Source organism: Bradyrhizobium sp. 521_C7_N1_3, from assembly GCF_052075975.1.
Lineage (GTDB): Bacteria > Pseudomonadota > Alphaproteobacteria > Rhizobiales > Xanthobacteraceae > Bradyrhizobium > Bradyrhizobium japonicum.
This window is the reverse complement of sequence record NZ_CP197232.1, coordinates 8,171,577-9,062,640: the sequence shown is the minus strand read 5'-3', so window position 1 is coordinate 9,062,640 and position 891,064 is coordinate 8,171,577. Positions and strand designations below refer to the sequence as shown.

Here is an 891,064-nt window from a genome sequence, read left to right as displayed (position 1 = left end):
CGCTGATCGGCAGCAGCGAGATCGTGCGTACGCTGAAGCCCAAGGATTTCGTCGACGAGACCTTCGGTCTGCCGACCGTCACCGACATCCTGCGCGAGCTCGAGAAGCCCGGCCGCGACCCGCGTCCGGCGTTCAAGGCCGCGGTATTCAAGGAAGGCGTCGAGGAGATCAAGCATCTCCAGAAGGGCATGATCCTCGAGGGCACCGTGACCAACGTTGCCGCCTTCGGCGCCTTCGTCGATATCGGCGTGCACCAGGACGGCCTGGTTCACATCTCGGCGATGTCCAGGAACTACATCAAGGATCCGCGCGAGGTGGTGAAGCCCGGCGACATCGTCAAGGTGAAGGTGCTGGACTTCGAGGTCGCCCGCAAGCGCATCTCGCTGACCTTGCGCCTCGACGACGAGGTCGGCGCCAAGAAGGACGCGCCCGGCATGCAGCGGGACAACAGCTCGCGAAACCCGGCGCGCATGACGTCGTCGGCCCCGCGCAACCAGGAATCCTCCGGCGGCGGTGCCCTGGCCGAAGCCATGCGCCGTGCGGCCGAGAAGAACGGCGGCAAGCGGGCGTGATAGTTGAACCTCTCCCCGCTCTTTGCGAGGAGAGGCCGGATCGCGCCAGCGATCCGGGTGAGGGGCAAGGCATCCGGTTGACCGGTTCAAAGGCCCCTCCGGTTCGTAGGTGATGGTGCGCGGGACAGGCGTTGCGATCACTTTTTAGATCGCATTCGCGGAACGCGGCCTCTCACCCCATCCTCTCCCCGTCAGAACGGGGCCAGGGAGCGAAAGAACGTTCGTCCCTAACACCTGCGTCAGAATCTGGCGCGTTTGTAAGTTGAAGGTGCCTGTCCCTTCCTCTCATCTGATCCTCCTCGCGCGGCAGAAAGATCGCCGCGCAGCACGGAGGATGCTTCGATGGACAACAAGCTTCTCAAGGGCGTCACTGCGGTGACGCTCGCCGCAATGATGGCGCTCGCTTCACCTGTGGTGCTTGCCCGTGGCGGCGGCGGTGGCGGAGGGCATGGCGGTGGCGGCTTCGGCGGTGGTGGCTTCGGCGGCGGCCATGGCGGCTTTGGCGGTGGCGGGCATTTCGGTGGCGGCGGAATGCATGCGGGCGGCTTCGGCGGCATGCGCGCGGGTGGCTTCGGCGGTATGGGTGGCGCGCGCTTTGCTGGCGGCCCGGGCTTCGGTGGAGCACGCTTCGCCGGTTCGCCAATGGCCGCCCGTGCTGCCATGGGGCCGCGCTTTGTCGGTGCACCATTGGCGACCCGCGCCGCTTTCGGCCCGCGGTTTGCTGGCCCGGGTTGGCACGGCAGGCCGTTCATTGGTCGCCATGCCTTCTTCCACCGTCACCGCTTCAACCGGTTCGCTTTCGTCGGCGCGCCGTTCTTCTATGCCAACTATGGCAACTATTACGACGATGGCTGCTGGCAAAGGAGCTGGACAGCCTATGGGTGGCAATGGGTCAATGTGTGCGGAGACTATTGGTAGTCGCATCGCGGTACCGCACCATTGTCGCGATCGCCACCGGGCGGTTCCGCTCAGCCCCGGAACGGGATAGTCTGGTGGCGATCGTCGCGCGGAGTTTTGCATGACCGGAGGTCACCGTCGCATTCTGGTCGTCGAGGACGATCCGGAAACCGCAGGCCAGCTCGTCGAGGAACTGACCACCTCGGGCTACGACGTCGATCTTGCCGCGACGGGTCGTGAAGCCCTGAGTCACGGCGTCGCCCGCGACTATGCCGTGATCACCATCGACCGCATGCTGCCCGACATCGACGGCATCGCCGTGATGCGCCAGTTGCGCGACGACGGCATCGCCGCGCCCTTCCTGATCATCTCCGCGCTCGGCGAGGTCGACGACCGCGTGCGCGGTTTGCGCGCCGGCGGCGATGACTATCTCGTCAAGCCGTTCTCGTTCGTCGAGCTGCTGGCGCGCCTCGAGGCGCTCGGCCGGCGCAGCGAGACCGTCGCCAAGGAAACGATTTTGCGGGTCGGCGATCTCGCCATCGATCTGATCGCGCGCAACGCCAGCCGGCGCGGCCGGAAAATTCCGCTGCTGCCGCGCGAGTTTCAGCTGCTCGAATATCTCGTTCGCAACGAGGGCCGCGTCGTCTCCCGAGCGATGCTGCTCCAGCATGTCTGGGACCTGCATTTCGATCCCTCCACCAACATCATCGACGTCTATGTCGGGCGCGTTCGCCGCAAGGTCGACGATGCCCAGGCCTATCCGCTGATCCACACCATCCGCGGCATCGGATATTGCCTCCGTGCTCCTGGCTAAGACGCTCCGCTCCTCCACCTTCCGTCTAGCACTGATCGCGATCGCGGCGTTCGGGCTGATCGTCGCGGCGATCATGGCCTATGTCTATTTCGGCACGATCGCCTATGTGCAGGGCCGGGTCGGCGACGCCGGCGATCACAGCGGCTTCACCGCGATGATCGAGCTCGCGATGGTCGCCGTCGCCGTGCTGCTGGCCGTGCTGGCCGGGCTCGCGGCCGTGCTGGTGACGCGGCGCACGGTCGGTCGGATCGAGGAGATCAATGCGGCCAGCCGCGCCATCATGCTGTCGGGGCTCGACCGGCGCATTCCCTTGCGCGGCAGTCACGACGAGTGGGACCGCGTCGCCGAAAACCTCAATCAGATGCTCGACCGCATCGAGACGCTGATGGGCGAGGTCAAGCAGGTCAGCGACAACGTCGCACACGATCTGCGCACGCCGCTGACACGCATGCGCGGCCGGCTGGAAAAGGCCTATCACACCCCGCGCAACGGCGAGGCCGATGCGACGCTGATCGGCGACACCATCGCCGATCTGGACGCCGTGCTCGGCATGTTCGCTTCCATCACGCGGATCTCGGAGATCGAGACCCGCGCCCGCCGGAGCGCGTTTCGCACGCTGAACCTCACTGAGATTGCCGGCGAGGTCGTCGAGCTCTACGACGCCGCGGCCGAGCAGGTCGCGACCCGCCTCAGCCTTGGCGGCGACCGCGAGGTGGCGATTACGGGGGACCGCGACCTGCTGTTCGACGCCATCGCCAATCTCGTCGACAACGCGATCAAGCATGGCCGCGCGGGCGGGCAGGTCACCGTCACCTGTCGCAGCGCCGGTGGCGGGGCGGTGATCGCGGTGGCCGACGACGGCCCGGGCATTCCCTCCGGGGAGTGCGATCACGTGTTCAAGCGCTTCTACCGGCTCGAACAGAGCCGTTACACGCCGGGCAACGGTCTGGGCCTGAGCCTGGTCGCGGCCGTTGCCGGCCTCCATGGCGCCGAGATTGCGCTGCACGACAATGCGCCGGGCCTCACGGTCCGGCTCAGCTTCCCGGCGACATCAGCGCGATAGGAGCTGACGGCGTCATAGCTCGATCACGCCGCGGCGTGCCGCATGCGCGACCGCGTCGGTGCGGCCGGTAGCATCCAGCTTGTCGAGCAGCGAGCCGACGTGGAATTTGACCGTGTGCACGGAAATGCCGAGCTGGCGCGCGATCAGTTTGTTGGACGCGCCTTCCGCCATCAGCGCCAGGACATCGAGCTCGCGCTGCGTCAGTGCGATGTCGTCGGGCATGCTGCGCGGATCGCGCGCCATGACCGTCGCCGTGGCGGCTTCGCCGGGTGCGGCGAGCCGAAGCCCGGCGATGCCGCCGAGCAAAACCGCCAGGCGATCGGCGAGGGCGGGATCGTCGATCTCCAGGGCGAGCACGATCTCGGGCGCGTTGTCCTCGCTCACGCCTCCGGCCTCTCGCCGATCGTGACCTTGAAGCTGACTGGCTCGCCGCCGCGGCGCACCGCGACATCGACCACCGTGCCGACGCTCGCAGGTCCCAGCGTCCGCGACAGCGCACGCACGCCGGAGAGCTTCTGGTCGTTGACCGCCACGATGACGTCGCCCTGGCGGATGCCGGCCGCAGCCGAAGGACCGGCCTTGTCGACATTCATCACCATCGCGCCGATGCCATCGTCGAGCCGCACCGGCTGGAGCCCGAGGCCGAGATATCCGCGGGCGATGCGACCGCGCGCCTCGAGCTGTGCCGCGACCCGCTCGATTGTCGCCGTCGGGATCACCAGGACTCGCCGCGGCCCGAGCACGGCCATGCCGAAGGCGTCGCCTGATGCATCCAGCGCGAGCCCGCCTTGCTGGGCGAAGCGCAGGCGCACGTCGAGCTCGATCCGCGCATCGATGTCGCCGCCGCGCAAGGAGCGCCAGCTCTTGCCGGACAGTGATACCATGCCGAGCGCAGCGCTCGGCGCATCGCGATCGGCGGCAACGACGACCGACAGCGTGCCGAGGGGCGGCACGGTCGCGGCCAGCTTGACCGGCGCAAGACTGGCATCGGTGCGCAACAGCGCGATGTCGGTCGTATGGTCGCGGCCGGCGATCGTGGCGGCCGCGGTGCTGCCGTCGGGGAGGCTGATCTGGATATCGCCCTCATCGGCCAGCGCTTCGTCCGCGGTGACGATCAAGCCGGGTTTCCAGACGAAGCCGGTGGCGCGGGAGCGATGCGAATGCACGGCGACGACGGACGGCGCGGTACGCGTCACGACATCCGAGAGCGCGGATGAAAGGGACGACAGGGGAGTGGGATCGGTCATGGAAGGCTCCTGTAAATTGTCCTCAATCTGGGATGTCGCGGGCGATTGCGAAACTGGCCGGGTGGCCAGGACTGACAGGGCGGATCGGCTTCCGCAGAACCACGGCCGACGAACATGTGATTGGGACGTGCTCACGGGAACGTGTAGCAATCGAGGAACTGCACCGCGCGACCTCCAGCGTTTCCAGCGAGCCCCGACCGATGACTGTCGACCTCACCCGCCGCACCCTGCTTCAACTCGCCGGTGCGACCTCGCTTGCGATGGCGGCGGCCGCCGCCGCTCGGGCCGAGGGCATGCCGCAAGGCGGTGGGCCGACCTATGCCAGCCGCACGCCGATGCGGGTGGGCATGGTGACGCTCCGGGTCAAGAATCTCGACAAGGTCGCGGACTACTACCGCGACGTGATCGGGCTGACCGTGATGGAGCGCTCCGCCGGCGCCGCGACGCTCGGCACGGCCGGCATCACGCTGCTCGTGCTGGAAGCCCGTCCCGAGGCCGCGATCGAGCCGCGCAACGCCGCGGGCCTCTACCACACCGCCTTCCTGATGCCGTCGCGAAAAGATCTCGCGCGCTGGCTGGTGCACGCCGCCTCGCATCGCGTGCCGCTGTCGGGCTTCGCCGATCATCTCGTCAGCGAATCCGTCTATCTCGACGACCCCGAAGGCAACGGTATCGAGGTCTATGCCGACCGCGATCCCTCGCAATGGCAGTGGAGCGAGGGCAGCGTGAAGATGGCGAGCGACGAGCTCAACATCCCTGACCTCTTGTCGCTGACCAACACGCGCGTCGCAGACTACGCCAAGGCGCCGGACGGTCTGCGCGTCGGCCACATGCATCTGCGCGTCGGCGATCTCGCCGCGGCCGAACGGTTCTATCACGGCGCTGTCGGCCTCGATCCGACCCGCCGCCGTGGCGGGGCCGCGTTCCTGTCGTCGGGCCGCTACCATCATCACCTCGGCATGAACGTCTGGCAGAGCCAGGGCGCCGGCCAACGCGACGATCAGACCACGGGGCTCGCCTGGTTCTCGCTGGTGATGGCGAAACAGGACATTCTCGCCGCGCAGGAGGAACGCCTGCGCAAAGGCGGTGCGCAGGTCACGGCGCTCGCCAACGGCGTGGAGGCCGTCGATCCCTGGGGCACGCGGGTGCGCCTGATCAGGGTTTGATCGCCGGCGCGGGCATTGCTAAGACCGGTCAGGCGCTAGCCAGTTTTCCGGGGTTCAGCCTGACATGCCCGATTTTCACGGCGTCTTTCCCTACCTCGTTTCGCCCGTCGATGCCGATGGCACGGTGCGCACCGAAGTCCTCGGTAAGCTCTGCGACGATTTGATCGGCGCAGGCGTGCACGGACTGACGCCGCTGGGGTCGACCGGCGAGTTCGCCTATCTCAATGCCGCGCAACGCACCGCGATCGTGCAGACCACCATCGACGCTGCAAAGGGCCGCGTGCCGGTTGTGGCCGGCGTTGCCTCCACCTCGACGGCGGACGCGGTGGCGCAGGCGAAGGCCTATCAGAAGTGTGGTGCCAACGGCATCCTGGCGATCCTGGAAGCGTACTTTCCGCTCGCCGATGCCCAGGTCGAATCCTACTTCCGCAGCATCGCGGACGCCGTGGACGTTCCCGTCGTCATCTACACCAATCCGCAATTCCAGCGCTCCGATCTCACGCTCGACATCATCGCGCGCCTCGCTGAACATCCGCGCATTGGCTACATCAAGGACGCCTCGACCAACACCGGCCGGCTGCTCTCGATCATGAACCGCTGCGGCGATGCGTTGCGCGTGTTCTCGGCCTCCGCCCATATCCCCGCCGCGGTGATGCTGATCGGCGGGCTCGGCTGGATGGCGGGACCGGCCTGCATCATCCCGCGCCAGAGCGTCGCACTCTACGACCTCTGCAAGGCCGGCCGCTGGGACGAGGCCATGGCGCTGCAGCGCAGGCTGTGGCGGATCAACGAAGCCTTCGCCCGCTTCAACCTCGCCGCCTGCATCAAGGCGGGGCTGGCGATCCAGGGCTACGACGTCGGCGATCCCGTCCCGCCGCAGGCCGCGCTGACCGCCGACGCCCGCAAGGTCGTGGAGGCGGCGCTGAGGGAGCTGGCCTGATCGTCATTCCGGGGCGATGCGCAGCATCGAACCCGGAATCCCGAGATTCCGGGCTCGGTCCTTCGGACCGCCCCGGAATGACGGTCCCCAAATGGGCATGACGAATCCGTACATATCCCGCCCAAAACCGCGGCTGGCATGCCTCCGATCGATCCGCTAAAAGGCTGCCCGCAGTTTCGAAAAGACCCTGAGGACCCCACGGAATGAACATTCTTCCCGGCAATTTGCGTTTCGGAGCGGGCCAGCCCGTCAAGCGTTTGGAAGACCAGCGGCTGCTCACCGGGAAGGGGCAGTTCATCGACGACAAGCCGGAGGAGGGCGCGCTGTGGTTGCATGTGCTGCGCTCGCCGCACGCCCACGCGAAGATCGTCGCGATCGACACCAGCGCCGCCGCATCGATGCCGGGCGTCACGGCGATCTACACCGGCGCCGACCTCGTCAAGGACGATGTCGGCACCATTCCGACCTTGAGCATCTTCAAGCGCCCCGACGGCAAGCCGATGACGGTGCCGCCGCGCCGCCTGCTCGCCCATGAGATCGTGCGCTATGCCGGCGAGGCGGTCGCGGCAGTGGTTGCTTCCTCCCGCGCGGAAGCACAGAGCGCGGCCGAAGCGATTGCGGTCGAATATGACGTGCAGCCCGCGGTGGTCGATCCCGTCGAGGCCGTGAAACCCGGCGCGCCCGTGGTGTGGCCGGAGGCGCCCGACAACATCGTCGGTGCGATGAGCTATGGCGATGCCGCCAAGGCGGACGAGGCGTTTGCCAAGGCTGCGCATACGGTCGAGCTCGACATCGTCAGCCAGCGTCTGGTGCCCTCCGCGATGGAGCCGCGCTCGACCATTGCCGAGATCGACAAGAAGACCGGCCGTCTCCTCCTGCACGTGCAGTCGCAGACGCCGGCCTCCACCCGCGACGTGCTGGCGGAAGCCGTGCTCAAGCGTCCGAAGGACAGCGTCCGCGTGCTGGTCGGCGACATCGGCGGCGGCTTTGGCCAGAAGACCAACCTCTATCCGGAAGACGGGATCGTCGCTTACGCCGCGACCAAGTTGAACAAAAAAATCCGCTGGCGCGGTGACCGCACCGACGAGTTCGTCGGCGGCACCCACGGCCGCGATCTCACCTCGACCGCGTCGTTCGCGCTCGACGAGAAGGGCAAGGTGCTGGCCTATCGCGTCAAGTCGATCGGCTGCACCGGCGCTTACTCCTCGGGCGCGGCGAACATCATTCCGCTGGTGCTCGGGCCGTTCGTGCAGACCGGCGTCTACGATCTGCCGCTGGTGCATTTCGAGGTGCAGTCGGTGATGACCAACACGGCGCCGGTCGGCGCCTATCGCGGCGCGGGCCGGCCCGAGGCGGTGTTCATCGTCGAGCGCCTGTTCGACGCCGCCGCGCGAAAGATCGGCATGGATCCGCGTGCGATCCGTAAAGCGAACTACATCAAGCCGGCGCAGCTGCCCTACACCAACGCCGCCGGTCAGGTCTACGATTCCGGCGCCTTCGCTCACATGCTCGATCGTGCCGTGAAGCTGGCCGACTGGGACGGCTTTGCCGCGCGCAAGAAGGCGGCGAAGAAGAAGGGCCTGCTCTATGGCCGCGGGCTCACCTCCTACATCGAATGGACCGGCGGCCGCGCACACACCGAGAAGGTCAGCCTGCACGCGACGTCGCAGGGCCGCGTCGTCCTGCATTCCGGCACCATGGCGATGGGGCAGGGGCTGCAGACCACCTACACCCAGATGATCTCCGACACGCTCGGCATTGCCATGGACAAGATCGACGTGGTCCAGGGCGACACGGATCTCGCGATGGGCTTCGGCAGCGTCGGCTCGCGCTCGCTGTTCGTCGGCGGCACTGCGGTCGCGGTCTCCTCCAACGACCTGATCCAGAAGGCGCGTGAGAAAGCGGCCAACGTGCTGGAGACCTCGGTCGAAGATATCGAATATCAGGGCGGCATGCTCACCGTGGTCGGCACCGACCGCCGCATCAGCCTGTTCGATCTCGCCGAGAAAGAGGGCGGTGCCAAGCTCAGCGTCGATTCCGAAGGCGAGGTCGATGGCCCGAGCTGGCCGAACGGCACGCATATCTGCGAGGTCGAGATCGACCCCGAGACCGGTGTGTCCAAGGTCGTGCGCTACACCACCGTCGACGACGTCGGCGTCGCCGTGAACCCGATGCTGGTCACCGGCCAGATCCATGGCGGTGTAGCGCAGGGCATCGGCCAGGCGCTGTATGAGGGCGTCTCCTATGATGCCGACGGTCAGCTTCTCACCGCGAGCTACCAGGATTACTGCATCCCGCGCGCCGACGACGTGCCGCCGATCGTGGTGACGCTGGACGATTCCGCGCCCTGCCGCACCAATCCGCTCGGCGCCAAGGGCTGCGGCGAATCCGGCGCCATCGGCGGCCCGCCCTGCGTCACCAACGGCGTGATGGACGCGCTCGCCGAGCTCGGCATCACCCAGCTGAATACGCCGCTGACGCCGCAGAAGATCTGGAAGGCGATCAAGGACGCGAAGGTGGCGGGCTAACCGAAGCTGTTACGCAGGCTGTCGCGACACACTCAACTGTCGTCCCGGGGCGCGCACAGCGCGAGCCCGGGACCCATAACCACAGGGCGGAGTTTGGCGCGAAACTGCTAACTCCTAATCCCCGTAACCACCTCTCCCTGTGGTTATGGGTCCCGGGTCTGCGCTTCGCTTGTCCGGGACGACGGCGGAGTGTGTGGCGCCGGCGTGCCCTCAAATCCCCAGCATCATCTTCGCGATGATGTCACGCTGGATCTCCGAGGTGCCGCCGAAGATCGTGTAGGCCCGGCCGTTGAGATATTCCGGCACCACCGTCAGCATCTCCTCAGGCACCGCGGGCTCGTGGTTGAGCTTGTAGAGCGGACGCATCGGCTCGACTGCAAGCGCGTCGTGACCGATCACGTCGACGCCTAGCCGCGTCACGGCCTGCCGGATCTCGCTGTTGCGCAGCTTCAGGATCGACGACACCGCGCCGGGATTCTGTCCGGTCTGCAGCGCCGACAGCACGCGCAGCTCGGTCATCTCCAGTGCGTCGATGTCGATTTCGACCTCGGAGATGCGCGTGGCGATATCGGGGCTGTCGATCGCGCGACCCGTCAGCTCCGACTCGGCCAGCTCCGCGATCGCCTTCAGCCCCTCGCGCAGCTTCGCCGAGGCAATGCCGGAGCCCCGCTCGAACTCGAGCAGATATTTGCCGTAGGTCCAGCCTTTGCCTTCCTCGCCGACGCGGTTGGCCACGGGCACGCGCACATCGTCGAAGAACACCTGGTTGACCTCGTGGTCGCCGCCGATGGTGAGGATCGGGCGTGTCGTGATGCCCGGCGTTGTCATGTCGATGAGAATAAAACTGATGCCGTCCTGCTGCCGCGGTCCGTCGCTGGTGCGCACCAGCGCGAACATGCGGTTGGCGTGGTGCGCATGCGTGGTCCAGATTTTTGTGCCGTTGATGATGTAGTCGTCGCCGTCGCGCACCGCGCGTGTCTTCAGTGAGGACAGGTCCGAGCCGGAGCCCGGCTCGGAATAGCCCTGGCACCAATAGTCTTCGCCGGAGAGGATGCGCGGCAGATAAAAGTTCTTCTGCTCGGGCGAGCCGAATCCGATGATGACGGGACCGACCATCTTCACGCCCATCACGTTGACGTTCGGCACGCCGGCCCGTGCGCTTTCGCTCTCGAAAATCCAGCGCTGCGCCGGCGTCCAGTCCGGGCCGCCATATTCGACCGGCCAGCCCGGCGCACCCCAACCGTGCCGGTGCAGCGCGCGCTGCCAGGCCATGCCGATATCAGGGTCGGAGAACACCGACGGCGTCAGCGCGGTTGCGCGCTTCATCTCTTCGGTGAGGTTTTTTGCGATGAAGCCGCGCACCTCGTCCTGGAAGGCACGCTCTTCGGCATTGAAGGATAGATCCATGGTGTGCGCTTTCAGGCTGGCACGGTGGTGCGGCCGAGCTGGGCGTGGCGGCTAAAATGATGCGCGCTGCCGCCGAACAGCGTGTCGAAGGCGACCAGCCGCTTGAAATAGGCGCCGACCTCGAGCTCCTCGGTGACGCCCATGCCGCCATGAAGCTGGATCGACTGCTCGCCGACGAAGCGCGCGCATTTACCGATCTTCGCTTTCGCACCGGAGGCGGCGCGGGCGCGCTCGACCGGCGGGCTATCTGCCTTCAGCGCGGCGCGTAGCGCCATCGAGCGCGCCTCGTCGACCTGCATCGCCATGTCGGCGAGGCGGTGGCGGATCACCTGGTTGGCCGAGAGCGGCCGGCCGAACTGCTTTCGGATCTTGGTATATTCCAGCGTGGTGTCGAGCAAGGTCTGCATGATGCCGACGGCTTCGGCACCTAACGCAGCCATGGCGCGATCGACGGCCCATTCGATCACGGGCAGGGCGTCGCTGCCGTCGCCGAGCAGGGTATCCTCCGGCAACTCGACGCCGGACAGCTCGATGTTGCAGGCCCGTCCGCCGCCGAGACGTTCATAGTCGGTGATGACAACGCTGGGTGTCTTCGCCGGCACCAGGAACAGGCCGATGCGGCCCGACGGTCCTTGGTGATCGTGGACATGCGCGGAGACAATGATCTCGTCGGCGGTGTGGCCGTCGAGTACCGCGATCTTGCTGCCGGCAAGGCGCCAGCCTTGCGCCGTCTTGTGGGCGACGGTCGCGACCTTGGCGAGATCGAACCGCGCCGCACGCTCGGAATGGGCAAAGGCGAGCTTCAGCGATCCATCCGCGACCTTCGGCAGCCGCGCCTGCTTCTGCGCGGTGCTGCCGCATGTTTCGATGAGCGCCGCACCGAGCACGACCGTCGCGATATACGGCTCCGACACCAGCCCGCGGCCAAAGGCTTCCATCAAGATGCCGATCTCGACTGCGCCGCCGCCGAGGCCGTCAAACTCTTCCGCGATCGGCAGTGCCAGCCAGCCGAGCTCGGCGAACTGCTTCCACACCGCAGGGCTGAAGCCGGACGAGTCCTTCGCCATCTTGCGGCGATGATCGGCGTCGTAGCTTTCGGCCACGAAGCGCTCCGCGCTTTCGCGCAGCAGCCGTTGCTCGTCACTGAGATTGAGGTCCATGTCGTTACTCCGCGGCCGCCGGCGGCTTGCGCACGGAGGGATGCAGTCCGGATGGATCGACTACCATGCCGAACTCCTGAAGATTGTGGGCGTGACAGAGCTGATGCAGCGCGAAGGCCTGGTCAACCGCGGCGGGCTGGCCCATCACGTCGACCGAGCGGTTCACCGCCTCCTTGGTCAGCTTCAGCGCGAAGGAGGGCTTTGATGCGATCCGGCGCGCCAGCTCCAGCACCGATGCTGAAAGCTCCGCGCGCGGCACGACCCGGTTGACCATGCCGAGCTGATGCGCCTCCTGCGCACTCCATGCGTCGGCCGTGAACAGAAACTCCTTGGCCTTGCGCGGGCCGAGCTCCCAGGGATGCACGAACCATTCGACCCCGCAGACGCCCATGGTCACCACGGGATCACAGAACTGCGCATCGTCGCTGGCGATGATGAGGTCGCAGGCCCAGGCCAGCATCAACCCGCCGGCGATGCACTTGCCGTGCACCTCGGCAATGGTCGGCTTGGCCAGGTTGCGCCAGCGCCGCGTGATCTGGAGATAGATCTCCTGTTCGCGCGCGAAGCGGCCATGCGCGTTCGCCTCCGCGAAGCCGCCCCAATTTCCGATCGGCGGAAAATCGACGCCTGCGGCGTTCTTGCCGCCGGGGCGCAGATCGTGGCCCGATGAGAAGTGCGGCCCGTTGCCGGCGAGGATGATGACCTTGACCGCGTCGTCCTGCACCGCTTCGTCGAAGGCGGCATTGAGGTCGTAGGTCATCTGCAGGTTCTGCGCGTTGCGCGCCTCGGGCCGGTTCATCACGATCCGGACAATCGCCGGCTCCGGCCGCTCCACGAGGATGGTCTCGAACGAGGACATGGCGCTCCCCCTGGCGTTTCCGTTTGGTCTTATTGTTTCGTTGAGTTGACTATGTCGGCCAGGGATAGGCAAGAGGCTTGCGTAAATTGGCTGCTTTTCGCGTTCAATCTGGTAGTTTACGCCAGATTCCACCGGGAGAAATCTGATGCGCAAGATCCTGACCGTGCTGGCGGCGCTGGCGTCGCTCAGCCTCACCAATTGCGGCTACAACGCGATCCAGAGCGAGGACGAGCAGATCAAGGCCAACTGGTCCGAGGTCGTCAACCAGTATCAGCGCCGCGCCGATCTCGTGCCCAATCTGGTCAACTCGGTAAAGGGCTTTGCCCAGCAGGAGAAGGACGTGCTGCTTGGCGTCACCAATGCCCGCGCCAAGGTCGGCAGCATCCAGGCAACGCCTGAGGTGCTGAACGATCCCGCCGCCTTCCAGAAGTTCCAGGCCGCCCAGGGCGAGCTCTCCAGCGCGCTGTCGCGGCTTCTTGTGGTCACGGAAAACTATCCGCAGCTCAAGTCTGACGCGCTGTTCAAGGATTTGATGTCGCAGCTCGAAGGCACCGAGAACCGCATCACGGTCGCGCGCAACCGCTACATCAAGGCGGTGCAGGACTATAACGTCACCATTCGCTCCTTCCCGAGCAACCTCACCGCGATGATGTTCGGCTACAAGGACAAGCCGAATTTCTCGGTCGAGAACGAGAAGGAAATCTCGACGGCGCCGAAGGTCGATTTCAATCCGGCGCCGGCGCCGTCGAAATAGCTGCGCGCCGTCTTGCGAATGCGCGCAGCCCCACCCACCACTGTCATTCCCCGCGAAGGCGGGGAATCCAGTACGCCGCGGCTCTTCCGTAGTCCCCCGGCGTCTCTGGAATACCGGATCGCCCGGTCCCGGCTTCGCCAAGGGCTTCGCCGGGCACCTCGGTATTGGGCCGGCGAAGCGTCAGCGAAGACGGCGAGCCGAGCGATGACAGCGAGGTTGTGGCGCGCTTGTTCTGCTGTTTCACTGTGCGTTGCCCTCTTGCTCGCGCTTGCAGTTACCTTTGCCTTCCCCGCCTTGGCCGATGTCGCCGTGCCGCAACTCACCGGCCGCGTGGTCAATCAGACCGGCACGCTGTCGAGCGCCGACGTCGCCGCGTTGTCGCAAAAGCTGCGTGATTTCGAGACCCGCAAGGGCAGCCAGGTCGCCGTCCTGATCGTGCCGACGACGCAGCCGGAGACGATCGAGCAGTTCTCGATCCGCGTCGCGGACGCCTGGAAGATCGGTCGCAAGAAGGTCGACGACGGCGCGATCCTCATCGTCGCCAAGAACGATCGGCATTTGCGCATCGAGGTCGGCTACGGCCTCGAGGGCGCGCTGACCGATGTCACGTCACGGCGGATCATCGATGAGATCATCACGCCGAAATTCAGGACGGGCGATTTCGCCGGCGGCATCTCGGATGGTGTCGATCGCATGATGCGGGTGATCGACGGCGAGCCGCTGCCAGTACCTTCGCCGACTGTGAATTTCGGCAATCTGGATGATATCGCGCCTCTATTCATTGTGACCCTGTTCGCCTCGATCGGGGTCGGCGGCTTCTTCCGGGCCATGCTGGGGCGGCTGCTTGGCTCATTGGCGACCGGCGGCATCATCGCAGCGCTGAGCTGGCTCATTCTCGGGTCCTTTGCAATCGCGCTCGCGCTCGGAGCGCTGGGCTTCGTCATCGGCTTCATCGCCGATCTGTTTGCGGCGATGGCGCCAAGCTCGGGGCCGTCGCGCGGCGGCTCGTGGTCGAGCGGCTCTTCGGGGGGCGGCTGGAGCAGCGGATCGTCGTCCAGCGACAGCGGCGGCTTCAGCGGCGGTGGTGGCAGTTTTGGCGGCGGCGGCGCCTCGGGGAGCTGGTAGCGGTCATGAGCATCAAGCGCATTGCCAGACATCTCGTGCAGCATCATTGGCGCGCGAAGCAGATCTTTCCACCAGCCGTGCTCGCCCGCATCGAGCAGGCGATCAGGCAGGGTGAGAGCACGCATTCCGGCCAGGTCCGCTTCGTCGTCGAGGGCGCGCTCGACGGGCGACCGCTGTTCCGCAACCAGCCGGCCCGCGAGCGCGCGCTCGATGTGTTCTCTCACTTGCGTATCTGGGACACCGCGCACAACAACGGCGTCCTGATCTATCTCCTGCTGGCCGATCGCGACGTCGAAATCGTTGCCGATCGCGGCATCGATGCGAAGGTAGGTGCGGAGGGCTGGGAGAGCATCTGCCGCGCGATGGAGGTCGAGTTCGCCTCCGGCCAGTTCGAGCACGGCGTGATCGGCGGCATTGCGACGGTGTCGCGCGAGCTGTCGCGACATTTCCCGCCGCATGGCCCGCACGTGAACGAGCTGCCGGATGCGCCGGTGGTGATGTGACCACGAAGCAATCCAGACCGCCCCTGCGGAAAGGCTCCGGATTGCTTCGCTGCGCTCGCAATGACGAGGTGGATGCAGCGCGCTCAACCCTCTGACCGTCACTCTGAGGTGGCCGCTTCTTCAGCGGCCCTCGAACGGCGACGGCCCAGCTGTTGCGCGGCCGTTCATCTTCCCCCGCTTACAATTTGTTTCACGCCCGCCACACCGGTTCCACGTTCCCGGCCAAATTCGGCCCCGGATGACTTCCTAAAATTTCGGTAAGCGGGTCCGTAAGTAAGGATTTCGCAAGCAATGAAAGTTACCAAAAGGTCAATCCAGAGTGGAGTATTCGAACTGTGAGCGAACCAATGGCTGAGCAGGCTGCCCGAGAGATCGGCAAAGAGATCGGCGAACAGACGAGCGTCGTCGAAGCCGCCGCGACCGCGCCTGCCGTCGAGGCTGCCGGCATCGAGGCCCCCTCGATCGCCCCCGACCATGAGTCGCCGCCCAAGCCGGATCCCGTCAAGGTGGAAGCCCCCAAGGTCGAGGTGCCGAAGTTCGAAACCAGGGCCGAGACCAAGCCCGAGCCGAAGCCCGGCAAGCTCATCGTCATGGCACCGTCGGAGCGCTCCTGGGAGCGCGAGGAGTTTGCCCCGCATGTGAAGGCGGACGAGCCGCGCGAGACCGGCGACAAGCGCCGCCTGTCGGCGATGGCCGCTGTGGTGGCGATTGCAGCCAGCGTCGGCGCCATCAGCGGCGCGCTTGCGACCGCCGGCATGATGCACCTCGCTGCCCCGGCCCCCGCGCCGGCGCCGGTAGCCGACACCAGCGCGCTGGAATCCTCGGTTGCCCGGATCGATGCCGACCTCGTCGCACTGAAGGCGAATGTCGAGCACACCTCCAAGACTGGCCTCAGCCAGTTCAACCGGGCCAATGACCGCCTCGACAAGCTCGAGAAGGCCCAGGCCGAGCCGATGGCCAAAATCGCAAAGCTGTCCGAGACCGTCGACAAGCTCCGCGCCACGCCGCCCGCGGCCCCCGCGCAGGCCGCAGCGGCCGCTGCGAAGGAGACCACCGGCTCGATCGCGCCGACCCAGGTTGCGACCGCCGCTGCCGCACCGGTTCCGGCCCCTGCCGCGCCCAAGACCGAGGTCGGCCGGCTGCCGACGATCGACGGCTGGGTTCTGCGCGACGTCGCCAATGGCGGTGCCCTGATCGAGGGGCGCAGCGGCCTCTACGAGGTCTATGCCGGCGACCCCATCCCCGGAATTGGCCGCGTCGATGCGATCCGCCGTCAAGACGGCCGCTGGGTCGTCGTCACCAGCAAGGGCCTGATCGTCGCACGCTGAGCGTTCGATATCCGATCTTCAAAGAGGCGCTTCACCACCATGTGAGGCGCCTTTTGACTTGAATAGGCCGGCTTACGCGGTGTTACTGAAGGCATGAGCCGCGCATTGCGAATTCTCGTTGCTGCCGCCGTCTTGCTTGGCGGGACCGTTTCGCTTTTCGCAGCGGAGAACGCGCCGTTGACGCGCGGCACGGCGATCATCGATCCCGATCTGCTCCGAAAGCTCGACCAGAACGATTCGCTCACGATCTCGCGCCTGCTATGGCCGGAGCGGAACGCAAACTTTCCGCTGACGACCGATTTGCTGTTCTCGTCGCTGTCCCAGCTCAAGGAGATTCCGCCGGCGATCGACGCGGAATTCGACCGCTACGTCATCAGGCGGAAAGCGGCGTACCCGACCGAGACCATCGGCGTCGGCGAAGGCTTTGACGTGCAGCTGTTCGATCGGGCCAATCTGAAATCCCGCGACACCCGCTTCGTGCTGGCCGGCATCGTCAATCGCATGGACCGCGCCTATGTCTCGGACGAGTCGTGCGGTGAGATCAGGCTGATCTATCGGCTGGTGCGTTTCGAGAGCAAGCCGGAAGGTGGCGAGACCGCAACGCGTCTGCCGATGACGTTCAACCTGGTGATGAAGGCACGCGATGCGCGCCAGACCGACGCGAGCGGCAAGCCTGTTACCTGCGCCGAGGTCGCGCGGCGCTGGCTCGATAATGGCGACTGGCAGTCGCTGATCGGCGGCGGCATCTCCCCTTCCGACGCCATGCTCGATCGCATCGAGACCAATATCCAGATCTCGATCGCGCCGAAATCGGCATTGCACGATTTCCGTTCCGACTATCTGCTCAAGGTGTTCAAATATAACGCCGCGACGAAGACGTTCGAGGAATCGACGCTGGAGAACCAGATCGACAGAGACCGCATCCTCGCCGACGACGATCTTCGACGTGACTTCAAGGCCTGGCTGCTTGCGCCGGAAAATCTCCGCGAGTTCGATCGCGGCACCTTGCTGATCCCCGAGACATTCCTGGCCAAGGCCGCGGTGGTGCCGACGCCCGCGGGCCTCGATGCTTCGCCGTTGCAACCGGAGTTCGGCATGGTGCAAGGGGAGGACAGGGACAACAACAAGGGCGAGCGGGTCTTCACCGACAACGACGTGGTCGGCGCGCTGAAGCAGGCGGCGGCGCGTGGCATCGACATGCAGAACATCCGCTCGATCGCGGGCTTCCAGCGCCGCCTCAATGACGTCACCTGCGCCGGCTGCCACCAGACGCGCGGCATCGGCGGCTTCCATTTTCCGGGCGTCGACTGGCTGGCGGACAAGCCGTCGAACTCCACCATCGTGCCGGCTTCGCCGCATTTCTTCGGCGACCAGGTCCGCCGCCGCGACATCCTGACCGCATTCGCCGCGGGCAAACGCCCTGATTTCTCACGCGGATTTGCCAGCCGGCCGCAGACCCGCGGTAGCGGCGAGCTGGCCGGCACCGAATATCAGGATGGCTGGGGCGCCCATTGTTCCCTGCAAAATGCGGGATCGGGAGCGCCGGATAAGAGTTTTACGTCATGGAGCTGTGCTAAAGGTCTCACCTGTCAGGCTGCCGCGGCATCGAGCCGCATCGGCATGTGCTTCATCAAGACGCGTTAGCGCGTGATCCGAAAAAGTGTGTAGCGGTTTTTCGAAAAGATCACGCGCCGGATAAAATCAGCAACCGATTTGGATGACCCATGACTGAGACCAGCGACGCCGACAAGGAGCGCAATCGCGAGATCGCGCGCAATGAGGAAGCCAAGCAGGTCACCGGCAGCATCCGCGTCAGCACCTGGGCGGTCGCGGTGGTCGTGATCGTCGGCGGGATCCTGTTCACGCTCGGCTGGCTGGCGCTGAGGGGTTAGTGCCAGCGCTCTCACGTCGCGTAATTCGTCATCCGCTGTCCCGGTAGCAGCTCATAGGCCGATTTCCAGCCGGGCAGCGCGGCCATGCGGCCGAGCCAGGCGTGAATGGCAGGGTGGCTCGCCGCGAAATCAAAACCGTGCTCGTCGCTCGGATAGTGCAGGTAGGCCATCATCGAGATATCGGCGACCGTCGGCTTCGCCCCGATCGCGAAGGCATTGTGCTGGAGATGTCCGTCGAGAATGCCGAGGAAGTCCTCGAGCCGTCGGCGAAAATGCTTCAGCACCTGCGGATCGTTTTTCTCGGTGAACGCCCGCATGAAGCGGTAGGTCGCCATGTAGCCGGTGAGCTTGTGGTTGTCCCAGAACAGCCAGCGCAGCAGCTCGAACTTCTCGTCCTCGGTCTCGGCGCCGAAACGGCCATACTGCTCGGCAAGCTTCAGCAGCAAGGGCGCGGTCTGCGTCATCTTCACGCCGTCGACCTCGAGCACGGGAATCTCGCCCATCGCGTTTACGGCCTTGCGCCATTCCGCCGTGCGCGTGACGCCGCCGCCGAAATCGGTCCACACCGGCTCGAACCTCTCGCCGCAAAGCGTCAACATCAACGCCAGCTTGTAGCTGTTGCCGGATTCCGGGAAGTAGTGCAGGCGGTAGCTGGGCATGAGGGCCTCACGAGACGCGATGTTGTCGTGAGTTTATAGCGAGATCGTCCCACACCGTCATTGCGAGCGCAGCGAAGCAATCCAGCAATGCATCCGCGGTGGGATTCTGGATTGCTTCGCTGCGCTCGCAATGACGGAGTCTGTGACGACGAGCTACCTCCCCAACGTCGTCCCGGACAAGCGCAGCGAAGCGGAGCGCAGATCCGGGACCCATAACCACGGGAAGGTGTTTGGCGAAGACTCGGGGTTGGCAGCTCGTGTCACAACCGCTCCCCGTGGTTATGGGTCCCGGGCTCGCGCTAAGCGCGCCCCGGGACGACAGGGGAGCGTGTGGCGCCGCCTTACCCCACCGCGCCTGACGACCGCAGCTGCTTGATCGCCTTCTCGTCGTATCCCGCCCCGCGCAAAATCTCGTCACTGTGCTCGCCGACGGCCGGCGGCTTGCGTGGCTGGACCTTCTTGGCGCCGTCGATCCAGATCGGGCTGGAGATGGTGAGCATGGTGTCGTTCTCGAACGGCACCAGCACCTCGTTGTCGAGCATCTGCTTGTCGTTGGGGATGTCGTCGAGAATGCCGACGATGCCGAACACGAGGCCGTTGCCGTCGAGGATCTTGCGCCATTCAGCGAGATCCTTCGTCGCAAAAGTCTCGTCGAAGATCTTGATCAGCTCGACCGAGCGGGCATGGCGATCGGCTTTGGTGGCGAAGCGCGGATCGGTGATCAGGTCTTCGCGTCCCAGGCACTTGGCGAGCGTCGGGAACTGCTTCTCCTCGCTCAGCAGCGACAGGATCAGCCAGCGGCCGTCCTTGCACTGGTAGTGGTTGGCGACAGCATTCAGCGCGCGCTCGCGCGGGCGTCTCTCAGCGAACTTGGCGCCGCAGAGCTTTGCCTGCGCCAGCACGCTTGCCGCCCACACCCCGTTCGCCATCAGGTTGGAGGCGACATGCGAGCCCTTGCCGGTCTTCTCGCGCTGATACAGCGCGGTGACGATCGCGCCATAGAACGCCATGGCGCAGGGATGGTCGCCCATGCCGGCGACCGAGCGGGCCGGCGTCGTGTGGGTGTCGGCGCGGACGAGGTCCATCAGGCCTGAGCGCGCCCAATAGGCGTTGCTGTCGAAGCCTGGCTTGTTGGCCTCTTCGCCCTTTTCGCCATAGCCGGTGAAAGAGGCGTAGATCAGCCGGTCGTTGAGATGGGCGAGATGGTCATAGGTGATGCCGAGCTTGGCGCGCACCGGCGGCGGCATGTTGGTGATGAAGACATCGGCCTCTTCGACCAGCTTGTAGAGCACGGCCTGCGCCTCCGGCTTGGAGAGGTCGAGCGCGATGCTCTTCTTGTTGCGGGCTTCCAGCAGCCAGGCGAAATTGTGCTCGCTGGTCGGATAGCCCGGAATGTTGGGCAGATTGCGGTAGGGGTCGCCGGCGCCGGGCGGCTCGATCTTGATGACGTCGGCGCCGAAATCCGACAGCACGGTCGCGGCCGCGGGCGCTGCGATGAAGCTCGCGCAGTCCAGAACCTTGAGCCCTGCAAAAATGCCCTTTTCCATCGCGGCGTAGCTCCCTCGCTCTTGTTGTTTCCCGCGCGCTGGAATTGGCGCAGGCCAAGTCATGGCAGCATTAGACCGATGTTTCGGCGCGATGCAACGGCGCCAGGCGCAGGGCTCATTGCTGTGATCCGTCACCCTGAGGTGGCCGCAAAGCGGCCCTCGAAGGGCGACGGCCCGGCTGCATCCGGGCGGCCGTTCATCCTTCGAGGCTCCCGGCGCGATGCTTGGCATCGCGCCACTCGCACCTCAGGATGACGGAACTGATATCGCGCATTGTCGTGAGGACACGAATCCGAAAGCGGAGCTCACTCTTCCCCCGCAAGCAGCGCGGCATTGCCGCCGGCTGCCGCGGTGTTGATCGTCACGGTCTGCTCGGTCGCAAAGCGTGCGAGGTAATGCGGGCCGCCAGCTTTCGGGCCGGTTCCAGACAGCCCGTTGCCGCCGAATGGCTGCACGCCGACCACGGCGCCGATCATGTTGCGGTTGACATAGATGTTGCCGACCTGGACGCGATCGATGATCGCCTCGATGGTGTCGTCGATCCGGGAGTGGACGCCGAGGGTGAGGCCGTAGCCGCTGCGCTCGATCGCCTGCAGGACGCGGTCGAGCTTTTCCGCGCGATAGCGCACGACATGCAGGATCGGGCCGAACACCTCCTCGGTGAGCTGCCCGGCGTCCTTGAGCTCGAAAATGTGCGGGGCGACGAAGCAGCCGTCGGGCACAGTGCCGGCAAAGTGCAGCCGCGCCTCGCTCTTCATCCGCGCGATATGCGCATCGAGGCGCTGCTTGGCCTCGGCGTCGATTACCGGACCGACATGGGTCGCGACATCTGCGGGGTCGCCGATCTTCAATTCGCGCGCCGCGCCCGCGATCATCTCGATCATGCGGTCGGCGACATCCTCCTGCACGAACAGCAGCCGCAGCGCCGAGCAGCGCTGGCCGGCGGAGCGGAAGGCCGAGGTCACGACGTCGTCGGCGACCTGCTCGGGCAGCGCGGTCGCATCCGCGATCATGGCGTTGATGCCGCCGGTCTCCGCGATCAGCGGCACGATCGGCCCGTCCTTGGCGGCGAGCGTCCGATTGATTAGGCGCGCGACCTCGGTCGAGCCGGTGAAGACGACGCCCGCGACGTCGGCATGCGCGGTCAGCACGGCGCCGATGCGGCCGTCGCCGGTGACGAGATGCAGCGCGCTCTTGGGAATGCCGGCCTCGTGCAGCAGCGCGACGGCCTCGCGCGCGATGCGCGGCGTCTGCTCGGCGGGTTTTGCGACGACGCTGTTGCCGGCCATCAGCGCCGCTGTGACCTGGCCCAGGAAGATCGCCAGCGGAAAATTCCAGGGCGAGATCGCGACGAAGGCGCCGCGCCCGCGCATGGCGAGCGCATTGCTCTCGCCGGTCGGACCCGGCATGGCGGCATCAACGCCGAACAGCTTTCGGCCCTGCGCGGCATAATAGCGGCAGAAGTCGGCGGCCTCGCGCAGCTCCGACAGCGCATCGTCCAGCGTCTTGCCGCCCTCGGCTTGCAGCAGCGCGATGAAATGGGCGCTCCGGCTCTCCAGAAGATGCGCGGCCTGCTCCAGCGCAGCCGCGCGCGTGGCCGCCGGCGTTCGGCTCCAGGCGGCAAAGCCGGCGCGCGCGGCTGTCACCACCGCATTGGCTCGGTCCGGCGTTGCGTCGGTTATGGGCTTGAGGCCGGTGGCCTCGGCCTTCACGTCTGCCAGCAGCCGGTCGAGCGCCGCGCGCGCGCCGAATTCGACGCCGCGTGAATTGCGCCGCTCCGGCGCGAACAGATCGCCCGGCAACGGAATTCTGGGATGGGCCGCCGCTTGCGGCCGGACGATGGCATCGGCCGGACGCTGCAACAGCGCGACAACCGGCACACGGTAGTCGGCCGCCTGCGCCACGAACGACGAGTTGGCGCCGTTCTCCAGCAGCCGCCGCACCAGATAGGCCAGCAGGTCGCGGTGGCTGCCGACCGGGGCATAGGTACGATAAGCGATGTCGGGGTGATCCTTGGCGAGCTGCTCGTAAAGCGCTTCGCCCATGCCGTGCAAGCGCTGGAATTCGAAGCCGCCGCCATCTTGCGCAAGCTCCAGCACGGTCGCGACCGTCAGCGCGTTGTGGGTGGCGAATTGCGGGAAGATGCGCGGCCGCAAGCCGAGCAGTTTTGACGCGCAGGCGACGTAGTTCAGATCCGTCATCGCCTTGCGCGTGAACACGGGATAGCCGTCCAGCCCGCGCTCCTGCGCGCGCTTGATCTCGGTGTCCCAATAGGCGCCCTTGACCAGCCTCACCATCAGCTTGCGGTCATGCGCGCGGGCGAGCGCGTCGACATAGTCGATCACGGCGCTCGCGCGCTTCTGATAGGCCTGGACCGCCAGGCCAAATCCGTCCCAGCCGCTGAGCGAGGGGTCGGCGAGCGTTGCCGCGATCACGTCGAGCGACAGCTCCAGCCGGTCGGCTTCCTCGGCATCGACGGTGAAGTTCAGATCATGGGCCTTGGCGCGCTGCGCCAGGTCGAGCAGCCGCGGCACCAGTTCGGCCATCACGCGCGCGCGGCTGATCGCCTCGAAACGCGGATGCAGCGCCGACAGCTTGACCGAGATGCCGGGACGGTCGGGCAGGGGATGGCTGCCCGCCGCCTTGCCGATGGTCTCGATTGCGCTGGCATAGGCGTCGAAATAGCGCCTGGCGTCCGCCGCGGTGCGCGCGCCTTCGCCGAGCATGTCGAAGGAGTAGCGCGGCCTCTCACCGGAGCGCGGCTTAGCCCGCTCCAGCGCCTGCTCGATGGTCTCGCCCAGCACGAAATGATTGCCCATCAGCCGCATCGCCTGGCGCGTGGCGGTGCGCACCGCCGGCGCGCCCAGCCGCTTCACCAGCCGGCCGATGGTGCCGTCGGGCGTTTCGCCGGGCTGGATCACCCGCGCCGACAGACCGAGCGCCCAGGCCGAGGCGTTGACCAGGAAGGCCGTGGACTTGGTCTCGTGGTGGATGAAGTCGCCCTCGCCGAGCTTGTCCTCGATGAACTGGTCGGCGGTGCGCGCGTCGGGCACGCGGAGCAGCGCCTCGGCCAGCACCATCAGGGCGAGCCCCTCCTTGGTCGAAAGCGCGAACTCCCGTAGCATGTCCTCGACACCGCCAAGCCGGTCGTCGCGCTTGCGGATCGCCTCGATCAGCCGCGTCGCGGTGCGGTCGATCCGCGCCTCCTGCGGCGGGCCGAGATGCGAAGCCGACAAGAGGCGCGCGGCAATCTCGGCATCGTCGGGCGCATAGGGGGCGGTGAAGGGCGGCGGGATGTTCGGCATGGCGTGTCCTGTGGCTGAAATCCAGGATAAGGCCCGCTAGACCGTAGTTCGATAGACAAATTAGCTATTTTACCTTAGAAAATGAAGATCATTAGTACATTGGCCACATAAAATATGGAACTTGATCGAACCGACCGGAAGATCCTCTCAATACTGCAGCAGGACGGGCGCATCGCCAATGTCGAGCTCGCTGAACGCATCGGGTTATCGCCGACCTCGGTCGGCGAGCGGCTGAAGCGATTGCAGCGGGAGGGCTTTGTCGAGGGCTACGGCGCGCGGCTCAATCCGCACCGGCTCGGCCTCGGGCTTCTGGTGTTCGTCGAGGTGCTGCTCGACAAGACCACGCCCGACAATTTCGAGCGCTTCGCGCGCGCGGTGAAACTCGCGCCCGAGGTGCTGGAGTGTCACATGGTTGCAGGCGGCTTCGACTATCTTGTGAAGGCGCGGCTTGCGGACATGACTGCCTATCGACGCTTCCTCGGCGAGACGTTGCTGTCGATGCCGGGCGTGCGCGAGACGCGAACCTATGCGGTGATGGAAGAGATCAAGCGCGACGCACCATTGCCGGTGGACTAACGAAGTGCCGTCGCGATTGTCATTGCTGTGGCGTTGAACGAGCGGTCTTCGCGGGAAAATAGCTCTCCGTGTGCAATCGCAACGCCCGTCGTCGAATGCACTGGCCGTCTTCAAAAATTTTTTTGGCCCGGCTCCCGGACAGATCCGGGAGGCAGCAAAGGCTGCCGGGCTTATACTTTGAGGTTCTCTGCGGAGGTCTTGCCCCGGTTTGCGATCTCTTCGTATTCCACCGTCTGTCCTTCGTTCAGGGACGACAGACCGGCTTTCTGCACTGCCGAGATATGCACGAACACATCTTTGCCGCCCGACGCAGGCTGGATAAATCCATAACCCTTCGTCGGGTTGAACCACTTGACCGTACCTTTAGCCATCACGTCTTCTCCGCGGGTCTTCCTCCGAGATCTCGAACCGCCAGTCCCCGCCAACCGGCCGGTTCGGTCCTAACAGGATACGCGGAATGTGGCCGGCTTGGTAGCTCAAACCATATCGGCATTTCGCCGAATTCCGCTCAACTTCGCAGCGTTTTTGCCGATTTTGCCCGTTTCGCGGTCAATTGATCGGCACGCCGCGCGCCATCCGTCAATAAGTCGCGGCCAGATAATCGACGATCTTGCCGACATCGGCATCGTCGATCGGGGCGCCATAGACCTTGATCATCTTGGTCACCTCGGCCTGCCAAAAAGCTTTCTTGTCCTTCATCGGCGGCTGCGTGCTGACGTAATCGGCCGAGTGGCAGGCGCTGCAATTGCCCTGCACCACCTCGAGATTGGGGCCTGGCTTGAAGGCGGCGACCTCGTCGGGTGTCTTGTAGTTGATCGGCGCTGCAAGTGCCGACCCGACCATGGCGGCGACGGCGAGTGAGATGGCGAGGAGAACGGTGCGCTGCATGATCATTCTCCCTCAGGCCACGGTGACGCGGACGGTTTCGACGACGTTGCGTAGATAACCCGCCGGGTTCCAGCGTGGCGCATCCGGCTGGGTCTCGCCGCCATTGCCGGTGGCGCGTACCTTGAGCTCGTGGGCGCCCGCTGCGAGCTTCACCGGCAGCTTCCATTCACGGAATGAGTATTTGCCGAGATCCTTGCCGAGCTTTGCGCTGACCCAGGTCTTGCCGCCGTCGGTGGAAACCTGGACGTCCTTGATGCCCTTGCCGCCGTCGAAGGCGATGCCGCGCAGCGTCGTGCCGCCGGCCTTCAGCTTGGCGCCGTCGGGAACGCTGGTGATGAAGGACCGGATGGTGAAGCGGTTGATCGGGATCGTCGCCTTCGGCGCGGTGCCCGGCTCGACCGCATTGTTCGGCGTGTCCGGAATCCGATAGGCCGACTTCATCCAGAAGCCGTCATAGACATTGTCGATGACGGTGATCTCGTTGAGGTGCTTGACCCAGTAGGTGCCGTAATAGCCGGGCACGATCAGGCGCAGCGGAAAGCCGTTGAGGAACGGCAGGTCCTCGCCGTTCATGCCATAGGCCAGCATCACCTCGCCGTCGGTGGCGTGATCGAGATCGAGCGCCTTGACGAAATCCGGCGTCTTGTCGCTGACGGGGCCGTCCATGCCGTTGAAGGTGACCTGCTTGGCGCCGCTCTGCACGCCCGCCATCTCCAGCACGGCCTTCAGGGGTACGCCGCGCCAGCGGGCATTGCCCATCGCGCCATTGGCGAGCTGGCCACCGGCGACACGCGGCTCGGAGAAGCCGCGGCTGTTGCCGGAGCACTGGTTGACGGCGACGATCTCGGTCGCCTTCATCTTCCTGATGTCCTTGAGCGACAGCTTGAGCGGCTTGTCGACCTTGCCCTTGACCTCGAGCGTGAACTTGTCGGGATCCAGATTGTAGGGCAGGTCCGAGAGGTGATAGCGCACGAAGAACGCGTTATTCGGCGTGATCGGACCGTCGTTGAAGATCGCGAACGGCGTCTCGAGTTGCGGCGGCCGGCTGGTCAGGCCGATCATCGGCCGTTTCTGCGGATATTTCACCAGCGGCCGTTCGCCATTGGCGAAGGGGAGCGTGACGGTGTCGAGTGCCAGCGCCTTGGTGGAATTCAGTGTGGCCGCCATAGCGGCAAGGCCCGCTCCTTTGAGCAGGTCGCGTCTATCGAACATTCTCGTCTCCTCCCGGAGCTTTTCGTTGGACAGCGGTCATCACCGCGATCCTGCGCTCATCTGTCGCAACGATTGAGATGAAGTCAATTCGTGCTTTCGCAGCAGGCCCATGTCGTTGCGTTGCAGCAAGCCGGTGTTACGCCGCGACGAGATCGAGTCGAGCTGTCGCCGCGAACGAAGGTGCGCTCCCTCGCCCCGCCTGCGGGGAGAGGGTTGGGGTGAGGGGGAGTCTCCGCGGGGGAGGTGAGAGTTGGACTCGTGGAGAGTCCCCCTCACCCGGATTGCATCTGCGATGCAATCCGACCTCTCCCCGCAAGCGGGGAGAGGTGAAGCCTCAGGCCGCAACGCGCTCGCTTCGGTCAACCAGCATCGACAGCTGCCTCGTGTCCGCAACGACGCGCACGGCCAGGGGCTCGTCGCGGCCGCGGATCGCGACCTCCTGCTGCGGCAGCGCATCGTCGGCAAGTCCCGCGGTACGGCGAACCTCCTCCGAGACGATCGCCTCGCAGGCCAGCGTCTTGGTCATGTCCTGGAGTCGGGCAGCAACGTTGACGGCATCGCCGAGCGCGGTGAAGACGATGTGATCGCGATAGCCGATGTCGCCGATGATGACCTCGCCGCCGTGAATGCCGATGCCGAAGCGGATCGGCTGGCGGAGATCGTGGCTCAGGAGCTCGTTGAGCTCGTCGATATGCGTGGCGATGCCGGCGGCAGCCTTCAGCGCTTGCCGGCAGGCGGTCTCCGGATCGGCTGACAGCCCGAACAGCGCCAGCATGCCGTCGCCGACGAACTGGTTCGGCTGGCCGCCATTCTCGATCACGGCCCGCGAGACGGCGCCGAGGAAACGGTTGACGATGAAGACGGTGTCGAACGGCAGCCGCTTCTCGGCAAGCTGCGTCGAGCCGCGCATGTCCACGAACAGGCTGACGAGGTAGCGCTCCTGGCCGATTCTGGCCGATGTCGAGGCCTGCCCGTCCGCCGAATGCGTGTGGGGCGTGAACAGCTGGAAGAAGGAGAGGTCGGAGTCCGGCCGCAGCTGGCAGGCAAGCCGGATCGAGGGATCGGCGGTGCCGACGCGTGCGAGCACGAAGGCCTCGCGCTGCGACGGCTCGGGCAGGGCGGCATGGTCGCCGATGATGCGGATGCGGCAGGTCGAACAGCGGGCGCGGCCGCCGCAGACGCTGGCATGCGGCACATTGTGGCGCAGGCTCGCCTCCAGCACGGAGAGCCCCTTCGGCACGCGCACCGTCTTGCCGTTGCCGTAGGACAGCGCGATCATGCCGCGGCGCCGTTCGCGCAAGGCGCGCACGCCGCGCGCCGCCAGCGCCAGTCCGAGCAGGCCCACATAGCCGATGGTGAGGCCGCCGGTGATGCGGTCGAGCGTCGCCGCTTCCGCGGTCGAGCCGAGCTGGCGGCGGGTGAGATTGTGCGCGCGCCATTCGCCGTCGTCGACCTCGATCTGGACACTGCGTCCGCCCTGGTAGACGCCGAGCAGCGACAGCGTCGGGATCAGCACGGCGGCGGCGAGCAGATAAGGCGCGGCGCGCGCGAAGAACGGTTTCAGGCGCAGCCAGAAATAGATGCCGATGCAGCCATGGACCCAGGCGATGATCAGCAGGATCGTCATGGTCCAGATGCGGTTCGAGGTGACGAAGAACAGATAGAGTTCCTGCGGATAGAGTTTCTGGTGTCCGTACAGCGTGTAGCCGAGCCGGACGCCGATCACATGGGCCATGACGAGGGCGGGAATGCTCAGGCCCAGCACGAGCTGGAGTGGCTCGATCGTCCGCCAGCGGAACTGGCGGCGCTGATAGAGCGCGTAGATGCCGAGCCCCATATGCGTGAGCGCGGCCGTATAGAACACGATCGCGATGGGGAGGAACCGCCAGAACGCCGTGTGATAGTAGACCCCGATCTCCATGGCATCGACCGAGATGTTGCCGAGCGCATGGTTGAGGAAATGGCTCACCACATAGCAGAACAGGATGACGCCGCAGACCAGCCGAACCTGCCGCACGCTGGTCGCGCGGGAAAGTTCGGACAATCGAGAGAATGCAGTGGCCATGATTCGGTTGTATCAGTTCATGAAGGAGAACAGCCAGCGTAGCGTTTAATTCCAGGGGCGGACAGCTGGCCTGATCACATGCGCGGCAAGCCCTGCTGTCGTCCCGGACAAGCGCCGCACCGCGGCGCGCAGATCCGGGACTCATAACCCCAGGGAGCAGTTTGGCGAAGACTCGTGGTTACCAGCTCGTGCCACACTCCTCCCTGTGGTTATGGGTCCCGGGTCGCGCTTCGCTCGCCCGGGACGACACCGTCTGCGCGGCCCCCGCATTGACTCCCCCTCCCAGGTTGGCGAAAAGCGCGGCCGTGACGACAGCCCCCGATATCACTACGCCCCCAGCCGGCGCCGTGCGCCGGCTCCTCGTCGTGGCCGTGCTCGTCATTGCCGCGATGACGCTGCTGCGCATCGTCTACGCCTCCGCCATCGAGCTGCGCACCGACGAGGCCTATTACTGGACCTGGTCGAAGGAGGGAGCGCTCAGCTTCCTCGATCATCCCCCCATGATCGCCTGGTTCATCCGTTTTGGCACCGCGATCTTCGGCGACACCGTGCTGGGCGTCCGCTTCGGTGGCATCGTCGCGATGCTGGTGACGCAGCTGCTGCTCGCCGACATCGTCCGCCGCCTCACTCATGATGCGCGCGCCATCATGTTGGCGGTGTTGATGCCGGAGGCTGCGCTCTATTACGGCCTGCTGATGGCCAAGGTCGCGCCGGACGTCGCCATGATCCCGTTTGCGGTGGCGATGATGTGGTCCCTGGTGCGGCTCGCGCAGGGCGGCGACGGACGCTGGTGGCTGGCGGCGGGCCTGTTCGCCGGACTGTCGATGCTGTCGAAATTCACCGCGATCATGTTCGCGCCGGCGGTCGCCGCGTTTCTGCTGGTGCCGGATTGGCGCTTGCGCTGGCTGCGCAGTCCTTACCCCTATCTCGCGGTGCTGATCGCGATTGCCGCGTTCTCCCCGGTGCTGATCTGGAACGCGCAGCACGACTGGGCCTCGTTCCGTTTCCAGGGTGTGCGGGCCACCGCCAATTACGGCATCTCGCTGCGCACGATCGGGGACTACATCGGCCTGCAATTCGGCCTGGTCGGCTTCGTCATGCTGCCGGTCGTGCTGTCGGGCCTCGTGATGACGGCATGGCGCGGCTATCGCACGCGCGAGCCGGTCGCGATCCTGCTGTCGACCGCGGTGCTGGTGCCGTTCCTCTATTTCTTGTTCAAGTCGACGACGCTCAGGGTCGGCGACACCTGGCCGATGTTCATGTGGCCGGTCGGCTTTGCTGCCACTGCGGTCAACCTCGTCATGCTGTCGCGCGAGCGCTGGTCGGCGCGGATGATCCGGTCGAGCATTTTCTGGCTCAACACGGCGGTCGTCACGGGGATCGCCTTCGTTGTCATCGTATTCCTGTACTACGTCGCCGCGCCTTGGAATCTCCTCGGCAAGATCGATCCGATCGGCGCCGAGGCCGGCTACGAGCAGGTCGCGGCGCGTGCGCAGGCCGCGCTCGACGAGACCGGTGCGACCTGGATCGCAACCACGGACTATCGCACCTACGCGATGATGCGCTGGCTGTTCAGGGGCCGCGTGCCCGTCATCGAGATCAACGAACGCGGCCGCTTCCAGGGTTTTCGCGATCCCGGCATGGATCGGATCAGCGGGCATGCGGGCATCTATGTCGGGCGTGAGCCGGACAATCGCGCACCGGTGTGGGGATCGATTCCGGCGAAGCGCGAGCAACTCGGCCAGGTCGAGCGCCGCTGGCGCGGCGTTCTGACGGACACCTATGTGATTGAGAAGCTCACCGGCTGGACGCCGGAACTCTCGCCGCCAGCGGATTCACCGCTGTTTCAATGGCGGGTGCTGGCGGGGGAATTCGAGAAGCGCGCGCTCGCCTAGCGAGGCACCCTTCTTTCCGTTCTCCCCTTGTGGGGTCTCAAAGGCAAACGAGGCCGCGCGTTGAATCGGCATGGCGTGGCATGAGAACAACATACCAACAGAAATCTGAGCGATCGCTTCGCTGCAACCAGCATTTTTCCCGACATTCACAGGCCGCCATCCCAGATTACCACCCGCTCAAGCATTTAAGCCACTAAGCTGGAGCAGTCGTGACGAAATATATTTTCTCTTATTGATATTATCTGCGAGGATAGGACATGTTTGATGTCTATCGCAATGGCAAGCGCAACTTCCTCGTCGTCAGCAACGGCTCTCCGATGCCCGCGCTCTACTCTTCCAACAAATGGCGCAAGAGCAGAGCGAGAGTTCTCAAGGTCAGCGACGAGATCAGGGCAGCCGTCCAGGAGCGAGGTTATTATCTTGGCAGCGTGCGGGTGGCCAAGAAGGACCTGATCCACACCGAGTGCACCGTTGCCGATACGACACGGGGCAATCTCTGAACATCAGGCCGCCAGCCGCGCGAGCCCGGCCTCAATCACGACGATGTCGTCCTCGATCTGCCGGATCGTACCCGTACAGTCGATCCCGGTACATGCATCGAGATCTGCGATAAGTTTGCGGCGCTGTGTCCGAAGCTCATCAAGAGCTGCTTGGTCCCTGAGGGAAACGTATCCCTCCACGATCAGCTCAATTGCACCTGCCGCCATCAAACTCCCCAAGCCTTGTTGGCCCCGTCAAGGCACTCCCCGACCAAGCGAGGATCGAGGGTGCCAATTGGTTATCCGATTCAGTCCCGCGCACTGAGTTCTTCCAGAACAACGCGCCTCCGCAGCTCGTGTGCAGCAGCGGTCAAACGAGACCCTGCGATCAGCCCGAGCCGCCTCAGTCTTGGCAGAGCGACGGGGTCACACAGCTCGATGGAGAGCCCGGCTCCCAGTATCGCAATGGCGCGTTGCTCCTCCGCGTCGAGATCAGTCCATGGGATGATGCCCTTCATCACCGGCCTCAAATCGTCCAGTGCACCTCAAAATCCAAACGCGCGCCTGATTTGCCGCAGCATATCCATGGCAGCGTCCGTGTACCGACCGTTGGTCAGGTATCGATCCAGTTGCAGTGTGCTGATCAGCGCCACAAGCGCTGCCATCAAGCCCTTAAACATTGGGCCTCTCCTGAAAGAGACCGCCAACCGGGCGTGTCGAAATATTGAACCGTTCTCAGAATGCGAGCCGCATATGGCGGCCTAATAGGCAAATGGTGACATTGACTGGTAACCAGTTTCTTAACGGGCTGATGCGCCGTGGTATGGGGCGGCCAGAGGCTACTTGGAAGCGACGACTTGAATTGCCGCCTCCTTGTCCTCAGTTGCCCAAAACCGCGGCAGATAATCTACCAATACTCGAAAGGGCTAACTCGATAGGGCGCTTGCGAGGCGCGGCTTGACTGAGCAAGGTCGTTTTGCCGGACAATTGCCCTTTAACCCCGGGTCTGCCTCAGATCAGCCGGCGAGGGATGATATTCCGCTCGTTGGCTCGATTGGATGGCACTCAGCTGCTCGGAGCCTTTCGTGTGGTCCTTTGCTGTTGCGGCACTGTTCCTGGCGCTGTTGGTGTTTGGTGCGGTCGGGGTCATCATTGCCAGCTTTGACTTTCCCGATGAACCGCGAGCTTAAGCTTCGCTCATTCAGGCGCCGCGCCATGCGTCGGTCCGGCGAATGGCGCGAACGACGGCCCGAATAGCACCGCTACTCCTCGTCCTTCTTCCGCAAAAGATCCGTCGCGAGGTCCGACAGTTTTGGCGGCGGCAGCGCCGCGAACGGCAGCGGGCGCGTCACGTCGATCGCGGCCAGACCCAGCCGCGCGGTCAGCAATCCGTTCAGCACGCCTTCGCCGAGCCGCTGCGACAGCTTTGCCGCGATGCCATGGCCGAGCATCTGCTGCACCAGGCTGTCGCTCGCGGCCATGCCGCCGGTGATGGCGAGATGGGCGATCACGTGGCGGAGCAGGCGGATCATGCCGAGCGCGCCGGGGCGGCCGCCATAGAGAAAAGCGAGCTGACGGATCAGGCGCAACGCGGCCACGAACACGAACAATACGTCGATCGCCGCGCGCGGCGAAACTGCGGTCACGATCGAGACCTTTTGCGCGGCCGACGACACCAGCCGCCGCGCTTCCGCGTCCAGCGGCGACATCAGTTCACGTTCGGCAAGCCGGATCATGTCGGCGCCGTCGATGATCTCGCCGGTGTGGCTTTCCAGCGTGGCGCGCGCGCGGGCGAGCTGCGGGTTCTGGTGCGCGATCTTCAGCAGATCCTGCACGATGACGCGGCTCTCCTCGCGGTCGTCACTGGCAAGGACTGCGGCGGCGCGCGCATGCAGCTTCTCGATGGTTGCAAGGCGCGCCAGACCAAAGGCCTCGCGCCCGATTACCACCGCGAGCGCCAGTGCGGTGACGAAGGCGAATGCGAGGCCGACGAAGCCGAGCGTTTCGCTGCGCGTAAACAGATCCTCGATCAGACGGACCACGCCGAGCCCGGTGCCGAGCAGCGTCAGCCCGCCGAGCCCGGACCAGAACAGCGTGCCCCAGGGAAAGCCACGCCGCGCCGGGAGCGCGGCCTCGATCGGCACTGGCAATGCCTGCGGATCGTGCTCGGGCGTGATCTGGATCGTGGTGCGGCCGAGCCGCGCTGCTTCGTCGGCTTCGGTGACGACGACGCCGGGATCGTCGAGCCGGAACGTCGCCGGCCGCCGCGGCTTGGATCGGTCGTTCATGACAGCTTGTCTCCGATCAGGAACTGCAGGGCACGGTCGAGGCGGATGTGTGGCAGCGCCGGCTCGTCATTGCCTTCGCGTTCGAGCTTCGGCGGGCGGAAGCGCAGGAAACGAAAATCGCTCTTCTCGGCGGCCTCGGTCGAGAGGCCGCGGAATGCGTCGGTGCCGTTGAACAGCGGCTCGGGATCCGGCGGCAGATCACCCGGAAAGGTCGCAACCTCCGTGTTGCCATCAAAGAACTCGCCGCCTGCGCTTTCGCCGGCCGCCGGCGTTCCCAGGATCGACGGCAATTTGTCGCGGCCATGCGCGACCTGGGCCTCGCGCGTGGCGCGAACGGCGGCGAGCGCCACCACGTCGATCTCCGCGCCGGTATCTTCCGCGCGCACCACCGCACGGGTGACCGCGCGGCGCAGCACCGCCTCGAGCCGGTCGTGACTGGAATGATGCAGATGGTCCGCCTTGGTCGCCGCGAACAGGATGCGGTCGATACGCGGCCGGAACAGGCTGGAGAGGAACGTGCTGCGGCCGATGCGGAAGCAGTCGAGAATTCCGGCAAGCGCGGCTTCGAGATCGTGCAGCGCTTCGGGGCCGGAGTTGAACGCGGCGAGCGCATCGGCCAGCACGATCTGGCGATCGAGCCGGGCAAAATGATCATGGAAGAACGGCCGCACCACGACGTCCTTGTAGGCCTCGAAGCGGCGGACCATCATCGCCCACAGCGAGCCGTCCGGCGCCTGGCCGCCCACGGGCACGTCGAGCGGTGCAAAAGTCAGCGCCGGCGTGTCGGCGAGATTGCCGGGCATCAGGAAGCGGCCGGGCGGCAGCAGGCTCATCGCAAAGCGCTCGTCGCGGCAGGCGCGCAAATAGCCGGTGAAGAGCTTTGCCGCCGTCAGCGTCGCCTGCTCGTCCTCGCGGGCCTCGGGCTTGAGCGTTGCGAGATGCGCGTGCCAATCCGCCGCAAGATGCGCACGCGGCGCCTCGCGCGACAGCGCGAGGCTTTCGGCCGACCATTGCTCATAGCTCTTCTGGAGCAGCGGCAGGTCGAGCAACCATTCGCCGGGATAATCGACGATGTCGAGCGTCAATGTGCGGTCGGCGCCGTTCTGGCGCTGATAGTCGATGACGAGCCTGAGTTCGCTGATGTCGACGGTCGAGTTCGGCCAGCGCCGCTCCTCGAGCAGTGCGCGCAAATGGTTCTCATAGGCAAAGCGCGGCACCGCGTCGTCCGGCTGCGGCGCCAGATGCGCCCGCGCGATCCGGCCCGAGGCATAGGCCTCGAACACCGGAAAGCGGCCGCCGCGGGTGAGGCCGTGGATCAGCGCGGTGATGAATACGGTCTTACCGGCCCGTGACAGGCCGGTGACCCCGAGCCGCACCGTCGGATTGAAGAAGTGCTCGCCATAGTCGATCAGCGCCCTGGCCGACAGGCGCGCTTCTTCGACCATATCCTGGAAACTGAATGCCATATGAACGTGATTGATCCCGAGGCGGGCGGAAATGTGAGACTGTTCACAAAAGTGGCATTCGCGTGAGGAAAATCAAGCTTCATACTTCCACCGCCTTTATCGGCAAATCAGCCGTTTGAACGACGCGCCGATCTCGAAAGATCCCTACAAGAGGGCATTGTCTTAGCCTTTGCGGATTGCCATGACCGTCTTCCAGCTGAAACAGCTCGCATCCACCTCCGTCCACGCCGCAGCCGATGCGATCGGCTGGAACTACGACCGTGCCGAATTGATCGCGGACGGCATCATCCACGCGATCGGCGTGTTCTGCGGCATCGTTGCCGCCACGGTCCTGGTGGTGCTGACGGCGGTTTATGCCAACACCACCAACATCGTCGGGGTCTCGATCTATGTCGCCGGCCTACTCTCGATGCTGGTGCTGTCGGCGACCTATAACCTCTGGCCGGTCTCGCCGGCCAAATGGCTGCTGCGGCGGTTCGACCATTGCGCGATCTATCTGCTGATCGCGGCGACCTACACGCCGTTCATCCTCGAGGTAAGGGACAGCGTGTTCGCGCTGGTGCTGCTCGCCGGCGTCTGGTGCGTCGCGATCCTCGGTATCGTGCTGAAACTTCTCTATCCCGGCCGGTTCGACCGCGTCGCGGTCGGCATCTATCTCGCGATGGGCTGGAGCGGCGTGATGGTCTACGACGCCGTTGTCAGGGCGCTACCTGCGCTGGTGCTGGGCTTCATCCTTGCGGGCGGCCTGCTCTACAGTTTTGGCGTGATCTTCCATGCCTGGCGGCGGCTGCGCTTCCAGAATGCGATCTGGCACGGCTTTGTCTTGGCCGGCGCGGCGTGCCATTATACCGCGGTGCTCGACCTCGTGTTGAGCTGAGCAAGATCCGCGAAGCGGAATTAGCGAAGCGGTATAAGATAGCGAAGCGCTATCCGAAAAGAGAAGCGCTACAAGACAAAGAGGAGACGTCGCATGCAGGTGACCGGCAAGGTCGTGGTCGTCACGGGCGGCGCAAACGGCATCGGCAAGGCGCTGTGCGAGGCCTTCCACAAGGCGGGTGCCGCCAAGGTCGTCGTTGCGGACATGGACGCCGCCAATGCAAGAGCGGTCGCCGCCACGGTGGATGGCGCGGCCTTCAGATGCGACGTCGCGCAGGAAAAGGAGATCGCCCACGTCATCGAGGAGACCGAGCGGCAGTTCGGCCCGATCGAACTGTTCTGTTCCAATGCCGGCATCGGCGGCGGCTTCGACCCGATGTCGGTCAATGCCGGCGGCGCCTCCGACGAGCCGTGGCAGCGGAGCTGGGCGATCCATGTCATGGCCCATGTCTACGCGGCGCGACATCTCATCCCCCGCATGAAGGCGCGGGGCGGCGGCTATTTCCTCAACACCATCTCGGCCGCGGGCCTCTTGTCGCAGGTCGGCAGCCCCGCTTATTCGACGACGAAGCACGCCGCGGTCGGCTTTGCCGAAAACCTCGCGATCTCGCACAAGGCTCACAATATCAAGGTCTCGATCCTCTGCCCGCAGGGCGTCGACACCAACATGCTGCGCTCGATCCCGAAGGGCCCGCAATCCGGTGACGGCGACCTCACGCCTGAGCAGGTCGCGAAAGACGTGCTCGCCGGCCTCGAGCAGGAGACGTTCCTGATCCTGCCCCACCCCCAGGTGCTCGGCTACATGCGCAAGAAGACCGAGAACTACGACCGCTGGATCGGCGGCATGGCCAAGATCCAGGCCAAGATGCGGGAGGAGTTCGGGAAGTAGGGAGGGGCGGGCCACCCCCTCGGTGTCTTCCTGGCTTTCGCCAGGACGACGATGCGTAGCCCGGATGGAGCGAAGCGTAATCCGGGACCGCTCCAGCTTGTGGCAAGAACCCCGGATTACGCTTCGCTCCATCCGGGCTACGGCAGCCTCACGCCGCCGCCTCATCCTCCATCCGGCTCTGCCGCAGCGCCCGGGCATAGAGCATCATGCCCTCGCGCACGGTGCGCTGCTCGGCCTCCGTCAGCGCGGCCAGCGCGCCGCGCACCTGCTGGCGTCCGAACGCGTGCAGCGCCTCCAGTGTGCGCCGGCCCTTCGCCGTCAGCGACAACAGCTTGCTGCGTGCATCGGCTTCATCAGGCGTCTCGCGCAGCTCGCCGCAATCGACCAGCTTGCGCACCAGGCGGCTGACGCTGGATTTCTCCAGGCGCAGGAAATCGCCGAGCTCGCCTGAGTTCATCGGGCCGCGGATGCCGATCTCCAGGATCGTGTGCACCGCCGAGGGCGGGTAGTCCGAGGCCGCCACCGTCGCATCCATGAAGCCGAGCTCCCGCACCATCAACCGCGAGGCGGCGCGGATGTCGTCGATCAGCGAAAGCTCGGTCATGCTTGACTCACCGCATATAGTTGTATCATACAACTATATGCGCGCAACGTCGCGCGCAAGCGTTTTGGAGTGAGCCATGAGCGGAACTGTGCCGGCCGGGATGCGGATGAGGGGCAAGGTCTGCCTCGTCACGGGCGGCGGCACCGGCATCGGCCGCGCCACGGCGCTGCGGATGGCCTCCGAAGGCGCCGAGGCGATCGTCGTTGCGGGACGGCGGGAGGCCGAAATCGAGGCCTCCGCCGCAGCGTGCCGCGAACTCGGTACGAAGGCCATCCCGATCCAGACCGACATCACGCGAGAGGACGACGTCGCGCGCCTGGTTCGCACGGCAGTCGAGCGCTGCGGTCGGCTCGATGTTGCCTTCAACAATGCCGGATTCCAGGAGCGCCGCGCGCCGCTGGAAGAGCAGGGCACGGAGATCTACGACACGGTGTTCGACACCAATGTCCGCGCGCTGTTTCTGTGCCTGCGCCATCAATTGCCGGCGATGCTGGCGCAGGGCCGCGGCAGCATCGTCGTCAACGCCTCCGTCAGCGGCGTGCGCAATCCCAATCCCGGCTTCTCGCTCTACTCGGCCTCGAAAGCGGCTGCGATCTCGCTGACCCGCTCGGCGGCAATGGAGAATGCCCCGCGCGGCATCCGCATCAATGCCATTGCGCCTGGCCGCGTCGTCACCGACATGATGCTGCGCGCCGGTGTCGGCGATGTCGCGACCGTCAGTGCGGGCCTGCCGCTGCGGCGGATGGGGAGCCCGGAGGAAGTGGCTGAAGCCGTGGTGTGGCTGTCGTCCGACGCGTCGTCGTACGTGGTCGGGCATGTGCTGGCGGCGGACGGAGGATTCCTGGCGTCGTAGTGTCGCGGTGGCGCGGCAAATTCAGTGCCGTAGCCCGGATGGGGCGCAGCGCAATCCGGGAATCGTGCCCCAAGCGAGTCGGCCCCGGATTTCGCTGCGCCCCATCCGGGCTACGGCAGCCTCAATGCTTCTGCCCGTAAAGCACCGGCACCGCTGAATCCACGACGACCTCGACGAGGCTCGTCCCCTCGAACGCCATTCCGCGCTTGAGCGCCTCGCCCAGCTCCGTGGCCTTGCTCACCCGCACCGCATGGCAGCCCATGCCTTCGGCGAGCCTGACGAAATCGATCCCCGGCAATTCCAGCCCCGGCACGTTCCTCACCTGCATCACCTGGCTGAACGAGCGCATCGCGCCGTAGCCGGAATTGTTGATGACGACGATGGTCAGCGGCAGCTTTCGTTGCGCGGCGGTCCACAGCGCCTGGATTGAGTACATCGCTGAACCGTCGCCGATCAGGCACACGGTGCGGCTCTTCGGCTTGCCGAGCGCCATGCCGACCGCGGCGGGCAGGGAATAGCCGAGGCCGCCGCTCGCCATGGTGTAGAAACTGTCCTGGCCGCGCATCGGCATGAACTTCTGCATCGCCGGCCGGTGCGAGGGCACTTCCTCGACCAGCGACGCGCCATCCGGCATCGCCTGCGACAGCGAATGCAGCAAAAATTCGACCGGCAGCGGATCGGCGGCCTGTGGCGCCGGCGGCAGCGTGCGGCCCTTTGGCGTCGCGCGTTTGCTCTCGGGCAGGAGGTCGAGCAGCAGGCTCAGCGCCGGCTTCATGGTCGCGATGATGCTGGTGCCGACGGGCGTCACCGCTGCCGCGTCCGGATCATCGGTGATCTGGAAGATCGTCGCGCCGCCGTCGAAGATCGCGGCATGGCCCTCGACATGGAAGGTGAACACCGGCGCGCCGACGACGACCACGAGGTCGTGCTCGCGCAGCGCGTCGGACAGCTGCGCCGGCGAGGCATGCAGGAAGCCTGCGAATTGCGGATGACGCTCGGGGAAGGAGCAGCGCGCGGAGAACGGGCTGACCCAGACGCTGGCCTTCGCCTTCTCGGCCACGCGCACCATCAGGTCGACCGCGCCGGCGCGGTCGACGCCGGGGCCGACCACGAGGGCAGGGTGTTTTGCAGAGCGGAGCGCCGCGACCAGCGCCTTCATCGTGTCAGGTTCGGGCCCGATCTCGCGGCTGACCTTGCGCGCCTCGACCGGTGCGGTCGCATGCGCCCAGTCGTCGATCGGGATCGACACGAAGGTCGGCCCGCAGGGCGGCTGCATCGCGGTGTAATAGGCCCGCGCGATCGCGGCCGGCACGTCCTCGGGCCGCGCCGGCTCGACGCTGTACTTGACGTAGGGCCGCGGAAATTCCGAGGCTCGCTCGGCATAGAGGAACGCCTGCAAGGGCAGGATCGAGCGCGCCTGCTGGCCCGCGGTGATCACGAGCGGCGTCTGGTTGCGGTGCGCGGTGTAGATGTTGCCGAGCGCGTTGCCGACGCCGGCCGCCGAATGCAGATTGACGAAGCCGGCATTGCGCGTCGCCTGCGCGTAACCATCGGCCATGCCGACGGCGGAGGCTTCCTGCAACGCCAGCACGTAGTCGATGTCGTCGGGCCAGTCGCTCAGGAACGGCAGCTCGGTCGAGCCGGGGTTGCCGAACACCCTGTCGATGCCCAGCGAGCGCAGCAGATCGAGCGTCGCCTGCTTCACGGTGACGGACTTGCTGCCGCTCTTGCCGTTCTTGGCCATGGTTTCCGTCCCCGTTGTTTTATCAAAGCTAGCAGCCCCACCCCGTCATTGCGAGGAGCGAAGCGACGAAGCAATCCAGACTATCTCCGCAGAGGGATTCTGGATTGCTTCGCTTCGCTCGCCATGACGAGGAGACAGCGGTGGCTCACCACACCGCCGTGCCCTTCATCGTCGGCTGTCCCTCCGCATTCGCGGTCCACAGCTCCATGCCTGCCTCGGTCGCGTTGGCGTTGATGGAGAACTCAGTCCCCTCGAACAGCGGCTGCACGCCGCGGTAGGTGAATGTCTTCGGCGCCTTGCCGTCGTGCAGCTTCGCCGCCATCTCGACGATGAGCGCCGCCTGCAGCGGCCCGTGGAAGATCAAGCCCGGATAGCCCTCGACCTTGGTGACGTAGTCGCGGTCGTAATGGATGCGGTGGCCGTTGAAGGTCAGCGCGGAATAACGAAACAGCAGCACGGGATCGGACACATGCGTCTCGCGGTGCTGAGCCTTGGGCGGCGGGGGCGGGGCCTTTGCCGTGGCGGGCGCGCTGCTCGTCATCTCGCGATAGACGATGTCCTGCCGCTCGCGGATGGCAACGCCCCGCGGCGAGGAGATGCTGTGCTCGACCGAGACGAAGCACAGCGTGCCGGTCGAACCGGATTTCACCTGGACGTCGGCGATGCGCGAGGTCCGCGTCGATTCATCGCCGACGCGCAGCGGCTGCAGGAATTCGATCTCGCCGCCGGCCCACATCCGGCGCGGCAGCGGCACCGGCGGCAGAAAGCCGCCGCGGGTGGGGTGGCCGTCGGGGCCGAGCATCGACATCGGAAATACCGGCTGCGCCAGGCACCAATGCACCGTGAACGGCGCGGCATCGCCCGCTTTGGGCTCGCCGACCTCCTGGAACAGCGTCGCGCGCAGGCCCTTCACGAGCTGCGCGGTGACGATGTCGGTGGCCTCGGTGCTGCGGCCGATCCATTGCCGCAAGTGATCGATGTCGAGCTTTTCGGTCATGACGCCTCGCTCTTGTTATGACTTCTTGGCCGGCCGCTCGCCGATCGCGGGCACGGCGCCATAGCTGCGGGTCTCGCCGACGATGATCGGCGCCGGCGCGGGATAGCTGACGCGTCCCTGCGGCGTGTCGACCTCGATGCGGCGCAGATGCGGATGATTGGTGAGGTCGGCCATGGTGTTGACCTCGGCAAACGCGATGTCGGCGTCCGACAGCCGCTTCAACAGCTCGTCGCGCGTCATCTTGCCAAAAATTTCCGCGACCGTCGTGTCGGTGAAATCGCGGTTGCGCACGCGCTCGACCATGTTGGCGACGCGCGGATCGGCCGGCAAATCGGGCTGGTCGAGCACCTTGACGCACAGCGTCTTCCACTCGCGCTCGCTCTGGATCGAGATCAGGATGTCCTTGCCGTCCTTCGAGGTGAACACGCCGTAGGGCGCGATCGAGGGATGGCGCAGGCCCATGCGCTTGGGCGGATTGCCGGCTTCCGAGTTGAGCAGCGGCACGGTGCACCAGTCCGCCATCACGTCGAACATGGAGATGCGGATGTCACAGCCCTTGCCGGTGCGCCCGCGCGCGATCAACGCTTCCAGGATCGCCGCATGCGCGGTGGCGCCGGTCGCGACGTCGACGATCGACATGCCGACCCGCGAGGCGCCATCAGGGTTGCCGGTGATGGAGGCGAGCCCGCTCTCGGCCTGGATCAGCAGATCATAGGCCTTGCGGTGGGCGTAGGGGCCGTCGTCGCCATAGCCGGTGATCGTGCAGGAGATCAGCTTCGGATAGTCCTTCAGCAGCCGTTCGCGCGAAAAGCCGAGCTTGTCCATCGAGCCCGGCTTGAGGTTCTGGATCAGCACGTCGGCGCTCGCGATCAGCTTCTCGAGCTCGGCGCAGCCTTCTTTCGTTGCGAGATCGACCACGGCGGATTGCTTGCCGCGGTTGAGCCAGACGAAATAGCTGCTCTGGCCCTTGGCCGCAGCGTCATAGCCGCGGGCGAAATCGCCCTCGGGCCGTTCGATCTTGATCACTTCCGCGCCGGCGTCCGCCAGCCGTGACGAGCAGAACGGCGCCGCGACCGCCTGCTCGACCGCAATCACCCTGATCCCGTCCAATGCTCCCATGATGCGACCTCAGTACGAGCGGGGCATGCCGAGCACGTGCTCGGCGACGTAGGACAGCACGAGGTTGGTCGAGATCGGCGCCACCTGGTAGAGCCGCGTCTCGCGGAATTTGCGCTCGACGTCGTACTCCTCGGCGAAGCCGAAGCCGCCATGGGTCTGGATGCAGGCGTTCGCCGCCTCCCAGGACGCGTCGGCCGCCAGCATCTTGGCCATGTTGGCCTCCGCGCCGCAGTCGAGCCCGGCTTCGTATTTGCGCGTCGCTTCCTTCACCATCAGCTCGGCCGCGCGCATCGAGGCGTAAGCCTTGGCGATCGGGAACTGGATGCCTTGATTCTGGCCGATCGGTCGGCCGAACACCGCGCGCTCCTTGGCGTAGTTCGTGGCCTTGGCGATGAACCATTTGGCGTCGCCGACGCATTCGGCCGCGATCAGGATGCGCTCCGCGTTCATGCCGGAGAGGATGTAGCGGAACCCCTTGCCTTCCTCGCCGATCAGATTCTCCGCCGGCACCTTCATGTCGGTGAAGAACACTTCGGTGGTGGCGTGGTTCATCATGGTGCGGATCGGGCGGATCTCGAGGCCGTTGTTCTTGGCCTCGCGCATGTCGACGATGAACACCGAGAGCCCGTCGGTGCGCTTCTTGCTCTGCTCCTTCGGCGTGGTGCGCGCCAGTAGCACCATCAGGTCGGAATGCTCGGCCCGGCTGGTCCAGATCTTTTGGCCGTTGACGATGTAGCTGTCGTTGCCTTCCTTGCGCGCAAACGTCTTCAGCGAGGAGGTGTCGGTGCCGCTGGTCGGCTCGGTGACGCCGAACGCCTGAAGCCGCAATTCGCCGCTGGCGATCTTCGGCAGGTACTTCGCCTTCTGCTCGTCATTGCCGTGCCGCAGCACGGTGCCCATCGTGTACATCTGGGCATGGCAGCCGCCGCCGTTGCAGCCGGCACGCTGGATCTCTTCGAGGATCGCGGCCGCCGCGGAAAGCTTCAGGCCCGCGCCGCCATATTCCTCGGGGATCAGCACCGAGAGATAGCCGGCCTGCGTCAGCGCATCGACGAAGGCCTTGGGGTAGGCCATCTCGCGGTCGAGCTTGCGCCAGTATTCGCCGGGAAACTGCGCGCAGAGCTTTGCGACGGCCTCGCGGATGTCGGCGTGATCTTCGGTGTGGTGTTGTTCACTCATGGCGTTTTCCATCGATAGCGGCAGTCAAGATAACGCCGGCCAATCCCTGGCGTTGTGAAAACATCGCCAGCCCCCTATGCTCATTTGCTATAGCGTATGAAGTAGCCTTCCAGGATTGGCAAGCATGGATTTCCGGCAGCTCAGGACCTTCAGTTGCGTGGCGGAGCTCGGCAGCCTCTCCAAGGCGTCCGACACGTTGCGCGTGGCGCAGCCGGCGCTGAGCCGGCAGATCAAGCTCTTGGAACACGAGCTGCGCACCGAATTGTTCACCCGCAACGGACGCGGCATGGTGCTGACGGAAGCCGGCCGTCTCCTGCTGGCGCGCACCTCCGGCATCGTGCGGCAGATCGACCAGATCCGCGACGATATCCAGTCGACCAAGGGGCCGCCGTCCGGCCAGGTCGTGCTCGGCCTGGTTCCGACCGTGAGCTGCGTGCTGTCGGCGCGCTTTGCGCGGCGCTGCGTCGAAAAATTTCCCGGCATTTCGCTGCGCATCGTCGAGAGCTACAGCGGCCATCTCGTCGAATGGTTGCATCGCGGCGAGATGGACCTGGCCATTCTCTACGGCCGCTCTGCCGATCTGCATCTCAACGTGGAGAGCCTCGGCCGCGACAACATCGTCGCGGTAGGTCCGCGCGGCTGCGGCCTCGCGCGCAAGAAGAGCGTCGATGTCGGCTGGCTGCTGCGGCAGCGGCTGGTGCTGCCCAGTCATTCCCACGGTCTCCGCGCGCTGATCGAGCACGCGGCCGCCCAGCGCAAGATCAAGCTCAACGTCCAGCTCGAGGCGGATTCGTTCCGCGTGCTGACGAGCCTGGTCGAGGAAGGCCTCGGCTTCGCGCTGCTGCCGCCGTCGTCGGTCCATGCCGAGGTCGCGGACGGGCGGCTGGAAACGGCCATGGTGTCGAAGCCGATGTCGCGCGAGCTCATTTTCGCCTCTCCGATCGACCGCCCGGCCTCCACGGCGTCGCTCGCCATCACGACGCTATTGCGCGAGGAAGTCGCGGCCTGCCGCAAGGAAGGCCTGTGGGACATCAGGCTCGCGTGACGGCCGGCGCTGAATTCTCAGGTGGATTTAGGACACAAGCCCGCACCTTGCCCTTCGCATATTGAGCGAGCTGTCATGCCGGAATTTTATAGCCGGGGAGTGCCGCGCCTCACTCTCCGCTGTCATCGCCCGCCTTGTGCGCAATTGCGCACTGGGGCGGGCGATCCAGTATCCCAGAGGCCGCGGTAATAGAACCGAGAAGCCGCGGCGTACTGGATGCCCCGCCTGCGCGGGGCATGACAGCAGAGATTGGCGAGGCCGCTTGCCTTAAGGTAGTCCCTAGAACACGCCTACCCCGGAATCCTCACCGGCAGCGACTCATAGCCCTTGATGAAGCTCGAATAGATTCGCTTCGGCTCGCCGACCACCTCGATCCGGTCGAACCGCTTCAGCATCTCCTCCCAGACGATCCGCAGCTGCAACTCGGCGAGGCGCATGCCGACGCAGCGGTGGATGCCGAAGCCGAAGGAGAGGTGGGTCCTCGGGCGGGGGCGGTCGATGATGAAGTCGTTCGGCTTCTCGAACATCTCCTCGTCGCGGTTGCCGGAGACGTACCACATCACGACGCGGTCGCCCTTCTTGATGTGCTTGCCGCCGATCTCGGTATCGGCAAGCGCGGTGCGCCGCATATGCGCCAGCGGCGTCTGCCAGCGGATCACCTCGGGCACCATGGAGTCGATCAGCTCCGGATTGGCGCGCAGCTTGTCGAACTGGTCCGGGTTCTCGCTCAGCGCCAGCACCGAGCCGCTCATGGTGTTGCGCGTCGTGTCGTTGCCGCCGACGATGAGCAGGATGATGTTGCCCATGAGATTGTCGGGGTCCATGAAGCGCGTGGCGTCGTTATGCGCCATCAGCGACAGCAAATCGTTGCGCGGCGCGGAGTTGACGCGCTCGTTCCAGAGCTTGGACATGTAGGCGTAGCACTCGTCCATCTCGCGGCGGCGCTCTTCGGCGGAGGCGACGATGCCGCTCTTGGGCAGCGCGGTCGCGACATCGGACCAGCGCGTCAGCTTGCGGCGCTCGTCCCAGGGGAAGTCGAACAGGGTCGCCAGCATCTGCGTCGTCAGCTCGATCGAGACGCGCTCGACGAAATTGAAGGTCTCGTTGCGCGGCAGGTTGTCGAGCACGGTCTGCGAGCGTTGGCGGATCAGTTTCGCCAGCTCGTCCAGATGCGTCGGGGTGAACATCGGCGACACCGTCTTGCGCTGCGCCGAATGCTGCGGCTGGTCCATGGCGATGAAGCTCGGCCAGTCATAGCCCTGCGGCACGTCGCGGATCCCGATGCCGCCGAGCGTCGAGTCCGAGGAGAAGATGCCGTGACTGGTGTCGACATGCATGATGTCGTTGTACTTCACCACCGACCAGTACGGCTCGATCGGCGCATTGGTGCAGTAGTGCACCGGCTCTTCCTTGCGCAGCCGCTCGAACCACGGCCACAGGGTGTCGTCCTGGAACAGCCGGGGCGCGCCGGGGTGAAACTGCGCCAGCGGGGTCGCATAGGCCTCCTCGCGCGCCCTGCGCATGCGCTCGGCCTTGTCGGTTTTGACCGGAGTTTGGATGTTCATGGTCGTGGCTCCAGTTGGTGCTTGCTTTGCCTCTCCCCGCGCCTGTCCGCCGAAGCGTTGGCGGATGCGGGAAGAGGCGGCTTTCTCACGCGTCACGCAGAAATCTTCACCGGCAAGGTTTCAAGTCCCTTTACGAAACTCGAATAGACCCGTTTGGGTTCGCCGACCACGTCGATATGGTCGAAGCGCTTGAGGATCTCTTCCCAGATAATCTTGAGCTGAAGTTCGGCAAGCCGCAAGCCGACGCAGCGGTGAATGCCGAAGCCGAAGGACAGATGCGTGCGCGGGCGGGCGCGGTCAATGATGAAATCGTAGGGCTTTTCGATCGCTTCCTCGTCGCGGTTGCCCGAGACGTACCACATCACGACCTTGTCACCTTGCTTGATCTGCTTGCCGCGGAACTCGAAGTCGGAAAGCGCGGTGCGGCGCATATGCGCCAGCGGCGTCTGCCAGCGGATCACTTCCGGCACGAAACTGTCGAGCAGGCCGGGGTTCTTGCGCAGCTTGCGATACTGCTCCGGATGCTGGCTCAGCGCGTAGATCGATCCCGACATCGTGTTGCGGGTGGTGTCGTTGCCGCCGACGATCAAAAGGATGAGATTGCCGAGGAAGTTTTTGGCATCCATGTCGCGCGTCGCGGCGCCATGCGCCATCATCGACAGCAGGTCGCTCTTCGGCGGCTGCTCGATGCGCTCCTTCCACAGCCGCGCGAAATAGCCCGCGCATTCCGTCAGCTCGGCCTGCCGTTCGTCTTCGGTGGCGACGAGGCCGTCCGGCCCGGGAATGGTGGTGGCGATGTCGGACCAGCGCGTCAGCTTGCGGCGGTCCTCCCAGGGAAAGTCGAACAGCACCGCGAGCATCTGCGTGGTGAGCTCGATCGAGACACGATCGACCCAGTCGAACACCTCACCGCGCGGCAGATTGTCCAGGCACTCGGCCGAACGCTCGCGGATGCTAAGCGCGAGATTGTCCAGATGCGTCGGGGTGAACATCGGCGCCACGGTCTTGCGCTGCGCCGCATGGCGCGGCGGATCCATCGAGATGAAACTCTCGCGGCGCAGGTCCGGGTCGATGTCGCGGATGGTGATGCCGCCGAGCGCGGAGGCCGAGGAGAACACCGAATGGTTGGTCTCGATCTCCATGATGTCGCTGTAGCGCGTCACCGACCAGTACGGCCCGAACATCGAGTCCTTGCAATAGTGCACGGGATCCTCGCGGCGCAGGCGATCGAAATAGGGCCAGAACGTATCGGTCCTGAACAACTCGGGATCGCCCGGATCGAACTGCTCCAGCGGCAGTGACGTGGCGCGCGCGCGTAGCTCGTCGAGCTTCGCCGCGCTCTCGATGGTCCCATGCATGACCGCTCTCCCTGACATGAACCGCGCGTTCTCGTTGAATTCTGCGCTGCGGTATTTGATTTGCAATTACAGCCGGTTGTCTGCGTCGGAGCAAGGGAGAGTTTTGCCACATCCAACCTTTGCGAGAGGTGGCTAGATGCGTAGCCCGGATGAAGCGGAGCGAAATCCGGGATTCGGGCCGCCATTGGCGCTGTCCCGGATTACGCTCAGCTCCCTCCATCCAGGCTACGGATCAGCAACCGTCACGCAGATGTGTCAACGTGATCTCCCGCACCCCCGCGCCTGCGGAATCATGCGAGAAATCGAGGTAAATCGAACCCAGCCATCTTGGGGATCGACCAATCCCTGATCTATAGGTTGACCGTACCAGGTCCGCACCCCGAGGTTGCCGCCGTGAACGACATGCAATGGGCCCCCATCGGCTCCGAACCCCTGCCGCCGCCGCTGCCGCCGACGCGGGTCGATTTCACCGGCAACCGCTCCGAGTTCCGCAAAATGGTCACCAAGGGTGCCCTGCTTGAGCTCGTCACCTTCGGCTTCTACCGGTTCTGGCTGGTCACCGACATCCGCCGGCATTTGTGGACGAACACCGCGGTCGACGGCGATGCCGCCGAATACACCGGCCGGGCCAAGGAGCTGCTGGTCGGCTTCCTGTTCGCGCTCGCGATCCTGGTGCCGATCTATCTCGCTTATTTTCTCATCGGCATCGAGTTCGAGCGCTGGCAGGGCTTTGCCTCGACGCCGCTGTTCATCAGCTTCTACGCCTTTGGCCAGTTCGCGATTTTTCGCGCGCGGCGCTATCGCCTGACGCGCACGGTCTGGCGCGGGGTCCGGTTCTGGATGGACGGCTCGGGCTGGGCCTATTCGTTCCGCGCCATGGCGTGGGGCCTGCTGGTGTTCCTCACTCTCGGCCTGGCGTTGCCCTGGCGCGAGGCGTCGCTCGAACGCTACAAGATGCGGCACACCCATTACGGCGATCTCTCCGGCGACTTCGAAGGCGACGGCTGGACCTTCTTCAAGCGCGGCTGGTGGCTGTGGGTCTTGAGCCCGATCGCGCTCGTGATCTTCCCGCTCGCCCCGTTCTTCTATGCCGAGTTCAAGGCGCGTGAATGGCGCTGGTGGCTCGACGGCATCCGCATCGGCGGTGTCAGCCTGTCCTCGGAGTTGCCGCACAACGCGTTCTACGGCCTGTACTGGAAAGTCATCGGCTGGTGGATGCTGCTTTCGACCATTTTCGCCGCCTATATGGGCGGTGGCGCGTTGCTCGTCGTCCAGCTGAGCGGCGTTCCGGCTGATCAGGTGTTCGGCCCCGGAAATGCCGGCAAGAGCATCCCGATGCTGGTCATGATGGTCATCGGCTATTTCGCCGTGGCGCTAGCGATCAACATCGTCATGCGGGTCTATCTCCAGCGCGATCTCTGGGCCAAGGTGCTGGAAACCGTCGAGGTGCACAACATCGGGGCCGCGGCGGATGTACGCGGCAGCGGTGAGCTTGCCAGCGCGCTCGGCGAGGGCTTTGCCGATGGGCTCGATGTCGCGGGATTCTGATCTGTGAGTGATTTGTCCACCGTGGTTCCGGCGCAATCTGCCAAGCCGACGATCTTCTTCGACGGCGTGTCGAGCCGCAGGCGTGAGGTGTCGCTGGCGCTCGGTGACGCGCTCGAAATCGTCGAGAAGGGCGGAGCGCTGGTTCGCTGGACCTATGCCGACATTCGCCGCGCGGACAGTCCGGCCGGGATATTGCGCTTGGCCTCGACATCCGCGCCGCCGCTGGCGCGGCTTGAAATTCGCGACGCCGCGCTCGCCGCCGACGTGACCGCCCGCTGCATGCGTCTCGACGAGCACCAGACGTCGCGTCGCGGTGTCGCAAAGATCGTTGGCTGGTCGGTGGCCGCGGCCGTCTCCATCGTTTGCGTCGTGCTGTTCGGTGTGCCGCTCGCTGCCGACCGGCTCGCGCCGCTGGTGCCCAAGCCGATCGAACGGCGCATCGGCGACGCCTCCGAAGTCCAGGTGAAAACCATCTTCGGCCGCAAAGTGTGCGAAGACCCCGCGGGCAAGGCCGCGTTCACAAAACTGGTCAATCGTCTGCGCGATGCTGCCGGCCTCGACGACGATTCCATGACGGCCGGCGTGCTGCCGACCTCGGTGCCGAATGCATTCGCGCTGCCCGGCGGCAAGGTGTACGTGCTGAGGGGCCTGGTCGACAAGGCCGAAAACCCCGACGAGCTCGCCGGCATCCTTGCCCATGAGCTCGGTCATCTCAAGCATTACGACAACATGCGCGGGCTGATCTACAACGGCGGCACCTCGTTCCTGATCGGCCTGCTGTTCGGCGACGTCACCGGCTCGAGCGCCGTGATCTTCGCCTCGCGCAGCGTGGTCGAAGCCTCCTATTCGCGCGAGGCCGAGACCGCCGCGGACACGTTCGCGATCGAGATCATGCACAAGCTCGGCCGCTCGCCGAAGCCCGCGGCCGAATTGATGTTCCGCATCACCGGCAAGGAAGGCGGCTCCGGCCTCACCACGATCCTGGCGAGCCACCCGCTCACCGAAGACCGCCTCGCGCGCATGACGAAGGAAGATCGTCCCGCCAGCGGCCCGCCGCTGCTGACGGACAAGGAATGGCAGTCGCTCAAGCTGATTTGCGGCAGCGGGAAGGTCTAACCTTTTCGCCTACCGCGTCCCGTAAGCGCGGTCGCCGGCATCGCCGAGGCCCGGCAGGATAAAGCCGTTCTCGTCGAGACCTTCATCCACCGCAGCCGTCCAGATCGGAACGTCGGGATGCAGTCCGCGCAGCCGTTCGAGCCCCTCAGGGGCCGCGATCAGGCAGGCGAGGCGGATGTCCCTGGCGCCGCGCTCCTTCAGCCGGTCGATTGCGGCGACGGCCGTGTTGGCGGTCGCGACCACCGGGGTCACCACGATCGCCAGGCGCTCGCTGAGATCGGACGGCGATTTGAAGAAATATTCGACCGCGGCAAAACTGAGCGGCTCGCGGTAGAGGCCGATATGGGCGACGCGCGCGGTCGGCACCAGATCCATCATGCCGTCGACGAAGGTCGTGCCGGCGCGCAGCATCGGCACGAACACCAGCTTCTTGCCGGCGATCTTGGCCGAATGCATCGTCGCCAGCGGCGTCTCGATGACGGTATCGGCGAGCGGCAGATCCCGCGTGATCTCGTAGCACAGCAGCATGCCGATCTCCTTGATCAGCTCGCGGAAGGACTTGGTCGAGATGGACTTGTCCCGCACCAGCGTCAGCTTGTGCTGCACCAGCGGATGATCGACGATCGTGACGCCTTCCATGAAACGCTCCTAACGAAATACACCTGGTGAAATGCGACCGGCTGATGCTTCTTCCCTTCTCCCCTTGTGGGAGAAGGTGGCGCGAAGCGCCGGATGAGGGGTCTCTCTCCACAAACTCCAATGAGAGATGCTCTTGCGGAGACAACCCCTCACCCGGCTTCGCTTTCGCGAAGCCACCCTCTCCCACAAGAGGAGAGGGTTAGAAAACAGTACCGTCGCTGATCACCTTGAGCGGCGGCGAACCATCGGGCCGGCGCGCGAAAGCGATGGCGCGGCCGGCAGCCCAGCTGCCACCTTCGAGGATGCTCGCGAGGGGCAAGGTTTCGGGCGTGCGGCCGAGCCTGGCGCGGACGTTGCCCGCAAGCCGGTCGAGCAGCGCAACGGTGAGCGCACGCCACTCCACGACGAGCAGGGAATCCACCGCATGCGCGCGCTCGGCATCGGCGGGATCGCGCAGGCGCAGCACCTCGTGATCGACGAACAGGCCGCCATTGCGGTATTCGGCGAGCCCGGTGAGGCCGTCGATGTCGGTGACGTCAAAGCCGGCGCGCTGCAGCGGTTCGATCAGCGAATAACTCAGCCATTGCGACAGCTTGTGCAGGGGCACGAGGCCTGCCGTTGCGTCGTCCGCCTCGATCGCCGGATGACGCCAGCAATCACCGAGCGGAATCCCGGCAAGCTCCAGCCGCGACGGCCAGATCGGTCCAAGCTGGTTCAGCACCGCGGCCAGGATGGCGGGCGCGGCGACCGCGCCACCCACAGCCTGCGCCGCGATGTGATCGAACAAGCCGCCTGGCCGCGGCGTATCGTTCAGGCCGAAAATGTCCGCACGCTCGGCAACCAGCTTGCCCAGACGCCGCAGCAGATCAGTGCGTCCGTCGAGACCGAGCAGCGGATTGGCATCGCTCACCTGAAAGGCGGAGGTGAGGGAGGCCAGGGGTAGTTTCGCCAGCACGTCAGCATCGGCCCTGAACGGCGCGCGCGCACCGCCGGAGAACAGGCCTCCTGCAAACATGTCGAGGCTTGCGATGGCAAGTCCCTCCGATCGGCCGATACTTTCGCCGGTCACGGCGTCGCGATAGCGCCACGTGGCTCCCGCACCTGCATCGAGCAGCACGCTGACGATGGCGAGGTCGAACTCGGCGCGCGCACGTGCCGCGCGATCCGGCCACGATGCCGCGTCGGCAAGGCCCGCCCAGCGATCGACGCCGCCGAGCACGAAATGCCGCCAGCGCGCATGGAAGGGGATGTCGAGCGTCGGATAGGCCTTGCGCGTGACCGCGATCACGGCATCCGCCACAGCATCCATGCGGTCGAGGTCGATTGTGAAGTGTCGGAGCCCGCCGGCGAGACCGATCTCGAGCATTTTTGTGGCACGCGCGCGAACCGCTCCTGCGCTGAGCAGGGAGCGGGCCTGTTGTTCCAAAGCCTCCGCCATCGCGCGATCAGTACTTTTCCAGCGAACGCCCGACCACGCCGTTGACGTCCTTCTCCGGCGCGATGTCGGTCGAGTAATAGCCGGCGGCCTTTTTCGCGGCGATCTCGACATAGGCGTCGGCCGGGATCAGCTCCGGCGGGATCGGCACGCGCTCCACGATGTCGATGCCCTGCGAGGTCAGCGCGTCATGCTTCATGTCGCTCATCGACAGGAAGCGGTCGATGCGCTTCAGGCCGAGCCAGTGGATCGTATCCGGCATCAATTGCTGGAAGCGCGCGTCCTGGACGCCGGCGACGCATTCGGTGCGCTCGAAATAGGCGGCCGCCGCGTCGCCGTCCTCCTGGCGCTTGCGCGCATTGTAGACCAGGAATTTGGTGACCTCGCCGAGCGCGCGGCCTTCCTTGCGGTTGTAGATGACGAGCCCGAGCCCGCCCTCCTGCGCGCCGCGCGCGGATTCCTCGATGCCGTGGATGAGATAGGGCCGGCAGGTGCAGATGTCAGAGCCGAACACGTCGGAGCCGTTGCACTCGTCATGCACGCGGCAGGTGATCTTGGTGCGGTGGTCCGGCAGTTTTGTCACATCGCCGAACATGTAGACGGTGGTGCCGCCGATCGGCGGCAGGAATACCTTCATGTCCGGCCGGGTGACCAACTCGGGGAACATGCCCGCGGTCTGCTCGAACAGCGTGCGCCGCAGCTCGGTCTCGCCGGTGCCGAAGCGCGTCGCAAGGCCTGGCAGGTACCAGACCGGATCAATCGCGATCTTCACCACCGACACGCTGCCATTGGCGTGCACGACCTCGCCGTCGGCGCGCAGCCGTTTTGCGGCCAGCGCCTCGCGGATCTCAGGCAGGTCGAGCCGCGCACGCGTCACCGCGATGCTCGGGCGGATGTCGACGCCCTCGGCGATGTCCTTGCCGAAATTCTCCGCGACGAGATGCCCCCAGGGATCGAGCGCGACGATCTTGTCGGGATCGCGCCATTGCTCAAACGGCCCGATGGTCGCGGCCGGAAAGGTGTTGGTGAGGTCGGGCCGGCGGATCGGATCGAGCGCGCCGGCGGACACCGCGAGCGCCCGGTACATGGCGTAGGAACCGCCATGGCTGCCGATCACGTTGCGATCCCCAGCGCGCGATACCGTTCCGATGATCGGCCCCCGGGCGCGCGCGTCGGCTGCGCCCCAGTGAATCGGAAACGCGGCCTTTTTGCCCGGCTCCGGATGGGAGGTCAGGCGGATGTGATCGGTACGGTTCGCGCGGCTCATGTCCAGGCTCCCAAAAAGCCGACGGCCCGCCGCTCGGACGGGCCTGGCTCACTTGCGTTACCGGTGCCGAACACCGGCGACGCGAGCTCAATCCAACATATTGTAGCGGCTGGCGACGACAGACAAGTTAATGGTGCCGCGCCGGGCAGGCGACCCTGGCCAAATTCCCGTCACCGACGGGCAGGTCCGGCTCGCCTGCATGCCGCACTTTCGCTCTGGCCGAACCTTGCCGTCCGACCCGTGTGACGCCTCTAAGCAATTGAAGTAGTTTTATTTTTCATGATTTCAAGAGGGTGTTACGGTGGTCGTGCGCTGAGACTGGACAAAATGTATATAATCAGACAAAACGTATAAATCGCCTCGCCCCGGAGTCCGCCATGCCCGCCGCCAGCTACATCGACCCCCGTAATGGAACGCTCTACGCGCTGGAGCAGCCGCGCTGGTGCTCGGACGAGCGCACGCCGCTGCTGGTGACGCCGGGGGCAGGGATCTCGCGCGAGGACATCGACAGCCGAACGCGATCACTGTGGCGCTACCGGGCGGCGCTGCCGGTTGAGATCAAGAATCCGATCACGCTCGGCGAAGGCTGCACGCCGCTGGTTCAACAGGCCTGGGGTGACCTGCGCCCGTTCTTCAAGCTCGAATGGTTCAACCCGACCGGCAGCTTCAAGGATCGCGGCTCGGCGGTGATGCTGTCGTTCCTGCGGCAGATCGGCGTCGACGCGATCCTGGAGGACTCCTCCGGCAATGGTGGCTCGTCGATGGCCGGATTGGGTGCCGCCGGCGGCATGCGCGTGAAGATCCTGGCGCCCGCCTCGACATCGCCGGCCAAGATCGCGCAGGTCCGCGCCTATGGCGCGACGGTGCAGCTCGTCGAGGGCCCGCGCGAGGAGTCGGAAGCCGAGGCCATTCGCCAGTCGAGCCAGACCTTTTACGCCAGCCACAACTGGCAGCCGTTCTTTCTCGAAGGCACCAAATCGCTCGCCTATGAAATCTGGGAAGACTTTGGTTTTCGCGCGCCCGACAACGTCATCGTCCCCGTCGGCGCCGGCAGCAGCCTGCTCGGCTGCGCCTTCGGCTTCCGCGAGTTGCTCAAGGCCGGCCAGATCGCCAAGCTGCCGCGGCTGTTCGCGGCGCAGCCGCAAAACTGCTCGCCGATCGATGCAAGCTTCAAGGCCGGCGTCGATACGCCGGTCGCGCGCGAGGTGAGCAAGACCATCGCCGAGGGCACCGCGATCAAGAATCCGCTGCGGCTGCGTGAGATCATCGGCGCCCTGCGCGAGAGCGGCGGCGGCACCGTTGCGCTCACCGAGGACGAGATCGTCGCAGCCTTGCGTCGTCTTGCGCGGCAGGGCCTGTTCGCGGAGCCAACCAGCGCCAGCGCGGCCGCTGCGCTGGAAAAGCTCTCGGCTGCTGGAGCGATCAAGGCGAACGAGACCACGGTCGCGGTCCTCACCGGTACGGGGCTGAAGGCTGCAACCACTGTCGCCGATCTCGTGCAGTAGGGGGCGCGCGATGGGCCGGTCCAAATTCACTGCGTCGTCGAGCAAGGCGACTGCCGAGCAAAAATTGCTGTTCGATCAGTTGCGGCAGATCGCGCAAGGTCTGGGCGAGACCTTTGCGCCGTTCTGCGAAGTCGTGCTGCACGATCTCACCGACCCCAAACAGGCGATCGTCGCCATTCACAACAATCTGTCGGGACGCAAGGTCGGCCAGGGCGCGACCGAGCTTGGCCTCGCCCGCATCGCCGACCCCGACTACGCGCAGGTGATTTCGAACTACGCCAACAGCTTTGCCGACGGAAGGCAGGCCAAGAGCACCTCCATCGGTATCAAGGGGGCGGACGGCTCTTACGTTGCCGCACTCTGCCTCAACGTCGACCTGACGCTGTTCCAGGGCTTGCAGAGCGCCATCGGCCAGTTTGTCAGCGTCGATGCGAACAACAGCCCGCGCGAGCAGCTCATCCCCGTGGGCGCGGACGCCATCCGCGCCCATATCGACCAGTTCGCCGCGCGCCGCGCCACCACGCCCCGCGCGCTCAACACCGAAGATCGCCGCGCACTGCTGCACGAATTGCGGGATGCCGGCTGCATGCAGGTACGTCGATCCTCGGACATCATCGCGGCCCATCTCGGGGTGTCACGTGCCACGGTGTATGCCGATGCCCGCTAATCTGTTGGACCTCGAAACGCCTTGTCTGCTGCTCGACGAGCAGCGGCTCCGCGCCAATGTCGCGCGGATGAAGGCGCACCTCGCGCCTCTTGGCGTGGCCTTCCGCCCGCATCTGAAGACCGCAAAATCGCTCGACGTCGCCCGCATCGTGATGACCTCGGCCACTGGGCCGGCAACGGTCTCGACGCTGCGCGAGGCTGAATATTTCGCGGCCGGCGGCGTGCGCGACATGATCTACGCCGTCGGCATCGCACCTGCGAAGCTCGCGCGCGTCTCTGCCATCCGCGCCACCGGCGCCGATCTCGCCGTGATCCTCGATAGCATCGAACAAGCTGACGCCGTCGCCGCACATGCCGCGAGCACCGGCGACGCGGTTCCGGCGCTGGTCGAGGTTGACGCGGACGGCCATCGCTCCGGCGTCGCTCCGACCGACGCGGCTACGCTGGTCGCCATCGGCAGGCGCCTGGTCGCAGGTGGTGCGACCTTGCGCGGCGTACTGCTGCACGCTGGCGACAGCTACGCACTGAACGATCCCGCAGCCATCGCGGATGCGGCAGAAGCGGAACGCATCGCCGCCGTGACTGCGGCGAACGCCTTGCGCAGCGCAGGTCTGCCCTGTCCCGTCGTCAGCGTCGGCGCGACACCGACCGCGCGTTATGTGCGCGACCTGACAGGCATTACCGAGGTGCGCGCGGGCGTCTTCATGTTCGGCGACCTCTATCAGGCCGGCGTCAGCTCGGTGGCAATGGACGATCTCGTGCTCTCCGTGCTTGCCACCGTCATCGGCCACCAGAAGGCAAAAGGCTGGATCATCGCTGACGCCGGCTGGATGGCGCTGTCGCGCGACCGCAGCACGGCGAAACAGGCGCTCGACCAGGGTTATGGCGTGGTCTGCGATCTCGCCGGAAAGCCGTACCCGGACCTCATCGTCACCGATGCGAACCAGGAGCACGGCATCATCGCGCTTCGAAAAGGCTCGAACGCCGCGCTGCCCGACCTGCCCATTGGCTCCCGCATCCGCATCCTCATCAACCACGCCTGCGCGACCGGCGCGCAATATGATCGCTATCAGGTGCTGGATGGTGAAGGCGGAGTCAGCGCGGTGTGGCCGCGGATCAATGGGTGGTAAGAAGAGCGTGGCGGGGCCTTGCTTACCCTCCCCCTCCAGGGGAGGGTAAGCAGCACCTCACTCCTTCAGATCATTCACGCGCTTCACCCAGGCGCGCACATCGGCGAGCACCTGGGGCAGCACCGCCCTGACTTCCTGCACGGTCATGCCGGCCTTGATGCGGGGATCGTAGAGCAGGTTGAGGATGTACTGATCGTAGACGTCGAAATAGCCCATCGACACATTGTCGTTGAACATGGTCCACGGCACGCTCGCGGTGTCGTTGATCGGGCCGAGCGATTGCAGCAGTTCCTCATAGGCGCAGTCGAGGAAGGTGAAATCGCCGTTGTCGACGGTGAGGATCACGTCGGAATGCTCGATCTCGAAATTGTCGTTCTTGCGGAAGCCGGACAGGCATTGCGGATCGAGTGAGGTGCGGATCTCGCGCGCTTTCTCCGCGCCGTAGAAGCTGGAAATCGTCCGAAACAGGTCGCGGTCGCGAACCAGCTTCACCCGCACGTTCGCGGCTTCGCTGGTGTCGATCATGGCGATGTCGAGATGCTGCACGCGCCTGCCGATGTCGGCCACGACCTTGGCGAGCTGCGTCTTGCGGTCGGCGCGCTCGCTCTCGGCGTAGACGCGCACCGGCCCGTCGAATTTCCGGATGCGGTCGACGCGGCCGGCGAGGTGGTACTCGGCGCCGAACGCCGTCTTCAGAAAGCCTTCGACGATCTCGCCGTCGGTAAAGCTCTTCTTCTCGGCGCGCTGGCGCGAGGCGATCGCGGGCAGTTCGCCCGCGACGGCGATGGTAGCGGTGTCAGGGACGAACGCGAAGGTGGCGAGTGCCAGCAGGGCGATGCGAAAGCCGGACGAAGACGGGGCCAATGCGCTCATTGCTACCCGACGCTGCCGTATTCGGAAGCGACGCACAAGACCGCATATTCACGCGCCCTGCGGGTTCCCGCAGTTCGCCGACGGCTAGTTGTTGAGCACGACCACCTTGGTGCCGACCGAGACGCGGCTGTAGAGATCGCTGACGTCCTCGTTGGTCATGCGGAAGCAGCCCGAGGACACGGCCTGGCCGATCGTCTCCGGCTCGTTGGAGCCGTGGATGCGGTAGAGCGTCGAGCCCAGATACATCGCGCGCGCGCCGAGCGGATTCTCGATGCCGCCCTTCATGTGGCGCGGCAGGTCGGGCCGGCGGGCCAGCATCTGCGACGGCGGCGTCCAATCCGGCCATTCCTTCTTGGCGGTGATCCTGTGCACCCCGCCCCAGCGGAAGCCGTCGCGGCCGACGCCGATGCCGTAGCGCAGCGCCTGGCCGTTCTGGAGTACCAGATAGAGGCGGCGCTCGCTGGTGTTGACCACGACCGTGCCGGGTGCGTAATTGCCGTTATAGTAGACCGTGGTACGGGGGATCGGGCTCGAGCCGCCGCGGAAGAAGCTCGGACCGAAGCCCATGATGTCACGCGAGTCGAACCCCTCGGCGAATGCGCCGCCGGCGGCGGTCGACAGCAATGCGATGGCGGCAATCGGTGCGGCAAAAAACCGGATCATTGTTTCCCCCAGCAAAAAATCGATTCAACGAGATCCAAAGGCCATATTTGTGGGCTTTTCGCAAGCCACGGCCCCGTGAGCGAGGTCCTTTACGAATGAGCCATGTTTAATGATTGGCGTTACCAAATCGGCAACCCCGCCGGTTTTGCCGGGAAGCGTTAGAGCGTTCTAAGCGAAGTGGATACCGGTTCGCATCAGGAAAACGCGTCAAAACAAGAATCTAATGCCCCGTTCCGATTCCATCGGAACGGGGCGTTAGCCAAACCGGCGCATCGCGGCGCGGGGCTGGGCCGCGATGCCGGCTATTGCTTTGACGAGGCGCGCGAACAATGATTGATCGGACGGATTATTGGACATTGCCGGTCGCGGGAGCTGAAGAATGAACGGTGCGGAAAGCCTGGTGCGGACGATGGTCAAGGGTGGGGTGGACGTCTGCTTCACCAATCCGGGCACCTCCGAGATGCATTTTGTCGCGGCGCTCGACCGCGTGCCGGGCATGCGCTGCGTGCTCGGCCTGTTCGAAGGCGTGGTGACCGGCGCCGCCGACGGCTATTTCCGCATGAAGGGCACGCCGGCTTCGACGCTGCTGCATCTCGGCCCCGGCCTCGCCAACGGCCTTGCCAATCTGCACAACGCCAAGAAGGCGAATTCCGGCATCGTCAACATCGTCGGCCAGCATGCGGTCTACCACATCGGCTACAACGCGCCGCTGACCTCCGACATCGAGGGCCTGGCCCGGCCGATGTCGTCCTGGGTCCGCACCTCGCCGGATTCCAAATCGGTCGCCGCCGACGGCGCCGCGGCGATCGCCGCCGCCAAGAGCGCACCGCCGCAGATCGCGACCCTGATCCTGCCCGCCGACACCGCCTGGAACGAGGCCGACGGCATCGCCGAGGTGCCGGCCGAGCAGCAGCGCGCGGGCTATTCGCCGCAGGCGGTCGAGCAGGCCGCAAAAATCCTGCACGGCGACGGCGAGCGCACGCTGTTGCTGATGACCGGCAGCGCGCTGAGCGAAAAGGGCCTGGCGCTGGCCGAGCGCATCGCCGGCAAGACCGGCTGCACCGTGATGGGGCCGACTTTCCGCCCGAAGATGGCGCGCGGCCGCGGCCGCTTCTCGATCGACCGCATCCACTACGTGATCGAGAACGCGCTGCCGATGCTGGAGAAGTTCCGCCACATCGTGCTGGTCGAGTCCGATGATCCCGTGGCGTTCTTCGCCTATCCGAACAAGCCGAGCATGCTCAAGCCCGAGGGCTGCGAGGTGCACCGCATGACCACCTGGGGCGAGAATTCGGTCGCGGCGCTCGAAGCGCTGGCCGGCGCGGTGAAGGCGAGCACGAAGGACGTCAAGCCGCAGGCCTTGGCTGAGCTGGTGAAGCCGACCGGCGCGCTGACCTTCGCCTCGATCGCGCAGGCGATCGCATGCGCCATCCCCGAGAACGCGATCATGGTCGACGAATCCCTGACCACCGGCCGCGGCTTCTTCCCGCCGACGGCGGCGGCCGCTCCGCACGACTGGCTCCAGAACATGGGCGGCTCGATCGGCTTCTCCACGCCGCTGTCGATCGGCGCCGCGATCGCCTGTCCGGACCGCAAGGTGATCACCATGGTCGGCGACGGCAGCGCGATGTACACGATCCAGTCGCTGTGGACGCAGGCCCGCGAGAATCTCAACATCGTCACCATCGTGTTCGCCAACCGCATCTACCAGATCCTGCGCGGCGAGTTCGACAATGTCGGCGCCGGCGAGCCCGGCCAGCGCGCCAACGACATGCTGCGGCTCGACCGTCCGACGCTGGACTTCGTCGCGCTGGCGAAGGGCATGGGCGTCCCCGGCCGCGCCGTCACCAACGCCGAAGAGTTCAACAAGGCTCTGGCCGAAGCCGTCGCCGAGCCCGGGCCACGGCTGATCGAAGTCCAGATGTAGGGCGCAGCATCAGGAAGCGCCGAGGGCCGGGGGCAAGATGCAGACCGAGCTGAACAAGGTGATCGCGGCGCTCCGGGACTTCTACGCCAACGAAGAATTCTTGTTCGAGAAGGACGTCGGCGAGCGGGCGGTGACGCACCGCTTCGCCGTCTATCTGGAGCGGCAATTCGCCGGCTGGTCGGTCGATTGCAACTACGACCGTCTCGGCGAGCGCACGCTGCATCTGCCGCACGGCACCATCGTCTCCACCGACGATCATCTGGGAAAGTCGATCTACCCCGATGTCGTCGTGCATCAGCGCGAGATCCCGAACAATCTGCTCGCCGTCGAGATCCGCAAGGCGAGCAATCACACCTCGCTCGAGCACGACCAGCACAAGCTGATGGCGATGACCGACGCCCATGTCTGGTTCGCCTACTGGATCGGCGTGCTGCTGGTGCTGGACAGACAGCATGTGACGATTTCGGAAGTCTATGTCAGCGGCGTCGTGGATCAGCCATTGTCGCTCTGGTTTGCGGCGCGGCTGGAGGAGAGCGGATTGGGGGCTGCGCGTTAGACGGTCTCCACAGCGTCATGGCCGGGCTTGTCCCGGCCATCCACGCCTTGTCACGCGGTACAAGGAACGAGTCTCATCTCACTAGGCCTCAGTGCAGCGGATCGCCCTGGCCGAGCGCGTAGGCGACGAGGTCCTTCAGCGCGAAGCTGGAGCCGGTCACCGGCGTCCATTGCGGGTCGAGCGACAGCACGGAGGAATTGTCGCCGAACATCATGCCGAGGAAGACCTCGGCCACGATGCGACCGCCGACGGGGCCGAGCCGCGGCGTGTTGATTCCGGTCGCCGGCGCGCCGGTGGCCGGGATCGTCACCGCGGTCTGGAATTGCCGCGCCTCGGCCAGGATGTAGGTCCAGAGCGGGCAATTGCCGGCAAACACGCCGTTCGCGATGGTCGCGATCCCGGTTTGCGGATCACCCGCGCCGGGTTCGTCGACGGCCTTGCCGATGATGATCTGATCATCCGTCAGCGGCGTCAGATTCATCGCCTTGGCGACGGCCTGGCCTGAGGGCAGGCCGAGCCGCCAGCCGCGCTCGAGATTGCGCAACGCCAGCGACGACGGATTGGACGCGACCTCCGGCGGCAGCTTGCGCAGCGGATCGACCAGCGAGGCGTCGATGCGATAGGCGAACTGCAGCCGCCGCTTGTTGTCGGGATTGGTGTCGTCGTCTTCGACACCGTAGGGGCGCGTGTCAAGGTCGATGAAGCGGCCCCAGTCCATGGCGCGTCCCGGACCCATGGCGCGGAAGCCGGTCAGCGCGTTCTTGTCGGGATTGTGGGGGTCGGGGAAGATCTGCAACAGCATGTTGTCCGCATCGTTCAGCCGATAGCCGGGGCGGATCATGGAATGGCCGAGACGGTAGGCCGCAACCGAGAACTCCACCGGCATGAACGGATAGGTCTTCCAGTGGTAGTAGGCGAGCTTGCTGCGGTCGTACTGGCCCGCAGTCCTCAGCTCGTCCAGCACGCTGGCGTGGACGATGCGCGGCAGGAAGTCGTTCAGCACGACGTATTGATAGTGGAAGCGGACGCGCTGCTGCACCTCCTCGAACGACAGGCTGTCATTGTCGTCGACCATGCGGTTGTGAAAGCGCAGCATCAAGGCCTGGAACTGCGAGACGATGCTGTTCTCGTCGTTGCGGGGGTCGCCGATCAGGGCGCGGCCCTTGAAGCGCGGCAGGTCGCTGGCATCGGGGACGCCCGCGCCGGTCAGCTTCTCGCCGAGCCGGAACTTGATCCCGTCATACATGTAGGGCTGATCGTTCGGACCACGGCCGTAGAGATTGTCCAGATCGAGCGACGGCGTGCGGAAGTCGACGAGCCCGTCGGGGTCCTGCTGCTTGGTCAGCGAGCTGACCGGATCGAAGGTGATGTCGTGGTCGATGAACTGGCCGAAATAGGTGTAGAGCGCGGGAATGCCGCTCTCCTCCGCGTCCGGCCCGTCCTTCGGACCATCGAAGTCGGCGACCATCTTGTCGGCCAGCGCCGAAAGGTTCGCGACATTGTCGGCGTCGTTCGGACCGAATTTCGCCGGCGTGAGCGCGCGGAACATGCGTCCGAAGCGGCCCTGGGAAAGCGGCGAACGCGTTGCGTTCAGACCGCGCGGAACAATGCTGTGGCGGCTGCTCATTGAAAACACCTCCCTGAAAAGTCACGACGTGCAACGAATAAAGCTAAAGTTGTTCGAAGCAGAATATGCAGGTCACGCTAGATCAGGCGATTGGGTGCCACAAGCGATCTGCTTCACACACCGTGCGACATCGATGTTGTTCCGAAAGGGAGCGTTGCGAACAAGCTGCGGTCGCGCTTTGCGAATTTTTCCCGGAGCGATGACGGATAACATTCTCGTCATCGGCGCGCGCGAGCGGCCTCGCGCAAGTGAGTTCGCCGGACTGTCGGCGAAGCGGATCGTCTTCACGCAATAAGTGTGGCGGCGCGCGCGTCATGCGCGCACGCCGCCATGTCGTCAGTAGGCATACTGCTGCGAGAACGCGTAGCGCGGATTGATGCCGCAAGAGGCCGACGTGCCGGAGGCGGTGGCGAGGCACTGCTGATAGCTCGCGAACTGGCAGTTGCCGGGATAGCCCCACATGCGTCCCTGCAGGCAATATCGATCGTTTGCAGGATGTGCCTGGGCGGCCGGGGATGCTACGGCGACCAGGGCGGCGAACGATGCGAGAGTGAGGATGATGCGACGCATTTCAATCTCCTTCGAGAGCGGGTGGACGGGAACGTCAGCGAGCAGGGCTCGTCTGAGGCATGTCGCCTATCTTGGTGTCGGCGGAATGCCGTGCGTTCGCGACGTGGCACATCATGACGCAGCCGGCGGCCAGCAATGTGATCTACGCCACAGTTCGCGGTGGGGGTCCGGGCCTACCGTGAGGAGACTTGCGCGCGTCGATCCCGGAGAACCAGGCTTGTCTCATTCGGATCAGGTATTTTGGAGGGTCTAATGCAAAGGTCATATTTGCTGGCTGCGACAGCAGCGCTGGCGCTTCTCATGCAAACACCGCTCGCGCTGGCCCAGAGTGCGCCGGCCGCCGGTGGAGCCGCAGCGCCTGCCGCGACAACCACTGCGCCGGCAGCGACGGCGACAACGCCGGCCGCGACCAGCGACACCTCCAGCCAGCCGGCCGACTCCAGCAAGAGCGCGTCGAAGAAGCCGGCGAAGAAGAAGATGACGCGGCAGCAGGAGATCGATCATTCGGTCGACAGCGGCACCGTGCCCGCGCGCTACCGCAGCTCTGTGCCCAAGCAGTACCAGAAGTACATTCCGTTCGATAAGCAGTGACGGATCTCACGGCGGCGCGACGCGATCTTGTCGGGCCGCCGGTGCCATCGTATGACGGCCTTGGCGTGACGCCTCGTCGTAGCGCCTTTGGCCAGGTGGAATCCGGCCATACATCCCCGGTGGCGGTCTGCGAGAGCGGTGCTAGAGTAGGCCGCAGCCCGGGGGGAGAAATGAGCGACGACGTGAAGGATGCTGGCCTTGTGGCCATGATCAGCAGCATCCTGGGAGGCAACAAGCGCACAGACAGCACTGCTCCGCCGCCGCTCACCGAGGTTCCGCCGACAGCGCCGACGAACGGGTTCGAGCCGATCGAGCCGTCCAACCCCGATCCTGCACCGGCCGAACCCGAGGTTGCGCCCGATGCCGTGCCGGCTGCCGCGAAGCCAGTCGAGCGGCCTGCGAAAATCACGACGACGCCTGATGGCAAGAGGCTGCTCCCGGCCGAGGCGATTGCCGATCTGGTGCTTGGCGAGCTGCGCAAGCTGGAGAATTTTCCGGCGACCGGCGCCTCCGTCACGGTCTACGGTTACAAGCACTGGAACGCGATGATCACCTTCGCGCCGTTCTCGACCACGTTCCAGAACGCGACGCGGTTTCGCCAGGCCGTGCCGGACCTGGTCTTCAAGCTGCGCCGTTTCGTCGAACTTGAGATATAGTCCGGGACAATGACCGGCGGCCGTTCCGCGCGATTTCCCGCTGTGGGGCGCGGGCGAGGCGCGAGCGGGTGTCCGAAACGGTTCGACAGGATCTTGAATTGAGCGTCGCCTTTACCAAGGAAGAAAGCGCCGAAACCGCGTCCGAGACGCTGCTGCCGGATCGCCCGATTTCGCCTCATCCAAATCTCGTGACGGAAACCGGCTTGCAGGCGCTGCAGGCGCAGCTTCGCGAGGCGCGCCAGGCCTATGAAGCCGCGCAAGCCATCGAGGACGTCAACGAAAAGCGCCGGCAGTCGGCGGTGCCCTTGCGCGACGCTCGCTATCTGACCGAACGGCTGCGCACGGCGCAGGTCATTCCCGATCCGGCGTCGACCGATGTCGTCGCCTTCGGCAGCACCGTGACCTTCAGCCGCACCGACGGCCGCGTGCAGACCTATCGCATCGTCGGCGAGGACGAAGCGGATCCAAAGGCCGGATCGATCTCGTTCGTGGCACCGGTCGCGAAGTCGCTGATCGGGAAGGCGGTGGGCGATGTGGTGGGTTCAGGCGCGCAAGAGATCGAGATTCTGTCGATCGCGTAGCGATGCGAGCTGAGGCCCGAATGGTGGGCGCGTAAGGATCGAACCTCGACGGCTCTGGCTTCGGATTGGTTCCGCCAACTTCGAGGTGCCGCTGGGTCAGTTGCGCTGCCGCGACTTAGCTGTTCGGCAAAAACCGCGGACGTCATATAATAAAGGCTATCAAGACGAATACATTGCGTGTCAGGCAAAGGGAGGGATCCATGCGGAAGTCCCTGTTCTTCGTCATCGCAGCCGGTCTCGGCCTATCAGGACCACAGGCTCTGGTCGCGCAAGACGATGTAGATCAGCAGCTCGGCAGCGTTCATTTCCAGACCTCTTGCAACGATGTGGCCCAGCGTCGTTTCGATCGCGGGATGCGCTATCAGCACTCCTACTGGTACGCCAACGCCAAGGAGATCTTCGAGGAAGCCATCAAGGCCGACCCGACATGCGGCATGGCCTATTGGGGCATTGCGCTCACCTACATGGACAATCCGCACAATGCGATTCCGAAGCCGAACCTGGCGCCGGGCCTCGCCGCGATCATGAAGGCCAAGGAGATCGGCGCCGCGACCGAGCGCGAACGCGACTACATCGATGCGCTGATGGTGATGTATGCCGATTACGACAAGATCCCTCACGCCCAGCGCATGCGCATGCTGCGTGACGCGCAGGCGCGCGTCGCGGCAAAATATCCGGACGACGACGAAGCCCAGATCGCCTACGCCATTACGCTCAATACGTCGGCGGATCTGAACGACAAGACATACGCGCAGCAGATCAAGGGTGCGGCGATCCTCGAGCCGATCTCCAGACGGCTGCCGATGCATCCGGGCGTGACGCATTATCTGATCCATCTCTACGACTACCCGGCGCTGGCGCAGAAAGGGCTCGATGCCGCCAATCGTTACGCCAAGATCGCACCGGCTGCGCCGCACGCCCAGCACATGCCCTCCCACATCTACACGCGCGTCGGCTATTGGAGGGAATCGATCGACTCCAACACCGCGTCCGTGAAGGCTGCGATGGCCGAAAAGTCGGTCGGCAACTATCTGCATGCACAGGACTACATGGTCTATGCTTACCTGCAGCTCGGCCAGGACAAGCAGGCGCGTGCCGTCATCGACGACATGATCAAGGAGACCGACTTCAAGGCGACGGTCGCGGCGGCAGATTACGCGCTGGCGGCTTCGCCGGCGCGTTATGCGATCGACCGTGGCGATTGGGAGGGGGCCTCGCAGCTGCCGGTCAGGCCGAGCAACCTCAACTTTGCGATGGCGGTAACGCATTTCGCCCGGGCCCTCGGCGCGGCGCGCTCCGGCAAACCGGAAGCCGCCAAGGCCGACACCCAGAAGCTGGCGGAATTGCGCGACAAGCTGAAGGACGCCAACGACAATTATTGGTCCGGAATCGTCGACATCCAGCGTCAGGTCGCCGTCGCCTGGTTGCTTTACGCCGAGGGCAGGTATGACGAGGCGCTCAATGCGATGAGTGCCGCGGCGGACGCGGAGGACAAGACGGAAAAGCACGTGATCACGCCCGGGCCGCTGGCGCCGGCGCGCGAGCTTTACGGCTTCATGCTGCTCGATCGCGGCATGCCCAAGGAGGCGCTTGCTGCATTCGAGGCAACCAAGGCGAAGGAGCCGAACCGCTTGCATGCTTTCGCGGGAGCGGCCAAGGCGGCCGAAGCCCTTGGTGACAGGGAAGCGGCACGACAGAACTGTCAGCAGCTCGTAACGCTGACGGCCAGTGCCGATTCGGAACGCCCCGAGGTCGCGGCGGCGAAGCAATACCTCGCCAGCAACTGAGCCGGAAAGAGAACGGTGGAATGATGAGAAGGGCAGCCGCCATCGCCGTCGCAGCAATCGTGCTGGGAAGCGCGCTGGCGGCATCGCTCGTGTGGCTCCATGCGCCGCGGCATGCCGCCGCGAATTCCGCCACGCCGGTGTGGCACGAGGTGACTTGGCCGTTCTCGATTGACCAATGGGGCAAGGGAAAGGCGTTCCGCTGCAGGGCTTCCGACTGCGGTGTCGAGGTGACGCTGTACCTGCGCGCCAAGATAGGTTTTTGCAATTGCACGACGGGCGTCGCCGATGACGAGGATCTCGATCGCATGGGCGATACCGTTCTCCTGGGCGAAGTCTCTCCACGCGGTTCCGGCCATCCCATCAGGATTGCGTCGATGAACGGTCGCAGCCGCGCCTACACGCTCAACTCACGTGGCGCTCCCGGCAAAACGCTGGTGTCGGTCGTCTACAACGAACGTTGCGACATGGTCGCAGCGACCGCTGTCATTGGCCACGATCGGCCGGAGACCATCGAACCCCGCGTGATCGAGTTTCTGGGCGGCAGCACCGCGATGCACTGGGCTGAGGTCACACTGGGTCTGTAATTGACCGCGCCTTCCCGATCGTCGGGCATTTTAATGCGGCGAATGGCCCGCGCCGCCGGGGCGAGGATTGCTATCGACAGGGGCAATCTCATTCGCCTAAAACATCAGCCATGCGTTTCCGTCGTCTTGTCCCGATATCGAAGGTCTCCGCCATGTCCGCGAAACAAAGCGCGGCGGCTGGATGAGACGGTTTCTGTCGGGAGCGTTGCCGTTCTACGCGCTGGCCGGATTGGCCATGTGTATGTACCTCGTCCTGTACAAGACGAACCTGTTCGACTTGAACGCCATCGTCCAGGATGCGACCGGTTCACCATGGTTTCCGGTCTTCATGTTCGCTTGCGTGCTCCTGGAGTCGGTCTTTCCGTATTTCGGCTATTTTCCCGGAACCGCCCTCATCTTGATGTCCGTGGCGCTCAATCCGAAGCCTGCGGATGTCTCCGTTTTCATCGTGGCGTGGGCGGCCATCATCGTGGGCGCCGTTCTGAGTTACGGACAGGCTCGCTTTTTCAGACCGATGTTGCAGCGGGTTGCCTCGAAAGCGGCACTGGGCCGATGTGAGTCCCTCCTCGACTCCTATGGTCCTTATGCGCGCGTTGCCTTGTTCGTTCATCCCAACGCTTGCGCGATGTATTTCACGGCACTCGGACTTCTCGGCCGGAACCTGACGCGAGAGCTCGCTCATCTTTGCGTGGGTGCAGCGGCTTCCGTGGGCATTCTGTTCGTCGTCGTGACCAGACTGGTGTCATCCGCAGGCGCCACCGATGATGGGGAATTGCAGGTGCTGCTGGCGGCAGGGCTGGTCGCCATCGGGACCCTCGTCGGTCTCTACGCGGCCTGGCGGCCGGATCGGGCTGCTTGAAGCTTGATCCGGAAGACCGCGAAGCGGCTTTCCGACCAGAGAGCGCGCTTTGAGCTTGGTCGGTCATGATCCATTTGCGGAAGCACCCAAGTCAGAGCCTGAACCAAGGCAGGGTGAGATAGACGCACGCGATCATCGAGAGGATGGGAATGACCCACACCCATCCCGACCAGAAGTTTCGCACTGAACGTCCGGGTAACGACGCAGCAACGAGGGCAACGATCAGTGCTCCGAGCGCGGCCGTCGCGGCCCACCCGTACCAGTACATCGCTGGAGCTAGAAATCCCATCGCAGGGTCAGCAACGTCTCGCGAATGATGCGTGCCCGCCAGCACGATGCCGAGCGACGGGAAAACGGTGAACAGAGCAAGGTCCTTTGCGAGTGCAACCACGTAGAGGAAGCCAAATGTCGTCCCGAACGCGAACGCAAAGCGGCGGAACGCAGCCGATAACGTCATGCGCCGAAACCCCTGATGTTGTTTACGACGTGGCCAGTTAGGAAGCCCCACCAGATGACAAAGGCGAGGATCGAGGTGAGCATCGTGCGCGTCTGAGCAGGCTCGTCGGCATGCGGCCGTCGCCAGCAAACCCAGTAGGCTGGTAGCAACGCAAAACCGATAGCGGCGAAGTGCTCCTTGAGGTCGAAGAAGCCTAGGGCTGGCCAATGACCGGCGCGCTCCAACTCTGGCCTGATGTCGACGCGAAAATACAGATAGATGATCCCACCGAGCAGGATGGAGATGGCATACAAGACGACGACGGCGTCGGCGAACCGGGCCGATGGCACGGAGCGAAAGCGGCCGAAAAACGAACTGGGGCGCGTTCCCACAGTCGCCCACGCCGCCAAGGTCTGGTGCGTAATCGCGCCAAGCAGTGCAACGGCGATCAAGCCGTGAATAATCAGGAGTACTATCGCCAGAACCTCGCTCCCCGCCTATTGCCTGCTTGCTGTCACGTGAAAAGCTCCTCAGTCCCGAATGGTTCCGCCGACCACGGCCGGAAGCGATTGAGGGTGAACTTCGTCTTCTGGCCGGGTTCAACGTCCACCAGCACGTAGTTGTACTCCTCTTGCGGAGGCTGGCCCTTCCAGTAAAGGTCCCGCGGATAGTCTGCGGGCACCTTGATGCTGGTTCGCCCCGGCAGGATTGGGTCTTGTTCCGCGCCCCCACCGCCCAACATCAGATACTTTACCCCATCTACGTCGTAGATTTCCGTGGTGTGGACGTGCCCGTTCAACACGACCACATCCATGTCCCTGGCATACGACGCAATCACCTTGTGCGGGTTATCGGGAGCCGGGATCGGGCCTAAGCCTGACCGCGCAAACACGGGATAGTGGAAGACGATGAACGTCTTCCGAATGCCATTGGCTTTCGCCTCGTCCATCCACTTTTGAAGCTGGGTCATCTGCTCGGCATATTTTGGCCGATCAGCATCCCACAGCGACGGCGAGCGGTAGTCGTACTTGCCGCTCCAGAGATAGATGAAGCGGGTGCCCTTGAAGTCGAATTTGTAGATGAGGTTTTCCGGCGTGACGCCGAATTTTCTCAGATACGGCACGGCCGAAAGTACGCCCTCAATCTTTGGGTCGGCCCACACCTCATGATTACCCACACTCATGAAAAAGCGCCCATCCAGACCGGCTGCGCGCATCTCGTCATCCGGCGCGGGTAGCTTCTTCAACATTGTTTCGTTCACGCGCTTCCAGTATGGGCTGTCACTCACGGTCAAGCCCTGATTGCCCCACCACACGGCGTCACCGCTATTGACCACGAATTTGGCGCGACCGGATTGAACGTCCTTGACGATTTCGCGCGTCACCCATTCGCCGCCCTGAAGCCGGAACATGGTGCGATGCACTCCCGGAAGCAGTTTCACGTCTTCAACGGATGCCTCGGTGACCCAACCTTTATCCACCGTCAGGGTCATCACTTCCGTCTTGGATGCGAACGGCATGACGACCTTGACCAGGTCCTTTGTGACCGGATCGAAGATCATCTTCACATCCTTCGCGACGACGGCCTCGGCGACCTTTTCCGGCATGACCAATCCGAACATCTCGACAAAGAACTTGCTGAGGTCCGGTTGTCCCTCTTTCAATGGGAGGTACATCATGGGTCGGGTATCGCCGACCGCAGCGAATGAAAAACCGGCGGCTGCGGGAAGCGGTGCTTGCGCGGTCGTTGTTTGTGTCTGGGCACCGGCAACGCGTGGCACGGAGAATGCGGGCAGTGCCGCGAGTGCGCCCAGAACTATGCGACGACTGGGCTCGTTAGGCCAAGAGGATTGCATAATGATCACCCCTGATCGAGGAGAGGGAATGAGGCGCCGTATCGGGCGCGCAAACAGCCCGATTTGCCGACCGTTTTCCGTGGACCTTCAGCGGCGGGTAAGCTTGATATAGATCAACGTCGTCACCAGCCGTTGCGTCTGGAGTGGCGAGCATGACGTCGATAAAATTGCCGCTGTGGCTTCGCTTTCTCCTGCTTGTCGGCGTCGTCGTCTTCGCGGCAGGCGCAAGTCTTGTTGCCTATCGATACTACAGTCGCCCGGTAACGCTGACCGTGGCGGTCGGCTCGATCGACGGCGAGGCAGCCAAGGCAATGTCAGCGTTGGCGAGCGAGTTCGTTTCGACGAACGCGCCCGTGCGGCTCAAGGTCATCGACAGCGGCACCGTGCTTGAGGCCGCTAACGCCTTCTCCGCGGGCAAGGTCGATCTCGCCGTGGTTCGCGGCGATGTCGGAGACTTGTCGCATGCGCAAGCCGTTGTCGTCGTCAGCCATATGGTCGTACTGATTATCGCGCCGCCGGGATCGTCCATCGACAGCATAAGCAACCTGAAGGGACGCACGGTCGGCGTCGTCAGCGGAGCAGCGAACGCCAAAGTTGTCGACGCGTTGACCAAGGAATATGATTTGACGAGCGCAAAAGTCGTATTCAAGAACCTTGCGTTAACGGATGTCCGGCAAGCCGTTCAGTCAAAACAGGTCAGTGCCCTGCTCGTCACGATCCCGCTCGCCGAAAAATACCTCTCGCTCGTTCGCGGATTTTTTCAGCTCGACCATAAAAAGGTCCCGGTACTGATCCCAATCGAATCCGCCGCAGCAATTGCAGAAACCCAACGTGCCTTTGAAAGTTTCGACGTCCCGAAGGGCACGCTGCGGGGATCGCCGCCGGTCCCGGAAGATGACCTGACGACCCTGAGGACCTCGCTATACCTGGTTGCGCAAAAGAAGCTCGGCACTGATCTGGTAACCAGCCTCACGCAGGCGATCATGAGCGCGCGCAGGAATCTTCTGCGCGAGCAGCCGATTTTTGCGCAGATCACCGCGCCCAGCACCGACCAGGATGCTTACCTTCCGCTGCACCCTGGTGCGGCAGCGGTCTACAACAGCACCACGCAGAGCTTCATGGATGAATACGGCAACTGGATCTATTTGACGCCGATGGTACTGGGTGGCGCTGCCACCATGCTTGCGGCGGCGTGGAAATTCCTGGGCGTCGGCAGCCGTGCAGCCGAAGGTCCGCTCGATTCTCTCTATGCTTTGGCGCGCCGGATTCGGAAAGTCGATACAGAAGCTGAACTTTCGGATATCGAAGACGAAATCGACGGCATTCTAAAGGCGGAGCGCGCCAAATCCGCAGCTGGAGACGAGAGCGCGGTGGATGATGCCACATTGAACGTGGCAGCCCACCGGCTGGAGAACTTGATTCACGACCGACGCACATTGATCGCCAGGGGACCCGCAGTTGCCTCCGCGGCGAAGGCGACACAGCGCTAAGTCACGACACGCCGCGCGACACACTGGTGAATCATGAATGCAATCGCGCTATCGTGCATCACGTTTCTATGCATCTCAGGCGGTGCCCTGCTCGGTATGTTTCTTCCTGGGCATCACCTGAGCACGGATGACAAGGATGTGGTCAGGCTGGGCACGGGCCTCATCGGGACGATAGCCGCGCTTGTCCTCGGCCTGCTGATCGCCTCGGCGAAGGGTTCCTACGACACGCAGAGCACTCAAGTCACGCAGATGACGAGTAATGTTGTCCTGCTCGACAATCTGCTGGTGCAGTACGGACCGGAGACGAATGACGAACGCAATCTGTTACGGCGCACCATCGTTGTTTTAGCCGATCGAATGTGGCGCGAGAAAACTTCCGAGGTCGCCAAGGCGAACCCCTTCGAGGCGAGCGCCACAAGCGACGCATTCTTTGCGAAGCTTCAGCAGCTTTCGCCGCAGAACGATGCCCAGCGCTCCTTGCAGGCCAGGGCCATACAGATCGCCACCGACATTGCGCAAACCCGCCTGTCGCTGTACGCACAGACGAACAACTCGATCCCCATGCCGTTCCTGGTGGTGCTGATTTTCTGGCTTACCATCATCTTTGGAAGCTTCGGCCTGTTTGCCAGACCCAGCGCAACCGTTTTCGGCTCGCTGTTCGTATTTGCGCTGTCGGCCGCCGGGGCGATCTACCTGGTCCTGGAACTGGGTCAGCCATTTGCGGGTTTGATGCAGATTTCCAGCGCGCCACTGCGCAACGCCCTCACGCCGCTCGGCCCCTAACGTTCGCACGCCTCGCAAGGGAGCTTTCGGCGATTCTTGAAATCTGGGATCAATGGTGGGCGCACATCGATTGAACCATGGGCCTCTCGCGTGTCAAGGCGGGCTAGTCGCTCGGGGGTGCGGGCCTCTCATTGGATGATGCCATCATGCCGGTGTGTTGCCCGACGGAGCAAGTGAATTCGGAAAATGCGTAGCCCATTGATCCGACTGATGTCGGCTACTGTGCATGGGGTTGTTTTCGACATTTTTGATTGGGCCGGCGCCCGAGCGCCGCGAGGCGTCGACGGTGGTCCGCAACCGGTATGGGTTCAGGAAGATGGATGGTGGGCGCACAAGGGATCGAACCTTGGACCTCTCCCGTGTGAACCACAATCCGTAGACCCGAGCTAACCAAATCCGGCCATAGTTGAGGTGTAAAAACTCCTTAAATTAATGAGAGTTATGGCCTACTACGGCTATAAGAGCCCATACCTGACCTTACTACATTTTGTATGCCCCCGTTGTGCCCGCCGCGGATATTCCCTTGGGGCACACAAACGGGGGAGGTCTGAGACCCGGTTCTGTTCGAGGCTCACCGCCCTTCTTGCGGGGCACACTGGGGCACAGAGAGAGGGAAGGAATCATGACGGAGCCGGCCAACCAGCTGACACTCACCGATGCGGTGATCCGCAACGCAACGCTGCCGCCGGGTAAGGCGCAGCATTATCTCCACGACGACAAGCTGCCCGGCCTCGCCTTGCGCATGCGCGCCACCGGCGGCCGGACCTGGGTCTACCTCTTCACCAAGCCGGGGGTGAGGGGGACCCAGCGCAAGACCCTCGGCGCGTGGCCCAAATATAATGAGAAGGCCGCCCGCAAGGCCGCCACCATCGCCGCAGGCGAAGTCGTCAAGGGCTTGGACCCGAACGACGCGAAGCGCGAGGCGAGGCGGCAACAGGCAGCCGAGAAGCAGCGCACCACGCTCGCGACCCTCATTGTTGAAGATGGTCCTTACCAGACGTCTATGACCGAACGTCAAGTCGTCAACTGGAAGCCAGCAATGTCGGCGCTGCGGCGCGGGCTCAAGGATCACGCCGAGAGCGGCGTGGGGGACCTGACGCGACGGCAGATCATGGCTGCGGTCGATAAGATTGCCAAGACCGGCAAGCGTGGTGCAGCCAAGGACTTGCGCAAGCACGTGCATACTTTGCTCGAATGGTGCGTCGGTGAGGGCTATGTCGAGCACAACGTGCTCGCCGGCTATCGCGCGCCCAAGGAAACCCGCGCGCAAAGGGTCGGACGCCGAACGAAGGGCCGCGCGCTGACCGATGAGGAAATCATCAAAGTCTGGGATGCATCCGGCAAGCTCGGGGCTTTTGGTCTCCTGGCTCGCATGTGCCTGCTCGGTGGCCCGCGCCGCAGCGAGCCTACCATGATCGAGTGGCGAAAGCACATCATGGATGACCGTATCACCTTCGATGCGGCGTGGACCAAGATGGGCCTGCACCACGACGTGCCGCGCACCCACCTCGCAAACGAGGTGCTCGCGGCCGCCAAACACTTCCAGCGCGCAACGTCCGACTATGTCTTCCCGTCACCAAAGACCGGCGGCCAGATGTCCGGGTTCACCAAGATGGTCAACCGCCTGGTCAAGGAAGCGGGTGTTGCCAAGTTTACCATGCATGACCTAAGGCGCAGCTTACGAACCGTCATGTCTCGCTGCGGCTACGACAACGAAATCCAGCGGCTGTGTGTCGGGCAAAGGCCAAGCGGAATCGATCAGGTCTACAATCACGACGAACAGTGGATCATCCGCAAAATGGCGTTCGAAGCGGCTCACGACTACATTGCGGAGTTGGTCGGCGCGAAACGGGTCGGCAAAATCGTGCGCCTGCAGCGGACGAATCCGCTTGACCCGATCAAGGCCGAGCTCCTCGGCCGTCTCCGTGAGCATTATGCGGCTGAGGCATCTTAGTGGTCTTATCGCACTTGGCCAGATAGTCGCGTACCGCATCGACACGATAGAGGGGGCGGCCATCGACGTAGCGCCATTTCAGCGGGTGGCTCGGATTGCGCCGCCACTGCTCCAACGCGCCGGGCGTACGCCGGATGACCGCGGCCGCCTCAAATGCCGTCAAATTAGAGCTGCCCGGCAGCGTATCGATATCGAACGTCGCGGGCGGCGGCATGCCACGGTTCTTGCGACGGCGATTCGCCCGCGGTATTTTGCTGGAACCTGCCGACCCAAATGCCTCGATCCCAATCTTTTCGTCTTTGCCGCGCATGCCTCCGCCCCGAACCATGATCGGTCTGGGCAATAAGATCGTAGGCTGCTCCGGCAAGAAAGAAACCAAGTGCGCAGGTATGGTTGCTGGGTAGCTGTGGCGTACAAATAGGACGAACCGGTTCCAGCCCGGCAGACCTTCGGCCTCATAACCTGAAGGTCATAGGTTCAAATCTATCCCCGCAACCAAATTTCTGATGTAATACAACGGGTTGGGCGAAAGCCTAACCCTTTAATTTTTCGTAAATGGCCTAGCACGCGCCTAGCACAAAATTCGACTTTTTGGTTCCCTGCGCTAAAATGCACGTGGAGGTGCATGATGGCCAGGCACGAGCTTCTAGGTGGTCTGATTCAGGTATACCGGCGAAACGGCCGGTATTGGCACTGTTCGGCCTCCATCGACGGCCGCCAACACCGCAGCACGACCGGAGAGGAAGATCTCTCCCTCGCCAAGCAGTTTGCGGAGGACTCGTTTATCGGTCTTCGTGGGAAGGCGCGGGAGGGGCTGTTGGTGAATGAGAAGACCTTTCGCCAAGCCGCTGACCAATTCCTGAAAGAGTATGAGGTGATCACCGAGGGCCAGCGCAGCGAGCGCTGGGTCCAGGGTTACGAGATCAGGCTTCGCCTGCACCTGTTGCCGTTCTTCAGGCAAGGTGCAGGAATATCGCCTACACCGGATCGCAACGTCTAAGACCGGCAAGGCGCCCGCGCGCAGCACTATCCACGACGAGGTCGTGACGTTGCGGCAGGTGTTGAAGACTGCCATTCGCCATGAATGGCTCGCGCACCTGCCGGACTTCTCTCCTCCTTATAAGACTTCGGGGAAGGTGGTGCATCGGCCGTGGTTCAGCCCCGAGGAATACAAGCAGCTCTACGAAACCACGCGGGCGCACGCGAAGGCCAGCCAGATCCACCACCGTTGGAGTGCCGAGCAATTGCATGATTACGTCCTGTTCTTGGCCAACACCGGCTTGCGGCCGGATGAGGCCAAGAACCTCCAGCATCGCGACGTGACCATTGTTGAGGACGAACGTAGCGGCGAGCGCATCCTGGAAATCGAGGTGCGCGGCAAGCGGGGCGTCGGCTACTGCAAGAGCATGCCGAGCGCGGTGCGACCCCTATGAGCGGCTGCTAGGCCGCGCGAAATACGTGAAGCAGGGCAGAGCGCGGGTGCTGGCGAAGCTGCCGCCCTCTAACGAGCCGCCGCAGTTGCCCAAGCCGACCGACCACGTGTTTCCGGGCAATCACATCAAGATGTTCAATGCCCTGCTTGATAGGAGCGAGTTGAAGCTGGATCGGGATGGCAATCGGCGGACCGCATACAGCCTGCGGCATACCTACATCTGCATGCGCCTGATGGAAGGGGCGGACAGCTACTAGATAGCGAAGAACTGCCGAACCTCAGTGGAGATGATCGAGAAGTTCTATGCGGCGCACATCAAGAACAGGCTCGATGCTTCCGCCATCAATGTGCGTCAGGCCAAGCCCGCTCCTCGCAGGCAGTTGAGTGAGGTCTTCTGCTTTTGTCGCCTTGTAGACCCTTCTGGACCAAGATCGGCGCGCGGCCTGGCAACAGGACGGCAAGGGCTTCAACATCCAGTTGAGCTGCCTGCCATTGAACGGCCGCCTCGTGGTTCGCGAACCCAAGGCCGACGCGGAGGCGGGGCAATGAGCCCAGCCGCCACGCGGGGCTACGACGTCGGCTTCAAAAGCTGGATGACATACGAACCCCTCGTGCTCGCCAGCAGCGAGCACGAGGCCATCGCCAAGGGCAAGGCCATTTACGGCCTCGCCGGCCTCGGCGATTTTTCGTTCAGCGATTGCGGCGAAGGACTGGCTCGCCTAGGTTCATGAGCCGGAGGCGCATTCATGAACGTCGTCCTCAAGCCGGGTACGCGTTGACGATAGATCTCCGACATATTCATCCGAAGTCGATGGCAGCAGCGCGACGCCTGCCGCATTCAGGCGGTTGCCTCAGCTTCCGGCAGCAGGAGCCAAGCTCAAGACGATTGCTCAGAAAACCGCCTCTGTGCAAGACAATGGGTCCCTGTACGCGCAATAAGAGGAAACCGCGCTGTGACACTCTCTCTTGACGGCGAAATTCGAGACGGACGGCATTACATGCAGGTCCGCGTCTATTTCGAAGATACCGATTCCGGCCAGATTGTTTATCACGCGAATTTTTTGCGTTTCATGGAACGTGGCAGAACGAATTACTTGCGCCTGCTCGGCACCAATCAGCAAGCGCTGCTCGAGGAAACGCGGAACGATGCGCCGGGCTTCGCCTTCGTTGTCCGTTCGATGACAATCGATTTTCTAAAACCGGCAGTCTTGGACGACCTGCTTGACATTGTCACGGTCCCGCAAGAGGTGAGAGGCGCGTCGATTGCCTTGCTGCAGGAGTGCAGGCGCGGGGGTGATCTCTTGGTCTCGGCGCGTGTACGGGTCGCGTTTATCTCAGGCGGAAAAGCGCAGCGCATCCCAAAGGCTCTGAGGCTTGCTATGGAAGAGCACAGATAAATCTGCCTTTCGTTCACGCTTTAACGCTCCAGCGACCCAATGAAATCAATGCGTTGGCCTTTTGTTGCGATATCGTCAAGTCAGAGTTCTCCGGCATCGTCTATCACGCCAATTATCTTCGCTACATGGAGCGCGGGCGCACCAATCATCTGCGGCTGATGGGCGCCGAGCAGCAGGCGCTGTTCGACCAGGTCGAAACGGAGGGCGCGGGCTTTGCCTTCGTCGTGCGCTCGATGCATCTGGACTTCCTGAAGCCCGCGCGCATGGACGACGTGCTCGACGTCGTGACGTGGCCGGTTGCGGTGAAGGGTGCCTCCATCATGCTGGCGCAGGAGGTGCGGCGGGCCGAGGACGTGCTGGTGAAAGCCGAAGTGCGCGTCGCCTTCATCAGCGGCGGCCGCGCCCAGCCGATCCCGAAATCGATCCGCATCCTGATGAAGGCCGATCTGATTTCCTGATCGCCCGATAAGTGATCGGCCGATAGGTGATCGCCTATCGACTCCGCCAATTGCGGCGATAGATTGCGGCCCGGACCAACCGATGAGGCCACCATGTCGCGCCCGCCACTTCCACCCTTCACCCGTGAGACCGCCGCGCAAAAGGCGCGCATGGCCGAGGACGCGTGGAATTCGCGCGATCCGGTGAAAGTCTCGCTCGCCTATACCGAGGACAGCCGCTGGCGCAACCGCTCGGAGGTGTTCCAGGGCCGGGAGGCCATCGTCGCGTTCCTCACCCGCAAATGGGAGAAGGAGCACGACTACCGCCTGATCAAGGACCTCTGGGCCTTCGACGGCAACCACATCGCGGTGCGCTTCCAGTACGAATGGCATGACGCCAGCGGCCAGTGGTATCGCTCCTATGGCAACGAGCAGTGGGAGTTCGACGAGCACGGGCTGATGCGGCGCCGCGAGGCGTCGATCAACGATATCGCGATTGCCGAGAAGGATCGCCGGTTTCACTGGCCGGCGCCGGGACCGCGGCCGGCGGATGTGCCGGGGCTGGGGACGGATCCGTTCTGATAATTTTCGCAAGCGGTGCTGCTTCTACCCTCTCCCCTCGTGGGAGAGGGTGGCTCGCCGCCTCGCGGCGAGACGGGTGAGGGGCATCTCTCCGCGAGTCCACTCTCACATGACCGCGCCGACAGAGACCCCTCATCCGGCGCCATAGCCGAAGCTTTGCTTCGGCGTTCTCAAGAACGGCGGCCGAAGGCCGCCTATGCCACCTTCTCCTACAAGGGAAAGGGAAGAGCCTGCGCGGTGAGCGCCGCGGACTACGGCGCCGCGCGCCGCGCCAGAAACCGCGTGATCGCCCCACCCAGATTCGCGTTGTCCATCGGTTCCGCCAGTGACGCTCTTGCCGATGCAACGACATCGTCCGGCGCCTTGCCGTCGCGGAGCTCACAGCATACTTGCGCGAACCCCACGTCGAATTCCGGATGCGGCTGCACCGTCAGCGTGGCGCCGTTGGCGTAGAGCAGGCCCGCATGCGGGGTGAATTCGGACGAGAGGATCGTCAGCGCATCGCTGGGCGGCTCGACGACCTGGTCCTGATGCGAGGCGGCGATCGCGACCGCTTCGCCCTCGACGACGCCGTTCTCGGGCAGCACCTGATAGACGTGGCGGCCGATGCCCCAGCCCTTCTCCGACTTCTGCACGGTGCCGCCGAGCGCCTGCGCGATCAGCTGATGGCCGAAGCAGACGCCGACCATCGGCGTCTTGTTGGCGTAAGCCGTACGCACGAAATCTTCCAGCGGCGCGATCCAGTCGAGCCCGTCATAGACGCCGGCGGCTGCACCGGTGATCAGCACGGCCTCGAGCTTGCTCGGATCGGGCAGCGCATCGCCATTGGGGATGCTGACGACGTCCACCGTTGCCGTCGGGTCCTCGGCGCGGAGCATGCGCTCGAACATGTCGGGAAACGTGCCATGCTGCTCGCGGTATTTCTGCGGGACTTGTCCGGTCTCGATGATGGTGATGCGTGCCATGTGCCCCCCAAGGTCAAAAGATTGCGAAGCTCAGTCGCTTTCTGCCCGATGTTGCTGGTGTGGCGCTGTGCGCTCCAGCAGTGCGCTCTCCTTCCGGACCTCGTTGAGAAACGCCTTGGCCAGGCGCGACAGCGGCTCGGCTTCCGACCATAGCATATAGGCCACCGCATGCGTCGTGGGCGTGAACGGCCGCACCACGAGGCCGCTGCCGCCGTTCTGCCGCGGCGAGAACGGATCGACCACGGCGGCGCCGACGCCGGCGGCGGCGAGCACGCAGGCCGTGTTGCAGTAGCGCACCTCGACGGTTGGCTGGAACGGCGCGCCCGCGCGGGCAAAGCTGTCGCGCACGGCCTCGCCGAGGCGCGTGCCGCGCTCGAGCCCGATGAAGGGCATGCCGGACAGATCGGCAGCCGAGATCACCGGCCTGTCGGCGAGCGGATGCTGCGGCGGCAGGACGCAGACCATCTCACCGGTATGCACTACCTCGTGCGCGATGCCGGGATGATGCGTCAGCCCGAGTGCGAAGCCGAGTTCGGCGACGCGGCTGAGCACGCCTTCGATGATGCCTTCATAGCGCCGCACGTCGAAGAACACGCGCGTCTCCGGGCGGCGGCGAAGGAAGCTCGAGAGCGCCGACGGGATGATGCTGTAGGCCAGCGGCGGCGTCGCGACGAGAGCAAGATGCCCGGAGCGGTTCTCGCGCAGATCGCGGACGCGGTTCTCGAGCTTGGCGTGCAGCGCGAAGATCGCTTCGCTCTCCTTGTAGAGCGCCATCGCCTCCGCGGTCGGAAACAACCGGTTGTTGACGCGCTCGAACAGCGCAAAGCCCGCCTGCGCCTCCATCGTCTTCAGCGCGTTGCTGACCGCGGGCTGCGACAGCGCCAGTTCGTCCGCCGCCGCCACCGTGGTGCGATGGCGGATGACGGCACGCAGGATCTCGAGCTGACGCAGGTTCATATCACTGCCGATTATACTCTGGGCCAAAACATCATAGCAGAACGAATTGATTTTGCAGCCCCGCTTCCGCGTAATGGTGGCGGATTTGCACGTCGCATCAAAGGGTTCATTCGCCCATTGAGGCAGCACTGCGCACATATTGGAGGCAATCTTGGTTCGTGTCCTTCGCGCCGCCGCCGCACAGATGGGGCCGACGCAAAAAGCCGATCCGCGCGAGCATACGCTGGCGCGAATGCTCGACATGCTGGAGGAGGCCGCCGGTCGTGGCGCCAGCCTCGTGGTGTTTCCCGAGCTTGCCTTCACCACGTTCTTCCCGCGCTGGCTGCTCGAAGGCGACGCGCTCGACCATTATTTCGAGCGCGGCATGCCGAACCCCGCGGTGGCAAAACTGTTCGACCGTGCGCGCGCGCTGCGCGTCGGCTTCTATGTCGGCTATGCAGAGCTGACGCCGGATGGCCGCCGCTACAATTGCGCGATCCTGGTCGATCGCGACGGCGAGATCCTCGGCCGCTATCGCAAGGTGCATCTGCCGGGCTCGGTCGAGCCGCGCGAGGGCGCGCGCTACCAGCAGCTCGAGAAGCGCTATTTCGAATATGGCGACCTCGGCTTTCCCGCCTTCCGCGCCGGATCGGCCTGGGCGCACGCCATCATGGGCATGATGATCTGCAACGACCGCCGCTGGCCGGAATCCTGGCGCGTGCTCGGCCTGCAAGGCGTCGAACTGGTCTGCATCGGCTACAATTCGGCGGCCTATGATCCCAATGGCGGCACGACGGAAGATGGCGCGCTCCGCACCTTCCACTCGACGCTGGTGACGCAGGCCAACGCCTACATGAACGCGACCTGGGCGATCTCGGTGGCGAAGGCGGGTGAGGAGGACGGCTCCGGGCTGATCGGCGGCTCCTGCATCGTCGATCCCAACGGCCGCATCGTCGCGCAAGCCCAGACTTTGGCCGACGAGGTGATCGTCGCCGACATCGATCTCGATCTCTGCCGCCAGGGCAAGGACAAGATGTTCAACTTCGCCGCCCACCGGCGGCCGGAGCAATACAGGGTGATCACCGAACGCGCCGGCGTCATCGAGCCGGCCGTTCTCGACGCGGACTGACTGGCACGGCGCTGGCAAAGGACTCAAAGCAAAACGTTGGCAAAGGAGCTGACATGATACGCCTCTCGCTCTCTCTCGGTCTCGCAGTACTGGCTACCGTAACGTCGGCGCAAGCGGCGGAGCTTCCGGCGGAGATCAAGCAGGCTGGCGTGCTAAAACTCACGGTCAACTCCACCTACGCGCCGATGGAATATCGCGATCCCGCCACCAACGAGCTCGTCGGGCTCGACGTCGATCTGGCCAACGAACTTGCCAAGCGGCTTGGCGTCAAGATCGTCTGGAGCGAGACGCCGTTCGCCGAACTGATCCCGGCGCTCCAGACCAGGCGCGCGGACTTCATCATCTCCGGCATTTCCGACCGCGCCTCGCGGCGCGAGACCGCCGATTTCGTCGACTACCTCGCGACCGGCCCGCAGTTCTTCGTGATGGCGGACAATGCGGCCAAGGACGCGACGGATCTCTGCGGCAAGAAGGTCGGCACCACCCGCAGCACCAGCTTCCCGGTCGAGATCGAGAAGTGGAGCAAGCAGAACTGCGAGCCGGTCGGCAAGCCGGCGATTCAGTACGTCCCCGGCGAGAACTCGATCGATGTCCGCAACCAGCTCAAGCAGGGCCGCATCGACGCCGCCGTGCAGGGCAGCGAGACGCTGCCTTACGCGCAGACGCAGGAGCCCGGCAAATATCGCGTCGTCGGCGAGCCCTTTGCCAAAGGCTATCAGGGCATCATGTTCCGCAAGGACGACGCGGCCTTGCGCGAGGTCGTCACGGAGAAGCTCACGGCGATGATCGCCGACGGCGCCTACAAGGCCGTCCTCGACAAATGGGGCCTGGGGGCCAACGCGGTGGCCCAGCCCATGCTGAATGCGGCACCGCAATGAAGCCGGTGCCGGCACTCGCGGAGGGTTTCCCTGATCTGTCGGGGATGCGGATCGCGCGCGAGCCGCACTGGTTTCGCTGGCTCAGCGCGGCCCTGATCGTCCTCGTGCTGGCGGCGATCGTGCGCGCCTTCGCCGGCGGTCAGATCGAGTGGTCCTATGTCAGCCGCTTCCTGACCGCAAAAGTCATCCTCGAAGGCATCGTCAACACCATGGTGATGGCGGTGCTGGCGATGGCGCTCGGCATTGTCCTCGGCGTCGTCGTCGCGGTCATGCGGCTGTCTCCGAATCCGGTGCTGAAGACGGTCGCGGCCGGCTACACCTGGCTGTTCCGCGGTACACCGCTGATCCTGCAGCTGCTGTTGTGGTTCAACCTCGCGCTGGTGTTTCCGACCATCGGCATTCCCGGCCTGTGGTCTGCGCGCGCGGTCGACGTCATGACGCCGTTCCTCGCCGCGCTGCTCGGGCTCGGCATCAACCAGGGCGCCTATACGTCCGAGGTGATGCGCGCCGGCATGCTGTCGGTCGACATCGGGCAATACGAGGCGGCGCAGGCGATCGGCATGGGACGGCTGCGTGCGCTGCGCCGGATCATCCTGCCGCAGGCGATGCGGGTGGTGATCCCGCCGCTCGGCAACGAGTTCATCGGCATGGTGAAGGCGACGTCGCTTGCGAGCGTCATCCAGTATCCGGAACTGCTGCACAACGCCGAAAACATCTACTACGCCAATTCGCGCGTGATCGAGCTGCTGATCGTTGCCGGGCTCTGGTACCTGCTCGTGGTCTCGATCCTGACGCCGCTCCAGATGCTGCTCGAACGCCGTTTTTCCCGCGGCACATTGCGGCTGGCGCGATGACAAAACCTCTCGTCGCGATCCGCTCTGTCAGCAAGAGCTTTGGAGAGTTCCAGGCTCTCAGAAGCGTCTCGCTCGACGTCTGGCCCGGCGAGGTGATGTGCCTGATCGGCGCCTCCGGCTCCGGCAAGACTACGCTGCTCCGCTGCATCAATCAGCTCGCCGCGATTGATGCCGGCGGCATCTGGCTCGACGGCGAGCTGCTTGGCGTACGCGAGCAAAACGGCAAGCTCCATCGTCTCAGCGAGCGGGAGATCGGGCGGCAGCGGCTGAAGACCGGCATGGTGTTCCAGCGGTTCAACCTGTTTCCGCACAAGACCGCGCTGGAGAACATCACCGAAGGTCCGCTCCAGGTGCAGGGGCGCAAATCCGACGAGGTGCGCGCGGAGGCGCTCGAACTGCTCCGGCGCGTCGGATTGTCCGCCAAGGCGGACTGGTATCCCGCGCAGCTCTCCGGCGGCCAGCAGCAGCGCGTGGCGATTGCGCGCGCGCTCGCCATGAAGCCGATGCTGATGCTGTTCGATGAACCGACCAGCGCGCTCGATCCCGAACTCGTCGGCGAGGTGCTCGCGGTCATGAAGGAGCTGGCGAAGAGCGGCATGACCATGATGGTGGTGACGCACGAGCTCGGCTTCGCGCGCGAGGTCGCCGACCGCGTCGTCTACATGGATCAGGGCGCGATCGTCGAGCAGGGGCGCGCCTCGGACGTATTGGGTGCGCCGCGCGAGGAGCGCACCAGGGCATTTCTTTCGGCAGTGATCTGAAATGGGGGCGTGTTGATGAAGAGACTTTGGGTTGCGGCGGCGCTTTTCGGCGCAATGACCGTTTCGGCCTTGTCCATCGAGCTGCCGGCGGAGATCGCCAAGCGCGGCAGCCTCAAGGTGGCGCTGGTGCCGAATTATCCGCCGATGGAATTCCGCGATCCCGCCACCAACGCGCTGTCCGGCTTCGACATCGATCTCGGCGAAGCCATCGGCCGCAAGCTCGGCGTCAAGATCGAATGGCAGGAGACGAGCTTTGCCGAGTTCATGCCGTCGATCTCGACCGGGCGCGTGGACGCCATCCTGTCCGGTTTCACGGACTACGCGAGCCGTCACGACATCGCGTCCTTCGTCGATTATCTCAGGAGCGGCCCGCAGTTCTTCGTGCAGCAGTCGCGTAAGGCGGAGTTCAAGGACGCGGCATCGCTCTGCGGCAAGAAGGTCGGCGCCAGCCGCCGGACCATGTTTCCGGCGCAGATCGCGGCGTGGAGCGAGAAGAATTGCGGCGGCAATCCGATCCAGTTCGTCGGCACCGACGGCTCGGCCGACGCCCGCACCCAGCTCAGGCAGGGCCGTATCGATGCCGCCGCCCAGGGCAACGAGACGCTGCCCTATATCATGGACCTCGAGCCCGGCGCCTATGCGCCCGTGGGCGAGCCCATCGCGCAGCAATTCACCGGCATTGCCCTGCCGGTCAAGGAAAAGGCACTGCAGCAGGCCATTCTCGAAGCGGTCGATGCTCTGATCGCCGACGGCACCTACAAGACCCTGCTTGCCAAGTGGAAACTGAACGACAACGGATTAGAGAAGGCGACCATCAATGCTGGACAGTAAGGCACTCAAGAGCATCCCGCTCGTTCCGGCCAACACCGCCGATCCCGCGCCCGAATATCCCTGGCCGAAGCCGTACACTTCGGCGATGTTCCTGTCCTTCGACGTGGACGCGGAGAGCGCCTGGACCAGCAAGGACGCGGTGCACGCGCAGCGGCTCATCACCATGAGCTATGGCGGCTATGAGGCGCGCGTCGGCACGCCGAAACTGTTGGAGCTGCTCGACCAGCTCGATCTCAAGGCGACCTTCTTCGTCACGGGATGGTCGGTCGATGCGCATCCGGCGATGGCGGAATCCATCCTCAAGGCCGGCCACGAGATCGGCCATCACGGTTATCACCACCTGTTGCCAGATCCCGGCGATCCCTGGATCGAGGAGGAGCTGGAGCGCGGCTTCGAGGCGCTGAAGCGGCGGCTCGGCGTCAGGCCGACCGGCTATCGCGCGCCCTATGGCGAGTTCACCGAGGAGCTGCGCGCAGCACTCGTACGTCACGGCATCGTCTACACGTCCTCGTTCCGCGACGACGTGCGGCCTTACCGCCATCGTCTCGCCGACGGCAAGCCCGGCACGATCGAGCTGCCGGTGACCGCGAGCTATGACGACTGGATGCACGGCCTCTCCGCCCGCTTCAGCCCGCGCTCGATCTTCCCGAAGGAGCATGTGCTCTCGATCTGGAAGGACGAGCTCGACGAAACCAGGGATTGGGGCGCGATGGTGACGACCGTGCTGCATCCGCAATGCAGCGGCCGTCCGATGCGGCTGCGCCTGCTGCGCGAGTTCCTGACCTACGCAAAGTCGTGCCCTGACGTCTGGATCACGACCGGCGAGAGGATCGCGGACAACTTCCTGCGCCACGAAGCCGGTAACCGCTGAGCAGTGCCATGACCCGTCGTCGCATCCTCGTCATCAACCCCAACTCCTCGGCGTCGGTGACGGCGGCGATCGACGACGCGGTCGCGCCGCTGCGCATCGCCGGCGGACCTGACATCGAGGTGGTTGGCCTCGCCGAGGGGCCGCCGGGCATCAGCTCGCAGCGCGATGCCGACAGCGTGGTCATGCCGCTGGTCAATCGCGTCACGCGCGATGATGCGGATGCCTTCGTGCTCGCCTGCTTCAGTGATCCAGGCCTGCATGCGGTGCGCGAGGCGGCAGGCCGCCGTCCGGTGCTTGGCATCGCCGAATGCGGAATCTTTCGCGCGCTGATGCTGGGCGAACGCTTCGGCATCATCGCGCTGTCGCCATCGAGCATCCGCCGCCAGCAGCGCATGGCGCGGGTGATGGGCGTCGATAGCCGTTACGCCGGAAGCTGGTCGGTCGGCGCGAGTGCCGCGGAAACGGCGGGCGCCGATATCCGCGGCCGCTTGATCGAGGCCGGCCGCGCACTGGTCATCCAATGCCGAGCCGATGTCGTGGTGATGGGCTGCGCCGGCATGGCATCGCACCGCGCGGCGATCGCGGAAGCGATCGGTGTGCCCGTGATCGAGCCGGCGCAGCAGGCGGTCGCCGCTGCGATCGGCGCAGTCTTGTTGAACACGTAAGATCCTTCAGGAGCCTTGTCATGCCGATCTCCCGCCGCTCGCTCCTCAAGGCTGCCGCAACAGTGCCGGCGCTTTCACTGCCGGGTATCGTCCGGGCCGAAGCGCAGAGCACCTTGCGCTTCATTCCCGTCATCGACCTTGCCTTCGTCGATCCCATCTATTCGACCGCGCAGGTGTCGCGAAACCATGGCTTCATGGTCTACGACACGCTCTACGGCATGAGCTCGTCGCTGCAGGTCTCGCCGCAGATGCTGTCGGGCCACGCCATCTCTGCTGACTTGCTGCAATGGGACCTCAGCTTGCGCGACGGCCTGTTCTGGCACGATGGCGAACGTGTGCTGGCGCGCGACTGCGTCGCCAGCATCCGCCGCTGGGCCGCGCGCGACGGCTTTGGCGGCGAACTGCTGGAGGCGACCGCCGAGCTTTCGGCCGCCGACGACCGCACCATCCGCTTCCGTCTCAAGCGTCCGTTCCCGCTGCTGCCGCAGGCGCTCGGCAAGGCCGCGATCAATCCCTGCTTCATGATGCCGGAGCGGCTGGCGAGCCAGGACCCGTTCAAGCCGCTGACCGAAGTCATCGGCAGCGGCCCGTTCCGCTATCTCGCCGACGAACGCGTGCAGGGCGCGCGCAACGCCTATGCCAAGTTCGAGCGCTACCAGCCGCGCACCAACGGCAAGCCGGATTGGACGGCGGGTCCGAAGATCGTGCATTACGACCGCGTGGTCTGGACCACGACGCCCGATGCCGGCACCGGCGTCGCCGCGCTCCAGACCGGCGAGCAGGATTGGCAGGAGACCACGCCGCACGATCTGTTGCCGATCATCAAGGCGGCCGGCGACATCGAGACGCGCATCCTCGACCCCAGAGGCTACGCCTGCATGCTGCGCCTCAATCATCTGCAGCCGCCGTTCGACAATCCTGCCGTGCGCCGCGCGCTGCTGGGTGCGATCGACCAATCCGCGTTCATGACGGACGTGGCCGGCACCGATCCGGCCTTCCAGGTCTCGCCGATCGGCTATTTCGCGCCGGATACCCCGATGGCGAGCGATGTCGGCCTCGACGTGTTCCGCGGTCCGCGCAACTACGACAAGGTGAAGGCCGATCTGAAGGCCGCCGGCTACAATGGCGAGAAGATCGTGGTGCTGGTCCCCACCAACTCGCTGGCGCAGAAGCCGCTCGGCGAGATCGCGGTCGACAGCTTGCGCAAGGCTGGCATGAACGTCGAATATGCCGGGCTCGATTTCGCCGTCGTGTTGCAGCGCCAGCTGAAGAAAGACCCGATTGGGCAGGGCGGCTGGAGCGCCGCCGTCGGCAACTGGCAGGGAATCGACTGGCTCAATCCGGCCGGCAACACCAACATTCGCGGCGAGGGCAAGGTCGCCGGCTGGTACGCGAGCGAGAAGATGGGGCCGTTGCGCAGCCAGTGGCTGGCGGCGTCCCAGCTTGCCGAGCAGCAGCGCATCTGCCGCGAGATCCAGGCGGTGGCGTTCGAGGAAATCCCCTATATTCCGATCGGCCTGTACAAGCAGCCGACCGCCTATCGCAAAGCCATCACCGGCATTCTCGACGGCACCGCCGTCTTCTGGAACGTACGCCCCGCATGAGCACCACAGCAATTTTCGGCAGCTATGTGCTGTCACGCAAGGACGGCGCGCAGGATGTGCTGCGCGACCATTGGGTCCTGGTCGAAGGCAAAAAGATTGCGGCAATCACGCGCAGCAAGCCGAGTGCGGATCAAACTTACGACCGCCCCGGCCGCTTCGTGTTGCCCGGTCTCTTGAACCTGCACAATCACTGCTTCTCCGAGGCGGTGGCGCGCAGCCACAGCGAGGACGGCAACGGCCGCAAGAACAACCAGAGCATCGTCTACACGGTGCTCTTGCCGCTGACCAAGCGCGGCGCCGATATCCTGTCGGCGGAAGAGCGCCTCGCGGTCGCCCGGCTCGGCATCCTCCAGCTGCTCAAGGGCGGCGCCACCACGGTGATGGAGCCGTTCCGGAATTCGATTCCGGAGATGTTCGATGCCGCCGAGGAGATGGGCATCCGCTTCTACGGCGCGCCCTATCTGTTCTCGACGTCAGATGCCAAGGCGGGTCCGGACGGTGTGGTGCGCTATTCCGGCGACGACGGCACCGCCGACATGGCGACGTGGGACGCGCTCTACCAGCGCTGGAATAATCGCGGCGACGGCCGCATCTCGCTCGCCATGAGCCCGCACGCGACCGACACCTGCGGCCCCGATCTGCTGAAAGCCTGCGCGGAGCGGGCGCGCGAGCTCGGCGTGCCCATCACGACGCACATGGCGCAGAGCCGCGGCGAGGTCGAGACCATCGGCAAGCGCTATGGCGGCCGCACGCCGGCAGAATATCTGGACTGGCTCGGCCTGCTGGCGCCGGATCTGATGGCCGCACACTGCATGTTCAGCTCGGACGACGATCTCAAGCTGATGGCCGCGCGCGGCATGACCGTGCTGAATTGCCCGCGCGTGTTCGCGCGCGCCGGCGTCACCGCGGCGTTCAGCCGCTTCGCCGAGCATGGCGTGCGCACCGTGGTCGGCACCGACGGCTACAACATGGATCTGCTGGGCGAGCTCAATGCGGCCTCACTGATCTCCAAGGTCACCTCGGCGCGCGCCGATGTCGCCAACTCGCCGGCGCTGATCGAGGCGAACACGGCCGTCGCCGCCGACGTCATCAAACGGCCTGATCTCGGCCGGATCGAGCCGGGCGCGACGGCCGATCTCACCGTCGTCGATCTCACCCATCCGCATCTTCAACCGCTGTTCGATCCGCGCCGCGCCCTGATCGCGCTCGCCAACCGCGCCAACATCGATCAGGTCATGGTCGACGGCCGCATGCTGGTCGATGAGGGATGCTATCTCGGCGCCGACGAGGCGGCGATCACCGCGGCGGGCAGTGCGGCGATCGGCAAGATCTGGGACCTGCCGGAGGCGCAGGCCGCGTTCAACGGCTGAGCGTTGCGTCGTCCTCGAATTCCACCAGCGCTTTGCGCATGGTCTCGACCAGATCGAGCGCCACGGGCGAGGGGCTGCGCTGTGCCGGAAAGACCGCGGAGAATTCGAAATCGATGCGCGGCAGGAAGCGGCGCACGACGACGCCGCGAGTGGAAAATTCCTGCGCGGTGAAGGGATCGCAGATCGCGACGCCAAGCCCTGATGACACCATGCCGCACATGATCTCCGACAGCGTGGTCTCGACCCTGAGCACGCGGCGCACGTCGTGGCGATGGAAGACCTGGTCGACGAGATGCCGGCTCGACGATCCCGCCGACAGCGAGATGAACGTCTCGCCCTCGAAATCGCGCGGCTCCAGCACCTCCTTCTCCGCGAGGCGATGGCCGGTCGGCAGCACCGCGACGCGCGCCAATGCCGGCAGCCGCTGGCTCGGCAGGCCGGAATGGGCGATCGGCACCTCGGCAAAGCCGATGTCGCATTGATTGTTGAGCACCCAATCAACCACGATCGGCGAGATCACGCCGAAGAAGGCGAGGTTGAGGTTGGGCCGTTCTTTCAGGAAATGTCCGGCGAGCCGCGGCAGATAGCCGTTCGACAGCGCCGGCAGTGCCGCGATCCGCAGCGAGCCGGTGCGGCGGCCACGGATTTCCTCGGCGGCCGCCGTGATGCGCTCGAGCCCGACGAAGGAGCGCTCCACTTCGGTATAGAGCGCCATCGCCGCGGCGGTCGGCACCAGCCCGGTACCGCGCCGCTCGAACAGCTCCATTTTCAGCAGCGCCTGGAGGTCGCGGAGCAGCCGGCTCACGGCCGGCTGCGTCACGGTCATCAGCGCTGCTGCCTCAGTCACGCTGCCGGTCAGCATCGTCGCGCGGAAGGCCTCCACCTGCCGCGAATTGATCCGCGCCATCCCAATTTCCATCCATAACATTTAGGCATGCAGAGGGTGCCATTATTCATTGGACGATGGAAGCCAGGGTTTGCGATCTTTTTCATCAGGACTGGAGACAGCCCGCTTTTTCGGCAGATTGGAGGGGTTCAAACCTCCGAATCGCGCCAAAACCTGGCGAACAGGGGCCGGAGCCCTGTCCGGCGAGGATTGGCGCGGAAGGAAATGCGGAAGGCGCCTCAGTCAGAGATTTTTCGGCACGTCACCTCATCCCGGTATTGGAGATCGGTCCATATGAAGACTCTCAGCCTTCTGACCGCGGTCAGCATCGCAGCGCTCATCGCCGTCCCGTCAGCCGCCTCGGCCCAGCAGAAAACGCTCTATGTCGCCGGTTACGGTGGCTCGTTCGAGAAAACGATCCGCGACGAGGTGATCCCGGCCTTCGAGAAGGAGAACGGGGTCAAGGTCGAGTACGTCGCCGGCAACTCCACCGACACGCTGGCCAAGCTCCAGGCGCAGAAGGGCAATCAGCAGATCGACGTCGCCATCGTCGACGACGGCCCGATGTACCAGGCGATTCAGCTCGGCTTCTGCGGCAAGCTCGACGGTCTGCCGGCCGATCTCTACGACACTGCGCGCTTCAAGGACGATCGCGCCGTTGCGATCGGCATCGTCGCGACCGGCCTGATGTACAACACCAAGGTGTTCGCCGAGAAAGGCTGGGCGCCGCCGACCTCCTGGAACGATTTGAAAGACACGAAATACGCCAAGCAGCTCGTGATCCCGCCGATCAACAACACCTACGGCCTCGAAGCGCTGGTGATGCTGTCGAAGATGAACGGCGGCGGCGAGACCAACGTCGATTCCGGCTTCAAGATCTTCAAGGAGCAGATCAATCCGAACGTGCTCGCCTACGAACCGTCGCCGGGCAAGATGACCGAGCTGTTCCAGTCCGGCCAGGCCGTGATCGCGGTGTGGGGCACCGGCCGCGTGCAGAGCTTCGCCAACACCGGCTTCCCCGTCGACTTCGTCTATCCGAAGGAAGGCGCGGCGACGCTGCTGACGACGGCATGTCCGATCACCAAGCCGAATGCCTCGCCGCTGGCCTCCAACTTCGTCAAGATGCTGCTCGACCCGAAAATCCAGCTCGTGATGCTGAAAGATTACGGCTACGGCCCGGTGTTGAAATCACTGGTGGTCCCGCCGGAGCTCGGCAAGATGGCGCCGATCGGCGAGCGCGCGGCAAAGCTCTACAATCCGGACTGGACAGTCATCAACGAGAAGCGCGAGGAGTGGACCAAGCGCTGGAATCGCGAGGTCGAGCGTTGATCTGATCGTTCGTAGCGGAGACAGCGCATGGCCTATCTCGAGCTCGATCGGGTCGCAAAGCAGTTCGGCGCGCAGACTGTGGTCGACGACTTCAGTCTGTCGGTGGGGAAGGGGGAGTTCATCTCCTTCCTCGGCCCGTCCGGCTGCGGCAAAACCACGACCTTGCAGATGATCGCGGGCTTCCTCGATCCCACACGCGGCGCGATCCGCCTCGAGGGCAAGGACCTGACCGCGATCCATCCCGCGAAGCGTGGGCTCGGCATCGTGTTCCAGAGCTACGCGCTGTTTCCGCACATGACGGCGGCGGAGAACGTCGCGTTCGGCCTCGAGATGCGCAACGTGCCGCGCGCCGAAAGAGCCGAGCGCGTCCGCGCCGCGCTCGCGATGGTCGGGCTCGCCGGTTACGAGGACCGCCATCCGCGCCGCATGTCCGGCGGTCAGCAGCAGCGCGTGGCGCTGGCGCGCGCGCTGGTGATCAAGCCGAGCGTGCTCTTGCTCGACGAGCCGCTGTCCAATCTCGACGCCAAGCTGCGCGAGGAGATGCAGATCGAGCTGCGCCAGATCCAGCGCACCATCGGCACCACGACGATCCTGGTCACCCACGACCAGAACGAGGCGATGTCGCTGTCCGACCGCATCGTGGTGATGAGCCAGGGCCGCATCGAGCAGATCGGCTCGCCGCAGGAGACCTATGAGAAGCCGGCCTCGGCCTTCGTCTCGCAATTCCTCGGCAAGACCAACGACTTTGCGGCGACGATTGATCGGACCGCGACGCTGGTGCGGCTGGTGGCTGGCTCCTGGAGCGCGCCGGCGCCGGCCGGGCTCAGCGGCCCTGTCACTGTCAGTATTCGCCCTGAACGGATCGGCTTTGGCGATACGGGGCTCAGCGCAAAGATCGTCACGCGCATCTTCCAGGGCAATCACTGGCTGTTCCAGTGCGACAGCGAATGCGGGCCCGCGATCGTGATCCGCCAGAATGACGGGACGGCGCCGCCGGCTGAGGGCGAGGCGGTTCGCCTCGCCTGGCGGCCCGAGGACATGAGCGTGCGCGCGAGGGCAGGCGCATGAGCACGGTCGCCGAGGAGCGCGGTGCGCGTGCGCCGTGGGCGCTGACCGCGCCCGCCTTGATGCTGTTCGTCGGCGTGCTGCTGATTCCGCTGGCGATGACGGTGATGTTGTCGTTCCACGACTGGGGTCAGTACAAGGGCATCGAGCCGGTCTTCATCCTGAAGAACTGGCACGAGATCGCGACCGATCCCTATTACGCAGAAATGTTCTGGCGGACGTTTCGCATCGCGATCCTGACAACGCTGCTCACCGCTTTGCTCGGCGCACCCGAAGCCTACATCCTCAACCGCATGAGCGGCCGCTGGAAGAGCTTTTTCCTGCTGATCATCCTCGGGCCGCTCTTGATCTCCGTGGTGGCGCGGACGCTTGGTTGGGCGCTGCTGTTCGGCGGCAACAACGGCCTCGTCAACAAGCTCCTGTTGTCGCTCGGAGTGATCCGCTCGCCCATTCCCTTCATGTTCACCGAGACAGGGATGGTGGTTGCACTTGCCCATGTGATGATGCCGTTCATGGTGCTGTCGGTGTGGGCCGCGCTCCAGCGGCTCAATCCGCAGATCGAGAACGCCGCGATGTCGCTCGGTGCGGGGCCCGTGACCATCATCCGGCGCATCATCATGCCGCAGATCATGCCGGGCGTGCTGTCGGGCGCGATCATCGTGTTCTCGCTCTCGGCCAGTGCCTTCGCGACGCCCGCGATCATCGGCGGCCGCCGGCTCAAGGTCGCGGCGACGCTGGCCTATGACGAATTCCTCAACACGCTGAACTGGCCGCTCGGTGCCGCGGTCGCCACGCTGCTGCTGGTCGCGCTGGTGCTGATCGTCGTCGGCAGCAACGCGCTGATCGAGCGCCGCTACGCGGAGGTGTTCCGATGAGCCGGAACGGCCCGCTCGCGCTGATCTTCCACACCATCTTCGTCATCGTCATGGTCGCGCCGATCCTGGTGGTCTGCCTCGTTGCCTTCACGCCCGAAGGCTTCCTGTCGCTGCCGACCAACGGCTTTTCGCTGCGCTGGTTCAGGGCGATCGCCAACTACCCCGAGTTCATCCATGCCTTCTGGGTCAGCCTCGGGCTCGGTGCGCTCTCATCCCTCGTGGCGCTACTGTTCGCGGTGCCGGCAGCGCTCGCGATCGCGCGTTATCGCTTCCGCGGCCGCGATGCGCTCGCGGCGCTGTTCCTGTCGCCGCTGATGATCCCGCATGTCGTGCTCGGCATCGCCTTCCTGCGCTTCTTCACCTCGGCCGGCCTCGGCGGCAGCTTTGCCGCGCTGATCATCGCGCATGTCATCATCGTGTTTCCGTTCGCGCTGCGGCTGACGCTGGCGGCGGCGACCGGCATGGACCTCTCGGTCGAGATGGCGGCAGTCTCGCTCGGCGCCAACGGCTGGACGCTGTTTCGTCGCGTGACGCTGCCACTGATCCTGCCCGGCGTCATCAGCGGCTGGGCGCTCGCCTTCATCCAGTCCTTCGACGATCTCACCATGACCGTCTTCCTTGCGGCACCCGGCACCGAGACGTTGCCGGTGCGCATGTTCCTTTATATCCAGGACAACATCGATCCGCTGGTGACGTCGGTCTCGGCCTGCGTGATCGCGATCACCATGACCGCCCTCATTCTGCTCGACCGCTTCTACGGGCTCGACCGTGTGCTCGCCGGCAAGGGCGATACGGGACGATAGGAGAACTCATGTCTAAAGCGTTTTCGAGCGAAGTGGACGCCGGTTCGCGTGAGGAAAACGCGTCAAAACAAAAGTCGGAGTATGACGTCGCCGTTGTCGGCGGCGGATTGCTCGGCTCCGCGATTGCCTGGGGCCTCGGCCGGCTCGGCAAGAGCGTGGCCGTGCTCGACGAAGGCGACATCACCAAGCGCGCCTCGCGTGCGAATTTTGCGCTGGTCTGGGTTCAGAGCAAGGGTCTGGGCATGCCCGCCTATACCGTCTGGACCGTGCGGGCGTCGGAAGCCTGGGGCCGGCTCGCCTCGGAGCTGAAGCAGCAGACCGGGCTGGACGTCTCGCTCCAGCAGAATGGCGGCTTTCATCTCACGCTCGGCGACGACGAATTCGGCCAGCGCGCCGAGCTGGTCAAGCGCATGCACAACCAGACCGGTGCTGCCGATTACAAGATGGAGATGCTCTCCGCATCCGAGGTGAAGAAGTCGCTGCCGCTGATCGGGCCGGAAGTGTCCGGCGGCAGCTATTGCCCGCTCGACGGCCACGTCAATTCGCTGCGGACCTTCCGCGCCTTCCACACCGGCTTCAGGGCATTCGGCATCGACTATTTCCCGGAGCGCCCGGTCTCGGCGATCAGCAAGAGCGGTGGCGAATTCCGCCTGACCACGCCGAGGGGCGAATTGCGCGCCGCCAAGATCGTGCTCGCGGCCGGCAATGCCAACCAGACGCTGGCGCCGATGGTCGGCCTCCACGCGCCGATGGGTCCGACTCGCGGCCAGATCGTGGTGACCGAGCGCACCATGCCGTTCCTGCCGCATCCGCTGACCACGATCCGCCAGACCGACGAGGGCACCGTGATGATCGGCGACAGCAAGGAGGACGAGCTAGACGATCGCGCCCTGAAGCATTCGGTCAGCGCCGTGATGGCCGATCGCGCGCAAAGGATGTTTCCGCATCTGTCGCGGCTCAACGTGGTCAGGAGCTGGGCCGGCATTCGCGTGATGCCGCAGGACGGCTTTCCGATCTACGACCAGTCGGAGACGCATCCCGGCGCCTTTGTCGCCTGCTGCCATTCCGGCGTGACGCTCGCCTCCAACCACGCTTTCGAGATCGCGCGCATGGTCGCAGCTGGCGCGCTCGAGCCGGAGCTGGTCGGCGCGTTCTCGGCCAGCCGTTTCGGCGCTGCCGGTGCTGCGAACAACAGCGGCTATTAGAGATAGCTAAAGGAGCCAAGAGGCATCCCATGTTTAGACGATCCGAACAGGACAAGCGACCGCAGGTCCAGATCTTCGTGGATGGCACGGCCATCGCGGCGCGCCAGGGCGACACCGTCTCCGCCGCACTGCTGGCCTCCGGCCGCGACGCGCGCCGTTCCACCGCAGTGAGCGGCGCGCCGCGTCTGCCTTATTGCATGATGGGCGTGTGCTTCGACTGCCTCGTCACCATCGACGGCGTCGGGAACCGCCAGGGCTGCCTCGTGCCCGTCGCCGAGGGCATGCAAATCGAGATTCAGAAGGGCAAGCGGGAGATCGGAAAATGACTGTGGCTCCCAAGCGCGAAGCCTATGACGTCGTGGTGATCGGCGCCGGGCCCGCAGGTCTCGCGGCCGCCGCGACCTCCGCCGAAGCCGGCCTGTCGACGCTGCTGCTCGACGAGAACATCGGCCCCGGCGGCCAGGTGTTTCGCGCCATCTCGTCCACGCCCGTGACCGACCGCAACCAGCTCGGCGCCGACTATTGGGTCGGTGCCGATCTCGTTCAGTCGCTGCGCGCGAGCAATGCCGAGGTCATCCATCGTGCGACAGTCTGGAGCCTCGATCGCAATCTCGAGATCGCTGTCTCCATCGGCGGCGCCTCGGCTTTCGTCAAGGCAAAGCGCGTGATCCTCGCGACCGGTGCGCTGGAGCGGCCGTTCCCGATTCCCGGCTGGACGCTGCCGGGCGTGATGACCGCGGGCGCGGCGCAGACCATGCTGAAATCATCGGCGCTGGTGCCTGACGGACGCACGGTGATCGCGGGGCAGGGGCCTCTGCTCTGGCTGCTCGCCGCGCAGATCTTGCGGCTGGGCGGCCGCATCGATCGCATCCTCGACACCACCGAGCGTGGCAATTACTTCGCCGCGTTGCCGCACGCCTTCGCCTTCTTGACCTCGCCCTATTTCACCAAGGGCCTGTCGATGATGCGCGAGGTGAAGGCGAAGGTGCAGGTTGTCTCGGGTGTGACCGAGCTCTCGGCATCCGGTGATGGCCAGCTCGCGAATGTGAGCTATGTCGCCGGCGGCAAGCGCGAGACCATTCCTGCTGATCTTCTGTTGCTGCATCAGGGCGTCGTACCCAACATCAATCTGGCGATGTCGGCCGGAATCGAGCATCGCTGGGATGATCTGCAATTGTGCTGGTCGCCAGTGTTAGACGCGAGCGGCAATTCGTCTGTCGCTGGCATCGCGATCGCCGGTGACGGGGCCGGCATCGGTGGTGCCAATGCGGCGGTGGTCCGTGGCCGCATCGCGGCGCGCGCGGCGCTGGAGGCATTGGCGCCTGCGGTTGCGACAAAACTTGCGCCGATGGCGACGCTCCGTGCCGATCTCGCCAAGGCCGAGCGCGGCCGCGTCTTCCTCGACACGCTGTTCCGCCCGGCGCGGCAGTTCCGCATTCCCACGGGCGACACCATCGTGTGCCGCTGCGAGGAGGTGACCGCGAAGGACATTCTCGATGCCGTTGCCATCGGCGCGACTGGCCCGAACCAGCTCAAGGCCTATCGCCGCACCGGCATGGGTCCGTGCCAGGGCCGGCTCTGCGGCCTCACCGTGACCGAGTTGATGGCGCAGGCGCGAGGCAAGACGGCGCAGGAGATCGGCTATTACCGGCTGCGCGCGCCGGTCAAGCCGATCACGCTCGCCGAGCTCGCCGCCGTCCCGAAGAGCGAGGCCGACGTCAAGGCGGTGGTGCGCGGATGACCCAAAACGTGGATGCGATCGTCGTCGGCGGCGGCATCCACGGATGCTCGACCGCGCTGCATCTGTGCCTCGCCGGCATGAAGCCGGTGCTGATCGAGAAAGACTATGCCGGCCGCCACGCTTCCGGCGTCAATGCCGGCGGCGTCCGCCAACTCGCGCGGCACGTGCCCGAAATCCCGCTCTCGATCCGTTCGATGGGGATCTGGGAGAAGATCACCGATCTCCTCGACGACGATTGCAGCTTTGAGAGTTACGGTCAGGTTCTCGTCGCGGAGAACGAGGAGGAGCTCGCGGTCTGCCGCGCGCGTGTCGCTGAGCTGAACGAGCTCGGCTTCACCCATGAAGAGCTGATCGACGGGACTGAATTGCGGCGGCTGGTGCCGGCGGTGGCTGAAACTTGCCCCGGCGGGGTCGTCTCGCGTCGCGATGGGGCCGCCAATCCGGCGCAGACGACGACAGCGTTCCGGCGCAAGGCCGAGCAGCTCGGCGCGACCGTGCGCGAGGGCGTGGCTGCCAGCAACATCCGTCAGAGCGGCGGCCTCTGGCACGTCGATGTCGGCACCGAGACTTATGCCGCGCCGGTGCTCGTCAATGCCGCCGGCGCCTGGGCCGGGAACATCGCCGCCGCGCTCGGCGAGCCCGTTCCGGTCGAGACCGTGGCGCCGATGCTGATGATCACCTCGCGCGTGCCGCACTTCATCGACCCCGTCGTGATCCTGCGCGGGCGCAAACTCTCCTTCAAGCAATTCTCCAACGGCACCGTGCTGATCGGCGGCGGCCATCTGGCGACGCCCTATCAGGATCGCAACGAGACCGTGCTGGACTGGAAGAGCCTCGCGATCAGCGCGCGCACCGTGTTCGAGCTGTTCCCGGTGATGCGCAGCGCGACGATCGTCCGCGCCTGGGCCGGCATCGAGGCGAAGATGAAGGACGATATCCCTGTGTTCGGACCGAGCAGCCGCCACAAGGGCCTCTATCACCAGTTCGGCTTCTCGCTGCACGGCTTCCAGCTCGGCCCCGGCGCCGGCGCCGTGATGGCCGAGCTGATCGTCAACGGCGGCACCCAGACCCGAATCGGCGATCTCGGCATCGACCGTTTCCATCCTTCCACGCTCTAAAAAGAGGACATCATGAGCATCACCCGCAGCATCCGCACGCCCATCATGCATCGCGCCGTCGAGGCCAACGGCTTCGTCTTCATCGGCGGCACCATCGCCGACGACACCTCGGTCTCGATGGGCGATCAGACCCGCAACATCCTCGGCAAGATCGCCGGCTATCTGAAGGAAGCCGGCACCGACAAGTCGCGCGTCGTCAGCACCTCGATCTTCGTCACGGATCTTTCCAAGAAGAAGGAGATGGACGCGGTCTGGACCGAGTTCTTCGGCGACAACCTGCCGACGCGCGCCACCGTCGGCGTCGCCGATCTCGGCGGTGGCGCGCTGATCGAGGTGGTGGTCACCGCGCTCAAGGGCTGATGGCGCTCTTGCCTCTTCTCTCGGCTCTTCCCTCGGACCCCCTCACGGATCCGTGATCGAAACATGACGAAGATATAATGTTCGGAGCCGGCTGCGTCACTTTGACGCGCGGCCGGTTCCGTTTATCAGTGGGGCATCTGGCGGAAATGCCCATGTCCTCGCAGACCAACAATAACAAGCTGACGATCAAATTTCGCTGCCCAGGAGAGCTGGAGGGACTGCTGCCGCAGCCAACCCCGGCAAATCTTGGCGTTCCCGACTGGCTCAAGTCGATGCCAACGACGGCCTTCAGTGCCCTCAATCAGCAGGACGACGAGACGATCAAGCGCTGTCCGCCATTCATCGATGCGATGACATGCGGTTTTCTGATTCCGCTGATCTGCGATCTCCGGGTCGAAGACGGCGAGGTTAGCTGGGACAACGATATCCCGCCGGGCGGCGAGATCGATTTTCCGCGCTCCCCGATCAGCTTTCACGATCAGGGGCAGCTGACGGGCTCGCCGCTGTTCGAAGACGATCGCTTCGTCATCAAGTTTCACAATCTCTGGACCATCGAAGCACCGGAGGGCTACGCGTTGTTCTTCACGCATCCGGTCAATCGCTTCGATCTGCCCTTCACGACGCTGAGCGGTCTCGTCGATTGCGATCGCTATCGCGACAGCTGGATTCACTTTCCGGCCCACTGGCACAACACCAGCTTTCGCGGCGTGCTGCCCAAGGGCACGCCGATTGCGCAGTGCATTCCGGTCAAGCGCGAGGACTGGAGCAGGCAAACCTCCGCCTTTACGGAAGACGAGGCGCAGAAAGTTCACGCCCTGCGCGCCGCGCTGAAGCGCGAGCCGGGTCTGTACCGGCGGAAATTCAGGGCGTAGCCCGCTCGGGCCTGGCTCCGAGGAATTTCGCCGCGGCGCTCGGGCGGAAGAAGAAGCGGCCGTGCGACGAGGCGGCGAGTGTGAGGGCGGCGCGGCTGAGCATCTGCGGCCGTCCGCCATACACGGACCGCAGCGCCGCCTCGCCGCCGTCGCGTTCGCCCATCTCCATCAGGCAGATCGCGAGATTGGCGCGGGAGAGAGCGTCGTCCGGGCGAAGCCCGAGCGCGTGACGGTAGGTGTCGGCGGCCTCCGCATAGGCGCCGTCGAGAAGCTCGGCCCAGGCAAGTTCGGTCAGAATATCGGTGCGTCCCGGCGCGATCGCGCGCGCCGCGGTCAGCACGGTACGCGCTTTGGCGCGATTGTTATTCCGGACATGCATGCGGCCAAGGTCGAGTTGCAGATCGACGCTGGCCGGGGCGAGCGCGAGGGCTTGCTCTATCATCCCGACCGCCTCGCCAACCTCGCCGGCGTTCGCAAGCTGGCCCGCCAGCTCCTGGAACGCGGGCAGATAGGGCGGACGGCGCGCTGCGGTTCGCCGCAGTTGCGCCAGTCCATCGCTTCTGCGCCGCGCGGCACACAGCACATGGCCGAGCAGCGTCTCGATTTCGGGATCGCCATTGCGCTTCGCGGCTTTCTCCAGCGGCGCAATCGCCTCCTCCGCACGCTCCTGGCCGAGCAGGGCGTGGGCGAGGATCAGCACGGCATTCCGGTCGGAGCGATTTGATTTCAGGGCTTCGGTCGCAAGCTGCCTTGCAATGTCGAACTGCTTTGCACGTAGCGCCAGAAAGGCTTGCTGAAGCAGTTGGGCGAGGGGGCTATTCGGCTTGCCGCTCAAGAGATGGCCTCTTGGTTGAGACACGTTGTTTTTTGCCCCTTACCGCATGCCCCATGCAGCGTCCATCAACAGCTTCGTGATGCTTTGCTGATTGGCCCGGACGCGTCGCACAGAATGCGCCTTGATCTCGGCGCCCGGCGGGATTATCAGCGAGACATCAATCAGGAGTTTCGCATCCATGGATTCTACCCCGACCGCAACGCCCATCCGCCTTGCTCACGGGGAATTCCATGCCTGCATCGATCATTCTGTCGAACCTCTCGCTGTCCACGCTTGACGGCCGTCCTCTCCTTTCCGACCTCAACCTGACATTCGCGTCCGAGCGGACCGGTCTCGTCGGCCGCAACGGCGTCGGGAAAACGACGCTGCTTGCGTCGATGTCTGGGGACCATGGTCCCCAGTCCGGCCGCGTCCTCGTCAATGGCACCATCGGCGTGCTGCGCCAGGATGTGCAGTCGCCTGTGGGCGCGACCGTGGCCGACCTGTTCGGTGCGCGGCACGCCCTCGAGCTGCTGCGCAGTGCCGAACGTGGCGATGCCTCGGCTGACGATGTCGCCGCGATCGACTGGACGCTCGAAACGCGGTTGGAGGCTGCGCTGGCGCGCCTCGGCTTCGATGCGTCTCCCGATACGGAGCTATCGTGCCTTTCCGGCGGCCAGATCACACGCGTTCGTCTCGCCGCACTGGTCTTCGCCGAGCCGGACTTTCTGCTGCTGGACGAGCCTACCAATAATCTCGACCGGGATGGGCGCAAGGCGGTGACTGATCTCCTTGCCGCCTGGCGCGGCGGCGCGATTGTCGTCAGCCATGACCGGGGCCTGCTCGACACGATGGATGCGATCGTCGAGCTGACATCGCTCGGCGCCACGCGATACGGCGGCAACTGGACCAGCTACCGCGCGCAGAAAGCAGTGGAGCTTGCGGCTGTGAGGCACGACCTCGCGCATGCCGAGAGGCGCCTGTCCGAGATCGACGGCAAGGCGCAGGAGGCCGCTGAGAGGAAAGCGCGCAAGGACAGCGGCGGCAGGAAGAAGCGTGCCAAGGGTGACATGCCGCGAATCCTGGCCGGCGCGCGCAAGGACCGTAGCGAAGACACCGGCGGCAAGACCGCACAGATCGCCGAGCGGCGGCGCGGGGAGGCACTCGAAGCCGTCGACACCGCGCGCCAGCGGATCGAGATCCTTCAACCGCTGTCGGTGAAACTGCCGGCGACGAAGCTGCCGGCGGGCAGGGAGGTGCTTTGGCTTGACGAGGTCAGCGCCGGCTATCAGCCGGAGCAGCCGGTCCTGCGCGATCTCTCGCTCACGCTCGTCGGTCCGGAGCGCGTCGCGCTGGTCGGGCCTAACGGTTCAGGCAAGACGACGCTGCTGAAGCTGATTGCCGGCGAGTTGCGCCCGTTCGCGGGCACCGTGCGGGTCAGGCCGGACTTCGCGCTGTTCGACCAGAAGGTCAGCCTGCTCGACCCTGAGATCTCGATCCTGGAAAACTTCCGGCGTCTCAATCCGAAGGCGGGGGCGAACGAGTGCCATGCCGCGCTCGCGCGCTTCATGTTTCGCGCCGATGCGGCCCTGCAGATCGTCGGGAGCCTGAGTGGCGGGCAGCTGTTTCGTGCGGGCCTCGCCTGCGTTCTGGGCGGGTCGACGCCGCCGTCCCTGCTCATCCTGGACGAGCCGACCAACCATCTCGACATCGACTCCATCGAAGCGATCGAGGCAGGCTTGAGGGCCTATGACGGGGCGCTGCTCGTGGTCAGTCACGACGAGGCGTTCCTGCAGGCGATCGATGTCACGCGCAGGGTCGAGCTGGTCGCCAACTCGGCTCTCTAAGGCTCGTTGTTCGACAACAAATACCCGACGCCTTGCCCCCAGCGCGTCGGGTGGAAAGATAGACTATCAATCGGTGATCCCAACGCCATTGTTGTGACGCGTGCCTCGCCAATTCTCCAGTCCGGGAGACTACCGGCTGCATGGCGCGGCCTACGAGGCCGCGCTGCCGCCCGGTTCCAGCGCCTCGCCCATCTCCAGCGGATGAGCCATGGTCTCGTGCAGCGCCTCGCGATCGAGCTCGCCTTCGGAGATGCTGATGACGACGCAAGCGACGCCGTTGCCGATCAGGTTCGTGAGCGCGCGGCATTCGCTCATGAACTTGTCGATCCCGACCAGGATCGCGATCGACTGGATCGGGATGTCGGGCACGATCGAGAGCGTCGCGGCGAGCGTGATGAAGCCGGCGCCGGTCACGCCCGAGGCGCCCTTCGAGGTGATCATGGCGATCCCCAAAATGCCGAGCTCCTGCCAGATCGTCAGATGGGTGTTGGTCGCCTGCGCTAGGAACAGCGTCGCGAGCGTCATGTAGATGTTGGTGCCGTCGAGGTTGAAGCTGTAGCCGGTCGGAATGACGAGGCCGACCACCGAGCGCGAGGCGCCGAGGTGTTCCATCTTCTGGATCATCTGCGGCAGCACCGTTTCCGAGGAGGAGGTGCCGAGCACGATCAGGAGTTCGTCCTTGATATAGGCGATGAAGCGCAGGATCGAGAAGCCGGAGAGCCGCGCGATCGAGCCCAGCACGATCAACACGAACAGGATGCTGGTGAGATAGAACGTGCCGATCAGGGCGGCGAGGTTGAGCAGCGAGCCGAGCCCGTAGGCGCCGACGGTGAAGGCCATCGCGCCGAACGCGCCGATCGGCGCCACGCGCACGATGATACGGATGATGCCGAAGAACATTTTCGCGGCCTTGTCGATCGCGTCCGCGATCGGCTCGCCGGCCTTGCCGAGGAAGGCGATGGCGAAACCCGACAGGATCGAGATCAGCAGCACCTGAAGCAGGTCGCCGCGTGCGATCGCGCCCACATAGCTGTCGGGGATGATCGCCATCAGATGGGCGACGATGCCCTCTTCCTTGGCCTTGGTGACGTAGGTCGCGACCGACTTCGGATCGATCGTGGCGGGATCGATGTTGAAGCCGTGCCCGGGCTGGAGAATCTCGCCGACGAGGAGGCCGATGGCGAGCGCGACGGTCGAGACCGTCTCGAAATAGATCAGCGACTTCAGCCCCACCCGGCCGACGCGCTTGAGGTCGCCCATCGAGGAAATGCCGTGCACCACGGTGCAGAAGATCACCGGCGCGATCATCATCTTGATCAGCGCGATGAAGCCGTCGCCGAGCGGCTTCAGCTCCTTGCCGAGATCGGGATAGAAATAGCCGATGAGCACCCCGAGCGCGATCGCGATCAGCACCTGGATGTAGAGGATCTTGTACCAGGGTTGATGCCGGCGATGGATGGCTGGCTGGATCGCGACTTGTGTCATAGTGTGTGCCCCGGAGCGCATTGATTTTTGATTCTGCAAGATCTGGATTTTGCAAGCTTTGAATCTTGCATGACTCGCATCATGTGATGGTCGCCGCAGAAGCGACAATCACATTTTTGTCGGATCGCACGAAGATCGGTCGCTGCACCGCAACGGGGGGAATATGACAACCACGATGGGCTCGGACGAGCAGCCGCAGAGTTATTTTCCACGCTGGAAATTCAAGGCCTCGGGCGTGATCATGCCGGAGGAGCGGCTGTCATGGGGCCAGACTGTCGTCTCCGGTCTCCAGCATTGCGTCGCAATGTCGGGCTCAACGATCATCGCGCCGCTGCTGATGGGGTTCGATCCCAATGTTGCGGTCCTGTTCTCCGGCATCGGCACGCTGATCTTCTTCGTCATCGTCGCCGGGCGCGTGCCGAGCTATCTCGGCTCGAGCTTCGCGTTCATCGCCGTCGTCATCGCCGCCACCGGCTATGCCGGGCAGGGGCCGAATCCAAATCTCTCCGTCGCGCTCGGCGGCATCGTTGGCGCCGGCGTGCTCTACGGCGTGATCGCGCTGATCGTGATGTGGTCGGGCGTTGGCTGGGTCGAGCGCCTGATGCCGCCGGCCGTCACCGGCGCCGTGGTCGCCGCGATCGGCCTCAATCTCGCGCCCGTGGCGGTCAAGGCGGTGAGCGCAGGCGCGTTCGACACCTGGATCGGGCTCGCGACGGTGCTGATCATCGGCGTGGTGGCCGTTGCCGCTCCAGGCCTGTGGCGCCGCCTGCCGATCATCCTCGGTGCGATCGGCGGATATCTGCTGTACCTGCTGTTCGCGAACGGCCTCGGCTTCGGCAAGCCGATCGACTTCGCGCAACTCGCGGCCGCGCCGTGGCTGGGCATGCCAAGTTTCACCACGCCAACCTTCCAGGCTGATGCAATCTTTCTGATCGCGCCGGTTGCGGTCATCCTCGTCGCCGAGAACCTCGGTCACATCAAGGCCGTCGGCGCCATGACGGGCCGGAGCCTCGATGCCTATCTCGGCCGCGCGCTGTTCGCCGACAGCCTCGCGACCATCGTGGCGGCCTGCGGCGGCGGCACCGGCGTCACCACCTATGCCGAGAACATCGGCGTCATGGCGGCGACGAAGGTCTATTCGACGCTGTTGTTTGCATTCGCGGCCACGGTCTCGATCCTGCTCGGCTTCTCGCCGAAATTCGGTGCACTGATCCTGTCGATTCCGGGGCCCGTCATCGGCGGCCTCTCGATCGTGCTGTTTGGATTGATCGCCGCGATGGCCGGACGGATCTGGGTCGAGAACAAGGTCGACTTCGCAAATCCTGCGAACCTGATCACCGTCGCTGTGGCGCTGACCGCGGGCGCCGGTGATCTCACGCTCAAATTCGGCGCGTTCACGATCGGCGGGATCGGCACGGCGACCTTCGGCGCCATCATTCTCTACCAAATCCTGACCTCGCCGCTCGCGCGCCGCGCCGCGTGAATCCCTGCGATGCGCCAGCGGGATGGAACAAAACGCCGGTTCCGTCCATGATGAAGCATCCCCGGAGAAAGCTCATGCCGCAGACCGATCGCTCGACCCCGTTTTCCTCCCGCCTCGTCGGCCAATACGCGCTGGTGACCGGCGCCTCGCAAGGCATCGGCCGCGCCGTCGCCATCCGGCTCGCGCAGGAGGGCGCGACCGTCGCCATCAATTATGTCGATCACCCCGAGAGGGCCGAGGAAACACTTGTGCTTGCAAGGACGGGATCGGCTGACCGTGGTCACGGCAAGCTCGACCATGTCGTCGTCAAGGCCGATGTCAGCAATGAGCAGGAGGTCGCCGCGATGTTCGAGACGGTGCTTTCGCGCTGGAAGTGGCTCGACTGCCTCGTCAACAATGCCGGCTTCCAGCGGGAGTCGCCGAGCGAGGCGCTCGAGATCGAGACCTACCGCCGCATCATCGACGTCAATCTCAACGGCGCCGTGCTCTGCGCGCAGAAGGCACTCGCCCATTTCGTCGCGCGCGGCGGTGGCGGCAGCATTATCAACTGCTCCAGCGTCCACCAGATCATTCCGAAGCCCGGCTATCTCGCTTATTCGATCAGCAAGGGCGGCATCGCCAATCTGACGCGCACGCTGGCGCTGGAATTCGCCGGCCGCGGCATTCGGGTCAATGCGGTAGGCCCCGGCGCGATCGACACGCCGATCAACGCGGCCTGGACGGGTGATCCCGCCAAGCGCGGCGTCGTCACCAGCCACATTCCTCTGGAACGGGTCGGCACGCCGGAAGAGATCGCCGCCGTATTCGCCTTCCTCGCCTCGGATGACGCCAGCTACATCACGGGCCAGACCATTTACGCCTGCGGGGGCCTGACGCTGTTCCCCGAGTTTCGCGAGAACTGGGCGAGCTAGATTTGACCAGCTTCGACTGCGGGTGGCTGGTTACGTTGCGGCGGCGGGCATCTGGCAAAACGACACGGCGCAGACTACATCTGCGCGATGGCAAACCCTCCGCAGGCAAACCGTTCGCTCGAAGATTTCGTCGGCCGGCACGAACGTCTGTTCGTGCTGACCGGCGCCGGCTGCAGCACCAATTCGGGCATTCCCGATTATCGCGACAGCCACGGCAATTGGAAGCGGACCCAGCCGGTCAATTTCCAGGCCTTCATGTCGGAAGAGCCTACGCGCCAGCGCTATTGGGCGCGCAGCCTGATCGGCTGGCGGCGGTTCGGCCAGGCGAGGCCGAACGATGCGCACCATGCGCTCGCCCGGCTCGAGGCGAGCGGGCGCTGCGAGATGCTGCTGACCCAGAATGTCGACCGGCTGCATCAATCCGCCGGGCACCGGCAGGTGATCGATTTGCATGGCCGGCTCGATCTGGTGCGCTGCATGGGCTGCGGGGCAAAGACCTCGCGCAACGAATTCCAGGACAGGCTCGGCCGTGCCAATGCGGAATGGCTGACGCTCGATGCCGCCGATGCGCCTGATGGTGATGCCGATCTCGAGCATGCGGATTTTTCGTCGTTCAAGGTGCCCGCCTGCGAAACCTGCGGCGGCATCCTCAAGCCCGATGTCGTGTTCTTCGGCGAGAACGTCCCGCGCGATGTGGTCGCCACCGCGCAGGACCATCTGACGCAGGCCGACGCGATGCTGATCGTCGGCTCCTCGCTGATGGTCTATTCCGGTTTCCGCTTCGTGCGGGCTGCCGCGAACCGGCAAATTCCCATCGCCGCGGTCAATCTCGGACGCACCCGCGCCGACGATCTCCTCACGCTCAAGGTCGAGGAGCGCTGCGAGGCGGCGCTTGCATTCCTGCTCTGATCAGGCGCGAGACGAACACGTCTTGCCTATTGCATAGGTGCCAAGCAGAATAGCCGAGGCAGCGCTTTCCGCATGCTCGATGGCATGGAAATTGCTGCGATTTCACCGTGGGTTTTGACGATCAGCTTCACCCTGAGTTTTGAAGATCAGCCGGAGAATTTGGAATGCTTGAGGGAGCCGAGGTGCGGCTTGCCGTTGATATCGGTGGCACGTTCACCGACATCGTGCTGGACGTGGGGCAGGATCGCAAGACGCGTAAGGTGCTGACGACGCCGCAGCGGCCTGAGGAGGCGGTGCTGGATGGCATGCGTCTCATTCTCACTGACGCGCGCGCGCATATGAGCGACATCGACGTCTTTATTCACGGCACGACGCTCGCGACCAATGCGATCATCGAGCGCCGCGGCGCCAAGACCGCGCTGATTGCGACCGACGGCTTTCGCGACGTGCTCGATATCGGCACCGAGAGCCGCTATGACCAGTACGATCTCAGCATCGACAAGCCGAGGCCGCTGGCGCCGCGGTCGCTCCGCTTCACCGTGCCGGAACGGATCGACGCGCACGGCACCGTTCGCCTCCCGCTGGACGAGGCGGCAGTGCGTGCACTCGCGCCGAAATTGCGCGCGCTGAGCGTCGAGAGCGTCGCAATCGCCTTCCTGCACTCCTACGCCAATCCCGAGCACGAGCGCCGCACGGCCGCGATCCTCGGCGAGGAGATGCCCGGCATCTCCGTGACCGTGTCTTCCGCGGTGTGTCCGGAGATCCGCGAATACGAGCGCACCTCCACCGCGGTCGCCAACGCCTACGTGCAACCCCTGATCGACGGCTATCTCGCCCGCATGGCGGATGCCTTGCAGGTCGAGCAATTCCGCGGCGCGATTTATCTCGTCACCTCCGGTGGCGGCGTCACCTCGATCGAGACGGCGCGGCGCTTTCCGGTGCGCCTCGTCGAATCCGGTCCCGCCGGCGGTGCGATCTTCGCGGCGCAGATCGCAGCGCGGCTCGGCGAGAGCAAGGTGCTGTCCTTCGACATGGGCGGCACGACCGCAAAAATCTGCCTGATCGAAAAATACCAGCCCGAGACCTCGCGCGTGTTCGAGGTCGATCGCGCGGCGCGCTTCCTGAAGGGCTCCGGCCTGCCGGTGCGCATCCCCGTGATCGAGATGGTCGAGATCGGCGCCGGTGGCGGCTCGATCGCGCATGTCGATGCGATGAAGCGTGTTACCGTCGGCCCCGAGAGCGCCTCGTCGGAGCCGGGCCCTGCCTGCTACGGCCGCGGCGGCCAGCGGCCGGCCGTGACGGATGCGGACGTAGCCCTCGGTATGATCGATCCTGATGCCTTTGCGGGCGGCACGATCAAGCTCAGCCCGGAGCTTTCCAAGGCGGCGCTGTTGCGCGCCGTCGGCGAGCCGCTGGGGCTGTCGGCGGAAACCGCGGCTTATGCCGTGCACGAGGTCGTCTGCGAGAACATGGCGAGTGCGGCGCGTGTACACGCGGTCGAGCGCGGCGAGATCGTCGGCCAGCACACGCTGATCGCCTTCGGTGGCGCGGCGCCGCTGCATGCGGCCCGTGTCGCCGAGAAGATCGGCGTCTCGCGGGTCATCGTGCCCTCGAATGCCGGTGTCGGCTCGGCGGTCGGCTTCCTGGCTGCTCCCATTGCCTATGAGCTGGTGCGCAGCCGCCATGTCCGCCTCGATGATTTCGACACGGCGGGGGTCTCGGAGCTGCTCCAGGAGATGGTGACCGAGGCGCGCGCGCTGGTGGAGCCGGGCGCGGCCGGTGCGCCGGTGCGCGAACGCCGCGCGGCCTTCATGCGATATGTCGGCCAGGGCCATGAGATCTCGGTCGAGCTGCCGAACCGGCGGCTGACATCGGCCGATCTCGTCGGGCTGCGCCAGAAGTTCGAGGCCGACTATTCGGCGATGTTCGAGCGGCCGATCCCGGGCGCCGCGATCGAGGTCCTGAGCTGGTCGGTGCTCGCGACCACCGATGCGCAAAATCCTTCTGTCGTCGCTTCCGTTGCCCGCAAGCCCGCCGGCAAGGCCTCGGGCAGCCGCAAATTCTTCGACGGACGCGCGGGGGAGGTGATCGATATCCCGCTCTATCGGCGCGAGGACATGGCACCGGGCGCGACCATTGCGGGTCCCGCCGTGATCGCCGAGGACGAGACGTCCACCTTCGTCTCCAACAGTTTTGACGCCCATATCGACGGTGCCGGCAGCATCGTCATGGAACGAAAGGCGGCCTGATCATGAGCAAGGCAAATGGCGCGAGCCTGATCGACCTTCAGATCATGTGGCACCGGCTGATCGCGGTGGTCGAGGAGCAGGCGCAGGTGTTGCTCCGCACCGCCTTCAGCCCGATCGTGCGCGAATGCGGCGACCTCTCCGCCGGCGTGTTCGACCTCAGGGGGCGGATGCTGGCGCAGGCGGTGACCGGCACGCCCGGCCACGTCAACTCGATGGCGGAATCGGTCAAGCACTTCATTGCGCATTTTCCGATCGAGACGATGAAGGAAGGCGACGCCTACATCACCAACGATCCCTGGATGGGGACGGGTCACCTCAACGACTTTGTCGTCACCACGCCCTGCTTCAAGGACGGCAAGCCGGTCGCGCTGTTTTCCTGCACCAGCCACCTCATGGACATCGGCGGCATCGGCTTCGGCCCCGACGCCACCGACGTGTTCATGGAGGGGCTCTACATCCCCATGCTCAAGCTGATCGACCAGGGCGTCGTCAACGAGACGCTGATGGCGATGATCCGCACCAACACGCGGCTGCCGATCGACACCGAGGGCGACACCTATTCGCTCGCCGGCTGCAACGATGTCGGCTGCGAACGCCTGGTCGAGATGATGACCGAGTTCGAGATCGACACGCTCGACGAGCTCGGCGACTACATCTGCGACCGTTCGCGCGAGGCCGTGCTCGCCGAGATCGCAAAGCTGCCGAAGGGCAGCTGGCGCAACAGCATGGTCGTGGACGGCTACGATGCGCCGGTGACGCTCGCCGCGACGCTGACGATCTCGGACGAGGGCATCCACGTCGATTTCGACGGCACCTCTGCTGCCTCGAAATTCGGCATCAACGTGCCCTTGTCCTACACCACGGCCTATACCGTGTTCGGCCTCGGCTGCGTCGTCGCCTCGCAGATCCCGAACAATGCCGGCTCGCTCTCGCCGCTGACGGTGTCGGCTCCCCCCGGCGCGATCCTGAACGCACCAAAGCCCGCGCCGGTCGCCTCGCGCCACATCATCGGCCAGATGCTGCCCGACGTGGTGTTCGGCTGCCTGCGCCAGATCATTCCCGAGCGCGTACCCGCGGAAGGCACCTCCTGCCTGTGGAATCTCAACGTGCGCGGACAGACGCGAAGCGGCGTCGGCGGCAATTACGGGTTCTCGATGGCGGTGACTTCGAACGGCGGTACCGGTGCGCGCTTTGCGAAGGACGGGCTGTCGGCGACCGCCTATCCCAGCGGCGTGCGCGGCACGCCGGTCGAGATCGCGGAGACGCAGACGCCTTTGATCTTCTGGCGCAAGGAGCTGCGTCCGGATTCCGGCGGGGCAGGGCGCACGCGCGGCGGCCTCGGCCAGATCATCGAGGTCGGCAGCGGCGTCGATGCGCCGTTCGACATCCTGGCTGCGTTCGACCGCATCGATCATCCGCCGCGCGGACGCGACGGCGGCCAGAACGGCGAGGCCGGTTATGTCGGCCTGAAATCCGGCAAGAAGCTGCGTGGCAAAGGCTTTCAGCAGGTGCCGCCGGATGACCGCCTCGTTGTGCTGACGCCCGGCGGCGCCGGCATCGGCGCGCCCGCCGAGCGCGATCGCGCGGCGGTCAACGACGACATCGAGAGCGGCCTCGTGTCCGCTGACAATGCAGTTGAGGTTTATGGCTACGCGCGGTGATGCGTCAGCGCGCTTGGTAAACGGAGGGGCTCAATGATCACGCGACGGAATTTCACCGCGGGCGCAGCGACGCTGCTCGCCGCTGGTCACATCTCGACCCGCGCGCGGGCCGCGACGGTAAGCTGGGACATGTCGACGGTGTGGCCCGACGGCAATTTCCACACCCAGAATGCGATGGCCTTCGCCGAAGAGGTGAAGAAGCAGAGCAGCGGCTCGGTCGCGATCACCGTGAAGGCGGGCGGCCAGCTCGGCTTCAAGGGCCCCGAACATCTCCGCGCCGTGCGCGACGGTCTGGTGCCGCTCGCCGACGTCCTCAACATCCAGCAGGTCGGCGACGAGCCCTTCATGGGCGTCGAGAGCATTCCCTTCCTCTGCGGTTCGATGGACGAGCTGAAAGTGCTGCACAAATATGTGCGGCCCGAATACGAGAAGGTCGCCGCGCGCAACAACCAGAAAATCCTCTACATCGTGCCGTGGCCGACGCAGTATCTGCATCTCAAGACCAAGGTTGCCGACGTCGAGGGCCTGAAGAACATCAAGATCCGCGTCCCCGACAAGAATGCCGTCGACATGCTGGCCGTGGTCGGCATGGCGCCGGTCATGATCCCCTGGGGCGAGACCATCCCCGCGCTCGCGTCCGGCGCGGTCTCCGGCGTCTCCACCTCGGCGGTGTCCGGTGTCGACGGCAAGTTCTGGGAATTCCTGAAATACATCTATCCGACCAATCACGTCTGGTCGTCGCAGATGCTCACCGTCAATCTCGATTCCTGGAAGGCCCTCAGCCCCGATCAGCAGCAGCTCGTCACGGGCGTCGCCGCCAAGATGGAGCCGGGCTTCTGGGCGAACTCGCTCAAGGCCGACGTCGATAGCCTCAACCGCCTCAAGGAGGGCGGCATGGAGGTGGTGCCGGTTTCCGAGGCCATGATCACGGACATCCGGGCCAAGACCGCGCCGCAGCTCGACGCGTTCCTCAAGCGCGTGCCGGCGGCCGACAAGCCGGTGCGGGCCTATCTCGCCGAAATGAAGCGCTGAGAATTGGGTTATGGTCAGCGTTTCGCCAGCGGCTCCGCAAAGTCTCAACGCAGCGGCGCCGGCGCCGCTGCGCATCCTGCTCGACGGCATCGATCGTCTCGGCCGGCTCGACGGCTGGATCGGCGGCGGCTGCCTGCTGACCCTGACTCTTCTGATGCTGTGCGAGGTCGCAACCCGCTTCCTCTCGAACTTCCTGCCGTTCTTCCCGCCGACGATCTCGATCGCGTGGGAATACTCCTCCTACCTGATGGCGGCCTCGTTCACCTTCGGTGCCGCCATGACGCTGCGTGTCGGCGGCCACATCCGCGTCGTGCTGCTGCTCAAGAACGTGCCGCCACCGGTGCAGCGTGCGATCGAAATCCTGTCGGCCTCGGCCGGCTTTGCCTTCATGGCGTTCCTGACCTCGTCGATGGCGAAGTTCGCCTTCGGCGCCTATGTGCGCGGCCAGGTCTCGACCTCGAGCGACACGCCGCTGTGGTTTCCGGAGGCCGTGGTCACCTTCGGCATGCTGCTGCTGACGCTCCAGTTCCTCGCGCGCGCGATCCAGGCCATGCTTGGCCTGCCGCTGGAGGATCACCGCATGAAGGCCTCGCCCGTCGAATGACCGCTTTGCTCGCTCCCGGATTGAAGATCGCATGACCATCGAAGTCGTTGCCCTGTTTGGGATCCTGTTCGCGTTGCTGGCGGGCGGTGTCTGGATCGGCCTCACGCTCGCGCTCACCGCGACACTGCTGCTCGCGATGTTCCGCTCGATCCCGCTCGACAAGCTGCTGCCGCAATACGCCTGGAACATTCTGACCACGCAGGAGCTGCTGGCGCTGCCGCTGTTCATCCTGATGGGCGAGCTGCTGTTCCGCACGCGCCTGTCGCGCTCGCTGTTCCAGGGACTCGCGCCGTGGGCGGGCCTGCTGCCGGGCCGCCTGCTGCATGTAAACGTGATCGGCTGCACCATCTTCGCGGCGATCTCGGGCTCGTCGGCTGCGACCACGCAGGTGATCGGCCGCATGTCGCTCAACGAGCTCTTGCGCCGCGGCTATTCGCGCGACATCGCGATCGGCTCGCTCGCCGGCGCCGGGACCCTCGGCTTCCTGATTCCGCCGTCCAACATCATGATCATCTACGGCGTGCTCGGCGACGTTTCCATTCTCAAGCTGTTTACGGCCGGCGTGCTGCCCGGCCTGCTCTTGGCCGCCACCTTCATGGGCTGGGTGATGCTGCACACGACGCTCAAGCCCGCGATGGTGCCGGAGACGGAAGCAAAACTCTCGCAGGTGCCGTGGGGCGAACGCTTCGCCGCCTTGAAGGACCTGGCGCCGGCGCTGTTCCTGATCGCCTGCGTGCTCGGCTCGATGTATGGCGGGCTCGCGACGCCATCGGAGGCCGCCGCCGTCGGCGTGCTCGGCGCCGGGCTGGTCGCCTGGGCGCAGGGCTCGATGTCGCAGCAGGTGATGCGCGACGTGCTGATCGGTTCGGTCGTGACCTGCTCGATGATCGCGCTGATCGTGCTCGGCGCATCGATCCTCGGCAATGCCGCAGCGTTCCTCGGCATTCCTCAGGCAGTGGCCGCCTTCGTCAAGGGCCTCGGCCTGTCGCCCTTCATGCTGATCGTGGTGCTGATCATCTTCTACCTGATCCTCGGCTGCTTCCTCGACGGCTTCTCGATGATCGTGATGACGTTGCCGATCGTGCTGCCGATCGTGAAGGGCGCGGGCTTCGACGAGATCTGGTTCGGCATCTTCCTCGTGCTCGCCGTCGAGATGGCGCAGATCACGCCGCCGGTCGGATTCAACCTGTTCGTGATCCAGGGCCTGACCGAAGACGGCCTCGGCTACATCGCGCGTGTCACAATGCCGTATCTCATCATCATGGTCGGCTTCGTGCTGCTGCTGACGCTGTGGCCTGGGATCGTCACGATCCTGCCGCGGGTGCTGTACGGATAGCTCGGGCTACCCGCCGCAGTCGTTTGGCGCGGGCTTCCCGGCAAAGCGGTCGGTCATCCAGTTCACAGCGGCCATCGTGCTCGCCTGTGCGGCGCGGCCGTGTCCGATGTTGGGAAGGGTGACCATTTTCACGGGGCTGCCCGCCTTGCACAGCCGGCCCATATAGGCCCGCGTCACCGCGGGCGGGATGATCTGGTCGACAGTCCCCTGAGCTAGGAATACTGGCACGCCGGCGGGCAACGTGCCGGCGCTGTTCTTCTCCAGCAGCGAGCGCCACGGCTCGGCTTTGGTCGGGTCGGGCACGGTCAGGAAATGTTGCTGGAGCGGCCGCTCGGTCCTCTGGCGGATGAAGATGTCGAATGGTCCCTCGATGCATTCGCGTGCCAGCCGGTCGATCACCGGCAGCGCGCGCGGATCGAGGACGCCGTCGAGCGCGGCGCCGTAGACGCGATGCCACGACCATAGCGTCATCGCCGTGATGTTCTTGCCACCGACGGAGTTGATATCGTCGCTCATCAGCGTGGCAAGATCGGTTGCGGGCGCTGCAGCCGCGACGCCCAGCAGACGGAGATCGGGAGCGTAGGTCGGCGCCAGCTGTCCCGCGAACAACACGGCCTGTCCACCTTGCGAGTGTCCCCACAAGGTAAAATCCTTGGCCCCGCCGCCAAGATCGCGCGCCACGCGCACGATGTCGAGCACGGCACGGCCTTCGCTCTCGCCGACGAGATAGGGATGCGGACCCGGCGTGCCGAGCCCGGGATAGTCCGTCGCCGCGACGATGTAGCCGCGCGCCACCATCGAGCGCAGCCCCTGGATCTGCTGGAACAGGAAGATCGCAAGCGACGGCGCGCAACGCGGCACGATGCCCGAGGTCGGATGCGCCCAGGCGACGATCGAGCGGCCGCCCGGTGGCGGCGGTCCTTGCGGCACGATGACGACGCCCGAGACGAGAATGGGCTCGCCCTTCAATCCGGTTGAGCGATAGAGCAGGCGAAGGGCCGATGCGCCGAGCGGCGCGCCATCCATCGGCTCTTGCCGCACCAGACTGCCAGGCGGTCCATCCGCAAGCGATGCCGGTGCATCGTAAAATGCCGATTGCGTGTGGGCAGTCGCGATGCCGGCGGCGAACATGACGAGTGCGGCCATCAGAGCGCGGGCGGTGCCAAGCATTTGCGATCCGATCCAGCGCATGCTCACATCCCGTACAGGATTTTCAGCTCGCCGCTTGCGCGCAACGCGAGTGTGATCCCGTCGGCGAGCAGCAAGGCCTTGTCGAACTGCACCGAGGAGAGCTTGCCTTCCATGCGAAAGCCGTCCTTGAGCGGACGCGTCAGCCGCTGGTTCGCCGCCATCAGCAGGTTCTGGTAGGAGATGCCATAGTCAATATTCACGGCCTGCTTCAACTGCGCGACGATCGACTGCAAGCCGGGGTTTGGCTCTCCGTCCTGCGCGGCGAGATCGAGATCGGCAAGCGCGACGCTCTTGCTCGCATCATCCACCTTCAGTGCGCCGGAGAGATAGCTCCATTGGCCTGCATCGGGGTCGCTGTCCGACGTCTTCGCAAGACGCAGGCCGATCACAAGCTTGCCCGCGGACGGATAGACCTGAACCTCGCGCAAGGCGCTGTCCTGCGCCGGCAGCGCGGCGATGGCCTGGCTGATCTTGTCCTTGATCGCGTCGTAGCCGAGCCGGACCGGAAGGATGACGTCGAACGTTCCCGGCGCGGTCACGTCGGTGCCAAGCGGCGGCAGCGATGTCGGGGTGACGCTCGCACCCTGCTGCCCGATCGACGTTACGGCACTGCCGGAGAGTTCGAGCGAGCCGGACAACACCTTGTCGTTGGCCCGCACGCCGGCAAATGCGGCAGCTTGCGGCGTTACTTGCAGCCAGACCGGCGGCTCGTCGGCGAGCTTCATCGGTTCGAACGCATGCGCCCAGGCAGCGGCCGCCTTGTCCCGCAGATTGAGTTTCCTTGCCGCGGCCAGCGCACGTGACCGCACGCGCGCGAGCTGCGTGCGGATGCGCGGCTCGACGTAGGGCGCAAGATCGACTTCGCGGCCGAGCACGTGCAAATAAGGTGCCTCGCTCCAGTGGAAGGAGTCGCTGAAATTCAGGTCGAGCGACCAGTCCTTGCGCAGCGCGGGCCGTGCCTCTGCCTCGATCGTCGCACGCGCTTCGGTCTGGCCGCGGATGCGCGCGGTGAAGCGGTTGGCGCCCTGGCCTTCGGCCGCGCCGTAGATCGAGACTGCACCATAGACGCGGTCGCCGCGGCCATAGAGCGAGACGCCGCTGGTGCGATTGACGAAGCCAAACACGTCGCAATTGGCGTTGACACGGAACATCAGTACGCGGCGGTGCACGCAGTTGACGCGCTCGTCGATGGTGGCAAGCCGCTTGGGGATATCCTGCTCGATCGCCTTGGCGAGCGCCGGCAGACCGAACTCGATGGTTGCGGACACCCGCGAGGTCGTGGCGAGCGGCGCCGGCGGATCGGGAGCGAGCGGCGGCTTGTCGGCGGCGTGCGCGGCTTGCGCGAGTGCGATGAGGGCGAGCGCAACAAGCCCGGTACGTTTCACCGAACGGACAATTCGTAAAGGAACGGGCATTCTTCTTATTCCAGCTTGGCCCTGCTTCGCGCCCAGGCCGCCGGCAGCGGTGCCGTTCGGTCTTCAGAGCAAAATCGCGGAAGGAGAGGGCGGTCAGTTGGTCAATTATTGCTTGTATTCAATGGCCACGTATCGCAGCACTTGTATGGCGCGGCATCGCGCTTTGAGCAAGGCTTTGTATATCGGTCCGGTACGATGGTCGTTCTTGAATTGCTCAAAAGAGATTGACGCCGCCCCGGTCCAAATGATCACGCGACGACGCTTCTCCGCGGGCGCTGCGCTGTTTGAGTCTGAGAACTGCCGGCCGAGACGAAACGGTCAGCGCCACTGCCATTTCGAATCGTCTCCGTGCGTCAAGTTCACGCCGCGCGTGCATTCCGTCTTTGCACTGCCCATGATCCGGCGTACTCTGTGACTGCGAGCAGAAGTGCAATAGCAACCAGTCTTGGAAACGTAGCTCCTTTTGGCGATGTCCGCCGAGAGAGATTGAGAGCTGTTGGCAGCTCATATGCGATGGAGAAGAACCGACACTTAGCGAGCTGCAAACATCCCTCGCCGCGTCTGCGAGACGCGAGTTCAACAAACACAAAAGCGGGAGGAACGGATGAAGAAGCGTTGGTGTAATTCTGGTCTACCTCTTGTTGCCGGCGCGACGCTGATCGTGTCGTCGGCGTTGGCCCAAACCGTGGATACGGCCCGGATCGAGAGCGCCGGTCAGAACGATTGGCTCACCTATCACGGTTCGTACAAGTCCCATCACTACAGCCCGCTCGCGCAGATCAATGCCAACACCATCGGCAATCTGGGCGTAGCCTGGACGCATATTCCCGGACGATCGACGCGCGGCCTGCAGTCAATGCCGCTCGTGGCCGATGGCGTGCTTTATTATTCGGGTTCGTACAGCCGGGTCTTTGCGCTGAACGGCGCGACCGGCGAGGTCATCTGGTCGTTCTTTCCGGAACTCGACGAGGCGCTCATCAGCCGACAGACCCACTCGCCCTACAATCGCGGCGTAGCGCTTGGTGAAGGCAAGGTCTTCGTCGGTACGATGGATGGTCGTCTGTTCGGGCTCGATGCGAAGTCGGGAAAGGTGCTCTGGGAAACCAGGCTGATCGACTCGCAGAAGCTCACGGTCGGCTTCACCGGCGCGCCGCTTTACGCGAAGGGGAGCGTCATCATCGGCTCGCAGGGGGGTGAATGGCCGGGTCGCGGCCCGATCTTCGCTGTCGATGCCACCACCGGCAAGAAGAAGTGGGAGTTCCTGACGGTCGCGGGCACCGACGAGGCCATGAAGACCTGGGGCAACGATTCATGGCGCACGGGCGGTGGCGGCGGCTGGATGCCGGGCACCTACGACTCCGAGACCAACTCCATCCTGTGGGGCACCGCGAACCCGGCGCCGCTCTACGATTGGTCGGGCGCCGACTACAAGACGCAAGGTGCGCGTCCCGGCGACAATCTCTATACGAGTTCGGTCATCGCTCTCGATATCGATACCGGTAAGCTGAAATCCTACCATCAGGAACTGCCGCACGACGCCTGGGACTTCGACAGCGCCGTCGGCGAGTTCGTGATGCTCGAGCGTGACGGCCAGAAATACGTTGTTCATCCGAACAAGGGCGGCTTCGTGTTCGTCTACGACCGTAATCTTGGCGTGAAGAACGTCTGGCGGCTGGTCGAGAACATCAACTTCGTCAAGGATATCGATCCCAAGACAGGTGCGCTGATCGGCCGTCGCGATTTCCCCGTCGGGAAGGTCACTGAAGTACCGCTGTGTCCGTTCATTGGCGGCGGCATCAGCTGGAATGCCGGCTCGTACAACCCGAAGACCGGTCTTTACTACAAGATCGGCCAGGAATGGTGCATGACGCTGGATATTCAGAAGACGACGCCGGTCACCACGCCCCAGGTCCAGCTCAACATCGGCGCCGACTTCAAGATGGTGCCGCCTCCGAGCGGCGAGATCTACGGACATCTCGACGCGCGCGACCCGATAACGGGCGCGAAGAAATGGGAGGTTCGCTTTCCCGAGCCGCCCCTTGGGAGCGTTTTGTCGACCGCAGGTAATCTCGTGTTCGTGCCCGACTCCCGCGGCATCCTTCACGCCTACGATGCCGAAACCGGGGCCGAGTTGTGGAAGCACAACAACGGCACCGGCCACCAGGGCGGTATCGTCAGCTACTCCGTCGGCGGCAAGCAATATATCGCTGTGACAGCCGGCTTCGGCGGAATGCTGGCGGACGAATATGCACCAAACTTTGGCGGCGTCTATAAGAGCATGCCGCGCGACGACGGCGCCCTCGTCGTCTTCAGCTTGAAATAGTCTGCCTCAAACGATCTGCCGAGAAGCGGGTGCAAGCCCGCTTCTCGGTCGATTGTAGCGGCCGCGCGTGATTCAGGAATGGAGCGGACGTGTTGAAACTGCATTCGATGTCGCTTCCGGCGGTGCTAGGGGCTTCGTTGCTGTGCGTTGTGGTGGCTCGAGCTCAATTTGCCACGCCGGCGCCGGACAACGGGTCGTTGGACGTCGAGCAGTTGTTCGCGGGGACCTGCGGCTTTTGCCACTCCGACGGCGGCCGGGCTGCCGGCAGGGGGCCGCAACTGATGAATTCGCAACGAGACGACGACTTTCTGCACAACCGTATCAAGATCGGCAAGCAAGGTGCGATGCCGGCATTCGGCGAGAGCTTCAGTGACGCGCAGATCGACCAGATCGTCAAATATATCCGCGCCTTGAAGCCGCGCGAAGGCTGACCCTCCGGAACCTGATCCATCCAGATGAGGACGCGGCATGAAGGCAATTGTCCTGGTTATCGTCGGTGCCGCCATCGGGCTGTCGGGACCGGCGCAGGCGCGAACCCTGGACGCGATCCGCGCGAGTGGCGCGCTCGGACTATGCGCGCATCCCAACTCGCTTCCTTTTGCGCGCAAGGGCGGTGATCCGCCCGGCTTTCAGGTCGAGTTGGGACAGGCGTTGGCACGCGAGCTCGGTGTCCCGCTGCGGCTCGACTGGATCATCACGCAGTATCAAATGCGCAGCGCCAATTGCGACATTCTCCTGGATGTCATCGCCGATCGCGAGGCGCAAGGCGAAACCCGCTTGAGGATCTCGAAACCGTATTATCGCACGGGCGTCGCGCTCGCGGTGCCGACATCCAGCGCGCTCACGTCGTTCAAGAGCCTCAGCGAGCATACCAAGGTGGGGGTGCAGGTCGGCTCTGTCGCCGCCATGATCATCGGTCAGCGGCGCGTGCCCATATCGACCTTCGGCTTCGAGACCGACAGCCTCGACGCCGTATCAAACCATGAGATCGATGCGGCTGCGGTCACGCCCACCGCGGCGAGCTATTTCAATCTGACGCATCCCGACAAGGCGCTCCGGATCCTGGATCGCGACGAGGGCGTGGCCGACCTCAACTGGAATGTCGCCGTCGGCATGATCCGCCCGGATGATGCGTTGCGCGAGGCGATCGACGGGGCGCTGCAACGGCTGCGCAACGACGGCACGATCGATCGGATCTATCGCCGTTACGGTATCGTCCTCGAGGCGCCGAGGTAGCCGTGCGTCTCGGCCCCGGCAGTCCAAAGGGCTCGATCAATCGAGGCGTGGCACTCAGCAGGCGCAATGTCCTTCAATATCTGGCCGCCGGAATGGCAATGGGAGCGGCTTCGGTATCCGCGAGCGAGAAACGCAAGATCGGTCTCCAACTCTATACGCTCCGCGACCTCCTAAAGAACGACTTTGAGGGCACCCTGCGCAACGTTGCTCGCTTCGGCTATAGCGAGGTGGAGTTCGCCGGCATTCTCGGCCCCGACGTGAGGCGCACCGGCGAGCTTTTGCGCAGCCTCGGTCTCAGCGCGCCGTCGTTGCATCTCGAATATGGCAACCTGCGGGACAAGACCGGATCATCGTTCGACCTCGCCCATTCGCTTGGCAGCCGGTTCGTCGTCTGTCCATGGCTTGATCCGCCGGAGCGACAGACAATCGATGACTGGAAGCGGATTTGCGACGAGTTGAACAGGATCGGTGAACTGGCGACGCGCGCGGGGTTGACGCTCGCCTATCACAATCATGATTTCGAGTTCGCAGACCTCACTGGCGGCATCCTGCCATACGACGTTCTGCTCAGCCGCACGGACGAGCGCTTCGTCAAGTTCGAGCTCGATGTCTACTGGGCAGCCAGGGGCAATCTCGACTCCGCGCGTGTTCTGAGGGCGCATCCATCGCGATTTCGCTTGCTTCATCTCAAGGACATGGCGACGGATGGATCAACCACCGAGTTGGGGCGAGGCACGATCGATTTCGCCGCGATACTCGACGCTGCGTTTGAGAGCGGCGTACAGCATGTGTTCGTAGAGCAGGACATCTCCGCCGAGCCCTTGCGAAGCATTGAGATCAGCATCGCTTTCCTTCGCCGCCAACCGCATTTTGCGCAGGGCAGATGATGCTGCCGTCCCGGCCCGGAGCCGGGACGGCAGTGCCTCGACGGTTCGCTACGCCGCCGCCTTCTTCCGCGCCTGCTCGGCCTTGTACAGCTCGAACTCTTCGGCGATCGCCTTCGCGACCGACGGCCGCTGGCGCAGGCGGTCGTGATACGCCTTCACGTTCGGCCATTTGGCGAGCTCGATCGGCGGGGTCGCCATGGTCCAGTTGATGACCGTGACGAGATAGGCGTCAGCCACGCTGAAATGGTCGAGCAGGAAGTCGCGCCCCTTCAGGTAGTTGTCGAGATAGTCGAGCCGCGACAGGTTCTTCTCCAGTGCATAGGCCTTGGTTTCCTGCGGCGCCTTGCGGTCGAGCAGGGGGATGAAGAGGCCCTTGTGCAGCTCCGTGCCGATGAAGCAGAGCCATTGATGCAGCCGGGTGCGGTCGATGCCCTGGGCCGCACCGAGGCCGGATTGTGGGAACCGATCCGCGACATATTGCAGGATCGCGGCGTTCTCGGTCAGCACCACGCCCTCGTCGGTGCGCAGCGTCGGCACGAGGCCGATCGGGTTGATCGTGCCGAAGTCGGTGCCGTCGTTCAGCACTTTCTTGGTCGGCGGATCGACTTCGAGATAATTCGCTTCGGCGCCGGCTTCATACAGCGCGACGCGAGTCGCCATCGAACAGGCGAGCGGCGAGAAATAAAGATCCATCTTGGGCCTCCTTGGGCAATTCCTCGTTGTCAGTGTCGCTCAACCTGGCCAGATTGATTTTTGTACCATCTTGTATAATATAACGGCGGTCAAGGATTAATTTGCGAAATGGTACAAAAAGCGAAGCCGCCAGCTGCTGCCAATGAGCCGAAGCGCCGTGGCCGTCCGCGCGCCTACGAGCCCGAAATCGCGCTCGGCAAGGCGCTCGACCTGTTCCGCCGCCAGGGTTTTGCGGCGACGTCACTAGACGATCTCAGCGAAGCGACCGGCATGAACCGGCCGAGCCTCTACGGCGCCTTCGGCGACAAGCGCGAGCTCTACATCAAGAGCTACCAGCGCTACCGCGAGGAGGCGCGCGCCTCGATGGTCGATATCTTTCGCCAGGAGATGCCGGTGCGCCAGCGGCTCGAGCGCATCTTCGCGTCCGCGCTGAACATCTATCTCTCCGGCGAGACCGGTCCGCGCGGCTGCTTCACGGTGGTGACCGCGGCGTCCGAAGCCGTCGGCGATCCCGAGATCCGTGCCATGGTGCTGGATGGACTGACCGAGCTCGACAAGGCCTTTGCCAGTTGCTTCCGCCGCGCCAAGGAGAAGGGCGAGCTGCCCGCGAGCGCCGACCCGGCCGCGCTGGCGCAACTCGCCTCCGCAACCGTGCATTCGATCGCCATCCGCTCCCGCGCCCGCGTGTCGCGCAAGGAGCTCGAGGCGATCGTGAAGGGGGCGATTGACGTGATGGTGGGGGCAAAAAGTGAGGCTGTCGTCCCGGGGCGCGCATAGCGCGAGCCCGGGACCCATAACCCCAGGGAGGTGTTTGGCGAAGACTCGGAGTTACCAGTCTCGCGCCGCAACTGCTCCCTGGGGTTATGGGTCCCCGCCTTCGCGGGGACGACAGCGAGAATGCGGCGCGAGTCTACGCCCGACTACGCCGCGCGAATATGCGCGAGGAAGCGATCCACCTCGTCCCGCAGCCGCTGCGACTGCTTCGACAGCTCGATTGCCGAGCCCAGCACTTCCTCGGCCGCCGTGCCCGTCGCGGCGATGCCGGCGGTGACACCGGAGATGTTTTGCGAGACTTCGCCGGTGCGGGCGGCCGCCTGCTGGACGTTCTGTGCGATTTCCTGCGTTGCCGTGCCCTGCTGGCCGACGGCCGCGGCGATCGCGGCCGAAATCTCGTCGACCTGCTGGATCGTCGCGCAAATGGACTGGATGCCGTCCACTGCGCCTGTGGTCTCGCCCTGCACCGCCGTTACCTGCGCGCCGATCTCCTCGGTCGCCTTCGCGGTCTGGGTTGCGAGCGCCTTCACTTCGGAGGCAACCACAGCAAAACCGCGCCCGGCTTCGCCTGCGCGCGCCGCCTCGATCGTCGCGTTGAGCGCGAGCAGATTGGTCTGCCCCGCGATGCCATTGATGAAGGAGACGACGTCGCCGATCTTCTGCGCGGTGTCCGCGAGGCTCTGGACCCGCGCGTTCGACTGCCGGCCGTCGCTTGCGGCCCTGCCGACGACTTCGGTCGCGTGGGCGAGGCGGCGGCTGATCTCGGTCATCGACGAGGACAATTCCTCCGCGGCGGCCGCGACCGTCTGCACGTTCTCCGAGGCCAGCGCCGAGGCCGACGACACCGCGCGGGTCTGCTGCCGCGACTGTTCGACGATGCCGGACATCGAGCGCGCGGTGTGCTCCATCTCGACCGCGGCCGCGGACACCGTGGTGACGACCTCGCGGATGCTGGCCTCGAAATTGTCGGCCAGCGCGGCGAAGGCGCGGCGCTTCTCCGCTTCGGACCGCGCCTGGATGTCGGCTTGCTCCGCCTGAAGCTTGTTGAAGTTGACCGCATTGTCGCGGAACACCGCCACCGCCCTCACCATGGCGCCGACCTCGTCATTCGCCTTGGTGGCGGGAACGGCGACGTCGAGCCGGCCGTCGGCGAGTTCGCGCATCACCGATGTGATCGAGAGAATCGGGCGCGAGATGCTGCGGGCGATGAGATAGCCGACGAGCGCCGCCAGCACGAGGCCGAGCGCGGCAATTCCGATCGCCAGCAGCCAGGCGCGGTCGGCAGAGGCCTTGTAATCGGCGTTGTCCATCACCAGTTCGACCGCGCCCAGCGGCTTTCCGGAAAAGTCCTTGATCGGTCCGAGCAGCGCGGCGACCGGCGTGTTGTCGAGCCTGGCCTGCCGCACGGTGAATCCGTCGCCGGCAGCGCGGCTGTAGTCGGCTGCATCGAAGAAGCTCCTGCCCTTCAGCGTGCCGCCGAACAGCTTGAAGCCCGAACCGTCGGCGAGATGGAAGGCGATGTCGACATGGCGGCTGGCCTTGAAGTCGTCGAGGAAGGGCTGGCCGAAGGTCAGGCCGAATTCGACCGTGCCGAGATGCTTGGCCCCTTGCGCGATCGGCACCACGCCGCGGATGCCGAGCCCGGCCACGCCACCTTCCAGACCGACCACGACCTTGTGGTCCTGGTTGGCGACGACGACGGTCTTGCGGAAGCCCGAGAGGTCGTCGCCGAACTTGGCCGGCTGGTGGACGCGCAGGTAGGAGGTCGCCGGCGGCACGTGGAACTGGAATTGATCGACGCCGTAGTCGGATTTGATGGCGGCGAACACCGGTCCGAACAGGCGCACCAGCGCCTCCCGATCCTGCTTTGCCATCGCCTCCTGGGTCGCCGGCATCGCCGCCACCACGGCGCTCATCGCGGCGGCGCGGTGCGATTCCTCGGCGATGCGCGACTGCAAGGCATCGTAATGGCTGCGCAGCTCCCGCTGGTCGGCCCGGTCGATGATCCCGGCGATGATCCACATCGCCCCGAGCACTGCAAACAGCGCGGTCGCCGCCGCGGTCACCGCCAGCGCAACCGTGATCCGCATCCTGAGGCCGAGCGTTGCCCGCATGTCCGACTCGTTGTTTGAGCGTTGGTTAACAACGCCTATCAACTTCTCGCTAAGAGAGGGTGAACGAGGCGGGGACGACAACCGAGGGTGTCTGCAGAGCCCTAATATCCCCGTGCCCGGTCCACCACGTTCTCCAGCGCACCGCCGGCCTCGAACTTTGCGATTTGCTCGGCGACATAGGCCGAGATTGCATCCGCGTCGGTGTCGGCCGCATTGTGCGGGGTCAGCAGCACCTTGGGGTGGGTCCAGAACCGGCTGTCCGCAGGCTGCGGCTCCTGCACGAAGACGTCGAGCGAGGCCGCGCCAAGCGTGCCGTCGTCGAGGCAGGCCAGGATATCGGCTTCGTTCTGCAAGCCGCCGCGACCCGCATTGATCAGAACGGGCGCGCCGAGCGGGCTGCTGCGGTTGAGCCTGGTGAAGACGTCGCGGTTGAGGATGCCGTGCGTGTCAGGCGTCAGCGGCAACAGCGAGATCAGGATGTCGGTCTTGCGCAGGAATGCATCGATCTGCGCGGCGCCATGGAAGCATTCGACGCTCTCGATCGTGCGCGGGCTGCGGCTCCAGCCGGCAACGCGGAAACCGAGCCGGCGCAGCACATCGGCGGCATCGGCCCCCAGCGTGCCAAGCCCCATCACACCGACGGTGACGGCGCTCGCCGGCCACTGATATTGCGGCTCCCAGCGTTTTGCGCGCTGCGAGTCCCGCAGGTACAGCTCCTGGCGGTGGTGCATCAGCACGTGCAGCACGACATATTCGGTCATGCGATTGGTGAGATCAGGCACGGCGACGCGCACCAGCGGCACATCGGGCAGGCTCCTGTCGGCCATCAGCGCGTCGACGCCGGCGCCCAGATTGAAGATCGCACGCAGATTGGGGAAAGAGCCGAGGTCGCCCGGCACCGGCTTCCATACCGCGGCATAGTGCACCTCGGCCGGATCGAGCCCGGCGTCGGGCAGCAGCACCACGCGGCGGCCGCCGCAGACCGCGTCGAACCGGGCCTTCCAACGCTCCGGCAGCCAATTCTGCTGCGTGCTGTTGATCAGGACGGCCAGTGTGCCCATGCTCATTCGAAGTGCCTCGTCGGTTCCGCTTTGAAAACCCTCCTTGGCACGATCCGACGGATTTTTCTCGCAAATTTTTTCCGCAGTCCTGTCGGGGCGGGGCATATTGGATCGTCTTAAAAACAAGCGTTCAGGAAGGTGCTGCCCATGCTTTATGCGATCCTCTGCTATCACGACGAGGACTTCGTCGGCTCCTGGAGCAAGGAGCAGGACGAGGCCGTGATGAAGAAGCTCGCCGTGGTGCAGGACAAGCTCACACAGCAGGGCCGGCTGGGTCCGGTGGCGCGGCTGCTGCCGACGACCGCGGCGGCGACGCTGCGCAAGGAAGACCCGCCGCTGGTGCTCGACGGCCCCTATGCCGAGACCAAGGAGCAATTGCTCGGCTTCTACATCGTGGATTGCAAGAATCTCGACGAGGCGCTCGACGTGGCGCGCGACCTCGGCGCGGCCAATCCCGGCGGAGCTTATGAGGTGCGCCCTGTGGGCGTGTTCAGGCCCGGAGGAATTTCGGCGTGAGTGACACCGACACCGCCTGGATCGAGACCGCGCTGACCTCGGCGCGACCCCAGGCGGTCGGCGCGCTGCTGCGCTATTTCCGCGATCTCGACACCGCCGAAGAGGCCTTCCAGAACGCCTGCCTGCGCGCGCTCAAGACCTGGCCGCAGAACGGGCCGCCGCGCGATCCCGCGGCCTGGCTGATCATGGTCGGCCGCAACGTCGCCATCGACGAGGTCCGCCGCGCCCGCAAGCAGCAGCCGCTGCCCGAGGATGACCAGGCCATCTCCGACCTCGACGACGCCGAGGGCGCGCTCGCCGAGCGGCTCGACGGCTCGCACTACCGCGACGACATCCTGCGGCTGATGTTCATCTGCTGCCATCCGCAGCTGCCGGCGACCCAGCAGATCGCGCTGGCGCTGCGCATCGTCTCCGGCCTCACCGTGAAGCAGATCGCGCGCGCCTTCCTGGTCTCGGAAGCGGCGATGGAGCAGCGCATCACCCGCGCCAAGGCGAAGGTCGCCGAGGCCGGGGCGCCGTTCGAAACGCCCGGCGCGGTCGAACGCTCCGAGCGGCTCGCCGGCGTTGCCGCAATGATCTACCTGATCTTCAACGAAGGCTATTCGGCCAGCGGCGACACGGCGGAGATCCGAAAGCCGCTCTGCGAGGAAGCGATCCGGCTGGCGCGGTTGCTGCTGCGGCTGTTCCAGAGCGAGCCGGAGATCATGGGGCTCGCGGCGCTGCTGCTGTTGCAGCATGCGCGCAGCGCCGCGCGCTTTGCCGCGGACGGCGCGGTGATCCTGCTCGACGACCAGGATCGTACGCTTTGGAACGGCAACATGATCGCGGAAGGCCTGGCGCTGATCGACAAGGCGATGCGCCATCGCCGCAGCGGCCCCTATCAGGTCCAGGCCGCGATCGCCGCGCTGCATGCGCGCGCGTCGACGCCCGAGGAAACCGACTGGACGCAGATCGACCTGCTCTATGGCGCGCTCGAACTGATGCAGCCGTCGCCGGTGGTGACGCTCAACCGCGCGGTTGCGGTCTCCAAGGTGCGCGGGCCGCAAGCGGCGCTCGAGCTGATCGAGCCGCTGGCGCCGAAACTCGCCAACTACTTTCATTTCCACGGCGTGCGTGGTGCCTTCCTGATGCAGCTCGGCCGTAACGACGAAGCCCGCATCGCCTTCGACCGCGCCATCGCGCTCGCCAATACTTCGGCCGAGGCCGCCCATATCCGCATGCACATTGATCGCCTGATCCGGGACAGCCAGCCGAAAGGCGGCAAAGGGAGCGCCAAGCAGGGCGCAAAGGTGAAGTAGGGCACTCCTATAGCCACATCGTCATGCCCGGGCTTGTCCCGGCCATGACGGGCGGTGGGAGTGTGCCGAAAAATTCCCTCCCGAATTGTCGGCTCCCGCCGTTCCCCTTCGTCTTAATCCCATATCCAGGGAGTCCAATCATGCTGAAAGCCATTGCCATCATCGCCGTCGTGCTCGCCGCCGGCATAGCCGCGGTCCTCGTCTTCGCATTGACAAAACCCGATACGTTCCGTGTCGAGCGCTCGCTCGCCGTGAAGGCGCCGGCCGATGCGATTTATCCGCACGTTGCCGATTTCCATTTCTGGATGAGCTGGTCGCCCTATGAGGATCGCGACCCCGCCATGAAGCGGACCTTCGGCAGAACCACGTCAGGCAAGGGCGCGACCTATGCCTGGGACGGCAACAACAATGTCGGCGCCGGGCATATGGAGATCCTCGAAGCGAGCACGCCGTCGAAGCTTCGCATCAAGCTCGATTTCGAGCGCCCGTTCGAAGGCCACAACACCGCCGAGTTCACCTTTGTGCCGCAAGGCGATGCCACACTGGTCACATGGGCGATGTACGGTCCGGCGCCGTTCATGTCCAAGGTGATGCAGGTGTTCATCAACATGGACAACATGATCGGCAAGGACTTCGAGGCCGGCCTCGCCAGCCTGAAGAAGCTCACCGAGAAGTAACCAGGCTTGCTGCCCAAGGCGCAGCTAAGGAGCTGCCAAGAGACCGTTAAGAAACTGCAAGGAACTGCCAGGGAATCGCCAAGAAAACTAAGAGAAGAGGAGAGAAACGATGATCAATGCCTATCTGTTCTATCAGGACACCTGCGAAGCGGCGTTCAACTTCTACGCCAAGGTTCTGGGCGGCAAGATCGACGCCATGATGCGCTCATCGGAAGCACCGCCGGACATGCCCGCCGCGCCCGGCCGCGAGAAGATGATCATGCATGCGCGGATGTCGCTGCCCGACGGCAGTGTGCTGATGGCCTCCGACGCGCCACCCGAGCATTTTCAGAAAGCCCAGGGCTTTTCGGTCTCGCTCACGGTCACGGACCCCGCGGATGGCGAGCGCAAGTTCAACGCGCTCGCCGACGGCGGCACCGTCACTATGCCCTTCAGCAAGACGTTCTGGGCCAAGGGCTTTGGCATGTGCGTCGACAAGTTCGGCATTCCCTGGATGGTGAACTGCCCGGCCGAGGGCATGTGACAGGCGCGTCGGCCTGACACGCCAAGCCGCGATCCCTCTCCCGTTGTTACGGGAGGGGGCGACTCATGCTGTCGTCATGTCACACGGCTGATCGCCGCGCGCTCGCTCACCGGAGCGATCCGGGCGCGTCATCGCTTGGCGGGGGCGATTCAACGCAGCGAGGGCAGATCACGAGTTTCGTGCCAAGCCGCCTGTCGTTCTCCGCCTCGATTTCGTCATGGACCACCCACCACGCCTCGGAGAACGGGCGCAAGGTGCCGAGCACTCTTTCCCGCTCCTGATTGGGATTGTCCTGCGCAGGCGCCGGGTTCGCTGCGCTCCGCTTTGTGACAGAGGGACGGTGATGGGCCTGGTTCGGATCCCGGCCGAGGCCGTCCCATGCGATCGGTCGGCGCTCCTGCGCCGGCGCCGCCGCGCATCCGAGGAGCGCTGCGCAAAAAGTGAGCAAGACGAAGCCGTGACGGAGCATGCCGGACCCTTGGTGCGGTACGCAACACGCAAACTCCGCGTGCGGAGCCTTGCATCGCGCCGGTTAAATGGAACCTAAGGGAAACGACGTGGCCGCCAGGCCCAATATGGAATCGTGCTCTCGCATCACATTGCGAGAGCAGTGAGGCCGCTTCGTGAAATGATGCGGATCGCATCGCACAACAACTGGCGAAATATTAGGCTGTGAACTCCACGATAGAATCGCTAATAATTTCTTCATAAATTTTACAAACGGGGTGGGCGCAACTTAGAAGGGGAGCGACCGATGGCAGCGGCGCTACAAATCAATTTTGCACTTTGGGGCATGCTCATCTGCGCGACCTTGGAATTGGCGCAGACCATCCAGAGGCTCTACTAGGCCCGACGAAATGCGTGACCGGCGCAATTTCGCCATCGCGCGTGCCTGCTAGCCCACCAGCAACGCGATGAGCGTGAAGCTGACGCTCGCGATCACGATCATCGAGAGGATGTAGTTGCGCGGCCGTACCGTTCGCGCGCGCGGCGGTCTCTGCCGCTGCAGTGGTTCGCTCACCCGCCATGCGGGCGCCGTCGGCGCGAGCGCAGCCTCTGCGCGCGAGCCGATATATTTCACATAGAGCTCGAGCAGCCGCAGCTCGGACGGCAGGTCCATCAGACCCTCGCGGTGGCGCCGCGACAGCAATTCGAATTCGACGGTTTCCTGGGAGCTCAACTGGCCAAGGACAATGCGTCCCTGGTCCGACAGGCGGTAGTGAAAATCGAGGGGCTGCACAGCCTGCGACCGGTTTGAAAATGAGCAATCTTGAAAAAGCGGAACCATCCTAGTCTGTGACCATTGCTGCGATTATGACGGCCCTGCAGCCATCGTGACCCGAGCGGCCTCAATCCGGACGGGACCATCATAGACGGCCGGAAAAAGCCGGGAACCGCGTAAATTGGGCAGGCATTGCCAAGCGGTTGAGCGGATTACGTGTCCGGATCGTCGAGATTTTGCAAAACTGCCTAATCGCCGGACAGCGGCGGATACAGCCCGGTCACATCGCTGGCCGCCGCCTGTTGCTCAGCGGCAGCGTGGATAGATCGCCGCAAGGTCGCGGCCCTTCAGCAAAAGCAATCTGGACGAGAGGCCACCGTGCCGGCTGATCCAGTTGCGCACCGGGCCGGGATAGGCCTGCAGCACCGCGTCGGAGGCTTCGGGCTCGGCATAAAAACGCCCACGCCGATCGACCGAACGCGCCGCGTGGAAGCCGAGTATCGCGCGTTTGGTGACGCAGATGCGCTCGCCCGGCACGATGCTCAGCACCAGCGTGCAGGCGGACAGGCACGGACCGTCGATCACCACGCGCTCGCCGCTCTCGCGCACCTGCTCGAACAGGTCGAGGAACGGCCCGACCTCTCCGCCCGGCGACTGGATGATGCGGATTTCGGCCATGGCGGGGGTGGCGGTAAAGAGCGCGGATGCGAGCATCCAGGCACCAACAAAGAACATGCGTCGCATGGAGCACTCCACAAGCTCGATCCCGCAGGGTGGGCAAAGCGTAGCCCACCAATGGCATCGCAAATCTGGAGGGAAGGTGGGTACGGCGCTTCGCGCCTTTGCCCACCCTACAAATCCTGCGCCTACCCGTTTCGCCGTTCGCCGCGCAGCGTCGGCAGGCCGATGCCAGCCGCATCGAAGCCGCCATCGACGGCCAAAATTTGGCCGGTGATGTAGCTCGATCGTTCCGAGCACAGGAAATAGATCGCTTCGGCGAGTTCCTCCTCCAGGCCGTAGCGGTTGAGCGGGATGGCGTCGTGATAATCGGCGCGGATCTCCCTGCTGTGCACCTGCTTCGCCATCGCGGTGTCGACCGGCCCCGGCGCGACCGCGTTGACGCGGATGTTGAGCGAGGCGAGCTCGACCGCGAGCTGCTTGGTCAGGTGCGCAAGGCCCGCCTTGCTGGTGCCATAGGCCGAACGCAGCGTCGAGGCGCGCACCGCCGAGATCGAGGTGACGTTGACGATGGCGCCGCCGCCTTGCTCGCGCATCAGCGGTGCGGCCGCCTTGGTGCACAGGAACGGGCCGGTGAGATTGACCGCCATGATCCTGTTCCAGTCGGCGTCGCTGGTCTCCAGCACAGGCGCGAACACGGCGACGCCGGCGTTGTTGACGAGCGCATCGAGCCGACCGAAGCGGCTCATGACCGCCGCCGTTGCAGCTCCCACGGCGGCTGCGTCGGACACGTCGCAGGTGATTGCCAGCGTATTATCGGGATTCTTCAGCGCCGCCGCCGCGCCAGCCTGCAGCTCCCCCTCGATATCGAGCAGCGCCACGCGCCACCCTTCGGCCAGGAATTTCTTGGCCGTCGCCAGCCCGATGCCTCGCGCGGCTCCGGTGACGAGGGCGACGTTTTGTGGGGCCTGCGGCATTTGCTAATCTGTCCTGTGTTCGAAAGGGGCGCGCACGAGCGCCGGCTCCTTTTACTTCGCTTTCGTCCCGGCAAGAAGGGCTCCAGCCCATGCTCATCGATCCCAGCACGATCCCGCTCGAGGAATGGCGGCCAGGTGTGAAGACCCGCATGGTGACATCCGCGCGCAATTGCGCGACCGCGCTCTGCATCTTCGAGCAATGGGTCGATCCCGGCGCCGGCGCGCCGACGCACAGCCACACGGTCGAGGAGGTGCTCACCGTGCGGGCGGGCGAGGCGGAGATGTGGATCGAAGCCGAGCGTATCACGGTGGCGGCCGGACAGGCGCTGCTGGTTCCCGCCGGCCGCAAGCACGGCTTTCGCAATTCGGGAGCGACCATGCTGCATGTCCATGCGGTGTTGGCCTCGCCGGTCTTCGAGATGCTGCCGGACGGGGCGAGTGAAGCGACGCGACGCTGGGAGCGGTAGGGCAAGGGCGCCGGTCTCTCTCACCGTCACCCCAGGGTGGCCGCTTCTTCAGCGGCCCTCAACGGGCGACGGGGATAGTGCTAAAGCGAGAGCTTACGCCAGCTCCGCCGACGCGCGCTGCATGTTCGACGACATGTCGGAGGTCACGATGCTCTGCTCCTCGACCGCGGCCGCGGTGGAGGCGATGAACTCGTTGACGCCGGCGATCGCGGCCTTGATCGCGGTGAGCGAGCTCGCAACGTCGCCCGAGATGGTGTTGAGCGCGTCGATTTCCGAGGTAATCGTGTCGGTGGCCTGCTTGGCCTGGCTGGCGAGGTTCTTCACCTCGGAGGCGACCACGGCAAAGCCGCGACCCGCTTCGCCCGCCCGCGCCGATTCGATCGTGGCGTTGAGCGCAAGCAGGTTGATCTGACTGGTGATGCCCGAAATCATCTCGACGATGCCGCTCATGGCCTGGGCCGCCGCAGTCAACTTCTGAGCCTGACCGTCCGCAGACTCGACCCTGGTGGTCGCGACCTTGGAGGTCTCGCGCGATTTCGCCATGGTCTCGGAGATCTCGCGGATCGAGGCGCTCATCTGCTCGCTGCCGGCCGCGACCGCCTCGATCAGCCCGCGCGCGTTGTCGGCCTTCTTGCGGCCGATCGCCTGCGCGGTGATGTCGGTGGCGTATTTCACCACCTTGTAGGGTTTTCCGTTGAGGTCCAGAATCGGATTGTAGGACGCCTGGATCCAGATCTCGCGGCCGCCCTTGGCGATCCGCTTGTATTCGGCGGCCTGGTATTCGCCGCGGTTGAGCGTCTCCCAGAACTGGCGGTAGGCCGCCGAATTCTTCTCGTTCGGCTCGACGAACATGGAATGGTGCTGGCCCTTGATCTCGGCCAGCGAATAGCCCACCGCCTTGAGAAAATTCTCGTTGGCGGTGCGGATCGTGCCATCCATGTTGAACTCGATCACCGCCTGCGACTTCTGGATCGCGGCGAGCTGGCCATCACTGTCGGCGGCCTTCATCTTCTGCGCGGTGATGTCGGTCGCGAACTTCACCACCTTGAACGGCTTGCCGGTCTCGTCGAGGATCGGGTTGTAGGTCGCGAGAATCCAGATCTCCTTGCCGCCCTTGCCGAGCCGCTTGTACTCGGCCGCCTCGAACTCGCCGCGGTTCAGCCTGGCCCAGAACGCGGCATAGGCCGAGCTCGCGCGGTCCTCGGGCGTCACGAACATGCTGTGATGCTTGCCCTTGATCTCGTCGAGCGAATAGCCCATCGCGCCCAGGAAGTTCTCGTTGGCGGTGACGATGGTGCCGTCCATGTTGAACTCGATCACGGCCTGCGCGCGGTTGATCGCGGCGATCTTGCCGGAGTCTTCCATGGTCTTGATCTTGTACGCCGTGATGTCGGTGGCGAACTTGATGAAGCTGACCACCTTGCCGTTCTTGTCCAGCAGCGGGGCGTAGGAGGCATGAACCCAGACTTCCTTGCCGTTCTTGCCGAAGCGCTTGTATTGCGTGGTCTGGAATTCGCCGCGGTTCAGGCTGGCCCAGAAGTCGCGGTAGCGGGCGCTCTCGCGCTCAGTCGGGGTGACGAAAATGCTGTGATGCTTGCCCTTGATCTCGGCGAGCGAATAGCCGCTCATTTTCAGAAGGTTCTCGTTGGCATCGAGGATGGTGCCATCGAGATCGAACTCGATGACGGCCTGCGAGCGATCAAGGGCGTCGACCTCCGCGAGCGCGTGCTGGATCCTGGCCTTGCTGTTGAAATTGAACACTTGAAGGTCCCCGGAATGGTTCAACTATGCGTCGGCCGAGCTGCAATGGGCCTTCCCGAAAAAGTTGCATGCACGCGTTGATCAACTGTAAACCCTTGCAGCCAGCTGCGCGGCCTCCGGCGCTGGCCATGTTGTTCTGTGCGCAAAGATTCTCGTCCTATATGCACGGCGGTGGACATAGTCGGTCCGTAATCGTACGGACCCGCCTTGCGATATTTTTCCCATCGTCCTTGTTGAAATTCGGCGAGCAATGTCGGGGCACGCGTTCGTGCATCGTCTTCGAGAGGATTTTCTCTGCGGAGACCATCAATGCCCGACGACCGCGAGCGCCTGATTCGAGACCTCTTCGCAGCCTATCTCGGCAACGACCGGCAACGGGTCGCCGACGCATTGGTCGACGATTTCCGCTTCACCAGTCCGTTCGACGACGACCTCGACAAGGCGGCCTATTTCGAGCGCTGCTGGCGGGACAGCGGCTGGATCGCGCGACACGACATCGAGCGGATTTTCGTCCGGGGCGACGAGGCCTTCGTCACCTATCTCTGTCTGGCGACAGATGGCAGGAGCTTTCGCAACACGGAGTTCTTCACCTTTGCCGGTGGCAAGGTCCGCCGCATCGACGTCTATTTCGGCGCTGCCCGGAAGGATGGGCGTTTCCTGCCACAGCCGCGCTAGCGGCCGGCGCAATGACCTCCGGAATAATTTTCATCACCCTGTCGGTTCCGTAAAGATTGGTTCGTCTTAGAGGTGAGGGCGGGCGGCCCGGGCCGCCGCTCCCGTCCTTCCGGGGTGGCGCAGCGCCGCGCAAACCCGAAACGACAAAGCAAACAAGGACTGCTCATGCGATTCATGATGCTGATGATCCCGCTCGGCTACGAGACCGCGCCGCCGGACGTGCAACTCGATCCCGAACGCGTCGCCGCGATGATGCGCTACAACGAGGCGCTGAAGGATGCCGGCGTGCTGATCACGCTCGACGGCCTTCACCCGCCGTCGATGGGCGCGCGCGTCTCGTTCGCGACCGGCGAGCCCATCGTGACCGACGGCCCCTTCGCCGAAGCCAAGGAGGTCCTGGGCGGCTACTGGATGATCGAGGTTGCCTCGCGCGAGGAGGCGATCGCCTGGGCGAAGAAGTGCCCGGCCTCCGCCAATGAAGTCATCGAGATCCGGCAGGTGCAGGAGATGGCCGACTTTCCGCCGGAGGTGCAGGCAGCCGCCGCCGGCTTCGACGATCTGAAGACGTAGCCGAGACGGCCGCGGATCAATTCGCGGCTTCGTCGATCCATCATCCATCAACAAAGGAGAGAACCAATGAGCACCGATACCTATCTCGCCGTTTTCCTCGGCAGCAAGAGCAGCCCGCAATGGGCCGCATGGAACGCGATGTCCGAGACCGAGCGGAAGGCGAAGGAGCAGCAGGGCATGGCGGCCTGGAAAGGCTGGGTCGAGAAGCACCAGGGCGCGATCCAGGCCATGGGCGGCCCTCTCGGCAAGACCAAGAAGGTCGACAGCAAGGGCGTCGCCGACATCGCCAACGAGATGGGCGCCTTCACAGTCGTCCGCGCCGCGTCCCATGAGGCCGCAGCCAAGATGTTCGAGAACCACCCGCACTTCGCGATCTTCCCCGGCGAACGCGTCGAGATCATGCCGGTGCTGCCGATTCCCGGCGGCTAGGCCGTGTCATTTCGGGGCGCGCGCAGGCGCGAACCCGGAAATCTCGAGATTCCGGGTTCGGCTCGTCGAACAGCCCCGGGTCGAGCCGCCCCGGAATGACGAGATGGCCGGTTAATCAAATCCGGCCTGCGCTAGTGACTTCACGCCCGGCTCATGTAAAAGCTGTTCACATGAGCTGGCGTAAGGACCAGGGCCGCACCGAGCGCGGCTATCACCACGGCAATCTGAAGGAAGCCCTGTTGCAGGCTGCCCTCGGGCTGATCGCCGAGAAGGGCGCGGCCGGCTTCACCTTTGCCGATGCCGCGCGCATGGCCGGCGTCAGCGCGGCGGCGCCTTACCGGCATTTCCGCGACCGCGAGGAGCTGCTGTCCTCGATCGCGCAGCGCGGCTTCGAGCAGTTCGAGCAGCGCCTGACCGCGGCGTGGGACGACGGGCGCCCGGATACGGTCACGGCGTTCGAGCGCGTCGGCAAGGCCTATCTCGCCTTTGCCCGCGAGGAGCCCGCCTTCTACAACGCGATGTTCGAATCAGGCGTGCCGGTCGATTCAAATCCGGCCCTGCAGGCCGCCAGTGAGCGCGCCTTCAACATCATTCGCGCAGCCGCCGAGCGGCTTGCGGCGCTGGCGCCGCCCGGCACGCCGCGGCCACCGGCCATGATGATGGCGCTGCACATCTGGTCGATGGCCCACGGCGTCGCGTCGCTGTTCTCACGCGGCGACGCCGCGCGGCGAAAACTGCCGATGTCGCCGGATGACCTGCTCGAAGCCGAGGTGCTGATCTATCTGCGCGGCCTCGGCTTCCCGACCGACCGCCGTCCGCCGGCACGAAGCGCCGAGCCGCCGCCGGTACCACCGGAGGCATCCTCCGGTTCTGGCCTGCCGCCCGGCGGCCCCTGGGGCAGGCCGAAATAAAATTGCGCAAATAATTCGGCGACCCTGTCAGGCGGCCGGCTTGACAAAATCGCGGGATGGTCTAGCTATGTAAATGTTATTTACATTCACAACGGCGCTGGTGCCGTCATGGAGAGGGAAATGGCCTACACCGCTGATGTCAATCGCTGGCGCGGCCCTTCGGACCAACACTACGAGCGCCCCCGCATGCTGGACACGCCCTGGCATCCCGGCTGGATCGCCGTGACCATCCTCGGCTTCATCATCTGGTGGCCGATCGGACTTGCCCTTCTCTTTTTCACACTCGGGAGCAGAAGAATGTCGTGCTGGAGCAACCAGGATCGCTGGCAGAACAAGATGGAGCGGATGCAGTACAAGATGGACCGCATGCGTGATCGGATGGAGCGTCGCGGCTTCGGCTTTGGCTTCGGCCCGCCGACCTCCGGCAACCGCGCCTTCGACGAGTACCGCTCTGAAACGCTGCGCCGGCTCGAGGAAGAGCAGGTCGAGTTCAGGAATTTCCTCGACCGTCTGCGTCACGCCAAGGACAAGGAAGAGTTCGACCAGTTCATGGCGCAGCACAAGACGCGCCCGACCCCGCCGCCGACCGACCAGCCGCAGGGCTGATCTAAATCCGGGGTCTGCCTCTCAAAGCCTTCAGGCGCATGCCCCCAAAGTCCTGATGGCCCCGAGCCGCCCGCCTGCGCAACCCGCAGGCGGGCGGTTTGGTTTTTGGGGACCCGAACCAACCACCGACGATCCGACACCAAGACTTGCGTGCCACCTCGATCCGCCGCGCAGCTCTTGTCTGGACGACGCGCATCATGGACCTCTATACCCGCCTGCTGCTTGGCGTGACCGCCTTGGCGGTGTTGGGCTACATCGGCTTGGTCTATGGCAGCTGTGCGCACGATCCCGACTGTCATTTTCGCCTCTGCGCCGGCGGGCGCGCGTTCTGCGGCGTTGATCACGTACATGTGCAGGACCGGTAGAACCCGATCCGCGCCGGGCCCGACCAAGCCCTGACGGCGCACCTCCCGCGCGCTGACGGGTACGACCATGACCAACGCCGAACGCAAAGGAATCAGCCAGCGCATCGCGCTCCTCGAGCGCGCCTCGGCGCTGTTCGACCGGTTCGGAAACACCGTGCCGGTGGCGATCGCGTTCCTCAATGGATGGCCGACCGAAGTCCAGCTCTATCCGCAGTGGCAACTCGGCGAATCCTGGCGGTTCTTTCTCAGCCTTTATCTCTATTGGTTCGCCTCGTTCGCACTCAGCCGCGCGGTCTCTTTTGCAAAGGGGAGTATCACCCCATGATCCTCCTCCGCGATGTCGCGCTCTTCGTCCTGCCGGTGCTTATTGCGGCGGGCGGCTGGCTCTACGCGCTCAGCCTGCGCAAGCGGGTCCGGCCTGGTCCTGGGGGCGAAAGCAAGCGCGTCCCGGCGGCGTGACTGGCGCCCCGACCCGGACCGCCTATATTCGCCTTCACAAGAGTGGGCGGACCGGAGGCGACAATGGCGGAAGCTGCGATCACGGCGAGCGACGGCCTCTGGCAACAGGTCCGCAGCGAGGCGCAGCGCGCGGCTGACGCCGACCCCGTGTTCGGCAAGGCCCTTGCGACTGCCATTCTCGCTCATGATGATTTTGCCGCCGCCTTGGCCGATTTGATCGGGCAGCGGCTCGGCAGCGGCCCCACCGGGCGCACGCGCTTCACGTCCTATTCCCGCGACGCCTTTCAAGGCGAGCCAGACCTGATCGAAACCGCCAGCCGGGATTTGCAGGCCATCGCACGGAGCGATCCCGCCATCGCCGACCTGCTGCCGCCGCTGCTGCACTACAAAGGTTATGTCGCGCTGCAAGCCTGGCGCGTCTCGAACTGGCTCTGGCGTCATGACCATCGCGACGCGGCGCTCCTGTTTCAGAACGAGGCGTCCAACCTGCTGCAGGTCAGCATTCATCCGGCCGCATCCATTGGATCGTCGGTCTATCTCGACCACGCCACCGGCATCGTGATTGGTGCGAATGTGGTGATCGGCGACGAGGTCACCATCCTCCAGAACGTCAGCATCGGCCGTCGCGGTGAATTGCCGACGCGCTCGCCGCGCATCGGCCGCGGCGTCTACATCGGCGGCGGCGCGACCATTCTCGGTGACATCAATATCGGCGATTTCGCAAAGATCGGCGCCGGCACTGTTGTGACCGGTGACGTGCCCGCCGGCTGCACCGCGATCGGCAATCCCGCGCGATTGACCAATTGCCCCAAGCCCGCCTCGGCGGCCTGACCCTATCAATCTTTGGAGAATGGCAATGAAGACGGCAATCGTGATCGGCGTTGGTCCGGACCGCGGGCTCGGGGCCCGGCTTTGCAAGCGTCTTGCGGCCGATGGACTCAAGGTGATCGTCGCGGGCCGGACGCTGTCTGCCTTGCAGGCCGTTGTCGACGACATCACGAAGGCGGGCGGCGCAGCCGTGCCCTTCGTTGCCGATGCGACCAGGGAGGGGGACATCGTCGCGTTGTTCGATGCCGCCGGCGACGACCTCGACCTCGCGATCTACAACGCCGGCAACAACACGCCCGGCAAGATCATCGAGATGGACGCCGACTATTTCGAGAATGCCTGGCGCGTGGTCTGCTTCGGCGGCTTCCTGTTCGGCCGCGAGGCGGTGCGGCGGATGGTGCCGAAGAAGACCGGTACGCTGCTGTTCACCGGCGCCAGCGCCTCGCTGCGCGGACGCTCCGGCTACGGCGCCTTCAACTCGTCCAAGGCCGGCTTGCGTACGCTGGCGCAGGCGATGGCCAAGGAATATTCGAGCGACGGCATCCATGTCGGCCATGTCGTGGTCGACGGCGCGATCGCCGGCGACAAGATCTTTTCACGGTTCCCGGATGCGGCCGGCCGCGAGGACAGCCTGATCGACATCGATGGCATCGTCGATGCCTTCGCCTTCCTCTATCGCCAGCCCGAGCGCGCCTGGTCGTTCGAGCTCGACGTGCGGACCTCGAAGGAGAAGTGGTAGAGGGGCGGCCCTCGACCATTTCTACCGCCGTCATTGCCCGCGAAGGCGGGCAATCCAGTATTCCAGAGACAACATTGAGATGCGGAGGAGCCGCAGCGTCCTGGATACCCCGCTTGCCGCCTACGCTAAAGCTTCGGCGCCCCTGGACCGCAGCCCCGGCAAAGCCTTGGCGTAGCCGGGTTGCGGGGTATGACAGTCGTAAGGGTGGTGTAGATCAATACCCTGCCGCCAGCCCACTGTTTCGCCGTGGATCGTTCGCACCGTAATAACGGTTGTTGCCGACTTGCTCGCCGTTCAGCGACGGCGCGCCGACGATGATGACCGCGAGATGGTTGGCCGGCTGCGGCGGTCCGAATTTGTGGCCCATGCCTTCCAGGATCTTGCGCGTGTCCGGTGACAGCGCATAGTTCTCGACGTTGGTCATATCAGGCAGCCATTGCTGGTGGATGCGCGGCATGTCGACGGCTTCCTGCGCGTTCATGCCGTAGTCGATCGCATTGATCATGGTCTGCAACACGGCCGTGATGATGCGACTGCCGCCGGGCGTGCCCACCACCATGACCGTCTTGCCGTCCTTGGTGACGATGGTCGGGCTCATCGAGGACAGCGGACGCTTGCCGGGAGCAATCGCGTTGGCCTCGCCCTGCACCAGGCCATACAGGTTCGGCACCCCGACCTTGGCCGTGAAGTCGTCCATTTCGTCGTTCAGCAGCACGCCGGTCTTGGCCGCCGTCACCTTGGCTCCGAACCAATCGTTCAGCGTGTACGTCACCGATACCGCGTTGCCGTCCTTGTCCGCGATTGAATAGTGCGTGGTGTTGCTGCCCTCGTGCGGCGCGACGCCCGGCTTGATGTCCTTGGAGACCGCGGCCTTGTTCGGATCGATCACGGCGCGGATCTTGGTCGCGTAATTCTTGTCGAGCAGGCGGTCGAGCGGATTCTTCACGAAATCCGGATCGCCGAGATAGCTGTTGCGGTCCACGTAAGCATGCCGCATGGCCTCGATCTGCACGTGAACGGCCTGCGCGGAATGGTAGCCCAGCTCCTTCAGAGGATAGCCCTCCAGGATATTCAGGATCTCGCAGATGACGACGCCGCCCGAGCTCGGTGGCGGCGCGGAAATCACGTGATAGCCGCGATAGTCGCATTCGACGGGTGCGAGCTCGCGCGTCTTGTAGCCGTCGAGGTCGTCCTGCGTCAGCAGGCCCTTGCCGGCCTGGCTCGATGCCACGATCGCGCTGCCGACCCAGCCCTTGTAGAAGCCGTCGGTGCCCTTGCTGCTGATCTCGCGCAGGGTTTTCGCCAGTTCGGATTGCTGCAGTCGATCGCCCACGCCGAACGGCTGGCCGTTGTTGAGGAAGATGGCGCTCGATGCCGGATCGTCCTTGAAATCGTCGGTCGCCGTGCGCAGCAGGTCGATGTCGCCCTGGTCGAGCACAAATCCCTGTTCGGCGAGCTGGATCGCGGGAGCTAGCAGGTCGGCGCGCTTCATGGTGCCGTATTTCTCGCGCGCATATTCCATGCCCGAGACGGAGCCTGGCACACCCACAGCCAGATGCCCCTTGGTCGAGATGCCCTTGATGACGTTGCCATCCTTGTCGAGATACATGTTCGCCGTCGCGCTCTTGGGCGCGGTCTCGCGGAAATCGAGGAAGGTCTTGCGGCCGTCGGCGAGCTGGATCGTCATGAAGCCGCCACCACCGAGATTGCCGGCGGCCGGATAGACGACGGCCAGGGCATAGCCGACGGCCACAGCGGCATCGACGGCATTGCCGCCGCGCTTCAGCACATCGACACCGACCTGGGTCGCCAGATGCTGCGCGGACACCACCATGCCATTTTGCGCGGCGACCGGCGCGACCGACGCCGCGCGCGCGGGGATGAACGTGACGAGGCTGACCGATACGATCGCGGCGGCCATCCACCGCAGGTGTGTTCCCGCATTTTGCACAGCTTGCTCCCTTGGCGAGGCCGGCTGTCCCGGCCCTTGTTGGTTGATGCGAGCAGCCTATCAGGCGGAATCTGGCGGGCAAATCGACCAGTGATCGAATGAACGATGTCAGACGTCGGATGCGCGCCAAGATGCACTCCGCGCTCCCTCCCGCCTTGCGGGGGAGGGCGGGGGAGAGGGGGGGGGCCAAGAAACGGTCTTCGTTGAGCGCGTTCCGATTTCTTGGCCGAGGAGGGAATCCCGTGTGGACCCCTCTCCCTAGCCCTCCGCCGCGATGGGGGAGGGAACCGACCTCGCACGGGGCTGGCAGCCTTCGCCCCTTCGCCGGCCAAAGACCGCCCTCACGCCGCGGCAAAGCGGCCAACCGCCTGCGCTGCCTACCTTTCCGGCAGCCAAATTCGGCCGTGGTAACCGTACGTTAACCATCGGCGGGCTCTGGTAATTGCGGACAGTCGTGCCCGGAGCCGTGCTCAAGGCCCATAGTTTTGACATCTTGGCAGGGAATGCAGGCGGCCGGCTTTGGACGAGCCCCTGTACCCCAGAAAGACAAGGCTTTGAGCGGGCTTGCCGGCCGCGCCGGTTCTAGCGCGGCTGTTGGGGAACCGGCAGCCATTTGCTGGCCGGAGAGGTCAGGTAAATGATCGCCTTGAGAGGATACTGCTTATGAATCCGGCCGACGTGGCTCAGTCAGCCCTTCCGGTTGCCGCTTCCGCGGACGTGTCGCTGATTGCGCTGTTCTGGCAGGCTCACTGGATCGTGAAAGCGGTCATGCTGGGGCTTCTCGCCTGCTCGGTCTGGGTCTGGGCCATCGCGATCGACAAGATCTTTCTCTACGCGCGCACCCGCCGTTCGATGGATCGCTTCGAGCAGGCCTTCTGGTCCGGCGAGTCGATCGAGGAGCTCTATCGCACCCTCTCAGCCAAGCCGACGCATTCCATGGCGGCCTGCTTCGTCGCCGCCATGCGCGAGTGGAAGCGCTCGTTCGAGAGCCACGCCCGCTCGGTCGCGGGCCTTCAGATGCGCATCGACAAGGTGATGAACGTCTCGATCGCGCGCGAGGTCGAGCGGCTGGAACGCCGGCTGCTGGTGCTCGCCACCGTCGGCTCCGCCGGCCCCTTTGTCGGCCTGTTCGGCACGGTCTGGGGCATCATGTCGAGCTTCCAGTCGATCGCGGCGTCGAAAAATACCTCCCTGGCGGTGGTGGCGCCCGGCATTGCCGAAGCGCTGTTTGCGACCGCCGTCGGCCTTATCGCCGCCATTCCTGCCACTATTTTCTACAATAAGTTCACTTCCGAGGTGAACCGGCAGGCCCAGCGGCTGGAAGGTTTCGCCGATGAATTTTCCGCCATTCTGTCGCGTCAGATCGACGAGCGGGGCTGACGGACGGCATGTATAGTGTGAGGGGCAATTTGGGCACTCGATCATGGCGATGAACGTAGCTAGCTCGTCCGGAGGCGGCGGCCGCCGCGGCCGGCGCAAGCCCGTCGTGGCCGAGATCAACGTCACGCCGATGGTCGACGTGATGCTGGTGCTGCTCATCATCTTCATGGTGTCGGCGCCGATGTTGACGGTCGGCGTGCCGCTCGACCTGCCGCAGACCCAGGCCAAGAGCCTCGAAAACAACGACCAGAAGCCGATCCAGATGTCGGTCGACATCAAGGGCAAGGTGTTCATCAACGACGCCGAGGTCGCGATCAACGAGCTGGTGCCGAAGCTGAAGGCGATCACGGACGCGCGCGGCGGGCTCGAGGAGCGCATCTATCTGCGCGCGGACAAGAAGGCGGACTACGGAACGGTGGCCAAGGTCATGGGCCTGTTGTCCGGCGCGGGCTTCAAGAAGCTGGCGCTCGTGACCGAGGCGGATCAGGGGTAAACCGGTGAAGGTGAACGTCGACAAGACACTCGTTGCGTCGATTGCCCTCCACGTCCTCGTGCTTGGATGGGGACTGGTCACCTTTAGCAGCAAGGCCTTTGTCGCGGAAGAGTCGCTTCCGATCGACATCGTCTCCTCTGATCAGCTCGCGCAGATGATGGCGGGGCAGAAGACCGGCAAAAAGGAAGAGCCGAAGCCCAAGGTCGAGAAGATCGCCGAGGCCAAGCCCGAGGAAGACGCGGTCGGCAAGGTCACCGAGAAGAAAGAGCTGATCAAAACCAACTCGACGCCCGAGCCGCCGCCGAAACCCGTCGAGAAGCCGGTCGAGAAGAAGCCCGAGCCGCCCAAGCCCGTTGCCGAGGCCAAGCCCAAAGAAGAGCCGAAGCCGCAGGAAAAGAAGCCTGATCCGGCCAAGGAAGATCCGATCGCCGAGCTCCAGAAGAAGCTGGAGACCAAGAAGCCTCCGCCGAAGCCCGTCGAGCAGAAGGTCGCGGCGGTGCAGCCGCAACAGCAACCGAAGCCCAAGGAGCGCAGCTTCGATCCCGCGCAGATCCAGCGGGACCTCGACAAGCGCGCGGCGACCCGGCACGAGATCTCCGGCGCGGCGCTGAATGCGTCGGCTGCGCTGGGATCGACGACCGGGACTGCTGCCAACAACGTTGCGACGTGGGGAGGCGCGTTCACGAATGCGGTCCGGCGCTGCTTCACGCCCACCTATAACGGGCAAGACGCCGAGCAATACGAGGCTGACATCGATATCCCGATGAAAATCGACGGCTCGCTTGCGTCCGAGCCGATTATCGTCGCGGTTCGCGGCCCGTCTCGGTCGATTGCTCAGGCGGTGGCGGAGAGCGCCAAGCGCGCCATCGTGCAGTGTCAGGTCTATTCGTTCCTACCGAAGCAGCAGTATGACACCTGGAAGACCATTCCAATGCGCTTCGGCCTGAAAGATATGTTGTGACATCCGAACAAAAGAATTTTGCGATGAATGACGTCCTATCGATGAACCGCCGCCGCTTCATGACGCTGACAGGATCGGCGCTCGCGACGCTCGGGGGCGGACATGCCCTGGCCCAGGGCCAAAAGCGGCTTGAACTCAATCCAACGGAGTTTCGGCCGATCCCGATCGCGATCTCCAACTTCGTGCCGGGCTCGCCCGCCGACGGCGACGTCAGCAACGGCGTCACCCAGGTCATCACCAACAATCTGAAGCGGTCGGGCCTGTTCGCACCGATCGACCAGGCTGCTTTCATCGAGCGCATCAGCAACATCGACGTCGCGCCGCAATTCCAGAACTGGAAGACCATCAACGCCCAGGCCCTCGTCACCGGCCGCATGACGCGGGGGCAGGACGGCCGGCTCAAGGCGGAATTCCGCCTGTGGGACGTCATCACGGGCCAGCAGCTTGCGGGCCAGCAATATTTCACCTCGCCGGAATATTGGCGCCGTATCGCCCACATCATCTCCGACCAGATCTATGAGCAGATGACCGGCGAAAAGGGCTATTTCGACAGCCGTGTGGTGTTCGTGGACGAGACCGGCCCAAAGGAGCGTCGCGTCAAGCGGCTCGCGATGATGGACCAGGACGGTGCCAATGTGCGCTATCTGACGCGCGGCTCCGACCTCGTGCTGACGCCGCGCTTCTCGCCGAACTCGCAAGAGATCACCTATATGGAGTTCGGCCAGGGCGATCCGAAGGTCTATCTCTTCAACATCGAGACCGGCCAGCGCGAGATCGTCGGCAATTTCCCCGGCATGACCTTCGCGCCGCGCTTCTCGCCGGACGGCCAGCGCGTCATCATGAGCCTGCAGCAGGGCGGCAATTCGAACCTGTTCGTGATGGATCTGCGCTCGCGCTCGACCACGCGCCTCACCGACACGCCGGCGATCGACACGTCGCCGTCCTACTCGCCGGACGGCACCCGCATCTGCTTCGAGTCCGATCGCGGCGGCAGGTCGCAGATCTATGTGATGGCCGCGGGCGGCGGACAGGCGCAGCGCATCTCCTTCTCCAAGGATGACACCAACGCCACCTATTCGACGCCGGTGTGGTCGCCGCGCGGCGATTACATCGCCTTCACCAGGCAGGGCGGCGGGCAGTTCTCGATCGGCGTCATGAAGCCGGACGGCTCCGGCGAGCGGCTGCTCACCTCCGGCTATCACAACGAAGGGCCGACCTTCTCGCCGAACGGCCGCGTGCTGATGTTCTTCCGCGATCCCGGCGGCAATGGCGGACCGTCCCTCTACTCGGTCGATATCTCCGGCCGCAACGAGCTCAAGGTGCCGACGCCGGGCTTCGCCTCCGACCCGGCATGGTCGCCGCTGCTGTCCTCGACACCCGGCTAGAGCGCTTGCGAGCGCAGTGGGCACAGGCTCGCGTGAAACATCGGGGCTAAGACATTGCGCGTTCAGACGCGCGATGTTTTCGAAAAAACATGCCGATTTTTTCGGGGTTTGGTGCAGGACGCAAGCTTTCCTTCACCTTGCGCCCGGTAACGCTTGCCTAGTTGCTTGATATTTCAGCGGAAACATGTTCGCTATTGCCGAAAAACAACTCGACTTTAACGATGTTCCCTCAGAAAGGCTTCATCAGGTCTGGGTAAAAGTACGCGCCAAACAGGACGCGTAACAAGCCGATGCAACTGGCCGACCAGAAGCAGAGCGATCGAGACGAGCTGGAGCCGATACTCTACGCCGCTCTCATCAACTCTATGGTGCAGAATTTCTGGGCGATCTTCCTGGGCTCGGCCTCCGCGGCCGTGGCCGCGGTCATGACTGCGCTGAAGACAGGCGATGTCTGGCTGTGGCCGCTCGCATTTCTGCTGATCGCGATCGGCACCGCGCGCGCGTTCCAGATGCGCGGATACGAAAACCGTACGCACCCATTGTCGTTCGAGGAAGCCAAGCACCTGGAGCCGCGCTACTGGCTCGGCGCGCTCAGCTATGCGGCGGTGCTCGGCCTGTGGTCCTTCGTCGTCATCTACAACAATGACGATCCGATTGCCGACATGCTCTGTGTCGCCATCGGCATCGGCTACACCGCGGGCGGCGCCGCCCGCAATTACGGCCAGCCCCGGGTGATCCAGTGGCACGTCGCGCTCGCCTGCGCACCGATGTCGCTCGCGCTGCTGCTGCATGGCGGCTTCTACCACATCGGGCTCGCCGTCCTGCTCGTGTTCTTCTTCGTCGGGCTGAAGAACATCAATCTCAGCCTGCATGCGATCTTCGTCAAGGCGCTGACCTCGAGCTTTCGTGAGTCCGCGCTGGCAAGCCAGTTCGACACCGCGCTCAACAACATGCCGCATGGCCTGTGCATGTTTCGCGCCGACGGCCGCCTTGCGGTGATGAACCATCGCTTCGGCGAGCTGATGGCGTTGCCCGAGGATCTGGTCAAGCGTGGCGCCACCGCTGCCGACATCGTATCGGCCTGTATCGCCGCCGGCTCCATCTCGGCGGAGAGCGGCAAGCAGATCCTGGCCGAGATCGAGCATGCGCGGATCTGCGAGATCGTCACCGCCGACCCGGATTCCTCGCGCGGCCGCGCGCTCGCCTGGACGTTCCAGCCGATGACCGGCGGCGGCACGGTGCTGCTGCTGGAAGACATCACCGAGCGTACCAACGCGGAAGCCCGTATCACTCATCTCGCCCGCTATGACGAGCTCACGGCGCTGCCCAACCGGGTCTCGTTCCGCGACGAGATCGAACGGTTGCTGGTGATCTCGCACGACGCCGAGCGCCTCTCGGCGCTGCTGTTCGTCGATCTCGACCAGTTCAAGCAGGTCAACGACACGCTCGGCCATCCCTGCGGCGACCAGCTCCTCTGCGCGGTCGCCAACCGCCTGCGCGAGATGCTGCGGCCCGAGGATTTCGTCGCCCGCTTCGGCGGTGACGAGTTCGTCGTGTTCCAGCAGAACATCAGTTCGCCCGAGGATGCCGCGAGCCTCGCCCGCCGCATCGTCGAACGCCTGAGCGAGCGCTACCGCATCGACAATCACCTGGTCGAGATCGGCGCCAGCGTCGGCATCGCGCTGACATCGCCGGACGGCGACGTCAGGGCCGACACGCTGCTCAAGAACGCCGACATGGCGCTCTACCGCGCCAAGGCCGACGGCCGCGGCACCTTCTGCTTCTTCCGCGATGAGATGGCGGCCACCGTCGAGGCCCGCCGCATCCTCGAGCTCGACCTGCGCAAGGCGCTGGCCAACGAGGAGTTCGAGCTGTTCTACCAGCCGCTGGTCAATCTGAAGTCCGGCAAGATCACCACCTGCGAGGCGCTGCTGCGCTGGAATCATCCGGTGCGCGGCACGGTCTCGCCGGTCGACATCATCCCGGTCGCCGAAGACATGGGGCTGATCGTCGATCTCGGCCGCTGGATCCTGCGCCGCGCCTGCATGGAATGCATGAAGTGGCCCGACGGCGTCAGCGTCGCCGTCAACTTCTCGCCGCAGCAATTCCACCAGCGCGACGTGCTCAGCGAAATCCGCTACGCGCTCGAGGTCTCGGGGCTGCCGGCCCACAGGCTGGAGATCGAGATCACGGAGTCCTCGCTGCTTCGTAACACCCAGCTCACCCACGATACGCTGTCGCAACTGCATGCGCTCGGCGTGCGCATCTCGCTCGACGATTTCGGCACCGGCTATTCCAGCCTCAGCTATCTCCACAATTTCCCGATGCAGAAGGTGAAGATCGACCGCTCCTTCCTCGAGGGCATCGACACCGACCGGCCGCTGACGCTGCTGCGTGGCGTGGCGCGGCTGTCGGCCGACCTCGGCATGGCGGTCGTGGTCGAGGGCATCGAGACCAACGAGCAGCTCGAGCTGATCAGCGCCGACGGCACCGTCTCCGAGGCGCAAGGCTATCTGTTCAGCCGTCCGGTGCCCGCCGTGCGGATGCGCCAGCTCCTCAACGCCTCGCATGGGCGGCGCGGCGAGAGCCTGCTCCAGGTCGTAGGCTCACGCTCCTTCGCCTGAGTCCACATCCAGAAATTGCACGTCGCTTCAGGCCGTTGCTGAACCTACCGTAGTGCTACGGAGGTTAACCCTATCCCGTCGATTGCTTTGCATCGTCGTTAAGGAGGTGTTAATAAATCGTCACGCGCGCGCAAGTTGTTCAGCGGCAAATGCCCCGGGCTCGCGTTTTCGTTGTGGGCGGTGGGTAAGGAGTTCGAATGCAGTCCTCAGCCAGATCTGTCATTTCGGCTGTTGGACGGGGGGCGGAGCTTCTGACCGACGTCGACTATCATCTCGCGGAGACCGACGCGGAGAAGGAGCAAATCTACAACCTCCGCTACCGCGCCTATCTGCGCGAGGGGGCCGTCAGGGAATCCGCGGAAGCCCGGGTCACCGACCGCTACGACGAGCTGCCGAACGCGTGGACCTTCGGCGTCTATCTCCGTGGCCAGCTCTGCAGCTCCGTGCGCATCAGCGTGCTGACCTCCGAATGGCGCGAGTCCACCTCGGCCGACGTCTTCCCCGACATCCTGCTGCCGCGGCTCGATCGCGGCGAGGTCATGATCGACCCGACCCGCTTTGTCGCCGATCCCGACCAGGTGAAGCGGGTCCCGGAATTGCCCTATCTGACGACCCGGCTCGCCTACATGGCGTGCGAGCACTTCAATGCCGATCTCGGCCTCGCCATTGTGCGTCCCGAGCATCAGGCCTTCTACCGTCGGGTGTTTCTGCACGAGACGATCGCCGAGCCCCGCCTGGTTCCGGGTCTCACCAAGCCGTTCGGGCTGATGGCGGCGGATTTCCCGACCTTCCGGAAGAAGGTGTTCGAGCGTTATCCGATCATGCGCTCCACCGCCTTCGAGCGGCGGATGCTGTTCGGGCGCGGCGGCCAGCGCGAGATCCCGCCGCGGTCGTCACTGGTGCCGGAAGCCGTTCACGTCTGATTGCCTGCCGTCACCGCCTCGAGCCGCCGCGCGCCTTTCGGCCGCTTGCGCCCAAAATTCCAGCAAATACCAGCGTTTTTGCCGTCGGCGCAGCTTGCCTTCACCCTCGCGCCACATTTAGAACCCATTAACCATGACGGTTGCTTTTCGCGGTTTGGGGGCATTTGACCGGCTGAAGCAAGGTTCCATCAAGGTTGACGGAACGTTCGCTTAACCAACCCCCTGTAGACCGGACAGCAGTGGACGAACGTGAGCGTGGAGGCTCCGGAATGAAATACCCTATGCGTATCCTCCAGGGATTGAAGCTGGCTGCGGTGGTTGCGATCGCGCTGTCGATGGGCGCATGCGCGAACAAGAACGCAGCGACGGATGCGATGGCCAATGCTGCGACGCCTGGCAGCCAGCAGGATTTCGTCGTTAACGTGGGCGACCGCGTGTTCTTCGAGAGCGACCAGACCGATCTGACGCCGCAGGCGATCGTGACCCTGGAGAAGCAGGCGCAGTGGCTCCAGAACTATCGGCAGTACAGCTTCACCATCGAGGGGCATGCCGACGAGCGCGGCACCCGCGAATACAACATCGCGCTCGGCGCCCGCCGCGCCCAGTCGGTGCGTTCGTTCCTCGCCTCGCGCGGCATCGATCCGAACCGCATGCGCACGATCTCCTACGGCAAGGAGCGGCCGGTCGCCGTCTGTAACGATATTTCCTGCTGGTCGCAGAACCGTCGTGCCGTCACCGTGCTGAACGCGAGCTCCTGACGATCAGTCAGGCGCCGTTCATCTTCAGGAACCGATTATGCCGGCGCCCTCTCGGGCGCCGGTTTTGTTTCAGCCATCTGTGACCGAAACCCCGTGGTGCCAGTCACATTTTTGGCGTACTGCCTTTCAATGTGTGGCGCGTCGCAGGTTCCGTCGCAGATTTCGTTTTCGTCGTCAGGGCAAGATGTCATCCAGATCCAAGGTCTTTACCGGCACCGTGGCGATCGCCGCGCTGTTCTCTTTGTGCTCGCCCGCACTGGCGCAGTCGGACGATGACCCCGAGATGCGGATCGAGCGGCTGGAGAACCAGCTGCGCCAGCTCACCGGCCAGAACGAGGAGCTGCAATATCGCAACCGCCAGCTCGAAGAGCGGCTGCGGGCACTCGAGGGCGGCGCGCAGGCCGGGCCCGGACAGGTGCCGGTCCAACCCTCTGTCGCAGCCGTACCGCCTGCGCAGGCCGCGCCGGCCTACCGCCAGCAGCAACAGGCTCAGCCGAATTACGAGCAGCCGCAGATCGCTGCTCCCGCGCCGATCGTTCAGGAGCAGCCGGCGCCCGGTGCGCCCGGCGTGCGCCGCCGCGGTGACTCCTTCGATCCGAACCAGAACCCGAATGCGCCCGGCGCGCCGCGCGCGCTTGGTGGCGGGCAGCAGCCGATGCCGGCAGGCGCCCCTGGCGGCGGGCGCGCTGCCGGCGAGCCGCTCGATCTCGCCAACACCAGCCCGCGCTACCAGCAAGGCGTGCCGCCGGCAGCCCAGCCCGGCTACCCGCCGGCACAATCGGGTTATCCCGCGCCATCGGGAGGCACCGGCCTGACGACCCTGCCGCCCTCGGCAACGCCGCGCGACGAGTTCGACCTCGGCATCGGCTACATGCAGCGCAAGGACTATGCGCTCGCCGAGCAGACCATGAAGAATTTTGCGCAGAAATATCCGAGCGATCCGCTGCTCGGCGACGCGCAATACTGGCTCGGCGAAAGCTATTACCAGCGCCAGCAATATCGCGACTCCGCGGAAGCCTTCCTCGCCGTCACCACCAAATACGACAAATCCGCCAAGGCGCCGGATGCCCTGCTGCGGCTCGGCCAGTCGCTGGCCGCGCTGAAGGAGAAGGAAGCCGCCTGCGCCGCCTTCGGCGAAATCGGCCGCAAATATCCGCGCGCCTCCGCCGGCGTCAAATCCGCCGTCGATCGCGAGCAGAAGCGGGTGAAGTGCTGACGCGTGGAATTTGCGCCCCTGACAATGCGGATGGCGCTGCGCTAAATAGTCTGGTGATTGCCTGGGCAGCGTCATGTCGGACGACGACAACTCACCGATCTCGGCGCGCGCGGCGAAGCAGCTCTTCGCCGAGCTCAGAAGCGCGCCGGCGCTGGTGCTCGCGGTCTCCGGCGGACCTGACTCGGTCGCGCTGATGTGGCTCGCCGCGCGCTGGAAGCGCGGCCTAGCACGCGGTCCGCAACTGACCGTCGTCACCGTCGATCACGGCCTGCGCACGGAGGCGGCGCGCGAGGCGCGCGAGGTCAAGCGGCTGGCGGCTGAACTCGGGCTGGTACACCGGACCTTGCGCTGGCGCGGCGCGAAGCCGGACACGGGACTGCCTGCCGCTGCACGTGAAGCCCGCTACCGCCTGCTTGCGCAGGCCGCGCGCAACGCCGGCGCGAGCCATGTGCTGACCGCCCACACCCGGGACGACCAGGCCGAGACCGTGCTGATGCGCCTTCTCCGCGGCAGCGGGCTTGCCGGGCTGTCGGCGATGGCGCGCCTCACGGAACGCGACGGCGTCGTGCTGGTGCGCCCGCTGCTCGATGTCCCGAAGTCGCAGCTGATCGCGACCTTGAGGCGGGCGAAGATCGGCTTTGCCGATGATCCCACCAATCGCGACACCGCCTTCACCCGGCCGCGGCTGCGCGCGCTGCTGCCGCAGCTCGCGGCCGAGGGCGGCGACAGCAGGAGCCTGGCGCGGCTCGCAGGCCGGCTGGCGCGCGCCAATGCGGCGGTCGACGTGCTGGTCGATGGCGCCGAACGCTTCCTTCAGCTTCGGGCGCGCGGCGATGCGCCGCAGGCAGGCGGTCGCAGCTTCGAGGCCTCGGCATTCGCCAATCTGCCGGAGGAGGTCCGGCTGCGGCTCCTGCTGCGGGCCGTCAATGCCCTTGGCCATGAGGGGCCGGCGGAACTCGGGAAGGTCGAGACCCTCCTGGCGGCGCTCGATCAGGCCATAGCCACAAGCCCCCGCGCAGCCGCAAATGGCCGGCCTGTCCTGAAGCAGACCCTTGCGGGAGCCTTGATCAGCCTTGCCGGGGGGCGTATCCACATCGCACCGGCGCCGGCCCGGCGGTCCAAGGGACGGACGAGGGCGGAACAGGGCGGATCATGACACCGGCCGTTTGCGCCGCGCGCCGTCAGGACACCTTAACCAGGCAGGAAAAACCCCGGGCAGATCGCCATTATTTCAGCGGGAATCGCTCTAAGATGGGATAAATAGTCCCATCTCGTTCCCTTGGCAGCGACCGGGGCGGCACCTAAATTGTATCCGTCTAACCAAGAGGATTCCTTGGGGATTTCCTCACACTGACAAAGCAACTGCTACCGCCCAAGGATCAGGCCGCGATCCGCGCGACCACGAAGGAAGATCGATGAACGCCAATCTGCGCAATTTCGCCCTCTGGGTCATCATTGTCTTGCTGCTGTTGGCGTTGTTCACGCTCTTCCAGAATCCGGGTCAGCGCGCCTCCTCGCAGGACATCGCCTTCTCCCAGCTCTTGAGCGAAGTTGACCGCGGCAATGTGCGCGACGTCGTGATCCAGGGCCCGGACATCCACGGCACCTTCACGAATGGCTCGAGCTTCCAGACCTATGCGCCGAACGATCCGACGCTGGTGAAGCGCCTCTATGACAGCAAGGTCCAGATCACCGCGAAGCCGCCCGGCGACAACGTGCCGTGGTTCGTCTCGCTGCTGGTCTCCTGGCTACCCTTCATCGCGCTGATCGGCGTGTGGATCTTCCTGTCGCGGCAGATGCAGGGCGGCGCCGGCAAGGCGATGGGCTTCGGCAAGTCGCGCGCCAAGATGCTGACGGAGGCCCATGGCCGCGTCACCTTCGAGGACGTCGCCGGCGTCGACGAAGCCAAGCAGGACCTGCAGGAGATCGTCGAATTCCTCCGCGACCCCGGCAAGTTCCAGCGCCTCGGCGGACGCATTCCGCGCGGCGTGCTGCTGGTCGGCCCTCCCGGCACCGGTAAGACCCTGATCGCGCGCGCGGTCGCGGGCGAAGCCAACGTGCCGTTCTTCACCATCTCGGGTTCGGACTTCGTCGAAATGTTCGTCGGCGTCGGCGCGAGCCGTGTCCGCGACATGTTCGAGCAGGCCAAGAAGAACGCACCCTGCATCATCTTCATCGACGAAATCGACGCTGTCGGCCGTCACCGTGGCGCCGGTCTCGGCGGCGGCAATGACGAGCGCGAGCAGACGCTGAACCAGTTGCTGGTCGAGATGGACGGCTTCGAGGCCAACGAGGGCGTGATCCTGATCGCGGCGACCAACCGTCCCGACGTGCTCGATCCCGCGCTGCTGCGTCCGGGCCGCTTCGACCGTCAGGTCGTGGTGCCCAATCCCGACGTCGTCGGCCGCGAGCAGATCCTCAAGGTTCACGTCCGCAAGGTGCCGCTGGCGCCGGATATCAACCTCAAGACCATCGCGCGCGGCACCCCGGGCTTCTCCGGCGCCGACCTGATGAACCTCGTCAACGAAGCCGCCTTGACCGCCGCCCGCCGCAACAAGCGGATGGTGACGCAGGCCGAGTTCGAAGAGGCCAAGGACAAGGTGATGATGGGCGCCGAACGCAAGTCGCTCGTCATGACCGAGGAAGAGAAGCTGCTGACGGCTTATCACGAGGGCGGCCACGCCATCGTCGGCCTCAACGTCGTCGCGACCGATCCGATCCACAAGGCGACCATCATTCCGCGCGGCCGTGCGCTGGGCATGGTGATGCAGTTGCCCGAGCGCGACAAGCTGTCGATGTCGCTGGAGCAGATGACCTCGCGCCTCGCCATCATGATGGGTGGCCGCGTCGCCGAGGAGCTGATCTTCGGCCGTGAGAAGGTGACCTCGGGTGCGTCTTCCGACATCGAGCAGGCGACGCGTCTGGCCCGCATGATGGTGACGCGCTGGGGCCTCTCGGAGGCGCTCGGCACCGTGTCCTATGGCGAAAACCAGGACGAGGTGTTCCTGGGCATGTCGGTGTCGCGCACCCAGAATGCGTCGGAAGCCACGGTCCAGAAGATCGACACCGAGATCCGGCGCTTCGTGGAAGAAGGCTATAACGAGGCGACCCGCATTCTCACCGAGAAGCGTGCCGACCTCGAAGCCCTCGCCAAGGGCCTGCTCGAGTTCGAGACGCTCTCCGGTGACGAGATCGTCGACCTGCTCAAGGGCAAGAAGCCGAACCGCGAGTCGGTGCTCGAGCCGACCACGCCGCGTGCCTCCGCCGTGCCCCCGGCCGGCAAGTCGCGGCCGCGGCCCGATCCGGATCCCGGCCTGGAGCCTCAGCCGCAGGCGTAATCGAGAAGCGGCCAATCGAATTGAAAAACGCGGCGGAAACGCCGCGTTTTTTGTTGGCTATTTTTTTCCTTGCGGGCGGAGACGGTGTTGCCTCGTCATTGCGAGCGTAGCGAAGCAATCCAGAGTCTTTCCGCGGCGGCATTCTGGATTGCTTCGCTGCGCTCGCAATGACGACATGGAGGCGTCGTGCTCGCAACGAGGCTCCGGTCTCGTAGGGTGGGCAAAGGCGCAAAGCGCCGTGCCCACCATCTCTCGGCCGTCGCGACTGAAGTGGTGGGCACGCTTCGCTTTGCCCACCCTACGATCTTCTCACTTCGCTGCCGCTCCGGGCCTCTCACCGCCACGCTCCAGAAAATGCAGCACGTCGTCGCTGAACTGCTCGGGATCCTGCAGGAACGAGAAGTGACTGACCTCCGGCTGGATCAGCAGGCCGGCGCCCGGGATGTTTGCCGCCATGAACTCGGTGTTCTCGCGCTTGATCGCCTCGTCGTGGTCGCCGTCCACGATCCAGGTCGGGACCTTGATCGCCGCGAGATCCGACGCCGTCCATTTCGGCTGGCTCTCCCACATTTTGGTGATCTCGGTGACGAAGCCCTTGTACTCGGTCGGGGTCGGCGACAGGCGCTTGTACTCCTCGCCTGCTCTCGCGATGAAGGCGTTGAAGACGTCGCTCGACGCAATGTCGGCAACGCCTGACGGATCCGAATTCGCCGCGAAGGCGAACAGCTTGCTCACCCGCTCCGGATGCTTCATCGCGATGTCGAGGCCGATGATCGCGCCGTCGCTCCAGCCGACGATCGCGGCTTTCCTGATCTTCAGGTGATCGAGCAGGGCGACCACGTCCGAGGCCATCAGATCGTAGCCATAGGGCTCCTGATTGCGGCTGCTGCGTCCATGTCCGCGGCTGTCCATGACGATGACCTGATAGTGCCGTTGCAGCGCGCGGACCTGGTGGCCCCAATAGTTGGCGTTGGCGAGGCCGCCATGCAGCAACAGGACGGGCTCGCCGCGGCCGAACGTTGCGTACCAGACCTTGATGCCGTTGACGGGCGCGAAGCCGCTCTGCGTCGCCCTGGGCAGGGTCGGCGTCGGCGGCAGGTTCAGCCATTGCGGCGCCGCATGTGCCGCGCTGATCGCGATCGTGACGACAAGCGCGGCGAGAAGATTGCGAAACATCATGATACGCCCTCCTGTTCGACCGTCGGATATTAGCGCACGGCAAGTTGGGGGCGTCACGTTGCAACACGGTCCACCACCGAGACGTGAAGCCTCGTGATCTCCCTTGCCGGGCACACGATGTCGATGCCACGACGCAACGCCCGGGCTCAAATGGGGCGCACGCTTGGTTTGACTTGTGTCATCGCAACGCCTGCGATCGCGAGCAGCCCGCCGGCGATCAACTTCGGGGTCATGCGCTCGCCAAGGAACAGCACGCTCGACGCCAGGGCGAACACCGGAAGCAGCAGGCCGAAGGGCGCGACACGGCCCATGGAGCAGCGCCCGATCAGCCAGAACCAAAGGCCGAACCCGACAATTCCGCCGATGAAAATCGTGTAGGCGAGTGCCAGCCAGCCGCGTCCATCCGCCGTGACGAGGCTCGCCAATTGTCCGTATTCGAGCAGCAGCGACATCAACATGACCTGCGGCACCGTGAACAGCGACGACCACCCCATCAGCATCAGGGGATCGAAGGGGCCATAGCGTTTCGTCAGGACGTTGGACACCGCGAATGCGAAGGCCGCCCCGACCACCAGCAGCAGCGGAAACCCGTTGGCCGACAGGCCAGGCCCCGCTGCCAGCACGACGACGCCGGTGAATGCGAGCAGCACGCCGGCGGACGTGGTGAGCGACGGCCGCTCGGCGAGCAACGGCCAGGCCAGCAGGACGGTGAAGGGCGTGGCGAGTTGATACGCGACGGCCGACATGCTTCCCGAGCCGAGCCCAAGACCGATATAAAACAGCCCGAAGTTCAGACCGCCCAGGAAAATCGAAATGGCTGCGACAGGGCCGAGCTGCGCGCGCGTGGGCTTCTTGACGAACGGAACGAGCAGCAGCGCGATGGCCAGGAAGCGCAGCGCGAGGAAGAACAGCGGCGGAAACTCCGCAACGCCCACCTTGATGGCCACGAACTGATAACCCCAGAGCAGGGGAACGGCTACCGCGCAGACGATCTGGATGGCAGACATGGCATCCTTCCTTTCAAGACCAATCGGTCCAGATATTGACGCAGCAAGTGCGGAGACGTCCGGGGTTAGTTGACCTGATTGGGTTGCTACCTGACGAACCGATCGAGCAGAGCGTCAGCGGTGGCTTGCGATGTGGCCCGCGCCGGCGCCGTCTTGCCGACCACGCGCAGGCCCTCGACGAAACAGACGAGAATTTTGGCGGCACTCGCGGGATCTACACCGTCGGCCAGCTTGCCCGCCACCTTCGCACGGGACAGGGCATCGGCCACCCGGACTTCCATGGCCCTGAAGAAGCCCGCGATGCGACGACCGACTTCGGCATCCTGGCCGGCCAGCTCCATGGCCGTGGCCACCAGCAGGCAGCCGCGCCGGCCATTGGCGCCGCTGGTGCGATCGACATAGCCGGCAAGATAGGCCCGCAGGGCGTCGACCGGCTCCCTGCGGGGGGCGAGCTCGACATCCATCCGTGTCGCGGCATCGGCAATGTAGCGATCGAGCGCGCGCAGGAAGAGCGAGTGCTTGTCGCCGAACGCGGCATAAAGGCTGCCACGCGAGAGTTTTGTGGCCCGAAGCAGGTCCGGCAGCGCCGTGGCGTGATAGCCGCGCGACCAGAACACCTCCATCGCGCGTTCGACCGCGGCGTCCACGTCGAAGCTTCGGGGACGGCCGCGGGGGGACTGCACTGGGGTTTGGCGGCTCATGATCGATATATAGACCAATCAGTCTTTAAATCGCAAGTGCCCGTTTCGGGGGAGAAAGGCGGCGTCAGCTTTGAACGCGGAAATGGCTACCCCGTCGCTATTCGATCACCTCGTCGGCGCGGATAAGCAACGAGGGCGGCACGGTGAGGCCGAGCGCCTTGGCGGTCTTCATGTTGATCAGAAGCTCGAATTTGGTTGGCCGTTCCACCGGGAGGTCAGAAGGCTTGGTACCTTTGAGTATCTTGTCCACGTAACTCGCCGCGCGGCGGAACAGATCGCGGGCGTCGGCTCCGTACACCGACAGTCCGCCATCAGCATAGTGCCGGAACAGATAGTTTGCCGGCAGGCGATACTTCGCCGCGAGCGCGATAATCCGCGGAGCCTGGACATAGGTGAGCGCATCGCCAAAATCGATGATCGCATCGGCGTGCTCGGCGGCAGCGGACGCAAAGGCGGCGTCGAGTTCGTCGGCCGTGGTCGCCTCGACCGGCATCAAAACCACGCCGAGTTCTCGGCTTATGCGGGGTACGTCTTCTGCGAGATATATCCTTTGCATGGGGTTGGTCGGATTGGCCAAGAGCGCGATTTTCGAGGCGCCGGGAACAAGTTCTCGAAGGATTTCGAGACGTTTCGCCAGGAAGTCGTCCGGTACCATGGTTGAAAGGCCCGTCACGTTGCCTCCGGGTCGCGGCAGGCTTTGCACGAGGCCAAGCTTCACGGGATCGGCCACACTCACGAATACAATCGGAATGGTGGTGGTTGCCGACTTCAGCGCTGCGGCCGCCTGCGGTCCCGGAGCGATGAGCAGTTCGGGACTGAGGGCAATCAGATCGGCGACGGAAGCCGCCAGTCGATCCGAGGGTTGGGAAAAGCGATACTCTATGACGAGATTCTTTCCCTCGATCCAGCCGAGGCTTCTCAGCGCATCGAGCAGCACAAGCTCGGCTTGATTAAGGGCTTTCCCGCTTCCATCTCCCACAGCAAGAAAGCCGAGCCGACGGCGTTTTCCCTGCGCGCGCGAATAACCTGGCGAAACAAGCAGCGCCGCAGTGCCCGCTATGAACTCTCGCCGTTTCATTCGCCCCTCACGCAGCGTAAGGACGAGGGCGCAAAGTATCACGTCTCGATAGTCGTCGCACTCTGTGCAGTCGTCGCACTCTGCGGCTGCAAATGCCGCGTCGCGAATGCAGCGCGTGGCTTGGGATGGCCTTGGGTCAAAATGCGAAGAGTTCAGAGTGAGCAAAGTCAGTCCGCTCTACCCCACCAAGCGGACCCCAATGAGAGGTGTCGCCACTTCGCTGATGGGCCAACATCGGACTTCCCAAGAAGACATGACGCAAAGTGATTGCCAGCCGAAGCCGGGGCATCTCCGTTCCTCGGGCCGGAGATGCTAGCTGCTGCTGACAGTATGCTGTCAGTAGCACAGCGATACAGTCCTCCCGAACTTATAGGGGGAGATAAAGCTGTGAAGTTTGCTTCAACGCGCCTGATCTCCGCTGATATCAAGGCTCTCGTCAACCTCTACGAGGTTTGGGCCAGCGTTGGCGCGACCCTTCATCTCTGGCGCCAGCGTTATCGCGATCGCCGGGAGCTCGCACGCTGGACCGAGCACGACCTGCACGATATCGGCGTCTCCCGGAGCGACATCGCGCACGAACTCGAAAAGCCGTTTTGGCGGGCCTAACGACGGCAGCCGCGCCGGTACCGGGTTAAGGGGATTCGAGGTTTAGCCGCCCCCATAAGGTGCTGCCTGCACGTTCCCGAACCTGTTGAAGTTGTTTTCCGGATTATACCCGGAGTCGCGCAGGTTCCTGATGTACAAGTCGCGGGCGTTGGAATTACCTGGGCCCACAGCATATGGGCTCAGCCCTCTCGACCCCTCGCTCAGCGACGGCGCAGGCGACGCGCGGCCATGATGGGTCCTCTGTGCGGCCAAAGCGCCAGAAGTAGAAATTGCGAGAATAGCGACGATGACAAGAATGCTTTTGGCCATAGATCAGCTCTTCGATAATTCACGGGACTGGCATGACCGGCACTCATCGGCCATGGTCGAGGGATGATTGCCATACCGTATCAGGGGCTCGCCCTGGCGCCCGTACCCGCGCCCTTCCGCCCAAGCAGGCGGCGCAAGCGCGGCAATCGCCAGTAGCCTGGTCTTTTCGTGGCTGGCGGTTTCCGATCACTATACGATGGGGACGACCGCTCTGTCTGGCAACACGCGGTCATTCAAACTAGCGCGAGGTCCGGTCGAGCCTAAGCCCAATGCCTGCGCGGCGAACGGGTGGTCCGGTCTGGGTCAAAATGCGAAGAACTCAGAGTGAGCAAAGCCAGTCCGCTCCACCCCACCAAGCGGACCTCAATGACAGGTGTCGCCACTTCGCTGATGGACAGTTGTAGACATCCGACAGCCGTGTGACCATGGCGGCCGTTGTTGCAGCCTGCGATCAAGAAATTCCAAAAAGAGATGGTTGGCCGAGACAAGGGCTTCGCGAGATCGACGAGGAATCGAGGCGCGACGGAGGGCATGTATTTGAGATATTCAAGCAACGCTGCGTGCCTTGGCGAAGGTGCAGTCCATATCGGAGGCCGATCACTAGCCTACCTTCAGGTCGGCGACCCGAACGGTCCGCTCGTACTTCACAATCATGGCGGACCATCGAGCCGGCTGGAAGCCAAGGTTTTTGCGTCTCACGCGCTCAAGCTTGGTTTGAGATTTGTGTGCGTGGACCGTCCAGGCCAAGGCAAATCAGATCCTCAACACGGTCGCACCTTCGCAGGCTGGGCCGCAGATCTGGAAGCGATTGCCAACGCTTTTGAGACCGATCGCTTTGCGGTCACGGGCTGGTCTGAGGGTGGTCCTTGGGCGCTCGCGGCAGCGGCGTACCTCGATCCCGCGAAGCTGATACACGTGACCAGCATCGCTCCCGGATCCTACGGCGCATTCGGTACGAATTGGGCAGCGAAGGATCTGTCCTCGACCGACGCCATGGGCGGGTTCCTTGCACTGCATTTCCGGCCGGGTTTCCAGCTCATGTATGACCTGATCGATCTCGCTGCGACGCGGTTTCCGGAGCAGTACAAGAAGGCATTGCTGAAGGCGAGCTGCCCCGCTGACCTCGCGGCGCTTGCTGATGACGATGTGTTGAGTGCGATCGTGGAGTCCGGACGCGAGTGTTTCCGGCAAGGCGTTGACGGTCTAGTGACCGATGCGCAGATGCTCTACCAACAGTGGCCATTCGACGTCACGGCGATCCATAGGCCGGTTCATCTGTGGCAAGGCAGCGCCGATACGTTTGTGCCTTACGCAGTCAACAAACCGCTGGGTGAGCGGATGCCTGGAGCGGTATGGCACGAAGTCGCTGATGGCGGGCACTTTATCGCGAGTTCGCACGCCGCCGAAATATTGGCGGTCGTTGCCAACGATCTGGCAGCAACGGCGTGATTTCCGTCTCCCATCGTTCCGATGGGTATGTCCGCTTTGGAATGCGAAGAACTCAGAGCGAGCAAAGTCAGTCCGCTCTGCCCCACCAAGCGCATCTCAATGAAAGGTGTCACCACTTCGCTGATGGGCCACAAGCAGTCGTGAGCAAGCGCAGCAAACTGAGAGTGCGGGGATCACGGTAGGGACGCTCATTTGCTGAGCGCCCCGGCGTTGTGTACGCCTATTCGGCGCCGCGGCCGGCTCCCGAAATCCCCGCCATCAGTGGCTAATGTGGCGCGCTGGTGGGCCCGACGATCCGCGTCCCGGCGCGGGGGCGGATGTTCTGGTTGTGGTGGAAGACGTTCTCGGGGTCGTACGTGGTCTTTACGTCCACCAGCCGGTCATAGACGGCGTCGCCGTACGCCTCGCGGATCCGGCCCGGATCTTCGTCGCCGCCGAGGAAGTTGACGTAAACGCCCTGGCGGAAGGGGCGGAGGGCGGCGAAGAACTGCCTCGTCCATGCCGTGTCCCGGTCGCCGAAGTCCTCTCCGGACCGCCACACAGCATCGAGCGTGATTGCGTGCGACGCTTGCCGGTTCCCGAATGCCGTCGCGCCCTCGGCTATTCGGCTCACCGCTCCCTTCAGATGGAACATCGCCGCGTACGACCGCGGTGACGAGCAGGAGAACGCGTGCTCGGTGATCACGTCAATGAGGTCGTCGCGAACCTCGGGGAGGTGGGTGGACTTCCAGTAGTAGTTCCAACCGTGGACCACAGTCGAGTCGAGCGCGCTCTGGAATCCCACGTACGGCGCGGGCCCGACGAGGTCGAGGAGGGGAGTCCGGGATGCGCGGAGCGGGCGGAGCACCCGCTCACCTTCCTCGATCGGCCCGGCGTAGCAGGCACCAACCATCATCACTGGGCGCCAGTGCAAATTCTCGGGGATGACCGTTAGCGGCGGCGCGGTGCCGAACCTTACGACCGTGCCGAGTTCGTCAGGAGCGCCTGCGATGAAGTCGCGGTAGAGGCGCAGGACCTCCGCGGCGTCGGTCGCATCCCAGAGGATGGGCCCGGCCAGGACGATGGGTCCGACAGGGTGGAGGCGGAACTCGAACGAGGTGACCACGCCGAAGTTGCCCCCGCCGCCCCGCAACGCCCAGAACAGGTCGGGGTGCTCGTCCTCGGACACCCGCAACAGCCCGCCGTCGGCCGTTACGAGGTTAATGGTGAGCAGATTGTCGACCGTAAGGCCGTGCTTGCGCATCAGCCAGCCGACGCCACCGCCGAGGGTGAGTCCGGCGACGCCGGTGTGGCTCACGATTCCGCCGGTGGTGGCCAGACCGTGCGCCTGCGTCTCGTGGTCGACGTCGCCCCACAGCGCGCCGCCCTGCACCCACGCCCTGCGATCGGCGGGATCGACTCGGACGCCCCGCATCGTCGAGAGGTCGATGACGATCCCGTCGTCGCAAACGGCAGTGCCCGCCACGTTGTGGCCTCCGCCCCGTATAGCAATCCCTAGATCGTGGTTGCGGGCGAAACGCACGGCCGCGACCACGTCGGCGGTCCCGATGCATCGGGCGATTAGGTGCGGGCGCCGGTCAATGGCACCGTTCCAGACTGCACGGGCGCTGTCGTAGTCGGCGTGGTCGGCACTGATTAGCCGCCCTCGGAACCCGTCGATGTCCACGAGGGGTGGCCCCTTGCTGCGCTGGCTGACTTCCGCGGGCATTGGTGTCGTCATGGTGTCCTCCTCTCTTCGAGAGGCGAGATCGGACCACGGCGAGCCACCGTCGCATAGTCAAGAATCTGGACTTCAAAGCCGAAGGCGGGTGTGGGACACTGGGCTCATGAGGACGTATGGCCAATATTGTCCCATCGCCCGTGGCGCCGAGATCTTCGCCGAGCGCTGGACACCTCTGATCATCCGCAACCTGCACCTTGGCTACGGAAACTTCAGCGAGATCTTGGAGGGCACGCCCGGACTCTCCCGTACCCTGCTCTCGCAACGGCTCAAGCAGCTCGAACGGGTCGGTATCGTCGAGTCGGCATTCAAGCCCGACGGGCGCGGGCACCGCTACGAGCTCACGTCCGCAGGCCACGATCTCTTCACGGTCTGTCAGTCGCTCGGCGAGTGGGGTGCGCGTTGGCTCGAGATTGCCCCCGAGCACCTCGACCCCTTTGTGGCCCTGTGGTCGATGTGCAACGCGCTCCGCCGAGATCGGCTCCCGGATCGACGCGTCGTCATCCGCTTCGACTTCACCGGCCGCCCGCGCCGCGAGCGCTATTGGCTACTCATCGAACTCGGAGACACCGAGATCTGCAAGACAAACCCCGGCTTCGAAGAGGATCTCTACATCACGGCGGAAGCGGAAGCATTCGTCAAATGGCATGCCGGCCAGCTCACCTGGGCCCAAGCCACCGGCGAGGGCCGCATCCAACTCGACGGCCCGCCGTCGCTGATAAGAGCGTTCCCAACCTGGAACGCCCGCAGCATGTTCGCGCATGTCAGGCCGGTCTCTCGCGCCTCTACGAGCTCCGCCGCCTGATGTCTGCCTTGGGTCAAAATGCGAAGAACTCAGAGTGGGCAAAGTCAGTCCGCTCTACGCCACCAGCGGACCTCAATGAAAGGTGTCGCCACTTCGCCGATGGGCCATAAGCTGACCACTCAGCCCTCGCGCACCCCGGCCAACCGCAGGCCCTCATAGACGCGCTCGCATCCCGCTAGATACCGCGGATGGTTGCTTGGGGTGTTCGTGCGGTACCGGCGGATAGTGAAACTCGGATTGAGCGCAAGGCCCGCCTGCGCTGTGGCCCGTGCTTCATCCAACTCACCGACGAGCGCCAACGCAGCCGCGAGATTGAAATGCGCAGCGGGATAATTTCGGTTGGCCTCAAGGCTCCGGCGTAGCCAAACAAGAGCCTCGGCGTCGGCCCCCTGCCAAAATTTGGCGAGGCCAACAAACATACTCCAGACATAGACAAGTGTATCGCGAGGAGAGAGACGGAGCGCTTGCTCCATATGGGCTTCTGTTTCCGCGCCCCGACCGAGAAAAAATTTCGCAACCCCAATGCCCGCGTGCGAGCGGGCCAAATTCCGATCAAGCGCCAACGCCCGCTGGCATTCTGCAATGCCTTGAGCTGCGCGGTTCGTAAAAATTTTTACGAGGCCCATGGTGTTGTGAGCCGGGGGATGGTTCGGTGCCAAGGATAGCGCCTTCGCGAGGGTTGCCTCCGCTGCGGCGAGACGCTCTACCCGATCGTCGGACACCAAGTTGGCACCAATTACGAAATTAGCCCATGCTCTGCCGACCAGCGCCTCAACATTTGTCGGTTCGAGTGCCAAGGCCTGTTCATAGAAGCCGCACGCTCGTGTCATATTTTCAGGTGTTCGACCCATGTTGAGCCAAACGGCGCCTTGGAAACACAAGTCAGTCGCGTCGGGATTGGGTGAGCGCTCCGCGCGGCGCGCTTCCACAGCAAGGAGTTCGGCATCGAGGGCGTTGGCGAGCCTCGATACGATTTCGTCCTGCATATCAAACAGATCGCCGATGGGCTTCTCAAAGCGCTCGGCCCACAGCTGATTGCCCGTTTCAGTGTCGACTAGCTGCACATTCACCCGGAGACGGCTGCTGCCGCGCTGCACCGAGCCTTCAAGCACATAGCGGACGTTCAGCTCGCGTCCCAGCTTCACTACGTCCACGGCCTTGCCCTTAAACGTGAATGCGGTGCTGCGCGCAATTATGAACGCGCCACTGATGCGCGACAGGTCCGTGGTCAGGCTCTCGGTCACACCATCGACGAAGTAGTCTTGCTCGGGATCACAGCTGAGGTTGACGAAAGGCAATACGACGATGGAAAGACGAGGCGGTGAAAACACCCTTTGCGCCGTGTCGTCATTCCGCGTCAGCGAGCCAACCTGCGCGACTACGGGCCTCTGCTCTTGCACCACGCCAACGAAGCGAACGCCTTTGCGCGCCAGTGTTTTGATTAGACGCTGCTTTTCGCCCGTATCACCAATTGCGTTGCGGGCGGCGTTGAGTCGAGTCGTCAGCGCTGCATCCGACACGCTGCGCCCATTCCAGATGGCGGTGATGAGTTCGTCTTTGCTGACGACGCGCTCGCGGTTGCGGATCAGGTAGTCGAGCAGGTCAAAGACCTGTGGCGTCACTGATACGACAAGCGCCCCGCGATACAGCTCGCGCCGGTCCGTGTCGAATGCGTAGTCCTCGAAGAGATAGCGCAAGATGCCAATCCCGTTGAACGAGGGCCCCAATACCGGGCATCGCTTTGGTCCCGCTAAAAATCGCAAGAATAATCCGTCGGTGAGGAAAATGTAAGCTGCAAGTCAAGCCTGTCCGCCAATCTCCCAAACACCCTCGTGTCGGCGAAAAAACCTGCCTCAGGAAGACACCCCCTCATCCGAGCGGCCGAATGAACGCCCGACCCCGCAGGCCGACTTCCGGTATGGGTCAAGCGCGCCATTCTTGCAGTTGGCCAGCTACTTCCGATCTACGCCCAGCTTCAGACATGTCGCTGCACCGCGCAAACTGAAGCGATGGGCCAGAAGCAGAAGGTTAAACCAATCTAGAAATCGTCCAAAGAACGCTCGTCAGCCCAGCGGTTCGGCTCCGAACCGCCGCGACAGATTTGGATAGCGCCGGGCCTCAGACGAGTCCTTCGTCTGTGAGCGCCTTGGCGACCGAAGGAATCGTCTTCATGTGCGCGAGATAGTCGTTGAGCCGCTTCGGCACTTCGATCTCGTTCTTCTCAGCCCACATCAGCATCACGAGAAGATATGGATCTGCGATCGTCATTCGATCGCCCACCAGAAACGGCCTATCGCCAAGCTGGCCGGCGATCGTAGTAAAATGCTTGACCAGCAGCTTTCGTGCCTTGTCCCTTTCCGCCTGGGTCGCTTCAGCGTGGAAAAACGGCCTGAAATTGCCATGGAATTCGGTGGTCATGAAGGAAGTGGCTTCAAGCGCGCGCCAACGGCCGAGACCGTCACTGGGAAGCAGGGCCCCTGCTTGGTGGGCGATATAGACAAGAATGGCAAGATTCTCGGTAAGGACACTCCCGTCGTCGAGTTCCAGCGCGGGAATGAAACCCTTTGGATTGATCGTCATGAAGTCACGCCCATCCTCGGTCCGCTTGCCCCGTTCGACTTTAACGAGTCTGTATGGAAGGCCTGTCTCGATCAGCACGATGTGATCAGCCAAGCTACAACCGCCGGGATGGTAATAGAGGATCATCACGGGAGTCTCCGTACTCGTCGGTCGATAGGAAGCTAGAATGTCGCCTAGCAAGATAGGCGACATGGTTAGGACCGAATCGTCACGTCCCGTTGTCTCAAGTGGAAGTGACCGGGGAACTAGCAGCGGCTTGTTGGTCCGCGGAGAGGCGGCTCGGCGGCTTCGTCAAACGATCAACATGTCAATACTGTTCCCGACGACGAGCCGAGAGTCTCACTGAGGACGAAGCCCGAAGCAACATCGTGTTGCTGGGGAGTCTCAAGCTCCGACATGATTTCGGCCAAGGCGCGGGCACTTTATCGCGAGTTCACACGCCGCCGAAATATTGGCGGTCGTTGCCAACGATCTGGCAGCAACGGCGTGATTTCCGTCTCCCATCGTTCCGATGGGTATGTCCGCTTTGGAATGCGAAGAACTCAGAGCGAGCAAAGTCAGTCCGCTCTGCCCCACCAAGCGCATCTCAATGAAAGGTGTCACCACTTCGCTGATGGGCCAAAAGGCGACATCGCCGGCACTGAAAATGTCCGGTTGGGCCAGACCCAGATGTCCTCTGCAGAAGCTTCGAGGTTACTCGTGGGATGGTTTCAGCGTGCTCGAAACGCCGAGCGAGCTCGCCAGGCTTTCCAGATTTTGCGGCCGCACCTCAATCAGGCCATGGCGAGGAGCATCAATATCGGCAATCAGGAGGAAGGCAAACGAAACGATCAGCGGCAGGACGAACAACAGCCCTGGCCCAGCCTTGCCGCTTCGGTAGCCCATCAAAGCATTGGAACATAGTGCAATGATTGCCATGAAAAACCATGCGGCAGTAGGGATTCGATTCCAAAACGCTGCTTGCGTATAGCCTTGCGAATTAATTACATCGTTCATTCCGGCGATTGCCAACGCCTCGACGGGCGTTGGCTGGGCAGCCTCGGATTTGCGGACTGCGGACCAAAGAGCGGCTTGCAACTGGGCCGTCCGCTCGGCCAGTTGCTTACGCTGATTGTCATCCTTGATGACGTAAAACCGTATGCGCAGGCCCGTATACTCGGCAAGAAGTTTGCGGACGTTTGCGGCATCGGCGGTGGGAAGAAAATCGGCGCGCAATATTTCGGTTCCGATGGCGTTGGCTTCCGCCTCTTCGAAATTCTTGCGCTGATCATAGCGATTGGCCGCCATCGAAAAGCTGAAGCCGATGATCAGTCCGAGTAGCGTCAGGGTAGCTGCAAGAACGACACCAAGATGTTCATTCTGCTCATCGTCGGCAGTCGGATAACGCCTACGGAGCCATAATCCTGCGACCGCAACGACTGACAATGCCATAAAGGAAACGACGAACAAGCGTAGCGGGTAGTGCGTCAGGTTTTCCATATCAAAGGCTCAACCTGCGTCTTACAGCCAGGACGAGAATAACAATAGAATAACTATGCCGCCAGTGCCTCGGACCGCTTTCTCTGGCGCACGGCCGCTTGGGTCGAAGAGGACATCGCGCCCTACCGGGGCGGACGTCCGCTTTGGGTCACAAGCTGCCCATGGTGGCCAAACCGGGCGACTTCCGCTCTACTCCAATGAGCTGAAGTCCGATTGGTCATATGGACCTTCAACTATGGGCCACATCCGGACATCTAGGATGTTACCGCTCCCCAAGAACGGTTATTGTTGAGCAGTCTTGCGTCTAGGGGATGATGATTGTGTCTCCAGCAGAACTGTCGAGCAGCGAGGCGGAACGACTGCCGGCCTTCGAACGCCAAGGTCATGATGCTTTGGCAAAGAGCTGTCACGCATTTTTTGCGGCGGTGACTGCTCTAGCTACCAATCGAATTCCTCCGGTTGCTAGACGGTGCTGGCCTCACGGAGGTGAAAGTTACAGAGCACGCTGCAACCTACTTCGTCCCCGATACTGAGACCCTTTGACGAGGCGGGTTAGGCAGTCCCGCCGCGTCATGCGAATGGACGATGACTGTGCTCGCTTCACTGTCTAGCCTTCGGCAAACTCGGCTTGCTCAGCGGGAACGTTCGGCGTTGCCTGCGGATGAGTTTCGACGGCACGTGGGGACGGCCTCCAGCAGCCGCTTCGATCACCGAGGAGCTACTGCATGCACAAGTTGCAGGCCCTCCCACGTGGTAGTTCCCGACGTTCGGAACTCCGGCCGTTCATTTCGGTCGCGATCCCAACCTTTCGACGTCCTTTTGGGCTGCAACGCGCGATCGAAAGCGTGCAGCAGCAGGACTTCTCCGATTGGGAAATGGTGATCAGCGACGACGAAGGGCTAGTGGGCGAGAGTTGTCACCTCTTGTCCGAATATGTCAGCACAGAACCGCGCATCCGAGTCGTCGAGAACCGCAGAGGCCGTGGTCAGGTCGAGAACACGAACAATGCGATGCTTGCGTGTCGCGGTCCCTGGATCAAATTGTTGCATGACGACGACTGGCTCGCACCAGGGGCGCTTACGTCTTTCGCGAGACTTGCGTTGGCCTACCCCGCCGCGGCATTCATCACCTCCACAAGCCATCTGGTTCAAGACAAAGGCATAAAGTACCGGCAAGGGGGTGAGATTTACGTGTATTCGGGCCAACAGTGCCTGACTGATCTCTATTTGGTGGGCAAAACGCGGTCGCTCGGAATTGTCCCATCGACGCTGTTGGTCAATAGCAACGTCGTCAAAGCCGGCTGCCTGATGCGAAACTACAAGTCGATAAGTTGGGGGGTGGACCAACTGTTCTTCATTGATCTGGCCTGCCATGGTGACATGGTAGCGATAGACGATGGTCTTATCTTTTACGACATGACCAACCACCCCTGCATCACGGCAGACGGGTCGTTCACTCACATTGACCAAGAGACTGTCGATCTCAAACGCCTCACTTGGAGCCTTTTGGAAGATAAAGGAGCACTTCCCGATCCTGAAACGGTCGTGCGTGCGTTGCGTGTTGCTCGACTACGCGGACGGATCGGCCGGCAGCCACTCGGCGCAACGATCCGTGACGCAATCCAAATCCTGCGCCCCTCGGTCCTGATGGCTCTCAACAAGATCATCCGTGCTCGGGCGCGCGCGCCGGGTGCAATTTAATTCATCCTTTCTGCGGGAACGCTCTGATCTGATAGCGCAGCTAACTGACCACCGCTCGAAATAGCAAGGTCCGCTATGGGTCAAAAGCGGCGGTCGATGCGAGCGCGGCTCCCCGTCTGGTTTACCGCCGATAGCGGACGCCGGGACGGGGTCAACATGTTTCGACTAAGGGCCATGTGTGGACGTGCCGTCGCGCCGTTCGGGCAGCTATGTGCCTTATTTCACAGTCGGGGACGATGTGCAGTGCTAGTCTGATCTACGAGGACCGGCAGAGTGCTTGTGGAGGATCAAGCCATGCAAAGCAAAAGCGTCGGTGAACACGATCCAGAGGTGGTCTTCCGCGATGGCGTTGCACATTTCCGCAACGTTTCTTCTGCGCAAGAAAGAACTTCGATGCCCCGGGATCTCATCCGAGAGCCCCCCGAATGGGTGCAGGCACTTGTTGGCAAGTCTGCCTCGGTCGCGGAGTTTCTGGCGGTTCTGGGCGCTCGGGCGCGAGACGCCCGTACCATGGATCAGCGTAAAGAACTCTTCACGGTGTTCGAGCAGTTCGCTCTGTGGCGAGAAGGTCGGGACGCCGCTGACCTCATTCTCGGCCCAGACTTCGCCTACAAACTGACGCTCGACTACGAACCGCATGTCGCCGCGCCCGCCGGGTTAAGGGATCCGGCCATCATTGTTTCCCCCGCCGACGTTCCAGTAATATTTCCAGGCGCCAATCCGGGCGTCTGGCTCAATCCCTGGCAAGATGAATTCGTCTGGCCCGAAAAAGAGCTGCAGTCGCGCCATATCGATCGTCGGATATCCCGAGTGTGGCTTAACAATTGGCGTCCCTTCGTCGAGCTGTTCCTGTTCGACGGCCCCGACCTGCAAGGCCGGATGGCGCGCTTCGCCCGGGTGTGGACTCCGAACGCGGATTTGCCGATCGAACTCGACGAGCAGTCGTTGCGGGGTCAGGCACGCAGCCTGCTCGGCGGCGAGTTCAACACGTCCGGCCGTCGCTTCAGCGCATCCGCGCGGCTCACTCAAGCAGCAGAGCAGTGCTTCGCAAGCGCGGTGGCAGCTTCTGCTTACGGCACTGCGACCTTGACGCGCGCCCCCCAATTCTCTTGGGACGGCTACGACCGCTGGCTGAGAGTACCGCCGGGCACCCCCCAAACATATTCTGTTAATAAGAGAGCCGCATTGCGCGTTCGATGGGATTTCCAAATCGACGACATCGAATACGGAAGCACGGTTGGAACAATGACTGCCGAAAACACATTTTTGTGCCCTGGCTATTTGCGTCCCATCCAATGGGATGGAGCCTTGATCTCGGATGATGTTCCACCTCCTTGGCGAGGCGGCTCTCATGATTTCCCGCCGCCACACCGCTGGAGAATGCTCCTGATTTACGCTGTCGGTATCGAGTTTGGTAGGCAACTCCAGGACCTTCTTCTTGACCTTGCCGGTTCACCCCCGAATTCGATGCTCGTCTTGCCCGGCCAATCGACGGCAATTCCTCAGGCACCTCAGCATGACCTCAGAGAGGTCGGGCAGACCACTGACGACGCGACAATCGTGTTCTTTCCTTAGGGCATGACTGTAAGCGACGGCACAAGATGATGACGGGCTATGTCCGCTTTGGGTCATTTCCGGAAGTCGGCCGGCGAGGTCGCGAGGTCCGCTTCGCCCCCAACAGCAGACGTTAGCGGCCTAGCGCTTCAGGTCCGCTTGGGCCAATAGCCGCGCAATTTCGAGTTCAAAGCCAAGTACCAAGCAACACGGGCGGATTGATTTACTGTGCCTTGTTGATCGTCTCCTGGACTTTTTGCTGGTGGAGCTTTTCCTCCGCAGCATTCAACGGGACCAGCTTAACCGTTAGCTTGTCGATCTTGCCGGTGAAACGGAATGGCGGCTGGTAGTCCTTGTCGTCCACGCCCGTGCGCGTATCCACACCGACATCGAAGGTCTCGTAGATCGTCTCGACGAACGGAATGGTGTGCGGGATCGTCCTGCTGGCGACTTCCTTGCCGTCCACCGACAGGACGCCGGTGCCGCCCTTGCCGAACCCGGGACCGTCATACTTGAAATCGAACACCACGGTATGCTTGCCCGGCGCGAGCGCCGCTGGGCTTTCCCATCGGAAGCGTTCCACGTCAAAGAAGTTGTACACAAAGACTGGTTTGCCCTTGAGCAGATAGAGACCATGGCCACCGCCACGGCCCCCGAGCGTATTGATCATGCCTTCCGCACCTCCTTGCGGAATTTCGACCTCGGCGGTGATCGAGTAAGACTTGCCAGCAATGTCGGGGGCGCTGCTGTAGGGAAGACCAGACGACTCACCTGAGTAGGTGAATACGGTCCGACCCGCCGTCGCGCTCGGTCGCGGCGTGGCTGCGCGAGCGGTGAAGCTGTTGTCCAGCGGAAACACGTTGTACTTCGCCGCCTCGACCATGAAGAGTTCCTTCATGTCGCGCAGCCGGTCCGGCATCTTGGCGGCGAGGTCATTGGCCTCCGAATAATCGTCGGCAAGCTTGTAAAGCTCCCAAGTGTAACCGTTGACAACGTTCGGATACTTGCCGAAGCCCAGGTCCCAGGGTGGCTCGGGTGGTGTGGTGGCGGCGAGCCAACCGTCGTGGTAGATCGCCCGGTTGCCGACCATCTCGAAATATTGCGTGCTCCGGGTCGATGGGGTGTTCGCGTTGGCCTTGTCGAAGGTATAGGCCATGCTGACGCCTTCGATCGGCTTCTGAGCAACGCCGTTGACCATCACTGGCGCCTCAATGCCGGTGGCTTCGAGGATCGTCGGCACGACGTCGATCATGTGATGAAATTGCGTGCGGATGCCGCCTACGTCGTTGATGTGGCCGGGCCACGAGATGGCCATGCCTTGGCGAGTCCCGCCGAAGTGCGACGCGACCTGCTTGGTCCATTTGAACGGTGTATCAAAGGCCCAGGTCCAGGCTACCGCAAAGTGCGGCGTGGTCTGGTCCGAACCCCAAACGTCGTAGAACTTCAACTGTTCTGCGACTGGAATGTTGACGCCTTGGATGGCGGCCATTTCGTTCGGGGTGCCGAGGATCGAGCCTTCGGCACTGTTGCCGTTGTCCCCGCTGATATAGATGATGAGTGTGTTGTCGAGCTTGCCCTCGTCTTCAACTTCCTGAATGACCCTGCCGATTTCATGATCGGTGTAGGCCGTGTAGGCTGCAAAGACGTCTGCCTGCCGAACGAATAGCTTCTTCTCGTCGGGACTGAGCGTATCCCATTTTTGAAGCGTCGCTCCGCCGTACTCGGGCTGGCCGGCCGGCCACGGTGTGAGCTGGGTATTCGCCGGAATGACACCGAGCCGTTTCTGATTGGCGAAGATTGTCTCGCGCAGCTTTTCCCAGCCTTGATCGAACAAGTGCATGTCGCTGATCTTCTTGATCCACTCTGGCGTAGGCTGGTGCGGAGCGTGCGATCCACCGGGCACGTAATAGACGAAGAACGGCTTGTCTGGCGCGGCGTTTCTCAGCCCCCTCATGTAGTTGATCGCATCGTCTGCCATGTCGGTGGTGAGGTTGTAGCCAGGGTGTCCTACCCACGGAAAGACTTGTGTCTGGTCGCGGAAGAGGAATGGTGTCCACTGGTCAGTTTCGCCGCCCATGAAGCCATAGAAGTGATCGAACCCCATCCCGTTCGGCCATTGGTCAAAAGGCCCTGCCAAACTCAGTTGATAGCTGGGAGTGTTGTGGTTCTTGCCGATCCACGCCGTCGCGTAGCCGTTCTCCCTCAGGATTGTGCCGATGGTGGCACTCTCCGGCCCGATGACGGAGTCATACCCCGGGTATCCGGTGGACATTTCGGTGATGACGCCGAAGCCCACCGAGTGATGGTTGCGGCCGGTGATCAGCGCCGCCCGTGTCGGCGAGCAGAGAGCAGTTGAGTGGAACTGCGTGAAACGCAGTCCGGCTTTTGCAATGCGATCCATTGCAGGAGTTGGGATGACGCCGCCGAACGTCTCCGAAACGCCATAGCCCTGATCATCTGTCATGATGAGGAGAACGTTGGGTGCGCCCTTCGGGGGCACCACTTGGGCGGGCCAGTACGGTTTCGACTGGCTGGCATCAAGGTTGATCTGGCCGCCGAACTTCGGTGGCGGCGGCGGAAGATACTTTCCATCTATCGTCGTGGTGGCCCCGGGTGAGCCCGGCGTGCCGGTGGTTTGCTGCGCGAGGCTGGTTGTTCCGAGCGCGCACAGCAAATAAGCGGCGGTGAGAGCGGTGCCGCAAAGCAGCAGGTTGCGGCGGTCTAGTGAGCAGCTCTCTGGCTCTGAGCTATTGTCGTCCTGGCGGGTACGGGTCATTGGAAGCTCCCTCATGGAGACGTCGGAACCCATCGAGGCTATCCGGGACACGATGCCGCAAAGCTTGTTTGATCTGGATCAACGTGGGGCCTAAGGGGCCGAAACGTCGGCTTCGGGTCAGAAGCTGCCTTGGCGCACCATGCCGCGTTTGGCCCGCTAAGGGCCAACAGGCGACTCATGCGCCAACAGACAGCGCTTCTATTCGACTATCTCGTCGGCGAGTGCCAATAGGGTTAAGGGTACGACGATGCCTAGCGCTTTCGCGGATCTCTGAAAGCCTCTCACTACATACGGCCGGTCGCCCGAACCAGGCGTCTCGGCGGGAACGTCGCTAGTCGCCGCCCCGCACCACGGGTCTTCTCACGAGAGCTTGCGGGCGATGGAAGAAAGGCGAACAAATCCCATTGCCACCGCAGTCGCCCGTCCAGCTCGCCATGGCAGCTCGCCCCGAGCTACTCTCCCCGGGGGCTCAGCGCTAAACCCCGGTGATGTCGCGCGTGTGCGGCTTATTTCAAATAGCCGACATAGTAGATCCCGATCACGTCTTTCGCCGAATCGCGTATCGGCTTGTACCCTGTGATGTAAGGTTTGCCGAGGATGTCCACCTCTCCATAGAACGCCTCGCCTTTCCTGATGGACTCGATCGCTTTGCCTTTGGGATCCAGAATGGTTCCGATCGCTCGCGAGCCATCGTCCTTTTTGACGTTGGTGGCAACGCGGACATACTCGTCACCGCTCTTCACGAAGATCGTTGCCGTCCCCTGAGCTTGCTTCACGACCTGATCAACCAAATCGTTGTTGTTGTTCATCTTGGTTGAGCCGAAATAAATGGCGGGCACTTCCTTCCCGGCGACAGTGTCGGCCCCTTCGATCTTTGGCGAGCCGAGTTTATTCGCCATCGACTCCAGGAGATCCATCGCTGTATTGACCTTTGCATCCTGAGCTTGGCCAACATTCGGCAAAAGCATCGCGGCCCCAATGAGGCACGCGACTGTCAAGAAACCGATAGCAGTCCGCTTGATGCTCATGGGTTTTCCTTTCCTTGGAAACGCCTGCACGTGTCAGCGCCCTCACCGCAGGTCGGTGACGGCACGGAAGATCAGGCTGTCGGTTTGGGTTTAATGTCACGCGATAACCTCGCACTGGTAGGCGGGCCGACGCGCGTCTCGACTCAAGTCCAGCATGTCGATGGCCGGGCTTGGATCAAACGAGTGTAGTCTAACTTTTCGTCAATGAATGCAGTGCGCGGTTCAACAACCGCTCACAGACAATCTATGCCGCCGAGCGACAACACGGCAATTGAAAATTGGGACAGCAACTATGCCTATGCAGAGGCGTTCGCCGCATGCCGAGCGATGCCCTGTTGGTGACTTGGGACGCGCCCTGTCGTCGGGCGCGTCCCTGGCCGCAATGGCACTGCATCTATGTTGCGTATGGGTCAAACGGCGAAATGGCCGGAGTGCGCGCCTAGGTCCGCTTCACATCTTCAAGCGAACGTCGCATCTGGGAGGACACGCCTGAGGCTACGTCCTCACTTTGACGGCAGCGCCGCTCCGTCCGCATTCTCCCGCACATGAATGACCGCGATGTCGTCCGCATAGATCCGCTTCCAGCCCTTGAGCTGGTCGAGGATCTGCGGGCCCGGCGCATCGGCGACCAGAAGCGTCGCGTCGATCTTGTACTGGTCGAGCAGGCGCGGCAGCAGCTCGGGCTTCTTGCCTTCTGTCGCCTTGAAGAAGTCCATGACGAACTTTTCGCCATAGAGCTCGGCGCGACCGTCGACGTACACAGGGATGTCGCGCGAGATCAGATAGCCGCCGAACTGATAGGCGTTGAAGATGCGCTGCACCCCGAGTTTTTCGAGCAGGTCGACCGCCGCAACCGGCGTCTGCGTCATCGTGAACGTGAAGCGATGGTGTCCCATGTAGAGCGAGGTCGAGGTCCAGCTCGCGGCCACGATCATGAGCGCGCCGAGCGCGGTGACATAGCGGGCCGGCCAGTGGTCTGCGCCGGCGGTGTCCGCTGGCGGACGCGGGAACATCTCGCCGAGCGGCTTTGCCAGCACCAGCGGCACCAGGAAGGCGAAGGCCTCGATGTTCCTGACATGGGTCAGCGCGCTCCAGGTCAGGAACAGGATCAGGAAGATCCGCGGCGCCGACAGCACGAGGCCGCGATAATAGCCGAGCGCGATCAGGCCGAGCAGTGCGCCTTCGAACCCGGTGAAGGTGGCAAAGTTCGCCGGCATCCATTCGAAGATCAGTGACAGCAATTCGCCGAGGCTGAGGATGTTGGTCGCGCCCATCAGCGTCCGCCAGCCGTAAGGCGTGCAGCAGGCAGCGATCAGCGCGCCGACGCCGAACAGCACCCAGCGCATGAACAGCTTCAGCCGCTGTCCCTTCTCGGCATGCTCGACCGCTTCGAGCGAGATCGGACCGATCAGCGCGAGGCCCAGCACGAAGCCGCCATGCAAATTCGCCCAGAGTGCCATCAGCGGCAGCCAATACCAGGACGGCGCGCTTCTGCGGTCGGCAGCCGCCATCAGCAGGCCGACCCACGCCACCATGACGGGCAGTGCCAGAATATGCGGACGCGCCAGCACGTGATGGATCGACAGCAGCAGCGCCAGCATCGCGAACAGCACCGCGCGCGGCGCCTCGATCTGCGCATCGAGCAGATAGACGAAGACCGCGGCCGTGAGCGCCATCCCGATCGCGGTGAGGATGACCGGACCCGCCCAGCTCCATTGCGCGTAGGACAAGGCGAACAGCACCTGCGACAGCCACGACGTCGAGATCCAGGATTCCCCAGGGCGCGTGAATGAATAGAAGTCGGTGTAGGGCAGGGCGCCGTGATCGAGGATCCATTGCCCGATCTTGATCTGCCAGAACGAGTCGGAGTCCTGAAGCAGCGTGTCGCCGACGAAGAGGAAGAACAGATAGGTGCCGGCACCGACGCAGAGCGGCAACAGTGCTCGCGCTCGGCTCTGCATCGCAATGCTGTTGGCAAAGGAAAGGGACATGCCGCCTCGTCGTCCTGCTTGTTCTTGTCGGCCGGGGCATGATCCGGACCCGAAGGACCGCATTAGCGCAAAGCGTGTAGCGGTTTTCCGGGAAGATCATGCTCAAGCAACAACCTGAAGCGCGATGAACGATTCATCTCATCGCGCTTGAGGCCGAGCGGGCGGCATTGGACCATACGCGGTCATAACTTCGGGTAAATCGCGCCCCCGCGACGTTGCCGCGGATAGCTACGATTTAACGGATTGTTTTCAACTCCCCTTTACCATCGTCGAATACGTGCAATCCGCTTCGTGTTTCCGCAGTCGAATTAACTGCGGCGCAATTCTTTGCCTCTAGGTTCGGTTCCATGGTCGGGCGGCGCTGGGAAGCCGAAAAGACCAGACCATTTGTCAGCCTCGTGTACTCTTTGGGAGCAGTCTATGAAGAACCTCGTTTCGCGTTTCGTGAAGGACGAATCCGGCGCCACCGCCATTGAATACGGCCTGATCGCCGCCGGCATCGCGCTGGCGATCATCACCGTCGTCAACAACCTCGGCAGCTCGCTGAACACCAAGTTCGGCTCGATCTCGTCCAGCCTCAAGTAAGACCGGACGATCTGAGAGTTTCGAGAGCCCCGTCCCGGACGGGGCTCTTTTCTTTTGTGGGGTGGCGTGGCCACAGCCGTCATGGCCGGGCGTTCGCCGCGCCGAAGCGGCTTCGGCCGCGCAGACGGGACAGGCCCGGGCATGGCGACCTTCGCATCCCAGGCATGGCGCGCCCGTCCGTCCGGCGTGACGCTAGACGCATTTGCATCTTGTCATTCACTTTGAATAGTTGTTCAGTCCTTGCGGGACGATTTGCATCTATTGCAGTGACGACGCGTTCGGCCGCGCGGGGCGTGCGGCTGGCGTGTGGGACAGGAAGCGCGCCATGGTTTACCGGCGAACGCATCAAGTGGTGAAGCGCCTTGCGGCCAGGCGCAGTGCGATCCTCGCTGCAGCGCGGGAAGCTGCGGCGGAAGGCGGGATGGCGGCGGTGCAGATCGCGCCGGTTGCGGTCCGGGCCAGTGTCGCGGCCGGAACGGTCTACCGCTACTTCCCGTCCAAGTCCGAGCTGATCTCCGAATTGATTGCCGAGGTGTCGCGCGACGAGCTCGCGGCGATCCGCCGGGCGGCCGATGCCGCGCCCGGCCCATCCTCGGCGCTGGCGGCGGCTGTCACCACCGTGGCGGTCCATACGCTGTCGCAGCGCAGGCTGGCCTGGGGCATCCTGGCCGAGCCGGTCGACGTCGATGTCAGCGCGTCCCGCCTGGCCAGCCGCCGCGAGATCGCCGGCGAGATCGCCGCGCGGATCGACGCCGCCGTGCGTGCCGGCCATTTGCCGGCGCAGGATACCGCGCTCGCCGCCACCGCGCTGCTAGGGGCGCTGCATGAGGCTCTGGTCGGGCCGCTCGCGCCCGACAATCTCGACGATCCCGCCAGGATGCGGGATGCGGTGCAGACCGTGACGCTGCTGGCCCTGCGCGCCGTCGGCGTGATGGACGCCCGGGCCCGCGGTCTGGTGGTGCAGCAGACGCTGCTGCCGGCGGCGAAGGCGTTGGTCGGAGCTTAAAAAGCCGAGCGCGGCCGGGGCCGAGGCCTGATTCCGCTCAGGCCGTTGCCCGGGCTGGGCTTTTCACAAATCCCAAGCACCTTCGCCGGCAGCGCCGGCTACTGTGCATGGGGTTGTTTTCGACATTTTTGTTTTGGCCCGCACCTGCGGGCCTACAAATTCGCATCGCCCTCGGGCCCGACCGAGGCGATGCGCACCATGTTGGTGGTGCCGGGGATGCCGAGCGGCACGCCGGCGACGATGATCACGCGCTGGCCGGCGCGGACAAAACCGTCGCGGAAGGCGATCTGGCCGGCGCGGCTCACCATGTCGTCCTGGTCGCGGGCATCGTCCGCCACCACGCAATGCACGCCCCAGACGACGGCGAGCCGGCGCCCGGCGGCCATGTTCGGCGTGATCGCCACGATCGGCGGCTTCGGTCGCTCGCGAGCCACGCGCACCGCGGTCGAGCCCGAGCTGGTCCAGCAGATCAGCGCCGGCAGGTCGAGCGTCTCGGCGATCTGCCGCGCGGCGTCTGCGATGGCGTCGCCGGCGGTGGTTTCCGGCGCGGGGCGCTGCGCGGTGATGACGGAACGATAGGTCGGATCGCGCTCGACCTCCTCGCCGATGCGGTTCATGGTCGAGACCGCTTCGACCGGGAATTTGCCGGCCGCCGATTCCGCCGACAGCATGATGGCGTCGGCGCCCTCATAGACGGCGGTGGCGACGTCGGAGACCTCGGCGCGGGTCGGCACCGGCGACTGGATCATCGATTCCAGCATCTGGGTTGCGATCACCACCGGCTTGCCGGCGCGGCGCGCCATGCGCGTCATCTGCTTCTGCAGGCTCGGCACGCGTTCCAGCGGCAGCTCGACGCCGAGGTCGCCGCGCGCCACCATCAGCGCGTCGGAGGCGTCGATGATGTCGGCGAGGCGGTCGATCGCCTGCGGCTTCTCGATCTTGGCCATCACCGCGGCGCGACCGCGGATCATCTTCTTGGCCTCGATCACATCGTCGGCGCGCTGCACGAAGGACAGCGCGATCCAGTCGACGCCGGTCACCAGCGCGGCCTCGAGGTCGGCGCGGTCCTTCGGGGTCATCGCCGAGACCGGCAGGTCGGTGTCGGGCAGGCTGACACCCTTGCGGTCGGACATCCGGCCGCCGACCACGACACGAGTCACCGCGTGCTCTTTCGAGGTCTCCTCCGCGATCAGGCGCACCTTGCCGTCGTCAAGCAGCAGCGAATGGCCGGGCCTGAGTGCAGCCAGGATCTCCGGATGCGGGAGATTGACGCGCGTGGCATCGCCCGGCGCCTTGTCGGAATCGAGCGTGAAGATCTGGCCGTTCTGGAGCTGGACCGCGCCTTCGGCGAAGGCGCCGAGCCTGAGCTTCGGGCCCTGGAGATCGACCAGGATGCCGATCGGCCGGCCATAACTGCTCTCGACGTTGCGGATCGTCGCGACCAGCTCCCGCATCTTGTCATGCGGGGTGTGGCTCATGTTGATGCGGAACAGATCGGCGCCGGCCTCGAACAGGCGGCGAATCATCGCGAGGTCCGAAGAGGCAGGTCCCAGGGTCGCGAGAATCTTGATACGGCGAAGACGCCTCATGGCTTATTTCCAGACGGTGGCGAGGGAGCTGGCGGGAGGCCAGGCGCGGCGGGGGGCGTACCACCGGGCGGACTATTGGGCAAACCCGGAACGCCGCCACCCGGGCCGACCGGGCCCGGCAGGCCGGGCACGCGCTGCTGCTGTGACGGCTGCTCGTTGGCGTCGGTAAGCTGAACCGTCCAGGCCCGCTGCTCGCCGGTATCGACCTCGAAATAGCCGGTCCGGTCATAGCCGCGCGCGAGGCAATCCTCGGTGCCGCGGATGGTGAATTCCTTGTCGCGCGAGCACATGAAGGCCTGGCCCGACCATTCACCGCCGCGGTCGTAGTCGATGGCGTAGATGTAATAGTAGCGGGCGACCAGCGTTCCCCGCAGCAGGGTCTCGCAGGAGCGGGACGAGATGTTCCACCAGCCCTCGGTGGTCCAGCCCTCGGCGTCCTTGTAGCCGAGCGCAATGCCGACCCGGCTCGAGGTGTTGTTGCAAAGCCGGAAGTCGGCGGAGGCCGGGCTGGCCCAGAGGCACAGCAGGCCAACCACCAGCACCGGGACCAACCGGGCGAGCAGGCGAAGGGGGGCGCGGGGAGATTCGGCGATCATTGTCGCGGAACGTATACCAGATGATTGACGATTTGGCGTAGGGCCGGGGACCGGCCTTCGGGGTGGCTCTGGCGCCGTTTGCGCCGTGATATGGCAAAATCTGTGACAGGCCCCCACCTGATCCCGTAAGGGTGACCCCCATCGGGGGCAGAACCAATTCAGGCCGAAGGGATCCAGCCATGGCAATCGACGACAAAACCAGAACGGAGCTCGAGGCCGCCGCTTTCCGGCGTCTGGTCGATCATCTGAGGACGCGGACCGACGTCCAGAACATCGATCTGATGAATCTGGCCGGCTTCTGCCGCAACTGCCTGTCGAACTGGCTCAAGGACGCCGCCGACGCGCAGGGCGTGGCGCTCAGCAAGGACGAGAGCCGCGAGGCCGTCTACGGCATGCCCTACGAGACCTGGAAGTCGAAATACCAGGGCGCGGCCACGCCCGAGCAGATCGAGGCGATGAAGAAGGTCCACCCCGGGCACTGAACGGCCTCGCCGGCAGTCTGGCGGTGAGTCGCACCACACAACTGCTTTCTTCGCTCAGCCGCAGGAAGGTGTGGGCGCGCTGTGGACGAGCGCGATGCTGCCTTGAACGCGAGAGCGGCGAACCCTAAGGGTCAACCAGCACGCGCGGTGAGGATGCCGGCGTCACCTCGTTTTGCCAGTTCCATTGGGAGTACCAAGATGGCCACCTCCGCCGCCGTCCGCGACGACGAGCCCGCGACGAAATTTGCCAAGGACCAGCTCAAATCCATCATCGAGCGCATTGAGCGGCTGGAGGAAGAGAAGAAGGCGATCTCCGACGACATCCGCGACGTCTACGCCGAGAGCAAGGGCAATGGCTACGACGTCAAGGCGCTGCGCACCATCGTGCGCATGCGCAAGCAGGACCCGAACGAGCGCGCCGAGGCCGAGACGATCCTCGAGACCTACATGCAGGCGCTGGGGATGCTCTGAGGCGATGCGCCTCTAGCACTGCTGCCGTAGCCCGGATGGAGCGCAGCGAAATCCGGGTTCTCGCAGTATGGAAGCATTCCCCGGATTACGCTTTCGCTCCATCCGGGCTACAAGCGTGGCGTGTTGCACTTCGTTTGTGAACGGAGACCGCTGTGACTGCGCCGCCGCTGCCGCGCGAGGTGGACCGTGCCTTCCGCGCCCTTCCGGCGCCGATCGGCAAGCGGCTACTCCAGGTGCGTGCGCTGATCTTCTCGACCGCTGCGGCGCATGAAGAGGTTGGCAAGCTCACCGAGACCCTGAAATGGGGCGAGCCGGCTTACCTGACCGATGAGAGCGGCAGCGGTAGCACGATCCGGCTCGGCCGCCTCAAGGACTCCGAGCACGCCGCCATTTTGTTCAACTGCAAGACGACGCTGGTCGATACGTTCCGCGAGCGCTTTCCCGATGAGTTCGAATATCGGCAGACCAGGGCTTTGCTGTTGCCCCTATCTGGCGCGCTGCCGAAGCAGGAGCTCACCGTCTGCCTCTCGCTGGCGTTGACATATCATCTGGATCGGCGGGGCAGGAAAGCGAGATAGAAGCTGCTGGCTTCGACACTGTAGTCTTGGAAGTGGCGAGCACGCCATTGCGCCGGTCCGGCACGCGGCCTCGATCTGCAAGATTGTCGGTCTCGGTCTCAATTGCCGCGTCCGCGTTTGGCGTCTCGTCGGGCCTGCGCCCGCTTGTTGGCCTGCGAGACTCTTCCGATTTTTTCCGGTGGGAGTTTCTTGATCCGGCGACGGCTTGGGATGGACCGCATGCCGTCCTGCGAAGTTGGGGTCGTCTGCGGGCGAGAAAACTGACGCGCCCGACGGAGTGCTAACGCCTGTCGCGCCGCTTCCCCGAGCTCCCGTCGTGCTTCAAACTTTCGGATGCGCCTCAGCTCGTTCTTGACGCGCTTGATGGCGGCAGAGAAAACCGATTGGCGCCGGTTTGCATGCTCTGCCGTGCCGGAGAAACTCTTGCCGCGCGGGTCGGCTGTTCCCTTTGTTTCGCGGCGTCGATGCCGCGACAATGTACGCTCCCTGTCGCGCAGATCCCGAAGTCGGGCGCGAAGGCTCTCAAGTCCATCGCGCTCCATCTCTCCGACCACGGGATGGTGCGTACTCAATATGACTTCGCGCTCGTCGTGGTTCAGAAGGCTGAGCTCAGACTTGCATGGAACTGACATCGCATGCTCCTACTTCGCTGTGGCGACTTCCCTTGAGATGCGGCGTCGCTGCGGAAACGCGGAACACCAAGGCAAACGCAATCGCGTCCTCGGACTTTGTCATCGCGTCCGTTCTGGGCGCATTGCCACAATGCGCGTTTGGAATGCGTAGCGATACCGGGTGGATTACCCGTTGGAAGTGGGGGAATCTCCCTTAGTGCAGATGCGCACCAGGCCGGGACGACACTTGAGCGTGTGGCGCTGTCGTGCTCCAGGATTGCGCTGCGCTTCATCCCGGCTTGCGGGACTACCGAACGGCGTGAGGGGAAAGATCTCAGCGCAGCGCCGCGGTGCGCATGACGAACGACGTCGTCTCGAGCTTCGCGGTCGCGCTGCCCGTAAAGCTGTCGCAGGACAGGCCCTGCATCGGATCGTCGGCAAAGCCCATCGCGATCACGGCCTGCGGTTTGACGAAATAGCCGCGCAGGGCAACGGTATCCAGCTCGCCCATCAGCGTCACCGACATCGCGCGGCTGGCGCTCGGCGACAACATCACGATCTTGAGCCAGATGCTTTCGCCTCTGGCAGCGGAGAGGCGGGTTGCGGTTGCGATCCTGCCGTCGATGCTCTTGCCGACCACCGTGTTGATCTCGGTCGCGGGCGCAAGGCCGCGCGTCGCGGCAACGGGGCGGCCTGTGCGCGGGACCGGCGCGGAGGCGGCGACGACGTTGGCGCGGTCGACCGGGGAGGCGGACGCCGGCGCGTAGGCCAGCGCCTGATAGGCCGCGTTGGAGACGCTCGCGGTTGCTTGCGGCTCGGTGGCGGCGGCGAGCGCCTGGCGGGCCTTCAGCGCAGCCACTTGCGCTGGCGTCGCCTGCTGCGGGGTCGCAGGGGTATCCCAGAAGCCGCGGGCATTGATGATGTCGGCCGGGGTCTCGGGCTTGCCCTCAACAGATTTGCCGGCTGTCGGCTTGTCAGCCACAGGCGCGGGCTTCGGCTTGGGCGGTACAACGAGCTGCGCATCGGCCGAAGCGAGCTGGATCGCAGCGGCGATCTGCGGCTTGGCGCGCGGCGTCGGTACCGGATCGGCCGGCTTGGCCGCGGCGGCAACCACGGTCGGCGCAACAGGCTTCGCGGCCGGGGCGGGCGCGCCCTCGTCATCCTCGTCGCCGCTCGTGGCGGCCGGAGCCGGCTTGCTCCTGAACAGGGCGGCAAAGAAATTCGGCTTGCTGCCGGAATCGTCGCCGGTGCCGCGGCGCTCGATGTCGGCCTTGGCCAGCTCATAGCCCTTCAGCGGCGTACCGTCGGTCGGGAGGTGAACCGTGCGGCCATCCGGGAAGACGCGGGCGAGCTGGTCATGCGTCATGCGCGGCCAGTGCCGGATGCTGCCGGTGTCCAGATGGACGAAGGGCGAGCCGGAGGTCGGATAGAAGCCGACGCCGCCGCGCTGCAGGCGCAGGCCGGCGAAGCGGATCTGCTCCAGCGGCACGCCCGGAATGTAGAAGTCCATCGCATGCCCCAGCATGTGCTGGCTGAAGCGCGCCACGCCGGAGGAGCGGCGGCGGAGCATGGCGTTGGTGGCGGGGGAGCGGTAGGAGGAGATGATCTGGATCGGCTGCTTGCCGTCGACGTCGCGATAGACTTCCCAGAGGATGTCGAACAGGCGACGATCCATGACCGTCTCGTCCTGGGTGCGCCAGTCGCGCAGGAAGTGGTTCAGCTGCTTCAGCGCGGCCTCGTCGAAGCGGCCATCGCGCTTGAAGGTGACGGTGAGGTCTTCGCCGGAATGGGTGTGGTGGAACGAGAGCGTCTTGGTCTCGTTCAGCGCGGCGGCGTCATGGACCGAGCCCGCGGCAGCAAGCAGCAGTGCGGAAGCGAGGCCGATCCGGGATCCGGCCTTCACTCCCGCATGGGACAACGACAGCACTGCGAATTTGCGTGCGAGACCAGTCAGCACGAATGAGCCCACCCAGTCGACGAGCGTTCAAAATGGACTCTCCCGGCAACCCCGTTAGCGCGCGAAAGAGGATGAACGCTTTCTTAAAGCGAGAAGGTTAATTCGAGGTTGACCTTCCCGCCCCCAAACCAAGTCAACGAACCTAAGCGGCTTAGTGTGGCAAAAAAACGCCCGCTGCCGGAGTTCGGGTGGAGAATGGTTAACGTTAAGCGACCCCATCCAGGGGGGATGAGGTCGCTGATCTTACTAGAGAATTTTCGACAAAGACCGGTCGGGAAGGCCCTCAGCGGGTAAACACCCGCTGCTGCTGCGGCCGGCGGCCGACCGGAGCCGGCGGTGGGGCCAGGGCCGGGGCCCCGAACAGCCGCTCGAAGAAGTTCGGACCCGACGAGCCGAAGCCGCCGCCATTGTTGGCGATCGCCACGCCCGAGGGCAGCGTCGTCGCCGGGCGCGAATAGCTCGGCTGGGAGTGTGCGACGACGTTCTCGAGGTCCTTGCCGCGACCGTTCTTCAGGATGTTGATCATGGTCGCGTCACGGCCATAGACGTCCTTGCGGATTTGCAGCTTGCCGGCATCGTCCACGAACGCGGTCTGGTAGGTGATGTTGACCGGGATCGGCGTCGGGAATTTCAGGTCGATCTCGCTCTTGCCGTACATGCTGCGCACGCGCTCCGGCGTGTACTTCTCGTTCGGCATGGCAATGTTGAGCAGAATCGAGGCGTACTGATCCGGATTCTGCACGCGCATGCAGCCATGGCTGAAGGCGCGATCTTCCTTGGCGAACAGGTTCTTGTCCGGCGTATCGTGCTGATAGACCAGGAACTTGTTCGGGAAGTTGAAGCGGATGCGGCCGAGCGCGTTGGCTTCACCGGGCGGCTGCGAGATGTGCACCGAGCCGTCGCGGTTCTGCTCGAGCCTGAGGCCCATGCGCTGGAGCACGGTCGGGTCCTGCTGAAGCGCCGGCAGGTATTCGTTGTAGACGATCGACGGCGGCACGTTCCAGGTCGGATTGACCGTGATGTACTTCATCGTCTCGGTGAGCAGCGGCGTCGCATGCGTGCCCGGCTTGCCGGTGACGACGCGGGTGGTCCAGACCTGCTGGCCGCGCTGCATCACCTTCAGCGTGTAGTCGGGAATGTTGAGGATGACATAGGCATCGCCCAGCGAGGGGACGCCGAGGTCGCGCGGCAGCCAGCGCCAGCGCTCCATGTTCACCAGCACCGTGTCGATCTGCTTGTCGCGCTTCGGGGTGTTGATCGCCTTGACGGTCTTGTCGTCGAGGATGCCGGTTACCTTCATCTCGGCGCCGCTCTGGAATTTGCGCACGGCTTCGGCGACGGTGGCGTCATAGCGGGTGTCGCCGGCGTTCTCGGCGAGGCCGAGCTTGGCGCGGAGCTGCGGCACGCGCGGATCTTCGACGACGATTTCAGCCTGCTTCTTGCCAGCCGGGGTGTATTTCAGCGCCGGGCCGTCGGCGATCTCGATCACCGGGCCGCTGCCCAGGCCGCGCAGCTCGGCGAGCTTGGCCTTCAGCTCCTTGTAGAGCTTCTGCGGCGGGTTGTAGCTGTCGAGCGCTGCGGAGGCGTCGGTTGCGGTCGTGACCTTGGCGAGCACCTCGCTCGGATCGACCGGATGCTCGGGATAGAGGATGTCGCCGCTGACCTGCGACCAGTGCATGCGGCCGCTCTGGGCCTGACGCGCATAGTCGAACATGCTGGCGGTGAGCTTCAGCTCGGCATCGGCGAGCGCATCGGGCGTCGTGGCGGCGGCGAAATCCGGTACCGGGTAGTCGGCGGGATTGAGGCCATCGGAGGCCGCATCCTTCAGCCGCGCGATCACGCCCTTGGCCGCAGCGGTCAGGCTGCCGGCCTGGGTCCAGACCGGCGCGAAGTCGCGTGCACCGTAAAACTTCTCGATCGCGGCGCGCTCGTTCTTGCGGTCGAAATGGCGCGAGGTCTTGGCGCCGATGATGTCCTTGAGCTTGTCGGCGACCGGCTGGTCGGCGGCGGGAACGTTGCTCGCGGCCTTCACGGGCTCGGCGGCCGGAGCCGCAGCGGGGGCCGCAGGCGCGGCCGGCGTTGCCGTCGCGGTGTCGGCCTTTGCTGGTTCGGATTTGGCAGACTCGGTCTTCGCGGCCTCGGACTTTGCGGGCTCGGTCTTGGCGGGCTCGGACTTGGCGGTTTCGCTCTTCGGCGCCTCAGCTGCAGGCGTGGTGGCGAGGTCGGAAGGCTTGGTCTCGACCTTGTCGGGGGCCGGTGCGGCTTCGGCCTTCACCGGTTCCCTGGTCGGCTCCTTTGCGGAGTCCTGAACCGTCGCGGTGGTGTCGAGCTTGATGTCGGATGCGGTCGGGGGCGGGACGTTGGCGGGTTCGGGGCGCGGGATCGCGGCTTCGATCGCGAGTTCGGCGGCGCTGCTGCGCGCCTGATCCTGCGCCAGGGCCGAGCTGGCCGATACCGTGAGGAAGGTCGCCGCAACCGTCATCAAGACGCGGTCAAAGCCCGCACGGTGGTTCAAACAGTCACGCATTGTGTCGCACCCCTCGGGTGAACTGTCCCTCGTGGAACAGCTTCATTATCGCCTAATGAGCTTCGGCTAAACTGCGCCGGCCGCTCGAAAGTTGCACGCCTGCACGCAACGATTCATACGCGGACGAACGAATCCTACGCAGACGATATACAGGCCCCGTTTTGGCGGCCAGCGCTACCCGGGACAACTCACGACAAACTGACTTCAAGAATGCCCGTTTGCAACGGATTGTGCGGCTTTGGCAGACGCTTTTCCGCGTGTCTGTCACTTCCAAGTCACGGTTCGCGTCGCAACCGGATTTTGCCGTAATGCGAAGGGCTTGCGGCCTCATCGCAACGCCAGGCGAACCTCCGTTCGCATGAGGCTCAGGGCGTCTCCTCACCGCTTTTGCCGCCATGTCCGGGAACCCCGGCTTCGTCGAGCTTGCGGTAGAGCGTGGACCGGCCGATTTTGAGGCGGCGGGCGACCTCGGACATCTGCCCCCGATAATGCGAGATCGCAAAGCGGATGATCTCGTTCTCCATGTCTTCCAGCGGGCGGACGTCGCCGGTGGGGGTCAGCATGGAAAGGGTGCCCGCCAGCGGCAGCGGCGCGATCGGTATTTCACCACCCGACACCACCGAGGGTGCCGCCATCGGCTCGAGCATCAGCGGCGCGGTCGGGATGTCCGTCGCCAGATGCGGTTGCGGGGTGAGCAGGGGGAAGTCGGCAAGGTCAAGCTGGTCGCCCTCGCTCATCACCACCGCGCGGTAGACCGCGTTTTCGAGCTGGCGGATGTTCCCGGGCCAGTCGAGCTGGGCGAGGTGCGCCACGGCCTCGCCGCTGATGCCGGTGATGAGGCGGTTCTCCTCGGCAGCAAAGCGCGCCAGGAAATGCCGGAGCAGATGCGGGATGTCCTCACGTCGCGCCCGCAGCGAGGGGATTGTCAGCGGCAGCACGTGGAGGCGATAGAACAGATCTTCGCGGAAATGGCCCTGCTTCACCCGCTCCAGCAGCCTGCGGTTGGTCGCGGAGATGATCCGGACGTCGACCTTCAACGGCTTGCGCCCGCCGACCGACTCGACCGCGCCTTCCTGAAGCGCGCGCAGCAGCTTGACCTGCGCGGTGAGCGGCAGCTCGCTGACCTCGTCCAGGAACAGCGTGCCGCCATGAGCCTCGACGAACTTGCCGGTGTGCCGTTCGGTGGCGCCGGTGAAGGCGCCTTTCTCGTGGCCGAACAGGATCGACTCGACCAAATTGTCGGGGATCGCGCCGCAATTGACCGCGACGAACGGCTTGGCCTTGCGCTCGCCACTGCCATGGATGGCGCGTGCGAACATCTCCTTGCCGACGCCGGACTCGCCCTCGATCAGCACGGGGATCGACGAGCCTGCCGCCTTCTGCGCGGCGCGCATCACGGCCGCCATCGCCTCGGCGCGGGTGATGATGTCGGAGAAAGTCAGCCGGCCCTCGCGGCTGTGACGGATACGCTGCAACTCGCCCTTGAGCGCGGAGGCATTGAGTGCGTTGCGCAGAGAAACCTGGAGCCGCTCCAAGCCAACCGGCTTGACGACGAAATCGGCCGCGCCTGCGCGCATCGCCGAGATCACGTTGTCGATGCCGCCATGGGCGGTCTGCACGATGATGGGGACGCCGAGGCCGGCCTCGCGGATTTTCGCCAGCACGCCCATGCCGTCGAGGCCGGGCATCACGAGATCGAGGATGACGGCATCGATCGCCGGTGCATCGGGGGCGGTGAGGGCGGCGATCGCGGCGTCGCCGGAGTCCACGACGACCGTCTCATAGCCGCATTTCTGCACCATGTTCTCGACCAGCCGGCGGGCTACAGCGTCGTCGTCGGCGATCAAAATACAGGCAGCCATGGTGTTCCCCGCACGCTACTACTATCTGTCTCGAATCGGGTCACTCTGGCCGAAGCCGATTAACGCACTCTTAAACCTTGATGCCCCCGCCCGCCGTCGCGCTTGTTGAACACAGGTTTCCCACAAAATGAATTCGCGCTCCAAATCTGCTCTAAAGAAGTCTGCCTCCAGCAAGCCCGCTCTCCGCAAGCCAAGCACCAGGAAATCCGCCGCCAAGGCAAAGTCCTCCAAATCTTCGCCCGCAAAGCCTGCGAGCAAGACCGGCAGGCTTCCGGAGTGGAACCTCGCCGACCTCTATTCCGGGATCGATGCGCCGGAAGTGGCGCGCGATCTCGAAAGGATGGACGCCGATTGCGTCGCGTTCGAGACCGACTACAAGGGCAAGCTCGCCACAGGGACAGCAAACGAAGATGGCGGAAAATGGCTCGCCGAGGCGGTGCGACGCTATGAGGCGATCGACGATCTCGCCGGCCGTCTCGGCTCCTATGCCGGTCTCGTCCATGCCGGCGACAGCGTTGATCCCAAGATTTCAAAGTTTTACGGCGATGTCTCGGAGCGGCTGACGGCGGCGTCCACGCATCTCCTGTTCTTCGCGCTCGAGCTCAACCGCGTCGATGACGATATTTTGAACCGCGCGATGCAGGCTGCCGAGCTCGCGCATTACCGTCCCTGGATCGAGGATCTGCGCAAGGAGAAGCCGTACCAGCTCGACGACAAGCTCGAGCAGCTCTTCCTGGAGAAGTCGCAGACCGGCTATTCCGCCTTCAACCGGCTGTTCGATCAGACCATCTCGGGCCTGCGCTTCAAGGTCGGCGCCAAAGAGCTCGCGATCGAGCCGACGCTCAATTTTTTGCAGGACCGCGACGGCGCCAAGCGTAAGGCCGCGGCCGAAGCGCTGGCGAAAACCTTCAAGGCCAATGAGCGCACCTTTGCGCTGATCACCAACACGCTCGCCAAGGACAAGGACATCTCCGACCGCTGGCGCGGCTTTCAGGATGTCGCGGATTCCCGTCACCTGAACAACCGCGTCGAGCGCGAGGTGGTGGATGCGCTGGTTGCCTCGGTGCGCGCGGCCTATCCAAAGCTGTCGCATCGCTATTATGCGTTGAAGGCGAAGTGGTTCGGCAAGAAGCGGCTGGCTTACTGGGACCGCAACGCGCCGCTGCCGTTCGCCGCGACCGACCTGATCGGCTGGCCCGATGCGCGCAACATGGTGCTGACGGCCTATCGCGGCTTCTCGCCAAAAATGGCCGAGATCGCCGAGCGCTTCTTCACCGATCGCTGGATCGACGCGCCGGTGCGTCCGGGCAAGGCGCCGGGCGCGTTCTCACATCCGACCACGCCGTCGGCGCATCCTTACGTGCTGATGAACTACCAGGGCAAGCCGCGCGACGTGATGACGCTCGCGCATGAGCTCGGCCATGGCGTGCACCAGGTGCTGGCTGCGAAGAACGGCGCGCTGATGGCGCCGACGCCGCTGACGCTGGCCGAGACCGCGAGCGTGTTCGGCGAGATGCTGACCTTCCGGCGGCTGCTGGCGCAGACCAAGAGCGCCAGGCAGCGCCAGGCGCTGCTCGCCGGCAAGGTCGAGGACATGATCAACACCGTGGTGCGGCAGATCGCGTTCTATTCGTTCGAGCGCGCGGTCCATACCGAGCGCAAGAACGGCGAGCTCACCGCGACGCGGCTTGGCGAGATCTGGCTGTCGGTGCAGGGCGAGAGCCTCGGGCCGGCCATCGAGATCAAGGCGGGCTACGAGAACTACTGGATGTACATCCCGCACTTCATCCACTCGCCGTTCTACGTCTACGCCTATGCCTTCGGCGATTGTCTCGTGAACTCGCTCTACGCCGTCTACGAGAATGCGGCCGAGGGCTTTGCCGAGCGCTATCTCGACATGCTCGCCGCCGGCGGCACCAAGCATTATTCCGAGCTGCTGCGGCCGTTCGGGCTCGATGCCAAGGATCCCAAATTCTGGGACGGCGGTCTCTCGGTCATTGCCGGGATGATCGACGAACTCGAGGCGATGGGCTGAGGCGAAGCGCGAGTTCCTTCCCAGCGCACGGAATGCGGGTGTCGCAAGTTTTTGCGGCCCCCAGTTCCATCTATGGGCGCGGGCGATCTTCGCGGCGGAGGCCGGCAATTTGCTACGTGGGATTGAACGTTCGCGCGGCCCGCAAGACTAACTCAACAGATACTCGGAAATGATTTTCTACTATTGATTGTGGATTGATCGGTTTCTCCCTGGGGAGGCACCCATGCTCCATCAAGGGCCCGCCACGCCGGCTCCGATGGCGAGAAATGCTGCCGCCGTCGATCAGGAAACGCCCTGGTGCGAGAAGCACCATCAGATCGTCTGCGATGAGATCGAGGCGATCAACACCCGACGCGAGCCGGAACGGCGCCTCGATGCCGACGGCCTGCAACCTTGCCAGTTGCTCGACGTCGTCGGGCTCGCGTTGTCCGGCGGTGGCATTCGTTCGTCGGCCGTTTGCCTCGGCGTGCTCCAGGCACTGAACCACCACAATCTGATCGGCCGGATCGACTATCTCTCCACTGTGTCGGGCGGTGGCTATATCGGCACCTCGCTCAGCGCCACCATGACGACGGCACGGCGCTTTGTGTTCGGCGAAAGACCCGCCGGCGGAACCGTCACGTCCGCCGAAATCAGCGATACGCCGTCGGTCGGACACCTGCGCAACTATTCCAACTATCTGATCCCTGCCGGGGCCCGCGATCTTCTGACCGGAGTTGCGATCGTCGTGCGGGGACTGGTCGCCAATATCGGGTTGACGTTGCCCATCGTGCTGCTGCTTGCCGCCGTCACCATCTGGTCGACGCCGCTGCGGAGCTGCCTGACGGATGCGAACATCTTCGGCATCAGTCTCAACAACAGGTCGTTGTGCGAGCTGCATGATTTCAGCGACATCGATCGCTACGGGTTCAGTACATTCGGCCTGGTCGTCGCGCTGGTGATGTTCGCTTGCAGCGGGCTCGCCTATTTCGCCTCCCGCTCCGTCCGCGGCAGCGGTCCCAGCGTCGTCTTCGCCTATATTGGCGGGATCGCGCTGTTGCTGGGCGTCGCGTGCGACTTCGCGCGGTTTCTCAAGGTCCAGCATTTTGCGTTGAGCCTGTCGATCGCAATCATCGGGGGCGTCCTGTTTTTCGGATGGGCGCTCAAGCAGTCGCTCGCGAGCCCCGGCAAGCGACAGGAGTTCCGATCGCATTGGCCGAGCATGGGCGCGACCTTCCTGGTGCTGCTGGCGGTGATCGCCTTCTTCGAGTTTCAACCCTTCATGCTGGAGCAGATGTTCGATGTCGCCGAGAGCAGCGCAATCGGCGGACCAGCCGCTGCAGTCGCGATCACCTGGATCAAGTCGCTCGCGGCGGTGGCTGCACCAATCGGTGTCTTCGTCACCGCGTTCAGGCAGCAATTCGTGGAATTGCTGAAGGGCAACAGCGCATCCTCGCAATGGGGCTCGCTTGTGCTCGCGGTCGTCGCCAAGGTCGCGCTATGGATCGCGGGCCTTGCGCTTCCGCTCGTCATCTGGGTCGCATACCTCTATCTGTCCTATTGGGGCATCGCCAACGATCTGTTCGAGAGGTGCCCTTCCGTTATGGGCGCAACCTCCCAGCGAGAGTGCCTAGTCAATGCCAAATCGAACGCGCCGTCCGGCAGCCTCGCAGGCAGGATTCAGTTCGATGCCAGCAAGGGGACCTTGTCGGCGGAAATCACGCCGAAAGCCGCACCGCAGGTCGTGGCGGATGCCGAGCAGCTGACGCCGACCTGGCACACGCCCGCCTGGCTCCTGTTCCTGGCTCAGAAAGCGGGGCAGGTGGTTCAGGTGCGTTTTCCCAGTCTGTTCCAGGGCAACGCTTCGGAGCTCGCCTACTCCTACAGTCTGCACATGGTGATCCTCTACACGTTCGCCGGCATCCTGCTGTTCGCCATCTCGTTCTGCCTGACGCCGAATGCGAACTCGTTGCACCGGCTCTATCGCGATCGCCTGAGCAAGGCCTTCCTGTTCGATCCGACGCGTTCGGCCGACGGGCGCGTCGCGCCCGCCGAAGCCAGTCTCGACCAGGGGCGCGATTTCAAGGCGCTCGATCGCATGAAGCTGACGGATCTCTACGCCGCTCCGGCCGCGACGGCCCGGATTCCAGGGCAGCAGGCTGCGCCGAAGCTGCACGCGCCCTATCAGCTCATCAATACGGCGCTGAATATTCAAGGCTCCGACTTTGCCAACCGGCGCGGACGCAACGCGGACTTCTTCGTGTTCTCCGCCCTGAACGTCGGCAGCGAGGCGACGGGCTATGCGCCCACCGCTCTGGTGCAGGACGACGAGCAAAGTCTCGATCTCGCCACCGCAATGGCGATTTCCGGAGCTGCGGCCTCCTCGAACATGGGGTCGAGCTCGATCAAGGCGCTGACGCCCACGCTTGCGCTCCTCAACGTCCGGCTCGGCTACTGGCTGAAGAACCCGCGTTATGTCGATGAGCGTGTCCGGCCGCAGCGCCGCTCCACGCCGATCTATTTCTGGTCGGAGATCTCGGGGCGCCTGTACGAGAACAGCGACAGCGTCTATCTGACGGACGGCGGCCACATCGAGAATCTCGGCGTCTACGAGCTGTTGCGCCGCCGCTGCAAGGTGATCATCGCGGTCGATTCGGAAGCCGATGCGCCGATGAATTTCGGTTCCCTGATGACGTTGCAGCGTTACGCCCGCATCGATCTCGGCGCCCGCATCGACCTGCCATGGACGCCGATTCGCGAGCGCACGCGTGCGCTGATGGCGCGCAATGCCGACAAGGCGGGTGATCCCGGCGCGGCCGACGAGCGCGACGACATTGCGCGAGACCACGTCCACGTCGCGATCGGCACCATCGACTATGGAGGCGACGAGCAGGGCTATCTCGTTTACGTCAAATCGTCGCTCAATGGCGACGAGAACGACTATATCCGGGACTACGCCCGGCGAAACGACCGCTTCCCGCACGAGACCACGGGTGACCAGTTCTTCTCGGAAGAGCAGTTCGAGGTCTACCGCGCGCTCGGCTTCCACATGGCGCACGGTTTCCTGTCCGGTGACAATCCGGTCGCGGTCGGGTCCGGCGTCGATCCGCATATGGCCCGATTCACCGAAGCGGGCGAGCCGGCGATCGACGCGGTCCGCAAGGCGCTGGGTCTTCCGGTACCCCGGCGGCAAACCGCGAGCGTCACCGCCACGATGATCGATCAGGGCTGAACAGCGCGACAGCCGGATTCCCGGCAATCGGAATTCCAAATCACCTGATTTGCCCGAAAACCGGCCATCGGTGCCGTTGCCCTGCCCGAAGGTTTGCGGTATCCCAGCCCAAGAATTCGACTTTCGACTGGGGACAATACATGGCTGACCATAGCGAAGTGGCGTACACCACCGCCGACGGCAACGACTACGTTGCCCACGAGCAGACCTATGAGGGCTTCATCAAGCTGGTGAAGTACGGCACGGCCTCGGTCGCGCTCATCGTGATCCTGATGGCGATCTTCCTGACCTGACCTATCGGCAGCTGCACACGCCAGCAGCAGCTGCCGCCTACAAAATTTGCATCCAAGCCGGTCCCAGAACCGGTATCGAACGCTGCGGGAGTAACGCTTAAGTTTGCGCGCGCGCTGTCCCGCGTCGCCGGAGGGCCTATGAAGATCGCCGTTGCCAAGGAAATCGATCCGTCGGAGCCGCGTGTTGCCGCTTCGCCTGATACGGTGAAGAAGTTCAAGGCGTTGGGCGCCGAGATCGCCGTCGAGCCGGGCGCCGGCCTCAAATCGGGCCTGCCGGATTCCGAATTCACCGCCGTGGGCGCCACCGTCAGCGCCGATGCGCTGAAGGACGCCGACATCATCATCAAGGTGAAGCGTCCCGAGGCCTCCGAACTCGCGCAGTACAAGCGCGGTGCGCTCGTCATCGCCATCATGGACCCCTACGGCAACGAGGCCGCGCTGAAGACGATCGCCGATTCCGGCGTCTCCGCCTTCGCGATGGAACTGATGCCGCGCATCACCCGTGCGCAGGTGATGGACGTGCTGTCGTCGCAGGCGAACCTTGCCGGCTACCGCGCCGTGATCGAGGGGGCCGAGGCCTTCGGCCGCGCCTTCCCGATGATGATGACCGCCGCCGGCACCGTGCCCGCCGCAAAGGTGTTCGTGATGGGCGTCGGCGTTGCCGGCCTCCAGGCGATCGCGACCGCGCGCCGTCTCGGCGCCATCGTCACCGCGACCGACGTGCGGCCCGCGACGAAAGAGCAGGTGGAATCGCTCGGTGCGAAGTTCCTCGCCGTCGAGGACGAGGAGTTCAAGAACGCGCAGACCGCCGGCGGCTACGCCAAGGAAATGTCCAAGGAGTACCAGGCCAAGCAGGCCGCGCTCACCGCCGAGCACATCAAGAAGCAGGATATCGTGATCACGACCGCGCTGATTCCGGGCCGGCCTGCGCCGAAGCTCGTCAGTGCTGAAGTGGTCAAGTCGATGAAGCCGGGCTCGGTGCTGGTCGATCTCGCGGTCGAGCGTGGCGGCAATGTCGAGGGCGCCAAGCCCGGCGAGGTCGTCGACCTCGATGGCATCAAGATCGTCGGCTACACCAACGTCGCCGGCCGCGTCGCGGCCTCGGCCTCCAGCCTCTACGCACGCAATCTGTTCTCCTTCATCGAGACCATGGTCGACAAGAAAGAGAAGAAGCTCGCCGTGAACTGGGACGACGAGCTCGTCAAGGCCACCGCCCTGACCAAGGACGGCGCCGTGATCCACCCGAACTTCCAGCCGAAGGTTTAAGGAGAGCCGCCATGGAGCATGCAGCACAGGTCGTCGACCCCTTCATCTTCCGGCTGTCGATCTTCGTCCTCGCCGTCTTCGTCGGCTATTTCGTGGTGTGGTCGGTGACGCCGGCGCTGCACACGCCGCTGATGAGCGTGACCAACGCGATCTCGTCGGTGATCGTGGTCGGCGCGCTGCTCGCGGGCGGCGTCGCCAATGTCTCGAGCGGCTCGGGCTGGGCACGCGCCTTCGGCTTCGTCGCGCTGATCTTCGCCTGCATCAACATCTTCGGCGGCTTCCTTGTCACCCAGCGCATGCTGGCGATGTACAAGAAGAAGTCGAAGTAAGCGGCCACCTCGGGCTGATGGGATCAATGGGGACCTGAGATGAGCGCCAACCTCTCTGCATTTTTGTATCTCGTGGCGGGAGTGCTGTTCATCCTGTCGCTACGCGGGCTGTCGAGCCCGGCTTCGTCGCGCCAGGGCAATCTGTTCGGCATGATCGGCATGGCGATCGCGGTCGCCACCACGCTCGCCAACCATCCGCCGGCAGACGGTCTCGCCTGGGTGCTCGTCATCGTCGGCATCGCGATCGGCGCCGCGATCGGTGCAGTGATCGCCCGCCGCGTGCCGATGACCTCGATGCCGGAACTGGTCGCCGCCTTCCACTCGCTGGTCGGCATGGCCGCGGTGCTGGTCGCCGCCGGTGCGTTCTATGCACCGGAAGCCTTCGACATCGGCACCCCCGGCAACATCCATCCGCAGAGCCTGGTCGAGATGTCGCTCGGCGTCGCCATCGGCGCGCTGACCTTCACCGGCTCGGTGATCGCGTTCCTGAAGCTGTCCGCGCGGATGAGCGGCGCGCCGGTCATCCTGCCGTTCCGCCACGTCATCAACATCGTCCTCGCGGTCCTGCTCGTCGTCTTCATCGTCGGGTTGGTGATGTCGGGCAGCGCGCTCGATTTCTGGCTGATCGTCATCATCGCGCTGGCGCTCGGCGTGCTCATGATCATCCCGATCGGCGGCGCCGACATGCCGGTCGTGATCTCGATGCTGAACTCCTATTCCGGCTGGGCCGCGGCCGGCATCGGCTTCACGCTGGGCAATTCCGCGCTGATCATCACCGGCGCGCTGGTCGGCTCGTCCGGTGCGATCCTGTCCTACATCATGTGCCACGCGATGAACCGGTCCTTCATCTCGGTCATCCTCGGCGGCTTCGGCGGCGAGACCGCCGCGGCCGGCGCTGGCGGCGGCGAGCAGAAGCCTGCCAAGCTCGGTTCGGCCGACGACGCCGCCTTCATCATGAAGAACGCGCAGAAGGTCATCATCGTGCCCGGCTACGGCATGGCGGTGGCGCAGGCCCAGCACGCTCTGCGCGAAATGGGCGACATCCTGAAGAAGGAAGGCGTCGAGGTGAAGTACGCCATTCATCCGGTCGCGGGCCGCATGCCCGGCCACATGAACGTGCTGCTCGCCGAGGCCAACGTCCCCTACGACGAGGTGTTCGAGCTCGAGGACATCAACTCCGAATTCGCGCAGGCCGACATCGCCTTCGTGATCGGCGCCAACGACGTCACCAACCCGGCGGCCGAAGAGGACAAGACCTCGCCGATCTACGGCATGCCCGTCCTCCAGGTCTGGAAGGCCGGCACCGTGATGTTCATCAAGCGCTCGCTCGCCTCGGGCTATGCCGGTATCGACAATCCGCTGTTCTATCGCGACAACACCATGATGCTGCTCGGCGACGCCAAGAAGGTCACCGAGAACATCGTCAAGGCGATGTAGGGCGGGAAGGCGAGCGGACCGTGGCCCTGAACAAGGAGTGGCACCGGTCCCATCGCATGCCACCGAAAGCGACGCGCGAGCAGCGTGTCGCATGGCACGCCGACCATGCGGCGGCGTGCGGCTGCCGCGAGGTTCCCTTGAGCCTCCGGACGGACGTCCTCAAACTGCTCAAGAGCCGCCGCAAGCCCTGAACTCCGGAATGGCGGGCCGCGATGACATTCCTGAAATGGACCGCCACCATCCTTGCGGCCGGCTACCTCGCCGGTCTCGTCCTGCTGTTTGCCAAGCAGCGCGCCATGCTGTTTCCGATACCGACGGCCGAGCGCACGGCGCCCGCTGCCGCGGGGCTTCCAGACGCCGAAGAGCATGTCCTGACGACGTCCGACGGCGAGAAGGTCATCGTCTGGCACGTGCCGCCAAAGCTTGGCCGTGCCGTCGTGCTGTTCTTCCACGGCAACGGCGATTCTCTGGCCGGCCTTGCCGGCCACTTCAAGGCCATCACGGCTGACGGCACCGGTCTCGTCGCGCTGTCCTATCGCGGCTACGCGGGCTCCAGCGGCGCGCCGGGCGAAGATGGCCTGCTGCGCGATGGCGCGGCGGCGTACGCCTTCGCGACGGCGCGCTATGACGCCCGGAGGCTCGTCGCCTGGGGCTTCTCGCTCGGGACCGGCGTTGCGATCGCCGTCGCCTCCGAACATCCGGTCGGGAAGCTGATCCTCGAGGCGCCCTATACGTCGATCGCCGACGTCGCCGCCGCGCATTTCTGGTTCGCTCCGGTTCGCCTCCTGATCCGCGACCCCTTCCACTCGGATGAGCGCATCGCACGCGTCACGGTGTCGCTCCTGATCATGCATGGCGCGCAGGACCAGACCATCCCGATCGCATTCGGCGAGAAATTGTTTGCGCTGGCTCGCGAGCCGAAGCAGTTCGTCCGCATTCCCGGCGGCGGGCACGACGATCTCGGCAGCTTTGGCGCCATCGAGATCGCACGAAACTTCATCAATAGGTCCTGAGGGCTGACGGATGCGATCTTCTCGCGCATAATCGGTCTCCCATTTGAAGGAATCGCCCGCATGAGCGCACACGGACCGATGCCGCGGTCGTCCTGGATCTTCCCCGCTCTGGCGGTGCTGCTGTTCCTGATCGTGACCGCGACCGGCTACAGCTTTACGCTGACGGCGGGCGGAGCCCTGTTCGCGATCGTGCTGCTGGTGATCCTGTTCGGCACCGTGTTCGCGGCCGTTCATCATTCCGAGGTGATTGCCGAGCGCATCGGCGAGCCCTACGGCACGCTGCTGCTGACGCTGGCGGTGACCATCATCGAGGTCGCGCTGATCACCACGATCATGCTGGGCGACAAGCCGGCCCCGGAGCTCGCCCGCGATACCGTGTTCGCGGTCGTGATGATCGTCTGCAACGGCCTCGTCGGCCTCTGCGTCTTCATAGGCGGCATGCGCTATCGCGAGCAGGGCTTTCAGGTCTCGGGCGCCAACGTCTATCTCAGCGTGCTGATTGCGATGGCAACCATCACCCTGATCATGCCCAACTACACGCTGACGACGCCGGGCCCGGTCTATTCGACGCTCCAGCTTGGCTTCGTCGATCTCGCAACGATCGTGCTCTACGGCGTGTTCCTCTACACCCAGACCGTCCTGCACAAGGACTACTTCGTCCACGAGAGGGCGGACGGCGAGGGCGGAGAGGCGCATTTGTCGGGCAGGATGCTGGTGCTCAGCATCGTGCTGCTGCTGATCTCGCTGCTGGCGGTTGTCCTTCTCGCCAAGAAGTTCTCGCTGGTGGTGGACGCGGTTGCGGTTCAGATCGGCGCCCCGCCGGCGTTCGCGGGCCTCCTCGTCGCCCTCCTGATCCTGATGCCGGAGGGCGTCTCGGCCATTGCTGCGGCGCGCAAGAACGACCTCCAGAAGAGCATCAACCTAGCGCTCGGGTCCTCGCTCGCGACCATCGGCCTGACCATTCCGGCGGTCGGGCTCGCCACCTACGTGCTCGATCAGCCGCTCGTGCTGGGCCTCAATCCCCAGAACACGGCCCTGCTGTTCCTGACATTCTTGTTGAGCATGCTGACTTTCGGCACCGGCAGGACCAATGTCCTGTTCGGGCTGGTCCATATGGTGGTATTTGCCGTCTACGTGTTCATGGTCTTCGTGCCGTAGAAGGAAATTCCCGATGCTTGCCGCCAAATCCGAGGTTCAGGTCGACAACGAGCAGGTCCGGGTGACCGAGTGGCGGCTCGCCCCGGGCAGCGCGACGGGGCATCACACCCACGGCATGGACTATGTGATTGTTCCCGTCGTCGCCGGCGAGATGACCATCGTGGCGCCCGGCGGCGAGCGTTCCAAGGCGCAGCTCGCGGCCGGGAAATCCTACTTTCGCAAGGCCGGGGTCCAACACGACGTACTTAACGAAACCTCAACCGAGATCGTGTTCCTTGAGATCGAGCTGAAGCCGTAAGGCGGCCGTTACCCTTTGCCATCGATCCGTCGCAGTTGATCCCTTACAATGCCCCAAAGTTCCCGCATCTGATCGCGCGGGGAGTGGCCGAGAAATGCTGAAATACCTCGCTAAAATCTCGATGGATATTTTCCCCTCGGTGCTCGCGACGATCATCGGGGCGTACATCGTTAACCACTACATCAACGCCAAGCCGGCGGCCGATGCCCCTGCGGCTGTGGTAGCGCCTGCCGATGCCGGCAAGAGCGGCAAGCCCTCCGATGTGGCCAACCTCCCGGCTCCTGGCGTCAAGGCCAAAGGCGTCTCCGAGAAGAGCGTGACCGACAAGGCGGCGGCCGAGAAGCCCGCCGACAAATCCGGCGAACACCCGGCCGAGACCAAGGCCGCGGACGTTGCTCCCGCCGAGACCGGCCCGCGCGGCCGCAACCCGGCGCGTGAGAAGGCGGCCGCCAAGTCCGCTCCGGCTGTCGCGGCTCCCACCACCACCCCGGTGGTCGAGGCCAATTCGGCACCGGCGTCCCCGGCCGCGACCCCCGACGCCAACGACCTCGCGCGCGCCGCCATCGAGCGCCTGCGCAAGTCGCCCGAGGGCAAGGCCGCCGAGGCCAGATCTTCCGAAACCAAGTCTTCGGAAACTAAGCCTTCCGAAATCCGGCCGGCCGAAACCAAGTCGGCCGAGAGATCGCCGGAGCCTGCAGTTCGGGAAGCCTCCCGCACCCCGGAAGCCCCGCGTGTCATTCCTGCGGAGTCGTCCGCGCTCCGTCCGCTGCCGCCGCCGATCACGGTGTCGACGCCTTCGTCAGAAGCCTATGGCAATGGCGGCGCGTCGCTGGTCAATCCGCCCTACACCGCCTCGATCGGTAACGACGATCCGAACCGGATGACGCCGCCAGCCGACATTCCGGTGCCGGTAATCGCGCCGCCACTCGACCTGCGTGCCGATGTCGGCGCGACCATGCCGCGGCCGAAGAAGACCAATGTCGCCGACGAGATGCTGTCGGGCATGAAGTCGATGTTCCACTCCGTCCTGCCGAAGAGCGCCACCCCCGATTAAGGCGGTGGCTGAGAGCGTTTTCGAGCGGAGTGGAGACCGGCCCGCGTGAAGAAAACCCGTCAAAACGAGAATTTCTAGCCGCGCTGTCAGCCGCCGACGCGGGCGAGGCCGCTACGGGCAGTATCGTCGCGTGGACGTAGGGCGACCGCCTTGTTGTAGGATGTGGCCGCCTTGGCCTTGTCACCCAGCCGCTCATAGGCCTGTCCGCGCGCGGTCCACACCTGCGCGTTGTGCGGGTCGGCCTCGGAGGCCTCATCGAGATCGGCCGCCGCTTCCTTGACCTTGCCGATGGCGATGTAGCTGATGGCGCGGCCGAGCAACGGCTCGACTTTTTGCGGATTGAGCCCGTTGGCGGCGCTGAAATCGGCGATGGCGAAATTATGCTCGTTGTTGCCCTGATAGATCAGGGCGCGACCATAAAGTGCCTGCGCGTTGTAGGGATCGAGCGCGACGGCCCGGTTGAACTCGTCCAGCGCGCCAGCTGTCTCCCCCGCCTTTGCCAGGGTCTGGCCCTTTGCGGTGTGAGACTGGGCCTCGCTGACATTGCCGGCGCTGACCGCGCTGTCGGCGGCCGTCGCAGCCGCCTTGGGCGCCTCCTGCGGCTTCTCCTTCTCGGGCATCATGGAGCCCAGGTCGAAGGAGCAGCCGCACAGCACGATCCCCATCAAGCCGAGCGCGAACGGCTGTCGCCAGATCTGGCGTAGCCGCGCCAGGCGGCGTTCGGGGAAAGGGGAGGCCATCTACGGTTCGCTCGCGCTGGTGCCGCATCGGTAGTGCCCCCGTCCCAGAGAAGGCACCGCTCACAAAACAATAACGCGGGCCAGGGGCCCGCGTTATCGAAAACTGAAGTCTTGGAAAACTGAAGTCCTGCAAGTCAGGCAGAATCAGCGCGGTCCACGCGGACCTGCACCCGGGCCGCTGCGGCCGCCACGATCACCGCCGGGACCGGCGCCGAACACCGGCTTCGGCTTCATCGGCAGCAGGCCTTCACGCTGCAGCTTCTTGCGGGCCAGCTTGCGCGCGCGGCGCACGGCCTCGGCCTTTTCACGGGCCTTCTTCTCGGAGGGCTTCTCATAGTGACCGCGGAGCTTCATCTCGCGGAAAATTCCCTCGCGCTGCATCTTCTTCTTCAGCGCCTTGAGGGCTTGATCGACATTGTTATCGCGAACGAGAACCTGCACGCGGCATCCTCTTCAGTGGATCGGATTTGAATTCTGGTAAGTCAAAGGGGATGGCGAAAACGCACAAGCCCTTAACCTTGAGGGCGCGGATGTATCAGACAAAACCCGCGATGTCCACCTGCCAAGCAGGTTTTCGGGCCAAGTTCAGCCATTAAATAAGGCGAAAATACCTCCGTGCGGCCCCGATTTGGGTGGTTTAGCGCCGAGGACGGGGCAGTTCCCGGAGCTTTGTTCCGGAAATTCCTGGAATTAGGGGAGACGCTACATGGATATGAAGAAATATGCTGCCGAGGCGATCGGCACCTTCTGGCTCACATTCGCAGGCTGCGGCAGCGCGGTGATCGCCGCCGGCTTTCCGCAGGTCGGGATCGGCCTGGTCGGCGTGTCCCTGGCGTTCGGCTTAAGCGTCGTCACCATGGCCTACGCGATCGGACACATCTCAGGCTGCCATCTCAACCCGGCCGTCACCGTCGGGCTTGCCGCCGGCGGACGCTTCCCGGTGGGACAGATCCTGCCTTACGTGATCGCGCAGGTCTGCGGCGCAATCGTCGCCGCCCAGCTGCTTTACATCATCGCCAGCGGTGCGCCCGGATTCGACGTCAGCAAGGGTTTTGCGTCGAATGGCTACGACGCGCATTCGCCCGGCCAGTACAGCTTGATCGCCTGCTTCGTCACCGAGGTGGTAATGACCATGATGTTCCTGTTCGTCATCATGGGCGCCACCCATGGCCGCGCGCCCGCGGGCTTCGCTCCCCTCGCGATCGGGCTCGCGCTGGTGATGATCCATCTCGTCAGCATCCCCGTCACCAACACGTCGGTGAATCCGGCGCGCAGCACGGGGCCCGCGCTGTTCGTCGGCGGCTGGGCGCTGGCGCAGCTCTGGCTGTTCTGGGTCGCACCGCTGATCGGCGGCGCGCTGGGCGGGGTGCTCTATCGCTGGCTCAGCGAGGAGCCCACAGGCGTCGTCGCGGGCGTGAAGACGGCCTGATCGAAAGGCGGGATCGCGGCATGCGCTGTGGTCCCGCTACTTGCCCTTCGTCGGCCTGACTTCGGTGACGTGGCCCATCTTGCGGCCGGGGCGCGGTGCGCCCTTGCCGTAGATGTGCACGGTCGCGCCCGGTACGCTCAGCCACTTCTCGTAATCGTTGATCTCGTCGCCGATCAGATTGGTCATGGTGACGATTTCGCCGTGGCGTACGGCCTTGCCGAGCGGCCAGCCGGCAATGGCGCGGATGTGCTGCTCGAACTGCGAGACCGAGGCGCCGTCGAGCGTCCAGTGTCCGGAATTGTGCACGCGCGGGGCGATCTCGTTGACCAGCACCTTCGGCCCGGTGCCGTTGGCGAGCACGAACATCTCGACCGCGAGCACGCCGACATAATCGAGCGCGCCGGCGATCTTGCCGGCGATGCTGCGCGCCTCTTCCGCGAGCGCATCCGGAATCTGTGCGGGGGCGCGGGAGATCTTCAGAATGTGGTCGCGGTGCTCGTTCTCGGTGACGTCGAAGCACTCGACCTGGCCGGTCGCCGAGCGCGCTGCAATCACGGAGATCTCGCGCTCATACGGGATGAAGGCTTCCAGGATCGCCGATTTGGTGGCGAGGCTGGTCCACACCTTGGCGATGTCGTCGCCCTCGCGGATGATGGCCTGGCCCTTGCCGTCATAGCCGAAGCGGCGGGTCTTCAGCACGGCCGGAAGGCCGATCCGGGCGATCGCCTCGCGCAGCGAGGAGACCGAGGTGACGTCGGCATAGGCTGCGGTGCCGATGCCGAGCTTCGTCACGAAATCCTTCTCGGCGAGCCGGTCCTGGGTAGTCTCGAGGATCTTGCGGTTGGGCAGCACCGGGCGGCGCGCGTCCAGCACCATCGCGGCGGCAGACGGCACGTTCTCGAATTCGTAGGTGATGACGTCGACGTCGTTGGCGAACAGCTCGAGCGCTTCGACGTCGGCATATTCGGCGCAGGTCGCGTTCAGCACGACGTCGAAGGCGGGCGAGTCCGGATCGGGCGAGAATACCTGGCAGCGCAGGCCGAGTCGCGCCGCAGCCATGGCGAGCATCCGCCCCAATTGTCCGCCGCCGAGGATTCCGATGGTGTCGCCGGGCTTCAGCTTCACCTGCTTTGCGTCAGTCACGCCTTGTCCTCCGGGCGCTCCGCAACCGCCTCGGTCTGTGCCTTGCGCCAGGCAGCTAGACGGTCGGCCAGAGCCGGGTCGGACAATGCGAGCACTGAAGCTGCAAGCAGCGCCGCGTTGATCGCGCCGGCCTTGCCGATGGCGAGGGTGCCGACCGGGATTCCCGCGGGCATCTGCACGATCGAATAGAGCGAATCGATGCCCTTGAGCGTCCTGGATTCGACGGGAACGCCGAACACGGGCAGTTCCGTCAGCGCCGCCGCCATGCCGGGCAGATGCGCAGCGCCGCCTGCGCCGGCGATGATGACCTTGTAGCCTGCCGCCTTGGCGCCCTTGGCGAATGCAAACAACCGGTCGGGGGTGCGGTGTGCCGAAACGATGCGGGTCTCGGCGGCAACGCCGAGCGCTGCGAGCGTGTCGGCGGCATGCCGCATCGTCTCCCAGTCCGACTGGCTTCCCATGATGATGGCGATCGGCGCGGTCATGACGTCAATTGTGCTCGGAAAACAGAAAGATAGGCCAGATTAATGGTTCCGGCCGGTGGCTCGCAAGGCGGTGGCAAGGAGAAGGGAATGCACTATCCTGTCTTGGTGAATCCCCGCAAGCCTTCATTGAGCAGGATGCCCATGAAGAAACCAAAAAGGGCAAGCGCTGCGAAGGCCAAAAAGGGCCGGAAGACCAGCGCCAGCCGCTCCAAAGCCGCCCCCAGGCGGCTGGCGAAGCGCTCGGCCAAGCCGGCGCGGCGCGGAGCGCCGGCTGCCGACGACACCAGGGCGACCATCCGCGGCTTGCGGAGCAAGCTCAAGGAGGCGGAGCGGCGGGTCGCGGAACTGGAGGCTGCGGCCGACACCGATTTCCTGCTCGAGATTCCGAACCGGCGCGGCTTCGAGCGCGAGCTCGCGCGCGCCATCGCCTACATGAAGCGCTACCGCGCCAGCGGCGCGCTGATCGTCCTCGACGTCGATCGCCTGAAGCCGATCAACGATTCCTTCGGCCATGCCGCCGGAGACGAGGTGCTGAAGGCGATTGCGGCCACCCTGACGCGGCAGGTCCGCGCCTCGGACGTGGTCGGCCGGCTTGGCGGCGACGAGTTCGCGCTGCTGCTCTGGAATCTCAGCGAGACCGACGCCAAGGCGAAGGCCGCGACCTTCGAGCAGGCGATCGACGAATTGTCGTTTGCCTTTCGCGGTCAGCGCGTGGCCGCGGGCGCCTCCGCAGGTGTCGCGCTGCTGGGGGCGCAGTCCGACGCAGGTCGCGCGCTGGAGGAGGCTGATGCCGCCATGTATGTACGCAAGGCGCACCGGCGGCACGAGCCGCGGATCAGGCTGGTCGGCAACTAGGGCACGATCTTCGCGACAAGCGCGGACCGCGTTGCGCGGAGATCATGCTCGAGCAACAACCATTACAGCGTGGCCAGATCTTCCGGCACGTTGCCGAATTTGCGCAGCAGCGTGGCGTCGCCGAATTCGCCGGTCATGGGATCGCCGCTGCGGCTGAACGCAACCGCGCCGATATGGCCGGCACCGTGCGCCATGATCTCGGCGCGCCGCAACGCGGCCGCCGAGCTCTGGCATTCCTCCGCGGCGCCCGCGACAGGCGATCCGTCGGCATCGATCAGGAAGGGCATTGCAACGTAGTAGGTTATATCCGACATGGCGTTGCTCCGATGTTGAACTCAGGCGGCGCTGCTGTTGCTCCGCACTTTGGTGCGTGCGGTCTCGGGAATGCAGCCGGCTGAAATCGCCGCCTGTAATTCTTCCAGCTCTGCTTCCAGATATTCGTTGGCCATGATCAGCGCCTTGATGGTGCTGCGCAGATTGCCGTCGCACATCGCGATCGCCTGGTCGCAGGCCTGTTCATAATGGCTGTTGTCGAGAAGGGCGGTTGCCGACATCTGCGTTGTCCTCGGGGGTTTCCTGGGCGTTTCCTGGGGCGGTGGGATGTCCAAATGTTCCTATTTTGTTCTTTTCGAATCAAGCGGATTCGGATGCGGCGAGCTGCCACGAAAAGGGCCTCGCGGATCAGGCGATGATGTCCGGCGTGATCTGGTCTTCGATGAACGCGATACGGTCGCGCAACAACAGCTTGCGCTTCTTCAACCGTTGTAACCGCAACAGGTCTGGGGCAGGCGATTGATGCAGCGCATCGATCGCGGCATCGAGATCTCGGTGTTCTTGCTGCAACCGGGTGAGCTCGGCTTCGAGCTCACGCTCGTCTTCATTGGTCATGTTCGCGGTGGCCGAAACCCGATGGGCGTGAGATTCAAGGCTGTGGATGCCCTGTGGAAATTATCGTCCTTGCGCGCCGTGATCGCAAGCGATCTCGGGCCGCCGCTCACCGAACTCTCGCAAGATATTTCGACGATTCGCAGCAGTGTTGCGCAAGCACGTTGATATCATGGATTTTTCCAGCGTGGTTCCTTACTCACGGTTCGTTACATATGAATTTTCAAAAATGACGCCGCGACGACGGATACATATCGACAGAACGAATCGGTGATGTACACTTGCTCGTCCGGATCGAATCCAAGGTTTCCCCCTACCGAGGAGGTTTCGAATGACAATTCAGGCACATCTGGTTGAATTGGAACGGAAGCACAAAACGCTCGAAAACGAATTGCACGAAGCTCTAGTGCACCTTTCAACAGACGACCTGCAAATTGTTGAGTTGAAGCGACGGAAGTTGATGGTCAAGGACCAGATCGAGCGCTTGAAGCACACCGGCGACACGCTCCACTAGTAACCCCCGTAACAGCGTAAAATTGGACCTACCCTTCACGCAGGGGTGAGAGCTGTTGCTCATCCCTGCCAGAAGGTGCGCGCCGTGCAAAGCTATTTGCGCGGCGTTCTTTACGCGAGCCGGTATCCACTTCGCGCGAAAACGCTCTAGATGTTGGCGAGCTCGGCGACGTGATCGGCGATCGCGAGCGATGACGTCAGTCCCGGCGATTCGATACCGAACAGGTTGATCAGGCCTTCGACGCCGTGATCGCGCGGGCCCTGCATCAGAAAATCCTGCGTGGCCACCGCCGGCGGCACGATCTTCGGGCGAATGCCTGAATAGCTCGGCATCAGCGCGCCGTCGGGCAGCGTCGGCCAGTATTTCCGGATCGCCGGATAGAAGCGCTCGGCGCGTGATGGATCGACCTCGTAATTGATCGTCTCGATCCACTCGACGTCGGGGCCGAAGCGTGCCTGCCCAGCCATGTCCAGCGTCAGATGCACGCCGAGCCCGCCTGGCTCGGGCACCGGATAGATCAGGTGCGAGAACGGTGCCCTGGCGTTGCAGCTGAAATAGTTCCCCTTGGCGAGATAGGCCGGCGGAATCCGGTCGATCGGCATGCCGTCGATGTGGCGTGCGACCGTTGTCGCCGAGAGCCCGGCGGCGTTGACGAGCAGGCCGCATTGCAGCGTCATCGGCGCTTCGCCGCCGGCCTCGATCTCGATCACATCGCCGGCTGCCTTGGCACGGATCAGCGGGGTGTGAAACGCAAAGGCGGCGCCGGCCGCCTCGGCCTCGCCGCGCAGCGAGAGCATGTAGGCGTGGCTGTCGATGATGCCGGTCGATGGCGAGAGCAGCGCGGCATCGCAGGCGAGCGCCGGCTCCAGCGCGCGCGCGGCCTCGCCCGTGAGCAGCTGCATGTCGAGCACGCCGTTGGCCTCGGCATGCGCCTTGATCGATTGCAGCTTCTCGGTCTCCTTGGCGCTGGTCGCGACGATCAGCTTGCCGCAGTTCTTGTGCGGGATGCCGCGCTCGCCGCAGTAGCGGTACAGCGCGTGTTTGCCGCTGACGCACATGCGCGCCATCCAGCTGCCGGCTCGGTAATAGATCCCGGCATGGATCACCTCGCTGTTGCGCGAGGAGGTGATGGTGCCGATGGCCTCGGCTTCCTCGAGCACGATCACCTCGCGCCCGGCCTGGGCAAGCTTTCGAGCCACCGCGAGCCCGACCACGCCGGCTCCAATGACGACGCAGTCGACCCTATCCATGGTTGTTCAGTGTGTCCGTTGAAAGCATCGGTGGCATCAGGCCCGAGAACCACGGCGCGGGGCCATTTTCCATTAAGGAAGCATTTATCATGTCAGGGCAATTGCCGTATTTGGCGTCACATTTTTCTGTTGCGCGTACAGGCGTTTACCCGATCCAAACCCGTGAAGCCAGACAATCCGACGTTGAAAGCGCGGGTGGCTGATGGCTGAGAAGAACTGGCACGTGGGCAGCACGCTACCGATTGCTGTGCAGGCCGTCGTGTGCCTGGCCAGCGCGGTCGCGCCTGCGCGCGCCTTTGCGCTCTCGGACAGCTTCGCGCCGCCGAGCTATCTCGGCAAGCTCGATCCCAACATGGTCTGGGAAGCGCTGATCGGCGGCATCGTCGTCTGTGCGTTCCTGGCCGCCATCGCGCTGTGGATCCATTCCTCGCTGCGCCGCACCAAGCGCTTGCAGCTGCGGCGCAACGCCTTCGTCTCCTCCGCCATGAACAATCTCAACCAGGGCGTGGTGATGACGGATGCGCAACGACGCATCATGTTCTGCAACGACCGCTATCTCGAGATCTACGGCCTGACGCGCTCGGATCTGTGGACCGGCATGACCGGCTACGACATCCTCGAGCTGCGTCGGCAGCGCGGGGTCCTCGCCGTCTCCGACGACGATTTCTACGAGAAGGCGGCGAGCCCCAACGGCCTGATCACCGAACTGCCCGATGGCCGCGCCATCCTGGTGAAATATTTCGTGTTGCCGAACGGCGGCTCGGTCGCGACGCATCTGGACGTCAGCGATCAGCGCAAGCTGTCACGGCAGCTCGCCTCCACCAAGCAATTCCTGGAAACCGTGCTGGACCACGTGCCGGCCTGCGTCGCCGCGAAGAACATCGAGGACGGTCGTTACATCTTCGCCAACAGCGCCTATGAACGGTTCTGGGGGTTCTCGCGCGACCACGCCGTCGGCAAGAATGCGCGTGAGCTGTTCGCGCCCATCTCGGCGGCCAGCATCGAGGCGGCCGACAAGGCGGCACTGAATTCGCCGGACGGCCAGTTCCGCAATGAATTCGAGGTCGACCGCGCCGGTGAGCGGCGCATGGTTGCCTCGATCCGGATCGTGGTCCGCGACGAGAGCAACAAGCCCGAATTCCTGATGCTCGTGTTCGAGGATATCACCGACCGCCGCTCGCTGTCGCAGGAGCTGGAGAGCACGAAGAAGTTCCTCGAGCTCGTGGTCGACAACATTCCGGTGGCGCTGATCGTGGAGCAGGTCAAGGACGGCCGCTACCTGCTCGCCAATCGCAGCGCGGAGACGATCCTCAACCGCCGGCGCGAAGAGGCCACGGGCCTGACCGCCTCCGACATCTTCAATCCCAAGGAAGCCAAGCTGATCATCGCGCGCGACGAGGCCGCGATCAAGAAGCGCGGGATGATCACCGAGGAGCACCCGATCTCCACCAAGGACGGCCTGCGGCTGTTCCTGACCCGGCGGGCGACCGTGCTCAGCGATGCCGGCGAGCCGCAATATCTGATCAAGACCCACGAAGACGTCACCGATCGCCGGCAGACCGAGTCGCGCATGGCGCACATGGCCTATCACGACGGCCTCACCGATCTGCCGAACCGCGCCGCCTTCCTTCAGGCGCTGACCCAGATGATCGAGGCCTGCGAAGGCACCAGCGAGGAGTTCGCCGTGCTCTGCGTCGACCTCGACGGCCTCAAGGAGGTCAACGATGTCTTCGGTCATGCGCTCGGCGACAAGCTCTTGATCGAGGTGGCCCAGCGGCTCCAGGATTCCGCGCGCGGCGGCGTGGTAGCGCGCCTGTCCGGCGACGAGTTCGGCCTGATCATCGACGGCAAGCAGCCGGAGGCGGGCCTTGCGCTGGCACAGCAGATCGGCGAGGCCGTTGCCCAGGAATTCCAGATCGACGGCCGGGCGGTTCGCGCCGGCGCCACCACCGGCATGTCGATCTTCCCGCATAATGGTGCCGACGGCGCGGCGCTGCTCGCCAATGCCGGCGCAGCGCTGTTCCGCGCCAAGCAGAAGTCGCGCGGCACGATCAGCCTCTACCAGCCCGAGATGGACCAGCAGATCCGCGACCGCCGCGTGCTGCATCAGGACCTGTCGATGGCGATCAAGAACGGCGAGCTCGCGCTCGCTTTCCAGCCGCAGGGCGTCGCGGGCCACAGCGTCGCCGAAAGCGAGATCATCGGTTTCGAGGCCTTGGCGCGCTGGCAGCATCCGGTGCGCGGCCAGGTCTCCCCGGCCGAATTCATCCCGATCGCCGAAGAGAGCGGCCTGATCGTCGAGATGGGCGAGTGGATCCTGCGCGAGGCCTGCCGCGAGGCGGCGTCCTGGCCGAAGCCGCTCCAGGTCGCGGTCAACCTGTCGCCGGCGCAGTTCATGCACGGCGACGTGGTCGGGCTGGTCCATTCGATCCTGATCGAGACGGGCCTCGCACCCGGCCGGCTCGAGCTGGAAATCACCGAGGGCGTGCTGATCGAGGACTTTGATCGGGGTCTCGCCCTGCTGCGCCGGCTGAAGGCGCTCGGCGTGCGCATCTCCATGGACGATTTCGGCAGCGGCTATTCCTCGCTGAGCTATCTCCAGGCGTTCCCGTTCGACAAGATCAAGATCGACCGCGCCTTCATCATCAATCTCGGCCGCAATCCGCAATCGGCGGCCATCGTGCGCGCCGTGATCGATCTCGGCCACGGCCTCGAAATGTCGATCATCGCCGAGGGCGTCGAGACCCTCGATCAGCTCGCCTTCCTTGCCAAGGAGGGTTGCGACGGCGTGCAGGGCTACCTGCTCGGCAAGCCGCTGCCGATCGGCAAATATGCCGGCCTTGTCGGCCGCGCCGAGACCATGGAGCTTGCGCTCAAGACCGGCTAGAGCGTCTTCGAGCCAAGTGGATACCGGTTCGCGCAAAGAAAACGCGTCAAAATAAGAATCCAAAGCCCCGTTCCGATTTCATCGGAGCGGAAATGGCTCTAGTGATGGCGGGCGCTAGCTCCCATTCGACGGCTTCATGGCGGATTACGACCTTGCGATCATCGGCGGCGGCCTGAACGGTGTCAGCCTCGCCCGCGATGCGGCCGGCCGCGGCCTGCGGGTCATTTTGCTGGAGCAGGGCGATCTCGGCGGGGCGGCGTCATCCGCGACGCCGCGGCTGATCCATGGCGATCTGTCGGTGCTGGAACGTCGCGGTTTTTGGCGGGTGCGCCGGGCCTTGGCCGAGCGCCGGACCTGGCTTGCGATCGCGCCGCATCTGGTCCGGCCGATGCGCTTCGTGATCCCGGCCCATTCCGAGGAGCGTCCACCCTGGCTGCTGCGCGCCGGCTTGTACCTCTATGACAGCCTCACCGGTCGGAGCGGCCTGCCTGCCGCGACGACCCTCGACATCACGCATCATCCGGTCGGCAACGCGCTGAAGCGTCCGTTCGGCACGGCTTTCGAATATTCGGACTGCGTCGTCGATGATTCCCGTCTGGTGGTGCTGACGGCGCTGGACGCCGCCGAACGCGGCGCTGCGATCCGGACCGGGGCGCGCTGTGTCCGCGCCGATCGAACCGACACATGGCGCCTCGCGGTGGTCGATCGTGGCCATCGCCGCGTGATCACGGCCCGGGCGCTGGCCAATGCCACCGGCGGCTGGACGTCGATCGTCGCAGAGACCGTGCTGCGCCAGCCGCAGCCCACCATGGCGGCCATGCAGATGAGCCAGATCATCGTGCCGCGGCTGTTCGAGTCCGATAACGTCTACGTCTTCCAGAACAGCGATGGGCGGTTGATCTTCGCGAGCCCCCTCGAGCGCGATTTCACGCTGATCGGCACGGTCACTCGTGATTTCACCGGTGATCCCGCGATCGTGGCGATGCCTGGGGCCGACGTCAGCTATCTCTGCGAAGCCGCCAGCCGCTATTTCCGCGAGCCCGTCGCGCCCACCGACGTGGTGCGCGCGGTCTCCGGCGTCAACCTGACGCTGGCGTCCGTGCGGCGGCGCGACGGGACGACGCTGTTCCACGCGCGCCGGCGCAAGGCGCCGCTGATCACGGTGTTCGGCGGCGACGTCACCACCTCGCGCCTGCGCGCCGAGCGGGCGGTGACGAAGCTGACGCCGTTCTATCCGATGTCGCCGCCCTGGACGGCCGGCGCAGCGCTGCCCGGCGGAGACTTTGCCTGGGATCGTTTCGACACCGAGATCGACCTCGCCCGCGACCGCTGGCGCTTTCTGTCGGAGCCCGAGGCCCAGCGTCTGGTTGCGGCCTACGGCTCACGCTTGCCGGCGGTGCTCGGCGAGGCGAAGACCCGCGCCGAACTCGGCCCCGCCTTCGGCCCCGAACTGACCGGCGCCGAAGTGCGCTATCTGATGACCCGCGAATGGGCGCGTTTTCCAGAGGATATTCTGTGGCGGCGCTCGAAGCTGGGTCTGACGATGCCCGCGGCGGACCGTGACGCGCTGGCCGCGTTCATGGCGAATGTAAGCTAGTGGCGTAGCCCGGATGGAGCGAAGCGCAATCCGGGAAAGTCTCACCACCGATGGACCGTCCCGGATTACGCTTGCGCTCCATCCGGGCTACGGGACTGCGGTGGAAGTTACCCCCCCCCGAACTGGTTGAGCTAGGAACGATCGGCCGCTAGCGTGCGGCGGAATCGGGGTTGGCAGGGACCATGACGGACGAATTGCCCAGAACAGACGCCGCGGCCAATGCGGCCGGCGGAGATGCGCTTCCTGCGGCGGGGCAGCCGCTGCTGCGCATCGAGAGCGTCGCCAAGACGTTCGGGACGTTCCGGGCCGTCGACGGCGTGTCGCTCGACATCAAGGCCGGCGAGTTCTTTGCGCTGCTCGGGCCCAGCGGCTGCGGCAAGACCACGCTGCTGCGCATGCTCGCCGGGTTCGAGGCGCCAGACGAGGGGCGCATCCTGCTCGGCGGCCGGGACATCGCGCAGGCGCTGCCGCACGAGCGGCCGATCAACATGATGTTCCAGAACTACGCGCTGTTTCCGCATCTCTCCGTGCGCGACAACATCGCGTTCGGCCTGAAGCGGGCCGGCATGGCGCGCGCCGACATCGCCACGCGCGTGGCGGAAATGGTTGCGCTGGTGAAGCTCGAGGGGCTGGAGAAGCGAAAGCCCGACCAGCTCTCCGGCGGTCAGCGTCAGCGCGTGGCGCTGGCGCGTGCATTGGCGCGGCGGCCGCAGCTTCTGCTGCTCGACGAGCCGCTCGCCGCGCTCGACAAGAGGCTGCGCGAGAGCACGCAGGGCGAGCTGATGGAGCTGCAGCGCCGGCTCGGCATGACCTTCATCATCGTCACCCACGACCAGGAGGAAGCCATGACCATGGCGAGCCGGATCGGGGTGATGAAGGCCGGCAAGCTCGCCCAGGTCGCGAGCCCCCGCGAACTCTACGAAGCGCCGCGCTCGCGCTGGATCGCGGAGTTCGTCGGCGACATCAATCTGTTCGACGGCGAGTCCAAATTGCGCGACGGCCATCGTCTGATCATCGGCACGCGTGATGCGGGTGCGCTGGTGGTGGCCGAGCCGCGCGAAGGCGTCGGCGCGGGAAAATTGGCGGTCGCGATCCGCCCCGAGAAGGTCAAGCTGTCGCGCCGCGGCCCGGTCAGCGAGGCCGGTCGTGAGACGGCGATCAACACCCTGGACGGCGTGGTCGCCGACATCTGCTATCTCGGCGGCACCACCACCTACAAGGTGAAGCTCGATGCCGGCGGAATCGTGCAGGCGTCGGTCCCCAACAGCGCGCGCCTCGACGTCGACGCCTACAGCCTGAACCAGCATGTCGTCGCCTGGTTCACGCCTGACGACTGCGTGGTGCTGCAATCATGAGCTCGCGCCGCATCTTCGCAAGACCCGCGCGCTTTGCCGCGATCGCGCCCTATGTCTGGATGCTGCTGTTCTTCCTGGTGCCGTTCGGCTTCGTGCTCAAGATCAGCCTGTCGCAGACGGCGATCGCGCAGCCGCCCTACGAGCCGGTGTTCGACCTGATGGCGGGATGGGAGGCGCTCAAGGCAGCGTTCGCCGCGCTGTCGATCGACAATTTCAAGCTGCTCGCCTCAGACGACATCTACGTGTTCGCCTATGTGCGCAGCCTCACCGTCGCCGTCACCGCGACTGCGCTGTTGCTCGTGATCGGCTATCCAATCGCCTATGGCATGGCGCGGTTGCCGAAGCGCTGGCAGGCGGTGGCGATGGTGCTGGTGATCGTGCCGTTCTGGACCTCGTTCCTGATCCGCATCTACGCCTGGATCAACATCCTCCAGCATGACGGTCTGTTGAACCAGATCCTGCTCGCGCTGCATCTGGTCAGCCAGCCCGTGGTGTGGCTCTCGACCGACACTGCGATGTATATCGGCATCGTCTATTCCTATCTGCCGTTCATGATCCTGCCGCTCTACGCCACGCTCGCGAAAATGGACACGGTGCTGGAGGAGGCGGCCTCCGATCTCGGCGCGCCGCCCTGGCAGGTGTTCTGGCTCGTGACCTTTCCGCTGTCGCTGCCCGGCGTCGGGGCGGGCGTGCTGCTGTGCTTCATCCCCATCGTGGGCGAGTTCGTGATCCCGGACCTTCTGGCCGGCTCCAATTCGCTGATGATCGGCCAGACCCTGTGGCTCGAATTCTTCACCAACAAGGACTGGCCGGTGGCCTCCGCGGCGGCGATCGTGCTGCTGGTGGTGCTGCTGGTGCCGCTGCTGCTGTACGAGCGGCTGCAGAAGCGGCAGCTCGAACAGGGGCGCTGAAGCGATGCGCAAGGTCTCCCGCCTGTCCCGCTTCAACATCGCCTCGCTCGCATTGGGCCTGGCATTCCTCTATCTGCCGATCCTCATCCTCGTCATCTACTCCTTCAATGCCTCGCGGCTGGTCACGGTGTGGGGCGGTTGGTCGCTACGCTGGTACCACGAGTTCTTCAACGACCGCGCCATGATCGAGGCGGCCTGGATGAGCCTGCGGGTCGCGGTCTCCTCCGCGACAATCGCCACGCTGCTCGGCACGCTCGCAGCCGTTACGCTGTCGCGCGGCGAGCGCTTTCGCGGCCGCACGCTGTTCTCGGGCATGCTCTACGCGCCGCTGGTGATGCCGGAGGTGATCACCGGATTGTCGCTGCTGCTGCTGTTCGTCGCGCTCAACGCCGAGCGCGGCTTCTGGACGGTGACGATCGCCCACACCACGCTGACGATGTGCTTCGTCGCGGTGGTCGTGCAGTCCCGCCTCGGCTCGCTCGACCGTTCGTTGGAGGAGGCGGCGATGGACCTCGGCTGCAACCCGGTTCGCGCGTTCGTCGCCGTGACGCTGCCGCTGATCGCGCCCGCGATCGTGGCGGGCTGGATGCTGGCCTTCACGCTGTCGCTCGACGATCTCGTGATCGCGAGCTTCACCACCGGCCCGGGCTCGGCGACGCTGCCGATCCGGATCTACTCGGAGGTGCGGCTTGGCGTGAAGCCCGAGATCAACGCGATCTGCACACTGGTGATCGCCCTGATCGCGGTGGTCATCGTCATCGCCTCGCTTGCCTCGAAACTCTCGAGCTCGCAGGGCGAGAGCGCGGCGCCGCTGTAGGCTCGGCTGTCATTGCGAGCGTAGCGAAGCAATCCAGACTGCCGCCGCGGAGAGATTCTGGATTGCTTCGCTACGCTCGCAATGACGAGTCCCTAGGACTTCACCGCGCCTGCCGTAAGCCCGCCTACCATGTAGCGGCGGAAGGCGTAATAGACCGCGGCCGGCGGCAGCGCGTAAATGAAGCCGGTCGTCATCAACAGCTCCCAGGGCGAATCGTCGGCAGCGAGGAAGTTGCCGAGCGCGACGGGGAGGGTGATCTCGCGGTCGTTGGACAGCAGCAGGAACGCGTAGAGATATTCGTTCCAGGCAAGCAGCACCGCATAGGTGCCGATCGCGACCAGCGAGGGCATCATCAGCGGCAGGTAGACCAGGCGGAAGATCTGGAGCGTCGTCGCGCCGTCCATCACCGCGGCTTCGTCCAGCTCGACCGGCAGCTTGTCGGAGGCCTGCTTGAGCACCCAGATCGCGTAGGGGCTGGCGATCGTCACCATGGCTAGGATCAGCGACCAGTGATTGTTGAGCAGGCCGTAATTGCCCATGGTGCGGTACATCGGCACGGCGAGGAACGCGGCCGGAATGAAATAGGTGAAGAGTGCGAGGTTCAACACGCCGCGTCCGCCCGGCACCTTCAGCCGCGAGATCGAGAACGCAGCCGCGGTCGCAATGAACAGCGTCAGCACGCCGACGGAGACTGCGATCACCGTCGAGTTCCAGAACTGGATGTAGAAGTCGCGCAGGAAGTAGTGCTGCTGCTTGAACACGATCTCGAAATTGTGGAGCGTCGGATGATCCGGCCACAGCTTGCCCGAGAACGCGTCCTCCTTCGGGGAGATCGCGAACAGGAACATGTGGTAGATCGGAATCATCGTCCACAGGAAGACGGGAATTCCGATCAGCAGCAGCCGCGCTTCGGTCGCGACGTCGCGCCAGGAAAATTCGCTTACGCCGGGAAGCTTCATCGCGACAACCGTTTCATCATAAAGTACACGAGCGGCAGGACGAACGGCATCGCGCAGACGATAGAGGCCATCGCGAGCGAGAGCTGGTCGAGCCGGAGATAGCGGATACCGAGCGTCGCCAGCACGTGCGTGAGGTCAGCCGGGCCACCGCCGGTGAGCAGATAGACGCTGTTGAAATCGCCGAGCGTCCAGATCATCGAGAGCAGCGTGCAGGTGACGTAGAGCGTCTGCATCGACGGCCAGGTGATGTAGCGGAATTTCTGCCACCAGCTCGCGCCGTCGACCTCGGCGGCCTCGAACAGATCGTGCGCGATCGCAAGGCGTCCGGTGATCAGGATCAGCGTCCAGAACGGCAGTGACTTCCAGATGTGCACGCCGATCGCCATGCTCAGCGCCACCGTCGGGTCGTTCAGCCAGTTCGGGCCGTCATCGCCGGTGAAGGAGAAGATGAGGTGGTTGATCACGCCCCATTCGGGATTGAGCATGAAGCGCACCGACAGGATGGTCGGGATCGACGGCACCGCCCAGGGCAGGATGAAGATCACCGAGAGCCATTTGATCCAGGTGCGTTGCTGCGCGAAGAAGCCGGACAGGAACAGCGCGATCAGCATCTTGATGTTGATGCCGATGACCAGGAAGATCAGCGTGTTGATCGCGGCGCGCGCGAAGATCGGATCGTGATACAGCGCGACATAATTCGACGGCGCCCGCGCCAGCCACAGCCCGTAGCAGACGGGATAGACGACGAAGGCGAGGAAAACGAGCAGATAGGGCGCGAGCAGCACGATGCCCCAGACCTGCGCCGGGGTCAGCCGCGACGACAGGGGCGGAGCGGGCATCGACTGATCGCCAGAGAGCGTAATCGCCATTCTTCAGGACTCTTTGAAAGGACTTCCGGCCGCACTGAGGCGGCCGGTATTAGCGTTTCGCCTCTCCCCGCGCCAGCGGGGAGAGGAAGAAAGAAAACTTAGCCTGCAACCTGCTTGATGCGGGCGATCAGCTCGTCGACGGCCTTGTCGACCGGGACCTTTTCGCTGACGACCCGGTTCATCGCCTTGGCCCAGACGTTCTCGTTGTTGAGGATCGTGAACTTCCAGTTCTTGGTGAAGTCGAACGCGGCGGTGCCGCCGGTGAACTGGGCATAGACCGCCTTGCGATGCTTGTCGGCCTGCCAGAACGGGCTGGCCTGGCTTTCCTTCGTCACCGGGAACCAGCGGCCGAGCGCGCCCTCGATATAGGGACGAACATTCTCTTCCTGGAGCAGGAAGCTGATGAACTGCTTGGCCTCGGCCTTGTTCTTGGCCGCGGTGAACACCAGCCCGGTCTTGACGTCGGAGCGGTAGCGGATGGTCGAACCGTCGGGCGCCTTCGGGAAGGACGCCGTGACGATGTCCTGCTCATAGGCCTTCTTGCCGGCGTCGCGCTGCTCCTGCGTGAGAGCCTGGTTCTGCGAGTCCTCGAACCACTTCGCCGCGATCGAGATCGTGAAGTTGTGGGTCATCACGATGGTCTTGTTGTGGAAGGCGACGTTGTTGTCGGGGTCCTTCCAGGTTGTGGAGGAGGGCGGCGTGCAGCCCTTGATATAGGTGTCGGTATAATCCTTCAGCGCGCCGATCAGATTCTCGCGCACCTTGGGATCGTCAACCAGGAGCTTGCCGTCGTCGTCGACCAGCTTGACGTGGTAGGCGTCCATGAAGGTGTAGAACGACTGGAAGGCGTCGGTGGATTCCACGCCCATCGGCTGGCCGACGCCGTAGATGCGCTGGCCGGTGGCTTTACGGATCCCCGGCTGCACCTTGTCGCACCAGAACGTCCAGTAGCCCGCCCAGTCGGTCGGGATGTCGGCGAGCTTGAAGCCGGCTTTTTCCAGCATGTCGTTCCAGATCTCGACATGCATGCTCTGCTGCTTCAGCGGGAAGCCGTAATAGGCCTTCTTCTTGGTGACGTCGTTATAGAGGATCGACGCGTCCAGCGTGTTCTGCACGAACCGATCCTTGATCGGCTCCATGACATCCGAGAGGTCCTCGAGCTTGCCCTCATAGGCCCACTTGCCCTGCGCCTGCACGTCGTAGGAATCGGAATAGGCGACATCGGGCACGGTGCCGGCATCGAGCGCGGCCACCGTCTTCGGAATCATGTCCTGGATCGCGTACTGCGACAATTCGACCTTGATGCCGGTCTTGGCTTCGAACTTCTTGATCGTATCGATCAGCGCGTCGTCTTCGGACCGATAGAAGCCCTTGCCCCACCAGACCGTGATCGTCTTCTGCTGCGCAAAGGCGGGTGCAGTGGCCGCAAAAAGCCCAACCGCAGCGACCGCCAATGAAACTGCGCCAATAACCTTGGATCTCACGTTTTTCTCCCTCAAACGGCCGGTGTTTTTAACCGGTCGTATAAAACACTAGCGCATGGCCGTCAGCCGATCTAGCGGCATCTTGTCAGACCTAGGTCGTGGGGTGTCGGGCCAGCGGAGATGCTTAATCCGCGCATCGATCCAATCGCCGCATCAATTCGGCCGGATCAATTCGCGATGGTCCGGGCAGCGCCGGACGATCGCCGTCCTCAGTTGGACTTCGCGTTTTCCTTGGCGTTCTCGGCCGTCGGCGAATCTGGCGGCGCAGGGTGCTTCTCGCCGGTGATGCGCCGCTTCAGGAGGTCCAGGAAGGGGGACGCGGCAGGCGACTGGCGGATCAGGCTTTCGGGGTCGGGGAAGATCAGCGGATCGTCCCAGGGACCCTGCACCATGAAGGGCAATTGAAAGCCGGACGTCGTGTTGAGGCTCGCCACGCCCTTCATGTCGTATTCGCGCGTCGGCACCGAGGCAGTGCCCGTCAGCGTGATCTTCGCAGCCGGCCCCTCGATGCGGATGTCCTCGGCGGTGGCGATCCCATCGGAGAATTTCACCGCGACGGTGAGGGTGTCATAAGGGGTCGAGCCGTTGCGGAAATTGCCGCCACCCGACAGCGGCCGCCGCTCAAGCCGCTTCAGGAGCTGCTCGGCGTTGAAGCCCGAGATCGCACCGTCGTGCCCGGTCACGGTGGCAGTGCCGTCGAGCGACTGCACGAGGCCGAACGGACTGGAGCCGGAGGCCAGCAACGAGACGTTGATGTTGCCGCGGCCGGACAGCTTGTTGAGGCCGAACAATTCGGAGGCGCAGGCCTGGAGATCGACATCGGTGAACTGGAATTGCGCCTTGACGTCGGCGACGGTGTCGGAGCGCGCGATCCCGAACGAGCCCTTGGCGATGCCGCCATAGACCTGAGCTTCGCCGACCGAGAGCGCCAGCGTGCCGTTGCGCAAATTGGCGCCTATCGCGGTGCGGCCGAGCTTCGACGTCCCGACTGTCAACCTGGCTGCCGACAGGCGCATGTCGAGGTCGGTGGTCGAAAGCCCGTTGAGATCGAACAGCTGCCTGTTCCAGTCGCGGGCGCCGCTGGCGAGCAGGCGGAAGGTCGAAATGTAAGGTGTGAAGTCGAGCGCGTCGGCGGCAAGTGTCGCTTGCAGCGTCTGCCGGCCGTTATTGGCGTAGGTCATCACGCCCTCGGCGGCGTTGCCGTCGAGCTCGACATTGACGTTGGTGAGCGCGATCGAGGCGCCGACGACATTGGCGCGCGCCTTCAGCGCGAAGCGGCCGAAGCCGCCGCTGCCGGGTTGCGGCTGACCGGTCCAGCGCAACGCGTTGCGCAAGGATGGGCTGTCGATGGTGAGCGTGCCTTCCATCATCGGGCTGGTGCGGTTGGCGACGCTGCCGTCGAAGGCGAGCTTGAGCGGGGCGCTGGCGATCCGCGCCTTCAGCCCGGAGCGGTCGCCGGAAAGGGCGGCGACGAAATCGGCGAAGCTGATCGAGCCGTCGACGCGCTCGCCGCGCCAGTCGAATTGTCCGGTCGCGGCGAAGGACCGCGAGATCGATGGCCAGGCCAGCGACAGGTCGATGTCCTCGAACTTCTCGGCGGCGTGCGTGGTGGCGTCCTCGTAATTGAGCACACCGTCCTGGATCCTGATCTCGGAGAACGACACCTGGTTGTCGGCGCCCGGCTTCATGGTGCGGGCAATGGTCTGGATGAAGGGCGTCCAGTTGCTTTCGCCATCCTGCTTCAGGCTGACATGGATGCGCGGCCGCAGCAGGGTCAGGTCGGCGATCTCGAACCGCTGCAGCAGCAGCGGCAGCAGCCGGAGATTGGCGGTGAGCACGTCGACATGGAGCGCGGGATCGCTGGTGCCGCCGCCCTTCAGGCCGACGTCATGGAAGGAAATGTAGCTCGCCGGCAGCACCGAAATGTCGATGCTGCCTGCCACGCTGAGCTCGAGCCCGGTGACGTCGCGGATCTGCGTTTCCACCGCCTTGCGCAGCGCGTCGCGGTTGATGAGCCAGGAGGTCGCGATCAGGGCGATCAGCGCGAGGCCGAGCAGCGCCGCGATCGGCGTCCCGAGGCGCTTCATTCCTTGGGCCATGGTCAATGGCATGTCCTGATCGGGTTGGTCGCTGGAGCCAGAAGGGTGGACCATGAAACCTGCGTGCCCACGCCCAACCCCCGCAACTTGATGGGTTTTCTTGTCGCTTTCAAGGCCGCGGACGGGTCTGCCCACGGCGTGGGCAGCTTCTATCACCGGAGGGCGGAACGGAGAACCCCGTATCATTGACGGCTTTGGAGGATTTCGCCTAATAATCGCCGCCAATGAGGCGCGACGCCTGCCAGCCGAAGGTTCACCCGAAGGTTATTTGCATGAACAAGGTCTATCCCGACGCCAAGTCGGCTCTCGAAGGCGTTCTGAAAGACAACATGATGATCATGTCGGGCGGCTTCGGCCTCTGCGGCATCGCCGAGGAGCTGTCGGACGCGATCCGTGAGTCCGGCGTCAAGGGCCTGACGGTCGTTTCCAACAATGCCGGCGTCGACGGCATCGGCCTCAGCCGCCTGCTCGAAACCCGCCAGATCAAGAAGATGATCTCGTCCTATGTCGGCGAGAACAAGCTGTTCGCCCAGCAATTCCTGGCCGGCGAGCTGGAACTCGAATTCAATCCGCAGGGCACGCTGGCCGAGCGCATCCGCGCCGGCGGCGCCGGTATCCCGGCCTTCTACACCAAGACCGGCGTCGGCACGCTGATTGCCGAAGGCAAGGAAGTGAAGGAGTTCGACGGCGAGAAGTACCTGATGGAGCGCGGCCTGTTCGCCGACCTCGCCATCGTGCACGCCTGGAAGGGCGACACCGCCGGCAATCTGATCTACCGCAAGACCGCGCGCAACTTTAATCCGATGATGGCGACCGCCGCCAAGATCACGGTCGCCGAGGTCGAGCATCTGGTTCCGGCCGGTGAACTCAATCCCGACCACATCCACACGCCCGGCATCTTCGTGAAGCGCATCGTCGAGGTCGGCACGGCCAAGAAGCGCATCGAATTCCGCAACACCCGCCCGCGCACGGCAGCTTGAGATCAGGAGACTAAGATGGCCTGGACCCGTGAACAGATGGCTGCGCGCGCCGCCAAGGAACTGCGTGACGGCTACTACGTCAATCTCGGCATCGGCATCCCGACGCTGGTCTCGAACTTCATCCCCGACGGCGTCGATGTCAGCCTCCAGAGCGAGAACGGCATGCTCGGCATGGGACCGTTCCCCTATGAGGACGAGGTGGATGCCGACCTCATCAATGCTGGCAAGCAGACCGTGAGCGAGCTGCCGTCGACCTCGTATTTTTCGAGCGCGGATTCCTTCGGAATGATCCGCGGCGGCCACATGGACCTGTCGATCCTCGGCGCCATGCAGGTGGCCCAGAACGGCGATCTCGCCAACTGGATGATCCCCGGCAAGATGGTCAAGGGCATGGGCGGCGCGATGGATCTCGTCGCCGGCGTCAAGCGCGTCGTCGTCGTGATGGAGCATTCGGCCAAGGACGGCTCGAAGCTGCTGAAGAAGTGCAACCTGCCGCTGACCGGCGAGCGCGTGGTCGACATGGTCGTCACCGATCTCGCCGTCTTCACCATCGACAAGCATGGCGACGGCGGCATGGCGCTGATCGAGCTCGCCGACGGCGTCTCGCTCGACGAGGTGAAGGCCAAGACCGAAGCCGAATTCCGCGTCGCGCTGAAGAATACGTAAGGTCGTCGCTAAGGGGGCGCGCATGACGATACGGTCTGCGCGTCCCGAAGACGCCGATTTCATCGCACAAACCATCCTGTCGTCGCAGCGCGGCTACCGGCCGCGCGGCTGGTTCGACGTCGCGCTCGGCTTGCCCCAGGCGCAGTGCCGCGATTTCATCGCGCGCATCACGACCGCACACGCGGTGTCGATGTGGCATGTCTCGCAATTCCTGATCGCCGAGATCGACGGCAAGCCTGCTGCCGCGTTGTGCGCTCTGCCGGCGGCCGGCACGGGACCTGCGGCCTGGCGTGCCATCGAGGAGGTCGGTGCCGCGACCGGGCTTGCCGCGCCGGAGCTGGAAGCCATCCGTCGCCGCGGCACCTACACGCGCGCCTGCTGGGTTCAGGGCGGCGAGGGCGACTGGATGATCGAGCACGTCGCGACCGATCCCGCCTATGGCGGTCGGGGCCTCGTGCAGGCGTTGCTTGCGCACGCACTGGATAAGGGACGAGCGGCCGGATTTGCCCGCGCGACGATATCGTTCCTGATCGGCAATCAGCCGGCCGAACGCGCCTACGCCAAGGCAGGATTTGTCTTTGCCGAAGAGAAGCGCGATCCCGCGTTCGAGGCGATCATCGGCGCGCCCGGATTTCGCATGTTTGCGCGAACGATGTGACGCGCCGTAGCCCGGATGGAGCGTAGCGAAATCCGGGGTGCTCATGGATGGTCCGATCCCGGATTGCGCTGCGCTCCATCCGGGCTACTCGGCGATACCTACGACCTCGCCGCCCACACCTTGCCCCACCGCGCCGACGCGCTTGCGACCCATGACGGCTCCTCGCGTACCAGGCGGAAGCCGAGATTGGCGGGCGGCACACCTTGCGCGCAGCCGCCGGCGCGGGCGTCGCGGATGAAGTCGGTGACGTAGGCGCGGTGCGCACCCTCGGCGATGCGCACGCCGCAATTCACGGTCGCCCGGCCGGCATTGCCGGCCTCGTCGATCCGCGAGCGCACGAAGCAGGTCGAGGTCCATTCCCAGACATTGCCGGCGAGATCTTCGATTCCATGCTCGTTCGCTCCGAACTTGCCGAACGGATAGGCCGTGGTGTCGGAGAGGTCGCGCTCGGATTCACGCTCGTAGCGGCTGAGCCAGCGCCTTGAAGGATCATCTGCGTCCACAGGCGCGCCGTCGTCCCTGAACCGGGAGCCGGCCGCAAAGGCCCATTCCGCGTCGCTCGGCAGGCGATAGGTGTGGCCGGTCTTGCGCGATAGCCAGCCCGCGTAGGCCTGCGCATCGTGCCAGCTCACCTGGACCGCGGGACGATCGGACGCAATCGCGACGCCGCGATCGAGCGCACGGCACGCGCCATCCTGCACGCAAAGCTGATAGTCGGATGACGAGACCTGGTGCCGCATGATGTGCAGCGGCCGGTTGAAGCGCATCGCACGCAGCGGCACTTCGGCCTGCAGCCCCGCGCGGGTGAAATCGCCGGCCTCGCGATAGGAGAGACCGCCCGGCGCGACCCTGACGATGGCAGGCTCCGTCGCCGTACCATGGACCGCCATGTCCGAGACCAGCGGCGCCACCGCGATCGGCCCTGCGAGCCCGGCAGCGCAGGCGAGCAGCAGTTTCAGCTTGAATGCGATCAGCATGGTAATCCCCCGAAGAAGGAAGGGGCCGGCGATGACCGGCCCCTTGTCGCGTCTAGTTGGTGTTGGGGGCCGGTATCTCCGCGGGCGCCTTCACCTGGGTCATCAGATCGTCGTTCCACTTGCCTTCGACCTTGAAGTGCGCGGTGGCGCCGAGGTCGGCGGCCTCGATCAGATTATGCGTGACATAGGCGTAGATGCCGGGCTGCAGGAACTTGTAGAGCGCCGCTCCCGCCGAGCCGCCGCGGATGAACCAGGTCTCGAGTCCCGTCTCCGGCGCGTTGGAGAATTTTCCGGTCTCCCAGACGTAGTCGCCATGGCCGCCGATCAGGTGCGGACGGCTGTCGCGATTGGCCTGCGAATGCACGATCAGCACGTTCTCGCCGACCTTGGCCGTCAGCGCGTTCTTGCCGGTGAGCGCGCCGACCTTGCCGTTGAACACGACGTGGGAGGGGATCAGCTTCTTCATCACCTCTTCGGTCTCGGTGAAGGCTTCGCCCGGCGAATCGTAGGACTTGAAGTTGCCCTTCTCGTCGCGCGGCACATACATGTCCTGCTCGCCGACATAGTAGACCTCGTCGTATTTCAACGCGTGGCCCTTGCCGTCGTTCAGGCCGTCGCGCGGCAGCACCATCACCGCGCCGTTCATGCCGGAGACGACATGCCAGGGGATCATCGGGCCGCCCGGGGCGCAGTGATAGACGAACACGCCGGTCCGCGTTGCCTTCCAGCGCAGCACGACCTGCTCACCGGGATTGACCAGCGTGAGCTCGGCGCCGCCGAGCGCGCCGGTCGCGGAGTGGAAGTCGATGTTGTGCGGCATGGTGTTGGTCGCGGGATTGACCAGCGTCACCTCGACATAGTCGCCCTCATGCACGACCATCAGCGGGCCCGGCATCGAGCCGTTGAAGGTCATGGCCTGGAACGTGGTGCCCTTGTCGTCGATGACGACCTTCTTCTCCTCGATGTTGAGCTTGAACTCGACGATCTTGGGCGACTGCGTCGTGGCCTGCTCGTGCGCGTGCACGAAGGGCGGTGCGACCAGCTCGACCTTCTGCCGCGGCAGCTTGAGGTCGCCGGCGGCGAACGTGGGTGTCGCGAGCATCAGGGCGGTCGCGGCGGCGCTGATCAATGCGGCTCTGCGGGTGAACATCGGAAGCATCCTTCATCTGAAAGGGTTTTGATGACGGATGCAGTCTGCGCCTGTTACGGCAAGAGTGTTTGCGCTGCGACAAGCTTTTGCCGAATTCGCCTCCGGTAAAATCCTTAGGAGGTTTGCCGAAGCGCGTATCGGCCGTGCGAAGCGCACGACGTCGCGCGGCGTCAGTTGCGCCAGCGGCAAATCGTTCGCATGTTCAGCTGCGCTCGATTGTGAATCTATGGTTGTCGATCAGAGAAGCTGGATCGCAATCCAGACCGTGCCCCAGACCGCGAGCGACAGCGCGGCAAAGATGGCGGCGGTGATCGCCAGCACCCGCACGAGATGACCTGCGCCGACGGAGGGTGCTGCGGGGACGGGACGAAAATCGTCGAAGCGCGGGATATGACCGCGAACGCCGGTGAGCCAGAGAACGAGATCGAGCGCGAGCGAGGCCATGGCCTATCTCCAGTGAGTCATGATTGAACGTCATCATGGCTTCGATCCGGCGCTCGGACTTTGAGCGAGCGCAAGGTGGTCCGCCCGAAAACGGGTCATCCAATGCCATCCGGGATTTGCCGCGCCACCGCGCGGCGTCGATTTACGAATGGGTAAGATATGAGGACCGATCTCGCAGCGAGCTACGGCGAGGAGAGACTGCCGCGCTACACGAGCTATCCGACCGCACCGCATTTCTCGCCGGCGGTCGGCCCGGATACTTATGCCGAATGGCTCGCCGGGCTCCCGGCAGGCGCCAGCGCGTCACTCTATCTGCATGTGCCGTTCTGCCGCGAGATGTGCTGGTATTGCGGCTGCCATACCCAGATCGTCCGCCGCGACGGGCTGATCGCGGCCTATCAGCGGACGCTGCGCAGCGAGATCGCGCAGGTGTCTGAGACCATCGGGCGCCGCATCAAGGTCGAGCACATCCATTTCGGTGGCGGCACGCCCACCATCATGGCGCCGGAGGCCTTTGCCGAGTTGATGGCGGCGATGCGCCATTCGTTCTTCGTGCTGCCGTCGGCCGAGATCGCGGTCGAGATCGACCCGCGCACGCTGACATCGGAGATGGTGGAGGCCATGCGGCTCTCCGGCGTCAACCGCGCCAGCCTGGGCGTGCAGAGCTTCGATCCGGTCGTGCAGCGCGCGATCAATCGCGTGCAGAGCTATGAGCAGACGGCTTCCGTCGTCGATAGGCTGCATGGCGCCGGCATCAACGGGATCAACTTCGACCTCATCTATGGGCTGCCGCACCAGACGGTCGCGTCCTGCCTGGACACCGTTCGGCGCAGCCTCGAGCTCGGGCCCGATCGTTTCTCGGTGTTCGGCTATGCGCACGTGCCTGACTTCAAGAAACACCAGCGCATGATCAACGAGGCCGCGCTGCCTGACGGCCTCGCGCGTCATGACCAGGCCTGCGCGATCGCCAATGCGTTGAAGGAGGCCGGCTACGTGCAGATCGGGCTCGACCATTTCGCGCGCCCGGACGACGCCATGGCCGTGGCCTTCGAGGAGCGGACGCTGCGGCGCAATTTTCAGGGCTACACCACCGACAAGGGCGAAGTCCTGCTCGGGTTCGGCGCGAGCGCGATCGGGCATCTGCCGCAGGGCTATGTGCAGAACCAGGTGCAGATCGGCGCCTACGCGCAGAGCATCGCCGCCGGCCGCCTCGCCACCGCGAAGGGCTACGGGCTCACCGACGACGACCGGCTCCGCGCCGACATCATCGAGCGCATCATGTGCGAGTTCAGCGCCGATCTCGGCGACATCTGTGCGCGCCATGGCGCGGAACCCGAAGCGATGCTGCAATCGGCCGCGCGCCTGAAGCCGTTGATCTCGGACGGCATCGTCAGGCTCGACGGCGACCGTCTTGCGGTCGCAAGCGATTCGCGCTTCCTGGTCCGCAGCGTTGCCGCGGCGTTCGACGCGCATCTGGATCCGGCGAAGCAGTTGCACAGCAGGGCGGTGTAGTTGGTCATTCCGGGGCGCGCGAAGCGCGAGCCCGGAATCCATCGTGCAGCGCGTGAGCTAGAGGAATGGATTCCGGGCTCGCGCCAAGCGGCGCCCCCCGGAATGACGGGAGGAGAGATCTCGACCCAGCTTGCTCTCCAACAAAGAAACCGCCGCCCCCTTCGCTATCGTCACTTCGGAACGGAGTTGTCCATGCCTTTCCGATCCGACGATCTGGTCGATGACATCATGCGCGCGGCACCGCACACGATCCGCGTGTTCCTCGCCTTCAGGATGGCTTGCGTCGGCTGTCCGATCGCGACCTTCCATACCGTGGAGGACGCCTGCCGCGAGCATGGCATCGATCGCGACAAATTCCTCGCCGCGCTGTGCGAATGCGTGCCGGCGTGAGGCGGGTCGGAGTTCGCGCGGGTCGCGCGCGGACTCCCGGGTGAGGGCAGGCTTGCGCCGTAAGCGGAAGCGCCCTCACCCCTATCTTACGCAGAATTGCCGTCCGCCGTGTGCTCCGCCAGCACGACGATCTTGTGCGGATCGCGCAGGATGATGCGCTGGCGGCCGCTCTCGACGAGGCCCTGGCTCTCCCAGCCGCTCAGGATGCGGCTGACGGTGTGCAGCGTGGTGCCGGTCATCTGCGCGATGTCCTGTCGGCTGATCGGGAAGTCGATCTCGATGCCGTGGTCGAGCTTCTTGCCGGACTGTTTTGCGAGCCGCAGCAGCGCATGCGCGACGCGCTGCTCGACCTGCTGGGTCGACATTTCCAGGATGCGGGTATGGCTCTCCTGCAGCCGCGCGCCGACGGTTTGCAGCGTGTTGACGGCAATCGCCGGAAACCGCTCGATCAGCCGCGGCCAGGCCGAATTCGGCCAGATCAGCACCACGCTGTCGTCGACCGCCATCGCGGTCGCCGGATAGTGCGCGGCTCCGATCGCCATCGCGAGCCCGAAGGTCTCGCCGGGGGCGACATAGCGCACCACGATCTGCTCGCCGGTCGGGGTGGTCTTGGCCGCGCGGACATGGCCGTGCAGCAGCAGGAAGAAGGATTGCGCGTCGGCGCCCTGTTCGAAAATGGCGGTGTTCCTGGGGTACCGCGCCGAGCGGGCCTCGCGCAGGATTTCGTCGAGGTCCTCCGGCTTGACGCCGGAAAACAGCGGCAAATGCGCAACCAGCGATGTGTCGACCTTGGCCATTCTGCCTCCTTGGCGCCCGGGAGTGTGATGGCACCTGTATTCGTCAGGCAGTTTGCGATAGCGCAAAACGGGCCGGCCGGACGGCAGTATTTTTCCAGATGACGATCCAAGTGACCGTCCGAATTCAGAGGAGTTGCCCCCATGGCTGGCGCCCGATCCCGTAACTTTGAGGGCTGGCCGCTGTTTGCGAACAGCTTTCGGCCGTTTTTCCTGCTCGCCGCGATCCAGGCCGGGCTTTCTATCCTGGCGTGGCTGCCGATGTTCTACGGCGAATTGTCGGTCAGTTCGGCCTTCGCGCCGCGCGACTGGCACGTCCACGAAATGCTCTATGGCTTCCTGCCGGCGGTGATCACGGGATTCCTGTTCACGGCGATCCCGAACTGGACGGGGCGGCTGCCGATCCAGGGGACATCGCTGGGCGCGCTGCTGGTGGTCTGGCTGGCCGGACGTTTTGCAGTGACCCTGTCCGCCGATATCGGTTGGGCGTTCGCACTCGTCGTCGATGCCGCTTTCCTGGCATTGGTCGTTGCCGCGGCCACGCGCGAGATCATCGCAGGCGGCAATTGGCGCAATTTGCCGGTGGTGGTGCTCGTGTTGGTGCTGCTCGCCGGCAACGTCGCCTTCCATCTCGAAGCGCACTTCGAGGGCGCGGCCGATGTCAGCATCCGCGTCGGCATCGGCGTGGTCGTGCTGCTGATCTCGCTGATCGGCGGCCGCATCATCCCGAGCTTCACCCGCAACTGGCTGGTCAAGTTCAATCCCGGCCGCCTGCCGGTGCCGTTCGGACGCTTTGACGGCGCGGTGATCGGATTGAGCGCGCTCGCGCTGATCGCATGGATCGTAGCGCCGCTGAACACGGTCACCGGCGCGGTGATGGCGCTCGTCGGTGTGCTCCATCTGGTGCGGTTCGCGCGCTGGGCTGGCGACCGCACGTCGCGCGAGTGGCTGTTGCTGATCCTGCATGTCGGGTACGTCTTCGTGCCGCTCGGTTTTCTCCTCAACGCCCTGGCCGGCTTCGGCCTGCTGCCGCCGAGCGCGGGCATTCACGCCTGGATGACGGGAGCTGCCGGAATCATGACACTTGCGGTGATGACGCGCGCGAGCCTTGGCCATACCGGGCAGGCGCTGACGGCGTCACGCGCCACCCAGGGCATCTATGTCGCGATCATCATCGCGGCACTGGCGCGGGTGGCTGCTGTTGTGTTGCCGGCGCAAAGCGATGTGCTGCTGCATATTGCGGCCTGCGGCTGGATCGTCGCGTTCCTCGGCTTTGCCGCCGCATTCGGACCGCTGCTCGCCGGAAATCCCCGGCGCGCGCTTGCCATCATGGGCGTCCCGGCTCCGGTACGCTGAGCCTAGGCTGCGGACGCCGAGGGAACGCCGACGGGCTTGGCCAGCGGCCGCACGCCCTTGCGCCATGCGGTGATGGTGCAGCCGAAGCGGCCGCGGAACCAGCGCGCCATCGCGCTCTGTGCGGAGAAGCCGAGCTGGGTGGCGATATCGGCCAGCGGCCGGCCGGGGTCGTCGATCAGCTGGGTCACGAGATCGGCGCGCTGCGCATCGAGGATCGCTGAGAAGCTGGTGCCTGATGCGGCGAGGTGCCGGTGGATGGTGCGGCGGGTGCAGGCGAGATGCTCGGCGACGCGCTCGACCGTGCAGTCGCCGCTTGCGAGCAGGATGCGCACCACCTCGTCGACCTTCTCCTCCCAGCTTGCCGGCCGCGTCTCGATCGCCTCGATCCGCTTGCGCAGATAGCTCGCGATCAGCGGATGCGCGCTCGGGATCCGCCGCTCCATGTCATGCGCCGACAACAGGATCGCATCGTCATCGGCATTGAAGCTGACGCGACAACCGAAGAAGTCGCGGTAGCGCTTGTGGTCGTGCGGCGGCGGATAATGCAGATGCACCTCGAGCGGCCGCCAATCGTTGCTGAACAGCGACTGGATGATGCGGTGGATGCTGCCGAGTGCCATGTCGATCGACTGGCGCGGCGCGGTCGGCTGCCGGCCGCGCAGATGCAGCGTGAGGGTCACGGTCTGCTTGTTGCGGGTGACGTCCAGCTTCATGCCGTCGTGATGGACATGGATGAAGCGCGAGAACGCTTCGATCGCCTCACTGACGGTGGCCTGTTCGCGCACGATCAAGCCGACCGCGCCGAAATTGGTCAGGCCGCCGCGCTCAGCGAGCCGCAAGCCGAAATCCTCGGCACCCGACGCCTCTGCCGACAATTCGAGCAGCCGGCGCAGGCTGGTCACGGCAATGGGGGTATCGGGCTTGTCGAGCACGGCCAGCGGCAGCCTGACCTTGCGCATCATCTGTTTCGGGTCGAGCCCGACCGACCGGGCGACATCCGGGTAGTAGCTCAAGCCTGCGCTGCGAATGAGGTCGGTCATGCGACCCGTTCCTGCCAGCCATTCCCGCAGATGTCCCGAAATGTAAAGTTTCTGTCCCGATCCGTCAAATCCAGGAACAGGATGGAACATACATAAGGGAAGCCGAAGCACGGGCGTGAATGCCGTGCGTATGACGGCGCGGCGCGACGATGCCCCGCCGCCGTCTCGGCCCATTTGACCAAGACATTGCTGGATCGGGATGATGCCGGGAAACATGCTTTCCAAGGGTGAGGTATTCGTCATTGAAACTGACGCGGCCTCCCGCGAACAACTTTCAATGGCGCTTCAACAGAGCGCTTATGACGTGATCTGTTTTGCCGACGGCGCGTCGCTGCTCTCGGAAGCCAAGGCGCGGATGCCGGCCTGTGTGTTGCTGGAGATGCCGCCGGATCGCTCCGCCCTCGACGTGCTCAAGCGCCTGCGCGAGGAGAACTGCATGGCGCCGGTCCTGGTGACCTCGGCGAACGGCAGCATCGCCATGGCGGTCGATGCGATCAAGAGCGGCGCGGCCGACTTCATCGAGAAACCGTTCCGCACCCACGACGTCGTCGGCCGGATCGATGCCGCCATCGACGAGTTCGCGCAGCCCGGTTCGAACCGGCAACGCTGGCTGCCCGGCTGCGAGCCCCTGACCGGGCGCGAAGGCGATGTGCTCGAGCACCTTGCTGCCGGTCTGACCAACAAGGAGATCGCCCGGCGCATGCATCTGAGCGCGCGGACGGTCGAAGGCTATCGTGCCGGCATCCTGAAGAAGGCCGGCGCCCGCAACGTGACCGATCTGCTCCGCCGCATCTTCGGCCAGGGGTCGCCCATTCAGGTCTAAGGATCCGAATTCAACGGCTTCGCCACGGGACGACGACACGTTCCGTGGCCTTGGTGCCGCCGCGGCGGCGCCCCGCGGAAACCCCAATCGAACCAGTTCCTTCCCTGCCGCGTCCAACCATGTTGGCGAGGCATTCGATCGAACGCGTCCGGCTGGCGGCGCGGCGATACGGCAGGAGGGACTTTATGCGCATCACCGCAAGATGTTTGGCAACGACGAGCCTGGTTCTGGTGACCATGGCGGCCGCGTCGCCATCGTGGGCCGCCGATGTGGACGCCACATCGGCCATCGACACCGTCACGGTCTATCCCGACGGCGCCACGGTCACCCGAGTCATCGCGCTGGACCTCGCCTCCGGCGACAGCACGCTGGTCGCCAAGGACTTTCCGCTCTCGCTCGATCCGTCCTCCCTGCGGGTCGAGGGCGAGGCGGGCGCAAAACTCACCATCGGTACCATCGACGCCCGGCCGCCGCGCGCGGCACAACCCGCGAATCTGCCCGAGCTCGATAAGCGCATCGAGGCGTTGAAGGATCAGCGGGCCGATCTGCAAGGCGATATCGACGCGGCCAACGCCCGGCGCAAATTCGCGCAGCACTTTGCGGAGGCTTCTCCCGCCGGCCTTGGCGAGAAGGGCGAGGCTCGGCCGATCACTGAATGGCGCGCGGCCTTTACCGCGGTCGCCGAGGAGATCGCGACCGCCGACACCGCGATCCGCGACGCCACGCGAAAGCAGCGCGAGATCGATCGGCAGCTCGCGCAGCTGGAAGCGGAGCGTTCGGCCAAGCCGCCGAGCAAGCTCGAGGTTCGCATCGATGTCGCCGCCGCCGCCGCGACGAAGGCGACGTTGCGGGTGACTTATGCAGTCCGCAATGCGCGCTGGCTGCCGCTGTATGACGCCCGGCTCGACACCGGTGCCAAGGACCGCAAGCCGCAGCTCGAGCTGGTTCGCCGCGCCGAGGTGACACAGTCGACCGGCGAAGACTGGTCGAATGTCAGCCTCGGTGTTTCCACCGTTCGCGTCAGCCGCGGCGGCAGCGCGCCGGAGCTGAATTCGCTGGTTGTGAGGTATCCGCAACTGCCGAAGCCGCTGGCATTGGGCACGGCGTCGGACATGGCGATGCCCGCGCAGCCGATGACGCGGCAGGCGCAATCTCCGGCGATGGCGAAAGCGGCGGAGCCCGAGCTGCGCGAGCGCGCGGACGAGCAGCAGGCCAACGCCGAGATCGGCGATTTCCAGGCTGTGTATCAGATCAGCGGCCGCGTCAGTCTCGGCGCCAATGAGGGCGCCAAGAGCCTGCTCATCTCCTCCATGACGGTGACGCCCGACCTCGCCATCCGCGCCGCCCCGGTCGCGGATCCCACCGCTTACCTCGAGGCATCATTCAAGCTTGCCGAGGATACCAATCTGCTGCCCGGTAAGGTCGCGATCTTCCGCGACGGCACGTTCGTCGGTCGCAGCAAATTCTCGACCGCCGCGCGGAACGACGCGATCCGGCTCGGCTTCGGCGCCGACGACAAGATCAAGATCGAGCGCACCGTCATCAGGCAGAACGAAGGCACGGCTGGCGTGATCGCGTCCTCCAAGACCGACACGCGTTCGTTCCGCACCGTCGTTCGCAACGGGCACGACTTCCCGATCCGCATCGCGATCGAGGATCAGCTTCCGGTCAGCGAGAACGAGGATATTGGCGTCGAGATGCTGTCCTCGACCACGCCGCCCACGACCACCAATCTGCGCGACAAGCGCGGCGTGCTGGAATGGGCGTTCGACGCAAAACCCGGCGAGATCAAGGAGATCAAATTCGCCTGGCGCGTCCGCTGGCCCAAGGACAAGGGCATCGTCATGGCGCCGGCGGGGTAAACTCTCGCCTTTGCGGCGCTTCCTTACCTCGCCCCGCAAGCGCGGCGAGGGAGTGCACCTTCACCGCGAAGCAGGCGCCGCCGCCCGCATCGATTGCGGCAGCACGTAGGGCACGCCGTCGTCGGCCTGATGGACGACGGCGTCGATCTCGAAGATGTCGCGGATGGTCTCGCGCGTGACGATCTTGCTGCGCGGACCGTCGGCCGCAAGCCTGCCGCCGTTCAGCACGATCAGCCGGTCGGCGAAGCGGATCGCGAGGTTGAGGTCGTGCAGGATCGCGATCACGGCCGTGCCGCCGGCGGCACGGCGGCGCGCGGCTTCGACGAGGTCGATCTGGTGGCGCAGATCGAGGCTCGATGTCGGCTCGTCCAGCAGCAGGAGCCCCGGACCGTGTTCCGCTTCGCCACAGGCAAGCTGCACCAGCACGCGGGCGAAATGGGTGCGCTGCTGCTCGCCGCCCGATAGCGTCGGCAATTGCCGTTCGCGAAAATGCGCGAGGCCGACCTCGTCCAGCGCGGCATCGACCAGTGGGCCGGCATCGCGCAGGCCGCGGTCGCCCGCGCCCATCAACACGATCTCCTCGACCGTGAAGGGGAAGGTGACGTTGATGTGCTGGGACAGCATCGCGCGGCGCGCGGCAAGCTCGCGCGGCGTATAGCTGCTGACGTCGCGCTGCTTCAGGTGCACCTCGCCGTCGCTCGGGCGGAGATCGCCGGAGAGCAGCCGCAGCAGCGTCGACTTGCCGGCGCCGTTCGGGCCGATGATGGCGACCATCTCGCCGGCTTCAACCGACAGACCGACCCCATCGAGCAGCGTGGCGCGGCCGGCGCGCTTGCTGAGACCTCGCGCCTCGATCACGGCGCTCATAGCGAGGCGAGCCCGCGCTGGCGCAGCAGGATGCCGAGGAAGACCGGCGCGCCGACCGCGGCGGTCAAGATGCCGATCGGCATCTCCGCGGGCGCCACGATGGTGCGCGCCAGCGTGTCGGCGCCGACCATCAGAATGGCGCCGAGCAGCACCGAGGCCGGCAGCAGCAGCCGATGCGCAGGTCCAATAACGAGACGGAGCAGATGCGGCACGACGATGCCGACGAAGCCGATGACGCCGCTGATCGACACCGCGACCCCGGTCATGGCGGAGACCATGACGATCGAGATCCGCTTGAGGCGCTCGACGTCGACGCCGCCGTGAAACGCGTCGGCCTCGCCGAGCACCAGCAGGTCGAGGCCGCGGGCAATATACGCGCAGGCGCCGAGCCCGATGATGAGGATCGGCGCGAGCACGGCGGCCTTGGTCCAGGTCGCGCCGCTCATTGAGCCCAGCAGCCAGAAGGTAATGTCGCGAAGCTGGCGGTCGTCGGCGATGAACACCAGAAGCCCGATGCCGGCATTGGTGATGGCGGTGATGGCGACGCCGGCGAGCAGGAAGATCGCGATCGAGGTCCGCCCGGCGCGGCTGGAGATGCCGTAAAGGATCGCGGTGGTGACCAGCGATCCCGCGAAGGCCGCGAGCGGCAAGAGCTCGGTCTGAAGGAAGCGCAATGTCTCGCCGAAGCGCGAGTCCGTGAACACGATCGCGCTTGCGGCCGCCAGCGCGCCGCCGCTGGAGACGCCGACCAGCGCGGGATCCGCGAGCGGGTTGCGAAACAATCCTTGCATGATGGCGCCGGCTGCGGCGAGCAGGCCGCCGACCATCGCGGTTGCCGCGATCCGGGGAATCCGGATCGACCATAGCACCAGCTGGTCGCGCGCCGTCATGGCGTCGGCGGCGGTGTTGCCTGCAAGACCGAGTGCGGCGGGCAAGCGAGAGAGGGGAATGCCGGCTGCGCCCACGGTCAGCGCGACGATGGCGGTGGCCGCGAGGATCACCAAGAGCAGGGGAATGGCAATCGACGTAAATCGCCGTCCTGCGCCCGCGCGCCGCGGGCTCCGCGAGTCCGTCCCGATCGCCACGCTCATTGCCGACAGTTCGCCGCCGACAACGCCGACGTGAAGGCGCCGCCATCGGCCAATGCCGGATACAGCTTGACGGAGAGATCACGGGCCGCCGCGGCCGTGCGCGGGCCGAAGCCGAGCAGATAAAGCCCGTCCATCGTGATAAAACTCTTGTTGGCGGCGACCGGCGTCAGGGCGAAGCCGGGATGGGCGTAGACCGCGTCGGCCTGCAATGAATCCTTGCCGCGCTCGATCGACAGCACGACGTCGGGTTTTGCCGCGACGATCGCCTCGTCGCCGATGTTCTTGTAGCCGTCGTAGTCCTCGACCGCGTTGGTGGCGCCTGCGAGCTGGATGATCTCGTCGGCGGCGGTCTTGTGGCCGGCGACCATTGCCCGTCCGTTCAGGAGCGACATCACGAACATCACGCGGACCGGCTTCGTGACCTTGGCACGCAGCGCGCGCAGCTGCGCAAGATCGGCGCTGACCGCGGTCGCCAGGCATTCGGCGCGTGCATCGACGCCCATGGCATGGCCGACCAGCTTGATCTTCTCGATCAGGCCTTCCTCCGAGAAGGTCTCGGGCACCAGCACCAGCGGCACCTTCGCCGTCTCCAGGAGGTCCATGGTCTCGCGCGGGCCCGATCCCTGGATCGCCAGGATCAGGGTCGGGTTGAGGCCCAGCACGCCCTCGGCCGAGATCTGGCGCATGTAGCCGACATTGGGTTTGTCGTGCAGCGCCGCCGCCGGATAGAGGCTCGTGGTGTCGACGCCGACCAGGCGGCTCTCCAGCCCGAGCGCATAGAGGATCTCGGTGATGGCGCCGCCGATCGAGACCGTGCGGGCGAAGTCGGCAACGGCGACATCGCGATTGCGCGCATCATGCACCGTGATACCGGCGGCGTGCGCGGTCGAGGCGAGCGCGATGGTGCCGGTGAGCAGGAGGTTTGCAAGGGTGCGACAAAATGTCATTGCAGGTTACTTCGTCAGGATCAGCTTGTTCTGCGAGGTCAGGCGAAGGCGATAGGCGTCCTCGCCATGCGCGATGATGATCTCGCGCTCCGCCGCAAACAGCTCGCGGCTGTCGATCCGGCTCCCGCGCATAATGAGAGTTCTCGTTGTTGCAGAAGGACTTTGTGCATGCCCGGCTGCATCGCCGTTGCCGTCTCCTGATCTTGCTGACATGATGAGTGTGATGCGCTTTCAAAATCTTGCTGTGCTGTTTGTTTGTATAAGCGGCACCAAGCGCATTCCAACGGCAGCAATTTACAATCGATATAAACTGCGGCCTCGTGACATTGACCGCCAGAGTGTGGCCACGTTACCAAATGTAACAATGCGGGCCGGGGGGCCTGCACCAGAAAATAGCCAGCCAGTCGCTCGCCTCGTGCGGCGCACGCCAGCCAAACAAGACACATGATAATTGGGTTGGGTGTATGGCTGACGGGGCTAGGTATTCGCGCGCGCTGATTTTGGGCGCGTCGGTGATTTCAATTGCGGCGATGATGCCGGAGAGCGGTTTCGCGCAGACGGCTGACCAGGCCGCGCAGGCCAAGCCGGTGAAACCCAAACAGGCAAAACGCAAGCCGGCCAAGCCACAGGCCGATCAGCAGCAGGCCAATTCCAGCGTATGGAATGCGCGCGCGCAGGCGATCGTCGGCGTCCAGGCGCTCGACACCATCACGGCCGCGGCGTCCAAGACCGAAGAGCGCGCGGTCGACGCGCTCGCACCGGTCAGCGTCGTGACGTCGTCGCAGATCGAAAGCCGCCAGGCCAGCACGGTCGGCGATCTGATCTATAATGTGCCCGGCGTATGGGTTCAGAACCGCGGCGACGAGCCGTCAACCTCGATCAATATCCGCGGCTTGCAGGATTTCGGCCGCGTCGCCGTGGTCGTCGACGGCGCGCGGCAGAATTATCAGCGCACGGGTCACTTCGCCAACGGCTCGTTCTTCCTCAATCCCGAGCTGATCAGCGGCATCGACATCGTTCGTGGTCCGACCGCGAACATCTACGGCTCCGGCGCGATCGGCGGCGTGGCGTCGTTCCGCACCAAGGATATCGAGGACGTCGTGCGTGCCGGCGAGCGCTGGGGCGTTGACGCCAAGACCATTCTCGGAAGCAACGAGGGGCGCGCGCTCGGCTCCGTGTTCGGCGGTGTTCACGTCAATCCGAACGTCGACGTGTTCGCGGGCGGCATCTACTCGACGCAAGAAAACTACAAGGACGGGACCGGCTATGAGGTCGCCAACACCGGCAACCGGCTTTCGAGCGGCATCGCCAAGCTGACCGTGAGGCCTGCCGATGGTCACGAAGTCAAGTTCGGAACCATCTTCCAGGAAGACCTCTTTACCGTCGGTCAGCCGCCGCGGAAGGCGGGCGATCCCAACACGACCAACCCGAACGGGACGCTCAGCCTGGGCGGCACGTCGATCTACAAGTCCGACGTGAAGAACTACACCACGACGCTGGGCTGGAAGTACAATCAGCCCGACGATCAGTTGTTCGACTGGGATTCGAAGATCTACTGGAATCGCACTGACAACGACCAGGTCAAGACCGCGCATACCAGCGTCACCCCGTCGACCTATTGCGGCGGCGTGCCCGGCAACGCAGTGTCCGGCTGTATCGGTAGTAGGCGCGGATATCTGCTCGATACCTACGGCGTCGATCTGTACAACACCTCGCGCTTCGCGACAGGCGACTGGCGCCACGCGGTCACTTACGGCCTCGACGCGTTCCAGGATCAGGTGTCGTCGCAGGACTCGACCGGAACGTCCGAGATCACGACGCCCGGCGGCAAGCGGACGGTGTCCGGCGGCTTCGTGCAGTGGAAGACCAACTACACCTCCATGCTCGAAGTGATCAGCGCGCTGCGTTACGACAATTACCAGCTCTCGTCGGGCTCGACCTCTACGAGTGGCGACCGGCTGTCGCCGAAGATCACGGTCGCGCTGGTCCCGACCGCGATCGTCACGCCGTACTTCAGCTATGCCGAGGGCTATCGTGCGCCGTCGATCACCGAGACGCTGATCACCGGTTCGCACACCGCGGCCTCGCCCTTCGATGCGTTCTTCCGCTGTCCGTCCGGCACGCCGGGCCCCGGCGCGGACTCCACGTTCTGCTTCGTCTCGAATCCGAACCTGCGGCCGGAGGTCGGCAAGAACAAGGAGATCGGCTTCAACATCAAGAAGAACGATCTGTTCATTGCCGGTGACACGCTGCGCGGCAAGATCAACGTGTTCCGCAATGACATCGAGAACTTCATCGACCTGGTCAACTATGGACCGGCGCTCGGCGGACCGGGCGGCCCGATGCCCTTCTATCAGTACCAGAACATCGCCGAGGCGCGTATCCAGGGCTTCGAAGCCGAAACGATGTATGATGCCAATCTCTGGTTCTTCGGCCTCTCCGGCAGCTACCTGAACGGCAAGAATGTGCAGAACGGCGTCGGGCTCTCCAGCATTCCGCCGCAGAAGATCACCACGACGGCCGGTATTCGCCTGCTCGACCGTTCGCTCGTCCTCTCCGTGATGTGGACCTCGGCGATCGCCAACACCGATATTCCGGCCAACTACCTGCCGGCCACCTCTTTCGACCTCGTCAACCTGTATCTGCAGTATCAGCCGACGCGGGACCTCACGCTCAACTTCTCGGTCGAGAACCTCTTGAACCAGTACTACCGGCCCTACGCACTTCCCGCCGGCAGCACGACCGACACGCAAAACGACGTCAAATGGGCGAGCGCCGGCGCGGGGCTCGTGGTCAAGGGAGGCCTGAAGTACCACTTCGGCGGCATCTAGGGAGACGCCGACGACCCCAAGGGGGGACGCCGTATTGACCGCCAGAGCCACGCTGATGTCCGGCGTGGCTTCGGCGCGTTCCGATGAAACGTCCGGCCGGCATTCGCCGATCGGCAAGACTGAAACAAGACTGACAGGAGAAAGATCGAATGTTCATCGCTATGAATCGTTTCCAGGTGAAGCTCGGCTCTGAAGCTGCGTTCGAGACCGTCTGGCGCACCCGCGAATCCTATCTCGGCAGCATGGCCGGCTTCGTTGAATTCCATCTGCTCAAGGGGCCGGTGCTCGAAGACCACACGCTGTATTCTTCGCACACGGTCTGGGTCGACAAGGCGGCGTTCGAGGCCTGGACGCGATCGGACGAATTCCGCCGCGCCCATGCGCGGGCCGACAACAAGACCGGCGAAAGCCTCTATCTCGGGCATCCCAAGTTCGAGGGGTTCGAGGTCATCATGACCGAGCGCAAGACGAACGCGGCCGCCTAGATCGCGACGGATCACGAAAGGAAGCCGGACATGCTGAGCACCGATCTCGCCGATCTCAGGGCGCATATGGCCGACAATCCCGGTGCGGTGATCGAGGACGTTGCGCGTGAGCGCAAGGTCACGCCGCGCGCGGTGATCGAGGCGCTGCCGTCGTCGATGGTGCGCATCGGGGGCGGCGAGCATTTCGCCGCCGCCATGCAGGACATCGCCGCGTGGGGCGAGGTGACGCTCATCGTGCATACGGATGACGCGATCTTCGAGTTCACGGGCGCGGTCCCGGCGGGCGAGGTCGGCCGCGGCTATTTCAACCTGATGCAGCCGAAGGGATTGCACGGCCACCTCCGCCACGAGCGCTGCGCGGCCTTGGCCTTCGTCGAGCGTCCCTTCATGGGCAAGACCTCGGCCTTCGTTGCGTTCGTCAATGTCGATGGCGGCATCATGTTCAAGGTCTTCGTCGGCCGCGACGAGACCCGGGCGCTGCGGGCGGACCAGCTCGTGCGATTCCGGCAACTGGCGGACCGGGTCGCGGTGTAATTTCCTTCTGTCTGTCGGGAGATCAGGATGCAGGGCAATTTCGGGCTTCGGCATGTGATCCTAACAATCGCGCTGGCACTCGTGCCGGCCCCGGCCTTCGCGATCGACAAAGCGCTGTTGCCGCGCAATCTGTCGCCCTGGGGCATGTTCCTCGGCGCCGACATCATCGTGAAGACGGTGATGGTCGGGCTCGCCGTCGCCTCGCTGGTGACGTGGACGGTGTGGCTCGCCAAGAGCATCGAGCTGCGCCGCAAGAGCAAGCTCGCCGTGGAGCGGACGCGAGCGCTCGAAGGCAAGATGAAGCTGGCGGAGGCGGCGGAGCGGACCGGCGATGCGCATGATGCCGTCGCCCAGCTCATCCAGTCCTGCGCGAAGGAGGCGGAGCTCTCCGGCGGCATTGTCGATGACGGCCTCCAGGAGCGCGTCGCGCTCCGGCTGGAGCGGGTCGAGGCCGCGATGTCGCGCCAGATTGCGCGCGGCACCGGCGTGCTCGCGACCATCGGCGCTACCGCACCGTTCGTCGGCCTGTTCGGCACGGTCTGGGGCATCATGAATTCTTTTATCGGCATCTCCGAGAGCCACACCACGAGCCTTGCGGTGGTCGCGCCCGGCATCGCCGAGGCGCTGCTTGCGACCGCGCTCGGTCTCGTCGCCGCGATCCCGGCCGTGGTGATCTACAATCAGCTTGTCCGCGGCATCGCCAATTACCGGGCGTTGCTCGGCGACGCTTCGGCGCAGCTCATGCTGCTGGTCAGCCGCCAGCGTGACCACAGAGAGTTCCGCCTCTCGCGGGCAGCGGAGTAGGTCATGGCCGCGAAGCTCGGCGCAGGGTCGGCATTGCGGCGCGGATCGCGCGGCGACCCCGGCGATCTCGACGTCACCCATGAGATCAACGTCACGCCGTTCATCGACGTGATGCTGGTGCTGCTGATCATCTTCATGGTCGCCGCCCCGCTCGCCACCGTCGACATCGGCGTCGAGCTGCCCGCGACCGCAGCCGAGCCGCAGCCGCGACCGGACAAGCCGACCTTCGTGACGGTGAAGCCGGATCTCACGGTGGCCGTCGGCGAGGACACGATGGCACGCGACGGCCTCGCCGCTGCGCTCGCCGTCGCCACTCAAGGCCGCAAGGACGAGCGCATTTATCTGCGTGCCGACAAGGCCGTGAGCTACGGCGACCTGATGGAGGTCATGAACACCTTGCGCAATGCCGGCTATCTCAAGGTCGCGCTGGTCGGCCTCGACGGACGCAGCTGATGGCCGCGAACGCCTTTGCCCTGCACGAGCCGCTTGGCGAGCGTGAAACCGCGCGCTGGGGTGTATCGGGCGCGGTGATCGTGGCGTTGCATGTTGCCGCCGCGGTGTTGGCGATGAGCTGGCTCAGGTCGCAGCCGGAGCAGGGCGTCACCGTCCCGGCGATCATGGTCGATATGGCGCCGGTGACTTCGGCACCGCAGTCCACGCTAGAGGATGTCGCGCCCGGGCCGGTGATGCAGGAGGCCGACGCCTCGCCGCCGGAGCCCGTTAAGCAGCAGGCCGTCGAGGAGACCATCGCGCCGACGCCGCCGCAGGAAAAGCCTGAGGTCGTCGCGCCGCCGGAGCAGAAATTGGAGCCGCTACCTGCGAAGCCCGAGCCGGCGAAGATCGTGCCGGTCGAGAAACCTGCGCCGGCGAAGCCGAAGGTGGTTCGCCCGGAGGCCAAGAAGCCGTCGGAGGCGCCGCCCGCGCCGCGCACCAGCGCACCGCCACGCGCCGAGCGGGAGGCGCCGGCGGCGTCCGCGATGAGCGCGGGCGCGGTCGCATCGCTGGTTGCGACCTACAATCAGCGCGTCCGCGCGCATTTGATGCGCCTTCACTCCTATCCGTCCGGCGGAAACGGTCAGCGCGGCCTGGTCCGGGTGAGCTTCACGATCGGCCGCAACGGCCAGGTCACGTCCAGCCGCATCGCTTCGTCCGGCGTTGCCGCGTTCGATGCCAAGGCGACCTCGATGATTCACCAGGCCTCGCCATTCCCGCCGATCCCGGCGGAGATCAAGAACGGCTCGATGAGCTTTACTGTTCCGGTGGACTTTATCGTGCGGTAGCGCTCCGCTGTCATGCCCTGCGAAAGCAGGGCATCCAGTACGCCGAGGCCTCACGATTCAATCGCTGGTGTCTCGGCGTACTCGATCGCCCGGTCAAGCCGGGCGATGATCGTGTTGAGAGAGCGTCGTCTTACTTCGCCTTCAGGAAATCCGCGACCTCGAGCAGCATGAACTCGTCGTCGTCGGCCTTGTTGGGATCGCGGCTGGACGAGAACGGCAGATTGTTGTCGTTGCCGACGATGATGTGGGTGTCATCGACGCGATCGACGTTCTCGATGGTGAAGAACGGGAAGGTGTAGACGCCGTCATTGAGCGGCTTCCGCGCCTTCTTGTCGGGGTCCTGGATCTTCATCAGGTCGATATAGCCGATCTTGCGCACGGGCTTGCCGACATTGGCGTCGGTCAGCTCGATCTTGTAGACGCGCTTGAACTTGGCGATGTCGGGGAAGCAGTTCTCGCCGCGAGTGCCTTGCGGGCAGGCCTTGTCGGCGGTGCCTTCACCGTTGTCGCGCTCGATGATCAGGCCGCCGGTCGGGTCGATCATGTTGAAGTCGCCGATGGCGTTGCCGTTCTGCTCGAACACATACTGCCAGTAGCGGCCGGTGAATTTTTCGGCGGCGACGTCGAATTCGAGGATGCGGGAGGCTTCCTTGCCGTCGACCTTTTCCCAATCCTTCTTGTCGGCGTCCCACAGCGGGCCCTCGAGCAGGCCGTAGAGGAACTTGCCGTCCTTGGACGACGCAAAGCCCTCATAGCCCTTGGAGCGGCGGAGGTTGACGTTGGTGTAGGTCGCGCCCGGCGCGCCCGGCGTCGCCACGGCCCAGTTGTCCGGCGAGCGCACCGGCTTGCCATCGGCAACCGTCTCGAACACGCCGAGGATCTTGCCTGATTTATCGGCCTTCAGGATATAGGGGCCGAACTCGTCGCCGATCCAGAAGGTGTCGCCGATGATCTGGAAGCCCTCGGTGTCGAAGTCGGAGCCGGTGAGGTAGCGCTTCTGGGTGTCCTCATGCACGATGCGGAACGGCACCTTCTTGTCGGGATCGTGCAGGAAGATCGTTTCCTGGCGCTCGATCTTGCCGCTGGCCCAATCCATCTTGTAGCGGTTCAGGTACAGCATCGAATCCGGCGAGTTGGCGCGCGCGCCCATGCCGTTGTCGGTGATGACCCAGTAGCTGCCGTCGGGCATGTGCTTGATGCCGGAATGGCCCTGCAGCGGCTGGCCCTTGAACGGCAGCGACACGCCGGTCGCACGCTCATAGGACTTGCCCATCACGGTGCCGAGCGCGTCGACGCGCTTGCCGGTGGTGTATTTGCCGGAGGTCTTGAGATCGGCAGGCGCGTCGGCCGGCGCGTCGATGAAGGTCGCGGCCGGCATCACCACGTGGCCGGCGAGCTTCGCCGAGAATTCACCCTCGTTCTGTGCAAGCGCGGTGCTCGCGGTGAGAATGATCGTTGCGACGGAGGCAAGAAAAGTCGCGCGCATGTGCGTCTCCTGTTAGCGGACGACGCCTTATGCGGATCGCATGTTGCAGTTTTGTGAAACCGGGCGAAACGCCGCAGCCCTCTTCCCCTCTCCCCGCTTGCGGGGAGAGGGGGGACGAGAGAGCACGGTTACTCCTTCACCGCCCCGGTCAGCGAGGAGACGTAATAATCGACGAACAGCGAATAGAAGATCGCGACCGGCAGCGAGCCGAGCAGCGATCCTGCCATCAGCGCGCCCCACTGGTAGACGTCGCCGGTGACGAGCTCGGTCAGGATCGCGACCGGCACGGTCTTGTTGGCGCCGCTCTGGATGAAGGCGAGCGCGTAGATGAACTCGTTCCAGGACAGCGTGAAGGAGAAGATGCCGGCCGAGATCAGCCCGGGCACCGCCAGCGGCAGCGTGATCCGCCGCAGGATCTGCAGGCGCGTCGCGCCGTCGACCAGCGCGCATTCCTCGAGTTCGTAGGGGATCGACTTGAAATAGCCGATCAGGAGCCAGGTGCAGAACGGCACCAGGAAGGTCGGATAGACCAGGATCAGCGCCATCGGCGAGTCGAACAGGCCGAACTGCACCACGACGGTGGCGAGCGGGATGAACAGGATCGACGGCGGTACGAGATAGGCGAGATAGATGCCGAGGCCGACATAGGGACTGCCGCGGAAGCGCAGGCGCTCGATGGCGTAGGCCGCGAGCGTGCTGGCGATCAGCGACAGCGTGGTCGACCCGATCGCCACCAGCATCGTCGTCCATAGCCAGCGCGGATAGGCGGTGTCGAACAGCAGGTGCTTGATATGCGCCAGCGTCGGCGAGGTGATCCAGAACGGGTTGTGATCCTTGAAATTCAACAGCTCCGCGTTCGGCTTGAACGACGTGATCGCCATCCAGTAGAACGGAAACAGCAGGATCAGCACGAAGCAGCCGAGTGGTAGATAGATCATCATCAGCCGCCGCAGCCCGGAATCCCAGGCCATGGTATCGGGCGCCGCCTTCGCGTCGGCCACGGCAGGTTGCGCGACGGTATCAGTCATTGCTCTCTCCCTGCTGCCATTTGCGGCGCGCCAGGCCGAAATATGAGAACAGCGTCGCGAACACCAGGAACGGAATCATCGACACCGCGATCGCGGCACCTTCGCCGAGCTCGCCGCCGGCAATGCCGCGCTGGAAGGCCAGCGTCGCCAGCAGGTGGGTCGAGTTCACCGGACCGCCGCGGGTGATGGCGTAGACGAGCTGGAAGTCGGTGAAGGTGAAGATGATCGAGAAGGTCATGACGATGGCGAGGATCGGCATCATCATCGGGAAGGTGATGTAGCGGAAGCGCTGCCAGGCGCTGGCACCGTCGAGCATCGCGGCCTCGTAGAGCGAGGGCGAGATGGTCTGCAGGCCCGCCAGCAGCGAGATCGCCACAAAGGGAATGCCGCGCCAGATATTGGCCGCGATCAGCGAGAAGCGCGCCGGCCAGGGCGAGCCGAGGAAGTCGATATTGGTCGTCCGCCAGTGCAGCACGTCGACCAGCAGATAGGAGATGATCGAGAATTGCGGATCGTAGATCCACCAGAACGCGAGCGCCGAGAGCACGGTCGGCACAATCCAGGGCAGCAGCACGATGGCGCGGAGCACGCTCTTGAACGGAAAATGGTTGTTGAGCAGCAGCGCGAGCCAGAAGCCGAGCGCGAACTTTCCGAAGGTCGCGACCGCCGTATAGAACACGCTGTAGAACACCGCGCCCCACCAGAGGGGATCGGTGAGCAGATACTGGAAATTCTCAAGGCCCACGAAGACGCCACGTCGGCCGATCGTGGTGTCTGTGAAGGCGAGCCAGATGCCGAGGCCGAGCGGGTAGGTGAGGAAGACGGCGAGCAGCCCGATCGCAGGCGCGAGACACATCGCGATGAGGAATGGCTTGTAGTCGAACAACCGCACCAGCCAGGATTGCTGCCGGTGCGCCAGTACGGGGGAGGAGAGGGTGGTCACGGACATCGGGTCGTTGTCCTGTTCTAGGCTGTTACCACACCGTCATTGCGAGCGAAGCGACTTGTCCGCCGTAGTTCTGGCGAGGGCGGAAGCAATCCAGTCTGTCTCCGCAGTTGCAGTCTGGATTGCTTCGTCGCGTCGCTCCTCGCAATGACGGCCGCGTTGTCGTCGGCCGCTACCTCTGTCTGCGGAAGTACCGCTTGCAGCGCTGTTCCGCTTCCGCAGCCGCGGCCTCGGGCGTCGCCGCACCGGTCGCGACCGAGGCGAACATCTGCACCGTCACATAGTCCGCGCGAACAGCACCGGTGGCGGTCGAAATCGGACCCTTGTAGCCGGCGTAATACGTGCTGTTCATGGTGTCCCTGAAGATCGCGACCTTGGGATCGCCCTTCCACACCGCCGCATCGGCGTAAGCCGCAAGCGGTTGCGACCAGTAACCGCTGTTGGCGTTGAGCCACGGCTCGTACTGGTCCTTCTCCAGCATGAACTGCAGGAAGGCCTTCGCCGCGTTCGGATACTGGCTGTGCTTGAACACCATGGCGTTCAGCGTCAGTCCCGACATCGGAGAGATCGGTGCAAGGCCCTTCGGCAGCAGCTGATGTTCGGAATCCTCGGCGATCGCCGCGGTCGCCGGATCGTTCTTCAGCGAGAAATACAGCGAGACGCCGTTCGCCGTCAGCCCGATTTCCTGCGAGGAATAGGCGCGATTGTTGCTGACGTCGTTCCAGGACGGCGTACCGGCGATGAAGGTCGGGTAGAGCTCCTTCACGAAATTCAGCGCCGCGATGGTCTCCTTGCTGTTGATGGTGACATTGCCTTCCTCATCCAGTAGCGAGGCATTGTGCGACCACATCATCCAGTCCGCAAAGCCGTTGCCGTCGCCGACAGCGTTGCCCAGCGCAAAGCCCGCGGGCTTGCCGGCTTTCTGCAGCTTCTTGCAGAGGTCGAGGAGTCCGGCATGGTCCTCTGGCGCCTTGTCGAACCCGACGGATTTGAGGATGGACTTGCGATAGATCAGGGGACCGGCGGTGGCCCCGAACGGGAGCCCGATCCAGGTATCGCTCTTGGCCTTTTTGCCGTAGGCCTTCGCAAGGTTCTGCCAGCCGCCATACTTCTTGCCGAGATAGTCGGCGACGTCGGTCAGCTCGATCAGCTTGTCGACATAGATGTGCGGCGCGTCGGAGAAGCCGATGATGATGTCGGGGCCGGCGCCGGAATTCGAGGTCACCGCGGTCTGCTGGTTGATGTCCTCCCAGCCGACGAAGTCGACCTTGACCTCGACTCCGGTCTCCTTGGTGAATTTGGCCGCGTTGGCGCGGAACACGTCTTCGTCGGCCTGGACGAAGCGCACCGGCCGCAGCATGCGCAGGGTTGCGCCTTTCTCGATCGGTAGTTTCGGTGCGGGGACGTCCGCGGCCTTGATTGCGGATTGAGCGTGCGCCGCAACACCGGTTGCCGCGAGCGCGGTAGCGGACAGGCCCAGAGCCAAGGCATCACGACGCGTGATGTCGTTCCTCATCAGTTCCTCCCTATGATGTCTCCCTTCCCGGCGTTGATCGCCGGTGAAGGGCCGTTCCGATTCCAGACGCGCTTGGCGTCGGCCGCCTAGCTGTTCGGGCCGCGATCCATGCTGACGGGCTGCCAGCGGCGGAGCGCGGTGTTCTGCAGCACCGACGGATTGACGCAGCTTACCGGCCACATGCCCTGAAGCACCAGTGACAATTCGTAGCCCACGCGGCGCTTGCGCGCCTCGTCGAACCGTGCCGAGGCCGAGGCGACATGGGCGGTCAGCGTCACGTTCTCCATGCTGAGGATGGGATTGTTGTGCGAGGGCGGCTCCTTCTCTAGCACGTCGAGGGCGGCGTGCGCGATCCAGCCCTCCTGGAGCGCCTTGATCAGGCTTTCCTCATCCACGGTGGCGCCGCGGCCGGTATTGATGAAGACCGATCCTTTCTTCATCTGCCGGAAGTGCTTCTCGGTGAGCATGTGATGCACCTCGGGCCGCGCGGGTGCGTGCATCGAGACGAAGTCGGATTGCGACAGCACCTCGTTCAGCGTCGCCGGGATCACGCCATGGTCGTACATCAGCGTTTCCTGGATGAAGGGGTCGTAGGCCATCATGCGCAGGCCGAACGGGGCGGCGCGCTTCGCAACTGCACGCGCGACGCGGCCGAACGAGATGAAGCCGAGCGTCTGGCCCATCAGCCGCGGGATCTTCAGCAGCGCTGGCCGGCCTTCGGCCCAGCGCCCGTCGCGCACCATCCTGTCCTGCTCGACCAGGCGGCGGAAGCCGGCGAGCAGCAACATCATGGCGTGGTCGGCGACCTCCTCGATGAAGGTGTCGGGAATATTGGTGACGGGAATGCCGCGGGCGGTCGCGGCCTTCACATCGACGCTGTCGACGCCGACCGAGCCGAGCGTGATCACCTTGCAGCTCTCGAGTGCGTCGATGATCGACTTGGTGATGGGGATGCCCTTGGCGTAGATGGCATCGGCGGTTTTCGCGGCGGCGATGAACTCGGCCTCGTTGGCGGGGGCTTCGACGATCTCGGCATCGATCGGATCGAGCGCCTCGCGCTCGAACGAATAGTCGCTGCCTGCGACCGTGAAGCTCGCGCCCTTCGGCGTCACCACCCTGTATTTCGGCATTTCCTGCTCCCGATTTGGTCTGTCGGTTCTTGTTGTGACCCGGCCTTCGCGGCGGGCCTTTGCGTCTTTTACGCGAAATCGGAGCGGTCGCGTACAATCGTTGGTTGCCGCTGCGGCGATTTATTCGACTGTTTCGGCCTTCCGTCCGGGCTTCTACGGAGCCGCCCGTAACAGGTTGATAAGAGGTCACACACTAAAAGTTGAATCAAATTTATCGATTCCCTTGCGTGCCCGTATCCCATTATTGCCGGAGCTGTCCCGTGAAGTTGAGCAATCTGAAGATCGCCCCGAAGCTCGGTATCCTCGTCGGCGTCACCCTGTTCGGCCTTTGCGTCTCCGGTGTTCTCGCCGGCTATCTGATGAAGCGCGAGATGGTGAATGCGCGCATCGATCAGGCCAAATCGATCGTCGACCTGGGTCGCAACTACGCTGCGGCGCTGAAGAAACGCGTCGATGCCGGCGAGCTGACGAAGGATGCGGCTACGGCCGACCTTCGCCGCTACGGCAACGCGATGACCTATGACAACGGCTCGGGCTATCTGTTCGGCACGTCCTATGACGGCATCACCCAGCTCGCGCCCGATCCGAAGCAGATCGGTACCAACCGCATGGACGTCGTGACCAACGGCCGCAAGCTGTCCGTCGAGCTGATGAACGGTGTCAAGGCCAACGGCTCGATCCTGCTCTATTATGAATATGTGAAGCCCGGCCAGGAAACGCCGATCCGCAAGATCGGCTATGCGGTCGCGGTCCCCGGCTTCGACATGTATCTCGGCACCGGCGCCTATCTCGACGACATCGACGCCAAGATGGGCCCGGTCTACTGGCTGCTCGGCCTCGCCATGCTCGGCATCGTCATTGTCGCCGGCAGCGTCGCTTGGCTGCTCGGCCGCAGCATCAGCCGTCCGCTGGCGCTGCTCGGCACCCGTATGAAGGATCTCGCCGACGGCAAGCTCGAGGGCGACATCCCCGGCGTCGGCCGCGGCGACGAGGTCGGCGCGATGGCCTCGACCGTCCAGATCTTCAAGGACAACGCGGTCCGCATCCGCGACCTCGAGAAGACCGAGGCCGACGCCAAGGAGCGTGCCGCGGCGGAACGTCGCAGCGCGATGGAGGGCATCGCCAGCGATTTCGAACGCAGCGTCAACGGCATCGTCCGCTCGGTCTCCTCGGCTGCTGCCGGCATGCAGAGCACGGCGCAGTCGATGACTGCGACGGCCAGCGACGCCTCGTCGCGTGCGGCGACGGTCGGCGCCGCCTCGCAAAAAGCCTCCGGTAATGTCGGCACGGTCGCCGCAGCCGCCGAAGAATTGTCGAGCTCGGTTGCGGAAATCTCCCGCCAGGTCACGCGGTCGACCGAAGTCGCGAGCCGGGCCGTCAGCGATGCCGAGCGCACCAACGCCACCGTGCAGGTGCTCTCGACCGGTGCCGAGAAGATCGGCGAGGTCGTCAAGCTGATCCACTCGATTGCGGCGCAGACCAACCTGCTCGCGCTCAACGCCACCATCGAAGCGGCGCGCGCCGGCGAGTCCGGCCGCGGCTTCGCGGTGGTGGCCTCCGAGGTCAAGGCGCTGGCGAACCAGACCGCGAAGGCGACCGAGGAAATCTCCGCGCAAGTGGCGGCGATGCAGACCTCGACCAGCGACGCGGTCACCGCGATCTCCGGCATCACCCAGACCATCGCCGAGATGAGCGAGATCACCGCCGGCATCTCGGCCTCGATCGAGCAGCAGGGCGAAGCCACCCGCGAGATCGCCCGCAACATCCAGTCAGTCGCGGCCGGCTCGAACGAGATCAACGCCAATATCGGCAGTGTCACCTCGGCCGCGGAAGCGACCGGCACTGCCGCCACCGACGTGCTCACCAACGCCCGCGAGCTGGACAGCCAGTCCGGCGCGCTGCGCAGCGCCGTCGACGGCTTCCTCGCCAAGGTGCGCGCGGCGTAAAGCCGAACGCAGGGAATTCGTAGGGTGGGCAAAGGCGCGCAAGCGCCGTGCCCACCTTTTCTTTTTTTGAGCCCGTGGTGATGGATGGTGGGCACGCTTCGCTTGGCCCACCCTACCGGTCTCGTGCCCCGGGCGCGGCGCAGCACGCAGTGGTGCGCTGCTGAACCGGGGCCCATGCTGGCCGCACGCTGGGTCCCGGCTCTGCACAGCAGCGTTTCACGCTGCAGCGCGCCCGGGACACGAGACTCTACTGCTTCTCGATCTTCGCGTTCGTGATCAGCTTTTCCCACAGCACCAGCTGCTCGTTCACGAACGTGCCGAGCTGCTCCGGTGTGCCGGAGAATGCGTCCATGCCGAGCGTGGCGAGCTGGGCCTTGATCTCCGGCTTCTCGACGATCTTCCTGATCTCGGCGTTAAGTCTGGTCACGATCTCCTTGGGCATGCCGGCGGGGCCGAAATAGCCTTGCCACGACGAGATGTCGAAATCCGGCACGCCGGCCTCCTGCATCGAGGGCAGGTTCGGCACCAGCGGCGAGCGGTCCTTGGTGGTCACGGCGAGCGCGCGCAGTGCGTTGCCGTTGACGTGGGGCAGGCCGGTCAGGATGTCGACGAACATCATCGAGACGCGGCCACCCATGACGTCGTTCAGCGCCGGCGGCGAGCTCTTGTAGGGCACGTGCAGGAGGTCGAGCCCGGCATTGTGCGCAAAGGTCGCACCCGACACGATCGCCGAGGACGAGCCCGACGCGTAGCTCAGCTTGCCCGGATTGGCCTTGCCGTAGGCGACGAGCTCGCCGACGGTCTTGGCCGGCACCTCCGGGTGAATCACCAGCATGAAGGGCAGGTCGCCGGTCCGTGCGATCGGGGTGAAGTCCTTGACGGGGTCGTAGGTCAGGCTCTTGAGCAGGTAGGGATTGGCCGAATGCGTGGTGTTGGTCGTCACCAGCAGCGTGTAGCCGTCGGGGGCGGCGCGCGCGACATAGGTCGCGGCGATCATGCCGTTGGCGCCCGCCTTGTTCTCGATCACGATGCCGACGCCGAGCGCCTGCGACAAATGCTGCGAGATCAGCCGCGTCGTGGTGTCGGTGCCGCTGCCGGCCGCGAACGGCAGCACCAGCGTGATGTTGCGGCTCGGATAATTGTCGGCCTGCGCGGCGGATGCGGCGGCGAGACAAAGTGCGGCTGCGCCGGCAGCGCGCAGAGCGCGGATCAGTGATGACAGCATGTCTGGACGTTCCCTCTTTTTCGTTGGCGGGGAACCTAGCTTCTCTTCGCAAAAATCGGAAGACGGGAGTTTGCCGCCCACCGCGCGGAATTATTTCACCGCAGAACCCTGGCGCGACGCGAACACGACGCCGGCGAGCACGAGCGCGTAGCCGATCAAATGGAACGGCTGGAGTTTTTCGCCGAGCAGGACGATCGCCATCGCCGAGCCGAACACCGGGACCAGATGGAAGAACGGCGCTGCGCGGTTCGGGCCGATCAGCGCCACGCCGCGGTTGAAGAAGAGATAGGCCAGCGTCGATGGAAAGATCAGGATGTAACCCAGCGTCGCCAGCGTCACCCCGTCGAGTTGCAGGACACGGCCGCTTAGGGCTTCCCAGATCGCGGCGGGCAGCAGCATCGTCGCGCCGCAGCAGGTGGTGAAGGAGAGAAAGGAGAGCTGGTGGATCTTCGGCCGCCGCGGGATGAAGGCGGAGTAGAGCCCGAACGCCACGAGCGAAGAGGCGAACATGATGTCGCCCCTGTTGAAGCTGATGCTGGCGAGCGCGGCGAGATCGCCGCGCAGGATGATGATCAGCACGCCGAGAAGCGAGATCGCGATGCCGGCGAGCTGCGCACCCGTCAGCCGCACCCCGAACAGCACCAGCGACCACAGCGCCACGAACAGCGGTCCGGCCGACTGGATCAGCAGCGCGTTCAGCGCCTCCGTGTATTGCATCGCCCAGTACGAGATCGCGTTGTTGAAGGCAAAGCCGACCAGCGACAGGAACAGCATCAGCGGCAGGCTCTTGCGCAAATTCGGCCAGTCGCGCTTCAGATGCGGCCAGGCGAACGGCAACAGGATCAGGAATACGCCGAACCAGCGGATCGTGGTCACCGTCAGCGGCGGCACATGCGCACCGACATGGCGCGCGAGCACGATGTTGCCGGCCCAGAACAACGAGCTCAGGCTGAGCAGCAGGTAAGGCTGGTTGTTGAGCCAACTGGCCGGATTCGAGGCCTTTGGCGCGGGCGAAGCGATCGTCATTGGCGTTGGATGCGACCTTGCGCCGGATTCTTGTTGTGACACAAGTCTCGCGGCCGCAAGGCTACAATGCAGGCATGGCTTGAGGAGGTGTCATTGGCGGTTAATATGTTGAACATCGAGGGCCTGGAGCGGCTCGATGCAAATGCGCCCGTGGTGATGCTGAACCTGATGCGCTTTCACGCGCACTCGCGCGATGGCGACGGTTCGGGCTGGGACGCCTATCTTCGTTACAGTGCGATCACGGTACCCATGATCAGGGCACGCGGCGGCACGCTGCTCTGGACCGGCGAAGCGAAGGCGCTCGCGCTCGGCCCGCAGGATGGCAACGACTGGGATTTCGTCGCGCTGGTCTATTACCCGACGGTTGCGGCTTTCATCGACATGATGACGTCCGAGGCTTACGAGACGCAGGCCGACCCGCATCGCGTCAACGGCTGCGCCGAGCACGTGATCATCGCGACGCGCGAGGCCTACAGCAAGTTCGGGACGAAGTAGTTGCCGTCTGTCGAGCGCACGCTCTTCCCCTCTCCCCTTGTGGGAGAGGGTGGCTCGCCGCGTAGCGGCGAGACGGGTGAGGGGTCTCTTTCCGCGAGCCCGCCTCTCGATTTGAGTCTGCGGAAGCAACCCCTCATCCGGCGCTTCGCGCCACCTTCTCCCACAAGGGGAGAAATCGACCTCCATAGCGCTCTATTGGAGCCCATGAACCTTACCTTAAGCAATTGTATTTGCTTAGGTAATATCCATTTTGCTACAATGCGCCCCATGCCTCTCCATCCCCATGCCGGGGACATTTTGAGGGACACTGAGGGAAGCAATGGCACGCCGCACTCGTTCTGCATTTCTGGAAAATCGTACTGCGCGTTTGAAGCTCGCATCTCGCAAGAAGCCATACACTGCGCTCATTGCGCCAGGCATATTTCTCGCCTATCGCCGCAACGCTGGCCCGGGCACGTGGTCGGTGAAGTGCAACGGTTGGCTGAAGCGGTTCGGGCTTGCCGACGACCACGAAGAAGCCAATGGCGAAAGCGTGATGACGTATTGGCAGGCGCTGGAGAAAGCCAAGACACTGGCACGTGCTGGTGAGACCAACACCGAGCAGCCTCTCAGCGTAGCCGAAGCCATCGATGCATATGAGACCGATCTCGAATCACGCGGCGGACGCAAGTATAACGCCACCCAACTGCGGCTGCATCTGAACGACGCTATCAAGAACAAGGCGGTGCCCCTGCTGACGGAGCGCGAACTGCGAGACTGGCGGGCTGGTCTGGTAAAGCAAGGACTGAAGCCGTCCTCTGCCGATCGTATCGGGCGCTCGCTGAAGGCGGCGTTGGCTTTGGCTGCCCGCAATGACAAGTGGATTGCGAACGCCGCCGCTTGGAAAGACGGCCTCAAAAAGCTACCCGACAGCGATGTCGCGCGTAACGTCATCCTGCCCGATCGCACGGTCGCATCATTGGTCAGCGGTTCATATGATGAGGATCGCAACCTCGGTCTACTGATTGCCGTATTGGCTGAGACCGGCGCGCGCGAAAGCCAAGTCCTCAGGCTGACTCCGGACGACTTGCAAGACAGCAATCCAACGACACCGCGTCTGTTCATGCCTACCAGCAAGAAGGGTAAGAGCCGGAAAGTGGAACATCGGCCGCTGGCAATCTCCAAGCGTTTGGCTACCGCACTTCGGCAACAGGCTTCTGATCGTGACGCGCATGCGCCCCTGTTTGACAAGATGTGGAATTTGGCCGCACGCTTCCATCCGATCGTCGAACGTCTCGGACTTGGTCCAGAGGTGACGCCTTATGCGCTGCGCCATTCATCCATTGTTCGACAATTGCGCAACAACGTGCCTGTGCGGATCGTCGCCGCACATCACGACACTTCAGTCGCAATGATTGAACGGAATTACAGCCGGTATATCATCGGCGATCCTAGCGATGCACTCACGCGGGCATCGTTGATTGAGCTTGTGGAACCTCCTTCTTCTGCTCCCGTTGTCGCAATTTCGCGGCAAGCAGCGTAATGTTCAAAGAACTCACCGATGAGCAATGGACGGCCATCCGCGCGGCGTGCGCCGATCCGTCCGATGAAGTCAACTGGCTAAGGCTGCGGCAAAGAATTGACGAGGCCGGCAGGCGATACGCCGATGCCCCGGGCGCTATTGCATCAGCCGGTTTCGGGCCACCATTTGAGGCGAGGCAAGAGATCGGCAACGCCCTAGACCTAATCCACAAGCTCCAAGAACAGCTGGCGAGACTTCCGCCATCAGTTCAAGAAATTCTACCTGACCCCGGGCTGCATGGCACGGAGGAAAGCTTGCAGGTTGCGCTGGTGCTCAATGAAAACCTTGTTGCGATTATGCCGTCGGGCAACTGGAATCAATTCCGCAACCAGCTAACTAGCGCTCTCATCCGTATATGGGATGAAGAAGTAGGCGACCTCGCATTCTCGAAAACCCGAGTAGAGAACAGGCCGTACGGTCCATTGATCGATTTTCTAAATCATACCGTGCTGGCGGTCACGGGGAAAGCTCCGGGGCCATCCGGAGCCGCCCAATCTATTGAGGCATATAGGAAATTTGGGTACGTGCCGCTTTTGAACCAGAAAACTGGCCCCTGAAATACGAATACCAGGGCCTTCGATAGACGTGACCTACTGCTCTCCATAGCAACGCATGGAGAGCGACATTGTCCAAGAAAGCGGAGAGCAACAACGGCCTCGGCCAGTCGAAGATCACTCTTGCCGATGTGAGCGGCCGCGAACCGCGCGCCGCCTTCACGATCAAGGAATTCTGCGAGGCGCATCGTCTCTCGGAAGCGATGTACTACAAAATTCGCGCCGCCGGCCTCGGTCCGCGCGAGATGCGCGCCATGCGCAAGATCACGATCAGCATCGAAGCCGCCAAAGACTGGCGTCGCGAGCGCGAGAAGTAGTCGCGAGGCCATCATGGACAAAACCGGATGGCGCGTTGACTTGATCCGCGCGAAGAACGACCTCCCCAAGCCGCTGTTCGCCAATGCAGTGCTCGCGCTGCGCGGCGCACAATACTGGCAAGGTGCACTGGCGTTCGACGTATTCGCGCATCAGACGATGCTGATGGACGTGCCGCCGTGGCAGCCGTTCATCGATGCTGCGAATTTCCAACCGCGCCCGTGGACCGAGCAGGACGATCTAGCAGCCACGCATTGGTTGCAGACCGTGGAGGCCATCGCCGTGTCGCCGGCTGTGACTGCACAAGCCGTCGAACTGGTGGCCCGTGATCGCAGCTTCCATCCGGTGCAGGACTATCTCGACAACCTCGAACATGACGGCACGTTTCGGCTCGATAGGATGCTCTCGACCTATTTCGGTTCGGAGCAGACTGAGTACACGAAGCTGGTCGGTCGCAACATGATGATCAGTGCGGTTGCGCGGATCTACGATCCCGGCTGCAAAGTCGATACAGTGACGATCTTGGAGAGCGAACAGGGCCTGAAGAAATCCACGGCCATCAAGGAATTGTTCGATCCGTGGTTCACGGACGACATCAGCGAACTTGGCAGCAAGGATGCCGCGATGCAGGTGGGCGGCGTCTGGTGCGTCGAGCTTGGCGAACTCGATGCTATGAGCAAGCCTGAGGTCTCCAAAGTCAAAGCATTTATCTCACGTCGGGTTGACCGCTTTCGCCCGTCTTACGGTCGGCGTGTGGTCGAGCGCCCGCGCAGCTGCATCTTCATTGGATCGACCAACGAGAGCGGCTATCTCAAGGACGCGACCGGCGCGCGCCGGTTCTTGCCCGCTAAGGTGATCAGGATTGATGTCGAGGCCTTGCAGCGCGATCGGGATCTGCTGTGGGCGGAGGCTCGCATTCTCTATGAAGAGGGTGTGCCGTGGTGGTTCACGAACGAGACCAAGAGCGGGATCGTTGCTGCCGCCATTGCTAAGGACGAGCAGGAAGCCCGTTATCAGGCCGATCCGTGGGAGCGGTTGATTGCCGATTATCTCGACAGCCGGCTGCATCAGCCGTCCAGCAATCCGGCCTACCGGATCACCATCGAACTTGTGTTCCGAAACGCTATCGAACTCGACGAAGCGAAGTGGGACCAGGCGGCCATGAACCGGGTCGCCCGGTGCCTGAAGCGGCTGGGTTGGGAGCGCAAGCAAGTCAGCATCAAGGTCATGGTGCAGGGCAAGGAGGAGACTAAGCGCCTGTGGATGTACGCGCGACCACCTACTGATGAAGAAGCCAAGCAGGATGCCCGCCAAGCGGAGATCGAGGCGGCGAAGAAGGTCGCGGAGACCGAGCCGGACAGCAACGTCACCACTCTCAAGCGCGCTGCACCAGGAGCCAGCGACGCAGTGGTGATCAAGGAAACCGCTATGCCACAGGCGCAATCACCACTGAACCAGTAACACCAGTCGGTTTCCTAGAAACAGGTAGGAGGTTGAAACGCCATAGGAGTTTAGAGCGAGAGGGGAGAAGCCGGTGCAAGGTGGTGCAGTGGTGCATTGGCTGCGCTGGCAGCCCCTGTCGGGGAGTTGGAACGCATCGAGGTAGGGCGCTTGACTGAGCAAGCCCTGTCACATCTGTCATCTGTCATGGGTTAAGAGAATGAAACTGATCGACGACGAATACCACGCGGTACGCAACCTACTCCTGCCGGAGCTGCGCTCCAGCTTTCGCAGAACAGGGCATTTGCACCATCCTTTAGTGATCTGCCTCTGTCTGAATTCCGATCAAGTCGTCTGGTACAACGAGACCTATCAGCAAAAGCGTGATTGGCTGGAGACCGCCCGTGGAACGCGGGACTGGCGCACCTTCATCTACACCCATGAGCGTCCTTACCGGCTCGAAGCATTTCTGGCGGTCTATCGGGAGTTGGATGATCACCAGTATTGGGCGCTGCTTGCAGACGTCTGGACGGACAGTGGCAATATCTGGCAGTCGCGGCCCATCTGGAAATCGCTCTGGAACAGTGAGCGTGCAATGAAGCCCGCCGCGATGGACGAGATCGAATGGCAGCAATTCGATGCTCTGCCGGACGTCATCACCGTCTATCGGGGTCAGCCGAAGAGAAATGCGCGTGGAATGTCGTGGTCTCTGGTCCGCGAGACTGCGGAATGGTTTGCCGGCAAGTGGCGATACTGCGGTGAGGGGTGGTTGCTCACCGCGACTGTCAAGAAGCGCGACGTGCATGCGTTTAAGAATGATCGCAACGAGCAGGAGATCGTTGCTGACCGGTTCAAGGTCGTATCGAGGGAGTGTCTGGACCGGGACCATCTTGAGGCGGTGCTGATGGCGGGGAAGCACAAAAAGGCGGTGAAGGCGTTCGTTTGAATGCCGCAGGGCGCTCCGCTGCCGGCAATTCCGCGCGGGTCCTTCCCGGCCGGTGGCCTCGGGCGGGTAGCGCCCCCGCGCCCGGCATGGCTAGGGCGTGAAATCACCAAGACCAACAACAACGCATTATCGGAGACATCAATGACAGTGACGGAACAAGCAGATGGGCTTTGACATCGTGAACAGTGCCAGCAACGACCAGTTTCCCGTGGGAAAATATTGGTGGGTCACGCTTGCAGATTACTCCCGCTACATTGCGCCAAGCGTTACGGCGGCATGCCGCTATTGGTACACAAACAACGGGGACGGACTGAACGCCGATCAGGCGCACAAGCTTGGTGCCGAACTGCAACGGTCTGTGGATGACGGCCGCATCGATGACTATGCGCGACAGCTCTTTGGCGTGCTCTGCAAGGAACGCTCGGTGCCGGATTTCGTGCAATTCGATCAGAGCGACTTTCCTCCCCGCGAGCTCCCGAAGCACGAACACGAACGCCGGTTCGTCAATGAACTCGTCAGCGAAGTGCAGCGGTTCATTGAATTCCTGTTTGCCTGTGACGGGTTCGAGATCCTGTAGCTTTTATCAAATGGAGTGAACATCAATGAAATTGATCTCGGCATTCGGCGCCGCCGACATGCTGGAGCTTGATCGCCAAACCGTCCGTCGTGCGTTGCGACAGGTAGCGCCTGATGGATACCAGAAGAAGCAGCCACGTTGGCGGATGAAGTCGATTATCGACGCCGTCGATCGGCATCTCGGTCGCAACGGCGCGTCCCGGGCCGCCGATCAAAGCCGCTTGGATGTTGCTTTCAGCGAATTTGACGAAGGCTGCGCAGCCCTTCTCTCGATCACTGATCTGAAGATTCGTCGGCTGGCGGCTCGTCGGCTTATGGGCCTCTTGGTCGAACTGGACAGCGCTATGCGTTCCGACGCTCGCGCGAGCCGCGAAGACGATCTTCGTGCCGCCCTTCGCTGTGACCAGCACCTCCGGGTCGCGATGCGCTGCTTCGAGCGCCCGTGTGAATGGACGCAGGATGAGTGCTGGCAGATTCTCGACACCATTGTCGGCGGCCCTGCGCGTTCGATTGGAGGCGCCTGACCATGGATGTCGGTACGCGAGAATCGGGCGACGTCGCTGACGATGAGGATGTTGTCACTTCGTTGAAGCAGACGATCGAAGAACTGCGGGCGCGCGTAGCGGAACTCGAACAGCCGCCGCCGCAGTGGACGCCCTTGAAGCGGGCGGCATCGATCTGTGGCTTGAACTACGAGACCGTCCGGGTGTGGGCAGAGCGCGGGTTGATCGATGCCCACCGCGAGGGCGGGCGTTGGATGATATGCCTGAGGAGCCTGAGGGCGCGCCAGGTGCGGCTCTTCGGCGAGGCTCAAGGATAGAGGTTTTGCTCCAAGAGGAGCGCAAGCCGCCCTTGCCGGAGGTCAAGGCACGAGCGGAATAGAGGATGCAGTTACCGAGCATGTTGCTATGCGCTGAAATCGATGCCTCGCAGCACGATGCCCGGCGGCGTGCCTTCGAACTCTGTCGCGCGATATTTGCTGGCCGCTTGCGCTTCGATGCGATCCCTTAGGCGGGTGAACTGGGCTTCCCGCTGCTCGGGCCTGACTTGCTGGCCGCGCTCGAGATAATCCATCGCGGAGGTGGAGATTGCGCAAGGAACCTCCCTGCCACCGTCATGCATCGAGAACCGAACGATCATCCGGTCGTATTCGTGGCTGATAAAGTGGCCGCTGGTCAACGTCATGGCTTGCTCCGCTACGTGATGGCTATCCGGCCGATCGTGCCTCCAATCATCGCCCGCGGCGGGCCGCCCGCCCTCGCGGTTGCGCCGAGCATGGCATGTGCAGCGAAATGCAGGCGGTCATCGTTCGCCTCAGCCGTCCCCCGACAGCCGGGCGAAATCGTCGAATAGTGCTGCCACCAGCGCGCGATGGCGCGTATCCTCGGCAGGCAGACTTGCAGCATAGAGGTTGAGCAGATGGCGCGCCTTCACCGCCGCCTCCAGCCAAGACGCGGCGGGCACCGTCAACATGCGATTTTCGAGATCGGCCTCGCGCTCGCGCAACTCGCGGACATGGCTTTCGACCTCGGCCAGCGCGCGGCGGAGGTCGGTGGCCTTCTGCGCCGCCATGCCGCGATGCTTGTCGAGATCGACCGTGTGGTCAGGCATTGGCGTCGCTCGCGTCCGCGGCTTGCGCGTTCGCAAGATCGACCGAGCCGATCGACAACATCTCCGTGACGCCGCACGCACCTTCGGCGGGCACGGTGATCATCGTGGCAACGCGGCGATGGGCCGAGAAGGTCAGGCCCTCGATCGTCTCCTCGTCCGTGACGACCTCGTAGGCGCCGGCCGGCAACAGGCGCTCGATGCCGCGGATGCGGAACGGACGCTTAAAGTGGACGGTTTCTCGCCGCGAGCGGATGGTCATGCACGCCTGCCTTTCGCAAGTGAAGCCCCAACCGATGCTGGCGGTCGCGACCATGCGCCCTTCGCGCCGCAATAGCCAGTACTATCGGGCCCCGCCGGCAAACGAAGATGTCACACCGGAGCCATCGCCGGCATTTACCGCTCGCTATTGGCTCGGCACGGGCTTAGGCTCGCTGCCATCACCGCACATCTCAACGGCTTCGACCGGTGACTGAGGGTCATGTGTGCTCCCGCCGAAGGCCCCGCAGGAGCATTCGATGTCGCGTGTTCGCATCTCCGAATGGATCGTGCCGCCGGTGATCGTTCCGTTGTTTTTACTGCTTCTCGTGTGCGGAGCCGCCATCCTCAATGGCTAGAGGATCCCGGGTGCCGTATCTGGTCAGTGGGACCAACGAATACGGGAGCTCCAATCTCGGCCGCGGCAGTGCGACAGTCGCGCTGCGGCTCGCACGGAAGCTGCTGCGCGAAGGTTACATGGACGTCAGGGTCTGCCCCCCGCGCGGACGGGTGCTGGAGTCGACTGAGCTCGACGAACTCAAACCACCAAAGGAGAGCGACATGGCGAAGGGCCAGCAACGTGGTAATCGCGAAGCCAAGAAGCCGAAGAAGGAAAAGGCCAAGGTGATCGCGGCGGCGCCGAGCCGCAAGGAAGCCGTTTGGCAGCCGGATTTCGGGCCCGCAAAGAAGAAGTAGCAGGGACCTGACACCGGGCAATGGAGTGTAGTGGTCCTAGCCCCCTTTCGGAACATGGCCCGGCAAACCCTCTCGAGGAGGAATTAAATAGAAAGGACGTTCAGCATGACAATGGCTAGAACAGGTACATGGAAGGCCGCGCTTTTCCTTGCATCAGTGTTCGGTGCAGCACCGGCGGCTTTCGCGGCGGAGCCGAACTGCCGTTCAATCGAAAGCACCAGCGCGCGCCTCTCCTGTTACGACGCAGCCTTTCCTCCAAAAGCGAGGAAGCCCTCCGGGACCAGTGCCGACTCATCGTCGGTCGAAAAGGACCCTTTCCTTGCGGAAGAAGCCCGCACCTCAGCGAAGCTAAAAAATATTTGCCGTGGTTGCTGAGTTTCATGGCTGCCGATCGGGGGCGACGAGTGATCTAGCGAGCTGCGAAACCCGGGGCCAGTTGCAACGGGATGCCCCCCTGGCATCCACCGCACTGGGAACAGTCATTGCCGAACGGTGGCAAGGCCGCTTGGCGGCGGCGAACGCTCTCGGCTTTACCGTGTCGCTCTCGCCGTCGCCCGCGCCGATGCGTGGTACAGTCACCCCACTTGACTTAACCCAAGTTATTGGAGATGCGCTCCCACGCAAGCAGACTGGGGCGGCCATGAATGAGCTTCTAAGCCGCGCCATGCGCGCTATCGCTGACAGCCAATCCCTCCAAGACGAGCGCCAGCTGCTGACTGGCGAACAACGGCTCAATCGATCGGAACTCCGGCGCGCTGTTTTTGAAAGCGCAATGGCGCGCGTCGAGATCAGGGCTCGTCGAGATGACGCGGCGGCCAAGATGAGTTAGATCGGCTTCAAAGCGACAGCAGTAATCGCGCCCAGCTTGAAGCGAGAGCAGTCAGCCAGCCAGTGACGTCAGGCTGCTCGCAGATAGTTCCTGCCAGGATCGAAACAAAGCGCTCGCTATTGGGCATATAAAGGCGCACTGTCTCACTACCACCGAGCGGCCCTCAGCATCTATCGGTGGCGTGAACGCAAAATGCGCTCCCGCTCAACCCCAAGCGGAGCGTCAAACATGCCGGCCCAACGGTCCCCAGGACAATCCTTGCCATTCGAATACTGCCTCGCGCAGGAGGCGATCAACCTCCGTCTACAGGCGAAGGGGATGCCCGCTGGTGTCCGCCGCACGGAGCTTCTGCGAAAAGCTCGGCAGATCGATGTTGCCGGAGAGATCAACAAGTGGTTGACCTCGCCGGGACTACAGCCGCCAACTTGAATTTGGACCTCGTTCCGGTCCGACGTGATGAACTTCAGCACGCCACGTGGAGACCAACCTTTATCGGGATTTTACTCTCACCCTCCCAGGCTGGTAAGCCGCCGCCTGCGCTTTATTTAAGCGGGCGGCGTTTTTGCGTGAGATGGGAAGCCGTTGCACGCGGCGTCCAGCTGCTGATCTCGATTCCTTTTGGCTTTCTAGGAACGCCGCTGGGAGAATAGCTTTAAGCATAATCACCTTTTCGGATCCCCAGGCTACTATCGGTGACTGAGAGCTGGTTCCTCCCGCCTGCAAGCCGTGGGATGCACATGTGCAAAAAGTGCGACCAGATAAACAACGAGATTGAACAGTTCCGCAGGTTGATAGCACCGGGAATGGACGCGCTTAGCTTGTCGATGATCCGATGCGCAATCGAATTGCTAGAAGATGATAAGGCCGCCTTTAAGTGCCGCGGAGCGCGCGCAACTAGGTGCGCCCTCCGTTCGCAATCTTAGTCGATGTCGCCTCTTGGCCCATCCCGGACGTTCGCAGCGTTTCGTCGGCGGTCTGCCTCCGGCTGAACAGCGGACATTGCGGTTGTTGTATTTTGTTGGAAAACGTCCCGTGCAACCCGGCCCTTCCTTCGCGTAACGTGATCGCGAAAGGACAGGCAACAACAAATGGGCATTTTCAAACCTACTCCCGAGAAGACCATCCAGCGCGATATCGACGCCGCAACGGCCAACCGTGACCGGCTCTCGGCAAAGCTGGCTGAATGCGAACAAGCAATGGCGCAACATGCGACCGCGGCCAAGGAAAGCGCTCTGAGCGGCGACGATGCGGGTCTTGATGCTGCAGAGGCTTCGCTCCGCACCTCTCAGGATCGCGCCGCTACCCTCAAGACCGCATTGGCCGAGATGATCCAGCGGTTGGCCGATCTTGAACGCGCCAAGGAGGAGGCCGCCGACAAGAAGATGCGTGCGGAAACCGCAGCGGAAATCGATCGCCTGATCGGCAAGCTGACGGAGGTCGGTGCGGAGTTCAACCAGACCGCGGTTCGACTGTCCGAGCACACCGCGCGCGCCGTCCCGCTCGTCTATGATGCCCTTGGCCTCGACCGTTTCATGGCAACTTGTCGCGCGGAGGTGCCGGCCGCTCTGGAGTTGGTTGCCAAGCTGCTTCGTGCTCACGCAGACGCTGTGATCGCCGGCACGGCGCCTGCGACACTGCCCCGCGGCGATGATCAGCACGTGGCAGCGCCGGCTCAGGCTCCCACGGAGCCTCATTTCAACTACCGCCCCATGAAGCCCAAACCCAGCTTCAACGGCTTCGCTCGCACCTAGAAGGAGGATGATTTGAAATTCTGTCCGCCTGGCGCAGAACCTTTCCGCACGTTGCAGAGAATCGACGGTTGGTTCGGCAGCCCCGAAGAGGTGCCCGAGGGCGTCGCTCGACTGATCGTGGGCAAGTTGCCCTCTGCCGGTCAGCGCAGCGTCGCTGAGGCTACGCGGGCGCGGATGATCGCGCGTCAGTTGAAGTACGAGTTGTCGCAGAAAGTCATTCTCGCGCGGCGTGATCGGTTTGGGCTCGAAACGCGGTAATCAAACACAAGTGGTCGCGCTGATGTCGCAGCCGCGTCACGTTCTGCGCCAGATCGCGTGCGGTAATCGGCGAAATCGTCGATCGGATGGCACGGCGGACGTAACCGGCCTGATGATCTCGAAGGGCCCCGACGTGAGACATCGTCGGGGCCCTTATTCCTAGCGGACATGTTGAAGTCCAGATGTCGGCTCTTGGACGCAAAGCTCTATGCTCGATCCGAGCCTTACCGGTTATGACCCGGCTCGGACATGGCTAACTTGCGAAGCGTTCGCGACGGTCGGAATCTAAACCGGCCTATCGAAACGGCGGCCTGTACGCTGACACCCGATTCGGTTGATGTGTTGGCTTGAGGAGGCTTTGTTGCGCCTCACGGCGAAATCAAAGCTCAAGGGTAACATCTCGCGGGACTACGAGCCTAAGACTAGGTGAAACCAGACCATACCCTTCGCAAGTAAGAACAACACTGCCCCGATCCCGAGCAGCATGCCGGAAAAAGGTACCCGCTCGAGAAGCCAGCTTCCGAATGTGCCCCACGCGATCAGCGTGAAGATGACTGAATAGACGCCATACGCAAGCACACAAAGCGGGCCGATGACGCGCATGCTGATCAGTATGAGCCATAAGAGATTGCTCGATGACACCTGCTGATCAATTCGCGGATCGGCGTAGACCCAATATAGCAGTGCGATGAGCAAGGGCGTGATAATAAACACGTAAAGAAGGCCCGGCAGCAAAAGTGGATAGTCCTCTCTACCTCCCAAGAATTCCCGCATGATCCAGGCTAACCTGTTCGAAGAGGTCTTTGCAAAATCCCGCAAAGATGCCGTCGCCCTTTGTAAATTTCGCTCACCATAGAGGTCAGTCGTCACGAAGAAGAACGCGATCACCTCTAGGCTTATAGATATGATCTCGATGCGCTCTCTTGTCACCCTGTATATCTCCTTCATCGAGTTCAGTAATTTCCGAGTGACACCTGCTCTCGCAAGAGCTTCGCGCAAGTCGCAAACTCGAAAAGTGTGAAGCGAGAACTGCCTTAGCCTCACGCTTGAGGTCTCGAAATTCAAGTGCTCTCTTGGCCTGCGCCGACGAGAATAAGCGAGGAAGTTAAGCTGCCCAAACCAATGTCGCCTGCTTTCTCCTAGCTGAACTGTGCATCGGCTATCGCTCAGACCGCTATCAGAGCTGAACCAGAAGTGACGCGCCTCGACCCTGGAGGCTGTTTACTCACGATTTGATGCGCATCCTGCTGGATGAATTGCGCACTCGATCAACCCGATACACAGCGGCCGATAGCTGAGATCAAGGTCATCCAAAAAGAGCCAGGGCGGCCTATCAGTTAGTGCCCGATCCTGAGACGGGGAACAAAACCTTGGCCCCGCACTTCGTCGAAAATGGTGAGCGGCAAGTCAGCCTTGGGCATCCAAACGCGACCGACCTCCACTGCAGCAGAGACCGCGATAGCGGGAAAAATGTTGATTACTGCGGTCGTGCCATGAGCGGCTTTTATCGCTTGATAGATTTGTCGCAGAACGCCGCGGAATTGTGCCAGGTCTTCGGGATAGCGCATGATATCGTTCCCTGGAGCATCGGTGTGGATGCTCCAAATTGACGCATCTTCGCCAAGAACTGACGTAATGCGGTCGTCGGTGATCGTGGCGCTGAGACCGAGCTTTAGAGCGACCGGACCCAGCTTTCTTGTTGGCGTGGTCGTTTCATAGCAAATGCGTGAGCCGGTCTTGGCCCAAGGCCAGCCTGCCGGCTCGCGATGCAGCTGATATACATCGGCCGGCGTTATATCGCCCAGTAGGCGACCAAGTTCGATCAGCAGGGGAATAGGGGCCAGTGCAAAGACGGAAAGGTGATTGATTTCACCGGAATCGATGCGCGACTTTACTAGCGTTGCGAACTGCTGGCGCAGGTTTTCTGGTTCAAGTTTCCAGAATAGATCGGCCGCGTCAGTTTGTACGCTCCCTTTTACCTCTATAGCGATTGACTGGCCGCCAGCAGGGTACCGGTCAGGAAAGGTTGCGATGCGAACCTTCGGGAACGACACGGGCGAGGAGTGATTTCCGATGTTCGCGGCGTAACGAAGGACATATGTTGCTCTATCTTCGGTGATCCCGGTGGCAATTTTTACGCGCTCTTCGTGCGCTGCCTTCATGTCGAGAAGAAGCTGCTCGGGATAGCTGTCTTCTTCATCATCAATAGTCTTGTGATGCTTGTAACACATCATCATTAGATTGCTTGGATCATCCGCGAGTTCGGGCGAGCGAACAGGATCGCCGCGAGGGCCGCCCGGCGTTTCCGCAATGATGTGCGCGATCAAGCCATAATTTCTATTCTCCTTGCCCGCAACGAAGTCATCGAGAAGGTACTCGTTACAGCCGGGAAAATTACAGCGGCCCCCTGAGCGGGTCCAAACGATGATACGAGTTGGATAGGAAACCATTGGCCATTACTCTATGACGACGAAAAAACGGTCGCTACGGCCGACACAAGCGCCCGTGCGTTTGCGAATGAGAAATGCCTCAACCCAGTGGATACCGCGATACTCAGTGCGTTCCCACCTAACACTGCGCGGCTTCGATGGATAGAACCCGCCGCGCAGTGCCTTGGCATGGCCAGCGGAGCGATCCGTATTCACCACCTGCCACTGGACATCGAGGTCTTTGCCAGTGAAAGCAACGCCGGTCCCTGCTACTGCCTCAAAACGTATATGACGATCCGCAGGAAGAACTTGTCCTGAGGCCACGCTTCCGGTTTCCGATCCATTTTCCTGCAGGTGAACCGTCGCCTTGATTGAAATGGGAATGCCTTGCTTGCTCACTACGAACGGCGGTGGTTGTACCCACGGCAAATCGCGCCGAACCAAGCTGAGGACGCTCAGGCCCACTAACTTGATCGCCTGTACGGTGTCCGTGAACCTCTGCACATTGAAGTTGCGGATAGGAACAAGCGAGCCGCCGACTTCCTCCGTCAGAATGTCCGCGCCTCTCGCGAACTCGTCTCCGAATATCCAGCGCCACTTTTTGACGCTCTGCTTTTCGTCGGTCTCGACGTAGGCCTCATCAGTCCATTGTCGGTACTTATGGATCATCGCCCGAAAATTTTCGTACTTGTCTTGGTCCCAATGCCGGTTGAAATCCTCGATCTGCAAAACGGGGTTGGTTACCTTGTGCAGGTTGGGTCGGTCTTGCAGATATTGGTCGAGACGCGAAATCAGGGTGCGAAACGCAGTCGGAAAATCCGGGAAGTACGAGGGCCGAAAGTGGGTATCCGCCTCGCTGATTTGGCTGGCTACTAGCGTGTTCAACAGGACAGACTTGCATGAGAAAGTGGTTTTGGTATCGCGAAGATACTTTATGAGGCGCATGGCGTGGATGAGGTGATCGCTGCCGACCAAGTTATTGGCGTGTAGAAACCATTCTGTATATCGCTCCGAATCTGTGGGTTCGAAGCGCTCATCCGTTCGATTACAAACTTCATACGGATAAATCCGTCCGGGTCGTTCCACGACACACGGAACAACATCGAGTTCGAAATCACCTGCGTAATTCAGGGTGACGCACCGGTTTTTGAGCCCGACTATATCCTTGTAGGTCTTGGACTCTAAAAAAAGGCCACGCAGCCCAAGAATGTAATCGTTGGCCGTCCAGCCCGGGACAGGATCAACGAACATGAGCAAGTCCGCGTCAAAGCCATTTTCGCCTGGTGGTTTGATAATTGTCTTGTGCGCCCATGATCCTTGCGAGCTAAAACGCTTGATGATTTGGCCCCAGTCGCTGCGCCAGAGAAAGTTTTCAATCGTCTCGACGCGATCACTAAGGGTTCTGATCCGAGTGTTGTTGAGATTGACCTCCCTCTCTAGGAAGGTGTTGAACTCGGCAAGGTGCTTCATCTCGAAATTCCACAAAAACCGGTTCGCGCGAAAATGGTCGAAGGACCAAAATGCAATGCTACAGTGAGTCGGCCATGTGAACGAACCCTATGCATGCGCCATATACACAGGGTCTCAGCAGCCGGACCCTCCGATTAGCGCGGCCCCGCGTTTTGCCCGTGTCGAACCGCCTTGGCCGGGCTTTGCATCTCAAATCGTGGCCGAACGTCACGCCGCGCTTGCGACATCTTCCTTATCCGCCCCACGCATGACGATCCTGAGCGCATCGTCCGGCAATGGCCGTTGCAGCGCCTTGGCCTCGTCCCATGGCGCTCGCATCCAAACGTCGCGCTCTTCGTCGGTGAGCAGGATCACCGGCATCGCCTGGGGATGGATCGGCTCGACCAGCGCGTTGGGCGATGTCGTGAGAAACCCGTAGACTTGATGCGGCCCCGGCACCGGCTTCGACTTCGTGCCGCGATCCCCGTTGAAGTTTGTCCAGATGCCAGCAAAGGCGAATAGTGGGCGATCCTCATTGAGCGCGAACCACACCACATCCTTCTTCTTGGTCTCCGGGTTCGGCTCCGGCGCGTACTCAGCGAAGCTATTCGCGGGGACCAAGCAGCGGTTCTCGGGCTTGAGCCAGCCCCGCCAGTGCGGTGATGACGTGTTGCGGATGTTGGTGACCGGCGGGCCGCCCGTGCGCGGTGGCGGCGGCATGCCCCAGCGCATCATCGTCAGTTCGGTGCCGCTCTCCGTGTTGCGGATGACGGGCGCAGAATAGTCGGGAAAGACACCCGGCATCGGCGCGAGGTTGCCGACGTAGCGGTTGACGACCCGAAACAGGTTGATGATCGCGGCTTGGTTCGTCGTGATGCTGTAAAGGTTGCACATTGCGTTTAATTTCAAAGTCGCCGTTCAAGAAGCACATTCGGTATGTCGTAGCCGATGCCTCCTTGAGGTGTCACGCCGAGCCGCAATTTCTCGGGCTCAATCAGTTTGTCTAGGGCTTTGAATTTGAGGTCCAGCGGGCTGTACTTCGCACCGGCGGAGCGTTGAGCCACGTACGCAACTAGATCGGCCACCTGAAGCAGCACGGGCTTACCTGATGGTTGATACGACACTTCGATCTTCTGAGGCTCTTTCCCAGCCCCGTGATCGATGAAGCCACTGAGCATCTGGCTAAACTTACGTCGCCCTCCAGCAAATTCGATAACCGAACTATCCGGGTCTGGCCAGAACGTGACAGCCTTCAGTCCGGGCCATTTTGAAATCGGGATCATCGTTCCTTGCGCGCAAAAGCTCGCAATTTGCTTGTCGCGGAAGGGCCAGCCTGATGACCAATTCATCGGCCCCACAAAATTCTTGTCAGTTGTCTCCCATTGTCCACCGGGAATTTCGTCGGGGAGTTCGGCTTTGTTGGCGATGGTCACAATCGTCCGGGTAAGGCTCGGCTTAACAAGTGCCATGAGGTCCGAATAGAGATCAAAAACGTCGCCAACTGCCAGCTTCGACCATACAGTTTTTCTTCGCGCATCTCCACTGAACAGAACGCGACAATGAAGGTTGTCGGCAGCTGACGCGCCATAATCACTCTTAAGTTTTGCGATCTTCGCTTCTACGGCTTCGCGGCTTGCGGTCGGCAAAAGCAGCGTGCCATAGGCCACAAAATTGGCCCCGGCACTTTCGTCTCCATATGCGTCAAAGGACATGGGGTTCGTTACGGTTCATCGGCGTGCTGGTTACTTTCACCGTTCCCCCGGCCACCACGTTGACGGCGGATCGCTCGCCGAAATCTTCGTCGCTCGCAGCGCCACAAGATGGCTGCGCTTGTACGGATAGCCACGCACCTGCGAGCAGTCCTTGCACCGCATGTAGCGCTCCAACTCGTGGATCGGCGTCGCCTTCGGTCGCCGCACGATGTCGAGAGGGACGGCCTGATTGGTATCGCAGCCGAGGCACCGGACTTCGAGATAGCGGTAACCGGCATTGAGCGCATCACCGAGCGTGGGCGACGGTTGCGCTGGCCCCTGGAAACCGAGCATGCGCGCGTTCCACGCCTGACAGGCAAGCCGGTCGGCTGCCTTGCGAGCCTCCGCTGCTTGCTCTGCCGCCGCTCGAACCGACGCGCCGTAAATGGTCTCGCGTGACTTGGTGCCCATGACGAGAGGATCGCCGGGCCGCGCGAGACAGGCAAGCCGCTACAGCTTGCGGTGGATAACTTGCCGGGCACAACGGGCGCAACGACCCGCGCGTGACCATTAGCCCCCCCTGAGGCTGCACTGCCCGCGCCGCGATTTGCCCACGCGCGCGTTCGTCGATGACGAACACTGTGTTCGTCGCTAGCGCATTGATCTACATGGCTGACGGTGTAGATGGTCAACCTGATGCTAACACCGGACTGCAGCCATGAGCGACCAGACCTACCACGTCATGATGGCAGTACTCTTTGTCCTCGTGAGCGGCGGCTATTTCTTGGAAGCCATGCGCCAGTTCGACCTCGATGCCTACGGCGCGAGCGACTTCCGCTATGCGCAGGTGCTCGCTGAAAAGCTCATAGGCTGGGCCATCATCACAGCGTTCTTCGCGTGGCTATGGCTCTGATTGCGCAGCCCTACCGGTAGGCCCAAAAGTGCGGCAGGCCAACACCCGCTCCCAAGGACGCCCGCGAGCCACACCACGATGGCGATGATGCACAACAATCCGACAATGCGGGCATCACGCAAGCGGTGTATAGTCGCGCTCGCGCAAGCGGGTGGGGTTGTGCCATGCAGGATCGTTTGTTTACCGCTCTGATCGTGCTGTTTGGCATCGGCTCGACGGTGCTCGCGGCAATCGTGGTGTTCTCTCTCTGAACGCTTTAGGTGATCGTCGCGCGTCAGCGCATACACGGCCACGATGCGCGATCTATCGGGGCCCCTGGGGAATTTTGTACCGATCCGCAACGCAAGTCGGAAAGCGTCCGGGTGAAATACGTTGGGGCTGTGCCGTTGCGCGGTCCCCCCATCCGCCTATGCCCTTCGAAGGACCCCAGCCCCAAAAATCTCAGGAGATGTCTCTGGCGGCGGGCATCACGTCATCACCGCGATGCGATGTCAGCGTTTGAGGCAGAAGCAGACACGCGCTGATCAACCCGGCGTTTCGCATTTTGACCCGAAGCGGGACCGGCACGGCGCTCTCAACATGTGCTGGTATCACGGTTTGTTCCTATCCAACCGCTGGCACTGGCCTGTTTCCGAGCGCAGTGGCCTAGTTTGAAATTCACACTGGCTTGATTTGAAAAGTTCACTTTGGAACTGAAGTTGGCCCGTCTGCATATTAGGATGGCTGGGAACTCAAACCCTGCGGTTAGGACCCGTAAAGACGAGGTTGTGTCATGAGACAGCGCCGTCGTTTCACGCAAACCGTGTCGCTAGAAGAACGCCTTGCCCAAGAAGCGAAACGCCTCCGCGAACAAGCCAAAGCCCTCCCTCACGGTTCTCAACGAGAGGACCTCCTCCGCAAGGCCAGACAGGCTGAGACTGGCTCGCGCATCAGCGATTGGCTGAGGTCGCCCGGGCTTCACCCGCCAGAATAAACTCCCGGAATATGCCGGTGGATAGCAACCTTTGGCCCCACCGCCGGTCTTATCTGAATGGAGCCCGCCACCAAGCCAGAGCTAGAAGCCAGGCTCGTCCGATATCGCGAGCTGGCGCACCAGTATTTCGACCCCGTGTCGGTTGAAAACATGCGCGTTGCGACAGCGGAACTAGAGCAGCAAATTCGAGATTTCAAAGCAAAGGAATAAGGCCGCCTCAATTGGCGGCCTCTTTCATTTAGGCCTTCCCAGCCTAGGCGCTGGCCTGTTTCCGGCCCCGATGCCTAGTTTGAAAAGTGCGGTGGCCTGTTTTGTTCTGGGTCAACCATACGGTGTATTCACAGGCGGAACACGCCGTTATATATTACCGAAATATCCCGGTTTTGGCACAATCTGCATAGACGCCAATTCTAACCGGACGCATTATTACCCCTCTAGGTTGTGGAGGGTGGACCATGATCGAGCGGCTTATCCAGGCGGGCATTGTCGCGGTAGGCGCCATCAACACCGGCCTAATCGTCTGGCTGATCCTGTTGATTTGAGGCCGCCTCAGTTAGCGCCTCTTTCATTTTACAAGCGCCGACTTCCGCCCTCGTCGGACATTCGATTTGGCCTTCATAATGTCGGCCTTGTACCCCCATTAATTCACATGCGCCGGAGGACCCCGGCCCCGATTGGGTCCAGAGAGGCCCCAATCGCAATGGGGACTGTCACGGAGCATGTTGCCGCAACTTTATCTCGAAAGAAAAGGCCGCCTGCGTTGCCACAAGCGGCCCAAGTCTAGGGAGGAAACGCCAAAGGAGGGCAGCGATAGCGAGGTGGCTACCGCATGCCCTTAGCTAAGACGATCGCGATCAGCGGCTCAATTAACGTAAGGGATGACGGGTCTATACGAACGTTTATGGCGCTCGCCCCTTGAAGCCGAGCACCTCCGCACTAGTCCCGCACGTCGATCATCCACATGGTCAATATCACGGTGTGCCTATTGTCGGTTCGTTGTGACCCTGCCGACGTTGCGACCGCCCGCATCATAGATCGTCGTCGTGTTGCCGGTCGTCGTCTCCCGGCTGATGACCCGGCCACTTCTGTCGTAGTTGATGACCGTGCCGTGGCTGTCGATCGCCGACCGAACGGCGACCCTGCCGGAAGCGTCGTAGATCGTGCGCTGTTGCGCCTGCGCTGTGCCGATCATCGCGAGCGTCAGCAGCAGGGTCGTCCTCGTCATGGGGGGCGTCATCCCGTGATCGTATCAGATGCGCGCGGCGTCGTCGGTAGACCCGCAGGGACGCCCCGCGGTGCGCGTCTGTAGCGTCGTCGCATTCGGGGTATAGTCAGCGCGTGTGCGCATCAGCGCGCGTCCCTGCGAAGCCCTCGCGCAGGGAACCCTGCGAAGGGGACACTATTGGGACACTACTTTTGGTTTCTCTTGCCCGATCAACAGGTTAGATAGAGCCTCATTCTCTCACAAGGGGAGAAGGAAGAAGCTACGTCGCCTGCTTCCTTGACGCCACGAACACGCCGGCCAGCACGAGCGCGAAGCCGATGAAGTGGAACGCCTGCGGGAGTTCGCCCAGAAACGCCATCGCCATGATCGAGCCGAACACCGGCACGACATGGAAGAACGGCGCGGCGCGGTTGGCGCCGATCAGGCGCACGCCGCGATTGAAGCAGAGATAGGCGAGCGTCGACGGGAACACAGCGACATAGAACAGCGTCAGCAGGTTCGGCCCGTCGAGCTTCATCACAGGACGCGCGGACAATTCCCAGATCTCGAGCGGAATCAGGCAGGCGGCGCCGGCGCCGAAGGTGAAGGCGAGGAACGACAGGCCGTGCATCGGCGGCCGCTTCAGGGTCAGCACCGAATACAGCGCGAAGATGATCAGCGCGACGATGAAGATGAGGTCGCCCTTGTTGAACGCGATGTTCGACAACGTGGTGAAATCGCCATGCAGCAGGATCGTCAGCACGCCGCACATCGACAGGAGCACGCCGAACGCCTGCGCCGCGGTGAGGCGGACGCCGAGGATGGCCAGCGACCACAGCGCCACGACCAGCGGGGCGGCCGACTGCAGCAGCAGCGTGTTGAGCGCCTGGGTATGTTCCAGCGCCCAATATTGCAGCGTGTTGAACGCGCCGATGCCGGTGATCGACAGCACGATCATCAGGCCGAGCCTGCTGCGGATCGCGGGCCAGTCCTGGGCGAGATGTTTCCAGGCGAACGGCAGCACCAGCAGGAAGGCGAAGGTCCAGCGCAGGAACGACAGCGTCACCGGTGGGATGTGGCCGGCGGCCAGCCGTCCGACGATGGCGTTGCCGGCCCAGCACATCGCGGTGATGCTGAGGAGCAAATAAGGCTGGTTGGCGATCCAGCTGTGACTGGATGATTCGGAGCCCGTGGTCTGGCCGGTGGCGGACATTGTGATTGTTATGGCCCCGTCATGCGCCGGAGCCCCGGCCCGGCGAGGTCGGGCCGGCAGATAGCCCGGCGGCTCCCCAAAGACACGGAAATCGAGCCTGCATCAACGGGGGGCGGACGCATCGCGACCATGCAGCGGCAGGCAAGCGCCTCACTCTTTGGTGGAAGGCTGCCGAACCATCAGGAACGTTTCTGGATTTTCCGGGGATATCAAAGGCTTAAATAGCGTCTTGAGCCCCGAAAAAGCCCCGTTCTTGCTTGCCTAGAGAGGCTGCTTCCTTTATCCGGTTGGCTGCCTCGCGTGCGAACGGCTCCGGCCGTCAGCTGGGCTGGCGCATCTAAAATCTTCAGAGGATTACCCGCGAATGGCCAACGTTGTCGTCGTCGGAGCCCAGTGGGGCGACGAAGGGAAGGGCAAGATCGTCGACTGGTTGTCGGAGCAGGCTGACATCGTCGTCCGCTTCCAGGGCGGTCATAACGCCGGCCACACGCTGGTCATCAACGGCAAGACCTACAAGCTCGCGCTGCTGCCCTCCGGTGTGCTCCGCGACCAGAAGCTGTCGGTGATCGGCAACGGCGTGGTGTTCGATCCGCAGGCCTTCCTCGACGAGGTCACCAAGCTGCGCTCGCAGGGCGTCGCGGTCTCCCCGGGCAATCTGCGTGTCGCCGAGAACGTCACCCTGATCCTGCCGCTGCACCGCGAGCTCGACGCGCACCGCGAATCCGCCAATGCGGCAACCGCGATCGGCACCACCCGCCGCGGCATTGGACCTGCCTATGAAGACAAGGTCGGCCGCCGCGCCATCCGCCTGATGGACCTCGCCGATCTCGACACCCTCCCGCACAAGATCGACCGGCTGCTGGCGCATCACAATGCGCTGCGCCGCGGCCTCAACCTGCCGGAGTTCGACGGCAAGGTGATCCTGAAGGAATTGACCGCGCTGGCGCCTGAGTTGCTGCCTTATGCCGAGACGGTGTGGCGGCTGCTCGACATCAAGCGGCGCGAAGGCAAGCGCATGCTGTTCGAGGGTGCGCAGGGCGCGCTGCTCGACGTCGACCACGGCACCTATCCCTACGTCACCTCGTCCAACACGGTGGCGGCGCAGGCCGCGACCGGCTCGGGCCTCGGCCCCGGTGCGGTCGGCTATGTGCTCGGCCTGTGCAAGGCCTATACGACCCGCGTCGGCCAGGGCCCGTTCCCGACCGAGCAGGACAACGAGACCGGCCGCAAGATCGGCGAGCGCGGCCGCGAGTTCGGCACCAACACCGGCCGTCCGCGCCGCTGCGGCTGGTTCGACGCCGTGCTGGTCCGCCAGGCGGTCCGGACCTGCGGCATCAACGGCCTGGCGCTGACCAAGCTCGACATCCTCGACGGCTTCGACACGATCGAGGTCTGCACCGGCTACAAGCTGGACGGCAAGGAGATCGACCACTTCCCGGCCGGCGAGGGCGCCCAGGCCCGGGTCGAGCCGATCTACGAGACCATCGAGGGCTGGAAGGAGCCGACCGCCAATGCCCGCTCCTGGGCGGACCTGCCGGCCCAGGCCATCAAATATGTCCGCCGGATCGAGGAATTGGTGGGGTGCCCGGTCGCACTGCTTTCCACCAGCCCGGAACGCGAGGATACTATCCTGGTACAAAATCCGTTTGAGGCTTAACGATCTCTTACCGGGACGTGCGTATAGTTGAGTTGAAATGGCTGATTACTATCCGCTGATCGCCCGCGCTATTGCCGCCCTGGACCCCAACGCTCCCGGCGAAAGCCGTCGCGCGCTCTATGAGCGCGCGCGCACGGCCCTGATCGCGCAGCTCCGCAGCGTGCAGCCGCCGCTCTCCGAATCCGAGATCACCCGCGAACGGCTGTCGCTGGAAGAGGCCGTCCGCAAGGTCGAATCGGAGGCCGCCCAGCGCGCCCGGGAGGCTTCGCGCCCCGGTGCCGGTGCCGGCGCCCGCAGCGGCGGCAGCGGTGACGCCTTCCGCCGGGCCAGCACCCGCGCCGCCGAAGGCAACCCGCCGCCGTCTCAGCCGGCCGCTCCGCGTACCCGTCCAGCTCCACCGCCGCCGCGTGCCGACCGCCCGTCCTTCAATGTCGATGACCAGGGCGACGCCCCGCGCGCGCCGCGGGCCCCGCGTTTCGACGCGCCGCGCCAGCCGGGTCCCCCGGCCGCGCCGCCGATGCCGGAGCCGCCGGCTGCCCCGCCGGCCGGACGTGACCGCCCGCCCGGGCGCCGTCCGCCCGACATCGGGCCGCCAGCGCCTCAACCGCCGGCACCGGGCGTCCGCGGTTTTCGCGACATCACCGCCGACGTGAACGATCTCGGCGGCGCTGCCGCGCAGGCCAACCGCGCCGCGCGTCGCACCTATGCCAATGTGCCCTCGCCCTCGCCGGAGTTCGACCGGCTAGAGCCGAGCCTGGAAAATCGCGCCGGCGAGCAGGACGCGCCCTATTCCTACGACGAGTCGATCGAGGAGGCCGAGCGCTACACGCCGCAGCCGCCATCGTCGCGTCCGCGCGTCGCGCCCGAGCGCGAAGCCAAGAAGCGCGCCCGCACCGGCTCCGCCTTCCCGTTCAAGAGCGCGATCGCCGTCGGTATCGTGCTGATCCTGGTCGGCGCCGGCATCCTCTGGGGCAAGCCCCTGATCCAGACCGTGAGCGGCCTGTTCAAGTCCTCGCCGACCCAGGTGGTGGAGGCGCCGAAGGATCCGGCCCAGCCGCAGAGCAAGCCCAAGATTCCGGATCGCGTCGGCCAGCCTTCGGCCAGCGACCAGCCGGTCGCGCCGGTGGCGCAGAAGGTCGTGCTCTATGACGAGGATCCGTCCGACCCGAAGGGCAAGCAATATGTCGGCTCGGTGGTGTGGCGGCTCGAGCCGATCAAGGCCTCGGGCAACCAGAAGGCCGACGTCGCCGTGCGCGCCGACATCGAGATCCCCGACCGCAAGTTCAAGATGACGATGTCGTTCCGCCGCAACACCGACTCGTCGCTGCCGGCGAGCCACACCGCGGAATTGACCTTCATCCTGCCGCCGGATTTTCCGGGCGGCGGCGTCGCCAACGTGCCGGGCATCCTGATGAAGTCGAACGAGCAGGCGCGCGGCACGCCGCTCGCGGGTCTCGCGGTCAAGGTCACCGACGGCTTCTTCCTGGTCGGCCTGTCCAATGTCGACGCCGACCGCGCCCGCAACGTCCAGCTCCTGAAGGAGCGCTCATGGTTCGACGTGCCGCTGGTCTACGCCAACCAGCGCCGCGCCATCATCGCCATCGAGAAGGGCGCCCCCGGCGAGCGCGCCTTCAACGAGGCGTTCGCGCAGTGGGGCGACTAGGGCCGGCGCGTGACCGATGTTCGCCTCTCTCGACGAGAGGTGAATCGAACTCTCAGACGCTCCGATCGGGATTGAACCGGCCTATTGCGCCGCGGCTTCCCGCTTGCGCGCGGCCGCGTGCTCGCGGTCCATCACGGCGCGGCAGCCGGGGCTGACCTGCGCCTTGTTCCGCACCATGCAGGCCCTGATCCTGGAGATGTCGGGAATCTCACTGGAGCACAGCCGCATCGCATCGCCCGTGCACATCTGCTGTGCTTCGGACGAGAAGGCCAGGCCGGGCGATGTCTGGAGTACGATGGCGGTGGTCGCGAAAGCGAAGAGCGAAACGATGGTCGTGTAGCGTGTCATGACGAATGCGTCCCCGAGTTCCGTGGTTTGAACCACTTGGTTTTGGGGCGCCGCACGCGGCTTGATCTGCCGCATGTCACAGCCTTCACGCCGGGAACTTTGGTCCCGCATGTGGTCGCTCGATCTCTCGTGGTGTTCGAATCGAAAAGTGCTGCGCCGCCCGATTCGAGTATGCGCGATTGTCACGCGGCTGCAATGGTCCGCTCGAATGAATTCGCAGTTGTTGCGTGTCCGTCACGCAGCATGCGGCGCGAGATCAGATCAACCGATCGGACGACGCGCTCGCTTCTTCCGCATCGCTCGCGCCTGATGCTGCGGGGTGTTCCTCGACGGCAGTGACGCCTTTCGCTGTGAGCTCGAACAGATCGCCGTCCTTCATCACGTAGCCGTCGGCGATCAGCTCGCCGATCTTGCCGTGCCGGTCGTCGGCAAAGGCGACCGACTGGCTGATGTCCCGCAGGATCGAGAGCTGTTCGTCGCGCAACATGGCTTCACTCTCCGTGCGCCGGGGATCGCTCCCGGCCTTACATGCCGTGGCTCTGAAACACCTTGCTGCAGGACTTCGACAGCTTGGCCCGGTTGGCCTGCAGGCACGCCTGCACAGCGCCGTCATTGCCGAGGTCCTTGCGGCAGAACCGCGAGGCGTCACGCGAGCAGGCGTTCTGCTCCTGCGGCGTACCCATGTGGCCTTGCGCGAGAGCAGGTGTGAGCGACATGCCGCTCAGGGCTGTCAGGGTGAGCGTCGCCATAAGGACGGATTTCCGGGACATCGACAAACTCCAATCTGACTGCTGGTATGAATTTCAGTCCTGTCTGAACTCGTCGCCTTGCCGCTTGTTCCCGTCAGGACGGGCCGGTGCCCCGCTATTCAAGGTTCCCGCGTCGCTGCTATAACAGCGGCGAAGGATGAGGATGCTTGATGAAACGCTATCTGGTGTTTGCGCTGGTCGGTCCGTTCGTCGGCGGGTTCCTGCTGCTGCTGACGACGACCTATCAGTCCGGCTATTGGGCCCAGACCAACCTCAGCGAGGTCGGCAAGCTGTTCGCGGTGTTCTTCAAATCGCTGCAATACAGCTATCTGTTCGGCTTCCTGCCCTCGCTGATGATCGGTGCGGTCGACGACATCCTGATCCATGTCCGCCGGATCGGCCCGGTGCTGCGGATGATCCTGGTCGGCCTGTTCGCCTTCGTGCTGGCGTCGCTGACCTACAGCTCGCGCGGGCCGGATTCGGGCGCGCTGCAATTCATCCTCTACGGCCTCGTTGGATTCGTGCCGGCGGTACTTTCATCCTGGCTCGTGCATAGATATGTCGAGGAGCCGCAGCCGGCTGCGGCTCAGACCTGAACGCGCGACGTTCGGGCGCGGCGCGGCAACTTCCGCCATACCGGCGCGTTCTCCAAAGGCCATGGCCATGCCCGATGACGATATTCTTGCCCCGCATCGACCCCGTTCCGGGGCCCGCCCGCGCGGGCCGTTTTCGGGCACCGAAGCGCGCGGGCCGATCATCGACCAGGACGGCCACGAGATCCGTCCCGAAGCACTGGAGCAGGGGTTTCGCGAGTTTCGCTTCGAGTTCGGCCAGGGAAGCCCGTTCGGCAATCTGACGCGTGAGCAGCGGGTGGCGCGGATCGAGGCGATCGCAAAGCTGCTCGATGTCGCCTTCATCCTGCCCGGCACGAATATCCGCTATGGCATCGACGGCTTGATCGGGTTGATCCCGGTCGTCGGCGACATCATCACCACCGCGATCTCGCTGTGGCTGGTGCGCGAGGCCCGCGCGCTGGGGGCGCCGTGGTATCTCACCGCGCGCATGCTCGGCAATGTCGCGGTCGACGGCGTGGTCGGCATGGTGCCGTTCGCGGGCGATGCCTTCGACGTCATGTTCCGCGCCAACATGCGCAACGTCCGCCTGCTTCGCCGCTGGCTCGACAAGCAGCCGCGGATTTAGCGTGGCACTTCTCGCCTCTCCCCGCTTGCGGGAAGAGAGAGAAGACAGAGCCTCCAAACGCAAAAAGCGCGACGGCCTTTCGGCCATCGCGCTTTCAACGCATATCGGGAAAACTTACGCCGCGTCGGCGTCGGTCTCGGCGGCCGGCGCCGGCCGGGGACGGCGGGGCAGCGGGAAGGCTTCGCTCTCGTAGAGCGAGCGGATGCCGTTCTGGTCGAAGCGCGCTTCCTCGACCTGGAGATAGGCGCCGTTCAGCGAATCCGTCGGCAACTGCTCCATCGCGAACTGCACGGCTTCGGCCGCGGTGCCGAACCGGCGATAGGTGAAGCCCGCGCGCTTCTTCTTGCGGATCGCGGCGGGGAAGAGCTCGGCGGAGGTGTTGAAGTTGAACGGACGCAGTGGACGCATGGTCAAAGACCTCGTGATCTTGTCTGGGGCTTTAAGCGCGTGGGGTTTTGAAAGGCAGGGGCCACCATCGAGTGGGCCCGCCGCACATGTCATTTTCGCTCTCTAATATAGGCTGTTTTGACAGAAATGCGACCCCCGCGATGGGAGATGATGAATCCGCGCATGGCAGCTCCGCGAGCGCTGTAAGCTCAGTAATTTCAATGCGTTATATGGTTTACAGTTTGCCAAGCAGCAGCAGCACGACCAGGACCACCAGCACGACGCCGCCGATCCCCATGCCGGAATGGCCCATGCCATAGCCGTAACCACCGAACCGGCCGGACATGCCGCCCAGCAGATAGATGATCACCAGGATGATCAGGATGGTCCCAAGCGTCATGGCATCCTCCCTGGCGGCTGCCGGATTGCGCGCATCGGCCGCACCGCCAGAAGAGAAAAGCACATCGCGCCGCTGGGTTCCATGACGGAACCGGGCGGCGCGCAATGTTATTTGGGCTCGAGCTTCAGCGCGGCCGAGTTGATGCAGTAGCGCAGGCCGGTCGGGCCGGGGCCGTCGGGGAAGACGTGGCCGAGATGGCCGCTGCACTTGGAGCACAGCACCTCGGTGCGGATCATGCCGTGGCTGCCATCGTGCTCCTCGTCGATATGGCTCTCGACCGCGGGCTGGGTGAAGCTCGGCCAGCCGCAGCCGGAATCGAACTTGGCATCGGACTCGAACAGCACATTGCCGCAGCCGGCGCAGACATAGGTGCCGGCGCGGTGGTCGTGCTCATATTCGCCGGAGAAGGGACGCTCGGTCGCCTTCTCGCGCAGCACCGCATACTGCATCGGCGACAATTCGCGCCGCCACTGCTCTTCGCTCTTGATGACCTTGTCGTCGGTGGTTTTCGTCTTGGTGTCGGGCATGGGTCTCCCGTTTGTTTGGTGAACTTGTTTCGGTGATCTTGCGATCAGTTGGTGGCCTTGCTGGCGCTCACCAGCGTCGGCTTTTCGATGTAGTTATCCGCGAACAGCTTTTTCAGGTTCTCGACCTTCGGAATGTCGTTGTAGGCGATGTAGGGCTGGTTCGGGTGCAGCGTCAGGTAGTCCTGGTGATAGGCCTCCGCCGGGTAGAACGCTTCCAGCGCGCCGACCTTGGTCACGATCGGCTTGCTGAATACCTTGGCGCCGTTGAGCTGGGCGATATAGGCCTCCGCCACCTTCTTCTGCTCGTCGGAGGTGGTGAAGATTGCCGAGCGATATTGCGTGCCGGTGTCGGGGCCCTGGCGGTTGAGCTGGGTCGGGTCGTGCGCCACCGAGAAGTAGATCTGGAGGATCTTGCCGTAGGAGATCTTCTTCGGGTCGAACTTGATCTCGACCGACTCGGCATGGCCGGTCCGGCCGCTCGAGACCGTCTGGTAATCGGCCGTCGCCTTGGTGCCGCCAGCATAGCCGGAGACTGCGTTGACGACGCCGGCGGTGTGCTGGAAGACGCCCTGGACGCCCCAGAAGCAGCCGCCGGCGATGACGGCGGTCTGGATCCCGGTTGCGGGCGCCGCATCCACGGTGGGCGCGGGGATCACGACCGCATCCTCTGCGGCCCTGGACGGCACGGCGAAGGCCAGCGTCAGTGCGGTGGTGGCGGCGAGCAGCGAGGCGAGGGCGGTGCGGCGCATGGCGATCCTCTTCGGAAAGGTCTGACAGTGTAGGGCGGCCGGGGACGGGCGAACAGCCTGTTTGGCCGCGTTTTCGGACATCTGAGATACGGGCGCAGACGGTGATTGTTACGGGGAAACGGACACGAGTCTGTGAAAAATAGCCTCAGACGGCGCGGCTTGGCGAGGCCGGGAACTCCGGGCTAGATGAACGCGCGCGATCGGCGCTCGATTCAAATATGTGGTGGCTGGAGCTGACCTGACAACATGCTGCGCGTCATTCCCCTGACCCTGGCCATCCTGATCTCAAATGCCGCGATCGCCGCGGCCAAGCCGCAAGCCGGCGACGACCTTGCCACCTGTCGCGACCGCCAGGCGGAGGCCCAGGCCCGCGCGACGGCCTGTGACAATTTGTTGAAGGCCGATAAGCTCGGCGGCAAGGACAAGTCGCTCGCGCTCGTCGTGCGTGGCAATGCGCTGATCAACAAGCGCGACTATGACCGCGCCATCGAGGCGCTGTCGTCCGCGATCGATCTCGATCCGGACAATGTCGGAGCCATCAACCTGCGCGGGCTTTCCCACGAGCGCAAGGGCGAGGACGATCTCGCCATGGCCGACTACAATCTCGCCATCCAGAAGCGCGCGAATTTCGGCTATGCCTACAACAATCGCGGCACCATCCATCTGCGCCGGGGCGCGCTGCAAAGCGCGCTCGACGACTTCAACCTGTCGATCAAATACACGCCCGCGTTCCTGCTCGGCTGGACCAATCGTGCCCGCATGCGCACGTTGAACAAGGATTTCGACGGCGCGATTGCCGACTTCGCGGCAGCCGAGAAGATCGACCCGGCCGCGCCGCAGATCGCCGGCAACCGCTGCATCACCTACGGCATGATGGGCAAGTACGACCAGGCTTTCGCCGACTGCGACGGCCTGATCCAGAAGCAGCCCAGGAATACATTCGCGATCAACAATCGCGCCGAGGTCAACGTGATGAAGGGCGACCTCGACGCCGCGCTGAAGGACTACAACACGGTCATCCAGCTCAATCCGAACAGTGTGCGCGCCCATTCCGGCCGCGGCCAGATCTACGAGCGCAGGAAAGATCTCGCCCAGGCCCGTGCCGACTACCGCGCGGCGGCCTATTCGCTGACGAGGTTCGACGAGCCCGACGTCGCGCGCGCCCGCGCCATCGCGCAGGAGCGCCTGGCCGCACTGACCCCGCAGGCGCCGGCCGGGTCCACCGGACGCCGCGTGGCGCTCGTGATCGGCAACGGCGCCTACAAGAACGTCCACGCCTTGCCCAATCCGCCGCGCGACGCGAAAGTGATTGCAAACGTGTTGCGCGATGTCGGTTTCCAGACCGTGATCTCCGTCAGCGACCTCTCCCGCGACAAGTTCTTCGAAGCGCTGCAGACGTTTGCCACTGAAGCGGAGAATGCGGATTGGGCGGTGGTCTATTACGCCGGCCACGGTTTCGAGATCGGCGGCGTCAACTATCTCGTCCCCGTGGACGCCAAGCTTGCCGCCGACAGGGACGCCGAGACCCAGGCGGTTGCGCTGGAGCAGGTGATCGCCGCGGTGGGCGCCGCGAGAAAAGTGCGTCTGGTGATGCTGGATGCCTGCCGCGACAATCCCTTTGCGCCGACCATGCAGCGCACGCTGTCGCTCAAGCTGGTGGACAAGGGCTTTTCCAACATCGAGCCCGGCGCCGGCTTCATGGTGGTCTACGCCGCCAAGCATGGCGAGACCGCGCTGGACGGCGACGGCGGCGCCGACAGCCCCTTCGCCACCGCGCTCGCCCGCGAGATCAAGGTGCCGAAGGTCGAGATCCGGAAACTGTTCGACATCGTCCGCGATGACGTCTGGTCCGCCACCAAGCACGAGCAGCAGCCGTTTTCATACGGCTCGCCGCCGGGACGCGAGGATTTCTATTTCGTGGCGGGGAAGTGACGAATTGGGGGGCGAAGCAACTCAATTCGTCATTCCGGGGCGATGCGAAGCATCGAACCCGGAATCTCGAGATTCCGGGTTCGGCTCTTCGAGCCGCCCCGGAATGACGGAGCAAATCAGATGCCGTAGGGTGGGCAAAGCGAAGCGTGCCCACCATTTTTATTGAATGTGTGGAGAGACGGTGGGCACGGCGAGTTGCGCCCTTGCCCACCCTACGGCGGCTTCACACGACGATACTCAACCGCTTCGCCGCCCGCGTAATCCCCGTGTACAGCCACCGCGCCCGGCTGTCCTGGAATGCAAAGCTCTCGTCGAACAGCACGACGTCGTCCCATTGCGAACCCTGCGATTTGTGCACGGTCAGCACGTAGCCGTAGTCGAACTCGTCATACGGCTTGCGCTGCTCCCAGGCGATCTGCTCGACGCCGCCCTCGAAGCAATCGGCGCGCACCGAGACTTTTGTCACCTTGTGACCGAAGTCTTCATCCGGCGACAGCCGCATGCTGAGGATGCGCGATTTCGAGCGCGAGGTGTTGCGCGACTTCACGCGCCACAGGCCGCCGTTGAACAGGCCCTTTTTGCGGTTGTTGCGCAGGCACACCAGCTTGTCGCCGGCGACCGGGAAGACGTCCTCGATGTTCTGGCGCTGGCGCACCCGCATGTTGTAGGCGCGGCGCGTGTTGTTGCGGCCGACCAGCACCTGGTCGGCGCCCATGACGCGGTCCGGGTCGAGCTCTTTCCGCGACACCACCTCGCTCTCGCCGTAGCGGCCGATGTCGAGCTCGCGGCCCTCGCGGACGTCCATCGACATCCGCACGATCGGATCATCCTGGGCCTGGCGATGCACTTCGGTCAGCATCGCGTCGGGCTCGGTGTTGGTGAAGAAGCCGCCGCCCTGGATCGGCGGCAGCTGCGCGGGATCGCCCAGCACCAGCAGCGGGCAATCGAACGACATCAGGTCGCGGCCCAGTTCGGCATCGACCATCGAGCATTCGTCGATCACGATCAGCTTGGCCTTGGAGGCCGGCGCATCGTCCCACAGCTCGAAGCTCGGCTGCTCCTCGCCGGATTCGCGGGCGCGGTAGATCAGCGAGTGGATGGTGGAGGCCTCGTCGCAACCCTTGTTGCGCATGACCAGCGCCGCCTTGCCGGTGAAGGCGGCGAACTTCACCTCGCCGTCGACGCCTTCGGCGATGTGCCGCGCCAGCGTGGTCTTGCCGGTGCCGGCAAAGCCGAACAGACGGAAGATCGGCGGCGTACCGTTGCGGCCCGGCTTGGCCTTGAGCCAATCGCCGACGGCTTTTAGCGCGGCATCCTGATGCGGGGTGAAAGTGGCCATATCTGTCTTGAGAAGGGGCGAAACGAGGCGATTCGCCGTCCCTCAAAACTAACCATTCCCCCCGCCGGTTCAAGCGGCGGCGCCGCCCCTACTGCCAGCCGGGAACGCCGCGCATGTCGGGCAGGTGGTGGGCGATGCCCTTGTGGCAGTCGATGCAGGTCTTTTCCTTGGTGAACAGGAAGCGCTGGTGCGCCACCGAGGCCCGCGGCGACTGCTTGGTGATGTCCATGGAATCGGCGCTATGGCAGTTGCGGCATTCCAGGGAATCGTTGGCCTTGAACCGCGCCCATTCATGTGCGGCGAGCTCGAGCCGGTGGTCGAGGAATTTCTCGCGGGTGTCGATGGTGCCGAAGATCTTGCCCCAGACCTCCTTGGAGGCCTGCATCTTGCGCGCGATCTTGTCGGTCCAGTTGTGCGGCACGTGGCAGTCCGGGCAGGTCGCGCGCACGCCGGAGCGATTGGTGAAGTGGATGGTCGACTTCAGCTCGGCGTAGACGTTGTCCTTCATCTCGTGGCAGCCGGTGCAGAACTTCTCGGTGTTGGTCAGTTCCAGCGCGGTGTTGAAGCCGCCCCAGAAGATCACGCCGGCCGCAAAGCCCGCGAGCACCAGCACGCCGAGCCCGAACACCGAGCTCGGCCGGATCAGCACCTGCCAGAGCTCTAGCGCGAAGTCCCAGCAGCGCAGGATAAAGCTACGCTTGGCTTCCACCTTTCCCTTGGGCTCGTCAGCGGCCGTCGTCATCGTCGGCCACCGGGGCTGGCGCGCGACAGCAGCGTGTCGATGTCGATGAAATCGTTGCTCACCGGCGGCGTGGCGGTGTTCTGCGGCACGTGGCATTCCGTGCAGAAGAAGCGCCGCGGCGAGATCGAGGCCAGGAACTGGCCGTCGCGGTCCATGAAATGCGTGATCGAGACCATCGGCGCCTGCGATTCCGCGGTGCGTGCCCGCGCATGGCAGGACAGGCATTTGTTGCCGTTGAGGTCGATCTGGTAGCCGTCGATCGTGTGCGGGATCACCGGCGGCTGCTCGGGATAGTTCCGCGTTTCCTTCTCGGACGTGTTGCGGTTCGGCAGCATCGGCGGCGCCGGGCCCTCGTCATTGAGCGGGGCCGGGCCGCGCAGGCCTGAGGTCACCGTCTGCGCGGTCAGCGAGCTCGCGCCCGCGGCGATTGCGACCGCGAGCAGGGCTATGCCAAATCGTTTCATCATGACAGGTTCACCCGCTCGATGCGCACGGCGCATTTCTTGTAATCGGTCTGCAGCGAGATCGGATCGGTGGCATCTAGCGTCACCTTGTTGATCATCTTGGATTCGTCGAACCACGGCACGAACACGAGGCCACGCGGCGGCCGGTCGCGGCCGCGCGTCTCGACGCGGGCGCGGATGAAGCCGCGGCGGGATTCCACCTTCACCTCGTCGCCGCGCCGGAGTTTTGCTTCCGACGCGTCGTCGGGATGCATGAAGCAGACGGCCTCGGGGAACGCCTTGTAGAGCTCGGGCACGCGACGCGTCATGGTGCCGGAATGCCAGTGCTCCAGCACGCGGCCGGTCGAGAGCCAAAACGGATATTCGTTGTCGGGCGATTCCGCCGGCGGCTCGTAGGGCAGGGCGAAGATGCGCGCCCTGCCGTCGGGATAGCCGTAGAACTGCACGTCGGTGCCCTGCTTGACGTAGGGATCGCTGCCCTCGCGGAAACGCCATTTGGTTTCCTGGCCGTTGACGACGGGCCAGCGCAGGCCGCGCTCGCGGTGATAGGCCTCGAACGGCGCAAGGTCGTGACCGTGGCCGCGGCCGAACGAGGCGTACTCTTCAAACAGTCCCTTCTGCACGTAGAAGCCGAACGCCTTGGATTCCGCGTTGGCGTAGCCTTCCTCGATCTCCGAGGTCGGAAACTTGTCGACCTGGCCGTTCTTGTAGAGCACGTCGAACAGTGTCTTGCCGCGAACCTCCGGCTTCTTGGCGATCAGCTCCTCCGGCCAGACCTCCTCGATCTTGAAGCGTTTGGAGAACTCCATGAGCTGCCAGAGGTCGGACTTGGCCTCGCCGGGCGCGTTGACGAGCTGGTGCCAGAACTGCGTGCGCCGCTCGGCATTGCCGTAGGCGCCTTCCTTCTCCACCCACATCGCGGTCGGCAGGATCAGATCGGCGGCCAGCGCCGTCACCGACGGATAGGCGTCCGAGACCACGATGAAATTGTCGGGGTTGCGGAAGCCCGGATAGGTCTCCTCGTTGACGTTGGGACCGGCCTGGAGGTTGTTGTTGACCTGCACCCAATAGGCGTTGATCAGGCCGTCCTTCAGCATCCGGCTTTGCAGCACGGCGTGGGCGCCGTTCTTGTCGGGAATGGTGCCTTCCGGCAGCAGCCAGAGATGCTCGGCGTGGTCGCGATGCGCCTTGTTGGTCACGACCATGTCGGCGGGCAGGCGGTGCGAGAAGGTGCCGACCTCGCGCGCGGTGCCGCAGGCCGAGGGCTGGCCGGTCAGCGAGAACGGGCTGTTGCCGGGCGAGGAGATTTTTCCGGTCAGGAGATGGATGTTGTAGACGAGGTTGTTGCACCAGACGCCGCGGGTGTGCTGGTTGAAGCCCATGGTCCAGAACGAGACCACTTTTGTCTTCGGATCCGCGTAGAGCTCGGCGAGCGCTTCGAGCCGGTTCATCGGCACGCCGGACATCTCGGCCGCCTTCTCCAGCGTGTAGTCCGAGATGAACTTGACGTATTCGTCATAGCTCATGTCGGTGGAGTCGTTGGCCTTGGCCGCACCGGTTGCTTTTTTCTGGAGCGGATGCTCGGGCCGCAATCCATAGCCAATGTCGGTCTGCCCGCGCCTGAAGATCGTATGCGCGGCGACGAAGTTCTTGTCGACGCGCCCGGTCTTGATGATGTGGTTGGCGATCGCGTTGAGGATGTAGAGGTCGGTCTGCGGCTTGAACACCATGCCGATGTCGGCGAGGTCGAACGAGCGGTGCTCGAAGGTGGACAGCACGGCGACGCGGACATGCGGCGCGGACAGCCGGCGGTCGGCGAGGCGCGTCCACAGAATGGGATGCATCTCCGCCATGTTGGAGCCCCACAGCACGAAGGCGTCGGTCGCCTCGATGTCGTCATAGCAGCCGGCCGGCTCGTCGATGCCAAAAGTGCGCATCATGCCGGCGACGGCGGAGGCCATGCAGTGCCGCGCATTGGGGTCGATGTTGTTGGTGCGGAAGCCGGCCTTGAACAGTTTCGAGGCCGCGTAACCTTCCCAGATCGTCCATTGCCCGGAGCCGAACATGGCGACGCCGTTCGGGCCACGCTTCTTGAAGGCCTCCTTCCACTTCACCTCCATGATGTCGAAGGCTTCGGTCCAGGACACGGGCGTGAACTCGCCGTTCTTGTCGTACTTGCCGCCGGTCTTGCGCAGCATCGGCTGCGTCAGCCGGTCGTGGCCGTACATGATCTTGGAGAGGAAGTAGCCCTTGACGCAGTTGAGGCCGCGATTGACCTCGGCCTTGATGTCGCCGTGGGTGGCGACGACGCGGTTGTCCTTGGTCGCGACCATCACGGAGCAGCCGGTGCCGCAGAAGCGGCAGGCGGCCTTGTCCCATTTCAGTTCGCTGTTGTCGCGCTCGGCGACGAGATTGGCGGCGAGAGCAGGTGCCGGCATGCCCGCAGCGGCGGCCGCGATCGCGGCGGCCTCGAGCTTCAGCATCTGGCGGCGGTCGAGCTTCGGCGATGTCATGATGGCTCTCCCGTCCGTTAGGCGGTTTCGATGGCGTGGAAGACGAGCGCCGCGGAATAGACGTTGGGCAGCGACTGGATGGTGTTGAGCAGGGTGCCGAGGCTGCCGGCATCCGGCGCTTCGGTCACGACGACGAGTTTTCCGCGCGGGTCTCGTCCGTGAATTTCGCAGCCGGGAAGTGCTGCGATCACCGCTTCCAGCGCGTCGAGGCGTTCGGGGCGCGCCTGCACGATGATGCTGGCGATCTCGCAGCCTGGCGGCGCGACGATGCGGTCGGCGGTGAGCACCCGGCCGGTGATCAGTGCGCGGCGGTTGAGTGTGGATTGGGCCATGATGCCTGTCTTTCGCTGTTCGGGGGTCAATGCGGGGAGGGCGGTGGGCCGGGAGGGCCGGCGAACATCTGGTAGATCCAGACGCCGAGCCCGTAAGAGCCGACCGTTCCGACCGCGAGGACGGGCATCACGACCGCGGTCAGGAACAGGAAAGCGAAAATCTCCATGCGCTTACGGCGCACGCGCGAAGTCGTGTCGTCAGGGGCCGACATATTCGGTCTCTTTGAAAGGTCTAGGAATCGGGACGGCATCCGGGCCGTTGCCTTGCTGCAATTTAAATGCAGCAGGGCTGCTAACGCGTTGATCTGGATCAACTGCTCGAGTTGCGATGATGGTTGTCGACACCGCCAAACGCGCAAGTTTAGATTGTGCACGCGCGAAGGCGATGCGAGAGTTGAGCTCCCCAATGGAGACGGCAGGGTGTGATGGGGCTCACGGCCATCGATCTCGGTCTTCGCGGCGCAACGAGCGGCGTGTTCCTGTTGATCATTTTCGTGGCGCTGCTGCGTCGAGCTGGCAGTCAGCAGGCTTTGCTGGGCATGGCCATGTCCGCCGGTGGCGTGTTTTACGCCATCGCGACCGCCCCGTTCTTTCCCAAATCGTCATGGTGGTGGGTGTTGCCGATCCTGTCCGCGCAACCCGTCGTGTTCTGGCTGTGGGCGCGCGCGGCGTTCGACGACGATTTCGTGCTCCGGCGATGGCACGGCAGCCTCTGGCTTGGCATCGTGGCCTCAGGCTTTGCGCTCACGCTGGGCTGGGCCTACTCGCCCGCTTTGGCCGGGGCCGGCGGGCGAGGCCTGGCGTTGGTCAATCTGGCGCTGGCTCTCGCGGCCGCGGTCCAGACGGTCAAGACCTGGCGTGCCGATCTGGTCGCCCGCCGCCGTCGGCTGCGGCTGGCGATGCTGGCGATCAATGTCGGGCTCATCGCGGTCGTGGCCGGTGCCGGCTTCGCCGCAATTCCCGTCGTGGTCCCCGGCGCGCCCGGCAGTCTGCCGACCGCGCTGGTCCTGTTCGTGGTGGCCATGATCGCCGGGCTGGGGACTTTTGCCGCGCAGCCGGTCGTGCCTGTCAACGACGCCACCGCGGCGATTGCATCCGGCGGCGGACGCGGGGCCGATCGTGCTTCCACGGCCCGGGTCGCCGTCGACCCCCGGGTCGCCGTCGACCCGATCCTGCTGCGGCGTCTCGACCATCTGATGACCGTGGAACGAAGCTACCGGCAGGAAGGCCTCGCGATCGGGGCACTCGCCGCGCGGCTTGGCGTTCCCGAGCACCGGCTGCGCCAGGCCATCAACGAAGGGCTGGGCTATCGGAACTTCAATGCGTTCCTGAACCGCTATCGCATCGAGGATGCCAGGCTGGCGCTCTCGGACGCGGCGCAGCGGGAGGTCCCGGTGCTGACCATCGCCATGGATGCGGGTTTCCAGTCGATCGGACCTTTCAACCGCGCCTTCAAGGCCGAGACCGGCGTAACCCCGACCGAATTCCGGCGCGAGGCGCTGAGCCGGCCGGATAGGGCTGACATCCGCGAACCGCGTCGAGAAATCGGCTAGCCGATTTTTGGATCGGGCGAGAGGGCCGCGCCCCGATTGGGCAGATTTGCCGGTGGAAACCTTTCGCCAACCGGAAAGAGCGCATCCATGTCTGCTTCGACCACCGCCGCTCCCGCATCGGAACGGCTCCACGCCCTCGATGCGCTCAGGGGCGGCGCCCTGTTGCTGGGCATCGTCCTGCACGCCGCAATGTCGTTCGTGCCTGCCACGCCCCGGTTCTGGTTCATCCAGGACACCCATCCAAGCCTGCTGCTGGGCCTGCTGACCTTCACGATCCACGTCTTCCGGATGACGACCTTCTTCCTGATGGCGGGCTTCTTCGCCCGCATGAGCTTTCATCGCCGGGGCACCCAGGGCTTCGTCCGGGACAGGCTTCAGAGAATTGGGCTGCCGCTCGTGATCGGTTGGCCGATCCTGTTCACGCCGATGAGCCTCATCGCGATCTGGGCGTCGCATTTCCCGAATGGCGGCTGGTCCCGCAGCTGGCCGCCGGTGCTGCCGAATTTCCCCCTGGCCCATCTCTGGTTCATCTATGTGCTGCTCGAGCTCTATGTCGCCATGCTGCTGCTGCGCGGCGCATTTGTCTGGCTCGATGCATCAGGCACGTGGCGAGCGGTGATTGACCGCGTCTTCGCAGGGATCATGAGAAGTCCGCTGGCCCCCCTTGTTCTGGCGATCCCGATCGGCATCGCATTCTGTCTCGACCAGCGCTGGATCAACGTGATGGGCGTGAGGACGCCGGATCAATCGCTCATCACCAACGCGCAGGCCTGGATCGGCTTTGGCTCCGCATTCGCCGTCGGCTGGCTGCTGCATCGGCAGGTCGATCTGCTGCGCCTCATCGAGCGACGCTGGTTGCCGTACCTCCTGCTCGCGGTCGTCCTGATCCTGATCAGCTTCGTGCTCGCGGGTGTGATGTTGTCTGCGCCGGGCGCGCCGAAACTGCCGGTCAGTTTCGCGACACTCAGGCTTGTCTCCGCCATCCTCTACGCGCCCGCAATATGGATTGCGACCTTCGCGGCCATCGGCCTTGCGCTCCGCTTCATGTCGGGCTTCAGCCCGACCCGGCGCTACCTCGCCGATGCGTCCTACTGGCTCTATCTGATCCACATGCCGATCGTGATGGCGCTGCAGGTCGCGCTGTCGCAGTTCGATTGGCCCGGGCTGGTCAAATTCGCGATCATTCTCGCCGTTGCAATTCCCGTGATGCTGGCGAGCTATCATCTGCTGGTGCGCTTCACTTTCATCGGCGTGGTCCTGAATGGCCGCCGCGCCGAAAAGCGCGTTCTCCCGCACGGCGGAATTGCCACCGCATAGACAGCGCCTTCCCGCTCACTAAGATGAGCGCAACAAGAATAAGCGGGAGAGGCGTCATGAAGTTCGGCATCTTCTATGAGCTGCAGCTGCCACGGCCCTGGGGCGCCGGCGACGAGCTGAAGCTCTACCAGAACGCGCTCTCGCAGATGGAACTTGCCGACAAGCTCGGTTACGACCACGCCTGGGTCGTCGAGCATCACTTCCTGGAAGAGTACTCGCACTCGCCCTCGCCGGAATCGTTTCTCGCGGCGGCAAGCCAGCGCACGAAAAACATCAGGCTCGGCCACGGCATCCTCCAGCTCACCACCAATCATCCGGCGCGCGTCGCCGAGCGCGTCGCGGTGCTCGACCTGCTCTCCAACGGCCGCTGCGAATTCGGCATGGGTGAGAGCGCGTCCATCACCGAGCTGACGCCGTTCGGCCGCGACATGGAAACCAAGAAGGAGGTGTTTGAGGAGGCCGTGCAGGCGATCTTCCCGATGTTCAGGGATGCGGGCAGCGAGCATCACGGCAAGTATTTCGACATTCCCCTGCGCAATGTCGTGCCGAAGCCGGTGCAGAAGCCGCATCCGCCTTTGTGGATGGCGTGCTCGCAACTGCCGACCATCGAACGCGCCGGCCGTCACGGCTTTGGCGCGCTGGGCTTCCAGTTCGTCAGCGCGGATGCCGCGCATGCCTGGGTGCACGCCTATTACAACGCGATGACCAAGCGATTGCACAAGCTCGCCGACTACGAGATCAATCCGAACATGGCGCTGGTGTCGTTCTTCATGTGCGCCAAGACGGACGAGGAAGCGCGTGCGCGCGCCGACGGCGCCACCTTCTTCCAGTTCGCGCTGCGCTTCTACGGCGCCTCGCAGAACCGCCAGCGGCCCGCGCCCTACACCGTCAATATGTGGGACGAGTACAACAAGTGGAAGCGCGACAATCCCGAGGCGCAGGAGGCCGCGCTGCGCGGCGGCCTGATAGGCTCGCCCGAGACGATCCGAAAGAAATTGAAGCGCTTCCAGTCGTCGCATATCGACCAGGTCATCCTGCTGAATCAAGCGGGCAAGAACAGCCACGAGCACATCTGCGAATCGCTCGAGCTGTTCGGCCGCGAGGTGATGCCGGAATTCCAGAACGATCCCGCGCAGGCCGCCTGGAAGCAGGGCGTCATGAGCGGCGAGATCAAGCTGGAGGAGATCGACACCGAGGCGTTTACGGATCGCTACGGCAAGCTCGCGATCAACGTCGCGACGGCAAAGGCAGCGGCGGGGTAGGGGCGCAGGCGTTTCCGTTGTCGCGGCATGGGCCCCGGCTCTGCAGCGCACCGCTGAAGAAGCGCTGCGCTGCGTCCGGGGCACGAGGCCATCCTCTGCATCGGCCAGCAACACTCTCGTGTCCCGGACGCGCTGCAGCGTGTAACGTTGCTGCGCAGAGCCGGGACCCAGAAGGCGGCATACGCCGGCCCAGCCGACTTCCTGCCAAATCCCCTTGCTGATATCGTCCGCCAAAAGAACTTTTGCGGAGGAAACCAATGCGGCCCCACGGCATGGCCTCAACTCCAGCGGCGAACGACATCGCGCCGGCGGTGCTCGCCATCGGCCGACCTGATTTCCCGAATGTCCTCATCGACACACTGCGCCGGCAGGCCGGCGTCGGCCATTGCATGGTGTTCGCGCTGACGCGCACCGGCGCGGCGAGCTGTCTGCTCGACGCCGGCAACATCCCGATCGGCAGCGATCTCGGCGCGGCCTATGCCGGTCAGTTCCATGAATCCGATCCCAATCGTGATGCGCTGTTCGAGGCTGAGACCACCACGCCGATCATGCTGCCGTCGTTCGCGCCGCGCATGTATGGGGCGCGCTACCGGAAAATCTTCTTCAATGACTCTGATATCGTCGACAAATATGCGACCGCGATCTGGGTCGACGACACCTGCTTCTATGTCAATTTCTACCGCATCACGGCCCAGGGCCGCTTCGGCGACACTGAGCGTGCGCGGCTCCAGGTTATTGCGCCTGCGATCGGCGCCAGCGTTGCGCGTCATTTCCAGCAGGCGCCCACCACGACGCCCGACCAGAACCTCGCCGCGTTGTTCGCAACGCGCGCGCCTCTCTCTGCGCTGACGCCGCGCGAGCAGGACGTCTGCCGCCGCATCCTGCTCGGCTTCAGCTCCGAGGCGATCTCGCAAACGCTCGGCATCAGCCTGCATTCGACCCTGACCTACCGCAAGCGCGCCTATGAGCGGCTCGGCATCTCCTCGCAGAATGAATTGTTCTCGATCGTGCTGGGCCTGCTGGCAGGACCACGCGGCCTGAACTGAGGGGGCTTGGTCAGCGATATCTGCTTCCGAGAGCAAAGCGGACATGCAATCTGCCGCCAGGGTTTTCGCCTTTTGACCCAAAGCGAACATTCGCGTGTTTGTCTCGCCGAAATTGAAGATATCATTCCGTCTCGCCCCTTAGTTGAGCATTGGAAGGACTGGATACGGATCGGCCACCGCTAACTTGGAGCGCGCACATGAGGAAGGTCGTCCTTTCTGCCGTTGCTCTCATCTTTGCAACGATGTCGTTGCAAGCGCAAAATTCCGGCGAGGATAATGCCCGTCGCACGATGGAGCGCCGTGCCGTGGAAGCGGCAATATGGGCAATGCCGGCGGTATCCATGGCGGGCATGAGAAAGAGCTTTGCCGGGATCGGCGCCGATTTCAACCAGGTCGTCTATTTCTCCAGGCCGATGGAAGCGCGGCACGAATTCATGACCGCCAACAACCAGACGCCATACGTCATCTCGGTTCTCGATCTGCGTCGGGGACCGGTGGTTCTCGACGTTCCACCTGCCAGCGGCAAGGTCGCACTCTTTGGCAGCGCCGTCGATAGCTGGGAGGTGCCGCTGGCCGATGTCGGGCCAAGTGGCGATGACGCGGGCAAGGGCGGAAAATATCTGTTCCTCCCGCCCGGACACACCGGTTCCCGGCCCGACGGCTACATCGTTATCCAGTCGCCGACCGTCTTCGTACATGTGGCACTGCGACCGATCATCATAGGAAAAGGCGCGCTCGCCGATGCGGTTGCCTACAGCAAGACGTTGAAAGTCTATCCGCTCGCGGAGGCGTCAAATCCGCGAACGACCTATGTCGATGCCTATCCGCAACCGTGGAAGACCCTCCCGGTCTATGACCTGACCTACTTCCGGGACCTGGCGGCGGTCGTCAACGACGAACCGGCGCAGGCGTGGGACGCGGTCATGCTGGGCCTGTTGGCAAGCATCGGAATTGAGAAGGGCAAGCCCTTCAATCCGTCCCCTGGGCAGGCGCAAATATTCGAGCGCGCCGTGCAGGAAGCCTATGCGGTCATGCAGGACGATTTCACGACCCCGGGAAAGGGGATCGCTCTATGCTGGCCTGACCGTCAGTGGGGGGAGTTCAATCTGCCCCAGAAGGAGGGGATGGACTTCCTGGTCGATGGAAGGCTCCTTGTGGACGCGCGGGCCGGTAGCTTTGCGTTCTGGGCCATATTTCTACCGAAGAAGCTCGCGGCCAGCGCCTATCCGATCGCGATGCGCGACAGCGCGGGCCGGCTTCTCACGGGCCAGGATACCTACCGGCTCCACGTGCCTGCCGACACGCCCGCGCGCGATTTCTGGTCGGGGATCGTCTACAGCATGAAGACGAAGTCGATGATCCCCAACCCGCAAAACCGGGTCGGCTTGTCCTCCTACGACAAGTCGAAGCTACAAGTGAACGCGGATGGCAGCGTGGACCTCTATTTCGCACCCAGCGCCCCGCCCGGCAAGGAGGCGAACTGGCTTCCAACCGGCGAGGATTTCTTCGTCATGTTTCGTCTTTACGGCCCCGAGAAGGCATATTTCGACAGGACGTGGAAGATGAACGATGTCGAGGAAGTGAATTGAGCACGGAGGAGGCGCCCGATGAAAGCCCGACTCTTCAAGCCGATCGTTGCTGGAATCCTTGTCTTCGCGAGCACGTTCGGCACACCGCTGTTCGCGCAGAATGCGCAGAAGCCTAAATACTCGGCCAAGGTGCCGGAATCCATCCTGACGCCAGATGAAGTGAAGTCTCGAATCGGCATGCTGAAGTTTACCGATGGCGTGCCCGATCGGGAGACCAGCCAGCGACTCTACGACAACCTCGATTTTTCGCGCGGCGTCGAAGCGTTCCTCAAAGGCATGCCCGCGACGTCGAGATATGCGATGTGCAAAGGCTTCGAGGAGGCGGGCATCAAACCAAACCAGGGCATCGGCATCACCGAAAACCTGATGGATGCGCGCACGCTGTTCCTGACGCCGAATTCGACCACGGTCTACGTCTTTGCCTGCATGGACCTCAAGGACGGACCGATCGTGGTGGAGGTTGCCCCGAATGTGCTGGGGCCGGTTGACGATGCCTATTTCCGCTACGTTACGGACTTCGGGTTTGGAGGCCCGGATGGCGGCAAGGGTGGTAAGTACCTGTTCGTGCCTCCCCGCTACAACGGCAATATCCCGGCCGACGGCTATCACGTGCAGAAGACACCGACCAACGGCAATCTGATCATCTACCGCGCGTTCGTCAGGGACGGCGATGTCGCCGCCGCGGTACGCAGCGTCAAGGCCAGTGCGCGGATATATCCCCTGTCGGCCGCGGCTAACCCGCCGGCGCAAGAGTTCGTCAACACGTCGGGCAAGCAGTTCAACACGATCCACGCCAACGATTTCCGTTTCTATGAGGAACTCAACGCGGTGGTTCAGAACGAACCCGCCGATGCTTTCGATCCGGAAACTGTCGGCCTGTTCGCGGCAATCGGCATCAAGAAGGGCAAACCGTTCGCACCTGACGCGCGGATGAAGGCGATCCTGACTGACGCGGTTGCGGTGGGCAATGCAACTGCGCGCGCAATCCTTTTCGACTCGCGCGATCCGCGGGCGAAGTTCTACCCGGACCGCCAGTGGTACACTGGCTTTATTGGTGGCAGGTACGATTTCACTGAGAATGGGGAGCGGATGCTCGATGCGCGGGTATTGTTCCACTATTACGCCACCGGCATCACGCCGCTCATGGCAGCGGCGAAGCCCGGCTCCGGCTCGGCTTACGCGATCGCGGCGCGGGATTCCCTAGGTCGCTATTTCGACGGTGGAAAGACCTACAAGATTACGTTGCCTGCCCCGATCCCCGCCAAGGACTTCTGGTCGTTTGCCGTCTACGACAATCAGACCCGCTCCATGTTGGAGACCGACCAGGCGCTGGCCGGCATCGACAGCAATCAACCCACCATGAAAAAGAATCCTGATGGTTCGGCCACCATCTGGTTTGGGCCGAAAGCACCGGGAGGGCAGGAAGGCAACTGGGTCCAGACCACGCCGGGCAAGGGTTGGAACACGCTGCTGCGGCTGTATGGCCCGCTGGAGCCCTGGTTCGACAAGACCTGGAAGCCGGGCGACTTCGAACTCGTGGACTAAAAGCATGGCGAGGAGCAGGCCATCACCTGTTCCTCGCTGCCGACTGCTGACGCAGCCAGAGGACTTCGGTGCCGGCCGATGTCGCCTATTGGGCCCATAGCCGACATTCGATGCCGGAACCTCCATGTCTGCTCTGCGGCGTTGAGCCGGCTCGGTCGACCAAGCTGGCGAGGTCAGCTCGTGACCCAAGGGCCGCCGTTAACGAAAGGTCGGAGCGTGTTCGCTCCGCCGGGGCGCTTCGGAGCTCGTTCGTCCCGCAATGAGATACGCGTCGTCCACGTCGCCAAATTGATATCGAGCGTCAGTCTCAACTTTCATGCCGCCGAACGAGGGTTCGGCGTTAACCATCGCCAACGGTTCCAGCCCAAGCCACGTCGCTTCGAAGTTTCTTAAATTTTGCTGGGTACCTCTTCCAGGGCATGGTGACCTGGGGAAAGACATGAGCAAGCGGGCCAAACGTAAGAAGGCAGAGGCCCTCGCAATACCCATGGCCGCGAGAGTCGCAATTGGCGCCGTGGCCGTCGCCGTCGTGGGGTATAGCTTGCTGTCTGGTCCGGCGGACGTGCAACCGATACGAAAACCGTCCGCACAACTTGCCCAGGCGTCGTCAACTCCGGTTTACGTGGCAACTCCAGCTCGTGTATCAGCGCCAGCTCCGGCTGCGGTCCCGGTCCCGGTCCCGGCTCCGATCCCGGCCCCGGCGGCTCTGGTCGAACCACCAAAAGCCGACGCTGGCGTTCCCGGAGCGCTTGTCCGGCAGGTGGTCGACTACGCCAGCCGCCAGACGCCGGGCACCGTGATCATCGATACCGGAAACACATTCCTCTATTTCGTTCTGAACGACAGGCAGGCGATGCGCTACGGCATTGGTGTCGGGCGCGAAGGTTTCACATGGTCCGGTGAGCAGACTGTGGCCCGTAAGGCAGAATGGCCGGATTGGCATCCGCCTGTGGAGATGGTCTCGCGTCAGCCCTATCTGCCGCGGTTCATGGCGGGCGGTCCCGGCAATCCGCTCGGCGCCCGGGCGATGTATCTCGGCGAGACCGAATATCGCATTCACGGCACCAACAATCCCGATACGATCGGGAAGAAGGTTTCGTCGGGCTGTATCCGGCTGACCAATGACGACGTCACGGACCTCTACGAGCGGGTGAAAGTCGGAGCGAAAGTGATCGTGCTTCCGGCAACCGCCGCCCGCAGGCCCTCCCAGGGAGCGCCGGCCGACGCCGCTTTCCGGTTGCCCGACCCGGCATCGCCGTCGAAGCGGCCCCTGGCGGCTAACGCGCAGATGTTGTCATCCGGACCGAAGATCGCCGAAGCCCGGTGAGTCAGTCCTCTGTCCTCGGTCTGCAACTGAGGACAAGGAGGCTATTCTATCTAACCCGACGATCGCTTCTCGATAGCCGTCGCGATACTCTCCAAGGCGGCGTTCCGGCGCTTTATCTCGACGAGTTCATTCTCGCACATCTGAACCATCGTCGGCCCAGACCACCGTCCCGGCAAATGGGCGCTCCTTCGGCAACAAAGCCAGATCACCACTGCTAAAAAGGCAGCAGCAGCGAGCCATGATAGCGCCTGCCGCCGATCGAAGTCCGCGATGGCGCCGCGGAAATCGCCCTTGGACAGGTGCGCAATGGCGCGATTGCTGTAAGCGGAATAGTCGTGAGCATATTCCGGATCGAGTGCGATCATCCGGTCGTAGTCGGCGGTGGCACGATCAAAATCGCCCTTGGCAAAATAGGCGTTGCCTCGCGCGGTGAGAGCGAAACTATTGTGCGCACCAAGCTGGATACTCTCGGTATAGTCCGCGATGGCACGGTCATTGTCGCCTTTGGCCTGATAGGCGTAGCCGCGCTCGCCGTATCCGACCCGCTTTCCATAGTTCGACAAGCCACCTTCGAACGCCTGGTTAACGTCCGCTATCGCCCGGTCGTAGTCGTGCCGTTGGTTGTAGATGTGCGACCGATTGAGCAGTGATCCGCCGGATTTCGGGTTAGCTCGGATCGCCTCGGTAAAGTCTTTCAAGGCTCGGTCGTCGAGATCGGCAAGGCTTGTCCATGACCAGGCGTAGCCGCGCGCATGATAGAGGGCGGACAGGTCTTGGTCATTGCTGTCTCCGCTTTCGATCGCGCGTGTACAGGCGGCGATGGTCGCGGCGGCGGTTTCCCTCGATCCGTTCAAACACTCCTGTCGATCGTCGGCTGCCGCCGGCCGGCTGACGGCAGCGGCCGCTGCGAATACCAAGGCCGCCAGCCAGACATGCGCGGAAATCCCGGAGCGCATCCTGTTCCCCCCGCGATGCATCAGTGTTCGAGCTAACCGGCGGACGGCTTTTCAAGAGCCGTCGCGATCCTCTCCAACAACGCATTCGTGCGTTGGGATTCGAAGACCTGCTGCTCGTAGAGATCGACCAGGCTCGTCCCGGAGGATGCGCGCCTATTCCTGCGCGAGAGCCACACCCAGATGCTCATCAGCACAATGAACGGCAACCAGGAGACAACAAGACTCACCAACCAGTACGGCAAACCGCTGCCTGACGTGAACGCAAACAAGGCGACGAAAGCTCCGACAAGAGCGATCCACACAGCAACGGGCAGAAACCAAGAGCGAAGCTTGGTCATTCCAGGCACGATAATCCCCTTGGTTGGCCTCAGGCAGAACATGCTATCATTGGTTGTTCGGCCTTTCCATGCCCTCGCCTCTGCAGCCGTCGCAACGTGGTTAGCCGTTCCTTTGCGAGATGCCTCAGCCACCATGAGAGGCTCGCCGTCATGATGAAAGTGACAGCGCCGTATAGCTCACTGCAATTGTCTGGATTTCGCTCGAAGCCGGCCCTGACTTCGCTCTGGAATGTTCGCGCGTGACCCCTTAGCAGAAATTAACGTTGTGCGACCAACATGCTCAACATGCATTCCGAATGGCATCGTCAACTGCCCTATTTGGATCATACCAATAGAGAACTTGGCTTAATGCTGAGGGGGACCAAGCCCCTCGCATATTTCATGGATATCGTTGGCCACGAGCCAGACATCTGCATTCGGTATTGGCGCATGTTCGACAGGCATGTTGCCGAAGGCCGCTTCATAAGACGCGAGTTGATCGAAGCCTGTCCTGGCGCGCCGCAGCTCGAATATCGGATGCTGTTTTACACATTGCCCGGCAGCGAGTGGCGGGTTGACGCCATGCTTGCGCTGCTAAGCGAATCCGGAGCTTGGTCCGATGATCGCGAACGGCGCTTTGGCGAGTTGCTTGGTTACGAGAGCTGGCAGATCGACTATTGGCTGATGCATGGTCGTTCGCCCGCGGATGCTTAGCCCGCCGTTGGGCCTCTCGCTCGCGCGCCTATGAGCGTCTCGGCATCTCCTCGCGGAACAGATTGTTCCGTCCAGCTCAATTGTCTGAACCTTGAAGGCATTTTCAGTCTGCTGCCCAACGTTGCCTGGACGACCTCGGTTCCCGTGACGGAACGATCGGGTTCCGAAGTTGGTCAGCATCGCTGTCCAGTGCGTCTTGGCCGCAACAGCCAGTGAGAAAATGCGGGCCGTCCAGCCTCATGCCTTCGTTGTGGCGAATCCAAAAAATAAACCGATACCGGATTGGGGCCGGGCTGAACACGAGGATCTGTGGTTGGATCAATTGGGGGGCCGCGGCCGCGCGGCTGGCGACATTGAAGATTTGGCAAGCAAGCTGTATTGCCGGCGCGCTGACAGCGACTTCGCTTGCCGCGATTGGTCAGATCGCGGTGCCGCGCCCAAGCATCGCAACGCCGAATGCAAGAGTGGCTGATGCATTCAGCGGCATCACGCTGAATGTGACGGCGGTCCTGGCAAATGCCAGCGCCGCGTTTCCGGCCCCGGCCGTCGAGACGAAATTCGATACAGGATTGTCGGCTAATGCGATCGTTGCGGCGGGATTCAGCGCCGCGGCGCCGGACTCGGTGCCGCCGTCCGATGTAACCACTTCGCAAGGGCCAATGCTGCAGGTCGCCAGCCTTGAGGCGGCGTCGCCCGAGAACTCGGCAACGCTTCAGCACGACCGTCCGCCCGTTGCTTCGCCCAATCCGGGCGAAGGCAAACCGTCGTATCTCAAATACTACGTCTACTCGGAAATTCCGCCGCCGGAGAAACCCGCGAAGATCGCCCTGTCGGCGTTGCGCAACGTTCCGCTCGGAACGCCCGTCCAGGAGATCGAACGTGCAGCCGAAGCGTTCGGTGTCGATGTCAATTTCATGAAGGCGGTCGCCAAAATCGAATCCGATTTCAATCCGAAGCAACGCACCGGCTCCTATATCGGCCTGTTCCAGCTGAGCAAGTTTGAGTTCAACAAATACGGATCGGGCGACATCCTCAATCCCCGCGACAACGCTATGGGCGCCGCCTACAAGTTTCTCAGCGAGGCTGCGCAATTCGAAATAATGACGCAGAAGAAGCCGACCTTTTCCGACCTCTACCTGATCCACCAGCAGGGCTGGGAAGGAGCCGCCCAACACATCAGTCGTCCGCAGCGGATTGCCTGGAAGTCGATGTGCGCAACCCGGGAGGGCTTGGCGAAGGGCGAGCGATGGTGCAAGCGCGCTATCTGGGGGAACACGCTGCCTGCGGTCAAACGCGAATGGAAGTCGGTCGATAGTCTCACCTCGGGTGCGTTCGTGGCGATGTGGCGGGACCGCGTTGACACGTTCTATGCCCGCTATCCTGTGCTGACTGCGGCGGCCGAACGCTTGAGATAGAACAGCTGGCGACTGCCCACACGCACACCTCCGGGTCCACATTCGTTTCGTCGAGAAGCTGTGTCGGCAATCTGGTTTCCGGCGCCGTGTAAGTTCGCGTTCCGCTTGGAGACCGGGTGGTTGTTAGGCTCCGGCGGCCGGATCGACGCCTGTCCCTACCGCTAGGGACAGACGTCTGCGCCGCGATGCTCTAGTCTGGCCTCAACGAGACGAGAATCCCGGGAGAGGCCGCCTTGAGCACCGCGCCGCGCATCGACATCGACCCTGCCTCGTTCTGGGCCGATCCCTATCCGATGCTCGCAAAAATGCGCAAGGAAGCGCCGATCGCCTTCGTGCCGCAGCTCGGCTCGACGCTGCTTGCGAGCCGCGACGACATCTCGATCTCCGAGAAGCAGATCGACGTATTCTCCTCGCACCAGCCGGCCGGCCTAATGAACCGGCTGATGGGCCACAACATGATGCGCAAGGACGGCGAGGCGCATCAGGTCGAGCGGCGCGCGATGTTTCCGACGGTGTCGCCGAGGACGGTGAAGGCGCATTGGACCGCGCTGTTCCAGGCACATGCCGACCGCATCATCGGCGCAATCGAGCCGGGGCGGATCGATTTCATGCGCGACTTCGCGCTGCCGTTTTCCGGCGAATGCCTGAAGTCGATCACCGGCCTCACCAACATCGGCTTCCAGGACATGGACGCGTGGTCGCAAGGCATGATCGAGGGCATCGCGAACTATGGCGGCGATCCCGCGGTCGAGGCGCGCTGTCATGCGGCGACGTCGGGCATTGATGCTGCGATCGACGACATCCTGCCGGTGATGCGCAAGCATCCCGATCAAAGTATCCTCGGCGTACTCCTCGCTGCGGGCATGCCGATGGAGAGCGTGCGCGCAAATGTAAAACTCGCGATCTCAGGCGGCCAGAACGAGCCGCGCAAGGCGATCGCCGGCACGGTGTGGGCGTTGCTCTCCCATCCCGAGCAACTCGATCTCGTGCGCAAGGGCGAGGTGACCTGGCTCGAGGCATTCGAGGAATACGCCCGCTGGATTTCGCCGATCGGCATGTCGCCGCGGCGCATCGCAAAGCCGTGGAGCATCCGCGACGTCTCTTTCGAGCTGGATGAGCGCGTGTTCCTGATGTTCGGCTCCGCCAATCGCGACGAGAGGCATTTTGAGCGCGCCGACCAGTTCGACGTGCGGCGCGACACCTCCAAGAGCGTCGCCTTCGGCGCCGGCCCGCATTTCTGCGCCGGCGCCTGGGCCTCGCGCGCCATGATTGCCGACGTCGCGCTGCCGACGGTGTTCGCCCGTGCCAAACAGCTCGAGATCGCCGATGACGAGCCGGTGCGGATCAGCGGCTGGGCGTTCCGCGGGCTGCAGAATTTGCCAGTGAGGTGGGTGCATTAGCTCGAAAGGCATCTGCGCTTCGCACGGGATCAAGGCACGCGCTTGCCACAGTTGCGGTGTCATCGCCCGGCTTGAGCGGGCGATCCAGTACTCCGAGACAATTATGGTTGAATCGATAAGCCGCGGCGTACTGGATTCCCCGCCTTCGCGGGGCATGACAGCAGAGGTGGTGGAAGGAGCTCCGCGCCTCAGCAACCCCAGTCCGCCATGATGCCATCTTGCCCCTGTTTTGCCCGACGAGTCAATCTCATTTCGGAAAATGCGTAGGTCATTGTTTTCGCACGGCCCGGCTACTGTGCATGGGGTTGTTTTCGACATTTCATGTTCTGGCGCTGTGAGCGTCGGCTGGAGTCCCGCGGCTCTCACATTCGCGTGCGGAAAAAATCCCTCTGCATTCGCTCCGCGGTTTGAAAGATTAATCATGCGCTCCGCTACGCGCGCAGTGCTGGCATCGCTATTTTCCTGGGCGTCTCGACACCTCCGCTGACCCGCACCATCATTCCTGCAACGCAAGGGAATGACGGCCGCAGGCGGCCGGGAGTGTGGAATGCAGCGTCGTGATTTTCTCAAGCTCTCCGTTGGAACTGCGGCCGCTGCTGCATTTTCGTCCCGCGCGAACGCGCAGGGCGCGGTGAAGGAAATTCGTATCGGCTACCAGAAGACGGGCGTGCTGGTTATCACGCGCCAGCAGGCTTCCTTGGAAAAGCATTTCAATCCGCAAGGCATCGACGTGAAATGGGTCGAGTTCTCCTCGGGCCCGCCGATGATGGAGGCGATGAACGTCGGCAGCGTCGACTTCGGTTCGGTCGGCGATTCCCCGCCGGTGTTCGCCCAGGCGGCCGGAGCGGCAATCGTCTATGCCGCCGGCCAGCCCATCACCAACGGCCAGGGCATCCTAGTGCCGAAGGACTCACCGATCCGATCGATCGCAGATCTGAAGGGCAAGCGTATCGGTTTCACCAAGGGGTCCAGTGCCCACAATGTCGTGGTGCAGACGCTGGAGAAGGCCGGGCTCACCTATGCCGACATCACCCCGGTCTATCTGACGCCGCCCGATGCCGGTCCCGCCTTCGCCAATGGCAGCATCGAGGCCTGGGCGATCTGGGATCCCTATTTCGCGATCGGCGAGACCAAGCAGGGCGGCCGCGTCCTGATCAATGCGCGCGAAGTCACCAAGACCAACTCCTTCTACATCGCCAACCGTGAGTTCGCGAAGACCCACGGCGCCATCCTGCAGCAGATCGTCGACGTGACGACCGCAACCGGCAAATGGGCCGAACAGCACCGCGGTGAGGTTGCCAAATGGCTCGCCGCCGTCACCGGCGTCCCTTTGGACATCCAGACGGTTGCGGCCGATCGCGCGAACTTCGTGGTCGGCCCCGTCACCGACGACATCGTCGTGACCCAGCAGGGCGTCGCCGACCGCTTCCACAAGCTCGGCCTGATCCGGAAGCCGATCGTCGTTCGCGACATCGTCTGGCGCAACCCGGCAGCCTGATCGTGCCGACCACTCTTCCCACGCACAGGGGTTTGAACATGAGGCGTATCCTTCAGCGTCTGATCGCGGCCATCGTGCTGTCGATCGGCATCGTTGCCGCCGCGGTCGGCACGTCCTACGGCCAGGACAAGCAAGACAAGGTGGTCCGCATCGGCTACCAGAAATACGGCAAGCTGGTGCTGCTCAAGAGCAAGGGCACGCTGGAGCCGAAGCTCGCCGCCAACGGCTACAAGGTGGTGTGGACCGAATTCCCGTCCGGCCCGCCGCTGCTCGAAGCGCTCAATGTCGGCGCGATCGATTTCGGCAACACCGGTGAAGCCCCGCCGATCTTCGCGCAGGCCGCCGGCGCGCCGATCCAGTATGTCGCCTACGAGCCGCCGGCGCCGAAGGGCGAGGCGATCCTGGTGCCGAAGGACAGCCCGCTGAAATCGGTCGCCGACCTCAAGGGCAAGAAGGTCGCGCTCAACAAGGGCTCCAACGTCCACTACCTCCTGCTCAAGGCGCTGGAGAAGGCGGGTGTCAAATATTCGGAGATCGAGCCGGTGTTCCTGGCCCCGGCCGACGCGCGCGCCGCCTTCGAGCGCGGCGCGGTCGATGCCTGGGTGATCTGGGATCCGTTCCAGGCCGCCGCGGAAGCCGCCACCGGCGCGCGCACGCTCGCCGACGGCGCCGGCATCGTCGCCAACTACCAGTTCTATTTCGCCTCGAAGAAATTCCTCGAAGCCAACCCTGAGATCGTCGACGCCGTGCTGGCTGAGCTTAGCTCGGTCGATGATTGGGCCAAGGGCGACATCCATGCGGTTGCCGAGCAGCTCGCGCCGGCGATCGGCCTGTCTGTCCCCGTGGTCGAGGTGGCGCTGAAGCGGCAGGCCTACGGCATCAGGCCGATCACCGATGCCGTCATCGCCGACCAGCAGCAGGTTGCGGATGCGTTCTTCGCGCTCAACCTGATCCCCAAATCCATCAAGATTTCCGACGTCGCCCGGAAACCCGGATCGTGAGCAAGCACATGAGTAAGCAGTCCAACGCCAACATCCTCTGGTTCCTGCCGACCCACGGCGACGGCCGTTATCTCGGCACCGGCATCGGCGGGCGTGAGGTCAACTTCAACTATCTCCGCCAGATCGCGCAGGCTGCCGACCAGCTCGGTTATTACGGCGTGCTGTTGCCGACCGGACGATCTTGCGAGGATTCCTGGATCGTGGCCTCCTCGGTTGCGCCGTTCACCGAGCGGCTGCGCTACCTCGTGGCTGTCAGGCCCGGCCTGCAATCGCCGAGCGTGGCGGCGCGGATGACCGCGACGCTCGACCGCGTCACCAACGGCCGGCTTCTCGTCAATGTCGTCACCGGCGGCGATCCCGTCGAGAACAAGGGCGACGGCATCTTCCTCGGCCATGACGAGCGCTACGAGGTCACCCGCGAGTTCCTCAGCGTCTATAGCGACCTGCTCGCTGGCAGGACCGTCAATGTCGAGGGCAAGCACATCCATGTCGAGGGTGGCAAGCTGCTGTTTCCGCCGGTGCAGTCGCCACGGCCGCCGCTCTATTTCGGCGGTTCGTCCGATGCCGGCATCGACGTCGCCGTCGACGCCGTCGACAAATATCTCACCTGGGGCGAGCCGCCGGCTCTGGTTGCCGAGAAGATCGCGAAGGTGAGGGAGGTCGCAGCTGCGCGCGGCCGCAAGCTCTCCTTCGGCATTCGTCTTCACGTAATCGTCCGCGAGACCAATGAAGAGGCTTGGCGTGCCGCAAACGAGCTGATCAGGCATGTCAGCGACGACACCATCGCGCTGGCGCAGAAGAACTTTGCCCGCATGGACTCCGTCGGCCAGCAGCGCATGGCGCAGCTCCACGGCGGCAAGCGTGACAAGCTCGAGATCGCCCCGAACCTGTGGGCCGGTGTCGGTCTCGTGCGCGGTGGCGCCGGCACGGCGCTGGTCGGCGACGCCCAGACGGTGGCGGCCCGCATCAGGGAGTATCAGGACATCGGCATCGATACCTTCATCATGTCGGGCTACCCGCATCTGGAGGAAGCCTATCGCTTCGCCGAGCTGGTCTTCCCGCTACTCTCGCTGGAGCAGCCGAGCAACGTGACCAAGCTGCACTTCAACGGCGGTCCCTTTGGCGAGACCGTCGGCAGCGATTACCGTCCGCAGCAGCGAGTGTCCGAGTCATGAGCCTGATCGACAGCGTTTCACTTCCGCGCAGCTTCCGCCTGCCGCGGCTTGACGGCCTGATCCAGTGGATCGTGCCGATCGCCATCATCGCGATCTGGCAGGTCGCGAGCGTCACCGGCTTCGTGCCGGTTCGCGTGCTGCCGGCGCCGAGCGATGTCGTGCTCGCCGGCTGGAAGCTGCTGCTCTCCGGCGAGCTCGTCCGCAACATCTGGGTGTCGTTCTGGCGCGCCTCGATCGGCTTCCTGATCGGCGGCGGCATCGGCTTCGCCTTCGGTCTCGCCAACGGCCTGTCGCAGCTCTCGGCCAAGCTCACCGACACCACGTTGCAGATGGTACGCAACGTGCCGCATCTGGCGCTGATCCCGCTGGTGATTCTGTGGTTCGGCATCGACGAGAGCGCAAAGCTGTTCCTGGTAGCGCTGGGCGTGTTCTTTCCGATCTACCTCAACACGCTGCACGGCATTCGTACCGTCGATCCGCAGCTGATCGAGATGGGCCGCATCTACGGCATGACCGACAGCGAGCTGTTCCGCCGGGTGATCTTCCCTGGCGCGTTGCCCTCGATCTTCGTCGGCATCCGTTTTGCGCTCGGCATCATGTGGCTTACCCTGATCGTCGCCGAGACCATCGCGGCCTCCTCGGGCCTCGGTTACATGGCGATGCAGGCGCGCGAGTTCATGCTGATCGACGTCGTCGTGCTCTCGATCCTGATCTACGCCCTGCTCGGTAAGCTCGCCGACAGCGCCTCCCGTGTGCTGGAGCGCCTGACGCTCTCCTGGCACCCCGCCTTCCAGAAACGCTGAGCAGAAATACTGGGAATCACATGCAGACAGCTCTTCGTACGGCCCTTCCTGAAACCGAGCTCGCCAGCCGCGCCAATTTCGTACCGCAGGCACGCGTCGTGCGCGAGGAGCGCCCGGCGCAGACCACGGGCCTGCCGCTCAACATTCGCGGCTTGCGCAAGTCCTTCGGCGACAACGAGGTGCTGCGCGGCATCGACCTGCACATCCCCGCCGGCCAGTTCGTGGCGATCGTCGGCAAGAGCGGTTGCGGCAAGAGCACGCTCTTGCGTCTCATCGCCGGCCTGGAAAAGTTCGAGGCCGGCAGCATCAGCTTCGGCCAGGATGTCCAGCCTGAGGACATCCGCGTGATGTTCCAGGAGCCGCGCCTGCTGCCCTGGGCGCGCGTGCTCGCCAATGTCGAGGTCGGGCTCGGCCGCGATCGTGCCTCCGGTGATGCGCATGCGCGCGCCGAGAAGGCGCTGACCGAGGTCGGGCTCGCCGACAAACGCGATCAGTGGCCCTCGGTGCTGTCGGGCGGCCAGAAGCAGCGCGTCGCGCTCGGCCGCGCGCTGGTCTCCCGTCCCCGCGTGCTCGCCTTCGACGAGCCGCTCGGCGCGCTGGACGCGCTGACCCGCATCTCGATGCAGCGGTTGCTGGAACGGGTCTGGCGCGACCAGGGCTTTACTGCGATCCTGGTGACCCACGACGTCGCCGAGGCGGTCGCGCTGGCCGACCGGGTGTTGGTGATCGACGAGGGCCGGATTGCCCACGATGTTACGGTTAACGCCGCCCGGCCGCGCGAACGCGGCTCCGCCGAGCTCGCAAGCCTCGAAGGCTCGATCCTGAGCCACCTTTTGTCGGCGGACGATCGTACCTAAATACAGGGGAACCCCGCTTCGGGGACCATGCCATGAATGTAGTGCCCCGCGATCTCATGATTGAAACTGCCGTCTCGTCCGCCGATTTCCGCGGCGCCATGCGCCACCTCACGGGCGGTGTCAGTGTCATCACCGCCGGGCGAGGCAAGGACATCACCGGCATGACGGTCACCTCGGTGACCTCGCTGTCGGTCGATCCGCCGACGCTGCTGGTCAGCATCAACCGCGATGCCTCGTCCTTCCCGCTGATCAAGCGTTACGGTGCCTTCGGGGTGAATATGCTCGCGGCCGATCAGCTGGACGTCGCCGAGCGTTTTGCCGGCAAGGGTGGGCTGAAGGGCGCCGATCGCTTTGCAGGCAGCCAGTGGGTGACGGCGGTCTCGGGCGTTCCGCTGCTGGTCGGTGCATTGTCCGCGGTCGATTGCGAGGTCGAGGAGATCGTCGAGCGGCACTCGCACGGCATCGTCATCGGCCGCGTCAGCAGCGTCAGGAATTCGACCCGCAATGCTGCATTGGCCTATTGGCACGGCCAGTACGTGGCGGTCGACCAGGACGAAGACGCGGCGAGGCTCGCCGAGGTCAGCGTTCCCTCCCGCGGCCTGCGCGGCGTTTGATCGCTACGCTAGGGCGGCCCGCAGGCTGGCATTTTCCTCGTCATCGCTCTAGAAGCGCCTTGAGCCGTCCCGTCCGGGACGGCAATGGAGCGGAACGATGAAGCGCGTCGCCACCTGGGCCTTCTACGCCATCGGCGCGCTCGCGATCGGCTACCTCGCGCTCTACGCCTATGCGATGTTCAGCGGCCAGCCGATCGTGCCGGGCGACCCCATCCACATCTTCCGCAAGCCGGACGCGCCGAGTTATTCGTGACGGTCCTCTCAACGCGTCATGGCCGGGCTTGACCCGGCCATCCACGTACAACCACGAATGACGAGTCTCGTAGGGTGGGCAAAGGTGCTCTTGCGCCGTACTCACCATATCCGCGACGACCGAATTGGTGGGCACGCTTCGCTTTGCCACCCTACGGCACCTTCGTTCATCCCTTCAAAATCGCCAGCGCCAGCGCCTGGGCGCGCGGCACGATGCTGTCGAGCTCGAGATATTCCTCCGGCGTGTGCGCGAGCCCGCCAACCGGCCCGAGGCCGCAGATCGTCGGCGTGCCGACCGCAGCGGTGAAGCCAGAATCGGCGCAGCCGCCGGAAAACTCGCCCTGGAGCGTGGTGAGGCCGACCCGCTTTGCGGCGGCTTGATAGCCTTCGAACAGCGCCTTCGACTCCGCGCTCTGCACCACCGGCACGAACTCGCCCTTCACCGTGAGCGTCGCGCTGGTACCCGGAACGTAGGACGTCGCGATGATGGTCTCGATCGCCGCCATGATCCTCGCACGATCCGCCGGATCGACATAGCGCAGGTCGATCTGGCCCTCGGCTGAGGGCGCCGTGGTGTTCACGGACTGCCCGCCCGAGACGAGACCGACATTCAGCGTGATGCCCTTGTCGAGATCGGTCAGCGCGTGGATATGGACGATCTTGTGCGCGAGCTCGCCGATCGCACTGATGCCCGCGGCGAAATTGGCACCGGAATGCGCGGCTTTGCCGGTGATGGCAAAGTGCATGAAGATGCCGCCCTTGCGGCCGGTGACGATGTTGCCGGTCGGCCGTCCCGGCTCGGAATTGAACACGGCGCGTGCGGCGCGTCCCTCGCGCTCGATCACCGGCCGCGAGGAGGGCGAGCCGATCTCCTCGTCCGAGGTGATCAGCAGCTTGATCGGATGCGGGCTGCCGCCGAACTTGTGGAAGGCGGTCGCCACGAAGATGTTCATCACGACGCCGGACTTCATGTCGGCAACGCCGGGTCCATAGGCGCGCTTGCCCTCGATCGTGAACGGACGCCGTCCGGCCTCGCCCTTGCCGAACACGGTGTCGCGATGGCCCATCAACAGCACCGGCTTCTCGTTGCTGCCGGGTTTGGCGACATCGGCATGGATCGCATCGCCGAAGGTGGCGTTGCTCTCGCGCCGGAACGGAATGCCGTGCTCGGCAAAATGCCGCTCGAACCGCGCACCGACCGCATCGACGCCCTCCTTGTCGTAGGATCCGGAATCGATGTTCACGACATCGCGCAGCAGATCGATCATCGCCTGCCGCTGCGACGCCAGCCAGTCCGTGATTTGAGCTTCCGACATGTTTATCCTCGCGTGGTTCTAGGGCTGTGCTTATAGGGCCTCGCGTAGGCGCGACCTAGTCGCCGGATGCGGTGCGGCCATGTGATAGGTCCCGTAGCCCGGATGGAGCGAAGCGAAATCCGGGAATCCCGATCGCGGAGCTAACCCCGGATTTCGCTTCGCTCCATCCGGGCTACGGGACCCTCCCGGTGGACGCACAAAACAAAATGCCCGGGATCAGCCCGGGCATTTGCATTCTCAACCAGCGTGGAGACCTACGCCCCCACCATCGGCATGCGCGGATATTCGCCCGGCGTACCCGCCGGTGTGATCGGAATTCCGCCGTCGGAATATTCGTTGAGCTTGTTGCGCAGCGTGCGGATCGAGATGCCCAGGATATTCGCGGCATGGGTCCGGTTGCCGAGGCAGTGCTTCAGCGTCTCCAGGATCAGGTCGCGTTCGACGTCGGCGACGGTGCGCCCCACCAGTGCTCGCGTCACCTGCTCGGCAGCCATGGTCGCATGCGCCACGGCCGGGGCGGTCTTGGCGAGGTCGAGGCGGTCGCCGTCGGGTGTGAGGATCGCGTCGGGGCCGATCTCGTCGCCCTGCGCCATCAGCACCGAGCGGTGCATGGTGTTCTCGAGCTCGCGGACGTTGCCCTGCCAGCGGTTGGTGGAGAGCACGCGGCGCGCGTCCGCCGAGATCGGGCGCACCGGTACGCCGTTGGCTTCTGCATATTTCTTCACGAAATGCTGGGCGAGCTCGAGGATGTCGAGGGGACGCTCGCGCAGCGGCGGGATCTTCAGATTGACGACGTTGAGGCGGAACAGCAGATCCTCGCGGAACGTGCCTTCGCGCACAGCTTCCGCCAGGTTGCGGTTCGAGGTCGCGATGATGCGGATGTCCACCGGCACCGGCTTGGTGCCGCCGACGCGGTCGATCACGCGCTCCTGGATGGCGCGCAGCAGCTTCGATTGCAGGCGGACGTCCATCTCCGAGATTTCGTCGAGCAGCAGCGTACCGCCGGTCGCTTCCTCGAACTTGCCGATGCGGCGCGCGATCGCGCCGGTGAAGGCGCCCTTCTCGTGGCCGAACAGTTCGGATTCCAGCAGGTGCTCGGGGATCGCGGCGCAGTTGATCGAGATGAACGGCCGCTTGGCGCGGGCCGAGCGGGTGTGGACGTAGCGGGCAAGCACTTCCTTGCCGGTGCCGGATTCGCCGGTGACCATCACCGAGGCGTCGGAGCCCGCGATCTGCTGGGCGAGCTTGATCACCTTGGCCATCGCTTCGTCGCGATAGACCAGCTCACGGGAATCGTTGGCGACGGCGGCCAGCACCGCGGCGATCAGCTCCGGATCCGGCGGCAGCGGGATGTATTCCTTGGCGCCGGCGTGGATCGCGGCGACCGCGGCGCGGGCGTCGTTGGTGATGCCGCAGGCGACGATCGGGGCATGGATGTGCTCGGCCTCGAGTCGCATCACGAGGTCGCGGATGTCGAGGGCGACGTCGACCAGCAGGAGGTCGGCGCCCTTGCCGCCGCGCAGCACGCGCATCGCCTGCTCGTGATCCTCGGCATGGGTCACGGTGGCGCCGTTCTCCATCGCGATCTTGGTGGCGGTGGTGAGCTGGCCCTTCAATGTGCCAACGATGAGAAGCCGCATGTCAGTCTCCTGTCCGTCTGGTCGCGCTGCCGCGCGTCATTCCTTGCGCTACTAGCTGCGTTCGGTCTTGATGATTTCGGTCATGGTCACGCCGAGCTTGTCCTCGACCAGGACGACTTCGCCGCGGGCGACCAGCTTGTTGTTGACGTAGATGTCGATGGCCTCGCCGACGCGGCGGTCGAGCTCGAGCACGGTGCCGGGCCCGAGCTTCAACAGCTCGCTGACGTCCATCTTGGAGCGGCCGAGCACGGCCGAGACCTGCACCGGCACGTCGAACACGGCCTCGAGGTCGGCGGCGGCGCGCGCCGCATATTCGTCCTCGTTGTAGCCGATGTCGGTGCCGGCAGGCGGCATCGGGCCGTTGAGATCGGGCAGCGGGACCTGTCCGTCGGTGTCGCTCATGGCTTAGCTCCCCCTGCGGGACGCGATATAGCGCCCGACCATTTCGTCGATCTTGGCCGCGATGGCGCCGCGTTCCAGCACGACGCCGCCGTCGGCCCATTCGATCCGGCAGTCACCGGTGGCGATATCGGGCTCGGCCAGGATCACCAGCCGGCCCTCGAAACCGCTCTGCTTGGCGAGCCGCTCGATCTTCTCGCGCGCGCTGTCGTAGAGCGCGTCGTTGATGCGCACGACGAGATGCGGCGTCGCGACCAGGTGCGAGAAGCAGTCCTTGACCAGCGCCATGATCTCGCCGAGCGGTTCGGCAGCGACCAGATCGGCGCACAGCTTGCGCGCCACCGCCACCGCCACGTCGACCGCCTCGGTCTCCATCTTGGTCTCGATGTTGCCGATGCCGGCGGCGACGCCGCGGATACCGATGTTGATCTCTTCCACGGCGAGCGCGACGCGGCGGTCGCTCTCCGCCTTGGCTTCGCGCTGGCCGGCGGCAAAGCCGTCCTGATAGGCGCGCGCCTCGGCTTCCGCGATCTTCTGGGCGATCTCGGCGGCGGTCGCAGCCTTCTCGCGCGGCGACCGCTCCGGCGCTGCGAAGTCGGTGTCGAACAGGAATTTTGCCGGGGCGCCCATCAGTACACCAGCTCGTCGTCGGCGCGGTTCTTGGTCAGCATGATCTCACCCTTGGCGGCGAGGTCTTTCGCGAGGTTGACCAGCAGCGCCTGGGCCTCGTCGACGTCGCGCAGGCGGACCGGGCCCATCGCCGCCATGTCGTCCTGGAGCATCTTGGCCGCGCGCGAGGACATGTTGCCGAAGAAGAAGTTGCGGACGTCCTCGTTGGCGCTCTTGAGCGCGACGCCGAGCTTGTCCTTGTCGACATTGCGCATCAGGGTCTGGGCCGAGCCGGAATCCAGCTTCACGAGGTCGTCGAAGGTGAACATCAGCGCCTTGATGCGCTCAGCAGATTCTCGGTTGTCCTCTTCCAGCGAGGTGATGAAGCGGGTTTCGGTCTGGCGGTCGAAATTGTTGAAGATTTCCGCCATCACCTCGTGGGCGTCGCGGCGGCGGGTCTGTGACAGGTTGGACATGAATTCGGTGCGCAGCGTCTTTTCCACGCTCTCGATCACCTCCTTCTGCACCGCTTCCATCTTCAGCATGCGGTTGACGACGTCGAGCGCGAGCTCCTCGGGGAAGATGCCCAGCACGCGCGCGGCGTGTTCCGGCTTCAGCTTCGACAGCACGACCGCGATGGTCTGCGGATATTCGTTCTTGAGGTAGTTGGCGAGGACCTCTTCCTGCACGTTGGAGAGCTTTTCCCACATGTTGCGGCCGGCGGGGCCGCGGATCTCGTCCATGATGCCGTTGACGCGCTCCGGCGGCAGGTACTGCTGCAGCAACCGCTCGGTGGCGTCGAAATTGCCCATCAGCGCGCCGGAAGCCGACATGCGCGAGACGAACTCGAGCAGCATGTCCTCGACCGTGTCGACCTCGACGGTGCCGAGCGTCGACATTTCCAGCGAGAGCTGGCGCACCTCGTCGTCGTCGAGCATCGACCAGATCTTGCCGCCATATTGCTCGCCCAAGGCCAGCATCAGGATCGCGGCGCGCTTGGGTCCCGTCACCGCTTCGGTCTTGCTGCCCGCGCGGCTGCCCTGGCGGGCACCGAGCGTCGAGATCACGCTGGTGATGTCGTTGGAGTTGGCGTTTTGCAGATTGCCGGCCATGTCAGTTCACTTCTCGATCATTTCGCGGGTTCGGTCAGCCATTGGCGGATGATGGCCACGGTTTCGTTGGGGTTGCGCTCGGCGAGCTCGCCGACGCGATGAACCGACTGGGCATGGACCTGGCCCTGGATGGTGGCGACGTCGATCGCGCTCGCGGCGCCGCCCGGCAGCAGCGCCTGCCCGGCAGGCGCGGCCTCCTCCGAAGCGGCGGGGCCGGTGAGGGCGCCGGAGATGGCGGCGGCGACCTCCTCGGAGGCAAGGATGCGCTTGACCAGCGGGCGGATCACCAGAAACAGCACGACCAGGCCGAGCAGCATCATCACACCGAGCTCGACGAAGTACATGACGTCGTCCTTGGTGAACTGCAGCATGCCGAGGAAGCCCGAGGGCTCGGCGATCGGGGCGGTGGAGGGGGCGTCGGCAAAGCGCAGGTTGACGACCTCGACCTGGTCGCCGCGCTTCTGGTCGAAGCCGATCGCCGAGCGCACCAGAGTGGCGATGCGGTCGAGCTGTTCCTTGGTGCGGTCCGTGTAGGCGAGTTCGCCCTTGTCGTTCTTGGAATAGATGCCGTCGACCAGCACCGCGACCGAGATGCGGTTGACCCGGCCGGCCTCGGTCACCTCGGTCTTGGTGGTGCGGGAGATCTCGTAATTGTTGGTCTCTTCGGTCTTCTTGCTCTGGTCCTTCGCCGTCGGACCGCTGTTCTGCTGGTTGCCGGGCAGCTCGTTGTTGACGGTGACCTGGCCATTGTTGTCGGCGGTGAGGCTGCTCTCTTCCCGGGTCTGGCTCGAGCGCAGCACGCGGCCCTCGGGATCGAACTTGTCCGAGGTCTGGGTGATCTTGTTGAAGTCGAAATCGGCGGAGAGCTGGACGCGGGCGCGGCCGGAGCCGACCACGGAGGAGACGATGTCCTCGACCTGCTTGCGCATCCGTTTCTCGAAGGCGGTACGGCGCTCGTCGCCGACCGCCTGCTCGGGATCGGTCGCGGCGCCGTCGGCGAGCAACTGGCCGGCCTCGTCGACGATCGAGACCCGCTGCGGCTTCAGCCCGTTGACGGCGGAGGCGACGAGATGGCGGATGGCGCGGATCTGCTGGGCTTCCAGCGAGCCGCGGACCCGCACCACGATCGAGGCCGACGGCTCCGGCGCCTCGCGCGAGAACAGCGGGCGCTCGGGCAGCACGAGATGGACGCGGGCGGCCTGGATGCGGTCGATGGCGCGGATGGTGCGGGCGAGCTCGCCTTCGAGCGCGCGGAGATGGTTGATGTTCTGGACGAAAGAGGTGGTGCCGAGCGCATCCGACTTGTCGAACACTTCGTAGCCGACGCCGCCGCCCTTGGGCAGGCCGCCCTCGGCGAGCTTCATCCGCAGGCGGGTGACCTTGTCTTTGGGCACCATGATGATGCTGCCTTCATTGCGCAGCTCGAACTGGATGCCCTGGCGCTCCAAATCCTTGATAATGCCGGAAGAATCCTCGACCGAGAGGTCGGTGAACAGCGTCGTCATCTGCGGCGTGGTCACGCGCATGATGACGAATGCGAAGAAGCCGATGAGCGCGGCGGTGACCGCGATCATCGCCCCGAACCGGGCGGCGCCGATACCCTTCAGAAAGTCCGCAAGACCTTGCAAGCAACCGCCCCGACAGCTTCGGCTGCTTTCACTGGAAAGGCCGACTGGGCAATTATTGCCTAGGTGATGGTTTCGATATGGTTAACGACGGTTAAGAGCTGGGACAAAAGTCGCGCCAAAAGGAAACATGAAAAAAATCGGCCTCGCGGGGCGAGGCCGATTTTCATCAAAAGCTGCAGATTTCCGGATCGCTTACTGGCGATATTGCTGGATGCGGGTGGTGCGAAGACCCGCCAGACCATGCTGGTCGATGGAAAACTGCCAGGAGAGGAATTCGTCGACCGTCAGGGTATAACGGCTGCAGGCCTCCTCGAGGGAGAGAAGTCCGCCACGCACAGCGGCGACGACTTCGGCCTTGCGGCGGATGACCCAGCGTTTGGTGCCGGGTGCGGGCAGATCTGCGATCGTCAGCGGACTGCCGTCCGGCCCGATGACGTATTTTACCCTCGGGCGATGGGGTTCTGTCATGGCGTACTCACAAACTCTCAACCACTGAACTCACGCCGTAACCCTACGCGTGCGGGCTTAAAAATCCGCTAAGCCTAAGGCTTCAATACAATTCTCGTTGAAAATGGCTGGAACACAGCCGGCCCGGAGGGCTGGACACCATGATCCGAGCCGGCCGAGCGGGGTCTTCGTAAATACTTTACTAACGAATGGGGCCGGCGAAGCCCCAATTGTCGTCCCCGGGCGCGCGTCGCGCGAGCCCGGGACCCATAACCCCAGGGAGCAGTTTGACGACGACTCGGGGCTACGGTCTCACGCGAAAACGACGTCCTGTGGTTATGGATCCCCGCCTTCGCGGGGATGACATCTCATGTGTGGCGCGGCGCGTGCCTTTAGTTGCTGCTGGTGGCGATGATGCTCTTCACCTGGCTCAGGGTATAGCTGGCGCCGTCGATGGTGAGCAGCGGCGGCGACTGGGTCAGGTCGACGGACGACACCACGCCCTGCACTTGCGCGGCGATGCCGACAGTGTTGTTCGCGACGTCCGTGCCGGTGGCCGAGATCGTGTACTTGCCGTCGGGCCATTGCGTGCCGTCATTGCCCATTCCGTTCCAGGTGAAGGGAATGTCGGTGCCGGCGGAGGCGGTATATTTGCCGGTGAACACGGTCTGGCCGCTGGCATTGGCGACGGTGATGTTGACGGTGGAGTCGGTCGGCACGTTGAGATGCCAGGTCGCCGACGAGTTCGTCATGGTCGCGGTCGAGCCGTCGACCAGCGCGGTCTTGCCGACGAAGCCCAGCGCCTGGGTCGCCTGCGTGGTCTGCTGCAGCGTGACGAGCTGGGACAGTGAATCGTTGGTCTTGAGCTGCTGCTCGACGCCGGCGAACTGCACCAGCTGCTGGGTGAACTGGTTGGTGTCGAGCGGATCGAGCGGGTTCTGGTTCTGCAGCTGCGTCGTCAGCAGCGTCAGGAAGGTCTGGAAGTTGCCGGCCAGCGTCGATCCCGTGCTCGAGCTCAGCGAGTTCGACGAGGAGGACGACGACGATGTCGGCGTCGTGCCGGAGACGACGGCGGGCGCGGTGGCGGCATTCGTGGTGGTCATGTTCGAATACTCCTCACACTCTGATGTCGACGCCGCTGCTCGATCCGAGCATGCGGCCGTAACCGCGCCCGACGGGCGCGGCAGCAACGGTGTCGTCCTCGCTGATGATCAGCCGGCGGGCATTGCCGCCATTGTCGTTGTTCTGGCCGGAATTCTGGCCCGATGAATTCTGGTCGCGCAGGCTGAAGGACAGCCCGTTGCTGCCGGTCTTGAGGCCGGCATCGTCGAGCGCGCGCTGCAATTGCGGCGCGTCCTGCCGCAGCATCTGCAGCGTCTCCGGCTTCTCGACGGTGAGATGCGAGGTGACCTGGCCGTTGCGGTCGACATTGATGCGGACGTCGATGCGGCCGAGGTCGATCGGATCGAGGCTGATGTCGAACCGCGTCTTGCCGGCGCGCGCGGCCGCGGCGATCTCGACCGGCACGCCGCTGATCGGCACGGCATTCGTGTTGGCCGCGGTCGCGGTCAGCGTTGCGGTGGAAGCTGTCGCGGCCGAGGTCGTATTGGTCACCGGCGCCTGGATTGCGGAAGCCGCCTGCGCGCTGGTGTCGGTCGTGGGCACGGCGGCCTGCGTGCCGGCATGCGCGTGCGTGTTCGCGGCAGTGGGCGTCGCGTCGGAGGCGCCGACTTTCGCATCGGCCTTCGCATCAGTCGCAGCGGAATCGGCCTGCGGCTTGGCGGCTTGCGCATGCGCGATCGTCGCCGCGGTTTGCGTGGCATTCGCCTTGCCCGCGTCCTGGCCGATATTGGAGACGTCGCTTTCGCGTTGCGCGGTCGCGACGGCCTTGAACGAAGGCTTCGGCGTGCCTTGGTCGACGGCGGCGACCAGGCCGCCATTGGTCTTGGCATCGGTCGCGGTGCCGTCGGTCGTGCCGGTGGCGGCGTCGCCCAGCGTAGTCGTGGTGTCGGCATCGACCTTGGCACCTGCGGTCTTGGCGCCCTTGTCGCTCGCCGTGGCGGTATCGGTCTTGCCGCCTGCGATCTGCGCCGCGGTGGAAGCGCTGGCGGCGATGCCGGCGGCCGCAATCGTCAGCGGCGAGGCGGTGGCATCGCCGGCCTGGCTCGCGGCCGCGTTCGGATCGACCGGCACCACGGGCGGGGCAACCACGATCGCGTTCGGATCGGGCATAGCGACCTGCGCCGCGTCGGGCTGCACGGCGGCATCGACGGTGGCGGCAGCGGTACCGTCGGTCTTGTCGCCCTTGGTATCGTCGGATTTATCCGCCGATTTGGCGTCGGAGGTCTCGGACTTGGCCTTAGTCGGCTTGGCCGGATCGGCCGTCGCGTCGCTCGCGGTGGGGGCCGATGTGTCGGTGTCGTCGTTCGCCTTGCTCTGCGAGGGCTGGTCGGTCGCGGCGGTATCGCGCGGGCCCTTGTCCGGGGCGGATGACGACGAGGACGACGACTCGGTCCGGCGCGGCGCGGTGTCCTGTGACGGCGTGTTGTTGCTGATCGCCTGGGTGTTGCTGTCGACCAGCGAGCCGAAGGAGTCGTTGGTGGACGTGTCTTTGGTGCTCTGCGACCGGGCAGGCTTTTGCGGCGTGCTCTGGACTTGCACGCTGGCTGCTACGTCTGACGCCCGACCGACCACGGAAAACCTCTTGGCAACATCTTCGGCATAGGGGGTAGCAAGGAGCGGGCCAGCTCGCTGTTGAGCTATTTTACCAAGCAAAATCAATTATTTGGTTGATTTTTGTCTTCGCCGCGAAGGGCGCAAAAGCCCCGCCATTTCTGCCTCCCCGGCAAGAATTGCCCTAAGCAACCGCCCGCGTGATTGCTTCACCGGAATGGCGCCTATATTAAAGAGCTGCTCTCAGCCGCTTTCGACCGGGCAGTCGTGCCTCCGGGGGAACCAAAGTTCCCCGGGAGCGTCGATGTCCCGCCGGAAGCCGAAATGTCCAAGTCATCGCGGATCGCGAACGCCGCCGTCACAACGCTTTAAGGCCCATGCTGAACAGTCTGGATCTCGAAGGCCGTCCTGAGGACACCAGGGTCGTCGTTGCCATGTCGGGCGGCGTCGATTCCTCGACGACGGCTGCGCTGCTCAAGGCCGAGGGCTATGACGTCGTCGGCATCACGCTGCAGCTCTACGACCATGGCGCGGCGACCCATCGCAAGGGCGCCTGCTGCGCCGGCCAGGACATCCACGACGCCCGCGACGTCGCGGCCAAGCTTGGCATTCCCCATTACGTGCTCGACTACGAGGATCGCTTTCGCGAGTCCGTCATCGACAATTTCGCCGACTCTTACGCGCTCGGCGAGACGCCGGTGCCGTGCATCGAGTGCAACCGCTCCGTCAAGTTCCGCGACCTCCTGAAGACCGCGCGCGAGCTCGGCGCGCAGGCGCTCGCCACCGGCCATTACGTCGCCTCGCGCCGCCGCGACGACGGCTCGCGCGCGCTGGTCTGCGCCGCCGACAGCGATCGCGACCAGAGCTACTTCCTGTTCGCGACCACGCAGGAGCAGCTCGACTTCCTGCGCTTCCCACTCGGCGACATGACCAAGCCCGAGACGCGCGAGCTCGCGCGCCGCTTTGGCCTCGCGGTCGCCGACAAGCACGACAGCCAGGACATCTGCTTCGTGCCGACCGGCCGCTACACCGACATCATCACCCGCCTGCGTCCGAACGCGATGGACCCCGGCGACATCGTCGATCTCGACGGCCGCGTGCTCGGCCGGCACAACGGCATCGCCAATTTCACCGTCGGCCAGCGCCGCGGCCTCGGCATCGCCGCTCACGCGCCGCTGTTCGTGGTGCGGCTGGATGCTCCGGGCCGCCGCGTCGTCGTCGGCCCGCGCGATGCGCTGAAGATGCACCGCATCGTGCTGCGCGACGTCAACTGGATCGGCGGCGGCGACATCGACCGCGCCATCGGCGCCGGCCTCGAGATGTTCGTGCGCGTGCGCTCGACCCGCAGCCCGCAGCCGGCCTGGCTGCGCGGCGGCAACGGCCATTACGAAGTCGAGCTCGTCGCCGGCGAGGAGGGCGTCTCGCCCGGCCAGGCCTGCGTGTTCTACGACGCGCCTTCGGGCCAGGCGCGCGTGCTCGGCGGCGGCTTCATCCAGAGCGCCGCCGCGAAAGTCGCAACGAGCACTGCGAGGCCGCTGGTGGAAGCGGTGCGCGGCTAGCGCATGATCCGGGAAAGTGTGAAGCGGTTTTCCCTCGCGACAAACGCGGAACGCGTTTGCGCGGAGATCATCCGCAAGATAAAAAGCTAAGCTGGGGCAGGGGGCATGGCAGCAGACATCTCGCGGGCCGGGGTCGAGAAGGCCTATGGTCGCTGGGCGCCGGTCTACGATCTCGTGTTCGGCAAGGTCTTCGACGCCGGACGGCAGTCGACCATCGCGGAGGCCGACCGCATCGGCGGCCGCATCCTCGACGTCGGCGTCGGCACCGGGCTTTCGCTCTCCGATTATTCGCGCACCACGAAGATCTGCGGCGTCGACATCTCCGAGCCGATGCTGCGCAAGGCGCAGGCGCGCGTGCGGAGCCTGCGGCTCAGCAATGTCGAAGTGCTCTCGGTGATGGATGCGAAGAACCTCGCCTTCCCCGAAAACTTCTTCGACGCGGTGGTGGCGCAATATGTCATCACCGCCGTGCCCGATCCTGAAGGCACGCTCGACGAGTTCGTGCGCGTGCTCAAGCCCGGCGGCGAGCTGATCCTCGTCAACCACATCGGCGCCGAGAGCGGCCCGCGAAAGCTGTTCGAGCTGGCCTTCGCCCCCGTCGCTCGCCGCCTCGGCTGGCGCCCGGAATTCCCGTGGGACCGCCTCGTCAACTGGGCCGCCAAACACGGCGGCATCACGCTCGCCGAGCGCCGCCCGATGCCGCCGATGGGACACTTTTCGCTGATCCGCTACGTCAAAGCGTGACTGCGATCGGCCGGGCTCGCGCCGCGAGTCGGCGCCTCTCGCCGCGAATCGAGACCTCACCCTGAGGAGCCCACGCCAGCGGGCGTCTCGAAGGATGCGCTGCGACGAAACCGCCAGCCAATTTCCATCGCTTCAATTCGCCGTGCGTCGGCCGGAACCTCCGCATGGCCGGAGACGTTTCCCTCCCATGCGCACGACATCAAACATCATCCTGGCAAGCCTCCTGATCGCCGCCTCAGGCAGCGCGATCGCGCAGGCCCCGCCCGCCCCGGCAACGCCGCCGCAAGCGACCGCGCCGTCATCGGCTCAGCACGCGGCCAACTGCATGCCGCAGGACCGCCCGAACCGCGCCACCGCGCTCGACGGCATCACCACCGGCCAGTCCCGGGAACCGCTCGGCGACAAACTGGCCAAATCCGACGGCGTGCTCTGCCCGCCCTCCGGCGTCGACCCCGACATGCACGCCCCGGCCCCCTCGACGGACGGCGCCATGCCGGTCATCCCACCCCCCGGCAGCCCCGGCGGCGACCCGACGGTGCGGCCGAAATAGGTGGTCTCTTCCTTCGCCTCTCCCCGCCCTCGTCCCGCCGAAGCCTTGGCGAAGGCGGATGCGGGGAGAGGCCGGAGCGCATCGAAGATGCGATCCGGGTGAGGGGGACTATCCACGAGTCCAGTGCCGAAAAATTGCAGATTCTGGTGCCAAATTCGGCACAAACGGCCTTGTCTCGCCAAAGCTTTCGCAAACGCGGATTGACAGCCCGCCGCCCCCTTCCTTATATGCCGCGCGTTCGCGAGATCGGCCTTATTCGGCCCTCGCGACCCTGTGGCGGGGTAGCTCAGCTGGTTAGAGCACGGGAATCATAATCCTGGGGTCGGGGGTTCGAGTCCCTCCCCCGCTACCAGACATTTCCAGAGAATTTTCAAGGTGTTGTGCGGTGTTCTCTAGGCCTTTTTGCTGGGCCCCAAGCATTGAAAATAGGCGCTGTACCCGCTTTTGTACCCAGGATTCGAATCCTTGGCGCGTTGCCTCTTGCCGTAGGGGGCGCGATCGTCCGGTCCATGAAGATCTTCATCGCTTCTGATCTCCACGGAGAGATGGGCTCGCACGGCTACAACGTCCCGGAAGGACTCGACTTCGACGTCGCGGTCTTCGCCGGCGACGTCCACCACGCCTATCGGGCGGTGAACTGGCTCACCAACCAGCGCGCGCTGTGGGGCAAGGAGGTGCTGTTCGTCGCCGGCAACCATGAATACTACGGAAGCGTGCTCGAGGATGCCGCGGCGCTGATTAGGGACAAGACGCGCGGAACGAACGTGACCTTCTTGGACGCCGACGCGGTGCCGGTGATTGGCGGCGTCCGCTTCCTTGGCTGCACGATGTGGACGGATTATCGGTTCGACGCCGACAGCCAGGCAGATGGCCTGCACGCAGGCCAGTTCATCAACGACCATAAGTTCATCAAGACCACGCCCGGCGCGGAGTTTCCGGCGCCGTTCACTCCGAAGGAGGCCTACAAGCGCCACCTCGCCGAACGCCGCTGGCTGACGGATCGGCTCGCAGAGGAGCATGACGGCCCGACCGTTTGCATCACGCATCACGGGGTACATCCAGGGTCGGTGCATCAACGCTACGCCGACGACGGAGCGATCAACGCCAGCTTCATCAGTGATCTGTCCGATATCATCGAGGAGCATCAGCCCGAGCTCTGGGTCCATGGTCATGTCCACAACAGGCACGACTATGTCGTCCCGGGGACACCGACCAGAGTGGTCTGCAACCCGCTTGGGTACTCCCATGAAGACTCTGGTTTCATCACCGACCTCGTCGTCGAGCTGCCAGACTGGACCCCGCGCCCGCGCTTCCGTTAGTCCTCGCATCCGGAGTTCGTTTTTTTCTGCGCGAGTTCAGCTTTTTCTGCCGGCGGTGAGTCCTTGTGATTTCGACATGAAGGGCCGCCGGTCTCGAGCATGCGAAAATCACGTGCGCTTCGGCAGCCGGCGCCCCCGCAGGAATCCCTGCGAAGCCTTGGCGTAGACGTCGGCCAACTCCCGCTCGAGCATGCCGTTCGCGACGATGAGCGTCGCGCACCGCGTCGACCGGATCGCCGCCGCACGCCTCGATGGCCTGGTGGACGGCGTCCTCCAGCTCGGCGGCTTCATCGACGACGGGTTGCTGCTCGACTGGCGCGGCCATGGCGAAGGATTCCTGATTGATGGAGAAACCATCTTGTTCTCTATTTGTCGTTGGAGAGGCCGGCCTGCCGCCTGGCCGAGGCGCAGCGGCGTCGCGCTTCCGTCGACGACGATGAGGCATGGTGGGCGGCGGTGCTGCGGAAGCGGATCAGCGCGAGCCGGCGGCAACCATGCAGTGAATGGGAAGCTAAGCTTTTTTAGGTATCCTACGGGCCCCGCCACTGGGCCTCGGTGAGGACGGCGACGCGCGCTCTGCCAAGCGCTTCCGACACCGATCGCTCGATCTGCGCCAACGTGTTCCGCATCATTTCCCTTCGCGCGACCACGATAACCAATTGACCATTCACGACTTCTGAGTGAACAATTTTCACCATGGCTTCCTCGCCGGCGACGACGATCGCGACCTGCCGGAGTCATCCAGGCGCCGTCGCCACGGAAGCTCCGACAGCTCGCCGACGACGACGGCGAGCACCGCCAGGACGGCGAACGAGATCAGCGCGGCGGGCATCAGACGTCAACTCCGTCCAACGGGATCTCCTCCCCGGCCTGCTCGCCGAGCATGTAGAGGCGGTGCATGCTCCTCGCGAAGCGTCCCTTGCGATCGAGCCAATGGACGGCCGCCGTGCAGATGTCCTCGCCATCGTCGTAGTCCGGATGCTTCCGCGCCTGGCCCCTGACGACGAGCTTGAACTCCTTGCCGAGCCTCCTGACCTCGGTCCGCCACTGCTCGATGACCGGCGCGCGGAGCTGCTCGAACGCCGACGGTTCCTCTCCCAAGGCGTAGGATTCGAGATCGCGCGCCAGGTCTTCCTTCCATCCTGTGTTTGACATCTCAGTGCCTCATCTGGCAGGCGTCGCGGGCTTCCAAGGTCGCCAGGACGATCTTCTGCAGCGCGCGCATGGAGAAATTTCGCTCGGCCCAGGCCTTGCCCATGACCCGCAGCTCGTCGGGGGCGAACGGCGCCACCGCGCCCGCCCATTCGTCGCCTTCGAGCAGCATGGCGTCGACGATCGAAGCCGCCAGCAGCGGCAGGTCGACGAGCGTCGGCGCCGGCACGCGAAGGATTCGGAAGCGGTCGCGGATGTGCTCCGGCAGGCCGCTGACGTCGTTGGCGGTGGCCAAGTACGACACCATCGATAGATCGAAGACGCAGTCGGTCGACTGATCTCGCATGAACTTGGAGGTCTCCATGTCGAGGTACCCAGTGATCGAGTTGACCAGCCCGCCATTGTGGTTGGATGTGGCTTTGTCGATCTCGTCGACGAACACCAGGGGATTGGCGGTCCGGCTGGCGAGCACGGCGCGCGCCGGAACGGATGCTTCGGTATTTGACCAGCCTTTCGACGTCCCCGCAAACTGGCCGTCGCTGCTGGATGCGCCGTCGTAGCGATGAACGTGCTGGATACCGATAGCGCTCGCGAACTTGCGCACCATGCGGCTCTTCCCGCAGCCGGGACTGCCGAGCAAAATGGTCGGTTTCATTTTCACGGGCTCGCCTTCGCGCAAGTCCTTGAACAGCACGGACAGCGCGGCCGACGCGTGCGGAAACTCATGCCCGAGACGCTTCCGCGCCTCGTCCAGATTGCGAGCGCAGACCAGCGGCAGCGCCTTGTCGAGGATCTCGGCGAACGGGCGGTTATGCGAGTTCAGTTTCGTAGCCCGCGCCGCCGGCATCACGGTCAACGTCGGCCCTGGGTACGACGTCCTGAACCACTTAGCCACGACTGGCTCGAACGCATGCGCCGGCTCCAGCTCGGACTCCTTCTCGATCTCGCCGCGGAGCACCGCTGCGGTGAGCGCAAACATCGAGTGCTTCACTTTCGTATAGTCGCCGGCGCCTGCGGCCCACCAGGTACGGAGCCGCTCGCGCACATCGACGTCCAGATCGGCATCGAGGTCGGCGGCATCGAGCGCATGCTGGACCTGCGGCAGCACGGCACGGAAGCTAGGCGGATAGCTGGGGCGGCACGCCAGCATGCTCCACGCCAGCGCCAGCGCGCCGGAATCATGGGTGCCGAGCGCATAGAGGGCGTCGACGGTCTCGCGGATCTCGTCCTGGACGGCCTGGCAGTCGCCGCAGACGTCGAGCAGCCGCTGGGCGCGCGCCTCGCCGAGCGTCTTTTCGGAGACGTGGTGCAAATATCCGAACGCATCGTCCCAGCGGGCTGACATCAGGGCGACGAGGGCGGGGTGATCTGGCTTCGTCATCGGTCGTCCTCCTCGGTCGGCGGCGGCGCCGTCTCGGCGCGGTCCTCGGCGATACGCTCGAGCAACCAAGCTCGGAAACGGGGCTCGGACGGCCTCGACGAATCCTTTCGAGACGTGTTATCCATCGGATGCCGAGTTGCCATCATTGGTGCCACTTGTCGAACAAGATGCGCCAGAAATCAAGAGCTTATGGTCGCCATGGTTAAGGATTCGAAAAGGACGCGCGCGAAACCGGGGCCCAAGGTCGCCGAGGCGGACGTCAAGCATGAGAGGTTGACCCTGAGGGTGCATTCGGACCTGATCCACATCCTTCAGAAGAGGGCCGACGAGCGGAACATGTCCAGGTCGGCCTACGTCGAAGAGCTGCTAGTTGCCTGGGTGCAATCCGACCCACGCAACCCGAAGATCGATTCCAAGGGGAAACGTGTGGAAAATGCCCCGCATCCGTTCGAGCTGATGAACCAGAACTCGATGCTCTTCGGCGCAAAATGGGCCAAATTCAACCAGATCTACGCGCTTCTCTTCGACCAGTCGGCGCCGGCGCGGTGGGTCGCCGAGCCGCAAGATCACTGGTTCGGAGAGGACGACGACTCCTGATCAATTCGAGTCCTTGATCTTCAAAGATTCGAATTCTCCGCCGAAATACCTCAACGATATCAGAGTGCGTCGCCTCGATTACTTGCCATCATATCGACCTCTGACGAGGCCATCGTGATTACGACTCTAGAAACGAGGACATTACGACTCTAGAATCGTCGCCGGCGCCGGAGGGTGCCGGAACCCGGTCCCGGTGCCGACATGTCCACACTCGTCTGACGAGTTAGCTTCCCGCCGCAAGGATTCGCTTGCATGTTACGGGCGTCAGCTGGATGCTGTCTGCTGGATCGACCAGGACCGCATGCGCACAGCACCGACCATTTCCGAAGCCTTGACGCACGCCCCGGCGCCCGCCGGCGGCATGTCTGCGTTCGAGCGCATTCAGGCCATGCCGGACGCGAAGGAAGACAAAGGGCGCCACGCATACGATGGCGGCGACTACGTGCTCGCGCGCGACTGGCGCGTCGGCGAAGCTCGTCCAGAGTTTAAGCCACGAGCATTTGAGAAGCCCAAGGATCCGTTCGTCCACGTGCCGACGATCATTCGGATGCGCGGAGCGGTGCCGCAGCGCATCCGGGGACCGGTGGCCACGACCACCAGGATTACCGCGGAGACCCAGATCGGCTGGCGGAAGTGGACCGAGGACCTGCAGGCCCATGGCGTCGCTCAGGCCGAGGAGTCGAAGGCGCGCGCCAAGGCCGACCGCGACGTGATCGACGACCACCGCCGGAAGAAGGCGGGAAAGCTCGACGCCATGTACCAGCGGGACTGCGAGCGCCGGCACAAGGCGGGAAAGCCGGTCCCGTCGTTGGAGGCGTGGAAGAACGAGCGCTTCGAGACGAAGTACCAGCGCGAATGCAAGAAGTTGATCGCGGCCGGCTTTCAGCCGCGGACGCGCGAGCAGTTCGCCGAACCACCTCCAAATTGGGAGATGTTCGCTCCGTCCGAACTGGTCGCCGCAGTCGCGTCGACGAACCGGCGCGGATACAATAGCCGTCGCCGGGAGCGCTATGATTCCAAGTTCGTCCAGGATTTCGCCGGCAGAAAGACCGCGCGCTTCATCGAGGAGCTCGTCGACGAACACGGCAATCCGACCGTTGCGTTTCGCTCCGCGGTCTGCATCTCGCTCGCGCTGTTCAACTCCGCGCTGCCGAAGGATCTGATTTTCGGCGAAGACAAGGGCAAGGTCGAGAGCTCGATCGGAGGTCACCTCTCGCGGATGCAGATCTGCGACAAGGCCTACGTCGAGCTGGCGCGCAACCGTCGCTGCCACTTCGTGGTCGACCTGGACGGCTGGTGGAGGTCCGTGAAGTCGCTTTGGAAGGCGATCCGCAGGCTCTTGCCGCCCGAGTTCATGCCGAACCTGATCGTCTACCGCGCCCGGGAGTCGGACGGGCAGGGCGTTGAGAATCCGCACCTGATCTGGATGCTGCCTCCGGGCTCCCGCGTCATCCCGACGAAGGGCGCCAAAAACATCAAGAGCCAGTTGCAGCTCCACGCGATGATCCAGCGCGGCATCGTCCACCACCTCATCGAACTCGGCGCCGACCCGGGCCACCACAACAGCAACAAGGTCAAAAACGCGCTCGCCCCCGGCTGGTCGGTCGCCTGCAACGACGATTCCTTCTGCACGATGTCGGAATGGAAGGCCTTCTTGCCGACGATCACGCCGGACGAACGTGCCATGACGCGGCGCGCCAAGCAGCTTAAGATCGAACGCGAGAACAACGTCGAGGCTGAACTCTCGAACGCGCTCTGGCGTGACGGCATCGCAGCCCGCAGGCTCGTCATCAAGTCGGCACAGCGCCGCCGGGATCCTGACTTCATCGCGGCGTGCCGTTCTCATGGTGCGTTCGTCGACTGGCTGTACCACCCCGTCGACGGCGCGGTGACCAGGCGGTTGATCGAGCTGCACGGCGACGGCCCCGTCGTTCGGCAGGTTGTGGCTGCTCAGCGCGGATTCGTGATCGATCTCGGCGCGACCCCGTCCGCGACCGGTCAGTTCTGCGACCGTGGGCGGGACAGTTACCGGAACCAATATCTCGAGAAAGGATACCGCCCCGAGACGGCCGAGGAGCGCGGACACGTCGAAACGGAGCGCAAGCGGCAAGCCGGTAAGGTCTCCCGCGCCAACGAGAAGTCGATCAACTGCGGCCTGATCGCCGAGGAGATCCAGCGCCGGCTGTCGCTCGGTCTCATGATCGAGGAGATCGGCGACGCCAAGGCGGAGATCGTGAAGGCCCTCGTCGCGTCCGGAAACGTCACTAGACCAACGGCTTACCGGCTGTTCGACGAGGTCGCTGCGGTTGTCTCAGAAGCTTCAAGATATCAAGCAGGATGTTTTCCGGACCCAGTCGAAACTCCTCCTTCCCAGGCTGTCGGTGAGCAAACCTGTCCTCCGTTCACCGACTCCGGCTCCATGGCGGCCAATCCTTCGGTCCGCCGCCGACCGGTCGGCCCCGTCGACCCAGCCAGGCTGGCAGGTCAACACGCCCTGCGGATCATGGAAACATGGCGACATGCGGTGGAGTCGTGGCGCAAAGCCTCTCGTAGGCGGCGTGACCAAGACGACGAGCCGACCATGCCGTCGGCGACCGTCGGCTCCGCACTCTGGTCTAAGTGTCGGCATTGAGCCCGGCGTCCGGTCGACCGCAGCGTAGCCTCCGGCCTCCGGCTCAACGCTTCAACCCATCATCCAGATCGTCGAAGCCCTCCGGGCCTCGGGTGCAGAGCCTACGGCGCTTCGACGGCGAAGCCTTCGGCCACATGCCTCTCTTCCGAAGCGTTGACCCTTGCTGCGCCGCGCCGGATAACCCGAAGCGAAGCGACCGGTCAGCCGGTCGGGACGAGGAGGCAACGATGGCAACGATCAGACGCAAGCTGACTCCGGAGGACGTGGACAAGATCGCTCGGTTGAACGAGGCCTGCGGCACGTATTTCCAGCGTGACCCAGACAGGGCCGACGCCGTCTTCGCGAAGCCGCGCAGGCGCCAACCGATCGAGGTCAGCCGGGCCAAGTCTCGTCTCAGGACAGCAAGGTGGCGGAGCGAGATGGACCGGCGCCGGGCTCCGACCGTCAGCGAGGTCGGCATGGCGCTCGCCGTCGCGCTGGCGACCACGTCGTGGAGCGATACGTTGACCAGCCTGGACTACGACCTGATCCGAAGGGCGCTCAGCGATCTGGAAGCGCGTGGATTCGATCCGAAGGAGGTGCGGAAGACGATGCGCCGGCTGCGGACTCGGATGGTCGACCCCGGGGACCGCCAAGGCGAAGCGGACGAGTCCTGCGGGCCGCCAAGCTTGGAAGACGAGCGCAAGCTGCCGTTCTAAGCGCCGGAGGCACGTCGACGAAATTCTAGGATTGACCCGTGTAGGTCTCGCGGCGATCGTCCGTCTCGCGAAGTTTCCAGGCAGCGCAGGTCGACCCCGCGCTGTTTGGTTGACAAACTGGGCTCGGCGCGATGGCTTCGGAGCCCAATTTTTTTCGTCGACGCGTCCGAAGGTTGTTGTCCTTTTTCAAGTCGGAGACGATCGTACGTTTCACTCGGCCGGTCGATCCAACCAAGCTGACATCCTGAAGCGCTCGCGTCCTTCACCCCCAGGAAGACCCCCGCGAGCGCTTCTTGCTTTTTCGCACATGATCGACCGGATCGCTTGCTGACGCTGTCACCGGTGACAATGCGCGCATGGACAGCACGCGCAAGCGCACAGCAAGGACAGGACAGCGGCGTACGGGCGCGCCTCGCGGAGTTGCGGAAGCCTCCGGCGTACGTCGTCGCCAATGCATGCCCCGCAATCGAGGCCAGGGCAAGTTCAGCCAGGAAGGCTCACGTGCTCGACCGATTCACGTAGCCGGGCAACCTGAGCCGGAGAACTCGCATGAAGCTCAAGTAACGCGCGTCCATTACGGCGGTCGATGCCAACGTCTACGGACGCCTGGGCGCCGTCTCGATGTCGCCGGCGAGCGCCGACAAGCGCTTCCGGGCGCAGCTAAGCGCGAGGTCAAGTCCGAACCAATCGGGTCCGGCGACCGGCGGACAAGCCACCTGCTGCATTGGGAGCAGTGACAATGCCGACGCTGTTCCGCGCGGTTACGGTATTGGCTTGTATGGATCACGTTCCCGACGGTGAGCCGAGGGTGGATGCCGTCGAGTCCGAGCTCGGCCATCGCTGATAGTTGTGGAAAAGCTGGACAGCGCCAAGTCCGCGCTTTGGCGCCTCAGAGACGAATTTAACCATGCTGATGACGCCTCCGCCAAGTCGGTTCTCCTTGCGCTCAGGATCGTGCTTTGCGCCGACGAGAAAGTCCATCCTGAGTCGTTTTCCAGCCCGGGATCATGATGGCCTTCATCGTCTCTGCGAAGGCTCTCGACGGGCCCGCCGCAGTCGCGGCATGTTGAGCCATAGCTTCGACGTCGAAGCGGCAGAGGAGTATCAGTAATGTCTCAATCGCAGTCTGACGGTGTCCAGCTCGATTTGTTTGCGCCCTACTTGATCATCGAGAAGGGTTCTCGCCGTGTCATCGTTCGCACGATGGAAGATGGCCATGGGATTAAGACCCGCGTGAACCGGCTCTGCGAGCATTTCGGAGGCCGTTACATCGCCCAGGAGGAGGGCTACGTCATGACCAAGGCCGGCGTGGCCAACATGGAGGCGGCTTACGCGAAGGGCCGCGAATGCTTCTTCTGGATGCTGTAGTTCGTCCAGAGGGCCCGCACAGGCGAATGCGGACGAAGCGCGCAACTGTCGATTTTGCGCAGCGTAGCACGTAAGCCATCATTGACTCACGGCACGATTGCTCGGCGCCGTGAATCCGGGAGTGCAGGCAGGCAAGGGTTAACGTCAGCTAAACGGCCAGGGACAGGGCTGGTCTTTGTGCTAAACCGGCGATCCATACTTTAACCAAAGCCAAAAGCCTGTGTTGATTTTCCGACGCGCCCATTCATTTTAGCTACTCCGCGCATAGGCGCGGGTAAGCCGACGTGGAAGGCCGGGAGCAGCCCTGCCATCAACGAGCTCCGCTGGCAGTGACTGCGGAAAGACTGCCCAGATCCCCGGCCTTGTGCTGGGGATTTGATTTTCACGGGTGCAGGTCGTACCCTTCTGCCGTTGCCCGGCTGGAGGGCCCTTGGGCGGATCCGTTCTCCGGAAGCAAAGAACGTCTTCAAGAACGTGTTCGCAGAGCGCGCGCTGGGAGGCTGAGGCCGCAGACCGGCGGGTCGCTACAAGCAGCTCTCTCGGTCAGCTCGATGGGCGCATCTCCGGCGAAATTTAAGTACGGGCCGAGCTCTCCTCAAGCAAGCGCTGCAGATCTCTCTGCGTAGGAGGCGCCGATCTGTGAGTTAAGATCAGCGACGAGCTTAGCGGCTTCATGGGCGCATCAGGGCTGACACTGAGGGTGGAAGTCTTCTCGGCCCAGTCTGTGCCAGGTCCTATGCTGGATGGGGGCTCGCGCAACGCGGTAGTCCGCAACTTCTTCGGCCACGAGGAGCGCAGAAAGTGGGCGACATCGCAGCGCCTGTGGAGTCTTGAAGACCGGCGGCACATCGTGGACGACGCTCCCCGAATATTGGTTGTCGAAGACGAGTACCTGATCGCACTGGAGCTCGACACCGAGCTGAGGGCCGCCGGATATCGTGTGATCGGCCCCGTTGCCGACATAGAGGGCGCTTTGGAGCTTTTGAAGGTCGAGCGGCCGGACGCCGCCATTCTCGACGTCAACTTGGCGGGAAGATGGGTCACCCCGGTTGCCGAGACGCTCCGGTCGATGTCCGTGCCCTTCATTCTCGCCAGCGGCTACGTTGCCGCCGATCTCCGAGGCCATCCCGTCCTGCGAGATGCGGCCAATGTCGGGAAATCGTGGAGGTCCGAATATCTGCTCGAGACCCTCCGGAGCGCCTTGGGTCGGCCGTAGGAAATGTTGCTCCGAGGTCGGGCTCGCTTCGATCGCGGCATAGGCTCTGAGTCAGCAGCCGCTTCTCACCAGGCCAAAGCGCACATCGGCTGCGCCCGGCCTCGCATTGCGCTGCAACGGTAAGACGCATTTTCGGCGCAACTTAACATGTCTGAATCCCGAGACCGGGAAAACTCGGCTAAGATGCCACTTTCCCTTGTTGGGGGCATTTCATGTTCGACACGGCAACCACCGCGCTTTTGCGCGCGGTTTTCGACGAAGTGTGCGAGGGCCTTTCGCAGCGCGAGATCGGCGCGCGGACCCTTGTGGCTTCGAAGATCCTGGAGGCCGCCAATAGCGGCGAGCTTTCTCCCGAGGACCTCAGACAGGTCGGCCGCAAGGCCCTTTCGCACGCGCCCACCATGTGGCGCTAACTGAGAGCCGGGACGCGGGCGTGAACTTCCAGGTCACCGTTTTGAAGATTTTGGCGGCATATCCGGATGGGTTTGCCGTCATGGAAGACCTCAAGCGTGACATGGCTATCTTGGCGACGAGTGGCCGCGACTGGGCGGACCGGACCAGGCGGCTCGCGGCTAGGGTGCCGGGCCTGGACATCTGGTCACAAGGACTGGTCGAGCGCCTAAGCGGTGGATGGAAGATCACGGCCAAAGGACGGGCGGTGCTCGATCTCATGGAGGTCCGCCCAGCGGCGTCGGAGGCCGTCCAGGTGCCCGCGGTTGAAGATTCCATTGCGGTGTCCACGTCGTCTGTTCAGCCGCTGCGGCAACCCGCCGATCGAGCCAAGCGGCGGCGCGAGCGGCGGGAGCGTCGCCGTGAGGCCCGTGAACGAGCAAGGGCGAACGCTTCCTGAGTGAGGTTGAACGAAAAAAAGCCGCCAGCGGAGCTGAGCGGCTTGATAGTCCCGGACCGTCGGTTGCCTCCCCAGCCCCAAGCGTACCGCCGTTACCTTGTTTGCGGCCATGCCGGTCCGACCTATCGAATGCGCTTCGATTCGGCTATCGGACCCCCGATTTATGCACGGCACATTTTACAGAGCCGGCAAGGGGCGGGATGAGGATGAAAGCCCTGCCGGGGACTGTGGCCAGCCGCGACCTTCCCGTTCGCCCGACCACGCCCAGTACCCCGATTCCAAGGCGAGCGCTCGTTTCCGCCGACGCGAGCGCCGGCTTGCAACCGATCACGGAGAGCGCCGTCTACGAACAGATCGCGAGATTAGGCAGGTGCCTTCAGAGAATCGAGACGCTTGCGCAGAAACGCCAGAACCATGATCTCGTCGGAAGTGAGCTTGGCGTACTGGCGCTTGAACTTCTGCGCGATCTTGGCTTCGATCATTTTGACGAGATCACCGGACATGTAGGCATTGAAGACTTCAGGGTGCACGTAGCACTTGCGGCAGATTGCCGGCGTGTTGCCGAGCTGCTTCGACACGCGCTCGATCGCCGCAACAACATTACGCTTCGCCTCGGCATGGCTGTCGTACTTCTTGAACTCGGTCAGCGCCAACGCCGCCAGAACCGTCCCCGCCCAAGTCCGGAAATCTTTTGCGCTGAAGTCCTCGCCCGTGATGTCCTTGATGTAGGCATTGACGTCGCCGGAATCGATGGTACGCGGCTCCCCGTCGTCGTCCAGGTACTTGAAGAGCTCGTGTCCCGGGATTTCCGCGCAGCGCTTCACGATGGCGGCAATCCGCTTGTCCTCGACCCGAAGTTTCCACTGTTTGCCCGATTTGCCCGTGAAGTCGAACCGAAGGACGCCGCGGCCCACCGCGACGTGCTTTCGTCGCATCGTGGTGAGCCCGTAGGATTTGTTTTTCTCGGCATACTCGGCGTTGCCGACCCGGATCAAAGTCTTCTCCAGAAGACTGACGATCGTGGCCAGAACCTTCTCGCGAGGTAGCCCTTCCAGCTTCATGTCGGCCGCGACACGGTCGCGCAGCGCGGGCAGCGCGGCAGCGAACTGGACGATGTGTTCGTACTTGTTCTGGTCGCGCAGCTCGCGCCATTTTGCGTGGTAACGGTACTGCTTGCGACCCCGCGCATCGAGGCCGGTCGCCTGGATGTGGCCATTCGCTGAGGGGCAGATCCAGACAGATTCATAGGCCGGCGGGATACCGATGGACTTGATGCGCCGGATGACGGCGGCATCGGTGATGCGCTTGCCGTCCTTGTCGTAGTAGCTGAAGGTAGTCCCCGTCCGCTTGCGAGTGTAACCGGGCGCGGAGTCGCTGACATAGCGAAGGCCTTCTTCCGCAATGGTGGCTGCGACCTCTGCGGTGCGGTCCAGAACCTGTTCTTCGTTGCGAGTCTCTCGGAGCATGGGCCTGTCCCTCGGAAGCACCCAGGGATCGAGGCTCCACTCCTTTCTAAAGGAATGAAGACCGCGGTTGGTTCCGTTCGTGAGATCGGCGGGTCGTAGATGCAGATCAGTAGCCGCGCAGCGTACCGGCCCACCTAGAGCCGGTGGTTCCTCTCGACGGGGCGCTGCGCAGGGTGACGATGGCGGCATGGCCTGACTTCAGACAATCGCCACAAAGTTTACGGACACGCTTTCCCGATTAAGTCTTTGCGAAGGTCCCTATGTCCCAATATTCCCTCGACATGTTGCGTCAGCGCTATGTCGTCGAGAAACGACCACTCGAGGCCAGCGTCGAGCAGATCCTGCGGGTTGACGGGCGCGCGGGAGCACGTGCCATCCTGGCCTCGATCGATAAGCGGCGCTTCGAAAACAGGTCCGAGGGGCAGCGCCTCCGCAAGATGCTGCGCTTCGAGACCTCTCTCTGGGAAGGGGGCCATCAGGCCGTGGCAGGCGTTGATGAGGCGGGCATGAGCCCTCTCGCCGGGCCGGTCTCCGCAGGCGCCGTGATCCTGAAGCCGGGCACGCGGATAGTTGGAATCGACGATTCGAAGAAACTCGACGCTGCCGCTCGCGAAGAACTCGCGAAGGAGATCAAGGCAAAGGCAGAGAGTTGGTGTGTGGCATTCGTCGAGGTCGAGGAGATCGACGCGATCAATATCTACTGGGCAGGCATCCAGGCAATGCAGCGTGCAGTCCGCGGGCTTGGATTGACGCCGCAGCATCTGCTGATCGACGCGAAGCGATTGAAGGAAATCGACATCCCTCAGCAGGCGATCATCAAGGGTGATGCCAAGTCCGCCAGCATCGCCGCCGCCTCGATCCTCGCGAAAGTCGAGCGCGACGCCGTGATGCGGGCGCTCGACGTGCGACACCCCGGCTACGGCTTCGCGGATCATAAGGGCTACCCGGTGCCGGCTCACTACGAAGCTCTTGCCAGGCTTGGTGCATGCGCAGCTCACCGGAAGTCGTTCGGACCTGTACGCAAGGCTCTCGGGCTACCGCCCCTGCCGCCGTGGCCTTCCGCAATAGAGCGCGCGGCCGGTTGACCGGGTCGGACGTCTCTTCCCGGCGGCGCTATTTTCGCGACCAACTCCTTTCGCGAACGACGTCCTTGGCCTTCTTGTCGGACCGCAGTCCTAGATAGACCGGCTGGCGCAGCTCTCCCTTGCTGGTCCACTCGGCGAACTTCACTTCCGCGACCAACGAAGGACGGACCCACGTCGTGACCTGCTCATCCTTCACCTTGGCGGGGAAGGGCGACTTGGCTGTCTTCAGCTGCAGGAGCTTGCCGTGAAGCTCTTCGAGAACCTGTTGGCTGAAGCCCGTGCCGACGTGGCCGATGTACCGCCACGCATCGTCCTTGCGTACCGCCAGAACGAGGGCGCCGAAGAACGGCCGGGTCCGCCTCGGCGCCGTGAAGCCGGCGATCACGACCTCCTGCCGCTGCGCGGTCTTCACCTTCAGCCAATCCGCGGTCCGGCGTCCGGAGGCGTAGAGGCTGTCGGCGCGCTTGGCCATGATACCTTCGAGATGCCTTCGCTCAGCTTCTGCGAAGAACTTCGTCCCCTTGCCTGTGCGGTGGTTGCTGAACGCGATCAGCTTGTGCCGCGGCAGGATGCTCTTTAGCCGCTTCTTGCGCTCGAGAAGCGGCAGCGCGCGCAGATCCTCGCCGTCCGCGAACATGAGGTCGAACGCACAGTACAAGAGCTTGGCCTCATGGCGCAGGGCGTTCTGAAGCAACTGGAAATGGGAGGCCCCATCCTTGCCGATCGCGACGAGTTCGCCATCGATCACGGCATCCGCCTTCACGCCCTCTAGCGCTTTCGCGACCTCGACATAGGAGTGGCTGATGATCTTCCCGTTACGGCTGTAGAGCGCGACCCGACCACGCCGGATTTCGGCCACCATACGAAAACCATCGAATTTGTCCTCGAAGACCCAGTCGGGATCGTCGAACGGCGCATCCGTCAGCGTGGCCAGCATGGGCTGCAGGCGAAGAGGCAAGGTCGATTTTCGGGCCATGGCAGGGGCTCTCTACAGGGCCGGCAAAGGCCGAAACGAGGAGGATGGAAGGCGAACCCGCGCGCTGTCGCCGGCCACGACCGGTCCCCCGGCCCGGACCACGCCCAGCACTCCAGATTTGAACGCAGGGCCCGTTTCCGCCGACGAGAGCACCTGTCGCTTCAGGCCGGCCCGGAAGCGGTCGATCAGGACGCAGGGCGTCCGCAGGCCCGTCAGCTCGACGACCGCGGCCGGTCCGAGCTCGATCAGGGTCCCGAGCGGCATCCGTTCGAGGTCCAAGCCGGCGGTGGTGACGTTCTCGCCGAGGTCGCCGGCGCCAACCTCGAAGCCAGCTTCGAGGAGAGACGGGAAAAGTTCGGACGGGATCAGGTGGACCTGCCGGAGATTGGGCAGCCGGGGCCGGCGGCGTGCCAAATAGCGGTGCCGGACGAACGGGCCGGCGTGAGCGTCGCCTTCGACGCCGTGACCTTCCGCCAGGATAATGCGGTCCTGAGTTGGTTTGCTGAAGTGGTGACCGCGATCGGCGGCGACCGCCACGACACTCCCCTCGAGCGCCAGATCGTGCCCCTGCGACATCACGCGGCGCGGGCGAGCGAGCGCCGCTTCTGGCGTAGGTAGCGCGTGATCTCCGCAAGCGTCATCGCATTCAGGACCCGGTCGGCAGAGACGCCGCCTTTGCGAGCCATCTGGACGCCCCAGTGCATGTGGTCGAGTTCGGAGATCGAGTGGGCGTCCGGATTGATGCTCAGCATGCAACCGAAGTCGAGGGCCGCCTGGTGCCAGCGCCAGTCCAGGTCGAGCCGCCATGGGTGGGCGTTAATCTCGACCACAACGTCGTGCTTGACGCACGCCCGCAGCACCTTCTCGACGTCGATTTCGTAGCCCGGCCGCCGCTGGAGCTGTCGCCCTGTCATGTGGCCGATGATGGTGGTGTGAGGATCGGAGATGGCCCGAAGCAGGCGCTGCGTCTGCGACTTGCGATCCAGCTTGAAGCGCCCATGAATGCTGGCGACCACGAAATCGAAGCGCTCCAGAACGTCATCGTCATAGTCGAGCGACCCGTCCGCCAAAATGTCGGACTCGATACCCTTGAGGATCCGGAAGTCCTTGCCGAAGCGCTTGTTCAGTCGATCGGCTTCCCGGTGCTGCTGCGCGATCTCCTCAACGGAGAGACCGCCGGCATAGTGGGCAGACTTGGAATGATCCGCCACGCCAAAATACTCGAAGCCCCGCTGGCGCGTGGCCTTAGCCATGGTCTCCAGCGTCTCGGTGCCGTCGGAAGCATCGGTGTGGCAGTGAAGGATGCCGCGCAGGTCCTGGTCGGTGACGAGCTTCGGGAGCTTGCCTTTCAGAGCCGCCTCGATCTCGCCGCGCCCCTCCCGGAGCTCAGGGTCGATGAAGGGCAAGCCGAGAGCCTGGTAGATGTCGGCCTCCTCGCGGGCGACCAGCGTGCGGCCCTTGTGCAAGCCGTCGATATCTAACTGCAGACCCTTCTCGGCGGCTAGGGCTTGAAGCTGCTCGATGTGGCCGGCGGAGCCGGTGGCGAAGAGAAGGGCGGCGCCGAAGTGCTTGCGGTCGGATACTCGGATTTGCAGCCCGTCGGCCGATGTCGTCGATGTCTTGTCGGGCTTGGCAGCCTCCGCAACGATCGCGAGATCGCCAACGAGTTCGCAGCCGCGGCGAAAATCGCCGGCGATCGTCACACGCTTGAGTTCGGGGCGGGACTTGCGGATCGAGTCCTTCGCATGGGCGAGCAGCGCGGCGGCGCGGTGCAGGTGGAGGCGGCCTTCTCCGCTTTTGGCAATCGCGAGGTTCTGCAGGATCTTGGTCTGCAACGCGGCGCCGAGTCCTTTCGCCTTCTTGATGCGGTCGTCCTTGGCGGCGGCCTCCAACTCCGGTAGCGAGCCGATGCCGAGATCCTTGTACAGGCGCAGCACCTTCTCCGGACGAAGGCCGGGTATAGCGAGCATCTCGAGCACGCCCGCGGGAATCTCCTTCCGCAGCTTTTCGAGGCTGGGGTGACTGCCCGTCTTGTGAAGCTTGGTGATGATGTCGGCAATAGCATCGCCGACGCCCGGGATCTCAGTAAGCCGATCTTCGGCGACGAGCACGTCCAGAGGAACGGCGAGGGCCGCCAGGCTGTCTGCGGCCCGAGAGTAGGCTTTCGCCCGGTAGGGATTACCACCTCGCAAGGCGGTGCGCTGCGCGTACTCTCGCAGGAGACTTGCCACACCGCGCGCGTCGAGCGAAGGCATTCAGCCAGCCTCCCGGCCCGGGCTTTGCGGCGCCGCCGGAGCAAGGCGACCGCCGGAGCCGTCACTTGGCCGGCGATCGAGGGAGGCCTCGAGCTTCTGGGCTGCGCGAAAGTCCTCAAGATGCTGGACATTGGGGCCGTAGGCAGCCTCTTTCTTGAGGAGATTGTAGATCCGGCCGGCCACCAGTTGAGAGCTCGGATGGCGTAGGCGCGGAAGTAGTCGAATGCGTCTGACATGATGTCAGTAAACGCCGGCTCTCGCCGGGAGTTCGATGGGCTCTGCCAAGATCGCCCGGCGTCCTGCCGCAAATGCGCGAAGAGTGGAACTCCTCGCCGCCTTCGAAGTTACGAGACTCGTTGATTGAGGTAGGTAGACTGCCCGCCGTCGGCCCCAACCCGGCGGCGGGTTTTTTGTGAGTTGAGTAGCGTGGCAAAGCGTACAACGGCGCCTCGGCCCGAAAAGACCGAGGTCCCTACAATGCCGGGGTTCATCAAACCCCAGTTGGCGACCCTGAAGATGAAGGCACCTTCGGGGTCTCTATGGATTCACGAAGTCAAATACGATGGCTACCGGATCCAGCTTCACATCGACGGTGACGACCGACGGGCCTACACCCGCAACGGTTACAATTGGATCAGCAAGTTCTCAAAAATTGCGGGTGCTTTCGATATCGAAGGAGAGGCCATCGTCGACGGCGAGGTCGTCGTCATCCATGATGGGCGCACGAACTTCTCCGAGCTGCAGGCAGACCTTGGCACGGGCGATCAGGATCGACTGGTCTACTTCGCTTTCGATCTGCTGTGGCTGGACGGCAGAGATCTGCGCAAAGAGCCGCAGATCGAGCGGAAGAGGCTGCTCAAGAATCTGATCGATGAGCACGACCTCAAGGAGCCCGTCCTCTATAGCGAGCACCACGAAGGGGACGGCCAGGCTCTGTTCTCCGCAGCCAGCAAACTGAATTACGAAGGCATCGTCTCCAAGCGGGTGGACGCACCATACCGGTCCGATCGGGTCGAGGCTTGGCAGAAGATCAAAGTCGTTGAGAAGGGCAAGTTTCCCGTGGTCGGCTTCATCAAGGACCCATCCGGTGTGGCCGCGCTTTATCTGGGCAAGAAGGAAGGCAAGGATCTGGTCTACATGGGAAAGGTCGGGACCGGATGGAGCCGAACCACGTCGGCGCAGATCCGCAAGGCGCTCGACACCGTGGTAAGCCCGAAGCAAAAGCTGACCAAGACAATCAGGAAGCCCAAGGCCACGTGGGTCGAACCCAAGTTCTATGCCGACATCGAGTACCGTGACATCACCTCCGAAGGTCTGCTGCGGGCGAGCTCGTTCAAAGGGCTGAGCAAAGGAACGCGCCGATCATAGCCGCGTTTTCCTGCAGAGTATGTGGAGTACCGGTCATGGATCCGGAAAGGCGAGTTGCGAAGGCCTTGGAAGACGCACAAGGCATCTTGGCCCGGCATGTCGAGCCCGGCCCCAGAGATTGCGAGCAAACCATAAACAAGCTGCTCGATGTGCTCGACGACGAAGCTGTCGTGCAGGCCCTCAAGGATTCGAAGATGGAAAAGCCCACAACAGAACAACTTGACGAGCTCAAGAGGCTCAGTGCAATCGCGCGCGTGCCGGACGAATCCGAGATCGTGACTTCGAAGGAAGAAGCCGAAATCCGGATCCGCGATCTCAAAGACAAGGCTCGGATGGAATGAGACTATCCGAGGACGACATCCAGAGCGAAGATCTCGGTCGGTGAAGGGACGTCGATCCCGGACATCCGGCATGAACTCGATGGACACGTTCGATCCCGATATGCCGTGCCGCGTTCGCGATGGTCTCAACGACCAGATCATCGAATGGAGCCCTCAGTGGGCTTCGATGTACCGCGAGCACGCGTCGAAATGGGATGAAGGCGTCATTTCCTGGGACGGCCTTTTGCTTGACGGGTGGGCGCCCATCGTTCCGAGCCATCCTTGCGGTCACTGAAGCGTCGCAGCGAAGCCGGCCGGGAACTCGCGATTCCTTGCGGCGTTGCACCTCATCAAACATTCGCAAGAGGAGGAGCCGATGGCGGCAGCGAAGAAGAAGACCGCACGTGGACGCAAGCAGGACCGGGCACGCGTCGCGAAGGGACAGGACTACGAAGTTCGCTACGAAGCTAAGAAGACCGGCCGCTCGGCATCGGCCGTCAAGAAGGCCGTCAAGAAGGTCGGCAACAGCCGCAAGCGCGTCGAGAAGCGTCTGGGACGCTAGGCCGCTTCAAATCCGGCCGGAAAACCTTGTAAACGCGGTCAGCCTCTGCACCGTCGGCACGACGTCCTGCATGTAAATTTCGGTCTGCAGGAACGGCGAACTCGTCGTCGAGCGCAGTCTCGTCGACGAGGGCACCTCGATCTGATGGTACAGGAGGGCTTCTACTCGAACCGCAGCGACTTCATCGGGACGGCCATCCGGAACCAGCTCGAACGCCACGCGGACATTGTGAGGCAATCCACGGTCCGGAAGCGACTGGACCTTGGGCTGCGCAACTACACCCGGGAGGATCTCGAGGCGGCACGGCGCGCCGGCGAGATTCTGCACATCAACGTACTGGGCCTCGCCACGATCGCCCATGACGTCAATCCCGAGTGGCCCGCGCGACCATCGCTTCGATCATCGTGCTCGGAGCGCTCCATGCCACTCCGGCGGCGCGGGGGCCCGATGCGACGAGGGAAATGCTGCGTTTTTTCCTCGAGCACTCGCTGAACAGGTCGTCCGCCTTCGTAGCGCGCGCTTAGATCGCGTCGCAGTTATCATCCGGGTAGCGGCTGAACTCGACCGCGCCGCCGGGACACACCGCACGGGATCGATTACGTTTCCCTGTCGACAGTCAGAGCCCACCTGTTCGTCAAAACCGCAGTATTCCGAACACGAAAAGCAGCACGAGCGTAATGGCCGCCGAAACAATGACTGACCCAAGGCACCCCAGCCGATTCGAAAAGAAGAAGAACACGGGCCGGCCTAGATTTATTGCCCTGGCCGCAGCACGACCTTGATGACACCGTCCTCCTTGTCGCGGAATTTTTTGTACATAGCAGGAGCGTCTTCGAGGCTGGCCGGATGAGTAACGACGAAGCTCGGATCGATCTTGCCCTCTTCGATCAGCTTGAGGAGAGGCTTAGTGTAGGCCTGCACGTGGGTTTGGCCGGTCTTGATCGTGAGCCCCTTATTCATGGCTGCGCCAAGTGGGACCTTGTCCCCCATACCGACGTATACGCCGGGGATCGATACGGTGCCCGCCTTGCGGCAGCACATGATGGCCTGTCGCAGCACGTGGACTCGGTCAGTAGCTAGAAACGCGGCCGCCTTGACCTTGTCGAGAACCGCGTCCGCAGCCCCATGCCCGGACGCCTCGCAGCCCACCGCATCGATGCAGCTGTCCGGGCCCCGCTTGTGGGTCCGCTTCATCAACTCGTCGTAAACATCCGTCTTGGAAAAATCGATGGTCTCCGCGCCGCCCGCTTCCGCCATTGCGAGCCGCTCCGGCACTTCGTCGATCGCGATCACACGGCCGGCGCCGAGCAGGAGTGCGGAGCGGATCGCGAATTGACCTACGGGCCCGCAGCCCCAGATCGCCACGGTATCGCCTGCCTCGATCTGAGCGTTGACGGCGGCCATATAGCCGGTCGGAAAGATGTCGGAGAGGAACAGCGCCTGCTCGTCGCTGACGTTATCCGGGATCTTGATCGGGCCGACGTCGGCCATCGGGACGCGTAGGTACTCTGCCTGACCGCCGGAATAACCGCCAAGCATGTGGCTGAAACCGAACAGGCCCGCAGGAGATTGCCCCATCGCTTTGGCCGCAATCTCGGCATTGGGGTTGGTGCGATCGCAGCACGAAAACAGACCTTTTTGGCAAAACCAGCACTGGCCGCAGCTAATGGTGAACGGTACCACCACGCGGTCTCCGACTTTCAGATTGGTGACCTCGGAGCCAAGTTCGATGACTTCGCCCATATTCTCATGGCCGAGAATATCGCCGCTCTCCATGGTTGGCTGGTAACCGTCCAGCAGATGCAGATCGGAGCCGCAGATCGCACATGCCGTGATCTTTATAACCGCGTCCCTTGGATGCTGGATCTTCGGATCCGGAACTGTATCGATCCTGACGTCGCCTTTACCGTGCCAGCATAGTGCGCGCATGATGGTTCCTCTCGAATGCTTGCGCCAACCTGCGAGCTTGCGGACTGTTCCAAAAGTGTAGCGTCGAATTGCCTCGGGCTCAGCAATCCCAACGTCGACCTCTACGAAGCCGTTGCGGCCATCCGGAAATGCGTCCCGATAGCGTCAGCTTTTGGCCTTCGCGCCGCCCACCGTGTCCGCCATTTGGGCGCCCCTAGCACCAAGCGGCTTCGGAGCACCAGTCGTGGTGTCGTGCTCCGTCTGGTGCTCCATTTCAGCATTGAGCTCGGCTCCCAGCAGGATCACGATCGCCGAGATCCAGAGCCAGGTCATGAAGCCGATTATCGCGCCAAGAGAACCGTAGGTTTCGTTGAATGTGCCGAAGCTCGCAGCGTACCAGGAGAACAGTGCGGAGGCGCTCAGCCAGAGGATCGTGGCAGCCGCGCTTCCCCAAGTGATCCAGAACCAACGCGGCGCCTCGCGGCTCGGCCCGAAGCGGTAAACGCAGGAAATCCCCAAGGCGACGGCGACGAACATGGCCGGCCAACGGGCGATCCGGACGAGAAGATCCGCAAAGTTCGACAGATGGAGGTAGTTGAGCACGACTGGTACGACAACGACCGCGGAGAGCGCCGAGATCACGAACAGGATTGCGGCCACCGTGAATCCCAGCGTTATGGCGTTCAACTTGAAAAAACCGCGCTTTTCGGGTTCGCCGTAGACAATATTAAAGGTGTCGAACAGCGATTTCATCGCGGCGTTCGCGCTCCAGAGCGAAATGCCGAGACCGATTGCGAAGGTCACGCCGAGCGACTGGGGACCTTTCGATGTCACCCGTGTGAGTTGATCGCGCGCAACCTCGATCGCGCCGCCAGGTAAGAATCCAGAAATCTGATCTAAATGCTTCGCGATGCTGCCGGGGTCGGAGAAGAGCCCGTAGATGGCAACGAGAGCCGCCATAGCCGGGAAGATTGCGAGGATGCTGTAGTAGGTCATGCCGGCGGCGAGCGCGAGGATGCGGTGCTGCCCTATGTTCCCATAAACCCGTAGCAGGATGTCCTTCCAACCCTTCGCGGGAATTTCGGCCGGCGAACTCGCGTGCCGCCCTCGGTCGGTACCCTCATCGCCTGCAGACGCGTCCCGCCGGCCACGCTCCTTGCGCGGCAAGGCTTCGTGGTCGGCATGCTCGGCCTCGTCTGGCGGGGCGACCCGGTCCCACAAAAAAGCCACGGCGAGAAGCCCCAGCGCCGCCGCTAGACTCCAACGATTGCTATCGGTACCGGGCTTTGCGATCTCTGCCATCGTTTCCTCCGCGGCATTCAATCGCACTGTGGAGGAGGAGTTCCTGCAGCATGTCACTTCGGCTGCACTTCAGCCGGTAGGCTGACCTTCTGCCCGGCCTCAGACTTCGCTCGAGCCAGAGAGGTTCGGCAGCGAGGGAGTCGCGAGAGGCCGCGGCAAGGAGCGCTCAATTGACCCGGATCGAGAGGCACGTCCGCCCCTCGCATCGTACCGCGTGGCGAGATCCAGCAGACGACGTCGGGCGAACGGGTCCGACCTCTCGGTGATCGCGCGAACCCGCTCGGCGTCCGGCTCCATCCGGAGCAATTCCTTGAAATCGACCGTCTTGCCTTTCGCCTGCAGTTTCTCGGCTCGTCTTTTGGTCGCCAGCAGGAGAGCTTGCTAAGACGACGGCATGCCCCAGCGCGCGGTGGCGAGCTCCCGACCATCGGCGCCACTGCGCACGATTGGCGCCGTGTAGTCGGGGAAGACGCCGGGCATCGGCGGAAGATTGCCGACGTATCGGTTGACGACGCGGAGCAGCGCGCTGATGGCAGCCTGATTGGTGGTGATCGAGTAGAGGTTACACAAGCTTAGGTCTCCGGATCCGGATGCCGGGCGCGCTGGGCCAGTTGTAGCAGGGTGGCGGCCGGGCGCTTGCCGGCTTTGGCGCATTTGCTGCAACGAAGCCGGCTGGCCAAGTCGTGCACGAAAGTTGTCGACGGGTGAGCAAGCGAGGCCAGATCGACGTCACGAACGGCCTTGCAGCGCGAGCACTCGATCTGCAGCCAGCTATAGCCGCCGTTGATCGCCTGGTCGACGGTCGGCGACGGATCGATCGGCTCGCCATCAGCCCACATGCGCTCGTTCCAGCTTTCCGCGAGCAGCTTGTCGGCCTGACGGATCAGGGCCTCGCCCTTGGCGCGGGCCTCGGCGGCTTGGGCGGCGAGGATGCCCGTCATGGCGCCGGCCCGGCCGAGCTCCTTCTGCAGCGACTTGCGGTCGCCTCCGGAGAGTGGGGTCGGGTGGTGCTTGGGCGCCATACCGCGCTACGGCACGTCGCACGCCGGCCCGCAGCCGTCTTCCTCATGGCGACCGGTGCGCTGCGAGCACGTGTTGTCCAGCAAACGTTGGCCGACGTTCCGCCAAATCGAATCCGGACCATACAGGCGAATCGCCTCGACCTTCTGGAGCTCGACCGTGCGACCGCAACGCCGGCAGCCAACTCGCAGCAGGTGGCGGTCGATATCGCAGAGCCGCTGCGTCCCGATCGGATCTGGGGTCGGTCTTGCGTCGGCGGAGACGTCGTCCAGGACGGCCCGCCAGTATTCGGGCGGCATGTCGTCGCCCCGACCGATTGCGGGCGATCCTGGCGCGTTTCTGCCGACCGGGGCGGCGGATGCCAGCCTTTCGATCTGTTTTCGAGTCGGCATGCGCCAGCCGGCGGGATGGTCGATCATTCCGCCATGAGAACGCATCATGAACATAGAGTCGAGTCGGTCGAGGGTCGAGGTGCAAATCCAACGTGGGACTACAGACCTAGCGTCGCCCTCGTCTTCGCCCAGTCGGCGTCGGTGACGGGTGAACGGCGTGCGAATATCTTCGAAGACAGCACCAGCGCCGCGGTGGCCTTAGAGATTTCGTAGCGGCCGAGCGCTTCGAGAGCCAGCACCTCGGTCAGACCTTTGCCCTGTATGAGGCGGAAGAGTTCGCCGTAGATCGTTTCGCACTCCCTCCGGAGCCATTCTATCCGGAACCAGCGCGAGACGATCTGCTCGCTGAAGAGGATCTGGGCCGCCACGCCTATCGTGGCCAGATTGGTGGTCCGATTGAGCGCGACGACGATCCAGACGACAAAATAGAGCGCGAGCCTGATCCTCTCGGCCGTGCACATCTGCGCCAGCGTATCCCCGGTGTAGAACGAGTTTTCGAGCACCTGGGCGGCGATGCGCCGCCATCCGTTCTGCGCGGAATTATTGTAGTAGCCCGTGGTCTGCTGAAAGCTCAAAGGACGATCGAACGCGTGCGACAAAAAATCCGAATAGCGTCGCTGCTGCGCCCGGGGCGAAAAGTAGAAGGTCATCGAAGCGTCCGGTTGAAGCGCTTTATCGCGCGTTGGGCCGCGGCTTCCTGATGCACCGGGGGGCACCCGGACATCAACCGCCTAAGCCGACTTCCGCCGCTGGCCCGTCACGGGTTTCTTCGCCGCTGCTTCCTTCGCCGGCTTCTTACCTTGGATCGGCATCAGCATCTCCTTCTGGCCCGCCGACGCCTTGCGCGGCTTTTTGGCGGACTTGGCCCCTTTCGCCGGCGCGGCCTCCCGACCGACGCTCTTCCGCAGCGCCTCCATCAGGTCGACCACGTTCTCGCCCTTCGGCCGCTCCTTCGGGCGAATGGTCTTGCCCGCGCGCTTCTGATTGATCAGGTCGACCAGCGCGGACTCATAGTGGTCCTCAAATTTCTCGGGGTCGAACGTGCTCGCCTTCTGGTTCACGATGTGTTTGGCTAGGTCGAGCATGTCCTTGGTCAGCTTCACCTCCTGGATCTCGTCGAAATATTCCTGCTCACTGCGCACCTCATACGGGTAGCGAAGCAGCGTACCGACGAGCCCTTTGCTCATGGGCTCGAGCGCGATGATGTGCTCGCGGTTGGTCAGCACCACGCGGCCGATCGCGACCTTATCCATTTCACGGATCGTCTCACGGATCACGGCGAAGGCGTCGTGACCCACCTTGCCATCCGGGCGCAGATAGTAGGGCCGGATCAGGTAGCGCGGATCGATGTCGGACTTGTCGACGAACTCATCGATCTCGATGGTCCGCGTCGATTCCAGAGCAAGCTCCTGAAGCTCTTCCTTCGTGACCTCGATGTACTGCCCTTTGTCGAGTTCATAGCCCTTGACGATGTCCTCGTTCGGCACCTCGTCCCCGGTGTCGGCATCGATCTTCACGTACTTGATGCGATGCCCGGTCGCACGATTCAGTTGATTGAAAGAGATCTTCTCGCTCTCCGACGTTGCCGGATAGAGAGCGACCGGGCAGGTGACCAGCGAGAGGCGGAGAAAGCCCTTCCAGTTGGCGCGCGGGGCCATGATTACGCAGAACTCCGATTGAGGGCGGCTCGGATTCAAGACGAACGACAGGCCATGGTTCCGACAGCGTGGACGGGGCGACAAGAGGATTTTTTTCAGGCCGGCTATCGACTCTTTTGTTCTAGTTATGTTCTACTGAGGCATGACCGACCGACCCGCGAGCTGGCGCATGCCGACCCCGAAGGAGATGGATAAGATGGCCGCTCTCGTCGGCAGAAACGTGCCCCAGAGGCCCAGTTTGGCTCCCGACGCCGCTCTGCCCGCGGAATACTGGCAGGCGCTCTTGGACGACCCTCGCGCCGAGGCGCGGTCAGGCCCCTCTGATGCGGCGCTGCGGCTGGACCAAATGCCTAAGCATCTGCTCCGGGTGGGCTGCCGGCGCTGCGCCAGGGTGGTCGAGATCCAGAAGGTGGACGCCGTGCGCCTCTATGGTCGGGAGGCGCTCTGGAAGGATGTCGCCCGGCGGCTCTTGGACAACACCTGCGCCGAGCGAACTGGGCGACATGAGGAAGACGGCTGCTGGCCTTCATTCGAGTAGTCGCCGGCGCGGTCGGTATTGGATAAACACCACCCGACGCCCCTCAGCGGCGGCGACCGCAAGGCGCTGCAAAAGGAGTTGGGGAAGGCGCGCGCGATTACGACGATCCTGCCAGGCAGTCATCCGAGGCACACGCCAAGGGGGAGGCGCTGATCCGTCAAGCCGACAAGCTGGGTTGCGAATCCTGGAACGAAAAAATGTTGGCCGATGGCGGTCCGATCGATCCGTCGCCGACGATCGACCAGGCCATCAACGGCGGATATTCGTGGCTCGAAATCGAATGCTCGCGCTGCAAGATGAAGCGGGACGTCGACATGGCCGCGCTGCGCCATCCGCCGACCACTTTCGTGCACGACCTGGCGAGCGGGCTCCGCTGCAGCAAATGCGCCAAGGCGAATCGCCGCCCGGCGGCCACGCTGCTACAACTGGCTCAGCGCCCTCGCCAGGCCGCTGCGAAGACCTGACGATGTGTAACTTGTATTCGATCACCACCAATCAGGCCGCCATCAGCGCGCTGTTCCGCGTCGTCAACCGGTACGTCGGCAACCTCGCGCCGATGCCGGGCGTGTTTCCGGACTACAAGGCGCCGATTGTCCGGAACGGGGGCGACGGCCGCGAGCTCACGACCGCGCGATGGGGCATGCCGTCGTCGTCCAAAGCGCTCATGGACGCCACGAAGAAGCGGGCCGAGAAGCTGCAAGCCAAGGGCAAGCAGGTCGATTTCAAGGAATTGCTCCGGATGGAGCCGGATTCCGGAACGACCAACATCCGGAACGTGAAGTCGAAGCACTGGGAGCGCTGGCTCGGCGTCGAAAGTCGATGCGTGGTTCCTTTCAATTCGTTCAGCGAGTTCAACAAGGCCGAAGGCGGGGACATCTGGTTCGCGCTCGACGAGACCCGGCCGCTTGCATGCTTCGCCGGCATATGGGCGAACTGGACATCGGTGCGGAAGGTCAAGGAGGGTGAGACCACGAACGACATCTACGCGTTCCTGACGACGGAGCCGAACCCCGAGGTGGGCGCTATTCACCCGAAAGCGATGCCCGTGATCCTGACGACGCCCGACGAGGTCGAGACCTGGTTGACCACGCCTGCAGACGAAGCCTTGAAGCTGCAGCGGCCGCTCCCGGATGGGGCGCTCAGAATCGTCGCCCGCGGCGTCAAGGAAGACCCGGCGCCCGCCGCTTAGTATGGTTCTGCACAGGCCACGGAACACGTGGACAAGCGGTAGCCTCTGCATTTCGGAATCCCTGACCCGTGCTAACCGCCAGGAACGAGCCGGCGGCCCCAAGGATTCGTCACGGCAGGAGCGATTTCGATGTTGATGACGAAGGAAAGACGGCCGGCGATCCGGACGCTGCGCGGCTGGGCCATCCACGTGCTGCAGGAGGCCGGCGCCATCCGCGCATGCGAGGAGCACGGCTGGGCGCAGGACCGCGCCGACCCGCACGCTCGCGAGCGGGCCTTGGATATCGCCAGACAGGATCCGCCGGACGGCATTGCCGCCGGCGACGCCGTAGCGGAGATCCGCGAGGTCCTCGATTCGATCGGCGACAGGTGCCCGAAATGTCCGGACGGAGGTTGCTGAAGCCGGCACGGTCCCGACGGTCTAAAATCGACGGATTGCACCGCGCCCAGCATTTGCGCAAGATCATCCATATCGACATGGATGCTCTCTATGCGTCCCTGGAGCAGCGCAACAATCCGGACCTAAGCGGCAAGTGACGGAGGCGTACGATAACGGCAGAACGCTTCCAGGCTTTGGACGCCGATTGAGCTGGTAAGATGAGTTGTGGCCTTGAAAGGAGGGCCGCACATGAGCTCACCATTCAAAGTGATCTGCGCGATCTCGATCAACCTCAACGTCGTGTTGAGCGGGCCACACTGCTATTGAGCCAGTTCCATCCTCAGTCGGCTGCGCACGGGGCCTGGTTTGCTTTGAGAGAATCAGACCGGCATGGTGACGACGATCCGCATGCGCGCGAGCGCGCCTTCGACATCGCCCGTAGCGATCCGCCGCCGGGCGGGCGAGGCGGCCGCCGTCGCGCTCGCAGAGGTCTTGGATTCGATCGGCGACACTGTCCCGCGTGTCCACCCGACGACTAGAAGCAATGGATGCTTCTCGTTGATTCAGGTCAATGGTGTCCTCCGACATCACCTCAAGGTCCCGTCATGACGCGGCCGATTCAGGCTCCTCCCAACGGCGGAAAAGGGATCGAGACGAAGCCGTCACGCACGGAGGAGGCGCGCCGGGTCATCGAGGATTACGCGAAAGATCTGATCGAGCTAATCAAACGGCTTCGCGGCCGCCTTCATTGAGACGCTCGCAAGGTAGCCAGGCAACCTAGGCGACTCCGCCGACTTCCGCTGCGGCGTGGCGACCGATGTACCGCACCACATCCCGTTGCGGCCTACCTAGCCGCTCGTCAGGCGCCTTCCGGCGGATTCTTCCTCCCTTGAAAGTCCGCAGCTTCGGCCGGATACTGGATCGAGGTCCCTTGGCCGCAGCAATACGAGGAGGCGATCATGGCAATTCAGATCGTGATGGACCGTACCGGCGACAACCGTTACCACTTCGACCCGAAGGACGCGCAAGAGGTTGCGAAGGCGGAGCGGCGGTTCCGCGAGCTGACGCATGTCGGCTTTACCGCCGCGGCGCGGACCGGTTCGGGTCAGGTCTCGCAGATCCGATCGTTCGATCCGAGCGCGGAAGAAACCGTGTTCTTTCCCAGGCTGGTCGGCGGCTGATCGGGTGCCGCCATGCTGCGTTTCAGGCCGTCTCGCCTGGGGGAACGCTCGCGCAGGAGGGCCGCAAAAGCCCTCTTCATACGACACGGCATGGAGGAAACCCCGGAAGGCCGATCCCTGCGGCTGCTGCGGCAGTGGCTATCGCCGGCCCAGCGGGCGCAGTTCGCGGAAAAGAGCTACTTCGAGGTCGTCGGCGGCGACACCGGCAAGCGGTACAGGATCTATGCGGGCGCCGCGACGAACGTCTGCGAGATCGATGGCAACGGCCGTCCGACCCTCGGGCTGTGCTTTCTGCCGATGGGCGATCTGCCGATCGGAGACGTCATGCTGTCTCAGAAGATCGCGCTGGAAAGCTCGGAGACCCACGCGCGCGGGGTGGCCAGAAGCTTCGCTCCAGATCGCACTTTCCGGGGAAGCCGGCTGCTTCGCTGAGCTTCGCTTAACGAAAAGCTTTGGCGGCCGCCGCTGAGTTTGTGTAGTCTTGGAAGGCCGCGATCTGCATCCTGCAGAGGCTCGCGAGGGTCGAAGAGAACTCGCCGACCGCGCCGCGCCCCTGTCGCTTGCCTCCAAAAGGCACGGTCTCAACTCGGCAACCGCCAGTCATGCCTCGATCGCACTCTCCCCGCCATGCCGGCGCCATCGCGTTCTCCCGGACCGGAGATCCTTCGAGCGGCGACTTCAGCGACACCAAGCTGATCCGAAAGTTCGGCGACGTGCCGGACGACCTTACCCTATGAAGCTCCACTGGGTCCGAAACGAGATCACGCACATGCGCGGGCAGATACGCGCGCAGGAGCGGGAGATCCGGATGCTTCAGCGGGCAGGCGTCGGGACCGCTTCAGCCGAGTTCCTGCTCGCGCGCATGCGGGCGAAGGTCGACGATCTTTGCCGCGAGCGGGACACTCTCCGGAAATCGGCGTCCGCCTGACGCCCGCCAGCGTCACCTGGACTCCAGATTCCAACTGACGGCGTTGCCTACGCGAGCGCGCTACACGACGGTGGTCCGCGCGCCGCCCGTGTGCAGATGGCGGGCCTGGAGCGGCTTGCTTCTGTCGTTGCGCCAGGCGTCCACGTCCTGCTGCAGCCGGCTCGCCCAGCCGCTTTCAGCCATGGCCAAGCTCGGTCCTGAGGATTGGATTGTTCGCATACCCGCCCCCTCACGCCGCCAGCCGCGACGCCGAGAAGCGGCGCTTCGGTTTGCCTCCGGGCGGATTGTGGGGACCGCCGTCCAGTTCGCAGAGAGCTTCAAGAATGGCGTCGATGCTGACGGGGGCCTTCAGCCCTGCCGGAGCCCGCAGCGCCGGGCAGGAGGCGATGGCCGAAGCGTCGGAAGCCCACGACGCGAGGATGGCGCGCTTTTCGGCCAGCGTGAGGGCGGGATGGGCGACCACGTCCTTGGGATGCTCGAACACCGTGCCCGGATGCAGGATGGCCTGGAAGTCGAAGACGTTGTCGTCGGTCGCGATCGTCGGCCGCATGATTTCCTCCATTTCTAAACGGGAGCCGTGGCGTGCGCCGCGGCTCCCGATTGCGTTCGCTCAGGCCGCCTTGGCTTCGAGCTGGTGGAGGTTGTCCGGCGCGGCGCCGTTGATGGCGATACGGCGGGGCTTCATGGCCTCCGGGATCTCGCGAACCAGTTCGATCTTGAGCAGGCCGTTGTCGAACGTCGCGCTCTTGACCTGGACATAGTCGGCCAGGTTGAACTGCCGCTTGAAGGGACGGTTCGAGATGCCGCGATAGAGATACTCGCGCTCGGCCTTCTCGGGCTTGCTGCCCTCGATCGTGACGACGTTGTGCTCGGCCGTCACCGAGATCTCCTCGGGCGAGAAGCCGGCGACCGCGAGCGAGATCTGGTAGCGATCATCGCCGAGCCGTTCGATGTTGTAGGGGGGATAGTTGTCCTCGGCGGCCCGCTGGGCGGATTCCGCGAGGTCGAAAAGGCGGTCGAAGCCGATGGTCGAACGCCAGAGCGGTGAAAAGTCGTAGCTGCGCATAGCCAGATCCTCCAAGGAGCAAAATGGTTACGAACGGCACCGGACACGACCGGTGCCCGTCTGGGACCCCGGGCCCAAGAGGCACCCGGAGACCACCCTGCGGTGGCGACTGAAAAATTAGAAAAACCGGTTTTGGTTTCAAGAGCGGGATCGAAAATTTTTGCGGGGACCGCCCCCCAGTATCGACAGGATGTAATGCGGCTGCGAGGTTAGGCCGAGGAAGCCTTGACTCGCCGGGCGCCGGCATAACTCAACTACACCTCTCAGCTTTCTGCGGGGTTGCGTCATGGAGCAGGAACGACAACCGGCGCCCCGGTTCGCGCTCCTGCTCAAGACCGCGCGGAAGAAAACGGTGCGGATCTGGGCGGAGCAGTCGCCGTTCGAGTTGAAGGATTCGTTGAAACGGCGAGGCTATCGCTGGAGCGACGGCACGGATGGCCGCCCCAAGTCTGGTACGTCGGCGTGGGCGAGTGCGCCGTCGACGACGAACTCGCATTCCTGAAGGCGGAGATCTACCTGCGCGACGTCGAGCCGCGTCTGCAGACGCTGACCGCCTTCACTCGCTTCTCCAACCGGAACTGACGCGGCAGCCGGGAAGTGGCCGCCACCTGGGCGTCAGCGCCCGAGACGCTTCTCGACCCGCTTGCGGGAATTGCCGACTTTCTTGACCGCTTTCTTGACGGCGGACGCGGACCGGCCGGTCTTCTTCGCCTCATAGCCGACTTCGTAATTCTGACCGCCGGCGACGCGCGCCCGGTCCTGCTTGCGTCCTCTCGCGGTCTTCTTGGTCGCCTTCTTCGCTGCAGCCATCGCTTTCTCCTCGAAGTGTTTGAGACAGTGAAACGCCGCGAAGGATTCGCCGGTTCCGGAACGATTCCGTCTGTGCCACTTTGAATCACCGTTGCGTGGAGTTTGTCCGTGGCTTTTGAGCGTCAGAAGCCGGCCGCCGACCTTGGCGAGAAGGCACCATTTCCGGATTTCGTGGAACCGGCCTTGGCATCCTCGATCGAGAAGGTGCCATCCGGGTCCCGATGGATTCACGAAATCAAGTTCGACGGCTACCGCGTGCAGGTCCACCTCCACAACGAGGCGGTCAAGGTCTTCACCCGGCGCGGCCACGACTGGACGCACCGGTTCAAGAAGGTCGCGCACGACGCCTGGCACATCAAGGCGAGCTCCGCGGTCGTCGACGGCGAGATCGTCGTGCCGGCCGCCGACGGCACGACCGACTTCTCGGTCCTGCAGAACGAGCTCAAGGGCAAGTCCACCAGCATCGTGTTGGTCGCATTCGATCTCCTTTACCTGAACGGTCGCAACCTGCGGAAACTGCCGCTCTTCCAGCGCAAGGCCGAACTCAAGAAGATCATCACCGGCGCCGAGATCCAGTTCAGCGAGAGCTTCGAGATCGAAGGCCGCGAGATGTTCGCCCACGCCTGCAAGCTCGGGCTGGAAGGCGTCGTCTCGAAGGTCCGCGACTCGACCTACCCCAAGGGGCGCAGCAACGACTGGGTGAAGAAGACTTGCGCGCAGCGCGAGACGCTGACCATCGCCGGCTTCGCGCTGGACGGCGCCAAGTGGGACGGACTCTATGTCGGCCGGCGAAAGGGTGCCGATCTGGTCTACGCTGGCAAGGTCGACCACGGCTTCGACAAGATCTCGGCCGCGGAGCTTCGGAGGCGGCTGGAGCCGCTCGTCCGCAAGACGCAACCCTACTCGAAGCGGATCGCCCACAAAGGCATCTGGGTCGAGCCGAAGCTGCTTGCCGAAGTGGAGTATCGGACAAAATCGGCCGAGGGGAAGGTGCGCCATCCCTTCTTTAAGGGACTGCGGGAGGACCTTTAAGAGCAGGAGCTTTGCCGAGGCTAGTCCTACGTCGATGTCGGCTTCGGCTCCCGTGAACGGACATCACGCACCACGGACGCCATGTCCATTTCGTGCCGATTTTGTTGCAAAAGTCGAAAATCGAAACAACCCTAAAAATCTCGCGGATGTTGATCTTTAGACCTCTCTGCTGCTGCGTCGCTTTTCAGCGCCACTACGGAGGTTGGTGATCGATTTTGGATCAACCGATATGGTCCCTCACATCGCCGCGCGCAAAACGCACCAGTGGCTCTAAGAATTTTCTTTCGACACCCCAAAAAGACTTTTGTAACAAAATCTACCAACAGCCGACATCAGGAATAGCGCGTCCTTAGGGCGGTTTGGACATGTCAGTTCACTTTACGAAGAACCATTCTTTTCATGCCGGCAAGGAGGCGGTAGCCCTCCGCCAGTTGCAACAGGTTCTCCCTCTCCGATCCGTGCGGCAAGCGAGTAGCATCTACATGCAGTGCTTTCGCTAGTTCGTCGCATTGGTCTGCGGTCAAGCGTTCCTGCTGCATCACGGCCCTCAGGCAATCGATTTGGTCGATTCCCAAATAATGTAGGCCCGAGGCGTTCCCGGATGGTTTTTGTCCCGCCGGAGCAGTCTGATACACTCACGTCACGGAAGCTATACATATGCGGCAAGCTCTTCCAAATTCTCATATTGCTGCCGTTTTTGCATAGTCCTCGCCGGTTTTGTCCCCGAGGATATCCAACTAATTTGAGCTGCTGCCACGGCGCTAATTATGGGCGACTTAATGCCCGCTATTGCCCCTTGGGCCAACGGACGACCAGATTTGACCTTGGTGAAATCACCCCAGTTTGCTGGCGCTAAGGCGCGAAAGACGACCGAAAATTCGCTCTGACAATCTCCACCAACAACGGACTTTTCTGGCTAGGGAGACCGGAATGCCCTGGAGTAAAGTGGTTACCTTTACCGATCCGTTTCCATGCCAAGCGGCTCTTCAATCCACCAGCCAAGCGGAAATCCTTCCCACCACGCGGGGAAGCTTTCGGATCGAAGCGACGCAACTCGGCATGAATAAGTTGCGGATGCAGCGTTTCGAGGTGGCTCTACCGCAGATAACCACGTTAATGGTAGCGCCGGACCGTAAGTCTATCGGCTTCCTCATCGAAGGAAACTCATCGAACTTGCAACACCGCGGCCTTGAGGTCACACCAAACGACGTTCTCGTTTACGGTTACGACGTGCTGCACCAACGATCCGCGCCCAACTTTCGGTTCGGGACAATGTCTCTGCCAAAGGCGGATTTCCCTGTCTTGTGCGAAACGCTCATCGGTCGAGAATTTTTGGAAAAACCCCGGACCGCGAAGCTTCGTCCCGATCCCGCACTCATGACGCGACTGCTAACGCTGCACAAGATTGTAGGACAGCTTGCCCACGACACGCCCGATCTATTGGAGCAGCCGGAAGTGCGGCGGTCACTGGAAGAGCGGCTAATTCACGTCATGGTGCGGTGCCTTGCCGAAGGCGTTGGCGTGCAGACCGCCAGCGGCCATCGCCATGACGCAGTCATCGCGAGGTTCGAGGAATTTTTGGAGTCAAATCGCGACCGCCCCCTTTATCTCACTGAAATCTGTTCGGCCGTCGGCGTTGCTGAGCGAACCCTTCGCGCCTGCTGTGAAGTGCATCTGGGCATGGGACCAATCCGGTTTCTCACCTTGCGCCGAATGCACCTCGTGCGGCGCGCGCTCTTGGGCGCAGAGCCATCTAAGTCAACCGTTACCAGCATCTTGACCGATCACGGCTTTTGGGAGTTCGGGCGCTTTTCCGTCGCCTACCGCACGCTGTTCGGCGAAACACCTTCAGAGACATTGCGGCGTCCCTCCGAACATTCAGGCGTCGACCTCAACCGACCGTTATCCCTTTCAGCAATTGGATTTCAGGCCGCCTGAATTTGCCTTTTGAGCACAGTCACTTTGATGATGGGACCTCGTTCGAGGACTCCATCCGGGCCAGCAGTCTCAACTGACTGCATCAACAGGCAGTGCTGCGGCTGATCAACGGAGATCGCGGCGTCTTAGCAGAGCAAGCATGGGCCCGGTCGCAGATTCACAGTCTTGTTGATTGGCTGCCATCGAACTAGCCTCTTTCGCGGCCTGAAGACGCGCCAGGATGTCAAGGCTCTCGTCGCCAAAGTTTGCTGCAGATGCAGCTTGCCGACGGGCGCCCCGGTTCGGGAGCGCCCGTCATGAAGATCAGTCAAATCCCCTGGCGCGCCTACTTAGCCATTGAAGCCTGGGCTGCCGCGATTTTGGCCTTCACGGCATCGAGATTGAAACTCGCGCCCTTTTGCATCGGCGGAAACTCGATCGCCGTCATCGCCAGCTTTTCCACCTGCTGCTGAACAAACACAAAGCGCCAGAATTCGTATTTGAACCAGTCGAAGTATTGTTGCGCGCCTTCTTTCGTCCCACTATCGGGCCAGCCCGTGCGCTCGAACGGATCGAGGCGAAGGTTGGTCAGGTACGGCACGTCAGCCTTGGTTTTTTCGCCAAGCCAGCCTCTAGGCTGGTCGATGAAGCGATACTTGAAGTCGTCGATGCGCACGGCACCGAGTTCGCTCTCTCCGAAGTAAAAGATTTCGTGCCGGTTCGACGGCCCCTTGCCGGTAATCATGTCCATCTGGTTATAGCCGTCCAGATAGCACTTATAGGTCGTGTCACCGATCTGTTTGCCCTTCTTCAGCTCCTCCGCAATGTTCGGGTTGCCGGCGGCCGCCAGCAAGGTCGGAAACCAGTCCAGACCGGAAATGATGCCGTTCTCGACCTTGCCGGCCGGCACCTTGCCCGGCCAACGGATCATGCAGGGCACGCGGAAGCCACCTTCCATGACGGTGCCTTTGCTCTGCGCAAAAGGCGTCTGTCCGCCATCAGGCCAGGTGAAGACCTCGGTGCCGTTGTCGGTGGTGAAAACCACGATGGTGTTGTCGTCGACGCCCATGTCCTTGAGTTTCTGCATCACGATGCCGACGTCGTCATCGAGCTGCGCCATGCCGGCCTCATGGATGGTCCAGCCGTTCTTGGAGTTGCGCAGCGCCTCGTACTTGGGCGAGAGGTGGGTGACGATGTGCATCCGCGTCGGATTGAGCCACAGGAAGAACGGCTTGTTGTCGGCCTTGGCCTTGTCGATGAACTTGAGCGCCAAGTCACGGATTTCGTCGTCCACCGTTTCCATTCGCTTGGGATAGAGCGTTCCGGCATCCTCGATTCTCTGCTTGCCAACCTTGCCCCAGCGCGGATCCACGGTGGCGTCGTCGACATTGGTCGCATACGAATGGACCATGTTGCGCGGACCGACGGTATTCAGAAGTTCCTGCGGATACCCCGGATGTGCCGGATCTTCCATCGCGTCGAGGTGATAGAGGTAGCCGAAGAACTCGTCGAAGCCGTGCACCGTCGGCAGAAATTCGTTCTTGTCTCCAAGGTGGTTCTTGCCGAACTGGCCGGTGGCGTAGCCCATTCCCTTAAGCGCCGTGGCAATGGTTACCGCCTGCGCGGGTATGCCGATGGGCGCGCCAGCCTGGCCGACGGTGGTCATGCCGGTGCGGATCGGAAGCTCGCCGGTGATGAAGTTGGCGCGGCCCGCCGTGCAACTCGCCTCGGCGTAGTAATCGGTGAAAAGCATACCCTCAGCGGCGAGCTTGTCGAGGTTCGGCGTCCGCCCGGCCATCAGGCCACGGTGGTAGGCGCCGATATTCCACATGCCGATGTCGTCGCCCATGATGACGACAATGTTCGGCCTTTGCCCGGTGGTGGCTGGTGCCGTTGCCGGCTGTTGCGCCTGCCCGGGACTTGTCAGTCCAACGGCCGAGAGTGCCGAGGCGGCGACCAGAGAGCTGCCACTCAACAGGAGGTCGCGGCGTTTCAATCCTGCGCTGGTCGGCTCGCTGCTGGTCTCGGATTGCTCTGGACCCTTGCCCTTGCTCATCACGCGATCCTCTTCCTGGTAATGCACCTGAAACCGACATGGCTTGCTGAGGTGTCGATCGGCTCGGCATGACGCGCGGCCGGACGATAGCGGCGGCAGTAGTTGGGAGCGCAAAGATGCGAGCCGCCTTTAAGCACCTTGCGTGGAATCCTGATCTTCGGCTGACGAGAATCGTAGCTCGCGGCCTCCGGCCCGCCGCGAGGATTTTGCGGAATGCAGCAAGCCTTCGGCGCATCGGCGTCATGCTTCTGCGAATACCAATCGGCCGTCCATTCCCAGACATTCCCAATCATGTCGTGAAGGCCGTAGCCATTGGCCGGGAATGCGGTGACGGGCGAAGTGCGCGGAAAGCCGTCAGTCGCGAGGTTCTCGTGCGGAAAATTACCCTGCCAGGTGTTCGCCATATGTTTGCCACCAGGCGTTTGCTCGTCGCCCCAGGCGAATTCCGCGCCGTCCAATCCGCCGCGAGCGGCGAATTCCCACTCGGCCTCGGTCGGCAATTCCTTGCCGGCCCATTTGGCATAGGCTTCGGCGTCCCGGTAGGCGACGTGGACGACAGGGTGGTCATCAAGTCCGCTGATGTTGCTACGCGGGCCGTAAGGACGACGCCAATTAGCGCCGAATTTGAACGTCCACCATTGTCCCCAGTTGCGCAGGTCCACAGCTTGCTTGGGCGGCGTGAAGACGAGCGAACCGGCCTTGAGCATGTGAGGCAGCGCACCCGGATAGTCCTTCGCTTCGGGCGCAATTTCGGCAAAGGTGACATAGCCGGTCGAATTGACGAACTCGCGGAACTGGCGATTAGTGACCGACGTGCGGTCCATCCAGAACTCGTTCACACTAACGCGGTGGACAGGTGCTTCCTCCGGATAATGCCGATCCGAACCCATGCGATAGATGCCGCCTGGTACGTATATCATCCCGTCATCTGGCAAATGCTCGAACGATTGTCGGCGGCCAGACGATTTCGCATCAGCGAGATCCATCACAAACTCCTGGCCGCCCACCAAGCGGCCTGCGTTGCTTCATTCGTCACATTGCTCGAATAGCTGTTCGCCCGCTATGCGATTTCGGCAAAAATGGTGTCACGCCAATTCGGTCGGGCCGCGCCGCAGCGTGGCCGAGGGCATTTCCCCGAAGATGGTGCGGTAGGTCACGGCGAAGCGCCCAGGCTCCAGGAATTGATGGATTCGGGCAATCTCTGCGACGCTCGCCGTTGCCGGGTCGGCACGCCTCAAGGCCGACCGCGCCATGTTCAATCGTCGCAGCAAAAGGTACCGGGTAGGACTCATGCCCAGGAATTCGGCGCAGCACGCTCGCAACGTTCGTTCCGGCACGCCGATAGCCGAGCAAAGCGCGGGCATGTTCAGCTGCGGGCTACCATGCGCGGTCAACGCATCCTCGAACCGAACCATGATGTCGGTGTGGCGCCGCCTCGTTTTCAGATTGCCGTCGGCATCGTCGGCCGTCAGGCAATTGACAAGCGCGTGAAGCAACTCCTGTTCGAGTGCTCGCGCGACTTCCGGATTCGCGATTAATTTATGTCTGGTTTCGGCGAGACGACAGGCCCTTGAATAAAGCCGCAACAACCGAACTGCGGCAGTCCGCGACGGTCGCAGCACCCGGCCGGAAGTCGGCGAAGTTATCTTCAGTCCGGTCAGGGCCTTACCGCAGGCGGCGAGCTGCTCGGGCGGCAACGATATAAGGCCCCATTGGCTTTCTCCATTGGTCCGCTGATGCATTCGCTCACCGCGGCTGTGAAACACCACGTCGCCGAACTGCAAGCCAAATCCGCCATACGTTAAGGACGGACCTGTCCTCGCTGGAAACGAAACAAACGTCCGCGCCGGCGATAACGCGATATAGGCGATGCGCGGTAGATTTTCGCAACCACGAAACACACGGAGACGGCGCAGGTTCAACCACGTCAGGCGCGCATTGAAACCTCCGCCGCCGGTGACGATGAGATTGACACTCGCGTCTTCAATACCGGCTTGGTAGTCGTCCGGATCGACAAACGTGGCTGTGCCGTTCTCCGCCATCCGCTCCATCTCATTGGACACGCGACGCCATTGCGAACTGCAATCGCTAACCCCGCAGGATGGGGAACCGGCTCCGACTTCACTATGCAACTTCGGAAGCTGACAAATTATTGGGGTGATACATTGTGCCGCATTGGCCCGCGGGGATGCCGCCCTCGCTCGCGCACGATGACGACGATTCTCGCCGGCCAGTCTGCCGAAGCCCGCGCCAAGGGCGAGGCTCTCATCCGTCAGGCCGACAAGCTGCTGTGCGAAAGCTCGAACGAACGGATGTGGAGCGTCGGCGAGCCGATCGATCCGTCGCCGACCATCGACCAGGCGGTCCACGGCGCTTTTTCCGTGGCTGGAGATCCAGTGCTCCCGCTGCAAGACGTCGAGCGACGTCGATCTCGCTGCCATGAAGCATCCGCCGACTACTTTCGTGCACGACCTCGCCGGCCGGCTGCGCTGCCGCAAATGCGCCAAGGCGGGCCGGCGGCGACTCTGCTACAACTGGCAGGGCAGCCGCGTCACTCCCGAACCGAACCTTGAACGATGTGCAACCTAGCGCGCTGTTCCGCGTGGTCAACCGCTACATCGGCAATCTTGCGCCGATGCCCGGAGTCTTTCCCGACTATTTGGCGCCGATCATCCGGAACGGAGCCGAGGGCAGGGAGCTCGCCACCGCGCGGTGGGGCATGCCGTCGTCGCAGCACGCTTTGATGGAAGCGACCAAGAAGCGCGCAGGAAAGCTTGAGGCCAAGGGCAAGCCGGTCGACTTCAAGCAGTTGCTCCGGATGGAGCCTGACGGCGGAACGACAAACATCCGCAACGTGAGCAGCAAGCACTGGACGAGGTGGTTGGGTCCGGAGCACCGCTGCGTGGTGCCGTTCAACAGCTTCAGGAGTTCAACAAGGCCGAGGGCGGCGACATCTGGTTCGCGCTCGACGAGACCCGCCCGCTTGCGTGCTTCGCGGGCATCTGGGCCAACTGGACGTCGGTCAGGAAGGTTAGCCACACGGCGGAAAGGCTGCTCAGGAGCATGCGTAGAGATGGTCATTTCGTCTCACTACCGCCCGTCCTTTTGAAGGCGCATGCCCACAAGTGTCATATTCTTGGCCATTATCCACGCCTATGCTCAACTGCCGATTGCATGCTAAATAGACGCTTGTGGTTCGCAACTGCTGCCGGCGCTCGAAATTCCGCCGCAAGCTGCTTTGAAAGATAGATTTCAGCCAATGCGAATTGCATTAACAGTCATTCTGATTTTTAGCACACTTTTGTCAGTCCCCGCGTCTGCACAACCAGCGCGGACAAAGGTCAGAATTCAGGACTACCCCGGCATGGGAAATATGCTGTTTCGGATTGCAGCCTCAAAGGGCTTTTGCGAAAAATACGGGATAACCTGCGAACTTAAGATCATCGCCTCGGGTCCTTTGGGAGCCTCAGCTCTCCTCTCGAGGAGTATCGATGTCGGTTTCTTTCCGGCCGAAGTGCAAATCAGCGCCATGATCGCTGGCGCAAAACTCAAGGCGATCCTAAGCGGTGCGAGACTTAATCCGTTCGCGATTATCGTTCGCAACGAGATCGAAATACCCGCTGCAGGCAAGCGGTTTCCGGATGTTATGGCCGACCTCAAGGGAAGAAAAATAGGCGTTCCAGCCCGAGGAGGAAGTGCGGAGCTTCAGTTTGGACTGCTTGCGAAGAAGGCTGGTTTAGCGCCGACGGACTTTACATACGTAGCCGTAGGCGCACCGAGCACCTCTTATGGCGCACTAATCTCCAAACAAATCGATGCCAGCATGGCATATGAGCCCTCCGGCTCACTCTGCGAGGTTCTCCGGACCTGCACCGTACTGTTCAATCTCAGCGAGGCCAGTGAGCCACCTGAGATTGCCCGCACCAACGGAGGCGTGACGAACTCGGTGGTGACAGAAGAGATGGCTGAAGAAAAGCCGCAAGTGGTCGACGCGCTGATTGCAGCGGCTCGCGATGCTGAAAGCTTCGTCCAGGATCCCGCGAATTTTGACGAAGCGCTCCGAATAGCGAAATCGTTCTTCAGGTTTGATCTCCCCCAAGGAGACGAAATCATGGAATTATCGTTTAGGCGGATCCTTCCTACCCTCAGAATTCCCATTGACCGATCGGCCCTCAATCAAATCGCGGAGAACATGCTAACAATGAGGCAGATTGATGCTCCGTTTGACACCGCGCGGCTGGTTCATACCAAGGCTCCCTGAAACTCGCATTCGCTTCCTGACCGGATGGTCGGAATTGTTGGTACTCTATCTGGTTTTGAACCGCATCATGCCCTCAAGTGATGAGGGGCGGTCGGTGACGCCTCGGATATCATCGGGCTGTCTGCTTAGGGTGACCGAAGGCGTCTCACCAAAGAGAGTCCGATAGGCTACTGCGAAGCGACCCAACTCCCAGAAACCATGGTCAGTCGCTATTTGCGTCACCGTTGCGGTTGAAGATGTCGCGCGCACCAGCGCGCGGCGAACCAGATGCATTCTTCTTAAAGTGAGATAACGGATAGGTCCTATTCCAAGGTGCTGTTCGCAGGCAGCCCGGAGAGTTCGCTCGGCCGAACCGACGGCTGCGCAAACTTCAGCCAGATACAGAGGCGTGTTTGGATTTGCTTCCAGGAACTCTTCGAAGCGCGCCACGATAATTTCGGTGTGAAGAGTACCCTTGCTCAGCGTCGAAACGTCGCCTTCCGTCAAACATCTGACCAACGCATGAATTAGCTGCTGCTCAAGTGCGCGGGCGACCTCCGGCATTTCGAGCAGTTCGGGTGTATTCTTGGCAATCTCTCCGGTCATCTCATGCAGCCTCAGAAGTCGGCCCATGAGCTGTGGGTCCGGTCGAACGAAGTGCTTACTTCGCTCTGTATCGAAGTTGCGACCGACAATTACTTGACACGCCGCAACCAGGTCTTCCGGGGTGAGGGAAACGGATCCAAGGCGATAGTCTCCCGCCGTTACTGCATGTTGCACGTCGAAGTCGTCTGCAATCAATTCACCACGCTCGAATAGCCTGCCGCAGTGATATACCTCGGGCTGCTCTTCGGTGAGAAAGCTGAAGATTCTGCGACCGCGCTTTATCGAACCCTTGTGAACGCGTGGCAAATTTTCGCTGAGGCGCTGCATCCATAGCTTGTTCAACGTCGCTTGCGTGAGCTCAGCCCGAAACTCTCCCTTGCCGGTGGGAATTATTTCAATCTCGGCAGCGCGAATGGCGGTCTGAAATTGGAACGGATCGGCAAAGGTCAGTGTTCTAGCGAAAGCCACTTTCGGTCTCCAATCACGCGGCGTCTTTTGCGTGCGATAAGTTGGAATATCCCTCGTCGTTGGAAGCAAGGGCCGGAAAGGACCGACAAAGCTCTTTAAACACCTGCTAGAATTTATCAGAACTACGCACTTCGCAAGTGAGTTAAACATCCAAAGACCACCAGGTTTGCGGAAGCTGGAGGTAAGTGAACGCGGGAACGATCAGGCCCATTTAGTGCGCGAAACGGCAAGAAGCGTCATAATATTGAAATATTTGAGATATGCGGGAGAACGCCTGCTGGTCTTGTTTGGCGGCGCAACCAAAGCTACCATGTAGTGGCCTGAGCGAGAAGCTCGTCCAAGTCGGTTAACGGCCACTCATCTGGCCGCACTCTAAGGGAACGTGAACACTGGTTCACGCCACGGCGCCTCAGCAGGGATCGGGAATGGATGCGCTGCTTCTGAATGCCTCGTTGCCGGAGAGCTGCGAGGAAATGTGCCCTGCAATCAAACTGCAAGATCTGAAGGTTCAGTTTGAGACTGCGACCGCCCATGCGGTGCTTGCGCTCGACGGTGTATCGTTGGTCGTGTCCCCGGGCGAGTTCGTGTCCATCGTTGGCCCAAGCGGTTGCGGCAAGACCACCATTCTGAATTTTCTTGCGGGAATTGCGTCCGCGCGACTTTCGGGTGAGATCAGTGTGTTTGGTAAAGATCCGGTCGCTGGAAATCCCGATATTGCCTACATGCTGGCGCGTGACAGTTTGCTGCCGTGGCGCACAACGCTGAGCAACGCCGCCTATGGAATGGAGCTTCGCAATATCGCCAGGAAGGAGCGGGAGGAGCGCGCAGCCGACTTGCTGCGGCGGGTCGGGCTCGGCGAATTCGTTCACCGATATCCAAAGGCACTTTCGCACGGAATGCGCCAACGTTGCGCACTGGCGCGGACATTTGCGCTTGAGAGTCGAATTCTGCTCATGGATGAACCGTTCGGTGCGCTGGATGCTCAGACCAAACTTCAACTCGAGGATCTGCTGCTGGAGCTTTGGTCGGGGGAGCAGAGAACGGTGTTGTTTGTGACCCACGATCTCGCCGAGGCGGTGGCGTTGTCGGATCGAGTAATTGTTCTGGGCCCGCGGCCGGGCCGGATCATCGCAGAGGTTGTGATTGATCTGCCGCGGCCGCGAAGCGTACGTGCCCTGCAAGAGCATTCTCACTTCCACAGGCTTTGCGCGAGGCTTTGGGGGTTACTCGAACAGGAGACGAAGAGCCATGTTAATTAGACGTGGAAGACCGCCTCGCGTGTTAGGTCACGCCCTTTTCGTCATAATTGTTTTTTTAATCTGGGAGCTGGCCGCCGCCAGGGGACCTCTTGAACCGACCTTCTTTGGTCGCCCATCAGGTATCGCTCGTTATCTCTATAAGGGCTTCGTCACCGAGGGTCAGCTCTGGCTGGAGCTAGGCTATACAGTACTTGGCGCAGGTATTTCATTTGTCGGCGGTAGCCTATGCGCCATAGCTGTCGGACTGGTCTTTGTAAAATTTCCGCGAATACATCGCGCAACAGAGCCCTATACCACCCTTCTGAATGCCATGCCCAGGATCGCGCTGGTTCCGCTGTTTCTGTTGTGGTTCGGGCTCGGCATCGGCTCGAAGATCGCCGTTGGCTTCAGTCTTACCTTTTTTATCGTGCTGTCGGCCACAATTGCCGGAATGCGAAGCGTGGATCGTGACCACCTTCTTTTGTCGCGAGCACTTGGCGCGACTCCGAGTCAGATATTCTTCAAGGTGATGCTTCCGTCCGCGGTACCCGTCATTTTCTCAGGCGTACGGCTCGGCTTGATTTTTGCTTTGCTCGGTGTCGTCGGCGCGGAATTGATCGCTGCCGAACATGGCTTGGGCCAGACTGTGGCTTATCTTCAGGCTACGTTCAACGTGGATGGCGTGATGGCAATCCTAATACTGCTCTCCCTTCTGGGCCTTGGAGCGTCGAGCCTCATGAGCAGGCTGGAGCGAAATCTGCTCGCCTGGCAGTAGTCTCATGCTAGAGCTTGTGAATACCTTACCGAACTCGCGCCGGCGACCGTGGCGAACAGCGCTAACCGCCCGCAGCGATGACTGATTTGCCGCATCAGACTAACTGTAGACCTTGAAGTTCACGTATCCTGCATTCGCTGAAGGGGAAAACGCCGCCAGACTGTGATCCTCCCTCGGAAAGCTGGGGATCTGAAGCCGTCGAGAAGGTGCTGCAACCGATATGATCGGATACTTTCCGGTTCATGTTCAACTTCCTACGAAGGCTGATTTTAGAAAATGCGCGGCTTTGAATCCTCTGAACCCTGTAGTCAGCGTTCCCATTAACGTCGCGGCCGACCGGCGCGATAGTGCTCGTTAGCCGATTCCCGGTTGGCTGCGGAAGACGGGCTTTGCGAATATATAGGTCGGATTAGCAGGAGGAGATCGGGTCGCGCTCAAGTCGGCATCGAAGCTGACGTTGACGGTCGGGCCCGAAATTGCCGGTTTTGGAGCTCTCGTGTCACAGCCACGGAGTCGTCGGCTGCAACATTAGTGCGATAATAGACCGGTCCTATCGACGAACTCGGCGCCGCCTGCGGAAACAGAAGGGAGACTGCTAATCTGCATGGTTGGCCAGAACAAAGCGCCGCCATTGTCGATGCGCGGTGGTCTCAGCGCTGACGCAACAGAAACGCAGATCCCTCGACTGGCGGCGACACGGTCCCATTCGAGCGCCCCGCCCAGGGTTCGCGTCCTATTGAGGCTAACTATAGCTTTCATAGAGGCTATGCGGAAACGGCAAAAAGTCCCGACTCGCACGCCTGTGATGGGTTCTAGCAAGATGAAAGGGCACCTCCCCAAGCAAAAGACCTCCGAAACACCCTAAGTTCCGAAGTTGCATAGCGTGATGTCGGTCAATGCCTCATCCTGCGCTTCGGGCTGTCGCCGTTCGCGATGGCGATACGCTTGAGGTGACCTGGATGAGCAGGCAGGGCACAGCCGCGTTTGACCGTCCTACAGACTTCGGTGCGGCAATTGAGACTGCGAAGGTCGACCTCTTCGTTACCGCAGGGGGCGACTTCAGCGGTCGATTGACGTGGTTGAGCTTGGGCCAGTTGAACGTCCTTCGTGCCCAGGAAAATCTGCCGCGTATTGGCTTTATCGCGTTGCCGCCGAAGCAGGCCATCATCTCGTTTCCGGTGGGCCGATGGTCGTCCCTCGCCTATTGTGGATCCTGCGTGCATTTCGGCAATATCGTATTCCATGGGGTTGCTGAGCGCATGCATCAAAGGACGAATGATGCAACCATTTGGGGGTTGATCTCGCTCCCGTTCGAGCTCCTCGCCACTTACAGTAAGGCCTTGACGGGGCAAAGTATCACGCAGCCACCGAGGGGCCGAGTCATCCGCCCTGCGCGCGATACAGCAAAGGCGTTGCTTGGACTATGTTCAAAGGCCTGGCGACTTGCCGAAACGAGGCGAGAACTGATCGCAAAGCCGGAGGTGGCCCGTGCGCTCGAACATGAGTTTCTTCGAGTGCTAATCGGTTGCCTGGCGACTGGTGATGTCGACGATCCGAAACGGAGACAACGTCATACCGATATCATGGTCCGATTTGAAAAAGCTTTGGCGTCGCAAAGTGCGCCTCACCTCAACCTGTCGGAACTGTGCAACGCAATTGGCGTGCCGGAGCGCACCTTGCGACTGTGCTGCACTGAAGTTCTAGGCATGGGCCCAGCCCGGTATTACCGGCTGCGTCGGCTGAACATGGCCCGATCGGCTTTGCAACGCGCTAACCCCGAGACGGCAAGTGTGGCGGCAATCGCGCGAGAGCATCACTTTCTGGAGCTCGGACGTTTCGCCGTCGCTTACCGTACCCTATTCGGGGAAATGCCATCGGCAACGCTGCGACGCAATCGAACCAGTACTCATTGATTGAGAATGCTTCTGCCGAAAATGCACAGCGACGCGCGGCAACCTAGATCGACGCATCTATCGCGGGAAAAGATGATCTGTATTGCCAGAGATCCCCACCGTTCATAAGCAGCGGATGCGTCGTGGAAGCCCAAGGGCGAAGCTTCGTAAGAAGTACAAAGACATGGCCTTTTCGATTCCGTGGGTTCGCAACTAGCCGTTCAGTTGCCAAGTAAGGTCGACATGAGAGCAACCCTTGAGTTTCTCTGGTGTCAGTACGTAAAAAAGTCGCGCCAGCGACGACAAGAGGGCACTCCGACAATTGGCAAGCCAGTGGTCCAGTTTTCTCTGACGCGACAAGACCGAGTGAATTTCCACCTGAAAGTGTCTTGGAAAGCCAAGTTGCGGCAGTCCTTGACTGTCTGGAAATGAAAAATCGGGTCCGCTGATGGGACCAACTACCGATCCTCCGGCTCGCGCTATTTCTACTTAATTTCCATCGAATGGCACGGGGAGACATTCCGTCGAGTGACTGTGGTCGATAGCACCACTTTATCGAAATCGTCGATTGCCTTGATCGATACCGGAACGTGAAATTTCGATGAAAATCGTTGTGTGCCGAAACTGCATAGGCGTGCACGGTCATCCACGATAGATGTCGAGACCGTTAGATCATGAATGCAGCAATGGCACACATCATGCTCGAACTTCAAAGGCTCCACACGCATTCGCCGGAATCCGCCGACATGATTTGGATCCCCGGACGCACATTTCGCATGGGGTCAGACAAGCACTATCCGGAGGAAGCACCGGCCCATCGCGTTACGGTAGATGGCTTCTGGATGGACCGTCATCCCGTAACGAACCGGCAGTTCGAGGAGTTCGTGAGGGCCACGGACCATGTCACCGTCGCTGAGATCGTACCTGATCCAAACGATTATCCCGGAATCCTGCCGCACATGGTCTATGCGGGCTCGCTGATGTTCTCGCCCCCTCAGCACGAGATCAGAATGCGCGACTTCAGCCAGTGGTGGACGTTCGCCAAGGGCGCAGACTGGCGGCATCCGTATGGGCCGAAGAGCAACATCGGCGGCCTGTACGATCATCCCGTCGTGCATGTGGCCTTCAGCGGTGCGCTTACCTACGCAAAATGGGCTGGCAAGGATTTGCCAACCGAAGCGGAATGGGAATTAGCAGCGCGTGGCGGGCTCGAGGAGGCAGATTGCATGGGGCGATGGGGACGGTCGACTGGTATTCGCCAAAGCATCCGGCGGATGCTGCGAAGGCCTGCTGCATTCCGGAAAACCCGCGCGGCGGCCGCGAGGCCGACAGCTACGACCCAAGTACGACCAACGTGAAGATTCCACGAAAGGTCATCAAAGGCGGTTCGCATTTATGTGCGCCGAACTACTGCCGACGTTACCGGCCGGCAGCCCGTCATGCGGAGCCGGTAGATACATCCACCAGTCATCTGGGCTTTCGGTGCATCAGGCGAGGAGCCTGACACATCACAATAGGGAGAGCGAACCATGTTAGATTCCTCATTCGCCAATGAACCGCCCGCAGCGCCGCCGGGCAAGCGACTTGGTCGGCTCAAGCGATCATGCGCCGCCCTCTTGAGCGCATCGATGCTGATGTCGGCATCCGCACCGTTCAGCACGCCGGCGGCTGCACAACAGTCGGCCCAGAAGCCCAACATCCTGTTCATCATGGGCGATGACATAGGCTGGATGCAGCCGAGCATCTATCATCAAGGGCTGATGGTCGGGGAGACGCCCAACATCGACCGCATCGGCAATGAAGGTGCCAAGTTCATGCATTATTACGCCGAGCAGAGCTGCACTGCCGGGCGTACGGCCTTCCTCACCGGCATGCAGCCGGTCCGCGTAGGGATGGTCCTGCCCGAACTTCCCGGCAGCCCATCCTATATACGGCCCGGGACTCCGACACTTGCCAAATTCCTGCTCGATCTCGGCTACAATACCGGCGAGTTCGGCAAGAATCACCTGGGCGACCATGCCGACTCGCTGCCGACGGCGCACGGTTTCCAGGAATTCTGGGGCTACCTCTACCACCTCGATGCGATGCAAGGGGTCAGCTTCCCGGACATCAACAAGACGGCGAGCCAGCAGACCCTCGCGCCGCCTTGCAAGAACACACCGGTCCCCGGTCTGACGGAGGTTCCCGGCGCCGTAGATCCCAAAACCACGGTATGCCTAACGCCGCCTCGTCCGATGCTGGCGTGTACTTCTGCCGACGGCACTGGGGCTAAACAAACGTGCAAGGACGAGGGACCACTAACCCTCGATCGATCAAAGACGATAGACGAGGAAATCTCGGCCAAGGTCGTCGACTTTCTTGACCGAAACGACCCCAAGAAGACCAACAAGCCGTTCTTCGCCTGGTACAACCCCGCGCGCATGCACATCACGACCATGCTGCCAGACAAATATCAGGCCATGGTGGGCGAGCCTGGCGGCAAGGACTGGGGCGTCAACGAAGCCGGCATGAAGCAGATGGACGACAACATCGGCGTCGTGCTGAAGAAGCTCGAAGACATGGGGCAGCTCAACAACACGATCGTCGTATTCACCACCGACAACGGCGCGGAGACAATCACCTTCCCGGACGGCGGCGTCACACCGTTCAAGGGCGGCAAGCTTAGCACCTGGGAAGGCGGCATGCGTGCCCCGATGGTGATCCGCTGGCCGGGCGTCATCAAGCCGGGTACGGTCAAGAACGAAATGTTTGCCTCCCTCGACTGGGTCCCGACTCTCGTCGAGATCGCCGGCGGGCCCAAGGGCGACGCATTGAAGCAACGTGTCGAGGCCGGCTATCCCGGGCTCGTCAAGACCACGCTCGATGGCGTCAACCAGATTGACTATCTGAGCGGCAAGTCCGAAAAGTCGGCGCGCGACCACTTCCTGTATTATTCCGGCAAGGAACCGTCAGCAGTCCGCTATAAGAACTGGAAGATGTACTTCGCGATGGTATCCGACGCACCCGCGGGCTTCATTAACGGTGTCCAGCCCTATCACTGGACCCAGGTCGTCAACATCAAACGAGATCCGTTTGAGACCTCGATTGGTACGCAGGCGAAGACGCTGTTCGGTATGGGAGGGGCGATTGCATCTCCCTCTACCGCCTACGTCTATGACTGGAACATGCTGCCTATCGGGCAGCAGCTCTGGCTGATGCACCTCGAGACTTTCGTCAAATTCCCTGCTCTGCAGGACCCGGCCAGCTACAACCTGGAACAGGTCATGCAGCAAATTAAAGAAATGAAGGCGGGCCGCGACTAGACCCGACAAGACCGAATCGGCGGGCGCCATTTTCGACGCCCGCCGGTCACCTGCGACGCGAATGCAGCGTGCGGTAACAAAGCCCGACGATTAAATTTCCAGTTGCGGCCTAGAAGGCACGGACGCTGGGTCTGGAATATGGCTTAATTGCAGAGCGAGGGCGGGCTCGGATTCCTTCGGTCTTTGGATCGCCTTTCGATTCAAATGGTATGTTTGCAACCGCGAGAGGCTTGGAGATCCGCAGATGAAGCTGAAGTTGGAATTTTCGCGCGTCTCGCGTCCTGCTCTTTTCGGTGCGATTGCGGCTGGTCTCGCGTTTTCCCCGCAGATTGCCAGCGCCGACGAGAGCGGCATCTCATTCTGGGTCCCGGGGCTGTTCGGCAGTCTGGCAGCGGCACCCACCGCCCCCGGCTGGTCCCTCGGGACCATCTACTACCACACCAGTGTGTCCGCCTCCGGTGCTGCCGCAGCGGCCCGAGAAGTTCAGATCGGCCGCTTCTCTCCGAACGTCAGTGTCAGCTTGGACGTCCGTCTGAATGCGCCGCCGGACCTCTTGTTCCTGGCCCCGACCTATACGTTCGCGACACCGGTCCTCGGCGGGCAATTGTCCGTTGGCGTCATGGGCGTGTACGGCCGAAACAGCACGACCCTCGATGGCACGCTGACGACCGGGTTCGGTCCGATTTCGGCGACCCGCACTGGAAGCATATCGGACTCGCTCACCGGGTTCGGCGACCTCTATCCCATGGTCACGATGAAGTGGCACGACGGCGTCCACAACTACATGACCTACGCGACCGGCGACATTCCAGTCGGCGCCTATGAACCCAGCCGCCTCTCCAACATCGGCATCGGTCATGGCGCCATCGACGCCGGCGGGGGTTACACTTACCTCAACCCGATGACGGGATATGAATTCTCCGGCGTCGGCGGCTTCACGTACAACTTCAAGAACCCGGACACGCTGGTTCAGAGCGGCGTCGATTTCCACTTCGATTGGGGAGCGTCGAAATTTCTGTCGAAGCAGGCCTTCATCGGTCTGGTCGGCTATGCCTATCAGCAGGTCTCCAACGATACCGGCGGACTGCCGGCCCTTGGCGGATTCAGGTCGCGAGTTCTCGGCATCGGTCCGCAGTTCGGCTATCTTTTTCCGGTCGGCGGCATGCAGGGATATCTGAACATCAAAGGATACGGCGAATTCGAGGCGTCGAACCGGCCATCGGGCTGGAATACTTGGCTGACGTTTGCGATTTCGCCCGCCGCGCCTGAAAGTACCGTTGCGCCGACCCGGCCCAGGGTGACGAAATAGTCGCCCCGGAAGCGCCAGGCGATTAAACGTGGAGTCTGCTTCTTGGATGCGGTGGCGGTTGAGATTGCAGAGATTAGGAACTTGAGACTTCCAAACGAATGACAGTCACTTTCCCAACGTGCTCCGCCCGTCGCCCCGAAACTGCGCTGGTTTAGAAATCTGAACCAAATACGTCGTTGTAGAACTGGGCTCCTGCTTCATCATCATCCATGCTGTTGATCAAATTCTGTTCGGGGTCCGTAAAGCCGCGGGAAGACAGCAACCCCGCAGGCAATGCGTGGAAACTGGCGCGATACTTGTCCATTGCGGCGGCGCTACCAACGTAGGCACAGGTGCATTCCGAGGGATCCGCATAGACGTAGTACGAGCGGCTTCTCTTATGCCGCAGGACGAATTGGTTCGCTGGAAGCGACATCAAACGTCTCGTCATCTCCGGTGTGGTGGCAGCGATGGGATTGAATCCCGACGATATCAAGAGCTGCCCTGTCGTTTGCTGAGCGTAACTCGAAGTGCCGAGCGTAAGGGCAATGACAACGAGTGTGACGATCGTTGAAATGGACCGAGCCGTTTGGAACGCCATCATACCGCACCTAGTTAATCGCCCCAGACTGAGGCGCAGGTTCAATTTCCTCTGCGATCGTTCTAAAGCCTCGCCGTCTCCGTAGGTCGGGAAGCCCGGCGTCACCGACTGTGTGAGCCAACTCTATTGGAGCGTGGCGTTGATCGTAATGACTGACGTGCCCGAACCCGTCTGGCTCCTGCCGTTCGCCTGGACGGAGAACGCATCTCTGCCGCTATATCCAGCCTCCGATGTGTACCGAAAAGACGACCGGTCAATCTGTTGCAGGGTGCCGTGCGCCGGATTCTGTGAAACGGCCGAACTTGATATCTCTCCGGTAATATTGACGGAAAACATGCAACTCGTCCCGGAAGCGATCTCGATATAGCCAACCGAGTTAAAGCCCCAGCCTGCTGGCGCGGATCCCGATACCACGCACTGAACGGCGCCCTGGGCTGTTGCCGGCGACGCCGCTGCAATGACCAATCCTAATGCGCCCAGGATCAGTACCGAACACGCTCGCACCGTGGGCGCCATTTGGCTGCTCCTATCATGCATGTGAATGGCGAAGTCGCCAAGTCCACCGCAAACGATATGCCAAGCCGCTCTGCGCGCTATGCGATTTCGGCAGAGGCTAGTCGTGACCCGCGATCGCGCAGCCCTGGACCCAACGTCAGATGGGGCCGTGTTGTCAGGGAAGCAACAGAACGGCATTGCGCGATAATGAACGTGAACTGGATTGTTCCGGAATTGCATAGTTTGCCGGGCACGGGAGGTTTATAAGCCGCATTCCGCAAAGCCCCCTTGAGGAACGGGCCGTTTCAGGGCTCTGAGTCTTCAGCAATCCGTTCTGCGGCCGAGAGAAAATGCGGAAGTCGGTTGAACCGCTGAACCGCCCCCTTCTCTGATGGACTCGCACGATCATTCGGTTGATCAAGAGGAGGCTTTCCAATGATCCCCGCTCGCATGCTGGCCATCATTTGCATCTTTGAAGCGACGTTAACGGCAGCCGCTTTCGCCAAAGACACACACCGCCGCGCCGCGACGATTCGCGATCCGCAGCCCGTAAAGTCCCTGAGAATCAGCAATAGTGGCGGCCTCGTCGTTCGACAGGATCTGTTTGATCGCCGCGACCCAAATAACTTCCGTTCAGACTGGCCCAGTCCGCCCGCTCAACCGGGACAGTTCTAAGGATGCGTATCTGGTTTGATTGGTGCCTGTATCAGAAGCGGTGAAGCCAAGGCCTCCCCGTCTCCAGGCGAGTTTGGCCGCAGAGGTTGATGGACGACGAGCCGAAAATGCATAGCGCGGAGCCCCGATTTGTCGTGATCTCAAGACAGAGCCGTCACGGCTTCATCAAACCCTCGGAGAGTTGCGATGCGCGTAACGCTGCCTATTGTGACGACGGTCCTTGTTTTAGCTGCGAACCCGAACGTTAAGGCGCAAACAGACCTCAGCGCCTACGCGGATCCCAACGGGTACATCGATGTGCAAACACTGACCTGTGCCGCGCTCGCGGGCACGTGGCAGGGAGACGCCGACCGGCTCACCACCTGGTACAGCGGTTGGTACAACGGCCTCGCCAAGAAGCATTACTTCAATATAGCCAGATCGAAAGAGCTCGAGCATGAGGTGATTGTCTATTGCAAGGCGAATCCGCAAATTCGTATCATTGAAGCCATCGACGTCATGCTCAAGCAAGAAAGGTTCAGTGGCGGGTTCAAATGACGCTGCTCTTGAACCTGAACCTTCAGGCTCGCTGGGGGTGGCGCGTTCCCATTGCGTCGCACTTCGGCTGCGTTGTGAGCCTGGCATGAGCATTGGAAGGGTCAGCGGAATCGCACCCCGGCCGCCGAAGTTGCATAGTCAGACCCCTAATGCTCTTTCATGGTGTTGAATAAGTTTGAAAGCAAGAACGTCGATGAAGGAGAGCGCAAATATAACGAGCAATACGAAATCTGTCGCGCTTGCAGGTATTTTCAGTGTTTCCATTGCCCTGATCGGCATCACCGCTGCGTTTGGCCAGAGCGCTCCGACGTCCGCCTCGATGAAAACCATCGGCACGCCCAGCGCGGCTACAAAGCCCGAGATCGTTCCGTCGTTGTTCGTGATGAATTCGCGCGGCGCGACGCTGCAGGGAGACACCCTCGTTCTGACTGGCCTTACGCCGAACTCAATCATCTTTGCCGATCGCCCGGTACGGGCAGCCGGCCACCAGCCTACTGCTGATGTGATCGCCGAATGGGGGGCAGGGGATGACAGCTTTGCCAAGAACCCACCCAACGCGACAGTTTCCGTTTTGGGCAAGGATGGCTCAGTGAAGGACGCCGTGGTGGTGCTGAAGAATCCCAAGCTCGAGGGCGATAAGCTGACCTTCGCTGTGCAGACCCTGGAAGGGGATCTTACCGGCGCCGACGGACCGGCAGCGCTCTTCATCGACATTATTGGCCGGCCACTAACGCCGCTATCCTTTGCCGGAGTTGCTCGCCGCTCCGCTTTTCGCGGCGCGATGTACGCGGGCGCTGTGGGGGCTGCCGGATATGGGGCGGCCACCTATGCCGCTCCGTACTATCGTCCATATCCGCCGCCCCCGGCCTGCGGCTACTACCCCTATCCGCCCTGCTACTGAAGGTTCGTCTGAGAAGCACTTCAGCCGATAGGAGACCAGCTCATGTGGCGCCTAGCTCGCATTACTCTCCTCGCCACAACAGCGAGCGCAGTCAGCGTTGCTACGTTTGCTGCGGACCTCCCGGCCCGAATGGGGCCTGTCGCGCCGGTCGCCTACGCGCCTGCGTTTTCATGGACCGGCTTCTACGTTGGAGGAGAGCTTGGGTGGATACAAACGAACCCCAGATACTCCACGGGAGCGCTGTTGCTTGGGGCGCCATTCTTCGTGACGTCTGGATCCCGCAAGGATGGCCTTACGTACGGAATTCTCACTGGCTATAATTACCAAGTAGGCCAACTCGTGCTGGGAGTCGAAGGCGATTTCCAGGGCTGGACCGTTGGCGAAATACGATACACAGCAATCACCGGGGATTTCCTCACGGCGCATAGCAAATGGGGCGGCTCGATACGTGGGCGGCTCGGCTACGCTGCCGATCACGCCCTGCTCTATGTGACGGGTGGGGCGGCGTTCGCTTCGATCGAGACCTCGATTCCCTCTACCGGCATCTCAATCGGCGGCGACGGCACGCGCGTGGGTTGGACGGTCGGGGCCGGTCTCGACTACGCTTTCACGAGCAACTGGTTCACGGGGCTCGAATATCGCTATTCGCAGTACCAATCGAGATCCTTTGTGTATCCGATACCGGTCCTCAATCTCGGCGTCATCGGTCTCAGGCAAGAGCTGAGCAACAATCAGATCACGGCGCGTTTTGGCTACAAATTCTAGGTCATTTTCGACACCGGACCATACTGCCGAGCCAACAGGGAATAATTCCAGAAAAGCGGGAATTTTCGTCATGCTCAAACATCTTGTTACGCTTTTGCTCGTTACGCTTGCTGTGGCGTTCGTGTCGCCCGCGGTTGCCCAGCAGCCACCCCCCGGAGTTAGCGTCGGCACCCTCACTTGCAAAATGGCACCTTCCATCGGCCTGCTCTTTGGATCCCGGCAGCGCATGGCCTGCCGTTTCGTACCCAATGGTTCATATCCACCAGAAGCATATGTTGGTGTGATGGGCACCATTGGTATCGATATCGGGATCACGGCAGGCGGGGCCATGGCGTGGGGCGTATTCGCACCCACGGCAGGTCCGCGGCGCGGAGCGCTATCCGGCACTTACGTGGGCGCGAGTGGCGCAGTTGGCGTTGGGGTCGGCGTCGGTGCCAATCTGCTGTTCGGCGGAACTGGGCGTTCGATCGCCCTGCAGCCGCTTTCTCTCGAAGGGTCGGTTGGGATCAACTTGTCTCTTGGAGTTTCAAGCCTCACGCTTTCCTTGGCGCAATGAATGTTTAGCGAAAGGCATCCCTCAGCTTCCATCGCGACCCTGCGGCAGTTCAACGAAGCCGCCCGGTTCGGAACCAGTCATCAGAGGACGTTTCGATGAGAATCACAGTGAAATCGCTGGTTACGCTTGGATTATCGTCCTTGCTCGCCATATTGTCGGTGGGCGCCGCTTCCGCGCAGGCGGACCTCGGGAAGGCGCTTCTGGAGAAGCTGACGGCCAGGGTGGCCAAGCTCGAAAGCGCCTGCGCCAGCGATATCAAGAAGTACTGCAAAACGGTGACGCCCGGCGAAGGGCGCATGATCTACTGCATGGAAGCTCACGAGGACAAGATCAGTCCCAAATGCGCCTTCGAACTGGGGGAAGCCGCAACGGGTGTGCAAACCGCGGCTGACGCTCTGAAGGACGCAGTGATTGCCTGCAAAGCCGAGATAAATGGGGTGTGCGGAAAGATACTCCCCGGCCAGGGTCGTATTGCCGCCTGTCTGCTGTCGAACAAATCAACAGCCTCGGCCGGTTGCGTTGATGCCATTCAGAAAATCGAATCCATGGCCGCTCAATGACGGCGGTGCCGCGTTCGATCTTGCCGTTTCATGTCGCTTGGCGAGTGTCTGTTACTGGGAACCTTTGAGACATCGCCTCGGCTGCTCGGAAGGCGCGCATGATTAAGCTCGCCGTGCTGAGAGGGCTGACCGCGATTGCTTGGCTGGTACTGGCCGCATCGTATCCTGCCGCGGCGCTCGATGCCGTAACGATGCAGCTCAAATGGAAGCATCAGTTTCAGTTCGCCGGCTATTATCAGGCGCTTGAGCAGGGGTTCTACCGCGACGCGGGTCTCGACGTTACCATCCGGGAGGGCGGCCCCGGCATTGATGTCTCGGAGGCGGTTACGGACGGAAAGGCGAATTTCGGGGTTTGCAGCGCCGGCGTTCTGCGTGACTGGGGAGCGGGCCGCCGGCTGGTCGTGTTGGCCGCCATCTTTCAGCGTTCCCCGGCCGTGATCCTGGTCGCGCGCCGGGCAGACATCAGCAGCTTGTCGGATTTGCGCGGCCGCACGCTGATGGACACGCCGGGAAGCGACGATATCGCCGCGATGCTGAAGCGCGAAGGGGTCGACTATCAGTCCATGCCGCGCGTTCCGCACGAGGGAAATCCGCGCGATCTTTTGGCCGGTCGGGCCGATGCGATGGTTGCTTACAGCACCAACGAGCCGTTCGTCCTTGAACAGTTGGGCGCGGCCTACCGCACCTTTGCGCCTGCCGCTTCGGGCATCGACTTTTACGGCGACAATTTGTGCACCTCCGAAACGGAGGTGAACGCCCATCCGGACCGGGTCACCGTGTTCAGGGCCGCCAGCTTGAAAGGCTGGGCCTATGCCATCGCGCACAAGAAGGCGACGGCCGATCTGATCCTCAGGAGCTATTCGGCGAAGAAGAGCCGAGAGGCCCTGCTGTTTGAGGCGGAGCATACGGCGACATTGGTCGGACCGGACGCCGATCGGATCGGCGAACAGGACCCCGCGCGCTGGCGACGCATCGCCGCGACCTATCGGCAGCTCGGGCTGCTGACCGACGATACGCTTCCCGCGGCACTGATCTGGGATGGAAATGACGGCAGCCGGTGGCGCTGGCTGATACCGTTCGTGCTCGTGCCCATCGGGTTAGCGACTGCGGCGCTGGTCGCGTACCGACGTCGCCGCACCCTTCGCGGCACACTAGCTCGATTGGGGGCGCTTCCGCGGTTTGTCACCGTGCGGCGGCCGAGACTGAGCCTGATCATGTCGTTGCTCTTCATCGGCCTCAGTATTCCCGTTCTCATTTTCATCCTAGTCTACAATTACAACAAGAACTCGGCCGGCATGATGTCGATCCTCAACGATGCGGTCGCACAGACCAGCCGGGCCGGCGTTGAGCGAACCCAGGATTTGATCGAGAACACCGAAAGCCCGCTGCGCTTTCTCGCCGAAGTGGCGTCCGCCGATCCCGGATATTTCCGTGCCGAGCAAAGCAACGACCTCCTGTATCGCGCGCTCGCCTCGGGCGCGTACATCGACGCCGCCTATGTCAGTTTCGAGGATGGTTATCACCGGGTGGTCACTCGTATCGATGAGGACCGCCGGCGCGCCGATCCTCAGATTCCCGCGACCGCCAACTGGCACGCCAGCTATATCGATGCGATAACCTTTGCGCTTTCACGGGTACGCCACCGTAAATTCTTCGACATATGGCCCAATCAGGTCGGCAAATACGATGTCGGCACCGATGTCGACATTCGCACCTTGCCCGGCTATCAGTCCGCCAAGACGACGCGCACGCTTGCCGTGACCGAGCCTTCGATCAATCCCGATACCGGCTTTCCTATCATTTCGTTGAGGATTCCGATCTTTCGCGGCGTTGAATTCCTTGGCTGTGCATCCGCCAACATTACCGTGGATGTGCTGTCGCGATTTCTCGACAGGAGCCGAGCCAGTGCGCGAAGCACCACCTTCGTCGCCGACCGCAGCAACGGCAAGATCATAGCCTTCCCGGACAAGCAGAAGGGCGTTCGTATCGAGAATGGAAAACTCAAGATCGCGACCCTGGCTGACGTCGACGATCCCGACGTGCGTGAGGCCCATCGCCAGCGTGCGCGTACCGGTAACGACCGCTTCGTTTTCCAGTCTCCGACGAACGGAGAGGATCTGATCGCGGCCTTCGCCAATTTCCCGGATGGGTTCGGTCAGCCCTGGCAAGTAATCACGTTGACGCCGGTCGACGATTTCGTCGGCACGTTGAAGGCGACCAATCGGCTGATGTTGGTCGTCATCATTGGTCTCACCATGGTCGAGCTGTTCTTCATCTTTCTCGCCTCCCGCCGGCTGTCGCGGCCGGTCGAAAACGTGTCCCGGCAATTGCAAGCGATCGAAAGCCTCAATTTCGATCCGCCCGCGCGTCCGCCGTCGAACATCCAGGAGATCGCGAAGCTGGAATCGGCGGCGTCGCTGCTGCGAACCTCGCTGAAATCGTTCTCCTCCTTCGTTCCGCTCGACGTGGTCCGCCAACTCATCAAGTCCGGCATTCCCTTAACCCCGGGCGTCGAGCCGCGGTTCCTCACCGTGTTCTTTTCCGATCTGGAGAATTTTTCAAGCCACTCCGAAACGCTCGCACCTGACGACCTTCTGGTTCAGATCTCGACCTATCTCGAGGAAGTCTCGTCTGCGATCTCGGAAGAGGGCGGCACCGTCGATAAGTTCATCGGCGATGGCGTCATGGCATTCTGGAATGCCCCTGTTGAATGCCATGACCACGTTCTACGCGCCTGCGCCGCCGCCGTACGGGCGGCACGCCGCATGGAGCGCGTCAACGATGCCTGGGAGGCGGAAGGACGGCCGCGAATCCATATCAGGATCGGTCTCAATTGCGCCAACGTCCTTGTCGGCAATATCGGGTCCTCGAACCGGCTGAGCTACACGGCCCTAGGCGACGGCGTGAACGTTGCCGCCCGCCTGGAAGGCATCAACAAGCTGTTTGGCACCACCATCTGCGTTAGCGACAGCATCTATGACCAGACCAAGGCCGACATACTTGCGCGACCGATCAAGCGGGTTCAGGTGAAGGGTCGCAAGACCGAGTTCATGATCTATGAACTGCTCGCACTTCGCAGGAGCGACGATCCGGACCTGAGGGTCCGCGATCGGGATGAGCAGCTTGGCGCGATGACCCGGCAAGCCTCGCAAAAGTTCGAGGCCGGAGAGTTTCCAGCCGCCGAGCTTGCCTATCGTGACATCCTGAAGGAGTTTCCCGAAGACGCCCTGGCCAGGTCCATGATCGCGGAATGCACAGGGAAACAACGATCCGATCTTACCAATGTGCCGCCAGCTTGAGGAAGAGCGAAAAACCCGACCGTGTGAAGTGGCCACCATTGTCCCGGGGAACGAAACGAGTGGCAATCGGTGAACCGACTTAGCAGCGGACCGAGCGGGGCAGATCGCTAAGCAATTGCGCTCGCAGTGCAGGGTAATACAGGTCTTTGATTGGCACTTTTCTGACATCAAAGCGATCACGACGAAGGTCGGCTTTTGGCGGAAGCTGTTGAAAAAGTCCTTTTCCGCTGATGGCTGGAAATTCTCAGGACCGCCGGTGCGTCTCTCTCGTTGCGAGGTGAGGACCACATGAATTACCGCAAAAACGATCGCTGGCGCTCGTATCGATTCTACAGAGCCTTGCAGCGGCTGAAATCGCCAATGCGCTTCATTTGCGAGATTTTCGGAGCCCCGCGATTTCGAGTTTTTCAACACAATCGACGCCAAGCGGACATTCGGCACGACGGCAATATCGGCAAAGTTCCTGCCAGAAGCGGAATCATGCGCCGTAAGCTTGAGACGGGTGCGTGCCCCATTTGACTTGGCCCTTGATGTTGTAGTCGGGCTTGATCCATTTTTCAGTTTGGAAAAGAGGCTTCCGCGTCGCCTCCGGTTTCTCGCGCCTCTTCGCCGGCATTGCCGCCGCCCTGGTAGCTGGACCCAGGATCCAGCGCCGCCAGAAGCAGATCGAAGAGAGCGTGGCACGCTACATGAGCCAACTCGATACCGCCGAATGTTTGACGGGCTTTCATAGTCGCCAGGAAGCAACGCGTCCGGCAACTTCCGCTCTGCATCCAATTTCTGGCATTGATGCGTCTGCCTCCAATGTCCGCTAAGTGCCACATCCGGCCTCATGCGGCGCACCATCATTCGGGCAGATCGTCCACCCGGTCAGCAGAGCTGGAGTGATGGAGACGTCGGACGCTGCCGATGCCGCTGTCAAAGGCCCGTCGGTCATCCTGGTCCTAAACCAGTGCAGGTGTATCGGGTGCAGTCCTGGTAAACACTCCGACACTCGAAGGATGGCAACTGGTTCAGATGACGACAGTCGCGATAGCGTGCACGACAGACGTTTACACATTGCTGTTTAGCCGTCTGAGCTGCTGCTAAGGCGCGATCGGCATCGCGCGCATTGAGTCTTCCAATACTCAAGGACAGAGGCACTGTTAAGAGTACGCAGATTACGGCAAACGACTGCTTGGTGCATTTCATGGTTCAGCTCCCGTTAAGGTCGAAAAAGGCGGACAAGTTTTTGACCCGCGACAATTACCGCTCCGGAGGCCGAATCGTCGGCCCGATGTCCCCAGGACCGGGGAGGCCCGGTGTTGGCGTCTACTCAGGTTCGGACGTGCCGGGAGCCACTTTTGGTAGCGTTAGTTGAACCCTCGTTCCTTTCCCCGGCTCTGTCTTGAGGTCGAGGCGACCGCCGAGCCGGTCTGTAACCACGCTGTACACGATATGCAGGCCAAGGCCGGTGCATCCCTGGTGGCGGCGGGTGGTAAAGAAGGGGTCGAAGGCCTGTCGCCTGACATCCGGCGTCATACCGCAGCCGTTGTCGGTGAAGATGATTTCGACATCATTGGCGCCGGTCGCACTCACCTTGATGGCGATCTTCCCCTGCTGGCCGTCCGGAAACGCGTGCGCGATCGAATTGAGGAACAGGTTGGTGAGTACCTGCCCATAGGAGCCGGGATAGCTGCTCATCGAGAGACCCCGCTGGCAATCGACGTCAAGCGTCACACCGTGCTTCGGTAACGCCGGGCGCAACCCGCTGGCGACCTGCTCGGTGAGATCGCCGAGGTCGAACGAGCGCAGGTCCGAGTTGTTGCGGTCCGACGCCACTTGCTTGAACGACTGTATTAGCCCGGCCGCGCGATTCAGGCTCTGCTGAAGTTGGGCAGAGCCGTCGCGTATTGCTTCGACGAATTCCTTCAGGCTGGAGCGCTTGAGTGTTCCCTGTGCCATCTCCGAAGCCAACAACTCGCTCTTATGCTCCAGCGAGGATACGACCGTCAGGCTAGTGCCTAGCGGATTGTTGATCTCATGCGCGACGCCGGCGACCAGCCGGCCGAGGGCGGCTAGTTTTTCCGCTTCGATGAGAGAATTCTGTGTCTCGCGCAGGTTTTGCAACGCGGCTTCCGCCGCATCCTTTGCTCGGCGCACTTCTCGCTCGCTGCGCTTGCGCTCGCTGATGTCGATATGGGTACCGATCCAGCCATAGACCACACCTCCGGGATCGCGCAGCGGAACGACGCGGGTCAGAAACGGGCGATACTCCCCGTCCTTGCCGAGCAGCGAAAGCTCAGACTCCAGAGCCGTGCCGGCGGCCAACGCCTCAATCCAGCGGTCGCCAAGCAACGTGTGCCAGCCATGCTGATTAATCTCGCCCGTGGGCCGGCCCGTGTATTCGTACCAGTGACTGTTGAGCCAATAGATCGCGCCTTGCGCGTCGGCCATCCACACCAGTTGTGGAATGGAATCCGCCAGTGTGTGGAACTGGCGTTCACTGGCCTTGAGAGCGGCTTCCGCGCGCTTACGCTCCGTGATCTCCTCGGCCGCAACGTTGATACCGACAATCTCGCCATCCGCATTGTGGTGGGGATGCCAATAGGTGACCCAAAAACGCTCCTCGGTCTGGTCGGCGCGCTGGCCGGCGACCTCAATGCCGGTGACGGGATCGCCGGTCCGCATGATTGACTGGACGATCCCTTCGATTGCGTCCGCCAGTGCAGGGACGCAATCCCTGACGTAGCGGCCGAGATGGTCTTCAACGGAAATGCCGCAGATATCGGTCAGACGCTGGTTAATCTGGAGATAGCGGCAATCCGGCGACAGGAATGCCAGGCCGATCGGCGCGGTGTCGTAGATCAATTGCAGCGTCGGCTGCCGCGCGTCAAACGTCGCATCTGAAAAGGTCGGCGGCACACCGGTCGCGATCGAAGGTTGGTATGACCTCATCGGCTGCTCTCAGTTTCCATCGCCAATACTCCCACGTCGCGCTCTGCCTTCGTATCCGAGTCCGGTGATGTCGTTCGCCTCTTTGCTGGCGACCGAAAGTACCGCCATCCACCTTCTTGCACCGTCCGTGGCGTGCGGGCTATGCAACATCGGCATCGCCGATTGGGACTGTTTTGGGTCATTAGCCCCGTTTTGACCTTGGGCCGGCCCCCTTCCGGTCTACCCCGGTCAACGGACATCGTCGGCCGCCCCGGCAGGTCCGTTTAGTGCCGATATTGTTGCAAAAGTCGATTTTCGCCGATGACCAAAATTCTGCGGGCCGTGGGCGCGACTTTCGCGTACAAGATGCGAGGGACCTCACGGCCTCACGCAAAATTCACAGGCGACTTCGGTAACGCGATTTAGGTCATACGAATCAGCGATCGCTCGCTGCTTAGTGTTTTCGCGAAAAATCTTGAGCCCTGCAACTTTCGACTTTTGCAACACAATCTGCCAACAACCGACATCATTGGCGCATTGGACACGGTCAATTCACTCTACGAAGAACCATTCTTTTGATGTGGGCAGGGCGCGGTAGCCCTCCGCCAGCTGCGCCGTAGGGAGCGCGATACCAGCCGCCGCGCGCAACATAAAGTCGGTGCCAGACACCGTCTGCTCCGACGCGGCCAACGCCGACTGCTCCTCCCCGGACAAAGCCACCGCCGGCGTGGAGTCCTCCGACCCCACCGGCGAAACCTCCGGCATGGAAGCCGCCAAAGGCGAAGCGGCCGATGAAAAGTGCCGCCGGCCACCAGTCAAAATCGCCTTCGGGCACGTCAACACCAAAGGTCAACCGATCGCCTTCAGGCTTGGCCTTTTTCAGCACCACCAACGCGTCCTTGATTTTCGAGCCGTCCTTGTTGAAAACCGACAGGGTGGCATTGGTGGTTCCTTGGCGAAGCTCTCGTCGCTCTCGTTGCTGGGCGACCATTCCTCAAGCAAGTCGGTCGTGATCGAATGGCCCACCGCGCGCACCGGCCGGTTAGCAAACACGATGGAATTTGGTGCGACGCCCGGGAGCGTTGAGCTGGCCAACCTGCAAGGTGGCTCCACGTGCATTCATCACAATCAGGCGACGAAACAAATCTGGCTTGTCCCCGCCGATTGCCTTCTCCAGCGGCACATGCTGGGCCACTGCCGGCGACGGACCTCAGAGCAGAAGGACGACAAAAATCATCAAGCTGGATCGACTCTTGATGGTCATCATGAACTCCTCGATTTACTCCTATCCTTGCGCTATGCACTTTCAGCAACCTCTGCGGAAGGTGTGAAAAGTTCGCGGTGACCGCATTTTCCTTGCGGCGGCGGGATCCGTCCAAACTAATGAGCCGACCCAACAGCTCCAATAAGCTTTACGGAGTTTCGATTCCAACCAACCCCAATTCTCCCGCCGGTCCGCGCGGCCGTCGAGACGCAGCGAGAATGATGCTCGTGATCTCTAAAGCCAGGAAATTGCTTCTCGGCAGCGGCGGCAATGTCCCCGCGGCAGCGAACTAGCCATCGCCGTCGGCAAACACATCGCGCGCTGAATCGCTGAACCTCTAGCGTCGGCCACCCATGAGGCGCAGCATCATCATGAACAGGTTGTTGAGATAGAGAGACAGCGCGCCGATCACGGCCTTGCGGCCGTTCGAAGTAGCATCATCGCTTCCATCGTACATTTCCTTGATCCGCTGGGTGTCATACGCCGTGAGGCCCGCAAAGACGCCGACGCCGACCACGGAAATCATCCAATCGAGCCCGCTGGATCTTAGAAACAGATTGACCAGGCTCGCAATGACGATGCCGATCAGGCCGACAAATTTCGCTGGGTCGAATAACCCCAGATGCTGAGCGCGCCAAAGGCGGCCGCCGAGACAAAGAACACCCGCGTAATCGAAGACTCCGTGTAGATGTGAAAGATGGTCGACAGGGAGATCCCTACAAGCGCCGCGTAGAGAATAAACAACCCTCGCGCGGCTTCGACCGACATCGTGTTGATTCGCGCGCTGATGAAGAACACCAGCGCCAACGGAGCCAGCATCAACACCCACATCAGCGGGCTTTGAAGCAATTCCGAGCCGGTGAACTGATAAGTCAAGAGCGCTGCAATGCCCGTCAAGGCAACCCCGGCGGCCATGTAGTTGTAAACGCACAGCATGAAAGCGCGAAGGCGGACATCTATCGTGGTGGCGTTCGCGGAAAGAGGGGCAGCAGGTGCATTTCCATCGTAGTTCGACATGGGGCGCATCCTTTTGATAGGCCTTACTGGAAAATCGAGCCGCTGCTCACGACGATGACGTCGACAATCGCGGCTTGGCAGGCCGGATCAATCCTCTCGGGCATTCAGCAGCCGTGCCAAAGACCGGCTGACCGATCTAGGTAGAGCGGAACCCTGCGCGTTACTATGCGATTTGGGCACACAGATACTTTCCGATGTGCATGGCGACGGCGGAAAAGCCACTATGGCCCGACTTGCAGCCGGGTGCGACCGGTCGCGAACGCGCCGAAAGCGGTTGTTGTGCCGATTTCGCATAGCTCGAGGCGAGGGTTCCTATCAAGATGTCCCCGCAGCGCGTCATCGGGGTACCGCCTTGAAAAAGACAGTCTTAAAGCACCTCACTTCAGCGATTACGCTATTTGCTTTGATGAGTTCGGCGACTGCCTTTGCGCAGCAAAGCAACAAGCCCAACGTTGTTTTTATTCTCGGCGATAACGTGGGCTACGGCGACCTTGGGTCATATGGCGGCGGCGAGTTGCGCGGGGCTCCGACGCCGCGCCTCGATGCACTGGCTCACGAAGGGTTGCGTCTCACGCAATTCCTGGTGGAACCAGCTTGTACCCCCTCCCGTGCGGCGCTTCTGACCGGACAATACTCGATACGCAATGGTCTGTCGCTAATCGCCATTGAGGGCAGCCCCTATACACTTCCCGCTAACGCCTTCACCATGGGCGAGTTGTTCAAGAGTGTTGGCTACGCCACCGCGATCTACGGGAAATGGCACCTTGGAAGTGCGCCGCAGAGCTTGCCGACCGCGCACGGATTCGATGAGTTCTACGGTATCCCGCCGGACATTAGCTGGGATGCAGCAACATATCCGGTGACAATCGCCCTCACGCACTCGATCAATGAGCCGTACGAGACACTGCTAAAGTCTGGGCCGCAGATCATTGAGGCGAAGGCTGGTGGGCCGTTGCAGACGGTGAAGCCTTATACCGAGGAGGTGCGTGCCAATATCGACAATGAGTTGGTCGATAAATCAATTGATTTCATGCGGCGTCAAAAGGCCGCTGGGAAGCCCTTCCTCCTCTACCTTCCGTTCTCGATGGGGCACTTCCCGAACCTGCCTTCCCCACAGTTCAAGGGCAAATCGCGGATCGGCAACTACGGCGACAAGCTGATGGAAGGGGACTATCACGTCGGCCAGATCCTCGACACGCTGAAGCAACTTGGCATTGACGACAACACCATCGTCGTCTTTGCCTCTGACAACGGCCCACAAGGCCAAACCGCCCGCGAACACGGCAACCAGGGAACGCCGGACATGGGCAATTCCGGTCCGTTCCGCGGAGAGTTAGGCGAAGCGACTGAAGGTGCGATACGGACGGCAGCGATTGTCCGTTGGCCCGGCAAGATCAAGCCGAACACAACCACATACGCCATGTTCTCGATCATGGATTTCCTGCCGACGTTCGCCCACATCGTCGGCGGCAAGATGCCAACGGACCGACCGATTGATGGCGTCAATCAAATCGACGTCTTGCTCGGAAGCACAGCGATAGGACATCGCGAAAGCCTCTTGAGCTTTATCGGTGCAGACCTCGTCGCGGCTCGTTGGAAGCAGTGGCGCATTTACTTCACCGACGTTCATCCGAGCGGCATTGGACCGCAGCGGCAGCCCGGTATGTTCTCCGCCAGCGCTCCGATGGCCGGCTACCCGAAGATTTACAACATTGAAATGGATCCACACGAGGATCTCATTGTAGCGGCAATGTTTGGCTGGGTATCGGGGCCCGCGCTCAAAACTGTCGATGAGTACATGGCAACGCTCAAGAGATATCCAAATCCGCCCCCGCCGAACATCACGCAATTTCGCAGCGGCGGTTAGATTAGGACGCGGACTCATTAAGGCGCAGCCATAGTCTGATTGACGCGAGTTGAACGAATGCGAGGTAGTTGGCAGCGAGCCTATCGTAGCGCGTCGCCACCCGACGACATTGTTTGATCCTGTTGAAGAACCGCTCGACCTGGTTGCGAGCACGATAGAGATAGGGGCTGAAGCAGATCGGATCGCTTCGATTGCTTTTCGGCGGGATGTTGGCCCACGCGCCCTTCTTCATGGCAAGCTCCCTGATCCAGTCCGCATCATAGCCACGGTCAGCAAGCAGCATCGACCCGGATTTCAGACGAGACAGCAGTTTTCCGGCGAGTCGAACGTCATGGGCCTCACCCGGGCTCAGCGCCAGCCGTACCGGCAGACCATTGCCATCGACCACCGCATGGATTTTGCTCGTCAAGCCGCCGCGGGACCTTCCCATCGATTGGCGCTGGTTCCTTGTGATGCAGGCTCCATGCTGATGCACGCGGACAATGGAGGTGTCGATCATTTGGACAGCGGCATCATGGGCAGTGGCAAGCGCTTCTATGATGCGGCCCCAAACACCTGCCCGCCGCCACCTAACGAAACGGTTGTAGCAAGTGGTGTATGGGCCAAACGCCGTCGGCAGATCACGCCAGGGTGCTCCTGATCGGAGGACCCAGAAGATGCCATTCAGGACCCGTCTGTCGTTCACCCGAGGAACGCCACGCGGCTTGTTCGGCAGCATCGGCTTGATGGCGGTCCATTCATGGTCGGCGAGTTCGTAGCGCATGATTCGAGTCCCCAGTTCGGGAGCTTGAATCACGGCAGTCCGGCCAAACGCAACTCTCCTGGCCCGCTCTTGGTACGGCGCTTACGGACAGGAGCGGACATCAACCAGTCCTCAATCCCTGCCAAATGCGTCGAAAATGACCCAGAGCGGTCGTGAGGCTGTCAGGTTCACAAGCCGGCTAGATGACCCCACGCTGGTGCGGCAGCTAGACCAGAGGGGCAACGTCCGAGCAGGTTCAATTCATTTTTCCTTTTCGGCACGCTTTCTTAGGTGAGGACTGTCATGCAAGACCACGTTCAGCAGGGAATTATGGACCTCCAGTGATCCGTTGTATTTGATGAACCCAAGCTTGCGGAACTTGTTCATGAACATGCTGACGCGCGACCTGGTGGTCCCGACCATCTCCGCGAGTGTCTCCTGGCTTATCTTCGCTATGACCGGCTCGGGCTTACTCTCCTTGCCGAAGTTCGCCATCAAGAGGAGCACCCTCGCCAGACGCTTCTCACTGGAATTAAAAAGTTGGTCGACCAAGTCCTCCTCGACTCGGGCGTTCCTAGACAACAGGTGAGCCATGAACATCTCAGAGAATTTCGGCTCGTCATGGAGCACACGCACGATAGCTGCCTTTTCGAGCCGCATGATGACGCACTCCGTCACCGTTACGACCGTCGCCACCCGCAGCGGATGCCCATTTAGGCAGCTCTCACCGAAGAAGTCCCCATTTCCGTGGAGCGCGACGACCGCCTCCTTGCCCTGCTCGGAGACGACGCAGACCTTGACCTTGCCCTCCTGAATGTAGAAGACCGCATCACCGGGGTCTCCCTGAGAGAAGACCTTCCGATTCTTCCGATAGTTTGAAACGGTCCTCCCCGAGGCCACGGTGTGGAGGAACTCCTGGACGTCGAAGGGCTGCTTCTTCGTTGCCTTGGCCACGCTTCCCGCCTTTAATTATCAACTGGCTTACATTCTAGGGCAAACCGAACATCAGGAAAACCCGGCCCGGATGTCGGTGGCAGTGTAGTGGCACGTGTCCCCGGCGGCCAGGTGAGCACTAAAGCTCAGATTTCGGCTCCAAATGTGCGCAGACTCGTTCGTTATGGAGATGCCGAACCAAGAGGCGTCCCAGTAACAGAGGAGCTGAATTATGGGTGTCATCCTTCCGTTCTTATCAGCGGGCGTGTTCGAGCCGAACGATATTGAGGCGATGTCCCTGGCTTGTGAGGAAGTCTGCCATTACCTTCATATCAACGGCGACACGCGGGCTCGCGAGACCATCGCCACGAGAGTCATCGAGCTGGCCCAGCGCGGCGAACGTTGCCCCACAGTCTTGCGCGACCGGGTGCTTGCAGGAATGAACGCTGGCCCCGGACGATGGCTGACGGGGTTTGGCGTCGTCTCAGGGACGCCCGCCAATGATGATCTCAGGCTGTCCACTTCTGGGCGATTGTGTTGAAGAAGTCGGCCTGTAGATATCTAGCGGCGACCTAACTCACTAACGACACGTTAATTTCTTTTGGCATGTGAGCACTACTGACCAGCGCCGAGCCCAGCGGCGGTTCCACAGTGGGTCCCATCACCGCCCACCACGGCAACTACCGGTGACTGAGAGTTCTGTAACGCTCCCGCCTGATCAAGGCGTGCAACATGTTCCGCCATCCCCGAACGCTATGTCCAGCGTGCCGAACAGAAGCGGTGCTGGCTCGGATTACGCCCGGCCGCTTTGGCTTCGATATCCGGACGTTTGAGTGCCCCGCGTGCAAGGACGTCCACCAGCTTGTGGCCGATCTGGTTGATCCGATGAAATCCCCGCGAACAACCGGCTGGCTTCACGGTCAACTGCAAGCGCCGACGTAGCGGCTGCACCTTATTGGGCCGGGTTTTCGTATGAGGGCCTTGAATACACGGGCACGGTGCCGATCTCACGTCCGTCATCGCTGATTATGGCGATGCGACGCTTAGGATCATCTTCGGGCTTATCAAGTGAAACGCCGATGGCCAGCACCGTCGCCCTGATGATTGCAGCGATATCGTCGTCGCAAACAAAGCCCGATGAATCAAAAAGCCTGTGGCCATCCTCAACATCAAAAAAGTAGCGGGGCATCGGCAACCTCTACTGCGCCAAGTGCTTCCAGACAGCATTGTTCCGAATAGGCTGCCGAATAGGGGGCCTCAAGCAGACCATGGGAAACTGCGAGGCCCAGAGAGGCAGTCGCGTCCGGGCTTTGTTCCACTTTCCCGTCTGTTCTCTCAAGATGGGTTTTAACCCCAAGTGGCCCCAGTTTCATTGTGAGCAATATTGCTCACTTTCCCCGGAACGATAGTCTGTTCCCCGCGTGTACCCTTGCGCTCCTATTGCGGCGCACTGAGGTCCCCGAGTGGAAAACCAACAGCTTTTTATCCTGGTCGTTGAAGACGACCAGCTTGTTCAGGACCTTGTCGAAGACTGCCTGAGCGAGGGCGGGTTCGAGACTGTAGCAACTCCGTCCGGCGAAAAGGCCATTGAGCTACTTGATGTGGCCGAGGGCAAATACCGGGCGCTCGTCACGGACATCAATCTGAAGCCCGGTGAGATCGACGGGTGGGAGGTCGCGCGACACATCAGAGAGATCGCCCCCCACTTTCCCGTCGTTTACATGAGCGGCATCGAAGCAGACGATTGGGCATCAAAGGGCGTACCTCACAGCATCATGTTGGCGAAGCCGTTCGCGCCCGCGCAGCTTGTCACTGCCATTTCTCAGCTTCTCAACGCGATCCCACCAGCCGAGTAAGTGCCGCCTCAGTCGCCTGTTGGCCCATAGCGACATATTGCGCTGCCGCCCGAAGTCGGTCGCTATAGGGGCAAAGCAGACATTGCTTTAGTCGCATCACACCGCCGGGTTTATGGGTACACGGCCTAGTCTTCGGACTAGTCCTTGTGGCTGAGGTGGGAAAGCTCGCGACTTCCGCTCGAATGCTTTGGAAGCGGCAGCCTTCGCGAGGCGATGCTGTTCGCAGCGATGAGTGTCCCGTTCGGGGCTCTAGAGAGGCCGTGCCGACTCGGCGCGGAGAGCCCCGGCATTAACTCATCTTAACTATACTGCTCTCGAGAGTTTGGCGTGCTAGAGGGGCCGCCCTATATAACATGTGTCCACCGCTCCCGAGGGCGGTCGTGCGGGCCATGGAGAGGCTCGCCGGAAGTTTCCGATCCGGCGTCACTTAGTGACGGAAGGCGGTGAAGGCTTCTCCAGATATCAGGCCTTCATCCCGGCAAACGGCCTCGCGCACCCCTGAAAAAATTGAAACGAGCCTCCGGCACGTCGCTCGACGCGCGGCATTCTGCGCGCGCGATGCGATTGGCGTTTCGCAGGCCAGGCATAGGGAGACTGGTCTCGGGACTAGTCGTGCAAATGACCACAAAGACCTGCGGTGAAAGGAGCTCTGGAAACTGCCATGAGACTCTCGAAGAAGGCTCGGGAGCAGACTTCTGCAACGAGTCTCAGTTTGACGAGAAGGTCGCGGAATTCGGCCTGGAAGCGATAAAAGCATATGCCCGCGTCGCTCGCGTTAAGAAGAAGGTTTCAGAGGCGGCCGAAGCCAAGCGCAAGTACCGAGCGCAGCGAAAGGCGGAAGGATTTGGGCAGTATGTTGTCGAGGTGCCCGTGGACGAGGATGCCAAGCGTACCGTGTACGCCGTGGCACAGGCGATCGTCGACGACAAGACGAACAGCAGAAATATGCGCTCGATCATCCTCTCGGTTGTTTCGAGTCCGGCGCTGCTTAAGCTCCACGAGGTTCTTTCGACGTCGTCGGTAAATGTCTCGTCGATTGTCGAGCTGATTGAGCGGGGAGAATTGGACAAGATCGTCGAGATCTATGCGCTGCGTCCTGCGCTGCTCCCCGACTTGTTGCGCTTAGCGAAGTCCGACACCGACTTCCTGTCGGTGCTCGAGTGCCTCGTTCGTCATGAGAAGGGCATCTCGGAGGGGTCTGCCAAGGGTCTGCTGGAAGCGGCGGTTATCGCAAATGATTGTCCCGAGGTTCTCAGGTTCCTCGAAGTTCGCCAGCGGGGAGGTCTTCGTGGCCGACTGCTTGGTTGGGTGCTGGGAAACATCCAGTAGCTGCCGCGGGCGGAGGCTGGCCAGTATAGATTCGTATCGGGGACGAGAATCCCTCCCTCTCCGCCATAATTTCGAGAAAGCCCCATAAAATCAGGCTTTTCTGCACACCGAGGACTGCCGGCGTAGCCCCAGGGTGTAGCCCCTAGGTAATCCCAACCTGACACGGGACGCAGAAAACTTCAATCGATCGCGGGTCGCCAGGTGAACGCCGACCCGCGTGTCGCCGCTAATCCTTGTGGTCGTTCTGCTCGGCTTCACGCTTGCGAGCTTCTGGGCCTTCATCACCTGCGTGTTCGGCATCGACGATCTGGAGCTGAACCTTGAGGGCGTGGCGAACGGCGAAATCGCGGAATGCACTGGGCCCCGCCGACGCTGCGCCCGTGTGACGGTTGAGGCGACGCTCATCCATTGTCGCCGGCGTCATCGACCGAAGTCAGCGCGGAACGCGCAGTTCCTAAGTCCGACGCCAGCAAGCTTCCGACGCCGCGGCTGTCGCGATGACGGCGTGAGCCCACTGAACGTTCCCGCTCCTCCGAACCGGCGACTACCGAGGGCAAGGACTCGAACGCCCGATCCCGCAAGTGTTTTGCTCGTCTATTCGTCGAGCTGACGTCCCGCGCAAATCGCGGTTGGCTTCGAGTCGGGAAGTGCGGGAATCCCCCTGTCATTCGGCGTGTTGTTTGACCCCCGATCGGCGCCGAAGGATGACCCCGGCCCACGTCGCCCAATTTCTTGAAACATCACCGGAATGGTCGTCACGCGTGGGGTCAACGTTGAAAGCCGATGGGGGTCAAAGTTTCGGTGCTTATTTACAGTCCGCGCACCCGAAATACTCGAAACCGCGCTGGCGCGTGGCTTTGGCCATGGTCTCCAGGGTCTCGGTCCCGCCCGAGGGGGCGCTGTGGCAGTGAAGGATCCGGCTCTCTCTGCTCGCTAGGTAGGCCGAGGATCGAATGGTGCGTCCCCGGAACGCAGGCTGTCCTGATGTGGTTTGATCGGCAGGGCCCTATCTTCAAACGCCGTCGAACTCGATGGGCCCGCTGGTTTCGCGAGGGGAGCGAAAAATGTGATCGATCTCAGGCGATCCCCGTCATGTCCCGCAGCGTCGCGATGAGTTCGGCCCCACGGTACGGTTTAGGCAGAAAAACGCTGCCCTTTGGTAAATCATCGCCCGCGGCCCGGACATGACCCGATGTCGCAACTATTTTGATCGGCGGCCAACGGTCCCGCACGAACTGGGCAAGCTTCAACCCGTCCATTGAACCGGGCATCTGGATATCGGTGAAGACAAGGTGGATATCGGCCCGGGTCGACAGGATTGCGATGGCTTCGTCGGCATTTGCAGCCGGGATGACGTCGAACCCCGCATCCTCCAAAATCTCGACGGAATCCATGCGCAGCAGGAACTCGTCTTCGACGATCAGGATGACCGGCTTCACCTTCGACATTTCAGCATGACCTTTGCATGCCAAGCAAAGCGGGGAGGATTGGTTCCGAAGGAAAGGGCGTCGGGAACGCGCGATCATTTGGCCCGATCGTTCCGGACGAGCGGCATCGAGAACACGAACTGGGATTCTTCCGGCGTCGAGGTCACGTCGATCCTTCCGCCGTGCGCTTGCGCAATCTGCGAAGCGATATGCAGTCCCAGACCGAGTCCGTTTCGGCTGTTGCGCACCTCTCCGCGGAAGAACGGCTCAAACAGTCTCTGCATGGCGGCTTCCTGGAATGGGTTCGCCGCAATTAGCCACCCAGAACCTGAATGTCCCGCCCTCCGTTCTGGCCCCCATCCGCACCGGCTGGTCCGGCGCTCCATGAGTAAGGGCATTACCAATCAAATTGGAGGCCAACTGTCCGATACGCGCGCGATCGCAGTCGACGGGCTCGTTTATCTCGAAGTCGGTCTGGATCAGGCGTTGAGGAGACGCCGTTCGTAATTCGTCGACGACCTGCTCGAGCACAGGCTCGATCGGCTTGGCCTCTCCTGCAAGGTGATGCCCCCTCCCAGTCGTCCGCGCGCGAAATCCAGAATGTCGTCAATCAGATCGGACATGCGGGTGACGGTCGAGTTGATCATGCCGAGAATACGAAGCTCTTTTGGTTCCTGCAGCGCGCCCGACCGCTGCAGGATCCGCGCGCCGGCGCTGATGGCCGCAAGCGGATTTCGAAGATCGTGGCCGAGGACGGCAATGAATTGTTCGCGCAGCTGTGCGGTTCCAGCTGAGTGGCCAGTCCCTCCTGAAGCTTCGACTTCGACTCCACTAGTTCGCGTTCGTAGCGTCGAACCGAACCCGCACGGTATCGCGAGCCGCGACCGGACCACGTCCAGCACCCCGGATTTGAAAGAAGGGTCCGTTTCTGCCGACGAGAGCACCCGTCGTTTGAGACGCGCCCGGAACGACTGAGGAGGGCACAGGCATCCAGAAAATGGTGCGTCAGGCTAGGCGGCTTCCTTCAGAGAACCGAGGCGCCTGCGGAGAAATGCCAGCACCACGATCTCGTCGGAGGTAAGCTTGGCGTACTGGCGCTTGAACTTCTGCGCTATCTTGGCTTCAATCATCTTCACGAGGTTCCCGGACATGTAGGCGTTCAGGACTTCCGGGTGCACGTAGTACTTGCGGCAGATGGCCGGCGTGTTGCCGAGCCGCTTTGAGACGCTCTCGATCGCGGCGACGACGTTGCGCTTTGCGTCGGCCTGGCTGTCGTATTTCTTGAACTTGGCCAGCGCCAACGCCGCCAGAACCGTTCCGGCCCAGGCCTGCCTACCCCGGAGGATCTACCGAGGATAAAGGCCCCAGCTCTGGGGGCTAGGGGGTGTGAGCTGGGGCCAGTACGGGGTTCGCCCCTGGGCAGGGGCATTGGGAAAACTTAGCACTGACGCCTTCGTTCCTGCGCAGGAAAGTTTGATCTGCGCGCATCGCCCCTGCTGAATCGGTGAAAGCACGGCAGCCGGTAAGACAGCTAAGCCGAAGGCGTCCCCTTCGTCTGGCCGAGCTCCTCTACTATTCGAACTATCTCTTCCGGCCGAAAGGGTTTCTGAACAATGCGGCTGCCGGGGACGGGACGTGGCAGGACGGGTGAGAAGCCAGTCGCGTAGATGACCGGCAAATTGGGAGACTGCCTCCGATAGCGTTCCGCGATCTGCCATCCATCGACTTGCCCGGGCAACCTGACGTCAGTCACCAGGACATCCGCGACGCGGCGGTTGCACCATGCCAGCGCCTCGTCGCCGGTGCTCGCGTGGATCACGTGATAGCCCGCCTCGCGAAGCGCCTCGACGACGAACTCGCGGATCAGAGGGGCGTCCTCTACAAGGAGTATGCTCACTGCCGGTGACGAAACGTATGGGTCTCGCATCGAACGGCGCAGCGCTCGGTCGTTCCCCGCGTCAATTGCTCTTGCGGACGAGCACGGCCTTGTGGAATTGGATCCCGCCAGGAACAGCTGTCCGCGGCACGTAGTTTTCAATCCATGAACAGGCTCTCCCCGCTCGTACTCAAGCACCGGCTTCCGACTCCCGTCCGGTACGGCATCTCCGCGAGCATCATGCTGGGCTGCGCCATACTGCAGATGGCGCTGCAGATGCAGACCGGCTCGCCGGGGTACCTGCTGCTGCCGGGCGTGTTTCTCTCGGGCCTGATCTTCGACCGGAGGTCCGGAATATTCGCGGCGATCATCGCCGTCGCCGTCGGCGCCTATGTCAGCTATGCCGGCAGCCTGGGTATCGACTATTTCGCGACGAATGCGCTCTTTGCGATCACCGCCGCCGGGACGGCCGCCGTCGCCGAATTCCAGCGTGCCGAACTGCGCCGGGTCGTCATGGCAGACAAGACGAAGGCCTTGCTGCTGCAAGAGATGGCTCACCGGACCAAGAACAATCTGACGATCCTCGGCGGCATGATCAGGCTGGAGGCGCGGCATGGAGGTCCGGAGGTCGCGGCTGCGCTCGAGGCTACCGCGCGCCGGCTGCAGGTGATGGCGGAGGTCTAGGACCATCTATCGCCGAAGTGGGACTAACATGCGCTATTTCCTGAAAGACTTGGTCGAGAAGGTCTTTCAGTCCTTAGCGCCTTCCGGACCGATCGCGTGTCAGGGGGTCTGCGAGGACATCGACCTCGCCAGCAACCATGCACTCGCAATCGGCATTATCACGAACGAACTGGTGACGAACTCGCTGAATACGCATTTCCTAGCGACAGGCCGGGCCACATCGCGGTCGCGTTTTCGAGCGCAAGCGGTATAGATCTCTCGGTGTCCGACAATGGCGTGGGTCTCAGTGAGGGGGCGGCGCCGGAGGGATTGGAGTCGCGGATAGTTCAGCTGCTGGCGCAAACAGCTCGAAGGCGAAACTTCCTACGAACGGCTGGAGCCTGGCCTCAGGGTCCGGGTGCGGGCGCACCCGCGATAGCTGCGGTTCGCCAGTTGGTCGTACTTGACTGTCGGCGGTCCCTGATAAATTGCTTCAGCCAGCCGAGAAGATCGGCGGTGCGACGATGCTGGGCGTCGTAAAGGACTCGATCCAGATCCTGAAATTGGTTGGTTGGTGCTGCATTGCTCTCTCTCTCTCTCTCTCTCTCTCGTTCGGAGGGAAGCGTCTCAGGGATTCAGTACAAGACGACAGACGGGCTTTTTTGGATGGCCTTGGGGCGGTTGCCCCATGATGACCGAGATCGCGATGCCGATCGCCAAGGCCGACAACAGGGTCGACACGATCGGGTAGCTCCTCTCGTTGCTCATGCCTCAGTGCGAGGATTCGAGCTTCCGCATCTCTTGCAGGCGGGCAAAACAATAGTCGCGATAAAGGGTTTCGATGAATGTCCACATGACCATATCCCCATAGGTCTAATGACCGGAGCCTGATGCGTCGTTGGAGCTCCAATGCCAAGCACGCTGTTCAAAGATATGTCCTTGAATTCAAAGCTGCGCAGAAGCGAAAGAGGCTTTCTTGGCGATCGCGCCCCAGGGAAGTCAAACGCGAGCTAATTCGAGCCCTGGCACCAGCCGCTGGCGGGCTTTTCACGGGGGCACCGTGGCGCGCGCGAGCGACTGCGCGTCATGGGTGCGGAAAATCAGAAGCGCGGGTCGCACAGAATGAGCGACTGCCAGCAGCTGGCTGCTCACGCAAGGCGGCGAAAGGCGAACCTGAACAGGAAGACCCGCTAACTGAATCAGCTTTATCTGGATCGTCCCGGCCTAGGCGCCGGGCGCTGGTTCGCTTTGGAGATTTTCGTTCGGGTCTCTTGTGCTTCCTTGGCCAATCTCAGTTCCTTGAGGCGCGCCATGTTTTCGCGAATATCAACGGCATTTTTTGCCTCTTCTTGCAAGACCACCTCGCGATGCGCGACCGCAAGGCGCTCTCGGTTCGCTTTGGCAGCGCGATGAAGTTCCCGATCGTCACTCATCTTATGGTCTCCGGCCTCGACGTGCGGCTTGGAACGGTTAGCGGACCTCATTAGGCGCTCGGTTGAGGGCAGGAAGGCGCCCGCTTAGGGCTTTGCAAACCCGTCCGATGGTTTCACGGGCGTATCTCAATGTCGCGCCCATCGGTGCCTCAGTCCCAGCAGCGTTCTCTAGGGCCACCGGCATCATCCGCCTTCTGTTCGGCGCGGGCGGCCTAATTCGCGCAAGGAAGGCTCCTCTTCCGGAGCAGTCGACGGGTCGATCGTCTGGGCTGTGGTGGCGACCCTGCAACGATCAGCGCCACGAACAATCTCTTCATGGCTCATAGCACGTGCCGGCTGAGAAGTCTGACTTTGTTTCGTCGTCGCCTCATGGGAGTGAACGATTCAATTCAACTCTGCGGGTACGGCGAGGGCGACGACCGCCAAAGGAGGCAGCCTCAATGCTGCGGGGTCCCTATTTCGATAGATCAGGGAGGCGCAGAACAGTTGCTTGGTTGTGGAGCGAACCTCAATCGCCATTCGGGACGTTCGTGGAAGCTGCTCCGGACTTCGAATTCGAGCCAACGACTCGCATCACTCGATGACCTCGTCGCTTTGTGCAAGAAGCATCGCCCGGCACTCCGAGGCGGAGAGCCCTGCAAATTCGATCTCGCTGCTGTTCCTCGACGTTTTAGCGCTCGCTATTCCCAGGACGTAAGCGTAGAGTTGCTCATCACCGCCCATCCTGCGGCTTTCACCGGTGACTGAGGGTAACGAACGCTCCCGCCGGAAGAAAGGAAGAGGAGCGTGGATGTCTCGATCTCGTTTGGCAGCCGACTGGATCGTGTCGCCGGTGATCTTCCTGCTGTTTCCTGTGCTCCTGGTATTTGCAGCGGTTGTCCCGCGTGGATAGCGCAACACGAATGCAATACCTGGTTGGCGGCCACAATGGAGCCGGCCGCGTCAATCTGAGTCGCGACACGGTGGCTGCAGCCTTGAAGAAGGCGCGGGAGCTCTTGCAGGAAGGCTATATGGACGTGCGGATCTGCACGCCGCGAGGCCAGATCCTGCTGCCTGACGAGTTCGATAAGCTCGAAGCCTGAGGGAACAGCTGTGCTGCCGCGCCAGAGCAAACGGCGGGCAGACGGTTTTCGCCTCGGCAGAAAGAAAACGTTGCGGGATGATCGGCGTGAATGTTGTGCGGAAAGGCAGCTGGACAAAGAGACGGCGACCTTAGTCGAGGAGCGCGCTGTCGACGCGTCGCTGCCGCTTTGCAACAGCAACTCGGATTTTGCGGCAACGCCGCCGTGTCTGTTCTGGTCGACTATCGAGTTTGATCGTAATGGATGGCTGCGCCTATGAAAGGCCGGACATGTTCAAGTCTAAACAATATCGTGCAGAAGCGGCCAAATACGGCGAACGGGTCAAGGGTTCGACCGATCTGGATGAAGGCCGCAAACTTCAGGAACTGCAGGACCGCCTCGTATCGCTTGCTGATAACGAGCAGAGACTGGCGGACGACTACCACGACGCAGTTCATGTCATAGGCCCGGACCAATCTCGCGGCGCGGCCCTTGCAAGCGAAGAGGAACGCGTTCTGCGGTGTCTTGGCGCGGCTGTCATCATGCAATGGAACGCTCTGCCGACGACGTTGCAGCGGGAGATCTTCGACACCGCTGGATCGGTCGGCAAGTTGCTGGAGACGGCGGAGCTTCGTGGGCAGATCGCGCGATTTCTGCACAAGCACAAGAATGACGCGAACGGCAACGAACATTGATGAAGGCACGCCCGTCTTTATGAACGCGCAAAGGTTGTTATCGGATGCCGGAGTAGCCACCTGATGGAGGACACGATCGGATCGCGGTGACAGCGCGCGTCGCGAGCGCGACGTTTTTTTAGCCACGCCAGATCTTACCGACCGCACCGACCAACAGCAGTCGCTTCGAGATGCGCGTCAAGGGTAGGGACAATCCATGACCATCGAACATGCCTCGGTGCAGGTTGCGCGCAAACCATGGGGGGTCGCAGACATCCGACCATGGAGCTGCATCGACGTTTCGGGCGACCCCGTCGGGGAGTTGTGGTTCGAGCGCATCGATAAAGATGCACCAGGCTCCGCCCTGCTGCTCAAGCTCCTGTTTACCAGCCAACCTCTGTCGATCCAGGTCCACCCCAACGATGAATTCGCGCACGCCATCGATCTGCCGAACGGGAAGACCGAGGCATGGTACATCCTGTCAGCAGCGCCGGGCGCGCGGGTAGCGCTGGGACTGACGCGGCGCCTCACGCCGCAGGCGTTGCGCGCAGCGATCAGGGACGGCTCGATCGCCGGTCTCGTGCAATGGCGCCCTGTTGCGAAGGGCGACTTCATCTGCGTCCCCGGCGGCACAATCCACGCCATCGGCGCCGGTATCGTGCTCGCCGAGATTCAGCAACGCAGCGATACGACATTCCGCCTGTTCGACTTTGGCAGGCACCGCGAGCTGCACGAAGACGACGCGGTGGCCGCTTCCGACGCCGGGCCATCCCAGGCTCAATCCGCTCCGCGGCGTCTCACGGACGCACGAAGAATTCTCGTCGCGAGCCCACAATTCGTGCTCGAGCGGGTCGATTTCCAGGCCAATTCGCAGTGGGCGCTCGATGCCAACCGGGAAACCTGGATGCTCGTGATCGAGGGGAAGGCGCGCATCGGGCATACGGATGCGACCGTCGGTGACGCGATCTTCATTGAGGCCGACAGCGCCGGCATCGCGATTGGCCTGGACGGAATGAGCGGCCTGGTCGCCTATCCGGGACCGGATCCCATGGTTTCGCTGCTGCAGGACTGCACCGGACGAGCGACCAAGTCTCCCGATGCATCCACCGGCACGGGCTCCAGGAAATCGGGCAAGATCATCGAGGCACAGACATGACGTCGCTCCGCCGCATCGCCCTTATCGGCAACTCGCTGCCTCGCCGTTGCGGAATCGCAACCTTCACGACGGACCTGCAGAGAGCGATATCGGCGTCACGCCCTGATCTGGAAACCTGCATCGTGGCGATGACCGATCGCGGCCAGGCCTACGACTATCCGCCGGCGGTCGCTTTCCAGATCAAGGACGACAATGTCGAAGACTACCTGCGTGCAGCGGATTTCCTGAATGCCGGCCGGTTCGATACCGTGTGCCTGCAGCACGAATTCGGCATTTTCGGCGGCGAAGCCGGCGCCCATATCCTCCCGCTGCTGGCGCGCCTGACCATGCCGGTCGTGACGACGCTTCATACCGTATTGGCCAACCCGTCAGCCAAGCAACGCGCGGTCATGGAGCGCATCGTCGATGCGTCGTCGAAGGTGGTGGTGATGGCTAACAAGGCCCGCGAGCTACTGCGCAGCGTCTACCTCGTGCCGGACGACAAGATCGAGGTGATCGCTCACGGCATTCCCGATGTCGCCTTTGCCGGGCCCGATGCGGCGAAGGCCAGGCTCGGATTTGACGGCAAGTCGGTCATTCTGACGTTCGGGCTGCTGTCCCCCAACAAAGGCGTCGAAGTCATGATCGATGCAATGCCCTCGGTTCTGAAACACCGCGCGAATGCGGTGTATGTCGTGCTCGGCGCAACGCACCCCAATCTGGTTCGAGACCAGGGCGAAGCCTATCGCGAAAGTCTGATGGCGCGGGTCCGCGAGCTGGGCGTCGAGGACCACGTGGTGTTCCTCGACCGGTTCGTGGACCAGGCCACGCTGCTCGAATTCATCTCTATGTGCGACGTCTATGTCACGCCCTATCTCAATGAGGCCCAGATGACCTCTGGAACCTTGGCTTACAGTTTTGGGCTCGGGAAGGCGGTGGTGTCGACGCCCTACTGGCACGCACGCGAGCTGCTTACTGACGGATGCGGAGTTCTGGTACCATTCGGCGATGCGGCGGCGATCGGCGGTGAGATCGCCAAACTGCTCACCGACGACGCGCGCCGGCAAGAGATGGGCCAACGCGCATACGCCATGAGCCGGATGATGACGTGGGAACGCACGGCCGAGCGTTACATGTCCGCCTTCGAGGCCGCGCGGCAGGGTCATCGGCTCAAGGTCTTTGCGCTTCCCGATTCCGGCGCGCCGGAACCACGCGGCCCCGCTGCGCCCGACATGCAGATCGGCCATTTCATGACGATGTGCGACGACATCGGCTTGTTCCAGCACGCGGTTCAGTCGGTGCCGGATCGCTCGCACGGCTATTGCGTCGATGACAATGCCCGGGCGTTACTCTTGGCCTGCGCCCTCAACAATCCCGGCGAACAGGCGTTGCCGGAAATACTGACGACCCGCTTTGCAGCATTCGTGCAGCATGCGTGGAATCCCGACATCAGGCGATTTCGCAACTTCATGGGCTTCAATCGAACCTGGCTCGAGGACAGAGGCTCGGAAGACAGTCACGGGCGGACGCTATGGGCATTGGGCGAGGCGGCGCGCGGAGACGCAAGCCCGTCGCGGCGCAGGTGGGCCACGGATTTGTTCGCCCAGGCTTTGTCGACGGCCGAGAGCTTCAGCTCGCCCCGCGCGTGGGCGTTCATGCTGCTAGGTCTGGACGCTTATTGCACTGTTGCTCCGGATGATCTCCATGCAAGGGAAGTCCGGCACGCGCTTGCTGACAGGTTGATGTCCTGTCTGGCGTCGGTAGAGACGCCGGACTGGGTGTGGTTCGAGGAAGGGCTCGCTTACGACAACGCGCGATTGCCGCAAGCCTTGATGCTGACAGGGATGACGACTCAAACGCCGCAATACCGCGATGCCGGATTGCGCTCATTGCGCTGGCTGATGACGCAGCAGACGAGCGTGGCAGGTCATTTCCGGCCGGTGGGCACCGGCAGCTTCGGCGAACAGCGGCAACATCCCCGCGCCTTCGATCAGCAACCCGTGGAAGCCACGGCAACAATCGCTGCCTGCCTGACGGCGTGGCGTGCGGACGGCGATGCCGAGTGGAAAACCATAGCCATGCGCGCCTTTGGCTGGTTTCTGGGCAGCAATGATCTGTCCGTAGCATTGGTCGATCCGCACACCGGGAGCTGCCGCGATGGATTGCATCCCGATCGCGCCAACGAAAACCGTGGAGGCGAGTCGGTCGTCTGCTATTTGCTTGGACTTGCGGAGATTCGTCAGCTCGCGCGCGTCAACACCAGCCTGAACAAGCCCACGTCCTTACGCGCCGTGGGCGCTTGAATTTCCCTTTCATCCAGCGACCTGAGGATACCGTGTCACAAGCTACCTTCCTGAACCGGCAGGCGCTTCATCTGCGTCCCGATCCCGCGCGAGTTATCGTGCGGCCATTCAAGCCGGCGACTGAACCGCGCGATCTCAACCCCACCGACAAGATGCGCGCAAATCATATCGTCGAGCGAGTTCTCGCACTCGATCAGGAAGCCGTTGCCGCTCAGCTCGCGGACGTCCTGGACAATTTCAAGGGGCGGCATCGCAACCTGTTGGAAAGATTCGAGGCCCGCGCGGACGAAATGGAGGACGCTTTCGCGACGCATGGCGTCTTCTCAAAGAAGCAGCGCCAGCTGGTCGGCGCCTATTTCCTCAATGAGTATTCATTCGAAGCCTCTGCCTTGTTCAATCCGAGCATCGTGGCGCACCCCGATCAATCGGGAGCGCCGAAGGGCGGCGTGCGCTTCATCCTCAGTCTCCGTGCCATAGGCGAAGGGCATGTATCGTCACTGACGTTTCGAACCGGGACCATCGCGGCTGACGGCAGTCTGGCTGTTGATCCGACGGCTCGGCTCGCGTCGATTCCGAGGATTTGCCATCGCATATCGGGGCCGGACGGCGAGCGTGTCGAGCTGATTTTCAAGCCCGAAGAAGACCTGACCGAGCGCGTCATCTTTCCCGTCACAGAATCCCAATCGAACGGCATAGAGGACGCGCGCTTTGTCGAATTCAGCGACGGCGATCGAAAGACGTATTACGCGACCTATACCGCTTACAGCGGTCGAGCCATCCGCTCCGAATTAATCGAGACCAGTGATTTCACGTCGTTTCGACTGGCGCCCCTGCGAGGGGCTGCGGCTCGGAACAAGGGCATGGCACTGTTCCCGCGCAAGATCGGCGGCCAGTATGCCATGATCGCGAGGCAGGACAATGAGAACCTGTATCTAATCTATTCAGACGACCTCCACACGTGGGATGGCGGTCAAGCCATTTTGAAACCGCAGTTTCCCTGGGAGTTCGTCCAGATCGGCAATTGCGGGTCGCCGATCGAACTCGATGAGGGTTGGCTGCTGCTGACGCACGGTGTCGGCCCGGTCCGCAAATACTCAATCGGTGCGGCGCTGCTCGACAAGCACGACCCATCCAAGGTGCTGGCACGTTCGCGCGAGCCGCTATTGCGGCCTGAACCATCCGAGCGTGAAGGATACGTCCCTAACGTCGTTTATACGTGCGGCGGGATGCGGCACAACAACCAGATCATCCTGCCATATGCCGTGTCCGACACATTCTCAAATTTCGCAACGATCGAGATTTCCGAGCTCATAAACGCGATGAAATGCTAGGGCGCGGCCAGCTGATCTCAGGAGCATACATCCAGTTCAATAGCTGCTTTTGTTCCCGAGCTACTCCTGCGCCTTGACGCCAGGCCGCACGCTTATCCTTGCGAGCTCGCGACGCTCGTCCTCTGTCAGCTGCCAATCCTCGCACTGGCTGCAAAGCTGCGCGAAAACGTCGTGTAATTGGCTTCGGGCTACCCTGACGATCTCGGTATCGTCGAATTCGCAAGACTTCAGGAAAATTGGCAAGGTAAAACTGGTCTGACGGCTTTCGAACTGAAACGTCAGGCGAATGTCCTCGCCACGTTCATTCGGCAGAATCACCTCGATGCGTGCGATCGTAATCTCGAACATATTCATGCGCATCTCTTGCTTGGTCGACCTTGAATTGAGCTTTTCAGCGGGCGCGCGGATTCCAACGAGGTTGCTCGGATGCACCGATATGAAGTCGCCCGTCCTTGAAGTTTTCAAAGGGAAGCGGCATGTCCGCAGCGTCACGGGCTCAGGCCTTTCGGGCATATTGCCGGGTTAGGCGCAGGCGCTGGCCGCAGACGTCGAGCCGATGGGCATTGTGCGAGGCCCCCTCATGCAGTCTCCCGGAAGGGCCGGCCACTCTGGAACGCGGACCTGATCTCCGTCTTCAAGGCTCCGCGTTGCGCCGGCCGCTACTATACGAAGATCTCAAGGTTCCTCACCTTGCCAGGCGATCTTTGCTCATGATCAGCGTAACGACCAGCCCCTCTTCCGACCAGTCGAATGCGATGGAGCCACCGAGCTGGGCCGCCATGCTCCGCTGCACCAATTTGCTTCCAAAGCCATTGAGCATTGCGGGAGCCTTAAGAGGCGGGCCACCCCGCTCGGTCCAGGTCACGACGACTTCGTCGCCATGGGCATTGCACGACACGTCCAAGGTGCCGCTTGCCAGCGATAGCGAACCGTATTTCGCCGAGTTCGTTGCCAGTTCGTGCAGCACAAGAGCGAGCGTTGTGCTCGACATTTCGCCGACTTTCATCTTGGGCACCGAAACGCGAATGCGGACGCTCGCCTCTCTTTCGTCGTAAGGCGCGAGCAAGATGGAGACCAGGTCACCAAGAAGCGCTCCTTCGCTCTTCCTTCCCGGTATGGGGCGAATGAGATCCTGTGCAGGCCCCAAGGCCATCAGCCGATTTGTTAGCTCGTGGGCCATGTCTTCTTTGGTTGCGGCCGAACGCGATGTAAATTGAGTAAGCGCGGTCGCGATAGTCAGAAGGTTCTTCACGCGATGGCTCATCTCACCGGCCAGCAACTCGTTTGCTTCTTCGGCTTGCTTGCGTTGGGTAACATCGAGGAAGATGCCAAACATGGTTCGATCGGCAATGTCCGCATCGTCGCCTTGCCCGCGCGCGGAGATCCAACGGATGTCGCCGTCGAACAAGATGCGAAAGTCAATCTCGTAAGCGCCTACTATTGCGCGAGTAGCGGCAAACGCAGACCTGACCCGTTCCAGATCGGCAGGATGGATGTTCCTGGACAGGATCTCGAATGTGATGTGTTTTTCGTTCTTCGCAACGTCCCACAGGTCGTAGGCGCGTTCGTCCATCGTAATGGCGTCCGTATCCACGTTCCAGGCCCACAAGGCCACGCCGGCGGCGTCGGTCGCAGCACGCAAGTGCTTTTCATTCCAAACCGGCATCGATATCTTATCGGACGACATCCGCTTTGCTTCCATCTTGTACACCGATAACGGCTGAGGGGCGCGGTGGTGCCAGGCAGCGCATGTGAGCGGAAGAACGAGGCTTGGCGGAATCAATTTCCGTGATCGGCCCGCGCCGGCCGGCCTGCGCACTCCGACATACGCGCCGCGAGCGGATAGGAATGAGCCTTGCCTTAGTCGGCGTCCGTGATCCTGCCCTTGCCTTTGCATGACTGGCATTTCGCTGGGTAGATCTTTCGGCCCGGTTCCACCGGCTGCATCGTCGGAGCGAAGCCCGTTCCGCTGCATCCAGGGCAGGTATGCTCTTTGATCTTTAGCGTCATATCGACCTTTCAGGTTCCGCGGATCTGCGGCCACCAATTTCATTACAGATCGCGCGCTTCCATGATCGATCACGCTTCAGCGGTCCGTCCTGCTTCTCGCGCTCCTGCGCCAAGCCAAACAAGAGCGGCCCGAGTTCGGCACTGGTCGAGATCTCGGGCCGCCCGAACGGCGCGGGGGCGGCCCGCGACGCCCGGCGTCATCCGATCACATCCAGCTCGCGGTCGCTGTGCAATTTTGCTCACTCTTCGACGCGCCACTTGTTGGTCCCCACCTGCTCACGCGCCCTGATGCCGGGCACGCGAGGTAAGACCGGTCTGAGGTGCCTTCGAATTGAAACGTCGGCCGACCGTCCTCGCCGTGTTCGTTCGGCGGAATCGTCTCGATGCGTGATCTGTATGCTGAATGCATTCAGCGCATCACCTTGCTTGATCGACCTTGAAGCGACTTCCCTCGGCTTGATCTCGATCTCGATCGCGCTCGGCAGCGATGCTGCCGCGATCATACCAAATGACAACCATACTGGATCGCGATCAGCATCGCAGCGATCCAGCGAGAGGGCGAATGCCAAAGACCGGCGAGGGGGCCGACGTGCCCGACCTCCAAATGGCGATGCCACGCATCTGCAGTCGATCAATCGACCGGTCGCGCGCCGGTCAGTCCTTCCGGCCCAGCTCCGACTTCTCAATCAGAACGGCGTTCAGGAGCGAGCTATGGACCTCGATTTTTCCATTGTAGCTGATGAAGCCAAGCCTGCGGAATTTATTCATGAAGAAACTAACCCGCGATCGGGTCGCGCCGATCATTTCGGCAAGTGTTTCCTGACTGATCTTGACCCCAATAGGCTGCGGGCTGGTTTCCTTGCCGAAATTCGCGAGCAGAAGCAACAGCCGCGCCAGACGTTTTTCGCTGGAGTTGAATAGTTGGTCGATCAGATCTTCTTCGATTCGGCTATTGCGCGTGAGCAGGTACGCCATGAACAATTGGGAGAACTTGGGCCTGCCTTCGAGCGCTGAAATCATTGCCAGTTTCGATATTCTAGTGATGATGCTGTCTTCCATTGCCGTAGTCGTCGCGATACGCAATGGCTGGCCGTTGAGACAACCTTCACCAAAGAATTGTCCCGGCTCCAACATCCCGACGACGGCTTCCTTGCCCTGGTCGGAAACGACCGTGAGCTTGATCTTTCCTTTTTGAATGTAGAAAACCGCGTCCGCGACATCTCCCTGCACGAACACGTTCTGACCCTTGCCAAGCTTTGAGATCGATTTTCCTGCCCCAACCTTGGCGAGGAAGGTCTTGGGATCAAACTTGTCCTTCGCGGGCTTGGCCAAATGGACGCTCTCATTCCCTAGGTGTAGTGCCCCGTAATATTAGCAGAATGTCCGCTTCGTGGAAGGCGCAGCGCGGGAGAGCGGGAACGGAAATCACATCAGGGAATTCCGGCCCGCAAGGGCGGGCCAGGTATGGACATCCCGAAATACTGCGCAGATCGCGCCCTGCGCAGGTTCGCCGGCTATCCGCGTTGCTCCACCGCTTTTTCGCGGCCGAGCGATTCGGCACAAGCCCGTGCAACGGCCGAGTTTGGCTCGGTGCTTCCCGGCATCGTGGCCCAACCTCCCTTTTCGACGAACTTGCCTTGTTCCGATACATAGGTCGCCTTCTTCATTTCGGTCAGGTTCGCCGAGGCATCAGCGGTCTGTCGAAACTTTTCAACGCAGATGGGTGTGAGAGCTGCGACGACGGCCGTCGCAGCGCGGCTTGCAGCGAGGGTCTCTGCGGACCCACCGGTCACCCAGCCGCCCCAGCTGAAGCCAACGATCGCCAGGGCCATCGCCCCAGCCACAGCACCCCACAGAACGGAGCGCGCGGTCGCCTTTGTCTCCCGGGAGATGTCCATGATGTCGCCTTTGACTGAGAGGATCGAGATAGCTTGAGGAAGCCAAGCATGTCGATCGCTGGGCGGCTGTACCAAATTGCTCATTCGGCGTGTGGAGGCCCAACTCGGATGGGCACAGATGTGCCGCATGCCCCCGCCCGCGTTGTGTGCCTATTTGAACAGACAGCGCAGTCTACCCGCGCTCTATTCTTGAATTGCCTGACTTGAAATCATACTTCCGATCAGCCCGGCCCTCGCGGCCGGGCTTTTCGTTCCGGCTCCATCGATCTGAGATCCATTCCAGGGGTTTTGCTTCGAAAGAGTTTCTCCACGTAGGTCGAAAGAAAAGGCCCGCCGGAGCGGGCCTTTGAATGTTGCCTAGCGAAGCGTGCCACCGTATTGCTGCCGCTCCTTGCGAATCTCCTCGGCGCCGTAGGGCTTGCTGGCCGGATCGAATGATTTCCACCCGGCCTTTTGCCAGGCAGCGCTGCGGTCACGCAGGTTGATGGCCGACTCGTTCAATATTGCATCGAAGCGAGACTGGTCTGCATCGGCCACGCGTGCCGACACCAGCGTGCCGCCACGACGGACGCCCTCGGCATAGGAGTGCGCGTCCTCTTCCGAAACGCCAGCCTGCGTCAGCGCTCCGACAATTCCGCCGGTAGCTGCACCTGCGGCTGCGCCGACCGCCGTCGCGGCCAGCCAGCCGGCTGCGACAACGGGCCCGAGGCCGGGGATCGCCAGCAGGCCGAGCCCGGCAAGAAGGCCGGCCGTGCCACCCACGCCCGCACCAATGCCGGCGCCTGTCCCGGCACCCTCGGCGCGATCGTCGACCCCATCGCCGTCGCGGTCCACCTTCTTGTCGGTGTTGAACCAGCTGTCTGAATTGTTGGCGACGATGCTGATGTCCGAGTGCGGCACGCCTGCGGCTTCCAGGCGTCGAACAGCCTGCTGGGCATCATTGTGGTTGTCGTAAAGACGAGAAATTGTAACGGTCATGCTGAGCCTTCCTTACTTCGCGCTATTACTTGGCGCTATTGACGTTGCCCTGAAAATCGACGCTGACCGCAGCGACTGAGCCGCTCTTGCTCGCCTTGCCGCGCCAGACACCATTGTCGTCCTTCTTCAACTCTGTGACGTTGGTGTAGCCGGCATCCTCGATCTTCGACTTGGCTTGTCCTTCGGTGAAACTGTTACGACCGGCGACGGGAGCGTTGGAGTTGTTTTGACCGGGGCTATTGACGGCGCTGTTGTTCGGCCCCGACTGCGCGGGCGGATTTTGCGCCGAAGCCGTGGTGGCCGCCAATAATCCAATGCAAATGAGCAGAAGTGAACGTTTCATAGTTTTCTCCAGTGTTCAGGTGGGAGCCCAATCTCTCGTCGCCGCGTTAGTTCCTCGCGCCGCAGCGTAAGTGGAGTTCCGCGGCGGCTAGGTAGCGCTTCAGTTGCCGGGAACGCGGTCGCGTATCGCGCCGGAGGTTGCGACGACTCGTCAACTGACGCTTGAGGAACTTAGCCGGACGCGCGGGATTGCCTTACACAATCCCCCCACATCGCGGAGATGGACCATGGCGAAAATGAAGAAGCTCGAAGACCTGTTTCACGACACTCTCAAGGACGTCTATTTCGCCGAGAAGAAGATTCTCGCGACCCTGCCGAAAATGATGAAGGCTGCGCAGCATGCCGACCTCAAGGCCGCTTTCGAGAAACACCTTGGCGAGACCGAAGGTCAGATCGAGCGCCTGGAGCAGGTGTTCGCCGAAATCGACAAGAAGCCCCAGGGCAAGACCTGTGATGCCATCGTGGGTATCGCGAAGGAAGGGCAGGAGATCATGGACGAGTACGAGGGCATGCCCGCCCACGATGCCGGGTTGCTCGCCGCTGCGCAGGCCGTCGAACACTACGAGATGAGCCGCTACGGCACGCTTCGTACCTGGGCCGAGGAACTCGGTTACACCAAGTCGGTCAAGTTGCTCCAGCAGACCCTCGACCAGGAACGTGCAACTGACGCCGCGCTGACCAAGCTTGCGAAAGCCGTCATCAACCTGGACGCTGAGCAAGACGAAGCAGCGTGAGTGAGCGGGGCGCGGCCCGACCGAATGCGGCGGCGTCCGTTATCTCAACATGTCGGCTGCAGGCTCGCTCCACTTCGTTCGGCACGCTTTCACCGCTGCCGAACGAAGACGTCCCTCATTTTAGGGGCGTATGACGATTCGCGCATTAGTGCGCCATCGCGATCTCACCCGACAAATGCTCGCGCCTTGCATCAATCCGCAACATCACGACAACGATCGCGCCCGCCAGCGCGCACCCCGCCAGCAGGAGAAGGCCGGCGGTAAAGTTGCCGGTCAGATCCTTCAGATAGCCCATCGCGTAGGGACCGGCGAAACCCGAAAGATTTCCGAGCGAGTTGATCGCGGCAATGCCGGCGGCGGCCGATGCGCCCGTCAGGAAACTCGCCGGCAGCGGCCAGAACATCGGGGGTACCGCGGAGACGCCGATCTGTGCAAAACAAAGCAGCGCCATGACGACGACGGCGTTTGAGACGAACCCTGCCAATCCGATTCCAATCGCGGCCATGAGCAGTGCCACCGCGACGTGACCCTTTCGTTCCATGGTCCGATCCGAATGACGACCGAGCAGCACCATGCCCACGGCGCCGAAGACAAAGGGCAGCGCCGCAAGCAATCCGGTCTGGGTATCGCTGACGCCAAACCCCTTGATGATGGTCGGCAGGAAGAACGCCACTCCGTAGCTTGCGGCATTCAGGCAGAAATACACCAACGCGCACATGAGAATGCGCGGATCCGTGAGCGCCTGCCCCAGGGACAGGTGCTCGACCTTTTCCTTGTTCAGCTTCTCGGTCGCCTGCACGTTCTCCAGCCACGCAATTTCATCCCGTTGCAGCCAACGCGCCTGGCGCGGCAAATCGGTCAGGTAGATCAGGACGCCGATGCCCACCAGAACCGATGGCAGCGCCTCGAGAATGAACAGCCACTGCCAGCCGTCCAGTCCCCAGCCGGTCAGGCCTAGCAGCATCCCGGAGATTGGCGATCCGATGATGGATGATATCGGGATCGCCAGCATGAACAGGCTGATGACCCTGGCGCGGTAAACCGCCGGGAACCACAGGGTCAAATAGAAGATGATGCCCGGAAAGAAGCCTGCCTCGCAGGCGCCGAGCAGCAGACGGAGCGAGTAGAAGACGCCCGTCGTCGGAATTCCGGTCGCCGCCGATATCGATGGGATGAACGCGAAGGCCGCCGAGACGATCCCCCACGTGATCATGATGCGGGCGATCCACACGCGCGCGCCGACCTTCTCCAGAAAGATGTTGGACGGTACTTCAAACAGAAAATAACCGACGAAGAACAGGCCTGCGCCCAATCCAAAGGCTGCTTCACTCAAGCCGAGCGCCTCGTTCATGTGCAGCTTGGCAAAGCTGACATTGACCCGGTCGAGATAAGCCACGAAGTAACACAGGATCAGGAACGGAATGAGCCGCCACATCACCTTGCCGATGACACGTTTCTCGACGTCTTGCATGGCGCAGCCTCTCGCTTGGTAGTTTGAGCTCCATGTCCCATTAAGCGGTAGCGTCGCCAGCCAACAGGACTGGCACGCCTCGTGGTGTCGATCTGGCGAACAAACGCTTCGATCATTCGCGCCGCCTCACTCCGCACGGCAAAGATAGTATGAAACGATCGTCAGTCTGAGTCTGAGCAAAATTGCTCACAGCATCTGTTCCTGTCGGCGCAGCAACGCAGCCAGCTGGCGGTCTCATCGACCACTGCTAACCGGCTGGCTTTTCCTTCTCATGCGGCGTGCCACGATTTTCGTCAGTCTGCTCGGCATCCCCCGGCGTTTTCCCTGCCATGTTTCCGGGATTGAAATGGTACTTGCCATCCGGATTCTCGCCGGGCTGCTTCTCAGTTGGATTCTTGTTGTTAGTCATTGGACCAGTCACTCCTTGGGAAGAGTAACAATGTTGAACGGGACCGAGGTCTCTATGTTCCCAAAGCTGCGATCTATCGCGTGGAACGAAAGCTCGCTCGTCCCCGTTGAGCATAACCTGCAACATTTCTCATTGGCGTGAGGCGTCGTGCAGACCACTTGAGGTGTTGCACATGGCTTTTTCGCAAACACGTTCTTCCGCATTCCTATCCGATTGTCTGGCCGCCTTCAGGCGATATCCCGCCATCGCCGCCTTTGCTGGGGCCGCTACCCTTGTGGCGGCGACGGCGATCGCGAACCGGCATCTTGCCGATAAAGCGCAGCGTGATAACCCGCCACGGGGTCGGTTCATCGACGTCGACGGGGTTCGGCTGCACTATGTGGAGCGCGGCAATGGCCGGCCGCTGGTTCTCTTCCACGGCAATGGCAGCATGATCCAAGATTTCGAGTCGAGCGGCCTGATCGATCTGGCAGCCGAGAATTACCGGGTGATCGTGTTCGACCGACCGGGATTCGGGCATAGCCTGCGGCCGCGAAACGTGGTTTGGACGCCGGAGGCACAGGCGGACCTGTTCAGGAAGGCATTTGATGGGCTGGGCGTTCAGCGAGCCATCGTACTCGGGCATTCGTGGGGGGCGTCGGTCGCGGTTGCGCTGGCGATAAGGCATCCTTCCTTCGTCGAAGCGCTGGTGCTGGCATCGGGATACTATTTTCCGACCGCGCGAGCCGACGCAGTGGCCTCATCTCTATCCGCTACACCCGCGCTTGGCGATATCATCAGCTACACTGTCTCACCGATCCTGGGTCGATTGATGTGGCCGGCAATGTTGCGCAAGGTGTTTGGCCCGCAACCAGTCCCCGGCAAATTCGCCGGCTTTCCGAAGGAAATGGCCGTCCGGCCATCACAGCTCCGCGCCAGTGCGGCGGAATCGACGTTGATGGTTCCCGCTGCATTTGCTTCCTCGAAGACCTACGGCGAACTCGACATGCCGACGATCATACTCGCGGGCGAGGATGATCGTTTGATCGATATCGATGAGCAATCGGCCAGGCTGCATGACGAGGTCAAGCAGAGCAAGCTGCACCGCATTGCCGGAGCCGGACATATGATCCAGCAATCTGCCACGCGAGATCTAATGGCGGCTATCGACGAAGCCGCTGCCGAGACCCTGCACTAGTCCATCGGATGCGGCGATGCGCTGGCGCGTACCGCTCGCCATGACCGCGCAGGGCTACCTGGCTGGGTCCGGGCTCCGGCAGGACAGATTTGCGTGGAGGATGGAGGAAACGCCTTGGTTTCGCTTTCGATGTTGCCGGAGGAGTCCCCCTCGTCGCCAGGGCAGGACGCCGGCGCGTCGGAATCGGAGGCCCTGCCAACGCAGGCGGTCGACAATGTCGAGATGCCGCTGCCGTCCAGTCCGCAGACGTTCTTTCTCGGTAGCCTGTTGACACTGGCCGTCCTAGCGGCCGTGTACGTGGCAAGCTCGATCATATTGCCCGTGGTGCTCGCCTTCGTGTTGCAACTCATTCTGCAACCTGCCGTGGATCTTCTCGAGCGTATCGGCCTACCCCGTGCCGTCGGCGCGCTCTTGGCGATCCTGCTGGTCGTGGGAGCGCTCGTGGGCTTCGTGGCAGCCTTGTCAGTACCCGCCGCGTCGTGGGCGGAGAAGTTGCCGGACGGCTTACCGCGCCTGGAAACTCATCTGGTCGTCCTGAAGCGCCCGATCGAAGCGCTGCAAAAGGTTGTCCAGCAGGCGGAGCACGTCGCGGACTCTCCCGGGAAAAAGGAGCCCACCGTTTCGGTTCGCCGCGATCTCGGTCTGACCGGCGTGCTCTTTGCCGGAACGCGCGCCGTGCTCGACGGCCTGTTCACGACGGTTCTGGTGCTCTATTTCCTTCTGGTCGCAGGCGACATTTTTCTGCGACGCATCGTCGAGGTGCTGCCGAATTTTGCCGACAAGAGGCAGGCCGTGGACATCTTCCAGCAGATCGAAGCGGACATATCGGCCTATCTGCTCACGATCACGGCCATGAATGCTGCGGTGGGAATAGCGACGGCGGCTGCGATGTACCTCTGCGGGCTTGGAGATCCCTTGTTGTGGGGAGCCGCTGCTTTCCTGCTCAACTACGTTCCAATTCTGGGGCCGTTGTTGGGAACCGTCATCTTCCTGCTCGCCGGAATGTTGAGTTTCGACAGCTTGTGGTGGGCCTTGCTGCCGGCGATTCTTTACTTCTGCATCCACCTCGCCGAGGGCGAGACCCTGACTCCCATGCTGCTTGCGCGACGCTTCACCCTGAACCCCGTGCTGATCATCCTGTCGCTGGTGTTCTGGTTCTGGATGTGGGGGGTGCCTGGCGCGATCCTGGCCGTTCCAATGCTGGCCATTCTGAAGATCGTCAGCGATCGCGTCCGTCCGCTAAAGGCTTTGGGGCACGTCCTCGAAGGATAATCGCAGCGTCTTGGTGATGGATTGAGGACGTACCGCCGGCGGGGCACGGCCAGTGCTGGCAGGCTACGAAAGAGGCATAGAGAAGGTGAAGCGGGTTCCAGCGGAGTTCGATGCGACGGTCAAAGCGCCCCCATGGGCCTTTGCGATCTGAGAGGCGATGTAGAGCCCCAATCCAAGCCCCTGCTTGCTCGCACGAGCTTTGCCGCGGAAGAACGGTTCGAACAACTTCTCCATCACCGTTTCCGGAATCGCCTCACCCGCATTGGCTACCCAGAGTTCGAACGATCCCTTTCGCGTCTCGGCGTGAACGACGATGGGTTTGTCGGTTGCCCCGTGCGTCACCGCGTTGCCGAGAAGGTTGGAGAGGAGCTGGCCGATGCGGATGCGATCGCAGTTCACCGGCTCGTGGATGGCAAATTCGGTCTCGATGACCCGGCCGGGTGAGGCCAGTCTCAGTTCGTCGACCACCTGGGCAAGGGCAGGTTCGAGCGGCGCTCTTGCATCGCGTTCCAGGGTAATGCCGCCGCCCAGCCGACCGCGCGCGAAGTCGAGAACGTTGTCGATCATCGAGGCCATTCGCATGACCGTGGTCTGCATCATGGCGATGATCTGGTGTTCCTTTTCGCTATGGACGGTTCGGTCGAGAATTCTCGCGCCGGCGCTAATGGAGGCGAGAGGATTGCGAAGATCGTGACCGAGCACGGCGATGAACTGTTCGCGCAACTCGGAGGTTTCGTGCTCGAGCCGCAGCAGTTCTTGCGTCGCCTTCTCGGCGCCAATCGCCAATTCTCGGGCGGCCAGAAGCTCGTGCTCGTAGCGCCGCCGATCCGTCGCCTTGATCAGGGCTAGACGGATGAGCAGCAGCCTTCCTTCCGGATCGCGGCGCTCGTTCGCGTTGGCGATCATCTGCAGCGGCGTACCGGCGGCGGTCAACACGTCGATGGCGAATTCGTCGAAGGATCCCTGCATTCGGAGCAGCGGCGCGATATGGGTTTCGTAATAGATGCGGCCCGGCATGGTCAGGAAATCGCTGAAGCGCTTCCCGATCATCTGTGGCGCCGTATGTCCGCTCCATTCCAGGAAGGTGAGGTTGACGTACTCGATCCGGCCGTTCGGCTGCAGGGTGACGTAACCGCAGGGCGCATTGTCGATCATGTCCTTGAACTGGGGATCGGAGGCGCGCACTAGACAAAAGGTCGCATCGCCGCGACGACCTCTTCCGGCGCGCTCAGATTTGGGCAATGCCCGGTCGCGTCCAGGACTATCATCCGGCTGTTGGGAATATTGCGGGCGACAAACTCGCCGACCTCCGGAGGGGCGATAATATCCTCGCTGCACTGGAGAACGAGGGTCGGAAGGGAGACCTCCGCGAGGTCTTCGCGGTTGTCGGAGGTGAAGGTCACCCGGGCGAACGCTTTGGCGATTTCGGGATCCGCGCTGCAGAAGCTATTGGTTAGCTCCTGACCCAGTTCCGGTCGATCGGGATTGCCCATGATCATCGGCGCCATCTGCATCGACCAACCCATGTGGTTCGAGTCGAGAAACCTGAGCAATTCCTCGATCTGCTGAGCGCTGAACCCACCAACGTATCCGTCGTCGTCGATGTAACGGGGTGACGGACCGATGAGCACGAGCTTGCCGAACATCCCGGGGGCTTGTCGGGCGGCCAGCACGCCGATCATGCTGCTGACGGAATGTCCTACGAAGACAGTATCCTTCAATCCGAGCTCCGTGCCGATTTCGACCACGTCTTTGGCGTAGCCGGACAGGGTCGAATATTTGGCGCTGTCGTAGGCCGAGAGGTCGGAGCCGCCGGCGCCGACGTGGTCGAACACAACGGTCATGAAATCCTTTTCGAACGCGGGAGCCACAAAGCGCCACATGTTCTGGTCGCACCCGAAGCCGTGTGCGAAGATCATCGTCCGGTGGCCGGCGCCGCGAACGCGAACGTTATTTCGTTTGATTGTGCCTGCCATCAGGACTCCCTGAATCGCCCTTTATCGTGCAGTTCCTCCAACGTCGCCGGGCCGCGGTCCGGTTTGCGAGGCCTGAATGCAGTGGAGATGTCCGGTCCTGCGAGCCGATCCGGATCAGCCGGCGCGCTCGAGCATCTCGACTTTCGCTTGCTTGATTTCTTCATCCGACGCCTCCTCGATGCCCGCAATGCGGTTGCTTGCGGCCTTGGTCGCCAGGATCAATTCGTCGAGTTTCAACTGCAAGGCCAGCGTGTCGCGGTTCTGCGTTGCCTGGATCAGAAAGACCATCAGGAACGTCACGATTGTCGTGCCCGTGTTGATGACGAGCTGCCAGGTATCGCTGAAGCCGAATAAGGGACCTGTGATCGCCCACACGAGTACGACGGCAACTGCCAGCAGAAAGGTCGTCGGTCGGCCGGAAATGCGCGAGGTCGCAACTGCCAGCCGGGCGAACCAATTGCCGCCTGGTTGAGCATTCGCGGACGTAGAGCCTATGGGCAGATTTGCGCGCATTGAATGATTTCCTTGGCGAAGCGGAAGCCACACCGCAGATGTCTGCAAGTCAGCTATTGGCGATCGACGGACCGCAAGGAGCGCCGTCAGCTGATGGAAGGAGGTCGTCTTTCTTTTCCCATTTGTCTGACCGCTTCGACGATGCGGTCGGGTTGGTAGGCTTGTGCAAGGTGAGACTGCCAGGCACCGGACGGGCCTCGACGGGCGAGAAGCCGGTCGCGTAGATCACCTGCAGCTGGGGATCATGCTCCCGACAACGTTCGGCGATCTGCCACCCGTCAACTCCGCCGGGCAGCCTGATGTCGGTGACCAGAACGTCCGCGATCTGCCTCTTGCACAATGCCAGCGCTTGCTCACCATTGGAGGCGTGAAAGACCTCGTAGCCTTCCTCGCGCAGAGCGTCGACCACCAATTCGCGGACAAGTGGATCGTCCTCGACCATAAGTATTCGCACCGGTGGCTCCTCAATACTCTTGACGACTGTTGCAAGTCTGGAACGGCCCAGGCTTGAGAGGGTTCCGCGGCGACGCTGCCAACGTCGCAGCATTCTCGGAATCAGAGACTCAGGCCATCCTGTGAAATGCCGGTGGCAACGTCTCTCGAACCAGTTGACTCAGATCCAGCGCCTCCCCGCTGTCCGCAATGTCGGAGAATAGAACCTCGACGAAGGGATGCTGTCGGTTGAATACCGCGCCTCGCTGGTATTTCGCGCTCACGATCCGCTGAAGTGCGGCAAGGTTCAGTCTGCCAAGCGCATTGTATTGATCGCGAAACAGGCTTTGTCGCCCACCACCATGCTCGATGGAGTCCGCCCAGACGTCCATCACCTTCCGCCCAATAAACGCTTCCACGCAATCATTTCCATCCTGAGCGAGAAGCCTTAGTCCATCCATGACGTGTGGTCCGTCATCGACCCGAAACTGTGTAAGCGACATGGGAGTCCTCCTGTTATCGGCGTCCATCTAGATCGGCGGGCAGTCGTGGACTGTTCCTCCCTCGTTGTCCCATCGCGACAGCGCCAGGGCACTTGATCTTGCATCGGCAGGCGAGTCTTCTGTCACCGGTAATTTGCCGCGACCGGCATCATCCTTGTGGTTGTGAAGAAACCGGGCGATTTGGCTGCGGAGCGCCGATGTCGCCAGTAACTTGCCGACCGACCCCGCAGTGTCGAAGATCGGCCGTTGCAGCGTCGTCGGCAGGGCGTTCCATCGTATGATGATGGCCGCGCCCAGACACCGCAAAACACTTTCTTCTTGGGCCGCAAGGGCTGCACCGTACGAGCGGTTCTCATCCGGATCGGGCGGGTGCTCGGCCAGTTCGCCGTGCTTGGCTTCTCTCGCCCGAGATTGCTGAGATCTAAACATGCCGGGCCCCTTTCGTTGAAAGTCGCGGCCCCTTCCGAACAAACCCCGATGGGGTGATCAGACTCAAATAGATATGGGGATCAAAGGTCCGGACAACGAGCCCAGGGTCCAAATAAACTTGCACGATAGTTTGCATCGTTTGGCGTCCAGCATCGTGCAAAGAGCATTGCCGCGGACTGCGATGATCCCGTCGAACTCCCTGTCGTGAGCAATATTGACCAGCGTGCGGCGCTGCCGGGTCCATACTGCTGCGATCGCACCGGCCGTGGGCGCCGATCGGTGAGAGAGAGTTCGATAGTGCCGCTACCTTTATTCCGCAGGGGGCGAGCGTGCTCGGGTCAGAGGCCAGGACCCCTAACACCTCGCGCGACGCGGCGACCGGTGCTGGCTTTCGAGTGCCACAGTGAGGACGATGAAATGAAAACGCTGCCGTGGAACGATCTGGATCGTCACGATTGGGCTACCCGGGCATCCGAGGCTCTGGCGCAAGCAAGGCAGTTGCCGCCTGGAGCGATGCGATTCGAAGCCATCAGAAAAGCCGAGCAACTTGGCTTTGCCGCTGAGATGAGGAAATGGCTGATACCGAAGAAGCCCAACGGCGCCCCGAAAGTGACTGGCTGACGGCGATCTCGGTTTCGAAACGGTGAAGTGCTGATTTGGGCGAGAAGCCCAGGCCCAGAGAGCAGACCAGAAGGGCTTTCCTAAAGGAACGGCCCCAGGGCGTGGGGGCGCGCTGGGGCCGTCATTTCATCGGATGCGTGGGGGCACTTGCATCCGGTCGCCCGTTACCAAGCAACGCCGCCGACATTCGTTCCAGGAAAGCCGCAAGTCGCGTTGCTAGGAAGTGATCTCGTCGGTCCACACCTTAAAGCTCACCAGGGTGTTGGGCCCGAAGGTCTGCGTAATCGGAACGTCAGCAGCGTCACGTCCCTGGGCAATCAGGATGCGTCCAATCCGTGGCACGTTGTTGCGCGGATCGAACGCGTACCAACGTCCGCCAATGTAGGCCTCGAACCATCCGGCGAAGTCTCCTGGGGCATAGGGGGGCGGCATGGCGATGTCGCCCAAATAGCCGGTGCAGTACCTTGCCGGAATGTTCATGCAGCGGCAGAACGTAATGGCCAGATGCGCAAAGTCGCGACAAACGCCCTTGCCCTCGTGGTACACTTCCCGGGAGGTCTTGGTGGCGCGCGCGTGCTCGTAGCCGAATTGAATGTGATTGTGGACGAAATCGCAGATCGCCTGAACGCGCGCCCATCCGGGCGGCTGCTTCTCGAAGAGCTTCCACGCGGTGTCGGATAGCTGGTCGGTTTCGCAATAGCGACTGCCGAGAAGATACACGATCGTCTCTGCCGGCAAGTCCTCGACCGCGTGTTGGGAAGCCGAGGGCACGGTGGCGTCCGGCAAGCCCGTGTCGCGAATGATGCCATCAGCCGCCAGCCGCAGTCGACCGGCTGGAGCAACGATACGGCTGCACCAGTTACCGAAGCCATCGCGGTATGGGTTGATCGCCACCGGAGGATCAGTGGTCAGATAGTCAGGCACGATAACGTCGGAAGCCCGGGTAAAATGAACGCCCAGGACCATGATCATGGGTGTGGGCTGCGGAAACTCGTAGATCATCTCATAGCCGACCCGGATCTTCACTCGGCGTCCTCCAAAGTCGAGAAGGCTGCTCGACTGCTTCGATCTTGTGTGTGCTCACCCTACACTCGCGACACAGCGCGGCGCGAACCCCAACGCCCTGGTGGTACTTGTGTTCCAGCCACGTCATCACAGCAGCTACGATAGAGCCGACGCCGTTTTGACGTTGACCTCCACATTCATCCCAAGCTCGTCCTCGCGACTTCCCCAATAGGTGCCGAACAGGGGAATGGCCTGGCTCGGGATTCTGGCCACCGCGACGCGAATTAAGTCCCGGTTTCCGACGATGCCGTTGGTCGGATCGAACTCGACCCAACCCGAACCGGGGACGTAAATTTGGCACCAGGCATGAGTGGCTCCCCCACCCAGCCAGGTAGGTCCATCGCGATCCGGTACGTAGATGTAGCCCGTGATAAAGCGCGCGGCGAAGCCCAGACTGCGTGCGGCTTCAATCATCAAAACGGCAAAGTCCCTGCAGGTGCCTTTCCTCAGTTCAAGTGTGGTGGAGGGAATTTGAGTTCCTGGCGCCGTGCGGCGGTCATATGCGAAGCCATCCGAGATTGCTTCATTGAGGGTCATCAGGAGCTGGCCCGTCGGACGTTTCGTCCCCCGCGTGAGAAAGGTGTCCAGCCAGCGGCCAACATGATCTTCCGGGTCGGAGAACCATCTCTGAACATAAGGTGCCAGGTCAGGCGCCTCTTCGTCATGATACGTGAATGGATGGTCCGTCGCGTAATCCTCAATCCTGAAGTCCGGGGCGTTCTCCGGAGTGTGGTCAACCTTGATTTCACAGTCGAATCGCAAGTAATCGCTCGCGCGGTCAAATTCGATGTGCGCGACGCAATTCCCAAAGACATCATGAAGCCATCTCACCTCTGAGGGCTTCGGCGTCACATCGAGCGAGAAGTCAATCAGTCGTTGATCGAAGCTGTCCCGCGGACGTGCCATTAGCTGATGCCGGCCGAGCCTTACCTCGCGCTCGTACCGGTACGTTGTACTATGCCGGACGATGAAGATCGCCATGATGTCGCCGGTCGACGAGGGTTAAGGGCTCACGATTCGCTCGGTTGATGGCGACGATCGCATTCCGACGGGAAATGTATCTGAATTTGCCGACAACTGACGAGATCTTCGGAAGGGCGTGGCGCAAGTGATGCCAGGGCAGGTTCGCATGTCTGGTTGACCCATACAACAAGGGCGGCTCTCGAGCCGCCCTCGTAACTGCCTGTCATACGCCTGGCGTGGTCGCCTAGCCTTCGATGATGTAGACGATCTCGTGGGTGCGCGGGCGAAGAACGATGTACCTTCCGTGCACGAGGATGAAATCGTATCCACGCCATTCCGGATAGATCTCGACGATACGTGCCGGCATCGGGTAGTAGCGGACGCCCGCCGGGACGGCCGTTCCGATCGAGAGGTTGAAGTTCACATTTGCAACTTCCTCGACCTTCTCTTGCTTCATCGCCGAACTGATCTGGGTGCGCTTCTCGGCGGGAGGCGCCACTGTCGCCGCGGTTGCGTTGCCGGTCGTCTTGTTGTCCGAGGTCGAGGGCTTGGTCTCGGCAGTCGGAGTCTTCAAGTCCTTCGAGGTCGCGGCCGAATCAGACGATTTCGTCTTGCTTTCGGCTTTCATCTCGCTCGCCGCCTTGCCGCCCGAAGGCGACATCGTGTCGGCGGTCGGATTCTTCACGTCCTTCGTGGCGGCCGGCGTCATTGACTCCGAGGCCTTCGACTTGCCATCGGCCTTCATGTCACCGGTCGTTTTCCCATCCGGCTTGCCCTGCACATGTTGGGGCGCCATCTCCTTTGACCCAGCACCTGGGGTAGCCTTCTCGACTCCCTTTGCCGCCGGTGCATCCATCGGCGCCGCAATATCACCTTTCGGCGAAGCGGCCGTCGGAGAGTCCTTCGCCGCTCCTTGATTGGCGCCTTGAGCTGTCGCAAACCCGGTCGTGGCCAATAGGGCCGCAACGGCCGCAGAAACGATTAATGACTTTCTCATCTGATTTTCCAATTCAAATTCGATCTATGCCGACGGACGCCGGCCATTAGGTGCAACGGCTTCGGCCTCCTAGAGTTCCGCTTTCTCCGATTGAACCATTACTCGAGCTGCGCAAGCCGTCATCGACGGCGGGCGATGGCAACTCCCAGCAGGAAGGCGACCAGCAGAGAGCCAAGAGGGGCTTCGCGCGCGATATTGCTCAGGATGCTCAGCGGCATTCCTGGCTTTCGTCCCGCTTCTATCGCACCCGCAACCCGATTGGCCGTCCCCTTCACGGCGTCGGAGACTTCCGCGATAGGAGATTTCGGCTCTGAAGCAGGATCCAGCATTTCGTGGGGGAAGGGGGCGAGCGGGGTGTCGTCACTCATGATTCAATCTCCAATCCAGCAATTGTTCGGCTGCACCCGTCCCAAACGCTATCGTGCGCGCCGCGTCGGGCGCGCCAGCCATTGCGCCAACACAAATCCGATCGCGCCGGCGATCAGCATCGAACCGAGCGGATTATCCTGCACCTTCCTGGCGATCGCTTGTGTGCCGTCGCGGAAGGTCTCGCCGCTGTTCTCATAGGCGTCCTTGGCGTAGTCGGCGGCGGCATCCGTAACGTCGCGCGCGGCGTGCTTGGCTTGGCCGTACAGGTTCTGCGCGGTGCCTTTCGCCTCGCGCAGGCGGCCTGCTGCCTGGTTCTTTGCATCGCCGGCGATATCGCCGACGGTGCTCTCGAGCTTACCGGCGAACTCCTTCGCCGAACCGGCAACGCGATCGTTCTCCATAGCGGATACTCCCTGGGGTGAAAGTCTCGGAGAGCTAACTGGCGGGATCACGCGACGTTCCTGCGCGCACAGAGCGCGGCCTGCAAATGTGGTTGCGATCTGAGCTCCCAGCAGTCCATGCCTGCCGTTCGACCGCCCCGAAGAGACGGATCAAGATCGCCAGGAAAGCCGCTTTCGCTTCTGCGCAGCCTTGAATTCCAGGGCATGTCGTTGAACAGCGTGCTTGGCATTGAAGCTCCAGCCGCGCACGAGTTGCCATGCCGGCAGGGACGCGACCCAGTCCTGGCCTTGACAAAACCTGTCGTGGCACCAGGCGAAAGCAGGAATTGACATCAGCTTGTCGCGGTTGACGCAGAAGAGTCGCTCGATGAGCAGGAGTTTGAGAAGCTCGCCGACGATGAGGAGCGCAAATCCGCGACCGATGTGCCCGGTCGCCGTCAGGTAGGCCGCAAGAGGCTTGACCGGTTCAAGCAAGATGACCGGCACGAGGAACAGTGCCAGAGCCGGATACGGGCGAAGCGACTCGATCCACGCTCGCACGTGCTCGAAAACCCAGCAGTTCGCCAACCGGCGAAAGACAGGTTTGAAGAGAGTGAAAAAGACCGCGTCCACCAGGAAGTAGATGGCTGCGATCAGAAACACAAAGGGTTTGAACATGCGGCTCAAGCGGGTTCTCCAATGAACCAAGCGCGAACCCATCGTTAAGTTCACGAATCCAGGCGGCGAATTCCAGGACCCGCAAGGGAACCATTGCTCTGCGTCCGTTATGGCGCGCGACCAGACCTATTTCCGCGTCTCGGAACGAAATGAGCCGTCGCTCCTTCTCGTCCCACAAGGCCTTCGACACACATCGCAAGCTCTGGACGAGGGTGATTCGGCCCACATTTGCGAGTTCCGGATGATCCCGGAGCACGTCCGGCAGCCGATAGCAGGGAATTCGACTGCATAGATGATGGACATGGTGGATGCCGATGTTTGCGGTGAACCAGCGCAAGACGCTCGGCAAGTGATAGTGCGAACTGCCATAGAGCGCAGTTTCGTGAAAGCTCCAGGCTTCATCGCGTGACCATGAGGTGTTCTCGAACTGGTGCTGGACATAGAACAGCCAGACGCCGATCGACGCAGCCAGAACCATGATCGGCAGATGCACCAGCAGGAATGGCCCAGGGCCTACCAGCCGGATCATGCCGGCGATCAGAACCCCGATGGCGACGTTCGTGCCCATTGTGCTCAGCCAGGGCTGCCAGCCGTTACGCATCATCCCGAATGGCAATCGATGCCGCAAGATGAACAGATATGTCGGGCCCACGCCAAACATGACGATCGGATGCCGGTACAGGCGATAGAGAATCTGGCGCCATCGAGACCGTGCGGCAAACTCACTCACGGTCAATGTGTCGATGTCGCCCGAACCTCTATGGTCGAGATTGCCAGAACTCGCGTGATGTCGCGCATGGTTGCGCCGCCAATAATCGTAGGGAGTCAAAGTGAAAACGCCGATGGCTCGGCCGATCCAATCGTTTGCAAGCCGGCTGCGAAAGAAAGACCCATGGCCGCAGTCATGCTGGATCATGAAGAGACGAACGAGCAGGCCTGCCGCGGGCACGGCCAGCAGCAGGCCAATCCCATGGCCGCGGACAACGCCGACGAGCATCAGAGCCCAGATGACAGAAAAGGGTACTGCCGTGATCACCAGCTCGAAAATGCCGCGCGCGTCATCGGGTTGGCGATACCGGGCGAGCAGCGCTGCCAGCGCGCGGGTTTCCGGTGGATGTTGAACCATCTCTAGCTGCTTTCGGAGTGACCCGCCAAAGCCAAGGCCGCGACATTATCGATGACCGGAATGATCACGACGAGCCCGGGTTCGGCACGAGGTAACCAATGACACCGAGCACCGCGCCGATAAGCGACGCGGTGCTATCGCACGACATGCGACGATGAGATCCAATGCTAATCCGCATCCGGATGTCTTGCTGAGCAATATTGCTCAGTCAGAGCCAGCGCTTGAAAGCACGCGGTTGAACGAGGCCGCACGGTCTACGAATGCCGCGAATGCGGGCCGGTCTTCTCGATCGATCTTGCGATCACTTCTCGGAAAATGTGAGCAATATTGATCAGCGGCCGGTCAGGTGGTGCGCGATCTTGGTGCTTTGCCGTCCGATTCGCTTCACGACTACAGGTGACGCCCCCGCAAAGGAGCATCACATGCCCGAAATCTTCGCACGCCCCGAGCCCTCGCTTATTCCGATCGCAAGACCGCGCTGTCCGAAGTGCCAAGGCCGCATGACGCTGACCCGGATCGAATCGGACCACGGAAATCCTGACCTGCGAACTTTCGAATGCCCCAATTGCGAGCTCGTCTGCCGGCTGACGTCAGATGAACAAGTGAAATCGCTCAAGACCTAGGGGCCCGAAGCCCGAAAAGGGAGTCCACTCAGGCGATACGTCGCGCACGAGCTATGTGGCCGGGGTGCTCAGTGCGGCTATCGGCGCTTCGAACGTGTACGAAAACCCCGTCGACGCATAGGTTAGTTGCACGTCACCCCGCAACTGCTTGCCCAGGGTTTCGATCAGCCGTGTTCCGAAGCTGCGCTTTGCGGGCGGCTGGACGATCGGGCCATTCTTTTCGGTCCAGGTGAGGTGCAAACGTTGTATCGCTTGGTCCACCGTCCAGATGATGTCGACGCGTCCCTCCGGGACCGACAGGGCGCCAAACTTGGTGGTATTCGTGCAAAGCTCGTTGAGCGTCATCGCGACGGCGATGACGGCACCCGACGCCATCCGGATATCGGGTCCCGTGATCGAGAATTTCGATTCGTCGGGATTGTCGAAGGCTTCGATGGCGCTGCGAACGACCGTGCCAAGATCGGCGCTGGACCATTTTGCCTGCAGAAGGAGATCGTGCGCCCGGCCGAGTGCCAAGAGCCGGCCCTCGATGGCGCGCTGCGCGTGCTCAACCCCCTGCAGGTTGCGCAGGCTCTGGGAGACGATCGCGGCGACGGTCGCGAGCGTGTTCTTGATGCGGTGGTGCAGCTCTTCGAGGATCAGCTTCTGCAGCTTGTCGGATGCCTCGCGTTCTTTGGCATGGATACCGGCCTTGGCAAGCAGGCTCCTCGTATTGATCTCAGCCTGCGCCAGGAGTAGCCGCAGGCTGACATTCTCCGCCGCCAGAAAGTCCTGGTGGAATTCTGCGCCGCCGGGGCGCTTGTCCGTACGGAGATCAACTTCAAGCATTTGCAATTGTATCACCTTGGGCTGGGTACCGCACTTGATTTCGGCCGAGCATTCCCTCTGGCGGCATCCGGCGCCAAGAACGACGAGATTCAGGCGTGGCCAATCATGCTGCGTAACTCAGCTATGATTTGCCAGGCTTGGAGTGGTTTGCCAAAAAATCGGCTGCAGGGGGGAAGATCGATGCTCGATGGGTTCAATTGTCCCGACACCAGGATGATCTTGATCGCCGGCCAACGGTTATGCACGGTATGCGCAAGACCTAGGCCGTCCATGCTGCCGGGCAACTGAATGTCGGTGCACATGAGCGCGATGTCGGACCTGGATTCCAGGATTGCGACGGCTTCGTCGGTATCCAGAGCTTCAAGCGGCGTGTAACCGGCGTCTTCCACCATGTCGACCGCGCGCATGCGGAGCATCATCTCGTCCTCTACGACGAGAACGACGGCCGGACTGCGTGAAACATCGGGCACCATCGGATGGGCATCCACGGGAAAACGGGTGCGACTGAAACAAGCGATTGATCTGAGACAAGCATCTCGGTGCCCCTACGATCCATGCCCAGGTGCTGTTTTCCTAGATCTCCGAGTTTCGGCCTGAACGGTGGAGCGCGGGAAGAACATAGCTCTCAACCGTCATTTTGCTGGCACGCCGACCCTGCCGCGAAATGTTCGAGCATTTCAGCGGCGTTCTCCAGGATCGTAGCCATTTTCATCGCATCCGCACGCTCGTCTCCCGGCGGCATCTTGTGGGCTCTATCCAGGGCGTCTGCCGCCCGGATGTTCAGCCTGCAAGCTATCGACGATTGGACTCGCTTGGCTGGCAGCAATGAGCCGTCGGCTTGAGCCGACTGCGCTGGCTCGCCGTGGGGGGTTACCATTGAATGAGCATCGCAGCAGCGATCAGCAACACGAAGAAGATCGGCAGCAGTACCGGAGGCACCAGCCACTCGCGAACGCTGAATTTGGAGATATTTGACATAGTAACCGCCTCTAGGTCGCGGCGGGAGCACAATGCTCTCAGTCACCGATAACAGCCGAGGGGCGGGCGGTGATGTCTAGGATATAGTGCCGATCCGCAGAATAACGAGGCCAGGCGCAACTATTTGCTGCGACAGGATCGAGCGGGGTTGTAATCCGCTTCCAGCATAGCCATTTGGAAGGTGGCGCAACCGGATCGCTCCAAACTCCCTCCCTTCGCGCCAAGCTTTGGCTACCGCACATCTTGTCAGCGTATCGACCGGTTGCACGCGAGTGCGTCGGAGACAGGATCGGCTATCGCCATCGAATATGCCGCGACGCAAATCGCGTGCAGCCGGCACGGAGGTCTCGTGCTCCGACAACTGATCGGCCCCGACAACATGATCGAGTTTCCGAACCATAGCCGGTCATATGACCGCACGCGGCGTGCCGTACGATTTTGCGGACACGACAGCGCTATTGAGGCATCGTTTTTCATCAACGAAAATGCGCTGAAGCGAATTCAACCAGATATCGGTTACGACGAGTCGGGTTTTCTGCGCGCGTTCGATTCCAATCGCGACTTGATATGCGCCGCCGCTGCCAAGGTGTACGTCCGCGGCAGCAGAGGCTCTTACGACCTGGTCCCCGCAAATTTTTGAACCGATCGTGCTTCTGGACTTCACTTGATCGGCGAAACTGCTCGATGTGCTTCGACCTGGCCATCTGAATACTCTCCACTGGCCACGAGGGGTAGCGGCAAAGTTTAACCGAGACTGCGCGTCAGACGCCGAGTGAAGCGTTCGATCTATGCCATTTGAAGATGGCCTCAATGAAAATGGCCGCGGAGTACTCCGCGGCCATTCATAGATATCCTTTCGTCCCTCAGTAGCGGTCGGTCCCGATTCCGACGCTCACGCCGGGAGCGCGGAAGCCGACGCCGGCACGGTCGTCATAGCCGCGCCGCTCGATGTAACGCTCGCGAGGAGCATATCCGTAAGCATCGCGCCCGTCGCGCATGATAACATGGCGTTCGCCGCGTTCGCGCCAGCAGCGACCATCTTCATTGCAGACCATGCGAACGTTTTGAATGTTGCTCTCCGGCGCAATCGAAACGCTGGCGGAAAGTGGGGCGGCTGAAGCGGCGGTCACAATAAGCGTACTTGCGGCGGCTACCAGAGTGATTGCGAAGGTTTTCATAATAGCATTTCTCCAAAGGTGATTGTGTCAGTGAGCCAATGGGCTCGCGACAGGATGGTTCCAGGAACTCGAATGCGAATAATATTTAGCGCAGGTGCAGGCGAGGAGCAGGGACTCCAAGTTGAAGGCGGCTTGATACCCACACCCGTCGGCTTGCTAAGCAATTGATGCCAATGCCGCACGCCGCAGTTCGTTCTGATTGCGCTCACCGGTCGCAGCACGAGCGAGGATGTTCTGCGCAACCTGCAAACGGTTGGAGGTCGTGAGCACAGTGGGTGAGAATGACCCTATCGCATCCTCAAAAATTGCTTTGAAGCTGGCAAGCTCTTCTGGAGAATAGACTACACGTTGATTCATCATCCTAATGACTTTCCCTATTTGCTACGTCTTGTCGGTGTGCCCTCTCACTGTCGCGCGCAAAAAAAATCGGCCAGCGGCGTCGGTCCAATTGCCATCGGAAGTTACTCCCTACCAGCTTCGGCCACGGAGTTGCGCGCGATGGTACCGGCAGAAATTTGAACTAAAGAACCGATTGCCCAACAGCCTGCGATCACAACGATCGAACCGTGAGACACGACCTGATCAACGACAATCATGCTGACAGATAGAAACGCTGCAATCGCGGCAATGAATGTGTCTGCTGCGCTGAAGATCTCAGCCGCATCGGTGTGGCTCCGCTCTTCCGGGAGCCCCTGAGCACGATGGCGAGGTAGGTCGATGCCGATATAGAAGCTAAAAGCTCCGTAGAGCATCAGCAGCAAGATGAACCAGACACTTCCAAATAGTTCGTGTTCGAGGCGCATCAACGCTGCGGCCACGTACATGCCGCACGAGCCTCCAATCGTGGCGAGTCCAATCCTTTCAAGGAAATGCGCCGATTTGATGAGGGGAGAAGGAGCGACCCATATGGTCGCCGCGCCATAAGTGTACTTTGCCGCAGACAGGGCACTGGGAACTCATTTTCATGTCGTTCTTCCTTCTGCGATTGCCTGACGCGCGCGACGTGGTCGGCACTCCCGTGTTTGGAACAGCAATTTTGGAAAGAGTTTGCCTACCGACGGCAATGTGCTGCCATTTAGATGGAGGCGAGGACTTCGGTGCGTCGCCGTTTTGGCAGCTGTCGGGCAAGCAATCCGCTTGACCGCTACAAAAACGCTACTCCGTTTCCGGTCCAACGCCTAATCAATAATGACTGGCAATGGAGGCGGTCTGAAAAATCTGCGGTGTTATGCCTCCGACGAAACTCTCTGAGTCGCCGCAATCCCACAAGGGATGGCATCGCAGCGCGAGGTCGTACGCGCTGCGCCCAGCGGCCGATGCGAAGTCAATTGTGGGCTCGCTGCATTCCCGCGATTGGTATTCCCGCCTCTTGGCCTGCGGAATGGATTACGGCAGCGCCACCTACCAATGAGGTGAGCTTTCAAATGCCAAGCAGATTGTGCCGTGGCGAAGCGCGCAGGTGTCACCCGCTTCCCGCAGCTTGTCGCGAGGTCTGTCCGAGGTGCTACTGCACGGGCTCTCCTAGGTGACTGAGGGTGTTACGCTCCCGCCGTGATGGCTAAAACATACAGCCAGAACGACGCTGGCGCAGCCAGAGCACTGGATCTCGCATCGGCAGGCGTGCCTTCTGTCACAGGCAATTTGCCGCGACCGGAATCATCCTTGTGGTTGTGCAGAAATCAGGCAATCTCCCGCGGAGCTCCGCTGTCTCCACCGGCCTTCCAACCGCCCCGGCGGCGTCGAAGATCTCCCGTTGCAGCACCGTCGGCAAGGCGTTCCATTGCATGATGAGGGCCGCGCCAAGACAACGCAGAATGTACTCCTCGTCAGCCGCGAGGGCTGCGCCGCGGGGATGGTCCTGCTCCGGGATGAGAACGGAGCCGTTGCAAGCCTCCGCGAACCCTCGCTTGTCATCCGTCAAAAAGACGAAGCCGTCCCTTCAGGTCTTGAATTTACGCGTTTCCTCAGCGCTGAGAACCCTTGACGAGTTCGCCGCGCGCGGTTGCCCTTGGGCGATGCTGCTCGGATGTGAACATGCAGAGCCCTCTCGTTGGTTGACCAGGACAGATATGGATATGGGGCGAAGGTTCGAATAACGAGCCCAGGCGCAAAATAAGATTGCCAACGGAGCGCGCGGATAGGCTTTGCTGTGCGTCCAACCGTCCCGCCTGGCAAAAAGAGCCGCTGCGGCGGACTGCAATCAGGAACAATTCACCACCATCTTCGACCGCATCGTAGTTGCGAGCGATGGCGTCCTTCATCGCGAACCTCTCTGACAGTTTGTCCGCCGATAACTTCGGTCGACATTCAGATCTGATCAGGTAGCCTGCTTAATTCGCCGAGCTGCGCTTTTCCGGTTTAGCTCACTTGACGGACTCTGCCAGACCGGCTCGACCGGTCCGTATCTTCGTTTATGAAAACGGTGCCTCAATAGCGCTGTCGTGTCCCCCAAATCGCACGGCAGGCCGCGTGAACGACTATGGTTCGGAAACTCAATCATGGTTGAGGCCGAATAGTTGTCAGTGCACGAGACTCCGGGCCTGCCTGCGCGCGACTTGCATCGGGGCTTTGCCACAGTCTATCCCATGACGCACTCGCGCGCAGTCGGTCGATAAACTGACAAGAGGCGCGGCTGCACCTTATGGTCGTGTTGCCCGCTGTGCAGCGCGTTGAAGTCGCTGATGCCGTCCACCCCAAGGATCACGGCCTCGCCATCGATCACAAACCTCTTTTGGCGGTTCCTCAGCGCGGCCTCAGCAATCCAGGGATAACGCTTCGTCCAGTCGCTGCCGTTGCGGGAGGGCAGCCGGACGCGCTCGTTTTCCCGGATGACCAGCATCCGATGGCCGTCGTGCTTTACCTCATGGATCCAGTCCGGCCCTGGCGCGGTCCGCCGGGCTGAGATCACGGCGGCGGTGCTGGCGCCGTCCTCACCGCCGGCGTTGTTGCGCCCTCTTGCCGAATACGAAGCCAGGGTCGGAGGAAGCTTCTGATGGCGCGGCAAAGAAGGTAATGGAAGCAACGACCGATCCGCTCGATGCCATGCTGGCGCGACTGCAGCTCTCCGGCATCTGCGATCAGCTCGACAGCCTGCTCGACGAGGCGGCACGCGCGAACCTGTCGGCGCGTGAGACACTGATCCTGCTGTACGAGCGCGAGATTGCGCGCAAGGATCATCGCCGTATCGAGATGGCACTAAAACTTGCACACTTCCCGGCCGTGAAGGAGCTTGCGGGCTTCGACTTCGAGGCGCAGCCGTCGATCGATCCGAAACAGATCCGCGACCTGCCCGCGTCACGTTGGATCGCCAACGGTGAGAACGTGCTGCTGCTCGGCCCACCGGGCGTCGGTAAGACGCACCTGTCGATCGCGCTCGGGCGAGAGGCGATCCTGGCCGGTTACACGGTGCAGTTCACAACCGCGACGACGCTGGTCGCGGGCCTTGCCAAGGCACATGGCGAACGGCGTCTGGACGAGAAACTGCTCGCGTGTCGAAGCCAAAGCTGCTGATCGTCGACGAGCTCGGCTATCTGCCGCTGGAACCTGACGCGGCACATCTCTTCTTCCAACTGGTCAGCCGGCGCTATGAAACTGGCGCCATGCTGATCACCTCGAACCGCAGTGTTGCCGAATGGGGCACTGTGTTCGCCGGTCCCGTGGTCGCCACCGCGATCCTCGACCGGCTCTTGCATCACAGCCACGTGCTGACGATCCGCGGCGATAGTTACCGGCTCCGCGCCAAGCGAAAGAGCGGCCTCATCGCCCGCCGGTGACGGCCCTCCGGTCGGCTCCGCCTCCCTCCGGCCCGTCACCGGCGGAAACAACCTTCAACCGAGATCATAACCCAGATGGTGGGGGCAGTTCTTCATGACGCAAAGGGGGCAGTTCCGGATGGCGTTTGACACCTAGGACGCGCGGCAACAAAGTATGGCTTTGGCTGTTCACATGCATGGAAGCGCATCTTCTGCAGGTCACTACTGACGATGGCGAGTGCCGGTTTTGGTTAGCAGCCGGTACGGAAGAAGAGGCCGTTCAGCTCGTCTTGGATGCCATCCCGGAGGGATGGACCGCCAAACTAATCGATCGCGGGGGCACCGCTCTGGAGCAAGCTGCAGCGCTCGGCCTGACTGTTGGACTCGCGCCAGGAGAAGCCCGCGAGGTAAGCAGAGGAGTCGGGCTTAGCTGATACGCAGGCGTTTCTCCGCCGCCTCGATCTGCGAGCGGGGAAACCGGCCAGATGAATTTTGAAGCTTTAGCCCACAAGGAGCGTCAGATGAGCGAACGACGTGAGCTATATCGTAGTACCAACGGCGACGCTTGATTTCTGGGACGCGAGCCGGCCAATGGCCATGCTTTCATCATTCATCAGCCAAATGCGCCTTCTGGCGGCCGACTGACACACATTGAACTCGGCGATTTCTTGCGAAGGGAGCCGAAAGGACCCGAGCACCAGGCTCTTCTGCGCCTGATAGGTACGCTAGTGAACGTGCCACCGTACGCTTAGGGCGTACCAGCAGCGTTAGAGCGGCCTAGCGCTCATTCCACATATACGGGCTGTTCTCCGAGACCATAAGCAGAGACGGATCGGATATCGGCACACCTTGCAGGTCAATCGAGGCGTTTGAAAGGATCTGCGTGTACTCGCCATCAAAGCAATTGACGACCAAGCGCCGATCACCATCCAACGCTCTCTCCGCATGCGAATCTTCCTGAGCAGAGCTCGTAGCGGCCAACGCAAGCATTGACTAGCTGTTCCTACAGGATGCAAACGCTCCCTCACGCTTGGTGGCTGATAACCTCAGTAAGGAAGAGCAGCGAACGGCCGGCGCACACGAAAATTGAGGTTCGGGGCGAGGACGGGCCCTTCCAAGCCTCGCGCCATTTCGGGATCAAAAGATCCAAGAAGCCGTCTCCCCACCAGAAAAGAGAGGGCCGCCCGGAGGCGGCTAGTTTTTGTCTTCTCTTCTGCTTATTTCTTGAGGGCGTCAGCGGCGTCCCGCGCTGCATCCTTCACATCTCCCGCCGCATTGTGGGCAGATCCCTTGGCCTTGTCGATCTTGCCTTCGGCTTCCATGTCCTTGTCGCCAGTGAGCTTACCGGCACCTTCTTTGATGGCGCCTTTTGCCTTGTCGGCAGCGCCCTTCACATGTTCGCGGTCCATGATCGTGTCCTTTGCTGTTGGGAGAGCACACAACGAAAGCGTTGCGCAGTGGTTCCTCCTGCGGAGGCCCGCTTAAGGCCGCCGGCGTCGGACGCCTCGGCATATTGAAGGCAAGCCACCACTAAATTCTCGTCGCCTGGCGGGCCGTTCTAACCGACTCGTGCTCTTATGGGGCGCGCCGGCCGGTCGCCGAGTGCGCGCAAGCGGATGGTCAAAATTGCTCAGACCTAGTCTGCGACAAGTGTTAACAACACCCATCACCGTCCGGTGCATGGCTTCTATCGGTGCTGAGAACCCCAGTTGCGCTCCCGCCTAACCGAACAGGGAGCACCCATGTTCAAGCAATCATCGATATTTCAATACCGCTTAGAGGACGAGGCAATTGACTTGCGCAAGCAGGCTGAGGGTATGGCTCATGGCGGTCGACGCAACGAACTTTTACGGATCGCAAGCCGGATCGAGACCTCGGTTAAATGGCTGGATTCACCCGGTCTGCGCGCTCCGACATAGACTACTAGCGCAGAGAGGCGGCACCAGCCGGTAGCCTCTCGTTCACGCGCGTGGCCTTTGTTTCTCGTTTTCTGGAAGGTTCCTCTGGGCCGGGCGGCTGGCCTATCTCCGTGGCCTAATTTGATTCTGGGAGTGGCCTGTTTTGAATTTGGCCAGATCTGAGCATGATCAAGGTTTCTTGCCCGCTGAGAACGGAACTGGAATGCAGTTGCCAAGCCATTTGTGGTGCCTTGATCAATTTTGCTCAGTTTTGATCTGCCATGCCTGCAAGGATGCCATGGCCGGAACATAAATCCGAGGGCAATGATGATCAGCGTTTCACTGTGCCAGGAAGCTGCGGACCACTATTCTACACTGTCCCGTCAGGCTAGCCCTTCCCAGGATCGCGCCGCCGTCCTCAAGAACATCGCCCGAACTTTGCGGGGTTTAGCCGGTCAGCTCGATAGGCTGGCGTCTCTTGAGAGAACCTTGGGCAAGTAAGGCCGCCTCAGTTGAAAGGATTCCGTCGGCGAGAACCATCGCGCGCCTGATGACCATCGGCCGAGACTTGCTCACGAAAGCGGAGGCTGTCACGGTCTCGGCGATCGAAGCTGGTGTACCAACCCTGGTCGAGGCACGCGAGATCATCGCCGAATTCCACCTGATGATCCGACGCAAGACCGAGGCGGGCCTCATCCCATGGATCGAGCGCGCCCGCGTCAGCGCCAGTCTCGTCGCCTCGTTCTCCAGCGGCGTCGCGAAGGATGAGGCGGCGGTACGGGCGGCAATCACTTCACCATGGTCCAACGGCCAGACTGAAGGTCAGATCACGCGCCTCAAGCTCGTCCGACGTCAAAATGTACGGCCGCGGCAAAATCGATCTGCTTCAAGCCAGACTAATTCGTTCAGAATAGTCGGCGCTGCACCAAACTTGCGTCAGAGCCAATATTGCAGGCCGAATGACAAGCAGGAGGAGCTGGCGCGCGAGGCAGCCGATCGTGGTTCCAGGATCGGCTCATCACCCGTGTGGGCGAGATGACTGGTGTCGCGCTCCCCAAGGATTAGGGATCACGAGCTGGGCGTCACCTCCATCCAAACACAGTCCCCCGGATTCCTACGGAGCGATCGCCATCTATCGTTTACGCACTGCTGGTACGATATCTCCCGCATGGGCGGCGACATCGATCCTCAAAATCAGGCTGAGGCGGCGATGAAGGAGGCCGTCAACGCCGATGGTTTCCAACGGCAGCGTTGGATTCAGGTCGCGCAGGCCTGGCTCGAGCTCGCTCGGCCGGCAGAGGGTAGGTACCGTTATGGACGAGAGAAGGGCACGAACGTTTATAATGGCAGCGGCCTTGACCTTGCTCCCAAATCCCGTTTTGAGTTCACCGGCCAGATCGCCCGGTGCTTCGCGATGAAGACGAACTTCATGTCGCTTCCTTCGCGAAGAAAGCTCCGGCCTTTTTTTAGGATATCCCGCTCGGCCTTCAGCTTGGCGACCTCACGGCGCAACCGCTCGATCTCGTGCTGCTCGGGCTTCATCTGCCCATGACCGGGAAAGGCCTGTACCGGATCGGCGCCAAGCTCCTTCACCCACTTGCGCAGAACATTCTCATGAACATCCAGGTCCCGGCCGGCTTGCGCCACCGATACCCCGCGCTCCCGCACCAGCTTAACCGCCTCGACCTTGAACTCGCGACTGAACTTCCGTCTCTTCATCGCCCACCTCCGGCTTCATGAAACACCTGATCTCGGTGTCCATCAAACCGGCAGCAGCTCAAATCTCAGATTGGCGGTTTTGGCTCATCATGATGATGGGCGCTGCGTAAGCGCCTGGAAGGAAAGAACCAAGTTCAGCAAAATGAAGGGAAAAGGGTCCCAATGTCTGATGAATGCTATCATGTTCAGCATGATCCAAATGCCAAGAAGGACGCTTTGGATGATGATGAAGCACCAAGAACCAACTGTTTCAGCGACCCGGTCAGCAAGCATCGCGCCCGGCGTCAGTGCGAGCTTGGGTAAGTTGCGGGCTGGCTTTTGAGTCCGGAGTTCTCGCAGCCGCTCCTGGTCTTCTGGACTGAGGTGGACTTATGGGTTTGGTCATTTGTTGCATCCACAGTTGAGAAGGGTCTACGGGCCACGGGAGGAAGCTAGTACGACCATCGATGGCTGTTGCCTGATCTCTGTTGCCGAAAATCCGTGAATCTGAATCAGGCGGGCAGTAGCTACAAAGGCGACGAGGCGTCCTGCGCTGGCCGCGACGCCGGGTTCGGAAGGCCGCGTCGGCCAGCAGAGGAAGGAGTGATCCGGATGACTATACCAGCGAAAGCCGAGGCGCCGCCGCCGACCGTCTTCGTTTTGGAGATCGACGGTCAGCCCATTCTGGCGTTCAGAGCTGCGACGATTCGTCAGGCCAGAGAACTCGGCAAGGAGGACTGGCTGCAAGATGATTTGAAGCGAATGATGGTCGGACACAGGCCGCTTTGGAATGGGAAGTCGCCGATCAGGGTGCGTCGCGCCAAGCCAGAAGAAGAAGTGTACTACGTTGACGCGAAAACGGAGAATGCTGCAGGCGATTCGCCTTTGGTCTTTCTGGTTCGGCGGGACGATCAAGCGGATGCAGGTAGTCCCGTCACCCGTGGATCATTTCCGCCCCGGAGATGATTTCGAAGTAACACCTTATCGGCGGACTGGGCGGCCTCGTTGACGAACGAGATTATCGCGACCTGCTGCACCGATGCCACGTCCCGAACGACATCCACAGTTAGCTGCTGAGTGCCCCGAGGAAACTCTCGCGCCACGCCGCAATGCTATTGCGGCGTAGTACCACCATCATGGCCCGCCAACGATCGCATCGCTCCCCAAGTGGCATCCCCAGCGCTGTCTGCAATGCTTCGGCGACGGCGTCGGGGTCATACGGGTTGGCGATCACGGCAGTGTCGAGTTCGTAGGCCGCGCCGGCAAAGGGCGAGAGAACGAGCACGCCAGGGTCATCGGGGTTCTGTGCAGCGACATACTCCTTGGCAACCAGGTTCATTCCGTCGCGCAACGGAGTGACAAGAGCGACGCGGCTGAGCCGAAAGAAGCCAGCGAGCGAACGCTGCGAGAAGCTCCTGTTCAAATACTGGATCGGCGCCCAATCGAGTTCCGCGTAGCGACCGGCCACGTCGCCCGCCAGCGCACCAAGCCTCTGTCGCAACGCACGGTATTCAGGAACGTCGCTGCGCGTTGCGGTGGCGATCTGCAGCAAGCGGACGTGGTTGCGGTATGCGGGATAGCCCTCGAGAAAGGCGGCGAACGCTTTGAACCGGTGCTCGAGACCCTTACTGTAATCCAGCCGGTCCACCCCAATGATGAGCTTGCGCCCCCGGAGACTCTCCTGCAGCCGGCGGGCCGTTCGGGATTTCACAGCGCGACTAGCCATTTCGGCGATCGCTTCAGTATCGATACCAATCGGGAAGGCGCCGGCGCGCAGAACCCGATCGAAAGCGTGAACGTGGCCATCGGACGAAATCGTGCCTCCTGCACGGCGAAGGATGGCGTCATGGAAGGCGGTCAAATCCTCCACCGTCTGGAAGCCGACGAGATCGTAAGCGCACAGTGATTTCAGCAGGTCGCCGTAGTGAGGAAGGGTCGCCAGCACCCCCAAAGACGGAAACGGCGTATGCAAGAAAAACCCGATCCGCTGTGTGGCGCCGGCGCGGCGAAGTTCCTCGGCCATCGGGATCAGATGGTAGTCATGCACCCAGACGAGGTCACTCGGGCTGAGCAGGGGCGCGAGGGCGTCGGCGAGCACGGCGTTCACCCGTCGATAGGCGGCCAAGTCCCGGCGGGTAAAGTTCATGAGGTCAAGGCGATAGTGGAATAAGGGCCACAGTGCCGCGTTGGAGAAGCCGCTGTAGTAGCCGTCATGGTCCGCGCGGGTAAGATCGACGGTAGCGTACGTCACTCCCTCGGTCTCAAAAACGTTCGGCTCTTTTGTTGTTTCTCCAAGCTTGCCACTCCACCCGAACCATAAGCCTCCAGCCTGATGCAGAGCGTCGACGAGGCCGGTCACGAGCCCGCCGCTGCGCTGCGCAGCTTCTGCCGGCAAGGCGACACGGTTGGAGACGATGACCAAGCGGCTCAAGCGGGTTCCCTCCGCACTGTCAGGGTTGCGTCGAGCCGAGCCGCCAAAAGATCTCGGCGAACACGGCAACGCAATGATCGGCGGTGACATCCGCCGGTGCCCACATTCGCTCGGTCCTCGCGCGAAAATCCACAATTCCTTCTACCGGAACTGACGGTCCCGTCATCAGGCAATCTGGGCGGGCGTTAGCTGTAAAACATATAGATCTTCCCGCAGTAAATATAGGATACTCTGCCGACGATCTGGATTGTTGGGCGCTGTCTAAAGCTGATCTTCGCCAGGATTTCGACGGCAGACGCCCCGGGTGTGCCTCTCGATCTCAGCCAGTGCGGCGTCGAGCGAGGCGTGCGGCCCTTGCTGTATGCCGGCCATAGTTTCCGATGCGTGGCCCTCCGGATGGATCATGAACTGACGTGGAGCGCTTGCCGTGATGCGCCCCATCGAGCGGCCGAGCAGGTCCGTCAGCTGCCAAACCGTGCCTCCCTCTGCCGGTGTAACGATCACATCCATGGTGAGCCTTGAGTCTGTACGCCGCGCGAACAAACCGCTGCAATAACCGATGGGCGAACTACCGAGTTCCGCGGCCGCGGCATTCTCGGTACTGGAAGGATTGGCGCTTCGGATCGCCCCGCGATCGAGCGAATGGCGCTTAATGCCGACATGTGCGACTATATAGAATGGTCAAAAAGAAAGGTCGAAGGCCAACGTCGGGAGAAGAAATGGCAACCGCTCTCGACCGTTGGGACGAGGAAGGCGGAGCGCAGGAGTTGGCGTGGCCTTTACCCTATGAAGCCAGCGATTTGCGCGATGTGGAGCGCAGAGTCCTGGAATGTCTGGGTGCCGCCCTTGTCAGCGAATGGAATGATCTGCCTACTGACGTCCAGCGCAGGCTCTTCGAGCACGCGGCCTCGGGCAAATCGCACGACGCCACCGTGTTGAAGACGCGGATCGCCCGTTTCCTGCATGATCATAAAGGTGCTTCGGGTGGGCGCTAACACGACTTTGGCAGATTTATTCACGCCTTGCTCTTCGCTGACCTGTGTTCTGCAGTATCCGTATCGCGGATCTGATGGCTGAAGAATGAGAGCGACGATGGCGGGACGCGCGGCTGGCAGGTTGGGCTGAGGTGGTGGCCGTCGATTCATTTTTGCGCCCCGTCTTGGCAATGCGGAAGTGCTGCAAGAAGGCGTAAGCAATCATCGTCATAAGAGCGTGACGATGAAGACCGTGCCAGAACCGTCCCATCGCGCCATGACGGTTGTAGCCAACCGCTGCAAGTCTATCTCGGCTGGTAGATTTGCGAGATAGCATTTCTTCTCTCCGAGTCGCGATGCTTGCCGATCGCCAACTCGCATTTTTTCACTTGGCATCAGCAAGCATTTCGTCCGCCGGCATCTATACAAATCCGCGATGTGTATTGCCTTGTGTTTGGTGACTTCGCAGCCATCTCATGATAAAGAGATAGCTAATCTCGGCACAGAGAGCACTGTAAACGGATTGCTTCACTATCGCGCCGATGCAAAGCCGTTTCTGAAGGATAGCCGATCATGACCATGCGCTCCCGACGCGAAACGGTCACCTTCAAGCATCCCTTCCGGATCAAGGGCATCGACCGCCTCCTGCCTCCGGGTGCCTACGAGGTCATCACCGATGAGGAGATGATCGAAGGATTGTCGTTCGAGGCGTTTCGCCGGGTTGCCACTATGATCACGGTGCCGGCGGCGCCGCCGCGCACTTCAACGGTGGAGAGGATTTCCATCAACCCGGTCGATTTGGCTGACGCTCAGCGCATTGATGCCGACGCGCCTCGTGAGTGACGAGCCACTCGATCTCGACAAGCACCGCTGAATGGCTGCACAAGAAGCGACCGACGTCCGGCGCATTCTGGCGCACGTCGAGAACAACGCAATGCCCCTGCGCGATGGGAAGCTTTCTTAAATCTGATGATGCGGCGTCCAACGACTTTCGCACCACACAGCTGGCCTTCACCGGATCCTTAGCCGCCGCGGTCTTGGCAGCTATTTCGTGTTGCTCTGAGCAGAATATCGTTTCGGGACGGTCTTGTACGTCCCCTTGCGGCGGCTTATGTGCTGATTAGCACTCTCTGGCCACGACTGCCATTTCGTCCAAAGCAACAACAACAAGAAAACAGGAGGACAGCATGAAATTCCGTCCGCTTCACGACCGCGTTGTGGTCAAGCGCATTGAGGCCGAAGACAAAACCGCTGGTGGCATCATCATTCCGGACACTGCCAAGGAAAAACCTTCGCAGGGCGAGATCACGGCGGTTGGCCCAGGCGGCCGAGATGAATCCGGCAAACTGATTCCCATCGATCTCAAGGTTGGCGACCGCGTCCTGTTCGGCAAGTGGTCAGGCACCGACGTCAAGCTCGATGGTCAGGAACTACTGATCATGAAGGAAAGCGACATTATGGGCGTTCTCACTGAGCTGCCCGCCGCCAAGAAGAAGGTCGCATAGACGCCAGCCAATTTTCCTTATCCTGAGCTGCAGCCCGCGTCTCGAAGGACGAGGCCTGCAAATTCAAGTCCCGCCACTTAAGGGCTCGTCCAGTCGCACGGTCCTTGGATCTGACCAGTTGAAAACGGAGATCATTATGTCGGCCAAAGAAGTTAAGTTCGGCGTCGACGCCCGCGACAGGATGTTGCGCGGTGTTGAAATTCTCAACAATGCGGTTAAGGTCACGCTCGGGCCCAAGGGCCGGAACGTCGTGCTCGACAAGTCGTTCGGCGCCCCCCGCATCACCAAAGACGGCGTCACTGTCGCCAAGGAGATCGAGCTTGAGGACAAGTTCGAGAACATGGGCGCGCAGATGGTGCGAGAAGTTGCCTCCAAATCGGCAGATGCAGCTGGCGATGGCACCACCACCGCGACCGTGCTCGCGGCTGCGATCGTCCGTGAAGGCGCGAAGGCGGTTGCCGCCGGTATGAACCCGATGGACCTGAAGCGCGGTATCGACCTCGCGGTGGAAGCCGTGGTCGCCGATCTCGTGAAGAACTCCAAAAAGGTCACCTCGAACGAGGAGATCGCCCAGGTCGGCACCATCTCGGCCAACGGCGACGCGGAGATCGGCAAGTTCCTCTCCGACGCCATGAAGAAGGTCGGCAACGAGGGTGTCATCACCGTCGAGGAAGCCAAGTCGCTCGAGACCGAGCTCGACGTCGTCGAGGGCATGCAGTTCGACCGCGGCTACATCTCGCCGTACTTCGTCACCAACGCCGACAAAATGCGCGCCGAAATGGAAGACGCCTACGTCCTCATCCACGAAAAGAAGCTATCTCAGTTGAATGAACTGCTTCCGCTGCTGGAAGCCGTCGTCCAGAGTGGCAAGCCGCTTGTGATTATCGCGGAAGACGTCGAGGGCGAAGCGCTCGCGACCCTGGTCGTGAACCGCCTCCGCGGCGGTCTGAAGGTCGCGGCCGTGAAGGCTCCGGGCTTCGGCGATCGCCGCAAGGCCATGCTGCAGGACATCGCGATCCTGACCGGCGGCCAGGCGATCTCGGAAGATCTGGGCATCAAGCTCGAGAACGTCACGCTCAACATGCTCGGTCGCGCCAAGAAGGTGATGATCGACAAGGAGAACACCACCATCGTCAGCGGCGCCGGTAAGAAGGCCGACATAGAGGCGCGGGTGGCGCAGATCAAGGCGCAGATCGAGGAGACCTCCTCGGACTATGACCGTGAAAAGCTGCGGGAGCGTTTTGCCAAACTCGCGGGCGGCGTCGCGGTGATCCGCGTCGGCGGCGCGACCGAGGTCGAGGTGAAGGAGCGCAAGGATCGCGTTGATGACGCGATGCACGCGACCCGCGCGGCCGTCGAGGAAGGCATCCTGCCGGGCGGCGGCGTCGCCCTGCTGCGTGCTTCCGAGCATCTCAAGGGGCTGCGCACCAAGAACGATGACCAGAAGACCGGCGTCGAGATCGTGCGCAAGGCGCTGTCTGCGCCGGCCCGCCAGATCGCGATCAACGCTGGCGAGGACGGCTCCGTCATCGTCGGCAAGATCCTGGAGAAGGATCAGTATGGCTACGGCTTTGACTCCCAGTCCGGCGAGTACGGCAACCTGGTCACCAAGGGCATCATCGACCCGACCAAGGTCGTTCGTGTGGCGATTCAGAATGCGGCTTCTGTTGCGGCGCTCCTGATCACTACCGAAGCCATGGTGGCCGAATTGCCAAAGAAGAACGCCGGCGGTGGCGGCATGCCTCAAGGTGGCGGCATGGGTGGTATGGATTTTTAAGTCCTACTCGTTCACAGCTCGTGAGGACGCCTTGTGCAATATCTCAAAATCAGCACTTTGCATTGCAGCCGGGTGGCGGGTGAGAATTGTTACCAAACCAGTCAGGACGCACCCCACCGTTACTGGATTTTGGGAAGTGCATAGCTCCGCCCTGGTTGGTCGCCCCCGTGATTAGACCGAAGACCGCGATCATCTGGGACGCGGGGATCATGAGTAGCAGGCCGGCTACGATCGAGACACCCGGTGCAATAGCGACCACAGCGAGCAGCAGCATAATAGGGGCCGAAGGAGTGCTTGTGTAGGCGACCCATCAGCCAGCCCAGGGTAAAGCGATCTTGCCGGTGCCTCGTCGAGCTCGTCAAGCTGCAGCGCAGCGTGATTGAGCGCGGCCAGCGAATCCTTGTCATCGTCGAAGGTCGCGACGCCGCCGGCAAGGATGGCACGATCAAGTCGATTGTGGAACATCTAAGCCCGCGTGATACCCGCATCGTAGCGCTGGGGCCGCCGAGCAATCGGGAGCGGTGTTCATGGTACTTCCAGCGTCACGTTTCGCACTTGCCCGCGGCAGGAGAGATCGTGCTGTTCAATCGCAGTTGGTACAACCGTGCTGGAGTTGAGCGTGTCATGAACTTTTGCACCAAGAAGGAAACCGAGGAATTCCTCGAGACCGTGCCGGGTTTCGAAGCAATGATTGAGCGTTCGGGTATTACCCTGCTCAAGTACTATCTTGATATTTCGAAACAGGAGCAGAAGCGACGGCTCGCCGACCGCCAAAGGGATCCCCTGAAGCGGGGAAGCTGAGCCCCATCGATGCCAAGGCGCAGAAGCTTTGGAAGGCCTATTCCGAAGCCCGGGACAAGATGCTGGAACGGACGCACACCGTCACCTCGCCCTGGACCGTGGTCCGGGCCGGCGACAAGGAACATGCGCGACTTAATATCATTCGCGATGTTCTGTGGCGGCTGCACTATCCCGGAAAGCACCGTCGTCTCCACAGGCCCGATCCGGCGGTCGTTTTTCCTTACGATAAAGCCTGTTATGAGCGCGGCCTGATCGAGGCTTAGGTGGCTTACCTTGATGCCTCAGTTTGCATCGAGCGAAATTGTGTAGCCTGCATTTTCGAGAGCGGCGAGGACGGCTGTTGCGATAGTCTTGCATTCGTTGGGCTCTTTGTAAGTTTTCGGCAACGCCGTCCCGTTTCCCGCGTCCGGAAAATCAACGAAAGCTGATTGGATAGCGCGTTCGATGATCCTTTGGAGCTTCTCATCCCGTATCATTGCCTCGTCTCCCGCTTCTCGACGATCGTCACAATATCATCATTTTACCTAGAGCCGCTGCGGTACGCTGCCAATGCGCTGGAGTGCACAATATCCTGTTTGAAGGAGTAAAACGTATTCTCGTTCCTCCGACGATCAGCGCAAGCGAGCGTAGCCCTCACCGATTTGCGACGCTCAAGCCGGGCCTCTTTGCGGTTGGCGACGTGGGGGACGGCGTCTATCGGCAAGCTGTCACGCCGGTCTCGGCTGCATGACGGCACTTGAGGCCACTCGCTTTCTCTTGGCCCAATGTCCTTCCAGCCGGCGCGCTTGTCCTATTGAAGATAGGCTCAACCCTTAAGCGGCAGGTCGAGCAATGTATGGCTGTAATTTCAATTACATTCGAGTTCGCAGTTTTGTTCTGAGTGGCGCGCCATTCAGAACAGTCCAACGAACTCTGATTCAGTACGTCTTCAGCATTGTGAGCTCGCCGGCATCGGCTCGGTTTTTGGCGGCGAGCAAGATCTCCCTCATCTGCTTGATCACCTGCGGTTCTAGGGCTTCGATCTTCGCCGCGATCTGCGGATCAAGAATGCCTTTGCGGCCATACCGCCCTCGAACGTCGCTGGCATGTCCGAGAATGCGGTCGCGCGTGCGTTGTGCGATCGCATCATTGTCGAGCCAATCGGCCATGAGGTGCCGCGTCGAATAGAGGGTAAGGTCCGCGCGATCGAGTTTCAGTTTCGTCTTCACGTACTGCCATGCCTTGCTCAGCGGCTGCGACCAGCGGATCGTACCGTCTTTGCGAGTATAGGCGTCCCATTCCGGGAAGAGCCGTTCCTCTTGCTTGTCCATCAGATCCTGCATTCGATCCAGCAGCCCCAACTCGATGAGAAGCGGATGGATCGGAATGACCCGCCCGGCAGCGTTCGTCTTCAGATTGCGCAGATCCTTCACCGCGACGCGGCCATGGCGAGCATCGAACTGGCGCAAGTCGAAATAGTAGAACTCGCCATCGGTTCGGATATCGGCGCATTTGAGCTGGCCGACCTCGCCGGGCCTCATGCCGGTGAGGATGCAGATCAAGAAACCCCAGTAGATGTGCGATTGCACGAAGTACCGGCCGGGCTGCCAGACGTGCACGCGATTCTTGCAGCCGGTGAAGAGCGGCAGGCGCAACAGCGTCAGCAGCTCGTCATCGTCGAAGGCATCGCGCGGCAGCGGCGCCAAATTTTCGGGATCGATGCACACGAACTTGGGACGCGGTCTGCAGTAATGCTTTTCCGCGATGGCGAAGTCGACGAACTTATAGAGCCCGGCCCAGTACCGGCTCTTGATGGTGGTGGTCGTCACGCGCTCGAGCTGCGACCACTTCGTCTCTTCCGCATATTTGTAGCGCTGGAAAAGCGTCTTCGCGAACCGGCGTGGAATGTTATCGCGATTGGGGATATCCGGCAGCGCCTCGTCGAGTTGCTTCCATTTGGCATCGGTCAGTTCATCCATCCGCGGGTTGTCCAGGAAATCGATGGCGAACTGGATGACGGGTTCAGCTTCTCCGCGGCCCTTCGCGGTGTGTTTCCGCTTGCGGTCCAGCGGTTTGAGAAATTCCGCGAGCACGTCGGACATCCGGCAGGAATTGTCTTCGGCGGCCTCCCCGGTGGGGGCACATACCGCGGGCTCGGAGACCGGCGAGATCGAGCCCACCTTCTGCGCCGGAAGCAACGGAAGCCTTTGGGCGACTGCGTCCTGCACGAGGCGATCGAACATCGCGATGGGATCGAACGGTTGTGCGACCGCCGGGGCGGCGGGCGCCGTCCAGCCTTCCTTGACCGCCTCGGCCGCGTCATGCCGGCCGTTTTCATAGGCACGCCGAACGTTTAGGCGGGCGATCTCGCTTTCGGCCGCCTTGTTCTGGTTGACGAAGTCGACCCAGGTGCTCGGCATCCGAGGGAAACGCTGCGGGTAGGCATAGCCGCGGTCCTGCGCCCGGCCGAGATAGCGCCTGACCTCATGTTCGAACGCGCAGCGCTCGGCCAGCAGCCGCTCGTTCGCCGGCACGCCATGCTCGACATAGGCGTGCAGCCGCGCGTCGAGGATGGTCCCCAACGCCTCCAGGTCGGGAGCCGCGATCAGCTCCTGCACCCATCCGAGATTGTCCATCAGCCGCCGCCTAGCCTCATCAAAATTCCCGGTCCTGAGGCTGACACGAAGGAGGGGGAGCCCAAAGAGCTGAGCGGCCTGTTTCCCCAGCCGAATCTGCAGGAAATAGCGTCCATCGCCGCGCCGGGCGAGGTAGGAAGGACGAGCCACGCGTAGGCCTTTCCGGGGGGCGGGCCGGGTGAGACATCCCCGTGGGATGTAACACCATCAAATCCGCTACCACATTCCGGCCAACGTGCTGGAAAAGCTCAGGATTTCGCTTCGATTTTAGACCTGGTAGCGCGTCCCTCTCCCGCTACCACCTTTCCCCACACCCCTTTGACCTGGTCTGGGAAAGCTTTTTCCCCTAGCAGGGCGTTTAGCCGGTCCGATATCTCCCCCGTTACGCCACCGAGGCGTGATGGATCTCGGAAGACGGTGAAAGTGTCGATCAGGTCTCTGATGGCTTCGGCGGCCTCTCCGTCGACCGAACTGATACCCTTCGTTAGCGCCTCCTCGAGCCGACCTAGCTGTTCTTCATATCGCTTGAGAATAGTTGGATGCAGAGCGACCTCTTTTGCGGCCAGGAAGAGCTTTCGTTTCAGGCAAAAGTGGATCGCAGCTACATCAGCCAGCTGGAAACAGGTGTTTACAGCGCATCAGTCACGATGTTGGCAAAGTTAGCGAAAGCTCTCGGCGTGGAGGTCAGCGAGCTAATGAAGCGGTAACGCGGCGGAAGCGCTCGCTAGCTGGAAGTGCCTAGAGCGCTATATGGATCGCGCGGGCTCCGTCGTCGCTAGGCAAGCTCGGCCGGCACAGCGCCGCAGAACCCGGCACTGCCGGGCAGCTTGGCCTCGAACGGAAATTGTACACTCGGCCGATGTCGCGCCCAGCATCTACGCCGACCGTACCTTCAGAAGCCCGCCGAACTGCCTGTGCAAAGGCATCGCCGGAGAACAATCTAAAGTCGGCCAGAAACGCCTGAACCAACCATGCCCAAGTCATTCTTGCCTGTCGTTCACTCGACCCGTGTAGTTTGGGCAAGGACGGCCGACACAGCTTCGGGTTGCCTGTCGGCACTCTGCGGGTTACCGTGCGGGCTTGGGAGTCTAGGCTAGCCTGCGTGGGTATCGGAGGCGGCTGGCTGGAATCCTGTCGTACTGGGGAGGTTGAAGGCCGCCCGCGGGCGGCCCACGGATAGCTTGTGTCGTATTGAACGGCCCATCGGCTTCGTGGAGAGTCCCTATGGATCAGGTCGCTGCCTCGCTTCCGTTCCTGCCGTCGGAGGACGTCGTCTGGGGATGGCACCAAGAACTCGCGGCGATGGGCCCTCGGTTTACGGGCAGTCCGGGCCACGAGAGCTTCACCGAGTGGTTGAAAGTGCAGTTCGGGGCGGTGCCTGGTTTTCAGCTCCAGCCGCCCGACTCGATCCCATTCCAGCGGTGGCTTGCAAAGGGCTGGTCATTGCGGATCGATCAAGATCCCATGGTCGGTCCCTCCGGAGCGGTGCCGGTCAGTTACTACTACCCGTACTCCGGCATGACGAACGTGGGTGGCGTCAAGGCCAGACTGGTCGACCTCGGCATCTACATGGAGGGCCTGAGCACATCGTCGTTTTGGGCGCCCGCGAACGGTGCGATCGCGCTTGTGCGGCTGCCGCCGTACATCCAATCGATGACATTCGACCAGGTGCCGATCGGCGCCTTTGAACCTGGCAGGGACCAGCTCTCGGCCGTGCTCGACTACGTGGTGCACACAGGCGTGCTGAAGAACCCGGTATTCTCGCTGAGGGGAATCCCCTTGCTGGATGCGAGAAACGCCGGAGTGCGCGGCGTGATCTGTGTGTGGTCGGGGATGTCGGACGGTATGGTCGCGAACCAGTACACCCCGTTCGCCGCGACATACCCGAACGCGTCGGGAGTTCCCGTACCCGGCGATTACGGGTGCCCGGCACTGTGGGTCGGTGACAGCACCGGCCAGTGGCTCGCCCATTCCGCCGCGGCCGGAACGGCCACGGTCACGCTGACACTCACGGCTGATATCACGAAGGACGCTGTGACCGAGACAGTGTGGGGCGTGCTGCGAGGAGCCGGCGGCGATGGAAGCAGCCTCATCATCAACACACATACCGACGGCCCGAATGTACCCGAAGAGAACGGCGCGTTGGGGATGCTCGCGCTTGCGCAACATTTTGCCCAGCAAGGCCACAGCCGCGACCTGTACTTCGTGATGGCAACTGGCCACTTTCAGATTTTGCAATTCGACGAACCCATCCCGAACGCGCGGTTTGTAATGGGCCGGGACGCCATCAGCAAATGGATGGTCGCCCATCCGGAAATCTACCAGCGGGCTCTCGCTGGCGTGACATTGGAGCACCTCGGCTGTACGATGTGGGGCGACGACGACGAGGGGGGCTATGTTCGTACGGGCCCATGCGAGTGGGGCACCACGTATACAACCCAGAAGCAAGGACCGATCAACCTCGACAACCTCGAACTCAGGGCGTACCTCGAGGCGGTCGAAGCCACGAACAGGGCCGGGACCCCGACCGGACCGGTTGGCACGGTGCTGCCGGCGCCCATCTTTTTCGGTGAGGGGGCGCCGCTTTACGCCGGTGGACTAGGAACCGTCTCGACCTGTGCGCTGCCTTCCTACCTGCTGCAGGTGGGTTCATTGACGGAGCCGTATCTGCTCAATCTCGACAAGCTCGACAAGCACCTGATCCATGGTCAAGTCCAGAGCTTCTGCAGAACGATCAGCACACTGGATGCGGCGGCGGCAGGGGACTTTTGAGTGGCCATTGACGTGGTTCATCGAGCGGACATGCGCACTGGCCCAGGACCGGCAACCATGTCAAGATTAGCGCACGTCCCGCAGATTTCGACTTGGCGAAGGTCTATGAGGCTGCGATGCAACAGGTTGCAGACTGGCTCGAACAGATCGGTATGCGTCAATACATCGAGTGCTTTCGCGCACAGGATATCGAGTTCAGCATTCTGGGTGACCTGACCGATCAAGACCTCGACAAGATTGGTGTTACGTCGCTTGGACACCGCCGAAAGCTGCTGCGCGCGATCGCCGATCTGAAAAGTGTGCCAGCTGTCGCCGCCGGGCTCGCGCCGCCTGCCGCGACGGCGCTCGGAGACAGTGGCGAACGCCGCCAGGTTACGGTGTTTTTCTCGGACCTGGTTGGTTCGACCGCGCTCTCGGCCCGTATGGACCCAGAAGACCTGCGAGAGCTTATCTCTACTTATCAGAAATGCGTCTCTGAAATTGTTGGTCGTTTCAGGGGCTTCGTGGCCCGTTATCTGGGCGACGGCATTCTTGTCTACTTCGGCTACCCCAACGCCCACGAAGATGACGCCGAGCAAGCGGTGCGCGCCGGTCTGGACGTCATCGAAGCGATATCGGCGCTCAAGACGCCGACTTCGTTGCAAGCGCGCGTTGGCATCGCAACCGGGCTGGTCATTGTCGGCGATCTGATAGGGGCGGGCGAAGCGCACGAGCGCGGGATCGTCGGCGAGACCCCTAACCTCGCAGCGCGTCTGCAAGGGATCGCCGAACCAAACACCGTGATCATCGGTGAATCGACGCGCAAACTACTCGGTAATCTCTTTGAGCTTCGGGACCTTGGCGGCATCGACCTTAAGGGTGTCGCTGCGCCGGTGCGCGCCTGGGCGGCGCTGCGGGCAAGCGCCATAGAAAGCCGTTTCGAGGCGCTGCATCCGAGCGGCTTGACCACTCTCATCGGGCGCGAGGAGGAAACCGAGCTGCTGTTGCGGCGCTGGTCGCGGGCCAAGAGCGGCGAAGGCCAATTGGTGCTGATTTCTGGTGAAGCGGGGATCGGAAAATCGCGGCTTGCCGCTGACCTGCTGGAACGCGTTGCGCCCGAGCAGCATACGCGTCTACGCTATTTCTGCTCGCCTCGGCATACCGACAGCGCGTTTTACACGATCGCCGATCAGATGGAGCGAGCGGCAGAATTTCTGCACGACGACACACCCAGGCAGAAGCTTGACAAGCTTGATGCTCTGCTCGCGCAGTCTTCAACCTCGGCTGAAGACGCCGCACTTATTGCCGAGATGATCTCGCTACCGAATGACGGCCGATATCACGCTTTGAACCTGACGCCGCAGCAGCGCCGTCAGAAAACCATGGAGGCGCTTACCGCTCAATTGGAAACGCTGTCGCGGCGAAAGCCGGTACTGATGATCGTCGAAGATGCACACTGGGTCGACCCAACTACTCTGGAATTGCTTAAGCGGGTCATCGACCGCATTCGAGCACTGAATGTGTTGCTGCTGATGACATTCCGAACGGAATTTGAGGCCCCGTGGGTTGGACGACCCTATGTCACCACACTCATCATCAATCGGTTGGCGGAGCACGAGGCTGGCAACATGATCAATTGCATCGCCGGCAACAGGCTATTGTCGGCGAGCATCCGGCAAGACATCATCGAGCGTGGCGATGGCATCCCCCTGTTCGTGGAGGAGATGACCAAGGCCGTGCTGGAGGCAGGCAGCGACACCGCCGCCGAGCGCGCGGTTGCCGCCGTTCCGTCGCCAGCGTTGGCAGTTCCAGCGAGCCTGCATGCCTCTCTGATGGCGCGGCTCGACAGGCTCGGCGGGCCGGCCAAGGAGCTTGCACAGGTCGCGGCAGCAATCGGCCGCGAGTTTCCGCATGCCTTGCTTGCCTCTATCATGTCTCAGCCGGAAGCGGAGCTGAAGCTGGCGCTCGACCGTCTAATTGCGGCCGGTTTGCTGTACCGTCGGGACGAGCCTCCGTATGCGACCTATCTGTTCAAGCATGCTCTCGTGCAGGACGCGGCCTATGGAACGCTGCTCCGCGGGCCGCGACGCGCATTACATGCCCGCATCGCCCGGACGCTTGAGAATGAATTCCCCGAAACCGCCGAGAACCTGCCCGAATTGCTGGCCCGACATTGGACCGAGGCCGGCCTGACCGAAAAGGCAGCGAGCTTCTGGGGCAAGGCGGGCCAGCGTTCGTTGGCGCGGTCGGCGCTGGTCGAGGCCGCCGAGCAACTGACGCGCGCCCTGGACCAAATTGCGATGCTTCAGGGAACGCCTTATGTGCGCGCCGAACAGATCAAGCTTCAGTTGGCACTCGTCAACGCGCTGATGCACGTCAAGGGCTACGCGGCGCCCGAGCCGAAGGCGGCCGTCGAGCAGGCACGTCGATTTATCGAACAGGCCGAAGCGCTCGGTGAACCTCCTGAGGACCCGCTGCTGCTGTTCTCCGTTCTCTATGGCGCCTGGGCGGCAAGCTATGTGGCGTTCGAAGGAAACGTGACGCTGGATCTCGCATCGCAGTTTCTGGTGCTTGCGCAAAAGCAGGACCGGGCGGCGCCTCTGATGATCGGGCATCGCCTGATGGGTAGTTCGTTGATGTTGACCGGGTACATCGCAAAGGGCCTGGAGCACTACAATCAGGCTTCCACGCTCTACGAACCTGCTGAGCATCGGCCGCTTGCGACGCGTTTCGGCCAGGATGTCCGCGTCTCGATCTTTGTCTACCGATCGTGGGCTAACTGGATGCTTGGTTACCCTGAGGCCGCGCTGGCAGACGTAGGGTATGCGCTTGAGAGTGCGCGCGAAACTGGCCACGCTGGAACTTGGATGTATGCGCAGTTTCATACATCTCTGACAAATTTTCTTTGCGCGGAATATGAAGCGGCAAACACGCAATCCGATGATGTCGTGAAGCTGGCGCACGAGAAGGGGGCAGCCCTGTGGAAGGCTTTGGGAACGATGGAGAAGGGGTGCGTGTTGGCGGCCACTGGCAAGACTTCGGAAGCAATCCAGATGGTTACCTCCGCGATCGCCACGTATCGCTCTACCGGATCGAGAGTGTATCTGCCGTGCTTTTTGGCACATTTGGCTGCCGCCTATGCGGAGGTCGGCCGATTTGACGATGCTTGGCGCTGCATTGGAGAAGCGCTGGACGCGGTGGAAACAACAAATGAACGATGGTACGAGGCAGAAATTAACCGCATAGCCGGCGCAATCGCATTAAAAGTTCCACAACCGAATTTGTCGCAAGCGGGAGAATACTTCGAACGCGCGCTCACAGTGGCGCGAGCGCAGCAGGCAACGTCCTGGGAGTTGCGTGCTGCCATGAGCATGGCGCGGCTTTGGCGAGACCAAGGGATGCAAGAAAAAGCGCGTGTCCTGCTCGCCACGGTGTACGGCCGGTTCACGGAAGGCTTTGGAACGCGTGATTTAAAGCAGGCGCTGGCGCTGCTTGATGAAATGCATCCCTGACGACCTTGCGAGGGCAGAATTGGTGGTGACCCAAATCTAACGCTTGGTTCGACGGCAGGGGATGTGTCCCGCAGCACAACGTCGAGAGCGCTGGTCGTGAGTCGATAACCCTTACTAAGACAGTGCGGTTGCAATTTCGTCGCGGATAGTCTCGAGAATGAAATCCTCGTCGTCCGCCATCAGGAAATGCGAGCCTTGGCGGACATGATTGATGAAGCCCGATCGGGTGAAATTTTGCCAGCCGGCAGAGTCCTTTATCGATACCCAGGGATCTGACGTGCCGACAAAGCTGCTGATCGGAAAAGCAAAGGGCTCGACCGGTTGATACTCATAGTCGTATGCCATCTTGAACTCGGCCCGTATCGTAGGCAACAACGTTTTCCTCAGCTTCGCTATGCCCAGCATCCTGTCAGCTGCGGGTGTATCGAAGCGACGGATGATGTTTGCGAATATTTCGTCTGTTTGCGAATAGAACGGCAAACGGATATCAACGTCGCGGTCTAGCATCACTTCAAACGCGAGATTGTCCTCAAATTCTCCTCTTTGCTTCAGCAGGTGAGGGGGCCTGATGCCGCAGGCAAACGAGTGCTTGACGAAACGCACGGATGCTTCAGGCAGCGCACAGAGTGTCGCAAACATGGTAAGGCCGCCCAGGCAGTGGCCAAAAAACGCGGCCGGTCGATCTAGCCAGGCAGCCATCTCCGGCAACAGAAGTTCGACAAAGGTGCCGAGATCATCCACCGCGGTCTCATGAATGCGGGTTCCGCGTCCCGGCGCCTCGACTGCCACCACTTCCACGGCATCACCCAGCAATTGAGGCCAGGCTCGGAATGATACAAGTCCGCCACCTGCAAAGGGGAAACAGAACAGGCGAGCCCTGGCGTTCGGGTTCGGCCGCGGTGCAATCAACCACTTGCCAGCGACAGCCACCGCTTCGCGGGCAGGCCGGGAAAGCAAGATGCTATTATGTACCGTATCGGCCTGGCTGCCACTTTGTGATGCGACGTGTTGACGGAAATCGTCTCTCCCATTTTTACCGGCGCCTTTTGCGGCCGCCGGCTCGGCTGCGCGGCGGCCGGTGACCCGCTGCAATGTAGCGCCTGCTTGGTATTGATCATGCGCGCTCCGAATGCCGGCTCCGGTTGAGGGGATCCCGTCGAAAGTCGTGCCCGTGCTTGCGACCACCGCTCTGACCACCGCTGGCTTGACCGGCGAATGCGCCTCTGCCGTCTCGTCAGGCAGGTTACCTGCAAACATATCGGTCAGATTGTCGGCAAGCTGGTTGATCGTCGGTCCCCTGATGAGTTCTGCAACAGAGACCGGAAAGCCGAACGCCTTTTCTAGGCTGTTCGACAATGTGACTGACATCAGGGAATCGACGCCGAGATCGTTCAGCGGTTCGTCGGGGTCGATCGCTTCGGTGAATCCGAGTTCAGTCGTGATGTGGTGTTGCAACCTGCTCAGGAATCGTTGCCGTGTTTCGCCACGCCCAGCCACCGGAGACGCAGCGGGAGGAGTCGGGGCAAAAAGCGATGATCCGAACGTCTCTGTATTGTTGAGAACCTCCGTCCAGCCATTTGAAACGGAAGCTCCGGCGCGAGATGCAGATTTGTCGATCTCCGCTCCCAGCCGTATCACATCCGGTACAGCAGCGGTGACCTGATCGGGTCCCGTTGCAGGTTCGATCGATTCACCAAACATGCTGTCGACAAGCTGGATAATCGTCGGCCCCTTGATGATGTCCGCGACGGAGACTGGAATGCCGAACTCCCTTTCAAGGCTGTTCGACAAGGCAACCGATCTCAATGAATCGACGCCGAGGTCGTTCAGCCGTTCGTTTGGGTCGAGCACTTCAGTGAAGCCGAGCTCCGCCATAATATGCCTCTGTACCCTGCCAAGAAGCTGCCGGTGTGCTTGGCCAGACACCGCCGTCGAAGATTCAGCGACTTGGTTTCGGGCTGGTATCGGCGATTCGAAAATCGCTGTTTGATCCAAGACCTCCGTCAGAAATGGAGATCTACCGACCTTGCCGGCATAGGCTGGCCAGTCGAAATCCGCTACCGCGATCTGGTCCACGTCGCGGTTCATCAACTTGTCGAACGCTTGCATGCCCACGTCCGGAGAAATGAACCGGGCCCCCAGCGACGACCACATCGCCTCGCCGCGGGCGCCCGAAACGGTCGCCAGCCCGCCGCCGGACCACGCGCACCAGTTGATCGCCGTGGCGTGCTGAAGCTCGGCGCGGCGGTGCGCCGCCAACGAGTCAAGGAAAGCACTGCTGGCGGTGTAATTGCCCTGACCGGCCGAGCCCAGCAGGCTCAACAACGAGGACTGCAGGATAAAGAAGTCGAGGTCCAGCGAACTGGTGTATTTATTCAGAAGGAAGCTTCCGTACACCCTTGGTTCGAACAGCGGCTCAAACCTGTCCCAGTCGAGTTGGGCCAATATTCCATCGTCCAGCACGCCGGCCGCGTGCACGACTCCCTTCAGAGATGGTAACTCGCTCCCGATCGTCGCTATGAGGCGCCTCACCTCGTCATCGCAGCCAATGTCGGCAGCGATGACATGAACGGCTGCGCCGTCGATTTCCGCCGCGGTGAAAATGTTCTGCACGGCTGTCGAACTCGCTGTCCGGCCTGTCAGGACAAGGTATTTTGCACCTTTTCTGATCAACCATTTCGCGATGCTACGGCCCAGCATTCCGAGGCCGCCGGTCACGAGATATGTGGCGTCATCCCTTATTCGCGGCGCCTGCGCTGGCAATTCTGCAAGCGGCTGTTTGACGAGCCTCAGGACATTGCGATCACCGCCGGGAGAGATCGCAACCTGCGTCTCGCCATCGGGGTGAAGCAGCTCCGCCGCCAGATAGCTTATGGCCGTCGCGCGGTCGCCATCCGGCTGCAGATCGATCAATCCTCCCCACAAGCCAGGATATTCGATCGCAATGGTGCGGCCCAGGCCCCAGAGCGGCGCCTGAACCGGATCGACATGCTGGCCTGAACGCTGTGTGGTTTGCGTGCCAGCGGTTACAAACCAAAGGCGCCTGCCGGGGGGGCTCGTCGACCGGGTCTCGTTAAGGGCCCCGAGGATGGCCAACGCCCCACGGCACATCATTTCGCTACCGCGCTTCAATCCAGCCAAGGTCAGAGCTTCCAGTCGTGGTACGTCCAGCCCCCAGAGGTAGACCACGCCATGGCACGGCAGTGTCTCGACGGCTGCGAACCGTTCGAACAACTGGTCAACCCCATGCGGCTGGAGTTCATTCACCGTCCATGTCCGGGGGCCCTGATGGGCGAAGGAATCGTCCCTGTAGACGAGGTGGCAGCTATGCCCTGCATCCCCCAGTCTCGCAGCCAGCGCCTCGCCGACGCCCTTTGCATCGGCGAAGATTACCCAGCTCGCCGGGCTTCGCGCTTCAACATCGACAGGTCCTCGGGGCTTCTTGCGCCAGACCGCGCGATAGAAGAGATCGTCTATGCCGGATCGAGGCAGCTGCAGGTTATCGAGCGGCAGCAGACGTACGGCCAGCCCTTCCAGCACGGCTACCCGCTGCTCCGCGTCGTCGTACACTTGAATGTCGACAACCTGCGTATTGTCTTTCTCGGCGTTGCGCAGCGTGATGTGGACCCACGCTTGGCTGATACCCTCTTGATAGCAGTGATATCTCTCCAGCGAGACGGGCAGGTAGCAGCTCCGGCCGGCGCCGTTGACCTTTCCGGCAGGCGCATTGTCGAGAACAAGGGGATAGGCGTGTAGGCATGCATCCAGAAAGGCGGGATGCATCAGGTATTCCGTCCTCGACAAATCGTTCGAAAGCCGCACTTTGACCAGCGCCTCATGCTGGCCGATATAAGCTTCCTGCACGCCGCGAAAGGCAGGTCCATATTCAAGCCCGAGGCGGGCAAGTTCGCTGTAGAGATTGGCAACGGGTCGTGCCTGCCGGCAACGGGACCTGATTTGCTGCACCGGGAAGCTTGATCTTGGTGGCACCTCTGACTTGCACAGGGTACCGGTCATGTGGGTATGCCAGATTTCCGGATCGTCGATAGCTGCACTCAGCAGTTTGAACCCCAGCCGGTCGGACGTCAGTGGAGTCAGATGTATCCTTGCGACCCGCTCCTCGCCGTTGGCGAACGACATGGCCTGATGATGCATCGCATGATCGAAGCTGATATGCGGCGTTCCGAAGTGCATCCGTCCGACGGCCGTTGCCGCCTCGAGTACAGCCGTGGTCGGCAGAACGACAGTGCCAGCAACGCGATGATCGGAGAAGTAAGGCGCATGCTGCACGCCGTAACGCGCTTCGTAGCGCACCTCCTGGGCCGCCGAGTTGGTGCGGTTGCCGACCAGCGGGTGAAGACGTTCGACACTATTCGCGGATCGTCCAGTATGAATCGGATTGTCCTCTATCCAGTAGCGCTTGCGCTGGAAGGGATAGGTGGGTAGCGGCACGCGCCGCCACGAAGCGCCGGCGTGCACGGCCGCCCAGTCGATCTTGTGGCCTGCGAGATACAATGCGGCCAGCATTCCGGAGATCGCTTCTGTGTCGGACTTCTGACGGTTGAGCGTTGCGATCCATGAGGAAGACCTGTCTTCCGATGATAGGGCAGCTTGGGCCAACGGCAGCAAGACCGGATGTGGCCCGATTTCGAGAAAGGTATGGCACTCGAGCTTGGCAAGGGCGAGCATCCCGTCTCCGAACCTTACGGCTTCCCGGGTGTGCCGACGCCAGTAGGATTTGTCGGGCGCGGCCGACATCAATTCGCCAGTGAGGTTGGATATAAGGGCCACCCTCGGAGGATCGTGCCTGATCTGCCCAGCGATGTTTTCGAGGTCATCGAGAATCGGGTCGATACGCGCCGAATGGAAGCCGTTGGAAATCCGCAATTGCTGATAGTTGATGCCTTGCCGGTCCAGTTCCTCCGTCAGCGGTCTCATGCCATTGCGATCACCGGACACCACCGTGTTCAGCGGTCCGTTCATGGCGGCCACGACGATCCCGGGGGCTAAACTGTCGAGGATGGGGCGCACCACCGATTCGTTCGCCATGATCGAAACCATGGCCCCGCCGCCCGGAAGGGCGTGCATCAGCGCGCCGCGGGCAATGACCAGTCGCATCATATCCTCGAGCGGCACGACGCCGGCTGCATGGGCGGCGGCAAATTCTCCTAGGCTGTGGCCGATGACGGCGTCGGGTACGATCCCCCAGGACTTCAAAAGCTCCGCCAGCGCATATTCGACCGCAAACAGCGCCGGCTGGGTGTAGTCGGTACGGTTGACCAGCGCATTCTCGCCGCCTTCGGCAAAAATCACGTCAAGCAAGCCTTGTTCGAGATGCGGTTGAGCCAGTGAATGACAATGATCCATGGCATTCCGGAAGGCAGGCTGGGTTCGATAAAGCTGCGCGGTCATGCCCGCGTGCTGTGAGCCCTGGCCGGAGAACAGGAACGCAACTCGCGGAGAACTGGCCGGCGTCACGCGCACCGCTCTTTCCCTTGTCATCCCGAGCCAGGCCGCGAGTCGCTCTTTCAGCTCCGGAACAGACCGGACAGGGGCGGCCACGCGAAACGCAAACTGGCTCCTGCTGATATTGGTCGTGTAGCAGACGTCGCCGATCGCCACATCGGGATGCTCGTCCAGCCAGTGCAGCAACTGGGTGACGCGTGCCATCAGCGCATCGGCATTCTTCGCGGAGAGTGTGACCAGACACGGAAGGTCCTGTGGCTGATTGTCGGTGCCGCCGGCCGGCGGTGCCTCCTCGAGGATGGCAAAGACATTCGTGCCTCCGATTCCGAGGCTGTTGAGTCCGGCGCGCCGCGGCGTTGCCGCGACCTGGAAATCCGTCAGCGCGGTATTCACGTAGAAGGGTGACGATGCAAAGTCGATTGCAGGATTCGGCACCTGATAGTTAATGCTTGGCGGAATCTTCTTGTGATGCAGAGCCAGAGCGGCCTTGATGATGCCGGCGATTCCCGCGGCCTGTTCCGGATGGCCGATATTGCCCTTTACAGATCCGACCGCACAGAACTGGCGACGCTGGCTTCCCTGCCGAAATGCCAGCGTAAGGGCTTCAACTTCCAGCGGATCACCGACGATCGTTCCGGTCGAGTGGCATTCGACATAGCCGACGCTGTCAGCGCTGACCCCGGCTGACTCCAGCGCGTCCACCACGGCCTGCGACTGCTGTCCAAGGCTCGGGGCGGTATAGCTGCTCTTGCCCGAACCGTCGTTGTTCGCAGCTGTCCCCTTGATCACCGCAAAGATGTGGTCGCGATCGGCAAGCGCTCGTTCCAGCGGCTTCAGCACCACGGCGCCGACTCCGCTACCAAAAATGGTGCCCTGGCCGATCGAGTCGAAGGGACGGCAATGCCCGTCGAGGGAATGCAGATTACGCTTTTCCGCAAGGTATCCTGCGACCTGCGGGACCCGCACGACCGAGCCGCCAGCCAGCATCATTTCACATTCGCCACAACGGAGATTCTGGCACGCCTGGTGGATCGCCAGTAGTGACGAGGAGCACGCCGACGCTACGGTGAAACTGGGACCGCGGAGATTGAATTTGAACGAGACGCGAGTACTCAGGAAGTCCTTGTCGTTGTTGATATGCGCGATGCTCGCGGTCTGACCAGGCAACTCCGAATGGTGCAGTTTTGCCAACAGATAGCTCGTCACCACGCCACCTGCGGTTGACAGAACGCCGATCCTTCCCGGACAATCGGCAGGATCATAACCCGCGTTCTCGAACGCTTCCCAGGACACTTCCAGGAACAGGCGCTGCTGTGGGTCCATCAGCGCGGCGTCCTTGGGAGAATAGCCGAAAAAGGCAGCGTCGAACGTCTCGACGTCACGCAGGATTGGTGCGGCCTTCACGTAGCCGGGATTGGAAATCAACGCCGGATCGGCGCCCGCGGCCAGCAACTGCTGATCGGAAAAAAAAGTGATGGATTCGACGCCATCACACAGATTCTGCCAGTACTCCTCGATTGAAGCCGCTCCGGGAAATCGACACGACATCCCGATAATCGCTATGTCGACACTGGACCGCTTTATACGCATCGTGCCATGGCCTCAGGGCATCGAGGTAAGACGATCTGGTCCGCAAGGTCGTCGCTAGGCCCTTTTTTGCGTTAGGTAGGCCCTGAGCGCTCAGACTCTCCTGGGTATTCAGGAGGGTTTGCGTGTTCAGCAGGTTTTTTCTCGTTTCTTATGTCATTGAGCCGCTTGATCACGCGGGGAAGAATGATTTCTTGAACTTCGACCAGGGAAATCATCCGCGCGACGGACAACTCCAGCACATTCGTGATTTCAGCCTGCAGCTTTTTTTCGAAGCTGTGATCGCCCGACTGGCCCCTCAACCTTCTGGTCGGATCCAGTACCATTCCAAGGGCTTGGACTTGAAACGACGCAAAATTGCTTATCGCCCTGATGTAGGCGTCCTTGTCTCTTTCCACGCCTGATTTAAGGGTGGGCAATAACGACCAATGGAAAGATAACAATGGCAGCGTCAACGCAATGAGTTGTTTCGAGATACCGTCTTCGGCCTTTTCAGTGTGCCCCGCCTTGCTGTCTGCATCGTGCGGCACTGGGACCTCCTATGCGAGCAAATTGCTCCCTAGCCCTGGTCCTGTTCGATGAGGTGCCGTGGCTCGCATCAGTGCACCACATCCCCCCAAGATCCTAGCCGCGATCTGGGGGCGAGTAAACTGCAATCTACACCGCACTTTCTTGCGTGCGGCGGTCAAAACGCTGATCAGAGGGCCCGGACTCATGCGCATGATAGAAGCTGCCCTTAGAGATGATGGGTATTTTTGCGTGAGCGGGGCGCGCGGGGCGCCCGTACCGCAAAGCATGCGATCTGCCCGGCGTCGGCCACCCGGCTGCAGCACAGCAACGGAGCGCACCGGCAGGACAAGGCTAGGATAGCGGTAGGACACATTGCGATCGGAAATACTTCTGCAGATCTGGGCGGATGCGCGGGTCGATTTGAAGCATACGCGGAGTTGTCAGCGCCGGCTACCGAGCGAACTTACTAGCAAGCTATCGAGCTGACAGGCGAACACGCTGGCGTCTGCGCCGCTCACATTCGTGGGCAGCGTGAAAGCCTGCAAAAACAGGGTACGGGAAGAAATTGGCGCAAAGTCCCTCCCTCTCCGCCATCGACTTTTGACAGCGCAGAAGTCCATCTGAATTAAGCTTTCCTGAACCGCAGGAAATTGCAGTGTAGCAGACGACGGGGCCCCTTCGGAAGGCTGAAATCCGCCGCGCTAGATGCCCTCGCAAGCGTCCTCAAACATTGATGGTGTCCGCCGCAGCGCCGCGTGCCCGTCGCGTTCGAAAGCTCGCGCCAGGGCACGCGATTGACCTGAAAGGCAACGAGCCCCGGAACGGGGCTCATCAAACTTTCGGAGGCCGCTTCGCCGTCAGAAGATCGGCTTGGCAACGGCCGCCGCGTCGAACAAGAAGCTGCAGGCCGAAAGCGCTACGCGTCGTTTCATGGTTGCTGGTCGATCATGGGGCTGAGAAAGTCAGATTTCCCTTCTGGGTGGGTGCCTATCGGGGCGAGGAACCCGAAACCGATCCGCAATCGTCGAATGGTTGAGACGAACGAGTGCGGTGCAGGTGACGAGGGATCACGGTGTAAGCTAGCCAAGTCATCCCCCCTGGATTAACGAGCGCGGGGCACCGCAACTCTAGAAGCCAGCCGTTAGAGCCTCTACGCCCGCCGCTCGGGCAGGGCACGCCCGGCAGAACCGGTGCGCGTTGCAGGTGCATGGGCCGTTCAAGCGCGACAGTCCGGGCGACAACGAATGTTGGCTCACAAATAGATGTTACGGGGGCGCTTCGACGCGATGTTCACACTTGCGATCGCGATCGTTTCACTCGCTCGCGGCTCACGACATCCGCTGCAAGGTCCATTAGTTGTGGAAGAAAGAGCCGCTCGTCCATTATCGCAACGTTTTCTGCGATGGCCGGCTGAAAGTCCATATGCGCCACGACATCGCGTTCAACATCAATGCCGGGCGCGATTTCGATCAGTTGAAGGCCATCGCCCGAGGCTTGGAACACGGCGCGCTCCGTCACGAACAGTGCGGTACGACCTTCCTTTACGGCGAACGCGGCATTGTAGCAGATCTGCTCGACCGATTTGATGAACTTGCGATGCCGGCCTTCGCGGACAATGCGGAGCTTGCCGTCCTCGAAACGAACCTCGAGCCCGCCGGCAGTGAAAGTACCGCTGAAAACGACCTTGCGGGCGTTCTGGCTAATATTGATGAAGCCGCCGACGCCGACAATCTTGTCGCCAAAACGAGAGATGTTGACGTTGCCCGCGGGATCGACTTCCGCGAATGACAGGAAGGCGATATCGAGCCCCCCGCCGTCGTAGAAGTCGAACTGGTAGGGCGCGTCGATCACGGCATCGTAGTTCTGCGCGGTGCCGGAATCCGGCCCGGTCAACGGCGCGCCACCGATGAAACCTTGCTCGTTGGTCAGGACGATGTCGTCCAGAATGCCTTCTTCCGAGGCAACCGCCGAGATGCCCGTGGAAATGCCGGCGCCGAGATTGCAAACCGCACCCGGCAGGATCTCCATCGCCGCGCGGCGGGCGACGATCTTGCGCTCGGAGAAGGGCAGCTTTTTCAAATGTTCGAGCGGAATGCGTAGCTCGCCCGCATAAGCCGGATTGTAGTCGGTTGCGTAGGTCTGGCGCTGGTCGGGATCGACCACGATGTGGTCGACGAGAATGCCTGGGATCTTCACGCTCTTCGGCGGAAGCGTACCGCGCCTGGCGAGGCGTTTCACCTGCACGATCACGGTGCCGCCTTGCTGGCGGCAGGCCTGAGCCGTGGAGATCATCTCGCCGAACAGCGCTTCATCTTCCATCGTGACGTTGCCGTCCTCGTCCGCCGTGGTGCCGCGGAGCAGCACGACGTTGAGCGGGAGCGGCTTGTAGCGCAGCCACTCCTCGCCATCGATGATCATGAGCTGGACGAGATCGTCCCTGGCGGTCTCGCTTTGTCGGCCGCCGCGCTGGCGCGGATCGACGAAGGTGTGCAGGCCAACCTTGGTGATCAGACCTGGGCGGCGTCCGGCCATCTCGCGGGTGAGCTGCGACAGCACGCCCTGGGGGAGGGTGTAGGATTCGATCTTGTTGTCACGCGCGAGAGGGATCAGGGAGGGAGAGTCGATCAACGCGCTGGTGACGCTGCGCTTGAGCATGCCCTCATGGCGGAAGCGATCGACGCCCTGTGCGACACGGTCGCCGAGGCCGACGACGTGAATGAGACAGAGGTCGCGCGGCTGCCCCTCTTCGAGGAAGCGCTTTTCGATGGCGACGATGATGGACTCAGGGATGCAGTGGCCGCCGCCGGACCCGCTGATCATCACGCTGTCTCCACGCCGGATCAGCTTTGCCGCGTCCGATGCCGAAATAATCTTCACGGTAGCTCCCCAGAATAGCTCATTGACGTCTTTTTTGTAACCGGTTACATAAGTCGGACAATTGGGCGTGTCAAGCTGCGCATCCGTGCCAGTTTCCGTGATCTGGCGCATGTCGCGGGCGTTACAAACGAGGTCGTCGCGATGGCTCTTCTCGGCAAAGGCGTTTTGGCCATCTGGAACGGCATCAAGCCGGAGGCCGAAGGCGATTTCGTCGCCTGGCATGTCCGCGAGCACATTCCGGAGCGCGTGGGACTTCCGGGCTTCCTGCGCGGCCGGCGTTATGTCGCGCTCGACGGTCACCCCAAATACTTCAACTTCTACGAGACCGCGAGCGCGGCCGATCTGTCGTCCGCCGCCTATCAGGCGCGGCTGAATGCACCGACGGACTGGACCCGCCAGGTGGTCGCGCACTTCCTCGATACCTCGCGCACTATCTGCGATGTGGCCTGGAGCACCGGTCTCGGCGAGGGAGGCTTCATCGAGGCCATCAGTTTTGAAACAGCGCTCGCGCCGGACGCCCTGGCGTCCAATCTGAGGGCACAGTTGAATGCTGCACGCGCGGCCGCCCCCGGCATTGTCGGCGTCCACCTCCTGCAAGGGCAGACCCAGGCCGGGCAGAGTCAGACCGCCGAGAGGGCGCTCCGCGGTGGCCCCGACAAGGTCGCGGCGTGGATCCTGCTGATCGAGGGCAGCGAACCCGAATCCTTGCGGAAACTTCGCGCGGAAGCCGGCAGCAATTCCGAACTGGAGCGCCATGGGGCCGCGCGCGCGATCAGTCGCGGCCTGTACGCACTGCAATTCGCCCTCACCAAGACCGAGATCGCGAACTCGCAATAGGTCGGAGGAAGCCGGGCTACTGCGCAGGCAGCGGCGAACATGTTACGTTGAAAGTACCGGAGCGAAGTTCGATTTCGTATCCGGCCAGGAGAGAAAATGCCGTCACTCGAAGAGCCCCAGCAAATCCTTCAGCAGGAGGCAACGCCGCCAAGAAACAGCGTTGGCCTCCGAGATGTCGCGCGCGCAGCTGGCGTCTCGACAGCGACGGTCTCTCGCGTGATCAACAATCCCGCGGCCGTGTCGCCAAAGCTTCGCGCCCGCGTCGAATCCGTCGTCAAGCACCTCGGCTGGGTTCCGGACGGGGCGGCGCGGGCGTTGACGACCCGGAAATCGAACGCCATTGGCGCGGTGTTTCCGACGCTCTCCCACGGCGATTTCGCGCGGGCGACCAATGCGATCCAGGAAGAGCTGCTGGTGAGCGGCTATACCCTGCTGCTGGCTTGCTCGAATTACGATGCGGCCCAGGAATATGCGCAGGTGCGAAAATTCGTCGAGCAAGGCATCGACGGCATCATCTTGATCGGCAAGGCGCATCATCCCGAGCTGGAACACTTTCTCAATCAGCGCGGCGTGCCCTTTGTCTACGCTTTCGTCTACGACCCCGAAACGCACGGAACCTGCGTTGGTCCCGACAATCGCAAGGCACTCTTCCGGCTGACGAACTATCTGATCGATCATGGCCATAGCCGATTCGGGCTGATTGCGCAGTCGACGCAGAACAACGATCGTGCCGCCGCGCGCCTCGAAGGCGTCCGTGATGCGCTGGCCGAGCGCGGTCTTGCCGTTCGCCCGCAGCACTTTGCGATTGGCGAGTGGACGATTGCAGAGGGAAGGGCGCTGTTTCGCCAGATCATGGCCGCGGAACCACGACCGACCGCCGTGATTTGCGGCAACGCATTTTTGGCCGTCGGCGCCCTGCTCGAAAGCCAGGACATGGGCATCAAGGTGCCGGATCAACTGTCGATCGTCGGCTATGACGACATCGAGATCATGAACCATCTCCCGATCCCGATCACGACCATGAGGGTGCAGGGCGAACTGGTCGGCCGCGACGCCGCCCGCTTCATCATCGGTCGTGTCGAGAACCGTCCGATCGAGATCGCGTTTGAGTGCAGCGCGGAGCTCTTGATCCGGAAATCGTCTGGGCCGGCACCGGCATGATGGGACAGGTGACAGCGGAACAAGCTCGGATCGACGGCAACACGAAACTGCTCGCGATCATCGGAGACCCCATCGCGCAGGTACGGTCGCCGGAAATCTACAATCCGCGGATCGTCAAAGCAGGTGTCAATGCGATCCTGCTGCCGATGCAGATCCCCACGGAAGCGTTCGATGACGCCGTGAAGGGTATCATGGCGATCAAGAACTTGCTGGGCTTCGTCGTGACCTATCCGCACAAGGAACGCGTTCTTCCCTATGCCGACAAGGTCGGCCGGGTCGGGCAGGCGGTCGGTGCGATCAATGCGATGCGCCGCGAAGCGGACGGCTCCTGGACGGGGGATATGTTCGACGGTGCCGGCCTGCTCGGTGCGCTGGCCTCCCTGGGCCAGACCGCGGCCGGTCGCCGCATCCTGCTGCTCGGAGCCGGCGGGGCAGGGAGCGCGATCGCTGTGGCTCTGGCAGCGGCTGGTGCCGCCGAGATCGGCGTGTTCGATCTCGACGCAAACCGCGGCAGCGACCTAGCGGAGCGTGTTCAAGAACATTTCCCCGGCTGCCGTGCTCATGCGTCCGGGCCTGAGATCGCCGACTTCGATCTGCTGATCAACGCAACGCCGGTTGGAATGGCGCCCGCCTTCGCACTTGCGCCGTTTCGTGGCGAGCTTCACGCAGGTCTCACCGTGATCGATATCGTCCCGAAGCCGGAAACGACGGCGCTGCTGGCGCTCGCGCGCGAAAAAGGCTGCCCTGCCGCGAATGGCGCGGCGATGATCAGCGGGCAGGCGGATGCGGTGCTGGCGTTCTTTGGGATCGGGGCCGCCTGAGCAGGTCCCAGGCGAAGCGCTTCGCCCGGGATCGTGTTTGTGTGCCTATTGCGCAGGCGTCACGATTTGACGCTGCTCGCCGAGACCGGTCACGCCGAGCGTCATCACGTCGCCGGCTTTCATGAACTTGTTCGGCTTCATGCCGAGGCCAACGCCGGGCGGCGTGCCGGTCGTGACGATGTCGCCCGGCATCAGCCGCATGAATCGGCTGAGATAGGCGACGAGTGTCTTGATCGGGAAGATCATGCGCGTCGTGGTCCCGGTCTGGACGCGGGTACCGTTGAGGTCCAGCCACAGATCCAGCTTCTGCGGATCGGGCACCTCGTCAGGCGTCACGAGCCAGGGCCCACACGGCGCAAAGCCGGGATAGCTCTTGCCCTTGGCCCATTGCCCTTCCCACTCGATTTGATACTCACGCTCCGAGATATCGTTGAGAACCATGTAGCCCGCGACGTAGCTGAGGGCGTTCTCCTCGCTGACATGCCAGCAGGTTTGGCCGATGACGAAGGCGAGCTCGACTTCCCAGTCGAGCTTCTTCGATCCTGGCGGCAGCAACACGGGATCGTTCGCGCCGCACAGCGCGCCGGTGTGCTTGTTGAAGATGATTGGCTGGGTCGGAATCGGCGCGTTCGTCTCTTCGGCATGGTCGGTGTAGTTGAGGCCGATGCAGACGAGATTGGGAACGTGCGCGACCGGAACGCCGCAGCGAACCGAGCCGCTCACCTCGGGCAGGCCGTTCAAATCCGTCGCCTTGAGACGTGACAGCCCGGCCGGAGACAGCGCGGCGACGTCAATATCTTGCACGATCGAGGACAGATCGCGCAGCTTGCCGCTGGCATCAATCGCGCCGGGCTTTTCTTGGCCCGAAGGGCCGAAACGGACGAGTTTCATCGTGTATTCTCCTTGATGATGCGATGATGGGAATTGGCTTGCGCGCTAGCGTCCCGAAAAGACCGGCGCGCGCTTCTGGAAAAATGCCGCGGCACCTTCCTGGAGGTCATCCGAGTCGAAGATATTCTGCTGAGCAACGGTCGAGCGCAACAAGCCGGCATCCAGCGGCTCATCCTGCGATTGCTCGACCAGCTCCTTGGCGAGCCGGTTTGAGATGGGGCCGCGTGCACTGATGGTGCCAGCGACCTTGCGCGCCATTTCGAGCGCCGAGATGTCGGCGACAAAGTTCGCGAGCCCCCAGTCGAGCGCGCGCTCGGTATCGATCTGCTCGCCCGTGAAGAGCATCTGCTTGGCACGGGCGGGGCCGACGAGGCGGCTTACCCGCACGGCCCCGTTGCCGGCCAGGCCACCGAGATGGCATTCCGGGAAGCCAACCGAGACCCCGCGCCTGAGGACGCGCAGATCACAGCACAGCGCAAGCTCGAAACCCCCACCCAGCGCCGGTCCATCGATCGCCGCAATGGTCGGCATGGTGAGCCTCGCCAGATTGCGCAGGACCATGTCCTCGAACAGGATCTTCTGCTCGCTCGCATCATGACGGATCGGCCCGAATTCCCTGATGTCGCTGCCGGCACAGAATGCCCGCGCGTCCCCGCCGTGGAGAATGACGCAGCGAATGTCCGGCTCTCGGGCCAGCTCGCAGACGGCCTGATTGAGTTGACGCAACATCGCGCGCGTCACCAAATTCAGGGGACCGTTGGCGAGCGCGATCTCCGCAACGGCGCCGCGGCGGATGGTTTGCACCAGGGCAGGGGCCGTCGCCATTACTGCACGGCGGTAGCTTGCGGCATGGTGATGCCGTGAAGCACGCCGAGGCGCTCGAAATGGCGATGGATGCGGTCGACATAGGCGCCGAACTCCGGCGCGTCGCCGAGCACGATGGGGCGAGGGCGCGGCAGATCGACCTTGATGTCATCGATCACCTCGCCCGGACTTGGGCTCATCACCAGGATGCGATCGGACAGGCCAACTGCCTCCTCCACGCTGTGTGTGATGAAGACCACGGTCGGCCGCCGGCGGAGCCAAAGTGTCTCGAGATCGGTGCGCACCTGAAGCCTGGTCAACGCGTCGAGCGCGCCAAATGGCTCGTCCATCAGGATCACGGAGGGATCGTGGACGAGCGTGCGGATTAGCGAGACGCGCTGGCGCATGCCGCCGGAGAGCTGGCGCGGATATTTGTTCATGGCATGCTCGAGGCGGAGCTGCGCGAACAGCTCCTTGGCCCGCACCGCAAGCTGTGCGCGATCCATCTTCCGGATATCGGCATGGAGCATGACGTTCTCGAACGCCGTGCGGAAGTCGAGCAGCAGATGGTCCTGGAAGGCGATGCCGACGTCGGTGACGGGCTCCCTGACCGCGCGGCCGGCGACCATGATCTCTCCGGTGGTGTGCTTGAGCAAGCCCGCGACCATCAACATCAGCGTGCTCTTGCCGCAGCCGGACGCCCCGACGACGGAGATGAATTCGCCGGCGGGGATCGTCACGTCGATCGGCTTCAAGGCCTGAAACGGTTTTCCGGTCCCTTCGCCGAACGCCTTCGAGACGTTGCTGATCGTGATCGGGACGCCGGATGGGGTGGCCATGTCGGATTGAGCCGTCATGAGGATGTTCTCTCTAGTTTGACGGAGCTTGAACGGCGCCCGACGCCTTGACAGCCTCGAGCGGGACCTTGGAGACCAGAAGCGCCTTGCGGCCCTTCTGGACGACAACACCGTCCTGCTTGACGACCTCGACATCGAAATTGGCGATGGCCTGCGTCGGACGCGAGCGGCTGTCACGCAGCTCGGCGAGGACGTAATTCACGAAGATGGTGTCGCCGACGAAGATCGGCCCGACAAAGCGCCAATCGCTGATGCCGAGGAACGCGATCGCTGTTTCACGAAGCTCGCCCGTCCGCGCCCACATCAAGCCATGGGCATAGGCAAGGCCGAGCATGCCATGGGCGACCTTTTGGCCGAATTCGCTGGCGCGCGCGTAGACATCACTGGTGTGAAGCTCCGAATGATCGCCGGTCAACCCGGCAAAGCTCATCAGGTCGGCTTCCGTGATGGTGCGGCCAGGGCTTCGAAACCTCATGCCCTCATGGAGGTCTTCGAAGCGATATCCCAGTCTCAGTCTGTCGTTCATGGCCATGCTCGGGTTTTACGGCAGATCACTATTTGCACGCCCGCATTTCACCATCGGCCGGGAGATAAGCGTTGGTGTAGTAGCTCTTGGGATCCTGGCCTTCCGGCAGGAGCTTCACTTCGGAGAGCAGCGCCTGCGTCCGGGTCCAGTGCGCGTCCTCGGCCTTGCCGAGGAACTTGGCGCCGCCGCTGCAGAAGAGGGGCGTGATGGCGGCGAGCTCGGCGGCTGCGAGCTTCTCGTTGAGGTCCGGGAAGACAGCCTTGAGGTCCTTGACCGCCTTGTCGGGATTGTCGAGGGCGAAGCCCCAGCCCCTGAGGCTTGCGCCGATGAATTTCTTCAGGACATCGGGATTGTCCTTGATGAAACTGTCGGAGGCGAAGATCGAGGTGCTGACGGTGGGCACGCCATAGTCGGCGAACCGATAATTATCCAGCGTCGCGCCCTGCTGCTCCAGCTGGATCTGATAGGAGTCCATCGATCCCAGGATGGCGTCGACCTGGCCCTGGAGCAGCGAGGGCACCATGGCCGCCACGGGCATGTTGATCATGGTCATGTCCGCTTCCTTCAGGCCATTCGCCTTCAGGAATAGTGGCATCATTGTCGTCTGCGATGAGCCCGCGGGAACGCCGACCTTCTTTCCCTTCAGATCATTGATCGATTTGACCCCGCTCTTGGTCAGCGCGGAGACTTCGTTGGGATTGGACTGGTAGATCGTTGCGACGACCTTCATCGGCGCACCCTTGGCGATCAACTGGCTCACAGCGACGGCATCCGCATAGGCCAATTGCGAGCGGCCGCTGGCGACCAATTGAGCCGTGTTACCGGAGCCGTTGCCCTGGACGATGGTCACGTCGAGCCCAGCAGCCTTGTAAAATCCTTCGCCCAGCGCCGCCGCAAACCCGGCATTGGCGCCGCCCGCGGTCCAGTTGAGCTGAAACGTCACGGCGGTTTGCGCAGTCGCTGTCGAAGTCCACGAGCCAAGTGCACAGCTGGCGACGATTAGGACGTTGGTCAAAGCGCGGTTCATTGAATGTCCCTCCCACATTATGATTTCTGATTTTAGGTTTTATGCATTTTTCAGCTGCTCTGGTCCCGTTGCCAGGGCGCCATCAGCCACTCGCTGAACTCGACGACATAATTGATGATGATCCCGATGACCGTCAGGACCACGAGCACGGCAAAGGTCAGCTCGAGATCCATCGTGCTGGTGCCTTTCAACAGCACGTAACCAAGGCCCTGGTTGGCGCCGACGAATTCAGCGACGATCGCGGCCGTGGCTGCGATGGTGGCGGAGGCCTTGATGCCGGAAAAGATCACCGGCAATGCCGCGGGGACGCGCAGGAAGCGGAAGGTCTGCCAGGTCGATGCTCCCATCGATCGGGTCAGATAGAGCAGGCGATTGTCGAGGATCTGGAAGCCGCTGATGCTGGCGAGCAGCAACGGAAAGAAGGTCATCAGCACCGTCAGCAGGACCTTGGATTCGATCCCGAAGCCGAGCCAGACGAGGAAGAGGGGGGCGACCGCGATCTTCGGCACCAGTTGCAACAGCATGATCGGCGGATAGAGAATTTGCCTGGCGACGGGCGATAGCGCGATCAGCAGGCCGAGCGGAATGGCCGTCACCAGCGTGAGGCCAAAGCCGAGAACGATCTCGGTCAGCGTCACCAGCGAGTTGCTCCACAGCAAGCCCGCATCGGTGACCAGCCGTTGAAAGACCGGGCCGGGCGCCGGCAGCAGATAGGCCGGGATCTTGAAGACTTTGACCAGCAACGCCCATCCGCCGACGATGGCGACGAATGTCAGCGGCGGCAGCAAATTCCAGCCGATCTTCATCAGGCTGCGCACAAGCGGCATGCGATCGCGTGCGCTATCTGACTCCAGGCTGCTCGGCGTTGATCCGATCAACCCGGATGGCGATGGCGAAACCATCCCGGGCTCCCATGTCCGTTTTTGGCGCAAACCTGAGGCGCGCTTTGTCGCGGCGGCGTCCGAAAAGATCGGATGCAGCGCCTGGCCGGGACGCTATTCCAACTCGCACGGCCCAGCAACAGAAAAATGTATCCGGTTACATTTTGGCGGCTTACAAAGTCGACGGCGGTGGAACTCTTACGATTCCGGTTAATAGGCCGGTTCGATTGTCAGGTCAGGCTCGAGGTTTCCGTCGCCGTACCGTTCGTGAGATCATTTGGCCTGCGACATCCTGTAACCGCTTTCCCATTGCCCAAGATGAGGAGAAGTCCAGATGCGGAGCGTAGCAATCGTCACAGGAGCGGGACGCGGTATTGGCCGCGCGATCGCTGACGAGCTCAGCAAGGCGGACTACGCGGTTGCCCGGGTGAGCATCGAGCCGCAGGAGCAGGGCGCAATCTCAACCGCTGACCGCTACTATCAGTCCGATGTTGCTGACATTGCCCAGCATGAGGCACTTCTGGCAAGGATCGCCAGCGACCTCGGCGAGCCCTGCTGCCTCGTCAACAATGCCGGTGTGACCTCGCTCCAGCGTGGCGACCTTCTGGATCTGAGCCCGGAGAGCTACGACCGGACCCTGGGCATCAATCTCCGGGCCGCGTTCTTCCTCAGCCAGGCTTTCGCCAGGCGGCGACTCAGCACCGCCGACCGGAGTCCGGGATCTATCATCTTCATTGGTTCGGCGAACGCCGAGATCGTCGGTGAGAACCGGGCCGACTATTGCATCAGCAAGGCCGGCGTCGCGATGATGACGAAGCTGTTCGCGTCGCGGCTGGCAGCCCACGAGATCGCTGTCTACGAGATCAGGCCGGGCGTCATTCGAACCGACATGACCGCCGCGGCCAAGGATCGCTACGACGCCCTGATCGTGGCCGGCGGCATTCCGATGGCGCGCTGGGGTGAGCCCGAAGAGATCGGCCGCACCGTGGCGGTCTTGGCGACCGGACAAATCCCGTACGCGACCGGCATCCACATCGACGTCGGAGGTGGATTTCAGCTGCATCGGGTTTAGCGACCGACTTGAGTACAATCCGAGCCGAACATCTCTAGCTTAGGAACTTCGGTCGCGGGCAATCCGCGCGCAGGATGTCGGGAGCGGTCCAAGTGGGAACTCACCGCCGATCGGGAATGTCGAAAACTCCGTAACCCTTTAAAATCACAGCAAATGGGTCCGCCCTCCGAGCGCACCATAAACCCAAAGCGGAGATAGGTCGTCGCGATGGGCTTCATACTGGGCGAGCATCCGCCTCGGGAATTCGGCCAGGAGATCGCGCGGAGCTATTTGCTACCACAGCGCCCGAGACGGGCTCCCTTTATACGTCTGAGCGATAGCGGAGATCGGACTGAAGGCCAAGCTACATGCCCGCTTATCGCGCGATGGGGGACCACCATCCCTTGGTCGGACATCGTCGGCTTTGGACCCTAAGCGGACCCTGGCGAGCAAGAACGAGCTTGACGCAATGCCTGTCCATCGGGCCTATCCCAAACATGAGCAAGATCAAAGCAGTCTGCGTTTATTGCGGTTCCTCGCCCGGCCACGATGTTGCCTACGTTGAGGCAGGCGAACGATTGGGACGCGCTCTTGCTACATCGGGATTAACGCTGATCTACGGCGGCGGTACCCATGGTGTCATGGGCGCGGTAGCTCGCGGCACACTGAATAACGGCGGTAAGGTCGGCGCGATCATTCCGAGATTTCTCACAAACTGGGAAACGACGACTGATGCGCTCAAGATGTTCGAAGACTTGACGATCACAGACACCATGCACGAGCGCAAGCTCAGAATGTTCGAGCGTTCTGACGCCTTCGTGGCACTTCCGGGTGGTATCGGCACCGTCGAAGAAATCGTGGAAATCATGACTTGGGCCCAGCTTGGGCAGCACCGTAAGCCGATAGTTTTGCTGAACATCAAAGGTTTTTGGGCACCTATGATGGCAATGCTGGAGCACATACGCAGCGCAGGTTTCCTTCATAGAGACCACCTGATTCAACCCATTGTCGTTGATCGTGCCGACGACGTAATCCCTGCGATTGTCGCTGCCGCTGCTAATGATCGCGCGTCCGAACACGGCGTTTCGTCGATCATCGACAAGATGTAGGTTTCTGCGTCCTCAGGCATAACGAGGCCGGGTGCCGTTGGCTCTGATGTTGGCCCATCAGCGAAGTGGCGACACCTGGTCGGGCGTAGCGCCGAGCGAATGGCGGACCAACTGATTGGCATCGGCCCAACCCGGCTCTCTCGGACGGCGATACGCATCAAGCGTCAGGCCGTACGATCTCGAACGACAGCATCGCATGGCACAAGCAGTTCGACTTCATCGAGTTCCTTGGCATGATGGGCGCCCCATGCGCGAAGGGAATCCAGCACCGGCCGCAGGCTTTCGCCGAGCGGGGTGAGCAGGTATTCGATCCCCTGACGATGCCCGGCGCTGGACTGCCGGCTTACCATTCCATGTACTTCGAGCGCTCGCAGTTGCTCTAGCAACACCTTCTGCGAGATGCCGACAATGCGCATTTCGAGCTCGCAGGTGCGTTGCGGGCCATCCAGCAGCACATTGAGGATCACCGCCTTCCAGCGTCCCGAAAAGACGCCTAACGCGCGCTCGATTGGCAAGCCCGGTAGTCTCTTGATGATCTTCATCCGACGCTGACCAAAGGGTGTGTGGATCGGAATGACCACCGAAGAATAGCCTTCGGCAGAAATCTGCTCGAAGGATCACCTATGACCGACTTGTTCGAATCTCAACTGCTTGGCGGCACTGTTCCGCTGAGGAACCGCATTGTCATGCCGCCCATGACTCGCACGCGCACGTCTGATGGCGTCCTCCCGACCGATGGTGATCTCCCGAATGCGCTGATGGCGACCTATTACGGCCAGCGGGCCAGTGCTGGCCTGATCATTGCCGAGGCCACCGACGTGGATCAGTCCAGCCATGGTTACGCGAGGACACCCGGAATCCACTCGGAAGCCCAAATGCAGGGCTGGCGTCTGGTGACCGATGAGGTTCACCGTCGTGGCGGCGCGATCTTCCAGCAGTTATGGCACGTCGGCAGGATGGCCCATTCCTCGATGCTGCCGAACGGCCAGGCGCCGGTGGGCGCGACCGAACAACGGGCGGAGGGCTCGTCGGTGTTTGCCCACGGGCCGGACGGCCGGTTGGGTTATATGCCTACGGAGACGCCGAGGCCCCTCAGCACGGATGAGGTGTCGGCCATGGCGGACACGTTCGCCAAAGCCGCCGCCAATGCACGGAAGGTCGGATTCGATGGTGTCGAGCTGCATGCGGCCAACGGCTATCTGTTCGAGCAGTTCATGAACTCGGTGCTCAATACGCGCACCGACCGCTACGGCGGGGGCAGCATGGAAAATCGTACGCGCCTCCTGATGGAAGTCGTCGAAGCCGTGGTGGCTGAGTTTGGTCCAGGGCGCGTTGGCGTTCGCCTGTCTCCGTTCGGCAAGTACGGCTCCATGCCGACGGACCCTCTTGTCGAGGAAACGTTTCTGTACCTTGCCGAGCAACTGGGGCGCCGCGGCGTGGCATACATCCATCTGCTCTACGAGCTGATGCCCGACGGAAACATGGAGACGGCGGAGTTCAAGCCCCGATACCTCGACCACGCTCTGCTTGCCAAGGCTCGGGCAGTGTTTCCCGGCGCCTTCATTTGGTGTGGCGGCTTCAATGACCGCGAGCGCGCCCAGGCTTCGCTCGACACCGGGTTAGTCGACCTGATCGCCTTCGGCAGACCATATATCGCAAACCCGGACCTTGTTGAGCGTCTCAAGCACGGCTGGCCGTTGGCCGTGGCGGACCGATCAACTTACTACACCCGACGCGGCGAGGCGGGTTACACGGACTTCCCTGCATATCGATCGGTAGCTCTGCACGCGGTGGCGGACTGACCGGGACGGAGGGGCGAGCAGCAGGCCAGCGCATCCACAGGCGCGCGCGACGCTGCAAAAGTCCAAATGCGAAATCTAGCCCAATCCCAAGCAAAGGAGCCCCATGTGGGTGCATCAACGAAGCCTGCCGACCCCACCATCGTCAACGGCATCAATCTCGACGATCTCTTTGCGCTAATCGACGACGTCAAGCGCGAACCGGCCAAAGGCAAGACGAATTGGCATGTCATTACGACCTGGCAGGGCCAGACGCGGAGCCGCGCAGAAGTTGAGAGTTATGAGCTCGGCGGAGAGCAGGTGTCACGCCGGTTCTCGATCGACATCGACGAGCCCCGCGAACTCGGCGGATCGAACGATTTCGCCAATCCGCAGGAGTATCTGATTGCGGCGCTCAACGCCTGCATGACCGTCGGATACGTGGCGCAGTGCGCGGTGCGTGGAATCACCCTCGAAAGCTTGTCGATCGAGACCGATGGCGACATCGATCTTCGTGGCTTCCTCGGGGTCGATCCTGCCGTGCCGCCCGGCTACGAGACCCTCCGCTATACCGTCCGGATCAAAGGCCGTGGCACAAAGGAGCAATTCGCTGAGGTCCACGAGGCGGTGATGGCGACCTCGCCAAATTTCTACAATTTATCCCGGGCTGTGGCTCTGGAACCTGTCTTGATCGCCGAGTGATTGCACGATGGCGCGCATCCCCGACGGAGTCCGTCAATTGACGCCCCGACCTAGGCAACGTTGATGTAGGGCATTGAGCCTCACGAACGATTTGATCGGGGGAGTTTTCAACTCACGCGGAAGCGAGCTTGTAGGCAGCACAGATGTTCTATTCGGCGCGCCCATACTCCCTCGGTCCAGCCATTGTGCTGGCAGCTTGCATCTTCCTCATGGACACGCTGTCGTCTCTTCAATTTGCCGTGGCCTCTCTGTACGTGGCTGTCATTTTGATCAGTGCATACGATCTTCAATGCCGTGGCATCATTTTGACCGGGATTTGGTGCGCGTCGTTGACCGCGCTTAGCTATGTGCTTACACACGGATTCACTGTAACTGGCACAGCGCCGTTGAGATCTTTGATAAGCTACGTGTCGATCACGATCACGGTAGTCTTGGTGATCAGGAATCGTTCGGCAAACGAGCGCCTTGCGGAAGTCAAACGGGAGCGCACAAACCTCGCGCGTTTCTTCTCCCCACAAATTGTTGAACAGCTTGTTCAGATCGACGTGCCTCTTTCTGTCGCGCGCCGCCAGAAAGCAGCGGTGCTATTCGCCGACGTCGTGGGATTTACAGCACATGCATCTGGCAAGACGCCTGACGAAGTCATTAAGCTGCTGCGCGATTTGTTAGGCTTGCTCAGCGAGGCCGTCTTTATGTGCGAGGGCTCGATAGATAAGTTCCTCGGGGACGGTCTCATGGCCGTATTCGGCCCGCCGATTGCCAGCAAGCAAGATGCAACAAACGCAGCGCTCTGTGCACTGCAGATCCATGAGCGCCTTGGCCGTTGGAATGAACAACATGCTGACAACCCAGATATGGCCATTCGCGTTGCCGTCGGTATCCACTGCGGCGAGGTTGTACAGGGCGATGTTGGCACCGACAAACGGCTTGAATTCACGGTGGTCGGCGACGCTGTGAACATCGCCAGCCGTGTCGAAGCTTACTGCCGGGTTCTTGATGCAACGGTGCTCGTCACTGGCGATTTTATGCGGTGTCTTCTTGCGGAGGGTAGCTTCGACCTCGCCAAAGCTTTCACGAGTGAAGGCAAGCATCGGCTTCGAGGCTACAAAGAGCCCATTCAACTCTATAGTTTGAAAGCAGGGTGAGCCTTCGTACGTCCGAGCATGGATTGCACGGCTCCGAGATCAATCAAATCCGGTGTGTGATAGTGGGGTGGATGGTTGCTCGAGGACAGGGGCGCCTGTTTGAATACGATCAAGCGCGGCGCTTTCAGACAGCCAGGGTCAGAGGTCGACCGTTCCGAGCGCAGAGTGTCTATTAGGGGCCAGAAGACGCCGCTCGAGCCGATATCCAACGTCTCAACATCGGGGTGGGGAGGCGCGGCCGCTAGCCAGCACCGACAGCAGTGCGGCCACGCCGAACGCCGCCGCCACCCAGCCGAGCCGATCCACTCCGCCATGGGCGATGACCAGCGCGCCAATGGCCGCGCCTGTAGCGGTGCCGAGATAAATGGCCGACGAGTTCAGCGACAGACTGACCGCGGCCAGAGCTGGGCTTAGCGCGACCAGCCGCGCCTGCTGTGCCGTCATCAGGCCCCAGCTGGCCAAGCCCCAGAGCAGAATGGCTGGAAACATAACGAGCATGGCTCGCGCAGGCTCGAGCGCCGCGCCCAGCGAGAGGACAAGATAAGCCAACACGGTAAGGCCACCGCCCACGATCACGGCATGGTCCGCACCCCAGTGGTCCGCCGCGGTGCCACCGAGCCGGGTACCGGCCGCGCTGGCGACTCCGAAGCCGAATAACACCAGAGCCAGGCCCTGAGGTCTGATCCCGGCGACATCTGCGAGGAAGACGCCCAGATACGTATAAAGCGAGAAGGTTGCAGAGACCGTCAGCACGCTGGTCACCAGGATCGCTATCATGTCGGGGCGCTTGGCTAGTGCCAAACGCTCTCCGAGACCCGCAGTGGAAACGGGCGGCTGACTCGGCATTCTCACGAGATCCCAAGCAGCGAGAGTGTCGCCAGCCCTGCGACGCTGAGAAAGGTCGCGCGCCAGCCGAAGCTTTCTCCGACCAGTACTCCGAGCGGCACGCCGGCGATGATTGCCAAGGTCAGCCCGTTGGTGACCGTTGACAAAGCCCGCCCCCGCCGCTCCGGTCCACCCAGTGCGGCTGCATATCCGCTGGCGGCCGGCATGAAGCTGGCGGCAGACAGGGCCAGCAGCAACCGCGCTATCAGCAGCTCGGCGTAGCTCGGTGCCAATGCGGCGAGCAGATTCGCAATGCTGAACCCTGCCATGGCGATGGCGAGCAAGCGCCGCCGTTCCAGTCCGGCGGTCAGCATGGCTATTGTGGGAGCGCCTATGGCGTAAGCGAGGGAGAAGGCGGTGACCAGGTGGCCGATGGCGGGCACGGTGACATCCAGGTCTCGCGCCAAGTGTGGCAGCAGTCCGGCAATCATGAAGCCTTCGGTTCCGATCGCGAAAGCGCCGAGTGTCAACCAGAGCAGTGAGCTTAGCGATCCAGGCACACCGAGCCCTCGTACATTGGAACACGTGTGTTCTACGATTGCCTCGATCCGCCTAAATATCGATGCTGCCGTGCTTTTCCTGACGCCGACGTTTCACCGCGAATTTGTCCGTGGCGAATTCCACGCTCCTGACGTGATGCACCCGCATGCTTTCGGGCATGATGCGTAGACTATAGTCGCGCCAATCAGCATCGCGAGGGGCAACCGGCGCAGCTTTCGCGGTTGCAACGGCGGGGCATATCGGCTCTTGCTCGTTGTTATCAACGTCCCCCTGAGTTGACGGAACTTTCTCAAGCACCTCGTAGTCGTCCACCCAGCCGTCCTCTGCCCAACGGCCCGTGCTCGCGCTGATCTCTGCCCCCTCTGGCACGTTCATAGGCTCAATACGGGCCGCCTCGTGAAAAAGGACGATATTAAAAGCGTCTCCGACCGCCTGTACTGATGGAAAGATGATGCCATCAATAGGCGCCGAGGCCTCTGTCGCAAGAAAATGGGCCATGGCTTCCGTTGCGAGATACTCAGACCCATCGTCATCGGGTATTGCCGGCCGCGTGAGACGTGACCTTAGCGACCTCAGAAAAACGGCGCCCTCCATCCTCCCAGCCAGCCCGCAATCAGCAAGGCCTTCAGTGATGCGGACGTCACCGAGGGCGGTCACGTCGAGCAGTCGAAGAGTTCTGATGATCTCGAATTGAGCCACCGCGATCCGACTACCAACAGGTGGCCGTACCTCGGCTACAGCCACTTTCTGATTGTTTGCACCGTAGAAGGCCAAGATACCGCGCGCATTCATGCGACCGGCCGCCGCTGAGGGCACCAGCGGTGAGCCGAAGTGGATGTCTGGCCTGGTGATGGCGGCTTTTAGCTTGTCGTCAGATTGAAAGACCCGGGCGCGATAAAGGGTAGGGAAATCCGTTCCAGGACCAGCATCGAAGATGAGCGGGTGGCCTTCGCGCGTTTCCAGTTCGCCTATGCAATCGAAGAATGATGCGAGATTTTCCGCTGCTCTCGGGCTGAATAAGCGCGCCTCGGCTTTGAGTAGATTCGCCAAGCTGCGCCATCCCGTACCTAGAGTCATTCGTGTTCTCCTGAGAAGCACCGAGCCTTGGCCGGGCAAAGACGGCCGACGTGATCACGCCCACCGCTTAGAACTGTCGTGCCGCGGGTCTAAGTTGCATCCGCCGTTGGTCATGACGGATAGATGCGCGATGCGCGCTCCCAAAACAGTACCAAGATTGTTGATTCTGGCTGTACCACCGCGCGATGGCACGGCGCCCGCGAGTAGGGCGGATTGCTGGGCCGAAGCGGCAATATGCGTCTTTGAAAGCAGGTGCCGGATGAAGCTTACGCGGTCGCGCATGTTCAACGAGCGGTAACTTGTGGTTCTCACGATCGTGATTGGAGTGATGAACGCCTATAAGCGTATGGCGATTGGCAATCGAAATGCACAGCAAACTCCGGGACCATTTTGAATTCGGCAGAGAATGACCATCTTGTCGCGCCTGTTGGCGCTTGTCGCAGTCGCGTTATTGCCCGCTATCTCGCTTCAGGCGTACAACGAGGTTAACCTTCGACGCGCGCGCCAAGTGGACGTACAGAATCAGGCGCTCGGTCTCGCTAAGCTCGCCGCCGAACAGCAGCAACAGATCGTTCAGGGCATTCGGCAGGTCCTGATTGCGCTGTCCGAACTTCCTGCAATAAAGGCGAGGGATAGCAACGCGTGCAACGCGGCACTGGCGGGGATGAAGTCCCGGTTTCCGGCTTTCCTTACTTTCGTCGCTACCGATCTGAATGGCCAGCCCTTCTGCGATACAAACAGCGATCGCAAGCCGGCGAATGTCTCCGGGCGGGCCTACTTTGCGGATGCGTTGAGTACGGGCGCGTTTACGGTGGGACAATTCTCGATCGGTCTGTCCGTCGATCGGAAACTCATTCAGTTTGCGCTGCCTTTCTACGGAAATGATGGTCAGTCAGGGGGCGTCATCATTGCGCCTCTCGGCCTGGACTGGTTAGCGGACTACATCGCGCGCGCGGGTGTTCCGGCGGGAGGCGCGCTGGCCATCACCGATCGCAACGGCACCTACCTTGCCCGCTATCCGGACAATGACCGATTTGTCGGTAAGAAATTGGTCCGCGCCGGTGATGAGAGGCAGTATGGCGACGGTCTCGCAGCGGACCTGGTCGATGTCGACGGCGTCGAGAGGATCGTGGGTTTCTCGGCTCTCGGGCCCGATTCTGGGGGACTTCGCGTCAGCTTCGGCCTCGACAAGGCGAACGCCTTTGCCGAGATCCAGAGCCGGACCCGACACGACATCTTCCTCATAGCCCTCAGCGCCATGATGGTGCTGGGCCTGACGCTGCTCGGCGCCCGGCAATTCATCCATCGCCCGCTCGGACTATTAGTTGACGCCGCGAACCGATGGCGCCTCGGCGACTATGCTCGCCGTGTGGACATCAGCGGCAGTTCTGAAATCGCGGGCGTAGCCGGCGCCTTCAACACCATGGCCGATGCGCTGGATCGCCGCGAGCAGGAATTGTCCGATGCAAAAGAGAAGGCCGAGGACGCCGCGGCCCGGCTTACGATGCTCTTCGAAAGCACAACCGACAGCGTCGTGATCGTCGACCACGATTGGCGGATCAGCTTCTTCAACCAGAGGGCCTGGTCTCAGATCGCTCAGGGGCGTGATCTGATTGGAATGCACCTGCAGGCGTCGCTTCTGGATGCCCCGGATACCGGAATCGTCGAGCAGCTTCGGGAAGTCATGTCGGACCGCCGTCCGGTTTCGTTCGAAGCGCACTGTCCTCGTCGTGCCGCTTGGTATGCGATCAACGCGTTTCCTTCCGGCGAAGGGATCGCGATCTTCTTTCGAGACGTCACCGAGCAAAAGCATGCCGTGGAGGCGCGCCAGCGCATCGAGGAGCAGCTTCATCAGAGTCAGAAGATGGAGTCCGTCGGACAGCTCACGGGCGGTGTTGCCCATGACTTCAACAACCTGCTTGCCGTCGTTTCGGGAAACCTTGATCTCATCGAGCGGGCGGCAAATGACGGCAGGATCCGGCGCTTTGCCGCGATTGCGCGGCGTGCCGCCGACCGGGGGGCGAAGCTCACCGCACAGCTCCTCGCTTTCTCTCGACGGCAAAAGCTCAACCCTAAACTGATTAATGCCAACGAGCTGATCTCCAACTTCCAGGGGCTCGTCCGTCAGGCGGTCGGCGCAGAATGCGAGGTCAGGCTGAAGATCGACGAGCGATTGTGGCTCTGTCAGGTGGATCCATCCCTGCTGGAGACTGCCCTTCTCAATCTAGCGCTGAACGGTCGCGATGCGATGCCGGGCGGCGGAGTGCTCGAGATCGAGGCGCGGAACGTCGTTCTGGATGGGGAAGCCGTCGCGGGATGTCCGGCCGGATCATATGTGAGGCTGTCCGTCTCGGATACGGGGCATGGGATGTCTCCCGAGGTGCGAGACCGGATTTTCGAGCCCTTCTTCACGACCAAGGAAGTTGGCAAGGGCACTGGCCTCGGTCTCAGCATGGTGTATGGCTTTGTCCGGCAATCCGGTGGCTATATTTCAGTCGAAAGTGCCCCTAACGCCGGCACCACGATCTCACTGTACCTGCCGAGAGCCAATCCGGAGGCTCACGACGAGGTGGAAACCGAACAGACCCGGGCTATGCCGGGAGGCTCCGAGCGAATTCTTTTGGTCGAGGACAATGAAGATCTGTTGGAAGTCGTGTCTGCAATGCTGACGAGCTTTGGCTATCGGATTCGCCTTGCTCACAACGGTACCGAAGCCATCCGAATTCTCGACAGCGATCAGGGGTTCGATCTTCTGTTCAGCGATGTCATCATGCCGAATGGTCCTAATGGCGTCGAGCTTGCTCGCGAAGCAAAGCGGCGGAACAGCAGGATCAAGATATTACTGACGTCGGGCTACGTGGGAGACGTACTCGCGCGTCACGGGGCGGCAGACGAGTTCCCGATCATTCACAAGCCCTTCGGCGTGTCCGAACTCGCTCAACGTCTGCATTCTCTTTTTCAGAAAGAAGATAGTTAGGCAGGCACGAAGCCGGAAGGCATCGCCGTCCATAGCGACAATGCGTATTCGTCTCTAGAGCCAGCCATCTCACGGTTCTTGCGGATCAGGTCGAGGCAGCCGTGCTCGAACGCAAAGTCCCTCACGTAACTTAAGGTGGCGCAGATCTGTACCGGTTGAGCGCATGGTTGCTGCCTCAATTTCGCGAGGGGCACCATGACCGAGAGACTCAAGAGCGTGCTTGCAATGTTTAGTATATAGTGTTTCACTAAACAAATCGAGCTTGGCTGAATCCCTAAGAATCCAGACAGGCGCGAGGAAACGTCCGTTTAGTCGTTCGGCCCGTGAAGGACTGTATCGCTCTGCTCGAAGCATTCGAGCGGGTTGGAGAGTCGCGCCATGTCGATGGCCGGCCCCACTGAGAGGGAAAGCGTTATGAAACAGACAGTGAAGGCGCTTCTTACTACGTTCGGAGTTCTCGCATCCTCGTTCGGTGTCGGAGTGGGGACTACTCCCGCGCATGCGCAGGCCAAGACCATCACGCTGTGCTGGGCCGCGTGGGATCCTGCCAACGCCCTGGTCGAACTGTCGAAGGATTTCACCGCCAAGACCGGCGTCGGCATGAAGTTCGAGTTCGTGCCGTGGACCAACTATGCCGACCGCTTCCTGAACGAGCTCAATTCGCATGGCTCGCTGTGCGATCTCATCATCGGGGATTCGCAATGGATCGGGGGCGCCGCCGAGAACGGTCAGTACGTCAAGCTCAACGATTTCTTCACAAAGGAAGGAATCAGCATGGACGATTACATGCCAGCGACAGTGGTCGGCTATTCCGAGTGGCCGAAGAACAGCCCGAACTATTGGGCGCTGCCCGCCATGGGTGACGCGGTGGGCTGGACCTATCGCAAAGACTGGTTTGCGCGGCCTGAGATCCAGGCGGATTTCAAGGCCAAGTACGGCCGCGATCTCGCCGTGCCGAAGACGCTCGATGAACTGCGCGACATCGCAAAATTCTTCCAGGGCCGCGAGATCGACGGCAAGAAGGTCTATGGCGCTTCGATCTATACCGAGCGGGGCTCGGAAGGCATCACCATGGGCGTGTCGAACTATCTCTATGATTACGGCTTCCAGTATCAGGATCCGAAGAAGCCGTATTCAATGGACGGGTTCGTCAATTCGCCCGGCGCCGTGAAGGGGCTCGAGGCCTACAAGGAGCTCTACAAGTGCTGTACGCCCCCCGGCGCATCCAACTCCTACATGTCCGAAGGGCTTGATGCGTTCAAGTCGGGGCAAGTCGCGCTGCAGATGAACTTCTTCGCCTTCTTCCCGGGCCTCTACAAGGATCCGAACGTCGGTGGGGACAAGATCGGCTTCTTCAGCAATCCCGCCGGCCCCGCGACCCGGGCGACGCAGCTCGGCGGGCAGGGTATCTCGGTCGTTTCTTATTCCAAGAACCAGGCCGAGGCGCTGCAATATATCAAATGGTTCTCCGGTGGAGATGTGCAGAAGAAGTGGTGGGCGCTCGGCGGCTATTCCTGCGCCAAGTCAGTGTTGAACGATCCGGGCTTCCCGAACAGCGCGCCGTTTGCCGGCGAGTTTTTGAAGTCGATGGGAATGGTCGTCGACTTCTGGGCCGAGCCTTCCTATGCCCAACTCCTGCAAGCCGAACAGAAGCGCGTGCATGACTACGTGGTGGCGGACAAGGGCACCGCGCAGGAAGCGCTCGATGGCCTGGTAAAGGACTGGAAGGCGATCTTCAAAGAAGAAGGCAAGAAGTTCTAGGGCAAACGCCTGGAGCGCACGTCGAGCGCGCTCCAGGCTCTCTTCGGTAGAACCCGCAGGCGTCGCATTGTCGACAATCGCGACGCCAGGATTGACCAGGGCCATGAACGATTTGAGTACCTCGTCGCAGATCACCTACCGGGCCGTCCCGATCCGACCAGGCGTGATACGTCGTATCCGCGGCCTTTCGGACCAGGCGCTCGCATGGCTCTTCATCACACCGACGATCGTGCTGCTGCTGGCGATCAACATCTTCCCGCTGGTATGGACGATCTACCTGTCATTTACCAACTACCGCGCCAATCGGCCGAACGCGCCGACGCTATGGCTGGGGACCGATTGGTACCAGTCGATCCTGACCGATCCGGATATCTGGGCGGCAATGCAGGTCACGGCGCATTTCGTGGTTTGGACCGTGCTGATCGAGACTGTGCTCGGATTCGGCCTTGCGTTCCTGATCGACAAGAAATTCCGTGGCCATGGCCTGTGGACCACGATCATTCTGTTGCCGATGATGCTCTCACCAGCGGTTGTCGGCAATTTCTGGACCTTCCTCTATCAGCCGCAGATCGGGCTGTTCAACTACGTGGTCGCCTTCTTCACGGGGCGCGGCGCTTCGTCGTTCCAGATGCTGGGAGACGTGACCCTCAGCCCGTGGGCCATCGTCATCGTCGACGCCTGGATGTGGACGCCCTACGTAATGCTGATTTGCCTGGCGGGGCTGCGGTCGATCCCGGATTACATTTATGAGGCAGCGGAGGTCGACCGGGCGTCGAATTGGCGGCAATTCTGGTCGATCACGCTGCCGATGGCTCTGCCGTTCATCATGCTCGCGGTGCTCTTTCGCGGGATCGAGAATTTCAAGATGTTCGACATGGTCAACCTCCTGACCGGAGGAGGGCCGGGCTCGACCACGGAAGTCGCTTCGATCACATTGAAGCGCGCGGCCTTTGAGAGTTGGCGAACCGGCTATTCCTCGGCCTTTGCGATCATTCTGTTCGTCACAGTGTTTGGCCTTGCTAACATCTACGTCAAGGCGCTGAACCGGGTGAAAAGCCGATGAGCGTCTCAAATGCAGCCCACTCAGTCGTCGAACCGTCGACCGGCACTCGCCGCTTTGCCGGCCTGCTCGTCATACTCTATGCCATCATAACGATGGTTCCGCTGATATGGATCGTGCTCACCTCGTTCAAGTCGCCTGACGATGCGATCTCCTATCCGCCGAAGGTCTTCTTCAAGCCCTCCCTCGAAGGCTATTGTAACGTCTTCACAACGCGCTCGCGCCAGACCCAGGAGTTTATCCAGACGCTGGGGCCGCCGCAGGGGCTTTGTGACAACATCGCGCGCAGCCGCAACATGGTTGTCGCCGGGCCGTCTAACTACGTACCTCGCTTCATCAACTCGCTGATTATCGCCTTTGGCTCGACGGTGCTTGCCGTCGCGCTCGGTACGCTCTCGGCTTATGGTTTTTCGCGCTTCCGCGTGCCTCTCAAGGACGACCTCCTGTTCTTCATTCTGTCGACCAGAATGATGCCGCCAATCGCGGTCGCGATCCCGATCTACCTGATGTACCGGACCGTCGGGCTATCGGATACCCGTCTCGGGATGATCCTGCTCTACACTTCGGTGAACGTCTCGCTCGCTGTCTGGCTACTCAAGGGCTTCATCGATGAAATCCCGCGCGAATACGAAGAAGCGGCAATGATCGATGGCTATACGCGATTCCAGGCATTCGTGAAGGTGGTTCTCCCGCAGGCGACGACCGGGATTGCCGCAACGGCAATCTTCTGCCTGATTTTTGCGTGGAACGAATACGCCTTTGCCGTGCTTCTGACCTCTGGCAACGCTCAGACCGCGCCCCCATTCATTCCGATCATTATCGGCGAAGGCGGCCAGGATTGGCCGGCCGTAGCCGCCGGTACGACGATCTTTCTTGTGCCGATCGTCGTGTTCACGGTGCTGCTTCGCAAGCATCTTCTGCGCGGCATTACCTTTGGGGCCGTCCGCAAATGAACCTTGATGTGAACACGTCAATGCCGCGCGTCAGCCTGACGAGCAGAATGTTGCGGCGCGGTCCGCTAGAGGCCATCGCGACGGCGATCATTGCCGCGGGCGTGGTCATGCTGATGCAGCCGTTTTTTCTGACGCTATATTCCTGGTCTTTCGCGGTCACTCTCTTTGGGACGGTGATGTTCACAATCGTCTCGAAGGTCCGGGAGTAGCGCTCGATGGCACAGATCAGGGTTGAAGCGCTCAACAAATCCTTTGGAGAGTTTCACGCAGTCAAGGGCGCGAGCTTTACGGTGGATGACGGCCAGTTCCTTTGTCTGCTTGGGCCGTCCGGCTGCGGCAAAACGACAACGCTGCGGATGATTGCAGGGCTGGAATTGCCGACATCCGGCACGATCAGGCTCGACGGCGAGGACGTGACGATGAACCGTGCCTCCGCGCGAGATATCGCCTTCGTCTTCCAGCTATTTGCGCTCTATCCGCACATGAATGTCCGGCGCAATATCGGCTTTCCGCTCAAATGCGAGGGGATCGGAGCCGCGGAGTGCGACCGGCGCGTGGTGGAGGCCGCTCGGATCCTGCGTATCTCCCACCTCCTTGATCGGTCGGTTTCGACCCTCACCGGCGGCGACCGTCAGCGCGTCGCGCTTGGGCGGGCGATCGTCCGCAAGCCGAAGTGCTTCCTGATGGACGAGCCGCTCGGAGCGCTCGATACCGAGATGCGCGAGGCGATGATACAGGAATTGCGCGCGCTGCATGACCGGCTTGGTGCGACCACCGTTTACGTCACGCATGATCAACTGGAGGCCATGGCAATGGCGGACCTGATTGCGGTGATGAACAACGGCGTGGTCGAGCAGATTGCGAGTCCGCGCGACATTTATGATCGGCCTGTTTCGCTCTTCGTCGCGGACTTCATCGGTTCTCCAGCGATGAATTTCCTGCCGTTTCGCGGCAGCCTGCGAGCCGGGGCGCAGGCGATCCGGCTCGGGGATCGCGACGTTGCGATACCCACCGCGCGCGAGGCTCTGGTGGAGAGCGACCTTGTCCTGGGTGTCAGACCCGAGCATGTGCGTTTTTCCGATAGCGGCACGGTGCGGGGCGAGATCTATGGGTCGGAATATCTCGGCACGACACAGATCGTGACGGTGACGACGCCTTACGGCGCTCTCAAGGCCCGCTCGCCCGCCAGCATGCCCTTTCGGATCGGGATGAATGTCGGGCTCGATTTTCGGCCCGATACGTTGTCGCTCTTCGACCAGGGGTCGGGACGGGCAATACGCACCGCACTGCACGAGGGAGGCAAGCATGGCTGAAGTCGAGATCGAGGCGGTCTCCAAGGCGTTTGGCAACACGCAAGCCGTCGTCGATCTGTCCCTCACCATTGGAGATGGCGAATTCGTTGCGTTGCTGGGGCCGACCGGCGCCGGCAAGACGACGACGCTGCGTCTCGTTGCCGGATTAGAGGCGCCCGACAGCGGTTCGGTCCGCATCGACGGACGCGATGTGACCAGTGATGCGCCGGCGGATCGCGACGTCGCCTTCGTATTCCAGCAATATTCGTTGTACCCGCATCTGACCGTGTTCGAGAACATGGCCTTTGCGCTACGCGCGCCGACTCGGCGCCTGCAGGAGGCCGAAATTCGCGCAAAGGTCGAACAGGTTGCGCGTCTTCTCCATATCGAGGCCAAGCTCCACAGCAAGGCGACCCAGTTATCGGGCGGGCAGATGCAGCGCGTTGCGATTGGCCGCGCTCTGGTGCGCTCGCCCTCGATCTACCTGATGGACGAGCCGCTTTCCTCGCTCGATGCCAAGCTGCGCGGTGAAATGCGCCTGGAGCTTAAGCGCATCCAGATCGATCTCGGCGCAACGATCCTCTACGTCACCCACGATCAAACCGAGGCTATGACCATGGCATCGCGCATCGGCGTGATGGAGGCCGGGCGACTGATGCAGATCGGCACGCCGCGCGAGATTTACGAGAACCCGGTCAACGCCTATGTCGCTGCCCGGCTCGGCCAGCCGATGATCAACCTGCTGCCGGCCGGTCTATTCGCGGGCGCTCCGTCGAGCGCCAAGACCATCGGCGCGCGTACCGAGCACCTGGCTATCACACGCAATGGCGGAGACGTGTCGGCGACCGTCACGCGGGTCGAGCATCTCGGCGACCAGAGTCATTTGCACCTGGATCTCGGTGGTCAACCCGTCGTGACGTTGGCGGAGTCTGAGATCACGTTGGATGTCGGCGACGTGGTGTCACTACGCCTCAACAAGCCGCTGTTCTTCGACGCGGCCGGCAGGAGGGTCGCAGCATGAGTCTCGATCGGGCCTCTAGGGAAGAGCTGGTGCGAGCGCTTGCGGAAGCGGTGATCCAGCACGCCGATGAGCTGACCGACCTCGATCAGGCGATCGGTGACGGCGATCATGGGTTGAACATGAAGCGCGGTTTCGAAGCCGTGCTCGCGACGTTGCCCGGCCTTGCGGACAAATCACTGCCGGAAATGCTGAAGTCGATCGGAATGACGCTGGTCATGAAGGTCGGCGGGGCCTCTGGGCCATTGGTCGGGACTTTCTTTATGGAGCTGGGTAAGGCGCTTCCGGAGCAGCCGACACGTGCCGAGTTCGTCGCGGCGGCGGATATGGCGATCAACGCCGTGAAGGCACGTGGACGTTCAGAAGCAGGGCAGAAGACCTTGCTCGACGTGCTGGTACCGGTGCAAGCGGTATTGGCCGCGGGTGGCGATGCGCGGGCGATTGCGATGGAGGCAGCGCAGGCGGCCGATCGCACAACGCCGATGCTCGCCATTCGCGGCAGGGCTTCTTTTCTCGGCGAACGTTCGATTGGTCACATGGACCCAGGTTCACGCTCAGTGTCCCTGTTGATCGGCGCTGCAGCCAAAGTATTGGAATTCGAGGGAAGGTTATGAAAAGTCAAGATCGCGGCAATGTCGGAATCGTCATTGTTTCACATTCGCCCAAGATAGCGGAAGGCGCGGCAGATATGGTGCGTCAGATGGTAGGCAATGCGGTGCCGCTCGCCTGGACCGGCGGCGATGTCGATGGAGGGCTCGGCACGAATGTTGCTGGAATCCTGGAGGCGATCGAGGCGGCGTGGTCCGCAGCAGGTGTGGCTGTGCTCGTTGATCTCGGTGGAGCGGAGACAAATTCCGAGATGGCGGTGGAAATGTTGGCTGAAGATCGAAGGGCGCGCGTCGTCGTCTGCAATGCTCCGGTGGTCGAAGGAGCGGTGATTGCAGCGACGGAATCCTCGGGTGGCTCATCGCTCGCAGCCGTCAAGCGTAGCGCGGAGGAATTCTATGCATGAAGCCCACGCCAGCCGGGCAGGTGAGACGTCGGTGCCGCTGACCGCCTCGGCGGTTCTCGTCAACAAGGTCGGACTTCATGCGCGGCCGTCGGTCAAGCTCACGCAGTGTGCGAAGAGGTTTGCCGCAAAGATCGAACTCGCCCTCTCTGGAGACGGGCCTTGGACGGATGCCAAGAGTCCGGTGAAGGTGATGCGTGTGAAAGCCCCGCGGGGGGCGACGCTGCATTTCCGGGTCACCGGACCGGACGGAGAGGTGGCGCTTGCTGCCATGCTTGCGCTTGTGCATGACGGTTTTGGCGAGGCTTAACGGCAGTGGCAGAGATCCAACTTATCGGCCGTGCCGCATCGCCGGGCCTCGCGTTCGGGCCGGTCGCCGTGCTGACTTCGGCCGTGGCCGGGCGAATGGCGAGCGAAGATCCGGAGCAGGAGGCTGCAGCTCTGCGGGCGGCGATCGGGGGGGCGAGGGCGCAACTCGCCGAGCAGATCAAGATGATTCAGAGTGAGGCGGCAGACATTCTGGAGTTCCAGGCCGCCATGTTGGAAGACGATGCACTAACAGATACGGCATATGAACTTATCGCGATCGGGATCGCTGCCGACCATGCCTGGCGCCGGGCACTCGACCTGGAGATCGCCGGCTATCGCGCGGCTGAGGATGAATATTTCCGTGCCCGGGCCGTTGATATCGTTGATATCCGCGATCGCGTGCTTGCGCATCTGGGCGGCGTGGACGTTGTCGCCGGAGTCGCGGGCGGTTCGATTGTTGCGGCTGAAGATATCACGCCTTCGACCTTTCTTGCGACTGACTGGTCGCAAGGCGGCGCGATCGCGCTGGCCAGCGGCTCACCTTCCTCGCATGTCGCCATGTTGGCGCGTGCGCGCGGGGCGCCGATGGTCGTTGGATTAGGTCCGTTGTCGTGGCACGGACAACCACCAGTCCTGGCGCTGGTAGACGGCGACGCCGGAAGGGTCATCTTCGATCCGGAGCCGGAGACCATCCGTCTCTTTGAGCTGCGTATGGCGGCTGCGAAGGCCGAGCTGGCTGTCGCCGAGGCGACCAGCCTTGCGCCTGCCTTCGTCGCCAATGGTCGGCGGATAACGATTCTGCTCAATGTCGCCGGGCCTGAAGACCTTGCAAACCTTGATCCAGCAGTTTGCGACGGCATCGGCCTTGTACGCACGGAATTCCTGTTCGAGGCGGCCCACGGCCTGCCGGACGAGGAAACGCAATACAGGGTCTATCGAGACATTCTCGTCTGGGCCCAAGATAAGCCGGTGACGATCCGGACCCTGGATGCAGGCGGCGACAAGCAGGTTCCCGGTTTGACGGTCGAAGGTGAGAGCAATCCGTTTCTCGGCCTCCGCGGTATCCGCCTCTCGCTCGCGCGGCCGGAGGTGTTTCGCATGCAGCTCCGCGCGCTCTGCCGTGCGGCTGTCCATGGCACGCTGAAAGTGATGCTGCCCATGGTTGCGGTGCCGTCGGAATTGGACCGCGCGAACGAAATACTTGACGCGGAGTTCACAGCCCTCCAAGCGAAAGGAGTTGCCTGCGCTCGCCCGCCGCTCGGCATTATGGTCGAGGTTCCAGCGGCGGCGCTCCGTGCAGCGGATTTTGGCGCTGCATTCTATTCCATCGGTTCGAACGATCTAACCCAGTACACCATGGCGGCGGCGCGCGACATCGGCGCAGTCGCTGACCTCAATGATACCAGCAATCCGGCTGTGCTGGCACTGATAGCCGCGACCGTCGAGGCCGGGCTGAAGCGTGGCGTCGAGGTTTCGCTCTGTGGCGACGCCGCGGCCAACACTCATCTGACGGCGGCGCTGCTCGCGACCGGATTGACAACTCTCTCTGTGTCGCCGATTGCCGTCGCACGGCTCAAGGCCGCAATCGCAAAGGTGAGTTCATGAAGGACGATGTCGGCAAGGACACGCCCGGTGACAAGAATGTCGCAGAATACAAAATAATCCTGCGAAAGGTACTCGACAATCGACCCTCGGGGACGCGCCTGAAGCTTGCGGCGGCGCTGGGCAAGAATCGTTCTTTCGTGAGTCAAATCACGAATCCGGCTTATCTGGTGCCGATCCCGGCGAAGCATGTCGCGGTCATCTTCGACGTCTGCCATCTGTCCAGCGCCGAGCGTGCGGCATTTCTCGATGCGTATGGCCGCGCGCACCCCGGAAGACTGCGCGCACCCCACCGCGAAGCGCGCACGCGTGTCATTACGGTGACCGTTCCTGAACTCGGTGACGACAAGAAGAATCGTGCGCTCGAGCAGCTCATCGTGGATTTGGCCGCGCAGCTCGCGCGCTTTGCGGAAAGCGTCGGTTAGCCATTGAATCGAACTTAGACCGGACTGGGAGAACGCTCATGAAAAAGCTGATCAACAGCGCCGATACCGTACTCGAAGAAAGTCTTGACGGCCTCGCCGCAGCGCACGCGGATATCCTGCTGCTCGGCGCCGAGCGCAAATTTGTGCGCCGTCGCACGTTGAAACCGGGCAAGGTCGCGCTGATTTCGGGAGGCGGCTCGGGACATGAGCCGCTGCATGCGGGCTTTGTCGGCCTGGGCATGCTCGACGCGGCTTGTCCTGGCCAGGTCTTCACCTCGCCGACGCCAGATCAGATGATCGAGGCTGCAGAGGCCGTCGACACCGGCGCAGGTGTGCTGTTCATCGTCAAGAACTACGAAGGCGATGTGATGAATTTCACCATGGCAGCCGAGATGGCCGGCCGAGAGGTTGCGAGTGTGGTGACAAACGATGACGTGGCAGTCGAGAAGTCGACTTACACGACTGGTCGTCGTGGCGTCGCGGGAACGTTGATCGTGGAAAAAATGGTCGGCGCCGCCGCCGAGACCGGAATGCCGCTTGCCGCGCTCAAGGCGCTCGGCGATGAAGTCAACCGGCGTACGCGCTCGATGGGCGTCGCGCTATTGCCATGTACTGTGCCGGCCGCCGGGCGGCCAAATTTCACGTTGGCCGACGATGAAATGGAAATGGGCGTCGGCATTCATGGCGAGCCTGGCCGGCGCAGGGTACCGTTGGCTTCCGCCGATGCGATCGCCGCCGAGGTGCTCGACGCGATCCTGAAGGATCTTGCGCCGAGCAAGGGCAGTGAGGTGCTGCTTCTCATTAACGGATTTGGTGCGACGCCCCTGATCGAACTCTATTTGATGGTCAATGCCGCAAAGCGGATTCTGGATCGCGCGGGGATCACGGTGACGCGCTTCCTGACCGGTTCCTACGTCACATCCCTCGACATGGCCGGTGTCTCGATCACCGTATCTGTGCTCGATAGCAAGGCGACGACATTATGGGATGCCCCGGTGCAGACCGCAGCTCTGCGTTGGGGCGTCTGATTTCGCTTCACCGCGCCGTCCTATCCGGAACACATCGCCGTGATCGACGCCCGCCGAACGATCGATCAGTTCCGCTGCGATCGAGCCAAAAAAGGGCGCTGCCGACAATGCCCGGTGATCTTGCGCTATGAGACGAGCTAGCGACATCGAACGACATGCCCGGGCTGTCGGAACAAGTTAATTCGGTGTACGATGGTGTCGCGAAGGAGAATTCGCCCACGCATGGGATGAATGAGCCACGCCATGGAAGAGAAGTCTCCTCAAATAAGATTGGCGCAGCCGAGGGGGACCGTCCTGACGAATATGGCCGTCGCAGCGTTGACAATTGCTGCGCTCTATTTCGGCCGCGAAATTTTTGTTCCCTTCGCGTTAGCGGTTCTCCTGAGCTTCGTTTTGGCGCCCTTCGTGATGCGCTTACGTTCCTGGCGAATTCCGCGCACGGTTTCTGTGCTGGTGGTCGTCTTCATCGGATTCTCGATCATATTTAGTCTGGGCGGTCTTATGGTTTCGCAGGCGACCCGGCTTGCCGCCAAGCTGCCTGGCTATCAACAAACATTGAGTGACAAAATCGAAAGTCTGCGCGGTTTGATGGGCGACGGCTCTGGAACATTGGAGCAGGCGTCGACGGTTCTGAAGGAATTGAAGACAGAGTTGCAGAATCGAGATGGGGCCGGGCGACCTGCTGGCGGCGAACTCACCAAGCAGCCCTCAGACAAGCCGATACCCATACCCGTTGAGGTAAGGCAACCGGATCCCGGTGCTCTGTCGACGTTTGGCGCAATCATCCAGCCACTGATCTCACCTTTAACGACGACAGGGATCGTCGTGATCTTTGTTGTCTTTGTCCTGCTGCAACGGGAAGATTTGAGGAATCGGCTTGTCCGACTGGCTGGATCAGCCGATATTCAACGCACAACTGCGGCCCTGGACGACGCCGGCAAGCGTCTGAGCAAGCTCTTTCTTACCCAGATCGCGTTCAATGGCGTGTTCGGTCTTGCAATAGGCATAGGTCTCGAATTCATCGGTGTCCCTTCGGCTCCGCTATGGGGGCTGGTCGCGATGATCATGCGATTTGTACCGTATATCGGTGCACTGATATCTTCGGTTTTCCCTCTCATTCTCGCGGCGGCGGTGGGCCCGGGCTGGCAGATGCTGATACTTACGGCGGTCCTGTTCGTCGTGCTTGAGCTGCTTGCCGGACAAGTCCTCGAACCCTTGATTTTTGGGCATAGCTCGGGTCTTTCTCCGATTGCAATTATCCTGTCCGCGTCATTCTGGACGTGGCTTTGGGGGCCGGTCGGACTGGTGTTGGCCACGCCCCTGACAATTTGTCTCGTCGTCCTTGGGCGGCATGTCGATCGCCTCAAATTTCTTGACGTTATGCTTGGCGACCGACCACCGCTGACTCCGCCGCAACTGGCTTATCAACGAATGCTGGCGGGAGATCCCATTGAAGCGGTGGAACAGGCGCATGAATACCTGAATGACTCGTCGCTTGAGAATTATTACGACGACATCCTCTTGAAAGGCCTGAGACTCGCGGAGGCCGACCGTCAATTGGGTCACCTCGATCAGGACCGATTAAATCGGGTAGTCTCAACGGTGGAAGAATTGGTCGCTGAACTGGGGGCACGCCATGACGTGGAAGCAACAGGACCCAGTTCCCCGGACCTAAGCTCGAGCCCGGGAGCTGCCATTACATTCGAGCGAGCAGGCTCCGAGCACGCTTTGATTCCGGAGCCGCCGACCTCGTCTATTTCGGTCGTTTGCATCCCTGGTGCCGGGCGACTCGATGAGGCGACGGCGCTCGTGCTGGCGCAGCTTCTGCGGTACCGCGGGATTCAGGCAATTGCGGAAAAGGCTGATGCTTCATCAATGTCGAAATTGCTTTCGCTCGAATTGGCGAACACCGCGCTTGTATGCGTCTGCTATCTGAGTCAGCCGTCCACCGCCAAGATTCAGCACGTCGTTCGAGGGCTCAGTAAAAGGATTGGCGCAACCCGTATCCTCTTCGCTTTGCTGGGAACGGGAGCCGCAGAAACGGTGGGAAACGCTTCCAACGCGTTGGTGGCAAGCGGGTCATTCGGTGCAACCTTGGAAGCAGTCGTTCACGTGACCTCCGCGCAAACTGATGCGTCGGATCAGGCGAAGGCAGCTGCTCCGGCGTAAAAACGAATTCTTTGCTCCTTTGGATTGCCGGGGTCGCAGAGCGACCATCCGCATCGGTCACCTGGTCCTGGGGAGAGCAAAAGGATGGGCGGGGACCGCGCGACGGTGACCCTTGCGAATTATTTGCCATGCGAAACGCGTGTGGAATGTCCGCTCACGCCTCACAAGCCAAACATTCAGTTTGCACGGCCGCCATGACCCTTTGACCTAGGTCAATACTCTCAACGTGGGTTTACCTTGGAAGTAGCAACTATCGGAGCGACTGCACTCTTCGCCTGCATCTTGTGCGTAACGCCGATATCGCTCGTATGTCGCGCAAGGGAAACGTGTCGTTGTCGGTGGCAGGCAGCCTGAGCTAATCACGCAAGGAGGAGCTGTACATGGGTATCCTTGACGAGTTAATGGGCGGTGGGCAACGCCAGAAAGAGTATCGGGATTTCGTTGGTCGATACGAACAAGGAAATCCGTCGGAGGGTTATTCCGATCAAGAGGTTCTCAAACGGTATGGTGATGTGTCACACGCCGTGCCGTCTGACCAGTACGCGCAGGCAGCGATAGAAGCGTTGGGCAAGCTTTCGCCCGAGGAACGGGCGGCGTTCGTGAAGATGCTGCAGGAGCGAGCCGCCGCGCGCGGCGTGGCTCTTCCGGGACAAGTGGCCCCCGAACCGAAGGAATTGGGCGAGGTGCTCACCGATCTGCATGGGAAGCCCGGTCAGCTCCGGGATATCCTCGTCAGTGGCGATGCCCAGCCTCAAGAGCAAGCCCAACCGTCGAACCCGATCATCGACATACTTGCGTCCCCGCAGGCCAAGGCCGTGCTTGCGGGCATCGCGGCCATGGTGGTCAAGCGGGTCATGCAGGGTTCATCCCGAACCGCGTAGCTTGGCCAGCGGCAAGTTCGGGCATGGTCCGCTATGCCGCCGAAACGGAAGGGCGTGAAGCGAGCCGGATCAATCTCGACCACCGCCTCGCTCAGATCAGTGCGCCGCACATCGCATGAATCTCTAAAGCGAATTTCAGCATACAAAAATGGCAAAGCGGAAATTGCAGATATGCTGAAGTCGCGCGGTCCCGGCACTTTCCCCTGGCCCCCGAGGGACCCGGAACGCAGTAGGGGCGTCGCTGGTGCGCGTCTGACTGCTGTGCGTTACCGCCCGTGCCGGGTGTGCCCGCCGCCTCCCGTTGTGCCCGGAGCGCCGTCATGCGCTATCCGTAGCGGCTTGCCTGTCCCGCGCGACCGGGCGCATCCTCTCTCGCATGGGCGGCAATCGTTCGAGTAGAGGAGCAGAACAGATGAGCGACCTTGTCGTAATTGCATTTCCAACCGAGGCGAAGGCGGAGGAAGTTCGTCAAAAATTGCTGGCCATGCAGAAGGAGTATTTGATCGAACTCGGCGATGCCGTGATCGCCGTGAAAGACAGCAACGGACACATCAAACTAAATCAACTGATCAACACCACGGCTGCTGGTGCGGCTACCGGCGCCTTTTGGGGCACGCTGATTGGCCTGATCTTTTTGATGCCGCTTGCTGGTGCTGCCCTTGGCGTCGCATCCGGCACACTCAGCGGATATTTAACGGATGTCGGCATCAACGACAAATGGATGAAAGAGACCGCCGCCGCCGTTCAACCCGGAACCGCAGCGCTCTTCGTACTGGTGCGCAAAGTCACGGCAGACAAGGTTCTTGAGAAGCTAAAAGGCGAAGGCGGCACGGTGCTAAAGACTTCTCTCGATCACACCAAGGAAGCCGCCTTGCAAGCAGCGCTGGCGGCGGTCAAAGAGGCGGTACCGGCGGCTTCGCCTCCTGATTTGCCGGGCGCTTGAAACGATGGCGACCGCCTGCCGACGACCGCTCTCGGCATTACCGCAGCCCTCTCTAGCGCAGTGACGCCGCGCCGGGTGCGGTCATCGGTGCGGTTCCGGGTCCTTTCAGGGCCGGAGGCAAGTGCCGGGACGGCGCGGCCACGCCGTATGAATATATTTGCAATTCATCATACCGCGCTAGATTTAGTGCGATCCGTTCACGTGCCTGAGCCCGAGGCACAGCGTTGACCTAGATCAAACCATTGATGGCGGTGACGTTCTTCTGAACGGAGAGGGCCGCCGGGTGAGTGTGCGGCTGGGCTTGTTCTTTAATTCCCAGGACTTTGATCTATTTCGCCAAATGCGCGAGGGATGCAGATGTCGGACAATCCCATCGACGTGATCGAAGCCGCCATTCGCTCCGCCTTCACCAGTTACCCAAAGGAAGACGACCCGGATTGGAGAAGTCCGCACTGGATCAAGCCTGACGAGTGCACGCACTTGGCACAGGGCATACTGCTGGAATTGCACGCAAAGGGATTTGAAATCGTGAAGAGGCAGACCTGATAGATCGGCGGCGAGCCCGCGCAATTGGTCATTTGAAGCGACTAGATCTCGCGACGTGACACAGGCTCGACGCAGGCGGCCGAGACGCGCCGCTCGACCGGCACCTTGCGGGCGTTACCATTCCTGCCCGTGCGCTTCCCAACTGCGACAGATGTCGCGGTTGATTTCTTTCGCTCGAACCTTCGTTGCCACATCGCGCGCGCCCTTGTGTCCGGGACCGCATAAAATTGAACCAGGAATGCGCGATGGCAAAAATCCTCGTTGGCGTTGTTGCGATGCACCGAACAACGTGCGCTCGGCGAGCGGCTCAGGCTGTATGTCGAAGGGAACTTCCATAATGCTTGAAGAAGTTATCAAGCTTCACTGGTTCGCCGGTATCTCGCCAGAACAGTCTTTTACCGAGGCTGGCCGCCACTGCGAGGCGGTGGTGGCCGCCGATTAAAGTGTGGTCATCGGATGCTGTTGCGATGATCTCGCCGTCTTCGTCCACGATTTTCATGTGCTGCCTCCAATCCAGCGTGCGGTCAGGCTGCCGCGATGGTGCGCAATCCTATCTAACCTTATGCGGGCTCTGGGCGTTCCAACCCATGAAGATCACGGCTTCCATATTCGACATGCGTCACATCGCCGCCCGTTGTGTACCAACTGGCAAGGCCCAATTGCGGAGGGCGCGCGCCAGCACTCGACGGTCCCGGACCTGGAAGCCGCCCGGCGATGGCAAATGGGCAAATTCTTTGTTGTGGATCAATTCCAAGGTGCCCAGACAGTCGTAGGCTGCGCCGAAAACGAGGGAGGTTCCGCATGGCATCAATCTTCTCGACGCCCCATCCAGAAAAATGCCCTCAATGTGGTTCTGGGTTGGTCCATCTAGAGTGGCGTGAGCGCGTCAATACCCAAGAAATCCATGATCTTTGGCGCTGCTTTGACTGCAAAAGCGAGTTTGTCACCGCCGCCACTCCTGATGAGAGAGAACCCTCGGTCGTCGAGATAACCAGGCCCTTCTTTACGAGCCTGATAGTCTAATCGACTGGCGTGGCTCGCGCTTTACTTGACGCCCTGACCGCCGACGTGCGCACGGGCCAAGCCGTCCCGGAGCAGCCGTCACGGTCGGCACGATCTGCTCCGATTTCTTGCTCGCGGAGTGGTCGAGGCACTTTGCGATCCAAGCATCGTCGAAGCCGAGGTCACCTGCCAAGGTCGCCGCCGTTCGGCGGAGATCGTGCGGCGTGAAGCGCTTGAGGCCCAATAAATCACAGAGCCGGGGCGCGTCTTGCTCTTGTCCTCGTTCCGGCGCCAAACGCCACTCTTTGCGACGATCGGGCAAATAGGTCCTTGCCGTTACCTACCGTGAGCTTCGTCAGGCAGGATTCGAACGAGCACGCGCATCCGGTCCTCCACTGGCCCAGGAAACAGGCTAAGGTCGGAGCCCTCATCAAGGGTCAAAAGGACACGCTCGATGACCACAATCAAGTTCTTGGCGACTGGATTGATCGCGATCACCGTCCTTACAACGACCGCCGTGGCTCGCGAGAAATTCGCAGCCGGACGAACGCGCCTCACGGTGCACGGCAAGCCCTGTCATATATTCAATACTGGCCCCGGCGGCTGCTGGATTGTCTGGGAGGGCATTCCAATATGGTTCGGTCCGTCGGTCCGGGGCGTGCCCGGCCGCATTTGCGACGATGGCGACAATCCGAGGATATGTTGAGATGCGGACGATAGGAGGCGCGCAGCGTTATCCGAGGCAATCGCTGCGCGGTTCGGCCCTCGGCGGCGTCGGTCAGCGCGGTGGCGGCGAGAAGTACGCGCGGGTGCTTGTGCTCGCGTTTCGGCACCGTCAAGTGCCGGATCGCATCGGGTAACGTGATGAGCTCGGTGCCGCTGGGCAGCACGATCCGAGTGTCAAAGCGGCGCCGACGTGATGTCGTCAAAGTGCCGGCAAGGCCGCGCCCGCTACTGGTCGAGCGGCCCCTTCCAATCTGTAAAGTCGTATACGGCCCACCATCGATGCAGTGTCTGCCCGCACGCTTTGCAATCGAAGCGCCCGCTTGCCACGACCGGCCGCCTTGTTTGGATAGCGCTGTGAAGCGCCCCGCAAAACAAGCAACTAAAAAAGACGCGCATTGGTCATCGATTCCCGGTCGAAGTGCACCCCGTGCGTTGGGCCAACTGGGTCGCCATAGTAAAAAGGGCAGTTTGTATCTTGGCAATTCAGGCCAAATATTTGTGAGTTCGCGCCAACGAAGGTCCTCGGTCGCGATGCGGCGCGGTGGGCCCAGGGTGCAGTGAGTGCACATAATTCACAAAGGACAAAAGGCCCGGCTGGGCCGGGCCCCATTGCACGCCACTCGCGTCGGTGACTTGTGAGTTCAGAGGCCAAAGGACCAACCGATTGCGAGACGCTGGCTCACTGGCGAATCAGTACTGTAATTTGTCGACACAATTGAGGCGACGACGGTCGTCCCCGAGCATCTCAAGCTCGGCACTATGCGGCAGTCACGGCCATGGCAGCGATCCTCACGGCTTATCCCTTCGGCGGCTTCCCCAGCAAACCACCTCGCGACCTCGGGCGACGTGATCGGATCGGCCCACCTCGTCAACCCCTCCCCACGAAAATATTCCACTTTGCCGAAATTCGGAAATGGCGTATGTGTCGCCCATCCCGGCTCACCAAGAGGGGCGATCTTGTGTCGTCACTGTCGCGAGCCGGGCTTGCGGTGGACGCGGCAGCGTCGGGCGCGAGAGGTCAGGGGCAGGGCGGATTGCTCTCCGTGAGCCCAAGACTTCGTGCCGGATGAGCGGCGCTGCCAGGCTTCGTCTCGTCTGCAAGTTTCCGGCTCCGTCGACAGGGCTGGAAAACTGCGGCGAAATGGCGGGCCGTGCGTACGGCAAAACCGTGTGGTCCTGGCCGTCGTTGCTACAGTCAAGTGCTTTGCGGATGCGGCAGTCGCGTCAACCGGCGCGGTGTCGGCGACTTTCGCAGGCGTGAGGGAGGCCAGAAGGAATTCGGCTCCCGGGAGAGCACGGCATAAGCCGTCCAACCATCGCGCAGGGAAGGCCGAGTGATTGGCACCACCTGTATGCTGCTGTGCGGTTTCCTTGCGCTACCTTTCGCGCAGCGGACCGCGGGTGCGAGGTCAGCACCCGGCCTTCCCTGCGCCCTCTTGGCTTCGAGGGTGGAGTGACCAGGCAAAGCTCGGGCGGAATGCGCCGCGAGAAGGCGATGGTGCGCCTGCAGGGCCGTAGGATGGGTAGAACACCTGCGAAACCCATCGTGCTTCCGCGTTGATGAGAGACGATGGGTTTCGCTGCGCTCTACCCATCCTACGAGGCTGCCGTTTGACAGGCCGACGTTGCAGCTCAGCGCGGGCCGCTGTGTCCATCGTCCGGATCGCTCTCCGGCTCCTGGATCAGCACCACCGGCTCGTCATAGCCTTTGCGGCTGCTGTAAAACACAAGCGCCATCAGGCCGACGCCGACGACCAGCGAGAACACCACGCCGAGCACCAGGGCGACATAGCCGGACGCCGGCACGCTGGTATCCGTGCTGGTCCAGCCGAGATAGCCGAGAACGCACGCGCCGACGAGCATCGCGCACAGCACCGCGATGACCAGCCATCGGGCGAGCTTGCTCTCTTGCGCCTTGGGCGGCGCCGGTTGCCCGCTGGTCACGTTCATGAACCTCTCCTCGCGCGGCCGTCGCGCCGCGCTTACGGTGCGGTGGCCTTGGTCGCGATCGCATGCAGCGCGGCGGTCATCGCGCCGATGGCGGTCCTGGCCGGCTCGCCGACGCCGTGACGGCCGGCGAGATAGGCCGGATCGTTGTAGGACAGCCAGGTCGCGCCTTGCTCGTCCTGCCAGACCAGCGCCTTCAGCGGCAGGTCGATGCCGATGGTCTGCGCCTGCTGCATCAACGGCGTGCCGCCCTTGGCGTTGCCGAAGATGAGGAGATCGGTCGGCCGCAGATTCAGGCCCACGGCGGCAGCGCCCGCGGCGTGATCGACATGGGCAAACACGGTGAGGCCCTTGGCCTTCACCTCGGTCTCGAGCCGCGTCATGGTGTCCTGCGGGCCAAAGCTGCTCTTGATGGTGATGAGTCCGTCGGTAGCCATTGCCTGTGTCTCCCAGAAACATGTCGCGACCAGCGCGAAGATCCCGACCAGCGTGAAGAGCCTCATGATCTCAGGCTCACTTCTTGCGGAATAATCGCGCCGGGTCGAATTCCGGCTCCGGAATGAAGCCGTCGCGATTGGGCATCCTGATCTTCGGCAAGGACTCCTTGTCGACCTTGCCGTCGGCGGGAACGATGCCGTTGAGGCTCAATATGTAGGCGGTGACGGCATAGGTCTCGTCGGTGCTGAGCGAGCCTGGCGTCGGATATGGCATCGCGCGATGAATGTAGTCGAACAGGGTCGTCGCATAGGGCCAGAAGCTGCCGACGGTCTTGACCGGCATGTTGGAGGCGAGCGTGCCCTGTCCGCCGGCGAGACGATCCTTGATGCCGCCCTGGCCGTTGTCGCCATGACAGGCCGCGCAATTATCGGCGAAAATCTGCTTGCCCTGCACCGCCGTGCCGCTGCCGTCAGGCAGGCCCTTGCCGTCGGGGCCGACGTCGATGTCCCACAGCTTGATTTCCTGCGGCGTTGCCGGACGGCCGAAATCGAACGCCAGCGCGGGCTCGGTGAGCAGGCCGGCGGTGAGGATGCCGGCGAGAATGAGCTTGTCATGCGAGGACATTGCGGACCCTCCCGGCTTCGTCGATGCTCCAGGTCTGCTGGGCGTTGTAGTGAAACAGCGCGTTGGTCCCCATCGCAGCAATGAAGGACTGCCGGTCCGGCTGAACGTTGCCGTGGTCGTCGGTCGAGCGGCTCACGATCTTTGTCGGCTTGCCGTCCCACACCCAATCCATCTGGAAGCGCACCTGCGCCTTGGACAACACCGGCTGGCTTAATTGCGCGGGCTTCCACGTCTTGGCGCCGTCGGTGGATATCTCGACCTTGGCGATCTTGCCATGCCCGCTCCAGGCAAGACCCGAGATGCGGTTATAGCCGGGCTGGATCTGCATCATGCCCGATGGTTGCGTGATGACGGAGTTGGTTTCCATCCGCAGCTGGAACTGCCGCGCCTTGCCGGTGGCCAGCAGCTGCGTGTAGCGCGCCGTCTCCCAGCGCGTCATCCAGGGCTCGGTGCCGAACTTGAGGCGGCGCAGCCATTTGATGTTGAGGTTGCCTTCGAAGCCCGGCATCACCAGCCGCATCGGAAAACCGTGCGCGGGCCGCAGCGGCTCGCCGTTCTGGCCATAGGCGACGAAAGCCTCGTTCACGATCTCGTCGGTGAGGGGAATGCTGCGATCGACGCCCGCGCCGTCGCCACCCTCCGCCAGCATCCAGTTCGAGCCCTTGTCCTTGGCGACGAGGTCGATCAGGAATTTAAGCGGAACGCCGGTCCATTCATTGGTGCTGACCAGACCATGCGTGTTCTGCACCGTCACGTCAGGATCGGCCTTTTTCCAGTTCTCCCAGCCGTTGCCGGTGCATTCGATGAACACGACGCGCGTGACCGACGGCATCCGCTTCAGATCGTCGACGCTGAACACCAGCGGCTTCGAGACCATGCCATGGATGAGCAGCCGGTGCTGCGCGGGATCGATATCGGGCACGCCGGAATGGCTGCGCTCGTAATGCAGATCGGTCGGCGTGATGTTGCCGACGAGCTTCTGATGCGGCGTCTTGGAATTGATGGCATCGCCGGGATCGACGTTGCGCTTGCCCGGCGTGGCCTCGGGAATGCGATCGAGCTTTGCAAACCGGGAACGTTCGCTGTGCGCGCTGAGATCGGCGCCGGGCCCGCGATCGGGGACGTCGGCAAGCGTCTCGGCGCCCGCTGCCTCGGACGCCACAGCGCCAAGGATGCCCGCCGACAGGCCTCCCACGAAGCCGCGGCGCGACACATTCGCAGGCCGTGGCAACAACTCGACTGGCGTCTTGGACGTCATATGATCTCCCCTCGATGAACCCGTTTTTTGGAAATCCCTGCCGCCTTCGTGCCGTGACATTGACCGAACACCGTGAGGATTGCTCGTTAGGATGTGTTAAAAGCCATGAGCACTGGTCCACTCATGCGCGGGACGGCCCGCTCGTACGGTAGATGCGCTTGGCCGCTCCGTGGAATGGCCGGGCGGCTCGGAGACATGTCCGGGCGGATCAAGGGGAGACGGATGTCGGAGGCGGACGCGGCGGAATTGTTGAAGGCGATGGTGCCGCTGTTCAGGATCCGTCCAATATTTGAGGATTCCTGCAAGTTCGGCGGCAGCTGGGAGTCGCTACACGCGCCGAACGGCAAGGGATGGGCGCAGTTCCACATGGTCACGCGCGGCGCTTGCGTGGTCGAGCGGCCGGGCCTGGGCCCGCAGCGGCTCGAAGCCGGCGACATCCTTCTCCTGCCGCATGGCGACAGTCACGCGGTTCGCAGCCGGACGGGCGGCGCTGTCGGGCGTGTTACGACCGAGGTCCGCAATGGTGTCCGCCAGCGCGCAACGGTCGAGGCCGAGGTCGATACCGAACTGCTGTGCGGCCGTTTCCTGTTCGAGACGTCGGATGAGAACCCGCTGATCGCCGCGCTTCCCGACGAGATCATCCTGCGCACGGCGGAGGAGCCGCTGCTGGAACGGTTTCAACGCCTGCTGATCGACATCCGCGAAGAGCTCGACGCTGGACGGGTTGGATCGGAGGTGGTCGCGGCCGACCTTGCGAGAGCGTTGTTCGTGATGATGCTCCGCGATCATCTTTCGGACGATGCCTCCGGCAACGGGACGGTGTCGCTGTTGCGCGACCGCATGACGGCCCGGGTCGTGTCGGCGATCCTCAATGATCTCGCCCGGGACTGGACGCTCGACGACATGGCGGCGGTGGCGATCGCCTCGCGCGCGACGCTGGTGCGCGCTTTTCAAAAGCGCGCGGGGGTCGCGCCCATGACGTTCCTGTCCGATCTGAGATTGACGGTCGCCCGCAAGCGGCTGGCCGGCACCTCCGATCCGATCGCGAAGATCGCCGGCGAGGTCGGCTATGCGTCCGAAGGCGCGCTGAGCAAAGCCATCATGCGCAGATACGGCATGCGACCCGGCGCTTTGAGGGAGCCGGGTCCTCGCGCGCCGGTCGTCAAACCCGATACCAGCTCCCCAGATTCCAGGTCGTGACGTCCCAGCCCGAGATGTCGGCCATGAGGCTATTGACGCCGGCGCCGACGATGTTGCGGGAGAGCAGCGGCACCAGAATATTGGCTTCGCAGAATATCTCGTTGACCTTGATCAGGAGCGCGGCGCGCTTGACCGGATCGAGCTCCTGCTGCGCGGTCTTGTAGGCCTTGTCGGCCTCGGGATCGGACCAGCGCGAGATGTTTCGGCCGAGCCACTTGTTCTCCTTGTTGGCGATCTCCCAGGAGACACACTGGTTCAAGAACCGCTCCGGATCGGGCTGCGGCTGCGTCGTGTTGTACATCTCCATGTCGCAATAGAGTTTCGAGTAGGTGTCGGGGTTGCCGACATCAGACGAGAAGAACACCGATGCGGTGACCGATTTCAGCTCGATGTCGATGCCGGCCTTCTGGCAGGCCTGCTTGATGATGGCCTGCGTCTTCTGGCGCGGGCCGTTGATCGAGGTCTGGAAGACGTATTTGAGCTTCTTGCCGTCCTTCTCGCGGATGCCGTCCGCGCCCCGCTTCCAGCCGGCGTCGTCGAGGATTTTGTTCGCCTTGTCGACGTCGAATGCGTAGGTCAGCTTGCCCGACTTGAACTGCTGGGGCTGGTTGACGAAGCTTGCCGTGGCGATGCCGCCGCGGCCGTAGATGAATTTCTGGATCGCCTCGCGATCGATCAGGAGGTTGAACGCCTGGCGGACGACCGGGTCGGACAGCGTCGGGTGCTTGGTCTTGACGCTGGAGCGCTCGCCGTCGACTTCGGTCCAGGGGTCCGTCGTGTTGAGGATGATGAACTCGACGTTGCCGGACGGCGTGATGTCGACCCTGCCTTTGCCGCTGGCCTCCATGCGCTTGAGGACCTCCTCCTCCACCAGCAGGTTCCAGGCATAGTCGTACTCGCCGGTCTGGAGCACGGTACGCGCCGCGGACACCGCGTCGCCGCCGCCCTTGACCTCGAGCGTGTCGAAATGCGGCTGGTTCTTGACGTGATAGTCGGGGTTGCGTTCGGCCCGGATCAGGTCGCCCGGCTTGAACTCGACGAATTTGTACGGGCCGGTGCCGACCGGCTTCAGATTGCCCGGCGCCTCGCGCGATTTCGCGCCGGTATAGTCGCCGAAATGGTGCTTCGGAAGGATCTGGCCGACCGAGCCGACGAAGGGGTCGGCCCAGAACGGGGTCGGGGCCTTGAACAGCACCTTGACGGTGTGGTCGTCGATCTTCTCGACGGTGATGTCCTTGTAGGATCCCGTGCTGTAGGCGGCGGTCGCGAGGTCCGCCGCATAGGCCCAGGTGAAGACGACGTCGTCGGCGGTGAAGGGCTTGCCGTCATGCCACTTCACGCCCTGCTTCAGCTTCCAGATGACGCTCATGCCGTCGGCCGCGAGGCTGCCGTTCGCCTTGGTCGGAATCTCGGCGGCGAGGCAGGGGATGAGGTTGCCGTCCTTGTCCCAGCCGGCCAGCGGCTCGAAGAAGATGCGCGAGGCCACCTGATCCTTGGTTCCGATCGCAAAATGCGGATTGAGCAGGGTGGGGGCCTGCCACAGCAGGATCTTGAGCGGGCCGCCGCCGCCGGCCTTGGTCGGCTTGTATTGCAGCGTGGCATCCGCCATCGCGACGTCGTTCCAGAGCAGGATCTGGCTCGCGACCGGCGCGGCGATCCCGGCCGCAGCCATGGTCCGGATGAACGAGCGTCGCGACAGCGTGCCTTGCTTCACCTCCGCGATGGACTTGCGAATCTCGTCTTCGTTCATCGAATGACCTCCACCTCGAAGAAAAATCGTCGCCACCACCCCATCATGTTGCATCGTGTGCGAGGCGGCAATGCCGGCGAGGCCGCAAGGCCCTGCGACGAAATGGCGAACGTGGAGATGGGCAGCTTCTGCCGGGACATAGTTGCCGGTGTGAAGGGTATGCCGACCGGATTTCGCGATAAGCCCTTGATGGCAATGAGGCTCTCATCTGGCACGCGCATTGCACGCAAAGCGTGCGTTGGCAATGACAGTGGAGTACGGGTATGAGCGTCGGCAGCATGAGCAGCATCGGTGGTGGAAGCGCGGCGGGGTCGCCTTCATCCACCAGCCAGTCGAAATCCGGCGGTTCACAAGACGGCGCCTCGATGTTCTCGTCGCTGCTGGAGAGCGGCACGCCCTACGACGAGGTCAAGGTGAACCTGCCGAACGGCATGTCGATCGGCATCGTCCATTTCGGTGGCGGCGGCTTCGACAGCAGCGCGCTCAAGTCCATCGAGGATTTCGTGCAGCAGCTCGCGAGCCAGCAGATATCGGGTGATCCGGCGTCCAGCGCCGACCAGGCGCAGCACGGCGACACGCCCGACGCCGTCGGGATCGACAAGGTTCATGTCGATCTTCCGAACGGAATCTCGTTCGAGGTGCTGCATTCCTCGGGCGGCCAGGCCACGGACAGCGACGCCGTCCTGAAGGAGCTCACCGAGGCCGCCGAAGAACTCGCCGAATCGCTGTCGCATTATTCACCGGCATCGGCCGCGGCTTCCGCTTATGCCTCGCAAGCAAGTTCGTCCGGCCGCAGCAGCCAGCTCGACGCGAGGAGCTGAGCAACACGCAGGCCGCCCCCGGGCTACGATGATCCGGTGCGAATGGAGGGGCGAATGCATCAGCGCCCCTTCGCAAGCGCCAGCGCAGCATCCACCGCGTTCTCGAGAATCTCCTCCGACAATTGCCTGTCGCTCACCGCGCGCGACAATTGCAGCGCGCCGACCATGGTGGCGTAGGCCGCGATGGCGCGGCGGCGCCGCTCCGCCGGCGTGCCCTCAGGCATTTGCGCTGCCATCAGCGCGAGGATGTCGGACATCTTGCCGGTGAAGGCCTCGCGCGTCGCCTTCGGATGCCGCGCGATCTCGGAGACGAGGGCCGCGGTCGGGCAACCGGTCGCCGCGCGATCGCGATGCCTGGGCGAGAGATAATCGCGGATCACGGTCTCGAGCGCGACGCCGTTTTCGAGATTGTCCTTGTGCCGCTGCTCGCGCCGCTCCAGCGCGTCACACAGCACCGCGCGCACCAGATCCTCCTTGGAGGCGAAGTGCGTGTAGAAGGCGCCGTTGGTCAGGCCCGCTTCCGCCATGATGCCGGCGAGGCCGACCGCGGCGATGCCGCTCTCGCGGAACTGCGTCGATGCGACATCGAGAATGTGCCGCCGCGTCGTGTCCCTGTGTCCCTTGTCGTAGCGCGCCAATTCCGCCTCCTGCGAACCCACCGCCCCCTATGCCACAAAATCGTGAGGTCTGTCCTATTGCATTATGATCATAATAATACATTATGATCATAATTCAATGGGCGGCCGACCGGGCGGTCCGAGGGAACCACAGGATCGAACCCATGTCCGTCGACGATGCCGCCGCGCCGGCCTTGTCCGCCGCGCCATTCGTGGCCCACACCACGGCGCCACTTCGCCAGGCGGTTACGCCGGCCCCAAACGCCGCTGAGCAAAGACGCGCCGCGCTCCTGACCGCGCCGATCTTGCCCACGCTGCTCAAGCTCGCGCTGCCGACCGTGACCGTCCTCGTCGCGCAGACCGCGGTCAACATCGCGGAGGCCTATTATGTCGGCTTTCTCGGCACCGATGCGCTCGCCGGCGCCGCGCTGGTGTTCCCGATCTTCATGCTGATGACCATGATGTCGAACGGCGGGTTCGGCTCCGGTGTTGCGTCCTCGGTGGCGCGCGCGGTCGGTGCCGGCCGCCGCGCTGACGCCGAGGCGGCGCTGTTTCATGCCGTGGTGCTCGCGATCATTGCCGGCGGCGTGTTCACGCTCGGCGTCGTCCTCGGTGGCCCGCATCTGTATCGCGCCCTCGGCGGCACCGACGGTGCGCTTGCCGCCGCCACCACCTATTCCAACTATCTGTTCGCCGGCGCCATACCGGTGTGGATCGTGAACCTTCAGGCCGCCGCGCTGCGCGGCGCCGGCAACGTCAAGGTGCCGGCCCTGGTGACGCTGGTCGGCGCCATCGTGACCATTCCGGTCTCGCCGGCGCTGATCTTCGGGCTCGGGCCGATCCCGCGGCTCGGCATCGGCGGCGCCGGCATAGCCTTCGGCCTCTATTACGGCGCGGCGATGCTGTTCCTGCTGCGCTACATGGCGACGGGCGCGACCGGCTTGAGGCTGCACATCGTGCCGTTGCGCGCAAAGATCTTCGCCGACATGCTGAAGGTCGGCATCCCCACCGCGTTCAACGCGGTGCTGACCAACCTCACCGTCATTCTCGTCACCGGCGCGGTCGGGCTGTTCGGCACCTCCGCGCTCGCCGGCTACGGCATCGCCTCGCGGCTGGACTACATCATGATTCCGCTGCTGTTCGGCATCAGCACGGCGACGCTGACCATGGTCGGCGTCAACATGGGCGCGGGCCAGACCGCGCGGGCACGAAAGATCGGCTGGATCAGCGGCGTGGTCGGGATGATCATGACCGGCACGATCGGCTTGCTGGTTGCGATCTTCCCGACGGCCTGGCTGCACCTCTTCAGCCATGACGCGGACGTCGTCAGCGAGGGCATGACCTATTTGCGCATCGTCGCGCCGGCCTATGCCGCGCTCGGCTTCGGTTTTGTCAGTTCGTTCGCGGTGCAAGGCACCGGCCGAGCGATGGGGCCGCTCGCTTCGTCCTTCGCGCGCATCCTGATCGCGGCTGGCGGCGGCTGGATCGCGGTGGCGAGTTTTGGCGCGGGCATGGCGGGTCTCGCCACCATGGTCACGGCCTCGCTCGCCGCCTATGCCGCGATCTGTGTCCTGATCATGCTATCACCGTGGACGTGGCGCTCCGAGTAAACAGGCGCACCGGATGCCGGCAATTCTCGCTCTCCGGGCGCCGCTGCGCGGTGATGCGCGTCACGCTTGCGCGGGCGCATTCGTTCCCCACATGAGGGCGAACGGAGAAGCGTTGTCCGCGTCAGTCGACAAATATGGATTTCCATTTCATTGATTTCGCCCGGCGGAGAAGCGAATACGGTTCCAATCATTTTCGTTGAGTGATGGAGACCAAGATGTCGTTTCGCCTCCCCCTGATCCTTGCAGCCGCGCTTGCCGCCTGGTCGGCCGCAGCAACCGCCGAGACCATCAAGATCGGTGTGACGCCGGGCCCGCATGCGCAGATCTTCGAGGCGGTGAAGCCGATCGCCGCCAAGCAAGGTCTCGACATCCAGCTGATCGAGTTCTCCGATTACGTCGTGCCGAATGCCGCGCTCGATGCCGGTGAGATCCAGGCCAATTCGTTCCAGAACCAGCCTTATCTCGACAACCAGAAGGCCGACCGCGGCTACAAGATCGAGTCCGTCGGGCTGACCGTGAACTTCCCGATCGGTGTCTATTCGAAGAAGCACAAGACCTTCGCCGATATCCCTGAAGGCGGCAAGGTCTCGATCCCGAACGATCCGACCAATGGCGGCCGCGTGCTGCTGCTGCTGCGCGACAAGGGCGTGATCAAGCTGAAGGACGGGACGGGCTTCAAGCCGACCGTGCTCGACGTCACCGAGAATCCCAAGAAGCTGAAATTCATCGAGGTCGATGCGGCGCAGGCGCCGCGCGCGCTCGACGATGTCGATGCCGCCGCGATCAACACCAATTATGCAACCCAGGCGGGCCTCGATCCCGTCAAGGATCCGATCCTGCGCGAGGACCCGAAGGGCCCCTACGTCAATCTGATCGCGGTACGTGCCGCCGACAAGGACAAGCCCTGGGTCAAGATCCTCGTCGACAGCTACCACACGCCCGAGGTGAAGGAGTTCGTCCTGACCAAGTTCAAGGGCGCGGTGCTGCCGAGCTGGTAGGCAATCTGCCTAGCCAAGGTCCAGCGCAGGGGGCGATCCGGCGGGCAGCCTTGCGCAATGCCCGCTTGTCTGGAGCTGCGGCAACCGACATCATCGGGGCCCATCCTCGCCCGACAGGGGTCGTATGAAACGCTTTGCAAACCTGAAACGACTAGGGTTCTTCACACGGCTCCTCGATGAAGCCCCGCCCGCGGAGCGCTACCGCTTCGCCGCCGAGCAGATCGTGCGCGCGGAGGAAGCGGGCCTCGATTCCGCGTGGATCGCGCAGCATCATTTTCACGAACGCGAGGGCGGCCTGCCGTCGCCCTTCACTTTCCTCGGCTACGTCGCGGCGCAAACCTCGCGCATCCGTCTCGGCACCGGCATCGTCACGCTGCCGCTGGAGAACGCGGTGCGGGTGGCCGAAGATGCCGCCGTCCTCGATCTTCTCTGCAACGGCCGCTTCGAGCTCGGCGTCGGCACCGGCGGCAATCCGTCGGCCTTTGCCGCCTTCGGCCTCGACAGTGCCCAGCGCAACGAGATCTTTGCCCGCAATCTGGACGTGGTCCGAACCGCCCTGGTCGGCAGGCCGCTCACCGGCGGCGATACGCTCTATCCGCAGCGGCCCCAACTGGACAAGCGGATCTGGCAGGCGACGTTCTCGGTCGCCGGTGGTGCGCGCGCGGGCAAGGCCGGCGATGGCTTGCTGCTGTCGCGCACCCAGCCGCGGACCAAGGAGGCGCCGAAGGCTACGCTCGCCGAGATCCAGAACCCGGTCATCGATGCCTATCTCGAAGCGCTGCCGCCGGGATGCGAGCCGCGGATCATGGCCTCGCGCAGCGTCTTCGTCGCCGACGACCGGACTGAGGCGATGCGCCTTGCCGACATCGGGCTGCGTCGCGCGCTGCCGCAGTTCCTCAAGGGCGGTCACGCCAGGCCGGGCGAGACGCTGGAGGAGATGATCACCGCATTCGACACGCATGTCGGCGCGGCCGACGACGTCATCGCCTCGCTCCGCGCCGACGCCACGCTGGAGCGGGTGACCGACCTCGTCTTCCAGGCGCATTCAGTGGACGCGCCGCATCCTCATATCCTGCGCTCGATCGAGCTTGTCGCGGAGAAGGTCGCGCCGGCGCTGGGCTGGACCCGGACGGCGGCTGACGTGGCTCTGGCGGGCTGATCGGAGTGAACATGATCGCGTTGCACGAGGCTCAATGATGGCTACGAAAGATATCATCGACACGCTCGCCGGGATCGAACCGGGCACGGCTCTGGATGACATTCGCGCACGCCGCCTGCAGGCGCGCGAGAACGCGCAGAAGAGCTATCTCTCGCTGTTCGAGCCGATCGACGCCGGCGATTTTTCGCTTGTGGAGCGCGCCGCAGTCGCGCTCTTCGTGATCGGCCTTCACCGCGAGCCCAATGTGGCCGCCTTCTACCGGGCCAAGCTCGCGGCGACCGCCGATGGTGCGCGCCTGGTCAAGGCGATCGAGGTCGAAATCGGGCGCGGCGAGACGTCAGGCCCGTACGGTGCGTATCCGTCCGGACCGTTGTCAGTCGAGAACACGGCGGGCCTGATCTATCGCGTGAGTGCGGAGGGCAAGTCCGTCCTTGGTGCCAGGCTCGCCGCGGCGCTGGAGCATGCGCATCTGCTGGTGTTCCGCCCGCGCGATGCCGCGTCCGCCGACATGAAGGCGCTGCTGGCCGCCGGCTGGTCCGACACCGGAATCGTCACTTTCTCTCAGCTCGTCGCGTTCCTGTCGTTCCAGGTGCGCGTCGTCACGGGCCTGCGCGTGCTCGGCGCCTCGCTGGGCACCGCAAGCGCTGCGGCCGGCGCGTAAGGAGACTGCATCATGAGCGCTGCAAACAACGTCAATCCGCCCGTCGTCTTCACCCAGGACGAGCTCGGCTGGGTGTCGTGGATCGACCCGCTGCCCGAGGCCGAATTGACCGAGCGGCATTTCGCGGGTCTGGTCGATCGCTCCCGTGCCAAGTCCGAGTACTTCCGCCTTCTCGTGCGTGATCCCGAGGTGCTGGAAGCCCGCACCAAGACCGACAAGGACATCTTCTACAACGTCGCCGATGGCCTGCCGCGCGCCGAGCGTGAGCTCGCGGCGGCTGCGACCTCGCGCTACAACGGCTGCATCTACTGCGCTTCGGTGCATGCGCGTTTCGCCAGCACCTATTCCAAGCGCCGCGACGACGTGCAGCGGCTGCTCGACGAAGGCGTCAAGGCCGACCTTGGCGCGCGCTGGAATGCGGTGGTCAAGGCCTCGGTGGCGCTGGCCGCGACGCCGATCGCGTTCGGGCCTGAGAATATCGCGGAGCTGCGCCGCGCCGGCCTCGACGACGCCGAGATCGTCGACGTCATCAACGGCGCCTCGTTCTTCAACTGGGCGAACCGGCTGATGCTGTCGCTCGGTGAGCCCTCGAAATAGGCAATCTCACCGGCACAAGAATTGCTGTTTATATCAACACAGAGTGGATGGAGCCGTGCATGAGCAACATCGATCGTCGTACCCTGGTCAAGGGCTCGCTTGCCGCCATGATGGCGGGAGCGGCCGGTTCGCGCGGCACCTTCGCGCAATCCGCCGAGCCGATCCTGCTCGGTGTCAGCGGTCCTCTGACCGGGCCGAACGCGCAATATGGCACGCAGTGGAAGCAGGGCTTTGACCTCGCGCTCGACGAGATCCAGGCGGCCGGCGGCATCAACGGCCGCAAGCTCACCTACAATTTCGAGGACAGTCAGAGCGACCCGCGCCAGTCGGTGGCGATCGCGCAGAAATTCGTCTCCGATCCCCGCATCGTCCTGGAGCTCGGCGATTTCTCGAGTCCCGCCTCGATGGCGGCCTCGCCGATCTATCAGCGCGCTGGCCTAGTGCAGTTCGGTTTCACCAATTCGCACCCTGACTTCACCAAGGGCGGCGACTTCATGTGGAGCACGTCGGTCAGCCAGGCCGACGAGCAGCCGCTGCTGGCGTCCTATGCCGTGAGGCGCCTCGGCCTGAAGAAGCTCGCGGTGCTGCACCTCAACACCGATTGGGGCCGCACCAGCCGCGACTATTTCGTCAATGCTGCCAAGGAATACGGCGCGGAGATCGCGGTCACCGAGGGTTACATCGCGGAGGAGCGCGACTTCCGCTCCACGCTGGTGCGCGTGCGCGATGCCAATCCGGACGGGTTGATCCTGATCTCCTACTACTCCGACGGCGCGCTGATCGCGCGTCAGGCGCGACAGGTCGGGCTGAAGCAGGTGATCTGCGCGGCAAGCTCGGTCTACTCGCCGAAGTTCCTGGAGCTCGGCGGCGAGGCGGTCGAGGAGGTTCACGTCGGCACGCGCTACTTCCCGGAAGACCCGCGGCCCGAGGTGCAGAAATTCATCGCCGGCTTCAAGAAGAAGTACAACGGGCTCGAGCCCGACGCGTTCAACGCTTACGCCTACGATGCGATGAACATGGCGGCTGCCGTGGTGAAGATCGGCGGCACCGACCGCAAGGCGATCCGCGACGCCTTCACCAAGGTCAAGGACGTCCCGAGCGTCATCTTCGGCGCCGCGACGTTCGACGTCGCGACCCGTCGCGTCAAGGGCGCCATGAACGCCGAGCTCGTCGTGCGCAAGGGCCAGTTCGCGCTCTGGGACGGCAAGCCGACCTGACCTGATGGCCGGAGCGGGGGCTCCGGCCGCTTTCCTCTCTACGCGGTGATATCAGCGTGTCTTCCTGGCTCGACTACACGATCAACGGGCTGATCGTCGGCAATGTCTACGCCCTCGTTGCGGTCGGGCTTGCGCTGATCTTCGGCGTCAGCCGGCTGATCAACTTTGCCCAGGGCTCGATCTATCTCGTCGGCGCCTATATCGGCTGGGTCGCAGTGGTGCAGCTGCATACGCCGCTGCCGCTCACCATCATCGTGGTGGCGGTCGCGGCCGCGATCGTCGGACTGATCATCGAACGGTTCGGCCTGCGTCCGCTCCAGAACTCCGTGCGCATCGCGCCGTTGCTCGCGACCATCGGCATCAGCTTCGTGCTCGATCAGCTGGTGATGCTGACCTTTTCGCCGAACCCGCGCGCGCTGCCGAGCCAGCTGCCTGACGTGCGCTTCCAGGTCGGCGGCGGCACGATCGGACCTCTTGATCTGCTCATCGCCGGCGTCGGCCTCACCAGCGCGCTGCTGCTGTTCGTGTTCCTGCGCTACAGCAAGCTCGGCTGGGCGGTGCGCGCCACCGCGCAGGATCGCGACGCGGCGATGCAGATGGGCGTCGACGTCAACCGGGTCAATCAGGCCGTGTTCGGCATTGCGGCGGCCCTTGGCGGCGTCTCCGGCCTGCTGGTCGGCATGTACTACAACCAGATCGACACCGCGATGAGCCTGCAGGCGACGCTGAAGGGCGTCGTTGCGGAAGTGGTCGGTGGTGCCGGCAACGTGCCGGGCGCCGTGATCGGCAGCTTGTTGCTCGGACTGGTCGAGAGCTATGGCGTCGCCGTGTTCGGCACCAGCTACCGCAATCTGTTCGCGTTCCTGCTGCTGGTCGTCGTGCTCGTGCTGCGTCCGAACGGCCTGTTCGCCAGCGCGCGGCAGGCGCCACCCGAGCCGCTCACCGGCACTTTCATTGCGCCGAGCCGCCCGGTGCGGATTCCGCGTTGGGCGCTGCTGGTCGCCGCCGGCGTGTTCGCGATTCTGCCGTTCTTCCCGGTGTCCTTCTACGTGCTCCAGACCCTGATCAACGCCTGGCTGCTCGGCATGCTCGCGCTCAGCCTGACGCTGGTTGCGGGCACGGTGGGACAGGTCTCGCTCGGACATGCCGCGCTGCTCGCGATCGGCGCCTACACCTCGGCGCTGCTGTCGCTGAATTTCTCCGTCCCGGTCGGCCTCGCCATCATCGCCGGCGGCCTGATGAGTGCCGCGCTCGGCACCGCATTGATCTCGCCGTCGTTCCGCCTGCGCGGGCATTACGTGTCGATCGCGACGCTCGCCATCGGCGAGATCGTGTCGCTGGTGATTTTGAACTGGGAGAGCGTCACGCGCGGCCCGATCGGCATCTCCGGCATTCCGCCGCTGTCCCTGTTCGGCTACGATCTGATCAGCCCGACCTCGATCTACTGGTTCAGCTTCATCGTGATGGTCGTGCTGGCGCTGCTGCAGGGCCGGCTGCTCGGCTCGCATCTCGGCCGCAGCTTCCGCGCCATCCGCGACGACGACATCGCCGCGCGCGCCTATGGCCTCAGCCTGAACCGCTACAAGTCGCTCGCCTTCATCTTCGGCGGCTTCGCGGCCGGCGTCAGCGGCGGCATCGCCGCCCATCTCTATTCCTACATCAACCACGAGACCTTCAACACGCAGCAATCCATTCTGGCGCTGACCGTCGTGATCCTCGGCGGCCTCGGCAACGTCGTCGGCGCCATCGTCGGGGCGGTCGCGCTGGTCGGCCTGCCGGAGGTGTTCCGGATCGCGGCGGAGTATCGCATCCTGATCTACGGCATCGTGCTGCTGCTGCTGGTGCGGTTCAGGCCGCAGGGCCTGTTGGGGACGATGTGATGGCGGAACAGCACACGCCCATGCTGTCCCTGCGCGGGCTGACACGCCATTTCGGCGGCCTGACCGCGGTGGATGCCATCGATCTCGATCTCGCCAAAGGCGAGCTCATCAGCATCATCGGCCCGAACGGGGCCGGCAAGACGACGCTGTTCAATCTCGTGACCGGGCTCGATCGGCCCGATGCCGGCAATGTCGGCTTCGAAGGTCAGGACATCACGGGTCTGTCGCCGGAGCGGCTCGCGGCCGGAGGCATCGCGCGCACGTTCCAGCTCGGTCGCGTCTTCGGCAATCTCAGCGTGATGGACAACGTCCTGATCGGCGCGCACACGCGGCTGAGCGCGGTGAGGCCCGCGGTGCCGGTGATCGGCCCGCTGCTGGAGTTGGGACTGGCGCTGTTGCGTCCGGCCAGCGTCAGGGGCGAAGAGGAACGGCTGCGCGAGGAGGTGAAGGCCATTCTCGCACGCTTCGGCGAGCGGCTGCTGCCACGGATCGACCAGCCCGCCTATAGCCTGTCCTACGCCAATCGCCGCCGCGTCGAGATCGCGCGCGCGCTCGCGCTGAAGCCGCGCCTGTTGCTGCTCGACGAGCCCACCGCCGGCATGAACCCGACCGAGACCGCGGAGATGCAGGGCCTGGTCGCCGAGCTGAAGGCCGAGGGGCTGACCATCCTCCTGATCGAGCACAAGTTGGAGATGGTGATGCGCCTCTCCGACCGCGTCATCGTCATGGACGAGGGCAAGAAGATTGCGGAAGGGCCGGGTGAAGTGGTGCGTGGCGATCCCAAGGTGATCGAGGCCTATCTCGGCCACGGCCTGTCGGAAACGCCGGAGCGGGAGAGCGTGATATGACGACAGGCGCATCCGAGCCGCTGCTGGCGCTCTCGAACGTCAACACCTTCTACGGCCAGGCCCAGGTGCATTTCGAGCTGTCGATCACGGTCGGCCGCGGCCATATCGTCTGCCTGCTCGGCGGCAATGCCAGCGGCAAGTCGACCACGATGAAGATCATTTTGGGCCTGGTGAAACCACGCTCGGGTGACGTAACCTTCGACGGTGCGTCGCTGCTCGGGCTCACCACGCCGCAGATCGTCCGCCGCGGCATCGCCTCCGTGCCGGAGGCGCGGCGGCTGTTCGCGGACATGAGCGTGCGCGAAAACATCCTGATGGGGGCCTTCGTGCGAAACGACCGCGATGCGGTGGCGCAGGATCTCGACAAGATGCTGACGCTGTTCCCGAAGCTTGGGCAGCGGCTGTCGCAGCGTGCCGGTTCGCTCTCCGGCGGCGAGCAGCAGATGGTCGCAATGGCGCGCGCGCTGATGAGCCGTCCGAGGATGATCGTGATGGACGAGCCGACCATGGGCCTGTCGCCGCTCTATGTCGACCGCGTGCTGGAGTTGATCCGCGCGATCAACCAGGAAGGCGTGTCGGTCTTCATGGTCGAGCAGAACGCCAGCCTCGCGCTCGAGATCGCGCACGAGGCCTATGTGCTCCAGACCGGCAAGATCGTGCTCTCAGGCCCGGCGCGGGCGCTGAAGGATGATCCTCGTGTGCGGGATGCCTATCTCGGTGGTTCCGAGGCCGCGTAGCACCATCTCGGCCTGATGGTTCACCCTGGCGGTGCAGGGCATCGTCCGGACGCCCGCTGCGCGGGCTCCTCACCATGAGGGTCTGCTCGCAACGTGGCCGCGAATCCAGGCCTCATCCTGAGGAGCCCGCGCAACGGGCGTCTCGAAGGATGGTTACAAGCATTCCTGCAAAGCGGCCTCCTGGAATTGCATTGGTTAGTGTGATCATTGTATGAAAAGATCATACCGCTGGCGCGATGGGCGCGCGGACGGAATGATTGTCGTGACGAAATGGTCCTTGCGGGCGGTCGAGCCCGCCACCGTGCTGCTGTTCGGCGGGCTCATCGCCGCCAACGTCGCCGCATGGGTCTGGGCTTTCGCGGCGTTCGGCGACCGGCCGACGGTGATGGCGACCGCGCTGCTGGCCTGGGTGTTCGGCCTCCGCCATGCCGTCGACGCCGACCACATCGCCGCCATCGACAATGTCGTGCGCAAGCTGATCCATGCGGGCGGTACGCCGCGCAGCGTCGGCCTCTATTTCGCCCTCGGCCATTCCACCGTGGTCGTGGTCGCGACCATGCTGCTGGCACTCGGCGTGGTGAGCCTCGGCGGCGACAGCCTGCTCAGGGATATCGGCGGCGTCATCGGCACATCGGTGTCGGCGCTGTTCCTGCTTGTGATCGCGGCCATCAATCTCGCCATCTTCGTCGGCCTGTGGCGGACGTTCCGCATCGTGCGCGCGCAGGGCATCCACGACGCCGCGGAGCTCGACGCGCTGCTGGCGAGCCGCGGATTCCTGGCGCGCCTGCTCGGCCCGATGTTCCGCCTGGTGACAAAGCCCTGGCACATGCTCCCGCTCGGGTTTCTGTTCGGGCTCGGCTTCGACACCGCGACCGAGATCGGCCTGCTCAGCATCTCCGCGACCGAAGCCACGCGCGGCGCTTCGCTCGTCGACGTCATGGTCTTTCCCGCGCTGTTCGCGTCGGGCATGGCGCTGGTCGACACCGCCGATTCGGCGCTGATGGTCAGCGCCTATCGCTGGGCCTTCGTCGATCCCCTGCGAAAGCTCTGGTACAACCTCACCATCACCGGCGCCTCCGTCGCGGTGGCGCTGTTGATCGGCGGCATTGAGGCACTCGGCCTGATCGCCGACCGGCTTGGTCTAACCGGCGGCGTGTGGACGCTGGTCGACGGCCTCAACGAGTCGCTCGCCAATGTCGGCTTCGCCGTGATCGCGCTGTTTGCGATCGCCTGGCTCGTTTCGGTCCTGCTCTACCGCCGCATGTTCGCGAGCAGCCCTTCACGCGCGGATGTGCTTCGAGGCGCCGATGCCACCAAGGCGGCCTGAGCCTGGCCGGCGCCGCGGCGCGCTGACGGCACTCTCGGCCTTCGTCCTTCTCGCGAATGGCGGCGGCGCCCTTGCGCAGAGCAGTGGCGCCTCGCGTGAACTGCCGCCGGTCGAAGTATCCGGTGACGAGGCGCCGCATCGCAAGAAGCCGCCTGCGGCGCGGCCAGCCAGTAAACCCGTCCAGCCCAACGACCGCATCGTCGTCTTTCCGGCAGCAACGCAAGCGTCGGACGCCCGCAGCGTCGCCTCGGGTGCAAAGGCCCAGCCCAGCATGGCCAGCGAGATCACCATCTCCGGCGAGGAGATCAACGCGCGCCCTTTCGCGCGGCCGGGCGAGGCGCTCGAAGCGGTGCCGGGGCTGATCGTGACCCAGCATTCCGGCGAGGGCAAAGCCAACCAGTATTTTCTGCGCGGCTATAATCTCGACCACGGCACCGACCTTGCGATCTACGTCGACGACGTCCCGGTCAACATGCGTACCCACGCGCACGGCCAAGGCTATGCCGATCTCAACTGGTTGATCCCGGAAACCATCAGCGCGATGGACGTGCGCAAGGGACCGTACTTCGCCGACGAGAGCGATTTTGCCTCCGTCGGCAGCGTGCGCATCGGCCTGATCGACCGCACCGAAAAGGGCCTTGCGCAGGTCACTGCCGGCAGCTTTGGTTATCGCCGCCTGCTCGGCATGGATTCGGCAAAGCTCGGCGACGGGTCGCTGCTGGTTGCCGGTGAGCTCGGTACCTATGACGGCCCGTGGGACAATCCGGATAACGTCCGCAAGCTCAACGGCTTCGTGCGCTACAGCCAGGGCACCGCGATCGATGGCGTGTCCGTCACCGGCATGGCTTACGCGAACAAATGGAATTCGACCGACCAGGCGCCGCTGCGCGCGATCACGGGCGGCTTCCTCGACCGGTTCGGCTCGGAAGACCCAAGCGACGGTGGCAACACCAATCGTTTCGCGCTGTCAGGCCGCGTCGCGCAGAGCGACGATCTCGGCGCGTGGAAGGCCAACGCCTACGTCGTGAAGAGCCAGCTCGACCTCTTCAACAACTTCACCTATTTCCTCAACGATCCCGTGCTCGGCGACCAGTTCCACCAGCACGACGACCGCCTGATGGCCGGCGCCAACATCTCGCGCACGCTGAACGGATCGTTCGCCGGCCTGCCGATGCAGACTACGATCGGCCTGCAATCGCGCTATGATTCGATCGATCTCGCGCTCACCAACACCTTCCAGCGCGGCTTCCTGTCCAACATCCGCAGCGACAAGGTCGGCGAAGGCAGTGTCGGCGTCTATGCCGAGAACACCGTGCGCTGGACCGACTGGCTGAAGACTATTGTCGGCTGGCGCGGCGACTATTACGCGGCCAATGTCACCTCACTGTTCAATTCCAACAATTCCGGCCGCACTGACGCCGCGCTCGGCAGCCCGAAATTCCGCATGGTGCTCGGCCCGTTCAACCAGACCGAATTCTTCCTCGGTGCCGGCTACGGCATGCACTCCAACGACGCGCGTGGCGCGACCACGACCGAAGACCCCAGCGATCCCGCCACGAGACTTACGCCGTCACCGCTGCTCGTGCGCACCCGTGGCGCCGAAGTCGGCGTCCGCACCAAGATCATTCCGAGCCTCGATAGCTCGTTCAGCGTCTTCATCCTCGATCAGGATTCCGAGATCCTGTTCTCCGGCGATGCCGGCGATACCTCGGCGACGCGCGCCAGCCGCCGCTACGGTTTCGAATGGACCAATCACTACCGCCCGCGATCGTGGATCGACATCGATGCCGATCTCGCCATGACGCATGCGCGCTTCCGCGGCACCGACAGCGAGCAGGCGGAGATCTACGCCTCGCTGGCGGGCTATCCCGAGGCGCAGATCGGCAACGCGCCCGGCAACTACATTCCGAACGCGCCGGCGATGGTGGCCTCGGCCGGCATCACGCTCGGCGAGAAGACCGGCTGGTTCGGGGCTTTGCGCTGGCGCTATCTGGCGTCGAGCCCGCTGACGGAAGACAATGCGTTCCGCTCATCCGCGACCAGCATCTTCAACGGCCGCCTCGGCTATCGCATCGACAACGGCTGGCGCATCCAGCTCGACGTGCTCAATCTCTTCAACACGCAGGCGAACCAGATCACTTATGCCTACGGTTCGCTGCTCAAGACCGACACGCTGTACAATCTCTGCACCGGCGGCGTCGCGCCGACGGCGGTCTGCCAGAACGGCGTGATGGATTACGTGCTGCACCCGGTCGAGCCGTTGAGCTTTCGCATGACTGTCGCCGGGACGTTCTAGACGATCTCAAGCCGAGGCCGCGTTCGGAACCGGCTCCGCCGGCAGATCGTCGCCGTTGGGATCGCCCGGCGCGGTGGCCCAGGCCAGCTCCACCAGCGTCACGATCCGGCGGCCGCCGCCGTCGAGCTGGCAGACGATCAGTCCCTGCTCCTCCATGTAGCCGAGCAGGCGCTGGGCGCGGCGCAGCGAATGCGAGCCGTAGGCGCGGGCGATCGCGGCATCGCCGGGGCAGGGCCAGCCTTCCTTCGCCGCGCGTGCGATCATCATGAACACGCCCTGCATGTCGTCGGGCAGGATCGAGGCGCGCAGCGACACGTCCTGCCAGGCGTCGTCCTCGGCATGCTCGGCGCCGAGCCCGGCGCGCGCGCGTGTCAGCATGCGGCGGAATTCATTCAGATCAGGCACCGCGGAGCCGAGCCCCTCGATGCGGCAGCGAACCACGAACTCCTGATAGAGCACGCCGACGGCGCGGAAGCCGGCATCGGGCTCGGCAAGCACGGCACGAAGCGTACGATCGACGCGCTCGCGCCGTTCGGCGAGCTCCTCGGCGCTGACAGGAACCTCGGCCACCTCAGGCCGGATCTCCGGCGCGGCCGCCTTCGCGGCGCGAAGCTGCTCGAGCAGATCCGGCGCGGGCCGGCGCTGCGGGCGGCTGGCATCGGGCGGCGGCGCGGCCAGGATCACGGCGCGCATATCCTCGAGTGCGGCTTCCGGCATCGGCATCAGCCGCGGCGTGGAATTGCGCGCGTGGGTGTCGGTCGGGCCGATATGCAAACGCAGGGGGCGTCGCGACAGCGCCGGGCCGAGCGCCATGAACTGTCCGCGCTCGAGATCGCGAAAGGATTCGGCCTGCCGCCGCTCCATGCCGAGCAGGTCGGCGGCGCGTGCCATGTCGATGTCGAGGAAGGTCCGGCCCATCAGGAAATTGGAGGCTTCCGCCGCCACGTTCTTGGCGAGCTTTGCCAGGCGCTGGGTCGCGATGATGCCGGCGAGGCCACGTTTGCGGCCGCGGCACATCAGGTTGGTCATCGCGCCGAGAGAGAGCTTGCGCGCCTCGTCCGAGACCTCGCCGGCGACCGCCGGCGCAAACAGCTGCGCCTCGTCGACCACCACCAGCATCGGGTACCAGTGATCGCGATCGACGTCGAACAGGCCGCCGAGGAACGCCGCGGCACGCCGCATCTGGTTCTCGGCGTCCAGCCCTTCGAGATTGAGCACGGTGGAGACGCGATGCAGCCGCGCGCGCTCGCCGGCGACCTGAAGGCCGCGCTCGGTGTGATCCTCGGCCTCGATCACCAGATGGCCGAATTGCTCGGCCAGCGTGACGAAGTCGCCTTCGGGGTCGATGATGGCCTGCTGCACCCAGGGCGCGCTCTGTTCGAGCAGCCGCCGCAGGAGATGCGACTTGCCGGAGCCCGAATTGCCCTGCACCAGGAGCCGGGTCGCCAGCAGTTCCTCGAGGTCCATGGCGGCCGCGGCGCCTGCCGTGGTCTGCCCCATCTCGATCGCAACTGTCATGTCCCCGACTCAAGTCCCCATCATTCGCGGACAGGGGCTTATCAACCCGGCCGGGGCGCGTCGAGCGGCACCGTGCGAATCATGCGGTGTTGCCCACGGCGGAGTTCAGGCGTGATTCGATTGCCGTAAAAGTGCGGGCCGATAGGGCGCCTGCGGATCGTCGTCCTCGTTCTCGGGGATCGCGCAGGAGCCGAATTCCTGCCGGATACGCTCGATCTCGGCGATGCGCTCGTGCAGCCGCTGCAGATGCTCGGTCGACGTGGCGCGCCAGAACCGGAAGGTGTCGGTGGTGAGCGGCAGGAACGCTGTTCCGAACAGCGTCGGCTCGGGAACGATGGTACGTCCGAGCAGCAGGAACCGGTTCTCGCCGGAGACCACGAGGGTCGCGTAGCCGCGGTTACCGATCCGCCTGATCCCGTTCAGCGACCATTCGGCGAGCTTGCTGAAATAGGGCTCCTCGCGCCAGCGATCGGGGCAGTGGTCGTCGACCGTCACGTTCACCGCGTCTTGGCTGAAATGCACGATGATGCCGGACGTCGCCGGAAACCACGCGTCATCGAGATGGCCCTGCAGCCAGGCGCAGACGAACGACCTGCACATTTGCGGACGGCGGTCATAGATGGTGCACCCGGTTCCCGTCTGCCAATGCTTGCAGAGTTGATTCACCGGCTTGTCGACCGCGGCGACCTCGAGGATATCGCAGCAGGCGTTGCACGAGCCGCATTGCCGGGTGAGCGGCGCCGTTTTCGGCAGGCCGGTCGCGCGAAAACCCTGGCCGTCGCGGACCAGGAGCTTTTGCTTCTCCAGCGCGTTCAAGGCACGTTCGATCTTGAGACGGGATAGCCCGGTGGCGTCGATCACGCCCTTCATCGTCGTCGCGCCCGCCTCGACCGCGCGGACGACGCTCAGCATCGCCTCATCCATTCTTGTGTTCTTGCTCTGCTGCTAATTTTTGTAGGGCCGACGAATGCCAGCCTTGGAACCCATCGCCGAAAATCGACATCCATGCGTCACGTCGCGGAGGAAATATTCGGCGGCGCATGTTGCCTGCGTGCATTTGCGAGACAAGATAACATGTGCGCATGCAGCGGCTGCGCAAATGAAGGATCCCCGCCTAGGGGCGAGGGTCCGTTGACACAAGCGAGAACTCGGCGCGCCCAGGGCTCAATGCGCTGGGAAATGGCTCATTTTGGGGCCGCAGCGCGCGAAGATATGACGTGCGGCATGCATTGACATCACGCGGTCGTGATGATCGCGGCGCGCTACTGCGCGCCGGATCCGCCCTGCACGATCTTCTCGTTCAGCTTCAGGTCCACGGTCTCGACCGTGCGGTCGATCTCGGCATTGGGGGTGCCGAGCTGATGCGAGATCAGCTTCACCAGCAGGTCGACGCGCTCGATGAAAGGCGCACCGCTGGCGACCGCGCGCGCGGCCGATGACGGCTTGAGCAGGCTTTCGGCGGCCTTGGCGTATTTCGCGAACGGCACCTGGTCCTGCGGATCGGCGCCGAGACGGCGGGCGATCGCATCGACATGGTCGTAGATCGTCTGCGAGCGCGCGAGATCGCCGTGCACGGCGTCGCGGATCGACTGCGGCTCGTGCGGCGTGATGCAGCGATAGTTGCCGGTCAGCAGCATCGACCATTTCGCCAGCGGCACGAACAGCGAAGAGAACACTTTCAGCTTCACCGGCACGTCGTGACCGTCGAGCGTCACCGCGTCGATGTCGGCTTCGAGCTCGCGCAGCACCTTGTTGTGCTTCTCGTCGGCGAAGGCCGATGCCTTGAAATTCGTGGGCAGGCCGACATGAAGCACGTTGGCGGCTTCTTCCGGCGGACGGAAGGCCTGCGGGTCGGGCGAGCACAGCGTCACCAGGCCGGGCTCGAAGCGCTCCCACACCTGGGCATTGGTGTAGGCCTCCTCGAGATCCATGTCGGCAAGCGACGGGATCCGCTTCAGGTAGGGCAGCGGTGGCATGTTCATGATCGACAGGCACGGCAGCTTCGCCGCGGCGATCTTGACCATGAGAACGCGGACCGTGTGGTTGGTGTATTGCGGCTCCTGCATCGCCAGGCCGACCATGTCGTAGCGCGAGAGGTCGACATTGCCCGGCGTCACCGCGTCGAGCTTGCCGGGCAGGTCGCGCGAGAAGATCGCCCGGTGCACCGCCTCGTCGCGCAGCTTGATGCGCACCTCGGTACCGTCACGGTTGATCAGCTCAGCGGTCTTGGCGCGGCAGACCAGGGACACGTTATGGCCCGCCATCAGCAGCTTCGTGCCCAGCAGGGAACCGTAGGAAGCCCCGAGAATCAGGATGTTACGCGCCATATTCCGTCCCTTTGAAAATGTGTGTGATTTTTGAGCCCCGGCCGTCATCCGCGGGCGAGTTGCCGGCATGTAAAGCGAAGTCCGCGGGGATGGCAACTGGGATAATGCATACAAGGCGGAGGTGGACTGCCGGGCTGGCGCGGGCGACGGGGTTCTCGTTGCCTAACGGGCAAAACACCCGAGAGGGCGTCAAGCCACGCGCGTGAAAATATTCCGCTTTACCGAAATTCGGAAACGGCGTACGTGTCGTCCATCCCGGCTCACCAAGAGGGGCGATCTTGTGTCGTCACTGTCGCGAGCCGGGCTTGCGGTGGATGCGGCAGCGTCGGGCGCGAGAGGTCAGGGGCAGGGCGGATTGCTCTCCGTGAGCCCAAGACTTCGTGCCGGATGAGCGGCGCTGCTAGGCTTCGTCTCGTCTGTAAGTTTCCGGCTCCGTCGACAGGGCTGGGAAAACTGCGGCGAAATGGCGGGCCGTGCGTACGGCAAAACCGTGTGGTCCTTTCCGCAAGCGCTCTTTTCGGCTTGTTGAAAGCGGAACAAGACATTGAAAATAAAAGAATTATTCGATTGTTGGCCTGAAACGAATGGCTCGCCGTAAACCCGCCGGGCCCTATTAGGCCCTATTTCACAGTGGGCGCTGGCGGGGCTTGCCCGGTTTCTCGTGGCCCTGCCGCCCTGGCGCGATGCAGGGGCCTGAGGGGCGCACGCTGGCAGACTGAACCTAATGACACTTTCTGGCCCGCTCGCGCGATTGTAAGCAAGCAGCTTCATAACACTGCATCGGTTGGTACCGCCATGCGCGAACCTCAACTCAGTGGACGCGAAAAGCAGCTTCTAAGGCGCATTGCGGCCGGGAAAACGGATCGTGAGATAGCTGGGCGGCTCGGAGACCGTGCTGAGCGGATTTCACAACAGCGAGCCCGATTGCTTCTAAAGCTAGGGATCAACTCACCGGCCGAAATCGATGACGCGGCCATGCGGTTGGCGTACCTATCAAGCTACAAAGGTGTGACGTAAGGGTGGGTCGCCAGTGCGCTGGCGCAGCCCGCCCGGTGGTTTCCCAGGCCCCGCCGCTGTGTGCGCGACGGCCTTCCTACGGCCTCGGGCGACGATTGATCGAGATCAATTTCCCCGTCGCCCTCGCTTAGTATGCTCGCCCTCAATGGGCGGTCACGCCTACTGTCGTTGGGCAGGGGCATTGGGAGTGACCGACAGGGGTCGTCGGGAATTGCAGGAAGTTACCGGCGGCCCACTCGTTCTGATGTCCATGATGCGGTGCGCGCCATTCGAGGTGACGGTGCGAGCCTTGCCGGTGCCGTCGCTTGTCCCGCTTCGATCTCTGATCCAGAACAGCAAGAAGCCGTCACCATGACCTTGGGGGGATTTTGGTGACGGCGTCTCATTGCGGTGTCCGGGTAGCCGAACGAGCCGATGATCCGCCCGACCAGTTAACGGAATGTAAACGAGGGGCGTAGTCAGGTGTGACCGCGTCTTCCTATTCTGACATCGCTCGCTTGCAAGATATCTAGGCCAGCCTTGCTCAAACGATGGTGGTGAGCGAAGGCGTGACGGTCGTCTGTGGCTCGTCCTCGATCAAGCGGCACACGAGTAGCATCCGGACTGTACGCAGCGAGATGCCATCGCGCACGCTCTTCCAGACGCTGCTGTTCGGCCCGTAGGTGCGAAACACCCTCCGGTCATTGGTCGCGACCATCGCCCCGCTAATTGCAGGCGTGACGATTAATTTGATTTGCTCTGGCTCTCTTGTGTGAGCCCTGCACCCACATGTGGCGCCTGCGCGATCTCGGCGGCGGGAGTTACGATTCCACCGCTCGGCGTTTCCCGTTTCGACCTAGAGCATCGAGAGCACGACGATCCCGTCTTCAAGTTCGCCTGAAGCGAGGCGCGTTCGCGCAATATGTTCGAACTCCGTTCGATGCTTATGAAGATAGCTGAAAGCCTGCTTGTCCGTCTGGAACGTCGTCGCAAGTCTGCACGTCTGTCGCGATGGGCCGAGCGCAAGAGAAAAAGTGATTGTTCCGCTGCCGTCCGACTTGGCTCTGGGCACGATCTGCTCTCCCCGGCTATGACTCGGTCCTCGGCAAATTCATCGACAGTCGCTGAAGCCGGCTATCGCGGCAACTTTGTCGCACGCTTCTTTGGTACGGGCGCTGGCGACGATGCTCGATGAGTTGCGTCAGCCGCTTCCTTTGCTTCGCGCAGCTCGCGAAGCCGCGCCATATTCTTGCGGACCTCGATGGCTTGTCTCTCGACGTCCGCGATCGCCTGCGCTCCCTCTTCAGCGGCCAAGCGCTGACGATCGGACCGCGCGATTGCTTCGGGTGACGGTACTGCCGATTTCCTGGCGCTCATCCTTCACCCGTTCCGCAATAGGCAAAACCCGCTCAATCCGGGGATCGAGCGGGCAGTATAGCCGTTTCAGTACATCCGTGAAACGGCACTACGAGATCAGGCCAGCGACAGGTTTTCGGCGCTGACTTTGCCCCGCATCTTATCGGTCTTGGCCTCGAAATTGACCTTTTGGCCCTCGGCGAGACCCGAAAGACCGGCGCGTTCGACCGCACTGATGTGAACGAACACATCCTTGCTGCCATCGTCCGGCTGGATAAATCCGAAGCCCTTTTGGCCGTTGAACCACTTAACGGTACCTGTCGTCATTTTCTTCTCCAAAGCGCACAAGCGCGTGCCGCGCGACAATCACGCGGTAATTTCAACTTCGTCGATGTCTTTGGAAAAGGAGCCCGCGGGCGCGTTCAACAAGGCACAGCGGCTAATCGAATCCAGTCAATATATATGACATTCGCAATTTTGCAAGGAGGGAGGCTAATTCGTTTCGGCCCTACACCTCTGGTTGCAGATCGCGAGCCGCTTAGGATGCTCCGGTCGGCGCGTGCGAAGGGCTTTATCGATCGACGTTTAATCGATTGACTTGGCCGCGCCAGAGTGGTCACGTCGCACCTACTGAACCGTATCGCCGCGACAAGCAGATCGGCTCGTTCGAGGCCGGCGAAGAAATACGCGGCGCTCTCATTCTCCCATTCGCAACGAGACTCCTGCGCAATTGGCTGCGTGCAGGACCGCCGCATTTTTGCAACCCAGCGAGGAGTTTCAATTGCAGGTATTGGTCCGCGACAACAATGTCGATCAAGCGCTTCGCGTTCTGAAGAAGAAGATGCAACGCGAGGGCGTCTTTCGAGAGATGAAGCAACGACGCTCCTATGAGAAGCCTTCGGAGAAAAAGGTGCGCGAAAAATCCGAGGCCATTCGACGGGCCCGCAAGCTCGCTCGGAAGCAGGCGATCAGGGAAGGCCTGCTTCCGGCGCCCCCGAAAAAGAAGCTTTCGGAGCGCAAGCCGCCGTTGCCGAGACTCTCAGGCCTGCCGACTGAAAAGGACTCCTGATTTCCAAGAGAGGACAAAACGACGGGTGCGGCACTGTCCGTATGGGCCCGGTGCCTCCAACTGAATTTCGCAGCGTCCTCGTTCGCAAGGAGCGGCCGGTTGGCAGTGATGTTCAAATCAATGCCAAACCAGAGGTGCGCCACATTGACCCGATATTACTTCGACATCAGGGACAACACCGGCCTCTACCCCGACGAGGAGGGGTTGGAGTTTGGAACTCAGCGGGAGGCCGAAGTGGAGGCCGCCCAAACGCTTTCAGGCTTGGCCCGCGATCTCGCACCCCCGGACGAACGACATGACGTTGCCATCGAGGTGCGAACTGACATTGAGCGCGTGTTTAAAGTAGCGCTCATTTTCAGCAGCAGCAAAACAACGCAATGAAGGAGTCCGAAATCGCCTGAATGGTTCCGGAGACCGGAGTAAATCGCCGGAGCGGTCTTCGGCGATCATCGTCGAGACCGCGATCCCATCGGGCAGGAGACCGATGGAAGCGCGCGCGTTGATAGCGGTCAAAAGGAACTTTGAGGTCCGCAGTCCGTTGGTGCGGGTATCCCGAAATTGGAGTTTCCACATGCGCGAGAAGCGCAGGATGGCAACGCCCGCCTCTACCCGCGCCACCAAGGCGTCGATTGAACCCATGACGAGCGGCTATGCCTTGGTCGTCGATGGCCACATCAAGGCATCCTTCGAGGCAAAAGACAGTGCGTTAGAGTTCGGTAGAGAATTGAAGGCTCGGTTTCCCCATTTGCAAGTCAAGATCTTCGATGCCGAAACCAAGCGTAGCGAGGCCATTGCCGCGGGGTCATGCGGCCCCATATCTCCGCATCTCGACGAGAGTCGCGCTACCATGCCTTTCGCGGTCCATGTGACCAAATGACTCGCGTTTGAGGTCGGTACGGCGCATATTCACGTTATCACCGTTCCCTATCCTGGCATTTGCCGGTGACTGAGAGTGTTGTGCTCCCGCCGATGCGTAGGGAGGCATCATGGTCCAGCCTCAACGCCGGTCTCCCGCCATTCCACGGATCACTTTGCAGCGCCCCGCCTGTCCGAGGTGCAAGGCGTCGATGATGCTTGTCAGCATCGAGCCAGAGCGCCCAGGCGTGGACTTGCACAGTTATCAGTGCGCCGTCTGCAACCACTGGCTTACGACCCTTGCTCCCTACGAAGATCCTATGCATTCGAAAGCCCTTGGCCGCTGGCTTCAAGGCGATTTGCACCCTCTGAAATAAGGCGCGCCGTGCGTGATCCGGCGGCCTCGCCTCATTCTAGGGAAAGTGCGCCAGGGCAAGCCGACCGGAAACAAATCGTTGTTCGGTAGGGTTGAGATGTGAGATGCCATGAGCAGCGCCCGCGCGATCCGTTATCGCAGACTAGCACTCGCCTCTAGCGACAAGGTCGACGCGGAACTCCTTCTTAGGCTTGCGGACCAGTGCGATCGGGGAATCCTCTGCACGGCAGAATGGCGATCAGCCCGACCATATCGCCAGAATGAGCAGCCACCAACGGTAGGAGAGGACAGGTTACGGTTTCCGTTGGACCCGTCGAATAACGGACGTTGAAAGGCTTCCGTGCTCAGCATTAGCATTCTCGTCGCCCACGCGATTGACGCTCTCAGAACGTAACGAGCTCGCCGGCATGAGCGGCCGGCTCCTGTCTCGCCAAAGAAAAACCCGCCGACCTTGTGAGCCGGCGGGAAAGTTTGTTTGGACTGTAGATTGCGACCGGGCAAGCCAGCCGCAGGCAGAATTATATGCGAGCTTGAACGAGCCAGCGAGCCTGCGCTCACTATTTTCACGATCGCGTCGGCAGACGAAGTCTACCACAAAGCCGAGTTCTTCTTTGCCGCTTCATGACCGCTCCGGTCATTCACGACTGGGTTGAAGCAGCGGCAAGCGCGGCATGGTCGGCTATGCCGCCGGAAGCGGAAGTGAGTTATCCTGCGGCAACGCGATGCCTGAGACTGTCACTACTGGCGACCTCCGCGCGGTCGCAGCCGACGAGACCCGCCGGGCAGGCGACTGGCCGCGTGCTCGGACGAGGCGGGCTGAGGCAGACGCGCGTCAGCGGCTCTGAGCAAAAGTGCACAGACGAACCGAAAGCCCGGCCTATGATCAGTCGGCTTGACGACCCCGTCGAGCAACCTCCAACGGCCTCGGCACTAGGGGTGTGCTGGGGCCGTTTCTCCGCCCGCGCCTAGCAGGCGCACATAGGTCCCGCTCTCGTGCAGTTCGAGCCAGCCCTGTTCGACGGCGTATTTGATGCCGGCGCTGAACTCTGGACCTTTGCCCTTCAACTTGTAGAGGAAGGGCACGTTGATCTTCTCGATGTGAATGCGGCCGTCCTGCACTGCCTCAATTGCGGCCGCTAGTTCGACCAGTTTGCGGGCGGCGGCCTCCGGGCGGGCGAAGGAATGTTCGGCAGTTAGTTTCATTCGGTCAGGCGGTGCGTGGCGCGGACGTACGAAACGAGGGCGGGATTAGTAATTAGCGCGCAGCAGAAGCACCGGGCAATGCCGTCGGATGGCTTCACCCGGCTTGGCCGCTCTCAATTCGCTGGCGCAGATCAAGCCAGCGTTCGATGACGACGCCGAAATCGTCGCGATAGCGCCACGCGAGCCGGCATCTCGCCACCGTCAGAAAGTCGTCGAACGTGATGTAGAAATCGATTGGTAGCAGGCCGAGCCGGTCTGAGTGAACGACGGCGCCGGTGCGGCTCATATCGTAAGCAATGACACGCAAATTCAGGCTGCCATCAAAAAAGAGCAGCCCTTCGGTAGGATGCTTGTTCATGTGCAGTCCTCGGTACGTTGGCCGCGCTGGCTTTTGGTACGTAACGGAAGCGCATGTGTTTAATGGGAGCAACCATACGCCCTTCAACCGGACTGAAAATCTGGAACCCGATTTAGAGTTAAGTGGCGAATTTTATTAAACTGTTGCTTGTCCGGAAGCTGGGATAGCAGGGATTGATCTCACTCAATCGTGTAGGTCGTTCCGCGCCGAAATCTCGGCATGCGTAAGCCCGTCGAGCCCGATCAGCCGCGCGAGCCCGCGCGCTGTTGCGTCCGTCACGTTATCCACCGCAATTTGTAAGGGCGGCTTGCTTGCCTTACGTGGCTCGACGCATCCTCTGGCTCGGTTAGGGGGGCGGCAATGGAATACGTACGCTTCGCAGTTTCGGGACGAAGGCGAACGCGATGGTCGAGCCGATCCATCCGAAGGCCATGCCGGTCATCCTGACGACCGACGAAGAGCGGGACGTTTGGATGCGCGTACCGTGGGATGGAGCCAAGGCGCTGCAACCACCGCTGCCGGATGACGCACTCAGTATCGTCATGCGCGGGGCCGACAAAGAGGATTGCGCGGCGCGAGCGCAACTCAACAACCCTTTCCTTGACGGCCTCGAATGAATGAAGAATTTTGATTCAGCGGCGTTCCTCCGGCTTCATCGAACCGTGTCTACCGTCGAAGGTGGCCGAGCCGCCGTCTGGCCCGGACTGGGTCCACGAAATCAAGCACGAGGGCTACCGGCTGATGGTGCGCCGGGATGCTCATCGGGTTTTTACCGCCGCGCAGAACTGTTCCGTGACCGCCGTTGTTTCCTCGGTGACGTTCCAGCCGTTCGCCTCGGCGTTTTTCCTGGCCAACTTTTGCTCGTTCTGGAGCATCTGTTTGATTTGCGCGTACGGCTTCCAGTCGGCCTTGGATAGCTTGACGGGGGGGGCACCGCAGACGTTGTGGGCAATCGCTTTCTGTACACTCGTGCTAACGTCGCTCATGAGGTCCTCGACGACGGCAGTGAAGCGCGCCTTGGCGTATTGGCTGTTGGTCGCGATAAAGTCCTTGCAGAAGGTGACCCGTTGACCTCCATCGCGGGCCTTGATGTAGGCCGTCTGCGCTTCGTAATGGAGGCGGTAGGCGAGTTTGTCGGCGTTCGGGTCGGATTTCACCGCTTCGAGCATGGCGCGGTGGTCACTCGAAGTGGCCTCACTGATCCTGATGTCACATACTTTGGCGAGGGAGAAGACCGGAGCGTAGGCCCGCACCTCGGCTTCCAGGGCATCGTTGGCGCGCGCAACTGGTGCGCACAGGCTGGCGGCGATTGCGAAAGCAGCGAGACAGCGTTTCATTGATGCCATGCTCCAGATCACCAAACAGTAAGCGGCGGCCTCGGCGCACCTCGGTCTTCATAGTTCTGACCAAATGGCGAACCCGATGTACGCGAGTACGGCCATGCTGAGAACGATGACCGCAATCGCGGTAAGTTCGATGGTGAAAAGTCGTCTTGATGCCATGCACCACTTTTTGCGGCAGTCGAGCGGCGGCGTTGATCTTGATCAAGCCGCCTTCTCGGTCGCTGGAGCGGTTCCCAGGGTGAAGGAGCGGGAACCTGTGGATGCGCGGCGCGGGATGAAGGCTAGGGCGTTGCAGCGGCCATTGCCGGGTGATGCGCTCGGGATCGTCGTGCGTGGGGTCGACAAAGAGGACCGCGATGCGGCTGTGCCCGCGCCTCGCGCAATGTCGGGGTCACGCAGGCAACAAGCCCGGTTGCACGATCGGTGCCATCGCCCGGCAACTCGCCAGCCTCCGATCGCTTCCAGCAGTCTAGTCATTTGGGCTTAACGCAATGCGCGCACCAGCGGCAAAGGGTAGGGGGATTGTTGTTGCGAATGCGTGGGCATACGCCAGAGGCACATGCGCAACGTCATTGTCGGGGCCGCTATGGGTCGGATATACCCCCATTCCTCAGGGCGTATTCGGTTTGCCTCCAACAGCAACAGTCGGACGCGCGCGCCGCCCCTTACCCCGAGCCCGCTTCGGGTCGAATTCATCGACCGCGTTCTGCCAGGCGACGATCTGGTCTTCGTACCAGACGCGCCGGTTCGGGCTGATGTAGGTGGACTTCGGAAACCGGCCAGCCTTCGCCATGCGGTAGAGCGTGGTGCGGCTGACAGGGATGATCGCCAGAACCTGCGCCTCATTGAGCATGCGGCGGGCGGCGGACTTCTCTGCTGAAGCAGAGCTGACCTCAACTTGTGCCTGCTTTGGTGCGCTCATCGTCCACATCCCAGATGTTTGTTTCCAACCCGTTCGAGCCGTTCACCGCTCCGACGGCCTTACCTTTTGCCCAGGGGCGCGCAGACAACCTTCATCACGCGCTCGAACTCAACCTCGATAAACTCGGGGAAGACCCCGCGGTCCGCGAGAACCGCGCGGAGGCTGGCGTTCAACGCTTCCTCCTGCACCGTGCCGTTGGCCATGCGCTCTTCTTCGAATTTGCTCAGATACCAGTTGGCCAGTTCGCGGATGAGGTAGGGGCTCAGGCCCTTGTCGAGATCCTTGGCGGTTTGCGACCCCGGCCTCTCTGTGCCTTCGTACAAAGGCGTCACATCCGTCACATCCGTCGCGGCGTCCGGCGCCGTCGGAGCATTGGGATGTGACGGATCATCCCGGTTGACGACGTTGCGCAGGTTCGCAGCGTCACTGGCAACATCCTGAGACGCCTCGCCTGTGACGGTTGTGACGGACGTGACGCCTTCCGGGGAGCAGAGAGAAGCCGAAGGGGGCAGGTAGCGCCACCAGACGTCTGTGAGGTCGCCAAGGCGGTAGCCCTTGCACTGGTTCGCCCCCCGAGGCCGGAGATTTTCGGACTTGATCCCATAAGCCTGCAGACGGCTGGCCAGCGAATGATCGTTCAGGGGCTCTTTGAGATGGCTCCACGGGGCCGCCTCGAGCGCGTGCAGTGCCTCCAGGATCATTCTGGTCGGCAACCCTTTCGGAGTCGTCGCCTGGACTGTTGCGTCCGCCGCGTTGAAGACCGTCCGCAGGTCCGAGAGCAGGCGAATGTTCAGGCTCGGCGGTGTATCGCTGGTCGCAGCCGCGACCAAGGCGACGGCGGCTTTGCGCGCCAGATCAGGCCACTCGCCGCCGGCCAGATCGGCGACGGTCAGCAGCGGCTCCCACACGTCTGCCGTGCGATCCTCGATCCCGATCGGCATTTCCGGTCGCGCCGCCTCGGCCTGGCTGGTAACGGCTGCGGCCCACGCTTCGAGCCGTCCGAACAACTCCTCGCCCATGGGCGCGTGCGTGCGGTGCCGGAAAGCCTCGACGCGCTCATCGGGCGCGCGCCGTCGCATGCGAATGATGATGCTGCGCGTCATGATCGAGTCCGGCAACCAGCCCAACCCGGCCAGCGCGACGGCAGCGAAGCTCTGCACGTCCTCGGTCTCGACACGCCTGCCGTAGACGACGCAACGGCCGAAGGTGGCGCCGCGCCGGTGGCCGCTGTTGAGGAACGACCTGACGTCCTCATGCTCCCGCGCCTTCGGTCCGAAAATGGCGTCGATCTCGTCAAACAGGATGGTCGGCGGCCCTTCCTCGCTCCCACACTTCCGATACAGATAGGCGGGTGAAACGTTCGTGGCGTGAACGGGCCTTGGCACCAGCGTCTCCGTCACCTCCAAGGCGCGGGTCTTGCCCGACCCCGGTTCCGGCGACAGGAACGACAGTCGCGCGGTGCTTTCCCACGCACTCATCAGGTGCGTATGTACTACCCACAGTGTGTGCGCGATGGCCGCGTGCACAGAGGGGTAGCTGACAAACCGGCACAGGAAGCCGCGCACGTCGTTCAGGAGCGCGGTACCCGACTCGACGGGGCTCTGGGCACCACTGCGACGCATGGGCTTGCTGGCCTCGGCCCTCAGCTTCACGGCGCCTTCGACGAGACGCGGGATGTCGGAGACGCGCTCCTGCCAGCGTTCGTCGTGCGGGGCGGCGGACTGCCCCATCAGCCCGCGCAGGAAATTCACGACAGCGCCGGGCTCCATCCCGGCGTAGATCATCTTGCAGGAGAGATCGCGCAGGCTCTCGTGCAGGGAATGCCCCGCGAGAATGTCGCGCTGCAATATGTCCCAGTCAGTGCTGCTCGCCTCGGTGTCGGTCCCGTTGCCGGGCCTGCGGGACGGCGCGAGCTGGTAGCCGTGGGCTTCGACGAGCAGGCGCGCAATCTCGTCCAGCAGGGCTTCGGTACCAGCCTGATCGATTGTGGGCAGATCATCGCGCGGGGTGTCGCACAGCGTCGGGCCGAACCAGGAATAGGGCTTGCCGGTGCCGTCATGGATGCCATGGACGATGACCTGCCGACCGTCGGCGAGCATTTCCACTTTCTGCTTCGTGTCGCCGTTCGGCGCGACGAACTTGCGCTCGGCATGCTTGAACGGCGTGGCCGCCTTGAAGAAGATCGCACGGCGGGGGGAGCGACCGAAGCGAACGCAGATCGCGCCGCGCTCCTCAAACTGCTCGCGCACGACCGCTTCGACGGCATTGGCCGCGTCTGCATCCTCGATGTCGATGTCGAGGCAGGGGACGGTCGCGCACAGAATGCCGGTATTGGAGTTCGGGTAGAGCCTGGACCACACCTCGATATCGCCCGTCGAGGTCGGATCGCGCTTGGTCCAGTTGGACAACAGCGGCACCTTGCCAGCCGTCGGGATGGGCTGGTAGCCTTGCATCAGCAGCTTGCGGCGGATTTCGGTCGGCATTATCGTTGCTACGCAAAAAAGAGGGAAGCCTCGACTGCCATCGAGGCTTCCCCAGCGATTGCGACTAGAGCGGGATGTCGTCGTAGTCGGGACCGGTCGGTCCCGACTCCGGGGCCTTCAGCACCTCCAGACGCAGGTGGGGCTTGTCTTCGAAGGTGTTCGCGTCATCGGCCCAGAGACGGATGGTGGCGCCGATCCACTTCTCCGGCTCGATCCCCAGCACCTTCTCGAGCGCCGCCTTGTTGGTCTTGTTGAGCGCAACCAGCTTGGTGCTCTCCTTGAAGTGCAGCAAGGCCTTCAGTTCCGGGCCATTCTTGCCGCGGAGTTCTTCAACGCCCACCCGGACGATGGTCAAGACCGGCCGGTTAGCGCCCAGGTTGGACCCATTGTAGAACCGCGAGCCGTAGATCGCGTCCAGATCAGCGGCGGTGGGTGACTTACGCTGCATGTTCATAGTGATTTTCCTTGCGTGTATTTCGGTTTGTTGAGCTCCGATTTTGGTCGATCCTCGCGCGGGGCTCGAGTGACGCGAGGACCAAATGCGAAAAGCCACGGTTCGCGCCGTGGCTTTCGCAAATTCGGATCAGGTATCGACCGGGGGCTGCGAGTACAGCCTGTGCTCTTCCCAAGCCTGCAACTCGTCATCATCGAAATACGCGCGGTTGTTGATCACCGCAGCGGGCTTCGGAAAACGGAGGAGGGGGTCAGCCTTCCAGCGCCGGATGGTCTCGTCGCTCACGCGATAGCGATCCGGCAGCTTGGAATTGGGGGTGAGGGTGCGGCGCATTGTCGATCTCCGACTTTGGGGAGTTCGACCGCCAAATGTTCACATAGTTGGGCTTATTGCATCGGAATTATTCGGTCTGTTCGGGATTTTGCAATCCGAAATGTGGGCAAACGATTCGAACTACAAATGCCCGTCATCAAGAATTGGAATTCGAACATGCCTTATCTAATTTCAATTGCCACGCCTTCATCCTCTTCCATGCGCGAAACAAGAGCTGAAGCCGTGCATGTGCGGCCTCGAAGCTGCTGGCGATGACCTGCTTCTCTGCTGCCACCTTCGCGAGAATGACGCGCTTGCTTCCCTTTTTCGTTCCGATATCTTCAAGGATCTCCTCGCAAAGGTCCCACACGCGGGGATTACATGCGTTGAGGACGTGGGTCGCCGCCCAGTTGCCGCCCTTGTTGATCAGCCAGCCAGACTTGATCCCGTCACGCAGTTCGTGAAAGATCGTCTGCTGCGTCAGCTTCCCGAGTTCGTCCAATGTTGCGAGAAACGGCTGAGCCGCTACCTCGAGTGCAGGAGTTTCGGTCAGCCATTCGTTACCCTTGCCGAAGTCGGGGGCGTTGCGATGCCGCTCCCATTCGGCTTTGTAGTAATCATATTGTCCGGGGGTGTAAGTCCGCTTTTCCTTGCTTGCTGTAACAGGAGGCCGGGGCCCGCGTTTCACGCGAGTACGTGATGTCTTTTTCATGGGAGCAGCTTGCCCAGCGTGACATTGGCAACATCACAGACTTCTCCAAGTTTGGGCAATATTGGGGTCACGAGCGCCGCGCGTCTCTGTTTTCCACCGTATTCCGGTGTGCGCTTGAAAATCAGAAAGGATATGAAATTTGCCACGCAGCGAGTTGGTTACGTAACCACGTTGGTCGGCATTGGATGACGGGTCGTCGGCCAGACAGAGCGGCTGAGACAAGCTCTAGTTCCGAGGCAAATGTTCGAATATGATTCAGTGCATAGGAGCAGAGATACATGGCCGTGGAGGCTTGAATGGGCAGGCCAATCGGAAGTGTGAACAAGGAGAAGCCGTTCAACGACGCGCTGAGGATCGCGCTTCGCAGTCGTCCGCTTGCTCTGCGTAGGATTGCGGACCAACTACTCGACAAGGCGGAAGCGGGTAATCTTGCCTACATTCACGAACTCATCGACCGCCTGGATGGTAAGGCCGTGCAGGTCGTTGATCGGCAGGAGATTCCGATCCATGAGCTCAGCGATGCCGAATTGTATCGGATTGCGGCAGGTGGCGGCCTCAGTCCGGACACGATGCTGCTGATGCCCCCAGCAAAGGTCAGGTCGGACGAGCCGGGCTGAGTCCAAGGTTGTCATCTGAGAAGCGCAGGCGACCGAGCAGCCTGATCACCTGGGTGGCCTGCCACTTACCACCTCGCGCGGTCGCGATCCCACGCTCATTCAAGATCACCGAGATCCGTTTCGCCGGAAGGTCGCGCAGCGGCTCAAAGATGGAGCGGAATTGCTCCGCATGCAGGTCTGCTTCCGCCTTGCGAGCTTCCCCGATTGCAGCATTGCCGAGCATCTGACCACGCGCTTTGGCTGCTGCGAGAGCTTCCCTGGTGCGCTGAGCGATCCTTTCGCGCTCCTTTTCAGCGACAGCCGCGTGGATGTGCAGCATGAACGGATCAACGTCTAGACCGAGCTCGGTGACGATGAAGGGGATGCGCTGCACCATCAGGCCGCTGATGAAGTGAACGTCACGGCTGAGACGGTCCAGCTTGGCAATGAGGATCGGGGCTGCGCCAGCCTTCCCACCCTTGCCGAGCTTGCGGGCAAACTTCATGGCTGCCGCCAGCTCAGGACGACGCTCCAGCGCATCCGCTCCCTTGCCAGTCTCCACCTCGCGGTACTCGGCCTCGATGCTGTAGCCATGCTGCGCGCAGAATGCCTTGATCGCAGCCTGCTGTGCCTCTAGGCCGAGACCGCTGCGGCCTTGCTTGGGTTTTGAAACGCGGATGTAGGCAATGGCAGGTCGCATAGAATATTTATCCTCTCAGAAATTACAGACGGTCGAACGTCTGTCTGTAAACGCAGAGAATCTAGCGAATATGATCGCAGTTCGAATCCCCTACCTTCGGCTGATCGAGCTTTCGAGTGAGACCAGGTGCGCCCGTAAAGGGCACGATGTTCATGCGATGCGAAGCAGCAAGATCGAGCTAGAGGTTTCTGGCGGAGGAGGTGAGGCGGGACGAGTTTGCGGGAAAGCATGCTGGTGCTTTGGAGCCGCTGCGCAGACAGGCGCAGGGATATTTTCTTGATCAGGGGGAGGGGGGAGGGAAAAACTTGCGGCAAAGCATGCTTTGCGAACGAATGACGCGTAGATTAGTGTCTAACTCACGTGGCATGAGGTGGTCCTGCGGCCCATATCCCAGCAGCCCGCATCATCGAGGTTGACTGCCTGCGCCTCGTTGATGAGGCACGCCACGTCTACGCGCTCGACACCGCCACCGACGCCGACACCGACGCCGACGCCGACGCCGACGGCGAGATGCTCGACCTGCTCGAAAGCTTCGAGGGCGAGGACAGCGCCGACAAGGCGCATGCGCTGGCCGAGCGCCTCTCGCGCGAGACCGGCCTGCCGCTCAAGGTGCGCCACTACGATTGATGTAACCCATCTCTGCAGCCGAGGTCCGCAACTGGGCAGCACAACTGATGTCGGCGCATGGGGCGTTCGGGCAAATGAAAGAGGCCGTCAATTGCGCCGACTTACTTCTACGTAGGGGCTTTGAGACCCGGCGAGTTCAGCCATTCGTCGATGTGGGCGGCCATATCGGCTTCGCGGGCCGTATCCAAAAGGCTTTCACGCTCCTCGCCTGGGGGCAATTGACCTGCCTTTTCCCTCGCAAGCCGACTTTCCTGGATGAGCCGTTCGCCTAGCGCTCCATCCTGCTTGAACCGGTGGCGTTTCATGAACGTCCTCCCGTCGTGAACCTCAGCGGTCGATGGAAATATTACGCCTGGTGCTCACCCAGAGGAACAGGCCTCTTCGTGAGCCCGCAGCAGCGTACTAGGACAGCGATGCATGCAGTAATTTATCGGAGTCGCCTCAGCCCCTAGATGCCTCTAATGTGACTTTCGCCGGGGCTGGCATTTCACATCCCGAACGAGCATTTCAACCGGCAAAGGGGGTCGCTGCAAAGCGCCCCCCTTCCGACTCCGACGCTCGCTGAGGAGAATTAGGACAGCATCCGCGCGCAGACTTGTCCGTTGTGGCCTTGCGCCCTGGACCGGCGCTAAGCGTTGGCACTACCGGCCAAGCATCGACGCCGCCATTGCAGCTATTGCTTCCAATTCGGCTTCCAGCTCCTCGACAATGTCATGGAGCAAACCCGCCGCGAGCGGGTCCGTAGTCTCATCTTCAAGGACCCGATAGCGCTCAAGTCGATCCACGCGTTCTTTGCGCTCACTGTCAGTCATGGTGATGTCCCCCCATGCTCTGACCCCCAGCAGGCATAGATATTGGTTGCTCAAAACTGTGAAACTATTGCGGCGCAGTGAGATGGCCCGCGTCCCCGCTCCGCGCGCGCCACAGAACCTTGGCATGGTCCGCGAAAGAAATTCCTTCGCAGGTATTTAGGTGTCCGATGACGCGAACATATGCGTCAGAAACCAAAATTTTGGATACGTCCGCGGCCTTATTCGCAGCAAGATGCCTTGCCGTGCTCTTGAACCGATGGACACGGGACAGAGCCGTAAGAGCAAAACACGCAACAGTCGCCAGCCTTGGGTTTAAGCCGAGTGCCGCAGCCCTTGCAGTCATAGAAAAACTGGCAGGCGTCGGTTGGCATGACCTCAAGGGATTGGTGGCCGCAGGAGGGGCAAATCAATGTGGATTTGGTCTGCATTCACTCTCACTAGCAGCAACGCGAGTATCGGGTTGCAACGCCGAGGTGACAGCAAAGGGCCCTCCGCCCGGTCTGGCAATCAATCTCCGTCAGCGGGCGAAGAGCCTCCTTGCGACGGAGCGGCGGACCGCCGCATGAGGAGACTAAGACGTTCGTGTGACAGTGCCGTGAATTATGCCCATTGCCTCTTTGGGGTTTACCCAACCGAGTCAGTCCGCTGAGACAAGAATGCCGTCTCATTAGGGTTGACATCTGATTTGTGAGACGACATTGTCTTTGGGTTCAGACCCTAATGAGACAGGATCGCCATGACCGTCATCGGCTACGCCCGAGTAAGCGCCACCGACCAGAACCTTGACGTTCAGGTGAGCACACTCCGTGCTGCAGGCTGCGAACTCATCCGGTCGGAGAAGCGCAGCGCCACCACGACGGCTGGTCGCGAGGAACTGCGCACGGTGCTCGACTTCCTGCGCGAGGGAGACGTTCTGACAGTGACCCGTATCGACCGCCTGGCGCGGAGCATCGGTGACCTCCAAGACATCGTCCGCGCTGTAAAGGCTCGCGGCGCGATCCTGAAGGCCACCGAACAGCCCATCGACACCAGCACGGCGGCGGGCAAGTGCTTCCTCGACATGCTGGGAGTGTTTGCCGAGTTCGAGACCAACCTGCGGCGGGAACGACAGCTTGAGGGGATTGCGAGTGCAAAGGCACGTGGCGTCTACAAGGGCCGCAAGGCGAGTATCGATGCCGAGAAGATCAAGAAGATGAAGGCCGACGGCGTGGGGCCGTCTACCATTGCAAAGACGTTGAAGATCGGTCGAGCGTCAGTTTATCGCGCACTCGCGGAGTGAGCCGCCTGTTTCCTGCACCCCGAGGGGGGAGAGAAAATTTCGGACGAAAGCATGCTTACTTCCGGCAAAGCCCCTCACAAAGCCGCCCGTCAAAACAATCCCGACTAATGTGCAATGGAGCCCGACAATTTCCTTAGGCTGTCTGCAATAGCGAAGCGGCCACGAGGCCTGATTGGTCCCGCCTGACGGGCGACCGAAGTAGCGGTGACTGTTTATGAGGGCGGAGCAGAAGTCCACAGTCATCGCCCAAACCGACGCGATTGACCCAAAGCGGAAGTCGGCATAATGCACGGAAATCAGATTTGCGATTTGCCGCTCTTGTTTCGGCTGAGCATTTCCTGCTCAACTTGGTCCGCGAGAACACCCAAATGCGCGGCAAGCCTGTCGAACATCGCCCGCTTCGATACGTCCGTAGCGAGTTCGCTAATCAGCTTGCATTCAGCCGCGTCTCTTCGCAGCTTTTCGAGCTGTGCTTGATAATCCTTCACGGGCGCCCTTCAGTTCTATTCTGGCGAGCGTAAGCCGGGGGAACGCAGCCAGTCGTTCACATGCGCTGCTGTCTCGGCTTGCCTCGCGCGTCGAAGAAGAAGCTCCCGAGACATGCTGCCTGGTGGTTCTCTTTCAGCCGCTTCCCTGAATTTATTGGCCTCTTCGGCCAGCCGCTCTTCAAAACTCGATGTGTGTTTGACACGTCGGCGCGTGCTGCCCATGGCACAAACTCCTTTCACAGATTGCTCATGGCTGCATTTTTTTAGGTCTCCCAAATCGATTGTGTCTGTCCGGTAGCCGACACAAAATCTGAATCGTCTACGCTAATGTCGGATGCTACCGCACCGCAAAATCCCTAAATAAGCCCTCGCTGAGTCAGGTACCGAGCAGAACCGAGGCCCAGCGGTGTTACGATGCCGTCATTGCCGGCCACGATATTGGGCGTCGGTAACTGAGAGTTCTTGCACTCCCGCCTGTCGAACGGGAGCGCAAAGATGTTCCAGTCCAACGCGATACTTGCGTCCTTGTCAGCGAGCGATACCGCCGCCCTGCGACCTCATCTCAGAGCCACTCATCTGCAGCAGAAGACAGTGCTGTACGATGTTGGCGACACGGTCAAAGCCGTCTATTTCCCAACAACCGCTGTCGTCTCCCTGGTGGTGTCGCTTGCGACCGGCGAAATGACCGAGGCCGCCATGGTGGGCAGGGATGGCGCTATTGGTGTCGCATCTGCGCTGGATGGAAGAGTCGCCATGAGCCACGCCATCGTCCAATTGGGCGGCGATGCGATGGTGTGCGACCCCGCCGCATTCAGAGGCGGGGCGCTGCAGTCGGAGTCCATAATCGCGACGGTCATGCGACACGAGCAGGCCCTGTTTGCGCAAGCGCAGCAATCGGCTGCCTGCATGGCGCATCACGAAGTCGATGCCCGCCTTTGCCGCTGGCTGTTGCGTGCGCGCGATTTGTCGGGAAGCGATCACCTTCCTTTCACGCAAGAATTTTTGGCTGAAATGCTCGGTGTCCGGCGCACCAGCGTAACGACGGTTGCCCGGACGCTTCAGGAAGCCGGGATGATCAAGTACACGCGCGGTAAGATAGAAATACTTGATGTCGAGGGTCTGCACGAATGCGCCTGCGAATGCTACGAAACGATTAGAGGGCAGTACCAGCAATTACTGCCCATGCCTTAGGGCCTAGGCCCGTTTACGTCGGCCATTGGCCCTTACTTAGCCGAACAAGGCTGAGACCATTGTGTCGGCTATCGGCGGCAGACCGGACGCGGGGCCGTGCTCACTTCGACGCTTGTGACCCAAGGCGGACCTAGGGCCGTCGCCGATATTCTTAGTCTTGCCGAACACTATGTCCTTGTGTCGAAGCTGGATAAGGCGCACCCTGCATCAACTGTTCGACGGGCGCGGATCCTGAAGCGCCCGCGTGTTGTCATAAAGCGGCCAACTGCCGAGCGGCCGCTATTCCCGATAGACAACACCGGTGCCGTCGGCAGGCACAATAACCTGTAAATTGAGTTGCTTCAGGCTCGGGGTGCCGTCAGCACTCCTGTCGGTGGTGTACGGTTGCACGTGCCTCTCATCGAAAGGAAAAGCCATGCTAGTTCAATCAATTCTGCAGGCCGAGTCACGGGCTCGTCTCCTTCAGGGAATGGCCATCGGCGCTGTCGCGTCGATGGTCATCGGATTTTCGTGGGGCGGAGCCTCGGAGCATTAAATTGTCGGTCTTGCGCCAGCATCCGTACTTTCGCGATCTTGCGCCCGAGACGCTCGACCAGCTTTGCCGCTACACCAAGCATACTGTGCTGAAGCGAGGCGCCACGCTTTTCGCCAAGGATGATCCGGGCAACAGCCTTTACGTTGTTATCAGCGGCACGGTGAAGATCAGTATCTCCTCTCTCGACGGCCGCAACGCAATCCTCAATTTTGTCGGGCCCGGGGAGCTGCTCGGCGAGATGGCGCTCCTGGATGGACAGCCGCGGAGCGCCGACGCCACGGCGAACACCAATTGCGAGATTTGCGTCATTGACAGGCGCGACTTTCTCCCCTTCGTGCGCAGCCAACCGACGCTCGCCATGAAGTTCGTCGAGCTGCTGTGCGCGCGGCTCCGGCAGACAAGCGATCAGGTCGAGCAGCTCATTCTGCAGGATTTGCCGGGGCGACTTGCCAGCGCGCTGCTAGGTCTGAACGAGAAGCGCAAGGTCGACGCCGAAGGGAGCACCATTGCGATTACGCAACAGGAAATCGGCGAAATGGTCGGCATGACCCGCGAGAGCATCAACAAGCAACTGGGGGCGTGGGCCTTGCGAAAATGGGTTCGTCTCGAACACGGGGCGATTGTCGTCCTCGATGCGCTGGCGCTGCGGGAACTCGCGGACGCAGGAACGCGCGGCGGCGATTGACGCCCATTTGGAGATCCTGTTTTCAAGCTGCTTTTGCGAGGACTTGCCCGAACGCGTTCCACCTCGACGCGGCCCCCTCAGAGATAGCCTTCGCCCGCTTCGGCAGTGAAGCGGCCTGTGTGAGACGCGCGTCCTTCGGGTAAAGTCCTGCGGGTCATCTAGGAGTACGCGAACGGCTTGCGGCAGATCATCAAGAAGCTCTGTCAGCGCCTCCTCAATTGAAGCCGCCTCAGCTGGCAGCTGATGTCGGCTTCTGGCCCATCAGCGAAGTGCTGACACCGCTCACTGTGGTCAGCTTAGTGGGGTGCAGCGGACGAGATTTGCTCACGCTGAGTTCTTCGCCTTTTAACCCAAAGCAGACTTTCACCGGCCTGATTACACTTCCAAGACGCCACCTTTTGTCTGTACGATAGTTCAGCTTGGCTGAGGGCCGCATGAAACGGCGCAAGTTCATCACGGTTGTTGGGGGTATGGCTGCAACGTGGCCGTTCGCAGGTCATGCTCAGCAATCGACCAAGCTTCATCAGATCGGTGTGCTTTCACTCGGCCGCGGTGACAAGTCCGACGCAAGTCTAAAGACTCTCGATGCGTTTGTGCCGGCATTGCGTGTGCTCGGCTATACTGAAGGAAAGAATGTCGCGTTTTACCGTAAATTCGCAGACGGCGATGAGGACAAGCTCAACGAGTACGCGCAGGAATTCGTGACGCACCGCGTCGACGCAATTGTTGCTTTGGCTACCCCGGCCGTCCGCGCAGCCAAGAAAGCGACTTCCACCATTCCGATTGTCGGCATAGGCATGGCAGATCCCGTCGACGACGAACTCGCTTCCAGCCTGGCGCGGCCGGGCGGCAATGTCACCGGGACGGCATTTCTCGGCCCGGAGTTGGTGTCCAAACGGCTTCAACTGCTTAAGGAGATCGTTCCTGGTCTCTCTCACGTTGTCGTTTTGTGGCACCCTCGTGCATACGGTGAGCGCACAATGAAGGGGATGCTGAACGAGATTGCGAGCGCCGCCCGATCTCTCGGAGCAAGCCTTCAACTTGTGCCGGCGGATAGCCCCGCCGATCTCGAAAGCGCGTTTGCGGAGTTGGCCAAAGCGCGAGCGGATGGTCTCGTCGTGTTTCCTAGTCCGATGCTGTACAGCCAGTACTCTCGGATTGTACCCTTTGCCGAGAAGATCCGCCTCCCGACGATCTACGCCGCCAGAGAGGGCGTGGAGCTCGGTGGCCTTGTCTCTTACGGAGTCAACCTGCCTGACCTGTCACGCGCGACCGCTATCTATCTGGACAGAATACTCAAAGGCGCAACGCCGGCCGAGTTGCCGATACAGCAGCCAACCAAGTTCGAGCTGGTTGTAAACCTTAAAGCGGCCAAGGCGCTTGGTTTGGCGGCTGGTCGAGACTCTCTTCTGACCGCCGACGAAGTGATCGAATGAGCAGGCAGAATGTCTGCGATTGGCCCGAATGCGAAGTCTGCGCGGCCTCTCAGAAGGTCCGCTCATCAAGGTACGCCGGAAGTGACTGGCCGACCTCGCAAACGGCGCTTTTGACCCAAATGAGACTCCGACCAGAGCGGGATCTGAAAAGGTTCAATATTAACGATCTGTCTTGGATCGGAACCGAACGCAGGGCGTCGGCATATTACGTCATTAGTGCAAACCCACGGTTTAGGATCCGTATGCACGAGGTAGCGTCATGAAGCAGCGTCGTCGTTTCAAACACACCTCATCACTTGAAGAACGACTTTCCGAGGAAGCAAATCGCCTACGAGCTGAAGCCAAATTGCTTCCACCAAGCGTGGCACGGGAGGAAATGATCCGCAAAGCCCGGCAGGCCGAAATAGCCTCCCACTTGAACGAGTGGCTTAGGTCGCCGGGACTTCGCCCACCAGAATAGAAGCAGGGCCGCACACGGGTCCGAGGAACAAGCGAAACCCGAGCACGTTGAGCCCCATCACCGGCCAAGCCCGCTTCGTAGGCGTCGGTGGCTGAGAGTCCGAATCGCGCTCCCGCCTGCACAGTAAAGGGGGAGCGCTTTGCCCAACTCCTCATCTGAAGCGGCCGGTATCATGGCACGCATATGTCTTGGCCTTGCGATCTTCGGTACTTCATCGCTGGTCGCGGTATTGATTACGAGCACCTTCATACTGCGGTAAGGCCACCTCAGGTGGCGGCCTCTTTTCTTTTTGGAATGCGATCCCATGTCGCCCGCCGGGCGCTAGCACGGAGTGCAGCGAGGCTCCGAAATCGTATGCTTATCACGGGGCAAACTCGAAACGAATTCCAAAATTCTAAACGGCGCTTTTAACCCGAACCGGGCATTGCAGCGACCTGGGTTCAATTTAGCCGATTGAAATCGTGTCCCAACTTGCCGCTTCACCTCGACTCCAGGCCATATTCCTGCGCAGAATGTCCGATCATCGCCCTGCCCCGGCTGTTATCGGTGACTGAGAGTGTTGCGCTCCCGCCTGATCCAAAGGAGTGCATCACATGCAGGAATCTCACTCCACTCGGATGATCGAGCAATCTCGCTGCCCCAAGTGCGAGATTCGCATGATGCTGGTCGGTGTCGAGCCCAGCTTTGCTGGTCCCAATTTGCGCACGCTTGAATGTCCAAAGTGCGAACTGGCTTACAAAGCGCTGGCCGAGGGACCGATGAAGCCGAGAGCAAAGCGGCTGGCTCGAGAGCGAACTTGGCTGGGGCTGCAAAGAAAGCAACCTCAATAAGGCTGGCCACTGGGTCCCGGCGGAGGAGCGCAAATGCCGTCAATCGAACAATGCAGAGCCTATGCTGCGGAATACAAACTCCTAGGAGCTGATCCGAAAAATTCAGCCCGCCGATCTACCGTGCTTATGAACATTTCACGTAGTTGGACAGCACTAGGGCACCAGCTTGAGAGCCTCGCGGATATCGCGAGATCGGAAGGAAAGTAAGGCCGCCTTGGTTGGCGGCTTCCCTCATTTGGAATGTCGCCTATTGATGCTGTGGACGGCTCCTCCACCGGCACGAGAGTGCCAAGGAGTGGGTGCCGTTTTAAGGCTCCCACGAATCGGAGGAGCAACCTATGCAATCAATTTCGATGGTCGGTCTGGACATTGCGAAGTCGGTCTTCCAAGTGCACGGCGTTGATGCAGCCAGTCAAGTGGTCGTACGCTGTCAGTTGAGGCGCCGCCATGTCCTGGCGTTTTTCCAGAAGCTGCAGCCGTGCCTGGTTGGCATCGAAGCTTGCGCCTCGTCGCATCACTGGTCGCGCGAGTTGCAGGCGCTCGGCCACACGGTACGGCTGATGCCGCCGGCCTATGTGAAGCCCTACGTGAAGCGGCAGAAGAACGATGCGGCTGATGCCGAGGCGATCTGCGAGGCTGTCACCAGGCCGAACATGCGGTTCGTTGCGACCAAGACGGTCGAGCAGCAAAGCTGCCTAGTGCTCCACCGTACCCGTCATTTGCTGATGCGTCAGCAGAACTCGGTGATCAATGCGATCCGCGCTCATCTTGCTGAGTTCGGGATCGTGGCGCCGGTCGGGCGTAATGGAGTTGAGCAACTGCTTAGGGTGGTCGCTGATTCAAAAGATAGCAGATTGCCCGAGATCGCACGCGCGTGTGTTGCCGTTCTCGGCGCCCAGCTGCAGATGCTGAAGGCTCAGGTTCTAGAGTCCGATCGTATGATCACGGCTTGGCACCGATCCAGTGAAGTGAGCAAAAGGCTCGACGAGATCCCCGGCGTCGGGCCGGTATTAGCTACCGCGCTGGTTGCCAGCGTCGTCGAGCCGAAGGCGTTTCGATCAGGGCGGGACTTCTCAGCCTGGATCGGGCTCGTGCCGAAGCAGAACTCAAGCGGCGGCAAGGAGCGGCTTGGCAACATCAGTAAACGAGGCGATCGCTATCTGCGCAGCCTGTTCACGATCGGCGCGCTTGCTGTGATCAGGTATGCCAAAATCCATGGCACTAAGCATCGGCCTTGGCTCGCAGCAATGCTGGCACGGCGCCCTGCCAAAGTCGCTGTTATCGCTCTCGCCAATAAGCTCGCCAGGATTGCTTGGGCGATGATGGCCAGGAGTGAGCGCTATAAGGAACCAGTCGCGCTTGCGGCTTAACGAGATCGCGCCGTGTATTCGGCGTGATGTGACGGTTGGGAGGGCCAACAGCACGTAATGCAGAGCCGGTCGATCTGGCGATCAGGACAACCCACATGGGCCACAGCATTGTCGAATGCGTCCTGTTGACTGGGACCTGATCCGCGGAAGGCATTATGGCCAGCGGTCACGTGAACCGCGTCAAAGGCCGAACACATGGCTGCTCCGACCAATCCTGCAGGCGTGAAAAAAGTCCTTGCCAACCCGGAGCCGTCCACACATGGCCCTTTTGAGACCTGCCGACCGCCTCTGAGAATGTCTGCTATCGGCGGATGAGCGGAAGAATTTATATATCCGACCGAACACCGGGCGCAGCTTGCTCTGGACATATCACAGGCATTCGCGAGCTGATCGAACTCTGTTGCCGTAAGCACCCTTCATCCGTACGACACGGGGCAGCCCCAAACGGGGAGAAAAAACTTCCCGAAAGCACGCTTATTTTCGGCAATCCCCCCTGGCGAAGTCACCCGACGCCCGTCAATGCCGAATGAACACCGTGGCAAGCGGTGGTCGCAGAGCGACGTAGAAACGCGCTGGCACGCGCTCGCTGACTCGCCCTGTGTTGAGGCCTAGGCTCCGCGCCAGACGCGCAACACCCCTTCGCGAAAGCCGGCGACGAACTGATCAGATACGTCCGTGGCAGAATTTGGCTGAGATCATCGGACGAGCCGCTCACCATGGTGGCGAGTTCATGCGCCGAAGCATGCTCTGCCCATCGGCGACCCAACTCCAAACCGCGTTGCCGATCTACCGCTGCATCCATCGTCTTGGACTATACCCCCGTTTTTCGGCTCCGGCGAAGTTGATGACCGCGCTCGGGCCCTTTACGTCCTCGCCAATCTTGGAAACTTGGGGGCAGAAAAGATCGGCTAGACGCGCCCCAGACAAGCAAAACCTCAGTGTTTGGCTAGTGCACTTTGTGCCAATGCATTGAGGGCCTCGCGGCCATAAGTTACAGTCGTTGGAGGAGACAGCGCCGGGACATGGGCACGGTTCGCGGACCTTGGGCATTTTCGGTAGTCGTGCGGCACGCGGGTGCCGGGTAACTCACCATACCACCGAGCTAGAACCCAATGCGTCGACAGAGCGCGGCGGCGCGGACGGCCCAACCAGAGGAGGACACTTTCGACATGAAGCAATGCCTCTTTTGTTTTGGGAGCGATCATCCGCGGAGAGGTCTCGCCCGAAGGACTCAGGCAGGTTGGTCGCGAACCTCTGGCTCGAGTGCCCACCATTTGGCTTTGACGGATTGAGGACGCAGGGTGAATTTCCAGGTCACGGTGCTGAAAATCCTGGTGAGCTATCCGGACGGCTTCGCCGTGATGGAGGATCTCAAGCGCGACATGGCGATCTTGGCGACCAGCGGCCGGGATTGGGCCGATCGGACGAGGCGGCTGGCCGCGTGCGTGCCGGACCTCGACATCTTTTCCCAAGGTCTGGTGGACCGCGAAAGCGGCGGGTGGAAGATCACTGACAAAGGGCGGGCAATACTCGAATTCATGGAGGCCACTGGCGTCGACCAACCGCTCGAGGCGGTTCCGGCCGAGAGGGTCGATACGCCCGTGCCTCCGCTGCCGCTGCTCCCGGAGCGGGCGAAGCGAAGGCGGGAACGGCGCGAGCGCCGTCGCGAAGGACGCGAGCGAGCTCTTGCGACCGCGTCCTGATGGCGCGCGTCAGAAGGCCGTGAAATCCAGGTGGTAGAGCATGGCCGCGACGAGCGAGAGCAGCTGTCCAAAGCCGCAGAAGATCGCGATGGTTTTGAATTCCTCCGCGCCGTCAGTCGAGCGGACCGCGCTCGACGTTACGGCAGGGCTCGTTAAAGGTCTCAAGCGGAATTAGGTTCGTCGGCCTCCCATGCCGGGATCGGAGTGCACGAAGGCAACCATCCGGCTAAGGCCGCAGGCATCTTACTCTGTGTTCTGCTCGACCGTCTCGATCGTCATCGAGACGGTTTTCGCCGCCGCGGACAAAGCCCGGCACTTTCTCCAAAGTTCCATCACGCGCCCTCTTGTAAGGACGGCGTGACATCCATATACCATCTATACAGATGGTAATTGGATGGCCAGAAGCATGCCTTCGAATATTCAAGAACTGAGGCCGAAGTTTCCGGAAACCGAAAAGATCACCATCAATCTCGGCTTCGTCGACCTGGGCCACGTCGATCTGATGGTGAAGGACGGGTTCTATTCGAACCGCACGGATTTCATCCGGACGGCGATCCGCAATCAGCTCGAGCGTCACGCCGACGTGGTCAAGCAATCTACCGCGCGCAAAGGCTTGGATCTCGGCCTCCGGAATTACACGCGCGCGGATCTCGAAGCGGTGCAGCGAGCCGGCGAGATGCTGCACATCAATGTGCTTGGCCTTGCCAGCATCGCGCAGGACGTCACGGCCGAACTCGCCCGCGCCACTATCGGCTCGGTTTCCGTGCTCGGAGCCCTCCATGCCACCCCCGCGGTCAAGGCCGCCCTCGCCGACAGAACGAGGTGAACGATGCTGAATCAAGACATAGTCCGCGAAGCAACCCGCCTCACGCGTGTCGGCCAACTGGTCGAGGCCACCGCGCTGCTGCAGCGCATGCTCCAGGGCGGTAGCGCTCCAAGGCCGGGGTCTCGCAGCGCCTCTCAGGTTCGGCTGCCGCGGCTCGATCCGCTTACCATCGACGCCACGGCCGACGTTGTCGAGGAGCGGGAGGCTCCGCAGATTGCGCCGGCCCGCTCTGCTCAGGGACGCAGAGGCTCCTTACCACTCGACGGCATGCGGGATTTTTCCGGGCTCGGCCTGCGAAGTCCGATCACGCGCGCTCCTCTGTCGCCATCGGACATCGTGCCCGAGGGCACACGGTTTATCGCCGGTACCTTCAGTAACGCCGCGGGAGGCCGGACCTATAAGCTGTTCATCCCAAGTCGCTGCCGGGGACAACGGCTTCCCCTGATCGTCATGCTTCATGGCTGCACCCAGTCGCCTGACGATTTCGCGGCCGGCACCCGGATGAACTTCCTGGCGGAAGAGCAGAATTGCTTCGTGGTCTATCCTGAGCAGCCGAGCGGAGCCAACCATTCGAAGTGCTGGAACTGGTTTCGCACGGGCGACCAGCGCCGCGGCGGGGGCGAGCCCTCGATGATCGCCGGCATTACCCGCCAGATCATGCGCGAGCATGCGATCGATCCGAAGCGCGTATACGTCGCGGGTCTGTCGGCCGGCGGGGCCGCAGCCGCCATCATGGGCTCAACGTATAGCGACCTGTACGCGGCCGTCGGTATTCATTCAGGTCTCGCGTGTGGAGCCGCGAGCGATCTTTCCTCCGCGTTCGTCGCCATGCGGCAGGGAGGCGGCTCCAAGGCAATTGCGGACGGCAAAACTTCTGTGCCGACCATCGTTTTCCATGGCGATCGCGACACTACGGTGCATCCAAAGAATGGCGATCAGATTATCGAGCAGTCCGCCAGGGCAAAGAGGCCGACGACGAAGGTACTTCGCGGACGCGTACCCCACGGCCATGCCTATACTCGCACCGTCCTGATCGACGGGGCCGGTCGGGCGATTTCCGAACACTGGAACATCGATGGCGCCGGACACGCGTGGTCAGGCGGCAGCCCCGCCGGATCCTACACTGATCCGCAAGGGCCGGATGCGGCGAGGGAAATGCTGCGTTTCTTCCTCGAGCATTCGCTCGGTGGGTAGTCTGGCTCCACAGGGCGCTCAGGTTTGTCCTCGAGCACATCGCCGAGTTTCCGGATCATCTTCGTGTCGCCGAAGCCGGCCTTTAGCGATCTAACGAAAGGCTTTGCTTTAGCGACCGCAAACATGCAGGCGTATCAAGCGAGGCTTCTTGAGATAGCCGAGGCCAACGCGCAGTTTGCTTTTGAATTCGGCCTGAGACTTGCGACGATCAGGTCACCAACTGAATTTTTCGGCGTCATTACGGAGTTTACAAGCAGACGGGTCGATATGTTCGGGCAGCATTCGAAAGAATTGGCGGCATATCCGTTCTGGCGCATCAAGCGCCCCCGAGAGCTCACGGCTCTGCCGGGACGATAACTGTAAGCCGTACCCGCTGCGGCAAAGGATGGACGCAAACGCGGATTTCGAACGGGGCGATGTCGCCGCGCCTTGCGTGCGTTGGGATTCTGCATGGCGTGCATACTCGTGCTAAATGGTAGCGCGTCTTAGCGCTCGTTCCGGGTAGGCGTACTGGCCAGACAGGAGATTTTGCAGGATGATCTCGACGTCGGTCTCAGCCTCATCTGTCTCACGCCAGGCGCAACCGGCGCGCGCGCCGAAGTCTTCAAGCACCAGATAGATCTCGCGGTCGAGGCGGTCGGCCGGCAATCGAGGGCGAGGAACGCATACGCTACTCCGATACGACAAGGGCGAGAGACGGGCCCCGGCTCCGGGGAAACAAGGGGGTTAGGCCGGGGCCGCTCCGCCAGCTCTGGCAGCGAGCCAGCGACGATTCAAATAATCACCCGCCGTTGTGGTTCCTTTTCAAAACTCAAGCCGGCGCTGGCGTATATGACCCAGTGTCTGAAGCTGATGGGGCCTAACATGGTAGAAGGCAGGCCAGCGGGGAGAGGCGCTCCCACGTCCCGCGCGGGCAACAGAAGGGCTGAGCAAATGATCAACATTGCTGAGTGCCGAGAACATGCTGCCAACTACAAGAGACTTTCTGGCGCGACCGGCATTTCCAAGGACCGCGCCGCCGCCCTGAAGAACATCGCCCGAACTTTTGTGGGGTTGGCCGGCCAACTGGATAGACTGGCGTCCCTCGCGAGGAACGAGCAGAGGGTAGACAGCTTCAGGTAGACAGCCTCAGACTGGCGGCCTTAGATGAAGTTTCCTGCGAAACTTTCAGATGATCTGTCGCCTCGCCTGCGATTTCTCATTTGGCACCTTCTGTTCGCCGCCGCATTGTACGCGATGGGCCACGCTGATTTTGTGAGATACCTTCTTCAGGCGCAGACTTGCCTGGATGAGGCTGAAAGGGCGACGCGTGAGGTCGACAAGGAGGCATGGCTGAAGCTCGGGGAAGAATGGATGGAGATGGCGCGCAAGGCTCAGGGGCTGAGGCCATACGAGCATTAGGCCCGGCGGGCCAATTTTCGGGTAGGGATGCAGAGTTCGATTTCGGGAACTGAATCTCTTTGGCGCCCTTAGAGTCGTGGTTGATTGCTCGAGGAGCCGCGCCATGGCAAAGCGCCGCAGAGTGAAACAAACCTGCTCTCTTGAAGAACGAATGGCTGAACAACCGCTGGGGCGGAACGTGAAGCCCTGCTTCGGCAAGCTAGCATTGCTGAGATGGGCGCACATCTGTGCGACTGGCTGCGCTCGCCAAGCTTGCAGCCGCCGAAATAGCCTGAGGAGCTCTGATGGGCGCGCTAATTTGATTTAGGAACGTAATCGAGCCGCCCGACTCTGCCCCTAAAGCGAGCGGCCCATGATCCGGTACTACTTCGATATCCGGGACAACACCGGCCTCTATCCCGATGAAGAAGGGCTTGAGTTCCAGACTCAGCGAGAGGCCGAGGTCGAGGCCGCCAATTCGCTTGCGAGCTTGGCGCAGGACTTTGCGGACATACGGCAAGACGTGGCTGTCGAGGTGCGAACGGATGTCGAGCGTGTGTTTCAAGCTGCGTTCATTTTCGACAGAAGCAAGACGAAGCAGTAAGGCCGCCTCAGTTGGCGGCCTCTTTCGGTTCAATGCCCGCAAGACCCCGATGCGGGCAAACATCGTCGGGCCGCCACTCTCCGCCACCAGGATCAAGGCTTCCATCGCCGCTTGCCATTCAGGCTCGGCGTGCTGTTGCTTCGGCAGCGTGGCTTACTCGGCGGCGTCGAGTTGCGTCACCTGTACGCGATCTCCGATCGTGATCGGATCCTCGAAACGCCGACCCCAGCCTCCTTCGGTCATTCCTTCCGCTTCAGCTCAGGTCCCGCGGCAGCAATGGCGTGTTCAACCTCGTCGGCCAGAACTGTCAGATGCTCGGCCAGCCTTGTGAACAGTTCTCGCTTCTTGGGTTCAGTAGCGAGATCGCGGATCAAGGCGCACTCGGCAGCATCCGTGCGGAGCTTTTCCAACTGAGCCTGCATGTCTTTCATTGCGATCGGGTCCGTTCCCGATGAGGAACTATACCGCTTTGGGCACAAGTGGACAGAACTGATTGCCGGTTTTTCCTATGCTCGTCACCACCTGGCGACCCCATTACCGCCAAGGTGACCTCCAAACGGCCCCGGCAATTTGGTCTTTTGCTGGGGCCGCTTTTGCGCTGGTGCCGGCCAGCCGGACATTGGTCCCGCTTTCGTGCAGCTCGAGTCAGCCTTTCTCAACTGCATGCTTGATGCCGGCGCCGAACTCCAACCCGGTGGCCTTGAGCGTGTAGAGAAACGGAGCATTGAGCTTTTCGATGTAAATTTCAGGAGAAGCTGGGAAGATCGGCCAATGATCTCCCGACCGGCATTCGCATGACGCTCGCGGCTAACGAACTCAAGAAATCTTCGCGTTCGACCGGCGCGGCGGCGGAGGCGGTCGCGTATCAATTCGAAGCGGCGTTCCAGCGCGCCTTCAAGAGCCTCATGGGCGTCACTCCGGCGCGGTGGCGCAAGATGTAGGTGGCAGGGGCGTGTTCGCAAGGCGCGTAGCACCAGCCGAAGGGAAGCCTGAGGAAATGCAGGGTTAGCATCCGTGGCAGATGATCAGCTTGCGGTCCAACTCCCGGTCGAACTGCTGCTGCTGACGCTCCCATGCCGAGAAGGCTTCGTGCGGGGGGACATCGGCTTGGTGCGGCTGCCGACGGCCGACCGGAGCAAACCAAGGCCGCTGTGCGGTCAGCACGGGCGGCGCATGGCCTGCAGTCCAGCCAATTGGCAGGTCGGGGAAAACGCGGACGGCATCGTACTGGTAGGCCGCCTGCGCCGGCGAAAGCAGTCCTGCGAAGACGAGACCAGCCCTTACCGTGCTGATTACGCGCTTCAAAATCGAACTGTGGGACATGCCCCCTTTGCTCCTGATGCACCAAACGGGACTCGCCGAACCGGCAGGCAGTTTGATTACCGGGAGTTCTCCGGCACTCCCGTTCGGCAGGGTCGAATGCGCAGTCGCCGGCGAGCGGGAAGCTCCCCGGCGACGCATCACCATTGGGAGTGCCACCTTATTGCCGCATCAGGCGAACCACGTCCTGCCTCAGGAGGTAGACCGAGACGGCGAGCAGAACGACGTCCTTCATCAGGAAGGGAACGTTGCCCGTCATAGCAGGGAAGCCGCCTGCAGCAACATCCCAGCCCTCCGGCATGAACGGAATGATTGTGACTGTCGTGATGAAAGTACCGGTCGAGCCGAGCGCGCCGAGAACACCTAGCCGCTTCTCCCAGAAGCCTGCGAGCAGCAGACTGCCGAAGGTCCATTCGGAGGCGCCCAGGAAATGGCTGGCACCCGCGTGGCCGAACACAGGATAGAGCCACCATATCAGTGGCCCGTTGCTGATGAACGGGACCAGTCGTTCGAATTCGTACGGAAACCACTTTTGGTAGCCGAAGAAGAAGAACATGATCACCATCGAGGCGCGAACAACATGATAGTCGAGGTCTTCCGCGAGAAAGCCAGACCTATGCAGCGCGCGGACAAGGCGAGTTTGCGTGGCGGTGGTAATCGTGGTCATGGTCGTAATCCTTTCATGCGAGATCTGACGGTGCGCGGCCACTTCACGCGGCTGCGGGGAAGTCGATCTCGGTGTCGTTGATGCGGTTGAAGACGTTGGTAAAGACAGTGGTGGCGAAGCCACATCGAGTCGGCGGCTACAGCGACGCTCAGCTAGTGGAGATCAGCGAAGGCGCCGCACGGCACATCGACAATGGGTGTCGCACGCCGGCCACAGAGCTTGTGCGTGCATGCGTCGGTCAATCTTGCGCATCCGGGCGTCCGATTACTTCGCGGCGGGCGGCAGAAGCCTGTGGTCGATTAGAGACTGCAGCGCGTTGCGAAACGCGTCCTCGGTATCAATCGTCTTGGTGAACCCAGCCTGGCGCAGCTTGACAGTGCTAACGAAGGCCCGCGGTCCCTCCGGAGCGCCATAGGCGAACGCGAAGTCCGCGTGCTGGTGACCCTGGCCAACGAGCTCCCGCAGGTTCCGCGAGCGAAGATCGTACTTTGCGACGATCCTGTTCCAGACATCGCCGTTCTCAGCAAGGTAAGCCGCAACGCTCATTGGCATGTCGGGTCCGGTTTCGACACCGAGGGTTTCGGCCATGGCCGGCCACACATTGCGCCACTCGAATACGTCGCCGTTGGTGATGTTGAATGCCTCATTCGCTGCCTGGGGCGAGCGCAGCCCAGACCATCACGTCCGCGACGAGATCTGTATCGGCGGCTTCCCAGACGAAGGACGGACCGCCTGGAAAGCCGAACGGTTCACCCTTCTCGCGGCGGATTGCCGCGTAGACACCGATAGCAGGGATAACGTTCAACGCACCGGGGGTCGGACCGGTGACAAGCTGTGGGCGTAAAGCCGTATAATTGAAGCCATGCTTGGTCCCCATCTCCCGCACATAGGCTTCCTGGTCGAAGAAGAAATTCGGGTGATCCTTGTGGGCATCACGTGGGCCGGGATAGGGATCGGATGCAAGTGCACGCCATAGACCTTCGTTCCCTGCAGAATGCTGATGTGCTGAAAGTTCGGAGCGGTGCGGACGATCGGCTCCACCACGTTGCGCAGCATGGCGTTGTTGGTTTCGATCTGTTCCTTGCTCGACCAGCCAGCGACCAGATCGGGTTTCTCGTGCAGGGCCGTGTAGGCTATATGCGTGATGTCGGTCAGCGGTTCGAACGCCGCGCGGGCCACTTCCTCGTTCCTCAGATCGACCGCGAGAAACTCAACGTCGCGGCCACTGGGCAGCTCGGGCTTGCGGCGTGAGACGCCGACCACCTTGAAGCCCGCGGAAAGAAACTTCTCGATCGCGGCGACCCCCAACAGGCCGCTTGCGCCCGTGACCAGCACCTTGTTCGGAACGCTCTTGCTTTGATTGGCCGCACTCATGATTGCCTCCTTGCCGTTGGGAAAGGTTCTCGGCCGCAGGCCACGAAGCGGATGCCGCGCTGGCCCTTGGATGTGTGAAACATGGCCAATCCCGGCGCGGCATGGCAGATAGGGCAAAGCGATATCGCTCATTCCTGCGGAGAATAAGATGGATCGCTTGGCTTCGATGGAAACCTTCGTGCGAGTGGTCGAAACCGGATCCTTCTCCGGCGCCGCCCGGCAGCTCCGTGTGGGCCAGCCCGCGGTGTCGAAATCCGTCGCACAGCTGGAGGATTATCTCGGCGTCAAACTGCTGACGCGCTCGACGCGCGGTCTCACTCCAACGGAAGCCGGGCTCGGTTATCTCGAGCGCGCGAGGCGCGCTCTCGAGGAGGCGGCCGAGGCTGAACTTGCCGCACGCGGAGCGGGAGCCGGCCTCAAGGGAAGATTGCGGGTCTGTGCCGCCGTTACCTTTGCCCGCATCCATCTCATTCCCCTGCTGCCGAAGTTCCTGGCGCAGAATCCAGAACTTGATCTGGAGATCGTACTCGACGACCGGCAAGTTGATCTCGTCCAGGAGGGGATTGACGTGGCTCTTCGGATGGGCAAGTTGATGGACTCAGGGTTGACGGCGCGCCGTATCGCGCGATGCAAGCGCCTCGTGTTGGGTACACCCGTCTACTTCGATCGCGCGGGCACGCCGACCACGCCGAGTGAACTTGGTAAGCATCAGGCCATCGTCTACCTTCAGGAAGGCAGCGTCTGGTCGTTCCGGCGCGCGAATTCGGAAATGGTGATTACCGTGAAAAGCAGATTGCGGGTTACCGCAGCGGAAGGAGTGCGAGCTGCGGTGCTCGTTGATGCCGGACTGGCCATCGCGTCGGAATGGATGTTCAGCCCTGAGCTGCAATCGGGTGCCGTGCGTGCGGTGCTGTCGGAATGGAGCCTTCCCGCGCTGGACCTGTGGGCTGTGCTTCCGACCGGGCGCGCCGCGACTGCCAAGGCACGGTCGTTCGTGGATTTCTTCGAGCGTACGTTCAATGAATAAGCAAGAAGCCCGCCCAGCGTTGCGGACATGGACGGGGGAGATCTCGATTTTTCCGGGGGGTAACCCATTCCAGCGCGGCGATGGCGAAATCGCGAAGGACATCGCGCCTCAACCGACGACCGGCCTCACCCAAGTCGGGTGGCGCTGCTTGCGGGTCTGGCTTGGATGCAGCGTCGCCGACTCGGTTGCTTTTGGGGGGGCAAAGCGGACATCACATGGTAGGCGATGCCGTAGACCCGGTCGAAAATGACCCATTGCGGAAATACCGCGGCTCGATGGATGCGGTGTCCCTGAGGGAAGAGGACGCCCATTCGTAGCTGTGGCTAACTCAAGCTCATGAGCCAAGAGGTCACGTCGATCTCGCCAAGCTGCATTGCTGTGACGAGCAGAGCGGCTTATCCGGCGCCGCGACGCGCGTCGCCGCCACTTTCGTCAAAAGTCCAATGAAGCTCCCGCGCAAATCGCCTGCCAGCAGGACGTATCGCATTCGCAGCCCGCAGCAAGGAGGATCAAATGCACGTACTGGTCAGAAACAACAATGTCGAGCAGGCCCTCCATGTTCTCAAGAAGAAGATGCAGAGGGAGGGCGTCTTCCGCGAAATGAAGCAGCGGCGTTCCTATGACAACCTAGAAGTCGGAGGCCATTCGCCGGGCCCGCAAGCTCGCGCGCAAGCAGGCGATCCGAGAGGGATTGCTGCCCGCGCCGCCGAAAAAGAAGCCGTTCGAGCGCAAGCCGCCCTTGCCGGAGGTCAAGGCACGAGCGGAATAGAGGATGCAGTTACCGAGCATGTTGCTATGCGCTGAAATCGATGCCTCGCAGCACGATGCCCGGCGGCGTGCCTTCGAACTCTGTCGCGCGATATTTGCTGGCCGCTTGCGCTTCGATGCGATCCCTTAGGCGGGTGAACTGGGCTTCCCGCTGCTCGGGCCTGACTTGCTGGCCGCGCTCGAGATAATCCATCGCGGAGGTGGAGATTGCGCAAGGAACCTCCCTGCCACCGTCATGCATCGAGAACCGAACGATCATCCGGTCGTATTCGTGGCTGATAAAGTGGCCGCTGGTCAACGTCATGGCTTGCTCCGCTACGTGATGGCTATCCGGCCGATCGTGCCTCCAATCATCGCCCGCGGCGGGCCGCTCGCCCTCGCGGTTGCGCCGAGCATGGCATGTGCCGCGAAATGCAGGCGGTCATCGTTCGCCTCAGCCGTCCCCCGACAGCCGGGCGAAATCGTCGAATAGTGCTGCCACCAGCGCGCGATGGCGCGTATCCTCGGCAGGCAGACTCGCAGCATAGAGGTTGAGCAGATGGCGCGCCTTCACCGCCGCCTCCAGCCAAGACGCGGCGGGCACCGTCAACATGCGATTTTCGAGATCGGCCTCGCGCTCGCGCAACTCGCGGACATGGCTTTCGACCTCGGCAAGCGCGCGGCGCAGGTCGGTGGCCTTCTGCGCGGCCATGCCGCGGTGCTTGTCGAGATCGACCGTCTGGTCAGTCATTGGCGGCGCTCGCGTCCGCGGCTTGCGCGTTCGCAAGATCGACCGAGCCGATCGACAACATCTCCGTGACGCCGCAAACGCCTTCGGCGGGCACGGTGATCAGCGTGGCAACGCGGCGATAGGCCGAGAAGGTCAGGCCCTCGATCTCCTCCTCGTCCGTGACGACCTCGTAGGCGCCGGCCGGCAACAGGCGCTCGATGCCGCGGATGCGGAACGGACGCTTAAAGTGGACGGTTTCTCGCCGCGAGCGGATGGTCATGCACGCCTGCCTTTCGCAAGTGAAGCCCCAACCGATGCTGGCGGTCGCGACCATGCGCGCTTCGCGCCGCAATAGCCAGTGCTATCGGGCCCCACCGGCAAACGAAGATGTCACAGCGGAGCCGTCGCCCGCGCGGCATTTAACGCTCGCTATTGGCTCGGCACGGGCTTAGGCTCGCTGCCATCACCGCACATCTCAACGGCTTCGACCGGTGACTGAGGGTCACGTGTGCTCCCGCCGAAGGCCCCGCAGGAGCATTCGATGTCGCGTGTTCGCATCTCGGAATGGATCGTGCCGCCGGTGATCGTTCCGTTGTTTCTACTGCTTCTCGTGTGCGGAGCCGCCATCCTCAATGGTTAGGGCAACCCGGGTGCCGTATCTGGTCAGTGGGACCAACGAATACGGGAGCTCCAATCTCGGCCGCGGCAATGCGACAGTCGCGCTGCGGCTCGCACGGAAGCTGCTGCGCGAAGGTTACATGGACGTCAGGGTCTGCACCCCGCGCGGACGGGTGCTGGAGTCGAATGAGCTCGACGAACTCAAATCACCAAAGGAGAGCGACATGGCGAAGGGCCAGCAACGTGGCAATCGCGAAGCCAAGAAGCCGAAGAGGGAAAAAGCCAAGGTGATCGCGGCGGCGCCGAGCCGCAAGGAAGCCGTTTGGCAGCCGGATTTCGGGCCCGCAAAGAAGAAGTAGCAGGGACCTGACACCGGGCAATGGAGTGTGGTGGTCCTAGCCCCCTTTCGGAACATGGCCCGGCAAACCCTCTCGAGGAGGAATTAAATAGAAAGGACGTTCAGCATGACAATGGCTAGAACAGGTACATGGAAGGCCGCGCTTTTCCTTGCATCAGTGTTCGGTGCAGCACCGGCGGCTTTCGCGGCGGAGCCGAACTGCCGTTCAATCGAAAGCACCAGCGCGCGCCTCTCCTGTTACGACGCAGCCTTTCCTCCAAAAGCGAGGAAGCCCTCCGGGACCAGTGCCGACTCATCGTCGGTCGAAAAGGACCCTTTCCTTGCGGAAGAAGCCCGCACCTCAGCGAAGCTAAAAAATATTTGCCGTGGTTGCTGAGTTTCATGGCTGCCGATCGGGGGCGACGAGTGATCTAGCGAGCTGCGAAACCCGGGGCCAGTTGCAACGGGATGCCCCCCTGGCATCCACCGCACTGGGAACAGTCATTGCCGAACGGTGGCAAGGCCGCTTGGCGGCGGCGAACGCTCTCGGCTTTACCGTGTCGCTCTCGCCGTCGCCCGCGCCGATGCGTGGTACAGTCACCCCACTTGACTTAACCCAAGTTATTGGAGATGCGCTCCCACGCAAGCAGACTGGGGCGGCCATGAATGAGCTTCTAAGCCGCGCCATGCGCGCTATCGCTGACAGCCAATCCCTCCAAGATGAGCGCCAGCTGCTGACTGGCGAACAACGGCTCAATCGATCGGAACTCCGGCGCGCTGTTTTTGAAAGCGCAATGGCGCGCGTCGAGATCAGGGCTCGTCGAGATGACGCGGCGGCCAAGATGAGTTAGATCGGCTTCAAAGCGACAGCAGTAATCGCGCCCAGCTTGAAGCGAGAGCAGTCAGCCAGCCAGTGACGTCAGGCTGCTCGCAGATAGTTCCTGCCAGGATCGAAACAAAGCGCTCGCTATTGGGCATATAAAGGCGCACTGTCTCACTACCACCGAGCGGCCCTCAGCATCTATCGGTGGCGTGAACGCAAAATGCGCTCCCGCTCAACCCCAAGCGGAGCGTCAAACATGCCGGCCCAACGGTCCCCAGGACAATCCTTGCCATTCGAATACTGCCTCGCGCAGGAGGCGATCAACCTCCGTCTACAGGCGAAGGGGATGCCCGCTGGTGTCCGCCGCACGGAGCTTCTGCGAAAAGCTCGGCAGATCGATGTCGCCGGAGAGATCAACAAGTGGTTGACCTCGCCGGGACTACAGCCGCCAACTTGAATTTAGACCTCGTTCCGGTCCGACGTGATGAACTTCAGCACGCCACGTGGAGACCATCCCGGGCTGGTAAGCCGCCGCCTGCGCTTTATTTAAGCGGGCGGCGTTTTTGCGTGAGATGGGAAGCCGTTGCACGCGGCGTCCAGCTGCTGATCTCGATTCCTTTTGGCTTTCTAGGAACGCCGCTGGGAGAATAGCTTTAGGCATAATCACCTTTTCGGATCCCCAGGCTACTATCGGTGACTGAGAGCTGGTTCCTCCCGCCTGCAAGCCGTGGGATGCACATGTGCAAAAAGTGCGACCAGATAAACAACGAGATTGAACAGTTCCGCAGGTTGATAGCACCGGGAATGGACGCGCTTAGCTTGTCGATGATCCGATGCGCAATCGAATTGCTAGAAGATGATAAGGCCGCCTTTAAGTGCCGCGGAGCGCGCGCAACTAGGTGCGCCCTCCGTTCGCAATCTTAGTCGATGTCGCCTCTTGGCCCCGTAGCGGACGTGCAAGAGATCGGTGGTGATGTCCGTTTCTAGCAGTGAAGCGGACATCGCTACCGTCATCGGTCAGGCGACGAGACGAAGCCCAGCATCAGCGGAGTTACCGGTGATCCGCCGCAGCTCGGCTGCGACGCCATCAAGCACCGCGCGCTTCTCTTTCATCCGCTTGGAGTGATTGTAGACCTTGCCGGTGACGGTCGGCACGACGACCTCGGCCTTCTTGCTCGCGGCATGATCGAGGCATTTCGCGATCCACGCATCATCGAAGCCAAGGTCGCCCGCTAGGGTTGCCGCCGTCCGGCGCAGATCGTGCGGCGTGAACGGCTTGAGGCCGAGCAGGGCGCAGATGCCGGGCGTCCTCACTTTGCCCTTGCGGCTGTCGCCGCGCAGCGCGTCCGCCATGGCCTTGCGGTGCAGCGGCTGATCGCCGAGCGGGGAGGCGAAGACGTATTGCTTGTTCGATCCCCGCAAGGCTTCCTTGATGATCTCGACCGCGAGACCGGAGAGGGGCTGCTGGATCGCCCGGCGCTTCTTGACCCGCTTGAGCGGCACGTCAAAGCGCGGGTTCTCGCCGTCGAGGTCGAATAGTTCGTCGCGGTGCGCGCCAAGCAGTTCGCGTGACCGCAGCATGGTGACCAGCTCAAATTTGAGAGCGAGGCGGGTCCGGCGGTCATAGGGAAGGTCGTTGCGGTCCAGTCCGTGCCAGAACGTCTTGATCTCGTCTTCGGAGAGGACCCGGGTGCGGGGATGTTCGGGATCGAGTTTTGGCAGGTTGACGCAGGGGCTGGCGGTCACGTAGTCGCGGCCTGCTTCCGCCGCCCAGTTGAACAGGCCGGAGGCAGCCTTGCGCATATGGCGTGAGTTGCTGACCGAGGGCCTGCCGAACTTGCCTGCGACGATGTCGTTCGACAGCGTCGCGATGTCATTCTTGGTGACCTCTCGCACGAGCTTCTTGCCGAGCCGGGCACCCACGAAGCGCCGCAGATGGCTGGCGGTGTTCTCCCACGCCTCCAGCCGGGGCCGCATCTCGCCGTCCGGCTTGCGGACGGGCGTCTTCATCCAGTCGATCCGCTCCTCGATAATCTCGGAGACGGTCTTGCCGTTCTGCGCGGCCTTCGCCTTCTGGTCGCGGAAGGTTTCGGCAAGCGCACCGCCCCCCATACCCTTGAGGCCGTAGACCTTGCTGCGGGCATCCTCGACGGTGAAAGTCTCAGGGTTATAGACGCCGAGCCATCCGGTGCGCTGCTTGCCCGTGGTCCGATCGGTGAACTTGAACGAGAAGGTCGCCACGCCCGCCGTGGTGATGCTGACGTAGAGGCCGGGGCATTTGCGGTCGTAGAACTTGGCGCGCTGGGCGACCCTTTTCTCGCACATGCGATCGGTCAGAATGACGCTGCTGTTACGGCCCCGCTTGCAGGCCGGGGCGGGGGTGATGTTACTATCCATGTGGTTTCGGCTCCTAAGGCTTGGGACCAAAGGGCTCGGCTTTGGGGCTTTCAGTTTGTCGTGCGGACGCTGAAAGACTTAGGGCCGGGCCCTTATTTTGGTGAAGCCCGCTGAAACAGCCCGCATCAGGGTAATTCAACAGCCCTTATTTTGAAGAGTTTTCTTAGTTTCGGCGTGTTTCACCGAATACCAAAATATAGACGTGTGGTCCTGGCCGTCGTTGCTACGGTCAAGTGCTTTGCGAATGCGGCAGTCGCGTCAACCGGCGCGCTGCCGGTGACTTTCGCGAGGACGAGGGAGGCCAGAGGGAATTCGGCTCCCGGGAGAGCACGGCATAAGCCGTCCGACCATCGCGCAGGGAAGGCCGAGTGATTGGCACCACCTGTATGCTGCTGTGCAGTTTCCTTGCGCTACCTTTCGCGCAGCGGACCGCGGGTGCGTGGTCAGCACCCGGCCTTCCCTGCGCCCTCTTGGCTTTGAGGGTGGAGAGATCAAGCAAAACTCGGGCGAAATGCGCTGCGAGGAGGCAAAGGTGTGTCTGTAACACTCGCTGTCATCGCCCGGCCTTGACCGGGCGATCCAGTATTCCAGAGACGGCTGTGATTGAGCCGAGAGGCCGCGGCGTACTGGAGTCCCCGCTTCCGCGGGGAATGACAGGGGTAGTTGGAGGACGATGCCGATGCCTCCCACTCCGTCAGTGCTTTGCTGCGCTCGCAACGACGTGGAGGGAGCGTGCGCCACTATGCTTCCGTGCTTGGTCAACGCATCCGGGAGACCGGAGGAAACGAGCTTGTTTCAAAGAACGATACCGCTGAGAAACTTTACGCAAGCGCCGGCGATCGCATCCGCGCGAAACTTGCGCGGTCCATCACGTCGCGAACTCCCGCCTCATCCCTGGCTCGCCATGCGCGCGCGGTCGAGATGCCCCTCGATCTTCGGGCGGTCGCGGGTACGCTCGAAACTGGTGCAGAGGAGCTCGGTCTCCTCCAGGGAAACCGGAGCGCGGTACAGCCGGCACATGAATTCGGCGCTCGCGCGTCCCTTGCCCGTGCCGGGACTGCGTTCGGCGAGAAACATGCAGTCGCGGCAGATGCTGGCATCGAGCCGCTGATGGGCCGCGTCGAGATGATTGAGGATCTCGCGCAACGAGTCGCGCAGCCTGACGCATTCGTCGCTGCCGAGAGACGTGACCGCGTTCACCACGTGATTGATCGGGTCGTGCTGGCTCAGGCATTTCTCGCCTTGCGCGGTGACGTGCAGCACGACGGACCGCTTGTCCTCGTGCGACGGCTTTCGCACCAGGAAGGACTTGGCTTCCAGCGTCTTCACGATCTGCGATGCCGTGGCCCGGGTCGCGCCGATGAAGCCGGCCAGCGCGGACGGCGTGCGCGAGAACCTGTTGGCACGGTGGAGAAAGCGCAGCGCCATCCATTCCCGGTCGCGCAACCCGTGCTGATTGCCTTCGAAATACCAGGCTCTGGCCGCCTGAACCAGCAGCTCGACGGCCTCGCGTGCCAACGGCATGAATTCCTACCTTGCCCCGGGTATCACGTCTGCGGCGCCCCGGAGCCGCCTTCCGTCGTTGCGCGCGAGTCCTTCGCGAGAAGCTGTACCAACCACAATATCAGACACATACGCAGCGCCCGGCTCTCGCGCGAAAGCACGGACCGTTCTGCCCCCGACCTCGACGGATGGACCCTGCGAGATACGGCGCGAGAAGCTGTGTCGATGATGGTGTGCCAATCGTGGCGTCGTCGAACGAAAGCCCGAGTTGCCATCACAGCCGGACGATGGATCGGTAGTGTTCAACCGTAGCCCCTGAAGTTCAAGTCACACGCAGACGTTTCTTGTATTCCATCGAAACGATGAATGAGCTTCTCAACAAAATCAAGTAGAGACGCTCCCGAAGACTGGCTGTCGCTCGAAGCGATTGTAACGTTCAAGACAATCTCGTTCGTCAGGACACATGATGGTGATCGTAATACGCAGTGTAACAAGCTACTTGCACGCAAATGTGCGACGGTTTGATTGCACGCCTGTTGCTGTCCGCCGTTGATGCGAATTGATGGAAGCTTGTGCATGACGGTGACGCGGAGCGGCGCGTCATCCACAACTTGTGCGATCCGTCACAGAATCGCCAAGGGAACTCGTAGGGATTGCACGTAGCGGTTGTTGTGATAATGACGGCGAGAGGGGTCCGCTGGATCGCTTTCGCCTCGGCGGCACGATCTCCACCGAACGGGCGATGCACGTGCGCGACGGACGGCGGCAGTCGGCAACGGGTGCGCATGCGCCGGAGGCGTAGGATCGACTGTCGCGATAATGGGCAGGTCGGCGACGCCGGGCGCGCCGGCCGCAACCGGCTAGTCGCCCTTGAGCATGTCTCGCAGCTCGCGGAATGGATCGGCGCTCGGCCCTGCCGAGGCGTCCTGCCGCATGGCGCTGTAGATTCTCGGGACCATGTCGACGGCCTGGTCGAGGCCCGAATCACGCCCCGACTGATATCCGCCCATCAGGCGAAGGTCGCGCGTGTCCTCGTATTTGGCGATCATGGTGCGCAGCTTGCTCACCAATTCGCGCTCCTCGGGGTCCCAGACGTTGTGGGCAAGGCGGGAGACCGAGGCCAGAACGTCGACGGCGGGATAGCGCGCCTGGTCGGCGATGTGCCTGGAGAGCACGATGTGGCCGTCGAGGGTGCTTCGGATGGTGTCGGCGATCGGCTCGTTGTGATCGTCGCCGTCGACCAGCACGGAGAAAATGCCGGTAATCGTCCCGGATCCCTCCTCGCCGGGGCCGGCGCGCTCTAGCAGGCGGGGCAGGTCGGTGAAGACCGTCGGTGCATAACCGCGGGCGACCGCAGGCTCGCCGGCGGCGAGGGCGACCTCGCGGGCGGCATGGGCGAAACGGGTGATCGAATCGACCACCAGCAGGACCGATTCGCCCCGGTCACGGAAATATTCGGCGACCGCCATGGCGGTCTTCGGCGCCAGCCGCCGCATCATCGGGCTTTCATCTCCCGTCGATACGATGGTGATGGCGCGGCTGCGATTGGCGCCGAGCACGTCCTCGATGAATTCACGCACCTCGCGGCCACGTTCGCCGACGAGTGCCAGCACGACGGTGTCAAAGCCCTGGCTGCGGGCCAGCATCGCCAGCAGCGTCGACTTGCCGACGCCGGAGCCGGCAAAGATGCCGACGCGCTGGCCGGCGCAGATCGGGGCGAACAGGTCGATGACGCGTACACCGGTGCGCAGCGGCTTGTGGACGCGCGCCCGCTTCATGGCCGCCGGCGCCTCGGCGTCCGCCGAGACGGTGCGCGATCCCGGGGTGAGGGGACCTTGTCCGTCGAGCGGCGCGCCGAGCGCGTTGATGACGCGGCCCTTCCAGCTCGGATCGGGCGCGAACGACAGTGGCGGCATCCGGTAGGCGACCGAGCCGAGGCCGCCGGCGAACTGCCGGTCGAACGGCTTGGCGATGATGCCCTCGCTATCGATCCGCACCACCTCGCCGATCTGGGGCTTGCCGCCGGAGTTGACGCCGATCAGCTCACCAAGCTTGACGAAGCGCGACAGGCCGGAGACGCGGAAATGCGTCGGAGCGATCTCGGAGATCGCGCCGCTGACGCTGGCCAGGGGAGTGCTCTGCTGAAGCTCCAGCAGCGCCCACTCGAGTTGCCGAAGAGCGTTCAAGGAAACCGTCCACCCTCAATGCGCATGCAGCGCAGTCTACTTACCGGGCTCGCCCAGCGTCCGGATTGCGTTCTGGAGCGAGCTCTCGGTGCCCTCGATCATCGAATTGGTGCCGTCGAAGGCGCGCGAAGCGGCGATCAGCTTGGTCAATTCCATCATCGGATTGGCGCCGGAGCCCTCGACATAGCCCTGCTTGAAGCCGTCGCGGGAGAAATCGGCGATGGCGGTCGCGGGCCGGTCCGGCGTGACGCCGGAATTGCCGTAGCGCTCGAGATTGGCATCGGCGGGAATGTTGAACAGGCCGATGGAGCCGATCTCGTTGTTGTCCTGGGTGATCGCGCCGCTGCGGGCGATTGCGATCGGTCCGCCGTTCGGGTCGAGCGTGATCTGCGCGCCGCCGGCATCGATCACGGGGAAGCCGGACACGGTCTGAAGATCGCCGTTGGCGGCGATCTGGAGGCGGCCGTCGCGCGTATAGACCGTGCCGTTCGGGCCGGCGAAGGCGATCCAGCCCTGTCCGACCACGGCGACGTCGAGCGGGTTGCCGCTCTCGGTGATGCTGCCCATCTCGCGCGAGATGATGTTGTCGCCGGGCGAGGAGAAGGCGACCGGGTTCGCACCGGCCTTCGACAGCACGGTCTCGAACTTCACGACGTCGGTGCGGAATGCCGCCGTGTTGACGTTGGCGACGTTGTTGGCGATCGTCTGGAGGCGCTTATCGAGGGCGACCTGCGCCGACAATCCCACATAGAGGGCCGATTGCATGAGTTACCTTCCGAACCGGATGGACTGAAGCTTCGTGAGCATGTCGGTATCCATGCCGGCCATCGACGACGCGCCGCCGATCAGGACCAGCGCGGAGTTGGTCGAGTTGCCATTGTTGATGTCGTTCTGGGCCTGGGTCGCATCCCACATCGCGGCGAAGCGCTGCACGAACTTGGTGACCTTGGCCGGGTCCTGGAAATCGGTGAGGTCGATCTTGCTCGTGATCAACTTGGCCTGGGCGTCGATGTCCGCCGCGCTGATGGTCGACGGCAGGCCGAGCGCGGTCTGGACCACCTGCGTCATCGCCTTGTCGGCGAGGATCTGGTAGGAGGTGCTGATGGTGGAGGCCTTACGGGTGAAATAGAGCGCCAGCCGCAGACCCTCGTTCTGGTCGCCGGCCTTCTCCTCCATCGTCTGCGTGACGTATTGGGTCGCCGTACCGCTGGTGGCCGCGGCGGTCTGGGTCGCTTTGTCGCCGAGCGCGGCGAAATTGAAGGCGGCGGCGAATTGCCGGTAGCGAGTGTCGGTCAGCTTGTTGGCGAAGCTCTTGGGGTCGGAGACGCCCTCGGTCAGCACCTTGCGCATGAACGCCTTGGCATAGGTCATGTCGCTGAGACCAAAGGCCTTCATCGCGTAGGAGTAGAGGCGATAGTCCTTCAGGAAGTCGTCGATCGTCTTCACATTGCCGATATGGCTGAGAAAATAATCGGTGTCGCGGCTGACGTCCGGCTGGGCCGCGACCTGCGTCAGCGATTTGCCCATGTCCTTGGTCAGTCTGGTGTAGTCCGCGATCGTGGATAGCATGGCACGCGCCCCTCTGGCCGCCGTTGCGACATCGTCTCAAGCTGCCGCTAATTGCTTGCGCGGGGCTGGCGACCGCGAAGCCAGCCTCGCGCAAGCGTCGCCGACTAGATACTCCCGATGGGATCGGCGATGGAGTGGCGCGTTGCTCAGTTTCGTGGGGATTTTCATCACGGTAGCGGCACTGCTCGGCGGATTTGCCGCCATGGGCGGGCATCTGGCCGTGCTCATGCAGCCATGGGAATTCGTGATCATCATGGGCACCGCGGTCGGCACCTTCATCGTCGCCAATCCGTGGAAAACCGTCGTTGATACCGGCGTGGCCTGCATGCAGGCCATCACCGGCGCGGTGCCGAGTGAGCGCTATTACCTCGATCTGCTCGGAGCGCTCCATGCCCTGATGCGGGAGCTGCGGGGCAAGGGCCGCAACGAGGTCGAGGCGCATATCGACGACCCGGCCTCCTCCGAGATCTTCAAGGCGTTCCCGAGCGTGCTCGGCGACCCGCCGTTGCTGCAGTTCATCTGCGACTATGTCCGCCTCATCATCATGGGCAATGCGCGCACGCACGAGATCGAAGCGCTGATGGACGAGGAGATCCACACCATCGTGAAGGCCAAGCTGGCGCCCTACAATTCGATGGTGGTCGTGTCCGAGGCGCTGCCGGCGCTCGGCATCGTCGCCGCCGTGCTCGGCGTCATCAAGGCCATGGGCGCGCTCGACCAGTCGCCGAAGCTTCTTGGCGGCTTCATCGGCGCGGCGCTCGTCGGCACCTTCGCCGGCATCTTCCTGTCCTACGGCGTCCTCTCGCCCTTCGCGCTGAAGATCAAGATGACGCGAGAGAAGCGCTGCCGGCCCTACATCATCGTCAAGCAGACGCTGCTGGCTTTCATGAACGGCGCCATGCCGCAGATCGCCGTCGAGCACGGGCGCAAGATGATCGCGAGCGGCGAACGGCCGTCGATCGACGTGGTCGAAAACGAGACGATCGCAGGTCCCAAGGCCGTCGTGACCGAGGCTGAACCGAAGGCTGCCCGCGCATGACGATGGAAGACCTCGACGTCGATCAGCGGAAGCAGCTGCCGAACTACCTGCTGGACGCCGCCGGCATATCGATCGAACGCATGCCGATGCTCAATGTGATCTTCGATCGCATGGCGGCATCGTGTACCGACAGCCTGCAGCCGATGGCGGGAACGCCGTGCTATTTCTCCGTCAACGGCATCACCAACGACCCGCTCGGCGACATCATCAAGGACTACGAGGGCAACGCGGTCGCCGCTGTGCTCTATGCCGAGCAGTGGGACTCGCGCGTCATCATCATGCTGGATCGCGACTTCGTGTTCACCATGGTCGAGGCGATGTTCGGCTCCGACGGCGCCGAACCGCCGCTCGACGTCGAACGCACCTTCTCGAACATCGAGATCCGGCTGGTCCAGGCGCTGTTTGAGCGGTTCGCCAAGGCGCTGCAGGGTGCCTTCGCCGGCACCTCCAATGTCACCTTCCGTGTCGAGCGAGTCGAGACGGCGATGGCGTCGCTCGCGATTGGGCGCGCCAGCAATATGTCGATCTGCGCGAACATGATGGTGCAGGCGCTCTATCGTGGCGGCCAGATGTTCCTGATCATTCCGCACTCCGCGCTCAATCCGCTCAGGCAGAAGCTCGCCCACGTCGTCGTCAGCGACGGCCGCGCGGCTGATCCGCGCTGGCGCGAGCAGATGGAGAGCGAGGTTCACCGTACCGAAGTGACGCTGAGCGCGGTGCTCGACGAGAAGATGATTTCCCTCGAGGACGTCGTGCATTTCAAGGTGGGGCAGGTGCTCGAGCTCGAAGCCACGCCGCGCACGCTGGCCCGGCTCGAGAGCAACAACCAGGTGCTGTTCTGGTGTCAGATCGGCCAGCTCGATGGCTATTACGCCATGCAGGTGGCCGATCCCGTCGATCAGAAGCGGGAGTTCGTCGATGATATCCTATCTCGTTGATGCCGTGCTGCTGATCGCGCTGGCGTTCACCAGCATGAGGGTGACCCGGATGCACCGCGAATTGGCGCGGCTGCGCAGCTACCAGGGCGAGTTCTCGACCATCGTCCACGAGACGGCGGGCGCCTTCGACACCGTCATCACCGCCGCACATGATTCCACCGCAAATCTCGGCCGGCTCGCCAATGTGCTGAGCACGAAGATAGACCAGGCCCACGAGGCGATCGCGGCACTCGACGCGCGGAGCGGGCTTCAACCGACCGCAACCGTGAGCGGCGCCGAAGCGAACAAGCATTGAATTCGGGACTTGCAGAACACGTGCGATCGGACCGTCGCGGCGCTCCGGGAGCGGAAATACCAAGAGGCGATACCAAATGGCGCAATCTTTCGAATATGAGTCTGCATCGGCATCGGGAGAGACCGATGCGTCTCCGCTGGAGCGGCTGGCGGAGATCGCCGCGCGCACGGCGGAGGAAACCGGCAAATTCGCCAATGTCGATGCCATCCTGCGCATTCCCGTCACGATGCAGGTGGTGCTGGGATCTGCGACCATTCCCGTCGCGAACCTGATGAAGCTCGGCCGCGGCGCGGTGGTTCCGCTCGATCACCGCGTCGGCGAGCCCGTCGACGTCGTGGTCAATGGCCGCGTCGTTGCCCGCGGCGAAGTGGTCGTCGTCGAAGAGGACAATTCCCGCTTCGGCGTCTCGCTCACGGAGATCGTCGGACCGCTGGGGCAGGGTGATACCTGATCATGGCGGCACAGGTCGGCGTCGCTCCTATCAAGCAGCGAGGCGTTGCCACGCTGGGCGGAACGGAAAAGGTCGCGGCACTCCTGCTGGCCATGGGCCGGCAGGCGGCCGCGAGCGTGCTCTCGCAGTTCGAGCCGCAGGATATCCGCATCGTCACCAAGGCCGCGGCCGAGCTGCGGCCGATCACCGCGCAGGAGCTCGAGTCGATCGTTGAGGAGTTCGCCCAGCAATTCTCGATGGGCGCCAACATTCTCGGCACCATCGGCGGTCTCGAAGCCGTGCTCGGCGACGTTCTGCCGGCCGACCAGGTCTCGGCAATCATGTCGGACCTGCTCGGCAATTCGAGCCGGTCGGTGTGGGACCGCGTCTCGTCGGTGTCGGAAAACTCGCTGGCGACATACCTCTCCAAGGAGCATCCGCAAACCGCGGCGCTGATCCTGTCCAAGGTCAAGCCGTCCTGCGCCGCCAAGGTGATGAGCCAGCTGCCGTCGAGCCTGCGCAACGAGCTGATGCGGCGCGTCCTCAGCCTCAAGCCGATCGTCGACGACGCCATGAAGGTCCTCGAGAAGACCTTGCACGAGGACCTGACGCTCAATTTCGCCCGCAACCTCGGCGCCGACACCTACGCGCGCGTCGCGGACATCATCAACAAGATGGAGCGCGGCCATATCGAGGACATGCTGAAGAGCTTGTCGGAGAAGCGTCCGAAGTCGGCCGAAGTTCTGAAGGAACTGCTGTTCACCTTCGACGACGTGGTCAATCTGACCCCGAAGGCGCGCACCATGATCTTCGACCAGGTTCCGACCGATCGCATCGTTATCGCGCTGAAGGGCACGGACAAGCATTTCCGCGAACTCATCCTGTCCTCGGTTGCCTCGCGCGTCCGCCGCGTCGTCGAGCACGAACTGGCCATCGGCGAGCCGTCGAACCAGCGCGATGTGCTGGAGGCGCGCCGCGTCATCACCGACCTTGCACTCGACCTGGCGGAAAAGGGCGAAATCGAGCTCAACCCCGAGCAGGAGGATGAGCTGGTCTTCCGCTGACCGCTGAACGGGCATGGCAGAAACATCCGATCAGGAGAGCAAGACAGAAGAGCCGACCGAGAAGAAAGTCCGCGATTCGCTCGAACAGGGCAAAATCCCGGTCTCTCGGGAGGCTTCTATCTTTGCCTCGATGGCCGCGCTGATGGTGATCCAGGCGTTCCTGATCGGCCAGGGCGTACAGCAATTGACGCCGACGCTGAAGAGCCTTCTCGACGATCCCGAGGGCTTCCCTCTCAGCAACGGTGCGGACGCGCGCAACCTGCTCACGGTGGTGGGCCTCGAAGCGTTGCGATTCCTGGTGCCGCTGGTCGTCATCATGGCGGTGTTCGGCCTCGCCGCATCGCTGCTGCAGAATGCGCCGCGCCTGGTGCTGGAGCGCATCAAGCCGCAGTTGTCGCGAATCTCCCCGATCAGCGGCTGGAGCCGGCTGTTCGGAACCCAGGGTCTCGTCGAATTCGCCAAGTCGCTGTTCAAGCTCGTCTCGGTGACGGTCGTCGTCGTGTTCGTGCTGCGCTCGTCCGAAGCCAGGGCGTTCGAGGCGATGTACACGGATCCGGTCGCGCTGCCGGAGATGATTCTCAACATCGCGATGCGGATCGTCTCGGCGATCTGCATCGCCACCATCGTCCTGGTCGCCATCGATCTCGCCTGGGCGCGCTTCCACTGGCGGCGCGAGCTGCGCATGACCAAGCAGGAGATCAAGGACGAGCACAAGCAGGCGGAGGGCGATCCCCTGATCAAGGCGCGCCTGCGCTCGCTGGCGCGCGACCGCTCGCGCCAGCGCATGATCGCGTCCGCCTCGCGTGCGACGCTGGTGATCGCCAACCCGACGCACTTCGCGATCGCCCTGCGCTACAAGCGCGAGGAAAACGCAGCGCCCATGGTCGTCGCCAAGGGCATGGACGTGATCGCGCTGAAGATCCGTGAAGTCGCGGAGCAGAACCGGATCCCGGTGATCGAGAACAAGGCGCTGGCGCGCGCGCTCTATGAGGCGGTTCAGGTCGACCAGGTGATTCCGGCGGAGTTCTTCCGGCCGGTCGCCGAGATCATCTACTTCCTGCAGTCCAAGCAGGCGCCGCGGACCGAGAAGGTTCAGTAGATTTCCGAGCATAGCGTCGGCCGCATCAGCCTGACGAAAGCTTGCGGCCCTAAACTTGATCTTAAGAAATCAGCATGGGGCCGTCGTGGGACCGCTTTATCTCTTCGAACTCGCATCGTCGCAGGCGCGGTACCTCGAGCTCCGCCAGTCGACCATCGCGACCAACGTCGCCAACGCCAATACGCCCGGCTTCAAGGCGCGCGACGTCGAGTCCTTCAACAAGGTGCTCGACGCCACGCCGGTCAGGCTCGCGACGACGTCGCCCTCGCACATGCAATTGTCCGCGGCCGAGACCGATACGCGGAAGACCGCGAAGAAGGACAGCTGGGAAGTGGTTCACTCCGGCAACTCCGTCAGCCTCGAGCAGGAAATGATCAAGGGCAGCGACGTCAGTCGCGACTACTCGATGAACTCGGCGGTCGTACGGTCGTTTCACCGCATGCTGCTGTCGAGCGCGAAGAGCTGAGGTGAATTGACATGCTGGACTCACTGCAAGCGTCATTGACGGTCGCGAGCTCCGGGCTCGAAGCGCAGTCGACGCGCATGCGCATCGTTTCGGAAAACCTTGCCAACGCGACCTCGACTGGGCGTACGGCCGGCGCCGATCCGTATCAGCGCAAGACCATCACCTTCGATGCCGCCATGGACCGCGCCTCGGGCGCGCAGCTTGCGAAGGTCAAGGAGATCGGGGTCGATACCACGCCGTATCGCGTGGAGTACGAGCCGGGACATCCCGCCGCCGACAAGGCCGGTTACGTCAAGCTGCCGAACGTCAACATGATGATCGAGATGGCCGACATGCGGGAAGTCAACCGGTCCTATGAAGCCAATCTCCAGGTCGTGAAACAGGTGCGGTCCATGCTGGGCATGACCATCGACCTGCTGAGGAGCTGACAATGCTTGAGGCAATTTCATCCACCGCGATTTCTGCCGGGCAAGCGGCGAGCCGCGCGACCGAGACGCAGGCCATCGCGCCGGCGGCGCCGACCGCCATTCAGTCCACCGACGACGTCGGATTCGAATCGGTGATGAAGCAGGTGACGACGGACGCGATCGGGACGCTGAAGGCGGGCGAGGCGGCGTCGATCTCGGCGATGCAGGGCAAGGAGTCGACGCGGAAGGTCGTGGAGGCGCTGATGTCGGCCGAGCAGGCCTTGCAGACCGCGGTCGCGGTTCGCGACAAGGTCGTGCAGGCCTACCAGGAAGTCGTCCGGATGTCGATTTGATCTGAAGGAATGAAGCTGTGAAATCGCTCGCCATTGCGGCCACGGGCATGAACGCCCAGCAGACCAACATCGAAGTCATCGCGAACAACATCGCCAACATCAACTCGACGTCGTACAAGCGTGCGCGCGCGGAATTCACCGATCTGTTCTACCAGATGGACCGCATGCAGGGCGTCGCGAACGTCAATGGCTCCTCGCCGATCCCGGAAGGCTCCAATCTCGGCCTCGGCGTCAAGTCGACGGCCATCCGCAAGCTGCACATCCAGGGCGCGCTCACGCAGACCGGCAACCCCTACGATCTCGCGATCAACGGCCGCGGCTGGTTTCAGGTGCTCGGCCCGAACAACGAGGTGCAATACACCCGCGCCGGCTCGTTCAGCCCCAACCCCAACGGCCAGCTCGTCACCACCGACGGCTATCTGCTGGATCCCGCAATCACGATACCGCAGGGAACCGTTCAGGTCATCGTCAACCAGACCGGACAGGTGTTTGCCAAGCTGGACACGGAAGTGAACCCGCGGCAGATCGGCCAGCTCAACCTCGCCAATTTCGCCAACGAAGCGGGCCTCGAGCCGCTCGGCAGCAACCTCTATCGCGAGACCACGGCGTCCGGCACGCCGGTCGTCGGGCTGCCGGGCGATTCCGGATACGGCAAGATCAATCAGCAATATCTCGAAGCCTCGAACGTCGACCCGGTCAAGGAAATCACCGAGTTGATCTCGGCGCAGCGCGCCTACGAAATGAACGCCAAGGTCATCCAGGCCTCGGATGAAATGGCCCAGACGGTCTCGAAGGGCATGCGCTAGTTCCGGTGTTCTCGATGTCGAACAGGGTGGGCTTGATGGTGCGCGGGTTGGCCGCCGTGCTGCTGGTTCTCGTCTCGGCGCGCCTCGCTGCGGCCGAGGAGAAGCGGCTTCCCGTGCCGGCCGTCTCGATCCGCGCCGGCGAGCTGATCCGGGACGACATGATCACGGAACGCGCCTTCGCGCCGAACGTGCTCGGCGTTGCCATGTTCATCGAAGGACGCCAGATCCTGGTCGGACGCATGGCGCGGCGCACGCTGCTGCCGGGCCAGCCGATTCCGACCAATTCGGTGGAGGATCCCTGGACGATTGCCCGCGGCGCCATGGTCAAAGTCGTGGTGGAAGACAGCGGCCTGTCGATCGTCACCTACGGCGCGGCGATGCAGCCGGGCGCGACCGGCGCGCTCATCCCGGTGCGAAACACCGACACCGGCGTGATCATCAGGGGCGTCGTTCAGCCGGACGGCACCGTCAAGGTCGTGGATGGGTCATGACCAGATTCCTGCTTGCGCTCGTCCTGCTCGTTTCCGCCGCCAGTGCCCAGGCGGCCGTCCGCATCAAGGACATCGCGGACATCAAGGGATTGCGCGAAAACCAGATCGTCGGTTACGGCCTCGTCATCGGCCTGAACGGCACCGGCGACACGCTCCGCAACGCTCCGTTCACGGAGCAGTCCCTGCAGTCGATGCTCGAGAACATGGGCATCAACGTCAGGAACGAGACCACGAGCACCAACAATCCCCCGCGTCCGACGACGCTGCGCACACGCAACGTCGCAGCCGTCATGGTGACCGCGGATTTGGCGCCCTCGATCGGAGCGGGCGAGCGCATGGACGTGACCGTATCGTCGCTCGGCGATGCGACTTCGCTGCTCGGCGGCACGCTGGTGATGACGTCGCTGCGGGCGGCGGACGGCGCCGTCTATGCGGTGGCGCAAGGCGCGATCACGGTCGCCGGTTACAGTGTGGGAGGGCAGGCGCAGAACGTCAGCCAGGGCACGCCGACGGCGGGCCGCATCCCGAACGGTGCGCTAGTCGAGCGCGAGGTGCAGGGAAGCCTCCACGAGATGGAGTTCCTGGTGCTGGAGCTCAAGAACCCTGATTTCGTCACCGCGACGCGCATCCTCGACGCCATCAACCGTTACGCCGGTGGCCGCTACCGCGCGCAGATCGCCTTCGAACGCGACTACCGCACCATCGTGCTGTCGAAGCCGCGAAATATCGGCCCCGTCCGCTTTCTCGCCGAAATCGGTGAGCTGACGGTCGAGCCGGACACGCCGGCGCGCGTGGTGATCAACGAGCGGACCGGCACGGTGGTGATCGGGCGCGACGTGCGCATATCGACCGTCGCCGTGACGCATGGCAACCTGACGGTTCGTGTCACCGAGCTTCCCGTGGTGTCGCAGCCGGCGCCGTTCTCGCGAGGGCAGACGGTGGTCGTTCCCCAGACCGTGGTCGAGGCCAACGAGGCCGGATCGCAGGTGGCGATCCTGAGCGGCGTCGACCTCCAGCGCCTGGTGCGCGGGCTGAACCAGATCGGCCTGAAGCCGTCGGGCATCATCGCGATCCTCCAGGCGATCAAAACGGCCGGCGCACTCCAGGCCGACGTCATCGTGCAATGATGCACAAGCGTCGTGCAAGCTTGGTCGCTCAATGCTCAGGTCTCGACCGAGAATCGCACGCGGCCCGATGCTGAAGCTGGATCACAAAGCCAAACTCCTCCTCCTGGTCGCGGCCTGCGCGTTCGGATGCGCTTCGCCCGTTCTGGCGCTGGATGAGGCCAAGCCGTCGAAGCCGCTCAACCTGCTGTCCTTCGCGCGCGCCCGTGCGCCCGGTCCGCAGAAGTCGTATGCGGCGGCCTCGTCGATACCGGGCGACAATGCGTCGATCCGGGCGACGGCGTGGGCCGCCGAAGACTCCGGACCCGCGATCACGGGGGCCGTGCCGGCTCCCGAGAAGCCCGCGCCGGCGCCCCCAGTCGCGCCCGTGCGCCCGGCCAAGCCGGGGAGCGTCACGGCGCCGCCGAAGCCCGCACCGGCACAGGCTGCGGTACCTGCGGACAACGAGGTCGCCCTGTTCTGCAGCAATGTCGCCGATCCCGCCGTCGATGCGCGGCTGGCCTGGCAGCTCAGGGAGTTGGAAAAGGCGGAGACCCAGCTCCGGGAACGGATCGCCGAGGTCGAGGCCAAGCGCGCCGAATACGAGAAGTGGATGGCGCTGCGTGACGACTTCCTGAAGAAGGCCGAAGCGAGCGTCGTCGAGATCTATTCGCGCATGAAGCCGGACGCCGCCGCGACCCAGATCGCCGGGATGGCGGACGAGACCGCTGCCGCCGTGCTTGCAAAACTCAGCCCGAGGAGCTCGAGCGCGATCTTCAACGAGATGGAGACGGCACGCGCGGCCCACCTTGCCGATCTGCTCGGCGGAATGCGTCGCGTGGATGACGGAAAGACCAAATAGATGAAGAATCTGATCCTCATCCTGTCGCTGTTATCGCTTGCCGGATGCGTCAATGACCCGGCCGAGGTCCTGACCGGTCCGCGCTTGACGCCGGTCGGGAGCGGCCTGCGGACGCAGGCCGATCCGATTCCGGTGACGCCCCGCCTGCGCTCGCCCGCCAGCTATCGCTCGACCTGGGACGACGCCACCGATCTCTACCGTGACCCTCGCGCCCGGCGCACCGGCGACGTGGTGACGGTGATCATCTCCATGCAGGACAAGGCCAAGCTCGACAACAAGACCGACCGCTCGCGCGATTCGCAGATCAAGTTCGGGCTGGACTGGCTGATGGACGTCGCCGGATGGCAGGACAAGGGCCAGACCACCGCCAACCTCAGCACCAACACCCAGATCAAGGGCAACGGCCAGATCGACCGCACCGAGGACATCAAGCTGTCGATCGCAGCCATCGTCACCGACGTGTTGCCGAACGGCAATATGATGATCAGCGGCTCGCAGGAGTTCAAGGTCAATACCGAGATGCGCGTGCTCAACGTCGGCGGCATCGTGCGTCCGCGCGATATCTCGCGCACCAACACGATCTCCTACGAGAAGATCGCCGAGGCACGCGTGGCCTATGGCGGTCGCGGAAATCTGTCTGACGTGCAGCAGCCTGGATGGGGACATCGGATCTATGACGCCGTGGCACCATTCTGAGAATCGCGCCGAGCGCGCCGCGCCGCGAGGGCAGGGGACGTGATGCGCCTGATTGCGGCCATTGTGGTGCTGACCCTGATCGCGATCGGTGCGGGCGCGGTTGCCGGCCTGCATCTGTTCGCGGCCGCGGAGCGCGTCGCCGATGCGAAGAAGACCGCCACGCCGCCGCCTCTTGCCACGAGCTACGCCGGCAGCGCACGGCTGAGAAAGCTGTCCCCGATCGTGACCAATCTCGCCGCGCCGGCCAACAACTGGGCCCGTGTCGAAGCCTCCATGGTGACCGAGAGCATGAGCGACGAGGATGCCGGCATCCTGGCCGCCCATATCAGCGAGGACATCGTGACCTATCTGCGGTCGGCATCGGTTGGCCAGTTCGAGGGATCGCGCGGGCTTCAGCATCTGCGCGACGACCTGACGGAGCGCGCCAATATCCGCTCGTCGGGCAAGATCCGCGAATTGATCATTGAGACCTTGGTGATTCAGTGAGAGTGAGAGTCCTGCTGCTCGCGTTGGTTCTGGTCGTGCTGCCCGAGGTGGCGTTGGCCCAGATTCCGGACCTCAACTCGCTGCTGCCGCCCGGCAACGGCTCGACCAGCGGCCGCATCATCCAGCTGATGGCGGTGATCACGGTGCTGTCGGTGGCACCGGGACTGCTGATCATGGTGACGAGCTTCACGCGATTTGCGGTGGCGCTGTCGTTCCTGCGCTCCGGTCTCGGCCTCCAGACCACGCCGGCCAATCTGGTGCTGATCAGCCTCGCGCTGTTCATGACCTTCTACGTGATGGCGCCGACCTTCGACCGCGCCTGGGAAACCGGCGTCCAGCCGCTGATGAAGAACGAGATCTCGGAGGAAGAAGCCTATTTGAAGATCACCGATCCGTTCCGCGAGTTCATGCTGGCCCATGTCCGCGACAAGGATCTCCAGACCTTCGAGGCACTCGCCGCGGAGAGCTTCCGCAAGAAGTTCGACGACAAGCGCATCGACATGCGCGTCATCATTCCGGCCTTCATGATCTCCGAGCTCAGGCGTTCGTTCGAGATCGGATTCCTCATCATCCTGCCGTTCCTCGTCATCGACATGATCGTGGCGACGCTGACCATGTCGATGGGCATGATGATGATGCCGCCCACGATCCTCGCGCTGCCGTTCAAGATGCTGTTCTTCGTGTTGATCGACGGCTGGAACCTGCTGGCCTCCGGACTGGTGCGGTCGTTCTCCTAGCTACCGCGATCGCCGGCCGGTTATGGTTAGCGAAAAGTGCCGGTCTATGGTTAGCAGAGGGTAATGTTAACTATATGATATTACAGAGAAATTCAAGCCGATCTTAATCTCGGCGCAAGATTCGACGTGCTAGCAATGCGGCACGGCGGGTTGGACCCCACCCACATCAGTCCAAAGGCATGATGCCGCCCCTCCGTACCGGTGAAAGCCCGGTATGTCCCCTCGTGAAAAATGTAACGCGTACATAAAGGGACATTCGCAATGTCAAGCCTGCTTACGAACTCGACCGCCATGACCGCGCTCCAGACCCTGCGGTCTGTCGGCTCGCAACTCTCCACCACGCAGACCCGGATCTCGACGGGCCAGCGCGTGGCCACCGCTTCGGACAACGCCGCGTACTGGTCGATCGCGACGTCGATGCGCTCCGACAACGCGGCGCTCTCCGCCGTCTCCGACTCGCTCGGTCTGTCGGCCGCGACCGTCGACACGCAGTACACCGCTCTGACCACGGTTCTCGGCGACAAGGACTCCGGCCTCACCAAGCTTCAGTCGCTGCTGGTCCAGGCCAAGACCGCCGGTATCGACCGCACCAAGATCCAGGCGGACGTCACCCAGATCCAGCAGCAGATGAAGAGCACGGCCGACTCCGCGACCTTCAACGGAATTAACTGGCTGAGCATCAACACCTCGGCTACGCCCGCGGCAACGCCGACATCCTTCAACCTGGTGTCGTCGTACTCCCGCGTCGGCGGCACGCCCACCATCGGCTCCATCACGGTGACGACCGCGAACTTCGCGCTCTACACCACCGGTGGCGCATCTCCGACCGGCATTCTCGACACGACCGTCGCCCCGCCCGCCGGCGGCCCGACGCCCGCCCCGGCCGCAGCCTCGGTCAGCACCCTGAACATCGGTGCGCTGACCGATGCGGCGCCCGACCAGGTGCTGCTCGACAGCTACATCGCGCAGGTCACGACCGCGATCAACACGGTGGCCTCGGCCGCCGCCAATCTCGGTGCCGTCAAGAACCGCATCGCGACCAACACCGAATTCGTGAAGTCGCTGATGGACTCGGTTGATCGCGGTGTCGGCCAGCTCGTCGACGCCGACATGAACCAGGAGTCCACCCGCCTGGCGGCCCTCCAGGTCCAGCAGCAGCTCGGCGTTCAGGCGCTCTCGATCGCCAACAACAGCAGCCAGAGCATCCTGTCGCTGTTCCGCTAAGCCTTAAACGATCTGGGGAGGGCCGCGCTTCTCGCGAAGCGCGGCCCTTTCGTTTGGCGTGACGCCGCGCGCATGCGGTAATTTCGGCTGCCCTGTTGCGGCCAGGACACAGAGCCACAAGCCTCGCACAAGCTTCACGGGCTATCGTCGCCGTTACGACAGGTTGGGCCCGCTATTTTGCCGCCCAAAGGCATGACGCCGCCCTGTCGTACCGGTGCAAGCCCGGTATGTCCCCAAAAACAGTTCAATCTTCAAAGGGACATCAAAAATGGGTTCAAGTCTGCTCACCAACTCGTCTGCAATGACCGCGCTGCAGACCCTCCGCAATGTCAGCTCGCAGCTCGCGACCACGCAGAACCGGATCTCGACCGGTCAGCGCGTCTCGACCGCGTCCGACAACGCCGCCTACTGGTCGATCGCGACCTCGATGCGCTCCGACAACGCCGCGCTCTCCGCCGTCTCCGACTCGCTCGGTCTGTCGGCCGCGACCATCGACACCGAATACACCGCTCTGACCTCGGTGATCGGTGACAAGGAGTCCGGCCTGACCAAGCTCCAGGCGCTGCTGGTCCAGGCCAAGACCGCCGGTATCGACCGCACCAAGATCCAGGCTGACATCACCCAGATTCAGCAGGATATGAAGCTCAAGGCCGACTCCGCGACCTTCAACGGAATTAACTGGCTGAGCATCAACACCTCGGCTACGCCCGCGGCCACGCCGGCGTCCTTCAACCTGGTGTCGTCGTACTCCCGCGTTGGCGGCACGCCCACCATCGGCTCCATCACGGTGACGACCGCGAACTTCGCGCTCTACACCACCGGTGGCGCATCTCCGACCGGCATTCTCGACACGACCGTCGCCCCGCCCGCCGGCGGCCCGACGCCCGCCCCGGCCGCAGCCTCGGTCAGCACCCTGAACATCAGCGCACTGACCGACGCGGCGCCCGACCAGGTCCTGCTCGACAGCTACATCACGCAGGTCACGACCGCGATCAACACGGTGGCCTCGGCCGCCGCCAATCTCGGTGCCGTCAAGAACCGCATCGCGACCAACACCGAATTCGTCAAGACCCTGATGGACTCGGTGGACCGCGGTGTCGGCCAGCTCGTCGACGCCGACATGAATGCGGAATCGACCCGCCTCCAGGCCCTGCAGACGCAGCAGCAGCTCGGCGTTCAGGCGCTCTCGATCGCCAACCAGAACAGCCAGAGCATCCTGTCGCTGTTCCGCGGCTAAGCCTCAGGACCATCAGGGGAGGCCGCGCTTCTCGCGAAGCGCGGCCTTTCCATTTTGGCGCAAGCTCGTCGCGCGCCATGATCCCGGCCCGGGAATTCGACTTGACGCCTTGACCTGGCTCGTCGTGTTCCGGCCCGCCGCGGAGCCACAAGCCTCGCACAAACTTCGCGTGCTATCGCCGCCGTTACGACAGGTTGGGCCCGCTTTTTCGCCGCCCAAAGGCATGACGCCGCCCTGTCGTACCGGTGCAAGCCCGGTATGTCCCAAAAAATTTCAATCCGTTTCAAGGGGACGTCAAAAATGAGTTCTAGTCTGCTCACCAACTCGTCTGCAATGACCGCGCTGCAGACCCTCCGCAATGTCAGCTCGCAACTCGCGACCACGCAGAACCGGATCTCGACCGGCCAGCGTGTCTCGACCGCATCCGACAACGCCGCCTACTGGTCGATCGCGACCTCGATGCGCTCCGACAACGCCGCGCTCTCCGCCGTCTCCGACTCGCTCGGTCTGTCGGCCGCGACCGTCGACACCGAATACACCGCTCTGACCTCGGTGATCGGTGACAAGAATTCCGGCCTGACCAAGCTCCAGGCGCTGCTGGTTGAAGCCAAGACCGCCGGTATCGACCGCACCAAGATCCAGGCTGACATCACCCAGATTCAGCAGGATATGAAGCTCAAGGCCGACTCCGCGACCTTCAACGGCATCAACTGGCTGAGCATCGACACCTCGACCGGTCCCACGGCCACGCCGTTGTCCTTCAACCTGGTGTCGTCGTACTCCCGCGTCGGCGGCACGCCCACCATCGGCTCCATCACCGTGACGACCGCGAACTTCGCGCTTTACACCAGAAATGGCGCATCTCCGACCGGCATTCTCGACACGACTGTCGCTCCGCCCGCCGGCGGTCCGACGCCCGCTCCCGCCGCGGCCTCGGTCAGCACCCTGAACATCAGTGCACTGAGCGACTCGGCGCCCGACCAGATCCTGCTCGACAGCTACATCACGCAGGTCACGACCGCGATCAACACGGTGGCCTCGGCCGCCGCCAATCTCGGTGCCGTCAAGAACCGCATCGCGACCAACACGGACTTCGTCAAGACCCTGATGGACTCGGTGGATCGCGGTGTCGGCCAGCTCGTCGACGCCGACATGAATGCGGAATCGACCCGCCTTCAGGCTTTGCAGACCCAGCAGCAGCTCGGCGTTCAGGCGCTCTCGATCGCCAACCAGAACAGCCAGAGCATCCTCTCGCTGTTCAAGTAAGCTCCGGCTTTGGAAACAGCCGTGCTCCCACGGGAGCACGGTCCCCGCCATGACCGGCGGGTGTGGCGGCACAAGATGTGCCCGTAATGGAAGATCTCCCGACGCCAGACGTCATGCAACAGGCCGCAGCCGATCGCGCTGCCATGCGCCCGCGCGCCCGGTTGTTGCTCCTGACCTGATTGCGCCGTCCAAGCTTCTTGTAAAATTGCAACGCCTCGCCCGCGAACCGACACATTCGCCTCCTCGCGCAACCTTCAGACAAGGTTCGCAGCGGAGTGTCCCATACGTTCGCATTGGTACGAGGTCACATGCTGCTCAGTCGTGCGCAGGTACAGCAACTGCTCAACAATCTGCTGGAGCTTGGGCCGCGACGCCTGATGGCCTTGGGACTGATCGGCTTTGCCGTTCTCGTCACCGTGGTCGGCGGCGCCTATTATCTGAGCCGGCCTGAGTTCGAAACGCTCTATACTGGCCTCAATCGCGAAGACGTGACGCGCATCGGCGCCGCGCTGCGCGAGCAGAATATCACATTCGACGTCAATACGGCCGGCGACGCCGTCTCGGTGCGCCCGAGCCAGACCATGCAGGCGCGGATGCTGCTGGCCGAGAAGGGGCTGCCGACCAGCGCCAATTCCGGTTACGAGCTGTTCGACAAGATCGGCTCGCTCGGCCTGACCTCGTTCATGCAGGAAGTCACCAAGCTGCGGGCGCTGGAAGGCGAGATCGCGCGCACCGTGCAGTTGATGAAGGGCGTCAAGGCGGCGCGGGTACATATCGTGCTGCCGGTGCGCGGCTCGTTCCGGGCGACGCAGCAGCCGCCGTCCGCGTCGGTCGTGCTGCGCACCGACGGCGCGATCGAGGCGCGCACGGCGCAGTCGATCCGCCACCTCGTCGCGGCGGCCATTCCCGGCATGAGCCGGGACAAGGTGACGGTGCTGGATGCCGATGGTTCGATGCTGCTGGCCGAAGAGGACGAGGCCAGCGCCGCGCCGACCAAGATGGCGAGCCTCCAGAAGACGGTCGGCGGAATGGTGCAGGAGAACATCCGCAAGGCGTTGACGCCATATCTCGGTCTGGACAATTTCGAGGTGAGCGTCGCGCCGCAGCTCTCCACCGACAAGCGGCAGACCAACGAGACGGTCTACGACCCGGAGAGCCGCGCCGAGCGTTCGGTCCGGAACGTGCGCGAGAAGGAATCGTCGCAGAATGCGGACCGTTCGACGCCGACCACGGTGCAGCAGAACCTGCCGGACCAGCAGGTGAATGCAGGCGGCACAAAGAATTCAAGCGAGGACAAGACCCGCCGCGAGGACGTCACCAATTTCGAGGTGTCGTCCAAGACAACGACGACGGTAAGCGACGGTTACTTGGTCAAGAAACTCTTCATCGCCGTGCTGGTCAACCGCGCGCGGCTGGTCGCCGATCTCGGCGACAAGAGCAATCAGGCGATCGTCGACAGCAAACTCGCCGAGATCAGTCAGCTCGCGGCGACGGCAGGCGGACTGGACAAGCAGCGCGGCGACCAGATCCAGGTCACGGCCGTCGACTTCATCGAAGGCTCGCGCGAACTCGCGCCGGTGCCGCCGATCAGCTTCGTCGAGATGATCAACAAGCAGCTCGGCAGCGTCATCAATGCGGTGACCATCCTGGCCGTTGCCTCGATGCTGGTCTGGTTCGGTCTTCGCCCTGCGGTCAACGGCATTCTGACGCATCGCGCCGCGCAGGAGCAGACCGAGGCGGCCGAGGCCGCCGAGCTTGAGGCTGCCACGGCCCTTGCATTGGCCGACAGTCAGGACCCCGAGCTCAACCTCGTCGAGGACCTCGAAGGCAAGATGCAGCGGACACCGCAGAAGCGGCTGGAGCAGATCGTCCGGCTCGATCAGATGCAGGCGGCAGCAATCCTTAAAGACTGGATGCGGCGCGAGGAGGCAGCATGAACGCGGCTATCGGAAAACTCCTGACGCAGTTCGACGCGAACGGGCGGGCCAAGTCTCCACCGCCGCCTCCGCCCCCCAAGATCCAGGATGTGCTGACAAGGCCGATGGAGGCGCGGCGCGAGCCCCAGCCGCCGCGTCAGGCCCAATCGCAGCCGCAGCTTCAATCGCCGCCTCCAGCGCCCGAGGCGGAAGCTCCGCCGGTCAATCTTCTCGAAGATGCCTATCGTCGCGGCCACGCCGCCGGTGTTGCGGAAGGCGATGCCAGGGTTGCCGAGGAGCGCGTCCGCAGCGCGATCCGGCTCGGCGAGGAGCGGGCCAAATGGTCCGACCAGCAGGCGGCCACGATCGTGGGCGGCTTCGAGACGGCCTGCCGCGAGATCGAAACCAACATCGCAAGCTCGGTTGCGCGGATATTGCTGCCTTTCCTCGCCGACGCCGTCCGCGACAAGGCGATCGGATCGCTGGTGGAGCAGATCGCGGCGCTGACCGGCAATTCGCCGGTGCCGGTGTTCAAGGTCACCGGCCCGGGCGAATTGCTCGATCTGGTGCGCACGCAGCTCCAGACGGCCCGGCGAACCGGGATTGAATACGAAGCCGCCGACACTTTCGAGGTCCGCGTTGTCGCCGACCAGACCGTGATCGAGACGCAGATCGCGGCGTGGAGCGAACGTCTGAACGAGGCGCGCCGGTAGTCCGCCATGGAAGAAGTCAAGCACGAGCTGGTGATCATCCGCAGGCGCAGCGCCTTCGCCGAGGAGGCGCATCACGGTGGCGTCTGGAAGATCGCGTATGCGGACTTCATGACCGCGATGATGGCGTTCTTTCTGGTCATGTGGCTGCTCAATGCGCTCAACCAGGACCAGAAGCAGGTGGTCGCGAGCTATTTCAACCCGATCAAGCTCGCGGAGAACGCCCCCGCTCCGAAGGGCCTCAAGGATCTCAGCAAGAAGGAGCCGACGCAGTTCGAAGGCCAGGATGGCAAGCGTCAGCCGGCCGGGCCGAACGAAGAACGTCGGGGAGACTCGCCGACGGCGGAGAAGCCTGCCTCCTTCGAAGAGAAGGTTCTGTTCCGCGATCCCTATGCGACGCTTGCCGAGATCGCGAACAGCTCGAACCAGGCCTCGGGCCAGCGCCGCACCGGCGCCCTGACCTCCGCCGAGGAGGACGGACTCAAGGGCGGCGATGCCTACCGCGATCCCTTCGATCCCGGCTATTGGAAGCTGGCGCCTCAGTCGTCCAAGGATGCGGATCACTTCGTCGACAGCGAGCCAAAGCCGAACGCGTCCGCGCGCGACAACGCGTCCGGGACAGGTCAGGGCGAGCCGCAGGCGCAACGTGCCAAGCAGGACGATGCCGGCGGAAGCGTGGCTCCGAACGCGGACGCGTCGTCTGCAAGCCTGTCGCCCCTGCTGCCGCCGGGGCCTGCGCCTTCGCAGGCTCAACGCGATGGCAGTGCCCAGGCAAATGCGCCGCAACCGGGCGCCCAGGCTGGCGCTCAAGCCAATGCCGCCACGCAGCCACGCCCCGGCGATCAAGCGAGGAATTCCGAACCGCGTGATGCGGCACAGACCCAGCAGCCGACCGTCAAGCAGCTGCAGTCCGCGATCGCGGATGCGCTGTCGGACATCAAGGCCGGTGCCGGACCGGTGGCCGAGGTGCGTCAGGTCGAGGAAGGCCTTCTGATCAGCCTGACCGACGATGCGAGCTTCGGCATGTTCGCGGTCGGCTCGGCCGAGCCGCGGCCCGAGCTCATCCGTGTGATCGACAAGATCGGGCCGCTGCTGACGAAGCGCCAGGGCATGATCATCGTGCGCGGCCACACCGATAATCGGCCGTACAAGTCCGAGAACTACGACAATTGGCGGCTGTCGACCGCGCGCGCGCAGATGGCCTATTACATGCTGGTTCGCTCCGGCGTCGATGCGCAGCGGATCGAGCATGTCGAAGGCTACGCCGATCGGCGGCCGAAACTGACGAATGATCCTGCTGCCGCCCAGAACCGCCGGATCGAGATCCTGGTCCGGGAGAAGCGCCCTTGATCAGGCCGCTCCTGCGCGCCGCGCTGCTGCTGCCGTTCACGACGGTATGCGCCCTTGCCGATCCGGCACCGTCGCCGGCATCGACCTCGGGCGAGCCCTATGAGCTCGTGCGCACATTGCAGACGGTGCAGGATGGCATTGCCCGTGGCGACACCGCGGCGCATGGCAGCCACATCGCGCTGACCCGGCAGGTCGGCGAAAAGTTCCTCGCCGCTGATCCGGGCGTGTGGAGCAATGCCCAGAACGGCCAGGCCGTCATCATCTATCTGCTCAGCGGCGGCGGGCCACAGATCGTCCGAAAGCTGCCGCGCGACAAGCTGAACGTCGACGAGCGGCTGTTCAATGGTGCGCTGGCCTATGTCGAAGGCCGCCAGGACGAAGCGCGCGAACTGCTCAAGGACGTCAAGCCGCGCACGCTGCCAACGGGCCTGGGCGGACAGGTCGCGCTGGTCCAGGGCGCGCTGTTCGCGCGCGCCGAGGCATCGCTCGCGATCGAGCGCTTGGACGATGCGCGCCTGCTGCTGCCGGGCACGCTGGTGGAGGAGGCAGCGCTGCGGCGCGAGATCCTGCTGGTCGGGCAGGCCGAGGATTTCGACAAGTTCGAGTTCCTGACGCTCGCCTATATCCGCCACTACCGCAACTCGGTCTATGCCGGGGACTTCTGGCAGCGCTTCGCCTCCGGCCTGACGCAATCGAGCATTGCTCTCGACGAGCGCCGCTTTGCGCGGATCGTCACTCTGCTGGAGCAGATCGACCGGGCGAGCCGCCTCAAGCTTTATCTCGTGATCGCGCGCACCGCGATGGTGCATGGACGGCTGGCCGTGACCCGGCTTGCAGGCGAGCGTGCGCTGACGCTGAGCGCCGACGCCTCGGAGGATCGCGAACGCGCGCATTTCCTCCGCGGCGTCTCGAGGGCGCTCACTGACGAGTATGACGGCGGTGTTGCCGAGTTGAAGGCACTCGACCGCTCGAAGTTGCCCGAGCGCGATGTTCCGTTGCTGAATGCGACGTTGCAGCTCGCACTCGATGTCCGCAAGCCGTTCGCGGGCGGACCCACCGCCGCCGCCGACAAGCCTCCGGTCACGCCGGCGCGTCTCGATCTCGCCGCGTCGACCGAGACGCTGGCGCGCGCGCGGAAGCAGCTCGGCGAACTCGAACGCCTTACCAGGGATCGCCCATGACGAAGCTCAGTGGAACCTCCGGACAGGTCTTTTCGGGTCTCGCCGAAAGCCTCAACATGCGCGGCGCATCGCGCTCGGGCAAATCCGCCGGGGCGAAATCGCCGGCAGATTCGTCGTTCAACGACCTGCTGCACACCGTCTCGAATCTCGCGAAGCGGGCGCTCAATGACGAGGGCGGCAACACGAGCGCGAAGGCCGGATCGTTGCGCACGCACCTCGCGCGCCCGGCCGACAAGGACAAGGCGGTGCGGGACCGCACCGAGGCCGATGACGAGCCCGAACCCATTCGCAAATCGTCCGACGAGAAAACTGAAAAATTGCCGGAGACGCAAACTCCGGTCGACCACGGCGTGAAGACCGACGTTTCGGCCCGATCGAGCATTCCGGCGGGCGTCGAACAGCAGTTCGCCGCCGTGCCGGCCGTGAAGCCGCAGCTGCAATCGCCGGCGGCCGACAAGAAGGACGCGCCTGCGCGCGACGAGCGCTCTGCCACGACGAAGCGTGAGGTCCAGGGTACCGCGAAGGTCACGTCTGCCGAGCCCGCGCCGCCCGCTGCCGCTTCAACGGGTACGCGCTCGCAGGCCGCGCCTTCGCAGGCGGCGGCAGCCGCGCAGCAAGGCGGCGATGCGTCCTCGAAGCCAATGCCCGCGACGCAAGGCTTCGAGGCCGTCACGGCCAATGTCGAACGCGCCGTCAAAGCCTCGGCGCGGGACGCATTGCCCGAAGCGACCAAGGTCACCGTGATCCAGCAGGAGACCCATCTGCCACCGGCGCAGTTCAGCGCTACGCAGCAGGTCGCCAACGCAGTCGTCGCCGAGCTGAAGGAATCGCCGGCTCCGACGGCGTCCACCGCCCCCGATCTCGCGACGTCGCAGACCAATGCGCCTGAGCCGCTCAAGATCCTGACGATCAATCTCGAACCGCCGGCGCTCGGCAACGTCACGGTACGCCTTCGTCTGGTCGGCTCGGAGGTTTCAGTTCATCTCGCGGCCGCGCGCAAGGACACCAGCCTGATGCTGGATCAGCAGCGCGACTCGATCCGCGATCTCATGCAGTCGGCGGGCTACGTCGCCGACGTCGCGCCCGTGCAGCACGGCTCGCTGGACGGATTCCAGAGCGGCTCCGGCCAGCCGCAGCCGCAGCTCTCCGGCCAGCAACAACAATCGTCGCAGTCGCAAGGCACGTTCGGCGGCGCCGGCACGTCGTCCGGGCAATCGGACGGCGGTGCGAGGCAGGCCCGGCAGGAGCGCCAGTCCAACGAGGAGACGCGTCATGACCAGGACGTGGGGCCGCATACTCGCCGCGGCCCTGTTTATCTATAGCGCGGGCGCCGCGCTAGCTGCGACCGACAACGCGCGCCCCTGCGAGCGCGAGATGGCGCGCGCGTCCCAGCAGCATGGGATCCCGCTCGGCATTCTCTATGCGGTTGGCCTCACCGAGACCGGGCGGCGCGGCTCGCTCCACCCTTACGCGCTCGGCGCCGACGGCCAGACCGTGTTCGCCAAGGACATGAACGACGCGATCGCGAATTTCGAGGCGATGCGCAGCAAGGGCGTCAAGCTGATCGACCTCGGCTGCATGCAGATCAACCATTATTATCACGGCGACAAGTTCACGTCGGTGCGCGCGATGTTCGATCCCGCGAAGAACGTCGAATACGCCGCACGCTTCCTGAAAGAGCTGAAGCAGCGCGAGGGCAGCTGGACCATGGCGGTCGCGCGCTACAACGCCGGCCCCAACAATCAACCTGCGCAGAAGCGCTACGTCTGTCACATCGTCGCTCATCTCGTCTCCAGCGGCTTCGGCGCGTGGACCGACAAGGCGCGCTCGTTCTGTCAGCCGAAAACGACCTGACAACATGAAGTTGTGCACGGTTCCCGACCATCAGCCCCGCGCAAGCAAGAACCCTCATTGTAGCTGCAACCTACCAAAGGAGCCCAATTCATGAGCCTGTATGGTGTTATGCGCACCGGTGTTTCCGGCATGTCTGCGCAATCCAATAAGCTGTCGACGGTCTCGGACAACATCGCGAACGTCAACACGACCGGTTACAAGCGGGCTTCCACCGAATTCTCCTCGCTGATCCTGAAGAGCGGTTCGGGCAATTACGATTCCGGAGCCGTCGAGACGACGGTTCGCTACGCCATCAGCGACGCGGGACACACGCAGTTCACCACGTCGACCACGGACCTCGCCGTGCAGGGCAACGGCTTCTTCGTGGTGTCGAACGCCACCAACACGCAGCAATATCTGACGCGTGCCGGCTCGTTCGTGCCGGACGCCCAGGGCAATCTGGTCAACGCGGCCGGCTACTACCTCTTGGGCCAGCCCGGTAAGGTGACCAATTTCTCGCAGAACAGCCTGTCCGGCATGCAGATCGTCAACATTGCCCAGGTTTCGCAAGTGCCCGTGCCGACGACGGCGGGGACACTCACGACCGGCAATCTGGATCCGAAAGCGGCTGTGATCGCCGGTCCGCCCGGACCGGCGTCATATTCGTCAAAGAGCTCGATCGTGGCCTACAACAATATCGGCCAGGCCGTTACGCTCGACGTCTACATGTCCCACACGGCGACGGCCGCCGGCTCGGACACCTGGCAGATTCAGGCTTACAACTCCGCGACAGGTGCGTCGGTCGGCGCCGCCACCACTCTCACCTTCGATACGACCGCAACCGGCAAAGGCGCGCTGGCCGCGGCGAGCCCGACGACTCTCGCCTTCACCGTCCCCGGCGGTGCGGCGGCGACCCTGGACCTGTCGAATCTGACGCAGACCGGAACCGACTTCAGCTTCAAGGCGACCGTCAATGGCAGCGCTCCATCGGCCATCGACAAGGTCGATGTCGACGATTCGGGCTTCGTGACGGCCATCCTCAAGAACGGGCAGCAAATGACGCTCTACACCATCATGCTCGCCGACGTCGCGAGCCCCGACAACCTGACGCCGGAGCCCGGCAACGTCTATTCGACCAACATGAATTCCGGCAACGCGCAGGCCGGGAATGCCGGCACCGGCGGTCTCGGCACTGTCCAGTCGGGCGCGCTGGAAGACTCCAACGTCGACCTCGCGGACGAACTCACCGGGATGATCGAGGCGCAGCGCGGCTTCACTGCGAATTCGAAATCGTTCCAGACCGGCGCCGATCTTCTCGACGTCGTCGTCAACCTGAAGCGCTGAATCCTCAAGCGCTCATTCCGGGCAAGAGCAAATCATGTCCCTTACCGCCGCTCTCGACTCCGCTCGTGCGTCGCTCATGGCGTCGGGCATCCAGTCTTCGACGATCTCGCGCAACATAGCCGGTGCCACCGCCACCGGCTATTCGCGCAAGATCGCCGTGCTGGACAATCTCCCCGGGGCCGGCGTCTATGTGGCGGCGATCCAGCGCGCCGCCAGCTCGGGTCTCTATAATAACGTCCTGATCGCGACATCTGGGTCCGCCAAGCAGAATGCGATCCTGGACGGTCTTCAGAAGATATCGGCCTCGACTGTGGACGATCCCGAACTTGGGCAGTCGCCGGCTGCCCAGCTCAACAAGCTGAAGCAGGCGCTCCAGCAATATGCCAACGCTCCGGACAACACCACGCTGGCGCAGGCGGCGGTCACGTCCGCCAAGGACATGGCGACCTCGCTCAACCAGGCCACCAAGACCGTGCAGACGGTACGTGAGGGAGCGGATGCCGACATGGCGACTTCGGTCGCCAATATCAATCAGCTCCTGAGCCAGTTCGATAAGGTCAACACCGCGATCGTGAAGGGGACGATCGCCGGTGACGACGTCACCGACTATCTCGACCAGCGCGACAACATCGTCTCGAAGATGTCGCAGGAGGTCGGCGTCTCGATGACGCTGCGCGCCAACGGCGACGCGGCGCTCTACACCGACAGCGGCGTCGTGCTGTTCGACAAGACGGCGCGCTCGGTCAGCTTCGCGGCGACCAACATCTATACGCCCGGGACCACCGGCAATGCTGTCTTTATCGACGGCGTTCCGGTTACCGGCGCCAATTCCGTGATGCCGATCAAGACCGGCAAGCTTGCTGGCCTCGCTCAGTTGCGCGACAACGCCACGGTCACGTATCAGAGCCAGCTCGACGAGGTCGCGCGCGGCCTGGTCGAGGCCTTCAAGGAGGTCGACCAGTCCGGCGCCGCGCTGCCCGACCGGCCGGGCCTCTTCACCTATCCCGGCTCACCTGCGATGCCCGCAAGCGCGACCGTCTCGGTTGGCCTGGCCGGCTCGATCAGCGTTGCCGCGTCGGTCGACCCGGCCCAGGGCGGCAATCCGAACCTGCTGCGTGATGGCGCGATCAGCGGCAACGTCGCCTACAGATACAACACCACCGGCAATGCCGGCTACTCGACCAGGTTGCAGCAGCTCATCGGCAACATGGATGCGTCGCAGCCGTTCGATGCAACCACGCAAGGCAAGCCGACCGGCAGCTTGATCGACTTCGCGGCGTCGTCGACGAGCTGGATCGAAAACCAGCGCAAGGCCGCTGACGACAACGCCACCTACCAGAACACGCTGCTCGACCGCAGCACCGCGGCGCTGTCGAATGTCAGCGGCGTCAACATGGACGACGAGATGTCCTTGATGCTTCAGGTCGAACGTACCTATTCGGCGTCGTCGAAGATCATCTCGACCGTCGACCAAATGTTGCAGAGCCTGCTGGCCGCCGTGGGGAATTAAGTCATGATGAGCGCCAACTACATCTCGACCCTGATGCTGTCTTCGTCGTTGAGGTCCTCGATCACGAACAATCAGGCCGCGCTGACCAAGGCTTCGAAGGAAGCCACCACCGGCCGCTTCGCCGATGTCGGCCTCGAGCTTGGTGCCACGACGGGAAGCGACGTCACCCTGCGGGCGGACCTGAGCTTCGCCGATCAACTCGTCGATACCAACGGGCTCGTCTCGGGGCGCCTGGACACGACGCAGAACCGGATCACCCAGCTCGGCACGACCGCAACCTCTTTCCTCAAGGACCTGATCGCGGCCCGCAGCACCGACGGCGGCGGGCGGATCATCCTGCCGCCTGCGTCCTCCAATCTCCAGGACCTGATCGGCGCGCTGAACGTCTCCTATAACGGCTCGTATCTGTTCTCCGGCATCAACACGCAGAACCAACCGGTCACGGCTTACACCGCGGGCTCGGCCAGCAAGAACCAGGTCGACGCCGATTTCCTTGCGACCTTCGGCTTCTCGCAATCCTCGGCCAGCGTGGGCACCATTACCCCGGCCCAAATGCAGACCTTCCTCGACACCACCTTCGATGCCGAGTTCGCGAGCCCGGCCTGGAACACCAATTGGTCAACGGCCACCGACCAGACCATGCAAAGCCGTATCTCCACGACCGAGATCGCCGACACGTCCGTTAGTGCCAACCAGATCGGCTTCCGCAGGCTCGCCGAGGCCTACACCATGATGGCGGATCTCGGGAACGCGAAGCTGAGCCAGGACACGTTCCAGGTCGTCGTGGACAAGGCCATCGGCCTCGTCGGTAACGCCATCAATGACCTCGCTACGCTCGGCGGCAGCATGGGCACAGTCCAGCAGCGGGTCACCGGCGCCACCGAAAAGCTCAAGGCGCAGCAGGACATTCTGAACAATCAGATCGTCGGTCTGGAGGCGGTCGACCCGACGGAGGCCTCGGTCCGGGTCAACACGCTGCAGACCCAGATCAAGACGGCGTTGGCGCTGACGTCGCAGCTCCAGCAGATCAGCCTCATCAACTATCTCTGAGTCTGGGTCTGCAACCTTTGTCTTGTTATTCGGTCTCCTGCGCAGAGTGGTTCTAATGACGTTTGAAGCCTATGAAGCGGTTGTCGACGATAGCGGCTATGAGGCGCGGGGCCGCGAGCGGCAGGCGCTCAGTCTCGGCATCGACCGGCTTGAGCGGGTCCAGGGCGGGCGCTTCAGTTTCGAGGATCTGGTCGAGAGCCTGCTCTACGTGCGGCGGCTGTGGACGATCTTCATCGAGGATCTCGCCCATCCGGAGAACGCACTCCCGGAAAAGCTGCGCGCCGACATCATCTCGATCGGCCTGTGGGTCGTCAAGGAAGCCGATCGGCTTCGCGAGGAGAAGTCGAACGACGTGATGCAGCTCATCGAAATCAACCGCCTGATCCGAGACGCCCTCTGATGAAAATATCCTTGCGGGCGGGCGAGCGGATCTACGTCAATGGCGCTGTGCTGCGCGTGGACCGCAAGGTCTCCGTCGAGCTCGTCAACGACGTGATGTTCCTGCTCGAAGGGCAGATCATGCAGGCTTCCGACGCCACTACGGCGATGCGGCAGCTCTATTTCATCGTCCAGCTCATGCTGATGAACCCGACGGATATCGGCGCCGCAGTCGCGCTCTACGAGGAGCATCATGCGGCCCTGCTCGCGGTTTGCGAGAGCCGCGAGATGCTCGACGGGCTCGCCGCGATCCACGAGCTGGTCCGTACGACCCGCTATTTCGAGGCGCTCAAGCGGATCCGGGCGCTGTTCCCGGTGGAGGACGCAATCCTGGCCGGCCTGGCCGGCGTCGCCACCGAGATCCCATTCCAGGCTGCCTGACAGCGGAGAGGCAACATGAACGTCAACAGCGCGACCGACAGCACCAGCAAGTCCAATGCGACCAGTTCCACGCAGAACACGGCGAGCAACACCGTAGACTACAATACCTTTCTTCAGCTCCTCGTCGCCGAGATGAAGAACCAGGATCCGACCAATCCGATGGATACCTCGCAATACATGAGCCAGTTCGCCCAGCTTTCGACGGTCGAGCAGGCCATGCAGACCAATTCGAAGCTGGATGCGCTGCTGTCGTCGCAGTCGCTGTCGCAGGCCAACGGGCTGATCGGAAAGACCGTCAGCTTCACCGACGCGACCGGCGCGAACTTCAGCGGCAAGGTCGTTTCGATCTCCATCAACAGCGACGGCTCCATCGCGACCCTCGAGAACGGCACGAAGGTCGCGGTCGGGCCCGGCCTTACGATCAGCCAGTCATGAACGAGCGGGACGCCCTCGACATCGTCCAGGCGGCGATCTGGACCATCATCGTCGCCTCCGGCCCCGCCGTCGGCGCCGCGATGCTTGTCGGCACCGCCATTGCGCTGATCCAGGCGCTGACCCAGATCCAGGAGGTGACGCTGACCTTCGTGCCGAAGATCATCGTCATCCTCCTGGTCGTTGCCGTTTCCGGCTCCTTCATCGGCGCCCATCTCTCCACCTTCACCGAGATGGTCTATTCGCGGATCGAGCACGGCTTCTGATCCGCGAGAGCCCGGCCACCACCCTCGCGTAAGCTTTGCACGGCAGATTGCGGGGCGGACCCTCTGCCGGTGACCCATGGCCGATACATTAGCTGCTAGCCTGCCGACCCCGCGACGATTTGGGGCCGACGCCTTTTTCGCGGGCGGTATCGTGGCCATGCTCACGATCCTGTTCCTGCCCATACCGCCGATCCTGATCGACCTCGGCCTCGCCTTCTCGATCGCGCTGTCCGCGCTGATCCTGATGGTCGCGCTGTGGATCCAGCGGCCGCTCGATTTCTCCGCCTTCCCGACCGTGCTGCTGATCGCGACGATCCTGCGGCTGGCGCTCAACGTCGCGACCACTCGTCTGATCCTGTCGCGGGGCGGGGAGGGCGAACAAGCCGCGGGTCACGTCGTTGCCGGCTTCTCGAAGTTCGTCATGGGCGGCGACTTCGTCATCGGCCTGATCATCTTCGCGATCCTGGTGACGGTGAATTTCGTCGTGATCACCAAGGGCGCAACGCGTATCGCCGAAGTCGGTGCCCGCTTCACCCTGGACGCCATCCCGGGCAAGCAGATGGCGATCGACGCCGACCTCTCCGCGGGCCTCATCGACGACAAGGAGGCCCAGCGCCGGCGCCGCGAGCTCGAAGAGGAGAGCGCGTTCTTCGGTGCAATGGACGGTGCTTCGAAATTCGTCCGCGGCGACGCAATCGCCGGCCTGATCATCACCGCGATCAACATCTTCGGCGGCATCATCATCGGCGTGACGCATCACGGGCTGACGCTGGCACGCGCCGCCGACGTCTACACGAAACTCTCCGTCGGCGACGGTCTGGTATCGCAAATGCCGGCTCTCATCGTGTCGCTATCGGCGGGCCTGCTGGTCTCGAAGGGCGGCACCAGGGGCTCGGCTGAGCAGGCCGTGCTGCGCCAGCTCAGCGGCTACCCGCGCGCGGTGTCGGCTGCCGCGTTGATGATGTTCGTGCTCGCCCTGATGCCGGGGCTGCCGATGGCACCCTTCTTCCTGCTCGGCGGCGTCATGGCCTTCGTCGGCTATTCGCTGCCGAGGCGGCAGGCGGCGCGGGAGCGGAAAGAGGAGGCGCGCAAGGCCGACGAGCGGGCCCACGCCGATGCCAAGGAATCCGTCAAGGAATCGCTCAAGACCGCAGAGATCGAGGTGTCGCTCGGCGGCCATCTGTCGGTCCATATGCTGGGCGCGCGCACCGAGCTTGGGCACCGGGTCAGCAAGCTCCGCAAGAAGTTTGCCAAGCAATACGGTTTCGTCATTCCGGAGATCAAGCTCAGCGACAATCTGTCGATCGATCCCAAGGGATACCAGTTCCGGATCCACGACACGCGTATCGCCCATGGCGAGCTGCGGCTCGGCGAGGTGCTGGTGCTCGTCGACAAGGACGGCAAGCCCGACGTGCCCGGCGAGGAGGTGATCGAACCCGCTTTCGGCATGAAGGCGCTGTGGGTGACGGAGGCGTTCACCGACGAGGTCAAGCGTCAGGGCTGCAAACCGGTCGACAACCTGTCGGTGCTGCTTACGCACTTGAGCGAAGTGCTCAGGGCAAATCTCGCGCAGCTGCTGTCCTACAAGGACATGCGCGGGCTGCTCGACCGTCTCGATCCCGAATACAAGCGCCTGGTCGAGGATCTCTGCCCGTCGCAGATCTCCTATTCGGGCCTGCTGGCGATCCTGAAGATCCTGCTGGCCGAGCGCGTGTCGATCCGCAATCTCCATTTGATCCTGGAGGCCATTGCCGAGATCGCACCCCATGTGCGGCGCTCCGAGCAGGTCGCGGAGCATGTGCGGACCCGGCTTGCCCAGCAGATCTGCGGCGACCTTTCCGACAACGGTGTGCTGAACGTCGTCCGCCTCGGCAACCGCTGGGACCTTGCGTTCCACCAGAGCCTGAAGCGCGACGCCAAGGGCGAAGTCTTCGAATTCGACGCCGATCCTCGCCTGATCGAGCAGTTCGCAACCGAAGCCAGCGCCGCGATCCGCAAATTCACCGAGAACGGCACCAGCGTGGTTCTGGCGGTCACCCCGGAAGCCCGCCCCTATGTCCGGATGATCTTGGAGCGGGTGTTCCCGACCTTGCCGGTCCTGTCGCATGTCGAGGTCGCGCGCAGTGCCGAGATCAGGGCGCTGGGAGCCATATCGTGATCAGCGGCCTGGCCGACAGCGTGCTGGTCACGTTCATCGTGTTCTGCCGCATCGGCGCCTGCCTGATGCTCGTGCCCGGCTATTCCAGCGTCAACGTTCCGGCCCAGGTCCGCCTGTTCGTCGCGCTCGTCACGACGTTTGCGCTGACGCCGATCCTGATCTCGGTCCTGAAACCTCTCACCGACAACGCCGCGCCGCTGACGCTTGCGCTCCTGATCTGCTCCGAGCTCGTGGTCGGCAGCATCATCGGGCTCGGCGGGCGGGTGTTCTTCCTCGCGCTGCAGACCATGGCGACCGTGATGGCGAGCGCGATCGGGCTGAGCAACATCCCGGGAACGCCGGTCGGCGACACCGATCCGGCGCCGGCCCTGGTGCCGCTGATCATGGCAGCCGTCACCACATTGTTCTTCATGACCGACCAGCACTGGCAGGTCCTGCGCGGGCTGATGAACTCCTACGACGTCTGGCAGCCAGGCAACAGGATCGGCGGTAGCATGGCGCTCGACCAGCTCGTCAGCCGCCTGTCCGAGGCGTTCGTGCTGACGCTGCGGATCACCAGCCCCTTCATCGTCTATTCGGTCATCGTCAATCTCGCGGTCGGCCTGATCAACAAGCTGACGCCGGCGATCCCGGTCTATTTCATCTCGGTGCCCTTCGTGCTGTTCGGCGGCTTCCTGCTGCTCTACCTCACCAGCGACGAGCTCTTGACGCAATTCATGCTCGGCGTCTCGTCGTGGCTGGCGGAGTGATGGTCATGACGTCGCGCGCGGACAAGCTCGGCCGGATGGTCTCGCTCGTGAAGCTTCAGCTCCGGCTGTCCGAATGGCAGCTCGCGCATCTGCGGCAGCAGGAGCGAAGCTTGCAGGATGAGCAGGAATGGCTGGTAGGAACCCTCAACGAGGGCAAGCCGCCGGCGGGGTCGTCGAGCGCATCGATCGCGCGGCGCCTCAACAGGACGAGCGCCGGTGCGCGCGCGGTCCAGGCGCAGGCGTCGCAGCAGCTCGACCAGGTCCGCGCGGAGACCCGCCGTGTGAAACAGCTCGAGCAGGTCGCGAAGGCCGCGCTCGCAGACAAGCTTCGCGACGCTGAGGCGCGCGCGCTCGAAGAGATGACGGGAATAAGCCCCGCCGTGCGCGACTGGACGCCACGGCCAGCCAGCCGGAACAAGACATGATCGTGACAGCGACGCCCGACCTCGTTCTCGATGTCCTCGATGCCGCCGACCCCGTGACGCAGCGGGCGGCGACCGCGAAGCTCGATGCGCTGAAATCGTCGGACGCCGATTTCGCCGCCACGATGGACGCGGAGGTCGGCAAGGCCAAGGCGGCGACTGCCGATCAATCCGCGGCGCAGGCTGTCGAAGCGCAGCAGTCGGGTGCGGTGAACGGGCCGCCGGTGCGGGTGATCAAGGCGCCCGCATCCGGTGAGGTGTACCGGAAGTTCGAGGCGTTCATTCTCCAGACCTTCGTCGAGACGATGCTGCCGAAGGAGTCGGAGGAAGTCTTCGGCAAGGGCACGGCCGGCGGCGTCTGGAAGTCGATGCTGGCGGAGCAGCTTGGTGCTCAGCTGGCAAAGGGCAAGGGCATTGGCATTGCCAAGCAACTCGCCGCTGCGCAACCGACGGGGCCCGGCGTTACGGAAAAGAGCGGATCATGATCCGGGAATGGGTGACAGAAGTTGAGGGGTGAATTTCCTATGCAAGCACAAGAAGGTGCGGCGGTCCTGGTGGTGGAGCAGCCGGTCGTGGACGCCGAGGCGATGACGCTGGAAGCGGCAGAAGGCGATGCGTTCTTGCCTGCGTTGCTGCCGACTCTCGGCAGTGACGTGGTGAATGACGGCACCGACGCGGCGAGATCGGACGAGGTGCGTGGCCTGCTGTCTGCGATCCGCCGGCTCGAGAACATCGTCGAAGAGGAGACGGTCGCGCTCTCGACGGGCAAGAAGATCGATTTCGACGACTTCAGTGCCCGGAAGAGCCGGAGCATGCTCGAATTCGTCCGCTTGATGCGGGCACGGATGCATCTCGGCAACGAGGTCGAGATCGCCGAGGAGATCCAGCGGTTGCGCGAGAAGCTCGAGCGAAACCGTTCCATCCTCGAAATGCATTACGATGCGGTGCGCGAGGTCGCGGCCATCATCGTCAAGGCGATCAAGGAAGCCGAGTCGGACGGCACCTATACCGGCCGCACAGCACAGGACGGAAAATGATCAGACTCGTGCTGGCCGGGCTCTGGGTATGCATCCTCACCGCGGGCACGAGCTATGCCGTGGCTTATTGGAAGGAAAACGGCAGCCTGCTGCCGGCGAAGGACGAATATCTCGACGGCCTTCAATACCAGAAGACGCGGGCGCTGAGCGTGCCAATGGTGGAGGGCGGCAGCGTGCAGGGCTACATCGTGGCGCGCTTCGTCTACACCGTTGAGGCGCGGATCATGCACCAGCTCAACGTCCCACCGGAGCCGTTCGTCGTCGACGAGGCCTTCCGCAGAATCTATGCCGACGACCGCCTCGATTTCAGGAAGCTCGCCCGTTACGACCTTTCCATCCTCACGACGGCCATCAAGCAGCGCGTCAACGAGCGGATGCAGGCCGACGTCGTCCAGGACGTCCTGGTCGAGGACTTCAACTACGTTTCGAAGGAAGAATTCCAGCAGAAGCCGTAGCTGTCGCGGCGCCGGCATCGCGAGGCCGCTGTTCCGCCATCCCTGCCGCTGAAAGTGCAACGGCCTCTGCGAAGGGTACTTCGCAGAGGCCGTTGTCGTCTTGGTGGCGGTGCCCTGCCGCGTCAGTTTCCGGCCGGGTACGCCGCCGGGGCGGCATGTGCCCTGTTCAGGAGGATGCCGACCTCGTCGAGTTCCTGCATCGGCACGTCGATGGTCTCGCCGGCAGGGATGTTGAGGCGGTATCCGACGTAGCGCCGGGCCACGATCGCGTCGAAGCCGAGGCGGTCGCGGAGTTTCTTGCGCAGCTTGCTGACGTGGCTCTCGATCACGCTCTCGTCGAAGGTCGACTCGAAGATGCCGTAGACCGCGTTGAAGATCTGCGTCTTGGTGATCCACTTTCCGTGGTTGCTGACCATATATTCGAGAATGCGCAGCTCGCGGCGGGGCAGGGTGAGAGCGTGGCCCGCGATCTCGGGGTCACGTCCGTTGAAGAAGACCTGGATCCTGGTCTCGCAGGGCCTCGGTAGCTCGCCCACCCGGCGGCGCGCGATTGCGGCCGTTCGGGCAAGGATCTCGCGCAGGTGAATCGGCACGTGGACCACGTCGTCGACGCCCGATTCGAACAGCTCAAGCGTGTTCTTGAGCATTTTCTGGCCGCTCATGGCGATGATGGGCGCCGAGGAGCGCTTGCGCATCGCACGCGGCAGGCTTCCGCGGGCATCGCAGTCCCCGAGGAGAAAGGCGTCGACCGCCGCCAGATCCGGTTCACTCGCAGATTGCAGCCAGTCCCAGAATTCTCCGGAGGAGAAGCCGATCGACGATACACCTTCGCGAACGAGCCCTCCAACGTAGCTGTTCGTGACGCTCTCGCGATCATCAACGATAATATACATTAGTCTTTCGCCCCTGTTTCGCACTTGTTGCGGCCGGATGGTTGTTGTGATGCCCGGCTCGGCAACCATGCTGTTTGACGATATTTCCATCCCGCGAACCGTTGTTATGGTTTCGATATTCGCGGGCAGCCCTACGCATTCAGTGCCTGCGTGTGCAGGCCTGCTACTTCGACTCAATACTGAACGCTTACTGCGTGAGGCCCGGCGGGTGTCTTACGGATCACCTCGCGGAGCGGATTGAGACAGACCTAGAACAGTTGCGCCAACTTGCCGATTGCGTCCGAACGCACCTGAACCGTGTCGATCTCCTCGCCAACTGGCGAGAATCACTTGAGTAGGACCGTAACAATTGCCGATTTCCGATCAAGCGCGCGCAACAAAGCGGTTGCTATGCGTGTTTGATGCTGTTGATTCGTTTCCGGTTGTTTCTTTGTATGTTCGATCGCATCAGTTGATTTGATAACCGAACTAGTTTTGCACCGTAGCGTTTCTAAAGTTCCGCATCCCCGCGTAATCACAGCTATTTTGTGCGGTGCTGCGGGTCATGCGCCCAATGGGGTTTTCAACCCGGGATTGACTCTCCTGCCGGTGTTTCCCCATGCGACAATTCGACTCATGTATGGCGCGGCGACTCCAGCTTGGCGAAATCTTGGCGAGTGTGTGTCTTTCGAGTCGCACTCTCGCCACGTCCATGACGCTTTTGACTCATGCGACGTCGCATCGGGCGCGATGAAAAGTTTTCGCTGCGCACGTTTCAGGCAAGCTTCGGCAAATAACTTCACCGTTCGATAGATCGAACCGAACGGAGCATTTTCACATGTTGTCCGATGGACAAGCTCGTCCCAACGCGACCGCTGATGTTTCCGCGGCGGCGAAGCCGGCTCCGGATGCGCGCGATACAAACACGGCACAGACGGCCAAGCCCGCTGCAAGCGCAAGGCGTGTGTCGGCTGCGGCGAACGACGAGACTCTGGCGAAAGAGGCGCTCGAGGGGCTGAAGCGTATTCGCGCCAAGGCGCGCCTCGACAAGATGGCGATACCGAAGCCTGCGCCGACCGTGATCAAGCCGGCCGTGATCGTGGCCAAGCCACCGCCGCCGCGTCCGACATGGGTCGCGCCGCTCGCAACATTGGCGGTGGCTGCGATCCTGGTGGTCTGCGCCTGCACCGGCGTGATCGCCTATCTCACCACGCAGCCGGCCCAAAGCAACGTTGCCGCCAATACGGAGATCAGGAATCTGCGCGAGACTGTCACGCTGCTGCGCAAGCAGGTGTCGGGCGTGTCCGAAAATCTCGACGGCCTGCGTACTGCGGTCGATCAGTCGAGCAAGGCGACCAACGATCGCTTCGGCAGGTTCGCCGAGAATCTGGACCGTATCGAGCGGGTGAGCTCGTCCTCGACGGTGAAGCTGGACAAGCTCGCCCAGGCTCAGGCCCAGGCGCCGGCACCGGCGGCCGTTGCCTCGCAGCCGCCCTCGCAGGCGATGCCGATGATGGCCTCGGTTGCCGCGCCCGAGATCACGGGTTCGGTTCCTCCGTCGGCGCCGCGCAAGGTGGTCAAGGGCTGGTCGGTCCGCCAGGCCTATGAGGGGATTGCGATCCTGCAAGGTCCGAACGGCGTCATCGAGGCCGTGCTTGGCCAGCAGGTACCCGGGCTTGGCCGCATCGAAGAGATCAAGAACGAGAACGGTCGTCTGGTCGTGGAGTCCAGCGGCGGCGTCATCTACTCGTCACGCAAGGCGACGCCGTGATCGAGGGCCGCCTCCTATTGGCGATGATGCTCGAAGCTGGTGCATAACAGATCGATCTCCGCCTCCGCGATCGGCGCGCGAAACAGGCGGCAGCTGAACTCGGCGGCGCCGGGCTTGCCGTCCGTGGCGGTGCGATCCTCGCGCAGGAAGATGCATCGCTTGCAGACGTCGGTATGGTGCCGCTGCTCGGCCGCGTCAGCCTGATCGAGCACGTGCCGGAGCGTGTCGCGAAAGCGGATCTTGGCCTCGTCGTCGAGGACGGCGATCGGCTCGAGGAGAACGCTGATGGGGTCGCGCACCAGGAACTTCTTGCCCTGCTGCGTCACGCTCAGCGTCACCGATCGCTTGTCCGTTGCGGAGCGCTTTCGCTCCAGATATCCGAGCCGCTCGAGTTCGCCGATGATGAAAGAGGCGGTGCCGCGTGTGGTGCCGACGTAGCTCGCAAGCGCCGAGGGCGTCCGCGAGAAACGGTTGGCGCGCGAGAGAAAGCGCAGGGCCATCCATTCGCGGTCGCGTAAGCCATGCTTGGTGCCTTCGAACCACAGGATGCGGGCCATCTGTCCCAACAATTCAATCGCTTCGCGAGCTAAAATCATTTCAGTTCCGGGTCGGACAAGCTTTATTCAATTGAGCCTTTGGTAGCGCAATCTGGGTGGACGAGAATGAAGTTCTCGGGCGATTCCTCGTCCGTTGCCGGATGGAGGGACCGCGCTCGGGAAGTTGCATCCGTTGTGCAGATGGAACTTCCGGCCGTGGAACTAGAGCGTCACACAGAAAGTTCGAGTAAATCGCACGGCTCAACTCTTCTGAAAATTTCAGTCAAATCACGACAGCTTGCACGTGAATTGACGGTGATGTGCGACGCCTGAGCAACATGATGTGTCATAGTCGCCACTGCGGAGCCCATTTGTTGCGGCCTGGAGTTGCGAATACGCAAAAGGGCGCATCACGGGCAACGCCTGGCGATGTGGCTGGCCGGGAGAGAACCCTCTCTTTCGGTTAATGGATGTTGCGACGCAATGCAGCCAGACGGTTAAGTCCGGCAAACGGGCGAATCCAGGGAAGTCAAAGTGTCGTCGGGAATTGAACAAGCGGCGCCGTTCAACGTCAAACGAGCAGCATTCGCAGCCACCATCGGCAACATGCTCGAATTCTACGACTTCATCACCTACAGCTTCTTCGCCATCCAGATCGGCCATACCTTCTTCCCGACCGGAAGCGAGTACGGCAGCCTGATGCTGTCGCTGGCGACGTTCGGGGCCGGCTTCGTGACGCGGCCGATCGGCGGGATCGTGCTCGGCATCTATTCCGACCGGATCGGCCGGCGGCCCGCCATGCTGCTGAGCTTTGCGTTGATGGGAGCTGCGATCCTGACCATCGCGCTCACGCCGTCCTATCGCATGATCGGCGTTGCCGCGCCCATCATCGTGATTGCGGCGCGCATGGCGCAGGGCTTCGCCTCGGCGGCGAGGTCGGACCGACGACCGCCTATCTCCTCGAGATTGCCCCGCCCGAGCATCGGGCGCTGGTCGTGGCATGGCAGCCGGCGAGCCAGGAGATCGCGGCGACCGCCGGCGCGCTGGTCGGCGTCATCCTGAGCGCGACCATGGCGCCGGAGATGCTGGACTCCTACGGCTGGCGGGTGGCGTTTCTGATTGGGGCGGTCTGCCTGCCGTTCGGGCTCTGGATGCGGCGGACACTGCCCGAGACGATTCCGCATGCCGATGCCGGTGTCGCAGCGAAAGAGCGCACGGGTCACCTCTCGCAAGCCCGGCGTCACCTCGGCATCATCGCGCTGGCCTTGATGATCCTGGCCAGCGGCACGATCTCGACCTATGTCACGCAATACATGACGACCTATGCGCAGAATACCCTGCACGTGTCGTCGACACTGGCTTTCGCCGTGTCGCTCGTCAGCAACGGCATTCAGTTCGTCGGTGCACTGGTCGGCGGATGGCTCGCCGATCGTCTCGGCCGCAAGCCGATCATGATCTGGCCGCAGCTCGCAACCCTCCTGCTCACCTATCCGACCTTCCTGTGGATCGTCCATGCACCGGGCGCGCTGTCACTCCTGATCGGCTTCGGCTTGCTATCGATCATCGGCTCGCTGCCGTTCACCGCGTTCTATGCGACCTTCACCGAAGCGCTGCCCCAGAACATCCGCGGAGGCGTGTTCGCGACCGTCTACGCGGTGGCGATCGCGAGCTTCGGAGGTACGGCGCAGCTCGTGGTCACCTGGCTCCTCCACGTCACCGGCAATCCGCTGGCACCGGCCTGGTACCTCCTGCTTGCGGCGATCGTCGGACTTGTCGCAATGAGCCTGATGCCCGAAACGGCGCCGGTGAAAAAACGTCAGGGCCTGGCCTGAACGGGGACATGCTCGCAGGCTGGTGATTTGCGTTTCGCCGGCAATTATCGGCGAATGCGCCGCCTGAGGAATCAGGGCCAAGCATCAGGAAGGATCGACCGATGAGCTTCGAAACCACCATGACGTCCGACGTCGTCGGGCTGACGAAAGTCGCGCCGGTCTCGCGCCGCGGATTCATGAGCGCTACCGCGGCCGTCGCTGCCGGCTACACGCTTGCGGCCGGTCCGGTCCGTGCCGAAATCATCACGACAGATACCGGCGGCCTCCAGGCCGGCGACGCCAGGATCAAGGTCGGGTCCGAAGAGATGCCCGCCTATTTCGCGCGCCCGGCCGGCAACACCAAGGCGCCGGTCATCATCGTGGCGATGGAGATTTTCGGCCTGCACGAATACATCAAGGATGTGACACGGCGCCTCGCCAAGCTCGGCGCACTCGCGGTCGCGCCCGACTATTACTTCCGCAAGGGTGTCGATCTCACCAAGGTCACCGACATCAAGGATCTGCTGCCGGTCGTCAATGCCAAGCCGGACGCCGAACTGCTGTCCGATCTCGATGCGACGGTGGCGTGGGCGGGATCGCAAGGCGGCGACACCACGAAGCTCGGCATCATCGGCTTCTGCCGGGGTGGCCGCAATGTCTGGGAATACGCCGCCCACAGTGGCACCCTCAAGGCTGGTGTCGCGTTCTACGGTGCGCCGGTCGATCCCGCCAATCCGGTGTGGCCGAAGAGCCCGCTTCAGCTCGCCCCCGAGATGAAGGCGCCGGTGCTCGGCCTCTATGGCGGCGCCGATACCGGCATTCCCGTGGCCCAGGTCGAGCAGTTCAAGGCGGTGCTCGAGCAGGACAAGAAGATCGCCGAATTCAAGATCTATCCGCAGGCGCCGCACGGCTTCCATGCCGACTATCGCGGCAGCTATCGCAAGGATGCGGCGGAAGACGCCTGGAAACAGGCCCAGGCCTGGTTCAAGAAGTACGGCGTGTTGAGCTGACGCCAGATTCGCAAAGGGCGGCCTGAGCGGCCGCCCTTTCTATTCCAGCGCGCCGGTCTTACTTCACCATCGCGCCATAGACGATGTCCTGCACCTGCTCGCGATAGTATTTCCTGAGCTCGCCCGGCGCCGCCGTTCCCACCACCACGACGAGACGCTCCTTGGGATCGCAGAAGAACTGCGTCCCGTAGGCGCCATTCCAGCTGAACTCGCCGGGATTGCCGGGAACCGACGACAGCCCCTCGCTGGTCCGGACCGCGACAGCGAGACCAAAGCCGAAGCCGGCGCGATGCGGCTCGATGTTCGCCACATTGTTCTTGATCTCGGGACCGAGGTGGTTGGTCGTCATGTGATGCACGGTCTTCGGGGAAAGAATGCGCTGGCCGTCGAGCTCGCCGCCGTTGAGCAGCATCTGGCCGAAGCGGATGTAATCGCCCATCGTCGCGAACGAGCAGGCACCGCCGCAGTCGAACCTGGTCGGGGTGTCCAGCAGCTTGATGGCTTGCGGCTTGCCGGTCAGCGGATCGTTGGCGAACGGGCGGGCGAGGCGAGGGCGCTGCGCGTCGGTCGGGTGGAAGGTCGCGTCCTTCATGCCGAGCGGCTGCCACACATTGGCGGCGAGATAGTCGCCGAGCCTCTGCTCGCTGACCTTCTCGACGACGGCACCGAGCACGTCGATCGAGAAGCCGTACTCGAACTCGGTCGAGGGCTGATGCGCCAACGGCAGTTTTGTGATGCGGTTGATGAAGGCCTCAGTGTCGCCTTCCACCGCCGGGGCGACACCATCGGGGTATTGCCGCGCCACCGGGCTCGATGAGTCGGGGCGGCCGCCATACATCAATCCGGACGTATGCCGGTAGAGATCGTGGATGAAGATCGCGGACGCCTGCGGTTCGAGCGTGAGCGAGCCGTTGGCCTCGGTCGCGCCGACCTTCATGTTGGCAAAGCCGGGATAGTAGTCGGACAGCTTGGCCTGGAGCGGCAGCCGTCCCTGCTCCATCAGCGTCAGGCCCGCGACCGCCGCCATCGGCTTGGTCATCGAGGCCAGCGCGAAGATCGCATCGACCGGCATCGGCGTGCCCTTGTCGGGATCGAGCATGCCGTAAGCCTTGTAGTGCACGAGCTTGCCGTCCCGTGCCACCGCGACGACGGCACCGGGGACGCGCTTGGCGGCGATCTCGCGGGCGAAGAAGCTGTCGAGCCGCGCGAGACCCTGCTTCGAAAAACCGGCGTCATCAGGCTTGGCTTCGGGCAGTGGTGCGGCGCGCGCCGCACCGAACGTGATGACGGCAGCCGCCGCCGCGATCATGGCGATCGTCTTGTTCATTGCATCCTCCCAAGGCGAGCTCGTTCTGCGGTGGCTCGCCGAGCGGCTAGATCACGGCCGCGCGTGAGCGAAGTCAACCGCGGGCCGGGCATGTCTGGGACGCGTCGGAGATGACCGAACCTATCGTCCTTGCCCCGCGCGCCACAGCGCATCCAGGCCATGCCGATAGGTTGGATGGGCAAGCGTGATACCGAGCTCGTGCTTCAATTTCGCGTTGGAGACCCGGGCACTGCTGGCATAGAAGCTGCGGGCCATCGCCGACATCTCGGCAGTCTCGAACGGCTCTTCGGGAGGTGGCGCAAGGTCCATCAGTTTCGCCGCATAAGCGATCACATCCTGCGGCGGCGCCGGCTCGTCGTCGCAGACGTTCCAGGTGCCGCCGTCACTGTGCTTCACTGCGGCCATGATCGCGCTCGCGATGTCGTCGGCGTGGATGCGGTTGAACACTTGCCCCGGCTTGATGATGCGCCGGGCCGTCCCCGCCCGCAAGGTCATCAGCGCGTTGCGGCCGGGACCGTAAATGCCCGCAAGCCGCAGGATCGCGACATCGCCGCGCGCCGCGGCGGTCCAGGCTTGCTCCGCCGCAACGCGCGTTCGCGTGCGGTCGAGGGTGGCCTGCGGCGGCGTGCTCTCGTCCACCCAGCGGCCTGCGTGATCGCCATAGACGCCGATGGTGGAGAGATAGACGATTTTCCGCCGCCGGCCCGCGAGCGTGTCGCCAAGGGCCGCAATTGCGGGGTCGCCCGCGCTGCCGGGCGGGATCGATATGAGAAGGACGTCGGCGTCGCGGACTCGCTCGAGCACCTCGCGGGCCGGACTGCTGCCGGAAAAGGCGTGCACCTCGATGCCGGCAAGGTCGTTTCGCTTGCCGGGATCGCGCACGGTGCCGGCGATATGCGAGAAGGCGCCGCCGAATTGTCTGACGAAATGCCGGACACTGTAGCCGAGGCCGAGGATGAAGAGCCGCATGCGTCTGCCGTGCTGGAGTTCCCGCTCGCGCGAGCCGCGCGCCGTTCGCTCATAAGGGATTTTTGGGTCCGGCAAAAGATATTGCAATTTTACTCGGCCGCCAGGCCAGGCGATGCTCGCTCGTCAGGAGGGAGGCATCGGTCATGCAGGCAGAAGCGCCGGCCGCAGTGCCATGCGGTGCCGGGGAGTTGATCGGGCGTGCCGCCGCGCTGATCTTCGATGTCGACGGTACGCTGGCCGAGACCGAGGAGCTGCATCGGCAGGCCTTCAACCACGCCTTTGTTCGCCACGGTCTCGACTGGCAGTGGGACCGGGCCGTCTACAAGGAGCTGCTGCGGGTGACGGGCGGCAAGGAGCGCATGCGCGCCTTTCACGCGAGGCTGCAGGCCGCGGCGCCATTGCCGGATGCCGATATCGCAGCCCTTCACCGCATCAAGACCGCGCATTACGCCGAGCTGATCGAAACCGGCTGCTGTCCCTTGAGGCCCGGCGTAACGCAACTCCTCACGGCCGCGAAGGCCCGCGGCCAGCGGCTTGCGATCGCAACCACCACCTCGCACGGCAATATCGATGCGCTGCTGTCGCAGGCGCTGGGAACGCGCTGGGCGGCGGATTTTGATGCGGTCGTCGCCGGCGACGATGTCCGCCACAAGAAGCCGGCGCCGGATGTCTATCTGGAAACCCTGGCGCGGCTGAAGCTGGGCGCAGCCGACTGCGTCGCGATCGAGGATTCCCGCAACGGCCTGATCGCGGCCTCGCGGGCGAACATTCCGGTGCTCATCACCAGGAGCATGTACTTTCGGGACGATGATTTCAGTGCGGCGCAGGTCGTGCTGGACGATTTGTCGGAACTCGCGGGCTCAAAACAAAAAACTGAAAAACAACCCCATGCACAGTAGAAGGCGCCGGCCCGCCCGCCGCGGTCAGTGGACGCGGTGGCTCGTTCTATCGTCTTCAGCCTGCTCGACAATCTGCGCGATTGGGCTCGACTGATGGTGCACCAGCCGCCAGCCGTCGCCGACGCGCCGAAAATGGTTGGCAGCGGCCAAAGCGGTACCGTCGACGATCTCGATGCAGAGCACGCGCGCGCTGTCGCCGTCGACGATCGCCTGCGGTTCGGCGCAAACGATCTGCGGCCGCTCCGGATTTTGCAGGATGTCGCGCCAGCTGCCGATCACCGTGGCCCGGCCGATGATGGCCGGCCAGCCGGGATGGATGCAGGAAATGGCGTCGTCATCCGCCCACATCCGCTCCATTTCGTCGAAGTCGCCCGTTGAAAAGGCGGCGTAGAAGGCCGCGTTCGCGGCGATGACCTTATTGTCCTTTGCCATGCCTCTCGGGTGGGGCAATGGCAGGCAAAAATCAAGCGCGACTTCCGTCCGACTTTGCGTTCGACCTGGACCGCAGTGCAGCATTGCCTGCTTTGTGGTCACGCCGAGACAAGTGCCTCCACTGCCCGCCGCGCACCGTCCTTATAAAGACGGCCGAGCGCCGTGGTCACGGCCTCGCGCAGGCGCGGTTCGGTGCCCAGCGGTCCGAACACTTTCTCGACTCCGAGCAACGCGGGCGCGAGCCGTTCGGCGACGGGACCCATCTCGCGCGCCAGCGCGGCGAACTCGGCGGCGAGCGGATCGCGAACGTCGATGGCGCGGCCCTGCTCGTCGCGTGCGGTGACGTAACGCATCCAGCCGGCCACCGCGAGCGCATGCGTCGCGATCGGCAGATCTTTGCGCAGGCGATCCTGCATCGCGCCGAGCAGGCGCTGCGGAAGCTTTTGCGAGCCGTCCATCGCGATCTGCCAGGTACGGTGATGCAGCGCCGGGTTGGCGAAGCGCTTGAGCAGCGAGGCGCGATAGGCGGCGAGATCGGTGCCAACAGGCATCGTCAGCGTCACCGCGGCCTCTTCCATCACCTGCGCGGCGAGACGGGCGAAATGCGGGTCCAGCATGGTGTCGGCGATGGTCTCGTAGCCCGCGAGATAGCCGAGATAGGCCAGCGCCGAATGGCTGGCGTTGAGCAGCCGCAGCTTCATCAGCTCGAACGGCTTGACGTCGGCGACGAGCTCGACGCCGGCGGCGGCGAAATCGGGCCGCCCCGCCGTGAAGCGGTCCTCGACCACCCATTGCGTGAACGGCTCGGTCATCACAGGCCAGGCGTCGCGCATGCCGAGCGCGTTCGAGACCGCATCCCGGTCGGCGTCCGTCGTCTCTGGCACGATGCGGTCGACCATCGTCGACGGGAAGGCGGTACTATCGGCGATCCATTTGCCGAGGTCCTTCGAGCGAAGCGCGGCGAACTGCGTCACGATCCGCTGCACGGTGTGGCCGTTGGCGGCGAGGTTGTCGCAGCAGAGCACGGTGAAGGGCGCAAGCCCCTGCGCCCGCCGGCGGGCCAGTGCGGCGACGATGAAGCCGGGCGCCGAGCGCGGCGCGTCAAGATTGTTGAGATCGTGCACGACATCCGGATGCCGCTCGTCGAGATCGCCGGTTTGCGGCGTGTGGCAATAGCCCTTCTCGGTGACCGTCAGCGAGACGATGCGAATGGCGGGATCGGCCATCCGATCGACCAGTGCTGCCGGCTTCTCGCGCGCGACGACGCTGTCGAGCAGTGCACCGATGACGCGGTGTTCGGTGCCCTCGGCGGCACGTACGGCGACAGTGTAGAAATGATCCTGCGGGGCGAGGGCGTCGCGCGTGTCCGGGCTGCGCAGGCTCGCGCCGACGATGCCCCAGGACGAGCCGCCTGCGGCAAGGCAGTCGTCGATGACGACGGCTTGGTGCGCGCGATGAAAGGCGCCCAGGCCCAAATGCACGATGCCGGGCGTAACGCGCGAACGGTCATAGGCCGGGCGGCGGATGGCGGACGGCAGCCGGTCGAGATTGGCGCGGCCAAGACGCGTTGAATTATGGCGCATGGTCGTCTCTCCCTGTGTTTGGCCGCTGCTTGACATGGCGCCCGTCCTCGGTCAATGCTCCGGTCAATTGGTAAGACCAATTTTCCAAAATTGGCGGGCCGCCGGGACGCGATGCTTCCCGGCGAGACCCTTTCGGGGAGGCCAGCGTGCCGCTGGAAGCTGTGGAGGCGAGACGGCTTTACCGCCAGGTCGCCGATCAATTGCGAAGCCTGATCGACAGCGGCGAGTACGCGGTCGGCAGCCGCTTGCCGACCGAGCGCGAGCTCGCCGAGCAGCTCAGGATCTCGCGGCCGACGGTGCGCGAAGCCCTGATCGCGCTCGAGGTCGAGGGCCGCGTCCGCATCCGCGTCGGCTCAGGCATCTATGTGATCGACCCCGCGGACGCCGCGCCCACACCGCCAGCCGCCGGCATCGAAGGTCCGTTCGAGCTTCTCCGCGCCCGTGAATTCCTGGAAAGCGCGATCGCCGAGCAGGCGGCGCGCGTGGCGACCAAGGACGATATCGCCCGCATCGATGCGTCGCTTGTCGCGATGGAGAATGTCGAGCATCCCGGCGAGGCCTCGATGGTGCACGACCGTGCCTTCCACGTCGCGATCGCCGGCAGTCTCGGCAATGCCGTGCTGGTGCGCGTGGTCGGCGAGTTGTTCGACCAGCGCCTCAATCCCTATTTCGCGCAGCTTGCGCATTACTTCGAGAGCCCGGGCACGTGGCGCACTGCGCTCGACGAGCATTACGCCGTGCGTGACGCGATCGCGTCGCATGATCCGGACGCCGCGCGCGAGGCCATGCGCAAGCATCTGGCGCGCTCGCAGGAGCGCTTTGCGCAGAACTTTGGTGCCGAGGCCGCCACGGGATCGCCCGCGGAGCAAGGCGGGGTCGCGCGCACGCCGGCGAAACCGGCAAAACCAAAACGCGCGAAGACGCAGGCCAAAAGCGGCAGCGTGCGGCGACGATGAGATTGGGCGGCTCGTCCCGGTTTTCGGGCGGGCGAACAAGAAGCAGACTTTAGTCAGTGGAGGATAAGTCAGTGTTGAAGAAGATGACGATGGTGCTGGCGACTTCGGTCGCGGCGATGTTCGCGGCGACCAATCCCGGCATGGCGCAGACCAAGCTGAAATGGGCCCATGTCTACGAGACCTCGGAGCCGTTCCACACCGCCTCGGTCTGGGCCGCGCAGGAGATCGGCAAGCGCACCAACGGGCGCTATACGGTCGACGTTTATCCGGCGTCGCAGCTCGGCAAGGAAGCCGACATCAACCAGGGCCTCTCGCTCGGCTCGGTCGACATCATCATCTCCGGCTCGAGCTTCGCGGCCAAGAGCTTCGCGCCGATCGGCGTGACCTACTATCCCTACACCTTCCGCGACGCCGACCATCTCCTTGCCTACACCAAGAGCGACATCTTCAAGGAACTCGCCAAGGGCTATGAGGACAAGAGCGGCCACCACATCGTCGCGGTGACCTATTACGGCGTGCGCCAGACCTCGTCGAACAAGCCGATCAAGACCTGCGCCGACCTCAAGGGCCTGAAGATGCGCGTGCCCGACGTTCCGGCCTATCTGGCGATGCCGCGCGCCTGCGGCGCCAACACCGCGCCGATCGCGTTCGCCGAAGTCTATCTCGCGCTTCAGAACGGCACCGTCGAGGCGCAGGAGAACCCGCTGACCACGATCGAGGCCAAGAAGTTCTACGAAGTGCAGAAGCACATCGTGCTGACCGGCCACATCGTCGACCATCTCAACACGGTGGTGGCGGGCGCGCTCTGGAAGAAGCTCAGCGACGAGGACAAGAAGATCTTCACCGACGTCGCGCAGGAGGCCGCCGCGAAAGCGACCGATGAGATCAAGCAGAACGAGGCCAAGCTGGTTTCCTTCTTCAAGGAGAAGGGCCTGACCGTGACCGAGGTCGACAAGAACGAGTTCCGCGACATCGTGCTGAAGAACGTTCCGTTCGAGACCTTTGGCTATCGCAAGGCCGACTGGGAACGCATCCAGGCGGTGAAATAGCCAGCGCCGTCGTTCCGGGGCTCGCGAAGCGAGAACCCGGAACCTCGAGATTCCGGGTTCGGCTCTTCGAGCCGCCCCGGAGTGACGTTCAAGTCGTTTGAGGAGTAACCCCATGTCCACCGTCGAAGTGCACCGGCAGATCACCGGGGACGAGATCGCCCACACCTTCGAGGAAGAGGCGGTGCCGAAGGTCGATCTCGGCGTCTACGCTTTCGAGGACTGGGTGGCGCTGGTGATCTTCTGGGTGATGGCGCTGGCCGTCTTCCTTCAGTTCTTTACCCGCTACGTCCTCAACGACAGCTATGCCTGGACCGAGGAGATCGCGACCTACTGCCTGATCGGCGTGGTCTTCATCGGCTCCTCGATGTGCGTACGGCTTTCACGGCACATCCAGGTCGACCTGATCTACCGCTATCTGCCGCACATCGTGGCGCGGGCGCTGTCCACGGCGATCGACCTGATCCGGATCGCCTTCTTCGGCTACGCCATCAAGCTGGTCTGGGTCTACATCCAGATCATCGGCGATGAATCGATGACCACGATCAATCTGCCCAAGGACTACGTCTATTACGCCGTGCTCGCGGGCTTCGTGCTGATGTTCCTGCGCTCGGTGCAGGTGGCCATCCAACATTTGCGACAGGGCTATTCGATCCTCGAACGTCCCGGCGCCTACGACGGTTTTGAGGGGTAAAGTTATGCTGCTGTTGCTTGGAGGCTTCCTCATCCTGATGCTGCTCGGCGTTCCCGTGGCGATTGCCATGGCCGCGTCGTCGCTGCTCTACATCCTGGTCAGCGGCGTGACGCCTGACGTCACGCTTGCGCAGCGCATGATCGCCGGCGTCGAGAGCTTTCCGCTGCTCGCGGTGCCGTTCTTCATCCTGGCCGGCAATCTCATGAACATCGCCGGCGTCACCGGCCGCATCTACAAATTCGCGGTTGCGCTGGTCGGCTGGATGCGCGGCGGCCTTGGCCACGTCAACATCATCGGCTCGGTGATCTTCTCCGGCATGTCCGGCACCGCGATCGCGGATGCCGCCGGGCTCGGCACCATCGAAATCAAGGCGATGAAGGACCACGGCTATTCCACCGAATTCTCGGTCGGCGTCACCGCGGCTTCGGCCACGCTCGGGCCCATCATCCCGCCGTCGCTGCCTTTCGTGATCTACGGCATGATGGCGAACGTCTCGATCGGTGCGCTGTTTTTGGGCGGCGTCATTCCCGGCATCGTCATGACGCTGCTGATGATGGCCACCGTCACCTACTTCGCGCACAAGAACAAATGGGGCAGCGACACGCCGTTCTCCTGGCCGCAGCTCGGTTCGGCCGGCCTCGAGATCGCCATCGTGCTGGCTTTCCCGCTCGCGATCTGGCTGATGGTGCTGGCCGGCATGTCGACCAACATGGCCGTTGTCATCGGCCTCGGTACGCTGCTCGCGATCGACTGGTACTTCGACTTCTCCGCGGTGATGGCGCTGATGGCGCCTGTCATCCTGATCGGCGGCATGACGCTCGGCTGGTTCACGCCGACGGAGGCCGCGGTCGCAGCCGTGATCTGGTCGCTGTTCCTCGGCCTCGTCCGCTACCGCACCATGACCTTGAAGACGGTGGCGAAGGCGACCTTCGACACCATCGAGACCACGGCCTCGGTGTTGTTCATCGTCACCGCAGCCTCGATCTTCGCCTGGCTGCTGACGGTGTCGCAGGCAGCCCAAATGCTCTCGGACTGGATGCTCAGCATCACCCACAACAAATGGGTGTTCCTGGCGCTCGCCAACGTCCTGATCCTGTTCGTCGGCTGCTTCATCGACACCACGGCGGCGATCACCATCCTGGTGCCGATCCTGCTGCCGATCGTGCTCAAGCTCGGGATCGATCCGATCCATTTCGGCCTGATCATGACGCTGAACCTGATGATCGGCCTGTTGCATCCGCCGCTCGGCATGGTGCTGTTCGTGCTCGCCCGCGTGGCCAAGCTCTCGGTCGAGCGCACGACGGTCGCGATCCTGCCCTGGCTGGTGCCGCTAATGGTCGCGCTGATCGCGATCACCTACATTCCCGAACTGACCCTCTGGCTGCCTAAATACATGGGACTCTCCAAATGACCTCCACCGCTCTCGCCGCAACCCTGTTCGGCCCCGAAGATCTGCGCATGATCGAGCATCCGCTCGATCGGCTCGCTGATGGCATGGTGCGCATCCGCTTCGGCGCCGGCGGCATCTGCGGCTCCGACATGCACTATTTCCGTCATGCCCGGACCGGCGATTTCGTCGTGAAGTCGCCGCTGGTGCTCGGCCACGAGATCTCCGGCGAGGTCGTCGAGATCGCAGGTTCCGCAGCGAACCTCAGGGTAGGCGACCGTGTCGCCGTCAACCCGTCGCGCTGGTGCGGCCATTGCGTCGCCTGCCGCGAGGGACGGCCCAATCTCTGCGAGAACATCTACTTCATGGGCTCGGCCTCGAAGACGCCACACATGCAGGGCGGTTTCGCCAACTATTTCGACGCGGTCCCCGCGCAGTGCGTGAAGATCCCCGACCACGTCTCCTATCAGGCCGCGGCGCTGGCCGAGCCGCTCGCGGTCTGCCTGCATGCGGTGGCGCGCGCCGGCAACATCGAGGGCAAGCGCGGCATCATCTTCGGGGCCGGCCCGATCGGGCTTTTGACCATGCTCGCCGCACACCGCGCCGGCATGGCCGACATCACGGTGGCGGACATCGCGCCGGCACCGCTCGCCTTCGCGACCCGGCTCGGCGCTTCGCATGTCGAGAACGTCTCGGCCGGCGAGGAAGGACTGAAGGCACAGGCCGCATCGCGTCCCTATGACGTCGCGTTCGAGGTCTCGGGCACCGCCGCGGGCCTTGCCAGCGCGATCGGCATCGTCAGGCGCGGCGGCATTGTGGTGCAGATCGGCAATCTGCCGGGCGGCCAGATTCCGACGCCGTCGAATGCGGTGATGGCCAAGGAGATCGACCTGCGCGGCTCGTTCCGCTTCGGCTTCGAGTTCATGACCGCGGTGGAGCTGATCGGCGCCGGCAGCGTCGACGTGCTGTCGCTGGTCACCGCCGAGCGGCCGCTGTCGACCGCGCCGGACGCACTGCGGCTGGCGCTCGACCGCTCGCAGAGCGTCAAGGTCGTGCTGACCGCGAACTGACCCTTTGTTTGACGCGTTTTCTTCGCGCGAACCGGTATCCATTTCGCTCGAAAACGCCTTAGGAGAATTTCGATGATGCTCGAAGGATGGCGCTGGTACGGTCCGGATGATCCGGTGTCTTTGGATGACGTCAGGCAGGCCGGGGCGACGGATATCGTCTCGGCGCTGCACCAGGTGCCGATCGGCGAAGCCTGGACACGCAAGGCGGTCGAGGAGCGCAAGAACTTCATCGAGCGCGGCCAGCCCGGCCGCTCGCAACTGACCTGGTCGGTGGTGGAGTCGATTCCGATCCCCGACGACGTCAAGCGGCTCGGGGCCAAGGCGACGGCCTCGATCGAGGCGTGGATCGCGAGTCTCGAAGCGGTGGCCGCGGCCGGCATCAAGATCATCTGCTACAATTTCATGCCGGTAGTGGACTGGTGCCGCACCGATCTGGAGTGGGAGCTGCCGAACGGTGCCCGCGCCATGCGCTTCGACCAGGACCGATTTGCCGCGTTCGAGCTGCATATCCTGAAGCGTCCCGCCGCCGTTCAGGAGTATTCGCCCGAGCAGCAGGCGCGCGCGAAAAAGCTGTTCGACCAGATGAGCCAGGCGGATATCGACTACCTCGTCATGGTCATCGCCAGCGCGCTGCCGGGCTCGACCACCGAGCCGATGACGATCCCGCAATTCCGTGACCGGCTGGAGACTTACCGCGACATCACGCCAAAGATCCTGCGGCAGCATCTCGCCGAGTTCCTGAGCCGCGTCACGCCGGTCGCCGAGCAACTCGGCGTCTCCCTGACGCTGCATCCCGACGATCCGCCGCGCCCGCTGTTCGGCCTGCCGCGCATTGCCTCGACCGCCGACGATTATCAGGCACTGTTCGATGCCGTGCCATCCAAGGCCAACGGCATCTGCCTGTGTACCGGCTCGCTCGGCGTGCGCGCCGGGAACGATCTGCCTGCGATGGCTGAGCGCTTCGGACCGCGCATCGCCTTCGCCCATCTGCGCGCGACCAAGCGCGAGGCCGACGGCCTGTCCTTCTACGAGTCCGACCATCTCGACGGTGACGTCGACATGGTCGCGGTGCTGAAGGCGCTGTTGAAGGAGAACGCGCGGCGTTCGCCCGACAAGAGAATCGTGTTCCGTCCCGACCACGGCCATCGTATGCTCGACGATCTCGCCGCCACCAAGCGCACCAATCCCGGCTACACCGCGATCGGCCGCCTGCGCGGCCTCGCCGAACTCCGTGGAGCCATCAGGGCGATCGAGCATCGATAGGAGACCGGCGGCGCCATCAGGCGAGAGATCGCCGCGATGGCGGCCGCTGACAGCATCGGCGGCGCGATGGCAAGATGATCGACGCGCAGAACATGCCGCGAGCGGAGTTGAGAAAATGCGCCTGGCACAGTGTCATAACTTCCACGATTTCCGGCGGCTGGCGCGCCGCCGACTGCCCGGTCCGATCTTCGACTACATCGATGGCGCGGCCGACGATGAGACCACTTATCGCCGCAACAGCGCGAGCTTCGAGCATTGCGACCTTCTGCCCAGCGTGCTGCGCGGCGTGCAGGACGTCGATCTCTCGGTCACCATCATGGGCCAGAAGCTCGCGCTGCCGTTCTACTGTTCGCCGACCGCCTTGCAGCGCCTGTTCCATCATGAAGGCGAGCGTGCCGTCGCCGCTGCCGCGGCGAGCTACGGCACCATGTTCGGCGTCTCCTCGCTGGGCACGGTGTCGCTCGAGGAATTGCGCAAGGCCCACGACACGCCGCAGGTCTATCAATTCTATTTCCACCGGGATCGCGGTCTCAACCGTGCCATGATGCAGCGCGCCAAGGACGCGGGCGTCGAGGTGATGATGCTGACGGTCGACAGCATCACCGGAGGAAATCGCGAGCGCGATCTGCGCACCGGCTTCAGCATTCCCTTCCGCCTGACGCCTGCGGGCATGCTGCAGTTCGCGATCAAGCCGATGTGGGGTATCCAGTATGTCAGCCACGAGAAATTCAGGCTGCCGCAACTGGAGGAGCACGTCGACATGAGCGGCGGCGCCATGTCGATCGGCCGCTACTTCACGGACATGCTGGATCCCGCGATGAATTGGGACGATGTCGCGGAGATGGTGCGGACCTGGAACGGCCCGTTCTGCCTGAAGGGGATCATGTCGGTGGAAGACGCGCGCCGCGCGGTCGAGATCGGCTGTGCCGGGATCGTCCTTTCCAATCATGGCGGCCGCCAGCTCGACGGCTCCCGCTCGGCTTTCGATCAGCTCGCCGAAATCGTCGATGCCGTGGGCGACCGCATCGACGTGATGATGGACGGCGGCATCCAGCGCGGAACCCATATCCTGAAAGCGCTGTCGCTCGGGGCCAAGGCGGTCGGGCTTGGACGATACTATCTCTATCCGCTGGCCGCCGCCGGCCGGCCCGGCGTCGAACGAGCCCTCGGCCTGCTGCGGGCCGAGCTCGTGCGCGATATGAAGCTGATGGGATGCACGTCGATCAGCCAGCTATCGCGCGCCAATCTGCGCTTCCGGCCGGGGTAGCGCGCCGTGATCGTTCGGCCTCAATAACAGGCGGCCATCGCGCCGAGTTTCGGATAGAGCCGGTCGATCGCGGCGATCTCGCTTTTCATCTGCGCGATGATCCAGTCGCGGATCTCGGCGGCGATGGGGCGCATCGGCCGGTTGCGCGGCGGCAGGAATTCGCAGATGCGGCGCGTGGTGGTCAGCCGGTCGGAGGCCGGCACCAGTGCGCCGGTCAGGAGCCAGTGCGAGGCCACCGTCAGCCAGCCGAGCGCGATACCCTGGCCGAGCAGGGCGGCCTGCATCACGACGGCATAGTCGGTGAAGCTCAACGCCTTGGCCGCACCACGGCGGCCGGTGAGCAGCGAGGCGTAATCCGCGGCCCAGTCGCCCGGCGTCTCGGCGAGGCGAATGATGGTGTTGCCTTCGGCGGGATCGGTCTCGCCGAGATAGCCGGGGCTGCACATCGGCAGCATGACTTCCTTCATCACAAGGGTACCGCCGGATGACGGCTCGTCGCGGTCACGGAAGCGCATGCCGAGGTCGACATTCTCCACCGGTCCGCGCAGCGCGCCGGAGATCAGCTGGAAGCGCAGATCGACCTCGGGAAACTGCTTCTGGAGCTTGTCGATGCGCGGCATCAGCCAATGCGTGGTGAAGGCGGAGGAGACCGACAGCGTCACCGTCTCGGTGCCCTTGCGGCGCCGCTCGATCTCGACGAGCCCGGTCTCGATGCTGCGAAAGCCTTCGAGCACGCGGCGATAAAGCAGCTCGCCTTCCTCGGTGAGCACCGCGCGCCCCGCAGTGCGGTCGAACAGGCGGACGCCGAGATGCTCCTCGAACTGTCCGAGCATCCGGCTCACCGCCGGCTGCGTGACGTTGAGCTCGGCTGCTGCCGCCGTGAAACTGCCATTGCGCGCCGCTGCGTCGAAGACGAACAGGGCGTTACTGGAGGGCAGCATCCGGCGCAGCTCGGGCATAACGCCATGTTATGGACGCGGTGAGAATTTGGCAATTGCCGAGTTTTGCCAAGTCTGGTGTCATTGGCATCGCAGCCTAAAGACAGGGCTTGCGAGCGAAGATTTGGTGCGGTGCACGCTTCGACCGTAAGTGCTCAACATTCCTGTCTATAAAGCAGGCTTATGGCGCGCAGTGAGGCACGCCATTGCAGGGAACGAGGCGAGGTCGATCGTTGGACAAACGAGCGGAAAGCGTCGAAATCAGGTCCGCGAGCAAGGCGTATGGCGCCGTTCGCGCTCTCGACGACGTTTCGCTCAATGTCGGCGCCGGCGAATTCGTCTCGCTGCTCGGGCCCTCCGGCTCCGGCAAGACCACGCTGCTTGGAATTCTCGGCGGCTTCATCCTGCCATCGCGCGGAACCATCCTGTTCGGCGGTCGTGACGTCACCTGGATGCCGCCGCACCAGCGCGACATCGGCGTGGTGTTCCAGAACTACGCACTGTTCCCGCATATGAGCGTCGGCGAGAACGTCGCCTTTCCCCTGCGCGCACGGCGCCTGCCGAAAGCGAGCTGGCCCGACAAGGTGCGCGCAGCGCTCGCGATGGTCGGTCTCGCCGGCTATGAAGAGCGCGGCATCGCGCAGCTCTCCGGCGGCCAGCGCCAGCGCGTGGCGCTGGCGCGTGCGATGATCTTCGAGCCGCGCCTGATCCTGATGGACGAGCCGCTCTCCGCGCTCGACAAGCAGCTCCGTGAATCCATGCAGATCGAGCTGCGCGCGCTGCACCGGCGCATCGGCGCCACCATCATCTACGTCACCCACGACCAGCGCGAGGCGCTGACCATGAGCGACCGCGTCGCCGTGATGAAGGACGGCCGGCTGATCCAGATCGACGCGCCCGAGCGGCTGCACGATCATCCTGCGGATTCCTTCGTCGCGAGCTTCATCGGGGAAGCGACGATGCTGCCGGTTCGCCGCGTCGATGCGTCCAGCGTCGCGCTCGGCAATGCGCTGCTGCGCAGCGCCCGCGCCATTCCCTCCGGCGATGCCCTGATGCTCGCCGTGCACAGCGAAAAGCTCTTGATCGACGACGGCGCGCAGGATGCCGCCTGCAACCGGCTGACCGGAACGGTCACCGACATCGTCTACCAGGGCGAGAGCCTCCGCATCTTCCTGGCGCTCGCAGATGGCATCGCGCTCAGCCTGCGCCAGCCGAGCTATCACCAGGCCTACAGCCGCATCCCGCCGCTCGGCGGCAGCCTCACCGTGACCCTTCACCCCGAGGACACCATCGTTGTCCCCAGGGCGGGGGACTGAACTCAAGCCTTGTTCAACCGAGAGAAGAAGCCAAAAATGTCGTCAGCAGCCTCGTTCAGCAATTTCAAGGTTCTCACCTTCGACGTCGTCGGCACCTTGATCGATTTCGAGACCGGCGTGCTCTCCGCGGTGCGCAAGATCTCCGGCAAGTCGCCGGCCGAGCTCAGCGACGAGCAGATCTTCGAGCCCTACAAGCGCGGCCGCGACAAGCATTATGAGCGCTCGAGCGAGGCGATGTTCCACGTCTATCGCCATCTCGCCAAGGAGCTCGGACTTCCCTCCGACGATGCGTCCTGCGATGTGTTCCAGCTCTCGGTGCTGCGCTGGGGGCCGTTCGCGGATTCGGTCGAGGCGCTGAAGCGCCTGCGCACGAAGTTCCGGCTGGTGGCGATGACCAATGCGGACCGCGTCGCGCTCTCCTGCTACGCGCACGCGCTGGGCAATCCCTTCGACGACACCGTCTGCGCTGACGATACCGGTGTCGCCAAGCCGAACCCGGAGTTCTTCGCTTACAACAAGGGGCGTCAGTCCGCCTTCGGCTACAAGCAGTCCGACATCCTGCACGTCGCGCAGAGCCAGTACCACGACATCGGGATCGCGCGAAAGCTCGGCTACAAGGTGTGCTGGATCGAGCGCCGCCAGGGCATCGCCGGTTTCGGCGGCACGCCGGCAGTGGAGACGCTGACCAAGCCGGACTTCCACTTCCCGACGCTGAAGGCGCTGGCGGACGCGGCGATCGGACCGGCGGCGTAAGGCATGAGCGGCGGCATGACACGGGACTGGAGCGCATTGCCATCGGCCAACTCGCTGTGGGAAGCCACGGCGGAGCCGGCGCGCGCGTTTCCCGTGCTGTCGGGCGAGCGACAGGCGGATGTGGTGATCATCGGTGCGGGCTACACGGGCCTCTCCGCGGCGCACCACATCGCCAAGAGCGGGCTTAGCCCCATCGTGCTGGAGGCGAACCGCCCCGGCTGGGGCGCGAGCGGGCGCAATGGCGGGGTGATCACCGCGAAATTTCGGCTGTCGTTCCGCGAGATCGACGCCGCGCATGGCCGCGCCATGGCGCAGCGCATGTACGAGATCGCGCATGAATCGACTGACATGGTCGAGGAGCTCGTCTCCGAGTTCGGTATCACCAGCGCGGCGCTGACGCGCACGGGCCAGGTCAAGGCCGCGCATAACGAGACGACGCTGAAGGCCGCGATCGACGAGGCCAACTGGATGACGCGCGAGATGGGCTCGGCCGAAGTCCGCATCCTCGACAAAAGCGGCGTGCGCGAGGAGACCGGCTCCGACATCTTCGTCGGCGGCGTGCTCAATCCCGGCTCCGGCGGCATCCATCCGCTGAACTATCTGCGCGGGCTCGCCGATGGCGTCGCGCGCCGTGGCGTTCCGATCTTCCAGGAATCGCCGGTGGTCAAACTCCGGCGCGAGAACGGCGGCATCGTCGCCGAGACGCCGCAAGGCGCGGTGCGCGCGAAACAGGCGATCATCGCCACCAACAGCTATTCCGACCTGACTGATGCGACCGCGCACATGCAGCGCACGCTGATCCCGTTCCGCAGCGCCATGGTCGCGACCGAGCAGCTGCCGCGCAACCTGGCGGGAAAGCTGATGCCGACGGGGCGCACCTACACCGAGACCAAGCGCATGATGCGCTGGTTCCGCATGGTCGACAACCGCGTCATCTTCGGCGGCCGCGGCGCTTTCGGCAAGCAGGACTCGCAAGCCGCCTTCGACGCCTTGCGCAAGGCGATGGTCGGCATCTTCCCGGATCTCGCCGACGTGCCGGTCGCCTACAAATGGTCGGGCCTCGTCGGCATGACGCTGGACTCGGTGCCGCATATCGGCCGGCTCGACGACCGCACGCTGGTCTCGATGGGCTACAATGGCGCCGGCGTTGCGATGTCGAGCCTGATGGGCCGCTATCTCGCCGCCTTTGTCCGCGGCGAGACGCCCGAGGTCGGCCTGCTCGATATCAGGCGCATGAAGGCGATCCCGTTCTATCCGCTGCGCGAGCCCGCCGTGCGCATGGTGGCCGGCTGGTACCAGTTTCTCGATGCGATCGGTCAGTGAGATTATTTGGTGATGGAGGAGGTGAGGATGATGACGACACGCAATTTTGGATTGGGCTGTGCCGTGCTGGGCGCAATCGGATTTACCACCGCGGCCAGCGCCGCCGAGCAGATCACCTTCGTCTCGCAAGGGGGTGCCTATCAGGCGGCGCAGACGGTGGCGATCCTCGATCCCTCCGCCAAGAAGCTCGGCATCACCATCAACCAGGACTCCATTCCCGACGCCTGGCCCGCGATCAAGACGCAGGTCGGCAGCGGCAAGCCGATCTGGGATGTCGTGGACACACCCACCGGCTATTGCCTGCGCGGCGGCGAGCAGGGGCTGATCGAGAAGCTCGACTTCTCGAAGATTCCGAACGCTGCGGCGATGCCGGAGGCGTATCGCAGCCCCTATTCGGTGTCCTACGAGTTCTATTCCAGCGTGCTGGCCTACAGCCAGAAGACGTTTCCGAAGGACGCGCCGAACAGCTGGGTGGATTTCTGGGACGTCAAGAAATTCCCCGGCCGCCGTGCGTTGCGCAACCACCCGATCGCCACGCTCGAGGCAGCGCTGATGGCCGACGGCGTCGCGCCCGACAAGCTCTACCCGCTCGACGTCGACCGCGCCTTCAAGAAGCTGGAAGAGATCAAGCCGCATATCACGGTGTGGTGGACCTCAGGTGCGCAGTCGGCGCAGCTCCTCAATGACGGCGAGGTCGACATGGAGATGGCCTGGAACGGCCGCGTCAGCGCGGTGGCCAAGGAGGGTGCAAAGGTCTCCTTCACCTACAATCAGGGCGTCCTTCAGAGCACCTCGCTCTGCATCCTCAAGGGCGCGCCGAATCTGGAGACGGCGGTCAAATTCGTCAACGAGGCCGTCGATCCCGTGCATCAGGCCAATCTGCCGCTCAACATCGACTACGGTCCGGGCAACCCGAAGGCGTTCGAGACTGGCGTGATCAAGCCCGAGCGCGCCGCTCAATTGCCGAGCGAGCCGGCCAACGCGGCCAAGCAGGCGCTGATGTCCTACGCCTGGTGGTCCTCGCCCGCGGGCGAGGCCGCCGAGAAGCGCTGGGCGTCCTTCATGCAGAAGTGAGCGAGGCAGCGTTGACGATATCCGTGCCAGATTCCTCCCAAAAGCATCAGCGCCGCGAGCATGCGCTGATGCTGGCATTGGTGTCGCCGGCGCTGCTGGTGATCCTGGCTCTGATCGTGCTGCCGGTGGGCTGGCTCGCCTGGCAGTCGATCTACCATGACGGCTTCACGCTGGAGAACTATCGCCGGGTCTTCACGGAAGACATCTACTGGCGCAGCTTTGCGCTGACCTTCGAGATCAGCCTCGCAGTGACGGTCATCGCGCTGCTGCTCGGCTATCCCGTCGCCTATCTCGCCAACGCTGTGCCGAAGGGCTGGAGCATCCTCATCCTGTCGTTGGTGGTGCTGCCGTTCTGGACCAGCGTGCTGGTCCGTGCCTATGCGTGGCTGGCGCTGCTCCAGCGCACCGGCGTGATCAACCAGTTCCTGCGCTATCTCGATGTCATCTCCGAGCCGCTCGCGCTGGTGCACAACACGTTCGGCACGGTGGTTGCGACCGTGCACATCCTGCTGCCGTTCATGGTGCTGCCGCTCTATGCCACCATGCAGAAGATCCCCGGCGATTTGATGCAGGCCGGCGCGAGCCTGGGGGCGAGCCCGTCGCTCACCTTCTTCCGTGTGTTCCTGCCGCTGTCGCTGCCGGGCGTGCTCGCCGGCTGCACCATGGTGTTCGTGCTCTGCCTCGGCTTCTACATCACGCCGGAATTGCTCGGCGGCGGCCGAACCGTGATGGTGTCTATGCTGGTGAGCCGCAATGTCGAGCTCTACAACCAGTTCGGCGCCGCGAGCGCGGTCGCCGTGGTGCTGCTGCTGGGCGTGCTCCTGATCTTCTTCGCCGTCAGCCGCTTCATCTCGCTCGATCGCGTGTTGGGGCAGAAATGACGCGCACTTCGCCCGCACGGATTGTCCTCTACGTGATCAGCGCGCTGGTGCTGGTCTATCTGATCCTGCCCGTCCTGATCATCGCGCCGATCTCCTTCTCCAGTGCGCGCTTCCTGACGTTCCCGCCGCCGTCGTTCTCGCTGCGCTGGTACCAGCAATATTTCGCCAATCCGGCCTGGATGCAGGCGACGCGGGTGACGCTGACGGTCGCCTTCTTCACGGTCCTGATCGCAACGCCGTGCGGGGTTGCGGCGGCCTACGCCATCAGCCAGTCGAAGCTGCGCATCATGCGCATCATCCACATGGCGCTGTTGCTGCCGCTGGTGGTGCCGATCATTATCGCCGCGGTCGGCATCTTCTTCGTCTATGCAAAGATCGGCCTGGTCGCGACCATGCCCGGCCTCGTGCTGGCGAACGTGATGCTGGGCTTGCCTTACGTCATCATCTCGGTGCTCGCGGGCTTGCAGAGCTTCGATCCGGCGCAGGAGATGGTGGCGCGCAGCCTCGGCATGAACCGGCTGCGCAGCTTCTTCGCGGTGACGCTGCCGCAGATTAAGTCGAGCGTAGTCGCGGGCGGTATCTTCGCCTTCATCTCGGCGATGGACGAGACCATCGTCGCGCTGTTCATTTCCGGCGGCCAGTATCAGCCGCTGACCAAGCGCATGTTCACCGCGCTGCGTGACGAGATCGACCCGACGATTGCCGCGATCTCGACGCTGATGACGGCGGCGTCGTTCATGCTGGTGCTGCTGGCGAGCACGCGGGGGAAGAAGGGCGGGTGAGGGGGCTCCGGCCTCGGCCGTCATCACCCGCGAAAGCGGGTGATTCAGTATTCCAGAGACGATAGTGGCTCCTCGACAGGCTGCGGCGTACTGGATTCCCCGCCTTCGCGGGGAATGACAGCGAGCGTCTGCCTAAGCCGTCGCCGCCAGCCACGCCAGGATCATCTCCACGATCTGCGTCCGGCTCTTCGCCAGCACCCTGGGCTCGCTGAGGTCGCGGTCGAACAGGGCGCCGAAGGTGTGGCGGTTGGCGACGCGGAAGAAGCAGTAGGAGGAGATGGCGAGGTGCAGGTCGATGGCGTCGACGTCGTCGCGGAAGACGCCTTCGCCGCGGCCACGTTCGAGGATGCCGTCGAGTGTCGCGATCACGCTGGCGTTGAGCTGGCGGAGTTGCAAATTCTGCTTCAGGTGCTTGCCGTGGTGGATGTTCTCGATGCTGACGAGGCGGATGAAGTTCGGATTGCGCTCGTCATGGTCGAAGGTCGCCTCGATCAGCCGGCGCAATCCCTCGCGGGCGTCGCAGCTTCCGATGTCGAGCTGGTCTTCCAGCGCGCGGATGGTGCGATAGGCCTCCTCCAGCACCGCGAGATAGAGCTGCTCCTTGCCGCCGAAATAGTAATAGATCATCCGCTTCGACGTGCGCGTGCGCGCCGCGATCGCATCGACGCGGGCGCCGGAATAGCCCTCCGAAGCGAATTCAGCCATCGCCACTTCGAGGATGTCGCGCTTGGTGCGCTCGGGGTCGTTGGTGCGCTTCGATGGGGGCGGCATGCGCTCGAGCATCACTGTTTCTCCCGCCAGTTTCCACGGATCACCTTGAAGGTGAAGGCAAATTTCACCCGTTCGGACACTGATCCAACGCCTATTGCATAAACGTACTAGTTCGTACATTATCGCTACAAACCAAAGTTGCGGCAACAAAAACCAGAAAACGCGCGCCAGGCGATCTGCCTGACGCGAACCGCACCGGCCACATGGGGAGGAGTTTTCAATGACGTTGACGTCAACCGCACCGCTGCGCGCATCATCCAGCGCGGAAGCCGCGCCGAACAAGCTGCCGAAGCGCGCCGCGCTGGTCAGCTTCGTCGGCAGCATGCTCGAATACTACGACTTCTTCATCTACGGCACCGCGGCGGCGCTGATCTTTCCGAAAGTGTTCTTCGCCAACGTCGATCCCTCGACCGCGACGCTGCTCGCGTTGCTCTCCTTCGGCATCGGCTATATCGCTCGGCCCGTGGGCGCCGTCATCCTCGGCCATTTCGGCGACCGCATCGGCCGCAAGACGGTGCTCTTGTTCACGCTGGTGCTGATGGGCGGTTCGACGCTGGCGATCGGCCTGTTGCCGGATGCCAAGACGATCGGCAACGCCGCGCCTGTCATCTTGACGCTGCTCCGCCTGTTGCAGGGCCTGTCGGCCGCCGGCGAGCAGAGTGGAGCCAACTCGCTGACGCTGGAGCATTCCGCCAATTCCAACCGCGCCTTCTTCACGAGCTGGACCCTGAGCGGCACCCAGGCCGGCGCGATCCTCGCAACATTGGTGTTCATCCCGGTGTCGAGCCTGCCGGAAGACCAGTTGTTGAGCTGGGGCTGGCGCATTCCGTTCCTGCTCTCCGCGCTCGTGCTGCTGGTCGCCTATCTGGTGCGGAGGACCATGCCGGAAACGCCCGTCTTCGAAGAGATCAAGGACAAGGCGCAGGTGGCGCGCTTCCCCGTCGTTACGCTCTTGCGCGACTACTGGCCGGACGTGCTGCGCGTCATCGTCTGCGCGCTGATCGCCACCGTGAGCACGATGACCGCGGTGTTTGCGCTCGGCTATGCCACCAGCAAGTTCGGCGTCGCGCGCCCGACCATGCTGTGGGCCGGCGTGCTCGGCAATGTCACGGCGTTGGTCACCCAGCCGCTGTGGGCGCTGCTGGCCGACAGGATCGGCCGCAAGCCGGTGTTCATCGGTGGCGTGCTCGGCTGTGCGGTGCTGGTGTTCCCGTACTTCATGCTGGTGACATCAGGGAATACGCTGGCGATCTTCGCCGCGGCGATGATCCTTTCGGGTGTCATCTACGCGGCGCCGAACGCGATCTGGCCGTCGTTCTATGCGGAGATGTTCGATGCGCGCGTGCGGTACTCCGGCACGGCGATCGGCACACAGCTTGGCTTCCTCGCCGCCGGCTTCACGCCGCTGGTGAGTGCGAGCCTGGTCGGCGAGGGGCCGAACGGCTGGATTCCCGTGGCAATCTTCGTTGCTTGCTGCTGCGTGATCTCGGCGGCATCAGCGGCCACCGCGCGCGAAACCCACAATGTCGACATCGCCGATCTCGGCAAGCAGCGCGCTTGAACGGCAGACAGGATTGCGATCGCATGTTGACCAACGCAGTTTCGACCACCAGCGGGCCGATCATCGGCGCCGAGCAGAACGGATTGCGCGCGTTCAAGGGCGTGCCGTTTGCGACCGCGCGGCGTTTTGCCAAGGCGACACGGCCGCTCGCGTGGACGGAGCCGCGCCAATGCACGGACTACGGCGCTTATGCGCCGCAGCCCGGCCATCTCGATCATGCTGATGAGGAATCCTGTCTCAGCCTGAACATCTGGGCGCCGGCGGCGGATCACCCGCTGCCGGTCAAGTTCTTCATCCATGGCGGTGCCTTCGTCACCGGCGGCGGCGCCGACTATGACGGCTCCTTCCTCGCCGCCCACGGCCCGGCCGTCATCGTCACCATCAACTACCGGCTCGGGCCGCTCGGCTTCCTGCAACTGCATCGTTACGGCCTCACCGAAGCCAACAACCTCGCGCTCCAGGATACGCTCGCAGCGCTCGATTGGGTTCGTGCCAACATCGCGAACTTCGGCGGCGATCCGGATGCGATTACGCTGTCGGGACAATCCGCCGGCGCCTCCATGGTGATCGCCCTCGCAACCCTGCCGCAGGCTAAAGGCAAGTTTATCCGTGCGCTCGCGCTGAGCGCGCCCGGGCGCGACATCATGAGTGCAGGTCACGCCGACGATGTCGCGCGCCACGTGCTCGAGGAGCTCGAGCTTGCGCGCGATCCCGGCGCGATTGCGACCGTGCCGCTGCCAAGGCTGTTCGCAGCGGTAGAGCGCGTCGGACGCAGGCTCGCGGACGAGACGGACGCAGGCATCGTGTTCGGTCCGGTGCTCGACGGCACGGTCATCCCGCGCGAGCCGCGCGACGTCTTCACCGATGGAACGTTGCGCGACATTCCGCTCTGGCTCGGCTCCTGCCGCGATGAGATGGTGATGTTCCTGAAGAGCGCGCCGCCGGCCGCGATGATCCGTACCACCGAACGCCAGGTGCGCACCGCTTTCGGCGATGCCGGCTGGTGTCGGCTGCTGTCCTATTATCGCGCCACCGCGCGCCTCGACGAGGATCCGTACGAGGCGCTGCTGTCGGATGCGTTCTGGCATCGCCCCATGGCCGATCTCGCGCGGCGTCATGCTGCGGCAGGCGGCGCGGTGTGGTTGAGCCGGTTCAATCATCGCCCGGCGCTGGAGCCGTTCCTGTCGCAGGGACCAACCCATGGCGCGGACAATGCCTGCCTGTGGGCGCATCTGCCTGATTTCATCGACCGGCCGATCCTCAAGCGCAAGGGCGGGCCGATGACGCCTGCCGACATCGACGTCGCGGCGCGGTTTCAGGCGAGCCTTCTACGCTTTGTCACGACTGGCGTGCCTGATGTCGAGCAGGCCTGGCCGCGGTTCGCGCCTGGCAACGAGCCGCTCGCAATCTTCGGCCAGCCATTCCATATTGTGCCTCTCAATGACGGCGCGCGCTTCCGCGTGTGGGCGGAGCTATTGGCGCAGTCCGAACCTACGAAACAGCATCGAGCGATCGCTCCATGATGATCGTGCGCTCATCGCCAAAGTAACTGTCGCGCACGGCCTTGAACCCGAGCCGCGCGTAGAAGGATTCCGCGGTGACGGAAGACGGGACGGTCAACGAAGCGATGTTTCGCTCGCGCGCGATACGCTCAATCTCGGCCATCAGGAGCTTGCCGATCCCCTGGGCCTGAACGTCGGGAGCCACGAAGACGGTGCGGACGACACTTCCGTCGAGGCTCGCCGTTCCAACGACGCGGTCGCCAAGGGCGGCAACAAGGACCGTGCGTTTACGGATCAGTTCCAGAACGGCGGTCGGGCTGAAGCTATGCTCGATCCGCTCGATGATCTCGCCTGTGTAATCCCTGGCATTTGTCTCGCGCAGTGCGCGCAGAATGACGGCGCTGATTTCGCCGCTGTCCTCTTCGCGCGCTGGGCAGATGGTGCAATCCATTGATCCCTCCACCCGCCCGGCAGTCGCTAACGTTCACTGTACCATCGCCGCAGCGATCTTCTCCGCCGACATCAGCACCGGAAAATTGGTGTTGGCGCATGGCACCACGGGGAAGATCGAGGCGTCGACGACGCGCAGGCCCTGAACGCCTTTGACGCGGCCTTGATTATCGACCACGGCCATCGGATCGTCGGCCCGGCCCATGCGGCATGAGCACGAGGCGTGCCACACCCCGATGGTCGCCTTGCGGACGAAGGCTTCCAGTGCATCGTCGTCGTTCATCACCTGGTCGAAGGTGAAACCTTCGACGACGAAATTGTCGATCAAGTAGTGGCGCAGCGCCGCCGGCCCGTCCATCAAGGTCGCGGCGATCTTGGTCAGGATCCTGTTTTTGGTATTGACCACGCCGATCTTGCGCACCTTGTCCGTATAGGCGGCCGGAAACGGCTTGTCCGTCACCGCTTTCACCACGTCGCTCATCTGCACGGCCGCCATCTTGCGGAAGCCGCTCATCAGGCGATCGAGATCGCGGCGGTCGGACAGCAGATTGAACTCGACAATCGGCTCGGCGGCGGGATCGCGCGAGGCGAGCTTGACCTGTCCGGTCTCGGAATAGGTCTTGTTGACGAAGGTCAGCAGCGAGCCGATCTGTTCGCCGACCGCGTGCCAGGCCGATTTGCTGAGCAGGACGACGAACATGTCGCCCTTCGGTACGCCCGACAGCCCGGATGAATAGCGCAGGCCAAGCTGCATGTGGCGCCTGGTGTGCTCGTTCATGCGCGCGCCGCGGCGGACAAAGGACGACAGCGAGATCGAAGGATGATCCATCAGGCGCTGGCCGACGCCTGCCAGCCCCATCAGGACCGGAATGCCCATATCCTTGAGATGACCGACCGGGCCGATGCCGGCGCGCAGGAGATGCGCCGGCGAATGGATGGCGCCGCTGGAGAGGATGATCTCGCGGCCGCGGAATTCCTGTTCCCGTCCGTCGACCATCGCCTTTACGCCGACGCATTGCGTGCCTTCGAACAGCAGCTCTCTCACCTGCGTGTTGGTGGAGACGGTGAGATTGGCGCGCTTGCGCGTGTCACGATCGAGATAGCCCATCGCGGCCGAGACGCGTTGCTCGGCCTGATTGGAATGCGTTACCGGAAAATAGCCGTCGACGAACTCGCCGTTCTGGTCCGGCACGAACTGGTGGCCGGCCTGCTGGAAGGCGTCGGCGAACGCCTGCGAATGCCGCGTCCAGTGTTCACGTGGAATTCTGCGTACCGGAATTCGGCCGTCCTTGCCGTGGTACGGCCCGTCGAAATCGAGGTCGCGCTCGACCTTCTTGAAGAAGGGCAGCACGTCGTGCCAGCTCCATCCGTCGGCGCCCCGCGCGTCCCATTCATCGTAGTCGGTCGGTGCGCCGCGGTTGGCCATCTGGCCGTTGATCGACGAGCCGCCGCCCAGCACGCGCGCCTGCTCGTATTTGCGCAAGGGAGGACGCGCTTCGTTCGGATTGTTGTGGCTGACGATCTGGGTCGTGACCTTGAGGTCGGTCCAATGGAAGCGGGGATCGAAATAGGCCGTGCCCGGATAGCTGTCCCTGATCTCGGCGGGCTCGTTGCCGGGCGGTGTGTCCTGTCCGGCCTCGCACAGCAGGACCTTGTTGGCGCTCTTTGCGGAGAGCCGGTGGGCCAGCACGGACCCCGCCGAGCCGCCGCCGACGATAATGAAGTCGTACACGATTGGCATTTCCTCTTGGTCTTGCCCGGGAAACGTAGCGCGTTATCTTCCCGAGGTCACGTCGGCATTGGCGCGACAGTTCGTAACTTGCGTCGCTTGCCTGGCAACCACGATCGTGTAATTGTTCTGCCAGCGCCGATTTGATCCTCAGCTTGCGGGCGCTTCTACAAATGCAGCTAAAGAGACGTAGCTAAATTGACTAGCCAGTCCTGCATCCCCCGCATAGCGAGAACGATCGGCCATTCCGAATGGGAGGGGCCAAATGAGATTTGCTGCCATCGCGGACGTGCATGGGAATCGTCCGGCACTTGAAGCCGTCCTTGCGGACATTGCCATGCTCGGCATCGAGGAGGTCGTGAATCTCGGCGACCATGTCAGCGGTCCACTCGAGGCGGCCAGGACCGCGGACCTGTTGATGGCGCGGGGCTTCCCGTCGATACGGGGCGATCAGGACCGAATCCTCGTCGAGCTCTGGCAGGCCGGCGGCTCCGCTCGCAGCGATTTCCGTGAGCTCTCGCGCAAGCATTTCGACTGGATGGCAAGCATGCCGTCCACGCTCACGTATGAGGGACGGGTGTTCCTGTGCCATGGATCGCCAAGAGATGACGCAGCTTTCTGGCTCGACCACATCGCCGACGACGGCTGCCCGCGCCCGAGCGGCATCGACGCGATCGAGGCTGAAGCCGAGGGGATCGACGCCGAGATCATCCTGTGCGCCCACACCCATATTCCGCGCGTGGTGCGCCTGAGGGATGGCCGGCTGGTCGTGAATCTCGGCAGCGTCGGGTTGCCCGGCTATGACGGGAAAGTGCCCGTGCCCTACGTGGTCGAGGTCGGTACGCCGCATGCGTGCTACGCGATCCTGGAGCATGCCGGCGCAGGCTGGTGCGCGACGATCCGCTACGTGCCCTATGACACCGCGGCCATGGCTGCACTGGCGCGAGCCAAGGGCATGCTCAGCTGGGCGAGCGCGATTGCGACGGGTTGGGTGCAAGGAGGGGGCAGGTAGGCTTGCGTCAGGCGGGTTATTGCCAACTGTTGCGTGAGCGCAACGTCACGCTTTTCTTCGCCTAAAGGCGCAATTTCTCGGGCTCTCCAATGAATATAGTAGTGTAGCTGCTAATTTTGGAGTTATTGCCCCCATGAATTTCCGACCCGAGCTCTCCCGAACACGGCCTTGATCGGCTCGACACAGTTCAGCAGGACAGGGGTGGGAGCCAGTTTTATTTCAAGCCGCCTCGCTAGGCCACAGGAACTCCCGGATGCAAGGTGAATCGTCGGGTGGTTTCCGCGCGCGGATACACCGCGGCGCTCAACAGATTGGCGGGTCCTGCATCGAACTGGAGGCGGAGGGCCAAGGGATCCTGCTGGATCTGGGTTTGCCGCTCGACGCGGCCGAAGTCTCGGACGGTTTGCTGCCTTATGTCGAAGGGCTTCGTGGCGAAGATCGGCGCCTGAACGCGATCGTCATCTCGCACGGCCATGGCGATCATTGGGGATTGCTGCCGATGTGCAGGCCGGGAATTCCGGTGGTCATGGGGGCGGCAACGGCACGCATCTTAAGCGCTGCCGCGCCATTCGTGCCCAACTCCTTCATTCCGAGCGTCTCGCAGCATCTCAGCGACCGAACCGTCCTGCAGATCGGCCCCTTCCGCATCACGCCTTTCCTGGTCGACCATTCGGCCTATGACGCCTACGCTCTCGCGATCGAGGCCTCGGGGCGTCATCTCTTCTATAGCGGCGATATCCGGGCTCACGGTCGAAAAGCGGCGTTGTTCGAGCGGTTGGTGAGCAAGCCGCCCCAACGCGTCGATACGATGCTGATGGAAGGCTCGAGCCTGGGGCGCTTGACCGAGTACGGTCGCTTCGAAAGCGAGGATGAAATCGAAGCCAGGCTGGTGAAGCAATTCCGTGAATCGGGATTCGTCCTGATCTCGGCATCGGCGCAGAACATCGACCGGCTGGTCAGCATCTACCGCGCCTGCAAGCGGACGGGACGGACGCTTCTGCTCGACCTCTATGCGATGGAGATCCTGAGGGCGATCGGCAATCCGAATCTCCCCAATATCGGTTGGCCCAACCTGTCCGTTTACGTCCCGGAGTACCAGCGGCGGCACATTGCCAGAAACCAACGGTTCGATCTTCTCGAGCCCTACAAGTCGGCGCGCATCTTTCGCGAGCATATCGCAGAGATCGCCGACAAGGCTGTCATGCTGTTTCGGCCCGCAATGGCGCGCGATCTCGACTTGGGCAATCTATGGGATAACGCGCGCGCGATCTGGTCCCAATGGGACGGATATCTGCAGGCCGGCCCCGGTGCGAAACTCAGGGCTGAGCTGCTGGAGCGCGGGATCCGGCTCGAAGTCATCCACACGTCGGGACACGCCAGCATTGCCGACCTCAAACGGCTGGCGAGCGCGCTCAAGCCGAACCGGCTCGTGCCCATCCACACATTCCACGGTGATCGGTTCTCCGATTATTTCGACAATGTCACGCGCCGAGACGATGGCGAGTGGTGGGATGTCTAAGGCAATCGTTTCTCAAGACCGTAGACCAAAGGGGGATAGAGATGGGTAGCGCAATTTCCAGCAACTTCATTAAAGACCTGCAGAACGGAGGACTGCTATCCGAGCTTACGAAAAAGATCCAAAGCGACGATACGTTGATGCTCGCGCTTCGCGGTCATTACATCAATGTCTACTATCGTGGCGGGAGTATTCTGCTGATATCAGAACAGGCCAACGGGTACGCCGCGAAGTTTGACCCCAATTATCTTGAGGAGAAGTCCGGCGGTCCGAACCTCGGCGCAGTTCAAGCGCCGGGGGATTGTTCCAAGTGGGTGGCGGCGCTGCCCGCACTCAAGGAGGCAATGAATTCGCATTTTGCCGCCAAGCGTAAATCCGAGCGCGAATTTCAGCAGCTTGCTGCGTGGGAGAACAACAGGTCGGTGATATCGAACGACACCGAGTACTTCATCACGGACATCGAATTTGCCGACCGCGACGAGGGGGCCAGGCTCGACATGGTCGGTCTCAAATGGCCAAGCAGCCAGCGCAAGGACGAGACCCGATGCAAGCCGGTGCTGATCGAGATGAAGTACGGCACGGGATCTTATGATGGCGCGGCGGGCATCGCGAAGCACATCACAGACCTTGAACGGATCCTTGCCAATCCCGTCAAGTGTGAAAGTCTGAACAAGACGATCGAAGATCAATTCGACCAGCTGATGAAGCTCGAGCTCGTCGATTTCACGCCGCACAAGAAATATGGCCGTGCCGTCGTTTCCGGTCGGCCGGAAGTGGTCTTTCTCCTGGCGAACCACAACCCGCGCAGCAAAAAGCTATTGAACATCGTCAACGAGATCAAGGAGCCCGAGCACTTCGACCTTCGTTTCTTCAATGCCAGCTTTGCCGGGTACGGAATGCATGATGCGTGCATGCTCGACCTAGGTGAGTTCAAGGGGTTGCTGCAGCAGCTTGCGAGTTAGCTGATGCTGCGGTTCCGCATCCGATCAAGCCGCAAGCGCGTGGAGTGAACACTGGCACAGTCATTGACATCGCCATCGGCGATATTCACGGGTGCTTCGACGAGCTGCTCACGCTCCTTGCCGTGTGCGACCTTGCTTGTGCGGAAGAGGACGCCCGGTTTGTCTTCGTCGGCGATTACGTCGACAGGGGACCCGACAGTCGTCGGGTTGTGCAGTTCCTGATGCGGCGACAGTCGGATCAGGAGCGTCGTTTCATCTGCCTGCGCGGCAATCATGAAGAGATGTTGATCAGAGCTGCGAGCCGAGATCGTTCGGATCGCGATCTGATGAACTGGTGGGGAAATGGGGGCGAGCGGACCCTCGAGAGTTACGGGGTCGATGACGCCTGCGATCTGCCTGCTGAGCACCTGGCATGGCTTCGGCAGCTTCCGTTGATGCACTCGGACCGGCATCGCCTGTTCGTCCATGCCGGTATCCGGCCCGGCGTTCCGCTGTCTCTTCAGTCGCAGGAGGATCTGCTCTGGATCAGGGAGCCGTTCCTCTCGTCCGCCGACGATCACGGGCCACTCGTCGTGCACGGGCACACGCCGTTGGCATCCGGTCGCCCCGATCTGCGGGCCAATCGATTGAACCTGGACACCGGCGCATGCTTTGGCGGCCCGCTGTCAGCAGCGGCATTTTCCAGCCGCCGGCGCAGGCCGGTGATGTTCGCCACGAGCATGGGCGATATTGTCCGACTGTAGCCGAGGCGTCCACGGAGCAGGGGCATTCGCGCCTGGTCCACGACAACAACGAAGCCGTCAGTTCGGACACGGTTGTCCGGCAGCGCCCCACAGGGCCATGTCCTTGACGTGGTCCTCGAAGGTGCCCGGCGGGGTCGTGCGGCCGGCTCCGGGCGCCCATCCGCGCGGGATGAAGCCGTTCAGGGATGCGTCGTGCCGCAAATGCGCCAGCAGGCCCACGGCGTCGCGGCCGCCATTGCGCTTGGGGTCCTTCAGCTGCGTACAGATCTCGGCGCCACTTTTGCCGAACCAGATGAACTCGACTGGCGCCAGCTGCCAGTCGATGCCGGCACGCGGCGGTGACGGCGCCGGGTCGTTCGCCTGGGTGGAGGTCATGTGACAGGTCGAGCAGGCGACCTTCTCGGCCCCGATGCGGCTGTCGCCGCCGTGGATGTTCATGCCGTGCACGCGCGGCCTGGTTTCGCCTGCCGGTGTCCAGATCGGTATGGCCTTGGCGTCGACGTGGCAGTTGGCACAGCGCGGATGGGCCACCACGGCTTCAATCCGCTTCCAGGCCTCCAGACCTTCGGTGCGGCTGACGCTGCCCGGCGGCAAAGCGTCCTTGTTCGCTTCGTCCTTGGCCGCGACAATCCCGGTGAGAGCCGCAATTGTCGAGGCAGCGAAAGCGAGCGCAATGAGAGAACTCTTCATGGCTCGCCTCACACGAAATCGATGAACTTGTTGAACGGCATTTCGCGGATGCGCTGCCCGGTCGCGGCGAAAATCGCGTTGGCGAGTGCGGGGGCGGCTGGCGGAACAGGCGGCTCTCCGACGCCTCTCACCTTGGGATCGTTCTCGAGCCCGCGAACTTCGATCACGGGGCATTGGTAGATCCGCATCGCTTCGTGATGATTGTAGTTGGTCTGCTGCACCGCGCCCTTGGCGTAGGTGAGCTCGCAATTGATGGCGTGGCCGAGGCCCCAAATGACGCCGCCCTGCACCTGGTTCTCGAAGTTGACGGGATCGACCACCTTGCCGACGTCGACGGCGACCCAGACCTTGTCGATCCTTATGCCTCGCTCCGTCTTCGTGACTTCGACGACTTCGGCTGTCGGTGTGCCGAAGGATTCAACGAATGCGACGCCGCGGCCCCTGCCGTTTCCGAGCGGTCCCTTCCAGTCCGACATCTCCGCGACCGTTTCCAGCACCTTGCGATAATGCGGCACGGTGCACATCGCGATGCGCGCCTTCATGGGATCGAGACCCGCGGCATGGATCAGCTCGTCGATGAAGCTTTCGGTGAAGAAGCCCGATGTCGAGGCGCCGACCGACCGCCACGTGGTGCTCGGCGAAAGCCCCTGCGCCTCGTAGCTCGTGGCCCGGAAATTGGGGATGTCGTAATAGACGTTCCACAGGCCGGCGGCCAATTGCCCGTCGGGATCTTTCGAGGGTGTGCCCGAACGCTCGAGCAGCCCCTTGAGCGGAGCAGTCGAGGCCAGTTGCAGATCGGCTGCGACGATCTTGCTCTTGTCGATGCTGCCTCGGTGCCGGGCGATCGCAATCTGCCGCGGAATGTCCTGGAGGAAATCCTCCTCGCGCGAGAACACCAGCTTGATCGGCGTTCCCTTCATCTGATTGGCGATCTCGGCGAGAACGCGGACGTTCTCGTATTCGAGACGGTGGCCAAAGCTTCCACCCGTCCACTGATTGTGGAAGGTGACCTGTTCCGGCTTGAGGCCGATCGCCGTCGCCGCGACATATTGCACGAAACGGGGGCTCTGATGGCCGACCCAGATCTCCATCCCCGTGTCGGTGACGAGGCCGATCCCGTTCAACGGCTCGAGCGGCTGATGCCCCACATAGGGCGCGCGATATTCGGCCTCGACGAGTTTGCCCGTCTTCAGCCCGGCTTCGATATCGCCGATCTTCCGCCACTCCTTGCCCAGGAATTCAGGCTTGAACGAGGATTCAAGAACCTTCCAATGATCCGCCTGCTCGGCAGGATAGGCCGAGGGCGCCCACTCGCACGTGACGGCGTCGACCGCCTTCATCGCGTACCAGCTGTTCGTGGCGATCACCGCGACGCCATTCTTGATTTCCAGGATCTTCTTGACCCCCGGCATCGATCGCGCCTTGCTGGCGTCGTATGACTTCAGGGGCTGGCCCTTGCCAGGGTTCAGCTTGACGGCGGCATACAGCATGCCGTCCATCTTCTGGTCGATGCCGAACTTCAGCTCGCCCATGACCTTCGCGCGAACGTCGAGGCGCATCATCGGCTTGCCCAGCATGCGCCATTTCGACGGATCGCGCGGCTTGGCATCGAGCACCGGCGGAATCTTTGCGGCGTCCACAGAGAGATCGACGTAGGCGATCTTGGTGCCGTTGGGCAGGATCACATGGCCTGATTGGGTGCGCAGGTCGGCCACGGCGACGCCCGAACGCTTGGCAGCGGCGGCCTTCAGCGTCTCGCGCGCGACCGCGCCGGCAACGCGTAGCTTTTCATAGGTGTCCGGCACCGTGCTCGACCCGCCGGTCATCTGCAGGCCGGACTCTCTAAGCCATTCGAGCGTCTTGGCGCGCGCTTCTTCGGCGGCGGGACTTTGGTCCGCAGCCACGAACGGCGCGAACTCGTCGGCAAAGCCGGTGTTGAAGTACGCCGGGCTCGGGCCTGCAAACCGGACTTCGAACTGGCCGGGATCGAGGTCCATCTCTTCGGCGATCATGATCGGTTGCACCGAGCCGACGCCCTGGCCGATATCGGCGTGCTGGGCGATCAGCGTGATTTTTTCGGGGCTGATCTCGACCCAGGGATTGAAGGTCACGGCGTTCGGCGCAAGCCCCGCGGTCAGTGGATTGTCACTGGCCGTCGCGGCCTGCGCTGCGTCGCTGTAGGCGCCGAATGCGATGCCGCCGGCCACGGCGGCGGAGCCGAAGACGAAAGCGCGGCGGGAAAGCTCCTGGAGTCCCATGTCACTTCCCCGCCATCTTTGCGGCTGCGGCATGGATCGCGGTGCGGATGCGCGGGTAGGTACCGCAACGGCACAAATTGCCGGACATCACCTCGTTGATGTCCTCGTCCGTCGGCTTGCCGATCAATCCAAGCAACGAGATGGCCTGCATGATCTGGCCGGTCTGGCAGTAGCCGCATTGCGGAACCTGATGTTCGATCCAGGCCTGCAGAACGGGATGCTGGTCCCTGTTGTCCAGCCCTTCGAGCGTGACGACCGACCTGCCGGCGAGATCGCCGATGCGGGCCTGGCAGGATCGCACGGCGGCTCCGTCGATCTGGACGGTGCAGGCACCGCATTGCGCGACGCCGCAGCCATATTTCGGACTGGTGATACCGAGCTCGTCGCGGAGCACCCAGAGCAGGGGCATCTCGGGAACGACGTCGACCTGGCGCTTGGTCCCGTTGACCGTGAGCTCGATCATGTCGATGTTCCTTTCGCGCGTCCTCGCGGGACGTGAGGTCGAACAGGCACGCTCCAGCGAGCGTCGTCGAGGTTTGGACCGGCGCGGTCAGCGTGCCGCGCAAGCGCCGATGCTGTCAAACGACGCCCCCGCGGCATTTGCGAATTCGCACGAAGAGTATGGTGTGTATTTTTGCCGCGCCTTTGGCGCGATTGATGTCAATCAATTGTTTCGGAAGGGATATCGGCCTGAACCAGGATCGACTTCGCCGCCTGTTGCTCCGTTGTGCCCAAGTGTTGGGCAGCATGCGCCGCTGCCAGCGGCTGGCCATGTTTCTTGCGAGATCCGGATTGTCGAGCGTTTCAACGTGCAGTGTTTCTCAGTGCACGACCAGCACGGGTACGTTTCCGTCCGCCAGGACTTCCGATGTTTGGCTTCCAAGGAATAGCTTCTTGAGACCCCGGCGCCCGTGAGAGCCCATGACGATCAAGTCGCAACCCGCGGACTTTGCCGTTGCGATGATCGTGGTGGCCGGATGGGCATTTGGAACATGCAGGAGTTTTGCAGATATCCCGGCCTGCTCCGCCATGGCGCGGGCTTCACCGAGGAATTTGTCAGCGCGCTGCCTGGAGGCGGCGTCGAAGGCATCAATTTCCTGCTGCGAGGGTATCCAGCCTGAGGCATGTCCGCTGCCGTAGTCGATCGGCAGCGATTCCGTGACGGCGATGACTGTCACCCTCGCCTTTAGGGCCTTGGCCAACGCAATTCCATGCTTGAGGCCGTTTCGCGCGACATCCGATCCGTCCGTGCTCAGGAGAATATGGGCGTACATTCGCGAACTCCCTTCTCGGCGACAATGTCTCTATCTCGCGGCGCGCAGGTCTGGTCTCGATGCGGGCCTATATATTCAGGGGCAGACCAGCACGGGTATCTTCGCGTGCGTCAGCACCTTGCTCGTCACACTGCCGATGAGAAGCGCGGAAACTCCGCTGCGCCCGTGCGACGACATGACGATGAGATCGCATCCCTTATCCGCGGCTGCTGCGATGATGGCTTGATGGGGTTGCCCGCTCTCCACCTGAATCGTTTGGCAGGAGATACCGGCTGTCTTGGCCTCATTTGCCACGCGATCGAGCACGCTCGTGGCCTGCTGCTTGCGGAACTCGACATAAGCGACGACGGCTTCGAGGAACCGGCTCGACACTTCGGAAAATGGTTCCACGACGAAGATGACGGATACGGTGGCTCCAAGAGATTTCGCCAGCGCCATTCCGTGCGCCACCCCGCGCTCCGCGAGTTCGGATCCATCCGTCGGAATGAGAATATGAGTGTACATGCTTTACCTCCCGAATTGTCCGGACGTATCGCCGTCTTGCGGAGGTAAGGTCGGCTCGCCTTTCGGATGTAGTCTTGAGATAGATCAATCTTTATAGATGTCGGCAATTGGCCTGATCGGGCGCTGCCTGGATCTGCGTGCGGGTTTGACTGCCGCGGGTCACGCGCCCCTAATGCGTCTCGTGGAACCGGCTCAGGAACGCTTTCAGCCGCTCGCTGCGGGGCTGGCGGATGGTCTCCTCGGGCGTGCCGATCTCGGCCATGATGCCGTCGTTCATGAAGCCGACGCGGGTGGAGACGTCGGCGGCGAAGGCCATCTCGTGCGTCACCAGCACCATGGTCATGCCTTCGCTCGCAAGGCTGCGGATGACGGAGAGGACTTCGCCGACGAGTTCGGGATCGAGCGCCGAGGTCGGCTCGTCGAACAGCATCACGTCCGGTTTCATCGCGAGCGCACGCGCGATCGCGACGCGCTGCTTCTGGCCGCCGGACAGGCGGCTCGGAAAGGCGTCGGCCTTGTCGGCGAGGCCGACCTTGGCGAGCAGGTCGCGGCCGAGCGCGTTGGCCTCCGCCTGCGCCATGCCCTTCACCTGCACCGGGCCCTCGGTGACATTGGCGAGCACGGACATGTGGGGGAACAGATTGAAATGCTGGAACACCATGCCGACGCTGCGCCGAAGCAGTGCGAGCTGCGCATCGCCGGCGGCGCGCATGCCTTTGCCGAAGGCGAATCTATGCGTGCCGATCGCAAGCTCGCCCTGCTGCGGCATTTCCAGGAGATTCAGACAGCGCAGGAAGGTGGACTTGCCGGAGCCGGAGGCGCCGATCAAGGTGACGACCTCGCCGCGGGCGACCGAGAGCGAGACACCCTTGAGCACCTCATGGTCGCCGAACGCCTTGTGGATGTTGTCAGCGATCAGAGCACTCATCGGTGCGCTCCCATCTTCAGCTCGACCCTGTCAGCGACCAGCGTCAGCGGGAACAGCACGACGAAATAGAGCACGGCGATCGTGGTGTAGACCTCGAGCGGCTTGTAGCTCGACGCCGTGATGACAGTGCCCTGGTAAAGCAGGTCGCCGACCGCGACCACCGACACCAGCGAGGTGTTCTTGAGCTGCATGATGGTCTGGTTGATGAAGGAGGGGATCATCACCTGCGTGGCCTGCGGCAGCACGATGCGGCGAAAGATCTTGCCGCGGCGCATGCCGATGGCGCGGCCGGCCTCCCACTGGCCGGTGTCAACGGCCTCGATGCCGCCGCGGAAGATTTCGGCGTAGAACGAGCCGGCATAGAGCGACAGCGCGATGAAGCAGGCCATCGCCGGCGACATGTCGACGCCGATCAGGACGGGCAGGGCATAGTAGACCCAGATCAGCTGCACCAGCAGCGGCGTGCAGCGGAACACCTCGATATAGAGACGCAGCGGCACCGTGACCCAGCGCGGTGCCGTCGTGCGCAGGATGCCGACGAACAGTCCGATGGCGAGACCCGCGACCACCGTGGTCACCGTGTAATACACGGTGACCAGGAGCCCTTGCCAGATCAGGCCCCAATACGGCTTGAGCGCCGCGAAGTCCCAGACATACATGGCCGATCAGAACTGCACTTCGGCCGGAAGATCGTCGGCGGTGAGGCCGACGGCCTCGAAGCCTTTCAGCATCCATTCGCGGGTCTGGCCCATCGAGCGGTTGTAATCGGCCCAGGCGCTGAGGAAATCCTTGTAGCGGCGGTCGCTCTCGGCGCGGATGCCCATGTTGGTCGGCAGCGTCAGCAGCGGGCGGGGAATGGCGAGATCGCCGAGATTCGGGTTCTTCTTCAGCGTCGAGACCGAAAGCACCGCCAGCGAGACGTTGCAGTCGGCACGTCCGGTCGCAACGGCAAGGATCGCCTCGTCGCGGTTCTTGAAGCCGAGGATCGTCGCCTTCGGGCAGTAGCGGCGCGCGATGGTCTCATGGGTCGAGCCGATGTCGACGGCGATCTTGACCTCGGGCTTGTTGAGCTCGGCCCAGGTCTGCGGCTTGGCGAAGCCCTTCTTGGTGATGACGGTGAAGGAGTGCACCAGGATCGGGGTCGAGAAGTCGATGACGAGCGCGCGTTCCGGCGTCGGGTTCACGGCGAAGGCGAGGTCAACCTTGTCGGCCTGGAGGTCGAGGATCTGGTTGCCCCAGGTCGATTCCAGCGTCTCGAGCTTGGCCCCCAACTTGCCGGCGATGTCCTTGGCCATGTCGATGCAGGCGCCCGACCATTCGTTGGTGGCGAGGTCCTTATGGAAATACGGCTCCTGGCCGACGATGACGGCGACGCGCAGCACGCCATTCTTCTTGATGCGGTCGAGCGTGGAGGCCGGTGCATCGGCCTTGGCCGGGCCGCTTGCAGCGGCGATCGCTGCGCCTGCCAGCGCGACGGTGGTGAGAGCATCCCTGCGATTCATGGTCTCTGTCTCCCTGCAATCTGGGTCGGATCGTGTGTCCGGCCTCTGGACTATTTCTGTATTCAGGATAAAATGCAATACGGTATTTCAAGTTGCTGACCATTTGGGCGGCAAGGCAGAAATGAGCCCAATATCTTGGCAGGATTGCGCAAAATTCCTGATGGGCAGGGGTTGTAAATTGCATTTAAGTCTGAATACAAGACTGAACGCAATACGTAAGTGAACTGAAGGAGAGGCCTGTGCGCGCCCTATTCGTCGATGCGAACGAGACCCTGGCGGCGGTGACCGACAAGCTGCTGGCCTCGCAGAAGCTGCCGGTCAGCATCAACCGCAATCCCTCGATCAAGCCCGACGATCTGCCCGGCCTGCTCGGCGATGCCGAGATCATGATCGTCGACCACACGGCGGTGCCATCAGCGATTGCCGAGAAGTGCGCGAAGCTGAAGCACGTCGTCTTCCTCGGCACCGGCGCGCGCAGCTACATGAATCCGGAAGAGCTCGCTGAGCGCGGCATCTCCGTCCACACCATCAAGGGTTATGGCGATACGGCCGTTGCCGAATGCGCGATCGCGCTGATGTGGGCGTCTGCGCGAAATTTTGGCGAGATGGACCGCGGCATGCGCGAGGGCAACTGGCTGCGCCGTGACGCGATGCAGCTCACCGGCAAGACGCTCGGCCTGATCGGCTTCGGCGGCATCGCGGCGGAAGCCGCGCGTATGGCGGCGGGCTGCGGTATGAAGGTGATTGCCTGGAACAGGACGCCGAAGACCCATCCCGGCGTCGAGTTCGTCTCGCTGGAGAAGCTGCTCGCCGAGAGCCACGTCGTCTCGCTGCATCTCTTGCTCAACGACGAGACCAAGGGCTTCCTGTCGCGCGAGCGCATCGCGCAGATGCGCCCCGGCAGCATTCTGATCAATACAGCGCGCGGCGCTGTGGTCGATGAAGACGCAATGCTGGATGCGCTGCGCTCCGGCCACATCGCCCATGCCGGCCTCGACGTCTTCACCGTCGAGCCGCTTCCCGCCGGTCATCCCGTGACCAAGCTGCCGAACGTGACGCTGTCGGCGCATTCGGCGTTCCGCACGCCCGAGGCGAGCGACAACCTCATTGGTGCTGCGCTCGACCACTGCCGCCGCATCATCGCCACCGGCAAGTAAAGTTAAGGACATCCCATGTCGGACATCACCCGCATCGACCAGAACGCCCGCCGCAGCCGCGCTTCCGTGTTCGGCGATCTCGTTTTCCTGGCAGGTCAGGTGGCGGACACCAAGACCGCCGATATCACCCAGCAAACGAAAGAGGCGCTGGCGAAGGTCGACGACATGCTGGCACGCGCCGGCACCGACAAGTCCCGCCTCCTCAGCGTGCAGGTCTGGCTCAAGACCATGGACGATTTCGACGCCATGAACGCGGTCTATGATGCCTGGGTCGTGCCCGGCAACACGCCGAGCCGCGCCTGCGGCAAGGTCGAACTCGCCGATCCCGCCTTCCGTATCGAGGTGATCGCGATCGCCGCGCGCAGTTGAGGCTCGGCCGTGACTGTCCAGGTGCCCGCATCGACCTTCCGTCCCGCCCAGCGCATCAGCGCGATCGGCGTCTCCGAGATCTTGAAGATCGGCGCGGTCGCGCAGCGGCTCAAGCGCGAGGGGCGGCCGGTGATCGTGCTGGGCGCCGGCGAGCCGGACTTCGATACGCCTGATCATGCCAAGGACGCGGCGATGCGCGCCATCCGCGCCGGCCAGACCAAATACACCATCCTCGACGGCACGGTGGAATTGAAGGCGGCGATCGCCGAGAAATTCCGCCGCGAGAACGATCTCGTCTATGCCGCCGACGAGATCACCGCAGGCGCCGGCGCCAAGCAGGTGATCCACAACGCCTTCATGGCGAGCTTAAGCCCCGGCGACGAGGTGATCCTCGCCGCGCCCTATTGGACCAGCTATGCCGACATGGTGCGGATCGCCGACGGCACACCGGTCGACGTGCTCTGCCGCGAGGAGAACGGCTTTCGCCTCGACGCCGCCGATCTCGAACGCGCGATCACGCCGAAGACGCGCTGGCTGCTCTTGAACTCGCCGTCCAATCCGACGGGCGCCGCTTATTCAGCGTCGCAGCTTCGCCCGATCCTGGATGTGCTGAAGCGCCATCCGCATGTCTGGTTGATGGCGGACGATATCTACGAGCACCTGATTTATGACGGCATGCCGTTCGTGACCGCAGCGGCGCTCGAGCCGAGCCTGAAATCACGCACGCTGACCGTGAATGGTGTTTCCAAGGCCTACGCCATGACCGGCTGGCGCGTTGGCTATGGCGGCGGTCCGCGCGAATTGATCGCAGCGATGGCGGTGGTGCAGAGCCAGAGCACGACCAATCCCTCCTCGGTGAGCCAGGCCGCTGCGATCGCCGCGCTGACCGGCCCGCAGGACGTGCTGATCGAACGCCGTGCCGCGTTCCAGCGCCGCCGCGACATCGTGGTCGATGCGCTTAACGCCATCGACGGCGTCACTTGCCGCCGGCCGGAGGGGGCGTTCTACACCTATGCCAGGCTGCGCCGGCCTGATCGGCCGCCGCACGCCCGATGGCACCCTCATCGACAGCGACGCGGCGTTCTGCCGCTTCCTGCTGGAGAGGCATGACGTGGCTGTGGTGCCGGGCAGCTGTTTCGGCCTTGCACCTTATTTCCGCCTGTCCTACGCCACCTCGGAACAAAACTTGCGCGAGGCCGTGATGCGCATCGCCAAAGCCTGCAGGGAGCTGTCATGACCATTCGCAACACCCGCACCGGGGGCCAGATCCTGATCGATCAGCTCGTCGCCCAAGGCGTCGAGCGCGTCACCTGCGTGCCGGGCGAGAGCTACCTCGCGGCGCTCGATGCGCTGCATGACAGCCCGATCGACGTCGTGATCTGCCGTGCCGAAGGCGGGGCTGCGATGATGGCGGAAGCCTATGGCAAGCTCACCGGCCGTCCCGGAATCTGCTTCGTCACCCGCGGCCCCGGCGCCACCAATGCCAGCCACGGCGTCCACATCGCGATGCAGGATTCGACGCCGATGATCCTGTTCGTCGGACAGGTCGACACCGGCATGCGCGAGCGCGAGGCGTTCCAGGAGCTCGACTACAAGGCGGTGTTCGGCACCATGGCCAAGTGGGCCGTCGAGATCGATCGCCCCGACCGCATTCCGGAGCTGGTCGCGCGCGCCTTCCGCGTCGCGATGCAGGGCCGCCCGGGTCCCGTGGTGATCGCGCTGCCGGAGAACATGCTGACCGAGACCGCGGCCGTTGCCGACGCCATGCGCATCGAGCCGGCGGTGAGTTGGCCCGCGCCCGCTGACATCGAGCAGGTCAGTGCGATGCTGGCGAGTGCCAAGGCGCCGCTCGTCATCCTCGGCGGCTCGCGCTGGACGGATGAGGCGACCAAGAGCATCGCGCGCTTTGCCGAGCGGTTCGACCTGCCGGTCGCGACCTCGTTCCGCCGTGCCTCGCTGATCGACGCCGATCATTCGCATTATGCCGGCGATCTCGGCATCGGGCCGAGCCCAGGCCTGAAGGCGCGCATCGACAACGCCGACGTCATTCTCCTTATCGGCGGCCGCATGTCGGAGATGCCGTCCTCGTCCTACACTCTGTTCGATATCCCGACGCCGAAGCAGAAGCTGATCCACGTGCATCCGGGCTCGGAAGAGCTCGGTCGCGTCTACCAGCCTGAGCTCGCGATCCAGGCGGCGCCTGCCGCGTTCGCGGCCGCCGTCGAGACGCTGAAGCCCGCTGGCGCCGTTGCCTGGAAGGGCGAGGCCGCCAAAGCGCATGCCGATTACCTCGCCTGGACCGACAAGGCGCGTGAGCTGCCGGGCACATTTCAGTACGGACAGGTCATGACCTGGCTGCGCGACCGCCTGCCGAAGGACGCGATCGTCTGCAACGGCGCCGGCAATTACGCCGGCTGGATCCACCGTCATCACCGCTTCCACAGCTTTGCCGCCCAGCTCGCGCCGACCTCGGGCTCGATGGGCTATGGCGTGCCGGCGGCGGTGCTCGCAAAACGACAATTTCCGGATCGCGTCGTCGTCGCCTTTGCCGGTGATGGCTGCTTCCTGATGAACGGCCAGGAATTCGCGACCGCCGTGCAGTACGATGCGCCGCTCGTGGTCATCGTCGTCGACAATTCGCAATACGGTACCATCCGCATGCACCAGGAGCGTGACTATCCCGGTCGGGTGGTCGGAACCCAGCTCAAGAACCCTGACTTCGCGATGTACGCCAAGGCGTTCGGCGGCCATGGCGAGCGCGTCGAGCGGACCGAAGAGTTCGCGCCGGCGTTCGAGCGCGCGCTGGCTTCGGGCAAGCCCTCGATCCTCCATTGCATCATCGATCCCAGGGCGATCTCGGTCGGCAAGGACTTTACGCCCGCAGTGAAGGCCTAAGCGATGTCGGAAAGCCGCCACGTCGCCATCATCGGAGCCGGCGCGATCGGCGTGATCAGCGCCATCGAGGCGCTACGCGAGGGTCATCGCGTCACGCTGATCGACGCGGGCGAGCCCGGTGGCGAACAGGCGGCGAGCTATGGCAATGCCGGCTGGCTCTCCTCGCATTCGGTGATTCCGCCGGCCGAGCCGGGCCTCTGGAAGAAGGTGCCGGGTTATCTGATGGACCCGCTCGGCCCGCTGGCGATCCGCTGGTCTTACTTGCCCAAGGCGCTGCCCTGGCTGATCAAGTATTTGCTGTCGGGCTGGACCGAGGCACGGGTCGAGAAGACGGCGTTTGCGCTGCGCGATCTGCTGAAGGACGCGCCGCTGCTGCACAAGAAGCTCGCGGAAGAAGCGGGCGTGCCTGAGTTGGTCGAGCGCAACGGCGTGATGCACGTATTCCCGTCGCGCGGCAATTTCGACAGCAATCTCGGCTGGCGTCTGCGCAAGAAGGTCGGCGTCGAATGGCTGGAGCTCAACGCCGACGAGATGCGTCAGCGCGAGCCGGATCTGCATCCGCGCTACACGTTTGGCGTGGTGGTGGAGGAAGCCGGCCGCTGCCGCGATCCCGGCGCTTACGTTGCGGCGCTGGCCCAGCATGCACTCGCGAGCGGTGCCAAGCTTGTTCATGCCAGGGCGACCGGTCTGAAGCTTTCAGGCAACAAGCTCGTTGCCGTTCTCACCGAAACCGGTGAGATTGCTTGCGATGCCGCGGTGGTCTCCGCCGGCGCGCGGTCAAAGCAGCTCACCGCATCGATCGGCGATCCCTTGCCGCTCGAGACCGAGCGTGGTTATCACGTCATGATCGAGAACCCGGAATCGGGTCCGCGCAGCTCGATGATGGCGTCCGACGCCAGCATGGTGGTGAACTGGACCGATAAGGGCCTGCGCGCCGCCGGCACGGTCGAGATCGCCGGCCTTGAGGCCGCGCCGAACTGGAAGCGCGCCGAGATCCTGCGCAACAACCTCTTCAGCATGTTCCCGAAGCTGCCGAAGGACATTCCGCCCTCGCGCATCAAGACCTGGTTCGGTCATCGGCCGAGCATGCCCGATGGCCTGCCCTGCATCGGCCATGCGCGCGCCTCGCGCGACATCGTCTACGCCTTCGGCCATGGCCATGTCGGCCTGGTCGGATCGGCCCGCACCGGCCGTCTCGTCGCGCAGCTCCTGAGCGGCAAGCAGCCGGAGATTCCGCTCGCGCCGTTCGCGCCCACTCGCTTCCTCTGAGAACGCACCATGACCTATCCAGCCAACTCGTCCTCTCGCATCGCCCGCGGCGGCAAGGCCATCTATGGCGCGCCGCTCGGCATCTTGATGCTGGAAGCGCGCTTTCCCCGCATTCCCGGCGACATGGGCAACGGCACGACCTGGCCGTTCCCCGTGCTCTATCGCGTGGTGAGCGGCGCGTCGCCGGAGAAGGTGGTGCTCAAGGGCGCCGCCGGCCTGCTGCCGGACTTCATCGATGCGGCGAAGGACCTGGTCCGGTTGGGCGCGGAAGCCATCAGCACCAATTGCGGCTTCCTCTCGCTGTTTCAGAAGGAGATCGCAGCCGCCGTCGGCGTTCCCGTTGCGACCTCGTCGCTGATGCAGGTGCCGTGGGTGCAGGCGACCTTGCCGCCGGGCAAGCGTGTCGGCCTCGTCACGGTGTCAGGCTCGACCTTGACGCCGGCCCATCTCGAAGGCGCCGGCGTGCCGCTCGATACGCCACTGGTCGGCACCGAACACGGCAAGGAATTCTTTCGCGTCCTGATCAAGGCCGAGAAGGACGACATGGATGTGGCCCAGGCCGAGCGTGACGTGGTCGAGGCGGGCAAGGAGCTGGTGGCGAAAAATCCGGATGTCGGCGCCATCGTGCTCGAATGCACCAACATGCCGCCTTATGCGGCAGCTTTGCAGGCCGAAGTTGGACTTCCGGTCTACGACATCTATTCCATGATCACCTGGTTTCATGCTGGACTGCGCCCACGCGCGTTTGCCTGAGTCCGGCTGTCGCAAAGCTCTGCACAAGATGTGCTAGGCAGCTGTTTGGATTGCAATCGTCCATGCAGCCCCGGTATATTGGGCTGTGTTCGGGCATGAATGCAGCTGATGAAGAGCAACGTGGAACTGGCTTCCGATAGTATCGTCGATCGCGTCTATGAACAGCTCAAGGCGATGGCCGTGAGTTATGAGTTCAAGCCGGGCGAACGGCTCAACGAGGGCGAACTGGCAAAGCGCCTCGGCGTCAGCCGCACGCCGCTGCGCGAAGCGCTCAACCGTCTCAACACCGAAGGCTTCCTGCGCTTCACGCCGGGCAAGGGCTTCTTCTGCCGCGAGCTCGACGCGCACGAGATCTTCGATCTTTACGAGCTGCGCAAGTCGATCGAGGTTGCCTCGATCCGCCTCGCCATCAAGCGCGCCAGGGACGAGGACATCGACGCGCTCCTGAAATTCCTCGAAGCCACCGGTCCCGATCCCGGCGAGCGTTCGTCGGTGGAGCTGGTCGAACTCGACGAGACCTTTCACGAGCGGCTGATGGGGATGTCGAACAACGCCGAGATGCTGCGCGTGCTGCGCAACGTCAACGCCCGAATCCGCTTCGTGCGCTGGATCGACATGGACCGCATCAACCGCTCCAACACCCAGGCCGAGCACCGCGCGGTCGTCGAAGGATTGAAGGCGCGCGACGAGGAGGCCTGCGTCTCGGTGCTGGAGAAGCACATCGACCGCCGCCTCGACCGCATCACCTCCGCGATCAAGGAAGGCTACGCGCAGATCTACATGCCGGCTGCGGCGAGGTCCGCGGCGAATTGAGTAGCCAGCCCCGGTGACGGTGTCCTTCCCTTCTCCCCTTGTGGGAGAAGGTGGCATAGGCGGCCTTCGGCCGCCGCTCTTGAGAACGCCGAAGCAAAGCTTCGGCTATGGCGCCGGATGAGGGGTATCTTTCGGCGAATGCAAGTGCACATGAGTGTGTAGAGACAGACCCCTCACCCCAGTGAGTTTGCGTCAACCCGCGGTGCTACCCTCTCCCACGAGGGGAGAGGGCGCAGCCATGCGCATCGCGCGATTCCGTAGCTATATAATTCCTCGATATCTGCTCGTGCCAGACGGTCAGAGCCGTCGCACGGAATAATCGCTAGCGTGTCGCTCGAAATTCATGGAGACACGCGGTGCACAGCCCCCAGCCCAATCCCGAAGCGCGCAGCAGCGATGACTGGCCGTCCGAGCTCTATCGCATCCTCAAGGCCGCCGACGTCAGGCAGATGTCGTACGTCCCGGATGCCGGCCACGGCCAGCTGATCCGCATGTTCTCGGCCGACCGCGATGTCACCACCAACGTGCTGACGACGGAAGAGGAGGGCATCGCCATCGCCGCAGGCGCCTGGCTCGGCGGGCAGCGCAGCGTGCTGCTGATGCAGTCGAGCGGCGTCGGCAATTGCATCAACATGCTGTCGCTGTCGGCGATCGGGCGATTTCCGCTGCTGATGCTGGTGACGATGCGCGGCGAATGGGCGGAGTTCAATCCGTGGCAGGTGCCGATGAGCCGGGCGACGCAGCCGTCGCTGGAAGCGATCGGCCTGAAAGTGATGCGCGCGGAGACGCCGGAAGATCTGGTCGAGACCGTCGAAGCGGCGGCATCGCTCGCCTACGAGTCCGATCAGCAGATCGCGGTTCTGATCGGGCAACGCCTGATCGGCAAGAAGAAGTGGTGATGCCAATGCAAGCTCAACTCGATCGTCGCGCCGCTGTCGCCGCGCTCCTGAAGGACCGCAAGGACACGCTGGTCGTCTCCGGGCTCGGCTCGCCCACCTACGACCTGCATTCCGTGGGGGATCACGACGGCAATTTCTATCTCTGGGGCGCGATGGGCGGCGCCGCGCTGATCGGTCTTGGGCTCGCGCAGGCGCAGCCGGGCAAGCGCGTCCTCGCCTTGACGGGCGATGGCGAGCAGTTGATGGGGCTCGGCGGCATCGCCACCATCGGCGTCGCGCGCCCGCGCAATCTCGACATCGTCGTGATCGACAACCAGCATTTTGGCGAGACCGGGATGCAGGCGAGCCACACCGGGCGCGGCGTCGATCTCACGGCGATTGCCGCCGCCTGCGGCTTTGCCGCGACCGGAACCGTGCGGACGCTCGAGGAGGTGCAGCGCCTCGCCGCAGAGATCGCCGGGCCGTCCGATGGACCGCGGCTTTTTGTCATCAAGGTTCTGGCTGAAAATCCGCCGCGTTCGCTGCCCTCGCGCGATGCCGTCTTTATCAAGAACCGGTTCCGTGCTCATCTCGGTTTCGCGGCGGCTTGAACCGGGGTCCTCTCCGGGATAGCTCGCTGCCCAAGCAGCTATCCTGGAGTGAGACCCATGAAACTATCCGGCAAGGTCGCCGTCATCACCGGCGCGGCGCGCGGCATCGGCAAGGCGTGCGCAAAGCGATTCCTCGACGATGGCGTCAAGGTCGTCATCTCGGACGTCGATACGGATGAGCTCGAGAAGACGGTCAACGAGCTGGGCAAGCCCAAGGAATTGTATGCCGTGCCATGTCACGTCGCGCGGCGTGCGGATGTCGATCGCGCGGTGGCGACCGCGGTCAGGGAATTCGGCCGGCTCGACATCATGGTCAACAATGCCGGCGTCGCCCGCAACCGCGACATCCTGGAGATTTCCGAAGAGGAATTCGACGAAATCATCGGCATCAACCTGAAGGGCGCGTTCTTCGGCGTGCAGGCCGCAGCCAAGCAGATGATCGCGCAGGGCGGCGGCGGGGTCATCATCAACATGTCCTCGGTGAACGCGCTGCTGGCGATCCCGACGCTTGCGACCTACGCCATCTCCAAGGGCGGAATGAAGCAGCTCACCTCGGTCGCCGCCGTCGCGCTGGCCCCGCACAACATCCGCGTCGTGGCGGTCGGGCCGGGCACGATTTTGACCGACATGGTGGCATCGTCCATCTACACCTCGGAGGACGCCCGCAAGACCGTGATGTCACGCACGCCGGCTGGCCGTGGCGGTGAGCCGAGCGAAGTCGCCTCCGTCGTGGCGTTCCTTGCGAGCGATGACGCGTCTTATATCACCGGGCAGACGATCTATCCCGATGGCGGGCGGTTGATCCTGAACTACACGGTGCCGGTGAAGGAGAAGTAGGGGGCGGAAGGTAGCCCCCACACTCGCTGTCATCGCCCGGCTTGACCGGGCGATCCAGTACGCCGAGACGGATGTGATAGAGCCGATAGGCCGCGGCGTACTGGATGCTCCGCTTGCCGCCTACGCTAAAGCTTCGGCGCCCCTAGACCGCATCCCCGGCGAAGCCTTGGCGTAGCCGGGTCGCGGGGCATGACGGCGGTTGTTGTGTCGGGCTGCGAGGCTCTCACTCCGCCGCGATCGTCATCCCATAACCCAGCCGCTTCGAGATGCCGCCGGCGCAGTCGCGCAGGGCATGGGCGATCGGGCTGTCCCAGCGCGCATCAAAAGTGCCTTCCGGTCCCATCGCGGTGATCACCAGCGCGACATGGCCGGAATGGTCGAACACCGGTGCCGAGAATGCGTTGACGCCGGGCAGGGGATCGCCGAGCGCGCGGGCGAGGCCGTGCTTGCGGACCTCCGTGAGCATCTCGGCGACCTTCGCGCCTTTCACCGCGCGCTTCGGATTGTAGCCGACGCCATGACGGTCGAGGCCGCTCTCGAGCGCGGCGTTGATGGTCTTCTCCGGCAGGAAGGCGGCAAAGGCGCGGCCGGTGGCGGTCTCCAGCAGCGCCATCACCGAGCCGGCGCGCATCACGATGTGCATGGGTTGGCCGGGCTCCTCCAGCTGCACCACAGTCGGGCCATGCGTGCCCCAGACTGCCAGCGAGACCGCGTGCCCGATCTGGCTTGCGAGCGCCGCGATTTTGGGCTGCGCGATCCGCACGCCGGAGAGCCGGCGCAGGCTGATCAGGCCGAGCTCCAGCGCCAGCGCGCCGATCTCGTAGCGGCCGGTGGTCTCGTCCTGCTCGATCAGCCCGATGCGGGAGAAGCTGGCGAGATAGGGATGCGCCTTGGCCGGCGTCATGCCGGCCTCGCGCGCGAGATCGCGCAGCATCATCGGTTCGCCGCATCTCGCGAGCGCGCGAAGCAATTCGCCGCCGACCTCAATCGACTGGATGCCGCGGCTTTCTCTCTTCATGCGTCTCCTGGCGCGTGGCTTACGCCGCGTTGCGCTTCGCGGCGCTGTCGGCGAGATGACGGCCGGCAATGTAGCCGAAGGTAAGCGCCGGCCCAAGCGTGATGCCGGCGCCCGGATAATTGCCGCCCATGATGCTCGCCATGTCGTTGCCGGCGGCATAGAGCCCGGGAATCACCCGGCCTTCGGCGTCGAGCGCCCGCGCGTTCTCGTCGGTGACGATGCCGGCATAGGTGCCGAGATCGCCGATCACCATCTTGATGGCGTAGAACGGGCCGTTCTTGATCGGCGCGATGCAGGGATTTGGGCCGTGCATGGCGTCGCCCTGGTAGCGGTTATAGGCCTTCGAGCCCTTGCCGAAGGCGGCATCGTGCCCCAGCGGCGCGGTGGCATTGAACTGCCCGACGGTCGTGGCGAACGCCTCGGCGTCGATGCCGGCCTTCGCCGCCAGCGCCTCCAGCGTGTCGCCGCGCATGAGATAGCCGGTATCGAGGTGATGACCGAGCGGCATCGGGAACGGCGGCACGCAACCGAGACCGTATTTGCGCAGCGTCGGGTGATCGCAGACGAGATACGCGGCGATCTCGTCGCCGGGCTTCGCCGCCTTGATCATGGCCTGGACGAAGTCGTGATAGGAATTGCCCTCATTGGCAAAGCGCTTGCCGTCCCGCATCACCGCGATCACGCCGGGCTTGGCGCGGTCGATGAAATGCGGCATCACGCCGCTCGAACCATCCTTGCGTTTGGTCACCGACACCGGCACCCAGGCCGCCGCGTTCGGCAGGCGATCCTCGACGTGTCCGCCGGCGCTTTCCGCAAGGCGCAGGCCGTCGCCGGTGTTGCCGGCCGGTCCGGGCGAATAATGCTCATGGCCCGTCGGTGCGTGTGGAAACATTTTCTTGCGGCGTTCCACGTCATGCGGGAAGCCGCCACAGGCGAGCACGACGCCCTGCCGCGCGCGGACGCGCACTTCGCGTCCTTCGCGGGTGACGATGGCGCCGGTCACCGCGCCGTTCTCGACCGTCAGCTCGCGCACCGGCGAGGACAGCCACATCGGTATCTTCAGGTCCTGCGCGGATTTTGCGAGGCGCCCGGCGAGCGCATTGCCATTGGTCAACGTCATGCCACGGCCGTAGCGCAGCACGTCCATCAAATGGCGCGACAGGCGCTTTGCGACATAGGCCGCCGAGGTCAGCGACTTGGTCGCGCGCATGAAATGGATGATCTCCTTGCCGGAGCCGAGCATCATGCCGAACACGGTCAGCTCGGGCAGCGGCATGCCCAGCGTCTTGATCTGGTCGCCGAGCTCGCGGCCGTCGAACGGGCGCGTCACCATGGAGCGGCCGCCCTGCGCGCCACCAGGCGCTTCGGCGTGATAGTCGGGAAATACCAGCGGCATGTCGAAGCGCAGCGCGGTCTTGCTGGTGAAGAAGTCGACCGCTTCGGGGCCGGCGCTGAGGAACGCATCGACCCGCGCGGCATCAAAATTGTTGCCGGCTTCGTGCCGCAGGTAGGTGCGGGCCTGCTCCGGCGCCTCCTCGATGCCGTAGGCCTTCGCCAGCGAGGTGCCGGGGATCCAGAGCCAGCCGCCGGAGCGGGCGGTGGTGCCGCCGAAGCGCGGCTCCTTCTCGACGATCAGCACGTCGAGGCCGCGATATCCAGCGGTGATCGCGGCCGACATGCCGGAGGCACCCGATCCGGCCACGAGCACATCGCACTCGTAAGTCTCAATTGCGTTGCGCTCGTTGCCGGTCATGCGGGCCTCATTTCTTCAGCAGCGGACATTTGGATTCGGAGACCGGGCGGAAGGCGTCCTCGCCCTTCACGGTCTTGACGATCTCCAGATAGTCCCACGGCTCCTTGGACTGCTCGGGCGATTTCACCTTGGCGAGATACATGTCGCGGATGACGCGGCCGTCCTCGCGCAATTTGCCGCCATGCACGAAGGTATCCTCGATCGGCAGCTCGCGCATCTTGGCCATCACCTTGGCGGGGTCGTCGGTGCCGGCGGCCTTGATGCCTTTCAGATAATGCAGCACCGAACCGTAGACGCCGGTCTGGATCATGGTCGGCATCACCTTGGTGCGCTCGTAGAATTTCCTGGACCAGGCGCGCGTCGCCTCGTCCATGGCCCAATACGACGCCGTCATCATGTAGGTGCCCTGCGCGGCCTTGAGGCCGACCGCATGCACGTCGGTGTCGAACATCAGGAGGCCGACGAGCTTCTGGCCGCCCTGGACCAGGCCGAACTCGCCGGACTGCTTGATCGCGTTGTCGGTGTCCTGGCCCGCATTGGCGAAGGCGACCACGTCGGATTTCGAGCTCTGCGCCTGCAGCGCGAAGGAGGAGAAGTCGGCGGTGTTGGTCGGATGCTTGACGCCGCCGAGCACCGTGCCGCCCATCTCGTTGATGAAGCGCGTCGCGTCCTTCTCGAGCTGCTGGCCGAAAGCGTAGTCCGCGGTGATGAAGTACCAGGATTTTCCGCCCTCCTTGATCACGGCGGAGGCCGTCACCTTGGACAGCGCGTAGGTATCGTAGGTGAAATGCACGGTGTTCGGGCTGCACAGCTCGTCGGTCAGTGAGCTCGCCCCGGGGCCGGAGAGCAGCGCGATCTTGTTGCGCTCGCGCACCATGTTGTGCACGGCGATCGCGATGCCGGAGTTGGGGATGTCGACGACGGCGTCGACCTTGCCGTTGTCGAACCAGCCGCGCACGATCTGCACGCCGACATCGGTCTTCATCTGGTGGTCGGCGCTGATGATCTCGATCGGCTTGCCGAGCACGGTCGGCCCGAACTCCTCGACCGCCATCCTGGCCGCCTCGACCGAGCCCGGCCCGCTGTTGTCACGGCCCCAGCTCGACAGATCCGTCAGCACGCCGATCCGCACCGCGTCGTCGGAGACTTGCGCGCTCGCCGCCGTGGTCATGGCAGCCGAAGTCATGGCCGCGAGCAAGGTGCAGGCCAAAAGCCCTCTCATCGTCGATCCCTCTCTTAATGGCCGCTTGGCGCGGCTGGTTATTCTGGGAGCAAATTAGATATTGGCGAATGAGTTTGTCAATGGCGAATAATACGAGCGGGGCTGGGTTCCTCTCTCGCAAAAGGCGCAACCGCCGCCACAACCATCATTGCGAGCGGCTTGTGCGCCATGGCTCGAAGAGCGGCGACGGAAGCGAAGCAATCCAGAGTCTATCCGCTGAGACAGTCTGGATTGCTTCGTCTCAAGGGCTCCTTGCAATGACGGGTACCGCAGGAGCGGCACCCGTCACTCTCGTGTCCCGGACGCGCTGCAGCGCTCTTGCGCTGCTGCGCAGAGCCGGGACCCATGCCGCCCGAATTGCCCATGGCAGCGTGGGCCCCGGCTCTGCAGCGCATCACTTCGTGCTGCGCAGCGTCCGGGGCACGAGAGCGATCAAATGCGCGGGCAGGTTGCAACCCTCTGCACGATTAGCCATGATGCCCCCAGGAATCTTGGGGCAGGGCATGACGGCAGCAACGGGGGTCTCCGCGGCCGCGGAGAAATCGACGACGGCGCATGTGGTGTGGGCAAGCGCGCTCGGCACCGCGATCGAGTGGTACGATTTCCTGATCTACGGCACGGCAGCTGCGCTGGTCTTCAACAAGCTGTTCTTTCCGAGCTTCGATCCCTTCGTCGGAACGCTCGTGGCATTCTCGACCTATGCGGTCGGCTTCGTGGCGCGTCCGATCGGCGGCGCCATCATCGGGCATTACGGCGACCGGCTCGGCCGCAAGACCATGCTGGTCGCGACCATGATCGCGATGGGGCTCGGCACCTTCCTGATCGGCTGCCTGCCGACTTACAGCCAGATCGGCGTCTGGGCGCCGATCCTGCTCATCATCCTGCGCTTCGTCCAGGGCATCGGGCTCGGGGGCGAATGGAGCGGCGCGGTCGTGATGGTGATCGAGCACGCCGGCAATCGCCGCGGCTTCTACGGCAGCCTGGTACAGATCGGCTTTCCCGTCGGCGTCGCCGCCTCGACCGGCATCTTCGGCCTGATGACGCAACTGCCCGAGGCGGAGTTCTTGAGCTGGGGCTGGCGCGTGCCGTTCCTGATCAGCATCCTGCTCGTCGGCGTCGGCTTCATCGTACGGCTCAAGCTCGCGGAGACACCGCACTTCAAGGAAGTCGTCGAGCGCAAGGAAGTGCTGGCGCAGCCGGTGCTGGAGGTGTTGCGCCGCGACTGGCGCAGTTTTCTGCTCGCGATCGGCATCACGGTGTCGGAGGTCGGGCTCGCTTATCTCCTCACCGTCTTCACCGTGGTCTATGCGACGACGAAACTCGGCTTGCCTCGCCAGGTGATCCTGAACGCGGTGGTCTATGCCGCGCTCGTCGAGTTCGCGACGCTGCCGCTCGCCGGCTGGCTCTCCGACATCTTCGGCCGCAGGGCGCTGTATCTCGCCGGCGGGGTGTTCTCGGTGGCGCTGGCGTTTCCGCTGTTCTGGTTCCTCGACACCAGGGAGCCGGCGTTGATCACGTTCGCGCTCGTCGTCACGATGACGCTGACGCACGCCCTGCTGTTCGGGCCGAAGGCGGCGTTCATGCCGGAACTATTCCGCACCCAGGTGCGCTACAGCGGTGCATCGCTCGGCGCCAACGTCGCGGCCGCAATCAGCGGCGGCTTCTCGCCGCTGATTGCGACCGCACTGCTGGCATGGGCCGGCTCGTACTGGGCGGTGTCGGTCTACATCATCGCGCTGTCGGTCATCACGATCATCGCGACGCTGATGGCGCCGGAGACGGCGCGCGACGCGCTGAAGTCTTAAGCGCTGTCACCGGCAGGCGGGGTTTGCTGCGTCCGGAAACGCCAGGAAGGTGACGGTCGCCGGCACCAGCCGGATCGCTCCCGCAGGTGTTGCGCGCGGCTCAAGTCGGGGCAGTTCGTCATCGGCACTCAGCGCGAGCGTCCTGCCGTTCAGCTGAACTGTCGCGTCTTGCAGCCGCGTCGCATGTATCGTGTAACGCTCGGCGGGGTGCGACAGCGTCAGGGTCGATGATGCGTGCCGCGACGCGTTGATTGCGAGCACGGACACGGCGCCTCGCATGCCCGGATGGCAATGCGCGTAGAGATGGAGATCCGGCGCGGCGACCGGGGTCGCATCGAGCACGATCGTCCCCATCAGCCGATGCCAGAGCAGCGCAGCCCAGTAGTTCGGCCGCGGACGGAACGTTCCCTCGTCGAGCAGGCCGTAGTCGCTGGCGGCCAGCGTGTTGTGCATCACCACCTGGACGCCGGCCCTCGCCAGGCGTCCGTGCTGGTCGAGATAGCGGAATGTATCGAGAAACGTCTTGTCCGATGGATTGCCGCCGCAGGCGGCGTTTGCCGTCTCCGTCAGCCAGATCGGCTTGCTCGGCTCGAATGCGTCGCGCAGGGCGCGGTAGGTCGCGAACGTCGCGTCGGTGCGTGCCAGCCAGTCCGCGGAGAGCGCCTGCGCCGGATCGTCGCGGCCGCCGCAGCGCGGCGAGAGCGTGTTGTAGTGATGATAGGAGAAGCGATCGATGTCGGGGGCGGATGCGGCGAGCAGATCGCGCGTGGTGATGCCCGACCCGGATGGCGACGGCGCGTCGCCGGTTGAACCCGGACCGACGATCAGCGTCTCGGGCGCCGCGCGTTGCATCCATTCGCGAAAGATACTGAAGTCCCGGCCATAAGCGGCCGCATCATATCCCGGCGGCGCGCCGTTCGTCGCCGCAAGCGTTGGCTCGTTCATGAATTCCACCGCCGCGATGTGGCCACCCAGCGAGCGCGTCGTGTCGATCAGGCGTTGCGCCTGATCGGTCTTCCATGCGCCATCCGCATCGCGGCTGCCCGGACTGATCGCGAAGGAGGTGACGATCTCCGCATCGACTGCGCGCGCGAAGTCGATCACGCCACGCCACTGTTGACGGCCGAGCACAGAGTCGAATCCCGGTGGGGGCTTGGCCGGTGCGTGGTCCGTGTCGGCAACGAACGTCGCATTGGCCCAGGTGCCGCTCACGCGCAGATAGGCCGGCGCCAAAGCGGCGGCGAGCTTGCGCAACCGCGCATTGGCAAGATCGATTGGCGGCCTCTCGCCGTAACGATCCCGTTCATCGAGCGCGCGCATTGTTCGCGGATAAGGCTTCCAGAATCGGCCGCCGGTCACCTCCACCATCTCGATATTGTAGGATTGAAAGCGCGCATCGATCGTGCCGATCGCTTTCAGCTCGGCGGGTGCGATGGCGGCGCCGCCGGCGTGCGCCGCGTCTAACGTTGTGGCAGCGAGCAGGCTCATCAGCAGCATCTGCGGCCGAAGCAGCCCGAAGGCCGACGTGATCCGCGACACGGTCATCTCGTCCGCGGCGCAGCGGCGATGGATTTCCCTCCCGGCCGGCCCTTGCGCACCGAATTCCAGAAATTCTCGGCCGCCCGGGTCATACGGGCCCGCGTGCGGAACAGCGAGACGCTGATCGGAATGTCCCAATCCGCGCCGCCGGCGCGCAACAGGCGGCCGCCGTCGAGATCGGCGCGGACGAGGCTCATCGGAGCCCACGTCACGCCGCGCCCTTCGCGCGCCATGTCGACCAGCAGCATGACCGGCGCGGCGAAGCCGGGCGCCAGCCACGCGGTCGGATCCTTCGCGGCAAGGAACGAGGTGACGAGCCGCCCCACGCCCGAGCCGGGGTGATAGGCGAGATAGGGCAGCGGCGCGCCCGATGCGCCGGGCAGGGCGTAACGAGGCTGTGCCTTTTTGCTGCTGCGTCCACCGCGGCCCGGTTTTGCGGCCGGCGCGCTGATCGGGATCAGCACGTCGTTCGCGAGATCGACGCGCTGGAAGCGGTCCATGTCGAGCCGGCTTACCAGCGTCGGATGGTAGTGCGCCAGCATGAAATGCGCCTGCGCGTCCAGAAGGAGCTTCTCGCAGCCGGCGAAATTCGAAGCGACGAGCTGCACGGCGGAGTCGGCCCGCGCGCTGTCGGAGTTGCGGATCCATTCCGGAAAGAAGGTCTGCGACAGTGAATGCGTGGCCGCGAAGGTGATGGTCTCGGCCTTCAGCCGTGCGACCTCGAGCGCTTCCTCGCGTCCGACCAGGACCCGCCGCAGCACGTCCTCCGCGACGGGACGGAAACTCTCGCCGGCCGGCGTCAGTGTGATCGTGTGGGTCGAACGTTCGAACAGCGGCGTGCCCAGCCACTCCTCGAGCGACCTGATGCGGCGGCTGAGCGCCGGCTGGGTCACATGCCGGCGCTGGGCGGCGCGCGAGAACCCGCCTTCCTCGGCGATGGCAAGGAAATCCTCCAGCCAGACCAGGTCCATGATGCGGTTTCGTCCTCAAATCATACCGATACGGCATTAGCGCCTCGGGCGCTGCTGGTCCAATGTAAACGTCATCACAAAACCAGAACAAGGCGCCACGCCGCATGGCGCGACGATGCGTCGGAGGAAATCAATTGCAGATCGCCGCAACTCAATTGTCTGAGCCCCTGTCGAAGTCAGTCTCCGAAAGCCGCCGCAAGCCGTTCTGGCGTGAGCAATATTTTCTGGTGGTTGCCGGTGCCGCGCTCGGTGCGCTCCTTGGTGCTTTGTTTCCGGCCTTTGCGGTGGAGCTCAAGCCGCTCGGCGATGCCTTCATCTCGCTGATCAAGATGACGATCGCGCCGCTGATCTTCCTGGTCGTGGTCACCGGCATCGCGCAGGTCGGCGATATGAAGGCGGTCGGCCGCATCGGCCTCAAGGCCTTTGCTTATTTCGAGGCCGTGACGACGATCTGCCTGTTGATCAGCTTCGTGGTGGTGCGCTGGGTGCAGCCCGGTGCGGGCGTGGCCCATGCGACAGCGCAGCAAGCCGAGACGGTCGCGCGTTATCAGCAGGCCCATGTCGGCTCGCTGTCGGCCTACATCCAGCACATGATCCCAGAAAGCTTCGTCGGCGCGTTTGCGGCCGGCGACGTGCTCCAGGTGCTCGTGCTTGCGCTGCTCTGCGGCATCGGTCTGCTGCTGCTCGGCGACGAGGCCGCGCCGCTGCGGACCGGCCTGGAGCGGATCACCGAGCTCGTGTTCAGCGTCGTCCATGTCGTCGTCGCGCTGGCGCCGATCGGGGCGTTCGGCGCGATGGCCTTTACGGTGGCGAAGTTCGGCGCCGCCACGCTCTATGCGCTGGCGCTGCTGGTCGGCACCGCCTGGGCAATGATGGCGTTCTTCATCTTCGTCATTCTCAACGTGATCTGCCGTCTCGCCGGCATCCGCCTGATGGATCTGTTGCGCCTCTTGCGCAACGAGCTGCTCGTCGTGCTCGGCACCTCGTCGTCGGAAACCGCCATTCCCGGCATGATGGAGAAGCTGCCGAAGGCGGGCGTCGGGCGTGCCGTCGCCGGCCTTGTCATTCCCTCCGGCTATTCCTTCAATCTCGATGGCGTCGCACTGACGCTGCCGCTCTCCACCATCTTCGTCGCCCAGGTATACGGCATCGAGCTGACCGTTGCGCAGGAGCTCAGCCTGTTCGTGGTGATGCTGTTCACCAGCAAGGGCGCAGCCGGCGTCACCGGCGGCGCGTTCGCAGCGCTCGCAGCGACCGTCGTCGCGGCGGGGCTTCCGGCGGAGGGCCTGGCGCTGCTGCTCGGCATCGACCGCTTCATGTCGCTGGCGCGCGCCATCACCAACACCATCGGCAATGCCGTCGCCGCGATCGTGGTCGCGAAATGGGACGGGGAATTCAACCGCGAGGACTGGGCCCAGTCCGCCGCTCAAATCCAGGCAGTGAAGTAAGGATCCAAGGTTTCGATATGACTACCAGCACCAATGAACGGCCCGTCATCGCGCTGACATCAGGCGATTGCACGGGCATCGGCCCCGAACAGATCGCGCGCATCCTCTCTGATAACAGGCTCGCGGATGCCGCGCGCCTCGTCGTGGTTGGCGATGCCCGCGTGCTCGAAATGGGTATGGAACATGCCGGCGTGAAGCTGAAGGTCGAGCGGATTACCTCGCCGAAGGCTGCCAACTGGGGCAGCAGCGCGGTGCAACTGGTCGATCTCGGGAATACCGACCCCACGAAATTCCCTATCGGCAAGGCCAGCGCCGAATCCGGCCGACTGACCGGCGAGACGCTGTCGCGCGCGATCGACTTCTCCAAAGCGGGTGAGGTTGACGCCATCACCTTCGCGCCGCTCAACAAGCGCGCGATGTTCGACGGCGGCTGGAAGTTCCCCGACGAGCACAAGATGTTCGCGAGCCTGCTCGGCCACAAGACCTATTTCTCCGAGATGAATGTGCTCGACGGGCAATGGATGTCGCGCGTCACCGGGCATCAATCGCTGCGCGAGGCGCTCGACGGCATCAATCCGGCGAGCATCACCGACTCGATCGAACTCGTCGACCGTATGATGCGGAGGGCTGGCGTCGCCAGGCCGCGCATTGCGGTCGCCGCGCTCAATCCGCATGCCGGCGAGAACGGCCTGTTCGGCCGCGACGAGATCGAGATGATCCGGCCAACGGTCGAAGCCGCCGCGAAGCGCGGCATCGCCTGCACCGGGCCATATCCCGCCGACACCGTCTACGTCCGCGCCTTCGCCGGCGAGTTCGACAGCGTGGTCGCGATGTATCACGACCAGGGCCAGATCGCGACCAAGCTGCGCGGCTTCAACCGCGGCGTCACCGTCACCGCGGGCCTCGAGACCGTCTTCACTACGCCATCGCATGGCACGGCGTTCGACATCGTCGGCACGGGCGTCGTCAAGACCGGTGCGCTCGAAAGCGCGGTCCGTCTTGCAGCGCAACTGGTATCGATCAAGGTCAAGGAGGCTGCCCATGCAAACTGATCGCAGGACCCTGCTCCAGGCGGCGGCCGCACTGCCGCTCGCAACCGTCGGCGCCAACGCCGCCTTCGCGCAGACGCCGGCCGCAACGCCCGTCGCCGCGCCGCCAAAGGAGGTGACGCGTGCGCTGGCGCATTATCTCGTGACCGCGAAATACGAAGACCTGCCGGCCAATGTCCGGAAAGAAGGCGTGCGCACGCTGCTGAACTGGGTCGGCGTCGCCATCGGCGGATCGCATCACGAGACGGTCGATATCGCGGTCTCCGCGCTCGGTCCGTTCTCCGGGCCGCAGCAGGCCTCGCTGTTCGGGCGGCGCGAACGGTTCGACATCATGAACGCGGCCTTCATCAACGGTGTGTCGAGCCATATCTTCGACTATGACGACACCCACCTGAAGACGATCATCCATCCTGCCGGTCCCGTGGCCTCGGCCATTCTCGCGCTGTCGGAAATGCAGCCGGTATCGGGCAAGGATTTCCTGAACGCGCTGGTGCTCGGCGTCGAGACCGAGTGCCGGATCGGCAACGCGGTCTATCCGAACCATTACGATGTCGGCTGGCACATCACCGGCACCGCCGGTGTGTTCGGCTCGGCTGCGGCCGTCGGCAAGCTGTTGAAGCTGAACGAGCAGCAGATGACGTGGGCGCTCGGCCTTGCCGCCTCGCAGCCGGTCGGCCTGCGCGAATCCTTCGGCTCGATGAACAAGAGCTTCAATCCAGGTCGTGCCGCATCAAGCGGCATTTTCGCGGCGATCCTGGCCTCGAAGAATTTCACCTCGTCCGACGCCATGATCGAGGCCAAGCGCGGCTGGGCCAACACGATCAGCACCAAGCAGGACTACAACGAGATCCTGGGCGACCTCGGCAAACGCTATGAGGCCGCGCTCAATACCTACAAGCCATTCGCCTGCGGCATCGTCATGCACCCGGCGATCGACGCCGCGATCCAGCTCCGCAACGAGAGCAAGGTGACTGCGGACCAGATCGAGCGCGTCGACCTCAAGGTCCATCCGCTGGTGCTGGAACTGACCGGCAAGAAGAGGCCGAAGGCGGGCCTCGAAGGCAAGTTCAGCATCTATCACGCGGTCGCGGTGGCCATCGTCGAGGGCGCCGGCGGCGAGAAGCAGTTCAGCGACCGGGCCGTGACCGACCCCACCATTGTTGCGTTGCGCGGCAAGGTCAATCCGGTCGTCACGCCCGGCATCAAGCCGGAGCAGGTCGACCTCACCATCGTGCTGAAGGACGGCCGCAAGCTCCACCGCTACATCGAGCATGCGATCGGCAGCGTCGAGGTGCCGATGACGGACAAGCAGCTCGAAACCAAGTTCTCCGACCTTGCAGAGGGTATCATCCCTGCTGCGACGATCCGGCGCGTGATGGACGCCTGCTGGAATGTCGAGAACCTGCCGAGTGCGGCAGAGATCGCAAAGATGTCGGTCGCGTCCTGATCGCGGGGGAGAGAAGCATGCCGTCACGCCGCCGCTTCCTGCAGTCCGCCGGTTCGGTTGCCGTCTTGGCCGCCACCGGCGGCCGTGCGGCTCTCGCCGAAGGTCCGGGCGTGACGGAGCGTCTTGCCCGCTACATGGTCGTCGCGCGCGATCAGGAGCTGCCCGCACAAGTCATGCTCGAATGCAAGCATCGCATTCTCGACACGCTCGGTGCGATGGTGTCGGGCTCGCGCATGCGGCCGGGCGAAATGGCGCTGAAATATGTGCGCACCCTCGGCGGCGATGCCCAGGCGTCCGTCGTCGGCTCCGATTTCCGCACCACGGCGGTTAACGCGGCATTGGCCAACGCCATGTGTGCGCATGCCGACGAGACCGACGATTTCGAGCCCGTCACCAAGGCGCATCCGGGGTGTTCGGTCGTGCCGGCTGCGCTCGCGATTGGCGAGCGCGAGCATCGCAGCGGACAGGACGTCATTCGCGCCGTCGCTCTCGGCTACGACCTGACCTGCCGGCTGCTGTTCGCTCTGGGTCCCGACCTCGTCCGCGGTTCGCATCGAAGTGCCGAAGGGACCTCCTCGACGTTCGGCGCGCTCGGGGCCGCCGCATCGCTGGCGCGGCTCGATGAAAAGGGAATGCGTTACGCGATCTCCTATTCGTCGCAGCAGGTGTCCGGCCTGTGGAGCTGGGTGAAGGATCACGATCACATCGAGAAGGCGTTCGACTTCGCCGGCATGGGCGCACGCAACGGCGTCATGGCAGTCGACATGGTGAAGGCAGGCCTGACTGGCGTCGACGACGTGCTCGACGGCACTCATAATCTCTTCATCGCGCTGTCAACCGATCCGAAGCCGGAGGAGATGGTGAAGGATCTCGGCAAGCGCTTCTATGTCACGGAGACGGCGATCAAGACATTTTCGGTCGGCTATCCCATCCAGTCGCCCCTCGATGCGATGCTGACGCTGCGCAAGCAGCACAGCCTCGCGCCAGACAACGTGCGTAGCATCCTGGTCAAGCTGCCGACCGATGCGATGGGAATTGTGGGCGAGAGCGCGATGCCGGATGTCAACTGCCGGCATCTCGTGGCTCTCGCGCTGGTCAAGGGCGCCGTGTCGTTCAACGACAGTCACGACGTCGCGCTGATGCATGATCCAAAAATCCTGGAGCAGCGCGCCAAGGTGACGCTGGCTGGCGACAAGGCGCTGATGGACCCAGCAGCGCCGCGCGGCGCTGTCGTCGAAGTGACATTGACCGATGGCAAGAAGGTCGAGCACTTCAGGAAATATCCGCCGGGCACCAAGGAGAATCCGCTGAGCACGGAAGCAGTGGCGGCCAAGACGCGGGATCTGATTGCACCGGTATTGGGCAGTGACAGGGCCGAGAAGCTGATCGACCAGATCGGCAATCTCGAACGGCTTGACGACGTCGGCAAGTTGAGGCCATTGCTGACGGCGTGATGAATCAATCAACAACAAGACAAACATCAAGGAAGTGCCCATGCGCGGGGTTATGCGACGCACCTTTCTGGCCGCCTGTGCGGCCGTTCTGTTCTCCGGCGCGGCCCTAGCGCAGGATTATCCATCCCGCCCGGTCAAGATCATCGTGCCGTTCCCGGCCGGCGGCTCCAACGACATCATCGCCCGCATCGTCGCGCAGAAGCTGACCGAGCGGAACGGCCAGACCTTCCTCGTTGAGAACCGCGGCGGCGCCGGCGGCAATATCGGCGCCGAGACGGTCGCGAGCGCGGAGCCCGACGGCTACACCTTGTTGCTGACCGCGCCGCCTCCGCTGACGATCAATGGCGCGCTCTACAAGAAGCTGCCGTTCGATCCCGCCAAGGCCTTTGCGCCGGTGGCGCTGATCGCCTCGGTGCCGATCGTGCTGGTCGTCAATCCGTCGGTACAGGCGAAGAACGTGGGCGAGCTGATCGCGCTCGCAAAGGCGAAGCCGGGTACGCTGAACTTCGGCTCGTCCGGCATTGGCTCGACCAACCACCTCGCCGGCGAGTTGCTCAAGAGCATGGCCGGCGTGGACATCGTCCACGTGCCCTATCGCGGCGCGGCGCCGGCGATGAACGATCTGCTGGCAGGGCAGATCCCGTTCATGTTCGACAACATGCCGGCAGTGCTGCCGCAGGTGCAGGGCAAGGCCATCAATGCGATCGCGGTCGCCGGCGCCAAGCGTGCGGAAGCACTGCCCGACGTGCCGACCGTGGCCGACGCCATTCCCGGCTTCGAGGCTTCGTCCTGGTTCGGACTGGTGGCGCCGGCCAAGACGCCTGCACCCGCGCTCGCCAAGCTGAGCGGCGAGCTCGAGACCATTCTGAAGATGCCGGATGTCAAGAAGCGGCTCGCTGAACTCGGGGCCGAGCCCGGCACCGTTTTCGGCGACGCATTCGGTCAATTCATGACCGACGAAACCGCAAAATGGGGCAAGCTCGTCAAGGCTTCCGGCGCCACGGTCGATTAGCGAGTTAGGGTAGCGTCATGGATCTGAATCTGGGCGGCAAGGTTGCCGTCGTCACCGGCGGCAGCATCGGCATCGGCCGTGCCATTGCCGCCGAACTCGCGCGCGAGCAGGCGCATGTCGTCATCGTCGCGCGCGACGCCGAGCGGCTTGCGGCGTCGGCGCAGGAGATGTCGCGGGACACCGGCCGGCGCGTGATCGCCTGTGCCGGCGACATGACCAAGCCCGACGACATCTCGCGCGCGATGGACACCGCGCGCGAGGCTTTTGGCCGGATCGACATCCTCGTCAACAACGCCGGCGCCTCGCCGATGGGCCGCATCGCGGAGACACCTGATGCGACCTGGGCCAAGTCGATCGAGCTGAAGCTGCTGGGCTACATGCGGTGTGCGCGCAATGTCCTGCCGGAAATGCGCGACCGCCGTTGGGGCCGCGTCATCAACATCATCGGCCGCAGCGGCCACCAGCCGCGCGCGGCCTATATGGCGGGCGGCGCGGTCAACGCGGCGCTGCTCAACTTCACGCTGGCGCTCGCCGAGGAATGCGCGCCGGACAATGTGCTGGTCACCGGCGTCAATCCCGGACCAGTGCAGACCGATCGCTGGGACAGCCTGATCTCGCAAGGAGCCGCCAGCTCCGGGCAGGATCAGGGCGCGACCAATGCCGCGGCCATCGCTTCGGTGCCGCTCGGCCGCGTCGGGCAGCCGCACGAGGTGTCCGGCATCGTCGCGTTCCTCTGTTCAGACCGCGCGTCCTTCATTACTGGTACCTGCATCAATGTCGATGGCGGTGGAACGAGGTGTATCTGATGGCTAGCGAACTGCGGAAGATCGGTGTCAGCGAGGATTGCGAGCTTGCGGTTCGTATCGACGACTATCTGCTGCCGTGGGACGTCAAACCGCCCGTCGTGATGCTGCACGGGCTCGCCGAGAGCGGCGAGGCGTTCCGGCGCTGGGTGCCTTATTTCGCCACGCATCACCTCGTGGTGCGCCCTGACCTGCGCGGCTATGGCGATTCGACGCCGATGCAGGGCGATTATGTCTATCGCTTCGCCGGCCTTGGCGACGACATCATCCGGATGCTGGACGCGCTGAAACTCGACCGCGTCTTCCTGGTCGGCGGCAAGATCGGCGGCACGCTGGCGATGCATCTAACCGCCAAGCACCCGGATCGCGTGATCGCAGTCGCCGCGGTCGGTGCGCCGGCCTCGCTCACCTCGTTCAACGAGCGGGCGCCGACCTGGCGCAAGCAGATCCGCGATCAGGGCGTCGAGCCCTGGGTGCGCGAGACCACGGCCGGCCGCCTCGGCTCCTCGCTGCCGCCGGCGGCGCTCGACTGGTGGATCAAGCTGATGTCGAAGACCAAGGCTTCGACGTTGGAAGCGTTTTTGCAGATGGTGCCGACGGTGGATGTGACCGGAGAGCTTCCTGCGATCAAGCGCCCGGCGCTGGTGATCACCACGACCGGCTCGGGGCTCGGCAGCGTCGATTCCGTCAAGGCGTGGCAGGAGACGATTCCGGGCTCGAAGCTCGAGGTGCTGCCCGGCGATTCCTACCACGTCGCCGCGACTGACCCGGACGCTTGCGCGCAAAAAGTTCGCGCGTTCTTCGATCGCGTCGCGACTTAAGACGTACAGGGCGGGCCATTGGCCCGCCCTCCATTTGGCTCTATGACTGGCGTTCAGAAAAGAAACGACGAAATCAGGGAGTGAAGCCATGACAAAAACCACGCGACGCAGCGTGCTCACGGCCGCCGCCGCGATGACTGCAGCAGGCCTTACTGAGGCGGCGCCGGCTTCGGCGCAGGCCGCACCCAAGCCGATCTTCCCGGTGCCGATGGTCGCGATCCCGATCGTCGGCGAGACGAGTGTGTTCCAGGTCCGCCGCATCTACTGTATCGGCCGCAACTATGCGGCGCACGCCATCGAGCGCGGCTCGGATCCGAACCGCGAGCCGCCGTTCTTCTTCCAGAAGCCGACCGACGCGATCCAGAACGTCGCGGTCGGCGAGGTTGCCGACCATCCCTATCCGTCGCTGACCAAGAACTATCACCACGAGGTCGAACTGGTCGCCGCGCTGAAATCGGGAGGCACCAACATCCCGGCCGACAAGGCACTCGACCATGTCTATGGCTACGCGCTCGGCCTCGACATGACCCGGCGCGATCTCCAGAACGGCATGGCCGCGGAAAAGAAGCCTTGGGAGATCGGCAAGAGTTTTGACCACGCCGCGGTGATTGGCCCTATCCACCCCGTGAGCAAGACCGGCCACTTCGAGAAGGGCGCAATTTCGCTGGCGATCAACGGGACGGTGAAGCAGAGCTCGGATCTCAGCAAGATGATCTGGAGCGTGGCCGAGCAGATCGCAAAGCTGTCGGAAGCGTTCGAGCTGAAGGCCGGCGACATCATCTATTCCGGCACGCCGGAGAATGTCGGCCCGGTGGTGAAGGGCGACGTGCTCTTGTGCAAGCTCGAGGGCCTGCCCGATATGTCGATCAAGATCGTGTAGTTCTTTACCTCTCCCCGCTTGCGGGGAGAGGTCGGATCGCCCTTGGAGGCGCAAAATGTTGCGGCGTGGTCTGATTGCTGCGTTGGGCTTGGTCTTCACCATGACCTCCATTCCCAGCTTGAAAGCCGAAGGCCCCGTCGACATCGCGCCGACGGGAGCGCTCCGCGTGGCGGTGGCCGTCGGCCCGGCCGCGTCGGCCTTCTGGACCACGCGCGATCCTTCCACCGGAAAGCCGCGCGGCGTTACCGTCGAGCTCGCCAGGGCCGCCGCTGACAAGCTGCACGTTCCGCTCCAGCTCGTCGAATATCAGAGCTCCGACGAGATCGCCGCGGCCAGCAGCAAGGACGTCTGGGATCTCTCCTTCATGCCGGCGGACGTCAAACGCGAACAGTTCGTGGACCAGGGCCCCGCTTACGTCGCCTATATGAGCGGCTATCTCGTGCGCGCCGGTTCGGACGTCGGCTCGGTTGCGGACGTCGATCGCGCCGGCATGCGGGTCGGCTGCATCGAAGGGACATCGACGTCACGTACGGTCGAGAAGTCGCTGAAGCAGGCGAAGCTGACAAAGTTCGTGAAGCCCGAAGAGGCGGCCGAATTGATCGGCAAGGGGCAGCTCGATGCTCTGCCGATGGGCATGGGAGCTCTGGAAGACCTTTCGCGCAAACTGCCCGGAACCAAGGTGTTGGATGAGGTGATCCAATCGACCGGCGTGGTCGTGGTCGTTCCCAAAGGCAAGGCCGTGGCGAAGGCCTGGGCGGCGCGCTTCCTGGATGAAGCCAAGGTCGACGGCACCGTGCGTCGTGCGCTCGATGGTAACGGATTTACCAGCGACAAGATCGCGCCGTAGTTGCGCCGAACTGCGTCCGCTGGAACCGCGACTGGCGGCGCGGGCCTTTGAATTGCCGGAGTTCCGTCGGCCTTTGCCTCGTGTTGGGCAACGAACAAACCTCGTGCGGCCATATTTGAGTAAGAGTGATCTCCCGAGATGGAGGCGCTCCGATGAAGAAAGTTTTGATCACTGCGGTCGTGCTGCTGGCTGGCGTGCCTGCGAGCGCCGTTGCGCAGGAGCGCGCTGGTGCTGCGGCGATCGGCGCCGTGTCCGGGGCCGTCGTGCTCGGTCCGGTCGGTGCGGTCGCGGGCGCAGTGATTGGCTATACCGCCGGTCCTTCAATCGCGAGGTCATGGGGCGTGAGAGGTTCGCGGTCGGCAAGACAGCAGCAGCCGCCACGCCGCGAGGCGTACCGCGCAGCCGCGACCGGCGCTCCGCCGCGCGCACGTGAGGCGATGAATGCCAACGGCCAGATCGGAGCTGCCAGCAATCCGCCGGCTCAAGCCGCGCCCCCGGTGCAGCCAGTTCAAGCTGCCCCGGCTCCGCCGGCGGAGACTTCGACCCCGCCCGTTCAGGGACTCGAATGAGGTTCCGGCTCTAGGCCGCGGTCGTCTTCGGCCGCAGCCGCTCGACGGTCCGTGCAATCAGCGCGGCCACCTCCGGCACTTTTGGACCAATGCGAAATTCCGGCCCTGCGACGACGACGGAGAGCCGGCGATCACCAATTGGCAGCGGGATCGCCGCGCCGGCGAGGTCGCGGCTGTAATCGGCGAAGCTCTGGCAGTAGCCGCGCGCGATCGAATTGCGCAGCTCGATCTCGACCGCCTCGATGCTGATCGGCGTCGAGGGCCCGTATTGCTTGAATTCGATCTTGCGATAGACGGAGTCGCGTTCTTCCTGCGAATATTGCAGCAGCAGGGCGCGACCACTCGCGGTCGCGTGGATCGGCACGCGGTGGCCGATGGTCGCGAAATAGCGGATCGCGGCCTGGGATTCGACGACGTCGATGAACACGGCCATCACGCCGGCCGGCGCCACGATGGATGCAGTCTCGCCGGTCTCCGCGGAGAGATCGGTGATCAGCTGATGCGTCCACGGCGGCAGCGGCTCGACCTCGGAGATCATTCGCGCCATCGCCAGCCATCGCGGCGTCGGATAGAAGCCGGCACGCGGCCGCGGCTCGTAGAGATAGCCCTTCTCCGAGAGCGTCGCGAGCAGGTTGAAGGTCGACGAGCGCGGCCAGCCGAAATGATCAGCGATCTCGGCAAGCGTCGCCGGCTTCCTCGTTTGCGCGAAGAATTCCATGATCTCCAGGACGTTGGCGGCTTGGCGAACGATCATGGTGGCGGCGTTCCGATCTAGGGCTGGCCAAGGATCTTCTTCGCGGCGCGAAGATGCGGCTTGTCGATCATCTGGCCGTCGAGACGCAGCGTGCCGGAGTTCGGATTGCTCGCGAATGCGGCGATCACCTTTTCCGCCCAGGTGCGCTCAGCCTCGGTCGGCTCGAATGCCGCGTTGACGACGTCGACATGTTTCGGATGGATCAGCGCCTTCGCCGAAAAGCCGTCGCGCCGCGCGGCGCGCGTTTCCTGCTCGAGGCCGGCGAGGTTGTCGATATCGGTATAGACGGTGTCGATCGGCGCGACCTCGGCTGCGGCCGCCGCCATCAGGCAGAGATCGCGCGCGAGGCGGTAGGGGCTGTGGAACACGCCGCCCGAGGCCTTCTCGGTAGCGCCGAGCGAAGCCGAGAGATCCTCCGCGCCCCACATCAATCCGGCGAGGCGAGGGGAGCAGTTCTTGTAGCTGCCGAGACCGAAGATCGAGCTGGCGGTTTCGGTCGCGACGCAAACGATGCGGGTCGCGCCGACCGTGATGCCGGCCGCTGCTTCCAGGGCTTCGAGCCAGGTTGCGACCTGCCGCACGTCGTCGCCGCCTTGCGATTTCGGCAGCACGATGCCGTCGGGCTTGCCGGGCATCACCGCGGCGAGATCGGTGAGCGTCAGGCCGGTGTCGAGCGCGTTGACGCGGACATAGAGCTGATGCGGGCCGGGGCGGCCCTTCAGCATCGCAAGCGTCAGCCTGCGCGCTTCCGGCTTCTTCTCGGTGACGACGGAATCCTCGAGATCGATGATCAGCGCGTCGGCCTTGCCTTCGCTCGCCTTCTCGAATTTGCGCGGGGAATCCCCCGGCACGAACAGCATCGAACGCATCAGACCGGCCTCTTGTGCATCATCGCCATGCGGCGGCATTTGCCGACGATCTCGTCGTTCTGGTTCAAGGCGTGGTGCTCGAACTCGACGATACCCGCTCTCGGGCGCGATTTGGATTCCCTCAACGAAAGCACCTTCGTCGTCGCCCGCAAGGTGTCGCCATGGAAGACCGGTTTTGGGAACGTGACGTCGGTCATGCCGAGATTGGCAACGGTGGTCCCCATGGTCGTATCATAGACCGTCATGCCGATCATGATGCCGAGGGTGTAAAGGCTGTTGAAAATGCGCTGGCCGAACTCGGTCTTTTCAGCGAAATGCGCGTCGATATGCAGCGGCTGCGGGTTGAGCGTCAGCAGGCTGAACATGGTGTTGTCCATCTCCGTGACGGTCCGGGTCAGCGGATGCCTGAACTCCTGGCCCACGGAAAAGTCCTCGAAATAAAGTCCGGCCATCGCGGTTTCCTCCCTGTATCGCTGCGATTCTGGCCAGCGCTGCCGTTAGGGCGGCGCGGCCAGGTGAACTGCTTCTTGCTCTGCGAGCTGCTCGATTTCCTCGGTCGAGAAGCCGGCCTCGCGCAAAATGTCGCGGCCATGCTGGCCGAGCGTCGGTGCGGGGCCGGCGGCTTCCGGCTGGGTTACGCTCCAGGTGGAGGGCACACGCATCTGGCGGATCCGGCCCTCGACGGGATGATCGACGGTCCTGAAGAAGTCGATCGCTTGGAGATGCGGATCTTCGAGGATTGTCTCCAGCGTATGCATCGGCATCACCGGAATGTCGGCGCGCTCCAGCAGATCGCGCCATTCTGCGGTGGTGCGTGTGAGGAAGATGTGGCCGATCTCCTCATAGATCTCGTCGATATGCTTCGTCCGCGCGGCGTGGTTGGCGAAGCGGGGCTGATCGAGGAAATGCGGCTGCCCGATCGCCTCGAAGAAGCTGCGCCAGTGCTTGTCGTTGTAGATCAGCACGCAGAGATAGCCATCGCTGGTCTTGTAGGGGCGGCGATAGCGCGACAGCAGGCGGGCGTAGCCGCCATGGTCGAGCGGCGGATCGTAGGTCAGTCCACCCAGATGATCGACCAGCACGAACTCCGTCATCGATTCGAACATCGGCACGTCGATGCGCTGGCCGACGCCGGTGCGGCTCTGATGCATCAACCCGCCCATGATCGCATTGACCAGCATCAGGCCGACGATGCGGTCGGCGATGGTGACGGGGACGTAGCGCGGCGTGCCATCGCCGGCCGCCGCAAGCAGCGTCGGAATGGTGGCCGCGCCCTGGATCAGATCGTCGTAGGCGGGCTTTGCGGCATAGGGCCCGGACTGGCCGTAGCCGAACGCGCCGACATAGACGAGCGCGGGATTGATTTCGCGAAGTGTCTCGTAGTCGAGGCCGAGCCGCGCCATTGCCTGTGGGCGCACATTGTAGACGAGCGCGTTGGCGTGCTTCGCGAGCCGTAGCAAGGTGCCGCGGCCTTCCGTCTTCTTCAGGTCGAGCACGATGCTGCGCTTGCCGCGATTGGCATTGAGGAACATCCCGCCCATGCCGGGCGTGCGGCCGGGACCGATCTGGCGAACGATGTCGCCCTCGGGGCTTTCGACCTTGATCACGTCGGCGCCCATGTCCGCCAGCACCTGGGTGCCGTAGGGGCCCATCAGCACCGAGGTCAGGTCGAGAATGGTGAAGCCGGCGAGCGGTCCCATGAGGCCTCGTTGGGTAAATTCATATACGTGGAGTTAGAGTTCATAAAGCGGCCGTGTCAATTCGGCGGCTCCGGGGTGTGGCGCATAGCTCCATGCATAGTTCATATACTTGACAGATAAATTCACATATATGTACATTTTTTTAAGCAAGAAATAGAGCGAGGGCCGGACGGTGCCGCAGCAATTCGCTGCCGCGTTCGGCGTGGGGACGCGTCAAGGAGAACGACATGAAGAAGAATCTGGTCCGGGCCGCAGCGGTGCTCGCTCTCTCGCTGCCGGTCTCGACGCTGCAGGCGCAGGCCCTGGAGCTGAAGGTCGCCGATAGCTTCCCCGCAGGTCACTATCTCGTCCGCTTGATGCTGAAGCCCTGGATGGACGACGTCACCAGACGCACCAACGGCGCGGTGACCTTCACCTATTATCCGAACCAGCAGATCGGCAAGGCCGCCGACATGTTACGGCTGACCCAGTCCGGCGTGGTCGACATCGGCTACATCGGGCCGTCCTATGTCTCCGACAAGATGCCGCTGTCGGAGGTCGCGCAATTGCCGGGCGCGTTCGCAACCAGCTGCCAGGGCACGCTCGCTTATTGGAAGACCGCGCGTGAAGGCATTCTCGCCAAGCAGGAATACGCGCCGAACAGGATCAAGCTGCTGCTCGCCGTCGTGTTGCCGCCCTATCAGGTGTGGACCGTCAAGTCGAAGGTGGAAACCACCAAGGACATGCAGGGCCTGAAGCTGCGCACCACGGGCGGCGCGCAGGACCTGACGCTGCGTGCGCTCAGTGCCGTGCCGGTGCGCATGGCTGCGCCCGATGCCTATGAGTCGCTGTCGCGCGGCACGATGGACGGCCTGCTGTTCCCGCTCGACAGCGTCGTCTCCTACGGCCTCGACAAGCTGGTCAAGCACGCCACCGAAGGCGTCAGCTTCGGCAGCTTCATCGTCGCCTATTCCATCAACCAGTCGGTCTGGGACAAGCTGCCCGACGACGTGAAGAAGGCGATGAACGAGGCTTCGGAGGCGATTACTCCGCAGGCCTGCGCCGGCGTCGAAAAGGAAGGCGAAGTCACCAAGAAGCAAATGCAGGACGAAGGCATCAGCTTCGAGCCGGTGCCGGAGGCGACGCGCACGGAGATCAAGGACAAGCTCAAGGGCGTCGGCAAGGAGTGGGCGAGCGGGCTCGACAGCCGCGGCAAGCAGGCGTCTGCCGCGCTGAAGGAGTTCGACGATCTGCTCGCCGCCGGCGGCGCCAAGTAGAGCGCCAGATAGTCCGACATCCAACAGGGAGGCGCTAGAGGTGATCAAACGGGCAGGAGATGTGCTCGGCGCGCTGGAGCGCGCGCTGACGGTGATCGCGGTGGTGTTCATGTTCGTGATCATGCTGCTGGTGGTGGCCGACGTGTTCATGCGTTACGCGCTGAACAGCCCTTTCTCCTTCACCTATGATCTGATCGGGCTCTATCTCCTCGCCGGCGTATTCTTCTTCACGCTGTCGGATGCGTTGCGCGAGCATGTCCATGTCGGCGTCGACATCCTCCTGTCGCGCTTCTCGCTGACCGGGCGACGGTTGTCCGAGATCGTCACGGCGCTCGCCGGCCTGTTCGTGTTCATCCTGATCTGCAAGGTCGGCTTCGAGCGCGCGCTGGAGAACTACGAGCAGCACGACGTGCTCTCCGGCGCGATCCCCTGGCCGACCTGGATTTCGGCTGCGCTGGTGCCGTTCGGTTGCGGCGTGCTGGTGCTGCGGCTGGCGCTGCAGCTCGTCGGCAATGTGCTGAGCCTCGTCAGCGGCCGCGATCTCTATCCGCTGCCGCCGGTGACCGGCGTCGGCGAAGCACGCGGCTTCGAGTAACGGCAGGCCTGCATGACCCCTTTCATCGTTCTCGCCCTGCTGTTCGGCCTGCTCGCACTCGGCACGCCCGTCGGTTTCGCCATGGCCTTCTCCGGCTCGGTCGGCCTCGTGATGGTCGGTGGATGGGGCACGCTGCTCGGCATCCTGCAAACCGCGCCGCTCTCGACCGTCTCGTCCTACGAGCTGATCACCATTCCGATGTTCCTGCTGATGGCGGATCTCGTGCTGCTGTCGGGTGTCGCAGACGATCTGTTCAAGACCGCTTCGGCCTGGGTCGGCCGCATTCCCGGCGGCCTCGGAATGGCGACCGCGCTCGCCGGCGCCGGTTTTGGTGCGATCTGCGGTACCTCGACCGCCTCGGCCGCGACGCTGTCCTCGACCAGCCTGCCGGCGATGATCCGCCAGGGCTACGAGCCGAAGATGGCCGCCGGCGTGGTCGCGATCTCGGGTACGCTGTCGATGCTGCTGCCGACCAGCGTCGCGCTCGTCATCTTCGGCCTGCTGGCCGAAGTGAACATCGGCAAGCTGCTGATCAGCGGCATCATCCCGGCGATCCTGGTGACGTTCACCATCATGGCCACGATCTATTTCCTGGTCTGGCAGGACCCTTCGCGCGCGCCGGCTGCGAAGTCGGTGCCATGGCGCGAGAAATTCGCGCTGCTGTGGCAGGTCTCGCCGATGGTGGTGCTGTTCTCGATCGTGACCGGCACGATCTATCTCGGCGTCGCGACGCCGACGGAGGCCTCCGCCTTCGGCGCGTTCGGCGCCTTCCTGCTCGCGATCGTCAAGGGCAAGATCACGCCGTCATCGCTCTATGCGACGCTGCTGCGCGCCTGCCACGGCACCTGCATGATCATCATGATCCTGGTCGGTGCCTCGATCTTCGGTTACTTCTTCACGCTCACCCATGTCACACAGGACCTCGTCGCCTGGATCGGCAGCCTGCCGGCCTCGCGCTGGGTGATCATCACATTGATCCTGTGCGGCTACATCGTGCTCGGCTCGTTCATGGACCAGATCGCAATCCTGGTGCTGACCGTGCCGATCGTGCTGCCGCTGATCAAGACGCTCGGCTTCGATCCGATCTGGTTCGGTGTCATCAAGATCGTCACCGCCGAGGTCGGCATGATCACGCCGCCGGTGGGGCTCAACTGCTTCATCGTCGCCCGCTATGCCAAGCGGCCGGTCGCGGAAGTGTTCCACGGTACCTTCCCGCATTTCATCGCGCACCTGATCGCAATCGCGATTCTGGTGGCGTTTCCGTCTATCATCCTCTGGCTGCCCTCGCAGATGGGGCGCTAGGCACCACAGCATGATCCGGAAAAGTGTCCTGCGGCTTTCCGAAGATCATGCCCAACCAAAGAACTCGAGCGCAATGTCATTGCGCTTGAGAGCCTCCACAAGGAGACCATCATGGATTTCGCGCTCACCGATCAGCAGGAAGCCATTCGCGATGCCATCGCAAAGATCTGCGAAGGTTTTCCCGACGCCTATTGGCTGAAGAAGGACCATGACGGCGGCTTCCCGCACGACTTCCACAAGGCGCTGGCGGACGCCGGCTGGCTCGGCATCTGCGTGCCCGAAGCCTATGGCGGCTCCGGTCTCGGCATCACCGAAGCCGCGATCATGATGCGCACCATCGCGGAATCCGGCGCCGGCATGTCCGGCGCCTCCGCGGTGCACATCAACGTGTTCGGCCTCAATCCCGTCGTCGTGTTCGGCACCGAGGAGCAGCGCAAGCGCATGCTGCCGCCGATGGTCGAGGGCCGCGAGAAGGCCTGCTTCGCCGTCACAGAGCCCAACACCGGCCTCAACACCACCCAGCTCAAGACGCGTGCTGTGGCCAAGAACGACCGCTACATCGTCAACGGCCAGAAAGTGTGGATCTCCACCGCGCAGGTCGCACACAAGATTTTGCTGCTGGCGCGCACCACGCCGCTGGAGGAGGTACGCTCGCCGACCCATGGGCTGAGCCTCTTCTATACCGATTTCGACCGCAAGAAGATCAAGGTCCACGAGATCGAGAAGATGGGCCGCAAGATCGTCGATTCCAACGAGCTGTTCTTCGAGGATTTCGAGATCCCGATGGAGGACCGGATCGGCGAAGAGGGCAAGGGCTTCCAGTACATCCTCGAGGGCATGAACCCGGAGCGGATCCTGATCGCCGCCGAAGCCGTCGGTCTTGGCAAGCTCGCGCTGTCGCGCGCGACCGAATACGCCAAGACGCGCGTGGTGTTCAACCGGCCGATCGGCAAGAACCAGGGCATCCAGCATCCGCTCGCGGTCAACTGGGTCGAGCTCGAGGCGGCCTGGCTGATGGTGATGCAGGCAGCCTGGCAATACGACAAGGGCTTGCCCTGCGGCGCTGGCGCGAACGCCGCGAAATATTTCGCAGGCGAAGCCGGATACCATGCCTGCGAGCAGGCGGTGATGACCCATGGCGGCTTCGGCTACGCCAAGGAGTTCCACGTCGAGCGTTATCTGCGCGAGGTCCTGATCCCGCGCATCGCGCCGGTCAGCCCGCAGCTCGCGCTCAGCTTCATCGCGGAAAAGGTGCTCGGACTGGCGAAGTCTTACTAGTCTTCGCGCGGATCGCTGAGCGGGGACGCCCATGAACCTCGACTTCTCCGGCCTGATCCGGGAGGGCGACCGCGTCGTATGCGGGCAGGCAACGGCTGAGCCGGTCACCCTGACCGAAGCGCTGGTCGCGCAAGCCGCGCATCTGCCGTCGTTCCGCATGATGGTCGGTCCAATGTTCTCCGACACGTTTTCCGCTGCGTGCGCGCCCAGCATCTCGTTCCAGAGCTATGGCGTGATCGGCAATGCGCGGCGGCTTGCGAAAGCAGGGCGGCTCGACGTGATCCCGAGCAACTACAGCGCCTTCTGCGCCGATTTCGCTTCACGGCGCCACCGTGCGGATGTGGTTCTGGTGCAACTCGCCGAGTCCGGCGATGGTCGATTGAGCGCGAGCCTCTCCAACGATTATGTCATCGATGCCGCACGGGGCGCGCGCGTCGTCATCGCCGAGATCAATCCCGATGCGCCTTGGACGTTTGGCGCGGAATGGCCTGCGGACGCGCCGATCCATCTGCGGGTCGCTGCTCGCCGTCCGCCCGTCGAACTGCCGCCGGCGCCGCTGGATGACGCCTCACGAAAAATCGCGTCACATGCGGCGAGCCTGATCGACGACGGCAGCACGCTTCAGTTCGGCGTCGGACGCATTCCGGACGCGATCCTGTCCTCGCTCTCCCATGCGCGCAATCTCGGCATCCATTCCGGTCTGATCAACGACGCCGTCGTCGATCTGATCGAGCGCGGCGCGGTGGCGAATGCGCAGAAGGGGATCGACGCCGGAATCACGGTGACGAATCAGGTGATCGGCACGAAGCGGCTCTATCGCTTCGTGCACGAGAACAAGGCGGTTTCGGTGCGACCGACGTTGTACACGCACGGCCAGAACGTGCTGGCGCGGATCAACCGGCTGGTCGCGATCAACTCGGCGCTCCAGGTCGGGCTCGATGGCAGCGTGAACTCCGAAACGCTTAACGGCGTCGCGATCGGCGCCATCGGCGGGCAGCTCGATTTCGTGCGCGGCGCCAATGCATCGCCCGCGGGCAGGGCGATCATCGCACTGCCGGCGACGGCGTCCGACGGGACCAGCCGCATTGTCGTCAATGTGGAGACCGTGACGACGCCGCGCGCCGACGTCGATGCCATCGTGACCGAATGGGGTATCGCAGAGCTGCGCGGCTGCGGCCTTGCCGAGCGTGCGCGCCGCATGATCGCGATCGCGGCGCCCGGGCACCGCGATGCGCTGTCGGCGCAGCTTGGCGCCGCGCGCTAGAATCTCGCGATCTATCTGAAACAGGCGGGCCTATTCGGCGGCAATCCGTTCCATCGCCATGGCGCGAAGCCGGGCGCGCTGGATTTTCACACCGTTGGCGCTGTCGGTGACGGGGAAAGCGTCGACGACATAAATTCGTGCCGGCACTTTGTAGCCGGCGAGCCGCTCGCGCAGGCGCGCCACCAGCATCTCCGGTTGCGGCGGCTCCTCGGCCGGAATCACGAAGGCGACGCAGCGCGCCTGACCTTTGAGATCGACCGCGACGACCTGGGCGTCGGCAACCCCCGTGCAGGCTTTGAGTTCGTCCTCGATCTCGCCGGGCGCAACCAGGAAGCCGCCGAGCCGCATCGCATCGCCCGCGCGGGTCTCGTAGACGAAGGCGCCGTCGCCGCGCATCCGGCCGATATCGCCGGTGCGGAAGAAGCCGTCGGCGGTAATCGCATCGCGCGTCGCATCCGGGTTGTTGAAATAGCCGAGGAAGCGCGAGGGCGCGCTGATCTCGATCTCGCCGGAGACGCCTTGCGCCGCCAGCTCCCCGGTCTCGGTGTCGCGCACGCGCACCTTCGCGTCGGGAGACATCGGCCAGCCGCCGCCGTCGATGCGATCGGCGAAGGCATCACCGGGGCGGGCAATCGAGAACAGCGCCTGCACCTCGCTCGAACCGTAGAGGCCGAACAGCGGCATGTCGCGCGCCTCGGCCTCCGCGGCGAGCTCGCGCCAGCCGGGCTGGAACGCGGCGAAGCCGCAGACTTCGAGATGCGGGAATGGCCGCGGCGCATCGGCGAGCACGAGGATGCGGCGGAACATCTCGTCGGAGCCGAAGGCGTGCGTGATCTTGTGTTCGCCAAGGACCTTCAACGCCGATGCCGCCTCGAAAGCATCGAGCACATGGATGGTCGCGCCGGCTGCGATGAAGCCGAGCAGGCTGGTCATGCCGAAGGTGCCGCAGAACGGCAGCATGGCCAGCAGCGAATGGCGCTGTGGCGAGAGTTTGAGCGCCTTGGCGACGGAGGCGGCGTGGGTGGCGAGCGTCCGCTGTGAATGCGCGACGAGCTTCGGTCCCTTGGTTGTGCCCGATGTCGTGTAGAGCAGCACCGGCAGATCGACATCGTCCTGCGCCGGCGGCGCGGGCGGATAGGACGTCTCGAACGCATCGAAGCGCGCACAGGGCCAGTGTGCGGGGATAGCATCCCCGCCGACCACCGCGAGCCCTTGCAGCGCAGGCACTTCGTCCCTGCTGATCTCGGCGAGGATGGCGGCAAAATCGATCGAACGGAACGCGGCCTCGACCACCATCAGCCTGGCGCCGGACACCTTGAGCAGATGGCCGACTTCCGCGCTGCGGTAGCGGGTATTGACCGCGGCGACGATCGCACCGCAGCGGGCGGCGGCGAACAGCAGTGCGATCCATTCGACCCGGTTGACCAGCCACGCCGCGACCACGTCGCCCTGGCCGATGCCTTGCGCGGCAAGCCATGCGGCAGTCTGCTCGACCTTCCCGGAGAATTCCGCGCGCGAGACGGGCCTGCCGTCAAACACGAAGGCGGGCTCGGCGCCTTCGGCGCCGATCAGCGATTGAAGCGAAACTTGGTTGACGCTCATGCAACCGGACTAACCCGATCGCGCAAATCTGTCTACTTGGTGCCGAACATCCGGTCGCCGGCATCGCCCAGGCCCGGCACGATGTAGCCGTGGTCGTTGAGCCGCTCATCGATCGCGGCGGTCCAGACCGGCACGTCGGGATGCTCGCTCTGGAACTGCGCGATGCCTTCGGGCGCGGCCAGAAGGCAGACGAACCGGATGTCGCGGGCGCCGCGCGCCTTGAGCAGGGAGGCACCGGCGCAGGCCGAGTTGCCGGTCGCCAGCATCGGGTCCATCAGGATCACGGTGCGGTCGGACAGGTCCTGCGGCGCCTTGAAGTAATATTCCACCGCCTGCAATGTCTCGGGGTCGCGGTAGAGCCCGATATGGGCGATGCGCGCCGAGGGCATCAGCGCCAGCATGCCGTCGAGGAAGCCGACGCCGGCGCGCAGGATCGGCGCCAGCGTGAGCTTCTTGCCGGCGATCTTCGGCGCCCGCATCGGCGAGATCGGCGTCTCGATCTCCACCAGCTCCAGAGGCAGATCGCGCGTCACCTCGTAGCCGAGCAGCATCCCGATCTCGTTCAGGATCTCGCGAAAACTCTTGGTCGAGCGGTCCTTCTCCCGCATCAGGGAGAGCTTGTGCTGGACCAAGGGGTGGGCGACGACGTTGACGCTGCTTGTGCTCATGAAACCGCTCTACACGGTTCCGTGAAATTGCGCCAGATCGGCCAGATCTTTTCGCGGGGATACGCGGGCTCAGGCGGGCATCGCGACGGCGCCGCGCACCCGGCTGCTCGCCTCGTAGGCAGCCATGGTCAATTCACGGTCCATCGATCTGCCGGGTTCTAAACTCCCAGCCCGCGTGCCGCGAGCGTGATCACGATTGTCAGGATCGCACCCCAGACCAGGCTCAGCGTCATGGTCAGGATCGTCGTCGTGACCGCCTGCTCCAGATTTCCCTTGAGGAGCTGCATGCTACTTGTCCGTGGCGGGCGCGACGCCGATGCGCAGGCCGAGCAGCAATGCACCCATCACCGCAAGCAGGATTGCGATCTTGAGCTCGATCATGTCCGCAGCCTTGTCGCCGCGCGGGCCAGGAGCCGCCTCGCGCCCTCCGCCAGCGCAATCAGCGGATTGCCGCGGTTCTCGATATCGAGCTCGAAGGTCTCGGCGGGAAACACCAGCGCGCATCTTGCGAGGCCACTCTGCCGGTTGGCGAAATCGACCGCGGAGCTCTTGAACAGGAAGAGACCGCCGATGCGCCCATGCGCCTCGCGCGCGACCCAGAGGCCGGCGCCGTTGCGCCCGATGAAGAAGGCGGGGATGGCAGTGCTTATGACATCCGGGTCGATAGGTCCAAGCCCTGCCGCGGACGCGGCCATTGTCGGTCGCTCGGGCTGGCGACGCGTGGCTTGAAGGGCAATCGCGGCCATGGCGGCTTCCTCACACATCTGCAAGGTCATGATGGTCTCCCATGCCGTCAGGCGTGGAGATGCCAGACATAGATCGCGGTCTTCAGCGCGATGAGCGCCGTGAGCACGCTGCCCATCGAGAGCAGGGTCAGCGCGCTGAGCGCGAGGCGCTTGAGCTGCGCCTTGCGCTCCGGCGAGATCCGTGCGGGGCGTTCGGCCCAGCCAAGGGGGCGCTCAACGCCATGTGTCAGCATCGACATGTCTGCATTCCTTCGTCAGCATGGCGGTGGCCGAGGCCGCCGCAATCTGCCTCGAATGATGGCCATGAGCGCGTATGATTGCGAGATGAGCGCCGGGCTCGCGGCATAGGAATCTCATAAAGAAGCTGTCCGTCGCGAGGGCAGTCCTCTGAAAAGATCCGGGCTCCGCTTGCGGCGAAGTTCGGTTGGAGCAGGGCGCGAAGCAGCGATTCCCAGGGCTGCCGCAAAGGCGAGCCGCAGCCGCGCCTCGTCAATTTGTTCGCAGAAGCGACCCAGAACCGCTTCGGCGTCCTCGCGCTGTCCATCGATGGCCGCGCAGAGCCGGGAGCTGGATCGACGGAAGAAGTGACAGGAACAGTCGGTGTTGCGGCGGCCGAGACGATCGAGTTCGCCGGCGATCGCGGCGACATTCAGTCGGTCGCAATCCTCCCGCGTTACGGCGAAGCGCAGCAGCGCCAACTGCCAGGCGCGGAGCAGCCTGTGAGGCCCTTCGATTGATTGCCGCATGGGGATACCCGGATGCCGTGCGACGCGTCAGGCACTGACACCGTCGATCAGCTCCTCGTCGGCGATCGCGGCGAATGCGCGTACCACGTCCCTCTGCGCGGCTGCGTCCAGTGGAACGATCGGAAGTCTTGTGGCGGGCGACATCAGGCCAAGCACGCCGAGTGCACATTTAAGTGCGGCCGGGCTCTCCTTGGCGAGACATGCGATGAGCGGCATCAGCCTCCTGTCGAGGTAGCGGGCGGATTGCAGCCGGCCCTGCCTGACATGTGAGAAAATCGTGCGGCAGAGATCCGGCGCGACGTTGGCAATCTCCGAGATCGCGCCATCGCCGCCGTCCGCGATGAAGCCGAAGGCGGTGGTGTCGTCGCCGGATAGACAGCGAAAGCCGGCAGGCAGGTGGCGGGACAGGCGCATCGGGCGGGTGATGTCGCCGCTCGCATCGCGCAGGCCCACGAACCGGCGCGATTCGACGAGACGCAGAAGCGTCTCATCGGCGAGCGGGCGTAGCGTGCGGGAGGGGGTGTCGTGCAGGATCACGGGCAGGCCGATCGCGCCAGCAATGGCACGGAAATGCGCGAGCATTCCCTCCTGCATCGGCCTGTTGTAGGCGGGCACCACCGACATCACGGCATCGGCGCCGGCGGCTTCCGCGCGCCGCGCGAGTTCGATAGCGTGGCTCGTTGAATTCGAGACGGCGCCGGCAATGATCCGCACGCGGCCACGCGCGACATCGACCGCGGTGCGAATGATCAGCGCCTGCTCGGCCGGCGAGAGCGTCGGTGCCTCGCCGGCGGTCTCGCACACCACCAGTGCTGGCACGCCGGCTGCGATCTGACGCTCGCAGAGCGCGGCGAACGCCTTCAGGTCGATCGCGTCGGCCGAATCGAACGGTGTCGGCAGGTCCGGTATGAACCCGGTGAACCAGGCGGAGGGTGGGATGAACATGGTTTTTTACCGAGGAGCTCAGGCGGCGCGCTTGGGAGCGGCGGCATCGGGCTTCCTGCCCATGTCGAGCTCGATCTCGCGTGGCAGCTCGATGATGGTCTCGGGGTGCTGTCCGTTTTCGAACAGCGCATATTTGATGGCCTGGGCGCGGTTGACGAACAGGCCACCGTAGAGGCCGTTCTGCTGCTGGGCGACCCACTGTCCCCTGTGGTTGCGGCCGATGAAGACGACGGTCGAGGGAGAGCCGCACGAGGGAGGTTCGACGAGTTTCACTTTCGTATTCCTTCCAATTGAAGCGGGCGGCGGGTGCGTGTCCCGCGACCACCCGATCAATATCTTTTCAAGCGAATATGATTTCGAGTGAGGCTGCGCGACGATCTCATAGGAAGGTCATAAAGCCTGATGTTCAGGCCAGCTCGTTGACGACCTGAAGCAGCGCGAACAGAGCGCCGAAGGCAACGCCTTCGTCCCAATGATTGAGGACGGCACCGAACAGCGGCTCGCGCCTGACGAGGCCGGCGAGAGCGCACAGGATGATCGACATCCAGAGCAGAGCGGAGAGGCTGCGTGCAAAGCCGACGCTGCCGAAGGCTGCAAAGGCGGCGAGCAGTGCGATGCGTACGGCAAAGCGCGCGATCACCCGCGTCGGGCTGAGGACCCGCGGCATGTCCGAAGATTGCGGCAAGGCGCGAACCTCCGCTTGGCCTAGCTGAAATTCTCGCAGGCGACCGGCTGATAGAGCGGGTCCGGGGCGGGACGCACCGTGGGAACGCTCGGCCGCGATATTTCCACGGCCAATGCCTGCACCTCGATGAAGGCCGACAGCAATGCCAGCGCGAGATCGGCATGCCGGGCTTCGACAGCGGCGTCGAGCCAGTCCGGCAATTCGCGCTCGCGCGACAGCGCGCAATGCCACTCGCCCTCGTCATAGGCGATGCGGCGGACCTGCCACAGCGGCAGCTCGAGCTCGATCAGCGCCAGCGCGGCGTCGGTCCAGGCCTCGGCATCGACCAGGCGCATGATACGCGCACTGCGCTCGCTCCGTCCGCGCGACGGGAAGCGCCGGCAGGCGTGATCGATGATGTCGAGCATCAGCGGGCGGGTCATTGCCGGTGCCGTGCGAAGCCGCTGGTTGAGGGTGGGTGGGTCAAGGCGTCGAAGAGCGGCGGTCATGTCAGGCCTCCTGGAATTGGCGTCGGTCAGTCGGCCGGCCTCTCCAAGATGGCTGGAAGCGCATTTGAAAACGAGATGGGGACGGGACGGGAGATATAGGGATTTCATAAGAGCACGGAATCTTCCGGATAAGAGCGACAGATCCCCGACCGCCGTCTCCGCCGAAGGTCGAGGCTTATAGAAGCAGGGCTTTTTGAAAAGACCCTGGCCATGGCCTGCCTTAACAACGGTAGCGAAAGCGATGGTGGTTTGTGTCGCTGCGCTGCCCGCTCGGAACGACCGCCCGGAATACAGTGTCGGTGCCACATAGCGACCGGCTACGACGTGCCGGCCTTTATGGGATTCCTATAACGTCGCCATAGGCCTCATCTCGAAAACCTATGCCGGTGGTGGCACTTCAACACGGTCAAAAGTCCCGGCTGGTGCCGTGGAAATGAATTGCATTTCCTTCGTTCCACGCGCCCGCCGGACGTCTGAGAAACGGTTGCGTCCGACATAAAGCCGCAACGAGGAGCATTCCCATGATGGACATTCTGATGCTGGCGCTGGGCTTTGGCTTCTTCGCGCTCGCGATCGGCTACACCTACGCCTGCGAACGGCTGTGAGGGAGCGGACCATGACCTTCGATTATTCGCTCGCCGCCGTCGTCTCGATCGGTCTCCTGTTCTACCTCACTTACGCGCTGCTGCGGCCCGAGCGGTTCTGACCCATGCTGCTGCTTCTCGAATTGCTGCTCGCGGACGCCGCGCTCGTCGCGTGCCTGCTTGCTCTGATCCTGCCGCTCCTGCGCAGGACAAATGTCCTAAAGGGTTGATTCCATGACCATGATCGGTTGGCTCCAGATCATTCTCTTTTGCGCGATTATCGTCGCGCTGACGAAACCGCTCGGCGGGTACATGACGGCTGTGTTCAACGGCGAGCGGACGTTCCTGTCGCCGGTGCTGCGGCCGATCGAGGCCGGCATCTACTGGTTTTCCGGCGTCGAGGAGAGGCGCGAGCAGCATTGGCTGACCTACACGGTCTCGATGCTGCTGTTCCATGTCGGCGGCTTCCTGATCATCTACGGCGTGATGCGGCTTCAGGCGGTGTTGCCCTTCAACCCGGCCGGGCAGGGCGCGGTCGCCCAGGATCTCTCCTTCAACACCGCGATTTCCTTCATCACCAATACCAACTGGCAGAATTACGGCGGCGAGAGCACGGTATCCTATCTCGTGCAGATGCTCGGCCTGACGCACCAGAATTTCCTGTCGGCGGCGACCGGCATCGCGCTCGCGGTGGCCATGATCCGCGGATTCTCGCGCGCCTCGATGCGCACGGTCGGCAATTTCTGGGTCGACGTCACCCGCACGACACTTTACGTGCTGCTGCCGATCTGCATCGTCTACACGCTGTTCCTGGTCTGGCAGGGCATCCCGCAGACGCTCGGTGATTACGTCGAGGCCACGACGCTCGAAGGCGCCAAGCAGACCATCGCGGTCGGCCCGGTGGCCTCGCAGGTCGCGATCAAGATGCTCGGCACCAATGGCGGCGGCTTCTTCAACGCCAACGCCGCCCATCCCTTCGAGAACCCGACCGCGCTGTCGAATTTCGTGCAGATGCTCTCGATCTTCCTGATCGGCGCGGCCATGACCAATGTGTTCGGCCGCATGGTCGGCAACCAGCGCCAAGGCTGGGCGATCTTCGCGGTGATGGGCGTGCTGTTCATCGCCGGCGTCGCCATCACCTATTGGGCGGAAGCCAACGGCACCTCGATCATGCATGCGCTCGGCCTGACTGGCGGCAACATGGAGGGCAAGGAAGTCCGCTTCGGCATCGTCGCATCCTCGCTGTTCGCCGTGGTGACCACGGCCGCCTCGTGCGGCGCGGTCAACGCCATGCATGACAGCTTCACCGCGCTCGGCGGCATGATCCCGCTGATCAACATGCAACTCGGCGAAGTCATCATCGGCGGCGTCGGCGCCGGTCTCTATGGCATGCTGCTGTTCGTCGTGCTCGCGATCTTCGTCGCCGGCCTGATGGTCGGCCGCACACCGGAATATGTCGGCAAGAAGATCGAGGCGCGCGAAGTCAAGATGGCGATGCTCGCGATCCTCGTGCTGCCGCTGATGTATCTCGGCTGGACCGCGGTCGGCGTGGTCTATCCGGCGGCGGTCGCCTCCATGGCGAATGCCGGCCCGCATGGCTTCACCGAGGTGCTCTACGCCTTCACCTCGGCGACCGGCAACAACGGCTCGGCCTTCGCAGGCCTCACCGGCAACACGTTGTTCTACAACCTCACCCTCGCATCCGCGATGTTCGTCGGCCGGTTCTTCATGATCGTTCCGGCGATGGCGATTGCGGGCTCGCTGGCCGCCAAGAAGTCGATCCCGCCGTCGGCGGGCACATTCCCGACCACGGGTGGGCTGTTCGTCGGCCTCGTCGTGGGCGTGATCCTGATCATCGGTGGCCTGACCTTCTTCCCGGCACTCGCGCTCGGCCCGATCGTCGAGCAACTCGCGATGAACGCCGGCAACGTCTTCTGATTGTTGGAGTGACCTCCATGGATACGATGAAACTGCAAAAACGTGCCCCGATGTCGGCAATGCTCGATCCCAAGATCGTTCTGCCCGCGATCAGCGCGTCCTTCACCAAGCTCGACCCGCGGTTGATGATCAAGAACCCCGTGATGTTCGTGGTCGAGATCGTGGCCGCGCTCACCACGGTGATCTTCCTGCGCGACCTCGTCAGCGGCGGGGGAAACCTCGGCTTTACGTTCCAGATCATCCTCTGGCTCTGGTTCACGGTGCTGTTCGCCAACTTCGCCGAGGCCGTCGCCGAAGGCCGCGGCAAGGCGCAGGCGGAATCTCTGCGCAAGACCCGCACCGAGAGCCAGGCCAAGCTCCTGACCGGCGCGGGCCAGGCCTTCAACCTGGTGCCGGGCACAAGCCTGAAGGTCGGCGACATCGTGCTGGTCGAGGCTGGTGACGTCATCCCCTCCGACGGCGAGGTGATCGAAGGCGTCGCTTCCGTCAACGAAGCCGCCATCACCGGCGAGTCCGCACCCGTGATCCGCGAGTCCGGCGGCGACCGCTCGGCGGTGACCGGCGGCACGCAGGTGCTGTCCGACTGGATCCGCGTCCGCATCACGGCCGCGCAGGGCTCGACCTTCATCGACCGCATGATCAAGCTGGTCGAGGGCGCCGAGCGGCAGAAGACGCCGAACGAGATTGCGCTCAACATCCTGTTGGCGGGCCTCACCATCATCTTCGTGTTCGCCACCGTCACCATTCCGAGCTATGCGGCTTATGCCGGCGGCTCGATCTCGGTGGTCGTGCTGGTCGCACTGTTCGTGACGCTGATCCCGACCACGATCGGCGCGCTGCTGTCGGCGATCGGTATCGCCGGCATGGATCGCCTCGTGCGTTTCAACGTGCTGGCGATGTCCGGCCGTGCGGTCGAGGCTGCCGGTGACGTCGATACGCTGCTGCTCGACAAGACCGGCACGATCACGCTCGGCAACCGCCAGGCCACTGCCTTCCGCCCGGTTCGCGGCGTCACCGAGCAGGAGCTCGCCGATGCGGCGCAGCTCGCCTCGCTCGCCGACGAGACCCCGGAAGGCCGCTCCATCGTCGTGCTGGCGAAGGAGAAATATTCCATTCGCAGCCGGGACATGGCCGAGCTTGGCGCCACCTTCATTCCGTTCACGGCACAAACCCGCATGAGCGGTGTCGATGCCGGCGGCTCGTCGGTGCGCAAGGGCGCGGTCGATGCCATGCTCAACTATGTCGGCGGCGGTGCGCCGCTGGCCGTTGCCTCCGGCAACACCGCGCGCGCCATCCAGCCTGGGGTGCTTTCCGACGTCGGCCGTGAAGTCCAGGCCATTGCCGACGAGATCTCGAAAGCGGGCGGAACGCCGCTTGCGGTCGCAAAGGACGGCAAGCTGCTCGGCGTCATCCAGCTCAAGGACATCGTCAAGGGCGGCATCCGCGAGCGCTTCGCAGAACTGCGCCGCATGGGCATCCGGACCATCATGATCACGGGCGACAACCCGATGACGGCCGCTGCGATCGCGGCGGAGGCGGGCGTCGATGACTTCCTCGCGCAGGCAACGCCCGAGGACAAGCTCAAGCTGATCCGCGACGAGCAGGCCAAGGGCAAGCTGGTCGCCATGTGCGGCGACGGCACCAACGACGCCCCGGCGCTCGCGCAGGCCGACGTCGGCGTCGCCATGAACACCGGCACCCAGGCCGCCCGCGAGGCGGGCAACATGGTCGACCTCGATTCCAACCCGACCAAGCTGATCGAGGTGGTCGAGATCGGCAAGCAACTGCTGATGACACGCGGTGCGCTGACCACGTTCTCGATCGCCAACGACGTCGCAAAGTATTTTGCGATCATCCCGGCGATGTTCCTGGCGTTCTACCCGCAGCTCAACGTGCTCAACGTCATGAACCTGTCGAGCCCGCAGAGCGCCATCCTGTCGGCGATCATCTTCAACGCGCTGGTCATCATCGCGCTGATCCCGCTGGCGCTGAAGGGCGTGGCCTATCGCGCGGTCGGTGCCGGCGCGTTGCTGAGGCGCAACCTCCTGATCTACGGCCTCGGCGGCATCGTGATTCCCTTCATCGGCATCAAGGCGATCGACCTCGTCGTCACCGCCTTGCATCTGGCTTGATCGTCGTCGCGGGGCGCACCGCGCCCCGCGCAATGACGAAAGATTTGGAGACCTAACATGCTCAGAGAAATCCGCCCCGCCATCGTCCTGCTGCTGGTGCTCACCGCCATCACCGGCCTGGCCTATCCGCTCGCAATGACCGCTATTGCCGGTGCGATCTTCCCCTCACAGGCGCAGGGCAGCCTGATCGAGCGGGACGGCAAGGTGATTGGCTCCGCCCTGATCGGACAGGAGTTCAAGGACGACAAATATTTCCACGGTCGCCTTTCGGCGACTTTGGCGCCGGATCCGAATGATCCGACCAAGACGGTCTCGGCGCCCTACAACGCGGCCAATTCGGGCGGCTCCAACCTTGGCCCGACCAGCAAGGCGCTGGCTGACCGGCTCAAGGAGGACGTGGACAAGTTGAACGCTGAAAATCCGAACGCCGCCGTGCCGGTCGACCTGGTCACCACCTCGGCCAGCGGCCTCGACCCGGACATCTCGCCGGAAGCGGCGCTATTTCAGGTGCCGCGGGTGGCGAAGGCGCGGAATCTGCCGGACGATCAGGTCAAGCAGCTCGTAGCCTCCAACACCCAGGGTCGTCTGCTCGGCCTGATTGGCGAACCGCGGGTTAACGTTCTGGCACTGAACCTCGCGCTCGATCGCGCCACCGCGAAGTAGCGGTCTAGGCTGGGGGCGGGCGGATGATTATATTGGCCTGATGGTCCGAGAGCGCCGCGATCCCGAACAACGTCCGTCCCCTGAGGCGCTGCTTGAAGCCGCGCGTCGGGAAGAGAGCGCGAGCGGCAAGCTGAAGATCTTCGTCGGCGCCGCCCCCGGCGTCGGCAAGACCTACGAGATGCTGCAAAGCGCCCATGCCAAGCGCAAGGCGGGTATCGACGTGGTGGTCGGCTTTGTCGAGACCCATGGCCGCGCCGAGACCGAGGCGCTGGTGCGCGGGCTCGAGGTGGTGCCGCGCAAGAGGTTCGATTACCGCGGCCAGATCGTCGAGGAGATGGACCTCGATGCCGTGATCGTGCGCCGCCCTCGGATCGCGCTGGTTGACGAGCTCGCTCATACCAATGCCGCCGGTAGCCGCCATCCCAAGCGCTATCTCGACGTCGAGGAGCTGCTGTCCCACGGCATCGACGTCTACACCGCCGTCAACATCCAGCATATCGAGAGCCTGAACGACGTCGTCGCCCAGATCACCCATGTGCGGGTGCGCGAGACCGTGCCGGACTCGGTCTTCGACCGCGCCGATGCGATCGAGCTGATCGACCTCACGCCCGACGATCTGATCCAGCGGCTGCGGGAGGGCAAGGTCTATGTGCCCAAGCAGGCCGAGCGGGCGCTGGAGCACTATTTCTCGCCGGGCAATCTGACCGCGCTGCGCGAGCTGGCGCTGCGGCGTACGGCCGAGCGGGTCGACGAGCAGCTTCTCAATCATATGCAGGCGAATGCCATCGCCGGCCCCTGGGCCGCGGGCGAGCGCATCCTCGTCTGCATCAGCGAGGATCCGCGCGCGGCCGGGCTCGTCCGCTACACCAAGCGGCTGGCCGACCGGCTGCATGCGCAATTCACCGCGATCTCGATCGAGACCCGGCGGTCGCTCCAGCTTTCGGACGAGGAACGCGACCGTCTCGCCGATACGTTGCGGCTTGCCGAATCGCTGGGCGGTGAAGCGCTGACCATTCCCGCTGTGGGCCGCCGCATCGCCGACGACGTCATCAACTTCGCGCAAGGCAACAACGTCACCCAGATCGTGATCGGGAAATCGACGCGCTCGCGGTGGTTCGAACTGACGCGCGGCTCCGTCGTGCACGATCTCGTGCGCAGTGCCGGCAATATCAGCGTTCACGTCATTCCCGGTGATGAGCTCGCAACCGAGCCGGCGCCGAAGACGGCGGTTCAGACGGCGGCACGCGCAGAGGCGTTTGACGCACGTCCCTATTTGAAGGCGCTCGGGATCACCGCGCTCGGCCTTGCGGCAGCGGTGGCCATCAAGCCGTATTTCGGCATCGAAAACGTCGACCTGATGTTCCTGACCGCGGTCGTTGCCGTGGCCGTTCGCTACGGGTTGTGGCCGTCGCTTCTTGCGAGCGTCGCGGCGTCGCTGGCGTACAACTTCTTCTTCCTGCCGCCGGTCTACACTTTGACGATTACCGACCCGACCAATGTCGCGGCGTTCTTCTTTTTCATGTTAATCGCGTTCGTGGTGTCGAACGTCGCCGGGCGGGTGCGGACGCAGGCGGACACCGCGCTCGGCCGCATCCGCACGACCGAGCAGCTCTATGCGTTCAGCCGCAAGCTGACGGGCACCGGCACGCTCGACGATGTGCTCTGGGCAACCGCCTATCAAACTGCGCTGATGCTGAAGGTTCGCGTGGTCCTGCTGCTGCCGGAGGAAGGGCTGCTCACGGTGAAGTCCGGCTATCCGCCCGAGGACCAGATCGACCAGGCCGATCTCGCCGCCGCCAATTGGGCCTGGAGCAACGATCGTCCCGCCGGCCGCGGCTCGGACACGCTGCCCGGCGCCAAGCGGCTGTTCCTGCCGATGCGCACCGGGCGTGGTCCGATCGGCGTCATCGGTATCGACAATGATCGCACCGGTCCGCTGCTGACCCCCGACCAGCGCCGGCTGCTCGATGCACTCGTCGACCAGGGCGCACTGGCAATCGAGCGCGTGCTGCTGGTCGAGGACGTGGATCGCGTCAAGCGGACCGTGGAATCCGAGCGGTTGCGCTCTGCGCTGCTGACCTCGATCTCGCACGATCTCAAGACGCCACTCGCCTCCGTGCTTGGCGCGGCCTCGACCATGCGCGATCTCGCCGGTGCCTTGTCCGACACCGAGAAGCGCGATCTGCTCGCCACCGTGATCGACGAGTCGGAGCGGCTCAACCGCTTCATCGCCAATCTGCTCGACATGACAAAGCTCGAATCCGGCGCCGTCGTGCCCAACGCGGCACTGCACGATCTCGGCGAGATCGTCGGCAGCGCGCTGCGGCGGGCGAGCAAGATATTGACGGCGCACAAGGTGGAACTGGTGCTGGCCGCCGATCTGCCGATGCTTCAGCTCGATGCCGTGCTGTTCGAGCAAGTGCTGTTCAATCTGCTCGACAATGCCGCGAAATATTCGCTGCCCGATACAACGATCTCGATCCGCAGCCGGCGCGAGGGGAATCACGTTGTGCTGGAGATCGCCGATCAGGGTGGCGGTATTCCGCCTGACGAGCTCGAGAGCGTGTTCGACAAGTTCTATCGCGTGCAGAAGGGCGACCATGTGCGTCCCGGCACCGGGCTGGGGCTCGCCATCTCCCGCGGCTTCGTCGAGGCGATGCAGGGCACGATCTCGGCCGCCAACCGCGGCGACCGCAGCGGCGCGATCCTCACCATCCGGCTGCCCATTCCGGCACGGACCCACGCATTGGATACCGCAGCATGAGCGCCGCCCCGATCAAGGTTCTGGTCATCGACGACGAGCCGCCGATCCGAAAATTGCTGCGGATGGGGCTCTCGACGCAAGGCTACGAGATCCTGGAAGCGTCGAACGGAAAGACCGCGCTCGAGAAGCTCGCGGACGAGCCCGCGCTGATCATTCTCGATCTCGGCCTGCCGGACATCCAGGGTCACGAATTGCTGCGCACCATCCGCGGCCGCAACGAGGGCGTGCCGATCGTGGTGCTCTCGAGCCGCGGCGACGAGGCCGGCAAGGTGCAGGCGCTCGATCTCGGCGCCGACGATTATCTGACAAAGCCGTTCGGCATGGACGAGCTCCTGGCGCGCCTGCGCGCCGCGCTGCGCCACCAGCTTCAGGTGCAGGGCGAACGCCCGATATTCCGCACCGGCGATCTCTCGGTCGACCTCGTCCGCCGCATCGTCAAGGTCGGCGAGCGGGACGTCAAGCTGTCGCCGAAGGAATATGATCTCCTGCGCGTTCTGGTGCAGCACGCCGGCAAGGTGCTGACCCATCGCTTCCTGCTGAAAGAGCTCTGGGACGAGCTCACCGACGCGCAATATCTGCGCGTCTATGTCCGCCAGCTCCGTCAGAAGATCGAAGCCGATCCGGAACGTCCGCAATATGTGCTGACGGAGACCGGGATCGGGTACCGGCTGAAGGCGGGGGATTAGCCACGGCCGTCATTCCGGGGCGCGCGTCGGCGCGAACCCGGAATCCATTTCTCCGGCCGTCACGCTTGGAATGATGGATCCGGGCTCGATGCTTCGCATCGCCCCGGAATGACGAGCTACCCCGCCTTCCTCTGCCGCGCCGTCGACCGGTGCGTCTTCTTCGCGCTGCGCTGGCGCCCGGTGGCGCGACGCGCATGGGACTTCGCCGCCGTCTTCTTCCGGCCGCGTCCCTTCAGGCTCTGCTTCAGCGCGTCCATCAGGCTGACGACGTTGCTCGGCCGCTCCTCGCGTTCCGGCAGCTCGATTGTCTTGCCGCTGGCCTTGCGCTTCACCAGCGCCTTCAGCGCGGTCTCGTACTCGTCCTTGAACTTGCTCGGGTCGAAATGTGCGGCCTTGGTATGCAGGATGTGGCTGGCGAGCTCGACCATGTCCTTGGTGATCCTGGGGCTCTTGATGTCGTCGAAGAACTGGTCCTCGTCGCGCAGCTCATAGGGGAAACGCAACGTGGTGCCGAGCAGGCCCTTGCCGAGCGGTTCGATCGCGATGATGTGCTCGCGGTTGGTGAGCACGATCTTGGCGAGCGCCACGCGGTCCTGGTCCTTCATGGCGTCCCGGATCACGGCAAAAGCATCGACCGCAGCCTTGCCGTCGGGCGTGATATAATAGGGATGGTTGAGATAGCGCTGGTCGATCTCGTCGCTCGGCACGAAACTCTCGATGTCGATGGTGTGGTTGCTTTCGATCTGGACCGCCTCGAGCTCCTCCGGCTCGATCTCGACATATTTGCCCTTGCGCAGCTCGTAGCCGCGTCCCTTCTGGTCGCTCTCGACCACGTCGCCGGTCCCGGAGTCCACCATCTGCTGCTTGAGCCGGTTTCCGGTCTCGCGGTTGATCATGTGAAACCGCGTCTTCTCGGCCGCGGTGGTCGCGGGATAAAGCGCGACCGGGCAACTGACCAGCGAGAGCTTTAACGTTCCCTTCCAATAGGCGCGCGGGGCCATTCCGTTCTCCAGCGTTTCAAGGCATTTTGGAACCCCAACAGCCCCATCGGGTTTTGGTTCCGGGTGGGACTTTTGTCGTGATAGGCTTCAACGCCGAAAGAGAATGCGGGACCGGTCGTGCTGCGAAAACTCTCCACCTACCGACAGAAACGCGATTTCGAGAAGACACCGGAGCCGTCGGGCAAGACCGCGGTGGCGCCATCGGCGCAGCGGCGCTTCGTGATCCAGAAGCACGATGCGACGCGGCTGCACTATGATCTGCGGCTCGAGTTCGACGGCGTGTTCAAGTCGTGGGCGGTGACCAAGGGACCCTCGCTCGATCCGCATGACAAGCGGCTGGCGGTCGAGGTCGAGGACCATCCGCTCGACTATGGCGATTTCGAAGGCACGATTCCGGAAGGGCAGTATGGCGGCGGCACGGTCATGCTCTGGGACCGCGGCACCTGGGAGTCCGAGGATCCCGAGCACGGCTTCCAGAAGGGCGACCTCAAGTTCACGCTCCACGGCGACAAGCTGCATGGAAGCTGGGTGCTGGTGCGGATGAGGCATGACCGCAACGGCGGCAAGCGCACCAACTGGCTCCTGATCAAGCATCGCGACGAATATGCCAGCGAGAGCGACGACATTCTCAGCGAGGACAAGTCGGTGGCCTCGGGCCGCGCGATGGCAGAGATCGCCGATGGCAGGGGCCGCGCGCCGAAACCGTTCATGCTGGCGAAGGGTGCCAAGGCCAAGGCCGATGCGGTCTGGCAGTCCAATCGTGCCGAGGAGCCGAAAGGGCGCACCGTCAGGCCGGCGCCCGGCGCGGCGTTGAAGCGCGGGACGGGCGCAAAGATAAAGGCCACAACCGCGACAAACGCGAAGAAAGTTTCGGAGATGCCGGACTTCGTCGCGCCGCAGCTCTGCACCCCGGTCCAGCGGCCGCCGGCGGCCGATGGCTGGTGCCACGAGATCAAGTTCGACGGCTATCGCGTCCAGCTCCGCGTCGAGGATGGCGAGGCGACGCTGAAGACGCGCAAGGGCCTCGACTGGACCGATAAGTTCGCAGCCATCGCCAAGGAGGCGGGGGAGCTTCCCGACGTCATGATTGACGGCGAGGTCGTCGCGCTGGATCACAACGGCGCGCCGAATTTCTCCTCGCTCCAGGCCGCGCTGTCGGATGGCAAGACTGAGGACCTGATTTTCTTTGCCTTCGACCTCCTGTTCGCCGAGGGGCTCGATTGCCGGCGCCTGCCACTCGGCGAGCGCAAGGACCGCCTCAGGCAACTCCTGGACGCAGGCAAGAAGAAATCGAGCCAAATCCGCTATGTCGAGCATTTCGAGAGCAGCGGCGATGCCGTGCTGCAATCGGCCTGCAAGCTCGAGCTCGAAGGCGTGGTGTCGAAGAAGCTCGATGCGCCTTACCGGTCGGGGCGAACGGAAAGCTGGACCAAGGCGAAATGCCGCGCCGGCCATGAGGTCGTGATCGGCGGCTGGAAGACCACCAACGGAAAATTCCGCTCGCTGATGGCCGGCGTGCACCGCGGCGATCATCTCGCCTTCGTCGGTATGGTCGGCACCGGCTTCGGCGCGGACACGGTCAAGCGCATCATGCCGTCCTTGAAGGCCATGGAGGCCGGGCAAAGCCCCTTCGGCGGCAAGAACGCGCCGAAAAAGACGCGCGACGTGCACTGGCTGAAGCCGGAGCTCGTCGCCGAGATCGAGTTCGCCGGCTTCACCGCCGACGGCAACATCCGCCAGGCCGCCTTCAAGGGCCTGCGGCAGGACAAGCCGGCCGAGGAGGTCGAGGCGGAAACACCCGCCGATACCGAACTCGCCAAGCCCTCGGCCAGGAAGCGTGCCGTGCCGAGTGCAGGCAAGCGGAAGGATGCCGGCACGGCCGAGGTGATGGGTGTCGTCATCTCGAAGCCGGACAAGGAGCTGTGGCCGGATGGCGGCGACGGCGAAGGCGTGACAAAGCTCGATCTTGCGCGCTATTTCGAAGCCGTCGGCGCCTGGATGATCGAGCACATCAAGGGCCGGCCCTGTTCGATCCTGCGCGCGCCGGATGGCATCGGCGGCGAAAAGTTCTTTCAGCGCCATGCCATGCAGGGCACGTCGAATCTGCTGGAGCTCGCGAAGGTCTCGGGCGATCGCAAGCCGTACCTGCAGATCGATCGCGTCGAGGGGCTTGCCGCGGTCGCGCAGATCGGCGGTGTCGAGCTGCATCCCTGGAATTGCGCCCCGGACGCCTACGATACGCCGGGCCGGCTGGTGTTCGATCTCGATCCTGCGCCGGACGTCAAGTTTGCCGATGTCGTGGACGCCGCCAAGGAGATGCGGCAGCGCCTCACCGACGTCGGCATGGAGAGCTTTTGCAAGACCACCGGCGGCAAGGGCCTGCACGTGGTGGTGCCGCTGCTCCACGGCGCGCGCGATAAGGTGAGCTGGAAGGAGGCCAAGGCGTTCGCGCAAGGCGTTTGCCAGTGGATGGCCGACGACGATCCCGAGCGCTATCTGCTCAACATGTCAAAGAAGCTGCGCAACGGAAAGATCTTCCTGGATTATTTGCGCAACGATCGACTGTCGACGGCGGTGGCGCCGCTGTCGCCCCGTGCGCGCGATGGCGCGACCGTGTCGATGCCCGTGACATGGGCGCAGGTGAAGGGCGATCTCGATCCGAAGCGATACACGGTGCGGACGGTGCCGGGTCTGCTGGCGCGCTCGAAAGCCTGGGATGGCTATGACGACGCGGCGACATCGATCAAGGCGGCGGCGAAGAAGCTCGCTGGGAAAAAGAAGTAGGGTGGGTTAGCCGGAGGCGTAACCCACCCTACATTCGAGCGTTGGCTAGATCCGTCCGAGCAACAGCAGGATCAGCAGGATGACGATGACGAGCCCGAGGCCGCCGCCGCCGTAATAGCCGGTGCCGTAGAACGGGCCGCCGCCGATACCGCTGAAGCCGCCGAGCAGCGCGATGACCAAGATGATCAGAATGATCGTACCGATAGACATGCTAGTCTCCTCCAGCCCTTTGTTGAAAGGGTCGTTTGCACCTGTCCCGTGGTGCGAGGGCAACTTGCCGCAGGTTCTATGGTTCCCACGGTGAAACACGGCGAACGGGGCCAACTTGCATGGAACCTTTGCCAGTCCAGGCGGCATGACTATGTGAGGATCAGTCACCACAGGGCAGCGCCATGTCAGCACCGCTTGTCGTCTCCATTCCGCATCGTCTCGGCCGCGAGGAAGCCGTGCGCCGGCTCAAGACCGGGCTCGGCCGCGCCGCAGCCAGCATTCCCGTGATGCAGGTCGAGGAGGAGCGCTGGAACGGCGACAGCATGAGCTTTCGCATCCGCGCGCTCGGGCAGATCGCGAGCGGCCAGATCGATGTCGCCGACGACCACGTCAAGGTTGAGGTTGTATTGCCGTGGCTGTTGCAGCGCTTCGCCGAGATGGCGCAGGCGACTATCCGCAAGCGCGGGCAGCTGCTGCTGACCAAGGACGGGGGCAAGTAGCCGTCAGCTACGAGCGCGCTGTTGCCTGGGTCTCGCAGTGCTTGCGGCACGTGCTTCGATAACCGCAGCCGGAAAATCCCGGAAGGCTTGTGCGAGCGGCAATTGATTGCCGGCAAGATCCGGCCGGGTGTAGCCGGTGATGTCGATCGTCGCGTCAACGCCCTCGAACGCAGGCCATTGTCGGCCCTCTTGCGTGAACGGCGCAAACTGGCGCCCGACCACGACGATCGCAGCCGTGCGGCCGTGTCGGCGGACAAAGGCAATGACGTGGTCTGCGTGTGCGCCCCGGACCTGTAGCGGCTGATACTCGCCCTGCGCGAACACATCGGCGAGTTCGTTGCGCAGTTTGAGCAGGTGCCGCGTCCAGGCCAGCTTGAGCTGGCCGTCCGGCCAGGTCTTGACCAGCCCGCGCCAGTCCGGCGCTTCCAGTGACGTCAGCGCCGTCTGCCGCGCGGCAAAGTCCACCGGGCGGCGGTTGTCGGGATCGACCAGCGACAGGTCCCAGTATTCGGTGCCTTGGTAGAAGTCCGGCACGCCGGGCAGCGTCGCCTTGAGCGTGAGCTGGCTCAGCGAGTTCAGGGCGCCGAGCAGCGCGACGCGGCGTGCCAGGGTTTGCAGCGCCTCAAGGAACTCGCTGGATTGCGCTGGATCGAGGATCTTCCCGATGAAGCTCTCGACGCCGTTCTCATAGGCCTCGTGCGGGTTGAGCCAGCTCGTCTCCTCCTTGCCCTCGCGCGCGGCCTTGAGCGCATAGGCCTGGATGCGCTCGACGAAGCCGGCATCGGCCGTCTCCCCAAGCGACCAGGCGCCGAGCAGGGTCTGGTAGAGCATGTATTCGAACGTCGCCGACGGCGCGCGCAGATTGCCGTCGAGCGCGAGGTGCGGCGCGTTCAGCACCTTCCAGCGTGCCACCGCGCTGGTCCATTCGCCGGGAATCTCGCTGAGGGCCGCGATCCGCGCGCGCGCGTCCTCGCCGCGCTTGGTGTCGTGGGTCGCGGTCGCCGTCATCCCTTGCGGCCATTCCTTGGCACGCGCGCGCATGGCCTCGTGGAAGGCAGGTATCGTGAAGCCGTTGCTCGCGGGATCGCCGCCGACCTCGTTGAGGGCGAGCAGCCGGTGGAATTGATAGAACGCGGTGTCCTCCAGCGACTTCGCCATCATCGGTCCCGTGAACTGCTGCACCTTCAGCGCGAAGCGGCGCACCCGCGGGGCGCTGTGCGGGGGACGGCCGGGCTTGAGCAGGTCCATGGTCAGCGCGTCGCGCAGGAAGTCGAAAATGCCTTCATCCGCGGCGAACCATTCCGCGCGGGCCCGTTCGATGGTGTCGTCGATCAGCTTGCGGTCGAGCGCGGTCGGGCCGCTATGCGTCAAATAAGTGCGATAGACCGGGAAGTGCAGCACGTACAATTCGAGCGCCTGGCGCAGACTGTCGGCGGAGAAGTCGCGGGTCGAGTAATGCCCGTTGGCGATGCGCGCGAGCAGGCGGGTCAGCACGGTGAATTCGCTGGTCAGCAGCGTCTCCAGCACGCGCCGCTTGGCGTCCTTGACGTAAGGCGCCAGCCGCGGCGGGCGGTTGCTGATCTGCCGCCACGTCTCGTTCAGCGCCTCCAGCCCTTTCGCATCGACCAGAACCTGGGTGATGATATTCATCCACTCATAGCCCGTGGTGCCCTGAACGCCGGCGAAACGCGGCAGGCGCTCGTGCTCGCACAGGATCTTTTCGATCACGGTATAGAACGGTTTGGTGTTGCCTTGCGCGTCGCGCACGAGCCGGCGCAGCCGCTGGCAATATTGCACAGGATCGCGCAGGCCGTCGATGTGATCGAGGCGGATGCCTTGCAGCTTGCCGTCGGCAATGAGCTGCTTCACCAGCCGGTGCGTTGCGGCGAACGTGCTCGCGTCCTCGACGCGCAGGCCCGCAAGCCCGTTGACGTCGAAGAAGCGGCGATAGTTGATGTCGCTGGAGGCGAGCCGCCAGTGCCCGAGCTTGTAGTGCTGGCGCTCCAGCAGATGATGCAGCGCCAGTGTCTGCGCCGGACGATCCTTGGCCGAACGATAGGCGGCGAGGCCGCGGTCGATGATGTCGGCGCTGCCTGCGATCTCCTTGAGCTCAGCCTTGAAGCCGGGCGCTTCCCTGCGGTTGGGGCGACGCAGCCCGGTGTAGCGGGCCGCGAGCGCGAGCAGGCGCTTGCCGGGCTCGGTCTCGGCGGCGTCGGCCTCCTTCACGATCACGCGCAGCATTTCGCCATAGCGTTCCGGCGCGATCGGCAGGCGATGCTCGAAATACCAGGCGGAAAAGTTGCCTTCATCGGGATCGTAGCGCAGCTCGATATCGCTGCGCTCCAGCGCCTCGCCATAGGACGAGCCGAGGATCGGCAGCAGCACGCCGCCGCGGGCACGATAGGCCAGTTGATCCCAGTCGATGTCGAAGGAAACCGCATGCGGCGAGGCCTGGCCCCATTCCAGCACGTCGAGCCACCAGGGATTGTCGGCAAAGTGCACGCCGACATGGTTCGGCACGAAGTCGATGATGAGGCCGAGGTCGTGCTGCGCGAGGGCATCGCTCAATCGAGCAAAGCCGGCCTCGCCGCCGAGCTCGGGATTGAACTGGCTGTGATCGACGGTGTCGTAGCCATGGGTCGAGCCCTTGCGCGCCTTCATCACCGGCGAGGCGTAGAGATGCGTGATCCCGAGTGTCTTGAGGTAAGGCACGACCGCGGCGGCCTTGTCGAAGTCGAAATCCGCGGTGAGCTGAAGCCGATAGGTCGCAAGAGGAATGGCAGGAGGCATGCTAACCTCCGAGATGCCAGATCACCGACCAGGGTGGGAGCCGATTGTCGCTGACAGAGCCCCAGATCGGCGTGCCTGTCGCGTCGCTGGGACGTGCGATGTCCTTGTCCGAGAGATTGGCGGTCAGGCGCAACGTTGTGCCGTCGCCCATGCGCCAATGCGCAGTGAGCAGCCCGCTATTGGCCGTCGCGGCATCGCCGAACCTCGCACCCTTCAGCCGCGGTGCGATCTCCTTGTGACGGAGCGCGAGCAGCTCCCGCACCAGCGCCAGCCGCGCATCCTGCTCCGGCGTGTGGGCGGTCCAATCCAGCACGGCCGATTGCAGCGTTTCGGGATCGAGTGGGTCGGGGACCTCGTCGCCGTATTTCTCGTAGGCCCAGGCATATTCCTGCTTGCGACCCTTGCGCACGGCATCGGCAAGGCCGCCCTGGAAATCGCAGAAGAACGGGAAGGGCACCGTGGAGCCCCATTCCTCGCCCTGAAACAGCATCGGCACCATCGGCGCGAGCAAGGTGACCGCGAGTGCGGCTTCGATCTGCCGCGGCGATGCCAGGCTCTCGAGCCGCTCACCCAATGGGCGATTGCCGATCTGGTCGTGGTTTTGCAGGAAGTTGACGAAGGTCGCCGGAGGCAGCTCGCCGCTCGCCTCGCCGCGCGGCTTCTTGCCCCAGAACTCAGAGATCTCGCCCTGGTAGACGAAGCCCGAGGCGAGCGCGCGCGCGAGATCCATGCGCGGCGTCTGGTAGTCGGCGTAATAGCCCGCGAGCTCACCGGTCAGCATCACGTGCCAGACGTGGTGATAATCGTCGTTCCACTGCGCGCGATATTTGCCGTTGGGCGGGTCCTGCGCGGCATCGAGCAGGCTGGCGCGGTTGTCGCCGTTCTCCAGCACGAGATGGATGTGCCGCCCGGTGGCCTTGGCGAGCTCGCCGGCGGCGACGCTGAGGTCCTGCAACATCGACTGCTCGCCCGGGATCGCCATGATGTGATTGGCGGCATCCAGTCTCAGGCCGTCGAAGCGGTAGTCGGTGAGCCAGGACAGCGCGTTCTCGACCGCGAAGGCCCGGACCTGCGGCACGCGATAATCGATCGCACTGCCCCAGGGCGTATGCGCATCGGTGAAGAAAGCCGGCGCATAGCGGCCGAGATAATTCCCCTCCGGTCCGAAATGATTGTAGACGACGTCGAGGAACACCATCAGCCCGCGCAGACGCGCCTCGTCGATCAGTGTCTTCAGGTCCTCGGGCCGGCCGTAGGCGCTGTCGGGCGCGTACCACAGCACGCCGTCATAGCCCCAGCCGCGGCGGCCGGCGAAATCGGCCAGCGGCATCAATTCCAGCGCGGTGATCCCGGTCGCAACCAGATGATCGAGCTTGTCGATCATGGCGCGGTAGGTGCCCTCAGGCGTGAAGGTGCCGACATGGGCCTCGATCAGCACCGTCTCTTCCCAGGGACGTCCGCGCCAGTCGCGCGCGCGCCACGCGAAGGCATCATGATCGACGACTTCGCTCGGGCCAAAAACGTCGTCCGGCTGGAAGGCGGATGCGGGATCGGGCACGTCGATCTCGTCGTCGATCCTGAACTGGTAGGGACTTCCGACGGGCAGGCCGGCAATCTCGGCGACATACCAGCCATCCTGCCGGCGCTGCATCGCGTGCCTTCTGTCGAGCAGGAGATCGACTCGGCGAGCGCCGGGCGCCCACAGCCGGAACGACACGCCGTCCTTGGTCGGCCTCGCCCCGAAGGATGGTCTCATAGCGCCCCCGCGAAGGCGAGCACGGAGCGCGGCGGCGCCTTGCTGTCGCTTCCGGGCTGCAAATCAACGCTGTTCGGCCTGGCATCGGTGGTATTCAGGATCTGCTGCCAGCTTTTGTACTCGGCCATTTTGGGCAATTTGAATGCGATCTCTTCGGGGGCGGCGTTCAGTACGATAAAGATCGCGGCGCTCCCCGGTTCCATCGGCCCCATCACATAGGAGAGGAACCGCCCTTCCGGAAATTTCCAGTCGTTCTCCGTCATCTCGTCGCCGGCGGGCGTCAGCCACAGCGCGCCGTAGGAAACGCCGTCCTTGGGCCGGCCGTCGAGCCAGCGATGGCTGCGAAGCTGCGAGAAGCGGCGGCGGATCTCCGCGAGCCCGGCGACGAAATCGACCATGTCGTCGCCGTCCTTGCCGAGATTGTCCCAGCCGACCCAGCCGACCTCGTTGTCCTGGCAATAGGCGTTGTTGTTGCCGGACTGCGAATTGCCGACCTCGTCGCCGGCCAGGATCAGCGGAACGCCCTGCGCCAGCATCAGGCAGGCCAGCACGTTCTTGCGAAGCTGCCGCCGCAGCCCGAGAATCTCGGGATCGTCGGTCGGACCCTCGACACCGCAATTGTTGCTGTGGTTGTCGTTGGAGCCGTCGCGATTGTCCTCGCCATTGGCCTCGTTGTGCTTCTCGTTGTAGCTGAAGAGGTCGGCGAGGGTGAAGCCGTCATGCACGGTGATGTGATTGATGCTGGCGCGCGGTCGCCGTCCGTCATGGTTGAACAGGTCGGATGAGGCCGTCATGCGGCTCGAGATGTCGCCGATCAGGCTGCCTTCGCCGCTCCAGTAGCGGCGCATGGCGCTGCGATATCGATCGTTCCACTCTGACCATTGGGAAGGGAATGCGCCGACCTGGTAGCCACCGAGCCCGAGATCCCAGGGTTCGGCGACGAGCTTCACCGCCGCCAGCACCGGGTCCTGCCGGATCGCCGTCAGGAACGAGCTGCCGCGATCATAGCCGTTCGGTCCGCGCGCGAGCGTGGTGGCGAGGTCGAAGCGGAAGCCGTCGACATGGCAGACCTCGACCCAGTAGCGCAGCGAATCCATCACCATCTGGAGCACGCGCGGGTGGGTGAGGTTCACCGACGAGCCGCAGCCGGTGAAGTCGTCGTAATAGCGCGGGTTCTCGCGGTTCAGCCAGTAATAGGAGGCATTGTCGATGCCGCGATAGCAGAGGGTCGGACCGAGATGATTGCCTTCGGCCGTGTGGTTGTAGACGACGTCGAGCATCACCTCGATGCCGGCATCGTGCAGGCGCGCGACCGTGGTGCGGAAGGAATCGAGCGCATTGTCCTGGGCATAGCGCGGCTCGGGCGCGAAGAAGGACAGCGTGTTGTAGCCCCAGTAGTTGACGAGCTTCTTCTCGACCAGAATGCGGTCGTCGATGAAGCTGTGGATCGGAAGCAGCTCGACGGTGGTGACGCCGAGCGTTTTCAGATGCTCGATCATCGCCGGCGACGACAGGCCACCATAGGTGCCGCGCAAATTCGGCGGCACGTCGTCGCGCTTTTGCGTCAGGCCCTTGACGTGGGCCTCGTAGATGACGGTGTCTTCCCAGGGGATGTTGGGCCGGATCTCGCGACGGCCCCAGTTGAAGGTCTCGTCGACGACGACCGCCTTGGGCATGCCGCGCGCGTTGTCGCGCCGGTCGAAGGAGAGGTCCTCGCGTGGTGAGCCGGTGCGATAGGCGAAATGGGCATCGCTCCAGACCAGCCGCCCGGCGAGCCGTTTGGCGTAGGGGTCGAGCAGCAGCTTGTTGGCGTTGAAGCGGTGGCCGTGCTCGGGCTCGTAGGGGCCGTGTACGCGATAGCCGTAGAGCTGGCCCGGCGAGATGTCATTGAGATAGCCGTGCCAGACATCCTCGGTCCGCTCGGGCAGCTCGACACGCTCGAGCTCGCGCCTTCCTTGCGTGTCGAACAGGCACAGCTCGACCTTCTGCGCATTGGCGGAGAACAGCGCGAAATTGGTGCCGCGTCCGTCCCAGCTTGCGCCGAGGCGTGCGGGCGATCCGGCAGTCAGGCGCATCGGTCAGCTTTCCGGAACGAGGAAGATCGCGGCGAGCGGCGGAACGGTGAGGCGAAGCTCGGGCGCCTTGCCGCCAGCGGCATGAACCTCGCCGATGTTTCCGACATTGGTGCCGCCGTAATGGGCGGAGTCCGAATTGAACACCTCTTTCCACTTGCCGGCAAAGGGCACGGGGACGCGATAGTTGCGATAGACGTTGGGTGAGAAGTTGACGATCACGAGACACCGTGCGTGCTCGTCGAATCCCTTGCGCAGCCAGGCGAACACGTTGCGATTGGCGTCATCCGTGATCAGCCATTCGAATCCGCCCTGTTCGCAATCCATCTGGTGCAGCGCCGGCACCGCGCGATAGAGCCAGTTGAGGTCGCGGATCAGCGCCTGGATGCCGGAATGGTACTTGTATTCGAGCAGGTGCCAGTCGAGCGACTGGTCGTGATTCCATTCGCGGCTTTGCGCGATCTCCGCGCCCATGAACAGCAGCTTCTTGCCGGGATGGCCGAACATGAAGCTGTAATAGGCGCGCAAATTCGCAAAGCGCTGCCATTCGTCGCCGGGCATGCGGCCGAGGATCGAACGTTTGCCGTGCACGACCTCGTCATGCGACAGCGGCAGGATGAAGTTCTCCGAGAAAGCATAGTGCAGGCCGAACAGGATCTCGCCGTGATGATGCTTGCGGTGAATCGGATCCTTGCTGATGTAGTTCAGCGTGTCGTGCATCCAGCCCATGTTCCACTTGTAGCCGAAGCCGAGCCCGCCGAATTCGACCGGGCGCGAGACCTGCGGCCACGCGGTGGATTCCTCGGCCGCCGTGGTTGCCTGCGGGAAGCGCGCGAACAATTCGGTGTTGAAGCGGCGCAGGAACGCGATCGCCTCGATGTTCTCGCGGCCGCCATACTGGTTCGGAATCCAGGCGCCCGGCGGGCGGCTGTAGTCGAGATAGAGCATGGAGGCGACCGCATCGACGCGCAGGCCGTCGATCGCGTAACGCTCGAGCCAGAACAGCGCGTTCGACACCAGGAAGTTCGTCACTTCGGTGCGGCCGTAATTGTAGATAAGCGTGCCCCAGTCGAGGTGGCGGCCCTGGAGCGGATTGGCATGCTCGTAGAGCGAGGTGCCGTCGAAGCTGCCGAGCCCGTGCGGATCGTCGGGGAAATGGCCGGGCACCCAGTCGAGCAGCACGCCGACCCCCTCGCGATGGCAGGCATCGACCAGCGCGGCAAAATCTTCAGGCCCGCCGAAGCGGCTGGTCGGCGCATAGAGGCCGGTCGGCTGATAGCCCCAGGAGCCGTCGAAGGGATGCTCGCTGACGGGCAGGAATTCGAGATGGGTAAAGCCCATGTCGCGGGCATAGGCCGGCAGCTGTTCGGCCAGTTCGCGATAGGTGAGCCATTCGTCGCCGTTCTTGCGTCGCCAGGAGCCGAGATGGACCTCGTAGATCGACATCGGCGCCGAGAGCGCGTTGATGCCATCCGGCGCCGGGCGAGGGCGTGCGAGGTGTGCCTCGTCGAACACGATGGAAGCCGTCTTCGGCCGCACCTCGCTCGCAAAGGCCATGGGATCGGACTTCAGCGGCAACTGATGACCGTGCGGACCGATGATATCGAACTTGTAGTGGTCGCCGCCCTTGGCGTGCGGGATGAACAGCTCCCAATAACCGGCACCGCGGACCCGCATCGGATGGCGCCGCGCGTCCCAGAAATTGAAATCGCCGACCACGGACACACGCCGCGCGTTCGGCGCCAGCACGACGAAGCCGATGCCGTCGATGCCTTCGAGCCGCATCGGATGCGCGCCGAGCTTGTCGTAGAGGCGCTGATGGGTGCCTTCGCCGAGCAGATAGAGATCGAAGTCGGTCAGGATCGGCGGGAAGCGATAGGCGTCCTCGAACTCGACGATGTTGTCGCCGAACCTGGCGCGGAGCTGGTAGCGCGTCGAGCCGTTCGGCAGGGCGCCGATGAACAGGCCCGAATCGTGGACGCGATCGAGCTTCGCCACCTCGCCATGTTCGCCCACCGCCTCGACATTGGTGGCCTCGGGGAGGAACGCGCGCACCACGCTCTTGCCGCCCTCGGGATGCAACCCGAGATAATGGAAGGGGTCGGAGTGGCGGCCCTCGATGATCGCGTAGGCCTCGGCTGGCAGTTTAGGCATGGGCTTCGCTCTCATTGGACAGAATGCGAAGCAGTCCGGTCAGCGGCGCACGGAGCCCCTCAGGCCGGTGGGACAGCTCGAACTCTACTTCGTCGAAGGCTTGATCAAGCAGGAAAAACCTTAACAGGCCTTCCGCGGATTGCCGATCTTCCGGCCACACCCGGCGATCGGTCATGGCTTCGCGGTAGGCGTTAAGGAATGTCGCGGCGGCGCGTTCGCGCCATTCGCCGAGTGCGGTCGCGAGCCGGTCCTGCTCGTCGGATGCGCCCGTGAGCGCGCGGCTGAGCGCTGCGTTAACCGAAAGCTCAATCGAGTGGATCAGGCCGGCAACGTCGCGCGCGGCAGGTAGCTTGCGCCGCTTGTCGGCCAGCGCGAGATGCGGATTGCCGTCGAAATCGATGATGAAGATATCGTCCTTCACGATCAGAGTTTGCCCGAGGCGGAAGTCGCCATGATGACGGATGTTCAACCCGGCGATGCCGGATGGCAAGAGGGCGTCGAGGTGGCCGGGCAGGGTCGCACGTACCGCGACGAGCTGATCGATCAGCGGCCGGTCGGATTCCCGCAGGCCGTCGCGGCTGTCGGCGAGCCGTTCAAAAACCCGCTCGGCCCGTGCCTTGAGGTCGGAGGCCCAGCGTTTGACGTGGGCGGGGCCGATCGGCTCCGGCGCGAGATTGTCGGGCTTGGCGGCGGCGAGCGCCACATGCAGCTCGGCAAGCCGCCGGCCGATCTGCGCCACGAAGTGCAGATATGGCGCCTGCTCCTGGGTCTCGCGGGGCGCTTCGCCCATCGGCGCCAGCCGCTGCTCATCGACGTAGCGGTCGAGATAGCCAGTGGTAACGGCCCAGCCGTCGCCCTGGTTCTCGACATAAGCGTGCAAGACTCCGACCGCGCTGCTTCTATCGCCCTCGATCAGCTCGACGCTGCCAAGCAGCGCCGGAGTATTGGCAAAGCGCGCGACCTCGGTGAGATAGCGGCCGATCTCGATCTCGGGATTGATGCCGCTTTCGAGCTGGCGATGAATTTTGGCGACGTACTGGTTGTCGACCAGCGCCGTGCTGTTCGACTGCTCGATGGTGCGGATGCGTCCGGGCTCCTTGATGGTGTAATCGGCAAACCGGCTGGTCGCCTTGAATTCCAGCCGCAGATTGTTCTCATCCACCACCAGGTTCTGCGACAGGCCCCGCAGGAAAAGCCCGATGAATATCTGGTCGGTTGCTACGTCGAGCAGCGTGCCTTCGCGCGCGCCCTGGCGCACGGCAGCGAGCGCCTTCGGGTTGAACCGCTCGCGGTCGAAGCGCACCCACTCGATCTGCATCGGCAGCACGTAGCGCGTGGTAACATCGTTCTGCGTGGTCTCGAAGAACGCGATCCAGGGTCTGTTGTCGCCGATGTCGCTGAAAGGCACCGCCGAGGTCAGCGTGGCCTGGATGTGCTTGGGATTGTGCTCGGGGTACCAGCGGGTCCGCGACAGGAAGCCCGGCAGCACGTCGCGCTCGAACACGCCGCGCTCGCGCGCGAGCGACACCCAGTTCGAATTGACCGGGACCACCAGCGTCTCGAACTCAGGCACCGCGCGCGGCGTCACCGGCTCGGATTTGTTGCGCTCGGTGAGCTGGAACCAGTAGAAGCCGTAGGGCCCCAGCGTGATCATGTAGGGCAGCTCGCCGATCGGCGGAAAACGCGTGCGTCCGAGCATCTCCTGCGGAATGCGGTCCTTCCACGGCGACAGGTCGAGCTCGGTTGCCTGGGCTGCGCGCGAGAGGTTGGCGACGCACAGGATCACCTCGTCGTTGTACTGCCGGACATAGGCCAGCACGGCGCGGTTGGCCGGGCGGATGAAAGTCATGGTGCCGCGGCCGAAGGCGAGGGTCGATTTGCGCACCGAGATCAGGCGCTTGGTGGCGCTGAGCAGCGAGGACAGGCTGCGCGACTGCGCCTCCACGTTCACCGACTCGTAGCCGTAGACGGGGTCCATGATCAGCGGCGCGTAGAGACGGGCGGGATCGCAGCGGGAGAAGCCGCCATTGCGGTCCGGGCTCCACTGCATCGGCGTGCGCACGCCGTTGCGGTCGCCGAGATAGATGTTGTCGCCCATGCCGATCTCGTCGCCGTAATAGATGATCGGCGTGCCCGGGAATGACAGCAGCAGCGAGTTCATCAGCTCGATCTTGCGGCGGTCGTTGTCCATCAGCGGCGCCAGCCGCCGGCGGATGCCGACATTGATACGCGCGCGGGGATCGTTGGCATAGGTGGTCCAGAGATAGTCGCGCTCGACGTCGGTGACCATCTCCAGCGTCAGCTCGTCATGGTTGCGGAGGAACAGCGCCCATTGGCAGCTCGCGGGAATGTCCGGCGTCTGGCGCAAGATGTCGGTGATCGGAAAGCGGTCTTCCTGCGCGATCGCCATGTAGATGCGCGGCATCAGCGGGAAGTGGTAGGCCATGTGGCACTCGTCGCCGCGGCCGAAATATTCCTGCACGTCCTCAGGCCATTGATTGGCCTCGGCCAGCAGCAGCTTGCCCTTGGAGTAGGAGTCCAGTTCCTGGCGCAGGCGCTTGATGATCGCGTGCGTCTCCGGGAGGTTCTCGTTCGAAGTGCCCTCGCGCTCGCAGAGATAGGGAATGGCGTCGAGCCGGAAGCCGTCGACGCCGGCATCCAGCCAGCGCTTCATCACCTGGATGAGCGCGCTGACCACGCGCGGATTGTCGAAATTGAGGTCCGGCTGGTGCGAGAAGAAGCGGTGCCAGTAGAACGCCCCGGCCTCGGGGTCCCAGGTCCAGTTCGATTTCTCGGTGTCGGTGAAGATGATCCGCGTGCCCTGGTATTTCTGGTCGGTGTCGCTCCAGACATACCAGTTGCGGGCGCTCGAGCCCGGATGGCTGCGGCGCGCCCGCTTGAACCATTTGTGCTGGTCGGAGGTGTGATTGACGACGAGCTCGGTGATGACGCGCAGGCCACGCTTCTGCGCTTCCTGGATGAAGCGCTTGAAGTCCTTCATTGTCCCGAAATCGGGATTGACCGAGCCGTAGTCGGCGATGTCGTAGCCGTCGTCGCGCCCGGGCGATGGATAGAACGGTAGCAGCCACAGCGCGGTGACGCCGAGCTCCTGGAGATAGGGCAGCTTCTCGGTCAGTCCGGCGAAATCGCCGATGCCGTCATGGTTGCTGTCGGCAAACGCCTTGACGTGGAGCTGATAGATGATGGCGTCCTTGTACCAGAGTTCATCCACGATCTCGGCTGCCTCGGCTTTCTTGGTCTCGACGGAAGATAAAACATTCATGGCGTGATCCTTACGCCAGGCAGCGGAACAGCAGCGCCGGGTCGCGGTCGGGGTCGATACGTAATTTGATCCCGCCCCATTCGATGCGGGACTGTTCGCCTGTGATGAGATTTTCGAGTGCGGTAACGTGGCGGCGTGCGCCGTCGGCGTCGATGGTGAGGTCGCCCAGCGGCAACCAGACTTCGCGCACATGGCCCGAGAGGGCGATGACCGCGACGACGGCGTTGGCTGGATCAGCCGCCTCCTTGGCAAAGGCGATCGTCTCGCCGTCCTCAATACCGAGGAAGCGCAAATTCTCCGTTTGCTGAAGTGCGGCGTTATCGTTGCGGATGCGATTGAGCGCGGCGATGTAGGGCTTGATGTTGCCGGGCCGGTCCCAGTCGCGCGGCTTGAACTGGTATTTCTCGGAATCGAGATATTCTTCGCGGCCGGGAATCGCGTCACGCTCCAGCAGCTCGAACCCGCTGTAGATGCCATAGCTGCCGGACAGCGTCGCGGCCAGCGCGACACGCGACTTGAACGCCCAGGGCTCGCCGCCCTGGAGATGATAGGGCAGCAGGTCGGGCGTGCTCACGAACAGGTTCGCCCGATAAAAATCGCGCTCGGGATAGCGCGTCAGCTCGCCCAGATATTGCTCCAGCTCCCACTTCGCCGTGCGCCAGGGGAAATAGCTGAAGGACTGTGCAAAGCCGAGCTTGGCGAGGCCCTGCATCAGCTTCGGCCGCGCAAATGTCTTGGAGAACAGGATCACCTCGGGATGGCGGCGGCGGATGTCGCTGATCAGCCACTCCCAGAACGGAAGCGGCGCGGTGTCGTGATTGTCGATGGCGAAGATGGTGACGCCGTGGTCGATCCAGAACAGCATGGCATCGCGAAACGCGTTCCAGAGCCCGGCCCTGTCGACGGAGGCGAAATCCGGGATGACGATGTCCGAATAGGGATCATCCGCCGTCCGCACCGCACGATTCGGCCGCCATTTGAACCATTCCGGATGCTGCGTCAGCCAGGGATGGTCCGGCGAGCATTGCACGGCGAAGTCGAGCGCGAGCTCGAGGCCGTATTCGAGACAGGTTGCGACCAGCGCGCGAAAATCCTCGATCGTGCCGAGCTCGGGATGCAGTGCATCGTGCCCGCCCTCGGCCGTGCCGATCGCATAGGGCGAGCCGGGATCGCCTTCGGTCGCCACCGGCGCATTGTTGCGGCCCTTGCGGCGGGTGCGGCCAATGGGGTGGATGGGCGTGAAGTAGAGCACGTCAAAGCCCATCGCGGCGATGTCGGGCACGCGCGCGATGCAGTCACGCAGCGTGCCGTGCCGGCCGGGACTCTGGCTCTGGCTGCGCGGCATCATCTGATACCAGGCGCCGAAGCGTGCCTTGTCGCGGTCGACGATCAGCGGGAAGTTCTGCGAGCGGGTCAGGTCGGGCCGCGACTGGCTCTCAGCCATGGCGGCGCCGAGATCGGCTGCCAGCAGCGAGCCGACATCGCCGGTCTGAAGATAATGCTCGCATTGCTTCACGATAACAGCCGCGGCGTCCTGCCGGGCGCCATGCGCCTTGGTCAGGAGGCCGGCGCCCTCGATCGCGTCGAGGCTGACGTCCGCGCCGGCGCGCCGTTTGCGCACAACCCCGTGCGACCAGGTGGCGAACTCGTCGGTCCATGCCTCGATCGCATAGACATATTGGCCGGGCTCGACGGGTGTGAAGGCGCCGGACCAACGGTCATTGCCGTGATGGATCATCGGCTCGCTCCGCCATTCCCGGTCCTGCTCTCCTCGCCAGATCAGCGCGGCACCGATCACCGCGTTGCCGTCGCGATAGATGTCCGCCCAGACGTCGACCCGTTCGCCCGCAATCCGCTTCACGGCGAAACGGCCGCCGTCGATCGAGGGATAGATATCTTCGATGAGGAAAGCGCCGCCGGCTGCGGCACTCTCGACAGTTTGAATTGTCTTGTTCACGGTGATGCCATTGACAAGAAAGCAGGAGCCCGTTTCCCTTGTCGGGAACCTACGCTTGATACCAATATAGAAAGCCGCTTGTGTGTCATTGGTTCCCTTGGGAACGGCAGGCACGGTTTGCGAGTTACCCCTGACTAACCTCTTCCACGACCTCGTTAAAATCCATGCCCCCGGCCGGATGACGGCCTGCAAGCTGCGTGCCGAATGGATCTTTTAGCTCAAGCCCGGATCAAGGGCGTTCAGTCCGAATTCGTCGATGCCCTCGGAAAGCTGCGGGTCACCGATCCCGTGGCCCTCAAATCCATCCTCGAGGCCCTGCCAGAGAAGCGGGTTTACCGCTTCGTCGGCGGGCCCGTGGTGGTGCGCGCCCTGGGACATCCGCGCACCGAATTGACGACAATCGGCGCGCCACCGCTGCAATGGACATTGCGCGCAAACGGCAATGTGATCGCGCAAGGCGAGACGCGCGAGCCCGTGATCGCCTGGCCCGCCGGCCTGCCGCTCGGTTATCACCGGTTGACGCTGACCGATGCCAAGGGGGTTGCGGAAGAGGTGCCGATGATCGTGGCGCCCGAACGCGCCTTCGGCGGCGATTTCGCCCGTGGCTGGCTGCTTGCCGTGCAGCTCTACAGCGTCCGCTCGGACCGCAATTGGGGCATTGGCGATTTCACCGACCTCGCCGATCTCGTCCGGCTCGCCAGGCAGCTCGGCGCCGATGGCGTCGGGCTCAATCCGCTGCATGTCCTGTTCGACAACCATCCCGCCGATTGCAGCCCCTATTCGCCGAACAGCCGGCTGTTTCTCAACCCGCTCTATATCGACGTCGAGGCGATCCCGGAATTTTCCGCCGACCTCGTCCCCGACGCGGCCGCAACCGCCGCGCGGCTGCGCGAAGGCGATCGTGTGCCCTATGCGGACATGGCGGCGCTGAAATGGCTCGCCCTGCGCGCCGCCTACGACAGTTTCGTGACGAGTGCGAGCGAGGCGCGCCGCGAGGAATTCGACGCCTTCCGCGCCGACCGCGCGCCGCTGTTGTCCCGCTTTGCCTGCTTCGAGGTGCTGCGGCATCGCTTCGCCGGGCCTTGGTGGGAGTGGCCGCAAGAGTGGCAGCAGCCGGATGAAGCCAAATGCGCCGAGCTCCGCAACGGTCCCGACAAGCGCGAGGTCGAGTTCGTCGAATTCGTGCAATGGACGGCCGATAGCCAATTACATGCCGCTAAGGAATTGGCCGGCCAGCTCGGCATGCGCGTCGGGCTCTATCTCGACGTCGCCGTCGGCGTGCAGTCCAACGGCTTCGACGCCTGGAACGAGCAGATGGCGATTTCGCGCCATCTCGCCGTCGGCGCGCCGCCCGACGTGCTCAACACCGTCGGACAGGATTGGGGCCTTGCCGGCTTCAATGCCGGTGGTCTGGAGGCGCAATCTTTCGTGCCGTTCGCCGACATGCTGGCCGCCTCGATGCGCCATGCCGGCGCGATCCGGCTCGATCACGTGCTGGGCTTGAAGCGGCTGTATCTGGTGCCGCGCGGCTTCAAGCCGGACAACGGTGCCTATGTGCAGATGCCGTTCGAAGCGCTGCTCGGCGCCGTGGTGCGCGAGAGCGCGGCGCACAAATGCATCGTGATCGGCGAGGACCTCGGCACCGTGCCGGAAGGTTTCCGCGAGACCATGCAGGATTTCGGCATCTGGTCCTACCTCGTCATGATGTTCGAGCGCGACGATGCCGGCCGTTTCCGCAATGCCGACCATTACCGACCCAATGCGCTGGTCACGCTGAACACGCATGATCTGTGCACCTATGCCGGCTGGCGCTCCTTCAGCGATCTCAAGATGAAGCGCTCGCTCGGGCTCGACCCCGGCGAGAACGACCAGGCGCGCTGGGATGCGCTCGGCAGGCTCGACGAGATCCTGCGCCAGAACGGCATCAACGCCAACGATCTCTATTCGGTGCTCGCCTTCCTGTCGCGGACGCCGTCGCGGCTTCTGGCGGTGTCGCTGGAGGATCTGCTCGGCGTGATTGACCAGCCCAACATTCCCGGTACGATCGATGAGCATCCGAATTGGCGCCAGCGCCTGCCGGTGGCGCTCGACAAGATCGCCGCGAAGGTCGATGTTACGGCCTTGAAGGCGGCGACGCGGGAACGCTCGTTGACCGGCGGGAGTTGAAACGGCGGATTTTCCGGGGCTCGTAACACATTGGCTCAGAGGATCGAGGACTATGCGCTGATCGGCGATTGCGAGACCGCAGCGCTGGTCGGGCGCGACGGCTCGATCGACTGGCTGTGCTGGCCGGCGTTCGATTCCGATGCCTGCTTTGCCGCGATCCTCGGCACGCACAAGAACGGCCGCTGGCTGATCGCGCCAGGCGAAGACATCACCGGTATCTCGCGCCGCTATCTCGGCAACACCCTCATCCTCGAAACGCGCTTCGAGACCAGGAGCGGCGCCGTTGCGCTGATCGACTTCATGCCGCCGCGCGGCAAGGCCTCCGACATCGTGCGGCTGGTCCGCGGCCTCACGGGCACGGTGAAGATGCGGATGGAGCTCGTCATCCGCTTCGGCTTCGGCGTCGACATTCCCTGGGTGCGACGCATCGACCATTCGCTGCTGGCGGTCGCCGGCCAGGACATGACGGTGCTGCGCACCCCGGTGGAGACCCGCGGCGAGGATCTCACCACGGTCTCCGATTTCGACGTGAAGGCCGGCGAGACGGTGCCATTCGTGCTGACCTACGGCCCCTCGCATCTCGATCCGCCCGCGCCGATTGATCCGGAGATCGCCTTCCAGGAGACCGTAAAATTCTGGAACGAATGGTGCAGCCGCTGCACCCGCGACGGCGAATATCACGATCTGATCCTACGCTCGCTGATCACGCTGAAGGCTCTGACCTTCGACCCGACCGGCGGCATCGTCGCGGCGCCCACCACCTCGTTGCCGGAGAAGCTCGGCGGCGCCAGGAATTGGGATTACCGCTTCTGCTGGCTGCGCGATGCGACCTTCACGCTGCTGGCGCTGATGAACTCGGGTTACACCGAGGAGGCATTGGCCTGGCACAATTGGCTCTTACGCGCCGCGGCAGGCTCGCCGGCGAACATGCAGATCATGTACGGCATCTGGGGCCAGCGGCGTCTGCTGGAATGGGAAGCGGGCTGGCTCGACGGCTATGAGGGCGCCCAGCCGGTGCGGGTCGGCAATGCCGCGCATGCGCAGCTCCAGCTCGACGTCTACGGCGAGCTGATCGACGCCTTCCACCAGTCGCGCATGGCCAAGCTCAAGCTCGACGACGAGACGACCTGGGCGCTGGAATGCGCCGTGCTCAACCATCTTGCCGAGGTCTGGGACCATCCCGATCACGGCATCTGGGAACGGCGCGGACAGCCGAGGCACTACGTCTTCTCCAAAGTGATGACCTGGGTCGCGTTCGACCGCGGCATCAAGAGCGCCGAGACCTTCGGCTTCAAGGCGCCGCTGCTGCACTGGCGCGCGTTGCGCGAAGCCATTCATCGCGACGTCTGCAACAAGGGATTTGACGCGGAGGAAAACGCCTTCGTCGAGTCCTACGGCGCAAAGCTGCTCGATGCCAGCGTGTTGCTGCTGCCGGCGGTCGGCTTCCTTCCGGCGCAAGACCCGCGCATCCGCGGCACCATCGCGGCCGCCGAACGGCACCTGATGCGCGACGGCTTCGTGCTGCGCCACGATCCGCGCGAGGTGTCCGAGGAGACGCAGCCGATCGAGGGCGCGTTCCTGGCGTGCAGCCTGTGGCTGGCCGATGCGCATGTGCTGGCCGGCGATCTCGACAAGGCGCAAGCCTTACTCGACCGCGTGGTCGGCATCGCGAACGACGTCGGCCTCCTGGCCGAAGAGTATGATTCAGGCGCCCGGCGCCAGACCGGCAATTTCCCGCAGGCCTTGACCCACATCGCGCTGATCAACACCGCGCACAATCTGTCGGCGGCGAGGCAGGAGAGCGAGAAGCCGGCCGTGCAGCGGTCGAAGTAGAGACAGCCTGGTCGAGGCCGCTTGCGCCCTAGACCCCGAGCCACTCCAGGCCGCAGGGAAGCTCGCCGACGGCAAAGTCCACTTGGAGGACACGGCGATGCATCGGAGCGATCGCCGCGTCCGACGCGTGGAGAACGGGTGTTGCATAGAGCCAGACGTCGCCGGGCTCGGCCAGGCATGCGACCGCGCCGCAACGCCGGACGACGTCCTTCACGTCCTCCTCAGGAATTCGGCCAAGCCTGTGCGATCCGGGTGCGATCAATAGCGGTGCATTGCTGGCCGGGACCGGATCAATGTGAACTCGCAGGGTCACCATGTCGGAGAGCAGCGTGAAGGGCGGTTCGACATGATGCATGCCGCTCTTGACGCTCCATGTCTCGAAACCATCGACCGGGACGCGCTCCTTCACGGCGATGGTGCGATCCTGGTGCCAGCCCAGCGCCCAGTTCGTCGCAGCCGTCTTGTCGAACAGGATAGCCCTGACCGGGCGACAAGTCTCTCCAAGCACCGACGCGGCACAGCATCCGATATCTCCGCTCGCGGCAAGGAACGGCGCGAGACCCTCGACGCCTCTCAGCCTCAGTCCGGCGTGATCGGGCGGCAAATGGGACAGAACCGCCTCGAGCCGGTGCAATCGATCCAAGGTCAGTGCCTGCCGGAACAGCTGCGCACCATCGTCTCGAAAAGTCAGCTGCTCAAGTCCCAAGGTCGCGCACCGATAGATTGATCGCTCAGCCCACCCCGTTCCGCTTCAAAATCACCTCCATCGCCTCCGCAAAACCGTCCTGTTCGTTGGTCGCGGTGACGTGGGTGGCCTGGTCCTTGACGCTGTCGGTGGCATTGCCCATGGCGATCGAGGTGCCGCTGACGCGGAACATCGCAAGGTCGTTCTGCATGTCGCCGATGGTGGCGACCGCCTCGGTGGAAATACCAAGGCGCTTGGCCATCGCCTGCACGAAGGTGCCCTTGTCGAAGCCGGGCGGCGTGATGTCGAGATAATAGGTCTGCGAGCGCACCGCGGTGGCCGCGCTGCCGAGCGCCTCCTGCATCGCCTTCTCGCAACGCTCCAGGCCGGCCGCATCGGCGCTGGCGCCGACGATCTTGCAGGCGCTGGTGAGATACGGCGCAAAATCCGCCACGATGGTCGGGGCGGAGCGGATCGTGTGCTCTTCATGCGCGACGTATTTCCCGCTGGGATTGTCGATCAACCATTTGTCGGTGGTGAAGAGCCAGATGTCGGCACCGAACTCGCGGAGGATTTTTAGCGACCGTTCAGCCGCGCTCGCCGGGATCAGGTGCTGCTCGACCGGATGCATCTCGGGATCGACGATCGAGGAGCCATTGAACGGGCCGATCGGCAGCCAGAGCGCCAGCGGCTCGATCAGGAACCGCATGCCGATCGCGGGGCGGCTGGAGGTGATGGTGAAGCCGATGCCGGCCTTGTGCAGCCGCTGGATCGCGGACCGCGCGCGCTCCGTCAGCGTCTTGTCCTTGGTCAGCAGCGTGCCGTCGACGTCGGAGACGACCAGTGAGATTTTCGTCATGGCAGGACCTCAGGGTTTCTCGGCCTCAGCGTTTCGCCCCGCTCAGCTTCAATTGCCGGACCACGCCGTCGACGATCGCCTCGACGGATTCGTCGATCGAAACGGTAACGACGTGCTCGCCAGCCTCGGGTGGCTCCAGCGTCGTGAACTGGCTCGTCAGCAGTTCGGGCGGCATGAAATGCCCCTTGCGTTGCGCGAGGCGGGCGGCAATCAACTCCTTGGTGCCCCTCAGGAAGACGAAGCGGACGTCGTCGCGTCCACGCAGCAGCACGTCGCGATAGGTGTGCTTCAGCGCCGAGCAGGCGATGATCACATGCTCGCCCTTGTCGCAAACCCGCGCGATCTCGTCGGCAATGGCGTTGAGCCAAGGCCAGCGGTCCTCGTCGGTGAGGGGATGGCCGGCCCGCATCTTCTCGACATTGCTGGCGGGGTGAAAGCTGTCGCCGTCCTCGAAACGCCAGCCGAGCCGCTGCCCGAGCGCCTCCGCAACCGTACTCTTGCCTGAACCCGACACGCCCATCACGATCAACGCACAAGGTGCTTCAACGCCCGCCACGAATTCCCTCCGGAAGCGCGGCCTGGTCGACCAGCCAGACGGTCTCGCCATTCGAGCGCGCGCGTACAGCCGGCAGAGTCTCGCCATTGAGCAGGCGCGTCAAGATCGGCTGCTTGTCGTGCCCGGCAATCTCGAACAGCATTTCGCGGCAGGAGGCCAAGACGGGCAGGGTCAGCGACACCCGCGGCACGAACGGCGCGACATTGGCCTTGGGGACGCCGACCACCCAGCGTGTGGTCTCCTCAACCGCGGGGTAGCCGGGGAAAAGCGAGGCGGTGTGGCCGTCCGGGCCCGCGCCCATCAGGACCATGTCGAACAGCGGCCGTGCCGGATCGAGGTTTTTGGCGCCGTAGAAGGACTGAAGCTCGCGCGCATAGGCCTCGGCACCCGCTTCGGGGCTTTCAGCCGTGGTCGGGATCGGGTGAATATGCCCGGACGGCGCATTGCGGTCGAGAAAGGTCGCGCGCGCGACTGCCATGTTGTTGAGGGGATCGCTCGAAGGCACGAAACGCTCGTCACCGATGAACCAGTGCACGCGGTCCCACGGGATCTTGCCGCGATACGCGTCGCTGCCGAGCAATTGATAGAGCTTCCTCGGGCTGGAGCCGCCGGTAAGGCAGATCGCGATCTGCCCGGGATTGGCGGCGATCCGCGCCATCACCCGTTCGGCTGCGGCCTGCGCCAGCGCCTCGGCGTCGGCCTCGATGATCAGCTTCGGCTGGTCGGCCGCAGCCATCACGAATACTTCCGCCAGCTGCGCCCGTCGCGCCGGAGCAATTCATCGGCGCAGGCCGGGCCGTCGCTGCCGGCGTCATAGGTCTCGATGCCGTTGGTGCCTTCGCTTTTCCAGGCATCCAGGAACGGCTGCACCGCCTGCCATCCGGCCTCGATGCCGTCGGCGCGCTGGAACAGGATGTTGTCGCCGATCATGCAGTCGTAGATCAGCGTCTCATAGCCGGTCGAGGGATCGGCGCGGAAATAGTCGCCGTAGCGGAATTTCATCTCGACGCCGTCGATGGTGACGCTCGGCCCCGGAATCTTGGCATTGAACTGAAGCTCGATGGTCTCGGTCGGCGCGATGCCGATGGTGAGGAAGTTCTGCGACAGGCGGTCGACCGTCGTGCCTGAGAACATCGACAGCGGCGCCTGCTTGAACTTAATCGCGACTTCGGTTCGCTTGTGACCGAGCGCCTTGCCGGTGCGCAGATAGAACGGCACGCCGGCCCAGCGCCAATTGTCGATCATCAGCTTGAGTGCGACAAAGGTCTCGGTGGTGCTGCCGGGCTTGACGTCCTCGGTCTTGCGATAGTCCGTGATCTCGTCGTCGCCGATGCGACCGGCCAGATATTGCGCGCGTACCGAATTCCTCAGCGCCTCTTCCCGGGTCGGCTGCTGGATCGACGTCAGCACATCGGCCTTTTCGGAGCGCACGGAATGGGCGTCGAAGCGCGCAGGCGGCTCCATCGCGACCAGGGACATCAGCTGGAACAGATGGTTCGGCACCATGTCGCGCAGCGCGCCGGTGGCGTCGTAGAAGCCGCCGCGATGGCCGACGCCGAGCTTCTCCTCCACCGTGATCTGGATGTGGTCGATGTGGTTGCGATTCCAGATCGGCTCGAACATGCCGTTGGCGAAGCGCAGCACCATGATGTTCTGCACCGTCTCTTTGCCGAGATAGTGATCGATCCGGTAGATCTGGTGCTCGTCCATGATCTTCAGCAGTTCGGCATTCAGCGCCTTGGCCGAGGCGAGGTCGGTGCCGAACGGCTTCTCGATCACGAGCCGCCGCCAGGCGCCGTTCTCCTTCATCATGCCGGTGCGGCCGAGCTCGCGCGCGGTCGGCGCGAAGGCGGCGGGCGGCGTTGCCAGATAGAACAGGCGGTTGCCGCCAGTGTCCTGCGCGCATTCCAGCGAATCCAGATGCTCGCGCAGGCGGTCGAAGGAGGGTGGATCTTTCGGATCGGCTTCGACGAAGGTCACGCATTCCAGCAGCTTCCGGGCAATGTCGTCGTCCACGGGCCGCGTCGCGAATTGCCGCAGACCCTTCAGCAGGCTGTCCCGCAGCTCGTCATCGGACTGGCGGTTGCGGGCCACGCCGACGACGCAGAACTTCTCCGGCAACAGGTGCTCGGCGGCGAGATTGTAGAGCGACGGCATCACCAGCCGATGGGTGAGGTCACCGGTCGCGCCAAAGATGACGAAGGCGCAATTTTCGGGCTTGCGCTTGGCCTGCGGGTCTTTTGTCACGAATGATCGGCCTTCGCTCTGTTACTTTTGACTTCGGCTCTTATTTGGATTTCGAAGCGCCCGGCTGCTTCGGCTCCTTGTGGCCGCCGAAACCCGCGCGCATCGCGGAGAGAATTTTTTCGGCGAAGGTGTGTTCCTTGCGGGAACGGAAACGTGTGTAGAGGGCCGCGGTCAAAACTTCAGCCGGCACGGCCTCGTCGATCGCGGCATTCACGGTCCAGCGGCCTTCGCCGGAATCCTCGACGAAGCCGGAATATTCCGCAAGCGCAGGGCTGTCGGCGAGCGCCGTCGAGGTGAGGTCGAGCAGCCAGGACGGGATCACGCTGCCGCGCCGCCACACCTCGGCGATGTCGGCAAGGTCGAAATCGTAGCGATGATCCGCCGGCAAGGCCTCGATGTTGGCATTCTTGAGGATGTCGAAACCTTCGGCATAGGCCTGCATCAGGCCGTATTCGATGCCGTTGTGGATCATCTTGACGAAATGGCCGGCGCCCACGGGACCTGCATGGATGTAGCCCTGCTCGATGCGGGGATCGCGCCCCTCACGTCCCTCCGTGCGCGGAATGTCGCCGGCGCCGGGCGCGAGCGCGGCGAAGATCGGATCGAGCCGGTCGACCACCTGCTTCTCGCCGCCGATCATCATGCAATAGCCGCGGTCGAGCCCCCAGACGCCGCCTGAGGTGCCGACATCGACATAATGGATGCCGCGCTCCTTCAGCGCCTTGCCGCGACGGACGTCGTCCTGCCAGAACGTGTTGCCGCCGTCGATGATGACGTCGCCGGCCTGCATCACGGCCGCGATCGTGTCGATCGTCGTCTCGGTGATGTGGCCGGCCGGCAGCATCACCCAGGCGGCGCGCGGCCGCTCCAGCTTGGCGACAAACTCTTCCAGCGTCGCCGAACCCTGTGCGCCGTCCGCGGCGAGACCCGCGACGGCCTTGGCGTCCTTGTCGTAGACCACGGTCGTATGACCGTGGCGCATCAGGCGGCGAACGATGTTGCCGCCCATCCGGCCGAGGCCGATCATGCCGAGTTGCATCGAGAGATTCCCTTAGTTCAGCGCATCGTTAAGCGCGGCGTTGAGCGCCGCGAGACCTTTCTTGAGCCCGCCCTTGAGGTGGACCCGGAGCGCGCGCCGGCCGCGCTCGGTGAGCACGTCGAAGTCGCCGCGCGCCTGCGCGGCCTTGATCACGCCGAAGCTCGCCTTCTGGCCCGGCACCGACAAGTCCTTGGCATCGTCAGCGGTGATCTGGAGAAACACGCCGCTGTCGGGCCCGCCCTTGTAGGCCTGCCCGGTCGAATGCAGGAAGCGCGGTCCGAACTCGGCGCAAGTTGCGACGTGACGCTTCTCGCGCACTTCGAGACGCATCGTCTGGAGTGCGTCGATCGTCGCCTTGTCGCGCGCGATGTAGCCGAGCAGGGCGACATAGTCGCCATGGCCCGAGCGGGAGAGATGCGCCTTCAGCCACGAGGTGAGGTCGCCGTTGGCGCCGGCGGCGCGCAGCGCCGTGGCGTTGGCCTCGTCGGTGTAGAGATCGGCCTCGTCGGTGCTGACCACCGGCTGTTCGGCCGGCAATGCACCGGTCTTCTCGAACGACGCGGTGAGCTCGCGGGTCTTGATCTTGGCCGCTTCCACGTCCGGCTGGTCGAACGGGTTGATGCCGAGGATGCTGCCCGCCACCGCCGTCGCCATCTCGAAGCGGAAGAACTCCTGGCCGAGATGGTCGATCGATTTCATCACGATGCGCACGACGGGATGGCCGGCGGCTTCGACCGCGGCAAGCTTGGAGTCATGCGCGGCGTCCGCTTCGCCTTCGGTGCGAATGTCGATGAAGAAGCGGTCGTTGCCGTAGAGCGCGGGCTCGCCGAGTGGCTCGCCGGCGATCGGGATCAGGCCCTTGCCTTCCTTGCCGGTCGATTCCGCGATCAGCTGCTCGGCCCAGGCGCCGAAATCGGCGATCTTCTTCGACGACAGGATCGTCACCTTGTCGCGGCCTTCGAGGCCGGCGATGCCCATGGCAAGGCCGAGCTGGACGCCCGGGTTCTCACCTGGCGGCACGTCGGGTCCGCAGGAGCGTGCCATGGAGAGCGCGTGTTTGATCAGCGTCTTGACGTCGATGCCCGCGGTTGCCGCCGGCACCAGGCCGAACGGCGAGAGCACCGAATAGCGGCCGCCGATCGAGGGTTCGCCATGGAAGATGCGGGCGTAATTGAGGCTCTTCGCCGCCTTCTCCAGCGACGAGCCGGGATCGGTCACCGCGATGAAGCGGTGGCCGGTCTTCACTTTCGGCCCGACCGCCTGTGCGACGCGTTCGTGGAAATAATCCTTCATCGCGTTCGGCTCGGTGGTCCCGCCGGATTTGCTGGAGACGATGAACACGGTGTTGGCGATGTCGATCCTGGCCTCCATTGCCCGGACCTGTGCCGGATCGGTGGAATCCAGCACGTGCAATTTCGGGAAGCCGGACTTCCGCGCAAAAGTCTCGGCCAGCACCTCGGGGCCAAGGCTCGATCCGCCCATGCCGAGCACGACGGCATCGGAGAACCTTTGGCCCTTCACGCGGCTCGCATAGTCCTCATAGTCGGCGACGTCGGCCTTCGCCGCGCTGTCGAGCCAGCCGAGCCATTTGTCCTCGTCGGTGCCGGTCCAGACCGATTTGTCGTGCTGCCACAGCCTGCGGATCTTTGCCGACGCGCGCCATTCCTCGGTGCTCTTGGCCACCGCCTTGCCGAGGCCGTCGCCGAGCGAGAGAAGCTGGTGGTCGATCGCGGGCCCGAGCACGGTTGCCCGCTTGTGGGCGACGGCGCCATAGAGCTTGTCGGCGGCATCGGCGAACTGCTTGACGCCGTCCTTGACGAGCTCCTCGGTGATTGCCTCGAGCGAGACGCCGGAGCGCTCCAGTTCTTCCAGCACGCGGCGGGCGTCGTCGACGTTCTCTTCAAGGCTGTCGCGCGGCTTGCCGTGGTCGCGGAAAGCATCGAGCGTCGCCGGCGGCACGGTATTGATGGTGTCGGGGCCGATCAGCTCCTCGACATAGAGCACGTCGCTGTAATCCTTGTTCTTGGTGCCGGTGGAGGCCCACAGCATCCGCTGCGGCTTGGCGCCCTTGGCAGCCAGCTTGTCCCAGCGCGGGCCGGAAAACAGGCGCTTGTAATCCTGGTAGGCGACCTTGGCGTTGGCGATCGCGACCTTGCCCTTCAGCGCGGCGAGCCGCTCCTTCTCGGATGGATCGTTGGCGCGGGCGATCTTCTCGTCGAGCTGCTTGTCGACGACCGAGTCGATGCGGCTGACGAAGAAGCTCGCGACGCTCGCCACGTGCGACGGGTCGCCGCCGCCGGCGACGTATTTTTCCAGACCGGCGAGATAGGCCTCGGCGACCTGGAGGTAGACGTCCCTGGCGAACAACAGCGTGATGTTGATGCTGATGCCGTCGCCGATCAGCGTCTCGATCGCCGGCAGGCCCTCCGGCGTCGCCGGCACCTTCACCATCAGGTTCTTGCGGTCGACATGCTTCCAGAGCCGCCGCGCCTCGGCGACCGTGCCGGCGGTGTCCATCGCCAGATAGGGCGAGACTTCCAGGCTGACATAGCCGTCGCCGCCCTTCAGGCGGTCATAGACCGGGCGGAGCACGTCCGCGGCGTTCTGGATGTCCTCGATCGCGACGGCTTCGAACAGGTCGGCCACGGTCCGGTCGCCGCGCTTCAGGGCCTTGCCGATCGGGGCGTCATACTCGTCCGAGCTGCCGATCGCCTTCTCGAAGATCGACGGGTTGGAGGTGACGCCCTTGACGCCGTCGGTGTCGATCAGCCGCTTCAGGTCGCCCTTGGCGATGAAGCCACGGGCGAGGAAGTCCAGCCAGACGGCTTGTCCGTGCTTTTCCAGTTCTTTGACGGGATTCATGATGTTTATTTATCTCCAAGCCTGCGGGCGAGGGGTTTCCGCCCCGGTCCTGACGCGCTATCCTCTAGCCTACATGCTCCCGGGAGGGAACCAATCAAGGGGATAGGCGTCTTACCCTCCAGTGTAACTCCGTCGCGATCATGGCGATCCAGGCGGAAGTAGCCGTGTTGCGTAAAAAGTCGTCGGCCGGAGCAGTGGCCAGGGGCTCGTTACGCAACGGAGCCGCTTCGTCTCGTCAGCCCAGTCTGCGTGGAGTGTCATCTGCGGATTACGGTCCGCCTGATAGATCGTCGCTCGGCCGCGAATGGCCATGCTGGGGAAGAGCATGCACGCACATCATGACCGCCTGACGCTCGCCGTTGCCGACAGCCCGCAATCGGACGCGCCGGCCGCATGCATCGATGCGACCCACGATCTCGAAATCAGCCCATGTACGACCCAACTGCGGCTGCTGGTCGCGGCGGGCTTCGCATTGACCCTGTTCAGCGCGACCCTTGCTTTCGACTGGTGGGACGGTCTGGGCGACTACGATACGACGGTCGGCTATGCCGGCGTCGTGCTGTTCGGCCTGGTGACCGGCCGGCTGATCTGGCTGCTGCCCGCCGAGCGGGGACCGGTGGTGATCGTCACCCCCTATGGCATCCGCGACCTCCGCATCGGCAACGAATTTCTGCTGTGGGACTCGATTGCGGAGATTTCGGCTGAGGAAAGCCGCGGCCACAAGGCGATCGTACTGGCGCTGACGCCGGCCTTGCAGCGGCAGCTCTGCACCATGAGCACCTTGGCGCCCCGTGCGGAGAACGAACGGCAGAATGAACGGCAGAATGAACGGATTGTCATCCGCTCCGAGGGTTTGGCGACCGATTTTGATACACTGCTGCGCGCTTGCCGCGATTGTCATGCCGCGAGCGCTGCGCGCACCGCATTGCAGCAGGAAGATGAACGCGGCACGCAAGGCTTCGCCGTACAAGCGTCATAAGATTGCCGCTCGCAGATCGCTCCATGTTGCAGTGCCGGATGGGCTCATCCCCGGTAATGCCCGGATGTTGCGACCAAGTGACATTTTCTGGAAATGAGCGAAGATAGATACAGATTCGCACAAATTACAGGCATGTGCCTGTTCGTAACTCAATGAGTGCCTACGTTGTGCGTTGCGTCGTGTCGGCACCAGGGTGTCCAATGATCGTCATGTGCTCACGCTGATTCGAAATGGCCTGAGGAACGGTCCGGTAACTGCTTTCGTTTCAGCTTGTGGCGGAACTCACGCGGAGAGGGATCATGTATAACGATTCTCTATTCAACGCTTTCGCTAAGTCGTTCGAGGCGAGAAGCCAACACGACATGTCGATGGCGGAATATCTGGAATCGTGTCGAAGCGATCCCATGAAATACGCGAACGCGGCCGAGCGACTGCTAGCAGCCATCGGTGAGCCCCAGACGATTGACACGGCCAAGGACCCACGCCTTGGCCGTATTTTTTTGAACCGCACCATCCGGACCTATCCAGCTTTCGCCGGCTTCTACGGCATGGAAGAAACCATCGAGCGCATCGTCGGTTTCTTCCGTCACGCGGCGCAAGGCTTGGAGGAGCGCAAGCAGATCCTCTATCTGCTCGGCCCCGTGGGCGGCGGCAAATCCTCGCTCGCCGAGCGCTTGAAGTCGCTGATGGAAGTGCAGCCGATCTACGTGCTCAAAGCCGGCGATGAATTGAGCCCGGTGTTTGAAAGCCCGCTCAGCCTGTTTGATCCCGATCATCTCGGGCCGATGCTGGAGGAGAAGTACGGCATTCCGCGCCGGCGTCTCACCGGCCTGATGAGCCCGTGGTGCTACAAGCGGCTGGAAGCCTTCGGCGGCGACATCTCGCAATTCCGTGTCGCCAAGATCCAGCCGTCGCGGCTGCGCCAGATCGCGGTCTCCAAGACCGAGCCTGGTGACGAGAACAACCAGGACATCTCGTCGCTGGTCGGCAAGGTCGACATCCGCAAGCTCGAGACCTACGCGCAGAACGATCCCGACGCCTACAGCTATTCGGGCGGCCTCAATCGCGCCAACCAGGGCATCCTTGAATTCGTCGAGATGTTCAAGGCGCCGATCAAGATGCTGCACCCGTTGCTGACCGCAACGCAGGAAAACAACTACATCGGCACCGAGAATATCGGCGCGATTCCCTTCACCGGCGTGATCCTCGCGCACTCGAACGAAGCCGAGTGGTCGAGCTTCAAGGCCAACAAGAACAACGAGGCCTTCATCGACCGCATCTGCGTGATCAAGGTGCCGTACTGCCTCCGGGTCACCGAAGAGCAGAAGATCTACGAAAAGCTGATCCAGGGCTCGGAGCTGGCGGCCGCGCCGTGCGCACCCTCGACGCTGGAGACGCTGGCGCGGTTCTCGGTGATGTCGCGCCTGCGCAAGCACGAGAACTCCACGCTGTTCGGCAAGCTGCGGGTCTATGACGGCGAGAGCCTGAAGGAATCCGATCCGAAGGCACGGAGCGTCCAGGAATATCGCGATGCCGCCGGCGTCGACGAAGGCATGGACGGCGTCTCCACCCGCTTTGCCTTCAAGATACTGGCTGCGACCTTCAACCACGATCCGCAGGAAGTCGCGGCCGACGCCGTGCATCTGATGTACGCGCTGGAGCAGTCGATCCGCCGCGAGCAGCTCCCCGAGGAAGTCGAGAAGCGCTATCTCGAATTCATCAAGGCGGAGCTGGCGCCGCGCTACGCCGAGTTCATCGGCAACGAGATCCAGAAGGCCTATCTCGAATCCTACTCGGATTACGGCCAGAATCTGTTCGACCGCTACGTCGACTACGCCGATGCCTGGATCGAGGATCAGGACTTCAAGGATGCCGACACCGGCCAGCTGCTGGATCGCGAGCTTTTGAACCAGGAACTGACCAAAATCGAGAAGCCGGCGGGCATCGCCAACCCGAAGGACTTCCGCAACGAGGTGGTCAAATTCTCGTTACGGTCGCGGGCCCAGAACAGCGGCAAGAATCCGACCTGGATCTCCTACGAGAAGATTCGCGACGTGATCGAAAAGCGGATATTCTCGCAGGTCGAGGACCTGCTTCCGGTCATCTCCTTCGGGTCGAAGAAGGACGGCGAGACGGAGAAGAAGCACGGCGAGTTCGTCGCACGCATGGTGGAGCGCGGCTACACCGAGCGTCAGGTTCGCCGGCTCGTCGAATGGTACATGCGTGTGAAGCAGGCCGGTTAAGGCGGATGGAAAAGTGCCCATTCACATTATTGACAGGCGCCTGAATCCAGGCGGCAAGAGTCTTGAGAACCGGCAGCGGTTCTTGCGTCGGGCCAAATCCCTGGTGCAGGGCGCCGTCAAGAGGACCTCGCAGGAACGCGACATCAAGGATGTCCTGGAGGGTGGTGAGGTCACCATACCGCTCGACGGCATGCACGAGCCGCGTTTCCGCCGTGAAGGCGGAACGCGCGACATGGTGTTGCCCGGGAACAAGAAGTTCATCGAGGGCGATTACCTCCAGCGATCCGGCCAGGGCAGCGCCAAGGATTCCGGTCCCGGCGAAGGCGACAGCGAGGACGCGTTCCGCTTCGTCCTCTCCCGCGACGAGTTCGTGGATCTGTTCCTCGACGACCTCGAGCTGCCGGATCTTGCCAAGCGCAAAATCGCGCAGACCGAGAGCGAGGGCATCCAGCGCGCCGGCTACACCACGTCCGGCTCGCCCGCCAACATCTCGGTCAGCCGGACGGTGAAGCTCGCGCTGGCGCGCCGCATCGCGCTCAGGCGTCCCCGCAAGGAGGAGATCGAGGAGCTGGAAGCCGCGATCGCGGCATGCACCGACGAGGACGAGCGTGTGCTGCTGCTCGCCGAGCTCGAAAAGCTGAAGGCGAAGACCAAGCGCATTCCCTTCGTCGACCCGCTCGATATCCGCTACCGCCGCTACGAGAAGGTGCCGCGGCCGGTCGCGCAGGCGGTGATGTTCTGCCTGATGGACGTCTCCGGCTCGATGTCCGAGCACATGAAGGATCTCGCCAAGCGCTTCTACATGCTGCTCTACGTGTTCCTGAAGCGGCGCTACAAGCATGTCGAGATCGTCTTCATCCGCCACACCGACCGCGCCGAGGAGGTGGACGAGCAGACCTTCTTCTACGGTCCGGCCTCGGGCGGCACGCTGGTCTCGAGCGCGCTCCACGCCATGCACGAGATCGTGCGCGAGCGCTTCAACCCGTCGGACTGGAACATCTACGCCGCGCAAGCCTCCGACGGCGACAATTCCTATTCCGACGGCGAGCTCACGGGCACGCTGCTGACCGACAAGATCCTGCCGGTCTGCCAGTTCTTTGCCTATCTCGAGGTCGGGGAGTCCGGCGGCAGCGCCTTCGATCTCTCCGACTCCTCGCTCTGGACCCTCTACGACCGTATGCGCAACAGCGGCGCACCGCTCTCGATGCGCAAGGTCAGCGAGCGCAGCGAGATCTTCCCGGTGTTCCACGATCTGTTCCAGCGCCGCGAAACTTCCCAGGAGAAAGCCGCTCCATGACGGAACGCTTGTTCGAAGGCGCCGATTGGGATTTCCACACCTTGCAGCGCATCACCGATGCCTGCGAGGAGGTGGCGATGAAGGATCTCGGGCTCGACGTCTATCCGAACCAGATCGAGGTCATCACCGCCGAGCAGATGCTGGATGCCTACTCGTCCGTCGGCATGCCGCTGTTCTACAAGCACTGGTCGTTCGGCAAGCACTTCGCGTTCCACGAGGCCTCGTATCGCAAGGGCCTGATGGGGCTCGCCTATGAGATCGTGATCAACTCCTCGCCCTGCATCTCCTACCTGATGGAGGAGAACACGGCGACGATGCAGACACTGGTGATCGCCCACGCCGCCTTCGGCCACAACCACTTCTTCAAGAACAACTATCTGTTCAAGCAGTGGACCGACGCCGACGGCATTCTGGACTATCTCGACTTTGCCAAGAACTACGTCATGACCTGCGAGGAGCGCTACGGCCGCGTCGAGGTCGAGCGCACCCTGGATGCCGCGCATGCGCTGATGTCGCATGGCATCGATCGCTATCCCGGCAAGAAGAAGCTGGATCTGCGCTCCGAGGAGAAGCGGGCAGGGCGCCGCCGTCAGCACGAGGAGGAAGTCTTCAACGACCTCTGGCGTACCGTGCCGAAGGGGGCGTCGAAGACCCGCTCCGCGCTCAGCATCGAACGCCGCCGCAAGCTGCTCGGCCTGCCGCAGGAAAACCTGCTCTACTTCCTGGAGAAGAGCGCGCCGCGGCTGGCGCCCTGGCAGCGCGAGCTTTTGCGCATCGTCCGCCACATCGCGCAATATTTCTATCCGCAGAGCCAGACCAAGGTGATGAACGAGGGGACGGCGACCTACGTCCACTATCGCATCATGACCAAGCTGCATCAGCAAGGCCGCATCTCCGACGGCAACTTCCTCGAATTCCTGCAATCGCACACCAACGTGGTGTTCCAGCCCGAATTCGACGATCCGCGCTTCTCCGGCTTCAATCCCTATGCGCTCGGCTTTGCCGTGATGCAGGATATCGAGCGCATCGTCACCAGTCCGGAGGACGAGGACCGCGAGTGGTTCCCCGACATTGCGGGCAAGAACGACGTGATGGGCGTGCTGCGCGACGTCTGGGTCAACTACCGCGACGAAAGCTTCATCGCGCAGTTCCTGAGCCCGAAGCTGATGCGGCACTTCCGCATGTTCCACCTGCACGACGATCCCGAGGAGCGCGCCGGCATCCGGGTCGATGCCATCCACGACGATCGCGGCTTCCGCCGGGTGCGGCGCGAGCTGGCGCGGCAGCATGATGTCGGCTTCATCGATGCCAATATCGAAGTGGTCGACGTCGATCTCTCCGGCGACCGCCGGCTGATCCTGCATCATCACGTCATCAAGGGCTCGCAGCTCAACGAGACCGACGCCAAGCGCGTGCTCCAGCACCTCGCCGATCTCTGGACTTACGACGTCTCACTGATCGAGGTCGACGCCAACGACAAGGTCCTGCGCGAATATGTCGTAAGCCCGCGCCCGATCCCGGCGGCGGCCTGAGGCGGCTGACAAGCGAAGCAATACTGCGAGATGCGCGTTGATGCGCCCTCGCCCCTTGTGGGAGAGGGGCAGCGACGCAGGTGAACACAAGCTCATTGGGGTGAGGGGTATCTATCCGCACCTTCCCGTGTTGATGGAGACCCCTCATCCGGCGCCATAGCCGAAGCTTTGCTTCGGCGTTCTTAAGAACGGCGGCCGTGGGCGCCTATGCCACCTTCTCTCACAAGGGAAGAAGGAAGGCGTCCGTGGCTTCACAACGACTCTTTTAAGTGGATCGCTTAAGTCGATCGCTTCTTCGCCGGCTTCTTCGTGGACGCATTCAGCTCCACCCCCGCGCAGATCAGCGCTTTCAACGCCTTCTCGTTGATCTTTTCGCCTTCGCGAATGTCGATCGCGCGGCGCACGTTTCCGTCGAGGCTCGAATTGAACAGGCCGGCCGGGTCGTCCAGCGCCGCGCCCTTGGCAAAAGTCAGCTTCACGACGGCCTTGTAGGTCTCGCCGGTGCAGATGATGCCGTCGTGCTCCCACACGGGAACGCCGCGCCATTTCCACTCCTCGACGACGTCAGGATCGGCCTCCTTGATCAGGTCGCGGATTCGCCCCAGCATCTCGCCGCGCCAGTCACTGAGCTCCTTGATCCTGCCGTCGATCATCCTGGAGGGTGAAGCGCCGTCCGTCTTGGTCGCGCTGCTTGCCTTCGCGGTCACCGCCTTCTTCATGATCACGCCTCTTGCCGCGCGCCGCTGCGACGGCCGACATAGGGCAGCGCGAACATGTAGAGCCCGGTAGCGAGCAACGGAATCAGCGGGACGAATGCCAGCAGCCCGATCCAGGTGGCCTGGATTTGCAGCGTCAAGGCAACAATGTTCGCGATCACGGCGAGCGTGAAAGCGATGGACAGCCAGCGATGGATCTGTCGAACCCACATATTCCCGGTCAATGAAACCTCCTCTTGAGATGATCGAATGAAGGCCGGCGACGGACCTAGTCAGCCCGCGCCAGCACCTCGTCCAGCTTGGCGAAAAACTGCTTCCAGCCGGCATGCGCGCCGCCATAGGCCTGCTTCTGCGTCGGGCTGAAGCCCGCCTGCTCGACGCGCAAATGCGTGCCCGCGTTCGTCGGTGTCAGCGTGAAGGTCACCACGCTTTTCAGATCGAACGCCGCGTCCTCATGCGAGAAATTCCAGGTATAGGCGAGCGCGCGCTGCGGCTCGATGGTGAGGACCTCGCAGTCCAGCACGCCGCCCCATTCGCCGCGAAGATTGAAGCGATGACCGACGACCGGCTTGAAGTCGTTCTTCATCAGCCATTCCTCGATCAGATGCGGCTGCGTCAGCGCGCGCCAGATCCGCTCGGCCGGAAAGGCAAATTCGCGCTCGATCACCACGGAGCGCATCTCGGCGGCAGCTTCGGTCATTGGTCCATCCTCTTCAGGAGATCGTCGAGTGCATCGAGCCGGTTCTGCCAGAAGCCGGCCATCTGGCCGGTCCAGTCGATCAGCGGATTCAGCGCGCCCGGCTGCGCGCTGTAATGGGTCTGGCGTCCTGCATGGCGGTCGCGCACCAGTCCGGCCTGCTTCAGCGCGCCGAGATGTTTCGAGACCGCCGGCTGGGAAACGCCTGAGGTCGCGGTCAGTGCTCCGACCGTCTGCTCGCCGTCGCGGCACAGCCGCTCGAAGATCGCCCTCCGGGTCGGATCGGCGAGCGTCCTGAACAGAAGATCGTGCGCGGCGGACATGTGAAATCCATAACCCATAAGTTATGGATCAACTCATAACTGTAGAGTTATGGGTAAGTCAAGTACGATGAGAGGATGTGGCGCTCGCAATGATGGAGAATGTGGCGGCGCCGCGCGCAATGTCTAAGGCCGTAGGTAGAGATAACCCTGCGACTGGAGTTCGGCCAAGCGGACCACGCCGCCTTTCTCCGCGCTGACGAAGCCCGGCAGCAAGCCCGTCAGGGTGACGTTCTGCGTCTTCATCGTGTTGGCGCACGCCGCGAGCTCGATACCGTCCCTGGAGAAATCGCCGACGCGCTTGCCGAGGTCGGGGTTGGCCTGCGCCCGGTGAAACGCCTTCAGCGCCGGCCCGTGGATCACCAGCGCGATGGTGACGTGTTGGGGACCGCCGACGCCGTCAATGTGGTTCTGGATGTTGCCGAGCACGAAATTGACCTTCTCGGCGTCGCTCAGGTGATACACGACCTTGAGCTTGCTGCCTGTGCCGGCTTCCGTCGCGGCCTTCGCGCTGGAGCCGCCAAGCGCCGCGCCCAGGGCCGAGAGGGCGCTCCACAAGATGCTCCGGCGGTTCATGGCGATCTCCCTCGGACTGGCCTGATTTCGCCGAGGCCTATCACTTGTGACGCAGCGCGGCGAGTTCCTTGCGGTCCGTCACCAGCGAGGCGCATTCGCGGTTGTCGGTGCGGTCGAGGCGGAAAATGCCGTCGTCGGCACCAGCGACCAGTGATTGCTCGGCTTCGTCATCCGGCTTGTTGTTCTGCCAGACCCTGACCCGCGCCAGCCGTACGATCGCCGACTTATCGTCCCTGGAGAGCGCAACGCCGATACCGCCGCCTTCGCAGTCGACACCGCAGCCGAGCCGGATCTCGATGCCGTCCTGGGTGAAAACAGCGTGGTTACAGGAGCCACTGGAGTCGAAATCGCCGGAGCGATGGCGGTATCTGAAGCCGAGCCGGAAGGAGTTGTGGAGCTCCTTGTCCTCCTTGTCCAATTCCGCCGAGACCAGCAGCTTCATCGAGGCGACCTTCTGCTTCGGATGCCGCGCCAGATGCGCGGCATCGTAGCGACGGACGAAGCAGGCATAGGCCTTGCTGCCGGGTGTCCCGGCATACATGCGCGTGTTGAAGGTTTCGGCCTCGGCCTTGGTCGGCTCGCGGATATCGTCGGCCTCCTCGGCGCGGGCGGCGCCGACGAAGGTGGCAAGGACAAGCGGAAGGAGGGGGGCAAGCTTCATGGTCGCACCGGGCGCGTGAACTGTTGACGGCCGCATCGGAGGGGGTGAGAGCCGACTGGCGGTTAGTCGCAAGCCGAACGCCGCGCGTTCAAGTGCCGCTGCCTTGCGTTCCCGTGGGCAGCCTCGCGCAAGGTTCCAGTCCTAATGACTTGGAAGACGGGGCGTTCGTAAACCCAGGGTTGCTGCAAAAGGCTGGTGGCGGTCGAACATGTCCGTAGGTCAGAACTTGCCCAACATTACGATCGGCTATTCCCGGGGACGGCTACTGGTGTCTTTCGGCGCCGGTCTGCTGCTGACGCTGCTCTGTGCTGCGCTCGCATTCATGTGGCAGCAAGGCAAGAACATCACCACGTTCGAGGTCGCCGCCTGCTATGTCGGCGCGGTGTTTTTCGGCCTCGCCACCTTCAGGATGCTCTGGAGGTTGATCTCCGCCAGGTCGCCGGTCGTCTTCATCAGCCGCGTCGGCATTCGCGACATCAGGCTCGGCGACGAGACCATCGCCTGGAGCTCCGTGCGGAAGATACAGATCTGGGAGCAGCGCCTGCAGAAGTTCGTGGTGCTCAAGCTCGATCCCCTTGTTGCCGGGCGATTCTCCGGGGGCTTCCTGAGGCGTGCCTTGTCGCTGATGAACAAGACGCTGGGGGCTGACAGCGTGATCGTCAATGCGGGCGGCCTGACCATGGACGTCAAGGCATTGCTCGAGACCTGCAAGCAATATTGGGGCGCCGGACGACCGGCCCCTTCGGACCACTCCGTGCCGGAGCCTGAACCGGAGCCCGAGGCTGTCAGCTGAAGCGGGCGAGGAATCGCCGGCATCGGGTAAGATGCCGCGCATCGCAGCGGCGGTCGAAGCAGGCATAGGCTGCGTTGCCGTGTGGTCGCGCGAGCCTTAGTCCGCCGTCGGTCCGAGAAGGTTCAATCCGTGCGGCGCTTCTGCCCGGGAACTCGGCTCCGCTGATTTCTGCGAGATTGTCGCGGATCATCAATGTGATAGTCTTCACAGACAGCTGAAATTCGATGTCGTAAGCTCACCCGCGTTTGTGGAGTTCCCCGCAATGGGCGAGATTCGTAACTTCAGATCCGGAAATCATGACGAGCCGCCTCCACACGGCTCGATGCCGCGCCGTCTTGCCGCAATCATCGTCGGTGACATCGCTTCCTACAGCCGCTTGATGCAGGCCGACGAGGAAGGCACCCATGTTCGCGTCAAGCGGATCGAGCGGGATCTCATCGAGCCCAGCATCGTCGAACACCATGGAACGTTGGTGAAGACGACGGGAGACGGCTTCATCGCGATCTTCGACAGTCCCGTCGAGGCCGTTCGCTGCAGCATCGTCATTCAGCAGAATCTCGTCGGGCGCAACGCTTCGCTTCCGAGGGAGTCCCGGATCGAATATCGGATTGGCGTCAATCTCGGTGATGTGATCGTAGAGCCGGACGATGTCTACGGCGACGGAGTCAACATCGCCACGCGCATCGAGGGTATCGCCGAACCCGGTCAGGTCTATATCTCGGGCGCGATCTACGAGCAGATCAAGCACAAGGTGGTATGCGGCTATGAGTCGCTCGGCGACCGCAAGGTCAAGAACATCACCGATCCGGTGCGCGTCTATCGGGTGCTGCCGGACGCAGATGCGGTCGGGCGGACGCGAGGCCGGCGCGAGAATACCTTGATCTTTCTTCTCGGCGTCACGCTCCTCGTGATCGCTGCCGGTGTGCTGTGGTATCTGCTGGCGCAGCCGTGGCGCAGGGGGACTGAGCAGGCCGCCGCGCCGAGCGTTGCTCCGGTCGCATCACCGAGCCCGCAACCTGCACCGCGAGAAGCCGCGACACAAACGCCGCAGCCGTCTCCTTCATTGGCGGCACCATCTCCATCGCCCGCTCCGGCGCCAAGTGCTCCGGCGCCAAGTGCTTCGGCGTCAAGTGCCCCGGCGCCAAGTGCTTCAGCGCCAAGTGCTTCAGCGCCAAGTGCTTCAGCGTCAAGTCCAGCACCAAGCCCATCCGCCACGCCGCTCCGCGAACCCGAGATGATCGCCATTCGCGGCGGCAGCTTCGCGATGGGAAGCAATGACGACCCGACCGAACGTCCCGTCCACCAGGTCACGGTCAAGCCGTTCTCGATCGCCAAATATCCGGTGACCGTGCAGGAATGGAACGAATGCGCGGCCGCGAAGGCATGCGGCTTCACCGCCATCGGCAAGGACGATGCGCCGATCACCAATGTAAGCTGGACCGACGCGCAGCAATATGCGGCCTGGCTCGCGCGGACCACGAAGAAGTCGTATCGGCTTCCGAGTGAAGCCGAATGGGAATACGCCGCGCGCGGCGGAACGCAGACGAAATATTGGTGGGGCGACAAGCTCCAGCCGGGCATGGCGGGATGCAAGGATTGCGGTGATCTCGCGGCCGAGCAGCCGGCGAAGGTCGGCAGCTTCAAACCGAATCCGTTCGGCCTCCACGACATGGGCGGCGGCGTCGATCAGTGGGTCGAGGACTGCTGGCGCAGGACCTATCAGGGCGCACCCGGTGACGGCTCGGCATGGACCGGCGGGGACTGCTCGTCGCATGTCCTGCGCTCGGGTTCATGGAAGAACGATTCGAGATATGTGAGGCCATCCAACCGCGACGGCTACGATACCAATGTTCGTTATCCGACGCATGGATTCCGCGTTGCTCTAAGTCCTTAAGTGGTGGAGTCATTTCGATGCAGATCATTCGTTGCGCCGCCCTTGCGGCGGCGCTCGCATTGCTCCCAGGCGTCGCCTATCCGCAGGGCAAGACCGCTCCCAAGGATGCCAAGCTTTATTTCATCACCCCGCGCGACGGGCAGAAGGTTCGCGGCGGGTTCTGGGTCCGGTTCGGCTTGCGCAACATGGGCGTGACGCACGCCGGCGACGAGTACCAGAACGCCGGCCATCATCATTTGCTGGTCGACGTCAAAGATCCCATCGATCCCAAGGAGCCAATCCCGCAGGACAAGTCGCATTTGCACTTCGGGGCGGGGCAGACCGAAACCATGCTCGAACTTCCCCCCGGGACGCACACGCTGCAACTGGTGCTGGGCGACGCGAAGCACTATCCGTTCGAGCCGCCTGTCGTATCGGACAAGATCACCATACGTGTCAGGCAGCCGGTCGAGCGCGGGAGATGATCACCGCAGGCTGGCGTTGAACTTGTCCAGTGCCGCCGAGCCCGGGCACAGCGTATCCGCTTCCAGCGTATTGAGCGGCGTCTCGACCGTGTTGAGATGCGCGTGCAGGTCTTCCGCATCGGGATCGACGTAGAGCAGACCGGTGACGATCTGGCCCTTGGCGGCGTGCTTCTGCAGGAAGGTCTGGGCGCCGAGCCGGTCATGCGGATCGTAGTCCGCGTCGATCTTGCGCAGCGCGATCTTGCTGCCGTCATGCTGCTCGACCATCTGCACCGTTCCCGGCGCGTAATCGACGGCGATGGGGTCGCGGCCGACCAGCACGTCGAGCCGGTTCACGGCGTCATTGTGCTCGCGCACATAGTCGAAGCTCTTGGTCGAGCCGGCGTGGTTGTTGAAGGCGATGCAGGGGCTGATGACGTCGATGAAGGACGCGCCCTTGTGGCGGATCGCGGCGGCGATCAGCGGCACCAGCTGGGCCTTGTCGCCGGAGAACGAGCGCGCGACGAAGGTGGCCCCTAGCTGCAGCGCGATCGCGACGAGGTCGATCGCGTTGTCGGTGTTGGTGACGCCTTTCTTGGACTTCGAGCCGCGGTCGGCGGTCGCCGAGAACTGGCCCTTGGTCAGGCCATAGACGCCGTTGTTCTCGACGATATAGGTCATGTTGACGCCGCGCCGGATCGAATGCGCGAACTGGCCGAAGCCGATCGAGGCCGAATCGCCGTCGCCGGAGACGCCGAGATAGATCAGGTCGCGGTTGGCGAGGTTGGCGCCGGTGAGCACGCTGGGCATGCGGCCGTGCACCGAGTTGAAGCCGTGCGAATTGCCGAGGAAATAGTCCGGCGTCTTCGACGAGCAGCCGATGCCCGAAATCTTCGCGACCCGATGCGGTTCGATCGAGAGCTCGTAGCAGGCCTCGATGATCGAGGCCGTGATCGAGTCATGGCCGCAGCCGGCGCACAGCGTCGAGATCTTGCCCTCGTAGTCCCGGTGCGTGTAGCCGAGCTCGTTCTTCTTCAGGCCCGGATGATGAAACTTCGGTTTGGCAATATAGGTCATGACACGGCCTTGCGGAGCGGGGTCACCTTGAGGTGATCCTGGTGGTCGCCAATGGCTTTTGCGATGAAGCGGGCGGTCATCGGGGTGCCGTCGTAATGCACGATCGGCACGAGGCGCACCGGGTCGATGCCGTTCTCGTTGACGATGAGCTGGCGGAGCTGGGCGTCGCGGTTCTGTTCGACCACGTAGACGAAGTCGTGCTCGGCGAGGAAGCTCGCCACGCTCGAGTGGAACGGGAAGGCGCGGATGCGCAGGCGGTCGAGCTGATGTCCGCGCGCCTCCAGCAGGCCGATCGCCTCGTCCATCGCGGGTGAGGTCGAGCCGAAATAGATCACGCCATATTTGGTCGGCCGTTCCGCGTTGGCCTGGAGCGGGCGTGGGACCAGGTCCTGCGCGGTCTCGAACTTGCGCACCAGACGCTGCATGTTGTCGGCATAGACCGAGCCTTCCTCGGAGTAGCGCGCATAGCGATCGCGCGAGGTGCCACGGGTGAAATAGGAGCCCTTGGTCGGATGTGTGCCGGGATAGGTGCGGTAGGGAATGCCATCGCCGTCGACGTCGAGATAGCGGCCGAAGTCGCGGCCTTCCTCCAGCATCTCCGTGGTCATCACCTTGCCGCGGTCATACTGTCTCGCGTCGTCCCACTTCAGCGGGCGGCAGAGACGATGGTTCATCCCGATGTCGAGGTCGAGCATCAGGAAGATCGTGGTCTGGAGCCGCTCGGCAAGATCGAATGCGGCCGCCGCGAACTCGAAGGCCTCGGCCGGATCTTCCGGGAACAGCAGCACGTGCTTGGTGTCGCCATGCGAAGCATAGGCGCAGGCGATGATGTCGCATTGCTGGGTGCGGGTCGGCATGCCGGTCGAGGGACCGGCGCGCTGGATGTTCATGATCACGGCCGGGATCTCCGCGAAATAGGAGAGGCCGATGAACTCGGTCATCAAGGAGATGCCGGGGCCGGAGGTCGCGGTGAAGGCGCGGGCGCCGTTCCAGGAGGCGCCGATGACGATGCCGATCGAAGCCAGCTCGTCCTCGCCTTGCACGATCGCGTATTTCGCCTTGCCGGTCTCGGGATCATGCCGGTACTTCTTGCAGTGGGCGGTGAAAGCCTCCGCCACCGACGAGGACGGCGTGATCGGATACCAGGCGCACACGGTGGCGCCGCCATAGACCGCGCCGAGCGCGGCGGCGCTGTTGCCCTCGATGAAGATGCGGTCGCCGACCTTGTCGGTTTTCTTCACCCGCAGCCCGATCGGGCATTTCAGGTTCTGCAGCGCCCAGTCGCGGCCGAGATGCAGCGCATGGACGTTGGAGGAGAGCAGCTTCTCCTTGCCCTTGTACTGCTCGCCGATCAGCTGCTCGATCAGCTTCGGGTCCATGTCGAGCAGCGCCGAGAGGCTGCCCAGATAGATGATGTTCTTGAACAGCTGGCGCTGGCGCGGATCGGTGTAGGTCGAGTTGGTGATCGCGGTGAGCGGCACGCCGATCACGGTGATGTCGTCGCGGAATTTCGTCGACGGCATCGGCTTGGTGGAATCGTAGAACAGATAGCCGCCGGGCTCGATGCCGGCGACGTCCTTGTCCCAGGTCTGCGGGTTCATCGCCACCATCATGTCGACGCCGCCACGGGCGCCGAGATGGCCGTCTTCCGTCACCCGCACCTCGTACCAGGTCGGCAGGCCCTGGATGTTGGAGGGGAAGATGTTGCGGGGGGAGACCGGAACGCCGTGGCGCAGGATCGCGCGCGCGAACATCTCGTTGGCGCTGGCCGAACCCGAGCCGTTGACGTTGGCGAAACGGACGACGAAGTCGTTTACGCTGCTGAGCGGCTTTTTGTCGGACATGTCGAACCTGCGTGAGTCATCTCGATGAAATATTTCTGCATGTCCCAGGCTCCGGTGGGACAACGCTCGGCGCACAGCCCGCAATGCAGGCAGACATCCTCGTCCTTGACCATCACGCGCCCGGTCTTGAGGTCGCTGGACACGTAGAGGTCCTGGTCCGGATGCGGCGAGGGCGCCTTCAGGCGATGGCGCAGGTCGCTTTCCTCGCCATTGTCAGTGAAGGTGATGCAGTCCATCGGGCAGATGTCGGCGCAGGCGTCGCACTCGATGCAGAGCGAGGTCGAGAACACGGTCTGGACGTCGCAGTTCAGGCAGCGCTCGGCTTCGCCCAGCGCCAGCTTGACGTCGTAGCCGAGCTCGACCTCGGTGCGGATGTCCTTCAGCGCAATCACCTTGTCGCGATGCGGAACCTTGAAACGCTTGTCGTTGGAGATGTCGTTGTCATAGCTCCATTCGTGGATGCCCATCTTCTGCGAGGAGATTTGCACCTCCGGCAGCGGCCGTTCGGTGATGTCATCGCCCGAGAGCATCTTGTGGATCGACAGCGCGGCGTCGTGGCCCTGCGCCACGGCCCAGATGATGTTCTTCGGGCCGAACGCGGCGTCGCCGCCGAAGAACACTTTCGGATTGGTCGAGACGAAGGTCTTCGGATCGACCTTGGGCATGTGCCATTTGTCGAATTCGATGCCGCAATCCTGCTCGATCCAGGGGAAGGCGTTCTCCTGGCCGACCGCGACCAGCACGTCGTCGCAGGGAATGGTCTGATCGGGGTCGCCCGAAGGCACCAGATTGCGGCGGCCTTTGGCGTCGTATTCGGCTTTGACGTGCTGGAAGGTGACGCCGATGAGCTTGCCGGCGACATGCTTGAATGCCACCGGCACCATGTAGTTGAGGATCGGGATGTCCTCGTGGATCGCGTCTTCCTTCTCCCAGGGCGAGGCCTTCATCTCCTCGAAGCCGGAACGCACGACCACCGTGACTTTCTCGCCGCCGAGCCGGCGCGCGGTGCGGCAGCAATCCATCGCCGTGTTGCCGCCGCCGAGCACGATGACGCGTTTACCGATCTTGTCGACATGGCCGAACGACACGTTGGCTAGCCACTCGATGCCGATATGGACATTGCCAGCCGCTTCCTTCCGGCCGGGAACGTCGAGCTCGCGTCCGCGCGGCGCGCCGGAGCCGACGAAGATCGCGTCGTATTTCTCCGCGAGCAGCGCCTTCATGCTCTCGATGCGATGACCGCCTTTGAACTCGACGCCGAGACCCAGGATGTAGCCGGTCTCCTCGTCGATGACCGAATTGGGCAGGCGGAATTTCGGGATTTGCGTGCGCATCATGCCGCCGGCCTCGGGATCGCCGTCGAACACGGTGCAGTGATAGCCGAGCGGGGCAAGATCGCGCGCCACCGTCAGCGAGGCGGGGCCACCGCCGACGAATGCGACGCGCTTGCCGTTCTTGGCTGAAGGCTTCGGCAGACGCTGCCTGATGTCGTCCTTGAAGTCAGCGGCGACGCGCTTGAGGCGGCAGATCGCCACCGGCGTTTCCTCGACGCGTCCGCGCCGGCACGCCGGCTCGCATGGACGATCGCAGGTGCGTCCCAGAATTCCGGGAAACACGTTCGATTTCCAATTGATCATGTAGGCGTCGCTGTAGCGGCCTTGTGCGATCAGTCGGATGTATTCGGGAACCGGGGTGTGTGCAGGACAGGCCCACTGGCAATCGACCACTTTGTGAAAGTAGTCGGGGGCCGCGATATCGGTCGGTTTCATTCCTACCCTGTCCGCACAGGCCCAAAGACCCGGCGGCCTTTTCTTGAGCTTGGCGAACGCTAATGCGCGTCGATCTGGTTTATGAATGACGTCATTGGGTTAGCTTATTAGAACCGTTCCGAAGTACAACGGCAAATTTACGCGATCACCTGCTTTCATAGGTGCTGCGCGCGCTCAGCATCAACGGCCGCACGCATGATGCGTGCGGTGCAATATGTTGCGTTGCAGATGGCCGCTAGCCGGGCGCGATATCGCTCTTCGCGAGATCCCACATCAGGCTGTAAGTGCCGACGGAGACGGGAAGCGGGAAGGGCGATGCGGCGGGGCCGGTGAAGCGTTCGGCAATGACGGCGGAGACTGCGCCGACATGCGTGCCGTCGATCAGCACGAACCAGTCGCGCGCGCCCTCATTGTGCACCGCTGGAATGTCGGCCGTTGCGCCCGACAATTCCGGCTCGCTTTCGAGCAGATGCATCGAGATGATGCCCTCGCGCTCCCCGGGCGTCAGCTTTTCGTGCAGTGCATCACGCCATGTCCCCGCGTTGTCGGTGCTCGGCCGCAGCCGCACCACACCGAGCGCAGCGCCGCGGCCGGTGCCCTTGCTGATGGTGATGCGCGCGACGACGCGCAGCATGTTCTTGAAATGCGCCATGGTCCGCCGCGACCATTCGGTCTGGTTGGCGAGGCGGGCCCGGTAGGCGGGACTGTCGAGCACGTCGAGCGTCGCGGTCGAGTATAGCGAGAGATATTTGGGGTTGGCGGCATGCGCGACATAGCGCCGCGCCTCCAGGAAACCCTCGATCGCGACGCGCTCTTCCAGATGCTCGCGATCGTACCAGCGGTTGAAATCGGCCTCATCTGGAACGTCGATGTTCATCGACGTCAGCAGCATGCCTTGCCCGGCGAGCGGCATTGTTCTTGTCCTTCCCATTCAGACCCTCATGGTGACGAGCCACGAAGTGGCGTCTCGAACCATGAAGGCCCCGCTGCTACATCTCGGCCTTATCCTTCGAGGCGCGCTCCCTTGGAGCGCTCCTCAGGATGAGGAGATCGATCTAGCGCGCGGCTTTCGACGCGAGATCGGCGATCGACTTCATGACCGCGTCCCGCACGCCGGCATCATAGAGCGAATGTCCGGCTTCTTCCACGATCCGAATCTCGGAACCCGGCCAAACTTTCGCAAGCCGCTCGGATGTCTCAGGAGGGCACAACAGATCGTAGCGGCCCTGCACGATGATGCCGGGAATGCCGGACAGCCGGTCCGCGCTTCGCAACAACTGATTTTCCGTCATGAAGCTGTCGTGGACGAAATAATGCGCCTCCATGAACGGTGTCGCCGGCAGCGTGCGCCACACGTTCAGCGATGCCAGGTCCAGCCGCGTTTTGGCCGCCTTGTGCTCGGACAAGACGCGCTCGGTGTCGTGCCAGGCCCGCGCCGCGGGACCATGCACGGCCGGATCGGCATCGAGGATGCGGCGCCAATAGGCGTCCACCGGGTGCGCGCGCTCATCGGGCGGCAGCACGCTCAAGAAATCCTCGTGGAGCGCCGGATAGAATTGCGACAGGCGCGATGTGAAAGCGGTTTCGACCTCGGCACGGGTGCCCAGGAAGGTTGCGCGGAGCGCAATGCCGGAGACGCGCTCGGGATGCGCCTGCGCATAAGCCAATGCCAGCGTCGCGCCCCAGGAGCCGCCGACCACCATCCAGCGGTCGAAGCCGAATCTCTCGCGGATCTTCTCCATGTCCGCGATCAGATGCGCGGTGGTATTGCGTTCGCGCGATCCCTTGGGCCGGCTGCGGCCACAGCCACGCTGGTCGAACAGCACGGCGCAGAAGCGATCGGGATCGAACAGGCGGCGATGGTCGGGCTGGCAACCGCTGCCGGGCCCGCCATGCAGGTAGATCGCGGGGATGCCATCGGCGCGGCCGACGCTCTCGACATAGAGCTCGTGGCCGTCGCCGACGTCGAGCATGTCGGAGGTCAGCGGCGCAAAGGGATCGGCACGTTTGGCGGATGCGGCCGCGTCGGCGTCAGGCATCATTCCCGGATTCCAGAGTGCCGCCGGCGAAATTGCGATAGAGGAAGCGGTTGGTCTCGCCCTCGGCCTCGCGCTCGGCCTGCTTGAAGATGGTCTCGTGCAGCGGCGACAGCGCGCAGGCGGGATCGGTGTTGGCGGCATCGCCCGTCAGTGCAAAGGCCTGGCAGCGGCAGCCGCCGAAATCGATCTCGCGGAATTCGCAGGATTTGCACGGCTCCTTCATCCAGCCGGTGCCGCGATAGCGGTTGAAGGCGTCCGAGTTCTGCCAGATCCAGGCGATCGAATGATTGGAGCGCACGGATTCGAACTCGAGGCCGGTGATGCTCTCGGCGGCGTGGCAGGGCAGCACCTTGCCGGCGGGCGAGATGTTGAAGAACTGCCGGCCCCAGCCGCCCATGCACTTCTTCGGCCGCAGCGCGTAATAATCGGGAACGACATAGTCGATCGCGAGCGTGCCCTTCAGCCGCTCGCGCGCCTCCTCGACGATGCGGGTGCATTCATCTAACTGCGCGACGGTCGGCATCAGCGCGGCGCGGTTCTTCAGCGCCCAGCCGTAATACTGGACATTGGCGACCTCGAGCCGGTCGGCATCGAGGTCGATCGACATCTGGATGATGTCGGGGAGGTGATGCAGGTTCTGCCGGTGCATCACCGCGTTCACGGTGAGCGGCAGGTCGAGCTCGCGGGTCCATTTCGCGACTTCGAGCTTCTTGCGATGACCGTTCTTGTAGCCCGCGACGCGATCGGCGAGGCCTTCTTCGACGCCCTGGAAAGAGATCTGCACGTGACAGAGCCCGGCATCCGCCAGCTCGCTCAGCCGTTCGCGCGTCAGCAGCACGGCGGAGGTGATCAGATTGGTGTAGAGCCCGGCATCGCTGGCATGCTTGACCAGCTCGACGAGGTCTTTCCGCGCCGTCGGCTCGCCGCCGGAGAAATGCACCTGGAGCACGCCGATCTCGGCGAGCTCGCTCAGGACCTTCTTCCACTCCTCGGTCGTCAGCTCCTTGCCGGAGCGGTCGAGCTCGACGGGGTTGGAGCAATAGGGGCATTGCAGCGGACAGCGATGGGTGATCTCGAGCAGCACCGCGAGCGGAATGCCGAACGTCTCCGCAGTCGAGCGGCTCTTCTCCAGCACCGCGAGACTGTCGCTGGCGTCAGGCGGGACGGTCGGGAGCACATCGCTCATGACGTCTTCTCCCGGGCCTCGGTGAGGAAGCCCTTGTCGGCGAGATCCTGCAGCATGACGATGACGTCCGCCAGGATCGCCTCGCGCGGCGCGGCGTATTTCGCGGCCAGCTGGTCGGCGACGTCCCCGACATTGCGCTCGCCGTCGCAGAGCTGCAAGACCTCGACCGCGATCTCGTCGGGCGCCAGCACCCGTTCCGGCGCCAGGATCACCCAGACCTTGCGCGTCTCGTCATATTTCAGCTTGGCATGCCGCGGCAGCACCGGGCGGCTTGCCTCGCTGACGCTAATGTTCCGCGGCCCGGCCATTGCGCTTGTCCCTCAGCTCGCTTTGGGCACGAACGCGCCCGGCGGAATGTGGCCCTCGACATAGGCGTGCTGGAGCGCGTCGAGCTGCACCCACAGCACGTTGGTCTTGAAGATCAACGCGTTGCAGACGGAGGCGCGCTGCTCGGGCGTCGTGGCATGCGCCTTGACGTAATCGAGCGCGAAGCCGGCATCGCGCGGCGCCTGCGCCAGCCGTCGCTTGAAATAGCTCATGATATCAGGATTGACGAAGTCGTAATGCTCCAGCATGCCGGAGATGCGCTCCTCGTGCAGGTTCGGTGCGAACAATTCGGTGAGCGAGGAGGCGATCGCCTCCAGCGGGCTCTTCTCGCGGCAGTAATGGACATAGGCTTCGACCGCGAAGCGTGTCGCCGGCAAAATGCCTTCGGTCGATTCCACATAGGCCGTGTCGAGGCCGAGGCCTTCGGTCAGCTTCAGCCAGCGCTCGATGCCGCCCTCGCTGCCGACGTCGCCGTCATGGTCCTCGATGCGGTGGCGCCATTCCAGCCGCGTGGCGCGGTCGCGGAAGCGCGAGATCACCACGGCGTCCTTGATCGGGATCGTGCTCTGGTAATAGTAGCGGTTGAGCGCCCAGGCCTGCACCTGGCCCTTGTTCAGCTTGCCGCCGTGCAGCAGCTTATGGAACGGATGCAGGCTGTGATAGCGCGTCGCACCAATGTGGCGCAGCGTCGCCTCAAGCTCCTCGGCCGAGTTGAGCCTGATATCCTTGCCGATCGAGAGCGCAGTCATTCCAGTCATGGACGCGGCATTCACAGCACGATCTCCGTTCCGTCGGCGGGTATCCGCCAGCCCGCGGCCTCGAGCGCTTTACGCTCCGGCGTATCGGGCAGCAGCGCCGGATTCGAGTTATTGATATGCAGAAACATCTTCCTGTCGAGAGTGAGGTCGGCGAGGCGCGCGATCGCGCCATCGTGACCGGACATCGCGACATGTCCCATGCTCTTGCCGGTCTTCTGGCCGAGCCCGGCCTTGATCATCTCGTCATCCCGCCAGACCGTGCCGTCGAAGAACACCAGCGCTGCGCCGTCGATCTCGGCCTTGAGCGCGTCGGTCACTTCGGCGCAGGCCGCGATGAAGTAGAAGCACTTGCCGGTTGATTTGTCCGTGATCTTCAGGCCCAGCGTATCGCCGTCGCCGCTCTCGCCGCCGGGATGCGCCTTGCCTTCCAGATACCACGCCGACTTGCCAGGCACCGCGAAGGGCAGCACCTCTATCCCCGAGCGCGCGCCATCGGGCAGCCGCGGCTCGAACGGCTCGTGGATGGAAATCGGCTGGCGCTGTACGTTCTTCTCGTTCAGCACGTTGAAGATGCTGTTGCTCTTCAGGATCGCCAGCACCTTCTGATGCGCATAGACCGTGAAGGGCGAGCCCTCGCGCATCGACAGCAGGCCCGCGACCGCATCCACCTCGCTATTGGTCAGGATCACGCCTGCAACAGGCGTATGGCGCAGCGCGCCGGCCTTGGGATGCAACTGCGGCGTGGCGTTCAATTGCTGGCGAAGATCGGGGGAGGCGTTGATCAGGAACCAATGCTCGCCGTCGCCGCTGAACGCGACCGAGGCCTGGGTTCTCTGAAGCTCATGGCCATTTTCACGGGCCGCCCGGCAGCCCTCGCACCCGCAATTCCATTGCGGTACTCCGCCGCCGGCCCCGGCGCCCAGGACGACGACGCGAAGCATAATACGTCTCCTGGAGGGAACGTCGCGAGGTGGATCTCAGGCCGACACGGATGCCGACAAAGTTCGTGTCTTCCGGAAACCGATCGTGACCGAAAGATCCACCTGCGCAGAAACCACCAACCGCTTACTTGCGGGTGGCGCTCACATACATGTTGATTTCCATGCCACAGGGCACTTCGACGATCTTCGGGGCTTTCCAAGCCATTTTGGCTCTCCATTTCACGAATTCGGACGTATCCGCCCGACGGCTAAAGTAATGCGAGCGGAAAAGTTCGCTAGTGAAATCTTCCCGAGAAAGCCATGTTGCGCCGCGAAAATGATGGTGGAACATCACTTCCCGTGATGCTGCCTTGCGCAGGGCGCATTCGGTCGCGAACCCTGTCCTGATAAAGCAGTTGTGAGTGCAGTGCAGCTTTCAATCCGGTACAGGCCTTCCAAGTTGGACCCTCGTGATGCCCAGATACTTCTTCAACACCCGCATCGGCGACGAATTGATCGTGGATCCCGACGGAGAGGACCTGCGTAACCCCGATCGCGCCTGGGAGGTCGCCCGCCAGATGATCCTGGAGGTGGTGAAGTCGGAGGGCGCCCAGCCGGCGCTCATGGAGGCCGTCATCGAGGTGACCGACGACGACGGGGAGATCGTGCTCGAATTCCCCTTCACCGAGGCCCTGCTGGACATGCCGGACGAGTCCGCGACCAGGCATTGAGGCCCCCGCGCGCTTCCCCGTCATTGCGAGGAGCCCTTGCAGCGTAGCAATCCAGGCTGTCTCCGCGGAGGGATTCTGGACTGCTTCGCAGCGTTCGCAATGACGGAGCATGAGGCGCCACCCCGGCGCCAAGCTCGCTCTTCCTCCCCGCGAAATCCGCATGGCTTTGCTGCGTTCCCGGCGCTAAAAGACGCCGGTTAAACGGAGCAAGCCATGCAAGATCTCTGGCGCCTGTCGGCCGCCGACCTCGCGACCCTCGTCAAATCCAAAAAGGTCTCCGCCAGGGAGGCAGCCAAGGCCGGTTTGGCCCGCCTGGACGCCGTCAATCCCCAGCTCAACGCGGTGATCGACCACCAGCCGGAGGACGTGCTCAAGCAGGCTGACGCCGTCGATGCCGCCATCGCCCGGGGCGAAGATCCCGGTGTGCTCGCCGGCGTGCCCGTCACCATCAAGGCCAATGTCGACCAGGAAGGCTTTGCCACCACCAACGGCCTGAAACTCCAGCGCGACCTGATCGCGCGCGAGGACAATCCGGTGGTCGCCAATTTCCGCAAATCCGGCGCCATTCTCCTCGGCCGCACCAATTGCCCGGCCTTCTCCTATCGCTGGTTCACCACCAATCTGGTCCATGGCGACACCAAGAACCCCCGCGACGCCACGCTGACCCCGGGCGGCTCGTCCGGCGGCGCCGGCTCGGCGGTCGCGGCCGGCATCGGCCATATCGCCCACGGCACCGACATCGCCGGCTCGATCCGCTATCCCGCCTATGCCTGCGGCGTGCACGGCCTGCGCCCGACCTTGGGCCGCATCCCCGCCTTCAACCCGGCGCTGCCGGAGCGTCCGATCGGGCCGCAGATCATGGCCGTGTCGGGCCCGCTGGCGCGCACCGTCAACGATCTCAGGATCTCGCTCGAAGCCATGTCGGCCCGCGACATCCGCGACCCCTGGTTCGTGCCGGTCCCACTGCAAGGCCCCGCGCGGCCGAAGCGCGCCGCGCTCTGCCTCAACCCGGACGGGCTTGCGACCAAACCGGAGGTGAAGGCGGCCGTGACTGACGCCGGCAAGCGGCTGGAGCGCGCCGGCTGGACCGTCGAGGTCATCGAGAACACGCCGCCGATGCGCGAGGCAGTCGAGTGGCAAAGAAAACTCTGGCTTGGCGACGGCTATGAGGCGCAGCTGGAGATGGCCGAGCGCGAAGGCGATCCCGGTGCGCTGGCCTGCCTGCGCGGCAATCGCGCCAAGGTCACGCCGATGGACCAGGCGGACTACGCCAAGGCGCTGACGCGCCGCGCCACGCTGACCCGCGACTGGATGCTGTTCTTCGAAAAATATGCCGTGGTGCTCACGCCGGTGTCCGGCGAGTTGCCGTTCCCGGATCATCTCGACCGCAAGGACAACGAATCCTTCGAGCGCGTCTGGGAGGCGCAGATGCCGCAAATCGCGACCCCGTTCATGGGACTGCCGGGCCTCGTGGTCTCCACCGGTCTGGTCGGCAAGGCGCCGGTCGGCGTGCACATCGTGTCCGGCCGCTATCGCGAGGATCTGTGTCTGCTCGCGGGCGAAGCGATCGAGGCGGGCGGCGTGCCGCCGTCGCCGATCGATCCCGTGGGTTAGCGATGTCTGTGATCTACGACTTCAAGGCCAACTCGCTTCTCGGCGAGGAGGTGCCCATGCGCCGTTTCGAAGGACAGGTGCTGCTGATCGTCAACACCGCGAGCAAATGCGGCTTCACGCCGCAATATCGCGGGCTCGAGGATCTCTATCGCGACCTCTCGCCGCGCGGCTTCTCGGTGCTCGGCTTTCCCTGCAACCAGTTCGGCGCGCAGGAGCCGGGGCAGGCGAGCGAGATCCAGGCCTTCTGCTCGACCAACTACGACGTCACCTTTCCCCTGTTCGAGAAGATCGACGTCAACGGCGCCCACGCGCACCCTCTGTATGAGTACCTGAAACGCCAGCAATCCGGCCTGCTGGGCGCCTCCATCAAATGGAATTTCACCAAATTCCTCGTGGACCGTGCCGGCAAGGTGATCGCGCGCTACGCGCCGACCGCCCGTCCCGAGGGATTGCGGCAGCAAATCGAGACCCTGTTATGAGCGAGACAATCATGAGCGACGAATTTCCGGACCGCCTGTCGGTCGACCCGAACAGCCCCTATTACAACGCGGATATTCTCTCGCGCGACGTCGGCATCCGCTTCAAGGGAGTCGAGAAGACCAATGTCGAGGAGTACTGCATCAGTGAAGGCTGGGTCCGCGTCACCGCCGGCAACGCCAAGGACCGCTACGGCAACCCGCTGACGATCAAGGTGCATGGTCCGGTCGAGCCGTATTTCAGGGATAAGAAGTAGTTCGCTGTCATTCCGGGGCGATGCGAAGCATCGAACCCGGAATCTCGAGATTCCGGGTTCGGTCCTTCGGACCGCCCCGGAATGACGCCAACAAGCCGAAAGGCCAAGCCCATGTCAGTCCGCATCGTTGACGTCCGCGAGATCACGAAGCCGATCTCTTCGCCGATCCGCAACGCCTATATCGACTTCACCAAGATGACGACCAGCCTCGTCGCCGTCGTCACTGACGTCGTCCGCGACGGCAAGCGCGTCGTCGGCTACGGCTTCAATTCCAACGGCCGCTACGGGCAGGGTGGCCTGATCCGCGAGCGCTTTGCCTCGCGCATCCTGGAGGCCGATCCGAAGTCGCTGCTGAATGCGGCCGGTGACAATCTCGACCCCGACAAGGTCTGGGCCGCGATGATGACCAACGAGAAGCCGGGCGGCCATGGCGAGCGCTCGGTCGCGGTCGGCACCATCGACATGGCGGTTTGGGACGCCGTGGCGAAGATCGCAGGCAAGCCGCTGTTCCGGCTGCTCGCCGAACGGCACGGCGTGACCGCCAATCCGCGCGTCTTCGTCTACGCCGCCGGCGGCTATTATTATCCCGGCAAGGATCTCTCGATGCTGCGCGGCGAGATGCGCGGCTATCTCGATCGCGGCTACAACGTCGTGAAGATGAAGATCGGCGGCGCGTCGATCGAAGACGACCGTACCCGCATCGAGGCGGTGCTGAAGGAGATCGGCAAGGACGCGCAGCTCGCGGTCGATGCCAATGGCCGCTTCGATCTCGAGACCGGCATCGCCTACGCCAAGATGCTGCGGGACTATCCGCTGTTCTGGTACGAGGAAGTCGGCGATCCCCTCGACTACGCGCTGCAGGCCGCACTCGCCGAATTCTATCCGGGCCCGATGGCGACAGGCGAAAACCTGTTCAGCCACCAGGACGCGCGCAACCTCATCCGCTACGGCGGCATGCGCCCGGATCGCGACTGGCTGCAATTCGACTGCGCGCTGTCCTACGGTCTCTGCGAATACCAGCGCACGCTGGAAGTCCTGAAAACCTACGGCTGGTCGCCGAGCCGCTGCATCCCGCACGGCGGCCACCAGATGTCCCTCAACATCGCCGCCGGCCTCGGCCTCGGCGGCAACGAGAGCTATCCCGACCTGTTCCAGCCCTACGGCGGCTTCCCGGACGGTGTGCGCGTCGAGAACGGCCACATCACCATGCCCGACCTGCCGGGCATCGGCTTCGAAGGCAAGTTGGATCTCTACAAGGAAATGAAGGCGCTGGCGGAGTAGGGGGCGCGTGTTGGGGGCGACGGCCGCGCCATTTACTCAGTGTCGTCCCCGCGAACGCGGGGACCCATAACCCCAGGGAGGGGTTATGGCGCGAACTGGTCCCTCCGAGTCTTCGCCAAATCCAATCCTGTGGTTATGGGTCCCGGATCTGCGCTTCGCTTGTCCGGGAAGACGTTTGAGCGTGTAGCTGCGGCAGCGTCGCCGTCACACCCGCTGCAGCAACGGCCGCAGCGTGCGGATGTCCGTCACAGCCTCAATCCCATACACCGCCTTGATCAACTGCTCCGCCTTCTCCGCCCCCACCACCGGCACAATCAGATCGCGCGCCTTGTCGATGACCTCGTCGCGCGTCATCGGGTTGCGCGGGGTGCCGCGCACCGCGGTGACGCGCTCGGAGAGGCGGCTTCCATCAGTGAGCTCGATCTCGACGACGGCGACGCGCACCGGCAATAGTTTGGCCAGCTCCTCGTCGCGCACCAAATTCACCTTGGTGCGCTCCTTCAAAACCGCCACGTCCTGCATGCGCGGCTTGTCGTGTGCGGCGTGGAACGAGGCGGTCTTGTCGAGCAGCATCACGGCGACCATGTGCTGGAGACAGATGTCGGGGATGTCGCGGTTGTCCACGACCTCGGCGACCGACGGCGCGAGGCGCACGGTCACGCGCTTGACCTGATCGGCCTCGAACGCCTGCTTGCTGCGGATCGCATAGATCGCATCGAGCGGGCCCTGGATCGGCGAGCCCACCGTCCATTTCTTGATGTCGGTGCCTGCGATCTCGTAACGCTCGCCAAGCTTCTCCACGAGTTTGCCGGTCGCAGCCTTCGGCGCATAGGCCAGGAAGTAATTGTCTGGCCCTGAGAACACGTCGTCGACGCCGTTCCAGTCCGAACGTACCAGCAGTGCCGACGTCACGCCGTTACGGGCCGGCATGCCGGCGAACACAAATCCTTTCTCGATATGGTCGACGTCGCGCCGCCACACGATGAAGCCGGAGGATTGCTGCGCGGCATAGTCGAGTACCCAGCGCATCCGGCGCGCGTCGAAGCCGGCGACGCTAGCCGCCGCAGCGGAAGCGCAGAACGTGCCGGAAATGCTGTGCGTGCTCAGCACGCTTTCATAGCTGAAATCGGCCCCGCCCATCGCCATCACCACGCGCGTGCCGACGTCATAGCCGAGCGTCACCGCACGCAGAAAATGGGCACCGTCGATTCCGAGGTGTTCGCCGAGCGCAAGTGCCGCGGGCACAGTCGAACTGCCGGGATGCGAGCGCGACGGGCTGTGCGAATCGTCGGTCTCGTCGGCATGCGCCATGACGCCGTTGGCAAGCGCAGCCTCGACTGGCGACGCGGTGAGCGATGTGCCGGCAATGGTGGCCGTTCCCTGCGCGGCATTGGCGCGAATGTAGCGCTGCGCCGCCTGACCGGGCTGCAGCTCCGATCCTGATATCATCGACGCCAGCGTGTCGAGGATGTGGTGCTTTGCGTGTTCGACGACTTCGGGCGGCAGCGCGCGGGTTTTCGCAGCGCTCATGTAGTCGCACAGCACCGTCATTTCTGGCCCGGAGCCAGATCCCTCCGCGAAACTGCGCGCGGGCGAAAGCGAGAGGCTGGTTGCCGCCGCTGCGGTCAGGCCGAGAAAGTCGCGTCGTTTCATGGTGTCCCGTCTTTGGTGCAGGAGTTCGATGAAACGGATAGCGCTTATGACAGGCGCATGTCCAGCCGACGACGCATCCATAATCCCGCTGTTATGCCCCGCGACCCGGCTACGCCAAGGCTTCGCCGGGGTTGCGGTCCAGGGCCGCCGAAGCTTTAGCGTAGGCGGCAGGCGGGGCATCCAGTACGCCGCGGCCCGTCGGCTTAATCACAGCCGTCTCGCCGTACTGGATCGCCCGGTCAAGCCGGGCGACGACACCGATGTTGCAGCTAAGACAACCGCATATCCAGCAGCCGTCGTCCCTCGCCCTTGAGCAGCTTCTTCACCGCGCTCGATGCCACGACCTCGCCGTCATTGGCGTAGGCTTCGTGGTTCTTCTCGATGTCGTCGAGGCGGTAGAGGTAGTTGACCATCACGCCGGCGGACTCGCGGGCGCCTTTCGGCGAGAGGTCGCCGAGCCAGTTGATGCGCTCGAGCCGTGCGCCGTTGCCGAGGTGGAAGCGGGCGACGGAATCGATCAGCTTGCCCTTCGGCGTGCGCGCCTTCAGGAAGTAATAGGCGGCGAGCGGCTCGATCACGGTGCGGAGCAGCGTCGTCGTCTCGGGGTTCTCGAACCATTTGGGATCGTCGAGGCGCTTCAGGATCTCGCGGTCCTCGTCTGACAGCGGCAGGTCCTTGTCCTGCTTCACCCATTGCATGAAGCCCGGCACCGGCGACAGTGTCACGAAGGTGTCGAGTTTTGGCGTCTCGCGGCGCAGCTCTTCGACCACCTGCTTGATCAGGAAGCTGCCGAAGGAGATGCCGCCAAGCCCGCGCTGGGTGTTCGAGATCGAATAGAACACCGCGGTGCGCGCGCGCTCGATCGGCAGATGCTGGCGGTCGACCGCCAGCAGCGGCGCGATCGCACCGGGGATCGTCTCGGTCAGCGCCACCTCGACGAAGATCAGCGGCTCGTCGACCATCGCGGGATGGAAGAAGGCGTAGCAGCGCCGGTCGACCGGATCGATGCGGCGGCGTAGATCGTCCCAGTCGCTGATCTCGTGCACGGCTTCGTAACGGATGATCTTTTCGAGGATGTTGGCCGGGGTCGACCAGTCAATCCGGCGCAGCACGAGAAACCCCCTGTTGAACCACGACGAGAGAAGATGCGAGACGTCGCGATCGAGCGCGGCGAGATCGGTGTGACCGTTCATCATGCCGAGCAGATCGGCGCGCATGTTGACGAGATCGCCGGTGCCGCCCGGCGCGCGGTTGAGGCGGCGGATCAGCTCCTGCCGGCGCGGCTCGGACGCAAAGTGCAGCGAGCTCGCGTCTTCGTCACTTGGCCTGGCGCGCCATTTTTCGATCGCCTTGGACAGGCGTTCGCGATCGGGGCCGAAATCGCGCACCAGGGCTTCGAAGAAGGCGCGGCGTCCTGCCGCATCCAACTCCTGGTAGATGTCGAGCACCTCACGCGCCATGGCAGTGCCCGAAGCTTCGCCACGACCGGACAGCAGCGCGCCGCAGAGCTCGATCAGGCCTTCGGCATCGTGCTTGGTGTCGTCGGAATCCCCGCGGCGCAGCAGCGTGCGGCCGCGATCGGAGATGGTGGCGAGCAGGTCAGAGAAGAAGGCGTTGGCCATCTGGTCTTTTCGATTCCGGTTTGTGCGCTGCGGAAGCTTACACGGGATTTAGGCGGAAGCCGATCACAATCAAGCAGGGGAATTTTGTATCTTTCGTGGTGCCATGCGCCACCAGGAAAGCTGTCATGCCCCGCGAGGGCCGTTGCCACAACCGCCGTCATGCCCCGGCTTGACCGGGGCATCCAGCACGCCGCGGCCTCTCCGCATCAAACCGGCGTTTCTGGAATACTGGTCGCCCGGTCAAGCTGCCGTAGGGTGGGCAAAGGCGCACTTGCGCCGTGCCCACCATGTCTCGACAGCTGCGAAAGAATTGGTGGGCACGCTTCACTTTGCCCACCCTACAGCCTTACGGCTTGGCGGCTGCCTCACCCCTTCCCCGCAAACTCCGTCGGCGTCCGCCCCGTCACCTGACGGAATGCGGCCGAAAACGCCGGCACGCTGGCATAGCCGAGCTGGGTGGCGAGCTGCTTCACGGACACATTGGCGTCCGTCGACAGCCGCTGGATCGCTGCCGCAACCCTTGCGCGCTGGCACCAGCTCTTGAAGCTCAGTTGCGTCTCGGTCGAGAACAGCCGCGACAGCGTGCGCGCGGAGGTTCCGACCTCGCGCGCCAGCGTGTCGATGTCGTGCAGGCCGGTGGGATCGTCGAGCACGATCATCGCGGCGCGCCGGCAGCGCGGTTCGTGCGGCAGCGGTACGAAGGTCGCGGAATCCTCGGCCTGGTGCAATTCCAGCATCACGAGGCGGACCAGCAGCTCGGTGCGTTCCTCGGTGTTGCGGGCGTCGAACAGCGCCAGGATCGCCTGGTTCAGCAGCGGCGATACCCGCACCACGAATTCCTTGGTCAGCCCCTCATAGCGCTGCTCGCGCTTCAGCCAGGACAGATCGAAATACAGCGTGCGCATCTCGATGTCGGCGAGCAGGTCGATGGCATGCTCGAGCCCGGCCGGCACCCAGACGGCGCGGTCCGGCGGCACCAGCCAGCGTCCCCCGGGCGTCGTCACCTGCATCGTGCCCTTGGCCGCATAGATCAGCTGCGCCTCGCGGTGCAGGTGCGGATCGATCCGCATGCCCTTGGGATAGTCGCGCGCGACCAGATGCACGCCCGCTGGCGAGCGATGGTTGCTCCGGACCTCCCTGAGAATTGGCGTTTCCAAGACAGTCATTGGCAGCATCCCGTCATGCCCAGGACATATAACTCATTTCAGAGCAGGAGAGGATTCGGGAAATGAACAGCCCCAGCCGGGTGATCAGTTTCGTCAACGCAGGCCATTTCATCGACCATTATTCGATGCTGATTTTCGCCGCCGCCGTGATCATCATGGGGCCGGCGCTCGGCATGGCCTATTCGGAACTTCTGCCTTACGCGACGCCGGGCTTCGTCGCCTTCGGCGCGGGCTCGCTGCTCACCGGCTGGTTAGGGGATCGCTGGAGCCGCCGCCACATGATGCTGATCTTCTTCGTCGGCATCGGTGCTTCCATGATCTCGGTCGGCTTCGTGCAGACCCCGGCACAGCTCGGCGCGGCGCTGTTCGCGATCGGCATTTTTGCCTCGATCTATCACCCCGTCGGCACCGCGATGATCGTGTCCTATGCCGATCGGCTCGGCCGCGAGATGGGGATCAACGGCGTCTGGGGCAATCTCGGCGTTGCTTCGTCTGCGCTGGTCACCGGCGTGATCGGCCAGTATCTCGGCTGGCGTTCTGCCTTCATCGTGCCCGGTGTCGTCACCATCATGATCGGCATCGGCTTTGCGATGATGGTCGTGCACGAGGACCGCAAGGGCTCGAAGCAGGCGGCAGCGCAAGCGCGCGTGGCGAAGAAAGACATGTGGCGCGTGATCCTGTCGCTGCTGATCGTCGTGATCGCGATCTCGACGACCTTCAATGCCGTGACCGTCGCGCTCCCAAAGCTGTTCGCGGAACGGCTTGCCGACCTGACGAAGAGCCCGGCGCTGCTCGGCGTCATCGCCGCCTGCGTCTACGTGTTCGGCGCGATGACCCAGTACACGATCGGCCGGCTGCTCGACCGCTACTCGCTGAAGACGGTGGCGCTGCCGCTGTCCTTCATGCTGGCGCCGTTCCTTTATCTCGCCGCGAGCCTGTCCAATCTGCCGCTGATCCTGGTCTCGATCGGCATCGTCATGGGTGCGTTTGGGCAGGTCACGGTGAACGATGCCATGGTCGGCAAATACACCAGCGAGGAATGGCGCTCGCGCGCCTATGCGGTGCGCTATTTCATCGGCTTCACTGCCGCGGGCGCCTCCGTCGGCCTGGTCGCCTGGCTCTACGAGCAGGGCGGCTTCGTCACCATGCTGCACGCCTTCGCCGCGCTTTGCCTGCTCGCAATCGCCGCCGCGATCATCCTGCCGCGCGAGATCAGGACGCCGGCGGCGGCGTGAGGCGGCGGTCTCGTGTCCCGGACGCGCTGCAGCGTGCAACGCTGCTGCGCAGAGCCGGGACCCAGAATGCAACACGGCACGCGGAGAGATGGGCCCCGGCTCTGCAGCGCACCGCCGAAGGGGCGCTGCGCTGCGTCCGGAGCACGAGTGTGTGCTGTAAGGCCAACACTCTTTCCACTCGTCATTGTGAGAGCAGCGAAGCAATCCAGAATCTATCCGCGGAGGGACTCTGGATTGCTTCGCTGTGCTCGCAATGACGGGGGATGGACCGGCGCTTCGCCTGACGACTGCCCGACGATGCCATTCTGCCAGTGTTTTGCCCGACGTGTCAAAGCACCGGAACGCTCCAAAAAGCCCAATGCGATCAGCGCCGTTCTACTGTGCATGGGGTTGTTTTCGACTTTTTTGTTCGAGCAGGCTTGCGCGGACGATGCCTAGGTCTTCACCTCCGCCACCGGCTTCGGCGTCTTCTTCGACGAACGCCAGTTCTCGAACCGCTGCACCATCACGAAGAAGGCCGGCACGAACAGCACTGCAAGGCAGGTCGAGGCCAGCATGCCTGAGAACACGGTGATGCCGATCGACTTGCGGGCGCTGGCGCCGGCGCCGGTCGCGATCACCAGCGGCACCACCCCGAGGATGAAGGCGAACGACGTCATCAGGATCGGGCGGAAGCGGGCGCGGGCCGCCTCGATCGCGGATTCCAGCACCGGCTTGCCGTCGCGGCCGTGCAGCTCGAGCCCGACCTCGACGATCAGGATGGCGTTCTTGGCCGACAGCGCGATCAGCAGGATCAGGCCGATCTGGCAATACAGGTTGTTGTCGATCTTCAAGGCGTTGAGGACCAGCATGGGCCCGATCAGCGACAGCGGCACCGCCAGGATTACCGAGATCGGCGCGTACCAGCTCTCGTACTGGCCGGCGAGCACGAGATAGACCAGCAGCATGGCAAGGCCGAACACCCAGTAGATCTGGTTCGAGACGGCCTTCTCCTGATAGGACATCGCGGTCCACTCATAGCCCGTGCCCGGCGGCAGCGTCTTGTCGGCGATCTCCTCCATCAGCTTCAGCGACTGTCCTGACGAATAGCCCTGCGCCGGCAGGCCGACGATGGTCGAGGAAGGGTAGAGGTTGTAGAGGCTGATCAGCGACGGGCCGGTGGCCGGCGTGATCGTGGCGACGGTGCCGATCGGGATCATGTCGCCGTTCGAGTTGCGCACCTGCATGTTGGCGATGTCGCGCTCGGTGACGCGGAACGCCGGATCGGCCTGGGTATAGACCTGGAACACGCGGCCGAACTTGTTGAACTGATTGACGTAGGACGAGCCGAGATAGGTCGACAGCGCCGCGAACACCTGATCGGTGGTGACGTGCAGCGTCTGGGTCTTGATGCGGTCGATCTCGACGTTGAACTGCGGCACCGACGAGCGGAACGAAGACGATACGCGCTGCAGCGCGCTCTGGCTCTGGGCGTTACTGACCATCGCGCCGGTGATGGCCTGGAGCTTTGCGAAATCGCTGTTGCCGTCGCGCAGCTCGATCTGCATCGAGAAGCCGGCCGCGTTGCCGATGCCCTGGATCGGCGGCGGCGGCAACACCAGGGTGCGTGCCTCCATGATGGTCGCGAGCTTGTCGTTCAGCCCGTAGACCAGCGAACGCAGATCCTCGCCGGGCCCTTTGCGCGCCGACCAGTCCTTCAGGATGATGTAGGCGACGCCGGCATTGGCAAGGCTGGCGCTGTTGTCGAGCGCGGAGATGCCGGCGATGGTGATGACCTGCTGGACTCCCGGCGTGTCCTTGATGATATCGGCGGACCTGTCGAGCACCGTCTGGGTTCGTTCCAGCGAAGCGCCGTCGGGCAGTTGCACGGCGGCGATCAGATAGCCCTGGTCCTCGATCGGCAAGAAGCCGGTCGGCACCCGCGACAGGCCGTAGCCGCCGATCCCGATCAGCACCAGTGCGAGTGCGACCGAGATCGTGCTGTTCCTGCACAGCACGCCGATGAGGCGCGTGTAGCCCCGCTCGACCCGGTTATAGACGTTGTTGAAGCCGCGATAGAAGAAATTGCGCTGCTCCGGCGGCACCGCCGGCCGCAGCCAGAGCGCGCATTGCGTCGGCTTCAAGGTCGCCGCGTTGATGGCGGATAGCAGCGCGGTCGCCGCGATCACCAGCGCGAATTGCGAATAGATGCGCCCGGTGAGGCCGGCGAGGAACGAGGCCGGCAGGAACACAGAGATCAGCACCAGAGTGATGCCGACGATCGGCGCGAACAGCTGGTCCATCGCCCTGATCGCGGCGTCGTGGCCGTTCATGCCCTGCTCGATGTTGTGCGCGGCACCTTCGACCACGACGATGGCGTCGTCGACGACGATGCCGATCGCGAGCACGATCGCGAACAGCGTCGACATGTTGATGGTGAAGCCGAGCGCCGCCATCGCCGCGAACGCGCCGATGATGGTGACGGGCACGGTCGTCGCCGGCACCAGCATCGCGCGCCAGTCCTGCAAGAACACCAGGATCACGACCAGCACCAAAAGGCCGGCTTCGATCAGCGTCATGTAGACCTCGTGCACCGAGGCCTCCACGAATTTGGTGGTGTCGAACGGTGTGTCGTATTTGATGCCTTCGGGGAATCGCTTGGCGAGCTCCGCCATCTTCTTCTCGACGGCCTGCTCGACCTGGAGCGCGTTGGCGCCCGGCGACTGGAATACGCCGATGCCGGTGGCGGGCTGCTTGTTGAGCGAGAAGATCTGGCTGTAGGTCTGCGCGCCCAATTCGACCCAGCCGACGTCGCGCACGCGCGTGACGTCGCCGCTGGTGCCGGTCTTGACGATGATGTTCTCGAACTGGGTGGTGTCGTCGAGCCTTCCGTTGACGTTGAGCGTGTACTGGAACGCCTGTCCCGGCGGCGTCGGCGGCGCGCCGACCTGGCCGGCGGAGACCTGCTGGCTCTGCTGCTGGATCGCGTTGATGACGTCCTGCGGCACCAGGTCACGGACCTGCAGCTTGTTGGGATCGAGCCACACCCGCATCGAATACTGGCCGGCGCCGAACACCGTGACGTTGCCGACGCCGGGCAGGCGCGAGAGCTCGTCGCGGATGTTGATGGTGGCGTAGTTGCTCAAGTAAAGGCTGTCGAACGTCTTGTCCGGCGAGGTCAGCGTCACGAACAGCAGGATCGAGGTCGATTTTTTCTGGACGGTGACGCCCTGGTTCTGCACGGAGGTAGGCAGCTGCGACAGCGCGCTGGAGACGCGGTTCTGCACCAGCACCTGCGCGAAGTTGAGGTCGGTGCCGATCTTGAAGGTCACGGTCAGCGTATAGGTGCCGTCGGAGCCGCTGTAGGACTGCATGTAGAGCATGTCCTCGACGCCGTTGACCTGCTGCTCGATCGGCAGCGCGACGGTGTCGATCACGGTCTTGGCGCTGGCGCCGGGATAGCGCGTGGTGACCTGCACCGTCGGCGGCACCACGTCGGGATATTGTGCGACCGCGAGGTTGAACAGCGCGACGCCGCCGATCAGGATCATCAGGAGCGCGATGACGTTCGAGAGGACCGGCCGCTCGATGAAGAATTTTGAGATCATGGCTGGCGACCCCTCACTTGGCCGACGCCTGCGGCTGTTCGATCTTCGTTGCCTGGGGGTCGATCTTCTGACCCGGAATCACCCGCAGCAGTCCCGCGATGACGACGCGGTCGTCCGGCTTCAGGCCACTTTCGATCACGCGCAGGCCGTTGTTGACCTGACCGATCTGCACCTTGCGCTGCTCGACAATGTTGTCGCTATTGACCACCAGGAGATAGCGGCCGCCCTGGTCGCTGCCGAGCGCGGTGTCGGGCACGAGGAGGGCGCTCTTGTCCTGGTCGAAGGGCACCCGGACCCGGACGAAATAGCCGGGCAGCAGCGCCCGCTTGTCGTTGGGCATGAGGCCGCGCACCGCGAGCGTGCCCGTCGATGTATTGAGGGTCGGCGAGATGTAGTCGAGGTGGCCTTCGTGCGGATAGCCGGTCTCGGTCTGGAGGCCCACCTGGACCGGCAACTGTTTGAGGTCGGCCACGGTCAGCCCGCGGCGGATCGCTTCGGCGCGGATGCGCAGGACGTCCTGCTCATTGACCGTGAAGTTCACCCAGATCGGGTCCAGCGCGACGATGGTTGCGAGCTGGGTCGGGGAGGAGACGCCGACGAGCTCGCCGACCGAGACCAGGTGCGCGCTGACGATGCCGTCGAACGGCGCGCTCACCTTGGTGTAGCCGTAATTGACCTCGGCGAGCCTGGTATTGACCTGGGCCTGCAGGAGGCTGGCCTGGGCGTTGTCGCGGTTCGACGTCGAGGTGTCGAGGGTGGACTGCGAGACCGCCTGGCGCTGCACGAGGTCGACCTGGCGCCTGAAATCGGCTTCGGCCTGCTTGAGCGTGGCCTGCGCGCCGACCTCGGCCGCCTGCGCCTGCTCGACCTTGAGCTTGTAGGTCTCCGGCTCGATCAAGAAAAGCTGGGTGCCCTGCTTGACGAAGCTGCCGTCCTGATAGTCGATCGATTGCAGGAAGCCCTGCACGCGCGCCACCAGATCGACGCTCTTGACCGGCGCGGTGGTGCCGGTGGCTTCGACATAGCGCGTGACCGCGCGCTGCACGGGCGCCGCGACGTCCACCTTCGGCGGTGGCGGCGCCACGAACGCGTTCTTGTCCTCGCAGCCGGCGAGTGCCGCCACGGCCGCCGCGGCGACGAGTGCCCGCCCGACCTGTCTCCACGCTCCGTTCCGTTGTGCGAGATCAGCGGGATTCGCGCAGGTCATTCGGTGGCCCCCGATTATTGTCTGTCGGTGTGGCAGGCTACCAACAAATGCCCGGCCGTGGAACACCATAGCCATGGCGGTCACCGGCCTTGTACTGCAAATGGCGCAGTGGCCTTTGACAGGTTTGTCATGGCAAACCGCTTTTCATCGGGTGCATGATCGACCAGAATTGTGTCAAAGGCCGAGTGACGGAAACGAAGCGGTCGAGAAGCAGAGAAGAAAAGGTGAGGAGAACATGACATGCCCGCGTCCCTCCAGGCGGCCCTTGCCGGCCTCGTTTTCGCAGCGGCAGTCGCCATGCCCGCGCTAGCCGATGGCCTGAAGGACGAGATCACGCCGACCGGCAAGCTGCGGGTCGCGATCGCGATCAGCCCGGCGGGCGGCGCGTTCTGGTCGACCAAGACCGAAGCCGGCTATGCCGGCGTGCCGGTCGACCTCGGCAAGGAGATGGCCGCGCAACTCGGCGTGCCCGTCGAATATGTCGTGCACCAGAATTCCGGGCAGATCACCGACGCGGCCGGCAAGGGGACGTGGGACGTCACCTGGCTGCCAAAAGATCCCGAGCGCGAGACCAAGATGATGTTCGGCCCGATCTACGAGGTCGCGGATGCCACCTACATCGTCAAGCCGGGCTCAGCCGTCACCAACTTCGCCGGCCTCGACCAGCCCGGCATCAAGGTCGCGGCCGTCAACGCCACCACGACCATGCGCGGCGCGATAGCGCATCTGAAGAATGCGAAAGTCACGGGCTATCAGACCTATGACGAGATATTCGGCCTCCTGAAGAGCGGCGAGATCGACGCCTTCGCGCTGTCGCGCGACCAGCTCAACAAGATGGCGCAGAAGATCCCTGGCACGAAGGTGCTGGACGAGACCTTCAAGAAAACGGTGACGGCCGTCGCCGTCCCCCTCGGTCATCCTCAGGCGCTGGCGTTCGTCACCAAGTTCATGAACGAGGCGGTGACGAACGGCACCTTGCGCAAGGCCTATGACAACAATGGCCTGAAGGACACGCCGATCCGGGCTGAGTAGCGGCGCCGCCTCCATGGCAAGCGAGATTCGGTTCCGCGCTTTCTTGCCCGTCGATGCAGCCGCCGTGCGCGAGCTGTTCATCCAGGTCAATCGCCTGTTGGCGCCGGCGCATCTGGCGGAGGCGTTTGAAGGATACATCACGCGCTCCCTTGCGGAGGAGATCGATCGTCTCGCCGATTATTATTCGGGTCGGAGCGGCGGTTTCTGGGTCGCCGTCGATGACGATGAAATCGTCGGCATGTTTGGACTGGAGGCCTCTGGCGAACGCGCGATGGAGTTACGGCGCATGTACGTTGCTCCCGGCGCGCGACGCCGGGGGATCGCGCGAAAGATGCTGGCGTTTGCGGAAGAGGAGTGTCGCCGCCGCAATCGTCCAGAATTGCAGCTGAGCACGTCTGAACTTCAGCAGGATGCGCTGACGCTGTATCGAAACGCGGGATACGAGAATGTGCGCGAAGAGATTGCCGATGCCGCCAGCAACAAGACGCTAGGTGGTGGCATTCGTCGCTACCATTTCACCAAGCGGCTCTGACGGCCCCGGGCGCATCACGCAACGATCTGGACGTGATCATTTTTGTCTTCGCTGGTGGAATAAATGGGTGTGACGCGCCCCGGCGAAGCGAAGCGGGCGGCTGTGAAAAATCTTGTCTCGACCACTACGCAAAGTGTCTCGTGCGTCAAACTGACACAGCGCTGTCACCCGCGATGGCTAAGGTCGCAGCGTCAATCCCTCGGGGCACACAACGATGAAATCCAGATTCTTGACGACGGCTGCGATTGTCGCGGCCGCGACGGCACTTGCCTGCACGCTTCCCGTCCTTGCGGACGATTTCGGCCGTGACCGCGATCACGGGCATGATCAAGGTCGCGACAACGATCACGATCACGACCGTGATCATCACCGTCATCCGCATGACATCCACACCGAGACGCCGATCAAGCATCTCGTGGTCATCTTCAACGAGAACCGCTCGTTCGATCATTACTTTGCGACCTATCCGAACGCGGCCAATCCGTCCGGCTCGATCCCCTTCGTGCCGAAGCCGCATACGCCGAAGGTCAACAATCTCGCCAACGCGCATTTGCTGGTGAACAATCCGAACAACAGCGCGGCCAACGGCACCGGCGCGACGGACCCGTTCCGCCTCGACCGCACCCAGGCCAACACGCGCTCGCAGAACCACTCCTACACGCCCGAGCAGCAGGCCGTGGACAACGGCAAGGAAGACCTGTTTCCGAAATTCACCGGCCGCGGCACCGCCGGCGGCGCCGGTGCGTTCGGCACCAACGGTCAGGTCATGGGCTATTTCGACGGCAACACCACCACCGCCTTCTGGAATTACGCCCAGCACTTCGCCATGAGCGACAATGCCTGGACCGACACCTTCGGTCCGTCGACGCAGGGCGCGCTCGCGGTGATTTCCGGCCAGACCAATGGCGCGCAGAACATCGTCGGCACCTCGGCGTCGATCGCCGACGGCCAGGGCGGCCTGACGCTGATCGGCGACACCGACCCGGCCTACGATTCCTGCTCGAGCACGAGCAGCACCGTGCTGATGACAGGCAAGAACATCGGCGACCTGCTCAACGACGAGCGTATCAGCTGGGGCAGCTTCATGGGCGGCTTTGACCTGACGCTCAAGAATGCCAACGGCACCACCGGCTGCGCGCGCACCACGTTCTCCAGCAACGTGAACGGCACGATCGTGGACTACAGCCCGCACCACGCCTGGTTCCAGTACTACAAGTCGACCGCCAACCCGACCCATGCGCGGCCGAGTTCGGTCGATGCGATCGGCCACACCTACGAGAAGGGCGGCAAGACCGTCGATCCGGCCAACCACGCCTACGACCTCGAGGACTTCTACGCCGCCGTGAAGGCCGGCAATTTCCCGGCCGTCTCCTACATCAAGATGTCGGCCTACCAAGACGGTCACGCCGGCAACTCCGATCCGCTCGACGAGCAGGTCGGCAATGTAGAGCTGATCAACTTCCTCCAGAAGCAGCCGGAGTGGCGCGAAACCGCGGTCATCATCACCTATGACGACTCCGACGGCTGGTACGACCACCAGTACGTTGCGCCGAAGACCGCCTCCTACGATCCGACCGCCGATCAGGTCAACGGTCCGGGCCTGTGCGGCCTCGGCCCGCAGAAGCAGCCGGCCCCGAAGGGTCTCTCCGGCAAACCGGTGAACGGCCGCTGCGGTCCGGGCACGCGCATTCCCTTCATCGTGGTCTCGCCCTACGCCAGGACCAACCACGTGAGCAGCACCTACATCTCGCAGGCGTCCGTGGTGCGGTTCATCGAGGATAACTGGCTGCGCGGCCAGCGCATCGGTGGCGGCTCGTTCGATGCCAGCTCCGGCTCGATCATGGACCTGTTCGACTTCGATCAGGATCACAGCCATGACTACCGGACCGACGCGCTGTTCCTCGATCCGACCTCCGGCACGGTGATCACCAGCCCGTCGGACGAGCACCACCACCACTAGTCCAACGGGACGTTTGATGAACTGCCGCACCATGTGGCTTCTCGGCGCCGGCCTGCTTTGTCTGGCCGGCGCCGTCTTTGCGGCCGGGACGCAAGGACTTGCGGAGACGAGCCAACTCGGCGCGAACCCGAATCCGGTTCGCCTCATGCGCCCGCCCGTCACGCCATTGTCCGCGATGGCGCAGCTCGGCAAGGAAATCTTCTACGACGCGTCGCTGTCGTCGTCCGGCGCGCTGTCCTGCGCGTCCTGCCACAGCCCGGATCACGCCTACGGCCCGCCCAACGATGGGCCGGTGATGCTCGGCGGCGCCGCCCTGTCGCGGCAAGGCGCACGCGCGGTGCCGTCGCTGACCTATCTCGATCGCCATCCGAATTTCAGCATCGGCCCCGACAAGGGCGACGACGACAACGTCATCGATCTCGCGCAGATGGCTGCAATAGGCCAGCAGGTCGCGCGTACGACGAAGACAGCCGGCGGCAGCGGCGCATCGGCGAACATCGTGCCGCAAGGCGGCCTGTTCTGGGACGGCCGCGCCGACACGCTCCAGGACCAGGCGTTGTTCCCGCTGCTCGACCCCAACGAGATGGACGGCGGCAGTGTCGAGATCGTCGCGGACAAGTTACGCCGTGCGCCTTACGCTAATCGCTTCGTCGAGCTGTTCGGCGCCGGTGTGCTCAGAAACCAGCGGCTCCTGATCGCGGAGGCGATGTTCGCGGTGGCGCGCTACCAGGTGGAGGAAGTCAGCTTCCATCCCTACACCAGCAAGTACGATTACTGGCTCGAGGGCAAAGCGCGACTGTCCGAAAGCGAGCTGCGCGGTCTGCAGATGTTCAACGACCCTGACAAGGCCAATTGCGCCGGCTGTCACACCTCGGCGCCGACCCGCGACGGCCTGCCGCCGCTGTTCACCGATCACCAATACGAGGCGCTCGGCGCGCCGCGCAATGCCGCGCTCGCCGGCAATCGCGATCCCAACCATTTCGATCTCGGCGTCTGCGGCCCGCAGCGCACCGACATTCCCGAACAGACGCAATATTGCGGCATGTTCCTGACGCCGACGCTACGCAACACAGCGACGCGTCACGCCTTCTTCCACAATGGCGTCTTCAGCACCCTCCAGCAGGTGATGGACTTCTATAACTTCCGCGACACCAATCCGGAAAAAGTGTTTCCGCGCGCCGCCGACGGCACCGTGAAAAAATACGACGATCTGCCGCCAAAATATCACGCCAATGTGGATGTCACCGATCCGCCCTTCGATCGCCACCCCGGTGACAAGCCGGCGATGACCGAGCAGGACGAGGCCGATATCATCGCGTTCCTGAAGACGCTGACGGACGGCTACAAGGTGGAGAACTAGCTCGCCTTGCCGGCGTGCCACGCGGCGAGCACGGCCTTCTCTTCATCCTCGGTCAGTCCGACGACAGGTCCGTTGGTGCCGCGGAGCCAGGCGCGCGTATCGCGCGCGGTGACCGCGGGCGGCCGCGAGGTCAGCCCGGCCTCGCGCGCCGGCGAGGTGTCGCGCGTCATGAAGCCGGCGAAGTCGGGCAGGGGCAGCCACATCGGCAGCGACCGGGGGCCGGCCCAGCGCCGGACGTCGTGCGCTTCAAGGAAGGTGCGATCGATCCAGGTGAATTTGCAGGACGGGTTCAGCGCGGATGCGCACTCGGCCAGAACTTCGCCGCGCGTGCGAACCGGTCCGATCCCGTCATAGATGCCCTTAAGGCCAATCTCCGCCGCATGCACGATCCACTGCGCCAGATCGCGCACGTCGATGAACTGGACGGCATCAGCAGGCGTTCCTGGCGCCAGCACCTCACCGCCGCGGACAAGCCGCGCCGGCCAGTACGAGAACCGTCCCGTCGGATCCTCCGGTCCGACGATCAGGCCGGCCCGGCAGATGAAGGCGTCGTTGCCGACAGCCTGCTCGCAGGCGACCTTGGCGGCGCCGTAGATCGCGTCCGTGCTCTGCTCAATCTCCATCGCCGCGGGCTCGCGCAGCGGCGCGGTGTCGGCGCGTTGTCCCGGTATGCTATTGTCCGCGTACACACTGACCGTGGAGACGAAGGTCCAGTGCACGCCGGGCCGCTTCAGCGCTGCGACCGCGCGGCGGACCTGGCCGGGATGACGCGAGACATCAACCACTGCATCGAACGTCGCGCCCGCAAGCGGCGCAAGGCCGTCTGTGGTGTCGCGGTCGATCCGCACGAGACGCGCGCCTGCCGTGATCGGCCCGGCGAGGCCACGCGCTGCGCAAGTCACGTCGTGGCCGGCCGCGCAGGCGTGGGCGGCGATCGCCCGCCCCAGAAACTGGCTGCCGCCGAGGATGAGCAGGCGCATGAAACTGCCTTTGCTGTTGATGAGATCGAGAGCCTACAATTTCCGGTAGCGGTTGCAACCGGTGCCTCAGCGCGGCTTGATCTCCGCGTATTTCGCCATCGCGCGATCGAACTTGCGGTTGAACAGCCACATCGCAGCGAGGATCTCGCGGAAGCTGGCCGAGGTCCGCGCCCGGTCGGCCTGTCCGAACGCGAAGATGCTGTTGTTGCGCAGGTGCTTCATGATCGTTGGACTGGACACCCTGTAGTTCAGGACATCGCCTGACTTGAGCGCGGACCGCGTCGGGGTCGGCACGATCTGGATCAGCTCGAACAGCTTCATCTGGTCGATCGGATCGGGAAGCGTCTTCACGATTCCCGGAATCTCCCGGAAGACCTCCGCATGCGCGTTCATCAGGCCGTCGCGCACGTTGGTCCAGTGGTTGAAGCGATAGTCCGTGCCGCGGGCGCGTGCCTCTTCCTTGTCGTCGCGCGCGCTCAGCTCCGGATCGGCTGCCGCGATGTCTCCCTTGATCGCCTCCCATTTCCTGCGGCCGTTGCGGTCCTCGGACGGGCCGGTCTGGAAGCTGCCCATATAGGTGTTCGAGCGCCCGTTGCGGACATTCTGCTTGCCGTTGGTTTCGGCGAAGAACAGGCCGAGGCTGATCCGGCCCGCAGCTTCGGCGTGAGCCGGTGCAAGCCCCTTGGCGCGCGCGATCGCTGTGGCGAGATCGACGACGTCCTTGAACGGCGTCGCCGAGTTCTGCGCGCCCGCGGGCGGCGCCTCCATGACGTCGAACAGCCTTGAATATTCGTCGATCAGCGGCTCGATGTCGGCGTCGAAATAGGCCGGTGGTATCTCGAACTTGTTGGGCTTGCCGATCCGCGACGGCATCGCGTCGGTGAGATCCTTGTAAGAACTGATGACAGCGACGCGTGCCAGATAGAGCGCCTGTCCCGGCAGGTTCGGCAGCGGCTCCTTCGCCTCGATCTGCCGGCGCCGCTCGGCAAGGATGGATTTGAAATCGCCGAGCGCGCGATTGTAGGTGGCAAGCGCCTCCGATTGCTTCGCGTTAAGCGTTTGTGCCTGGCTGACTGTGAACGTCGTGAGAATCAGCCCAAGCACCGCCAGGGCTATGGCGGCGTGACATCGTCGTCCCATGGCCGGTTCCCATGTGCCGGAGATTCGTCGGTCACGGGATCGTAAACATCAAACGCGCGGACTGGCGAGTTGCAAATCACGCTCGACCCGGGTTCTCCGACCTTACGTTGTGGCCCGGTACTCCGGCGCCGAGGCCAGGAATTTCGCATAGGCATCCGCATCCGGCGGCTGGAAGTGTCCGGCGAGCCCGCCGCGCTTCTGGTTCTTGGCGCCGATATCGGCCATGAGCTCGTCGAAATGGCGGTAGTGATAGGGCGCGACGCAGAGGCCGCCATAGACGCCGGCAGCCGGCCGCTCGACGCGCTTGAAGTGCAACATCATCTCGACATTGTCGCGCATCGCTTGCGCCGTCGGCTGGTTCGCGAGCTGTCCATCGGCGTAGCGCACCAGCCAGTTCGCCGCGAGGTCGGCACAGAGCACGGTGCAGAACGAGGAGTTGAAGCCGACGAAGCCCATCTCCGGCAGATCAGGGTTGGCGATCAGGCGGTAGAGCCGGTACTGCCCATCCGCATCGACGAGCTTCTGCCGATAGGCCGCGGGCAGGAACGGCACGCCGAGCTTGTAGCCGATCGCGAGCACGGCGACGTCAGCGGCGATGCGTTCGCCACCGCTCATCACGATGCTGTCGCCTTCATAGTGATCGAAGCTGCCGAACACCGCCTTGATGCGGCCGTCGGCGACCATCGGGTAGAAGCCCGGCGTTGCGATCGGCACCGAGCAGTTGACGCCGTCCTCGATCCGCTCCTTCGGCACCATCTTGCAGCGGTTCAGCTTGAGCTGCGCCTTCAGCAGGCTCTCCAGCCCGCGCCAGTTTGCCCAGATCAGCGGCGCGGCTACGCGGTGCGCGATCCGTGCCATGGAGCTCGCGCCCCAGCCCGGAAACATCTCCTCCTGCGCGCGGATGTAGAGGATGCGCTTGAAGTTCACGAGCCCGCCGATGAAATAGGGGATGCGCCACACCGGCTCGCGCATCACGATGGTGACCTCGCGCGCGCCCGATTTCACCGCGTTCACCGCGATGTCGGTCGCGGACTTCGAGCCGCCGAGCACGACGACGCGTCGCCCTTTCGCCAGTGTCGGATCGCCGTATGTCGACGAATGCAGGATCTGCCCGCCCTGCGCCAGAAAACCGTCCTCGCCCGGGCATTGCAGCTCGCGCGGCTCGTTGAACTGCCCGGTGCAGACCGCGACGAAGTCGAAATCTTCGTTCGTCGTGCCGTCCTTGTTCGACAGCGCGAGCGTCCAGCCCGGCTTGCCGTCGGCGCGCCGCGCCATTTCCGCGACGGCGGTGTTGAGGCGTAGCATGCGGTCGAGACCGAAGCTCTTCGCATAATCGGCGAGATAGGCATGGACCTGCGGCCCGGTCGGCCATTCCGGATAGGTGTCCGGCATGGCGCGATCGGTGTAGCGGTAGAGCTCCTTCGGGCTCTGGGTCTGCACCTCGGGATAGGAGCGCGCAGGCTCCCAGACGCCGCCGAGATCGGCACTGCGCTCGACGATGGTGACGCGGTGGCCGTGGCTGGAGAACGCCTTTGCGGCGGCGAGGCCGGAGACGCCGGCGCCGATCACGCAGACATGCTTGGGACTGACCATGGGATTCCTCGCAATCAATGTGTTTCGGGCGCAAGCGACCACGCTCGGCCGCGATGCGCGGCCGGCGGACCCGCAAACAGATGAAACTGGACGAGAAGGCGCGCCGCCTAGTCGTTGGCCTCGGGCGGCAGGAAGTCGACCTCGTGCAGCGCCGAGATGCGCACGACTTCGGCGGGGTCGGTCAGATTGTGGAGCTGGTTGAACAGCGCCTCCAGCTTCTGCATCGGCGAGACCCAGAACAGCGCGCGGCACGGCTTGTCGGACTTGTTGAAATAGCCGTGCGGGATGCCGCGCGGCATGCGCACGAGATCCCCGGCATGGGCCTTGACCCATTGGCCGTCGAGCTTGAGGTCGAGCGTGCCTTCCTGCACCAGGATGAACTCGTCCTGGGTCGGATGGATGTGCACCGGCACGAACTGGCCGGGCTCGCTGTTGGTCTCGAACGCGAAGGTGGAATCGGTGACGGCCTTGGGGAAATAGACCTGGCCGAGGATGTTCCAGCTCTTGCCGCCATAGCCCGTGCCGTTTGTGGTAATGCCCTTTTCGAGTGCAGTCATGGCTCGCTCCTCATGGATTCCGGCGAGGATGGAGCTTCGACCCGTCGACGGTCGGTGTCTATCCGCTAAACGAATCCGGACGCGGCTGTTGCCGTGCAGCATGATGATTTTGCGACGCGGCCCTTTCCGCGTTCGAGGAACCATTATAGGCTTAAAGCAATTCCGTGACGCGAAGCGTGGTCGACGATGTCCGCAGCCGTGCTCGAAATGACCGCAAGAACGTCTGCAGCCGAACGGCTTGCGGACTTCGCCCGCGTCACCACGGACGATGTCGACGAAGCGGCAGAGCAGATCGGACGCATCTTCTGCCCGCACGATCTCAAGCCGGTACGTCCGCGCGGACCGGGCTTCTCCGCCCGGCACAATTGCGCGGCGTTCGACGGCTTCTCCATCAACTATGTCGCCTATGGCGGGTCGGTGAGCATCGATCCCGGCTGCCTCGAGCGCTTCTTCCTGGTGCAGGTCCCGCTCACCGGCACCGCCCGCATTCGTGCCGGCGTCGGCGAAATCGATGCCGCGCCGGGCCGGACGGCGTCGCTGCTGTCGCCGACCATCCCGACCCGGATGATGTGGAACGACTGTGCGCAGGCGATCCTGCTGCTCGACCGTCGCATGGTCGAGCAACGCGCTGCGGCGCTGTCGGGCAGGGCGGCCGGCCCGGTCGAGTTTGATGCCGCGATCGACCTCGACGCACCGGCGGGGCAGGCCTTGCAGACCAGCGTCGCCGAGCTGATGCGGCTCGCCGAGCGTCTCGGGCCGTCCGGCAGACTTTCACCGGTCGCAATGGCCGATTGGCGCGAGGTGCTGCTCGATCATCTCCTCAATGGCCAGCGCCATGGCCTTTCGGATGCCATCAGGAGGTTCTCGGGGCAAGCCGAGCGTCTGCCGCGTGCACTGCGCGCCGCGCGGGACCATCTTGCGGAAAATGCCGGTGAGCCGCTCGATCTCGCGCAGCTCGCCTGCGCGTCCGGGATCGGTGTCCGCGCGCTCCAGCTCGGCTTCCGCCGCCACTTCGGCGTATCGATCTCGGAGATGCTGCTCGACATGCGCCTCGCTGCTCTGCACGCCCGACTCGCGCAGGCTTCGCCGGATGTCTCCATCACCGAGATCGCCTTTGATCTCGGCTTCACCCATCTCGGCCGCATGGCGGGTGCCTACCGTGAAAAATTCGGCGAGACGCCGTCGGCAACGCTGCGGCGAAGGATGAGCTAGGCGGCAGACATCTATTTTCGCGATCGCGTCGTGCCGCTGTCTTCGGCCGCCTGCCTCCGCAAAAAGCCCTCGACATCAGCCTGCACCGAATACGGCGTCGGGATCGGATCGCCCGCGGCGTCGACGGCGGTGTCGAGGGAGCGGCGCAGCATGCGCGCGAGCTCGGCCTTTCGGTACGGCTTTGCCAGAAGCGGCGCGCCCATGGTGGCGCGTCCCTGCGCGTGCAGCGAATCGTAGGCGTAACCCGACGTGAACAGCACCCGCAGCGAGGGCCGCGCAGCCACCATCTGTTCGGCGAGCTCGCGTCCGTTGACGCCGCCGGCCATCACGATGTCGGTGAAGAGCAGATCGAACGGCGTGCCTTCGGCCACGAGGGCGAGCGCTTGGGTCGCGTTGGCGGCGGAGATGACCTTGTAGCCGAGGCTTTCGAGCTGGACGGTGACATATCGGCGAACGTCGCGGTCGTCCTCGACGCAAAGGATGGTTTCCGTGCCGCCCACGACCTTGCGCTCGTCATAGCCGGCGGGACGGAGCGTGCTGGTCTCGGCCTTCGGCAGGTAGATCGTGAAAATCGTGCCGCGGCCTTCCTCGGACGTGACCTTGATGCCGCCGCCGGACTGCTTGACGAAGCCGAACACCATGCTGAGACCGAGCCCGGTGCCCTTGCCGACATCCTTCGTCGAGAAGAACGGATCGAAGATGCGTTCGAGAATGGCTTGCGGGATGCCCGTGCCGGTATCGGCGATCTCGATCTCGACATAGTCGCCGGCATAGCCGGCGCCCACCGCGACGGCCTCGCGCACGCCGAACACCACGTTGCGCGTCGTCAGCGTGAGCTTGCCACCATTCAGCATCGCGTCGCGTGCGTTGATCGCGAGGTTGAGCAGCGCCGCGCTCAGTTGGCCGCGGTCGGCGAAAGCCAGCCAGACGTTGCGGTCAAGCCTGGACACGATCTCGATCGTCTTGTCGAAGGTCGCCAGCAGCAGCTTTGCGACCTCTTCCAGCAGCTCGTTGACGTCGATCTCGGCCGGCTGCAGCGCCTGCTTGCGGGCAAAGGACAACAGGCTCGACGTCAGCGCGGCGCCGCGATCGGCCGCTTCACTGATCAGCTTGGTGATGGTCGCAAGCGGCGGGTCGTCCTTCACGGCGTCGGCGAGGATCTCGATCGTCCCCGTGATCACGGTGAGCATGTTGTTGAATTCGTGCGCGATGCCGCCGGTGAGCTGGCCGACCGCCTCCATCTTCTGGGCCTGGATCAGCTGCTCCTCGGCGGCGCGCTTCTGGGTGACGTCCTTGACGAAATTGTTGATGATGGTGCGCCCGCCGAGCTGGAGCGCCGTGCTCGACGCCTCGATCAGGATCTGGTCGCCGTTCCGGTGCAGCAGCGTCGCTTCGAACCGGATGCCGATCGGCGTATCCGACAGTTCCGGCAAAAGCCGCATCATGCGTTGCCTGAAGCCGTCGCGGAGCGGCTCGGCGATGAGGAGGTTGACGACGTGGGCGCCGAGCGCCTCCTTGCGCGTCCATCCGGTGAGGGCCTCGGCCTGGACGCTCCACTCCAGGACGATGCCGTTCGCATCGGTCTGAACGAAGGCGTCGAGCGCGGTCTTGATGACGGCCTGGGTCATCTGTGCGCCGGCCTGGGCCTGCTCGGCCAGTTGCGCGGCGGTGCGCTTGTCCTGCGCCGTTTCGATCGCGCGCGTGCAGAACCGCGCGAGCAGGACCGCGACGGCGCCGCTTGCCAGCAAAGCTGCGACCTGGGCAATGCCGAACCAGGTTCCGGTCGCGGCATGGGAGGCGAGGAGCGCCGCGGCGGTCACGACGACCTGCGCGGCCATCGCGAGTGTCAGAAGCGGTCTGAGTTTCATGGTCTCACACCAGCGACGTCAATCGCGGGACCCTCGCGTTCGCGCTGTATATTGCTCCGGCTTCACGTCAGCTACAGACTCTGCGGGCCTGCGTCGAGGGGCAATTTCCGGTGGAGCGCCGGCGTTCCTCGCGCTTCAACCTGCCGGCGAATCGGTCTGGCGCAGCGTCGTGACCCAGATCACACGCGCGGCCTGCTGGGTCGGGTTGTCGAACATGTGCGGCACGATGCTCGGAAAGCGGAAACTGTCGCCGGCCTCGAGCAGATGAGCCTGGTTGTCGAGCCATAGCCGCAGGCTGCCGGAGAGGATGTAACCGGCCTTCTCGCCGGTGTGCTGCAAGAAGTCGGTGCCGGACGAAGCGCCGGGGTTGAGCGTCAGCTCATAGAGTTCGAGCTGGCCCTTGTCTGCCGGCGTCAGCGCTTCCTTGACGACGCCGCTGGCGGTGAGCCGCAGCAGGCGCCGGCTGTTCTTGCGCACGATGTAGCGCTGCACATCGGCGGGATCGCTGGTCTCGAAGAAGTAGGAGATGGGCACGTCGAGCGCGATGCTGAGCAGGCGCAGGGTCCGTATCGACGGCATGGCGCGCGCGCGTTCGAGCTGGCTGATCATGCCGTTGGAGAGCCCGGTCTTGGTGGCGACGTCCTGGATCGAGAGGCCGGCGCGCTGCCGCAGCAGCCGCACGGTTTCGCCGAGCCGCTGGTCGACCGCATCGTCAGCCTCGATCGCCGGGGCGTCCTTCGGGCCGTTGGTCTCGCCGCGACCATCCATGTCGCTCTCCCATGCTTGCCTCGCCGCCGGAATGGCCGGTGGTGTGAAAAGGTCGCGCATCCTAGCAATGTGATTGACAGCTGTATTTAGTCATGATGAACTTTTGACTGAAAAATTTAGAAGCACTAAAGCCCACTCCTGTCCCTTTGCCGGGTCTCGGGGGCGCGGGAGACGGTGCCGTGTGCGGGAACGGAGACTGGTCATGGCAGACAGCACCGGCAAGTTCGGCGTTGGCGGACTGCATCATCTCGGCATTCCGAATCGCCGACAATTCTTCCAGCTCGGCGCGGGCGCCGCGGCGGGATGGAGCCTTGCAGGCAACGCCTTTGCGCAGACCGAACGCCCGACCAATCCGCCGGACAAGCCGCGCGGGCAGGTGATCGCGGCGCTGTCGCAGGAGCCGACCGTCTTTCATCCGCTGATGCCGGGGATCGAGGTCGATCAAGGCATCTGGTGGCAGGTGTTTTCGCCGCTCTGGTTCATCGAACCCGACGGCAAGTTCGTCGCTGATCTCGCGCGCGAAGTCCCGACCGTCGAGAATGGCGGCCTGTCGGCCGATGGCCTGACCTGGAAGATCAAGCTGCGCAGCGACGTGAAATGGCACGACGGCACGCCGTTCACGGCCGAGGACGTCAAGTTCTCGCTGGACCTGATCAACAATCCCGACTTCCGCGTCCGCAACCGCGTCGGCCACAACCTCGTCAAGGACATCAAGGTCGTCGCGCCCGACGAGATCCACTGGCGGATGGAGGCTCCCTATTCGCCCTACATGTCGATCCTGTCGCTCACCTTCATCGTGCCAAAGCACATCCTGGAGAAGCTGTCGGATCCGAACGCCTCGCCGTTCCACAATGCGCCTGTCGGCACCGGGCCGTTCCGCTGGGGCGAGCGCGTGCCCGGCGACCATATTCAATTGAATGCCCACGCCGGTTACCACGGCAAGGGACCTTACGTCGAACGCGTGGTCTTCAAATACATTCCGGATCTTACCGTCCTCTACACCCAGTTCCGCACGGGGCAGGTCGACTACACCGGCCTGCAAGGCATCTTGCCGAACTTCGTGCAGGAGGCGAAGACGCTGAAGGGCCGCAAGATCTTCGTCTCCGCGACCTCGTCGGTGGAGCACGTCGCGCCCAACCTCGAATTCGGTCCCTTCGCCGATCGCGCCGTGCGCGAGGCGCTCTATCTTGCCATCAACAAGCAGGCGATCATCGATGCGCTGAACTACGGCCTGCCGACGCAGACCGAGAGCTTCGTGCCGCAACAGGCCTGGTCGTTCCAGCAGGGCCTGCCGCAGCACAAATACGATCCGGCCAAGGCCAACGCGCTGCTCGACGCGGCCGGTTGGACCCGCGGCTCCGGCGGCATCCGCGAGAAGGGTGGGGTCAAGCTCGAATTCACCAACTCGACCACGTCGGGCAATGCGGTGCGCGAGCAGACCCAGCAGCTTCTGATCCAGGACTGGCGCGCGATCGGCGCGGCGATGCGGGTCAACAACATGCCGGCCGCCGTGATCTGGGGTGATTTCTGGCAGCAGTCGAAATTCAATTCGGTGCTGGTGTCCGTGAACTTCATGCTCGGCAGCGACCCCGACGTGACGCCGCGCTTCGGCTCCGGCGCTATCCCCGCCAAGGGCGGCCGTGGCTACAACACCTATCAGTACAGGAGCCCGGAGGCCGATCGTCTGCTTGCCGAGGGCGCCAAGCAGTTCGATCTCGCCCAGCGCAAGACGACCTACGGCGATCTGCAAAAGCTGATCCGCAACGACCTAGCCATCCTGCCGCTGTTCCAGGGTTTTATCGCCGAGGGCGTGAAGGAGGGGCTGCAAGGCTTCCGCCCCAACATCAACACCTCCATCAACTGCTGGAACATCCGCGAATGGTACTGGGCCTGATGCCTCAGGCTCGCGGGATCGCCTGAGATGGCCCGTTACGTCGTCAACCGCCTGGCGCAGGCGATCATGCTGCTGGTGATCGTCTCCGCGATCGGCTTTGCCCTCCTGCATCTGGCGCCCGGCGGTCCGCTCTCGCAGTTCGCGGCGTCCGCGCAGATGACGCAGGAGGACCTCGACCGCGTCACCAGGCAGCTCGGCCTCGATCGTCCGCTGCCGGTCCAGTATCTCGACTGGTTCGGCCGCATGCTGAAAGGCGATTGGGGCAAGTCCTATCGCGACGGCGAGGCGGTGCTGTCGGTGATCTCCTCCCATCTCGGCGCCACGCTGGAGCTGATGGCGACCGCGACCATCATCGCGGTTCTGCTCGGCTGCTGGATCGGCATACTCGGTGCGCTCCGGCGATATTCGCTGTTCGATTCGCTCGCCACCGTCGGCGCCATGATCGCGCTGTCGATCCCGACCTTCTGGTTCGGCCTCGTCACCATCTACGTGTTCTCGGTGAAGCTCGGCTGGCTGCCGGCCGGCAATCGCCAGACTATCGGCGACGGCTCCTTCCTCGACCTGCTGCATCATCTGATCGCGCCGTCGATGGTGCTGGCGCTGGTCGAGACCGCGATGTGGGGCCGCTTCATGCGCTCCTCCATGCTTGAGGTGATCAATCAGGACTACATCCGCACCGCGCGCGCCAAGGGCATGCCGGAATGGCGCATCCTCACCGTCCACGCGCTGCGCAACGCGTTGCTGCCGATGATTACGGTCGCGGGCTTGCAGTTTCCGACGCTGCTCGGCGGTGCGCTGGTCGCCGAGACCGTCTTCACCTGGCCCGGCATGGGCCGGCTGTTCCTGGATTCCATCGGCTACCGCGACTATCCGGTGGTGATGGGCATCCTGATGTTCTCGGCGACGATGGTGCTGATCGGCTCGCTGCTCGCCGACATCCTCTATGCCGTCGTCGATCCGCGCATCCGGGTGGGCTAGGGATGACGGCTGCGACCCTCTCGACCGTTCAGCTCGCGCCTGGCCAGGCCGCATGGCGGCGCTTCCGCCGGCACCGGCTTGCGCTTGCGGGTGCTGTCATCATTCTGGTTCTCGTCCTCGGCTCGGCGTTGGGTCCTTATCTGCTGCCGTTCGACGACACCTATATCGACATCATGAAGCGGTTCGCGCCGCCGTTGTCGGGCGCGCACATTCTCGGCACCGACGAGCTCGGCCGCGACGTGCTGGCGCGGCTGATGATGGGCGGGCGGGTCTCGCTCTCGATCGGCATCGTCGCGATGGTGATCGCGATGGCGGTCGGCGTCGTCGTCGGTGCTTTCGCCGGCTTCTATGGCGGCGTGGTCGGCGCGGTGCTGATGCGGCTGGTCGATGCCGTGCTGTGTTTTCCGACCATCTTCCTGCTGCTCGCGCTGGCTGCGCTCACTGAGCCCGGTCTCGTCACCACCACCGTGCTGATCGCGGCCACCGCGTGGATGGCCGTGGCCCGCGTCGTCGAGGCGCAGGTGCGATCGCTGCGGGAGCGCGAGTTCGCGGTCGCGGCGCTCGCCTTCGGCTCGTCGAACCTGCGGATCATGTTTCGCGAGCTCGTGCCCAACGCGATCGCGCCGATCGTGGTGGCGGCGACGCTGAACGTCGCCAAGGCGATCCTGCTCGAATCCTATGTCAGCTATCTCGGCTACGGCATCCAGCCGCCGGCCGCGAGCTGGGGCAACATGCTCAACAACGCGCAGATCTATCTGACCAGCGCGCCCTGGCTCGCGATCGCGCCGGGCGTTGCCATCACGCTGGCGGTGACGAGCTTCAATTTCCTCGGCGACGGCCTGCGCGACGCGCTCGATCCGCGCCTGAACATCCCATGACGAGCCCACCCTCGAGCCGACCCGCTTCGATCGAACTGAATAGCTGGAGTGTCCCATGTCCCCGCCGCTCACCCGTATAAACAGCGACGAACGCCTGCCGGCGCAGGCGGACGTCGTCGTCATCGGCGGTGGCGTCATCGGCGTTTCGGCGGCCTATCATCTGGCGAAGAAGGGCCTCTCGGTTGCCCTCGTCGAGAAGGGCCATGTCGGCGGCGAGCAGTCGAGCCGCAATTGGGGCTGGTGCCGCCAGCAGGGCCGTGCCCGTGAGGAGATCCCGCTGGCCCGCGAGGCGCTCCGGCTGTGGGAGGACATGCAGAACGACGCCGGTGTCGATGCCGGCTTTCGCCGCACCGGCGTGCTGTTCCTGACCAAGAGCAAGGACGAGCTCGCGAGCTGGGAGCGCTGGGCCGCGGTCGCACGCGAGATGCAGGTCCATTCGACCGTGCTGACGCCGGCCGAGGTCGCCGAGCGCATGCCGGGCAATACCGACAAATGGGTCGGCGGCCTGCACACGCCGAGCGACGGGCGTGCGGAGCCGTCAATGGCGGTGCCTGCGCTTGCGACCGCCGCGCGAAAACACGGCGTCACCATCCATCAAGGCTGCGCCGCGCGCGGGCTGGAGACGACTGGCGGAAAGGTCAGCGCCGTCGTCACCGAGAAGGGCACCATTCGTACCCAGTCCGTGCTGCTGTCGGGCGGCGCCTGGTCGTCGCTGTTCTGCCGTCGCCACGGCATCGAGCTGCCGATCGGTCTCGTCAACGCCACCGCATGCCGAACCACGCCGGGACCGGAGATCACGTCCGGCGCGCTCGGCACCGATCTCTACTGCATCCGCCGCCGTCTCGACGGCGGCTTTACGCTGGCGCTGCGCAACCGCGGCACGGTCGAGCTGTCGCCCGACCTGTTCCGCTACGCGCGCACCTTCTGGCCGACCTATCTGCATCGCAAGAACGGGCTGAAGCTCTCATTCGGCAAGTCGTTCTTCGACCAGATCGTGCGCGGCACGAGCTGGAGCTTCGACAAGCCGTCGCCGTTCGAGACCGAGCGCGTGCGAGATCCCGAACCCGACATGTCGCTGGTCAATGCGGCGCTGGCCTCGCTGATCAAGGCTAACCCGGAGCTGAAGGACATCGAGATCGCGGAAGCCTGGGGCGGCACGATCGACTGCACGCCCGATACGATCCCCGTGATCTCGCCGGTCGATGCGTTGCCCGGCTTCTTCCTCGCCACCGGGTTCTCCGGCCACGGTTTTGGCATCGGCCCCGCCGCCGGCAAGCTCGCCGCCGACATCGTGACCGGCGCGACGCCGCTGGTCGATCCCGCGGCCTACAGCCACAAGCGCATGATCGACGGCCGGCGTCTCGCGCCGGTCAGCCCGTTCTGAGAGTGCTGGTGGCATGACGGTTCTCTACAAGGCCAACATGGTTCGCGGCGCCGAATGGGCGCGCTTCTTCGCGGAGCGCGCGCCCGATGTGCCGTTCCGGCTCTGGCCCGACATCGGCGATCCCGCAGAGGTGCGCTACCTGGTGGCGTGGGTGCCGCCTGATAACATCGCGACGACCTTTCCCAATCTCGAGCTGGTCTTTTCGGTCGGTGCGGGCGTGGATCAGTTCGATGCCACAAAACTTCCACCGCACATTCCGCTCGTCCGCATGCTGGAGCCTGGCATCGCCGAGACCATGGTCGAATACGTCACCATGGCCGTGCTCGCCCTGCATCGCGATCTCCTGCACTTCATCAACCAGCAGAAAGAGCAGGTCTGGCGCGAGATCCGGATCACGCCGGCCAAACGTCGTCGTGTCGGCGTGATGGGGCTGGGCCAGCTCGGCCAGGCCGTGCTCGAACGGCTCAAGGCATTCGACTTCCCGCTGCTCGGCTGGAATCGTTCGCCGCGCGAGATTGAAGGCGTCACCTGTTACGCTGGCGTGGACGCCTTGTCGGACTTCCTCGCGCAGGCCGACATTCTCGTCTGCCTGCTGCCGCTGACCGACGAGACCCGCGGCATCCTCAATGCCGATCTGTTCGCGCGCCTGCCGCGCGGAGCAGGGCTCGTCAATGTCGGGCGTGGCCCGCATCTCGTCCAAGCCGATTTTCTCGCGGCGCTCGACAGCGGCGCGCTGTCAGGTGCGGTGCTCGACGTCGCCGAGCCCGAGCCGCTGCCCGCCGGCCATCCGTTCTGGAGTCACCCGCGCATCCTGCTGACGCCGCACAATGCCAGCATGACGACGCCTGATACGGCCGTCGATTTCGTGCTCGACGTCATTGCACGCCACCGCCGCGGCGAAGATCTGCCGGGGCGCGTTGATCGCAGTCGCGGCTATTAAGGGCAATCGCATGAGCATCGGCGCAAGCAGGCCTGATCCGATCGTTGCCGAAGCGCAGGCGCCCGTGTTGTCGGTCGCGGGCCTGACCACGTCGTTTCTGCGCGAGCGGCAATGGATTCCCGTCGTCCGCGACGTATCGTTCGATATCGCGGCCAAAGAGACCGTGGCGATCGTCGGCGAGTCCGGTTCGGGCAAGAGCGTCACCGCGCTTTCCATCATGCGGCTCATTCCGAAGGAGAGCGGCCGGGTCGAGGGGCGCATCACCCTCGCGGGCCGCGATCTGCTGACGCTGTCCGAAGCGAGCATGACGGATGTCCGTGGCGACGATGTCGCCATGATCTTCCAGGAGCCGATGACGAGCCTCAATCCGGTGCTCACCATCGGCTTCCAGATCGCCGAGGCGCTGATCCAGCATCGCGGTCTGTCGCGCGCGGCTGCGGAGGCGGAGACCATCCGTCTGCTCGATCGTGTCCGCATTCCCGCGGCGGCATCACGCTTCCACGAGCATCCGCATCGTTTCTCCGGCGGCATGCGCCAGCGCGTGATGATCGCGATGGCGCTCGCTTGCAAGCCGAAGCTGTTGATCGCCGACGAGCCGACGACGGCACTCGACGTCACCATCCAGGCGCAGATCCTGGAGCTTCTGAAGGAGCTCCAGCAGGAGGAGGGGATGTCGATCCTCTTCATCACCCACGATATGGGGGTGGTCGCGGAGATCGCCGATCGTACCGTGGTGATGTATGGCGGGCAGGCGGTCGAGACCGATGCGACCGCACGCATCTTCGCTGCGCCCTCGCATCCCTATACGAGCGCGCTGCTGGCGGCCGTACCGCGCCTCGGCTCGATGGGCGGGCGGACGCGGCCGATGCGGTTTCCGATCGTCGACAAGGTCACGGGGACCTCGGACGAGCCGGCGGAGACACCCGACACGGTCTCGATGGCCGAGCGGCCCCTGCTCGAAGTCGCCAACCTCACCACGCGCTTTCCGATCCGCTCGGGCTTGTTCGGGAAAATCTCGGGCCGGGTCCACGCGGTCGAGAACATCTCCTTCACTCTGCGTGCCGGCGAGACGCTGGCGCTGGTCGGCGAGTCCGGTTGCGGCAAGTCCACGACAGGCCGCTCCATCCTCAAGCTGACGGAGCCGGACAGCGGTACCGTCCTGGTCGACGGTCAGGACGTCCTCGCCATGAGCGCCCGGACCTTGCGCGACTTCCGCAAGCAGATGCAGATCGTCTTCCAGGATCCGTTCGCGAGTCTCAATCCGCGCATGTCGGTGGGGACGGCGATCGCCGCGCCGCTGCAGGCCAACGGTCTCGCGACTGCCTCACAGGCGCGCGACAAGGTGGCCGATCTGCTCGTGCGCGTCGGCCTGACCGCAGATATGGCCGCGCGCTTCCCGCACGAATTCTCTGGCGGCCAGCGCCAGCGCATCTGCATTGCGCGCGCGCTCGCGCTCGGGCCGAAGCTGATCGTTGCGGACGAAGCGGTCTCTGCCCTCGACGTCTCGGTCAAGGCGCAGGTCGTTAACCTGATGCTCGACCTCCAGGCCAGCATGGGCCTTGCCTATCTCTTCATTTCCCACGACATCGCGGTGGTCGAGCGCATGAGCCATCGCGTCGCCGTGATGTATCTCGGCGAGATCGTCGAGACCGGCCCGCGCGCAGCCTTGTTCGGCAATCCGCAGCATCCCTACACGAAGAAGCTGATGACCGCCGTGCCGGTGCCCGATCCATCGCGCCGCGGCACGAAGCGCGAGACCTCGAACGACGAGATCAGAAGCCCGGTGCGCGCACCGGATTATCAGCCGCCGGTCCGGCAGTATCGCGAAGTCTCGCCCGGCCACGTCGTCCAGGTCTGGGGCGAGGAATGGTCGGCCTAGCGCGCGAAGGCGCGTAGCGGATGCTTTCGAGAACGCACGATAATATCGTGCCCTGATCTGCCGCAGTCGTTAACGATGTTGTCCTTCGCGAGGCGAATCTTGTGAAATCGTGCTGAAATCACAATGAATTCACATCGTCGCGACGGAGTGCGACCACCTGCCACAATCTATATGCTAATGCGGCGAAGCTGGACCGTCGGCCGTCGATCTCTAATAATGCATCGACTCCGAAAGGCTGGCGCGGACGTGCCTTTCACGGATGGAATATTGAAATGACACAAGCAGGCGTCTACGGGCAGAGGCTCGGGCGGGGCCTTCGCGTGAAGGAAGCTCCGGTTCTGATCACGCGCTCGCTGCGCAGCGCGGAACTCGCGGTCACCGAAGTCCGCAATGACAAGCCGACGCCCGAGCTTTCCGGCTCGCTGCCGGCGGAGGATGCTTACCTTGTCAGCCTGAAGCTCCGCGACTATCCCGCCTGCGAATGTTGGGAGGAAGGCCGCTACGTCACCAGGGAGGATATTCGTGCGGGCGCGACCTATCTGTACGACCTCAAGCGCGACCCGCGCTATGTGATCGACAAGCCGTTTCACTCGCTCTTCTTCTATTTGCCGCGCCCGGCCCTTCACGACATGGCGAGGCAACCCGGCGCGCCGCGCATTGGCGAGCTCAGCTACGAGCCCGGTGTGGGCCATGACGACGGGGTGATCCGACATATCGGCGCCAGCTTGCAGGAAGCACTGCGTCGGCCTGACGAGACCAACCAGCTTTTCGTCGATCACATGATGCTCGCGCTCACCGCCCACGTCGCCCAGACTTATGGCGGGCTGAAGCCTGTCGCTGAGCCTAGCCGCGGCGGGCTCGCGCCATGGCAGGTGAAGCGCGCGTGCGACCGGCTCGACTCCGATCTCTCAGGCAAGGTCGCGCTGGAGCAGATCGCGACCGAGCTCGGCCTTTCGGTCAGCCACTTTTCACGCGCATTCCGGATCTCCACCGGCCTGCCGCCGCATCAATGGCTGCTGCGCCAGCGCGTGAAGGCGGCCACGCAGCTGATGACCGTCCGCAACCTGCCGTTGTCCGAGATTGCGATCTCGGCCGGATTTGCCAATCAAAGCCATTTCACGCGGGTGTTCACGCAGATGGTCGGCGTCAGTCCGGGCGCATGGCGCCGCGAAACCCATGGCGGGCAGGACGCGTAGCGCGTATTCGAGCGCGAGAAGCAGAATCCAAATCAGTGCCGCTTCGCCAGCGAGATCGCCTGCTTCGTGCCCGTGAATTCGTGAGGCGCCGCGCTTCCGGGCAAGCATCCCGGCCCTTCCTTCAGCAGGCGGCGACATCACGCTGAGGGACGACGAAGCCAGGGTGAAGTCCGCCGATTTCCTGCACGAGGAGTTCGCGCGACGGCATCGGCCATCCGCCTGACGAGAGTTTTGCGGTGCGCCGCGGCCTACACGACGCGAATAGATCTGACGTGGCGAAACGCAGGACAGCTTGCGAACTCACGGCCCCTGTCAGTTCGCGCTTCTGTGCTCCCGCGTATGCAACGATGCAAACTTAGTCCTCCTGAAATCGTGACTGGATGGAGCGACAGGGCACAGGAGTATGTGAACAGTCTCATAGTCCATTACGCTCTTTTCGAGCTAACTCTCCTCCCAGAAATTGCCGCACCCGGAGCTGACTGACAGACACGGGTGAGATGCAATGCCTGCGAAGCCGCGAGCTCGCAGCTTTGGATTGGCTCTCGTCTTGGTTACGAGCAAGCCAGCCCCATCACTCAGCCACATCTTTTGGAAATTGGAATCGAGGGCATCGCGAAACGCGTCCACGCAGCTTCTAATCGGGGTCGGCCGGTAGGCTGCTACTTACTAAGGAGCCCCCAATGAAGATAGGCAACGCAGTTTCCAGCGCATTTTCCCTAACGAGGTACGCCGGTAATCTTGGGATCGCCCGTTCCAGTCTTATCAAGTCGGCCCATCTCCTCGAAAGAATTGGGCTCGCAGCCGTTGGGGCCTCTTGCGGCCTCTATGTGGGTGCGACCCTGTTGCGTCAGAAAGGCGGGCTTTTTGAAAGCGGCTGGATCGTGCTGCTAACGATGCTCTACGGAGCTCTCAGCTATTATGTTGGAATTGATTTGTCCCGGTCTGTCGCTCGGAAGTCGATTTCGAGCACCTCGGAAGAATACAACGGCTCTGAGGTTGCTGAGATCATGAGTGCGGCCGGGACGTTCGGCGCGGCGATTGCGGCAACTCTGTCCGTCAGCATCCTTGTCCTTGATCAAAGCCTACCCAATGGGCTGATAGCCTTTCTCGCCGGCTGTTGGGTCGTTGGGTCTTCGCTTCAAGTTGCGGCGGGAACGATGGCGCGAAACTACGAAGTGCCCGAGGACAAGGAATGAAGACAATTGTGCTCACGGAAAAAACGTCTGCTTGGCATCTTGATGTGGGCATCAGTGCAAGTGCTGACGTCAGGTCTGAAGGCGAGTGGTTGACGGCTCATCGCAACTTCTGTCGTCCAACGTTGCGTGCAGACGATTTTTAGTAGCGCCGCCGTTTGCATCGAGCAATGTCCTTGATTGGACGCTGCATCGGTATCGAGCAACCTAAGTTATCGCGCAACAAACAAGACGTGCCATCATGGTGGCGTTGGGATATTGTCCTCGCGCGCCGTGGTCCGAAATTCTGCTAACCGCCAACCGCAAGATCGGTGGAGCCAATGCAGATCGCGGAGTGGCTCGAGAAGCTGGGGCTTGGACAATACGCAGAGCGTTTTGTCCAAAATGGGATCGACATGGGCGTCCTTCCCGAACTGATGGCCGAGGACTTCGATAAGCTCGGAGTCCTGCTTGGCCATCGCCGCAAAATGCTGCGTGCCATTGCCGACCTCGATCCGGCCGCGTTGATCGCATCGCCGGCTCCTCCTCACGACGCCGAGCGGCGTCACCTGACCGTTATGTTCTGCGACCTGGTCGGCTCGACTGCGCTCTCCGCGCGTCTCGATCCCGAGGATATGTGGGAAGTGATCCGGGCCTACCGCGCCGCCTGTGCGAGCGTCATCGCTGCTTATGACGGCAGGATCGCCAGGTTCGTCGGTGACGGAATACTGGTCTATTTCGGGTATCCCCGCGCTCACGAGGACGATGCGGAGCGCGCAGTGCGAGCGGGCCTCGACACCATCGCTGCGGTCGAGCAACTCAAGACGGGCGCCGCCGAACGGGTTGAACTGCGGATCGCAATCGCGACCGGGCTTGTGGTGGTCGGCGACCTCATCAGCGGCGATGCGTCGGAGGAGCACGCAACGGTCGGCGATACACCAAACCTTGCTGCCAGGCTTCAGAGCCTGGCGGAACCGGGAGTGGTCGTCGTCGCCTCGTCGACGCGCCGGCTGCTTGGCGATCTCTTCACATTTCGCAATCTCGGCCGCCGCGAGGTCAAGGGGATAGCCGAACCCATCGCGGTCTGGGCGGTCGAGGGGACGGCCGCATCGGAAAGTCGCTTCGAGGCGGTCCGCGCAGCGCGCTCGATCGGCTTTGTCGGTCGCAAGGAGGAGATCGAATTCACACTCTCGCGCCAGCAGTTGGCATGGCAGGGGCAGGGCCAGATGGTGTTGATCTCCGGTGAGGCAGGCATCGGCAAGTCGCGCATCGTCGCAACGCTGTCCGAAAACCCAGCGTTGGGGGCGCACCGCCGGGTGCGATATCAGTGTTCGCCCTACCACACCAACAGCGCGCTTCATCCCTTTGTCGCGCAGCTGGAGCGCGCAGCCGGTATCCGCTCGCACGATACGCCGGAGCAGAAGCTCGACAAGCTTGAGGCAATGCTGGCGCTTGGAACGCAGCAGGTCGCCCGGGCGACACCGCTCATTGCGGCTCTCCTTTCGATTCCAACCGGCGACCATTATCCGCCGCTTGGTTTGAGCCCGGCGCAGCAGCGGCGACAGACATTTGCCTCGCTTCTCGATCAGCTCGAGGGGTTGGCGCGAGAGCAGCCCCTGCTGGTTATCTGCGAGGATATGCATTGGGCCGACGCCACGACACTTGAACTGTTCGATCTCGGGGTCGACAGGATCAGGGGACTGCCGATACTCATGCTCATGACAGCCCGGCCAGAGTTCGAGCCCTCCTGGTCGGGTCTCGCCAACGTCAGCCTGTTGCGGCTCGACCGGCTCGACCGGAAGGACACGCGTGCGCTGGTCGAGCAGGTGACCGTTGGCCGCCAGCTGCCGCGCGAGATGATGGAGCAGATCATCGACAAGACGGACGGCATCCCGCTATTCGTCGAGGAACTGACCAAGATGGTGCTGGAGTCCGGACTGCTCGTCGAAGATTCCGGACGCTACCGCCTCGATAGTCCGCTCCCGCCGCTCGCTATTCCCGCGACGCTGCAGGATTCGCTGATGGCGCGGCTCGACCGGCTGGCTCCCGTCAAGGAGGTGGCGCAGATAGGCGCCGCCATCGGCCGCGACTTTTCATACGCGCTGCTGAGATATGTGACAGGACGCGATGATCTGACACTGAGCGCTGCGCTGGGGCAACTCGAAGAGGCAGAGCTGCTGGTGCGTCGCGGGACACCGCCCGACGCAAACTATAGCTTCAGGCACGCTCTCGTTCAGGAAGCGGCCTATGAAGGCTTGCTCAAGAGCAAACGGCAGGTGCTTCACAAGCGCATCGGCGATGTCCTGCACGAAAAGTTTCCCGTCGTTGCCGAGACTGAGCCGGAAGTTCTGGCACACCACTTCACGGAGGCGGGGCTGAGCGAGATCGCCCTCGAATGGTGGCGCAAGGCGGGCCAGCAAGCGCTGAAGCGCTCGGCCTATTCCGAGGCGATCGCGCATCTCGGCAAGGCGATTGCGTCCGCCGATGAGGTGCCGGATGATCCCCGCCGGATGATGAGCAGGCTGCATCTTCAAATCGAGTATGGCCGTGCATTGCGAGGCAGCCTCGGCCACAGCGCTCCCGAAACGGTAGCCGCATGGACGCGTGCCCGACGGTTCGCTGCCGACATCAATGATCCCGTTGAACTCGCGCCGGTCCATTCGGGTCTGTTCAATGCTTGCCTGACACACGGAGAACTCGCTCCGATGCGGGAGCTGGCGGATGCCATCAGGAGCGCCGCTGACCGACGACCGGACTCACCGGTGACCGCCGTCGTTGCACATTGGACGGGCGGGGTTACCTGCTGGTTCGGCGGTGACTACTTGAACGCGAGGATGCATCTCGAGCAGGCACTCGAGATCTATGGCGCCGAGCCGGATCCTGCGATGTTCAGGGCTTCGGCACTGGATCTCCCGTTCGTGATCATGAGGTTTCTCGCCCTGGTGCTTTGGCCGCTGGGAAAGATCGCGCGCGCACGCCGCCTCGCCGCCGAAGCGGTGAGTGCTTCGGGAGAAAAACGGGCGCTGTCCCATGCCAACGCGCTGGTTCATCGCGCTGTGTTCGACGGACTATGCGGAGGCATGTTGCAGCAAACGGAGACGATCCTGGCGCTCGGTCTCGCGCGCGACCACACGATGCCGTTGTATGTGGCCGCCGGCACCTACCTAAATGGCCTCGCCAAGTGGCGTGCCGGCGACCGAACGACCGGACTGACGGAAATGCGTCGCGGCTGGACCTTGCTGCACGAGAATGACTGCTATCTCTGTGAGCCGTTTTGGGGGATGCATGTCGCCTTGGCGAACGCAGCGTCGGGCCAGCTCGAAACCGGGCTGGAGATCTTGAGCGAATTGATCGCATGGACCGGGCAATCCGGCCAGCATTGGCTTGATGCCGAGCTGCATCGCGCCCGCGGCGAGCTTTTGTCGCGTCTTGATCCTTCGGACGAAGCCGGTGCGGAAGCTTCCCTCAACCGAGCGCTTGAGATCGCACGACACCAGCAGACGAAGACCTTCGAGCTGCGCAGCGCCCTGGGACTTGCACGCCTGCATAAGAGAAATGGCCGAGCAGGCGGGGTATCCGAAGTGCTTACTCCCGTGCTGGCCGAATTCGATGTGGAGCGTAATCTTTCTGAAGTCGTGGAAGCGAAAGAGCTGCTCGAGCAAGTGCATTAGGCACGTGCCGTTTTCCCCCAGTCTGGGGGCAGGAAATGACAGTCACGAATTCACGTGCACGAAATCCCGCAGCAGCGGATAGATCTCGTTATTCCATCGCTTGCCCGAGAACACGCCGTAATGGCCGACGCCGGCCTGCATGTGGTGGACGCGGCGATAGGCGCGCACGCCGGTGCAGAGGTCTTGCGCGGCGAGCGTCTGGCCGATCGAGCAGATGTCGTCCTTCTCGCCTTCGACCGTCATCAATCCCATGCGGCTGACGGCCTTGGTGTTCACGGGACGGCCACGGTGCATCAACTTGCCTTGCGGCAACAGGTGCTCCTGGAACACGTCACGCACGGTTTCGATATAGAACTCGGCCGGCAGGTCCATCACGGCAAAATATTCGTCGTAGAAGGTCTTGATGCTCGCGGCCTTTTCCTTCTCGCCCTTGGCGATATGGTTGGCGAGATCCATGTGCTGCTTGATGTGGCGCTCGAGGTTCATCGAGACGAACGCCGTGAGCTGCACGAAGCCGGGATAGACCTTGCGGAGCGCGCCGCGGCATTGCACCGGCACGTAGTTGATCAGGTTCTGCTCGAACCAGTCGATCGGCCTGCTCTTGGCGAATTCGTTGACCCTGGTCGGCTGGATGCGCGTGTCGATCGGGCCTGCCATCAGCGTCAGCGTCGCGGGCCGCGAGGGGTGGTTGCCCTCGCACATGACCGCGGCGGCCGCGAGTGCCGAGACCGAGGGCTGGCAGATCGCGACCATATGCGGACGCGGGCCCAATTGGCCGAGGAAGTCGATGAGATGATCGGTGTAATCGTCGAGCCCGAAGCGGCCTTCGCGGCGTGGAATGTCGCGCGGATTGTGCCAGTCGGTGATGTAGACGTCGTGGTCCTGCAGCAGCGTTTTCACGGTGCCGCGCAGCAGCGTGGCGAAATGGCCCGACATCGGCGCCACCAGGAGCATGCGCGGCTGCTCCGGCGCGCCGTCCTTCCTGAAGTGCAGCAGCGAGCCGAACGGCGTCGCGTAGGCGACCTCCTCGGTGACGCCGATCTCGCGGTTGCCCACCATCACGCTGTCGATGCCGTAGGCCGGGCGGTCATAGGTGAGGGTGGAGCGCGAGATCAGCTCCAGCGCGGCCGAGAGCCGGCCGACGACCTGACCCGACAGGCCCTGCGGCACCAGATTGAGGAATCTGAGCGCGGACGAAGCTCCCGCCCGCCACGGCGCGGTGAGGTCCATTTGGTTCTGAAAGGCCTGATAATACATCGACATCATACTGGAACGCCCACCCTCCCGCGCTGTCATGCAATATCGAAGCCAAACGGGGGCCACGCCGCCCTCAGAACTGGCACATCGCTTGCTCCTCTTTTTGCGGGAAGCACAGGTCATGAGCACTCCCGCGGGCAGGGCGGGGTGCAGGTCACGGGCGTAGGGAATGGGCCATATGGCGAAGGCGACACTGACCATCAGCAGCAAGAACTATTCGTCCTGGTCGCTGCGCGGCTGGCTGCTGACGAAATTTTCCGGGCTCGATTTCGAGGAGATCGTCACCGCGCCGGACGACGCGTCGGCGCGCGCGGAAATCCTGCTGCTGTCGTCGTCGATCCTGGTGCCGTGCCTGCGCCACGACGGCGCCGTGGTCTGGGATACGCTGGCGATCGCCGAATATCTCAACGAGGCGATGCCGGATGCCGGTCTGTTGCCTGATGACCGCGTCCAGCGGGCGCATTGCCGCTCGATCTGCGGCGAAATCCATTCCGGCTTCGCGACGTTGCGCGCGTCGCTGCCGGTCAATCTGAAGGGGCACTTCCCCGGTTTCAAGATCTGGTCGCGCGCGCAGGCCGACATCGACCGCGTCTGGTCCATCTGGCGCGACTGCCTGGAGAAGTCCGGGGGGCCCTTCCTGTTCGGCGCGAGGCGCACCATGGCGGATGCGATGTATGCCCCCGTGGTGACGCGCTTCGTGACCTATGACGTCAAGCTCGAGCCGCTGCTGAAGGCCTATGCCGATACCATCATGGCCATGCCCGAGATGGAGGAATGGATCGCGGCGGCCAAGGATGAGCCGGCCGAGATCGAGGAGCTCGAGGTCGAATATTAGGCAGGCCGAGCGCCCGCCTGCCTGTTTTGGGGGCGAGGCCCGGACTGCTGCGCCTGGCGGCCATGTCTTTGAAGCCGTTAACTTTTAGCGCCCGTGGCCGGCTCGTGCCGGCCCACATGCTGCGCAGATATTGTATACGCGTGGGGGCTTGTTGCGACATCTAGCCGTGAACAGCCGCGTACACGGCGTTCCGGCTGATTCGGACGTGATTCGTTCGGGCCGCGTTCCGTTCGTTAAGGCAGAGCGCGGCCCCGTTGCATTTTGAGACAGACGCCGCTCGTCAGGCGAAGCCCGAGTGCTTGACGCGCGGCACGCGCCAGCCAATCACGGTGGCTTCCACCGGGACGCCGGCCGCATCGTTCTGCCAGCGGCCCTCGACATAGCGGCAGGCGAACGGCAGTTGATACGTTCCGCTATGATCCTCACACAGCACTTCGACCGGCAGGCCAGGGGGCGGTTCTCCTGCGCCATCGAATTCCGCCAGACGTCTATCGCGCGTTGCCATTCCAAAAATCTCCCCTAATCAAAGTCGCGGAAAGAGCGCCCACTTCTTCCGCGCACGGTTCACTGCTCCCCGTCCAAGGGAACAAGCCAAGCTCAACGCGAGAATGCGGTACGAGTGTGGTAGCCTCCGGTGTTGGCGAGCAAAAACCGCACATTGCCGTGATTGATTTGGACGAGGAACCTGCATGCTGCTTCGAAGTGCCGGCGTTTGTTTCGCGATGTTGTTGCTCGCCCCGCTGGCGATTGCGCCGGTCCGCGCGCAAGACGTGCCCGGCATCGAGATCTGTACCGTCGAGAAGACCATGGAGCGGCGCACGAGCTGCCTCCAGAGCAACGTCGACTTCCTGCAGAAGACGATCACCAAGCTGACGCTCGATCATCAGCAGAAGCTCGATGCCGCCAACCGCCAGATCGACGCGTTGAAGACGGTTGTGGCCGGCCTGCAGAAGACGCTGGGCGATCTCCAGGCTACGCAGGTGAAGATCGCGGAAGATCTGAAGAAGAAGCAGGACGCGCCGCCACCGAAGGACGCGGCGAAATAGGCGTCGCGGTCACGCCACGCGATAGCGCTCCATCACGCCGCGATCGGGCTCATAGCCGAGCCCGGGTCCCGAGGGCACCGCGACGTGGCCGGTGGCATCGACATCGGCGCGGCCGCCCCAGAGACACGCTTCGCGTGTCAGATAGAACATCTCGACCAACCCGTCGTCGCGCGTCGCCAGCAGGTGCAATGTCGCCAGCAGGCCCGGACCGAAATACGGGGAGTGCGGGACGATCTTGACGCCGAGCTGATCGGCGAGCGCGGCGACCTTCAGAAATTCCGTGATGCCGCCGACCTTGGTCACCGACGGCTGGGCATGACTCACCGCGCCCGCATTCATCATCTGGCGGAATTGATACTCCGTGCAGGCGTTCTCGCCGGCGGCGACACCGAGCCCGCCCTTGCGGCGGACGTCGGCGAGCGCGGTAAAATCCTCCGGCGGCCAGACCGGCTCTTCCAGAAACATCGGCTGCGCGTCCTCGCATGCCTTCGCGAATGCGATCGCCTGCTCGCCTGTGAGCGGGCAGTTCATGTCGACCATCAGCGGGATGCCGGGCCCGATCGCCTCGCGGGCGGCAAACACCGCCGGCGTCGTGGTCTCGTGCAGCTTGATGGCGCCATAGCCGAGCGCGAGCGCCTTCTTGCATTCGCCGGCGATATTCTCAGGCGAGCCGATCCGCAGCAGGCTCGCATAGGCGGGAATGGACGAGCGCCTGGTCTCGCCGAGCAGGCGATGCAGCGGCGCGCCCTCGATCTTCGCAGCCAGGTCCCACAGCGCGATGTCGAGCCCTGATATCGCGAACATCGTGATGCCGTAGCGGCCGAACAGATGCAGGTTGCGCTGGATCTGTTCCATCGCCGCGGGAATGCCTGCGGCATCGGGAACCTTCAGCCCGCGGGCCTGCGGCGCAATCATCTCCTCGACGGCGCTTCGCGTGGTGCGCGGGGAGACATAGGCAAAGGCATCACCCCAGCCGGTCAGTCCGGCATCGGTCGTGACCTCGACCAGCACCATGTCGAGCGCGGAGATTGCGGACGCGCCCTGGCGAAAGCTCGCGACACCGGCGTCATAGGGGATGCGGATATGATGCGCCCGCACATCGGTGATTTCCATGACGCGGTTCCTCTTTCTCGTGAGCGGTTTCGATGAGTGTAGCTGCGAATGCCGGGGCGTTGCCAGTGGCTATTCCGGGGCTATCCTCATGCAAGGACAGCAATGCCGATCAAGCGAGGCGGTGGCCGTCAGCGCATCATCGCCAAGCTTCGAACGAGGGCTTTTGACGCATGAACCCAGCCCAGCGCGCGCTCTGGTATATCGAGAGCCATCTGGCCGAGCCGATGACGCTCGACGAGATTGCGGCGATATCTGGCGTGTCGCGGTTCCACATCGTGCGGGCGTTTGCCGCAGCCACCGGACTCCCGGTGATGCGCTACGTGCGCGCGCGGCGGTTGACGGAAGCGGCGCGCAGTCTTGCGAACGGCGCGCCGGACATCCTGTCGCTGGCGTTGGAGGCGGATTACGGCTCGCACGAAGCGTTCACCCGCGCGTTCCGCGACCAGTTTGGCACCACACCCGAAGCGGTGCGGGCGGCAACGTGCCTCGACAAACTCAAGCTTCAGGAGCCGATCCTCATGGATTCCACCATGCTCGACCATCTGGTCCCGCCGCGTTTCGAAGCCGCGAAGGCCTTCCTCGTCGCCGGCCCTGCCGAGCGCATCTCCTGCGACAACGGCGCCGCCATTCCGGGACTGTGGCACCGCTTCCATCAGGAAGTCGCCGATATCCCCGCGCGCGTCGGCCAGGGGAAAAATCAAGTCGCCTATGGCGTCTGCTGCAACGGCGATGATGCCGGCAATTTCGACTACATCGCCGGCGTCGAGGTCGCCGATTTCTCCGACCTGCCGCGCCGCTTCGGTCGCATCCGCATTCCCGAGCAGCGCTACGCGGTGTTCACCCACACCGAGCACGTCGCCTCGATCCGCCGCACCGTCAACACGATCTGGAATCAGTGGCTGCCGGTGTCCGGCCTGAAGGCCGCGGACGCGCCGAACTTCGAGCGCTATGACGAGAAATTCGATCCCGCGACCGGCAATGGCGGCTTCGAGATTTGGATACCAGTGCGGGAGTAAGCGCGATCCGGACCGGAAGCGCCGCGTTCGCGCAAAGTGCGCAGCGATTTTCCGAAGAGATCATGCTCAAACAAGACCTAAAGCGCGATATGTCATCGCGCTTTGCGTTGCAACGCTGGCATACCATCCCGCTTGCTTGGCAAGCCCCGGCGACTTTGTCATAACCGCAGGCAAATCTTGCGTGTGGGGCCCGTGCCGGACATCCCGTGCAAGCCATAACAAGCAGCCGGGAGGGTCCCCAAATGTCCACTGCCACGCCCAACGTTCGCGTTCTCGCCACCGACCTCGAATTTCCCGAAGGGCCGGTGGTGATGCCGGACGGCTCGGTCGTGCTGGTGGAAATCCGCGGCCAGCGCCTGACGCGGGTTTATCCCGACGGCCGCAAGGAGATCGTCGCCAAAGTGCCGGGCGGCCCGAACGGCGCCGCCCTCGGCCCCGACGGCAAGATCTACATCTGCAACAATGGCGGCTTCTCCTGGATTCCGACCGGCAAGATGATCATGCCCGGCCCGCAGCCGGACGGCTATCTCGGCGGCTCGATCCAGCGCGTCGATCTGCAATCGGGCAAGGTCGAGACCGTCGTGACCAAATGCGGCGAGCACGATCTGCGCGGGCCGAACGACCTCGTCTTCGACAAGCACGGAGGCCTCTGGTTCTCCGATCTCGGCAAGCGCCGCGCCCGCGAGATGGATGTCGGCGGCATGTATTATCTCAAGCCCGGCATGACCGAGATCGTCGAGGTCGTGCATGGCGTGCTGCCGGCGAACGGCATCGGCCTGTCGCCGGACGAGAACACCGTCTACATCGCGGAGACGCCGACGGGGCGGCTCTGGGCCTATGAGCTCTCCGCGCCCGGCACGCTCAAGCCGCGCGAGGTGATCTACCGCGGCGAGCGCGGCAAGCCGATCTGCGGCCTCGGCGGCTACCAGATGTTCGACTCGCTCGCGGTGGAGGCCAACGGCAATGTCTGCGTCGCCACCCTCGTCTCCGGCTGCATCTCGGTGATCGCGCCTGACGGTACGCTGGTGGAGCAGGTCCCGACCGGCGACCGCGTCACCACCAACATCGCCTTCGGCGGCCCCGAGCTTAAGACCGCCTACATCACGCTCTCAGGCAAGGGCGAGCTGATCGCCATGGACTGGCCGCGCGGCGGTTTGCCGTTGAACTTTTTGAATAAGTGAGCCAAGCCGTCATTGCGAGGAGCGAAGCGACGAAGCAATCCAGGCTGCCTCAGAGGTAACACTCTGGATTGCTTCGCTCCGCTCGCAATGACAACGGAGAGAGACTTCAATGCCCTGGCCTGATCCCGTCACCCTGCGTGGGCAGCACGCCCGTCTCGAGCCGCTGTCGAAAGAGCATCGCGAGGGGCTGGTGGAGGCCGTGAAGGACGGCGAGCTCTACACGATCTGGTACACCGCGATCCCGACGCCGGAGAACGTGGCCAAGGAGATCGACCGCCGCCTCGGCCTCCAGGCCGCGGGCTCGATGCTGCCGTTCACCGTGTTCGATGCCGGCGGCAAGATCGTCGGCCAGACCACCTATATGAACATCGATGCCGCCAACCGCCGCGTCGAGATCGGCTCGACCTGGTATGGCAAGAGCGCGCAGCGCGGGCCGCTCAACACGCAATGCAAGATTCTGCTGCTGACCCACGCCTTCGAGACATTGAACTGCATCGCGGTTGAATTCCGCACGCATTTCTTCAACCATCAGAGCCGCCGCGCCATCGAGCGCCTTGGCGCCAAGCAGGACGGCATTTTGCGCAATCACCAGATCGCGCCGAACGGCACGCTGCGCGATACCGTGGTCTACAGCATCACCGCGTCCGAATGGCCGACGGTGCAAGCGCATCTGAACTATCAACTCAACGACAAGCCGCGCTAGGGGCGGCCGAGGCATCATGGACAGATTTGACTATGTGATCATCGGCGCGGGCTCCGCCGGTTGCATCCTCACCAGCCGGCTGAGCGAAGACCCCAGCACGAGCGTCTGCGTGCTCGAGGCGGGCCCGAGCGACTGGCATCCTTACATCCATCTGCCGGCGGGCTTCATCAAGACCTTCCACATGAAGAGCATCAACTGGGCCTACCAGCAGGAGCCGGGGCCCTACACCGGCGGGCGCAGCATCTATGCGCCGCGCGGCAAGACGCTCGGCGGCTCGTCCTCGATCAACGGCCACATCTACAATCGCGGCCAGCGGATGGATTTCGACACCTGGGCGCAGATGGGCAATCGCGGCTGGGGTTATGCCGACGTGCTGCCTTACTTCAAGCGGCTGGAGAAGCGGGTCGGCGAGGGTGAGGACACCTATCGCGGCCGCGACGGCAACCTCACCGTCACCACCATGGACTGGCGCGATCCGCTCTGCGAAGCCTTCATGGAAGGCGCGGTCTCGCTCGGCATTCCCCGCAACCCCGATTACAACGGCAAGACCCAGGAGGGCGTCTCCTACTGCCAGCGCACCATCGACAAGGGCCTGCGCGTCTCCGGCTCGACCGCGTTCCTCAAGCCCGCGATGAAGCGCCCGAACGTGCATGTGCACACCCACGCGCACGCGACCGAGATTATTTTTGAAGGCAAGCGCGCCGTCGGTGTGCGCTACACCAAGGGCGGCCGCGGCGGCACGCCGGTCGAAGTGCGCGCCAACAAGGAAGTGATCCTGTCCGGCGGCACTTATAATTCGCCGCAGCTGCTTCAGCTCTCCGGAATCGGCTCGCCCGATCTGCTCGGCGCGCACGGCATCGCGGTGCGCCACGCGCTGCCGGTCGGCGAAGGTCTGCAGGATCATTACGCCCCGCGCACCGTAGCGCGCGTGAAGGACATCAAGACCATCAACGAGCTCCGCCGCGGCTTCTCGCTGTGGATCGAAGCGCTGAAATGGGCGACCGCGCGCCGCGGCCTGCTCTCGCTTTCGCCGACCATGGTCTATTGCTTCTGGCATTCCGGCGAGAGCGCGGACTCGTCCGACTTGCAACTCACCTTCACGCCGGCGAGCTACAAGGAGGGCGTGCAGGGTCAGCTCGAGGACGAGCCCGGCATGACGGTCGCGTCCTGGCAGCAGCGCCCGGAGAGCCGCGGCTATGTCCGCATCCGCTCCAACGATCCGTTCGCGCCGCCGATCATCCAGACCAACTATCTCGACGCCGAGCTCGACCGCCGCGTCATCGTCGGCGGCATGAAGCTCGCACGGCGCTTGCTGAAGAGTGCGCCGTTGTCGCCTTACTACGCCTACGAGGATTTCCCCGGCCCCAACATCAACACCGACGACGAATTCCTGGCCGCCGCCACCGAACGCGGCACCACAACCTTCCACCCCGGCTGCACCTGCCGCATGGGCCCGGCGGATTCCACTTGGGCTGTCGTCGACGACCAGCTCCGCGTCCACGGATTGGAAGGCCTCCGCGTCATCGACGCCTCCGTGATGCCGCGCATGATCTCGGCGAACTTGAATGCATCCACCATGATGATCGCCGACCGCGCCTCGGATTTGATCCGCGGCAAGCAGCCGATGGAAGCCGCACGCGTGCCGGATGCCGCAGTGGCGTAGGAAGGTCTCGTGTCCCGGACGCTGCGCAGCGCTCCCGGCGATGCGAAGCATCGTCCGGTGCGGTGCGCTGCGGAGCCGTGGCCCATGTCTCCGAGAGCGCGATCGTACGCGTGGGTCCCGGCTCTGCGTAGCGGCGTTGCACGCTGCAGCGCGTCCGGGGCACCGAGAGCGTTGCATGTCGCGGTGGTTTAGCCCGTCGGGCAAAACACCCCGCACCCCGTCAATCCCTCCGTGCAAAAATATTCCACTTTACCGAAATTCGGAATTGCGGCATAGATCGAAGCAGCCCGGTCCGAGGAAGAGGGGCGGTTCGCGAGTCGTTCGAAACGCGGGCCGGGTTGCGGTGGACGCGGCAGCGTCGGGCGCGAGAGGCTAAGGGCAGGGCGGATTGCTCTCCGTGAGCCCCGAGGCTTCGTGCGGACGAGCGGCGCTGTGTGCGTACGGCAAAACCGTGTGGTCCTGGCCGTCGTTGCTACGGTCAAGCTCTTGCGGATGCGGCATTGGCGTCAACCGGCGCGGTGTCGGCGACTTCTGTGGGAGTGAGGGAGGCCAGAAGGAACTCGGCTCCCGGGAGAGCACGGCATAAGCCGTCCGACCACTGCGCAGGGAAGGCCGTGTGTTGGGCTTCACCTGTATGCTGTTGTGCGGTCTCTTTTGCGCTACACGCGCACGGCAGACCGCAGGTGCCGCCGGCACCCGGCCTTCCCTGCGCCCTCTGTCTCTTGGGGCGAGGAATGAAGCGAAGCTCGGGCGAGATGAGCCGCGAGGCTGTGAACGCATGTCTGCAATTGAAGTGCGAGTCGGAGAACGACGCCGTTGCCCCTTGCTCCGTCATTGCGGGCGCAGCGAAGCAATCCAGACTGTTTCCGTGGAGGGATTCTGGATTGCTTCGCTGCGCTCGCAATGACGGTGGGGAGGCAGGCGTGTGCCACACTCTCACTGTCATCGCCCGGCTAGACCGGGCGATCCAGTATTCCAGAGGCTGATGTGATTGAGCCGAGAAGCCGCGGCGTACTGGATGCCCCGGTCAAGCCGGGGCATGACCCCGGTGGTGCGGCTGCAGCGGAGCGCTATCGCGCGACTGCGTGCCTCAAACTTCCCTTCTGCTCAAAAACGCCAGCCGCTCGAACAGGTGCACGTCCTGCTCGTTCTTGAGCAGCGCGCCGTGCAGCGGCGGGATCAGCTTGCGCGGGTCGCGTTCGCGCAGTTGCTCGACGCTCATGTCCTCGTTGAGCAGCAGCTTGAGCCAGTCGAGCAGCTCCGAAGTGGACGGCTTCTTCTTCAGGCCGGGCACCTCGCGCACCTCGAAGAAGATGCGGAGTGCCTCTTCCACCAGGCGCTTCTTGATGCCGGGGAAGTGGACGTCGACGATGCGGCCCATCGTGTCGGCGTCGGGGAACTTGATGTAGTGGAAGAAGCAGCGGCGCAGGAACGCGTCCGGCAGCTCCTTCTCGTTGTTGGAGGTGATCATCATGATCGGGCGCTGCTTGGCCTTGATCGTCTCGCCGGTCTCGTAGACATGGAATTCCATGCGGTCGAGCTCGAGCAGAAGGTCGTTCGGAAACTCGATGTCGGCCTTGTCGATCTCGTCGATCAAGAGCACCGGGCGCTGCTCGGCGGTGAAGGCTTCCCACAGCTTGCCGCGCTTGATGTAGTTCCTGATGTCGGAGACGCGGGCATCGCCGAGCTGGCTGTCGCGCAGGCGCGACACCGCGTCGTATTCGTAGAGGCCCTGCTGCGCCTTGGTGGTGGACTTGATGTGCCAGGTCAAAAGCGGCGCGTTCAGCGCCTTCGCCACTTCCTCCGCCAGCACGGTCTTGCCGGTGCCGGGCTCGCCCTTGATGAGCAGCGGGCGCTCCAGCACGATCGAGGCATTGACGGCGACCTTGAGATCGTCGGTCGCAACATAGTCCTTGGTGCCGGTAAATTTCATCGCGCGTCCTTGTTGGTCGTCGGCCGGGCATCGCCCTGGTCCAACAAACGGAACGGCCGCTCATGGCGGCCGTTCCTGGTTCGGTCAGGCTTTCAGACCCGTTTTATCAGCGAAAGGATGACGAGCACAATCACCGCGCCGATGGTGGCATCCACGATGGCGCCGATCGTGCCGGTGGCCAGCGCAATATGCAGTTGCGGCAGTACCCAGCTCGCCACCAGCGCGCCGATGATGCCGACGACCATGTTGCCGATCAGCCCAAATCCCGCCCCATGGACAATCTTGCCGGCAAGCCAGCCGGCGATCGCGCCAATGATGAGCGCTGCGAGAATTCCCATTGCAAACGTCCCCAAAACAACCCCGTGAGACGGTCAATTCTAGAGCAAAAAGCCGACCGGTCCAGCGTCCCGCGGCGGGCTCGGCCCCTTGACGTTCGCCCCCCGACGGGCAATCTGTTACCCATGTTCCTGCAATTCTTCACTTCTCTGCGCGACGCGCAGGTCCCCGTGACGCTGCGCGAATACCTCACGCTGATGGAGGCGCTCGACGCTGATCTGTCGGACTATTCGGTCGAGAATTTCTACTATCTGTCGCGCACCTCGTTGGTGAAGGACGAGCGCAACCTCGACAAGTTCGACCGCGTCTTCGGCACGGTATTCAAGGGGCTGGAAAGCCTGCTCGACGCCATGGAGAAGGCGGAGATCCCCGAGGAGTGGCTGAAGAAGCTCGCCGAGAAATACCTCAGCGAGGAGGAGAAGAAGCAGATCGAGGCCATGGGCTGGGACAAGCTCATGGAGACGCTGAAGAAGCGGCTCGAGGAGCAGAAGGGCCGGCACCAGGGCGGCTCGAAGTGGATCGGCACTGCCGGCACCTCGCCGTTCGGCGCCCACGGCTACAATCCCGAAGGCGTGCGCATCGGCCAGGAGAAGAACCGCAACAACCGTGCCGTGAAGGTGTGGGACAAACGCGAGTTCAAGGATCTCGACGGCAATGTCGAGCTCGGCATCCGCAACATCAAGGTGGCGCTGCGGCGCCTGCGCAAGTTCGCGCGCACCGGCGCGCCTGATGAGCTCGATCTCGACACCACCATTCGCGAGACTGCCAATCACGGCTATCTCGACGTGCACATGCGGCCCGAGCGGCGCAATGCGGTGAAGCTGCTGGTGTTCTTCGACATCGGCGGCTCGATGGATTCGCATATCGAGCAGGTCGAGGAGCTGTTCTCGGCGGCGAAGAGCGAGTTCAAGCACATGGAGTATTTCTACTTCCACAACTGCCTCTATGAGGGCGTGTGGAAGCAGAACAAGCGCCGCTTCACCGACCGGACGCCGACCTGGGACGTGCTGCACAAATACCCGCACGACTACAAGGTCGTGTTCGTCGGCGACGCCTCGATGTCGCCTTACGAGATCATGGTGCCGGGCGGCTCGGTCGAGCATGTCAACGAGGAGCCGGGCTCGGTCTGGCTCGACCGCATCATCCGTACCTATCCGCATACGGTCTGGCTCAATCCGGTGCAGCAGAAGCACTGGGACTATTCGGAATCGACCACCATCATCAAACGTATCTTCGCCAACCGCATGTACCCGATCACGATCGAGGGGCTCGAGGGTGCGATGAAGGAATTGACGCACTAGCTGCACGCGCCGTCAGTCCGGACGGCCGCGCCGCGGCCGACAAGAGGGAGAACCACATGCCCCAGACCATCACCCGCGGCATCAAGGCGCTGATCGACGAGGCCAATGCCGAGATCGAGACGCTCAACGCCAAGGAGGCCATCGAGATCTCCAAGAACGGCGACGTCGTCATCGTCGACATCCGCGACCCCCGCGAGATCGAGCGCGACGGCCGCATCCCCGGCGCGTTCGCCTGCACGCGCGGCATGCTCGAATTCTGGATCGATCCGCAGAGCCCCTACGCAAAACCGATCTTCCAGGAAGACAAGAAATTCGTCTTCCATTGCGCCGGCGGCCTGCGCTCTGCGCTCGCGGCGAAGACTGCCAAGGACATGGGCCTGAAGCCCGTCGCCCACATCGCCGGCGGCTACGCCGCCTGGCGCGATGCCGGCGGCCCGGTGGAGCAGTGGGAGCCGAAGAAGAAGGGGTGAGGGCAGTCACTGCTCTCTCCACCGTCATTCCCCGCGAAGGCGGGGAATCCAGTACGCCGCGGCCTATCCGTTGAATCACAGCCGTCTCGGAGTACTGGATCGCCCGGTCAAGCCGGGCGATGACAGCTGAGTTTGACGCGCGCTGCCTCGATCTCACTCGCGCTTCGCGCGCCCCGGAATGACAAGGAAAGACCAATGACCACCGACCCCCTCGTCTCCACCGAATGGCTCGCCGCCCACATTGGCGACGCCAACGTCAAGATCCTCGACGCCAGCTTCAAGCTGCCGGGCGTGCTGCCGCTGCCGAAGGACGATTATCTCGCAGCCCATCTGCCGGGCGCCGTGTTCTTCGACGTCGATGCGGTGTCGGATCATTCCAACCCGCTGCCGCACATGTATCCGAGCGCCGAGCAGTTCGGCCGTGACGCAGGCCAACTCGGCATCTCCAATGCCGACACCGTCGTGCTCTACGATGCCGGCGGCTGGGTCGCTGCGCCCCGCGCCTGGTGGATGTTCCTGGCCTTCGGCCACAGCAATGTACGCATCCTCAATGGCGGGCTGAAGAAGTGGCGCGCCGAGGGGCGTCCGGTCGAGAGCGGCGAGGTGAAGCCGAAGCCCGCGACGTTCAGGGCGAGCTACGATTCAAAACGCGTGCGCAGCATGCAGCAGCTGATCGCTAACGTCGAAAGCCGCAAGGAGCAGGTGATCGACGCACGCGCCGCCGACCGCTTCGAGGGCCGCGCGCCCGAGCCGCGCGCGGGCATCCGCTCCGGCCACATCCCCGGCGCCCGCAACGTGCCCTACAATCAGTTGTTCGATGCCGCGACCGGCACCATGAGGCCGCTCGACGACTTGCGCGCCGCCTTCGCGAACGCTGGCGTCAAGCTCGATGCGCCGATCGTGACGAGCTGCGGCTCGGGCGTGTCCGCCGGCGTGTTGACGCTCGCACTCTATCGCCTCGGCATCACCGACACCGCGCTCTATGACGGCTCGTGGTCGGAATGGGGCCAGGCCGGCGGTCCGCCGGTCGCGACCGGGCCGGCGTAACCTTACTGGCGCGTGCGTGTGGCCGTTGTCGCCAGCATCTGCGGCTGACCGAACGGATCATAGCTCTGCCGCAGCTGCTGAGGCGGAGGACGCCGCACCATGCGGTGCCGCTTCTTCGCCTTCGCCTGCTGCTTGGTCGCCTTGCTGTCCGAGGCGCTGCTGTCCGCCTTCGCGTCCCGCTTGATGTCCCCCTTGGCCTTCGCCGGCGCATCCTGCAAGGCCGTCGCCGCCGCATCGTTCAGCGCGGCCACCTTGGCCGGGGCAATGTCGGGCGCCGGGGAGGCGAGGGCCGCACCGGGATCAGCCGGCGCCGGTTCGCTGGCGGTCACGGCAGGCGTGGCCTCGGGGATCGATGCCGTTGTGTCGGCCGGGGTGAGTGTGTCGGCCGGAGCCGGCGCGATGGCTTCCGTCGTGGCCTCGGCCTGCACCGGTTCGGCGGCCGGCGGCGCGGCCTCGGTGACCTGCGGCGGCGCGTCGGGCTCGGTCGTCAGGGCGGCCACCTGTTCGGGCTCGTTCACCGGCAAGCCGATGGTCGGCACCCGGTCGCGCAGCGATGGCGTGGGCTCGGCGGCCGCTTCCGGCTCGGCGCGGAGCGCCGCGAGCACCGGCTGGGCCGGCTCCGGGCTTTGCGCAAACACCTTCTCCTGCGGGCCGTTCCGCCAGGAGGGGTTGCTGACATACTGCTCGTGGGTGGCCCGCAGCAGTGCGGCGGCACCTAGTCCGAACACCAGGATGGAGGTTGACAGCAGGATCGCGGCAAACAGGAAGCGAAAGCCGGGAAGCATCGGACGGGTTGCGAATTTCCGCCCCGGCGGGTGGCGGCCGGGACCCAAGAGCCATCTGAACGCGGTGACGGTACTGATTGCCGTTCGCCACGCCGGGACAGAAGCTCAAAGCGGAGGCGAATCAGGCTGATTCGAACATATCGCAACGCCTCCGCGCCGTTCCCTTAAATTCGGGGCCGGAGACTCCGGCAATCCACGGCCCGATGCGATTTCCGCCCCGTGATGCAACGGGGCAACTGTGTGCATCTGCATCACAAATCGCTAACTCAGGCACAAATCAGCCTGTAATGTCTTGAATGTGCCGCTATCTTCGGTCATCTGGCCGTTAAAGGTCCGGATGGGCTCGGGGACTATACAAGAGCGATGATGATCAAACATTTTCTGACGATATGCGCTGCCGCAACAGTCGCTGCGGCGGGAACCTCGCTCGCACAGGCTCAGAGCTATCCGGTCCAGCAGGCGCCGAGCTATGGCGCTCCGGCCGAATATCGCCCCGGCGACCGCACGCCGAATTTCGACTCGCTGGATGATGAAGACGACGCGATGCCGCAGGCGTCGCTGCCGCCGCCTGGTCCGGCCGACGATCCCCGCTACGGCCGCCCGGCTGGCCCTCCGCCGGTCTATTCCGCCGCCCCGCCGCAGGGGCCGGTGATGTCGCCCGATGATCCGCGCTATGGCCGTCCGGCTGGTGCTCCGCCGGTCTATTCTGCGGCGCCCCCGCAGGGCCCCGTGATGTCGCCCGACGATCCCCGCTACGGCCGCCCCGCCGGCCCGCCCGCGGTGATCTATGCCGATCGCCCGGGTCAGGCACCCGGCAGGGACGGCCTGCGTCCGCCGGAGGCCATTGGCGGCCCCGCCGCGACCGGGACGGTCCAGTCCGGTCGGCCGGCCGTCGGTGCCGACGGCCGGCCGATGACGATCGCTTCCCTGCCGCCCGAGGAGCAGCCCGACGCGGCTCCCGCGCAGCTGGCGCCGAACCTGCGCCGCCAGGAGGTCTCGTTCCAGACCAAGGAGCCGGCCGGCACCCTCGTGGTCGATACGCCCAACACCTATCTCTATTACGTGCTCGGAGGCGGCCGTGCGATCCGCTACGGCGTCCGCGTCGGCCGCGACGGCTTCACCTGGACCGGCGTGCAGAAGATCACCCGCAAGGCCGAATGGCCGGATTGGCATCCGCCGACCGAAATGATCGAGCGCCAGCCCTATCTGCCGCGCTTCATGGCTGGCGGCCCCGGCAATCCGCTCGGCGCGCGCGCGATGTATCTCGGCTCGACCGTCTACCGCATCCACGGCACCAACCAGCCTTCGACGATCGGCAAGTTCGTGTCGTCGGGCTGCATCGGCATGCTGAACGAGGACGTCTCCGACCTGTTCGACCGCGTCAAGGTCGGCACCCGCGTGGTGGTGATGCCGGGTGGCCCGCCGCCGGGAACGGCGACTGCCTCCGCTGCGCCGACGCCGGGCGCTGCCGGTCCGGCTCCGATGGCCGCGCAGGCCGGCCCCGTCCCGGGCACCCAGCCGACGGTGGTGCCGCCGCTGCCCGCGCCGGTCACCGTGCGCTAGGCGCTGCGAGACAATTCAGATCAGTGAAGGGCGTGCCGTCGGCACGCCCTTTTCGTTTCAGGCCAGCTTGCGCGGCAGCTCGCGCCCCCCGGTGAAGGCGTCGATCGCCTCGACCATCTGCCCGTAATGGATGCGCAAGCCGTCCTCGGTGGCGTAGCCGAGATGCGGCGTCAGCACGAGATTGTCGAGCTTGCGGAAGGGATGGTCGACCGGCAGCGGCTCGACCGAGAACACGTCGATGCCGGCGCCCGCGATCTTGCGCTGCTGCAAGGCCTCGAGCAGCGCCTGCTCGTCCACGATCGGGCCGCGCGCGGTGTTGACGAGGAAGGCCGTCGGCTTCATCCGCGCGAGATCGGCAGCCCCGACCAGTCCGCGCGAGCGATCGCTCAGCACTACATGGATGGTGACGATGTCGGCCTTGGCGAACAGCTCCTCCTTGGTGGCGTAGCCGACGCCGGCTGCCGCGCACTTCTCCGGCGTGAGGTTCGGGCTCCAGGCGATCACGTTCATGCCGAATGCTTTCGCGATGCCCGCCATCTTGCTGCCGAGCTTGCCGAGCCCGACGACGCCGAGCGTCAGCCCCTCGATCTCGACACCGGCAAAGGTCTGCCAGGGCTCGCCGGCATGCATGCGCGCATTCTCGCGGCCGATGCCGCGGGTCAGTTCGAGGATCAGGCCCATGGTCAGCGGCGCGGTCGGATCGCGGGAGTATTGCGTGCCGCCGATGGCAACGCCTTGCGCCTTCGCCGCCTCCATGTCGATCGAGGCGTTGCGCATGCCGGAGGTCAAAAGCAGCTTCAGCTTCGGCAGCGACGCGAACAGGCTCTTGGGGAACGCCGTGCGCTCGCGCATCGCGCAGATGATCTCGAAATCGGCCAGCGCGCTCGCCGCGGCCTGCTCCGAGGCAAAGGGATGGCTGAACACGGTGACGTCGACGCGGTCGGACAGTTTTTGCCAGTCGGCGACGTCGAGGGCGAGGTTGAAATAGTCGTCGAGAATTGCACAGCGCAGCCGCGTCATCAGCTTTCATCCATGGCGAGAGGTGTCGGCGCCAGGCGGAGGGCGCCATCGTCGGAACCTGGCTATGGTTGCGCGCAATCGCGCCCGCGCGCAAGCAGCTGACGTGTTCAAAAATCCGATAGGAGAGGAGGGCTCAGAGTTCGCGGGGCTTGAGGCGGAGCGGCGTGTCCATGCCGTGCTTGGCGCGCCAGGCGGGGCCGGGCCCACGCATGTAGTGCAGCTCGGGGCGGTAAGGGTTGAAAGCGGTGGCGAAGAAACGCTTCCAGAAGCCCTTGATCTCCGTGACGAGTCCGGAAGCGCTACCGGCTCGTGCCGGAACGGCTATGGAATTGGTCTCGATCAGAGCCATGATGCGGCCTCGCTGTTCTCCCCGCCGCTTCTGCCGCGGGTGGCGTCTTTTTCGGCGCCATGACGAGCTTTGGCCCACTTTATTAAAAAATGGTTTCAATTGTCCGGATCGGCGGCCGGATGGTGTCCATTCCGTATTGATCCGTGGTGAACGGAGGGAAAACATTGCCCTTTGAGGGCGGGATCGTTACATCGGCGGCAAGCAAATTTCCTCAAATCGAAGGTTTCACGGGACCGATGGCGCGCCAGTTCATCTATTTCATGCAGGGCCTGACCAAGAGCTACCCGACCCGGAAGGTGCTCGATAACATTCATCTGTCGTTCTACCCGGACGCCAAGATCGGCGTGCTCGGCGTCAACGGCTCGGGCAAGTCGACGCTGCTCAAGATCATGGCCGGCCTCGACAAGGAGTATAACGGCGAGGCCTGGGTCGCCCAGGGCGCCCGCGTCGGCTATCTCGAGCAGGAACCGCATCTCGATCCGGCGCTCTCCGTGCGTGAGAACGTCATGCTGGGTGTCGCCAAGCAGAAGGCTATCCTCGATCGCTACAACGAGCTGGCGATGAACTATTCGGAAGAAACCGCCGACGAGATGACCAAGCTGCAGGACGAGATCGAGGCGCAGGGCCTCTGGGATCTCGACAGCAAGGTCGACCAGGCCATGGACGCGCTGCGCTGTCCGCCCGACGATGCCGACGTCACGAAACTCTCGGGCGGTGAGCGCCGCCGCGTCGCGCTATGCCGGCTGCTGCTCGACCAGCCCGAGCTGTTGCTGCTCGACGAACCGACCAACCACCTCGACGCCGAGTCGGTGTCTTGGCTCGAAGGCCATCTGCGCACCTATCCCGGCGCGATCCTGATCGTCACCCACGATCGCTACTTCCTCGACAACGTCACGAGCTGGATTCTCGAGCTCGATCGCGGCAAGGGCATTCCCTACGAGGGCAACTACTCGTCCTGGCTGGTGCAGAAGCAGAAGCGGCTCGAGCAGGAAGGCCGCGAGGACGCCGCGCATCAGAAGACGATCGCACGCGAGCAGGAATGGGTCGCGTCCTCGCCGAAGGCGCGTCAGGCCAAGTCCAAGGCGCGCTATCAGCGCTATGAGGAGCTGCTCAAGCAGGCGAGCGAGAAGCAGACGCAGACCGCGCAGATCATCATCCCCGTCGCCGAGCGGCTCGGTGCCAATGTCGTCGACTTCGAAGGCCTCAGCAAAGGCTATGGCGATCGCCTGCTGATCGACGATCTCACCTTCAAGCTGCCGCCCGGCGGCATCGTCGGCGTGATCGGCGCCAACGGCGCCGGCAAGACCACGCTGTTCAAGATGATCACCAAGCAGGAAACGCCGGACAAGGGCATGATCACGGTCGGCGAGACCGTGCATCTCGGCTATGTCGACCAGTCGCGCGACGCGCTCGACGGCAACAAGAACGTGTGGGAGGAGATTTCCGGCGGCAACGAGCTGATCCTGCTCGGCAAGAAGGAAGTGAACTCGCGCGGCTATTGCTCGTCGTTCAACTTCAAGGGCGCCGACCAGCAGAAGAAGGTCGGTGCGCTCTCCGGCGGTGAACGCAACCGCGTGCATCTCGCCAAGATGCTGAAGTCCGGCGCCAACGTCCTGCTGCTCGACGAACCGACCAACGACCTCGACGTCGACACGCTGCGCGCGCTCGAAGAGGCGCTGGAAGATTTCGCCGGCTGCGCCGTCATCATCAGCCATGACCGCTGGTTCCTCGACCGCATCGCGACCCACATCCTGGCCTTCGAAGGCGACAGTCACGTCGAATGGTTCGAAGGCAACTTCCAGGACTACGAGAAGGACAAGATGCGCCGGCTCGGCCAGGACAGCATCATTCCGCATCGCGTGAAGTACAAGAAGCTGACGCGGTGATGAGGTCATGATGCGGCGGGCGCTCATAGCTGCGGTGATCACCATCATCTGCGGCCTGTCGCCCGCCCGCGCTGCCGACGCCGCCTTCACGCAGTTCATCGCCTCGCTCTGGCCGGAGGCGCAGGCCGCCGGCGTGTCGCGCGCGATATTCGATGAGCAGACGCGCGGGCTCGAACCTGATTACAAGCTCCCCGATCTCATCTTGCCCGGGCGGCCGGCCACCGGTGCGCCGTCGCAGGCCGAGTTCGTGCAGGTGCCGGCCGACTACGTCAAGGAAGCCTCGATCGCGCGGCTTGCGGGCGAGGGGCAGCGGCTGCTGCAAAAATATCGTCCGGCGCTGAGCGAGATCGAGAAGAAATCCGGCGTGCCGGCCACCGTCATGCTCGCGATCTGGGGCCGCGAGACCGATTACGGCCGCTACACGCTGCCTTACGATCTCGTGCGCGTGCTGGCGACGCAGGCCTATGTCGGGCGACGCAAGGACACCTATCGCAACGAGTTCATCCTCTCGCTGAAGATCCTCGGCGAGGGCGTGGTGACGCGCAAGGACATGCGCTCGTCCTGGGCGGGTGCCACCGGGCTCACGCAATTCCTGCCGTCCGAATATTACAAGCACGGTGTCGACTTCGACGGCGACGGCCGCATCGACATCTGGCATTCGGTGCCGGATGCACTGGCCTCGGCCGCGCAGCAGCTCGTCAACAAGGGCTGGCAGAGCGGCGTGCGCTGGGCTTACGAGGTGCAGGCGCCGGCCAAGGTCGATTGCACCAGCGGCGTGCCCGAGGTGACGAAGCCGATCGGCCAGTGGCTGCGCGAAGGTTTTGTGCCGGTGCGTGGCGAGAAGCTGAGCGCTGCCGAGCAGGCGCAGCCGGCCTCGCTGCTGCAGCCGGAAGGTATTTACGGCCCGTCGTTCCTGACGACGAAGAACTACTTCGTCATCAAGGAGTACAATTTCTCCGACCTCTACGTGCTGTTCGTCGGCCATCTCGGCGACCGCATGACGAGCCCGCTGCCGTTCGCGACACAATGGGCGGCCTCCAAGCAGCTGCGCACCAAGGACGTCGAGACCATGCAGCGCGGGCTCACGCGCGTCGGGCTCTACAAGGACAAGATCGACGGCAAGGCCGGGATGCAGACGCGCGCGGCGCTCGGCGCCTACCAGAAGTCGGCAGGCCTCAAGGTCGATTGCTGGCCGAGCGAAGAGGTGCTGCGCTCGATCCAGGCGGCGCGGTAGCGGCCTCAACTCTTCGCCAAAGAAAAAGCCCGGCCGAGATGCTCGGCCGGGCTTCGATCGCGGCGCGGATGCGCCATGCGATCGGATCTTGCGATCAGATCAGTAGCAAACGCGAACCGGGCGGACGACCCAGCCGTAACCGTCCCAATAGCGCTGGCGCTGCCAGTAGCAGGGCGCGGGCGGCGGGGGCTCGGCCACGTAGACCGGTCCGCCATAGGCGGGACGGCTCGACGCGATGGCGCCACCGACGATGGCGCCACCGATCAGGCCGGCTGCGATGCCGGCGCCGACGCCGTCATGGGCCTTCGCGGACGGAGTGGCGGTCACCAGCGAACCGGCGATCGTCGCAACCGTGAGGGCGGCAACAAAAGTCTTCTTCATGCTCTTGGCTCTCCTGGGAGATGGACGTCCCTTGTTAGGAGCGTCCGGGTTTCAAAGGTTCACGCACACTCTGATGAAATCGACCGTGCAGCTAGGAAGCGCGCAATTGGTCAATCCACGGTAAACGCGCACGGAGCTGTGACGAGAAAAAGCGGTCTTTTTCAGGCCCGGAGATGAACGGCGCGTCCGTAGCGAACTGGTTCAGCGCGCCTCAGCCACAGACTCTGACGCGGCGGGAGCGCCAGGCGTAGCCATCCCAGAAGCGCTGCCGCTGCCAGACGCAGCCGTCACCGTAATAGTCGTCGGCGACATAGCCGGGACCCGGCGCGTAGTAGCGGGGCGGGTAATAACCGGGGCCATAGGAGTAGCCCGGACCGGGTCCGTAATAATACGGAGAAGCGAGCGCGCCGCCGACAATGGCGCCACCGATGATCCCGGCGGCCACGCCGGCGGCGACACCACGCTGTGCGTGGGCCGGTGTCCCGACCGTGAGGGCCAGGGTGGCGACGGCGACGACCGTCAGGAGCGACTTCTTCATTGGCTTGACCTTTCGCACGAACAGGCGGGAACTCTTTGGGGGTAAAGTTCCATACTTCGTTTGAATGATCAATGAACGGCACCTTCGCCGGGGGCGACCAATTAATGGATCGCAGGTCCGCGAGGGAGACGACAATGGGCAACGCGATGATGAGTACTTTGATCGCTGCCGGGGTCGTTTTCGCGATTGGCTATGGCTGGTTCACCCATCTTCAGAACCGCGGTCGGCGCTCGCGCGCGGCTGCCCGCAATGACGGAGGAAGTGGCAGCGACGGCTATTCAGGGGCTAGCGACGGCTTCTCGCTGGGGAGTTGGTTTTCCAGCGACAGTTCGGGGAACTCCAGCGACAGCTGTTCCAGCAGCGATAGCGGTAGCAGTGGCGGGGATTGCGGCGGTGGCGGCGATGGTGGTGGAGGCGGTGGCGGTGACTAGGTCCGCCAAAATCTTGATCCAGCGCAACGCCCTATTTTAGAGCCGTTCTAGGCTGTTTCCGAGCCAGTTTGGAATAGCTTCAAATACCGGTTTTTCCCTTTGCATCCGGACGGCCCCTTAAATATCGATGATGACGCATCACCGAAGGGCCTGCCGCTTCCATGATCGTTTGTTCCTGTAACGTGCTGAGCGATGACGACATCCGAGCCGCGGTCGCCGAGTCCGACGACGCCGTACGTCATGCCAAGCAGGTCTATGGATGCCTCGGCTGTAGCGCCGAATGCGGCCGTTGCGCCCGTACCATCAAGACCATCATCGACGAAACGCTTGGCCCCTGCGCCAAGTCCTGCTGCTCGGGCTGCCCGCACAGCCACACCGTGGCCGCCAATGACGAGACGGCCGAGCTCACCCAGTTCGCCCTCGCGGCCTGCTGAAAACTTCCGCAATTTCGGCTGAGCTTTTCCCGGCTGCGTCCCCGTGGCCGGTTGCTCTCGTCCTTAAACTGATTTAGAAGCATTCTAAAGTCGGTTAGGGCCGATTTGGACGCAAGATTTGGAGTGCATCATGCAGGGCGACGCAAAAGTCATCGACTATCTCAACAAGGCGCTGCGCCACGAGCTGACTGCAATCAACCAATACTGGCTGCACTACCGCTTCCTCGACAATTGGGGCCTGCGGGACATGGCCAAGGTCTGGCGCAAGGAGTCCATCGAGGAGATGGAGCACGCTGACAAGCTCACCGAGCGGATTCTGTTCTTCGACGGCTTCCCGAACATGCAGGTGCTCGACCCCCTGCGCATCGGCCAGAACGTCAAGGAGATCATCGAGTGCGATCTCGCCGCCGAGATGAGCGCGCGGGCGCTCTACCAGGAGGCCGCCGGCTATTGCAACGGCGCCAAGGACTACGTCACGCGTGACCTGTTCGAGAAGCTGATGAGCGACGAGGAGCACCACATCGACTTCCTCGAAACCCAGCTCGACCTGATCGGCCGCATCGGCCTCGAACTCTACACGCAGAAGCACGTCGGCGGGCTCGAGGGCGAGGGGCACTAAGCTCCAGCGTTGGCTCTCTCCTTCGTCATGGCCGGGCTTGTCCCGGCCATCCACGTTTGGCCGTGCGACGAAGACGTGGATGCCCGGGCCTTCGCCTCGCCGAAGCGACTTCGGTCGCGCAGGCGGGACTAGCCCGGGCTTGACGGTTCTTTTGAGCGGCGAACGCTCTCACCTACAACTGCGTCTTGTAGCGCTCTTCCACGATCTCCTGGCTCTCCGGCTCCCCTAGGCCCGTCTGGTCGTGAATGACCTGGCCGATGCTGGGCATCACCGAACGCTGCACCTTCTCCGGTGACCACAGCTTCGAGCGCATCAGCGCCTTGCCGCAGTGGAAATAGACTTCGCTGACCGCGACGTTCAGCACCGCGCGCGGCGGCTTGCCGAATTCCACCATCGATGCGAGCAGATCCGGATCGGCCGAGAGCGTGCCGCGTCCGCCGACGCGCAGCGTCTCGTCGATGCCGGGGACGAAGAACAGCAAATGCACGAAGCCCGAGCCTTCGACGACGTTGCGAAAACTGTCGATCCGGTTGTTGCCGGCACGGTCGGGCATCAGCACCTGGTTGGGGCCGGCGACATGGACGAAGCCCACCCCTCCGCCGCGCGGCGATGCATCGACGCTGCCGTCGACGCCTGACGTTGCAAGCACGCAGAACGGCGACATCTCGATGAATTTCTTCGCATGCGCATCGATCGCGGGACGCGCCTTTGCGATCACGCGTGGGCTCGGCTTGGCATAGATGGTGGCGAGGTCTTCGGCGCAGAGATCGGTCACGAAGGTCTCCCTGATTGAGGGGCACAGGATAGCATTCTCCGGCTCGACCGCTATCCCCGAAATAGCAGGTGCGGCCCGGTGTAGCCACGGCACGGCGCAGGTGGCGTAGACCAGAAATTTCGCTTATAACGGGTGTCGTATTTTGTTGTTTTTCAAGCGAGGAATTCGTCATGGCCCCAACGCAGGCAATGCGGGTCGCGGGCGATCGGCCGCGCCGTCGCAAGCATGTCCCGGGACAATTGATCGTTCGGTTGAAGCCGGCCGCTGCCCGGCAGATCGCGGCAGCCTCGCTTCGGGCGACCACGTCACGCGCGCTGATGGCTGCGATGCCCGACGACGTCAGAGGTCCGATCGATTTCCTGCGCGACAATTTCGGGCTTCAGTCGATGAAGCCGCTGTTCGTGGTCGGCGACGATGAGGCACCCGCGCAGCCCCAGGCGATGGCTTTGGCCGCGGTCCATCGCTCGATAGCACGCTCCGCAATGGCGCCGCCGCGGGAGGCGCTGGCCGGATTTCAGATCGTGCAGTTGAAGGACGGGAAGGTCGATGCAGGCATCCTGAAGCGCCTGCGCGCCTCCAGGGCGGTGGATCTGGTCGAGCCCGTTCCCAACCGGTGGCTCAGTGCCGCCGCCGATCCCATGAAGATCCGGCAGTGGGGCCTTCGCGCCATCAGATGGTTCGATCGACCGCGGCCGGGTGCGGGGCGGGTTCATGTCGCTGTGCTCGATAGCGGTGTCGACGCCGGACATCCCGATCTCGTAGACGCGATCGAGGACTATAGGCACGACGGCAACGGAGCGCGTGATTTTCTCGGTCATGGCACCCATGTCAGCGGCACGATCGCGGCCGTGGTCAATAATTCGGCCGGTATCGCAGGCCTGGCCAATTGCCGGTTGCACTGCTGGAAGGTGTTCGACGATCCCAAGCGCGCAGGCGACGACGAGAATTTCAACTTCGATTTCTACAGCAAGGCGCTTGCGGCCGCGCTCGATTCCAACATCAAGGTCATCAACCTCAGCATTGGCGGCGAGGACCATTCAAAGACGGAAGCAACGGCCTTCGCCGAACTGATCGATGCCGGCGTCATCATCTCCACCGCGATGGGGAACGAGTTCGAGGACGGCAATCCGAAGGAATACCCGGCGGGCTACGCGGACACGATCGGAGTTGGCGCCGTCGACGAGTCCCATCGGCGCGCCTCGTTCTCCAATACGGGGAAGCACATCAAGCTGGTCGCGCCGGGTGTCAACATCCTGTCGACGGTGCCCCGGGTGAAGGCAAGCTTCGCCGACCATATCAGCTACGATTCCTGGCCTGGGACGTCGATGGCAACACCGCATGTGACGGGCGCCGCTGCACTCGTCTACATCAACAAGACGAAATCCAGGGCGGCCGGTCTTGCGGTTGCCAGGCGCCTGATCGCGACTGCGACCAAATTGCCGGCGATGCGAGGCAAGGATTTTACGCCGGAGTACGGCGCCGGCCTGCTGGATGTTGCCGCTGCGCTCGGCCGCGCGAAACCTGCAAGCAAATCGGGCAGGAAGACTGCCAAGAAAGCTGCCAAGAAAGCTGCAAAGGCGAAGTCGGCGAGAAAGGGACGAAAATAGATTCCGCGACCTTGATCGGGCGCCGCGAGCGGCTAGCTTTGCATCATGTCCGTGCAATTCAAATTCCACGACCATGTCGATCAGCGCCGACGGCGCATGATCATCAAGACGCTCGGCGATGCCGGCTACGCCGCCGAGAGCCTGTTTCCGGGACAGAAGCGGCAAAACCTGGCCGCGATCTTCACCGTCGCCGAGGCCGACGCCAAATCCGTTCGTGCCGCGCTCGACGATTTCGGCGATGACATCGAATATGTCGAGGCCTCGCCCAAGCGAGACCTCAAGGCCTGAGCAGCTTACACCGCATCGGCCGGCACGAAGCAACTGATGATGATGGCGCCGCGGTGGTGGACGTACCACACTACGGCTTGGCCGACCGGATTGCCGCGATCGCGGATGATGGCGCGCTCGGGCACCTCCATCCACTGTCCCTCGATCGGTACCCAATAGGTGCCGCCTCGCACATCGTAGTCGGTGCGATGGCCGTCGGAGATGTCGCAGCAGGGCACGCCGTTCGGCGCGATCACGCTCTTGAACCAGGCGCGGATGTCGGGCGGCACGTGGTCGTATTGGCCGTTGTCGAACGCGAACGCGGCGCTCGTCTGTGCCATCGTCGCGGCCAGCCAAACGCACAGCGCGAGCCTGTGCATGCGATCCTCCGTCGCGTTCGATTCGTATCGTTGATGCGATTAAGCCCGAGCTGTCAGCGCAATGCATGCTCAAATAATATGCGGCGTGAGAGGCGCCGGCATATGATGCGTTGCGGTATGGGCGGCCGGCCAGACGCACAGTGCGAACCTGCGTGTACGATCCTTCCTATCGTGTCTCGAGCGATGCAAGCAGCGATTTCGGCGCGACATTGCGCCATGCCATCTCGAGTGCGCTCCGCAACGTCACCTGGTCGATCTTCGCCAGCTTCACATTCGTGCTGCCGCTCCTGCCCCAGGCGCCGGGGACCGGACGAAACATCTCCGGTTCCGCGTCGACGAGCATGGCCTGCTGGTCGGGGGTGAGTTTCACCATGCCCCATTTTTCATCGGGATAGCCCAGCGTCGCGAACACGCGCTTGCCGACGCGAAAGTCGGCATGGCCGTGATGTGCGCCCTCGATGACGCCGGGAAGCGCCAGCGCAGCCTTGCGAAAGCGAGCGTTCGACATACTGTCTCGCTGCTCGTCTCACATCGTCCGCTGCGGCGCGGTTTGCAGCAACTGCCTGATTTGCTCGACGTAGAATTTCGCGTTGCCGGTGGTGCCGTGGCCGCGCGTCTCGGTGCTCGCGGGGATCAGATACAGCTTGCCGTTCTTGACCCGCTTCATCGCGGCGTCCGTGATGCCGGTCTCCGGTGGGTTGCGCTCGTCGTCGGCGGAGTTGATCAGCAGCAGCGTCGCCTCGATCTGCTCGAGCTTGTCGCCGGCATTGTAGTCTTGCGAGGAGCCCCACTGGTAGAGGAAGTCGTTGGCATCGGACGTGATCGGTGTCGCCAGCCGTTCGTCGACGATCTTGTCGGCCTTGGCCGCGGTCGGCGCCTGCTGCTGATAGGCGAGCGTGCCGCCGATGCTGGCGATGCCGTAGGCGGTGATGGCGTATTTCATCATGCGCGGCTGGCTGGTGTAGTTGCCGCCATTGTAGTCGGGATCGTTGCTGATGGTGTCGAGCATGATCCGCCGCATCATCCAGTTGCGTGAGGCCATCTCCGTCGGCTGCGAGGCCATCGGCACCAGCGCGTCCATCTCCCGCGGATATTTCTCGCCCCACAGCCAGGTCTGCATGCCGCCCATCGAATTGCCGATCACGAGCCGCAGATGCTTGACGCCGAGGCCTTCCTTTACGAGGCGATGCTGCGCCTCGACCATGTCGTCGTAATTGTATTTCGGGAAGCTCGTCTTCATGCCGTCGGACGGTTTTGACGATTTGCCGTGGCCGATCGCGTCGGGAATGATGATGTAATATTTGGACGCGTCGAGCGGCTGTCCCGCGCCGAACAACTCGCCGGCGAAGGCGGCCGACAGCATGCTGGCGCCCGAGCCGCCGGTGCCGTGCAGCACCAGCACGGGCAGGCCTGAGGGCTCACCGACGGTGGTGTAATGCAGCTTCAGCTCCGGCATGGTCTCGCCGGTGTGCAACTTGAAGTCCTTGGCGATCCAGTCGCCTTGCTTTGGCGCTGGATAATCGGCGGCCATAGCCGGCATTGCGATGGACAGCAGGATGGCCGCTAGCGCCGCGCAAGACGTTTTCATGTTTCTCTCCCCATGCGGCTCATGGTCGGCGGCCGCGTTGGACGCGATCTTATCAGCTGGTCGCGGAGGATCGAGACCGCACCCATCGTCGCCCCCGAAAAACATTCCCCGATGGTGCGGCGCGCAAGGGGAATAATTGCGGATCAGATATGGCTGGTCCTGCCTATGACACGGCTGCTCCCGGGATGTAGGATTTCGGCCTCGCCGATCGTCCTCAGGGGAACACCGCCAGGAAATAGCTACGGGAGAGCCTGCATGTGCCGCAACATCAAGACGCTATTCAACTTCGAGCCGCCGGCGACGGAGGACGAGATCCACGCCAGCGCGCTCCAGTTCGTGCGCAAGCTTTCCGGTTTCAACAAGCCGTCGCAGGCCAATGAAGAGGCCTTCGAGCTTGCGGTCGCGGAAGTGTCGGCGGCTGCGCGAAAGCTCCTGACCTCGCTGCATACCCATGCGCCGGCGCGTGACCGTGAGGTCGAGGCGGAGAAGGCCAAGGAGCGCTCGCGGCTGCGGTTCGGTTAGCCGGCTCCTGCGTCCGTTCCGTGATCTGGCTCACGGTGGGAGCGGCCTCGACTTGCATGATGTCTGCCGGGGTTTTGACAGCCCGGAGCACGACCATGAGCCGCCCCCTTATTCCTCTCAAAGCAGGTGCCGTCATCTTCACCGTGCTGTGGACCGCATGGATGATGTGGTGGAGCGGCTCCTACAGCAGCGTCAACCTCGTCATCCTGACGCTGTTCGGCACGCTGGTCGGCTATCTCTGGTACCGCGCCATGCGCTGGCAGTTCGAGCGCATGGGCATGCTGCCGCGCAAGGATGAATCCTCCGGGGCATCGAAGCAACTTCCGCCCGGCTAGTCCTTGTGGCCGTGCTTCTTCTTTTTCTTCTTCTTCCTGTGATCGTCGCCTTCGCCGTCGTCGGCATCGTCATCGATGATCGCCTCGTCAACCTCATGCACGGCGGCTTCCAGCGCCTCGCGCTCGGCGGCTTCACGCTCGCGCTGGCGGCGGCGCTCGTCCCAGGCGTCGAAGAGTTGATCGAGCCACGGCAGTACCTGCTCGATCGACGGCAGCTGGCCGGGCGGTCCGGCCTCGCCGCGTGGGCCTTGCGGCCCCGCCGGCCCCTGCGGCCCGGCCGCACCCCGCGCGCCGGCTTCGCCTGGCTTGCCCGGCAAGCCGGCCTTGCCCTGCGCGCCGGCCTTTCCGGCCGCCCCGGGCTTGCCCTGCGGTCCTGGCTTGCCACGCGCACCGTCCGGCCCTCGCTTGCCAGGATGACCCTGCGGTCCCGGCCGTCCCGGCTCGCCCTGCCGCCCACGCGGCCCCTGCCGTCCCTGATCGTCTGCCACGCCACCACTCCCTCTAAGGAAGCAAGCTACTTAGCGGCGTTTGACGACAGCAGCAATTCCACCGGCGCCTTGCGCCCGGCTTGATCAACACCAATCGTGCCCACGTCGCGTGCTAGTCGTGATACGCGGGCACGTCGATGCCGGACGCCGCATAGATCCTGATCTTGTTGCGCAACGTGCGCACCGACAGGCCGAGCACGCGCGATGCGCGCGTGCGGTTGCCGTCGCAGCGTGCGAGCGTCTGGAGCACGAGTTCGCGCTCGACCTCGTCGACGGTCGCGCCGATCAACAGCGGAACGATTTCGTTAGGGGCAAGAAATTGCGCGCCCGGATCGGACGCAGCGACATGAACAGTGGTCATCAACACACCTCCCGATCAACGCCCGCTTCCATCCTTGGAAGCGATCGAGAACCAACGGCCCCCTAGCCGTAGATCTACGGTGGGCGGGTTTGGTTAATCAAAGGTTAATCGCGGGCGATCACACCAATTGACCTTGGGATTGCCGCGAAGGTGCCGCGATTGGCACGGGATGCATAGCGATGCGGGCCGATTTCGCCCGCCCCGCTCACACCGTCCGGTATCCGCCGTCCACCATCACGATCGTCCCCGTGACATAGGTCGACAGATCCGACGCCAGGAAGATCGCCGGGCCCACGATGTCGTCGGGCTTGCCGGTGCGCGCCAGCGGGGTGTGATCGACGAAGGCCTGCACCAGCGCCGGATTGGTCGCGCGCACGTTGGCGTTGATGTTGGTCTCGATGAAGCCCGGCCCGATCGCGTTGACGCGCACGCCTTCCTTGCCGAGCTCGACCGCGAGTGCCTTGGTGAAGCCGAGCACGCCGTGCTTCGAGGTCGTGTACGCCGCCGAGCTCGGCGTGCGCAGATGCACGAAGGACTGGATCGAGCCGATGTTGACGATGCGGCCCTTGGCGGCCCGCAGCGGCGCGAGGAACGCCTGCGTCACGTTGAAGACGCCGTTGAGGTTGAGCGAGATGATGTCGTTCCAGTCCTTCGCCACCGTCTCCGTGTCCGCGGTGAAGGCGTTGCGGCGGGTGATGCCGGCATTGTTGACGAGGATCGAGACCTGCCCGACCTTGTCGGCGACCTGCCTGGCGAGGGCAAAACAGTCGTCACGCTTGGTGACATCGAGCGCAAAGCTCTCGGCCTTGCCGCCGGCCTTGCGGATCTCCTGCGCGGCCTCCGCGACCGTGTCGGCGTCGACGTCGAGCAGCACCACTTGCGCGCCCTCGCGGGCGTAGCCGGCCGCGATCGCCCGGCCGATGCCGGATCCGGCGCCCGTGACGACGGCGATGTGGTTTGCGAGCAATGCCATGACAATTTCCTCCCGGATTCGTTTCGAAGTTTCATGAAAGGCTAACTCGAAATTAAGGGGTCGGAAACGGCCGGCTTGGCATACTGATCTTCATTGCTAAACGTTGCGCGCATGATGGGACGGCTTGAATCCTGGAAACTCGCTCTCGAACGCCTGCGGGCGGCGCAGCCGGCCGACTGGGCCGAGGCGGGCCGGCTCGTCGCCGAGATCGTGCGCATGAGCACGGATGCCACGCTGCGCCAGGCGGCCGAGCAGGCGCTTCCGGTGCTGCGCCAGGCCGCGGACAATGACGATCACAGCGTCACGCTGGCGGCCCAGCGCCGCGTCGGCGTGATCCTCGAGGTCGTCCATGATCTCACTGCGCCGCGCTTCGGCCGTCGCAACGCCATGCCGAAGCAGCTCTCCAGCGAAGATCGTGCCCGCAGGATGCTCGGCCTTCCGCTCGCCGTGCAGCTCACCTGCGACGACATCAACCAGGCCTACCGCCGCGCCGCCAAGGGCAAGCATCCCGACCAGGGCGGCAGCGCGCAAGCCTTCATCGACCTCGCCGCCGCGCGCGACATCCTGATTCATCCCGGCGCGCACAAGGACGCGTGAGCGCGCTCAGCTCTTGTCCACGCAGCTCGGATAGGGCGCGGCTTCCCCTGCTACGATCGGGCAGAGATCGATCGGGCCGAGATCGCGCAAGCGCGTCTGCCAGCGCTCGTCGTTGACCGGCGGCTCGTCGCTCTCCGGGCCGCGCTCGGCCCATTGGATGGTGTAGTAGTCGGTGATGCCCTTCAGCGTGATGAGGAGCATGGTCTCGCTGTGGCGGGTCGGGCCGCTATCGACGCGGCCGCAGCCGATCACCGCGACAAAACCTTCGACGCGGCCGAATGTCATGGCGCCCAGCGGCTGCGCCGCAAAACTGTCAGGGCAGGCCGTTTTGAAGCCGCCGGCGATGGTGCCCGCGAATCTCTCGGGCGAGGCGCCTGGCGTCAGCGTCATGCCCTTCTCGCCTGTCACGGTGATCATCTGCGTCCAGCGCTCGGGCGTCTCGCCCTTGAGCACGGCCTCGCGGATGTAGTGGCCGCCCTTGGTGTTCTCGAACACCGCGACGAAGTCCGAAGGCATCGCGAAGCTGACGAGCTGGCCGAAGATCGGCGAGATCACGCGGAAGGATTGTGGGGCCTGGGCCCGCGCCGTTGCGGCGAGCAGGAGCGATGCGGCGAGAACTGCTGCTGTCGTTGGCCGGTGCATCGTCCTGCTCCGAAGTCGCGAGGTAAAAAGCGATCGGGCAAGGATGCTGGCATCGCATCCTTGCCCGACCCTTGCCGTCCGCCGATCGAAGCTTTACCAGCTGCAGTGACCGTTCCTCAACGCGTGATCCTTCAGCACGAGTGCGTCGACGAAGGTCGGCACGGTCGTGCTGACGCGGGCGTAGCCGGAGGGCCACGGCGCGGTCGGGATGCTCTCGTCCCAGATCTGGCAGAAGCCGGTGTCCTGCCAGCGGATCAGGTGATAGCTGGCTTCGGCAGGGCTCGCGGCGACGAAGGCAGTGACGGCAAGACCGGCAGCAGCGCACAGCACGGAAATACGACGCATGATCAGCTCCTCAAATGAAAGATGTGATGCGCCTCCCGACAATGAAGGGAGGGGTTGTGTGGAGCGCTTTTGGGGATGCGCCCCGGACAAGATGTGAGTAGTTCCGTCGGCGGATCAGGTTCAAAGCGTGCGCGCAGGAAATCCGTCATTTGAGCCCCAAAAGCGAGCGCGCGGCTGCAAAGGAAAAGGGCGGGTCGCTCGCGCGGCCCGCCCTCAAAATCAAATTCGTCGGTGACGCTCAGAGCGTGCAGCGGCGCTCCGAGCGCAGCTTGATCTGGAGATCCGAAGCCGCGGTGAAGGTCGGGACCGGCTTGCTGACGACCTTGTAGGTCGACGCGCCCCACTGGAACGGCTTGTACTTCAGCTCCTCGTTCCAGACTTGGCAGATGCCGGTGTTGTCCCAGCGGATCACGTAATAGCCGGCTGCTGCCGACGCCGGCACGGCAAACACGGAAGAGGCGATGCCGGCAACGGCACAGAGGGCGAGAACGCGACGCATGAAAAATCTCCTTGTGGGGAAGTGTGACCCGAAAATTCGTGCGTTAAAAGCAGGTCCCTGGCAAGCCGAGGGGCGGCCGTTTCACGGATATGTCAGATCGAGCCGTGCACTTGGTTCGACCGAGTGCCCGGCAAGACACATGCGCCAAGACACTTGCGCCAAGACATATGCGCTAATCGTGGCTCATTTCGCCAGTGATGCAACCGCCTCGATCTCGATCAGCATTTTCGGGTCGGGCAGGGCCTGCACCACGCAGGTGGTGCGCGCCGGGTAGGGCGGCGGGCCGAACGCGCCGGCATAGAGTGCATTCATCGCGGCGACGTCGGAAGCGCGCGTGAGCAGCACGTTGACCTTGACGAGATCGCGGACCGTCGCACCGGCTTCGTCCAGCACGCGCTTGATGTTGATGGCGACGTTGGCGAACTGCGCCTCGAAGCCGTCCGGCAGCGCGCCATTGCCGTCGAAGCCGGGAATGCCTGAGACGAACAGGAGATCGCCGACGCGCGTGGCAAAGGACAGCGGCGGCGCCTTGACGTGCGGTGGGGGTGCGAAATGCTGGATCGACATGGGATCACCTCGGATGGAACGGTCGCGTCGCCCGCACGAGCGTAGCGACATGCGGGGGAGTTGCAATCGGCATTGGGGAAGGCGGGCAAAACAAAAAACGCGAAAACAACCCCATGCACAGTAGAAATCGTCAGCGTTTCAAATTCGGTATAGCCGAACAATTCACTTGCTCCGTCGGGCAAAACAGGGGCAGGATGGCATCATGGCGGTGGTGTCGGTGGGCGGCCCCACAAACTGCGCCGTCATGCCCCGCGACCCGGCTACGCCAAGGCTTCGCCGGGGCTTCAGTCTAGGGGCGCCGAAGCTTCAGCCTAGGCGGCAGGCGGGCATCCAGTACGCCGCGGCTTCTCCGCATCTGATTGCCGTCTCGGAGTACTGGATCGCCCGGTCGTGCCGGGCGATGACGGTTGAACGCGCTGCTGCATCTCGCGCCCCATATCGCTCCATCATGTTGCCGCCGCGATCCATCGGATACATTCGCTGCATCTGATTCGAATCCTCCATTGAAAATAGTCCCCGGAGACGCCCCATGAAGCTCGCTACCACCTTCCGCGCCGCGCTGGTCGCCATTGCCGCTCTGGCCGGCCTTTCGACCTCGGCGATGGCCGACGGCGGCACAGTGGTGCTGACGATCTACAAGGCGGGCTGGATCATCGGCGGTTCGGGGGGCTCGGGCGTGCTGAACTTCCGCGGCCGCTCCTATGGGCTCTCGACCGGCGGGCTCGACTACGGCCTCGTCTTCGGCGGCTCCAAGACCGTGCTGCGTGGCCGCGTCTCCAACATCAACCGCCCCTCCGACGTCGCCGGCGTCTATGGTGCGGCCGGTGCCGGCCTTGCCGTCGGCCGTGGCGCCCGCGCCATCGTGCTGACCAACCAGAAGGGCGCGGTGCTTGAGCTGTCGGGCTACCAGACCGGCTTGATGGCGAATGCGGATCTGAGCGGGCTCGCGATCACGATGCGGTAGGACGCGAGGCATCAACGCCGTCATTGCGAGCAAAGCGAAGCAATCCGGAATTCGTCCGCGGTAACCGTCTGGATTGCTTCGCTGCGCTCGCAATGACGGAATGAACTACTTTCCACTCACCGCCGCATGAATCCGCTCGCAATGCGCGACGAGATTCTTGTGCGCATCGACGAAGGCCTTCAGCGGCGTCGGGATCGGAAAATAATAGATGTTGGCGATGAAGCCGTAGATGCCGGCATCACAGCTGGTCGGCGCCGCGCCGTGGACGAAGCCCGCGGCGGGAACGATCTCCGCCAGCACTTCCAGATCGGCCAGCCCCCGCGCGTAAGCCGGCTCGGGCGTATAGCGGCCGATGCCCTGGAAATAATAGCGCTGCGCGTTGTAGGCCTTCGCCTTCTCCAGTCCCTCGGTAGTGAGTTGCGGATGCTGCGCGATGAAGGCGTCGCGGAATGCCGGATAGAAGCGGTCGTCCTTCCAGCGCGAATACGACATCACCCAGTAGAGATCGTCCAGCATGCGGGTGATGAAATGATTGGTTCGCCGCGCGTCCTGCGACAGCGCGGCATCGATGGTCAGGCGATATTTGGCGATCGCATGCGCAATGATGGTCTCGCTGTCGCCGATGGTCTCGCCGTCGTCGACGACGTAAGGCAGCTGCCCGCGCGGCGCAGCAGAGGCATCGAAGAGATGCTCGTGCACGAACGGCACGCCTGCGAGCTTCAGGAACGCGTAGACCTTGAGGCCGTAGCCGTTGTTGTCGGCGACGCCGAACAGTTCCGGATAGGAATAGAGCGTCAGCATGGTTGTTCCCTTCAGCGCGATGGCACCTTGGCGTGTTGCTCCGTTGTGGCCGCTTGCGCGGCCTTGCTGGCGCGGATCATCAGGAACGCGCCGGAAGAGCCAGGCAGCCGCCAGCGCCCGTCGATCTCGGTCGCCTCGGCGTTCACCGTGCCTTCGTAATGGACCGCGTCGTAGCCGTAGCCGGGCGGCTCGTAGCGTTTCACGAACGAGAGCGCATTGCCGGAGCGGTGGCCCACGATCGAGGCGTTGTGGGTTCGCAGCGGGCAACGCGGATTCGAGCAGGGCTCGGTCACGCTTCCGCTGAGCGCGCCGCCGGTTTCGACCAGAGTTGCGGTGAAGGTGACCATTCCGGTGCCCGGTTGAATGTAGCTGCCATCCCAGACGCCGGAGAGATCGTCGCTCATGGCAGTGCCTTCCTGGGATGATGCGGGCCGGTTGATATCAGGCTCTTCCACCTCGAGTCGTATCGCCGGAGCGACGGGCTGGCAACAGTCCTTGCGCATTGTGCGCAGCGTCATTCGATCGGAGGACGCCTGGCGTCACCCGTGCGACATATGGGATCGGAGTGATGTACCGGCTTCGGTGAGAGGCGCGGCCTCTATCTGCCGGTCGATGCGGCGGTGAACGCCGCCAGCTGCGCATCGAACGCCCGCCGGAACGCAGGCCGCGCTTCGCCGCGGGCGACATAGGCGGAGAGGTCGGGATACTCCTCCAGCAGGCGAGACGCGTTCAACCGGCGCAGCACCGTCACCATCATGAGATCGCCGGCGCTGAACGCGCCGTCGAGCCACTCGGTCCCGCCGAGGCGACGGGACAATTCGCCGAGCCTGATACGGACGCGATCCTTCAGGATCGGCAGGCGCTCCTCGTACCAGCTCTTGTCGCGCTCAAACAGCATCGTCATCCCGAACTCGACGATCGGCGGCTCCAGCGTGTTGAGCGCGGCCAACATCCATGCGATCGCGCGGCTCCTCGCATTCGCATCCTTTGGCAGCAATCCATCATGGCGTTCGGCGATATGGAGCACGATCGCGCCCGACTCGAACAAGGCGAGGTCGCCGTCCTCATAGGTCGGAATCTGCCCGAACGGATGCAGCGCAAGATGGGCGGGGTCCTTCATCGCCGCGAACGAGACGAGGCGGACGCCGTAGGGCTGGCCCACTTCCTCGAGCGCCCAGCGAACCCGCATGTCGCGCGCCTGCCCCTTGCCGCGGTCGGGTGAGTTTTCAAAGGCTGTGATGGTGGGCATCTGGCGGCTCCGGGAGTGATCGGGGTTGCAATCAAAGGACGAATGGCCGGCTCGGGTTCCGACAGGGACGCCGCAAAAAGTCCTGCGCCCGTGTCGGAACAGCGTTCCGCCGCTCGTCCTTGCAGCGATGGTCGCGCGTCCGGTCCAAGACGAAAAGGATACAATTTCATGACGTCAATCACGCCGTTCCTCTGGTTCGCCAACAACGTTCCGGAAGCCGTCGCCTTCTACAAGGCGGTATTCCCCAACGCAAAAGTCGAGACCGTCAGCGATTCCATGGCGGTGTTCGAACTCGAAGGCCAGCGCTTCCACGCACTCAACGGTGGGCCGCAATACCGCTTCACCGAGGCGGTCTCGTTCTTCATCAGCGTGGAGACGCAAGCCGAGGTCGACTACTTCTGGAGCCGCCTCACCGCCGACGGCGGCGAGGAATCCCGCTGCGGCTGGCTCAAGGACAAGTTTGGACTGTCCTGGCAGGTGATTCCGTCAGCGCTCGGCCGCTACCTCGGCGATCCCGACCGCACCAGAGCGAACCGCGTCATGCAGGCCATGCTGCAGATGCGGAAGATCGTGATTGCGGATCTGGACAGGGCGTATGCGGGGTGAGGGACAGACGGCGCCGTAGGGTGGGCAAAGGCGCGCTCTTCGCGCGCCGTGCCCACCGTTCTTCCGGATTTGTGGAGAGATGGTGCGCACGGCGCAAGAGCGCCTTTGCCCACCCTGCGAAGCAAGCGATCCGCATCGCCAATTCGCCTTGCGTTGCTATACTGCCGACCATCAGCAGGATGGTGACCCCATGGGAAACGAATTGGAAGGCAAGGTCGCTGCCGTGACCGGGGCCGCGTCGGGCATCGGGTTGGCGAGCACTGAAGCAATGCTGGCCGCGGGCGCGCGCGTGGTGATGGTCGACCGCGACGAGGCCGCGCTGACGGCGCTCGGCAACAAGCATGGCGACGCCGTGATCCCGCTGGTCGTCGATCTACTCGATCCAAGAGACTGCGCGACGCTGCTGCCGCGCGTCCTGGAGCAGGCGGGCCAGCTCGACATCCTGCATGCGAATGCGGGCACCTATGTCGGTGGTGATCTGGTCGATGCCGACAATACGGCCATCGACCGGATGCTGAACCTGAATGTCAACGTCGTGATGAAGAACGTGCACGACGTTCTGCCGCACATGATCGCGCGCCGGAGCGGCGACATCATCGTCACGAGTTCGCTGGCGGCGCATTTTCCGACGCCCTGGGAGCCGGTCTATGCGTCGTCCAAATGGGCGATCAACTGCTTCGTCCAGACGGTGCGGCGCCAGGTCTTCAAGCACGGCATTCGCGTGGGCTCGATCTCGCCCGGCCCGGTCGTCACCTCACTGCTCGCGGACTGGCCGCCCGAGAAGCTGAAGGAAGCCAGGGAAACGGGCAGCCTGCTGGAGGCCAGCGACGTGGCTGAAGTGGTGATGTTCATGTTGACCCGGCCGCGCGGCATGACCATTCGCGACGTGGTCATGCTGCCGACCAATTTCGATCTTTAGGGCGCATGCTCTTGTAGGGTGGGCAAAGGCGCGCTCTTCGCGCGCCGTGCCCACCGTTCTACCGGATTTGTGGAGAGTTGGTGGGCACGGCGCAAGGGCGCCGTTGCCCACCTACGCAGCGATCCACGCCGCTAACTCGCGCCACGGCTCCAGCGTCCAATGCCCGGATGCAGCACCGGACGGCGAGGGCAGCACGAATATCTCCGGCAAACCTGCATCGCGCGGCTGTCGCCCCAGCGCGATCCCGCTCGACGGCCTGCGATAAAACAAGCTCGCCGCCTTCTTGCTCGTGAACGCAATCGTCCGCGGCCGATACTTTTCGATCTTGGCCCTGAACCCCGGCACGTCGATCGTTTCAGTCGCGATCTGGTGATCCATCCCGGCGCCCGACTTGGAAAGATCGGTGAAGCCGATCCCGTGCTCGAGCAGCATGGTGAATTCGTTCGGCTGATACCGCCGCGGCGTGATCCCGGCCTCATGGATCGCGCGCCAGAAGCGGTTGCTGGGATGGGCGTAGTAGTGCCCGAGTTCAGCCGAGCGCGTAGAGGCGGCGGTGCCGACGAAGACGAGCCGGAGGTTGGGACGGAGTTGGTCGGGGAGGCGGTGGGGGAGAGCTTGTGGCAAATTACAGTCCGCCGCATGGCAGGATAAGAGAAGCCGAGCCGCCGCGAATACTGCCACGTCCGAAGCTCAACCAATAAAAGATCCGGTCTTCAATTGTTTAGGTGCAGCTTGCCGCGAAAGTTCCTCCTCGATTTCTTTTCGGTACCAATCGACGAACATCGATTGTGTTCTTCCTAAGGTTGCCCAAATCGCCTCATTGACTGCTGGCCATTTCCCAAGATGCTTTGCAAGTGCGAGCAGGAGGTTTCCGCGAGACATTGGGTATTGTCGGGTAAATAACTTCGGAACGAGCGAAGCAACAATCCGTTCATCCGAAGACCACTCTGTGTTTAGCAGAAGTCGCCTTATCTCTTGGATGGTCCAGTCGGCAAATTTGGCTTTATCGCCTTGGTACCGCAAGAGAGTAGACTTTCCCACGGCGGGGTTATCAAGGATCGATGCTATTAGGAGTGCAACGCGTTCTTCTTGACGGCGAGTGCGGGAAATTTGCTCCAGCAGAGCTTCGATATTCTGTCCGACATCGGCTCCATAACTACCTTCCGACAAGAGGGTCGTCGGCCTTGCATTCGGTTCTGGCTCAAATTCGAGCAAAAGTTTAGCGAGAATCTTTGAGAGGTCGATGGCCGCTTGATCTTGTTGAGTGAGAGCAGATAGGTCGAACGCGATCGTTCCATTTGAGGTTATGCTGGCGGATAGACTCGCTCGTGCTTCTAGTATGCGACGGGCCATTTTCTCATTTGGTGCGGCGGCAAGCAGGCACGCCCACATCGCGTTTCGAAGGACTGATCCTTCATAAAAGCTTCTCGCTGCGGACTGTCCCTGTTGCTCGGCGATCCGCCTCTGCATCCGAACTCTCGCGACCTTCTTCTCCTCTGCGTTGCCGATTAATTCCCTAATCTGGAGGATGAGAGCTGTACGAGATAAGTTCTCTTCGGCAAATTGCTCAAGGATTGGACGTAGCGAAACTAGTGGGCCGACGTTGATTTTTCCGGCACCGGTAAGAAAAGCATAAATTTGTTCGTCGCCCACTCTCAACGATGGGCCATCAACGCTCATAAGTGAGGTGCCCGAATAATCGAGAGGGCGAAACTTTACAATGCGTCCGGTAATTTCGTCGACTTCTTGGATGGTTAGTTTGGGAGAGTCGGCTTGGTCAGAGAATATCGGAAGAGCGAAGCCGATCGGCTCGTTTCCGAAAGTCTGACATCCCACCATTGTCGACCTAACTGGGAGTTTTGTGCTCAAATCTCCCCCCGTTTCTGATAAAATTCCTTTGCAGCTACTTCGAGTTGTGCTTGATAGTAGTCAGGATGGCGGCCCGGAACGAATGGGTAAGGTTGTACAATCGCTCCCGCTTCCTGAAGTTGCGCCAACCAAGGAGCTTCATCCTCGCACAACGTATGCGGCACAATGATCGCTAGAAGATTGCCCTTTAATGGGACTTGCTCCGCTAAAATAATCTCAATCGAGCAAATTCGGTCGTCAGGTTCGTTGCGGCCTGGAGATGATAGTAAACTTAGATATGAGCGAGCGTGAAATTCATACGCTTTTGCCAAAGTAGTCGGATTGGGCAATACATGAATGTCGCCTTGAAAATATGCGAGCCGCGAACCGAACGATTTCATTATGAGTTTGTTTGGACGCGATGTGTCAGTTCCTAAACTAAAGTCCTCGACGTTCATCTCGTCCGGCAGAATGTGCGTGTACAGTCTCTTGGAGAAAGCGCCCGTATCGAACGCGAAAATAGCTCTTGCTTTCTCTATGAGCTTCCCATCGAAGATGAAACAGCAGGGGCACACAGCTTCTACTTTTATCGCGCCGTCGCCGCTGATTCGATAAGCTGGGCGCCCATAGAAAAAGTAGGCGAGTGGCTATTCAAAAAAATCGCATTTCGTCAGATCAATTTGGCCTGATTTCGCAATGTCAGCTGCTACGATTGACTTCGCGATATGGGTGAGGGGCATCAAAGGCCAATTCGGGCTCGTTTGCTTATCTACCCACTCTCGGAAATCTGGCCGACCGCCGGATAATTTTGCCATTGTGTGTTGTCTGCTTGCATTGGAATATCCCGACGATGCCACCGGTCGATCACGCCTGCAACCGAAGAGTGCAAAAAAACCGGGCTTCGCCCGGTTTTGCTAATCACGCCATAATGGCAGGTGAGCTCACAGCACCCGATTGCTCTCCTTCACCTTCTCCGCATCGAGATACACGCTGCTGCCCATCTCCTTGAACTTCGCGCTCATCTTCGCCATGCCGTCCTCAGCAGTACCGTTCAGCGACATGCCGATGCTGTTCGGATCATTCAGCGTCGCCGCGTAGTCCCGCACGTCCTGCGTGATCTTCATCGAGCAGAACTTTGGACCGCACATCGAGCAGAAGTGCGCGACCTTGTGGGCTTCCTTCGGCAGGGTCTCGTCGTGGAAGTTCTTGGCGGTGTCGGGGTCGAGGCCGAGGTTGAACTGGTCGCTCCAGCGGAAGTCGAAACGGGCGCGGGAGAGGGCGTCGTCGCGCAGTTGCGCGGCCGGGTGGCCCTTGGCGAGATCGCTCGCATGCGCGGCGATCTTGTAGGTGATGACGCCGACCTTGACGTCGTTGCGGTCGGGCAGGCCGAGATGCTCCTTCGGCGTGACGTAGCAGAGCATGGCGCAGCCGAACCAGCCGATCATGGCGGCACCGATGCCTGACGTGATGTGGTCATAGCCCGGCGCGATGTCGGTGGTCAGGGGCCCGAGCGTGTAGAACGGCGCCTCGCCGCACTCCTTGAGCTGCTTGTCCATGTTGATCTTGATCTTGTGCATCGGCACGTGGCCGGGGCCTTCGATCATGACCTGGCAGCCCTTGTCCCACGCGATCTTGGTCAGCTCGCCGAGCGTCTCCAGTTCGGCGAACTGCGCGCGATCGTTGGCGTCCGCGATCGAGCCGGGACGCAGGCCGTCGCCGAGCGAGAACGAGACGTCATACTTGCGCATGAGGTCGCAGATCTCGTCGAAATGCGTGTAGAGGAAGCTCTCCTTATGATGCGCCAGGCACCACTTCGCCATGATCGAGCCGCCGCGCGAGACGATGCCGGTGACGCGGTTGGCGGTGAGGTGAATGTAGGACAGGCGAACGCCGGCGTGGATCGTGAAGTAGTCGACGCCCTGCTCGCACTGCTCGATCAGCGTGTCCTTGTAGAGCTCCCAGGTCAGCTTGACGGGATCGCCGTTGCACTTCTCCAGCGCCTGGTAAATCGGAACGGTGCCGATCGGCACCGGCGCGTTGCGCAAAATCCATTCGCGGGTGGTGTGGATGTTGCGGCCCGTCGAGAGGTCCATCACGGTGTCGGCGCCCCAGCGGATCGCCCACACCATCTTCTCGACCTCTTCCTCGACCGACGAGGTCACGGCCGAGTTGCCGATATTGGCGTTGATCTTGGTCAGGAAGTTGCGGCCGATGATCATCGGCTCGAGCTCGGAGTGGTTGATGTTGGAGGGGATGATGGCGCGGCCCCGCGCGATCTCTGAGCGCACGAACTCCGGCGTAATGAAGGCGGGCACGGAAGCACCGAAGCTTTCGCCGTCGGCGAGGGCTGCTTCCGCGCGATCGAGCTGCTGCTTGCGGCCGAGATTTTCGCGCGCGGCGACGTAGATCATCTCCTTGGTGATGATGCCGGCGCGGGCGAATTCGAGCTGCGTGATCTTGTGGCCGTCGAGGCCGCGCAGCGGCTTGTGATAGGCCGAGAAGGCGCGCGCGGCCTTGTCGGTGGAGACGCTGCCATTGTCCTCCGGCTTGATCTGGCGCCCGTCATATTCTTCGACGCCGCCGCGCTCCAGCACCCATTGCTTGCGGCCGCGGGCGAGGCCGGCGTTGACGTCGATCGTCACGGACGGATCGGTGTAGGGGCCCGAGGTGTCGTAGACCGGCAGGTTCGGCTCGCCGGCGCCTTCCGAGAGGATGATCTCGCGCAGCGGCACGCGGATGTCGGGCGCAGCGTCCGGAGACGCGAAGATCTTTCGCGACGATGGCAGCGGGCCGGTGGTGACGGCGGGGACGGTCTTTTCGGGGTTGGAGCGGATGTTCATGGGATCCTCCGGTTTAATTCGTGTGCATGCTGTTGTTCTCGTCATCCTGAGGTGCGCGCACTTGCGCGCCTCGAAGGATGAACGAGCCGGGCCGTCGCCCTTCGAGGGCCGCTGACGCGGCCACCTCAGGGTGACGGGATGAAGAGAGAACGAGGAGCATCATCATGCCGCCTCCTTGGATTGGTCGAGCCACTGCCGCACCCGCGCATCCGGGTCGGCGTTTTGGGTGACGTCGCTGACGACGGCGATGGAATCGGCGCCGGCGGCAAAGATCTCCGCGGCATGCTCGAACTTGATGCCGCCGATCGCGACCAGCGGGATGCTGCCGATCCGCTTCTTCCATTCCGTGATCTTCGGAATGCCCTGCGGTTCGAAGCGCATCGACTTCAGCGTGGTGAAGAAGATCGGACCCAGCGCGACGTAGTCGGGGTCCGCGGCGAGCGCGGTCTCAAGCTCCGCGTCGTCATGGGTGGAGATGCCGAGCGACAGGCCGGCCTCGCGGATGGCGTTGAGGTCCGCGTCGGCCAGATCCTCCTGGCCGAGATGCAGATATTTTGCGCCGGCGACGACAGCCGCGCGCCAGTAGTCGTTCACGACCAGCTTGGCCTGCGTGCCCTCGGTGATCGCCAGCGCGTCGGTGACGATCTGGAGCGCGTCGGCGTCGTTGAGGTCTTTCGCGCGCAGCTGGATGGTGCCGACGCCGAGCCTGGTCAGGCGTTCGACCCATTTGAGGCTGTCGACGACGGGATAGAAACGATCAGGATACGGCATGCCAGAACGGGGTCCCAACGACAGGGGTGGAGGGGGAGGCGAAGTCGCGGGCATTCATCAGCCCGGCTTCGTAGGCGGTGCGGCCGGCATCACAGCCGAGACGGAAGGCATTGGCCATCGCGACGGGATCGGCGGCTTTTGCGATGGCCGTGTTGAGCAGCACGGCGTCGTAGCCGAGCTCGAGCGCCTCGGCCGCATGCGACGGCGCGCCGATGCCGGCATCGACCACCAGCGTGATGTCGGGAAGCCGCTCGCGCAGCAGTTTCAGCGCGTCGCGGTTGGTGATGCCGCGGGCCGAGCCGATCGGCGCGGCCCAGGGCATGACGACCTTGCAGCCGGCATCGACCAGGCGGTTCGCGACCGAGAGGTCCTCGGTGCAATAGGGAAACACTTCGAAGCCGTCCTTGATCAGGATGGTGGCGGCTTCGACCAGGCCGACGACGTCGGGCTGCAGCGTATCGTTGTCGGCGATCACTTCCAGCTTGATCCAGGACGTGCCGAACAGCTCGCGCGCGAGTTTTGCGGTGGTCACGGCTTCGCGCACGCTGCGGCAGCCGGCGGTGTTCGGCAGCACGCTGACGTCGAGCTCACGGATCAGATTCCAGAACGCGTCCCCGGTCTTGCCGCCGGCGGCTTCGCGGCGCAGCGACACCGTGACGATGTTCGAGCCGGAGGCACGGATCGCCGCCTGCATGATCGCGGGCGAGGGATACAGCGCGCTGCCGATCAGCAGACGGGAGGGGAAGGATTTGCCGTAGAAGGTCACCATGTGGGAGGTGTCTCCTTAATTGACCCTGTCATCCCCGCGAAAGCGGGGATCCAGTACGCCGCGGCCGCGCGGCTGGAAGCGAGAAGCCACGGCGTACTGGATCGCCCGGTCAAGCCGGGCGATGACAGCGGAATGTGGGGCGCGCGCCGAGGCGATGAATGGAGTGTCATTCCCTCACCCTCCCTGCCGCGGCGTGATGATCTCGATCTCGTCGCCGGCTTTCAGTGCCGTCTCGGCCCAGCGGCTTTTCGGCACGACGTCGTAGTTCAGCGCGATGGCGAAATGGGTGCCCTCGTAGTCGAGCTCGCTGAGCAGCGCGTCCACGCTGGCCGAGTTCACCTCGCGTTGCTCCCCGTTTACGATCACAAGCATTGGACGATCACGCGCATTGCATCACCTCATTGTCGATCTGGCCGCGCTGGACGTATTGCAGCGTCAGCTCGGCGAGTGCCGGCGCGATCAGGAAGCCGTGGCGGTAGAGGCCGTTGACGGCGATCCTCTCGCCACGAATGCCGATGCGCGGCAGATTGTCGGGGAAAGCGGGGCGCAAGCCCGAGCCGAATTCGACGATCCGCGCCTCGCCGAAGGCCGGATGCACGGCATAGGCCGCACCCAGCAGCTCCAGCGCGGAGCGCACGCTGACGCCGGTGTCCTCGGCCTCGATCGAGGTCGCGCCCAGCATGAACAGATTGTCCTCGCGCGGGATCACGTAAAGCGGCCAGCGCGGATGGATCAGCCGCACCGGGCGTGCCAGCCGCACCTCGCCGGTCTCGATCAGGATCATCTCGCCCTTGACGCCGCGTAGCTCCGGCTGCTCGTCGCGCGCGCCAAGGCCGCGGCAGTCGATCACGATGCCATCGAGGTCTTTGACGGAGACGTCGCTATCAAACTTGATGGTGCCGCCGGCGGCACGGATGCGCTCGTGCAGCTTCGGCAGCACGCGGCGCGGCTCGACATGGCCCTCGGTCGGGAAGAACAGCGCGTCGCGGAAGCGGCCCGCCAGCGACGGTTCGAGCTCGGCGAGGCCGGCTGCATCGAGCCGGCGGTGACCTTCGGTCATCCGCGCAAAACGCTCGAAATCGTTGCGCTCGCGCGGGTGGGCGACGACGAGCGAGCCGTTGAAGGGGGTGTCCGGCAGCTCGCGCCGCCAGATGTCCAGGGAGCGCTGGCCGAGCCTGGAGATGATGGGTTCGGCGACCTCCGCCTCGCACCAGGGCGCGAGCATCCCGCCGGCCCAATGGCTGGTGGAATCGGTCATCGCGGCGTCACCGCGCTCGTGTAGCGTCACGGCATGGCCGGCCTGCGCGAACAACAGCGCCTGCCACGCACCTGCAATGCCTGCGCCGATGATGGATACCGGGGAATCCGGTCGCTTGGTGGTCTGCAACATCCCTGTCCCTTCGCCGGCATGACCCGGATCAGGTTCAAAGGGTCACCGCGGTCCTGGGCCGGCTTGCTGAAGTGCAGGCTTGCCCATTTAGCGGTATCTCAGCTCCTCCTCGGAGCACCCCTCGGAACAGCTCTAATGTATGCCAGCGGGACGGGGTGGTCAACGCGTTAGCAACAAGGCTGTCATTCCGGGGCGGTGCGAAGCATCGAACCCGGAATCTCGAGATTCCGGGTTCAGTCCTGCGGACTGCCCCGGAATGACTGAGGTTAGTGAGGAACCTGCGCCCGCGCATTGCTGACGCGCTGGGCCAGCTTCTTATGCGGTGCCGTCCCGAACATCGGTTGCGGATTGCCGTTCGGCTCGAGCCAAGTGTCGCCCATATTGGCGACCTGTACGGCCTCCTGACGCTGTCGCTTTGCAACGTAGTAATAGCCGCCCGCGAAATAACGCACGGCTCGGGCGTGGTCGCCGTTGGCGGCGCGATAGGCCCCGGCGAGGTATTTGACGGCGTAAGTGAGGTTGGTGTTGGGATCGCGCAGGCCGGCGGCGTCGCCGGTGTAGCCGACCCCGCGGGCGGTCGCGAGTTTGATCTGCATCAGGCCGATGGTGCCGCCGCGGCCGATCAGGCCGGGCTGATAGCGGCTCTCGCGCATGATGACGCGATGCACCAGCGCTTCCGGCACGCCGTTGGCGCGGGCATGGGCCGCGACCATCTCGGCATATTCGGCTTCGCCCGCGAATGCGGCCGGCGACAACATCAGTCCGGCCGCAGCGAGCAGTGCAATACACAAAATTTTCATTGAATTATTCCTCGGCAGAACGAACCTGCACCTTGCGCGTTAGGCCGCGGGAACACGGCGATGATGTGGCGAAACGCCGCCAGCGGCGATTTTCGCCGGGCCGTCGTTTTTACGACTCAAACCCAGGTTAGGATTGCAGCTGGCGATGTGCGTTACGCGACAGCAGGTCTGTCCATTGGCGCATTCGCCCAAAAATCGCTATTCAAAACCAGCATTCGGGAGGACGTCCATGACCCGAGCAAACATCGGCGACATCCCCAAGCAGAACCCCTGTGCGCAATGTGGGGCACCGATCCCGTCTCCGGACTGGATCGAGCCGGGCGAAGGCCGCGTTTCCTATCTCTGGAAATGCCACGCCTGCGGCTACCGCTTCGAGGCGGTGGCGATCTTCGAGGAGCACCCGATCGAGCATCCGCCGCTCGCCGCCTGAGGCGTGCCTACGCCGCCCGCCGCGGCTGCTGCCACACCGGCAATTGTATCCGTACGATCAGCCCGTGCGGCGCGCGGTCGTGCAACGACAATTCGCCGCCGTGAGCGATCGCGATCGCGCGCGCGATCGACAGGCCGAGCCCGAAGCCGGTGTGCTCGTCCATGGTGCGCGCGTCGTCGCCGCGCGCGAACGGCTCCAGCATCTCCTGCTTGCGCGCATCCGAGATGCCGGGGCCGTCGTCCTCGACGTCGATGACGAGCCTGGTGCCTGATACGTCGAGGCGGATCGTCACTTCGGCGCCGAAGCGCACCGCGTTCTCGACGAGGTTGGTGACGCCGCGGTGCAGATCGTCGGGCCGCGCGGCGGCCGTCGCCGAAGCGGGGCCGTCATAGTGCACGGCATGACCCATGTCGCCGAACTGGTCGGCAATGACCTGGAGCGTGCTCGCGATGTCGACCAGCGTCACCGCCTCGATCTTGCGGTCGTTGCGCAGCAGCGACAACACGGACTCCAGCATCGAGCGCATCTGGTCGAGATCGATCAGCATCCGCCTTCGGTTGCCCTCGTCCTCGATGAATTCGGCGCGCAGGCGCAGCCGGGTGATCGGCGTTCGCAGGTCGTGGCTGATCGCCGCCAGCATCCGGGTGCGATCCGACATCAGCCGCGCGATCCGCTCATGCATGCGGTTGAGCGCGCGCGCGACCGAGCGGATCTCCTCCGGGCCGCGCTCGGGCAGCGGATCGGCCGTCCCGTCCAGGCTGAAATTCTCGGCGGCCCTGGCAAACGAGGACAGCGGCGCGGCCAGCGCGTAGGCCGCCCACAGGCCGAGCATCGTGACGCTGATCAGCGCGAACAGCAGCGTCATCATCCAGGGGCCGCCCCAGAACCGCGGCGGATGCGGGCTCTGCTCGACGCGGCCTGCGATCACGCTGCCGTCGGGAAGCTCGACCGCGACGCGGTGCACGCCGAAATTCGGGGCCAGCGCGATCACCTTGTACTGATGGCCGAGATGCCGGCGCACGTTGCGCAGATGCGGGCCACCGCTGTCCTCGGCGACGGAGAAGGTTCCCGGCGCGAGGAGCTCGATGCCGGCATTCGGAAACGCACGCACGATATTGGCGAGGATGCGCGGCCGCTCGCGCGCATCCGCGCCGTTGAGCAGCAGGGCCGCGTCCGCGAGCTGATGGGCGGCGTCGGGCGGTGGCTCGGCCCGGTCCGGCCGGCTGATCAGGAAGCTGGCGGTGAGGATCAGATGCAGCGCGACGATCGACGCCACCACCAGCGCGGCGATCTGTCCGCCGATGCTTTTGAGGTGGAAGAAGCGGAACGGCGTCATGACGACCGCTCCACTAACTGCTCAGGGTCGCCGCGACCGCTTCATTGCCAGCTGCTTCAGTCCCGGCCGCTTCGGTTCTAGGCGTGAACAGATAGCCGCCGGAGCGCACCGTCTTGATGATGGAGGGATCGGCCGGATTGGGCTCGATCTTGCGGCGGATGCGGCTGACCAGTACGTCGATCGAGCGCTCGAACGAGCCGGTGTTGCGCCCTTGCGTGAGGTCGAGCAGGCTGTCGCGCGACAGCACGCGGCCGGGCCGTTCGCAGAACGTCCGCAGCAGATCGAACTCGGCGCTGGTCACCGCGACGCGCGCGCCTTCCGGATTGCGCAATTCGCGCAGGCGCAGATCGATGCGCCAGCCTTCGAAGACGAGCGTGGAGGCGCCCTCGATCGAGCTTGCCGCCTGGGCCGCGACCTGGCGGCGCAGCACCGCGTTGATGCGTGCGAGCAGCTCGCGCGGGTTGAACGGCTTTGGCAGATAGTCGTCCGCGCCCATCTCGAGGCCGACGATGCGATCGACGTCCTCGCCGCGCGCGGTCAGCATGATGATCGGCGTCTGCGCCTCCGAGCGTACCTTGCGGCACAGGCTCAGGCCGTCCTCGCCGGGCAGCATGACGTCGAGGATGATGAGGTCGACCCTGTGATCGGCCAAGGCACGCGACATCTCCCGGCCATCGCTCACGGTGGTGACGTTGCAGGCGTTGTTGCGCAGGTACTTTGCAATCAACGTCCGGGTTTCGCGGTCGTCCTCGACGACCAGGATGTTGGGATTGGCCATGCGCTTTGTTTGTCCAAGATTCGGGCCAAATGGCGAAGATTTTTGTTTCGGATTGTTTCTGCCTGTCCGGGCGCAACAGCAGGCAATACCCGGGCAGGGAAGCGGCAAGGTCTCGTTAAGGCCGCTAACCATACCGTGGCGGTGTCGCTTACGAAACCCCGCAAAAGCCACGGAGCCATTATGACCTCGATCTCGGCGGCCTCCGCCGGTAACTACCAGTCGCCCCTGCAGCGGCTTCAGCAGCAATTGCAATCGGACGTTTCCGACGGCACGATCTCGTCGTCGGACCAGTCGGCGCTCTCGACCGCGCTGACCGACATCGACACCGCCTTGCAGTCGAGCCGATCCAGCGATCAGTCGAGTGGCACGCGTCCCTCCAAGGACGAGGTGAAGTCGAAGATCGACGATCTCATCGCCAACGAAGTGTCGAACGGGACGCTGACCTCGGACCAGGCGGACGAACTGAAGAACGTGTTTCAATCCGCGTTCGCCAAGGGGCCCGGCGGCGCCGGTGGTCCGGGCGGTCCCGGTGGTGCGGGCGGACCGCCGCCCGGTCCGCCGCCGGATGACAGCTCGTCGGATTCGTCCTCGACGGACTCGACCAGCAGCACGTCGACCAACTCGACCACGGCGGACATTCTCCAGCAATTCCTCCAGGCGCTCCAGCAGTCGCAATCATCGAGCGCGTCCTACGGCGCCAACGGCAGCTCATTCGGCGGTTCGGATTTCTCCGCACTTCTGATCGACTTCAAGAGCTGACCTGAGCGACGCAGGTCGGCGTGTTCCTCGCCGCGATCGTGCTTCACCCAGGGCGCATGATCGTCGGCGGGGAACGGTGCATCAGGAACGTTCCTCGTCGAACGTTCCTGAGTGACGCAGGAACTTTCATCGCAGCGCAGCGCCATCATCGCGTGACGAAATTGCCGCAGAAAAGGAACTGCGGATGATCGCCGCTGTTCTCTCCGCATAAGCTTTCTGCTGAAGGAGAGGACAACAATGTTGATGAAATCGATCGCCGCCGGCCTTGCCGGCACCGCACTGCTTGCGACCGTTGCGTTCGCGCAAAACCCGACCGCCACCACCGACAAGGCGGCGCCCGCGGCCACAACCACTACCACGACGACGACCGCGTCGGGCGAGTGGCGTGCCTCGAAGATGTCGGGCCTGAAGATCTACAACGACGCCAACGAGAACATTGGCTCGATCAGCGACCTGCTGATGGACAAGAGCGGCAACATCAAGATTGCCGTGATCGGCGTCGGCGGCTTCCTCGGCATGGGCGAGCATCTGGTTGCCGTCCCCTACGAGAAGCTGAAGTTCGTCAACGAGGCCGTCGCCTACACCGGCACCGGCGCGAAGCCTGCGGCGACCACGACCACTGGCGCCGCAACCGGCACCGAGAAGACCACGACGACCACGACCACGACGGCTACGACCGCTTCGTCCACGTCGAAATGGTATCCGGACCATGCCGTGTTCAATGCCAGCAAGGACGAGCTGAAGAACATGCCCGAGTTCAAGTACTCGGAGTAATGCTGCTCACGTGATGGCCGAAACGAAGCGCGCCCGGTTTCGCCGGGCGCGCTGTCGTGTCTTTCTTCTTTCACCTCGCCCCGCTTGCGGGGAGAGGGAGAAGATTCTCAGTGCGTCACCAGCGGGCAGCCGCCCTTGTCGAGCGGACGGAAGGCTTCGTCGCCGGGGACGGTGGCGATCAGCTTGTAGAGGTCCCACTCGCCCTTGGACTCCTCCGGCTTCTTCACCTCGAACAGATACATGTCGTGCACCATGCGGCCGTCGATGCGGATCTTGCCGTTCCTGGCGAAGAAGTCGTTGACCGGCGTTTTGCGCATCTGTTCCATGACCTTCGGCGCATCGTCGGTCTTGGTGGCCTCGATCGCCTTCAGATAATGCATGGTCGCCGAGTAGAGGCCGGCCTGGATCATGGTCGGCATATGACCGACCTTCTCGTTGAACCGCTTCGAGAAGGCGCGCGTCTCCTCGTTCATGTCCCAGTAGAATGCGTCGGTGACGATCAGGCCTTGCGTCGCCTTGATGCCGAGCGAATGGGTGTCGGTGATCTCCTGGAGCAGCGCGATCATCTTCTGGCCGCCCTGAACGAGTCCGAACTCGGCCGCCTGCTTCAGCGCGTTGGTGGTGTCGCCGCCCGCGTTCGCCAGCGCGACCACCTTGGCCTTGGAGGCCTGGGCCTGCAGCAGGAAGGACGAGAAGTCCGAGGAGTTGAGCGGATGGCGGACCTCGCCGAGCACCTTGCCGCCGCTCTCCTTGACCACGTTGGCGGCGTCGCGCTGCAGCGCCATGCCGAAGGCGTAGTCGGCGGTGACGAAGAACCACGTGTCCTCGCCGCGCTTCACCATCGCCTTGCCGGCGACGTTCGACAGCGCATAGGTATCGTAGGTCCAGTGCACCGTGTTGGGCGAGCAGGCGACGCCGGTGATGTCGGACGAGCCGCCGCCGGAATTGATATTGATCTTGTTCTTCTCGCGCGTCAGCGCCGAGATCGGCAGCGCCACCGAGGATGTCGGCACGTCGAAGATAGCGTCGACCTTGTCGTTGTCGTACCAGTTGCGGGCGATGTTGACGCCGACATCGGGTTTGTTCTGGTGATCGGCGGCGACCACCTGTACCGGCTTGCCGGCGACCTTGGCGCCGTAATCGGCGACCGCCATCTCGACGGCGGCGAGCGAGCCCTTGCCGGTCGCGTCCGCATAGAGGCTCGACATGTCCGTGAGCACGCCGATCTTGACGACGTCGTCGGAGATCTGCGCGTGGGCCGTGCCTGATGTGGCGGCGAGAGCAAGACCGGCCGCGACCGCGGCGATGAGTTTTTGCACGTGTTTCTCCCTCAGCGTTGTTGTTTGGGTTTTGTTGCGGGGACCGTTGTAGCGACAATCGGTCGCGGCGGCAAAGCCGGAGATGCGCGAGGAGGGTTGAGAATAAGTAGGGGGCTGCGGTGTTGCCTTCGCCTCTCCCCGCTTGCGGGGAGAGCATAGGCCGCCTTTAGGCGGCCGTTCTCAGGAACGCCGAAGCGAAGCTTCGGCAATGGCACATCGAAGATGCGATGCGGGTGAGGGGGACTCTCCGCGAGTCTAACTGCCGTCGTCCTTGCGGAGACTCCCCCTCACCCCGACTCTCTCCCCGCAAGCGGGGAGAGGGAGAAGTTCCAACGCCTTTCAGGCGCTGCTGCCCTTGAGGCGTTCGTTGCGTCGGCGCAGGCCTTCCAGGGTGGCGAGGAGGATGACCGATACCGTCGTCAGGATCACCGCCGCTGCCGTGATGGTCGGACTGATGTTCTCGCGGATGCCGCTGAACATCTCGCGCGGCAGTGTGCGCTGCTCCGGACCCGCCATGAACAGCACGATCACCACCTCGTCGAAGCTGGTCGCGAAGGCGAACAGCGCACCCGACGCAAGGCCGGGCAGGATCAGCGGCAGGATCACGCGGCGGAACGCATAAAGCGGCGAGGCGCCGAGCGAGGCGGCGGCGCGTGCCAGATTGGTGTCGAAGCTTTGCAGCGTCGCGCCGACCGTGATCACCACAAAGGGCGTCGCCAGCGCGGTGTGGGCCAGGATCAAGCCGAGATAACTGCCGGTCAGTCCGATCGGCGCGAAGAAGAAATACAGGCCGACCGCGGTGATGACGCCGGGCACGACGACCGGCGACAGCACGAAAGCCAGCACGAGCGGTTTGAACCGGCTCTTCCACTGCGCCAGCCCGAGCGCGGCCAGCGTGCCAAGCACCATCGACAGCAGGGTCGAGGCGACGCCGATGATCATGCTGTTCTTCAGCGAATTCATCCAGCGCGGCGAATTGATGAAGTCGTCGTACCAGCGCAAGGAGAGGCCCGGCAGCGGATAGGTGAGGTAAGAGCCCGAGCTGAAGGACAGCGGCATGATCGCAAGGATCGGCGCGATCAGGAAGATGAACACCAGCGTGGAGATGACGATGGTCGCGATCCACGCGATGCGCTGGCTGGGCGTGCGGAGGGAAGAATGATCGCTCAATTCTTCATTCCTCCCGTGACCTGCTGTCCCTGCACCAGCTTGCCGTAGACGAGCGCGAGCAGAACAGTGGCCAGCAGCAGCACCGCACCCAACGCGGAAGCAAGGCCCCAATTGGCCGTCTCGGTCGTGTAGAGCGCGATGAAGTAGCTGATCATCTGATCGGCGGCGCCGCCGACGAGGGCCGGCGTGATGTAGTAGCCGAGCGCCAGGATGAAGACGAGCAGGCTTCCCGCGCCGATGCCGGGCAGGGTCTGAGGCAGGTAGATGCGCAGGAAGGCAGTGGTCGGTGGCGCGCCGAGCGAGGCGGCGGCACGCATGTAAGCAGGCGAGATCGCCTTCATGCTGCTGTACAGCGGCAGGATCATGAACGGCAGGAGAACGTGGGTCATGGCGACGCAGACACCGAAGCGGTTGTAGATCAGGCGCAACGGCTCGTCGATGATGCCAAGCCAGTGCAGGCTGTCGTTCACGACGCCCTTGCTCTGCAACAAGACGATCCAGGCGCAGGTGCGAACCAGAAGCGACGTCCAGAACGGCAGCAGGACGAAGATCATCAGCAGGTTCGACCGACCCGGCGGCAGCGCCGCTAGCAGGTACGCGACCGGGAAGCCGAGGATCAGGCAGAGTGCCGTGACGCCGAGGCTGATGAGGAAGGTGCGGGCGAAGACGTTGCGGTAGATCGCCTGGTCTGGTGCGGCCGCGACGATCGCACCATCGACGTTCCGCGTCAGATCGAGCGCCGCCAGCAGATAGAAGCCGGTCACCGGACCACTGGCATCCTTGATCGTCGTCCAGGTCGTGAGTTCGCGCCAGGCCGGATTGATCTTGCCCAGTGTCTCCCTGGCGGTGCCGGGCTCTGGCTGCGCCTTCAGATTGCGTGAAGTGCTGGTCAGGATCGTACGAAAACCGTTCAGGGCGTAGTTGAGCCGCTTGGCCGCGATGGCGATGGAGCCGGAGGCGCGCGCCGCCAGGATGTCGCTTGCCAGCGCTGCAAAGGCCTTTTCATCCGGCAGGTCCTTGCCGTCCCAGTCGGCGAGAGCCGCGACGGTTTGCGGCAGGACCTGACGCACCTCGCGGTCATCGACCGCGCGCCACAGCATGCCGGCGATCGGGCCTGCGAAGGTGAAGAGCAGGAAGACGAGAAGCGGCAGCACCAGCGCCAATGCCCTGACCTGGCGTGTCCGCTCCGCACGCCGCAATCGGCGCTTGAGCGGCACCTCGGTCGACGCATTGGCGCCGGTCAAGAGCGCATCCGTCATTGGTCGAGCCTTGGATCGAGCCTTGCGGGGCGCGCTATTTCGCGGCCCATTTGTTGAAGCGTTCGGTCAGGCGGTCGATGTTCTCGAGCCAGAAGCCGACGTTGATCTCGACCGCGTTCTTGATGTTGTCAGGCGCTGTCGGCAGGTCCTTCAGAACCGCGGGCGCGAGCAGGGCGGCTGCGTCCTTGTTCGAGGTGCCATAGGCGATATTCTGCGACAGCTTTGATTGGTTCTCCGCCTTGCCCGCGAAGTCCAGGAACTTGTAGGCCGCGTCCTTGTTCGGGCTGCCCTTCAGGATGACCCAGCTGTCGAGGGTGAAGAGCGCTCCGTCCCATACGATGCCAAAATTCTTCTTGTCGTTCTTGTTCGCGGTGTCGATGCGGCCATTGTAGACCGAGGTCATCGCCACCTCGCCGGAGGCGAGCAATTGCGGCGGCTGGGCGCCGGCCTTCCACCAGACGATGTCGCCCTTGATGGTGTCCAGCTTCTTGAACGCACGTTCGACGCCCTCGTCGGTCGCCAGCACCTTGTAGACGTCCTTCGGTGCGACGCCGTCGGCCATGAGGGCGATCTCCAGCGTGGTCTTCGGGCCCTGACGCAAGGCGCGCTTGCCCGGAATCTTCTTGGTATCGAAGAAGTCGGCCCAGCCGTTGGGGGCCTGCTTCAGCTTGTCCTTGTCGTAGCCGAGTACGAAATCGTACAGGATGGCACCGACGCCGCAGGGATTGACCGACGGCGGGATATAGGCGGCCTCGCCGCCGATTTTGGAATAATCCATCTTCTCGAACAGGCCTTCCTCGCAGCCGACCGCGAGTTCGTCGCTCTCGACCTGGACGAGGTCCCAGGTGGCGGCACCACCCTGCACCTTGGCGCGCAACACGCCGACGCCGCCGTCCCAGGACTCGTCGTTCATCGCAACGCCGGCTGCTTTCTTGAACGGCTCGAAATAGACCCTCTTCTGGGCATCCTGATAGGCGCCGCCCCACGACACGACGGTGAGGTCACGCGCCTGCGCGACCGTGGCCAGCGCGGCGCTGGCGCTGAACGCCACGGCGAACCCCAGAGCAATCTTGCCAGTCTTGCGCTTCAGCATGGTCCTTGTTCCTTCTTCATCTGCGTTGCGTTGAGGTTGATCGATGCCGGTCCGGATCAGACGGGATCGAGGGCCAGGCAGTCCTCGGGACGGAAGGTGATGAATACGCTTTCACCAGATCTCAGATTGCCATGTCTCAATCCGTCATGCGTCCCCGGCTGAAGCTTGACCATGAACTCCCCGTTGCCGGCGACATCGAGCACGGCCAGTGCGTGGTCGCCGAGATAGATGGTGTTCTGCACCTTGGCCGGCAGCCGGTTCGGTCCCTCGCTGGAGGTTCCATCCGGGATGATGGCGATCCGCTCCGGCCGCACCGACAGGGAGGTCGACGCGCCCGCGCCCGATACATTGACCGCCCGCGCGGTCACGGCGCCGCCGCCAGCCAGCGTGACGCGGCAATAGTCCTTCTCGACCGTCTCGACGGTGCCGGCCAGCACGTTGTTCTCACCGATGAAGTGAGCGACGAAGCTGTTCACCGGATGCTCATACAGCGCGTCGGGCCTGTCGATCTGCTGCACGATGCCGTCGTTGAACACGGCGATGCGATCCGACATGGTGAGCGCCTCGCTCTGATCGTGGGTGACGTAGACGACGGTGATGCCCATCGTCTCGTGCAGCTGCTTGATCTCCAGTTGCATCTGCTCCCGCAGGCGCTTGTCGAGGGCGCCCAGGGGCTCGTCCATCAGCACGAGCTGCGGATTGAAAACCAGCGCGCGGGCCAGCGCCACGCGCTGCTGCTGACCGCCGGACAGCTGCCCGGGCCGCCGGTGCGCCAGGGTTTCCATCTTGATCATGCGCAACGCCGCGTTGACGCGCTCCTGCGCCTCGGCCTTGGCCGTGTTGCGAACGGATAGCGGGAAGGCAATATTCTCCGCGATCGTCAGGTGCGGGAACAAGGCATAGTTCTGGAACACCATGCCGATGTCGCGCTTGTGCGGCGGCACGTTCTTGATCGGCCGTTCCGCGAGGTAGATTTCGCCATGGGTCGGAACCTCGAAGCCGGCCAGCATCATCAGCGTGGTCGTCTTGCCCGAGCCCGACGGGCCGAGCAGGGTGATGAACTCGCCCTTCCTGATTTCGAGATCGAGGTTCTTCACCACGAGGTGCTCGCCATCGTAGGTCTTCTGAATGCCGGAAAAGCGCACCAGCGCCGGCGCAGGCGTGACCATGCCGGCTTCCATGTTGTCCTCGCGTTGTCCCCTGCAGTGCCGTCGGCACCTCGTTCGAGGTTGCGGGAAGCAGCTTAGCACCCTCCGACGAGAATGCCAGCGGCGCTAGCGGCGCGCGCGGGTCCGGCGAATGAAGACGCGCTACATCCCCGACAGCTTCGTCACGTAGACGTTCAGCGAGCCGCCGGCTTCGGCGACGATGCGCAGCGTCTTGGAATCGAAGGCGATGTCGGCGAGGGTCAGGCTGTCGATCTTGGCGTCGACCTTGAGGCCGTCCTCGCTCTTCTGGTAGTCGGCGATCGCGGCCGCGATCTTCTCGCGCGCATTGGCGGCGATCGGCTTCAGATCGAGCGTCGCTTTCTGCACCAATGCCTGCTGCATCTGCGGCACCACCGCGCGTGCGGCCGCGCCGAGCAGGCCGAAGGCGGCCTCGGACTCCACCGCGAGCTGGATGTCGGCGAGCCGCAGCGTCTGCTGCGCCTGGTCGAGCATCGGCCGGCCCCAGATGTGCACGGTCGCTTCGGCGCCGAGACCGAGCCAGCTCTTCTTCTCCTTGGCACGCACCAGCAGCGAGATCAGGAGGCGATCGCCCGACGGCACCACGTTGACGCTTTTCACGGTGACGTCGACCGGGCCGGAGCCGTCCTCGGGATAGGTGTGGCCGACCATCTGCGCCGCGATCAGCTTGTTGATCTCGGTGAAGGGCACGTCGATCGGCACGCCGATGTTCACGCCGGTGCCGGTCGGCGGCACGATCGAGATCTTGTCGGGGAAGGGACAGTCCGGCTTGGTCGACGTCGAGGTCACGCGCGTCTCCAGCTCGAGGCCGAGCAGCAGCGTCACGTTCTGCGCGTCGACGCGCGGCTGCGCCGCGATGGCACGGGTCGGTTTCATCTCGAGCCAGAGCGGCGGCAGCGCGGCCGAGGAGCCCGAGCCCTGCAGCGGGATCGAGCGGCAGGCCTTGGTCCATTGCTGCTTCGCATTCTCGCGCAGCGACGGATCGTTGCGGATGCGCTCGGAGACGAGGTTGATCTGCTCGCCGACATTCTTGTCGATCAGCGGCTTCACCTGCGCCGGCACGTTGACCTTGGCGCCGGAGACGTTGAGGTTGGTGTCGCCGAGATTGACCTGGGCGCCGAGATTTGGCTCGAGATGCCAATTGGCCGCGAGCTTCGGGCGCGAGGTGACGACCACGTTGCCCTTGATCTCGGCGCTGGCGTTCAAATTCTTGATGTTGACCGCGCCGATCCGTTTCGCGGCGTCGCCGCCGAGCACGCTGCCGAGCGCGTCGCCGAGCGCGCCGGTGGCTTTCGACGACAGCGAGCCCGTCACGTTCAGCTTGCCGCTGAGCGGCGTCGAGATCGTCAGCACGTCCTTGTCGCCGGCAGCCGCCATCGGCCCGCGCACGGCGGACCAGCCGATGTCGGCATTCTCCAGGATCTGCGAGATTGGATTATCGGCCTTGCCGGCGAAATTGCGCGGCGCGGCTTTCTCGGCCTGTTCGCGGATCGCCGATATCGCGATCGCAACCGGCGCCACCACGATCGAGCTCTTCGCGACCGGCGGCAGCGGTGGCAATTGCGCGACCGGCGGCGCAGTCGTCGTCGCGCGCGGCGACAGCCAGTCCATCGCCTTCAGGCTGACGAAAAACGATGCCGCGAGCACCGCCACGGCGATCAGGACAGTCTTCAAGTTCAGCAGTCGCATCAATCCCCCAAACCGCCCAGGGCCGGAAGTCTACAGGGCAGGCGAGGGGGGCGCTAGAGCGCACCGGTGGGGTGGAATTGCGGCGAACAGATTAACGGTTGCGGCAGCATCGGTGCGGCGAATCCGTCATCGCGCACCTAGCTGCGCCGCGGGCGGCGAACCGCCCTCACATTGCCGCGATCGCCACCGCCGCAGAAGAAGCGGTCGCCGCCGTCGGACTCCAATCCTGAAACCATCGTCCCGGCGGGCAGGTCGAGCTGCTCCAGCACCTTGCCCGTATCAGGATCGATCCGGCGCAAATCGCTTTCCTCGCCCTCCCAGGTGCCATGCCAGAGCTCGCCGTCGACCCAGGTGACGCCGGTCACGAAGCGCTTGCTTTCGATGGTGCGGAGGATCTTCCCCGTTTCCGGATCGACCTGATGGATCTTGCGCTCGCGATACTGACCGACCCACAGCGAACCCTCCGCCCAGGCCAATCCGGAATCGCCGCCGCCGCCCGGCGCCGGAATCGTGCTGATCACCTTGCCGGTGGCGGCGTCGATCTTCTGGATGCGATCCTCGGCGATCTGGAACAGGTGGCGGCCGTCGAATGCCGTCCCTGCATGCGCGGCGACATCGATGGAGCGTGCGATCCTGCCGTTGGACGGATCGACCGCATTCAGCTTGTCGCCGGATGCGAACCAGACATGGGTGCCGTCATAGGTGACGCCATGCACGGCCTCGACACCCGCAAAAGGTCCGTACTCCCTGACGATCTCGGCGGCGGAACGCTTCATGTGCTTGATCCCTGTGATGTGATCCAATTTACGCCTTCAGGAGCGGTCCGGGGAGTAACAAGCCTGTCGGGAAACCCGGGACGGGCGGGGTCATCCAGCGCCGTGCCCGGCCGTGTCCGAACGATTGCACCTTGTTCGACCGCGCCAGCTCTTCGAGCGCCCGCTGCACCGTGCGGGCGCTCGTCCCCAGCGCCAGCGCGAGCGCCGAGCTCGACCAGGGCTCGCCGTCGGAGAGGACGGCGAGCACCGCGGCGTGCTTCTCCTCGACGGGACGTGCCAGCACGAGGACGTCGCGCGTCTTGCGCGGCGCCAGCACAAAGCCCTGCTTCGTCGCGCTGATGTCGGCCAGCGGCTTGAGCTGGGTGCGGAGCCGCCCGATCTCCACGCGCAACCGCGCGCGATGCGATTCGTCGGCGTGCTTCGCCCGGAACGCGCCTGATATCAGCGCCTCTCGCGAGACGTCCGCGGGCCATGCCTGCGCCAGGAGGCGGGCGAGCGCGAACAGCACCGGCCGCGTTCCGAGCGAGACGATGCGGCCTTGCCTGCGCAGGGCATGGTGAAAGGTGTCCACGACGAGCGCCGTCGAGGTCGCCAGCCTCTCGACCTCCCCGAGCAACAACGGGTGCTCGCTGCCGTGCGCGATCAGGCGCGCCGCCGGCGTGTCGAGGATCAGGTTCGCGCTGTCGACCTCGGCCACCAGCGCCGGGATCTTCGCCTGCCGCGCTGCGTGAGCCGCGCGGTTGAGCGCCGCGCGCGCATCTTTCGCTCTCAATCGTCTGATGGCGATGCCGGCGACCACGAGCTCGCGGACCACTTGCGATGCGGGCGCGAGCGGGGAGGGGCTGAGCTCGGCCAGCGTGCGCTCGGCTTCATCGAGTTGTCCGACGAGGAGGAGGCGGCGCGCCTCGATGTGGCCCGCATGGGCCGCATTGGCGAGATCGCCGTGCTGTTCGAGCGTCGCGCGGGCCGCCGCGAGCGTTCTCACCGGCCAGCTCAGGTCGCGCGAGACGAGCGCGATCTCGGCTTCGGCCACCACGCATCTCGCGCGCGCCACCGCCTCTCTTGGACCGAACGCGCGCGCGGCGCTCCGCAGCAGCGTCTTCGCTTTCGCGAGATCGCCGAGCTGCGCCATCGCGATGCCGCGCAGCGCCAGCGACGGTGCATCGTTGCGCAGCGCAACGCGGTTCAGCGCGCCGAGCGGATCGCCGGCCTCCAACGCGCGCGCGGCGGCCGTGATCAGCGACTCCATTCAAATCCCGCCACACTTGTTACTCCCACCGCGCAACCGCTTGGTGCCAGAAATCGTTGACGGCCGACAATGTGCGGTGAGGGTCGAGCGGTTCCGCGTCTGTCGTAGCGCGATGCGGAATGACCGCCCGGACAAGAGGAATGGAGAGCCATGATGACATCAGCAGACAACGCAGGAACTAACGGACAGGCCGCCATGCAAACACCCCCGGTGGTGTCGCCGCAGGACTGGGAGGCCGCCCGTCAGCAACTGCTCGTAAAGGAAAAGGCGCATACCCGTGCCCGCGACGCCCTCGCCGCCGAGCGCCGGCGCATGCCGTGGATGGAAGTCACCAAAACCTATGCGTTCGAGGGGCCCGGCGGCAAGATCAGTCTGGTCGATCTGTTCCAGGGCCGGCGGCAGCTGGTCGTCTACCGGGCCTTCTTCGAGCCGGGCGTGTTCGGCTGGCCCGATCATGCCTGCCGGGGCTGCTCCATGGTGGCCGACCAGGTCGCCCACGTCTCGCACCTCAACGCCCGCGACACCACGCTGGTGTTCGCCTCGCGCGCGCCGCAGGCCGACATCATCAGGCTGAAGCAGCGGATGGGCTGGACCATGCCCTGGGTCACCGTCACCGACAGTTTCGATGCCGATTTCGGCGTCGACGAATGGCACGGCACCAACGTGTTCTACCGTGACGGCAACCGCATCTTCCGCACCTACTTCATCAAGAGTCGGGGCGACGAGCAGATGGGCGGCACCTGGAACTATCTCGACATCACGCCGCTCGGCCGGCAGGAGGTCTGGGAGGACTCGCCAAAGGGCTATCCGCAGACGCCGACCTACAAATGGTGGAACTGGCACGACAGCTACACGGAAGGTGCTGCGCCCGACAGGAAATGGGTGGAGATCTCGGACGCCGGCGAGAAGGCTTTTCGCGAGGAGGCCGCGGAAGGCCGTGACTAGTCCCGCCAACGTGGCCACCGGCGCGAGCCGCGATGGCGTGGTGGCCGCACGCCACATCGCCAGATGGCTGGCCCTGGCGGCGACGCCGACCTTCGCGATAATGGCCATGCTGACGGCCGTGCTCGGCGGCCCGGCCGACATGCTGTGTGCCGCCGGGCAGGGCTCTCTGCTCGGCGGGATGGTGCCGATGTATCTGCTGATGAGCGCGATTCATTCAGCGGCGTGGCTGAGGCTGATCGCGGAGCGGCGGGGCGCCATCCGGCGAGAGACGGAAGGCGCCAGTCACTGACCGCTGTCGTTGAGGAACAACGCCATCAGGATCTCGTCGTAGTATCGGTCAGCGTGCTTCAGTGCTTTCACCTCGCGACCGTATTCGACAAAGCCGGCGGCGGTGTAGAGGCGGATGGCGGCGGCGTTCTCGCTGACGACGGCCAGCTGAAGCTGCTCGACTTGCCCTGTGGCATGTACAACGACCGCGTCGACAAGGCGCCGCGCCGCGCCAGATTTTCGCGCATGGGGCCGCACGTACATGCCCCAGAGAAGAGCCTTGTGCTCGGTCTTTGCGCCGTCCTGCCGATGGAATCCGGCAACGCCGACAAGCTCCTCCGCCATGAAGGCGCCGAAGACGTCCGACGCTGCAAGGCGCGCCTCGAACCAGGTGAGGGGCTTTTCCTGCTCGCGCGCGAACGTGCTGCCAAACGCTTCGGGATGCGCTGCGAGCGCTTCCAGCCTGATCGCGCGGTAGAGAGCGGCGTCGATGGGTTTCAGCAGTCTGATCGCGTGAATGGTAGCGAGAGAGGTCGTCATGTCTGGTCGATGTCCATCAGGGAGCGGCGCGCAACGCGGCTCAGGACAGGACCACGCTGGCCACAGCGGTGCAACTGTCGGTTACCACCTTGCAGCGACCGATCGCCGATCAGCCTGCTACTGCCCGCCCACCGCCTGCAGATACGCAATCACCTTGGCCGCGTCCTCCACGGAGACGCCGCCATACGGCTGCATCTTGTTGCCGGACACGACCTCATCCGGCTTGACCATGAAGCGGGTCAGCTTGTCCTGGTCCCAGACGAAGCCGGCGTCCTTCATCGACGGAGAGTAGTTGTAGTTCGGCAGCGAGCCGGCCTTGCGTCCCAGGATCTTGTTGAGATTCGGACCGAGGCGATTGTCGCCATCCTTCACCGAGTGACAGGTCCGACAGGAATTGTTGAAAGCCTGCCGGGCCGCCTCGTCGTTCGCCGGCTGCTGGGCGAGCGAGGAGGGCGCAGACAGGAGCAGCGTCAATGCGCCGGCAGTTGCGATCGGGCGCAGCCATGTGCCTGGCGACATTTGCAGGCGTGATCGCATCCGCGTCTCCGGACAGCGCTTCTCCAAGCGAGGCCGCCCGGAGAGCAGGATGCCAACGAAAACGGCCCCGATGGGTTCCGGGGCCGTTTGCGTCACAATGTCCTGTCGCGTCAGCGCGTCGCGGCGCCGAGGTCCGCGCGGCGTTCCGTCATCGGCAGCACGATCACCTTGGTGCCGACGTTGACGCGGGAGTAGAGGTCGGTCACGTCATCGTTGGTCAGGCGGATGCAGCCGGACGAGACGTGCTTGCCGATCGTGTCGGGGGCGTTGGTGCCGTGGATGCGGTAGATGGTGCCGCCGAGATACATGGCGCGCGCGCCGAGCGGATTACCGGGGCCGCCGGCCATGTGGCGCGGCAGATAGGGCTGGCGGGCGATCATTTCCGGCGGCGGGGTCCAATCCGGCCACTCCGCCTTCTTGCTCACCGACTGCACGCCGGACCAGGTGAAGCCGTCGCGGCCGACGCCGATGCCGTAGCGAACGGCCTGGCCGTTGCCGAGCACGTAGTAGAGATAGGTGTTGGGCGTATCGATGATGATGGTGCCCGGCGCCTCACGCGTCGCGTAGGTGACGGTCTGGCGGCGGAAGCGGGCCGGCATCTCGACCGCGTCCTGATCCTGGGACGGCGCGGCCTGGTAAGGCGTCGCCTGATAGGGCTGGTAAGGCTGCGGCGCGGCCATCGGCGGCAGCGGCTGGAAGAACGGGAAGAACTGCACGGGCGCAGCCTTGGCCGGACTGGCAAATGCGATTGCGGAGATCGCGACGGCACTGAGCGCAACGGCGCGCGAATACGTCTTGAACGTGTCCAGATTGATCATTGATCGCCCCTGTTTGATCGGTGTTTTTTGACCACCGCGGCACCGTTTGGTGCTCCGTTGCCCAAATGACTAACGACAAAACGTTTCGGGAGCTTTGCGCGGAAAACCGAAAACGGTTTCATGGCGGAAAGGATTTGTTTCATGACGGTTTCGTGGCGGCGCGGACCCGTTAACCAACAAAACAGCGGGCCGACACTTCTGTGACGTCACACGCCTGAAATATCCGTGGTTGATGGTCCTAAGCCGAGAATCATCGAACTCTCGGGATTTCCCCATGCGGGTATTAATCGCGACTGACGCCTGGCATCCGCAGGTTAACGGTGTGGTCCGGACGCTGACCTCGCTGGCGAACGCGGCCAAGGCGCTCGACGTCGAGATCGACTTCCTCACCCCGGACGGCTTTCGGTCTTGGCCGCTGCCGACGTATCCGGGCCTGCGCATCGCGCTGCCGAGCGGTAAGGAGATAGCGCGTCGGATCGAGAAGGCGGCGCCGGAAGCGCTGCACATCGCGACCGAGGGGCCGATCGGCTGGGCCGCGCGCGCCTATTGTCGCCGCAACCGCCTTGCCTTCACCACCTCCTACACGACGCGCTTTCCCGAATACGTCTCGGTACGGACCGGCATCCCTGATGCCGTCGGCTATGCGGTGCTGCGCCACTTCCATGATGCTGCCGCGATGACCATGGTGGCGACGCCTTCGCTGCGGCAGGAGCTCTCCGAGCGCGGGTTCAAGCGGCTCGGCTTCTGGACGCGCGGCGTCAACACCGAGCTGTTCCATCCAGACAGTCCGGCCAAGCTCGATTTGCCGGGCCCGATCTTCATGACCATGGGCCGCGTCGCGGTGGAGAAGAACCTCGAAGCGTTCCTCTCGCTCGATTTGCCTGGCACCAAGGTCGTCGTCGGCGACGGCCCGCAGAAGGCGGCGCTCGAAAGGAAATATCCGGATGCCGTCTTCCTCGGCGAGAAGAAGGGCGCGGATCTGACCGCGCATCTCGCCGCCGCCGATGTCTTCGTCTTCCCGAGCCTGACCGACACGTTCGGCGTGGTGCAGCTCGAGGCGCTCGCCTGCGGCACGCCGGTGGCGGCGTTTCCGGTGACGGGTCCGAAGGACGTCATCGCCGATCATCCGATCGGCGCGATCGATCATGATCTGCGTACCGCGTGCCTGCGCGCGCTCACCATGTCGCGCGAGACCTGCCGCAACTTCGCGCTGGAGCGCTCCTGGGAAAACAGCGCGCGTCAGTTCGTCGGAAATCTCACCTCACTTCAGCCCAGCCGCATCCTGCGCGCCTCGCCGGTCATGGCGCGGCGGCCGGTGCGCGGCTGATCTGCAACGTTTGACCCACAGCGAGAACCTCATCGATGGCTAAGATCATGAACCTTGACGGCACCCAGCAGCTCGACCTCACCCGCGGCACGGTTGAGCAGGCCTATGACCGCTGGGCGCCCGTCTACGATCTCGTGTTCGGCGGCGTGTTCGCCAAGGGCCGGCAGGCCGCGATCGCGGCCACCAACAAGATCGGGGGACGCGTGCTCGAGGTCGGCGTCGGCACCGGCATCTCGCTGCCGCTCTATGCGCCGCATCTGCGCATCTTCGGCACCGACATTTCGGAAGCGATGCTCGATAAGGCGCGCCAGCGCGTCACCGAAGGCAATCTGAAGAACGTCGAGGGCCTCGCGGTGATGGACGCCGAGAAGCTCGAATTCCCCGACAATTCCTTCGACGTGGTGATGGCGCAATATGTCGTCACCGCCGTGCCGAACCCGGAGAAGGCGCTGGACGAATTCGCCCGCGTGCTGCGCCCGGGCGGCGAACTGATCATCCTGACCCGCGTCAGCGCCGACACCGGCATGCGCCGCTTCATCGAGCAGAGGCTCCAGCCGGTGGTGCGCCCGCTCGGCTTCCGCACCGCCGAGTTCGCCTGGTCGCGGTATACGAAGTGGCTGGCCGGCGCTCGTGGCATCGAGCTCGCCGAGCGCCGCCTGATTCCGCCTCTCGGCCATTTCTCGCTCGTGCGCTTCCGCAAGGTCGACGTCGCCAAGGCAGCCTGAGCAAGGCTGAGCAAGAGCGGCGGCGCGATCCGCCGCTCACGCGATCACGTGCGTCATCGCGCCGCTGCACATCGTCACATGACAAAATGATGATGTCACATGGCGTACATCGAATCCCTGTAAATCCTGAACCCGAAAGCATTTTGGGGGAGAGAATGATCAAGAATTATCTCGAGCAGCTGCGGATCCAGCGCTGGGACGACCATCGCTACTATCACCACAGCCGCATCAATCAGAGCCTGCACTTCGTCAGCGCGCTGAGCTTCCTCTTCGCCTATGTCTGGCTGTTCGTCGATCCCATGATCTCGGCGCTGGTCGGCTGGCTGGTCTCGATGACCTCGCGCCAAGCCGGTCACTTCTTCTTCGAGCCGCACGATTACGACCACATCAACCAGGCGACGCACGAGTACAAGGAAGACATCAAGGTCGGCTACAACCTTCAGCGCAAGGTGGTGCTGATGGCGATCTGGGCGCTCTCGCCGCTGGTGCTGGTTGTCGATCCGACGCTGTTCGGCCTGTTCACGCCCTGGGCGAGCGCGACCGATTTCATGCGGCAGGTCGCCAAGATCTGGCTGGTGATCGGCGGCGGCGGTCTGTTGTTCCGCACCGTGCACCTGTTCTTCATCCGCGACGTCGAAACTGGCCTGGTCTGGATGACCAAGATCCTGACCGATCCCTTCCACGACCTGATGCTCTATCGTAGCGCGCCGCTCGCCCTGATGCGCGGCGAGCTGATGGACCCCGGCCTGCACCTCAACCCCGAGCACACGCTGGGCCTCATCTCCGAGCCCACGCTCGAAGAGCAGCACGCCTGAGCGCGCTGTTCTCACACAACACTCCGATGTCTGATGGTTACGTCATGCCCGGCCTCGTGCCGGGCATCCACGTCTTGGGGGCTGCGAAAGCTGTGGGCTTCGCCGCACACGCCGTCATTCCGGGGCGGCTCGAAGAGCCGAACCCGGAATCTCGAGGTTCCGGGTTCGATGCTTCGCATCGCCCCGGAATGACGGTGACAATGTGGATAGAGCTGGCCTCAGCGCCCAAAGCGCTTGGCCAGCATCTCTTTCAAAATCTGCCGCTTGATATTCTTGTTGGTGAGCACGCCGTCGTGCCACCAGAAGCCGTCGGCTTTCATCTTCTGAGCGGCGCGGACGAAGCGCTCGGCGACTTCGGTGAAATCGGCGTCGGTGTAGTTCAGGCTGAAGATCAGCCGGCCGGTGCCGACCCAGCTCAGCGCCAGGCCCTCGGCGCGCAGATAGTATTGCAGCATCCAGTTGTAACGGGACGGGGTGGTGTATTTCACCGTCCAGATCGACGAGAAGTTGGCGAACCGCACCGGCAGGTCGGCGTCGGTCATCATCCGGTTGAGCTTTTCCGCGCGGCCGTTCCAGGTCGTGTCCAGCCCGTCATAGATGGCACGGAAGTTCGGACTGGCGAGGCGGCTCAAGAACTCGTCCATCGCCGTCATGACGTAGGGGTGCGAGTTGAAGGTGCCGCGGGCGAAGCAGATATCGGCGGGACGATCGTCGCGGAAGCGGCGCATCAGCTCGCGTTTGCCGCAGACGACGCCGACCGGCAGGCCGCCGGCAAGGCTCTTGCCGTAGGTCACCATGTCGGCCTTGACGCCAAAGTACTCCTGGGCGCCGCCGGCGGCGAGACGGAAGCCGACGAAGACCTCGTCGAAGATCAGCGCGATGCCGCGCTCGGTGCAGACTTCGCGCAGCTTCTTGAGCCACTCGGTGTACGCCGCACGGTCGAAGTTGCCGCCGCGGGAGCTGTCGACCAGCGAGGAATCGCCGGGCGCGTTGCCGTTCGGATGCAGGCCCTGCAACGGATTGACCAGCACGCAGGCGATGTCCTTGCGCGTGCGCAGCACGTGCAACGTCTTCTCGGACATCTCGGCGAGGGTGTAGGTCTCGTGCGCGGGAATCGGATTGCCGACGCCGGGCTGCACGTCGCCCCACCAGCCGTGATAGGCGCCGGCGAAACGGACCAGATGCGTGCGCTTGGTATGGTAGCGCGCGAGCCGCACCGCCTGCATGACGGCTTCGGTGCCGGACATGTGGAACGAGACCTCGTCGAGGCCCGAGATCTGGCAGAGCCGCTGCACGTTCTCGAGGATGACGGGGTGGTAGGGGCCGAGCACGGGGCCGAGCGCATGCGCGCGCTTCTCCGAGCCCTCGATGCACTCCTTGTAGAAGTCGTTGCCGAAGATGTTGACGCCGTAGGACCCGGTGAGGTCGTAGGAGGTGTTGCCGTCGACATCCGTGACGGTGACGCCGCTGGACGATTCCATGAAGGTCGAGGTGCCCAGATGCTCGCGGACGAGGCGCGAGAACTGGAACGGCACGCGGTAGGTTTCGGTGAAGTGCAGGTCGGAGATCTTTTCCGCCGCTTCCTTCGTCATCGCGCGGCCCTTGGGGTAGCGCTCGGCGTAAAGGCTGGCGAGGCGGAAGAAGGCGTCCTTGCGCTGCTCCACCACGTTGTCAGGCGCGCCGTCGCAGCCGAAATACTGATCGCCCTCGAACTCGTAGAACGGGAGCAGCTTCGCCACCCGGCGCGACATCTTGGAGTGCCCGGCGAGCGACCGGTGCTTGGCGCGGGACAGTTCGACCCGCGCCTTGAGCTTCGGGAAGACGGCGGCAGCGGACGCTGCGGCGGCCACGGAAAATGAGAGAATCGGGAGTGTCGTTTCCATGACAACAAGCGCTAATACTGCGAGCTGACAGATTCATGACAGTCAAAGCCCTCATCGCCTCTTTCACCCAGCAGGAAGACCTCAACTTCCTGTTGACCAACCGCATCCCCCGGGCGGCCCTGACCCGCTTCATGGGCTGGTTTTCCAAGATCGAGAATCCGCTGGTGCGGGACTTCTCGGTCGCGCTGTGGAAGCTGTTCTCCGACCTCGATCTGTCGGAGGCGCGCAAGACCCACTTCAAGAGCCTGCACGACTGTTTCACCCGGGAGCTCAAGCCGGGGCTGCGGCCCTTCGATCCCGACCCCTCCATTGTCGCCAGCCCCTCGGACGGCATCGTCGGCGCCCATGGCCGGATCGCCGACACCGAGTTGTTCCAGGTCAAGGGCGCGCCCTATTCGCTGCTCGACCTGCTCGGCGACTCGGCTCTCGTGGATCAGCACCGCAACGGAAGCTTCGTCACGCTGCGGCTGACCTCGAGCATGTATCACCGCTTCCATGCTCCTTATGACGCACATATCGAGCGCGTCACGCTGATCCATGGCGACGTCTGGAACGTCAACCCGATCGCGCTGAAGCGGGTCGAGCGTCTGTTCTGCAAGAACGAGCGCGCGGTGATCCGCACACATTTGTCGACCGGCGAGGCCGTGACGCTGGTGCCGGTCGCCGCGATCCTGGTCGCGAGCATCCGCCTGCACTTCCTCGACATGGTGCTGAACGCGCAGACCCGCGGCCCGGTCAATTTCCCCTGCGACGTCAACGTGAGCAAGGGCGAGGAGCTCGGCTGGTTCGAGCACGGCTCCACCATCATCATCCTGGCGCCCGGTGATTTCAACTTTTGCGACGGGATCGGCGAGGGCACCCGCATTCGTGCAGGTCAAGCGCTGTTGAAGAAAAACTAGCCTTCAATCCGCCGCGTCGGCAGCCTATATCGTCCGCGGGGACGATTGGATCGACGCGGAATTTTGTGATGGTGCGGGCGCCGGTGATGGCGGCGGGGGGGATTGTGCTGCGGCGTGGCGCGCCGCCGCTGGTTGCGGTCGTGCGCCAGCGCAAGCGCAACGAATGGGTTTTGCCCAAGGGCAAGCTCGACGACGGCGAGACGCCGAAAGAAGCCGCGCACCGCGAGGTGCTGGAAGAGACCGGCCACGATGTGGCCATCCACGAATTCCTCGGCACGCTCGTCTACCAGTCGGGAGGGCGCTCCAAGGTCGTGCATTTCTGGCGCATGGAGGCCGAGGGCGGTCCCGTCCGCAAGCTGATGAACGACATCAAGGCGGTCGACTGGCTGACACTGGAGGATGCGCTCGCGCGCCTGTCGCGCGAATATGAGCGGGCGTTCCTGCTGCAGGTCGGTCCGATGGCGCTTGCCGCCGCCGGGCTCGCCTCTTCGCCGGCGCCCGAGCTGGTGCCGGCGACCGATGACATCGATACAGCCTTGCAGACGCTGACGCCCGCCGAAGTCGCCTCAGTCGACGAGCTGCCTCACGGGCTCCTGCAGAAAGTGAAGGCCTGGCTGCGCGGCGAAGCGTGAGTTGTCTTCACGCTGCTCTGCTCGCGAATTTGGAAACATCCGCGAGCTAGCAAGTTTGTGGGAGCCTTAGTTCCCTCCTAGTCGTCATTGCGAGCGCAGCGAAGCAATCCAGAGTCCCTCCGCGGAAAGAATCTGGATTGCTTCGCTGCGCTCGCAATGACGGAGGAGAGGGCTGAGCCACGCTGACGCCCCTTGTGGGAGAGGGCGGATCGTCGCGTAGCGGCGAGCCGGGTGAGGGGTGTCTCTCCGCGAGTCCAACTCTCAATCGAACGTGTGGAGAGATACCCCTTATCCGGCGCTTCGTGCCACCTTCTCCCACAGGGGGAGAAGGAAGAAGAGTCACCTCCGCTCTTTCTTCTCCCTCGGAGCGGGCGCCGGTCTGCGCGGTGTTGCGGGACGTTGCGCGGCGGGGAGGCGCTGCTGGAATCCGCCCTGGCGCTGGATGCCGCCCGGCTGCTGAGCCGCGGGCGGCTGGCCCGGCTGCAATCCGGTGCGCGGCGTTTGCGGTTGCGGCGCCGTGCCCGGCTGTGACGGCACGATTCCGCCGGGCTGCGCCGAGGTCTGTCCGTTTCGCTGTGGCTGCGTCTGCTGCGTGCCTTGTCCATTACGCGGCGCACCTGCCGGCTGTCCCGCACCTTGCTGCTGACCTGGTTGCTGCTGGCCCTGTCGTTGCTGGCCTCGCTGCTGCTGCTGCTGACCCTGGCCCGCGCGCGGCGTACCCGGCTGCACGGCGCCGCCTTGTCCTTGGCGCTGCTGCGGCTGGGCGCCCTGCTGTGTTCCTTGGCGACCCGGCGTACCCGGCTGCTGCTGGCCCGGACGGTTGTTCTGGCCGGGCTGGCCGTTCGGGCGCTGCGGCTGCTGGCGGGGCGCTGTCGTCGGCCGCAATTGCTGCTGCTGCGGTGGCTGGGTCGGCCGTGGAATGCGGCTGATCGCGGTCGGATTGGCGCGGCGGAAGTCGCGCTGCTCGGTGACGATCTGCCGGCCCGTGGTCTGCGCCAGATGCACCTGGCTGACGAAGCCGCGGTCGCGCGCGATCTGCTGCGGAGCGATCGTGATCGGCACGGCGGCAAAGCGCATGCCGCCTGTGCCGCCGGCGCCCGGGCGGATCGCAAAACCGCTTGCGGCCTGCGTCAGCGCGCCGAGTCGCGTGCCGCTGCTGCGGTCGTTGACCTCGATGTGGCCGACCCGGCCGTCGGCGTCGGGATAGAGCTTGATGTTAACGTTGTTCGCAGCACTGGCCGCCGCGCCTTCAGGAACGTCGACGACGCCGGTGGTGCCGCGAATGCCGAGCGTTGCGGTCGGCGTCGCGATCTTCATGTCGCCGGTCTTCGCCACTGCTGCCGCAACGAAGGCAACGGTGCCCTTGCCGATGTCGAAGATCGCCGAATTTTGCTTGCCGCCGTCCTCATAGACGTAATTGTCGATGGTGATCTTCGCGCTGGCGGAGAGATTGAACGTGGTGGCGTCGTTGAAGGTGATGCCGAGCGAGGAGTTCGACGAGGTCTGCACGACGTCGTTGAGATAGATGTCGTCGCGCACGCGCAGCGGATACGAGTTCTTGTCGCGGACCACGGTTGCGATCCCCGTGACGGTCGCGACGTTGCCGATCGGCTCGACGGCGGCGGGTTGCACGTCCGTGGCGGGCGCAGGTGAAGCCGACGGCGTCGGGGAGGGGCCGGGCGTTGGCTGCGCCTGAGGCTGGGCCTGCGCAAGCTCGATTGCATCGGATGCGAGCGCCACGCTCGCGCCGGCCAGCGGCAACGCCAGCAACGGAAGCGCGAAGACGAAGCGGCGCCAAGCCACCATTGATGTCACGAGGAAGTCCCGGTGAGAGCGCGAGGCGAGATCGGCCGATATCAGCCGGGGTTAGCTGAATGGCGGATGAACATCTGTCGCATGGGGGCGGTGAACGTTCAAACGGGGAAATGCGGAGCGAGAACCGAACAAAGCACACCGATATCTCTACATCGTCATGGCCGGGCTTGTCCCGGCCATCCACGCCTTGACGTGCGGCACAAAGAACGTGGATGCCCGGGCCTTCGCCTCGCCGAAGCGGCTTCGGCCGCGCAGGCGGGACAAGCCCGGGCTTGACGAAGAGTGTGTAAGTTGGAGACGGCAGCTTCGCTGTCAGCTCACGCGCTTCCAGGTCTGGCCGCCGCAGAACATGCCGCCGAAGGCGCAGCCCTGCACGCGCATCGCATTCGGGCCCTTCATCGCGATCGTGGAGTCGTAGTTGCGGCCGGAGTCGGGATCGTGGATGCGGCCGCTCCACTTCGCGCCGTCGGGCTTCATGTTGATCAGGATGCGCTCGTTGGACTTCACGGCGTAACCGCAGAGATTGGCGCCGCACTGTTCGACGCGGACATTGCCCTTGTTCTCTTCGGTCGCCCAGACGCCGATCGGCGTGTTGGCAGCTTGCACGGGCGCGACAGCAACCGGCGCCGGAGCAATCGCGACCGGTGCAGGCGCGGCAACGGGAGCTGCGACCGGCGCGGCCGGCGCGGTGTTGTCGTAGCTGGCGGCCGGAGCGGCCGCAACCGTCGCCGGAGCCGCGGGCGCGGCGACAGCAGGCGCGGTCGGCACGGTCGCCTGCACCGGCGCCTGTTGCACGGGCTGCTGCTGCACCGGAGCCGGCGCGGGTTGCGCGGTCGTCGTGGACGGAGCTGGCGTGGTGTCGTCGTCGTCCTTGGAGCCGCCGAGGCCCTTGAGGTTGATGTTGTTCAGCTTGATCGGCTTGTCCGACAGGCCCGGTGCGATGATCGTCACGCAATTGAGCGAGGTGCAGTTGCGCGGCGTCTCGATGCGGATGTGCTCGCCTTCGATCTGGAACGCAATCGAGTTGCCGGCATGCGCGGCGGCGGTCGAAGCGAGGAAGAGCGCGGTGGCGGCGATGGTGAGCTTGTTCATGACAACCTCCGAAAATTGTGCCGGTCTGAACTGCTGTCGCTGGTGGATGAAGCTTGGTTCGACCCTACGCCGGGCCTGTCCCGACTTCTGTGATTGACGTCACAACGGTCCGCGTCGGCTGGGTGAGGCAGCGCACATTCAGCGGCGCGTCAGCCTGCGTAACCTCGTGGCGACACAGAGGGAGGCGCCGATGAAGCGCTTGCGTTTCTCTTACCCTCCCCCTCCAGGGGAGGGTGGCAGCTTGCCCCTGTCCAATTTGTAATCGTCCCGCACCGAACCCGCATCTCGCTTGCACGCGACCGATGGCTGACGACGCATGCAAGGAGAGCCAACATGAAACGTTTCGGCTTCATCGCCGCGCTGCTGATCGGCAGCGCGATCCCGGCCCACGCCGACACCGACATCTGGAACAACATGCTGAAGCAGCAGCGCGGCGACGATGCGCTGCATGTCGATAGCGCGTTCTGCGATGCGCAACTCGGCGCGCCGCAGAACGGCACGGTGACCTCAGCGCAATACAAGCGCTGCATGCGCACGCGGGGCTGGCGCTTCAGTCATACCGTTCGCGAAAAGGACGACGGCTATCCCGATCCTGATAATCCCGGTCTCGTCTGTCACGACTTCAAGATTGGAGGCGTCACGGGATCGTCCTGCTCGAATTTCTGAGCACGGCAACAGGCCCGGCGGCCGGATGATCCGGCACCGCCGGGCAAGCCCGTGATGCGGTCGGTGATGTCTCTAGATCATGCCGAGCACGATGGCGCCGACAAAGGCCATGGCGAGGCACGCGGTGATAACGCTCAGTCTCCCGGCGAACGTCATAAGGTCGCTCCCGCTGTTGTCCCCCGTGCGAGCGCATCATGGTTAACAGAGAGTCTCTCTCCGAAAAAGTCAGCCTTGCTTCCGCTGCTGTCGCGCGGCGTATGCGCGTGCGCGCCGGTATGGTTAAAGAACACTGAAATCAACATGTTGAAGAGTCTTTAAGTAAATTCACCGAACGTGCGTGCATGACGCGCGGAGTTCGTTTGTATCTCGTCGGCTCCATCGTCCTTGTTTCGCTTGCGGGTTGCGGACGCGGCTTTTTCCAGGCCGAACGTGAACCGTGGCGGGCCGAGGCCGAAGCCGCATGCCTGAAATCGGGCGCGGTGAAAGAGGGACCGGATCTCGTCCGCATCGACCCGATCTCGGGCCCCGGCATGTGCGGCGCCGAGTTCCCGTTGAAGGTCGCCGCCATCGGTGAAGCCTCGGGCAGCTATGGTTTTGCCGACGAGGAACTGCGCCCGCCGGGGAATGTCGGCAGCCAGCCGCGATGGCCGGTGACGCAGCCGCGATCGAACGTTCCGCAGAGCCAGAACTATCCGTCATCCTCCTATCCGCAGCGGTCGAACTATCCCGAGAGCGCGGTGCGCCAGCCCTCCGGCTATGGCAACGCGCCCGGCCCGATGTCGCTGAACGCGCCCGGCGTAGCACAGCAAGAGGACGAGATCGACCTGCCGCCCGAGGGCACCGATGCCGCGGGCGCCGCACGCTACATGAATGCGCCGAGCTATCCGGCGCGGCCGGCGCCGTACTCGCAGGCGCCCGCGCAGCAACCTTTGCCGCGTCTTGGTCCGGCGCAGGGCAATCCCGTCGTCGCTGTCGGCCCCGTCGCGATCAAGCCGACCGCGACGCTCGCCTGTCCGATCGTGTCCGAGCTGGACCGCTGGCTCGCCGACACCGTGCAGCCATCGGCGATGCGCTGGTTCGGCGCCCGCGTGGTCGAGATCAAGCAGATCTCGGCCTATTCCTGCCGCGGCATGAACGGCAACTCGCACGCCCATATTTCCGAGCACGCCTTCGGCAACGCGCTCGACATCGCCGCCTTCGTGCTCGCCGACGGCCGCCGCGTCACCGTGAAGGACGGCTGGCGCGGCATGCCGGAAGAGCAGGGGTTCCTGCGCGACGTGCAATCGGGCGCGTGCGCGCATTTCACCACGGTGCTCGCGCCGGGCTCGAACGTCTATCACTACGATCATATCCATGTGGACCTGATGCGCCGCGCCAGCCGCCGCCTGATCTGCCAGCCCGCCGCCGTCTCGGGCGACGAGGTTGCCGGCCGCGCCCAGCAGCGCAACCCTTACGCCGGTCGGCGCGATCCCTATGTCACGGGCTCGCTCGGAACGCGCAAGAGCACGGCGCGCAAGCAGGAAGAGGACGAGTACGCCGACGAGTAGACTTGTTCGCCAGTAGCTCGGATGGAGCGGAGCGCAATCCGGGAAGAGTGTCCCCGCATTCCGCTTCGCTCCATGCGGGCTACGACCCTGCCAAAAAGATGCCCGCCGATATCATCCGCTATCTCACCCATCCGCAGGTGCAAATCGATCCCACGGTGCCCGTGCCGCAATGGGGCCTCAGCCCTGTCGGTCGAACGCGCACCGAAGCGTTGGCGAATGCGGGCTGGCTCGCAAGCACCACGCAGATCGTCTCGAGCGCCGAACGCAAGGCGATCGAGACCGCGGAGATCATCGCAGGCCGCCTCGGACTCATGATCGAGATCCGCGAGGCCACGCATGAGAACGACCGTTCGGCGACCGGCTTCCTGAAACCGGCCGAGTTCGAGGAGGTCGCCGACCGGTTTTTCGCGCAGCCGCATCTCAGCGTTCGGGGCTGGGAGCGCGCCGTCGATGCGCAGGCGCGCATCGTGCGCGAGACCGAGGTGGTGCTCGCCCGCCATCGTCCGGGCGACGTTCTCTTCGTCGGCCACGGCGCCGTCGGCACGCTGCTGTTCTGCCACTATGCCAGTCACGCAATCGATCGCGTTCACGATCAGGCGGCCGGCGGCGGGAACTGCTTCGCATTCACCCGCGAGGGGCGCCGCGTCCTGCATGCGTGGCGCAGGATGGAAGAGATCGGGGCCTAGCTCCAGTGCCGGACAGTCACTTCGAGGCCGGCTTCGACGGTGCGGGGACCAGTCCCATGCACCGCTGCACCTCGCCCGGGACGTTGTAGGTCCGCATGATATGGCGGCTGTCGCGCAAGCCGGTCGCCTCACGTTGCACCACGAACATCCAGAGCGCCTGGCCGGCTTCCATCACCAGCTTGCGCCTCGCCGCTTGCATTGAGGCCGGCGCCTCCGCGTCCGCGTGAGCAGCGTCGAATTCGCGCAAACGCGCAAGGCTCTGTTCGAGTGCACTGCCCATCCGTCCAAGCGCTGAGGCCTGTTCCTGGACGATCTCGTAATGGAGGATATCGACGGGCGGGCGAAGATCACGGGACATGGCGCTTAATATAGTGCCGCGGCAGCGGCCTGCGCAACGCGTGGCCGGCCGCTGCTACGTCGCCCGGTACGCCGCCAGAAACATCCGCGTCGCGCTGTCGACGACCTCGATCATGCGCTCTTCCGACGGCGCGGGCGCGGCCTGGAAAACGAACGGCAGGAAGAGCGAGGCCTTGCACAGCTCCATGAACTGTGACGCCGCCAGATCGCAATCGTCGATCTTGAGATCGCCGGAAGCGACATGGATTTTGAGATATTCGGAGAGCCGGTTGATGGTCTTGTCCAGCACGCGCAGATAATAGCGGCGGCCGACGTCGGGCATGCGCTCGGCGATCGCCATCACCGTGCGAATCGCCGAACCGCCGCCGGGCCGGCACAGCAGATGGATATAGGCCTGGCCAAAATCGTTCAGCGTGGTCTCGGCGTCGCGTGCGGGATCGAAATTGAAAACGACCTGGCCGTGCTGGAGCGCCTCCTGCTCGAGGATGGCTTCGAACAGCGCGCATTTGTCGGCGAAGTAGACGTAGAGCGTGCCCTTGGAGACCTGCGCAGCGCGCGCGATCTCGCCCATGCTGGCACCGTCGAAACCGAGATCCATGAACACCTTGCGGGCTCCGTCCAGGATCTGGCGGCGCTTGGAGCTGTCCTCCTCCTGGACGATGTGGAGAGGTTCGCGGCCGGCTACAACCATTGGTTCAGCGTCTCGGAAGGTTTCTGGATCGGGCCCGACCCATGAAACCCAAATAAAGGATTCGGGCCAGTAGGGTCCTGCCCAAGGATATTATCTATGTTGACCGAACCGTTCGGTCAATGATATTTGGGATGGGCGAGAGGGAACCGGCCGCAGGACGGCCGTCCCTGGTCGCCGCTTTTTTTGTTGGGGAGGCCTCTATGGCCGTATCGAGAGACCAGGCTGCGCGCGTCCTTCGCCAGGAAGCGGTGGAGACGACGCCGGGGCAGGCCGGCAGCGAAGCTGCGACCGAGAAATCCGTCGCCCTCGCCGAGCAGTTGCGCTCTCATGTGGCCGAGGAAACCAAGCGCCGCACCGCTGAGGCGCCGGAGAAGCCCGTGACCGACAAGCCGGCCGCACCGGATGCGTCCGCCGCCGCCGGCGCGCCGAAGTCCGGCAAGCGCAAATTCGTGCTGATGGGTGTTGGCCTCGTGCTGGCGCTCGCGGCCGCGAGCTATGCCGGCTACTACACGCTGGTCGGCCGCTTCTACGTCTCCACCGACGACGCCTATGTCCGCGCCAACAACACCATGCTGGGCGCGCGCGTTGCCGGCCACGTCTCTTCGATCCTCGCCGGCGACAACACGATCGTGCGCGCCGGCGACGTCGTCTTCCGCATCGATGACGGCGACTACAAGATCGCGGTCGATGCCGCCGCGACCAGGATCGCGACCCAGCAGGCCACCATCGATCGCATCGGCCGCCAGATTGCAGCGCTCGAGAGCCAGGTTGCACAGGCCAAGGCACAGCTCGTCTCGGCCGAGGCGGGCCTCAAGCGCGCCGATCTCGATTATGAGCGCCAGCAGTCGCTGAGCAGCAAGGGCTTTGCCTCGCGCGCCACGTTCGAAAGCTCGGAAGCCGGACGCGACCAGGGCGCCGCCGCGGTCAAGGCCGCGCAGGCCGCCTACGACGTCGCGGTCAGCAATGTCGACGTCACCAAGGCGCAGCAGGCCGAAGCGCAGGCGCAGCTCGCCGAGCTCAAGACCTCGCTCGCCAAGGCCGAGCGCGATCTCGCCTTCACCGCGGTGCGCGCGCCGGTCGACGGCACGTTCTCGAACCGCCTGGTCAGCGCCGGCGACTTCGTCGCGGTCGGCCAGCGTCTCGGCAACATCGTGCCGCTCGACGATGTCTATATCGACGCCAATTTCAAGGAAACCCAGCTCAAGCGTATCCGTCCCGGCCAGCCGGTGACGATCAAGGTCGATGCCTACGGTATGCGCAAGTTCTCCGGAATCGTCGACAGCATCGCAGCCGGTGCGGGCTCGGTATTCACGCTGCTGCCGCCTGACAACGCCACCGGCAACTTCACCAAGATCGTGCAGCGCGTGCCGGTCCGCATCCGCGTGCCGAAATCGGTGGCGAAGCAGAACCTGCTCCGCGCCGGCATGTCGGTCTATGCGACCGTCGACACCAACAAGGGCGCGGCCGACGCCGACAGCGAGATCGATCTCGACGATCCCACCGCGATCCACCCGCAGTAGCCACAAATCGAGCGCTGCGAGGTCAGACCATGGCCAACGCCACCACCGCTTCACCCGCCATGATGGCGAACCCCGCCTCGGAGCGCATCGCGCCGAAGCGGCTGTTCGCCTTCATCATCATGGTGTTCGGGATGTTCATGTCGATCCTGGACATCCAGATCGTCTCGGCGTCCCTGAGCGAAATCCAGGCCGGCCTGTCGGCGAGCTCGAGCGAGGTCTCCTGGGTCCAGACCGCCTATCTGATCGCCGAAGTCATCGCGATCCCGTTGTCGGGATTCCTGTCGCGCGCGTTCGGCACGCGGCTGTTGTTCGCGATCTCGGCCGCCGGCTTCACCGCCTCGAGCCTGCTGTGCGGCTTCGCCACCACGATCGAGGAGATGATCCTCTGGCGCGCGCTCCAGGGCTTCCTCGGCGCCGGCATGATCCCGACCGTGTTCGCTTCGGCCTACACCGTGTTCCCACGCTCCAAATTCCACATCGTCGGTCCGATCATCGGGCTTGTCGCGACCCTGGCTCCCACGATCGGCCCGACGGTCGGCGGCTACATCACCGATCTGATGTCGTGGAACTGGCTGTTCTTCATCAACGTCGTGCCCGGCATCGGCATTACCCTGGGCGTGCTGGCGCTGGTCGATTTCGACGAGCCGCATTTCGAGCTGCTCGACCGCTTCGACTGGTGGGGACTGCTCTTCATGGCCGGCTTCCTCGGCACGCTGGAATACGTGCTGGAGGAAGGTCCGCAATATGAATGGATGCAGGACACGTCCGTCGCGATCTGCGCCTGGATCTGCGCGATCTCGGCGATCGCCTTCTTCTGGCGCGTGTTCACGGCGGCCGAGCCGATCGTCAATTTGCGCACCTTCTCCAACCGCAATTTCGCGATCGGCTGCGTCCTGCAGTTCTGCATCGGCATCGGCCTCTACGGTCTGACCTACATCTATCCGCGCTATCTCGCCGAGGTGCGCGGCTACAGCGCGCTGATGATCGGCGAGACCATGTTCGTCTCGGGCATCACCATGTTCCTGGTCGCGCCGCTGGTCGGCCGGCTCATGGTCAAGCTCGACATGCGCTACATGATCGCGTTCGGTCTCGTCGTGTTCGCGATCGGCTCCTACCAGATGACCTGGATCACGCGCGACTACGATTTCTACGAGCTGCTGGTGCCGCAGATCCTGCGGGGCATCGGCATGATGTTCGCGATGGTGCCGACCAACAACATCGCGCTCGGAACCCTGGCGCCCGACCGGGTGAAGAACGCCTCCGGCCTGTTCAACCTGATGCGTAATCTCGGCGGCGCGGTCGGCCTCGCCGTCATCAACACGGTGCTCAACAACCGCACCGATTTGCACATCACCCGCCTTCAGGAGCGGGTGACCTGGGGCAATGCGACGGCGACCGAAACCCTGACCATGTTCATGCAGAAATTCCAGGGGCTCGGCGATTCCACACTGATGGCGATGAAGCAGCTCAGCCAGATCGTGCACCGCCAGGCCGTGGTGATGAGCTTCGGCGACGCCTTCTTCGTGCTGACGCTGTTCTATCTCGGCCTCAGCCTGCTGGTCACGCTGCTGAGCAAACCGGCCTCGCTGGCCGGAGGCGGCGACGCCCATTAGGCAAGCGGCTTACGAGGTGTCATCGCCCGCGGTGGCGGGCGATCCAGTACTCCGCGGCGGAAGCTGTGTGAGCTAACTATCGCCGCGGAGTACTGGATGCCCCGGTCCCGGCTCCGCCAAGGCTACGCCGGGCCACAAGCTCGCTCGGCCGCCGAAGCTTCAGCGAAGGCGGCAAGCCGGGGCATGACAGCGGAGATCGAGGCGGCGGCGATGCCGGACCAAGGCGCCCCGCACCAAATTGCAACACTCGTCCGCGATCTCGCAGAACCCCCGTTGCAAAGCGGAAGCGGCACATCTATAAAGCGCACCTCATTCATTCGAGCCGGGGAGAGATTTGCATGACTATTTCGCTTTCGCAGATCGCACGCCCGTGCTCGATGATGTTCTGGCTCGGTGTGTGCTCGACCTCCTAGAGGTCATTTCAGCCAGCTTCGATTGGGCACCAGATCCCGATCGCCAAACTTCCCAAGTCAAAGCCAATTTCAGCTGACGCCGTCTCGGCCCTTGCGGCCGGCCTGCGTCCATCGATGGAGCCGGCGCGCCAAAGCGGCCGGATAACGTCATGACCGCTCTGTCAAAAAAGCCCGCGGCGATACGCGTGGTGCTGCCCTTCGTATTCCGGCACTGGCTGAAGCAGCCCGGACGCGGCCTGATCGTGGCGGGCGGCCTGCTGGGCGCGACCATCGCCGACCTGTTCATGCCGGTATTCTCAGGACACCTGGTCGATGCGCTGACGCGCGGCGCGTCCGATCCCGACGCGCGCCGCGCGGCGCTGGTTGCGTTCGGCGCCATCGTCGCGCTCGGTGCGGCGTCCGTGGTGCTGAGGTTGATCGGTCTCCAGGCGATCGTCCCGTTCACGCTCAAGATCATGTCGGATGTCGCCCAGGAGGCCTTCACGCGCGTCCAGCGCTTCTCGACCGACTGGCACGCCAATTCCTTTGCCGGCTCCACGGTGCGCAAGATCACCCGCGGCATGTGGGCGCTCGACCTGCTCAACGACACCATCCTGATGGCGTTGGCGCCGTCTCTGCTGGTGTTGATCGGCTCCATGGTCCTGATCGGCCTGCACTGGGCGTCGCTCGGCGCGGTGATCGCGGTGGGAGCGCTTTTCTACGTCGCCATCACCGTGCTGTTCTCGACGCGCTACATCGCGCCGGCCGCGCGCGTCTCCAACGCCTGGGACACCAAGGTCGGCGGCACGCTGGCGGACGCGCTGACCTGCAACGCCGTGGTGAAATCCTTCGGCGCGGAAGCGCGCGAGGATACGCGGCTCGGCCGCGTCATCAATCGCTGGCGCGTGCGCGTGCGGCGGACCTGGTTTCGCTACAACTACACGGCCATGGCGCAGCTCTCGCTGCTGCTATGTCTGCGTGCGTCCGTGATCGGCGGCTCGGTGCTGCTGTGGATGTCCGGGCACGCCTCGCCCGGCGACGTCACCTATGTGCTGACGAGCTACTACGTCATCCACGCCTATCTGCGTGACGTCGGCATGCACATCAACAACCTCCAGCGCTCGGTCAACGACATGGATGAATTGGTGGCGATCCATGGCGAGCCGATCGGGATCGCCGATGCGGCCAGTGCGCGACCGATCGCGATCGAGGCCGGCGAGATCGTGTTCGACGACGTCACGTTCCACTATGGCGGCCATCGCGCGCCACTGTATGACGGACTGTCGGTTACGATCCGCGCCGGCGAGCGCGTCGGCCTGGTCGGCCGCTCCGGCTCCGGCAAGACGACCTTCGTCAAGCTGGTGCAGCGGCTCTACGACGTCTCCGGTGGTCGCGTGCTGATCGACGGGCAGGACATCGCGCTCGCTACGCAGCAATCACTGCGCAGCCAGATCGCGATCGTGCAGCAGGAGCCGATCCTGTTCCACCGCACGCTTGCGGAGAACATCGCCTATGGCCGGCCCGGTGCCAGCGCGGAGGCGATCGAGCACGCGGCGCGGCTTGCGAATGCGCACGACTTCATCCTGCGCCTGCCGAAGGGCTACGGCACGCTGGTTGGCGAGCGCGGCGTGAAGCTGTCGGGCGGCGAGCGGCAGCGCGTGGCGCTGGCGCGCGCCTTCCTGGCGGACGCGCCGGTGCTGATCCTGGACGAGGCGACGTCGAGCCTCGATTCGGAATCGGAGGCGCTGATCCAGCAGGCGATGGAGCGGCTGATGAAGGGCCGCACCTCGATCGTGATCGCGCACCGGCTGTCGACGGTGCGCAGCCTCGATCGGATCCTGGTGTTCGACCGCGGCGAGATCGTCGAGCAAGGTACCCATGCCAAGCTCGCGGGCAAGCCAGGGGGCATCTATCGCGGTCTGTTCGAGCGCCAGGTGGTGGAGCTCGGGCGCATCGCGGCGGCGGAATGAGAGGCGCGCGGCAGCGGGACGCAAGTCCCGCGGTCACGCCTTTAAGGATGGAATGAAATGAAGGACCTGACGCGCGGCTCCATCGTGAGCCATATCCTGAGCATGGCACCTCCGATCGTGGTCGGAATGATCACGATCATGATCTGTCAGCTCGTCGATCTGTATTTCGTCTCGGGTCTGGGCGAGGCGGCGATCGCCGGCGTCGCGGCGGCCGGCAATGCGGGCTTTCTGGTCAATGCGCTGATGCAGGTGCTCGGCGTCGGTACGGTTGCGCTGATGGCGCACGCCGTGGGGCGGAAGGACCGCGGCGACGCCAATCTGGTCTTCAACCAGTCGGTCGTCCTGTCGGTGCTGTTCGGGATCCTGACATTGGTCGCGGGCTTCGCGCTGTCGCGCCCTTACATGCGCGCGGTTGCAGCCGACGAAGCTACGGTCGAAGCCGGTACCGTTTATCTGCTCTGGTTCATGCCGGCGCTGGCGCTGCAATTCGCCACGCAAGTGATGGCGTCCGCATTGCGGGCGACCGGCATCGTGCGACCGAGCATGGTGGTGCAGGCGCTTGCCGTGGTCATCAACATCGCGCTGGCGCCGGTGCTGATCACGGGCTGGGGCACCGGACATGCGCTAGGTGTCGCCGGTGCCGGCCTTGCCAGTTCGATCGCCGTCTTCGTCGGCGTGCTGATGCTGCTCGGCTATTTCCTCAAGCTGGAGCGCTACGTCGCGTTTCACCCCGAGCAATGGCGGCCGCAGCTGCTGCAGTGGAAGAGAATTCTCAATGTCGGCCTGCCCGCGGGCGGGGAATTCGCGATGGTCTTCATCATCATGGGCGTGGGCTATTACGTGCTGAGCGTTTTTGGCCCGGCGGCGCAGGCGGGGTTTGGTATCGGGACGCGTCTCCTCGGGCTGATCCAGATGCCGGCGCTCGCCATCGCCCTCGCTGCAGGGCCCATCGCCGGCCAGAATTTCGGCGCCGGCAATGGCGCACGTGTGCGGGAGACCTTTGTCAAGGCGTCGCTTATCGCGACCGCCGTGATGATTGTCTTCATGATCCTCGCGCAGTTCGCGCCCGGTCTGTTGCTTGCCGGCTTCTCCAGGGATCAGGAGACGATGGCGGTTGCGTCGCTGTTTCTGCACCTCGTCTCGCTCAACATGGTGGCGCAGGGGCTGATCTTTACCTGCTCCAGCATGTTTCAGGGGCTTGGCAACACCAAGCCGGTGCTGTGGACGTCGGCGATGCGGGTCGTCACCTATTCCCTGCCGTCGATCTGGCTCTCGACGTGGCCGGGCTTCCGGATGGAGCATGTCTGGTATTTGTCGATCGCGACGACCCCGCTACAGGCCGCCCTGAGCGTGTGGCTGTTGCTCCGGGAGTTCAGAAAGCGCCTTGCGCTGCCGGCACAGGAGGAGATCGCGAAGCCGGCAAATCCCGAGCCGGTTGTGCCTCCCATGCGCGAGCCCGCGTAGCAGATCGAACGGACGCGCGCTTGTCGCCCACCCACGGCTCCGGCTAGTTTGCCGCGCCGTGGGTGGGCTGCGAATCTACTGGGAACAGGAATGACCGAGGTGTTGAACGAGCAGGGACGCGCGTCCTGGCTCTCCGCGATCTGGGCGGCGCGCTACCGCACACCGGCCCGCTTTGTTGCGCTGGTCGCGTTGCTGCTGCCCTGGAGCACCACCGGCGTGACTTTTGCGCTCGTGCCTTGGCTGATCGCCTTTGCTTTCATCGACCTTCGCGAGTTCCCGCGCTCGCTGCTGCGCCCGATCTGCCTGCTGCCGATCGCGCTGTTCGTGCTGGCGCTCGTCGGCACGCTCTGGTCGGTTGCGCCCTGGGCCGAGCGGCTGCACGCGCTCGGGCCGCCGGCAAAACTGCTGGTGATCCCGCTGCTGATCTACCAGTTCGAGCGCTGGCCCTACGGCAAATGGGTTTTTGCGGCGTTCCTGGTCTCCTGCGCGGTGCTCATGCTGTATTCCTTCGCTGTCGCGATCGATCCCAGGCTCTCGCTAAAGCTCTATCTGTCGCGCGGGCCTTACCAGGTCGAGAGCGGGATTGCCGTGCGTAACTATATCGACCAAAGCCAGGAATTCGCGCTCTGTGCGATCGCGCTGGTGTACCCGATCGTGACGCTGGTCCAGCAGGGCCGCGTTCGGATCGCGGCGTTGTTCGCCGTATTGGCGCTCGGCTTCCTCGCCAACATGATGTTCGTCGTGGTCTCGCGCACGGCGCTGGTGACGCTGCCGGTCCTGCTCGTGGTGTTTGCACTGCTGCATCTGCGCTGGCGGGCGGCGCTCGTCGCCGGCGCTGCGACGGCGTTGATCGCCGTAGCGCTCTGGGCCGTCTCGCCGCATCTGCGCGCGACCGTCGGCAAGTTCCAGAGCGACTATGAAAGGAGCCTGGAGGCCGACAACAATTCGATCAGCGGCATGGGCTCGCGTCTCGAATACTGGCGGAAGTCCCTCGGGTTCATCGCCGACGCGCCGCTGATCGGGCACGGCACCGGTTCGATCCGCGGTCTGTTCGCCGGCGTGGCCGCCAATCCGCACGACGACCCGCTGCGCGGCGAGATCGTCAGCAACCCGCATAATCAGACCCTCAGCAATGCCTTGCAGTGGGGCGTCGTCGGCGTGCTGATCCTCTACGCGCTATGGATCGCGCACCTCTTGATGTTTCGCGGCGAGGGTCTGGCCTGCTGGATCGGCATGCTGGTCGTGGTGCAGAACATGCTGTCCTCACTGCTCAACACGCATCTGTTCGATTTCACCTCGGGCTGGATCTACGTGCTCGGTGTCGGCGTCGCCGGCGGCATGGCGCTCGCCGCGAGGAGAGCATCGAGCTAGAGCGCGGCAATACTGTTCCAGACGAGGGTGAGGCCCGACAGGAACAACAGGCCGAGCACGACGTCGCCAAAATGCTTGTCGTTCAACGCGTGATAGACGCGGGCGCCGGCCCACGCGCCGATCAGCGTGCCCGGAAAGGCCACCAGCGCGAGCCAGACCACTTTGAATTCGACGAGACCTGATGCCGTCTGCAACACCAGCGCGGTCGCGAGCACGGTGAAATTGAAGAGCTGGAAAATGCCGCGCCGCTCGTGCTTGTTCCAGCCGCGGATATTGGCCCAGAGGATCGGCAGCGGCCCGGACAATCCGGCGAGGCCGCCGAGAATGCCGCCGGCAAAGCCGATCGCGCCGTCGGCAATGCGGCCACCGAACGTCACGGCGAGGGGCCTCTTGTTGAGATAGAGAGCGGTCGAAAAGATCAGGATCAGCACGCCGACGCTCAGCTTGAACACTTTTGGATCGGCGGAGGCGATCAGCATGGTGCCGAGCGGCACGCCGATCAGGCCCCCGATCAGGAACGGCCAGACCAGCGACAGGTCGAAACTCTTCCACATCGACGGCAATGTCGAGGTCTGCGCGATCACCGAGCAGATCAGCACCAGGGGGACCGCGAGCGAGGGCGGCAGGACGTAGAGCCAGATGCCGAGCGCCATCAGCGCGGTCCCGAAGCCGGCCAGCCCCGAGACGAAGCCGCCGGCCAGCGCGCCGAACAGCAGCAGCGCATAAGTGAGCGTTTCCAACAGATTGTCCTTGTCGCAATGGGCGATCCCGAACTGTTGATCGCCACCGCCCGCATAGCACGGCTGCGGCCGTGCAGGTCAATTCCAAAACCGCACGCAAGCGTGATCCCCAACCGCGGGCATTCGCCAATGGCAGGCCTACATGACGATCATACTTCAATCCGGGGGCCTGCCCGACGCCATGATGCGCGCTCATTGGATTTTCCCCGAACGAGATGACGGAGAACGACCATGACCCGCACGAAGATTGCCGTTGCCGCCGCGCTGCTGTCTGCGGCGGCCCTGATCCCGACAATGGCGCAGGCGCAGTTCTCCGAACCCGCGGCCTATCAGGCCGCACACCCTGATCGTGACGTGCTGAACGGTGGCCAGCTCACGCCTGCGGGCAGAGCGGCGCAAGGGCTGCAGGGAGTGCCGAGCGATGCCTTCGCATCGCAGGCCTATCCGTCACCTGTTGCGCCGGTCGTCCGCCCGCGTCATCGCCGTCACCACAATTGATCTAGACGATCTGTCTGGTGTCGGCGGGCCTGTGCAGCGCGCCGACCAGGATGCGCAGCGCCTCGGTCAATTCGGCCCTGTTGCGCGCGGCGCCGAGCGAGACGCGTGCTGCATGCGGCGGTGTTCCGTCCACCGTGAAGGCATCGCCGGCGACGACTGCGAGACCATTCCGCAAGAGATGAGCCGCGACATCAGGACGGCCATCCGGCAGCCGCAGCCAGAGATGATGGGCGGCGGGCTTGGCCAGGAACTGAATGCCTTTCAGCGCGCGCTGCGCAAGCTGCTGGCGGCCGATCGCCTCGTTGCGGATGGCGGTGATGATGCGATCGGCGATGCCGTTCTCGATCCAATGCGTCACCAGCGCGACCATCAGCGGCGCCGGCATCTGCACGGTGGCCTGCAAGCCGGCACGCATGTCCCGCTGCGCGGCGTTGTCGGGCGTCACGAGATAGGCGACACGCAGCGCCGGCGCGATGCACTTCGACAGCGTGGTCGCGAGATAGGTCCGCTCCGGAATGAGGTTTGCGATCGGCGCTGCCGAACGGTCGAGCAGCCCGTAGGCATCGTCCTCGATCAGAATCGTATCGGCATCGCTGATGATCTTGGCGATGGCGCTGCGCCGTTCGGCGGAAAGCGTCGCGGTGGTCGGATTGTGCAGCGTCGGAATGAGATAGACGGCCTTCGGCCCGTGCGCGCGACAGGCCTTCGCCAGCGCATCGGGCAGGATGCCGCCGTCATCCATGGCGACACCGATGAGCTTGACGCCGAGCCGCGCCGCGGCGGCCTTGATGCCGGGGAAGGTGAGCGCTTCCGTCAGCACGACGTCGCCGGGCCGCGCGAGATGCGCGAGCAGGTTGAACAGGATCGTCTGCGTGCCGGGAAAGATCACGAGCCTGTCGGCGTGCGCGTGCGGAACGCGTGCACGCATCCAGCGCGCCGCGACCTCGCGCTCATGCGCGCTGCCGCCGGGCGGCTGATAGTTGAGATGCGCCGTCAGGCCCGATTGCGCGCGGATGGCTTCCATCCCGGCAATGATCCGCTCGTCGAGCTGCGCTTCCAGCGGATGTGGCGGCACGTTCATCGAGAGGTCGATCGCGACCGGATGCGGCAGGTCGACCGCGCGGCGCGCGCTGGTCTCGGATACAAATGAGCCTTGTCCGACACGGGCTTCCATGATGCCGCGGCGCCGCGCCTCGGTGTAGGCACGTGTCACCGTGGTGAGGTCGATGCCGAGGGCCTTGGCCAGCGCGCGCTGCGTCGGCAGCTGCTGGCCGCGCACCAGCCGGCCCGCGGCGATGTCGGCCTCCATGGCCTCGACGATGCGCTGGTAGCGCGGCCCGCTCAGCTCCGAGATTGTAGGGGTCCAATCCATGCAATTTAGGCCCATATCCTTTGAATGTATGGATGCAAGATATTATTGTATGGATCAACGAAAAGGAAGAGGTGCTGTCATGGCAACCGGTTCAGTCTCTCTCACGAAGGCGATGTGGCGCGGCTTCTTGGGCAAGTGCCCGAACTGCGGCGAAGGACACATGTTCGGCCGTTTCCTGAAGGTCGCCGACAGCTGCGACCATTGCGGCGAGGAGCTGTTTCACCAGCGCGCAGATGACTTCCCGGCCTATCTGGTGATGGTCGTGGTTGGCCATCTCGTGGTGCCGGCGATCCTCGCGGTCGAGACGGCCTATGCGCCGGCGGTCTGGCTGCAACTGGCCGTGTGGCTGCCGGTGACGCTGTTCGCTTCGCTCGCGCTGCTGCAGCCGACCAAGGGCGCCATCGTTGGCCTGCAATGGCAGATCGGCATGCATGGCTTTGAGGCGGGCAAGCTGCGGCGTGAGGCCGTCGCGCCCGTCCTCGTGAAGGCAAACACCCGCGCGGCCTGAGAGGCCGCAGCGTTTACATCGCGCGCGCGGCCGCTACACTCCATCGTACAAACAAGAACGATGGAAACGCCGATGGCCGCACGCGCGAGGACTTTTCTGCTCTGTCATGGCGCATGGTCCGGCGGATGGGCCTGGAAGAAGATGCATCCGCTGATGGCGCAGGCCGGTCACCGCCTGGTGGCGCCGACCTACACCGGGCTCGGCGAGCGCGCGCATCTCGCCAGTTCCGCGATCGATCTCGAGACGCATATCCGGGACATCCTCAACGTCATCAAGTTCGAGGACCTCAACGATATCGTGCTGCTCGGCCACAGCTATGGCGGCATGGTCGCGACCGGTGTCGCCGATCGCGCGCGCGAGCGCGTCACGCAACTGATCTATCTCGACGCCTTCGTGCCGCGTGACGGCCAGTCGCTGTTCGATCTCAATGAAGGCGGCCGCGAGCCGATGCGCAAGGCGGCTGCCGCGGGCGACGGCTACCGCATCCCGCCGAATCCGCCGCCGCCGGATACGCCGCAGGCCGATCTCGACTGGCTCAATGCGCGCCGCATCAACATGCCGATCAAATGTTTCGAGACGAGGCTCAAGCTCGAACAGGGCGAGCCGGCGATGCCGCGCAGCTACATCTATTGCAAGCGCATTCCGCCGGGCGATGTGTTCGGGCAGTTCGCGAAGCGCACGAAGAGCGAGGAGGGCTGGCGCTATTTCGAGCTCGATGCGAGTCATGCGCCGAACGTGACGGCGCCCGAGGCTTTGATGGCGGTGTTGGAGAAGATTGTGGCCTGACCCACAGCCGTCATTCCGGGGCTCGCGAAGCGAGAGCCCGGAATCCATCAGGCGGCAGAGTCGGTGGATGAATGGATTCCGGGTTCGCGACTTCGTCGCGCCCCGGAATGACACCATTTGAATGGCTGCGCGCTGGTGCCTCAAAATGGTGAGGGGTCCGATGCGCTAGCACCGAACCCCTCGTCACTTTCTTAGCAAGACGCGTTTTCTCTACACGAACCGGAAGACCACTTCGCTCGAAAACGCTTTAGAATATCAGCCGGCCTGTAAGCCGGGTTCTGTAAGGCACCGTCCGCTTGCGCGAACGATACGTGACGGCCATTCCTCTGGGACCATATTTGCACATGGCCTCGAGCAACCTACCCGGACGGCGGGCCTGACATCGCCCCGCGGCGTTATCGCTTGCGCGAACAGCCCGCTACGCCGTCCCTATTCGGTTTTGCTCCCGGTGGGGTTTACCATGCCGGCTCCGTTGCCGGAGCCGCGGTGCGCTCTTACCGCACCTTTTCACCCTTACCCGTCTACGCAGCTTGCGCTGCTACGACGTGGCAAGCCCGGCGGGCCTGCCTCGCCGAAGCCCAAAGGGCGAAGGCGGGCGGTTCGTTCTCTGTGGCACTTTCCCTGGGGTTGCCCCCGCCGGACGTTATCCGGCACCGTATGTCAAGGGAGCCCGGACTTTCCTCCCCGGCGGCCTTTCGGCACCTGCCGGAGCGGCCGTCCGGCCGACTGACGGGGTACGCATGGAGCATTTGTGACGGTTCCGTCAAGCCGATATCGACGGGCAAGCTCTGGCCAAATAATTTATCCTGAAGATGTCGTTGGGAGCGTGCGCCGTTCGACTGGATGTCGGCAATCCAGCCGGACAACAGGAGTTAAGCGATGCAGTACCTGCTGCTGATCTACCGGAACGAAGCGGAACTGAGCAAGATGAGCCCCGAGGCCCGCCAGAAGATGTCGGCGGAGTACGGCACCTATACGCAGTCCATCGTCCAGAGTGGGCATTTCAAGGCCGGCGACGGTCTTCAGCCGACGAGCACGGCGACGACCGTGCGCGTGCGCGACGGGAAGACTCTCACGACCGATGGCCCGTTCGCAGAAACGCGTGAGCAGCTCGGCGGCTATTATCTGGTCGAAGCCAAGGATATCGACGCAGCGATCACGCTCGCCGCGGGCATTCCCGGGGCGAAGGACGGCTCGATCGAGATCCGGCCGGTCATGATCTACAACAAGTGATCTCTTCGGCCGACATCGCGGCGATCTTCCGCGACGAGGCGGGGCGGGCGCTGGCCACGCTGATCCGCCTCGTCGGTGATTTCGATCTCGCCGAGGACGCGCTCCAGGATGCCTTTGCGGTGGCACTGGAGCGCTGGCCGGCGTGCGAGGTCCCCGACAATCCGCGCGCCTGGCTGGTCAATGTCGCCAGGCACAAGGCGATCGATCGGATCCGCCGCCAGATCGCCTTTCGCGGCAAGCAGCAGGCGCTCGTGCATGAGCTCGAGCTGAACGCGCAGGCGCCCGACGAGCCAAAGGCGGTGCTCGACGACGACATACTGCGGCTGATCTTCACCTGCTGCCATCCGGCGTTCGCACCGGAGGTTCAGGTCGCGTTGACGCTGCGCACCGTCTGCGGGCTCTCGGCCGCGCAGGTCGCGCGCGCCTTTCTCGTCAGCGAGGAGGCGATGGCGCAGCGCCTCGTCCGCGCCAAGCAGAAGATTAGGCTCGCCGGCATTCCTTATGAAGTGCCCGAGCGCGCCGCGATGGCGCCGCGGCTCGATGGCGTGCTCGCGGTGATCTATCTGGTCTTCACCGAAGGCTATGTCGCAACCGAGGGTGCGGATTTGATGCGGCCCGATCTCGCCGCGGAGGCCATCCGGCTCGGCCGCCTGCTCGACCGGCTGATGCCTGATCGAAGCAGCATCAAGGGCCTCCTGGCCCTGATGCTGCTTCATGATGCGCGCCGCGCCGGGCGCGAGACGCCGGCCGGCGACATCGTGTTGCTGGAAGAGCAGGACCGCTCGCTCTGGGATCGCGCGCAGATCGGGGCCGGCCTGCGGCTGGTGGACGATGCGCTGCGCGTGCCCGGCCCGCCGCAAGCTTATGCGGTGCAGGCCGCGATCGCCGCGCTGCATGCACGTGCGCCGAGTTTTGAGCAGACCGACTGGCCGCAGATCGCTGGACTCTATGAGGTGCTGCTGCGCATCAGTCCGTCTCCGGTGATCGAGCTCAACCACGCCGCGGCGGTGTCGATGGTCGACGGTCCGGGGCGCGCGCTCGATCTCGTCGATGCGACCGCCGCGCGCGGCGGGCTTCATGGCTATGAGCTGTTGCCGGCGGTGCGTGCCGATCTGCTGCGACGGCTCGGCCGCAAGGACGAGGCGCGCGAGGCATATCGCGCAGCGACGGAGGCGACGCAGCTTGAGCCGTTGCGGCGGCTCTATGCGCGGCGGATGCGGGAGCTTGGTTAGATACCGAGCGCACTCTGGTAGGCGAAGAGGGCGGGCGCGCCGCCCGTGTGCAGGAAGATGACGTCCTCGTCGTTGCGCCAGCGCCCCTGGCGGATCATCGTGATCAGTCCGGCGAGCCCTTTTCCCGAATAAACCGGGTCGAGCACGAGGGCCTCCGATCGTCCCGCAAGCTTGATCGCTTCGATCGTGGCTTGGTGCGGCACGCCGTAGGCGGGGCCGGCATGACCGGCGACCACTTCGACCATGGCCTCGTCGAAGTCCGCGCCAAGCAGATCCGCCGCTTGCCGTGCAAGGGCGACCACGTCGGCGCGCACCCGCACTGGCTCGGCATCAATATCGATCCCGACGATTTTCGTGCCCGGCATTGCAATGGTCGCGCCGACGACAAGACCGGCCTGCGTGCCGGCGCTTCCGGTGCAATGGACGATTGCGGCGGGCTTGAAGCCGGCCAGCGCCGCCTGCTGCTCGATTTCGGCGATCGTGGTGGCATAGGCGACCGCGCCCAGCGGATTCGAAACGCCGTAGGGCACGAAATACGGCTTGCGTCCCGACGCCTGGAGATCGTCGCCGAGCTTGCGGATGGCCGCATTGCGGTCGCCGGTCCAGGGAACGTCGTGCAGGTGAGCGCCGAACAGCCGATTGAGAAAGGCGTTGCCGGAGGTCTCGTATTCCGGCGTCGGCGGCGCGAGCCGGCCGTGATAGACGGCAAGATGACAGGCCAGCCCGAGCTTTGCGGCAACCGCCGCGACCTGCCGCTGGCTGTTCGATTGCACGACGCCGCCCGAGACGATGGTGTCGGCGCCTTTTGAGATGGCATCGTGCAGGACGTAATCGAGCTTGCGCAGCTTGTTGCCGCCGAAGCCGAGCCCGGTCGCATCGTCGCGCTTGATCCACAGTCGCGGCCCGCCGAGATGGGCCGTCAGACGCTTCATCGGCTCGAGTGGCGTGGGAAGGTCGGCGAGGCCCAGGCGCGGAAAAGCCGCGAGGCGGTCGATCAACAGCTTGCGATCAATCGGCATGGTATCGTCCGTCCAGCTCGCGCGCGATCGTGAGAGAATAGCCTGCCGCTCGCGATGAGAGAGACAGTCGTACGATCACATTCAGGCGAACCGCGGAAGTGTCCTCATCGAAGCAAACGCAAAAACGTCACTTCGATGCGACGACCGTCGCATCCGGCGGCAAGCTCGCCAGCAGCGCCTGCAAGGTCGACAGTGTCGAATGATCCGCGACACCATCCAGCCGCGCTGGGCGGAAATGGCGCTGGAAGGCGGTCACGACTTCCATCGTCGCGGCATCGTATTTGCCGGTCAGCGGCACGCCGTAGCCGTATCGGGCGAGCGCCTGCTGCAGGCTCAGCACCTCGTCGCTGATGGCGCCGAGCATCAGGCTCTCGCCGCGCACGACCGGCGCGGGCGTCACCCAGTGTCCGACGCCGGAATTGGCCAGCGAATGCCACGGAAATTTCTCGCCGGGATCCTTCTTGCGCGCGGGCGCGACGTCGGAATGGCCGAGCACCCGATGCGCGGCCACCTTGCGGCGAAGCATGATGCCGCGGCACAGCGTGATCACGGCGGCGATCTGGCGCAGCGGATATTCCGGATAACCCCAGTCATGGCCGCGATTGATGATCTCGATGCCGATCGAGCAGGAGTTGATGTCGTCCTCGCCGGCCCAGGACGAGACGCCCGCGTGCCAGGCGCGCTTGGTCTCGGGCACGCATTGCACGATGCGGCCGTCCTCCAGCACGACGTAGTGCGCCGACACTTCGGTGCCCGCCGTGCACAGCCGCGCCAGCGCGCCTTCGACGTCGGGCATGCCGGTGTAGTGCAGCACGATCATATCCGGCTGCCGTCCCTTGTTGCGATCGCCATGGTTGGGCGAAGGGATGATGTCGGAGACGATCGAGGAATCCGGCTCGAACGTCCGCGTGTTCGCAGCGGCCTTGGGAACCGGGAGAACGCGTTGACGCTTCGAATCAGATCCAGACGGCGTGGAAGGACCGGACGGCATAGACAGCTCAAGTCGGACAAAGAGTGGGCCAAGCCCTTCTCTTTACTATTCCTTTACCCTCCGCCGCACGCAATCGCGCGGCGCGGTTAACGGATGCATTTTGGCGCATGTGTGTGTATGGAGCATCACCGACGCGTCACCTTTTCGACTTGTAACGAGCCGATCAACGCTTTCTTAACGCTAAGGGCCGTTACTGAGGATTGAAGAGCCGACCCGCGTCCGGAGGCGGCCAAAGCGTATTTTGGCTCGAAATCCCATGGCTGCCCGACAAATTCCACTGGGACCTCTGGGTTTGCGGCCCGGGATGACCGGGCTCGGTAACCATGCTGGACGAAGGTTGGGTCGTGGAACCGCCGCGACGCGGAATTATTCGAGGCGTTATGGACTCGCTCGTCCCAGATCTCGCATGGACGCTCTGCGGGTGTGGCGCATGAGTTCGGTTCCGCACATCCCCGTTCTCGGCCGTGAGGCGGTCGATCATCTCGCACCGCGCGCGGGTGGGATCTATATCGACGCCACTTTCGGCGCCGGCGGCTACAGCCGCGCCATTCTCGACGTGCCGGGAACCCGCCTGATTGCGATCGATCGCGACCGCACGGCAATCGCCGGCGGGGCCGAGCTCGTCGAACGCTCCGCGGGCCGGCTGACGCTGGTCGAGGACCGCTTCTCCAATCTCGCCGAGGTCTGTGCGGCGCAAGGCGTCGATGCCGTCGACGGCGTCGTGATGGATGTCGGGGTCTCCTCGATGCAGCTCGACCAGGCCGGTCGCGGCTTCTCTTTCCGTCTGGACGGTCCGCTCGACATGCGGATGGGGCAGGCGGGGCCGACGGCGGCCGACATCGTCGCGCGCGCCTCGGAGAGCGATCTCGCCGACATCATCTATCTCTTTGGTGAGGAGCGGCAGTCGCGCCGCATCGCCCGCGCCATCGTCGCCGACCGGGAGGAGACGCCGTTCACGACAACGCGCGCGCTCGCCGATCTCGTCGGCCGGGTCGTGCGCTCAAAACCCGGCGATATTCATCCGGCGACGCGAACGTTCCAGGCCCTGCGCATCTTCGTCAATGAAGAGCTCGAGGAGCTCCAGACCGCGCTCGCTGCGGCCGAGCGCGTGCTCAGGCCGGACGGCCGCCTCGTGGTGGTTTCGTTCCATTCGCTGGAAGATCGCATCGTCAAGAACTTCCTCGCCGAGCGTTCGAAGACCGGCGGTGGCTCGCGGCATCTGCCGGAAGTGGCGCAAGTCCCGCCGAGCTTCCAGTTGCTGACGCGCCGGCCGGTGATCGCCGGCGAAGAGGAGGTCGCCCATAACCCGCGCGCGCGTTCCGCAAAACTGCGTGCCGCCGAGCGTACCTCCGCGCCCGCGCACGACGCCGGCGAGACCTCGTCCTGGCCAAAGCTCGCCGACGTGATGAGGGGTGGCTAGCGCATGCGCTTCATCCACCTCCTCGTCATCGGCGCGCTGATCTTCGCGGCGGCCTATGTTTACCGGATCAAGATGGACTCCACGGCGCGCACCGAAAAGGTGCTGCGGCTCCATGCGGAGATCCGCGAGCAGCGCGATGCGATCGCGGCGCTGCGCTCCGAATGGGCCAAGCTCGATGCGCCCTTGCGTCTGCAGGGCCTGTCCGACCGGCATCTGCCGCTCAAGCCGGTTAACGGCACGCAATATGACTCGCTGAAGAACCTGCCGGAGCGTCCGCCGCGGATGTTCAGGCCGGGCGAGCCGGATCCGATCGGGGCCATGCTCAACACTATCGAAGCCGCGAGCGATCCGGATACGGTGACGGGCTCCGTGCCTCAGCCCGAGGACAAGCAATGAGCGCTGTGACCCCGGCCAAGCCAACTCAAAAGCCGACCGAGCCCTGGCGGCAGCGGCTGATCCGCAGCCTGCTCTACGGGCGCAACGTTGACCGCGCCGCGAAGGCGCGCGCGCGCGTTGGCCTCGCGATGCTCGCCTTTACCTCGGTCTACGTCCTGATCGGCGGCCGGCTCGTGATGTTCGCGATCGGTGCCGACGCCCACAGCGCGCGCCGTGCTGCCGCGCAAGAGGTGGTCGCGACCGCGCGGCCCGACATCGTCGACCGCAACGGCGCGATCCTCGCGACCGACGTCAAGGCGGCGAGCCTGTTCGGCGAGCCGCGCCGCATCATCGACAAGGACGAGGCGATCGAGCTTCTCACCGCCACCGTGCCCGACCTCGACGAGGCCGAGGTGCGCGAGCGCCTGTCGGGGCGAAAAGGTTTCGTCTGGCTCAAGCGCGAGGTCACGGCGAAGCAGCAGCAGGACATCCACAAGCTCGGCATTCCCGGCATCGGTTTCCTGCGCGAGAACAAGCGCGTCTATCCGACCGGCAACGAGGTCGCCCACCTCATCGGTCTCGTCAATATCGACAACCAGGGCATCGCCGGCATGGAGAAGTGGCTCGACAATCAAGGGCTTGCCGATCTCCACCGCGCGGGCTTTGCCACCGACCGGCTGCAGAAGCCGATCGAGCTCTCGATCGATCTGCGCGTCGAGCACGCGCTGCGCGACGAGCTCTTGAAGGCCAAGGAGAAGTACCACACCAAGGCCGCGTCCGGCATCGTCTCGAATGTCAAGACCGGCGAGATCGTGGCGATGGTCTCGCTTCCGGACTTCGACCCGAACAATCCGAAGGAAGCGCACGACCCCGACCGCATCAACCGCCTGACCACGGGCGTCTACGAGATGGGCTCGACCTTCAAGGCGTTCACGCTGGCAATGGCGCTCGATTCCGGAAAGATCAATTTGAACTCGTCGTGGGATGCACGCGGCAACCTGCACTACGGCAAGTTCACCATCCACGACAGCCATCCGCTCGGGCGTTTCATCAACACCAAGGAAGTGTTCACCTACTCGTCCAACATCGGCGCTGCGCGGATCGCGCTCGGCCAGGGCGTCGAGGCGCACAAGGCGTTCCTCGCCAAGATGGGCCAGCTGACGCGGCTGCGCACGGAGCTACCGGAGAGCGCGGCTCCGCTGGTGCCGCGCCGCTGGGGCGAGCTGAATACGGTCACCATCGCGTTCGGCCAGGGCATGTCGGTGGCGCCGCTGCAAGCGGTGATGGGCATCAACGCACTGGTGAACGGCGGCTATTTGATTCCGCCGACCTTCATGAAGCGCAGCGAGTCCGAAGCGGCGGCGATGGCCAAGCGCGTCATCAAGCCGGAGACCAGCGACAAGATGCGGTTCCTGATGCGGCTCAACGCCGAAATCGGAACCGCCAAGACCGCTGACGTCAAGGGCTACTATGTCGGCGGCAAGACCGGCACGTCCGAGAAGGTCATCAACGGCCGCTATGCCAAGAAGCGCGTGCTCAACTCGTTCACCGCGATCATGCCCTGCGACGATCCGAAGTATCAGATCCTGATCATGCTGGACGAGCCGCAGGCGATTCCCGAAACGAAGGGTTTCATCACCTCGGGCTGGAACACGGTGCCGACCGGCGGCAAGGTGATCGAGCGGATCGCGCCGCTTCTGGGTGTCGAGCCACGGTTTGACCTGCCGCCGTCCGACCGCCTTATTCTTGCAGCATCCAGGACAACCCAGTAATCAACGGGGGAGGCCGTCGCCGCTGCTGAGTCGGGGCTTTTCCGAAGATTCGGCTTTCCGGCACGGCATGTCGACTGGAAGACCATGAAGCTGCGCGACCTCTTAGGTCAGGACGTTCCAGGCAATGATGCCGCAATCGAGCCCGCTGTCGCGGCGCTCGATGTGACCGGCGTTGCGCTCGACAGCCGTGTGGTCAGGTCCGGCGATCTCTTCTTCGCGCTCGCCGGCAGCAAAACCGACGGCGCGCGCTTCATCGATGCCGCGATTGCAGCAGGCGCGGTGGCGATCGTCGGCGACCATGCACCAGCGGCCAGCAAGGTGCCGTTCATCACGGTGGCCAATCCGCGCCGCGCGCTGGCGCTGGCCGCGGCCAAATTCTTCCCCGCACAGCCCGCGACCATTGCGGCGGTGACCGGCACCAGCGGTAAGACCTCGGTCGCCGCGTTCACGCGCCAGATCTGGGAGCGGCTGGGGCATGCCTCCGCCAGCATCGGCACCATCGGTCTCGTCTCGCCCAAGCGCACCGTCTACGGTTCGCTGACGACGCCGGATCCGATCGCGCTGCACCGGCAGCTCGATGAGATCGCGCGCGAAGGCGTGACGCATCTCGCCTTCGAGGCGTCCTCGCACGGGCTCGACCAGTACCGCCTCGACGGCGTCCGTGTCTCCGCCGGCGGCTTCACCAATCTCTCGCGCGACCACATGGATTACCATCCAACCGTCGCGCATTATCTCGCGGCAAAACTCCGGCTGTTCCGCGAGCTGGTCCCGGCGGATGGCGCGGCGGTGATCTCCGCCGACCATGATTGCTCGGCGGAGGCAATCAATGCGGCCAGGTCGCACGGCCTGCGCGTGATGGCGGTCGGCCGCAACGGTGACGGGGCAGGCGAGGGCATTCGTCTCGCCGGCGTCGAGGTCGAAGGTTTTTCGCAAGTGCTCGCGATCGAGCATCGTGGCAAGCGCTATGCGATCCGGTTGCCGCTGGTCGGCGAATTCCAGATCGAGAACGCGCTGGTGTCGGCCGGACTTGCGATCGGCACCGGCAGCGACGCCGCCAACGTGTTCGCGAGCCTCGAACATCTCGAAGGTGCCAAGGGACGCCTCGAACGCGTCGGCGAGCGCAATGGCGCGCCGATCTTCGTGGATTACGCGCACAAGCCCGATGCGCTGGCGAAGGCGCTGCAGGCGCTGCGTCCCTACGCCAGGCGCAGACTGGTCGTCGTGTTCGGTGCCGGCGGCGACCGCGATGTCGGCAAGCGCCCGATCATGGGCGAGATCGCGGCCGAGAACGCCGACCGCGTCATCATCACCGACGACAATCCGCGCAGCGAGAGGCCGGAAGCCATTCGCGCCGAAATCCTCGCGACTGCAAAAGGTGCCCGCGAGATCGGCGACCGCGCCGCGGCGATCCGCACCGCGATCGAGGAGTTGGAAGAAGGCGATGCGCTGCTCGTCGCCGGCAAGGGCCACGAGACCGGGCAGATCGTCGGCGGCGAGGTGCTGCCCTTCAGTGATCACGAGGCGGTCGCCGCCGCATTAGCGTCGAGGGATGCATGAGCGCGCCAATATGGACGGTTGCCGAAGTGGCGCGTTTGCTGGGCGCTGCGGGATCATTTCCGGACACGCCGATCGACTTCGTCACCCAGGACAGCCGCCTGGTGAAGCCGGGCAGCCTGTTCGTCGCCCTCAGCGGCACGCCGAGCGGCGGCTTCATCTCGGCCTTCGCCAGCGCGCGTGACGGCTGGGAGTTCGCCGACAAGGCGGAAGCGTCGGGCGCGGTGGCGATGATCGTGCCGCACGAGATCACCGGCATCCGCATTCCCCAGATCGTCGTCAAGGACACGCTGATCGACGGGCTCTGGGGCCTCGCACGTGCCGCACGCGCCCGTTTCAACGGACCGGTGATCGGGCTCACCGGCAGCGCGGGCAAGACCAGCACCAAGGAATTCCTCGCGGCCTACCCCGGCGCCTATGCCAGCCCGTCGAGCTTCAACAATTTCTGGGGCGTGCCGCTGACGCTGTGCAACGCCAAGCCCGATGCCAGCCTGTGGGTCGTCGAGATGGGCATGAACCAGCGAGGTGAGATCGCGCGGCTCAGCGAGCTGACGCGGCCGACCGTCGCGCTCGTCGTCAACGTCCAGCCCGTGCATCTGGAAAAGCTCGGCTCGCTCGAAGCCATCAGGCGCGAGAAGGTGTCGATCGCGCTCGGCCTGCCCGAGGATGGCGTGCTGGTTCTGCCCGCCGGGATCAAGGCGCCGGACTGGAAGGGCAAGGTGGTACGGTTCGGCGAGAAAGCCGAGGTGCACGAGGTCGCGCACGCGCCGCATGGCGAGAGCTGGCAGGTCGTGGCGGCGCTCGGCAAGAAGGAGATCGCCTTCAGCCTGACGCCGGGCGCGCCGCACCGCGTGCAGAACGCGCTCGCGGCGCTCGCCTCGATCCGCGCCGCGAACCTCGATGCGGCGACGCTCGCGATCAAGCTCGACCGGGTCGGCATCATGACCGGCCGCGGCGTCGAGCAGGCGATCGGCGGCGTCACCGTGATCGACGACAGCTTCAACGGCAATCCGGCCAGCGTGGCTGCCGCACTGCAAAGCCTCCAGGCGCGCAACGTGACCGGCGGCCGCCGCATTGCGGTGCTCGGCGACATGCTGGAACTGGGTGATGACGCACCGAGCTACCACACGGCCCTCGCCAAGCATCTCGACGGCATCGACGGCGTCTACTGCGTCGGTCCCCTGATGCGCCATCTTTACGACGTGTTGCCTGCGGGCAAGGGCCTGGGCTGGCACGACGACCCCGCCACGCTGAAGCCGGGCGAGGTCGCAAATCTGCTGAGGGCAGGCGATGTCGTGGTTGTCAAGGGCAGCAAGAAGATGTTCTGGGTCAACAAGTTTGTGCCGGGCCTAGTGGCCGCCTTGCAGGCAAAGGCGTAAACTGCTTGGAAGGCGCAGTTCCCGAATCCCACCCTTTGCGGCGCGAAGCCGTCCGTTTTCCCAGAGGTCGCCCGACCCCATGAAGAAGACCCGTGAATGCGCGTGAGGCAAGTCAAGGCCAACACCAGGGCCGCGTGCAAAGGCGCCATAGGACCGTCTGAATGTTTTACTGGCTGATCGAGCTCTCCAACACATTTCCCGGCTTCGGTGCCGTTCGCACCTTCCTGAACGTCTTCCGCTACATCACCTTCCGCACCGGCGGCGCCGTCGTCACCGGCGCGCTGTTCGTGTTCCTGTTCGGGCCCTGGATCATCGACCATCTGCGCATCCGTCAGGGCAAGGGCCAGCCGATCCGGACCGACGGCCCGCAATCGCATCTCGCCAAGAAAGGCACGCCCACCATGGGCGGGCTGATGATCCTGTCTGGCCTCACGGTCGGCACCGTGCTGTGGGCCAATCCGCTCAATCCCTATGTCTGGATCGTGCTGGCAGTGACGCTCGGTTTCGGCTTCGTCGGCTTCTATGACGATTACCTCAAGGTGACCAAGCAGACCACGACGGGCTTCGGCAGCAAGCTGCGCCTGCTGATCGAGGCCGCCATCGCGCTGGTCGCCTGCTATGCGCTGGTGCGATTGAACCGCGATCCCGCGTCGACCGCGCTGACGATTCCCTTCCTCAAGGACACGGTGCTGCATTTCGGCTGGTTCTTCGTCGTGTTCGGCGCTTTCGTCATCGTCGGCGCCGGTAATGCGGTGAACCTCACCGACGGTCTCGACGGCCTTGCCATCGTTCCCGTGATGATCGCGACTGCGAGCTTTGCGATGATCGCCTATCTCGCCGGCAACGCGGTGTTCGCCGACTACCTGCAGATCAAATATGTCGCCGGCACCGGCGAGCTCGCTGTGCTCTGCGGCGCGCTGCTGGGCGCCGGTCTCGGGTTCCTCTGGTTCAACGCGCCGCCGGCCTCGATCTTCATGGGCGACACCGGCTCGCTCGCGCTCGGCGGCATGCTCGGCGCAATCGCGGTCGCGGTGAAGCACGAGATCGTGCTCGCGGTGATCGGCGGCCTGTTCGTGCTGGAGGCGGTCTCTGTCATCGTGCAGGTGGTGTCGTTCAAGATGACGGGCAAGCGCATCTTCCGCATGGCGCCGATCCATCACCATTTCGAGCAGCTCGGTTGGACCGAGCCGCAGATCGTGATCCGCTTCTGGATCATCTCGGTGATGCTGGCACTTGCCGGCCTGTCGACGCTGAAGCTGCGGTGACTGTGGTGCCTGCCCAGG

870 protein-coding genes, 1 tRNA gene, 1 other RNA gene, 19 pseudogenes and 1 riboswitch (1 of these 892 running past the window's edge) are annotated in these 891,064 nt (G+C 63.5%); of the genes and pseudogenes, 495 read left to right on the top strand and 396 right to left on the bottom strand.

What is annotated here, in order from left to right; translation table 11 throughout:
* The 4 genes from AB7008_RS42880 to AB7008_RS42865 all read left to right on the top strand — a co-directional run.
* A protein-coding gene (locus AB7008_RS42880) for a Tex family protein (protein WP_441260804.1) crosses the window boundary here: on the top strand, positions 1 to 572 show its final stretch. Its footprint begins 1,765 nt before the window's first position; only the last 572 of its 2,337 coding nucleotides appear in the window; its start codon lies beyond the left edge, outside the window; its stop codon occupies positions 570 to 572.
* Positions 573 to 914: 342 nt separating this feature from the next.
* On the top strand, positions 915 to 1,490 hold the full coding sequence (locus AB7008_RS42875; RefSeq protein WP_248879983.1) for a hypothetical protein: 576 nt from the start codon (positions 915 to 917) through the stop codon (positions 1,488 to 1,490).
* Between the two features lie 100 nt (positions 1,491 to 1,590).
* Entirely contained in the window at positions 1,591 to 2,283 is a 693-nt protein-coding gene (locus tag AB7008_RS42870) for a response regulator transcription factor (RefSeq protein ID WP_014492257.1), read from the top strand.
* A complete protein-coding gene (locus AB7008_RS42865; RefSeq protein WP_028159482.1) occupies positions 2,270 to 3,346 on the top strand; it encodes a sensor histidine kinase in 1,077 nt (358 codons plus the stop codon). The genes AB7008_RS42870 and AB7008_RS42865 overlap by 14 nt, the downstream gene beginning before the upstream one ends.
* Positions 3,347 to 3,358: 12 nt before the next feature.
* Here the strand turns inward: AB7008_RS42865 and AB7008_RS42860 are convergent, their stop codons facing one another.
* Complete coding sequence (locus AB7008_RS42860) at positions 3,359 to 3,730, bottom strand: response regulator transcription factor (RefSeq protein WP_028159483.1); 372 nt, start codon at positions 3,728 to 3,730, stop codon at positions 3,359 to 3,361.
* On the bottom strand, positions 3,727 to 4,593 hold the full coding sequence (locus AB7008_RS42855) for a S1C family serine protease (protein ID WP_441260803.1): 867 nt from the start codon (positions 4,591 to 4,593) through the stop codon (positions 3,727 to 3,729). The genes AB7008_RS42860 and AB7008_RS42855 overlap by 4 nt, the downstream gene beginning before the upstream one ends.
* A gap of 200 nt (positions 4,594 to 4,793) precedes the next feature.
* Between AB7008_RS42855 and AB7008_RS42850 the strand changes: the two genes are divergently transcribed.
* The 3 genes from AB7008_RS42850 to AB7008_RS42840 all read left to right on the top strand — a co-directional run bounded on the left by AB7008_RS42850 (position 4,794) and on the right by AB7008_RS42840 (position 9,227).
* Complete coding sequence (locus AB7008_RS42850; protein ID WP_304491458.1) at positions 4,794 to 5,759, top strand: VOC family protein; 966 nt, start codon at positions 4,794 to 4,796, stop codon at positions 5,757 to 5,759.
* A gap of 64 nt (positions 5,760 to 5,823) precedes the next feature.
* Positions 5,824 to 6,699 (top strand): dihydrodipicolinate synthase family protein, encoded by an 876-nt coding sequence (locus AB7008_RS42845; RefSeq protein ID WP_441260802.1) that lies wholly within the window; start codon positions 5,824 to 5,826, stop codon positions 6,697 to 6,699.
* Between the two features lie 203 nt (positions 6,700 to 6,902).
* On the top strand, positions 6,903 to 9,227 hold the full coding sequence (locus AB7008_RS42840) for a xanthine dehydrogenase family protein molybdopterin-binding subunit (protein ID WP_441260801.1): 2,325 nt from the start codon (positions 6,903 to 6,905) through the stop codon (positions 9,225 to 9,227).
* Between the two features lie 210 nt (positions 9,228 to 9,437).
* Here AB7008_RS42840 and AB7008_RS42835 read toward each other — a convergent pair whose 3' ends face one another.
* From AB7008_RS42835 to AB7008_RS42825, 3 genes are read right to left on the bottom strand one after another with little or no spacing between them, the layout of a single operon-like run.
* Positions 9,438 to 10,634, bottom strand: a complete 1,197-nt coding sequence (locus tag AB7008_RS42835) for an acyl-CoA dehydrogenase family protein (protein ID WP_441260800.1) — start codon at positions 10,632 to 10,634, stop codon at positions 9,438 to 9,440.
* Positions 10,635 to 10,645: 11 nt separating this feature from the next.
* Positions 10,646 to 11,794 (bottom strand): acyl-CoA dehydrogenase family protein, encoded by a 1,149-nt coding sequence (locus AB7008_RS42830; RefSeq protein WP_441260799.1) that lies wholly within the window; start codon positions 11,792 to 11,794, stop codon positions 10,646 to 10,648.
* Between the two features lie 4 nt (positions 11,795 to 11,798).
* Positions 11,799 to 12,653 (bottom strand): enoyl-CoA hydratase, encoded by an 855-nt coding sequence (locus tag AB7008_RS42825; protein WP_441260798.1) that lies wholly within the window; start codon positions 12,651 to 12,653, stop codon positions 11,799 to 11,801.
* Between the two features lie 145 nt (positions 12,654 to 12,798).
* Between AB7008_RS42825 and AB7008_RS42820 the strand changes: the two genes are divergently transcribed.
* The 6 genes from AB7008_RS42820 to AB7008_RS42795 all read left to right on the top strand — a co-directional run bounded on the left by AB7008_RS42820 (position 12,799) and on the right by AB7008_RS42795 (position 18,255).
* Entirely contained in the window at positions 12,799 to 13,407 is a 609-nt protein-coding gene (locus tag AB7008_RS42820; RefSeq protein ID WP_028159491.1) for a LemA family protein, read from the top strand.
* A gap of 204 nt (positions 13,408 to 13,611) precedes the next feature.
* Complete coding sequence (locus tag AB7008_RS42815) at positions 13,612 to 14,532, top strand: TPM domain-containing protein (protein ID WP_441260797.1); 921 nt, start codon at positions 13,612 to 13,614, stop codon at positions 14,530 to 14,532.
* A 5-nt stretch (positions 14,533 to 14,537) separates the two neighbouring features.
* Positions 14,538 to 15,035, top strand: a complete 498-nt coding sequence (locus AB7008_RS42810; RefSeq protein ID WP_304491450.1) for a TPM domain-containing protein — start codon at positions 14,538 to 14,540, stop codon at positions 15,033 to 15,035.
* A 347-nt stretch (positions 15,036 to 15,382) separates the two neighbouring features.
* Positions 15,383 to 16,363: a hypothetical protein gene (locus AB7008_RS42805; RefSeq protein WP_304491449.1), complete on the top strand. Its 981-nt coding sequence runs from the start codon at positions 15,383 to 15,385 to the stop codon at positions 16,361 to 16,363.
* A gap of 93 nt (positions 16,364 to 16,456) precedes the next feature.
* Complete coding sequence (locus AB7008_RS42800) at positions 16,457 to 18,007, top strand: hypothetical protein (protein ID WP_441260796.1); 1,551 nt, start codon at positions 16,457 to 16,459, stop codon at positions 18,005 to 18,007.
* An 80-nt stretch (positions 18,008 to 18,087) separates the two neighbouring features.
* Positions 18,088 to 18,255, top strand: coding sequence for a hypothetical protein (locus tag AB7008_RS42795; RefSeq protein WP_014492272.1), 168 nt, complete (start codon positions 18,088 to 18,090; stop codon positions 18,253 to 18,255).
* An 11-nt stretch (positions 18,256 to 18,266) separates the two neighbouring features.
* Here AB7008_RS42795 and AB7008_RS42790 read toward each other — a convergent pair whose 3' ends face one another.
* The 3 genes from AB7008_RS42790 to putA all read right to left on the bottom strand — a co-directional run bounded on the left by AB7008_RS42790 (position 18,267) and on the right by putA (position 23,766).
* The gene (locus tag AB7008_RS42790) at positions 18,267 to 18,914 is read right to left on the bottom strand and encodes a glutathione S-transferase family protein (RefSeq protein ID WP_441260795.1); all 648 of its coding nucleotides are present in this window, start codon (positions 18,912 to 18,914) and stop codon (positions 18,267 to 18,269) included.
* Between the two features lie 341 nt (positions 18,915 to 19,255).
* Positions 19,256 to 20,461, bottom strand: coding sequence for a CaiB/BaiF CoA transferase family protein (locus AB7008_RS42785; protein WP_014492274.1), 1,206 nt, complete (start codon positions 20,459 to 20,461; stop codon positions 19,256 to 19,258).
* Between the two features lie 305 nt (positions 20,462 to 20,766).
* Positions 20,767 to 23,766, bottom strand: a complete 3,000-nt coding sequence (gene putA, locus AB7008_RS42780) for a bifunctional proline dehydrogenase/L-glutamate gamma-semialdehyde dehydrogenase PutA (RefSeq protein ID WP_441260794.1) — start codon at positions 23,764 to 23,766, stop codon at positions 20,767 to 20,769.
* 114 nt (positions 23,767 to 23,880) lie between these two features.
* On the opposite strand from putA, the gene AB7008_RS42775 reads away from it, so the two are divergent.
* Positions 23,881 to 24,342 carry an Lrp/AsnC ligand binding domain-containing protein gene (locus AB7008_RS42775; protein ID WP_014492276.1) on the top strand — a complete coding sequence of 154 codons (462 nt, stop codon included), beginning with the start codon at positions 23,881 to 23,883 and terminating at the stop codon, positions 24,340 to 24,342.
* Positions 24,343 to 24,512: 170 nt separating this feature from the next.
* Here AB7008_RS42775 and AB7008_RS42770 read toward each other — a convergent pair whose 3' ends face one another.
* The 4 genes from AB7008_RS42770 to AB7008_RS42755 all read right to left on the bottom strand — a co-directional run bounded on the left by AB7008_RS42770 (position 24,513) and on the right by AB7008_RS42755 (position 28,507).
* Positions 24,513 to 24,713 (bottom strand): cold-shock protein, encoded by a 201-nt coding sequence (locus tag AB7008_RS42770; protein ID WP_008134691.1) that lies wholly within the window; start codon positions 24,711 to 24,713, stop codon positions 24,513 to 24,515.
* Positions 24,714 to 24,921: 208 nt separating this feature from the next.
* Positions 24,922 to 25,230, bottom strand: a complete 309-nt coding sequence (gene sorB / locus AB7008_RS42765) for a SorB family sulfite dehydrogenase c-type cytochrome subunit (RefSeq protein ID WP_441260793.1) — start codon at positions 25,228 to 25,230, stop codon at positions 24,922 to 24,924.
* 12 nt (positions 25,231 to 25,242) lie between these two features.
* Positions 25,243 to 26,442 (bottom strand): SorA family sulfite dehydrogenase catalytic subunit, encoded by a 1,200-nt coding sequence (sorA, locus tag AB7008_RS42760; protein WP_028151513.1) that lies wholly within the window; start codon positions 26,440 to 26,442, stop codon positions 25,243 to 25,245.
* A gap of 334 nt (positions 26,443 to 26,776) precedes the next feature.
* Entirely contained in the window at positions 26,777 to 28,507 is a 1,731-nt protein-coding gene (locus tag AB7008_RS42755; RefSeq protein ID WP_248879966.1) for an adenylate/guanylate cyclase domain-containing protein, read from the bottom strand.
* 389 nt (positions 28,508 to 28,896) lie between these two features.
* On the opposite strand from AB7008_RS42755, the gene AB7008_RS42750 reads away from it, so the two are divergent.
* Together AB7008_RS42750 and AB7008_RS42745 are read left to right on the top strand one after the other, a co-directional pair.
* Positions 28,897 to 30,402, top strand: coding sequence for a glycosyltransferase family 39 protein (locus AB7008_RS42750; RefSeq protein WP_441261284.1), 1,506 nt, complete (start codon positions 28,897 to 28,899; stop codon positions 30,400 to 30,402).
* A 257-nt stretch (positions 30,403 to 30,659) separates the two neighbouring features.
* The gene (locus AB7008_RS42745) at positions 30,660 to 30,902 is read left to right on the top strand and encodes a hypothetical protein (protein WP_028159503.1); all 243 of its coding nucleotides are present in this window, start codon (positions 30,660 to 30,662) and stop codon (positions 30,900 to 30,902) included.
* 3 nt (positions 30,903 to 30,905) lie between these two features.
* On the opposite strand, the gene AB7008_RS42740 is transcribed toward AB7008_RS42745, so the two are convergent.
* The 5 genes from AB7008_RS42740 to AB7008_RS42720 all read right to left on the bottom strand — a co-directional run bounded on the left by AB7008_RS42740 (position 30,906) and on the right by AB7008_RS42720 (position 34,635).
* Positions 30,906 to 31,109, bottom strand: coding sequence for a hypothetical protein (locus AB7008_RS42740; RefSeq protein WP_028159504.1), 204 nt, complete (start codon positions 31,107 to 31,109; stop codon positions 30,906 to 30,908).
* An 80-nt stretch (positions 31,110 to 31,189) separates the two neighbouring features.
* Positions 31,190 to 31,399: a hypothetical protein gene (locus tag AB7008_RS42735; protein WP_041953913.1), complete on the bottom strand. Its 210-nt coding sequence runs from the start codon at positions 31,397 to 31,399 to the stop codon at positions 31,190 to 31,192.
* Between the two features lie 27 nt (positions 31,400 to 31,426).
* Positions 31,427 to 31,561 carry a hypothetical protein gene (locus AB7008_RS42730; protein ID WP_256461605.1) on the bottom strand — a complete coding sequence of 45 codons (135 nt, stop codon included), beginning with the start codon at positions 31,559 to 31,561 and terminating at the stop codon, positions 31,427 to 31,429.
* A 582-nt stretch (positions 31,562 to 32,143) separates the two neighbouring features.
* Positions 32,144 to 33,169, bottom strand: coding sequence for a YcjF family protein (locus AB7008_RS42725; protein WP_304491442.1), 1,026 nt, complete (start codon positions 33,167 to 33,169; stop codon positions 32,144 to 32,146).
* The gene (locus tag AB7008_RS42720) at positions 33,166 to 34,635 is read right to left on the bottom strand and encodes a YcjX family protein (RefSeq protein ID WP_304491441.1); all 1,470 of its coding nucleotides are present in this window, start codon (positions 34,633 to 34,635) and stop codon (positions 33,166 to 33,168) included. Before AB7008_RS42720 ends, AB7008_RS42725 begins: the two co-directional genes overlap by 4 nt.
* 181 nt (positions 34,636 to 34,816) lie before the next feature.
* Here AB7008_RS42720 and trhA point away from each other — a divergent pair, with 181 nt between their 5' ends.
* Complete coding sequence (gene trhA / locus AB7008_RS42715) at positions 34,817 to 35,512, top strand: PAQR family membrane homeostasis protein TrhA (RefSeq protein WP_028159508.1); 696 nt, start codon at positions 34,817 to 34,819, stop codon at positions 35,510 to 35,512.
* A 93-nt stretch (positions 35,513 to 35,605) separates the two neighbouring features.
* Complete coding sequence (locus AB7008_RS42710; protein WP_041953907.1) at positions 35,606 to 36,400, top strand: SDR family oxidoreductase; 795 nt, start codon at positions 35,606 to 35,608, stop codon at positions 36,398 to 36,400.
* Between the two features lie 148 nt (positions 36,401 to 36,548).
* Here AB7008_RS42710 and AB7008_RS42705 read toward each other — a convergent pair whose 3' ends face one another.
* A complete protein-coding gene (locus AB7008_RS42705; RefSeq protein ID WP_052435508.1) occupies positions 36,549 to 37,004 on the bottom strand; it encodes a MarR family winged helix-turn-helix transcriptional regulator in 456 nt (151 codons plus the stop codon).
* A 76-nt stretch (positions 37,005 to 37,080) separates the two neighbouring features.
* Here AB7008_RS42705 and AB7008_RS42700 point away from each other — a divergent pair, with 76 nt between their 5' ends.
* Complete coding sequence (locus tag AB7008_RS42700; protein ID WP_304491440.1) at positions 37,081 to 37,857, top strand: SDR family NAD(P)-dependent oxidoreductase; 777 nt, start codon at positions 37,081 to 37,083, stop codon at positions 37,855 to 37,857.
* Positions 37,858 to 37,978: 121 nt separating this feature from the next.
* Here the strand turns inward: AB7008_RS42700 and mdlC are convergent, their stop codons facing one another.
* From mdlC to AB7008_RS42680, 4 genes are all read right to left on the bottom strand, one after another.
* A complete protein-coding gene (gene mdlC / locus AB7008_RS42695; RefSeq protein ID WP_441260792.1) occupies positions 37,979 to 39,601 on the bottom strand; it encodes a benzoylformate decarboxylase in 1,623 nt (540 codons plus the stop codon).
* Positions 39,602 to 39,746: 145 nt separating this feature from the next.
* Entirely contained in the window at positions 39,747 to 40,598 is an 852-nt protein-coding gene (locus tag AB7008_RS42690; RefSeq protein ID WP_441260791.1) for an FAS1-like dehydratase domain-containing protein, read from the bottom strand.
* Positions 40,599 to 40,613: 15 nt separating this feature from the next.
* Positions 40,614 to 41,717, bottom strand: coding sequence for a CaiB/BaiF CoA transferase family protein (locus tag AB7008_RS42685; RefSeq protein WP_441260790.1), 1,104 nt, complete (start codon positions 41,715 to 41,717; stop codon positions 40,614 to 40,616).
* A gap of 9 nt (positions 41,718 to 41,726) precedes the next feature.
* Complete coding sequence (locus AB7008_RS42680; RefSeq protein WP_014492293.1) at positions 41,727 to 42,896, bottom strand: acyl-CoA dehydrogenase family protein; 1,170 nt, start codon at positions 42,894 to 42,896, stop codon at positions 41,727 to 41,729.
* Between the two features lie 124 nt (positions 42,897 to 43,020).
* Here AB7008_RS42680 and AB7008_RS42675 point away from each other — a divergent pair, with 124 nt between their 5' ends.
* A complete protein-coding gene (locus AB7008_RS42675; RefSeq protein ID WP_028159515.1) occupies positions 43,021 to 43,941 on the top strand; it encodes a LysR substrate-binding domain-containing protein in 921 nt (306 codons plus the stop codon).
* A gap of 290 nt (positions 43,942 to 44,231) precedes the next feature.
* On the opposite strand, the gene AB7008_RS42670 is transcribed toward AB7008_RS42675, so the two are convergent.
* Together AB7008_RS42670 and AB7008_RS42665 are read right to left on the bottom strand one after the other, a co-directional pair.
* Positions 44,232 to 45,506 carry a cytochrome P450 gene (locus tag AB7008_RS42670; RefSeq protein ID WP_038954759.1) on the bottom strand — a complete coding sequence of 425 codons (1,275 nt, stop codon included), beginning with the start codon at positions 45,504 to 45,506 and terminating at the stop codon, positions 44,232 to 44,234.
* 92 nt (positions 45,507 to 45,598) lie between these two features.
* Positions 45,599 to 46,864: a cytochrome P450 gene (locus AB7008_RS42665; protein ID WP_441260789.1), complete on the bottom strand. Its 1,266-nt coding sequence runs from the start codon at positions 46,862 to 46,864 to the stop codon at positions 45,599 to 45,601.
* A gap of 393 nt (positions 46,865 to 47,257) precedes the next feature.
* Between AB7008_RS42665 and AB7008_RS42660 the strand changes: the two genes are divergently transcribed.
* On the top strand, positions 47,258 to 48,412 hold the full coding sequence (locus AB7008_RS42660; RefSeq protein ID WP_441260788.1) for a YjgN family protein: 1,155 nt from the start codon (positions 47,258 to 47,260) through the stop codon (positions 48,410 to 48,412).
* Positions 48,413 to 48,415: 3 nt separating this feature from the next.
* The gene (locus AB7008_RS42655) at positions 48,416 to 49,528 is read left to right on the top strand and encodes a M48 family metallopeptidase (protein WP_441260787.1); all 1,113 of its coding nucleotides are present in this window, start codon (positions 48,416 to 48,418) and stop codon (positions 49,526 to 49,528) included.
* A gap of 9 nt (positions 49,529 to 49,537) precedes the next feature.
* Here AB7008_RS42655 and upp (AB7008_RS42650) read toward each other — a convergent pair whose 3' ends face one another.
* The 3 genes from upp (AB7008_RS42650) to AB7008_RS42640 all read right to left on the bottom strand — a co-directional run bounded on the left by upp (AB7008_RS42650) (position 49,538) and on the right by AB7008_RS42640 (position 52,869).
* A complete protein-coding gene (gene upp / locus AB7008_RS42650) occupies positions 49,538 to 50,167 on the bottom strand; it encodes a uracil phosphoribosyltransferase (RefSeq protein ID WP_028151256.1) in 630 nt (209 codons plus the stop codon).
* Positions 50,168 to 50,366: 199 nt separating this feature from the next.
* A complete protein-coding gene (locus AB7008_RS42645; protein WP_441260786.1) occupies positions 50,367 to 51,605 on the bottom strand; it encodes a URC4/urg3 family protein in 1,239 nt (412 codons plus the stop codon).
* A 7-nt stretch (positions 51,606 to 51,612) separates the two neighbouring features.
* Positions 51,613 to 52,869, bottom strand: a complete 1,257-nt coding sequence (locus tag AB7008_RS42640) for a GTP cyclohydrolase II (protein WP_014492301.1) — start codon at positions 52,867 to 52,869, stop codon at positions 51,613 to 51,615.
* A 377-nt stretch (positions 52,870 to 53,246) separates the two neighbouring features.
* Between AB7008_RS42640 and AB7008_RS42635 the strand changes: the two genes are divergently transcribed.
* The 3 genes from AB7008_RS42635 to AB7008_RS42625 are packed head-to-tail and all read left to right on the top strand — an operon-like array spanning position 53,247 to position 56,170.
* Positions 53,247 to 54,374 (top strand): threonine synthase, encoded by a 1,128-nt coding sequence (locus tag AB7008_RS42635; protein ID WP_028159521.1) that lies wholly within the window; start codon positions 53,247 to 53,249, stop codon positions 54,372 to 54,374.
* Positions 54,375 to 54,384: 10 nt separating this feature from the next.
* A complete protein-coding gene (locus tag AB7008_RS42630; RefSeq protein ID WP_304491432.1) occupies positions 54,385 to 55,041 on the top strand; it encodes a helix-turn-helix transcriptional regulator in 657 nt (218 codons plus the stop codon).
* A complete protein-coding gene (locus AB7008_RS42625) occupies positions 55,031 to 56,170 on the top strand; it encodes an alanine racemase (RefSeq protein WP_304491431.1) in 1,140 nt (379 codons plus the stop codon). Before AB7008_RS42630 ends, AB7008_RS42625 begins: the two co-directional genes overlap by 11 nt.
* Before the next feature lie 57 nt (positions 56,171 to 56,227).
* Here AB7008_RS42625 and AB7008_RS42620 read toward each other — a convergent pair whose 3' ends face one another.
* Together AB7008_RS42620 and AB7008_RS42615 are read right to left on the bottom strand one after the other, a co-directional pair.
* Positions 56,228 to 57,043 carry a DUF2927 domain-containing protein gene (locus AB7008_RS42620; protein ID WP_028159524.1) on the bottom strand — a complete coding sequence of 272 codons (816 nt, stop codon included), beginning with the start codon at positions 57,041 to 57,043 and terminating at the stop codon, positions 56,228 to 56,230.
* Positions 57,044 to 57,127: 84 nt separating this feature from the next.
* Positions 57,128 to 57,706, bottom strand: coding sequence for a L,D-transpeptidase (locus AB7008_RS42615; RefSeq protein ID WP_014492306.1), 579 nt, complete (start codon positions 57,704 to 57,706; stop codon positions 57,128 to 57,130).
* A gap of 379 nt (positions 57,707 to 58,085) precedes the next feature.
* Here AB7008_RS42615 and AB7008_RS42610 point away from each other — a divergent pair, with 379 nt between their 5' ends.
* Positions 58,086 to 59,633 carry an acetolactate synthase large subunit gene (locus tag AB7008_RS42610; RefSeq protein WP_304491430.1) on the top strand — a complete coding sequence of 516 codons (1,548 nt, stop codon included), beginning with the start codon at positions 58,086 to 58,088 and terminating at the stop codon, positions 59,631 to 59,633.
* 37 nt (positions 59,634 to 59,670) lie between these two features.
* Complete coding sequence (locus AB7008_RS42605; protein ID WP_304491429.1) at positions 59,671 to 60,189, top strand: hypothetical protein; 519 nt, start codon at positions 59,671 to 59,673, stop codon at positions 60,187 to 60,189.
* Positions 60,190 to 60,277: 88 nt separating this feature from the next.
* Here AB7008_RS42605 and AB7008_RS42600 read toward each other — a convergent pair whose 3' ends face one another.
* Positions 60,278 to 61,816, bottom strand: coding sequence for a peroxidase family protein (locus AB7008_RS42600; RefSeq protein ID WP_304491428.1), 1,539 nt, complete (start codon positions 61,814 to 61,816; stop codon positions 60,278 to 60,280).
* Positions 61,817 to 62,152: 336 nt separating this feature from the next.
* Positions 62,153 to 62,386, bottom strand: a complete 234-nt coding sequence (locus AB7008_RS42595; RefSeq protein ID WP_028151247.1) for a DUF3551 domain-containing protein — start codon at positions 62,384 to 62,386, stop codon at positions 62,153 to 62,155.
* Between the two features lie 252 nt (positions 62,387 to 62,638).
* Here AB7008_RS42595 and AB7008_RS42590 point away from each other — a divergent pair, with 252 nt between their 5' ends.
* From AB7008_RS42590 to AB7008_RS42565, 6 genes are all read left to right on the top strand, one after another.
* On the top strand, positions 62,639 to 62,977 hold the full coding sequence (locus tag AB7008_RS42590) for a hypothetical protein (RefSeq protein WP_304491427.1): 339 nt from the start codon (positions 62,639 to 62,641) through the stop codon (positions 62,975 to 62,977).
* A gap of 170 nt (positions 62,978 to 63,147) precedes the next feature.
* Positions 63,148 to 63,633 carry a hypothetical protein gene (locus tag AB7008_RS42585; protein WP_304491426.1) on the top strand — a complete coding sequence of 162 codons (486 nt, stop codon included), beginning with the start codon at positions 63,148 to 63,150 and terminating at the stop codon, positions 63,631 to 63,633.
* Positions 63,634 to 63,731: 98 nt separating this feature from the next.
* A complete protein-coding gene (gene greA / locus AB7008_RS42580) occupies positions 63,732 to 64,214 on the top strand; it encodes a transcription elongation factor GreA (protein ID WP_304491425.1) in 483 nt (160 codons plus the stop codon).
* A gap of 200 nt (positions 64,215 to 64,414) precedes the next feature.
* Entirely contained in the window at positions 64,415 to 66,001 is a 1,587-nt protein-coding gene (locus tag AB7008_RS42575) for a tetratricopeptide repeat protein (protein WP_304491424.1), read from the top strand.
* 20 nt (positions 66,002 to 66,021) lie between these two features.
* Complete coding sequence (locus tag AB7008_RS42570) at positions 66,022 to 66,585, top strand: hypothetical protein (protein ID WP_028159531.1); 564 nt, start codon at positions 66,022 to 66,024, stop codon at positions 66,583 to 66,585.
* A 181-nt stretch (positions 66,586 to 66,766) separates the two neighbouring features.
* Positions 66,767 to 67,444: a hypothetical protein gene (locus tag AB7008_RS42565; RefSeq protein WP_041953880.1), complete on the top strand. Its 678-nt coding sequence runs from the start codon at positions 66,767 to 66,769 to the stop codon at positions 67,442 to 67,444.
* Between the two features lie 91 nt (positions 67,445 to 67,535).
* On the opposite strand, the gene AB7008_RS42560 is transcribed toward AB7008_RS42565, so the two are convergent.
* From AB7008_RS42560 to AB7008_RS42550, 3 genes are all read right to left on the bottom strand, one after another.
* Positions 67,536 to 67,901, bottom strand: coding sequence for a hypothetical protein (locus AB7008_RS42560; RefSeq protein ID WP_028151240.1), 366 nt, complete (start codon positions 67,899 to 67,901; stop codon positions 67,536 to 67,538).
* Positions 67,898 to 68,332 (bottom strand): hypothetical protein, encoded by a 435-nt coding sequence (locus AB7008_RS42555; RefSeq protein ID WP_248879943.1) that lies wholly within the window; start codon positions 68,330 to 68,332, stop codon positions 67,898 to 67,900. The genes AB7008_RS42560 and AB7008_RS42555 overlap by 4 nt, the downstream gene beginning before the upstream one ends.
* Positions 68,333 to 68,394: 62 nt before the next feature.
* On the bottom strand, positions 68,395 to 69,558 hold the full coding sequence (locus AB7008_RS42550) for a metallophosphoesterase family protein (protein WP_441260785.1): 1,164 nt from the start codon (positions 69,556 to 69,558) through the stop codon (positions 68,395 to 68,397).
* A gap of 329 nt (positions 69,559 to 69,887) precedes the next feature.
* Between AB7008_RS42550 and AB7008_RS42545 the strand changes: the two genes are divergently transcribed.
* The 3 genes from AB7008_RS42545 to AB7008_RS42535 all read left to right on the top strand — a co-directional run bounded on the left by AB7008_RS42545 (position 69,888) and on the right by AB7008_RS42535 (position 73,962).
* Positions 69,888 to 71,225, top strand: a complete 1,338-nt coding sequence (locus AB7008_RS42545; protein ID WP_041954233.1) for a TAXI family TRAP transporter solute-binding subunit — start codon at positions 69,888 to 69,890, stop codon at positions 71,223 to 71,225.
* Positions 71,226 to 71,258: 33 nt separating this feature from the next.
* Entirely contained in the window at positions 71,259 to 72,008 is a 750-nt protein-coding gene (locus AB7008_RS42540; protein ID WP_041953874.1) for a bestrophin-like domain, read from the top strand.
* Positions 72,009 to 72,630: 622 nt separating this feature from the next.
* Positions 72,631 to 73,962 carry a tyrosine-type recombinase/integrase gene (locus tag AB7008_RS42535; protein ID WP_014492323.1) on the top strand — a complete coding sequence of 444 codons (1,332 nt, stop codon included), beginning with the start codon at positions 72,631 to 72,633 and terminating at the stop codon, positions 73,960 to 73,962.
* On the opposite strand, the gene AB7008_RS42530 is transcribed toward AB7008_RS42535, so the two are convergent.
* Positions 73,907 to 74,272 (bottom strand): hypothetical protein, encoded by a 366-nt coding sequence (locus AB7008_RS42530; protein WP_014492324.1) that lies wholly within the window; start codon positions 74,270 to 74,272, stop codon positions 73,907 to 73,909. The two genes, AB7008_RS42535 and AB7008_RS42530, sit on opposite strands and share 56 nt — an antisense overlap.
* Before the next feature lie 318 nt (positions 74,273 to 74,590).
* Here AB7008_RS42530 and AB7008_RS42525 point away from each other — a divergent pair, with 318 nt between their 5' ends.
* The 7 genes from AB7008_RS42525 (at position 74,591) to AB7008_RS42495 (ending at position 77,810) form a co-directional block, all read left to right on the top strand.
* A complete protein-coding gene (locus AB7008_RS42525) occupies positions 74,591 to 74,962 on the top strand; it encodes a hypothetical protein (RefSeq protein WP_014492325.1) in 372 nt (123 codons plus the stop codon).
* Positions 74,925 to 75,395: a hypothetical protein gene (locus AB7008_RS42520; protein ID WP_014492326.1), complete on the top strand. Its 471-nt coding sequence runs from the start codon at positions 74,925 to 74,927 to the stop codon at positions 75,393 to 75,395. Before AB7008_RS42525 ends, AB7008_RS42520 begins: the two co-directional genes overlap by 38 nt.
* A gap of 25 nt (positions 75,396 to 75,420) precedes the next feature.
* On the top strand, positions 75,421 to 75,651 hold the full coding sequence (locus tag AB7008_RS42515) for a hypothetical protein (RefSeq protein WP_028140375.1): 231 nt from the start codon (positions 75,421 to 75,423) through the stop codon (positions 75,649 to 75,651).
* A gap of 288 nt (positions 75,652 to 75,939) precedes the next feature.
* Positions 75,940 to 76,125 (top strand): hypothetical protein, encoded by a 186-nt coding sequence (locus tag AB7008_RS42510; RefSeq protein ID WP_014492328.1) that lies wholly within the window; start codon positions 75,940 to 75,942, stop codon positions 76,123 to 76,125.
* Between the two features lie 222 nt (positions 76,126 to 76,347).
* Complete coding sequence (ybgC, locus tag AB7008_RS42505) at positions 76,348 to 76,791, top strand: tol-pal system-associated acyl-CoA thioesterase (protein WP_011089947.1); 444 nt, start codon at positions 76,348 to 76,350, stop codon at positions 76,789 to 76,791.
* Between the two features lie 53 nt (positions 76,792 to 76,844).
* Positions 76,845 to 77,249 (top strand): YbgC/FadM family acyl-CoA thioesterase, encoded by a 405-nt coding sequence (locus AB7008_RS42500; protein ID WP_028159540.1) that lies wholly within the window; start codon positions 76,845 to 76,847, stop codon positions 77,247 to 77,249.
* A 93-nt stretch (positions 77,250 to 77,342) separates the two neighbouring features.
* Positions 77,343 to 77,810, top strand: a complete 468-nt coding sequence (locus tag AB7008_RS42495) for a nuclear transport factor 2 family protein (protein ID WP_014498138.1) — start codon at positions 77,343 to 77,345, stop codon at positions 77,808 to 77,810.
* Between the two features lie 251 nt (positions 77,811 to 78,061).
* On the opposite strand, the gene AB7008_RS42490 is transcribed toward AB7008_RS42495, so the two are convergent.
* Together AB7008_RS42490 and AB7008_RS42485 are read right to left on the bottom strand one after the other, a co-directional pair.
* A complete protein-coding gene (locus tag AB7008_RS42490) occupies positions 78,062 to 78,775 on the bottom strand; it encodes a type 1 glutamine amidotransferase (RefSeq protein ID WP_304491422.1) in 714 nt (237 codons plus the stop codon).
* A 30-nt stretch (positions 78,776 to 78,805) separates the two neighbouring features.
* On the bottom strand, positions 78,806 to 79,732 hold the full coding sequence (locus tag AB7008_RS42485; RefSeq protein ID WP_248879939.1) for a LysR family transcriptional regulator: 927 nt from the start codon (positions 79,730 to 79,732) through the stop codon (positions 78,806 to 78,808).
* A 151-nt stretch (positions 79,733 to 79,883) separates the two neighbouring features.
* On the opposite strand from AB7008_RS42485, the gene AB7008_RS42480 reads away from it, so the two are divergent.
* The 9 genes from AB7008_RS42480 to AB7008_RS42440 are packed head-to-tail and all read left to right on the top strand — an operon-like array spanning position 79,884 to position 88,674.
* On the top strand, positions 79,884 to 80,840 hold the full coding sequence (locus AB7008_RS42480; RefSeq protein WP_283842778.1) for an N-carbamoyl-D-amino-acid hydrolase: 957 nt from the start codon (positions 79,884 to 79,886) through the stop codon (positions 80,838 to 80,840).
* 53 nt (positions 80,841 to 80,893) lie between these two features.
* Complete coding sequence (locus tag AB7008_RS42475) at positions 80,894 to 81,718, top strand: ABC transporter substrate-binding protein (protein ID WP_441260784.1); 825 nt, start codon at positions 80,894 to 80,896, stop codon at positions 81,716 to 81,718.
* Entirely contained in the window at positions 81,715 to 82,572 is an 858-nt protein-coding gene (locus tag AB7008_RS42470) for an amino acid ABC transporter permease (protein ID WP_304491420.1), read from the top strand. Before AB7008_RS42475 ends, AB7008_RS42470 begins: the two co-directional genes overlap by 4 nt.
* Positions 82,569 to 83,333: an amino acid ABC transporter ATP-binding protein gene (locus tag AB7008_RS42465; RefSeq protein ID WP_304491419.1), complete on the top strand. Its 765-nt coding sequence runs from the start codon at positions 82,569 to 82,571 to the stop codon at positions 83,331 to 83,333. Before AB7008_RS42470 ends, AB7008_RS42465 begins: the two co-directional genes overlap by 4 nt.
* Positions 83,334 to 83,348: 15 nt before the next feature.
* On the top strand, positions 83,349 to 84,164 hold the full coding sequence (locus AB7008_RS42460) for an ABC transporter substrate-binding protein (RefSeq protein WP_248879935.1): 816 nt from the start codon (positions 83,349 to 83,351) through the stop codon (positions 84,162 to 84,164).
* Positions 84,151 to 85,035, top strand: a complete 885-nt coding sequence (locus AB7008_RS42455; protein WP_304491418.1) for a polysaccharide deacetylase family protein — start codon at positions 84,151 to 84,153, stop codon at positions 85,033 to 85,035. Before AB7008_RS42460 ends, AB7008_RS42455 begins: the two co-directional genes overlap by 14 nt.
* An 8-nt stretch (positions 85,036 to 85,043) precedes the next feature.
* On the top strand, positions 85,044 to 85,700 hold the full coding sequence (locus AB7008_RS42450; protein ID WP_304491417.1) for an aspartate/glutamate racemase family protein: 657 nt from the start codon (positions 85,044 to 85,046) through the stop codon (positions 85,698 to 85,700).
* Positions 85,701 to 85,720: 20 nt separating this feature from the next.
* On the top strand, positions 85,721 to 87,304 hold the full coding sequence (locus tag AB7008_RS42445; protein WP_441260783.1) for an ABC transporter substrate-binding protein: 1,584 nt from the start codon (positions 85,721 to 85,723) through the stop codon (positions 87,302 to 87,304).
* Positions 87,301 to 88,674: an amidohydrolase family protein gene (locus tag AB7008_RS42440; protein WP_304491415.1), complete on the top strand. Its 1,374-nt coding sequence runs from the start codon at positions 87,301 to 87,303 to the stop codon at positions 88,672 to 88,674. Before AB7008_RS42445 ends, AB7008_RS42440 begins: the two co-directional genes overlap by 4 nt.
* Here the strand turns inward: AB7008_RS42440 and AB7008_RS42435 are convergent.
* Positions 88,664 to 89,581, bottom strand: coding sequence for a LysR substrate-binding domain-containing protein (locus tag AB7008_RS42435; protein WP_259256280.1), 918 nt, complete (start codon positions 89,579 to 89,581; stop codon positions 88,664 to 88,666). The two genes, AB7008_RS42440 and AB7008_RS42435, sit on opposite strands and share 11 nt — an antisense overlap.
* Before the next feature lie 273 nt (positions 89,582 to 89,854).
* Here AB7008_RS42435 and AB7008_RS42430 point away from each other — a divergent pair, with 273 nt between their 5' ends.
* The 10 genes from AB7008_RS42430 to AB7008_RS42385 all read left to right on the top strand — a co-directional run bounded on the left by AB7008_RS42430 (position 89,855) and on the right by AB7008_RS42385 (position 98,928).
* On the top strand, positions 89,855 to 90,889 hold the full coding sequence (locus tag AB7008_RS42430; protein ID WP_028161124.1) for an ABC transporter substrate-binding protein: 1,035 nt from the start codon (positions 89,855 to 89,857) through the stop codon (positions 90,887 to 90,889).
* A 27-nt stretch (positions 90,890 to 90,916) separates the two neighbouring features.
* Positions 90,917 to 91,957 (top strand): ABC transporter ATP-binding protein, encoded by a 1,041-nt coding sequence (locus tag AB7008_RS42425; RefSeq protein ID WP_212505310.1) that lies wholly within the window; start codon positions 90,917 to 90,919, stop codon positions 91,955 to 91,957.
* A complete protein-coding gene (locus tag AB7008_RS42420) occupies positions 91,954 to 92,829 on the top strand; it encodes an ABC transporter permease (RefSeq protein ID WP_441260782.1) in 876 nt (291 codons plus the stop codon). The genes AB7008_RS42425 and AB7008_RS42420 overlap by 4 nt, the downstream gene beginning before the upstream one ends.
* Positions 92,826 to 93,632, top strand: a complete 807-nt coding sequence (locus AB7008_RS42415) for an ABC transporter permease (protein WP_039153716.1) — start codon at positions 92,826 to 92,828, stop codon at positions 93,630 to 93,632. Before AB7008_RS42420 ends, AB7008_RS42415 begins: the two co-directional genes overlap by 4 nt.
* 8 nt (positions 93,633 to 93,640) lie before the next feature.
* Positions 93,641 to 94,837, top strand: coding sequence for an NAD(P)/FAD-dependent oxidoreductase (locus AB7008_RS42410; protein WP_441260781.1), 1,197 nt, complete (start codon positions 93,641 to 93,643; stop codon positions 94,835 to 94,837).
* Positions 94,838 to 94,866: 29 nt separating this feature from the next.
* Entirely contained in the window at positions 94,867 to 95,163 is a 297-nt protein-coding gene (locus AB7008_RS42405; RefSeq protein ID WP_038932306.1) for a (2Fe-2S)-binding protein, read from the top strand.
* The gene (locus tag AB7008_RS42400; RefSeq protein ID WP_441260780.1) at positions 95,160 to 96,578 is read left to right on the top strand and encodes an NAD(P)/FAD-dependent oxidoreductase; all 1,419 of its coding nucleotides are present in this window, start codon (positions 95,160 to 95,162) and stop codon (positions 96,576 to 96,578) included. Before AB7008_RS42405 ends, AB7008_RS42400 begins: the two co-directional genes overlap by 4 nt.
* On the top strand, positions 96,575 to 97,696 hold the full coding sequence (locus AB7008_RS42395; RefSeq protein ID WP_441260779.1) for an NAD(P)/FAD-dependent oxidoreductase: 1,122 nt from the start codon (positions 96,575 to 96,577) through the stop codon (positions 97,694 to 97,696). The genes AB7008_RS42400 and AB7008_RS42395 overlap by 4 nt, the downstream gene beginning before the upstream one ends.
* 12 nt (positions 97,697 to 97,708) lie before the next feature.
* Complete coding sequence (locus AB7008_RS42390) at positions 97,709 to 98,056, top strand: RidA family protein (RefSeq protein ID WP_028151454.1); 348 nt, start codon at positions 97,709 to 97,711, stop codon at positions 98,054 to 98,056.
* Positions 98,057 to 98,202: 146 nt separating this feature from the next.
* The gene (locus AB7008_RS42385) at positions 98,203 to 98,928 is read left to right on the top strand and encodes a hypothetical protein (protein ID WP_041953859.1); all 726 of its coding nucleotides are present in this window, start codon (positions 98,203 to 98,205) and stop codon (positions 98,926 to 98,928) included.
* Here AB7008_RS42385 and AB7008_RS42380 read toward each other — a convergent pair.
* Together AB7008_RS42380 and AB7008_RS42375 are read right to left on the bottom strand one after the other, a co-directional pair.
* Positions 98,918 to 99,763 carry a tetratricopeptide repeat protein gene (locus AB7008_RS42380; RefSeq protein ID WP_028161116.1) on the bottom strand — a complete coding sequence of 282 codons (846 nt, stop codon included), beginning with the start codon at positions 99,761 to 99,763 and terminating at the stop codon, positions 98,918 to 98,920. The two genes, AB7008_RS42385 and AB7008_RS42380, sit on opposite strands and share 11 nt — an antisense overlap.
* Before the next feature lie 39 nt (positions 99,764 to 99,802).
* The gene (locus tag AB7008_RS42375) at positions 99,803 to 99,943 is read right to left on the bottom strand and encodes a hypothetical protein (protein ID WP_155256344.1); all 141 of its coding nucleotides are present in this window, start codon (positions 99,941 to 99,943) and stop codon (positions 99,803 to 99,805) included.
* Between the two features lie 50 nt (positions 99,944 to 99,993).
* Here AB7008_RS42375 and AB7008_RS42370 point away from each other — a divergent pair, with 50 nt between their 5' ends.
* Complete coding sequence (locus tag AB7008_RS42370; RefSeq protein WP_441260778.1) at positions 99,994 to 101,589, top strand: ABC-F family ATP-binding cassette domain-containing protein; 1,596 nt, start codon at positions 99,994 to 99,996, stop codon at positions 101,587 to 101,589.
* Positions 101,590 to 101,739: 150 nt separating this feature from the next.
* On the opposite strand, the gene AB7008_RS42365 is transcribed toward AB7008_RS42370, so the two are convergent.
* Positions 101,740 to 103,074, bottom strand: coding sequence for a dicarboxylate/amino acid:cation symporter (locus AB7008_RS42365; RefSeq protein WP_028161114.1), 1,335 nt, complete (start codon positions 103,072 to 103,074; stop codon positions 101,740 to 101,742).
* Positions 103,075 to 103,237: 163 nt separating this feature from the next.
* Between AB7008_RS42365 and AB7008_RS42360 the strand changes: the two genes are divergently transcribed.
* The 8 genes from AB7008_RS42360 to AB7008_RS42325 all read left to right on the top strand — a co-directional run bounded on the left by AB7008_RS42360 (position 103,238) and on the right by AB7008_RS42325 (position 113,259).
* Complete coding sequence (locus AB7008_RS42360; protein WP_441260777.1) at positions 103,238 to 104,557, top strand: solute carrier family 23 protein; 1,320 nt, start codon at positions 103,238 to 103,240, stop codon at positions 104,555 to 104,557.
* Positions 104,558 to 104,631: 74 nt separating this feature from the next.
* Positions 104,632 to 105,468 carry an SDR family oxidoreductase gene (locus AB7008_RS42355; protein WP_441260776.1) on the top strand — a complete coding sequence of 279 codons (837 nt, stop codon included), beginning with the start codon at positions 104,632 to 104,634 and terminating at the stop codon, positions 105,466 to 105,468.
* 87 nt (positions 105,469 to 105,555) lie between these two features.
* Positions 105,556 to 106,377 carry an NAD-dependent protein deacetylase gene (locus tag AB7008_RS42350; protein ID WP_441260775.1) on the top strand — a complete coding sequence of 274 codons (822 nt, stop codon included), beginning with the start codon at positions 105,556 to 105,558 and terminating at the stop codon, positions 106,375 to 106,377.
* 164 nt (positions 106,378 to 106,541) lie between these two features.
* Positions 106,542 to 108,626 (top strand): hydantoinase/oxoprolinase family protein, encoded by a 2,085-nt coding sequence (locus AB7008_RS42345; protein WP_441260774.1) that lies wholly within the window; start codon positions 106,542 to 106,544, stop codon positions 108,624 to 108,626.
* Positions 108,627 to 108,628: 2 nt separating this feature from the next.
* The gene (locus tag AB7008_RS42340) at positions 108,629 to 110,287 is read left to right on the top strand and encodes a hydantoinase B/oxoprolinase family protein (RefSeq protein ID WP_441260773.1); all 1,659 of its coding nucleotides are present in this window, start codon (positions 108,629 to 108,631) and stop codon (positions 110,285 to 110,287) included.
* 33 nt (positions 110,288 to 110,320) lie between these two features.
* On the top strand, positions 110,321 to 111,319 hold the full coding sequence (locus tag AB7008_RS42335; RefSeq protein WP_028161108.1) for a TRAP transporter substrate-binding protein: 999 nt from the start codon (positions 110,321 to 110,323) through the stop codon (positions 111,317 to 111,319).
* A gap of 10 nt (positions 111,320 to 111,329) precedes the next feature.
* Entirely contained in the window at positions 111,330 to 111,923 is a 594-nt protein-coding gene (locus AB7008_RS42330; RefSeq protein ID WP_304491403.1) for a TRAP transporter small permease subunit, read from the top strand.
* Between the two features lie 31 nt (positions 111,924 to 111,954).
* Positions 111,955 to 113,259: a TRAP transporter large permease gene (locus AB7008_RS42325; protein WP_028161106.1), complete on the top strand. Its 1,305-nt coding sequence runs from the start codon at positions 111,955 to 111,957 to the stop codon at positions 113,257 to 113,259.
* A gap of 6 nt (positions 113,260 to 113,265) precedes the next feature.
* On the opposite strand, the gene AB7008_RS42320 is transcribed toward AB7008_RS42325, so the two are convergent.
* Both AB7008_RS42320 and AB7008_RS42315 read right to left on the bottom strand, forming a co-directional pair.
* Positions 113,266 to 114,450, bottom strand: a complete 1,185-nt coding sequence (locus AB7008_RS42320; protein ID WP_441260772.1) for an alpha/beta fold hydrolase — start codon at positions 114,448 to 114,450, stop codon at positions 113,266 to 113,268.
* A 2-nt stretch (positions 114,451 to 114,452) separates the two neighbouring features.
* A complete protein-coding gene (locus AB7008_RS42315; RefSeq protein ID WP_441260771.1) occupies positions 114,453 to 115,865 on the bottom strand; it encodes a DUF4403 family protein in 1,413 nt (470 codons plus the stop codon).
* A gap of 604 nt (positions 115,866 to 116,469) precedes the next feature.
* Here AB7008_RS42315 and AB7008_RS42310 point away from each other — a divergent pair.
* The 4 genes from AB7008_RS42310 to AB7008_RS42295 all read left to right on the top strand — a co-directional run bounded on the left by AB7008_RS42310 (position 116,470) and on the right by AB7008_RS42295 (position 120,311).
* On the top strand, positions 116,470 to 118,188 hold the full coding sequence (locus AB7008_RS42310; RefSeq protein WP_028161104.1) for a pyrroloquinoline quinone-dependent dehydrogenase: 1,719 nt from the start codon (positions 116,470 to 116,472) through the stop codon (positions 118,186 to 118,188).
* A 107-nt stretch (positions 118,189 to 118,295) separates the two neighbouring features.
* Entirely contained in the window at positions 118,296 to 118,619 is a 324-nt protein-coding gene (locus AB7008_RS42305; protein ID WP_441260770.1) for a c-type cytochrome, read from the top strand.
* 37 nt (positions 118,620 to 118,656) lie between these two features.
* Positions 118,657 to 119,424, top strand: a complete 768-nt coding sequence (locus AB7008_RS42300) for a substrate-binding periplasmic protein (RefSeq protein WP_248879920.1) — start codon at positions 118,657 to 118,659, stop codon at positions 119,422 to 119,424.
* Positions 119,425 to 119,426: 2 nt separating this feature from the next.
* The gene (locus AB7008_RS42295; RefSeq protein WP_441260769.1) at positions 119,427 to 120,311 is read left to right on the top strand and encodes a sugar phosphate isomerase/epimerase family protein; all 885 of its coding nucleotides are present in this window, start codon (positions 119,427 to 119,429) and stop codon (positions 120,309 to 120,311) included.
* Positions 120,312 to 120,359: 48 nt separating this feature from the next.
* On the opposite strand, the gene AB7008_RS42290 is transcribed toward AB7008_RS42295, so the two are convergent.
* On the bottom strand, positions 120,360 to 121,004 hold the full coding sequence (locus AB7008_RS42290; RefSeq protein ID WP_441260768.1) for a glutathione binding-like protein: 645 nt from the start codon (positions 121,002 to 121,004) through the stop codon (positions 120,360 to 120,362).
* Between the two features lie 108 nt (positions 121,005 to 121,112).
* Between AB7008_RS42290 and AB7008_RS42285 the strand changes: the two genes are divergently transcribed.
* Positions 121,113 to 121,781 carry a TetR/AcrR family transcriptional regulator gene (locus AB7008_RS42285; RefSeq protein WP_304491397.1) on the top strand — a complete coding sequence of 223 codons (669 nt, stop codon included), beginning with the start codon at positions 121,113 to 121,115 and terminating at the stop codon, positions 121,779 to 121,781.
* Between the two features lie 143 nt (positions 121,782 to 121,924).
* On the opposite strand, the gene AB7008_RS42280 is transcribed toward AB7008_RS42285, so the two are convergent.
* Complete coding sequence (locus AB7008_RS42280) at positions 121,925 to 123,892, bottom strand: methyl-accepting chemotaxis protein (RefSeq protein ID WP_304491396.1); 1,968 nt, start codon at positions 123,890 to 123,892, stop codon at positions 121,925 to 121,927.
* A 101-nt stretch (positions 123,893 to 123,993) separates the two neighbouring features.
* Positions 123,994 to 124,959 carry a 2-hydroxyacid dehydrogenase gene (locus tag AB7008_RS42275; protein WP_441260767.1) on the bottom strand — a complete coding sequence of 322 codons (966 nt, stop codon included), beginning with the start codon at positions 124,957 to 124,959 and terminating at the stop codon, positions 123,994 to 123,996.
* Between the two features lie 141 nt (positions 124,960 to 125,100).
* Between AB7008_RS42275 and AB7008_RS42270 the strand changes: the two genes are divergently transcribed.
* From AB7008_RS42270 to AB7008_RS42255, 4 genes are all read left to right on the top strand, one after another.
* Positions 125,101 to 125,469 (top strand): YciI family protein, encoded by a 369-nt coding sequence (locus AB7008_RS42270; protein ID WP_028161096.1) that lies wholly within the window; start codon positions 125,101 to 125,103, stop codon positions 125,467 to 125,469.
* Positions 125,466 to 126,767 (top strand): RNA polymerase sigma factor, encoded by a 1,302-nt coding sequence (locus AB7008_RS42265; protein ID WP_304491394.1) that lies wholly within the window; start codon positions 125,466 to 125,468, stop codon positions 126,765 to 126,767. The genes AB7008_RS42270 and AB7008_RS42265 overlap by 4 nt, the downstream gene beginning before the upstream one ends.
* A 140-nt stretch (positions 126,768 to 126,907) precedes the next feature.
* A complete protein-coding gene (locus tag AB7008_RS42260) occupies positions 126,908 to 127,444 on the top strand; it encodes an SRPBCC family protein (protein ID WP_028161094.1) in 537 nt (178 codons plus the stop codon).
* A gap of 109 nt (positions 127,445 to 127,553) precedes the next feature.
* The gene (locus AB7008_RS42255; protein ID WP_028161093.1) at positions 127,554 to 127,967 is read left to right on the top strand and encodes a VOC family protein; all 414 of its coding nucleotides are present in this window, start codon (positions 127,554 to 127,556) and stop codon (positions 127,965 to 127,967) included.
* Positions 127,968 to 128,073: 106 nt separating this feature from the next.
* Here AB7008_RS42255 and AB7008_RS42250 read toward each other — a convergent pair whose 3' ends face one another.
* The 4 genes from AB7008_RS42250 to AB7008_RS42235 form a co-directional block, all read right to left on the bottom strand.
* Positions 128,074 to 128,436, bottom strand: coding sequence for a hypothetical protein (locus tag AB7008_RS42250; RefSeq protein WP_304491393.1), 363 nt, complete (start codon positions 128,434 to 128,436; stop codon positions 128,074 to 128,076).
* Positions 128,437 to 128,862: 426 nt separating this feature from the next.
* Positions 128,863 to 129,207 carry a hypothetical protein gene (locus tag AB7008_RS42245; RefSeq protein ID WP_441260766.1) on the bottom strand — a complete coding sequence of 115 codons (345 nt, stop codon included), beginning with the start codon at positions 129,205 to 129,207 and terminating at the stop codon, positions 128,863 to 128,865.
* 288 nt (positions 129,208 to 129,495) lie between these two features.
* Positions 129,496 to 129,924 (bottom strand): hypothetical protein, encoded by a 429-nt coding sequence (locus tag AB7008_RS42240; RefSeq protein ID WP_439711327.1) that lies wholly within the window; start codon positions 129,922 to 129,924, stop codon positions 129,496 to 129,498.
* 131 nt (positions 129,925 to 130,055) lie between these two features.
* Positions 130,056 to 130,844 (bottom strand): SDR family NAD(P)-dependent oxidoreductase, encoded by a 789-nt coding sequence (locus AB7008_RS42235; RefSeq protein ID WP_014492391.1) that lies wholly within the window; start codon positions 130,842 to 130,844, stop codon positions 130,056 to 130,058.
* An 89-nt stretch (positions 130,845 to 130,933) separates the two neighbouring features.
* Between AB7008_RS42235 and AB7008_RS42230 the strand changes: the two genes are divergently transcribed.
* Entirely contained in the window at positions 130,934 to 131,311 is a 378-nt protein-coding gene (locus tag AB7008_RS42230; RefSeq protein WP_304491390.1) for a cupin domain-containing protein, read from the top strand.
* Between the two features lie 93 nt (positions 131,312 to 131,404).
* On the opposite strand, the gene AB7008_RS42225 is transcribed toward AB7008_RS42230, so the two are convergent.
* Positions 131,405 to 133,072: a methyl-accepting chemotaxis protein gene (locus AB7008_RS42225; protein WP_441260765.1), complete on the bottom strand. Its 1,668-nt coding sequence runs from the start codon at positions 133,070 to 133,072 to the stop codon at positions 131,405 to 131,407.
* A 309-nt stretch (positions 133,073 to 133,381) separates the two neighbouring features.
* Between AB7008_RS42225 and AB7008_RS42220 the strand changes: the two genes are divergently transcribed.
* From AB7008_RS42220 to AB7008_RS42175, 10 genes are all read left to right on the top strand, one after another.
* Entirely contained in the window at positions 133,382 to 133,747 is a 366-nt protein-coding gene (locus AB7008_RS42220; RefSeq protein WP_441260764.1) for a nuclear transport factor 2 family protein, read from the top strand.
* Positions 133,748 to 133,912: 165 nt separating this feature from the next.
* Positions 133,913 to 134,317 (top strand): YciI family protein, encoded by a 405-nt coding sequence (locus AB7008_RS42215; RefSeq protein ID WP_028152208.1) that lies wholly within the window; start codon positions 133,913 to 133,915, stop codon positions 134,315 to 134,317.
* 66 nt (positions 134,318 to 134,383) lie between these two features.
* Positions 134,384 to 134,746: a hypothetical protein gene (locus tag AB7008_RS42210; protein WP_441260763.1), complete on the top strand. Its 363-nt coding sequence runs from the start codon at positions 134,384 to 134,386 to the stop codon at positions 134,744 to 134,746.
* Between the two features lie 170 nt (positions 134,747 to 134,916).
* On the top strand, positions 134,917 to 135,657 hold the full coding sequence (locus tag AB7008_RS42205; protein WP_014492396.1) for a TetR/AcrR family transcriptional regulator: 741 nt from the start codon (positions 134,917 to 134,919) through the stop codon (positions 135,655 to 135,657).
* Positions 135,658 to 135,777: 120 nt separating this feature from the next.
* The gene (locus AB7008_RS42200) at positions 135,778 to 136,263 is read left to right on the top strand and encodes a DUF2852 domain-containing protein (protein ID WP_014492397.1); all 486 of its coding nucleotides are present in this window, start codon (positions 135,778 to 135,780) and stop codon (positions 136,261 to 136,263) included.
* Positions 136,264 to 136,460: 197 nt separating this feature from the next.
* A complete protein-coding gene (locus AB7008_RS42195) occupies positions 136,461 to 136,628 on the top strand; it encodes a hypothetical protein (RefSeq protein ID WP_304491387.1) in 168 nt (55 codons plus the stop codon).
* A gap of 67 nt (positions 136,629 to 136,695) precedes the next feature.
* A complete protein-coding gene (locus AB7008_RS42190; protein WP_028161083.1) occupies positions 136,696 to 136,953 on the top strand; it encodes a hypothetical protein in 258 nt (85 codons plus the stop codon).
* Entirely contained in the window at positions 136,950 to 137,087 is a 138-nt protein-coding gene (locus AB7008_RS42185; protein ID WP_196236625.1) for a hypothetical protein, read from the top strand. The genes AB7008_RS42190 and AB7008_RS42185 overlap by 4 nt, the downstream gene beginning before the upstream one ends.
* Positions 137,088 to 137,150: 63 nt before the next feature.
* On the top strand, positions 137,151 to 137,918 hold the full coding sequence (locus AB7008_RS42180) for a serine O-acetyltransferase (RefSeq protein WP_248879904.1): 768 nt from the start codon (positions 137,151 to 137,153) through the stop codon (positions 137,916 to 137,918).
* A gap of 25 nt (positions 137,919 to 137,943) precedes the next feature.
* A complete protein-coding gene (locus AB7008_RS42175; RefSeq protein WP_441260762.1) occupies positions 137,944 to 138,654 on the top strand; it encodes an SDR family NAD(P)-dependent oxidoreductase in 711 nt (236 codons plus the stop codon).
* 214 nt (positions 138,655 to 138,868) lie between these two features.
* Here the strand turns inward: AB7008_RS42175 and ggt are convergent, their stop codons facing one another.
* A complete protein-coding gene (ggt, locus tag AB7008_RS42170) occupies positions 138,869 to 140,575 on the bottom strand; it encodes a gamma-glutamyltransferase (RefSeq protein WP_441260761.1) in 1,707 nt (568 codons plus the stop codon).
* Positions 140,576 to 141,268: 693 nt separating this feature from the next.
* Here ggt and tolQ point away from each other — a divergent pair.
* The 10 genes from tolQ (at position 141,269) to ftsH (ending at position 153,683) form a co-directional block, all read left to right on the top strand.
* Entirely contained in the window at positions 141,269 to 141,985 is a 717-nt protein-coding gene (gene tolQ, locus AB7008_RS42165; RefSeq protein ID WP_014492404.1) for a protein TolQ, read from the top strand.
* Between the two features lie 43 nt (positions 141,986 to 142,028).
* A complete protein-coding gene (tolR, locus tag AB7008_RS42160) occupies positions 142,029 to 142,478 on the top strand; it encodes a protein TolR (protein WP_028161079.1) in 450 nt (149 codons plus the stop codon).
* 4 nt (positions 142,479 to 142,482) lie between these two features.
* A complete protein-coding gene (locus AB7008_RS42155; protein ID WP_028161078.1) occupies positions 142,483 to 143,439 on the top strand; it encodes a hypothetical protein in 957 nt (318 codons plus the stop codon).
* Between the two features lie 41 nt (positions 143,440 to 143,480).
* Positions 143,481 to 144,824: a Tol-Pal system beta propeller repeat protein TolB gene (tolB, locus tag AB7008_RS42150; protein ID WP_014492407.1), complete on the top strand. Its 1,344-nt coding sequence runs from the start codon at positions 143,481 to 143,483 to the stop codon at positions 144,822 to 144,824.
* Between the two features lie 290 nt (positions 144,825 to 145,114).
* The gene (locus AB7008_RS42145; protein WP_041953819.1) at positions 145,115 to 147,448 is read left to right on the top strand and encodes a putative bifunctional diguanylate cyclase/phosphodiesterase; all 2,334 of its coding nucleotides are present in this window, start codon (positions 145,115 to 145,117) and stop codon (positions 147,446 to 147,448) included.
* A gap of 197 nt (positions 147,449 to 147,645) precedes the next feature.
* Positions 147,646 to 148,371, top strand: a complete 726-nt coding sequence (locus AB7008_RS42140; RefSeq protein ID WP_028161075.1) for an N-acyl amino acid synthase FeeM domain-containing protein — start codon at positions 147,646 to 147,648, stop codon at positions 148,369 to 148,371.
* Between the two features lie 269 nt (positions 148,372 to 148,640).
* Complete coding sequence (gene pal / locus AB7008_RS42135; protein ID WP_028152222.1) at positions 148,641 to 149,129, top strand: peptidoglycan-associated lipoprotein Pal; 489 nt, start codon at positions 148,641 to 148,643, stop codon at positions 149,127 to 149,129.
* A gap of 184 nt (positions 149,130 to 149,313) precedes the next feature.
* A complete protein-coding gene (gene ybgF, locus AB7008_RS42130; RefSeq protein ID WP_304491384.1) occupies positions 149,314 to 150,345 on the top strand; it encodes a tol-pal system protein YbgF in 1,032 nt (343 codons plus the stop codon).
* Positions 150,346 to 150,418: 73 nt separating this feature from the next.
* Positions 150,419 to 151,501, top strand: a complete 1,083-nt coding sequence (tilS, locus tag AB7008_RS42125; RefSeq protein WP_441260760.1) for a tRNA lysidine(34) synthetase TilS — start codon at positions 150,419 to 150,421, stop codon at positions 151,499 to 151,501.
* A 259-nt stretch (positions 151,502 to 151,760) separates the two neighbouring features.
* Positions 151,761 to 153,683: an ATP-dependent zinc metalloprotease FtsH gene (ftsH, locus tag AB7008_RS42120; protein ID WP_008136887.1), complete on the top strand. Its 1,923-nt coding sequence runs from the start codon at positions 151,761 to 151,763 to the stop codon at positions 153,681 to 153,683.
* 309 nt (positions 153,684 to 153,992) lie between these two features.
* Here ftsH and AB7008_RS42115 read toward each other — a convergent pair whose 3' ends face one another.
* From AB7008_RS42115 to AB7008_RS42100, 4 genes are all read right to left on the bottom strand, one after another.
* Positions 153,993 to 154,862 carry an alpha/beta fold hydrolase gene (locus tag AB7008_RS42115; protein WP_441260759.1) on the bottom strand — a complete coding sequence of 290 codons (870 nt, stop codon included), beginning with the start codon at positions 154,860 to 154,862 and terminating at the stop codon, positions 153,993 to 153,995.
* A gap of 146 nt (positions 154,863 to 155,008) precedes the next feature.
* On the bottom strand, positions 155,009 to 155,869 hold the full coding sequence (locus tag AB7008_RS42110; RefSeq protein ID WP_441260758.1) for a DMT family transporter: 861 nt from the start codon (positions 155,867 to 155,869) through the stop codon (positions 155,009 to 155,011).
* An 86-nt stretch (positions 155,870 to 155,955) separates the two neighbouring features.
* Positions 155,956 to 156,570: a TetR/AcrR family transcriptional regulator gene (locus AB7008_RS42105; protein ID WP_441260757.1), complete on the bottom strand. Its 615-nt coding sequence runs from the start codon at positions 156,568 to 156,570 to the stop codon at positions 155,956 to 155,958.
* 97 nt (positions 156,571 to 156,667) lie between these two features.
* Positions 156,668 to 157,648, bottom strand: coding sequence for an ABC transporter substrate-binding protein (locus AB7008_RS42100; protein WP_248879897.1), 981 nt, complete (start codon positions 157,646 to 157,648; stop codon positions 156,668 to 156,670).
* 387 nt (positions 157,649 to 158,035) lie between these two features.
* Here AB7008_RS42100 and AB7008_RS42095 point away from each other — a divergent pair, with 387 nt between their 5' ends.
* Entirely contained in the window at positions 158,036 to 158,254 is a 219-nt protein-coding gene (locus AB7008_RS42095; RefSeq protein ID WP_441260756.1) for a DUF1127 domain-containing protein, read from the top strand.
* A 747-nt stretch (positions 158,255 to 159,001) separates the two neighbouring features.
* Positions 159,002 to 160,012, top strand: coding sequence for an alpha/beta fold hydrolase (locus tag AB7008_RS42090; protein WP_441260755.1), 1,011 nt, complete (start codon positions 159,002 to 159,004; stop codon positions 160,010 to 160,012).
* Positions 160,013 to 160,277: 265 nt separating this feature from the next.
* Here AB7008_RS42090 and AB7008_RS42085 read toward each other — a convergent pair whose 3' ends face one another.
* Positions 160,278 to 161,732, bottom strand: a complete 1,455-nt coding sequence (locus AB7008_RS42085) for an FAD-binding oxidoreductase (protein ID WP_441260754.1) — start codon at positions 161,730 to 161,732, stop codon at positions 160,278 to 160,280.
* Between the two features lie 106 nt (positions 161,733 to 161,838).
* On the opposite strand from AB7008_RS42085, the gene AB7008_RS42080 reads away from it, so the two are divergent.
* Positions 161,839 to 162,537 (top strand): winged helix-turn-helix transcriptional regulator, encoded by a 699-nt coding sequence (locus tag AB7008_RS42080; protein ID WP_441260753.1) that lies wholly within the window; start codon positions 161,839 to 161,841, stop codon positions 162,535 to 162,537.
* 119 nt (positions 162,538 to 162,656) lie between these two features.
* Here AB7008_RS42080 and AB7008_RS42075 read toward each other — a convergent pair whose 3' ends face one another.
* The 3 genes from AB7008_RS42075 to AB7008_RS42065 all read right to left on the bottom strand — a co-directional run bounded on the left by AB7008_RS42075 (position 162,657) and on the right by AB7008_RS42065 (position 166,596).
* On the bottom strand, positions 162,657 to 164,234 hold the full coding sequence (locus AB7008_RS42075; protein ID WP_304491376.1) for a winged helix-turn-helix domain-containing tetratricopeptide repeat protein: 1,578 nt from the start codon (positions 164,232 to 164,234) through the stop codon (positions 162,657 to 162,659).
* 421 nt (positions 164,235 to 164,655) lie between these two features.
* Positions 164,656 to 165,243: a glutathione S-transferase C-terminal domain-containing protein gene (locus AB7008_RS42070; protein ID WP_441261283.1), complete on the bottom strand. Its 588-nt coding sequence runs from the start codon at positions 165,241 to 165,243 to the stop codon at positions 164,656 to 164,658.
* A 567-nt stretch (positions 165,244 to 165,810) separates the two neighbouring features.
* A complete protein-coding gene (locus AB7008_RS42065; RefSeq protein WP_441260752.1) occupies positions 165,811 to 166,596 on the bottom strand; it encodes a hypothetical protein in 786 nt (261 codons plus the stop codon).
* Positions 166,597 to 167,321: 725 nt separating this feature from the next.
* Between AB7008_RS42065 and AB7008_RS42060 the strand changes: the two genes are divergently transcribed.
* Positions 167,322 to 168,296 (top strand): glycosyltransferase family 2 protein, encoded by a 975-nt coding sequence (locus AB7008_RS42060; RefSeq protein ID WP_441260751.1) that lies wholly within the window; start codon positions 167,322 to 167,324, stop codon positions 168,294 to 168,296.
* Between the two features lie 294 nt (positions 168,297 to 168,590).
* A complete protein-coding gene (locus AB7008_RS42055; protein ID WP_441260750.1) occupies positions 168,591 to 169,871 on the top strand; it encodes a hypothetical protein in 1,281 nt (426 codons plus the stop codon).
* A gap of 202 nt (positions 169,872 to 170,073) precedes the next feature.
* Here the strand turns inward: AB7008_RS42055 and AB7008_RS42050 are convergent, their stop codons facing one another.
* The 3 genes from AB7008_RS42050 to AB7008_RS42040 form a co-directional block, all read right to left on the bottom strand.
* Positions 170,074 to 172,626 (bottom strand): arylsulfatase, encoded by a 2,553-nt coding sequence (locus tag AB7008_RS42050; RefSeq protein WP_248879890.1) that lies wholly within the window; start codon positions 172,624 to 172,626, stop codon positions 170,074 to 170,076.
* Positions 172,627 to 173,132: 506 nt separating this feature from the next.
* Positions 173,133 to 173,654, bottom strand: coding sequence for a Cache 3/Cache 2 fusion domain-containing protein (locus AB7008_RS42045; RefSeq protein WP_080669761.1), 522 nt, complete (start codon positions 173,652 to 173,654; stop codon positions 173,133 to 173,135).
* 503 nt (positions 173,655 to 174,157) lie between these two features.
* On the bottom strand, positions 174,158 to 175,645 hold the full coding sequence (locus AB7008_RS42040) for a hypothetical protein (protein ID WP_441260749.1): 1,488 nt from the start codon (positions 175,643 to 175,645) through the stop codon (positions 174,158 to 174,160).
* A 420-nt stretch (positions 175,646 to 176,065) separates the two neighbouring features.
* On the opposite strand from AB7008_RS42040, the gene AB7008_RS42035 reads away from it, so the two are divergent.
* Complete coding sequence (locus AB7008_RS42035; protein WP_014492421.1) at positions 176,066 to 176,230, top strand: Flp family type IVb pilin; 165 nt, start codon at positions 176,066 to 176,068, stop codon at positions 176,228 to 176,230.
* Between the two features lie 325 nt (positions 176,231 to 176,555).
* Positions 176,556 to 177,236: a TetR/AcrR family transcriptional regulator gene (locus AB7008_RS42030; protein ID WP_028161058.1), complete on the top strand. Its 681-nt coding sequence runs from the start codon at positions 176,556 to 176,558 to the stop codon at positions 177,234 to 177,236.
* A 152-nt stretch (positions 177,237 to 177,388) separates the two neighbouring features.
* Here the strand turns inward: AB7008_RS42030 and pyk are convergent, their stop codons facing one another.
* Both pyk and AB7008_RS42020 read right to left on the bottom strand, forming a co-directional pair.
* On the bottom strand, positions 177,389 to 178,825 hold the full coding sequence (gene pyk, locus AB7008_RS42025) for a pyruvate kinase (RefSeq protein ID WP_304491371.1): 1,437 nt from the start codon (positions 178,823 to 178,825) through the stop codon (positions 177,389 to 177,391).
* Positions 178,822 to 179,421 (bottom strand): DUF1036 domain-containing protein, encoded by a 600-nt coding sequence (locus AB7008_RS42020; protein WP_014492424.1) that lies wholly within the window; start codon positions 179,419 to 179,421, stop codon positions 178,822 to 178,824. The genes pyk and AB7008_RS42020 overlap by 4 nt, the downstream gene beginning before the upstream one ends.
* A 179-nt stretch (positions 179,422 to 179,600) precedes the next feature.
* Here AB7008_RS42020 and AB7008_RS42015 point away from each other — a divergent pair, with 179 nt between their 5' ends.
* The 3 genes from AB7008_RS42015 (at position 179,601) to AB7008_RS42005 (ending at position 180,952) form a co-directional block, all read left to right on the top strand.
* Positions 179,601 to 179,903 carry a DUF1244 domain-containing protein gene (locus tag AB7008_RS42015; RefSeq protein ID WP_304491370.1) on the top strand — a complete coding sequence of 101 codons (303 nt, stop codon included), beginning with the start codon at positions 179,601 to 179,603 and terminating at the stop codon, positions 179,901 to 179,903.
* A gap of 198 nt (positions 179,904 to 180,101) precedes the next feature.
* A complete protein-coding gene (locus tag AB7008_RS42010) occupies positions 180,102 to 180,374 on the top strand; it encodes a DUF2312 domain-containing protein (protein ID WP_014492426.1) in 273 nt (90 codons plus the stop codon).
* A 152-nt stretch (positions 180,375 to 180,526) separates the two neighbouring features.
* Positions 180,527 to 180,952, top strand: coding sequence for a DUF1801 domain-containing protein (locus AB7008_RS42005; RefSeq protein ID WP_304491369.1), 426 nt, complete (start codon positions 180,527 to 180,529; stop codon positions 180,950 to 180,952).
* Positions 180,953 to 181,050: 98 nt separating this feature from the next.
* Here the strand turns inward: AB7008_RS42005 and AB7008_RS42000 are convergent, their stop codons facing one another.
* From AB7008_RS42000 to AB7008_RS41985, 4 genes are all read right to left on the bottom strand, one after another.
* A complete protein-coding gene (locus AB7008_RS42000; protein ID WP_304491368.1) occupies positions 181,051 to 181,584 on the bottom strand; it encodes a hypothetical protein in 534 nt (177 codons plus the stop codon).
* Positions 181,585 to 181,897: 313 nt separating this feature from the next.
* Positions 181,898 to 183,520 carry a DUF882 domain-containing protein gene (locus tag AB7008_RS41995; protein WP_304491367.1) on the bottom strand — a complete coding sequence of 541 codons (1,623 nt, stop codon included), beginning with the start codon at positions 183,518 to 183,520 and terminating at the stop codon, positions 181,898 to 181,900.
* A gap of 283 nt (positions 183,521 to 183,803) precedes the next feature.
* On the bottom strand, positions 183,804 to 186,047 hold the full coding sequence (locus tag AB7008_RS41990; RefSeq protein WP_304491366.1) for a L,D-transpeptidase family protein: 2,244 nt from the start codon (positions 186,045 to 186,047) through the stop codon (positions 183,804 to 183,806).
* Between the two features lie 365 nt (positions 186,048 to 186,412).
* Positions 186,413 to 187,909 (bottom strand): sigma-54-dependent transcriptional regulator, encoded by a 1,497-nt coding sequence (locus AB7008_RS41985; RefSeq protein WP_441260748.1) that lies wholly within the window; start codon positions 187,907 to 187,909, stop codon positions 186,413 to 186,415.
* Between the two features lie 127 nt (positions 187,910 to 188,036).
* Here AB7008_RS41985 and AB7008_RS41980 point away from each other — a divergent pair, with 127 nt between their 5' ends.
* From AB7008_RS41980 to AB7008_RS41935, 10 genes are all read left to right on the top strand, one after another.
* Complete coding sequence (locus tag AB7008_RS41980) at positions 188,037 to 189,944, top strand: M3 family oligoendopeptidase (protein WP_441260747.1); 1,908 nt, start codon at positions 188,037 to 188,039, stop codon at positions 189,942 to 189,944.
* A gap of 223 nt (positions 189,945 to 190,167) precedes the next feature.
* Complete coding sequence (locus tag AB7008_RS41975; protein WP_304491363.1) at positions 190,168 to 193,155, top strand: cell division protein; 2,988 nt, start codon at positions 190,168 to 190,170, stop codon at positions 193,153 to 193,155.
* A 140-nt stretch (positions 193,156 to 193,295) separates the two neighbouring features.
* Positions 193,296 to 193,448, top strand: a complete 153-nt coding sequence (locus AB7008_RS41970) for an aa3-type cytochrome c oxidase subunit IV (RefSeq protein ID WP_008136857.1) — start codon at positions 193,296 to 193,298, stop codon at positions 193,446 to 193,448.
* 138 nt (positions 193,449 to 193,586) lie between these two features.
* Positions 193,587 to 194,714 (top strand): Re/Si-specific NAD(P)(+) transhydrogenase subunit alpha, encoded by a 1,128-nt coding sequence (locus tag AB7008_RS41965; protein WP_304491362.1) that lies wholly within the window; start codon positions 193,587 to 193,589, stop codon positions 194,712 to 194,714.
* Between the two features lie 11 nt (positions 194,715 to 194,725).
* A complete protein-coding gene (locus AB7008_RS41960; RefSeq protein WP_014492434.1) occupies positions 194,726 to 195,043 on the top strand; it encodes a proton-translocating transhydrogenase family protein in 318 nt (105 codons plus the stop codon).
* A 39-nt stretch (positions 195,044 to 195,082) separates the two neighbouring features.
* The gene (locus AB7008_RS41955; protein ID WP_028161049.1) at positions 195,083 to 196,480 is read left to right on the top strand and encodes an NAD(P)(+) transhydrogenase (Re/Si-specific) subunit beta; all 1,398 of its coding nucleotides are present in this window, start codon (positions 195,083 to 195,085) and stop codon (positions 196,478 to 196,480) included.
* A 212-nt stretch (positions 196,481 to 196,692) separates the two neighbouring features.
* On the top strand, positions 196,693 to 197,493 hold the full coding sequence (locus AB7008_RS41950) for an alpha/beta hydrolase (RefSeq protein WP_441260746.1): 801 nt from the start codon (positions 196,693 to 196,695) through the stop codon (positions 197,491 to 197,493).
* 60 nt (positions 197,494 to 197,553) lie between these two features.
* Positions 197,554 to 198,651: a calcium:proton antiporter gene (locus AB7008_RS41945; RefSeq protein ID WP_304491360.1), complete on the top strand. Its 1,098-nt coding sequence runs from the start codon at positions 197,554 to 197,556 to the stop codon at positions 198,649 to 198,651.
* A gap of 13 nt (positions 198,652 to 198,664) precedes the next feature.
* On the top strand, positions 198,665 to 198,949 hold the full coding sequence (locus tag AB7008_RS41940) for a cupin domain-containing protein (RefSeq protein WP_014492439.1): 285 nt from the start codon (positions 198,665 to 198,667) through the stop codon (positions 198,947 to 198,949).
* Between the two features lie 94 nt (positions 198,950 to 199,043).
* Complete coding sequence (locus tag AB7008_RS41935; protein WP_304491359.1) at positions 199,044 to 200,003, top strand: hypothetical protein; 960 nt, start codon at positions 199,044 to 199,046, stop codon at positions 200,001 to 200,003.
* An 86-nt stretch (positions 200,004 to 200,089) separates the two neighbouring features.
* On the opposite strand, the gene AB7008_RS41930 is transcribed toward AB7008_RS41935, so the two are convergent.
* Positions 200,090 to 200,743, bottom strand: coding sequence for a tetratricopeptide repeat protein (locus AB7008_RS41930; protein ID WP_304491358.1), 654 nt, complete (start codon positions 200,741 to 200,743; stop codon positions 200,090 to 200,092).
* Positions 200,744 to 200,887: 144 nt separating this feature from the next.
* Positions 200,888 to 201,184, bottom strand: a complete 297-nt coding sequence (rpsU, locus tag AB7008_RS41925; RefSeq protein ID WP_014492442.1) for a 30S ribosomal protein S21 — start codon at positions 201,182 to 201,184, stop codon at positions 200,888 to 200,890.
* Between the two features lie 265 nt (positions 201,185 to 201,449).
* Between rpsU (AB7008_RS41925) and aqpZ the strand changes: the two genes are divergently transcribed.
* A complete protein-coding gene (gene aqpZ / locus AB7008_RS41920) occupies positions 201,450 to 202,172 on the top strand; it encodes an aquaporin Z (protein ID WP_304491357.1) in 723 nt (240 codons plus the stop codon).
* 36 nt (positions 202,173 to 202,208) lie between these two features.
* On the opposite strand, the gene AB7008_RS41915 is transcribed toward aqpZ, so the two are convergent.
* Positions 202,209 to 203,315, bottom strand: a complete 1,107-nt coding sequence (locus AB7008_RS41915) for a 5-(carboxyamino)imidazole ribonucleotide synthase (protein ID WP_248879877.1) — start codon at positions 203,313 to 203,315, stop codon at positions 202,209 to 202,211.
* Positions 203,312 to 203,800, bottom strand: a complete 489-nt coding sequence (purE, locus tag AB7008_RS41910; RefSeq protein ID WP_028151673.1) for a 5-(carboxyamino)imidazole ribonucleotide mutase — start codon at positions 203,798 to 203,800, stop codon at positions 203,312 to 203,314. Before purE ends, AB7008_RS41915 begins: the two co-directional genes overlap by 4 nt.
* Positions 203,801 to 203,941: 141 nt before the next feature.
* Here purE and AB7008_RS41905 point away from each other — a divergent pair, with 141 nt between their 5' ends.
* Positions 203,942 to 204,655: a GGDEF domain-containing protein gene (locus AB7008_RS41905; RefSeq protein ID WP_080751882.1), complete on the top strand. Its 714-nt coding sequence runs from the start codon at positions 203,942 to 203,944 to the stop codon at positions 204,653 to 204,655.
* A gap of 62 nt (positions 204,656 to 204,717) precedes the next feature.
* Here the strand turns inward: AB7008_RS41905 and AB7008_RS41900 are convergent, their stop codons facing one another.
* The 3 genes from AB7008_RS41900 to AB7008_RS41890 form a co-directional block, all read right to left on the bottom strand.
* The gene (locus AB7008_RS41900; protein WP_041953776.1) at positions 204,718 to 204,969 is read right to left on the bottom strand and encodes a hypothetical protein; all 252 of its coding nucleotides are present in this window, start codon (positions 204,967 to 204,969) and stop codon (positions 204,718 to 204,720) included.
* 21 nt (positions 204,970 to 204,990) lie between these two features.
* Complete coding sequence (locus AB7008_RS41895) at positions 204,991 to 205,209, bottom strand: hypothetical protein (RefSeq protein ID WP_248879876.1); 219 nt, start codon at positions 205,207 to 205,209, stop codon at positions 204,991 to 204,993.
* Between the two features lie 127 nt (positions 205,210 to 205,336).
* The gene (locus AB7008_RS41890) at positions 205,337 to 205,543 is read right to left on the bottom strand and encodes a YdcH family protein (protein WP_008546179.1); all 207 of its coding nucleotides are present in this window, start codon (positions 205,541 to 205,543) and stop codon (positions 205,337 to 205,339) included.
* Between the two features lie 328 nt (positions 205,544 to 205,871).
* Here AB7008_RS41890 and AB7008_RS41885 point away from each other — a divergent pair, with 328 nt between their 5' ends.
* Positions 205,872 to 206,054: a YdcH family protein gene (locus AB7008_RS41885; RefSeq protein WP_008131172.1), complete on the top strand. Its 183-nt coding sequence runs from the start codon at positions 205,872 to 205,874 to the stop codon at positions 206,052 to 206,054.
* A gap of 146 nt (positions 206,055 to 206,200) precedes the next feature.
* Here AB7008_RS41885 and AB7008_RS41880 read toward each other — a convergent pair whose 3' ends face one another.
* A complete protein-coding gene (locus tag AB7008_RS41880; RefSeq protein ID WP_212454154.1) occupies positions 206,201 to 207,304 on the bottom strand; it encodes an NAD(P)/FAD-dependent oxidoreductase in 1,104 nt (367 codons plus the stop codon).
* Positions 207,305 to 207,506: 202 nt separating this feature from the next.
* Here AB7008_RS41880 and AB7008_RS41875 point away from each other — a divergent pair, with 202 nt between their 5' ends.
* The 5 genes from AB7008_RS41875 to AB7008_RS41855 all read left to right on the top strand — a co-directional run bounded on the left by AB7008_RS41875 (position 207,507) and on the right by AB7008_RS41855 (position 214,871).
* Complete coding sequence (locus tag AB7008_RS41875; protein WP_041953765.1) at positions 207,507 to 210,191, top strand: sensor domain-containing protein; 2,685 nt, start codon at positions 207,507 to 207,509, stop codon at positions 210,189 to 210,191.
* A 136-nt stretch (positions 210,192 to 210,327) separates the two neighbouring features.
* Positions 210,328 to 211,788, top strand: a complete 1,461-nt coding sequence (locus tag AB7008_RS41870) for a glycerol-3-phosphate dehydrogenase (protein ID WP_441260745.1) — start codon at positions 210,328 to 210,330, stop codon at positions 211,786 to 211,788.
* Between the two features lie 182 nt (positions 211,789 to 211,970).
* Positions 211,971 to 213,143, top strand: coding sequence for an ABC transporter ATP-binding protein (locus tag AB7008_RS41865; protein WP_441260744.1), 1,173 nt, complete (start codon positions 211,971 to 211,973; stop codon positions 213,141 to 213,143).
* Positions 213,140 to 214,054 (top strand): ABC transporter permease, encoded by a 915-nt coding sequence (locus tag AB7008_RS41860; protein ID WP_441260743.1) that lies wholly within the window; start codon positions 213,140 to 213,142, stop codon positions 214,052 to 214,054. Before AB7008_RS41865 ends, AB7008_RS41860 begins: the two co-directional genes overlap by 4 nt.
* 4 nt (positions 214,055 to 214,058) lie before the next feature.
* Positions 214,059 to 214,871 (top strand): ABC transporter permease, encoded by an 813-nt coding sequence (locus AB7008_RS41855; protein WP_028161035.1) that lies wholly within the window; start codon positions 214,059 to 214,061, stop codon positions 214,869 to 214,871.
* Between the two features lie 92 nt (positions 214,872 to 214,963).
* Here AB7008_RS41855 and AB7008_RS41850 read toward each other — a convergent pair whose 3' ends face one another.
* The 4 genes from AB7008_RS41850 to AB7008_RS41835 form a co-directional block, all read right to left on the bottom strand.
* Positions 214,964 to 215,830: a carbohydrate ABC transporter permease gene (locus AB7008_RS41850; protein ID WP_014492457.1), complete on the bottom strand. Its 867-nt coding sequence runs from the start codon at positions 215,828 to 215,830 to the stop codon at positions 214,964 to 214,966.
* A complete protein-coding gene (locus tag AB7008_RS41845; RefSeq protein ID WP_028161033.1) occupies positions 215,827 to 216,699 on the bottom strand; it encodes a carbohydrate ABC transporter permease in 873 nt (290 codons plus the stop codon). Before AB7008_RS41845 ends, AB7008_RS41850 begins: the two co-directional genes overlap by 4 nt.
* A gap of 98 nt (positions 216,700 to 216,797) precedes the next feature.
* Positions 216,798 to 218,183, bottom strand: a complete 1,386-nt coding sequence (locus AB7008_RS41840; RefSeq protein ID WP_441260742.1) for an ABC transporter substrate-binding protein — start codon at positions 218,181 to 218,183, stop codon at positions 216,798 to 216,800.
* Between the two features lie 209 nt (positions 218,184 to 218,392).
* Positions 218,393 to 220,282, bottom strand: a complete 1,890-nt coding sequence (locus tag AB7008_RS41835; RefSeq protein ID WP_441261282.1) for an AsmA family protein — start codon at positions 220,280 to 220,282, stop codon at positions 218,393 to 218,395.
* A gap of 272 nt (positions 220,283 to 220,554) precedes the next feature.
* Here AB7008_RS41835 and AB7008_RS41830 point away from each other — a divergent pair, with 272 nt between their 5' ends.
* The 3 genes from AB7008_RS41830 to AB7008_RS41820 are packed head-to-tail and all read left to right on the top strand — an operon-like array spanning position 220,555 to position 222,586.
* Entirely contained in the window at positions 220,555 to 221,262 is a 708-nt protein-coding gene (locus tag AB7008_RS41830) for a CoA transferase subunit A (protein WP_028151658.1), read from the top strand.
* 15 nt (positions 221,263 to 221,277) lie between these two features.
* Positions 221,278 to 221,928 carry a 3-oxoacid CoA-transferase subunit B gene (locus AB7008_RS41825; protein ID WP_011089829.1) on the top strand — a complete coding sequence of 217 codons (651 nt, stop codon included), beginning with the start codon at positions 221,278 to 221,280 and terminating at the stop codon, positions 221,926 to 221,928.
* A gap of 22 nt (positions 221,929 to 221,950) precedes the next feature.
* Complete coding sequence (locus tag AB7008_RS41820; protein ID WP_441260741.1) at positions 221,951 to 222,586, top strand: GNAT family N-acetyltransferase; 636 nt, start codon at positions 221,951 to 221,953, stop codon at positions 222,584 to 222,586.
* A 98-nt stretch (positions 222,587 to 222,684) separates the two neighbouring features.
* Here AB7008_RS41820 and AB7008_RS41815 read toward each other — a convergent pair whose 3' ends face one another.
* The 3 genes from AB7008_RS41815 to AB7008_RS41805 all read right to left on the bottom strand — a co-directional run bounded on the left by AB7008_RS41815 (position 222,685) and on the right by AB7008_RS41805 (position 225,157).
* Positions 222,685 to 223,563, bottom strand: coding sequence for an SUMF1/EgtB/PvdO family nonheme iron enzyme (locus tag AB7008_RS41815; RefSeq protein ID WP_441260740.1), 879 nt, complete (start codon positions 223,561 to 223,563; stop codon positions 222,685 to 222,687).
* A gap of 52 nt (positions 223,564 to 223,615) precedes the next feature.
* Positions 223,616 to 224,713, bottom strand: a complete 1,098-nt coding sequence (nirK, locus tag AB7008_RS41810; protein ID WP_441260739.1) for a copper-containing nitrite reductase — start codon at positions 224,711 to 224,713, stop codon at positions 223,616 to 223,618.
* Between the two features lie 237 nt (positions 224,714 to 224,950).
* A complete protein-coding gene (locus tag AB7008_RS41805) occupies positions 224,951 to 225,157 on the bottom strand; it encodes a hypothetical protein (protein WP_028161027.1) in 207 nt (68 codons plus the stop codon).
* A 159-nt stretch (positions 225,158 to 225,316) separates the two neighbouring features.
* Here AB7008_RS41805 and hemN point away from each other — a divergent pair, with 159 nt between their 5' ends.
* The gene (gene hemN, locus AB7008_RS41800) at positions 225,317 to 226,669 is read left to right on the top strand and encodes an oxygen-independent coproporphyrinogen III oxidase (RefSeq protein ID WP_441260738.1); all 1,353 of its coding nucleotides are present in this window, start codon (positions 225,317 to 225,319) and stop codon (positions 226,667 to 226,669) included.
* A 192-nt stretch (positions 226,670 to 226,861) separates the two neighbouring features.
* Complete coding sequence (locus tag AB7008_RS41795; protein WP_014492467.1) at positions 226,862 to 227,059, top strand: DUF1858 domain-containing protein; 198 nt, start codon at positions 226,862 to 226,864, stop codon at positions 227,057 to 227,059.
* A gap of 86 nt (positions 227,060 to 227,145) precedes the next feature.
* Here the strand turns inward: AB7008_RS41795 and AB7008_RS41790 are convergent, their stop codons facing one another.
* Positions 227,146 to 227,856 carry a Crp/Fnr family transcriptional regulator gene (locus AB7008_RS41790; RefSeq protein ID WP_441260737.1) on the bottom strand — a complete coding sequence of 237 codons (711 nt, stop codon included), beginning with the start codon at positions 227,854 to 227,856 and terminating at the stop codon, positions 227,146 to 227,148.
* A gap of 141 nt (positions 227,857 to 227,997) precedes the next feature.
* On the opposite strand from AB7008_RS41790, the gene AB7008_RS41785 reads away from it, so the two are divergent.
* Complete coding sequence (locus AB7008_RS41785) at positions 227,998 to 229,209, top strand: NnrS family protein (RefSeq protein ID WP_441260736.1); 1,212 nt, start codon at positions 227,998 to 228,000, stop codon at positions 229,207 to 229,209.
* A 2-nt stretch (positions 229,210 to 229,211) separates the two neighbouring features.
* Here AB7008_RS41785 and AB7008_RS41780 read toward each other — a convergent pair whose 3' ends face one another.
* Positions 229,212 to 230,249 carry an AraC family transcriptional regulator gene (locus tag AB7008_RS41780; protein ID WP_441260735.1) on the bottom strand — a complete coding sequence of 346 codons (1,038 nt, stop codon included), beginning with the start codon at positions 230,247 to 230,249 and terminating at the stop codon, positions 229,212 to 229,214.
* A 202-nt stretch (positions 230,250 to 230,451) separates the two neighbouring features.
* Here AB7008_RS41780 and AB7008_RS41775 point away from each other — a divergent pair, with 202 nt between their 5' ends.
* Both AB7008_RS41775 and AB7008_RS41770 read left to right on the top strand, forming a co-directional pair.
* Positions 230,452 to 231,072, top strand: coding sequence for a response regulator transcription factor (locus AB7008_RS41775; protein ID WP_028161020.1), 621 nt, complete (start codon positions 230,452 to 230,454; stop codon positions 231,070 to 231,072).
* A 185-nt stretch (positions 231,073 to 231,257) separates the two neighbouring features.
* A complete protein-coding gene (locus AB7008_RS41770) occupies positions 231,258 to 232,934 on the top strand; it encodes a mucoidy inhibitor MuiA family protein (protein WP_441260734.1) in 1,677 nt (558 codons plus the stop codon).
* A gap of 60 nt (positions 232,935 to 232,994) precedes the next feature.
* Here the strand turns inward: AB7008_RS41770 and AB7008_RS41765 are convergent, their stop codons facing one another.
* The 4 genes from AB7008_RS41765 to AB7008_RS41750 are packed head-to-tail and all read right to left on the bottom strand — an operon-like array spanning position 232,995 to position 236,052.
* Positions 232,995 to 233,801 (bottom strand): heme ABC transporter ATP-binding protein, encoded by an 807-nt coding sequence (locus tag AB7008_RS41765; RefSeq protein ID WP_441260733.1) that lies wholly within the window; start codon positions 233,799 to 233,801, stop codon positions 232,995 to 232,997.
* Positions 233,798 to 234,892 (bottom strand): FecCD family ABC transporter permease, encoded by a 1,095-nt coding sequence (locus tag AB7008_RS41760; RefSeq protein ID WP_441260732.1) that lies wholly within the window; start codon positions 234,890 to 234,892, stop codon positions 233,798 to 233,800. Before AB7008_RS41760 ends, AB7008_RS41765 begins: the two co-directional genes overlap by 4 nt.
* The gene (locus tag AB7008_RS41755) at positions 234,889 to 235,839 is read right to left on the bottom strand and encodes a heme/hemin ABC transporter substrate-binding protein (RefSeq protein WP_259222233.1); all 951 of its coding nucleotides are present in this window, start codon (positions 235,837 to 235,839) and stop codon (positions 234,889 to 234,891) included. The genes AB7008_RS41760 and AB7008_RS41755 overlap by 4 nt, the downstream gene beginning before the upstream one ends.
* A gap of 6 nt (positions 235,840 to 235,845) precedes the next feature.
* Positions 235,846 to 236,052 (bottom strand): hemin uptake protein HemP, encoded by a 207-nt coding sequence (locus tag AB7008_RS41750; protein WP_441260731.1) that lies wholly within the window; start codon positions 236,050 to 236,052, stop codon positions 235,846 to 235,848.
* Between the two features lie 251 nt (positions 236,053 to 236,303).
* Here AB7008_RS41750 and AB7008_RS41745 point away from each other — a divergent pair, with 251 nt between their 5' ends.
* The 6 genes from AB7008_RS41745 (at position 236,304) to AB7008_RS41720 (ending at position 241,773) form a co-directional block, all read left to right on the top strand.
* Positions 236,304 to 238,670 carry a TonB-dependent hemoglobin/transferrin/lactoferrin family receptor gene (locus AB7008_RS41745; RefSeq protein WP_441260730.1) on the top strand — a complete coding sequence of 789 codons (2,367 nt, stop codon included), beginning with the start codon at positions 236,304 to 236,306 and terminating at the stop codon, positions 238,668 to 238,670.
* Between the two features lie 149 nt (positions 238,671 to 238,819).
* Positions 238,820 to 239,155 carry an antibiotic biosynthesis monooxygenase family protein gene (locus AB7008_RS41740; protein WP_014492480.1) on the top strand — a complete coding sequence of 112 codons (336 nt, stop codon included), beginning with the start codon at positions 238,820 to 238,822 and terminating at the stop codon, positions 239,153 to 239,155.
* A 30-nt stretch (positions 239,156 to 239,185) separates the two neighbouring features.
* Positions 239,186 to 239,689, top strand: a complete 504-nt coding sequence (gene hutX, locus AB7008_RS41735) for a heme utilization cystosolic carrier protein HutX (RefSeq protein WP_441260729.1) — start codon at positions 239,186 to 239,188, stop codon at positions 239,687 to 239,689.
* Between the two features lie 27 nt (positions 239,690 to 239,716).
* Positions 239,717 to 240,493: a tonB-system energizer ExbB gene (gene exbB, locus AB7008_RS41730; RefSeq protein ID WP_441260728.1), complete on the top strand. Its 777-nt coding sequence runs from the start codon at positions 239,717 to 239,719 to the stop codon at positions 240,491 to 240,493.
* A gap of 3 nt (positions 240,494 to 240,496) precedes the next feature.
* Positions 240,497 to 240,946: a TonB system transport protein ExbD gene (gene exbD / locus AB7008_RS41725; protein WP_304491339.1), complete on the top strand. Its 450-nt coding sequence runs from the start codon at positions 240,497 to 240,499 to the stop codon at positions 240,944 to 240,946.
* Entirely contained in the window at positions 240,946 to 241,773 is an 828-nt protein-coding gene (locus tag AB7008_RS41720) for a TonB family protein (RefSeq protein WP_441260727.1), read from the top strand. The genes exbD and AB7008_RS41720 overlap by 1 nt, the downstream gene beginning before the upstream one ends.
* A gap of 130 nt (positions 241,774 to 241,903) precedes the next feature.
* On the opposite strand, the gene AB7008_RS41715 is transcribed toward AB7008_RS41720, so the two are convergent.
* The 5 genes from AB7008_RS41715 to AB7008_RS41695 all read right to left on the bottom strand — a co-directional run bounded on the left by AB7008_RS41715 (position 241,904) and on the right by AB7008_RS41695 (position 247,879).
* Positions 241,904 to 243,259 carry an esterase-like activity of phytase family protein gene (locus AB7008_RS41715; protein WP_441260726.1) on the bottom strand — a complete coding sequence of 452 codons (1,356 nt, stop codon included), beginning with the start codon at positions 243,257 to 243,259 and terminating at the stop codon, positions 241,904 to 241,906.
* A 128-nt stretch (positions 243,260 to 243,387) separates the two neighbouring features.
* Positions 243,388 to 244,287: a carbohydrate ABC transporter permease gene (locus AB7008_RS41710; RefSeq protein ID WP_014492486.1), complete on the bottom strand. Its 900-nt coding sequence runs from the start codon at positions 244,285 to 244,287 to the stop codon at positions 243,388 to 243,390.
* Positions 244,280 to 245,236 carry a carbohydrate ABC transporter permease gene (locus tag AB7008_RS41705; RefSeq protein ID WP_441260725.1) on the bottom strand — a complete coding sequence of 319 codons (957 nt, stop codon included), beginning with the start codon at positions 245,234 to 245,236 and terminating at the stop codon, positions 244,280 to 244,282. The genes AB7008_RS41710 and AB7008_RS41705 overlap by 8 nt, the downstream gene beginning before the upstream one ends.
* A 169-nt stretch (positions 245,237 to 245,405) precedes the next feature.
* Positions 245,406 to 246,749, bottom strand: coding sequence for an ABC transporter substrate-binding protein (locus tag AB7008_RS41700; protein ID WP_041953726.1), 1,344 nt, complete (start codon positions 246,747 to 246,749; stop codon positions 245,406 to 245,408).
* Between the two features lie 86 nt (positions 246,750 to 246,835).
* On the bottom strand, positions 246,836 to 247,879 hold the full coding sequence (locus AB7008_RS41695; protein ID WP_028161008.1) for a C-terminal binding protein: 1,044 nt from the start codon (positions 247,877 to 247,879) through the stop codon (positions 246,836 to 246,838).
* 260 nt (positions 247,880 to 248,139) lie between these two features.
* Here AB7008_RS41695 and AB7008_RS41690 point away from each other — a divergent pair, with 260 nt between their 5' ends.
* Positions 248,140 to 249,825 (top strand): methyl-accepting chemotaxis protein, encoded by a 1,686-nt coding sequence (locus tag AB7008_RS41690; RefSeq protein ID WP_441260724.1) that lies wholly within the window; start codon positions 248,140 to 248,142, stop codon positions 249,823 to 249,825.
* A gap of 247 nt (positions 249,826 to 250,072) precedes the next feature.
* Here AB7008_RS41690 and AB7008_RS41685 read toward each other — a convergent pair whose 3' ends face one another.
* Both AB7008_RS41685 and AB7008_RS41680 read right to left on the bottom strand, forming a co-directional pair.
* Positions 250,073 to 251,050, bottom strand: coding sequence for a Bug family tripartite tricarboxylate transporter substrate binding protein (locus tag AB7008_RS41685; RefSeq protein WP_441260723.1), 978 nt, complete (start codon positions 251,048 to 251,050; stop codon positions 250,073 to 250,075).
* A 90-nt stretch (positions 251,051 to 251,140) separates the two neighbouring features.
* Positions 251,141 to 252,076 carry a DMT family transporter gene (locus AB7008_RS41680; protein WP_441260722.1) on the bottom strand — a complete coding sequence of 312 codons (936 nt, stop codon included), beginning with the start codon at positions 252,074 to 252,076 and terminating at the stop codon, positions 251,141 to 251,143.
* A gap of 105 nt (positions 252,077 to 252,181) precedes the next feature.
* On the opposite strand from AB7008_RS41680, the gene AB7008_RS41675 reads away from it, so the two are divergent.
* The 9 genes from AB7008_RS41675 to AB7008_RS41635 all read left to right on the top strand — a co-directional run bounded on the left by AB7008_RS41675 (position 252,182) and on the right by AB7008_RS41635 (position 258,783).
* Positions 252,182 to 252,571 carry a DUF1330 domain-containing protein gene (locus tag AB7008_RS41675; protein ID WP_441261281.1) on the top strand — a complete coding sequence of 130 codons (390 nt, stop codon included), beginning with the start codon at positions 252,182 to 252,184 and terminating at the stop codon, positions 252,569 to 252,571.
* Positions 252,572 to 252,890: 319 nt separating this feature from the next.
* Positions 252,891 to 254,093, top strand: coding sequence for a tyrosine-type recombinase/integrase (locus tag AB7008_RS41670; protein ID WP_441260721.1), 1,203 nt, complete (start codon positions 252,891 to 252,893; stop codon positions 254,091 to 254,093).
* Positions 254,093 to 254,689 carry a hypothetical protein gene (locus tag AB7008_RS41665; protein ID WP_441260720.1) on the top strand — a complete coding sequence of 199 codons (597 nt, stop codon included), beginning with the start codon at positions 254,093 to 254,095 and terminating at the stop codon, positions 254,687 to 254,689. Before AB7008_RS41670 ends, AB7008_RS41665 begins: the two co-directional genes overlap by 1 nt.
* A gap of 68 nt (positions 254,690 to 254,757) precedes the next feature.
* Positions 254,758 to 255,003 carry a hypothetical protein gene (locus AB7008_RS41660; RefSeq protein ID WP_441260719.1) on the top strand — a complete coding sequence of 82 codons (246 nt, stop codon included), beginning with the start codon at positions 254,758 to 254,760 and terminating at the stop codon, positions 255,001 to 255,003.
* 13 nt (positions 255,004 to 255,016) lie between these two features.
* Complete coding sequence (locus tag AB7008_RS41655; RefSeq protein ID WP_441260718.1) at positions 255,017 to 256,462, top strand: VapE domain-containing protein; 1,446 nt, start codon at positions 255,017 to 255,019, stop codon at positions 256,460 to 256,462.
* A gap of 199 nt (positions 256,463 to 256,661) precedes the next feature.
* A complete protein-coding gene (locus AB7008_RS41650) occupies positions 256,662 to 257,387 on the top strand; it encodes a hypothetical protein (RefSeq protein ID WP_441260717.1) in 726 nt (241 codons plus the stop codon).
* Between the two features lie 163 nt (positions 257,388 to 257,550).
* Complete coding sequence (locus tag AB7008_RS41645; RefSeq protein WP_441260716.1) at positions 257,551 to 257,964, top strand: hypothetical protein; 414 nt, start codon at positions 257,551 to 257,553, stop codon at positions 257,962 to 257,964.
* Between the two features lie 25 nt (positions 257,965 to 257,989).
* A complete protein-coding gene (locus AB7008_RS41640) occupies positions 257,990 to 258,487 on the top strand; it encodes a hypothetical protein (RefSeq protein WP_441260715.1) in 498 nt (165 codons plus the stop codon).
* Positions 258,488 to 258,489: 2 nt separating this feature from the next.
* The gene (locus AB7008_RS41635; protein WP_441260714.1) at positions 258,490 to 258,783 is read left to right on the top strand and encodes a hypothetical protein; all 294 of its coding nucleotides are present in this window, start codon (positions 258,490 to 258,492) and stop codon (positions 258,781 to 258,783) included.
* A gap of 86 nt (positions 258,784 to 258,869) precedes the next feature.
* Here the strand turns inward: AB7008_RS41635 and AB7008_RS41630 are convergent, their stop codons facing one another.
* The 3 genes from AB7008_RS41630 to AB7008_RS41620 form a co-directional block, all read right to left on the bottom strand.
* Entirely contained in the window at positions 258,870 to 259,148 is a 279-nt protein-coding gene (locus AB7008_RS41630) for a DUF1488 domain-containing protein (protein WP_041953063.1), read from the bottom strand.
* A gap of 129 nt (positions 259,149 to 259,277) precedes the next feature.
* Positions 259,278 to 259,574: a hypothetical protein gene (locus AB7008_RS41625; protein ID WP_441260713.1), complete on the bottom strand. Its 297-nt coding sequence runs from the start codon at positions 259,572 to 259,574 to the stop codon at positions 259,278 to 259,280.
* Positions 259,567 to 259,833, bottom strand: a complete 267-nt coding sequence (locus AB7008_RS41620; protein ID WP_441260712.1) for a hypothetical protein — start codon at positions 259,831 to 259,833, stop codon at positions 259,567 to 259,569. The genes AB7008_RS41625 and AB7008_RS41620 overlap by 8 nt, the downstream gene beginning before the upstream one ends.
* A 347-nt stretch (positions 259,834 to 260,180) precedes the next feature.
* Between AB7008_RS41620 and AB7008_RS41615 the strand changes: the two genes are divergently transcribed.
* The 4 genes from AB7008_RS41615 (at position 260,181) to AB7008_RS41600 (ending at position 263,363) form a co-directional block, all read left to right on the top strand.
* A complete protein-coding gene (locus tag AB7008_RS41615) occupies positions 260,181 to 260,525 on the top strand; it encodes a hypothetical protein (RefSeq protein ID WP_441260711.1) in 345 nt (114 codons plus the stop codon).
* A 640-nt stretch (positions 260,526 to 261,165) separates the two neighbouring features.
* The gene (locus tag AB7008_RS41610) at positions 261,166 to 261,354 is read left to right on the top strand and encodes a hypothetical protein (protein ID WP_152620720.1); all 189 of its coding nucleotides are present in this window, start codon (positions 261,166 to 261,168) and stop codon (positions 261,352 to 261,354) included.
* A gap of 1,088 nt (positions 261,355 to 262,442) precedes the next feature.
* Positions 262,443 to 263,105: a hypothetical protein gene (locus tag AB7008_RS41605; RefSeq protein WP_441260710.1), complete on the top strand. Its 663-nt coding sequence runs from the start codon at positions 262,443 to 262,445 to the stop codon at positions 263,103 to 263,105.
* A gap of 12 nt (positions 263,106 to 263,117) precedes the next feature.
* Positions 263,118 to 263,363 carry a hypothetical protein gene (locus tag AB7008_RS41600; RefSeq protein ID WP_441260709.1) on the top strand — a complete coding sequence of 82 codons (246 nt, stop codon included), beginning with the start codon at positions 263,118 to 263,120 and terminating at the stop codon, positions 263,361 to 263,363.
* A gap of 408 nt (positions 263,364 to 263,771) precedes the next feature.
* Here the strand turns inward: AB7008_RS41600 and AB7008_RS41595 are convergent, their stop codons facing one another.
* From AB7008_RS41595 to AB7008_RS41570, 6 genes are all read right to left on the bottom strand, one after another.
* Positions 263,772 to 264,293 carry a hypothetical protein gene (locus tag AB7008_RS41595; protein ID WP_441260708.1) on the bottom strand — a complete coding sequence of 174 codons (522 nt, stop codon included), beginning with the start codon at positions 264,291 to 264,293 and terminating at the stop codon, positions 263,772 to 263,774.
* Between the two features lie 407 nt (positions 264,294 to 264,700).
* Entirely contained in the window at positions 264,701 to 265,813 is a 1,113-nt protein-coding gene (locus tag AB7008_RS41590) for an SAVED domain-containing protein (protein ID WP_441260707.1), read from the bottom strand.
* A 6-nt stretch (positions 265,814 to 265,819) separates the two neighbouring features.
* A complete protein-coding gene (locus AB7008_RS41585; RefSeq protein ID WP_441260706.1) occupies positions 265,820 to 267,262 on the bottom strand; it encodes an SMODS domain-containing nucleotidyltransferase in 1,443 nt (480 codons plus the stop codon).
* Between the two features lie 207 nt (positions 267,263 to 267,469).
* Positions 267,470 to 268,135, bottom strand: a complete 666-nt coding sequence (locus AB7008_RS41580; RefSeq protein WP_441260705.1) for an SOS response-associated peptidase — start codon at positions 268,133 to 268,135, stop codon at positions 267,470 to 267,472.
* An 11-nt stretch (positions 268,136 to 268,146) separates the two neighbouring features.
* A complete protein-coding gene (locus AB7008_RS41575; RefSeq protein WP_441260704.1) occupies positions 268,147 to 268,953 on the bottom strand; it encodes a hypothetical protein in 807 nt (268 codons plus the stop codon).
* 36 nt (positions 268,954 to 268,989) lie between these two features.
* On the bottom strand, positions 268,990 to 269,403 hold the full coding sequence (locus tag AB7008_RS41570; protein ID WP_441260703.1) for a hypothetical protein: 414 nt from the start codon (positions 269,401 to 269,403) through the stop codon (positions 268,990 to 268,992).
* 247 nt (positions 269,404 to 269,650) lie between these two features.
* On the opposite strand from AB7008_RS41570, the gene AB7008_RS41565 reads away from it, so the two are divergent.
* Both AB7008_RS41565 and AB7008_RS41560 read left to right on the top strand, forming a co-directional pair.
* Positions 269,651 to 269,845, top strand: a complete 195-nt coding sequence (locus AB7008_RS41565; protein WP_264621182.1) for a hypothetical protein — start codon at positions 269,651 to 269,653, stop codon at positions 269,843 to 269,845.
* Between the two features lie 772 nt (positions 269,846 to 270,617).
* A complete protein-coding gene (locus AB7008_RS41560; protein ID WP_441260702.1) occupies positions 270,618 to 270,818 on the top strand; it encodes a hypothetical protein in 201 nt (66 codons plus the stop codon).
* Positions 270,819 to 271,800: 982 nt separating this feature from the next.
* Here AB7008_RS41560 and AB7008_RS41555 read toward each other — a convergent pair.
* Both AB7008_RS41555 and AB7008_RS41550 read right to left on the bottom strand, forming a co-directional pair.
* Positions 271,801 to 272,043, bottom strand: a complete 243-nt coding sequence (locus AB7008_RS41555) for a hypothetical protein (protein ID WP_441260701.1) — start codon at positions 272,041 to 272,043, stop codon at positions 271,801 to 271,803.
* A 259-nt stretch (positions 272,044 to 272,302) separates the two neighbouring features.
* A complete protein-coding gene (locus tag AB7008_RS41550) occupies positions 272,303 to 273,235 on the bottom strand; it encodes a DMT family transporter (RefSeq protein WP_441260700.1) in 933 nt (310 codons plus the stop codon).
* Positions 273,236 to 273,599: 364 nt separating this feature from the next.
* On the opposite strand from AB7008_RS41550, the gene AB7008_RS41545 reads away from it, so the two are divergent.
* Both AB7008_RS41545 and AB7008_RS41540 read left to right on the top strand, forming a co-directional pair.
* Positions 273,600 to 274,892: an adenylosuccinate synthase gene (locus AB7008_RS41545; protein WP_441260699.1), complete on the top strand. Its 1,293-nt coding sequence runs from the start codon at positions 273,600 to 273,602 to the stop codon at positions 274,890 to 274,892.
* A gap of 37 nt (positions 274,893 to 274,929) precedes the next feature.
* Positions 274,930 to 276,555 carry a hypothetical protein gene (locus AB7008_RS41540; protein WP_441260698.1) on the top strand — a complete coding sequence of 542 codons (1,626 nt, stop codon included), beginning with the start codon at positions 274,930 to 274,932 and terminating at the stop codon, positions 276,553 to 276,555.
* An 81-nt stretch (positions 276,556 to 276,636) separates the two neighbouring features.
* On the opposite strand, the gene AB7008_RS41535 is transcribed toward AB7008_RS41540, so the two are convergent.
* The 3 genes from AB7008_RS41535 to AB7008_RS41525 form a co-directional block, all read right to left on the bottom strand.
* Positions 276,637 to 276,903, bottom strand: coding sequence for a hypothetical protein (locus tag AB7008_RS41535; RefSeq protein ID WP_028161001.1), 267 nt, complete (start codon positions 276,901 to 276,903; stop codon positions 276,637 to 276,639).
* Positions 276,904 to 277,159: 256 nt separating this feature from the next.
* Complete coding sequence (locus AB7008_RS41530) at positions 277,160 to 277,390, bottom strand: hypothetical protein (RefSeq protein WP_014492498.1); 231 nt, start codon at positions 277,388 to 277,390, stop codon at positions 277,160 to 277,162.
* A 37-nt stretch (positions 277,391 to 277,427) separates the two neighbouring features.
* Positions 277,428 to 277,673, bottom strand: coding sequence for a cysteine rich repeat-containing protein (locus AB7008_RS41525; protein WP_028160999.1), 246 nt, complete (start codon positions 277,671 to 277,673; stop codon positions 277,428 to 277,430).
* A gap of 149 nt (positions 277,674 to 277,822) precedes the next feature.
* Here AB7008_RS41525 and AB7008_RS41520 point away from each other — a divergent pair, with 149 nt between their 5' ends.
* Positions 277,823 to 278,248, top strand: coding sequence for a DUF5413 family protein (locus AB7008_RS41520; protein ID WP_028160998.1), 426 nt, complete (start codon positions 277,823 to 277,825; stop codon positions 278,246 to 278,248).
* A gap of 61 nt (positions 278,249 to 278,309) precedes the next feature.
* Positions 278,310 to 278,852, top strand: a complete 543-nt coding sequence (locus tag AB7008_RS41515) for a DUF4112 domain-containing protein (RefSeq protein WP_441260697.1) — start codon at positions 278,310 to 278,312, stop codon at positions 278,850 to 278,852.
* 114 nt (positions 278,853 to 278,966) lie between these two features.
* On the opposite strand, the gene AB7008_RS41510 is transcribed toward AB7008_RS41515, so the two are convergent.
* The 4 genes from AB7008_RS41510 to msrA all read right to left on the bottom strand — a co-directional run bounded on the left by AB7008_RS41510 (position 278,967) and on the right by msrA (position 280,915).
* Positions 278,967 to 279,260: a hypothetical protein gene (locus tag AB7008_RS41510; RefSeq protein ID WP_014492502.1), complete on the bottom strand. Its 294-nt coding sequence runs from the start codon at positions 279,258 to 279,260 to the stop codon at positions 278,967 to 278,969.
* A 214-nt stretch (positions 279,261 to 279,474) separates the two neighbouring features.
* Positions 279,475 to 279,639, bottom strand: a complete 165-nt coding sequence (locus tag AB7008_RS41505) for a DUF3309 family protein (RefSeq protein WP_014492503.1) — start codon at positions 279,637 to 279,639, stop codon at positions 279,475 to 279,477.
* 107 nt (positions 279,640 to 279,746) lie between these two features.
* Positions 279,747 to 280,166, bottom strand: coding sequence for a peptide-methionine (R)-S-oxide reductase MsrB (msrB, locus tag AB7008_RS41500; protein WP_028160996.1), 420 nt, complete (start codon positions 280,164 to 280,166; stop codon positions 279,747 to 279,749).
* Positions 280,167 to 280,210: 44 nt separating this feature from the next.
* Positions 280,211 to 280,915 carry a peptide-methionine (S)-S-oxide reductase MsrA gene (gene msrA / locus AB7008_RS41495; RefSeq protein WP_038932389.1) on the bottom strand — a complete coding sequence of 235 codons (705 nt, stop codon included), beginning with the start codon at positions 280,913 to 280,915 and terminating at the stop codon, positions 280,211 to 280,213.
* 246 nt (positions 280,916 to 281,161) lie between these two features.
* On the opposite strand from msrA, the gene AB7008_RS41490 reads away from it, so the two are divergent.
* Positions 281,162 to 282,847, top strand: coding sequence for a caspase family protein (locus AB7008_RS41490; protein ID WP_441260696.1), 1,686 nt, complete (start codon positions 281,162 to 281,164; stop codon positions 282,845 to 282,847).
* A gap of 223 nt (positions 282,848 to 283,070) precedes the next feature.
* Here AB7008_RS41490 and AB7008_RS41485 read toward each other — a convergent pair whose 3' ends face one another.
* The 6 genes from AB7008_RS41485 to napE form a co-directional block, all read right to left on the bottom strand.
* The gene (locus AB7008_RS41485) at positions 283,071 to 284,186 is read right to left on the bottom strand and encodes an ATP-dependent DNA helicase (protein WP_028160993.1); all 1,116 of its coding nucleotides are present in this window, start codon (positions 284,184 to 284,186) and stop codon (positions 283,071 to 283,073) included.
* An 88-nt stretch (positions 284,187 to 284,274) separates the two neighbouring features.
* Positions 284,275 to 284,928, bottom strand: a complete 654-nt coding sequence (locus AB7008_RS41480) for a NapC/NirT family cytochrome c (RefSeq protein WP_304491330.1) — start codon at positions 284,926 to 284,928, stop codon at positions 284,275 to 284,277.
* Positions 284,925 to 285,395, bottom strand: a complete 471-nt coding sequence (locus tag AB7008_RS41475) for a nitrate reductase cytochrome c-type subunit (protein ID WP_028170240.1) — start codon at positions 285,393 to 285,395, stop codon at positions 284,925 to 284,927. Before AB7008_RS41475 ends, AB7008_RS41480 begins: the two co-directional genes overlap by 4 nt.
* Positions 285,392 to 287,905, bottom strand: a complete 2,514-nt coding sequence (gene napA, locus AB7008_RS41470; RefSeq protein WP_441260695.1) for a nitrate reductase catalytic subunit NapA — start codon at positions 287,903 to 287,905, stop codon at positions 285,392 to 285,394. The genes AB7008_RS41475 and napA overlap by 4 nt, the downstream gene beginning before the upstream one ends.
* Positions 287,906 to 287,922: 17 nt before the next feature.
* Positions 287,923 to 288,237: a chaperone NapD gene (locus tag AB7008_RS41465; protein WP_441260694.1), complete on the bottom strand. Its 315-nt coding sequence runs from the start codon at positions 288,235 to 288,237 to the stop codon at positions 287,923 to 287,925.
* Positions 288,238 to 288,263: 26 nt separating this feature from the next.
* Complete coding sequence (gene napE / locus AB7008_RS41460) at positions 288,264 to 288,449, bottom strand: periplasmic nitrate reductase, NapE protein (RefSeq protein WP_027532529.1); 186 nt, start codon at positions 288,447 to 288,449, stop codon at positions 288,264 to 288,266.
* Between the two features lie 213 nt (positions 288,450 to 288,662).
* Here napE and AB7008_RS41455 point away from each other — a divergent pair, with 213 nt between their 5' ends.
* The 7 genes from AB7008_RS41455 (at position 288,663) to AB7008_RS41425 (ending at position 297,876) form a co-directional block, all read left to right on the top strand.
* Complete coding sequence (locus AB7008_RS41455; protein ID WP_028160989.1) at positions 288,663 to 289,790, top strand: AraC family transcriptional regulator; 1,128 nt, start codon at positions 288,663 to 288,665, stop codon at positions 289,788 to 289,790.
* Between the two features lie 87 nt (positions 289,791 to 289,877).
* Positions 289,878 to 291,107, top strand: a complete 1,230-nt coding sequence (locus AB7008_RS41450; RefSeq protein WP_028160988.1) for an acyltransferase family protein — start codon at positions 289,878 to 289,880, stop codon at positions 291,105 to 291,107.
* A gap of 56 nt (positions 291,108 to 291,163) precedes the next feature.
* Positions 291,164 to 292,369 carry an LLM class flavin-dependent oxidoreductase gene (locus AB7008_RS41445; protein WP_441260693.1) on the top strand — a complete coding sequence of 402 codons (1,206 nt, stop codon included), beginning with the start codon at positions 291,164 to 291,166 and terminating at the stop codon, positions 292,367 to 292,369.
* Between the two features lie 257 nt (positions 292,370 to 292,626).
* Positions 292,627 to 293,415 (top strand): helix-turn-helix transcriptional regulator, encoded by a 789-nt coding sequence (locus tag AB7008_RS41440; protein WP_441260692.1) that lies wholly within the window; start codon positions 292,627 to 292,629, stop codon positions 293,413 to 293,415.
* A gap of 149 nt (positions 293,416 to 293,564) precedes the next feature.
* Positions 293,565 to 295,004: a DUF1254 domain-containing protein gene (locus AB7008_RS41435; RefSeq protein WP_441260691.1), complete on the top strand. Its 1,440-nt coding sequence runs from the start codon at positions 293,565 to 293,567 to the stop codon at positions 295,002 to 295,004.
* A gap of 129 nt (positions 295,005 to 295,133) precedes the next feature.
* Positions 295,134 to 296,549 (top strand): DUF1254 domain-containing protein, encoded by a 1,416-nt coding sequence (locus tag AB7008_RS41430; RefSeq protein ID WP_441260690.1) that lies wholly within the window; start codon positions 295,134 to 295,136, stop codon positions 296,547 to 296,549.
* Between the two features lie 439 nt (positions 296,550 to 296,988).
* The gene (locus tag AB7008_RS41425; protein WP_441260689.1) at positions 296,989 to 297,876 is read left to right on the top strand and encodes a L,D-transpeptidase; all 888 of its coding nucleotides are present in this window, start codon (positions 296,989 to 296,991) and stop codon (positions 297,874 to 297,876) included.
* Between the two features lie 50 nt (positions 297,877 to 297,926).
* Here AB7008_RS41425 and AB7008_RS41420 read toward each other — a convergent pair whose 3' ends face one another.
* Positions 297,927 to 298,832 carry a tetratricopeptide repeat protein gene (locus AB7008_RS41420; RefSeq protein ID WP_441260688.1) on the bottom strand — a complete coding sequence of 302 codons (906 nt, stop codon included), beginning with the start codon at positions 298,830 to 298,832 and terminating at the stop codon, positions 297,927 to 297,929.
* 32 nt (positions 298,833 to 298,864) lie between these two features.
* Positions 298,865 to 299,170, bottom strand: a complete 306-nt coding sequence (locus AB7008_RS41415; RefSeq protein WP_441260687.1) for a hypothetical protein — start codon at positions 299,168 to 299,170, stop codon at positions 298,865 to 298,867.
* Positions 299,171 to 299,446: 276 nt separating this feature from the next.
* On the opposite strand from AB7008_RS41415, the gene AB7008_RS41410 reads away from it, so the two are divergent.
* The 10 genes from AB7008_RS41410 to AB7008_RS41365 all read left to right on the top strand — a co-directional run bounded on the left by AB7008_RS41410 (position 299,447) and on the right by AB7008_RS41365 (position 308,879).
* The gene (locus tag AB7008_RS41410) at positions 299,447 to 299,863 is read left to right on the top strand and encodes a hypothetical protein (protein WP_441260686.1); all 417 of its coding nucleotides are present in this window, start codon (positions 299,447 to 299,449) and stop codon (positions 299,861 to 299,863) included.
* A 239-nt stretch (positions 299,864 to 300,102) separates the two neighbouring features.
* Complete coding sequence (locus AB7008_RS41405; RefSeq protein WP_441260685.1) at positions 300,103 to 301,278, top strand: transglycosylase SLT domain-containing protein; 1,176 nt, start codon at positions 300,103 to 300,105, stop codon at positions 301,276 to 301,278.
* A gap of 233 nt (positions 301,279 to 301,511) precedes the next feature.
* Positions 301,512 to 302,678 carry a cytochrome P450 gene (locus AB7008_RS41400; RefSeq protein ID WP_441260684.1) on the top strand — a complete coding sequence of 389 codons (1,167 nt, stop codon included), beginning with the start codon at positions 301,512 to 301,514 and terminating at the stop codon, positions 302,676 to 302,678.
* Positions 302,679 to 303,225: 547 nt separating this feature from the next.
* Positions 303,226 to 304,176, top strand: coding sequence for a sulfonate ABC transporter substrate-binding protein (locus AB7008_RS41395; RefSeq protein ID WP_441260683.1), 951 nt, complete (start codon positions 303,226 to 303,228; stop codon positions 304,174 to 304,176).
* A 38-nt stretch (positions 304,177 to 304,214) separates the two neighbouring features.
* The gene (locus AB7008_RS41390) at positions 304,215 to 305,177 is read left to right on the top strand and encodes a sulfonate ABC transporter substrate-binding protein (protein ID WP_441260682.1); all 963 of its coding nucleotides are present in this window, start codon (positions 304,215 to 304,217) and stop codon (positions 305,175 to 305,177) included.
* Positions 305,178 to 305,185: 8 nt separating this feature from the next.
* Positions 305,186 to 306,352, top strand: a complete 1,167-nt coding sequence (gene ssuD / locus AB7008_RS41385) for an FMNH2-dependent alkanesulfonate monooxygenase (RefSeq protein WP_028160977.1) — start codon at positions 305,186 to 305,188, stop codon at positions 306,350 to 306,352.
* A complete protein-coding gene (gene ssuC, locus AB7008_RS41380; RefSeq protein WP_304491314.1) occupies positions 306,349 to 307,155 on the top strand; it encodes an aliphatic sulfonate ABC transporter permease SsuC in 807 nt (268 codons plus the stop codon). Before ssuD ends, ssuC begins: the two co-directional genes overlap by 4 nt.
* A 20-nt stretch (positions 307,156 to 307,175) precedes the next feature.
* Positions 307,176 to 308,012 carry an ATP-binding cassette domain-containing protein gene (locus tag AB7008_RS41375; RefSeq protein ID WP_441260681.1) on the top strand — a complete coding sequence of 279 codons (837 nt, stop codon included), beginning with the start codon at positions 307,176 to 307,178 and terminating at the stop codon, positions 308,010 to 308,012.
* Positions 308,013 to 308,044: 32 nt separating this feature from the next.
* The gene (locus AB7008_RS41370; RefSeq protein ID WP_441260680.1) at positions 308,045 to 308,626 is read left to right on the top strand and encodes a flavin reductase family protein; all 582 of its coding nucleotides are present in this window, start codon (positions 308,045 to 308,047) and stop codon (positions 308,624 to 308,626) included.
* A gap of 97 nt (positions 308,627 to 308,723) precedes the next feature.
* Positions 308,724 to 308,879, top strand: coding sequence for a hypothetical protein (locus AB7008_RS41365; protein WP_028160973.1), 156 nt, complete (start codon positions 308,724 to 308,726; stop codon positions 308,877 to 308,879).
* A gap of 166 nt (positions 308,880 to 309,045) precedes the next feature.
* On the opposite strand, the gene AB7008_RS41360 is transcribed toward AB7008_RS41365, so the two are convergent.
* The 9 genes from AB7008_RS41360 to AB7008_RS41320 form a co-directional block, all read right to left on the bottom strand.
* A complete protein-coding gene (locus tag AB7008_RS41360; protein WP_028160972.1) occupies positions 309,046 to 310,194 on the bottom strand; it encodes a M20 family metallopeptidase in 1,149 nt (382 codons plus the stop codon).
* 254 nt (positions 310,195 to 310,448) lie between these two features.
* Positions 310,449 to 311,834 carry a sigma-54-dependent transcriptional regulator FlbD gene (flbD, locus tag AB7008_RS41355; protein WP_028153246.1) on the bottom strand — a complete coding sequence of 462 codons (1,386 nt, stop codon included), beginning with the start codon at positions 311,832 to 311,834 and terminating at the stop codon, positions 310,449 to 310,451.
* A 51-nt stretch (positions 311,835 to 311,885) separates the two neighbouring features.
* On the bottom strand, positions 311,886 to 312,236 hold the full coding sequence (gene fliN / locus AB7008_RS41350) for a flagellar motor switch protein FliN (RefSeq protein ID WP_028160971.1): 351 nt from the start codon (positions 312,234 to 312,236) through the stop codon (positions 311,886 to 311,888).
* 3 nt (positions 312,237 to 312,239) lie between these two features.
* Positions 312,240 to 312,863 (bottom strand): FliH/SctL family protein, encoded by a 624-nt coding sequence (locus tag AB7008_RS41345; RefSeq protein ID WP_441260679.1) that lies wholly within the window; start codon positions 312,861 to 312,863, stop codon positions 312,240 to 312,242.
* Positions 312,863 to 313,954: a flagellar motor switch protein FliG gene (gene fliG / locus AB7008_RS41340; RefSeq protein ID WP_014492543.1), complete on the bottom strand. Its 1,092-nt coding sequence runs from the start codon at positions 313,952 to 313,954 to the stop codon at positions 312,863 to 312,865. The genes AB7008_RS41345 and fliG overlap by 1 nt, the downstream gene beginning before the upstream one ends.
* A 17-nt stretch (positions 313,955 to 313,971) precedes the next feature.
* The gene (gene fliF / locus AB7008_RS41335; RefSeq protein ID WP_028160969.1) at positions 313,972 to 315,582 is read right to left on the bottom strand and encodes a flagellar basal-body MS-ring/collar protein FliF; all 1,611 of its coding nucleotides are present in this window, start codon (positions 315,580 to 315,582) and stop codon (positions 313,972 to 313,974) included.
* Positions 315,583 to 315,774: 192 nt separating this feature from the next.
* Positions 315,775 to 316,050, bottom strand: a complete 276-nt coding sequence (sciP, locus tag AB7008_RS41330) for a CtrA inhibitor SciP (protein WP_002714638.1) — start codon at positions 316,048 to 316,050, stop codon at positions 315,775 to 315,777.
* Between the two features lie 371 nt (positions 316,051 to 316,421).
* On the bottom strand, positions 316,422 to 317,132 hold the full coding sequence (locus tag AB7008_RS41325; RefSeq protein WP_028160968.1) for a flagellar hook assembly protein FlgD: 711 nt from the start codon (positions 317,130 to 317,132) through the stop codon (positions 316,422 to 316,424).
* Positions 317,133 to 317,145: 13 nt separating this feature from the next.
* Positions 317,146 to 318,723, bottom strand: coding sequence for a flagellar hook-length control protein FliK (locus tag AB7008_RS41320; RefSeq protein WP_441260678.1), 1,578 nt, complete (start codon positions 318,721 to 318,723; stop codon positions 317,146 to 317,148).
* Positions 318,724 to 319,079: 356 nt separating this feature from the next.
* On the opposite strand from AB7008_RS41320, the gene mnmA reads away from it, so the two are divergent.
* The 5 genes from mnmA to AB7008_RS41295 all read left to right on the top strand — a co-directional run bounded on the left by mnmA (position 319,080) and on the right by AB7008_RS41295 (position 322,874).
* Entirely contained in the window at positions 319,080 to 320,261 is a 1,182-nt protein-coding gene (gene mnmA, locus AB7008_RS41315) for a tRNA 2-thiouridine(34) synthase MnmA (RefSeq protein WP_028160966.1), read from the top strand.
* Between the two features lie 105 nt (positions 320,262 to 320,366).
* Positions 320,367 to 321,005 carry a class I SAM-dependent methyltransferase gene (locus AB7008_RS41310; RefSeq protein WP_441260677.1) on the top strand — a complete coding sequence of 213 codons (639 nt, stop codon included), beginning with the start codon at positions 320,367 to 320,369 and terminating at the stop codon, positions 321,003 to 321,005.
* Between the two features lie 187 nt (positions 321,006 to 321,192).
* A complete protein-coding gene (locus AB7008_RS41305; protein ID WP_441260676.1) occupies positions 321,193 to 321,555 on the top strand; it encodes a hypothetical protein in 363 nt (120 codons plus the stop codon).
* 275 nt (positions 321,556 to 321,830) lie between these two features.
* A tRNA-Met gene (locus tag AB7008_RS41300) sits at positions 321,831 to 321,907 on the top strand.
* Between the two features lie 157 nt (positions 321,908 to 322,064).
* On the top strand, positions 322,065 to 322,874 hold the full coding sequence (locus AB7008_RS41295; protein ID WP_441260675.1) for a metallophosphoesterase: 810 nt from the start codon (positions 322,065 to 322,067) through the stop codon (positions 322,872 to 322,874).
* Between the two features lie 108 nt (positions 322,875 to 322,982).
* Here the strand turns inward: AB7008_RS41295 and AB7008_RS41290 are convergent, their stop codons facing one another.
* From AB7008_RS41290 to AB7008_RS41270, 5 genes are all read right to left on the bottom strand, one after another.
* A complete protein-coding gene (locus tag AB7008_RS41290) occupies positions 322,983 to 323,231 on the bottom strand; it encodes a hypothetical protein (RefSeq protein ID WP_441260674.1) in 249 nt (82 codons plus the stop codon).
* A 173-nt stretch (positions 323,232 to 323,404) separates the two neighbouring features.
* The gene (locus tag AB7008_RS41285; protein WP_441260673.1) at positions 323,405 to 323,572 is read right to left on the bottom strand and encodes a hypothetical protein; all 168 of its coding nucleotides are present in this window, start codon (positions 323,570 to 323,572) and stop codon (positions 323,405 to 323,407) included.
* Positions 323,566 to 323,706, bottom strand: a complete 141-nt coding sequence (locus AB7008_RS41280; RefSeq protein WP_441260672.1) for a hypothetical protein — start codon at positions 323,704 to 323,706, stop codon at positions 323,566 to 323,568. The genes AB7008_RS41285 and AB7008_RS41280 overlap by 7 nt, the downstream gene beginning before the upstream one ends.
* On the bottom strand, positions 323,706 to 324,029 hold the full coding sequence (locus tag AB7008_RS41275; RefSeq protein ID WP_441260671.1) for a hypothetical protein: 324 nt from the start codon (positions 324,027 to 324,029) through the stop codon (positions 323,706 to 323,708). Before AB7008_RS41275 ends, AB7008_RS41280 begins: the two co-directional genes overlap by 1 nt.
* A 1-nt stretch (position 324,030) precedes the next feature.
* The gene (locus AB7008_RS41270) at positions 324,031 to 325,407 is read right to left on the bottom strand and encodes an AAA family ATPase (RefSeq protein WP_441260670.1); all 1,377 of its coding nucleotides are present in this window, start codon (positions 325,405 to 325,407) and stop codon (positions 324,031 to 324,033) included.
* Positions 325,408 to 325,743: 336 nt separating this feature from the next.
* On the opposite strand from AB7008_RS41270, the gene AB7008_RS41265 reads away from it, so the two are divergent.
* The 7 genes from AB7008_RS41265 (at position 325,744) to AB7008_RS41235 (ending at position 332,768) form a co-directional block, all read left to right on the top strand.
* Positions 325,744 to 326,004, top strand: coding sequence for a hypothetical protein (locus AB7008_RS41265; protein WP_441260669.1), 261 nt, complete (start codon positions 325,744 to 325,746; stop codon positions 326,002 to 326,004).
* Between the two features lie 301 nt (positions 326,005 to 326,305).
* Complete coding sequence (locus AB7008_RS41260; protein WP_441260668.1) at positions 326,306 to 328,636, top strand: hypothetical protein; 2,331 nt, start codon at positions 326,306 to 326,308, stop codon at positions 328,634 to 328,636.
* 227 nt (positions 328,637 to 328,863) lie between these two features.
* Positions 328,864 to 329,334, top strand: a complete 471-nt coding sequence (locus AB7008_RS41255; protein WP_441260667.1) for a hypothetical protein — start codon at positions 328,864 to 328,866, stop codon at positions 329,332 to 329,334.
* 1,110 nt (positions 329,335 to 330,444) lie between these two features.
* Positions 330,445 to 330,702 (top strand): hypothetical protein, encoded by a 258-nt coding sequence (locus AB7008_RS41250; RefSeq protein ID WP_313754256.1) that lies wholly within the window; start codon positions 330,445 to 330,447, stop codon positions 330,700 to 330,702.
* A 736-nt stretch (positions 330,703 to 331,438) separates the two neighbouring features.
* The gene (locus AB7008_RS41245; RefSeq protein WP_441260666.1) at positions 331,439 to 331,918 is read left to right on the top strand and encodes a response regulator; all 480 of its coding nucleotides are present in this window, start codon (positions 331,439 to 331,441) and stop codon (positions 331,916 to 331,918) included.
* Between the two features lie 212 nt (positions 331,919 to 332,130).
* Positions 332,131 to 332,331 carry a hypothetical protein gene (locus tag AB7008_RS41240; protein ID WP_441260665.1) on the top strand — a complete coding sequence of 67 codons (201 nt, stop codon included), beginning with the start codon at positions 332,131 to 332,133 and terminating at the stop codon, positions 332,329 to 332,331.
* A gap of 20 nt (positions 332,332 to 332,351) precedes the next feature.
* Complete coding sequence (locus AB7008_RS41235; protein ID WP_441260664.1) at positions 332,352 to 332,768, top strand: hypothetical protein; 417 nt, start codon at positions 332,352 to 332,354, stop codon at positions 332,766 to 332,768.
* Positions 332,769 to 333,130: 362 nt separating this feature from the next.
* Here AB7008_RS41235 and AB7008_RS41230 read toward each other — a convergent pair whose 3' ends face one another.
* Complete coding sequence (locus AB7008_RS41230) at positions 333,131 to 334,423, bottom strand: DNA topoisomerase IB (protein ID WP_441260663.1); 1,293 nt, start codon at positions 334,421 to 334,423, stop codon at positions 333,131 to 333,133.
* Between the two features lie 71 nt (positions 334,424 to 334,494).
* Here AB7008_RS41230 and AB7008_RS41225 point away from each other — a divergent pair, with 71 nt between their 5' ends.
* Positions 334,495 to 335,319 carry a ribonuclease HII gene (locus AB7008_RS41225; RefSeq protein WP_441260662.1) on the top strand — a complete coding sequence of 275 codons (825 nt, stop codon included), beginning with the start codon at positions 334,495 to 334,497 and terminating at the stop codon, positions 335,317 to 335,319.
* 28 nt (positions 335,320 to 335,347) lie between these two features.
* On the opposite strand, the gene ligD (AB7008_RS41220) is transcribed toward AB7008_RS41225, so the two are convergent.
* From ligD (AB7008_RS41220) to AB7008_RS41210, 3 genes are read right to left on the bottom strand one after another with little or no spacing between them, the layout of a single operon-like run.
* Entirely contained in the window at positions 335,348 to 336,295 is a 948-nt protein-coding gene (gene ligD, locus AB7008_RS41220) for a non-homologous end-joining DNA ligase (protein WP_441260661.1), read from the bottom strand.
* 12 nt (positions 336,296 to 336,307) lie between these two features.
* A complete protein-coding gene (locus AB7008_RS41215; RefSeq protein ID WP_441260660.1) occupies positions 336,308 to 336,871 on the bottom strand; it encodes an MOSC domain-containing protein in 564 nt (187 codons plus the stop codon).
* The gene (locus AB7008_RS41210; protein ID WP_441260659.1) at positions 336,871 to 338,550 is read right to left on the bottom strand and encodes a helix-hairpin-helix domain-containing protein; all 1,680 of its coding nucleotides are present in this window, start codon (positions 338,548 to 338,550) and stop codon (positions 336,871 to 336,873) included. The genes AB7008_RS41215 and AB7008_RS41210 overlap by 1 nt, the downstream gene beginning before the upstream one ends.
* Before the next feature lie 477 nt (positions 338,551 to 339,027).
* Between AB7008_RS41210 and ligD (AB7008_RS41205) the strand changes: the two genes are divergently transcribed.
* From ligD (AB7008_RS41205) to AB7008_RS41185, 5 genes and pseudogenes are all read left to right on the top strand, one after another.
* Positions 339,028 to 339,918 (top strand): non-homologous end-joining DNA ligase, encoded by an 891-nt coding sequence (ligD, locus tag AB7008_RS41205; RefSeq protein WP_441260658.1) that lies wholly within the window; start codon positions 339,028 to 339,030, stop codon positions 339,916 to 339,918.
* A gap of 35 nt (positions 339,919 to 339,953) precedes the next feature.
* Positions 339,954 to 340,259 carry a hypothetical protein gene (locus tag AB7008_RS41200; protein WP_441260657.1) on the top strand — a complete coding sequence of 102 codons (306 nt, stop codon included), beginning with the start codon at positions 339,954 to 339,956 and terminating at the stop codon, positions 340,257 to 340,259.
* A 70-nt stretch (positions 340,260 to 340,329) separates the two neighbouring features.
* Positions 340,330 to 340,533, top strand: a complete 204-nt coding sequence (locus AB7008_RS41195) for a hypothetical protein (protein WP_441260656.1) — start codon at positions 340,330 to 340,332, stop codon at positions 340,531 to 340,533.
* Between the two features lie 81 nt (positions 340,534 to 340,614).
* On the top strand, positions 340,615 to 340,800 hold the full coding sequence (locus AB7008_RS41190) for a DUF3606 domain-containing protein (protein ID WP_028133503.1): 186 nt from the start codon (positions 340,615 to 340,617) through the stop codon (positions 340,798 to 340,800).
* Between the two features lie 129 nt (positions 340,801 to 340,929).
* Positions 340,930 to 341,258, top strand: a pseudogene (locus AB7008_RS41185) (CopG family transcriptional regulator); the annotation flags it as partial.
* A 295-nt stretch (positions 341,259 to 341,553) separates the two neighbouring features.
* Here the strand turns inward: AB7008_RS41185 and AB7008_RS41180 are convergent.
* The 7 genes and pseudogenes from AB7008_RS41180 to ku (AB7008_RS41150) all read right to left on the bottom strand — a co-directional run bounded on the left by AB7008_RS41180 (position 341,554) and on the right by ku (AB7008_RS41150) (position 347,080).
* Positions 341,554 to 342,729 carry a zinc-dependent alcohol dehydrogenase gene (locus tag AB7008_RS41180; protein ID WP_441260655.1) on the bottom strand — a complete coding sequence of 392 codons (1,176 nt, stop codon included), beginning with the start codon at positions 342,727 to 342,729 and terminating at the stop codon, positions 341,554 to 341,556.
* Between the two features lie 144 nt (positions 342,730 to 342,873).
* Positions 342,874 to 344,010, bottom strand: a complete 1,137-nt coding sequence (locus AB7008_RS41175) for a YihY/virulence factor BrkB family protein (protein ID WP_441260654.1) — start codon at positions 344,008 to 344,010, stop codon at positions 342,874 to 342,876.
* 285 nt (positions 344,011 to 344,295) lie between these two features.
* Positions 344,296 to 344,580 (bottom strand): annotated as a pseudogene (locus AB7008_RS41170) (SOS response-associated peptidase); the annotation flags it as partial.
* A 2-nt stretch (positions 344,581 to 344,582) separates the two neighbouring features.
* On the bottom strand, positions 344,583 to 345,032 hold the full coding sequence (locus AB7008_RS41165) for a hypothetical protein (protein WP_441260653.1): 450 nt from the start codon (positions 345,030 to 345,032) through the stop codon (positions 344,583 to 344,585).
* A gap of 6 nt (positions 345,033 to 345,038) precedes the next feature.
* Entirely contained in the window at positions 345,039 to 345,476 is a 438-nt protein-coding gene (locus tag AB7008_RS41160; protein WP_441260652.1) for a hypothetical protein, read from the bottom strand.
* Between the two features lie 44 nt (positions 345,477 to 345,520).
* Positions 345,521 to 346,072, bottom strand: a complete 552-nt coding sequence (locus tag AB7008_RS41155) for a hypothetical protein (RefSeq protein ID WP_441260651.1) — start codon at positions 346,070 to 346,072, stop codon at positions 345,521 to 345,523.
* Positions 346,073 to 346,153: 81 nt separating this feature from the next.
* On the bottom strand, positions 346,154 to 347,080 hold the full coding sequence (gene ku, locus AB7008_RS41150; RefSeq protein WP_441260650.1) for a non-homologous end joining protein Ku: 927 nt from the start codon (positions 347,078 to 347,080) through the stop codon (positions 346,154 to 346,156).
* Positions 347,081 to 347,222: 142 nt separating this feature from the next.
* Here ku (AB7008_RS41150) and AB7008_RS41145 point away from each other — a divergent pair, with 142 nt between their 5' ends.
* From AB7008_RS41145 to AB7008_RS41130, 4 genes and pseudogenes are all read left to right on the top strand, one after another.
* Complete coding sequence (locus tag AB7008_RS41145) at positions 347,223 to 347,618, top strand: hypothetical protein (protein WP_441260649.1); 396 nt, start codon at positions 347,223 to 347,225, stop codon at positions 347,616 to 347,618.
* Positions 347,619 to 347,636: 18 nt separating this feature from the next.
* Positions 347,637 to 348,082: pseudogene (locus AB7008_RS41140) on the top strand (hypothetical protein).
* Between the two features lie 2 nt (positions 348,083 to 348,084).
* Positions 348,085 to 348,807 (top strand): SOS response-associated peptidase, encoded by a 723-nt coding sequence (locus AB7008_RS41135; RefSeq protein ID WP_441260648.1) that lies wholly within the window; start codon positions 348,085 to 348,087, stop codon positions 348,805 to 348,807.
* Between the two features lie 129 nt (positions 348,808 to 348,936).
* A complete protein-coding gene (locus tag AB7008_RS41130; RefSeq protein WP_441260647.1) occupies positions 348,937 to 349,206 on the top strand; it encodes a hypothetical protein in 270 nt (89 codons plus the stop codon).
* A 359-nt stretch (positions 349,207 to 349,565) separates the two neighbouring features.
* Here AB7008_RS41130 and AB7008_RS41125 read toward each other — a convergent pair whose 3' ends face one another.
* A complete protein-coding gene (locus tag AB7008_RS41125; RefSeq protein ID WP_441260646.1) occupies positions 349,566 to 349,697 on the bottom strand; it encodes a hypothetical protein in 132 nt (43 codons plus the stop codon).
* 93 nt (positions 349,698 to 349,790) lie between these two features.
* On the opposite strand from AB7008_RS41125, the gene AB7008_RS41120 reads away from it, so the two are divergent.
* The 3 genes from AB7008_RS41120 to AB7008_RS41110 all read left to right on the top strand — a co-directional run bounded on the left by AB7008_RS41120 (position 349,791) and on the right by AB7008_RS41110 (position 350,798).
* A complete protein-coding gene (locus AB7008_RS41120) occupies positions 349,791 to 349,937 on the top strand; it encodes a hypothetical protein (protein WP_441260645.1) in 147 nt (48 codons plus the stop codon).
* A 207-nt stretch (positions 349,938 to 350,144) separates the two neighbouring features.
* Positions 350,145 to 350,366, top strand: coding sequence for a hypothetical protein (locus AB7008_RS41115; RefSeq protein WP_441260644.1), 222 nt, complete (start codon positions 350,145 to 350,147; stop codon positions 350,364 to 350,366).
* A gap of 12 nt (positions 350,367 to 350,378) precedes the next feature.
* Positions 350,379 to 350,798, top strand: a complete 420-nt coding sequence (locus tag AB7008_RS41110; RefSeq protein WP_441260643.1) for a hypothetical protein — start codon at positions 350,379 to 350,381, stop codon at positions 350,796 to 350,798.
* Between the two features lie 556 nt (positions 350,799 to 351,354).
* Here the strand turns inward: AB7008_RS41110 and AB7008_RS41105 are convergent.
* The 3 genes from AB7008_RS41105 to hspD are packed head-to-tail and all read right to left on the bottom strand — an operon-like array spanning position 351,355 to position 352,360.
* Positions 351,355 to 351,513, bottom strand: a complete 159-nt coding sequence (locus tag AB7008_RS41105) for a hypothetical protein (RefSeq protein WP_441260642.1) — start codon at positions 351,511 to 351,513, stop codon at positions 351,355 to 351,357.
* A 10-nt stretch (positions 351,514 to 351,523) separates the two neighbouring features.
* Positions 351,524 to 351,844, bottom strand: coding sequence for a hypothetical protein (locus AB7008_RS41100; protein ID WP_441260641.1), 321 nt, complete (start codon positions 351,842 to 351,844; stop codon positions 351,524 to 351,526).
* A 60-nt stretch (positions 351,845 to 351,904) separates the two neighbouring features.
* A complete protein-coding gene (gene hspD, locus AB7008_RS41095) occupies positions 351,905 to 352,360 on the bottom strand; it encodes a small heat shock protein HspD (protein WP_441260640.1) in 456 nt (151 codons plus the stop codon).
* A gap of 307 nt (positions 352,361 to 352,667) precedes the next feature.
* On the opposite strand from hspD, the pseudogene AB7008_RS41090 reads away from it, so the two are divergent.
* Positions 352,668 to 352,942: pseudogene (locus AB7008_RS41090) on the top strand (3'-5' exonuclease); the annotation flags it as partial.
* Between the two features lie 33 nt (positions 352,943 to 352,975).
* Here AB7008_RS41090 and AB7008_RS41085 read toward each other — a convergent pair.
* Positions 352,976 to 353,170 (bottom strand): DUF3606 domain-containing protein, encoded by a 195-nt coding sequence (locus AB7008_RS41085; RefSeq protein WP_441260639.1) that lies wholly within the window; start codon positions 353,168 to 353,170, stop codon positions 352,976 to 352,978.
* A 108-nt stretch (positions 353,171 to 353,278) separates the two neighbouring features.
* Between AB7008_RS41085 and ligD (AB7008_RS41080) the strand changes: the two genes are divergently transcribed.
* A complete protein-coding gene (gene ligD / locus AB7008_RS41080) occupies positions 353,279 to 354,202 on the top strand; it encodes a non-homologous end-joining DNA ligase (protein WP_441260638.1) in 924 nt (307 codons plus the stop codon).
* 368 nt (positions 354,203 to 354,570) lie between these two features.
* Here the strand turns inward: ligD (AB7008_RS41080) and AB7008_RS41075 are convergent, their stop codons facing one another.
* Entirely contained in the window at positions 354,571 to 354,741 is a 171-nt protein-coding gene (locus AB7008_RS41075; protein WP_441260637.1) for a hypothetical protein, read from the bottom strand.
* Between the two features lie 391 nt (positions 354,742 to 355,132).
* Between AB7008_RS41075 and AB7008_RS41070 the strand changes: the two genes are divergently transcribed.
* Positions 355,133 to 356,140, top strand: coding sequence for a helix-turn-helix domain-containing protein (locus AB7008_RS41070; RefSeq protein ID WP_441260636.1), 1,008 nt, complete (start codon positions 355,133 to 355,135; stop codon positions 356,138 to 356,140).
* 325 nt (positions 356,141 to 356,465) lie between these two features.
* On the opposite strand, the gene AB7008_RS41065 is transcribed toward AB7008_RS41070, so the two are convergent.
* The 3 genes from AB7008_RS41065 to AB7008_RS41055 form a co-directional block, all read right to left on the bottom strand.
* Positions 356,466 to 358,175, bottom strand: a complete 1,710-nt coding sequence (locus AB7008_RS41065; protein ID WP_441260635.1) for an arylsulfatase — start codon at positions 358,173 to 358,175, stop codon at positions 356,466 to 356,468.
* Complete coding sequence (locus AB7008_RS41060) at positions 358,175 to 359,161, bottom strand: formylglycine-generating enzyme family protein (RefSeq protein ID WP_441261280.1); 987 nt, start codon at positions 359,159 to 359,161, stop codon at positions 358,175 to 358,177. The genes AB7008_RS41065 and AB7008_RS41060 overlap by 1 nt, the downstream gene beginning before the upstream one ends.
* A gap of 99 nt (positions 359,162 to 359,260) precedes the next feature.
* Positions 359,261 to 360,217 carry a helix-turn-helix domain-containing protein gene (locus tag AB7008_RS41055; RefSeq protein WP_441260634.1) on the bottom strand — a complete coding sequence of 319 codons (957 nt, stop codon included), beginning with the start codon at positions 360,215 to 360,217 and terminating at the stop codon, positions 359,261 to 359,263.
* 168 nt (positions 360,218 to 360,385) lie between these two features.
* On the opposite strand from AB7008_RS41055, the pseudogene AB7008_RS41050 reads away from it, so the two are divergent.
* The 3 genes and pseudogenes from AB7008_RS41050 (at position 360,386) to AB7008_RS41040 (ending at position 362,436) form a co-directional block, all read left to right on the top strand.
* Positions 360,386 to 360,748 (top strand): annotated as a pseudogene (locus AB7008_RS41050) (hypothetical protein).
* Positions 360,745 to 361,208 (top strand): annotated as a pseudogene (locus tag AB7008_RS41045) (SOS response-associated peptidase); the annotation flags it as partial. The pseudogenes AB7008_RS41050 and AB7008_RS41045, both read left to right, overlap by 4 nt.
* A gap of 331 nt (positions 361,209 to 361,539) precedes the next feature.
* Entirely contained in the window at positions 361,540 to 362,436 is an 897-nt protein-coding gene (locus AB7008_RS41040) for an ABC transporter substrate-binding protein (RefSeq protein WP_441260633.1), read from the top strand.
* Between the two features lie 45 nt (positions 362,437 to 362,481).
* Here AB7008_RS41040 and AB7008_RS41035 read toward each other — a convergent pair whose 3' ends face one another.
* Positions 362,482 to 363,489 (bottom strand): helix-turn-helix domain-containing protein, encoded by a 1,008-nt coding sequence (locus tag AB7008_RS41035; RefSeq protein ID WP_441260632.1) that lies wholly within the window; start codon positions 363,487 to 363,489, stop codon positions 362,482 to 362,484.
* 425 nt (positions 363,490 to 363,914) lie between these two features.
* Here AB7008_RS41035 and AB7008_RS41030 point away from each other — a divergent pair, with 425 nt between their 5' ends.
* The 6 genes and pseudogenes from AB7008_RS41030 (at position 363,915) to AB7008_RS41005 (ending at position 372,005) form a co-directional block, all read left to right on the top strand.
* Positions 363,915 to 364,748: an ABC transporter ATP-binding protein gene (locus tag AB7008_RS41030; RefSeq protein WP_441260631.1), complete on the top strand. Its 834-nt coding sequence runs from the start codon at positions 363,915 to 363,917 to the stop codon at positions 364,746 to 364,748.
* 19 nt (positions 364,749 to 364,767) lie between these two features.
* On the top strand, positions 364,768 to 365,502 hold the full coding sequence (locus tag AB7008_RS41025) for an ABC transporter permease (protein ID WP_441260630.1): 735 nt from the start codon (positions 364,768 to 364,770) through the stop codon (positions 365,500 to 365,502).
* A 959-nt stretch (positions 365,503 to 366,461) separates the two neighbouring features.
* The gene (locus AB7008_RS41020) at positions 366,462 to 367,415 is read left to right on the top strand and encodes a helix-turn-helix domain-containing protein (protein WP_441260629.1); all 954 of its coding nucleotides are present in this window, start codon (positions 366,462 to 366,464) and stop codon (positions 367,413 to 367,415) included.
* Between the two features lie 725 nt (positions 367,416 to 368,140).
* Positions 368,141 to 368,898: pseudogene (locus tag AB7008_RS41015) on the top strand (SUMF1/EgtB/PvdO family nonheme iron enzyme).
* 130 nt (positions 368,899 to 369,028) lie between these two features.
* Positions 369,029 to 370,696 carry an arylsulfatase gene (locus AB7008_RS41010; protein ID WP_441261279.1) on the top strand — a complete coding sequence of 556 codons (1,668 nt, stop codon included), beginning with the start codon at positions 369,029 to 369,031 and terminating at the stop codon, positions 370,694 to 370,696.
* A 244-nt stretch (positions 370,697 to 370,940) separates the two neighbouring features.
* Positions 370,941 to 372,005: a SphA family protein gene (locus tag AB7008_RS41005; RefSeq protein ID WP_441260628.1), complete on the top strand. Its 1,065-nt coding sequence runs from the start codon at positions 370,941 to 370,943 to the stop codon at positions 372,003 to 372,005.
* Positions 372,006 to 372,156: 151 nt separating this feature from the next.
* Here the strand turns inward: AB7008_RS41005 and AB7008_RS41000 are convergent, their stop codons facing one another.
* Entirely contained in the window at positions 372,157 to 372,630 is a 474-nt protein-coding gene (locus AB7008_RS41000; protein WP_441260627.1) for a hypothetical protein, read from the bottom strand.
* 885 nt (positions 372,631 to 373,515) lie between these two features.
* Here AB7008_RS41000 and AB7008_RS40995 point away from each other — a divergent pair.
* The 8 genes from AB7008_RS40995 (at position 373,516) to AB7008_RS40960 (ending at position 381,188) form a co-directional block, all read left to right on the top strand.
* The gene (locus AB7008_RS40995; protein WP_441260626.1) at positions 373,516 to 373,755 is read left to right on the top strand and encodes a hypothetical protein; all 240 of its coding nucleotides are present in this window, start codon (positions 373,516 to 373,518) and stop codon (positions 373,753 to 373,755) included.
* A gap of 186 nt (positions 373,756 to 373,941) precedes the next feature.
* Positions 373,942 to 374,292 (top strand): HdeA/HdeB family chaperone, encoded by a 351-nt coding sequence (locus AB7008_RS40990; RefSeq protein ID WP_441260625.1) that lies wholly within the window; start codon positions 373,942 to 373,944, stop codon positions 374,290 to 374,292.
* A 193-nt stretch (positions 374,293 to 374,485) separates the two neighbouring features.
* Positions 374,486 to 375,193: a hypothetical protein gene (locus tag AB7008_RS40985; protein WP_441260624.1), complete on the top strand. Its 708-nt coding sequence runs from the start codon at positions 374,486 to 374,488 to the stop codon at positions 375,191 to 375,193.
* A 42-nt stretch (positions 375,194 to 375,235) separates the two neighbouring features.
* A complete protein-coding gene (locus AB7008_RS40980) occupies positions 375,236 to 375,958 on the top strand; it encodes an outer membrane protein (protein ID WP_441260623.1) in 723 nt (240 codons plus the stop codon).
* 70 nt (positions 375,959 to 376,028) lie between these two features.
* Entirely contained in the window at positions 376,029 to 376,514 is a 486-nt protein-coding gene (locus AB7008_RS40975) for a DUF992 domain-containing protein (RefSeq protein WP_441260622.1), read from the top strand.
* 107 nt (positions 376,515 to 376,621) lie between these two features.
* Entirely contained in the window at positions 376,622 to 377,074 is a 453-nt protein-coding gene (locus tag AB7008_RS40970) for a cysteine rich repeat-containing protein (RefSeq protein ID WP_441260621.1), read from the top strand.
* 98 nt (positions 377,075 to 377,172) lie between these two features.
* Positions 377,173 to 380,373: an ABC transporter substrate-binding protein gene (locus AB7008_RS40965; protein WP_441260620.1), complete on the top strand. Its 3,201-nt coding sequence runs from the start codon at positions 377,173 to 377,175 to the stop codon at positions 380,371 to 380,373.
* 545 nt (positions 380,374 to 380,918) lie between these two features.
* Positions 380,919 to 381,188: a hypothetical protein gene (locus AB7008_RS40960; RefSeq protein WP_441260619.1), complete on the top strand. Its 270-nt coding sequence runs from the start codon at positions 380,919 to 380,921 to the stop codon at positions 381,186 to 381,188.
* Positions 381,189 to 381,684: 496 nt separating this feature from the next.
* On the opposite strand, the gene AB7008_RS40955 is transcribed toward AB7008_RS40960, so the two are convergent.
* Together AB7008_RS40955 and AB7008_RS40950 are read right to left on the bottom strand one after the other, a co-directional pair.
* Positions 381,685 to 382,899 (bottom strand): ATP-binding protein, encoded by a 1,215-nt coding sequence (locus tag AB7008_RS40955; protein WP_441261278.1) that lies wholly within the window; start codon positions 382,897 to 382,899, stop codon positions 381,685 to 381,687.
* A pseudogene (locus AB7008_RS40950) lies at positions 382,879 to 383,310 on the bottom strand (PAS domain-containing protein); the annotation flags it as partial. The pseudogene AB7008_RS40950 and the gene AB7008_RS40955, both read right to left, overlap by 21 nt.
* A gap of 637 nt (positions 383,311 to 383,947) precedes the next feature.
* On the opposite strand from AB7008_RS40950, the gene AB7008_RS40945 reads away from it, so the two are divergent.
* Entirely contained in the window at positions 383,948 to 384,634 is a 687-nt protein-coding gene (locus AB7008_RS40945) for a hypothetical protein (protein WP_441260618.1), read from the top strand.
* Positions 384,635 to 384,890: 256 nt separating this feature from the next.
* Here AB7008_RS40945 and AB7008_RS40940 read toward each other — a convergent pair.
* A pseudogene (locus AB7008_RS40940) lies at positions 384,891 to 385,468 on the bottom strand (Bax inhibitor-1/YccA family protein).
* Positions 385,469 to 385,922: 454 nt separating this feature from the next.
* On the opposite strand from AB7008_RS40940, the gene AB7008_RS40935 reads away from it, so the two are divergent.
* Entirely contained in the window at positions 385,923 to 387,437 is a 1,515-nt protein-coding gene (locus tag AB7008_RS40935) for an arylsulfatase (protein WP_441260617.1), read from the top strand.
* A gap of 1 nt (position 387,438) precedes the next feature.
* Here AB7008_RS40935 and AB7008_RS40930 read toward each other — a convergent pair whose 3' ends face one another.
* Both AB7008_RS40930 and AB7008_RS40925 read right to left on the bottom strand, forming a co-directional pair.
* Entirely contained in the window at positions 387,439 to 388,200 is a 762-nt protein-coding gene (locus tag AB7008_RS40930; RefSeq protein WP_211380958.1) for an IS5 family transposase, read from the bottom strand.
* A 240-nt stretch (positions 388,201 to 388,440) separates the two neighbouring features.
* Entirely contained in the window at positions 388,441 to 389,133 is a 693-nt protein-coding gene (locus AB7008_RS40925) for a Crp/Fnr family transcriptional regulator (protein ID WP_038944727.1), read from the bottom strand.
* Between the two features lie 211 nt (positions 389,134 to 389,344).
* On the opposite strand from AB7008_RS40925, the gene AB7008_RS40920 reads away from it, so the two are divergent.
* Positions 389,345 to 389,653 (top strand): hypothetical protein, encoded by a 309-nt coding sequence (locus AB7008_RS40920; RefSeq protein ID WP_211380957.1) that lies wholly within the window; start codon positions 389,345 to 389,347, stop codon positions 389,651 to 389,653.
* Between the two features lie 411 nt (positions 389,654 to 390,064).
* Here AB7008_RS40920 and AB7008_RS40915 read toward each other — a convergent pair whose 3' ends face one another.
* Entirely contained in the window at positions 390,065 to 390,301 is a 237-nt protein-coding gene (locus tag AB7008_RS40915; protein WP_304501676.1) for a DUF6894 family protein, read from the bottom strand.
* 274 nt (positions 390,302 to 390,575) lie between these two features.
* On the opposite strand from AB7008_RS40915, the gene AB7008_RS40910 reads away from it, so the two are divergent.
* On the top strand, positions 390,576 to 390,968 hold the full coding sequence (locus AB7008_RS40910; protein WP_441260616.1) for a response regulator transcription factor: 393 nt from the start codon (positions 390,576 to 390,578) through the stop codon (positions 390,966 to 390,968).
* A gap of 618 nt (positions 390,969 to 391,586) precedes the next feature.
* Positions 391,587 to 392,297: a hypothetical protein gene (locus tag AB7008_RS40905; RefSeq protein ID WP_248879818.1), complete on the top strand. Its 711-nt coding sequence runs from the start codon at positions 391,587 to 391,589 to the stop codon at positions 392,295 to 392,297.
* Between the two features lie 226 nt (positions 392,298 to 392,523).
* Here the strand turns inward: AB7008_RS40905 and AB7008_RS40900 are convergent, their stop codons facing one another.
* The 6 genes from AB7008_RS40900 to AB7008_RS40875 all read right to left on the bottom strand — a co-directional run bounded on the left by AB7008_RS40900 (position 392,524) and on the right by AB7008_RS40875 (position 395,621).
* Positions 392,524 to 392,706: a hypothetical protein gene (locus tag AB7008_RS40900; RefSeq protein ID WP_245467234.1), complete on the bottom strand. Its 183-nt coding sequence runs from the start codon at positions 392,704 to 392,706 to the stop codon at positions 392,524 to 392,526.
* Positions 392,707 to 393,373: 667 nt separating this feature from the next.
* The gene (locus AB7008_RS40895) at positions 393,374 to 393,745 is read right to left on the bottom strand and encodes a response regulator (RefSeq protein WP_016845117.1); all 372 of its coding nucleotides are present in this window, start codon (positions 393,743 to 393,745) and stop codon (positions 393,374 to 393,376) included.
* A gap of 74 nt (positions 393,746 to 393,819) precedes the next feature.
* Positions 393,820 to 394,008 (bottom strand): ATP-binding protein, encoded by a 189-nt coding sequence (locus AB7008_RS40890; protein WP_248879817.1) that lies wholly within the window; start codon positions 394,006 to 394,008, stop codon positions 393,820 to 393,822.
* Positions 394,009 to 394,203: 195 nt separating this feature from the next.
* The gene (locus AB7008_RS40885; protein ID WP_248879816.1) at positions 394,204 to 394,626 is read right to left on the bottom strand and encodes a sensor histidine kinase; all 423 of its coding nucleotides are present in this window, start codon (positions 394,624 to 394,626) and stop codon (positions 394,204 to 394,206) included.
* A gap of 108 nt (positions 394,627 to 394,734) precedes the next feature.
* Positions 394,735 to 395,025 (bottom strand): hypothetical protein, encoded by a 291-nt coding sequence (locus AB7008_RS40880; protein ID WP_248879815.1) that lies wholly within the window; start codon positions 395,023 to 395,025, stop codon positions 394,735 to 394,737.
* A gap of 230 nt (positions 395,026 to 395,255) precedes the next feature.
* Positions 395,256 to 395,621: a response regulator gene (locus AB7008_RS40875; protein ID WP_248879814.1), complete on the bottom strand. Its 366-nt coding sequence runs from the start codon at positions 395,619 to 395,621 to the stop codon at positions 395,256 to 395,258.
* Positions 395,622 to 395,765: 144 nt separating this feature from the next.
* On the opposite strand from AB7008_RS40875, the gene AB7008_RS40870 reads away from it, so the two are divergent.
* A complete protein-coding gene (locus AB7008_RS40870; protein ID WP_240536838.1) occupies positions 395,766 to 396,284 on the top strand; it encodes a histidine kinase dimerization/phosphoacceptor domain -containing protein in 519 nt (172 codons plus the stop codon).
* Between the two features lie 1,184 nt (positions 396,285 to 397,468).
* Here the strand turns inward: AB7008_RS40870 and AB7008_RS40865 are convergent.
* Positions 397,469 to 397,696, bottom strand: coding sequence for a transcriptional regulator (locus tag AB7008_RS40865; protein WP_158332929.1), 228 nt, complete (start codon positions 397,694 to 397,696; stop codon positions 397,469 to 397,471).
* A 902-nt stretch (positions 397,697 to 398,598) separates the two neighbouring features.
* Here AB7008_RS40865 and AB7008_RS40860 point away from each other — a divergent pair.
* From AB7008_RS40860 to AB7008_RS40835, 6 genes are all read left to right on the top strand, one after another.
* Positions 398,599 to 398,778: a hypothetical protein gene (locus AB7008_RS40860; RefSeq protein ID WP_014493201.1), complete on the top strand. Its 180-nt coding sequence runs from the start codon at positions 398,599 to 398,601 to the stop codon at positions 398,776 to 398,778.
* A 10-nt stretch (positions 398,779 to 398,788) separates the two neighbouring features.
* A complete protein-coding gene (locus tag AB7008_RS40855; RefSeq protein WP_162136847.1) occupies positions 398,789 to 399,037 on the top strand; it encodes a hypothetical protein in 249 nt (82 codons plus the stop codon).
* On the top strand, positions 399,018 to 399,452 hold the full coding sequence (locus AB7008_RS40850) for a hypothetical protein (protein ID WP_014493202.1): 435 nt from the start codon (positions 399,018 to 399,020) through the stop codon (positions 399,450 to 399,452). Before AB7008_RS40855 ends, AB7008_RS40850 begins: the two co-directional genes overlap by 20 nt.
* 196 nt (positions 399,453 to 399,648) lie before the next feature.
* On the top strand, positions 399,649 to 400,587 hold the full coding sequence (locus AB7008_RS40845; RefSeq protein WP_039153479.1) for a class I mannose-6-phosphate isomerase: 939 nt from the start codon (positions 399,649 to 399,651) through the stop codon (positions 400,585 to 400,587).
* Entirely contained in the window at positions 400,584 to 402,869 is a 2,286-nt protein-coding gene (locus AB7008_RS40840) for a glycosyltransferase family 4 protein (protein WP_039153476.1), read from the top strand. Before AB7008_RS40845 ends, AB7008_RS40840 begins: the two co-directional genes overlap by 4 nt.
* Positions 402,870 to 402,901: 32 nt before the next feature.
* Entirely contained in the window at positions 402,902 to 404,200 is a 1,299-nt protein-coding gene (locus AB7008_RS40835) for a glycoside hydrolase family 130 protein (protein ID WP_014493205.1), read from the top strand.
* A gap of 60 nt (positions 404,201 to 404,260) precedes the next feature.
* Here the strand turns inward: AB7008_RS40835 and AB7008_RS40830 are convergent, their stop codons facing one another.
* The 6 genes from AB7008_RS40830 to AB7008_RS40805 form a co-directional block, all read right to left on the bottom strand.
* Complete coding sequence (locus AB7008_RS40830; protein ID WP_225895068.1) at positions 404,261 to 404,554, bottom strand: hypothetical protein; 294 nt, start codon at positions 404,552 to 404,554, stop codon at positions 404,261 to 404,263.
* Between the two features lie 331 nt (positions 404,555 to 404,885).
* Complete coding sequence (locus AB7008_RS40825) at positions 404,886 to 405,887, bottom strand: sensor histidine kinase (RefSeq protein ID WP_248879811.1); 1,002 nt, start codon at positions 405,885 to 405,887, stop codon at positions 404,886 to 404,888.
* Positions 405,888 to 406,864: 977 nt separating this feature from the next.
* Positions 406,865 to 407,542 (bottom strand): Crp/Fnr family transcriptional regulator, encoded by a 678-nt coding sequence (locus AB7008_RS40820; protein ID WP_038959688.1) that lies wholly within the window; start codon positions 407,540 to 407,542, stop codon positions 406,865 to 406,867.
* 182 nt (positions 407,543 to 407,724) lie between these two features.
* Complete coding sequence (locus AB7008_RS40815; protein WP_014493209.1) at positions 407,725 to 408,108, bottom strand: hypothetical protein; 384 nt, start codon at positions 408,106 to 408,108, stop codon at positions 407,725 to 407,727.
* Between the two features lie 357 nt (positions 408,109 to 408,465).
* Positions 408,466 to 409,086, bottom strand: coding sequence for a general stress protein (locus AB7008_RS40810; RefSeq protein WP_248879810.1), 621 nt, complete (start codon positions 409,084 to 409,086; stop codon positions 408,466 to 408,468).
* Positions 409,087 to 409,111: 25 nt separating this feature from the next.
* Positions 409,112 to 409,429: a hypothetical protein gene (locus tag AB7008_RS40805; protein ID WP_014493211.1), complete on the bottom strand. Its 318-nt coding sequence runs from the start codon at positions 409,427 to 409,429 to the stop codon at positions 409,112 to 409,114.
* A 226-nt stretch (positions 409,430 to 409,655) separates the two neighbouring features.
* On the opposite strand from AB7008_RS40805, the gene AB7008_RS40800 reads away from it, so the two are divergent.
* Positions 409,656 to 410,162 carry a YciE/YciF ferroxidase family protein gene (locus tag AB7008_RS40800; protein ID WP_039153471.1) on the top strand — a complete coding sequence of 169 codons (507 nt, stop codon included), beginning with the start codon at positions 409,656 to 409,658 and terminating at the stop codon, positions 410,160 to 410,162.
* A gap of 145 nt (positions 410,163 to 410,307) precedes the next feature.
* Here the strand turns inward: AB7008_RS40800 and AB7008_RS40795 are convergent, their stop codons facing one another.
* A complete protein-coding gene (locus tag AB7008_RS40795) occupies positions 410,308 to 411,633 on the bottom strand; it encodes an MFS transporter (RefSeq protein WP_014493213.1) in 1,326 nt (441 codons plus the stop codon).
* Positions 411,634 to 411,880: 247 nt separating this feature from the next.
* Entirely contained in the window at positions 411,881 to 412,042 is a 162-nt protein-coding gene (locus AB7008_RS40790; RefSeq protein ID WP_014493214.1) for a hypothetical protein, read from the bottom strand.
* A gap of 172 nt (positions 412,043 to 412,214) precedes the next feature.
* On the opposite strand from AB7008_RS40790, the gene AB7008_RS40785 reads away from it, so the two are divergent.
* Together AB7008_RS40785 and AB7008_RS40780 are read left to right on the top strand one after the other, a co-directional pair.
* Positions 412,215 to 413,219, top strand: a complete 1,005-nt coding sequence (locus tag AB7008_RS40785; protein WP_039157866.1) for an alpha/beta fold hydrolase — start codon at positions 412,215 to 412,217, stop codon at positions 413,217 to 413,219.
* 93 nt (positions 413,220 to 413,312) lie between these two features.
* Positions 413,313 to 414,491: an AI-2E family transporter gene (locus AB7008_RS40780; protein WP_014493217.1), complete on the top strand. Its 1,179-nt coding sequence runs from the start codon at positions 413,313 to 413,315 to the stop codon at positions 414,489 to 414,491.
* Positions 414,492 to 414,554: 63 nt separating this feature from the next.
* Here AB7008_RS40780 and AB7008_RS40775 read toward each other — a convergent pair whose 3' ends face one another.
* From AB7008_RS40775 to AB7008_RS40750, 6 genes are all read right to left on the bottom strand, one after another.
* Positions 414,555 to 415,646: a PAS domain-containing sensor histidine kinase gene (locus AB7008_RS40775; RefSeq protein WP_248879809.1), complete on the bottom strand. Its 1,092-nt coding sequence runs from the start codon at positions 415,644 to 415,646 to the stop codon at positions 414,555 to 414,557.
* Between the two features lie 29 nt (positions 415,647 to 415,675).
* Positions 415,676 to 416,467, bottom strand: coding sequence for an alpha/beta fold hydrolase (locus AB7008_RS40770; protein WP_248879808.1), 792 nt, complete (start codon positions 416,465 to 416,467; stop codon positions 415,676 to 415,678).
* 114 nt (positions 416,468 to 416,581) lie between these two features.
* Positions 416,582 to 416,980: a low affinity iron permease family protein gene (locus tag AB7008_RS40765; RefSeq protein ID WP_248879807.1), complete on the bottom strand. Its 399-nt coding sequence runs from the start codon at positions 416,978 to 416,980 to the stop codon at positions 416,582 to 416,584.
* Between the two features lie 49 nt (positions 416,981 to 417,029).
* On the bottom strand, positions 417,030 to 417,422 hold the full coding sequence (locus tag AB7008_RS40760) for a response regulator (protein WP_441260615.1): 393 nt from the start codon (positions 417,420 to 417,422) through the stop codon (positions 417,030 to 417,032).
* Between the two features lie 121 nt (positions 417,423 to 417,543).
* Entirely contained in the window at positions 417,544 to 417,915 is a 372-nt protein-coding gene (locus tag AB7008_RS40755; RefSeq protein WP_038959677.1) for a hypothetical protein, read from the bottom strand.
* Between the two features lie 27 nt (positions 417,916 to 417,942).
* A complete protein-coding gene (locus AB7008_RS40750; RefSeq protein ID WP_248879806.1) occupies positions 417,943 to 418,344 on the bottom strand; it encodes a hypothetical protein in 402 nt (133 codons plus the stop codon).
* A gap of 417 nt (positions 418,345 to 418,761) precedes the next feature.
* On the opposite strand from AB7008_RS40750, the gene AB7008_RS40745 reads away from it, so the two are divergent.
* Complete coding sequence (locus tag AB7008_RS40745) at positions 418,762 to 418,965, top strand: hypothetical protein (RefSeq protein WP_228749543.1); 204 nt, start codon at positions 418,762 to 418,764, stop codon at positions 418,963 to 418,965.
* 216 nt (positions 418,966 to 419,181) lie between these two features.
* Here AB7008_RS40745 and AB7008_RS40740 read toward each other — a convergent pair whose 3' ends face one another.
* From AB7008_RS40740 to AB7008_RS40700, 9 genes and pseudogenes are all read right to left on the bottom strand, one after another.
* Positions 419,182 to 419,991: a transglutaminase-like domain-containing protein gene (locus AB7008_RS40740; protein WP_248879805.1), complete on the bottom strand. Its 810-nt coding sequence runs from the start codon at positions 419,989 to 419,991 to the stop codon at positions 419,182 to 419,184.
* A 135-nt stretch (positions 419,992 to 420,126) separates the two neighbouring features.
* A complete protein-coding gene (locus AB7008_RS40735; RefSeq protein WP_248879804.1) occupies positions 420,127 to 421,011 on the bottom strand; it encodes a transglutaminase family protein in 885 nt (294 codons plus the stop codon).
* A gap of 226 nt (positions 421,012 to 421,237) precedes the next feature.
* Positions 421,238 to 421,789, bottom strand: a complete 552-nt coding sequence (locus AB7008_RS40730) for a DUF1236 domain-containing protein (RefSeq protein WP_248879803.1) — start codon at positions 421,787 to 421,789, stop codon at positions 421,238 to 421,240.
* A gap of 320 nt (positions 421,790 to 422,109) precedes the next feature.
* Entirely contained in the window at positions 422,110 to 422,358 is a 249-nt protein-coding gene (locus AB7008_RS40725) for a hypothetical protein (protein ID WP_441260614.1), read from the bottom strand.
* 48 nt (positions 422,359 to 422,406) lie between these two features.
* Positions 422,407 to 422,760, bottom strand: a complete 354-nt coding sequence (locus tag AB7008_RS40720) for a CsbD family protein (RefSeq protein WP_248879801.1) — start codon at positions 422,758 to 422,760, stop codon at positions 422,407 to 422,409.
* 150 nt (positions 422,761 to 422,910) lie between these two features.
* Positions 422,911 to 423,246 carry a hypothetical protein gene (locus AB7008_RS40715; protein WP_248879800.1) on the bottom strand — a complete coding sequence of 112 codons (336 nt, stop codon included), beginning with the start codon at positions 423,244 to 423,246 and terminating at the stop codon, positions 422,911 to 422,913.
* Between the two features lie 298 nt (positions 423,247 to 423,544).
* Positions 423,545 to 424,543 (bottom strand): annotated as a pseudogene (locus tag AB7008_RS40710) (fatty acid desaturase); the annotation flags it as partial.
* A 674-nt stretch (positions 424,544 to 425,217) separates the two neighbouring features.
* Positions 425,218 to 425,994: a sensor histidine kinase gene (locus tag AB7008_RS40705; protein WP_248879799.1), complete on the bottom strand. Its 777-nt coding sequence runs from the start codon at positions 425,992 to 425,994 to the stop codon at positions 425,218 to 425,220.
* Positions 425,995 to 426,083: 89 nt separating this feature from the next.
* Complete coding sequence (locus AB7008_RS40700) at positions 426,084 to 426,467, bottom strand: response regulator (protein ID WP_039153449.1); 384 nt, start codon at positions 426,465 to 426,467, stop codon at positions 426,084 to 426,086.
* A gap of 854 nt (positions 426,468 to 427,321) precedes the next feature.
* Between AB7008_RS40700 and AB7008_RS40695 the strand changes: the two genes are divergently transcribed.
* Positions 427,322 to 427,612: a DUF1488 domain-containing protein gene (locus AB7008_RS40695; RefSeq protein WP_441260613.1), complete on the top strand. Its 291-nt coding sequence runs from the start codon at positions 427,322 to 427,324 to the stop codon at positions 427,610 to 427,612.
* Between the two features lie 223 nt (positions 427,613 to 427,835).
* Here AB7008_RS40695 and AB7008_RS40690 read toward each other — a convergent pair whose 3' ends face one another.
* The 5 genes from AB7008_RS40690 to AB7008_RS40670 all read right to left on the bottom strand — a co-directional run bounded on the left by AB7008_RS40690 (position 427,836) and on the right by AB7008_RS40670 (position 431,172).
* A complete protein-coding gene (locus AB7008_RS40690; protein ID WP_039153444.1) occupies positions 427,836 to 428,150 on the bottom strand; it encodes a hypothetical protein in 315 nt (104 codons plus the stop codon).
* A 156-nt stretch (positions 428,151 to 428,306) separates the two neighbouring features.
* Entirely contained in the window at positions 428,307 to 428,510 is a 204-nt protein-coding gene (locus AB7008_RS40685; RefSeq protein ID WP_125459137.1) for a hypothetical protein, read from the bottom strand.
* Positions 428,511 to 428,611: 101 nt separating this feature from the next.
* Entirely contained in the window at positions 428,612 to 428,974 is a 363-nt protein-coding gene (locus AB7008_RS40680; RefSeq protein ID WP_248879798.1) for a hypothetical protein, read from the bottom strand.
* 1,140 nt (positions 428,975 to 430,114) lie between these two features.
* On the bottom strand, positions 430,115 to 430,411 hold the full coding sequence (locus tag AB7008_RS40675; RefSeq protein ID WP_248879797.1) for a hypothetical protein: 297 nt from the start codon (positions 430,409 to 430,411) through the stop codon (positions 430,115 to 430,117).
* A gap of 317 nt (positions 430,412 to 430,728) precedes the next feature.
* Positions 430,729 to 431,172, bottom strand: a complete 444-nt coding sequence (locus AB7008_RS40670; protein WP_441260612.1) for an ATP-dependent DNA ligase — start codon at positions 431,170 to 431,172, stop codon at positions 430,729 to 430,731.
* Between AB7008_RS40670 and istB the strand changes: the two are divergent.
* Positions 431,163 to 431,923: pseudogene (istB, locus tag AB7008_RS40665) on the top strand (IS21-like element helper ATPase IstB). The gene AB7008_RS40670 and the pseudogene istB overlap by 10 nt on opposite strands.
* Positions 431,924 to 433,119: 1,196 nt before the next feature.
* Here the strand turns inward: istB and AB7008_RS40660 are convergent.
* A complete protein-coding gene (locus AB7008_RS40660; RefSeq protein ID WP_028170261.1) occupies positions 433,120 to 433,311 on the bottom strand; it encodes a CsbD family protein in 192 nt (63 codons plus the stop codon).
* Positions 433,312 to 433,644: 333 nt separating this feature from the next.
* On the opposite strand from AB7008_RS40660, the gene AB7008_RS40655 reads away from it, so the two are divergent.
* Together AB7008_RS40655 and AB7008_RS40650 are read left to right on the top strand one after the other, a co-directional pair.
* Positions 433,645 to 433,821, top strand: coding sequence for a hypothetical protein (locus AB7008_RS40655; protein WP_200875119.1), 177 nt, complete (start codon positions 433,645 to 433,647; stop codon positions 433,819 to 433,821).
* Positions 433,822 to 434,311: 490 nt separating this feature from the next.
* A pseudogene (locus AB7008_RS40650) lies at positions 434,312 to 434,714 on the top strand (transposase); the annotation flags it as partial.
* 472 nt (positions 434,715 to 435,186) lie between these two features.
* Here AB7008_RS40650 and AB7008_RS40645 read toward each other — a convergent pair.
* Together AB7008_RS40645 and AB7008_RS40640 are read right to left on the bottom strand one after the other, a co-directional pair.
* Positions 435,187 to 435,519: pseudogene (locus AB7008_RS40645) on the bottom strand (transposase); the annotation flags it as partial.
* An 87-nt stretch (positions 435,520 to 435,606) separates the two neighbouring features.
* Positions 435,607 to 435,711: a DUF1003 domain-containing protein gene (locus tag AB7008_RS40640; RefSeq protein ID WP_232208633.1), complete on the bottom strand. Its 105-nt coding sequence runs from the start codon at positions 435,709 to 435,711 to the stop codon at positions 435,607 to 435,609.
* Positions 435,712 to 436,110: 399 nt separating this feature from the next.
* On the opposite strand from AB7008_RS40640, the gene AB7008_RS40635 reads away from it, so the two are divergent.
* Entirely contained in the window at positions 436,111 to 436,464 is a 354-nt protein-coding gene (locus tag AB7008_RS40635; protein ID WP_232208625.1) for a hypothetical protein, read from the top strand.
* Positions 436,465 to 436,564: 100 nt separating this feature from the next.
* On the opposite strand, the gene AB7008_RS40630 is transcribed toward AB7008_RS40635, so the two are convergent.
* Positions 436,565 to 437,929, bottom strand: coding sequence for an alpha,alpha-trehalose-phosphate synthase (UDP-forming) (locus AB7008_RS40630; protein ID WP_039153430.1), 1,365 nt, complete (start codon positions 437,927 to 437,929; stop codon positions 436,565 to 436,567).
* A gap of 261 nt (positions 437,930 to 438,190) precedes the next feature.
* The gene (locus tag AB7008_RS40625; RefSeq protein WP_018273528.1) at positions 438,191 to 438,439 is read right to left on the bottom strand and encodes a hypothetical protein; all 249 of its coding nucleotides are present in this window, start codon (positions 438,437 to 438,439) and stop codon (positions 438,191 to 438,193) included.
* 209 nt (positions 438,440 to 438,648) lie between these two features.
* On the opposite strand from AB7008_RS40625, the gene AB7008_RS40620 reads away from it, so the two are divergent.
* Positions 438,649 to 438,924, top strand: coding sequence for a hypothetical protein (locus tag AB7008_RS40620; RefSeq protein WP_018648614.1), 276 nt, complete (start codon positions 438,649 to 438,651; stop codon positions 438,922 to 438,924).
* 16 nt (positions 438,925 to 438,940) lie between these two features.
* Here AB7008_RS40620 and AB7008_RS40615 read toward each other — a convergent pair.
* Positions 438,941 to 439,290 (bottom strand): annotated as a pseudogene (locus AB7008_RS40615) (IS701 family transposase); the annotation flags it as partial.
* Positions 439,291 to 439,476: 186 nt separating this feature from the next.
* Here AB7008_RS40615 and AB7008_RS40610 point away from each other — a divergent pair.
* The 5 genes from AB7008_RS40610 (at position 439,477) to AB7008_RS40590 (ending at position 443,249) form a co-directional block, all read left to right on the top strand.
* Complete coding sequence (locus tag AB7008_RS40610) at positions 439,477 to 439,746, top strand: hypothetical protein (RefSeq protein WP_038958099.1); 270 nt, start codon at positions 439,477 to 439,479, stop codon at positions 439,744 to 439,746.
* A gap of 344 nt (positions 439,747 to 440,090) precedes the next feature.
* Positions 440,091 to 440,408, top strand: coding sequence for a co-chaperone GroES (locus AB7008_RS40605; RefSeq protein ID WP_039153424.1), 318 nt, complete (start codon positions 440,091 to 440,093; stop codon positions 440,406 to 440,408).
* 136 nt (positions 440,409 to 440,544) lie between these two features.
* Complete coding sequence (groL, locus tag AB7008_RS40600; protein ID WP_248879796.1) at positions 440,545 to 442,185, top strand: chaperonin GroEL; 1,641 nt, start codon at positions 440,545 to 440,547, stop codon at positions 442,183 to 442,185.
* 375 nt (positions 442,186 to 442,560) lie between these two features.
* Positions 442,561 to 442,986 (top strand): hypothetical protein, encoded by a 426-nt coding sequence (locus AB7008_RS40595; protein ID WP_347343415.1) that lies wholly within the window; start codon positions 442,561 to 442,563, stop codon positions 442,984 to 442,986.
* Complete coding sequence (locus AB7008_RS40590; protein ID WP_347343451.1) at positions 442,983 to 443,249, top strand: hypothetical protein; 267 nt, start codon at positions 442,983 to 442,985, stop codon at positions 443,247 to 443,249. The genes AB7008_RS40595 and AB7008_RS40590 overlap by 4 nt, the downstream gene beginning before the upstream one ends.
* Before the next feature lie 18 nt (positions 443,250 to 443,267).
* On the opposite strand, the gene AB7008_RS40585 is transcribed toward AB7008_RS40590, so the two are convergent.
* On the bottom strand, positions 443,268 to 443,462 hold the full coding sequence (locus AB7008_RS40585; RefSeq protein ID WP_039153419.1) for a hypothetical protein: 195 nt from the start codon (positions 443,460 to 443,462) through the stop codon (positions 443,268 to 443,270).
* Between the two features lie 441 nt (positions 443,463 to 443,903).
* The gene (locus tag AB7008_RS40580) at positions 443,904 to 445,583 is read right to left on the bottom strand and encodes a site-specific integrase (protein ID WP_441260611.1); all 1,680 of its coding nucleotides are present in this window, start codon (positions 445,581 to 445,583) and stop codon (positions 443,904 to 443,906) included.
* 557 nt (positions 445,584 to 446,140) lie between these two features.
* Here AB7008_RS40580 and AB7008_RS40575 point away from each other — a divergent pair.
* The 3 genes from AB7008_RS40575 (at position 446,141) to AB7008_RS40565 (ending at position 451,864) form a co-directional block, all read left to right on the top strand.
* Positions 446,141 to 446,308: a helix-turn-helix domain-containing protein gene (locus tag AB7008_RS40575; RefSeq protein WP_441260610.1), complete on the top strand. Its 168-nt coding sequence runs from the start codon at positions 446,141 to 446,143 to the stop codon at positions 446,306 to 446,308.
* A 517-nt stretch (positions 446,309 to 446,825) separates the two neighbouring features.
* The gene (locus AB7008_RS40570; RefSeq protein WP_441260609.1) at positions 446,826 to 448,373 is read left to right on the top strand and encodes a hypothetical protein; all 1,548 of its coding nucleotides are present in this window, start codon (positions 446,826 to 446,828) and stop codon (positions 448,371 to 448,373) included.
* Between the two features lie 92 nt (positions 448,374 to 448,465).
* A complete protein-coding gene (locus AB7008_RS40565; protein WP_441260608.1) occupies positions 448,466 to 451,864 on the top strand; it encodes an AAA family ATPase in 3,399 nt (1,132 codons plus the stop codon).
* A gap of 114 nt (positions 451,865 to 451,978) precedes the next feature.
* On the opposite strand, the gene AB7008_RS40560 is transcribed toward AB7008_RS40565, so the two are convergent.
* The 3 genes from AB7008_RS40560 to AB7008_RS40550 form a co-directional block, all read right to left on the bottom strand.
* Positions 451,979 to 458,920: a type I polyketide synthase gene (locus AB7008_RS40560; RefSeq protein ID WP_441260607.1), complete on the bottom strand. Its 6,942-nt coding sequence runs from the start codon at positions 458,918 to 458,920 to the stop codon at positions 451,979 to 451,981.
* 71 nt (positions 458,921 to 458,991) lie between these two features.
* On the bottom strand, positions 458,992 to 459,447 hold the full coding sequence (locus tag AB7008_RS40555; RefSeq protein ID WP_441260606.1) for a hypothetical protein: 456 nt from the start codon (positions 459,445 to 459,447) through the stop codon (positions 458,992 to 458,994).
* 1,270 nt (positions 459,448 to 460,717) lie between these two features.
* The gene (locus AB7008_RS40550; protein ID WP_441260605.1) at positions 460,718 to 462,304 is read right to left on the bottom strand and encodes an acyl CoA:acetate/3-ketoacid CoA transferase; all 1,587 of its coding nucleotides are present in this window, start codon (positions 462,302 to 462,304) and stop codon (positions 460,718 to 460,720) included.
* Between the two features lie 141 nt (positions 462,305 to 462,445).
* Here AB7008_RS40550 and AB7008_RS40545 point away from each other — a divergent pair, with 141 nt between their 5' ends.
* The 3 genes from AB7008_RS40545 (at position 462,446) to AB7008_RS40535 (ending at position 465,123) form a co-directional block, all read left to right on the top strand.
* Positions 462,446 to 463,141, top strand: coding sequence for a hypothetical protein (locus AB7008_RS40545; protein ID WP_441260604.1), 696 nt, complete (start codon positions 462,446 to 462,448; stop codon positions 463,139 to 463,141).
* A 96-nt stretch (positions 463,142 to 463,237) separates the two neighbouring features.
* Positions 463,238 to 464,302 (top strand): LacI family DNA-binding transcriptional regulator, encoded by a 1,065-nt coding sequence (locus AB7008_RS40540; RefSeq protein ID WP_063623589.1) that lies wholly within the window; start codon positions 463,238 to 463,240, stop codon positions 464,300 to 464,302.
* Positions 464,251 to 465,123 (top strand): shikimate dehydrogenase family protein, encoded by an 873-nt coding sequence (locus tag AB7008_RS40535; RefSeq protein ID WP_441260603.1) that lies wholly within the window; start codon positions 464,251 to 464,253, stop codon positions 465,121 to 465,123. Before AB7008_RS40540 ends, AB7008_RS40535 begins: the two co-directional genes overlap by 52 nt.
* A 45-nt stretch (positions 465,124 to 465,168) precedes the next feature.
* Here the strand turns inward: AB7008_RS40535 and AB7008_RS40530 are convergent, their stop codons facing one another.
* The 6 genes from AB7008_RS40530 to AB7008_RS40505 are packed head-to-tail and all read right to left on the bottom strand — an operon-like array spanning position 465,169 to position 470,055.
* Positions 465,169 to 466,014: a fumarylacetoacetate hydrolase family protein gene (locus AB7008_RS40530; protein ID WP_441260602.1), complete on the bottom strand. Its 846-nt coding sequence runs from the start codon at positions 466,012 to 466,014 to the stop codon at positions 465,169 to 465,171.
* Between the two features lie 45 nt (positions 466,015 to 466,059).
* Entirely contained in the window at positions 466,060 to 466,839 is a 780-nt protein-coding gene (locus AB7008_RS40525; protein WP_441260601.1) for an enoyl-CoA hydratase/isomerase family protein, read from the bottom strand.
* A complete protein-coding gene (locus AB7008_RS40520; RefSeq protein ID WP_248879791.1) occupies positions 466,839 to 467,675 on the bottom strand; it encodes an ABC transporter ATP-binding protein in 837 nt (278 codons plus the stop codon). The genes AB7008_RS40525 and AB7008_RS40520 overlap by 1 nt, the downstream gene beginning before the upstream one ends.
* Positions 467,676 to 467,688: 13 nt before the next feature.
* Positions 467,689 to 468,201 (bottom strand): MaoC/PaaZ C-terminal domain-containing protein, encoded by a 513-nt coding sequence (locus AB7008_RS40515; RefSeq protein WP_441260600.1) that lies wholly within the window; start codon positions 468,199 to 468,201, stop codon positions 467,689 to 467,691.
* 28 nt (positions 468,202 to 468,229) lie between these two features.
* A complete protein-coding gene (locus AB7008_RS40510) occupies positions 468,230 to 469,228 on the bottom strand; it encodes an ABC transporter substrate-binding protein (protein ID WP_441260599.1) in 999 nt (332 codons plus the stop codon).
* Positions 469,229 to 469,278: 50 nt separating this feature from the next.
* Complete coding sequence (locus AB7008_RS40505) at positions 469,279 to 470,055, bottom strand: ABC transporter permease (RefSeq protein ID WP_063624876.1); 777 nt, start codon at positions 470,053 to 470,055, stop codon at positions 469,279 to 469,281.
* A gap of 388 nt (positions 470,056 to 470,443) precedes the next feature.
* On the opposite strand from AB7008_RS40505, the gene AB7008_RS40500 reads away from it, so the two are divergent.
* Complete coding sequence (locus tag AB7008_RS40500; protein ID WP_441260598.1) at positions 470,444 to 471,181, top strand: 3-ketoacyl-ACP reductase; 738 nt, start codon at positions 470,444 to 470,446, stop codon at positions 471,179 to 471,181.
* A gap of 476 nt (positions 471,182 to 471,657) precedes the next feature.
* A complete protein-coding gene (locus AB7008_RS40495; protein WP_441260597.1) occupies positions 471,658 to 472,269 on the top strand; it encodes a TIGR00730 family Rossman fold protein in 612 nt (203 codons plus the stop codon).
* Between the two features lie 164 nt (positions 472,270 to 472,433).
* Here the strand turns inward: AB7008_RS40495 and AB7008_RS40490 are convergent, their stop codons facing one another.
* Positions 472,434 to 472,811: a winged helix-turn-helix transcriptional regulator gene (locus AB7008_RS40490; protein WP_441260596.1), complete on the bottom strand. Its 378-nt coding sequence runs from the start codon at positions 472,809 to 472,811 to the stop codon at positions 472,434 to 472,436.
* A gap of 81 nt (positions 472,812 to 472,892) precedes the next feature.
* Between AB7008_RS40490 and AB7008_RS40485 the strand changes: the two genes are divergently transcribed.
* From AB7008_RS40485 to AB7008_RS40475, 3 genes are all read left to right on the top strand, one after another.
* Positions 472,893 to 474,071, top strand: a complete 1,179-nt coding sequence (locus tag AB7008_RS40485; protein ID WP_441260595.1) for an alkene reductase — start codon at positions 472,893 to 472,895, stop codon at positions 474,069 to 474,071.
* A 105-nt stretch (positions 474,072 to 474,176) separates the two neighbouring features.
* On the top strand, positions 474,177 to 474,749 hold the full coding sequence (locus AB7008_RS40480; protein WP_441260594.1) for an OsmC family protein: 573 nt from the start codon (positions 474,177 to 474,179) through the stop codon (positions 474,747 to 474,749).
* Positions 474,750 to 474,958: 209 nt separating this feature from the next.
* Positions 474,959 to 475,894, top strand: a complete 936-nt coding sequence (locus tag AB7008_RS40475) for an adenylate/guanylate cyclase domain-containing protein (protein ID WP_441260593.1) — start codon at positions 474,959 to 474,961, stop codon at positions 475,892 to 475,894.
* Between the two features lie 213 nt (positions 475,895 to 476,107).
* Here AB7008_RS40475 and AB7008_RS40470 read toward each other — a convergent pair whose 3' ends face one another.
* The 3 genes from AB7008_RS40470 to AB7008_RS40460 form a co-directional block, all read right to left on the bottom strand.
* On the bottom strand, positions 476,108 to 476,671 hold the full coding sequence (locus AB7008_RS40470; protein ID WP_441260592.1) for a hypothetical protein: 564 nt from the start codon (positions 476,669 to 476,671) through the stop codon (positions 476,108 to 476,110).
* A 71-nt stretch (positions 476,672 to 476,742) separates the two neighbouring features.
* Entirely contained in the window at positions 476,743 to 477,210 is a 468-nt protein-coding gene (locus tag AB7008_RS40465; RefSeq protein ID WP_441260591.1) for an MFS transporter, read from the bottom strand.
* 121 nt (positions 477,211 to 477,331) lie between these two features.
* Positions 477,332 to 478,357, bottom strand: coding sequence for an RES family NAD+ phosphorylase (locus tag AB7008_RS40460; RefSeq protein ID WP_441260590.1), 1,026 nt, complete (start codon positions 478,355 to 478,357; stop codon positions 477,332 to 477,334).
* Positions 478,358 to 478,763: 406 nt separating this feature from the next.
* Here AB7008_RS40460 and AB7008_RS40455 point away from each other — a divergent pair, with 406 nt between their 5' ends.
* The 17 genes from AB7008_RS40455 (at position 478,764) to AB7008_RS40375 (ending at position 496,330) form a co-directional block, all read left to right on the top strand.
* Positions 478,764 to 481,334 (top strand): ATP-binding protein, encoded by a 2,571-nt coding sequence (locus AB7008_RS40455; RefSeq protein ID WP_441260589.1) that lies wholly within the window; start codon positions 478,764 to 478,766, stop codon positions 481,332 to 481,334.
* A 414-nt stretch (positions 481,335 to 481,748) separates the two neighbouring features.
* Positions 481,749 to 483,095 carry an ABC transporter substrate-binding protein gene (locus AB7008_RS40450; protein WP_028160812.1) on the top strand — a complete coding sequence of 449 codons (1,347 nt, stop codon included), beginning with the start codon at positions 481,749 to 481,751 and terminating at the stop codon, positions 483,093 to 483,095.
* Between the two features lie 103 nt (positions 483,096 to 483,198).
* The gene (locus tag AB7008_RS40445; protein ID WP_014492573.1) at positions 483,199 to 484,158 is read left to right on the top strand and encodes a carbohydrate ABC transporter permease; all 960 of its coding nucleotides are present in this window, start codon (positions 483,199 to 483,201) and stop codon (positions 484,156 to 484,158) included.
* Entirely contained in the window at positions 484,155 to 485,108 is a 954-nt protein-coding gene (locus AB7008_RS40440; protein WP_028160811.1) for a carbohydrate ABC transporter permease, read from the top strand. Before AB7008_RS40445 ends, AB7008_RS40440 begins: the two co-directional genes overlap by 4 nt.
* Positions 485,105 to 485,317 (top strand): hypothetical protein, encoded by a 213-nt coding sequence (locus tag AB7008_RS40435; protein WP_041955349.1) that lies wholly within the window; start codon positions 485,105 to 485,107, stop codon positions 485,315 to 485,317. Before AB7008_RS40440 ends, AB7008_RS40435 begins: the two co-directional genes overlap by 4 nt.
* Before the next feature lie 6 nt (positions 485,318 to 485,323).
* Positions 485,324 to 486,421, top strand: coding sequence for an ABC transporter ATP-binding protein (locus AB7008_RS40430; protein WP_441260588.1), 1,098 nt, complete (start codon positions 485,324 to 485,326; stop codon positions 486,419 to 486,421).
* The gene (locus AB7008_RS40425; protein WP_441260587.1) at positions 486,414 to 487,421 is read left to right on the top strand and encodes an ABC transporter ATP-binding protein; all 1,008 of its coding nucleotides are present in this window, start codon (positions 486,414 to 486,416) and stop codon (positions 487,419 to 487,421) included. Before AB7008_RS40430 ends, AB7008_RS40425 begins: the two co-directional genes overlap by 8 nt.
* Complete coding sequence (dhaL, locus tag AB7008_RS40420) at positions 487,418 to 488,032, top strand: dihydroxyacetone kinase subunit DhaL (RefSeq protein ID WP_441260586.1); 615 nt, start codon at positions 487,418 to 487,420, stop codon at positions 488,030 to 488,032. Before AB7008_RS40425 ends, dhaL begins: the two co-directional genes overlap by 4 nt.
* The gene (gene dhaM, locus AB7008_RS40415) at positions 488,029 to 488,430 is read left to right on the top strand and encodes a dihydroxyacetone kinase phosphoryl donor subunit DhaM (protein ID WP_441260585.1); all 402 of its coding nucleotides are present in this window, start codon (positions 488,029 to 488,031) and stop codon (positions 488,428 to 488,430) included. The genes dhaL and dhaM overlap by 4 nt, the downstream gene beginning before the upstream one ends.
* On the top strand, positions 488,423 to 488,737 hold the full coding sequence (locus AB7008_RS40410) for an HPr family phosphocarrier protein (RefSeq protein ID WP_441260584.1): 315 nt from the start codon (positions 488,423 to 488,425) through the stop codon (positions 488,735 to 488,737). Before dhaM ends, AB7008_RS40410 begins: the two co-directional genes overlap by 8 nt.
* Positions 488,738 to 488,742: 5 nt before the next feature.
* Positions 488,743 to 490,341, top strand: coding sequence for a phosphoenolpyruvate--protein phosphotransferase (ptsP, locus tag AB7008_RS40405; RefSeq protein WP_441260583.1), 1,599 nt, complete (start codon positions 488,743 to 488,745; stop codon positions 490,339 to 490,341).
* Positions 490,338 to 490,763 (top strand): hypothetical protein, encoded by a 426-nt coding sequence (locus tag AB7008_RS40400; protein WP_028160804.1) that lies wholly within the window; start codon positions 490,338 to 490,340, stop codon positions 490,761 to 490,763. The genes ptsP and AB7008_RS40400 overlap by 4 nt, the downstream gene beginning before the upstream one ends.
* A gap of 38 nt (positions 490,764 to 490,801) precedes the next feature.
* Complete coding sequence (dhaK, locus tag AB7008_RS40395) at positions 490,802 to 491,791, top strand: dihydroxyacetone kinase subunit DhaK (protein WP_304491285.1); 990 nt, start codon at positions 490,802 to 490,804, stop codon at positions 491,789 to 491,791.
* 243 nt (positions 491,792 to 492,034) lie between these two features.
* Complete coding sequence (locus AB7008_RS40390) at positions 492,035 to 493,960, top strand: AI-2E family transporter (RefSeq protein WP_304491284.1); 1,926 nt, start codon at positions 492,035 to 492,037, stop codon at positions 493,958 to 493,960.
* Positions 493,961 to 494,340: 380 nt separating this feature from the next.
* The gene (locus AB7008_RS40385; RefSeq protein ID WP_014492584.1) at positions 494,341 to 494,841 is read left to right on the top strand and encodes a hypothetical protein; all 501 of its coding nucleotides are present in this window, start codon (positions 494,341 to 494,343) and stop codon (positions 494,839 to 494,841) included.
* A 412-nt stretch (positions 494,842 to 495,253) separates the two neighbouring features.
* Positions 495,254 to 495,784, top strand: coding sequence for a DUF1269 domain-containing protein (locus AB7008_RS40380; RefSeq protein ID WP_028160801.1), 531 nt, complete (start codon positions 495,254 to 495,256; stop codon positions 495,782 to 495,784).
* Between the two features lie 357 nt (positions 495,785 to 496,141).
* On the top strand, positions 496,142 to 496,330 hold the full coding sequence (locus tag AB7008_RS40375; RefSeq protein WP_244464033.1) for a hypothetical protein: 189 nt from the start codon (positions 496,142 to 496,144) through the stop codon (positions 496,328 to 496,330).
* A 307-nt stretch (positions 496,331 to 496,637) separates the two neighbouring features.
* Here the strand turns inward: AB7008_RS40375 and AB7008_RS40370 are convergent, their stop codons facing one another.
* Entirely contained in the window at positions 496,638 to 496,829 is a 192-nt protein-coding gene (locus tag AB7008_RS40370; RefSeq protein ID WP_028150075.1) for a hypothetical protein, read from the bottom strand.
* Between the two features lie 957 nt (positions 496,830 to 497,786).
* Here AB7008_RS40370 and AB7008_RS40365 point away from each other — a divergent pair.
* Together AB7008_RS40365 and AB7008_RS40360 are read left to right on the top strand one after the other, a co-directional pair.
* Positions 497,787 to 498,038, top strand: coding sequence for a hypothetical protein (locus tag AB7008_RS40365; RefSeq protein ID WP_152620981.1), 252 nt, complete (start codon positions 497,787 to 497,789; stop codon positions 498,036 to 498,038).
* 1 nt (position 498,039) lies between these two features.
* Positions 498,040 to 498,192, top strand: coding sequence for a hypothetical protein (locus tag AB7008_RS40360; protein WP_304491283.1), 153 nt, complete (start codon positions 498,040 to 498,042; stop codon positions 498,190 to 498,192).
* Between the two features lie 1,498 nt (positions 498,193 to 499,690).
* Here AB7008_RS40360 and AB7008_RS40355 read toward each other — a convergent pair.
* Genes AB7008_RS40355 through soxC form a run of 4 tightly spaced genes read right to left on the bottom strand, consistent with a single transcriptional unit; the run spans position 499,691 to position 502,325 of the window.
* Positions 499,691 to 500,008, bottom strand: coding sequence for a hypothetical protein (locus AB7008_RS40355; protein WP_248879773.1), 318 nt, complete (start codon positions 500,006 to 500,008; stop codon positions 499,691 to 499,693).
* A gap of 32 nt (positions 500,009 to 500,040) precedes the next feature.
* Positions 500,041 to 500,508, bottom strand: a complete 468-nt coding sequence (locus AB7008_RS40350) for a DUF302 domain-containing protein (RefSeq protein WP_304491282.1) — start codon at positions 500,506 to 500,508, stop codon at positions 500,041 to 500,043.
* Positions 500,509 to 500,518: 10 nt separating this feature from the next.
* The gene (locus AB7008_RS40345; RefSeq protein ID WP_304491281.1) at positions 500,519 to 501,067 is read right to left on the bottom strand and encodes a c-type cytochrome; all 549 of its coding nucleotides are present in this window, start codon (positions 501,065 to 501,067) and stop codon (positions 500,519 to 500,521) included.
* On the bottom strand, positions 501,054 to 502,325 hold the full coding sequence (soxC, locus tag AB7008_RS40340; RefSeq protein ID WP_304491280.1) for a sulfite dehydrogenase: 1,272 nt from the start codon (positions 502,323 to 502,325) through the stop codon (positions 501,054 to 501,056). The genes AB7008_RS40345 and soxC overlap by 14 nt, the downstream gene beginning before the upstream one ends.
* 222 nt (positions 502,326 to 502,547) lie before the next feature.
* On the opposite strand from soxC, the gene AB7008_RS40335 reads away from it, so the two are divergent.
* Positions 502,548 to 503,525, top strand: coding sequence for an AraC family transcriptional regulator (locus AB7008_RS40335; protein ID WP_052435496.1), 978 nt, complete (start codon positions 502,548 to 502,550; stop codon positions 503,523 to 503,525).
* Here the strand turns inward: AB7008_RS40335 and AB7008_RS40330 are convergent.
* Complete coding sequence (locus tag AB7008_RS40330) at positions 503,488 to 505,275, bottom strand: peptide ABC transporter substrate-binding protein (protein WP_304491278.1); 1,788 nt, start codon at positions 505,273 to 505,275, stop codon at positions 503,488 to 503,490. The two genes, AB7008_RS40335 and AB7008_RS40330, sit on opposite strands and share 38 nt — an antisense overlap.
* A gap of 263 nt (positions 505,276 to 505,538) precedes the next feature.
* Between AB7008_RS40330 and AB7008_RS40325 the strand changes: the two genes are divergently transcribed.
* Positions 505,539 to 506,096 (top strand): hypothetical protein, encoded by a 558-nt coding sequence (locus AB7008_RS40325; RefSeq protein WP_248879768.1) that lies wholly within the window; start codon positions 505,539 to 505,541, stop codon positions 506,094 to 506,096.
* Between the two features lie 59 nt (positions 506,097 to 506,155).
* Here AB7008_RS40325 and AB7008_RS40320 read toward each other — a convergent pair whose 3' ends face one another.
* Positions 506,156 to 506,734: a TetR family transcriptional regulator gene (locus tag AB7008_RS40320; protein WP_028160792.1), complete on the bottom strand. Its 579-nt coding sequence runs from the start codon at positions 506,732 to 506,734 to the stop codon at positions 506,156 to 506,158.
* Positions 506,735 to 506,877: 143 nt separating this feature from the next.
* On the opposite strand from AB7008_RS40320, the gene AB7008_RS40315 reads away from it, so the two are divergent.
* From AB7008_RS40315 to AB7008_RS40265, 11 genes are all read left to right on the top strand, one after another.
* Positions 506,878 to 508,323, top strand: a complete 1,446-nt coding sequence (locus tag AB7008_RS40315; protein WP_304491276.1) for an MATE family efflux transporter — start codon at positions 506,878 to 506,880, stop codon at positions 508,321 to 508,323.
* A gap of 203 nt (positions 508,324 to 508,526) precedes the next feature.
* Positions 508,527 to 509,321, top strand: a complete 795-nt coding sequence (locus tag AB7008_RS40310; RefSeq protein ID WP_248879766.1) for a MetQ/NlpA family ABC transporter substrate-binding protein — start codon at positions 508,527 to 508,529, stop codon at positions 509,319 to 509,321.
* Positions 509,322 to 509,445: 124 nt separating this feature from the next.
* On the top strand, positions 509,446 to 510,480 hold the full coding sequence (locus tag AB7008_RS40305) for a putative FMN-dependent luciferase-like monooxygenase (RefSeq protein WP_304491275.1): 1,035 nt from the start codon (positions 509,446 to 509,448) through the stop codon (positions 510,478 to 510,480).
* Between the two features lie 37 nt (positions 510,481 to 510,517).
* Positions 510,518 to 511,141 carry a CMD domain protein gene (locus tag AB7008_RS40300; protein WP_304491274.1) on the top strand — a complete coding sequence of 208 codons (624 nt, stop codon included), beginning with the start codon at positions 510,518 to 510,520 and terminating at the stop codon, positions 511,139 to 511,141.
* Between the two features lie 12 nt (positions 511,142 to 511,153).
* The gene (locus AB7008_RS40295) at positions 511,154 to 511,738 is read left to right on the top strand and encodes an alkylhydroperoxidase domain protein (RefSeq protein WP_304491273.1); all 585 of its coding nucleotides are present in this window, start codon (positions 511,154 to 511,156) and stop codon (positions 511,736 to 511,738) included.
* Positions 511,739 to 511,797: 59 nt separating this feature from the next.
* Entirely contained in the window at positions 511,798 to 512,955 is a 1,158-nt protein-coding gene (locus tag AB7008_RS40290; protein ID WP_304491272.1) for an ABC transporter substrate-binding protein, read from the top strand.
* Between the two features lie 56 nt (positions 512,956 to 513,011).
* Entirely contained in the window at positions 513,012 to 514,835 is a 1,824-nt protein-coding gene (locus AB7008_RS40285; RefSeq protein ID WP_304491271.1) for an ABC transporter permease, read from the top strand.
* Positions 514,835 to 515,683: an ABC transporter ATP-binding protein gene (locus tag AB7008_RS40280; RefSeq protein ID WP_304491270.1), complete on the top strand. Its 849-nt coding sequence runs from the start codon at positions 514,835 to 514,837 to the stop codon at positions 515,681 to 515,683. Before AB7008_RS40285 ends, AB7008_RS40280 begins: the two co-directional genes overlap by 1 nt.
* A complete protein-coding gene (locus AB7008_RS40275) occupies positions 515,680 to 516,420 on the top strand; it encodes an ABC transporter ATP-binding protein (protein WP_304491269.1) in 741 nt (246 codons plus the stop codon). Before AB7008_RS40280 ends, AB7008_RS40275 begins: the two co-directional genes overlap by 4 nt.
* Positions 516,421 to 516,673: 253 nt before the next feature.
* On the top strand, positions 516,674 to 517,747 hold the full coding sequence (locus AB7008_RS40270; protein ID WP_304491268.1) for a HoxN/HupN/NixA family nickel/cobalt transporter: 1,074 nt from the start codon (positions 516,674 to 516,676) through the stop codon (positions 517,745 to 517,747).
* Positions 517,728 to 520,043 carry a TonB-dependent receptor gene (locus tag AB7008_RS40265; RefSeq protein ID WP_304491267.1) on the top strand — a complete coding sequence of 772 codons (2,316 nt, stop codon included), beginning with the start codon at positions 517,728 to 517,730 and terminating at the stop codon, positions 520,041 to 520,043. Before AB7008_RS40270 ends, AB7008_RS40265 begins: the two co-directional genes overlap by 20 nt.
* A gap of 6 nt (positions 520,044 to 520,049) precedes the next feature.
* On the opposite strand, the gene AB7008_RS40260 is transcribed toward AB7008_RS40265, so the two are convergent.
* From AB7008_RS40260 to AB7008_RS40250, 3 genes are all read right to left on the bottom strand, one after another.
* Positions 520,050 to 521,561, bottom strand: a complete 1,512-nt coding sequence (locus tag AB7008_RS40260; protein ID WP_304491266.1) for an ATP-binding protein — start codon at positions 521,559 to 521,561, stop codon at positions 520,050 to 520,052.
* A 105-nt stretch (positions 521,562 to 521,666) separates the two neighbouring features.
* Entirely contained in the window at positions 521,667 to 522,473 is an 807-nt protein-coding gene (locus AB7008_RS40255; protein WP_438502087.1) for a YkgJ family cysteine cluster protein, read from the bottom strand.
* Between the two features lie 350 nt (positions 522,474 to 522,823).
* Positions 522,824 to 523,888, bottom strand: coding sequence for a ketopantoate reductase family protein (locus AB7008_RS40250; protein WP_028160778.1), 1,065 nt, complete (start codon positions 523,886 to 523,888; stop codon positions 522,824 to 522,826).
* Between the two features lie 795 nt (positions 523,889 to 524,683).
* Between AB7008_RS40250 and AB7008_RS40245 the strand changes: the two genes are divergently transcribed.
* Positions 524,684 to 524,905, top strand: a complete 222-nt coding sequence (locus tag AB7008_RS40245) for a LuxR C-terminal-related transcriptional regulator (protein WP_212097628.1) — start codon at positions 524,684 to 524,686, stop codon at positions 524,903 to 524,905.
* Between the two features lie 835 nt (positions 524,906 to 525,740).
* On the opposite strand, the gene AB7008_RS40240 is transcribed toward AB7008_RS40245, so the two are convergent.
* The 3 genes from AB7008_RS40240 to AB7008_RS40230 form a co-directional block, all read right to left on the bottom strand.
* Positions 525,741 to 525,956, bottom strand: coding sequence for a hypothetical protein (locus tag AB7008_RS40240; RefSeq protein WP_212097627.1), 216 nt, complete (start codon positions 525,954 to 525,956; stop codon positions 525,741 to 525,743).
* Between the two features lie 62 nt (positions 525,957 to 526,018).
* Entirely contained in the window at positions 526,019 to 526,261 is a 243-nt protein-coding gene (locus AB7008_RS40235) for a transcriptional regulator (RefSeq protein ID WP_248879755.1), read from the bottom strand.
* Between the two features lie 96 nt (positions 526,262 to 526,357).
* On the bottom strand, positions 526,358 to 526,567 hold the full coding sequence (locus AB7008_RS40230) for a cold-shock protein (RefSeq protein ID WP_212097626.1): 210 nt from the start codon (positions 526,565 to 526,567) through the stop codon (positions 526,358 to 526,360).
* A gap of 454 nt (positions 526,568 to 527,021) precedes the next feature.
* Here AB7008_RS40230 and rpsU (AB7008_RS40225) point away from each other — a divergent pair, with 454 nt between their 5' ends.
* The 3 genes from rpsU (AB7008_RS40225) (at position 527,022) to AB7008_RS40215 (ending at position 528,186) form a co-directional block, all read left to right on the top strand.
* The gene (gene rpsU / locus AB7008_RS40225) at positions 527,022 to 527,309 is read left to right on the top strand and encodes a 30S ribosomal protein S21 (protein WP_212097854.1); all 288 of its coding nucleotides are present in this window, start codon (positions 527,022 to 527,024) and stop codon (positions 527,307 to 527,309) included.
* Positions 527,310 to 527,417: 108 nt separating this feature from the next.
* The gene (locus AB7008_RS40220) at positions 527,418 to 527,690 is read left to right on the top strand and encodes a DUF6894 family protein (RefSeq protein WP_319801724.1); all 273 of its coding nucleotides are present in this window, start codon (positions 527,418 to 527,420) and stop codon (positions 527,688 to 527,690) included.
* Between the two features lie 190 nt (positions 527,691 to 527,880).
* Positions 527,881 to 528,186 carry a hypothetical protein gene (locus AB7008_RS40215; protein ID WP_248879754.1) on the top strand — a complete coding sequence of 102 codons (306 nt, stop codon included), beginning with the start codon at positions 527,881 to 527,883 and terminating at the stop codon, positions 528,184 to 528,186.
* A gap of 1,284 nt (positions 528,187 to 529,470) precedes the next feature.
* Here the strand turns inward: AB7008_RS40215 and AB7008_RS40210 are convergent.
* Together AB7008_RS40210 and AB7008_RS40205 are read right to left on the bottom strand one after the other, a co-directional pair.
* The gene (locus AB7008_RS40210) at positions 529,471 to 529,743 is read right to left on the bottom strand and encodes a hypothetical protein (protein ID WP_248879753.1); all 273 of its coding nucleotides are present in this window, start codon (positions 529,741 to 529,743) and stop codon (positions 529,471 to 529,473) included.
* Between the two features lie 94 nt (positions 529,744 to 529,837).
* Positions 529,838 to 530,101 (bottom strand): hypothetical protein, encoded by a 264-nt coding sequence (locus tag AB7008_RS40205; protein ID WP_248879752.1) that lies wholly within the window; start codon positions 530,099 to 530,101, stop codon positions 529,838 to 529,840.
* Positions 530,102 to 530,490: 389 nt separating this feature from the next.
* Here AB7008_RS40205 and AB7008_RS40200 point away from each other — a divergent pair.
* Positions 530,491 to 530,718: pseudogene (locus AB7008_RS40200) on the top strand (SOS response-associated peptidase); the annotation flags it as partial.
* A 141-nt stretch (positions 530,719 to 530,859) separates the two neighbouring features.
* Here the strand turns inward: AB7008_RS40200 and AB7008_RS40195 are convergent.
* The 6 genes from AB7008_RS40195 to AB7008_RS40170 form a co-directional block, all read right to left on the bottom strand.
* Positions 530,860 to 531,438 carry a hypothetical protein gene (locus tag AB7008_RS40195; protein WP_264621367.1) on the bottom strand — a complete coding sequence of 193 codons (579 nt, stop codon included), beginning with the start codon at positions 531,436 to 531,438 and terminating at the stop codon, positions 530,860 to 530,862.
* Positions 531,439 to 532,054: 616 nt separating this feature from the next.
* Positions 532,055 to 532,366 (bottom strand): helix-turn-helix transcriptional regulator, encoded by a 312-nt coding sequence (locus tag AB7008_RS40190; protein ID WP_248879750.1) that lies wholly within the window; start codon positions 532,364 to 532,366, stop codon positions 532,055 to 532,057.
* Between the two features lie 59 nt (positions 532,367 to 532,425).
* Positions 532,426 to 534,849 (bottom strand): DUF3631 domain-containing protein, encoded by a 2,424-nt coding sequence (locus tag AB7008_RS40185; protein ID WP_248879749.1) that lies wholly within the window; start codon positions 534,847 to 534,849, stop codon positions 532,426 to 532,428.
* Between the two features lie 64 nt (positions 534,850 to 534,913).
* Positions 534,914 to 535,303, bottom strand: coding sequence for a hypothetical protein (locus AB7008_RS40180; protein ID WP_041960910.1), 390 nt, complete (start codon positions 535,301 to 535,303; stop codon positions 534,914 to 534,916).
* Between the two features lie 129 nt (positions 535,304 to 535,432).
* Positions 535,433 to 535,636, bottom strand: a complete 204-nt coding sequence (locus AB7008_RS40175; RefSeq protein ID WP_041960911.1) for a hypothetical protein — start codon at positions 535,634 to 535,636, stop codon at positions 535,433 to 535,435.
* Positions 535,637 to 535,772: 136 nt separating this feature from the next.
* A complete protein-coding gene (locus tag AB7008_RS40170) occupies positions 535,773 to 536,327 on the bottom strand; it encodes a hypothetical protein (RefSeq protein WP_152621651.1) in 555 nt (184 codons plus the stop codon).
* 296 nt (positions 536,328 to 536,623) lie between these two features.
* Between AB7008_RS40170 and AB7008_RS40165 the strand changes: the two genes are divergently transcribed.
* Complete coding sequence (locus AB7008_RS40165; protein ID WP_248879748.1) at positions 536,624 to 536,944, top strand: hypothetical protein; 321 nt, start codon at positions 536,624 to 536,626, stop codon at positions 536,942 to 536,944.
* On the opposite strand, the gene AB7008_RS40160 is transcribed toward AB7008_RS40165, so the two are convergent.
* The 4 genes from AB7008_RS40160 to AB7008_RS40145 all read right to left on the bottom strand — a co-directional run bounded on the left by AB7008_RS40160 (position 536,922) and on the right by AB7008_RS40145 (position 539,490).
* Complete coding sequence (locus AB7008_RS40160) at positions 536,922 to 537,623, bottom strand: recombinase family protein (protein WP_041960914.1); 702 nt, start codon at positions 537,621 to 537,623, stop codon at positions 536,922 to 536,924. The two genes, AB7008_RS40165 and AB7008_RS40160, sit on opposite strands and share 23 nt — an antisense overlap.
* A gap of 734 nt (positions 537,624 to 538,357) precedes the next feature.
* Entirely contained in the window at positions 538,358 to 538,555 is a 198-nt protein-coding gene (locus AB7008_RS40155; RefSeq protein ID WP_080752140.1) for a hypothetical protein, read from the bottom strand.
* Between the two features lie 336 nt (positions 538,556 to 538,891).
* A complete protein-coding gene (locus AB7008_RS40150; RefSeq protein ID WP_200890086.1) occupies positions 538,892 to 539,062 on the bottom strand; it encodes a hypothetical protein in 171 nt (56 codons plus the stop codon).
* A 218-nt stretch (positions 539,063 to 539,280) separates the two neighbouring features.
* A complete protein-coding gene (locus AB7008_RS40145; protein WP_080752141.1) occupies positions 539,281 to 539,490 on the bottom strand; it encodes a GDCCVxC domain-containing (seleno)protein in 210 nt (69 codons plus the stop codon).
* A 308-nt stretch (positions 539,491 to 539,798) separates the two neighbouring features.
* On the opposite strand from AB7008_RS40145, the gene AB7008_RS40140 reads away from it, so the two are divergent.
* Entirely contained in the window at positions 539,799 to 540,341 is a 543-nt protein-coding gene (locus tag AB7008_RS40140) for a recombinase family protein (protein ID WP_248879747.1), read from the top strand.
* 296 nt (positions 540,342 to 540,637) lie between these two features.
* Here AB7008_RS40140 and AB7008_RS40135 read toward each other — a convergent pair whose 3' ends face one another.
* On the bottom strand, positions 540,638 to 540,829 hold the full coding sequence (locus AB7008_RS40135) for a hypothetical protein (RefSeq protein ID WP_041960919.1): 192 nt from the start codon (positions 540,827 to 540,829) through the stop codon (positions 540,638 to 540,640).
* Positions 540,830 to 541,324: 495 nt separating this feature from the next.
* On the opposite strand from AB7008_RS40135, the gene AB7008_RS40130 reads away from it, so the two are divergent.
* The 11 genes from AB7008_RS40130 (at position 541,325) to AB7008_RS40080 (ending at position 553,043) form a co-directional block, all read left to right on the top strand.
* Positions 541,325 to 542,020, top strand: coding sequence for a Crp/Fnr family transcriptional regulator (locus AB7008_RS40130; protein WP_041960920.1), 696 nt, complete (start codon positions 541,325 to 541,327; stop codon positions 542,018 to 542,020).
* Positions 542,021 to 542,550: 530 nt separating this feature from the next.
* Positions 542,551 to 543,240, top strand: a complete 690-nt coding sequence (locus AB7008_RS40125; RefSeq protein WP_244464319.1) for a Crp/Fnr family transcriptional regulator — start codon at positions 542,551 to 542,553, stop codon at positions 543,238 to 543,240.
* A gap of 434 nt (positions 543,241 to 543,674) precedes the next feature.
* The gene (locus tag AB7008_RS40120; protein WP_248879746.1) at positions 543,675 to 544,676 is read left to right on the top strand and encodes an ABC transporter substrate-binding protein; all 1,002 of its coding nucleotides are present in this window, start codon (positions 543,675 to 543,677) and stop codon (positions 544,674 to 544,676) included.
* A gap of 1,628 nt (positions 544,677 to 546,304) precedes the next feature.
* Positions 546,305 to 547,336 carry an IS110 family transposase gene (locus tag AB7008_RS40115; protein ID WP_248879745.1) on the top strand — a complete coding sequence of 344 codons (1,032 nt, stop codon included), beginning with the start codon at positions 546,305 to 546,307 and terminating at the stop codon, positions 547,334 to 547,336.
* A 1,301-nt stretch (positions 547,337 to 548,637) separates the two neighbouring features.
* Complete coding sequence (locus tag AB7008_RS40110; RefSeq protein ID WP_041953053.1) at positions 548,638 to 549,039, top strand: hypothetical protein; 402 nt, start codon at positions 548,638 to 548,640, stop codon at positions 549,037 to 549,039.
* 406 nt (positions 549,040 to 549,445) lie between these two features.
* Positions 549,446 to 549,865, top strand: coding sequence for a CopG family transcriptional regulator (locus AB7008_RS40105; protein WP_441260582.1), 420 nt, complete (start codon positions 549,446 to 549,448; stop codon positions 549,863 to 549,865).
* 3 nt (positions 549,866 to 549,868) lie between these two features.
* Complete coding sequence (locus AB7008_RS40100; protein ID WP_041953055.1) at positions 549,869 to 551,059, top strand: extracellular catalytic domain type 1 short-chain-length polyhydroxyalkanoate depolymerase; 1,191 nt, start codon at positions 549,869 to 549,871, stop codon at positions 551,057 to 551,059.
* A gap of 63 nt (positions 551,060 to 551,122) precedes the next feature.
* Positions 551,123 to 551,416 carry a phasin family protein gene (locus tag AB7008_RS40095; RefSeq protein ID WP_248879743.1) on the top strand — a complete coding sequence of 98 codons (294 nt, stop codon included), beginning with the start codon at positions 551,123 to 551,125 and terminating at the stop codon, positions 551,414 to 551,416.
* A gap of 576 nt (positions 551,417 to 551,992) precedes the next feature.
* Positions 551,993 to 552,181 carry a hypothetical protein gene (locus tag AB7008_RS40090; protein ID WP_041953056.1) on the top strand — a complete coding sequence of 63 codons (189 nt, stop codon included), beginning with the start codon at positions 551,993 to 551,995 and terminating at the stop codon, positions 552,179 to 552,181.
* Positions 552,182 to 552,205: 24 nt separating this feature from the next.
* Positions 552,206 to 552,460: a hypothetical protein gene (locus tag AB7008_RS40085; RefSeq protein ID WP_041953058.1), complete on the top strand. Its 255-nt coding sequence runs from the start codon at positions 552,206 to 552,208 to the stop codon at positions 552,458 to 552,460.
* 352 nt (positions 552,461 to 552,812) lie between these two features.
* Entirely contained in the window at positions 552,813 to 553,043 is a 231-nt protein-coding gene (locus tag AB7008_RS40080) for a DUF6894 family protein (RefSeq protein WP_041953059.1), read from the top strand.
* Between the two features lie 239 nt (positions 553,044 to 553,282).
* Here the strand turns inward: AB7008_RS40080 and AB7008_RS40075 are convergent, their stop codons facing one another.
* Entirely contained in the window at positions 553,283 to 553,474 is a 192-nt protein-coding gene (locus AB7008_RS40075) for a hypothetical protein (protein WP_038955530.1), read from the bottom strand.
* 363 nt (positions 553,475 to 553,837) lie between these two features.
* Between AB7008_RS40075 and AB7008_RS40070 the strand changes: the two genes are divergently transcribed.
* Positions 553,838 to 553,984, top strand: a complete 147-nt coding sequence (locus AB7008_RS40070; protein ID WP_244463934.1) for a hypothetical protein — start codon at positions 553,838 to 553,840, stop codon at positions 553,982 to 553,984.
* Between the two features lie 64 nt (positions 553,985 to 554,048).
* Here AB7008_RS40070 and AB7008_RS40065 read toward each other — a convergent pair whose 3' ends face one another.
* The 5 genes from AB7008_RS40065 to AB7008_RS40045 all read right to left on the bottom strand — a co-directional run bounded on the left by AB7008_RS40065 (position 554,049) and on the right by AB7008_RS40045 (position 556,404).
* Complete coding sequence (locus AB7008_RS40065; RefSeq protein ID WP_041953061.1) at positions 554,049 to 554,366, bottom strand: hypothetical protein; 318 nt, start codon at positions 554,364 to 554,366, stop codon at positions 554,049 to 554,051.
* Between the two features lie 157 nt (positions 554,367 to 554,523).
* Positions 554,524 to 555,030, bottom strand: a complete 507-nt coding sequence (locus tag AB7008_RS40060) for a YkgB family protein (RefSeq protein WP_041953501.1) — start codon at positions 555,028 to 555,030, stop codon at positions 554,524 to 554,526.
* Between the two features lie 264 nt (positions 555,031 to 555,294).
* Positions 555,295 to 555,618: a hypothetical protein gene (locus tag AB7008_RS40055; RefSeq protein WP_200889970.1), complete on the bottom strand. Its 324-nt coding sequence runs from the start codon at positions 555,616 to 555,618 to the stop codon at positions 555,295 to 555,297.
* A 55-nt stretch (positions 555,619 to 555,673) separates the two neighbouring features.
* The gene (locus AB7008_RS40050; RefSeq protein WP_248879742.1) at positions 555,674 to 555,835 is read right to left on the bottom strand and encodes a hypothetical protein; all 162 of its coding nucleotides are present in this window, start codon (positions 555,833 to 555,835) and stop codon (positions 555,674 to 555,676) included.
* Complete coding sequence (locus AB7008_RS40045) at positions 555,832 to 556,404, bottom strand: NAD-dependent epimerase/dehydratase family protein (RefSeq protein ID WP_248879741.1); 573 nt, start codon at positions 556,402 to 556,404, stop codon at positions 555,832 to 555,834. The genes AB7008_RS40050 and AB7008_RS40045 overlap by 4 nt, the downstream gene beginning before the upstream one ends.
* A 148-nt stretch (positions 556,405 to 556,552) precedes the next feature.
* On the opposite strand from AB7008_RS40045, the gene AB7008_RS40040 reads away from it, so the two are divergent.
* On the top strand, positions 556,553 to 557,431 hold the full coding sequence (locus AB7008_RS40040) for a LysR family transcriptional regulator (RefSeq protein ID WP_248879740.1): 879 nt from the start codon (positions 556,553 to 556,555) through the stop codon (positions 557,429 to 557,431).
* A gap of 513 nt (positions 557,432 to 557,944) precedes the next feature.
* Positions 557,945 to 558,200, top strand: a pseudogene (gene rpsU / locus AB7008_RS40035) (30S ribosomal protein S21).
* A gap of 24 nt (positions 558,201 to 558,224) precedes the next feature.
* Here rpsU (AB7008_RS40035) and AB7008_RS40030 read toward each other — a convergent pair.
* From AB7008_RS40030 to AB7008_RS40020, 3 genes are all read right to left on the bottom strand, one after another.
* Positions 558,225 to 558,503, bottom strand: a complete 279-nt coding sequence (locus AB7008_RS40030; protein ID WP_041953063.1) for a DUF1488 domain-containing protein — start codon at positions 558,501 to 558,503, stop codon at positions 558,225 to 558,227.
* 129 nt (positions 558,504 to 558,632) lie between these two features.
* On the bottom strand, positions 558,633 to 558,929 hold the full coding sequence (locus tag AB7008_RS40025) for a hypothetical protein (protein ID WP_038960237.1): 297 nt from the start codon (positions 558,927 to 558,929) through the stop codon (positions 558,633 to 558,635).
* Positions 558,922 to 559,188 (bottom strand): hypothetical protein, encoded by a 267-nt coding sequence (locus AB7008_RS40020; protein WP_038960238.1) that lies wholly within the window; start codon positions 559,186 to 559,188, stop codon positions 558,922 to 558,924. The genes AB7008_RS40025 and AB7008_RS40020 overlap by 8 nt, the downstream gene beginning before the upstream one ends.
* A gap of 352 nt (positions 559,189 to 559,540) precedes the next feature.
* Between AB7008_RS40020 and AB7008_RS40015 the strand changes: the two genes are divergently transcribed.
* Positions 559,541 to 559,885 (top strand): hypothetical protein, encoded by a 345-nt coding sequence (locus tag AB7008_RS40015; RefSeq protein ID WP_441260581.1) that lies wholly within the window; start codon positions 559,541 to 559,543, stop codon positions 559,883 to 559,885.
* A 640-nt stretch (positions 559,886 to 560,525) separates the two neighbouring features.
* Positions 560,526 to 560,714: a hypothetical protein gene (locus tag AB7008_RS40010; protein ID WP_152620720.1), complete on the top strand. Its 189-nt coding sequence runs from the start codon at positions 560,526 to 560,528 to the stop codon at positions 560,712 to 560,714.
* A gap of 989 nt (positions 560,715 to 561,703) precedes the next feature.
* On the opposite strand, the gene AB7008_RS40005 is transcribed toward AB7008_RS40010, so the two are convergent.
* The 5 genes from AB7008_RS40005 to AB7008_RS39985 all read right to left on the bottom strand — a co-directional run bounded on the left by AB7008_RS40005 (position 561,704) and on the right by AB7008_RS39985 (position 568,341).
* Entirely contained in the window at positions 561,704 to 563,083 is a 1,380-nt protein-coding gene (locus AB7008_RS40005) for a tyrosine-type recombinase/integrase (RefSeq protein ID WP_248879739.1), read from the bottom strand.
* An 888-nt stretch (positions 563,084 to 563,971) separates the two neighbouring features.
* The gene (locus AB7008_RS40000) at positions 563,972 to 564,607 is read right to left on the bottom strand and encodes a MarR family winged helix-turn-helix transcriptional regulator (protein ID WP_028160777.1); all 636 of its coding nucleotides are present in this window, start codon (positions 564,605 to 564,607) and stop codon (positions 563,972 to 563,974) included.
* Between the two features lie 839 nt (positions 564,608 to 565,446).
* Complete coding sequence (gene fliI, locus AB7008_RS39995; protein ID WP_304491265.1) at positions 565,447 to 566,772, bottom strand: flagellar protein export ATPase FliI; 1,326 nt, start codon at positions 566,770 to 566,772, stop codon at positions 565,447 to 565,449.
* 36 nt (positions 566,773 to 566,808) lie between these two features.
* The gene (gene flgF / locus AB7008_RS39990) at positions 566,809 to 567,537 is read right to left on the bottom strand and encodes a flagellar basal-body rod protein FlgF (protein ID WP_014492650.1); all 729 of its coding nucleotides are present in this window, start codon (positions 567,535 to 567,537) and stop codon (positions 566,809 to 566,811) included.
* Positions 567,538 to 567,540: 3 nt separating this feature from the next.
* Positions 567,541 to 568,341: a DUF1217 domain-containing protein gene (locus AB7008_RS39985; RefSeq protein WP_041953088.1), complete on the bottom strand. Its 801-nt coding sequence runs from the start codon at positions 568,339 to 568,341 to the stop codon at positions 567,541 to 567,543.
* A gap of 142 nt (positions 568,342 to 568,483) precedes the next feature.
* On the opposite strand from AB7008_RS39985, the gene motA reads away from it, so the two are divergent.
* From motA to AB7008_RS39795, 38 genes are all read left to right on the top strand, one after another.
* Positions 568,484 to 569,380, top strand: a complete 897-nt coding sequence (gene motA, locus AB7008_RS39980) for a flagellar motor stator protein MotA (protein WP_014492652.1) — start codon at positions 568,484 to 568,486, stop codon at positions 569,378 to 569,380.
* Positions 569,377 to 570,318, top strand: a complete 942-nt coding sequence (locus AB7008_RS39975) for a flagellar motor switch protein FliM (RefSeq protein WP_028160774.1) — start codon at positions 569,377 to 569,379, stop codon at positions 570,316 to 570,318. Before motA ends, AB7008_RS39975 begins: the two co-directional genes overlap by 4 nt.
* On the top strand, positions 570,299 to 570,613 hold the full coding sequence (locus AB7008_RS39970; protein ID WP_014492654.1) for a hypothetical protein: 315 nt from the start codon (positions 570,299 to 570,301) through the stop codon (positions 570,611 to 570,613). Before AB7008_RS39975 ends, AB7008_RS39970 begins: the two co-directional genes overlap by 20 nt.
* Before the next feature lie 76 nt (positions 570,614 to 570,689).
* Positions 570,690 to 571,064 (top strand): flagellar motor switch protein FliN, encoded by a 375-nt coding sequence (fliN, locus tag AB7008_RS39965; RefSeq protein ID WP_014492655.1) that lies wholly within the window; start codon positions 570,690 to 570,692, stop codon positions 571,062 to 571,064.
* A gap of 2 nt (positions 571,065 to 571,066) precedes the next feature.
* The gene (locus tag AB7008_RS39960; RefSeq protein WP_014492656.1) at positions 571,067 to 572,107 is read left to right on the top strand and encodes a flagellar motor switch protein FliG; all 1,041 of its coding nucleotides are present in this window, start codon (positions 571,067 to 571,069) and stop codon (positions 572,105 to 572,107) included.
* A 13-nt stretch (positions 572,108 to 572,120) separates the two neighbouring features.
* Positions 572,121 to 573,206 carry a flagellar biosynthesis protein FlhB gene (gene flhB / locus AB7008_RS39955; RefSeq protein ID WP_028160772.1) on the top strand — a complete coding sequence of 362 codons (1,086 nt, stop codon included), beginning with the start codon at positions 572,121 to 572,123 and terminating at the stop codon, positions 573,204 to 573,206.
* Positions 573,207 to 573,291: 85 nt separating this feature from the next.
* Entirely contained in the window at positions 573,292 to 573,672 is a 381-nt protein-coding gene (gene flgB, locus AB7008_RS39950; RefSeq protein ID WP_441260580.1) for a flagellar basal body rod protein FlgB, read from the top strand.
* 11 nt (positions 573,673 to 573,683) lie between these two features.
* Entirely contained in the window at positions 573,684 to 574,100 is a 417-nt protein-coding gene (gene flgC, locus AB7008_RS39945) for a flagellar basal body rod protein FlgC (protein WP_014492659.1), read from the top strand.
* A 2-nt stretch (positions 574,101 to 574,102) separates the two neighbouring features.
* Entirely contained in the window at positions 574,103 to 574,432 is a 330-nt protein-coding gene (locus AB7008_RS39940) for a flagellar hook-basal body complex protein FliE (protein WP_014492660.1), read from the top strand.
* Positions 574,433 to 574,449: 17 nt separating this feature from the next.
* Positions 574,450 to 575,238 (top strand): flagellar basal-body rod protein FlgG, encoded by a 789-nt coding sequence (gene flgG / locus AB7008_RS39935; protein WP_014492661.1) that lies wholly within the window; start codon positions 574,450 to 574,452, stop codon positions 575,236 to 575,238.
* Between the two features lie 35 nt (positions 575,239 to 575,273).
* Positions 575,274 to 575,729: a flagellar basal body P-ring formation chaperone FlgA gene (gene flgA, locus AB7008_RS39930; RefSeq protein WP_264622123.1), complete on the top strand. Its 456-nt coding sequence runs from the start codon at positions 575,274 to 575,276 to the stop codon at positions 575,727 to 575,729.
* Complete coding sequence (flgI, locus tag AB7008_RS39925) at positions 575,726 to 576,856, top strand: flagellar basal body P-ring protein FlgI (RefSeq protein WP_441260579.1); 1,131 nt, start codon at positions 575,726 to 575,728, stop codon at positions 576,854 to 576,856. The genes flgA and flgI overlap by 4 nt, the downstream gene beginning before the upstream one ends.
* Before the next feature lie 67 nt (positions 576,857 to 576,923).
* Positions 576,924 to 577,694: a MotE family protein gene (locus AB7008_RS39920; protein WP_264621466.1), complete on the top strand. Its 771-nt coding sequence runs from the start codon at positions 576,924 to 576,926 to the stop codon at positions 577,692 to 577,694.
* A complete protein-coding gene (flgH, locus tag AB7008_RS39915; RefSeq protein WP_028160768.1) occupies positions 577,695 to 578,390 on the top strand; it encodes a flagellar basal body L-ring protein FlgH in 696 nt (231 codons plus the stop codon).
* 42 nt (positions 578,391 to 578,432) lie between these two features.
* The gene (locus AB7008_RS39910) at positions 578,433 to 578,876 is read left to right on the top strand and encodes a flagellar basal body-associated FliL family protein (protein WP_039153358.1); all 444 of its coding nucleotides are present in this window, start codon (positions 578,433 to 578,435) and stop codon (positions 578,874 to 578,876) included.
* The gene (gene fliP / locus AB7008_RS39905; protein ID WP_014492667.1) at positions 578,873 to 579,613 is read left to right on the top strand and encodes a flagellar type III secretion system pore protein FliP; all 741 of its coding nucleotides are present in this window, start codon (positions 578,873 to 578,875) and stop codon (positions 579,611 to 579,613) included. The genes AB7008_RS39910 and fliP overlap by 4 nt, the downstream gene beginning before the upstream one ends.
* Positions 579,614 to 579,874: 261 nt before the next feature.
* Positions 579,875 to 580,837 carry a flagellin N-terminal helical domain-containing protein gene (locus AB7008_RS39900; protein ID WP_304491263.1) on the top strand — a complete coding sequence of 321 codons (963 nt, stop codon included), beginning with the start codon at positions 579,875 to 579,877 and terminating at the stop codon, positions 580,835 to 580,837.
* Between the two features lie 268 nt (positions 580,838 to 581,105).
* Positions 581,106 to 582,074 (top strand): flagellin N-terminal helical domain-containing protein, encoded by a 969-nt coding sequence (locus AB7008_RS39895; RefSeq protein ID WP_441260578.1) that lies wholly within the window; start codon positions 581,106 to 581,108, stop codon positions 582,072 to 582,074.
* A gap of 300 nt (positions 582,075 to 582,374) precedes the next feature.
* The gene (locus AB7008_RS39890; protein ID WP_248879733.1) at positions 582,375 to 583,340 is read left to right on the top strand and encodes a flagellin N-terminal helical domain-containing protein; all 966 of its coding nucleotides are present in this window, start codon (positions 582,375 to 582,377) and stop codon (positions 583,338 to 583,340) included.
* A gap of 308 nt (positions 583,341 to 583,648) precedes the next feature.
* A complete protein-coding gene (fliF, locus tag AB7008_RS39885; RefSeq protein WP_014492671.1) occupies positions 583,649 to 585,277 on the top strand; it encodes a flagellar basal-body MS-ring/collar protein FliF in 1,629 nt (542 codons plus the stop codon).
* Positions 585,274 to 585,969, top strand: a complete 696-nt coding sequence (locus AB7008_RS39880) for a hypothetical protein (protein ID WP_028160764.1) — start codon at positions 585,274 to 585,276, stop codon at positions 585,967 to 585,969. The genes fliF (AB7008_RS39885) and AB7008_RS39880 overlap by 4 nt, the downstream gene beginning before the upstream one ends.
* 6 nt (positions 585,970 to 585,975) lie before the next feature.
* Positions 585,976 to 587,316 carry a MotB family protein gene (locus tag AB7008_RS39875; RefSeq protein ID WP_441260577.1) on the top strand — a complete coding sequence of 447 codons (1,341 nt, stop codon included), beginning with the start codon at positions 585,976 to 585,978 and terminating at the stop codon, positions 587,314 to 587,316.
* Positions 587,313 to 588,497, top strand: a complete 1,185-nt coding sequence (locus tag AB7008_RS39870) for a chemotaxis protein (protein WP_441260576.1) — start codon at positions 587,313 to 587,315, stop codon at positions 588,495 to 588,497. The genes AB7008_RS39875 and AB7008_RS39870 overlap by 4 nt, the downstream gene beginning before the upstream one ends.
* Positions 588,494 to 589,819 (top strand): flagellar hook-length control protein FliK, encoded by a 1,326-nt coding sequence (fliK, locus tag AB7008_RS39865; RefSeq protein WP_248879729.1) that lies wholly within the window; start codon positions 588,494 to 588,496, stop codon positions 589,817 to 589,819. Before AB7008_RS39870 ends, fliK begins: the two co-directional genes overlap by 4 nt.
* On the top strand, positions 589,770 to 590,351 hold the full coding sequence (locus AB7008_RS39860; RefSeq protein WP_441260575.1) for a transglycosylase SLT domain-containing protein: 582 nt from the start codon (positions 589,770 to 589,772) through the stop codon (positions 590,349 to 590,351). The genes fliK and AB7008_RS39860 overlap by 50 nt, the downstream gene beginning before the upstream one ends.
* 90 nt (positions 590,352 to 590,441) lie before the next feature.
* The gene (locus AB7008_RS39855) at positions 590,442 to 591,674 is read left to right on the top strand and encodes a flagellar hook protein FlgE (RefSeq protein WP_028160759.1); all 1,233 of its coding nucleotides are present in this window, start codon (positions 590,442 to 590,444) and stop codon (positions 591,672 to 591,674) included.
* Positions 591,675 to 591,708: 34 nt separating this feature from the next.
* Complete coding sequence (flgK, locus tag AB7008_RS39850) at positions 591,709 to 593,184, top strand: flagellar hook-associated protein FlgK (RefSeq protein ID WP_248879727.1); 1,476 nt, start codon at positions 591,709 to 591,711, stop codon at positions 593,182 to 593,184.
* A gap of 3 nt (positions 593,185 to 593,187) precedes the next feature.
* On the top strand, positions 593,188 to 594,234 hold the full coding sequence (locus AB7008_RS39845; RefSeq protein ID WP_248879726.1) for a flagellar hook-associated family protein: 1,047 nt from the start codon (positions 593,188 to 593,190) through the stop codon (positions 594,232 to 594,234).
* A gap of 55 nt (positions 594,235 to 594,289) precedes the next feature.
* Entirely contained in the window at positions 594,290 to 594,634 is a 345-nt protein-coding gene (gene flaF / locus AB7008_RS39840) for a flagellar biosynthesis regulator FlaF (protein WP_028147157.1), read from the top strand.
* On the top strand, positions 594,634 to 595,053 hold the full coding sequence (flbT, locus tag AB7008_RS39835; protein WP_028160756.1) for a flagellar biosynthesis repressor FlbT: 420 nt from the start codon (positions 594,634 to 594,636) through the stop codon (positions 595,051 to 595,053). Before flaF ends, flbT begins: the two co-directional genes overlap by 1 nt.
* 15 nt (positions 595,054 to 595,068) lie before the next feature.
* The gene (flgD, locus tag AB7008_RS39830) at positions 595,069 to 595,488 is read left to right on the top strand and encodes a flagellar hook assembly protein FlgD (protein ID WP_304491255.1); all 420 of its coding nucleotides are present in this window, start codon (positions 595,069 to 595,071) and stop codon (positions 595,486 to 595,488) included.
* The gene (fliQ, locus tag AB7008_RS39825; protein WP_028160754.1) at positions 595,485 to 595,751 is read left to right on the top strand and encodes a flagellar biosynthesis protein FliQ; all 267 of its coding nucleotides are present in this window, start codon (positions 595,485 to 595,487) and stop codon (positions 595,749 to 595,751) included. Before flgD ends, fliQ begins: the two co-directional genes overlap by 4 nt.
* A 76-nt stretch (positions 595,752 to 595,827) precedes the next feature.
* Positions 595,828 to 597,909 carry a flagellar biosynthesis protein FlhA gene (gene flhA, locus AB7008_RS39820; protein ID WP_028160753.1) on the top strand — a complete coding sequence of 694 codons (2,082 nt, stop codon included), beginning with the start codon at positions 595,828 to 595,830 and terminating at the stop codon, positions 597,907 to 597,909.
* Positions 597,906 to 598,658: a flagellar biosynthesis protein FliR gene (gene fliR / locus AB7008_RS39815; protein WP_028160752.1), complete on the top strand. Its 753-nt coding sequence runs from the start codon at positions 597,906 to 597,908 to the stop codon at positions 598,656 to 598,658. The genes flhA and fliR overlap by 4 nt, the downstream gene beginning before the upstream one ends.
* Before the next feature lie 5 nt (positions 598,659 to 598,663).
* Entirely contained in the window at positions 598,664 to 599,083 is a 420-nt protein-coding gene (locus AB7008_RS39810) for a hypothetical protein (protein WP_041953511.1), read from the top strand.
* Positions 599,080 to 599,565 carry a rod-binding protein gene (locus AB7008_RS39805; protein ID WP_248879724.1) on the top strand — a complete coding sequence of 162 codons (486 nt, stop codon included), beginning with the start codon at positions 599,080 to 599,082 and terminating at the stop codon, positions 599,563 to 599,565. The genes AB7008_RS39810 and AB7008_RS39805 overlap by 4 nt, the downstream gene beginning before the upstream one ends.
* A 39-nt stretch (positions 599,566 to 599,604) precedes the next feature.
* The gene (locus AB7008_RS39800; RefSeq protein ID WP_441260574.1) at positions 599,605 to 600,117 is read left to right on the top strand and encodes a flagellar biosynthesis protein FlgN; all 513 of its coding nucleotides are present in this window, start codon (positions 599,605 to 599,607) and stop codon (positions 600,115 to 600,117) included.
* Positions 600,114 to 600,572, top strand: a complete 459-nt coding sequence (locus AB7008_RS39795; RefSeq protein WP_014492689.1) for a hypothetical protein — start codon at positions 600,114 to 600,116, stop codon at positions 600,570 to 600,572. Before AB7008_RS39800 ends, AB7008_RS39795 begins: the two co-directional genes overlap by 4 nt.
* A 122-nt stretch (positions 600,573 to 600,694) precedes the next feature.
* On the opposite strand, the gene AB7008_RS39790 is transcribed toward AB7008_RS39795, so the two are convergent.
* Positions 600,695 to 601,465: a response regulator transcription factor gene (locus tag AB7008_RS39790; protein ID WP_028147148.1), complete on the bottom strand. Its 771-nt coding sequence runs from the start codon at positions 601,463 to 601,465 to the stop codon at positions 600,695 to 600,697.
* Between the two features lie 817 nt (positions 601,466 to 602,282).
* Here AB7008_RS39790 and AB7008_RS39785 point away from each other — a divergent pair.
* Positions 602,283 to 603,215 (top strand): hypothetical protein, encoded by a 933-nt coding sequence (locus AB7008_RS39785; protein ID WP_441260573.1) that lies wholly within the window; start codon positions 602,283 to 602,285, stop codon positions 603,213 to 603,215.
* A gap of 14 nt (positions 603,216 to 603,229) precedes the next feature.
* On the opposite strand, the gene AB7008_RS39780 is transcribed toward AB7008_RS39785, so the two are convergent.
* Positions 603,230 to 603,811, bottom strand: coding sequence for a MarR family winged helix-turn-helix transcriptional regulator (locus AB7008_RS39780; RefSeq protein ID WP_028147146.1), 582 nt, complete (start codon positions 603,809 to 603,811; stop codon positions 603,230 to 603,232).
* A gap of 546 nt (positions 603,812 to 604,357) precedes the next feature.
* Between AB7008_RS39780 and AB7008_RS39775 the strand changes: the two are divergent.
* Positions 604,358 to 605,583: pseudogene (locus AB7008_RS39775) on the top strand (MFS transporter).
* 101 nt (positions 605,584 to 605,684) lie between these two features.
* Positions 605,685 to 606,572 carry a dienelactone hydrolase family protein gene (locus AB7008_RS39770; RefSeq protein ID WP_441260572.1) on the top strand — a complete coding sequence of 296 codons (888 nt, stop codon included), beginning with the start codon at positions 605,685 to 605,687 and terminating at the stop codon, positions 606,570 to 606,572.
* 58 nt (positions 606,573 to 606,630) lie between these two features.
* Here AB7008_RS39770 and AB7008_RS39765 read toward each other — a convergent pair whose 3' ends face one another.
* Positions 606,631 to 607,899: a serine hydrolase domain-containing protein gene (locus AB7008_RS39765; RefSeq protein ID WP_248879717.1), complete on the bottom strand. Its 1,269-nt coding sequence runs from the start codon at positions 607,897 to 607,899 to the stop codon at positions 606,631 to 606,633.
* Positions 607,900 to 608,019: 120 nt separating this feature from the next.
* Positions 608,020 to 608,868, bottom strand: coding sequence for an NAD-dependent epimerase/dehydratase family protein (locus AB7008_RS39760; RefSeq protein WP_441260571.1), 849 nt, complete (start codon positions 608,866 to 608,868; stop codon positions 608,020 to 608,022).
* Between the two features lie 143 nt (positions 608,869 to 609,011).
* Between AB7008_RS39760 and AB7008_RS39755 the strand changes: the two genes are divergently transcribed.
* Positions 609,012 to 609,767: an HAD family hydrolase gene (locus AB7008_RS39755; protein ID WP_441260570.1), complete on the top strand. Its 756-nt coding sequence runs from the start codon at positions 609,012 to 609,014 to the stop codon at positions 609,765 to 609,767.
* Between the two features lie 24 nt (positions 609,768 to 609,791).
* Here the strand turns inward: AB7008_RS39755 and AB7008_RS39750 are convergent, their stop codons facing one another.
* Positions 609,792 to 610,199 carry a nuclear transport factor 2 family protein gene (locus AB7008_RS39750; protein ID WP_014492699.1) on the bottom strand — a complete coding sequence of 136 codons (408 nt, stop codon included), beginning with the start codon at positions 610,197 to 610,199 and terminating at the stop codon, positions 609,792 to 609,794.
* Positions 610,200 to 610,297: 98 nt separating this feature from the next.
* On the bottom strand, positions 610,298 to 611,782 hold the full coding sequence (locus AB7008_RS39745; protein ID WP_441260569.1) for a mannitol dehydrogenase family protein: 1,485 nt from the start codon (positions 611,780 to 611,782) through the stop codon (positions 610,298 to 610,300).
* A 146-nt stretch (positions 611,783 to 611,928) separates the two neighbouring features.
* Here AB7008_RS39745 and AB7008_RS39740 point away from each other — a divergent pair, with 146 nt between their 5' ends.
* The 7 genes from AB7008_RS39740 to AB7008_RS39710 all read left to right on the top strand — a co-directional run bounded on the left by AB7008_RS39740 (position 611,929) and on the right by AB7008_RS39710 (position 619,465).
* Positions 611,929 to 612,738 carry a FadR/GntR family transcriptional regulator gene (locus tag AB7008_RS39740; protein ID WP_248879711.1) on the top strand — a complete coding sequence of 270 codons (810 nt, stop codon included), beginning with the start codon at positions 611,929 to 611,931 and terminating at the stop codon, positions 612,736 to 612,738.
* 89 nt (positions 612,739 to 612,827) lie between these two features.
* Positions 612,828 to 613,787 (top strand): sialic acid TRAP transporter substrate-binding protein SiaP, encoded by a 960-nt coding sequence (locus AB7008_RS39735; RefSeq protein ID WP_304494260.1) that lies wholly within the window; start codon positions 612,828 to 612,830, stop codon positions 613,785 to 613,787.
* Between the two features lie 112 nt (positions 613,788 to 613,899).
* Positions 613,900 to 614,478, top strand: a complete 579-nt coding sequence (locus AB7008_RS39730; protein ID WP_028160739.1) for a TRAP transporter small permease — start codon at positions 613,900 to 613,902, stop codon at positions 614,476 to 614,478.
* Positions 614,479 to 614,482: 4 nt separating this feature from the next.
* A complete protein-coding gene (locus tag AB7008_RS39725) occupies positions 614,483 to 615,889 on the top strand; it encodes a TRAP transporter large permease (protein ID WP_028160738.1) in 1,407 nt (468 codons plus the stop codon).
* Positions 615,886 to 616,935: an L-idonate 5-dehydrogenase gene (locus tag AB7008_RS39720; RefSeq protein ID WP_304491245.1), complete on the top strand. Its 1,050-nt coding sequence runs from the start codon at positions 615,886 to 615,888 to the stop codon at positions 616,933 to 616,935. The genes AB7008_RS39725 and AB7008_RS39720 overlap by 4 nt, the downstream gene beginning before the upstream one ends.
* A gap of 72 nt (positions 616,936 to 617,007) precedes the next feature.
* On the top strand, positions 617,008 to 618,198 hold the full coding sequence (uxuA, locus tag AB7008_RS39715; RefSeq protein WP_441260568.1) for a mannonate dehydratase: 1,191 nt from the start codon (positions 617,008 to 617,010) through the stop codon (positions 618,196 to 618,198).
* A gap of 115 nt (positions 618,199 to 618,313) precedes the next feature.
* The gene (locus AB7008_RS39710; RefSeq protein WP_248879707.1) at positions 618,314 to 619,465 is read left to right on the top strand and encodes an alpha-hydroxy acid oxidase; all 1,152 of its coding nucleotides are present in this window, start codon (positions 618,314 to 618,316) and stop codon (positions 619,463 to 619,465) included.
* A gap of 20 nt (positions 619,466 to 619,485) precedes the next feature.
* On the opposite strand, the gene AB7008_RS39705 is transcribed toward AB7008_RS39710, so the two are convergent.
* Complete coding sequence (locus AB7008_RS39705) at positions 619,486 to 620,424, bottom strand: LysR family transcriptional regulator (protein WP_028160735.1); 939 nt, start codon at positions 620,422 to 620,424, stop codon at positions 619,486 to 619,488.
* 212 nt (positions 620,425 to 620,636) lie between these two features.
* On the opposite strand from AB7008_RS39705, the gene AB7008_RS39700 reads away from it, so the two are divergent.
* The 6 genes from AB7008_RS39700 (at position 620,637) to AB7008_RS39675 (ending at position 626,532) form a co-directional block, all read left to right on the top strand.
* Positions 620,637 to 621,719: an ABC transporter ATP-binding protein gene (locus AB7008_RS39700; RefSeq protein WP_014492709.1), complete on the top strand. Its 1,083-nt coding sequence runs from the start codon at positions 620,637 to 620,639 to the stop codon at positions 621,717 to 621,719.
* Between the two features lie 36 nt (positions 621,720 to 621,755).
* On the top strand, positions 621,756 to 622,472 hold the full coding sequence (locus AB7008_RS39695; protein ID WP_014492710.1) for an HAD family hydrolase: 717 nt from the start codon (positions 621,756 to 621,758) through the stop codon (positions 622,470 to 622,472).
* A 15-nt stretch (positions 622,473 to 622,487) separates the two neighbouring features.
* Positions 622,488 to 623,795, top strand: a complete 1,308-nt coding sequence (locus AB7008_RS39690; RefSeq protein ID WP_441260567.1) for an NAD(P)/FAD-dependent oxidoreductase — start codon at positions 622,488 to 622,490, stop codon at positions 623,793 to 623,795.
* A gap of 27 nt (positions 623,796 to 623,822) precedes the next feature.
* The gene (locus AB7008_RS39685) at positions 623,823 to 624,869 is read left to right on the top strand and encodes an ABC transporter substrate-binding protein (protein WP_028160732.1); all 1,047 of its coding nucleotides are present in this window, start codon (positions 623,823 to 623,825) and stop codon (positions 624,867 to 624,869) included.
* Between the two features lie 68 nt (positions 624,870 to 624,937).
* The gene (locus AB7008_RS39680; protein WP_248883487.1) at positions 624,938 to 625,750 is read left to right on the top strand and encodes an ABC transporter permease; all 813 of its coding nucleotides are present in this window, start codon (positions 624,938 to 624,940) and stop codon (positions 625,748 to 625,750) included.
* Positions 625,747 to 626,532 (top strand): ABC transporter permease, encoded by a 786-nt coding sequence (locus tag AB7008_RS39675; RefSeq protein ID WP_441260566.1) that lies wholly within the window; start codon positions 625,747 to 625,749, stop codon positions 626,530 to 626,532. The genes AB7008_RS39680 and AB7008_RS39675 overlap by 4 nt, the downstream gene beginning before the upstream one ends.
* 132 nt (positions 626,533 to 626,664) lie before the next feature.
* Here the strand turns inward: AB7008_RS39675 and AB7008_RS39670 are convergent, their stop codons facing one another.
* The gene (locus tag AB7008_RS39670; RefSeq protein WP_041953099.1) at positions 626,665 to 627,315 is read right to left on the bottom strand and encodes a TetR/AcrR family transcriptional regulator; all 651 of its coding nucleotides are present in this window, start codon (positions 627,313 to 627,315) and stop codon (positions 626,665 to 626,667) included.
* 208 nt (positions 627,316 to 627,523) lie between these two features.
* Between AB7008_RS39670 and AB7008_RS39665 the strand changes: the two genes are divergently transcribed.
* Positions 627,524 to 628,864 carry an MFS transporter gene (locus AB7008_RS39665; RefSeq protein ID WP_441260565.1) on the top strand — a complete coding sequence of 447 codons (1,341 nt, stop codon included), beginning with the start codon at positions 627,524 to 627,526 and terminating at the stop codon, positions 628,862 to 628,864.
* A 23-nt stretch (positions 628,865 to 628,887) separates the two neighbouring features.
* Positions 628,888 to 630,387, top strand: a complete 1,500-nt coding sequence (locus AB7008_RS39660) for a carboxylesterase family protein (RefSeq protein ID WP_441260564.1) — start codon at positions 628,888 to 628,890, stop codon at positions 630,385 to 630,387.
* Here the strand turns inward: AB7008_RS39660 and AB7008_RS39655 are convergent.
* Together AB7008_RS39655 and AB7008_RS39650 are read right to left on the bottom strand one after the other, a co-directional pair.
* Positions 630,356 to 630,817 (bottom strand): N-acetyltransferase family protein, encoded by a 462-nt coding sequence (locus AB7008_RS39655; protein ID WP_441260563.1) that lies wholly within the window; start codon positions 630,815 to 630,817, stop codon positions 630,356 to 630,358. The two genes, AB7008_RS39660 and AB7008_RS39655, sit on opposite strands and share 32 nt — an antisense overlap.
* 33 nt (positions 630,818 to 630,850) lie before the next feature.
* The gene (locus AB7008_RS39650) at positions 630,851 to 632,548 is read right to left on the bottom strand and encodes a GMC family oxidoreductase (RefSeq protein ID WP_041953516.1); all 1,698 of its coding nucleotides are present in this window, start codon (positions 632,546 to 632,548) and stop codon (positions 630,851 to 630,853) included.
* A gap of 262 nt (positions 632,549 to 632,810) precedes the next feature.
* Here AB7008_RS39650 and AB7008_RS39645 point away from each other — a divergent pair, with 262 nt between their 5' ends.
* From AB7008_RS39645 to AB7008_RS39630, 4 genes are all read left to right on the top strand, one after another.
* On the top strand, positions 632,811 to 633,557 hold the full coding sequence (locus tag AB7008_RS39645) for a metallophosphoesterase family protein (protein WP_441260562.1): 747 nt from the start codon (positions 632,811 to 632,813) through the stop codon (positions 633,555 to 633,557).
* Between the two features lie 253 nt (positions 633,558 to 633,810).
* Positions 633,811 to 635,076, top strand: a complete 1,266-nt coding sequence (locus tag AB7008_RS39640; protein ID WP_028160723.1) for an MBL fold metallo-hydrolase — start codon at positions 633,811 to 633,813, stop codon at positions 635,074 to 635,076.
* Between the two features lie 41 nt (positions 635,077 to 635,117).
* Positions 635,118 to 636,035: a hypothetical protein gene (locus AB7008_RS39635; protein WP_304491233.1), complete on the top strand. Its 918-nt coding sequence runs from the start codon at positions 635,118 to 635,120 to the stop codon at positions 636,033 to 636,035.
* A 44-nt stretch (positions 636,036 to 636,079) separates the two neighbouring features.
* Entirely contained in the window at positions 636,080 to 636,778 is a 699-nt protein-coding gene (locus tag AB7008_RS39630) for a metallophosphoesterase family protein (RefSeq protein ID WP_304491232.1), read from the top strand.
* Between the two features lie 57 nt (positions 636,779 to 636,835).
* Here the strand turns inward: AB7008_RS39630 and AB7008_RS39625 are convergent, their stop codons facing one another.
* From AB7008_RS39625 to AB7008_RS39590, 8 genes are all read right to left on the bottom strand, one after another.
* Positions 636,836 to 637,468 (bottom strand): hypothetical protein, encoded by a 633-nt coding sequence (locus tag AB7008_RS39625; RefSeq protein WP_304491231.1) that lies wholly within the window; start codon positions 637,466 to 637,468, stop codon positions 636,836 to 636,838.
* An 8-nt stretch (positions 637,469 to 637,476) separates the two neighbouring features.
* A complete protein-coding gene (locus AB7008_RS39620) occupies positions 637,477 to 639,726 on the bottom strand; it encodes a xanthine dehydrogenase family protein molybdopterin-binding subunit (RefSeq protein WP_304491230.1) in 2,250 nt (749 codons plus the stop codon).
* Between the two features lies 1 nt (position 639,727).
* Entirely contained in the window at positions 639,728 to 640,189 is a 462-nt protein-coding gene (locus AB7008_RS39615; protein WP_264621448.1) for a (2Fe-2S)-binding protein, read from the bottom strand.
* A 358-nt stretch (positions 640,190 to 640,547) separates the two neighbouring features.
* Positions 640,548 to 641,000: a universal stress protein gene (locus AB7008_RS39610; RefSeq protein ID WP_038956983.1), complete on the bottom strand. Its 453-nt coding sequence runs from the start codon at positions 640,998 to 641,000 to the stop codon at positions 640,548 to 640,550.
* A gap of 75 nt (positions 641,001 to 641,075) precedes the next feature.
* Positions 641,076 to 641,504: a universal stress protein gene (locus AB7008_RS39605; protein WP_028160717.1), complete on the bottom strand. Its 429-nt coding sequence runs from the start codon at positions 641,502 to 641,504 to the stop codon at positions 641,076 to 641,078.
* Positions 641,505 to 641,673: 169 nt separating this feature from the next.
* Complete coding sequence (locus AB7008_RS39600; RefSeq protein ID WP_264621447.1) at positions 641,674 to 642,432, bottom strand: amino acid ABC transporter ATP-binding protein; 759 nt, start codon at positions 642,430 to 642,432, stop codon at positions 641,674 to 641,676.
* Positions 642,429 to 643,091, bottom strand: coding sequence for an amino acid ABC transporter permease (locus AB7008_RS39595; RefSeq protein ID WP_014492727.1), 663 nt, complete (start codon positions 643,089 to 643,091; stop codon positions 642,429 to 642,431). Before AB7008_RS39595 ends, AB7008_RS39600 begins: the two co-directional genes overlap by 4 nt.
* A gap of 6 nt (positions 643,092 to 643,097) precedes the next feature.
* Positions 643,098 to 643,934, bottom strand: coding sequence for a transporter substrate-binding domain-containing protein (locus AB7008_RS39590; protein WP_038956985.1), 837 nt, complete (start codon positions 643,932 to 643,934; stop codon positions 643,098 to 643,100).
* A 239-nt stretch (positions 643,935 to 644,173) separates the two neighbouring features.
* Here AB7008_RS39590 and AB7008_RS39585 point away from each other — a divergent pair, with 239 nt between their 5' ends.
* The 10 genes and pseudogenes from AB7008_RS39585 to AB7008_RS39540 all read left to right on the top strand — a co-directional run bounded on the left by AB7008_RS39585 (position 644,174) and on the right by AB7008_RS39540 (position 653,516).
* Positions 644,174 to 645,091, top strand: coding sequence for an NAD(P)-dependent oxidoreductase (locus AB7008_RS39585; RefSeq protein ID WP_028160715.1), 918 nt, complete (start codon positions 644,174 to 644,176; stop codon positions 645,089 to 645,091).
* Positions 645,092 to 645,106: 15 nt separating this feature from the next.
* Complete coding sequence (locus AB7008_RS39580) at positions 645,107 to 645,460, top strand: RidA family protein (RefSeq protein ID WP_248879668.1); 354 nt, start codon at positions 645,107 to 645,109, stop codon at positions 645,458 to 645,460.
* Positions 645,461 to 645,469: 9 nt separating this feature from the next.
* Positions 645,470 to 646,697, top strand: a pseudogene (locus AB7008_RS39575) (pyridoxal phosphate-dependent aminotransferase).
* Positions 646,694 to 648,355, top strand: coding sequence for a thiamine pyrophosphate-binding protein (locus tag AB7008_RS39570; RefSeq protein ID WP_441260561.1), 1,662 nt, complete (start codon positions 646,694 to 646,696; stop codon positions 648,353 to 648,355). Before AB7008_RS39575 ends, AB7008_RS39570 begins: the two are co-directional and overlap by 4 nt.
* A gap of 3 nt (positions 648,356 to 648,358) precedes the next feature.
* Positions 648,359 to 649,624 (top strand): NAD(P)/FAD-dependent oxidoreductase, encoded by a 1,266-nt coding sequence (locus tag AB7008_RS39565; RefSeq protein ID WP_441260560.1) that lies wholly within the window; start codon positions 648,359 to 648,361, stop codon positions 649,622 to 649,624.
* 9 nt (positions 649,625 to 649,633) lie between these two features.
* Positions 649,634 to 650,377 carry an aspartate/glutamate racemase family protein gene (locus AB7008_RS39560; protein WP_441260559.1) on the top strand — a complete coding sequence of 248 codons (744 nt, stop codon included), beginning with the start codon at positions 649,634 to 649,636 and terminating at the stop codon, positions 650,375 to 650,377.
* Between the two features lie 108 nt (positions 650,378 to 650,485).
* A complete protein-coding gene (locus AB7008_RS39555) occupies positions 650,486 to 651,190 on the top strand; it encodes a GntR family transcriptional regulator (protein ID WP_014492735.1) in 705 nt (234 codons plus the stop codon).
* A 356-nt stretch (positions 651,191 to 651,546) separates the two neighbouring features.
* On the top strand, positions 651,547 to 652,089 hold the full coding sequence (locus tag AB7008_RS39550) for a thiamine pyrophosphate-binding protein (protein ID WP_028160708.1): 543 nt from the start codon (positions 651,547 to 651,549) through the stop codon (positions 652,087 to 652,089).
* Positions 652,089 to 652,679: a thiamine pyrophosphate-dependent enzyme gene (locus AB7008_RS39545; protein ID WP_028160707.1), complete on the top strand. Its 591-nt coding sequence runs from the start codon at positions 652,089 to 652,091 to the stop codon at positions 652,677 to 652,679. Before AB7008_RS39550 ends, AB7008_RS39545 begins: the two co-directional genes overlap by 1 nt.
* A gap of 57 nt (positions 652,680 to 652,736) precedes the next feature.
* A complete protein-coding gene (locus AB7008_RS39540; RefSeq protein WP_038934859.1) occupies positions 652,737 to 653,516 on the top strand; it encodes an SDR family NAD(P)-dependent oxidoreductase in 780 nt (259 codons plus the stop codon).
* A gap of 223 nt (positions 653,517 to 653,739) precedes the next feature.
* On the opposite strand, the gene AB7008_RS39535 is transcribed toward AB7008_RS39540, so the two are convergent.
* From AB7008_RS39535 to AB7008_RS39525, 3 genes are read right to left on the bottom strand one after another with little or no spacing between them, the layout of a single operon-like run.
* Positions 653,740 to 654,534 (bottom strand): IclR family transcriptional regulator, encoded by a 795-nt coding sequence (locus AB7008_RS39535; RefSeq protein WP_253572372.1) that lies wholly within the window; start codon positions 654,532 to 654,534, stop codon positions 653,740 to 653,742.
* Between the two features lie 19 nt (positions 654,535 to 654,553).
* Complete coding sequence (locus tag AB7008_RS39530; RefSeq protein WP_441260558.1) at positions 654,554 to 656,287, bottom strand: FAD-dependent oxidoreductase; 1,734 nt, start codon at positions 656,285 to 656,287, stop codon at positions 654,554 to 654,556.
* A 7-nt stretch (positions 656,288 to 656,294) separates the two neighbouring features.
* Positions 656,295 to 657,509, bottom strand: a complete 1,215-nt coding sequence (locus AB7008_RS39525; RefSeq protein ID WP_441260557.1) for an ABC transporter substrate-binding protein — start codon at positions 657,507 to 657,509, stop codon at positions 656,295 to 656,297.
* A 503-nt stretch (positions 657,510 to 658,012) separates the two neighbouring features.
* Between AB7008_RS39525 and AB7008_RS39520 the strand changes: the two genes are divergently transcribed.
* The gene (locus tag AB7008_RS39520; protein WP_304491221.1) at positions 658,013 to 659,314 is read left to right on the top strand and encodes an MFS transporter; all 1,302 of its coding nucleotides are present in this window, start codon (positions 658,013 to 658,015) and stop codon (positions 659,312 to 659,314) included.
* Positions 659,315 to 659,320: 6 nt separating this feature from the next.
* On the opposite strand, the gene AB7008_RS39515 is transcribed toward AB7008_RS39520, so the two are convergent.
* Both AB7008_RS39515 and AB7008_RS39510 read right to left on the bottom strand, forming a co-directional pair.
* Positions 659,321 to 660,859 carry a hypothetical protein gene (locus AB7008_RS39515; RefSeq protein WP_304491220.1) on the bottom strand — a complete coding sequence of 513 codons (1,539 nt, stop codon included), beginning with the start codon at positions 660,857 to 660,859 and terminating at the stop codon, positions 659,321 to 659,323.
* Complete coding sequence (locus AB7008_RS39510) at positions 660,856 to 661,824, bottom strand: LysR family transcriptional regulator (protein WP_304491219.1); 969 nt, start codon at positions 661,822 to 661,824, stop codon at positions 660,856 to 660,858. The genes AB7008_RS39515 and AB7008_RS39510 overlap by 4 nt, the downstream gene beginning before the upstream one ends.
* 134 nt (positions 661,825 to 661,958) lie before the next feature.
* Between AB7008_RS39510 and AB7008_RS39505 the strand changes: the two genes are divergently transcribed.
* The 10 genes from AB7008_RS39505 (at position 661,959) to AB7008_RS39460 (ending at position 672,154) form a co-directional block, all read left to right on the top strand.
* The gene (locus AB7008_RS39505) at positions 661,959 to 663,272 is read left to right on the top strand and encodes a cation:dicarboxylate symporter family transporter (RefSeq protein ID WP_441260556.1); all 1,314 of its coding nucleotides are present in this window, start codon (positions 661,959 to 661,961) and stop codon (positions 663,270 to 663,272) included.
* A gap of 17 nt (positions 663,273 to 663,289) precedes the next feature.
* Positions 663,290 to 664,324, top strand: a complete 1,035-nt coding sequence (locus tag AB7008_RS39500) for a PdxA family dehydrogenase (protein WP_441260555.1) — start codon at positions 663,290 to 663,292, stop codon at positions 664,322 to 664,324.
* A complete protein-coding gene (locus AB7008_RS39495; RefSeq protein WP_441260554.1) occupies positions 664,314 to 665,768 on the top strand; it encodes an MmgE/PrpD family protein in 1,455 nt (484 codons plus the stop codon). Before AB7008_RS39500 ends, AB7008_RS39495 begins: the two co-directional genes overlap by 11 nt.
* Positions 665,769 to 665,785: 17 nt before the next feature.
* Positions 665,786 to 667,222, top strand: coding sequence for an MmgE/PrpD family protein (locus AB7008_RS39490; protein ID WP_441260553.1), 1,437 nt, complete (start codon positions 665,786 to 665,788; stop codon positions 667,220 to 667,222).
* 40 nt (positions 667,223 to 667,262) lie between these two features.
* Entirely contained in the window at positions 667,263 to 668,234 is a 972-nt protein-coding gene (locus tag AB7008_RS39485; protein ID WP_441260552.1) for a Bug family tripartite tricarboxylate transporter substrate binding protein, read from the top strand.
* Between the two features lie 17 nt (positions 668,235 to 668,251).
* Entirely contained in the window at positions 668,252 to 669,040 is a 789-nt protein-coding gene (locus AB7008_RS39480) for an SDR family oxidoreductase (RefSeq protein ID WP_441260551.1), read from the top strand.
* Positions 669,040 to 669,858 (top strand): alpha/beta fold hydrolase, encoded by an 819-nt coding sequence (locus tag AB7008_RS39475; RefSeq protein ID WP_441260550.1) that lies wholly within the window; start codon positions 669,040 to 669,042, stop codon positions 669,856 to 669,858. The genes AB7008_RS39480 and AB7008_RS39475 overlap by 1 nt, the downstream gene beginning before the upstream one ends.
* Positions 669,859 to 669,946: 88 nt before the next feature.
* The gene (locus AB7008_RS39470) at positions 669,947 to 670,738 is read left to right on the top strand and encodes a fumarylacetoacetate hydrolase family protein (RefSeq protein ID WP_441260549.1); all 792 of its coding nucleotides are present in this window, start codon (positions 669,947 to 669,949) and stop codon (positions 670,736 to 670,738) included.
* A gap of 55 nt (positions 670,739 to 670,793) precedes the next feature.
* Positions 670,794 to 671,585, top strand: coding sequence for a transporter substrate-binding domain-containing protein (locus AB7008_RS39465; protein ID WP_441260548.1), 792 nt, complete (start codon positions 670,794 to 670,796; stop codon positions 671,583 to 671,585).
* A gap of 152 nt (positions 671,586 to 671,737) precedes the next feature.
* Entirely contained in the window at positions 671,738 to 672,154 is a 417-nt protein-coding gene (locus AB7008_RS39460) for a hypothetical protein (protein ID WP_041953121.1), read from the top strand.
* 10 nt (positions 672,155 to 672,164) lie between these two features.
* Here the strand turns inward: AB7008_RS39460 and AB7008_RS39455 are convergent, their stop codons facing one another.
* The 4 genes and pseudogenes from AB7008_RS39455 to AB7008_RS39440 all read right to left on the bottom strand — a co-directional run bounded on the left by AB7008_RS39455 (position 672,165) and on the right by AB7008_RS39440 (position 675,477).
* Positions 672,165 to 672,908 (bottom strand): IclR family transcriptional regulator, encoded by a 744-nt coding sequence (locus AB7008_RS39455; protein WP_304491210.1) that lies wholly within the window; start codon positions 672,906 to 672,908, stop codon positions 672,165 to 672,167.
* 17 nt (positions 672,909 to 672,925) lie between these two features.
* Positions 672,926 to 673,777: an HpcH/HpaI aldolase/citrate lyase family protein gene (locus tag AB7008_RS39450; protein ID WP_304491209.1), complete on the bottom strand. Its 852-nt coding sequence runs from the start codon at positions 673,775 to 673,777 to the stop codon at positions 672,926 to 672,928.
* Positions 673,777 to 674,244 (bottom strand): annotated as a pseudogene (locus AB7008_RS39445) (MaoC family dehydratase); the annotation flags it as partial. The pseudogene AB7008_RS39445 and the gene AB7008_RS39450, both read right to left, overlap by 1 nt.
* 30 nt (positions 674,245 to 674,274) lie before the next feature.
* A complete protein-coding gene (locus AB7008_RS39440; protein ID WP_304491208.1) occupies positions 674,275 to 675,477 on the bottom strand; it encodes a CaiB/BaiF CoA transferase family protein in 1,203 nt (400 codons plus the stop codon).
* 227 nt (positions 675,478 to 675,704) lie between these two features.
* Here AB7008_RS39440 and AB7008_RS39435 point away from each other — a divergent pair, with 227 nt between their 5' ends.
* From AB7008_RS39435 to AB7008_RS39415, 5 genes are all read left to right on the top strand, one after another.
* Positions 675,705 to 676,733 carry a TRAP transporter substrate-binding protein gene (locus tag AB7008_RS39435; protein ID WP_304491207.1) on the top strand — a complete coding sequence of 343 codons (1,029 nt, stop codon included), beginning with the start codon at positions 675,705 to 675,707 and terminating at the stop codon, positions 676,731 to 676,733.
* A 40-nt stretch (positions 676,734 to 676,773) separates the two neighbouring features.
* Complete coding sequence (locus tag AB7008_RS39430; RefSeq protein WP_208069839.1) at positions 676,774 to 677,328, top strand: TRAP transporter small permease; 555 nt, start codon at positions 676,774 to 676,776, stop codon at positions 677,326 to 677,328.
* Positions 677,329 to 677,340: 12 nt separating this feature from the next.
* The gene (locus AB7008_RS39425; protein ID WP_028160685.1) at positions 677,341 to 678,630 is read left to right on the top strand and encodes a TRAP transporter large permease; all 1,290 of its coding nucleotides are present in this window, start codon (positions 677,341 to 677,343) and stop codon (positions 678,628 to 678,630) included.
* A 111-nt stretch (positions 678,631 to 678,741) separates the two neighbouring features.
* Positions 678,742 to 679,908: an acyl-CoA dehydrogenase family protein gene (locus tag AB7008_RS39420; protein WP_014492761.1), complete on the top strand. Its 1,167-nt coding sequence runs from the start codon at positions 678,742 to 678,744 to the stop codon at positions 679,906 to 679,908.
* Positions 679,909 to 679,939: 31 nt separating this feature from the next.
* Positions 679,940 to 681,172 carry an acetyl-CoA hydrolase/transferase family protein gene (locus AB7008_RS39415; RefSeq protein WP_304491205.1) on the top strand — a complete coding sequence of 411 codons (1,233 nt, stop codon included), beginning with the start codon at positions 679,940 to 679,942 and terminating at the stop codon, positions 681,170 to 681,172.
* Positions 681,173 to 681,202: 30 nt separating this feature from the next.
* Here AB7008_RS39415 and AB7008_RS39410 read toward each other — a convergent pair whose 3' ends face one another.
* The 10 genes from AB7008_RS39410 to AB7008_RS39365 all read right to left on the bottom strand — a co-directional run bounded on the left by AB7008_RS39410 (position 681,203) and on the right by AB7008_RS39365 (position 687,052).
* Positions 681,203 to 682,774, bottom strand: a complete 1,572-nt coding sequence (locus AB7008_RS39410) for an AMP-binding protein (RefSeq protein WP_304491204.1) — start codon at positions 682,772 to 682,774, stop codon at positions 681,203 to 681,205.
* Positions 682,775 to 682,806: 32 nt separating this feature from the next.
* Entirely contained in the window at positions 682,807 to 683,442 is a 636-nt protein-coding gene (upp, locus tag AB7008_RS39405) for a uracil phosphoribosyltransferase (RefSeq protein WP_014492764.1), read from the bottom strand.
* 158 nt (positions 683,443 to 683,600) lie between these two features.
* A complete protein-coding gene (locus tag AB7008_RS39400; RefSeq protein WP_304491203.1) occupies positions 683,601 to 683,729 on the bottom strand; it encodes a hypothetical protein in 129 nt (42 codons plus the stop codon).
* 90 nt (positions 683,730 to 683,819) lie between these two features.
* Entirely contained in the window at positions 683,820 to 684,218 is a 399-nt protein-coding gene (locus tag AB7008_RS39395) for a hypothetical protein (RefSeq protein WP_304491202.1), read from the bottom strand.
* Between the two features lie 17 nt (positions 684,219 to 684,235).
* On the bottom strand, positions 684,236 to 684,427 hold the full coding sequence (locus tag AB7008_RS39390) for a hypothetical protein (protein WP_028160680.1): 192 nt from the start codon (positions 684,425 to 684,427) through the stop codon (positions 684,236 to 684,238).
* A gap of 114 nt (positions 684,428 to 684,541) precedes the next feature.
* Complete coding sequence (locus AB7008_RS39385; RefSeq protein WP_304491201.1) at positions 684,542 to 684,934, bottom strand: hypothetical protein; 393 nt, start codon at positions 684,932 to 684,934, stop codon at positions 684,542 to 684,544.
* A gap of 27 nt (positions 684,935 to 684,961) precedes the next feature.
* Positions 684,962 to 685,879 carry a 4-hydroxy-tetrahydrodipicolinate synthase gene (gene dapA / locus AB7008_RS39380; RefSeq protein WP_304491200.1) on the bottom strand — a complete coding sequence of 306 codons (918 nt, stop codon included), beginning with the start codon at positions 685,877 to 685,879 and terminating at the stop codon, positions 684,962 to 684,964.
* An 18-nt stretch (positions 685,880 to 685,897) separates the two neighbouring features.
* Entirely contained in the window at positions 685,898 to 686,152 is a 255-nt protein-coding gene (locus AB7008_RS39375) for a hypothetical protein (RefSeq protein ID WP_304491199.1), read from the bottom strand.
* Between the two features lie 133 nt (positions 686,153 to 686,285).
* Complete coding sequence (locus tag AB7008_RS39370) at positions 686,286 to 686,564, bottom strand: hypothetical protein (RefSeq protein ID WP_248879631.1); 279 nt, start codon at positions 686,562 to 686,564, stop codon at positions 686,286 to 686,288.
* A 20-nt stretch (positions 686,565 to 686,584) separates the two neighbouring features.
* Complete coding sequence (locus AB7008_RS39365) at positions 686,585 to 687,052, bottom strand: hypothetical protein (RefSeq protein ID WP_304491198.1); 468 nt, start codon at positions 687,050 to 687,052, stop codon at positions 686,585 to 686,587.
* Positions 687,053 to 687,668: 616 nt separating this feature from the next.
* Between AB7008_RS39365 and AB7008_RS39360 the strand changes: the two genes are divergently transcribed.
* The 6 genes from AB7008_RS39360 to AB7008_RS39335 all read left to right on the top strand — a co-directional run bounded on the left by AB7008_RS39360 (position 687,669) and on the right by AB7008_RS39335 (position 695,819).
* A complete protein-coding gene (locus AB7008_RS39360; protein ID WP_304491197.1) occupies positions 687,669 to 687,758 on the top strand; it encodes a K(+)-transporting ATPase subunit F in 90 nt (29 codons plus the stop codon).
* Between the two features lie 112 nt (positions 687,759 to 687,870).
* Positions 687,871 to 689,574, top strand: a complete 1,704-nt coding sequence (kdpA, locus tag AB7008_RS39355; RefSeq protein WP_304491196.1) for a potassium-transporting ATPase subunit KdpA — start codon at positions 687,871 to 687,873, stop codon at positions 689,572 to 689,574.
* Between the two features lie 17 nt (positions 689,575 to 689,591).
* On the top strand, positions 689,592 to 691,706 hold the full coding sequence (kdpB, locus tag AB7008_RS39350) for a potassium-transporting ATPase subunit KdpB (RefSeq protein WP_028160673.1): 2,115 nt from the start codon (positions 689,592 to 689,594) through the stop codon (positions 691,704 to 691,706).
* A gap of 57 nt (positions 691,707 to 691,763) precedes the next feature.
* The gene (locus tag AB7008_RS39345; RefSeq protein ID WP_441260547.1) at positions 691,764 to 692,369 is read left to right on the top strand and encodes a K(+)-transporting ATPase subunit C; all 606 of its coding nucleotides are present in this window, start codon (positions 691,764 to 691,766) and stop codon (positions 692,367 to 692,369) included.
* Between the two features lie 40 nt (positions 692,370 to 692,409).
* Positions 692,410 to 695,133 (top strand): sensor histidine kinase, encoded by a 2,724-nt coding sequence (locus tag AB7008_RS39340; RefSeq protein ID WP_304491194.1) that lies wholly within the window; start codon positions 692,410 to 692,412, stop codon positions 695,131 to 695,133.
* The gene (locus AB7008_RS39335; protein WP_028160670.1) at positions 695,130 to 695,819 is read left to right on the top strand and encodes a response regulator; all 690 of its coding nucleotides are present in this window, start codon (positions 695,130 to 695,132) and stop codon (positions 695,817 to 695,819) included. Before AB7008_RS39340 ends, AB7008_RS39335 begins: the two co-directional genes overlap by 4 nt.
* Before the next feature lie 116 nt (positions 695,820 to 695,935).
* On the opposite strand, the gene ku (AB7008_RS39330) is transcribed toward AB7008_RS39335, so the two are convergent.
* The gene (ku, locus tag AB7008_RS39330) at positions 695,936 to 696,820 is read right to left on the bottom strand and encodes a non-homologous end joining protein Ku (RefSeq protein ID WP_441260546.1); all 885 of its coding nucleotides are present in this window, start codon (positions 696,818 to 696,820) and stop codon (positions 695,936 to 695,938) included.
* Between the two features lie 117 nt (positions 696,821 to 696,937).
* Between ku (AB7008_RS39330) and ligD (AB7008_RS39325) the strand changes: the two genes are divergently transcribed.
* Positions 696,938 to 699,604, top strand: coding sequence for a DNA ligase D (gene ligD / locus AB7008_RS39325; RefSeq protein ID WP_441260545.1), 2,667 nt, complete (start codon positions 696,938 to 696,940; stop codon positions 699,602 to 699,604).
* A 45-nt stretch (positions 699,605 to 699,649) separates the two neighbouring features.
* Here ligD (AB7008_RS39325) and AB7008_RS39320 read toward each other — a convergent pair whose 3' ends face one another.
* Entirely contained in the window at positions 699,650 to 699,814 is a 165-nt protein-coding gene (locus AB7008_RS39320) for a DUF3309 family protein (protein WP_007595743.1), read from the bottom strand.
* Between the two features lie 182 nt (positions 699,815 to 699,996).
* Between AB7008_RS39320 and AB7008_RS39315 the strand changes: the two genes are divergently transcribed.
* Entirely contained in the window at positions 699,997 to 700,314 is a 318-nt protein-coding gene (locus tag AB7008_RS39315; protein ID WP_441260544.1) for a polyhydroxyalkanoic acid system family protein, read from the top strand.
* A 3-nt stretch (positions 700,315 to 700,317) separates the two neighbouring features.
* On the opposite strand, the gene treY is transcribed toward AB7008_RS39315, so the two are convergent.
* Genes treY through AB7008_RS39285 form a run of 6 tightly spaced genes read right to left on the bottom strand, consistent with a single transcriptional unit; the run spans position 700,318 to position 714,326 of the window.
* Positions 700,318 to 703,104 carry a malto-oligosyltrehalose synthase gene (gene treY / locus AB7008_RS39310; protein WP_441260543.1) on the bottom strand — a complete coding sequence of 929 codons (2,787 nt, stop codon included), beginning with the start codon at positions 703,102 to 703,104 and terminating at the stop codon, positions 700,318 to 700,320.
* 1 nt (position 703,105) lies between these two features.
* Complete coding sequence (treZ, locus tag AB7008_RS39305) at positions 703,106 to 704,860, bottom strand: malto-oligosyltrehalose trehalohydrolase (protein WP_441260542.1); 1,755 nt, start codon at positions 704,858 to 704,860, stop codon at positions 703,106 to 703,108.
* Positions 704,857 to 706,935, bottom strand: a complete 2,079-nt coding sequence (gene glgX / locus AB7008_RS39300) for a glycogen debranching protein GlgX (RefSeq protein WP_441260541.1) — start codon at positions 706,933 to 706,935, stop codon at positions 704,857 to 704,859. The genes treZ and glgX overlap by 4 nt, the downstream gene beginning before the upstream one ends.
* 3 nt (positions 706,936 to 706,938) lie before the next feature.
* Complete coding sequence (gene glgB, locus AB7008_RS39295; RefSeq protein WP_441260540.1) at positions 706,939 to 709,086, bottom strand: 1,4-alpha-glucan branching protein GlgB; 2,148 nt, start codon at positions 709,084 to 709,086, stop codon at positions 706,939 to 706,941.
* Positions 709,079 to 712,369, bottom strand: coding sequence for a maltose alpha-D-glucosyltransferase (treS, locus tag AB7008_RS39290; protein ID WP_441260539.1), 3,291 nt, complete (start codon positions 712,367 to 712,369; stop codon positions 709,079 to 709,081). The genes glgB and treS overlap by 8 nt, the downstream gene beginning before the upstream one ends.
* A gap of 10 nt (positions 712,370 to 712,379) precedes the next feature.
* A complete protein-coding gene (locus AB7008_RS39285; RefSeq protein WP_441260538.1) occupies positions 712,380 to 714,326 on the bottom strand; it encodes a maltotransferase domain-containing protein in 1,947 nt (648 codons plus the stop codon).
* A 204-nt stretch (positions 714,327 to 714,530) separates the two neighbouring features.
* Here AB7008_RS39285 and malQ point away from each other — a divergent pair, with 204 nt between their 5' ends.
* Both malQ and AB7008_RS39275 read left to right on the top strand, forming a co-directional pair.
* On the top strand, positions 714,531 to 716,492 hold the full coding sequence (gene malQ / locus AB7008_RS39280) for a 4-alpha-glucanotransferase (RefSeq protein ID WP_441260537.1): 1,962 nt from the start codon (positions 714,531 to 714,533) through the stop codon (positions 716,490 to 716,492).
* 30 nt (positions 716,493 to 716,522) lie between these two features.
* Entirely contained in the window at positions 716,523 to 718,325 is a 1,803-nt protein-coding gene (locus AB7008_RS39275) for a glycoside hydrolase family 15 protein (protein WP_441260536.1), read from the top strand.
* Between the two features lie 28 nt (positions 718,326 to 718,353).
* Here the strand turns inward: AB7008_RS39275 and AB7008_RS39270 are convergent, their stop codons facing one another.
* The 7 genes from AB7008_RS39270 to AB7008_RS39240 all read right to left on the bottom strand — a co-directional run bounded on the left by AB7008_RS39270 (position 718,354) and on the right by AB7008_RS39240 (position 726,573).
* The gene (locus AB7008_RS39270) at positions 718,354 to 718,968 is read right to left on the bottom strand and encodes a phytanoyl-CoA dioxygenase family protein (RefSeq protein WP_441260535.1); all 615 of its coding nucleotides are present in this window, start codon (positions 718,966 to 718,968) and stop codon (positions 718,354 to 718,356) included.
* A gap of 88 nt (positions 718,969 to 719,056) precedes the next feature.
* Positions 719,057 to 719,869, bottom strand: coding sequence for an HAD family hydrolase (locus tag AB7008_RS39265; protein WP_441260534.1), 813 nt, complete (start codon positions 719,867 to 719,869; stop codon positions 719,057 to 719,059).
* A gap of 25 nt (positions 719,870 to 719,894) precedes the next feature.
* The gene (locus AB7008_RS39260) at positions 719,895 to 720,425 is read right to left on the bottom strand and encodes a gluconokinase (protein WP_028160656.1); all 531 of its coding nucleotides are present in this window, start codon (positions 720,423 to 720,425) and stop codon (positions 719,895 to 719,897) included.
* Positions 720,412 to 721,161 (bottom strand): 6-phosphogluconolactonase, encoded by a 750-nt coding sequence (gene pgl, locus AB7008_RS39255; RefSeq protein WP_441260533.1) that lies wholly within the window; start codon positions 721,159 to 721,161, stop codon positions 720,412 to 720,414. The genes AB7008_RS39260 and pgl overlap by 14 nt, the downstream gene beginning before the upstream one ends.
* Entirely contained in the window at positions 721,161 to 722,672 is a 1,512-nt protein-coding gene (zwf, locus tag AB7008_RS39250) for a glucose-6-phosphate dehydrogenase (RefSeq protein ID WP_304491180.1), read from the bottom strand. The genes pgl and zwf overlap by 1 nt, the downstream gene beginning before the upstream one ends.
* 40 nt (positions 722,673 to 722,712) lie before the next feature.
* Positions 722,713 to 723,711 (bottom strand): phosphogluconate dehydrogenase (NAD(+)-dependent, decarboxylating), encoded by a 999-nt coding sequence (gnd, locus tag AB7008_RS39245; protein WP_441260532.1) that lies wholly within the window; start codon positions 723,709 to 723,711, stop codon positions 722,713 to 722,715.
* A gap of 12 nt (positions 723,712 to 723,723) precedes the next feature.
* The gene (locus AB7008_RS39240) at positions 723,724 to 726,573 is read right to left on the bottom strand and encodes a bifunctional transaldolase/phosoglucose isomerase (protein WP_441260531.1); all 2,850 of its coding nucleotides are present in this window, start codon (positions 726,571 to 726,573) and stop codon (positions 723,724 to 723,726) included.
* 304 nt (positions 726,574 to 726,877) lie between these two features.
* On the opposite strand from AB7008_RS39240, the gene AB7008_RS39235 reads away from it, so the two are divergent.
* From AB7008_RS39235 to AB7008_RS39220, 4 genes are all read left to right on the top strand, one after another.
* Positions 726,878 to 727,552, top strand: a complete 675-nt coding sequence (locus AB7008_RS39235) for an STM3941 family protein (protein ID WP_441260530.1) — start codon at positions 726,878 to 726,880, stop codon at positions 727,550 to 727,552.
* 299 nt (positions 727,553 to 727,851) lie between these two features.
* The gene (locus AB7008_RS39230) at positions 727,852 to 729,795 is read left to right on the top strand and encodes a PrkA family serine protein kinase (RefSeq protein WP_028147053.1); all 1,944 of its coding nucleotides are present in this window, start codon (positions 727,852 to 727,854) and stop codon (positions 729,793 to 729,795) included.
* A 19-nt stretch (positions 729,796 to 729,814) separates the two neighbouring features.
* Complete coding sequence (locus AB7008_RS39225) at positions 729,815 to 731,092, top strand: YeaH/YhbH family protein (protein ID WP_441261277.1); 1,278 nt, start codon at positions 729,815 to 729,817, stop codon at positions 731,090 to 731,092.
* Positions 731,089 to 732,624: a SpoVR family protein gene (locus AB7008_RS39220; protein WP_441260529.1), complete on the top strand. Its 1,536-nt coding sequence runs from the start codon at positions 731,089 to 731,091 to the stop codon at positions 732,622 to 732,624. The genes AB7008_RS39225 and AB7008_RS39220 overlap by 4 nt, the downstream gene beginning before the upstream one ends.
* Before the next feature lie 278 nt (positions 732,625 to 732,902).
* Here the strand turns inward: AB7008_RS39220 and AB7008_RS39215 are convergent, their stop codons facing one another.
* From AB7008_RS39215 to AB7008_RS39190, 6 genes are all read right to left on the bottom strand, one after another.
* The gene (locus tag AB7008_RS39215) at positions 732,903 to 733,343 is read right to left on the bottom strand and encodes a DUF1801 domain-containing protein (protein ID WP_441260528.1); all 441 of its coding nucleotides are present in this window, start codon (positions 733,341 to 733,343) and stop codon (positions 732,903 to 732,905) included.
* 2 nt (positions 733,344 to 733,345) lie between these two features.
* Positions 733,346 to 733,564, bottom strand: coding sequence for a hypothetical protein (locus AB7008_RS39210; RefSeq protein WP_028156239.1), 219 nt, complete (start codon positions 733,562 to 733,564; stop codon positions 733,346 to 733,348).
* Between the two features lie 44 nt (positions 733,565 to 733,608).
* Positions 733,609 to 734,040 (bottom strand): SRPBCC family protein, encoded by a 432-nt coding sequence (locus AB7008_RS39205; protein WP_014492803.1) that lies wholly within the window; start codon positions 734,038 to 734,040, stop codon positions 733,609 to 733,611.
* Positions 734,037 to 734,360, bottom strand: a complete 324-nt coding sequence (locus AB7008_RS39200; protein WP_028170635.1) for an ArsR/SmtB family transcription factor — start codon at positions 734,358 to 734,360, stop codon at positions 734,037 to 734,039. Before AB7008_RS39200 ends, AB7008_RS39205 begins: the two co-directional genes overlap by 4 nt.
* Before the next feature lie 123 nt (positions 734,361 to 734,483).
* Positions 734,484 to 734,933 (bottom strand): DsrE family protein, encoded by a 450-nt coding sequence (locus tag AB7008_RS39195; RefSeq protein ID WP_248879594.1) that lies wholly within the window; start codon positions 734,931 to 734,933, stop codon positions 734,484 to 734,486.
* Between the two features lie 40 nt (positions 734,934 to 734,973).
* Positions 734,974 to 735,594: a hypothetical protein gene (locus AB7008_RS39190; protein WP_304491175.1), complete on the bottom strand. Its 621-nt coding sequence runs from the start codon at positions 735,592 to 735,594 to the stop codon at positions 734,974 to 734,976.
* Between the two features lie 208 nt (positions 735,595 to 735,802).
* Here AB7008_RS39190 and AB7008_RS39185 point away from each other — a divergent pair, with 208 nt between their 5' ends.
* From AB7008_RS39185 to AB7008_RS39175, 3 genes are all read left to right on the top strand, one after another.
* A complete protein-coding gene (locus tag AB7008_RS39185; protein WP_441260527.1) occupies positions 735,803 to 736,387 on the top strand; it encodes an STM3941 family protein in 585 nt (194 codons plus the stop codon).
* Between the two features lie 262 nt (positions 736,388 to 736,649).
* Positions 736,650 to 738,281, top strand: a complete 1,632-nt coding sequence (locus AB7008_RS39180; protein WP_441260526.1) for an SUMF1/EgtB/PvdO family nonheme iron enzyme — start codon at positions 736,650 to 736,652, stop codon at positions 738,279 to 738,281.
* Positions 738,282 to 738,298: 17 nt separating this feature from the next.
* Complete coding sequence (locus AB7008_RS39175) at positions 738,299 to 738,745, top strand: DUF4399 domain-containing protein (protein ID WP_014492809.1); 447 nt, start codon at positions 738,299 to 738,301, stop codon at positions 738,743 to 738,745.
* Here AB7008_RS39175 and AB7008_RS39170 read toward each other — a convergent pair whose 3' ends face one another.
* The 10 genes from AB7008_RS39170 to pqqA all read right to left on the bottom strand — a co-directional run bounded on the left by AB7008_RS39170 (position 738,746) and on the right by pqqA (position 748,870).
* Positions 738,746 to 739,801, bottom strand: coding sequence for a 2-oxoacid:ferredoxin oxidoreductase subunit beta (locus tag AB7008_RS39170; RefSeq protein WP_248879584.1), 1,056 nt, complete (start codon positions 739,799 to 739,801; stop codon positions 738,746 to 738,748).
* Positions 739,798 to 741,645, bottom strand: coding sequence for a 2-oxoacid:acceptor oxidoreductase subunit alpha (locus AB7008_RS39165; RefSeq protein ID WP_441260525.1), 1,848 nt, complete (start codon positions 741,643 to 741,645; stop codon positions 739,798 to 739,800). Before AB7008_RS39165 ends, AB7008_RS39170 begins: the two co-directional genes overlap by 4 nt.
* Entirely contained in the window at positions 741,615 to 743,414 is a 1,800-nt protein-coding gene (locus AB7008_RS39160; protein ID WP_248879582.1) for an FAD-dependent oxidoreductase, read from the bottom strand. The genes AB7008_RS39165 and AB7008_RS39160 overlap by 31 nt, the downstream gene beginning before the upstream one ends.
* A gap of 235 nt (positions 743,415 to 743,649) precedes the next feature.
* On the bottom strand, positions 743,650 to 744,327 hold the full coding sequence (locus AB7008_RS39155) for a DUF4286 family protein (RefSeq protein ID WP_028156248.1): 678 nt from the start codon (positions 744,325 to 744,327) through the stop codon (positions 743,650 to 743,652).
* A 142-nt stretch (positions 744,328 to 744,469) separates the two neighbouring features.
* Positions 744,470 to 745,456, bottom strand: coding sequence for a prolyl aminopeptidase (gene pip, locus AB7008_RS39150; protein ID WP_441260524.1), 987 nt, complete (start codon positions 745,454 to 745,456; stop codon positions 744,470 to 744,472).
* On the bottom strand, positions 745,446 to 746,639 hold the full coding sequence (gene pqqE / locus AB7008_RS39145) for a pyrroloquinoline quinone biosynthesis protein PqqE (protein WP_304491171.1): 1,194 nt from the start codon (positions 746,637 to 746,639) through the stop codon (positions 745,446 to 745,448). Before pqqE ends, pip begins: the two co-directional genes overlap by 11 nt.
* The gene (gene pqqD, locus AB7008_RS39140; protein ID WP_028147039.1) at positions 746,636 to 746,947 is read right to left on the bottom strand and encodes a pyrroloquinoline quinone biosynthesis peptide chaperone PqqD; all 312 of its coding nucleotides are present in this window, start codon (positions 746,945 to 746,947) and stop codon (positions 746,636 to 746,638) included. The genes pqqE and pqqD overlap by 4 nt, the downstream gene beginning before the upstream one ends.
* Before the next feature lie 12 nt (positions 746,948 to 746,959).
* The gene (pqqC, locus tag AB7008_RS39135) at positions 746,960 to 747,715 is read right to left on the bottom strand and encodes a pyrroloquinoline-quinone synthase PqqC (protein ID WP_249156150.1); all 756 of its coding nucleotides are present in this window, start codon (positions 747,713 to 747,715) and stop codon (positions 746,960 to 746,962) included.
* Between the two features lie 20 nt (positions 747,716 to 747,735).
* Entirely contained in the window at positions 747,736 to 748,665 is a 930-nt protein-coding gene (pqqB, locus tag AB7008_RS39130; protein ID WP_248879578.1) for a pyrroloquinoline quinone biosynthesis protein PqqB, read from the bottom strand.
* Positions 748,666 to 748,789: 124 nt separating this feature from the next.
* Positions 748,790 to 748,870: a pyrroloquinoline quinone precursor peptide PqqA gene (pqqA, locus tag AB7008_RS39125; RefSeq protein WP_007595659.1), complete on the bottom strand. Its 81-nt coding sequence runs from the start codon at positions 748,868 to 748,870 to the stop codon at positions 748,790 to 748,792.
* 247 nt (positions 748,871 to 749,117) lie between these two features.
* Here pqqA and AB7008_RS39120 point away from each other — a divergent pair, with 247 nt between their 5' ends.
* The 5 genes from AB7008_RS39120 (at position 749,118) to tarD (ending at position 753,003) form a co-directional block, all read left to right on the top strand.
* Positions 749,118 to 749,375, top strand: coding sequence for a DUF6894 family protein (locus tag AB7008_RS39120; protein ID WP_028147036.1), 258 nt, complete (start codon positions 749,118 to 749,120; stop codon positions 749,373 to 749,375).
* A gap of 213 nt (positions 749,376 to 749,588) precedes the next feature.
* Positions 749,589 to 750,989 carry an amidase family protein gene (locus tag AB7008_RS39115; protein WP_304491170.1) on the top strand — a complete coding sequence of 467 codons (1,401 nt, stop codon included), beginning with the start codon at positions 749,589 to 749,591 and terminating at the stop codon, positions 750,987 to 750,989.
* 2 nt (positions 750,990 to 750,991) lie between these two features.
* Complete coding sequence (locus tag AB7008_RS39110) at positions 750,992 to 751,468, top strand: glutathione peroxidase (RefSeq protein WP_014492822.1); 477 nt, start codon at positions 750,992 to 750,994, stop codon at positions 751,466 to 751,468.
* Positions 751,465 to 751,722: a DUF3297 family protein gene (locus AB7008_RS39105; RefSeq protein WP_014492823.1), complete on the top strand. Its 258-nt coding sequence runs from the start codon at positions 751,465 to 751,467 to the stop codon at positions 751,720 to 751,722. Before AB7008_RS39110 ends, AB7008_RS39105 begins: the two co-directional genes overlap by 4 nt.
* Positions 751,723 to 751,833: 111 nt before the next feature.
* Positions 751,834 to 753,003 (top strand): D(-)-tartrate dehydratase, encoded by a 1,170-nt coding sequence (gene tarD / locus AB7008_RS39100; protein WP_441260523.1) that lies wholly within the window; start codon positions 751,834 to 751,836, stop codon positions 753,001 to 753,003.
* Positions 753,004 to 753,207: 204 nt separating this feature from the next.
* Here the strand turns inward: tarD and AB7008_RS39095 are convergent, their stop codons facing one another.
* From AB7008_RS39095 to AB7008_RS39085, 3 genes are all read right to left on the bottom strand, one after another.
* A complete protein-coding gene (locus AB7008_RS39095) occupies positions 753,208 to 754,656 on the bottom strand; it encodes an MmgE/PrpD family protein (RefSeq protein ID WP_304491169.1) in 1,449 nt (482 codons plus the stop codon).
* A 269-nt stretch (positions 754,657 to 754,925) separates the two neighbouring features.
* On the bottom strand, positions 754,926 to 756,278 hold the full coding sequence (locus tag AB7008_RS39090) for a malonyl-CoA decarboxylase (RefSeq protein WP_028156257.1): 1,353 nt from the start codon (positions 756,276 to 756,278) through the stop codon (positions 754,926 to 754,928).
* Positions 756,279 to 756,643: 365 nt separating this feature from the next.
* Positions 756,644 to 757,444, bottom strand: a complete 801-nt coding sequence (locus AB7008_RS39085) for an AraC family transcriptional regulator (RefSeq protein ID WP_304491168.1) — start codon at positions 757,442 to 757,444, stop codon at positions 756,644 to 756,646.
* A gap of 62 nt (positions 757,445 to 757,506) precedes the next feature.
* On the opposite strand from AB7008_RS39085, the gene AB7008_RS39080 reads away from it, so the two are divergent.
* Positions 757,507 to 758,679 (top strand): MFS transporter, encoded by a 1,173-nt coding sequence (locus AB7008_RS39080; protein WP_441260522.1) that lies wholly within the window; start codon positions 757,507 to 757,509, stop codon positions 758,677 to 758,679.
* A 434-nt stretch (positions 758,680 to 759,113) separates the two neighbouring features.
* On the opposite strand, the gene AB7008_RS39075 is transcribed toward AB7008_RS39080, so the two are convergent.
* Both AB7008_RS39075 and AB7008_RS39070 read right to left on the bottom strand, forming a co-directional pair.
* Positions 759,114 to 762,266, bottom strand: a complete 3,153-nt coding sequence (locus AB7008_RS39075) for an efflux RND transporter permease subunit (RefSeq protein WP_264621430.1) — start codon at positions 762,264 to 762,266, stop codon at positions 759,114 to 759,116.
* Between the two features lie 13 nt (positions 762,267 to 762,279).
* On the bottom strand, positions 762,280 to 763,473 hold the full coding sequence (locus AB7008_RS39070; RefSeq protein WP_441260521.1) for an efflux RND transporter periplasmic adaptor subunit: 1,194 nt from the start codon (positions 763,471 to 763,473) through the stop codon (positions 762,280 to 762,282).
* Between the two features lie 240 nt (positions 763,474 to 763,713).
* Here AB7008_RS39070 and AB7008_RS39065 point away from each other — a divergent pair, with 240 nt between their 5' ends.
* The 4 genes from AB7008_RS39065 (at position 763,714) to AB7008_RS39050 (ending at position 768,357) form a co-directional block, all read left to right on the top strand.
* Entirely contained in the window at positions 763,714 to 764,505 is a 792-nt protein-coding gene (locus AB7008_RS39065) for an ABC transporter substrate-binding protein (RefSeq protein WP_304491164.1), read from the top strand.
* 13 nt (positions 764,506 to 764,518) lie between these two features.
* On the top strand, positions 764,519 to 765,037 hold the full coding sequence (locus tag AB7008_RS39060; RefSeq protein WP_304491163.1) for a GNAT family N-acetyltransferase: 519 nt from the start codon (positions 764,519 to 764,521) through the stop codon (positions 765,035 to 765,037).
* A gap of 214 nt (positions 765,038 to 765,251) precedes the next feature.
* On the top strand, positions 765,252 to 766,997 hold the full coding sequence (locus AB7008_RS39055) for a phospholipase C (protein ID WP_248879566.1): 1,746 nt from the start codon (positions 765,252 to 765,254) through the stop codon (positions 766,995 to 766,997).
* 16 nt (positions 766,998 to 767,013) lie between these two features.
* A complete protein-coding gene (locus AB7008_RS39050; RefSeq protein ID WP_304491161.1) occupies positions 767,014 to 768,357 on the top strand; it encodes a cytochrome-c peroxidase in 1,344 nt (447 codons plus the stop codon).
* Here AB7008_RS39050 and AB7008_RS39045 read toward each other — a convergent pair.
* From AB7008_RS39045 to AB7008_RS39030, 4 genes are all read right to left on the bottom strand, one after another.
* Positions 768,354 to 769,337, bottom strand: a complete 984-nt coding sequence (locus AB7008_RS39045; protein WP_304491160.1) for an NAD-dependent epimerase/dehydratase family protein — start codon at positions 769,335 to 769,337, stop codon at positions 768,354 to 768,356. The genes AB7008_RS39050 and AB7008_RS39045 overlap by 4 nt on opposite strands.
* 66 nt (positions 769,338 to 769,403) lie before the next feature.
* Positions 769,404 to 770,477: a hypothetical protein gene (locus AB7008_RS39040; protein WP_248879557.1), complete on the bottom strand. Its 1,074-nt coding sequence runs from the start codon at positions 770,475 to 770,477 to the stop codon at positions 769,404 to 769,406.
* 102 nt (positions 770,478 to 770,579) lie between these two features.
* Positions 770,580 to 772,088, bottom strand: a complete 1,509-nt coding sequence (locus tag AB7008_RS39035; RefSeq protein ID WP_441260520.1) for a flavin-containing monooxygenase — start codon at positions 772,086 to 772,088, stop codon at positions 770,580 to 770,582.
* 89 nt (positions 772,089 to 772,177) lie between these two features.
* Positions 772,178 to 772,627 carry a cupin domain-containing protein gene (locus tag AB7008_RS39030; protein ID WP_028156269.1) on the bottom strand — a complete coding sequence of 150 codons (450 nt, stop codon included), beginning with the start codon at positions 772,625 to 772,627 and terminating at the stop codon, positions 772,178 to 772,180.
* Between the two features lie 186 nt (positions 772,628 to 772,813).
* Here AB7008_RS39030 and AB7008_RS39025 point away from each other — a divergent pair, with 186 nt between their 5' ends.
* Positions 772,814 to 773,839: an AraC family transcriptional regulator gene (locus AB7008_RS39025; RefSeq protein ID WP_441260519.1), complete on the top strand. Its 1,026-nt coding sequence runs from the start codon at positions 772,814 to 772,816 to the stop codon at positions 773,837 to 773,839.
* 11 nt (positions 773,840 to 773,850) lie between these two features.
* Here AB7008_RS39025 and AB7008_RS39020 read toward each other — a convergent pair whose 3' ends face one another.
* Complete coding sequence (locus AB7008_RS39020; RefSeq protein WP_441260518.1) at positions 773,851 to 775,707, bottom strand: ATP-binding protein; 1,857 nt, start codon at positions 775,705 to 775,707, stop codon at positions 773,851 to 773,853.
* Positions 775,708 to 775,842: 135 nt separating this feature from the next.
* Positions 775,843 to 776,475, bottom strand: coding sequence for a cupin domain-containing protein (locus AB7008_RS39015; RefSeq protein ID WP_014492841.1), 633 nt, complete (start codon positions 776,473 to 776,475; stop codon positions 775,843 to 775,845).
* A 202-nt stretch (positions 776,476 to 776,677) separates the two neighbouring features.
* On the opposite strand from AB7008_RS39015, the gene AB7008_RS39010 reads away from it, so the two are divergent.
* From AB7008_RS39010 to AB7008_RS38970, 9 genes are all read left to right on the top strand, one after another.
* Positions 776,678 to 778,369, top strand: a complete 1,692-nt coding sequence (locus AB7008_RS39010) for a peptide ABC transporter substrate-binding protein (RefSeq protein WP_248879548.1) — start codon at positions 776,678 to 776,680, stop codon at positions 778,367 to 778,369.
* A gap of 27 nt (positions 778,370 to 778,396) precedes the next feature.
* Complete coding sequence (locus AB7008_RS39005) at positions 778,397 to 779,347, top strand: ABC transporter permease (protein ID WP_304491155.1); 951 nt, start codon at positions 778,397 to 778,399, stop codon at positions 779,345 to 779,347.
* 2 nt (positions 779,348 to 779,349) lie between these two features.
* Positions 779,350 to 780,225 carry an ABC transporter permease gene (locus tag AB7008_RS39000; protein WP_248879544.1) on the top strand — a complete coding sequence of 292 codons (876 nt, stop codon included), beginning with the start codon at positions 779,350 to 779,352 and terminating at the stop codon, positions 780,223 to 780,225.
* 55 nt (positions 780,226 to 780,280) lie between these two features.
* Positions 780,281 to 781,609 (top strand): NAD(P)/FAD-dependent oxidoreductase, encoded by a 1,329-nt coding sequence (locus AB7008_RS38995; protein WP_441260517.1) that lies wholly within the window; start codon positions 780,281 to 780,283, stop codon positions 781,607 to 781,609.
* Between the two features lie 13 nt (positions 781,610 to 781,622).
* Positions 781,623 to 782,549: a 2-hydroxyacid dehydrogenase gene (locus AB7008_RS38990; RefSeq protein WP_441260516.1), complete on the top strand. Its 927-nt coding sequence runs from the start codon at positions 781,623 to 781,625 to the stop codon at positions 782,547 to 782,549.
* Between the two features lie 10 nt (positions 782,550 to 782,559).
* Complete coding sequence (locus tag AB7008_RS38985) at positions 782,560 to 784,428, top strand: ABC transporter ATP-binding protein (RefSeq protein WP_441260515.1); 1,869 nt, start codon at positions 782,560 to 782,562, stop codon at positions 784,426 to 784,428.
* A gap of 272 nt (positions 784,429 to 784,700) precedes the next feature.
* On the top strand, positions 784,701 to 785,624 hold the full coding sequence (locus tag AB7008_RS38980) for a helix-turn-helix domain-containing protein (protein WP_028156278.1): 924 nt from the start codon (positions 784,701 to 784,703) through the stop codon (positions 785,622 to 785,624).
* Positions 785,625 to 786,304: 680 nt separating this feature from the next.
* Complete coding sequence (locus AB7008_RS38975) at positions 786,305 to 786,820, top strand: hypothetical protein (protein WP_304491150.1); 516 nt, start codon at positions 786,305 to 786,307, stop codon at positions 786,818 to 786,820.
* Between the two features lie 317 nt (positions 786,821 to 787,137).
* Complete coding sequence (locus AB7008_RS38970; protein WP_304491148.1) at positions 787,138 to 790,467, top strand: adenylate/guanylate cyclase domain-containing protein; 3,330 nt, start codon at positions 787,138 to 787,140, stop codon at positions 790,465 to 790,467.
* 42 nt (positions 790,468 to 790,509) lie between these two features.
* Here the strand turns inward: AB7008_RS38970 and AB7008_RS38965 are convergent, their stop codons facing one another.
* Positions 790,510 to 791,733, bottom strand: a complete 1,224-nt coding sequence (locus tag AB7008_RS38965) for a polyhydroxyalkanoate depolymerase (protein ID WP_304491147.1) — start codon at positions 791,731 to 791,733, stop codon at positions 790,510 to 790,512.
* Between the two features lie 169 nt (positions 791,734 to 791,902).
* On the opposite strand from AB7008_RS38965, the gene AB7008_RS38960 reads away from it, so the two are divergent.
* Positions 791,903 to 792,559 carry a glutathione S-transferase family protein gene (locus AB7008_RS38960; protein ID WP_304491146.1) on the top strand — a complete coding sequence of 219 codons (657 nt, stop codon included), beginning with the start codon at positions 791,903 to 791,905 and terminating at the stop codon, positions 792,557 to 792,559.
* A gap of 280 nt (positions 792,560 to 792,839) precedes the next feature.
* On the opposite strand, the gene AB7008_RS38955 is transcribed toward AB7008_RS38960, so the two are convergent.
* Positions 792,840 to 793,064, bottom strand: a complete 225-nt coding sequence (locus tag AB7008_RS38955; RefSeq protein ID WP_014492853.1) for a hypothetical protein — start codon at positions 793,062 to 793,064, stop codon at positions 792,840 to 792,842.
* A 184-nt stretch (positions 793,065 to 793,248) separates the two neighbouring features.
* Here AB7008_RS38955 and AB7008_RS38950 point away from each other — a divergent pair, with 184 nt between their 5' ends.
* Positions 793,249 to 793,605, top strand: coding sequence for a hypothetical protein (locus AB7008_RS38950; protein WP_304491145.1), 357 nt, complete (start codon positions 793,249 to 793,251; stop codon positions 793,603 to 793,605).
* 9 nt (positions 793,606 to 793,614) lie between these two features.
* Here the strand turns inward: AB7008_RS38950 and AB7008_RS38945 are convergent, their stop codons facing one another.
* On the bottom strand, positions 793,615 to 794,718 hold the full coding sequence (locus tag AB7008_RS38945; RefSeq protein WP_304491144.1) for a mandelate racemase/muconate lactonizing enzyme family protein: 1,104 nt from the start codon (positions 794,716 to 794,718) through the stop codon (positions 793,615 to 793,617).
* A 170-nt stretch (positions 794,719 to 794,888) separates the two neighbouring features.
* Here AB7008_RS38945 and AB7008_RS38940 point away from each other — a divergent pair, with 170 nt between their 5' ends.
* From AB7008_RS38940 to AB7008_RS38925, 4 genes are all read left to right on the top strand, one after another.
* Entirely contained in the window at positions 794,889 to 795,734 is an 846-nt protein-coding gene (locus AB7008_RS38940) for an AraC family transcriptional regulator (RefSeq protein ID WP_304491143.1), read from the top strand.
* A 242-nt stretch (positions 795,735 to 795,976) separates the two neighbouring features.
* Positions 795,977 to 796,915: an SMP-30/gluconolactonase/LRE family protein gene (locus AB7008_RS38935; protein WP_038934950.1), complete on the top strand. Its 939-nt coding sequence runs from the start codon at positions 795,977 to 795,979 to the stop codon at positions 796,913 to 796,915.
* 109 nt (positions 796,916 to 797,024) lie between these two features.
* A complete protein-coding gene (locus AB7008_RS38930) occupies positions 797,025 to 797,618 on the top strand; it encodes a GNAT family N-acetyltransferase (RefSeq protein ID WP_041953173.1) in 594 nt (197 codons plus the stop codon).
* 16 nt (positions 797,619 to 797,634) lie between these two features.
* Positions 797,635 to 799,281: a GMC family oxidoreductase gene (locus tag AB7008_RS38925; protein WP_028156288.1), complete on the top strand. Its 1,647-nt coding sequence runs from the start codon at positions 797,635 to 797,637 to the stop codon at positions 799,279 to 799,281.
* A gap of 1,090 nt (positions 799,282 to 800,371) precedes the next feature.
* Here AB7008_RS38925 and AB7008_RS38920 read toward each other — a convergent pair.
* Together AB7008_RS38920 and AB7008_RS38915 are read right to left on the bottom strand one after the other, a co-directional pair.
* Entirely contained in the window at positions 800,372 to 801,214 is an 843-nt protein-coding gene (locus tag AB7008_RS38920; RefSeq protein ID WP_028152332.1) for an AAA family ATPase, read from the bottom strand.
* A 92-nt stretch (positions 801,215 to 801,306) separates the two neighbouring features.
* Positions 801,307 to 801,552, bottom strand: coding sequence for a GlsB/YeaQ/YmgE family stress response membrane protein (locus tag AB7008_RS38915; protein ID WP_028152331.1), 246 nt, complete (start codon positions 801,550 to 801,552; stop codon positions 801,307 to 801,309).
* Positions 801,553 to 801,675: 123 nt separating this feature from the next.
* Between AB7008_RS38915 and AB7008_RS38910 the strand changes: the two genes are divergently transcribed.
* The 3 genes from AB7008_RS38910 to sseA all read left to right on the top strand — a co-directional run bounded on the left by AB7008_RS38910 (position 801,676) and on the right by sseA (position 804,368).
* Positions 801,676 to 802,851 (top strand): vWA domain-containing protein, encoded by a 1,176-nt coding sequence (locus AB7008_RS38910; RefSeq protein ID WP_028156289.1) that lies wholly within the window; start codon positions 801,676 to 801,678, stop codon positions 802,849 to 802,851.
* Positions 802,852 to 802,907: 56 nt separating this feature from the next.
* Positions 802,908 to 803,321: a rhodanese-like domain-containing protein gene (locus AB7008_RS38905; protein ID WP_014492863.1), complete on the top strand. Its 414-nt coding sequence runs from the start codon at positions 802,908 to 802,910 to the stop codon at positions 803,319 to 803,321.
* Between the two features lie 195 nt (positions 803,322 to 803,516).
* Positions 803,517 to 804,368, top strand: coding sequence for a 3-mercaptopyruvate sulfurtransferase (sseA, locus tag AB7008_RS38900; RefSeq protein WP_304491141.1), 852 nt, complete (start codon positions 803,517 to 803,519; stop codon positions 804,366 to 804,368).
* A gap of 2 nt (positions 804,369 to 804,370) precedes the next feature.
* On the opposite strand, the gene AB7008_RS38895 is transcribed toward sseA, so the two are convergent.
* Complete coding sequence (locus AB7008_RS38895) at positions 804,371 to 805,153, bottom strand: hypothetical protein (protein WP_304491140.1); 783 nt, start codon at positions 805,151 to 805,153, stop codon at positions 804,371 to 804,373.
* 366 nt (positions 805,154 to 805,519) lie between these two features.
* Between AB7008_RS38895 and AB7008_RS38890 the strand changes: the two genes are divergently transcribed.
* Entirely contained in the window at positions 805,520 to 806,716 is a 1,197-nt protein-coding gene (locus AB7008_RS38890) for a L,D-transpeptidase family protein (RefSeq protein ID WP_441260514.1), read from the top strand.
* A gap of 57 nt (positions 806,717 to 806,773) precedes the next feature.
* Here AB7008_RS38890 and AB7008_RS38885 read toward each other — a convergent pair whose 3' ends face one another.
* The gene (locus tag AB7008_RS38885) at positions 806,774 to 807,736 is read right to left on the bottom strand and encodes a D-2-hydroxyacid dehydrogenase family protein (RefSeq protein ID WP_304491139.1); all 963 of its coding nucleotides are present in this window, start codon (positions 807,734 to 807,736) and stop codon (positions 806,774 to 806,776) included.
* Positions 807,737 to 807,869: 133 nt separating this feature from the next.
* On the bottom strand, positions 807,870 to 808,085 hold the full coding sequence (locus AB7008_RS38880) for a hypothetical protein (RefSeq protein ID WP_248879524.1): 216 nt from the start codon (positions 808,083 to 808,085) through the stop codon (positions 807,870 to 807,872).
* A 236-nt stretch (positions 808,086 to 808,321) separates the two neighbouring features.
* Between AB7008_RS38880 and ettA the strand changes: the two genes are divergently transcribed.
* Both ettA and AB7008_RS38870 read left to right on the top strand, forming a co-directional pair.
* Complete coding sequence (ettA, locus tag AB7008_RS38875; RefSeq protein WP_041953184.1) at positions 808,322 to 809,971, top strand: energy-dependent translational throttle protein EttA; 1,650 nt, start codon at positions 808,322 to 808,324, stop codon at positions 809,969 to 809,971.
* Positions 809,972 to 809,978: 7 nt separating this feature from the next.
* Positions 809,979 to 811,205, top strand: a complete 1,227-nt coding sequence (locus tag AB7008_RS38870; RefSeq protein ID WP_441260513.1) for a lytic murein transglycosylase — start codon at positions 809,979 to 809,981, stop codon at positions 811,203 to 811,205.
* 99 nt (positions 811,206 to 811,304) lie between these two features.
* On the opposite strand, the gene AB7008_RS38865 is transcribed toward AB7008_RS38870, so the two are convergent.
* Together AB7008_RS38865 and AB7008_RS38860 are read right to left on the bottom strand one after the other, a co-directional pair.
* The gene (locus tag AB7008_RS38865; protein WP_014492871.1) at positions 811,305 to 811,586 is read right to left on the bottom strand and encodes a hypothetical protein; all 282 of its coding nucleotides are present in this window, start codon (positions 811,584 to 811,586) and stop codon (positions 811,305 to 811,307) included.
* 211 nt (positions 811,587 to 811,797) lie between these two features.
* On the bottom strand, positions 811,798 to 812,124 hold the full coding sequence (locus tag AB7008_RS38860; RefSeq protein ID WP_304494259.1) for a hypothetical protein: 327 nt from the start codon (positions 812,122 to 812,124) through the stop codon (positions 811,798 to 811,800).
* A 134-nt stretch (positions 812,125 to 812,258) separates the two neighbouring features.
* Between AB7008_RS38860 and AB7008_RS38855 the strand changes: the two genes are divergently transcribed.
* The 3 genes from AB7008_RS38855 (at position 812,259) to bfr (ending at position 813,608) form a co-directional block, all read left to right on the top strand.
* Positions 812,259 to 812,555, top strand: coding sequence for a hypothetical protein (locus tag AB7008_RS38855; protein WP_441260512.1), 297 nt, complete (start codon positions 812,259 to 812,261; stop codon positions 812,553 to 812,555).
* Positions 812,556 to 812,716: 161 nt separating this feature from the next.
* Positions 812,717 to 812,989 (top strand): (2Fe-2S)-binding protein, encoded by a 273-nt coding sequence (locus AB7008_RS38850; protein WP_028156298.1) that lies wholly within the window; start codon positions 812,717 to 812,719, stop codon positions 812,987 to 812,989.
* 130 nt (positions 812,990 to 813,119) lie between these two features.
* Positions 813,120 to 813,608 carry a bacterioferritin gene (bfr, locus tag AB7008_RS38845; protein ID WP_014492874.1) on the top strand — a complete coding sequence of 163 codons (489 nt, stop codon included), beginning with the start codon at positions 813,120 to 813,122 and terminating at the stop codon, positions 813,606 to 813,608.
* 172 nt (positions 813,609 to 813,780) lie between these two features.
* Here bfr and AB7008_RS38840 read toward each other — a convergent pair whose 3' ends face one another.
* Positions 813,781 to 814,383 (bottom strand): pyridoxamine 5'-phosphate oxidase family protein, encoded by a 603-nt coding sequence (locus AB7008_RS38840; protein ID WP_028156299.1) that lies wholly within the window; start codon positions 814,381 to 814,383, stop codon positions 813,781 to 813,783.
* A gap of 170 nt (positions 814,384 to 814,553) precedes the next feature.
* On the opposite strand from AB7008_RS38840, the gene AB7008_RS38835 reads away from it, so the two are divergent.
* Positions 814,554 to 815,990: a S8 family peptidase gene (locus AB7008_RS38835; RefSeq protein ID WP_441260511.1), complete on the top strand. Its 1,437-nt coding sequence runs from the start codon at positions 814,554 to 814,556 to the stop codon at positions 815,988 to 815,990.
* 45 nt (positions 815,991 to 816,035) lie between these two features.
* Positions 816,036 to 816,278, top strand: a complete 243-nt coding sequence (locus tag AB7008_RS38830; RefSeq protein ID WP_028156300.1) for a hypothetical protein — start codon at positions 816,036 to 816,038, stop codon at positions 816,276 to 816,278.
* A 5-nt stretch (positions 816,279 to 816,283) separates the two neighbouring features.
* Here AB7008_RS38830 and AB7008_RS38825 read toward each other — a convergent pair whose 3' ends face one another.
* The 3 genes from AB7008_RS38825 to AB7008_RS38815 all read right to left on the bottom strand — a co-directional run bounded on the left by AB7008_RS38825 (position 816,284) and on the right by AB7008_RS38815 (position 818,225).
* Positions 816,284 to 816,637 (bottom strand): hypothetical protein, encoded by a 354-nt coding sequence (locus AB7008_RS38825; RefSeq protein WP_028152315.1) that lies wholly within the window; start codon positions 816,635 to 816,637, stop codon positions 816,284 to 816,286.
* Positions 816,638 to 816,803: 166 nt separating this feature from the next.
* Positions 816,804 to 817,145, bottom strand: a complete 342-nt coding sequence (locus AB7008_RS38820; RefSeq protein ID WP_441260510.1) for an MmcQ/YjbR family DNA-binding protein — start codon at positions 817,143 to 817,145, stop codon at positions 816,804 to 816,806.
* An 18-nt stretch (positions 817,146 to 817,163) separates the two neighbouring features.
* Positions 817,164 to 818,225 (bottom strand): alpha/beta fold hydrolase, encoded by a 1,062-nt coding sequence (locus tag AB7008_RS38815; protein ID WP_441260509.1) that lies wholly within the window; start codon positions 818,223 to 818,225, stop codon positions 817,164 to 817,166.
* Positions 818,226 to 818,480: 255 nt separating this feature from the next.
* On the opposite strand from AB7008_RS38815, the gene AB7008_RS38810 reads away from it, so the two are divergent.
* On the top strand, positions 818,481 to 818,747 hold the full coding sequence (locus tag AB7008_RS38810; RefSeq protein WP_028156304.1) for a DUF2277 domain-containing protein: 267 nt from the start codon (positions 818,481 to 818,483) through the stop codon (positions 818,745 to 818,747).
* Between the two features lie 95 nt (positions 818,748 to 818,842).
* A complete protein-coding gene (locus AB7008_RS38805; RefSeq protein ID WP_441260508.1) occupies positions 818,843 to 819,082 on the top strand; it encodes a hypothetical protein in 240 nt (79 codons plus the stop codon).
* On the opposite strand, the gene AB7008_RS38800 is transcribed toward AB7008_RS38805, so the two are convergent.
* From AB7008_RS38800 to AB7008_RS38790, 3 genes are all read right to left on the bottom strand, one after another.
* Positions 819,079 to 819,570: a collagen-like protein gene (locus AB7008_RS38800; RefSeq protein WP_441260507.1), complete on the bottom strand. Its 492-nt coding sequence runs from the start codon at positions 819,568 to 819,570 to the stop codon at positions 819,079 to 819,081. The genes AB7008_RS38805 and AB7008_RS38800 overlap by 4 nt on opposite strands.
* A gap of 112 nt (positions 819,571 to 819,682) precedes the next feature.
* Positions 819,683 to 819,931 carry a helix-turn-helix domain-containing protein gene (locus AB7008_RS38795; protein ID WP_014492884.1) on the bottom strand — a complete coding sequence of 83 codons (249 nt, stop codon included), beginning with the start codon at positions 819,929 to 819,931 and terminating at the stop codon, positions 819,683 to 819,685.
* Positions 819,932 to 820,136: 205 nt separating this feature from the next.
* Positions 820,137 to 820,904: an SDR family NAD(P)-dependent oxidoreductase gene (locus AB7008_RS38790; protein WP_441260506.1), complete on the bottom strand. Its 768-nt coding sequence runs from the start codon at positions 820,902 to 820,904 to the stop codon at positions 820,137 to 820,139.
* Positions 820,905 to 821,015: 111 nt separating this feature from the next.
* Between AB7008_RS38790 and AB7008_RS38785 the strand changes: the two genes are divergently transcribed.
* A complete protein-coding gene (locus AB7008_RS38785) occupies positions 821,016 to 821,501 on the top strand; it encodes a molecular chaperone DnaJ (RefSeq protein WP_038934972.1) in 486 nt (161 codons plus the stop codon).
* 6 nt (positions 821,502 to 821,507) lie between these two features.
* On the opposite strand, the gene AB7008_RS38780 is transcribed toward AB7008_RS38785, so the two are convergent.
* The 4 genes from AB7008_RS38780 to AB7008_RS38765 all read right to left on the bottom strand — a co-directional run bounded on the left by AB7008_RS38780 (position 821,508) and on the right by AB7008_RS38765 (position 823,554).
* Positions 821,508 to 822,143, bottom strand: a complete 636-nt coding sequence (locus AB7008_RS38780) for a hypothetical protein (protein WP_441260505.1) — start codon at positions 822,141 to 822,143, stop codon at positions 821,508 to 821,510.
* Positions 822,144 to 822,236: 93 nt separating this feature from the next.
* Positions 822,237 to 822,488, bottom strand: a complete 252-nt coding sequence (locus AB7008_RS38775) for a hypothetical protein (protein WP_028156310.1) — start codon at positions 822,486 to 822,488, stop codon at positions 822,237 to 822,239.
* Between the two features lie 238 nt (positions 822,489 to 822,726).
* Entirely contained in the window at positions 822,727 to 822,987 is a 261-nt protein-coding gene (locus tag AB7008_RS38770) for a hypothetical protein (protein ID WP_041953189.1), read from the bottom strand.
* A gap of 183 nt (positions 822,988 to 823,170) precedes the next feature.
* Positions 823,171 to 823,554 (bottom strand): RidA family protein, encoded by a 384-nt coding sequence (locus tag AB7008_RS38765; RefSeq protein WP_028156312.1) that lies wholly within the window; start codon positions 823,552 to 823,554, stop codon positions 823,171 to 823,173.
* Between the two features lie 529 nt (positions 823,555 to 824,083).
* Between AB7008_RS38765 and AB7008_RS38760 the strand changes: the two genes are divergently transcribed.
* Entirely contained in the window at positions 824,084 to 824,518 is a 435-nt protein-coding gene (locus tag AB7008_RS38760; protein ID WP_028152303.1) for a hypothetical protein, read from the top strand.
* Positions 824,519 to 824,623: 105 nt separating this feature from the next.
* Here AB7008_RS38760 and AB7008_RS38755 read toward each other — a convergent pair whose 3' ends face one another.
* The 3 genes from AB7008_RS38755 to AB7008_RS38745 all read right to left on the bottom strand — a co-directional run bounded on the left by AB7008_RS38755 (position 824,624) and on the right by AB7008_RS38745 (position 826,568).
* Positions 824,624 to 825,319, bottom strand: a complete 696-nt coding sequence (locus tag AB7008_RS38755) for a glutathione S-transferase family protein (protein WP_441260504.1) — start codon at positions 825,317 to 825,319, stop codon at positions 824,624 to 824,626.
* A gap of 11 nt (positions 825,320 to 825,330) precedes the next feature.
* A complete protein-coding gene (locus AB7008_RS38750; protein ID WP_304491124.1) occupies positions 825,331 to 825,723 on the bottom strand; it encodes a hypothetical protein in 393 nt (130 codons plus the stop codon).
* Positions 825,724 to 825,917: 194 nt separating this feature from the next.
* Positions 825,918 to 826,568 (bottom strand): glutathione S-transferase family protein, encoded by a 651-nt coding sequence (locus tag AB7008_RS38745; RefSeq protein ID WP_441260503.1) that lies wholly within the window; start codon positions 826,566 to 826,568, stop codon positions 825,918 to 825,920.
* Between the two features lie 168 nt (positions 826,569 to 826,736).
* Here AB7008_RS38745 and AB7008_RS38740 point away from each other — a divergent pair, with 168 nt between their 5' ends.
* Together AB7008_RS38740 and AB7008_RS38735 are read left to right on the top strand one after the other, a co-directional pair.
* Positions 826,737 to 827,174 (top strand): VOC family protein, encoded by a 438-nt coding sequence (locus tag AB7008_RS38740; RefSeq protein WP_039153096.1) that lies wholly within the window; start codon positions 826,737 to 826,739, stop codon positions 827,172 to 827,174.
* 190 nt (positions 827,175 to 827,364) lie between these two features.
* Positions 827,365 to 828,093, top strand: coding sequence for an SDR family oxidoreductase (locus AB7008_RS38735; RefSeq protein WP_441260502.1), 729 nt, complete (start codon positions 827,365 to 827,367; stop codon positions 828,091 to 828,093).
* 111 nt (positions 828,094 to 828,204) lie between these two features.
* Here AB7008_RS38735 and AB7008_RS38730 read toward each other — a convergent pair whose 3' ends face one another.
* The 9 genes from AB7008_RS38730 to AB7008_RS38690 all read right to left on the bottom strand — a co-directional run bounded on the left by AB7008_RS38730 (position 828,205) and on the right by AB7008_RS38690 (position 836,511).
* Positions 828,205 to 828,717 (bottom strand): mismatch-specific DNA-glycosylase, encoded by a 513-nt coding sequence (locus AB7008_RS38730; RefSeq protein ID WP_441261276.1) that lies wholly within the window; start codon positions 828,715 to 828,717, stop codon positions 828,205 to 828,207.
* A 66-nt stretch (positions 828,718 to 828,783) separates the two neighbouring features.
* The gene (locus tag AB7008_RS38725; RefSeq protein ID WP_441260501.1) at positions 828,784 to 829,962 is read right to left on the bottom strand and encodes a hypothetical protein; all 1,179 of its coding nucleotides are present in this window, start codon (positions 829,960 to 829,962) and stop codon (positions 828,784 to 828,786) included.
* Positions 829,959 to 830,399: a hypothetical protein gene (locus AB7008_RS38720; RefSeq protein ID WP_441260500.1), complete on the bottom strand. Its 441-nt coding sequence runs from the start codon at positions 830,397 to 830,399 to the stop codon at positions 829,959 to 829,961. The genes AB7008_RS38725 and AB7008_RS38720 overlap by 4 nt, the downstream gene beginning before the upstream one ends.
* 483 nt (positions 830,400 to 830,882) lie before the next feature.
* Positions 830,883 to 832,781: a phosphomethylpyrimidine synthase ThiC gene (gene thiC, locus AB7008_RS38715; RefSeq protein WP_441260499.1), complete on the bottom strand. Its 1,899-nt coding sequence runs from the start codon at positions 832,779 to 832,781 to the stop codon at positions 830,883 to 830,885.
* 162 nt (positions 832,782 to 832,943) lie between these two features.
* Positions 832,944 to 833,552: a thiamine phosphate synthase gene (locus AB7008_RS38710; RefSeq protein WP_441260498.1), complete on the bottom strand. Its 609-nt coding sequence runs from the start codon at positions 833,550 to 833,552 to the stop codon at positions 832,944 to 832,946.
* Entirely contained in the window at positions 833,539 to 834,321 is a 783-nt protein-coding gene (locus AB7008_RS38705; RefSeq protein WP_135214817.1) for a thiazole synthase, read from the bottom strand. The genes AB7008_RS38710 and AB7008_RS38705 overlap by 14 nt, the downstream gene beginning before the upstream one ends.
* A gap of 174 nt (positions 834,322 to 834,495) precedes the next feature.
* Positions 834,496 to 834,693, bottom strand: coding sequence for a sulfur carrier protein ThiS (gene thiS, locus AB7008_RS38700; protein ID WP_014492903.1), 198 nt, complete (start codon positions 834,691 to 834,693; stop codon positions 834,496 to 834,498).
* A 7-nt stretch (positions 834,694 to 834,700) separates the two neighbouring features.
* Complete coding sequence (locus AB7008_RS38695) at positions 834,701 to 835,711, bottom strand: FAD-dependent oxidoreductase (RefSeq protein ID WP_441260497.1); 1,011 nt, start codon at positions 835,709 to 835,711, stop codon at positions 834,701 to 834,703.
* Positions 835,699 to 835,843, bottom strand: a riboswitch (TPP riboswitch). It overlaps the preceding gene by 13 nt.
* Before the next feature lie 134 nt (positions 835,844 to 835,977).
* Positions 835,978 to 836,511 carry a transglycosylase SLT domain-containing protein gene (locus tag AB7008_RS38690; RefSeq protein ID WP_441260496.1) on the bottom strand — a complete coding sequence of 178 codons (534 nt, stop codon included), beginning with the start codon at positions 836,509 to 836,511 and terminating at the stop codon, positions 835,978 to 835,980.
* Between the two features lie 229 nt (positions 836,512 to 836,740).
* Between AB7008_RS38690 and AB7008_RS38685 the strand changes: the two genes are divergently transcribed.
* Positions 836,741 to 836,941 carry a hypothetical protein gene (locus AB7008_RS38685; RefSeq protein WP_028156325.1) on the top strand — a complete coding sequence of 67 codons (201 nt, stop codon included), beginning with the start codon at positions 836,741 to 836,743 and terminating at the stop codon, positions 836,939 to 836,941.
* Between the two features lie 7 nt (positions 836,942 to 836,948).
* On the opposite strand, the gene AB7008_RS38680 is transcribed toward AB7008_RS38685, so the two are convergent.
* Complete coding sequence (locus AB7008_RS38680; RefSeq protein WP_441260495.1) at positions 836,949 to 838,277, bottom strand: ATP-binding protein; 1,329 nt, start codon at positions 838,275 to 838,277, stop codon at positions 836,949 to 836,951.
* A gap of 13 nt (positions 838,278 to 838,290) precedes the next feature.
* Positions 838,291 to 839,055 (bottom strand): response regulator, encoded by a 765-nt coding sequence (locus tag AB7008_RS38675; protein WP_028156327.1) that lies wholly within the window; start codon positions 839,053 to 839,055, stop codon positions 838,291 to 838,293.
* Between the two features lie 180 nt (positions 839,056 to 839,235).
* Here AB7008_RS38675 and AB7008_RS38670 point away from each other — a divergent pair, with 180 nt between their 5' ends.
* Both AB7008_RS38670 and AB7008_RS38665 read left to right on the top strand, forming a co-directional pair.
* Positions 839,236 to 839,814 carry a hypothetical protein gene (locus tag AB7008_RS38670; RefSeq protein WP_028156328.1) on the top strand — a complete coding sequence of 193 codons (579 nt, stop codon included), beginning with the start codon at positions 839,236 to 839,238 and terminating at the stop codon, positions 839,812 to 839,814.
* A gap of 237 nt (positions 839,815 to 840,051) precedes the next feature.
* On the top strand, positions 840,052 to 840,588 hold the full coding sequence (locus AB7008_RS38665) for a PRC-barrel domain-containing protein (protein ID WP_248879486.1): 537 nt from the start codon (positions 840,052 to 840,054) through the stop codon (positions 840,586 to 840,588).
* Between the two features lie 107 nt (positions 840,589 to 840,695).
* Here AB7008_RS38665 and AB7008_RS38660 read toward each other — a convergent pair whose 3' ends face one another.
* The 8 genes from AB7008_RS38660 to AB7008_RS38625 form a co-directional block, all read right to left on the bottom strand.
* On the bottom strand, positions 840,696 to 841,907 hold the full coding sequence (locus AB7008_RS38660; protein WP_304491113.1) for an ABC transporter substrate-binding protein: 1,212 nt from the start codon (positions 841,905 to 841,907) through the stop codon (positions 840,696 to 840,698).
* A gap of 339 nt (positions 841,908 to 842,246) precedes the next feature.
* Complete coding sequence (locus AB7008_RS38655) at positions 842,247 to 843,077, bottom strand: ABC transporter permease (protein WP_038935069.1); 831 nt, start codon at positions 843,075 to 843,077, stop codon at positions 842,247 to 842,249.
* Entirely contained in the window at positions 843,074 to 844,336 is a 1,263-nt protein-coding gene (locus AB7008_RS38650; RefSeq protein WP_441260494.1) for an ABC transporter permease, read from the bottom strand. Before AB7008_RS38650 ends, AB7008_RS38655 begins: the two co-directional genes overlap by 4 nt.
* A 34-nt stretch (positions 844,337 to 844,370) precedes the next feature.
* A complete protein-coding gene (locus AB7008_RS38645; RefSeq protein ID WP_441260493.1) occupies positions 844,371 to 845,429 on the bottom strand; it encodes an ABC transporter substrate-binding protein in 1,059 nt (352 codons plus the stop codon).
* 56 nt (positions 845,430 to 845,485) lie between these two features.
* Positions 845,486 to 846,610, bottom strand: coding sequence for an ABC transporter ATP-binding protein (locus AB7008_RS38640; protein WP_014492915.1), 1,125 nt, complete (start codon positions 846,608 to 846,610; stop codon positions 845,486 to 845,488).
* A gap of 129 nt (positions 846,611 to 846,739) precedes the next feature.
* On the bottom strand, positions 846,740 to 848,305 hold the full coding sequence (locus AB7008_RS38635; protein ID WP_441260492.1) for a DUF4403 family protein: 1,566 nt from the start codon (positions 848,303 to 848,305) through the stop codon (positions 846,740 to 846,742).
* Positions 848,306 to 848,442: 137 nt separating this feature from the next.
* Complete coding sequence (locus AB7008_RS38630) at positions 848,443 to 849,081, bottom strand: Vgb family protein (RefSeq protein WP_441260491.1); 639 nt, start codon at positions 849,079 to 849,081, stop codon at positions 848,443 to 848,445.
* A 28-nt stretch (positions 849,082 to 849,109) separates the two neighbouring features.
* Complete coding sequence (locus AB7008_RS38625) at positions 849,110 to 850,330, bottom strand: helix-turn-helix domain-containing protein (RefSeq protein ID WP_441260490.1); 1,221 nt, start codon at positions 850,328 to 850,330, stop codon at positions 849,110 to 849,112.
* A 150-nt stretch (positions 850,331 to 850,480) separates the two neighbouring features.
* Between AB7008_RS38625 and AB7008_RS38620 the strand changes: the two genes are divergently transcribed.
* Positions 850,481 to 851,275, top strand: coding sequence for a DUF899 domain-containing protein (locus AB7008_RS38620; protein WP_028156338.1), 795 nt, complete (start codon positions 850,481 to 850,483; stop codon positions 851,273 to 851,275).
* Positions 851,268 to 851,564, top strand: a complete 297-nt coding sequence (locus AB7008_RS38615) for a hypothetical protein (RefSeq protein WP_304491106.1) — start codon at positions 851,268 to 851,270, stop codon at positions 851,562 to 851,564. Before AB7008_RS38620 ends, AB7008_RS38615 begins: the two co-directional genes overlap by 8 nt.
* Here AB7008_RS38615 and AB7008_RS38610 read toward each other — a convergent pair.
* The 3 genes from AB7008_RS38610 to AB7008_RS38600 form a co-directional block, all read right to left on the bottom strand.
* Positions 851,558 to 852,082, bottom strand: coding sequence for an N-acetyltransferase family protein (locus AB7008_RS38610; protein WP_441260489.1), 525 nt, complete (start codon positions 852,080 to 852,082; stop codon positions 851,558 to 851,560). The two genes, AB7008_RS38615 and AB7008_RS38610, sit on opposite strands and share 7 nt — an antisense overlap.
* A gap of 117 nt (positions 852,083 to 852,199) precedes the next feature.
* The gene (locus tag AB7008_RS38605; RefSeq protein ID WP_304491104.1) at positions 852,200 to 852,619 is read right to left on the bottom strand and encodes a c-type cytochrome; all 420 of its coding nucleotides are present in this window, start codon (positions 852,617 to 852,619) and stop codon (positions 852,200 to 852,202) included.
* A gap of 110 nt (positions 852,620 to 852,729) precedes the next feature.
* Positions 852,730 to 853,437: a L,D-transpeptidase gene (locus AB7008_RS38600; protein ID WP_441260488.1), complete on the bottom strand. Its 708-nt coding sequence runs from the start codon at positions 853,435 to 853,437 to the stop codon at positions 852,730 to 852,732.
* 274 nt (positions 853,438 to 853,711) lie between these two features.
* Between AB7008_RS38600 and AB7008_RS38595 the strand changes: the two genes are divergently transcribed.
* The 3 genes from AB7008_RS38595 (at position 853,712) to AB7008_RS38585 (ending at position 856,304) form a co-directional block, all read left to right on the top strand.
* Positions 853,712 to 854,764, top strand: a complete 1,053-nt coding sequence (locus AB7008_RS38595) for a glycosyltransferase family 4 protein (protein WP_038956809.1) — start codon at positions 853,712 to 853,714, stop codon at positions 854,762 to 854,764.
* Positions 854,765 to 854,799: 35 nt separating this feature from the next.
* Positions 854,800 to 855,489 carry a class I SAM-dependent methyltransferase gene (locus AB7008_RS38590; protein ID WP_028156343.1) on the top strand — a complete coding sequence of 230 codons (690 nt, stop codon included), beginning with the start codon at positions 854,800 to 854,802 and terminating at the stop codon, positions 855,487 to 855,489.
* 155 nt (positions 855,490 to 855,644) lie between these two features.
* Positions 855,645 to 856,304 (top strand): hypothetical protein, encoded by a 660-nt coding sequence (locus tag AB7008_RS38585; protein ID WP_014492925.1) that lies wholly within the window; start codon positions 855,645 to 855,647, stop codon positions 856,302 to 856,304.
* A gap of 218 nt (positions 856,305 to 856,522) precedes the next feature.
* Here AB7008_RS38585 and AB7008_RS38580 read toward each other — a convergent pair whose 3' ends face one another.
* Positions 856,523 to 858,187, bottom strand: a complete 1,665-nt coding sequence (locus AB7008_RS38580; RefSeq protein WP_304491102.1) for an aminotransferase class III-fold pyridoxal phosphate-dependent enzyme — start codon at positions 858,185 to 858,187, stop codon at positions 856,523 to 856,525.
* Positions 858,188 to 858,222: 35 nt separating this feature from the next.
* Here AB7008_RS38580 and asd point away from each other — a divergent pair, with 35 nt between their 5' ends.
* Together asd and AB7008_RS38570 are read left to right on the top strand one after the other, a co-directional pair.
* On the top strand, positions 858,223 to 859,086 hold the full coding sequence (gene asd, locus AB7008_RS38575; RefSeq protein WP_304491101.1) for an archaetidylserine decarboxylase: 864 nt from the start codon (positions 858,223 to 858,225) through the stop codon (positions 859,084 to 859,086).
* 68 nt (positions 859,087 to 859,154) lie between these two features.
* On the top strand, positions 859,155 to 859,718 hold the full coding sequence (locus AB7008_RS38570; RefSeq protein ID WP_028156346.1) for an NUDIX hydrolase: 564 nt from the start codon (positions 859,155 to 859,157) through the stop codon (positions 859,716 to 859,718).
* A 339-nt stretch (positions 859,719 to 860,057) separates the two neighbouring features.
* Here the strand turns inward: AB7008_RS38570 and AB7008_RS38565 are convergent, their stop codons facing one another.
* Positions 860,058 to 861,524: a FecR domain-containing protein gene (locus AB7008_RS38565; RefSeq protein WP_304494257.1), complete on the bottom strand. Its 1,467-nt coding sequence runs from the start codon at positions 861,522 to 861,524 to the stop codon at positions 860,058 to 860,060.
* A gap of 321 nt (positions 861,525 to 861,845) precedes the next feature.
* Positions 861,846 to 862,625 carry a DUF2147 domain-containing protein gene (locus AB7008_RS38560; RefSeq protein WP_304491100.1) on the bottom strand — a complete coding sequence of 260 codons (780 nt, stop codon included), beginning with the start codon at positions 862,623 to 862,625 and terminating at the stop codon, positions 861,846 to 861,848.
* A gap of 333 nt (positions 862,626 to 862,958) precedes the next feature.
* On the opposite strand from AB7008_RS38560, the gene AB7008_RS38555 reads away from it, so the two are divergent.
* From AB7008_RS38555 to AB7008_RS38545, 3 genes are all read left to right on the top strand, one after another.
* Positions 862,959 to 863,291: a hypothetical protein gene (locus AB7008_RS38555; RefSeq protein WP_028156349.1), complete on the top strand. Its 333-nt coding sequence runs from the start codon at positions 862,959 to 862,961 to the stop codon at positions 863,289 to 863,291.
* A gap of 341 nt (positions 863,292 to 863,632) precedes the next feature.
* The gene (locus AB7008_RS38550) at positions 863,633 to 864,838 is read left to right on the top strand and encodes an extensin-like domain-containing protein (protein ID WP_028156350.1); all 1,206 of its coding nucleotides are present in this window, start codon (positions 863,633 to 863,635) and stop codon (positions 864,836 to 864,838) included.
* Between the two features lie 98 nt (positions 864,839 to 864,936).
* Positions 864,937 to 865,524, top strand: a complete 588-nt coding sequence (locus AB7008_RS38545) for a histidine phosphatase family protein (protein WP_304494256.1) — start codon at positions 864,937 to 864,939, stop codon at positions 865,522 to 865,524.
* 16 nt (positions 865,525 to 865,540) lie between these two features.
* Here AB7008_RS38545 and AB7008_RS38540 read toward each other — a convergent pair whose 3' ends face one another.
* Positions 865,541 to 865,882 (bottom strand): DUF6665 family protein, encoded by a 342-nt coding sequence (locus AB7008_RS38540; RefSeq protein ID WP_304491099.1) that lies wholly within the window; start codon positions 865,880 to 865,882, stop codon positions 865,541 to 865,543.
* 54 nt (positions 865,883 to 865,936) lie between these two features.
* Complete coding sequence (locus AB7008_RS38535; protein ID WP_304491098.1) at positions 865,937 to 866,572, bottom strand: TetR/AcrR family transcriptional regulator; 636 nt, start codon at positions 866,570 to 866,572, stop codon at positions 865,937 to 865,939.
* A gap of 200 nt (positions 866,573 to 866,772) precedes the next feature.
* Here AB7008_RS38535 and AB7008_RS38530 point away from each other — a divergent pair, with 200 nt between their 5' ends.
* The 5 genes from AB7008_RS38530 (at position 866,773) to AB7008_RS38510 (ending at position 874,902) form a co-directional block, all read left to right on the top strand.
* Positions 866,773 to 868,092, top strand: coding sequence for an HlyD family secretion protein (locus AB7008_RS38530; RefSeq protein WP_028156354.1), 1,320 nt, complete (start codon positions 866,773 to 866,775; stop codon positions 868,090 to 868,092).
* A gap of 29 nt (positions 868,093 to 868,121) precedes the next feature.
* Positions 868,122 to 869,705, top strand: a complete 1,584-nt coding sequence (locus AB7008_RS38525) for a DHA2 family efflux MFS transporter permease subunit (protein WP_014492937.1) — start codon at positions 868,122 to 868,124, stop codon at positions 869,703 to 869,705.
* A gap of 562 nt (positions 869,706 to 870,267) precedes the next feature.
* The gene (locus tag AB7008_RS38520; protein ID WP_441260487.1) at positions 870,268 to 872,067 is read left to right on the top strand and encodes an ABC transporter ATP-binding protein; all 1,800 of its coding nucleotides are present in this window, start codon (positions 870,268 to 870,270) and stop codon (positions 872,065 to 872,067) included.
* Between the two features lie 57 nt (positions 872,068 to 872,124).
* A complete protein-coding gene (locus AB7008_RS38515) occupies positions 872,125 to 873,531 on the top strand; it encodes an MATE family efflux transporter (RefSeq protein WP_441260486.1) in 1,407 nt (468 codons plus the stop codon).
* A 90-nt stretch (positions 873,532 to 873,621) separates the two neighbouring features.
* Entirely contained in the window at positions 873,622 to 874,902 is a 1,281-nt protein-coding gene (locus AB7008_RS38510; protein WP_441260485.1) for an O-antigen ligase family protein, read from the top strand.
* On the opposite strand, the gene AB7008_RS38505 is transcribed toward AB7008_RS38510, so the two are convergent.
* A complete protein-coding gene (locus tag AB7008_RS38505) occupies positions 874,899 to 875,642 on the bottom strand; it encodes a sulfite exporter TauE/SafE family protein (RefSeq protein WP_071910378.1) in 744 nt (247 codons plus the stop codon). The genes AB7008_RS38510 and AB7008_RS38505 overlap by 4 nt on opposite strands.
* A 231-nt stretch (positions 875,643 to 875,873) precedes the next feature.
* On the opposite strand from AB7008_RS38505, the gene AB7008_RS38500 reads away from it, so the two are divergent.
* Positions 875,874 to 876,140, top strand: coding sequence for a hypothetical protein (locus AB7008_RS38500; RefSeq protein WP_441260484.1), 267 nt, complete (start codon positions 875,874 to 875,876; stop codon positions 876,138 to 876,140).
* 1 nt (position 876,141) lies between these two features.
* Here the strand turns inward: AB7008_RS38500 and AB7008_RS38495 are convergent, their stop codons facing one another.
* Positions 876,142 to 877,512: a PLP-dependent aminotransferase family protein gene (locus AB7008_RS38495; RefSeq protein ID WP_441260483.1), complete on the bottom strand. Its 1,371-nt coding sequence runs from the start codon at positions 877,510 to 877,512 to the stop codon at positions 876,142 to 876,144.
* A 49-nt stretch (positions 877,513 to 877,561) separates the two neighbouring features.
* Here AB7008_RS38495 and AB7008_RS38490 point away from each other — a divergent pair, with 49 nt between their 5' ends.
* Both AB7008_RS38490 and AB7008_RS38485 read left to right on the top strand, forming a co-directional pair.
* Positions 877,562 to 878,020, top strand: a complete 459-nt coding sequence (locus tag AB7008_RS38490; RefSeq protein ID WP_080584009.1) for a DUF983 domain-containing protein — start codon at positions 877,562 to 877,564, stop codon at positions 878,018 to 878,020.
* Positions 878,021 to 878,092: 72 nt separating this feature from the next.
* The gene (locus AB7008_RS38485; protein ID WP_304491092.1) at positions 878,093 to 878,806 is read left to right on the top strand and encodes an alpha/beta fold hydrolase; all 714 of its coding nucleotides are present in this window, start codon (positions 878,093 to 878,095) and stop codon (positions 878,804 to 878,806) included.
* Between the two features lie 251 nt (positions 878,807 to 879,057).
* Here AB7008_RS38485 and rnpB read toward each other — a convergent pair.
* Positions 879,058 to 879,536, bottom strand: an RNA gene (gene rnpB / locus AB7008_RS38480) — RNase P RNA component class A.
* Positions 879,537 to 879,685: 149 nt separating this feature from the next.
* On the opposite strand from rnpB, the gene AB7008_RS38475 reads away from it, so the two are divergent.
* Both AB7008_RS38475 and AB7008_RS38470 read left to right on the top strand, forming a co-directional pair.
* The gene (locus AB7008_RS38475) at positions 879,686 to 880,039 is read left to right on the top strand and encodes a YciI family protein (protein WP_441260482.1); all 354 of its coding nucleotides are present in this window, start codon (positions 879,686 to 879,688) and stop codon (positions 880,037 to 880,039) included.
* Positions 880,036 to 881,271: an RNA polymerase sigma factor gene (locus AB7008_RS38470; protein ID WP_441260481.1), complete on the top strand. Its 1,236-nt coding sequence runs from the start codon at positions 880,036 to 880,038 to the stop codon at positions 881,269 to 881,271. Before AB7008_RS38475 ends, AB7008_RS38470 begins: the two co-directional genes overlap by 4 nt.
* Here the strand turns inward: AB7008_RS38470 and AB7008_RS38465 are convergent.
* Both AB7008_RS38465 and AB7008_RS38460 read right to left on the bottom strand, forming a co-directional pair.
* Entirely contained in the window at positions 881,268 to 882,290 is a 1,023-nt protein-coding gene (locus AB7008_RS38465) for a D-cysteine desulfhydrase family protein (RefSeq protein ID WP_248879443.1), read from the bottom strand. The genes AB7008_RS38470 and AB7008_RS38465 overlap by 4 nt on opposite strands.
* Positions 882,291 to 882,417: 127 nt before the next feature.
* On the bottom strand, positions 882,418 to 883,281 hold the full coding sequence (locus tag AB7008_RS38460; protein WP_441260480.1) for an N-acetylmuramoyl-L-alanine amidase: 864 nt from the start codon (positions 883,279 to 883,281) through the stop codon (positions 882,418 to 882,420).
* A gap of 430 nt (positions 883,282 to 883,711) precedes the next feature.
* On the opposite strand from AB7008_RS38460, the gene rsmH reads away from it, so the two are divergent.
* From rsmH to mraY, 6 genes are all read left to right on the top strand, one after another.
* Positions 883,712 to 884,701 carry a 16S rRNA (cytosine(1402)-N(4))-methyltransferase RsmH gene (rsmH, locus tag AB7008_RS38455; RefSeq protein WP_441260479.1) on the top strand — a complete coding sequence of 330 codons (990 nt, stop codon included), beginning with the start codon at positions 883,712 to 883,714 and terminating at the stop codon, positions 884,699 to 884,701.
* A gap of 3 nt (positions 884,702 to 884,704) precedes the next feature.
* Positions 884,705 to 885,097, top strand: a complete 393-nt coding sequence (gene ftsL / locus AB7008_RS38450; protein ID WP_014492951.1) for a cell division protein FtsL — start codon at positions 884,705 to 884,707, stop codon at positions 885,095 to 885,097.
* Entirely contained in the window at positions 885,094 to 886,848 is a 1,755-nt protein-coding gene (locus tag AB7008_RS38445; RefSeq protein ID WP_028156366.1) for a peptidoglycan D,D-transpeptidase FtsI family protein, read from the top strand. The genes ftsL and AB7008_RS38445 overlap by 4 nt, the downstream gene beginning before the upstream one ends.
* Before the next feature lie 84 nt (positions 886,849 to 886,932).
* Positions 886,933 to 888,405 carry a UDP-N-acetylmuramoyl-L-alanyl-D-glutamate--2,6-diaminopimelate ligase gene (locus tag AB7008_RS38440; protein ID WP_441260478.1) on the top strand — a complete coding sequence of 491 codons (1,473 nt, stop codon included), beginning with the start codon at positions 886,933 to 886,935 and terminating at the stop codon, positions 888,403 to 888,405.
* Positions 888,402 to 889,781, top strand: coding sequence for a UDP-N-acetylmuramoyl-tripeptide--D-alanyl-D-alanine ligase (locus AB7008_RS38435; RefSeq protein WP_441260477.1), 1,380 nt, complete (start codon positions 888,402 to 888,404; stop codon positions 889,779 to 889,781). Before AB7008_RS38440 ends, AB7008_RS38435 begins: the two co-directional genes overlap by 4 nt.
* Before the next feature lie 161 nt (positions 889,782 to 889,942).
* Positions 889,943 to 891,046 carry a phospho-N-acetylmuramoyl-pentapeptide-transferase gene (mraY, locus tag AB7008_RS38430; RefSeq protein ID WP_028156369.1) on the top strand — a complete coding sequence of 368 codons (1,104 nt, stop codon included), beginning with the start codon at positions 889,943 to 889,945 and terminating at the stop codon, positions 891,044 to 891,046.
* The last annotated feature ends 18 nt before the right edge of the window (positions 891,047 to 891,064 follow it).

What these genes read in the sequence shown, in the direction of transcription:
- AB7008_RS40290 (WP_304491272.1), top strand. Translation starts at nt 511,798, where the DNA reads ATGAGCAACATCGATCGTCGTACCCTGGTCAAGGGCTCGCTTGCCGCC.
- AB7008_RS38940 (WP_304491143.1), top strand. Translation starts at nt 794,889, where the DNA reads ATGAACCCAGCCCAGCGCGCGCTCTGGTATATCGAGAGCCATCTGGCC.
- AB7008_RS42300 (WP_248879920.1), top strand. Translation starts at nt 118,657, where the DNA reads ATGAAGGCAATTGTCCTGGTTATCGTCGGTGCCGCCATCGGGCTGTCG.
- AB7008_RS38975 (WP_304491150.1), top strand. Translation starts at nt 786,305, where the DNA reads ATGAAGATAGGCAACGCAGTTTCCAGCGCATTTTCCCTAACGAGGTAC.
- AB7008_RS41490 (WP_441260696.1), top strand. Translation starts at nt 281,162, where the DNA reads ATGCTGCGCGTCATTCCCCTGACCCTGGCCATCCTGATCTCAAATGCC.
- AB7008_RS42525 (WP_014492325.1), top strand. Translation starts at nt 74,591, where the DNA reads ATGGCCAGGCACGAGCTTCTAGGTGGTCTGATTCAGGTATACCGGCGA.
- AB7008_RS42285 (WP_304491397.1), top strand. Translation starts at nt 121,113, where the DNA reads ATGGTACAAAAAGCGAAGCCGCCAGCTGCTGCCAATGAGCCGAAGCGC.
- malQ (WP_441260537.1), top strand. Translation starts at nt 714,531, where the DNA reads ATGGATCTTTTAGCTCAAGCCCGGATCAAGGGCGTTCAGTCCGAATTC.
- thiS (WP_014492903.1), bottom strand. Translation starts at nt 834,693, where the DNA reads ATGCTTGTGATCGTAAACGGGGAGCAACGCGAGGTGAACTCGGCCAGC.
- AB7008_RS41795 (WP_014492467.1), top strand. Translation starts at nt 226,862, where the DNA reads ATGCCTTTCCGATCCGACGATCTGGTCGATGACATCATGCGCGCGGCA.
- AB7008_RS40790 (WP_014493214.1), bottom strand. Translation starts at nt 412,042, where the DNA reads ATGACTAACAACAAGAATCCAACTGAGAAGCAGCCCGGCGAGAATCCG.
- AB7008_RS40965 (WP_441260620.1), top strand. Translation starts at nt 377,173, where the DNA reads ATGATTAAGCTCGCCGTGCTGAGAGGGCTGACCGCGATTGCTTGGCTG.
- AB7008_RS41455 (WP_028160989.1), top strand. Translation starts at nt 288,663, where the DNA reads ATGGGGCTCACGGCCATCGATCTCGGTCTTCGCGGCGCAACGAGCGGC.
- AB7008_RS42275 (WP_441260767.1), bottom strand. Translation starts at nt 124,959, where the DNA reads ATGAGCATGGGCACACTGGCCGTCCTGATCAACAGCACGCAGCAGAAT.
- AB7008_RS40755 (WP_038959677.1), bottom strand. Translation starts at nt 417,915, where the DNA reads ATGTCGCTTACACAGTTTCGGGTCGATGACGGACCACACGTCATGGAT.
- AB7008_RS40845 (WP_039153479.1), top strand. Translation starts at nt 399,649, where the DNA reads ATGACCATCGAACATGCCTCGGTGCAGGTTGCGCGCAAACCATGGGGG.
- AB7008_RS40205 (WP_248879752.1), bottom strand. Translation starts at nt 530,101, where the DNA reads ATGAACAAGCATCCTACCGAAGGGCTGCTCTTTTTTGATGGCAGCCTG.
- AB7008_RS42455 (WP_304491418.1), top strand. Translation starts at nt 84,151, where the DNA reads ATGCTGGACAGTAAGGCACTCAAGAGCATCCCGCTCGTTCCGGCCAAC.
- AB7008_RS38740 (WP_039153096.1), top strand. Translation starts at nt 826,737, where the DNA reads ATGACGTCAATCACGCCGTTCCTCTGGTTCGCCAACAACGTTCCGGAA.
- AB7008_RS42685 (WP_441260790.1), bottom strand. Translation starts at nt 41,717, where the DNA reads ATGGGAGCATTGGACGGGATCAGGGTGATTGCGGTCGAGCAGGCGGTC.
- AB7008_RS40150 (WP_200890086.1), bottom strand. Translation starts at nt 539,062, where the DNA reads ATGACTGACAGTGAGCGCAAAGAACGCGTGGATCGACTTGAGCGCTAT.
- AB7008_RS40505 (WP_063624876.1), bottom strand. Translation starts at nt 470,055, where the DNA reads ATGCCGCTTGTGCGCAGCCTGATGAAGATCGGCTGGAATTTGCTGCCG.
- AB7008_RS38865 (WP_014492871.1), bottom strand. Translation starts at nt 811,586, where the DNA reads ATGAAGAAGACTTTTGTTGCCGCCCTCACGGTTGCGACGATCGCCGGT.
- AB7008_RS41390 (WP_441260682.1), top strand. Translation starts at nt 304,215, where the DNA reads ATGAGGCGTATCCTTCAGCGTCTGATCGCGGCCATCGTGCTGTCGATC.
- AB7008_RS41750 (WP_441260731.1), bottom strand. Translation starts at nt 236,052, where the DNA reads ATGTCAGCAAGATCAGGAGACGGCAACGGCGATGCAGCCGGGCATGCA.
- AB7008_RS38485 (WP_304491092.1), top strand. Translation starts at nt 878,093, where the DNA reads ATGGCCGCACGCGCGAGGACTTTTCTGCTCTGTCATGGCGCATGGTCC.
- AB7008_RS39975 (WP_028160774.1), top strand. Translation starts at nt 569,377, where the DNA reads ATGACGATGGAAGACCTCGACGTCGATCAGCGGAAGCAGCTGCCGAAC.
- AB7008_RS42705 (WP_052435508.1), bottom strand. Translation starts at nt 37,004, where the DNA reads ATGACCGAGCTTTCGCTGATCGACGACATCCGCGCCGCCTCGCGGTTG.
- AB7008_RS40490 (WP_441260596.1), bottom strand. Translation starts at nt 472,811, where the DNA reads ATGAAGATCATCAAGAGACTACCGGGCTTGCCAATCGAGCGCGCGTTA.
- AB7008_RS40500 (WP_441260598.1), top strand. Translation starts at nt 470,444, where the DNA reads ATGCGGAGCGTAGCAATCGTCACAGGAGCGGGACGCGGTATTGGCCGC.
- AB7008_RS38665 (WP_248879486.1), top strand. Translation starts at nt 840,052, where the DNA reads ATGTTGATGAAATCGATCGCCGCCGGCCTTGCCGGCACCGCACTGCTT.
- AB7008_RS40305 (WP_304491275.1), top strand. Translation starts at nt 509,446, where the DNA reads ATGAAACGCTTTGCAAACCTGAAACGACTAGGGTTCTTCACACGGCTC.
- AB7008_RS39655 (WP_441260563.1), bottom strand. Translation starts at nt 630,817, where the DNA reads ATGGATTGCACCATCTGCCCAGCGCGCGAAGAGGACAGCGGCGAAATC.
- AB7008_RS40370 (WP_028150075.1), bottom strand. Translation starts at nt 496,829, where the DNA reads ATGAAAATCGTGGACGAAGACGGCGAGATCATCGCAACAGCATCCGAT.
- AB7008_RS42000 (WP_304491368.1), bottom strand. Translation starts at nt 181,584, where the DNA reads ATGTCAGTTCCATGCAAGTCTGAGCTCAGCCTTCTGAACCACGACGAG.
- AB7008_RS38985 (WP_441260515.1), top strand. Translation starts at nt 782,560, where the DNA reads ATGAGCATCGGCGCAAGCAGGCCTGATCCGATCGTTGCCGAAGCGCAG.
- hutX (WP_441260729.1), top strand. Translation starts at nt 239,186, where the DNA reads ATGCTGAGCACCGATCTCGCCGATCTCAGGGCGCATATGGCCGACAAT.
- AB7008_RS41165 (WP_441260653.1), bottom strand. Translation starts at nt 345,032, where the DNA reads ATGGCGCCCAAGCACCACCCGACCCCACTCTCCGGAGGCGACCGCAAG.
- AB7008_RS40705 (WP_248879799.1), bottom strand. Translation starts at nt 425,994, where the DNA reads ATGCTTGAAGTTGATCTCCGTACGGACAAGCGCCCCGGCGGCGCAGAA.
- AB7008_RS39510 (WP_304491219.1), bottom strand. Translation starts at nt 661,824, where the DNA reads ATGGACCTGGTCTGGCTGGAGGATTTCCTTGCCATCGCCGAGGAAGGC.
- AB7008_RS41805 (WP_028161027.1), bottom strand. Translation starts at nt 225,157, where the DNA reads ATGGCCTCGCTCGCGCTCGATCTCGTTCTCTGGCTCACCGGCGTTCGC.
- AB7008_RS41945 (WP_304491360.1), top strand. Translation starts at nt 197,554, where the DNA reads ATGAGCGCACACGGACCGATGCCGCGGTCGTCCTGGATCTTCCCCGCT.
- ligD (WP_441260661.1), bottom strand. Translation starts at nt 336,295, where the DNA reads ATGGCCCGAAAATCGACCTTGCCTCTTCGCCTGCAGCCCATGCTGGCC.
- AB7008_RS39960 (WP_014492656.1), top strand. Translation starts at nt 571,067, where the DNA reads ATGGCGGCACAGGTCGGCGTCGCTCCTATCAAGCAGCGAGGCGTTGCC.
- AB7008_RS41160 (WP_441260652.1), bottom strand. Translation starts at nt 345,476, where the DNA reads ATGTTCATGATGCGTTCTCATGGCGGAATGATCGACCATCCCGCCGGC.
- AB7008_RS42640 (WP_014492301.1), bottom strand. Translation starts at nt 52,869, where the DNA reads ATGAGCCGCGCGAACCGTACCGATCACATCCGCCTGACCTCCCATCCG.
- AB7008_RS40785 (WP_039157866.1), top strand. Translation starts at nt 412,215, where the DNA reads ATGGCTTTTTCGCAAACACGTTCTTCCGCATTCCTATCCGATTGTCTG.
- sseA (WP_304491141.1), top strand. Translation starts at nt 803,517, where the DNA reads ATGACCACCGACCCCCTCGTCTCCACCGAATGGCTCGCCGCCCACATT.
- AB7008_RS41515 (WP_441260697.1), top strand. Translation starts at nt 278,310, where the DNA reads ATGGCCATGCCCGATGACGATATTCTTGCCCCGCATCGACCCCGTTCC.
- AB7008_RS40990 (WP_441260625.1), top strand. Translation starts at nt 373,942, where the DNA reads ATGCGCGTAACGCTGCCTATTGTGACGACGGTCCTTGTTTTAGCTGCG.
- AB7008_RS42805 (WP_304491449.1), top strand. Translation starts at nt 15,383, where the DNA reads ATGGCTGAGCAGGCTGCCCGAGAGATCGGCAAAGAGATCGGCGAACAG.
- AB7008_RS41745 (WP_441260730.1), top strand. Translation starts at nt 236,304, where the DNA reads ATGGCTGACGGGGCTAGGTATTCGCGCGCGCTGATTTTGGGCGCGTCG.
- AB7008_RS39785 (WP_441260573.1), top strand. Translation starts at nt 602,283, where the DNA reads ATGTTGTCCGATGGACAAGCTCGTCCCAACGCGACCGCTGATGTTTCC.
- AB7008_RS39675 (WP_441260566.1), top strand. Translation starts at nt 625,747, where the DNA reads ATGACGCGCACTTCGCCCGCACGGATTGTCCTCTACGTGATCAGCGCG.
- AB7008_RS41485 (WP_028160993.1), bottom strand. Translation starts at nt 284,186, where the DNA reads ATGGCCACTTTCACCCCGCATCAGGATGCCGCGCTAAAAGCCGTCGGC.
- AB7008_RS42800 (WP_441260796.1), top strand. Translation starts at nt 16,457, where the DNA reads ATGAGCCGCGCATTGCGAATTCTCGTTGCTGCCGCCGTCTTGCTTGGC.
- nirK (WP_441260739.1), bottom strand. Translation starts at nt 224,713, where the DNA reads ATGTTCACCCGCAGAGCCGCATTGATCAGCGCCGCCGCGACCGCCCTG.
- AB7008_RS38570 (WP_028156346.1), top strand. Translation starts at nt 859,155, where the DNA reads ATGGTGCGGGCGCCGGTGATGGCGGCGGGGGGGATTGTGCTGCGGCGT.
- flgH (WP_028160768.1), top strand. Translation starts at nt 577,695, where the DNA reads ATGAAGAATCTGATCCTCATCCTGTCGCTGTTATCGCTTGCCGGATGC.
- kdpB (WP_028160673.1), top strand. Translation starts at nt 689,592, where the DNA reads ATGGATACGATGAAACTGCAAAAACGTGCCCCGATGTCGGCAATGCTC.
- AB7008_RS40610 (WP_038958099.1), top strand. Translation starts at nt 439,477, where the DNA reads ATGACCATGCGCTCCCGACGCGAAACGGTCACCTTCAAGCATCCCTTC.
- AB7008_RS39320 (WP_007595743.1), bottom strand. Translation starts at nt 699,814, where the DNA reads ATGTCTATCGGTACGATCATTCTGATCATCTTGGTCATCGCGCTGCTC.
- pqqD (WP_028147039.1), bottom strand. Translation starts at nt 746,947, where the DNA reads ATGGCCGGGCCGCGGAACATTAGCGTCAGCGAGGCAAGCCGCCCGGTG.
- AB7008_RS41940 (WP_014492439.1), top strand. Translation starts at nt 198,665, where the DNA reads ATGCTTGCCGCCAAATCCGAGGTTCAGGTCGACAACGAGCAGGTCCGG.
- AB7008_RS41450 (WP_028160988.1), top strand. Translation starts at nt 289,878, where the DNA reads ATGTCTGCTTCGACCACCGCCGCTCCCGCATCGGAACGGCTCCACGCC.
- AB7008_RS38980 (WP_028156278.1), top strand. Translation starts at nt 784,701, where the DNA reads ATGACACAAGCAGGCGTCTACGGGCAGAGGCTCGGGCGGGGCCTTCGC.
- AB7008_RS41885 (WP_008131172.1), top strand. Translation starts at nt 205,872, where the DNA reads ATGACAATTCAGGCACATCTGGTTGAATTGGAACGGAAGCACAAAACG.
- AB7008_RS39395 (WP_304491202.1), bottom strand. Translation starts at nt 684,218, where the DNA reads ATGACCTTGCAGATGTGTGAGGAAGCCGCCATGGCCGCGATTGCCCTT.
- AB7008_RS41010 (WP_441261279.1), top strand. Translation starts at nt 369,029, where the DNA reads ATGTCGGCATCCGCACCGTTCAGCACGCCGGCGGCTGCACAACAGTCG.
- AB7008_RS42590 (WP_304491427.1), top strand. Translation starts at nt 62,639, where the DNA reads ATGCAAAGGTCATATTTGCTGGCTGCGACAGCAGCGCTGGCGCTTCTC.
- AB7008_RS42350 (WP_441260775.1), top strand. Translation starts at nt 105,556, where the DNA reads ATGGCAAACCCTCCGCAGGCAAACCGTTCGCTCGAAGATTTCGTCGGC.
- AB7008_RS38860 (WP_304494259.1), bottom strand. Translation starts at nt 812,124, where the DNA reads ATGAAGAAGTCGCTCCTGACGGTCGTCGCCGTCGCCACCCTGGCCCTC.
- AB7008_RS40770 (WP_248879808.1), bottom strand. Translation starts at nt 416,467, where the DNA reads ATGGCAGGCACAATCAAACGAAATAACGTTCGCGTTCGCGGCGCCGGC.
- napA (WP_441260695.1), bottom strand. Translation starts at nt 287,905, where the DNA reads ATGACATCGCCGAAGCTCGACCGCCGCCAGATGCTGAAGCTCGAGGCC.
- AB7008_RS38760 (WP_028152303.1), top strand. Translation starts at nt 824,084, where the DNA reads ATGAAGCTCGCTACCACCTTCCGCGCCGCGCTGGTCGCCATTGCCGCT.
- AB7008_RS42270 (WP_028161096.1), top strand. Translation starts at nt 125,101, where the DNA reads ATGCTTTATGCGATCCTCTGCTATCACGACGAGGACTTCGTCGGCTCC.
- AB7008_RS40870 (WP_240536838.1), top strand. Translation starts at nt 395,766, where the DNA reads ATGAACAGGCTCTCCCCGCTCGTACTCAAGCACCGGCTTCCGACTCCC.
- flgD (WP_304491255.1), top strand. Translation starts at nt 595,069, where the DNA reads ATGAACGTCAACAGCGCGACCGACAGCACCAGCAAGTCCAATGCGACC.
- AB7008_RS40230 (WP_212097626.1), bottom strand. Translation starts at nt 526,567, where the DNA reads ATGACGACAGGTACCGTTAAGTGGTTCAACGGCCAAAAGGGCTTCGGA.
- AB7008_RS38670 (WP_028156328.1), top strand. Translation starts at nt 839,236, where the DNA reads ATGACCTCGATCTCGGCGGCCTCCGCCGGTAACTACCAGTCGCCCCTG.
- AB7008_RS38490 (WP_080584009.1), top strand. Translation starts at nt 877,562, where the DNA reads ATGGATCAACGAAAAGGAAGAGGTGCTGTCATGGCAACCGGTTCAGTC.
- AB7008_RS40190 (WP_248879750.1), bottom strand. Translation starts at nt 532,366, where the DNA reads ATGAGCGCACCAAAGCAGGCACAAGTTGAGGTCAGCTCTGCTTCAGCA.
- AB7008_RS39660 (WP_441260564.1), top strand. Translation starts at nt 628,888, where the DNA reads ATGTTGACCAACGCAGTTTCGACCACCAGCGGGCCGATCATCGGCGCC.
- AB7008_RS39165 (WP_441260525.1), bottom strand. Translation starts at nt 741,645, where the DNA reads ATGTCCGACAAAAAGCCGCTCAGCAGCGTAAACGACTTCGTCGTCCGT.
- AB7008_RS42015 (WP_304491370.1), top strand. Translation starts at nt 179,601, where the DNA reads ATGGCAATCGACGACAAAACCAGAACGGAGCTCGAGGCCGCCGCTTTC.
- dhaL (WP_441260586.1), top strand. Translation starts at nt 487,418, where the DNA reads ATGAGTCTCGATCGGGCCTCTAGGGAAGAGCTGGTGCGAGCGCTTGCG.
- AB7008_RS42535 (WP_014492323.1), top strand. Translation starts at nt 72,631, where the DNA reads ATGACGGAGCCGGCCAACCAGCTGACACTCACCGATGCGGTGATCCGC.
- AB7008_RS42190 (WP_028161083.1), top strand. Translation starts at nt 136,696, where the DNA reads ATGACCAACGCCGAACGCAAAGGAATCAGCCAGCGCATCGCGCTCCTC.
- AB7008_RS41755 (WP_259222233.1), bottom strand. Translation starts at nt 235,839, where the DNA reads ATGACATTTTGTCGCACCCTTGCAAACCTCCTGCTCACCGGCACCATC.
- AB7008_RS41345 (WP_441260679.1), bottom strand. Translation starts at nt 312,863, where the DNA reads ATGGGCGCCCCGGCAAAATTCCTGTTCGACACCGACTTCGCAGCGCCG.
- AB7008_RS41710 (WP_014492486.1), bottom strand. Translation starts at nt 244,287, where the DNA reads ATGACTGATACCGTCGCGCAACCTGCCGTGGCCGACGCGAAGGCGGCG.
- AB7008_RS41425 (WP_441260689.1), top strand. Translation starts at nt 296,989, where the DNA reads ATGAGCAAGCGGGCCAAACGTAAGAAGGCAGAGGCCCTCGCAATACCC.
- AB7008_RS39750 (WP_014492699.1), bottom strand. Translation starts at nt 610,199, where the DNA reads ATGGCAAAGGACAATAAGGTCATCGCCGCGAACGCGGCCTTCTACGCC.
- AB7008_RS40300 (WP_304491274.1), top strand. Translation starts at nt 510,518, where the DNA reads ATGGCTACGAAAGATATCATCGACACGCTCGCCGGGATCGAACCGGGC.
- AB7008_RS42180 (WP_248879904.1), top strand. Translation starts at nt 137,151, where the DNA reads ATGGCGGAAGCTGCGATCACGGCGAGCGACGGCCTCTGGCAACAGGTC.
- AB7008_RS41880 (WP_212454154.1), bottom strand. Translation starts at nt 207,304, where the DNA reads ATGGATAGGGTCGACTGCGTCGTCATTGGAGCCGGCGTGGTCGGGCTC.
- AB7008_RS40640 (WP_232208633.1), bottom strand. Translation starts at nt 435,711, where the DNA reads ATGCTGAACATGATAGCATTCATCAGACATTGGGACCCTTTTCCCTTC.
- dapA (WP_304491200.1), bottom strand. Translation starts at nt 685,879, where the DNA reads ATGTTCATCCCACCCTCCGCCTGGTTCACCGGGTTCATACCGGACCTG.
- AB7008_RS38795 (WP_014492884.1), bottom strand. Translation starts at nt 819,931, where the DNA reads ATGACCACTGTTCATGTCGCTGCGTCCGATCCGGGCGCGCAATTTCTT.
- AB7008_RS38585 (WP_014492925.1), top strand. Translation starts at nt 855,645, where the DNA reads ATGATCAAGAATTATCTCGAGCAGCTGCGGATCCAGCGCTGGGACGAC.
- AB7008_RS41065 (WP_441260635.1), bottom strand. Translation starts at nt 358,175, where the DNA reads ATGAGCAAGGGCAAGGGTCCAGAGCAATCCGAGACCAGCAGCGAGCCG.
- AB7008_RS42450 (WP_304491417.1), top strand. Translation starts at nt 85,044, where the DNA reads ATGACCCGTCGTCGCATCCTCGTCATCAACCCCAACTCCTCGGCGTCG.
- AB7008_RS40570 (WP_441260609.1), top strand. Translation starts at nt 446,826, where the DNA reads ATGGATCAGGTCGCTGCCTCGCTTCCGTTCCTGCCGTCGGAGGACGTC.
- AB7008_RS41560 (WP_441260702.1), top strand. Translation starts at nt 270,618, where the DNA reads ATGAGACAGCGCCGTCGTTTCACGCAAACCGTGTCGCTAGAAGAACGC.
- glgX (WP_441260541.1), bottom strand. Translation starts at nt 706,935, where the DNA reads ATGCGCCTGACTGCCGGATCGCCCGCACGCCTCGGCGCAAGCTGGGAC.
- AB7008_RS39680 (WP_248883487.1), top strand. Translation starts at nt 624,938, where the DNA reads ATGCTGGCATTGGTGTCGCCGGCGCTGCTGGTGATCCTGGCTCTGATC.
- AB7008_RS42390 (WP_028151454.1), top strand. Translation starts at nt 97,709, where the DNA reads ATGAGCATCACCCGCAGCATCCGCACGCCCATCATGCATCGCGCCGTC.
- AB7008_RS39530 (WP_441260558.1), bottom strand. Translation starts at nt 656,287, where the DNA reads ATGACCGGCAACGAGCGCAACGCAATTGAGACTTACGAGTGCGATGTG.
- AB7008_RS40260 (WP_304491266.1), bottom strand. Translation starts at nt 521,561, where the DNA reads ATGACAGTTGCGATCGAGATGGGGCAGACCACGGCAGGCGCCGCGGCC.
- trhA (WP_028159508.1), top strand. Translation starts at nt 34,817, where the DNA reads ATGACCGTCTTCCAGCTGAAACAGCTCGCATCCACCTCCGTCCACGCC.
- AB7008_RS41275 (WP_441260671.1), bottom strand. Translation starts at nt 324,029, where the DNA reads ATGTCAAACACAGGATGGAAGGAAGACCTGGCGCGCGATCTCGAATCC.
- AB7008_RS39160 (WP_248879582.1), bottom strand. Translation starts at nt 743,414, where the DNA reads ATGAAACCGACCGATATCGCGGCCCCCGACTACTTTCACAAAGTGGTC.
- AB7008_RS42205 (WP_014492396.1), top strand. Translation starts at nt 134,917, where the DNA reads ATGAGCTGGCGTAAGGACCAGGGCCGCACCGAGCGCGGCTATCACCAC.
- AB7008_RS39875 (WP_441260577.1), top strand. Translation starts at nt 585,976, where the DNA reads ATGGAAGAAGTCAAGCACGAGCTGGTGATCATCCGCAGGCGCAGCGCC.
- AB7008_RS39890 (WP_248879733.1), top strand. Translation starts at nt 582,375, where the DNA reads ATGAGTTCTAGTCTGCTCACCAACTCGTCTGCAATGACCGCGCTGCAG.
- AB7008_RS39720 (WP_304491245.1), top strand. Translation starts at nt 615,886, where the DNA reads ATGACCTCCACCGCTCTCGCCGCAACCCTGTTCGGCCCCGAAGATCTG.
- AB7008_RS39435 (WP_304491207.1), top strand. Translation starts at nt 675,705, where the DNA reads ATGAAGAAGAATCTGGTCCGGGCCGCAGCGGTGCTCGCTCTCTCGCTG.
- AB7008_RS42115 (WP_441260759.1), bottom strand. Translation starts at nt 154,862, where the DNA reads ATGATGTTTCGCAATCTTCTCGCCGCGCTTGTCGTCACGATCGCGATC.
- AB7008_RS40350 (WP_304491282.1), bottom strand. Translation starts at nt 500,508, where the DNA reads ATGAGGCTCTTCACGCTGGTCGGGATCTTCGCGCTGGTCGCGACATGT.
- AB7008_RS42055 (WP_441260750.1), top strand. Translation starts at nt 168,591, where the DNA reads ATGCAAAGCAAAAGCGTCGGTGAACACGATCCAGAGGTGGTCTTCCGC.
- AB7008_RS39760 (WP_441260571.1), bottom strand. Translation starts at nt 608,868, where the DNA reads ATGCGGCTCTTCATCCTCGGCCTCGGCTACAGTGTCCGGCATTTCGTC.
- fliK (WP_248879729.1), top strand. Translation starts at nt 588,494, where the DNA reads ATGACGAAGCTCAGTGGAACCTCCGGACAGGTCTTTTCGGGTCTCGCC.
- AB7008_RS39175 (WP_014492809.1), top strand. Translation starts at nt 738,299, where the DNA reads ATGCAGATCATTCGTTGCGCCGCCCTTGCGGCGGCGCTCGCATTGCTC.
- AB7008_RS39635 (WP_304491233.1), top strand. Translation starts at nt 635,118, where the DNA reads ATGGGTAGCGCAATTTCCAGCAACTTCATTAAAGACCTGCAGAACGGA.
- AB7008_RS39610 (WP_038956983.1), bottom strand. Translation starts at nt 641,000, where the DNA reads ATGTACGCCCATATTCTCCTGAGCACGGACGGATCGGATGTCGCGCGA.
- AB7008_RS40360 (WP_304491283.1), top strand. Translation starts at nt 498,040, where the DNA reads ATGCGGACGATAGGAGGCGCGCAGCGTTATCCGAGGCAATCGCTGCGC.
- AB7008_RS38550 (WP_028156350.1), top strand. Translation starts at nt 863,633, where the DNA reads ATGACGCGCGGAGTTCGTTTGTATCTCGTCGGCTCCATCGTCCTTGTT.
- flgC (WP_014492659.1), top strand. Translation starts at nt 573,684, where the DNA reads ATGCTGGACTCACTGCAAGCGTCATTGACGGTCGCGAGCTCCGGGCTC.
- AB7008_RS38885 (WP_304491139.1), bottom strand. Translation starts at nt 807,736, where the DNA reads ATGACGCGGCTGCGCTGTGCAATTCTCGACGACTATTTCAACCTCGCC.
- AB7008_RS42790 (WP_441260795.1), bottom strand. Translation starts at nt 18,914, where the DNA reads ATGCCCAGCTACCGCCTGCACTACTTCCCGGAATCCGGCAACAGCTAC.
- AB7008_RS39400 (WP_304491203.1), bottom strand. Translation starts at nt 683,729, where the DNA reads ATGCAGCTCCTCAAGGGAAATCTGGAGCAGGCGGTCACGACGACGATC.
- AB7008_RS38830 (WP_028156300.1), top strand. Translation starts at nt 816,036, where the DNA reads ATGTCCGTGCAATTCAAATTCCACGACCATGTCGATCAGCGCCGACGG.
- AB7008_RS40335 (WP_052435496.1), top strand. Translation starts at nt 502,548, where the DNA reads ATGTCGGAGGCGGACGCGGCGGAATTGTTGAAGGCGATGGTGCCGCTG.
- napE (WP_027532529.1), bottom strand. Translation starts at nt 288,449, where the DNA reads ATGTCGGCCCCTGACGACACGACTTCGCGCGTGCGCCGTAAGCGCATG.
- AB7008_RS40130 (WP_041960920.1), top strand. Translation starts at nt 541,325, where the DNA reads ATGTTCCAGTCCAACGCGATACTTGCGTCCTTGTCAGCGAGCGATACC.
- AB7008_RS42370 (WP_441260778.1), top strand. Translation starts at nt 99,994, where the DNA reads ATGCCTGCATCGATCATTCTGTCGAACCTCTCGCTGTCCACGCTTGAC.
- AB7008_RS42615 (WP_014492306.1), bottom strand. Translation starts at nt 57,706, where the DNA reads ATGATCCGGTTTTTTGCCGCACCGATTGCCGCCATCGCATTGCTGTCG.
- AB7008_RS42690 (WP_441260791.1), bottom strand. Translation starts at nt 40,598, where the DNA reads ATGACCGAAAAGCTCGACATCGATCACTTGCGGCAATGGATCGGCCGC.
- sorA (WP_028151513.1), bottom strand. Translation starts at nt 26,442, where the DNA reads ATGTTCGATAGACGCGACCTGCTCAAAGGAGCGGGCCTTGCCGCTATG.
- AB7008_RS40800 (WP_039153471.1), top strand. Translation starts at nt 409,656, where the DNA reads ATGGCGAAAATGAAGAAGCTCGAAGACCTGTTTCACGACACTCTCAAG.
- AB7008_RS42310 (WP_028161104.1), top strand. Translation starts at nt 116,470, where the DNA reads ATGAAGAAGCGTTGGTGTAATTCTGGTCTACCTCTTGTTGCCGGCGCG.
- AB7008_RS38990 (WP_441260516.1), top strand. Translation starts at nt 781,623, where the DNA reads ATGACGGTTCTCTACAAGGCCAACATGGTTCGCGGCGCCGAATGGGCG.
- AB7008_RS40295 (WP_304491273.1), top strand. Translation starts at nt 511,154, where the DNA reads ATGAGCGCTGCAAACAACGTCAATCCGCCCGTCGTCTTCACCCAGGAC.
- AB7008_RS40450 (WP_028160812.1), top strand. Translation starts at nt 481,749, where the DNA reads ATGAAACAGACAGTGAAGGCGCTTCTTACTACGTTCGGAGTTCTCGCA.
- AB7008_RS38870 (WP_441260513.1), top strand. Translation starts at nt 809,979, where the DNA reads ATGATGCGGCGGGCGCTCATAGCTGCGGTGATCACCATCATCTGCGGC.
- AB7008_RS40005 (WP_248879739.1), bottom strand. Translation starts at nt 563,083, where the DNA reads ATGGATAGTAACATCACCCCCGCCCCGGCCTGCAAGCGGGGCCGTAAC.
- AB7008_RS40495 (WP_441260597.1), top strand. Translation starts at nt 471,658, where the DNA reads ATGAGCAAGATCAAAGCAGTCTGCGTTTATTGCGGTTCCTCGCCCGGC.
- AB7008_RS39470 (WP_441260549.1), top strand. Translation starts at nt 669,947, where the DNA reads ATGACAAAAACCACGCGACGCAGCGTGCTCACGGCCGCCGCCGCGATG.
- dhaM (WP_441260585.1), top strand. Translation starts at nt 488,029, where the DNA reads ATGAAAAGTCAAGATCGCGGCAATGTCGGAATCGTCATTGTTTCACAT.
- AB7008_RS42200 (WP_014492397.1), top strand. Translation starts at nt 135,778, where the DNA reads ATGGCCTACACCGCTGATGTCAATCGCTGGCGCGGCCCTTCGGACCAA.
- AB7008_RS39220 (WP_441260529.1), top strand. Translation starts at nt 731,089, where the DNA reads ATGACGGAACGCTTGTTCGAAGGCGCCGATTGGGATTTCCACACCTTG.
- tarD (WP_441260523.1), top strand. Translation starts at nt 751,834, where the DNA reads ATGTCAGTCCGCATCGTTGACGTCCGCGAGATCACGAAGCCGATCTCT.
- AB7008_RS42830 (WP_441260799.1), bottom strand. Translation starts at nt 11,794, where the DNA reads ATGGACCTCAATCTCAGTGACGAGCAACGGCTGCTGCGCGAAAGCGCG.
- fliG (WP_014492543.1), bottom strand. Translation starts at nt 313,954, where the DNA reads ATGGCCGGCAATCTGCAAAACGCCAACTCCAACGACATCACCAGCGTG.
- AB7008_RS41550 (WP_441260700.1), bottom strand. Translation starts at nt 273,235, where the DNA reads ATGTCCGCCACCGGCCAGACCACGGGCTCCGAATCATCCAGTCACAGC.
- AB7008_RS39920 (WP_264621466.1), top strand. Translation starts at nt 576,924, where the DNA reads ATGCTGAAGCTGGATCACAAAGCCAAACTCCTCCTCCTGGTCGCGGCC.
- AB7008_RS40915 (WP_304501676.1), bottom strand. Translation starts at nt 390,301, where the DNA reads ATGCCCCGCTACTTTTTTGATGTTGAGGATGGCCACAGGCTTTTTGAT.
- upp (WP_028151256.1), bottom strand. Translation starts at nt 50,167, where the DNA reads ATGGAAGGCGTCACGATCGTCGATCATCCGCTGGTGCAGCACAAGCTG.
- AB7008_RS42545 (WP_041954233.1), top strand. Translation starts at nt 69,888, where the DNA reads ATGACGTCGATAAAATTGCCGCTGTGGCTTCGCTTTCTCCTGCTTGTC.
- AB7008_RS39080 (WP_441260522.1), top strand. Translation starts at nt 757,507, where the DNA reads ATGAACAGCCCCAGCCGGGTGATCAGTTTCGTCAACGCAGGCCATTTC.
- AB7008_RS40510 (WP_441260599.1), bottom strand. Translation starts at nt 469,228, where the DNA reads ATGAACCGCGCTTTGACCAACGTCCTAATCGTCGCCAGCTGTGCACTT.
- AB7008_RS39710 (WP_248879707.1), top strand. Translation starts at nt 618,314, where the DNA reads ATGCGCCTGGCACAGTGTCATAACTTCCACGATTTCCGGCGGCTGGCG.
- fliN (WP_028160971.1), bottom strand. Translation starts at nt 312,236, where the DNA reads ATGAGCGACACCGACGGACAGGTCCCGCTGCCCGATCTCAACGGCCCG.
- AB7008_RS41650 (WP_441260717.1), top strand. Translation starts at nt 256,662, where the DNA reads ATGAAACTGATCGACGACGAATACCACGCGGTACGCAACCTACTCCTG.
- AB7008_RS41005 (WP_441260628.1), top strand. Translation starts at nt 370,941, where the DNA reads ATGAAGCTGAAGTTGGAATTTTCGCGCGTCTCGCGTCCTGCTCTTTTC.
- AB7008_RS40115 (WP_248879745.1), top strand. Translation starts at nt 546,305, where the DNA reads ATGCAATCAATTTCGATGGTCGGTCTGGACATTGCGAAGTCGGTCTTC.
- AB7008_RS38545 (WP_304494256.1), top strand. Translation starts at nt 864,937, where the DNA reads ATGCCCGCCGATATCATCCGCTATCTCACCCATCCGCAGGTGCAAATC.
- sciP (WP_002714638.1), bottom strand. Translation starts at nt 316,050, where the DNA reads ATGACAGAACCCCATCGCCCGAGGGTAAAATACGTCATCGGGCCGGAC.
- AB7008_RS39315 (WP_441260544.1), top strand. Translation starts at nt 699,997, where the DNA reads ATGTCAGCACCGCTTGTCGTCTCCATTCCGCATCGTCTCGGCCGCGAG.
- AB7008_RS41965 (WP_304491362.1), top strand. Translation starts at nt 193,587, where the DNA reads ATGAAGATCGCCGTTGCCAAGGAAATCGATCCGTCGGAGCCGCGTGTT.
- AB7008_RS42700 (WP_304491440.1), top strand. Translation starts at nt 37,081, where the DNA reads ATGAGCGGAACTGTGCCGGCCGGGATGCGGATGAGGGGCAAGGTCTGC.
- fliF (WP_014492671.1), top strand. Translation starts at nt 583,649, where the DNA reads ATGCTGCTCAGTCGTGCGCAGGTACAGCAACTGCTCAACAATCTGCTG.
- AB7008_RS40380 (WP_028160801.1), top strand. Translation starts at nt 495,254, where the DNA reads ATGAGCGACCTTGTCGTAATTGCATTTCCAACCGAGGCGAAGGCGGAG.
- AB7008_RS42855 (WP_441260803.1), bottom strand. Translation starts at nt 4,593, where the DNA reads ATGACCGATCCCACTCCCCTGTCGTCCCTTTCATCCGCGCTCTCGGAT.
- AB7008_RS40985 (WP_441260624.1), top strand. Translation starts at nt 374,486, where the DNA reads ATGAAGGAGAGCGCAAATATAACGAGCAATACGAAATCTGTCGCGCTT.
- AB7008_RS39910 (WP_039153358.1), top strand. Translation starts at nt 578,433, where the DNA reads ATGCGCCTGATTGCGGCCATTGTGGTGCTGACCCTGATCGCGATCGGT.
- AB7008_RS42085 (WP_441260754.1), bottom strand. Translation starts at nt 161,732, where the DNA reads ATGACGACACCAATGCCCGCGGAAGTCAGCCAGCGCAGCAAGGGGCCA.
- AB7008_RS38960 (WP_304491146.1), top strand. Translation starts at nt 791,903, where the DNA reads ATGGCGAAGGCGACACTGACCATCAGCAGCAAGAACTATTCGTCCTGG.
- AB7008_RS40975 (WP_441260622.1), top strand. Translation starts at nt 376,029, where the DNA reads ATGCTCAAACATCTTGTTACGCTTTTGCTCGTTACGCTTGCTGTGGCG.
- AB7008_RS38680 (WP_441260495.1), bottom strand. Translation starts at nt 838,277, where the DNA reads ATGACGCCGTTCCGCTTCTTCCACCTCAAAAGCATCGGCGGACAGATC.
- AB7008_RS41465 (WP_441260694.1), bottom strand. Translation starts at nt 288,237, where the DNA reads ATGGCCCAATCCACACTCAACCGCCGCGCACTGATCACCGGCCGGGTG.
- AB7008_RS38720 (WP_441260500.1), bottom strand. Translation starts at nt 830,399, where the DNA reads ATGAACGTCGAGGACTTTAGTTTAGGAACTGACACATCGCGTCCAAAC.
- AB7008_RS41365 (WP_028160973.1), top strand. Translation starts at nt 308,724, where the DNA reads ATGAAGCGCGTCGCCACCTGGGCCTTCTACGCCATCGGCGCGCTCGCG.
- AB7008_RS40255 (WP_438502087.1), bottom strand. Translation starts at nt 522,473, where the DNA reads ATGCTGAGCGTCGTCCGCGCGGTCGAGGCGGGCGCGACGACGATGAAG.
- AB7008_RS41230 (WP_441260663.1), bottom strand. Translation starts at nt 334,423, where the DNA reads ATGCCGCCATCGTCACCCTGCGCAGCGCCCCGTCGAGAGGAACCACCG.
- AB7008_RS40430 (WP_441260588.1), top strand. Translation starts at nt 485,324, where the DNA reads ATGGCACAGATCAGGGTTGAAGCGCTCAACAAATCCTTTGGAGAGTTT.
- AB7008_RS40460 (WP_441260590.1), bottom strand. Translation starts at nt 478,357, where the DNA reads ATGACTCTAGGTACGGGATGGCGCAGCTTGGCGAATCTACTCAAAGCC.
- AB7008_RS42100 (WP_248879897.1), bottom strand. Translation starts at nt 157,648, where the DNA reads ATGAAACGGCGAGAGTTCATAGCGGGCACTGCGGCGCTGCTTGTTTCG.
- AB7008_RS41705 (WP_441260725.1), bottom strand. Translation starts at nt 245,236, where the DNA reads ATGTCCGTGACCACCCTCTCCTCCCCCGTACTGGCGCACCGGCAGCAA.
- AB7008_RS40920 (WP_211380957.1), top strand. Translation starts at nt 389,345, where the DNA reads ATGGGTGTCATCCTTCCGTTCTTATCAGCGGGCGTGTTCGAGCCGAAC.
- AB7008_RS41760 (WP_441260732.1), bottom strand. Translation starts at nt 234,892, where the DNA reads ATGAGCGTGGCGATCGGGACGGACTCGCGGAGCCCGCGGCGCGCGGGC.
- pqqA (WP_007595659.1), bottom strand. Translation starts at nt 748,870, where the DNA reads ATGGCTTGGAAAGCCCCGAAGATCGTCGAAGTGCCCTGTGGCATGGAA.
- pqqE (WP_304491171.1), bottom strand. Translation starts at nt 746,639, where the DNA reads ATGAGCGATGTGCTCCCGACCGTCCCGCCTGACGCCAGCGACAGTCTC.
- AB7008_RS42435 (WP_259256280.1), bottom strand. Translation starts at nt 89,581, where the DNA reads ATGGCGCGGATCAATTCGCGGCAGGTGGAGGCCTTCCGCGCGACGATG.
- AB7008_RS38440 (WP_441260478.1), top strand. Translation starts at nt 886,933, where the DNA reads ATGAAGCTGCGCGACCTCTTAGGTCAGGACGTTCCAGGCAATGATGCC.
- AB7008_RS42755 (WP_248879966.1), bottom strand. Translation starts at nt 28,507, where the DNA reads ATGGCCACTGCATTCTCTCGATTGTCCGAACTTTCCCGCGCGACCAGC.
- AB7008_RS42470 (WP_304491420.1), top strand. Translation starts at nt 81,715, where the DNA reads ATGAAGCCGGTGCCGGCACTCGCGGAGGGTTTCCCTGATCTGTCGGGG.
- AB7008_RS40545 (WP_441260604.1), top strand. Translation starts at nt 462,446, where the DNA reads ATGGCTCTTCTCGGCAAAGGCGTTTTGGCCATCTGGAACGGCATCAAG.
- AB7008_RS39605 (WP_028160717.1), bottom strand. Translation starts at nt 641,504, where the DNA reads ATGTACACTCATATTCTCATTCCGACGGATGGATCCGAACTCGCGGAG.
- AB7008_RS39040 (WP_248879557.1), bottom strand. Translation starts at nt 770,477, where the DNA reads ATGGGACGACGATGTCACGCCGCCATAGCCCTGGCGGTGCTTGGGCTG.
- AB7008_RS41525 (WP_028160999.1), bottom strand. Translation starts at nt 277,673, where the DNA reads ATGTCCCGGAAATCCGTCCTTATGGCGACGCTCACCCTGACAGCCCTG.
- AB7008_RS39860 (WP_441260575.1), top strand. Translation starts at nt 589,770, where the DNA reads ATGACCAGGACGTGGGGCCGCATACTCGCCGCGGCCCTGTTTATCTAT.
- ybgF (WP_304491384.1), top strand. Translation starts at nt 149,314, where the DNA reads ATGTCATCCAGATCCAAGGTCTTTACCGGCACCGTGGCGATCGCCGCG.
- AB7008_RS39665 (WP_441260565.1), top strand. Translation starts at nt 627,524, where the DNA reads ATGACGTTGACGTCAACCGCACCGCTGCGCGCATCATCCAGCGCGGAA.
- AB7008_RS42070 (WP_441261283.1), bottom strand. Translation starts at nt 165,243, where the DNA reads ATGATCCTCTATTACCATCCCGGCGGTTGTAGCTTGGCTGATCACATC.
- AB7008_RS40310 (WP_248879766.1), top strand. Translation starts at nt 508,527, where the DNA reads ATGGAGACCAAGATGTCGTTTCGCCTCCCCCTGATCCTTGCAGCCGCG.
- AB7008_RS42540 (WP_041953874.1), top strand. Translation starts at nt 71,259, where the DNA reads ATGAATGCAATCGCGCTATCGTGCATCACGTTTCTATGCATCTCAGGC.
- AB7008_RS39770 (WP_441260572.1), top strand. Translation starts at nt 605,685, where the DNA reads ATGAGCTTCGAAACCACCATGACGTCCGACGTCGTCGGGCTGACGAAA.
- mnmA (WP_028160966.1), top strand. Translation starts at nt 319,080, where the DNA reads ATGCTGAACAGTCTGGATCTCGAAGGCCGTCCTGAGGACACCAGGGTC.
- AB7008_RS39155 (WP_028156248.1), bottom strand. Translation starts at nt 744,327, where the DNA reads ATGCCGCTCGCCGGGCAAGGCATGCTGCTGACGTCGATGAACATCGAC.
- AB7008_RS38835 (WP_441260511.1), top strand. Translation starts at nt 814,554, where the DNA reads ATGGCCCCAACGCAGGCAATGCGGGTCGCGGGCGATCGGCCGCGCCGT.
- AB7008_RS39565 (WP_441260560.1), top strand. Translation starts at nt 648,359, where the DNA reads ATGTCGGAAAGCCGCCACGTCGCCATCATCGGAGCCGGCGCGATCGGC.
- AB7008_RS38790 (WP_441260506.1), bottom strand. Translation starts at nt 820,904, where the DNA reads ATGGCATTGCTCGCAAACCACATCGCCGTCGTCACGGGCGCCGGATCC.
- AB7008_RS41530 (WP_014492498.1), bottom strand. Translation starts at nt 277,390, where the DNA reads ATGTTGCGCGACGAACAGCTCTCGATCCTGCGGGACATCAGCCAGTCG.
- hspD (WP_441260640.1), bottom strand. Translation starts at nt 352,360, where the DNA reads ATGCGCAGCTACGACTTTTCACCGCTCTGGCGTTCGACCATCGGCTTC.
- AB7008_RS39480 (WP_441260551.1), top strand. Translation starts at nt 668,252, where the DNA reads ATGGATCTGAATCTGGGCGGCAAGGTTGCCGTCGTCACCGGCGGCAGC.
- AB7008_RS40675 (WP_248879797.1), bottom strand. Translation starts at nt 430,411, where the DNA reads ATGAAGGACGCCATCGCTCGCAACTACGATGCGGTCGAAGATGGTGGT.
- ku (WP_441260546.1), bottom strand. Translation starts at nt 696,820, where the DNA reads ATGGCCCCGCGCGCCTATTGGAAGGGAACGTTAAAGCTCTCGCTGGTC.
- AB7008_RS38825 (WP_028152315.1), bottom strand. Translation starts at nt 816,637, where the DNA reads ATGCACAGGCTCGCGCTGTGCGTTTGGCTGGCCGCGACGATGGCACAG.
- AB7008_RS41905 (WP_080751882.1), top strand. Translation starts at nt 203,942, where the DNA reads ATGAAGAAACCAAAAAGGGCAAGCGCTGCGAAGGCCAAAAAGGGCCGG.
- AB7008_RS40210 (WP_248879753.1), bottom strand. Translation starts at nt 529,743, where the DNA reads ATGAAACTAACTGCCGAACATTCCTTCGCCCGCCCGGAGGCCGCCGCC.
- AB7008_RS42065 (WP_441260752.1), bottom strand. Translation starts at nt 166,596, where the DNA reads ATGGAAAACCTGACGCACTACCCGCTACGCTTGTTCGTCGTTTCCTTT.
- AB7008_RS38510 (WP_441260485.1), top strand. Translation starts at nt 873,622, where the DNA reads ATGACCGAGGTGTTGAACGAGCAGGGACGCGCGTCCTGGCTCTCCGCG.
- AB7008_RS39745 (WP_441260569.1), bottom strand. Translation starts at nt 611,782, where the DNA reads ATGCGCCATAATTCAACGCGTCTTGGCCGCGCCAATCTCGACCGGCTG.
- AB7008_RS38435 (WP_441260477.1), top strand. Translation starts at nt 888,402, where the DNA reads ATGAGCGCGCCAATATGGACGGTTGCCGAAGTGGCGCGTTTGCTGGGC.
- AB7008_RS38820 (WP_441260510.1), bottom strand. Translation starts at nt 817,145, where the DNA reads ATGTCGAACGCTCGCTTTCGCAAGGCTGCGCTGGCGCTTCCCGGCGTC.
- AB7008_RS41410 (WP_441260686.1), top strand. Translation starts at nt 299,447, where the DNA reads ATGCTCAACATGCATTCCGAATGGCATCGTCAACTGCCCTATTTGGAT.
- AB7008_RS41900 (WP_041953776.1), bottom strand. Translation starts at nt 204,969, where the DNA reads ATGTCGGATATAACCTACTACGTTGCAATGCCCTTCCTGATCGATGCC.
- flgF (WP_014492650.1), bottom strand. Translation starts at nt 567,537, where the DNA reads ATGCAATCGGCCCTCTATGTGGGATTGTCGGCGCAGGTCGCCCTCGAT.
- tolQ (WP_014492404.1), top strand. Translation starts at nt 141,269, where the DNA reads ATGAATCCGGCCGACGTGGCTCAGTCAGCCCTTCCGGTTGCCGCTTCC.
- AB7008_RS41130 (WP_441260647.1), top strand. Translation starts at nt 348,937, where the DNA reads ATGTTGATGACGAAGGAAAGACGGCCGGCGATCCGGACGCTGCGCGGC.
- AB7008_RS39755 (WP_441260570.1), top strand. Translation starts at nt 609,012, where the DNA reads ATGCAGGCAGAAGCGCCGGCCGCAGTGCCATGCGGTGCCGGGGAGTTG.
- AB7008_RS41845 (WP_028161033.1), bottom strand. Translation starts at nt 216,699, where the DNA reads ATGGCGATTACGCTCTCTGGCGATCAGTCGATGCCCGCTCCGCCCCTG.
- AB7008_RS41970 (WP_008136857.1), top strand. Translation starts at nt 193,296, where the DNA reads ATGGCTGACCATAGCGAAGTGGCGTACACCACCGCCGACGGCAACGAC.
- AB7008_RS42035 (WP_014492421.1), top strand. Translation starts at nt 176,066, where the DNA reads ATGAAGAACCTCGTTTCGCGTTTCGTGAAGGACGAATCCGGCGCCACC.
- treY (WP_441260543.1), bottom strand. Translation starts at nt 703,104, where the DNA reads ATGCCTCCTGCCATTCCTCTTGCGACCTATCGGCTTCAGCTCACCGCG.
- AB7008_RS42495 (WP_014498138.1), top strand. Translation starts at nt 77,343, where the DNA reads ATGTCGCGCCCGCCACTTCCACCCTTCACCCGTGAGACCGCCGCGCAA.
- AB7008_RS42335 (WP_028161108.1), top strand. Translation starts at nt 110,321, where the DNA reads ATGATCACGCGACGGAATTTCACCGCGGGCGCAGCGACGCTGCTCGCC.
- AB7008_RS41960 (WP_014492434.1), top strand. Translation starts at nt 194,726, where the DNA reads ATGGAGCATGCAGCACAGGTCGTCGACCCCTTCATCTTCCGGCTGTCG.
- AB7008_RS40660 (WP_028170261.1), bottom strand. Translation starts at nt 433,311, where the DNA reads ATGGACCGCGAACATGTGAAGGGCGCTGCCGACAAGGCAAAAGGCGCC.
- AB7008_RS38590 (WP_028156343.1), top strand. Translation starts at nt 854,800, where the DNA reads ATGGCTAAGATCATGAACCTTGACGGCACCCAGCAGCTCGACCTCACC.
- pqqC (WP_249156150.1), bottom strand. Translation starts at nt 747,715, where the DNA reads ATGACTGCGCTCTCGATCGGCAAGGATATCAGGCTCAACTCGGCCGAG.
- AB7008_RS40850 (WP_014493202.1), top strand. Translation starts at nt 399,018, where the DNA reads ATGGATGGCTGCGCCTATGAAAGGCCGGACATGTTCAAGTCTAAACAA.
- AB7008_RS39180 (WP_441260526.1), top strand. Translation starts at nt 736,650, where the DNA reads ATGGGCGAGATTCGTAACTTCAGATCCGGAAATCATGACGAGCCGCCT.
- AB7008_RS41475 (WP_028170240.1), bottom strand. Translation starts at nt 285,395, where the DNA reads ATGATGAAACGATTTGGCATAGCCCTGCTCGCGGTCGCAATCGCCGCG.
- AB7008_RS41555 (WP_441260701.1), bottom strand. Translation starts at nt 272,043, where the DNA reads ATGACGAGGACGACCCTGCTGCTGACGCTCGCGATGATCGGCACAGCG.
- AB7008_RS39195 (WP_248879594.1), bottom strand. Translation starts at nt 734,933, where the DNA reads ATGAACCGCCGGAGCATCTTGTGGAGCGCCCTCTCGGCCCTGGGCGCG.
- flhB (WP_028160772.1), top strand. Translation starts at nt 572,121, where the DNA reads ATGGCAGAAACATCCGATCAGGAGAGCAAGACAGAAGAGCCGACCGAG.
- AB7008_RS38995 (WP_441260517.1), top strand. Translation starts at nt 780,281, where the DNA reads ATGTCCCCGCCGCTCACCCGTATAAACAGCGACGAACGCCTGCCGGCG.
- fliN (WP_014492655.1), top strand. Translation starts at nt 570,690, where the DNA reads ATGGCGCAATCTTTCGAATATGAGTCTGCATCGGCATCGGGAGAGACC.
- gnd (WP_441260532.1), bottom strand. Translation starts at nt 723,711, where the DNA reads ATGCAACTCGGCATGATCGGCCTCGGCCGGATGGGCGGCAACATCGTT.
- AB7008_RS41875 (WP_041953765.1), top strand. Translation starts at nt 207,507, where the DNA reads ATGGCTGAGAAGAACTGGCACGTGGGCAGCACGCTACCGATTGCTGTG.
- AB7008_RS38905 (WP_014492863.1), top strand. Translation starts at nt 802,908, where the DNA reads ATGCCCCAGACCATCACCCGCGGCATCAAGGCGCTGATCGACGAGGCC.
- flaF (WP_028147157.1), top strand. Translation starts at nt 594,290, where the DNA reads ATGACGTTTGAAGCCTATGAAGCGGTTGTCGACGATAGCGGCTATGAG.
- AB7008_RS39015 (WP_014492841.1), bottom strand. Translation starts at nt 776,475, where the DNA reads ATGGATGGTCGCGGCGAGACCAACGGCCCGAAGGACGCCCCGGCGATC.
- AB7008_RS40025 (WP_038960237.1), bottom strand. Translation starts at nt 558,929, where the DNA reads ATGACTGACCAGACGGTCGATCTCGACAAGCACCGCGGCATGGCCGCG.
- AB7008_RS38770 (WP_041953189.1), bottom strand. Translation starts at nt 822,987, where the DNA reads ATGCGTCGCGTTCTCGCCCTCTGTGCCGTTGCCGGCATCGCCTCTTCC.
- AB7008_RS40995 (WP_441260626.1), top strand. Translation starts at nt 373,516, where the DNA reads ATGATCCCCGCTCGCATGCTGGCCATCATTTGCATCTTTGAAGCGACG.
- AB7008_RS39050 (WP_304491161.1), top strand. Translation starts at nt 767,014, where the DNA reads ATGAACTGCCGCACCATGTGGCTTCTCGGCGCCGGCCTGCTTTGTCTG.
- AB7008_RS42475 (WP_441260784.1), top strand. Translation starts at nt 80,894, where the DNA reads ATGATACGCCTCTCGCTCTCTCTCGGTCTCGCAGTACTGGCTACCGTA.
- tolR (WP_028161079.1), top strand. Translation starts at nt 142,029, where the DNA reads ATGGCGATGAACGTAGCTAGCTCGTCCGGAGGCGGCGGCCGCCGCGGC.
- AB7008_RS39625 (WP_304491231.1), bottom strand. Translation starts at nt 637,468, where the DNA reads ATGAAGAGTTCTCTCATTGCGCTCGCTTTCGCTGCCTCGACAATTGCG.
- AB7008_RS40765 (WP_248879807.1), bottom strand. Translation starts at nt 416,980, where the DNA reads ATGCGCGCAAATCTGCCCATAGGCTCTACGTCCGCGAATGCTCAACCA.
- AB7008_RS42595 (WP_028151247.1), bottom strand. Translation starts at nt 62,386, where the DNA reads ATGCGTCGCATCATCCTCACTCTCGCATCGTTCGCCGCCCTGGTCGCC.
- AB7008_RS41325 (WP_028160968.1), bottom strand. Translation starts at nt 317,132, where the DNA reads ATGACCACCACGAATGCCGCCACCGCGCCCGCCGTCGTCTCCGGCACG.
- AB7008_RS39730 (WP_028160739.1), top strand. Translation starts at nt 613,900, where the DNA reads ATGTCCACCGTCGAAGTGCACCGGCAGATCACCGGGGACGAGATCGCC.
- AB7008_RS42645 (WP_441260786.1), bottom strand. Translation starts at nt 51,605, where the DNA reads ATGGCGGAGGCTTTGGAACAACAGGCCCGCTCCCTGCTCAGCGCAGGA.
- AB7008_RS41420 (WP_441260688.1), bottom strand. Translation starts at nt 298,832, where the DNA reads ATGCGCTCCGGGATTTCCGCGCATGTCTGGCTGGCGGCCTTGGTATTC.
- aqpZ (WP_304491357.1), top strand. Translation starts at nt 201,450, where the DNA reads ATGGATATGAAGAAATATGCTGCCGAGGCGATCGGCACCTTCTGGCTC.
- AB7008_RS40470 (WP_441260592.1), bottom strand. Translation starts at nt 476,671, where the DNA reads ATGATAGCGATCCTGGTGACCAGCGTGCTGACGGTCTCTGCAACCTTC.
- AB7008_RS42560 (WP_028151240.1), bottom strand. Translation starts at nt 67,901, where the DNA reads ATGACGTTATCGGCTGCGTTCCGCCGCTTTGCGTTCGCGTTCGGGACG.
- AB7008_RS42405 (WP_038932306.1), top strand. Translation starts at nt 94,867, where the DNA reads ATGTTTAGACGATCCGAACAGGACAAGCGACCGCAGGTCCAGATCTTC.
- pip (WP_441260524.1), bottom strand. Translation starts at nt 745,456, where the DNA reads ATGATGCCTGACGCCGACGCGGCCGCATCCGCCAAACGTGCCGATCCC.
- AB7008_RS38945 (WP_304491144.1), bottom strand. Translation starts at nt 794,718, where the DNA reads ATGGAAATCACCGATGTGCGGGCGCATCATATCCGCATCCCCTATGAC.
- AB7008_RS41950 (WP_441260746.1), top strand. Translation starts at nt 196,693, where the DNA reads ATGACATTCCTGAAATGGACCGCCACCATCCTTGCGGCCGGCTACCTC.
- AB7008_RS39765 (WP_248879717.1), bottom strand. Translation starts at nt 607,899, where the DNA reads ATGAACAAGACGATCGCCATGATCGCGGCGGCGGCTGCCGTCATCACG.
- AB7008_RS40560 (WP_441260607.1), bottom strand. Translation starts at nt 458,920, where the DNA reads ATGCGTATAAAGCGGTCCAGTGTCGACATAGCGATTATCGGGATGTCG.
- AB7008_RS39795 (WP_014492689.1), top strand. Translation starts at nt 600,114, where the DNA reads ATGATCAGACTCGTGCTGGCCGGGCTCTGGGTATGCATCCTCACCGCG.
- AB7008_RS40270 (WP_304491268.1), top strand. Translation starts at nt 516,674, where the DNA reads ATGATTGTCGTGACGAAATGGTCCTTGCGGGCGGTCGAGCCCGCCACC.
- AB7008_RS40170 (WP_152621651.1), bottom strand. Translation starts at nt 536,327, where the DNA reads ATGAAAAAGACATCACGTACTCGCGTGAAACGCGGGCCCCGGCCTCCT.
- AB7008_RS39365 (WP_304491198.1), bottom strand. Translation starts at nt 687,052, where the DNA reads ATGACCGCCGCTCTTCGACGCCTTGACCCACCCACCCTCAACCAGCGG.
- asd (WP_304491101.1), top strand. Translation starts at nt 858,223, where the DNA reads ATGACAGTCAAAGCCCTCATCGCCTCTTTCACCCAGCAGGAAGACCTC.
- AB7008_RS39065 (WP_304491164.1), top strand. Translation starts at nt 763,714, where the DNA reads ATGCCCGCGTCCCTCCAGGCGGCCCTTGCCGGCCTCGTTTTCGCAGCG.
- sorB (WP_441260793.1), bottom strand. Translation starts at nt 25,230, where the DNA reads ATGCAGCGCACCGTTCTCCTCGCCATCTCACTCGCCGTCGCCGCCATG.
- AB7008_RS40750 (WP_248879806.1), bottom strand. Translation starts at nt 418,344, where the DNA reads ATGTTTAGATCTCAGCAATCTCGGGCGAGAGAAGCCAAGCACGGCGAA.
- AB7008_RS42375 (WP_155256344.1), bottom strand. Translation starts at nt 99,943, where the DNA reads ATGGATGCGAAACTCCTGATTGATGTCTCGCTGATAATCCCGCCGGGC.
- AB7008_RS38535 (WP_304491098.1), bottom strand. Translation starts at nt 866,572, where the DNA reads ATGGTTGTAGCCGGCCGCGAACCTCTCCACATCGTCCAGGAGGAGGAC.
- AB7008_RS42585 (WP_304491426.1), top strand. Translation starts at nt 63,148, where the DNA reads ATGAGCGACGACGTGAAGGATGCTGGCCTTGTGGCCATGATCAGCAGC.
- AB7008_RS38555 (WP_028156349.1), top strand. Translation starts at nt 862,959, where the DNA reads ATGAAACGTTTCGGCTTCATCGCCGCGCTGCTGATCGGCAGCGCGATC.
- exbB (WP_441260728.1), top strand. Translation starts at nt 239,717, where the DNA reads ATGCAGGGCAATTTCGGGCTTCGGCATGTGATCCTAACAATCGCGCTG.
- AB7008_RS42110 (WP_441260758.1), bottom strand. Translation starts at nt 155,869, where the DNA reads ATGTCTGCCATCCAGATCGTCTGCGCGGTAGCCGTTCCCCTGCTCTGG.
- AB7008_RS40390 (WP_304491284.1), top strand. Translation starts at nt 492,035, where the DNA reads ATGGAAGAGAAGTCTCCTCAAATAAGATTGGCGCAGCCGAGGGGGACC.
- AB7008_RS42575 (WP_304491424.1), top strand. Translation starts at nt 64,415, where the DNA reads ATGCGGAAGTCCCTGTTCTTCGTCATCGCAGCCGGTCTCGGCCTATCA.
- AB7008_RS41715 (WP_441260726.1), bottom strand. Translation starts at nt 243,259, where the DNA reads ATGCGCGCGACTTTTCTTGCCTCCGTCGCAACGATCATTCTCACCGCG.
- AB7008_RS39235 (WP_441260530.1), top strand. Translation starts at nt 726,878, where the DNA reads ATGGCCATGCTGGGGAAGAGCATGCACGCACATCATGACCGCCTGACG.
- AB7008_RS41640 (WP_441260715.1), top strand. Translation starts at nt 257,990, where the DNA reads ATGAAATTGATCTCGGCATTCGGCGCCGCCGACATGCTGGAGCTTGAT.
- AB7008_RS40100 (WP_041953055.1), top strand. Translation starts at nt 549,869, where the DNA reads ATGCTGAATCAAGACATAGTCCGCGAAGCAACCCGCCTCACGCGTGTC.
- AB7008_RS39485 (WP_441260552.1), top strand. Translation starts at nt 667,263, where the DNA reads ATGCGCGGGGTTATGCGACGCACCTTTCTGGCCGCCTGTGCGGCCGTT.
- AB7008_RS42020 (WP_014492424.1), bottom strand. Translation starts at nt 179,421, where the DNA reads ATGATCGCCGAATCTCCCCGCGCCCCCCTTCGCCTGCTCGCCCGGTTG.
- AB7008_RS39205 (WP_014492803.1), bottom strand. Translation starts at nt 734,040, where the DNA reads ATGACCGAAGCTGCCGCCGAGATGCGCTCCGTGGTGATCGAGCGCGAA.
- AB7008_RS38810 (WP_028156304.1), top strand. Translation starts at nt 818,481, where the DNA reads ATGTGCCGCAACATCAAGACGCTATTCAACTTCGAGCCGCCGGCGACG.
- AB7008_RS42720 (WP_304491441.1), bottom strand. Translation starts at nt 34,635, where the DNA reads ATGGCATTCAGTTTCCAGGATATGGTCGAAGAAGCGCGCCTGTCGGCC.
- AB7008_RS41860 (WP_441260743.1), top strand. Translation starts at nt 213,140, where the DNA reads ATGAGCTCGCGCCGCATCTTCGCAAGACCCGCGCGCTTTGCCGCGATC.
- AB7008_RS39070 (WP_441260521.1), bottom strand. Translation starts at nt 763,473, where the DNA reads ATGACCTGCGCGAATCCCGCTGATCTCGCACAACGGAACGGAGCGTGG.
- AB7008_RS41785 (WP_441260736.1), top strand. Translation starts at nt 227,998, where the DNA reads ATGGCTGGCGCCCGATCCCGTAACTTTGAGGGCTGGCCGCTGTTTGCG.
- rsmH (WP_441260479.1), top strand. Translation starts at nt 883,712, where the DNA reads ATGAGTTCGGTTCCGCACATCCCCGTTCTCGGCCGTGAGGCGGTCGAT.
- AB7008_RS39560 (WP_441260559.1), top strand. Translation starts at nt 649,634, where the DNA reads ATGACCTATCCAGCCAACTCGTCCTCTCGCATCGCCCGCGGCGGCAAG.
- AB7008_RS42750 (WP_441261284.1), top strand. Translation starts at nt 28,897, where the DNA reads ATGACGCTGCTGCGCATCGTCTACGCCTCCGCCATCGAGCTGCGCACC.
- AB7008_RS42875 (WP_248879983.1), top strand. Translation starts at nt 915, where the DNA reads ATGGACAACAAGCTTCTCAAGGGCGTCACTGCGGTGACGCTCGCCGCA.
- AB7008_RS39880 (WP_028160764.1), top strand. Translation starts at nt 585,274, where the DNA reads ATGAACGCGGCTATCGGAAAACTCCTGACGCAGTTCGACGCGAACGGG.
- ssuC (WP_304491314.1), top strand. Translation starts at nt 306,349, where the DNA reads ATGAGCCTGATCGACAGCGTTTCACTTCCGCGCAGCTTCCGCCTGCCG.
- AB7008_RS38765 (WP_028156312.1), bottom strand. Translation starts at nt 823,554, where the DNA reads ATGTCGATCCAGCATTTCGCACCCCCACCGCACGTCAAGGCGCCGCCG.
- AB7008_RS39490 (WP_441260553.1), top strand. Translation starts at nt 665,786, where the DNA reads ATGCCGTCACGCCGCCGCTTCCTGCAGTCCGCCGGTTCGGTTGCCGTC.
- AB7008_RS39515 (WP_304491220.1), bottom strand. Translation starts at nt 660,859, where the DNA reads ATGACCGTGTCGCGGATCACGTCGGCCTTCGGGCTGCTTCGGCCGCAG.
- AB7008_RS42105 (WP_441260757.1), bottom strand. Translation starts at nt 156,570, where the DNA reads ATGAGCCGCCAAACCCCAGTGCAGTCCCCCCGCGGCCGTCCCCGAAGC.
- AB7008_RS38735 (WP_441260502.1), top strand. Translation starts at nt 827,365, where the DNA reads ATGGGAAACGAATTGGAAGGCAAGGTCGCTGCCGTGACCGGGGCCGCG.
- AB7008_RS40520 (WP_248879791.1), bottom strand. Translation starts at nt 467,675, where the DNA reads ATGACGGCTCAATCCGACATGGCCACCCCATCCGGCGTCCCGATCACG.
- AB7008_RS42605 (WP_304491429.1), top strand. Translation starts at nt 59,671, where the DNA reads ATGCAGACCGAGCTGAACAAGGTGATCGCGGCGCTCCGGGACTTCTAC.
- AB7008_RS41060 (WP_441261280.1), bottom strand. Translation starts at nt 359,161, where the DNA reads ATGGATCTCGCTGATGCGAAATCGTCTGGCCGCCGACAATCGTTCGAG.
- upp (WP_014492764.1), bottom strand. Translation starts at nt 683,442, where the DNA reads ATGAGCACAAGCAGCGTCAACGTCGTCGCCCACCCCTTGGTCCAGCAC.
- AB7008_RS38695 (WP_441260497.1), bottom strand. Translation starts at nt 835,711, where the DNA reads ATGTTGCAGACCACCAAGCGACCGGATTCCCCGGTATCCATCATCGGC.
- AB7008_RS38920 (WP_028152332.1), bottom strand. Translation starts at nt 801,214, where the DNA reads ATGAAATTTACCGGCACCAAGGACTATGTTGCGACCGACGATCTCAAG.
- AB7008_RS39335 (WP_028160670.1), top strand. Translation starts at nt 695,130, where the DNA reads ATGAGCGCCGCCCCGATCAAGGTTCTGGTCATCGACGACGAGCCGCCG.
- AB7008_RS41175 (WP_441260654.1), bottom strand. Translation starts at nt 344,010, where the DNA reads ATGGCAGAGATCGCAAAGCCCGGTACCGATAGCAATCGTTGGAGTCTA.
- AB7008_RS39535 (WP_253572372.1), bottom strand. Translation starts at nt 654,534, where the DNA reads ATGAAGAGAGAAAGCCGCGGCATCCAGTCGATTGAGGTCGGCGGCGAA.
- AB7008_RS41070 (WP_441260636.1), top strand. Translation starts at nt 355,133, where the DNA reads ATGCCCTGGAGTAAAGTGGTTACCTTTACCGATCCGTTTCCATGCCAA.
- AB7008_RS38620 (WP_028156338.1), top strand. Translation starts at nt 850,481, where the DNA reads ATGATGACATCAGCAGACAACGCAGGAACTAACGGACAGGCCGCCATG.
- AB7008_RS41985 (WP_441260748.1), bottom strand. Translation starts at nt 187,909, where the DNA reads ATGGCTGCCTGTATTTTGATCGCCGACGACGACGCTGTAGCCCGCCGG.
- flgK (WP_248879727.1), top strand. Translation starts at nt 591,709, where the DNA reads ATGTCCCTTACCGCCGCTCTCGACTCCGCTCGTGCGTCGCTCATGGCG.
- AB7008_RS41935 (WP_304491359.1), top strand. Translation starts at nt 199,044, where the DNA reads ATGCTGAAATACCTCGCTAAAATCTCGATGGATATTTTCCCCTCGGTG.
- AB7008_RS40175 (WP_041960911.1), bottom strand. Translation starts at nt 535,636, where the DNA reads ATGCGCCGCACCCTCACCCCCAATTCCAAGCTGCCGGATCGCTATCGC.
- AB7008_RS40425 (WP_441260587.1), top strand. Translation starts at nt 486,414, where the DNA reads ATGGCTGAAGTCGAGATCGAGGCGGTCTCCAAGGCGTTTGGCAACACG.
- AB7008_RS39525 (WP_441260557.1), bottom strand. Translation starts at nt 657,509, where the DNA reads ATGAGAGGGCTTTTGGCCTGCACCTTGCTCGCGGCCATGACTTCGGCT.
- AB7008_RS40930 (WP_211380958.1), bottom strand. Translation starts at nt 388,200, where the DNA reads ATGCGCTACGAACTCGCCGACCATGAATGGACCGCCATCAAGCCGATG.
- AB7008_RS42850 (WP_304491458.1), top strand. Translation starts at nt 4,794, where the DNA reads ATGACTGTCGACCTCACCCGCCGCACCCTGCTTCAACTCGCCGGTGCG.
- AB7008_RS41930 (WP_304491358.1), bottom strand. Translation starts at nt 200,743, where the DNA reads ATGGCCTCCCCTTTCCCCGAACGCCGCCTGGCGCGGCTACGCCAGATC.
- AB7008_RS42360 (WP_441260777.1), top strand. Translation starts at nt 103,238, where the DNA reads ATGACAACCACGATGGGCTCGGACGAGCAGCCGCAGAGTTATTTTCCA.
- AB7008_RS41085 (WP_441260639.1), bottom strand. Translation starts at nt 353,170, where the DNA reads ATGGCTGCAGCGAAGAAGGCGACCAAGAAGACCGCGAGAGGACGCAAG.
- mdlC (WP_441260792.1), bottom strand. Translation starts at nt 39,601, where the DNA reads ATGGCCAAGAACGGCAAGAGCGGCAGCAAGTCCGTCACCGTGAAGCAG.
- thiC (WP_441260499.1), bottom strand. Translation starts at nt 832,781, where the DNA reads ATGAACATCCGCTCCAACCCCGAAAAGACCGTCCCCGCCGTCACCACC.
- AB7008_RS41200 (WP_441260657.1), top strand. Translation starts at nt 339,954, where the DNA reads ATGGATCCGGAAAGGCGAGTTGCGAAGGCCTTGGAAGACGCACAAGGC.
- AB7008_RS39805 (WP_248879724.1), top strand. Translation starts at nt 599,080, where the DNA reads ATGATCGTGACAGCGACGCCCGACCTCGTTCTCGATGTCCTCGATGCC.
- ettA (WP_041953184.1), top strand. Translation starts at nt 808,322, where the DNA reads ATGGCGCGCCAGTTCATCTATTTCATGCAGGGCCTGACCAAGAGCTAC.
- AB7008_RS39075 (WP_264621430.1), bottom strand. Translation starts at nt 762,266, where the DNA reads ATGATCTCAAAATTCTTCATCGAGCGGCCGGTCCTCTCGAACGTCATC.
- AB7008_RS41765 (WP_441260733.1), bottom strand. Translation starts at nt 233,801, where the DNA reads ATGAGCGCCGTGATCGAGGCGCGAGGTCTCAGCAAGCGCGCCGGCCGC.
- AB7008_RS39005 (WP_304491155.1), top strand. Translation starts at nt 778,397, where the DNA reads ATGGCCCGTTACGTCGTCAACCGCCTGGCGCAGGCGATCATGCTGCTG.
- AB7008_RS39360 (WP_304491197.1), top strand. Translation starts at nt 687,669, where the DNA reads ATGACCTTCGATTATTCGCTCGCCGCCGTCGTCTCGATCGGTCTCCTG.
- AB7008_RS38530 (WP_028156354.1), top strand. Translation starts at nt 866,773, where the DNA reads ATGGCCGTATCGAGAGACCAGGCTGCGCGCGTCCTTCGCCAGGAAGCG.
- AB7008_RS41505 (WP_014492503.1), bottom strand. Translation starts at nt 279,639, where the DNA reads ATGACGCTTGGGACCATCCTGATCATCCTGGTGATCATCTATCTGCTG.
- AB7008_RS42420 (WP_441260782.1), top strand. Translation starts at nt 91,954, where the DNA reads ATGAGCACGGTCGCCGAGGAGCGCGGTGCGCGTGCGCCGTGGGCGCTG.
- AB7008_RS40040 (WP_248879740.1), top strand. Translation starts at nt 556,553, where the DNA reads ATGGATCGCTTGGCTTCGATGGAAACCTTCGTGCGAGTGGTCGAAACC.
- AB7008_RS42410 (WP_441260781.1), top strand. Translation starts at nt 93,641, where the DNA reads ATGTCTAAAGCGTTTTCGAGCGAAGTGGACGCCGGTTCGCGTGAGGAA.
- AB7008_RS42235 (WP_014492391.1), bottom strand. Translation starts at nt 130,844, where the DNA reads ATGCCGCAGGCCCCACAAAACGTCGCCCTCGTCACCGGAGCCGCGCGA.
- AB7008_RS41835 (WP_441261282.1), bottom strand. Translation starts at nt 220,282, where the DNA reads ATGGCCCAAGGAATGAAGCGCCTCGGGACGCCGATCGCGGCGCTGCTC.
- AB7008_RS41565 (WP_264621182.1), top strand. Translation starts at nt 269,651, where the DNA reads ATGAGCGACCAGACCTACCACGTCATGATGGCAGTACTCTTTGTCCTC.
- AB7008_RS42810 (WP_304491450.1), top strand. Translation starts at nt 14,538, where the DNA reads ATGAGCATCAAGCGCATTGCCAGACATCTCGTGCAGCATCATTGGCGC.
- AB7008_RS41290 (WP_441260674.1), bottom strand. Translation starts at nt 323,231, where the DNA reads ATGGTTTCTCCATCAATCAGGAATCCTTCGCCATGGCCGCGCCAGTCG.
- AB7008_RS42045 (WP_080669761.1), bottom strand. Translation starts at nt 173,654, where the DNA reads ATGAGCATCAAGCGGACTGCTATCGGTTTCTTGACAGTCGCGTGCCTC.
- AB7008_RS39590 (WP_038956985.1), bottom strand. Translation starts at nt 643,934, where the DNA reads ATGAATCGCAGGGATGCTCTCACCACCGTCGCGCTGGCAGGCGCAGCG.
- AB7008_RS40120 (WP_248879746.1), top strand. Translation starts at nt 543,675, where the DNA reads ATGAAACGGCGCAAGTTCATCACGGTTGTTGGGGGTATGGCTGCAACG.
- AB7008_RS42140 (WP_028161075.1), top strand. Translation starts at nt 147,646, where the DNA reads ATGCAGTCCTCAGCCAGATCTGTCATTTCGGCTGTTGGACGGGGGGCG.
- AB7008_RS41895 (WP_248879876.1), bottom strand. Translation starts at nt 205,209, where the DNA reads ATGTCGGCAACCGCCCTTCTCGACAACAGCCATTATGAACAGGCCTGC.
- AB7008_RS39855 (WP_028160759.1), top strand. Translation starts at nt 590,442, where the DNA reads ATGAGCCTGTATGGTGTTATGCGCACCGGTGTTTCCGGCATGTCTGCG.
- AB7008_RS42365 (WP_028161114.1), bottom strand. Translation starts at nt 103,074, where the DNA reads ATGACACAAGTCGCGATCCAGCCAGCCATCCATCGCCGGCATCAACCC.
- AB7008_RS41405 (WP_441260685.1), top strand. Translation starts at nt 300,103, where the DNA reads ATGCCTTCGTTGTGGCGAATCCAAAAAATAAACCGATACCGGATTGGG.
- AB7008_RS42745 (WP_028159503.1), top strand. Translation starts at nt 30,660, where the DNA reads ATGTTTGATGTCTATCGCAATGGCAAGCGCAACTTCCTCGTCGTCAGC.
- AB7008_RS39010 (WP_248879548.1), top strand. Translation starts at nt 776,678, where the DNA reads ATGGCAGACAGCACCGGCAAGTTCGGCGTTGGCGGACTGCATCATCTC.
- AB7008_RS39595 (WP_014492727.1), bottom strand. Translation starts at nt 643,091, where the DNA reads ATGTATGTCTGGGACTTCGCGGCGCTCAAGCCGTATTGGGGCCTGATC.
- AB7008_RS38915 (WP_028152331.1), bottom strand. Translation starts at nt 801,552, where the DNA reads ATGGGAATTCTCGCAGCGCTCATCATTGGCGCGATCGCCGGCTGGCTT.
- AB7008_RS39545 (WP_028160707.1), top strand. Translation starts at nt 652,089, where the DNA reads ATGCCAATGCAAGCTCAACTCGATCGTCGCGCCGCTGTCGCCGCGCTC.
- AB7008_RS38475 (WP_441260482.1), top strand. Translation starts at nt 879,686, where the DNA reads ATGCAGTACCTGCTGCTGATCTACCGGAACGAAGCGGAACTGAGCAAG.
- AB7008_RS40075 (WP_038955530.1), bottom strand. Translation starts at nt 553,474, where the DNA reads ATGAAAGACATGCAGGCTCAGTTGGAAAAGCTCCGCACGGATGCTGCC.
- AB7008_RS39170 (WP_248879584.1), bottom strand. Translation starts at nt 739,801, where the DNA reads ATGACCTATATTGCCAAACCGAAGTTTCATCATCCGGGCCTGAAGAAG.
- AB7008_RS40345 (WP_304491281.1), bottom strand. Translation starts at nt 501,067, where the DNA reads ATGTCCTCGCATGACAAGCTCATTCTCGCCGGCATCCTCACCGCCGGC.
- AB7008_RS42485 (WP_248879939.1), bottom strand. Translation starts at nt 79,732, where the DNA reads ATGAACCTGCGTCAGCTCGAGATCCTGCGTGCCGTCATCCGCCATCGC.
- flhA (WP_028160753.1), top strand. Translation starts at nt 595,828, where the DNA reads ATGGCCGATACATTAGCTGCTAGCCTGCCGACCCCGCGACGATTTGGG.
- AB7008_RS39790 (WP_028147148.1), bottom strand. Translation starts at nt 601,465, where the DNA reads ATGTATATTATCGTTGATGATCGCGAGAGCGTCACGAACAGCTACGTT.
- AB7008_RS41445 (WP_441260693.1), top strand. Translation starts at nt 291,164, where the DNA reads ATGAAGTTCGGCATCTTCTATGAGCTGCAGCTGCCACGGCCCTGGGGC.
- AB7008_RS41180 (WP_441260655.1), bottom strand. Translation starts at nt 342,729, where the DNA reads ATGCGCGCACTATGCTGGCACGGTAAAGGCGACGTCAGGATCGATACA.
- AB7008_RS41775 (WP_028161020.1), top strand. Translation starts at nt 230,452, where the DNA reads ATGCCGGGAAACATGCTTTCCAAGGGTGAGGTATTCGTCATTGAAACT.
- AB7008_RS42195 (WP_304491387.1), top strand. Translation starts at nt 136,461, where the DNA reads ATGGACCTCTATACCCGCCTGCTGCTTGGCGTGACCGCCTTGGCGGTG.
- AB7008_RS40585 (WP_039153419.1), bottom strand. Translation starts at nt 443,462, where the DNA reads ATGATACGGGATGAGAAGCTCCAAAGGATCATCGAACGCGCTATCCAA.
- AB7008_RS42345 (WP_441260774.1), top strand. Translation starts at nt 106,542, where the DNA reads ATGCTTGAGGGAGCCGAGGTGCGGCTTGCCGTTGATATCGGTGGCACG.
- AB7008_RS41990 (WP_304491366.1), bottom strand. Translation starts at nt 186,047, where the DNA reads ATGCGTGACTGTTTGAACCACCGTGCGGGCTTTGACCGCGTCTTGATG.
- AB7008_RS40465 (WP_441260591.1), bottom strand. Translation starts at nt 477,210, where the DNA reads ATGATTGCCGGACTGCTGCCACACTTGGCGCGAGACCTGGATGTCACC.
- AB7008_RS39570 (WP_441260561.1), top strand. Translation starts at nt 646,694, where the DNA reads ATGACCATTCGCAACACCCGCACCGGGGGCCAGATCCTGATCGATCAG.
- mraY (WP_028156369.1), top strand. Translation starts at nt 889,943, where the DNA reads ATGTTTTACTGGCTGATCGAGCTCTCCAACACATTTCCCGGCTTCGGT.
- AB7008_RS38500 (WP_441260484.1), top strand. Translation starts at nt 875,874, where the DNA reads ATGACCCGCACGAAGATTGCCGTTGCCGCCGCGCTGCTGTCTGCGGCG.
- AB7008_RS38540 (WP_304491099.1), bottom strand. Translation starts at nt 865,882, where the DNA reads ATGTCCCGTGATCTTCGCCCGCCCGTCGATATCCTCCATTACGAGATC.
- AB7008_RS40085 (WP_041953058.1), top strand. Translation starts at nt 552,206, where the DNA reads ATGAAGTTTCCTGCGAAACTTTCAGATGATCTGTCGCCTCGCCTGCGA.
- AB7008_RS39845 (WP_248879726.1), top strand. Translation starts at nt 593,188, where the DNA reads ATGATGAGCGCCAACTACATCTCGACCCTGATGCTGTCTTCGTCGTTG.
- AB7008_RS40730 (WP_248879803.1), bottom strand. Translation starts at nt 421,789, where the DNA reads ATGGCGCCCCAACATGTGCAGGGCAAGCCGGATGGGAAAACGACCGGT.
- AB7008_RS39800 (WP_441260574.1), top strand. Translation starts at nt 599,605, where the DNA reads ATGCAAGCACAAGAAGGTGCGGCGGTCCTGGTGGTGGAGCAGCCGGTC.
- AB7008_RS42825 (WP_441260798.1), bottom strand. Translation starts at nt 12,653, where the DNA reads ATGTCCTCGTTCGAGACCATCCTCGTGGAGCGGCCGGAGCCGGCGATT.
- AB7008_RS40635 (WP_232208625.1), top strand. Translation starts at nt 436,111, where the DNA reads ATGACTATACCAGCGAAAGCCGAGGCGCCGCCGCCGACCGTCTTCGTT.
- AB7008_RS38465 (WP_248879443.1), bottom strand. Translation starts at nt 882,290, where the DNA reads ATGCCGATTGATCGCAAGCTGTTGATCGACCGCCTCGCGGCTTTTCCG.
- AB7008_RS39900 (WP_304491263.1), top strand. Translation starts at nt 579,875, where the DNA reads ATGTCAAGCCTGCTTACGAACTCGACCGCCATGACCGCGCTCCAGACC.
- AB7008_RS39580 (WP_248879668.1), top strand. Translation starts at nt 645,107, where the DNA reads ATGTCGGACATCACCCGCATCGACCAGAACGCCCGCCGCAGCCGCGCT.
- AB7008_RS42725 (WP_304491442.1), bottom strand. Translation starts at nt 33,169, where the DNA reads ATGAACGACCGATCCAAGCCGCGGCGGCCGGCGACGTTCCGGCTCGAC.
- hemN (WP_441260738.1), top strand. Translation starts at nt 225,317, where the DNA reads ATGAGGACCGATCTCGCAGCGAGCTACGGCGAGGAGAGACTGCCGCGC.
- AB7008_RS40280 (WP_304491270.1), top strand. Translation starts at nt 514,835, where the DNA reads ATGGCGGAACAGCACACGCCCATGCTGTCCCTGCGCGGGCTGACACGC.
- AB7008_RS40700 (WP_039153449.1), bottom strand. Translation starts at nt 426,467, where the DNA reads ATGGTGCCCGATGTTTCACGCAGTCCGGCCGTCGTTCTCGTCGTAGAG.
- bfr (WP_014492874.1), top strand. Translation starts at nt 813,120, where the DNA reads ATGCAGGGCGACGCAAAAGTCATCGACTATCTCAACAAGGCGCTGCGC.
- AB7008_RS41630 (WP_041953063.1), bottom strand. Translation starts at nt 259,148, where the DNA reads ATGACGTTGACCAGCGGCCACTTTATCAGCCACGAATACGACCGGATG.
- AB7008_RS38580 (WP_304491102.1), bottom strand. Translation starts at nt 858,187, where the DNA reads ATGGAAACGACACTCCCGATTCTCTCATTTTCCGTGGCCGCCGCAGCG.
- AB7008_RS42425 (WP_212505310.1), top strand. Translation starts at nt 90,917, where the DNA reads ATGGCCTATCTCGAGCTCGATCGGGTCGCAAAGCAGTTCGGCGCGCAG.
- AB7008_RS38710 (WP_441260498.1), bottom strand. Translation starts at nt 833,552, where the DNA reads ATGCCGTATCCTGATCGTTTCTATCCCGTCGTCGACAGCCTCAAATGG.
- AB7008_RS40620 (WP_018648614.1), top strand. Translation starts at nt 438,649, where the DNA reads ATGGCAACCGCTCTCGACCGTTGGGACGAGGAAGGCGGAGCGCAGGAG.
- glgB (WP_441260540.1), bottom strand. Translation starts at nt 709,086, where the DNA reads ATGCCTAAACTGCCAGCCGAGGCCTACGCGATCATCGAGGGCCGCCAC.
- AB7008_RS39500 (WP_441260555.1), top strand. Translation starts at nt 663,290, where the DNA reads ATGACTACCAGCACCAATGAACGGCCCGTCATCGCGCTGACATCAGGC.
- AB7008_RS39455 (WP_304491210.1), bottom strand. Translation starts at nt 672,908, where the DNA reads ATGATCGTTCGCCAAGCCGCCAACGTCCTGGAGATCATGGAATTCTTC.
- AB7008_RS39440 (WP_304491208.1), bottom strand. Translation starts at nt 675,477, where the DNA reads ATGGGACCGCTCGCCGGCTTCACCATTCTCGACCTGACCTCGGTGCTG.
- exbD (WP_304491339.1), top strand. Translation starts at nt 240,497, where the DNA reads ATGGCCGCGAAGCTCGGCGCAGGGTCGGCATTGCGGCGCGGATCGCGC.
- AB7008_RS42730 (WP_256461605.1), bottom strand. Translation starts at nt 31,561, where the DNA reads ATGTTTAAGGGCTTGATGGCAGCGCTTGTGGCGCTGATCAGCACACTG.
- AB7008_RS41980 (WP_441260747.1), top strand. Translation starts at nt 188,037, where the DNA reads ATGAATTCGCGCTCCAAATCTGCTCTAAAGAAGTCTGCCTCCAGCAAG.
- AB7008_RS40655 (WP_200875119.1), top strand. Translation starts at nt 433,645, where the DNA reads ATGTTCAAGCAATCATCGATATTTCAATACCGCTTAGAGGACGAGGCA.
- AB7008_RS40680 (WP_248879798.1), bottom strand. Translation starts at nt 428,974, where the DNA reads ATGTACGTGGCCGCAGCGTTGATGCGCCTCGAACACGAACTATTTGGA.
- AB7008_RS40165 (WP_248879748.1), top strand. Translation starts at nt 536,624, where the DNA reads ATGGGCAGGCCAATCGGAAGTGTGAACAAGGAGAAGCCGTTCAACGAC.
- AB7008_RS38560 (WP_304491100.1), bottom strand. Translation starts at nt 862,625, where the DNA reads ATGAACAAGCTCACCATCGCCGCCACCGCGCTCTTCCTCGCTTCGACC.
- AB7008_RS39030 (WP_028156269.1), bottom strand. Translation starts at nt 772,627, where the DNA reads ATGACTGCACTCGAAAAGGGCATTACCACAAACGGCACGGGCTATGGC.
- AB7008_RS41850 (WP_014492457.1), bottom strand. Translation starts at nt 215,830, where the DNA reads ATGAAGCTTCCCGGCGTAAGCGAATTTTCCTGGCGCGACGTCGCGACC.
- AB7008_RS40605 (WP_039153424.1), top strand. Translation starts at nt 440,091, where the DNA reads ATGAAATTCCGTCCGCTTCACGACCGCGTTGTGGTCAAGCGCATTGAG.
- AB7008_RS38605 (WP_304491104.1), bottom strand. Translation starts at nt 852,619, where the DNA reads ATGCGATCACGCCTGCAAATGTCGCCAGGCACATGGCTGCGCCCGATC.
- AB7008_RS42280 (WP_304491396.1), bottom strand. Translation starts at nt 123,892, where the DNA reads ATGCGGGCAACGCTCGGCCTCAGGATGCGGATCACGGTTGCGCTGGCG.
- AB7008_RS40010 (WP_152620720.1), top strand. Translation starts at nt 560,526, where the DNA reads ATGAATGAGCTTCTAAGCCGCGCCATGCGCGCTATCGCTGACAGCCAA.
- AB7008_RS40325 (WP_248879768.1), top strand. Translation starts at nt 505,539, where the DNA reads ATGAGCGTCGGCAGCATGAGCAGCATCGGTGGTGGAAGCGCGGCGGGG.
- AB7008_RS40155 (WP_080752140.1), bottom strand. Translation starts at nt 538,555, where the DNA reads ATGAAACGCCACCGGTTCAAGCAGGATGGAGCGCTAGGCGAACGGCTC.
- AB7008_RS41110 (WP_441260643.1), top strand. Translation starts at nt 350,379, where the DNA reads ATGCTGCGTTTCAGGCCGTCTCGCCTGGGGGAACGCTCGCGCAGGAGG.
- AB7008_RS39200 (WP_028170635.1), bottom strand. Translation starts at nt 734,360, where the DNA reads ATGTCCGCCGCGCACGATCTTCTGTTCAGGACGCTCGCCGATCCGACC.
- AB7008_RS42330 (WP_304491403.1), top strand. Translation starts at nt 111,330, where the DNA reads ATGGTCAGCGTTTCGCCAGCGGCTCCGCAAAGTCTCAACGCAGCGGCG.
- flgA (WP_264622123.1), top strand. Translation starts at nt 575,274, where the DNA reads ATGGTGCGCGGGTTGGCCGCCGTGCTGCTGGTTCTCGTCTCGGCGCGC.
- AB7008_RS42620 (WP_028159524.1), bottom strand. Translation starts at nt 57,043, where the DNA reads ATGAGCGCATTGGCCCCGTCTTCGTCCGGCTTTCGCATCGCCCTGCTG.
- AB7008_RS42415 (WP_039153716.1), top strand. Translation starts at nt 92,826, where the DNA reads ATGAGCCGGAACGGCCCGCTCGCGCTGATCTTCCACACCATCTTCGTC.
- AB7008_RS38910 (WP_028156289.1), top strand. Translation starts at nt 801,676, where the DNA reads ATGTTCCTGCAATTCTTCACTTCTCTGCGCGACGCGCAGGTCCCCGTG.
- AB7008_RS40385 (WP_014492584.1), top strand. Translation starts at nt 494,341, where the DNA reads ATGGGTATCCTTGACGAGTTAATGGGCGGTGGGCAACGCCAGAAAGAG.
- AB7008_RS39695 (WP_014492710.1), top strand. Translation starts at nt 621,756, where the DNA reads ATGTCGTCAGCAGCCTCGTTCAGCAATTTCAAGGTTCTCACCTTCGAC.
- AB7008_RS42305 (WP_441260770.1), top strand. Translation starts at nt 118,296, where the DNA reads ATGTCGCTTCCGGCGGTGCTAGGGGCTTCGTTGCTGTGCGTTGTGGTG.
- AB7008_RS40735 (WP_248879804.1), bottom strand. Translation starts at nt 421,011, where the DNA reads ATGGCGATCTTCATCGTCCGGCATAGTACAACGTACCGGTACGAGCGC.
- AB7008_RS40445 (WP_014492573.1), top strand. Translation starts at nt 483,199, where the DNA reads ATGAACGATTTGAGTACCTCGTCGCAGATCACCTACCGGGCCGTCCCG.
- AB7008_RS39725 (WP_028160738.1), top strand. Translation starts at nt 614,483, where the DNA reads ATGCTGCTGTTGCTTGGAGGCTTCCTCATCCTGATGCTGCTCGGCGTT.
- AB7008_RS42255 (WP_028161093.1), top strand. Translation starts at nt 127,554, where the DNA reads ATGATCAATGCCTATCTGTTCTATCAGGACACCTGCGAAGCGGCGTTC.
- AB7008_RS42355 (WP_441260776.1), top strand. Translation starts at nt 104,632, where the DNA reads ATGCCGCAGACCGATCGCTCGACCCCGTTTTCCTCCCGCCTCGTCGGC.
- AB7008_RS41360 (WP_028160972.1), bottom strand. Translation starts at nt 310,194, where the DNA reads ATGTCGGAAGCTCAAATCACGGACTGGCTGGCGTCGCAGCGGCAGGCG.
- AB7008_RS41615 (WP_441260711.1), top strand. Translation starts at nt 260,181, where the DNA reads ATGGCTAGAGGATCCCGGGTGCCGTATCTGGTCAGTGGGACCAACGAA.
- AB7008_RS40275 (WP_304491269.1), top strand. Translation starts at nt 515,680, where the DNA reads ATGACGACAGGCGCATCCGAGCCGCTGCTGGCGCTCTCGAACGTCAAC.
- AB7008_RS40410 (WP_441260584.1), top strand. Translation starts at nt 488,423, where the DNA reads ATGCATGAAGCCCACGCCAGCCGGGCAGGTGAGACGTCGGTGCCGCTG.
- fliQ (WP_028160754.1), top strand. Translation starts at nt 595,485, where the DNA reads ATGAACGAGCGGGACGCCCTCGACATCGTCCAGGCGGCGATCTGGACC.
- AB7008_RS40745 (WP_228749543.1), top strand. Translation starts at nt 418,762, where the DNA reads ATGAAAACGCTGCCGTGGAACGATCTGGATCGTCACGATTGGGCTACC.
- AB7008_RS38635 (WP_441260492.1), bottom strand. Translation starts at nt 848,305, where the DNA reads ATGCGACTGCTGAACTTGAAGACTGTCCTGATCGCCGTGGCGGTGCTC.
- AB7008_RS40900 (WP_245467234.1), bottom strand. Translation starts at nt 392,706, where the DNA reads ATGGATGAGCGTCGCCTCAACCGTCACACGGGCGCAGCGTCGGCGGGG.
- AB7008_RS41665 (WP_441260720.1), top strand. Translation starts at nt 254,093, where the DNA reads ATGTTCAAAGAACTCACCGATGAGCAATGGACGGCCATCCGCGCGGCG.
- AB7008_RS40575 (WP_441260610.1), top strand. Translation starts at nt 446,141, where the DNA reads ATGCAGAGCGACCTCTTTTGCGGCCAGGAAGAGCTTTCGTTTCAGGCA.
- AB7008_RS42240 (WP_439711327.1), bottom strand. Translation starts at nt 129,924, where the DNA reads ATGTTCTTTGTTGGTGCCTGGATGCTCGCATCCGCGCTCTTTACCGCC.
- AB7008_RS42600 (WP_304491428.1), bottom strand. Translation starts at nt 61,816, where the DNA reads ATGAGCAGCCGCCACAGCATTGTTCCGCGCGGTCTGAACGCAACGCGT.
- AB7008_RS41075 (WP_441260637.1), bottom strand. Translation starts at nt 354,741, where the DNA reads ATGCAGCAGGAACGCTTGACCGCAGACCAATGCGACGAACTAGCGAAA.
- AB7008_RS41440 (WP_441260692.1), top strand. Translation starts at nt 292,627, where the DNA reads ATGCGGCCCCACGGCATGGCCTCAACTCCAGCGGCGAACGACATCGCG.
- AB7008_RS42445 (WP_441260783.1), top strand. Translation starts at nt 85,721, where the DNA reads ATGCCGATCTCCCGCCGCTCGCTCCTCAAGGCTGCCGCAACAGTGCCG.
- AB7008_RS41540 (WP_441260698.1), top strand. Translation starts at nt 274,930, where the DNA reads ATGGCTGATTACTATCCGCTGATCGCCCGCGCTATTGCCGCCCTGGAC.
- AB7008_RS40185 (WP_248879749.1), bottom strand. Translation starts at nt 534,849, where the DNA reads ATGCCGACCGAAATCCGCCGCAAGCTGCTGATGCAAGGCTACCAGCCC.
- AB7008_RS38460 (WP_441260480.1), bottom strand. Translation starts at nt 883,281, where the DNA reads ATGCCGTCCGGTCCTTCCACGCCGTCTGGATCTGATTCGAAGCGTCAA.
- AB7008_RS41030 (WP_441260631.1), top strand. Translation starts at nt 363,915, where the DNA reads ATGGATGCGCTGCTTCTGAATGCCTCGTTGCCGGAGAGCTGCGAGGAA.
- AB7008_RS41225 (WP_441260662.1), top strand. Translation starts at nt 334,495, where the DNA reads ATGTCCCAATATTCCCTCGACATGTTGCGTCAGCGCTATGTCGTCGAG.
- AB7008_RS40330 (WP_304491278.1), bottom strand. Translation starts at nt 505,275, where the DNA reads ATGAACGAAGACGAGATTCGCAAGTCCATCGCGGAGGTGAAGCAAGGC.
- AB7008_RS41510 (WP_014492502.1), bottom strand. Translation starts at nt 279,260, where the DNA reads ATGCGTCCACTGCGTCCGTTCAACTTCAACACCTCCGCCGAGCTCTTC.
- AB7008_RS38610 (WP_441260489.1), bottom strand. Translation starts at nt 852,082, where the DNA reads ATGACGACCTCTCTCGCTACCATTCACGCGATCAGACTGCTGAAACCC.
- AB7008_RS42630 (WP_304491432.1), top strand. Translation starts at nt 54,385, where the DNA reads ATGGGCCGGTCCAAATTCACTGCGTCGTCGAGCAAGGCGACTGCCGAG.
- AB7008_RS42040 (WP_441260749.1), bottom strand. Translation starts at nt 175,645, where the DNA reads ATGTCCCTTTCCTTTGCCAACAGCATTGCGATGCAGAGCCGAGCGCGA.
- AB7008_RS39090 (WP_028156257.1), bottom strand. Translation starts at nt 756,278, where the DNA reads ATGGCCAACGCCTTCTTCTCTGACCTGCTCGCCACCATCTCCGATCGC.
- AB7008_RS39520 (WP_304491221.1), top strand. Translation starts at nt 658,013, where the DNA reads ATGACGGCAGCAACGGGGGTCTCCGCGGCCGCGGAGAAATCGACGACG.
- AB7008_RS40365 (WP_152620981.1), top strand. Translation starts at nt 497,787, where the DNA reads ATGACCACAATCAAGTTCTTGGCGACTGGATTGATCGCGATCACCGTC.
- AB7008_RS39685 (WP_028160732.1), top strand. Translation starts at nt 623,823, where the DNA reads ATGATGACGACACGCAATTTTGGATTGGGCTGTGCCGTGCTGGGCGCA.
- AB7008_RS41195 (WP_441260656.1), top strand. Translation starts at nt 340,330, where the DNA reads ATGAACTCGATGGACACGTTCGATCCCGATATGCCGTGCCGCGTTCGC.
- AB7008_RS42460 (WP_248879935.1), top strand. Translation starts at nt 83,349, where the DNA reads ATGAAGAGACTTTGGGTTGCGGCGGCGCTTTTCGGCGCAATGACCGTT.
- AB7008_RS38445 (WP_028156366.1), top strand. Translation starts at nt 885,094, where the DNA reads ATGAGCGCTGTGACCCCGGCCAAGCCAACTCAAAAGCCGACCGAGCCC.
- AB7008_RS39185 (WP_441260527.1), top strand. Translation starts at nt 735,803, where the DNA reads ATGTCCGTAGGTCAGAACTTGCCCAACATTACGATCGGCTATTCCCGG.
- AB7008_RS42030 (WP_028161058.1), top strand. Translation starts at nt 176,556, where the DNA reads ATGGTTTACCGGCGAACGCATCAAGTGGTGAAGCGCCTTGCGGCCAGG.
- AB7008_RS38630 (WP_441260491.1), bottom strand. Translation starts at nt 849,081, where the DNA reads ATGAAGCGTTCCGCCGCCGAGATCGTCAGGGAGTACGGACCTTTTGCG.
- AB7008_RS42680 (WP_014492293.1), bottom strand. Translation starts at nt 42,896, where the DNA reads ATGAGTGAACAACACCACACCGAAGATCACGCCGACATCCGCGAGGCC.
- AB7008_RS39640 (WP_028160723.1), top strand. Translation starts at nt 633,811, where the DNA reads ATGCAAGGTGAATCGTCGGGTGGTTTCCGCGCGCGGATACACCGCGGC.
- AB7008_RS39970 (WP_014492654.1), top strand. Translation starts at nt 570,299, where the DNA reads ATGATATCCTATCTCGTTGATGCCGTGCTGCTGATCGCGCTGGCGTTC.
- AB7008_RS40355 (WP_248879773.1), bottom strand. Translation starts at nt 500,008, where the DNA reads ATGAACGTGACCAGCGGGCAACCGGCGCCGCCCAAGGCGCAAGAGAGC.
- AB7008_RS39085 (WP_304491168.1), bottom strand. Translation starts at nt 757,444, where the DNA reads ATGACTGTCTTGGAAACGCCAATTCTCAGGGAGGTCCGGAGCAACCAT.
- AB7008_RS42840 (WP_441260801.1), top strand. Translation starts at nt 6,903, where the DNA reads ATGAACATTCTTCCCGGCAATTTGCGTTTCGGAGCGGGCCAGCCCGTC.
- pgl (WP_441260533.1), bottom strand. Translation starts at nt 721,161, where the DNA reads ATGGCTGCGGCCGACCAGCCGAAGCTGATCATCGAGGCCGACGCCGAG.
- AB7008_RS41395 (WP_441260683.1), top strand. Translation starts at nt 303,226, where the DNA reads ATGCAGCGTCGTGATTTTCTCAAGCTCTCCGTTGGAACTGCGGCCGCT.
- AB7008_RS41250 (WP_313754256.1), top strand. Translation starts at nt 330,445, where the DNA reads ATGTCTCAATCGCAGTCTGACGGTGTCCAGCTCGATTTGTTTGCGCCC.
- AB7008_RS39055 (WP_248879566.1), top strand. Translation starts at nt 765,252, where the DNA reads ATGAAATCCAGATTCTTGACGACGGCTGCGATTGTCGCGGCCGCGACG.
- AB7008_RS42490 (WP_304491422.1), bottom strand. Translation starts at nt 78,775, where the DNA reads ATGGCACGCATCACCATCATCGAGACCGGACAAGTCCCGCAGAAATAC.
- AB7008_RS38815 (WP_441260509.1), bottom strand. Translation starts at nt 818,225, where the DNA reads ATGAAAACGTCTTGCGCGGCGCTAGCGGCCATCCTGCTGTCCATCGCA.
- AB7008_RS42675 (WP_028159515.1), top strand. Translation starts at nt 43,021, where the DNA reads ATGGATTTCCGGCAGCTCAGGACCTTCAGTTGCGTGGCGGAGCTCGGC.
- AB7008_RS42635 (WP_028159521.1), top strand. Translation starts at nt 53,247, where the DNA reads ATGCCCGCCGCCAGCTACATCGACCCCCGTAATGGAACGCTCTACGCG.
- AB7008_RS38965 (WP_304491147.1), bottom strand. Translation starts at nt 791,733, where the DNA reads ATGATGTCGATGTATTATCAGGCCTTTCAGAACCAAATGGACCTCACC.
- AB7008_RS41680 (WP_441260722.1), bottom strand. Translation starts at nt 252,076, where the DNA reads ATGACGATCGCTTCGCCCGCGCCAAAGGCCTCGAATCCGGCCAGTTGG.
- AB7008_RS39000 (WP_248879544.1), top strand. Translation starts at nt 779,350, where the DNA reads ATGACGGCTGCGACCCTCTCGACCGTTCAGCTCGCGCCTGGCCAGGCC.
- AB7008_RS42430 (WP_028161124.1), top strand. Translation starts at nt 89,855, where the DNA reads ATGAAGACTCTCAGCCTTCTGACCGCGGTCAGCATCGCAGCGCTCATC.
- AB7008_RS39810 (WP_041953511.1), top strand. Translation starts at nt 598,664, where the DNA reads ATGACGTCGCGCGCGGACAAGCTCGGCCGGATGGTCTCGCTCGTGAAG.
- AB7008_RS39105 (WP_014492823.1), top strand. Translation starts at nt 751,465, where the DNA reads ATGAGCGAGACAATCATGAGCGACGAATTTCCGGACCGCCTGTCGGTC.
- AB7008_RS39555 (WP_014492735.1), top strand. Translation starts at nt 650,486, where the DNA reads ATGAAGAGCAACGTGGAACTGGCTTCCGATAGTATCGTCGATCGCGTC.
- AB7008_RS41265 (WP_441260669.1), top strand. Translation starts at nt 325,744, where the DNA reads ATGTCCAGGTCGGCCTACGTCGAAGAGCTGCTAGTTGCCTGGGTGCAA.
- AB7008_RS38780 (WP_441260505.1), bottom strand. Translation starts at nt 822,143, where the DNA reads ATGCACCGGCCAACGACAGCAGCAGTTCTCGCCGCATCGCTCCTGCTC.
- AB7008_RS42215 (WP_028152208.1), top strand. Translation starts at nt 133,913, where the DNA reads ATGCGATTCATGATGCTGATGATCCCGCTCGGCTACGAGACCGCGCCG.
- AB7008_RS39690 (WP_441260567.1), top strand. Translation starts at nt 622,488, where the DNA reads ATGACACGGGACTGGAGCGCATTGCCATCGGCCAACTCGCTGTGGGAA.
- AB7008_RS41145 (WP_441260649.1), top strand. Translation starts at nt 347,223, where the DNA reads ATGACCGACCGACCCGCGAGCTGGCGCATGCCGACCCCGAAGGAGATG.
- AB7008_RS42185 (WP_196236625.1), top strand. Translation starts at nt 136,950, where the DNA reads ATGATCCTCCTCCGCGATGTCGCGCTCTTCGTCCTGCCGGTGCTTATT.
- AB7008_RS39415 (WP_304491205.1), top strand. Translation starts at nt 679,940, where the DNA reads ATGAACCTCGACTTCTCCGGCCTGATCCGGGAGGGCGACCGCGTCGTA.
- AB7008_RS39265 (WP_441260534.1), bottom strand. Translation starts at nt 719,869, where the DNA reads ATGACGAAAATCTCACTGGTCGTCTCCGACGTCGACGGCACGCTGCTG.
- AB7008_RS40840 (WP_039153476.1), top strand. Translation starts at nt 400,584, where the DNA reads ATGACGTCGCTCCGCCGCATCGCCCTTATCGGCAACTCGCTGCCTCGC.
- AB7008_RS42815 (WP_441260797.1), top strand. Translation starts at nt 13,612, where the DNA reads ATGACAGCGAGGTTGTGGCGCGCTTGTTCTGCTGTTTCACTGTGCGTT.
- AB7008_RS40235 (WP_248879755.1), bottom strand. Translation starts at nt 526,261, where the DNA reads ATGAGCGCCAGGAAATCGGCAGTACCGTCACCCGAAGCAATCGCGCGG.
- AB7008_RS41975 (WP_304491363.1), top strand. Translation starts at nt 190,168, where the DNA reads ATGCTCCATCAAGGGCCCGCCACGCCGGCTCCGATGGCGAGAAATGCT.
- AB7008_RS42260 (WP_028161094.1), top strand. Translation starts at nt 126,908, where the DNA reads ATGCTGAAAGCCATTGCCATCATCGCCGTCGTGCTCGCCGCCGGCATA.
- AB7008_RS39645 (WP_441260562.1), top strand. Translation starts at nt 632,811, where the DNA reads ATGAGATTTGCTGCCATCGCGGACGTGCATGGGAATCGTCCGGCACTT.
- AB7008_RS40815 (WP_014493209.1), bottom strand. Translation starts at nt 408,108, where the DNA reads ATGGACATCTCCCGGGAGACAAAGGCGACCGCGCGCTCCGTTCTGTGG.
- AB7008_RS40530 (WP_441260602.1), bottom strand. Translation starts at nt 466,014, where the DNA reads ATGAAACTCGTCCGTTTCGGCCCTTCGGGCCAAGAAAAGCCCGGCGCG.
- AB7008_RS42080 (WP_441260753.1), top strand. Translation starts at nt 161,839, where the DNA reads ATGAGGACGTATGGCCAATATTGTCCCATCGCCCGTGGCGCCGAGATC.
- AB7008_RS40020 (WP_038960238.1), bottom strand. Translation starts at nt 559,188, where the DNA reads ATGACCATCCGCTCGCGGCGAGAAACCGTCCACTTTAAGCGTCCGTTC.
- flbD (WP_028153246.1), bottom strand. Translation starts at nt 311,834, where the DNA reads ATGCGGCTTCTCATCGTTGGCACATTGAAGGGCCAGCTCACCACCGCC.
- AB7008_RS40215 (WP_248879754.1), top strand. Translation starts at nt 527,881, where the DNA reads ATGCGCGAGAAGCGCAGGATGGCAACGCCCGCCTCTACCCGCGCCACC.
- AB7008_RS41955 (WP_028161049.1), top strand. Translation starts at nt 195,083, where the DNA reads ATGAGCGCCAACCTCTCTGCATTTTTGTATCTCGTGGCGGGAGTGCTG.
- AB7008_RS39095 (WP_304491169.1), bottom strand. Translation starts at nt 754,656, where the DNA reads ATGAAACGACGCGACTTTCTCGGCCTGACCGCAGCGGCGGCAACCAGC.
- AB7008_RS41610 (WP_152620720.1), top strand. Translation starts at nt 261,166, where the DNA reads ATGAATGAGCTTCTAAGCCGCGCCATGCGCGCTATCGCTGACAGCCAA.
- AB7008_RS38745 (WP_441260503.1), bottom strand. Translation starts at nt 826,568, where the DNA reads ATGCCCACCATCACAGCCTTTGAAAACTCACCCGACCGCGGCAAGGGG.
- AB7008_RS42795 (WP_014492272.1), top strand. Translation starts at nt 18,088, where the DNA reads ATGACTGAGACCAGCGACGCCGACAAGGAGCGCAATCGCGAGATCGCG.
- AB7008_RS41260 (WP_441260668.1), top strand. Translation starts at nt 326,306, where the DNA reads ATGCGCACAGCACCGACCATTTCCGAAGCCTTGACGCACGCCCCGGCG.
- AB7008_RS41645 (WP_441260716.1), top strand. Translation starts at nt 257,551, where the DNA reads ATGGGCTTTGACATCGTGAACAGTGCCAGCAACGACCAGTTTCCCGTG.
- AB7008_RS39460 (WP_041953121.1), top strand. Translation starts at nt 671,738, where the DNA reads ATGAAGAAAGTTTTGATCACTGCGGTCGTGCTGCTGGCTGGCGTGCCT.
- AB7008_RS41190 (WP_028133503.1), top strand. Translation starts at nt 340,615, where the DNA reads ATGGCGGCAGCGAAGAAGAAGACCGCACGTGGACGCAAGCAGGACCGG.
- AB7008_RS39120 (WP_028147036.1), top strand. Translation starts at nt 749,118, where the DNA reads ATGCCCAGATACTTCTTCAACACCCGCATCGGCGACGAATTGATCGTG.
- putA (WP_441260794.1), bottom strand. Translation starts at nt 23,766, where the DNA reads ATGCCGAACATCCCGCCGCCCTTCACCGCCCCCTATGCGCCCGACGAT.
- AB7008_RS38600 (WP_441260488.1), bottom strand. Translation starts at nt 853,437, where the DNA reads ATGATCAATCTGGACACGTTCAAGACGTATTCGCGCGCCGTTGCGCTC.
- AB7008_RS40825 (WP_248879811.1), bottom strand. Translation starts at nt 405,887, where the DNA reads ATGTCGTCCGATAAGATATCGATGCCGGTTTGGAATGAAAAGCACTTG.
- AB7008_RS38650 (WP_441260494.1), bottom strand. Translation starts at nt 844,336, where the DNA reads ATGACGGATGCGCTCTTGACCGGCGCCAATGCGTCGACCGAGGTGCCG.
- AB7008_RS41580 (WP_441260705.1), bottom strand. Translation starts at nt 268,135, where the DNA reads ATGTGCAACCTTTACAGCATCACGACGAACCAAGCCGCGATCATCAAC.
- AB7008_RS41830 (WP_028151658.1), top strand. Translation starts at nt 220,555, where the DNA reads ATGAACAAGGTCTATCCCGACGCCAAGTCGGCTCTCGAAGGCGTTCTG.
- AB7008_RS41770 (WP_441260734.1), top strand. Translation starts at nt 231,258, where the DNA reads ATGCGCATCACCGCAAGATGTTTGGCAACGACGAGCCTGGTTCTGGTG.
- AB7008_RS38515 (WP_441260486.1), top strand. Translation starts at nt 872,125, where the DNA reads ATGAAGGACCTGACGCGCGGCTCCATCGTGAGCCATATCCTGAGCATG.
- msrB (WP_028160996.1), bottom strand. Translation starts at nt 280,166, where the DNA reads ATGCCCGACACCAAGACGAAAACCACCGACGACAAGGTCATCAAGAGC.
- AB7008_RS40440 (WP_028160811.1), top strand. Translation starts at nt 484,155, where the DNA reads ATGAGCGTCTCAAATGCAGCCCACTCAGTCGTCGAACCGTCGACCGGC.
- AB7008_RS39215 (WP_441260528.1), bottom strand. Translation starts at nt 733,343, where the DNA reads ATGAAGAAGGCGGTGACCGCGAAGGCAAGCAGCGCGACCAAGACGGAC.
- AB7008_RS38640 (WP_014492915.1), bottom strand. Translation starts at nt 846,610, where the DNA reads ATGGAAGCCGGCATGGTCACGCCTGCGCCGGCGCTGGTGCGCTTTTCC.
- AB7008_RS39230 (WP_028147053.1), top strand. Translation starts at nt 727,852, where the DNA reads ATGTATAACGATTCTCTATTCAACGCTTTCGCTAAGTCGTTCGAGGCG.
- AB7008_RS38930 (WP_041953173.1), top strand. Translation starts at nt 797,025, where the DNA reads ATGCCCTGGCCTGATCCCGTCACCCTGCGTGGGCAGCACGCCCGTCTC.
- AB7008_RS42740 (WP_028159504.1), bottom strand. Translation starts at nt 31,109, where the DNA reads ATGGCGGCAGGTGCAATTGAGCTGATCGTGGAGGGATACGTTTCCCTC.
- AB7008_RS40180 (WP_041960910.1), bottom strand. Translation starts at nt 535,303, where the DNA reads ATGAACATGCAGCGTAAGTCACCCACCGCCGCTGATCTGGACGCGATC.
- AB7008_RS39340 (WP_304491194.1), top strand. Translation starts at nt 692,410, where the DNA reads ATGGTCCGAGAGCGCCGCGATCCCGAACAACGTCCGTCCCCTGAGGCG.
- ftsL (WP_014492951.1), top strand. Translation starts at nt 884,705, where the DNA reads ATGCGCTTCATCCACCTCCTCGTCATCGGCGCGCTGATCTTCGCGGCG.
- AB7008_RS38950 (WP_304491145.1), top strand. Translation starts at nt 793,249, where the DNA reads ATGCTGCTTCGAAGTGCCGGCGTTTGTTTCGCGATGTTGTTGCTCGCC.
- AB7008_RS40250 (WP_028160778.1), bottom strand. Translation starts at nt 523,888, where the DNA reads ATGGCGCGTAACATCCTGATTCTCGGGGCTTCCTACGGTTCCCTGCTG.
- AB7008_RS39895 (WP_441260578.1), top strand. Translation starts at nt 581,106, where the DNA reads ATGGGTTCAAGTCTGCTCACCAACTCGTCTGCAATGACCGCGCTGCAG.
- AB7008_RS41155 (WP_441260651.1), bottom strand. Translation starts at nt 346,072, where the DNA reads ATGACCTTCTACTTTTCGCCCCGGGCGCAGCAGCGACGCTATTCGGAT.
- AB7008_RS41040 (WP_441260633.1), top strand. Translation starts at nt 361,540, where the DNA reads ATGGGAAATATGCTGTTTCGGATTGCAGCCTCAAAGGGCTTTTGCGAA.
- AB7008_RS41675 (WP_441261281.1), top strand. Translation starts at nt 252,182, where the DNA reads ATGTTGAACATCGAGGGCCTGGAGCGGCTCGATGCAAATGCGCCCGTG.
- AB7008_RS40060 (WP_041953501.1), bottom strand. Translation starts at nt 555,030, where the DNA reads ATGACCACGATTACCACCGCCACGCAAACTCGCCTTGTCCGCGCGCTG.
- AB7008_RS41670 (WP_441260721.1), top strand. Translation starts at nt 252,891, where the DNA reads ATGGCACGCCGCACTCGTTCTGCATTTCTGGAAAATCGTACTGCGCGT.
- AB7008_RS39475 (WP_441260550.1), top strand. Translation starts at nt 669,040, where the DNA reads ATGGCTAGCGAACTGCGGAAGATCGGTGTCAGCGAGGATTGCGAGCTT.
- kdpA (WP_304491196.1), top strand. Translation starts at nt 687,871, where the DNA reads ATGACCATGATCGGTTGGCTCCAGATCATTCTCTTTTGCGCGATTATC.
- AB7008_RS38675 (WP_028156327.1), bottom strand. Translation starts at nt 839,055, where the DNA reads ATGGCCAATCCCAACATCCTGGTCGTCGAGGACGACCGCGAAACCCGG.
- AB7008_RS41700 (WP_041953726.1), bottom strand. Translation starts at nt 246,749, where the DNA reads ATGAGGAACGACATCACGCGTCGTGATGCCTTGGCTCTGGGCCTGTCC.
- AB7008_RS38955 (WP_014492853.1), bottom strand. Translation starts at nt 793,064, where the DNA reads ATGGCAACGCGCGATAGACGTCTGGCGGAATTCGATGGCGCAGGAGAA.
- AB7008_RS40080 (WP_041953059.1), top strand. Translation starts at nt 552,813, where the DNA reads ATGATCCGGTACTACTTCGATATCCGGGACAACACCGGCCTCTATCCC.
- AB7008_RS39735 (WP_304494260.1), top strand. Translation starts at nt 612,828, where the DNA reads ATGGTGCTGGCGACTTCGGTCGCGGCGATGTTCGCGGCGACCAATCCC.
- AB7008_RS41310 (WP_441260677.1), top strand. Translation starts at nt 320,367, where the DNA reads ATGGCAGCAGACATCTCGCGGGCCGGGGTCGAGAAGGCCTATGGTCGC.
- AB7008_RS41480 (WP_304491330.1), bottom strand. Translation starts at nt 284,928, where the DNA reads ATGACGACGGCCGCTGACGAGCCCAAGGGAAAGGTGGAAGCCAAGCGT.
- AB7008_RS42320 (WP_441260772.1), bottom strand. Translation starts at nt 114,450, where the DNA reads ATGCGCTGGATCGGATCGCAAATGCTTGGCACCGCCCGCGCTCTGATG.
- AB7008_RS42210 (WP_441260763.1), top strand. Translation starts at nt 134,384, where the DNA reads ATGAGCACCGATACCTATCTCGCCGTTTTCCTCGGCAGCAAGAGCAGC.
- AB7008_RS40455 (WP_441260589.1), top strand. Translation starts at nt 478,764, where the DNA reads ATGACCATCTTGTCGCGCCTGTTGGCGCTTGTCGCAGTCGCGTTATTG.
- AB7008_RS39540 (WP_038934859.1), top strand. Translation starts at nt 652,737, where the DNA reads ATGAAACTATCCGGCAAGGTCGCCGTCATCACCGGCGCGGCGCGCGGC.
- AB7008_RS41605 (WP_441260710.1), top strand. Translation starts at nt 262,443, where the DNA reads ATGGGCATTTTCAAACCTACTCCCGAGAAGACCATCCAGCGCGATATC.
- AB7008_RS42670 (WP_038954759.1), bottom strand. Translation starts at nt 45,506, where the DNA reads ATGAACATCCAAACTCCGGTCAAAACCGACAAGGCCGAGCGCATGCGC.
- AB7008_RS42510 (WP_014492328.1), top strand. Translation starts at nt 75,940, where the DNA reads ATGAGCCCAGCCGCCACGCGGGGCTACGACGTCGGCTTCAAAAGCTGG.
- AB7008_RS39110 (WP_014492822.1), top strand. Translation starts at nt 750,992, where the DNA reads ATGTCTGTGATCTACGACTTCAAGGCCAACTCGCTTCTCGGCGAGGAG.
- AB7008_RS42465 (WP_304491419.1), top strand. Translation starts at nt 82,569, where the DNA reads ATGACAAAACCTCTCGTCGCGATCCGCTCTGTCAGCAAGAGCTTTGGA.
- AB7008_RS39940 (WP_014492660.1), top strand. Translation starts at nt 574,103, where the DNA reads ATGCTTGAGGCAATTTCATCCACCGCGATTTCTGCCGGGCAAGCGGCG.
- AB7008_RS41055 (WP_441260634.1), bottom strand. Translation starts at nt 360,217, where the DNA reads ATGGCGGAGAACGGCACAGCCACGTTTGTCGATCCGGACGACTACCAA.
- tilS (WP_441260760.1), top strand. Translation starts at nt 150,419, where the DNA reads ATGTCGGACGACGACAACTCACCGATCTCGGCGCGCGCGGCGAAGCAG.
- AB7008_RS38705 (WP_135214817.1), bottom strand. Translation starts at nt 834,321, where the DNA reads ATGGTGACCTTCTACGGCAAATCCTTCCCCTCCCGTCTGCTGATCGGC.
- AB7008_RS38525 (WP_014492937.1), top strand. Translation starts at nt 868,122, where the DNA reads ATGGCCAACGCCACCACCGCTTCACCCGCCATGATGGCGAACCCCGCC.
- AB7008_RS41370 (WP_441260680.1), top strand. Translation starts at nt 308,045, where the DNA reads ATGAATGTAGTGCCCCGCGATCTCATGATTGAAACTGCCGTCTCGTCC.
- AB7008_RS42325 (WP_028161106.1), top strand. Translation starts at nt 111,955, where the DNA reads ATGACCATCGAAGTCGTTGCCCTGTTTGGGATCCTGTTCGCGTTGCTG.
- AB7008_RS38785 (WP_038934972.1), top strand. Translation starts at nt 821,016, where the DNA reads ATGATGGGACGGCTTGAATCCTGGAAACTCGCTCTCGAACGCCTGCGG.
- AB7008_RS41685 (WP_441260723.1), bottom strand. Translation starts at nt 251,050, where the DNA reads ATGCTGTCATCACTGATCCGCGCTCTGCGCGCTGCCGGCGCAGCCGCA.
- AB7008_RS42845 (WP_441260802.1), top strand. Translation starts at nt 5,824, where the DNA reads ATGCCCGATTTTCACGGCGTCTTTCCCTACCTCGTTTCGCCCGTCGAT.
- AB7008_RS38890 (WP_441260514.1), top strand. Translation starts at nt 805,520, where the DNA reads ATGATCAAACATTTTCTGACGATATGCGCTGCCGCAACAGTCGCTGCG.
- AB7008_RS42565 (WP_041953880.1), top strand. Translation starts at nt 66,767, where the DNA reads ATGAGACGGTTTCTGTCGGGAGCGTTGCCGTTCTACGCGCTGGCCGGA.
- AB7008_RS40725 (WP_441260614.1), bottom strand. Translation starts at nt 422,358, where the DNA reads ATGAGTGACGACACCCCGCTCGCCCCCTTCCCCCACGAAATGCTGGAT.
- AB7008_RS40795 (WP_014493213.1), bottom strand. Translation starts at nt 411,633, where the DNA reads ATGCAAGACGTCGAGAAACGTGTCATCGGCAAGGTGATGTGGCGGCTC.
- AB7008_RS39780 (WP_028147146.1), bottom strand. Translation starts at nt 603,811, where the DNA reads ATGATTTTAGCTCGCGAAGCGATTGAATTGTTGGGACAGATGGCCCGC.
- AB7008_RS39060 (WP_304491163.1), top strand. Translation starts at nt 764,519, where the DNA reads ATGGCAAGCGAGATTCGGTTCCGCGCTTTCTTGCCCGTCGATGCAGCC.
- AB7008_RS42710 (WP_041953907.1), top strand. Translation starts at nt 35,606, where the DNA reads ATGCAGGTGACCGGCAAGGTCGTGGTCGTCACGGGCGGCGCAAACGGC.
- AB7008_RS40030 (WP_041953063.1), bottom strand. Translation starts at nt 558,503, where the DNA reads ATGACGTTGACCAGCGGCCACTTTATCAGCCACGAATACGACCGGATG.
- tolB (WP_014492407.1), top strand. Translation starts at nt 143,481, where the DNA reads ATGAACCGCCGCCGCTTCATGACGCTGACAGGATCGGCGCTCGCGACG.
- AB7008_RS41105 (WP_441260642.1), bottom strand. Translation starts at nt 351,513, where the DNA reads ATGCGAACAATCCAATCCTCAGGACCGAGCTTGGCCATGGCTGAAAGC.
- ku (WP_441260650.1), bottom strand. Translation starts at nt 347,080, where the DNA reads ATGGCCCCGCGCGCCAACTGGAAGGGCTTTCTCCGCCTCTCGCTGGTC.
- AB7008_RS41295 (WP_441260675.1), top strand. Translation starts at nt 322,065, where the DNA reads ATGAAGATCTTCATCGCTTCTGATCTCCACGGAGAGATGGGCTCGCAC.
- AB7008_RS40775 (WP_248879809.1), bottom strand. Translation starts at nt 415,646, where the DNA reads ATGATCGACAATGCGCCCTGCGGTTACGTCACCCTGCAGCCGAACGGC.
- AB7008_RS41720 (WP_441260727.1), top strand. Translation starts at nt 240,946, where the DNA reads ATGGCCGCGAACGCCTTTGCCCTGCACGAGCCGCTTGGCGAGCGTGAA.
- AB7008_RS41585 (WP_441260706.1), bottom strand. Translation starts at nt 267,262, where the DNA reads ATGAAGCACCTTGCCGAGTTCAACACCTTCCTAGAGAGGGAGGTCAAT.
- msrA (WP_038932389.1), bottom strand. Translation starts at nt 280,915, where the DNA reads ATGCGCCGCACCGCCCTCGCCTCGCTGCTCGCCGCCACCACCGCACTG.
- AB7008_RS41590 (WP_441260707.1), bottom strand. Translation starts at nt 265,813, where the DNA reads ATGGTTTCCTATCCAACTCGTATCATCGTTTGGACCCGCTCAGGGGGC.
- AB7008_RS40690 (WP_039153444.1), bottom strand. Translation starts at nt 428,150, where the DNA reads ATGAAAACCTTCGCAATCACTCTGGTAGCCGCCGCAAGTACGCTTATT.
- AB7008_RS38565 (WP_304494257.1), bottom strand. Translation starts at nt 861,524, where the DNA reads ATGGTGGCTTGGCGCCGCTTCGTCTTCGCGCTTCCGTTGCTGGCGTTG.
- purE (WP_028151673.1), bottom strand. Translation starts at nt 203,800, where the DNA reads ATGACCGCGCCGATCGCCATCATCATGGGAAGCCAGTCGGACTGGGAG.
- AB7008_RS38495 (WP_441260483.1), bottom strand. Translation starts at nt 877,512, where the DNA reads ATGGATTGGACCCCTACAATCTCGGAGCTGAGCGGGCCGCGCTACCAG.
- AB7008_RS40685 (WP_125459137.1), bottom strand. Translation starts at nt 428,510, where the DNA reads ATGATGAATCAACGTGTAGTCTATTCTCCAGAAGAGCTTGCCAGCTTC.
- AB7008_RS39670 (WP_041953099.1), bottom strand. Translation starts at nt 627,315, where the DNA reads ATGCTCGAGCGCATGCCGCCCCCATCGAAGCGCACCAACGACCCCGAG.
- AB7008_RS38935 (WP_038934950.1), top strand. Translation starts at nt 795,977, where the DNA reads ATGTCCACTGCCACGCCCAACGTTCGCGTTCTCGCCACCGACCTCGAA.
- AB7008_RS41120 (WP_441260645.1), top strand. Translation starts at nt 349,791, where the DNA reads ATGACGCGGCCGATTCAGGCTCCTCCCAACGGCGGAAAAGGGATCGAG.
- AB7008_RS39240 (WP_441260531.1), bottom strand. Translation starts at nt 726,573, where the DNA reads ATGAATCCCGTCAAAGAACTGGAAAAGCACGGACAAGCCGTCTGGCTG.
- AB7008_RS40045 (WP_248879741.1), bottom strand. Translation starts at nt 556,404, where the DNA reads ATGAGTGCGGCCAATCAAAGCAAGAGCGTTCCGAACAAGGTGCTGGTC.
- AB7008_RS41740 (WP_014492480.1), top strand. Translation starts at nt 238,820, where the DNA reads ATGTTCATCGCTATGAATCGTTTCCAGGTGAAGCTCGGCTCTGAAGCT.
- AB7008_RS38775 (WP_028156310.1), bottom strand. Translation starts at nt 822,488, where the DNA reads ATGCGTCGTATTTCCGTGCTGTGCGCTGCTGCCGGTCTTGCCGTCACT.
- AB7008_RS39115 (WP_304491170.1), top strand. Translation starts at nt 749,589, where the DNA reads ATGCAAGATCTCTGGCGCCTGTCGGCCGCCGACCTCGCGACCCTCGTC.
- AB7008_RS41825 (WP_011089829.1), top strand. Translation starts at nt 221,278, where the DNA reads ATGGCCTGGACCCGTGAACAGATGGCTGCGCGCGCCGCCAAGGAACTG.
- AB7008_RS39045 (WP_304491160.1), bottom strand. Translation starts at nt 769,337, where the DNA reads ATGCGCCTGCTCATCCTCGGCGGCAGCCAGTTTCTGGGGCGGGCGATC.
- AB7008_RS42870 (WP_014492257.1), top strand. Translation starts at nt 1,591, where the DNA reads ATGACCGGAGGTCACCGTCGCATTCTGGTCGTCGAGGACGATCCGGAA.
- AB7008_RS40435 (WP_041955349.1), top strand. Translation starts at nt 485,105, where the DNA reads ATGAACCTTGATGTGAACACGTCAATGCCGCGCGTCAGCCTGACGAGC.
- AB7008_RS42625 (WP_304491431.1), top strand. Translation starts at nt 55,031, where the DNA reads ATGCCCGCTAATCTGTTGGACCTCGAAACGCCTTGTCTGCTGCTCGAC.
- AB7008_RS38805 (WP_441260508.1), top strand. Translation starts at nt 818,843, where the DNA reads ATGAGCCGCCCCCTTATTCCTCTCAAAGCAGGTGCCGTCATCTTCACC.
- AB7008_RS40980 (WP_441260623.1), top strand. Translation starts at nt 375,236, where the DNA reads ATGTGGCGCCTAGCTCGCATTACTCTCCTCGCCACAACAGCGAGCGCA.
- AB7008_RS39465 (WP_441260548.1), top strand. Translation starts at nt 670,794, where the DNA reads ATGTTGCGGCGTGGTCTGATTGCTGCGTTGGGCTTGGTCTTCACCATG.
- AB7008_RS38925 (WP_028156288.1), top strand. Translation starts at nt 797,635, where the DNA reads ATGGACAGATTTGACTATGTGATCATCGGCGCGGGCTCCGCCGGTTGC.
- AB7008_RS38755 (WP_441260504.1), bottom strand. Translation starts at nt 825,319, where the DNA reads ATGCTGACGCTCTATTCCTATCCGGAACTGTTCGGCGTCGCCGACAAC.
- AB7008_RS40375 (WP_244464033.1), top strand. Translation starts at nt 496,142, where the DNA reads ATGTCGGACAATCCCATCGACGTGATCGAAGCCGCCATTCGCTCCGCC.
- AB7008_RS41245 (WP_441260666.1), top strand. Translation starts at nt 331,439, where the DNA reads ATGCTGGATGGGGGCTCGCGCAACGCGGTAGTCCGCAACTTCTTCGGC.
- AB7008_RS41815 (WP_441260740.1), bottom strand. Translation starts at nt 223,563, where the DNA reads ATGCTGATCGCATTCAAGCTGAAACTGCTGCTCGCCTGCGCTGCCGGG.
- AB7008_RS38895 (WP_304491140.1), bottom strand. Translation starts at nt 805,153, where the DNA reads ATGCTTCCCGGCTTTCGCTTCCTGTTTGCCGCGATCCTGCTGTCAACC.
- AB7008_RS41890 (WP_008546179.1), bottom strand. Translation starts at nt 205,543, where the DNA reads ATGACCAATGAAGACGAGCGTGAGCTCGAAGCCGAGCTCACCCGGTTG.
- AB7008_RS42610 (WP_304491430.1), top strand. Translation starts at nt 58,086, where the DNA reads ATGAACGGTGCGGAAAGCCTGGTGCGGACGATGGTCAAGGGTGGGGTG.
- AB7008_RS41520 (WP_028160998.1), top strand. Translation starts at nt 277,823, where the DNA reads ATGAAACGCTATCTGGTGTTTGCGCTGGTCGGTCCGTTCGTCGGCGGG.
- ftsH (WP_008136887.1), top strand. Translation starts at nt 151,761, where the DNA reads ATGAACGCCAATCTGCGCAATTTCGCCCTCTGGGTCATCATTGTCTTG.
- AB7008_RS40015 (WP_441260581.1), top strand. Translation starts at nt 559,541, where the DNA reads ATGGTTAGGGCAACCCGGGTGCCGTATCTGGTCAGTGGGACCAACGAA.
- AB7008_RS40140 (WP_248879747.1), top strand. Translation starts at nt 539,799, where the DNA reads ATGACCGTCATCGGCTACGCCCGAGTAAGCGCCACCGACCAGAACCTT.
- AB7008_RS42395 (WP_441260779.1), top strand. Translation starts at nt 96,575, where the DNA reads ATGACCCAAAACGTGGATGCGATCGTCGTCGGCGGCGGCATCCACGGA.
- AB7008_RS38855 (WP_441260512.1), top strand. Translation starts at nt 812,259, where the DNA reads ATGGGCAACGCGATGATGAGTACTTTGATCGCTGCCGGGGTCGTTTTC.
- treZ (WP_441260542.1), bottom strand. Translation starts at nt 704,860, where the DNA reads ATGAGACCATCCTTCGGGGCGAGGCCGACCAAGGACGGCGTGTCGTTC.
- AB7008_RS41240 (WP_441260665.1), top strand. Translation starts at nt 332,131, where the DNA reads ATGTTCGACACGGCAACCACCGCGCTTTTGCGCGCGGTTTTCGACGAA.
- ssuD (WP_028160977.1), top strand. Translation starts at nt 305,186, where the DNA reads ATGAGTAAGCAGTCCAACGCCAACATCCTCTGGTTCCTGCCGACCCAC.
- AB7008_RS39025 (WP_441260519.1), top strand. Translation starts at nt 772,814, where the DNA reads ATGTCCGCAGCCGTGCTCGAAATGACCGCAAGAACGTCTGCAGCCGAA.
- AB7008_RS41695 (WP_028161008.1), bottom strand. Translation starts at nt 247,879, where the DNA reads ATGCCGAAATACAGGGTGGTGACGCCGAAGGGCGCGAGCTTCACGGTC.
- AB7008_RS40540 (WP_063623589.1), top strand. Translation starts at nt 463,238, where the DNA reads ATGCCGTCACTCGAAGAGCCCCAGCAAATCCTTCAGCAGGAGGCAACG.
- AB7008_RS38850 (WP_028156298.1), top strand. Translation starts at nt 812,717, where the DNA reads ATGATCGTTTGTTCCTGTAACGTGCTGAGCGATGACGACATCCGAGCC.
- AB7008_RS42735 (WP_041953913.1), bottom strand. Translation starts at nt 31,399, where the DNA reads ATGAAGGGCATCATCCCATGGACTGATCTCGACGCGGAGGAGCAACGC.
- AB7008_RS39495 (WP_441260554.1), top strand. Translation starts at nt 664,314, where the DNA reads ATGCAAACTGATCGCAGGACCCTGCTCCAGGCGGCGGCCGCACTGCCG.
- AB7008_RS40070 (WP_244463934.1), top strand. Translation starts at nt 553,838, where the DNA reads ATGACGCTCGCGGCTAACGAACTCAAGAAATCTTCGCGTTCGACCGGC.
- AB7008_RS38520 (WP_441260487.1), top strand. Translation starts at nt 870,268, where the DNA reads ATGACCGCTCTGTCAAAAAAGCCCGCGGCGATACGCGTGGTGCTGCCC.
- AB7008_RS39345 (WP_441260547.1), top strand. Translation starts at nt 691,764, where the DNA reads ATGCTCAGAGAAATCCGCCCCGCCATCGTCCTGCTGCTGGTGCTCACC.
- AB7008_RS41285 (WP_441260673.1), bottom strand. Translation starts at nt 323,572, where the DNA reads ATGGTGAAAATTGTTCACTCAGAAGTCGTGAATGGTCAATTGGTTATC.
- AB7008_RS39450 (WP_304491209.1), bottom strand. Translation starts at nt 673,777, where the DNA reads ATGCGTTCGATGCTGTTCGTGCCGGGGGATTCCCCGCGCAAATTCGAG.
- AB7008_RS40865 (WP_158332929.1), bottom strand. Translation starts at nt 397,696, where the DNA reads ATGAGTGACGATCGGGAACTTCATCGCGCTGCCAAAGCGAACCGAGAG.
- AB7008_RS41020 (WP_441260629.1), top strand. Translation starts at nt 366,462, where the DNA reads ATGAGCAGGCAGGGCACAGCCGCGTTTGACCGTCCTACAGACTTCGGT.
- AB7008_RS41820 (WP_441260741.1), top strand. Translation starts at nt 221,951, where the DNA reads ATGACGATACGGTCTGCGCGTCCCGAAGACGCCGATTTCATCGCACAA.
- AB7008_RS38595 (WP_038956809.1), top strand. Translation starts at nt 853,712, where the DNA reads ATGCGGGTATTAATCGCGACTGACGCCTGGCATCCGCAGGTTAACGGT.
- pal (WP_028152222.1), top strand. Translation starts at nt 148,641, where the DNA reads ATGAAATACCCTATGCGTATCCTCCAGGGATTGAAGCTGGCTGCGGTG.
- AB7008_RS40890 (WP_248879817.1), bottom strand. Translation starts at nt 394,008, where the DNA reads ATGCAGAGACTGTTTGAGCCGTTCTTCCGCGGAGAGGTGCGCAACAGC.
- AB7008_RS41575 (WP_441260704.1), bottom strand. Translation starts at nt 268,953, where the DNA reads ATGTCCTTTGACGCATATGGAGACGAAAGTGCCGGGGCCAATTTTGTG.
- AB7008_RS40905 (WP_248879818.1), top strand. Translation starts at nt 391,587, where the DNA reads ATGACCACAAAGACCTGCGGTGAAAGGAGCTCTGGAAACTGCCATGAG.
- AB7008_RS40860 (WP_014493201.1), top strand. Translation starts at nt 398,599, where the DNA reads ATGCAATACCTGGTTGGCGGCCACAATGGAGCCGGCCGCGTCAATCTG.
- AB7008_RS40265 (WP_304491267.1), top strand. Translation starts at nt 517,728, where the DNA reads ATGCCACCAAGGCGGCCTGAGCCTGGCCGGCGCCGCGGCGCGCTGACG.
- AB7008_RS42385 (WP_041953859.1), top strand. Translation starts at nt 98,203, where the DNA reads ATGCCCATGTCCTCGCAGACCAACAATAACAAGCTGACGATCAAATTT.
- AB7008_RS40625 (WP_018273528.1), bottom strand. Translation starts at nt 438,439, where the DNA reads ATGGATGTGATCGTTACACCGGCAGAGGGAGGCACGGTTTGGCAGCTG.
- AB7008_RS40000 (WP_028160777.1), bottom strand. Translation starts at nt 564,607, where the DNA reads ATGCCGTTGGCACGCGAGGCCGTCGAGCTGCTGGTTCAGGCGGCCAGA.
- AB7008_RS42530 (WP_014492324.1), bottom strand. Translation starts at nt 74,272, where the DNA reads ATGCGCGGCAAAGACGAAAAGATTGGGATCGAGGCATTTGGGTCGGCA.
- ggt (WP_441260761.1), bottom strand. Translation starts at nt 140,575, where the DNA reads ATGGCCGCCGCGATCGTATCGGTCAGCCTCGTCACGTTCATCCCCGCG.
- AB7008_RS38685 (WP_028156325.1), top strand. Translation starts at nt 836,741, where the DNA reads ATGACCCGAGCAAACATCGGCGACATCCCCAAGCAGAACCCCTGTGCG.
- AB7008_RS42060 (WP_441260751.1), top strand. Translation starts at nt 167,322, where the DNA reads ATGCACAAGTTGCAGGCCCTCCCACGTGGTAGTTCCCGACGTTCGGAA.
- AB7008_RS42550 (WP_441260785.1), bottom strand. Translation starts at nt 69,558, where the DNA reads ATGATGTACCTCCCATTGAAAGAGGGACAACCGGACCTCAGCAAGTTC.
- AB7008_RS40315 (WP_304491276.1), top strand. Translation starts at nt 506,878, where the DNA reads ATGTCCGTCGACGATGCCGCCGCGCCGGCCTTGTCCGCCGCGCCATTC.
- AB7008_RS38625 (WP_441260490.1), bottom strand. Translation starts at nt 850,330, where the DNA reads ATGGAGTCGCTGATCACGGCCGCCGCGCGCGCGTTGGAGGCCGGCGAT.
- AB7008_RS41780 (WP_441260735.1), bottom strand. Translation starts at nt 230,249, where the DNA reads ATGACCGACCTCATTCGCAGCGCAGGCTTGAGCTACTACCCGGATGTC.
- AB7008_RS41570 (WP_441260703.1), bottom strand. Translation starts at nt 269,403, where the DNA reads ATGGGCACCAAGTCACGCGAGACCATTTACGGCGCGTCGGTTCGAGCG.
- AB7008_RS42050 (WP_248879890.1), bottom strand. Translation starts at nt 172,626, where the DNA reads ATGACCCGTACCCGCCAGGACGACAATAGCTCAGAGCCAGAGAGCTGC.
- groL (WP_248879796.1), top strand. Translation starts at nt 440,545, where the DNA reads ATGTCGGCCAAAGAAGTTAAGTTCGGCGTCGACGCCCGCGACAGGATG.
- AB7008_RS41655 (WP_441260718.1), top strand. Translation starts at nt 255,017, where the DNA reads ATGGACAAAACCGGATGGCGCGTTGACTTGATCCGCGCGAAGAACGAC.
- AB7008_RS40525 (WP_441260601.1), bottom strand. Translation starts at nt 466,839, where the DNA reads ATGGCGACGGCCCCTGCCCTGGTGCAAACCATCCGCCGCGGCGCCGTT.
- dhaK (WP_304491285.1), top strand. Translation starts at nt 490,802, where the DNA reads ATGAAAAAGCTGATCAACAGCGCCGATACCGTACTCGAAGAAAGTCTT.
- AB7008_RS40810 (WP_248879810.1), bottom strand. Translation starts at nt 409,086, where the DNA reads ATGACCGTTACAATTTCTCGTCTTTACGACAACCACAATGATGCCCAG.
- AB7008_RS40475 (WP_441260593.1), top strand. Translation starts at nt 474,959, where the DNA reads ATGGACACGCTGTCGTCTCTTCAATTTGCCGTGGCCTCTCTGTACGTG.
- AB7008_RS42570 (WP_028159531.1), top strand. Translation starts at nt 66,022, where the DNA reads ATGATGAGAAGGGCAGCCGCCATCGCCGTCGCAGCAATCGTGCTGGGA.
- AB7008_RS41115 (WP_441260644.1), top strand. Translation starts at nt 350,145, where the DNA reads ATGGCAATTCAGATCGTGATGGACCGTACCGGCGACAACCGTTACCAC.
- AB7008_RS38880 (WP_248879524.1), bottom strand. Translation starts at nt 808,085, where the DNA reads ATGGCTCTGATCGAGACCAATTCCATAGCCGTTCCGGCACGAGCCGGT.
- AB7008_RS41100 (WP_441260641.1), bottom strand. Translation starts at nt 351,844, where the DNA reads ATGCGGCCGACGATCGCGACCGACGACAACGTCTTCGACTTCCAGGCC.
- AB7008_RS42175 (WP_441260762.1), top strand. Translation starts at nt 137,944, where the DNA reads ATGAAGACGGCAATCGTGATCGGCGTTGGTCCGGACCGCGGGCTCGGG.
- AB7008_RS39190 (WP_304491175.1), bottom strand. Translation starts at nt 735,594, where the DNA reads ATGAAGCTTGCCCCCCTCCTTCCGCTTGTCCTTGCCACCTTCGTCGGC.
- AB7008_RS40400 (WP_028160804.1), top strand. Translation starts at nt 490,338, where the DNA reads ATGAAGGACGATGTCGGCAAGGACACGCCCGGTGACAAGAATGTCGCA.
- AB7008_RS42250 (WP_304491393.1), bottom strand. Translation starts at nt 128,436, where the DNA reads ATGCTCCGTCACGGCTTCGTCTTGCTCACTTTTTGCGCAGCGCTCCTC.
- AB7008_RS40220 (WP_319801724.1), top strand. Translation starts at nt 527,418, where the DNA reads ATGTTCAAATCAATGCCAAACCAGAGGTGCGCCACATTGACCCGATAT.
- AB7008_RS42775 (WP_014492276.1), top strand. Translation starts at nt 23,881, where the DNA reads ATGGAACTTGATCGAACCGACCGGAAGATCCTCTCAATACTGCAGCAG.
- AB7008_RS39385 (WP_304491201.1), bottom strand. Translation starts at nt 684,934, where the DNA reads ATGCGGCAATCAATCGAAGGGCCTCACAGGCTGCTCCGCGCCTGGCAG.
- flbT (WP_028160756.1), top strand. Translation starts at nt 594,634, where the DNA reads ATGAAAATATCCTTGCGGGCGGGCGAGCGGATCTACGTCAATGGCGCT.
- AB7008_RS39420 (WP_014492761.1), top strand. Translation starts at nt 678,742, where the DNA reads ATGGATTTCGCGCTCACCGATCAGCAGGAAGCCATTCGCGATGCCATC.
- AB7008_RS39985 (WP_041953088.1), bottom strand. Translation starts at nt 568,341, where the DNA reads ATGCTATCCACGATCGCGGACTACACCAGACTGACCAAGGACATGGGC.
- AB7008_RS39410 (WP_304491204.1), bottom strand. Translation starts at nt 682,774, where the DNA reads ATGAGCGTCAACCAAGTTTCGCTTCAATCGCTGATCGGCGCCGAAGGC.
- ligD (WP_441260658.1), top strand. Translation starts at nt 339,028, where the DNA reads ATGCCGGGGTTCATCAAACCCCAGTTGGCGACCCTGAAGATGAAGGCA.
- AB7008_RS39615 (WP_264621448.1), bottom strand. Translation starts at nt 640,189, where the DNA reads ATGATCGAGCTCACGGTCAACGGGACCAAGCGCCAGGTCGACGTCGTT.
- AB7008_RS41855 (WP_028161035.1), top strand. Translation starts at nt 214,059, where the DNA reads ATGCGCAAGGTCTCCCGCCTGTCCCGCTTCAACATCGCCTCGCTCGCA.
- AB7008_RS40760 (WP_441260615.1), bottom strand. Translation starts at nt 417,422, where the DNA reads ATGGTCGAGGACGATCCACTTGTCCGCGAATTGGTGGTCGACGCTCTG.
- AB7008_RS40145 (WP_080752141.1), bottom strand. Translation starts at nt 539,490, where the DNA reads ATGCAGACCAAATCCACATTGATTTGCCCCTCCTGCGGCCACCAATCC.
- pyk (WP_304491371.1), bottom strand. Translation starts at nt 178,825, where the DNA reads ATGAGGCGTCTTCGCCGTATCAAGATTCTCGCGACCCTGGGACCTGCC.
- AB7008_RS42290 (WP_441260768.1), bottom strand. Translation starts at nt 121,004, where the DNA reads ATGGATCTTTATTTCTCGCCGCTCGCCTGTTCGATGGCGACTCGCGTC.
- AB7008_RS39020 (WP_441260518.1), bottom strand. Translation starts at nt 775,707, where the DNA reads ATGAAACTCAGACCGCTTCTGACACTCGCGATGGCCGCGCAGGTCGTC.
- AB7008_RS40895 (WP_016845117.1), bottom strand. Translation starts at nt 393,745, where the DNA reads ATGTCGAAGGTGAAGCCGGTCATCCTGATCGTCGAAGACGAGTTCCTG.
- AB7008_RS40160 (WP_041960914.1), bottom strand. Translation starts at nt 537,623, where the DNA reads ATGCGACCTGCCATTGCCTACATCCGCGTTTCAAAACCCAAGCAAGGC.
- AB7008_RS40195 (WP_264621367.1), bottom strand. Translation starts at nt 531,438, where the DNA reads ATGAAACGCTGTCTCGCTGCTTTCGCAATCGCCGCCAGCCTGTGCGCA.
- AB7008_RS42785 (WP_014492274.1), bottom strand. Translation starts at nt 20,461, where the DNA reads ATGGAAAAGGGCATTTTTGCAGGGCTCAAGGTTCTGGACTGCGCGAGC.
- AB7008_RS40055 (WP_200889970.1), bottom strand. Translation starts at nt 555,618, where the DNA reads ATGGCCGAAACCCTCGGTGTCGAAACCGGACCCGACATGCCAATGAGC.
- soxC (WP_304491280.1), bottom strand. Translation starts at nt 502,325, where the DNA reads ATGACGTCCAAGACGCCAGTCGAGTTGTTGCCACGGCCTGCGAATGTG.
- AB7008_RS40105 (WP_441260582.1), top strand. Translation starts at nt 549,446, where the DNA reads ATGCCTTCGAATATTCAAGAACTGAGGCCGAAGTTTCCGGAAACCGAA.
- AB7008_RS42145 (WP_041953819.1), top strand. Translation starts at nt 145,115, where the DNA reads ATGCAACTGGCCGACCAGAAGCAGAGCGATCGAGACGAGCTGGAGCCG.
- AB7008_RS40245 (WP_212097628.1), top strand. Translation starts at nt 524,684, where the DNA reads ATGCGCGAACCTCAACTCAGTGGACGCGAAAAGCAGCTTCTAAGGCGC.
- AB7008_RS42315 (WP_441260771.1), bottom strand. Translation starts at nt 115,865, where the DNA reads ATGCCCGTTCCTTTACGAATTGTCCGTTCGGTGAAACGTACCGGGCTT.
- AB7008_RS40720 (WP_248879801.1), bottom strand. Translation starts at nt 422,760, where the DNA reads ATGGAGAACGATCGCGTTGCCGGTTCGGCGAAGGAGTTCGCCGGTAAG.
- AB7008_RS42770 (WP_008134691.1), bottom strand. Translation starts at nt 24,713, where the DNA reads ATGGCTAAAGGTACGGTCAAGTGGTTCAACCCGACGAAGGGTTATGGA.
- AB7008_RS39620 (WP_304491230.1), bottom strand. Translation starts at nt 639,726, where the DNA reads ATGGGACTCCAGGAGCTTTCCCGCCGCGCTTTCGTCTTCGGCTCCGCC.
- AB7008_RS38645 (WP_441260493.1), bottom strand. Translation starts at nt 845,429, where the DNA reads ATGCTGAAGCGCAAGACTGGCAAGATTGCTCTGGGGTTCGCCGTGGCG.
- AB7008_RS42220 (WP_441260764.1), top strand. Translation starts at nt 133,382, where the DNA reads ATGCCCGACGACCGCGAGCGCCTGATTCGAGACCTCTTCGCAGCCTAT.
- AB7008_RS41870 (WP_441260745.1), top strand. Translation starts at nt 210,328, where the DNA reads ATGGCGGATTACGACCTTGCGATCATCGGCGGCGGCCTGAACGGTGTC.
- AB7008_RS42010 (WP_014492426.1), top strand. Translation starts at nt 180,102, where the DNA reads ATGGCCACCTCCGCCGCCGTCCGCGACGACGAGCCCGCGACGAAATTT.
- AB7008_RS41135 (WP_441260648.1), top strand. Translation starts at nt 348,085, where the DNA reads ATGTGTAACTTGTATTCGATCACCACCAATCAGGCCGCCATCAGCGCG.
- AB7008_RS41280 (WP_441260672.1), bottom strand. Translation starts at nt 323,706, where the DNA reads ATGCCCGCCGCGCTGATCTCGTTCGCCGTCCTGGCGGTGCTCGCCGTC.
- AB7008_RS40515 (WP_441260600.1), bottom strand. Translation starts at nt 468,201, where the DNA reads ATGAACGACAGACTGAGACTGGGATATCGCTTCGAAGACCTCCATGAG.
- AB7008_RS39425 (WP_028160685.1), top strand. Translation starts at nt 677,341, where the DNA reads ATGACCCCTTTCATCGTTCTCGCCCTGCTGTTCGGCCTGCTCGCACTC.
- AB7008_RS38970 (WP_304491148.1), top strand. Translation starts at nt 787,138, where the DNA reads ATGCAGATCGCGGAGTGGCTCGAGAAGCTGGGGCTTGGACAATACGCA.
- AB7008_RS41305 (WP_441260676.1), top strand. Translation starts at nt 321,193, where the DNA reads ATGCGCACGACATCAAACATCATCCTGGCAAGCCTCCTGATCGCCGCC.
- AB7008_RS41535 (WP_028161001.1), bottom strand. Translation starts at nt 276,903, where the DNA reads ATGACACGCTACACGACCATCGTTTCGCTCTTCGCTTTCGCGACCACC.
- flgI (WP_441260579.1), top strand. Translation starts at nt 575,726, where the DNA reads ATGACCAGATTCCTGCTTGCGCTCGTCCTGCTCGTTTCCGCCGCCAGT.
- AB7008_RS42820 (WP_028159491.1), top strand. Translation starts at nt 12,799, where the DNA reads ATGCGCAAGATCCTGACCGTGCTGGCGGCGCTGGCGTCGCTCAGCCTC.
- AB7008_RS39600 (WP_264621447.1), bottom strand. Translation starts at nt 642,432, where the DNA reads ATGAGTGCTCTGATCGCTGACAACATCCACAAGGCGTTCGGCGACCAT.
- AB7008_RS41545 (WP_441260699.1), top strand. Translation starts at nt 273,600, where the DNA reads ATGGCCAACGTTGTCGTCGTCGGAGCCCAGTGGGGCGACGAAGGGAAG.
- AB7008_RS42665 (WP_441260789.1), bottom strand. Translation starts at nt 46,864, where the DNA reads ATGCATGGGACCATCGAGAGCGCGGCGAAGCTCGACGAGCTACGCGCG.
- AB7008_RS41375 (WP_441260681.1), top strand. Translation starts at nt 307,176, where the DNA reads ATGCAGACAGCTCTTCGTACGGCCCTTCCTGAAACCGAGCTCGCCAGC.
- AB7008_RS42440 (WP_304491415.1), top strand. Translation starts at nt 87,301, where the DNA reads ATGAGCACCACAGCAATTTTCGGCAGCTATGTGCTGTCACGCAAGGAC.
- AB7008_RS39390 (WP_028160680.1), bottom strand. Translation starts at nt 684,427, where the DNA reads ATGTCGATGCTGACACATGGCGTTGAGCGCCCCCTTGGCTGGGCCGAA.
- AB7008_RS41790 (WP_441260737.1), bottom strand. Translation starts at nt 227,856, where the DNA reads ATGGCCAAGGTCGACACATCGCTGGTTGCGCATTTGCCGCTGTTTTCC.
- AB7008_RS40090 (WP_041953056.1), top strand. Translation starts at nt 551,993, where the DNA reads ATGATCAACATTGCTGAGTGCCGAGAACATGCTGCCAACTACAAGAGA.
- AB7008_RS41255 (WP_441260667.1), top strand. Translation starts at nt 328,864, where the DNA reads ATGGCAACGATCAGACGCAAGCTGACTCCGGAGGACGTGGACAAGATC.
- AB7008_RS40485 (WP_441260595.1), top strand. Translation starts at nt 472,893, where the DNA reads ATGACCGACTTGTTCGAATCTCAACTGCTTGGCGGCACTGTTCCGCTG.
- AB7008_RS41620 (WP_441260712.1), bottom strand. Translation starts at nt 259,833, where the DNA reads ATGACCATCCGCTCGCGGCGAGAAACCGTCCACTTTAAGCGTCCGTTC.
- AB7008_RS38750 (WP_304491124.1), bottom strand. Translation starts at nt 825,723, where the DNA reads ATGAGCGACGATCTCTCCGGCGTCTGGGATGGCAGCTACATTCAACCG.
- AB7008_RS41270 (WP_441260670.1), bottom strand. Translation starts at nt 325,407, where the DNA reads ATGACGAAGCCAGATCACCCCGCCCTCGTCGCCCTGATGTCAGCCCGC.
- treS (WP_441260539.1), bottom strand. Translation starts at nt 712,369, where the DNA reads ATGAATGTTTTATCTTCCGTCGAGACCAAGAAAGCCGAGGCAGCCGAG.
- AB7008_RS41215 (WP_441260660.1), bottom strand. Translation starts at nt 336,871, where the DNA reads ATGTCGCAGGGGCACGATCTGGCGCTCGAGGGGAGTGTCGTGGCGGTC.
- pqqB (WP_248879578.1), bottom strand. Translation starts at nt 748,665, where the DNA reads ATGCTTCGCGTCGTCGTCCTGGGCGCCGGGGCCGGCGGCGGAGTACCG.
- AB7008_RS42230 (WP_304491390.1), top strand. Translation starts at nt 130,934, where the DNA reads ATGCTCATCGATCCCAGCACGATCCCGCTCGAGGAATGGCGGCCAGGT.
- AB7008_RS39705 (WP_028160735.1), bottom strand. Translation starts at nt 620,424, where the DNA reads ATGCCCGAGCTGCGCCGGATGCTGCCCTCCAGTAACGCCCTGTTCGTC.
- AB7008_RS40065 (WP_041953061.1), bottom strand. Translation starts at nt 554,366, where the DNA reads ATGTCCCACAGTTCGATTTTGAAGCGCGTAATCAGCACGGTAAGGGCT.
- AB7008_RS41415 (WP_441260687.1), bottom strand. Translation starts at nt 299,170, where the DNA reads ATGACCAAGCTTCGCTCTTGGTTTCTGCCCGTTGCTGTGTGGATCGCT.
- AB7008_RS41635 (WP_441260714.1), top strand. Translation starts at nt 258,490, where the DNA reads ATGGATGTCGGTACGCGAGAATCGGGCGACGTCGCTGACGATGAGGAT.
- AB7008_RS42400 (WP_441260780.1), top strand. Translation starts at nt 95,160, where the DNA reads ATGACTGTGGCTCCCAAGCGCGAAGCCTATGACGTCGTGGTGATCGGC.
- uxuA (WP_441260568.1), top strand. Translation starts at nt 617,008, where the DNA reads ATGATGCTCGAAGGATGGCGCTGGTACGGTCCGGATGATCCGGTGTCT.
- AB7008_RS41210 (WP_441260659.1), bottom strand. Translation starts at nt 338,550, where the DNA reads ATGCCTTCGCTCGACGCGCGCGGTGTGGCAAGTCTCCTGCGAGAGTAC.
- AB7008_RS38690 (WP_441260496.1), bottom strand. Translation starts at nt 836,511, where the DNA reads ATGAAAATTTTGTGTATTGCACTGCTCGCTGCGGCCGGACTGATGTTG.
- AB7008_RS40830 (WP_225895068.1), bottom strand. Translation starts at nt 404,554, where the DNA reads ATGAATATGTTCGAGATTACGATCGCACGCATCGAGGTGATTCTGCCG.
- AB7008_RS41625 (WP_441260713.1), bottom strand. Translation starts at nt 259,574, where the DNA reads ATGCCTGACCACACGGTCGATCTCGACAAGCATCGCGGCATGGCGGCG.
- AB7008_RS42340 (WP_441260773.1), top strand. Translation starts at nt 108,629, where the DNA reads ATGAGCAAGGCAAATGGCGCGAGCCTGATCGACCTTCAGATCATGTGG.
- AB7008_RS40805 (WP_014493211.1), bottom strand. Translation starts at nt 409,429, where the DNA reads ATGAAACGTTCACTTCTGCTCATTTGCATTGGATTATTGGCGGCCACC.
- AB7008_RS42835 (WP_441260800.1), bottom strand. Translation starts at nt 10,634, where the DNA reads ATGGATCTATCCTTCAATGCCGAAGAGCGTGCCTTCCAGGACGAGGTG.
- AB7008_RS41865 (WP_441260744.1), top strand. Translation starts at nt 211,971, where the DNA reads ATGACGGACGAATTGCCCAGAACAGACGCCGCGGCCAATGCGGCCGGC.